Below are 922,746 nucleotides of genomic sequence, written 5' to 3' on the forward strand. Positions count from 1 at the left end.
GCTGCTGGTCGGCATGCTGGAGCTGCGGGAACGCCCCGACCTGAGCAGTTGGGTCGCGTACGGGCCGGCGCTGGTCACCGCGTTCGTGCCGACCCTGGCGATCGTGCTGGCCACCGACTCCAGCCTGCTCCGGCAGGTGCTCCTGCTGCTCGGGGCGGTGGGCGTGCTGATCTGGGGGTCGATGACCCAGCAGCAGGCCCCGGTGATCGTCGGGGCGGTGGTCACCGGGATCGCCGCGCTACACGCGTTGTTCAGTCTGGGACCGTGGCTGGTGCTGCTGCTGGTCGGTCTGGTGCTGCTGGTGCTGGGCGCGAGCAACGAGCGCCGTCGCCGCGCCCAGGACCGCCTGCAGACCGCCCTGCGCGGTATGCGCTGAGCAGGGCGGCAGCGGCCCGGACCTGCCGGGCCCGGCCCGACGGAGGGTCAGGCCGGGAGGGAGGCGTGCAGGGCGGCTTCCTTCTCGGCGACCAGCTTCTCCAGGTCCGCCTGGAACGCGGTCATCCGGGCCCGCAGCGCCTCGTCGGCGGCGGCCAGGATCCGTACGGCGAGCAGGCCGGCGTTGCGCGCCCCGCCGATCGACACGGTGGCCACCGGCACGCCGGCCGGCATCTGCACGATGGACAGCAGCGAGTCCATCCCGTCGAGGTGCTTCAACGGGACCGGCACCCCGATCACCGGCAGCGGCGTGGCCGAGGCGACCATGCCGGGCAGGTGGGCGGCCCCACCGGCGCCCGCGATGATCACCCGCAGGCCCCGGTCGGCGGCCGAACGGGCGTAGTCGATCATCTTGGTCGGGGTGCGGTGCGCGGAGACCACGCCCACCTCGTACGTCACCCCGAACTCGTCGAGCGCCTCGGCGGCGGCCCGCATGGTCGGCCAGTCCGAGTCGCTGCCCATGATCAGCCCGACGGTGCTCATCCCTGCGGCTCCTGCCCTTCACGCAGCCAGTGGGCGGCCCGCGCGGCGCGCGCCCGTACCTCGTCGAGATCGTCGCCGAGCACCGTGACGTGCCCGATCTTGCGGCCCGGTCGGACCTGCTTGCCGTACAGGTGCACCTTCGCCCCGGGCTCGGCGGCGAACAGGTGGTGCAGCCGCTCGTCGATCGACATGCCGCCGGGCTCGCCGCCGAGCACGTTCGCCATCACCACGACCGGCGCGGCCAGCGCGGTGTCCCCCATCGGGTAGTCCAGGACCGCCCGCAGGTGCTGCTCGAACTGCGAGGTGCGGGCCCCCTCGATGGTCCAGTGCCCGGAGTTGTGCGGACGCATGGCCAGCTCGTTGACCACCACGCCGGCGTCGGTCTCGAACAGCTCCACGGCGAGCAGGCCGACCACGCCGAGCGCGGTGGCCAGGTCGATGGCGAGCTGCTGGGTGGCGACCGCCCGCTCCTCGGGCAGGTCGGGGGCCGGGGCCAGCACCTCGACACAGATGCCGTCGCGCTGCACCGTCTCCACCACCGGGTACGCGGCGACCTGGCCGAACGGCGAACGGGCCACCTGCACGGCCAGCTCGCGGCGCAGCCGGACCCGCTCCTCGACGATCAGCTTCGTGCCGCCGGCGAGCAGGGCGCCGGCCAGCTCGGTGGCCTGGTCCGCGTCGTCGACCAGCCAGACGCCCCGACCGTCGTAGCCGCCCCGGGCCGCCTTCAGGACCACCGGCCAGCCGGTACGCGTACCGAAGTCGACCAGGTCGGCAGGGGCGGCGACCGGCGCCCAGGCGGGCACCGGCGCGCCCAGCGCGGCCAGCTTCTCCCGCATGGCCTGCTTGTCCTGGGCGTACACCAGCGCGTCGGCCGGCGGGTGCAGCGTCGTCCCCTCGGCGGCGAGGGCGCGGATGTGTCCGGTCGGCACGTGCTCGTGGTCGAACGTGACGACGTCGCAGCCTTTCGCGAAGGTGCGCAGCGCCGACAGGTCGGTGTGGTCGCCGTACTGGACGTCGGCGGCGACCAGGGCCGCGCCGTCGTCGGGGGTGAGCGCGAGGACGCGCAGCGACTGACCGAGGGCGATCGCGGCCTGGTGGGTCATCCGGGCCAACTGGCCGCCGCCCACCATGCCGACAACAGGGAGACCGGTACGGGGATCCATAGCGCCGCCAGCCTATCCGGACGACCCGCGCCACCCACCCGCAGGTGTGCCGCCACTACCCCCGGAGCTGGGCGAGCAGGTCGTCGACGGTGGTGACCGGTCGCTGGCAGACGAACCCCCGGCAGACGTACGCGGTGGGGCGGCCGTCGACCAGCGGACGGTCGGCGAGCAGCGGCACACCGGGCTGGTCGGGACGGCCGGCGACCACCACCGCCCCGGGCGGGGCGTGCCGCAGGGCCGCCGCGACCAGCGGGTCACCGGTCGGGTCGTCGGTGACCACCGCGATCTCGTACGGGCCGGAGAGCAGCGCCTCGCCGACCGTGGCCGCGTACCCGGCGAACCGGGCGTGCCGGGCGACGATCGGCGCGACGGTCGCCAGGGCCGCCTCGGCGGCCTCCCGGTACCGGGTCTCCCCGGTCAGCGCCGCGTACCCGACGAGCGCGGCGACCAGCGCGGACCGGCCGGAGGGGGTGGCGTTGTCGGTCGGGTCGGCCGGGCGGGTGACAAGTTGCTCGGCGTCGTCGGCGGTGTCGTAGAACCCGCCGCCGGGCGCGGTGAACCGGGCCAGCGCGGTGTCCAGCAACCCGCCGGCCAGTTCCAGCCAGCGCCCGGCGCCGGTGAGCTGGTGCATGGCGCAGAACGCCTCGGCCACACAGCCGTAGTCCTCCAGCACGCCGGCCGGCTCGCCGACCACGCCGTCCCGGGAGACCCGGCGCAGCCGGCCGTCGACCAGGTGCGCGGTGGCGAGGTGCTCGGCGGCCTGACGCAACGCCCCGTCGGCGACGATGGTGACGCCGTCGAGCAGGTTGGCGTCCTCCTCCCGGACGGTGACCGCGCCGGACTCGACCAGCCGGACGAACTCGGCGAGCGCGGTGACCGCCAGGCCGTTCCAGGCGGCCACCACCTTGTCGTCGCGGGCCGGCTGGGGGCGGGTGTCCCGGGCGGCGAGCAGCCGCCGGACGACGTCCTGCCACCGGGCGCGCACCTCGGGGTCGGCGTCGTCGACGTCCCGGGCCAGCCGCAGCACGCTCGTGCCGTGCTCGAACGAACCGGACTCGGTGACGTCGAACAGGTCGGCGGCGAAACGGCCGTCCTGCTCGCCCAGCGCCTCGACGAGCTGGTCGGGCGTCCAGGCGTAGGTGAGGCCCTCGACGCCGTCGGTGTCGGCGTCCAGGGCGGAGGCGAAGCCCTCGCCGGGCCGGTGCAGCTCGTCGGCGAGGAACCGGGCGGTGTCCCGGGCCACCCGGGCGGCCAGCGGGTCGCCGGTGAGCCGCCACAGGTGGGTGTAGCAGCGCAGCAGCAGCGCGTTGTCGTAGAGCATCTTCTCGAAGTGCGGCACGGTCCAGTGGCCGTCGACCGAGTACCTGGCGAAGCCGCCGGCCAACTGGTCGTGGATGCCGCCCCGGGCCATCGCCTCGGCGGTGTGCCGGGCGATCTCCAGCGCCTGGGTGGAGCCGGTGCGCTGGTGGTGCCGGAGCAGGAAGAGCAGGTTCATGTGCGGCGGGAACTTCGGCGCGCCACCGAAGCCGCCGTTCGTCCCGTCGTACTCCCGGGCGAGCTGGGCGGCGGCGGAGTCGAGCAGGTCGGCGGTGAGCGGCGCGGTGGGCCCGCCGACGGCCTGCGCGCCGCCGATCGCCTCGACCACCTGGGCCCCCTGCCGCAGGACGGCGTCGCGCTGGTCACGCCAGGCGGCGCCGACGGACTCCAGCAGCCGGACGAAGTTGGGCTTCGGGAAGTAGGTGCCGCAGAAGAACGGGGTGCCGTCCGGCGTGGCGAACACCGTCATCGGCCAGCCGCCCTGGCCGGTCATCGCCTGGGTGGCGGTCATGTAGACGGCGTCGACGTCCGGGCGCTCCTCCCGGTCCACCTTGATCGACACGAACGTCTCGTTCATCAGGCGACCGACAGTCTCGTCCTCGAAGGACTCGTGGGCCATCACGTGGCACCAGTGGCAGGCCGCGTAGCCGACGGAGATCAGCACCGGCACGTCGCGCCGTTTCGCCTCGGCGAACGCCTCGTCGCACCACGGCCACCAGTCGACCGGGTTGTCGGCGTGCTGGAGGAGGTACGGGCTGGTGGCGTTGCCGAGTCGGTTCACCGCACGACCATAACCAGCGCTCCGGGCGGCGACATCCCGGACCGTCGGCACGGTCGTTTCCCGGGGGTCTTCCGGCATTCACATTCATCGACTTTCATCAGTGCATGCCCGGCGATCGTCGCCGGCCTCTCCCCCGGAGGCGACACATGCGCGCACCCCGTCCCCTGTCCACGCTCGCCGTGGCCGCGGCCCTGCTCGCCGCCGCCCCGGCCCTGCTCGCCGCCACCCCGGCTGCCGCCGCCCCGGCCGTCGCGGGCGGCCCGGCCGTCGCGGTCGGCCCGCAGAGCCGGGTCTCGGCCACCACCACCGTCGGCACCCACAACGCGTACGAGAAGGAGACGTACGCCTATCTGGCGCAGGCGCTCGACGCCCGGCCCGGCATGATCGAGCTGGACGTCTGGCCGGACATCATCACCAACCAGTGGCGGGTCAGCCACGCCAACCCGCTCGGGAACAACAACAACTGCGTCGCCGCCACCAGCGCCGGCCAGCTCTACACCGGCACCCGGAACCGGAACCTCGAACACTGCCTCGACGACATCCGGCTCTGGCTGGCCGCCCACCCGGACGCCGGGCCGCTGCACCTCAAACTGGAGTTGAAGACCGGCTTCAGCGCCCGTACCGGGCAGGGGCCCACCCAGCTCGACGCGCTGCTCGCCGCCCGGCTCGGCAACCGGGTCTTCCGCCCGGCCGACCTGCGCGGCGGATACGCCTCACTGGACGCCGCCGCCCGCGCCGACGCCTGGCCCACCCGGGCCCAGCTCGCCGGGAAGGTGATCGTGCACCTGATCCCCGGCACCGTCGAGCAGGGCAACCCGACCGACACCCTGTGGACCGACGTCGAGTACGCCCGCCACCTGGCCGGCCTGGCCGCCGCCGGCGCCCTGGCCAGCGCCCAGGCGTTCCCCGCCGTGCACAAGGCCCAGGCCGGCGATCCGCGCGCCCGGTACGCCGACGCCACGCTGCGCCCCTGGTTCGTGATCTTCGACGGGGACGCCACCGCGTACGTGACCGGCGGCATCGACACCGCCTGGTACCACAGCAACCACTACCTGCTGGTGATGACCGACGCGCAGCACGTCCCGCCGGCGGTGGGGAACACCGACCCGGCCGCCGCCCGGGCCCGGGTCGCCCAGTTGGCCGCGAAACACGCCAGCGTGGCCTCCGCCGACTGGGCCGCCCTGCCCGACGTGGTCGACGACCTGCACGACCGGGGCTGATCCTCTCCCCCGTCCCACCGCCCCGTTCCCACCACCGCGCCCCGTTCCCCCACCACCCCGCCGCCCGTTGCTCCTGCTGCCCCGTTGCTCCTGCCGGCGTTGCTGCCTCCTGGGCCGCCTCACCATCCTGTCGCCGACCTCACCGTCCGGCCGGTTCTTCCCGCCGAGGTTGACGGGCGGGTGGTGAGGCGGGGCTGGTGGTGAGGCGGACGGAGCCTTTGGAGCTGCCCCGCCTCTCCCCGCCGAGGTTGGCGGACGGGTGACGAGGCGGAGCGGATGGTAAGCCGAGCGGAGCCTTTGGAGCTGCCCCAGATATGGGGCAGCTCGACAGCGCCCGAACCGGCTGTCCGTCATCCCCGGGAACGGCAGAGTGCTGCCCACCGGTCGGGAGGGTGGGCCGACGCAAGCCGGACCCGGGGGATCTTCCTGCCCGCCGGTCGGGACGCGGCCCGGGGATGCCGGGCCGAACGAGGCGGCGAATCCGGGAACAGGACCACGAGGGCCAGGACGGCGAGAGGCGGGAGCGGTCTCGTCAGGAGGCGCCGTCGGCGCGGAGCGGGAAGACGTTCGCGGTGGCCGTGTCGAGCAGGGAGCCGAGCACCGTACCGATCTTGTCGGCCGGCATCGGCTTGAAGAAGTGGTACCCCTGGGCGGAGGTGCAGCCCAGCTCGGCCAGGGCGAGCCGCTGCTCGGCGGTCTCCACGCCCTCGGCGACCACCCGTAGCCCCAGCTCCTGGGCCAGCCCGACGGTGGTGCGGACGATCGCCGCCGCCTGCGGCGAGTCGGCCATCCGGCCCACGAACGAGCGGTCGACCTTCACCTCGTCGACCGGCACCCGGGTCAGGAACGTCAACGACGAGAAGCCGGTGCCGAAGTCGTCCACCGCGATCTGCACGCCGGTCGCGCGCAGCGCGGCGAGCACCTCGTCGACGACCTCCAGCTCGCTCATCACCACCGTCTCGGTGATCTCCAACACCAGCCGGTGCGGGGGGACCTGGTGCCGGCGCAGCGCATCGGCGATCTCGGTCGGCAACCGGGGGTCGAGAAGGCTCCGCGCGGACACGTTCACCGAGATCGGCACGTCGAGGCCGTCCCGGGCCCAACCCGCGGCCACGGTCAGCGCCTTGTCCAGGATGTAGCGGGTGAACGCGCCGAGCTGTTCGCTGTGCTCCACCGGCCCGACGAACTCGGCGGGGGTGAGCAGCCCCCGACGCGGGTGCCGCCACCGGACCAGCGCCTCCACGCCGGTCGGCGCGCCGGTGGTCAGGTCCACCGCGGGTTGCAGGGCCAGGAACAACTGGTCCTCGACGGTGAGCGCCTCGCGCAGCTCGGCCAGCAGGGTCAACTGGTCGGTGCTGGCGTCGTCCCGGGAGCTGTCGTACGCGGCGACGCTGCCGCCACCGGCCTTCGCCTGGTACATCGCGATGTCGGCGCGGCGCAGCAGCTCGGTCAGGTCGGCGGTGCCCGCGCCGGCCACCACCACCCCGACCGACACCTCCGTGGACATCCGTACCCCGGCCACCTCGATCGGCGCGGCCAGCCGCTCCACGACCTCCCGGGCCCGGCGCAGCGCGTACGCCGTCGGAGCGCTGCCCCGGTCGACCACCGGCAACGTGGTCATCAGCACCGCGAACTCGTCGCCGCCGAGCCGGCCGAGCAGGTCGCCGGGGCGGATCAGGGCGCCCAGCCGGTTCGCGGTCTGCTGTAGGAGGCGGTCACCGGCGGTGTGCCCGAGGGTGTCGTTGACCTCCTTGAAGTGGTTGACGTCCAACAGCAGCAGCGCCACCGGCCGCCCGTGCGCGAGCTGCCGCAGCGCCTCGTCGCCCCGGGCCAGCAGGGCGGTCCGGTTGACCAGGCCGGTGAGCGGGTCGTGCACCGCCTCGTACGACGACCGTTCGGTGACCAGGCGCAGCTCCCGGTGGGTGGCCGCGTCGTGCAACGCGGCGGCCAGGGCGTCACCGAAGGCGGCGAAGGCGTCCCGCTCGGACTCGGTCGGGGCGACCGAACCGGCGAGCCGGATCCGCAGCTCGCCGACCAGGGTCGCGCCGACGGTGAGCGGTCGGAGCAGCTCGTGCCCACCCGGGTCGGGCTCGCCGGTTTCCGGGACGGAGGCGTCCGGTGGCGGCCCGTCCCCGGCGACCACCTGGCCGCCGGCGGCGCCGTGGTAGCGCCGCCACCGGCCGTCGACACGGAGCACGTGAACGTGCACCACGCTGGCCTGGAAGAGCACCAGCGCGCCGGTCACCGCGGCGGTGGCGACGCCCCGCTCGTCGAGCTGGTTGAGCGTGCCGGTGGCCTCGGCGAACGCCCGCCAGGTACGGCGTTCCCCCTCGGCGCGCAACCGGAACCGGTAGGTCTGCTGGAGCAGCCAGCACGGCGGCGGCAGGAGCAGCAGCCAGCGCGGGTCGATCCTGATCAGGGCGATCACCAGCAGGCCGATCGCGACGTTGCCGACGAACATCAGCAGTTTTCCGCGCAACGCGGCGAGCAGCGGCGGGGTGACCGCGCCGCCGTGCCGGGCCGTCAGGCTCAGGCCGCCCAACCCGGCGCTGACCAGCAGGTACGTCGCCGCCCCGGCCAGCATGGCGAGCGTCAGCGACGGGGTGGGCCGGGCCAGGAAGGGTTGACCGAGGGACGTGGTGACCGCGACGGCCGCGGCGGTCGCCACCGTCGCCGAGGCGGCGATCCGCACCAGCTCCACGGCCGTGCGACGGTCCCCGGCAAGCGACATCAACCCCCAGGTGAGGCCGGTGCCGAGCAGCGCGGCGGCGGGCAGCCAACCACCAGGGGCGAGGTACAGCGAGACGATCAGCGCGGCTTCGCCCCAGGTGATGCTCACCATGCCGGCGACCGCGCGGAACCGGAGGCGGGCGAGTTGGGCGACGCCGAACACCGCGACCGCGATGCCGAACCGGGCCCACGGGGGAAGCGGGTCCGCCGTGGGCAGGCCGGCCGGCAGCGTCAGGCCGACGACGGCGGCGGTCAGCGCGGCCACCAGCACCACGGCGACGAGCAGGCGTACCCGGGCGGCCGGGGTGTCACGGGCAGCCGGTGCTGTGACGGTCACTGGCCCCCCTCCCGCGCACGGTTCGGGGATGCGTTGGTCCCCCGGCGGAAGGCTAAGCCAAACAAGAGGACGACAACAGGGGGTGACGCCCCGGTTCGCCCCGGATCATGCCTCGGAGGTCCCGTTACGGTGCTGCTGGGGTCCGTCCTGAGCGTTCGTCGGTTTCTACTGTGACGAGCCCCGGTCTGTCGGATCAACGACTGACCGGCCGGCACCGCCCGGGGCCGCCGACGTGGGGGCGGGCGGCACTGTGGGGTCGGACACCGGCGACGGCTGCTGGTCGGACACCGACAATGACCGCTGGTCGGGGAACCGGTCCGGCAGCCGACGGAGCCGGGAGTTCATGTTGCGGATGAGCAGGACGGTGGCGGTGCCGAGCAGCACGATGAGGAACAGACCCATCGGCCCGGCCAGGCCACCGGTACGGGTGTCCCCGAAGTTGTTCTCCGCGAGCACCTGGGCGGCGGTGGTCAGCATGGGTCTCCTCCGATGTGCGGACTACGACCAGGGTAGCCCCGCCCCCTGACCGGCGGGCGGGGCCGCCCTGCTCACCGTGCCCGGTCAGCCGGCGTGGGCCCGCTCCCGGATGCCGGCGAAGAGGTCGGACTCGGGCAGCGGGCTGTCGACCATCGACCGGACCAGTTCGAAGTCCTCGGTCGGCCACGCCTTCTGCTGCACCTCGAGCGGCACGTGGAACCAGAAGCCGTCCGGGTCGACCTGGGTGGCGTGGGCGCGCAGCGCGTCGTCGCGTACCGGGAAGTACGTGGAGCACTCCACCCGGGTGGTGACCCGGGGCCCCTTGTCGGGCCGGTCCTCCCACCGGTCCAGCCACTGCGCGTACGGCGACTCCAGACCGGCGTCGAGCACCGCCTCGTGCAGCGCGGTGACCTTGGCACGGGAGAAGCCCATGTCGTAGTAGAGCTTGAGCGGCTGCCACGGCTCACCCAGGTCGGGGTAGCGCCCGGGGTCGCCGGCCGCCTCGAAGGCCGCGACGCTGATCTTGTGGCACATGATGTGGTCGGGGTGCGGGTAGCCGCCCTCCTCGTCGTACGTGGTGACCACGTGCGGACGGAACTCCCGCATCAGGCGCACCAGTGGCCCGGCGGCGACGTCGACCTCCTGGAGGGCGAAGCACCCCTCGGGCAACGGCGGCAGCGGGTCGCCCTCGGGCAGGCCCGAGTCGACGAAGCCCAGCCAGGCCTGCTCGACGCCGAGGATGGCCCGGGCGGCGTCCATCTCGGCCCGCCGGATCTCCCCGATGTTGGCCCAGACGTCCGGCCGGTCCAGCTTGGGGTTCAGCACGCTGCCGCGTTCCCCGCCGGTGCACGTCACGACCAGCACGTCCACCCCCTCGGCGACGTACTTCGCCATGGTCGCGGCGCCCTTGCTCGACTCGTCGTCGGGATGGGCGTGGACGGCCATGAGACGCAGTTGCTCTGCCAAAGCCGCACTCCTCGTGTCTGCCCCCACCCGCCCCTGGCGACCGGGTGGCTGGGCTGCCGGTATCTCCCTCAGCCTCGGCCTGCCGCGGTCGGACGTGTCAACATGGGCGTCGACCTGCCGACAGCGCGACGTGGGCGGGCTGAGAAGATGGACCCGCTCATTCTTCCCGACGCCTGTGACGAGAACGCCAGGAGACGCCCACCGGTGACCGAGACGCACGCCACAACCGCCCCGGGGGCCCCGGTATTCCCCCCCGGCCGGTACGGCCGTCGCCGCCAGGCGCGCCGACGCCGGCCGTGGTTGACGGCGCTGCTGGTGGCGGTGGTCGTCGTCGCGCTCGGGCTGGCCGCGTTCCGGCTCTACCAGCGGTACGGCGACCCCACCTACGACGCCCAGGTGATCACGTACACCGACGTCACCGACACCGGGATCCTGGTGGACTTCCAGGTGAACGTCCCGCCCGGCGGGTCGGCGGTGTGCCTGCTGCGGGCCCGTTCGGTCGACGGGGCCGAGGTGGCCCGCGAGCAGGTGCCGGTGACGGCCGACGGGCAGGATCGGGTGGTCCGTCTCCAGCACCGCCTGACCACCTCCGCCCGCCCGTTCATCGGCGAGGTCGTGCGCTGCCACGCGCCGTCGTGAGCTGCTGGGACGACACGTCGGGGGTCAGCCGGGCGGCCGGGCGGCGGAAATCGCCACCACCTGCCCGGGTGCGGCACTGGTAACTTGGTAGTTCACCTGTCGGCCAGCCCGCACAATCCGAGGAGACCGCCTGTGTCCAACACTGACAACGAGGCGTCCGCCACCTGGCTGTCCCAGGACGCGTACGACCGTCTGAAGGCCGAGCTCGACAAGCTGATCGCCGAACGACCCGCGATGGCCGCCGAGATCAACGCCCGGCGCGAGGAAGGCGACCTGCGGGAGAACGGCGGCTACCACGCCGCCCGCGAGGAGCAGGGCAAGGCGGAGGGACGCATCCGTTACCTCCAGGAGTTCCTGCGCACCGCCCGGGTCGGCGAGGCGCCCAGCGCCGATTCGGTCACACCGGGCATGGTCGTGACGATCTACTTCGACGACGACGCCGACGACACCGAGACGTTCCTGCTCGGCTCACGGGAGATCGCCTCCACCACCGAGCTGACCGTCTACAGCCCGGAGTCCGCCCTCGGGCAGGCCATCCTGGGCACCCGCGCCGGCCAGACCGTCACCTACACCGCGCCCAGCGGCGCGGACATCAAGGTGACCGTGGTCTCGTTCGAGCCCTTCTCCGGCTGATCCGGCCGATCACGCGCGCTGCTCGTCCCGTCCGGGGCGTGGCTCCCTCACGCCCCGGACGCGAACACCTGGTACCCGCTCGCCCGTAACGCGCTGATCAGGGTGTCCGAGTGTTCGGGCCCCCGGGTCTCCACCGAGAGCGCCACCTCCACCTCGCCCAGGCGCAGGTGCGGGTGCGCCCGCTGGTGCACCACGTCCACCACGTTGGCGCGGTGCCCGGCGATCTCCGACAGCAGCGAGGCGAGCTGCCCCGGCCGGTCCACGCAGCGGACGGTGACCCGCAGGTAGCGGCCGGCGGCGGCGAGCCCGTGCTCGATCACTCGCAACATCAGCAGGGGGTCGATGTTGCCGCCGGAGACCACCGCCACGGTCGGCTCCCGGGTCTCGACGACACCGGCCAGCAGCGCCGCCACCCCCACCGCCCCGGCCGGCTCGACGACCTGCTTGTTCCGTTCCAGCAGCATCAGCAGCGCCCGGGAGATGTCCTCCTCGGTGACCGTCACCACCTCGTCGACGAGTTTGTGCACGTGGGTGAAGGTCAGGTCGCCGGGACGGCCGACCGCGATGCCGTCGGCGATGGTGGCGAAGGCCGGCAGCCGCACCGGCTCACCGGCCGCCAACGAGGGTGGGTAGGCCGCCGCCCCGGCCGCCTGCACCCCGATCACCCGTACGTCGGGACGCAGCGCCCGGGCCACCACGGCGATGCCGGAGACCAGGCCGCCGCCGCCGACGCCGGTGACGATGGTCCGCACGTCCGGGCACTGCTCCAGGATCTCCAACGCCACGGTGCCCTGCCCGGCGATCACGTCCCGGTGGTCGAACGGGTGGATGAACACCGCCCCGGTCCGCTCGGCGAACGTCTGCGCGGCCACCAGCGACTCGTCCACGGTCGCGCCGACGAGCTGCACCTGCGCGCCGTACCCCTTGGTGGCGGCGACCTTGGGCAGTGGCGCGTTCACCGGCATGAAGACGGTGGCGGCGGCGCCGAGCAGGCCGGCGGCCAGGGCCACCCCCTGGGCGTGGTTGCCGGCGCTCGCCGCGACCACGCCGCGGTCCCGCTCCGCCGGGCTCAGCCGGGCGATCCGCACGTACGCGCCACGCACCTTGTACGACCCGGCGCGTTGCAGGTGCTCGCACTTGAGCCAGGCGGCGCCGCCCAGCGCCGCGGTGAGCGGGCGGGAGGGCTCCAGCGGGGTGACCCGGGTGACCCCGGTGAGCAGCTCCCGCGCGGCCCGCACGTCGGCGAGTTCGACCAGCTCAGTCATGCCCCCGATGGTGCCACCCGCGGTTCAGGGCAGCCCGGGGGACGGCACCACCATGCCCGGCGTCACCGGCCCGTACCGCTGCGCCCGGTCGATCCGGGCCTGCTGGGCGGCGGAGATCCGCTCGATCAGCGCCACCAGCGTCACCCCGGCCACCAGACAGGCCAGCCCCGGCAGCAGCTCCCAGTCGAGCGAGCCGCGGTAGTGGTCGACGTAGGCGGCGAAGTCCGCCGGGGTGGCCGGGGACGCCGGCAGGTCGGGCTCGAACCGGTCGAGCCGCTCGATCCTGCTCCCGCCGCAGTAGAAGACCAGCCAGGCGGCCCACCAGATCTTGACCAGCGGGGGCGTGGCGGGCTGCCAGAGGCTGTCCCGGGTGATGTTGGCGACCACCCGGTAGGGGACGACGACGTTGACGAACGGCACCAGCCAGCCGGCGACCGCCCAGCCGGTGGCGAGCGTCGGGCCGGCGCCCGGGAAGGCGTCGAGGTTGCGCCGGGCCCGGTGGCACCAGACGATCACCAGCACCGCGGCGACCAGGAACGCCAGCACGTAGGCGACCGCGATCGCCCCGTCGAGCAGGACGACGACCAGCAGCCCGCCCGGGTCGAGCCGCCGGGCGGCCCGTTCGGCGGCCAGGCTGGCCGGCAGCGGGAACAGCGTCGCGACGAGGTGGCACAGCGCCGTCACGGCGACCGCCACCGAGGCCGCCCGGCCGACCCCGCGTACCGGGAAGGTGCGCTGGTCGGGGCGGACGGCCGGCTCACCGACCGGGGTGTCGCAGGTCTCGCATTCACGTCTCCGCGAGTCTGTCTCGCGTCCGCAGGTGTGGCAGGGCACGACGGCCGTCCTCGGTGCGCAGGGTCAGGGGCCCGCACACAGTAGACGGTCAGGTGGTGGCCGGGGAGCCCGCGCCGACGCGCGGGTAGCCGGGGGCGTGCCGGGCCCAGGGGGCCTGCATCTCGAACTGGCCGGCGACGGCGAGCAGCAGCAGCTCCGAACCGGGCGGCCCGACCAGTTGCACCGCCACCGGAAGCCCGTCCGGGCGGCGGCCGACCGGCACCACCAGCGCGGGCAGCCCGGCGACGTTCCACGGCGCGGCGAACGGGGCGTACCGGATGCTGGTGGTCATGTTCGCCCGCCAGGAGCGGGCCGACCAGCTCTGCGCCGGCGGCGGCGCGCTGGCCAGCGCCGGGGTGAGCAGCAGGTCGACGGAGTGGTCGGCGAAGAAGCCGACGGACCGTTCCCGCCAGGCGTCCCGGTCGGCCTGGCGGACGTAGCCGCGCCGCTGCGCCCACTCGCCCAGCGTGGCGTGCCGACGGCTGCGCTTCTGCAGGCTGCGCCGGTCCAGGTCGCTGGCCCGCACGTCGGCGGCGGCCGCGGCGAACCAGGTGGCGATGCCCTGGAGGCCGAGCTTCGTCGGGTACACCGGGTCCGCCGGCACGGTGTCGTGCCCGGCGGCGGCGAGCAGCCGGCCGGCGGCGGCGACCGCGTCCCGGTTGGGCCGGTCGGCGGCGACGCCCCGCACCGGCGAGCGCAGCGACACGCCGACCCGCAGCCGCTGCGGCGGGACCAGCTTCTCCTGCTGGCGGCCGGCGAGCACCTGGAAACCCACCGCCGCGTCGGCGACGGTGGTGGTCAACATGCCGTGCTCGGCCAGGCCGAACCAGTCCTCCGCGCCGAGCTGCCAGGGCACCACGCCCCGGCCCGGCTTCAGTCCGACCAGGCCGCAGCAGGCCGCCGGGATCCGGATCGAGCCGAGCCCGTCGTTGCCGTGCGCGATCGGCACCAGGCCGGCGGCCACCGCGGCGGCGGCCCCGCCGGACGAGCCGCCGGGGGTACGGCGCGGATCCCACGGGTTGCGGGTGACGGCGGTCTGGTCGTCGGTGACCGCCCACAGGCCCAGCTCCGGCATCCGGGTGACGCCGAGGATGACCGCGCCCGCGCCCCGCAGCCGCCGGACCACCTCGTGGTCGCGCTCGGCGACCGGGGTACGGGCGGCGGCGGAGCCGCGCCAGGTGGGCAGGCCGGCGACCGGGGTGTTCTCCTTGACCGCGACCGGGACCCCGGCCAGCGGCAGGTTCGCCAGGTCCTCCTGCTCGTCGACCTTCTCCGCCTCGGTGATCGCCTCCCCGCCGCGCACCTGACGGAACGCGGCGAGGCCGGCGTCGGCGGCGGCGATGTGGTCGAGGTGGTCGGCGACCACCTGGGTCGCGGAGACGTCGCCCCGGCGTACCCCGCGGGCGATCTGCTTCGCGGTCGCCCCGACCCAGGTCGGCATGATGTCCTGCACGGCCACCCTCCCCAGCCAGCGGTCAGCCCAGCGCCTGCTCCAGATCGGCGAGCAGGTCGTCGACCGTCTCGATGCCGACAGACAGTCGCACGAGATCGCCGGGAACTTCAAGCGGCGAGCCGGCGGCACTTGCGTGTGTCATCCGACCCGGGTGCTCGATCAGCGATTCCACCCCGCCGAGGGACTCGGCGAGCACGAACAGCGTGGCACGGTTGCAGATCTGCACCGCGTGCTCCTCGCCGCCGGCGGCCCGGAACGAGATCATCCCACCGAACCGGCGCATCTGCTTGGCGGCCGTCTCGTGGCCGGGGTGCGACGGCAGGCCCGGGTAGATCACCTGGGCCACCTGGGCGTGCCCCTCCAGGTACGCGGCGATCCGCTCGGCGTTGTCGCAGTGCCGGTCCATCCGTACGCCGAGGGTCTTGATGCCGCGCAGGGTCAGCCAGGCGTCGAACGGGCCGTTGACCGCGCCCATCGCGTTCTGGTGGTACCGCAGCCGCTCGCCCAGCTCCCGGTCGGCGGTGACCAGCGCCCCGCCGACCACGTCGGAGTGCCCGCCGATGTACTTGGTGGTGGAGTGCGCCACCACGTCCGCGCCGAAGGCGATCGGCTGCTGGAGGTACGGCGACGCGAAGGTGTTGTCGACCACCAGCAGCGCCCCGGCGTCGTGCGCGACGGCCGCCAGGGCGCCGATGTCGGCGATGCCGAGCAGCGGGTTCGTCGGCGTCTCCACCCAGACGATCTTCGTACGGCCGGGGCGGACCGCGGCCCGCACGGCGGCCGGGTCGGAGATCCTCGCCGGGGTGAAGTCCAGCCCCCAGCGCTCGTTCACCCGGGCGAAGAGCCGGTACGTGCCGCCGTACGCGTCGTCCGGGATGACCACGTGGTCACCCGGCTGGCAGACGGCGCGCAGCAGCGCGTCCTCGGCGGCCAGACCGCTCGCGAAGGCCAGCCCGACCGGCCCGCCCTCCAGCGCGGCCAGGCACTCCTGGAGGGCGTCCCGGGTGGGGTTGCCGGACCGGCTGTACTCGTAACCCAGCCGGGGCGCCCCGACGGCGTCCTGCGCGTACGTGCTGGTCTGGTAGATAGGTGGGATCACCGCGCCGGTGCGGGCCTCCGGGTCCTGGCCGGCGTGGATCGCGAGCGTCTCGAAGCCGTGGTTCATGCCCCGACGCTAGTCCCTGCGGCGCAGCCGCCGAACGGAACCCGGCACGCGCCTACTCTGTCAGCTTCGGATGACCAGGCCCGGCATGCACGATCCAGACGATGCGCCTGTCCGGGTCGGGGCAGTACCAGATCCGGCCGCTGGCCGTCACCTCGTACTGCCATTGGAGCAGTACCTTCCCGCCCACTTCGCGGTCAGCGAGGGCGCCACGGAGCCGATGTCGTCGCGCCGGGTTCTCCAGCGATGTTGGCCGCTCGGTCAGGCCCACCCAGGCTTCCCAGGTGTTCGATCGGGCCGTCTGGCACAACTGCTCCCAGCCTTTGGCAGCTTCGGAGGGTTCGGTCAATGCCCGGACAAGCGCCGGGTCGGTGTACACGGCGGCGGTCGCCTTCCACTCCCGGAGGGCCTGCGTGAGAACCGACCACTCACCCAGATCGGCCGAGATCCGCGCCGCCGTCACGAAGTCCGTGACGAAGGCGGGCAGGTCCGCCTCAGGAAGCAGCCCGAGCCAGGGGAACTCCTCCGCCAGAATCTCGGCCGCCACCTCCACCGGCAGATGGGCCAGGGCGTTTGGGCCAGGGCGTTCCGCAGGGTACGAGCAGCCGCCATCGCGCCCTCACCGGCCGCGAGGACCCGGTCCTCCCGGGTGAGCAGCAGGGCGGCGCCGGACCCGTACGTCATGGCTGTCCGCCAGGGCCGCGACCCCCTTGGGATCGCGCTGGAGTTCGCTCCACTGGACTTCCCTCATGGCCGCCACACCGCAATTCTGAACTTTCTCGGAACTCGCGGCACGTCGACGCCACGTGATCCTGCTCCAGCAGCGGTCTACCGTGACCGGATGGCCGGATGTGTGTTCTGTGGGATCGTGAGCGGCGCGGCGGCGGCGGTCCGGGTGGTCGACGAGCCGGACGGGGTGGCGTTCCTGGACACCCGGCCGGTGTTCAAGGGGCACGTGCTGGTGGTGCCGCGTACCCATCTGGTGGCCCTGGCCGACCTGCCGCCGGAGAACCTGGCCGGGTACTTCGGGCTGGTCCGGCGGTTGGCGGTGGCGGTCGAGGGCGGGCTGGACGCGGGCGGCACGTTCGTGGCGATGAACAACAAGGTCTCCCAGTCGGTGCCGCACCTGCACACCCACGTGGTGCCCCGGACGAAGGGGGACGGGCTGCGCGGCTTCTTCTGGCCGCGGACCCGGTACGCCGACGACGCCGAGGCCCGCTCCTACGCCGAACGGGTCTCCGCCGCGCTCGCCGCCGGGCGTTCGTAGCGGGTGATCCAGAGGCCGGGCGCGGGTTCGGCGTCGGCGACGGGCCGGAAGCCGAGGGATTCGTACAGGCCCCGGGCGGGGTGGTTGGCCCGGCCGGTGGCGACCAGCACCCGCCGGTCACCGGCCCGGGTCAGCACCGCCCGGACCAGCGCCCGACCGGTTCCGCGCCGGTGGGCGGCCGGGTCGACCACGAGCCGGTCGATGTCGACCGTTGCGGCGTCCTCGGTCCAGGCGACCGCCCCGACCAGCAGGTCGCCCTGGTACGCCCCGAGCCAGCGCAGCGGCGCGGCGCGCAGCTCGCCGAGCGTCTCGCGCAACGGTGGGATGCGGTCGTCACCGATCAGCGCCGCCTCGACGGCGTACGCGGCGTGCTGGACGGCCAGCAGGCGGCGCGCGAGCGCCTCGTCGGCTGCCGGTTCGATCCCGGTGGGGTCGTTCATCGCCGGACATCCTGACATCCGACGGGGCCCGGGGACACCGGTTTGCCGGTGCCGGCCGCCGGCACGCCTGACCGGCGGTGGGGCGGGTAAGGAAGTCGGGTCGGTGGGTGTTGCAGGGTGGGAAAGCTACGAGAGGAGTCGCATCGTGTTCCTGCGGCGGATGAAGGCCGAACTTGTCACCCCCGACCAGGCCCTGCCCGGCCGGCCGCTCGCCATGCCGGTCAGCGACCGGCACGAGGTGCTGGGCAGCCCGCTGACGGGCCCGTTCCCGCCCGGCGCGCAGGTCGCCGTCTTCGGGATGGGCTGTTTCTGGGGCGCCGAGCGGCTGTTCTGGGGACTGCCCGGGGTGATCACCACCTCGGTCGGCTACGCCGGCGGCTACACCGAGAACCCGACGTACGAGGAGGTCTGCTCGGGCGGCACCGGTCACGCCGAGGTGGTCCAGGTGGTCTACGACCCGTCGACGATCAGCTACGAGGACCTGCTCAAGGTCTTCTGGGAGAACCACGACCCGACCCAGGGCATGCGCCAGGGCAACGACGTGGGCACCCAGTACCGGTCGACGATCTACGCCAGCACCGACGAGCAGCTCGCCGCCGCGCAGGCGTCCCGGGACGCGTTCGCGCCGATCGTGGCGCGGGCCGGTCGGGGCGAGATCACCACGGAGATCACCCGGCTCGGCGACTACTACTTCGCCGAGGACTACCACCAGCAGTACCTCGCCCCGACGAAAAATCCGGGTGGTTATTGTAACCATGGCCCCAATGGCATGACTTGTCCCGTTGGTGTGGCCAAGACGGCCTAGAACCGCAGGCCACCAGGCTTACGGCTTGGTGGCCTGCGCCGCCGAACCTCAAGATCTGTACAGAATTCGCGCCAGTGACTGCCTATACTTCGAGCATGACCGTCGTACCGTTCACCGACGCCCGCAACCGCCTCTCGGAACTCATCGACGAGGTGACCTCGACCCACGAGCGGATAGAGATCACCAAGCACGGCCGCGCCGCCGCGGTGCTCATCTCCGCCGACGATCTCGCGGCATTGGAGGAGACTCTGGAGGTCCTGTCCAGCGCCGAGGCCATGCGGCAACTTGCCGAGTCCAAGGCGGCGGTCGAGGCCGGTGACGTCCTCGACGCCGACGAACTCGCGGCGTTGATGGCAAAGCGGTCGAAGCAGCCACGGTGACTGGCACTGCCCCCGACCGCTACCGACTTCAGGTCGCCGGCCCGGCCGCACGCGCCTTGGCCGGACGGCTGCCAGAGAAAATCGCCGCCGCGGTCTACGAGTTCATCACCACCGCTCTCTTTGACGACCCGCATCGCGTCGGCAAACGACTGCTTCTGCCGCCGTTCGAGGGGACTTGGTCAGCCAGGCGCGGCACGTACAGGGTCCTCTACGAGATCGACGAGGACGACCGCGTCGCGACCGTGACGGCCATCGAACACCGCGCCGACGCCTACCGGTCGCGTTGATTCAGAGGCGGGAACCAGCAGTGCGCCGTTCGCCAGAATCGAAAAATCCCGGAGGGTACTGCAACCACGGTCCGAACGGACTGAGCTGCCCGGTCGGCGTGGCCCGCACCGCCGGCCGACCAGGCCTACCTTCGCGGGCCCGCCCCGGTTCTCCGGGGCGGGCCCGCGACGTTCTCGGCGGGCGGGCGGCGAAGGGCCCGCCAGCCGCCGGAGCCAGCGCAGGCGGCCCGAGCCAGCGCGGCCATGTGCCGGAAGAGGATCGAGCCACCCGCCACCGCCGTCCGCCATCACCGGGAGCCGGGGACCGGGGACCGCAGCGGCGGAGGCGCGCGGGGACCTGGGGACGCGGAGCCGAAGCGGGTCGTGCGGGGCTGGCCACGCCAGGTTCGGCGACCCTACGTGACAGTCTCGTGAAGATCCCGTTCCGGGCCGGTTTCGTGGCTCCGACCGTGACTACGCTAACTGGTCAGCGAGGTTGCCGGATCGCGGAATGCCAGGCGGGGCAAGCTGCGAAATTCATCACAACCTGGACTTAGCGCAAATGGGTCATCCACCCCCGGAAGGTCACCAGGCCCCGCCCGATCGACACCGGCGCAGGCGAAGTTGCGCACTATAGCAACCAGCCCTCGACTGGGCCATCCTCCCAAGAGGCAGAATCCATCAACCTCTGGCAGCATCTTGTGTCATGTGCGGACTGGCAGGGGAGTTGCGACGGGACGGCTCACGCGCCGACGTGTCGACGGTCGAGCGGATGGCGGCGACCATGCACGACCGGGGCCCGGACGACAGCGGGGTCTGGTCGCAGGGACGGGTCGCCCTCGGCCACCGACGGTTGAAGATCATCGACCTGTCGGCCGCCAGCGGGCAGCCGCTGGTGGACCCGGGGGCCGGCTTGACCGGCGTCTTCAACGGCTGCGTCTACAACTACCGTGAGCTGCGCGAGGAGTTGCAGGGCAAGGGGCACCGCTTCTTCTCCTCCGGCGACACCGAGGTGGTGCTCAAGGCGTACGCCGAATGGGGTGACGACTTCGTCGACCACCTGATCGGCATGTTCGCCGTGGCGATCACCGAACGGGACACCGGCCGCCTGGTGCTGGCCCGCGACCGGCTCGGCATCAAGCCGCTCTACCTGGCCGAGACCCCGGACCGGGTGCGCTTCGCCAGCACCCTGCCGGCGCTGCTGGCCGGCGGCGGCGTCGACACCACGATCGACCCGGTCGCGCTCGCCCACTACCTGAGCTTCCACAGCATCGTGCCGCCGCCCCGGACCATCCTGCGCGGCGTCGCCAAGCTTCCCCCGGCCACCATCCGGGCGTACGAGCCCGACGGGCGGGTCACCGAGCGGGTCTACTGGGACCCGTCGTTCACCCGCCGGGCCGAGCGGGCCGACTGGTCCGAGCGGGACTGGCAGGACGCCCTGCACGAGTCGCTGACCACCGCGGTACGCCGCCGGATGGTCGCCGACGTGCCGGTGGGCGTGCTGCTCTCCGGTGGCCTGGACTCCAGCCTCGTGGTGGCGCTCCTGGCCGAGCAGGGGCAGCGCGGCCTGGCCACCTTCTCCATCGGTTTCGAGTCCGTCGGCGGCCGGGAGGGCGACGAGTTCCGCTACTCCGACCTGGTGGCGAAGACGTTCGACACCGACCACCACCAGATCCGGATCGCCGCAAACGACCTCGTCCCACCGCTGGAGGCCGCCGTCGCGGCGATGAGCGAGCCGATGGTCAGCCACGACTGTGTCGCGTTCTACCTGCTCAGCGAGACGGTGGCCCGGCACGTCAAGGTGGTCCAGTCCGGGCAGGGCGCGGACGAGATCCTCGGCGGCTACCACTGGTACCCGCCGCTGCTCGGGGTCGACCGGGAACAGGCCCTCGACACGTACGCGAAGGCGTTCTTCGACCGGGACGCGGCCGGGCTGGCCCGCGTCCTCGACCCGGCCCGGCTGGCCGACGGCGACCCGGCGCGGGAGTTCGTGGCCGCGCACCTGGCCCGGGCCGGCGCGGAGACCTCGGTCGACGCCGGCCTGCGGATCGACACCCGGATCATGCTGACCGACGACCCGGTCAAGCGGGTCGACAACATGACGATGGCCCACGGCCTGGAGGCCCGGGTCCCGTTCCTCGACCACGAGTTCGTCGAGCTCGCCGCCACCTGCCCGCCGGAGCTGAAGCTGGCCCAGGGGGGCAAGGGCGTGCTCAAGGAGATCGGCCGCCGGGTGCTGCCCTGGGACGTCATCGACCGGCCCAAGGGCTACTTCCCGGTGCCCGGCCTCACCCACCTCGAAGGCAAGGTCCTCGACCGGGTACGCGACGCGCTGCACGCCCCCGAGGCCCGCCGCCGCCAACTGTTCCGCACCGAGTACGTCGACGCTCTGCTCACCGACCCGAACGCCGAACTCACCCCGCTGAACGGAAACAAGCTGTGGCAGCTCGGACTCCTGGAAATGTGGCTCCAGAGCCACGGAATCGACTGACCGTGAACGACACACTGGCCACCGGCACCGCGCTGACCGACGGACAGCGGGCCCGGATCGCCCGGCGTCGGGAACGGGTCGGCCCGGGCGGCGACCCGGTCGCCCCGGGCGAGCTCACCGGCCCGTCGACCGACCCGGAGGCGCCGGCCCGCCCGGCCGGACGCACCGACGTGCTGCTCGACTGCGGGTGGGGGCGGCTGGTCTTCGGCCAGACGTTCCGTGACCCGGCCGCCGTCGCCGACGTGCTGCGCTCCGAAGCGGCCGGCTCCCGGGACATCTGCATCTACCTGCGTGACCCGCACGTGCTGGTGTCCCGGCTGCACGACGAGCTGTTCATCGACCCGTCGCTGACGTACCGGTTGCCGCTGGGCCCGGACGTGCCGGCCGGGCGTGGCCCGATCGGCGGCGAGGCGCCCGACTTCGGTGGTGACCTGCCCGGACTGCGGATCCGGCAGCTCCGCGACGACGCCGACGCGGACGCGGTGAACCGCATCTACGCGGCGAACGGGATGGTCACCGCGCCGGTGGACGTCCTGGTCGCCAACGCGGCCACCCCGAAGTTCCTGCACCTGGTCGCCGAGTCGGTGACCGGGGAGATCGTCGGGACGATCACCGGCGTGGACCACGTCGAGGTCTTCGACGACCCGGACGACGGGGCGAGCCTGTGGTGCCTGACCGTGGACTTCAACATCGCCCCGCCCGGCACCGGGCAGGCGCTGCTGCTGGAGCTGGCCGCCCGGCTCACCGCCCGGGGCCGGGCCTTCGTGGACCTGTCGGTGCTGGCCGAGAACGTCGGCGCGATCCGGCTCTACGAGCGGCTCGGCTTCTACCGCACCGCCACGCTCTGCGTGAAGCGGAAGAACCCGATCAACGAGCGGCTGTTCCTGCCGTCCATGCCCGACGGGTACGACCAGCTCAACCCGTACGCGCGGATCGTCGCCGACGAGGCGATGCGCCGGGGCATCCGGGTGGAGGTGACCGACCCGCGCTGGGGTGAGCTGCGGCTGACCAGCGGCGGACGGACCATCCTGACCCGGGAGTCGCTGTCCGAGCTGACCTCGGCGGTGGCGATGAGCCGCTGCGACGACAAGCGGGTCACCCGGCGGATCCTCACCGAGGCGGGGCTGAGCGTGCCGCGTGGCCGCGACGCCACCGGCGACGAGGCCGACGAGGCGTTCCTGGCCGAGCTGGGCGCGGTGGTGGTCAAGCCGGCCCGGGGCGAGCAGGGCAACGGCATCACCGTCGGGGTGCGTACCCCGGAGGCGTTGCGCGCCGCCGTCGAGCTGGCCCGGCGGTACTGTCCGGACGTGCTGATCGAGGAGCTGCGCGACGGCGAGGACCTGCGGGTCGTCGTGATCGACCACGAGGTGGTCGCGGCGGCCGTGCGGCGGCCGGCGTCGGTCACCGGCGACGGGGTGCACGACATCGCCGAGCTGATCGAGCGGCAGAGCCGCCGCCGGGCCGCCGCCACCGGTGGCGAGTCCCGCATCCCGGTCGACGAGATGACCCGCGAGGTCGTCGCCGAGGCCGGGTACGAGCTGCACGACGTGCTGCCGGAGGGGACCGTGCTCGCCGTCCGGCGGACCGCCAACCTGCACACCGGCGGCACCATCCACGACGTGACCGGGGAGCTGCACCCGGAGATCGCCGAGGCGTGCGTGGCGGCCAGCCGGGCGCTGGACATCCCGGTCACCGGGCTGGACCTGCTGGTCGGCGCGCCCGACCAGCCGGAGCACGTGTTCATCGAGGCGAACGAGCGGCCCGGGCTGGCCAACCACGAGCCGCAGCCGACCGCCGAGCGTTTCGTCGACCTGCTCTTCCCGGGTACCCGGGCACCGCACCGTCTCTGGTCCCCGGCGGGTGCGGCATCCTGACCGCATGACCGAAGCCCGTCCCGTCCCACTCCCGCTCGACCTCGACTACCTGCGGCAGGTGCTGCTGGAGCTGTTGGAGATCCCCAGCCCGTCCGGGCGTACCGACCACGTGCAGCAGTACGTCGGCGAGCGGCTCTCCGCGCTCGGCATCACCTCCACCCTGACCAGGCGGGGGGCGCTGAGCGCGTGCCTGCCCGGCCCCCGCGAGACCGGCGCGGACCGGGCGATCGTGGTGCACACCGACACCATCGGCGGGATGGTCAAGCGGCTGAAGGAGAACGGTCGGCTGGAGTTGAAGTCGATCGGCACGCACAGCGCCCGGTTCGCCGAGGGCGCGCACGTGCGGATCTTCACCGACGACCTGGACCGGGTGGTCACCGGTCAGGTGCTCCCGCTGAAGGCCAGCGGGCACCGCTACAACGACGACGTCGACCTCCAGGGCGTCGGCTGGGAGCTGGTCGAGGTCCGGGTGGACGAGCCGGTGGAGGACATCGCCGGGCTGCGGGCGCTGGGCATCGACGCGGGCGACTTCGTGGCGTTCCTGCCGAACCCGACGATCACCACCAGCGGGTACGTGAAGTCCCGGCACCTGGACGACAAGGCCGGGGTGGCGGCGGTGCTGACCGCGTTCAAGGCGATGGTCGACGCCGGGATCAAGCCCCGGGTGACCGCGCACCTGCTGGTCACCGTCACCGAGGAGATCGGGCACGGGGCCAGTCACGGCCTGGATCCGGACGTCGCGGAGATCGTCTCGGTGGACGCGGCGGTGGTCGCGCCGGGCCAGCAGTCCCGGGAGGACGTGGCGACGCTGGCGATGGGCGACGGGGTGGGCCCGTTCGACTACCACCTGACCCGCAACCTGGCCGCCATCGCCGCCGAACACGACGTCGCCCTGGTCCGGGACGTCTTCGACTACTACCGCTCGGACGTGGCGGCGGCGGTCGAGGCGGGCGCGCACGCCCGGGTGGCGCTGCTCGGCTTCGGCGTGGACGCCACCCACGGCCACGAGCGCACCCACCTGGACGGGCTGCGTCACCTGACCCAGCTCCTCTGCCTCTACCTGCAGAGCGACCTGGTCTTCCCGGAGTGGGATGCCGAGCCGGAGGGGACGCTCGCCGACTTCCCGTCGCTGTCGGTGCAGCCGGCCTCCCCGGAGGGCCCCCGGGAGGGGCCGATCGGCATCGTGGACGGCGCCTCGCCCACGGAGTGAGGACCCCCTGGTCAAAAACCGTTGCCGAGGCTGTCGGAAAGTGGATAGCGTGGCGGTACACGGGAAGGGAGGTGATCCGAAGCTTTGTGTAGTTATCGGACTCGTGAGGTGGCTGTCCGCTAGCCGCTGTCCTTGACAGTCGACCGCCCACCCCTCCGGGGGCGGGCACGCAAGATCGTCGAGACCGTGTGGCAGCGGTGCGGCGAATCCACGACAGCCACCCGACCCCCGGGGTGCCGGCCCAGTCCAGCCGGTCCGCGTCAGCGCGGAAGCCCCGGGGGTCGACCCATGTACGGAGGGGCACGCCGTGTCGATGCGGGAGCTGACCGTCCTCGGCACCGCCAGCCAGACGCCCACCCGCCGCCGCAACCACAACGGGTACGTGCTGCGCTGGGACGACGAGGTGATCCTCTTCGACCCGGGCGAGGGCAGTCAGCGGCAGCTCCTGCACAGCACGGTCAGCGCCACCGACCTGACCCGGATCTGCGTCACCCACTTCCACGGCGACCACGCCCTCGGCCTGCCCGGCGTCATCCAACGCCTCTCCCTGGACCGGGTGCCGCACCCGGTGGCCGTGCACTTCCCGGCCGGCGGCGCCGAGTTCTTCGCCCGGCTCCGGCACGCCACCAGCTTCCACGAGACCGCCGAGCTGCGCCCCGGGCCGATCACCGCCGACGGGCAGCGGGTCACCCTGCGCGGCGGGCACACCCTCACCGCCCGCCGACTGCGCCACCCCGTCGAGACGTACGGCTACCAGGTGGTCGAGCCGGACGGCTGGCGGATGGACCCGGCGCGGCTGGCCGCGTACGGCATCGGTGGGCGGGCCGTCGGCGAGCTGCGCCGCGTCGGCCACCTCGACCTCGACGGTCGCCGCGTGCGCCGCGACGAGGTGGCCGAGCCCCGGCCCGGCCAGCGGTTCGCGTTCGTGATGGACACCGGCCTGTGCGACGCGGTGTACGCCCTCGCCGAGCACGCCGACCTGCTGGTGATCGAGTCGACGTTCCTGGAGTCGGAGGCCGCGCTGGCCGCCGAGGTCGGGCACCTCACCGCCGCCCAGGCCGGGCGGGTCGCCGCCGAGTCCGGGGTACGCCGGCTGGTGCTCACCCACTTCTCCCAGCGGTACGCCGACCCGGCCCGGTTCGCCGCCGAGGCCGGCGCGCACTTCACCGGTGAGCTGGTGGTCGCCGAGGACCTGAGCACGGTTGCCGTACCCGCCCGGCGGGTACCCTCGGCCGGGTGACGCTCACCCTCCGCCACGCCGTCGCCGACGACCTGACGGCGGTCGGCGCCCTGCACCAGCGTTCCCGGGTGGCCGCGTACTCGCCGTTCCTGCCGCCGGAGGCGCTGGCCGTGCCCACCCCGGAGGCGATGGGCGAGTACTGGACGCAGCGGTGGCCGTACGAGCGCGACGACCACCTGATGACCGTCGCCGAACGGGCCGGTCGGCTGGTCGGCTTCAGCTACGTCGGCCCGGACGAGCTGGACGGCGTGGTCGACCCGACCGCGGCGATGCTGCGCGCCATCCACCTGGAGCCCACCGAGCAGGGCCGGGGCACCGGCCGGGCGCTGATGCTCGACGCCCTGCACACCATGCGCTCCTGGGGGCACACCCGGGCCACCCTGTGGGTGCTGCGGGACAACGCGCACGCCCGCCGCTTCTACGAGCGCGGCGGCTGGACGCCCGACGGGCTCGAACGCGACGACCACATCGGGCTGGCCCTCGTCCCGCAGCTCCGCTACGCCCGCGCCCTCTGAGCGGGCGGGGCCCGGTCGGCCCCGCCCGACGCGCGGTCAGCGCGCCTTCTGGGCGGGGCCCGTCCGACGTGCGGTCAGCGCGCCCCGAGGTGGGCGAGCAGGTCCTGCCGGGTGATCACGCCCTTGGGCTTGCCGTCGACCAGCACCAGGGCCGCGTCGGACTTCTCCAGCAGGGCCACCGCCTCGCTCACCGGCTGCCCGCCGCCGACCATGGGCAGCGGGTCGGTCATGTGCCGCTCGATGGTGTCGTGCAGGTGCGCCTGCCCGGTGAAGAGGGCGTCCAGCAGATCCCGCTCGGCGATCGAGCCGGCCACCTCGCCGGTCACCACCGGCGGCTCGGCCTTGAGCACCGGAAGCTGCGAGACGCCGTACTCGCGCATGTAGTCGATGGCGTCCCGGACCGTCTCGGTCGGGTGCACGTGCACCAGCTCGGGCAGGCCGCCCGGCTTGTTGGCGAGCGCGTCGGCGACGGTCGGCTCCGCGCCGGAGTTGTCCAGGAAGCCGTACCGGGCCATCCAGGCGTCGTTGAAGATCTTGGAGAGGTAGCCCTTGCCGCTGTCCGGCAGGAGCACCACGACCACGTCGTCCGGGCCGGCGGCGCGGGCCACCTCCAGGGCGGCCACCACCGCCATCCCGCAGGAGCCGCCGACCAGCAGCCCCTCCTCGCGGGCCAGCCGCCGGGTCATCTCGAACGACGCCTTGTCCGAGACCTCCACGATCTGGTCGGCGACCGACCGGTCGTACGTCTGCGGCCAGAAGTCCTCGCCGACCCCCTCGACCAGGTACGGCCGACCGGTGCCGCCGGAGTAGACGGAGCCCTCCGGGTCCGCGCCGACGATCTTCACCCGGCCGGCGGAGGCCTCCTTGAGGTAGCGGCCGATGCCGGAGATCGTGCCGCCGGTGCCCACCCCGGTCACGAAGTGGGTCAGCTCGCCCCCGGTCTGCTTCCACAGCTCCGGGCCGGTCGTCTCGTAGTGCGAACGCGGGTTGGCCGGGTTGCTGTACTGGTCGGGCTTCCACGCGCCGGGGATCTCCCGGGCCAGCCGGTCGGAGACGTTGTAGTAGGAGCGCGGGTCCTCCGGGGCGACCGCCGTCGGACAGACCACCACCTCGGCCCCGTACGCGCGCAGCACGTCCTGCTTGTCCTGGCTGACCTTGTCGGGGCAGACGAACACGCAGCGGTACCCCTTGAGCTGGGCCACCAGGGCCAGCCCGACACCGGTGTTGCCGCTGGTCGGCTCGACGATGGTGCCACCGGGCCGCAGGATCCCGGCCCGCTCGGCGTCCTCCACCATGCGCAGCGCGATCCGGTCCTTCACCGAGCCACCGGGGTTGAGGTACTCCACCTTCGCCAGGACGGTGGCCTGGATGCCGGCGGTGACGTTACGCAGCCGCACCAGCGGGGTGTTGCCGATCATCTCGACGACGTTGTCGTAGTACTGCACCTCGGTGCCCTCTCCTCCGGTGCCGGCAGCGCCGCCGGTCAGACGGTTGGTCGACGCTCAGGGTACGTGCCGTCAGGGCGTCACGTGCCCGGGGATCACGGACGCGCGGCCCGCCTCCCACTCCAGGAAACGCTCCGTCTCGGCGAGCACGCTCCCGGCCAGCCAGGTGACCATCACCGCGTCGTCGACCAGCCCGAACACGGTCAGGAACAGCTCGGGCACCAGATCCACCGGGGAGGCGACATACGCCACCGCCGCGGTCATCAGGGCCAGCCGGAGGCCGCCGTCGTACTCGCCGCGCGCGGTGGCCCGGATCATCCGGGGCAGGGCCGCCAGCCGGGCGCCCAGGGACGGGCCGCCCCGCGCGCCGGCCAGCAGTGCCCGGCCCAGCGCGGTGAACGCCGCCGCACGTTTCAACGTCCTCGCCATGTCGGTCCCCTTCTTCTCTCGACCAGCGTGCCGGACCGCCGCAACCGCGCCCGGCCACCGTCGCCGCCGCGCGGGCCGGAGCGGTCCGGCCCCCCGGGACGTACCCAGAACGGTCGTCGATCAGGCACGGTCCGGACGCTGCGCGGACAGCGGCGTGTCGGTGTCGCGCGGTACTGTCGGCTCATGGGTGTGGTGGCTGATTCCGGCGCACCGATCGATGCGCGTTGGCGGCGTGCCCGGCAGGTCGCCCGCTACACCGCGCTCGGCGCGGGCGCCACCGCGGCGGCCTTCGCCACCACCACCGGCGTCCTGCTCGGGCAGGCCAAACACGCCCGCCGGACGATCCCGGTCGCCGAGGCGCCCCCGCCCCGCTGCGACGGCGTCTACGGCGCGAAGCTTCCCGGCCCGCCGATCACCATGGTCGTCCTCGGTGACTCCTCCGCCGCCGGTTACGGCGTACGCCGCCGCCGCGAGACCCCGGGCGCGCTGCTCGCCACCGGCCTGTCCCGCCGGTTACGGCGGCCGGTGCGGCTGTGCCGGTTCGCCGTGGTCGGCAGCCTGTCGGCCGGGCTGCGGCCACAGGTCGAGGCCGCCCTGGAGGAGCAGCCCGACGTCGCGGTCATCCTGGTCGGCGGCAACGACGTCACCAACCGCACCCCGCAGGCGGTGGCCGTCCGATACCTGGTCGACGCGGTCCGGGCGCTGCGCGCCGCCGGCGTCGAGGTGGTCGTCGGCACCTGCCCCGACCTGGGCACCATCCAGCCGATCCGGCCGCCGCTGCGCTGGCTGGCCCGGCGGTGGGGCCGACAGCTCGCCGCCGCCCAGACGGTGGCGGTGGTCGAGGCCGGCGGCTGGACGGTCTCCCTCGGCGACCTGCTCGGCCCCCGGTTCGCGGCCGAGCCGACCCGGATGTTCGCCTGGGACAGGTTCCACCCGTCCGCCGAGGGGTACGCGGTCGCCGCGTCCGCGCTGCTGCCGACGGTCCTGTCCGCGCTCGGCGCCGGTCCCGAGCGCCGCGCCCTGACCCGGGGTGAGGGCGTCCGGTCGTTGCCGCAGGCCGCCCAGGAAGCCGCCCGGCACCCGGGCACCGAGGTCAGCGCCACCCAGGTCAGCGGCCGGTCACGTGGCCCGGACGGGCGCTGGGCGCAACTGCGCCGACGCGCGTTCGTGGCGGTCGGCGCGCTCCCGCCGCACGCCACCGGCACGTCGGCGGCGGGCAGCGCCGTCGGCCGGCGACCGACGTCCGGCCCGGCAGCGCCGCCGGCCCGGGGCAGCACGGTGACAGCACCGGACGACGGCGCGACAATGCCGTCGGCGGGTGAGCCGACCGGGTCGACCGGCGGCGTGGAAACCCCCGTGGAGGGACGAGCATGAGCGAGCGGAACTCCCGCGTCGAGCTGGCCCGCGTGGGCCGGGCCGCGGCCCTGTCCCTGCTGGCCGGCACGGTCGGCGGCGCCGCCGTCCTGGCCGGTGAGGCGTTCGTCGCCCGTAACCGCCGGTACGCCCAGCCCGAGCTGGGCCTGGCGCTGCGCGCCACGGTCGGGCGGCTCGGCGCGCCCCCGCTCCGGCTCGTCCTGCTCGGTGACGCCGCCGCGCTCGGCGTCGGGGTGGCGCACTTCGACGACACGGTCGGCGGGCAGCTCGCCAACCTGCTCACCGAGGGGCCCACCGGCCGCCGGGTGCACCTGTCCAGCGTCGGGGTCTCCGGGTCCCGCTCCACCGACCTGGCCACCCAGGTGGCCCGCGCCCTGCTCGGGGAACGCCCCGACGTGGCGGTCATCCTGATCGGGGCACACGACGCCACCACCCTGCGACGGCCGTCCGACACCGCCGCCTACCTGGGCGGCGCGGTCCGCCGGCTCTGCGACGCCGGCGTGGAGGTCGTCGTCGGCACCTGCCCCGACCTGGGCGCGGTCCGGGCGATCGCTCCGCCGCTGCGGCAGGTGGTCGGCTGGGCCGGGCGACGCACCGCCCGCGCCCAGACCGTCGCCGTGCTGGAGGCCGGCGGCACGGTGGTGGATCTCGCCGCCGAGACCGGTCCGGTCTTCCGGGCCGACTCGGCGACGCTCTGCCACGACGGCTTCCACCCCTCCGCCGACGGCTACCGGGTGTGGGCGCACGCCCTGCTCCCGGCGGTCGTCGCGGCGGCCTCCGTCTCCTCCTCCCCGCACTGACCGACCGGGTCGACCGGCTTCCCGGGCAAGTTACCCACGGGTTAACGTGGGGGCATGCCGACCGAGTCGTCCCGCGACGCCGTCATCGTCGCCACCGCCCGCTCCCCCATCGGCCGGGCGCACAAGGGTTCCCTCCGCGACGTCCGCCCGGACGACCTCGCGGCGACCATCGTCCGGGCCGCGCTGGACAAGGTCCCGCAGCTCGACCCGACCCAGATCGACGACCTCTACCTGGGCTGCGGGCTGCCCGGCGGCGAGCAGGGCTTCAACATGGCCCGGGTGGTCGCCACCCTGCTCGGGCTGGACACCCTGCCCGGCGCGACGCTGACCCGCTACTGCGCCTCCTCGTTGCAGACCACCCGGATGGCGATGCACGCGATCCGGGCCGGCGAGGGCGACGTGTTCGTCTCCGCCGGGGTGGAGTGCGTCTCCCGGTACGCCCGGGGCAACTCCGACGGCCTGCCGCCCGAGGCGCAGGCGCTGGTCGGCGGCGGCTGGGAGAACCCCCGCTTCGCCCCGGCCCGGGAGCGGTCCGCGCGGCGTGCCGCCGGCGGCGCGGAGACCTGGACCGACCCACGCGACTCCGGCGAGCTGCCCGACATCTACCTGACCATGGGCCAGACCGCGGAGAACCTGGCCCAGGCGTACGACGTGAGCCGCGCCGACATGGACGAGTTCGGCGTACGCAGTCAGAACCTCGCCGAGAAGGCGATCGCCGACGGCTTCTGGGCCCGGGAGATCACCCCGGTCACCACCGGAGACGGCACGGTGGTCAGCACCGACGACGGTCCCCGGCCGGGGGTGACCCTGGCGGGCGTGGCCGGCCTCAAGCCGGTGTTCCGCCCGGACGGCCGGATCACCGCCGGCAACTGCTGCCCGCTCAACGACGGGGCCGCCGCCGTGGTGGTGATGAGCGCCCAGCGGGCCCGTGACCTGGGGATCACCCCGCTGGCCCGGATCGTCTCCACCGGCGTGACCGCCCTCTCCCCCGAGATCATGGGCCTCGGTCCGGTCGAGGCGTCCCGGCAGGCGTTGCGTCGGGCCGGCATGACCATCGACGACGTGGACCTGGTGGAGATCAACGAGGCGTTCGCCGCGCAGGTGATCCCCTCCTACCGGCAGTTGGACATCCCGGCGGAGAAGCTGAACGTGATGGGCGGGGCGATCGCCGTCGGCCACCCGTTCGGCATGACCGGGGCCAGGATCACCGGCACCCTGCTCAACGCCCTCGACTGGCACGACAAGAGCATCGGCCTGGAGACCATGTGCGTCGGCGGCGGCCAGGGCATGGCCATGGTCCTCGAACGCCTCTCCTGACCGTCCGCCGGCGGCGGCTCCACCCGCACCGCCCACCCGGCGACGGCCCGCCGGATCGGGCCGCCGCCGTGACCCACGCCGCCCTCACCCACGCCGTCGGGCCCCGGCTCACCGCCGGGGCCCGACGCTCCCCTCGACGCCGGGTCAGCCCCAGCTACCGACGTAGCGGCGCTCCCAGTGCTGGTTGTACCCGCCGACGCAGGTGCCCTGGACCACGTGCGCGCCGTGCGCCTGGCTGGCGTGCGCCACGTCCAGACACTTGTCGCTGTGCCTGGCCCGGATCTCGAAGAAGCCGTTCAGGAGGTCCCGCACCCACCACTGCTGGTTGACGCCGTTCCAGCAGGTGGCCTGCACCACGGGCGCGCCGTGGGCGAGACTGGCGTGCGCCACGTCCAGGCACATGCCGCTGTGCTGCGGCCGGAGCAGGAAGTAGCCGTTGCCCAGGCTGACCTGCTGCCAGCGCTGGTTGGCCCCACCCCAGCAGTTGCCCTGCACGACCTGGGTGAGGTGCGCGACGCTCGCGTTCGCCACGTCCAGGCACTTGTTGGCGCTGTGCCGGGGCCGGAACTCGTAGTAGGCCACAGCCTGGACGCCCACCCCCGCCGCCCCGCCGCCCGCCGCCACCTCGCCCGACGCCCCACCGGTACGCGCCGCCACGCCAGCCTGCGCGACGCCAGCCCCGCCCGCCAACAGACCGCTGGCCAGGAACACGGCGAGCAACGTCCGCAGCGTGAGCCGCCGGACCCCCCGCCGACCCCGACGCGATCCACCGGTCACCCGCTCCGACAGCCGAAATCCACTGGTGTCCACCGAGAACACTCCTCACCTCGTCGGTTCCCGGCCCTCCGGGACCTGCGGACACCACCCTGACCCACGCGTCCCCCGTCCGGCGTTTTCCCGGACACCCCCTCCCCGCTCCCCCGCCCCGTCACCAACGTCCATGGACAGAACACCTGGATCGACAGGGCGGGGCAGGGGCGGGGGCGGGGGGCGGGGGGCGGGGGGCGGGTCAGAGGGCGCGTTGGGTGGTGGTTACGGCGGCGGTGGCCCGGGCCGGTGCGGATGGAGTGGCGGGACCGGGTGGGGGTGGGGTGGGGGCGGCTAGGAGGAGGTCGGTGGTGACTACGCGGAGCTGGTCGGGGAGAGCGAGGTCGTTGTCGAGGCGGGGCACGGGCCGGCGCGGCTGCCCTTCGACGTCGGCGGCCAGATCGGCTACGTCCTGCACCAGCTTGTGCACCAGGTCGGCGCGGGACAGGTCGTCACCCGAGGCCCGTGCCGCCCAGCGGGGCGCCTGCCAGTGACCGACCTGGTTGACCAGGGACGCCACCGCCCGCTCCAGTTCCTGTGCCGGGTCGCCCCCGGCGACTGCTGCGCTCACCCGGGCGAGTGTACGGACGACCCGAAGGCGCATCCGCGGGAAGGCGGGACCGCAGCCAGAGCGGAACCGGGACCGGGACCGGAGCCGGGGCTGAGGCCGAAGCCGGGGTCGGAGACGCCGGACGCCCGCCTCCGCTACGGCGGAGACGGGCGGCCGGCGGGCGGCGCGACTACGGTCAGTCGTCGCCCTGGAAGTAGCTCAACAGGCGCAGGATCTCGATGTAGAGCCAGATCAGGCTGACCAGGATGCCGAAGGCGGCCACCCACGAGTAGCGCTGGGGCAGCCCCATCCGGACGCCCTCCTCGACCTCGTGGAAGCTCAGGATGAAGCTGAGCGAGGCGACCACGATGCAGACCAGGCTGAAGCCGATCGCCAGCGGGCTGCCGTCACGCAACCCGGTGTTGATGCCGAACAGCGCCAGCACCAGGTTGATCAGCATGACCGCGAAGAGGCCGACCATCACGGCGATCATGCCGCGGACGAACTTCGGGGTGGCCCGGACGACGCGCGCCTTGTACAGGATCGCCATCAGGAAGAACACGCCGAACGTCGCGGTGACGGCCTGGAGCACGATGCCGTCGTACAGCGACTCGAAGGCCTTGCTGACCATGCCGACGAAGACGCCCTCCACGAGGGCGTACGCGACGACGAGCGCCGGGTTGGCCATCCGGGAGAACGAGATGATCAGGCCGAGCGCCAGCCCGACGATGGCCGCGCCGATCCAGGCCACGCCGACGAACACGTCGGGCACCAGCACCCATGCCGCGGCGGCCGAGGCGCCGGTGATGGCGAGCAGCAGGACGGTCTTGACCACCACGTCGTCGAGCGACATGGGGGTAACGGTGGGCGGCGCGGCCGGGTAGCCGGCAGCCGTCGGGTAGCCCGCTCCCGGGTACTGCTGGGGATGACCGGGCTGTCCGTACGGCCCGGTCGGGGCATACCCGGTCGCCCGTTCCCGTTCGGCCGCCTGGCCGAGCCGGGCGAGCACCGGGTTCGAGGTCTTCACTGTCAGCCTCCCTCAGGGGGTCCATGCACGGTGAACGTGCCTGTCCAGGGTAAACCGCCGGCCCACCCCCATGGCGATCACCAGGCTGTACGGAAGCTGAGAGTCCGGTGCCCGGGGCGGGGCTCGAACCCGCACGCCTTGCGGCAGCCGCTTTTAAGGCGGCCGTGTCTGCCGTTCCACCACCCGGGCGGGTGCCGCGCCTCACACGCCGACACGTGGCGGCGCAGTGTCACGGTAACCGGTCCCGCCGGACCGGGCGTACCCCGTGGCCGGTACGGCACTAGGGTCGAGGCCGTGAGCAGCGTAGCCCGTACGGACTCCGGAACCGACCTGGACCGGGACGCCGGCCCGGCGGTGTCGGCGACGCCCGGCGCCCGGTGGGCCCGGATCGTCGGCGCGGCCCGCCGGCACCGGACGGACCTGCTGGTCGGTCTGGGCTTCCTGGTCCTCGCGGGGGCGCTCACCCACGGGCTGTGGCCGGACCCGTCCGGTCGGGTGCTGGCGCTCAACCCGGAGGACCAGACGCTCATCGAGTGGTTCCTGGCCGTCGACTCACGGGTCCTGCTGGGCGACTTCGGGCTACTCAGCGACCGGTTGAACGCCCCCGACGGGATCAACATGATGGCCAACGCCACGACCATCGTGCCCGGCGTGCTCCTCGCCCCGGTCACCCTGGTCTTCGGCGCGCCGACCACCTTCGCGCTGCTCGCCGCGCTCAACCTCGCCGGCACGGCGTTCGCCTGGCACCTGCTGTACGTCCGGCTGCTCGGCGCGGGCCGGCTGGCCGCCGTCCTCGGGGCGGCGCTGTGCGGGTTCGGGCCCGGCATGGTCTCGCAGACCAACAGCCACCTGCACATCACCGCGCAGTGGCTGATCCCGGTGATCGTCTGGTTGGTCGTCCGGCTGCTGCGGGCCGCCGACCCGGCCACCGAGGTCGGGCCGCGGCGGGACCGTCGCCTGGTCACCGCCGCCGTCGGTCTGGCCGTGGCGGTGACCACGCAGGTCTTCGTCGGCGAGGAGACGCTGTTCCTGACCGCCCTGACGCTGGCCGTGACGACCGTCGTGTACGCCGCCGTAAACCGGGGGCTGGCCCGGCGGGCGTTCCCGGGCTTCGCCGCCGGCCTGCTGTTCGCCGCCGGGATCGCCCTGGTCGCGCTGGCCTACCCGCTGTGGTTCCAGTTCGCCGGGCCGCAGGGCGTGGCCGACGGCATGTTCAGCCCGTACTACTTCTCGGCGGACCTGGCCGGCTGGTGGACGTTCTCGCCGCTGTCGCTGGCCGGCGACGACACGGCGGCCCGGCTCACCACCGGGCCGGCCGAGTACAACACCTTCCTCGGTTGGCCGCTGCTGCTGGTCGGCGCGGCGTGCGCGGTCTGGCTGAGCCGGCCGGTCACCGGCCCGCCCGGGACGCCGGACCGCCGTCCGCTGGCGCTGGCCTGCGGGGTCGGCGCGCTGGCGCTGGGCGCGCTGTCGCTGGGGCCGGACGTGCTGGTCGACGGTGAGCCGACCGGGGTGCCTGGGCCGTACCGGCTGCTGCTCGGGGCGCCGGTGGTGGACGGGGCGCTGCCGACGCGGTTCGCGCTGGCGGTGCTCCCGCTGCTGGCCACCGTGCTGGTGCTCGCCGTGGACCGGGCCCGGCGCGGCGACGGCCGGCTGCGGCTGCTCGTGCCGGCGGTGGTCGGGGCGGCGTTGCTGCCGGCCGCGCCGGCCCCGCTGCCCACCGAGTCCCGCCCGCCGGTGCCGGAGTTCGTCACCGCCGGGCACTGGCGGTCCTGCGTGCCGCCCGGCGGGACGCTGGTGCCGGTGCCGCCGCCCACCCCGAAGGAGCCCTGGCCGATGCGCTGGGCGGTGGCGGCCGACGCCGGGTTCGCCCTGCCGGAGGGCTTCTTCATCGGCTCGTACGGGCGGGACGGGACGGCGGCGATGGGCACGTACAAACAGCCCACGTCGGCGCTGCTGGCCGAGGTGTCCCGCCGTGGGCTGACACCGACCGTCACCGCCGGCCAACGCCAGCAGGCCGCCCGGGACGCCGCTTTCTGGCGGGCCTCCTGCGTGGTGCTGGCCGACGACGAACGGCACGCGGCGAGCCTGCTCGCCACCCTGGAGCAGCTCTACGGCCCGGCGACCCGGGTCGCGGACGCCTGGATCTGGCGCGTCTGACCCGGGTCACCCCGCCGGCAGCTCGACAAGCCAGCCTGACGGCTCGACAAGCCCGGCCGACGGCTCAGCGGCCCGGCTGGGACGCCTCGGCGAACTCCTCGCGCGGGTCGTGGAGCTGGCCGAGCGCGACCACCTCGCGGCGCAGGAAGAACGCCAACGTCCAGTCGACCACCACCCGGACCTTGCGGTTGACCGACGGGATCCGGCTCATGTGGTACGTCCGGTGCATGAACCACGCCGGCCAGCCGGTCATCTTGATGCCGTAGACCTGGGCGACGCCCTTGTGCAGGCCGAGGCTGGCCACGCTGCCGGCGTGCTTGTGCCGGTACTCGACGGGCTGCTCCCCCCGGATCACGGCGCGGATGTTGTCGGCCATCCGGGCCGCCTGGCGCACCGCGTGCTGGGCGCTCGGCGAGCAGTACGACCCGGGCGGGCCGGTCAGGTCCGGCACGGCCGCGCAGTCGCCGGCGCTCCACGCGCCGTCGACGACCCGGTCGCCGTCGACCACCTGGAGGGTGGGCAGGCAGGTGACCCGCCGCCGCGCGTCCCGGGGGAGGTCGGTGGCGTCCAGCAGCGGCGACGGCTTCACCCCGGCCGTCCAGACGATCGTGTCGGAGCGGAACGCGTCCCCGTCGGAGAGCTTCACCACCCCGTCGACGCAGGACTCCAGGCGGGTGTCCAGCCGGATGTCCATGTTCCGTTTGAGGAGCTGCTGCACCGTGTACGCGCCCATGTCCCGGTCGACCTCGGGCAGCACCCGCTGGGTCGCCTCGACCAGCACCCAGCGCATGTCGTCCGGGCTCAGCTCCGGGTAGTACTTGAGGGCGTCCCGGGCCATGTCCTCCATCTCGGCGAGCGCCTCGATGCCGGCGTAACCGCCGCCGACGAACACGAACGTCAACGCCGACCGCCGGATGTCCGGGTCGGTGGTGGCCGCCGCCACGTCGAGCCGGTCCAGCACGTGGTTACGCAGGTAGATCGCCTCGCCGATGGTCTTGAACCCGATGCCGTGCTCGTGCAGGCCGGGGATCGGCAGGGTCCGGGAGACCGAGCCGGGGGCGACGACCACGTGGTCGTACCGGATCTCGCGCTCCGGGCCGGTGATCGGCTGGACCGTCGCGGTCCTGCGGGAGTGGTCGATCCGCGTCACCGCGCCCGCGACGATGGTGCACCTACGCAACTCCCGCCGCAGCGGCACGACACTGTGCCGGGGCGAGATGTTGCCGGCCGCCGCTTCCGGCAGGAAGGGCTGGTACGTCATGTGCGGCTGCGGGTCGACGACGATGACCTCAGCCTCACGGGAGCTCAGCTTCTTCGAGAGGCGCAGGGCCGCGTAGAGCCCGACGTGGCCGGCGCCCACCACAAGGATCCGCTTCGGATTCACGTCTCCTATCTTTCCCCGGGGGGTCCGGCTAATCCCGCGCGCGGCCCTTCTCTGTGACGGAGCACCCCCTGTGACCTGCATGACCATCGCCGCCGGCGGTGTCACCGGCGGCGCAGCAGCCACCCCAGCAACGCGGTCACCACGACCGCCACGACCAGCCCGCCGACGGTCGCCAGCAGCGTTCCCCCGCCGTCGCCGACGCCGGCCACCGTCAGCAGCAGCACCCCGAGCGCCGACGTGGCGACCACCACGGCCGCCGCCCGGGCCAGCCAGCCGACGACCAGCGTGGGGTCGACCACCGCGTCGTACGGCAGCAGCGCGGCCAGCGCGCACAGCGTGTGCCCCAGGTAGAGCAGCGCGGCCAGCAGCAGCAGCCGCCAGAGGGCGATCGACTGGCCCTGCCCGAACGTGGAGTACAGCCAGCCGCCGACGGTCACCAGGGCGGCAAAGGTCGGCCAGTACCGCCCGGGCGCGAGCGCCGGCAGCAGCGCCGTGACCAGCAGTCCCAGTAGCGGCTGGCCGGTCCACACCGCCGCCGGGTAGGCCACCGCGAGACCGGTCAGCACGGTCAGCAGGACCGCCACCCGCACCAGCAGCGGAAGCAGGGTGGCCCGACGCGCCGCCTGCCGGGCCGCGCGGATCCGTTGCCCGACGGCCCGCGCCGGCCCCCGTCGGGCGGCGGGAACCCCGGTCACCGGGCGCCCGCCCGGGGCGCGGTGGCGAGCCGGGCGACGTCCCGGAGCACCTGGTCGAGGCTGCCCGCGCCGGCCCAGCGCACCACCGGCACGCCGTGCTCACGTAGCTGCTCGACCATCACGTCCCGGTCCAGCCGCCAGAGCCGGAACGCCACCTCGGCCCAGCCCCGCCCGGTCGGCGGCGGCAGGTCCGCCGGCAGGGTGTCCACCGCCACCACGAACCGGCCGGACCGGGCCAACTGGGCGAGCATCTGCGCCGAGCGTTCCTCCAGCAGCGGGGTCAGCACCACGACCAGCGCGTCCGAGGAGAGCAGTTGCGGCCCGAAGACCTGGTCGTCGTCGCCGTCCGGCCAGGATGCGGCCCGGACGTCGAGCAGCCACTCCAGCACGGTGAGGTACTGCCGGCGGCCGGTGGCCGGGCGGAGCCGGCGGGCGGTGGGGCCGAACTCCAGCATCGCCACCCGGTCGCCCCGGTGCAGGTAGTGCTCGCCGATCGCGGCGGCGGCCCGGACGGTGGTGTCCAGCACCGAGGCGGCGCCGTGCACCCCGCCGGAGCGGCCCGCCTCGGCGAGCACGTCGAGCAGCAGCACCACCTCGGCGTCCCGGTCGGAGAGGGTCGCGGCGACGTGGAGTTGCCGGGCCCGCAGCGAGACCCGCCAGTCGATCCGGCGCAGCCGGTCACCGGGGGTGAAGACCCGTACCCCGGCCAGCTCGCCGCCCTCGCCCGGCCGCCGGGAGTGGTGCGCGCCGACCAGGCCGGCCGCCCGGGGCATCGCCTCCACCGCCTCGAACGGCTCGGTCCTCGGGTACACGGTGACCCGGGCCGGCTCGGCGATCACCACCCGGGAGACCAGCAGCCCGTCGGCGGTGGCGGCCCGCGCGCCGGCCGGGCCGATCGGGTGCCGTCCCCAGCGCAGCGCCGTCCCGGCCAGGGTCAGGTCGACGGCGGAGTCGGGTGGCACGGTGGTGGCGAACGGTCGGTCGGCCGGGCCGTCGCGCAGCTCCTGGCCGGCGAACCCGGACCGCTCCACGCGCAGCCACGGCGACACCCGGCTCCGCAGCACCACCAGGTCGTAGCCGACCTGGTCCGGGTTGCCGACGGTGACCGTGGCGGCCAACTCGCCGCCCTCGACCAGGTGCCCCTCGGCGACGCCCGGCCACACGTCGGGGGCGGCTGACGGCCGGCGGCGCAGCGCGAACGCGGCGCCCAGCGCGAACGGGGCGGCCAGCACCACCAGGTCGACCCGGCCGAGCACCACCCCGGCCACCAGGAGCAGGCCGGTGAGCAGCGCCGCCCGGCCGAGCGCCCGGGTGGGCACCCAGGCCGACGGGGCGTCCGGGTTCTCCGACGTCACGGTGGGCGTACCGGTCACCGTCCGGCCTGACCGCCGGCGTAGCTGGGCAGCGCGCCGCTGGCCGGGGCCGGGGTCGCGTCGAGGACCTCACCGACCACGAAGGACGGGTCGACCCGGCGCAGCCACATCTCCGGCCGCAGCGTGATCCGGTGCGCCAGGGCGGGCACCGCCACCTCCTTGACGTCCTCCGGCACCACGTAGTCCCGACCGGCGAGGACGGCCCGCGCGCGGGCCAGCAGCAGCAGCGCCAGCGAGCCGCGTGGCGAGGCGCCGACCAGCACCGACGGGTGTTCCCGGGTGGCCGCGGCCAGCTCGACGATGTAGCGGCCGACGGAGTCCTCGACCACCACGTCCTCCAGGGCGGCCTGCATGCCGCGCAGGGTGGCCGCGTCGACGACCGGCTTGAGCTCGGTCTCCTCGCGGCGGCGCGACATCCGCCGGCGTAGCACCTCCCACTCCTCCTCGCGGTCCGGGTAGCCGAACGAGACCCGCAGCAGGAACCGGTCGAGCTGCGCCTCGGGCAGCGGGTAGGTGCCCTCGTACTCGATGGGGTTGGCGGTCGCCAGCACGTGGAACGGCTCGTCCAGCCGGTAGGTGACGCCCTCGACGGAGACCTGCTTCTCCTGCATCGCCTCCAGCAGCGCGGACTGCGTCTTCGGCGGGGTCCGGTTGATCTCGTCGGCGAGGAGCAGGTTGGTGAAGACCGGGCCGGCGCGGAAGCTGAACTCGCCGCCGCGCTGGTCGTAGAGGAACGAGCCGGTGACGTCGGCGGGCAGCAGGTCGGGAGTGAACTGCAACCGGCGGAAGTCCAGCCCGAGAGCCTGGGCGAACGACCGGGCGGTGAGCGTCTTGCCCAGGCCGGGCAGGTCCTCCAGCAGCACGTGGCCGCCGGCCAGGATGCCGGCGAGGACCAGCTCCAGCGCGTCGCGTTTGCCGACCACGACCGAGCCGACGGTGTCCAGCACCGCGCGGGCCAGGTGACCGACCTCGGCCGGCTTGACGATCCGGTCCACGTCGTTCATCAGATCTTCTCCAGTTCGGCGACGATCGCCGCGAGGTCGCGCGACGACGGGGGGCGACGGCCGGGGGCTTCGAGGAACGTCCAGAGTCGTTCGCCCAGCAGGGCGCGGGCCCGGACCGGATCCGCCTCGCGGGTCACGCCGTGGCGTTGGCGTAGTCGTTCGTCGGCCAGCTCGGTGATCCGGGGCAGCACGACCCGGGTGAACCGCTCCGGCTCACTGGTGGCCCAGCCCAGCGGCAGCTCCCACCGCTTGACCGCGGCCCCCAGCGCGTCCCGGGTCAGGGTCGGCTCGACCTTCCGGAAGACCCGGGCGTGCCGGCGAGACGACGGGGGCGGGGCGAGGCGGGCGGTCACCTCCCGCACGCCGAGCAGCGCCAGCACCCCGGCCACCAGCACCGGCAGCGAGACGGTGAAACCGACCGCCCGCAGGCCGGCGACCAGCACCGCGGTGGCCGCGCCGGTGACCAGCAGGGTACGCAGCAGCCAACGCGCCCGCCCGCCCCGGCGTTTCCCGGGCGGGGCCGGGGCCTCCTCCTCGAACCGGAGCAGGTCGTCGATGCTGGCGCTGCCCCGGGGGGCCGGGGCGGTCACGCCGGCGCCTCGACGCCGAAGACGGTCAGCTCGGCGCGGATCCGCCGTAGCGCCGACCGGGCCTGGTCGCGGGTCCGCTCGTCGACGACCGTGTGGGTGGCGTACCGGGCCTGCCGGTAGACGTGGGCGAACTCGGCCAGCACGTCGGCGCTGACGATCGCCGGCACCCCGCTGTCGTCGTCGCCGCGCAGCAACCGGGTGACCAGGTCGGTGGGGGTGTCCCCGGCCCGCCGGGGCACGCCGGCCGTGGCGGCGGCCTCCTCCAACCGGACCCAGCACGCGATCACCACGGTGCGCGGGTCGGTGGACCGGTCGTCCAGCTCGATCAGGCCGGCGTCGAGCGCGGCGACCACGTCCCGGGCGGCGCCCTCGGCGGACGGGCGACGCGCCCGCGCCGGCAGTTTGCGGCTGCTGCGGCGGAACGCCCCGCGCAGCACGGTCCACAGCGCGTACCCGAAGGCGAGCAGCGCGGCCAGCCCGAGCAGGCCGGCGGCGGCGGTCGCGACCCAGCCGGGGACGCGGGCCTCGGTGTCACGGGCCGCCTCCCGCGGCTCGACCGGGTACGACGGGGAGGGCTGCGTCGACGGGTACTCGGGAATGAACGGGACGTTCTCGGCGGCCGGCGGGATGCGGGTCGCGCCGAGCGCGGAGTGCGCGGCGGCGACCGACGCCCCGGCGAGCAGGACGGCGACCGCCAGCACGGGCCACCACCTGCGCAGCACGCTGAAGTCCATCGTCACCGCCCCGCGCAGTCAGTCCACCCCGGCCACCTGTTTCGCCCGGGCGAACACCTCGTCCAACATCCCGGGGGTCAGCCGCCCGGTGAAGGTGTTCTGCTGGCTCACGTGGTAGCACCCCAGCAGATCCGGTACGCCCGTGCCGGACCAGTGTGCCCCATGGCCGAACGACGGTCGCGGGCTGGGCGGGCGGACACCGTACGCGGACCGCATGGCCGGCCACCACGCGGCCCAGGCGAACGCCCCGAGCGCGACCACGACGCGCAGGGTGGGCCGGATCGCCGCCAGTTCCCGGCGCAGCCAGGGCGCGCAGGTGTCCCGTTCCGCGGGGGTGGGTTTGTTGTCCGGCGGCGCGCAGCGCACGGCGGCGAAGATCCGGGTGTCCCGCAGTCGCAGCCCGTCGTCGCGGGCGACGCTCGTCGGCTGGTTGGCCAACCCGGCCCGGTGCAGCGCGGCGAAGAGGACGTCGCCGGAGCGGTCCCCGGTGAAGATGCGTCCGGTGCGGTTGCCGCCGTGCGCGGCGGGGGCGAGCCCGAGGATGGCGATGCGCGCGTCGGCGGCCCCGAGGCCGGGCACCGGTCGACCCCAGTACTCCTGGTCACGGAACGCCGCCCGCCTGACCCGGGCGACCTCCTCCCGCCAGGCGACCAGGCGCGGGCAGGCGAAACAGTCGCTTATCGCGCCGTCGAGGTCGGCCAGGTCGGTCGCCCGCGCCGCGCGGGCGACCACCTCGTCAGCGGTACGGGCAGAGTGCAAGGAAGGACACCTTCCTGACGCCTGGTGTAGAGGAAGGGGCCCTTCCTGGTACGGAGGGCTCAGCTCAGCCGAGCCCGGAAGAGCTCCAGGGTACGGGCCCAGGCGCTGGCGGCGGCCCGCTGGTCGTACACGTCCGGGCGGTCGTCGTCGAAGAACGAGTGCGCGGTGCCCGGGTAGTCGTGGACCACGCAGGCCCCGCCGGCCGCCTCGATCGCCCGCCGCGCGGTCTGCACGCCGTCGGCGGTGGAGGCGCCGTCCGCCTCGGCGCAGTGGATGACCGCGGCCTTGCCGGCGTAGTCGCCCCACTCGGGGCGCATCTTCTCCCACGGCAGCATCGGGTAGAAGCCGGCGGTGACGACGATCCGGTCGGAGATGGTGGCCGACCAGAGCGCCAGGCTGCCGCCGGCACAGAACCCGACACAGCCGATCCGGCCGGTGACCTCGGTCCGCTCGGCGAGATGGTCGGCGGCGGCGGCGATCTCGGCCGCCGCGTCGTCCATCCGCAGCGCCAGCATCAGCCGCTTCGCCTCCTCGGCGTCCGCGGTGGCCGCCCCGTGGTAGAGGTCCGGGGCGAGCGCGACGAAGCCGGCCTCGGCGAACCGGTCCGCGACGGTGGTGATGTGCGGGACGAGCCCCCAGCGTTCCTGGATGACGATGACCGCCGGGCTCGCCGCGCCGTCCGGAGGTATCGCGAGGTATCCCTTGCTCGTGGCACCGTCACGCCGGTAGCTCACCATCTCGCCCATCGGCTCCTCCTGGCGGTCAGTCGTCGTTGGCTGGTCGCGCTGTTACGTGCCGGTAGCGTGCCACGCCCACCCGGCGCGCGGAAGATGCGCGAAGAGTGGCATTCACCTCCTGTTCACGGCGGTTCGCCGGGTGGCCGGGACGGCCCGGCCACCCGCCCGGACGGGCCGGGTCAGCTCCGCGGGACCAGGCAGAGCAGGTAGCCGGACCCGTCGTCGGGCAGGCTGCTGTAGGTGTAGTAGGTGCCGCCGGCGGCGACGAAGGGCTCGCACCGACGGTCGTCGCCCACCTGCTCGCGGGTCAGCCCGTCCACCCGCCCCACCACGTCGTACGCGGCCTCGGCGGAGGAACAGGCGACGACCTGCGCCCGGGCGGCCCGCCGCCCGCCGCTCTCGGCCACCTCGGGGAGGGCGCCCAGGCAGTCCCCGGCCCGGGCGTCGGCGGTGGGGTCGACCGCGAGCAGCCGGCCCGCCACGTCGTACCGGAGGCCGACCAGCACGAGCGCCCCGACCAGCGCGGCGACCACCCCGAGCACGGTCAGCACCCGCAACCACGGCGACCACCCCCCGGGCGTCGCCTCGTCCGCCGCGCCCTCGCCGCCACCCGCCGGATCGGCGGGAGCCGCATCGCCCGGGGCCGGGTCGGCCGGGGCCGGGTCGGCCGGGGCCGGGTCGGCCGGGTCGGTCGGGGCCGGGTCGGCCGGGTCGGGGCGGGAAGGACGAGCGTCGGACGGATCCGCCGTGGTGGGCTCGTCGTCGGTCGACGCGGGGGGTGTTACCTGCTCGTTCACGAATGTCCTTCCGGGGTCTCGACACCGGAAACCGTAGTGACGGGCTACCGTTCCCGCTGTCCCCCGGGGCGTGACCTCCGTCCCGTGTGGAACCGCCGATCAGCGCGTCGGCGGCGGCTCCCCGGGTCCGGGCGCCGACGACGGGGCGACCGGCGCGCCGGGGGCCGGCACGGTGGCGGTCGGGGTCGGCGCGGGCCCGGCGTTCTCCGCCGGGGGCGACGGGCGGACCTGGAAGGGCGCCCGCTGCGGGCAGTACGGGTAGGTCCGCCGCATCGGGTCGTCGCTCGTCGGGGCGGGCTCGAACTCGCCGCAGGACTCCGACCAGCCGAGCCGGATCGGCGTGCCGTTCTGGTCGAAGAGCCGGACGCCCTCCAGCAGCCGCCCCTCGCTGTCGTAGACGAAGACGTCCTGGATGTGCGAGTACTGGTCGTCGACCGAGACGGCGTCGTAGCCGTACCCGCCCCAGCGGGCCCGGCTGTCCACGGCGGCCAGCCCGACCAGCCCGAAGAGGACGAGCACCAGGGAGCCGGTGAGCACCGCCCGGCGCGGCCATTTTCCGAACCGGTCGCCGTTGCGTCCGAGCCACAGCGAGGCGAGCACACAACCGGCCAGCAGCACCAGCCCGGCCAGCCGGCTGAAGCCGAGGCTGGGCAGCACGCCGACGTCGCCGCCGGCGCTGATCGCGGTGATCAGCATCGCGGCCAGGTAGCCCCGGAGCAGCCACCAGGCCGGACGGAGCAGACGCAGGTACGCCGAGGCGGTCGGGTAGCCCAGGGCCGGCCCGACCCGGCCGTCGAGCGTACGCAGCCGGGTGCGCAGCCCGAGCATGGCTCCGGCGACCCGCTGGTCGAGGTTGGGGCCGGTGACGACCGGGGCCCCGGCCGCGGCGCGCAGCTCCGCCGCGTACGCCTCGGGCTCGCCGAGCCGCTCCACCAGGGTCCCGTCACCTTCGGCGGCCACCTCGGCGATGTGCTCCGGCAGGTCCTCGGTCAGCTCCTCGCGTACCGTCGGGGGCAGGTCGGCCAACGCGGCCCGGACCCGCTCGACGTACGCGGTGATCTCCTGCTCCATGACGGTCATGCCGCCGTCCCCCGATCGTCGAGCAGTGTGTCCATTGTGGTGGCGAACGAACGCCAGAGCTTGCCCGAGCGGGTCAGCTGGTCCCGGCCGGCGGCGTTGAGCGAGTAGTACTTCCGGTGCGGCCCGGACTCGCTGGGCACGACGTACGCGGTCAACAGGCCGGCGGCGAAGAGTCGCCGGAGCGTGCCGTAGACCGAGGCGTCCCCGACCTCCTCCAGGCCCGCCGCGCGCAGTCGGCGCAGGATGTCGTAGCCGTAGCCGTCCTCGTCGCGGAGCACGGCGAGGACGGCGAGATCCAGCACGCCCTTGAGGAGCTGGGTCGTATCCACGCGGAGCACACTACTGCGCGATGCACATTAGCGTCAACGCGCACGTGGGGAGTTCGCCTGAAAGCGGGATTCATGCCATTGTGAGGACGGTGTGAGGATCATCAATATTCACTCTCCGCCTACCGAGCGACTACTCTCAGAAGTCGACGGCGATGAGTTGATGAGGGCGGTCACGCGGTGCGGGCGTGGCGCGCAGTGGGGAGATGCGATGGCGAAAACCCGACTGTCAGCACTGGACCTCCTCGCCGGTGAGCTACGCCGCGTCCGCGCGGAACGCGGCCTCAGCCAGGAGGAGCTGGCGAAGCGTATCAACTACTCCAGCTCGCTGGTCGGCATGGTGGAGATCGGTCGACGAACACCCTCGCTGGACTTCGTCCGGCGGGTCGACGAGGTGCTGGAGACCGGTGGCCTGCTCAGCCGGATCCTGCCCCTGGTCAGCCTGGAGACCGCGCCGGCCTGGTTCCGTCCCTGGCTGGAGGTCGAACAGGAGGCCAGCACCCTCTGGTGGTTCGAGATGTCCGTGCTCCCGGGGCTGCTCCAGACCGAGGCGTACGCCCGGGCGGTGCTCAGCAGCGGCGGCCTGGCCACCCGGGACGAGGTGGACCGCCGGGTGGCCGCCCGGCTGCAACGCCAACAGGTCCTCGACCGCCCGCAGCCCCCGCAGCTCGTCGCCGTGGTGGACGAGAGCGTGCTGCACCGGCCGGTCCTCGACCAGTACGACGTGATGCGCGAGCAGCTCGACCACCTGATGGCGATGGCCGCCCGGCCCAACGTGCACCTGCACGTGGTGCCGACCGAGGTGGGCGTGTATCCGGGCATGGCCGGGCCGTTCATCCTCGCCGGCTACCCCGACGGGGGCTGGGTGGCGTACCTGGACAACCCGGTCAGGCCGCAGGTGCTGGACAGCTCCGAGGAGATCTCCGCCCTGCACCGCCGTTGGGAGAGCGTCCGGGCCGAGGCCCTCTCCCGCCGGCAGTCACTCACGCTCATCGAGGAGGTAACCAAGTCATGGAAGTAACCGTGGCTGCCCGCTGGCGCAAGTCGAGCCGCAGTGACAACGGCGGGGCCTCCTGTGTGGAGGTGGCCGACAACCTGCCGGACGTGATACTGGTCCGCGACAGCAAGGACCGCACCGGGCCGATGCTCACCTTCGCCCCCGACGCCTGGGTCGACTTCGTCACCGGCACCCGCACCGGAGTGTTCCAGCCGCACTGAGCGCCCGGCCCACCGCCGGGCCCTCGACGGGCCACGCCCGGCGGCGTGGCCCGGACGGACCGCGCCGACGACGCGGGCCGTCACGACCTGACCGACGACGCTCAGGTCGTGGCGGTCTGCATGCTCCAGGCGATGCCGTCCAGGATGTCGTGCTCGCTGGCGACCACCGACGCCATGCCGGCGCGCTCCATGATCACGCGGAGCACCAACGCGCCCGCCCCGATCACGTCGGCCCTACCGGGGTGCATCACCGGATCGTCGAGCCGCTGCGCCGGGGTCTTCGCCAACAGGTCGGCGGTCACCTCGGCCACCCGCTCGTAGGAGACCCGGGCGTGGTGGATGCGCTTCGGGTCGTACCCGGTCAGGCCCTCGGCGAGGGCGACCACGGTGGTGACCGACCCGGCGAGCCCGACCAGCGAGGCGGCCTCCCGCCCGGACACGACGGACAGCGCCCGGTCCACCGCCTCGACCACGTCCGCCTCGGCGGCGGCGATCTCGGCCGCGGTCGGCGGCTCGCCGCGCAGGTGCCGCTCGGTCATCCGGACGCAACCGACGTCCACCGAGACCGCCGCCCGGACCCCGGCCTCCCGGGCGCCCACCACGAACTCGGTGGAGCCACCGCCGATGTCGACGACCAGGTACGGCGGCTCGGCGTCGGCCGGCAGGCCGCGCACCGCGCCGGTGAACGACAGCCGGGCCTCCTCGTCGCCGGTCACCACCTCCGGCGGCACCCCCAGGGTGCGCTCCACCATCGCCCGGAACTCGGCCGCGTTCGAGGCGTCCCGGCTGGCCGAGGTGGCGCACATCCGCACCCGGGTCGCGCCCAGCCGTTCGATCTCGGCCGCGTACCCCGCCAGCGCCACCCGGGTGCGCTCGATCGCCTCCGGAGCGAGCCGACCGGTCCGGTCCACGTCCTGCCCCAGCCGGACGATCTCCATCCGGCGGGTCACGTCGGTCAGCGGGGCGGTCGGGCCGGCCGAGCCGGCCGGCAGGTCGGCCACCAGCAGCCGGATCGAGTTGGTGCCGCAGTCGATGGCGGCCACGCGCGTCGTCACGGCAGCCACCCTACGGCAGCGCCCGGCCGCCCACCGGCGACGCCCGACGCGCCTACAACCGCAGCAGCATCCGGGTGTTGCCGAGGGTGTTCGGCTTGACCCGCTCCAGGTCGAGGAACTCCGCCACCCCCTCGTCGTACGAGCGCAGCAACTGCTCGTACACCGGCTGCGGCACCGGCGCGCCGTCGATCGCCCGGAAGCCGAACGAGCCGAAGAACCCGGTCTCGAAGGTCAACACGAAGATCCGGGCCACGCCCAGCTCCCGCGCGCCGTCGATCAGCTCCCCGACGATCCGGTGCCCGAGCCGCCGGCCCCGGCACGCCGGGTCCACCGCCACCGTCCGGATCTCGGCCAGGTCCTCCCACATCACGTGCAGCGCGCCGCAGCCCACCACCGCCCCGTCGGCGACCCGTTCGACGACCCGGAACTCCGGCACGTCCTCGTAGAGGGTGACGGTGGCCTTGCTGAGCAGCCGCCGGTCGTCGGTGTACGTGTCGACCAGCCGGCGGATCCCCCGTACGTCGGAGGTGCGCGCCCGCCGGACGACGAAACCGTCCCCGCTCACCCGACGGCGCCCGGGCTGCCGTCCGGGCCCGGCGCCGGCCGCTGGTACGCGCTGCCGTCGGTCGGGCCGTCGGCGGTCGGGCCGTCGGCGGTCGGGCCGTCGGTGGGCGGCACGGTGACGCACGGCCCGGCCGCCCACCAGCGTTCCACCAGGGCGAGGGTCTCGTCACCGAACGGGTTCACGCCCGGCCCCGCGCCGAGCGCGTGCCCGAGGTGCACGTGCAGGCACTTGACCCGGCCCGGCATGCCACCGGCGGAGATGCCGGCGATCTCCGGCACCTCGCCGATCGCCTCCCGGCGGGCCAGGTAGTCCTCGTGGGCGGCCCGGTACCGGGCCGCCAACCCGGGGTCGGCGGCGAGCCGGTCGGCCATCTCCCGCATCAGCCCGGCCGACTCCAGCCGGCTGCACGCCGCCGTGGCCCGGGGGCAGGTCAGATAGAACAGGGTCGGGAACGGGGTGCCGTCGGCCAGCCGGGGCGTGGTCTCCACCACGTCGGGCAGGCCGCACGGGCAGCGGTGGGCCACCGCCCGGGTGCCCCGGGGCGTCCGGCCGAGCTGGGCGGCCACCGCCGCCAGGTCGGCCTCGGTCGCCGGCTCCCGCTTCGGCGGGGGTACGGAGTCCGCCGCCGGGTCCGGCGGGGGTACGACAGTCACAGCGCTGCTCAGCTTTCGTCCGGGAAGGTCGCTCACTTGTCGGGGCGTTCGGCGTTGGCCGCCTCGATGCTCGACCAGAGGGTGTCGTACCACGGGTCGACGCTGCGCGGCCCGGCCGGACGGGTCGGCAGCGCCCCGCCGTCCCCGGCGGACGGCTGCTGGTTGCGCAGCACCACCACCGGGACCTCCCCCGGGTAGACCATGAAGAACCGCTGCCGGGCCTGGGTCTCGATGTACGCCGGATCCTGCCACTTGGCCGCCCGTACGGAGAGCTCCTCGATCAGCTCCCGCTGGGCCGCCTGGGCCGCCTCCATCCGCTCGATGTCGGCCTGCTGGTCGAGGTAGACCCGGACCGGGTAGGTGTAGCCCAGGGCGAGCGCGATCAGCACCGCGAACAGCACGGTGGCCCGCCCGGTGAAGCGTCGGGGACGAGGTGCGGAGAGCCGCTTGACCGCGCCACCGGCGGCGGCGCGCCGGGCCGCGGCGGGCCGGCTCGCGGAGCGTACCCCCTCGGTGGGTCGGCCCCCGCCGGCCGCGCGACCGGCCGCCGTCCGCGACTCGGCGCGGACGCCGCCGTCCCGCCCGGTGGCCCGGACCCGGGCCCCGCCCGGCCGGCCGGGCACCCCCGGCCGGCGGGCGGGCCGCTGCCCGCTCGGTGTGCGGCGCGGCTGCGGCATCGTCACACCCCTCCCCGACGCTGCTGCGCCCGTCAGGCGGAACGGTAACGCGGGAACGCGCCCGCGCCGGCGTACCGCGCCGCGTCGGCCAGCTCCTCCTCGATGCGCAGGAGCTGGTTGTACTTGGCCACCCGGTCGGACCGGGCCGGCGCGCCGGTCTTGATCTGGCCGCAGCCGGTGGCCACCGCCAGGTCGGCGATCGTGGTGTCCTCGGTCTCACCGGAACGGTGGCTCATCATGCACCGGAAGCCGGCCCGGTGCGCCAGGTCGACCGCGTCCAGCGTCTCGGTCAGCGAGCCGATCTGGTTGACCTTCACCAGGACGGCGTTCGCGGCCCGCTCGGCGATGCCCCGGGCGATGCGCTGCGGGTTCGTGACGAACAGGTCGTCGCCGACGATCTGCACCCGGTCGCCGATCGCGGCGGTCAGCGTGCTCCAGCCGGCCCAGTCGTCCTCGGCCAGCGGGTCCTCGATCGACACGATCGGGTACTCGTCGGCGAGCTTGGTGTAGTAGGCGCTCATCTCCTCCGCGCTCTTCGGCGCGCCCTCGAACGTGTAGGCGCCGTTGTCGAAGAACTCGGTGGCGGCCACGTCCAGGGCGAAGACGATGTCGGTGCCCAGCCGGTAGCCGGCCTTGCCGACCGCCTCGGCGATCAGGTCCAGCGCGGCGGCGTTGGTCGGCAGGTTCGGCGCGAACCCGCCCTCGTCGCCGAGGCCGGTGGAGAGGCCCTGCTTCTTCAGCACCGACTTGAGCGCGTGGTAGACCTCCGCGCCGGAACGCACCGCCTCGCGGAAGCTCGGCGCGCCGATCGGGGCGATCATGAACTCCTGGATGTCGACGTTGGAGTCGGCGTGCGCCCCACCGTTGAGGATGTTCATCATCGGCACCGGCAGCAGGTGCGCGTTCGGGCCGCCCAGGTAGCGGAAGAGGCTCAGCTCGGCGCTGCCGGCCGCCGCCTTCGCCACCGCCAGCGACACCCCCAGGATGGCGTTCGCGCCCAGCTCGGACTTGCTGTCCGTGCCGTCGATGTCGAGCATCTTCTGGTCGATCAGCCGCTGCTCGCTGGCCTCGTACCCGACGAGCTGGTCGACGATCCGGTCCTCGATGTTGGCGACCGCCTTCTCGACGCCCTTGCCCAGGTAACGGTCGGAGTCACCGTCGCGCAGCTCGATCGCCTCGAAGGCGCCGGTGGAGGCGCCGGAGGGTACCGCGGCGCGGGCCACCGTGCCGTCGTCCAGCCCGACCTCGACCTCGACCGTGGGGTTGCCCCGCGAGTCGAGAATCTCCCGGGCGACGATTCCCTCGATGGTTGCCACTGAGTCGCTCCTCGTGTTCGTGTTCCAGTGTCCGGTCGACAGGGCCGCGACGGTGCGGCTGAGGCAGATGATGAAACGCAGCGTATCGGGCCACGCTCGAACGCACGGCGTCGCCCGGGCCACCACCGGGGGTGATCGGGGCGGACATTCCCGGATTCTGGTCCCTCAACCGGCAACCGGTTTGCGATGGGTGGACCCGATCGGCAAGGCTGAGCGTCATGTCCGCCGCCTCGACTGTCCTTCGCGTGCTCGCCGCCTCGCTCGTCGCGTCGCTCACCGTCACCGGTTGTCAGGCCCTGGAGGAGACCGGGCGAGTGATCGGCCGGGGTGACCTCGTCAACGACCTCGCCGCCCGGCTGGACGGCGCGCACGAGCTGACCTACTCCGCCGACTACCAGCTCTCCGGTGACCGGTCGGTGTCGATCGCCCAGTCCCGGGACCCGGTCCGCACCGCCTACACGTACCCGGGTGGCAAGATCAGCGTGACCGCCGAGGCGGCCACCACCTGCCGGACCACCGGCCGACCGGTGTGCACCCTGACCCTGCCGCCCACCCCGGCCAACCGGCCCTCGGTGGCGGTGTTCAGCGAGGCCGAGAAGCAGGGCATGATCACCCCACCGGCGGTGATGGGCCTGCTCACCGCCGCCGCGCTCGACCCGGACGCGGTGATCGAGGAGACCGACACCTCGCTCGCCGGTCACCCGGCCACCTGTGTCGACGTCCGGTCCGCCGAGGTGACCCCGTTCACCGCCTGCGTCACCGTCGAGGGAGTGCTCGGCAGCTTCACCGGCCAGGTCGACGGCGAGCCGACCGAGCTGGCGCTGCGCGCCATCCGCCAGTCCGTGGACGAGGCCGCCTTCGACCTGCCGCCCGGCGCCGGCGTCGACGACCGCCGCCCGGCCCGCTAGCCGGCGCCGGCGGGCTCACACCCCGAGCAGGGCGCGCAGGTGCCGGGGCGGCGGGCAGTGGTGGGCGAGCATCGCGTCGTGCCACCGGCGGGGCGGGACGTCGTCCGGTCGGGCGGCGGCGATCTCGGCGATCTCCGCGTACCCGACGAAGTACGTGGAGAGCTGCGTCGAGGTGAGCAGCGCCCGACGCCACTTGCCGGCCGCCTCGCCCTCCTCCTGGAAACCCCGCCCGGTCATCAACGCCATCGCCTCGGCCTCGGGCAGCCCGTCGCAGTGGGTCAACTGGTCCAGCAACGCGTTGATGGTCATCCGGAGCTGCATCTTGAGCTGCTGCAACCGCACCGGCAGGCCACCGAAACCGGCCCCGGCCATCAGCTCCTCCGCGTACACCGCCCAGCCCTCGACGAAGGGGCCGGAGCGGGCGATCGCCCGGACCCGGGTGCCGCCGACGTGCCGACGGGCGTGGGCGAGCTGGAGGAAGTGCCCCGGCATCGCCTCGTGCACCGTCAGGTTACGGATCATGTGGTCGTTGTACTCGCGGTAGAACGACTCCACCCGGCGCGCCGGCCAGTCCGCCGGGGTCGGCGCGATGCAGTAGAACGTCGGCACGTCCGCGGTCTCCAGCGCGCCCGGCGAGTCGCAGTACGCCACCGCCACGCCCCGGGCGAACTCGGGCATCTCCTGGATCACGCACGGGTCGTCGACAAGCGAGACCAGGTCGTGCGCGCGGACGAAGTCGGTCGCCTCGTCGAGGGTGACCGAGGCCAACTCGACGACGGTGTGGTCGTCCGGGTGCTCGGCGGCGAGCAGGCGCAGCGCCCGGCGTACCGTCTCGTCGTCGGCCGGACCGCCGACCAGCTCGACGGCCGCCGCGCGGATCTCGTCGGTCACCCGCTCCAGGTTGGCCCAGGCCCGCCGCCGCACCTCGGCGGCGGGCAGCTCGGTGTCCAGGGTGTGCCAGAGCCGCGCCTCCCAACGGCGTCGCCCGAGCCGGGGGTCGCGCCCCGGCCCGTCGTCGGCGGCGAGCCCGTCCCGCAGCCAGTCGGCGAACCCCTCCAGCGCGACGACCGCCGCGCGGGCCGCCGGCTCCACCCGGCCACGCAGCCCGGGCGCCTCGGCCAGCAGCGCCGGGACCTGCCCACGGACCAGCGCGGCCGTCCCGAGGAACTGCCCCACCGCTGTCTCGGCGTGGATCCGCGGCATGTCCCGCAACGTCGCGCGCGCGGTCGCCAACGCGTCCGGTACGGCGGACAGCCGCCCGGCCAGGTGGGTCAGCCGCACCTCGACCGGGGCGTACGGACGGGCGATCAGGGCGTGCAGCAGCGCGCCCGGGTTGTGGCGCAACGGATCCCACTCGTACGCCCGGATCTCGGTCGACTCGAAGAGCTCCCGGTCGACGAGCGCGCTGAGCATGGCGTGGTCCACCGACTCGTCGACCGACAGGGACTCCGGGTCCACCTCGGCGAGGGCGTGCGCGGCGTCCCGCAGCATCTCCCGGTCGGCGGCCACCGCCCCGGCGGACCAGTCCGGCAGCCGGTCGTCGTACCGGTGGTCGCCGGCCATGGTGGCCAGCCCCGGCCGGCTCTCCAGCAACGCCGCCACGATCCGCTCAGCCCGCTCCACGAACATGCCACCGACCCTAACCCGCCCCACCCACCCACGCGCCCCACCACCGACCACGGTGATCAAGAGATTCCGGTCCGGAATCCCGGCCCGGCAGCGCGAAAAGCTCTTGATCAGCTCTTGGTGGGGGGTGGGGGTTCGGCGGCGCGGATGGTCTGGGCGTGGGCCAGGGTGGCGCGGCGGAGGGCGGCCTCCGGGTCCAGGCCGGCGGCGCGGGCCTCGGCGACCGTCCGCAGCAGCTCCGCGCCGAGACGGGTCTCCGGGTCGGCGTCGTCGCCGGGGACCGCCGGAGGCACGGACAGGCCGATCCGGCCGGCACGTTCCAGGATCTTCGCGGCCAACGACAGGGCCGGCTGGCTCATCGCGATGCCGTCCAGCACCGAGTCGCGGGCCTTCTCGGCCCGTTTGATCCGCTCCCAACTCGCGGTGATCTCCTCCAGGGTGCCCGCCTCGGCCCCGGCGAAGACGTGCGGGTTACGCCGCACCATCTTGTCGACCAGCCCACCGGCCACGTCGTCGACGTTCCACCGCTGACCCTCGGGCAGCTCCTCGGCGAGCCGGGCGTGCAGCACCACCTGGAGCAGCACGTCGCCCAACTCCTCGCGGAGCGCGTCGGTGTCCCCCGCGCTTATCGCGTCGTACGCCTCGTAGCACTCCTCCAGGAGGAAACCGGATAGGCTGCGGTGGGTCTGCGCCCGCTTCCACGGATCACCGCCCGGCGAGGCCAGCCGGTCCATCACCTCGACCGCGTCGAGCAGCCGCGCCCCGGGCGGATCCCATGAGCCGTACATCAGCTCCAGCTCGGCCAGGCCGGGCTCCCGGGCCAGCCGCAACCCCAGCTCGCGGGCGAGCGCCTCGTCACCGGCCGGGCCGGCCAGCCAGACCGCCGTCCCGGCGGCGACCGCGTCCAGCAGCGCCGGAGTCGCCGGGCCGTCGACCACGGTCACCTGGGCGCCCGCCGAGCGCACCGCCGTGACCAGCGCGCCCTCCGCGCCGGCCAGCACCGGGCACCCGCGGACGACGTCCCAGGCGGCGGCGGTCAGCAGCCCGGCCGGCAGCCGCGGCGAGGTGACCAGCAGCACGATCCGCCCGCTCACCGACCGCCCTCCCCGGGGGCGTCCTGCCGTTGGCCGGGCATGCTCAGAGGTCGTCGGTGGTCACCGCGTCGGACCCGGCCTCGCCCAGCGGCACGCTGACCGCCGCCACGTCGCCGGTGAAGCTGAGCACCGGGAAGGCCAGCGGACGGTAACGCGGGTTGACCGTCACGTCGTACCCGTCGATCGCCTCGGCCAGCGCGTTACGGGTGGCCAGGGCGCTGCGCAACTGCTGGCCGTCGAGCTGGGTGGCCGCCTGCTCGACGGTCACCTCCGGCGGGATCGCCCCGGCCCGCTTGCCGGCCGCGACCAGGTCGGCCATCTCCTGCTCGGTCGGCGCGACCGGCTCGCCGGACGGCACCCCGGACAGGCAGGTGTAGAGCTCCGCGACCCGCTGCGGGTACGTGGCGTCCGTCGGGAAGCCGAGCTGCTGGCTGACCTGCTCGACGGGCACCTCGGCCTGCGGGCGGTAGCCCTTCTCGGCGGAGAGCCGCTCGCACACCTCGCCCAGGACCAGGGTGCTGACCACCTGGCCGCGCGGCGGAAGCGTCGGCCCGGCGGGCGCGCCGCCCGGCTGCCCGGGCTGCTCGGCCGGCTGCTCGGGGCTCGGCGCGCCGGTCGCCTCCGTCCGCAGCTCGTCGAGGATGCGCGTGACGGCATCCTCGGTGATCCGCTGGTCACCCACGTAGGCGGCGACCCCGGGCTCGGAACGGCAACCGGCGAGGGCGACGAGGCCGACCGCCACACTGGCGACGGCGACAAGACGGCGAGCACGCATGCCCATCACTCTCTCACGCCCCTCTCCCCTGCTCTCCCCCGCTCCCCCCGACACCGACCGGGGTCGGCGGCGGGCCCAGCACGTCGTGCAGGAGCTGGGCGCACCAGTCGAGGAGGGCCTGGTCGCGTAGCGGCTCGCCGCCGACCCGGCGGGTGCTCGGGCGGGGCACGCTCACCTGGTCGAGCGCCGCCTTGTAGACCGAGTCCGGGTGGTACCGCTTGAGCCGGAGCTGCTTGGAGTCGGGCAGCGGCAGCGGGCCGAACCGCAGGTGCTTGCCCTGCATGCTGACGTCGGTCAGGCCGTACCGCCGGGCGAGCAGGCGGAAGTTGGCCACCGCGACGAGGTTCTGCACCGGGGCGGGCGGCTCGCCGTACCGGTCGGTCATCTCGGCGGCGACCTCGCGCAGCCGCTCGGCGTCCCGGGCCTCGGCGAGCTTGCGGTACATCTCCAGCCGCAGCCGTTCCACGCCGACGTAGTCGTGCGGCAGGTGCGCGTCCACCGGGAGATCGATCTTGACGTCGGTCTCCTCCTCGGGGCGCTCACCCTTGAACGCCTGCACCGCCTCGCCGACCATCCGGACGTACAGGTCGAAACCGACGCCCTCGATGTGCCCGGACTGCTCCCCGCCCAGCAGGTTGCCCGCGCCCCGGATCTCCAGGTCCTTCATCGCCACGTACATGCCCGCGCCCAGCTCGGTGTGCTGGGCGATGGTGGCCAGCCGCTCGTGGGCGTGCTCGGTGAGCGGCTTCTCCCCCGGGTAGAGGAAGTACGCGTACGCCCGCTCCCGACCCCGACCCACCCGGCCCCGGATCTGGTGCAACTGGGCCAGGCCGAGCAGGTCCGCCCGCTCCACGATCAACGTGTTCGCGTTCGGGATGTCGATGCCCGACTCGACGATCGTGGTGGAGACCAGGACGTCGAACTCCTTCTCCCAGAAGCCGACCATGACCTTCTCCAGGGCGTCCTCGCCCATCTGGCCGTGCGCCACCGCGACCCGCGCCCCGGGCACCAGCTCCCGCAGCCGCCGGGCCGCCCGGTCGATCGACTCGACCCGGTTGTGCAGGTAGAACACCTGTCCGTCGCGCAACAGCTCGCGGTGGATGGACGCGGCCACCTGCCGCTCGTCGTACGCCCCGACGAAGGTCAGCACCGGGTGCCGCTCCTCCGGCGGGGTGGCGATCGTCGACATCTCGCGGATGCCGGTGATCGCCATCTCCAGGGTCCGGGGGATCGGGGTGGCCGACATGCTCAACACGTCCACCGAGGCGCGCAGCGACTTCAGGTGCTCCTTGTGCTCGACGCCGAACCGCTGCTCCTCGTCCACGATCACCAGGCCGAGGGACTTGAACCGGGTGGCCGCCGAGAGCAGCCGGTGGGTGCCGATGACGATGTCGGCGGTGCCGTCGGCGACCATCTCCATGGTCCGCTCGGCTTCCTTCGGCGTCTGGAAGCGGGAGAGCTGCCGGATCTCCACCGGGAACTGCGTCATCCGCTCGGCGAACGTGTTGAAGTGCTGCTGCGCCAGGAGCGTCGTCGGCACCAGCACGGCCACCTGCTTGCCGTCCTGCACCGCCTTGAACGCCGCCCGTACCGCGATCTCGGTCTTGCCGTAGCCGACGTCGCCGCAGATCAGCCGGTCCATCGGGACGGTCTGCTCCATGTCCCGCTTGACCTCCTCGATCGCGGCGAGCTGATCGGGGGTCTCCTGCCAGGGGAACGCGTCCTCCAGCTCCCGCTGCCACGGCGTGTCGGGGCCGAAGGCGTGCCCCTTGGACGCCTTACGCGCGGCGTAGAGCTGGATCAACTGGGCGGCGATCTCCCGTACCGCCTTGCGGGCCCGCGCCTTGGACTTCTGCCAGTCCGCGCCGCCCATCTTGTGCAGCGTCGGCTGCTCCCCGCCGACGTACCGGGAGAGCTGGTCGAGCTGGTCGGTGGGGACGAACAGCCGGTCGCCGGGCTGCCCGCGCTTGCTCGCGGCGTACTCGATGACCAGGTACTCCCGGGACGCGCCGTTGACCGTGCGCTGCACCAGCTCGACGTACCGGCCGATGCCGTGCTGCTCGTGCACCACGTGGTCGCCGGCCCGCAGCTCCAGCGGGTCGATGGTGTTGCGGCGGCGGCTGGGCAGCTTGCGCATGTCCCGCGTCGAGGCGCCCCGACCGCCGGTCACGTCGTTACCGGTGAGCAGCACGAAACGGGACGCCTCGTCGACGAAGCCGGAGGTCAGGTTGCCGCAGGTGACCAGCAGCTCGCCCGGGGCCGGCGCGGTGGGCACCTCGTCGACCAGCCGGGCCCCGAGGCCGGCGTCGCGGAGCACCTCGACGGCCCGCTGGGCGGGACCGTGGCCCTCGAAGACCAGCGCCACCGACCAGCCGTCGCCGGACCAACGTTTCAGGTCGTCGACCACCCGGGCCGTCTCGCCGTGGTAGAGCGGGGCCGGCTGCGCGGCCAGGGTCACCGCGATCGCGTCGTCAGGCGTCACGTCGACCTCGGCCGGATCGTCCTCCCACGGCTGCCGGGCCGGCTTCCCGCCCTCGGTCCCGGGGCGCTGCGGCCCGTCGGCCTCCCGGCGCTGCGCCGTCCCGCCGTCGGCCTCGACCAGGCCGAACGGGGACAGCGTCCACCAGGGTTGGCGCAGCGCCCCGGCGGCGGCGCGCACCTCGCCCAGGGTGCGGAAGGCGGCGGCCCCCAGGTCGACCGGGGCCCGGCCGCCGACCGCCGCCGCGGCCCAGCTCGCCTGGAGGAACTCCGCCGAGGTACGGACCAGGTCGTGCGCCCGGGTACGGATCCGCTCCGGGTCGCAGAGCAGCACGTGGGCGCCGGCCGGCATGGTGTGCAGCAGCAGCTCCAACGACTCCGGCCCGACCAGGGCCGGGGCGAGCGACTCCATCCCCTCCACCGGGATGCCCTCGGCCAGCCTGTCGAGGATCTCGGCCAGCTCGGGGTGCTCGGCGGCCAGGGCCGCGGCGCGCTTGCGTACCGCCGGGGTGAGCAGCAGCTCCCGGCACGGCGGGGCCCACAGCCTCGGCACCGCCTCGATGGTCCGCTGGTCGGCGACGGCGAAGGTGCGGATCTCCTCCACCTCGTCGCCCCAGAACTCGACCCGGGACGGGTGCTCGTCGGTGGGCGGGAAGATGTCGAGGATGCCGCCGCGGACGGCGAACTCGCCCCGCTTGGTGACCAGGTCGACCCGCGCGTACGCCAGGTCGGTCAGTCGCCGCGCGACGCCTTCCAGGTCGGCCTCGCCGCCCGGGGCCAACTGCACCGGCTCCAGGTCGCCGAGCCCCTTGAGCTGCGGTTGCAGCAGCGACCGGACCGGGGCGACGACCACCCGCAGCGGCCCGCTGCGCCCGCGCGCGTCGACCGCGTCCGGGTGGGCCAGCCGCCGCAGCACGGCCAGCCGCCGACCGACGGTGTCGGAGCGGGGCGAGAGCCGCTCGTGCGGCAGCGTCTCCCAGGACGGGAACACCGCCACCTGCCCGGGCGGGAGCAGGCTGCCCAGCGCGGCGGCCAGGTCGTCGGCCTCCCGGCTGGTGGCGGTGACGGCCAGCACGGTCCGTCCCGCGCCCCCGGCCGGTCGGTCGGCCGCGACCGCCGCCACCGCGAACGGGCGCAGCGCCGCCGGGGCGGTCAGGTCCAGCCCGTCGACCTGGGCGGCACCGGAGCGCGCCAGGTCACGCGCCCGGGCCAGCCCGGGGTCGGCCAGGGCGGCGGAGAAGATTCCGGTGAGCATATGAAGATCACTTTCGGGACGGGCGGCAGGATCGCCGGTTTCGCCGTACCGGTGGGATCACCGGTATCGCGGGCCGGGCCGGTGGCACGCCGGAGGGTCGGCCCGGCCCGGTGGCGCGGCCGTGCCGGAGGGTCGGCCCGGCCCGGTGGCGCTGCCGTGCCGGCGGGCCGGTCGACGGGTCGGCACGCGGGGGCGGCCCTGGTCACAGGCACACGCGTGCTGCCCCACGTCCGCACCGGACGGGGGGTTGCACGCCTGCCAGCCTATCGCGACCGGGATGATCCGGACGACGCCGCCGGCCCGATCACCCGTCCCCTCTCACCGTTTCGCTGATCTGGGGGCGTCGCGCCCGAACGACAGCGCCCTATCAGGAAAACGGAGTGGATCATCCCGGCTGTTGTCGGCCCGCCGAGGATCAGGTGGAGCGCCGGGCGGGGCGAGTCGCCGTACGCTGAGTCGCCCTGACCTGTCGATGCCTGGAGTGCCCGGTGACCACCCCACCACCGTCCGACCAGCCGCCACCGCCCGACCAGCCGCCACCGTCGTCCCCGTACGGCGCCCCACCCCCCGGCCAGCCCGGCCCGGAACACGCCCCGCCCGGCTACCCGCCCCCCGGCCAGCCCGGCCCGGGGCACCCGACGCCCGACCGGCCCGGGGGCGGGTATCCACCGCCCGGGACGGGTCGTCCGCCGTACGGCGCACCTGCGCCGGGTTATCCGGCGCCTGGCCAGCCCGGGGCGGGATACCCGCCGCCACCTGCGCCGACGGCGCGTCGCATCCCCGAGGACCAGCCCTTCGTGGTACGCCCCAGCGTCGCCAAGCGGGGCATGGTGTTCGGCCTGGTGGCGTTGATCCTGATCGTCCCCGTGGTCTGTTTCGCCGGTCTCGCCGCGACCGGTTCCGTCGACCCGGAGACGCGGCCCACGGCGGCGCTCGGTCTGCTCGCCCTGGCCGGCTGTCTGCTGCTCGCCGTGGCCCTGCCGCTCGGGTTCCAGTTGTGGCTGATCGCCTCGGGCGGCCCGGTGCTGGCGCTGGGCCCGGCCGGGCTGTGGATCCGCACCCGGCCCACCCGGGGCCAGGCCATCTGGCTGCCCTGGGAGGCGGTCGCGCAGATCCGCCGTCGCCGGTGGAGCCTGGAGAAGATGCTCGTCGTCCAGCCCCGGGACCAACGCGCGTTGCAGCACCTCGGCGTGTTCACCGCGCTGGACAGTGGCCTGCTCAGCGCCTTCTACGGCTCCGGCCTGGTGGCCACCCTGAACTTCGCCGACAAACCGGAGGCGGAGATCCTCGCCGCGGTCGCCCACTACAGCGCCGGCCGCTGCCCCCTGGCCTGAATCGTCCCCGGGCCACCCCGCCGACCGCGCCGCCGGTCGCCGTTTCGGTGATATCGGGGCGTCCCACTGGGACGACAACCCGATATCACCGAAACGGAGTGGATCAAGCCGGTCTGATCCGGTCAGGCGGCGGCGCGGGACGGGGCGGGGCGGGGCGGGGCGGGACGGGGGCGTCTTCGTCCGGGAGCGCCGAGCCGTACCGGTGATCGTGGTGGCTTCTGGCCGGGGGGAGGGTTCGCCACCACGATCGACAACGGGCCCCGACGCTAGCCACCGCGTCGAAGAGCGTCCCGGGCGTCACCGCCGGATCGGCGAACACGGGGCGTCCATCTCATGCAATGAGCCACATCTCAGGGTGCCTCCTTACTTCCGTCGGCCACGCCGATACCATCGGGGACGTCGGACAGCGCTGTCCTTCGTCCTCACGTAAGGAGCGCACTCGTGACCGACCAGCACGATCACGACGGCCCGGACGCCGCACTGCGGGCCGACATCCGCCGCCTCGGCACCCTGCTCGGGCAGACCCTCGCCCGCCAGGAGGGGCGTCCCCTGCTCGACCTCGTGGAGGAGATCCGGGCCCTGGTCCGGTCGGACGCCCCGGCCGCCGCGCAGCGCCTCACCGGGCTGGACGTGACCACCGGCACCAAGCTGGCCCGCGCCTTCTCCACCTACTTCCACCTGGCGAACATCACCGAGCAGGTGCACCGGGCCCGCGACCTGCGCCGCCGCCGGGCGACCCACGGCGGCTGGCTCGACCAGGCCGCCACGATGATCGCGGAGCGGGGGGTGGCTGCCGAGGAGATCGCCGCCGCGGCCCGCCGGCTCGCCGTCCGGCCGGTGTTCACCGCGCACCCGACCGAGGCGGCCCGCCGGTCGATCCTGTCCAAGCTGCGCGCCATCGCCGACGAGCTGGACACCGAGACGGCCAACGCGATCCTGTACGGCGCCAGCGACGAGGGGCCGGCGAACCGCCGCCTGGCCGAGCTGCTCGACCTGATGTGGCAGACCGACGAGCTGCGGCTGGACCGGCCCGACCCGACCGACGAGGCCCGCAACGCCATCTACTACCTGCGCGACCTGTACGCGGAGGCCGCTCCGCAGGTGCTCGACGACCTGGCCGAGACGCTGCGCGCCCTCGGGGTGGAGACCTCGCCGACGGCCCGCCCGCTGACGTTCGGCACCTGGATCGGCGGCGACCGCGACGGTAACCCGTTCGTCACCCCGACGGTCACCCGCGAGGTGCTGACCATCCAGCACGAGCACGGCATCGCCGCCACCGAGAAGGCGATGGACGCCCTGATCGACGAGGTGTCGGTGTCCCGCCGGCTGCGCGGGGTCTCGCTGGACCTCTCCGCCAGCCTCGCCACCGACCTGGACGCGCTGCCCGAGGTGGCGGCCCGCTTCCGGCGGGTCAACGCCGAGGAGCCGTACCGGCTCAAGGCGCGCTGCGTGAAGGCGAAGCTGGCGAACACCCGGGCCCGGCTGCGTCAGGCCACCCCGCACGTGCCGGGACGGGACTACCGGGGCTCGGCCGAGCTGGTCGCCGACCTGGAGCTGCTGCGCGCCTCGCTGGCCCGCAACTCCGGGCAGCTCACCGCCGTTGGGCAGCTCGCCTCGACGATCCGTACCGTCTCGGCGTTCGGTCTGCACCTGGCGACCATGGACATCCGGGAGCACGCCGAGGCGCACCACGCGGTGCTCGCCCAGTTCTACCAGGCCGTCGGCGAGGTGGACGACTACCCGTCGCTGAGCCGGCTGGAGCGCACCAAACTGCTCGCCGACGAGCTGGCCGGGCGGCGTCCGCTGGCCACCGTGGACACTCCGCTGACCGAGACGGCCCGCAAGACGTTCGACGTGTTCGGGGCGGTCCGGGAGGCGCAGGACCGGTTCGGGGCCGAGGTCATCGAGTCGTACATCATCTCGATGACCCTGGGTGTGGACGACGTGCTGGCCGCCGTGGTGCTGGCCCGCGAGGCTGGCCTGGTGGACGTGCACAGCGGGCGCGCGCGGATCGGCTTCGTGCCGCTGCTGGAGACGCCGGCCGAGCTGAACGCCGGTGGTGAGCTGCTCGACGAGCTGTTGTCACTGCCCGCGTACCGGCAGTTGGTGGCGGCCCGGGGCGACGTGCAGGAGGTGATGCTGGGCTACTCCGACTCCAACAAGGAGGCCGGCATCACCACCAGTCAGTGGTCTATCCACCGGGCGCAACGGGCGCTGCGGGACGTGGCCGCCCGGCACGGCGTGCACCTGCGGCTGTTCCACGGCCGGGGCGGCACGGTCGGGCGCGGTGGCGGCCCCACCCACGAGGCGATCCTGGCCCAGCCGTACGGCACGCTGGACGGCGCGATCAAGGTCACCGAGCAGGGCGAGGTCATCTCCGACAAGTACACCCTGCCGTCGCTGGCCCGGGAGAACCTGGAGCTGACCCTGGCCGCCGTGCTCCAGGCGACGCTGCTGCACACCGCGCCCCGACAGCCGGCCGAGATGCTGGAACGCTGGGATGCGACGATGGACGTGGTCTCCGAGGCGGCGTTCCGGCGGTACCGGTCGCTGGTGGAGGACCCGGACCTGCCCGCCTACTTCTGGGCGTCCACCCCGACGGAGCTGCTCGGCGCGCTGAACATCGGCTCCCGGCCGGCGAAGCGCCCGAACACCGGCGCGGGGCTGTCCGGGCTGCGGGCGATCCCGTGGGTGTTCGGGTGGACGCAGACCCGGCAGATCGTGCCCGGCTGGTTCGGGGTGGGCACCGGGCTGGCCGCCGCCCGCGAGGCGGGGCTGTCGGACGTGCTCGCCGAGATGCACCGTAACTGGCACTTCTTCCGGACGTTCCTGTCGAACGTCGAGATGATGCTGACCAAGACCGACCTGACCATCGCCCGCCGGTACGTCGAGACCCTGGTCCCGGAGCCGCTGCGACCGATCTTCGACAAGATCGAGGAGGAGTACGAGCTGACCCGGCAGGAGGTGCTGGCGATCACCGGCTCGCCCGACCTGCTGGACAACTCCCCGGTGTTGCAGCGCACCCTGGCCGTCCGGGACACCTACCTCGAGCCGTTGCACCACCTTCAGGTGGCGTTGCTGCGCCAGTACCGGGACTCCGGGGCCGCCGGTCGGGCCGTCGCCACCGCGCCGGGCGGCCGGCGCGCGCCGAGTGACGGCACGGCCCTGGAGCGGGCGCTGCTCACCACGGTCAACGGCATCGCCGCCGGCATGCGCAACACCGGCTGAGCCCCGCCCTTCCGGTCAGGAGGGGTCCCCCGTCACCCGCCGGGTGTCGGCCGGGGCCCCTTCCGCGTTCCCGGCACGGACCGCGGCACGCATCGGGGCACGGACCGGGGCAGGACAGCGGCGGGCCGCCCGTCCGGCGGGCTCACCAGTCGCCGCCCCCGAAGTCGCCGCCGCCGAAGTCACCACCGCCGAAAGCGCCGCCCCCGAAGTCACCACCACCGAAGTCACCACCACCACCGACATCGCCGCCGCCGAAGTCACCACCACCGACATCACCACCACCGACATCGCCGCCGCCGAAGTCACCACCACCGCCATCGCCGCCGCCGGAATCGCCGGCGCCGAGGTCACCGCCGTCGCCCGGGTCGCTGTCGTAGCCGGCGGCGTCGCCGTAGCCGGGGTCGGCGAAGGCCGGGGAGAACAGCGCGTCGGCGATCAGCATGCCGCCGAGCACGCCGGCGCCCGCGCCCAGCGCGGTCTTCCACCACGGCGTCGAGTACCAACCCGCCGGCACCGGTCGCCCCTGGTAACGGCCGCCCGGGTGGTAGTACGGGGTGTCCCGGCCCGGCTGCGGCCCGGCCTTGAACACCTGCCCCTGCACGTCGACCGCGCGTTCCCGGGTGAGCTGCCCGACGCCCTGCGCGGCGGCGGGGGTCGGGACGTCCGGCCCGGGGCCGAGGCCGAGCGCCGTCCGGGCCGCCCGGACGTAGGCCAGGCCCTCCAGGGCGGTCTCCCGGGCGAGCTGGTACTGCCGGACGGTGTGCGCCTGCGCCAACTGGCTGCCCGCCGCGGTGTACCGCTCACCGGCGTCGACGAGCGCCTGCCGTACCGCCGGGGCGTCGCCGTGCAGGTTCATCACCTGCCCGCCGAGGCGTTCGTACCACCGTCGCGCCTCGGCGCGGGCGTCGGCCAGCTCGGTGGCCCGCCGGCGGGCGCTGGCCGTCCGCCACCAGACCGCTGCGGCGACGAGCAACCCCACGAGCACGATGACCAGCACGATCTCCATAACTGACGGGTACCCACGCTCGTCGTCCGTACCCGTTTGGCAAGCTCTGGGGATGGACTTCTCGACGCTGGCCGTGGTGGTGGTCTGTCTGGCGGCCGGTGGCGCGGTCGGTTGGCTGGCCGCGCGGGCCCGGTCGGCGGCGGAGATCGCCCGGTTGGATGCCACCCTGCGGGCCGCCCGGGACGGCGAGGGCCGGCTGGAGCAGTCGATGCGGGCGTTGAGCTACGAGGCGACCGCGCAGTCCCAGGAGGCGGTCGCGCGGGCGGTCGCGCCGCTGCACGACACGCTGCGCCGGTACGAGCAGCGGGTGGCCGAGCTGGAACGGGACCGGGTCGACGCGTACGCCGAGCTGCGTGAGCAGGTCCGTGCCATGGGGACGGTCTCGGGTGAGTTGCGTACCGAGACCAAGCAGCTCGTGGCGGCGTTGCGCGCGCCTCAGGTGCGCGGCCGGTGGGGTGAGCACCAGCTCCGCCGGATCGTCGAGGCGGCCGGTCTGCTGGAGCACTGCGACTTCGCCGAGCAGGTCACCGCCGCCACCGACGCGCAGACCGTCCGCCCCGACCTGGTGGTCACCCTGCACGGGGGGCGGTCGGTGGTGGTGGACGCCAAGGCGCCGTTCGACGCGTACCTGACCGCGATGGAGGCCCGGGACGAGAAGACCCGGGACGAGCGCCTGCGGGCGCACGCGAAGCACCTGCGGGCCCACGTGGACACCCTGGCGGCCAAGTCGTACTGGGCGGCGTTCGACGTCAGCCCCGAGTTCGTGGTGTTGTTCGTGCCGGCCGACCCGTTCCTGGACGTGGCGTTGCAGCAGGATCCGACGCTGCTGGAGCACGCCTTCCGGCGCAACGTGGTGCTGGCCACCCCGGCGACGCTCGTGGCGTTGCTGCGCACGGTGGCGTACTCGTGGCGGCAGGAGGCGTTGGCGCGTAACGCGGCGGCGGTGCACGCGCTGGCCCGGGAGTTGTACGGTCGGTTGGCCACGCTGGGCGAGCACGTGGGGAAGCTCGGGGGCGCGTTGGGCACGGCGGTCACCGCGTACAACCGGGCGGTCGGCTCGCTGGAGGCGCGGGTGCTGGTCAGCGCCCGCAAGCTCGCCGAGCTGGGGGTTTCCGACCAGGAGCTGCCGACGCCGCCGCAGGTGGAGCTGGCGCCCCGGCAGCCGCAGGCCCCGGAGCTGCTGGATTCGGCGTCCACTTCGTCCGTTCGGTCGAACCCCGTCGACGACTAGCACTTGAGTCGTGACAGGGTGGCCCCTTTCACGTCACGAGGTGGTCACAACCTACTTCGGAGTAGTGACATCGACTCCCAACACCACGAAAGATCACGCTCACGTGCTCCGCATCGCGGAGCCCTGTTCTCTGGAGGAAGAGAACGTGAGTAAACCCCGCAACCTGGGCCGGCGTACCTCCGCCGCGCTCTTCGCGTCCGTCATGGCGGCCGGCGCCATGACCGGGGCGGGTGCTGCCGCCACCGCGAGCGCCGCTCCGTCCGCGCCCGACTCCGCGCCGGCCACCGCCGCCGAAGCGCTGGGCTCGCACGACGCCAAGCTGCTCGCCGAGGCCGAAGCCAGCAAGGCCCCCACCGTCACGATGATCGTCGCCGCCGAGAAGGGCGCGACCAAGTCCGTCGCCGACGGCGTGAAGAAGCTGGGCGGCTCGGTCAGCGAGCGCTACGACACCATCGGCTACGTGCTGGCCAAGGTGCCCACCGACAAGGCGCTCAAGGCCGCCGCCCTGCCCGGTGTCTCCGCCGTGGACCTGGACGAGAAGATCCAGCTTCCGGACCCGAAGCCCGAGGCGGGCTCCGCCGGCAAGGCCGCCCCGCAGGCGGCGGCGGTCGTCGCGCCGGGCGCGGACACCCCGGCGGCGAACCCGTTCATGCCGACCAACGAGATCGGCGCGGTCAAGTTCGTCGAGGACAACCCCGCCTGGGACGGCCGCGGCGTCACCATCGGCATCATGGACTCCGGGATCGACCTGGACCACCCGGCGTTGCAGCAGACCACCACCGGCGAACGCAAGATCGTCGACTGGGTCACCGCCACCGACCCGCTGGAGGACGCGAGCTGGCGGGCGATGATCACCGAGGTCACCGGCCCGACGTTCACCTCCGCCGGGGCCACCTGGACCGCCCCCGCCGGCACCTACCGGTTCAACCGGTTCAGCGAGTCGATCACCCGGACCAGCGAGCCCGCCGGTGACGTCAACCGCGACGGCGACACCACCGACACCTGGGGCATCCTGTTCGACCCGGTGACGAACAACATCCGGGTCGACACCGACCAGGACTTCGACTTCACCGACGAGGCCGTGATGCGGCCGTACAAGGAGAAGTTCGACGTCGGGCACTTCGGCGCCGACAACCCGGCCACCGCGATCAGCGAGCGGATGCCGTTCGTGGTCGAGTACCGCAAGAACGTCGACACCACCCCGGCCGGCGGTCCCGGCCTGGTCGACTACGTCAACATCGGCATCGTGGAGAGCGCCCACGGCACCCACGTCGCCGGCATCACCGCCGCCAACGACATGCTCGGCAACACGGCGTTCGACGGCGCCGCCCCCGGCGCCAAGCTGGTCTCCGCCCGCGCCTGCTCCTGGGGCGGCGGCTGCACCTACGCCGCGCTCACCACGGGCATGGCCGACCTGGTGATCAACCGCAAGGTCGACGTGATCAACATGTCGATCGGTGGTCTCCCGGCGCTCAACGACGGCAACAACGCCCGCGCCGAGCTCTACAACAACCTGATCACCACGTACGGCGTGCAGATGTTCATCTCGGCCGGCAACTCCGGTCCGGGTCTGAACACCATCGGCGACCCGTCCGCCTCGGCGAACGTGGTGAGCGTCGCGGCCAGCATCAGCAAGGACACCTGGCTGGCCAACTACGGCTCGGTGGTCAAGAAGAAGAACGCCCTGTTCAACTTCTCCTCGCGCGGCCCGCGTGAGGACGGCGGCGCGAAGCCGAACATCGCGGCCCCGGGCTCGGCGATCTCCACCATCCCGACCTGGCAGCCGGGCGGCCCGGTCGCCGAGGCCGGCTACCCGCTGGCCCCCGGCTACGGCATGTTCAACGGCACCTCGATGGCCGCCCCGCAGGCCACCGGCGGCGCCGCGCTGCTGCTCTCCGCCGCCAAGGCCACCGACAAGGGGGTCACCCCGGCCGCGCTGCGCCGGGCGATCTACTCCTCGGCCAAGCCGATCGCCGACGTCGCGACGTACGCGCAGGGCTACGGCATGTTCCACGTGCCGAGCGCCTGGAAGCTGCTCCGCAAGGGCGTCGAGACCCGCTCGTACGTCTCGGACGCGCCGGTCTGCACGGTGCTCTCCGGCCAGCTCGTCACCCCGAACCGGGGCACCGGCGTCTACAACCGGTGCGCGTCGACCGACGGCGGGCACAAGATCGGCCAGAGCAAGAGGTACCCGGTCAAGCTCACCCGGACCAGCGGCCCGGCCGGCAACATCCGGCACGACGTCACGCTGGTCGGCAACGACGGCACCTTCAAGGCTCCGGCCAGCGTGGTGCTGCCGCTGAACAAGACCGTCACCGTCCAGGTCACCGCCAAGCCGGCCACCGCCGGGGCGCACGGGGCCATCCTGACCGTGGACGACCCGGCCACCTCGGTGATCGACTTCGAGGTGTCCACCGTGGTGGTCGCCGGCAACGACACCAGGAAGCCGGACTTCCGGTTCTCCGCCGAGGGCTCGGTCGACCGGAACAGCTTCACGTCGTACTTCGTCACCGTGCCGCCGGGCACGGGCGCGCTCCAGGTGAACCTCGGCGGCATCGCCACCGGTTCGCAGACCCGGTTCGTCGCCTTCAACCCGTACGGCGTTCCGGTGGACAGCACCTCCAGCCTGAACTGCTACACCAACTTCGCCTCGGCCTGCTCCGCGTTCGAGCGGGACTACCAGAACCCGATCGCGGGCGTCTGGGAGATCGAGGTGGAGTCGCGTCGTACGTCGCCGGCGCTGAACAACCCGTTCCAGCTCACCGCGCGGATCCAGGGTGTCGCGGTGTCGCCGGCCGTGCTGGAGCTGCCGGCGGTCGAGGCCGGCAAGGCCACCCCGGTGACCTGGTCGCTGACCAACACCTTCGGTCCGGTCACCGTGACCGGCCAGGGCGGTCCGCTGTCCAGCGTGCACGCCGAGCGGCCGACCATCGCCGAGGGCGCGTCGACCGAGTACGTCGTCGAGGTGCCGGCCGGCGCGGCCACCTTCAGTGCCCGGATCGGCAACCCGGCCAACGCCAGCGCCGACCTGGACCTGTACGTCTACCGGGGCGCCACCGAGGTCGGCCGCGCGGCCGACGGTGACTCGGAGGAGGCGGTGACCCTGGTCAACCCGGTCGCCGGCACCTACCGGGTGGTGGTCGAGGGGTACGCGGTCGACGGGGCCGGTGGCAGCACCGCCTACGACTACCGGGACTCCTTCTCGGCCGCCGCCCTGGGCACGCTGTCCGCCCCGAGCAGCCCGATCACGCTGGCGAACGGCGCGACCGGCGCGCTGACCGGCACGGTCACCGCCCAGTCCGTTCCGGCGGCCGGCCGTTCGCTCTTCGGTGAGCTGGCCGTGGTCACCAACGAGGGCGCGGTCGTCGGCCGCGGCGCGGTCTCGATCGGCGCGGTCAACTGACCCACCCGTAACACCCACCACCGACCGGAGCCCGGTCCCGCCGCCAGCGGGGCCGGGCTCCGGTCGTCTCCCGTCTCCGGCCGCCGACGCGGACCCGGCCCGGGTCAGCGCCCCCGCCCGCCGACGCCGACGCCGACCCGGCGCGGTCCGGCCCGGCCTGGTGCGGCCCGGCCTGGTGCGGCCCGGCCTGGTGCGGCCCGGCCTGGTGCGGTCCGGTGCGGCCCGTCCCGGCCTGGTGCGGTCCGGTGCGGTCCGGTCCCGGTGCACGGTCCGGCCCGCCGACGCGGGTCCGGCCGACGCTCCGCCGGGCCGTCAGGCCGGCTTGGCCGTCTCCACCAGGAACGGCGTGCCCTGCTGGCAGGTGGTCATCAGGTCCGGCTGGGCCTTGCCGGTGACGGTCAGCTTCGCCCCCGCCTTGATCACGTCGCGCGGCCCGCCGACCAGCAGGTACTCGCCGAGCAGCAGGCAGCCGGGCTCCACGCCGGAGGTGACGGTGCCGGTGACGACCGCCCCGCCGGGGGCGCTCGACGACTTGCCGGGGCCGCCCGGTGGCCACTGCGTCGGCTGCCCGGTGCCGGACGGGCCGGCCGACGGCCGGATGCCCGGCTCGCTGGGGGCGGCCGGATCGGTCGGCTCGCTGCTGGGGGTCACCGGGGCTCCTGTCTGACCGGGGCTGGCCGTGGCGCCGCCGGGGCTGTCGTCGCCGCCGTCCTGGCCGGCGCAGGCGCTCAACGCCAGGCAGGCGACCAGGACCGGCAGCGCGATCCGATACGTTCTCATGTCCGTTCAGACGCTCCCGACGCCGGATCCGTTCCCCACCGGCCGGGTCAACGGCCGGTGGCGGCGGCCCGCATGTCCCGCCTGAGCTCCTGCGGCAGCGAGAAGGTCAGCCGCTCGTTGGCGGTGACGACCTCCTCCACGTCGGTGAAGCCGCGTGCCGCGAGATGCGCGACGACCTCCTGGACCAGCTCCTCCGGCACGCTCGCGCCGGAGGTGAGCCCGACCGTGCCGGCCCCGGCCAGCCAGGCGTCGTCGATCTCGGAGGCGAAGTCGACGAGGTGGCCGGCGCGGGCCCCGGCGTCCAGGGCCACCTCGACCAGCCGTACCGAGTTGGACGAGTTGCGCGAGCCGACGACGATCACGACGTCGCACTGCGGCGCGATCTCCTTGACCACGTGCTGGCGGTTGGAGGTGGCGTAGCAGATGTCGTCGCTCGGCGGGGACTGGAGCATCGGCAGCCGCTTCTTCAGCCGGGCCACGGTCTCCATCGTCTCGTCCACCGACAGCGTGGTCTGGGACAGCCAGACGACCTTGTCCGGGTCCCGGACGGTCACCCGGTCGGCGTCCTCCGGGCCGTCCACGAGCTGGATGTGCGCGGGCGCCTCACCGGCGGTGCCGATGACCTCCTCGTGCCCCTCGTGGCCGATCAGCAGGATGTCGTAGTCCTCGGCGGCGAACCGCTTCGCCTCGTGGTGCACCTTGGTCACCAGCGGGCAGGTGGCGTCGATGGCCTTGAGCGAGCGGGCCCGGGCCTGCTCGTGGACTTCGGGGGCCACGCCGTGCGCGGAGAAGATCACGGTGGCCCCCTCGGGGACCTCCTCGTTCTCCTCCACGAAGATCGCGCCCTGGGCCTCCAGCGTCCGCACCACGTGCTTGTTGTGCACGATCTGCTTGCGTACGTAGATCGGGGCGCCGTAGAGCTTGAGCGCCTCCTCCACGGTCTGCACCGCGCGGTCGACGCCCGCGCAGTAACCGCGGGGCCGGGCCAGGAGCACGCGCTTGCCGGTCTGCTGGGGGGTGGTCGCCTGATCCTCGTTCACCCGCCCATCGTACGTGCCGCCCCGACGCCGGCCAGTCGATCATGCCGGGCCCGGCGGCCCGCGGCCGGCGCGGGCCTGCGGGCCGGGGGCCGTAGGGTGGGCGTGGTGGGTGAGGATGTCGCGCGCAGCACGGCCGACGAGCCGTGGCCGGTACGGGTGGTCAGCCAGAAGGTCGGAGCGTGGATCGCCCGGCTCGGCTGGGTCTGGGTCGACGGCCAGGTGGCGCAGATCAGCCGACGCCCCGGCGCGACCACCGTGTTCCTCACCCTGCGGGACCCGTCGGCCGACCTCAGCCTGACCGTCACCACCAGCCGGGACGTGCTCGACGCCGGCGCGCCCGAGCTGCGCGAGGGGGCCCGGGTGGTGCTGCACGCCAAGCCGGAGTTCTACGCGGCCCGGGGCACGCTCAGTCTGCGCGCCGACGAGATCCGCCAGGTCGGTCTCGGTGAGCTGCTGGCCCGGCTGGAGAAACTCAAGAAGCTGCTCGCCGCCGAGGGGCTGTTCGACCGGGCGCGCAAACGCCGGCCACCGTTCCTGCCCGGCCGGGTGGGCCTGGTCACCGGGCGCGCCTCGGCCGCCGAGCGGGACGTGCTGACCAACGCCCGACGCCGCTGGCCGGCGGTGGAGTTCCGTACCGTGAACGTCGCGGTGCAGGGGCCGGGCGCGGTCGGGCAGATCGTCGACGCGCTCCGGGCGCTCGACGCGGACCCGTCGGTCGACGTGATCGTCGTCGCCCGGGGCGGCGGCAGCATCGAGGACCTGCTCCCCTTCTCCGACGAGGCGCTCTGCCGGGCGGTGTTCGGCTGCCGTACGCCGGTGGTCAGCGCGATCGGCCACGAGACGGACACGCCGCTGCTCGACTACGTCGCGGACGTACGCGCCTCCACTCCCACCGACGCGGCCAAGCGGATCGTGCCCGACCTGGCCGAGGAGACCCGACTTATCCGGCAGGCCCGGCACCGGCTGGAACGGTCGGTCCGCAACCTGGTCGACCGGGAGTCGCACCGGCTCGACCTGCTCCGGTCCCGCCCGGTGCTGGCCCGCCCGCAGGTGATGGTGGAGCAGCGGGCGGCGGACGTGGCGGCGCTGCGTGCCCGGACCGACCGCTGCCTGGAGCACCGGCTCGGCACCGCCGAGGCCGACCTGCGGCACATCCTGGCCCGGCTGCGCGCGCTCTCCCCGGCCGCCACCCTGGAGCGCGGCTACGCGATCGTGCGCCGCGCCGACGGGCACGTGGTCCGGGCCGTCGCCGAGGTGGGGCCGGGCGATCCGGTACGGGTACGCCTGGCCGCCGGCGAGTTCGCCGCCACCGTCGACGCCGCCCCCGCCGCAGCCACCGCCGACGCCGCGTCGGCCCGGACGCCGCCCGCTGCCACGTCGGCCCGGACGCCCGCCGACGCCGCGTCGGCCCGGACCGCGCCGGTGGGCGGCCCGGCGGCGGTGGACGGCTGAGCCGGATGTGGTGGGATGGCAGGGATGACTGACGACACGTTGGACGAGCAGCTCAGCTACGAGCAGGCGCGCGCCGAGCTGGCCTCGGTGGTCGAGCGGCTGGAAGCGGGCGGCACCTCGCTGGAGGAGTCACTGGCGCTGTGGGAGCGGGGCGAGCGGCTGGCCGACATCTGCCAGCGCCGGCTGGACGGCGCCCGCGCCCGGCTGAGCCCCACTGCCCCACCTGCCGCCGGTTGACCACGAGGTCGTCGTGACCCGCGCCGCCGGCCGGCAGCGACGACCCCGGGCCGGCGGCGCCGCTGTCAGCCGAGCAGCTTGTAGACGTCGTCGGAGGCTTCCACCACCTGGCCGGCGGGGGGCTGCTGGACCGGGGTGGTCGCGCCGTAGTCGGCGTAGGTGATCAGCAGGTTCCGGGCCTTGGCGTCACCGGCGGCCGGGATCTCGACGCCGAACTCGGTGAGCCGGCCCTGGGCGTCCAGCTTCGCGGTGAACGGCAGCGCCGACGCCTTGCCGGCGAGCGCCCGTACGGTGGCGGCGTCCAGCACCTTGGAGTCGCCGACCCTGGTCGCGTCCAGGGTGCCGGCGTACATGCCCGCGCCGGTCTTCCGCACGTCGGTGACCGCCCTGGTCAGCGCCTCGCTGCCCGCCGGGTCGACGTCGGTGAAGTCGAACGCCAGCCGGTCGAGGCCCTTGATCCGGCTACGGTCGAGGTGCTGGTACTTGCCGGACGTCACGTCGGCCGGCGCGGCGGTGGCCATCGCGCCCCCGAGCTGCACCTTCACCCAGGTGTCGGTGTCCACGAAGACCAGGTGCAGCTCCATGGAGAGGTCGTCCGAGGCGTCGCCGCCGGTCAGGCTCATCTCGGCGCTCCGGGTCGGCAGGTGCACCCTGCCGGCCCCGTCGAGCCCGCCGCCGGCGATGGTGAAGCTGAAGTCGCCCTTGCTGAGCTCCCTGGTCGAGGCGAGCAGGGCCGCCCGGGCCTCCGGGTCGCCCGCCGGCGCGGCCGGGGAGCCGTCCGCCGGGGTGGCCGGGGGGCCGCCCGCCGACGGCCCGGCGGCCGGCGTCCCACCGGCGGTGTCCGCCGACCCGCAGGCGGTGAGAGCGGGTACGAGCAGGGAGGCGGCCAGCACGCCGGCGCTCCACCGTCGAATCCTCATGTGCTGTCTCCAGACGTCGTCCCGGCGCGGCGCGGCGCCGGAGGGTGCGGGGTACCGGTGGACGGGAACCACCCGTCCGGGCGGTATCTACCCGATTCGCCGCGCGCTCTACCGGACGGCGTCGGCGAGTTCCCGTAGCTCGGTCTCGCCCGCGTCGCCCACCACGATCACCGTGCGGTCCGGTTCGAGCAGCACCAGGGCCCGCTCGCTGCCCCGGGCGGTGTACCGCTGCCAGCTCCGCCCGTCCAGGTCGAGCGCGCCCTGAGGCCGGCTCTGGTCGGTCAGCTCCGCCGGCAGCAGCTTCTCGGCCGGCACGTTCCCCTGCACGAGCTGGACGCCCCGGCCCTCCGGGGTCAGGTAGCCCAGCCGCAGCGTCGACCCGTCGCCGGACTGCCGGAACCGGGCGTTGACGGTGCGCCAGCCGTCGCCCAGCCCGGACGGCTCGGCGACCGGGAAGGCGTCGGCCGCCCGGGCCTGCTCCACGGCCGGCGCCGGGTCGACGACGGTCGGCTGCTCCCCGCCGAGGAAGCCCCGGTAGAAGGCGACCAGCAGGGCGATCGGGATCAGCAGCACCAGCAACGACAGGGCCATGTCCTTCGGCGAGCGCGCGGACCGCCCACCGCCGGCGGGCGCGGCCGACGGGGGCGACGGCGGCTGGCCGTCCGGCGGGGTCGGGTCGGCGGGTACACGGTCTGCGGGCTCCACCCCTCCATCTTGGCAGCACCCGGGTTGCCCCGATCCCGGCCACCTCGCCCCTCGACGGCGTTAGGTTGACCACCGTGTGAGGGTGTTTCCCCGGCCCACGTGTGAGGATCGGCGACACAGCCGGCGGCGGGACGTACCGCCGGTCCACCCCGCACCGTCGCGAGGAGGAAGGCCGTCATGACCAACACCAGGACGCGGACCCCGCAGGATCTCGACCGTAACCTCGCCCTCGACCTGGTCCGGGTCACCGAGGCGGCGGCGATGGCCGCCGGTCGGTGGGTCGGCCGCGGCGACAAGGAGGGTGGCGACGGGGCGGCCGTCGACGCCATGCGCAAGCTGATCAACTCGATCCCGATGCGGGGTGTCGTGGTGATCGGCGAGGGCGAGAAGGACAACGCCCCGATGCTGTTCAACGGCGAGCAGGTCGGCGACGGCAGCGGCCCCGAGGTGGACGTGGCGGTCGACCCGATCGACGGCACCACCCTGATGAGCAAGGGCATGCCGAACGCGCTCGCGGTGCTCGCGGTCGCCGAGCGGGGCGCGATGTTCGACCCGAGCGCGGTCTTCTACATGGAGAAGCTGGCCGTCGGCCCGGCCTACGCCGACGTGGTCGACATCGACGCCGGGGTCACCGAGAACCTGCGCCGGATCGCCCGGGTCAAGGGCTGCGACGTCGCCGAGGTGACGGTCTGCGTCCTGGACCGGCCGCGCCACGACGACCTGGTCAGGCAGATCCGGCGGACCGGGGCGGGCATCCGGTTCATCTCCGACGGCGACATCGCCGGGGCCATCGCCGCCGCCCGGGGCGAGTCGGGCGTCGACGTGCTGTTGGGCATCGGCGGCACCCCGGAGGGGATCACCGCGGCCTGCGCGCTCAAGTGCATGGGCGGCATGTTGCAGGCCAAGCTCTGGCCCCGCGACGACGCCGAACGCGCCAGGGCCCTCGACGCCGGCCACGACCTGGACCGGGTGCTGACCACCGACGACCTGGTCACCGGGGACAACTGCTTCTTCGTGGCGACCGGCATCACCTCCGGTGACCTGCTGCGCGGCGTCAGCTACCAGGACGGTGGGGCGTACACGCAGTCGATCGTCATGCGGTCCAAGAGCGGCACCATCCGGGTGATCGACTCGTACCACCGGCTGGAGAAGCTGGCCCTCTACTCGGCTGTCGACTTCGACGGCCGTCCGCTGGCCGAGCAGGAGTGACGGGCCCCGACGGGTCCGCCGCGCCGTCGGCGGCGCTGCGCGTCGCCGGGGTCGGGCTGGCCGTGCTCTCCGGCGTCGCCGTGGCGCTCCAGTCGCGGATCAACGGCGAGCTGGGCGTACGCCTCGGCGACGGGATCGCCGCGGCGGTGGTCTCCTTCGGGCTGGGTCTGCTGGTCCTGCTGGTGCTGGTGCCCGCCGTCCCGGCCGGACGGCGTGGGCTGCGCCGGTTGCGGGCGGCCCTGGGCGACGGCTCGTTGCGCCCGTGGCAGTGCCTGGGCGGGGTGTGCGGCGCGTTCCTGGTGGCCGCCCAGGGGCTCACCATCGGCACGCTCGGGGTGGCGGTGTTCACCGTGGCGGTGGTCGCCGGGCAGAGCGGCAGCAGCCTGGCGGTGGACCGGGCCGGTCTCGGCCCGGCCGGACGCCAGCCGGTCACCGTCCCCCGGCTGGCCGGCGCGGTGCTGACCGTGGTGGCCGTCCTGATCGCCGTGGGCGACCGGCTGGGCGACCCGGGCGCGCTGGTGCTGGCCCTGCTGCCGCTGCTCGCCGGGTTCGGTATCGCCTGGCAGCAGGCGGTCAACGGCCGGGTCCGGGGGGCGGCCGGCAGCGCGCTGACCGCCACGCTCGTCAACTTCGCCGTCGGCACGGTGGCGCTGCTCGCCACGCTCGCCGTGGACCTGCTGGTCCGGGGGGTGCCGACCGGCGCGTTCCCGAGCGAGCCGTGGCTCTACCTGGGTGGGCCGATCGGCATCGTGTTCATCGCGTTGGCCGCGGCGATCGTCCGGTTCACCGGGGTGCTGCTGCTCGGTCTGGCCACCATCGCCGGTCAGGTGGTGGGGGCGTTGGCGTTGGACGTCCTGCTGCCCACGGCGGCGTCGCGTCCCGGCTTCGGCACCCTGTTCGGGGCGGCCCTGACCCTGGTCGCGGTGCTGGTCGCGGCGGTCGGCCCGCCGGCGCGTCGGCGGCGCGCGGCGGTCCGACCGGCGCCGGTCACGCCGCCGGAGCGGGAAGCGCGGCGACCGTCGCGTCGATAGCCTCGTCGAGCGGGGTGCAGGTGAGGCCGAGGGTTTCGGTGACGGCGGTCGAGTCCAGCACGAACGGCCGGTAGAACTGGTAGGCGATCCGCCGGATCTCCCGGAGCTCACGGCTGACCGCGCCGCCGAGGGTGAGCGCCGCCCGGGGCAGGGCGGTGACCCGGGGCGGCCGGGCGCCGGCGCGGGCCGCCGCGAGGGCGGCGAGACCGCGTACGGAGACCGGCGGCGGGGTCGGCGCGTGCCAGACCCGCCCCCAGGCCCGTTCGTCGTCGGCCACGGTGACCAGGGTCCGGGCCAGGTCGCCGACGTACGTCCAACTGTGCGGGGCGTCGGCGTCGGCCGGCACGACGACGCGGCGACCGGTGGCGGCCCGGGGCAGGATGAGGTTGTTGGCGACGGAGTACGCGCCCGGCCCGACGAAGTCGGAGGCGCGTACCTCGGTGGCCCGGACCCGCCCGGCCCGGTGCGCGGCGGACATCTCGGCCCACATCCGCGCCCGCACCGCGCCCTTGACGGTGTTCGGCCGTTCCGGCGTGTGCTCGGTCATCGGGCCGTCGACCGGGCCGTACCCGTAGAGGTTGCCGGCGGTGACCAGCACCGCGTCGGCCCGGCCGGCGGCGGCCAGCAGCGCCGCCGCCATCGGGGGCCAGTCGGTCGCCCACCGGTGGTAGGCCGGGTTGAGGCAGTTGTAGAGGGCGACGGCGCCGGTGGCGAGCGCGGTCAGCCGGTCGGCGTCGGTGGCGTCGGCCGAGATCCGCTCGACGGCCGGGTGCTCGGGTCCGCGTCCCCGGCGGCTGACCAGCTTCACCCGGTCTCCCCGGTCGGCGAGGAGCCGGGCGGTGGTGACGCCGACCGGTCCGGCGCCGACGATCACGTGAGTGGACATCAGGGGCCACCTTTCAGAGCAGTGATGCGTTTAGAGAGCGGCGCTCTCGACACCACAAGCATGACCACGGGCGACACTTCCCGTCAAGAGCAGTGCTCTCCATTTTGATGGCTGCTCTCGGTGTGGCAGAGTGGGAGACGTGTCCGCACCCTCGATCCGCGCCCGGGTCCGCGCCGAGATGCTCGACGAGATCAAAGCCGTCGCCCGCCGGCACCTCGCCACCGACGGCGCGAACCTCTCCCTCCGGGCGGTGGCCCGGGAGATGGGCCTGGTCTCCTCGGCCCTCTACCGCTACTTCCCCAGCCGGGACGACCTGCTCACCACGCTGATCATCGAGGCGTACGACGCCCTCGGCGCGGCGGTGGAGGCGGCCGACGCCGAACAGGACCGCGCAGAGTTGCGCCAACGCTGGATCGCCTGCTGCCGGGCCGCCCGCGCCTGGGCCCTGGCGCACCCCGCCGAGTACGCGCTGCTCTACGGCAGCCCGGTGCCCGGTTACGCCGCCCCGGCCGACACCGTGGGGCCGGCCCAGCGGCCACCGGTCGCCCTGATCGGCATCGTCCTCGACGGGGTCGCCGACGGCCTGATCACCGTGCCGACCGACGACGTGGCCGTGCCGGTGGCGACGGATCTCGCCGAGATCACCGCCATCCTGGGCGTGGACCTGCCGCCCGCCCTGACGGCCCGGGCCATGGCCGGGTGGACCCAGCTCTTCGGGCTGATCAGTTTCGAGCTGTTCGGCCGGATCGACAACGCCCTACCGCACCGGGACGCCTACTTCGCCCACCAGATCGGCCTGATGGCGGACCTGGTGGGCCTGCCCTGACCCGCCGCCGGTCAGGTGCCGGTCAGGGGCGCCGCCGGTCAGGTGCCGTCGGAGGAGTGGCCGGGGAACAGGTGCGCGGCCGGGTCGATCGCCACGGCGGCGTTGTTCACCGCGGTGGCCGCCTCACCGAAGCCGGTGGCGATCAACCGGACCTTCCCCGGGTACTCGGTGATGTCCCCGGCGGCGAAGACCCGGGGCAGGTTGGTGGCCATCGCGCTGTCCACCACGATGTGCCGTTTGTCGAGGGTCAGCCCCCACTCGGCCAGCGGGCCCAGGTCGGCGGTGAAGCCGAGCGCCGCGATCACCGCGTCCACCGGCACGGTCTCCGCCGCTCCGCCGCGTACCGCGATGTCGGCGCCTGTCACCACGGCGTCGCCGTGCAGCTTCGTCACCTCGGCGTTGACCACGATCCGGACCGGCAGCTCACGGACCTTGGCCACGGTCGCGGCGTGCGCCCGGAACCGGTCCCGGCGGTGCACCAGCGTCACCGAGCTGGCCAGCGGGGCGAGCGCCGCCGCCCAGTCGAAGGCGGAGTCACCGCCCCCGACGATCAGCACGTCCCGGCCGATCAGCTCGGTCGGCTGCGGGACGAAGTAGGCGAGCCCCGCGCCGGCGAAGGCCGCCGCGGCGGGCAACGGACGCGGGGTGAAGCTGCCCAGCCCACCGGTGACCAGCACCGCGCCGCAGTGCAGCCGCTCGCCGTCGGCGAGGTGCAGCAGCGGCTTGCCGTCGACGTACTCCAGGCGTTCCGCGCGGACCCCGAGCAGGAAGTCGGGAGTGGCGGAGGCGGCCTGCTCGACGAGGTTCGCCACCAGGTCCCGCCCCTTGATCGCGGGGAACCCGGCGACGTCGTGGATCAACTTCTCCGGGTACATCGCGGCGATCTGGCCGCCCGGCTCGGGCAGCGCGTCGACCACCGCCACCGAGAGCCCGCGGAAGCCGGCGTAGTAGGCGGCGAAGAGGCCGGTCGGACCGGCTCCGATAATGGCGACATCGACCTCGCGCATCCGGGTACCGTCACTTTCCGCTCAAGGATCAACACACGCTGATTCCTGACGGTAGGGGTCCCGGCCGCGATCGGCAAGCACGTCCCACGACGATCCAGGTCAGGGCGTGGTGAGCGGGGAGTCCCAGTCCGGGTCGGGCTCGGTCCGGCGACGCCGGAAGAAGACCGCGGCCAGCACGCCCCCGAGCAGCCCGAACAGGTGCCCCTGCCAGGAGATCCGCTCGTCGGTGGGGAGGATGCCGACGAGCTGCCAGCCGTACAGGAGGCCGACCAGGAGCACCACCGCGAAGTTCCACCAGGTGCGTTCCACGATGCCCCGGGTGAGCAGCAGGCCGAGATAGCCGAAGATCACGCCACTGGCGCCGACCACCACCGAGTTGGCCGAGCCGGTGAACCAGACCCCCAGCCCGCTCACCAGGATGATCACCAGCGTGGACCAGAGGAACCGGCGGACCCCGGCCGCGAGCACGAACGTGCCGAGCAGGATCAGCGGGATGCTGTTGCTGTAGAGGTGGTCGAACCCGTGGTGCAGGAAGGGCGAGAAGAAGACGCCGTCCAGCCCCTCGATGCGCTTCGGGATGATGCCGGCGGCCGGGTCGAACCCGGCGCCCAGCCAGACGTCCAGCGCCTCGATCAGGAAGAGCACCGGCACCACGGCGCACATGGCGACGAAGGCCCGGCCCAGTGAGGCGTAGAACGCCTCGGTGCCGAACCGGTTCGGGTCACCGCCCACCCGGCCGCGGTCGTATGTCACCCACAAACAGCTATCAGCTCCGGGCGCGTACCGCCACCTGGCCGGGCCCGTCGCAGCGCCGCTGACCGCCCGGGAAACGACGACGGGGGCGCCGTGGTGATCCACGACACCCCCGTCGGTCGACTCCGTCGGTCAGTACCAGCCGACGTCCTGCGAGTGCGCCCAGGCCTGGCACGGCGTGCCGTACCGGCCCTTGATGTAGCCGAGGCCCCACTCGATCTGGGTGGCCGGGTTGGTCTCCCAGTCGGACCCCGCCGAGCCCATCTTGCTGCCCGGCAGCGCCTGCGGGATGCCGTACGCCCCGGAGGAGGAGTTGCGGGCCTTGTGGTTCCAGCCGCTCTCCTTCTTCCAGAGCTTGTCCAGGCACGGCATCTGGTCGATGCCGAACCCGGTGTCGAGCAGCATCGCGCAGCCGATCTTCCGGTTGCCGCTGTACTCGTTGCAGGAGGCCGGGATGGGGCCGTCGTACGGCTTGCTGGCCCCGGCCTTCCGGGCCTCCTCGGCCGCCTTCTTCTCGGCCTCGGCCTTGGCCTCGGCTTCCGCCTTGGCCTTCGCCTCCTCCGCGCGCTTCTTGCGGGCCGCGCGCTCGGCGGCGGCCCGGCGGGCGGCCAGCTCGGCCTCGGCGCGCTGGGCGGCCCGTAGTTCGGTCTGGTAACGCGCCGACTCCATGACGTGCTCGGTCTGCGCGTACTGCGACTGCTCGATCTCGACCTGGCCGACCTGCTCGGTCGCGCCCTGTCGGGTTTCCCGGTCTTCGCCCAGGTAGAAACCGCCGGCCACGCCTACGGCGAGCAACGCGACGGCGGCCGTACGGGCGCCCAACCGGCTCCACAGCCGACTCACGAAGTGGTCCCTTCGTCGGGGTCAAGGACACGACACGGCCGGACCGGTCAGCACCGGACGGACCCGCGCCGTGAGCGACCCGACCCGGAACCGGCCGTGGCCGGCCCGACGGGCCGGTGACCCGACCCGGGTGACCAGTGATCACCAACGATCCTTCTGATGCGCGGGCGCTCGAGGGACACCATCGCGCACGGTGGGACGGATGGGAAACCACACACACCGAATGTGACCTGCGCCACTATGAGAAGTGTGACGCAGGCCCCCAAAAGCGACGGTCAGCCCGGAATGTCCTCCAACAGGTCGGTCACCATCGCGGCGATCGGCGACCGCTCCGAACGGCTCAGCGTCACGTGCGCGAACAGCGGATGCCCCTTGAGGGTCTCGATCACCGCGGTCACCCCGTCGTGCCGCCCCACCCGGAGGTTGTCCCGCTGGGCCACGTCGTGGGTGAGCACCACCCGGGAGCCCTGCCCGATCCGGGACAGGACGGTCAGCAGCACGCCCCGCTCCAGGGACTGCGCCTCGTCGACGATCACGAACGCGTCGTGCAGACTGCGCCCCCGGATGTGGGTCAACGGCAGCACCTCCAGCAGGCCCCGCGAGGTGATCTCGTCCAGCACGTTCTCGTGCACCACCGCGCCGAGGGTGTCGAAGACGGCCTGCGCCCAGGGCGACATCTTCTCCGACTCCGAGCCGGGCAGGTAGCCCAACTCCTGGCCGCCCACCGCGTACAGCGGCCGGAACACCACCACCTTCCGGTGCCGGCGGCGCTCCATCACCGCCTCCAGCCCCGCGCACAGCGCCAGCGCCGACTTGCCGGTGCCGGCCCGACCGCCCAGCGAGACGATCCCCACCGACTCGTCGAGGAGCAGGTCCAGGGCGACCCGCTGCTCCGCGGAACGGCCCCGCAGCCCGAACGCCTCCCGGTCCCCACGGACCAGCCGGACGGTCTTGTCCGGCAGCACCCGGCCCAGCGCCGACCCGTTGCCGGAGTGCAGCACCAGCCCGGTGTGGCAGGGCAGCCCGGCCGCGGCGTCCAGGTCGAGCGTCTCCCCGGCGTAGAGCTGCCCGATCTGCTCCTCGGCCAGGTCCAGCTCGGCCATGCCGGTCCAGGTCGGGTCGCTGGCCTGACCGTGCCGGTAGTCGTCGGCGCGCAACCCCACCGAGCCGGCCTTGACCCGCAGCGGCATGTCCTTGCTGACCAGGGTGACCTGCCGTCCCTCGGCGGCCAGGTTGAGCGCCACGGAGAGGATCCGGGCGTCGTTCGACTCGGTGCGGAAACCGGGCGGGAGCACCGTGTCGTCGGTGTGGTTCAGCTCGACCCGCATGGCCCCGCCCTGGTCGTTGGCGGGCACCGGAGTGTCCAGCCGACCGTGGGCGATCCGCAGCTCGTCGAGCATGCGCAACGACTGCCGGGCGAACCAGCCCAGCTCCGGATGGTGCCGCTTGCCCTCCAACTCGGAGATCACCACGAGGGGGATCACCACCTCGTGCTCGGCGAACCGGTGGAACGCCGCCGGGTCGGAGAGCAGGACCGAGGTGTCCAGGACGAAGACCTCTGGTCGGGGCTCCCCGGGCTCGACGCCACCGGCCGCCGTACGGCGGCTGCGGGTCGTCCGGCGGGTGGTGCTGGTCGCGGCCGGGGTCTGATCGCCACCGGCGGGGGTACGACGAGTCGTCACAGGCCTGCTCCGACGGATGGGCACCCGCCACCCGCGTTCCGCCTCCTCCGGTGCCCGGGGACACGGGGTCGGATGCGGGCCCCGTGCGCGAGGTCGCAGATCCGGGCTGGCCGGCTGGCCCGGGACGACCCCGTGCCATGCCTAGACGCTAGCGCCGCCCCGCCGGTTCCGGCTAGAGGCGAAGATGGATCTCAATCGAGCAGCCGGCGAACACGCAGGTGGACGGGGAAGGCCGGCCGGGATGCGGCCCCCTGCGCGCACCCCGGCCGGCGAGACCCGCGTCGAGCTGTCCGACGCGGGCCGGTGGCGCGCCACGACAGGCGCGCCAGGTCCGCCGAGCGACCTCGCGGTCCGGCTCAGCCGTGCCGTCCGGCCAGCGTCCCGGTCGGGTACCGTCCGGCGACGGTCACGGTCGGCTGGCTCTGGTCGACGGCCACTGCGGGCTGGCCGGCGTCGCGCGCCGGCGTCGGCGGACGTCCACCGGTCGGCAGGCGGGCCTGCCGACCGGTGACAGCTCCGGCCGGCGCGAACGCCGAGCCGGTGTAGGTGGTGCCGGTACGGGCGATCACGGCTCCGCCGCCCCCCGGCGCGACCCCGGACCAGCCGGCGCCCGACGACCCGCCCGACCGCCCGGCACCCGACCAACCGGCCCCGGACGAGCCGTCGACGCCGGACGAGCCGCCGGACCAGGTGGAGGCCGACGGGCCGGCGGACCAGCCGGGTGGCACGGCCAGCGCCGAGGCGAGGGCGACCTGGGCCTCCCGTCGCCGCCGGTTCCAGGCGCCCCGGTCACCGTCGAAGTAGCCCTGGCGGTAGCCGAACCGGTACCCGATCCGGTAGCTGAGCTGCCCGTGCAGCCGCCCGGCCGCGTAGCTGGTCGAGCCGAGCAGCAGCACCAGGAACACCGCGAAGAAGGGGCTCATCCGGCGGCTCCCCGGGCGCGCCGCTGCGGGTGGCCGGGATGGGCACGCCGGGCGTCCCGCTCGACCCGGTTTCGGGTCGTCGACCACCCACGACACACCGCAAGTTGTCCCATGAGCGTGACAGTAGCAGTTTTCTCCCGCCGGAAGGCGATCCTCGACTCCATGGATTCATCTGTCTTGAACAGGTAAATCTTCACCTTCCCCAGAATGGCGACGCGAAGGTTTTGTCACATACACGTGACAGGAGCGTGGCTCACGACACGGTACGACGCGACCGGTCGTACCGTCTTGAGGTGACCGACCACGCCCACGCCCGCAAGATCGCCTTCGCCGCCTTCGTGCGTCGGGCGCTCGACGACGCGCGGGCGGCCCGGGCCTGGAGCGGCAGCGAGGTCTCCCGCCGTACCGGCGTCTCCCGACAGACCATCAACCGCTGGGTACGGGGCGACTGGGCCAGCGACCCGGCGGCCGAGCGGGTGGTGGCCTTCTGCGCGGGGCTGGGCCTCGACCCGGCGCCCGCCTTCGCCGCCCTCGGCTGGGAGCGCGCCGCGCCCGCCCGCCCCGGCCCGGACACCCCGCCGATGGACCCGGACGTCGCGGCGCTGCTCCGCCGCCTGGTCGACCCCGACGTCTCCGACGTGGAGAAGTTCCACATCCGAGAAACCATCCGATATCTGGCATATCGCCCGCCGATCCCGACATTTTTTCCCAACCACGACAGACGGGCCGGCTAGTTCCTCAGATGGCGAAAGATCGCCGATCCGCTACCGAGCGTCCCGCGTCGGGCCCGGAATCCACCCGCTAGCGTCCCCCCTGTACTGCCTGGGCTCGTCGTCGGCAGGGGACGGGACAAGGCCGAACCCGGCCCCGCGGGACAGAAGGAGGGTCTGTTCGTGACCCTGAAGTGGTTGGCAGTCCTGGTGGCGACGGTGTCGGTGACACTGTCGGTGACCGGCAACGTGGTGGTCGGCGTGATCGACGGCGGGCAGCTTCCCCTGGTCGTCAACCTCTTCGCGCTGACCGCGGCCGGCACCGCGGTCGTGCTGGCCGTGCTCGCCGACCTGTACGACCGGCTCAGCGACCGGCTCACCGCGCTCACCGAGTTCCTGGTGAGCCGCCTCGACGAGATCGAGTCGCACACCGGTGACCGCAACGCCGGATTCGTGGAGGGTTACCTGCTCAACGGCGGTCGGGAGGCGGCCGTGGTGCCGTTCGGACGGCGCGGACGGGGAGCCGCCGAACGCTGACCGGCCACCCTCGACGATCGCGACCCCCCTGTCAACCCGCTCAAGACCGCGTCACTCGACCAGGAATGAGCGGCCGTCCGGGGGGTACGCTGACGCGCGTGCCGTCGTTGAATCTGGGCAACCAGCCGCCGAAGACCCCCCTCGACGCCGCCGAAGCCTGGGCGGCCACCGCCGCGCGGGCGGGCGAGTACGTCCTCTTCTTCGACTTCGACGGCACGCTCGCGCCCGTCGACGACGATCCGACCGCCGTCCAGCCCGCTCCCCGGGTGCTGGCCGCGCTGGCGGCGATCGCCCCCGTCGTCCAACGGGTCGCGATCGTCTCCGCCCGTCCGGTCGAGTTCCTCCGGGAGCACTTCGACGGTCTCGCCGGCATCGATCTCTACGGCCTCTACGGGCTGGAGCACAGCCACTCCGGCGGCGAGACCGTCACCGAGCCGGCCGCCCTGCCCTGGGTGCCCACCATGGTCGAGCTGGCCGACCTGGCCCGCGCCGAGCTGCCCCCCGGCACCCTGGTGGAGTACAAACGGCTCTCCGTCGCCCTGCACTACCGCACCGCGCCCCACCTCGCCGAGGCGGTCGAGAGCTGGGGCCGGGCCCAGGCCGACCGGCTCGGGCTGCGGGTGCAGGTCGGCCGGATGGTGCTGGAGATCAAGCCCCCGGTCGACCGGGACAAGGGCATGGTGATCGACGAGGCGATCCGCTCGGCCGGCGGCGCCTGGTACTTCGGCGACGACGTCTCCGACATCAAGGCGTTCGCGGCGCTGCGCGCCCGGGCCGCCGCCGACCCGGACTTCGTCGGCGTCTGCGTCGCGGTGGCCAACCCGGAGACCGGCCAGGAGGTCGCCTCCGCCGCCGACCTCACCATCGACTCCCCCGCCGCCCTGGGCGACTTCCTCACCGACGCCGCCGCCCGGCTGCGCTGAGCCCACCAGGGCCGCCGCCCGGCGGCTGCGCTGAGCCCGCCTGCCCCGCCGCCCGACGGCTGCCGAGCCCACCAGGGCCGCCGCCGGGCAGGCCGGAACCCCGACAGGTCCGCCGGGGCCGCGGGTGGCTCAGACGCCGTAGCGGCGCTGCCGGTTGGCGTACGAGCGCAGGGCGCGCAGGAAGTCGACGCGGCGGAACTCGGGCCAGTTCAGCTCGCAGAAGTAGAACTCCGAGTGCGCCGACTGCCAGAGCATGAACCCGGAGAGCCGCTGCTCCCCGCTGGTACGGATGACCAGATCCGGGTCCGGTTGGCCCCGGGTGTAGAGGTGCTCGGCGATGTGTTCGACGTCGAGCACCTCGGCCAACTCCTCCAGGGTGCCGCCGGAGGACGCGTACTCCAGCAGCAACGAGCGGACCGCGTCGGTGATCTCGCGGCGGCCGCCGTACCCGACCGCGATGTTGACCTGGGCCCCGCCGGCGCGGTCCCGGGTGCGTTCCTCGGCGGCCTTGAGCGCGGTCGCGGTCTGCGCCGGCAGCAGGTCGAGCGCGCCGACCATGCGCAGCCGCCACGGGTTGCCCGCCTCGGCCAGCTCGGTCACCAGGTCCTCGATGATCTGCAGCAGCGGGTCGAGCTCCCGGGCCGGACGACGGAGGTTGTCGGTGGCGAGCAGGTAGAGGGTGACGTGCCCGATGCCGGCCTGGTCGCACCAGCCCAGCACGTCCTTGATCTTGGCGGCGCCGACCCGGTGGCCGTCGTTCGGATCGACGTAGCCCATTTCCCGAGCCCAGCGACGGTTGCCGTCGCACATCACGCCCACGTGCCGGGGCACCGGCTTTCCCGCGAGGCTCGCCGTGAGGCGGCGCTCGTACACCGAGTAGAGCAGGTTCCGCAGAGTCATCACCCTGCAGCGTAGCGACCCACGCCGGAAACAGGCATCCGCCACCTCAGAACCGCCGGACCAGTCCCTGCCCGATCATCGCCAGCGTGCGGGCGTCCAGCCGGCCGTCACCCAGCCCCAGCTCCACCACCGAGTGGTAGACCCGGTCGTCGCGGCGGGCCGCCCGGACGGCCGCGTCCACCACCCGACGTCGCCGGGCCAGCCAGGCCGCCGCCGAGCTGTGCCGCAGGTGGCCGCCGAGCCGGCGACGCAGACCCGCCGCGTACCGGTGGGCGGCCCGCTCCGGTGAGCCCGCCGCCGCCGCGCCGGCCAGCGCCCCGGAGAGCAACGCGTAGAAGATCCCCTCCCCGGTGAACGGGTTGATCAGCGACAGCGCGTCGCCGGCCAGCGTGATCCGGCCCCGCCCCGGGCTCGGGCGGTGCGTGGACAGCGGCAGGTGGTGGGCCCGCAGGTCGGCCGGGTCGGTGCCGGGCAGCAGCGCGGCCAACCGGTCGAGCAGGTGCGCCCGACTCAACGGCTCGCCGCGCAGCACCTCCCCGTACCCGACGTTCGCCCGGCCGTCACCGATCGGAAACGACCACGCGTACGCGGGCCAGCGCGGCCCGGAGGTGACGATGAGCTGCTCCGGCGGACCGGGCCGGGCCGGCGCGTACCCCCGGATGGCCAACGCGAGATGCCGCTGCGGGTTGACCGGGTGCCCGAGGACGCGCCGGAGCACCGACCCGGCCCCGTCCGCGCCGACCAGCGCCCGCGCGGCGTACGTGTCGTCGACCAGCACCCCGTCGGCGTGCTCCACCACCCGCCGTACGGTGTGCCGGCGCAGCTCCGCGCCGGCCGCCACCGCCGCCGCCACCAGTCGCGCGTCGAAGACCCGCCGGGGCACCGTGTACGCGGGCCGGGGCAGCGCCCTGGCCACCGTCTCGCCACCCGGGCTGACCATGCGCAACGCGGGCAGTGGAGGGTACCCGTCGACGGCGTCGGGGACGCCCAGCCCGGCCAGCACGTCCAGCGCGTGCGCGGCGATGCCGTCCCCGCACGCCTTGTCCCGGGGGAAGTCGGCCCGGTCCAGCAGCAGCACCCGGGCGCCGGCCCGGCAGGCGGCCAACGCGGCGGCGGCCCCGGCCGGCCCGGCCCCGACGACGGCCACGTCGTACGTCCCGGTCATCCGCCCCCACCTCCCGGGCCGGCGGTCGCGCCGGCCGGCCCGTGGCCGTCGGCGCCCGCCCTCGCGTGGCCGCCCCGCCACAGACCGTAGAGGGCCAGGCCGGCGGCGGCCACCAGCGGCGCGCCGTCGCGGACCAGTCCGTCCACGCCGAGCAGCCACCAGCACAGCGGCAGGTCGACGGCGAGCACGACCACGGTGACCGCCACCAGCAGGCGGCCCGCCCAGCGTCGGCCGCGCAGCAGGAAGAAGGTGCAGAACAGCACCGCGTAGCTGGTGGCCAGGGCGAACCCGAACCAGAACAGCACCGCCGGCACCGCGCCGAGCCGGCCGTCCAGCACGGCGCCGCCGGCCACCAGCGCCGGCACCAGCATCAACGGGCTGTACGTGAACGCGGCGACCCGGGTGGTGAGCAGCCAGCCGGCGACCGCCGGGCGGCGCGGCGGGGTCTCCCGCCAGGAGATGCCCTGCCGGTCGATGACCAGCCGGCCCCGGTGCCGGGTCAGGTGACCGGCGACCGCCGGGGAACGGTAGAGCAGCCAGAGCACGGCCACGCAGAGCGCGGTGAGGACGGCGAAGCCGGCGATCCCCGGCCACGGCGGCACGCCCTGCCGGGGCACGATCAGCCGGCCCACCGCGAACACCGTCGTCACCACCAGGATCAGCCCGAACGGGCGGGCCACCGTCCGCCCCTTCCGGACGTGGCCCACCAGCAGCACCAGGCCGAACGCGCGCAGCAGCGCCCAGCCGGTGCGCACGGCCAGGCCGAAGCCCTGCTCCGGGGCGTACCACCAGTTGAGCACGTCGACGGCGACGGTGGCCACGGCGGTCACGTACAGCAGGGTGGTCAGCGCCCGGACGGAGGACGGCCGCCGGACCTCGGTCGCGGCGGCCGTCCTCGTCATGACTGCTGATGATGCCCCCACCGGCCTCCCGGCACACCTGCCCGAGGCGCAGGGGGTTGCCCTTCCTGACGCCTAGCGGGCGTCGAGGCGGGCCCGCAGGGCGTCCAGCTCGGCCCAGAGCACGCCGGGCAGCTTGTCGCCGAACTTCTCGAACCACTCGTTGATCAGCGGCAGCTCCGCGCGCCACTCCTCCGGGTCCACCTTGAGCGCGATCCGGACGTCCTCCGGGGTCATGTCGAGACCGTCGACGTCCAGGGCGTCCTGGGCGGGGACCATGCCGATCGGGGTCTCGACGGCCTCGGCGCGGCCCTCGATCCGCTCGACGATCCACTTGAGGACGCGGGCGTTCTCGCCGAAGCCCGGCCACAGGAAGTTGCCCTCGGCGTCCTTGCGGAACCAGTTGACGTAGTAGACGCTCGGCAGCTTCGCGGCGTCGCCGTCGGCGCCCTTGCCCATCTCGATCCAGTGCCGGAAGTAGTCGCCGGCGTGGTAGCCGATGAACGGCAGCATCGCCATCGGGTCACGGCGCACCACGCCGACCGCGCCGGAGGCCGCGGCGGTGGTCTCCGAGGAGAGCGTCGCCCCCAGGTAGACGCCGTGCGTCCAGTCACGCGCCTCGGTCACCAGCGGGACGGTGTCCTTGCGCCGGCCGCCGAAGAGGATCGCGTCGATCGGCACGCCGTCGGGGTCGTAGTAGTCCTCGGCCAGGATCGGGCACTGGGTGATCGGGGTGCAGAACCGGCTGTTCGCGTGGGAGGAGAGCTGCTCGCTCTCCGGCGTCCAGTCGGCGCCCTTCCAGTCGGTCAGGTGGGCCGGCGGGTCGCCCATGCCCTCCCACCAGATGTCGCCGTCGTCGGTGAGCGCGACGTTGGTGAAGATCGAGTTTCCCCGGTCCAGGGTGCGCATCGCGTTGGCGTTGGTCTTCCAGTCGGTGCCCGGCGCGACGCCGAACAGGCCGTACTCGGGGTTGACCGCGTAGAGGCGGCCGTCCGGGCCGAACCGCATCCAGGCGATGTCGTCGCCGATGGTCTCGACCTTCCAGCCCGGGATCGTCGGCTCCAGCATGGCCAGGTTGGTCTTGCCGCAGGCGGACGGGAACGCCCCGACGACGTGGTAGACCTTCCCCTCCGGCGAGGTGATCTTGAGGATCAGCATGTGCTCGGCGAGCCAGCCCTCGTCCCGGCCCATCACGCTGGCGATCCGCAGCGAGTAGCACTTCTTGCCGAGCAGCGAGTTGCCGCCGTAGCCGGACCCGTACGACCAGATCTCCCGGGTCTCCGGGAAGTGCGAGATGTACTTCGTCTCGTTGCACGGCCACGGCACGTCCTGCTCGCCCGGGGCCAGCGGCGCGCCGATCGAGTGCAGCGCGTGCACGAAGTCCGCGTCGTCCCCCATCGCTTCGAGGACCTTCGCGCCCATCCGGGTCATGATCCGCATCGAAGCGACCACGTACGGGCTGTCGGTGATCTCCACCCCGAACATCGGGCGATCCGACTCGACCGGACCCATGCAGAACGGGATGACGTACATGGTCCGGCCGCGCATGCAACCGCGGTAGAGGTCGGTCATCGTACGTTTCATCTCCGCCGGGGCCATCCAGTTGTTGGTGGGGCCGGCGTCGGCCTCGTCGACCGAGCAGATGTAGGTGCGCTCCTCGACCCGGGCGACGTCACCGGGATCGGTGCGGGCGTAGAACGAGTTCGGTTTCTTCTCCGGGTTGAGCCTGATCAGCGTGCCGGCCGCGACGAGCTCGTCGGTGAGGCGACGCCACTCGTCGTCCGAGCCGTCCACCCAGACCACCCGGTCGGGCGTGGTGAGCTCGGCGACCTCCCGGACCCAGGTGAGCAGTTTGGCGTGGGATGTCGGGGCCTGATCGATACCCCGCACGACAGCCGGAGCAACCATGACACATCTCCTTGTGGTCGACGCTGACCGAACTATGGGATGCACGAGTCGGGGCGAACACGTAGCGCGTCGCCTTCGTGGGAACCTGGGATTCCGCTCAGCGTAAACCGGGCGGCCCCGGGCGTCAGTGGGACTGGTTGTGAAGAACTGCACAAAGTACGGTCGACCTGCGGTTTCGCGAGCTGATACCCGCTTTCACGCGCAGTTTCACGCAAATTCTTCGGTCGGGTCGGACCGCGTTCCGGTCCCGCGCCCCCGGCCCCGTCCAGGTGGACGACCGTCGTCAACGCCACCTCCACCGGTCAGAAATCCACTACGGTCAGTCAACATCACCGTGGGTGACCATCGGTGAGGCTGTCTACCCGCTGCCGTCGTTGCTACCCGTCCGGTGCGCTCCGAACCGGTACGCTTCCCCAGTGGCCGCGACCGTGACCGGGGACCAACCGGGTGCCCCGCATACCCGCCCGCGTGTGCTCCGGGCGCTGCTCGACCGCTTCGGTCACCTGATCCACGAGATGAGCAAGTTCGCCACGGTCGGCGGCGCCGCGTTCCTCCTCGACTTCGCGATCTTCAACATGCTCACCGCCGGGCGCGGGATGGAGCCGGTCACCGCGAAGACGATCTCCACGGTCATCGCGGCGACGGTGGCCTTCCTCGGCAACCGGTTCTGGACCTGGCGGCACCGGGAGCGCTCCAACCCGGTCCGCGAGTACGCGCTGTTCTTCTTCTTCAACGGCGTGGGGCTGGGCATCGCGGTGGCCTGCCTCGCCATCAGCCGGTACGGGCTGGGCAGCATCTGGCCGGGCGTCTTCCAGACGGCGCTGGCCGACAACATCGCCAGCTTCGTCGTGGGCACCGGCCTCGGCACGCTGTTCCGGTTCTGGTCCTACCGACGGTTCGTCTTCGTCGAAGCGGGAACCCGTGACGCTCCGGAACCGAACGACGACCGAGACCCGAGGGCGTGACGTCGCGCCCATCCCCGTCCGGCCGGCCGGCCGGGAAGTCCCGACTGACCTAAGGTGTCCGCATGCGTCTTGTCCGTCTCCTGCCCGAGCGCTGGCAGAAGTTCGTCCGCGAGGCGCTCAAGTTCGGCATCGTCGGCGGCATCAACACTGTCATCAATTACGCCGTCTTCAATGCGCTGGCGCTCACCGTGTTCTCCGACGGCCAACTCAAGGCCGCGGTGGTGGCGACAGTGGTGGCCACCATCACGTCGTACCTGATGAACCGGTACTGGACGTACCGGGATCGGCCGAAGTCGGCTCTGCGCCGAGAATACGCCCTTTTCTTCCTGTTCAACGCCACCGGTCTGCTCATCGAGCTGGGCGTGCTCGCCGCCGCCAAGTACGGCCTCGGCGTCACCAGCCTGCTCGCCCTGAACGTGGCGAAGACCGGCGGCGTGCTGCTGGCCACCCTCTTCCGCTTCTGGTCGTACCGGACGTTCGTGTTCCAGCCCGCGCCCACACCGTCGGCCGTGCCGGAGCCGGACACCGTCGCCGGGATGGATCCGGTGGCCGAGCTGGCCGAGTCGGTCACCGAGCTGGAGGCCGCCCAGCCGCAGCCCACATCCCCGCCCACGGTCCGGCCACGGCCGACCGTCAAGCCCCGCGCGAAGATCAAGCCGAGCGTGGCGGGACGGCCGGCCCGACCGGTCAAGCCCCGCCCGGCAGCCGGGCGGGCGCTGTCGCCACGGCCGGCCGTGGCGCCCCGGCCGGCCACGACCGGTCCGGACCTGCACCCGGCGCCGACCCCGCTCGACCCCGGCCTGGACTCCGTCGACCGCGAGTCGGATGCCGACCTCGCCGCCGAGCTGCACGCCGCCACCCGGCGTGCCCCGCGCCGGTGAGCGTCGAAGCCGTCCGGTCCGGGACGGGCGCCTCCGCCGAGTTGTTCTTCGAGGACCTCACCCCGGGCCGCAGCTTCGACCTGGGGGCGCTCACCGTCGACGGGGCCGAGATGGTCGCCTTCGCCCGCCGGTTCGACCCGCAGTGGTACCACGTCGACGAGGAGCTGGCCCGGCAGAGCCACCACGGGGGGCTGATCGCCAGCGGGTTCTACACGGTCAGCCTGTTCATGCGGGCGTACGTGGACCACGTCCTGTCCCGCGCGGCGGCGGACGCCTCGCCGGGCCTGGAGGAGCTGCGCTGGCTGGCCCCGGTACGCGCCGGTGACCGGCTCGCCGTACGGCTCGACGTGATGGGCAGCAAGCCGTCCACCGCCCGCCCCGGGCTCGGCACTGTCACCCTGACCGGCACGATGCTCCGCCTCGACGCCGAGGGCCGCCCCGAGTGCGAGGTGCTGCGCACCCGCTTCCGCGGCTGGTTCACCCTGCGGACCGGTCACACCGACCCGGTCGACCCGACCGACGACGCACCCGCGTCCGCGTCCGCCGACCAGTCCGCACCGCCCGGGACCATGCCCCCGGCACCAGCCCCGGCCACGGCTCCGCCGGTCTCGGCGCCGCCCGCCACCGACTCCCCGGCACACACCGCGCCCGCCGCGCCGGCCGCGCCGCCGATGGCCGTGCCCGCCGGAATCGTGCCGGCTCCGGCAGAAACCCGAAGGGGCCCCGTGGACCCGCCCACCGCCTACCTACCGGCCCCCGTCGCAGCCGCGTCCGCCCCGCCACAGCCGCCATCCCCACCCCCGCCGGCACCAGCACCAGCGCCGGCACCAGCACCAGCGCCAGCGCCGGCGCCGGCAGCCTCGGTGGACGCACCCACTGCGGTCATCCCTGCCGCGCGCGACACCGCCGCGCCACCTGCCCCGGTCGACTGATCAGACCGCCCGGCCAGTCACGGCTGGCCTGGCCGGGCAACCACTCCTGTCACCGAGGGTGATGCTCTCCGAGAGATCACCTTTCGCACCGTTCCCTTTGCTCTGCACCCACCGATGCGCCAATCACACTCCGCCACGGCCCTGATCTCGCGGAAATCCGACGAAGACGACCTTTCCACAGCTCATCCCCGATGGCGCGATGGCGGGTGCAGAGCAAAGGCCGAAGTTGGCCCACCTGAACCGCTTCAAGGCGTGACGCTCCGCAGTCAGCACCCGAAGGTCTACGCTCCGCAGTCAGCACCCGAAGATCACTGAATGTACTGGCTGTCTGTTCGGCGGCATGGGATTCTCCCGCTGGGGGCGAGCAACGCCACAGCGCGGGGAGATCTGGTCCGGACGATCCTGCGGGTTGCGGGCGGCTCAGGAGGCGGCGTCGCGCACCGGCCCACCATCGCGGACCGGCCCACCATCGCGGGCGGGTCGGCCGGACCGGAGCGGGCGGCCGTCGCGCATGTCGGTGAGGATCTCGCGCATCTCCCCGTCGCCCAGCGAGTGCCGGTCGTGGTGCGCCTCGGCCAGCTCGTAGAGCGTGGTCTGCACCTGACCGACCCTGGGCACGTCGACCAGCACCGACTGCCCCCGATCGCCGACGGAGTCGATGGTCAACGTGCCGCAGCCGAAGATCCGCTCGACGACCCGCTGACGCATCGCGTGGTCGTTGATCCGGGCCAGCGGGATGTCCCGCCGCTCCCGGTTGAGGATGCCCCACTGGAGCAGCACCCGCTCGTCGGTGAACAGGTAGTGGGTGCTGCGCCAGCGCAGGTACGGCACCAGGCTGAACACCAGAACCAGCGCCAGGAGAAGCCCGGTGACCAGGTATCCGGCGATCCGGCCGGCGTCACCTGCGGGCAGCAGGATCCAGGCCGCCACCAACGCCGCGACGGCCAGCGCCAGCACCAGCGCCGGCCGGACGAGGGTCCGCCAGTGCGGGCGCAGGTGCAGCACGACCTGCTCGTCCTCGGTGAGCACGTCATCGGGAAACGCCACGCGAACCTCCTCGCAGACCCCGCGAACCTCCCCGCGGGACGGTCGCGCTGACGGTAGCGGCTGGCCCGCCCCGAACGCGGCAGACAGGCCGCGCGATCCACGCGGGCAGCACCGGACGGGACACGCGGGCAGCACCGGACGGGACATGCGGGCAGCACCGGACGGGACACACGGGTAGCACCGGGCGACCGGATGACGCCGACGGCCGGGGCGGGGACGAACGGTCGACAGTGGAGGAGCGGTCAGCGCAGGTGCAGCACGTCACCGGCGGCGAGACGGCGTTCACCCTGCGCGGTGGCGACGAGAAGCTGACCGTCGGCGTCCACGCCGGTGGCGGTGCCGGTCAGCTCGTCGCCGGCGGGCAGGAGCACACGTACCGGGCGGCCGATCGTGCCGCACGCGGCCAGGTAGGCGTCCCGCAGGCCGCTGCCGACCGCGTCACCGCCGGCGACGCGCCACCGGTCGTACCAGGTGGCGACCGCGCGCAGCAGGGCGCGCAGCAGCGGGTCCCGGTCGGTGGCGGTGGCCCCGGCGAGTTGCAGAGAGGTCGCCGGCAGGCCGGTCGGATTCTCCGGCAGCTCGTCGGCGCGCAACGTCACGTTGAGGCCGACACCGAGGACGACCGCGGACGGTCGGGACGGCCCGCCGCCCGGCACCACCTCGACGAGCACCCCGGCGCACTTGGCGTCGTCGACGAGCAGGTCGTTCGGCCACTTGAGCCGGGCGTCCAGCTCGGCGAGCCGGGACACCGCCTCGACCAGCGCGACGCCGGCCAGCAGCGGCAGCCAGCCGTACCCGGTGGGGGACGCCGGCGACCAGTCGCGTTCCGGGACGGCCTCACCCGGCCGGAGCAGCACGCTCGTCGCGATGCCCGCGCGCGGCGGCGACTGCCAGTTCCGGCCCCGCCGGCCCCGCCCGGCGGACTGCCGCTCGGCCACCACCACCAGGCCCTCCGGCTCGCCGGCCTGCGCCGCCTCGGCCACGTCCGCGTTGGTGGAGGCGGTCTCCGGGGTCAGCTCCAGCCGCCGCCAGGGCCCGTTCGGGGCGACCAGGGCCCGCCGCAGCCGGGCCGCGTTCAGCGGCGGTCGATCCAGGTCCGTGTACGGGGAGCCGGGCATTCCGCCAGCCTAGCGGCGCGGCCCCGACCGGTGGTGGGGTGGAGCGCACCGCGACGCGCACCTGAACCATCGTTATATTCCGAGGGTGACCATCGAGACCGGGACCACCCCGCACACCACCGCCGGCAAGCTGGCGGACCTGGAACGACGGGTCGACGAAGCGGTGCACGCCGGCTCGGCGCGGGCGGTGGAGAAGCAGCACGCGCGGGGCAAGAAGACCGCCCGGGAACGGATCGGGCTGCTCCTCGACGAGGGCTCCTTCGTCGAGCTGGACGGGTTGGCCCGGCATCGTTCCACCAACTTCGGGCTGGAGCGGACCCGCCCGTACGGGGACGGGGTGGTCACCGGCTACGGCACCGTCGACGGCCGGCAGGTCTGCGTGTTCGCGCAGGACTTCACGGTGTTCGGCGGCTCGCTCGGCGAGGTTTTCGGCGAGAAGATCGTCAAGGTGATGGACCTGGCCATGAAGATCGGCTGCCCGGTGGTCGGCATCAACGACTCCGGGGGCGCGCGGATCCAGGAGGGCGTGGTCAGCCTCGGCCGGTACGGCGAGATCTTTTTCCGCAACGTCCGCGCCTCCGGGGTGATCCCGCAGATCTCCCTGGTGATGGGGCCGTGCGCGGGCGGCGCGGTCTACTCCCCGGCGGTCACCGACTTCACCGTGATGGTCGACGGCACGTCGCACATGTTCATCACCGGCCCCGACGTGATCAAGACGGTCACCGGGGAGGACGTGGCCATGGAGGAGCTGGGCGGGGCGCGTACCCACAACACGCGCAGCGGCAACGCCCACTACCTCGCCACCGACGAGGACGACGCGGTCGAGTACGTGAAGGCGCTGTTGTCGTACCTGCCGTCGAACAACCTGGACGAGCCGCCGGTCCTCGACACCCCCGTCGAGCTATCCGTCACCGACGACGACCGGGAGCTGGACACCCTGATCCCGGACTCGGCGAACCAGCCGTACGACATCCGTCAGGTGGTCGAGCACGTCCTGGACGACGGGGACTTCCTGGAGGTCCAGCCGCTGTACGCGCAGAACATCGTGGTCGGCTTCGGTCGGGTCGAGGGGCGCCCGGTCGGCGTGGTCGCCAACCAGCCCACCCATCTCGCCGGCACCCTGGACATCGCGGCCAGCGAGAAGGCGGCCCGGTTCGTCCGCACCTGCGACGCGTTCAACATCCCGGTGCTCACCTTCGTGGACGTGCCCGGGTTCCTCCCCGGCACCGGCCAGGAGTGGGACGGCATCATCCGCCGGGGCGCGAAGCTGCTGTTCGCGTACGCCGAGGCGACCGTCCCGAAGGTCACCGTGATCACCCGCAAGGCGTACGGCGGGGCGTACGACGTGATGGGCTCCAAGCACCTCGGCGCGGACCTGAACTTCGCCTGGCCGACGGCGCAGATCGCGGTGATGGGCGCGCAGGGCGCGGTGAACGTCCTCTACCGGGCCGAGCTGGCCGCCGCCGACGATCCGGCCGCCGTCCGGGCCGAGAAGATCGCCGAGTACGAGGACACGCTCGCCAACCCGTACGTGGCCGCCGAACGGGGCTACGTCGACGCGGTGATCCCGCCGCACGAGACGCGTACCCAGATCGTCCGGGCGTTGCGGGTGCTGCGCACCAAGCGGGAGACCCTGCCCCCCAAGAAACACGGCAACATCCCGCTCTAGGGGTGAAAGGAAGGGGCCCTTCCTGACGCCCCGGCACACCCCGGCACACTCCGGCACACCCGGCTCAGCACGCCGGGTTCGCGGCCCGGCACATCCGGACGGCGGCGAGCTGGCCGAGCCGACGCAGCTCCTCGTCGGCGATGGACCGTCCCGGCTCGATCACGGTCACCAGGTCGCCGACCCGGACGATCGCCGTGCTCGTCGAGCCGGGCCCCCCGCCCAGCGGGTCACCGGTGGCCTGGTTCCAGGGTTGCGAGACCGTGTGCCGCAGCAACGCCGACTCGTCACCGGCGAAGTCGCGGTCGGTGAGCGTCCACCGGTGCGCCGCCGCCCCGTCGACCGTCCGGCCCTGCCACTCGACCGGCCCGACGGAGACCCACTCGGCGCACGGGTCGACCTGCCGGCCCAGGTGGACGAAGAAGCGTTCCGCCTCGACCGGGTCGAACCGGTAGATGTCCTGACTGAGCAGGAGGTCGGCGGGCGCCGGGTCCTCGTCCACCGCCTCCGAGCCCTCGTCTGTCGCCTCCGGGCCGTCCAGGGCCCTCTGGTCCCGGACGGCGGGGGCGCGCAGCAACGTCTGCGAACGGGACCAGTTCGGGAGCGACCACCCCCAGTCGGCCTGGAACCCCTTCTCCTTCAGACACACCGCGAGCATCGGATCCGTCCAGACGGGCTCACCGAGGCCCGACCCGGTCAGCGGCGGGGCGGCCGGCTCCGGCAGGTCGTCCGCCTGGAGCAGGGCCTCCGGCGGGATCTCGACGCGGGCCGGCGGGCTCACCAGGGAGACGTCCGACCCGGGCGGAGCGCCCGTGGTGGACGGGCCGAGCACGACGGTCACCCCGCCGGCCAGGGCCAGCACGGTGGCCGCCGCCCCGGCCGCCTGCCGCCAGGCGCGGCGGCGGGCCCGGCGGCGGATCTCGGCCGACTCCGGCCACCGTACGGCGGCCAGCTCGGCGGCGATCCGGTCGTGGAGAGTGGGCTTCCGGTCACGCATCGGCGGCCTCCTCCAGGTCGGTGACGGTGAGCAGCCCGGCGAGCGCGGTACGGGCCCGGGAGAGTCGGGCCTTGACCGTGCCGACCGGGGCGTTGGTCTCCCGGGCCACTTCGGCCACGGGCAGCCCGAGCAGGTAGTACAGGGCGATCGCGGTACGTTGCTCCTCGGGGAGCTGGCGCAGCGCGGCCACCACCTCGACGGTGTCGGTGTTCGGGCCGGGCACGCTCTCGGTGGCCCCGTGCCGCAGGTACGCCCGGGCGCGGCTGCGCAGGCTGCGCCACCGGCTCACCGCGATCCGGGTGGCGACCACCCGTACCCAGGCTTCGGGTTCGTCGTATCCGCCGACGGTGGACCAGCGCTGCCACGCCCGCACGTACGCCTCCTGCACCGCGTCCTGTGCCTCGGCGAGGTCACCGGTGAGCACGTAGACGAAGCCGAGCAGCCGTTGCCGGCTGCCCCGGTAGAACTCGTCGAACCCGTCGACGTCGGGCACCTGGTTACCTCCCCCGTGGCGGTCGCAGGGGAACACGCGTCACGCGGGGCCGTCGGTTGCCGGGTCAGTCGATCGACTTCGCCAGTTCCGCGAGCGGGTAGCCGCCGGCGGGGACGCCTTCCCGGGTTGCCCGCCGTACGGCGAGCTGGACGGCGGCGTTGACCGGGGTCGGTACGCCGTGCAGCCGGCCGAGCAGGACGATCTCGCCGTTGAGGTGGTCGACCTCGGTGGAGCCGACGCCCCGGGCCAGGCTCTGCCAGGTGGAGCCGCCGGCCCGTTGCTGTCCGCGTACCGGCACGGCCCGGACCAGCTCACCGCGTACGGCCTGTTCCTCGGCGATGCCGGTGTGCGCGATGCCGGCGGCGGCGAGCACGGCCTCGCCCTCCCCGGTGGTCCGGGCGGCGAGGTCGCCGGGGGTGTCCCGGCCGAACAGGGCGTTCAGCCCGTTGCCGAGGTTGCGCAGCAGCTTGCCGTACTTCCAGCGCAGCACGTCGTCGCGGACCGGGGCGACGAAGCCGGCCCCGGTCAGGTCCGCCGCGACCCGACGGGTGGTGTCGTCAGGGCCGCCGGGGTGGCGCCCCAGGTGCAGCATTCCGGGGTGCGGGTGCCCGTTGGCCACCACCGCGCCGGGTTCCAGGTGGGTGGCCGGCAGCCAGACGCAGACCGGGTGGACCCGGTCGAACCAGCGCAGCGCGGCCCGCTCGTTGCTCACCCCGTTCTGCGCGGTGAGCAACGGCAGCCGTTCCCCGGCGGTGCCGCCCCCGGCGACCGGGGCGTCCGCCCAGCTCCGGAGGGCTGCCTCGGTGTCCTGGGACTTGACGGCCAGCACCAGCGCGGTGTCCGCCGGCAGCGGACGGTCGGGCGGGCCGTCGAGCGCCGGCAGCCGGGAGGTGACGTCCCCGGTCGGCGTGTGCAGGGTCAGCCCCCGCTCGCGGATCGCGGCCAGGTGGGCGCCGCGCGCCACCAGGGTCACGTCGTGGCCGGCCTGCGCCAGCCGTACGCCGATGGTGCCGCCGACCGCGCCGGCCCCGATGATCACGTATCGCACCGCTCCCATTCTGCCCCCGCCCCCGCGCCCGCGCCCCCGGCCCCGCCGCTGCCGCTGCCCCCCGGCGCCGAGCACCCCGATGCCGGTCCCGTCCCCGTCGCTGTCCCGGCGGGGCTCGCATCACTGTCCCGGCGGGGCTCGCATCACTGTCCCGGCGGGGCTCGCATCACTGTCCCGGCGGGGCCCGCATCACGCGCACCTTGCGTAACCGCCAGGCCCGACCTCGGCATAGTCTTCCGAGCCCTTTGCTCTGCACCCATGCACGCACCAGGCACTCAGGGCGACGTTCTTGGAATCCGCACCAACCGGGACTGTGGCGTTTCCGCTGGTCAAGTCGATGGCGCGAATCTGGGTGCAGAGCAAAGGCTGCGGATCGGTGCAGTACGTTCAGCACAGCGATTACTCGGGGTAAGACGGATGTCGCCGACAGAACCGATCACCCAAGGTGACGTCACGAAGAGTCAGGCCGAAATACTCAGGGAGTCAGGCCGGCGTCGGTGAGGGCCGGGCCGGCGAGCAGGGCCCCGCCCACCACCAGGACCACCAGGTTGACCAGGGCGAACACCGTCACCCAGAGGAACGCCGGCAGGTGGGTCAGTCCGGCGAGTTGGTCGGCGTCGGACTCGGGCAGCCGGCCCCGGCCGCGCAGCCGTTGCAGCTCCACCACCGGCCGCACCCCGCCGAGCAGCAGGAACCACACCCCGGCGTACGCGAACGCGGCCTGCACCTGCGGCGACGCGTACCAGGAGACGGCCAGCACCAACCCGCCGGTGACCACGAGCGACACCACGCCGAACGCGTTGCGGATCATCACCAGCATGGCGAGCAGCAGCGCCACCGCGACCCAGAGCAGCAGGGTGATCCGGTTCCCGCCGAGGATCAGGGCCCCGGCGAGGCCGATCAGCGGCGGGGCGACGTACCCGGCGAGGAGAGTGAGGATCATGCCGGGGCCGCTGGGGCGACCGGCGGAGAGGGTCAGGCCCGAGGTGTCCGAGTGCAGCCGGATGCCGTGCAGCCGGCGGCCGGTGAGCAGGGCGGCCAACGCGTGCCCGCCCTCGTGGGCGATGGTGATCGCGTTGCGGGCGATCCGCCACGGCATCCGGGTCGACACCACCACCAGCGCGACCACGGCGGTGGCGAGGACGAGCAGCGGCGGCGGGTCGGGCTGCGCCCCGAGGAGCCGGTCCCACAGGTCACCGAGGCTGTCGATCGGGGTCATGGGCCGGCAGCCTACCGCCCCGCCGCACCCCCGCCACTTCCCCGGCCACCCCGGCTGACCATGGCAAACTGGCCGCTGGTCGAGCCGGACGGCGACGGACACACGCTGCGGCTGTTCCGCCTGGACAGGCAGCACTACGTCGAGGACGGCGTGGCGAAGGCCGGTGAGCGGCTGACCGTGGGCGTCCCCTTCCCGCTCTCGCTCGACCCGGCGTCGCTGCGCTGACCAGCCTCTTCACCCAACGTCCAGCCCACATCGTGCGGCAATTCTTTTAGCAGGGCTTGCGCTGACGGGTAGATTCCTTCAATGATGTTTGTCAATAACGGACATCCCGGAGGAGCCCTCATGACGCGTACCCGCCCGTCGCTACGCCGCCTGTTCGCCGCCGGCCTGGCCACGCTCGCCACCGCCGCCGTCGGCCTGGTCGCCACCGCCGGTCCGGCCGCCGCCGCCACCACGCCCGGAATCGACGTCTCGCACTGGCAGGGCTCGATCAACTGGACCAGCGTCCGCAACTCGGGCGTCCAGTTCGCCTACATCAAGGCCACCGAGGGCACCAGCTACAAGGACCCGCAGTTCAACACCAACTACGTGAACTCCTACAACGCGGGCATCATCCGGGGGGCGTACCACTTCGCCCGGCCGAACGTCTCCTCCGGCGCGACCCAGGCGAACTACCTGGCCAGCAACGGCGGCGCGTGGTCGGCGGACAGCCGCACCCTGCCGGCCGCCCTGGACGTCGAGGCCAACCCGTACAGCGGGGGCACCTGCTACGGCCTGAGCACCACCGGGATGCGCAACTGGATCCAGGACTTCCTGAACACGTACCGCTCGCGCACCGGCCGGTACGCGGTCATCTACACCACCACGAGCTGGTGGAACCAGTGCACCGGCAGCTGGACCGGCCCGTGGACCAACCACCCGCTGTGGCTGGCCCGCTGGTCGAGCAGCCCGGGCACCCTGCCGGCCGGCGCCCCGGTGTGGAGCTTCTGGCAGTACACCGACTCGGGCAGCGTCTCCGGCATCAGCGGCGGCGTCGACCGCAACCACTGGAACGGCACCCGGGACCGGCTGGTCGCCCTGGCGAACAACACCCGCTGACCCCGTAGCTCCGACCCGGCCGGGCGACGCCGCGACCCGCGGCCCGCCCGGCCGAACCACGTCCCCATCCGGTACGCCGCTCAGCTCCCCGGTTTCTCCGCCACGAACACCCCGACCCCGGCCATCCCTTCGACCAGGCCCTTGGCCTTCAGCCGTACGCTGCGGCCCGAGCAGGCCCCCGGCGGCCCGCGAGCCTACGCGTGCGGGCCGGGCTGTGGGCGTACCCGGGTCGACGCCCTCGCTCTGGAGGGCATGGCGGCGCGGACGGCGCTCGCGGCGATCCCGGCCCTGCCCGCTCCCGCCGACCGGCGGGAGGGGGCGGCGCTGGTGGCGGAGATGTTCCGCCTGGTCGTGGCGCACGATGACCTGACCGACGTGGGATTCGTCGGCCACGCGAACTGACCGGTCCGGTTCGGCGTGCGGCGAACGACTCAGGCGCGTCGGCGGGTGACCGGCACGGCGACCGGGGTGGGGACGCCCTCCCGGGCGGTCACGCCACGGCGGGCCAGCATGATCCGGCCGCCGACCAGAGCGGCCGTGACGGTCACGACGCTGAGCAGTGCGAACAGCACCGAAACGCCGATGCTGGCGAGCAGGAGTACGGCGTCACCGAGGGCGACCAGCATCCACAGCGCCACCGAGGGCTTCGCAGTCTTCCGTCGGTACCTCATCGGTCGTACCTCCCTTCCGTCGTCAGGGATGGAAGTACCCCGATTCACGGAAGGTCATGCCAGCGACGTGCGAATCCCATGCCCGACGAGGGCGGCTCAGTCGGCCCGGTCGGGCTTGAACCCCTTCGTGATCAGGTCGAACTCGGCCAGTCGCCGCTCCCAGTCGGCGGCTGCGACCTCCCAGCGCAGGGCGTACCCCCGGTTGCTGGCCGTCACGAAGCCCCGGTTACGGACGTGGATCCGGGTGTTGTCGCGGGTCTCCAGCCACTCCCAGTCCGCGCAGGTCTTCCAGAAGTCGCACCGCTCGATGCCGATGAGCTCGTAGTCGTTCACCCGGCTCGCCCGGCCCGACTCGATGCTCTGCCAGTCCGCGTACGCGTCCGACTTCGGCGACGAGGTCCACTGGACCAGCAGCTCGCCGACGCCGTTCGGCTCGTCGAAGACGACCGTGTCCCGGCCGGCGTCGCGACGCACCCAGTTCGACGGGATCGGCAGCTCGAACCCGCCCTGGTCCTTGTGCATCTTCCAGCCGGCCGGCAGCGTGAGGCCCGCCGAGGCGCTCGGGGTCGGGCCGGGCGTCGGGCTCGCCGGGGCCGAGGTGGGCGACGCGGCCGGCGCGCTGGACGAGGGCGCGGCGGACGGGGTGGCGGCGGCGTCGGTGGTCGCGCCGGTCTGCGGGCCCGGATCCGGGTCGTCGGAGTCACCGAGCAACTTGGGCACCACCAGCACCAGACCGAGCAGCAGCACCGCGACCAGCACGCCGATCAGCAGGTTACGGCGGGAGTTGCCCGACCGCTCCGGCCCGCCCGCCGGGGTCGGCACGGCGGCCCGGCCCGGAGGTGGCGGGGGCGGGCTCACCGGGGTCGCCGGCAACACCGACGTGGACCGTTGCGGCCGGCTGCCCGTACCGTCGCCGGAGGCCGGGACCACGGCGGTCGGCGCGGCGTCCGACGTGGTCGGACCGGAGGTGGCCGACGGGGTATCCGGCGCGGGCAGCTTCGCCGTCGCGTCCGCTGCGGCGCCGGTCGACCCGGGGCCGGTCGCCTCCGGGTTGGCGGTCTCCGGGGTGGTCGGGTCCGAAGCGGGAACGGCGGCGGAGGCGGCAGCCGCTGCGGCGGCGGCCGGCGGGACGGCGCTGGCACCGGAGGACTCCGGCGGGCGCGGCGCGGGCACCACCGGCGGGCGCGGCTCGCGCGGCCCGTTCGGCCCCGGCCGACGTACGCCGTCGAGCAGCGGAATCGTCCGGCTGCGCTTGCCGCCCGCGCGGCGCAGCAGGCGCTCGGCGACCTCGGCGTCGATCCGCTCGGCCGGGTCCTTGCGGAGCAGCCCGTTGAGGACCGCCTTGAGCGGCCCGGCGTTCTTCGCCGGTGGCGGCGGCTCGGTCGCCAGCGCGGCGAGGGTGGCGATCGCCGACGGCCGGGCGTACGGCGACTTGCCCTCGACCGCCGCGTAGAGCGTCGCGCCCAACGACCACAGGTCACCCTCCGGGCCCGCCGTGCCGTCCCGGGCCCGCTCCGGCGCGATGTACGCCGGGGAGCCCAGCACCATGCCGGTACGGGTGACGTTCGGGTCGCCGGGGATGGTGGCCAGGCCGAAGTCGGTGAGCACCACCCGACCGTCGGTGCCGAGCAGCACGTTGCCGGGCTTCACGTCGCGGTGCATCACGCCCGCCTTGTGCGCGGCCTTCAGCGCGCCGAGCACGCCGAGGCCGATCTCCACGGCGCGGGCCGGCGACACCGGGCCGTCCTCGGCGATCGTGTCCTGGAGGGACTTCGACGCCACATACTCCATGACGATCCACGGGTCGCCGTCGGTGCGCAGCACGTCGAAGATGCGCACCACGTTGACGTGGTTCAGCCGGGCGATGGCCCGCGCCTCCCGCAGCGAGCGCTCGCGCATCTCGCGGCGCTCCTCGTCGGTGAGGCTGGGCGGCGGCACCAGCTCCTTGATCGCCACGTCCCGGTGCAGCACCTCGTCGCGCGCCTTCCAGACCCGACCCATGCCGCCCTGACCGAGCGGCGAGATCAGCCGGTATCGGTTGGCGACGAGTTGGGGAAGCGCGTTCGACATTGCCGAGACGGTACCCGGAGCGACGCGCGGTCACACCGCCGGCACGCCACTATGCGGGATAGGTCAACTTCACGACGCGTACGCTTGACAGCATGTCCGTCGAAGAGCCCCAGTTCCGGGTGGTCCGGGGTGTTCCCACCGCCGAGGAGTTGGCCGCCCTGGTGGGCGTACTGGCCGCCCGCTCCCGGCCGACCGCCGCCCCGGCGCCTGCCGTCGCGCCCTCCGCCTGGGCGCGCAGTGGCCGACCGGGCAACGCGACGCCCACCGCCGGCATCGGCGCGTGGCGTGCCTCCGGTCTGCCCCGCTGATTCCGGCCCGGACGCGGGGCTGTCGACCGTCACACCTACCCATTAACCTCACTCAGGGGTAGCAGGCTGTGACGGGTGGGGAGGGCCGATGATCCCTGAGGAAGACCTTGGGCCGAGCTGGCTACGCGGGTACGGCGACATCGAGGCCGACATCCGGCAGATGCGGGAGTTCGCCAACAAACTCGAAGCCGAGGTACGGAAGAACTACGCGCCGCACCTGTCGTACATCGCCGACGACATGTCCGTGCCGATCCCCCCGCCCTGCGCCGCCTTCGGCGAGCTGGTCGACTTCCTCCGGGCACACCAGGACATCCAGCAGCGCTCGACGAACGAGGTCTACCACCTCGCCAACCACACCGGCGGGCTCGCCACCGCCGCCGGCGCCATCAGCGAGCAGTACGCCGACGCCGACGCGTTCGCCCGGGCCCGGGTGTCGGACGTCGAGCGCGCGTTGCGTACCGCCCAGGCCGACCAGCCACCAGCCGCCCCGGTGCCGCCCGACGCCACCGGGCCGGGGCCGGAGGTCCTCAAGTGATCGACCCGGGCACGCCGACGTCCAGCCTCACCAACTGGAACAACATGAACGTGGTCACCATGTGGGCCACCCTCCAGGACCAACGCACCGACAACCACTGGCGGCAGGTCGCCGGCTGGCGCAAGACCAGCGAGCTGGCGCTCACCCACCTCAGCCGGCTACAGGAGTACCGGCGCGGGCTCGCCGAGGCGTGGCCGCCGGAGAAGAGCGCCGCCTCCCGCGCGTACCTCGCCGAACTGGACGACCTGATCACCCGGGTCCGCAGCACGTACGACGCCGCCGTCGCCAACTGCGACGCCCTCGCCGCCGCCACCTCCGCCATCAGCACCACCCGCACCGAGTTGAAGAAGCTCTTCGACCAGTTCGAGGAGAAGAACAGGATCAAACTCGCGTACGAGGAATCCCTACCGACCCGGCCGTTGCCACGCGCCGGCCGTTCCGCGCCCGCGCAGCCACCGGTCACGGACGCGGACCTGGAACGGCTGAACAGCCAGGCCCGCACCCTGATGTACGGCCTCAGCGGCGAACTCCAACAAGCCCAAGCCCTCCTGAAACCACCCCCTCCGCCATTACCGCCATCGCCGCGCGGCCGGCAAGATGGCAACCCTGACATCTACGGTGGCGGTTCAGCCCCTGTCATCCCACCGATCGTTCCGGTGCCGCTTTCACCGTCGGCGTCCTCACGGTCCGGGGGCGGTTCTGCGTCGCCGGTTCGGCCAGTTCCTACGCCGACCGCGTCCGGTGTCGGTCCCGTTCTCGGCGGGGCCGGGCCTGGTCTTCTTCCGCCTCAGGTCAATCCCACCATGCCCACGGTGACGCCTCCGACCACGTCTCCGGGACCCGCCCTCGGTCCCGGCCCCACTCCCCCGCTGCCAGGCTCTGGGCCGCTGCCGCGTGGGCCGATCGACGCCACCCCCGGCAGGGGCGGTGGGCCGGTCGGTCCGGCCAGCAGGCCCGCCATCGGCGGCACGCCGCCCATCGGCCCTCGGGCGATGCCACCTGGCGGCCTGATCGGGGGTACCCCCGGCATGGGCCTTGGTCAGCCTGCGCCCGGGGCGACTCCCCCTCGCCGGGTCAACCCGGTCGGTGGTGTCATCGGCGGGGGTGCCGCCGGCACCGCTCCGGCCGGTGCCGCTGGTTCCCGGCCCGGCGTCGGTCGGGGCCCGTCCTTCGGTGGAATGGCTGGCGGCCCGTTCGGTGGCGCGCCCGGTTACGGCAGCCCGACCGGGCGGCCATCCCGGCGAGACCGCGACGAGACCGAGGGGCGACGCTGGGATCCCGACAACCCGTGGGAGACCGAACTCGGCGTGGATCCGATCGTCCTTCCGCCCGACGAGGACGGTCCGATCGACCCGGGGCCGGCGATCGGCTTCAACCGGTGAGATCCCGCGCTGCCCTGGCGACCCTGACCCTGGTGGCGACGGTCGTGCTGCCCGCCGCTCCGGCGCAGGCGGACCGCATCCGCAACGACCAGTGGCACCTGCGCTACCTCAAAGTCGCCGAGGCCCACAAAATCACACGCGGCGAAGGCGTAACCGTCGCAATACTCGACACCGGCGTCGACCGACATCCCGATCTACGCAGCAATTTGTTGAGGGGCATTGACATCGTTGCTGGTGGCTCCGGAGACGGAAGCAACGATCTCCACAGCCATGGGACAGCGATGGCAGGGCTAGTAGCCGCCCACGGACGAGCAACAGGGATCGGAGCCCTCGGAATCGCTCCCGCAGCAAAAATCCTGCCAATTACCACGTCATCAAAAGATAACCGAGGCACGATCGACGACCTTGCCGCCGGCATCGAGTTTGCACTAACAAAAGATGCCGATGTAATCAACATTTCTTCTACCGGCGGTCCAAATGCGCGCCTACAACAGGCAGTTGAAGCAGCCATAGAGGCAGACGTGGTAGTCGTCGCCTCCGCTGGAAATTATCCTCTCGACTATACGGTAGGTTATCCGGCACGCCATCCGGGTGTAATCGCAATTGGAGGAATTGACCAAAAAGGAAACCAGGCCCAAGTTTCCATCACTGGGCGAGAGATCGATGTGGTGGCCCCGGCGACTGATATCTACAGCACTAGTTACGACGGCAAGTACGCAAAAGGCAGCGGCACCTCAAGTGCCACGGCGATCGTGGCGGGGGCGGTGGCGTTGATCCGGGCGAGGTTTCCGGAGCTGTCGGCGCGGGAGGTGGCGCACCGGCTCACCGCCACGGCAGTCGACAAGGGCGCCCCGGGTCGCGACGACGAGTACGGGTACGGCGTCATCGATCTGGTCGCGGCGCTGACGGCAGACGTACCGCCGTTGGTGTCGGAATCGCCGACGGCGAGCGCGCCGGCCGACGTGACGCCGACCTCGGCGGTGGCCGCGCCGGACGGAGACGGCGGTGGCGGATGGTCGCTCGCCGCCGGCGGCCTGGCGGCGTTGGGCGGTGGCGTGGTGGCGTTGGGCGGCTTCGCCTGGGCGCTGGCGGCCCGTCGACGTCGCCGAGCGGGCGCGGACCGGCCGGGAGGCTGACCCGGCGCGACCGGAACAGAAGACCGACCGGAACAGAAGAAGTGTCAGGTCGGCGTGCCGGGGTCGGGGCGGTCAGGTTCGGTGGGTACCCTCCCGGGCGTGCCGAGCAAGACGATTCTCCGCCTCGTGCTCGCTTCCGCGAGCCCTGCCCGCCGTAAGCTCCTCCAGGCCGCCGGGATCGACCCGGAGGTCCTGGTCAGTGGGGTCGACGAGTCCCAGGTGAAGACCGACCAGCCGGAGGAGTTGTGTGTGACGTTGGCACGGCTCAAGGCGTCGGCGGTGGCCGGGCGACTGCGTCCGACGCCGGGTGACCGGCCGCTGGTGCTGGGCTGCGACTCGGTGCTCGCCTTCGACGGCGAGATCTACGGTAAGCCGGCCGACGCGGCGGACGCGACCCGGCGGTGGGAGCGGATGCGGGGGCGCAGCGGGGTGCTCTACACCGGCCACTGCCTGATCGACCTGGCGATGGAGAGTCGGGTCGAGGCGGCGGCGGCCACCACGGTGCACTTCGCCGAGGTCACCGACGAGGAGATCGCCGCGTACGTGGCGACCGGTGAGCCGCTGGCCGTGGCGGGCGCGTTCACCCTCGACGGTCTGGGTGGGCCGTTCGTGGAGCGGATCGAGGGTGACCCGGCGACGGTGGTGGGGCTTTCCCTGCCGCTGCTGCGGAACCTCCTCGGTGAGCTGGACGTGAGCATCACCGACCTGTGGACGAAGCCGGCGCCCGGCGGTCAGGCGCTCCAGCCGCTGCCGTGACCGGTCCGGCCGTTGCGCCGACCGGGGTCGGTCGGCGTGGTGGGCGGGTCCACGTCGGGTACGGGCACGATCGTCGGTTAGCGTCCGCTCATGAGTGTGAAGTCGCTGCCGCTGACCGACGAACTGCACGCCTACCTGGTGGCCCACGGCAGCCCGCCGGACGAGGTCGTCCGTGATCTGGTGGCGGAGACCCGGGCCGCGTTGCCGGCGGAGGCGCGCATGCAGGTCGCGCCGGAGCAGGCCGCTTTCCTGACCTTCCTGACCCGCCTGCTCGGGGTACGGCAGGCGGTGGAGGTGGGCACCTTCACCGGGCTCTCCGCGTTGGCGGTGGCCCGTGGGCTCGCCGAGGGTGGCCGGCTGACCTGCTTCGACATTTCCGAGGAGTACACGTCGGTGGCCCGGCGGTACTGGGCGCGGGCCGGGGTGGCCGACCGGATCGAGTTGCGGATCGGCCCGGCCGCCGAGGGGCTGCACGACCTGCCGCACGAGCGGTACCTGGATTTCGCGTTCGTCGACGCCGACAAGACCGGCTACCCGGTGTACTGGGCGGAGCTGGTGCCCCGGATGCGGCCCGGCGGGGTGATCGCGGTGGACAACGTGCTGCGGGGCGGCCGGGTGCTCGCCCCGCAGAGCGCCGAGGACCGGGCGATCGTCGCGTTCAACGACGAGGTGCTGGCGGACGTCCGGGTGGAGGCGGTGATGCTGCCGGTCGCCGACGGTCTCACCCTGGCCCGGGTGCGCTGACGCCCGCGCGCTGCTCGCCCGTGGGTGTCAGGAGGGGCACCCTCCTGTGCAGAAGGTGCCCTTCCTTCCATGCAGCGTGTGTGCGCACGCTGGGGGTGTCAGCGGACGCTGCGGGCGAAGGCGCGGGCGGACCAGAAGACGGCGAGCAGGGTGAGCACGGCGATGATGCCGAGGCCCTGCCAGATCCGGTCGTTGGCGAGATCACCGGCGAAGAGGGCTCGGGTGCCGTCGACCGCCCAGGCGAACGGGTTCCACCGGGCCACCCCCTGCAACCAGCCGGGGGCGAAGGTGAGCGGCAGCAGGATCCCGGAGAGCAGCAGCACCGGCTGGGCCACCGTGTTCATCAGCGGCGCGAGGGCCTCCTCGCTGCGGACCTTCAGCGCCACCCCGTACGACAGGGCCGAGGTCATCAGCGCGATCAGGGCGAGCATCAGGTACGCCAGCAGCAGGTCGCCGAGGATCACCCGCAGCCCGAAGGCGAGCGCCAGCAGGGTGATGATGACCGCCTGGGTCAGCAGCGACACCACGTCGCGCAGGGAACGGCCGAGCAGCAGGGCGAGCCGGCTGACCGGGGTGACCCGGGAGCGTTCGATCACTCCGGCGCGGAGTTCGGCGAGCAGGCCGAAGCCCTGGAAGAGACCGCCGAAGATGGCGAGCAGCACCAGCAGGCCGGGTACGAAGATCTTGTACGCCTCCGCCTGGGTGGGGGCGTTGAGGGCCGGTTTGAGCAGGGGGGCGAACAGGAGCAGGTACATCACCGGCTGGAAGACGCCGACGAAGACCCAGACCGGGTTGCGCAGCAGCAGTTTGAGTTGGCGTTGGAAGATCAGCCAGGTGTCGCGGGCAAGTTTCACGGTCGGCCCTTTCGGCTCGGACAGGCGGGCGGGACCCGCGGCTCGGAGAGGCGGGTCGGTGGCGCCCGCGGCTCGGGAACGGGTCAGGACTCGCGCAGCGAGCGGCCGGTCTTGGTGAGGAAGACGTCGTCGAGGCTGGGCCGGTGCAGCTCGATCGACCGCAGGTTCAGGTCGGCGCGGTCGAGCCGGCGCATGATCTGCGGGACGGTGGTGGCGCCGTCGTCGACCCAGAGGCGCAGGCCGCCCTCGTCGAGGGGCTCCAGCCGGTTGACGTAGACCTCGCCGTCGAAGAGGCGGTGCGCGGCGTCGGTGTTCGCCGGGTCGAGGCCGACCATCACGACGTCCCCGGAGATCTCCCGTTTCAGCTCGGCGGGCGTGCCCTCGGTGACGATCTCGCCGTGGTCCATGATCGCGATGCGGTCGCAGAGGGCGTCGGCCTCGTCGAGGTAGTGGGTGGTGATGAAGACGGTCATGCCCTCGCCGCGCAGCCGGCGGATCTCGTCCCACATGTGCGCGCGGCTCTGCGGGTCGAGGCCGGTGGTGGGCTCGTCCAGGAAGACCAGTCTCGGCTCGTGGATGATGCCGAGGGCGATCTCGACGCGCCGCCGCTGACCGCCGGAGTAGGTCTTGCACCGGCGGTCGGCGTACTCGGTGAGTTGGAAGGCGTCCAGGGCGTGGACGGCGCGGCGCTGCGCCTCGGCCTTGCCGAGCCCGTACATCCGGGCCTGGAGCACGAGTTCCTCGCGGGCGGTGGACTCGTCCCAACTGCTGCCGCCCTGCGGGACGTACCCGATGCGGCGGCGCACCCCGGCGGGGTCGGCGCGCAGGTCCGCGCCGGCGACGGTGGCCTCGCCGCCGTCCGGCTCGATGAGGGTGGCGAGCATCCGCAGCGTGGTGGTCTTGCCGGCGCCGTTCGGGCCGAGGAAGCCAAAGATCTCCCCTTCGGCGACGTCGAGGTCGACGCCCCGGACCGCGTCGACGGTGCCGGCCTTCCGGCCGGCGCGGGAGCGGAACGACTTCCGCAGCCCCCTGGTTTTGATCATGCTCTTTCCACCCCGTTCTGTCTGGGCCGCAGCAGCCGGCGGTCGTCCGGCCGGCGGTTTGGCGAGTCAAGTTCAGCAGAACGGGGCCGGCGGCGTGCGGGGGACCCGACGCGATCGTGCCGGGCGCTGCGCCACGTGCCAGACTGAGCGATCGTTAGGGTCGCTCACCTGACCGTCTAAACTCCCGGTCAGCAGTCTCCGGGGAGGAGCCACCAAGGTGCGTAAGGTCCTCATCGCCAACCGGGGCGAGATCGCCGTCCGGGTGATCCGCGCCTGCCGGGACGCCGGCCTGGGCAGTGTCGCCGTCTACGCCGACTCCGACCGGGACGCGCTGCACGCCACGCTCGCCGACGAGGCGTACGCGCTGGGCGGCGACACCGCCGCCGAGACGTACCTGCGGGTCGACAGGTTGCTGGACGTGGCCGCGCGGGCCGGCGCGGACGCGGTCCACCCCGGGTACGGCTTCCTGTCGGAGAACGCCGACTTCGCGCAGGCGGTGATCGACGCCGGGCTGACCTGGATCGGCCCGACCCCGCAGGCGATCCGCGACCTGGGTGACAAGGTGACCGCCCGGCACATCGCCCAGCGGGCCGGCGCGCCCCTGGTGCCCGGCACCCCGGATCCGGTGGCCGGTCCGGAGGACGTGCTGGCCTTCGCCGCCGAACACGGCCTGCCGGTGGCCATCAAGGCCGCCTTCGGCGGTGGCGGGCGGGGCCTGAAGGTGGCCCGGACGATGGCGGAGATCCCGCAGCTCTTCGAATCGGCCACCCGCGAGGCGGTGGCCGCGTTCGGCCGGGGCGAGTGTTTCGTGGAGCGGTACCTGGACCAGCCCCGGCACGTGGAGGCGCAGGTCCTGGCCGACCGGCACGGCGCCGTGGTCGTGGTGGGCACCCGGGACTGCTCCCTGCAACGCCGGCACCAGAAGCTGGTCGAGGAGGCTCCCGCCCCGTTCCTGACCGAGGCGCAGCGGGCGCAGATCCACGCGTCGGCGAAGGCGATCTGCCGGGAGGCCGGCTACCACGGCGCGGGCACGGTGGAGTACCTGGTCGGCCGGGACGGCACCATCTCGTTCCTGGAGGTCAACACCCGGTTGCAGGTGGAGCATCCGGTGACCGAGGAGACCGCCGGCATCGACCTGGTCCGGGAGCAGTTCCGGATCGCCGACGGCGAGAAGCTGCGCTTCACGGAGGATCCGACGCCACGCGGGCACGCGATCGAGTTCCGGATCAACGGCGAGGACCCGGGCCGGGACTTCCTGCCCGCCCCGGGCACGGTGACCGCGCTGCGGCTGCCCACCGGCCCCGGCGTGCGGGTGGACACCGGCATCTCGGCCGGCGACGTGATCGGCGGGAACTTCGACTCGCTGCTGGCCAAGGTGATCGTCACCGGCGAGACCCGGGTCGAGGCGCTGGAGCGGGCCCGCCGGGCGCTCGACGAGATGGTGGTCGACGGGATGGCCACCGCGTTGCCGTTCCACCGGCTGGTGGTCCGGGATCCGGCGTTCACCGCGGCGCCGTTCACGGTGCACACCCGGTGGATCGAGACGGAGTTCGACAACACCGTGCCGCCGTTCACCGCCGCCGCCGGGCCCGCCGGCCCGCCGGCGGAACGCGAGACCGTCGTGGTCGAGGTGGCCGGCAAGCGGCTGGAGGTCACCCTCCCCACCGGCCTCGGCGCGGGTACGGCCACCGCGTCGCCGGCCGGGCGGCGGGCGCCCCGTCGGGGTGGCCGGTCCGGGGCGGCCCCGACGGTCAGCGGTGACACGCTCACCTCCCCCATGCAGGGCACCATCGTGAAGATCGCGGTGGCCGACGGTGACACCGTCGCCGAGGGTGACCTGGTGGTGGTCCTGGAGGCGATGAAGATGGAGCAGCCGTTGTACGCGCACCGGGCCGGCACGGTCGCCGGGCTGGCCGCCGAGGTGGGCGCGGTCGTCTCCGCCGGCGCCGCCATCTGCGCCATCTCCTGACGTCAGGAAGGGCACCCTGCCAACGTCTGGGGTGGGAAAAGAGGCCCTTCCTGACGCAGTGTCTCGGCGGCGACGGCGCGGACGGCGGCGGTGAGCGCGCCGGGCAGGGTGGACTCCAGCCGCCAGTGCTGCCAGTGGAGCGGCACGTCCAGGTGGCGGCCGGGGGCGAGGTCGACGCAGTGCCCGGCCGCCAGGTCCGACTGGGCGAGAGGCGCGGGGACCATGCCCCACCCGAGGCCGAGCCGGATCGCCGCCGGTGTCCGGACAACTGTTCACCTCGACCGTCGCCGGATTCTCGGTCGGCCTCGCCCTGATCGTGGCGGTCGGCGCGCAGAACGCGTTCGTGCTTCGGCAGGGCCTACGCCGGGAGCACGTGCTCCCGGTGGTGCTCACCTGCGCCCTCTCCGACACGCTGCTGATCGGCGCGGGCGTCGGCGGGTTGGGCGCGGTGGTCGCCGACCGGCCGGTCCTGCTGGCCGTGGTCCGCTGGGGCGGGGCGGCGTTCCTGCTCGGGTACGCCGGGCTCGCCGCCCGCCGGGCGGTACGACCCGGTCGACTCACCCCGGCCGAGCAGCCGCCCGCCACCCTCCGGGCCACCCTCCTGGCCTGCCTGGCGGGTGCTGGACGGCCTGATCGCGCTGGTGATGGCCGTGGTCGCGGTGGCGCTGGTGGTGGGGTGACCGCGCGGCCCGACGGCCGGCGGGCAGCTCCGCGCGGACGTGTCCTTCGCGACCAGCGGCGGCGCGGACGGCGCTGAGCAGGAATGATGTTCGGGTGAGGTTCCTTCATGACGCGGTCCCCGGGCACGACCTGACCTACAACGACGTCTTCATGGCGCCGGCCCGCTCCGACCTGGCCTCCCGCCTCGACGTCGACCTGTCCACCGCGGACGGCACCGGCACCACGATCCCCCTGGTGGTGGCGAACATGACGGCGGTGGCGGGCCGACGGATGGCCGAGACGGTCGCCCGACGCGGCGGGATCACCGTGCTCCCGCAGGACATCCCGATCGAGGTGGTGGCCAACGTCGTGGCCTGGGTGAAACAACGCCACCTGGTGCACGACACGGCGCTCACCCTCGGCCCGACCGACACCGTCGGCGACGCGATCCACCTGCTGCACAAGCGGTCGCACGGCGCGGTGATCGTGGTCGACGGCGACTGCCGGCCGATCGGCGTGGTGACCGAGGCCGACACGATGAGCGTGGACCGGTTCGCCCAGCTCCGGCACGTCATGTCCACCGAGCTGCACACCGTGCCGGCGGACGCGGACCCGCGTACCGGCTTCGACCGGCTCTCCGCGGCCCGCCGCCGGCTCGCCCCGGTGGTGGACGACACCGGCCGCCTGGTGGGTGTGCTGACCCGGCAGGGCGCGCTGCGCGCGACCCTCTACCGGCCGGCGGTCGACGACGACGGCCGGCTGCGCGTCGCCGCCGCCATCGGCATCAACGGCGACGTCCGCGGCAAGGCCGCCGCCCTGCTCGCGGCGGGGGTGGACACCCTGGTCGTCGACACCGCGCACGGGCACCAGGAACGCATGATCACCGCGTTGCGCGCGGTGCGCGGCCTGGACCCGGCGGTGCCGGTGGCCGCCGGCAACGTGGTCACCGCCGAGGGGGTACACGACCTGGTCGAAGCCGGCGCGGACATCGTCAAGGTCGGCGTCGGGCCGGGCGCGATGTGCACCACCCGGATGATGACCGGCGTGGGACGGCCACAGTTCTCCGCCGTGCTCGACTGCGCGCGGGCGGCCCGTGAGCTGGGCCGGCACGTCTGGGCCGACGGCGGGGTGCGGCACCCCCGGGACGTGGCGCTGGCGCTGGCCGCCGGGGCGTCGAACGTGATGGTCGGCTCCTGGTTCGCCGGCACCTACGAGTCACCCGGCGACCTCTACACCGACCTCGACGGTCGCCGCTACAAGGAGAGCTTCGGGATGGCCTCGGCGCGGGCGGTCAGCGCGCGCACCGCCGACGACAGTCCCTTCGACCGGGCCCGGAAGGCGATCTTCGAGGAGGGCATCTCGTCGGCGCGGATGTACCTGGACCAAGAACACCCCGGCGTGGAGGACCTGATCGACGAGATCATCTCCGGGGTGCGCAGCGCGTGCACGTACGCGGGCGCGCGCACGCTCGCCGAGTTCCACGCGCGGGCGGTGGTCGGCGTGCAGAGCACCGCCGGCTACACCGAAGGAATGCCCCTACCCACAAGCTGGTGACGCCCCCCGCCCCCGCCCCGCCCCGCCGTCGCCGTCGCCGTCGCCGTCGCCCCCGCCCCCGCCGTCGCCGTCGCCGTCGCCGTCGCCGTCAAGATCGTGCTACTTGCGGGGAGTAGTGGTGTGTCGGCGAGCTGAGGCCACTACTGGCCACACGTTGCGTGATCTTGCCGAATGCGTCGGGCGTGAGGGGCGGGGTGGGCGGGGCGGGCCGCCGGCACGGGACCTGCCGGCGGCCCGCGGGCGGCCCGGTACCGGGAGACCCGACGTGATCGGGCCGCGCCGACAACGGTACGCGCGGCCGGACCGATCCGCCGACCGCGTCGCCGACCACGCCGAGCCCCCACCGGGCCGCCCGGTCCAGGTGGCCTGCACGGCGTTTCCCTCGTTGGCGTCCTGGTGACCCCTGCCGTGGTGAGGGTCACCTCCGACCAGGGGTGCCCGTCATGATCCACAGGAGCCCGTCAGGCTCGGTGCACCTGATCGGCGACCGGCGAGGTGGCAGTGACGCCCGACCTTCTCCACCACGTGGCGTCACCCCAGTGGGCGTACGTGCTCCTGCTCGCGCTGCTGGCCGTGGACGCCTTCGTGCCGGTGGTCCCCTCCCAGGCCGTGATGATCACCGGTGGGGCGTTGACCGTGTACGGCGAGCTGAGCCTGCCGCTGACCATCGGCGTCGGCGCGGCCGGCGTGTTCCTGGGTGACCTGGCCTGCTACCTGCTCGGCCGGCGGGCCCCCGGGTGGGGGCCGCCCCGCCAGCGGAGGCCGGGCCGGGCCCGGCGCGCCGCCGGGCGGGTCACCCGGGGGCTGCGCCGACCCGGGCCGCTGGTGATCCTGCTCTGCCGGTTCGTGCCGGGCGGCCGGATGGCGGCCTGCTTCTCCGCCGGTCGCAGCCGCTACCCGTACCGGTTGTTCCTCGGGTACGAGACGCTCGCCGCGCTCGGCTGGGCCGGCTACGGCGGGCTGGTCGGCCGGTTGGGCGGCGAGGCGCTGACCCGGTCGGCGTGGTCGCTGGCGCTGGTCGTGGTCGGGGCGGCGGCCGGGTTCGCGGCCGGCGGCTGGGCGCTGAACCGGGTCGCCGCCCGCCACGCCGGCAAGAGCCAGGCCACCACCACCGAGTGACCACCACCGGCCGGCGCGGCGTGCCTGGTCACTCCAGCTCGTGCAGCATCAACTGGCGGGCCGCCTCGCCGATCGAGCCGGACAGCGACGGGTAGATGGTGAACGTCTGGGCCAGCTCGTTGACGGTGAGGTTGTTCTCCACGGCCATGGTGATCGGCAGGATCAGCTCGCTGGCCTTCGGCGCGACCACCACCCCGCCCACCACCTGGCCGCTGGCCGGGCGGCAGAACAGCTTCACGAAGCCGTCGTCGAGCCCGGCCATCTTGGCCCGCGGGTTGCCGGACAGCGGCAGCATCACCGAGCGGGCCGGCATCCGCCCGGAATCCACCTCGTCCTGCGCCACGCCCACGGTGGCCAGCTCCGGGTCGGTGAAGACGTTCGCCGAGACGGTCCGCAGCCGCAGCGGCCGGACCGCCTCGCCGAGCGCGTGCCACATGGCGATCCGGCCCTGCATGGCGGCCACGCTGGCCAGTGGGAGCAGACCGGTGCAGTCGCCGGCCGCGTAGATGCCGGGGACGCTGGTCCGGGAGACCCGGTCGACGGTGACGTAGCCGCCCTGGGCGAGCTGGACGCCGTACTCGGCCAGGTTGAGGCCGGCGGTGTTCGGCACCGAGCCGACCGCGATCAGCGCGTGTGAGCCGTACACGATGCGCCCGTCGGAGAGCTCGACCTCGACGCCGCTGCCGGCGCGGCGGACCGCGTTGGCGCGCGAGTTGTTGAGGATGCTCATGCCCCGGGAGCGGAAGACGCGTTCGATGGCCATGGCGGCGTCGGCGTCCTCGTGCGGCATCACCCGGTCCCGACTGGAGACCAGGGTGACCTGCACCCCCATCGCCAGGTACGCGCTGGCGAACTCGGCGCCGGTCACGCCGGAGCCGACCACGACCAGGTGCTCGGGCAGCTCGGGCAGGTCGTAGACCTGCCGCCAGGTGAGGATGCGCTCGCCGTCGGGCAGGGCGGTGGGGAGCTGGCGGGGGGTCGCCCCGGTGGCGACCAGCACGGTGTCCGCGTCGATGGAGTATTCCGGGCCGCCGTCGGTCGGGGCGACCACCACCCGGTGGGTGTGGCCGAGCATGTCCTCGCCGAGCCGGGCCCGGCCGGCGACCACCGTCACCCCGGCCTTGAGCAGCTTGGCGTGGATGTCGCCGGACTGGGCCACGGCCAGCCGCTTGACCCGCTCGTGCACGGCCCGCGCGTCGACGGTGACCGCCTCCAGGCCGTCGGAGTGCACCCCGAACTCCTCGGTGTCCCGGTAGCCGGTCACCACCTCGGAGCTGGCGATGAAGGTCTTGGACGGGACGCAGTCCCAGAGCACGCACGCGCCCCCGGCGCCCTCGGCCTCCACCACGGTGACATCGGCGTCGAGCTGGGCGGCGACCAGCGCCGCCTCGTACCCGGCCGGTCCCCCACCGATGATCACTATCTGGCTCACAGCCGCCGCCCTCCGTCGCTTCCCGTACCGATTTTCTCTTCCCCAACCTGCCCGACACGCACCGTTCGTATTCTCCCCCGCCCGTCCGCCGGGCTATCGTCATCGCCGTGCGTCATTACGCCGCCTACGGCTCAAACCTGGACCCCGCCCGGATGCGCGCCTACTGCCCGCACTCGCCGATGGTCGGTGTCGGCTGGCTGGAAGGCTGGCGGCTGACCTTCGCCGGCGAGGGCGAGATCGGCTGGGAGGGCGCGGTCAGCACCATCGTCGAGTCCCCCGGCGACCGGGTGTTCGTGGCGCTCTACGACATCCACCCCTTCGACGCCGCCCACCTCGACGAGATGGAGGGGGTGGTCGCCGGCACGTACCGCAAGCTGCACGTGCGGGTCTCGACCCTGGACGGCGACGTGACCGCCTGGGTCTACGTCTTCGCCGGGTACGAGGGCGGGCTGCCGACCGCGTGGTACCTCTCCGAGATCGCCACCGCGGCCGAGAAGGCGGGCGCGCCCGACGACTACGTCATGGAGCTGCGGTCCCGGCCCACCGGCACCGCGTCCGCGTAGCACGTCCGACACCCCCTCAGTCTGCGCGGTCACGGTACGCGAGCAGGTCGTACCCCTGACCGGCGACCCGACCGGGCCGCCCACGGTACGCCGGTCCGGCGCTCAGCGGGCCGGGTCGTCGTCCGCACCCGTGGGGGTGTCCTCGCGCAGCAGCGCCTCCAGGGCCGCCTCGACCTCGCCGGTGTGCCGCCGGGCCACCGCGACGGCCCGCTCGGCGGCCCGACGGGCCAGTTTGCGCCGGCTGACCTCCTGCTCGGCGACGGCCCGACGGCGTTCCACCTCGGCCAGCTCGGCCTCGACGGCGGCCAGGTCGTCGGCGGCGTCCCGCTCGGCCCGCGTCGCGCCGGCCAGGTCCGCCGCCGCCCGTTCCTGACCGGTACGCGCCTTCGTCAGCTCCCGCTCCAGGACGCGTCGCCGCCGGTCCCGTTCCGCCCGTTCCTCCCGTTCGGCCCGACGTGCGGCCCGGTCGGCTGCCGCCCCGGCCACCTGGTCGGCCCGGTCGGCCGCGCCGGTCACCCGGTCGGCCCGGCCCCGCCCGGTGGTTCCCGACCGGGTGTCCGGGGCTGACGGCGGCCCGTCGGGCGCCGTACCGGCGGTGTCGTCGGGCGCCGTACCGGCGGTGTCGTCGGTGACCAGCCGGAGCTGCGGCCGGGGCACCTCGCCGAAGCCGGAGTGGCTGACCGCCCGCAGCAGCCGCCCGGAGCGGACCTGCTCGGCCACCCCGGTGTCGGAGAGCGCCGCGTTGAGGGTCGCCTCGACCTCGGCCAGCGGCAGCCGGGTGGCCGGCGGCGCGCCCTCCGTGCCGGCGGCCAGGGCGCGGGCCTCGGCCACCAGCGCGGCGACCACCGCGCGCCGCTGGGCGGAGAGTTCCCGCAGTTTCGGGCCGCGCAGGTCGCGCTGGGCGGCGCGGAGCGCGTCGGCCAGCGCAGTCAGGTCGGCGACCAGCTCGGGTCGCCGGATGGCCAGCAGGTTGACCAGCCAGGCCGCCACCGTCGGTCGGCGCAGCCGGGCGATCTCCCGGGCGGTCGCCGGGTCGCCCGCCCGGCGGGTCTCGGCCACGGCGGCGTCCCGGACGGCCACGAACCCGTCCGGTGGCGTGCCGTAGAGCCGGCGCAGCAGGTCACGGGAGGGGGCGGCCATCGCCTCAGACGTCGATCCGGGCGCCCGGCTCCAGCCGGCGGTAGTCGACGGTGGACAACCGCCGGAAGTTGGCGTCCAGCACACCGAGCCCGTTGGCGTTGAGCAACCCGTCGTGCAGGGCGTACGCGCGACGCGGGGCGACCGCCCGGAGGAAGTCCAGGGACTCGGAGAACTTCGCCCACGGCGCGTGGATCGGCAGGAACAGCGTGTCGATCTCCACGTCGTCCGGGGCGACCAGCGCGTCCCCCGGGTGGTAGACCACGTCGTCGATCAGGTACCCGAGGTTGTCGACGACCGGGATGTCGGGGTGGATCACGGCGTGCCGACCGCCGTACGCGCGCACCGGGATGCCGGCGGCGGTGAACGACTGCCCGACCTCGACGGGGCTCAGCACGTCGGGCAGCCCGTCCACGGCGCCGGCCAGCGCGGCCGGCCCGTACAGGGTGAACGGGCGGCGGTCGAGCTGCCGGGCCAGCGCGGCGGCGTCGACGTGGTCCGGGTGCTGGTGCGTGACGAGCACCGCGTCCGCGCCGTCGAGCGCCTCGGCCGTCTCGCTGAACGTGCCCGGGTCGACGACGAGCACCCCGCCGTCGTGCTCGACGCGGACACAGGAGTGTCCGTACTTGGTCAACCGCATTCGTGACTCCTCGACAACCGAATCGTGACGTTTCTGAAGCGCAGTCTGCCGGAACGCGACCGGGATCGCGTCTCGTCTGATCGATCGCCCGTGTCCGCGGGTCGGGCAGCCGACCGGGACGGGCCTCGGAGAACGGAGCGAACATGGTCGACATCGGACGCCGCCGCTGGGGTGCGGCGGCTCTCACGTTGGGGCTGGCCGCGGCGCTCGCCGTCAGCGGATGCAGCAGCAGCGACTCGGGCGGCGACGAGAACGCGGCCGACGCCCCGGCGAACGTGCCCCCGGCCGCCGCGCCGGAGCAGGGCGACGCCGACCAGGGTGGGGACGCCGCCGCCACGCAGCGTGGCGGGGCCGGCGCGGACCTGCGGGTGGACCAGCGGGCCATCGTCTACCGCGGGTCGATCATGGTCGAGGTGAAGGACGTCGACCAGGCGGCCCGGGAGGTGACCGCGTTGGCCACCGCTGTCGGCGGGTTCGTCGGCGGCGACCAGCGGCGCACCGTCGACTCCGACGCCCGCGCCGAGCTGGAGCTGCGGGTGCCGGCGGCGAAGTTCACCGGCGCGGTCGACGAGGTCGCGAAGCTGGGCCGCCAGCAACGACGGGAGATCCATACCGAGGACGTCACCGAGGAGACCGTCGACCTGGACGCCCGGATCGTCACCCAGCGGGCCCGGGTGGACAACGCCCGCCGGCTGCTGTCCCGGGCCACCTCCATCGGCGACCTGGTGTCGCTGGAGAACGAGCTGGGCCGCCGCGAGGCCGACCTGGCCTCGCTGGAGGCGAAGAAGCGCCGGCTGGCCGACCTGACCGCGCTCTCCACGCTCACCGTGACGCTGGTCGGGCCGAACGCCCGGCCGGTGGAGACCGGGGAGAGCGGCTTCTGGGCCGGGCTGACCGAAAGCTGGCGGGTCTTCCTGGAGTCGGTCACCGTGCTGGTCACCCTGATCGGGGCGCTGCTGCCGTGGCTGGTCGCGTTCGGCCTGCCGGCCTGGCTGGCCTGGCGGCTGCTGCGCCGCCGCCGGCGTCCCACGTCACCGGCCCCCACCGCCGGGCCGCTGCCGCGCCCGCGCGTCGGGCCGATGCCGCCGGCCCCCGCCGGTGGGCCCGGACCCTACCCGTCCGCTGACGGGCCCGGTGACCCGTCGGGCCCGGTCCGGCCCGCCGGTGGACCCACGGGCACGCCCACGGGTCAGCCGACGTCGGCCACCCCCACCGGGACCGCGCCCGGGGTCAGCGGACCGCCGCCAGCGCCCGGAGCGCGGTCTGCACCATGAGTCGGACGCCGACGGTGATGCACCGCTCGTCCACGTCGAAGGACGGGCGGTGCAGGTCCAGGTTGGGTCCGGACCGGCCGACGCCGAGCCGGGCCAGGGCGCCGGGGACGTACTCCAGGTACCAGGAGAAGTCCTCACCGCCCATGCTCTGCGGGGTCTCCGCGATCCCCTCCGGGCCGAGCGTGTCGGCGGTGGCGGCGGTGAGCACCTGGATCGCCCGCGCGTCGTTGCTGACCGGCGGGCGGCCCCGCAGGTACTCCAGGTCGACGGTGGCGCCGGTGGGCGCGAGGACGTCCCGCACCACCTGGGCCACGATCTTGGGAGCTTCCTCCCAGGCGTCCCGGTCCATCACCCGCAGGGTGCCGGCGGCGACCGCCTCGGACGGGATGACGTTGTAGCGGGTGCCGGCGGACGCCTGACCGAACACCAGCAGCAGCCCGCTGCTGGCCGCCACCCGGCGACTGACCAGCGCCGGCACCTCGGTGACCAGGCGACCCAGCGCGTCGACGAGGTCGACGGTGAGGTGCGGCCGGGCGGTGTGGCCGCCCGGCCCGGTCAGTCGGACGGTGACGTTGTCGGCGGCGGCGGTGATCGGGCCGACCCGCAGGCCGATCTGCCCGACCGGCAGGTTCGGGTCGCAGTGCAGGGCGAAGATCTGGGCGACGTCCTCCAGCCCGCCGGCCTCGATGACCTCCAGCGAGCCGCAGGGCAGGATCTCCTCGGCCGGCTGGAAGATCAGCCGGACCCGGCCGGGCAGCTCACCGAGGTCGGCGAGCTGGGCCAGCAGCATGCCGACGCCGAGCAGCACGGTGGTGTGCACGTCGTGCCCGCAGGCGTGGCAGACCCCGTCGACCGTGGAGCGGTACGGCACGTCCTTGGCGTCGGTCAGCGGCAACGCGTCGATGTCGGCCCGCAGCGCGACCACCGGGCCGTCCGGGCGACCGTCGATGTCGCAGATCACCCCGTTGCCCTTGGGCAGCATCCGGGGGCGCAGCCCGGCCAGGGACAGCTCCCGGGCGATCAGGGCGGCCGTCTCGAACTCCTCGCCGGAGAGCTCCGGATGGGAGTGGATGTGCCGACGGGTGGCGACGAGACCGGGCGCCCGGAGCGTGAGCAGATGGTCCAGCTCGAACGGCAGGGGCTGGGATCCGGCAGGCGCCTCGGGTCGGGACGACACCGGATGGCTGCCGTTGGGCAGCGTCAACGCACTCGTCACGTCGGTTTCTCGATCACTGTCGGTGGAATGGGACTCGGACAGCCTAGACCGTCGACGGTGACGCTGCGCAACTTCGTTACGGTGATCGTCGGACCGCGAAGCGTCACTCCACCCCTGGTCGGAGCGCTCCGCGGCGTACGAGACAGCAGGTGGATCGCGGTCGGACGGCCTCATCTGTCCCACCCCTCCTACGCCGCGTAACCAGCGGGACGACAGTGACCGGTCACCTGGAATCGGCGATTTTCGTTCCGAATTGTCGCATTGCCCGGCTGGTTCGGGATCCACTCCGACACCCATCCGACAGCCGGATCAGCGAAACGGTGGCGCCCCCCGGCGGGCGACACCACCGTTACCGGAAACGAACGAGGTCAGAACCGGTCGGTGGGGCGGTAGACGCCCCAGACCTGGCGCAGCGTGCCGCACACCTCGCCCACGGTGGCCCGCGCCCGCAGCGCCTCCCGCATCGGGAACAGCACGTTCTCCGTGCCCTCGGCGGCGGCCCGCAGCCCGGCGAGGGCCCGCTCGACGGCGCCGGCGTCCCGGTCGGCGCGCAGCCGGGCCAACCGGTCGGCCTGGGCCGACTCGATCGCCGGGTCCACCCGCAGCGGCTCGTACGGCTCCTCCTCGTCGACCGTGAACCGGTTGAGGCCGACCACCACCCGCTCGCCGGAGTCGATCTCCTGCGCCATCCGGTACGCGGACTGCTCGATCTCGCGCTTCTGGAAGCCGGCCTCGATCGCGTCCACCACCGAGCCGTGGTCGGCGACCCGGGTCATCAGCTCGTCCACCGCCGCCTCGATCTCGGCGGTCATCGCCTCCACCACGTACGAGCCGGCGAACGGGTCGACGGTGGCGGTCAGGTCCGTCTCGTACGCCAGCACCTGCTGGGTGCGCAGGGCCAGCCGGGCGGCCTTCTCGGTGGGCAGCGCGATGGCCTCGTCGAAGCTGTTGGTGTGCAGCGACTGGGTGCCGCCGAGCACCGCGCCGAGCCCCTGGACCGCCACCCGGACCAGGTTCACCTCGGGCTGCTGGGCGGTGAGCTGCACCCCGGCCGTCTGGGTGTGGAAGCGCAGCATCATCGACTTCGGATTCTTCGCCCCGAACTCGTCGCGCATCAGCCGGGCCCAGATCCGCCGGGCCGCCCGGAACTTGGCGACCTCCTCCAGCAGGGTCGTCCGGGCCACGAAGAAGAACGACAGCCGGGGCGCGAAGTCGTCCACGGCCAGCCCGGCGGCGATCGCCGCGCGGACGTACTCGACCCCGTTGGCCAGGGTGAACGCGATCTCCTGCACGGGCGTCGCGCCGGCCTCGGCCATGTGGTAGCCGGAGATGGAGATGGTGTTCCACTTCGGCACCTCCTTGCGACAGTACGCGAAGGTGTCGGCGACCAGCCGCAGCGACGGCTTCGGCGGGAAGATGTACGTCCCCCGGGCGATGTACTCCTTGAGGATGTCGTTCTGGATGGTGCCGTTGAGGGCCGAGCCGGCGACGCCGTTCTCCTCGGCGACGAGCTGGTAGAGCAGGAGCAGCACCGAGCCGGGCGCGTTGATCGTCATCGAGGTGGAGACCCTGTCCAGCGGGATGCCGTCGAACAGCGTCCGCATGTCCTCGATCGAGTCGATCGCCACCCCGACCTTGCCGACCTCGCCGTGCGCGATCGGGTCGTCCGAGTCGTACCCCATCTGGGTGGGCAGGTCGAACGCGACGGACAGCCCCATCGTGCCGGCCCGCAGGAGCTGGTGGTAGCGGGCGTTGGACTCGGCGGCGGTGCCGAAGCCCGCGTACTGCCGCATGGTCCACGGCCGCGAGGTGTACATCGTCGGGTAGACCCCACGGGTGTACGGGTACTCGCCGGGGCCGCCGGTCCGGGCGGCGACGTCCTCGGGGAGGTCGGCCGCCGTGTAGACGCCCCTGATCGGAAAACCGGACTCGCTGGACCGCGGTTCGCTCATCACCGGATGGTAGGACGCCCTGCTCGAAGCGGGGATGAGGGATTGCGCACAGCCGCGAGGACGAGGCCGTACGGGCGGGCCGGAGAGCAGCACGTATGGTCGTACGTGGAAGAACGCCCGCCGCGTCGGCTTTCGCATCGGGTGTCGGAACCCGCAAGATAGAGGGGTTGTGTCCCAGCCCCCTCGATTTACTCCGGTGGCTTTTCTGTGACTCAGATCCCGACGTGGAGCGGCGGACCGGCCAGTCCACCCAACGGGCGTGCAGCCCCCGGCACCACCATCGGTGGTCGCTACGAGCTGCGCTCCCCGGTGGGCAACGGCGGCATGGGCACGGTCTGGCGGGCCACAGACACGCTTCTCCGACGAGACGTGGCGGTCAAGGAGGTCGTCCTCCCGCCGGGCCTGGCGCCCAGCGACCGCGACGCGATGTACGAACGCACCCTCCGCGAGGCCCGGGCCGCCGCGGCCATCCAGCATCCGGCCGTGGTGCAGGTCTACGACGTGGTCACCGAGAACGGCCGCCCGTGGATCGTGATGGAGCTGCTGGACGCCCGCAGCCTCGCCGACATGGTCATCGAGGACGGCCCGCTGCCACCCCGCGCGGTCGCCAAGATCGGCATAGCGCTGCTCGGCGCGCTGGAGGTGGCGCACGCGATGAGCGTGCTGCACCGGGACGTCAAACCGGCGAACGTGCTGATCTGCACCGACGGTCGCTGCGTGCTCACCGACTTCGGTGTCGCCCGGATGCCCACCGACGTGCAGCTCACCACCCCGGGCATGGTGCTCGGCTCGCCGCACTTCATCTCGCCCGAGCGGGCCATGGGGCAGGATTTCGGCCCGCCGAGCGACCTGTTCTCGCTGGGCGTGACGCTCTACACCGCGGTCGAGGGGCGCCCCCCGTTCGACAAGGGCGACCCGATCGAGACGATGCACTCGGTGGTCGAGGACGAGCCGGCCCCGCCGAGCCGTAGCGGCCCGCTGACCCGGGTGCTGATGGGTCTGCTGGAGAAGGACCCGGCCCGCCGCTTCGACGTGCACACCTCCCGGGCCATGCTGCGCGAGCTGCTGGCCGGTCCGCTGGCCAGCAACGCGGCGGCGGTCAACTCGGTCACCGACCCGTACGCGGTGGTGCCGGTGCCCCGGTCCACCCCGCCGACGCCGGCGCGGGTGGAGGAGCCCAAGCCGGCCGGGCAGATCGGCGGGCGGGCGATGATCGCGCCCGAGGAGTCGCTCACCGACCGGCTCGCCGCGCTGCGCCGGGGCGGGCAGCCGAAGACCGCCCCGGCGACGTCCGCCCTGGCGGACACCAGCGCGGACGCGCTCGCCGGCCCGCTGCACACCCCGACCGGAGCGATGCCCCCGTCGACCGCCCGGAGCAAGGGTCCGGGCACCACGTACGGCGGTCGCGGCGAGCCGGGCGCGGCCGACGCCACCACGCCGGTCCGGCAGGACACCGCCCCCACGGTCCACCTCGGCCGCGCCGGTGACGCCAAGGGCGGGCCCGACGGCGACGCCAGGAGCGGTTTCGGCCCCGCGCCGATGGCCGCCGGCTTCGACCCGGTCGCCCGGGGCGGCGCCGACACCACCGCCTTCGACACCACGGCCAGGGGCGGGTTCGACGCCACGGTCAAGGGCGGGTTGCCGACCGTCGGCGGCGCCCGGCAGTCGGAGGCCACCCAACGCATCGGCGGCGCCTACGGACGACCGCCCGAGGTCACCCAGGCGGTCCCGCAGGCCGGCGGCCCGGCCGACGCCACCCAGCGCCTCGGCGGCGGGTACGCCGGGTCGACGGGCAGCCCGTGGTCGACGTCCCCGGGCGTCGCCGGCACGCCACCGTGGGCGACCGCCGGCGGCCCGCCGGCCCCCGGGCCGGGCAGCGACGGCGGTGGCCTGCTCGGGCGGGTACGGCGGTGGCCGCGCAAGGTCCAGCTCGCCGCCGCCGGTGGGCTGGTCGCGGTGCTGCTGGTCGGCCTGATCCTCGCGGTCAGCGGCGGGGACGACGAGACGCCACCGGTCCCGCAGGCCCAGCCCAGCGCTACCGCGTCACCGGCGCCCGCCCTGGAGCTGGCGGAGCACTCGGCGCGGGGCGTCACCGTGCTGGTGCCGAAGGGCTGGAAGCAGGCCAGCGGCGGCAGCTACACCGACTACACCGACCCGGAGGACAGCGGCCGGCGGGTCCGGATCATCATCGAGCCGTTCCGGACGACCTCGATGCGGTGGGCCGAGGTCGCCGCGGACGGCCTGCGCACCCGGGACTCCTGCGCCAAGCCGTACGAGCAGCTCGCCCTGGAGGAGCAGGAGCTGGCCGGGAAGACGGCGGCGCAGTTGGAGTACACCTGCGGCGAGGGGGACGCCAAGCGGCACGGGGTGTGGCGGGGCGTCGTGCACGACGGCAAGGCGTACTCGTTCTACCTGACCGCCACCGACTCCCGGTTCGCCGAGAGCAAGCCGATCTTCGACGAGATGGTCAAGTCGTTCCAGTTGACCGACGCCGGCTGAACCGCCGACGCCGGGCGCGCCGGCTGACGCGGGCCGGCGGGGCGTGGTGATCCGCCGCCGTGCTATCAAGGGGCATGGCGGCGGAACCCACTGACCTCGACGACCTGCGTGCCCGGGCCGGGCGCTGGCTCGACGACGACCCCGACCCGGCCAGCCGGGAGGAGCTCCAGGACGTCCTCGACCGGCTGCCGGCCAGCGCCCCGGAGCTGGCCGACCGGTTCGCCGGGCCGCTGACCTTCGGCACCGCCGGCCTGCGCGGCCCGCTGCGCGCCGGACCGAACGGCATGAACCTCGCGGTGGTCACCCAGGCCGCGGCCGGTCTGGTCGCCTGGCTCGCCGCCGAGGACGCCACCGGCCCGCTGGTCATCGGGTACGACGCCCGGCGCGGCTCGAAGGAGTTCGCCGAACGCACCGCCGAGGTCGCCACCGGGGCGGGACGCCCCGCGCTGCTGCTGCCCCGCCCGCTGCCCACCCCGGTGCTGGCGTACGCGGTGCGGCACCTGTCGGCGGCGGCCGGGGTGATGGTGACCGCCAGCCACAACCCGCCCGAGGACAACGGCTACAAGGTCTACCTGGGCGAGCGGCTCGGCGGGGCGACCGGGGCCGGCGCGCAGATCGTGCCGCCCGCCGACCGGGGCATCGAGGCCGCCATCCGGGCGGTCGGCCCGCTGGCCGAGGTGCCGCTCGGCCCGCCCGGCCACGTGCTCGGCGACGACCTGGCCGTCGGGTACGTCAGGTCGGCCGTCGAGGTGATCGACCCGGACGGCCCGCGCCGGCTCAAGGTGGCGTACACGCCGCTGCACGGGGTGGGCGCGGCGGTGCTCACCGCGGCGTTCAGCCGGGCCGGTTTCGGGGTGCCCGGGGTGGTGCCCGAGCAGACCGAGCCGGACGGCACGTTCCCCACCGTGGCGTTCCCCAACCCGGAGGAGCCGGGCGCGGTGGACCGGCTCGTGGCGCTCGCCGGGTCGATCGGGGCGGACCTGGCCATCGCCAACGACCCGGACGCCGACCGGTGCGCCGTGGTCGTCCCCGACAGGGCGGCCGGAGGCTGGCGGATGCTGCGCGGCGACGAGGTGGGCGTGCTGCTCGCCGACCATCTGATGCGCCGGGGCGTCCGGGGCCTGTACGCCACCACGATCGTCTCGTCGTCGCTGCTGCGGGCCATGTGCGCGGCCCGGGAGCTGCCGTACGACGAGACGCTCACCGGGTTCAAGTGGATCGTCCGGGCCGGGGACGGCGTCGAGCCGCTGGTCTACGGGTACGAGGAGGCGCTCGGTTACTGCGTCGCCCCGGAGCACGTCCGGGACAAGGACGGCATCACCGCCGCGCTGACCGTCGCCGAGCTGGCCGCCGGGCTGCGGGCCCAGGGCCGTACGCTCACCGACCGGCTCGACGAGTTGGCCGCCGAGTTCGGGGTGCACCACACCGACCAGTACGCCGTCCGGGTGACCGACCTGCGACTGATCGCCGACGCGATGGCCCGGGTCCGGGCGGCCACCCCGACCACGCTGCTCGGTCGGCCGGTCACCTCGGCGCAGGATTTGCTGCCCGGGGCGGACGTGGTGATCCTGCGCACCGACACGGCCCGGGTGGTGATCCGGCCCTCCGGCACCGAGCCGAAGCTCAAGGCGTACCTGGAGGTGGTGGAGCCGGTGCCCGACGGCGACGTGGCCGCCGCCCGGGGGCGGGCGGTCAGTGCCGTCGCCGCTCTGCGCGCCGAGGTCGCTGCTGTGCTTGCTCTCTGACTCGGTGTGGGGGTGGGTTTCCGGGGGGAGCCCACCCACTCCGGGCGGTCAAGCTTGATCCCTGCGTGGGCGGGCTCCCCCCGGAAACCCTCGGTGGCGGGTCCACTGCCGTCCGCTACGGTCACCGGAGTACTGGTCAGTTGGGCGGCACGTAGACGGGCGCGCGGTACGAGACGTACTCGCCCTCGTGCCAGCTGTGGAAGTTGTTGAGGAGCTCCCACTCGCCCTGGCAGTCGGCTTCCCGGTAGCCCTCGACGATGGTGAAGCCGTTCGTCCAGGCATGCACGAAGGTCGCCTCCGCCGGCACCGGGCGGCACACGTCGTCCGGTACGGCCTGCTGGCCGACGATCCTGTGCGGGTAGTTGGCGGTGAACGTGAGGCCGTCGGGGGGCCACGGCGACGGGAGGTCGTCGGCCGCGGCCGGTGATCCCGGCGCCGTCATCGTCAGCGTGGCGATCAGCGCGGCAGCGGCGCCGGCGGCGATCCGGGTGGTGGATCTGCGCATGGCCGTCCTTCCTGAGCGGTGGTCAGGGAGAATCACGACGAGGCCCCCGATTCGGGATCGAATCGCCTCTATCGATGCCTACGATCCGCTCCGATATTTTCGCTGTCAACTAAATGGCGGGAACATTCGGCGCGTCACCCCCCGGACGCCCGACCGTCAGGGCCGCCTGGGCGGGTCAGGCCGAGGATGGTGGCCAGTCGGGCGACGTCGGCCGCCGCCGGGCCGTGCCGCATGATCTCGGCGAGCAGGGTACGGGCGGCAGGGCGGTCACGGACCTCGGCGGGGGCGGTCCGGTCGGCGTCGAGCAGCGCCTGCCCGGCCCGGGTGCTGTCGCCGGCGTCGAGGTGGGCGCGGGTGATGTCGACCAGGTGGGCGGCGCGGTGTTCGGCGGGGAGCCGTCGCCAGCCGTCACCGCGTACGGCGTGGTCGTGTCGTCGGATGGCGTCGGTGGTGTCGCCGAGTCGGTGTGCGGCGAGGGAGCGGGCAAGCGCGACGACGGTGGGCCCGAAGTGGGTGTGGTGTGGGTCGGTGTGGTCGCCGGTGTGTCGGTCGGCGAGTTCGGCGGCGTGGTCGAGCAGGTCGTGGGCGTTGCGGCGGTCGCCGTCGCCGGCGGCGGCGAGCCCGGCCTGGAGGAACAGTGTTCCTTGCAGGTGGGGGTCGTCGGTGGTGTCCGCGGTGGTGAGGGCGGCGACGAGCGCGAGGTGGTGGTGACCGAGCGCGCGGAGGGCCTGGGTGACCGCGACGATGGCGGTGGCGGTGAGGGTGGGTGCCTCGGCGGCGGTGGTGACGGCCCGGTCGGCGGCCAGCCAGGCGGGGCCGGGGTGGTCGAGTTTGATCAGGACGGCGGCGGTGATCCGGTAGCTGGACACGAGCAGGCTCCGGGTGCCGTGGGTGGCGTCGAGCAGGTCGGGCAGCGCGTGGAGCAGTTGTGGGTAGCGGGCGTGCTGGTAGGCCAGCCAGGCGTAGCCGACCTGCCGGGCGGCCTGTTGGGCCGTGACCGTCCGGGCGGGTCGGCGGTGGTAGTGGGCGAGGGCGGCGCGGACGGCGTCGACCCCGTCCAGGCCTTGGGCGGTGAGTGACGGTTGGCGGGGGCCGAGCAGGACTGCCGGGTCGAGGCGCAGGGCGTCGGCGATCTCCCGGATCACCGAGTAGCGGTCGAGCCGGCGTACGCCGCGCTCGACCTTGTCGACCCAGCTCTTGGACTTGCCGAGCCGGTCGGCGAAGGTCTGCTGGCTCATGCCCCGGCGGGCCCGCAGCTCGGCCACCCGCCGCCCCAGCGGTACGGAGTTGTGGTCGCGGCGGTGCGGGACGCTCACCGGTCCCCTCCCGCCGGTGGAATGGCCTGGGTGGACTCCCCGCAGCGCGGACACCACCGTGCCTTCACCCGGAACGCGAACAGGCCGAGCAGGAAACCCGGCACCAGCCCGCCGAACAACACGACCGGTACGTCTTCGAAGACCATGAGCCCTCTCGCTTTCTCCCGAGACGGTGGGCTTTCATCGGAAGGACCGGGCGGCCGGTAGGAACAGGGTCGGTGGGCTGGGAGTCCTCCACCGGTCGCGCCATCTGAAAGCCACCCTGCCTTGTGCAATGGGACCGATACACAGCGTTAGCTAAGGTCAATGGGACGCTCAGGACGTCCATTGAGGAGGCGTTGTGAACCATGGACTCATCGCGGCCATGGCAGAGGCGGGCGAGACGGCGGAAAGCCTCGCAGGTCAGATAGGCGTTGATCCGAAGACGGCCCAGCGCTGGGTGAACCCTGGACGCGTGCCACGTCCCCGTCACCGGTCGCAGATCGCCTCTCTTCTCGGCCGGGACGTAGGGGACCTTTGGCCGGACGTACTAAAGCGTAGGGAGCCTGCCTGGTTCCGTCCTTGGGCCGAGATTGAACATGAGGCGGTGGCCCTGCGCTGGTTTGAACTCGCATGGGTGCCGGGCCTGCTCCAGACCGAGGCATACGCGCGGGCCACCCTCGTGATGGCGAATTACAGCGCCGATGAGATCGACGAACTCACGTCGGCGCGGCTCCAGCGGCAGGCCATCCTTCACCGCCCACGGCCCCCGATGATCGTCACCGTGCTCGACGAGGCCGTCCTCCGGCGGCAGGTCGGACCCGACGGCACATTGATGCGCCAGCAGTGCGAGCACATCGCAGAGCGCGCCGAGCTGCCTGGCCTTCAGGTGCACGTCGTACCGGCCGACACGCCGATGTACCTCGGGATGGGCGGGTCGTTCATCTTGGCCGAGTTGCCGGACGGCGCGCGGGTGGCGCACCAGGACGGCCAGGTCAGAGCGCTGATCACCGATGAAGCAACAGAAATTGCTACCCTGGAGCGCAGGTGGGCACGCATAGTAGGCGATTCCCTACCCCGGGCGCAGTCCCTCGACCTAATCAGGAGAGCGGCAGCATCATGGACATGACCGGCGTGCAGTGGCGCAAGAGCACCAAAAGCGGCAGCAACGGCGGCGCATGCGTCGAGGTCGCCGACGACCTTCCCGGTGTCGTGCTCGTTCGAGACACGAAGGACCGGGACAACGGCATGCTCACCTTCACCCCTTCGGCTTGGCGGGCCTTCGTCGCCGAGGTCTCCGGCCGGTCCTGACCGCAAACACGCACAAAGCGCCCGTCCCCACAACAGGGGCGGGCGCTTCGCTGTGCTGGCACCGTCGATGATTCCAGCAGGCGCAGCCTGGTAGGGCCGGCAGACGTTGACGCGTCGAACACGCTGGGGTTGACCCGAGGAGCACACAGTCCCTCTGATCTGGGATATCCGTCCGAGATGCGCTCGCTGCGGCCCACCCGTGCCGAAGGGACGCATGTGAACGAAGAGCCGGTTCCGGGCCGTCAGTGCCCGGAGAACGGATGCAAGCAGACCATCACCGATGTAAACGGGCCGGAACTCCAATCGCTGAAGCCTCAGTCTGGTGGCCCGGTCCACCTGTACCGCGACGTGGACGAGCTGGTTTACAAGGCCGAGCCGTGCAAGCACCAGTACCGTCAGCGGATCGCCTAATCCCGGACGCACTTCGAGCCGGGCACCAGGCGTAACAACGGCCTGCCAGGATCGATCCTGGCAGGCCGTTCAGTGTCTCAATGCCTGGTTGCCGGTAGAACAAGCCGAGGCTGTTGGCGGTGCTGCTGGTGCAGGGGCTCCGGATGGACTTCCTGCGGAAGAAGACTCAGGAATGTAGTACGCGAGCCTGGGTCATTGCGCGGCCTGCGCTCTGAAGTCAGGGCACCTATTCGTCGGGCACGAAGACTCCGAGTCCTTGTCGGCCTTCGACCACCCCGGCCTCCAGCAGGATCTCCACGGCCTTTCGGGCGGTGCCTACCGAGGTCTGGTACTCGTCCGCGAGTTCCTTGGTGGTCGGCAGCTTGTCCCCTGGCTTGAGTAGCCCACGCTCGATCTTGACCCGTAGATCGTTCAAGATCCTGCGGTACATGGGCACGTAGGGGCGCATGTCGAAAGTTCATCACAGACGACCTGAACTTTGCCGGACGGTGAGTGAGCGGCTGGAGGAGATGCCGGATGGACCGGCTTCTCCGGGAACGTCAGCCTGGAGGACTCGGTGGCCCGCTGGGCCTGACCCGGTTTGACGTATGACGGGGCGAAGCACCGCAGGCGGGTCAGGGGCGTTTGCCGAGGGCCTGGTCGACGGCGCGGCCGAGGGCGGAGACGACGAGCGCCACCGAGGGGCGGACCACCGAGTCCTCCAGGGCGACGTCCCCGGAGAAGCCGGCGCCGCCGGCGATCTCCTCCAGCCGGCGGTGGGCGGCGTCGACCGCGTCGCCGGTCAGCCCGAGGGCGGGCTCCATCCGGACCGACAGCACCAGGGTGGCCAGCGCGGCGGTCCGCTCGTCGGGAACCGGTCCGTTGGTGAGGGCTTCGGCGAGCCGCCGCCGGGTGTCCTGCTCCACCGAGGCGTCGACCGTCGGGTACCGGTGGACGTGGATGAAGCCCAGCTCGGTCTCGTCGACGTCGCGCACCACGCCCCGCCGGCACAGGTCCCCGAGGATCTTGTCGCGTAGGCCGTGCCGCAGCCGCTGCACCCACGACGAGGGGCTGCGCGGGGTGTCGTCGGCGACGACCCGGCCGAGCACGTCGTCGAGGATCGGCTCACCGGTCGGCGTCGGGTCGACCACCACCAGGGCGCCGTTGGAGTAGGCGATCCGGCCGGCGAGCGCGAGCTCCACCAGGACCGCGGCGGCCATGCCGAGGTCAAGGCTGATCCGCGGCATCGTCGCCTTGCCGGTTTCGTCGTCGTACGCGAGGAGCAGCAACTCTTCGGCAAGCGCAACACCAGTCATGGCCGGAGACGGTAGCGGGTGCGCGCCGCCCCGCGCACGCGTCTCCGCCCGACCCGGCACGGCAGCGGGAAAAACGTCAGAACCGGGGCATGCCGCCGAACTGCCGGTCGCCGGCGTCCCCGAGACCGGGAACGATGAACTTCCGGTCGTTGAGCTCCTGGTCGATCGAGGCGGTCACCAGGCGCAACGGCAGGCCGGAACGGGCCAGCCGCTCGATGCCGACCGGCGCGGCCAGCACGCAGAGCACGGTGATGTCGGTGCAGCCCCGGTCGGCGAGCAGCCGGCAGCAGTGCTCGAGCGAGCCGCCGGTGGCCAGCATCGGGTCGAGCACCAGCACCGGCAGGCCGCTCAGCTCCCGGGGCAGCGACTCCATGTAGGCGCGCGGCTCGTAGGTCTCCTCGTCGCGGGCCAGCCCGACGAACCCCATCGAGGACTCCGGCAGCAGACCGAGCGCGGCGTCGGCCATCCCGAGGCCGGCGCGCAGCACCGGCACCAGCAGCGGCGGGTTGGCCAGCCGGGTGCCCTCGGTGTCGGTGACCGGCGTGCTCACCGGGTACTTCTCCACCGGGAACGAGCGGGCCGCCTCGTACACCAGCATGGTGGTCAGCTCGTGCAGCGCCGCCCGGAAGGTGGAGGAGTCGGTGCGGGCGTCCCGCATGGCGGTGAGCCGCGACTGGGCGAGCGGATGGTCGATCACGTGTACGTCCACGCTCGTCAACCTACCCAACGTCGGGCGGGCCGGGTTCGGGCGGCGACCGACCTCAGGTGGTCGGGCGGGCCGGAGGTGACGAGGCCGACCCCGGTCGTGTGACCAGAATCACCCCCGCGTCCGGTGCGTAGACTTCCCGGCATGACGGCGACAACGACGTCGGCCCGGTCGGATCTCTCCGAGCTGGGACGATCCCAGACCGCTCTGCGTGCCTTCCTGCACGGCCTGCCCGGGGTGGACCAGGTCGGCGCGGAGCAGCGGGCGGCCCACTTCGGCACCCGGTCCATCAAGACCACCGCCAAGGCGCAGGCGGTCGACCTGGCGATCCGGATGGTCGACCTGACCACCCTGGAGGGGGCCGACACTCCGGGGAAGGTGCGGGCTCTCGCGGCGAAGGCGTTGCGACCCGACCCGGCCGACCCGACCTGCCCGCACGTCGGCGCGGTCTGCGTCTACCCGGCGATGGTGCCGTACGTGGCCGAGGTGCTGCGCGGCAGCGCGGTGCGCCTGGCGAGCGTGGCGACCGCGTTCCCGTCCGGGCAGGCCCCCCTCGACGTCAAGCTCGCCGACACCCGGGCCGCCGTGGCGGCCGGCGCGGACGAGATCGACATGGTGATCAACCGGGGCGCCTTCCTGACCGGGCGGTACCAGGAGGTGTACGACGAGATCGTGGCGGTCAAGGAGGCCTGCGGGGACGCGCACCTGAAGGTGATCCTGGAGACCGGTGAGCTGGCCACGTACGACAACGTGCGTCGTGCCTCGTGGTTGGCGATGCTGGCCGGCGGTGATTTCATCAAGACGTCCACCGGCAAGGTGCCGGTGGCGGCGACGCTGCCGGTGACGTTGGTGATGTTGGAGGCGGTGCGTGACTTCCGGGCGGCCACCGGCCGGCAGGTGGGTGTGAAGCCGGCCGGCGGCATCAAGAACACCAAGGACGCGATCAGGTACCTGGTGCTGGTCAACGAGACGGTCGGCGCGGACTGGCTCGACCCGGACTGGTTCCGGTTCGGGGCGTCCAGTCTCCTCAACGATCTGTTGATGCAGCGCACCAAGCTGACCACCGGTGTGTATGCCGGTCCCGACTACTTCACCCTGGACTGACCCATGTTTGAGTACGCGCCCGCCCCGGAGTCCCGTGCGGTGGTGGACCTGAAGCCCTCGTACGGGCTGTTCGTCGACGGCGGGTTCGTCGACCCGACCGACGGTGGCAGCTTCAAGTCGATCAACCCGGCCTCCGAGGAGGTCCTCGCGGAGGTCGCCGAGGCCGGCCCGCAGGATGTGGACCGGGCGGTCCGGGCGGCCCGGACGGCCTTCGAGCGGGTGTGGGGGCCGATGCCGGGCCGGGACCGGGCGAAGTACCTGTACCGGATCGCCCGGATCGTGCAGGAACGCTCCCGTGAGCTGGCGGTGCTGGAATCGTTGGACAACGGCAAACCGATCCGGGAGTCCCGGGATGTCGACCTGCCGTTGGTCGCCGCGCATTTCTTCTACTACGCCGGCTGGGCCGACAAGCTCGGCCATGCTGGCTTCGGGGCGGATCCGCGGCCGTTGGGGGTGGCGGCGCAGGTCATCCCGTGGAACTTCCCGCTGCTGATGCTGGCCTGGAAGATCGCCCCAGCCCTCGCGGCCGGGAACACGGTGGTGCTCAAACCGGCCGAGACGACCCCGTTGACCGCGTTGGTGTTCGCCGAGATCTGTCAGCAGGCTGACCTGCCGGCGGGCGTGGTCAACATCGTCACCGGCGCCGGGGACACCGGTCGGGCGTTGGTCGAGCATCCGGGTGTGGACAAGGTCGCGTTCACCGGTTCCACCGAGGTCGGTCGGGCCATCGCCCGCGCGGTCGCCGGCACCGGCAAGAAACTCACCCTGGAGCTGGGCGGCAAAGCGGCGAACATCGTCTTCGACGACGCCCCGATCGACCAGGCGGTCGAGGGGATCGTCACCGGCATCTTCTTCAACCAGGGCCACGTCTGCTGCGCCGGGTCCCGGCTGCTCGTTCAGGAGTCGGTCGCCGAGCAGGTCCTCGAATCGTTGAAACGGCGGATGGCCCAGCTGCGCGTCGGTGACCCGCTGGACAAGAACACCGACGTCGGCGCGATCAACTCCGCCGCCCAGCTCGCCCGGATCACCGAGCTGTCCGACGCCGGCGCCGCCGAAGGCGCGCAACGCTGGTCACCCGCCTGTGAGCTGCCCGAACGCGGGTTCTGGTTCGCCCCGACCATCTTCACCGGGGTCACCCAGGCGCACCGGATCGCCCGGGAGGAGATCTTCGGCCCGGTGCTGTCCGTGCTGACCTTCCGCACCCCTGCGGAGGCCGTGGAGAAGGCCAACAACACGCCGTACGGGCTGTCCGCCGGGATCTGGACGGAGAAGGGCTCCCGGATCCTGTGGACCGCCGACCGGCTACGCGCCGGCGTGGTCTGGGCCAACACGTTCAACAAGTTCGACCCGACCTCGCCGTTCGGCGGCTACAAGGAGTCCGGCTACGGCCGCGAAGGCGGCCGGCACGGGCTGGAAGGGTACCTCGATGTCTGAACGGGTGACCGTGCGGAAGACGTACAAGCTGTTCATCGGCGGGAAGTTCCCCCGCAGCGAGTCAGGACGGTCATACCCGGTGCAGAACGCGAATGTCGCCCTCTCCTCACGCAAGGACGTCCGGGACGCGGTGGTCGCCGCCCGGACCGCCGTGAAGGGCTGGGCCGGCGCGACCGCCTACAACCGGGGACAGATCCTCTACCGCATCGCCGAAATGCTCGAAGGCCGCCGCGAGCAGTTCGTCGCCCTCGGCGTGCCCGCCGACGAAGTCGACACCGCCACCGACCGCTGGGTCTGGTACGCCGGCTGGGCGGACAAGCTCCCCCAGGTGTACGGGGGCGCGAATCCGGTCGCCGGCCCGTACTTCAACCTGTCCGCGCCGGAGCCGACCGGGGTGGTCGGCGTGATCGCCCCGGAACAGCCGGCGCTACTCGGCCTGGTCAGCGTCATCGCCCCCGCCATCGTCACCGGCAACACGGTCGTCACGCTCACCTCACCCACCGCGCCGCTGGCGGCGATCACCCTGGCCGAGGCGCTCGCCACCAGCGACCTCCCCGCCGGCGTGGTGAACCTGCTCACCGGCCGGGTCGCCGAAACCGCTCCGACGCTGGCCGCGCACCTGGACGTCAACGCCCTCGACCTGACCGGCGTCACCGACCCGGAGCTGGCCACCGATCTGGAGGTCAAGGCGGCGGAGAACCTCAAGCGGGTGCTGCGACCCGTCCCGTCCGACCACGACTGGACCGGTGACCCCGGCGTCACCCGGATGACGGCGCTGCTGGAAACCAAGACCGTCTGGCACCCCAAGGGGGCGTGAGACCGCGTGGGGGGTTCCGGGGGGAGCCCACCCACTCCGGGCGGTCAAGCTTGATCCCTCCGTGGGCGGGCTCCCCCCGGAAACCTACGGTCGGCACTGTCCGCGCGGTCGGCGCGGGGTATGCCTTCGGTGCGCCTGTCGAGCTGCCCCGTCCGTGCGCCCACGCGCCCGCCGTATCGCGGGCGCTCCGCCCTGCCGGATGGCGCCCCATATTCGGGGCAGCTCGACAGGCACGCCAACGGCAGGTACCGGCGCTGCGGAACAGGGCCAGCCGCCGATGCTCCCGGGCCCCGTACCGCCGGACCGCGACCCCGGTCCACGCCTGCGGGGCCCTACCTCCGGGTCGAGCTCCGGGTCGGCTCTGCGGCCGGGCCCGAGGTGGTCTGCGGTGGGGGTTCTACTACGGGGGGTAGGATTTGGGGGTGACGCGGTTGGGGGAGCTTGAGCGGGCGGTGATGGACGTGCTCTGGGACGGGCCGGTCGATCGCCGGGGTGTCACCGTTCGTGAGGTGGCCGACGCGCTGGACGGGCGCGAGTTGGCGTACACGACGGTGATGACCGTGCTGGACCGGCTCGCCGGCAAGGGCATGGTGGAACGTGAGCGGGAGGGGCGGGCCTGGCGTTACCGGCCCGCGGCCAGCCGGGAGGCGCACATCGCCCAGCTCATGCTGGACGCGTTGGACCTGGGCGGCAGCCGGGACGCGGCGCTGGTCCGGTTCGCCCGTTCGGTCACCGGGACAGAGGCTGACGTGCTGCGGGCCGCCCTGAGCGCGGAGGCGGGGCGTCGGCCGGGAGCCGACGAGGGCCCGGCGCGGTAGGGGGCGGGTCGTGGCGTACGCCGTGCATTTCGCCGTCGCGGTGGTGGCCTGCTGGCTGACCGCGCAGGTCCTCAGCGTGGCCGCCTGGCCGCAGCGCAGCCCACGGGTGGCGATCCTCTGCTGGCAGGGCGTGGGCCTGGCGCTCGGTCTCTCCGCGATGGGCGTGCCGATCGCGTTGGGACTGGCCCCGTACGACCGGCCGACCGGCAGCGCGCTGCTCGCCCTCGCCGGTGACCTGGTCGGGGGCGCGCTGCCGGCGGGGCTCGGCGTCGTGCGCCTCGGCGCGGTAGGTGTCGGGTTCGGGGTCGGGGCGGTGCTGTCGACCACCACGGTCCGCAGCGTCCTCGGGACGGTGCGGGCCCAGCGCCGGCACCGGGAGCTGTTGACCCTGGTGGCCCGGGACGATCCGGCCGTGCCCGGCGCGCTGGTGCTGGACCATCCGTGCGCGGCGGCGTACTGCCTGCCCGGGATGCGCCCCCGGGTGGTGGTCAGCGCCGGCACGCTCGACCTGCTCGACCGCGCGGAGCTGGCGGCGGTGCTGGCGCACGAGCGGGCGCACGCCACCGAGCGGCACGACCTGGTGCTGCTGCCGTTCACCGCGCTGCGCCGGGCGCTGCCGTGGCTCGGTTGGGTGCGGGCCGCGCACGACCGGGTGGCGCTGCTGGTGGAGATGCGCGCCGACGACAAGGCCCGCGCCGGGCACGCCGACGCGCCGCTGGCCGGCGCGTTGCGGCGGTTCGCCGCCGCCGGCAACCGGGTCACCCCGGCCGGCGCGCTGGGGCTGGGCGACCGTGATCTCGACGTACGGGTGCAGCGGCTGCTGGTGGCCCAGCGTCCGCCCCGGCTGCTCGGGGCCGCCGCCCTCGCCGTGTCGGTCACGTTGGTCGCGCTGCCGATCTCGCTGTTCCTGAGCTGACCCGGGCTTCGACGTGTCCGGCCGGCAGCGCGCGCCCCGAACTACTACGCAATGTAGTGCGGGACTCCATGCGTAGACGTGCTACCTGTAGGCTCCCGGCTGACAGCGTCTCCCACCCCTGGAGAGTCGGCCATGGACCCTCTGCTCCTCGCCCGCCTGCAGTTCGCCACCACGACCTCGATCCACTTCCTCTTCGTCCTGGTGACGCTGGGGCTGATCACGTTGCTCGTCTACCTCCAGACCAGATGGGTGGCCACCCGGAAACCGGTGTACGAACGGCTGACCCGCTTCTGGGGCACCATCTACGTGATCAACTACGTCCTCGGCATCGCCGCCGGGGTGGTGCTGGAGTTCCAGTTCGGGCTGAACTGGAGCGGCCTGTCCAAGTACGTCGGCAACGTCTTCGGCGCGCCGCTGGCGATCGAGACGCTCACCGCGTTCTTCCTGGAGTCCACCTTCCTCGGCATGTGGATCTTCGGCTGGCACCGGCTGCGTCGGGGCGTGCACCTCGCGCTGCTCTGGGGCGTCGCGCTCACCGCGTACGTGTCGGCGTTCTGGATCATGGTGGGCAACGCCTGGCTGCAGAACCCGGTCGGGTACGAGACGCGCGACGGCATCGCCCACCTCACCGACTTCCCCGCCCTGGTGACCAACCCGGCCTTCGGCACGGCGTTCCTGCACACCGTGCTCGCCGCCCTGCTCACCGGCGGGATCCTGATGGCCTCGGTCAGCGCCTGGCACCTGATCCGGCGCGCCGCCGACGTCGAGGCGTACCGCATCTCGCTGCGGACCGGCCTGGTCACCGCCGCGCTGGCCGTCGGCCCGCTGCTGGTCGTCGGCTTCGTGCAGGTCGTCGAGATGGCCCGGCTCCAACCGACCAAGTACGGCGTGCCGGCGGAGAAGGCCGCCAAGGTCGCCGAGCTGACCGCGATCTTCGGCCCCGGCGACTACGAGGCGCCGACGGCCGCCCTGCACAGCCTGAGCTTCATGTTCATCATCGGCTTCCTGCTGGTGCTGATCCTGCTCCAGGTCGTGCTGCTCCCGAAGGACCTGCTGATCCGGCTGCGCTTCCCGCTCTGGATCATCCTGTTCGCCCTGCCGCTGCCGTTCGTGGCGTCGATCCTCGGCTGGCTCGCCCGCGAGATCGGCCGCCAACCCTTCGCCGTGTACGGGCTGCTCACCGTCGACGACGCCGTCTCGCCGGTCGGCGGCGGGGTGATGCTCGCCAGCTTCCTCGGCTTCACCCTGCTGCTCGGCGCCCTCGCCGTCACCAACTGGGTCCTGATCGCCCGGCACGCCACCCGGGGCGCGCACGACGACCTGGCCCTCGGTCGCCCGCCCGAGCAGCCGGAACCCGCCACCGACGACCGCCCCGAACCCGTCTTCGTCTGAAGGAGCCGACCGTGGAACTCGCCTGGTACGTCCTGCTCGGCGCCTTCTTCGCCGCCTACCTGGTCCTCGGCGGCTACGACTACGGCGTCGGCCTGCTGCTCGCCCGCCCCGCCGACCCGGCCGCCCGACGCGGGCTGCTCACCGCCGTCGGCCCGTTCTTCCTCGGCAACGAGGTGTGGCTGATCGCCGCCGTCGGCCTCCTCTTCGGCGCGTTCCCGCTGCTGGAGGGGGAACTGCTCGCCGGGCTCTACCCGGCCTTCGCCGGGGCGCTCGCCGGCGTGGTCCTGGTCACCGCCGGCGTGCAGCTGCGCAGCCGGCCCACCGGCGCACGCGCCCGGGCCACCTGGGACGGGGTGATCGTGGCCGGCTCCGCGCTGGCCGCGTCGGGCTGGGGCGCGGTGCTCGCCGGGATGCTCCAGGGCGTGCCGCTGAACGCCGACGGCCGGGTGATCGGCACCGGTCACCTGTTCACCCCGTTCGCCGCCCTCGCCGCGCTCACCACGGTGGCCCTGGTCGCCGTGCACGGCGCGATGTTCCTGGCGCTACGGCTGCCCGTGGCGGCGGCCGGGCCGGTCGCCGCGCTGGGTCGCCGGCTGGTGCCGGTCGCCCTGGTCGCGACGCTGGCCACCACCGTCGTCGGGCTGCTCTCCGACCGGGTACGCGACGCCGCGCAGCAGCCGTACGTCGCGCTCGCGCTGCCCGTACTGCTGGGGGTGGCCCTGGGGGTGGCCCTGGTCGCGTCGGCCCGGCGGCGGCCCGGCCTGGCCTTCGCGGCGACCAGCGCCGCCCTGGCCCTGCCGGTCTTCCTGGTCGGCGCGACCCTCTGGCCGTACGCGCTGCACTCCACCCTGGACCCGGCGGCCAGCCTGACCGTCGCCGACGCGGCGGCCAGCGGGCCGACGCTGCGCCTGCTGGGTTGGCTGACAGCGCCCCTGCTGCCGGCCCTACTAGGCTTCCAGGTGATGCTGTGGTGGGTCTTCCGGGGCCGGACCGGCGGACGGGCACCGGTGTACTGGTGAACCGTCGCCCGTTCGACCCGCGTCTGCTGCGCCGGGTCCCCGCGGTCCGGCGGCACTTCGCCGTGCTCGGCGGGCTCGGCGTGCTCACCGCGCTCCTGGTCGTCACCCAGGCCACCGCGCTGGCCGTGCTCCTGGCGACCGCCTTCGACGGGCGGCTGCACCGGGCGGCGCTCGCCGGCCTCGTCGCGGCGGTCGCCGCGCGGGCGGCGGTGGGCTGGGCCCAGGGCACGGTGGCGGCGCGGGCGGCGGCGACCGTCAAGGCCACCCTCCGCGCCGACCTGCTCGGCGCGGTCGGCCGGCACGGGCCGGGCTGGGTGGCCGGGCAGCGGGCCGGTCAGCTCGCCACCCTGACCGGGCGCGGGCTGGACGCCCTGGACGCCTACTTCACCGGCTACCTGCCGCAGCTCGTGCTGAGCGTCACCGTGCCGGTGGCCGTGCTGGCCCGGCTGCTCCTCGCCGACTGGAGCTCGGCGCTGATCGTCGCGCTGACGCTGCCGCTGATCCCCGTCTTCGGGGCGCTGCTCGGCTGGCAGGCCCGGGCCGCCACCGAACGCCAGTGGCGTCGGCTCGCCCACCTCGGCGGGCACTTCCTCGACATGGTCGCCGGGCTGGCCACGCTGCGCGCCTTCGGCCGGTCCCGGGCCCAGGTGGAGGTGGTCCGGCGGATGGCCGACGGGCACCGGGTCGCCACCATGCGTACGCTGCGCGTCGCCTTTCTCTCCGGGCTGGTGCTGGAGCTGGTCGCCACGCTCTCGGTCGCGCTGGTCGCCGTGCCGGTGGGCGTCCGGCTGCTCGGCGGCGGGCTCACCCTGACCACCGCCCTGCTGGTGCTGCTGCTCACCCCGGAGGCGTACCTGCCGCTGCGGGCCGCCGGGGCCCGGTTCCACGCCAGCATGGAAGGGCTCACCGCCCTCGACGACGCCTTCACCGTCCTCGACACGCCGGCCGCTCCCCCGGCGTCCGTCCCCGCGCCCCGCGCCACGCCGGCGGTCTTCCGGAACGAGATCAGGTTCGAGTCGGTGACGGTGGCGTACGACCGGACCACCGCGCTCCGGGACGTCACGTTGACCGTCCGACCCGGCGAGCGGATCGCCGTGATCGGGCCGAGCGGCGCCGGCAAGAGCACCCTGCTCGGTCTGCTGCTGGGCTTCGTCACCCCGACCAGCGGCCGGGTCACCGTGGACGGCGTCGACCTGAACACCGTCGACCTGGACGACTGGCGGCGGCAGCTCGCCTGGGTGCCGCAACGGGCCCACCTGTTCGCCGCCACCCTCGCCGACAACATCCGCCTCGGCGCGCCCCGGGCCACCCCGGAGGCGCTCGCCGACGCGGTCCGGGACGCCGCGCTGACCGACGTGGTGACCGCCCTGCCCGACGGGCTGGAGACCACGCTGGGCGAGCGCGGGCACGGGCTCTCCAGCGGCCAGCGGCAGCGGGTGGCGCTGGCCCGGGCGTTCCTCCGGGACGCCCCGGTCGTCCTGCTCGACGAGCCCACCGCCCGGCTGGACACCGCCGCCGAGACCACCGTGCTGGACGCGACCCGACGGCTCGTCGCCGGCCGTACCGCCCTGCTGGTGGCGCACCGGCCGGCGCTGCTGGCCGACGCCGACCGGATCCTGCGGGTGGTCGACGGTCGGGTCACCGAGCTGACCCGCGCCGGGGAGGCCGTCGGATGAGCGGCCGGCCGGGCGGACGGACCGGGGTCGTCGCCGACGACCGGGGACGGTCCGGGGCAGCCGACGACCGGGGACGGTCCGGGGGTGGGTCCCGCCGGTTGGCCGCCGAGCGGATCGTGCTGCGGCTGGCCCGGCCGTACCTGGGCTGGCTTCTCGGGGCGGGCCTGCTCGCCACCGCCACGGAGCTCGCCGCGCTGGCGCTGATGGCCACCGCGACCTGGCTGCTGATGAGCGCCGCCGACCGGCCACCCCTGGACCGGTTGACCGTGGCGATCGTCGCGGTCCGGGCGCTGGCGATCGGCCGGGGCGTGCTGCGCTACACCGAACGGCTCGCCGGGCACGACGCGGTGCTGCGGATCGTCACCGACGTCCGGACCCGGGCCTACGCCGCCCTGGCCGCCCGCCGACCCGACGATGCCGGCGCTGGCCCCGACCCGGAGACCATCCGTCGGCCGGACGACGCCGTTTCCCGGGCGCGGGCCGCCCACCCGCCAGGCGACGCTGGCCCCCGGCGGGACGGTGGCGTTCCGGGGGACGGTGGCGGGCGGTCCGGGGACGCGCTCAGCCGACTCGTGTCGGATGTCGAGACGGTGCAGGACCTGCTGCTGCGGGTCCTCGTGCCGGGGGCGGCGGCGGTAGCGGTGAGCGTGCTGGCGGTGGGCGGCGCGGCCCTGGTCGCGCCGGCCACCGCCGCCGTGCTCGCGGTGGGGCTGCTGGTCGCCGGGGTCGGGCTGCCGCTGCTCGCCGCCACCCTCACCGGCCGGAGCGCCGCCCAGGTGGCGCCGCTGCGCGGCGCGCTCGCCGCGGACGCCATCGACCTCACCCACGGGGCCGCCGACCTGGCCGCCTTCGGGGCCACCGGGACAGCGCTGCGGGCCGCGACCGACCGGGCGGACCAACTCGCCCGGCTGGAACGCCGACTCGCCGCGACCGGTTTCGCGGTGGACGCGCTCGGCGTGCTGGTCGCCGGGCTCACCAGCGCGGCGGTGGTGACGGTCGCGCTCCGGACGGACGTGCCCGGGGTCATGGTCGGGGTGCTCGCGGTCGGCACGCTCGCCGCCGTCGAGGCGACACTGGCCCTGGTCGGGGCGGCCCGGCAGTGGAGCACGCTACGGGTCGGGCTGGCCCGGATCGCCGAGCTGCTCGCCGCCCCCGTCGAGCCGCCCTCCGGCGAGGGCCTGCCGGTCGGCGTCGCCGCCGGACGCCACGTACGCCTGGACGGGGTGGTCGTGCGTTACCGGGCGGGCGGGCCCGCCGCCCTGGACGGGGTGGACCTGGACCTGCCCGCCGGCCGACGGGTGGCCGTGGTGGGTCCGAGCGGCGCGGGCAAGAGCACCCTGGCCGGCGTGCTCGCCGGCGCGGTCACCCCGCGCCACGGACGGGTGACGGTGGACGGGACGGAGCTGTCCGCGTACCGGGCGGAGGAGCTGCCCCGGGCGGTCGGCGGGCTGTTCGCCGAGGCGTACGTCTTCCACGCCACGGTCCGGGAGAACCTCCGCCTCGGCCGGAGCCGGGCCGACACCGCAAGCCGGACCGGCGCCGGCCGGATCGACGCTCCGGGCAGGGCCGATGCTCCGGGCAGGGCCGACGACCTGGCAGGGGAGGCGGACGCCGACCTGGTGGCGGCCGCCTCGGCGGCCGGGCTGCTCGACTGGGTGCTCGCCCAGCCGCAGCGGTGGGACACCGTGGTCGGCGAGGACGGCGGGCAGCTCTCCGGCGGGCAGCGGCAGCGGCTGGCGCTGGCCCGGGCGTTGCTGGCCACGCCGGGGCTGCTGGTGCTGGACGAGCCGACCGAGGGGCTCGACCCGACCGCCGCCGACACGGTGCTCGCCTCGGTCCTCGCCGCGGTGCCCGCCGACCGGTCGGTGCTGCTGATCAGCCACCGGCTCAGCGGCCTCGCCGAGCTGGACGAGATCGTCGTGCTGGACGCCGGCCGGGTGGTTCAACGGGGTCGGCACGACGAGCTGGTGGCGACCCCCGGCTGGTACCGCGACCAGTGGCTGCGTCAGGCGGTGGCCGAGCGGGGCTACCTGGCGCTGACCCCACGGACCTGAGCCGGGCCCACGACCACCGGCGGTACGGCCCGGGCCCGGCGCCGGCTCAGGCGGGGCGGGGCTCAGGCGGTCGCCGGGGGCGGGGCGTCGGGGCCGAGGAACCGGCCGACCGTGGAGCTGAACTCCCGCCAGCCGACCCGTTCGCCGGCCAGCGCCCGCCGGCCCGCGTCGGTCAGCTCGTACGTCCGTCGTTCCCGCCCGTTGACGGTGTGCCAGGAACTCGCGACGTGACCGGCGCGTTCCAGCCGGCGCAGCGCCGGGTAGGTCGTCCCGGTGGGCAGGTCCAGGGTGCCGCCGCTGCGGACCCGGAGCGCCTCGATGATCGCGTACCCGTGCAGCGCCCCGTCCTCCAGCACCGCCAGGAGCAGCGCGTCGAGGTGTCCGTGCAGCGTCTGGCCCTTCACACCGGACCACGCTAACGACTGGCGACGGTCTCGCCAACGGGGTGCGGGCACCGGTGTTGGCCGATGGCCCACTAGGGTATGTGCGCAGAGTCACCCGACGGCACGGACTTCCGCCGGGTGGGCAGCCCGAAGCACACGGAGGTCAGCGTGGCCCGCCAGTCGTCCCAACGGCCCGACGCCGACGAGCCCCGGCTCGACGAGCCGACCACACCGCCCGAGGCGGACGAGGTCGCCGACACCACCGCCCAGAGCGCCGACCGGTCGCTCTGGGAGAAGCTACGCATCGACCCGGTGGAGATCGCGCTGCCGTCCGGGACCGGTTACACGCTGCGGGCGTACCGTCCGGCGCGCGAGCTCACCCCGACCGACGTCACCGAGCGGGACGCCGACGACCCGTTCCTGGCCCGGGGCCGGGAGGTGCCCGACGAGGAGGACGACGACGAGACCGTGGTCATCCTCGACGAGGAGCTCGCCGAGGAGTTCGCCGAGGCGGACAAGGACGAGAAGGCCGACGGCAAGGCCGCGTCCGACGCCGACTCCGCCGACGAGGGCGCGGAGGAGGACGAGGAGGACGAGGACAACGAGGAGGTGCCGGCCTTCCTCACCCACAAGGGTCGCCTGCTGCTGTTCCGGACCCCGGAGGCGTTGGTCAGCTTCGTCCGTTCCGGGGCCCCCCACGACCTGTCCCAACTGGACGGGTGGAATGAATTGTCCGAACGGGTGGAACCGGCCGACATCGCCCCCCTCGACGAGGACACCTACGAGCTCGACCTGGTCGTGGAGAACCTGCGTGGCGGGCACGACACCTGGGATCCGACGCTGCTGATCGAGGCCGGCGAGGTCGCCCGGGACCTCGCGTACGCGCTGCGCCTGCCCTCGGTGCTGGACATGCTCTCCGCGGGCTCCAGCCTTGACGACCTGGACGAGGCGCTGCGGGCCAGCGTCGGCGGCGGGGTCGGCGGCTTCATGGGTCGACGCCGGCTCAAGAAGATCGGCGCGCAGACCGCGAGTTTGGGTTGGCGGACCATTGTCGGCAAGATCTCTGCTGCCGTGGACTGGCGCGACTGAGCGACAGCGGGGAGCATCAGTCTCTGGCACAGAAACCCGGGAGGAGGACGACGCCGTGGCGCTCGTGCGCGTGTACTGCGGTCTTGCCTCGGCAGACTCAGCGGACCGACCGGCTTCGGCCGGTTCGACGCTGACGTCCGCTGTGGTCGACGACGCAGGCCGGCTGCTCCACGTCTGCGAGATCGGCGACGATCCGGCCGGCTACGCCCGACTGGTCGCGCTGCTCGTGGAGCGCTCCGGCGGGCCGAGCGGAGTGGCGATCGCCGCCGACAGCGACGACCACACGGTCACGTCGCTGCTGAGCGCCGCGGGCCGGCCGTTGGCCATCGCCGACGACGACGCGGTCGACGACTTCGCCGAGCGGTTCGCCGACGACGACTCCCTGGAGGAGATGCAGTCCCCACCGGCGGAGCGCCGGGCCGTCGGCCTGGCCCGGGCGTTGCAGGCCGGGGCGCTCTCCGCGGTCAGCCTGCCGGCGCCGCGGGACCTGGCCGGCTACAAGCAGGTCCTGTCCGCGCACGCCGCGCTCGCCAGCGGCCGGCACTCGGCCGCGGTGGCGCTGCGTGAGGTGCTGCGTGAGCTCTACCCGGCCGCGTTGCGCGCCTACCCCGACCCGGCCGAGCCGGTCGCGTTGGCCGTGCTCGACGCGCTGCCGGAGCCCGGCATGCTGGGCGGCACCATCGCCCGGGGCCGGGACGTCTCGGTCGCGGCGGACGCCATCGCCGCGCATCTCGCCGCCGACGGCGTCGCCGACGCCGAGTCGATCAACGAGGCGGTCACCGCGTTGCGGGTGGCCATCGCCGAGACGCCCCGCCGCGCCGCGGTCAGCCGGGCGCTCACCTCCGCCGTGGCGGAGACGGTGCGCCAGGCGGTCGCCTCGGTCCGTGCCTGCGACGCCGGCTGTGACGCCCTGGTCGGCGCGCTCAGCGCCCGGGTCAGCGCCCCGTCGCCGGCCCCCGGCCGTCGGGCCGCCGCCCGCCGGGGCGAGCCGGTGGCCGACCTCGCCGGCGCCGGCGTTCCCGCCCTGCGCGCGGTCACCCCGGGTGACCCGCAGCCGACGCCCTCGGGCGGCCGGCGCAGCCGACCGGAGCCGGTCTCCGGCGGTGGACTGCCCACCCCGCCCCGGCCGCTCGGCCCGCCCCCGGTGGCGCCGGCTCCGGTGGCCCCGCCGCCGACCGCGCCGATCCCGGTCGCTCCGGCCGCCTCGATCAACCCGGCCGCCTCGGTCAACCCTCTGGAGCGCCGCGAGCCCGCCGGCCCGCCCCGCCGGGGGGACACCACCAACCTGCCGCGCCGCGACGACACCGCCGGCCTGCCCGGCCGGGGGGACACCGCCGGCCTGCCGCGCCGGGACGAGGTGACGCCGGCCAACCGGCCGGTGTCCGCTCCTCCTCCGCCGCCACCGGGGATCACCCCGATCCCGCCGGCGCAGCGGGGCCCCCACTCACCGGCCGAGGCGGGCGAGCCGTTCCGGCCGACGCTGACCACCGCCGCGATCAACAACGCCCGGGCCGAGCGGCAGCGGACGGTCATCCCGCCGCGCCCGAAGACCACCCCGGACTCGCCGACCGGTGGCTTCGCCGTCACCGACCTGAGCGTCCCGGTGCCGGCCCCCCGGCCCGAGCAGCAGGACGCTCCGCCGCCCGGCTCCCGGGCGAACTGGCCGCTGGTCAACAACCCGGAGGACCCGGCCGACAGCTCGCCCCGCAACCCGGTCGCGCGCTCCGCGCAGGAGCGGCCCGACCGGCAGGTCGACGCGCCGACCGACCCGGGTCGCGCCGACCGGGTCACGCCGCCCTGGCTGGCCGACGACCTGCCGCCGGAGCCTCCGGTGCTGCGCCTGGTGGAGCCGCCGCCGGCCGGCAGGTCCACCCGGATCGCCCCCCAGTCGACGGGTCGGGACGCCACCGAGCCGGCCGCCCTTGCCGGGTCCGGTCCGGCCCCCCGGGGCGGCGAGTCGCCCGCCGAGCGCACCACCTTCATCCCGCCGATCGACCGCGCGTCGCGCGCCGGCCGCGACGCCGGCTCGCGGGACGTCCTCAACCCCTCCACCGACCCCCGGTTGGAGACCCCGCCGCTGCGGCTGGTCGACCGCCCGGAGCCGGCCCGTCCGGAGCGGCCGGCCGAGCAGCACCGTCGGCCCGAACGGCCCGCCGAGCAGTACCACCGTCCCGAGCGACCCGCCGCCGAGCAGCACCGTCGGCCCGAGCGACCCGCCGCCGAGCAGCACCGCCCGGAACGGCCCGCCGCCGAGCAGCGGCGACCGCCGGTGTCCGACGAGGGCGACGGTGACCTGCTGATCTTCGCTCAGGCGAAGTCCGCCTGGTTCGTCGGGCACACCGAGGAAGCCGAGGTCGACTGGTCCAGCCTGGCGGACACCGGTTGGCAGGCGGCCGAGCAGGCGGCCCGCCCGGTGATGGGCGACGCCACGCCCGCCGGGCTGCCGCGCCGGGTGCCGCAGGCCAACCTGGTCCCCGGCTCCCCCCTGCGCGAGGAACGCCCGCTGCGGATCGTCCGGGACGCTGCCAGCCTCGCCGAGAACACCACCGGCTACTTCCGGGGCTGGCGTCGGGGACAGGAGATCGGCGGTTTCGCGGTGGGCGGACGACCGGGCCGGGAGGCCGCCGGCGGCTGGGACTTCAGCCGCGACACCGGTGACCGCGACGACGACCGGGAGTACGAGTACCGCTCCGCCGGCTACCGCTCCTGACCGCCCGCGTGCTCCGTCCTGAGTGGATCAAAGGGCCGCTGACCTGCGTGTTCCTGACCACATGAGTTGACGCTGGTCAGGGACGGCCGGCAGCATTCCCGCGGAACACCCGGCGGCGGGCGCCGCCGGGAGGCGTGGGAGGGCGACTCATGGCGACACCGGCATCCGACCCGTCCCGGCTGACCCGCCGGGGGGTGCTCACCGCCGCGGCGAGCACCCTGCTGCTGGCAGCCTGCGGCCGGGACGGGCAGCCGGACGACGAGGCCCCCCGCGCCGGTGACGGCCCGCACGAGATCGTGATCGGGGCGAGCCTCGAACTGACCGGTCGCGGGGCCGCCCTCGGGGTGCTCCAGGAGCGGGCGCTGCGCATCGCCCAGGACTCCCTCAGCGCCGACGGCGTGCCGGTGGGGAACCTGCGCCGCAGCGTCCGGCTGGAGATCCAGGACAACGGCAGCGACCCGGGGCAGGCCGCCCGGCAGGCCGCCGCGCTGGCCGGGTCGGACGCGGTGCACGTGCTGGTGGGCGGGGCGCTCACCGAGGTCTCCATGGCCATGGTGGCGGTCGCCCAGGAGCGCCGGATCCCGTTCATCTCCCTCGCGCCGGGTGACGGCATCGTCTCCCCCGCCACCGACCGCACCTACGTCTACAAGCTGACGCCGGACGCCACCGACGTGGCGTGGCGGCTGAGCCGGCTCATCGAGGCGCAGGAGGCCCGACGGGTCGTCCTGCTGGCCGAGTCCGGGCTGCACGGTGACTCGGGCGTACGGGCCGTTCCGGAGGCCCTCCGCGCCGGCGACGTCGAACTGCTCCGCACGGTACGGCTGCCGGACACCGGGCAGAGCCTCGGCCGGGCCGCCCGACGGGCGGTGGCCGGCGACCCGGACGGGGTGGTCGTCTGGGGCACCGCGCCGAACTCGGGCGCCGCCGCGCGGGCCCTGCGGCAGGCCGGCCACCGGGGGCTGATCTTCTTCGACTCCGGCGCGGTGGTGGAGGACACCCTGGCCGGACGGAACGCCGAGGCGGTCGAGGGCGCGTTCGCGGTGCACCCGATCAGCCTGGCCGGGTCCACCCTGACCAACACCACCACGGCCGCGCTGGCCCGCCGGGACTTCGTGTTCCGCTACATCCAGCGGCACGGCGGGTTCAGCGGTTTCGCCCCGTACGCGGCCGACGCGTTGCGGCTGGTGGTCGACGCCGCCCGGTTCGCCGGCAGCGTCGACCGTGGCCGGCTGCGAGCGTACCTGCAGAGCCAGGTGACCGAGGGCATCGCCGGCTCGTACGCGTTCACGCCGATCCGGCACGGCGGCATGGAGCGGGACTCGCTCGGTGAGTACACGGTCAACCGGGGAAGCTGGGTCCGGATCTCCTGACCGGTCGGCGGACGTCGCCCCACCCGGCGACCACGGCCGACGCGCCGCCGACCGCGCGGTCAGCGGCGGGCCGGGTGACGGTGGACGGCCACCGACGACACACCGCCCGGGTCGCCGGCAGAGCGCGCCGGGCCGGGCGGTGGGACGGTGGCCGTCAGGCCGGTGCGACCGCCCGGGAGCGGCGCATGGTCAGCACGTACTCGACCAACGAGATCAGCACGTGCTTGGTCGACTCCCGGTGTCGGGCGTCGCAGGCCACCACCGGCACCTCCGGGGAGATCGCCAGCGCGTCCCGGACGTCCTGCGGGTCGTGGTACTGCATCCCGTCGAAGCAGTTGATCGCGATCAGGTACGGCAGCCGGCGGTGCTCGAAGAAGTCGATGGCCGCGAAGCAGTCGGCCAGTCGGCGGGTGTCGACCAGCACCACCGCGCCGATCGCGCCCCGGACCAGCTCGTCCCACATGAACCAGAACCGCGTCTGACCCGGCGTACCGAAGAGGTACAGGATCAGGTCCCGGTCGATCGAGATACGACCGAAGTCCATCGCCACGGTGGTCGTCGTCTTGCCCGGCACCTGCCGGGTGTCGTCGACGCCCACACCCGCCGAGGTCATGATGGCCTCGGTGGTCAGTGGCGTGATCTCCGAAACCGAGCCGACCAGCGTCGTCTTGCCAACGCCGAAACCACCGGCGATAACGATCTTCGCCGATGTCACGCGCCCGCTCGACGGAGTCGGCGACCGGTGCGACATGTCAGAGCCTGCGAAGTCCACTCAGCACCCTCTCCAGCAGTTCAGTGCCCACCGCGTCATCGGAGTCGTCCAGGATGGTCGGCTCGTGCACCGCGACCAGGCCGTCCGTAGCCATGTCGGCAATGAGCACCCGGGCCACCCCGAGTGGCAGTTGCATCCGCGCCGCGATCTCGGCCAGCGACTGCAACCGTCCGTCACACAGCGAGGCGATGTACTGGTGCTCCCGGCCCTGGCCGCCGTTTCCGTTGGCGGCCGTCCGACCACGCACCGTCGTCTCGACGAGCGCCTCCAGGGCGATGTCGAGCCGGGGACGGGTACGCCCGCGGGTGACGGCGTATGGACGGACCAGCGCGCCGGTCGGCTCGTCACGATCAGCCATGTCGCCGCTCACCTCCTTCTGCGTACCCGCCACCGGCTCGCCCCGGTGGAACCTGTCGACTCTCGTGTTGTTGCCCCGCCGACCCTACGGCCAGCGTCCGTCTCAACCCAGCATTCCCGCGGCGGCTCGCGGCTGCGGGGTCAGGGCGTCGCCGACCCGGTCGACCAGCAGCGCCATCTCGTACCCGACCTGCCCCACGTCGCTGCTGCGCGCGGCGAGCACCGCGAACGACGAGCCGTCCGAGATGGACATCAGGAACAGGAAGCCGTTGTCCATCTCGACGACGGTCTGCAGCACGGCGCCACCCTCGAAGCACCGGGCCGCCCCCTGGGTGAGGCTGACCAGCCCGGACGCGATCGCCGCCAACTGGTCGGCGCGGTCGCGCGGCAGGTCCCGGGACGCCGCGAGCAGCAGGCCGTCCGCGGAGACGGCGACCGCGTGCGCGACACCGGGCACCCGGTCGGCGAAGTTGGCCAGCAGCCAACCGAGATCCTGCGTAGTTGTCATCCTTCTTGCTCCTTCTGCCCGCTCGCGGCCCTGGGGCCTGAGCCAGACTGCGAGGACTGCCGTCCCGGAGTCCCCTCCGAGCCGGACGAGTGACCGTCCGCGGGGTTGCTACGGCCACGTTGCACGCCCCGATGGTATGCCGAGAGCAGTCCGCGTACCGCCTCCGGCGTCCGCCGGTGCACCGCCGTGGTCGGCTTCTCCACCCCACCGGGCACGAGCTGTGCCATCGGCACCCGCTTGGGCAGGCCGGTCTGGGTGGTCTCCACCACGGGCACCTCGCTGGCGGCGCTGGCCGCGCGCCAGCCGTCGTCCGCCGCGGTCTGCCAGGGCGAGCCGGTCGGGTGCGGGTCCCGTCGACCGGCGACGCTCTCCGCGTACGCGGGGCGGGCGCTCCCGTTGGTCGTCGCGCCGTTGTCACGCGGCATGCCGCCGGTGTTCGTTGCCATCGGTGCGTTACCTGTCGTCCCTGCTGTGCTCGGTACGGCCGCACGGGCGGGGTCGACCGCGGCGAACTGCTGCGTCTGGGCGGTGTCCAGGCTCCCCGAGGGGGCGCCGGCGCCGCCGGCCGTCTCGTCGTTGACCGGTCGCCGGGTACGGAACCAGGCGGATTCGAGCTCCCGGAAGATCGGCAGCTCCATCGTCTCGTCCGCGTACCGCTGCGGCCCCTGGGCCGTCGGCGCGGCCGGGGCGGCCGACGTCGGCGGGGCGACGGGCGGTGGGTCGCTCGCCGACCGGGGAATCCGGGGCAGTTCGGTGGTCATGTCCAGGGCGGCGGCGAGCCGCTCGGGCACCGGCGGGGTGGAGGTCTCCCGTTCCGCGCCGGCCACCGGGGGCCAGGCCGGCGGGACCGGCGTGGCCGGCGGCGGTCCGGTCGGCCGGGCCGGCGGCGGGCCGAACGAGGCCGGCGGAGCCGAGACCGGCGGGCCGGAGACGGGCCGACCCTGCGCCGGCGGACCGGACACCGGCGGGGCCGGCGGGCCGAACTGGGCCGGCGGAGCCGAGACCGGCGGGGCCGGCGGGCCGGACACCGGCAGCGGGGTCTGGCGGGTCCACGCCTCCGGGCTGGTCGGGGTCTGTCGGGGGATCACCGGCTGCTGGCCGGTGTCGACCGACTCGTCCTCCGTCGCCCGACGTTGGGGCAGCGGGTCGACCTGCTGCCCGTTCGACGGACGCGGCGTGAAGGCGTCGGCCGACCCACCGGGCGGGCCCGCCGTGAAGGCGTCGCCCGCTCCGCTGGCCGACCGCGCCGGGAAGGCGTCACCCAGGCCACCGGACGGACGCGGCGTGAAGGCGTCGCCCGGCCCGCTGGCCGACCGCGCCGGGAAGGCGTCACCCAGCCCACCGGACGGACGTGACGTGCCGGCGTCAGCGCCGTTCGCGCCGGCGCCGGTCAGGTCGGACCAGGCGGGCAGCGGACGGGCGGAGCCCGGCGAGCCGTTGCGGGACGCCGGCTCGAACGGCCGGCCGCCCAGGGTGACCTGGTTACCGCCGCTGCGGTCCGCCGGCGACGCCGGGCCGCTGGGCAGCGCGGGCAGGGCGCCGACGGCGGGGGCCGGCGACGCGGAGGTGGGCAGCGCCGACGGCCCGGACAGCCGACCGGAGAGGGCGCGGGGCACCAGGACCGAGGTTGGCAGGGTGACGTCAGCGACGGTGCCGCGCTCCGTGCCGGGTCGCAGCTCGACCTTGACGCCGTGCCGGGAGGCCAGCCGGGCGACCACGACCAGGCCCATCATCCGGGAGACGGCGACGTCGACCTGGGGTGGCGTGGCGAGCCGGTCGTTGAGGTCGGCGAGCTGGTCGACGCTGATGCCGATGCCCCGGTCCTCCACGTACAGCGAGGCACGGTCACCGACCCGCCGGGCCTCCACCATCACCTGGGAGTCCGGCGGAGAGAAGGCGGTGGCGTTGTCGAACAGCTCGGCGACCAGGTGCACCAGGTCGTTGACCGCGTGCGCGGCGACCTCGAGGTCCCGGTCGATCACGCCGAACTCGATCCGGGTGTAGTGCTCGACCTCGGACTGCGCGGCGCGCAGCACGTCGATCAGGGCGGCCGGCTCCCGCTGGACGCGGGTGGAGTCCGCGCCGGCCAGGACCAGCAGGTTCTCGTCGTTACGGCGCATCCGGGTGGCCAGGTGGTCGAGCTGGAACAGCTCGGCCAGCCGGTCCGGGTCCTCCTCGCCGCGTTCGAGCCGGTCGAGGTGGCCGATCAGCCGGTCGACCAGGATCTGCGACCGGCGGGCCAGGTTGACGAACATGGTCGCCACGGACGCGCGGAGCGCGGCCTGCTCGGCCGCCGTTCGGACGGCCTCCAGGTGGACCGCGTTGAACGCCTCGGTCACCTGACCGAACTCGTCCCGGCTGCGCACCGGCAGCGGCTCGGCGATCTGGTTGGCCAACTGGATCGGGGTGAGCTGGCCGGTGACCTTGGGGTCACGCAACCGGGACACCGCCTGGGGCAGGCCGTGCTCGGCGATGGAGAGCGCGCCGTGCCGCAGGTCACGCAGGGAGCGGGCCATCGACCGGGCGACCAGGTAGGCGAAGAAGATCGCCAGCAGCAGCATGCTGAGCAGCAGACCGGTCTCCAGGAACACCCGGCGTTGCACGTCGGAGCGGAGCTGGCCGGCCAGGCCGACCACGTCGCCGTCGAGGCGCTCCTCGACGGTACGGATCAGCTTGGCGTTGGCGACCGTGGCCGCGTCCCACTCGTTCGCGCCGAACGGCGCGCCGGCCATGCTCTCGCTGCTGTTGCCGTTGATCCAGCCGAGGTAGTTCTCCAGTTGGCGCTGGTCGGAGCCGGCGACGGTCTGCTGGTAGAGCTCGGACTCGGTCTGGTTGGCGACCGACTGGAAGCTCTGCAACGCCTGCTGCTGGCCGGTGCCGGTGGCGATGTAGTCGGTGCGCAGCACCGGGGTCATCGAGCCCTGGATCAGCGCCCGGTGCACCACGACCCGGCGTACGGAGAGGAACTCCTTGGCCCGGGCGGTGGCCGCGGCGGCCCGCATCCGCTCGCTCAGGTCGGTGTTGCCGGCGAGCTGGCTGGCCGAGTCGCGGACGTCCAGCAGGTCGTTGATCAGACCCTCGTAGGAACGGGCCGCGTCGGTCAGCGGGAGCCGGCTGTTGAACACCTGGCTGCGGGTGCCGGGCAGGTCGGCCAGGCTCTGGTCGATCCGGTCGAGCACCTTGTCGAAGTTCGCCGGGAGGTCGTCCAGGCTGCCCCGCTGGGAGAGGTACGGCCCGCGTGCCGCGTCGACCCGCTTGTGCACCTCGGTGTACGCCTTGTTGTACTGCTCCCGGGTCTGGTTGTTGGCCCCGAGCAGCAGCACCGCGGCGGCCCGCTCGTCCTGGAGGCTGTCGACCAGCGCGCCGGAGTGGTCGGTGAGGTTCGCCAGGTCACCGGCCCGGTTGGCGTTACCCAGGGTGTCCATGCCGTCGACGAGACCGGTGGTGCCCACGACCACCGTGGCGATCGTCGGCATGATCATGATGAGGCCGAGCTTCGACCAGATCGGCATGTCACGGAGTCGACCGGCTGGCCGACGCAACCGCGACACGAAGGAGCCCGCCGTCTTCGGTCGCCTACTCACGTCACCGCCCTCGCCGTCTCCGGATCCGCTACGTTGCGCTGGGCAACGCGCAGCGGCCGACCCCTCGGGTCGGACCTCCGAGATTCCATCACGCCGCCCCTCAAAGAGAAAGCCCAGGTTGTCCCTCACCCAGCGTATGGTGAGATGTTCTGGCTATTTGCTCGCACCCCGTCCAGCCGGAGTCACTCACAGTAATGAGGCATCCTCACCGCGTTGTGCTGCTCGCCGGCCCGTCGGGTTCCGGAAAGTCCTACGTCGCGCGCCGGACCGGACTTCCCGTCCTCTGTCTCGACGACTTCTACAAGGACGGCGACGACCCTACGTTGCCACGCCGGCACGGACGGGTCGACTGGGACTCCCCGGAAGCCTGGGATGCCGGGTTCGCCGTGGAAACCATTGCTCGCCTGGCTCGTGACGGCAAGGCCGAAGTGCCGGTTTATGCGATCGGCGAAGACCGAAGAGTGTCCTTCCGGACGTTCGACCTGGCCGGATCGGCACTCTTCGTCGCCGAAGGGATTTTCGCTGCCGAGATCGTCGCCGAGTGCCGTGAGCTGGGCCTCCTTGCCGGCGCGTACGCGCTGCGCCGGCCGCGCGGGGCGACCTTCGTCCGTCGGCTGGCCCGTGACCTGGCCGAGCAGCGCAAGGCCCCGAAGGTGCTGGTGCGGCGCGGCCTGACCCTGCTGCGCGACGAGCCGACGGTGCTGCGGCGGCAGGTCGGCCTGGGCGCGGAGGCCGTGCGGGCCCGCACGGCGCTGCGCCGGGTGGCCGACCTGCTCACCGGCCACCCGCCCCGTTGATCCCGGCCCGGTCAGGACAGCAGCTTCGCGTACGCCGGCTTGATCACGTCGTCGATGATCCGCAGCCGCTCGTCGAACGGGATGAAGGCGCTCTTCATCGCGTTGACGGTGAACCACTGGAGCTCCGCCCAGCCGTAACCGAACGCCTCCACCAGCAGGGCCATCTCCCGGGACATCGAGGTGCCGCTCATCAACCGGTTGTCGGTGTTCACCGTCACCCGGAAACGCAGCTCACGCAGCAGCCCGATCGGATGCTCGGCGATCGACGGGGCGGCCCCGGTCTGCACGTTGGACGACGGGCACAGCTCCAGCGGGATCCGCTTGTCCCGCACGTACGCGGCCAGCCGGCCGAGCAGCGGCCGGTCGTCGCCGAGGACGATGTCGTCGACGATCCGCACCCCGTGGCCGAGCCGGTCCGCCCCGCACCACTGGATCGCCTGCCAGATCGACGGCAGCCCGAACGCCTCGCCCGCGTGGATGGTGAAGTGGAAGTTCTCCCGCTGGAGGTACTCGAACGCGTCCAGGTGCCGGGTGGGCGGGAAGCCCGCCTCCGCGCCGGCGATGTCGAAGCCGACCACGCCCGCGTCCCGGTGCCGGACGGCCAGCTCGGCGATCTCCTGCGAGCGCGCGGCGTGCCGCATCGCGGTCAGCAGGGTGCCGATCCGGATCGGCCGGCCGGCCTGCGCGGCCTGCTCGGCGCCCTCGGCGAACCCGGCGAGCACCGCCTCCACCACCTCGTCCAGGGTGAGGTCCTGCTCCAGGTGCTGCTCGGGGGCGAACCGCACCTCGGCGTAGACCACCCCGTCGGCGGCCAGGTCGAGGGCGCACTCCCGGGCCACCCGGGCCAGCGCCGGGGCGGTCTGCATGACCGCCACGGTGTGCGCGAACGTCTCCAGGTAGCGTTCCAGCGACCCGGAGTTCGCCGCCTCCACGAACCAGCGGCCGAGCGCCTCCGGATCGGTGGTGGGCAGCTCGTGCCCCACCTCGGCGGCCAGCTCGACCACCGTCGCCGGCCGCAGTCCCCCGTCGAGGTGGTCGTGCAGCAGCGCCTTCGGGACCTTGACGATGTCCTCGTACGAGATTGCGACCATGCTCAGACATTAGTCAGCCGGACCACGGTCCGTACGATGGCCTCCGTGGAGTCGGAGATCGTCGACCGGTTGCGCTGTCCGGTCTGCGCCGGGTCGCTCGCGCCGGCCGTCGCCGGCGCCGCCCGTACGCTGCGTTGTCCGCGCGGGCACAGCTTCGACGTCGCCCGACACGGGTACGTCAACCTGCTCGCCGGCCGCAGCCCGCACACCGGGGACAGCGCGGCCATGGTCGCCGCCCGGGCGGACTTCCTCGCCGCCGGGCACTACGACGTGATCTCGACAGCCCTCGCCGAGGCGGCCGTCGACGCGCTCTCCCGCGCCCGCAGGCCCGCGACCGCCGACGCGGGGACGGGCGAGGCGGGGGCGGGCGAGGCGGGGGCGTACCCGCTGGTGGTGGAGGCCGGGGCGGGCACCGGTAGGCACCTGGCGGCGGTGCTGGCGGCGCTGCCCGACGCCGTCGGTCTGGCCCTGGACGTGTCGAAGCCGGCGCTGCGCCGCGCGGCCCGCGCCCACCCCAGGGCCGGCGCCGCGCTGGCCGACACCTGGCAGCGGCTGCCCCTGGCGGACGCCTCGACGGCGCTGCTGCTCAACGTGTTCGCGCCGCGCAACGGGGCGGAGTTCCGTCGGGTCCTGCGCCCGGACGGGGCGCTGCTGGTGGTCACCCCGGCCGAGGAGCACCTGACCGAGCTGGTCGGGGCGCTCGACCTGCTCCGGGTGGACCCGGCGAAGGCCGAGCGGGTCGCCGGCAGCCTCGGCGGGCACTTCACGCCGGAACGTGACACGGTGCGCCGGGCCCGGTTGACGTTGACCCGACCGGAGGTGGAGACGCTGGTCGGGATGGGGCCGAGCGCCTGGCACCGCGACCCGGCCCGGCTCGCCGCGCGGATCGCCGGCCTCGCCGAACCGGTCACCGCGACCGTGGCCGTCCACCTCGCCGTCTGGCGACCGGCCTGACCGCGCCGCGCGCCGGTCAGGTGGGAACGCCGCGCGCCGGTCAGGTGGAGAGGTCGACCTCTTCCCAACCCGACGCCGGGTCGTGGTACGGCCCGAGCAGCACCACCGCCCACTCCAACGCCCACCGGCGCTGCCCGATGGCGTGCGAGTCGATGACGCCCGGCAGGGGCCGCCCGTCCCGTTCCGACTCCAGGAACGCCCAGTCCAGGCAGTAGTGCAGGTCGAGCAGGGCCGCCGCGTCGGCGGGATGCTGCGGGGCGACGAGCAGCCGGGACCGCCACTGGTCGAAGGTCTCCCCGGCGGCGATGTTCGGCAGCTTCGTCACCAGGTCCTCGTCGACCGGCAGGGACGGGTCGAGCTGCTTGGTGAGGCCGAGCACCCAGGTCAACGCGAAGAGGGCGTCGTGGTGCAGCACGAACGACCGGTGGTCGCCCTTGCCGACGGTGATGAAGTCCCACTCCGGCGGGGTGACCGAGTCGACCAGCCGGGAGCCGAGCAGCCAGCTCATCGCCGCGTCGGCCGGCATGCCGAAGCACCGGGCCTGGATCAGGTGCAGCACCGCGATCCGCGCCTCGACCTCGCCTGTCGGCCGCAGGGTCACCTCGTCCTCCGGCTCCCAGACCAGCGGGAACCGCGCCGGGGGGACGGGCAGCCCGAGCCGGCCCACCTCGTCGAGGCTGGCCTCGCGGACGGCCGCCGGGTCGGGCGCGGGCACCACGGTCACCGGTCCGCCCGTACCCCGTCGATCCGGTCGATGACCAGCGGCGTCGGCGTCGGCGCGGTGGGCGTGACCTGGACGGCGCGGGCCGCCTCGGCCCGCGCGGCGGGAATCCGGCCGGGGTCGTCGGCGCGCAGCTCGTAGAGGGGATCACCGGCCCGCACCGGGTCGCCGGGACGTCGGCACAGCACCACCCCGGCCCCGGCGGCGACCGGGTCCTCCTTGCGGGCCCGGCCCGCGCCGAGCCGCCAGGCGGCCACCCCGATCGCGTACGCGTCGACGGCGGCCACGAACCCGTCGGTCTCGGCGCGCACCACCTCGACCTCGGCGGCCCCGGGCAGCGGCGCGTCCGGGTCGCCGCCCTGCGCCCGGACCATCGCCCGCCAGGCGTCCATCGCCCGACCGTCGCGCAGGGCGGCGGCCGGGTCGGCGTCCGGCAGGCCGGCGGCGTCGAGCATCTCCCGGGCCAGCGCCAGGGTCAGCTCGACCACGTCGGCCGGGCCGCCGCCGGCCAGCACCTGCACGGACTCGGCGACCTCGACCGCGTTGCCGACGGCCAGGCCGAGCGGGGTGGACATGTCGGTGAGCAGGGCGACCGTCCGCACGCCGTGCGCTCCGCCCAGCTCGACCATCGTCCGGGCCAGCTCACGGGCGTCGTCGACGTGCTTCATGAACGCGCCGGAGCCGACCTTGACGTCGAGCACCAGCGCGCCGGTGCCCTCGGCGATCTTCTTGCTCATGATCGAGCTGGCGATCAGCGGGATCGCCTCGACGGTGCCGGTGACGTCACGCAGCGCGTACAGCTTGCGGTCGGCCGGGGCGAGGCCCGCGCCGGCCGCGCAGATGACGGCGCCCACCTCGCGGAGCTGGGCGATGAACTCGTCGTTGCGCAGCGCGGCCCGCCAGCCCGGGATGGACTCCAGCTTGTCGAGCGTGCCGCCGGTGTGGCCGAGCCCCCGCCCGGAGAGCTGCGGCACGGCCGCGCCGCACGCCGCGACCAGCGGGGTCAACGGCAGGGTGATCTTGTCACCGACGCCACCGGTGGAGTGCTTGTCGACAGTCGGCCGGTCCACCGCGGACAGGTCGAGCCGTTCTCCGCTGGCGATCATCGCGGCCGTCCAGCGGGCGATCTCCGGGGCGGTCATGCCGCGCAACAGGATCGCCATGGCCAGCGCCGACATCTGCTCGTCGGCCACCTCACCCCGGGTGTACGCGTCGACCACCCAGTCGATCTGCGCGTCGGACAGCGCCCCGCCGTCCCGCTTGGCGCGGATCACGTCGACCGCGGCGAACCCGTTCGTCACTGTTCCTCCTCGCCCGGGCCGGACCAGCGGACCGGGATCTCCGCCGGCGGCTCGCCCTCGCCCGCCCAGTACATGCTGCCGGTGGCGTCGACCACCACCACCCGGGGCGTGCGGGCGTGTCCCCAGGTGACGGCCCCGTCCGGGGCACCCCAGCTCGGCCCCTCCTCCAGCACGCCGGTCTCGGCGGCGGCGTCGTCGCCGGCCGACCGTTCCCAGTACGCCGTCCAGACCTGTCGACCGGCGGAGAGGTCGGGGTGCACGAAGACGGTGCCCCGACCACGCCAGGCGGCCAGCCGCTCCGGCACCACCGGCACCGGGGCCTGCGCCACCACCGCGTCGAGGTCCGCCACGTCGAACGCGTGCGGCAGCAGCTCGGCCATCCGCAGCGGCCCGCCCTTCGCCTCGACCAGGCACTCCGGGCCGCCGTTCTCCCAGAGCAACTGGCGGCACCGGCCGCACGGCATCAGCGGCTCACCGGTGGCGTCGACGCAGGACAGCGCCAGCAGCCGGCCACCACCGGAGGCGTGCAGCGCGGAGACCACGCCGCACTCGGCGCAGAGCACCACCCCGTACGCGGCGTTCTCGACGTTGCAGCCGACCACCATCCGGCCGTCGTCGACCAGGGCGGCGGCCCCGACCGGGAACTTCGAGTACGGCACGTAGGCGTGCCGCATGACCTCGGTGGCGGCGGCGCGCAGCCGCTCCCAGTCGATGTCCATGCCGGCGATTCTGCCGCACCGCCACGCCGACCTGCGGCAGGGCCCCGACCACCCACCGGCCCGCACACGAGGGAGGGACCCCTGCTACGCCTGGCGCACAGCAGGGGTCCCTTCCTGACAGATGCTCAGCCCTTGACGTACGGCTTGCCGTCGGCGGCCGGGGCGCGCACCTTGCCGACCAGCCCGGCCACCGCCAGGATGGTCGCCAGGTACGGCAGCATCGCCAGGAACTGGCTGGGGATGATGCTGTTGATCGCCCCGAGGTAGGTGCCGAGCTGGTCGGCGAAGCCGAAGAACAGCGCGGCGAGCAGCGCCCCGGTCGGGCTCCACCGTCCGAAGATCAGCGCGGCCAGGGCGATGAAGCCCTTACCGCCGATCATGTTCTTGGTGAAGGTGTAGAGCGCCAGCGTGTACGACGCGCCGCCGATGCCGGCGATCAGCCCGGCCAGGATGACGTTGCGGTACCGCACCGCCAGCACCTTCACGCCGAGGGTGTCGGCGGCGGTGGGGTGTTCGCCCACCGCGCGGGTCCGCAGCCCCCACCGGGTCCGGAACAGCGCCAGGTGGATCACCAGCACCAGGATCAGCCCGAGGTACAGGAAGATGTTGCCCCGGAACAGCGCCGGCCCGAGCACCGGGATGTCCTCCAGCACCGGGATGGCCCAGGTCTCGAAGCGCGGCGGCTGGTTGTAGCTCTGCGTGTCGGTCTGCATCAGCCGCTCGTAGAGGAAGCCGGTCAGGCCGAGCGCGAGCAGGTTCAGCACGATCCCGATGACCACCTGGTCGACCAGGTAGCGGATGGCGAAGACCGCCAGCAGCAGCGAGATGAACGCGCCGCCCAGCGCGGCGGCCACCAGGCCGACCCAGACGTTGCCGGTCATCGTGCCGAACAGCGCGCCGGCGAAGGCGCCCATCAGCAGTTGGCCCTCGATCGCCACGTTCACCACGCCGGAGCGTTCGCAGAGCACCCCGGCCAACGCGCCGAAGATCAACGGCAGGGCCAGGACGAAGGTGCCCCGGACGATGTTGACCATCGGCATGAAGTTCTGCCCGGGCGGCGCGTCGGAGACCTGCCAGCAGAGGAACGACGCGACGAAGCCGACCACGCCCGCCGCGAGGACGGCGGTGAACCAGCGCTTCGGCACCACCCCGGCGAGCAGAGCCGCGCCGGCGGCCACCGCCAGCACGCCGAACAGGATCGCGCCGAGCGTGCCGTGCACCGACAGCGCCGCGCCCTCGGCGTCGTCGCTGAGGGTGAACCGCGCCCGCTGGTCGGTGGCGAGCGTCCCGAACAGGGCCGCCGCCAGCAGGCCGAGCGCGAGCAGGACCACCCCGGCCTTACGGTCCCGGGTCCAGAAACCCACCCGGACGGGGGCTACGGCGACGTCGTCGACTGCCATCGTGGACATGCGGTCACCACCCCTTCGCGAGGCTCGTCTGCAACCGGGCGGCCCGCGCCGCCCGGAGCCGGAAGATCGCCTTCACCAGGGCGGGAGCGGCGATGAAGATGACGATCAGCGCCTGGAGCACGGTCACCAGCTCCAGCGAGATCCCCGCGTACGACTGCATCCGGTTGCCGCCGGCCTGGAGCGCGCCGAACAGCAGCGCGGCCAGCAGCACCCCCCACGGCTTCACCCGACCGAGCAGCGCCACCAGGATGCCGTCGAACCCGATCTGGGCCACCACCAGCGGGGTCAGCGCGGCGGCGGTGGTGCCGAGCACCATCTGCGCGCCGCCGAGCCCGGCCAGCGCGCCGGCCAGCACCATCAACAGCGTGTACGCCTTGGCCACGCTGATGCCGGCGGTGCGGGCGGCGTCCGGGTTGGCCCCGACCGCGCGCAGCTCGAAGCCGAACGTGGACCGGTTGAGCAGCCAGGCGACGAACCAGGTGGCCAGGACGGCGAGCAGGATGCCGACGTGCACCCGGAGGCTGTCGCCGAGCAGGCGGGGCAGTTGGGCGGAGCCGTCCACCGTCCGGCTGATCGCGTCGGTCCGTCCCGGGTCCTGGATGCCGTTCTGCACGATGATCCAGGAGAGGAAGTAGAGGCCGACGTAGTTGAGCATGATCGTGTTGATCACCTCGTGCGCGCCGACCCGGGCCTTCAGGATGCCCGGGACGAAGCCCCAGAGCGCCCCGCCCACCGCGCCGGCGAGCACCGCGACGACCAGGTGCAGCACCGGCGGCAACGGCAGCAGGAAACCGGCCAGCGCGGCGAGGATGACGCCGATGGTGGCCTGCCCCTGGGCGCCGATGTTGAACAGACCGCCCCGGAAGGCGAGCGCCACCGACAGGCCGGTGAAGACCAGCGGCGCGGCGTAGGTCAGCGTCTCGGAGATCGGCGCGAACACCGCCTCCCAACCGCTGCTGCCGTCGAGCCAGCCCCGGAACGCCTGCGGGTCGAAGATCGACCCCTTGAACAGCTCCGCGTAGCCCTCGCTGACCGCCGCCCAGCTCGCGTTGACCGCGTCCGACGGGCGGGCGGTGATGTAGCTGTAGGTGGCCAGCACGTCCGGGTCGGAGACGATGATCAGGACCGCGCCGACGAGCATCGCCAGCACCAGCGCGAGCACCGTCACGGTGAACGTGTTGGCCGCCCACAGGTTGGCCAGGAAGAGCTGGCCGAGGGAGGGGCGGCCGTCGCCGCCGTCCGTGGTCTGCCGGGTCGGTTCCCGGGTCGTCGGCGTCTGGCCCGACGACCCGGCGCCGGTGGTGGGGTCGCTCATGGCTGGTCCTCGTTCGCGTCGGTGCCCGGGGCGTCGGGCGCGGCGGCGCCCGTACCCGGGGCGCTGTGCGCGGCGGCGCCCGTGCCCGCGGCGTCGGGCGCGGCGGTGTCGTCGGCGTGGTCCGGGTTGATGCCGGCCATCAGCAGACCGATCTCCTCGCGTGGGGTGTCCGGGGCGACGACGCCGATGATCCGCCCCCGGTACATCACCGCGATCCGGTCGGCCAGGCCGATGACCTCGTCCAACTCGCTGGAGACCACCAGGACGGCGGTGCCGTTGTCCCGCTCCTGGATGATCTGGCGGTGGATGAACTCGATCGAGCCGACGTCCACGCCCCGGGTCGGCTGGGAGGCGATGAAGAGCTTCAGCGGCCGGGAGAGCTCCCGGGCCACGATCACCTTCTGCTGGTTGCCGCCGGAGAGGGTGCCCACCGGCGCGTCCGGCGACGAGGTCCGGACGTCGAACTGGGCGATCCGCTCCTCTGCCGACCGGGTGATGGCGTCCGGCTTCAGGGCCAGGCCGGCGGCGAACGGTGGCCGGTCGTAGAGGTCCAGGACCAGGTTCTCCGCCACGGAGAACTCCTTGACCACGCCGTCGACGCTGCGGTCCTCGGGAACGTAGCCGACCCCGGCGCGGAGCACCTTCTTGGTCGACCAGCCGTCGATCTGTTCGCCGTTGAGCGAGACGCTGCCGGCGAGCACCGGCCGCAGCCCCATGATCGCCTCGACCAGCTCGGTCTGCCCGTTGCCCTGCACGCCCGCGACGCCGAGCACCTCGCCCGCCCGTACGGTCAGGTCGACGCCGTCGACCGCGCGGACGTCCCGGTCGTCGTCGACGACCACGCCGGCCACCTCCAGCACGGCCGGGCCCGGCTTCGCCGGCTCCTTCCGTACGGTCAGGTGCACGCTGCGGCCGACCATCAGCGCGGCCAGCTCGTCCCGGCTGGCCGTCGGGGAGGCGGTGCCGACGGTCCTCCCGCGCCGGATCACGGTGATCCGGTCGGCGATGGCCTTCACCTCGCCCAGCTTGTGGGTGATGAACACGATCGACTTGCCGGCCGCCTTCAGCGACCGCATGACGGTGAGCAGCTCCTCGGTCTCCTGCGGGGTGAGCACCGCGGTCGGCTCGTCCAGGATGAGCAGGTCCACCTCGCGGGTGAGCGCCTTGACGATCTCCACCCGCTGCTGGATGCCGACCGGCAGGTCCTCCACCACGGCGTCCGGGTCGACCCGCAGGTTGTAGCGGGCGGAGACCTCGGCGACCTCCCGGGCGGCCCGCCGCCGGTCGAGGAACCCGGCGAGGCCGCCGCGGACCTTCTCCGCGCCGAGCATGACGTTCTCGGCCACCGTGAAGACCGGCACGAGCATGAAGTGCTGGTGCACCATGCCGATGCCGGCGGCGATGGCGTCCGACGGCCCTCGCAGCCGCAGCGGCTTCCCGTCGACCAGGATCTCGCCGGAGTCCGGGTGGTAGAGCCCGTACAGGACGTTCATCAGGGTCGACTTGCCCGCGCCGTTCTCGCCGAGCAGGGCGTGAATCTCTCCAGGCTCCACCGTCAGGTCGATGTGGTCGTTGGCGACCAGGTCACCGAACCGCTTGGTGATGCCGCGCAGTTCGAGTCTCAGCGCAACCTCCGGGTGCGAGCGATGGGGCAGCCTGGCCGGCCGGGGTGTCCGTGGGTGGCCAGTCGCGCGGGGGACAACTCTGGTGCGGACCGCGCGGGGATGACACGTCCGCGCAGGTCGGCCGCTCCGGCGGCACGGGCCCGGTGCCCGCGCCGACCGGAGCGGCCGGAGGTGGTACGCGACCCACCGGTCACCGGCGAGCCGGCGACCGGTGGCGGGTCACTTCGGCTGGGCGGCCGAGGTGACCGTGATGGCGCCGCCGGAGATGTCGGTCTTGAGCTTGTCCAGCTCCGCCTTCAGCTCGGCCGGGACCTTGCTGTCGAACTCGTGGAACGGGGCGAGCGAGACGCCGTTGTTCGAGAGGTTGCCCAGGTAGCCCGGGTTCGGCTCCAGCTTCTCCCCGTTGGCGGCCTTGAGCACGGCCTCCTTGACGGCGTCCGGGATGTTCTTCACCACGGTGCTGATGATGGCCGGGCAGTTCGGGGTGCTCTCGCAGCCGTCGACGTCCACCCAGATGGTGTTGAACTTGCCGCCGCTGGCCTGGGCGGCGGCGGTGGTGCCGAGGCCCGCGCCGCCGGCGACCGGCATCACGATGTCGGCGCCCTGGGCGACGAGCGCGTCGCCGACCTTCTTGCCCTCGTCCTGCTTGACGAAGTCGTTGGTGAACGAGCCGTTCTGGGTGGCCTTGTCCCAGCCGAGCGCCGTGACCGAGGCGTTCTTGGTCTTGTTGTAGTGGGCCACGCCGTCGACGAAGCCGTCCATGAAGATCGTCACCGGCGGGATCTTCATGCCGCCGTAGGTGCCGACCTTCTTGCTCTTGCTCATCCCGGCCGCCAGGTAACCGGCGAGGAAGCCGGCCTGGGCGGTGTCGAACTGCATCGGGTAGACGTTGGCCTCCGGGACCTTCGCGTCCACGATGCCGAACTGCTGCTCCGGGTTCGCCGCGGCGATCTTCGAGGTGGCGGTGCCCATCAGGCCACCGACCGCCAGGATGAAGTCGCACTTCTGGTTGACGTACTGGGTCAGGTTCGGCTCGTAGTCGGCCTCGGCCTTGGACGCCACGTACTTGGTCTCGATGTTGCTGTTCTCCGCCTTGGCGGCCTCCAGGCCCTTCCAGGCGGAGGTGTTGAACGACTTGTCGTCGATGCCGCCGACGTCGGTCACCATGCAGGCGCTGAACTTCTCGCCACCGCTGCCAGCGCCGGTGTCCTCCTCCGGCGCCTCACCGCACGCGGCGGCGCCGAGCACCAGCCCACCGACCGCGAGGGCCGAGACGACCCGCATCCCACGCACAGAGCGCAAGACGACTCCCTCCCCATCGCCACCGCTGTGACCAGCGGTGGCAGTCATCAAACCGGCCTGCGCCTTGCCGCCGGCGTCCCACGTTACGGACGCGAAGCGTAGCCGCACGCCGTCCCGTCGGCCGACAATCGTGCACGACTGTTGGGCTGCTGTTACCGCTACGTAACCGTTGGGGTGCGGCAGATCACGCCACGCGCGCCCCGCCGGCGCCCCGGTGGCCGCCGGCCCCACCCCCGGTGGCCGCCGATCTCACCGCCAGAAGACCGCCACCGCCGCGTTGACCAGGGTCAACCCGATGATCGCCAGGAAGTGCCCCCGGTTGACGGATTCCCGCTTCCGGGAGAAGAAGACCATGACGAAGATGAGCAGCGCGAGCACCAACTTGGTAACAAGCTTCGCCGGGGCCGGCTCGTCGCCGTCCCGCAGCGGCGCGGAGAGCCCGATCCCGGAGATCAACTGGATCACCGCGCCCCAAAGGACGGCCGCGTTGATCCGGAACCGGCCGCTGAGGTACTGGGCGATCGCGCCACCGAGCAACAGCGCGAACCCGATCAGATGGACATAGAGAAGGATCAGCCTGAGTGCTTCCACGTCGTACATCCTCCCTCATCAACGACGTTTCGTAGTAGCCACCCCGTGTGGGGCGACGGAAGGGCCTTTCTCACATCCGCCAGGCCTGGAAGGTGGGGCCGTCGGCGGGGAGGGTGACCGTGCCGTCGGCGTCCGGCCGCAGGTCGGGCGCGCCGCCGTACCGGTTGTCGGCCGGCGGCAGGCCGGTCAGCCGGACCAGGCTGCCGGGCGCCCGCCGGGCCAGCACCAGCACCGCCCCGTCCACCGCCTCCCGGACGAAGACCAGGGTGTCCGCGTCCACGTGCAGCCAGCGCAGGCCGCCGTGGCGCAGGGCCGGCTCGGCCCGGCGCAGCGCCAGCAACGCCCGGTACGTCTCGAACGTCCGCTCGTCCCGCGCCGCCGGCCGGTCCCACGGCATCGGCGTACGGGAACCCTCGCCGTTGTCGCCGGTCAACCCCCACTCGTCCCCGGCGAAGACCATCGGGGTGCCCGGCATGGTGGCGAGCAGCCCGGCGGCGACCTCCTGCCGGGCGGCGTCGCCGACCACGGTGCGGATCCGGGCCGAGTCGTGCGAGCCGAGGAGCTGCCACGAGTGGGTGTACGACCGCCACGACACCAACGACCGGTAGGCGTTCATGGTGGCCAGCACCGCCCGCCCGTCCCGTCGGGTCACCCCGCCGGGCACGCCGAGGAAGTTCGGCACCGGTTGGTCGCCGGCCCGCAGCCAGCTCCACACCGGGTCGGTGAAGCCGACGTAGTTCATGGTGCCGTGCCAGCCGTCCCGGTCCAGGTCGCCGGTGTGGTCGTGGCCGTGTTCGGCCATCACCAGGGCGTCCGCGCGGGTGTCGACGGCCACCGCCCGCAGCAGCGCCGCGACCTCGTGGGTGTACGCGTCCGCGCCCCGCCGGCCGGTCATGTTCGCCACGTCCACCCGCCAGCCGTCCAGCCCGTACGGCGGACGCAGCCAGCGGCGCAGCAGGGAGTCCGGGTCGGTGGCGAAGCGGCGGCGCAGCTCGGGGTCGGCCCAGTTGAGCTTGGGCAGCGACCGGACCCCGTTCCACGACTCGTAGTCGCCGCCGGGCCTGTCGAAGTAGTACAGCCCGCGTTCGGGGGCGTGCGGGTCGGCGACCGCCCGGGTGAACCACTCGTGGGCGTCGCCGGTGTGGTTGCTGGTGATGTCGCCGATCAGCCGCCAGCCCCGGGCGTGCGCCGCGTCGGCGAGCCGGACGAGGGCGGCGTCCCCGCCGAGCAGCGGGTCCACCCGGTCGAAGCTGGCCGCGTCGTACCGGTGGTTGGACCGGGCCGGGAAGACCGGCGTCAGGTAGACGGTGTTCACGCCGAGCCGGTCCAGGTGGTCGAGCCGTCCGGTGATCCCGTCGAGGTCGCCGCCGTAGAGCTGGCGGGGGGTGTCCGGGCCGTACCCGCGCACCGGGGTGTCCCAGTCGCACGGGACGGCCCAGTCCGGGGTGGGCCGGGCGTCCGCCGCGGCGGACCGGGCGAAGCGGTCCGGGAAGATCTGGTAGATCACCGCGTCCCGGGCCCAGGCCGGCGGCGGGGCGTACGTGACGAGCTTGAAGTCGCCGACGTCCGGCACGTCGTGGTCGACCGGCCCGGCGGCGTTGAGCCAGCGCGTGCCGTGCCGGCCGGTGAGCAGGAACCGGTAGTTGCTGACCGGGTTGCGGACCTCGACGTCGGCCCGCCACCAGACGTCGTCACCGTCCCGCCGGTCGACCACCGCCTCGGCGAAGCGCGGCTCGCCGTCCGGCGTGGTGCGTACGTGCACCCGGCGCACGTCGCTGCCGGCCGGTACCCGGACCAGGACCGGGACCGTGTCGCCGAGCTCCGGGGCCTGTTCGGGGACGTACCGGGCGGATCCGTCGTGGTGCGGTTGCATGCTGGAGCCCTCTTCCGTCAGGAACAACAGGGGAAAGAAGGCGGGCTGCCCGCCGGGTCGGTCGACCCTGACGGGCAGCCCGCGACTGCTCCGGTGTACGCCGACGAACGCCGACGCCCTTGCCGAGAACCAACCGTTCTAGCCTTTCACCGCTCCGGCGGTGAGGCCGGAGACGATGTACCGCTGCAACGCCTGGAACACCAGCACGGTCGGGATCGCGGTGAGCAGGGTGGCCGCCGCGAAGATGCCGAAGTTGTTGTTCCGCTCGTTGCCCTGCAACATGCCGTACATGCCGACCGCGAGGGTCTTCGACTCGCTGTCGGTGAGGAACACGTTGGCCATCAGGAACTCGTTGATCGTGCTGATGAAGGCGAGCAGGCCGGTCACCGCCAGGATCGGCGCCACCAGCGGCAGCATGATCCGGAAGAAGACCTGGGCGTGCGTCGCGCCGTCCATGGTGGCCGACTCGTCCAGCTCCCGGGGGAGCGTGTCGAAGAAGCCCTTCATCAGCCAGGTGTTCACGCCGAGCGCCCCGCCGAGGTAGAGCAGCATCAGCCCCCACGGGGTGTTGAAGCCGATCTCCGGCCACAGGTCGGTGATCGTGCCGAAGATCAGGAAGATCGCCACGATCGCCAGGAACTGCGGGAACATCTGGATCAGCAGCAGCGACAGCAGGCCGACCCGCCGGCCCCGGAACCGCATCCGGGAGAAGGCGTACGCGGCCAGCGACGACAGGAACACCGAGATGAAGGAGGCCAGCCCGGCGATCAGCAGCGAGTTCAGGAACCACCGTTCGAACGCGGTCCGCTCGAACAGCTCGCCGAAGTTGCCGAACGACACCCCGTCGGTCGGCACCAGCTCCGTGGAGGACAGGGTGCCCAGCGGGTTGAGCGCCGCGGAGAACACGAACACGATCGGGAAGAGGCTGAACACCACCCCGAGCACGCCGACCAGGTGCCGCCAGCCGACCCGGGCGAACCAGCGACCGCGTCCGCCGTTGCGGTCGGCCGGGGTCCGGGCCGTGGTCGCGCGAGAGGCGGTCGGCTCTGCCGCTGTGGTCACGAGTACACCTCCTCCTGCTTACGGGTACGCCGGAAGCTGACCGCCGACACCACCGCGACGATGGTGAAGATGAACAGCGAGATCGCCGCGGCGAAGCCGAACTCGGCGCCCTGCCCGCCGAACGCCAACCGGTACGTGTACGTGATGAGCAGGTCGGTCGCCCCGTTGGTCGGGTTGTCCGCCGGGAAGGGCGAGCCCTCGGTGGTCAGGTAGATCGCGTTGAAGTTGTTGAAGTTGTACGCGAACGACGCGATCAGCAGCGGGGAGAGCGCCACCAGCAGCAGCGGCAGGGTGACCGCCCTGAACGACTGCCAGGGCGAGGCCCCGTCGACCGAGGTGGCCTCGGTGAGCTCGCTGGGGATGGCCTGCAACGCCCCGGTGGTGACCAGGAACATGTACGGGTACCCGAGCCAGAGCTGCACCAGGATCACCGCGAACCGGGCGGTCCACTCGCCACCCAGCCAGTTCACCCCGAGCCCGAACAGGTTGTTGATCAGCCCGAAGTCGGTGTTGAACATGTCCCGCCAGACCAGCAGCATCGCGAACGACGGCATGGCGTACGGCAGGATCAGCAGCACCCGGTAGACGTTCGTGTAGCGCATCCGGGGCGAGTGCAGGGCCAACGCGATGGCCATGCCGAGGACGAACGTGCCGCCGGTGGAGCCGATCGCGAAGGCGAAGTTCCAGATCAGCGTGCCGAAGAACGGCCCGGAGACGTTCCCGTCGGTGATCACCCGGGTGAAGTTCGACAGGCCGACGTTGACCTTCCAGCCCTGGGCCAGCCGTTCGCCGTCGGCGGCGACGAACGCGCCGGCGTCCGCGTCCGCCGTCCAGGTCCTGCCGGTCTCGTTGTCGCGGATGCAGTCGCACCCCTGGTCGTACGCCCGGACGGCCCGACCCTCGTAGGCGCGGGACAGGCCGGAGGAGCGCAGCGCGCCGGCGTCGGTGGGCACCACCAGGTCGGTGATCTCCTGGCTGCGGGCGCTGGCCTGGCCGAAGCTGAGGACGGTGTAGCCCTCGGCGGCGGTGACCTTGCCGCCGGCGCCGAGGGTGACGTCGGCGGCGTCGAGCGCGGTCAGCCCGTCGGTGTCTCCGACGGACACCTGACCGGTGGCCGGATCGGTGACCAGGAAGACCAGCGGCGCGGTGGCCGGGTCGCCCTCGGTGGCGACGGAGAGCGCGTACTCGGCCGAGCCGGGCACCTGCTGCACCGAGGCGGTCTGGATCGCGACGATCGCGTCGTCCTTGCTGCCCCGGTGACCGTCACCGAAGTTGGTGAACGCCGTGCTGGCCGTGTACAGCACCGGGAACACCTGGAACGCGATGAGGAAGAGCGTGCCGGGGACGAGGTACTTCGCCGGGACGTGCCGGGGGGTCAGGTAGAGGTAGAACAGGCCGGCGGTGGTGGCCGCCAGCAGCGCCAGCCCGGCCCACTTCTCGCCGTCGACGAGCGGGAAGGCCGCCCAGACCGCGATGCCGGCGGTCAGGCCGAGCAGGATCACCTTGACGGCCAGGCCGGTCAGGGTGACCGGCGTGTCGTTGCGCGCGGTACGGCGCTTCCGCGCGGGCCGGGAGCCGGTGGGCTCCCGGCCCGGGGCCTGGTTGGCAGGCCCCGAGCCGGACAGCGACGTGGTCATTACTTGATCGAGCCGGCGATCGTCTTGCCGGCGGCGGTGACGGTGGTCGTCGGGTCCGCGCCGCCGATGACGGCCGCCTCGGCCTTGCCGAACGGGTCCCAGATCGCGGCCATCGCCGGGATCGCCGGGAGGACCTGGCCGTTCTTACCCGCCTCCTGGAACTTCACCAGGTCGGGGTCGTTGCCCTTGACCTGGTCGAGGGCGGCGGTCAGCGCCGGGGGACGCGGCTCGGCGTTGTAGAGCGCCACGGCCAGCTCGGGGGTGCTGGTGTAGTTGGCCACGAACTCCTGCGCCACGGCCTTGTTCTTGCCCTTCGCGGCGACGTAGAACGCCTGCACGCCGACGAACGGCTGAGCCTCCTTGCCGCCGGCGAAGCCGGGGAACGCGGAGATGTCGTACTTGAGGTTGGCCTTCTTCACGTCGGTGACCGCCCACGGGCCGGACGCCAGGAAGGCGCACTTCTTGCTGGTGAAGGTGGCGATGGAGTTGGTGTCGGCGATGGAGCGCTTGAGCACGCCCGCGCCCTTCTCGCCGAGCGCGCCGATCTTCTTGAACGCCTCGATCGACTCCGGCTTGCCGACGCCGAGGTCGGTCGGGTCGTAGTCGCCGTTGGCGGTGGTGCCGAAGAGGTAGCCGCCGGCCGAGGTGTAGAGCGGGTAGATGTGGTACGCGTCGCCGTTCTGGCCGACCTGGAGGCAGAGGGTCTCGGTGACCTTCTTCTCCGCCTTGAGCTTCTGCCCGGCGGCGACCAGCTCCTCGATCGTCTTCGGCGCCTCGGGGGCCAGCTCGGTGTTGCGGATCAGCGCGAGGTTCTCCTGCGCGTACGGCACGCCGTAGACCTGGCCGTTGAAGGTGACCGCCTTGATGGAGATCTCGCTGAAGGCGCTCTTCTGGTCGGCGGCGAGCTGCACCGGCTCGATCGCGCCGTTCTGCACCAGGTTGCCGATCCAGTCGTGCGCGCCGACCACGACGTCCGGCCCGTTGCCCTGCTGGGCGGCGGTGACGAAGTTGGTCTGCAGGTCCTTGGAGATGGCTTCGACCTTGACGGTGACGCCGTTGGCCTGGCCGAACTTCTCGGCGAACGGCGCGAGGGCGGCGGTCCGCTTGTCGTCGGCCCAGATCACCAGCTCGCCGCCGGCGGCCTTGGCGGACTCCTGGGTGGCCGGCTCGTCGTTGCTGTCGCCGCCACCGCAGCCGGACGCGGCGAGCGCCAGGGCGACGGCGGCGACCACACCCGCGGTACGGATGCGCATCGGTACTCCTGTCGTCAACGCGGGCCTGCCGTGCGACGGCGGCCCGCCAGTGGAAACCTCGGTAAAGTTCGGGATGTGTACCGGCGCCGCGTGCTGCGCCGCTGCTCTCGCGTGTTGCCGGGACGTTAGCAAGAGGTTGCAGATAATGGAAGGGCTTGCAGACGTGTACGCAAGAAGTTGCGGTTGAGCTAAAGTTCGGCCCATGCGCGCTCGACTGTCCGACATCGCCCAGCAGGCCGACGTCAGCGAGGCCACGGTGTCGCGGGTGCTCAACGACCGCCCCGGCGTGGCCCCCGAGACCCGGCAGGCCGTGCTGACCGCTCTCGACGTGCTCGGCTACGAGCGCCCCGCCCGCCTGCGCAAACGCAGCGCCGGGCTGGTCGGCCTGGTCGTGCCCGAGCTGGACAATCCCATCTTCCCCGCGTTCGCCCAGGTCATCGAGTCGACCCTGGCGCAGAGCGGGTTCACCCCGGTGCTGTGCACCCAGACCCCCGGCGGGGTCACCGAGGACGAGTACGTCGAGATGCTGCTCGACCGCCAGGTCTCCGGTGTCGTCTTCGTCTCCGGCCTGCACGCCGACACCGCCGCCAACCACGACCGCTACCGGGCGCTGATCGCCCGGCCGCTGCCCATCGTGATGATCAACGGCTTCGCCCCCGGCATCGCCGCGCCCTTCGTCTCCTGCGACGACGGCGAGGCCACCGAGCTGGCCGTGGCGCACCTGGTGGCCCTCGGGCACCGCCGGATCGGCCTGATCACCGGCCCGGACCGGTTCGTCCCCGTGCAGCGCCGGGTGGCCGGCTACCGGGCCGCCATGACCCGCCTGCTCGACGTCGACGAGACCGAGCTGGAAGCGCTCGCCGAGCTGTCGCTGTTCGGCGTGGAGGGCGGCGAGGCCGCCGCCGGCCGGCTCATCGAACGCGGCGTGACCGGCATCGTCTGCGGCTCCGACCTGATGGCGCTCGGCGCGGTCCGGGCCGCCCGGCAGCGCGGCCTGGCCGTCCCGGCCGACCTCTCCGTGGTCGGCTACGACGACTCGCCGCTGATGGCCTTCACCGACCCGCCGCTGACCACCATGCGTCAGCCGGTGACCGCGATGTCGGTGGCCGCCGTCCGCGCCCTGGTCGACGAGATCAACGGGCACGGCGCCCCGCACTCGGAGTACCTCTTCCGGCCCGAGCTGGTGGTGCGCGGCTCCACCGCGGTCGCCCGCCCCGCCGACGCCGGATCCGGGCCCGCCGGGTCGCCGGGCGGGGCCGCCCCCACCCGGCAACGTCCGGCGCCGCCGGCGCTCGTCGTACCCGCCTGAGCGCGGTACGGCGGCACGGCCGGGCCGTTTCTTGCGCAAGAGCTGCTTGACTCTTGCAGCGCCGGAACGGCATTCTGCACGCACACACCCGCGCCGTCCACCGTCCGTACGGCTGCCGGATGTCGCCGTCCCGCGCCACAGAACGGGGTACGCCACCGTGACCGACCACCACTCCCCCACCGGCCAGCCCCGCACCGAGGAGCGCCCGGCCACCGCCGTCGACCTCGACTGGTGGCGCTCCGCGGTGGTCTACCAGGTCTACGTCCGCAGCTTCGCCGACTCCGACGGCGACGGGATCGGCGACCTCCCGGGCATCCGGGAGCGGCTGCCGTACCTGCGGGACCTGGGAGTGGACGCGCTCTGGCTGACCCCCTTCTACACCTCGCCGATGGTCGACGGCGGCTACGACGTGGCCGACTACCGCGACGTCGACCCGATGTTCGGCACGCTGGCCGACTTCGACCACATGATCGCCGACGCGCACGCCCTCGGCCTGCGGATCATCGTGGACCTGGTGCCGAACCACACCTCCAGCGCCCACCCGTGGTTCCAGGCCGCGCTCGCCGCCGCCCCCGGCTCACCCGTTCGGGCCCGGTACCTCTTCGCCGACGGGCAGGGCGCGCACGGCGAGCTGCCGCCGAACGACTGGGAGAGCATCTTCGGCGGCCCGGCCTGGACCCGGGTCCCCGACGGCCAGTGGTACCTGCACCTGTTCGACCCCGCCCAGCCCGACCTGAACTGGCGGCATCCCGAGGTGCGGGCCGAGTTCGAGGACATCCTCCGGTTCTGGCTGGACCGGGGCGTGGACGGGTTCCGGATCGACGTGGCCCACGGCATGATCAAGGCCGAGGGGCTGCCGGACGTCGGGTTCAGCACCATGACCACCGGCCGGCGGCAGGTGGAGCTGCTCGGCAAGGGCCGGCTGCCGTACTTCGACCAGGACGAGGTGCACGACATCTACCGCGCCTGGCGGCCCATCCTGGACAGCTACCCCGGCGGCCGGATGGCGGTGGCCGAGGCGTGGGCCGAGACCCCGCAGCGGCTGGCCCGCTACATCGGCCCGGACGAGCTGCACCAGGCGTTCAGCTTCGACTTCCTCGACGCCACCTGGTCGGCCGACTCGTTCCGGAAGGTGATCGACACCGCGCTGGGCGAGTCGACGATCGTCGGCGCGCCGACCACCTGGGTGCTCTCCAACCACGACAAGCAACGGCACGTCACCCGGTACGGCGACGGCGAGGTCGGGTTGCGCCGGGCCCGGGCGGCCAGCCTGCTCATGCTCGCCCTGCCCGGCTGCGCGTACCTCTACCAGGGCGAGGAGCTGGGCCTGCCGGAGGTGCTCGACCTCCCCGACGAGCTGCGCCAGGACCCGTCGTTCCTGCGCACCGGCGAGAGCCGGGACGGCTGCCGGGTGCCGATCCCGTGGAGCGGCCAGCTCGCCCCGTACGGCTTCGGACCGGCCGGCAGCGAGCTGAGCTGGCTGCCGGCCCCGGCCACCTGGGCGGCCCTCTCGGTCGCCGCGCAGACCGGCGCGCCCGGCTCGACGCTGGAGCTGTACCGGGCCGCGCTGCGGATCCGGCACGAGCACCCGGCGCTGGCCGCCGGCGCCGGCGACGTCACCTGGCGGGAAACCGCCCCCGGCCTGCTGGCCTTCGACCGGTCCGCCGGCGACGCCGGGCTGACCTGCGTGGTCAACCTCGGCGGCGCGCCGGTGACCGTCACCGGGTACGGCCAGCCGATCGTCGCCAGCGCGCCGCTGACCGCCGAGGGTGACGGGTATCTCCTGCCCGAGGACGCCGCGGTGTGGTTCGACCGGCCCCGGGTCGGGTAGACCTGATCTCACCTGGTCGTCCGTCGTGCTCCGCGCCGACGGGCGACTGGGGCAGACGACCCCTTGTGGTGGGGGGTGGGTGAACCGGCGCCCCGGAGAGTCGACTCTCCGGGGCGCCGGTGTCCGTTCCGCCCCCGGTCAACGCGGGCGGCCCGCCGGTCACCGCCGCCCGGGTGGGCGGGCGGCCGGTCACCGCGGTTCGGCGGTGAGGCGGGCGGCGATCCGGCGGAACCCGTCCCGCAGCTCCGCCTCGGTCGGCGGGGTACGCGGCTCGGCGGGCAGCTCCCGGGTGGCCGCCTCCTCCAGCTCCTCGTCGATGGTGTCCTCGAAGTCGCCGTACAGGTCGGCCGCCTCGGTCTGCCCCGCCTCGTCCTCGGCGGCCAGCCGGGCGGTGGCGATCTCGCCCCGGACGTCCTCCACCGAGGCGGCCGGCAACAGCGGCTCGACCACGGCCATCAGGGACTCGTCGGCGACCACGGACTCGGCCAGGGCCAGCGCGTGGGCCCGCTCGTACGGACCGCAGACCACCGGCTCCCACTCGTCGGCGTCGTCGAGCGGCCCGAACGTGATGATCCACGGCAGGTCGAACAGCGGCGAGTCGTCCGGCAGGTCCAGAGTCACGAGTGCGCCCACCCGCCCATCATGGGCCGCCACCCCGAAACACCGAGGGCTATTTGCCCCAATTGCCGCTTCTGGTTATTCTTCTTTCCCGTCCGGGACGCCGCTCCGCCAGCGTTCGAGCCACTCCCCCGCCAGCCGCTCCCGTTCCGCCCCGGCCAACCCGTACGCGTTGACCACCAGGCTGACCGGCGTGGTCTCCCCGGAGTCCAGCGGCGCCTCGGCCGCGGCGACCAGCAGCCGTCCGTCGGCGTCCACCACCATCCGCTGGTACGTGCTGTCGTGCCACCGCTCCTTCGCCCCGGCCCCGTCCAGCACCGCCAGGAGCTGCTGCCCGCTCGCCGTGCCGGTCAGCCGTACCGTGCGCCGGGGCAACGCCGGCCGGCGGTCCAGCAGGTAGCGGAGCTGCTCCAGGAAGGACCGCCAGCCCTCCTCCACCACGTCGTACGTGCCGGCCTGCTCCCCGTCGAGCGCACCCGGGGACACCGCCCGCACGATCGTCCGTTCGCCGTCGGCGATCACCTGGAGCTCCTGCCCCAACTCCAGGGCGATCCGGTCCGGCGGGAACCGTTCCGCGTGGGCGACGAAGATGTGCTCGATCTCGTCGGCCAGCCCGTCGTACTCCCACCCGAACCACTCACCGATCCGGTCCGGCTCGGTCAACACCGCCCAGACCGTCTCGTACGGCGCGTCGACGACGACCTCCACCCGGTACGGCTTCGGCTCCGCCGTCGGCTGCGGTTCGTGCTGCTCGTCCATCCAGGGCTCCTCAGGGGCTCGGCGGCTTCCGGTTCGGTGCGGGCCGGTTGTCATCATCGGCCCCCGCCGCCCGCGGGCCGACGTCGACCTCCGGATCCTGCGGGCCGTCGGCCGACAGGTCGACCACCCGGCCGTGCTCGCTGGTCGCGGCGAGCGCCGCGCCGAAGAGCACCACCTGGTTGAGCAGGTAGAGATAGAGCAGCAGGCCGACCGCGCCGGCCACCACCGTGTACGCCGGATTCCGCTCGGTGCGGACCACGTAGTACCGGCCGATGGTGTTGAGCAGGGTGATGCCGACGGCGACCGTCAGCACCACCGGCCGCAGCCGTCGCCGGCTCATCCGCAACCGGGGCACCAGCACCAGGAACGCGCTGGCCAGCACCATGTTCACCACGACGCTGAGCACCGCGCTGACCGTGGTCAGGCCGACCGATCCGGTGCTGCGCAGCAGCCAGCGCAGCAGTGACTCCAACGCGTCGACGGCGGCCACCGACACCCCGAGCAGCACGAAGATGGCGACCAGCACGGCGAGGTCCACCAGCCGGCGGACCACCAGGTTCCCCGGCTGCTGGTTGAGCCCGTGGATGAAACGCTGCGAGGACCGGATCGCCTCCACCCAGCCGACCCCGGTGAAGACCAGGATGACCAGGCCGATCACCCCCACCGTGCCGCTGCTCTCGGCGATCTGCGCCGGATCGAGGAACGGCAGGTTCTCTCCGAGGAAGTCGGCCGCCGCCCGGCTCACCTCGTCGTTGTCCTCCAGGATCGCCCCGAAGACCGCGTACGCGACAAGCCCCAGCGCGAAGACCGCGAAGAACCCGTAGTACGCGATAGCGGCGGCGAGCCGCCCGGCGAGCAGGTCGGTGTACAGCACCCCGGCCCGCCAGACGTGGTCGAATCCACGGGAGCGGCGCCGAAGCACGGAGATCCGCCGGTTCGCCCCCGCCTCGATCCGCCCGAACACGTTCACGCGAGCATCTTCGCCGATCCGCCGCCCCGCCGCCCGCCGGTCCCACCCCAACCACGCGCTGACGATCGCGGGGTGTTTTCGCGGTCGGTGTCCGGCTCCCCGACGGGTGTCGGTTTTCGGAGACTGTCGAGCTGCCCCATATCTGGGGCACGCCTCCGACGACCGGCTCAAGCCAACCGGATCGCCGCGCCACCTCCACGGCCGGCACCAGGGGGACATCGCCCGCCGCGCCACCTCCACGGCCGGCACCAGGGTGACACCGCCCGCCGCATACCTCCTCGACCGGCAGATGGTGGCGTCGCTCGCGATGACCCGGACCGACCCGGGCGACCGGGACCGACCCGGGCGAGACACCGTCTCCCCGAGGGCGACCAGGCCGTACGACGACGGGTCCTCTGCGACGCCCGGATGCCTGAGGGTCGACGCGGCCTGCTGTGCGTCGGCCACTACGGGCCCAGTGCCTGCCGGCTCAGCATGTCCGAACTCTAGATCTTGGACACTTTCCGTCGTAATACGGCGGAAAGTGTCCAAGATCGCGAGGAGGAAAAGATCGGGGGCGGTAGCCGGGCGGGAAGCGTCGGCACGGGGGCGGTCAAGCGCTGGCGTCGCGTCACGCGATCGGGTCGACCGGACATCCCCGCTCCGCGAAGAGCTGGCGGGAGGGCGCCCACGCCGACCGCCCGGGAGCTGGGGCGCGTGCGCCCCGTATCCGGGGCAGCTCGACAGTCTCCGAAGGGCACCACCCCGCCGGAACGCGGCAGGGCCCACCGGAACGCCAGGAAAACCGAACCAGGGCCCACCGGAACGCAGGGAACACCAGAGGCACGGACACCAAACGCAGGCCACCGGACGCGCTGGGAACCGTCGGAACGCGCCAGAGCTTCCCAGACGCAGCAGCGCCCGCCGGAACCGTGACAGGCCCCGCCCGGCACAGGCCCCGCCCGGCACAGGCCCCGCCCGGCACAGGCCCCGCCCGGCACCGCCCGGCACCGCGACACGGCCCCGTCGGGAAGAAGCAGCGCCCAGAGAGGGAACCGCGGCAGGGTCGGCCGAAGACTGGGAACGGCCACCGGGCCGTGGGCCCCCGCGGCGCGGCCGGCAGGTGGGAGGGGTCGGGTCAGCTGCCGAGGTGGTAGTCGCGGCGAGGCTGCCAACGGGTCTCGCCAGAGTGCGAGAACAGGGTGAACACGTCCACCTCGAAGACCGCGGAGAAGTCGGCCAGGTCCTCGTACACCTGGTCGAGGGCTTCCGGGTCGACGTCCTGAGCGACGGTCACGTGCGGGTGGTACGGGAAGCGGGCCTCCCGGCGCAGGTGCGGCGCGGCGCTGATCGCCTCGGCGAGCAGCTCGCACTCACTGATGCCGGCGGCCACCGCGACGAACACCACCTGCGTCACCGGGCGGAACGTGCCGGTGCCCCGCAGGTGCAGACTGAACGGCGGTTGGGCGGCGGCGACCGTGGCCAGGTGCGCCTCCACCAGCGGCAGCGCGGCCAGCGGGATCTCGGTCGGCCCGAGCAGCGTCACGTGCGCCGGGATGTAGGCCGCCTGCGGGTCGCCGGCCTCCGCGCGTCGCCTGGTGAGCAGGGAGCCCCACGGCTCGGGGATGTCCACCGCCACCCCGATCTGGGTCGTCGCCACCGCCGTCGTGTCCCTGCCCGCCACGCCTTGCGTCACCCCTCCGGTCACCGTCCCGTTCGCCGTCGCCATCGCGGGGTCAGCCGACGCGGACCGACGGGAAGAACCCCACCCGTTCGTACGTCGCTGTCAGGGTCCGGGCCGCGACCGCGCGGGCCTTCTCGGCCCCGGCGACGAGCAGTTTGTCCAACTGGGCGGGGTCGTCGAGGTAGCCGCGGGTGCGCTCCTGCACCGGCCGGACGAACTCGGCCACCACCTCGGCCAGGTCCTTCTTGAGGTCGCCGTAGCCCTTGCCGGAGTACGCGTTGACCAGGTCGTCGATGCTGCGGTCGGCGAGCGCCGAGTAGATGGTGAGCAGGTTCGACACGCCCGGCTTGGCTTCGGCGTCGAAGACGATCTCGCGGCCGGTGTCGGTGACCGCCGAGCGGATCTTCTTCGCCGAGCGGGCCGGGTCCTCCAGGAGGTTGATGATGCCGGCCGGGCCGGACGCCGACTTCGACATCTTCGCCGTCGGGTCCTGCAGATCGGTGATCTTGGCAGTGTCCCGCACGATGTGCGCCGCCGGCACGGTGAAGGTCCGGCCGAAGCTGGTGTTGAACCGCTGGGCCAGATCCCGGGTGAGCTCCAGGTGTTGCCGCTGGTCCTCGCCGACCGGCACCGCGTCCGCCTGGTAGAGCAGGATGTCGGCGGCCTGGAGGACCGGGTACGTGAACAGGCCCACACTGGACCGGTCACTGCCCTGCTTCTGCGACTTGTCCTTGAACTGGGTCATCCGGCTGGCCTCGCCGAAACCGGTGATGCAGGACAGGATCCAGGCGAGCTGGGCGTGCTCCGGCACCTGCGACTGCACGAAAAGCGCGCAGCGGTCCGGGTCGAGCCCGACGGCGAGCAACTGGGCGGCGGCCGTACGGCTGCGCTGCCGCAACGACTTCGCGTCGTGCCCGGCGGTGATCGCGTGCAGGTCGACCACGCAGTAGAAGGCGTCGTGCGTGTCCTGCAGGGCCACCCAGTGCCGTACCGCGCCCAGGTAGTTGCCGAGGTGGAACGAGTCGGCCGTCGGCTGGATACCGGAGAGGACGCGGGGACGGGCAGGCACGTCGGACATGCCGGCATTCTGTCAGCAAACCCCGGCGTCCGTCATGACGGGCCGGCGCTCCGGGTCCACGGCGACCCGGGCCACCCGTCGGCCGTCCAACGCGAGCACCCGCAGCGACCAGCCGCCGGACGGCGCCACCTCACCAGGACCGGTCGGGCCGGCCGGGTCGACGGCGATCGGCACCTCGTCACCGGCGACCGGCAGCCGACCCAGGGCCGCCATCACGAACCCGCCGACCGTCTCGTACGGGCCGGCGGGCAGCGCCACGCCGGTGCGTTCGGCGAAGTCGGCGAGGTTCAGCCGGCCGTCCACCACCGCCGGCAGGCCGACGCGCACCGGGTCGGGCGCGGTGTCGTACTCGTCGTGGATCTCGCCGATCAGCTCCTCGATCAGGTCCTCCAGGGTGACGATGCCGGCGGTGCCGCCGTACTCGTCGACCACCACGGCGAGGTGGTGGCGTTCCCGGCGCATCTCGGTCAGCGCGGCCAGCACCCGCTTGCTGCCGGGCAGCCGTTTCACCTCGCGGGCCAGCTCGCCCACCGTGGCGCGGAGGTCCGGGTCCGGGCGGAGCAGCAGGTCACGCAGGTGCACGAAGCCGACCACGTCGTCGTGGGTGCCGTCGACGACCGGATAGCGGGTGTGGGTGGCGCTCCGGGCCAGCTCGGCGGCCTCGGCGACGGTGAGCCGCGCGGAGAGGAACACCACCTCCGTCCGGGGCATCATCACCTCGCGGACCAGGCTCGCCCCGGCGACCAGCACCTCGTCGATGATCCGCCGCTCGTCCGGGTCGATGACGATGTTGGCGGCCACCAGGTCGCGCAGCTCGGCCTCGCTGATCCGTTCCCGGCCGGCGGTGGGGCTCGCGCCCAGCAGGTGGGTCACCAGTCGGGTCGCCCCGTCGGCGGCCCGCACCACCACCCCGGCCACGGCCCGTGCCACCGGGCCCGGTTCGCGTCGCGGTCGCCCCGATCGTCGTGGCCGCCCCGGGCGTCGCCGCCGGGGCCGGGGACCGCTCGTCTCCCGCATACCAAGGATGGTAGACAGTGCGGCCCGGCCGGAACGGTTGTGTTTGACTCTGTTCGATTCTGAATGTTTGTGATGGAATAGCGGGACGGCGTACCCGGCTGCCCCGCAGCCGGCCGCCGTAGGGTGAGCTACGCGGACGGCCGCGCCACGCGGCCGGTCAGGAGGGACCGACGTGAAACTGCTCGTCACCGGCGGCGCCGGCTACATCGGCAGCGTGGTGACCCGGATGCTGCTCGACGCCGGCCACCAGGTGGTCGTCCTCGACGACCTGCGCACCGGGCACGCCGAGGCGCTCGCCCCCGACGCGACCCACGTCGACGTCCCCCTGCACGACGCGGCGACGGTCCTCACCCCGGACGCCGGCTTCGACGGCGTGCTGCACTTCGCCGCGCTCATCGCCGCCGGCGAGTCGATGGCGCGGCCGGAGCTCTACTGGCACAACAACACCGTCGGGTCGCTCGCGCTGCTCGACGCGGTCCGCGCCGCACGCGTGCCCCGGCTGGTCTTCTCCTCCACCGCCGCCGTCTACGGCAACCCGGACGAGCTGCCCATCCCGGAGACCGCCGTCAAGGCCCCCACCAACACGTACGGGGCGACCAAGCTCGCCGTCGACATGGCGCTCACCTCCGAGGCGATCGGGCACGACCTGGCCGCCGTGTCGCTGCGCTACTTCAACGTCGCCGGGGCGTACCTGCGCGACGGGGTCGCCATCGGCGAACGGCACGACCCGGAGACCCACCTCATCCCGATCGCGTTGGAGGTCGCCGCCGGCCGGCGCGACAAGCTGCAACTCTTCGGGGACGACTACCCCACCGTCGACGGCACCTGCGTACGCGACTACATCCACGTCGAGGATCTGGCCCGTGCCCACCTGCTCGCCCTGACCGCCGCCACGCCCGGCCGGCACCGGATCTACAACCTGGGCAACGGCAACGGCTTCACCAACCGGCAGGTCGTCGAGGTGGTCCGTGAGATCACCGGGGAGCCCGTACCGGTGGAGACGGCCCCGCGCCGCGAGGGTGACCCGGCGGAGCTGGTCGCCTCGTCCCGGCTGGCCCGCGAGGAGCTGGGCTGGACGCCACAGAAGCCGACCCTGCACGACATGGTCGGTGACGCCTGGGCCTTCTACCGCACGCACCTGCCCGGGCGGTCCTCGTGACCCGCCCCGACGCCGGCCCGACCAGCGCCGGCCCGACCAGCGCCGGCCCGACCAGCGCCGGCGGGCCGGTCGCCGACCGTGCCACCGCCGGCTTCCGGCAGCGGTACGGCGAACAGCCGGTCGGCCACTGGGCAGCGCCCGGGCGGGCCAACCTGATCGGCGAGCACACCGACTACAACGACGGGTTCGTGCTGCCGTTCGCGCTCTCCCTGCGTACGGTGGTCGCCGCCGCCGGGCAGCCGGGCGAGGTCTGGACGGCCTGCTCGGAGCTGGCGCGGGAGCCGGTCGAGTTCACCGCCGACGACCTCGCCGAGCCGGGCCGGGTCACCGGCTGGGGCGCGTACGTCGCCGGGGTGGTCTGGGCGTTGCGGGAGGCCGGGCACACCGTGCCGGGGGCCCGACTGGCCATCGCCAGCGACGTGCCGCTCGGCTCCGGGCTCTCCTCGTCGGCCGCCCTGGAGGCGGCGGTGCTGGCCGCCCTGGTCGACCTCGGCGGGCTGGACCTGCCCGCCGCGCAGCAGCCCCGGCTCGCCCAGCGGGCCGAGAACGAGTACGTCGGCGCGCCCACCGGGATCATGGACCAGTCCGCGGTGATCCGCTGCCGGGAGGGGCACGCGCTCTTCCTCGACTGCCGCACCGAAGCCGTCGAGCACATCCCGTTCGACCTGGACGCCGCCGGCCTGGCCATGCTCGTGATCGACAGCCGGGCCCCGCACCGGCACGCCGACGGGGAGTACGCCGCCCGGCGGGCGTCCTGCGAGCAGGCGGCCCGGGCGCTGGGCGTGCCGGCGCTCCGGGACGTGCCCGCCGATGGGCTGGCCGACGCTCTCACCCGGCTGCCCGACGACGAGACCCGGCGGCGGGTCCGGCACGTGGTCACCGAGGACCAGCGCGTCCTGGACACCGTGGCGCTGCTGCGCGCCGGCCGGATCCGGGACGTCGGCCCGCTGCTGACCGCCTCACACGACTCCATGCGCGACGATTTCGAGATCACCGTCCCGGAGGTCGACACGGCGGTCCGGGCGGCGCTGTCCGCCGGGGCGCTGGGCGCGCGGATGACCGGCGGCGGCTTCGGCGGTTGTGTCCTGGCGCTGGTGGAGGCGGCCTCGGCCGACCCGGTCGTCGCCGCCGTCACCAGCGCGTACGCCGAGCGTGGCTTCACCGCCCCGGGCCACGTGACAGTCCTGCCCGCCCCCGGCGCCACCCGCCTCTGAGGCCGCGTACGGGCGCGCTCCCCGCTGCGACGCGCCCGGGTCGGGACGTCAGGTGGTTTCGACGATCATGGCGGCGGCGACGGTGCGGTTGGTGGTCTCGTCGATGATGATGAACCCACCCGTGGTCCGGTTCCGCCGGTACTCGTCGGCCAACAACGGCACCGTCGTGCGCAACCGCACCCGACCGATCTCGTTGAGCCCCAACCCGGTGACCGTGTCGTCGCGGTGCAGGGTGTTGATGTCCAACCGGTAGTGCAGGTCCCGCACGATCGCCCGCGCCGTCCGGGTGGTGTGCTTGATGGCGTACTTCCCACCCACCCGCAACGGCTGCGTCTCGTCCATCCAACACACCATCGCCTCGATGTCCTGCGTGACAGCGGGCGCGTTGTTCGGCCGACAGATCATGTCCCCCCGCGAGATGTCGATCTCGTCGGTCAGACGGACCGTCACCGACATCGGTGGGAACGCCTCGTCGACCGGCCCGTCAGCGGTCTCCACCGCGGCGACCCGGGACATGAACCCCGACGGGAGAACCATGACGTCATCGCCGGGCTTGACCACCCCCGAGGCGACCTGCCCGGCGTAACCCCGGTAGTCGGTGACGGTGGTCGACTGCGGACGGATCACATACTGCACCGGGAACCGCACATCCACCAGATTCCGGTCCGACGCGATGTGCACATGCTCCAGATGATGCAACAACGACGGACCCTCGTACCACGGCATGTTCTCCGACCGCGACACGATGTTGTCACCCTTGAGCGCCGACACCGGCACCACCGCCAGATCCGGCACCTCCAACTTCGCCGCGAACGCCGTGAACTCGTCGGCGATCCGGTCGTACACCTCCTGCGACCAGTCCACCAGATCCATCTTGTTCACACACAACACCAGATGCGGCACCCGAAGAAGCGAACACAGGAACGCGTGCCGCCGCGACTGCTCCACCAAACCCTTACGCGCATCCACCAGAATCAACGCCAGATCAGCCGTCGACGCGCCCGTCACCATGTTCCGCGTGTACTGGATGTGCCCCGGCGTGTCCGCGATGATGAACTTCCGCCGCGGCGTCGCGAAATACCGGTACGCCACATCGATCGTGATGCCCTGCTCCCGCTCCGCCCGCAACCCGTCGGTCAGCAACGCCAGGTTCGTGTACTCGTCACCCCGCGCCGCCGACACCGCCTCCACCGCCGCCAACTGATCCGAGAACAACGACTTCGTGTCGTACAGAAGACGACCGATCAACGTCGACTTTCCGTCGTCGACGCTACCGGCGGTGGCGAACCGCAACAGGTCCATCGGGCGGGCGGACGCCTCGGGCGTCACCGTCTCGACGCTCATCAGAAGTAGCCCTCCCGCTTGCGGTCCTCCATGGCGGCCTCACTCACCCGGTCGTCACCCCGGGTCGCGCCCCGCTCCGTGATCCGGGTCGCCCCGACCTCCTCGATCACCTTCTCCACCGTGTCCGCGTCCGACCGGACGGCGGCCGTGCAGGACGCGTCGCCGACGGTGCGGTACCGCACCCGGGCCTTGAACCGCTGCTCGCCGGCGCGGGGACGGAAGAACTCGTTCACCGCGTAGAGCATGCCGTCACGGTCGACGACCTCACGGTCGTGCGCGAAATAGATCGACGGCAACGGAATACGCTCCCGAGCGATGTAGTGCCACACATCCAACTCGGTCCAGTTCGACAACGGAAACACCCGGATCGACTCACCCGCATGATGCCGACCGTTGTACAACGACCACAACTCCGGACGCTGGTTCTTCGGATCCCACTGCCCGAACTCGTCCCGGAACGAGAACACCCGCTCCTTCGCCCGCGCCTTCTCCTCGTCCCGACGCGCCCCACCGAACAACGCGTCGAAACGATGCTTCTCCACCGCGTCCAACAACACCGGCGTCTGGATCCGGTTCCGCGTGCCGTCCCCCGGCTCCCGCACCAGGCCGCGTTCGAGGGCCTCGGGGACGCTGGCCACCAGCAGGTGCAGGCCCAGCTCCGCGACCCGCTGGTCGCGGTACGCCAGCACCTCCTCGAAGTTGTGGCCGGTGTCGACGTGCATCACCGGGAACGGCACGTTCGCCGGGGCGAACGCCTTCTCCGCCAGCCGCAGCATGACGATGGAGTCCTTGCCGCCGGAGAAGAGCAGCACCGGCCGCTCCATCTCCGCCACCACCTCACGCATCACGAAGATGCTCTCCGCCTCCAACGCGTCCAGGTGGGAGACGCGGTACGCCGCCGGGGCGGTCACGACGCGGGCTCGATTCGTGATCGGCTCATGGATTCCAGACCTTTCCGGTCGGACACCTCTGGAAGTGGAGTCAGGCTACCCCGAGTGTCGCCGCAGCGCTGCAAGCAACCGACTGGCGAGATCCTTGCGACAGACCAGCAGGTCCGGCAGGCGCGGATCCGCCTCGTTGTATTTCAGCGCAGATCCGTCAATTCGGGAAGCGTGCAGGCCGGTGGCCGTCGCCACAGCCACCGGGGCGGCCGAGTCCCACTCGTACTGCCCGCCGGCGTGGATGTAGGCGTCCACCTCACCCGTCACCACCGCCGCGATCTTCGCCCCCGCCGAGCCCATCGGCACCAGCTCCGCGCCGACCTCACCGGCCAGATCGGTCAGGAAGGCGGGCGGCCGGCTACGACTGGCCGCCAGGCGGATCACCCGGTCACCCCCGGCGGTCGCCGCCGCCAGGTTCATCGGCGGGTACGTCGGCGGGTGGTCGGTGCCCAGCACCCGGTGCTGCGCCGGCAACGCCACCGCCCCACCGACCAGCCCGTGCGACGTCGACGCGTGCCGTGCCCACAGCGCCACGTGCACCGCCCAGTCCGACCGGCCCTCCTCGGAGAACTCCCGGGTGCCGTCCAACGGGTCGACGATCCACACCCGGTCGGCGGTCAACCGGGAGACCGTACCGGCGCTCACCTCGGCCGCCCAGGCCAGCCGCGACCCCTCGTCCTCCTCGGAGAGGACGGCGTCGGCGGGCCGCCAACGGGCCAGCTCGGTACGGATCAGATCATGGGAGACCTTGTCCCCGGCCGACTTCAACGCCCCCGGGTCCGCGAAGCCCAACTCCGTCCGCAGCTCCACCAGGGCCTGCCCGGCCCGTTCCGCCAGCCAGCGGGCGAACTCGCCGTCGATCATCGGTGGACTGCCCATGCCTACTCCCGCCGCTCGGGCCACGCCAAAACCGCAGACTACCGGTCGCCGGGCCACACCGTCCGCGTCAACCGCCGTGGTACGCGTTCTGGGTCCACTCGACCCCCCGGGTGATGGCCGATTCGACCACGTCGGCCGCCCGGTCGACCAGGAACTCCAACTCCTTGCGCTCGGCGGAGGAGAAATCCGACAGGACGTAGTCCGCCGGGTCCTGCCGCCCCGGCGGGCGGCCGATGCCGAACCGCACCCGCACGTACTCCTTGACGCCCAGCGACCTGGTCATCGAGCGCAACCCGTTGTGGCCGCCCTCGCCCCCGCCGAGCTTCACCCGCACCTGCCCGTACCCGATGTCCAGCTCGTCGTGGACGGCGACCACCTGGGCCAGCGGGATCTTGTAGAACTGCGCCAGCGCGGTCACCGGCCCGCCGGAGAGGTTCATGTACGTCAGCGGCTTCGCCAGCACCAGCCTCGGCCCACCGATGCCGAGCCGCCCCTCGGCGACCTCGGCCACCGCCCGCTTGTGCCGCCCGAACTTCGCGCCCACCCGGGCGGCCAGCAGGTCGGCCACCATGAACCCGACGTTGTGCCGGTTACCGGCGTACTCCCGACCCGGGTTGCCCAGGCCGACCACCAGCCACGGCCGGTCCTCGTCCGTCACGCCCCGCCCTCCTGTCCGACCGCCCTGGAACCACCGCCGGAGCCGCGCCAGCGCCCCCGACGACCCGACCGCCCCCGATACGACGGCAGGCGCCCCCGAACCGTTCGGGGACGCCTGGCGCATCGTTGTCGATCAGGCTTCGGTCTTCGCCTCGGCCTCGGCCGGGGCCTCCTCGCCCTCCGGCGCCTCGGCGGCCTCGACGGCCTCCTCCTCGGCGGCGGCGGTCTCGACCTCGGGGAGGGTCGCCTCCAGTTGCGCGGCGGTCGGGGCGGCGGTGACCGCGGCGACCGGCAGCTCCGGGTCGGCGGCCAGCTCGACGCCCGCCGGCAGCTCGACGTCGGCGGCGGTGACCTGGTTGCCGGCCTCCATACCCTCGACGGAAACCTCGAGGTGGTCCGGCACCTTGGTGGCGTCGGCGGTCACCGAGAGGGTGTCGTGCTCGTGCACGATCAGGGTGTCCCGCGCGGCGTCACCGGTGAGCTGCACCGGCACCTCGACGGTGACCTTCTCGCCCCGACGGACCAGGAGCAGGTCGACGTGCTCGAAGGTGTCCTTGATCGGGTCGCGCTGGATCGCCTTCGGCAGCGCCAGCACCTGGGTGCCGTCGCTGACCTCGATCGCGAAGAGCTGGTTGGCGCCGCCCTTACGGATCGCCGCGGCGAACTCGCGGGCCGGGAGCGCGATGTGCTTGGGCTTCTCGCCGTGGCCGTACAGCACGGCGGGCACCTTGCCGGCCCGGCGGGTACGGCGGGCACCACCCTTGCCGAACTCGGTGCGGGGCTCGGCGCTGATCTTTACCTCGGACACGGGGAAACTCCTGATGCTTTCGCTGCGGCGGCTTAGTCGTCTGGCGGTGCTGGGCGAGGGGCTCGCTGGGGCGCATCTGTCCGAAGGGACCGCCCGGAGCACCGCGTCGATGACGGTGCCTCCGTGCGGCGCTTTTTCAGCGGCCCGCAGGGCACCCTCGCCGTGGCAACCGCACCAGTCTACCCGAGCGCTTCGCACGCCCTTCGGCAGTACCCACATCCACGACTTCCCACCCCTGGTGTCCCCCGCCGGGCCCGGCCACAGCGGCGGGGCGCACGTCGCCCCGCCGCCGCCACGTCAGCTCAGTCCACCGAAGAGGGTGGTCACCGAACCGTCGTCGAAGACCTCCCGGATCGCCCGCGCCAGCAGCGGCGCGATCGACAGTACGGTGATCTTGTCGAGCTGCTTCTCCGGCGGCAACGGCAGGGTGTTCGTCACCACCACCTCGCTGATCGGGCTGTTCTTCAGCCGCTCGGTGGCCGGGTCGGAGAGCAGCGCGTGGGTGGACGCCACGATCACGTCGGCCGCGCCCGACTCCTGGAGGATGTCCGCCGCGCGGGCGATCGTCCCACCGGTGTCGATCATGTCGTCGACGATCAGGCAGACCCGGCCCTCCACGTCGCCCACCACCCGGTTCGCCACCACCTGGTTGGGCTTGAGCGGGTCCCGGGTCTTGTGGATGAACGCCAGCGGGCAGCCACCCAGCCGGTCGGTCCACCGCTCGGCGACCCGCACCCGACCCGAGTCCGGGGCGACCACCGTCATCGGGCGGCCCGCGTACTTGCGCTCGACGTACTCGGCCAGGATGTCCATCGCGAAGAGGTGGTCCACCGGACCGTCGAAGAAGCCCTGGATCTGCGCGGTGTGCAGGTCCACGGTGAGGATCCGGTTCGCCCCGGCCGTCCTCAGCAGGTCGGCGACCAGCCGGGCCGAGATCGGCTCCCGCCCCCGGTGCTTCTTGTCCTGCCGGGAGTACGGGTAGAACGGCAACACCACGGTGATCCGCTTCGCCGACCCGCGCTTGAGCGCGTCGACCATGATCAGGGTCTCCATGACCCAGGTGTTCACGCCGTGGGTCACGGACTGCACCACGAAGGCGTCCGACCCCCGCACCGAGTCCTTGAAACGTACGAAGATCTCGCCGTTGGCGAACTCGTACGCGTCCGCGGGAGTGGGCGCGATGCCGAGCACCTCACCGATCTCCCTGGCCAACTCCGGAAAGCCGCGTCCGGAGAAGAGCATCATGCTCTTACGGTTTTCGGCGACGATGCTGCTCATGGCGCGCCTGCTCCCAGTGGTAGGTGGTGATCCGCCGACGGCCAGTATCTACCTCGTCGATCGCCGGTCGAACCGCCCAGCCCGTGGCGTGGATTCCCTCACCCTCACTTGCCCCCGGTCACGGGCTCGGAACCACCCTCCTCGGCCCGACGCGCGGCCTCGGCGGGCGGCGTGCCCGGCCGACGCATCTCCACCCAACCCTCGATGTTGCGCTGCCGGGCCCGGGCCACCCCGAGCGCGCCCGGCGGCACGTACTTGTCGATCACCGAGCCGGCCGCCGTGTACGCGCCGTCGCCGACCTCCACCGGGGCCACGAACATGTTGTCGGCCCCGGTGCGCGCGTGGTCCCCGATCACCGTGCGGTGCTTGTTCACGCCGTCGTAGTTCACGAACACCGTCGCCGCGCCGATGTTGGTGCCCTCACCGATCGTGGCGTCGCCGACGTACGACAGGTGCGGCACCTTGGAGCCCGCGCCGATCTCGGAATTCTTCACCTCGACGAACGTGCCGACCTTGGCCTTCTCGGCCAGCTTCGCCGCCGGCCGCAGGAACGCGTACGGGCCGACGCTGGCCCGGGGGCCGACCTCGGCGCCCACCGCGTGGCTGCGCACGACGCTCGCGCCCGCCCCGACCACGGTGTCCTCCAGCGTCACGTCCGGCCCCACCAGCGCCCCCGCCCCCACCACGGTGGCCCCCCGGAGCTGGGTGTTCTGGTCGATCACCGCGTCCCGCTCGACGGTCGCCGTCACGTCGATCCAGGTGGTGTCCGGGTCCAGCAGGCTGACCCCGGCGCGCATCCAGCCCTCGTTGACCCGGTCGCGCAGCAGCCGTCGCAGCGCCGCCAGCTCGACCCGGTCGTTGCAGCCCAGCGTCTCGGTGTGGTCGGCGGCGCAGTGCACCGCCACCGGCTCACCGGCCGAGGCGAACAGCCCGAAGACGTCGGTGAGGTACTCCTCGCCCTGTTCGTTGTCGGTGGAGAGCTTGCCCAGCGCCTCCCGGAGCCGGACCACGTCGAAGGCGTAGATGCCGGCGTTGATCTCCCGGATGGCCCGCTGCTCGACGGTGGCGTCCCGCTGCTCGACGATCCGCTCCAGCCGGCCGGCGGCGTCCCGGACGATCCGCCCCAGGCCGGTCGGGTCGGGCACCTCGGCGGCCAGCACGGTGGCCGCCGCGCCGGCGTCCTCGTGCGCGCCCACCAGCTCGTCGACCGTCTCCGGGCGGAGCAGCGGAACGTCCCCGTTGATGACCACGACCGTGCCGGCGGCCTCCGGCACCGCGTCGAGGGCGATCCGGACCGCGTGCCCGGTGCCGAGCTGCCGCTCCTGGAGCACCGGGGTGGTCGCCGGGGCGACCTCGGCCAGGTGCGCCCGGACCTGGTCCGCGCCGTGCCCGACCACGACCACGGTGCGCTCGGCGCGCAGCGGCGCGGCGGCGGTCAGCACGTGGCCGACGAGGGTACGACCCAGCAGCGGGTGCAGCACCTTGGGCAGCGCCGACTTCATCCGCTTGCCCTCGCCTGCGGCGAGCACGATGACGATACGGGGGTGCGGCTGGGACACGACGAATGCTCCCGTCGGCGGTCGGACAGTCTGCGGCCATGCTAACCACGCATCATCCACACAGGTGCGCAAGCTCCCGGGAGAGGACTCGAACCCCTACAATCAGGACCAAAACCTGACGTCCTGCCATTAGACGACCCGGGATGGACTGGAGCGGACAAAACTTGCCCACCTCGCCGCTTCCTACACCTTAGCGTCCCCGCTCTGGAACCTCACCGCTCATTCCCCTCATGATCCCTTCGATCTTCCAGTAGAGCTGGCTCGACCTGAGCACGTCGATGGTCAGGCAGCCGCGATAGTCGTCCCCGATGTTCTTCCGTACCGTCTCAGGCCTGTGCCGCTTCAGGGTCGTGGGCTGGAACTCGTCGGGCGACGCGCCCACCACGTCGGCCCACCAGCGGACCGCAGCAGCGGCGTCCGCAGTCTCATGGATGCTGACCCGAAACCGCAGGCGCGCTCTGGGCACCCCGAGCGCCTCCAGGAAGCGAATGAAGATGCCGACCAACGCCGGATCACTGTTGATGAACTTGACCCGGCAGTCATGAGGCCGCCACGGCTTCGCCTTGCCACCCTCACACCAGTACACGGCAGCGCCCACGAGGATCAGCTCACGGTGCCGCAACTCGCGCACCCAGGACGCCGCCGCCTCGACGGTCTCCCGTCGCGCCACGTCCCGAGCCAGCCGATGGCCCTCCCACCGCGCGTCGGTCATCAGTTTCGAGTGGGCGCGACGCCGTTGCCGGGCCGCTTCGGCGTCACCATCGAGCGGCAGGTGCCCTACCCAGCGGTAGGCGGTGGACTTCGCCACCCCCACCCGCTGGGCGATCTCGTTCACCGAGCAACCGGCTGCGCGGAGAGCAAAAGCCTCGGCACGACGCTGGGCGCCGCCGCGGGCTGGCCGGTCAAGGACATCATCGTGCCGCGGCTCGGCGGCGAGCGGATCGACCATGACCGGAACCTAGAACACCCGTACGACAGATCGGCGAGCTACGACCTCCCGACGGTCGGTGACGACGAAGCGGATGGGCGGCGGGTGAACCGGCCGGAGCGGGCCGGTAACCGAGCGGTGGCCGTCGCCCGCACCTGACAGTATGGCCGGATGACTGGGCACGACGGAGAGCACACCGGACGACGGCGACGCGACCGGGCAGACGGGCCCGCCGGGGGCGTGGTCGGAGCGGGCCGGAACACCGCCCGGCCGTCCGCCGGCGCGGCGGCGTGAGCGAGCCGGCCCGGCGGCGGGTGACACCGACCGGCAAACCGCCGCCCCGGGTACGCATGTCAGCCGCGCAGCGGCGCGAGCAGCTCATCTCCATCGCCCGGCAGATCTTCGCCGAGCGCGGCTTCGACGCCACCTCCATCGAGGAGGTGGCCGCCCGGGCGAAGGTGTCCAAACCGGTGGTCTACGAGCACTTCGGCGGCAAGGAGGCCCTCTACGCGGTGGTGGTGGACCAGGAGGTCCGGGCCCTGCTGGACCGGGTCACCACGGCGCTGACCGCCGGTCATCCCCGCGAGTTGCTGGAGCAGGCGGCGATGGCGCTGCTCAGCTACATCGAGGAGGAGACCGCCGGCTTCCGGGTGCTGGTCCGCGAGTCGCCGCTGCTCTCCGCGGCCGGCAGCTTCAGCAGCGTGCTCAACGACGTCGCGCACCAGGTCGAGCACGTGCTCGGCGCCGAGTTCAACAACCGCGGGTACGACCCGAAGCTGGCCGAGCTCTACTCGCAGGCCCTGGTGGGGATGGTGGCGTTGACCGGGCGCTGGTGGCTGGAGGTGCGCAAGCCGCGCAAGGAGACGGTGGCGGCGCACCTGGTCAACCTGGCCTGGAACGGTCTGTCGCACCTGGAGGCCGAGCCCGGCATGATCACCGTACGGGACCGCTGAGGCCGGGCGGCCGTCCCGACGGGCCGGCTCAGCGCCGGCTGGTCACGGTGTGGTCGCGGTCCCGCCGTCCGGCGTCGGCGTGGTCCGGCGGGCCGACCTTGTCGTAGAGGCCGGTGGCGAGCAGCAGCAGCCCGAACAGCAGCGACACGACGACCGTGGACATCGAGAAGTTCAGGAAGTTCGCGTCGGTCTGCAGCACGCTCATCATCAGCACCCCGGTCACCATGAAGACGACCCCGGCGGTGAGGTTCATGTAGTGGCCGAGGTTGGTCCGGCGGGACGCGCCGATGATGAGCACGATCCCGAAGGCCACCGAGGCCAGCGAGAAGGCCGGATTGGTGCGGAGCCCGAGGGCCCAGTGGCTGCCCCGGTCGAAGAGCGGCTCACCCCAGGTGAGCACGACGCCCCAGACGCCGAAGACCAGGATGTAGAAGCCGACGAGGCCGGCGATGGCCCGGTAGAGCGGACGCGCCGGATGGTTGACCGGGAAATGCGCCATGACACCCTCCTCCGTCTTCGGTGTGCGATCACCCGGATTGTCACCCGGACCGGAGGAGGGTGTCCGGCGAACCGCCGGGTCGACCGTCGGCCGACTCAGCTCAGCGCACGCGGGCCGGCGGGCTCAGCGCACGCGCCGAGCGGGCGTGCCGGCCGGGCTCAGAGCAGCAGCCGGGCGTCGTGCGCGAGCTTCTGCTCCTCCTCGGAGCCGACCTTGCCGTACATGCCGACCATGAGCAGGACCAGACCGAGGAGCATGGTCACGATCACGGTGGTGATGGTGACGTTGAAGATGTTCGCGTCGGTCTGGATGAAGGCCAACTCGAAGAGGCTGAGCGCCATCAGGCCGTACGCGGTCCACTGGTTGATCGCGACGTCGCGGTTGCGACCGAGCAGGGTGCCGGCCAGGACGAGCGCGCCGAGCAGAATGCTGAGCAGCGAAAGGGCGAAGTTCCCGCCCTGACCGAGGACCTTCGTGTCATCCTGGGCGAAGAGGTCGTCACCCAGGGTGGTGATCACGCCGAGCACACCGAAGACCACCAGGTACAGACCGGTCAGCCCGCCGATCGCCCGGTAGATCGGCCGCGCGGGATGGTTGACGGGGGTGTGGGTCATGTCTGAGTCTCCAACGCCGAACGGTTGAGGGGGTTCGCGAACGATTCTCCCGCATACCCGATGGTGACGCCGCAGCCGACCCCCGGCTTTCGCCGACGTGCGCCGCTCAGTTCCCCGGAATCTCCTCGGCCAGGGTGAGCCAGGTCTCCTCGGTCTGCTCCCGTTCGGCGCGTACCTCCTTGAGTTGCGCGTCGAGGTCGGCGACCCGGGCGTAGTCGGTCGCGTTGGCGGCGAGCTGGTCGAGCAGTGTCGTCTCCCGCTGTTCCAGCTTGCCGAGCTGCCGTTCCAGCCGGGTCAGCTCCTTGCGGGCCTGCCGGGCCTCGGCGGCGGACATCCCCGCGGCGGCGGGCGCGCCGGCGGTGGACGCCTCGGCCGTCAGGGTGGCCGTGGTCGGCGCGGCGGGGGCGGTACGCCCGGCCGCCCGGGTCAGGTACTCGTCGACTCCGCCGGGCAGGTGCACGAGCCGGCCGTCGCCGAACATCCCGTACACCGCGTCGGTGACCCGTTCGACCAGGTAGCGGTCGTGGCTGGCCACCACGATCGTGCCCGGCCAGGAGTCGAGCAGGTCCTCCAGCGCGGCGAGGGTGTCGGTGTCCAGGTCGTTGGTCGGCTCGTCGAAGAGCAGCACGTTCGGCTCGGCGGCGAGCAGACGCAGCATCTGCAACCGGCGGCGTTCCCCGCCGGACAGGTCCCCGACCGGGGTCCACAGCCGCCGGTCGTCGAAGCCGAACGTCTCGGCGAGCTGGGCGGCGGAGAGCTCCCGGTCGCCGAGCTGCACCCGCCGGGCGACCTCCTCGACGGCCTCCAGCACCCGCAGGTGCCCGGGCAGCTCGGCCAGCTCCTGGGAGAGGAACGCCGGCCGGACGGTGGAGCCGGTGCCGAGCCGCCCACCGTCGGGACGGGTCACCCCGGCGAGCATCCGCAGCAGGGTGGTCTTGCCGGCCCCGTTCGCCCCAAGGATCGCGATCCGGTCGCCGGGGCCGACCTGCCAGGTGACGTCGCGCAGGATCTCCTTCGGGCCGGCGTGCAGGGTGACCTGCTCCAGGTCGTACACCTGCTTGCCGAGCCGGGCGGTGGCCAGCCGTTGCAGCGACATGGTGTCGCGCGGCGGCGGCACGTCGTCGATCAGCGCGTTGGCCGCGTCGATCCGGAACTTCGGCTTGGAGGTACGGGCCGGCGGGCCGCGCCGCAGCCAGGCGATCTCCTTGCGGAGCAGGTTCTGCCGGCGGGCCTCGGTGGCGGCGGCGACCCGTTCCCGTTCGGCCCGGGCCAGCGTCCAGGCGGCGAAGCCGCCCTCGTAGGCGCGGACGGTCTGGTCGGCGACCTCCCAGGTGGCGGTGCAGACCGCGTCGAGGAACCACCGGTCGTGGGTGACCACCACCAGCGCGCCCCGCCGGCCCAGCAGGTGCCTCGCCAGCCAGTCCACGCCGCCGACGTCCAGGTGGTTGGTGGGCTCGTCCAGGATGAGCAGGTCGGACTCGCGGATCAGCAGGGCGGCCAGGGCCACCCGCCGTCGTTCGCCGCCGGACATCGGGCCGACCGGCTGGTCCAGACCGAGGTACGGCATGCCGAGCCCGTCGAGGACGGCCCGGATTCCGGCGTCGCCGGCCCACTCGTGCTCGGCGCCCATGCTCTCGCCCAGCCAGGCGGTGCCGAGGACGACGTCCCGCACGGTGGCGTCGGAGGCCAGCGTCAGGTTCTGCGGCAACCAGGCCACCCGCAGGTCACGGCGGTGGGTGACCCGGCCGTCGTCCGGCTCCTCCTGCTTGGTGAGCATCCGCAGCAGGGTGGACTTGCCGGCCCCGTTGAGCCCGACCACGCCGACCCGGTCGGCGTCGTCCAGGCCGAGCGACACCTCGGTGAGCAGCGGCCCGGCCGCGCCGTACCCCTTGGACACCCGGTCCAGGTTGACGATGTTGGCCACTGCCCCACCTCTCATGATCAAGGCGTCCCCGGCGCGGTCGGGCACCACGGGACGCCACCCGAAGCCTAGCCCGCCCCCGGGACCCGCCCACCACGCCGCCGGCCACCGCCCAGACCCACCCCACCACGCCGCCGCCCAGAGCCACCCCACCACCGAGTACGCCCCACCATTTACGCCAAATAGGCGTGACGCGCCCTGCGGTAAGCCCAATATCCAGGAAACGTCGAGCGGGGCAGAGGCCACCGGGCAGTCAGCTCTGACCTTTTGCCCCGTTTCGCCCCGATTGCGCCAGGGCGTGCGTCGGTGGAGCAGCAGCCCGGCCGGCGGCCACGACGATCGCCCGACGTCGAGGCCCGCCGCCATTTCGCCGAAGTGGGTGTCATCCAGGCCGAGGTACGCCCCATATCCCGGAAACGGCCAACAAGGGCGGGGGCGGGGGGCGGGGTCAGGTGACGCGGGCGCCGGGGACGGGGCCGTGGGCGGGACGGGCCTGCCGGCACACCCCGGCATCGGTCAGCTCGGCGGCGATCCGTTCGGCGTCGGCGGCGTCCCGGACCAGGAAGACGCAGGTGGGGCCGGAGCCGGAGACCAGGCCGGCGAGGGCGCCGGCCGCCTCGCCGGCCTTCAGGGTGTCGGCCAGCGCCGGGCGCAGGGAGAGCGCGGCGGCCTGGAGGTCGTTGCCGAGCGCGGCGGCGAGCACCGCCGGGTCGGACTGGCGCAGCGCGGCCAGCAGCGCGTCGGTGCTGCCGAGCGGCTCGGGCGCGGCGTCCCGGTCGCGCAGCCGGTCGAGTTCCCGGTACGCCTCGGGGGTGGAGAGCCCGCCGTCGGCCAGCGCCACCACCCAGTGCCAGGAGGTGGCCTTGGCCAGCACGGGGCTGACCGCCTCGCCCCGGCCGGTGCCGAGGGCGGTGCCGCCGTGGATCAGGAACGGCACGTCGGAGCCGAGGGTGGCGGCGATCGCGGCCAGCTCGTCCCGGGCCAGGCCGGTGCCCCAGAGGGTGTCGCAGGCGACCAGGGTGGCGGCGGCGTCCGCGCTGCCGCCGGCCAGCCCGCCGGCGAGGGGGATCTGTTTGCGCAGGTGCAGCCGGGCGTGGGCGGGGCGGCCGGCGTACGCGGCCAGGGCGCGGGCGGCCCGGATCACCAGGTTGGTGTCGTCCAGGGCCAGCTCGCCGGTGCCCTCGCCGGCCATGGTGAGGCTGAGGGTGTCGCCCCGTCGGGCGGTCAGCTCGTCGTGGATCGAGATGGCGTGGTAGACGGTGTTCAGCTCGTGGTAGCCGTCGGCGCGCAGCGGCCCCACCCCGAGATGCAGGTTGATCTTGGCGGGCACCCGGACCCGGACCGGGCCACTGGCGGCGAAGGGCTCGTCCCCGTCCGGTCGCCACGCCTCGGTCACGGGGTGACGTCCCGGACGCGCAGCCGGATCTCGAACGACATCTCCACGATCAGCTCCTCGGCGGGCACGGCGTCAGCCTACTGGGCGGTGAGCGTACCGGCCGGAGCCGACGCGGCGATGGCGGCGAACTGCTCGACGGTCAGCGACTCACCCCGGGCCCCGGGGTCCACGCCGGCCGCGACGAGCGCCGCCGCCGCCCGGTCCGGGCCGCCGGCCCAGCCGGCCAGCGCGGCGCGCAGGGTCTTGCGGCGCTGCGCGAACGCCGCGTCCACCACCGCGAAAACCTGTTTGCGGGGTACGTCGGGTCGGGGCGGCTCGCGGCGGGTGAAGGCGACCAGGCCGGAGTCGACGTTCGGCACCGGCCAGAACACGTTCGGCGGGACCTTGCCGGCGGGGCGGGCGTGGGTGTGCCAGGCGAGCTTGACCGACGGGATGCCGTACACCTTGGAGCCGGGGCCGGCGACGAGCCGGTCGGCGACCTCCTTCTGCACCATCACCAGCCCGTGCCGGAGGCTGGGCAGCTCGGCGAGCAGGTGCAGCACCACCGGCACGGCCACATTGTACGGCAGGTTCGCCACCAGCGCGGTCGGGGCCGGGTCGGCCAGGTCGGCGGCGGTGACCCGCAGCGCGTCGGCCCGGTGCACGGTGAGCCGGGCGGCGTCCGGGCCGGCGAACCGGGCGGCGGTGGCCGGCAGCGCCCCGGCCAGCGCCGGGTCGATCTCCACGGCGTGCACGTGCGCGGCGGCCGGGAGCAGCCCGAGGGTGAGCGAGCCGAGCCCGGGGCCGACCTCCAGCGCCACGTCGTCGGGGGCGAGGCCGGCGGCGGTGACGATCCGGCGCACCGTGTTCGGGTCGTGGACGAAGTTCTGGCCGAGCTTCTTGGTCGGCGCCACCCCGAGCCGGGCGGCCAGCTCCCGGATCTCCGCCGGGCCGAGCAGGTCTACGGCCATGGCCCCACAGCCTACTGAGCCGCCGACCGGCCGCCCCTGCTCACCCCGGGCGTCGGGAACGCGCCTCACCCCCACGGACCGAAGACGCGGTCGCCGTTGGCGGAGAGGTGGGCGCACAGCTCGGCCAGGTCGACGCCGGTGGTCGCGGCCAGCGACCGGACGGTGAGCGGGATCAGGTACGACGCGTTCGGCCGACCCCGGTGCGGCATCGGGGTCAGGTACGGCGCGTCGGTCTCCACCAGGAGCTGCCCGGGCGGGGTCGACGCGGCGGCCTCGCGTAGCGCCCCGGCGCTGCCGAAGGTGACCGTGCCGGCGAAGCTGAGCAGGTAGCCTCGCCGGACGCACTCGGCCGCGAAGTCGGCGTCCCCGGAGAAGCAGTGCAGCACGACGGTTTCCGGCGCGCCCTCGTCGTCGAGGACGCGCAGCACGTCGGCGTGCGCGTCCCGGTCGTGGATGACCAGCGGCTTGCCGTACCGCTTGGCGATCGCGATGTGCGCCCGGAAGCTCTCCTCCTGCGCGGCCCGGCCCTCGTCGCCGGTGCGGAAGAAGTCCATGCCGGTCTCGCCGACGCCCCGGACCCGGTCGTGGGCGGCGAGCGCCTCGATCCGGCGCAGCGCCTCGTCCAGGTCGGCGAGCCGGGGGGCCTCGTTGGGGTGCAGGGCGACGGTGGCGACGACCGCCGGGTGCCGCTCGGCGATCTCGACGCCCCAGGCGGAGGAGGCGACGTCCACCCCGACCTGGACGAGCCGGTCCACGCCCACCCCGGCGGCCACCGCGACGACCGCCGCGACCGGGTCGTCGGCGCTGCCGCCGGCCGGGTCGTCGGCGGAGCCGCCGGGAGACTGAGCGGCGGGACCGCCGGTCAGGTCGGCGGCGGGGACACCGGCCTCGGTGACGGTGATGTCGAGGTGGGTGTGGCTGTCCGGAACGGGGTGGGGCAGCGGCTCGGGCGCGGGCGGGAACTCCCCGGCCCGGCGGGCGGCACGCTGTCGGCGGGATTCGGTCTGCTCGCTCATCGCCGTCAGCATCACACACCGGCCGGTCGCCGACGGCCACGGCTGGTTCCCCCGAGTGGCAATCCGCTGTTCATCCCGTCGGTGTCCAGGGCCTTTACCGTCTGGCCGATGAGTGTCTCCGCCCAGACCGGCGACGACGGCCGGGAACGCGCCGGGTTGTGGGTGACATGTCAGGGCGTCGGTCATCCGGCGGAGGAGATCGCCCGGGGCGCCGCGTACGAGATCTTCAGCGCCGTCGAGGCGCCCGGGTTCGAGTGGGCGCCCCGACCGGGCGCGCCGCTGCCGTGGCGACGCTTCGTGCACGCGACCGAGGTGACGGCGGCGCACGGGGCGTCGTCGCCGACCGAGGAGCAGGAGACGCCGCTGCTGGTGCCGCTGCACCGGGAGCGGGACTGGTCCGACGTCCAGCAGCTCACCCAGCAGCCGTCGGCGGCCGGGCATCCGGTGCTCGGCGCGCTGCGCGGCTCGGCGACGATCCGCCGGGGCACCCGGATGGTGAAGGTGCTCTCCGCCCGGCAGCTCGCCGGACACGTCCGCGGCTGGCTGCCGTACGGCTTCTGCCACCGGGAGCACGACGTGGCCCACCTGCGTACCCCGGCGGCGCTGGCGGTGCTGCGCACCGACGGCGAGGGCGGGCGGGACGGCACGGACGTGGCGTACGCGCTGCGTTGGCGGGCCGCCGACCCGGTCGACTACGACATGCCGACCGGTGACGCGTACCGGGGGCTGGTGGAACTGCCGCCCCGGGACCGGGTTGGCCCACCGGTGCTGGGCACCGGGTTCGCCCCGAGCGGCACGCAGGTGATCCCGGAGTTCGTCACCCGGGACTTCGCGGACCTGCCGATGCCGGCCAACGCCGCCCTGCTCGCGTACCCGGCCGAGGGCGGGGAGGTGGTCCTCTACACCTACCAGGCGGAGCAGCGCGGTTGGCTGCGGATGGTGGGTCCGCGTTGGCGGCACCTGCTCGCGGCGGTGCCGGGTCTCTCCCCCGACCAGGAGTACGTGCCGACCACCGACCCGGCCCGGTCCACCCAGCTCGTCGGCGGCTACGGCGGCGGCGAGTACGAGGCGGTGGCGGACCTGCCGGGCGGTTTCCGGGTGTTGGCGATGACCCGGACCGCCCGGTATCCGGTGGAGTCGGTCAGCCGGCGGCTGCGGCACGCGCGCTGGCGGGACGTGGACTGCCTGGTGCTCCGGGAGGAGGCGGGCTGGCTGCGGCTGCGGCTGCGCCGACCGGACCCGGAGGCCGTGGCGGTGACCGGCGCGCACTGTCAGGAACGGGGCGTGTACGAGACCTGGGCGCCAGCGGTCGAGGTGACCGACGACCGGATCGTGGACCTGCCGTACCTCCTCTGACCGGGCATAACGCGTGGCAGCGTGGGAAAGCGGCGAACTTCCGAGCACAGCCTGGAGGAGGTTCGATGCCTTTCGTCACCGTCGGCGCCGAGAACGGCGCGCCGATCGACCTGTACTACGAGGACCACGGTCAGGGGCGACCGGTGGTGCTCATCCACGGCTTCCCGTTCAACGGCGCGACCTGGGAGAAACAGACCATCGCCCTGCTGGAGGCGGGCTTCCGGGTGATCACGTACGACCGGCGCGGTTTCGGCAACTCCAGCCAGCCGACGTCCGGGTACGACTACGACACCTTCTCCGCCGACCTGGACGTGCTGATGAACCACCTGGACCTGCGGGACGCGGTGCTGGTGGGGCATTCGATGGGCACCGGTGAGGTGATCCGCTACCTGGGCGCGTACGGGTCGAGCCGGGTGGAGCGGGCGGTGGTGCTGGCCCCGCTCGCGCCGTACCTGCTGAAGACGCCGGACAACCCGGAGGGCGTGGAGCAGCAGCTCTTCGACGGGTTCAAGCAGGCCATCCGCGCCGACCGGTTCGCCTACCTGACCAGCTTCTGCGACAGCTTCTTCAACTACCAGCAGAACAAGGGCAAGCTGGTCAGCGAGGAGGCGTACCGGGCGCACTGGAACATCGGCGCGCGGGCCTCCGGCAAGGGCACCCTGGACTGCGTGGACGCCTGGCTCACCGACTTCCGGGGCGACCTGCCCCGGATCGACGTGCCGGTGCTGATCGTGCAGGGTGACGCGGACGCCGTCCTGCCGTTCCCGGCCACCGGGCAGCGGCTGGTGAACATGCTGCCGGACGCGAAGCTGATCACCCTGCCGGGCGCCCCGCACGGCACCCCGTGGACCCACGCCGACGAGGTGAACCGGGCGATCATCGAGTTCGTCGGCGTCCGGGCGATGGCCCACGCCTGAGCGGTCGCGTCGCCCCCGGCGAGCCCGGGGGCGACGCGGTCGGCGCTGGCCGGGGTCCGGCGGCCGGGCCGTCATTCCGGGTCAGCCGCCGAGGCGGGCCAGCTCCTCGTCGACGATGGACGGGTCGAGCTTGCGGAAGACCGGCTTCGGCGCGGCCAGCGGCCGGCCCACCACCAGCGGTACGGACTCCCAGCGCGCGCCCTGCGTGTAGTCGCCGGTCAGCACCGGGTACGCCGGCCCGCCGTCGAGGTCGTCGACCTCGACGACGGACGGCATCGGCGCGTGCACGCCGGTGCCGCCGAGCAGCTCGTGCACCTGCTGCGCGGAGTGCGGCAGGAACGGGGTGAGCAGCGTGTTCGCGTCGCTGATCACCTGGAGGGCGACATGCAGGACGGTGCCCATCCGGGGTTTGTCGGCCTCGGCCTTGAGTTTCCACGGGGCCTGCTCGGAGAGGTACCGGTTGGCCTCGGCGACCACCTTCATCGCCTCGCCGATGGCCTGCTTCTGCCGGTGCCGGGCGATCAGGTCGCCGACCGTGTCGAAGCCGGCGCGGGCCACCGCCAGCAGCGCCTCGTCGGCGGCGGTCAGCCCGGCCGGGTCGACCGGCGGGATCGCCCCGAAGTTCTTCGCGGCCATCGAGACGGACCGGTTGACCAGGTTGCCCCAGCCGGCGACCAGCTCGTCGTTGTTGCGGCGCAGGAACTCGGCCCAGGTGAAGTCGGTGTCGGTGTTCTCCGGGCCGGCGACGGCGATGAAGTAGCGCAGCGCGTCGGCGTCGTACCGCTGGAGGAAGTCGCGCACGTAGATGACGACCCGGCGGGACGAGGAGAACTTGCGCCCCTCCATGGTCAGGAACTCGCTGGAGACGACCTCGGTGGGCAGGTGGAGCCGGCCGTACCGGCCCGGCTCGCCGTCGTTGGCGCCCGCCCCGGAGTACCCGGACAGCAGCGCCGGCCAGATCACCGAGTGGAAGACGATGTTGTCCTTACCCATGAAGTAGTACGCCCCGGCGTCCTTGCCTTCGGCGTCGACGCTGCCTTCGGCGTCGACGCTCCACCACTTCCGCCACGCCTCGGGGTCGCCGGACCGACGGGCCCACTCGATGGAGGCGGAGAGGTAGCCGATCACCGCGTCGAACCAGACGTAGATCCGCTTGTCGGCGCGGTCCCGCCAGCCGTCGAGGGGGATCGGCACCCCCCACTCCAGGTCGCGGGTGATGGCCCGGGGCTGGAGGTCGTCGAGCAGGTTCTTCGAGAACCGCAGCACGTTGGGCCGCCAGCCCTCGCGGGTGTCCAGCCACTGCCGCAGCACGTCGGCCAGGGCGGGCAGGTCGAGGAAGAAGTGCTCGGTCTCCACGAACTGCGGGGTCTCGCCGTTGATCTTCGACCTGGGGTCGATCAGGTCGATCGGGTCGAGCTGGTTGCCGCAGTTGTCGCACTGGTCGCCGCGTGCGCTGTCGTACCCGCAGATCGGGCAGGTGCCCTCGATGTAGCGGTCGGGCAGGGTCCGCCCGGTGGACGGGGAGATCGCCCCCATGGTGGTCTTCGGGACGATGTACCCGTTGCGGTGCATCCCCTCGAAGATCTCCTGCACCACCGCGTAGTGGTTGCGGGTGGTGGTGCGGGTGAACAGGTCGTACGACAGGCCGAGGCCGTGCAGGTCCTCCACGATCACCCGGTTGTACCGGTCGGCCAGCTCGCGGGCGGTCACCCCCTCCGCGTCCGCCTGCACCTGGATCGGGGTGCCGTGTTCGTCGGTGCCGGAGACCATGAGCACGTCGTGGCCGGCCATCCGCATGTACCGGGCGAAGACGTCGGAGGGGACGCCGAAACCGGAGACGTGGCCGATGTGGCGCGGGCCGTTGGCGTACGGCCAGGCTACCGCCGCGAGAACGTGACTCATGACCAGCAAGCCTAGTGACCGGGCCGAAGTGATCGCGAACCAATAGGCCGTACGGGTCGTCAGGACGCCGGCCAGCCCCCGCCCGCGCCAACCGATTTGTCCTCGACACGCGGGCTGAGCTGCACGTCCACCCGCTCAGGCCGGTGTCCAATGGGACCGTGGACCGGCAGAGGAGCCGCCTGTGAGCACGAGCAGCCCACCACCACCGGCGGAGCACCGCGCCCCGAGCGGACCGGGCGGCCCCGACGCCCCGGAACGGCCGTCCGTCACGGTCCAGCGGACCGGCTCCGGCCTGCCGACGGCCGGAGCGGCCGGGACCCCGCCGACCTCGCCCACCACGACGGGCGGGACGCCGTCGACCTCGCCCACCACGACGGGCGGGACCCCGTCGACCTCGCCCACCACGACGGGCGGGACCCCGTCGACCGACGCGACCGTGCTCACCGCGGCGGGCGGGATCGAGCCGACCACCGGGGCACCGGTGGCCGACCTGCCGCGCCGGGCGCCGATCCGGCAGCACCGCGCTCCGCTCCAGCCGGAGCCCGGCGTCGAGTCGGACGCCGGTGACGACGACTTCTGGCTGCCGATCGAGGAGGTGCACTGGGACGGCACCCCGATCCGGCCGGAGCCGTCCAGGCGCGCCGGCCGGCTGGCCGGGTGGCTGCGGCGGCGACTGCGGCGTGACCGCCGCGCCCGGGTGACCCGGCAACGGGCGCCCCTGCCGGGGCTGGCCGCCCTGCTCGGCCTGAGCCTGCTGACGGCGTTCTTCGCCTGGGTGAGCGCCGAGCCGTTCTGGCTGGCCGTGGGGCACGGCGTCACCGGCACGGTGGTGCTCGACGAGTGCGCGGGCGACGGCCTGACCCAGCGCTGCCGGGGCGTTTTCGTCGCCGACCACGGCCGGTTCGTCGCCCACGGCGTACGGGTCAGCGGGGTCGACTCCGAGCGGCGGGCCCCGGGCACGCCGTCACCGGCCCGGATGACCGGCCCGCACGGCGCGACCGCGTACGTCGGCAGCGGTGGTGGCGGGCACCTGCGCTGGCTGCTCGGCTTCGGGCTGGTGCTGGCCTGCGCGGCCGGGGTGCGCCGGGCGACCGGCACGGCCGGGCTGACCGACCGCCGCGCCCGCCGGTGGGCCACCGCCGTCGCGTTCGCCGCTCCGCTGGCGCTGCTCCTGGGCTTCCTGGTCGCCGCCTTCTGACCACATCCCGGAAAACGGGCTCTCCAGCCCCCGGGACAGCCCCGTTTCCGGGATACGGAGTCGGTCATCCCGTGTGCACGATCGTGTAGACGTCGCGGCGGCGGAGCTGGTGCTCGGCGGCGACGGCGGTGACGGCGTCGCGGCGGGACTCGCCGGCCGCCTCCCGCGCGGCCACCGCCGCGCGCAGCTCGTCCGGGCCGGGCGGCTCGGGGGCCACCTGCGGGGCGCCGGCCACCACCAGGGTGATCTCGCCGCGCGGCTCGCCGTCGGCGGCCCACCGGGCCAGCTCGCCGAGCGGCCGGCGCAGCACCTCCTCGTACGTCTTGGTCAGCTCCCGGCACAGCGCGGCCGGGCGGTCCGCGCCGAACGCCTCGGCCAGGTCGGTGAGGGCGGCGGCGATCCGGTGCGGGGCCTCGAAGAGGACCAGGGTGCGCTCCTCGGCGGCGAGCGCCCGCAGGCGGGCCCGGCGGGCCCCGGGTGAGCGGGGCAGGAAGCCCTCGAAGCAGAACCGGTCACAGGGCAGGCCGGACAGGGCCAGGGCGGTGGTGACCGCGCTCGGGCCGGGGGCGGCGGTGACCGGCACGCCCGCGCCGACGGCGGCGGTGACCAGCCGGTACCCGGGATCGGAGACGCTGGGCATGCCGCCGTCGGTGACCAGCGCGACGGTGTGCCCGGCGAGCAGCACCTCGACCAGCTCCGGGGTACGGCGTTCCTCGTTGCCCTCGAAGTAGGAGACGATCCGGCCCTCGACGGTCACGCCGAGGTCCCGGGCCAGGCGGGTGAGCCGGCGGGTGTCCTCGGCGGCGACCACGTCGGCGACGCCGAGGACGTCGCGGAGCCGGACGGAGCCGTCGGCCGGGTTGCCGAGCGGCGCGCCGAGCAGAATCAGTCGTCCGATTTCCGACATGTCACTCACCAGTCGCCCGCTCTTTCATCGACAAACTTCCCGGTAATGGAGACGAGGGCTCCGCCGGGCACCTCAGGAGCCTACGATCGCCTGGTGACCCAGGCGTCGACAGCAGCCCAGAACGCCAGCGCCGGCCAGCCGGACCGGGAGCTCACGGTGCAGGCCGAGGCTCCCGCCCCGCCCTTCCCCGCGCCCCCGGGCGACGGCGGGGGCGGCCGGCTGCCGGACGTCGTCCGCCGTCGCCTGGCCACGGTCGACGCCCGGCTGGACGGCAACTCCTGGCTGGCCACGGCGGTGGTGGTGGCGATCGCCGCCATCCTGCGGCTGGTCGGGCTCAGCGACATCAAGGGCAAGATCTTCGACGAGGTCTACTACGCCCGTGAGGGCTGGGCGCTGGTCGAGCACGGCGTCGAGTGGAACTTCAAGGACAACGTCCCGTCGTACGTGGTGCACCCGCCGCTGGGCAAGTGGCTGATCGGCCTCGGCGAGTGGGCCTTCGGCTACCAGGACACCGAGCACAACATCAACGTGCCCGGGGCGCTGATGACCACCGCCCCCGAGTTCGGCTGGCGGATCTCGGCGGTGATCGCCGGCACGATCTCGGTGCTGCTGCTCGTCCGGATCGCCCGGCGGATGTTCCGGTCCACCGTGCTGGGCTGCGCCGCCGGCCTGCTGCTCGCCCTGGACGGCTTCCACCTGGTGCTCTCCCGCACCGCCCTGCTCGACATCTTCCTGCTGCTGTTCGTGCTCGCCGCGTTCGGCGCGCTGGTGATCGACCGGGACGCCCGACGCCGGCGGTGGGCGCTGGCGGTCGACGCCGGGCTGGACCCGACCCTGCCGGGCCGGGCCGGTCGGCCGTCGTTCGCCGTGCCGTGGTGGCGGCTGGCGGCCGGGGCGCTGCTCGGCTGCGCCTTCGCGGTCAAGTGGAGCGCGTTGTACTTCATCCCGGTCTTCGCGCTCATGGTGATCATCTGGGAGGTCGGGCTGCGCCGTTCGGTGGGGGCCCGCCGGCCGTGGCGCGGCGCTCTCGCCCAGGAGCTGCCCTGGCTGGTCGTCGCCGGGGTGGTGCTCGCGGTGGCCTATCTGGCGGCCTGGTCGGGCTGGTTCCTCTCCGACGACGGGTACTACCGCCTCGCCGAGCGCTACCCGAACACCCCCGGCCTGAGCGACACCCCGGTGATCGGCGCGTTGCAGAACCTCTACACGTACCACCGGGCGGCGTTGGACTTCCACACCGGCCTGAGCACCCCGCACAAGTACCAGTCCTGGCCGTGGCAGTGGCTGCTGCTCGGCCGCCCGGTCGCCTTCCACTGGAGTCCCGGCGACGGCAGTTGCGGCGCGCCGTCCTGCGCCAGCGAGATCCTGCTGCTCGGCACCCCGCTGCTGTGGTGGTCGTTCCTGCCGGCGCTGGCCGCCCTGGCCTGGCTGGGCATCGCCCGGCGGGACTGGCGGGCCGGGGCGATCCTGCTGGCCGTGGCCGGCGGGCTGCTGCCGTGGTTCTGGTTCGCCCTGGACGGCCGGACGATGTTCTCGTTCTACGCCGCGCCGGCCCTGCCGTTCCTGGTCCTGGCCGTGGTGTACGTGCTGGGGGCGATCGCCACGCCGGCCACCACGACGCCGCCGCCGACGCCGGGGTCGGCCGCCGCGCAGGACGCGTCCGACCGGCGGCTGGTGGGCAGCGTCATCGCGGGGTTGTACGTCCTGTTGGTGGCGATCTGCTTCGCCTACTTCTACCCGATCTTCGTCGGCACGCTGCTGCCCTACGCCGACTGGTCGGCGCGGATGTGGCTGGACGGCCGCTGGATCTGACCCGCCCCTCGCGGGCCGCCGCTGACGCCCGGGGCCGGTCGGCGTCCGCCGCTGACGCCCGGGGCCGGGTCGGGCCGGGACCCGCAGGAAAGCTCCGGGGGTCGGGAAACAGAGACGCGCCCCGATCGCCTGCCACGGGGGAAGCGGGCGATTGGGGCGCGCAAGAGGAAGCTTAACCACCTCGGTTCACCCGCACAACGGGTCACGTTCGGTCAGATTTCCGACCGACGCCCCGGGCGACGAACAGCCCACCTCCGACGGCGCAGCCAGGCCGGCACGGCCGGGCCGAGGGCAACCGACCGTCGGTGGTCGAGCGGGTACGCCCTGACGCCCTCCGGGCAGCCCAGCACCGTCGCCGAACGTCCACAATATCGACAGTTTTCCCTGAGTTAACGTCGTCGGGGATCCATGGGCATCTCCGTCACGTCGAATGTCGGCAGTCCCCGCTACCCGGATGGAGCTGCCATGACCCGTACCCTTCGTTGGCTCGGCGGCCTGCTGGCCGCCGTCACCGCCGGCACCGTCGGCCTCGCCGCCCCGGCCCGGGCCGCCACCGTCTCGCAACCGCTGCGCACCCTCGTGGCGAACCTGCCCGTGGCCACCGAGATCCGCACCGGCTACTCGCGTGACCTCTTCCCGCACTGGACCGACGCCGACGGCGACGGCTGCAACACCCGGTACGAGGTGCTGATCGCCGAGGCGACGACCCGGCCGTCCGTCGGCTCCGGATGCGTCCTCAGCGGCGGCCGGTGGTACTCCTACTACGACGCCGCCTACTGGACCAACCCGGCCGACCTGGACATCGACCACATGGTCGCGCTGGCCGAGGCGTGGGACTCCGGCGCGCGTTCCTGGACCACCTCGCGCCGCCAGTCCTTCGCCAACGACCTGGGCGACGCCCGCTCGCTGGTCGCCGTGACCGACAACGTCAACCAGGCCAAGGGCGACCAGGACCCGACCACCTGGATGCCCACCAACGACCGGTGCCGCTACGTCGCCGAGTGGGCCGCGGTCAAGACCCGCTGGCGGCTGACCGTGGACACCGCCGAGAAGAACGCCCTCACCAGCTACGCGGGCTCCTGCTCGAACATCACCGTCACGGTGACCCACGCGTTCTGACCGACGGGCCGGGCCCGGCCCGGGTGGAGTCCCACCCGGCCGGGCGCCGCCGCGCCCCGACACCCCCCTGCCACTGTGGACGGTAGGGTGCCCGCCGTGATGATCGACAACCGCCGCGGCGGCCTGCTCCTCGGGCTGCTGGCGGCCATCCTGCTGACCGGGCCCGCGCCCGCCATCGCCGACGACGATGACGACGAGCCGGTCCCCGAACCACCACGGGTCGAGCTGGTGCTCGACGTCAGCGGCTCGATGCGGGCCGCCGACATCGACGGACGCACCCGGATCGCGGTCGCCCAGCAGGCGTTCAACGAGGTGGTCGACGCGCTGCCCGACGAGACGCAGCTCGGCATCCGGGTCCTCGGCGCGACCTACCCCGGCAAGGACAAGAAACTCGGCTGCCAGGACACCCAGCAGATCGTCCCGGTCGGGCCGGTCGACCGCAGCCGGGCCAAGGCCGCCGTCGCCACCCTGCGCCCCACCGGCTTCACCCCGGTCGGCCTGGCGCTGCGCGAGGCCGCCAGGGACCTCGGGGCCGGCGCCACCACCCGCCGGATCGTCCTGATCACCGACGGCGAGGACACCTGCGCGCCACCGGACCCCTGTGAGGTGGCCCGGGAACTCGCCGCCCAGGGCACCCGACTGGTGGTGGACACTCTCGGCCTCGCCCCGGACGAGAAGGTCCGCCGGCAGTTGCTCTGCATCGCCACCGCCACCGGCGGCACGTACACCGCCGCGCAGAGCGCCGAACAACTGGCCGGCCGGATCAACCAACTGGTGGACCGGGCCCGCAAGACCTACACCCGTACCCCCACCACGGTCGGCGGCACGTCGGCGTGCTCCGGGGCGCCGCTGCTCGCCCCCGGCGTCTACACCGACCGGGAGACGTTCTCCGAGCACCGCTGGTACCGGGTGCCGGTCCGGGCCGACCAGGAGCTGCGCGCCTCGGTCAGCATCGCCCTCGACCGGCCGGTCCGGCGGGACTACGCGGTGCTGCTGCGCGCCACCGCCACGGACGGGCGGGAGTTGGTCCGGGGCAGCGACGCCGGCAGCGGCCGTACCGACGTGCTCTCCGCCGGGCTGCGCTGGTCCGCCACCGGCGACGACGGGGACGCCGCCGACCACGGGGACGACCCACCCGCCTCCGGCGCTCCCGACGGCGACCGACCGGAGACGGTCTGCCTGGTGGTCAGCAACGCCTTCGCGCCCGCTGGCGGGGCCCGGACCACGCCCGGCATGCCGGTGGAGCTGACCGTCGACGTGGTCGACGCGTCCCCGACCCCGGACGGCCCCGACCTGGGCCGGGGCTGGGTGCTGCTGCTCCTGCTCACCGCGGCCGGACTGGTCGCCGGACTGCTCGCCGGCGTGCTGAGCCGCTGGTGGATCGCCACCTGGGGGGAGAAGTGACGACCATGCGCACCCGATCGGTCCGGGCCGCCGCGGCGGTCTTCGCCGCCGCCGGCGTCAGCCTGCTCCCCGCCGGCCCGGCGCTGGCCGCCGGCTCCCCCCTGGGCACCCCCGGCGCGGTGGCGCTGGCCGCGCCGACGCCGTCCCCCGGCGCGGCCACGGTCGCCACCGCCGGCACGTCCTTCCTGACCGCCACCGGGATCACCGCCGGCCAGCCGGTACGGGTCGACGCCGCGCTCGGCGACCATCTGTACTGGTCGTTCCCGGCCACCGCCGGCCAGACCCACGAGATCGCCGTCACGGTGACCTTCCCGAAGGCCCGCGGCGGGGCGTCCACCTGGACGGTGGACGTCTTCGACGGGCTGCGCCGCCGGCAGGCGTGCACGGCCGGGGCGCAGACCCCGACCGTGGCCGCGTCCGCCGGCAGCGTCACGCTCGGCTGCACGTTGCGCCGGGTCCGCTCGTGGGCCGAGCCGTGGTCGGCCGACCCGCTGCCCGGCACGTACTACGTCCGGCTGTCCGTGGTGGACCTGCCCGAGCCGGACCTGGGCGCGCCGGTCGACGTGGACCTGCTGGTCGGCGTCGACGACGGGGACGCGGGCGCCGACGAGGGCGAGCTGTCCGTGCCGTTGCGCCCGAACACGAAGGCCGGCGAGGTGCTCACCGGTGATGCCGTAGGGCTGCCCGACCCGGAGGACGACGACCGGGACTGGACGGGCTGGCTGCCCGACCTGTCGTCCCGCTGGGCCTGGACGACGGCCGGTGGCGTCCTCGCCGCCCTCGCCGGCGTCGTCGGCTTCTCCCTCACCCGCCGCCGCCCCTGAGCTGGACCCCGTACCGGGAAAGGGGCCCGTCCGACGCGGGAGGGCTCCCCTTCCCGGCCGCCGGGCGGCGGACGGCAGCGCCACAATGAGCCGGTCGTCGATGTCCGGGCCACCCTGCCGACCGGTACGGTGGGAGCGGCCCGACGTCGGCGGCCGGTTCACGTCCGGGTCCGGTCGGGCGACGACACGGCTACGGGCGGGCTGGGCCGCGGCACGCCACGGGCGTACCGGAAAGGGGAGCGTGATGCGTGACCTGCTGCCACCGGCGGTCGCCGTGGCGGTGGCCGGCCCGGCGGACTTCACCGGTGAGCTGCTGCCGGCGGAGCGGGCCTGCCTCGGCGAGCGCGCGGTGGAGAGCCGTCGGCGCGACTTCACCGCCGGCCGCGTCTGCGCCCGCCGGGCCATGACCGACCTCGGCCTCCCGGCGGTCGCGGTGCCGTCGGCCGACGACCGTTCGCCGGTCTGGCCGGCGGGCGTGGTCGGCACGATCACCCACACCAAGGGTTACGCCGCCGCGGCGGCGGCCCGGGCCGACGAGATCCGTTCGGTCGGCATGGACGCCGAACAGCACAAGATCCTCGACGCCGGGGTACTCCGGTTGATCTGCCTGTCCGAGGAGCTGGACCGCTGCGCGCGGCTGCCCGCCGGCATCTCCTGGCCGGCGCTGGTCTTCAGCGCCAAGGAGACCGTCTACAAGGTGTGGCATCCGGTGGTGGGCACCTGGCTGGATTTCCACCACGCGCACATCGAGATCGACCCGGACGCCGGAAGCTGGACCGCCCGGATCGTGCCGAAGAAGATCGAGGAGGCCCGGCAGAAGGTCGACGACCCGCCCGACGTGGTGACCGGGCGGTTCGCGCTGGCCGACGGGCTGGTCCGCACCGCCGCCGTGCTGCCGCGCCGCTGACCGCCGCGCCGCTGACCGCGGTGGCCGCTGCCGCCGTGGCTGCCGCGCCGCTGACCGCCATGGCCGCTGCCGTGGCTGCCGCTCACCCCTCGGGACGGGTCGGTCAGACCGTACGATCGGTACGTTCAGGTGACGACCGTCGCGGCGGCGCAGGGAAGGATGTGGCGGTGCCTCGGCACCCCGACGGGGAGAGTGTCGAGCCCTCGACCCTCTGCATCCGGGAGCACCGTGAGTCACCCCCCAGGCCCGCCGCAGGATCCCTTCCAACCGGACCCCGATCCGTACGGCTACGCGGATCCGCCGTACTACCCGGACCCGACGGCGCCGCCCCCGCCCGGCCCGGGCTACCCGCCGACCACGCCGTACCCGGCGCACCAGCCGGAGCCGTCGACCCCGCCGCCGCCGTACCCGACCAGCGGCGCGCCAGGCCCGGTCTCCGGCGGGCCCGGCTACCCACCGCCGGTCTCCGGCGCGCCGGGCTATCCGCCGCCGGTCTCCGGCGCGCCCGGTTATCCGCCGCCCGTCTCCGGCGCGCCCGGTTATCCGCCGCCCGTCTCCGGCGCGCCCGGCTACCCGCCGCCCGTCTCCGGCGCGCCCGGCTACCCGCCGCCCGTCTCCGGCGCGCCCGGCTACCCGCCGCCCGTCTCCGGCGCGCCCGGCTACCCGCCGCCCGTCTCCGGCGCGCCCGGCTACCCGCCGCCCGTCTCCGGCGCGCCCGGTTATCCGCCGCCGGGGGGCGGGCCGGTCTACCAGCCGGGGGTGCCGCCGTACGCGCCGCAGAAGTCGTCCGGTGGCGGCAGGACCGTCCTGCTGGTGGTGGGGATCGTCGTGGCGGCGATGATGCTGCTCTGCTGCGCCGGGGTGGTCGTTGCGGCGCTCTCCAGCGACGACGACGCCGACCTGGGCACCGGCCGCGGCGTCGGCGGGCCACCCACCCCGGCCACCTCCAACGCGCCGCTGATCGCGCCGCCCGAGGCCGCCCCGGGCAGCGGGATCACCCCGACGCCCAGGCCGAGCGACCGGGACGGCGAGACGTTCGGCATGAAGGCCGGTGACACGTTGGTGATCACCGACAACGAGGGCACCCTGGAAGTCACGATCAACAAGTTCACCACCTCGAACAAGGGCTGCCGGTCGTTCGCGCCCGACCCGGACGAGGGCATGTACCTGATCGCCGACGTGACCGCCCGGGTCACCAAGGGCACCGCCTCGGTCAACCCGTTCTACTTCGAGTGGGTCGCCGACGACGGCACCACCACCAACGGTCTGATCGGCGCGCTCTCCGGCTGCGGCAGTCCGCTGGACTCGGGCGTCAGCCTGCGTACCGGCAGCAAGCGCAGCGGCACCGTGGTGTTCGACGTGGCCGACAAGAAGGGCGTGGTCGAGTACCAGCACAACTTCGAGGCCGCCGGCTCCTGGAAGCCGTAGGGCCCCACCGGTGGGTCGGGGGCCGCGCGGCCCCCCGCTCCCACCCCGGTCGGGTCGCCCGCCGCCCGCCGCCCGCCGCCCGGTCGGCCGGTCGGGTCGGCCCCCGCCTCAGTCGGGTCGGTCGTCGCCCAGCAGTCGCCGCGCCTCGGCCGTCACGTCCGGCGAGGCCACCGCCGACCAGGCCGCGAAGAGGGTACGGAAGTAGTCGCCGTACCGCTGCGCGACCGTCGGGTCGTACGCCATCACGTCCAACTCGTTGACGATGCTGAGGTCCACGAACGGGCGACGCCATCGTGGGGGCAGCGTCCCGGCGCGGCCGGTGTGCCGGTCGACGACCTGCCCGCTGGTGGCCAGGTTCCGCCAGGTGCGCCGCCGGTCGCAGGCCCCGTACCAGTGGACAAGTCGTTCGGCGTCCACGCCGACCAGCGCCCGCAGCGGCGCACGGTCCGCCGGGTCGAGCAGGGTCAGGTCGAACCCGTCCGTGCCGTACGCGGCGTGGGTGAGCCCGGCCAGCCGGACGGTCTCGTCGTGGCCGACCGCCCCGAGCCGGTCGTGGATCCGCAGCAGGTGGGCGTAGAGGGTGCCGCCCGGGTGCTCGACCGTCTCGGTGCCGCGGTCCCGCAGCCAGGCGCACGCGTCGTCGTAGCGGCTCACACCCGAGACTGTAGGGCCCGACCCCGCCGACTGCCCCGCCACCCTACGTATCACGGAAGTGGGGGCGTCCGCTGCCTGCGATCGCCCTATATCCAGGAAGTGGCGCGCCCAGCCTGCCCGGCGGCGGGGCGGGGCGGGGCGGGCGCCTTCCCCACGTACGGTACGTCGGAAGGCGCCCGCCCCGGACCTGTCAGCCGGTCGGCGCCACGCCGACGTTCAGTTCGGCGACCGTGGTCCACGGGCCACCGTCGACCTCACCGAGGGCACGCAGCCGGACGTAACGGGCGTTGGTCGGCGGGATGGCGACGGTCTGTTCGGCTGTGGTGTCCGGGAAGGTCCCGGTCGCCACCGGGCTGCCCCAGGTGCTGCCGTCGGTCGAGAGGTAGACCTCGTAGCCGGCGATCCGGCCGTCGGAGCGGTCCTGGCGGGGCAGGTAGTGGAGCCGGTTGACCTGGCGGTTGGCCCCGAGGTCCAGGTCGATCCAGTGCGGCGGGACCGACAGCAGGTAGCGGGTGTGCCAGTAGGTGGACGGGGAGCCGTCGATGGCGTTGCTCGACCAGCCGTTGCGGAGCAGGATCTCCTGGCTGTCGACGCCCTCGACGCTCAGTTGGGACTGCGGCAGCCGGACGCTGGCGGACTGGGCGGTGAAGCCGGCGGTGTAGGTGGTCGGCGTGGTGGGCGCGGTGACGATGTGGGTCTGCGCGCCCCCGTCCGACCAGGACGAGAAGGCGTACGTCTGCCCGCCGGAGGTCTGCGGCGTGACCGCGCTCACCGTGTTCGTCGACCCCTGGATGACGGTACGGGTGAACGGGGTCGCCTGGGCCCCCGAGTTGACGGCCACCTGCAACCCGGACGGGTTGGTGTCGAAGGTGAGGTTCACCGTCCTCGGGTCCAGCCGGACGCTGGTGGAGTGGCTGAGCCCGCCGGCGTCGGTGGCGGTCAGCACCAGCTCCAGGTACGACGGGTACTCGTGGTCGGGGCCGGCGATCGAGCCGCCGGCCACGCCGGTCCACTCCTGGAGGACGTGGATGTGGCAGTTGTCCGGCGCGGAGCAGTGGTGCAGGTTCATCCGCCAGCTCAGCGCGGTGGCCGGCAGGGTGCCCTGGTCCGGGTCGGTGGCGTGCCCGGTGAACGTGATCGGGGTGTTCACCGCCCAGGTGAAGCTCGCCCCCGGGGTGTCGATCACGGCGGTGGGCATGCTGTTGCCGGTCTGGATCGGCACGGTCGCGGTGGCGCTCGCCCCGAGGCTGTCGACCACCCGCAGCCGCGCCGTGTACGGCCCGCCCGCCGGGTAGGTGTGCTGGACGGTGGCGGCCGTCGAGTCGACCGTACCGTCGTTGGTGAAGTCCCACTGGTAGGTCAGTTTGCCCTGGTCGGCCGGGTCCGGGTCGGTGGAGCCGGTGGCGTCGAAGCTGACCGTCAGCGGGGCGGGGCCGGAGGTCGGCGAGGCGGCGATCTGCGCCACCGGCGGCTGGTTGCCGGGGAAGTAGCGGATCCGGCGCAGCGCGCCGCCGCCGATGTCCACGTAGTAGAGGTCGCCGCCGGGGCCGACAGCCAGGTCGACCGGGTTGGCCGCGGCGGCGGCGAAGGTCTGCCGGTTGGTGGCCACCGGCAGCCCGCCGGGCGCGGCGGGCAGCATCGCCCAGATGCAGTCACGGGAGTAGTCGGAGAAGAACAACGCCCCCCGGTACGCGGCCGGGTAGCTGCCGCCGGCAGCCGGGTAGAAGGCCACCCCGCCGACGGACGAGCTGCCGGTCGGGCAGGTCTCCCCGGCCACGACGGTGGCCGCGTGGTCGTACGTGTAGAACGGCGCGGTCTGCCCGGCCCCGGTGTAGAGGTTCTCGCAGACGTCCAGGTTCGCGCCGTCGTAGCCGCTCTGCCGGCCGGCGCCCTCGTAGCAGGGCCAGCCGAAGTTCGACACCCCGGCGGTCGGGTTGGCGACCCGGTTGATCTCCTCCCACTTCGTCCAGCCGACGTCGCCGAGCCAGACGTCGTTGGTGCCGGGCCGCACGGTGATCCGGTACGGGTTGCGCATGCCGTCCGCGACGATCCGCCGGGCGTTGGCGTCGGAGCTGCCGGCCAGCGGGTTGCCCGGGGCGGCCTGCCCGGTGGCCGGGTCGAGGCGCAGCAGCGTGCCGTCCAGGCTGGTCGGGTCGGCGGGGGTGCGCAGGTCCTGGGCGCGCAGCGCGCCGCCCTCGGCGGTGGGCGGGGTCATCGCGCCGCCGGGCGGGTCGCCGCACGGGTTGACCGGGTTGCCGCGCTGGCCGTAGTCGACCACGTCGTAGCTGGCCCCGTCACCGGCGGAGACGTAGAGCATGCCGTCCGCGCCGAAGGCCAGGTCGCCGACGGAGTGGCTGGCGTACTGCTGGCACCAGTCCTGGACGAGCACCTGCTCGCTGCCGGTCATCTGGTTGCCGGCGGCGGTGAGCCGGGAGAGCCGGCCGGTGACGATGCACTGCCCGCCGTTGGTGCCGCCGACGGCCGCGCAGTTGTCGTTCCAGTACGGCGCGGTCTGGCCGGGCGGGGCGTCGTAGGAGTACAGCACGTACACGTACGGCTGGGTCGGGAACTGGGGGTGGACCGCGAGCCCGAGCAGCCCCCGGTCGTGCTGGTTGTGCACGTTGGCGGAGAGGTCCGCGAACGTGGTGGGGGTGGTGTCGGCCAGGTCGTCGTAGACCCTGATCCGGCCACCCTTCTCGGCGACGAAGATCCGCCCGTCGGGGGCGAACTCGACGTTGGTCGGCAGGTTGAGCCCGCTGAACACGACCTGCTCCTGGAAGCCGGCCGGGAGCGTCACCGCGTTCGCCGGAGTGGCCGTGGTGACCGGCGCGGCCACCGCCACCCCCGCCAGCAGGGCCCCGACCAGGCCGATCCTGGTCAACTTCCACCTGCGCACCCTGTCTGACATGCTCCTCCATCCCCTCGATCGGTCCACAGTGTCCGAAACCTAAGAGGATGATCGATGGGGCGACACCCGGGGCTGCCGGAAGTGAGCATGTCGTGACTACCGGCCTACCACCCGGCAGCGCCGAAACCAGTAACAACTCCCCGCTGCCGGAGCATTACCGTCGAGCCATGACGGAACCCACCGTCGACAGCGTCACCACCACCGGCACGTCCGGCTGATGCTGATCCCGCGCTGCGCCCGGTTTCGGCTCGCTGCCGGAAACGGGGCAGCCGGAATCGCCGTACGCTGCTAGAACTTCCTCATGTATCTCACCTTCGCGCGCCGACTGGCCGGCGCGGCGGTGGCGCTCGTCGTCACCGCCGCCGCGACCGTGCTCGGTGGAGCCGTCGCGCACGCCGCGACGCCGCGACTCGCTCTTACCGCCCTCTCCTTCGAAAACTCCACGGTCGACGTCACCGAGCAGTACGCGGCCAACAAACTCACCTGGACGGTGACCAACACCGACCCGGACGCCTATTCGGTCTCCGGCACCGTGACGATGCGGATGCGCAGCTCGATCACCGGTGAGCTGATCGGTCACGACTGGGTCGTGCGCTACGAATACCAGCAGACCTGTTGCAGCGACGGGGTCTGGGAGTCCGGCACGCCGCAGGAGTCCACTTTCTCCTACCACCTGCCGGTCCGGCGGTACGCGGACGCGACCACCGCGACCTGGGAGGTCACCAAGGTCACGATCACCGCCAGCGGCGTCACCGCCAACGTCTCCGGCACCCGGTTGCAGACGTTCGGATACAGCTTCGTCGCCCACACCCTGATCGACACGTCCGGGCCGACGGTGGAACACATCAGCCTGCACCCGTCGCGCCGGCCGTACCTCTACGTCGGCGACGGCCCGGCCACCGTCACCTTCGACTTCACCGTCCAGGACGCCCAGTCCGGCTTCTGGAAGGGCAGCATCCGGCTGGCCGGCCCGGCCGGGCAGAGCGTCACCACCGCGTTCACCTGGGAACGGGACGAGTACAGCACCGGTCTCCGCTGCGGCTCGGTGTACGGCGGCGACCAGGACGGCACGTACATGCCGTGCGTCATCGGGGTCACCCTGCCGGCCGGCGCGGCATCCGGCAACTGGCGGATCGCCAAGCTGGTGCTCCGCAACAACGCCGGCGGCACGAGCACCTACCAGAACCCGACCGCGCCGTCGGTCACCGTGACCGCCAACACCACGGTCCAGGCCGGTGGTTTCGCGATCACCCCGAACCCGGTGGACAACTGGCGTGACTCGGCGATGACCGAACTCACCATGGCGGTCTCCGGCGCGACCAAGGGCGTCTCGGCCGTACACGTCGATTTCGACAGTGGCTGCCAGCAGTGGGGCGTCCCGACCGTCAAGGCGGACGGCCGGATCGCCGTACCCGTGATGGTCTACCAGCAGACGGCGGAGTGCCAGGTCAACGGCATCGTGGTCGTCGACGGCGCCGGCCGGGCGGCGTTGTACGGCGACGCGTACGCCGCGCCCGATCCCGGGCTGCGCATCACCCGGGTGCCGAGCACCAACCCGCCGGCGGCCCTGGGCGCGACCCTGGCACCGTCGTCGCTGCCGGCGAGCGAGGTGAACCAGACGTCGATCAGGCTCACCATCCAGACGCAGGTGCAGGTGGCGCCGGTCACCGGCCTGAGCGTCTACCTGTACGACGCCGACGGCACGGTCGTGTACCAGTCCGGCGGAGGCGCCAGCCAGGCCACCGACGGCGCCGTTACCCACTGGCTGTACCTCTGGCAGCCCCTCGAACCGGGCGAGTACACGGTGGGCTTCTCGCTCAGCGACGCGGCCCGGAAGAGCACCCCGTACAACATGCCGGACAACCCGGACAGCAGGACGCTGCCGGGCGGGCCGGTGGTCCTCACCGTCACCGCAGGCTGAGGAAGCACGCCGCCGCGGCGTGGGGGTGGGCCGTCTCCGGCCCGCCCCCACGCGTCCGATCGGGCGGCGAGAGGTTCTGGGCCGACGGGCCCTGGTCAGGTGGCGTCCCGCTCGGCGGCGTCGATCGCGGCGTCGGTGACCCAGGGCATGCCGGCCAGCAGCGCCAGCGCCAACACCCCCATGATCATGAAGACCGCGCGGAGGCCGAACAGCTCCGCCAACAGCCCGCCGGCCAGCGCGCCGAGCGGCAGGCTGCCCCGGGCGAGCAGCCGGTAGGCGCTGTTGACCCGGCCGAGCAGCCGGTCCGGTGTCACCCGCTGGCGCAGCGACACCGTGATGACGCCCCAGGCGGCGACCAGGACCCCACCGCCGAGGAAGATCGCGCCGAGCACGAACGGGTCGGTGGTCAGCGCCGGCGCGGCGACGAGCGCGGCGCAGGCGAGCATGGACACCCCGAGCGCCGTCGCCCGGCCGAGCAGGCGTTCCAGTCGGGGCGCGAGCAGCAGCCCCACGACCATGCCGGCGGCGAGGGAGGTCAACAGCAGGCCGTACGCGGCTTCGGTGAACCCCATCGCGGAGCCTGGGCCGACCGCGTGGAGCACCAGCACGGCGACCACCCCGTTGGTGGTGAAGTTGCTGACCCCCACCATGACCGCCAAGGTGCGCAGCAGCCGGTGCCGCCACAGGAACCGCAGCCCCTCGCCGATGTCGGCCCGGACGCTCGTGGCCGGACCCGCCCGTGCCACGCGGAACCGGCCGCCGACGAACAGCAGCGCCGCCACCGCGACCGCCCACAGCCCGGCCGGCCCGGCCAGCGCGACGGCGACGCCCCCGCCCACCAGCACGCCGGCGAGCGGCGGGCCGACGAACTGGTTCGCCGCCAGCTCGACGGCGTGCAGCCGCCCGTTGGCCCGGGGCAGCAGGTCACGCGGCACGAGCTGCGGCAGGATCGACTGGGCGGCCGTGTCGTACAGGGTCTCGGCGACGCCGACGGCGAACGCCACCACGTGGAGCAGCCAGATCGAGCCGACGTCGAACGCCACCGCCACCGCCAGCGCGCCGACCAGCGCCGCCCGCAGCGTGTTGGCGACGAGCATCACCCGACGCCGGTCGAGCCGGTCGACGAGCGCGCCCGCCGGCAGGGCGAACAGCAGCCACGGCAGGCTGAACGTCACCGCGACCCCGGCGACCAGGGTCGGCGACCGGGTGTGGGTGACCGCGACCAGCGGCAGCCCGACCTTGAGGACCCCGTCGGCGAGGTTCGACGCCGCCGACGCCGACCAGAGCCGCCGGTACCGGCCGCCCAGTCGCGCCGACGCCCCTTCCGGCGTACGTGTCGGACGTGTCCGTGCCGGCCCCCCGACCACCATGCACGGATGTTGGCACAGGCCGGGTCACCACGCGGCCCCTCTGATCCCTCCCGGTCCGGCCACGCCACCCCTTGATCGACTCCGCTTTCCTGATATCGGGGTGACCAGCCGAGGAGTCACCCCGATATCAGGAGAATGAACCGCCCAGCCACCGGTCACGGCTCGGCGTCCATCTGGCGCTGAGGGTCGTAGAGCGGTGAGCGGACGATACCCGAGCGCCTCCGCTCTGCGGGCCGCTCTGGACGCTCGGCTCCTCGATCGCGCGCGGACCCTGGGCCGGGACCCGAACTGGCTCCGTCGTCGGCTGGCTTACGGTACGACGCGTACGGGCGACCGGCGTGGCGGTTCCCCGTCGAGTGCCGGCTCGCTGGGCACCTGTTCGCAAAACTCAGGCTCGATGTGGTGGCACGCGCGGAGGAGATCGGCGGCGTGGAGCTGCGCGCCCTGACCCGGTTGTACGAGACCGGGGAGTCGACCAGGGTCAGGGACCTGGTCGACCTGGCGCTCCTGGTGGAGGACGGCGTGCCGGCGGACGCCGCTCTCGTCCGTCGGGTCCATCATGTCTTCGCCATCCGGCGAACCCACTCCGTACCGGACGACCTTTCGCCGCCACCAGTGGCGTGGGCTGGGCGGTACGCGCTCCTGGCCGCAGAGATCGGACTCGCGATCGCCTCTGCGGACGAGGCCCACAAAATCGTGTGCCGGCACTGGCAGCAGGCCCGTGTCGCACAGGAACGTTGAGCCGCCACTTCGCCGGCGCCCTGCCTGCCGGGGCAGGAATTCGGGCTGGAGCCGAAGTTCGGCCCGGCAGGCAGGTGCGGCGGACGGATAGGGACGCCGCGTGGTGGAGCGGTAGGTAGGTACGCCGCGCCTTTGGAGCTGCCCCACATCTGGGGCAGCGCCGTATCCCGACGTCACCGACCAGAAGCCTCGGTAGCCCGCCGCAGCCGCCGGGCGCGCTCCGCGACGCCTCGACCCGATCTGACACTAGCGCCGACAGGTTTGCTGTGGAAACCTATTGGCATGACTACTGAGTCGCTGTCCGCCGGCGGCGATCCCCGCCGCCTGCTGTCCGACGTTCGCTCCCTGGCGCGCCGGGTGCGCCTCGACCAACGGATGACCTGGATCGCCCTGCTGGTGCTGGGCGCGGTGACCCTCCTCGGGATCCCGTTCGACTGGCTCGGCATGCAGGTGCGGTGCAACCCGGACACGAGCTGCGAGTTCGCCCGGCGGGGCATGCTGTTCTACTGGCCCCCGGCGCTCCTGCTCGGCTACGCGGCGATCGCCGTCGGCTACGTGCGGGCCGCCCGGGCGCGCGGCCTCGGCGCCCGCGTGATGCCGTACGTGATCGCCGGCGCGGTGACGACCGTCGTGTTCACCGCCTTGGGGGTGGCCGCGGCCCTGTATTTTCCGAGCCACCCGTTCCCGGACGGCCCGCTGCCGTACTGGTGGTTGGTGCTGGACCGGCTGGTCCTGCCCTGGGGCATGATCGGGGTCGCGTTGTTGGTGCTGGCCCGGCTGGAGCGCAACGTCGGGCTGTTGCTGTTCACCCTCGCCTACCTGGCCCTGGTGCTGTTGGCGCTGCCGACGAACGAGGGCTGGGGACCGGCGGGCTGGGGACTTCAGGCCCGGTTCGCGGCACCGCAGGTCGTCAGCGGCGCGGCGCTGCTGCTCGGCGCGGCCGGGTTCTTCGCGGCGGCCCGCAGGCGGCGGCGGTGACGGCCGTGACCGGCACGCCGGACCCGGACGCCGGGCACCCGGTCACCGGGCTGGACGAGGTGGTGCACCAGCGGGCCCGGCTCGGCATCCTGACGATCGCGCACGAGGCACGCCGGGTCGAGTTCGGTTACCTGCGCGCCCACCTCGAACTGACGGCCGGCAACCTCTCCAAGCACCTCAGCGTGCTGGAGACGGCTGGCCTGATCGAGATCGAGAAGGGCTACGAGGGCCGGCGTGGCCGCACCTGGATCACCCTCACCGCGGCCGGCGACACCGCGCTCGCCGACGAGATCGCGCGACTCAAGCAGCTCATCGCCCGCGTCGAGACGAGCGACAGCCGGTAGCGACAAGCGCCGAACAGCCAACTCCGCCACCCCGGCGCACGCCCGACCATGTGCCGGGGTGGTGCCTGCCGGAGCCTCAACCAGTAAGTCGTACGGAAACTCGCCGCAGCCTGACTGCTCGGCCCGCGTCTGACGTTCGTGCCTTGCCGGTTACGGGACGGGCGGGGTGACGGCGCTGGCCGCGTACTCGGAGAAGATCCCGTCGAGGACGCGCCGGGCGCGCACGGCCACGTCGTCGGCATCGCCCAGGGCGGAGGCGCAGGTGACGAGCGTCTTCCAGAGTGCCCAGCCCCGCCCGCGCGCCCAGGTCGCGTCGTCGACGGAGAGCCGCTCCCGGAACGCCTGCCGGCCGTCGGTGGTCAGCAGGGTCCACGCGACCGCCAGGTCACAGGCCGGGTCGCCGACGCCGCAGGTCCCGAAGTCGATGACCGCCGCCAGCCTCCCGTCGTCGAGCAGGAGATTCCCCGGCGCGACGTCACCGTGGAACCAGCTCTCCACGCCGTCCCAGGGCGCGGCGAGCGCGCTCGACCAGATCTTGCGGGCCAGCCTGGTGTCGACGTGGCCGTCGAGGGCCGAGAGCGCACGCCGGGCTTGCCCGTCGTAGGTGCGCAGCGTGCCGCCCCGGTACCAGTTGTGCTGCCCGGGTCGGGGACCGTCGGTGGTGTCGACGCTCCACAGGGCCGCCAGGAACCCGGCCAGGTCGAGCGCGAACCGGCGGGGGTCGGCGATCCGGTCCGCGCTCGCCGGCTCGCCGTCGAGCCACCGGTAGATCGACCACGGGTACGGGTAGCCCGCGCCGGGCTCGCCCTTCGCCAGGGGGACGGGGATGGGCAGCGGGAGTCGGGGGGCGAGCGCCGGAAGCCAGCGGTGTTCCTTCCCGACCGCCTCGGCGTACTCGGCGGCGCTGGGCAGCCGCGCCAACATCCGGTCGCCGAGGTGGAAGGTCCAGTTGTCCCAGCCACCGTCGGCGACGGGCCGCACCGGCAGGTCGGCCCAGCGGGGGAACTGGTCGGCGACGAGCCGGCGCACCTGTTCCGGGTCGACGGCGATGCGTCGGGGCACGGGGCCGAGCTGCGGTGTGTCACTCATGGAAGACATCCTCGACGCACTCTCCCCGCCGCGCCCACCACGGCCGATCGTCATGAACAGGCTTCAGCCAAGGACGGGAAGCAACCCCGCAGGCGCGGCCTGCCGAGCGACCGTGGCGATCCGGACCGGACGGGGCACCCCTGGCAGCAGCGGTAGCCCGACGACCACGGCCAGGTAGAGCTGACCGGTCGTGTCCTCGGCCGACCGGTCAGACTCGGTCAGCGTCCGCCACATCCCGCCGATCAGGGCGCCGAATACCGCACCGAACAGCGCCGGGATCCCGATTCGCCGAGCTGGCGCGTCGCGCCGCTGGACCGCGCTGGGCAGTGGATCGGCTGGTCCCGACGAGGAACCGGTCACGTGGTTCTCCTCCCCGGGTCAGATCGGCCTTTTCAGGGTATAGACGATGTTGCCGTAGCCCCAGAAGGCGGATCCGTGGGCAGGGGTCTCGGCGCTGATCGCCTCCCAACCGTCCTTTCCGGCCTGGTTCAGCGCCTCGATCGGCCGGCTCGCCGCCATTTTCCGTTCGCCGCCGGTGTGCAGCCACACGATGGTGGAGTCGTTCTTCACCACGATCGCCGCGTACTCCCAAGTGGTCACGGCAGGGACGGTAGCCTGCCCCACCTGCGCCCTCAACCGCCGGTCGGCAATATGCCATCTCCTGAACCCGGGTCGAGCCGCACCGAACGAGTCCGGCCCTGCCCGGTCGTCCGATCACGGATCCTCCGACCGGCGTCTGTCCAGATCGGACGGTGTGGTCGGACGACCGGGCAGACAATGGCGCTGGCCCTGTCCGGGTATGGCGGAACTGTCGGCGAGCGGGGTTAAGATCTTGGCCGAATTCGACGCCACTAAGGCGTCCGGCCGGCGCGGGCACCACCCCGGCCGACATATTCTTCTTCGCCAGGAGGACCACTTGAAGAACCGGTTGATCGGGTTCGTCTCGGCGCTCACCGTCCTGGTCGGCGGTTCGCTGGCCGCCGCCAGCCCGGCGCAGGCCGCCCCGGCGGTCATGTTCACCAAGGTCTACTACGACTCGCCGGGCAGCGACTCCGGGTCCAACAGCAGCCTGAACGCCGAGTACGTCCGGCTGACCAACACGCGCAGCTCGGTCGTCAACCTCAAGGGCTGGTACGTGCGCGACAAGACCGGCTACACGTACAAGTTCACCGGTGACTTCAAGGTCGCCGGGAAGAACAGCATTCTCATCCGTACCGGCAAGGGCACCAACAAGGGCACCAACCGGTACTGGGGCCGTTCCTGGTACGTCTGGAACAACACCGGCGACACCGCGTACCTGCGCAACGCCTCCGGTTCGCTGGTCGACAGCTGCTCGTGGAGCAAGACGGGCAGCGGCTACACCAACTGCTGATCTCCGTGGACGTGTAACGCCGGCCCGCTCCCCCGGGCCGGCGTTACACGTTCGCCGGCGGCCCGTCCCGCCGCTAGGGTCGGCCGAATGCGGCTGGAGACGATCACCCCGACGAACTACGAGGCGGCGCTGGCGCTGTCCGTACGCCCCGACCAGGAGGATCTGGTCGCGCCGGTGGTGAAGTCACTGGCCGAGGCGTACGTCTTCCCCGAGCACGCCTGGCCCCGGCTCATCTACGACGGGGACCGGTTGGTCGGCTTCCTGATGGCCTTCCTCGAGATTCCGTGGTATCCCGAGCGCGACCCGACCGACCGGCGCTCCGGCCTGTGGCGGCTGAACATCGCCGCCGACGCCCAGGGCAGGGGCTACGGCCGGTACGCCGTCGACGCCGTGTGCGCGGAGATCCGGGCCCGGGGCGGCACCCGCGCGTACGTCACCTGGGAGCCCCGCCCCGGCGGCCCCGAGGAGTTCTACCTGAGGCTCGGTTTCCGACCGACCGGCGAACGCAGCGGCGGCCAGACCGTCGGTGTCCTCGACCTGCGCCCGCCCACCGCGACCTGAGCCTGTCGCGGCACCGCCCACGACCAGGTGACCCTGAGCCCCGGCGCCTGCCCGCCGGTGCCGGACTTCGGGCTGGGCCGGACTTCGGGCTGGGGCCGAAGTCCGGGCCGGCGGCAGGCGCGGCGGACGGACAGGGACGCCGCGTGGTGGAGCGGCAGGTAGATAGGGACGCCGGGCCCTTTGGAGCTGCCCCACATCTGGGGCAGCGCCGCATCTGGGGCAGCGCCGCATCTGGGGCAGCGCTGGGACCACCGCAGGCAGCATGGGGCGGGGCCGCCACCGCCGTCGCAGTGAGTGTGCCCCATATCCGGGGCAGCTCCAAAGGCTGCGAACCGGCCACTACCTCCTGGCCCGCTTCTTCCGGCAGCTCGTCGAACGGACAAGGACCGGGAGCGCACGCCACACCGATCGAATCGGACGAGGACCGGCGGCGCACAGCCGACCGGCGGACCGGGGCGACAGACCCACAGCAGACGAACCACACGGCGGACCAGCGCGACGGTCAGGGTGGTGGGCCGGGTGGCGGGCCGGGCCGGGGTCGGTCCGGGGGCATCCGGAGCAGGGTCCCCGCCGAGAGGGCGAGCAGCGCGCCGACCGCCCAGAACACGCCGGCCGCGCCGGTGGAGAAGGCCCCCACGGCGACCGGTAGCGCGGTCTGGGCGAGGCGGTTCGCGGTCAGCCGCAGGCCCATGGCGGCCCCCCGGGTGCCGGGGCGGGCGGCGTCGGCCACCCAGGACATGGCCAGCGGTTGCGCCACGCCCAACCCGATCCCGAGGAACAGCATGATCACGGCGGCGCCGGGGAGTTGGACCAGCGGCAGCGCCAGCAGGCCGAGCCCGGCGACGGCGATCGAGGCCGTCATGGTCAGTCGGCGGCCGGCGCGGGCCACCACCCGGTCGACGACCAGCCGGGCGAGCAGGGTTACCGCGGCCCGCAGCGCGAGCAGCCCGCCCACCGCCGCGACCGGGACGCCACGCTCGTCGGCCCAGGCCGGCAGGAAGACGAAGAGCAGGTCCAGCGCCGCCAGCACCACGCCGCCGGCGACCAGGGTCGCGGTCATCCCGGGTACGCCGACCATGCCGGCCGCCACCCGCCACGACGATCGGGGGGCCGGGGCCCGGGAGCGGGGCGCGGCCCGCAGCAGCGGTTTCAGGCAGAACGCCGAGGCGGCGCAGATAGCCGTACCGATGGCCAGCCCGACGGCCGCCGGTGACGGGCCGACGCCGGGCACGCTCGCCGCCCCGGCGGCCAGCAGCGGGCCGGCCGCCTGCCCGACGGCGCCGGCCGCGGTGAGCAGGCCGAAGCCGCGGTCCAGGTTCGCCGTGCCGCTCACCGCGACGGTGGACTGCTGGCCGACGACGCTGACGAGTTGGCCGAGGCCGAGCAGCGCGCTGGCCACCAGCAGCACCGGCAGGGTGCCGGCCAGCACGGCCAGCACGCCCGCCCCGGTGAACAGCCCGGCGCCGACCACCATCAGCCGGGCCGGACCGAACCGGTCGGCCTGCCGACCCACCGGGTACGCGAGCAGCAGCGGCAGCACGGAGAAGCTGGCCGCGAGCAGCCCGATGCCGGTGTTGCCGGCCTGCAACTCGATGGCCCGGTACCCGGTCATCGGGCGGACGGCCGCGTACCCGCCCAGCACCAGGCCGGACTGGACGAGCAGCGGCCACCCGACGGCCCGGCGGGTCACCCCTTGTAGCTGACGACCCGGCCCCAGAGGCCCTTGGTGCCCCAGATCCCGGAGCGGAGACATTCGAGCTGGTAGACCTGACTGTGGTCGATGAAGACGTTGACCTCGGGGCCGTAGTTCTTCACGTACCACTCGAAGACCGGCGGGTCGGCGGCCTCGAACATCACCGATTCCAGGCCGAACTCGGCGATGAACAGCGCCGGCACGTCGGTGCGCCAGGTACGGACCTGTTCGGTGATCCCCTCGGACTCCAGCATGACCAGGTTCGCGCCGGCGTCGAAGGCGCGGCGGGCGCGTTGCACCGCGTAGCCGGGGTCGCCGGTGCCCTCGGCGGCGAGCTCCTCCACCGACGAGGTGCCGCCGGCCCCGAACTGGATGCCGACCTCGGCTTTCACCTTGAGTCCGGCCTTGCGTCCGCGTTCGATCAGCCGCAGGTAGTCGGAGGCGGCGATGGACAGCATCCCGACGGAGATCTCCACGATGTCGAACTCGTACCGGGCGATGGCCTGGAAGTACTGTTCGACGGCGTCGGGACCCCGGGTCAGCACGAACTCGATGAGCCCGCCGGTGGAGACCTCGACGTTGTGGTCGTGGCAGACGTCGATGAACTTCTTCAGGGTCGCCTCGGACATCAGGGGCATCGACGCGCCGGGGAACTTGAACGAGTCCACGTGCGGGCCGACGGACTCCAGCAGGTCGCGCAGGTGGTCCGGGCCGAACGAGGTGTAGTAGGGGCCGCGGATCTCGGTGAGCCCGACGGTGCGCGGCTTGTCGGGCCGCTCGTTGAGGCGCAGGAACGGGAAGGCCCGCTCGGGGGTGGTGGTCATCAGGATGGATCTCCTCGTCAGCTCGACTCGAACTCGATGTCTTCGACCTGGTGACGGTGTCCGGCGGTGAGCCGGTCCACCTCGGTCCACACGTCGTCGGGCAGGGTCAGCTCCAGCGCGTCGGTGACCGCGTCGAGCTGGTCGACCCGGCTCACCCCGACGATGGGCGCGGTCACGTCCGGGTGGCGCAGCCCCCAGGCGGTGGCCAGCACCGCGAGGGTGGTCCCGGCCCGCGCGGCCACCGCCGACAGCGCGTCGACGGTCGCGAACGTGTCGTCGGTCCAGTACCGCTCGGTGTAGCGGCGACCGGCGGCGCCCACCGCGAACCGGCTGCCCGCCGGTGGCGGCTTGTCGCGGTCGTACCGGCCGGTCAGGATGCCGCCGGCGAGCAGGTTGAACGCGAGTACGGCGACCCGCTGCTCCCGGCACAGCCGGAACGCCTCGATCTCCGCGCCGCGCCGCACCAGGCTGTACCGCAGTTGCGCGGTGTGCAGCCGGGGCAGCCCGGCCAGCTCGCTGAGGGTGAGCGCCCGGGCGAGCTGGTACGCCAGGAAGTTGCAGCAGCCCACGTACCTGACCTTTCCGGCGCGGACCAGCGTGTCCAGGGCGGCCAGGGTCTCCTCGATCGGCGTCGACGGGTCGTACCTGTGCAGTTGCAGCAGGTCGACGTGGTCGGTGCCGAGCCGGGCCAGCGACCCGTCGACGGCGGCCAGCAGGTGCTTGCGGGACAGGCCGAGCTGCCAGGGCTGCGGCCCGGTCCGGTTGTAGACCTTGGTGGCCAGGAACACCTGGTCGCGCCGGCCGGGCAGCCACCGGCCGAGCAGCTCCTCGGTGCCGCCGACGGCGTCAGCGCCGCTGCCCAGCGGGTAGCTGGTCGCGGTGTCCAGCCAGGACATGCCCCGGTCCAGCGCCCGGTCCAGGATGTCCCGGGAGGTGTCCTCGTCGCACTGCGCGCCGAAGGTGGCGGTGCCGAGGACCACCCGGGGCACCCGTACCCCGGTGTCGCCGAGCAGGACGGTGGCCGGTCCGGTCATCCCCGGTCCCGGCTGTGCCGGGCGGCGGTCCGGCCGGCCCGCCGGCCGAAGACCGCGCCGGACATCAGCCCGCTGCCGCCGGGGTAGTTGTCGTAGAAGAGGCCGCCGACGACCTCGCCGGCCGCGTGCAGGCCGGGGATCGGCTGGTCGGCCTGGTTGAGCACCCGGGCGTCCTCGTCGATGCGGACTCCGCCGTACGTGAAGGTGATCGCGCAGCCGACCGGGAACGCGACGTACGGTGGCCGGTCGATGGGCTGGGCCCAGTTGCTCTTGGGCGGTTCGAGGCCGCTGGTGGCGAGCCCGTCCAGCACGGTCGGGTCGAACGGCCGGTCGCCGACGGAGGCGTTGTACCCGGTGATGGTCCGCTCCAGCCGGTCCGGGTCGAGGTCGAGCTTCTCGGCCAGCTCACGGATCGAGTCGGCGACGACCTGGCTGGCCCCGTCGTGGCCGTAGTCGGTGCGGAGCAGACCGACGCCGCGCTGGTCGAAGATCTGGTACGCGAGGCCGCCGGTCTGCCGCAGGATCGCCGACCCGATCTTGGCGTACGTGTAGTTGCGGAAGTCCGCCCCCTCGTCGACGAACCGGTCGCCCTCGACGTTGACGGTGATCCCGAACGGGTACGAGTGCCGTTGCAGCTTGTTGGTGAGCACCCGGTTGCCGTACGGGCCGGCGTTGATGTCCCAGGCCACCGCGTGCGCGCCGGACCAGTTGCCGTACGCCTGCGCGCCGACGCCGAGAGCGCTCATCAGGCCCTCGCCGGTGTTGTGCCGGCTGCCGCGTACCTTGGCGGTGTCCCAGCCGGGGCCGAGGTGCACGGCCCGCAGCCGGGCGTCGGCCTCGAAGCCGCCGGAGGCGAGCACCACCGCCCGGGCCCGGATCTGCCGTTCGCCCTGCGGGGTACGGCACATCACTCCCTCCACGGCCCCGGTCGGGCCGATCAGGAAGCCGGTCATCTGGTGTTCGGTGTGCACGTCGATGCCGGTGGCCTTGGCGGCGGCGAGGTGCTGCTCGATGAGCCCGATGCCGCCGCCGACGGTGGCGATGGTGCCGCCGCCCCAGAACTTCTTCCGGCCGTTGACCTCGAAGACCTGGTTGTCGGACTGGAGCTTGAACTTGACCCCGTGCTGGTGCAGCCACCGGAGGGTGGGGAAGGAGTCCTCGACGAGGATCCGCATCAGGGTCGGGTCGGTGCGGCCCCGGGTGAGCCGGAGCATGTCGGCGGCGAACTTGTCCACCGGGTACGGGTCCAGGTCGTACCGGTCGGCTTCGCGTTCGTCGAGCTCGCTGAGGATCGGCCGCAGGTCGTCGAGGCCGTGGTAGGTGGCCCGGAAGGAGCCGAGCGTGAAGTAGGAGTTCCCGCCGAGCTCCGCGGCCGGGGCCTTCTCCAGCATGCCGACCCGGGCCACCTCCTCCCGGGCGGCGTGCGCGGCCGAGAAGGCGGCGTTGCCGGCCCCGACGACGAGGACGTCGTAGTCGTAGTCGCTCATGGTTCTCCTTGGTTCGTGGGCGGGGTTCACGGTTGGAGGATGCGGACGTCGGCCGCGTCAACGGTGACCTCGACGGTGGAGCCCTCCGGCAGCTCGCTGCGGGTGTTGCTCCAGACCCGCAGCACGTGCTCGCCGCAGGCGACGGTGTACTCGGTGTGCGGGCCGAAGAACAGCGCCGCCTTGAGCGTCCCGGTGAAGGTGGCCCCGTCGCTGTCGCCGGCGGAAGCGCCGGCGGCCGGGCCGGGGCGGGTCCCGTCGGTGGCGGGGGCGATGTGGGCGCGTTCGGGGCGGAACAGGGCGATCGCCTGGTCGCCGTCGCGGAGCTGGTCGGAGCCGAGCCGGCCGCGTACCGGGCCGAGCGCGGTACGGACGGTGGCCAGCCCGGCGGCGTCCGGCCCGGTCACGTCGCCGGGCAGCTCGTTGCTGGTGCCGACGAAGTTGGCCACGTACCGGGACGTCGCGTCGTGGTAGATGTCGCGGGGGCCGCCGAGCTGGGCGAACCGTCCCTCCCCCATGACCGCGATGCGGTGCGCCAACCCCATCGCCTCGTGCTGGTCGTGGGTGACGTAGACGGCCGCGAAGCCCAGCTCCCGTTGCATGGAGACGAGTTCGGCGCGTAGCTGCTCCCGGACCTTGGCGTCGACGTTGGACAGCGGCTCGTCGAAGAGGATGAGGTCGTTGCCGGCCACCAGGGCCCGGGCCAGCGCGACCCGCTGCTGCTGGCCGCCGCTCATCTGGCCGGGGTACTGCCGGCCCAGCTCGCCGATGTGCACCTGGTCGAGGCTGGCCTGGACCCGGGCGGCGATCTCCGGGCGGGACAGTTTCTGCGCCCGGTTCTCCAGCGGGTACGCGACGTTCTGCGCCACCGTCATGTGCGGCCACAGCGCGTACGACTGGAAGATCATGCTGATCCGTCGTTTCTCCGGCGGCACCAGCAGGCGGCGGCTGTGGTCGTACACCGGTTGGCCGTCGATCTCGACGGTGCCGGCGTCCGGCGTCTCCAGCCCGGCGATCATGCGCAGCAGGGTGGTCTTGCCGCAGCCGCTCGGGCCGAGCAGGACCAGGAACTCGCCGCGCGCCACGTCGAACGAGACGTCGTCGACGGCTTTCGTCTCGGCGCCGTCGGCGCGGCGGAACCGCTTGGACAGGTTCCGGACCCGCACGATGGGGCCCGCCGCCGGTGGTGGCGTGACCGTGCTGGCGGTGCTGCTCTCGACCTGGGCGGGTGCGACCATGCCCCTGTCACCTCCGGTGTCGTGGGTTGTCATCGGTTGCCCTTGCGTCGCCCGCCGGTGCCCTGCCAGCGGCCCTGCCAGCGGGAGTAGGCGAGGCAGAGGCCGACGACCAGCGCGGTGACGGCGGTCAGGACGACGGACAGCGAGGCGAGTTCCGCGTAGGACCCGTTCTCGAAGATCTGCAGGATGCGGAAGCCGACGACCATGTTGGTGGTGCCGGCGAGCACCGCCGTGGCGGTGAGGTCGCCGACCATCCGGGCGAACAGGAAGGCCCAGCCGGCGACCAGGCCGGGCACCATCAGCGGCAGGTAGACCCGGCGGAAGGTCTTGCCGCCGCCGGCGCCGCTGATCTGGGACGCCTCGGCCAGGTCACCGCCGACCTGGCTGGCCGCCGAGTCGGCGGCGACCGAGCCCTGCGGCAGGTAGATGCTGATGTACGCGAGCAGCAGGATCATCGTGGTGCCGCCGAGGTAGAACGGCGGCCCGCCGAAGGCGAGGATCATCCCGACCGCGATCACCAGGTGCGAGAAGACCGAGGGCAGTTTGATCGCGCCGTCGAGGGCGCGGACCGCCCGCCGCTTGGAGCGGACCACGAGCAGGGCGACCAGCGCGGCGGCCACCATGCCGATGGTCGCGCCGACGATGCCGAGCCAGAGGCTGTTCTGCACGGCGGTCAGCGTCTGGCCGTCCTCGAAGACCGACTCGCGGACCGAGTCCAGGCTCAGCCCCGTCCAGTTGATCTTCGGGGTCCAGAAGCCGTTCAGCGACACCAGCAGCAGCCCGATCGCCGGCAGCACCACGGCGAGCGCGCCGTAGCCGAGGATGAGCAGCCGGGCCGGCCACTTCCAGCCGCCCAGCTCCTGCCGGGTGAACCGCTGCCCCTTGCCGCCGACGGTGGCGTGCCGGCCGCTGCGCAGCATCCGCGACTGGAGGTACCACATCACGCCGACGAACAGCAGCACGATGAAGCTCAGCCCGACGGCGGTGGCGGTCTCCGGCGGGTACGTGAACGACAGCAGGTCCACGATCCGTACGGAGATCACGTCGATGCCCGCGCCCGAGCCGATGATCACCGGCACCGAGTAGAGCGAGAAGCCCTGCCAGCACATCAGCAGGATCGCCCCGCCGATGCTGGGCCGGATCGCGGGCAGGGTGACCCGCCACAGCGTCTTCAGCCGACCGGCCCCGCTGATCCGGGACTGCTCGTCGAGGCTCGCGTCCGCGTTGCGCAGCCCGGTGGTGACCAGCATGAACACGTACGGGACCTGGTAGAGCGTGTAGACGAAGATCAGGCCGGGCCAGGAGAAGATGTCGAACGGGCCCTCGGTCAACTGGATGCCGACACCGCCGAGCACCCACCTGATGAACGCGTTGAGCAGGCCCGCGTTGGTGGAGAGCAGCAGCACCCAGCCGACCGCGCCGGCGATCGGCGGCAGCAGGAACGGGATCATCGGCATCGAGTCGGTCAGCCCGGCCACCCGGGCGTCGGTCCGCTCGTTCAGCCAGGCCAGGATCGACCCGAGGACCAGCGCGACCACGCCGCTCACCACGACCGCGACCAGCGTGTTGACGATCAGCGTGCCCAGGTCGGGAATGGCCAGGACGTCCCGGATCGGCTGCACGGTGAGCCGACCGTCCACGTAGACCAGGCCGACCGCGACCCGCAGGATCGGGTACGTGGCGAGCACGGCGAGCACCGTCGCCACCGTGACCGCGATGGCGGCGAACGGGGTGATCCGGCGGCGGGCCGCCCGGGTCGGCGCGGCGGTCTCCGGCTCGGTGTCCGGCCCGGGCGGGGCGAGCGTCACCATCGGCGTGCCCCCATCAGCTCAGCCCGAGGTTGGCGATGACCTGCGCCTGCTTGGTCTCGGCCCCGGCCAGGTCGGGCGAGACGTACTCGGCCGGCAGTTTCGTGGTGTCGTACGGGGAGACCGCCCCGGCCGCGTCGGCGAGGACCTTGCTGCCCTCGGCGGAGAGCGCGTACTGGATGAGCAGCCGGGCCGCGTTCGGGTGCTGGCCGTTGGCCGCCACCCCGGGAACCACCTCCGCGCCGCTGGTCAACGCCGGGGCCACGAACTCGATCGGCGCGCCGTTGGCCTTCGGGTCCACGATGTGCGAGGCGAGACCCATCACGCAGAACGCCGCCTCGCCGGCGGCCACCGCCGCCGCGGCCGGCACCCCGCTGGCGTACTTCTTGAGGTCCTGGGCGGCGAAGCGCTGGAGGAAGTCCGGTCCGCTGGCCTCCGCCACCACCAGCCACTCCCCGATGTACGACGCGGACGACGCCGGGTCGGGAATGGCGATCCTGCCCTTCCACTTCGGGTCGAGCAGGTCCTCCCAGGTCTTCGGGGCCTCGGCGGCCGACACCAGGTCGGTGTTGTAGGCGATCCCGGCCGGTTGGATGATCGAGATGGCGGTGCCCTCGTCGGGCAGCACGAACCGCTCGTCCAGGTCGCCCGGGAAGTCGGGCAGCCCCGCGTCGGCCAGCGGCACCAGCCAGCCGCTGTCGATCGCCTGCGCGGTGAAGCCGGTACGCGAGATCAGCAGCGCGTCGGCGGCGGGCGCGCCGGCCTGCGCCTCGGCGGCGAACCGCTGGGCGAGCTGGGCGCTGGTCAGCCGGACGACCTGCACCTCGACGTCGTACTTGTCGGTGAAGGACTTGGTGAAGGCGGCGGTGGCGTCCTCCTCCACGGAGCTGTAGAGGGTCACGGTGCCCTCCTCCCGGGCGGCGGCCTCCAGTCCGTCGGGGGCGGCGACCTCGGCGGGCTCGCCACCGCGGTTGCCGCAGCCGGTGATCGCGAGCAGGACGACGGCGGCAGCCGCCAGGTATCTACGACGAGGGTGTGGCATCAGCGTGGACCTCTCTATCGGTGGTGGCGGTGGGTGACGGGGAACGGGCGGCGGCGAGCGCCACGGCGACGTCGATCAGGAGGTCCTCCTGACCGCCCACGTAGCGGCGTCGACCGGCCTCGCGGAGGATCTCGTGGCTGGGCACGCCGTACCGCTGGGCGGCCCGCTCGGCGTGCAGCAGGAAACTGGAGTAGACGCCGGCGTAGCCCATGACGATCGACGCCCGGTCCATCACCGGCTCCCGGTCGACGTACGGCAGCACCACGTCCTCGGCGGCGTCCAGGATCGCGCCCAGGTCGACGCCGGTGACGATGCCGAGCCGGTCGAAGACGGCGGTGAGCACCTCGGTCGGGGAGTTGCCGGCGCCCGCGCCGAGGGCCCGGGTAGCGCCGTCGATCTGCCGGGCGCCGGCCCGGACGGCGGCCACCGAGTTGGCCACCCCCATGGCCAGGTTGTTGTGCCCGTGGAAGCCGACCTGGGCGTGGTCGCCGAGCTCGGCGTGCAGGGCGGCGACCCGGGCGGCGGCGTCGTCGGGGAGCAGCGCCCCGGCGGAGTCGACGATGTAGACGCACTGCGCGCCGTCGTCCGCCATGATCCGGGCCTGCCGGGCGAGTTGCTCCGGCCCGGTCATGTGCGACATCATCAGGAAGCCGACCGTCTCGGCCCCCAACGAGCGGGCCAGCCCGAGATGCTGGGCGGCGATGTCCGCCTCGGTGCAGTGGGTGGCCACCCGGATCAGGTCGACCCCGTGGTCGACGGCGGCGCGCAGCTCGTCGGTGGTGCCCACGCCGGGCAGCAGCAGCGCGGCGACGGTGGCGGCGCCGGCCTCGGCGACCGCGACGTCGATCAGGTCGAGCTCCGGGGTGGCGGAGAAGCCGTAGTTGAACGAGGACCCGGCGAGGCCGTCGCCGTGGGTGACCTCGATGACGGGCACGTTGGCGGCGCGCAGCGCCCGTACCGTCGCCCGGACGTGCTCGGGCCGGAACTGGTGCCGCATGGCGTGGCTGCCGTCGCGCAGCGTGGTGTCGGTGATCCGGATCCGGGGGCCGCTCACGCCGCCACCTCCGCCCGCGCCGCGGCGATCCGCTCGCCGACCCGGGTGGCGGCGGCGGTCATGATGTCGAGGTTCCCCGCGTACGGCGGCAGGTGGTCGCCGCGTCCCTCGACCTCCAGCAGGACGGTCACCCGGGCCTGCCCGTGCCAGTCGGGTCGCGGGTCGTCGAACTGCGGCTCGGCGACCAGCCGGTAGCCGGGCACGTAGCCGGCGACCCGGTCCACCATCGACCGGATCGACTCGGTCACCCGGCCCCGGTCGGCGTCCGGGTCGATCGCGCAGAACACCGTGTCCCGCATGATCATCGGCGGGTCCACCGGGTTGAGCACGATGATCGCCTTACCGCGGGCCGCGCCGCCGATGGTCTCGACGCCCCGGGCGGTGGTGACCGTGAACTCGTCGATGTTGGCCCGGGTGCCCGGCCCGGCCGAGCGGGACGCGATGGACGCCACGATCTCCGCGTAACTGACCGGGGTGACCGCCGAGACGGCCGCGACGATCGGGATGGTGGCCTGCCCGCCACAGGTGATCATGTTGACGTTCGGGGCGGCCAGGTGCTGGTCCAGGTTGACCGAGGGGACGACGAACGGGCCCACCGCCGCCGGGGTCAGGTCCACCGCCGGGATGCCCGCCTCGGCGTACCGGGTGTGGTTGGCCAGGTGCGCCGACGCCGACGTCGCCTCGAAGACCAGGTCCGGCAGCGGGTCCTGGCGCAGCAGCCAGTCGACGCCCTCGGCGGAGGTCGGCACGCCCGCCCGGCGGGCCCGCGCCAGCCCCTCCGAGGCCGGGTCGACGCCGACCATGGCGACCAGCTCCAGCCCGGCCGACCGCTGGATCTTGACCATCAGGTCGGTGCCGATGTTCCCCGACCCGACGATGGCGACGGCGATGCTCATGAGGCCCGACCCCCGTCGTCGGTCGACGCGCCGGCGACCGCCGACGGGGTGGCGGCGCCGCCGGCCGTCGGCGGCGCCGCCTCCGGGAGTGACGCCAGCGTGCCGGGGATCTGGAAGGGCTCCGCCAGGGCCGGGCGCATCCGCTCGTCGACCCAGGTCCGGCCGTAGAGGATCTCCAGCGGCAGGTCCTCGTCCTGGACGTCCTGCTTCTGCTGCTCCTCCATCCGCAGGCGGGCCTCGGCGGCCTCGGCCACCTGCTCGGCGATGCCGCGCGGGACCACCACCACGCCGTCCTCGTCGCCGACGATCACGTCGCCCGGGCTGACCACGACGCCGCCGCAGGTCACCGGCACGTTGACCGAACCGACCGAGTGCTTGACCGCCGACCGGGGCACGATGCCGACGCAGAACACCGGGAACGGGATCGCCATGATGCCGGACCGGTCCCGGACGCTGCCGTCGATCACCGCGCCGACGAACCCGACCCGGTGCGCGAACAGCGACATGTTCCGACCCAGCACGGTCGCGTCGTAGGTGCCGCCGGTGTCCACCACCAGCACGTCGCCGGGCTCGCCGAGCTGCAACGCCTTGTGCACCATCAGGTTGTCGCCCTCCGGGCAGTGCGCCGTGACGGCCGTGCCGACGAGCTTGCTGCCGAGGTCGAGCGGTCGCATCCGGTGCGACATCGCTCCGTGACGACCCATGGCGTCGGAGAGCGTGGCCGTGTCGATCCGCCCCAGGCGGTCGCGCACGCTGGGTGACACTCGTTCCGATACGCGGTTGATGCTCTTGAACATTCACTCCCCCTCAGGGCCGGCTTCTGCCAGCGGCACCTGACCGGGACTATGGCCCTGACCTCGGGTCGAGGTACACGACGGTGTATCGGAATACGAGATCCCTGTAGTAAATTTCGTGTTGCCCGCGTCACCTCCCCTCCTCACGGCTCTCACTCTCCGCAGTTGAATCCCCTCCACCGGAAGAGGCACGAGATGAGCACCGACCCGTCACTGACCGTGCTGAAGGCGTTCCGTGTCCTCGACCTGTTCCGGACCCACCGCCAGGTCGGCGTCAGCCAGTGCGCGGAGCTGCTCGGCCTGACCAGGGCGAACGCGCACCGGCTCCTGGTCAGCCTCACCGCCGCCGGAGCGGTCGAACGCACCGACAGCGGGCAGTACCGGCTGTCGATCTGGATGTTCGAGGTGGGCGCCCAGGTGCCGCTACTGCGCGCGCTCACCGACCAGGCACAGGTGCCGATGGAACGGCTCGTCGCGGAGACCGGCTTCCAGGCCCATCTCGCAGTACGTGACGGCACCGAGCTGATCTACCTATTGAAGATCAGCCACGTCGACGGGCGGGTCCGCACCCGCCCCGGCACCCGCAACCCCCTCTACGCCACCAGCCTCGGCAAGATCCTCCTGGCCGGCGCGCCCGAATCGGTGATCGAGGAGGTCATCGCGCAGGGGCTGAGGCCGCTGACCAGGTACACCCGTACCTCGGCGGCGCTGCTGCGCGCCGAGCTCGCCGACGTGCGCCGCACCGGCTTCGCCTACGACCGGGAGGAACGGCAGATCGGCGTCTCCTGCGTCGCCACCGGCCTGCACGACCGCACCGGACGGGTGATCGCGGCGATCTCCGTACCGTCCAACTCGGAGCACCGCGACCTGGACCAGGGCCGGTTGCAGGCGCCGCTGCGCAAGGCGGCCCAGACCATCGAGGCCCGCCTCGACCGCCGCGCCTTCAACCTCCCCTGACGTCTGTCGCACTCCGGCGCTAGGGTCGCCCCACCGGCGCGACCCCGGGGAGCGCGGACCGACACCGAGGAGCCGCCATGCCCGCCGTACCCCCGATCGTCGACCGCGCCGCCTGGGCCGAGCAGGTCGCCGAGCTGCGCGTACGCGAAAAGGCCCACACCCGCGAGGGGGACGCGATCGCCGCCGCCCGACGCCGGCTGCCGATGGTCGAGGTGGACGCCGCGACCCCGCTCGTCGGCGCGGCCGGCGCGACGACCCTGCTCGACGCGTTCGAGGGCCGGTCGCAGTTGTTCGCGTCGTTCCACATGTGGCACCCCGGGAAGTCGGCCGCCGACCAGTGCGAGGGCTGCACGATGAACACCGGCAGCGTGCTGGAGCTGGGCTACCTGCACTCCCGTGACGTCACCTTCGCCGTCCTGTGTCAGGGGCCGTTCGCCGAGAGCGACAGGTACCGGGAGTTCATGGGCTGGGAGCTGCCGTGGTACTCGGTGCCCCCGGAATCCGTCGACCGGCTGGTCGCCGGGCGGCACTTCGGGATGAAGTGCTGCTACCTGCGCGACGGCGACCGGGTCTTCGAGACGTACTGGACGACCGCGCGCGGCTGCGAGCCGATGGGCAGCCCGTACGGCATGCTCGACCTGACCGTGCACGGCCGGCAGGAGAGCTGGGAGGACTCCCCCGCCGGCTGGCCCCAGCCGTACACCGACACGGTGGGCGGGCAGATGCGCCGGGACGGGCGGCCGATCCCGCAGTGGTCCCGGATCGCCGCCGGCCGCTCCGACGATCTGGGCAGCGACACCGTCGCCGAGCACGGCCCCCGCTGCCACTGACCGGGGGGATCTGAACCTCGCCCCCCAGGCTCTCGCCGTCCGCGCCACCGCCACCCTCGACAGCGACCGGATCTCCGCTCAGTCCAGGCAGGAACTGACCGCTATCGTCTACAGCCTGCGGACCGAGGGAATCAACGGCACAGGGACGGCAGATGAGCAACGACCAGGACGCCGCCGCGATCAGGTTCATCTTCGAGGCCGGCGTCCTCAAACGCGCAGCCCGCACCGGCTGGTGGTTCGCCGGCGTCAAGCACCCCGAGTCGATCGCCGAGCACTCCCACCGCACCGCCCTGATCGGGATGATCCTCGCGGCCATGGAAGGGGCCGACCCTGCCCGGGTCACGATGCTCTGCGTCCTGCACGACACACAGGAAACCCGGATCACCGACATCCCCCACATCGCCAAGCGCTACCTCACCGCCGCGCCCAACACCACCGTCACCGCAGACCAGGTCACCGACTGCCCACCCGCCGTCGCGGACACCATCACCACCGCCGTCGCCGAGTACGAAGCCGGCGACACCCTCGAAGCCATCGTCGCCCGCGACGCCGACAAACTCGAATGCCTCGTCCAAGCCGTCGAGTACCGCCACCAGGGCATCGACAACGTCCAACGCTGGATCGACAGCAGCCGCGCCGCGCTCAGGACCGCGTCCGCGCAACGCCTCGCCGAGGTCGCCCTGACCGCACAACCCCTCGCCTGGCTCACCCCACCCTCACAACCGGAATAGCCGTTCCCTCGGTTTCAGGCTCTGCACGCTCCGTCCTGCTACGTCCCATGCGTTATCGCCTCCTGTATTCCTGCCGGCCGTCTTCTCGACGAGCCTCGGTCACAGCGACTCGCGGGCCGCGAAAGACAGGAACGTTGGACCCGCCTTGTTGACTGCTACCTCTATTGTGGACAGGCAACGAGATCGAAGTCGCGACCGGAGACATGAATCTTGCCATGGCCGAGAGATGAAGAGAGCAGCCCCTTGGCACTAGAATCGGGCAGAAAGCGCAGCGATCGCCCACTGCCGCCGCTGCCACAGCGATTCCGGACAGCCTTCGCGAAGGAGGAAATGAGCGAAGAAGCCCTCCTCCATTTTCTGGTGGTGATGCAAGCCAACAAGAACAGCCATGAGAGGCAGGTCGGAAGAAACAGCCTCGCGATGCTGCTTGCGGCGTGCGCCTTTGAATTACTCGCGCGAGGCATGGTCGCGGAGGTGTCCCTACTGGGCATCAAGATCAAATCCCTGTCCGTAGCGACAATGCTAATTCCCTTGATTGCGGCATTTATTTTCGACCGCATTTCCATGAGCTTCATTGAAGCTCTAGCTTTACAGGATGCGTTGATCTGGATAGTCAGCCACCGCTTCCCTTCGCTGCACGAAAAAGAGTTGCTCATGGCGGCAACGTCAAGCGATACATGGGCCTCATCAAGATCACTCGACTCTGCACTGAACTCGAAATGGCTCGACAGAATAAACACCTCAGTAGCCGTCAGCTACGGCATCGTAGTGACGGTCGGGGCGACCGCCTTTCTTGTCTATGCCAACACCAGGCTGTTCTTTCTGCCAGAAAACACGCCGTATCTGTTGGCGACATCAATCGTCGCGACAACTTTCTTCATGGTCACGGCAATTGCGCGGTTGGTCTTGTTCGTATTCAAGTGGCCGCGCCCTGCCAACCACCAGCCTTCCGCTGAGACGATCCGACCAGATAACTGATCCCAGTTCTCCGCGTCGAGCAAGTTCCGCCACACCGGATCAACCGGCTACCGGCCCGTGGCCCCAGCCGCTGAACTGCCGCAAAAATCAAAAGGCCGTCTCCGACGGGCGGAAACGGCCTTTGAACTGGGTGGAGCTGAGGGGATTTGAACCCCTGACCCCCTCGATGCGAACTGGCGGCAGGCCGGTCGGGTCGGGTGTCATGCGAGGTCGTCCGGCGTGCTGGGGTCGTTCGGGGTCGGGTTCGGTGGGTGGGGTTGCTGTACTTCGCTGCTGTACTGCTCGTCGACGAGGAACTGTCTGAAGTGGGTGCGCATCTCGAGCCAGTGGCGGTGTTCGTCGCAGGGGTGGAGTCGGCCGCAGCGGCACAGGCTCAGGGCCGTCTCGGCGTGCTTGGTCAGCAGGATGTCCGCGTGGGCGACCTGTGCTCTGGCGTACTCGCGGAAGGCTGCTGAGGTGTAGATGGCTCCCATCGGTCACCGCCCCGCCCTGGGGGTGTGGCGGTGGTGCCAGAGGACTTCGGCGACGGCGTCCACGGGGTCGATGTCGCCGGCCGCCAGGCGCTCGCGGGTGACGGCGATCCAGGGCGGTGAGGCGGGGGTGGCTTCGCCGCAGGCGGTTCGCATCCCCTCTTGTGCGAGCTGGGCCAGCCGGCAGGGGTCGCGTTGGTTCGTGTGCCAGCAGCTGGTGGCCACGCAGAAGCCGGCGCTGTCGGGCCGGTGAGCCTCCCAGAGTGCGCGGGCCAACCGCCACAGTAGGCGGTGCTGGCAGTCGGCGGGCGGTTCCACGGGTGGGTTCTCGGCATTGAAGGACATGCGCCGACCATCCCGGCCGGCGGCGGACCGCTCCATGGCCAGCGGTCATGTCACGGTGACATGGGACGGCTCGACCAGCAGGAACGGGTCGCCCTAGGCTGTCAACCTGAACACCTTGAGTAGTCGGAACGCGACGCTGGGAGCTGCCGTGCTGCTCGATCCGCTGCGGATACCGGAGGATGCGTGGTCGCACGGCGAGGTGCTGACCGTCCTGGCCGCCCGCGACATCGGCGGACTGTTCCGCTGGATCACCCGTCTCACCGGGGCGAGTCAGAGCCGGATCGGGGCCGCCGTCGGGCTGGAACAGGGCTACGTCAGCCGGATCATGGCCGGACGCAAGGTCACCTCGATCGACGTGCTGGAGCGGATCGCCGACGGCTGCCGGATGCCCGACCAGGCGCGGACCACGATGGGCCTGGCACCCCGCCAGGCTGCGCAGCCAACCGACCCCGGCCGGCTCACCCCCGACCGGCTCACCCCCAGTCGGCCCAGCGAACCGCCGGCCACCCGGACCTGGCAGGACGACGTACGCAGTGCCGCAGAGCTTTGGCGAGGTGACGTGAACCGTCGAGACGTACTCCGGCAGGTGGCCTTCAGCTCCGCCGGCTACACCCTGCCGGCGCTGCGCTGGTTCACCGCCCCCTACCCGGCCCCGGTCACCCAACTCGGACGCAGCGCGGTCGGTCAACCCGAGATTGACACCATCCGGGCGATGACCGCGACCTACCGTCGGTTGGACAACCAGTACGGCGGCGGGCACGCCCGCGACACCGTCGCCCGCTACCTCCACCAGGAGGTGACCCCGCTGCTCACCGACGGCCGGTACGACCATGGCACCGGCCAACGGCTGCTCAGCGCCGCCGCCGAACTCGCCCAACTCGCCGGCTGGCAGGCGTACGACACCGCCGAGCACGGCATCGCCCAGCGGTACCTCACCCTCGCCCTGGACTTCGCCCACGCCGCCGGAGACGACGGCCTCGGCGCAGAAATCCTCGCCGCGATGAGCCACCAGGCCACCTACCTCGGCCACACCGCCACCGGCCTTGACCTAGCCCGAGCCGCCGGCCAGACCGCCCGCCGCGCCGGGATCCCCGTCCTGACCGCCGAAGCGCATGTCATGGAAGCCCACGCTCTGGCCAAGGCCAACGACGAACGGGCCTGCGCCGCCGCCCTGCACCAGGCAGAACAGGCCCTCGACCGGGCCGACCGCAGCACCGACCCGCAATGGCTCAGCTACTTCGACGAGGCGTACCTGTCGGCCAAGTTCGGCCACTGTTTCCTCGCCCTCGGCCGCAACACCCACGCCGAACGCTTCGCCGTCCGATCCCTACGCATGGACAACCGCTACGTACGCGGCAAAGCCTTCAACCTGGCCCTGCTCGCCAGCGTCCACGCCCAGCAGGGTGAACCCGACCGGGCCTGCGCCATCGGCGCGGAAGCCCTGACCCTGACGGCCCAGCTCCGCTCCGCCAGAGCCGTGCGCTACCTCCGCGACCTGCAAACCCAACTCGCCCCGCAACGGCGACTACCCGCCGTCCGGCACTTCACCGGCCGCATCGACGCCACCCTCGGCCGGCGACGCTGACCGTCACAGCTCTAACCGGGCCTTGCGCGCGACCAGCTCCAGCACCGCGATCACCGTGCCGGCACCAACGATCTCACCCCGGGACACCATCTCGTACGCCTCGTCTAGCGGAATCCAGGCGACCTGCTCAGCCTCGTTCACGTCCACGGGCGCGCCGATACGCTCAGCCTGCCGGGCCAGGAACAGCGAATTCTCGGCGTCGGCAGTACCGACCCACGGTTGGAAGGACAGCAACGACTCCACCGACTGGGGCCGCCAACCGGTCTCCTCTTCGACCTCACGCACCGCACACTGCGCCGGCTGCTCCTCGCCATCGACGTAGCCGCCAGGCAGCTCCCACACCCACCGGTCGAACACGAACCGGTGCCGCCGAATCAGCAACAGCCGCTCCTGATCGTCGAATACGGCGACCATGGCCGACCGGGGAGCACGAATCACGTACTGCTCGAACCGAACCCCATCCGGCAACTCCACCTCAGCGATACTCAACCGCGCCCGCCGCGAGTCGTCCACGACCCGCTCGCCGTGGATGGTCCACCGGGTCAACTCCGTCGCCTGCTCCTCCACCACCCCGCCAGTATCCGCCCCGAACCCTCACCACGCGCCGCAGGCAACGCCTCCTGGGCGCACTGCTCGGGCCGCCGCCCAGCCGACGAGCACCCCACATCGACCCCCGTCGGGGGGGGATTGCGGTCTCAAGCTGTCGGCCGCTGCCGACTGGTGGCAGCAAGCATCGACGAGCAGGCGCCGGGCGTCGTCGGTTCGTGCTCCGCGTCGGACCGCATCGAGGCTCGCGCTGCCTTCTTGCTGCCTCGCTGCCTGACGCCTCGCTTACAAGCTCTGTGCACACGTCCGGGCACGGCCGCACGCTCGGAGCTTCGTCCGTGCCAGCGATCGTCAGCGTGCCGACGTCCGGCGCGGTTACTGTCAGCGTTGCTGTCAGCCACTTCGCCGGCAGTCCAGCCGATCTCGGTCTCAGGGCTGGGCAACCGCTGCAAATTCTCGACCCACTCAGCCCCGGGCCTTTGGCCGTCGTAGGGGAACTGGACCACTCCGTCGATCCATGTCGGCCGCTTGCCGCTGTGAACGTGCTGCCTCCTGTCAGTTGAGGAGTCCAAATGGCCGCACTGACCTGGCGCAGCCTCCTTGCTGCCCTCCAGGACGGCCGGCCGCCCCGCGAGCCTCGGGCATCTAGGGGAGTCAGGCGAAGCCAACCGTCCACCGCAGACCGACGATGTGGTCTTGGTGAGACCCAGGGTGACTGACGGGCTACGCATGGAGGGGTGTCGGTACTAGACTGGCGGCTCGACCTCGGCAGAGGAGGAGTCCGTGGGGGACGACCGCATCTACCAGATGACTATCAGCCTAAATGTCCTCAATCATCTTGGGCTGAATCTCTACAGCAATGTCCCAGCGGTTTTGTCTGAGGTCGTCGCCAACGCATACGACGCTGATGCCCAAGAGGTTTATATCACCATAGACCCAGTGGGAAGGCAGATCGTAATCAAGGATGATGGAGAGGGCATGACCCTAGACCACATCAACGAGCGGTATCTGAATGTTGGTTATGAGCGACGGCGAGACGAACGCGCGGTAACGCTCAAGTTTGACCGCCCGGTTATGGGACGGAAGGGCATCGGAAAGCTTTCTCTCTTCTCCATTGCGGAAACTGTTGAGGTCCACACCGCAAGGGAGGGGGAAAAGCATGCCCTTCGCATGACAATCGACGGAATCAGAGCGGCGATCAGTGACAACCCTGAGCAGTCGCGGCCGTATCGTCCAGAAGTGCTCGATCCCAGCCTGGTCGATTTCGACCAAGGGACACGTATTGTCCTCACCAACTTGAAGAAGAGTTTGGCCAACGTTAATGCCGGCCTGCGCAAAAGACTCGCACGTCGCTTTTCGGTGATCGGCGCAGAGTACTCTTTCCGACTCTTTATTGGAGATCGCGAAGTAAGCTTCGCAGATCGTGATTACTTCCATAAGCTACAGTACGTCTGGGCTTATGGTTCTGCAGAAGAGGCTGAGGAAACCCTCGACCGGTGCAGCAACGCGACCGAGAAGGTAAACATCCCGGCGCCGGAGATCGCAGGCGGCGTGGTTACCGGATGGATCGGGACGGTAGAACACTCAGGAGCACTTAAAGAAGCGGAGGACAACCTTAACAGCATCTCTCTCATGGTGCGAGGAAAGCTCGCCCATGAAGACCTTCTCGAAGAATTCAACGAGGGTAAGGTTTTCCGAGCATATCTAATCGGCGAACTGCACGCGGACTTCCTCGACGATGACGCACTTGATGATATTGCCACCAGCAGTAGACAACGCATCATCGAGGATGACCCTCGCTTCCAGGATCTTTTATCCTGGCTACAAAAGGAGATCACCCGGATCGGGTCGGGTTGGACGGATTTCCGAAATGCGGCCGGAACCAAAGCTGCTTTGGAGAACGACCTAATCAAAGACTGGTTCCTCACCCTGGGTGGTGACAGCCGCAAGAAGGCGCAGAGACTCTTCGGTAAGATCAACCAGCTGACGATGGACGACGAACGACAGAGGGAAGAGTTGTTCGCCCACGCGGTTTTGGCCTTCGAGACCCTGCGTTACAGAGACAACCTGGATGCCCTCGAAGATTTGGAACCCAGAGATATCGCAATGGTCTCAACGCTGTTCCGCACCATCGAAGATCTAGAGGCAGCTCTCTATCATCAGATAGTTGTTCAGCGCCTAAGAGTAATTGACAAGCTCAGGTCGCACGTGGACGAAAACGCTCTAGAGAGGATCCTTCAAGAACACCTCTTCGAACACCTTTGGTTGCTGGACCCGTCGTGGGAACGAGCCACCGATCGAACGATGGAGGAGAGGATTAGCAGCGGCTTTGCCTCGATCACGTCCCAACTGACGGCCGAAGAAGCGGCGTCGCGTCTCGACATTCGCTACAAGCGCGTTACGGGCACGAACGTGATCGTCGAGCTCAAGAGACATTCAGTGATCACCGACACTATGACGTTGGCGGCGCAGGTCGATAAGTACCGCAACGCGATCCTCCGATACCTGCAGGACATTGGCAAAGACGAGCCCGTAGAGGTCGTATGCGTAGTCGGACGGGATCTGCGAGACTGGGCGAACATCCGGGGGAAGGAGGAGTCGCGGAACCTCCTCAGCGCGAAGAACATCCGAGTCGTCAAGTACGAGCAACTGCTGGCTGATGCATACGCTGGCTACCGCGAGTATCTTGATGGCCAGGACGAGCTGGGGCGCATCCGCAAGATCCTTGACTCGATCGCTTCGGACTCGGACGACGCCTGACATCCTGTCGGTGTCAGGCGACCCAGGGGAGGACTGTGGTGCCGAAGGCAAGCTCTCCTGATGCTCAAGCGAGAATGAAGCGCCAGCGACGCCGCGATACTAGCCCTGAGCTGGCAGTCCGCCAAGAACTCCACCGTGCCGGCCTTCGGTACCGCATTCATGTTCCCGTGCCCGGGATGGTTCGCCGCACGATGGATATCTGCTTTCCGAAAGCGAGATTATCTATCTTCATTGACGGCTGCTACTGGCATGGGTGTCCTGACCACGGCACGATGCCGAAGTCGAACTCGCAGTGGTGGGCACACAAGCTCGCTCGCAACCAGGAGCGTGATGCTGAAACCTCAGCTCACCTCAAGAGTCTTGGATGGACGGTGATGCGCTTCTGGTCCCACGAGTCACCGGATCGGGTTGCCGAAGTGGTCGGCGCTCACGTTCGAGGCGAGCACGCCCTTACTCAGAGTGAGCGCAGCAGCCTAAAGGCTGGTTCTCCGGTGGGCCCTGAGGTTACAAGCGCGCTGCGAGGCCAAGCCTGGTAGGTCTATAGGTCTACGCCAGGGTCGGCGAGCCCCGAGAAGAGCATCACTTCGAGCACAGCCCATCCCGCCCACTAAGCCGTTCGGCTAGACTCGCGCCGATGGCCCACCTCGCCCGTCGACCCGCAGCCAGTTTTCGTCTAGATTTGCTAGCATGGCGATGAGGATCAAGCGACTGTCTGCGATCGACCTATTCTGTGGGGTCGGCGGACTCTCTCATGGGCTTCGCGAGGCGGGGATCCGCGTCGCCGCTGGCTTCGACATCGATCCGAAGTGCAGGTATCCCTACGAAACGAACATCGGGGCTCAGTTCGTCGAGCAGGATGTACGCACGGTAACCAAGACGCAGCTCATGCGTCTGTGGGAGCCGCGCTCGATCAGACTCCTGGCTGGCTGTGCCCCTTGCCAGCCGTTCTCTTCCTATCGCCGAGGTCTCGACACCTCGACCGAAGAGCAGTGGCCCCTGCTAGGCGAGTTCGGCCGTTTGGTCCAAGAGGCTCGACCCCATGTCGTCACCATGGAGAATGTCCCTCGACTAGTCAGCGCAGGGATTTTCAAGGATTTCGTGCGTACCCTTGAGGACTGTGGCTACGAGGTATCCTATAAATCCTGTTACGGCCCAGAGTACGGATTACCTCAGCATCGGCGTCGTCTCGTACTTCTCGGCTCACGGATCGGTCGGATCGAAGTTCCGTCAGGAACTTATCGCGCCGGCGGCTTCACCACCGTGCGGGACGCAATATCCGGTCTAGAGCCGATTGAGTCCGGCGAAGTTGATGCGGATGATCCTCTGCACCGAAGCCGTAGGTTGACAGACATCAACCTAAAGAGAATAAGGGCTTCCCGGCCGGGAGGGACGTGGCACGACTGGCCTAGCGACCTCCGGTCTGAGTGTCACCGACGTGCATCGGGAGCGACTTTCAAGAACGTATATGCCAGGATGAGCTGGGACGAGCCGTCTCCCACAATCACGACAATGGCATACAACTTCGGCACCGGTCGCTTCGGGCATCCATCACAGGATCGGGCGATTAGTCTTCGAGAAGCAGCAATCCTGCAAGGTTTTCCTGCTTCGTACCGGTTTGTAGAGCCGGGTGGCAAGGTCGAATTCAATCCCCTTGGCAGGCTAATCGGTAACGCTGTTCCGCCAGTGATTGCAAAGGGCGTAGGTGAAGCGGTCATGACGCATCTTGGGGCTAGCGCCGACCGCTGACCGTGCAACGCCCAGTGAGCGGCTTTCCATCCCGTCTGCCGTCGGCCCGCCTTTTGGGGAGCGGGCGGCCGCCCGGCCCGCCACGTCAAGACGGCCTTGACGCACGGTCGGACGCTGGCGGGTCGGGCGGTGGTCTGCTCGGCTTGCCCGGGTCGATGGCAGGCGGGATGGCCTACCGCAAACACCCACGGACCGCGACCCGCCGGCGCAGCCCCGGCCATCCTGGAGCCGGAGCGCCCCCGCCGGAGGCGCAGTAACCGCCACCCCGCCACCGGCCCGGCAGCCGCCGACGCGGCCGGCGTGCGCTCCCCTACGCCGCGCGGTGCTCGCCGCGCGGCCCGGCCGGCTGCCGGCCCCACCACCCCACCGGGAAACGGCCTGTCGTCATGCGGCGGCCCACCGGGCTACCCGCCCTCCGCGCCAGCCGCCGGGCGTGTTGCGTGACCGGAGTCGGAGCGCCAGCGGAGCGACGGGCGCGCGCCCTGGCGGCGGCGCGTGCGGCCCGTTCAGGGCCGCCTTGATAGATGTACAGAAAGTCCTCCCACACCGCCCAGCAGCTCGGCCGGATCGCCTCCGGTCCGGGGTCACGGCGGGTTGACGTGTCGGTGCTCGGTGCTACCGTGGTCCTCGTCGAGCACACCAGCGCGGCCTTCCCGCCGGATCGCTGACCTCGACTTCAGAGTTGCCGAGCGGCCTTTCTGTCGCTGATGCAGGCCACGTCCCGCCGGCTCTCGATCGCACCGGCCGCCGTGCCGAATCCGGAATCCGCTGAGCGGCCCAGCACGGCCTTCCTGCCGTCCACGGTGGTCCGGATTTCGCGTACCTCGACGGGTGGGGATTGCCTGCGGCAACCTGCCGGAGCCGATGATCAGGCACCCACCCGTCCCGGCATCACACCACGATCAGCGGACCGGAAGGACCTATCCCACCGGCGGTCAGTGGCTCGGCCACGCTTCCGCCCTCCGGCGTGAGCCGCCCTCACCGGCGGTGCCAGGAGACACCACGAACACCACCAACGGACATCGCTCCGACGACCGGTGGCAGTTCGTATCCGTCCCTGCACCACCTGAGGAGAACCCGTGTCCACCCTGCTCACCCTGCAGCGTCCCGGCCCCGCCGCTTGCCGCGACGCCCAAGCCCTGCACCGGGCCGCTACGCCGGACTTCTTCGGCTGGCTGGAGCACACCCGCGCCGCCGCTGGCTGTACCCGACCGATCCGCCTGACCGGCACCCTCACGGCCGTCGAATCGACCACCGGCCGGGTAGTCGGGGAGCGGCACACCGATGAGCTGCCCGACCGGACGCTGTATAAGGCGTGCGGCAACCGCCGTGCCGCCCAGTGCCCCGACTGCGCCTGGGTCTACGCGGGCGACGCCTTCCAGGTCGTCCGCTGCGGTCTGACCGGCGGCAAGACCGTCCCCACCACGGTCGCCCGGCATCCGGTCGTCTTCGCCACCTTCACCGCGCCCTCGTTCGGCACGGTCCACCACCGGCACATCCCCCGGCACACCTGCACCGGCCGGCGGCGCTGCGACTGCCGCCCAGCGCCCTGCCACGCCCGCCGCACCGCCGGCACCTGCCCGCACGGGCAGCGCGCGGCCTGCTTCGCCCGGCACGACGCCGACGATCCGCAGCTCGGTCAGCCGCTGTGCCTGGACTGCTACGACCACGACCACCAGGTCACTTGGAACGCCTTCTCCGGCGAGCTGTGGCGGCGCACCAAGCAGGCCATCGAACGCCACCTCACCGCCCTGTGCCGCCGACGCGGCATCGGTGACGTCCAGGTCGTCACCGACTCCGGAAAGGTCCGCCAAGTGCCTCCAGTCCGGGTGTCACACGGGAAGGTCGCCGAGATGCAGCGCCGGGGCGCGGTGCATTTCCACGTCCTGCTCCGCCTCGACGGCGTCGACCCCCACGACCGGCACGCCCTCGTCCCACCGCCGGCAGGCATTACCGCCGACGACCTCGACGCCGCCGTGCACGCCGCCGCCCAGCAGATCACCGTCACCACCCCCGCCCACTCCGACCGGCCGCAAGGCTGGCAGGTCGCCTGGGGTGAGCAGGTCGATGTGCGCCACATCGGCACCGGCGACGGGAACGTGACCGACGGGAAGGTGGCCGCCTACCTGGCGAAGTACGCCACCAAGTCCACCGAGGTCACCGGCCACCGCTCCACCCGCCTCACCCTCGACACCGTCGACGGCTACGCCGACCCGGAAGGCGACCACCTGGCCCGGCTCATTGACGCCTGCTGGCGACTCGGCCGTCCCACCCCCACCCCGACCAGCAACACCGCCATCCCCACCGGCGGGCGTCAAGGCGACCTTGACAGCAAACCGAACCCCTATGCCGGGCTGCGGCGCTGGGCGCACATGCTCGGCTACGGCGGCCACTTCCTCACCAAGGCCCGCCGCTACTCGGTCACCTTCGCCCTGCTCCGCGACACCCGCGCCACCTACCGCCGCACCGAGCACGACGACACCGCCGACACCATCACCGTCGGCACCCTCGCCTTCACCGGCTCCGGCTGGCTGACCGACGGGGACGCCCTGCTCGCAAACACCGCCGCCGCCCACCACCGCGAACGCCGACGCATCGGCCGGGAAGAACTCGCCCACGAGACGTGGTCGGGGGTGGCGGCATGACCCGACCCCTCACCCCGCGCTGGTACTCCCCCGCCGAGGTCGCCGTGCTGCTCGGCTTCGGCCTGTCCAAGGTCAAGATGAAGATCGCCACCGGCGAGCTGCGCTCGATCAAGGACGGCAAGTACCGCCGGATCCTGCCCGAGTGGGTCGACGACTACGTCCGCGAGCAGGTCGAACGGCAGGAGGCCGCCTGATGCCCGGACGCACCCGCGCCAACGGCGAAGGCTCGATCTTCCCGTACCGCAACGGCTTCGCCGCGTACGTCTGGGTCACCAAGCCCGACGGCAAACGCACCCGCAAGTACGTCTACGGCCAGACCCGTGAAGCCGTCCACGACAAGTGGATCAAACTGCACCAGCAGGCCAAGGCCGGCCCGGTCGCCACCCGGGTTCCCACACTCGGCGGCTACCTCGACTCCTGGCTCCGTGACGTCGTCGAACCGAACCTGGCCCCCGCCACGGCGGCCAACTACGACATGTTCGTCCGACTCTACATCGCCCCTGAGCTGGGCTCTCGACGCCTCGACAAGCTCACCGTGCGCGAGGTGCAGACCTGGCTGAACAGGCTTCGGGCCGCCTGCCAGTGCTGCCTACAGGGCAAGGACGCCGCCCGCCCCGAGGGCAAGCGGAAGTGCTGCGCCGTCGGCCGCTGCTGCCAACGCGCCGTCTCCGAACGCACCGCCCGCGACGCCTGGACAACGCTGCGGGCAGCGCTCAACAACGCCGTCCGCGACGAGCTGCTGACCCGCAACCCGGCCGCGCTGCTCCGGGTCGCCAAGCCCCGCCCGCGCAAGACCCGACCGTGGTCCGTCGACGAGGTACGCCAGTTCCTGGAGTCGGCCCGCGCCGAGGGTGACCCGCTCTACGCCGCGTACGTGCTGATCCTGGTCCTCGGGCTGCGCCGGGGTGAAGTGCTGGGCCTGCGCTGGGAGGACGTCGACCTAGCCGCCGGAGAGCTGGCGGTGGCCTACCAGCTCCAGCGGATCCGCCGACAACTACTGCACCGGGAGACCAAGACCGAATCGTCGGACGCGACCCTGCCCTTACCCGCCATCTGCGCCACCGCCCTCCGCTCCCGCCGCGAAGGTCAGCAGCGGCACCGCGAGCACGCCGGGCGAGCCTGGCAGGAGACCGGCCTGGTCTTCACCACCCGGCTTGGTACCCCGGTCGAGCCGAGGAACTTCCACCGGGAGTTCAAGACCCGCTGCCGCAAGGCCGGCGTCCGGGAGATCTCGGTGCACACCACCCGACGTACCTGCGCGTCCCTGCTCGTGGCCCTCGACGTACACCCCCGGGTCACCATGCAGATCCTCCGGCACAGCCAGATCGCCGTGACCATGAACATCTACAGCGAGGCCACCTCGGCAGCGACCCAAGCCGCGCTCAAGCGCCTCGGCGAGCAGTTCGGCACCTGAGCGCCGTTGCTGTACTCCGCTGCTGTACAAGATCGAAAAAGGCCGTCTCCGACGGGCGGAAACGGCCTTTGAACTGGGGTGGAGCTGAGGGGATTTGAACCCCTGACCCCCTCGATGCGAACGAGGTGCGCTACCGGTCTGCGCCACAGCCCCTCCGCCGGCGAACCGGCTTCGGTCCCACCCGGCTTTCACCGGGCGGGCCGGCGACAAGGCTAACAGCTCCCCCGCCTCCGACGCGAATCGCCCCGCCCGTCCCGTTGATCGTGGTGGCGAACGCCCCCGGGAGGGCCGAAAGCCACCACGATCAACGGGCTCACCGAGCAGCGGCGGGACGGTCAGCGGCCGGACTGGTAGGGGCGGCCGCGCAGGCCACCCGTACGGCGGTAGGAGACCGAGCCGCCGCCGGCGGCCGGGCGCAGCTCGTCCGGGCGGTCGAGGCCCATGGCGGTACGGCGGACCGCCTCGCGTTGGGCCGCCAGGCGGCGCTGCTGTTCCCGACGGGCCTCCGCCCGACGGGCCTGTTCCCGGCGTACCTCGGCCTGCCGGGCGGCCAGCCAGGCGGCCTCCCGGGCCCGGGCCCGCCGCCGCCGGCGCTCGGCCACCGCCCGGGAGCGCAGGTGCGCCATGTACACCACCAGCAGGGCGCCGGTGACCGAGACGCTGATCCAGAATCCGGGGCCCACCACGATCACGCCGACCAGCTCGACGAAGTTGAGCAGCACCAGGGCGGCCAGCACCCGGCGGCGGCGGTAGACGGCCGGGGTGTGCTGCCGGCGCTTCGGCGGCCGGCGTCGGGCGGTCCGGCCGGCGCCGGACGAGACGGCCCGCAGCCGGCCCCGGCGGCGACCGGGACCACCCGGGGAGGCCGCCCCGGCGGACCCGGACCCGGCGGGCCCGGAAGGCCCGGCAGCAGAGGACCCGACAGCGGACGGCCCGGCGCCCGACGAGGCAGAGGCAGCCCCGGGCCCGGCGCCGGTCGCGGCGGAAGCGGAGGAGGGAGCGGCGTCGGCGGTGAGGGTGACGACGAGGGTGCGGGGCGGGCGGACCGGGCGGCGGCCGGGGACAGTACGCCGGCGCCGACGGCGCTGGAGCACCCGCGCCGTCGACTGCGCCCGCTCCGCCACCAGCCGTTCCGTGGCGTCGTACCGGCGGACGAGGGCCGGGGCGAGGGCCAGCAGGCCGGCGGCGGCGAGGACGGCGAGGAGCACCGAGGTCGGCACCCTCACCCCTCCCGTCGCCGAAGTTCGGACAGTCGCGCGCCGGCCGCAGGATTGTCGACCGGGCGCCCCCCGTTCCGCCGATCATGCGGCCACCGCAGCGCTTGCCACAGCTTGCAGTCACCTGAGGTTACGGGTGACCAGCCAGGATGGCGCCGCGCCGCGCCGGATCACCACCGGCGGGACGGCTATCCGGTGGTGGCGCGCAGCCGGTGCCAGCGGGCCAGCAGACCGCCCTCGGCGGCCACCTCCTCGCTGGTCAAGGCGTACCCGATGTGGTCCCGCCACGCTCCGTCGATGTGCATGTACCGGGGGTGGTAGGCCTCCTCACGGAAGCCGAGCTTCTCGACCACCCGGCGGGACGGCCTGTTCTCCGGGCGGATGTTGACCTCGATCCGGTGCAGGCCACCCGGCCCGAAGGCGTGGTCCACGGCGAGCGCCAGCGCGGTCGGGATGACCCCGCGACCGGCCGTCCGGCCGTCCACCCAGTAGCCGGCGTACCCGGAGCAGAACGCCCGGCGCACGATGTTGCCGATGTTCAGGTGCCCGACCAGGCGTTCCGGCCCGTCGTCGGCGCGCAGGCACACCGCGAACGGCATGCCCTCGCCGCGTCGGGCGGTGCGTCGCTGGTCGCGGTGGACGTAGCGGAACGCGATCGGCGAGTTCGTCTCGTCCCAGCGGCCCGGGAGCACCGACTCCCAGGGGGCCAGCCAGGCCCGGTTGGCGCGGCGGATCTCCGACCAGGCCGCCGCGTCGGAACGCCGGTACGGCCGCAGCAGCACCGGCCCGTCGGCGAGCACGACCGGCCAGCCGGGAACACTACCGAAGAACACCGTCACCGCCTCCGGTCCAGCAGCAGCACGTCCACCGTGGAGCCGGCCGCCGCGGTGGTCACCCGCTCGCCGAGCACCAGCAGGCCGTTCGCCTCGGCCAGCCCCGAGAGGGTACGCGGTCCGCCCGCGAGGGGTTGCACGGTGTACCCGCCGCCGCGCCGTTCGGCCACGTGGGCGGGACGGAACTCGCGCAGCCCCCCGGGGGACGTGACGGTCTCCAGCAGGTGCGCCCGGACGCTCGGCCGGAACACCGGCTCCGCCCCGGCCAGCAGGTTGATCGCCGGACGGGCCAGCACCTCGAAGCCGATCATGGCCGCGCCGGGCTCGCCGGGCAGGCAGACCACCGGCACCTCCTCCGCCCCGACCGTGCCGAAGCCGAGCGCCGTACCCGGGTAGAGGGCGACCTCGGTGAAGGTGACCGGCCCGGCGCGGCCCCCGTCGCGGCGGGTGAGGACCCGGCGGACCATGTCGCCCGGCCCGGTGCCGGTGCCGCCGGTGGTGATGATCAGGTCGGCCCGGAGGGTCTGGTCCTCCAGCAGGCCGCGCAGCGCCTCCGGGTCGTCGTCGCAGATCCCCACCCGGTACGCGAGCGCGCCCACCTCGGCGGCGGCGGCGGTCAACGCGTGCGAGTTGGCGTCCACCACCTGGCCGGGCTGGCTGCCCCGGCCCACGTCGACCAGCTCGTCACCGGTGGCCACGATGACCACCCGGGGGCTGGGCCGGACCACCACGTGCCCGAGGCCGGTGGCGGCGAACACCGCCACCAGCGCCGGTGAGACGTACGTGCCGGCGCGGGCGAGCAGGGTGCCGGCGGGCAGCTCGTCCCCGGCGCGGCGGAGCCCGTACCCGCGTTTGGGGACGCGGTAGATCTCCACGGCGGCCATGCCCTGGTCGGTCCACTCCACCGGCACCACCACGTCGGCGGTGACCGGCAGCGGGGCCCCGGCCGCCACCGAGAAGCAGGCGTTCGGGGTGAGCCGGACCGGCCGCCAACTGGCCGCGCCGAGGTCACCGACCACGTTCAGCCGGACGGTGCGACCGCCCGGTGAGCCGCCGTGGCCCGAGGCGTACCCGGCGTTGCGGGCCGCGGCGGCGATGTCGTCCCAGCGGGCCGCGTACCCGTCCACGGCCGCCTGGTCGAACGCCGGGTACGCGTGCGGCGCGACGACGTCCTCGGCGAGGACGTTGCCGTACGCCTGGGTGAGGTCGAGGTCGAGCGGAGGCAGCGCGCGTAACCTGCGCAGCACGCTGCCCAGGTAGTCGGCGAGCGGCGTCAACTCGTTCGCGGCCGCCTCGGCGTCGGCCGTCGCGGTCATGTATTAGGACCGCCCGACGCGTCGGAGGCGACGAACTCGCCCAGCCAGGCGCGGAACTCCTTGCCGAGGTCCTCCCGCTCGCAGGCGAGCTGGACGACGGTCTGGAGGTAGCCGAGCGGCATGCCGGTGTCGTAGCGGGTGCCCCGGTAGACGATGGCGTGCACCGGTGTGCCCTCGCCGCGCAGCAGCTCCATCGCGTCGGTCAACTGGATCTCGCCGCCGCTGCCCGGCCCGGTACGGCGGATCGCGTCGAAGATCGTGCCGGGCAGCACGTACCGGCCGAGGACGGCGAGGTTGCTCGGGGCGTCCTCCGGCTTGGGCTTCTCCACCATGCCGGTCACCTTGACGACCTCGCCGATGTCGGTGAGCTCCGCCTCGGCCGGCTCCACCGAGGCGATGCCGTACCGCTTGGTCTCGGCGGGGTCGACCTCGAAGAAGGCCAGCACGATGCCGCCGGTGCGGGCCTGGAGCTCCAGCATGGCCGGCAGCAGCGGCTCGGTCGGCTTGACGAACTCGTCGCCGAGCAGCACCGCGAACGGCTGGTCGCCGACGTGCGCCTCGGCGTACCCGACGGCGTGGCCCAGACCGAGCTGCTCCGGCTGCCGTACGGTGTAGATGTCGGCCAGCTCGCCGGGGCGTCTGACGGCGGCCAGCCGTTCCTCGTCGCCCTTGGCCTCCAGCCGGGCCTCCAGGTCCGGCCGGCGGTCGAAGTGGTCGACCATCGAGGTCTTGCCCCGGCCGGTGATCAGCAGGACGTCGTCGATGCCGGCCTGGGCGGCCTCCTCGACGATGTACTGCAACACCGGCCGGTCGACCACCGGCAGCAGCTCCTTGGGCACCGCCTTGGTCGCGGGCAGAAACCGGGTGGCCAGACCGGCGGCCGGGATGACAGCCTTGACCGCCCGGGACCGGCCGGTCGAGGTGGGCGCCGTTGAAGGGTTCGCGCGATGCTCCGACATGTCGCGAGACTATCGGCCACAGCCCTGTCGCGGCGGGTGTGGCCCGGAAGACGCGCCGCCGCCGGCCGCGTGAGAAACGCCTCCACCGGCCCCGGCTGCGGCCCCGTTCGGCGTGTGTTCGACTGGACCGGTGTGGGCGCCCGCCCGGGGCAGCCCGTCGTCCGGTGGGGCCGCCCCCGGCTGCACGGGGATCTCCTCGGTCGCCGGCCGGGCCGGCGCCGCCGCCATCCGGTACGTGTCCCGCCCGCCCGCCTTGGCCGCGTACAACGCGTCGTCGGCCGCGTCCAGCACCTGCTGCCCGGCGCCGGCGTGGTCGGGATAGACGGCGATGCCCACCGAGACGGTCACCGGGATGCGCAGCGGGCCGCCCCCGGGCGGCCCGGAGTGCGACTCGGCGAGGATCGGATGGTCCCGGACGGCCGCGCCGAGCCGTTCGGCCACGATCGTCGCGCCCCGGGCGTCGGTCTCCGGCAGCAGCAGCACGAACTCCTCCCCACCGGACCGGAACGCCAGGTCCACCTCGCGGATCTCGGCGCGTACCCGGTGCGCGAACTCGACGAGCACCGCGTCGCCGACCGCGTGCCCGTACGTGTCGTTGACCGTCTTGAACCTGTCCAGGTCGAGGGCGAGGACGCTGAGCATCCGGCCGAACCGGCTGGCCCGTTCCACCTCCCGCCGGATCGACTCGCGCAGGTAGCGGTAGTTCCACAGGCCGGTGAGCGGGTCGGTCAGCGACAGCCGTTGCGCCTCCTCGTGCACCCGGACGTTCTCCACCGCGACCGCCGCGTCGCCGGCGAACGTCCGCAGGGTCACCAGGTCGCCGTCGTCGAACTCGTCGACGCCCAGCCGGTCGTAGAGGACCAGCACGCCCAGCGTCCCGCCCGGCTCGGTCCCGCCGCCGTCGGTCTGGCCCGCCCCGGCGGGCGCGGCGAACGGCACCGCGACGTACGTGTGGCCGTGCGGCTCGCCCGGTGGCGTCGTCCCCGGCTCGATCCGGCCGCGCCGGGGCTCGCCGGTGGCGGCCACCCCGCCGATGACGCCGACGCCGACCGGCACCCGCAGCGCCGCCGGCTCCGGCCGGACGGCCTCCGCCGGCCACCGGCCGTCGAAGCCGGCCACACATTGTCCGACCAGGGCGCCGCCCTCCTCCACCAGCAGCACCGCGCCGGCCTGCGCCCCGGTGGCGGCGAGCGCGCTGTGCAGGATGACCCGCAGGATGCGGTCCAGGTCGTGGGTGCTGGCCAGGGTGTCGCCGAGCACCGACAGGTGACCGCGCAACTGGTCCCGGCTGCTGGTCAGCGCGGTCACGTACGACCGGGTCTCCCGGGTCATCCGGTTGAACGCGGCGGCCAGCCGCCCGATCTCGTCGGCCGCCCGCACCGGCACCCGGGTCGTCAGGTCGCCCCCGGCGACCCGGTCGGCCGCGTGGGCCAGCTCCACCAGCGGCCGGGTGGTGACCCGGGCCAGCCGCCAGGCGGTGAGCACGGCGAGCAGCCCGGCGAGGAGCACCGCGGCGACCAGTCCGGCGTACCGGCCGGGGGGTGGGCCGTCGCCGGCGGAGAGCACCAACGGCAGCGGCTGGCCGGGGGCCGGGCCGACCCGGCGGACCTGCCGTCCGCCGCCGGCGCTGGTGATCCGGTCGTCTCCGGCGGGGGCGACGGCGGCCAGCACCTCGTCGCGTACCCCCGGGTCCTCGGTGGTCTGGGCGATGCCGGCGGGACCGGCCAGCAGGGTGACCTCGACGCCGGTGACGGCGGCCAGCCGCGCGACGAACCCGGGGTCGACGGCCTGGACCGCGGCGACCCGGCCCAGGGCGACGCCGGTCGGGTCGCGCAGCTCCACCTCGACGGTGAGCGCCCGGACCGTCCCGTCGTTGGTGGGCCCGGGGCCGACGCAGTCCGCCCAGGGGCGGGGCGGGGCGTCCGGGGTGGCCTGCACCGACCGGCCGGTGGCGTCGGTGACCAGCACGGCGGCGGCGAGCCCCCGACGGACCACCTGGGCGGCGGCCTCGGCGCGGGCGGCCGGGTCGGCGCCGCTGAGCGCGACCGCGTCGGCGGCGGCCCGGAGCTGCTGGCAGAGGGCGTCGACGGAGGTGCGGACCGCCCCGGCGGCCAGGCCGAGGCGTTCGGCGGACCGCTGGTGGTCGACGGTGGCCAGGGTGGTGGCGACGAAGAACGCCCCGAGCAGGACCGGACCCAGCACCACCGCGAGGAAGGCTGCGGTCAGTCGCCCGCGTAGCGTCACGCTTCCCCCCGGAAGTTCCACGCCCGATGCTGCGATGCTTACACAGCGACACCAGTAGACAGCCGTTGCGTCAGGAGTGTTGCGTGACAGATTTTTCTGATGGAGCGGAAGAGCCGCGTGATTCCTCCGGCGCGCCCGGGGATTCCGCCGGGTCGAAGCGCGGACGCCGGGTCGCGTCGCTCGCCCGCCGCCGGGCGCTCACCGCCGCCGAGCGGACCGCCGCCGCGACCGCCGTCGCGGGCACGCTCGTCGATCTAGTACGCCGGCTGCGGCCCCGCCGGATGACCGGGTACGTGCCGGTGGGCGCCGAGCCGGGCGGGGCCGACCTGCCGGAGCTGCTCCGGGCGGCGCTGCCGCCGGACGCGGAGCTGCTGCTGCCGGTGCTCCGGGCCGACCTGGACCTCGACTGGGCCGGGTACACCGGCCCGGAGGCGCTGGTCGTGGCCGGTCGGGGGATGCGGGAGCCGGCCGGGCCCCGGCTCGGCCGGGCGGCGGTGGCCGGGGCGGAGCTGGTGGTGGTGCCGGCGCTCGCGGTGGACCGGCGCGGGCTGCGGCTGGGGCGCGGCGGCGGCTCGTACGACCGGGCGCTGGCCCGGCTGCCCGCCGACGCCTGGACGGTCGCCCTGCTGCACGACGGGGAGCTGGTCGACGGGCTGCTGCCCGCCGAGCCGCACGACCGTCCGGTCCGCGCGGCGATCACGCCGACCGGCGGGTTGCGGGAATTGACGGGGGCTTGACCACTACGGCTGGACGAACCCGGGTCGAATGGCGCACCATTGGCACTCGAACAGGTCGAGTGCCAAGAGGCCGTGCCAGATCCGGAGGAGAACGTGCCTACGTACCAGTACGCCTGCACCGCGTGCGGCAATCAGCTTGAGGCGGTGCAGTCCTTCTCCGACGAGCCGCTGACCGAGTGCCCGGCGTGTACGGGGCGGCTGCGCAAGGTGTTCAACTCGGTCGGCATCGTCTTCAAGGGCTCCGGCTTCTACCGCACCGACTCGCGGACGTCCGGGGCCGAGCCGCTGACCGGCGGCAAGTCGGGCAAGTCCGAGTCGTCCTCCGGTGCCACGTCGTCGTCGGGATCGGGCTCGTCGGACTCGTCCGGGTCGGGCTCGTCGGCGGGGTCGACCGGCTCCGGCGCCTCGTCCTCCGGTGGGTCCTCGTCCGGTGGGTCCTCGTCGGCTGGTGGCTCGTCGTCGGCCAAGGCTCCGGCCGGCAGCGCCTCCTCCTGACCGACCGGTCAGTCCCAGTGCGGGGGGCGCTCGGCCAGCAGACGGTCGTCGTTGTCACCGACCCGCTCACCCCAACCCCGGTCGGTGTCGTCGACGGTCTGCTCGGGCAGCACCACGAAGTCGTCGCTCAGGTCGACGGTGCGATCGTCGTCGCCGGGGGCGCGTACGGTCAGGTCCTCCGTGCTCACGGCGCAGAGCCTAGCCGAGCCGTGGTCCGTGCGCCCAGCGCCAGGGTGGCGCCCCGCCACCACCCTCGGGCCGCCACGGCCGTCGCCGCCAGGGCGGCGTCCGGCGGCCGGAAGGCGCGCGTCGCCCACGGACGGCGGGCGCCTCGCGCCCGGGCCACGGTCCACGGGTCGGGCCGGTAGCGTCGGACGACGTGACGACGTCCCACGGCTCCGACGACGACCACTGGCGACGGCCGCCGGCCGGCGGGCCCCCGCCGCCACCGGCCGAGCCGCAGCCACCGTCGGCCATGCCGCCGCCGCAGCCGGCCATGCCGCCGCAGCCCAGCGGCGGCGGCTACGCCGGTCCCCCGCCGACCACGCCGCCACCACCCGACTGGCGGCCCCCCGTGCACCTGCAACCCCCGCCGCCGCGCCGGCTCCCGGCCCAGGACGCGGACGCGCTGGACGCAGCCGAGACCCGCGCCCAACACGTCACCTACGGTCTCGCGGGGGTCGCCGGGCTGGTGCTGCTGGTGGTGATCTGCGCGGTCTGCGCCCGCACCCTGCTCTGACGGGTCGGTCCGCTCAGAGCACGCCGGTCCAGACGGCCCGCGCGCCCGACTCACCGGTCAGGTAGACGTAGACGACCGCGAATCCGGCCAGCACGATCACCACCCCGGTCGCCACCGTCGCCACCCACCCGGGCAGCCCCGACACCCCGGGCCGCCCACTGGTCAACGCGAGCAGCACGAGCGCCGCCACGGCGAGCGCCAGGGTGACCCACTGCAGCAGCTCACCGTACTCGGCGTGGGCCTCGACCTGGGAAAGGATCTGCGGCGGGTAGCCGCGCTCGCGGAGCGCCGCCTCGAACGCCTCACCGGACTCGGTCGCCACCCAGGCCAGCACCGGCGTCACCACGGCGAGCACGCCCACCGCCCAGCCGAGGCGGCCACGCCAGCGGGGCAGCAGCCCGTAGGCGACGGCCAGCAACGCCAGCAGCGGCACGAACACCACGACCGCGTGCACGACCAGGACGTGCCCGGGCAACCCATCGATCTTTTCGAACACCGCCACCTCCGCTGGGGCTCCGGCCGAGCGGTCAGCGTACGACGCCGCCGCCTCTCGTCCGGATACACGCGCCCGAACGCCCACCGGTTCGGTCCACGACGTCGGACACCGGCCGTGGTCGATGCCACGAGGGTCCGAAGGGCGGTTGTCGGGCCTGCTCCGCCGTGCTGTGATTGATTCATGTCCAGCCCCGAGGAGCTGCTCCGGTCGAGAGGCCTACGGGTGACCCGGCCACGTCTGGCCGTGCTGGAGGTGCTCGCCGGCGGTGGGCACCTCGACGTCGAGGAGATCACCCGACAGGTCCGTGAACGGCTCGACTCCGTCTCCGTCCAGGCCGTCTACGACGTCCTCGGCGCGCTCTCCCGGGCCGGGCTGTCCCGCCGGATCGAGCCGGCCGGCAGCCCCGCCCGGTTCGAGGCCCGCGCCGGCGACAACCACCACCACGTGGTGTGCCGGGGCTGCGGCGAGATCTCCGACATCGACTGCGCGGTGGGCCGCGCCCCCTGCCTCGACCCGGGCGTGGCCCACGGCTTCGAGGTGGACGAGGCGGAGGTGACCTTCTGGGGTCTGTGCCCCGGCTGTCAATCCCGGCGCTCCGGCGACGCCTGACCGGAGGCCGCCCGCCCCGGGGCCGCCGGCTCGTACCCTCCCGCCCGGGACCGTCGGCCGGCGGAGCTGCCGCGGCCGGCGTGGCACTCTTGGGCGATGGACTCCGACGACCTCGGCCTGTTCGGTCCCGGCTCGGTCACCTGGCGGGTGCACGAGGAGCCGGTGCTGCTCGTCGCCGGCCTGCGGGCGCTCTACCTCCAGGCCCTGCACCCCCGGGCCATGGCCGGGGTCGCGCAGAACAGCAACTACCGCCACGACGCCTGGGGTCGCCTGCTCCGGACGGCCACCTACGTGGCCACCACGGTCTACGGCACCAGCGCCGAGGCGGAACAGGCCGGCAGCCGGCTGCGGGCCCTGCACGCGCGGCTGTCGGCGGTCGACCCCGCCAGCGGCGAACGGTTCCGCGTCGACGAGCCGGACCTGCTGCGCTGGGTGCACGTCACCGAGGTCGAGTCGTTCGTCAGCACCGCCCGGCGGGCCGGACTCGGATTGACCGCCGACGAGGTGGACGGCTACTACACCGAGCAGCGCCGGGCGGCGGCCCTGGTGGGGCTGGACCCGGCCACCGTGCCGGGCACCGCGGCCGAGATCGACGCGTACTACCGGCGGATCCGGCCCGAGCTGCGGATGACCCGCGAGGCGGCGGAGACCGCGGTCTTCCTCACCGCCCCGCCGCTGCCGTGGAAACTCAGCCTGCCGGCGCGGCTCGGCGTCACCCTGGGCCCGCCCCGGTGGGCGTATCTCGGCATCGCCGGCACCGCGCTGGGTCTGCTGCCGCCCTGGGCCCAGCGGCTCTACGGCGGGTTGGGCCTGCCCACCACCGCGCTCTCCGCCCAGGTGGGCGTGCGGGCCCTCCGGCTGGCGCTCGCCACCGTGCCGCGACGCTACCTGGAGGGGCCGATCATCCATGCCGCGAAGGCCCGCGCCGCCCGGCACGCCGCAGCCCAGCCCACACCGCCCGCCCGGCAGGGCCAGGAGACGCCCGCCCGGTCCGGGCCCGCCTAGGCACGCTGCCGGCCCCGGGTCGTCAGCCGACGAGGCGTTCCACGGCGGCCCAGGGCTCGTGACCGGGCGTCTCGGCCCCGGCCGGGCAGACCCGCCGGAAGTCACACCAGCCGCAGCGCACGCCGGGGGTGGTCGGGAAGGCGTCGTCCGGGTCGACCCCCTCGCCGACCGCCCGCTCGGCGGCCATGACGTCCCGCGCGGTGTCCTCGGCCCGGCCGACCTGACGGGCCAGCGACTCGACGGTGTGCTCGTGCGCGGCGACCGTGCCGGTCGGCAGGTGGTGCAGCTCGACCCGGCGGCACGGCCGGCGGAACACCCGCTCGGCGGCGTACGCGTACAGCGCCAGCGCCTGGGAGCCCCGGGCGTCGTCGGCGTCCTGCCCGGCACGGCCGGTCTTGTAGTCGACGATGACCAGCTCCGGGCCCTGCGGGCCGGGGCGGGAGTCGATCCGGTCGGTGCGGCCGTTGAACGCCAGCACGGCCGTCTTCACCGCCACCACCCGCTCGACCCCGACCGGCTCGACCGCCGGGTCGAGGGTGTCGACGTACGCCTCCAGCCAGGACAACGCCTGGCGGTAGGCGGCGCGCTCCTGCGCGTCGTCCCGGTAGCCGTCCCGGACCCAGGTGCCCTTGAGCAGCCCGGCCAGGGCCTCCGGTCGCCGCCGGTCGGCGGGCAGCGCGTACCAGCTCTTGAGGGCGGTGTGCACGCTCGCGCCGAGCGAGTTGTGCGCCCACGGCGGCCCCTTCGGCGGCGCCGGCCGGTCGACGTAGGAGTAGCGGTAGCGGCGCGGACAGTCGGCGTACGCGCCGAGCTTGCTGGGGGTGCAGACGAACAGCCGCTCCGGCATGCCCTCGAAGCCGAGCTGCTCGGGCTGTGCCCCGGGCTGTCGCCCGCCACGGGGCCGGGGCGGGCGGCCGGAGCCGGCGGAGCGGTCGGAGGGTCGTCCGGCAGGGGAGGGTCGTCGCACACCGCGATCCTGCCATCCCGGTACGACTATCCGGGAACGCGGCTTTCTACAGCAGGTCGGCGTAATGGGTGACGAACGCGGCGATCGCGTCGGCGATGAGCTGGACGGCGATCGCGGCCAGCAGCAGGCCGGCGATCCGGGTGAGCACCTCGATCCCGCCGGGGCGCAGGACCTTGACGATCCCGCCGGAGAACCGCAGCACCACCCACACCGTGACCATCACCGCGACGATGGCGGCGGCGATCGCGGTCACGTCGGCGATCCCGTCGGACTGCTGCACGAAGAGCATCGTCGCCACGATCGCGCCGGGGCCGGCCAGCAGCGGCGTGCCCAGCGGCACCAGGGCGATGTTCGAGGTGGCCTGCTGGCTCGGATCGTCCGTCTTGCCGGTGAGCAGCTCCAGGGCGACCAGGATCAGCAGCAGCCCACCGGCGGCCTGGAGCGCGGGCAGGTCCACGTGCAGGTAGTCGAGCAGGGTCTGCCCGGCCACCGCGAAGATCACGATGACGAGGAGGGCCAGCGCCACCGCCTGCCAGGCCGCCCGGTTGCGTTCCCGGGCCGGCAACGGGCCGGTGAGCGCGAGGAAGATCGGCATCATGCCCGGCGGGTCGGTGATGACCAGCAGGGTCACGAAGACCTCTCCGAACAGCTTGACATCCACCCGCCCACCGTAACGACGCCGCCAGCAGGCAGAACGCGGGTCACCCCGAAGCGACCGGGCTCACCCCCCGGGCCTGCGCGACGATCCGCCCGTACGCCCCGGGATCGGTCGTGAAAGCCCCCAGCCCGACGGTCTTGTGGCTGCCGTGGAAGTCGGACGAGCCGGTGACGAGCAGGCCGAGGTGCTCGGCCAGAGCCCGGACGTGGGCCCGCTCGGCCGGTGAGTGGTCCTCGTGGTCGGCCTCCAACCCGGCCAGCCCGACCGCGGCCAACTCCACGATCAGCCCGTCCGGCACGATCCGGCCGCGTCGGCTGGCCCTAGGATGCGCGAACACCGGCACCCCTCCGGCCGCCCGGACCAGCTCCACCGCCCGGAACACGTCGATGTCGTCCTTGGGCAGCCGGTACCGCTCCCCCAGCCACCGCGCGCCGAACGCCTCGGCGGTGGTCGCCACCAGCCCGGCCCGGATCAGCGCCGCCGCGATGTGCGGCCGACCGACCGTGCCCCCGTCGGCGGCGGCGTGGATCTCCGCCCAGCTCACGTCGACCCCGTCGGCCCGCAGCAGCTCGACGATCCGCTCGCCCCGGACCTCCCGGGCGGCCCGGACCCGGGCCAGCTCGGCGGCCAGCTCCGGCTCGGCCGGGTCGAACAGGTACGCCAGCAGGTGCAGGGGCACCGCAGGCTGCTCCCCGTGCCACCGGCAGGAGAGCTCCGCGCCCCGGATCAGGGTGAGCCCCGGCGGGAGCGCGCGGCGGGCCGGCTCCCAACCGGCGGTGGTGTCGTGGTCGGTGATGGCCACCACGTCGAGCCCCGCGTCGGCGGCGGCCCGGACCAGCTCCGCCGGGGTCAGCGTGCCGTCGCTGGCGGTGGAGTGGGCGTGCAGGTCGATCCGCGGGGGCGCGGACGCGGGACGCGGGTGCATCGCCCGACGTTACCCGCCGCCGCCACGCCACGTCCCCCGCGTGGCACGCGAGCAGGCGGGCCGGGCCGGCTGCCGACGGACCGGACGGGCGAGCGACGGGCGGACGGGCGGGCGGGCGGGCCGACACCGACCAGTCCGCGCGACCGGCAGCGGGCCGGGGTCGGAGAGGCGCGACGGTCAGAGGCTCGGTCGGGTGAGGAGCACCGGGCGGACGCCTGCGGGCAGGTCGGTCAGCGTCGTGGTGGTGGGCTGCTCGGCGGGGCGGTCGGGCCGGAGCCGCACCAGGGACCCGGTGGTGGGATACACCGCCTCGTCGTCGAGCCACGCCGGCTCACCGGTCGCCGCCGGGCCCAGCGCCCGGACCGACGGCTTCGCGCCGAAGGCGGTCCGCAGGTCGACCAGGAGAGCCACCCCCTCGGGCGGCGAGGACGGGTCGGGTGCGCCGTTCACCAGCAACCACCGCCCGTCCGGGGACACCGAGGCGGGGCCGTCGGCGGTCAGGGGGACCCCGCAGCCGGTGGTGACGGGCGCGAGGCCCCGGGCCGGGTCGAGCAGGGCCAGACACGGCCGGGACGACGACCCGGTGGTGACCCGGGCGACCAGCCGCCCGTCGGGCAGCCGGCCGGGCACGTCGAGGATCGACCGGTCCGTCCCGGCGAGGAACGGGCCCCCGTCCGGCTGCCAGAGGACGAAACCGGGCCGGTCGGGGCGGACCCGGATCAGCACGGCGTCGTCCACGAAACCGACCGGGGTGACCGACTCCGGCGTCGTCGTCCGCAACGGCGGCAGGAGTTGGCCGCTGGAGATCGCGGCGACGAAGAGCCGGCCGCCCTCCCGCCAGGCCAGTCGCCCGCCGTCCGGGGCCACCGCCACGGCGTCCGCCCCGGCGAGCAGGACCCGGAAGGCGCCGTCGGCGGCGACGTACCAGACGGTGCGCCCGGCCGCGGAGGGGGTGCCGACCAGCAGCCAGCCGCCGCCGGCCAGCGGCACGCCCCGGTCGACGGGGCCGACCCCGCCCAGGTCGGTGCGCCGGCCCTCGACGACGAGCTGCGCGCCGGCGATCAGCGACACCCCGGCGAACGCCGGCCCGGGCAGCGGCCCGGCCGGCGGTGACGGCGCGGTGGTGGTCGGCCCGACCGGGTCACCGATCATCACGACCGGGTTGGCGTAGCGGGCCGGGCTTGTCTGGAACTGGGCCATTCCGGCGCTGACCGTCACCACCGCGACCGCCGCCAACGCCACCCCGGTCAGGGTGCGGCGGCGTTGCGTCCGCTGGGCCCGACGTATCGCCAGCCCGGCCCGGTCGGCGGCCGGCGACCGGGACGCGGCGACCTGGTGGGTCAGGGTCTCCCGCAGCGCCTGTTCCAAGTCCTGTTCGGCCACAGCGTGTGGACGCGTCGAACCGCCCCGCAGGTTGTCGGAGGAGGTCACCGGGACTCCCCGGAACCGGTGGTGGCCGACAGCGGAGCGGGCCGCGGCCCGGCCAGCGCGGTCGGGGCCGGACGCGACTCCACCTGCTCGGGACGGCCGCCGACCGGGTCACCGGTGAGCGGGCCACCGGCGTACGGGTCGCGGTTGGCCGGCGGGGCAGCCGGGGTACGTCGGGTCGTCCGCCCGCCGCTGGGCCGAACCGGTCGCCCCGCCTCGCCGCCCGCGGTGGCGGCAGCAGACCCGGACGCGGGCAGCGGGGCGGGCCTGGCGGAGGCGGGCGCGGCGGAGGTGGGCGCGGCGTCGGGCAGCTCCAGGGCGGCCTCGGCCCCGAGGCGGCGGCGCAGCGTGTTCAACGCCCGGGAGGTCTGGCTCTTCACCGTCCCCGGGGAGATGTCGAGCAACGCCGCCGTCTGGGCCTCGGAGAGATCCTCGTAGTACCGCAGCACCAGCACCGCCCGCTGCCGGGCCGGCAGGGCGCGCAGGTGCCGCCAGAGAACGTCCCGGTCGAGCTGCTGCTCGATCTCGTCGTCCGCGGCCCGCTCGGGCAGCACCTCGGTGGGACGTTCACCGTGCCAGCGCCGCCGCCACCAACTGGTCGAGGTGTTGACCAGCACCCGCCGGGCGTACGGCTCGACGGCGTCGATCCCGCCGTGCCGTTTCCAGGCCAGGTAGGTCTTGGTCAACGCGGTCTGGAGCAGATCCTCGGCGGTGGCCCAGTCCCCGGCGAGCAGGTAGGCGGTACGCAGCAGGGCGCCGGACCGGGCCGCGACGAACTCGCGGAACTCGTCTTCCAGGCTGTCCCTGCCGGCCACCGCATCCCTCCCGCCCTCCTGTGTGGCAGGTTGCCACGGTCGACAGACCCGAGTCGACGGCGAACAGGTGCGTGTTCCTCCGATGAACGGACGAAAACTTTCAGGCGCCGTCGTCGGCTTTCGCCTCGTCGGCTTCCTTGCCCAGCCGGGCCTCCACCGCCTGCGGCTCGTACATCTCCTCGACGACCCGCAGGTAGAGCTCGTTCGGGTTGGGGAGATTCTTGATCTCGCGGAGGGCCTGGTCCTGGCCGGCGGACTCCAGCACGAAGGTGCCGTAGTTGAGGGCCCGGCCGGTGGGCGTCTGCTCGTACTTCATGTCGGTGACCCGGGCCAGCGGCATCATCGCGACCTTGCGGGTGATGATGCCGTTGACCACCATCACCCGTTTGTTGGTCAGGATGAAGCGGTCGAACCACCAGTCCGCGACCTTCCACGCGACCCAGCCCATCACCGCGAACCAGAGCAGCACGGCGATGGTGGTCAGCGCGCCGACGTCCTGCCCGGCGAGGAAACCGGAGAGGTAGCCGAGGACGAAGGTGGCGGCCACCCCGACCAGGATCGGTGTGGTGAGGTGGATCCAGTGCCGTTTCCACTCGCCCCGGTAGCGTTCGGTGGGGAAGAGGTAACGGGCCACCAGCGAGCTGGGCTCGTCCTCCAGGGGGAGCACCCGGCGGGGCACATTACCGGCGGCGTCCGCCCGGAGACCGGCCAGCTCGTCGTCGCTGAAGACGGGCGCCTGGTACTCGGGCTCCGGATTCCGCGCCCAGCCACGGCCGGAGCGTCCGTCGTCCGGGTAGCCCGGATCGTCCGGATAGGACGACCGGTCGCCAGGCCCCGGGCCGTAGCCCGTCGGGTCGTCGTCCCGGTAGCGAGGGATCGGCTCCGTGTCGCGTTCCCGGCGCTCCCGGTCGGGGTCGTCGGGGTCGGGGGGCGGGCCGGAGGGGCTTCCCATCGGCGGCTAGGCGACGAGGTTGGTGAAGAAGTCGCCGAAGCCCTGCGCGATGTCCATGATGCCGCCACCCAACGACTTGACGACGTCGGCGGCGGAGTTGGGTCGGAAAGCCACAAAGAAGATCAAAAATGCGACTCCGGCCCAGGTGAGGACCTTCTTGACCATGACGGGCCCATCCTCTCGCGCGGTGCCGGGTCCGATGCCGCAGCGGCACCCAGAGTATCAGTCGGGTGTCGTACGGTGAATACTGCGTCTGTTCTCCGACATTCCGGCGACTTTGTCAAGCCCTGCCGTGCAGATATGGAGAGGGCGCACCGTACACGAGCTCGGGGGGCGTCCACTCGGTCAGGTCGTAGAGCACGACATGTTCCGCGAGGAGGTGACCCGCGCTCGCCGGCCAGGCTATCGCATGAAGCCACATTCCCCGAGCCTCGCCGGCGTACGCGCTGCGGTCCGTCGAGGAGTTCACCAGCCACAGTGGAGTCGGGTGCCCGCCGACCCGGATCTTGGCGGTGGCGACGTGCTCGGGGTGCCCCGGCCCCGGGTCGGTCAGCGCCTCGGTGAGCTGCGGGCCCGGATCCGGGCCGGTGAGGCCGGCCAGCCGGGTGCCGAGCCCCACCCCGGGCTCCTCCGCCACGAAGACCACGTCGGCCGGGCCGCCGCCGAGCGGGGCGGGACCGGCGCAGGCCACCACGGTGGCGCGCACCCCGGTCCGGTCGTCCCCGGCCCAGCCGACCCCGGTCAGCGTCCAGCCCGGCGGCAGCGGCCAGGGGCACCAGATGGGGGTCGCCGGGACGCCGTCGCCCCCGCCGGTGGCGATCCGCTCCACCACGCTCGCCACGATGTCCGGGCCGATGTGCTCGGGCACGTGCAACGGCGGAACGGGACCACAGGCCAGACAACGCGACTCGCTGTGCATCAGGTCCGGCCCCCGTACCGACCCGCCACACCGCGGACAGCTCACCGAAACACTCATATCCACACCGTCACCCCCGAAGGCGGTGCAGTCAAGCGGACCGGCCTTTTCGGTCAGTTCTGGCGTACGACCAGCGGACGAGCGGACGAACCGCAGGTCAGGCGGGGGGTGGCCCGGCGTGGGCGCGGATCCACGCGTGCATCGCGATACCGCTGGCCACCCCGGCGTTGATCGACCGGGTCGAGCCGTACTGGGCGATCGAGAAGAGCTGCCCGCACGCGGCGCGGGCCGGCCCGGAGAGCCCCGGCCCCTCCTGCCCGAACAGCAGCACGCACCGGCGCGGCAGCGTGGTGGTCTCCAGTGGCCGGCAGCCTGGGAGGTTGTCGATGCCGACCAGGGGCAGGCGCTGGCCGGCCGCCCAGGCGACGAACTCCTCGATCGTCTCGTGGTGCCGGACGTGCTGGTACCGGTCGGTCACCATCGCGCCCCGCCGGTTCCACCGACGCCGCCCGACGATGTGCACCTCGGCGGCGAGGAACGCGTTGGCGTTACGGACCACGGTGCCGATGTTCAGGTCGTGCTGCCAGTTCTCGATCGCCACATGGAAGTCGTGCCGCCGGTGGTCCAGGTCCGCGACGACGGCCTCCCGCCGCCAGTAGCGGTACCGGTCGACCACGTTGCGCCGGTCACCCGCGGCGAGCAGCTCCGGGTCGTACCGCGGGTCGTCGGGCGGGTCTCCGGGCCACGGCCCCACGCCCACGTCCGGACCCACGCCCACGTCGAGCTGCTCACCGGTCACGCTGCCCGAGCCTACGGCGACCGTCCCGGCCCCCGCGCCCGGGTCACGCCCGCTGTAGCTGGTGTCCTCGCCGGCCGCCGTCGCGTCCCGGCCCCCGCGCCCGGATCACGCCTGCCCCTGGCGGATCGAGGCTGCTGGCGACCGGCGCCCCGGACCGTCCGTGGCGCCCGCCGGACCAGCGTGGGCCGGATCAGCGTAGGCCGAGGGCGCCGACCAGCCCGTCGAGGAAGCGCTGGTCCACCGGGGTCGCCGCCGCGCTGCCGGCCTCGGCCCGGCAGGTCCGGACGGCGATCGACTGCGCCCACTGCCGGTACGCGGCCGAGTCCGCCGGGTCGGCCCGGCGACGGAGCACCCGGGTCGCGGTCCGGCAGTCGGTCAGCACGTCGACCGGATCGACCTGGCCCGGGCCGGACCGGGACGGTCGCACCCGGACCCGCCGGATCCGGCGCGCGGCGGTGGACGGGGTGGACGACTCGTCGTGCCGGGCGTAGATCGCGGCGACCACGGCACGCACCAGGTCGCTGTCGAAGGCCCGGCCGGCGGCCACCGCCTCCAGGCCGGCGAGTCCGGCGACGACGCCCCGGGGGAGCCGCCCCGGCACCGGCGTGGTGGCCGCGACGACGATCCGGCCGGGCAGGCGGGTGAGCAGGTCCCACTCGGTGGTGGAGTAGGCGGCGGTAAGCGGCGCGACCCGACGGCCGGCGGCGGCGGGTGGTTCTCCGGCGAGGGAGTGGCTCATCGGAACCTCCGCCGTCAGCATATGCCCGGCCCGGCGCGGCCGGCTCGCGGACCACCCGGTACGCGGACGACGGCCCGGCGCCCAGCGGACGACGGCGCAGCGTTCAGCGGACGACGGTCCAGCGTCCGCCGTGCCGTGGCCGGGCGGACCCGCGAGAATCTGGTCGACCCGGCGGTGGAGTTCCGCTCACCACCCGGGCGTCGAACGTCGAGGCAGGTGGAGAAGGGTCTGGACGCAATGAGCGGCGGGGCCCTCCCCGGCACCCGCCGCCCACGCTCTGATGGGAGAGATTCTGCCCCATCGGATGTAACACGGGACAGAGACGCAAGTCACAGTTATCTTTTCGTTACATAACAGAAAGTGATGGAGATCCACTTGTGGAGCGATCTCCGCAGGTAGCGTCCCTGCATGTCAGGGTGGATGCAGCAGGCCGCCGGGCCACACTGACGTCGATCTCCTTGGAATCGCTCCCATCACCGCAGGTCACGCAAGTGCAGGATGCAAGTTCGGCACCCACAGCGATAGTTAACAGACGTGTTTCGATGTGAACCGCACCGGTCCGGTGTTTCGCTCCGACCCCTTCGGGAATTCGGAGCGACCCCACCCGGTTCCACCTGGCGTACGTGATCCCGCTGATCGGAGACTCGAATGGCAACCGTTGAGCTGACCACCACGAACTTCGACGAGGTGACCAGCCGGGACGGCACCGTCCTGGTCGACTTCTGGGCCGACTGGTGCGGCCCCTGCAAGCGGTTCGCTCCGGTCTACGAGCGTTCGTCCGAAAAGCACCCGGAGATCGTCTTCGGCAAGGTCGACACCGAGGCCCAGCAGGCGCTGGCCGCCAAGTTCGACATCCGCTCGATCCCGACGATCATGGCGATCCGCGACGGCGTGATCGTGTTCGCCCAGCCCGGCGCCCTCCCGGAGTCGGCCCTGGAGAACCTGATCGAGCAGGTCGAAGGCCTGGACATGGACGACGTCCGCAAGAAGCTCGCCGAACACCAGCACTGAGCGCCGCGCCCGACCCGCGCGGCGGCGCCGCGCGGCGGGCGACCCGACGCTCGACAACCCAGACGTGACGGCTCCGGCCGGGCGCCCCACCGGCGCCCACCGGAGCCGTCACGCTGCCCGTCGTCGGCGGGCCGGCCCCTTCCCGCTGTCCGACGGAGGGATCCTCCGGGGCCGGAAAATCCCGTATCGTCGCGGTCCGATGGAGACCCTGACCAACCGAGGCCGCGCGGTCCGGCTGGGCGCGACCGCGCTCGGCCTCGCGCTGCTGCTCGCCGGCACCCTCGTGGGCTCCGACGACCACTTCCCGTTCGGCCCGTTCCGGATGTACGCGACGAACAACCCGCCGGACGCGCCCGCCCCGGACACCCGGGTCGAAGGGGTCGACGCGACAGGCGCCCTCGTCGACCTGGGTCAGCGCGCCACCGGCATCCGGCGGGCCGAGATCGAGGGGCAGCAGGGGCGGTACCAGGCCGATCCGGCGCTGCTCCGCGAGGTCGCCGACGCGTACGCCCAGCGGCATCCCGACGCGCCCGAGCTGGTCGAGGTCCGCATCGTGGTGCGCTGGCACGGCATCACCGACGGGCGGCCGACCGGCCGGCACGTGGACGAGACGGTGGCCCGGTGGGCGGCCGGGTGAACGCCGTCGCGGGGTGGCTGACCGAGGCCGTGCCCCGTGGCCGGATCGCCGCCTTCCGTACCCTCGTCTACCTCTTCGTCGTCGGTGACCTGCTCGTCTTCACCCCCTGGGTACGTACCCACGCCTCGGTGCCCGGCGAGCTGTACCGACCGCTGTTCGTCAGCCGGGCGCTGCACCTGCCCACCCCGACCGACCTGCTGGTCACCGGGGTCTTCTGGGCGCTGCTGCTGCTCGCCCTGCTCGCCGCGACCGGGCGCGCGCCCCGCCTGCTCGGTTGGTCGGTCTTCGTGCTGTACCTGCACTGGATGATCGTCGCGATGAGCTACGGCAAGGTCGACCACGACCGGTTCGGGCTGCTGGTGGCGCTGGCCGTGCTGCCCACCGCCGGGCGGGCCCGGCACGGCGACCCGACCCGCGCCGAGGCGGGCGGCTGGGCGCTGCGGGCCACCCAGATCGCCGTGGTCTGCACGTACTTCCTGGCGGCCTGGGCGAAGCTGCGCTTCGGCGGCCCGGAGTGGACGACCGGCTCGGTGCTGGCCCGGGCGATCATCCGGCGCGGCACGGACCTGGCCGACCTGATCGCGCAGGTGCCCTACCTGCTGATCGCCGCCCAGTTCGGCATCATCGCCTTCGAGCTGCTCAGTCCGGTGGTCTTCGTGCTGCCCGAACGCTGGCGGCTGGCGATGGTCGGGTTCTTCTACTCGTTCCACGCGGTCACCATGGCGACCATCACCATCTCGTTCGCGCCGCACCTGGTGGCGATGGCCGCTTTCCTGCCGCTGGAGCGGATCCGCCCGCTGCGCTGGCTGCGCCGGGCCGCCCGCCGCTCCGGCCGGACCCGGGCCGACAGAGCCGACAGAGCCGACAGAGCCGACGGGCCAGGGACGGCCCGGCCGACCCGGACCGCGGGCCGGACCGGGCCGGACGATCAGGCCGCCGTCGGGGGCCGACCGGCAGGGCCGTAGAGCCGCTCCCGGGCCTCCTGCGGCAGCGCACACGCCGCCGTGCCGCCCGGCAGGCGGTGCCGGTTGCGGGCCACCCAGCGGTACGCCGGCCAGGCCGCCAGGCGTACCGGAGGCACCCGGAGCAGCGCCCCGCCGACCCGCCAGAGCGGGTTGCTCGTGCCGAGGAGCCGGGCGACGGCGTCCGGGCCGGCGGCCCGTGAGCCGTCCGCGCCGACCCACTGCACGGCCTGCTCGCACTCGGCGGCGGTCAGCCCGAGCGCGGCCAGGTCGGCGAACTGCCAGGGCAGCACCGTGACGTCGGTGGTGGGCACGCGGCGCTCCACGAACTCGGCGCACCTCGTGCAGAACGCGCAGTCCCCGTCGTAGACGAAGGTCGACCTCTCCATGACCCCATCCTCCCCCGGACCGGCGGGGCGGACGACAGGCGGTCGGCGGGGTTACAGTCGGCGGGTGCGCAGCCCTTCGCAGATCCTCGCCGACGCCGCCGTGATCGCCGTCGTGGGCGCGTCCCGCGACCCCGGCAAGGCCGCGCACGGCGTGCCGGTCGAGATGCAGCGGCACGGCTGGCGGATCATCCCGGTCAACCCGACCGCCGACGAGTTGTTCGGTGAGCCGGTCTACCGGTCGCTGGCCGACATCCCGCACCCGGTCGACCTGGTGGACGTCTTCCGGCCGGCCCGGGACGCCGTCCAGGTGGTCCGTGAGGCGATCGCGATCGGCGCCCCGGCGGTCTGGTTGCAACTCGGGATCGTCTCCCCGGAGGCCCGCCGGCTCGCCGAGGAGGCGGGCATCGACTACGTCGAGGACCGCTGCCTGATCATCGAACGCGCCGCCGCCGGCCTCACCCGCCGCTGACCGACCGGCGACCCGCCGACACGACCACCCCCCACCGGGCGGCCACCTCGCCGGCCCGGAACGACAGCGCGGCCAGGCCGCCGGCCCGGGTGGCCGGTCCACCAGTCCGGTCGTCCGGCGGATAAAGCGCCGTCGCTGCTGTTAGCGTCCGGCTGTGACCGACGAACGCCCGGTCGGCGGCGAGGAGGGAGCGTTGTGAGCCATCCACCACCGTCCGGTCCGGCCGGGCCGGGCTGGGAAGACCAGCCGCGCCACGGCGGCCAGCCGGGCTGGGAAGACCAGCCGCGCCACGGCGACCAGCCGCACTGGGGCGAGCAGCCGTCCTACGCCCCGCAGCCGCCGTACGGGCAGTACGGCCCGCCGTTCTCGGAGAGCCCGTACGGCAAGGGGCGGTACGGCCCCCCGGGCCCGTCCGGCGGGAACACCAACATCCTGGCGATCCTCGCGCTCGTGTTCGCGTTCGTGTTCGCGCCGGCCGCCATCGTCCTCGGGCACCTGGCCCGCCGGCAGATCCGGCAGACCCACGAGCAGGGCGACCAGCTCGCCTTCTGGGGCCTGCTCCTCGGCTACGTGTTCACCGGGCTCTACCTGCTGTTCTGCTGCGGCTGGCTGGGTGTGGTCATCTGGGCCGGCGCGAACGACGGCAGCGCCACCTGAGCCGGACGCTCAGCGGAACTCCGCCTCCCGGACGCTGTTGCCGCCGTCCACCACCAGCAACTGCCCGGTGATGTACGAGGCGGCCGGCGAGCACAGGAAGACGATCGCGGCGGCCACCTCGTCGGGCGTGCCCGGACGACCGACCGGGGTGCCGAGACCGTTGCGGAGCTCGGCCACGGTGGAGGCGGCGGTGTGGATGGTGCCCGGGGCGACCGCGTTGACGGTCACCCCGTCGGCGATGGCCTCCATGGCGAGCGCCCTGGTCAGACCGACCACGCCCGCCTTGGCCGCCGAGTACGCCGCCTCCGTCGGCAGGGCGTTGACCGCCCCGGCGGTCGCCGCGAGGTTCACGATCCGCCCCCAGCCCCGTTCGGCCATGCCGCCGATGAACGCCCGACTGCACAGGAACGCCGTGTTCAGGTTCCGGTCGATCTCGGCCCGCCACTCGTCGTAGCTGAGCTGGGCCACCGGACGGAGCACCTCCGGGCTGGCCCGGCTCGCCAGGCCGGCGTTGTTGACCAGGACCTCCACCTCACCCAACTGCTCGGCCACCGCGTCGGCCAGCGCGCCCACCTCGGACTCGTCGGTCAGGTCGGCGACGAACCCGGTCACGCCCAGCTCGCTGGCCCGCTCGTGGATGCGCCGGGTGGTGGAGACGATGGCGACCCGGGCGCCCAGATCGGCCAGCCGGCGGGCGGTGGCGTACCCGATGCCGTCCGGGCTGCCGGCCCCGGTCACCAGGGCCACCCGCCCGTCGAGCCGCATGGTCACCGGCTCGGGCAGGGCGGCCGGCTCGTCCTGGTCGGTCAGCGCCGCCGGAGGGGCGACGCGGTTCCGTCGCCCCGCCCCCGGCCGGCTCACGTCCCGCCGTGGTCGGCCCGAACGGTCCGTCGCGCGCGCGTCAATCGCCATGCCGCGATCCTGCCCGCTCCGACCGGCCCGGGGCAACGCGGCACCCGGTAAGGCACTCGGCGGCTTGACCGACCAGGGCTACCGGTGAGGCCCTCGGCGGCTTGGCCGACCACGACTACCCTGACGGCGCAGCCCGGACGACACGGAGAAACCACATGAGCCATCCCGCACCCGACGACGCCTGGCAGGATCCGGCCCGGTCCGGCCCGGCGTCCGCCCCGCCGGTCGACCCGACCCGGCCGATGAGCGACCCGGCCGCCCCGGCCGGCTACCCCCAGTACCCGCAGGCCGGGGACCCGTACGCCGGGCCGGCCCAGCCGGTCGGGGACCCGTACGCCGGGCCCGGCGGGGACCCGTACGCCATGCCGGCCCAGCCGGGCGGGAACCCGTACGCGGCGGCCGGGGATCCGTACGCGGCGCCGGGGGCACAGCCCGGCCCGGGGGCGTACGCCGCGCCGGTGGGGCAGCCGGGCGGTGACCCGTACGCGATGGGGGGTCATCCGCCGGCCGGCTACCCCCCGCCGGGTTACGCCGCCTACCCGTATCCGCCGGTGCGCAGGACCAACAGCATGGCGCTGGCGGCGCTGATCCTGTCGCTGGTCGGCATCGCCTCGTGCGTCACCGCGCCGGTCGGCGCGATCCTCGGTCACGTCGCCCGCAAGCAGATCCGGGAGACCGGGGAGGACGGCGAGAGCATGGCGAAGGCGGCGATCATCGTCGGCTGGGTGCTCACCGGCCTGCTCGTGCTGGCCATCGTCTTCTACGTCGTGGTGATCGTCTTCGCGATCTCGCAGGGCGCCGACAGCACCTACTGAGCACCGGGGCGCCAGGGCGTCAGGAAGGCGCCCCGGCCGGCCCGCCGGTGCGGGTCAGGCCGGCGGCGCGGCCCTTGGCGGCGATCACCAGCGCCATCTTGCGGGACGCCTCGTCGATCATCTCGTCGCCGAGCATGACCGCGCCGACCCGGCCGCCGGCCGCCGAGGTGTGGTGACCGTACGCGTCCAGGATCGCCTCGGCCCGGTCGTAGTCGGCCTGGTCCGGCGCGTAGACCTCGTTCGCGGCCTCGATCTGCCCCGGGTGCAGCACCCACTTGCCGTCGAAGCCGAGCGCGGCCGAGCGCCGGGCCGCCACGCGGAAGCCGTCCACGTCGCGGATCTGGAGGAACGGCCCGTCGATGGCCTGCCGGTCGTGGGTACGGGCGGCCAGCAGGATCCGCATCAGGACGTAGTGGAACGGGTCGCCCGGGTAGTCGGGGATCAGCGCGCCCACGGCCAGCGACCGCATGTTGATCGAGGCCATGAAGTCGGCCGGGCCGAAGACCAGCGTCTCGACCCGGGGCGCGGCGGCGATCGCGTCGACGTTCACCAACCCGGCGGCGTTCTCGATCTGCGCCTCGATGCCGATCCGGCCCACCGGCAGGCCGAGGGCCCGCTCCAGTTGGGTGAGCGTGAGGTCGAGCCACCGTACGTGGCTGGCGTCCCGCACCTTCGGCAGCACCACGCAGTCGAGGTTCGGGCCGGCGCCCTCGACCACGTCGATCACGTCCCGGTACGTCCAGCCGGTGGTGAGGTCGTTGACGCGTACCGCCCGGGTCTTGCCGGCCCAGTCGCCCTCGTTGAGCGCGGCGACGACGTTGCGCCGGGCGTCCGCCTTGGCCAGCGGCGCGACCGCGTCCTCCAGGTCGAGGAAGACCTGGTCGGCCGGGAGGCCCTGGGCCTTGCCGAGCATCTTGACGCTGGACCCCGGCACGGCGAGGCAGGACCGGCGGGGACGCCCGACCGTGGCCATCGACTGCGCTCCTTCCCCCATCCGGCTGTCGTCCGGCCGGGAGGTGGCCGGGGATGGGCCACGCCACGGTAGCCTCACCCGGTGACCGGGGAGAACGAGCCTGTGGATGATGTCACGCGGGGACGGCTGGTGGTGGTGACCGGGGCCAGCTCGGGCATCGGCCTGGCCGCCGCGGTGGAGCTGGCCCGACGTGGCGACCAGGTGGTGCTGGTCGGCCGTGACCCGGCCCGCCTGACCGCCGCCGGTGACCGGGTACGGGAGGCCGGTGGCCGCCGCCCGGAGCTGTTCCGGGCCGACTTCGCGGTGCTGGACGACGTACGTGGGCTGGCCGAGCGGCTGCGCGCCGCATACGACCGGATCGACGTGCTCGCCAACAACGCGGGGGCGATCGTGTTGCAGCCGGCGACCACTGTCGACGGGTTCGAGCTGTCGGTGCAGGCCAACCATCTGGCCCCGTTCCTGCTGAGCAACCTGCTGCGGGACCGGATCGGCCGGATGGTGGTCACCGCCTCCGGCGCGCACCGCAGCGGCGTGCTGGACCCGGACGACCTGAACGCCCCGCTGCGCCGGTACCGCCCGATGCGCGCGTACGGCACCAGCAAGCAGGCGAACATCCTGTTCACCGCCGAGGCGGCCCGGCGGTGGCCGGACGTGCCGGCGTACTGCTTCCACCCGGGCGTGGTCCGGACGCGGTTCGGCGGCGACAGCCGGATCGTGGCGTTCGGCATGCGGGTGCTGCCGTTCCGCAGCCCGGAGCGGGGCGCGGACACCCTGGTCTGGCTGGCCCGGGAGGATCCGGCGCGGCTGGTCGACGGCGGCTACTACGTGGACCGGCGGCCCCGCCGGCCGTTGCCGAAAGCCGTCGACCGGGCGCTGGCCGCCCGTCTCTGGGAGGCCAGCGCCCGCGCCGTCGGCTTGTAGTCGGTTCGGGTCAGGTGGTTTCGACGATCATGGCGGCGGCGACGGTGCGGTTGGTGGTCTCGTCGATGATGATGAACCCACCCGTGGTCCGGTTCCGCCGGTACTCGTCGGCCAACAACGGCACCGTCGTGCGCAACCGCACCCGACCGATCTCGTTGAGCCCCAACCCGGTGACCGTGTCGTCGCGGTGCAGGGTGTTGATGTCCAACCGGTAGTGCAGGTCCCGCACGATCGCCCGCGCCGTCCGGGTGGTGTGCTTGATGGCGTACTTCCCACCCACCCGCAACGGCTGCGTCTCGTCCATCCAACACACCATCGCCTCGATGTCCTGCGTGACAGCGGGCGCGTTGTTCGGCCGACAGATCATGTCCCCCCGCGAGATGTCGATCTCGTCGGTCAGACGGACCGTCACCGACATCGGTGGGAACGCCTCGTCGACCGGCCCGTCAGCGGTCTCCACCGCGGCGACCCGGGACATGAACCCCGACGGGAGAACCATGACGTCATCGCCGGGCTTGACCACCCCCGAGGCGACCTGCCCGGCGTAACCCCGGTAGTCGGTGACGGTGGTCGACTGCGGACGGATCACGTACTGCACCGGGAACCGCACATCCACCAGATTCCGGTCCGACGCGATGTGCACATGCTCCAGATGATGCAACAACGACGGACCCTCGTACCACGGCATGTTCTCCGACCGCGACACGATGTTGTCACCCTTGAGCGCCGACACCGGCACCACCGCCAGATCCGGCACCTCCAACTTCGCCGCGAACGCCGTGAACTCGTCGGCGATCCGGTCGTACACCTCCTGCGACCAGTCCACCAGATCCATCTTGTTCACACACAACACCAGATGCGGCACCCGAAGAAGCGAACACAGGAACGCGTGCCGCCGCGACTGCTCCACCAAACCCTTACGCGCATCCACCAGAATCAACGCCAGATCAGCCGTCGACGCGCCCGTCACCATGTTCCGCGTGTACTGGATGTGCCCCGGCGTGTCCGCGATGATGAACTTCCGCCGCGGCGTCGCGAAATACCGGTACGCCACATCGATCGTGATGCCCTGCTCCCGCTCCGCCCGCAACCCGTCGGTCAGCAACGCCAGGTTCGTGTACTCGTCACCCCGCGCCGCCGACACCGCCTCCACCGCCGCCAACTGATCCGAGAACAACGACTTCGTGTCGTACAACAACCGGCCGATGAGGGTGGACTTTCCGTCGTCCACACTGCCCGCGGTGGCGAACCGCAACAGGTCCATCGACCGCAGGGCGGCGTCACCGTCGAGCAATGGCATGGTGTCGGTGCTCATCAGAAGTAGCCCTCCCGCTTGCGGTCCTCCATGGCGGCCTCACTCACCCGGTCGTCACCCCGGGTCGCGCCCCGCTCCGTGATCCGGGTCGCCCCGACCTCCTCGATCACCTTCTCCACCGTGTCCGCGTCCGAAGCGACGGCGGCCGTGCAGGACGCGTCGCCGACGGTGCGGTAGCGGACCCGGGCGGTGAAGGACCTCTCCCCCGCCCGCAGCGGCAGGTGCTCGTGGACGGCGTAGAGCATGCCGTCACGGTCGACGACCTCACGGTCGTGCGCGAAATAGATCGACGGCAACGGAATACGCTCCCGAGCGATGTAGTGCCACACATCCAACTCGGTCCAGTTCGACAACGGAAACACCCGGATCGACTCACCCGCATGATGCCGACCGTTGTACAACGACCACAACTCCGGACGCTGGTTCTTCGGATCCCACTGCCCGAACTCGTCCCGGAACGAGAACACCCGCTCCTTCGCCCGCGCCTTCTCCTCGTCCCGACGCGCCCCACCGAACAACGCGTCGAAACGATGCTTCTCCACCGCGTCCAACAACACCGGCGTCTGGATCCGGTTCCGCGTGCCGTCCCCCGGCTCCCGCACCAGGCCCCGGACCAGGGCTTCCGGCACGCTGGCCACGATGAGTTGCAGGCTCAGCTCGGTGACCCGCTGGTCGCGGTACGCCAGCACCTCCTCGAAGTTGTGGCCGGTGTCGACGTGCATCACCGGGAACGGCACGTTCGCCGGGGCGAACGCCTTCTCCGCCAGCCGCAGCATGACGATGGAGTCCTTGCCGCCGGAGAAGAGCAGCACCGGCCGCTCCATCTCCGCCACCACCTCACGCATCACGAAGATGCTCTCCGCCTCCAACGCGTCCAGGTGGGTGGCCTGGTAGACCGGGCTCGATCCGCTGTCCATCACTGTTCCTTTCCTTCAGGAGAGGGCCGGGACGACCGCGTGCCGGCGGCCGCGAGTTGCCGGCTCAACGCGTCCAGCAGGGGCGTGGCGAGATCCGGACGGCACACCAGCAGGTCGGGCAGGCGCGGGTCGACCTGGTTGTAGGCCAGCGCGGTGCCGTCGATCCGGCAGGCGTGGAACCCGGCGGCGGTGGCGACCGCGACCGGAGCCGCCGAGTCCCACTCGTACTGCCCGCCGGCGTGGATGTAGGCGTCCACCTCACCCGTCACCACCGCCGCGATCTTCGCCCCCGCCGAGCCCATCGGCACCAGCTCCGCGCCGACCTCACCGGCCAGATCGGTCAGGAAGGCGGGCGGCCGGCTACGACTGGCCGCCAGGCGGATCGGGGCGCCGTCGGCCCGGGAGTCGGGCTGTTTGGGCGGGAACTCGGTGGTCAGCACCCGGCCTTGGGCGGGCAGTCCGACCGCGCCGGCGGCCAGCCGGTGCACGGGTGAGGCGTGCCGGCTCCAGAGGGCGACGTGCACCGCCCAGTCCGACCGGCCCTCCTCGGAGAACTCCCGGGTGCCGTCCAGCGGGTCGACGATCCACACCCGGTCGGCGTCCAGGCGGGTGCGGGCGGCGCCGGTCGCCACCGAGCGACGGGAACCGTCGTCCTCCTCGGAGAGCACCATGTCGCTGGGTCGCCAGCGGGCCAGCTCGGCCAGGAGGAACTCGTGGGAGGCCCGGTCACCGGCGGCCTTCAGCGCGGCCGGGTCGGCGTGGCCGTGCTCGGCGCGTACCGCCAGCAGCAGCTCACCCGCGCGGGTGGCGAGCCACTGGGCGAGTCCGCCGTCGGATTCCGGGGGGTTCAACGTCGACATGGGCGCTCCTCGGGCGAGATCGGGGCGGAGCGGGCCGTCTCGCGACGGCCCGCCGGAGGCAGGGGCCGGACGCGGGGCCCGTCGGTCGTCACTGGACGGACCGCCGGGCGCCGGGTCGGACCGTCGTCACTGGACGGCCCGCCGGGTGAAGGATCGCACGCTGAGCCAGGTCAGCGCGGCGGCTGCGCCGGTCAGCACCAGGACGCACACCCAGGCCGGCAGGTGGGGCACGGCGGGCAGCAGCGCCCCGCGCACCCCCTCCGAGACGTACGTCATGGGGTTGAGCGCGGTGACCACCTGGAACCAGGGCATCGACTCCAGCCGGGGCCACGGGTAGTGGATGCAGCCGGTCCAGATGATGGGGGTGACGATCACCGAGAAGGTGACGTTGATCCGCTGGATCGGCAGGATGGTGGAGAGGGTCATCCCGATGCCGCCGCCGACCCAGGCGCCCAGCAGCGCCACCAGCAGCGCGATCGGGAGCCCTTCCAGCCGCCACGGCGCGGAGCCCACGACGAGCGCGCCCAGCGGGTACATCAGCACCGCCGCGAACACCCCCCGGATCGTGGCGACGACCAGTTTGCCGACCGCGACCAGGCTGGTGGACAGCGGGGCGAGCAGCCGGTCCTCGATCTCCATGGTGAAGCCGAACTCCTTCACCAGCGGCAGGGCGGTGCTCTGCAACGCGGTGGTGAGGGCGGCCAGCGCGATCACGCCGGGCAGGAACAGGTTGGCGAAGGAGCGTTCCACGATGCCCTGCCCGCCGAGGATGGTGCTGAACACGAAGAGCATGAACAGCGGCGTCATCCCGACCTGGATCAGGATCACCCACAGCTCCTTGCCGGTGACCATCAGGTCGCGGCGGAGCAGGGCGAGGAAGACCCGGGCGGTGGCCGGCCGGGGCCGGGGGGCGACCTCCGGCCGTACCGGGGTGGGGGTGTCGAGGGTGGTCACCGCGGGTCCCTTCCGGTGAGTTCGATGAAGACGTCCTCCAGGCTGGGTTCGCCGATGTGGATGTCGTTGAGCGCCGCCGAGCGGGTGGTGAGCAGGGCCAGCGCCGGGCCGAGCAGGGCGGCCGGGTCGGTGGCGAGGTGCAGGCGTACCCGGATCCGGCCGCCGCGTCCGCCCGGCGCGGGCAGCGTGGCGGTGGAGGCGTCGCCGTTGGCCCGGGCCCGTGCGGCGAGCGCGGCCAGCGCGGCGGCCCGGGCCCCGCCGCCGAGCGCGCCACCGCCGCCGCCGAGGGCGCCGCCCGCGCCGCCGAGCGCGCCGGCCAGCCCGGCGCCGGGTCGCCAGCCGGCCCGTCCGGGCGCGCCGGCCGGCAGCGGGCGACGCTCCGCCTTGCGTACGCCGTCCAGCTCGCGCAGCGCGTCGAGCACCGCGTCGGCGTCGTCCCGCGGGGCCGGGGTGACGGTCAGGTCGAGGATGGCCTGGCCGGCGAGCCCCCGGACCAGGTTCTGCGGGGTGTCCAGGGTGAGCAGCCGGCCCTGGTCGACGATGCCGACCCGGTCGACCAGGTTGGCCGCGTCGTTCATCGCGTGGGTGGTGAGCACGATCGACACGCCCCGGTCGCGCATCTCCCGGACCCGGCTCCAGATCAGCAGCCGGGTCTGCGGGTCCAGCGCGTTGGTGGGCTCGTCGAGGAAGAGCACCGCCGGCTCGTGCATCCAGGCCCGGGCGATCATGAGCCGTTGCGCCATCCCGCCCGAGTACGCCTCGATGCGCCGGTCGGCGCGGTCGCTGAGGCCGAAGCGGTCCAGCAGCTCGGTGGCCCGTTTCTCCGCCTCGGCCCGGGGCACGCCGTGGTAGGCGGCGTGGTAGACGAGGTTCTGCCGGGGGGTGAGCGCACGGTCCAGGTTGTTGTGCTGGGGCACCACCGCCAGTTGGGCGCGGGCGGTGACCGGGTCCCGGCCGACGTCGACGCCGCCGACCAGGGCCCGGCCGCCGGTGGCCCGCAGCCGGGTGGTGAGGATGCCGATGGTGGTGGACTTGCCGGCCCCGTTCGGCCCGAACAGGCCGAAGGTCTCGCCCGGCGCGACGGTGAACGAGATCCCGTCGACGGCGTTGGTCTCGCTGCGCGGGTAGCGCTTGACGAGGTCGACGACCTCCACCGCCGCCGGACCGTCTCTGCTGGGCATGCCGTACTCCTGTTCCTGGTGCGGGGCCGGTCGGCGTCAGGCGCCGGCCGGTCGGGGGTGCGCGTGGAAGAACGTCCAGATCTCGGTGGTGGCGTCCAGCGCGGTCGACGGGGGTTCGAGGCCGAGGAGCTGCTCGACCCGGGAGTTGGGCTTGCCGCCCGGCCACTGGTGGCCGGCGTCGGCGATGGTGACCAGGTCGACCGAGCGGCCCTGCGCGCAGTCCGTGGTGGAGCGGGTGACCGGGCCGTCGACGTTCTGCTCGGGGGTGGCGCAGTCGTCGACGTCGCGCCACATTCCGATCAGCTCGGTCAGCGGCGGTCCGTCGATCTTCACCGGGTTCCGGCCGGTGCCGCCGTTGTCCCGTTTGCCCGGGCCGCCCCGCACCGGCATGGTCTGGTCGCGCATCCCCTGGATGTGCAGCACGCTCACCGGCTTCGGGGACGGGCACTCGCCGGCCAGCGTGGTGGCCACCACGCCGACCGCGGCGAACAGGTCGGTGTCGCAGGCCAGCCGGTACGCGAGCAGCCCGCCGTTGGAGATCCCGCTGACGTAGGTGCGGGCCGGGTCCACCGGCATCCGGTCGCGCAGCTCACCCACCAGCGCCTCGACGAAGGCGACGTCGTCGACGTCCTGCCGGACCGGTTGGCCGCAGCAGAGGTCACTGGCCCGCCAGGCGCGTTTCACGCCGTCCGGGAAGGCCACCACGAAGCCGCCCCGGTCGGCCTGCTCGGGCCAGCCGTACGCCTCTTCGGCCTGCTCGCCGGTGCCGGCCGCGCCGTGCAGCATGACGACGAGCGGCACCGGCCCGGTCAGGTCCACCGAGGCCGGCCGGTACAGCCGGTAGGTGCGTTCCTGGCCGTCCACGGTCAGGGTGTGCGCGCTGGAGCCGGCCGGCACGTCCGCGCCGGGGCGTGGCGCGCCCGGGTCGGCCTGCGACGCGCCCGTGCTGGCCGACGGTCGGGCGTCGTCCGGCGGGGGCTGGTCGCCGGGGGTGGTGCAGCCGGCGACGGTCAGGGCGACCAGGGCGACGGAGAGCGTCAGGAGCCGGGACGGGACGCGCCGCCGGGCGGTGCCCGGCTGGCCGACGGCAGTTTCCCCGGAAAGGGGGATCAAAGGCATCATAAGTACACTTTCCCCCGCCAATGTTCGAGGAGTGTCAGGACTTCGCCACGTTCCGGACAAGGAAAACCGACCGGATCCGGGCCCCGACGGTGGTGTCTGCCCCCGCACCACCACCGGGACCCGGACGACCTGGTGAGACGTCAGCAGCGCCGGGCGTTCATCCTGATCAGCTCCCAGCCGCCCTCCGGGACGTCGTCCGTCGGGTCGGTCCGCAGGTTCATCGGGTTGGCCATCCCCAGGTACAGGTCGGTCCCGTCGACGACCATGTTGCGGACGCCGTAGTTGAGGTAGTTGCCCACGCCGGTGTCGCTGACCACCTTCGCCGGCTTCCTGGTGGACTCGAAGACCAGCAGGTCCCCGCCGAACTTCGGGTCCGGCAGGCCCGGCTCGTCGTCGGCCACCGCCACCCGGTCGGCCGGCACGGGCCGCTCGGCCGCCGCCGCGGCGGCCAGCGGCGCCTCGGCGAGGCCCTGCGCCGCCCCGGCCGGCAGACCCAGCGACGCGGCGGTCTCCTGGGCGAACTCCTTGGCCAGGTAGCTCCAGTCCATCGTGCCGACGAAGAGCTTGCCCCCGGCCACCGCCATCTTCCAGGTGTAGTTCAGGTACGGGTCACCGAAGCCGGACTTGCCGTACAGCGGGGTCTGCCCGGTGGACGTCATCGCCCAGGCGCCCGCGCCGTCGTTCGCCGCCGGGTCCCAGGCGGGCAGCTCGGTCGCCCCGTACAACAGGTCGACCTTCTGCCGTTTGCCACCGAAGCCCTTGCCCCGGTAGATGCTGATCGCCCGCTGGGTGTTCTGCACGGTGGCCTTGATCCCCTCCTCGTCGGCCGGCGGGTACTTGGTCAGGTGCAGGGTGCTGGCCTTCATCGGCACGTGCATGGTGCCCCAGTAGAGGTACCCGCCGAACGAGGCCAGGCCGCCCAGGCCGTAGCTGTTCGCCACCACGATGTCCGGCTCGTACGCGGAGACCTCCCAGACCTGCTGCCAGGCGTCCACGTCGTCCGGGGTGAGCCCCGGCTCGCCCGAGCGCAGGACCGGACTCATCCAGACCGAGGCGAGCTTGCTCGGCGGGGTCGGCTCGTCGTCCGCCGCCGTGGCCAGCTCGCCGTCCGAGCCGGGCCAGGTGCTGACGAAGATCCGCCCGTCGTGGACGGTCAGGTCGGCCGCCTGCGCGGGCAGGGTGCCCACCATGGCGAAGCTGAACGGGTCGGTCTTGCTGCCCGTCCAGCGCAGCACGTGACCCCGCACCCCGCCGTTCGCGCCGACGCCGACGCCCGCGTACAGGGCGCCCTCGGCGACGGTGAAGTGCCGGATGTTGCCGAACTCGGGGAAGTTCCGCGAGCCGAGGAACGCGCCGGTGTCGGTGTCGAAGGCGAACAGGTTGATGGTCTGGCCGAGGGCCGGGCCACCGAGCAGGGCCACCCCGCCGAAGTTGCCGGCCGCCCGGATGCCGACGGTGCCGCGCAGCCGGTCGAGGTCGGGCTGGGAGGCCCGGACCAGGTCGGTCTTCTCGGTGAGCTGCTCCGCCCCGGTGTCGTACATGTAGAGCCGGGGCATCCGGTGGTCACCGAGCGAGCCCGGCAACTGCGGGTTGGCCTTGGCGAGCTGGCTCTCCTGGTACTCGCAGACCCAGTCGTCGTTGATCGCCGGCTGGTTGTTGCCGAGGGTCCGTCCGCTGGTCAGGCAGTTGACGTTCGCGCCGGTGCCGAAGAACAGCCTGTCGCCGGCCCGGGTCATCCCCCACAGGTACGCCTGGTTGACCTTGGCCTGGCCGCTGGCGCAGGGCGGGCCCTCCGGATAGGGCTGGCCGATGCCCGCGAAGCACTCGTCCGGCGCGGCCTTCGCCAGCACCTGCGGGTTCGGCCCGCCGCCCGGTCGGTCGGCCTGTTCACCGGCCGTGGGGGCGGCCAGCGCGCCGGCCGGGGTCGCCAGCACGACCCCGAGTCCCAGTACCGCGACGGCCGCCCACAGCCGTCTCCGGTGGTTCCGGATGGGTTTCAACTTTCTCTCACTTTCACGATGGTGATGGAACGGTGGTCCGACCAGGACGGCCGGCCGTTGGCTCGGGACAGGACGGGCCGGCTCAGCCGACCGGCTGGCGCGGGCGGGACGGGTCGACGACCTGGTCCGCCACGCTCTCGGCCCACGCCCGCGGGTCGTCGAAGTCGAGGAAGTCGCCGAGCCGGACCAGCTCGCCGACCGGGTCCGCCACCAGCTCCTCGTACGTCATGGTCAGCAGGTGCGCGGGCGGGTGGTCGGCCAGCGCCTGCTCGGTCTGGGCCGCCATGAACGCGCAGAGACCCAGGTAGCGGCGCAGGTCCTGGCCGCGCTCGCGCAACGCCTCGGCGGTCAGGTTCTCCGGCAGGTACGGCACCATCTCGGCGGGGACCTCGTCGCCCGGCTGCACCCGGAACGGGTCGATCCCGCAGCGGCCCAGGAACTCGATCCGGAGCTGGATCAACTGGAACGAGGAGTGCCGGCTCATCGACTTCGCGGTCGGCTCCCAGGCCCGGGTCAGGTAGACGATCTTCGCCTCCGGGAACCCCTTGATCAGGTACGGGGCGACGTGGCTGGACCCGCCGGAGCGCTCCACCCAGCGCTTGCGCCCGGTGAGTCGGGCCAGCAGGTCCAGGAAGCTCTGGTGGTGCCGGGCCACGCTCTGCTCCGGGAAGCCGGGCACCCGCTCGGCGAGCTGGTCGAACAGCGCGTCCGGGTCGTCGGCGACCTTGGACAGGGTGATCGCCAGGATCCGGGGCAGGTCGACCATCCGGTCACCCCACCGGCCGGTGGTCGGGTAGTGCAGCTCCTTCGGCGGCAGCCCGATCCGGAACAGGGTGGACAGCTCGGCCTTGGGGCTGGACAGCACCGCCCAGTACTCCGCCCCGCTGATCACCTCGGCGCTGCGCGCCCACGGCGCGACCGACATGAAGAACTCCTGGGCGGAGAGGGTGTCCCGCTCCTCCGCGATCAGGTCGGACAGGAGGGTCGACCCGCACCGTCCGCTGCTGATGATGATCGACCGGCCGGTGATCGGGGTGTCCATGCCTGCTCCTCCTGCTATGTCTCGCGTGGTCATCGGGTGGTGGAGTGGTCGACGCCGAGCCCCTGCCCGACGGGGTCCGCGCCTTCGTCGTGGCGGCCGTCCGGCACCGGCAGACCACACTCGGCGGCCAACCAGTGGAAGACGTGCCGACGTACCCGGTCGGGCTGGTCGATCAGGACGGTGTGCTTCTCCTCCGGGAAAACGACCGTCCGCGCCCGGGGTAGCAGCGACCGGGTGGTCGGGGCCAGCTCGACCACGGCGGACCGGCCCCCGTAGAGGCAGAGCACCGGGCAGGTGAGGGCGGACAACCGGTCCACCGACGGCAGCCGGCTCGCCGGCAGCTCCTCGGCGAGGCTGGTGGTGGTCAGCATCTGGCTGGTCTCGGCGGCCCGGCGGCCCGCGATCCGGCCCCGCCGCGCGCCGATCTCGGCCACCGCGCCCTCCTGCGGAAGCCGGGCCGCCACCCGGGCGAGCCGCTCCCGCACCCGCACCATCCACTCCTGGACCGGCGGGGCGGACTCGACGGCCACGATGCCGACGACCCGCTCCGGGTGCCGGGCCGCGTAACCGAAGGCGATCGTGCCGCCGAACGAGTTGCCCAGCAGCAGCACCGGCCCGGTGACGGCCAGCTCGTCGAGCAGCGCCGCCAGGTCGTCGACGAAGTCGTCGAGGGCGTACCCGCGGGCCGGCCGCTCGCTGCGGCCGTGCCCACGCAGGTCGTACAGGACCACCGGGAACCCCGCCCCGGCCAGCGGCTCGGCCAGGGTGAAGTACCAGCTCGCCATGGTGTCCGAGGCCATGCCGTGGATCAGCACGGCGGTCGGCAGCCCGCCGGCGGCGCCGGCCGGCGGCGGGGCCGGGTCGGCCGCCGCCACCGCCGGGTCGAGCCGCTGCACGTGCAGCGTGATCCCGTTCGCCTGGAGCATGGTCACCGGGCGGCCACCTCGACCGGGCCCGACGCCTTCGCGTCCACCGCGTCCGCGATGTGCGTGACCAGTTGCCCGACGGTCAGGTCACCGACGGTCTCCAGGTCCAGCTTGGCGACGAAGTGGGCGAAGTTGACGCTGTCGCCGTACCGGGTCTGGAGCCGGCCGGCGAGGGAGACCACGTCGATGCTCTCCATCCCGAGCTCGTCCCGGAAGGTGGTGTCCATGGTGATCTCCTGGTCGGCCACGAAGTCACCGAGCACGGCCTGGATCATCTTCGTGATGTCGGCGAGGACCTTGGCCTGGGTCTCGGACATGGTTGCTCCTTTTCGTCGGGCAGATCGGCTGAGCGGGGCTGGCGGGTCCGGGACCCGCCAGCGGGTCACGAACGGGCGTCACCGGGCGCGGTGGCGGGCTCCGGGCCCCAGGTCCAGGCAACGACGTACCGGCGCTTCGGCAGGTCGTCCGGGTTGTCGACGGCGCGGTGCCCGACCTGGTAGGTGCGCCCGGCCACCTCGACGGTCAACGCGTCGTCGGTGGCCGCGCGGACCCGGATCGGGCGGTCGCCGCCGGCCGGTCCGACCCCCTCGGCCTTGCCGACCGCCTCCCGGGCGGCCCGGAACCGGGTCGACCAGAGCTGCCGGGCCGCCGGGTCCGTGCCGGCCAGCGACGCCAGCAGCGCGGTCTCGGTCGGGTCGAGCACGAGGCCCGCCGGCAGGTCGCCCAGCTCGGCGACGTCGATGCCGACGCCCGGCCCGCCGATCGGCACGCCCGGAATACGCGGCTTCGCGATGGCCACGCCGACCTCCTGGCAGCGCGCCAGCGACACGTCGCAGTCACGCATGCCCCGGCCCTCCCGGGCCCGCACGTACGGACGGCCGTCCGGGTCGTTGCCCACGGTCAGCTCGATCGGGTAGATGTCGGTGTGCCCGTCCTCCCAGAGGCGGGCCCGGACGGCGTCCTTGGCCGCGATCCGGCCGAGCATCCACTGCTTACGGGTCTTCGCCGGCTGCTTCTCGTACTCGGCGTTGGCGGCGCCGCCGAGGATCCCGCGCGCGGCCATGCCCCGGGTGACCAGGTCGGTCCAGCAGTCGAAGGCCATCGTCCAGCCCTCCGGCTGGAACAGCGACATCGGGTACTTCTCCGGGAACCGCTCCGCGATCCGGGCCTGCGGGTGGCTGTCGAACCGCCGGTCCACCGCGCCGTTGATCTGCGCCCACACCCGGCCCTGGTAGCTGAGCTGGGTGTCCGCGATGAGCTGCCCGTCGTCGATGGACCGGACCCGGGCGACGCACTCGAACGCCCGACCGGGCGGCGGGGGCGGGCCGAAGAACTCGACGTGCCGCAGGCCGACCGGCAGCGCCACCGTCCGTACCGGCTGGGTGGTGATCAGCCAGTTGCCGATCACCTGGAGCGCGTTGTCCAGCAGCGCGCCGGGCGGCACCGGCGCGGTGACCTCGCCCCGCACGTGCATGTCGCCGATCGCGTGGATCCTGGTGACCCCCTGGAACTGGGGCCCGTGGAACATCAGTCGTTCCGCGTACATCTGGTCGGCGGGCAGGGTGGTGGGACGCTCGGTCGCCGGGTCGTGCGTCCAGGGTCGCTCGGTGGGCGTCGGGTACGCCGCGGCCATCTCCACGGTGGCCCGGGCGTACGTGCCGATCGCGCAGGTGTACCGGTTGGCGCCGGCCTCCCGGACGGTGATCACGACGTCCTGGGCCGGCTCGGCGATCAGCCACCTGTTGAACTTGGCGTCGTGCACCGCGATCACCCGCTGGCCGGGCAGGACCTGCTCGGCGGCGTCCATCATGTGCTGGACCAGGGCGGTCGCCGGCACCACCGGCCACCGGTCCTCCACGTTCGGCCAGTCGTCCGGCTGCACGAAGAAGCAGTGGTCGATCAGGTACGGCATGGTCTCCATGGAGACCCGCAGGGTGACCCGTCCGACCTCCCGGGCCGGCGCGACGGCCGGCCGGGCGGGCGACCCGGCGACCCGCGCGGCCGGAGCCGGCTGGGCCGGCGGGGTCTGCCGGGCCGGCGGGGTCGCGGGACGCGCGGCGGCCGGAGTCGGCGGGACGGTCCGGGTCGGCGGGGTCACCGGCCGGGCGGCGGGGGACGCCGGGCGGGTCGGGGTGGCCGCCGGCCGGGCGGCCGGCGGGGTCACCGGGCGGGCGCCCGGCGCCGGCGGGACGGGCGGACGCTGCCGGGCCGGCGCGGCGGGGCCACCGGCGGCGGCCAGCACGTTGGCCGTGCCCTGGGCGGTGTCCCGGAGCAGGGCGGCGAGCTCGGCCGCCGCCCGGGAGTGCCCGGCGAGCTGCTGCAACGCGGCCGCCGCCGCGCCGGTCTCCCCGGTCGCCGGGGAAGCCGCCGGGCGGACACCGGCCGACGCGGTCGGCGCGGTCGCCGGGAGTCCGTCGCCCGCCGCCGAGACACCCAGCAGGCCGGCCACGTCGTCGCCGAGCCGGACCAGCGGCCCGCCCAGGTCGAGCTTGAGGGTCGGGCCCCGCTTGCCGGTGCCCACCGTGCTCGTCGGCTTCGCCGGCCGACCGGTCGGGGCGTCCAGCACCCGCAGGTCCGGCGCGCCGCCCTCGACCCAGAGCGCGGTCGCCACCCGGCGGAGCTGGTTGAGCCCGCCCCGGTGCGCCACGTTGACCGGAACGGCCAGGTGGTCCCGGCCGCGCAGGTTGTCGTCGATCAGCGAGGCGAGCTGCCCCGCGCCGACCTGGAGGAAGACCCGGAAACCGGCGTCGTACATGTTGGCGACGGTCTGCCGGAACCACACCGGCTCCATCATGTGCCGGATGAACAGGGTCCGGATCTCGTCGGCGTCGTCGGGGAACGGCCCGGCCAGGGTGCCCGACCAGGCCGGAAGCTGACCCGGCCGGACCTTCAGCCGGCCCAGCGCCGCGCCGATCGAGCGGAGACCGTCACCGAAGATCGGCGTGTGGAACGCCGACTCGAAGGGCAGCTTCTGGCAGAACACGTTCCGCCCGCGCAGCACGTCCACCAGCCTGTCGATTTCCGACTCCGGCCCGTTGACCACGCACTGCTGCGGCGCGTTGTCGTGCGAGAGCACCACGCCGGGGAAGTCCGCCAGCAGCGGCGTGACCTGGTCGGCGGCGGTGGCGACGGCGGCGAACACGTACCCGGTGATCTTCACCGACTCGGCGCTGAACATGGTGAGGAACTCGTCCATGCTGGCCCCGTCGGCCTGGCCGCTCACCGCGGCGGCCGTCCACTCGCCGATGCTGTGCCCGGCGACCGCGTCCGGCGTGACGCCCATCCGGCCCAACGCCTCGTGCAGGAGCTTGCCGACCTCGATCAGGCCGGCGCCGTGCTGCCCGAGGTCCGCCATCGACCAGGGCCGGTCCGGCAGGCCGAAGTGGGCGGACAGGTCGCTGGTCCGCGGCGAGAACTCCGCCTCCAGGCCGGGGAAGACCGAGATGAGCTTGCCGCCGCCGGTCAGCAGCGGATCCGGGGTGAACCAGATGTCCCGGCCGCCGCGCCACGCCTGCCCCCGGGCCACCGTCTTGCGGGCCACGGTGAGCAGCTTGGCGCTGGGGTTGACGATGCCCAGCCGGACCCGTTCGGCGGCGGTCACCGGGCCGGGCCCGGCCTGGGCCCGTTCCGTGCCGAGCCGGCGGACCGTCGCGTCGTCGGCCGCCAACGCCTCGGCCAGCGCGGCCGGGGTCGGCGCGGCCAACCAGAGCACCTGGTCCGGCTCGTCCACCACGACCTTCCCGCCGGCCGCCGTGACCAGGCCGGTGGTGGGCAGCGCCACAGCCGGCTGGTCGGGCGTCTGCTCGACGATCACGTGCGCGTTGATCCCGCCGAAGCCGAACGCGTTCACCGCGCCCCGACGTGGACCGTCGCTCTCCCACGGTCGGGCCTCGGTGATCGGCGCGAACCGGGTGCCGGCCATCTCCGCGCGCGGGTTGTCGCAGTGCAGGGTGGGCAGCAGCGTGCCCCGGTGGATAGCCAGCACCGTCTTGATCAGGCCGGCCGAGCCGGCCGCCGGCATGGTGTGCCCGATCATCGACTTCACCGAGCCGATCACCGGCTTCGGCCCGCCCCGGTACGCCCCGAAGGTCTGCCCGACGGTGGTCAGCTCGGCGGCGTCACCGGTGGGGGTGCCGGTGCCGTGCGCCTCCAGCATGCCCACCGCGTCCGGCGCGGTCGGGTCCAGCCCGGCCGCCTCCCAGGCGCGCTGGATGGCGAGCACCTGACCGGAGACGGCCGGGTTGAACATGCTCGCCGACTTGCCGTCGCTGGAGACCCCGCTGCCCCGGATCACCGCGTACACCCGGTCGCCGTCGCGCAGCGCGTCGGCGTACCGCTTCAGCACCACGATGCCGGTGCCCTCGCCGATCAGCAGCCCGTCGGCGCCCGCGTCGAACGGCCGGGACTCGCCCCGCCGGGACAGCGCCCGGAGCTGGCTGAACACCGACCAGAAGCTGATGTCGTGCACGTGGTGCACGCCACCGGCCAGCACCGCGTCCAACCGGCCGTTCTGCAACTCGGTGATGCCCTGGTCGACGGCGATCAGCGAGGAGGCGCACGCCGCGTCCAGCGTGTACGCCGGGCCACGCAGGTTGAGCCGGTTCGCCACCCGGGAGGCGGCCAGGTTCGGCACCAGGCCGATCGTCCCCTCCGGCTGGTACGGGCCGAGCCGCTCGTCGAACTTCTTACGGAGCATCTCCAGCCGGGCCGGGTCGACGTCCGGGACCAGCTCCCGCAGGATCGAGATGACCTGGCTGGACATCCGGACCCGCTGCGCGTACCGGGCCTGGGCGGGGCTGAGGATGCCGCCCCGGCCCAGGATCACCCCGACCCGCTCGCCCGGGGGCAGCCTGTCCGGCCCGCCCGCGTCGTCGATCGCCTTCGCGGCCACTTCGAGAGTGATGAGCTGGTCCGGCTCGATCTCGTGGACCGAGGTGGGCATCACGCCGAACTTCAACGGCTCGAAGGTGGCGTACTCGTCCACGAAGCCGCCCCGCCGGCAGTACATCCGGTCCGGCCGGTGGGCCTGCTCGGGGTCGTAGAACTCGTCGTCCCAGCGGTGCTCCGGGACGTCGGTGATCGCGTCCACGCCGTTGACCAGGTTGCGCCAGTAGCTCTCCAGGTCGGCGGCCCCCGGCATGAGCGCGGCCATGCCGACGATCGCGATCCGCCGGTCCGGCGTCGTCACGGCGGTCACCAGCCCGACGCGGTGTAGACGACCGAGGTGTCGCTCGGGTCGGCCCAGGCCAGCTCGCGGAGCAGGCTCAGCGCGCCCTCCTCCGGGTCGATCAGGCCGATGCCGCGGCGGGCGTACTCCCGGCTCAGCTCGGCGGTGACCATGCCGCCGTGGCCGGCGCCCGGCGCCCACGGGCCCCAGTGCACGGTCAGGCAGCGGATCCCGGTGCTGGTGGACCAGCGGGTGCCGATGGTGTCCAGCGCGTCGTTGGCGGCGGCGTAGTCGGCCTGGCCACGGTTGCCGTAGGCGGCGGCGATGCTGCCGAAGAAGACCACGAACTTCGGCTGGTCGGGCAGCTCGTCCAGGCCGGCGAGGACCGCGCGGGCCCCGTTGACCTTGACGTCGAAGACCCGGGTGAAGGACGCCGGGTCCTTCTCCGCGATCAGCTTGTCCTCGATGATGCCGGCCGCGTAGACCACCCCGTCGAGGCGGCCGTGCTGCCGGTGGATGTCGGCCAGCAGCGCCTTCGTCGCGTCGGCGTCCCGCACGTCGAGGGTGTGGTAGCGCACCTCGCCGCCGAGTTCGGTCAGCTCGGCGATGGTCGCCTCGACCTCCCGTCCGGCCATGATCGCCGACGCCCGGCGCTCGATCTCCGCCGGGGCGCGCAGGCCCTGCTTCACCAGGGCGGCCCGCAGCGCGGTCTTGTCCCCGGCGGCGGCCAGCGCCGCGTCCTCCGGGCCCTCCGGCCGGGGGGTACGGCCGACCAGCTCGATCTTGCAGCGGCCGGCGGAGGCGAGGGTACGGGCGAACCAGGGGGTGATGCCCCGGGCCCCGCCGATCAGCACCACCACCGAGTCGTGGCTGAGGCCCAGCGCGGCCACCTCGGACGCGCCCTCACCGGCCGGGCCGGCGCCCCGCGAGGCGAGCGCGCCCAGGTCCACCGGGACCAGGTCGGCGACGTACCGCTCGTCGCCGCGCCGGGCGACGACCGGGGGCTTCTCCTCCCCGGTGGTCAGCAGCTCCTCGAAGATCTGCCGGGCCAGCGCCTCGGCCTCGGCCGTCGGGTCCACCTCGACGAAGCGGGCGGTCAGCTCGGGGTACTCGCGGGCGATGGTGCGGAACAGGCCGGGCATGCCGTCGGCGGTGCCGCCAGCGGTCGGCGCGCCCGCCCCGAGCAGCCAGCGCGGGTTGGTCGCCAACACCCGCTGGACCAGCGGGAACACCGACGGCAGCAGCGGCCCGTCGGTCCGGGTGAGGCCGTCGAGCAGGAGGAACCCGTCGAAGCCCTGGTCGGCCTGCTCGCTGTCGAGGACGCCGAGCTGGCCGCCGGCGCCGTGCTCACCGAGCAGCTCGGCCAGGTACGCCCCGACCGCGCCGCCGCCGGTGATCAGGAACTGCCGGCCGGCGAGGACCTCGGCCGGGTCGGCGAGCGGCACGGTCCGCGCCGACTCGCGGGGCACCAGCCGCTTCGGCGGAATGCCGACGTTGGTGGTCTCCTCGGCGGGCGCGGCGGTCTCCACCGGGGCGGCGGTCTCCACCGGGGCCGGGGCGGCCGGGGCGTTCATCTTCTCGTCCAGCCAGGTCACCATCGCCCGGACGGTGCGCGCCTTGACCAGATCCTCCAGCTCCGACTCGTCACCCTCCACCGCGAGCTGCAACCGCGACGCCACCTCACCGGCCACCTCGGCCCGCTTGATCGAGTCGATCGACAGATCCGCCTCCAGATCCAGATCCAACTCGATCAGATCCACCGGATAACCCGTCCGCTCACTGATCACCGCCAGGATCGCCTCCTGGAACTCGGCGACGGTCGCGCCACCGACCGGGGCGGCTGCCGGAGCGGCGTACACCGGGGGCGCGAAGGCCGGCGCGGCGGCGACTGCCGCCGGAGCGCCCATCTTCAGCTCCAGCCAGGTCACCATGGCCCGGACGGTGCGCGCCTTGACCAGATCCTCCAGCTCCGACTCGTCACCCTCCACCGCGAGCTGCAACCGCGACGCCACCTCACCCGCGACCTCGGCCCGCTTGATCGAGTCGATCGACAGATCCGCCTCCAGATCCAGATCCAACTCGATCAGATCCACCGGATAACCCGTCCGCTCACTGATCACCGCCAGGATCGCCTCCTGGAACTCGGCGACGGTCGCGCCACCGACCGGGGCGGCTGCCGGAGCGGCGTACACCGGGGGCGCGAAGGCCGGCGCGGCGGCGACTGCCGCCGGAGCGCCCATCTTCAGCTCCAGCCAGGTCACCATGGCCCGGACGGTGCGCGCCTTGACCAGATCCTCCAGCTCCGACTCGTCACCCTCCACCGCGAGCTGCAACCGCGACGCCACCTCACCCGCGACCTCGGCCCGCTTGATCGAGTCGATCGACAGATCCGCCTCCAGATCCAGATCCAACTCGATCAGATCCACCGGATAACCCGTCCGCTCACTGATCACCGCCAGGATCGCCTCCTGGAACTCCGCCATCGACGGACCCGCCGGAGCCGCGACCGGCGCGGGCGGGGCCACCGGCGCGGCGAACGCCGGCGCCGGGGCGAGCGTGGTCGTCGCGGCGAGCGCGCCGCCGCCGTTCGCCGACCCGCCGTTGGGGACGCCGACCATCGCCGGGACCGGCTCGGCCACCGGCAGGACGTCCGTCGGGTAGGTGTCCACCGGCGGCACGGCCAGCGGCGCGGTCGCCGAGCCGTTGGGGTACCCGTCGGTCCGCTGCGGCTCGGCCGGCTGCCAGACCAGGCGTCCGCCGCCGCTGCCGCCGTCACCGAGGAAGGCGAGCATGATGTCCCGCTGCGAGGCGATCATGTCCCGGGTGGTGCGCAGGAACTCGCTGAGCAGCTCGCTGCGACCGTCGTGGATCACGTGCTGGACGGGGGCGGGGGCGACGGGGGCGGGGGCGGGTGTGCCGTTCGAGGGACTCATCGGCAACTCCTTGATCTGTCGGGGAGGGGTCATGCCACCGGGGAGACAGTCGCCGTTCTGGTCGCGGACGAGCTGGCCGTCGACCGTCCACACGGGACGGCGCTTCGGCGCGGTGGCCGGGGTGTCCGTGGTGACCCGTCCGTGGTACAGCCAGTCGGTACGGACTCCGACGCCGGCGCAGGCGATCTCGCCGACGGAGATGAGGAAGCCACGCAGCCCGTCGTTGGTGCCGCGTTCGGTGGCGATCGCCTGGTACGGGCGGTCACCGAGCACCGCCTTCACCAGCCGGCTGAGCACCTGACCGGGGCCGACCTCGACGAAGGTGCGGGCGCCGGCGGCGTACATCGCCTCGACCTGCTCGACGAACCGGACCGGCTCGCCGATCTGCTCGGCGAGCTGCTGGCGGAGCTGCTCCGGCGCGTCCACGTACGGGGCGGCGGTCAGGTTGGACCAGACCGGGATGCGCGGAACGCTGATCCGTCGGGTGGCGAGCACCTCGGCGAACCGTTCGACCGCGCCGGCCACCAGCGGGCTGTGGAAGGCGCAGGCGACCGGGATGGCCTTGGCGGAGATCCGGGCCTCCTTGAGCGCCACCACCGCCGCCTCGATCTTGTCGGTCGGGCCGGAGATGACGATCTGCTTCGGCGCGTTCCGGTTCGCCAGCACCACCTCGCTGGTCAGCCCGGCCGCCGCGAGCACCTGGGCGACCTCGTCCGGGGTGGCGCTGACCGCGGCCATCGTGCCCGGGTCCTCACCTGTCGCGCCGAGGATCGCGGTGGCCCGTTCACGGCTGAGCTCGAGCAGCGTACGGGCGTCGAACGCGCCGGCGACGCAGAGCCCGACCAGCTCGCCGTAGCTGTGCCCGCCGGTCATGTCCGGGCGGACGCCGAGCCGGCGCAGCAGGTGGTCGACGGCGAGCCCGCCGATGCCCAGCACCGGCTGCGCCACCCGGGTGTCGCGGACCCGGTCCTCCTGCCGTTTGCGGGCCGCCTGGTCGAAGGCGGTCGGCGGGAAGAGCAGCTCGGCGGCGTCCCGGTCGAGGTCCAGGTAGTGCCGCAGCTCGGGGAAGGTCACGAACAGCTCGGCCAGCGCGCCGGGGCGCTGACTGCCCTGCCCGGGGAACAGGAAGGCCACCTGGCCCGGGTCGGGGTCACCGGCCGGCTGCACCAGGCCCTTGCCCGGGTCGTGCTCGCCGGCGAGCGCCCGCCGCAGCAGGGTCTCCAGCTCGGCGACGTCGCGGGCGACGACAGCGACCCGGGTCGGGCCACGCCGGGCGGCGGACTGCCCGGCGACCTGGGCGGCCAGCTCGGCCAGTCGGCCCGGCCGGTCCCGCCCGGGGTCGGTGGCCAGGCTGTCGGCGAGCTGCCGGATCACCTGGTGGGCGGCGGCCCGGTCCACGCCGGGGAAGCAGAACAGCTCCGCCGGCCAGGTCCGCCGGGCGTGCCGGGGCTCCGGCGCGCCGTCGTACGCGGCGAGCACGGTGTGGAAGTTGGTGCCGCCGAAGCCGAACGCGCTGACCCCGGCGATCCGCTCCCGGGCCGGGGCCGGCCAGGGGCGGGCCTCGGTGTGGAAGACGAACGGGCTCTGCTCGGGGTGCCAGGCCGGGTTCGGCCGTTGCAGGTGGATCGTCGGCGGGCGGATGCCGGTGTAGAGGGAGAGCGCCACCTTGATCACGCCGGCCAGACCGGCGGCGCACTTGGTGTGCCCGATCTGGGACTTCACCGAGCCGAGCACGCAGCCGCCGGGCTCCGCGCCGGACTCGGTGAACATCCGGGTGAGCGTCTCCAGCTCGGTGCGGTCGCCGACCACGGTGCCGGTGCCGTGCGCCTCGACCAGACCGACCTCGCGGGGTGAGACGCCGCTGCGCCGGTACGCCCGGTCCAGGGCGCGGCGCTGGCCGTCCGGGCGGGGCGCGGTGAGCCCGAGGGCCCGGCCGTCGCTGGAGCCGCCGAGGCCCTTGACCACCGCGTAGATCCGGTCGCCGTCGCGCTCGGCGTCGGCCAACCGCTTGACGACGATGCAGGCCACCCCCTCGCCGAGGGCGATGCCGTCACCGGTGCTGTCGAACGGCCGGGACCGCCCGGTCGGGGAGAGCGCGTGCGCGGAGGTGAACATCAGGTAGTCGTTGATGCCGTTGTGCAGGTCCGCGCCGCCGCAGATCATCATGTCGCTGTCGCCGCTGGCGAGTTCCTTGCAGGCGGCGTCCAGGGCGGCCAGCGACGAGGCGCAGGCCGCGTCGATGGTGTAGTTCGGGCCACCCAGGTCGAGCCGGTTCGCCACCCGCCCGGCGATCACGTTGGCCAGCACGCCGGGGAAGCTGTCCTCGGTGACCGTGGGCAGCAGCTCCTGCATCTCGTCGGGCACCTCCCCGAAGTACGCGGGGAGCATGGTGCGCAGGGTCTGCGCGTGGCCCATGTCGCTGCCGGCCTCCGCGCCGAACACCACACCGGTACGGGAGTGGTCGACGCCCGGGGTGTCGTACGCGTACCCGGCGTCGACCAGGGCCCGGCGGGAGATCTCCAACGCCAGCAACTGGGTCGGGTCGATGCTGGCCAGGGCGGCCGGCGGGATGCCCAGTCCGATCGCGTCCAGGGGCACCGGGTCGATGAAGCCGCCCCACTTGGAGACGCTGATCCGGCCGGCCTGGCCGGGGCCCACCTCGGGGGCGTAGTAGAGGTCGGTGTCCCAGCGCTGCGGGGGCACCTCGCCGACGGCGTCCGCGCCGCTGAGCACCGTACGCCAGAAGCTCTCCAGGTCCGGCGAGCCGGGCAGCACGCAGGCCATGCCGACGATGGCGATGTCCAGCGGCGCGGGCGGCTCCTCGACCTCGACGGCCGGCGGGGCGAGCCGGGCCCGGAGCGTGTCGAGAGCGTCCGCGTGGTACGCCCGGGCGCCGTCGCTGACCGCCTCGTGCAGGGCGGCGACGGTGGTCGCGGCGTCGCGCAGCACGGTGATCTGCCCGGCCATGAACATGCCCTCGGCGGCCTGGACGTCCTCGCCGACGGAGCGGAGCGTGTCGCCTTCCCGGATGATGCCCTTGCTGGCGATCCGGGCCCGACCGATGTTCAGCTTCTCCAGCTCCTGCCACGCCTCGCGGCTGTCCACGCCGCGTTCGCGCAGCTCGTCGCGGACCCGGTGGAAGTCGTCCACGAACGGGGTGGGCAGGCAGCGGGTGACGTGCCCGGGGGCGGTCTCCACCACGGCGGTCCGCTCGGCGGCGATCGCCTCCCGCTGGAACAGCGGCTGGACCGCGCCGTGCTCCACCGCCTCGGCGGTGAACAGGTACGCGGTGCCCATCAGCACCCCGACCTGGAGCCCTCGGCGGGCCACCGGCGACGCCATGGCCGCGACCATCGCGGCGGACCGTTCGTCGTGGATGCCGCCGGCGAAGAGGACCTGCACCTGGCCGGCGGCGGAGGGCTCGGCGTCGAGGTACTCGTCGAGCACCATGAGCTGGGCCTCCCACAGCGGGAAGCTGGCCCGGGGGCCGGTGTGGCCGCCACACTCGGCGCCTTCGAAGATGAACCGGCGGGCCCCGGAGCGCAAGAATTGCCGCAGCAGTCCGGGGGAGGGCACGTGCAGGAAGGTGGTGATCCCCTGCTCCTCCAGGGCACGCGCCTGGGGCGGGCGGCCACCGGCGATGATCGCGCTGGTCGGCCGGACCTCGCGGATCACGTCGAGCTGGGCCTCGCGGATCTCCTCGGGGGCGAAGCCGAGCACGCCGACGCCCCACGGCTGGTCGCCGAGGCGGGCCGCGGTCTCGGTGAGGATCCGGCGGGTCTGCTCCGCGCCGGCGAGGGCCAGCGCGACGAACGGCAGGCCACCGTCGGCGGCCACCGCGGCGGCGAAGCCGGGCTCGTCGCTGACCCGGGTCATCGGGCCCTGCGCGACGGGCACCCGGACGCCGAGCGCCCGGGCCAGCGGCGCGTCCGGCGCGAGCAGGTCACCGGCGGTGTCGTCGGTGACGGCGTCGAGCAGCTCCGCCCGGAGGCCACGGACAGCGGCGGCGGTGTCCGGCCAGCGCTGCGCGAACACGGAGGCCAGCCAGCCGTCCTGGCCGACCGGCAGCAGCTCGGAGCTCTCGTCGTGCGGGCCGCCGCGCCGGATGCCCCGGACCCCGTCGACCAGCACGGTCTCGGAGCCGTCCATCCGGCGGATCGCGGCCTGCACGTCGGCGGGCAGCTCGGACTCGGGCATCAGGGCGAGCTGGCTGTCGAGGACGACGCCGGTCGCGCCGCCGACCAGGCAGGCGGCGGCGGTACGCGGACCGATCCCGCCGGCCACCCAGATCGGCAGCTCGATCGCGGGGTCGGCGACGAGGCGCTGGAGCAGGACGAAGGAGCTGAGGTCCGCGCCCCGTCCACCGGCCTCCATGCCCCGGGCGACGAGCCCGTTGGCGCCGGCCGTGACGGCGGCGAGGGCCTCCTCCCGGCTGGTCACCTCGACCAGCACCCGGTACCGCGCCACGAGTTCGGCCACCGGCCACGGCGAGTCGGCGCCGAGGACGACCAGGTCGATGCCGTCGGCGGCGACCCGCTCCACGTCTTCGAGGGTGGCCGCGCAGTCCGCAGACACCCGGATCCCGATCGGCCCGGACGACCAGGCGACGGCCTGGGCGAGCGCCCGCAGCGCCCAGTCGTCGCCACCGGCCAGGTCCAGAACCCCCAGCCCGCCGCCGGCACGAGCGGCGGCGACCAGGCGCGGGGCGGGTTCGAGCGCACCGCCGGGGTTGACGACCATGACGAGGTCGCGCTTGTACGTTGCAGTACTCATCGGGCTCCCACTTCGTTCGCGAAGGTCTCGCGTTGCGACGGGTCTGGATCGGTCAAACCGTGAGTGACCGGAACCGAATTCGCATGAGTCGATGTTGCGATGCGTAACAAGCTAGTGGCAGCTTGTTACTGAGTGATTAACGCCAAACCGGCCCGGAAGGCGACCGACAACTCCTATCGGAACAGCGGGATATACATTCGTCGCTGCCTGGGGTGACCGTCGAGCGGCGCTCGAGGATCGCTGGAGGATCACCGGAAAACCCGGTCCGGAGATTGTTAATAGATTCGGCAACAATTTGCCTGACCAGCGGCGCAATCGTCAGAAACATGCGACGTATCAACCTGTCTCAATATTTGGACAGGCTCTTGTCAGGCGGACCGGCGGCCGTGGACGATCCGTTTTCGACTCCCAGCCGCCATTCCCTATCGAATTGCTCTGACTTGGCGCGAGAGCGAGGTGAGAGTCGAGGAGCAACCCAACCCCCTGGCCAGTCGGCGCGTGAGCGGCCACCACCTGCCGTTTCGGCTCTGCGACGAGCCGCGAGGGCACCCGCTCCCACGTCCGACGGCCCCCCCCCCCGGGTGGCCTCTCACGCGTTGATACGCCGACCGCGGTTTAGCCCGCGTGACGGCCAGGTCGCCCTTAACGATCGTTTTTCGCCACGTACGGCCGCCGTCCGTCCCGCCCATCCGGCAGCCGCCCGTAGGCCCAGCGACACCTGTCGCCACCAGCGAAAACACTCGACGATCCGCAGACCGCGGGCCGATGTCCGCCCTCCTGTGTCCGGTCGGCAACTTCTCATTACCTCCTCATGATCGGCGGTTAAAAGTGCGTAAACTGATCCTGCTCGCCCTGGTGGGTTTCGGGGCACAACTGGTCGACGGCAGTCTCGGCATGGCGTACGGCGTGACATCCACCACATTGCTGTTGGCCATCAACACGAGCGCGGCCAGCGCGTCCGCGACCGTTCATCTCGCAGAAATCGGCACGACACTGGTCTCTGGTGCCGCGCACTGGCGATTCGGCAACGTCGACTGGCGGGTGGTGTGGCGGGTGGGCGTGCCCGGCGCCCTCGGGGCCTTCCTCGGCGCGACCTTCCTGTCCGGGCTCTCCACCGCGACCGCGGCCCCGATCATGTCGCTGATCCTGCTCACCCTCGGCTGCTACCTGCTGGTCCGGTTCACCGTGGCCGGCCTGCCGACCGGACGCGTCGGACTGCCGTTGCGCAAGCGCTTCCTCGGCCCGCTCGGCCTGGTCGCCGGCTTCGTCGACGCCACCGGCGGAGGCGGCTGGGGGCCGGTCGGCACGCCGGCGATCCTGGCCAGCGGACGGATGGAGCCCCGCCGGGTGATCGGCTCGATCGACACCAGCGAGTTCCTGGTGGCGGTGGCCGCCAGTCTCGGCTTCCTGGTCGGGCTCGGCTCGCAGAACATCGACTACGGCTGGGTGCTCGCGCTCCTGATCGGCGGAATGGCCGCCGCGCCCATCGCGGCCTGGCTGGTCCGCAAGGTCCCGCCCCGGGTGCTCGGCTCCGCCGTCGGCGGTGTGATCATCCTCACCAACGGCCGGACCCTGCTGCGCAGCGAGTGGATCGACGCCTCCGACCCCGTCCGGTACGCCTATTACGTGGTCGTCGCCGTGCTCTGGGTGGCGGCGGTGGTGTGGTCGGTCCGGCAACACCTGGCCACCCGGGACGCCACGCCGGCCACCGCCGTGGCACACGCCGCGCCGGCCCCGGTCGGCGAGCACGGCGCGCCCACGACCGTCCTCGACCCGGCCGACCGGCCCGACGAGGTCAACTCCAACTGACCGGGCCCTACCTGTCCGGTGTCCCTGGTCCCGCGCCGGCCCCCGGCGCGGGACCAGGGACACAGCCAGCCCCGGACGACACAGCCAGCCCCGGACGCAGCCGGCCTCGGACGGCGGTGAGCGGCCCGGCTGGCCGGCGGTCGGCTCAGGTCAGACAGAACTCGTTGCCCTCGGGGTCGGTGAGGGTCACCCAGGAGAACGGCCCCTGCCGCCCGTCGTGCAGCACCGACGCGCCCCGGTTGACGAGCCGCTCCACCTCGGCCGCCCTGGCCTCGTCACCGACCCGGACGTCGAGGTGGAGCCGGTTCTTCACCGTCTTGGCCTTCGGAACGGTCTGGAAGAGCACCCGCCGCCCGGAGTCGGGGTGCACGATCGCGGCCCCCGCCCGCCATACCAGGACGCCCCGGTGGGTCGTGGTGTCCGCCTCGGTGGCCTGCCCCTGGTCGACCATCCGCCGGATGAACGCCTCGTCGGACGGCTCCACCCGCCAACCCAGCGTCTCGGCCCACCAGTCGGCGAGCTCGTGCGGGGCGGCCGCGTCGATGACGACCTGGAAGTCGTACGTCATGGGGACAGCCTAGGGGCGGAGAGCGACAGAATCCGGCGACCGGCCCGTCAGACCGGCGGCGGGCCGGCCTCGGCCGGCACCGGCGGCGGCGCGACCCGGCGGCCCGCGCGGGCCCCGCCGAGCACCACCACCGCCGTGCCGAGCAGCAGCACGCCGAGACCGGGCAGGGCCAGCGGCTGCGGGAGCTGCCCGAGCCAGGCCCACCCGATCAACGCCGCGCCGGGCGCCTCCAACAGGATCAGCACGCTGATCGTGGTGGCCGAGACCCGGCGCAGCGCGTAGTTGAACATCGAGTGCCCGAGCAGTTGCGCCCCGACCACCAGGGCCGCGATCACCAGCCAGGTCTCGGTGTCGAAGCCACCCAGCGGAACCCGACCGACCAGGCAGCCGAGCAGCAGGACCAGCCCGCAGACCGCGTAGCAGATGGTCGTGTAGGTGGCGGTGCTGACGGTGACCCGGGCCCGCTCGCCGAGGGCGGTGTAGACGGCCGCGAAGATCGCGCCGGCGATCGCCAGCAGGTCACCGGCGAAGGCACGGCCGGAGACGGCGAAGTCGGACCCGCTGGCCAGCACCGCGCCGAGCACGGCGATGCCGATGCCCACCCAGACCGTCCCCGGCAGCCGGCGGCCCTGCCACCGGGCGATCAACCCCTGCCAGACCGGCTGGGTGGCCACCAGCGCGGTCGCGGTGGCGACCGTGGTGAGCTGCGCGCTCGGCATCCAGGTGGCGAAGTGCGCGGCCAGGGCCACCCCGGCCAGGACGCACAACCAGCCCTCCCGCCGGTCGACGGTGAGCAGCCGACGGAACTCGGCGCGTCGCCGCAGCAACGCCCAGGGGCCGACGAGCCCGGTCGCGATGACGTTCCGCCAGAAGGCGATGGCCAGGGCGGGGGCAGCCGCGAACGCGATGAGCGGCGCCGCCGACGACACCGCAGCGACCGCCAGCGCCACCGCCCCGGTGGTCAGCGGATCGAGCGGACGACGGCGGGGGGACGACTGCACGGGAAACCATCCTCACACAGCCGGCCCGACACCGCCCAGCCCGGCCCGACACCGCGCGACCGGGCCGACACCGCGCGACCCGGACCAGCGGCGCGGGGGTCGGGACGCCGGCGCACGGGTCAGCGGCGGCGCACCCGGTGCAGGCGGAACGGCTTGCGGGCCGGCCGCGCCGCCGGGGTGTCCCGGGGCGGCTCGGCGAGCGAGTCGTCCGGCAGGGACGCCCCGGCCAGCGGAGCGCCGGGGGCCGGGGTCAGCCGGGTCAGCGCGCAACCGTCCGCCGCCCACCGCGACACCAGGTCGGCGGCGGAGCCGGAGGCGTTGAGCCGCTTGCCGGCCACCAGCGGGGCCGCCGTCGCCCAGTCGTCGCCGCCCGGCGTGATCCGGGACACCCGCGCCGACCAGGTGACGATCCGTCCGCCGTGGTCACCCCGGAGGGTCACCTCGGCCTCGGCCGTCTCGGCCAGCCCGGGCGCCGTCTGCTCCCCCGGCCCGCTCACCACCAGCAGCGTGCCGTCCAGGGGTACGCACCACAGCGCGAGCGCCGGGCCGCCCGGCACGCGTACCCAGGCCACGGCGGCCTTCTTCAGCGCCTCGTCGACCAGGGGCGTGGTCGCCCGCTCCTCCGCCTCGTCGCTCACCCCCGGAATCCTGCCGCACCGCGCCCGTTCCCGCCGAGCCGACGGGGCCGGCTCCGCCGACCGGCCACCCGTTTCTCGCCCGAACTCACCCGACGAACGGGGGCACCGCGATCTCGCCCCGGGCCACCGGCACCACCTCGCCGGTGACGGTCGCGCCGAGCGCGCTGCCGCCGGCCGCGGTCACCGTGCAGCTCAGCAGGGACGGACGGTGGATCTCGACCCCCTGCCGGACGGTGTACGCCGACCTGCCGTCGCCGGGCAGCAGACCGGAGGCGACCAGCCACACGCCCAGCCCGAGGGCGGCCGAGCCGGTGGCCGGGTCCTCGGGCACCCCGAGTCCGGGCACGAAGACCCGGGCGTGCGCGGTTTGCGCTGCCGGATCCCAGGAGAAGACGCTGACGTGCTCCACGCCGTACCGCTGCGCCGCCGCCGGGTCGACCCTGGCGCGGGCCACCGCGTCCGGACGTACCGGCAGGAAGGGGAACTCCAGCCCGCAGCCGGCCACCCGGGGGGCCGGGCCGGCGTGGTCGACCGGGGTGAGTCCGGTCACCTCCAGCAGCGGCTCGACGTCCAGCTCCGGCCCGAGCGTGGGCATGCCGCCGGTCAGCGTGGCGCCGGTGGCGGTCACCTCGACCGGCAGCACCCCGGCCCCGCACTCCTGGCTGACCCGGCCCGGCTCGAACAGGCCCCGGCGGGCGGCGGTCACCGCCGCCCCGACGCTGGGGTGCCCGGCGAAGGGCAGCTCCGACACCGGGGTGAAGATCCGCGCCCGGTATGTCGCGTCGGCCCGGGTGGCGGGCAGCACGAACACCGTCTCGGAAAGGTTGAACTCCAGCGCGAGCGACTGCATCTGCTCGGTGGCGAGCCCTTCCGCGCCGAACACCACGGCCAGCGGGTTGCCGGCGAACGGGCGGTCGGTGAAGACGTCCACGATCTCGTAGGCCAAGGTCGACATGTTGATAGACATTAGGCGCATAGGCTGGTCCGCGTGAGCACACCGACCCGGGTCTACATCGCCCGACTCGCCGGAGTGGCCGTCTTCGATCCGAACGGCGACCAGGTGGGCCGGGTACGTGACGCGGTGGCCCGGATCCGACCCACCAGCCGTCCCCCGGAGGTGGTCGGGCTGGTCGCCGAGATGCCGATGCGACGCCGGATCTTCCTCTCCATCAACCGGGTCACCTCGCTCGACGTCGACGCGGTCGTGCTGGGCACCGGGACGCTCAACCTGCGCCGTTTCGAGAAACGCCCCAACGAGCTGCTGGTCCTCGCCGAGCTGCTCGACCGCCGGGTGCGCGTCGAGCCCGACGGCCGGGCCGCCACGGTGGTCGACGTGGCCATGGAGCGCAGCCGGGGCGGCGAGTGGTCCCTCGGCCGGGTGGCGGTCCGGGAGCACACCGGCCGGCTCACCCGTCGGGGGCACCTGCACCAGGTCGACTGGGAGAACGTCCGGGGCCTCACCGGCTTCGGCGACACCCGGGGCACCGCCAACCTGCTCGCCGTCCTGGAGGACATGCGCCCGGCCGACCTGGCCAACGCCCTCCAGGATCTGCCCGACCTGCGCCGCAACGAGGTCGCGGCGGCCCTGGACGACGAACGTCTGGCCGACGTGCTCAGCGAGCTGCCCGAGCACGACCAGGTCGAGATCCTCTCCGCGTTGGGGCGGGAACGCGCCGCCGACGTCCTGGAGGAGATGGATCCGGACGACGCCGCCGACCTGCTCAACGAGCTGCCCCCGCCGGAGCAGGACGTGCTGCTCGACCTGATGGAGCCGGAGGAGGCCGACCCGGTCCGGCAGCTCCTCAAGTACACCCCGGGCACGGCGGGCAGCGTGATGACCTCGGAGCCGGTGATCATGCCGCCGGACGCCACCGTCGCCGAGGCGCTGGCCCGGATCCGGGAGCCACAGCTCTCCCCCGCGGTGGCCGCGCAGGTCTTCGTGACCCGGGCCCCGATGACCACCCCCACCGGGCGGTACCTCGGCATGGTCCACTTCCAGCGGCTGCTCCGCGAGCCACCGGCCGACCTGCTCGGCGGGGTGGTGCTCAACGACATCGACCCGCTGCGCGAGACCACCCCGCTGCCGGAGATCACCCGCCGGATGGCCACCTACGACCTGGTCGCCATGCCGGTGGTCGACCGCAACAACCGGCTGGTCGGCGCGGTCACCGTGGACGACGTGCTCGACCACTCCCTGCCCCGGGACTGGCGGGACCGGGACGTGCCGACGGAGGTGCCCGCAGAACCGCTGCCCGGCCTGTCGGCCCAGCCGTCGACGGGCGGCCTGAATGGCTGATCAGCGTCGCGGCGGCCGGCTGGACCAGCCGGCCGAGCCGCACAAGGTCAAACTGCCCCGGTTCGACCCGGAGGCGTTCGGCCGGTGGTCCGAGGGGATCGCCCGGGGCATGGGCACGGCCAACTTCATCGTCTACATGACGGTGGTCATCGCGGCCTGGTTCGGCTGGAACACCCTCGCCCCGGCGCACCTGCGCTTCGACCCGTACACCTTCACGTTCCTGACCCTGGTGCTGTCGTTGCAGGCGTCGTACGCCGCGCCGCTGATCCTGCTGGCGCAGAACCGGCAGGCGGACCGGGACCGGGTCTCGCTGGAGGAGGACCGCCGCCGGGCCACCATGCAGAAGGCGGACACCGAGTACCTGGCGCGGGAGATCGCCGCGCTGCGGATCGCCCTGGGCGAGGTCGCCACCCGGGACTTCCTCCGCAGCGAGCTGGCCCGGCTGGCCGAGGAGCTGGACGAGGCCCAGCAGCGCCGGTACCGGCTGGAGCGCCGCCACCAGGAGGGCGGTCCGACCTCCGCGCCCTCCCTGGGCACCCCGGTCGACCCACCGGACCGACCGGGCGACCCCGGGCCCGACCGGCGGTGACCGCCGAACCGGCGACCCCGGGCCCGACCGGCGGTGACCGCCGAACGGGCGACGGGCGGTGGTGGTGGGCCCGACGGGCGGCGGGCGACCGGCGGCGGGCGACGTAGCATTGCGGGCATGTCAGCACCCGTCAGCACCGTCTCCGACGCCGTCCAGGCCGCCCTGGCCACCGTCGACGACCCCGAGATCCGCCGGCCGATCACCGAGCTCGGCATGGTCCGTTCCGCGATCGTCGGCGACGACGGCGTGGTCCGGATCGAGCTGCTGCTCACCATCGCCGGCTGCCCGCTGAAGGACAAGCTGCGCGCCGACATCACCGCCGCCGTGGGCGCGGTGCCCGGGATCACCGGCGTGGAGATCGAGTTCGGGGTGATGAGCCCCGAGCAGCGACAGTCGTTGCAGGCGAAGCTGCGCGGCGGCGGGGCCGCCGCCGAGCCGGTCATCCCGTTCGCCCAGCCCGGCTCGCGGACCCGGGTGTACGCGGTGGCCAGCGGCAAGGGCGGCGTCGGCAAGTCCAGCGTGACGGTGAACCTGGCCGCCGCGCTCGCCGCCCGGGGGCTGTCGGTCGGCGTGGTCGACGCGGACATCTACGGTCACTCGGTGCCCCGGATGCTCGGCGCGGACGGCCGCCCGACCCGGGTGGAAGACATGATCATGCCGCCGCAGGCGCACGGCGTGAAGGTCATCTCGATCGGCATGTTCACCGCCGGCAACGCCGCCGTGGTGTGGCGGGGCCCGATGCTGCACCGGGCGTTGCAGCAGTTCCTCGCCGACGTCTACTGGGGCGACCTGGACGTCCTCCTGCTGGACCTGCCGCCGGGCACCGGCGACGTGGCCATCTCGCTGGCCCAGCTCCTGCCGAACGCGGAGATCCTCGTGGTCACCACCCCGCAGACGGCCGCCGCCGAGGTGGCGGAACGGGCCGGCGCGATCGCCCTCCAGACCCACCAGCGGGTGGTCGGTGTGATCGAGAACATGTCCTGGCTGGAGCTGCCGGACGGCTCCCGGATGGAGGTCTTCGGGGCCGGCGGCGGGGCCACCGTGGCCGAGTCGCTGACCCGGACGATCGGCGCGCAGGTGCCGCTGCTGGGGCAGATCCCGCTGGACACCCGGGTCCGCGAGGCCGGCGACGCCGGCAACCCGATCGTGCTGGTCGAGCCGGACGCCCTGGCCGCGAAGGCGCTCGGCGCGGTGGCCGACCGGCTCGCCGTACGTCGGGAGTCGCTGCTCGGCAAGCCGCTCGGCCTCAAGCCCGCCGGCCGCTGACCACCCGCCGGCCGGTCGCGCCGCGACCCCGGGCCGCCGCCGGGCTCACATGGCGGCGGGCTCGTGCGTGGCTGCGTCCACGTGGCGGCGGGCTCAGGTGGCGTCGAGGTCGAAGGCGCGCGGCCTCGGCACCGGCGGCGACGCGGCGACCGGCGCGGCCGGCGCCGGCTGGGCGGTACGGACGTCCGCCGCGCTGGCCACGTCCTTCAGCTCCTGGTGCACCCCGGTGACGTCGGCCCGCAGGTTGTCGTAGACGCCCTGCAACGGCTTCCGGATCGCCTGCTCGTCCTCCTCGCTGAGCAGGTGCTTGCGGATGAACGCCTTCGGGTGCAGGTCCTCGAGCTGGATGTCGGTGCCGAGCTCCTTGCTCAGGTCGGTGGTGGCGTTGCGGGCCATGGCCCGCAGGTTGCGCACCATCCGCAGGCCGTCGCTGATCACGTTGGGCAGCCGGTCCCCGAAGATCAGCAAGGCGAGCAGCAGCAGCGCACCGATCTCCCACCAGTTCAGGTTGTCGAACACGCGCGGTCTCCTCCTCGGCTCCTGCCGGCAAGCGTACGCACGTCGAAGGGGGTTCCGGGAGGGGGTGACGGATGGCTACTTGGCGTCCGCGGCCAGCGTCACCGAGGCGCTCTGCCGGGCCGAACCACGCCGGTACTCCACCGTCACCACCGAGCCGGGGGCGAACTTGCGGACCAGGGCGATCAGGTCGGTCGGCTCGGTCAGCGGGCGGCCGGCCAGCCGGACGACCACGTCGCCGGCCTTCAGCCCGGCCCCGGCCGCCGGCCCGGACGGCTCGACCGCGACCAGCCGCACCCCGCCCGTGGAGGGCGGCGCGCCCGGCCCGGGCACCTCCGCGCCGATCACCGTACGGCGGGCCCGGCCGGTGCCGATGATGTCCTGGGTGATCCGTTTTGCCTGGTTGATCGGGATGGCGAAGGCGAGACCGATGTTGCCGGCCTCCTGCCCGTCGGCGACCAGGGACTTGATCGTCGAGTTCACGCCGATGACCCGGCCGGAGCCGTCCACCAGCGGCCCGCCCGAGTTGCCGTGGTTCACCGCGGCGTCGGTCTGGATCGCGGCGTAGTAGCGCACCGGGCCGCCGGGCTCACCGGCCCGCATCGTCCGGTCCAGCGCGCTGACGATGCCCGCGGTGACCGTGTTCGCCAGGGACAGCGGCGAGCCGATGGCGAGCACCGGGTCACCCACGGCGAGGGCGTCCGAGTCACCGAACTCCACCGGACGCAACCCGGACCGCTCGACCTTGATCACGGCGATGTCGGACTCCGGATCCTGCCCCACCACGCTGGCCGGCGCGGACGACCCGTCGTTGAAGATCACCGTGGCCCGGCCGGCGCCCCCGGCCACCACGTGGTCGTTGGTGATCACATGGCCGTCGGCGCTGGCGACGAAGCCGGAGCCCTCGCTGGTGCCGGCGACCCCGCCGACCCGGACGGTCACCACGCTGGGCAGCACCCGGGCGGCGACCCCGGCCAACGAGTCGGGCCGGCGCTGGGCGACCGCCGGCACGTCGCCCGGCTGCGCGCCCAGGACCGTGCCGCCCGCCGCGCCGCCGCGCACCGCGAACGCGTACCCGAGGGCCCCGCCGAGGGTGCCGGCGAGCAGCGCCGCCACCAGCGCGATCAGCAACGCCTGCCGGAGCGCCGGACGCTGCCCGGGAGCGTCCGGGTCGACCACCGGCTCCGGTTCCGCCTCGTCGGCCGGGGCGCCCGGCAGCACCACGGCGGTCGGCGTCGCCGGATCCCGCCACGGATCGGCGAGCGCGTCCGACCACCAGGGCGACGCGGCCCCGACGCCGGGCGACGTCCGGCCGCCGGCCGGTAGGCCCCGCAGGCCCCCGGTCGTTCCGCCGGGTACGCCGCCGCTGGGCGGCGCGCCGCCCACCGGGGGATGGGCCGGAGGGGTTGCGGCCGGCTGACGCCAGTCCCAGCCGTCGGTCACGTCGGTGCCTCCCAGTCCGTCCCGGAGCCCCGCCCGCGCCCTGCCGGGCCGGCGCCGCCGACCGGTGGGCGGGGAGACGGGATCACCCATCCAGGATTGCACGGATGCCGGCACCCGGGTCAGCGGTTGCCAGGGCGGACGAAGGGGACCCGCCCCGACGAACCGTGCGCCGCAGGACGCCCCGGTCGGCCGGACGCCCCACCCGCGTGACTGCGTCCACCGGCCCTCGCCTCTAGGCTCATACCGCCAACCGCCCGCCCCACGGACCGGGGCCCCCGCTGGGCAGCACCCGGCCGGTCCGACGCCCGAGGAGGTGTCCCATCGCCACGGCCGCCAGTTCCGGCAGTTCGACGGCGCAGGCCCTGCAGTTCGCCGAGTCGTACGTCGCCGAGGATCTCGTCCTGCGCACCGCGCGCAGCCTCGCCGAGGAGGTCGGGGTCGACGCCGTGACCACCGGCGCCGGCGCCGCCCTGCGGCTGCTCGCCGCCGCCGGCAGCGCCCGCGCGGTGGTGGAGATCGGCACCGGCACCGGGGTCAGCGGCGTCTGGCTGCTGCGCGGCATGCGGGCCGACGGGGTGCTCACCACGATCGACGTGGAGGTCGAGCACCAGCGGATCGCCCGGCGGATCTTCGCCGAGGCGGGCTTCCCGGCGGGCCGTACCCGGATCATCACCGGACGCGCCCTGGACGTCCTGCCGCGCCTCGCCGACGGCGCGTACGACCTGCTCTTCGTGGATGCGGACGTGACCGGGGTGAGCGCCTGCGTGGAGGCGGCGCTGCGACTGCTCCGCCCGGGCGGGGTGCTCGCGGTCAACGGCGCGCTGGCCGGCGGCCGGATCGGCGACCCGGCCGCCCGCGACCTGGAGACGGTCACCCTGCGCGAGACGATCAAGGCGCTCCGCGAGTCGGAGGAGTGGGTGCCCGCGCTGCTGCCGGTCGGTCACGGTCTGCTGGCCGCGATCCGCTGCTGAGCGCGCCGCCACCGCCGGTCCCCGGCGTCAGGAGCGCGCCGTCGGCGCCCCGCCGTCAGGAGCACGTCGCCGGCGCCCGGCCCGGGCGTCGGGAGCGCGTCGCCGACCGCCGTGCCGGGCGTCAGGAGGGCGTCGCGGCCTGCGCCAGGGTCGGCAGCCAGCGCAGCAGGGTACGGACGCCCCAGCCGGTGGCCCCGGCGGTCAGCTCCCGGTCGGCGGCCGACGCCCAGGACGGGGCGGACATGTCCAGGTGCGCCCAGCGGTCCCGCAGGTCACCGGTGAACTCGCGGAGGAACAGCGCGGCGACGACCGAGCCGGCGCCCCGGGCCGGGGCGCTGAAGTAGTCGGCGAGGTCGCTGCCGAGGTACTCGACGTAGTCGCCGACCAGCGGCATCCGCCAGGCCGACTCGCCCGCCTCGGCGGCGGCGTCGACGAGCGCCGCAGCCAACTCGTCGTTGTCGCTGTAGAGGGCGGCGGTACGCGACCCGAGCGCGACCGCGTTCGCCCCGGTGAGGGTGGCCAGGTCGACCAGCAGGTCCGGGGCGAGCCGGTCCACCGCGTACGCGAGCGCGTCGGCGAGCACCAGCCGCCCCTCCGCGTCGGAGTTGGTGGTCTCGCTGGTCGAGCCGCCGTAGTGCCGGACGACGTCACCGGGGCGGAACGCGGACCCGCTGACCATGTTCTCGGCGAGCGGCGCGAGGGCGGTCACCCGGACCGGCAGCCGCAGCGCGGCGGCCCCGACGGTGGCGGCGACCACGGCTGCCGCGCCGGCCATGTCCTTGCGCATGAGCTTCATCGCCGGCACCGGCTTGATCGAGATGCCGCCGGTGTCGAAGGTGATGCCCTTGCCGACCAGCACCACGTGCCGGGTGGCGTCGGCCGGCCGCCAGCTCAGCTCGACCAGGCGGGGCCCCCGGGCCGAGCCGCCGCCGACGGCGAGCAGGCCGCCGAAGCCCGCGCCGGTCAACTCGTCCGGCTGCCAGACGCGCAGGTCCAGGTCGGCCAGGCCGGCGCGGGCCGTGTCGACCTGCCCGGCGAACCACTCGGGGCTCTTCACCGACGAGGGCATGTTGGTCAGGTCCCGGGCGAACCGGGTCATCCGGGCGGTGGCGCGGGCGGTGTCGAACGCGGCGGCGTACCGCTGCGGGTCGGTGACCGCCACCGTCACCTCGGCCAGCGCCGGGTCCGTCCCGGTCCCGGTCATCCGGAACCGGTACGACCCGAGCAGCGCGCCCTCGGCCACGCCCCGCACGGCGGCGGGTGGCACGTCGGCGGGCAGGGCCAACGTGACACGTGTCTCCTCCGCCACGGCCCGGACCAGCGCCGCCCCGGCGGCCCGCCAGTCCGCCTCGGTCCCCGCGCCGACCCCGACCAGCACCAGCCGCGACGGTGAGCCCGCCGGCCGCAGGTGCGCCCGGATCTCACCGGCGCGGCCGGTCAGCCGGGCCAGCGGGACCAGGGCCGACGCCTCGGCGGCCAGGTCACCGGGGTACGGCAGCGCGGCCGGCGGGAGCAGCTCGGCCCGGGTGTCCGGGTCCGGGTCCGCCGCCACGCCGCGGACCGGCAGGACGAGGGTGTCGCACTGCCCGGGGTCGCCGACCAGACGGATGTCCAGCACGCTGCCGTACCTCCAGAATTCTTTCGGGACATGAAGACCCTGAGCCACCGGCGGACCGGTGGCTCAGGGTCGTTCGGACCGCCCGGGCGACGGCTACCGCCCGGACCACTCCTCCATCAGCCGGCGGCTGCCTTCAACGCGTCACCGAGCGCGTTGGCCTCGTCGGGAGTCATCTCGACGACGAGCCGGCCACCACCCTCCAGCGGAACCCGCATGACGATGCCCCGGCCCTCCTTGGTGACCTCCAGCGGACCGTCGCCCGTCCGCGGCTTCATCGCCGCCATGTTGTCTCCCCTCAGACCTACACCAGGGTCGGTGGGTTGCCCCACAGCCACTTCGCGTTAAACCCACCACGCCAACGCGCGGTGCCGACCCACGATTTTCCCTGATGAACACCGCCGGACCCAAACCGAGGCAGCATTGATGTAACAGCATCTAGCTTATCCTGAGAAGGCCTGTCACAATGTGCGGTCATGCAGGCACGGTCGGCACTCTTCGACCTGTACGGCGACCACCTCCGTCCCCGGGGTGGCCGGGCGCCCGTCGCTGCGCTGGTCAGGTTGCTCGCGCCGCTCGGGATCGCCCCGCCGGCCGTACGGACCGCGGTCTCCCGGATGGTGCGGCAGGGCTGGCTGGACCCGATCCGGCTGGCCACCGGGCCAGGCTATTCGATCACACCCAAGGCGGCCCGGCGACTCGACGAAGCCGCCGCCCGGGTCTACCGCACCGGCAAGGTCAACTGGGACGGGCGTTTCGACCTGCTCGTCCTCGACGGTCCGGCCGGCCGGCGGGACCGGCACCGGCTCGCCGCCAACCTCCAGTTCCTGGGCTACGGCGCCCTCGACGAGCAGACCTGGGTGGCCACCCGGGCGGCCGATGACGTCGACGGCCTCCTGGCCGAGGCCGACGTCCGGCACGAACGCTTCACCGCCGCGCACGCCGCCGGCACGCCCGGCGCGGTGGCGATGGTCCGCCGCGCCTGGGACCTCGCCGAGATCGGCCGGGCGTACGAGGAGTTCGTCGCCGAGCAGCGCCCCCTGCTGGCCACGGTCACCGCGCGCAGCGGCGACGAGGAGGCGTACGCCGCCCGATTCCGGCTCGTGCACGCGTGGCGTACGTTTCTGTTCAAGGATCCGCAGTTGCCCCCGGCGCTGCTTCCCGAGCGCTGGCCCGGCACCAGCGCGGCCAGCTTCTTCGACCGGCACGCGGCCCGGCTCCGGCCCGCCGCCGACCGGTACGTGGAGCGCTGCCTCGACCTCAGCAACCGCGCCGTACGACAGAAAGGTCGTTAGAAACGTGACCGAGCCGCTGCTCGTGGACCGCACCGACGCCGTCGTCACCCTGACGCTGAACCGCCCGGACGCGATGAACGCGCTCGACGTGGCGCTCAAGGAGGCGCTCCGGGACGCGCTGGGCGAGCTGGAGGCGGACCGGTCCTGCCGGGCGGTGGTGCTCGCCGGGGCGGGCGGGCAGTTCTGCGCCGGGCAGGACCTGCGCGAGCACGTGAGCACCCTGGAGTCGAGCCGGGTCGACCCGCTGGCCACGGTCCGGGCCCACTACAACCCGATCGCCGCCCGCCTGGCCAACCTTCCCAAGCCGGTGGTGGCGGCGGTACGCGGCATGGCCGCCGGGGCCGGCGCGTCGCTGGCCTTCCTGGCCGACATTCGCGTCGGCGGCCCGAAGACCAGCTTCCTGATGGCCTTCGCGAAGGTCGGGCTGGCCGCCGACACCGGAGCGTCCTGGACCCTGCCCCGGCTGGTCGGCCATGCCAAGGCGGTCGAGCTGCTGATGCTCGCCGAGCCGGTACGCGCCGAGGAGGCCTGCCAGATCGGGCTGCTCAACCGGCTGGTCGACGACGACGAGCAGGTGCTGCCGACCGCGCAGGAGCTGGCCGCCCGGCTCGCCGCCGGCCCCACCGTCGCGTACGGGGCGATCAAGCGTCAGCTCTCCATCGCCGACGCCGGCACCCTGGCCGACGCGTTGGCCGCCGAGGCGCAGGCCCAGACGATCTGCGGGGGCACCGCCGACCATCGGGCCGCCACGCTCGCCTTCGTCAACAAGGAGCGGCCGGTCTTCCAGGGGAGCTGAGCCGGCCGCCGCCGGTCAGTCGTCCTCCTCCGGGTCCTGGTTCGCCTCGACGCCCAGCACGAACGCCTGCATGGCCAGTTCGTCGCCGCTCGGCGAGACGTACGCGGGCAGCTCCCGGGGGCCCAGCTCCCGGACGTACGACCAGAAGAGCCGGACCGCCTCCGCCGGGGTGGCCGCCTCGATCGGCAGGTCCAGGCTGACCAGCCAGGACCGCCGGGGCGGGGGCGGGCCGAGCCGGTCGGCCAGGCTGCGCCAGCGGTCCGCGGGCAGCTCACTGACCGGTCCGTCGAGGGGGAGCCCGTCGGCGGGCACCGGCTCGTCGAAGGCCCACCGGGTGTACGCCACCACCAGCGGCGCGGCTGCCTCCCGCGCGGGTGCCTCCCCCGCGGGTGGCGAGCTGATCCGGCCGAGCGCCACCAGCAGCGGCGACTCCCCGGCCACCACCACCGCCACCGGGTCACCGGGCGCGGGCCGGGGCCGGGCCGCCAGCCCGGTCAACTCCAGGGTGTCGTGGTGCACGAGCCGCTCGGCCTCGTACCTGTCGGCGGGGAGCAGCACCGTCCAGGCGCGGTCGGCGGCGGCGGTGCGGCCCGGGTGGTCGGTGTCCGTCATGACCGTCATCCCATCACGCCGCCTCGGCGGCCACGACGTGACAGCCGGACAGGTGGTCGTCGACCATGCCGGTGGCCTGCATCAGCGCGTACGCCGTGGTGGGGCCGACGAAGCGGAACCCGCGCTTCTTGAGCGCGCGGGCCAGCGCGGTCGACTCGGGGGTGGTCGCCGGCACCTCGGCCAGCGTCCGGGGGCGCGCCCCACGGCTGGCCGGGGCGAACGACCAGAGCAGCGCGGACAGCCCCTCGGGCAGGTCCAGCGCGGCCCGCGCGTTCCCGACGGCGGCCTCGATCTTGGCCCGGTTGCGGACGATGCCGGCGTCGGCGAGGAGCCGGGCCACGTCGGCCTCGCCGTAGCGGGCGACGGTGGCGATCCGGAACCCGTCGAAGGCCCGCCGGAACGCCTGCCGTTTGCGCAGGATGGTCAGCCAGGACAGGCCGGACTGGAACGCCTCCAGGCAGATCCGCTCGTAGAGGGCGTCGTCGCCGCGCACCGGTCGCCCCCACTCGTCGTCGTGGTAGACGACGTAGTCCGGGGTGCTCCCGCCCCACGCGCAGCGGGGCAGCCCGTCGGCGCCGGTCACCAGGTCGTTCACGGCGTACACGGTAGGTCACCCGCCGGGCGGGTGACCGCCCCGGTCAGGGCAGCCGGCCCTGCTCGACCAGCCGGCCGAACTTCCGGAGCGCCTGGGTGAGGCTCACCTTGGAGCCGGGCCAGAGCACCGGCCAGGCGAGCCGCCCGGCCGGGCCGCCCGGCAGGTGGAACCACTCGTGCCAGACCACCTGGGTCCGGTCCGGGCCCATCGGGGTGCAGCGCAGCACACCGGGGCCGCGCAGCAGCCGACCGCAGTGGACCACCCCCACCTCGTACGGCGCGTCGACCCGGACCACCCGCATCTCGTCGCGCAGCATGGCCGGCCCGACGGCGGTGACCGCCTCGATCAGGCTGCCCTCCCCGCCGTCGCCCTCGACCACCCGGACGGTGGTGAACGGAATCCACTCCGACTGTCGTTCCCAGGCGGTGAGGGCGGCGAAGACCCGCTCGGCGGGGGCCTCGACGATCACCGTGGCGGTGACCTCACCGGCCCCCGGCCGGGCCGCCTCGCGCAGCTCCTCCGACCCACCTGGTCCGATCACGCCGGCTCCGACCCGGCGACCACTCCGGCGCCGGGCGACGACGCCTTCCCGGCCCGCTCGGTGGCGTCCCCGGCCGGCTCGGCGGGGTCCCCGGCCGGCTCGGTGGCGTCCCCGGCCGGCTCGACGGGGTCCCCGGCCGGCTCGGCGACGGGGCGACGGACGGTGAGCCCGTCGGCGGCGACCTTCGGAGCGGCCGGCTCCGACGCGACGGAGGCCGGAGCGGCCGGCTCCGAAGCGGCGTCCGCCGGGGCCGCGGTTTCCGACGCGGCGGGAGCGTCACCATCGACGGTAGCGGTCTTCCCGGGGACGTCGGTGGCGGTCTCCCCGGTGGCGGTCTCCCCGGTGGCGTCGGGCGTCACGGGGGTCGCCGTGGCGGCGGCGCTGAGCCGCGTCTCGCGCAGCTTCTCGGCCTCGGCGGCTCGTCCGTCCCGCAAGGCGTCGACCTCCGCTTCCAGCACCTCGATCAACTCGGACTTGTACCCGATGTCGTACGCCGCCCGGCGCATCGCCTGGTCGACCTGGTCCATCCGGTACCCGCGCAGCGCGGTATCGAAACGGACCCCACCGATGTCCGGCTCGGCGAGCGGACGGCCACCGGGCAGCGGCACCGCCCGACCGTCCGGCTCGACCGGCGCCAGGCCCGGATCGCGGCCGGTCACCAGAACCGTCACACCGAAAACCACCGCCGCGACGGTCAACGCCACGACCAGCAGGAGCAGAAGCTGACCCATGCACAGATCGTGGCATGCCGATCGCCTCCCGAGCGACCCCCGACGACATACCGCGCGCCGTCGTCGCCCGCCCCGGCGTCGGAAAGGGGCCCTTCCTATGCTGGGACGGTCCGGTTTCACCAGGGGCGGGTTTCGGGGAGGCGGCATGGCCGGGGCGCTACGACTCGGTGGACGCACGTTCGCTCCGGGCGACCTGGTGGTGATGGCGATCGTCAACCGCACGCCGGACTCGTTCTTCGACCGGGGCGCCACCTACGCCGCCGACAGCGCGCTGCGCGCCGTCGAGCAGGCGGTGGACGAGGGCGCGGAGATCATCGACATCGGCGGGGTCAAGGCCGGCCCCGGCGAGGACGTCGACGTCGCCGAGGAGATCCGCCGTACGGTCGACACGATCGCGGCCGTACGGGCCGGCTTTCCCGACGTGGTCATCTCGATCGACACCTGGCGGGCCGAGGTGGCGGTGGAGGCGGTGGCCGCCGGGGCGGACCTGCTCAACGACACCTGGTCCGGCGCGGATCCGGCGCTCGCCCGGGTGGCCGCCGACACCGGCGCGGGGCTGGTCTGCTCGCACGCCGGCGGGCTGACGCCGCGGACCCGACCGCACCGGGCGGCCTTCGACGACGTGGTGACGGACGTGCTCACCACGGTGACCGGGCTGGCCGATCGCGCGGTCTCGCTCGGGGTGCGTCCGGACGGCATCCTGATCGACCCGGCGCACGACTTCGGCAAGAACACCCGGCACTCCCTGGAGATCACCCGGCGGCTGGGCGAGCTGGCCGGCACCGGCTGGCCGCTGCTGGTGGCCCTGTCGAACAAGGACTTCATCGGCGAGACGCTGGACCTGCCGGTGGCCGAGCGGCTGGAGGGCACGCTGGCCGCCACCGCCGTGTCGGCCTGGCTGGGCGCGCGGGTGTTCCGGGCGCACCAGGTACGGCAGACCCGGCGGGTGTTGGACATGGTGGCCTCGATCCGGGGCGACCGGCCGCCCGTCCTGACCCGTCGCGGCCTCGCCTGAGCCGGGTGACCGTCGGCCTCGCCTGACGGTCAGGTCCAGCGGAGGATGTTCTTCCGCCAGGCGTAGAGGACGCCCAACGCGAGCACGGCCACGAAGATGCCCATCTCGGCGACCGTGACCAGCCCGAAGCCGGGCCGGTCGAAGACCACCGCCCAGGGGAAGAGGAACACCGCCTCGACGGCGAAGAGCACGTACAGGTAGGCGTAGACGTAGTAGCGGATCTGCGCCTGCGCCCAGTCGCCGCCCACCGGGTCGAGGCCGCACTCGTAGCTGGCGCGTTTGCCGGGCGGGTCGGCCGGGCGGGCCGGACGTAACACCCGGTTGGCCGAGAACGCCACCAGGAAGAAGAGGACGCTCGCGCCCAGCAGCAGCCCGAGCGTCGCGTACGAGCCCAGGTATCCACCCATGGTCGGTCAGCCTACCGGCCGACCGGCCGAGCCGAACACGTTACGGAACTGTTTCACGCCGGGACTGGTGTCATCCGGCAACTGTTACCGAATAATGAATCATCACCCGTTGTCACCGGAGGAACGATGACCGACCCGGCCGTACCTCCCGGAGAGCGTCCCCGGGGTCGATGGGTGGACCCCCTGCTGGCGGTCTCGGTCGGGGTCGCGGTCGCGGTGGCGGCGGCGCCCGGGCTGGCGACCGCCGGCCCCACCTTCGGGCAGGCGTCACTCCTCGTCACCCAGCCGGTGGGCGAGGGTGACCAGACGCCGACGGACCCGCCGCCGGGCACCGAGCCGCCGGCGCCGACGGACGCTCCGCCCACGGTGCGCCCGCCGGTCGAGACCTCCGCTCCGCCTGCCAGCACCGCGCCCGATCCGCTACCCACCGTGATCGTCACCTCGGCCGCCCCACCGACCGTCGCCCCGACGACGGCTGACCCCCGGCCGACCCTGCCGCCGCCGCCGACCCCACCGAGCGGACCCGCCGACGGCGGGCGGCCGGACGCCCCGCTCGGGGTCCGGGTCACCACCGGCGACGTACGACTGGCCGAGGCGTACTGGAACGCGGCGAGCAGCACGGCGACCCTCCAGGTCACGGTGACCAACACCGGCGCGGTGGCGGAGCGGCTCAGCCTCACCTACGTCCTGCCCCCGGGCGTGACCGACGCCGGGACGCCGGGGTGCGCGGCGGCCGGGGACGGCGGCTACCGCTGCGGCGCGTGGACGACCGCCCCGGGCGCTCGGTTCAGCAGCCTGATCCGGGTACGGGTGAGTGGTGACGCGTGGCGACGGATGCCGCTCGGCGGCACGGTGTCGGTGACGGCGACCGCCCCGGGCGGGACCGGTTCGGCGCGGGACGACGAGGGCTTCGCGGTGTTGTTCCCGCCCGGCCCGCCGGTGCCCGGCATCGCGTTGGGGACCGACGAGGTGGCCTTCGACATCAGCGGCGGGCCGAGCTCGCTGGAGGTCCGGCTGGGCAACACCGGCACGGTGGACGCGCGTGGGCTGGTCGAGGTGACCCTGCCGGACGGGGTGACCGTGTCGACGCCGCCGGCCGGCTGCGTGTCGGCGGCCGACGGGCGGGCCCGGTGCCAGGTGGGCACGGTGCCGGCGGGGCGGACGGCGGTGCTGCGGCTGCCGGTGGCCGCGACGCCGGAGGCGCAACGGTCGGCCCCGCTGGCCGGCGCGGTGGCCGGGCAGCTCGACCCGCGTAACGGCGCGAGCCGGCGGGTCCAGATGAGTTTCCGGATCACCGCCGCCGCCTCGTTGACCGCGCCCGCGGTCGGTACGCCCCAGCCGACCGGCTCGCAGGGCGTGCTCGGCGGGTCGGTCGACCGGCCGGATCCGGCCGGCGGGCTGAGCTCGGCGCAGCGGACGGCGATCCTGCTGATCGTCGTCTCGGGGTTGCTGGTGGTGCTGGCGTTGACGTTGGCGACCACGTCGTTGCGCCGCCGGCTGGCCGCCCCGCCGGGCGGGGCGACGGGCAGCCCCGGCGCATCCGAATGATCCTCATCGATCGATATTGAGCAATCTCGCCGGTGATCTGGGTTACGACGCTGGCCTTGAACTACCTCGTAACCGTACATTCCGTATGAGAGGGCGGTCCCACTCGGCGGACCTGACACCCGGGACGGGCCCCGGTCCGACGTAGGCTCTCAGGTGCCGAACGCGAGCGAATCCGGCCGGGGCACATCGCCGGGTCCGCCCCAGTAGTGCGTCCAAGGAGGTCAGGTGGCCGGGCAAGGCGAGGTCAGCAGGAAGATCGGCCGCCCGTGCGACCGGGCCGCGCGAAGCGAGGTGCAGGCGTGAGCAAGCAGATCCGCCAACTCGACCGGGTGGTCATCCGGTTCGCCGGTGACTCCGGCGACGGCATGCAACTCACCGGCGACCGGTTCACCTCCGAGACGGCGCAGCTCGGCAACGACATCTCCACCCTGCCGAACTTCCCGGCCGAGATCCGCGCCCCCGCCGGCACCCTCCCCGGGGTGTCCAGCTTCCAGGTCCACTTCGCCGACTACGACATCCTCACCCCGGGTGACGCGCCGAACGTGCTGGTCGCGATGAACCCGGCGGCGCTCAAGGCGAACCTGCACGACCTGCCCCGGGGCGCGGACATCATCGTCAACACCGACGAGTTCACCAAACGCAACCTCGCCAAGGTGGGTTACCAGAGCAACCCGCTGGAGGACGACACCCTCTCCGGCTGGGCGGTGCACCCGGTCGCGCTGACCTCGATGACGGTCGGCGCGCTCGCCGAGCTGGAGGTGTCCAAGAAGGACGCCGAGCGGGCCAAGAACATGTTCGCCCTCGGCCTGCTCTCCTGGATGTACTCCCGCCCGTACGAGTCGACCCTGCGGTTCCTGGAGCGCAAGTTCGCCACCCGGCCGCACCTGGTCGCCGCGAACATCGCCGCGTTCAAGGCCGGCTGGAACTTCGGCGAGACCACCGACTCCTTCTCCGTGCGGTACGAGGTCAAGCCGGCGAAGATGCAGCCGGGCACCTACCGCAACATCACCGGCAACGCGGCGCTGTCGCTGGGGCTGGTCGCCGCCGGGGTGCGCTCCGGGCTGCCGGTGTTCCTCGGCGCGTACCCGATCACCCCGGCCTCGGACATCCTGCACGAGCTGAGCAAGCACAAGCGGTTCGGCGTGGTCACCATGCAGGCCGAGGACGAGATCGCCGCGGTCGGCGCGGCGCTCGGCGCGTCGTACGGCGGCGCGCTCGGCATCACCACCACCAGCGGCCCGGGCGTGGCGCTCAAGAGCGAGACGATCTCGCTCGCGGTGGCGCTGGAGCTACCCCTGGTGATCGTGGACGTGCAGCGGGCCGGGCCGTCCACCGGCATGCCCACCAAGACCGAGCAGGCCGACCTGAACATGGCCCTGTACGGCCGGCACGGCGAGGCCCCGGTCGCGGTGATCGCCCCGAAGTCCCCCTCCGACTGCTTCCACGCGGCGCTGGAGGCGGCCCGGATCGCGTTGACCTACCGCACGCCGGTGCTGCTGCTGTCGGACAACTACGTCGCCAACGGCTCCGAGCCGTGGCTGCTGCCCGAGGTGGCGTCCCTGCCCGACCTGCGGGTCGACTTCGCCACCGCGCCCAACAGCGAGGACGGCAAGAGCTTCCTGCCGTACCTGCGGGACCCGGAGACCCTGGCCCGGCCGTGGGCCGTGCCGGGCACGCCGGGCCTGGAGCACCGCATCGGCGGTCTGGAGAAGGCCGACAAGACCGGCGACATCTCGTACGACCCGACGAACCACGACTTCATGGTCCGGACCCGGGCGGCCCGGATCGAGACGATCCCGGTGCCCGACATCGAGGTCGAGGACCCGAACGGCGACGCCCGGGTGCTGGTGCTCGGCTGGGGCTCCACGTACGGCCCGATCGGCGCGGCCTGCCGCCGGGTACGTCAGCGCGGTCTCTCCGTCGCCCAGGCGCACCTGCGACACCTGGCCCCGATGCCGAAGAACCTCGGCGAGGTGCTGCGCTCCTACGACCGCGTGGTCATCCCCGAGATGAACCTCGGCCAGCTCGCCCAGGTGATCCGGGGCCGCTACCTGGTCGACGCGATCGCGTACAACCAGGTCCGCGGCCTGCCGTTCACCGCCGCCGAGCTGGAGACGATGCTGGAAGAGGTCCTGAAGAATGTCTGAGCCCGTCGCCCTCAAGCTCACCACCAAGGACTTCAAGTCCGACCAGGAGGTGCGCTGGTGCCCCGGCTGCGGCGACTACGCGATCCTCGCCGCCGTGCAGCAGTTCATGCCGGAGCTGAACATCCCCCGGGAGAACACCGTCTTCGTCTCGGGGATCGGCTGCTCCTCGCGGTTCCCGTACTACATGAACACGTACGGGATGCACTCGATCCACGGCCGCGCGCCGGCGATCGCCACCGGCCTGTCGGTGTCCCGGCCGGACCTGTCGGTCTGGGTGGTCACCGGCGACGGTGACGCCCTCTCCATCGGCGGCAACCACCTGATCCACGCGCTGCGCCGCAACGTCAACCTCAAGATCCTGCTGTTCAACAACCGGATCTACGGGCTGACCAAGGGGCAGTACTCCCCCACCTCCGAGGTCGGCAAGATCACCAAGTCGACCCCGGCCGGCTCGGCGGACGCCCCGTTCAACCCGATCTCGCTGGCGCTGGGGGCGGAGGCGACCTTCGTCGGCCGCACCATCGACTCCGACCGCAAGCACCTCCAGTCGGTGCTGCGCGCCGCCGCCGAACACGAGGGCTCGGCCTTCGTGGAGATCTACCAGAACTGCAACATCTTCAACGACGGCGCGTTCGACCAGCTCAAGGACGCCGACACCCGGGACGACTTCCTGATCCGGCTGGAGCACGGCAAGCCGATCACGTTCGGCCGGGACGGCCAGTTCTGCGTGGTGCACCCGCCCGGCGCCTTCGGGCTGGAGGTCCGGGAGACCGCCGGCACCCCCGCCGAGCAGATCATGGCGCACGACGCCACGGTCGCCGACCCGGCGTACGCGTTCGCGCTGAGCCGGCTGCCCGGCCTGGACCTGCGCAACACCCCGATCGGCGTGTTCCGCTCGGTGCGGCGGCCCACCTACGACAGCACCGTGCAGCAGCAGGTCACCGAGGCGAAGGCCAAGGTCACCGAGACGCCCGAGCAGCAGCTCGCCGCCCTGCTCGGCAGCGGCGACACCTGGACGATCCTCTGACCTGACCTGACCTGACGACCACACCGCCGAGGGCGGGCCGCTCCCCAGGGGAACGGCCCGCCCTCGCGTGTGTGTGACGGTGGCCGGTCAGGCCGCCACCCCCGCCGGCGTCCACAGCTCGTCGACGGCCCGCTCGGCGTCCGCGAGGCTCTGCTCGTACAGCGGGATCAGCCCGGCCATGGCCGGGTTGACCGGCGCCAGGGTCAGTTCGGCGCAGATGAACCGCGGTTCGAGGCCGGTCATGGAGATGCCGTGCGGCAACCACGGCTCGGCGTGGTCCCACCCGTGCCTCGGGGCGCCCGGGCCGTAGCCGCCACCCCGGGTGGCCAGCACGACGAAGTCACGACCGCCGAGCAGGCCGGCGCCGGTCGCCGGGTCGAACGCGATGCCGGGGGCGATCAGGTGGTCCACCCAGGCCTTCACGCTGCTCGGCGCGCCGTAGTTGTACAGCGGCAGCCCGAGCAGGATCGTGTCGGCCCGCGCCACCTCGGCCACCACCTCTTCGGTCAGCCGCCAGGACGCCGCCTCGGCCGGGGTGTGCTGGTCCGGCGGCGTCATCCGGGCCCTCCCTCCGGCGGTGTCCAGGTGCGGCAGCGGGTCCCGGCCGAGGTCCCGGTAGGTGACGGCGCCGTCCGGGTGCGCGGCGCGCCAGGCCGCGGCGGCCCGCGCGGTGAGCCGCCGACTGATCGACTGCTCACCCTGGATGCTCGAGTCGATGTGCAGCAGGTGGGCCATCTGTTGTCCCTCCATCTATCGTTAGTGCAGGACAAACCATTTATACCAGGCCAGGTTTTCGGTGTCCGCGTAAACTGGGTCACATGTCCGCCGTTCCCGTAGACGACTCGGAGCACCGCTCCGGGCCGCTGCTGGAGCACCTGGCCCGGCGGATGCGGCTACGCTCGGAGTCGGTGCTGACGCCGTTGGGCCTGCGCCCCCGGCACCTCGTCGCGCTCACCGTGCTACGCGACTCGGGTGGCACCGGTCAGCAGGCGCTGGCCGGCACGCTCCAGCTCGACAGCACCAACGTGGTCGGGCTGCTCAACGACCTGGAGGCGGACGGCCTGATCGAGCGCCGCCGCTCCCCGCAGGACCGACGTCGGCACGTCGTGCGCCTCACCGAACCCGGCGTGAAACGGCTCCGCGAGGCCGAGTGCGCGCTCGCCGAAGCGGAGGACGACGTGCTCAGCGCGCTCGCGCCACGTGAACGGGACCTGCTCTACGACCTGTTGCGACGGGCCACCCAGGGCCACCCGTCGTCCTGCGTCGAGGCGGTCACGGAAAACCCGGACACCTGCTGACCGGCCGTCTGCCGGGGCCCGGCGCCCTATGCTGGCCGGGTCCGCCTGGGGGCCCGGCGACCGACCGGCGGCCCGGGCGGCTCAGACCTGACTGGCGGCCTGCGGGCGGTCGTCCCGGACGTGCACCAGCATGTCGCCGGTCTCGATCACCGCGCCGGCCTGGTCGGAGAGGGTGACCACCTTGCCCCGCCGGACCAGGGCGATGACCAGGGTGTCCAGCTCGCGGGGTGACCGGCCGACCTCGGCGCGCTCCGCCGAGCGCATCGCCAGCGCCATGCCCTGCCCCGGGGTGAGCAGGTCCTCCACCACGTCGATCAGCGGCGGGGCCGAGGTGGAGAGGCCGAGCAGCCGGCCCGCGGTCGCCGAGGAGACGATCACGTGGTGCGCGCCGCTCTGCTTGAGCAGCGGCGCGTTCTCCGCCTCCCGCACCGCCGCGATGATCCGTACCTGACCGGCGGTGAGCTGTCGGACGGTCAGCGCGACCAGCACCGAAGCGTCGTCGCTGTCGGTCGCGATGATCACCGCCTTGGCCGTGCGGACGTGCGCCTCGTTGAGCACCCCCGACCGGGTCGCCGAGCCCTCGATCGCCACCAGCCCCTCCGAGGTGGCCTGCCGGATCGCCGCGCCACTGCGCTCGACCACGACGATCCTGGACTTGTCCGTGCCGTTCTCCAGCAGCGCGGAGATCGCGCTACGGCCCTTGGTGCCGTAGCCGCAGATGATGACGTGATCCTTCACGGTTCTCCCCCACCGGTTCAGCCGACGGCCGGTCCGGTACTGCTCGGTCAGGACTTCCAGGGTGGTGCCGACCAGGATGATCAGGAAGAGCACCCGGGCCGGGGTGACGAAGAGGACGTTGACCAGCCGCGCCGAGTTCGAGGCGGGCGCGATGTCGCCGTACCCGGTGGTGGAGAGCGAGACGACCGCGTAGTAGAAGCAGTCCAGCAGGGTCAGACCGTCCCCGTTGACGTCCCGGTAGCCGGCGCGGCCCAGGTAGACCGCCGCGACCACGGCACAGACCAGGCCGACCGCGGCGGCCAGGCGCAGACTCAACGCGCTGAGCGGCCCCCGTCGCTGCGCGGGAAAATGGATCACTGTCGCTCCTGTCCCGCCTGCGGGATGGCCGGTGGCCGCCCCGGTCGCCGGGCCGCCTGCACGTGCCCAAGATAGCGGTTCCCCCGCCGCCCGGCCGCCCGGGAGTTCGATTCGAGGCGGACGCCCTTCCGGACGCCCGGAGGTACCGGAAGGGTCCCTCCCCGACATCCGCCCCGGCGCCGGCCGCAGGGGCCGCCCGGAGCGACGGAAAGCGGCAGAATGGGCAGAGTCGCCAACCGAGGAGGCCGCATGTCGTTGCTACGCCGGGTGATCGGTGGGGTCCTGCGCCGACTGCGCATCGGTCAGGGCCGCACCCTGCGTGAGGTCGCCGAGACGGCCGGTGTCTCCGTGCCCTACCTGTCCGAGGTCGAGCGGGGCCGCAAGGAGGCCTCCTCGGAGGTGCTCGCGGCGATCTGCCGGGCGTTGGGCATCCGCCTCTCCGACCTGCTGGAGGAGGCGCGCGACGACCTGCGACGCCTCGAACCCCGTACCCCGGTCCCGCAGCCCCGGACGCTCTCCGGCCGGCGGGCCCTGCCGACCGGCTCCCGCGCGGCAGCGGGCGGAAAGCGGGTCACGCCGGCCGGAACGCGTTTGTCGTCGGCCGCCGCCCGCCCCGGTCCGACCCGACCCGCCACGCCCGCCAACCAGACGCCGACGGCCCGGCTGGCCGCCCGCCGGCCCGCGCCGACCGGTCGGCCGGGCCGCCCCGGGAACGGCCACCGCACGCCGCTCGTCAGCCGCCGTCCCACGCCGGTCGTCGGCCGTCCGGGTGTCAGCGGCCGGCACGGGGTCGGCCCGCGCGTGGCGATCCGTCACGACGCCGTGCCTGTCCTGCCCCGGCTGGTCGAGACGTACCGCTGAGCCGCGCCGGGCGCCCGCCCGGCCAGCTCGTCCGGGCCCGCCCGGCCGCCGGCCAGCTCGTCCGGGCCCGCCCGGCCGCCGGCCAGCTCGTCCGGGTCCGCCCGGCCAGCCGGTGACCGGCCGGGTCGGCCCGTGACCCGCAAGGTCGGGGTCGTTCTGCCGTCGGCAGATTCGCCGGCGGCAGAAACGGTCGGCTCCCGCGCGCCGTCGGGCGCAAGCTGGACGGGCCGGTCCACCGGGCGGTACGCGCCGCCCGCCGGCACTCAACCCGGGGAGGCGAGCCGATGATCGGGTACGGGGCACGCATGCTGGACGCCGGTCAGCCGTCCTTCGGCGACCAGGTCTTCCAGCGGTTGTTGCGGGAGCGGATCGTCTTCCTCGGCACCGAGGTCACCGACGAGTCCGCCAACCAGGTCTGCGCGCAGATCCTGCTGCTCGCCGCCGAGGACAGCGAGCGGGACATCTACCTCTACGTCAACTCTCCGGGCGGCTCGGTCAGCGCGGGCATGGCCGTCTACGACACCATGCGTTACGTCCGTAACGACGTGGCGACGCTGGCGCTCGGCTTCGCCGGGTCGATGGGTCAGTTCCTGCTCTGCGCCGGGGCGGCCGGCAAGCGGTACGCGCTCCCCCACTCGCGGATCATGATGCACCAGCCCTCGGGCGGGATGGGCGGCACCGCCACCGACATCACCATCCAGGCGGAGAACATGCTCCACGTCAAGCGGACCATGCAGGAGTTGATCGCCCGGCACAGCGGGCGCACCGTGGCGGAGATCGAACGCGACTCGGACCGGGACCGCTGGTTCACCGCCGAGCAGGCCCGCGAGTACGGGCTGGTCGACGAGGTGTTGACGCACGCCGCCCAACTGCCCGCCCGCTGACCGCTGCCGCCCGGCCGCCCCGGGGCGGCCGGGCGGGAGCGCGGACAGTCGGGCGGCAGCGCGGACAGTCCGGGAGCGCGGACAGTCGGGCGGGAGCGCGTGACCACCGGGCGCGGGCCGGGCGGGGGCGAGGCGACAGCGCGGGGTCGCGGTCGACCGTGCCCGGTCAACCCTCGGTGGTGACGGCGCTGCCGTAGCCGTGCGTGACGATCCGCCGGGCGACCGCCTCGTACGCCTCGGGGGCCTCCGGCGCGAACGTGCCGAGACCGTCGACGTACCTGTTGAACATGCAGAACGCGGCGGCGATCAGCACCGTGTCGTGGATCTCCAGGTCGGTCGCGCCCTCGGCGCGGGCGGCCCCGACCAGCTCGGTCGTCACCTTCCGGCCGGTCTCCTGGACGGCGCCGGCGATCCGCAGCAGGGCGCGCAGCTTCGTCGAGATCGGCGCGCTGTCGGGGTCGGCGCGCACCTGGTCGACCAGGGTCATCCCCTCGTCGAGTTGGGCGGCGGCGAAGGCAGAGTGGGACGAGCAGCAGAACCGGCACTCGTTCAGCCCGGAGACGTACGCGGCGATCAGCTCCCGCTCGCCCGGGGTGAGTGAGTTCGGGGCGCGCAGCAGCACCTCGGCCAGCTCGTTGAGGGGCTTGGCGGTCTCCGGCCGGTACCGCATCGGCCCGGAGATGCCCGGGAAGATCTTCTCGTCGACGCCGAGCTCGATGTGCGCCATGGCAGCCCTTTCGGTCGGATGGAATCCCGTGCACCGTGTCACGCTCGCCGGCCCGGACTCTTCTTCGGTGTTGCTCTCTTCGGCCGCCCCGGCGGCGGCACAGGTCGGCGGCGGTGGCGGCGACCGGTCGGCGGCGGTGGCGGTGGCGGTGACGCCGGGCCGAGGGCTGCGGCGGCCCGGATCGCGCGCTTTCCCGAAATCGCCGGCATTGACATACATCGTCGTGTACGGCTATCAAGAGATGAGAGAGCGCTCTCACGTTCCATTCCGTCGACGGCCCGTCGCTACGGGCCGGCTCCCCGGCGCGCCGGTCCCCCGGCGGCCCGGGGCAAGGAGGAGACATGCGGCTCACCCCCCGGCGCGACAGCGCCGACCCGACCCACCGCCAGCCGCACCTACGCCGTCTCGGCGCGCTGGCCGTCGCCCTGGTCACCGTGCTCGCGGGCGGCGCGATGACCGACCGGGGCACGGTGGACGCGCAGGCGGCCACCGGCCCCACCGGCGGCGACCACTCCGGTCACGCGTACGTGCTGAGCCCGGAGCAGGAGGCCGCCGCGCTCGCCCTCCAGCTCGCCCCGGTGCGCGGCTCGGAGTTCCGGGCCGACTGCAGCAGCAAGGGCCGCTCGCCCGACGACCCGATCGTCCGGTGGGGGCAGGCGGGGACCTCGCACGTGCACGAGTTCTTCGGCAACCGGACCACCGACGCGTACTCCACCCTGACGTCGCTGGCCTCCGGCACCACCACCTGCAACCCGAGCGTGGACCTCTCCGCGTACTGGGTGCCGACCCTCTACCAGAACGGAGTGCCGAAGGCGCCGGAGCACGTCACGGTCTACTACCAGGGGATCACCGACCGGCTGAACGTCAAGCCGCACCCCCGGGGCCTGAAGATGGTGGTCGGCAACCCGCTCGCCACCAGCGCCGACCAGAACCCGGCCGCCCGCTGGTCGTGCCGGGGCTACCCGGAGGCCAGCCGGGACTTCATGAGCTGCCCGGCCGGCTCCAGACTGGAGACCTACCTGGACTTCCCCACCTGCTGGGACGGGAAGAACCTGGACAGCGCCGACCACAAGAGCCACATGGCGTTCGGCATCGGTGGGGCGGGCGGCTACTGCCCGTCGAGCCACCCGGTGCCGGTGCCGAGGCTGGAGCTGCTCATCACGTACCCGGTCACCGGTGGCGGGCTGAGCCTGGCCGGCACCCGCAACGGAGCCAACGTCACCTCCGCTCCCGGTTACACCTTCCACGGCGACTTCTTCAACGCCTGGAACGCCGCCGAGTTGCAGCGACGGGTCACCAACTGCATCGTCGCCGGCTACATCTGCGGCAACGACGGCAACCCGATCCAGCAGTAAGGACGCTCGCCACCCCGGGGTCACGTCGCCGGGTCACGGAACGCCCGTGGCCCGGCGACGCTCGCGTACCCGATCTGATCTCACCCGGCGCTGTCCGACCGGTCACCGTACGACGTCACGCTTCACGGGAATTCGCTGTTGGCAAGGGATGACGCCGAAATTTTCTTAGTGCGATGCATACGACTGTCAGCTACCCGACAGTCAAAAATCGACCCTTGTGCTAGCCCTTCCGCCGGAGGATGCTCTAACGGTCGATCGGCTCAGCGCCGCCCAAAAGAGGCGGCGCCCGGCTGGCACCGGACGCCGCAATCGACCCGACCGCACGCGACGGAAGGAGTCATGTTGACTGTAGCCCCTCACGGGTCAGACTTCGAGACACCAGAGGACGAGCACGAGACCGCTGCCGACCCGACGGACCGGCACCGGATCGTCCTGGCGTACATCAAGGCGCTCAGCCCGATCATCGCCGCGCTCGTCGCCAGCATCGGCACGCTGGTGGGCGTCCTGGTCCGCTGACCACGCCCGGGCTCCGCGCCCGCACCCGGGCCGGGCGCGGGGCCACCCGCGACGGATGGACCCGCTGCGCCGTTCCGCGACGGTTGGGCGCGCGGGGCCGCGACGGTTGGGCGACGTCCTCCCCGCCGCCGGTCAGAGCCCGGCCGCGGCGTCGTACCGGCGGCGCAGGCTCAACATCTCCGTGTCGCCCAGCGCCTCCTTGGCGGCCAGGTCCGCGTACCTGGCCGGGAACATCTCCCGCAGTCGGTCGATGAACCTGACGTTCTCGGTCGCCTCGACCACCTGGATGCCCACCGGCTCGGTGGACATGTCCATGATCAACGGGCCGGCCAGTTTGACCGCCACGTCCCAGGGGCGCTTCTGCTCGGCGACCCCACAGAGGTGGAAGGCGTAGACCGTGCGTACGTCGGTCAGCTCGGCGGCCTCGGTCGGCTCGTAGCCGTAGACGTGGACCCCGCAGACCACCGCCGGTTTCTCCTCCTCACCGTTGGCCACCTGCTGCACGGCGTGCCCGGCGTGGTTGTGCTGGCCCGGGTCCGCCTGTTCGAGCGTGGTACGCATCCGGGCGACGATCTGGGCCTGCAGATCCGCCGGCTCCGGCTCCGAGCCGGTCGACCTGACCAGCGCCACCGCGCCGGCCGACACCACCAGCAGGATCACCGCCACCCACACGAAGCGGTTCCGGTGCCACCCCGCGAAACTCTCCCGGGAAATCATGATTACCTCTCCACCTCGTCGCCGGTACTGCTGCGTTGGCAGGTCACCTCGGACGCCGCCGGCGGGTCGGGCGTCCGAGCCGCGCCGGACGGTCACGGGACGCTTCCCGCGGTCACGTACGGCGGAGACACCTGCCCGGAACCCGGTGCCCGTCGTCGTGGAGGCGGCCCGACGGCACGGCGCGCGAGCGTCTGCCAAAGCGACGCGCTGCCGACACTGCCGTGGCTCCCGTGCTGGCCGTTCCCAGCGCGGTTGCCCCCGCGCTGCGGCTGATACCAGCCATTCCAGCACGCCCGGACCCGCTCCGGCAACATAGACGACCCTCAGCGCAGCTCCGGCCGACGGTCTACTCGGACGCGAACCTGCGGGCCGGGCCGGCGACCGAGTAGGCGATCAGCCCGCCGACGGCCAGCACCGCCGCCGTCGACGCGGCGACGGTGTCGTCGGCCGGTTGTTCCTGCCAGGTCGCGACCGCTCCCCCCGTGCCGGCCTGGGGATAGACGGCCGCGACGACGGTCCAGCCCAGCGGCAGGAACCACGACCGGGCCGCGCCGACCACCGTCGCGCACAGCGCGGTCAGCCCGAGCAGGCCGGCGGCGTCGCGCACCACCAGGGCGACCGGCCCGAACCGCGCCCCGGTGTGCCGGGTGACCAGCAGGACCCCGAGCACCACCACCAGCCCGGCGAGCAGGTGCGCCGCGCGCCGCCACGGCCAGCGCCGCGAGGCGGTCCGGTCCAGGCTCTCGTCCGGGCCGGCGAGGGTGGGCGCCAACGCCACCACCATCAGCAGGACGGTCAGGACGACCACCATCGAGGCCACGTCCCGCTCCTCGGCGAAGGCCAGCCACAGCCCCCAGACCGCTCCCGCGCCGCCGAGGGCCGCCGCCAGGGCCAGCGGCACGCGCCGCGAACGCAGGTACAGCGCCGTCGGGGTCACCTGGCGCTCCCGGAGAGCAGGCCGGTGGGGTCCGCGCAGGCCCGGGCGGCGTCGCGGACGGCGGTGACCCGGGCCAGCGCCTCCTCCTCGGGCAGCGCGCGCAACCCCTGCCACAGGGTGACCGCCCCGGCGTTGATCTCCGGGTCCTCGAAGATCATGCCGGGCACCACCCCGACGTCGGAGCGCGGCTCACGGCCCAGCAGCCAGTAGGCCGCCGCCCGTTCCACCACCTCGTCGCGGCGCTGGCAACGCCCGTCGTACGGGACGCCCAGGCCCCCGACGACCTCGGGCACCACGGCGGCCGGATGGGCCAGCCCGCCACGCCCGTCGATCCGGACCTGGATCGTGACGGCGTCGCCCCGGGGCGGCACAGCCTCGTCGAGCAGGAACGTGTGGGTGTCCTCGTGCACGGCGGTCGGCGCGTCCGGCAACCTCGTCAGCGCCGCCAGGCCCTCCCGGGCCAGCGGGGTCAGCGTGTCGAGCACGTTGGCGTGGAGGCGGCTGACGCACACCGTCGGGGTGTCGTCGGTGCACACCAGCTCCCGCGCGACCTGGTCGACCGGCCAGTTCAGCGTGTCCTCGTCGCGGGGCAGGACGGTGACCGCGACGGTGACCCCGAGCGCCACCGGCACCAGCGCCGCCGTACGGGCCCGCCAGTCGCCGGCCACGAACAGCAGCAGCCCGGCCACGGCGAGCGCGGTCATCGAGATCGCGAGCGCGCCGCTGACCCGGTTGTCGATCGTCTGGTAGGCGTGGAACGGGCCGGTGCCGTGGACCGGGGAGATCGCGGCGGCCAGCCGGTCGGGCAGCCGTACGACGCTGAGGAAGACCAGCAGGACGGCGGCGACCGCCAGCGCCGGCGCGGTCACCAGGGCGGGCAGCATCCGCCCGATGCCCAGCCCGAGCCAGGCCGCGGCGACCAGGGACAACGCGCCGACCGCGGTGACGACCGTGAAGTTCAGCAGCGGCAGGTGCCGGGCGGTGCCGACGATCCAGGCGATGCCCGCCCCGGTCACCAGCAGGTAGGCGGTCGCCAGGGCGACGGCCAGCGCGCCGAGGACCGGCAGCATCCGCTGGGCACGCGGCCGGGCGGTGGTGGCGAACAGCTCGCCGACCCTGGCCCGGTGTTCCCGCCGGCCCTGCCAGGCGCCGGCGGCCAGGGCCAGCGGCCACAACAGGAGCAGGTACTCCCGGATGGCCATGGCCAGCGCCATCCAGCCGTCCGACCAGCGGCCGGTGGCGACGTACAGCGCGCCGACCCCGACCAGCACGGTGATCAGCGCGGTACCGGCCGCCGCGGAACGGCGCAGCTCAAGACCCAGGACGTTCATCGGGTGGCCGCCGCGCGGTGCTCGCGGAGGATCGCGGAGTAGCCCCGCTCGGCCGGGCTGTCGCCGGCGTGCCCCTGGTCGCCCTGCGCGGCCAGCGCCTCGGTGGCGCCCTGCCACACCAGGCGGCCCTCGTTGACCACGACGACGTCGGCGCAGGCCGCCGCCACGTCCTCGACCAGGTGGGTGGAGACCAGTACGCAACTGTCGGCGCCGAGGTCACGCAGCAGCTCACGGAAGTCGAGTCGCTGTTCCGGGTCGAGGCCGACGGTCGGCTCGTCGAGCAGCAGCAGCCGCGGGTCGTTGACGATGGCCTGCGCGATGCCGGCCCGGCGCAGCATGCCCCCGGAGAGCGTCTTCAGCCGGGCGTCCGCCCTGTCGGCCAGCCCGACCCGGTCGATGGCCCGTTGCGCCGCCGCCGGGATGTCCGCCCTGGGCATCTCCTTGAGCCACGCCAGGTACCCGACGAACTCCCGTACCGTGAACCGCGGGTAGAAGCCGAAGTGCTGCGGCAGGTAACCCAGCTCCCGACGTACCGCCCGCAGGTCGGCGCGGCCGTCGGCCGGGTGACCGAGCAGCGTCAGCCGCCCGCCCGACGGGGCCAGCACGGTCGCCAGGGCCCGCATCAGGGTGGTCTTCCCGGCGCCGTTCGGGCCGAGCAGCCCGTGCACGCCGGTGGGCAGGGCCAGGTCGAGCCCGTCGACGGCCAGGTGCCGTCCGGCCCGGACCCGCAGGCCCTCCGCGTGGATCGCCCAGGGATGGGTGGTGGCGGCCGTCTCGACCGCGCGCACGGCACGCATCGTCGTCGTCTCCTTCGTCATGAGGTGGGATGGCCGGACGGCCGGGGAGCTGCGGGGCCGGTGGCGGTCCGGGCCCGGGCGGTCGGCCCGGCGGTCAGCCGTGGTGGGAGAGTTTCCGGAATCCGCCGGCCCGGACGAGAGCCACCGCGACCAGCAGCGCGGTGGCCAGCGCCCACCCGGGGGCGCTGCCCCCCTCCAGCAGCGCCGGTGTCCGGGCGGCGGCGAGGCTGGGCGCGATCACCACGAGCGTCCAGCCGGCGGTCAGCCCGAGCACCGCCCGCCGTACGCCGACGAGGGTGCCCAGCAGCAGCGCGGCGGCGGTGAACGCCAGGCAGGGCAGCAGCATCAGGGCCAGCGACACCCCGACGCCGGCGCCGGCCAGGGCGAGCGCGGGCACGACGAAGGCCAGCACCGCCGCCGTACGTCGCAGCAGCGTCGTCAGCCCGGCGGCGGGCGTGGCGGCGATCAGCTCCCAGGCCGGGTCGGCGCGGCGGTTCCAGGCGACCGCCACGCCGGGCAGCGGCGCCAGTGGCGCGACCAGCAGCACCAGCGCGGGCATCCCGACCCACAGCACGCTGAGCAGGGCGGCGCAGGCGAGCACCCCGGCGGTCATCGCCAGCCACGGCAGCAGCGTGCCGACGAACCAGCGGCGCCGCAGCACCGACCACGGCCGGCCGGGGCCGGCGGGCGTCGGCCGGGCCGCGATCTCCCGGTCCAGGCCCGCCGCGACGCGTTCGAGCACCGCCCGGGTGTCGGTGGTGGTGCTGCCGGCCAGCCGCGCCCGGCAGTCGGCGCAGTCCTCCAGGTGCGCCTCGATCGCCCAGAGGGCGGGCTCGTCGAGACCGGGATCCCCGGCGGCGTACCGGTCGAGCTGGGCCAGCGTGGGGTGGACGGTCATGACAGCGCCTCCCGCAGGGCGATCCGGGCTCGGCGTACGCGGGACTTGACGGTGTTCTCCGGTACGCCCAGCAGCACCGACGCCTCCCGTGGGGAGAGCCCGTCGAGGACGGTGGCCCGCAGCGCGGCCCGGACCTCGGGCGGCAGGACCAGCAGGGCCTGCTCCAGCTCCTGGCCGATCCGGGTGGCCATCACCTCGTCCTCGGCGGCCGGCGCGGTGCTCGGCATGAGCGGCGCCTGCGGGGTCTGCGCCCGCCGCGCCCGGCGACGGAACGCGTCGACCAACCGGTGGGCGGCGATGGTCCACAGCCAGCCGACCGCGCTCCCCTTCGCCCCGCCGCCGCGCACGCCGGCGAAGCTGCCCGCCGCCCGCCAGACCGTCAGGTAGGTGTCCTGGAGCACCTCGGCGACCACGTCCGGGTCGGCGCACCGGCGGCGCAGCCGGACCTCCAGCCACGGCGCGGTACGCCGGTAGAGCTCGTCGAACGCCCGCCGGTCGCCACGGGCGACCCGGCGGACGAGCTCACCCTCGTCGGACCCTTCCATGCCTGCTCTCACACCTGGTAAGACGACGCGCCCCGCCGGCCGGGGTCCCGACACCATGTGATCGCCGTCACTTCTCCTGGAACCGCCGCGCCGACCCGGCCTGGGAGCTGATCGCCGCCACGCTGATCGGCGTCCACGCCGGGCCGGGCGCCGTGGTGGCGCTCGGCCACCCGCGAGACGTACGGATGGTCACGCCTCCTCGTCCGGAGACCTGAAGCCGGGCTGGAACCGGTCGGACGGCGCGCCGAGCTCGGCCCACCACCGCCCACGGCGCACCTCGATGCCCGGCACGTCCGCCAGCACCCGGTCGGCATCGACCAGGCTGGCGACCGACCGGGCCAGCTCGCCCCGCAACTCCGCGACCGCCTCGTCCAGGGTGTCGGCCTCACTCGACCAGTCGATGTCGGCGCTCCGTAACCGTTGTTCCGCGGCTTCGAACACCCGGTCCGCGTCATCGACCGTGATCTCGAAGCGGCAGTACAACTGCACGACGACCGGCTTTGCCTCTGCCACGGCAGAAGCCTCCCACGGGCCGCGCAGACGTGCGCTGGACGCCGACGCCGATCCAGGCCGGAACCCTCCTGACCTGGTGACGGAGCACAACGTGCGGGCCGTCCGTCAGAAATCCAGCGTCGGCACCTCCGGGGCGTCCGAGGAGACGGAATGGCACCGCACGAGAGCCACCTCGACCAGTCCGGCTGGTCAGCGTACGACGTTCACCGCACGCGGATCACGCCCGACGACAGCGGCAAGGACCGTTGACTGATGATCGTGGGGTCCGCCGACCAGCCGGACGACGGGGCCGGGACACCCGGTCCGTCGTCCCGCGACGTCGCCGTCGTCGTCGGGGTCGACCGCAACGTCAACCTGAGCACGTCCACGCTGTCGTGTGCGGAGGCGGACGCGGTCGCGCTGGCGGCGCTGTTCCGGCACCTCGGCCTCGCCGACGAGCGTGTCCTGGTACTGGTCGGGGAGCAGGCCACCCGGGCCGCGGTCATGGGCGCGGTCACCGCCGTACGGCAGGAGTTTCCCGACCTCGGCGCGGCCGACCGCGTCTGGTTCACGTTCAGCGGGCACGGCCTGATCGGTCCTGACGGCCGAGGTCACCTGCTGGTCCATGACACCTATCGGCAGTCCGGTGTGGGTCTGCGTGACAGCGTGGTGGTCGGCGAGGTCGTCGAACGCCTGCGCGCGTCGACGGCGGCAGCGCCCAGGCCGAACGTCGTCCTGCTGCTCGACGCGTGCCGCAGCCGGCCGGTCGGCGCCTGGCGTTCCGGCGACCTCGACCTCGCCAGCGCCCTGCGCACGCTGCTCGCGGCGAAGCCGTCCGGCACGGTGGTGATCTCGGGCTGCCCCGAGGGACAGTTGTCGTTCGAGGACCGCGACCGCGGCCTGGGGGTCTTCACCGCCGCGTTCATCGACCTCATGACGCCCGACGACAGGCCGCGCACGCTCGCCGAGCTGAACAGCCCACTGGCCCGGCGGGTGCTGGCGCGCTCCCGCCAGATCGACGGCACCTGGCGTCAGTCGTCGACCATCATGGTCGAACCGGCCGAGCTGATGGAGGGCCTCCTCCTCGCCCCGCAGCGGCTCCGGCGCGACGACATCCTTGAGCTGCACGGGCGCAGCCGCGACATCAAGGATCTGTCGGCGGTGGCGATGCTGTACGAGAACCTGTCCCACGCCGCGGTCCACCCGGAAGACGCCGAACTGTTCACCAGACCGCGCCACCGCGTCGGCGGACCGCGCCGTCGCCGCCCGGTGACGGCCGCGTCGGACCTGGACCTCGACCGGCTCGACCACCTGATCCGGCACGGCCGGTACCGTGACGCCGACCGAGAGACGCTGCGGCTGCTCCTGCGGTCCGCAGGACGCGACCCGCAGTCCGTCCGGACGCACCTGCTGAGCCCGGACGACGCCGGGAGAATCGCCACCGACGATCTGCTCGGCATCGACGAGTGCTGGCGTCGGCACACCGGCGGGCAGTTCGGGTTCCTGGCCCAGCTCGAAGCGGCCGAGGTGACGAACTGGGACGCCACCGCCTTTGCCGACAGGGTCGGCTGGCATCCGCAGGACCGCTGGTTGTACTACTCCGAGGCGCGGTGGACGTCCGCGGCGCCGCCGGGGCACCTGCCCATCCTCGGGCCGGCTGGTGGCGTCGAACCGCCGTGGCGGGTCACCGCCGGGGCGTACCGGCACACGCTGGCCAGTTGGGTGACGATGCCGGCGGCGGTGGTCCGGCAGGCACGCGACGGCACGGCGGTACGCCAGGCCCACCGCACGCCGATCCCGGAGCCGTTCACCTGGCGTGAGTACGTCCGGCTGGAGCAGGCCCACGTCGCCGAGACCATGGTCGGCGTCGGGCACGGGCGGCTGCGGCCGTTGGGCGGGCGTCTCGCCGAGGCGCCCGTGCGCGGTCTGCTCTCCACTTCGGCGTACTTCCTGTCGGCCGTCTGGGCCTTCAACCGCCCGACGCTGCTGCGGCGCCTGCGAAGCTGACCCCACCGTGACGGTCACCGACCGGGAGCCGCCCTCCGACAGCGCGCCTACCTTCCGTGGCCGCACGACCCGCGGCACGCGGCGGTGTCGCTCTGGCTGAACTCCGACGTCCCGGCGACCGACGTCGCGGCGCGTGCCGGGCACTCCGTCGACGTGCTGCTCAAGGTGTACGCGAAGCGCGTCGACGGCCAGGAGGGACCGTCAACCAGCGGATCGAGGCCGCACTGGCCGGCCCGGTCCCGTAGGACCCCGCCGCATCGGAAGCGTCGCCGCTACCCTCACCCGGTGGCCGGCGATGTTTCGATCAAGCTCACCCAGGATCAGGCCCTGGTGCTCTCCGCCTGGCTCGACAAGGTGATCGGCACAGCACGGTTCGATGCCCTCGCTGACGAGGATGTCGCCGTCTGGGCGGCCCTGCACCGCATCAGCGGCGCCCTTGAGACGTCGCTCGCGGAGATCTTCACGCCGGAGTACGCGGCACACCTGGACGCCGCCCGCGAGCGGCTCCGCGCCGACCTCGGGGCCGACTTCGTACAGGACCGCCAGCCGCAGCGGCACGCCCGGCACCGCGAGGACGGCGACCAGGCCAACCGGCACGGATCCGAACCTTGACCTGAGCAGCGGGCACGACCTGGGGAAACGCCCCGCAGGTCGAGCCATCGATGCGGGAACATGCCCACAGGTCAACCGGCGTCTCTGCTGATCTTCGAGGTGCACCTAATCCAGGGTCTTACGAACCCGGACTGGGAGGCACGAAGGCTGCTGGACAGAATGTCATCATCGGCACTGCATAAATGACCCTCCATCAGGCGGTAGCCCACAATCGTCGCATTGCCGCCTACCACTAAATCCAGTAGCTGTCGTCCATGAGAGGGTGCGGCGCGAGCAGCTTTTCTCCAATGCTCATACCGTGGGTCTTCATCCTCCATTCTTCGAACTCCTTGCGAGCACCATTCAGTGCATCACACTGCTGCCGAGAAAGATAGAACTGGTATGCCTTCACCTTGTCCCACGCGCCGTACACCTCCTTAAAGCTCGGAGGCATTACGACGGCGAGTGCAAGGTAGCGCTCAACCGCAGCGGTGACAGCTTCCTTGGCAACCCGAGGCTCTAGCTTTGGCAAGACATCTACGCCACCGTCAGTGCTGTAAACAACCACTACTGCCGGGAGGGGACTCGAGTCCAGATAGCGCAACGCGTTGTTGAATCGACTACCCCGGGCGGGATCGCCCCGCCCCGCAGCGCGCCCATCAAGAATAACGCCAATCGCATGGCAATTGCCTTCGGGATCAACTAAGATAGCGCCGTCCATCGCCGTCAGCTGACTAAGCAGACTATCCGAAAGAGGGAATGGCTCCACGGACCACGCTTGCGGCTCGAGGCGCGAGGCCTCAGCCGCAGCGTTGTCCGAAATAACAAGCATCGCACCATGATCGTTCCGGCTGGCTGCCCTTGCCAAGACCGTCAACTTGGGAACATCAGGTCGACTGAGCTTGCGAGTTACACTATCCGCCAGTATCTCAAAGTCGAGGATATTTGCAGGTAGATGTGCTATTCCATCTCGGACACTAAGTAGTGCAACTCCTCTATGATGGACATCCCAGGCACCACGTCCGAGGAGCGCGACTTCAAACAGCGCCTCATCTGTCTCATTGTAGCCGTCCGAAACGCTTCCCAAACCGTAGATGTCACCATCATGCATCAAAATCCCAGTGGCTTCCGTACTTGCTTCAACCAACTTTCGTACGGCGCGCGTGTCCCGAACCGGCACAGGATTTCGGAGCTTAAGTGCCACCTCTATGGCGTCACTTACCGGATCGCCGATAATTAGGCGACCAACTCCGGAGCGACCCTCGTAGGGCAACGCCGATATGGCGCTGAAGAGCAGGTCATGATCTTCAGCGAAGATAGAGCCAGCACGATAGAGGATACCGCGAACGAACTTCGATGTAGCACTTCTCACAAGTTCCGGGCTTCCGGCGCCCAGTGCTTCGAGGTCTGCGCCAGCGTCTGGCACAAATAAATTCATGCTCGCGCGATAGAGAATCTCCTCTACAAGGGCATGCACCAATGAGGGGGCTAGGCTGAATCGATCGCGCCGAGTTGACTGCAGTCGCGGAACCTTGGCGAGCTCGTCGTTTGCGACGTGTATTACTGCATACACGAGGTAGTCACCGACAGCAGTAGGCCCACCGAAGAAAAACTCTCGACCATAGCTGGCGTGGTGTTCTTGTAACACCTCCACAACAGCCTCACCCAGAAGTCGACGCTTCAGTCGTCGATGGAACGTCTCATGCATGCCGGGGTGGCTGTGTATCGTGTTTCGTTCCTCATGATTATCGTACAGCTCCACGGCTCGCGTTCTCGCTCCAGCAAAATCGCTGGGCTTGTACGGACCATCCTCGGGCTCGACGCATACGTCATATGCATGCTGTCCCGATATCTGAAAGCCTACAAGCATGGCCTTGGGATCACCAGCGAACCCGATCGCCTTCAGCGCACTATCGGCACTATGTTTCAGCGAGGAACGGAACAAATGCTGGTAGCCCCACATGAACTGGTCGATGACCTTCCGCCTAGACATAGTTCAACTCTTTTGCGGCCTGAAAGCTCCCAGCCAACTTCTTCGAGCGGCCAGAGGTTTCTATGCGACCCTTCGTCTCGCGTTCCGTCCAGTAGTCGCCAGCCAATCCCGGCCGCCCTTGCAGAGATATATACAGCATCATTGCTCCACGATGCGGAGGATTTCCCTCTTGCTCAAGTGCATGACCCTCGCTCCGGTATGTAAACCATAGCGTTGATCGACCTTCCCCTTGTATGATATTCGCACTCGTGGAAACAGAGTCTGAGATGGCGAAGTAGACCTCGATGCAGAGCTTCGAATAGGATTGGTGAACGACCACGTAGCAGTCCTTCTCGACTGGCTTGCCGTCGGTGTCGGTCCAGTTCGATCGAAGAGTGGCCTTCCATGTTCCGCGAATGTTCGGGCGCTTAACTAGCCATACCGGAAACCAGCGCCAAGCAAAGAGGTCAAATGCTAGAAGCAAGAGAACAACGATCGAAGCGACGCCACCGACGAGCCTCAGCCATGTCTCGTTAAGAGGAATGCCCAAGATGAAAGCCAGACCAAACCAAATGCCTGCTGCAAGAAAGATTAAGCCACGTGTCCAGGCGCTGTTTGGCATAGTCAGCTTAGCTCCAGGTACGCAAGAGCAGTGCGAGCGAAAAAGTCCGCCTGCGCTTCAGTCCATGGTTGAGAGTCGTGGAACAGATACTTGATGTTGTTGGCCTCAACCCACCCATCCTGTTCCTTGTAGGTCCGGGCGATAGCGTTCAACGTGCTGCGCACTCGCTCCGCCCAAGTCCCATGGTTATTGAAAACGGCGTTTGACACATTAAACACAAGAGACTCGATCAAAAATGAGGGAACGGCATCGATTGCGCCAACATCCACCATTTCATTTTCGAGTCGCTTCAATATGCGCACGGTGCGCTTGTATCGTCGATATGTTTTCTCGTTTTTCGTAACCCCCTCGGACAGATGCTGCTTAGGGAAGTTGTGGATCTCACCCCCGCTGTCGGGCCGAATCAGAATGCCCTGCCGCTCAGAATGTCGGCTACTGTGTGAGATGAGGGTCTGACAGACGACAACGTCAGCCTTAAGGCTTCGTGCGGTTTCCCGGACATGGATCGCCTTGTTACCGCGCTCGACTGCGGCCCGCCCAAACCGATCTACTAGCGCCGCCTCAACCTCGTTCTTGAAATTCAGCACGTTGTATGATCCCGTGTAGACAGGGATCCCGAAATCTCTCATCGAGAGCTCTGAAGCCCCATGAATAAACTCGTGTCGGGTCAACCCCGTTAACTCAACGGCAATGTCTACATCGCTGTCCCGCACGACGTTTGTGTGGTTTGGATATGAACCCTTCGGATACACGTCGTACGACTTCCCGTCGAAAGAGCAGACCTTGATCGCATCAAAAATTTGATCTTTGGTCCACTGGTATCGCGCGTCTTCGCTGTCGCTCGCTTTTCCGGTCCAGCCGGCGAGAGTCGCTTCACTCTTTCTTGGCATTGATTTGCCCCCAACTAATATGAAGTTATTTTGATCTGTCGACCGCATAACGTCAACAGCCAGCATGGCAGGCGGGACACTGCGGATAGTCGCGCAGGTCTCTACAGGGGACGGTAGCGCATGGGTCTGACGGTTTGGCTCGCCAAGCGGCCAGACGGGGGTGGGGAGTGACCATCGATTGCCCTGTGCGGGAACTGTCAACGTCCACCACCATCCGCAATCATGCGGCTACTCCTTGACGTCTCCCCTGCTCGTCCTCAGGATGGTCCCGTCGCAACATCCCGCAACCAGGAGGACAGGGAGCCATTTTCATCCTGCGTAGCGGTTGGCTTCGACGTGGTGCAGGACGATGATGGCCTGCACGATCGCGGTCGCTCGGTGTGGGCAGCAGTGCAGCTTGGCCAGGATTTTCCAGGTCTTGAGTGTGGCGATCGCGCGTTCGCCTCGGGCGCGGATCTTCGCGTGGGCCCGGTTGACGGCCTTCTGCCGGCGTGACAGCTTCGGCCGGAAGCGGCGCCGCTTGAACGGGGTGCGCACGCTGCCGTGGGCGCCTTGATAGCCCTTGTCCGCGAAGGTCATCACGTCAGCGCTGGTCAGGGCGTCGATGACGCCGTGGGTGCGGGCGGCGGTCAGGTCATGCGTCGAGCCGGGCAGCGCGGCCGAGGCCCAGACGAGACGCCCGGCCGCGTCGGCGATGACCTGCACGTTCACTCCGTGACGCTTGTGCTTCCCGGAGTAGTACGGCTTCTGGTTGGCGACTCGGTCGATCGGGATCAGGGTGCCGTCGAGGATCGCGTAGGCGAGCAGCCGGATCCTGGTCATGGCCGTGGCCAGGTCGCCAGCGGTCGCGGCGAGCAGGTCGATGGCCTCGCGGACAGAACGCCAGACCGTCGTGACGCCGATGTCGAATCCGGCGGCCAGGCGGGCCAGGGGGTCGCCGTTGCGCAGGTGGGCCAGGGCGAGCAGGGCTTGCCGGCCGGGGTCCAGGCGTCGCCACCGGGACCGTCGCTGCTGGCGGCGGGCTCGGATGAGGGCGGCGAGGTGGTTCAGGCCGCGGGTGGACAACGGAATCGCGGCAGGGTAAGACAGCACAGCGAGGCTCCCGGTTGGGGCATCTGATCTTGGTCGATTGCTGTCTTACCGGGAGCCTCGTCCTACCTGGACACCGGCCTCCCGCATCGCCCGTGACCTGCATCGTCACGATGAAAATGGCTCGCTGCGCAACCCGTACTACATACGCGTGGTGCCCTACCGCGGCGTGTACCACGAGGGCAAGCACGAGCCGCTGGTCGGCCCGGAGCTGTGGTTGCGCGTCCAGGACGTACTCACGGCACACCACTTGGTTGGAGAGAAGGAACGAAAGCACCCGCACTACCTGAAGGGCTCAATCTTCTGTGGTGAGTGCGGTGCCCGCCTGATCTACAGCCGCAACCGGGGCAACGGCGGTGGGTACGAGTACTACACCTGCCTTTCCCGGCGCACAGGCCGACGGCCCTGCACACGTAGGCCGATGCGGCTGGAGAGGATCGAGGATGGCATCGCCAAGTTCTACGGCGTGTTCCGGCTGTCAGCTGGGCGGGCCGAGTTGATCCGTGCCGGAGTGCTGGACGAGTTGAACGCCAGCCGCGAGGAAGCCGACCGCAGCAGTCGGCGAGCTATGCGGCGGACCGCTCGACTGAACGACGAACGGCAGAAGCTGCTCACCGCCCACTACGCCGGGGCCGTGCCGTTGGACATGCTCAAGAGTGAGATGGACCGGCTGACCGCCGAGATGGCCGACGCCGAAGCGCAGGCAGCGGCGGCTACTCGCGAGGTTGCTGATGTGGAAGGCACTCTGGCGGCGGCCCTTGAGATCGCGGAGGGGTGCGAGCGGGAGTATCTGGTGGCCGTGCCCAGACTGAGTAGGTTGATCAACCAGGGCTTGTTCAAGGCGCTGTACATCGGAGAGGACTGCTCGGTGGAGCGGTTTGAGATGACGGAACCGTTCGCAACGCTGCTGGATAGCGACTTGCTCGATGATCTGGCCGCAGAGCAGGCGGAGCGCGGGGCAAGTCACGATGTACCGGAGCAGACGGAGAGTGAACGCCAAGAAGCCGAGGACCGCTGTCGGCCCTCGGCTGTAATGGCAAGAAGTTTCACCTGTCCGCCGAGAACGGACAAGCCGGACGGCGGTGCCGTCCGGCTTGGTTTGCACAAGATCATTTTGGTGCCCCCGGCGGGGCATGTCACAGAACTGCAAATGGTCGCCGCCCCCGCCGTCGTCGGCTGGGGCGGTGTCGTCTGTGCTGGTGTGGCCGGTGGTGGCACGGGGACCGCCGGCCGTGGCGCGGGTTAGGCGGGCCAGGTGTGGGGCGGTGTGTTGGCTGACGGTGGCTTTGAACGTGACCTGCTTGGTGCGGACGTCGTGGTGGATCTGCACGGCGAAGGCGTCCAGGAGGCGGCGGAGGCGGTCGGTCGGTAGTAGGCCGAGTTTGATTTCCATCTCGGGTAGGGCGGTGAGGATGTCGGCGCTGCCGGGGTCGGTGGGCATGGTTTCTTCGAGGTGGGCGAGTTCGGCGGTCTTGGTCTCGCGGTCGCGGTCGAGTTGGGCTCGGCGTTCGGAGATCTCCGCGAAGACGGTGCCGTCGGGGTCGTCGTTCTCCTCGATGACGCGGAGGAGGCGTCGGCGGCGGGTGGTGATGTCGTCCAGGGTCCGCCGCAGGACGGCGATCTGTCGCCGTTGTTCGTCGGCTGCCTGTTGGGCGGTGATGTCGAGGCTGCGGGTGGCGAGTTGCACCCGGTCGGGGCCGAGGACGTAGGTGTTGAAGAATCGGTCGGCCAAGTCGAGCAGCACCTCTTCGGTCACCGAGATCATTCTCGGATGCCCCTCGGGGATCGCGCGTTCCCGAGGTTGGCAGGAGTAGTAGGTGTATCCGGTGACGGTGCGGCCGAACATGCGTCGTTGGCATGGGGTGCACCAGACGTAGGAGCGCAGCGCGTAGACCCGTTTGGTCTGCCGGTGCCGGTTGGGAGAACCCTGGCGGGCGTCGGCGCGTGACCGTTCCCGAGATCGGCCGACGTTTTGAGCGGCGAGGAACGTCTCGATCGGCACGATGCCCGGGTGGGTGGGCTGTGCGGAGACGACCCACTGCTCGCGGGGGTTGATTTTGCCGGGGTGCAGTTTGTCTTTGGTTGAGCGCCGGTTCCAGACCATGTGGCCGGTGTACTTGGGGTTGACGAGGATCTCGCGGACCGCGGAGCCGGTCCATCGTCCGACCGCGCGGGCGGGGTCGACGGGTTGTGGGGGCGGGTAGCGGTCGAGGTCGGTGTTGAGCCGTTCGGCGATGGCCCGGTAGGACAGCTTCTCGTCGATGCGCCAGGCGTATATCTGCTCGACCACCGGCCCTCGGTCGGGGTCGATCTTCAGCTTGGTTTTGTGTTTGCCTTCCGCGCGTTTGGCGGGGACCGGGTGTTTGTGCTTCTCGGCGAGGTAGCCGTATGGAGGCTTGCCGACGTTCCAGCCCTGGGTGGTGTGTTCCTCGAAGCCGTCCCACGACTTCTCCAGCATCTCGATCATGTACCACTCGGCGACGCCCTGCTTGGTGCGGCGCAGGAGGATCTGGGCGGCGCGTTTGCGGCTGTTCGACTGCATGACCGGCTCGTCGGCGGCCAGCAGCGGCACCCCGGCGAGTTCAAGGTCGTGCTCGATCTTGGTGCCCTGGTGGGTCCAGCGGGCGATGCGGTCGATCGACTCGCAGATGACGACATCGAAGCGGCGATCAGGTGAGGTGGCCTCGTCGAGCATGTCGGCGAGGCCGCCGTCTCGTTGCACGGCGATGTCGAACTTCTGCCACGCGGTGCCCCGGCCGCGTTGGCTGAGTTCCTTGCGGGAGGATTCCACGTCCCAGAACCACGCCACGATGACCATGTTGGGCAGCAGAGCCCGTTCGGAGTTGGTCAACTGCCGGGGAATCGACAGGGTGGGGTCCTGCTGCTCCTCGGTGGAGGTACGTCCGAGGAAGGCGACCCGTATTGTCCGCTTCGGGGCTGTGGTGGCGGGTGGGCGGAGCCAGTCGGGCAGGGTGCTCGTCACGGGTGGCCTCCGTCGCGGATGAGTTGGGTCAGCACCTTGATGTAGTCGACGCTGCGCAGTCGCCATGGCATGACGGGCAGCCGGTCACCGTCGCGGATCTCGGGGGCGTGGAGGAACTCGATGCCGGCGACCGCGAGCGTGCGCAGAAGCGCGGTGCTCGTCACCGTGTCGCCTGACAGGCGGTGCACGTCGGTGCTGATCACGAAGTCGAACCGGCGATCTGGCCGGTTCGCCTCGGTGAACAGGTCATCCAGACCACCGTCACAGCTGACCGCCCGCTCGTTGTCGAGGAAGAGGCTGGCGGGTGCCCGCCGATAGTCGGGCCGAGTGCCGAGGTCGGAGAACACCGCCGTGACCGCGCCGTGGGGCAGCACCGAGACGCACCGCTGGTACTGACCGCCGACCACGCGGGCCGCCGTGGCGAGGTCACCGGCCTCGGCGGTCCGGCCGTAGAACGCCACACGCGGGCGCACTGTCGTGCGGTGGGTGTTCACGCGTCGACTCCACTGGTCGGCGTGGTCGTCCCGGTGGTGGGAGCGGCCAGGGCGAGGACGTGGCAGGTCGCGCCGGAATCGGCGAACCGGTTGGTGTGGGCGGTCCACCACCGCTCGGCGCGGTCGGGGCCGGTGAAGGGTCCGACGACGAACAGGCGGTGACTGCGGGGATGGATGCACACCGCGACGGTGAGGGCGTTGAGGTCCCCCACCGAGGCACAGGCGGGGGCGCGCACCGCGACGGCGGCGAGTGCTGGCCCGGCGGCGTACTGGTAGGAGTGGGCCAGGGTGCCGGTGGTGCGGTCAGCGGCCCCCGGTGGGCAGATGGCGACGGTGACTGCCCCATCGTTCGGTGCGACGGCCGGTGTGTCGTGGGGGCCGTAGACGACGATGCGCCCGGTGTCGTCGGGGGTGACGGTGGCGTACATGACGCGCGTACCTCCTCCGGTTGGTTGGTGTCTGGTCAGGCCACGGGCCGACCGCCGGTGCTGCCGGTCGACCCGTGGGCGTCGATCACCGCTCAACTCGGTGAAGGGATCAAGACCGCCGCGACGGCACCGCACTCCGCGGCACGCCGAGTGGCCCGGAGTGCGACCGGTCAGGCGGGCTCGGCATGGTGCCGCTGGTCGTGACGCCAGGTCAGCACGTCGAGGATCACCTCGGCTTGCAGCATGGCCAGCCGCCGACCGGCCTCACCATCGAGCACAGTGACGTCGAACTGCACCTCCGGCACATCGCCGCGGATGACCGTGACCTCTGCGGACTGCCCGCCCACACCAGCGTCACCGCGAGCCGGCGACTCGCCACCGGGCGAGGCCGACGCCCGACGATGTCTGCCGTCCGCCTCAGGGGCGGACGGTCCGTGCCCGTCCCGTACTCCCGGATCGGGGGTGCGGGGGACGTGGGTAGGGGGATGGAGCAACTCGGCCGTTGCCGGCTGGGGCCGGTCGCCGGGGGTGGTGGAGCTGTGCTTCGGCATGGGCGTGTGGGCCACGTCCGCCGACGAGCGCTGACACTAAGGGATTACAAATCCGGGCCTCGGATTGGAAACCGCGCCCCGCGCCGAACAACTCGGGTCACCCGAGCCGCCCGGTTGAACAAGATCCTCAACGGGTTGAACACACAGGTCAGACCCCTGAGGTGCCGACTTCCGGCGGCACGGGCGCGGCGTGGAACGCCGATGCGGTCGGTGACAGGTTGCACGGAATCTACACGTACTTGAACAAGATCATTTTTGCTGGAACGCGCGGCCTGGCTGACCACCTCGGGCCGTGGACGAGAGCGCTCGGAGGTGCGGCGCGCCCGGCGCGACCCGTACGCGCCCCGTCCGCCGTCCCGGACGGTCGGCAACCCCGTCTGCGCCTCGTCCTGCGAGGCCGTCCGCACCAACCAGCACGACCCCCACCGTCCCCGTCCGCCGTCCGCGCCGGACGGCCTCCGTCCCCGCCGCCGGCTCGCCCTGTCCGACCCGTCCCCACCGCAGCGGCGCTCGTCACCACGGAGAGATGATCAGCAGTAGCCCTCACAGCGAGGAGGCCCCGCTCAGGGCTCAGATGCCCGCAAACATCGAGCGCCTTCATCGGATGACGTTTGGCACGTCGGGCCGGCAGACCCTCGCCGTGGTGGGTCTGCTGCGCTACGCGGTGGGCTGCACCGCGCTGTCTGCGATCAGACCGGCCTCGCCACAAAGGAACGTCGCGGGTTGCTTGGCGAGATCGCACCGCTGCTACAAAGCCCGGATCCTCGGCGCCCGCCGAGGTTGCATCGGTCGAGCTGGTTGGCCCCAACACGTTCGCTGTTCAGGGTGAGGGTTCTAACGAGAGGTCTAACGAGCGATCCAACGAGGAACACAACGACCACGAACCACCGGGTGAACACACCCCCTTGAACACGTCATACGCGCACGTCAACGGGGGCGAGGAGGACCGGTGGACCGGAACCGACTGATAAGAGATATCCCTCCCACCCGCACATCTGCCACCGGCAGTCCCCGCCTTACGGCGTCCGTCGTGGCCGCCGAACTCGGCCGACTCACCCCCCGAGACCGGCACCTGCTGGACCTGCTCGACCAGCACCGAACCGGCAGGGCTCTCGTCGCAGTGGCTGCGTCCAGGGTTAGGCTGCGGTGCGTGACTGTGCGAGTGGATGCGCGAATCGCCGGTGTGATCTTGGTCGATCGGGAAGGCCGTTTGTTGTTGCAACTGCGTGACGGCAACACCCGGGTGGATCCGCACCGCTGGTGTCTGCCTGGTGGCAACGTCGAGCCGGGTGAGGATCCGCTGACGGCCGCTAACCGGGAGTTGCTGGAGGAGACCGGCCTAAAGGTCGAGGAGCTGCGCCTGTTCTGGCAGGGCATCGCCCCCTCGGCCAAGTTCCCCGGCGCGGTCGGCGAGTTCTCGATCTTCTACGCGCCGACCGACGCCGGTGACGAGGATGTGGTGTGCGGGGAAGGTGCGGCGATGCGGTTCGTCGACGGCGCTGACGTGCGCGCCCTGGAGTTCGGGCGAGCCTACGGTGAGATCGTCCCGCGTTTCCTGGACTCGCCGCAGTACCGGGAGCTGGTCAGCGCCGGTTGACCCACGTCTCCCGGTTGACCTCGTACATCTCGGTCAGGATCGCCGGGATGTCGTAGTCGTACTGCCAGTTCGGGTAGTGGTTGGCGAACTTCGATGTGCTGCCGACCCACCAGATGTGGTCGCCGATCCGGTTGTCCTCGTGGTACTCGGTGATCATCTGCTGGCCGGTGATCTTCTCGGCGAGTGTGGTCGCCTCCATCAGGCTGACGTGGGAGTGCCTGCCGCCGCCCATGTTGTACACCTCCCCTTGACGCGGGGCGCGCAGGAACGCCTCGAACGCGGTCACGAGGTCGTGCGAGTGGATCGCGTCGCGGACCTGCTTGCCCTTGTACCCGAAGATCCGGTACGTGCGTTGCTCCATGGCGCAGCGCATCAGGTAGGCCAGGAACCCGTGTAGCTCGGCGGCTGCGTGCGCGGGGCCCGTCAGGGTGCCGCACCGGAACGTGGCGGTGTTGAGGCCGAAATAGCGGCCATACTCCTGTACGGCGATGTCCGCCGCGACCTTGCCGACGCCGAAGATCGAGTGGAGGCACGAGTCGATGGGCATGGCCTCGGTGATCCCGTCGGCGTATTCGTGGCCGGGTTCGACCTCCCACCGGGTATCCAGCTCGATGAGGGGGAGCTGGTTGGGGCGGTCGCCGTAGACCTTGTTGGTGGAGGTGAAGATGAACGCCGCGTCGGGGCAGTGGTTGCGGGTGTGTTCGAGCATGTTGACGGTGCCGACGGCGTTGACGTCGAAGTCGGTCAGCGGTTCGCGTACCGACCAGTCGTGGCTTGGCTGCCCGGCCGCGTGCACCACCACGGCGATGTCCCTGCCGTAGCGGGCGAACACCTTGCCGAGGGTGTCGCGGTCGCGGATGTCGTGTTCCAGATGGGTGTACCGGTCTCCGAGTTCGTTGATCAGCTTGCTGGCGTTGGGCAGGGTGGTGCCGTCCTTGCCGAAGAAGTACCGGCGCATGTCGTTGTCGATGCCCACGATGTCCAGGCCGAGGGTGGCGAAGTGACGGGCGGTCTCCGACCCGATGAGTCCGGCAGAGCCGGTCACGATGGCGACGCTCACGCGGTGATGCTCCGTTCGTGAAGAGTGGTCCATGCCCTGATCTGCTGCCGGGCGTGGTCGAGGTCGGCCGGGGTATTGATGTTGTGCCCGGCAGGGAGTCCGATCGGCGCGACGAGCGCGCCGCGCGGGATGCTCCAGGTGATGTAGTCGGCGATGCTGGTCGAGCGGGCTGCGAATCCTGGGGCGTCGGCGAGCATGCGTCGCGTCCAGTGCCACGCGCCGAGCGGCACGAGGCCGGACGGCTGGGCTTTCCAGCTCACGGCGGTCACCAGCCCGCTGTCATCGACCACGACCGCCGGTCCGTTCGGGTTGGCGCTGGACGGTGCGACGCCCATGCACAGCTCAGCGTGCGGGCCGAGTTGGTCAGCGAGGATCAGGAAGTTCCGCAGCCCGCCTGGATGGGTGATGGTGTCTGCCTCGATCACGCTGAACCGTTCGCCGTAGCGGGCGCAGTCCACGACGTCGGGCAGGTAGCCGGTCGGCGGACCGATGCTGATCTCCACGGGCTGGACGTGGCCGGCCGCGAGCGCGGCGGCCTCCGCGTCGGGTTCGCGCAGGTGCAGGTACAACCGTGAGGGTCGGACCGCTCGAAGCTCCTGCAGGATCCAGCCGAGGATCGGGCGGTCCCCGACCATTTCGATGGTCTTGTGTTTGCCTCGTGCCACCTCCTGGAGGCGGGTGCCGAGGCCGCGGGCGAGGATGACCACCGGATGGTCGACCGTCAGGACAGGAAGCGCCATCACGGCCTCCCGGTCTCGGTCAGGAACACCGAGCCGCCTGGAGTCAGGTTGGCCTGGACGATGACGTCCATGACGTACTCGTAGTCGGAGACCTTCCGGTCCTTGCCGTAGATCAGGTACTTGTCGCGGACGTCGGCGGGGGTGGCGTTGAAGACGATGACGTTCGCCCCGGCGTCGAATCCGCGACGCTGGCCGCCTTCGACACTGGCGCGCATGGCGCTGACCGAGGGGATCGTCCACTCGGGCTGCGCGAGCCTCATCGCCGCGAGCACGTTCAGCGTCAGTTCGACATCACCGGCAGGAGCGCCTGCCAAGGGGGTGTCCGGTGCGGGCACGAACGGTGCCGCCGACATCATGTGCACGCCCATGTCGCGGCACAGGACGATGTCCCGCGCGATGCTGTCCAGGCTTTGACCGGGTAGGCCGACGATCATCCCCGAGCCGAAGCGGTAACCGAGGTCCAGTAGGTCCGCCGTGCACGCGAGCCGCCGGTCAAGCGCCTCGTGCCGCATCCGCAGGTGCAGGTCCACATCCGATGTCTCGTGCTTGATGATGTAGCTCGTCGCGCCCTGTTCCCGCAGCCTGGCGTACTCGGCACGGGTCTTGTTGCCCAGGTTGAGCAGCAGCTCGACCCGGCCGCCGTACAGCTCGGCGATGGTGGGTAGCGCGGCCCCGACTGACGTGGTGGTCTGCGGCACCTCGCCGCCCTGAAAACAGATCACATCGACACCGAGAGCGTGCACGCCGATCGCCGTCTCGATCATCTCGGCCGGTGTCTGGTGGAACACGTCATTGGTTCGGGTGTTGGATCGCCGCATTGGGCAGAAGTCGCAGTCGACCCGGCACAGGTTCGTCACCTCGATGACCGCGCGTACGACAACCCGGTCGCCGAAGACGCCGGTGCGCGCGGCACGAGCTTGCGTGAACAGTTCTTCTCGCTCGGATCCTTGCAGCATCAGCATGGTGCGGATGTCGCGTTCGTCGAGCACGGGAATCTCCTCTTCATCGAGCGCGGTGGCACGAAAGGGAGGTGCAATGGCCCCGTCAACTCATAAGCGGACGGGACGGAGGCGACGCCGCCATCGAGGCGTCACCCCGAGATCCGGCCCAGGTGGTCGCTGGCCGGGCTGGCATGTGGTCGTTACTGCCGCTACGGATCGTGTGATCTGGTCATGGCCGCCTCCTTCCTCTTGTCGCCTCGGCCGTTGGTGGGTGCCAGGAGGCCGGACATGTCCGGCCCGCCGGAAGGACGGGGATGGCGAGAGTCGAACCGGCGTGCGCGTCTTGGCCGCCAAGAGCCCAGGACGCGCTGTCGTCAGGCGTGTCGAGAAGCAGCCGAAAGCGAGCCTTGACGTCGCTGTGAGCCAGGGTGAGAACCCGGTCCAACACCGACTGCGCCGCGAGCGTCGGTGGTACCGCGCGCTGGTGCTCCCATCCGTGGACCGTCGCTGGGTCCACGCCGAGGTGTTCGGCGAATCCATCCACGCTCATCCGCAGCGCCGCGCGTAACGCACGAACCTCCCGCCCGGTCCATCGGCCGACGACGACCGGCCCGCAGCCCGCGCATGCCGCCGGACCGGCCGCGTTCTCGGGGATGAGCGGGGCCGGAGGCAGCCCGAACTGCTGACGCTTCTGGTCGCGCGCGCGAGCCTTCTGGGCGTGGAGGCTCCGCATGAGCGCGTCCAGCTGATCGAACAGGGCCAGCAGGGCTCCGTGTGCGCCGAGGGCGACGTCGGCGTTGTGCCAGAAGATGCGGGTGGTGTTGTCCCGCCCGGCCTCGACGCCGGCAATCGCGCTTCGCGAGTAGCGGATGAGCTTGGCAAGATCGACCTGCCTCAACCCGACAGCATTACGCCGCCGGGCCAGCTGCCAGCCGAGGTTCCTACGCACGTCGTCCACGTGCTCCCGGGTGATCGCACCGGCCGCGCCGAGACGGCGCTCGCCACCGATGCACGAAGGCTGTGCAGGTCGGTCGCCGGTCCGCGTTCGCGAAGGGCGAACGCCGTAAAGCGGCCCGCTCGGCTCCGCCGCCACGGTTGACACCTCAGCCCGCCGCTCGCGCCGACAGCCAACCGAAGCCGCCTCGCCCGGCGCCCATCAACTCCGGACGCGTGGCACCAGGCCGCCGCCGAGGCAGGCGGGCCGACAGCAGGAACACCTTGGCGGCTTCCTCGTTGACGCGGCAGGGGCCGAGCACCCTGCACTCCACGCACAACCCGTCGCCACTGGACACCGCGTGCCGGTCCAACATCGCCTGCGCTCGATCGAGCTGCTGACCGCCGTGGTAAGTCGTCGCCATGTCACACGTCCTTGCGTTTCCGATGGGACGGACGCGCCGCGCGGCTCCGTGTGGGGAGCTTCACGAGCGGCACCGCGCGGCACGCCCGGCCCGATTCACCCGCCACCACGGAGCCATCCGTCACGTGGAAGCGGGGAGCCATTGACTTTCCCGGTGCTGGCCATGCTGCCAAGACGCATGCGCAGCGCCCGTCATCACACCGACGGGTTCTCGGTCGTGCTGATGTTGGCCACTGCGACACGTTCGAGCCGCAGGTAGAGCTGAGCTGGGGCGGGGGCGCGGATCCGGACGAGTCGCGGGTGGCCGCTGCGACGAAGATCAAATCCGGCACCTCCCACCTCGTCGGTGCGGCACGACCTGCTTCGCCCGGGTAGCTGCGCCACCCAACGAGTCGCCGCCGCGTCGTTCTTTCGTCTATCCTGCGCTCGCCTGTAGTGAAAACGCAAGACTTGCGTTCGCAAGCTTAGGTTTCGCTTGCCCTGTCACGATGGCGCGTTCACACGACCGGCAGACTTGAGAGAGGCCGGAGCAAGGGGGATGGAACTTGGCAACACGTCGTCAGCCACCAACCGTTCGGCTTCGCCGCTTGGCCGGCGAGCTGCGCAGCCTCCGCCAAGCTTCCGGTCTCACCCGCGAAGACGCGGCCGAGCAGACGAACATCAACAGCGCCACCCTGTACCGCATCGAGACGGCCAAGGCTCGCCCGCAGCGGCGCACGCTCCTGACACTGCTGGACAAGTACGGGGTCACTGACCCCGCCCGCCGCACGGCGTTGGTCGAGCTGTCCAAGCAGGCAACGCAACTGGGGTGGCTCCAGGCGTACGAGAACGAGCTGCCCGAGGAGTACACGACCTACATCAGCTTCGAGAGCGAGGCGCGCAGCGTCCGCAACTACGAGTCACTGTTCGTGCCCGGCCTGCTCCAAACGCAGGGCTACACCCGCGCCGTGGTCACGGCCAGCCTGCCCTACGCCAGCGACGACGAGATCCAACAGCGCCTCGAAACCCGCACCCAGCGGCAGGCATCCATCACCAAGGACGATCCGCTCAAGCTCTGGGCCATCGTTGACGAGGCCGTGCTGCACCGTGAGGTTGGCGGCGTTGACGTCATGGCCGACCAGCTACGACACCTGCTCGACCTGACCGAACGGCCGCACATCACGCTCCAGGTGCTGCCCTACAAGGTCGGCGCACATCCGGGTATGCACGGCGCGTTCGCCGTGATGGACTTTCCGGACGCCGCCGACCCCGAACTCGTCTACATCGAGAACATGGCTGGCGCGCTGTACCTGGAGAAAGAGGCTGACATCCGGCGGTACGCCGAGATGTTCGACCAGCTCCGAGCGGCCGCCCTGAACGTGGCCGATTCTCGGAGGCTCCTCGGCCGCTTGATCGACATACACTGAGTGTGAGGGGAGGCGGAAAGGTGAACACTCCAGATCTGGGCGCCGTGACGTGGCGAACGAGCACCCGTAGCGGCGCAAATGGCAACTGCGTGGAATTCGCCCAGCTCACCAACGCAGTTGCACTGCGTGACAGCAAGGACCCGTCGGGACCCGCGTTGGTGTTCATGTCCCGAGAGTGGGTGGCCTTCATCGAGGGAGCCAAGGATGGGGAGTTCGATCAAGGCTGACCAACCTGCCCGGGAGGTGTCGATCTGGGGATGAGTGCCCCCTCGTGTGGGCACCCACAGGGGTCCGCTTCGGGGCACCCCTTCGGGTCTACTGAATGCCGCACTCGTCCTTGAGGGGATCGAGCGCGGCAGCCGGGTCCAGCGCCGAGGGCGGCGTATCATCCATAAGCTTCAACCCCATCAATTGCCACAAAAGCCGCATTCCTGTTGTAGTGACGGTCGGTTCCTTGCTTGTGTTCGCACCATGCCCTCACCGTGTTGGCCATGATGCGCTCATTTGCCGAAAGTACGCAGCAGCCGACGAGGGGCCGACTCCGGTCTGGCAGAATGCTGCCAGCAGCCAACAGGTGATCACGGACCGTGCAAAGGATCGCGCGTGGGGATTTCGGTCAGGACACGAAAGCTCTTGTGGGGACGTGCCCACAATCGATGCGCCTTTCCGCAGTGTCGGCAGGAACTCACGACCGACCAGATCGACGCCCACACCGGGGAGACCTTTACGACCGTCGTTGGAGAGGAGGCACACATCCGGTCGTCACGTTCCGACGGCCCGCGACATGAGCCTGACTTCGCAAACGTCGACGAGTATGAGAATTTGATCTTGCTGTGCCCTGTCCACCACACGATGGTCGACGCGGACGGTGGCCGTGGGTACGATGTCGAAACTCTCGTAAAGATGCGCCGGGCGCATGAGCGCCACGAGCAGCGTAGCGAGCACATCGAGCGAACTGTTCGAGCATACGTCGGCGACCAGTACGCGGCCGACGATAGGGTTCTCTTCGAACAAGCTGAGCTGCGTGGCCCAAGCGTCGACGCGATGTTCGTCGACGTTCCGTTCGGATGCCGCCTCGACGCCGCACCGGCTGAACTGATGGCACGCATCGCAGCCAGCCATCCGGGGGACGCTACGCCCATCGAGGGCTACATCGTCACAGGTGCAGCCCAAGCACTTCTCCATCCAGAGTGGACGGGCAATGCTCTTCTGGTAGGCGGTCCCGGAGCGGGCAAGTCCACCCTCCTGCAGTACATCCAGGGCCCCGGCAAAGTCGTGACGCTGTCCGACTTGAGGCTTCTGAAGTAGAAGCGCCAGCGTTTGTGGCAGCAAGACGGGCATGACCAGCTCAGAAGATCATCAAGGTTCCTACGCCACGGTGATCGATCCGAAGTGAGTCATGCCCGCCCTGCCATCATCGCTGATCTCGTCTTTGTCCGATGCACCGGCTCTGACCGTGCCCGAAACCGCTGGCGGGCTACCCGCAGCACTGGCCGGGGTGCCTGATCCACGAGCTCGCCGCGGTGTGCGGCATCGGCTGTGCGTGGTGGTGACCGCGGTGGTGTGTGCCGTGGTGGCCGGCTACCGCTCGTACTCCGCGATCGCGGAGTGGGTGGCCGATGTCCCGGACGAGACGGCCGAGGCACTGGGTATCGCCGCTGACCGGCGCCCGTCGGAGGCGATGATCCGCCGGTTGCTGCAGGCCCTGGACCCGGATCTGCTGACCACGGCGATCAGCGGCTGGCTCGTCGGCCGGGCCACGACCAGCGCCTCGGGCAGCCGGCAGGCGATCGCGGTCGACGGCAAGACCCTGCGCGGATCCCGCACCGCCGTCACCGCCGCCGATCACGTGATGGCCGCCTGTGATCAGGCCACCGGTGTGGTCCTGGCAAGCACCAACGTAGACGGCAAGACCAACGAGATCACCCGGTTCGGACCTCTACTCGACCAGATCAGCGACCTGCGCAACACGGTGATCACCGCGGACGCGCTGCACTGCCAGCGCGAACACGTCGCCTACCTCGCCGAACGCAGCGCGCACTGGATCCTGACCGTCAAAGCCAACCAGCCCCACCTGCACGCCCAACTCGCCGGTCTGCCCTGGCGGGCCGTCCCCGACGCCACCCGCCACGACGACCGCGGGCACGGCCGCCGCGAGATACGCACCCTGAAGATCCTCACCATCTCCACCGGCATCGACTTCCCGCACGCCGCCCAGGCCATCCAGATCCGCCGCCGCCGACGACGCCTCGATGAGCCGAAACGCTTCACCACCGAGACCGTCTACGCCATCACCGACCTGCAAGTCCACCAGGCGAAACCGGATCAACTGGCCGCGTGGATCCGCGGCCACTGGTCCATCGAGAACAAGATCCACTGGGTCCGCGACGTCACCTACGACGAAGACCGCAGCCAAATCCGTACCGGCACCGGACCGCAAGTCATGGCCGCCCTGCGCAACGCCGCCATCGGCGCCCTACGCCTCGCCGGGCTCACCAACATCGCCGCTGCCAACCGGCATCACGCCCGCGACAGCAGCCGGGCACTGGCCCTCCTCGGCATCATCTAACGACTTTGCCGGGACCCTGGCAGTACATCTGCCAGTTCCACCGTGCACGGATACTTGGACGTGACACCTACACGGGCGGCGACCAGCAGCTCAAGCCAGTCACTGACCATATCAGAACGCCGATTCGCATCGATTTGAGGCGCTATGTGGATTGGGCCTCATCGCGGCAGAATCCACGCAAGGCCGAGAAAGCGAGAGCGCGGCGGAAAAGTGCCTCGCAGCGCGAACTCCCCAGTCTCGAAGAATATATCGCTCATCATGTTAAGCAACATAGCGGTGGTCAAGGTTTCAGCCTCGAGGACCTCGGCGTGCTGGTGGCCACACAGCCTCTGCTTCTGGCTTTTGACGGCCTCGATGAAGTCGCCAACCTGAAAGACCGAGCCCTGGTAAGTGAGGCGATTGTCGGCACTCATGACCGGCTGAGTACCTTCGCTTATGATCTCGTCATCGTATCGGCAACTCGTCCAGGAGCGACGACAGCCAGCCTGTGGTCGTCGCAGAGCTTTCCAATTCTCTACCTACAGCGCCTCACCTACGGCCTCCGGTTGCAGTATCTGCAGAAATGGAGCTCGGTTGCGCGCTTAACGCATGAATCGGCCGAAAAGCTTCAACGAGTTTTCCTCGACAACCAGCATGTGCCACACATCCGGGAACTCGCCTCTTATCCCATGCAGATGGCCATCCTGCTCCATCTGCTGCATCGACGCCAGCTCTTGCCACAGCAGCGTACCGAGTTGTACCGCGAATACCTCAAGACTTTCCTCGACCGCGAGCAGACCGAAGAGAAAGAACCGCTACTCTCGGAAGAGCGTAAAGTTATCGAAGATATCCATGCTTTTCTCGGCTGGCATCTTCAATCGCGCGCCGAGGAAGGAATTGGGGCGGGCTCGATCAGCCGGCGGCAAATACAGGAGCTCGTTCACGACCACCTGGAGGGTCGTGAAGGCGGACAAGAGCTCGCAAAGGCCCTTTTCTCGGCTATCTCGTCGCGGGTGCTATGTCTCGTCGAGCGAGAGACCAATCAGTTTGAATTTGAGGTTCAGTCTCTGCGCGAATACTTCGCGGCTCTGCACATCTTTGACAACGCCCCACCCAGAGGCCGAGGAAATTCACGTGACGACTGCCTCAATGCGCTTCTTGAGCGGCCATACTGGTCGAACGTGTGCCGGTTCTTCGTCGGCATGTTCTCAGCCGTGGAAGTCCGTGGCATCCGGCACAATCTGCGCGGATTGAGCACGAAGCAATTATTGCGAGTACATCCGCTGCTCCGCTCCACGGCGACGCTTCTTCTTGATGACCGAACCTTTCAGGGGCAGCCAGATGAGCCAATCCAGGAGATCGTAGAATTCGTCTTCGAGGGCCCAGGCGTGGTCCTGGCCGAGGATGGCCTTCTCGAGGCCTCCGGCACCCCGCTCGCCCTCACTGGTGGGGCCGGACGTAAGCAAGCGGTCCGACACCTTCAACAAAGACTGTGTGAGGACAATCCGGCACCTCTGCGTATGGTTCTCGCGGACAGCCTTAATCGCCACGCGCAACCGGATGACGGCATTGCCACGTGGTGGTGGAACTTGTTCACGCCATCACAGCCATGGCTTGAGACTGCGGCGACGCTAACCGTGCTCGGCGGATTGAACGCGCAACAGACGTCCAAACTCGCCGAAGTCCTGCCACGCTTGGATCTTCCGACAGACTGGATCAGCGAACTGCTGGTCAAGGGCGGTTATGACGGGGTGACCGAGAGCGTCCTCAGAGCCTGCATGGCTGACATCAACGACGGCGCGGCGGAGCTAGTAAGGCCCCCCGAGCCAACGACTCCCCTAGGCCGGCTACTCGAATGTGCGATTGCCTGCAGCGATCAGGGACCTCAAGAATCGACGCAGAAGATATCTGGCTCAAAAGGTATGAGGACCAAGGCCCGCCGACGCAGCAGGAGCTCCACCAGCACGAATTCCATCGCGCTCATCGAGGAGCTACGCCAGAGCCCAGGATCCATTGAAAACTATCGGGGCTGGTACCACCGTCTCGCCAAAGTTGCCAATTTCTGGGGCGATGGTTGGGTTCTTCGACAAGCAGTAGGGGCAGTTCCGCCCGGTGTTGACCTATCCGCCATCGCAACGGACGAACGCACCGAACACCTTTTGGCCAGTGTCGTCGAGACTGAGGACCAAGCCCGAGCGCGAAAGGGCGACGTCGCTTGGTGGAGAAACCGTCTGCACACAGCTGAGACGAACATCGACCTGAATTACAGCATATTTTCGTTATTGACGGTCGCGCGCTCTAATGTGCTAATCGAACTAGCTGCCGAGCTCAACACGGTGGTCAATCAACTTGAGCCAAAGTATCTGAGGCTGCTCGAGAAGGCGCTGAAGACGTCCGGACGACGGCTCGGTGGATCAGCGCTGGTCATTCAGGATCAACTTAGACGCAATCTCGTCAACTACTCTCCGCGTTCACTCTGGCTACTTCGGCCGATGGTGACTCACAACAGTGTCGAGCAGATAGACAAGAAGCTCGTCGAAAAGTACGGCGAGTTACTGGAAACCAGTGCAGGCGACATGCGGTCATTGCTCCGGATAGTAGGCGCCGAAAAGACGGTGAAGATCGATACTCTTCGCGGCACGAGGACCATAGTCCCCACAGGGGGATGGGCCAGTGATGTCAAGCTCGGCGCTATCGCAGCGTCCAAGGCAGCGGAAATTTTGCGCTCTCCCTATGAATGGCCGGCGGACGTAGTGCAGCGCGCAGTTGAGCATTTCGCGGAAAGAATGGCGACCGTCGAGCCGATCTCCTCGCTGGCCGCACGCAATAGCTGGTTCCAGGACACTCCGTAGGATCAGCCGGTCGACCCAAATCGCCCCCTGAAGATGCGGCTCAGTCAAAGACCCCCGTGGTTGTGGCCGTTCGTCGACTTTCTGCTACCGGAACCTGTCTCGATGGACTTTACGGCCAAGTCACGCGCACAACTTGCCGCCATCTACCTCCGATCGGTGAGGGTTGGCCAAGAGATAAGCCTGCACAGGTTGCACGCGATGACGGCTGGGTTGAGCTGGGTAAATGCGTGCCCTGACCTGGGGCTCGGGTCGGGTCTGCCGGAGCGGTTGCAGGTTGGCGGTTGACGCGGGCTCGGCGTCTGCTCAGAGTTGTTGCTCTGGCATCAGATAGAATCGCGGCCCTGTTCCCGTTCGCGGCGTACCTTTTCGAGTGCGGCAACGTCAGTTGTGAGATCTGGGCGCCCGACCTGACGGTCCAGATCAACGACGAGTTCGAGTTCGCTGACCGCCCGGTCGAGGTCTCCTGCCTCCCGATAGATCATCGCCAGGTTGTAACGGGTAATCGCCTCGTCGGCACGCCCGCCGACCTCTCGCGCGATGGGGAGGGCCTGTTGGTAGTAGGTCAGGGCCTGTTGCGGGTCCCCGAGGTGTTGGTACACGCTGCCGATGTTGTTCAGCGTGGTTGCTTCACCGGAGCGGTCACCGACCTCTCGCGCGATGGGGAGGGCCTGTTGGTAGTAGGTCAGGGCCTGCTGCGGGTCCCCGAGGCCGTCGTACAAGCCACCCATGTTGTTAAGGGTGGTTGCTTCACCTAACCGGTCGCCAACCTTACGCCGGATGGGGAGGGCCTGCTGGTAGTAGGACAGGGCCTGCTGCCGGTTGCCAAGGCTTTGGTGCACGAGGCCGATGTTGTTAAGGGTGGTTGCTTCGCTCGGTCGGTCGCTAGCCCTCCGCGCGATGGTGAGGGCTTGCTCGTAGTAGGTGAGGGCCTGCAGTCGGTCCCCAAGCATGTAATACACAACGGCGAGGTTGTTGGTGGCGGTCAAGGTGTCGGGGTGGTCGTCGCCGAGGACGCGCCGCCGGTCGGTGAGCGTCTGCTCGAACAGCGGGATGGCTCTGCCGAGGTCGCCTGCTGCTTGGTAGGCGCTGGCGAGGTTGTTGGTGGCGGTCAGTGTTTGGGGGTGGTCGTCGCCGAGGACACGCTGGGCGTTGGTGAGGCTCTGCTCGAACAGCGGAACAGCTCGGCCCAGATCGCCTGCGGAGAGGTACGCGCCAGCGAGGTTGTTGGCCGTGGTCAAGGTGTCGGGGTGGTCGTCGCCGAGGACGCGCCGCCGGTCGGTGAGCGTCTGCTCGAACAGCGGGATGGCTCTGCCGAGGTCGCCTGCTGCTTGGTAGGCGCTGGCGAGGTTGTTGGTGGCGGTCAGTGTTTGGGGGTGGTCGTCGCCGAGGACACGCTGGGCGTTGGTGAGGCTCTGCTCGAACAGCGGGATGGCTCTGCCGAGGTCGCCTGCTGCTTGGTAGGCGCTGGCGAGGTTGTTGGTGGCGGTCAAGGTGTCGGGGTGGTCGTCGCCGAGGACGCGCCGCCGGTCGGTGAGCGTCTGCTCGAACAGCGGAACAGCTCGGCCCAGATCGCCTGCGGAGAGGTACGCGCCAGCGAGGTTGTTGGCCGTGGTCAAGGTGTCGGGGTGGTCGTCGCCGAGGACGCGCCGCCGGTCGGTGAGCGTCCGCTCGAACAGCGGAACAGCTCGGCCCAGATCGCCTGCGGAGAGGTACGCGCCAGCGAGGTTGTTGGCCGTGGTCAAGGTGTCGGGGTGGTCGTCGCCGAGGACGCGCCGCCGGTCGGTGAGCGTCCGCTCGAACAGCGGAACAGCTCGGCCCAGATCGCCTGCGGAGAGGTACGCGCCAGCGAGGTTGTTGGCCGTGGTCAAGGTGTCGGGGTGGTCGTCGCCGAGGACGCGCCGCCGGTCGGTGAGCGTCCGCTCGAACAGCGGAACAGCTCGGCCCAGATCGCCTGCGGATCGGTACGCGCCAGCGAGGTTGTTGGCCGTGGTCAAGGTGTCGGGGTGGTCGTCGCCGAGGACGCGCCGCCGGTCGGTGACCGTCTGCTCGAATACCAGAATCGCTCTTGCAACGGCACCAATGTGCGGGTACGCGCCGGCAACACCTTCCGCCACGCCGTAGCTATCCCTCGTCATCTGAAGGCCCCTCTTCCTGAAGATCTCGAATCAACCGCAACGCAACTGAGGGCGGCGCAAGGAATCGAGGAGTTTGCGTCGCCTGATCCCAGATGATCTCTACCCGTTCGTCGACCTGATAGGTCGATGACGAGGGTGGATGTCGGTCGCGAGCGGACGGGGGGACAGCGCCAGTTGGCTTGACAAGGCGCGGAGGACCTTGTTCATCGGCTAGTGGCGGAAGTGGGTCTTCGGTGCTGCGGACGCATAGCCAGAGGCGCTTGAAGGAGTCAAGATCACCTTCGAGATGCAGAACGATCTTCTCGAGAACCTTCCACGAGCACCGGCGGGATCCGGACAGCGCCTGGGCCACGGTGGTGTGGCTATACGCAATCGCTCGAGCGATGTCTCGGGTACTGGGTTCTCCGGCACGACGATGAAGTTGTCGCAGCGCCGCCGATAACTCCGCCCGGGGGTCGTTCGACACCGTTCGCCTCCTGGCGCGAGGTGGAACATTTTGTAAACTCCGTAGCCTACATCGTGGTCTCTCGTGGCTCATCGCTGGACCTCGTAACACCCTCTGGCGCCGGAAGTCACCTCGTCCAAAGCTTGATGCATCGGTCGGAGTGATGAAGGAGTTAAGCGTTGAACCACCTGGTGTCTGGGCCCTGGACCTTGATCCAGATTGCAATGATCATGGGCGGTGTCGTCGCTCTCGGCGCACTACTCGTCTGGCTGGCCGGTCTCATGTTGGCGCTCAGGGGCAGCGAGCCAACGGATCGCCCCCAGATTCTGCGGGCGTACGCGGTCTGTCGCCTGCCGTGCGTCAGGTTCGGCTAGATATGCAAGTTGAGCGCTTACGCGACCGGCCCGCGCCCGAGTTGCCTCCGGCTGGTCAATAACCCGGTCCGGCTGCTGCTGGCCCAGCAGTCGCGGCGGCTGGAGGTGGCACGACCCATGAATACGAAGATGCCCCAGGCGCTCTGTCCTGGGGCATCGACTTCAACGATCGAGCACGAAACACGATTTCACAATTAGTGATCGACCCGCTACGTAACGCTCTTGCAGTTCTGTGACGTGCCCCCGGCAGGATTCGAACCTGCGACACACGGTTTAGGAAACCGATGCTCTATCCCCTGAGCTACGAGGGCGCGAGTGCCCAGTCTAGCGACCTGGGCGTTCACCCGGGGTGGCAGGGCGTGGCCCCCGTCGACCCGTGCTCCCCCACGCCGTCTGGACCCTTGTCCGCCCAGCCCAGAGCACATCACAACCCCCGACGAGGGTTCCGGGGCGTCGGTGCCCGGTGTCGTGGGTCCGGGTACGTCGGCGCGCCGCCGACCCGGCGCGGGGGCCACGGGAGCAGCCCCGGGCGGCGGGTCGACGGCGCGTCTGTGACGGGGGTGGGGTCACTTGCCCTTCGCGGGGTAGGCGGCGTCCACCTCCACCTCGACCAGCCAGCCGGCGACCGGCAGGTTCTCGATCTCCAGCGCGAACCGCGACGGCCGGGCGGGGTTGACCACCATCGGCGGGGCCGGGGCGGCCGACCCGAGCGGCACGGGCACCGGCTTGCCGGTCGACAGGCTGGTGTTGGCGAAGAACTGGCGGTACGCCCGGTTCCAGCCGTTGAAGTCCATCCGCTCCTGGCCGTCGGGGTTCTGGAGGAACACCCGCATGCTGATGACGTCCTGGTAGGTCAGGCCCGCGCGGGCGAGGTTCTCCCCGATCCGGCGCAGCACGTTGATGCCCTGCGCCTCGGTGACGGTCACGCCGGGCGGCAGCACGCCGCCGGGGAACACGTCGGTGTCGATGTAACGCGCCTCCGACCCGGCCGGCGCTGCCGGGTTGAGGGCGGCCGGGCCGAGCCCGCTGCTCTTGTAGAGGGCGGTGCCCTTGCCGATGGCCACGCCGTCGGCGATCGAGGGGTTGTCCTGTCCGGCGGGGAGCACGGTGACGGTGGTGCCGGGCCGGGGCGGGAACAGCCCTCCGGCGACGGCGCCGGTGGGGACGGCGAGGAGGACGGCGGCGGCGGGGACGAGGATGGCGCTTCGGCGCACGGTGGGGACCTTTCTGCGGGGCCGGCCGGGGGTGGCGGGCGTGCTCATGCGGCCGTGACGCGGGCGTGCAGGGACTCGACGGCGGCGCGGGCGGAGACCATCGCGCCGTGCTGCCAGGCGATGGCGTGGCTGAGGTGATCGCCGGCGAAGTAGACGTTGCCGGTCGGCTCCAGGAGGCTGCGGTACGCGGCGCCGGTCTGCCCACCGGTGGCGCTGGGCCAGCCGACCCACGCCCCCTCGGAGAACCTCGTGGAGGCCCAGTCCCGGGAGTAGGAGGCGGTGATCCCCTCGCCGTACACGTCGCCGAAGATCTTCTTGCCCTGCCGTACCGCCTCGGCCAGTCGCTCCGCCGGGGTCAGGTTGCCGTAGAAGTTCGCGTTCCCGCCGGTGTTGTAGTAGCCGATCATGGTGCCGCGCCTGCCGTTGTAGCCGTACGACGGGTGCCACATGTTCCCGAGGTTGGTGTTGGCGTTCGTGATGCCGCCGTAGATGCGGAAGTCCTCCTCCCACCACCGGCGGTCGTACTCGATGCCGATCTTGCCGGCGTTGGTGACGCTCACCGACCCGAGGGCGGTGACGATCTCCGTGGGCAGGTTGGAACTGATCTTCGCGGCGATGTGCGGCGGAATGGTGTTGATGGCGAAGTCGGCGACCACCTTCTTGGGACCGCCCGGGGTGGTGTGGACGACCTCGACGCCCGAGGGCGTGTTGCGGTACTCGACGATCTCGGCGTTGTAGCGGATCCGGCGGGCGCCGATCGCCGCGGCGAAGGCGTAGGCGATCTTGTCCATCCCGCCGACCGGCTGGTACATCATCATCGCCTGGTCGAAGCCCATCTCGAACGAGAAGTAGTTGCCCACGGTCGAGGCGAGCAGGTCGGACATCGCGTACGGCGGGATGGTGGTGCCCGACTCCAGGCCGGCGCCCGGCTGCGTGGCGTAGCCGCGCCGCCCGCCGCCGGCGTACCGGAAGCTGGCCGCCGGGTCGCCGTCGACGCGGGACCCGATGGCGCCGAAGCTGCGCAGGTAGGCCAGGAGGCGCTCCTTGTCCTCGGCGGTGAGGTACTGGTCGAGCGAGCCCTGGTCGGTCGCCTTCGCGAGCAGCTCGGCCGTGTACCCGTAGGCGTCCGCCTTGGCGGCCCGGTGCCGGACCGGGACGCCGTTGAGGGCGCCCGGCACGTTCTCGCGGTAGAGGAAGGCGTCGGCGTTCTGGTTGGTGAAGACCTCGATCGGGACGCCGAGTTCCCGGCAGTAGTCGATCGTCACGTGCATCTGCGGGATGCGGCCGGGGCCGGCGTTCATGTACTGGCCCTTGGAGAAGGTCGCCCGCTGGGTCTGCCCCTTGAGGTCGGTGCTGGTGTCTCCGCCCCGGACGGTCCGGTTACGGCCGCCGGGCCGGTCGCGTCCCTCCAGGACGGTGACGTCGTACCCGCCCTTGAGTAGTTCGTAGGCGGCGGTGAGACCGGCGATGCCACCGCCCAGCACGACGACCGTCTTGCGGCCGTGCCGGCGGAGGTCGTTCCTGCTCGGTGGTGTGAACGGTGGTGTCTCCGCGGCGTGGGCGCTGGTCAGGCCGAGCGCGCCCATGCTGTGCAGCATGACGCCGGCGCCACCGGCGATACCGACGCGACGGAGAAAGTCCCTGCGGGTCTGGCTCATCGGGCCTCCGGGTGTGGGGTGGTCACCCGGACGCTAGGAAGACTTCGTTAAGGCGGCGGATCGTCCCGGGGTCGGCGGCGTCACGTACCCGCTGGTAGATCGCCTAGCCGGTTACGACGCTCACGCGACGCCCACCGGAGTGAGCCGTGGTGGCGTTAGACTCGCCGGCCATGGGATCGCTCGTCTTCAGCCTCAACCTCACCCTGGACGGTTGTGTCGACCACCAGGAGGGGATCGTCGATGACGAGACGCATGCCCTCTTCACCCGTCTCATGGACGAGAGCGGGGCGATGCTGTGGGGTCGCGTCACCTACGAGATGATGGAGAGCTACTGGCCGGCCGTCGCCCGCGGCGACGTGGAGGCGCCGCCGGCCGTGCGCGACTGGGCGGTCAAGCTGGACGCCAAACCCAAGTACGTGGTGTCGTCGACGCGCCGGGACTTCCCGTGGACCAACAGCCACCACGTCGCCGGTGAGCTGCGGGAGGGCGTGCAGAAACTCAAGGACGCGACCCCGGCCGGGGTCCTCCTCGGCAGCGGCCGGCTCGCCACCGAGCTCGACCGGCTGGACCTGATCGACGAGTACCGGCTGCTCGTCCATCCGCGGATCGCCGGCCACGGTCCGACGCTGCACCAGGACGGGCTGCCCGGTACGCGCCGGCTCGACCTGCTCTCGGCGCAGCCGCTCCGCAACGGCGTGGTGGCCCTGCACTACCGCCGCGCGCGCTGAGTCACCTGCTCCGGGCCGATCCGCGTGGCGGTCGCCTCCGGCACCGGCTCATTGTCCGCGTTACCCGGGCGGCGGGAAAGTCAACCCGGCGCGCCCTTCCGGATACGTTTGGCGTGGACGCTGCCGATCGGTACGGTCGCATATCTTCTCAGTGTTTGGGTTGTCCGCTCGGACCGGAGGGTTTCGCCATGCTGGACGGCATTGTGTCGGTGAGGGGAATGGGCTCGTGCAGCGGGTGACGGTGGTCGGCGCGGCCGGTTACATCGGTGGTGAGTTGCTGCGCCTGCTACTGGGTCATCCCGAGGTCGAGCTGGTGGGCGCTGTCTCGTCGCGGTTCGCCGGCAAGCGGATCGACGGCGTGCATCCGAATCTGCGGTCCGTCACCGATCTTTCGTTCTGCGCCGCGGAGGCGGTCGCGGAATGCGACGCCGTTTTCCTGGCGCTGCCGCACCGGGTGGCGATGACCCAGATCGATCACTGGATCGAGCGGTCCAAGCTCGTCGTCGATCTGACCGGGGACTTCCGGCTCGACGACCCCGAGGTGTTCCGGCGCTACTACGGTGAGGAGCACCTGGCCCCCCGGTTGCTGCCCAGCTTCGTGCCGGGGCTTCCCGAGTTGTACCGCGAGAGCCTGCGGGCCGCCGACCTGATCAGCGTCCCCGGGTGCATGGCCACCGCCGGCGTGCTCTCCCTGTATCCGCTGGTGCGGCACGAGCTGATCGATCTGGAACAAGGCGCCCAGTTCGACGCGCGTACCGGTTCCAGCGGCTCGGGCGCGACCGCCGGTCCGGCGAACCTGCACGCCGAACGCAGCGGGGCCATGCGCGTGTTCGCGCCCACCCGGCACCGGCACGAAGCCGAGATCTCCCGGCACCTTGGGCTGGCCGCCGCGATGACCGCCACGGGCGTCGAAGCGGTACGCGGGGTCCAGACCGTCTGCCATGCCACCCTGCGCCCCGGGGTGGACGAGCGGGCCGTACGCCGGGCCTTCCGCGAGCAGTACGCCCCGGAGCCCTTCGTCCGGGTCGTCGCACACCAGCGCGGCGTCTTCCGCTACCCCGACCCGAAGATCCTCCACGGATCGAACTTCTGCGACGTCGGTTACGCCGTCGACGGCGCGGGGCGCCTGACCACGATCGGCGCCCTGGACAACCTCGTCAAGGGCGGCGCCGGTAACGCCGTGCAGTGCTTCAACATCCGCATGGGCCTGCCCGAGACCCTCGGCCTGACCTTCCCCGGCCTGCATCCGCTGTGACCCCGCCGACCGGAGGAACCGTGACCACCAGGCCGCTCATCGTCGTCAAGTGCGGCGGGAACCCCGCCGTGAACGCCGCCCACGTCTGCGCCGACCTCGCCCACCTGGCGCACGAGGGTCATGCCGTCGTGCTGGTGCATGGTGGCTCCGGCGAGATCGGCCGGCTCGCCGGCCGGCTCGGCGTGCCACGACGTACCCTCGTCGCGCCGGACGGCGTCGTCACCCGGCACACCGACCCGGCCACCCTCGAGGTGGTCGTGCTCGCTCTGGCCGGCGCGGTCAAACCGAGGCTCGTGGCGGAGTTGTCCCGCCACCGGGTGACCGCGGTCGGCCTGACCGGCATGGACGGCGGCATGCTCCGCGCCCGCCGGAAGTCCGCTGTCCGCGCGGTCGTCGACGGTCGTACCGTGCTGGTGCGCGACAACCACAGCGGCCGGATCACCCAGGTCGACACCGTGCTTCCCGAGACTCTGCTGCGCGCCGGTCACGTGCCGGTGATCTCGCCGCCGGCCATCGACGAGCACGGCCACCCCGTGAACGTCGACGCCGACCGTGCCGCGGCGGCGCTGGCCGTGGCGCTGGGCGCCGACCAGTTGCTGCTGCTCACCGGGGCGCCCGGCGTGCTCGCCGACCCCGGGGACCCCACCAGCCTGCGCGCCGCCGTGCGGGTGTCGCCCACCGGCGCGCCCGACCGGTCGGCCACCGGCGGCATGGCGCTCAAACTCGTCGCCGCACGCGAAGCGCTCGACGGTGGGGTCCCCACCGTGCGCATCGCCGACGGCCGTACCTCCGAGCCCGTCAGACGGGCCCTCGCGGGCGACGGCACCACCGTCCACCTGGCCGGCCCGGCTTCGCCGCGCCCCCGCCCGGAGAAGATCCACGTGTGAGCCGACCGGGCCGGCGCGCCCGGTGTGCGCCGACCGGGCCGGTGGTGGCCGGCGCGGCCCGGTCGAGAGTGTCGCCGAGCAGGGCGGACCAGGCGGGAAGTAGCCGGTCCGCCCTGCTCGGTGTTTCTCCTCCGCCGGGCGGTGACGCGCCCCGACCGCGCCGGGCGTCGACGTCGCCCGCCTGCCGCGTGATCAGGAGCCGCCGGCGACGGTCGGGCGGGAGGTGGCACCAAGAGGACATGCATTTTGCTGCCAATTGCTTCCTGTTCACTTCTCCCGCGCGCTGCTCCAGAGTTGTTTTGGCGGGTCGGAGGGGCCCTGAACGTACGGCAATCGGGGAGTGGACATGAAGTGGAAAGCGCGCGCCCTCGTCATTGTGACGATCGCCACGATCTTCGGAGCGAATCTTGTGCAGGCGGCCGACCAGCACACAGTCGCCGCCCACGGGACGATCGTGACAGGCGGCAACGAATGGGGTTGACATGCATCTTGTCCGGGTGACGTTGGGAAGCGTCGACCCCGCCCGAAATCAACTCAGTAAGGCCACGGTAATAGATCTTCTCTGGGCACACGCCCAAGCGGGTGACGCCGTCGAACACGTATGGGCGCGGACCGGCGCGGATCTGACGACCGTGGTTCTGTTCATTCGTGCCACCGACGAGAAACTCGCCCGGGGTCAGGCGATCGAGGTCGTGACCCGGGCGCTCAGGGCGCCCGCCCTGGACGGCTGGCACATCCGGTGACGAGGCGGGAAGAAGTGCGCCCACCAGGAACCTGACCGCCCCCGGCATGCCGGGGGCGGCCCCCTGCGGTCGGTCACCGCCGTCACCGCAGGGACCCCCACCACGTCCTACCGAAAGGGAAAACAGTGGCCATCCGGGTGCTCATTTGTGATGAACTGCCGGTCATCGGGGACGGTCTCAGAACTCTGCTCGACGCGGTCCCGGACATCGACGTCGTCGGCACCACCGACAACGGCATGGAAGCCATCGTTCTCGTCCGGGCCGCGCGGCCCGACGTCGTGGTCACCGACCTGAACCTCCGCACGATCTCCGGCCTCGAGATGATCCGCAAACTCGCCAAGGAGGACGCGGTGCCCAGCATCGTGGTGTTCACCGAGTCCGACGCCGACCAGACGGTCAGCGACGTGCTGCATGCCGGCGTGAGCTGCCTGCTCGGCAAGGACGCGAGGCCCCAGGAGCTGATCGCCGCGATCCAGGCGGCGGCGGTCGGGCAGACCGTGCTCGCGCCGGGTGTCGCCCGACGGCTGGTCACCTGGTTCCGCGCGCAGCCGCAACGCCGGGACAGCTCGGCGTACCCGGGGGCGAACGAGCTGACCAAGCGGGAGCGGGAGGTGGTCAGGATGGTGGCGCGCGGCATGTCCACCGAGGAGGTGGCCCGCGAGCTGTTCATCGGCGAGGCCACGGTCCGTACCCATGTCTACCGGGTGCGTACCAAGCTCGGCGTCCGCGACCGCGCCGAGCTGGTGTCCCTGGCCTACCGGGCCGGGCTCATCTCGTCGGACGAGCAGTCCTTCGGCGAGGAGCGGACGCCGTCACCGGTGATGGCGCGCTCCAGGTGAGCCCCTACGCTCCCGACGTCGCCGGCGTCGGGAGCGCCGTGGCGGCGACCGCGCGCCGGGTCGCTCGGACGCAGTCGACGCCGACCATCCGCCACAGGTCGGCGGGGGCGCCGTAGCGGGCGGACTCGGCCGCGACCAGTCGGAAGTACCGGTGCAGGCCGAGTTCCGCCGTCATCGCGCGCACCCCACAGCTCTGCATGCTCCGGCGTACCACCTCCCGCGCCGTTTCGGCGGCCAGCGCCAGCGCCGCCACCGGCTCGACGCCGACCGCGTCGGCCTCGTAGTCGATCAGCCAGGCGGCCCGGTACACCGCCGCCCGGGTCGCGCGCAACGCCACCTCGGCCCGCGCCAGCGGGAACGAGACCGCGGGCAGGTCACGTAACCTGGTGTCGAACTGCCGCCGGACGGCGGTGTGCTCCAACGCGATCCGGTGCGCGCCTTCGGCGATGCCGAGCAGGTAGCCGGCCTGCCGCACCCGGGCCCGGGCCAGCGGGTCGGCGGGCGTCCGGTCGAGTTCTCCGACCAGGTCCGCCAGGGTGACCGGGGTGGCCGCGAAGCGGACGGCCGGTGGCCAGCACCCGGTCTGCACGCTGACGCCCGCGGCGTCGCGCGGCACGGCGACGAGGACCGGCCCGCCGAAGCCCGCCGCGACCGCGACCAGCAGCAGCGCGGCTTCGGGGTCGTCGATGGTGGCCGTGCCGGTCAGCGCCCAGCCGGCCGGGCCCGGCGTCGCGGTGACGCCGCCGCCGGCCGGAAGGGCCTCCAGCCCGGCCAGCGCCACACCGGCCGGACACCCCACGTCGGCCGCCACGGCGTCGCCCCGGTAGGAGTTACCGCAGGCCGCGCGGCCGAGTTCCGCGCTGACCAGCACGCCCGCCGTCAGGCCGAGGTCGAGTCCACCGGCGAGGGCGGACCGTTCGAAGTCGGCGACGCCCAGCGCGTCCAGCACGGTCCGGGTAGGCCCGTCGCGGCCGTCGACCACCGGCGCGCCGTGCACGCCCGGCCGCACGGGGACCGCGGCGAGCGCCGTCCGCAGCGCCGCGCGTACCTGGACGAACAGCGGATCGGGGGTGAGGTCCATGTCAGTGCTCCTCGGGTCCCATGGAGTCGAACGCGGCGGCCATGATCTGCAACATCACCTCGGAGGTGCCCGCCGACAGCGTGAGCCCGGGCGCCTCCCGGTAGGCGGAGTCCAGGACCTCGACGGCCCGGGTACGGCGGGACCGCTGCTCGGCGCTGGGAATGTCGGCCGCCCACGCCGCGATGCCCTGGGCGAGCTCGCTGCTGTGGTATTTGGCGACGGCCGCCGCGACCGGGTCGACCCGGTCGGCCTGGAGGCCGGTGAGCACCTCCCAGGCGAGGGCGTGGTCGGCCACGAGCGCGCCCTTCCAGCGGCCGATCGCCTCGGCGTGGGCGTGCGCGGGGTCCGCCGCCTGGTCGACCAGTGACTCCAGCGCGGCCTCCAGCCAGCGCTCCGCCTTGAGAAAGTAGTCCAGGCCGGTACGTTCGATGGTCAGCGCCTCGTTGAGCAGCGGCCACCCCTCGTCCCGTGGTCCGAGCAGGTCCTCGCCCGACACCCGGACGGAGTCCAGCTCGACCTGGTGAAAGTGCTCGTCGCCGATGCCGGGTATCACCGACACGGTCACCCCGGGAGCGTGCAGGTCGACCAGGAAGAGACTGATGCCCTGGTACTTCCCGGCGCCCGAGGAGGTACGGGCCGCGCACAGCCCGAGATCGACGAACCGGGTCTTGAGGCTGAACACCTTGGTGCCGGTGATCAGGTACCCGTCGCCGTCGGGCGCCGCGACGGTCCGCAGCGCGCCGAGGTCCGACCCGGCGTCCGGTTCGGTGTAGAGCACCGAGGCGAAACGCTCGCCGCGCGCCAACCCGGGCAGGTGCCGGCGCTGCTGCTCCGCGTCGCCCGCCATCAGCAGGAACTGGCCGACGATCTGGATGGTGTTGACGTGCAGCGTGTCCGGCACGCCCGCCCGGACCAGTTCCTCGGCGACGATCGCGGCGTCGGTGAGCGGACGCCCCTGACCGCCGAACTCGACCGGCCAGTGCACGGCCAGCAGTCCCCGCTCGCCGAGCAGCCGGTAGAGCGGGCGGGCGTCCGGCTCGACACCGTCCGCGCCGGTGGCCGCCGCCGCCGCGGCACGCACCCGCCCGGAACGCAACGTCTGTCGTACGTCCGCCCGGAAACGCTGTTGGTCCCGGGTGAATCCGAACCGCATGGGGGTCTCCTCAGAGGGCGAGCGCGTCGTCGACGGCCGCGACGACCCGGTCCAGGGCCGGCTGCGTGAACAGGGTGTAGTGGTCGCCGGGCACGCTTTCGACGCGGAGCCGGCCGGCGCAGACCCGCCGCCACGTCTGCTCCATCGAGGCGTGCGACGAGGCGGCGAGGACCGTGACGGGTCCGCCGTACGGGCTCTCCGGGCGGTACGCCTGCATCGACAACGCGCACGCCCGGAAGGTCTCGTAGCGGGCGGTCAGCTCCGGCCCGGTGAGTTCCGGGTCCACGCCGAGCCCCGCCAGCGTCCGTCGGACGTCGGCCCGGCCGGCGGCCGGATCGGCCAGCACCGCGCGCGCGGTCGCGCCGTCGAGCCCCGCCAACCTGGCGACGTCGTGGACGAACCGCTGCCGTACCGTCGGCTCGTCGAGCAGGTCGACGTCCTCGTCGTAGTCGGCGTCGAGCAGCACCACCGGCGGGCGTCGTCCGGTCAGCCCTTCGATCTGTCTGGCGATCTCGAAGGCCAGCACCCCGCCGTACGACCACCCGGTCAGGCACCACGTGTCGGGCAGGCCGCCGGCGACCAGCGCCCGCGCGATCCGGGCGGCGGTGCTCACCAGGCCGTCCCGGGGGTCCACCGCGGCGTCGGCCGGGTCGGCGGCGAAACCCACCACCGTGACGTCGTCGCGCAGGGCCCGGACCAGCGGCAGGTAGCAGAACAGCTCGCCGCCCGACGGGTGCAGCAGCACCACCCGCGCCGGGCCGGCCGCGCGCAGCACCACCGGCGCCCGGTCCTCGTCGATCGCGGCGGCCCGGCCCGGGAGGCTCGGCGACGCGTCGACCGGGCCGTCGTCGGCGGGCCGGGCGGCGCGGATGGCGTCGACGGTGGCGGCCAGGTGCGCGACGGTGGGCGAGACGAAGAAGTCGCCGAGCGAGATCTTCACCCGGAACCTGCGGTTGATCGCCGACATCAGTTGTACGGCCTGCAAACTGTTCCCGCCGGCCAGGAAGAAGTCGTCGTGCACGCCGAGCCGGCTGTTGCGCAGCAGCGGGGCGAGCACGTCGTGCAGGAGCACCCGCTCGGTCGCGGTGCGCGCCCCGTCGGTCGGCCCCGGTCCGCCCGCGGCCAGGTCGGGCGCGGGCAGTCGGCGGGCGTCGACCTTGCCGCTGCTGGTGAGCGGCAGCTCGGCCAGGACCACGAAGTACGACGGGACCATGTACGACGGCAGGAGCGTCCCGAGATGCTCACGTACCGACGGCACCTGCTCCTGGGCGACACCGGTCAGGTAGCCGACCAGGTGCTTGTCACCGGCGTCGTCGCTCCAGGCCCGTACGCTGACCGGCCCGATGCCGTCGAAACGGGTCAACGCCGACTCGATCTCGCCCAGTTCGATCCGCAGTCCGCGGATCTTGACCTGCTGGTCGAGTCGGCCGAGGAAGACGAGCCGCCCGTCCGGCAGCCGCTTCACGAGGTCCCCGGTGCGGTAGAGGCGGCCACCGGGAGCGGTGCCGAACGGGTCGGCGACGAACTTCTCCGCGGTCAGCTCGTCCCGGTTGAAGTAGCCGCGGGCCAGGCCGACCCCGCCGATCACCAGTTCCCCCGGCACGCCGATCGGCACCTGACGCAGGTCGCGGTCCAGCACGTGCGCCACGTGGTTGGTCATCGGGCGACCGATCGGCGGTGACGTGTCCCAGCTCCCCGCGCACTCTTCGACGATCATCGTCACGGTGCATTCGGTCGGCCCGTAGCCGTTGAAGAGTCGCCGGCCCGGGTTCCACCTGTTGACCAGCTCACCGCTGAACGCCTCGCCGCCGACGAACGCGATCCGCAGCTCGGTGAACCGCTCCGGCGTCAGCAGCGGCATCACGGTCGGGGGCAGGTCGATGACCGTGATGCCGGCCCGCTCCATCAGGGCCTGGAGCCGGTCGACGGAGAGCCGCTCGTCCTCGGTCGCGAGGTACAGGCGCGCGCCGGTGAGCAGCGCGGAGAACGTCTCGAAGACGGACACGTCGAAGGTGGCCGAGGCGAAGCCGAGCACCCGGTCGGCCGGCGTCAGGTCGAACAGCTCCCGGGTGGAGTCGGTGAAGGCGACCACCCCCCGGTGTTCGAGCAGCACGCCCTTCGGCTTGCCGGTGCTGCCGGAGGTGTAGATGACGTAGGCGACGTCGCCGGGGGTCGCCGCGGGCGGGGGGTCGTCGTCGGGCAGGGCGACCAGTTCCGCGCGGATGTCGTCCAGGCTCACGACGGGCACGTCGACCTCGGCCACGACGTCGACGGCCTCGCGGTGCGCGATCACCGTGGACAGTTCCGCGTCGGCGGTGATCTCCGCGACGCGGGCGGCCGGGTGTGTCATGTCGAGCGGCACGTAGGCGGCGCCGGTCTTGAGCACCCCGAGGATCGCGGTCGGCAGGTCGACGGTGCGGCGCAGACACAGACCGACCCGCTTTCCCGGCCCGGCGCCGCGCCCGCGCAGCAGGGCGGCGAGCCGGTTGGCGCGGGCGTTGAGCTCGCCGTAGCTGGTCTCGACGCCGGCGACGACGACCGCCACGGCGTCGGGCGACTCCCGCACGCGCGCCTCGAACTCCGCCACGATGGTGGTCTCGCGGATCTCCCGCGTCGGCCCCACGGCGACCTCGTCGAGGAACCTCCGGTCGGCGGCGTCGAGCATCTGCGCCGTCGACAGCGGGACGTCCGGGTCGGCGGTCAGGTTCCGCAGCAGACCGTCGTAGTGACCGGCGAACCTGGCGACGCTCTCCACGTCGAACAGATCGGCGTCGAACTCGATGTCCAGCGGCGCGTCGTCGCCGGGAGCGGCCTGCTCCGTCAGACGCCAGCTCATGTCGAGCCCGGAAACGCCACGGGAGACCGCCTCGCGGGTCGTGACGAGGCCGGGCAGGCTGGTCGTGGCCGCCGCGTCCCGCACGTCGAAGACGATCGGGAAGATCGGCGACCGGGACGGGTCGCGGGTCGGCTGCGCCGCGTCGACCAGCCTGTCGAAGGAGACGTCGCGGTGCGCGGACGCCTCGTCCGACACCCGCCCGACCCGGCGCAGCAGCCCACGGAAGGTCGGGTCGCGGGACACGTCGACGCGTAGCGCCCGCAGGTCGGTGAACTGCCCGACGGCCGCGGCCAGGGACTCGTGCCGTCGGCCCGCCGCCGGCACGCCGACGACCAGGTCGTCGAGCCCGGTGTAGCGGCGCAGCAGCACGAGGAACGCGGCGAGGAGGACGTCGGACGGGCGCGCCCCCTCCTCCCGGGCGAGTTTCCGCACCTGGTCCAACCCGTCGTGGCCGACCGTGAAACCGGCCCGGGCGCTGCCGCCGGTCGGGGCGCCGCCGCGCGGACGGTCGGTCGGGAACTCCAGCGCCTCGACGCCCGCCAGCGTGCTCCGCCAGTACGCGACCTGCCGGTCCAACTCCCGGCTGTCGAGCCGGTCGCGTTGCCACAGCGTGTACTCCGGGTACTGCACGACGGGACCGGGCAGCCGGGGCGCGTCGCCGGTCCGCGCGGCCCGGTAGCACTCGGCGAGGTCCCGGGTCAGTACGTCCAGCGACCGGGAGTCGCACACCGTACGGGGCAGGTCGAGCAGGAACAGGTGGTCGTCGGCGGCCACCGGAACCAACGCCGCCCGCCAGGTCGGCACCCGGCTCAGGTCGTACGGGGTCCGGACCAGCCGGTCGACCAGTTCCCGCGCGGCGGTGAGCCGTCGTCCCCGGTCCTCGCCCGCCACCTCGATCACCGGCAGCTCGACCGGGACCTCGGCGGCGACCGTCTGCACGGGGCCGTCCGCGCGTCGCACGATCGCCGTCCGCAGTGACTCGTGTCCGGCCACCACCGCGGCCAGCGCCGAGCGCAGCGCGTCGACGTCGAGGTCCCCCCGCAGACGCAGACACAGCGGCTCGCCGAGGACGGAGTCGTCCCGCGCCCGGCCGTCGAGGAGCCGCAGGGTCCGCTGCTCCTGGGACAGCGGCGCCGGACCGGTGTCCCGGCGCGGGGTGGGACCCCGTCCGGCCGCGGATTCCGCGTGTTCCCTCAGGCGGGCGAGGAACGCCGAGCGGCGCGACGCGGGCAGCGCGTCGAGGCGGTGGCTCAGGCCGGTCACGTGCTCACTCCCTTCCGGTGGCGCGGGTGGACGGGCAGGCGCGCCAGCTCCGAGATCGCGATCGTCAGCACGTCGATGCCGCGTCGGTAGTCCGACAGCATGATGTGCTCGTCGTCGGCGTGGTCGAGGGTGCTGTCCCCCGGGCCGTACGTGGCCATCGGGATGTCCCAGGACTCGGCGAGCGTGTTCATGTCCGAGGTGGCCGTCTTCAGCACGAGGCGGGGCTGCGCGCGCAGCCGCCGGATGCCGGACGTCACGGCGCGGACCACCGGGTCGGCCCGCCCCACCCGGCAGGCCGCCACCGAGTTCAGTACGTCGAGGTCGCCGGCCGGCAGCCGGTGGCGCAGCTCGCGTACCAGGGCGTCGACGTCGAACGCCGGCGGGACGCGGACGCTGAGCTCCACGGTCGCGGTGGTCAGGTCGGCGTCGAGCCGGGTGAGGGTGGCGCCCGGCTGGTCGAACCGGCCGTGGCCGGCGTCCGGGCCGAGCAGGTCGACGAGCGCGTTCCAGCAGGCGACGGCCAGCTCGGACGCCTTCGGCGCCGGGTTGCTGGGGTGGGTGGCCGGGCATCGGACGGTGTAGCGCAGGTCGAGCTTGCCCTTGTAGCCGAGCACCACGCTCGACCACCCGCTCGGCTCGCCGACGATCAGCGCGTCGGGCCGCTCGTGCGTCGCCCGGATCGCCATCGCGCCCCGGGAGCGCGGGGTCTCCTCCTCGACGACACCGACCACCACGAGCCGGCCGCGGAAGTCGACCGCCCCGGCGGCGGCGCAGATCATCGCCGCGAGCGGGCCTTTCGCGTCCACCGCGCCCCGGCCGTAGAGCCGTCCGTCCATCGGGCGGACCGGGAGCACGCCGGGAACGGTGTCCAGGTGGCCCAACAACATCACCGTCGGGCCGTCACCCCGTTCGATCACGCCGACGACGTTGCCCACCTTGTCGATGTGCGCCCGGAACCCGAGGTCGGTCAGCGCGCCGACCAGATAGTCGGCCAGGTCGCCCTCGTGGTAGGAGGCGGAGGGGATCTCCAGCATGTTGCGCAGGAGCCCGACGGCGTACGTCTCGGTGACGCTGCCGGTGGTGGTGAACCGCCGGCTCATCGGCGCGCCCGTTCCACCAGGTGTTCGACGATGCGGTCCGCCACGTCCACCCGCGCGGCGAGCGCGGCCTGGAAACCGGTGAACTCGACCCGGTGGTTGACCTCCAGCACCAGCAGCCGACCGGCCCGGTCCTCGATCAGGTCGACACCCGCGATGTCCGCGCCGACGGCGGCGGCCGCGTCGACGGAGAACTTGGTGATCTCCGGTGTCACCGCGCAGGGCCGGGTCCGTCCGCCGAGCGCCACGTTGGTGCGCATCGACTCACCGGTCCGGTAGACGGCCCCCAGCACCTGTCCGCCGACCACGACGACCCTGATGTCCCGGTCGGGTTTGTCGATCAGCTCCTGCACGTACCCGAGGTGCGACTGCGGACCGGGCAACGCCGCCACGTACTCCAGGACGCCCTCGGCGCTGGCGCGGTCGGGCAGCTTCGCCACCAGGCGACCCCAGGAGCCGACCAGCGGCTTGATCACCGCCGGATAGCCGATGGAGTCCAGCGCGGCCAGCGTGGCCTGCGGCGTGAGGCCGAGAGCGGTGCGCGGGGTCGGCACGCCGGCCGCTTCCAGGGCCAGGGTGGTGCGCCACTTGTCGGCGCACACCTCGGTGGCCGCCACGCTGTTGAGCACCTCGACCCTCGCCGCGGCCAGGCAGCGGGCCGCGTAGACCGCGCGGACCTGGCCGATCTCCCGGTTGAGCGCGAGGTCCCAGGGCAGGTCACGCCGGCCCGCCGGGAACCACTGCCGGCGGGTGTCGACGTGTTCGAAGGGGACACCGCGTCGGTCGAAGGCGTCGAACAATCGCTTCTCGTCTGCACCGACCCTGCTGGCGAGCACCGCGATCCTGCCCTCGCCTGGCCGCTGTGGTGTCGCTGACACGCGATCTCCTTCTGTAGCCACGGAAGTGACACCTGTCCTGGGTAGGAGCCGAAACTACGACGACAACGGCATCCCGCGCGTCCTCGGTAAGACAATTAACGGGGACGCGCCGCGTTTACCCGACAGTCGCGCGATGCCTGATCCTGATTACCCCGCATCGATGGACGCCGTGTCACTCTGGACGGGATTCGAATGCCTTCCGCAAAGGTGCTTCCGGCCCCGCCGAGAACAAGGAGGAGAAGTGGTGGAGCAGCCACCGGCGCTCGCGCTCTGGAGCGCGCCTCGTTCGCGTTCCACCGCCTTCGCGCGGATGATGGCGGAACGCGGCGACCGTACCGTCGTACACGAGCCGTTCTCCCTGGTCACCGATTTCGGGGAGGTGAAGATCGGCGACCGGGTCGCGCGCACCGAGCAGGAGGCGCTCGCGGCGTTACGCGACATCGCGGCGGACGAGCCGGTGTTCTTCAAGGACACCACGGACTTCCGCTACCCGGGCCTGCTCGCCGACGAGGAGTTCCTCGCGGCAGTGACCCACACCTTCATCATCCGTCGACCGGCCGAGGCCATCGCGTCGCACCACCGGCTGAACCCGCGCCTGGGTCGTGACGAGATCGGTTTCGCCCGGCTGTACGAGATATTCGCGGCCGTGCGGTCCGTCACCGGGGCCACGCCTGTCGTGATCGACTCCGACGATCTGCTCGACCGGCCGGAGGCGACCGTGCGGGCGTACTGCTCGGCGGTGGGCATCCCGTTTCTTCCGGACGCGCTGGCCTGGCAGCCGGGCATGCGTCCGGAATGGCAGACGACCAGCAGGTGGCACGCGTCCACCAGTCGCACCGCCGGCTTCCGGCGCGACGCCGGCACCGGGGTGGAGGCGGTGGAGAGCGATCCGACGCTGCGGGCCTACCGCGAATACCACCAGCCCTACTACGAGAAACTGCGCGCCGTCGCGCTCCGGCCGGACGGGTCTCAGATGAGGTGTTTCACGTGACAGGAACTTCGGTGGTCTCCGTCGCACCGGGGCTGTGCGATCCGGTCGACATATCCGCCCATCGCAACAACACGGCCATCTCCGCGGCGACGGAGACGAAGACGGGTGCGTTCAACGTGTGGGGAAACTCCTTCGCGGCCGAGTATCTGCCCGCGGGCGGGAGTCTCGTACACGTGGAAGGTGTTCCCTTCGTGTTCCCCCCGGTCTGCGACGGGCCGGACAACATCCGCGCGGCCGGGCAGTTCATCGACGTCACGCCGGGCCGCTACGACTGGATCCACGTCCTGGCAGCGTCCGAGCGCCGCTGCGAGGACACCGTCGAGTTGAGCTTCGCCGACGGCTCGGTCGACGCCGAGCCGTTGCGGGTATCCGACTTCTGGGCCGCGCCGGCCTGGTTCGGCGAGGTCAAGGCGTTCGAGAGCCTGGTCATGCACTACCCGCACCACGTGCAGCGGGGCGTCCCCGCGCTGATGTGGGCGCAGCGGGTGCCGGTCACCCGGCGGGCCGACCTGACCGGCGTCCTGCTGCCCCGCAACGTCGCGTTGCACGTCTTCGCGGTCACCCTCCAGCGCCACGGACGACTGACGTGACCGCCGGCGCGCCGACGCGGACCTACATGATCGTCGGGCCCGAGCCCGAGTGGTGGTACCGCGACCTGGTGAGCTGTCTGCAGGCCACGTTCGGCACCGTGCTGGCACGCGCGGGCGTCGATCCGCTGGCCGTGCTCGGGGCCGGCTGGCGGTTCCTGCACCTGCCGGGCGACGTCAGGTCCGAGGAGTTCTACTACCCGTGCCCCACCGGGGAGTCCGGCGAGGTCGACCTCGGCGCGGCCCTGGCGCCGCACCACGAGCTGCGCTCGCGCTGGTGGCGGCCCGCCGACGAGGACGACGTCTGGCGCGAGGTACGCGAGACCCTGGCCGACGACCGGTTGGTCGTCGCCGCCGTGGACAACTTCCACCTGCCGTTCCGGCCCGCGTACGGCGACGTGCACGCCGCGCATCTCGTGGTGCTGTACGGCCTGGACGAGACCCGCGGCGTGGTCCACGTCTCGGACGCGATGCCGCCGGCGTTCCGTGGGGCCGTCCCGATCGAGGAGTTCCTGCGCAGTTGGGGCTCGGCGAACCCGGCCGACGTCCAGGACGCGTTCTTCAGCGACTCGCGGATCGGCAGACGCTGCCTCGACGTCCGGCTCAACGCCCCGCCCGCGCCGCTCACCTCCGAACTGCTCGGCGGCTACCTCCGCGCCGACGTCGAGACGTTCACCACGGTCACCTCCGCCCGCACCGGCCTGGCCGGATACGACGCGTTCGCCGCGGAACTCGTCGAGCGGTGCCGGGCCGGGGACGCCGACGCGCTGCGCGAGCTGTATCCGTTCGGCTGGGGCATGCAGGCGCAGGCCTCGTTGCACGGTGAGCTGCTGCGCAGGTGTGGCCGGGAGTGGGGTGATCCGGCGCTGGCCGGCGCCGGGCGGGCGGTGGAGGCGGTCGCGCACGCGTGGACCGGGCTGCGGTTCACCGGCGCGCACGGGCTCGACGACCCCCGCGCCGCCGCCGTCGACGTCGCCCACCACGCCACGGTGGTGCGCGGCAGGTACGCGTACGCGGTCGACGCCGTCGGCGCGGTCGCGGCGCGGCTGTGATCCGCCCGGACCGACCACCGTGACCTTGGGGAAGGGAGACTGATGAGCAAGCTCGCAGCGTTCGGCGGCACGGCGGTCGTGCCGAGGCAGATGCGACGTGTGGACTGGCCGCGGGTCGAGGACGAGGACCGCAAGGCCGTCATGGACGCCCTGGACGGGGCGCTGGTGTCCGACACGGACGGAACGAATCCGGTGTCCGTGCTGGAGGACGTTTGGGCGGACCGGTTCGGCTTCGCGCACTGCGTCGCGGTGTCCAACGGCACGGCGGCCCTGTCCCTGGCGCTGGCGGCGGTCGGCGTCGGACCGGGCGACGAGGTGATCGTGCCCGCGCTCAGCTTCATCGCCACCGGGCTCGCCCCGCTGCACCAGATGGCCGTGCCCGTGTTCGCCGACATCGACCCGGTCACCTTCAACATCGACCCCGACGACCTCGGACGCCGGATCACGGACCGGACCGCGGCGATCATCCCCGTGCACCTGCACGGCGCGCCCGCCGACATGGACCGGATCATCGGGATCGCGGCCCGGCACGGCATCCCGGTGATCGAGGACGCCGCGCAGGCGCCCGGCGCGACCCACCGCGGCCGCCCGGTCGGTGGCATCGGAGTCGCGGGCGCGTTCAGCCTCCAGGTCAGCAAGAACATTCCCACCTGCGGTGAGGGCGGCCTGCTGGTGACCGGTGACGCCGAGCTGGCCGAGGCGATGCGCCGGGGCAGGCAGTTCGGCGAGGTGATCGAGGGCGGTCGCGAACGCGACTACATCTCGTACGGGCTCGGTTGGAACCACAAGATGAACGGTCTCCAGGCCGCGTTCACCACCGCGCAGCTCGCCCGGTTCGACGAGTACGAGCGGGCGCGGCAGCACAACGTCACCACGTTCCTGGCGCGGCTCGCGAAGCTGCCCGGCCTGCGGGTGCCGACCGCGCTCCCGGAAACCACCCACGTCTGGCACATCCTGCGGTTCCGCTTCGACCCCGCCGCGTTCGGCCTGGACGGGGTGCGACCGGAGGCCCTACGGGTCACGCTGCGTCGGCTGTTGCGGGCCGAGGGCGTACCGATGTCGCAGTACCAGCTCGTTCCGCTGCCGGACCAGCGGGTGTTCGTCGACCGGGTCGGCTTCGGCTCGGGCTATCCGTGGTCGGTGACCGGCGCGCCCGCGACGGTCGCCGGCGCGGGCTACCCGGTGACCCGCGCGGTCATCGCCGACTCCCTGACCCTGCAGAAGCGTCACCTCAACCCGACGTCGGGCGACCTGCTCGGCCGGTACGCGGACGCCTTCGAGAAGGTGTGGGCGAACCGGGACATGGTGGCGACGCTGGCGAAGGCGGCGTCGTGACCGCCGCCGGGCTGCTGCGGCCCGACACGCTCGACGCGGTCGCCGCCCGCATCCGCTCGCACGTCGTCGACATGTGCGCGGGGCCGGAAGGCGGGCATCTCGGCGGCGCGCTCTCCTGCGCCGACGTGCTCACCGCGCTGTACTTCTCGGTGCTCAACGTGGACCCGGGGTGGCCGGACGACCCGGAGCGCGACCGCTTCCTGCTCAGCAAGGGTCATGCGGCCATCGCCCTCTACGCGACGCTGGCCGAGCGGGGCTTCCTCCCGGTCGGGGAGCTCGCCGGGTTCGGGCGGCCCGGCAGCCGGCTGATGGGGCATCCGGTGCGCGCGGTGCCCGGAGTCGAGCTGCCGACCGGGTCGCTCGGTCACGGGCTCGCGCTCGGCTGCGGGTTCGCGTTGGCCGCCCGCTACGCCGGCCGGCGCTCCCGCGCCTTCGTGCTGCTGGGCGACGGCGAGCTCCAGGAAGGCTCGGTGTGGGAGGCGGCCATCGCGGCCGCGTCGCTGCGCCTGGACCGGCTGGTCGCCGTGGTGGACCGCAACGGCCTGCAGTTGACCGGCGCCACCGACGGCATCGCGCCGATGGAACCGCTGGCCGACCGCTGGCGCAGCTTCGGGTGGGCGGTGCGTGACGTCGACGGGCACGACCCGGAGCTGCTGGCCGAGCAGCTCGGCGCGACGCCGTGGGAGCCGGGCCGACCGAGCGTGCTGATCGCCCGCACGGTCAAGGGCCACGGGCTGCCCTTCCTGGCCGGCCGCGCCGCCGGTCACTACGTGACGCTGTCCCCGCGCAACCATGCCCGGGCGGTGCGCGCGCTCCAGGCCCCGGAGGTCGCCGGATGAGCCGCGCGACCCGGGAGGCGTACCGCGACAGCCTGCTCACCCTGCTGGGACGGCGCCCCGAGCTGATGTGCCTCGACTCCGACACCGGCCTGTTCAGCGCCGAGCACGCGGCGACGGCCGGTGACCAGTACCTCAACCTCGGCATCGCCGAGCAGAACCTGATGGGTGTGGCCGCCGGGATGGCGGCGTGCGGGCGGGTCCCCTTCGTCAACACGATGGCCGCTTTCGCCACGTCCCGGGCACTGGAGGCGATCAAGATCGACATCGCCTACAACCGGCTGCCGGTCCGCGTCATGGCCACCCACGGCGGGCTGGCCGCCGGTCATCTCGGCCCGACCCACCAGGCCCTGGAGGACCTCGCCGTCATGCGGGTGCTGCCCGGGATGACCGTCGTGGTGCCCGCCGACGCCGCCGCCACCGAGGCGGTAGTCGAGCAGAGCCTCACCCTGGCCGGGCCGCTCTACGTCCGGCTCGGCCGCAAACCGACACCGGCGATCCCCGCCGCCCCGCCACCGGTCATCGGGCAGGCCCAGACGCTGCGTACCGGCGACGACGTGCTGCTCGTCGGCTGCGGCCCCTACCCGGTGCTCGCCTGCGTCGCCGCGGCGGAAGCCCTCGCCGACCGGGGCGTCGAGGCGACCGTGCTGAACATGCACACGCTGCGGCCGTTCGACGCCGGGACGCTGATCGCGGCGGCCCGGCCGGCCACCCTCGTGGTCACCGTCGAGGAGCACTGGCGGGCCGGTGGTCTCGGCGGCGCGGTGACCGAGGCGCTGGCGGAGGCGGCGCCCACCCGGGTGCTGAGACTGGGCGTACCGGACAAGTTCGTCGACGAGGTGGGCGGTCAGGAACACCTCGTCGCGCATTACGAGCTCACCGCAGAACGGGTCGTGAGGGTGGTCCGCACCGCTCTCGACACGGCGGCCCGACCCGGCAACACCGACCAGAAGGAGCCCGTACCGTGACCACGACCACCACCGCGCACGCCTGCCCCGAGTGCGAGGGTCCGATCCACGTCCCCGACTCCGCCCGGCTCAGCGAGATCCTGGAGTGCGGGGACTGCCGCAGCGAGCTGGAGATCGTGGCGCTGGGCCCCGCCGTCCTCGCCCTCGCCCCGGAGATCGAGGAGGACTGGGGCGAGTAGCCGTCCGCCGGTGGCCACCTGACGTCCCCCACCCGTGCCGGTGACCGCCGGCCCGACTGTCGGAAGAGGACGCCCGGCGCGGATCCGTCGAGGTTCCGCCGGGCGCCCACGGCGATGCCGGGGCCGGTCCGCACGCCGTTGCGCGCCGGGCCGCCGGCCACCTACGGTCGTACGAGCACCACGTTCTGTCGCCAGCAGTCACCGGATCCCTGCTGGTTCCGCCCGAGGGAACACGCCCGCACGAACGGCGAGGGACGATGTCGCAGCCCACCACCCGCAACGCCGGCCCCTCCGTCGAGGCGCCCGCGAAGAGATCCCTCGTCACCGCGCTGCACGACCGGACGATGCGCGTTCCGCTGCTCTGGAGCGTCGTCGGCCGGCTGCCGCTCTACCTGGTCGGTATCGCCCTGGTGGTCTCCACCGCCTCGCGCGACGCGAACTACCTCTCGGCCGGCCTGCTGCTCGCCGGCTACACCCTGGGCATCGCGGTCGTGGCGCCGTTCGTCGCCCGCCGCGTCGACAGGTACGGGCAGCCGCCGGTGCTCCTCGTCACCGGTGTCACCTATCCCCTGGCCCTGACCGGCTTCGTGTACGCCGACCACGCGCCGCTGGCCACCCAGTTGGCGTGCATCGTCGTCGCGGGCGCCGCGAACCCGCCCATCAGCGGCTGCATCCGGTCCCTCTGGAGGGCCTCGGGAAGCAGCCTGGAGCAGGTGGGTCTGTCCATCGAGGCGGTGCTGGGCGAGGTCTTCCGGATCAGCGGTCCGCTCCTGCTCAGCGTGCTGCTGTTCTGGGCCGACGCGGCCACGGCTCTCGTCGTCGGTGGTCTGCTCGCCGGCGCGGGCGCGATCGGCTTCGCGACGACCGGGGCCGCCCGGTCGACCCGGACGCCGCAGGCCCGGCACGCCGACAGCGACAGACGCGACCGACTCGGCGCGTTCCGTTCCGCGGGCCTGGTCCGGCTGCTGGCCGTGCTGGTCAGCTTCGGCGTCGCGTTGGGGATCTACAACGTCGCGGTGCCGGCCTTCGTCCAGGATCACGGCGCCGACCAGGACGTCGGTCTCATCTTCGGCGTGTGGGGGGTCGGCGGGATCATCGGCGGGCTCTGGTACGGCCGGCACACGCTCCGCCGGTCCACGGAGGCCGCCTTCGCCACCGGCACGCTCGCCATGTGCGCGTGCACCGCGCTGGTCACGCTCGCCTGGGACAACTGGTCGCTCGGCGTGGTCCTCCTCCTGCTCGGCGCGGTGACGGCCCCCGTGACGGTGATCTCCTACCAGCTCGTCTCCCGTACCGCCCGCACGGGATACGTCACCGAGGCTTTCACCTGGGCCATCACCGTCAGCCTCGGCGGCTCGGCGCTCGGCTCCCAGATCGGGGGTCTGGTGCTGGACGCCTTCGGCACCGGGGCGGCCTTCGTCGGGGTGGCCGTCGTCATGCTGCTGGTCGCGACGGGTGTGTACGTCGTGCGGCACCGGCTCGCGGAGCCCGCGGCCACCGCTTCGACCGGGTGACCGGCGGTCAGGCTCTGTGTCGAAGTCCCTGGCCGGCCTACGGCGGGCCCAGACGACGGCCGACGGCGTCGCGAATTTCGACACAGGGTCTAATCGTGCGGTTTACTCCGGGGCGTCCCGCCTGTGCCACAATCAAGCAGTCCGATTTGCTGTCGCAATCGTTTCCGGCGCACGGGGGAACCCGGTTTCGCGTCCCCGGGAAACCCATTCCCGCAATCGGGCCGGCCACCGGGCTCCTCGGTGACCAGGTATCGAGCGCACCCGGCGCGCCGGCGCCGCCCGCGAACTCCGAGCGTCTTCGAGGTGACTGACGATGTCAACGATTTCTCCCGCGCGGACCATGCGGGTGGCGCTGGTCGACGCCCACGCGACCGGGCACCAGCTACTGCCCGCGCTGCACCGGCACGGCGTGGAGTGCGTGCACGTCCGGTCGCCGCAGCCGGACATCCATCAGATCAAGTCCCCGTTTCCGGAGGGCTTCGTCGACGACATCCGCCACGAGGGTGACGTCGCGGCCACCGCCGCCCTGCTGCGGGAGCAGGGGGTCAGCCGGGTGCTCCCCGGCACGGAGTCGGGCGTCCTGCTCGCCGACCAGCTCTCCGCCGAGCTCGGCACGCCCGGCAACGGCATGACCCGACCGGCCTCCCGCCGCGACAAGCACGAGATGGTCGTCGCCCTGCGGGACGCCGGACTTGCGCACGCGGCCTCCCTCCTCTCGTCCGACGCCGAGGAGATCGTCGAATGGGCCGGGGCGAACACCGGCTACCCGGTCGTCCTGAAGCCGGTGGCCAGCTCGGCCCGCGACCACGTGGTGGTGTGCACGTCCCCCGAGCAGGTGCGCGCCGTCCACAGGAAGATCATGAGCAGCACCGATCGTGAGGGGAAGACCAACTCCGCGGTGCTCGCCCAGCAGTTCCTGGCCGGGGACGAGTACTTCGTCAACGCGGTCAGCCGGGACGGCAGGCACCACACCGTCGAGATCTGGCGCTACCACAAGCGCCGCGTCGCGGGTGAGCACACCATCCACGACTACACCGAGCCGCTGCCGCCCGACGACCCCAGGGCCGCGACGCTGGAGGCGTACGCCCACCGGGTGCTCGACGTGCTGGAGATCCGCAACAGCGCCAGCCATGCCGAGATCATCCTGACCGCCCGGGGGCCGGTGCTGGTCGAGTGCGCCGCGCGCACGGGTGGCGGCGTGATACCGAAGATCCTGGCTCAGGCGCTGGCCGCCAACCAGGTCGACCTGCTCGCCCTGTCGGTCGCCGAGCCGGACGAGTTCGACCGTCTGCCCACCAGCGTGTACCGGCTGCTGAGGCACATCCGTTTCGTGAACCTGATCAACCTGGACGAGCACGGCGTGGCCCCGTCCGACGAGGCGATGGCCGGCATCCGCGCGCTGCCGTCGTACGCGCACGCCGTTTTGTTCCACCCGGCGGGGCGCCCGCTGGCGCGGACGGTCGATTTCGCGACCCAGCCGGGGTACGTGTTCCTGATCTCGGACGATGCGGAACAGCTTCACGCCGATTACGAAAAGCTACGGGAGATCGAACGCGATCTTTACGTTGATGCCTCGGGCAACTGATCGGACGGCCGGTCGGGCGGGCCGTCGACTTTGCGCGGAGCGCGGGCCGACGCCGGGGTTCCCGATACCGCGCGCCCGGCCCACGCCCCCCGGTCGCCCCGGCCGCCCTCGGGACGCCGGACGAGCGGACGTCGGCCGGGCCGGCCGACTGTCGCGCTGGTAGCGCGTCGAACTCGGCCCGCCTTCGACGATCTGTGATCACCGTCGGGCCCGGTCGCGCCGGACGGCCACCGCAGACTGACGCCTACGGATGGCCTTATCGCCATTCCGGGCACAAATCGTGCAGTCAGCGCTAATCAAAGGGTTGCTGAAACATGGGCGTCGGCTGATAAACTGGCTATTCCACGGGGAGGTCTGCGATGCTCGCATGGCTAGGGATAGATGGTCTCTCGGAGGCCGTATACCGGGCCATGCTGATCGACCGCACCACCGACGTGCAGCAGCTCGCGCTCCGACTCGGCGTCACCGAGAAACAGATTCGCCAGGCGTTGGACCAACTCGCCGACCTGTCGCTGCTCACGAGCGACGAATCCGGATCACCGAAAGCCGTCGGCCCCTCGATCGGGTTGACCGCGTTGCTCGCGCAGGCCGAGCAGGAGGTGCGGGAACGCCAGCAGCAGATCGCGGCGACCCACGAGGCGATCGCCGTGATCGCCCTGGAGCGGGAGCGGCAGGCGCAGCGCGAGACGTCCACGCGGCTCGAGGGCCTCGACGCCGTACGGGCCCGCATCGAGCAGCTCAGCCGCAGCGTCCACACCGAATGCGTCTCCCTGAACCCACGCAACGCGCAGACCCCCGACGCGAAGTCGGCCAGCACCCCGTTGAACCAGGCGATGCTGAGTCGCGGCGTCGAGCTGCGCTCGGTCTACCAGGAGAGCTACCGCAACGATCCGGCGCTGGTGACCCACGCCCGCTGGTTGACCAGCCTCGGCGCCATGTTGCGGACGGCCTCCACCATTCCCCTGCTGGCCATCGTGTACGACCGCGAGGTCGCGCTGCTGCCGCTCGACCCGCACGACACCAGTCTCGGCGCCGTCGAGGTGCGCAGTCCGGGGATAGTGGCCGCGGTCCGGGCCCTCTTCGAGCAGATCTGGGCCAGCGCCATGCCCTTCGGCGAGCCGCTGCCCGTCGACGGCGACGGCCTGAACCCGCAGGGCAAGCAACTGCTGCTGATGCTGGCCGAGGGGTACACCGACGAGATGGCCGCCCGCAAACTGGGCGTCTCGCTACGGACGGTACGCCGGATGGTCGCCGACCTGATGGAGCGGCTCGACGCGCGCAGTCGTTTCCAGGCGGGGCTGGCAGCGGGTCGTCGCGGTTGGGTCTGAGGGGTCGGGGTCAACGGCCGACGTAGGTCGTGCGGTGCTCCGGCCCGTCCGAGAGGAACGCCGCGACGGCGGCCCGGTGGTCCTCGGTGCGCACGAGTCGCGCCGCGACCTCCGGCAGCACCGCGTCGGCGGCCGGAACCCCACCGTCGAGGTACGCGCGCACGATCCGCTTGGTCGCCGTGTGCGCCACGCTCGGTCCGCTGGCCAGCCGCTCCGCGTAGGCACGCGCGGCCCCGTGGAACCCGGCCGGATCGAACAACGCGTTGACGACCCCCCACTCGGCGAGGGTCGACGCGCGGTACAACGCGCCGGTCATCACGAGCTCCCGGGCCCGCGCCGGCCCGGCACGCTCGGCCAGCCGCTGGGTGCCGCCCATCGACGGGGTGAAGGCGACCCTGCGCTCGACGAGGCCGAACCTCGCCGACGGCGTCGCGACGATCAGGTCGCAGGCGAGGGCCAGTTCGAACGCGGCGGTCAGGGTCAGCGAGTGCGCGGCGAACACGGTGGGACAGGGCAGCGCCTCCACCGCCTGGCTGATCCGCAGTTGTCGCGCCCAGAACGACTCCGCTTCGGCCGGGTCGGTGTCGGCGAAGACCCGCACGTCGACGCCCGCGCTGACCACCCGCCCGTCCGCCCTGATCAGCAGCGCCCGCGGCGGATCGTCGGACAACCGCGCGACCTCCGCCTCCCAGGCGTCCCACATCGCGAGGTCGAACAGATTCAGCGGCGGGCTGTCCATGGTGAGGATCGCGAGCGGACCGTCGTGGGCCAGTCGCAGCGGCGGGCTCATGCCACGTTCCGGAAGACGCTTATCGCGTTGTTGCCCCCGAAGCCGAACGCGTTGTTCTGCACGTGCCGCAGCCGGGGCATCGCCAGCGGGGCGCCGGTGACCAGGTTGAGGCCGCCCTCGACCTCGGCGGCGTCCACGGCGGTCGGTGGCACCAGCCGGTGCCGCATCGTCAGGCAGGCCGCCACCGCGCCGGCCGCGCCGGCCGCGCCCATCAGGTGCCCGACCGTGCCCTTGATCGCGGTGACGGCCGCCCGCGGATAGTTCTCGGCGATGATGCCGCCCTCGACGGAGTCGTTGGCCCGGCTGCCGGTGCCGTGCGCGAAGATCACGTCGACGTCGTCCGCGGTGATCCCGGCTTCGGCGAGCGCGCCGAGGTGGCACGCCTCGACGCCGTCGCGGTCAGGGGCCGTGGGGTGGTTCGCGTCGTTGGTGATCGCCGTCGCGAGGATCTCGGCGTACGGCCGCTGCCCGGGTCGCAGGGCCTCCTCGGTCTGCAACACCAGGATGCCGGCGCCCTCCGACGGCGTCACGTACCGTCGGTCGACCGAGAACGGCCTGCACCGCGTCGCGCCGATGGCCTGCAACGAGCTGAACCCGATGATGTTCTTCTGGGAGTACGGATCGCAGCCGCCGACCACGGCGGTCCCGGCGACGCCGCTGCGCAGCATCTCCATCGCGCAGGACACCGCGACGTTCGCCGAGGCGCAGGTGCTCTGCGTCGTGAACGCCGGCCCCCGCGCCCCGACGGCCATCGCGACCCCCTCCGTGATGGAGTAGCTGGAGAATCCGCCCGTCTCGGTGACGCCCCGACGACCGCCGACGAGGTCTTCGAGCGCGTCGGCCTGGCCATCACTGCTGCCGACGCACACGATGGCGTCGCGCAGGGCGTCGTCGCCACGGTCCAGGCCCGCGTCGCGGAGCGCTTCGAGCGCCGCGTACTCGGCGAACAACGACGCGGCCCGCGGCCGGGCCCGCGTCTGCTCGCCCACCTGCGCGAGCGCGGTCTCCCGTGCCTCCGGGGGGACCCGGCCCCCGAGCGCGCCCGGCTTCATGCCCGCGTACAGCGGGTCCAGCTCGGTGAACCGGATCCGGGCCGCGCACAGGTCGTCCCAGAACGGGGCGGCGCCGGCGCCGGCTGGTGAGATCATCCCCAGGCCGGTGACGAAGATTCGGGTCGACCTACCCACCGTGACCTCCGTTGCGTGCTGCGTCGACGTGCTGCCGGGTGACGGTCAACGCGCCCCGGCGGGCGAGCGGGCCCCGGCAGGTGAGCACGGCCCGCTCACCCACCTCCAGCGTCTGGGCCAGGTGCAGGAACTCGGCGGTGACGAACGCGCCGTTGCGGTCGCGGGACCGGTGCGGCCCCACCTGACCGCCGGGCGCCGCGGCCGGATCCCGGTCGGCGGTGAAGTCGAACTCCGCCCGGAACTCACCACCCCTGACGAACGTCGCGTGCGTCAACCCCGACCGGCACCGCAGGTCGTGGGATTCGCGCCGGGCGTCGAGCAGGGCTTCGGCGGAGTAGACGTCGCCGACGAGCACCTTGCTCGTCGACGACCGGCCGCTGGCGAGCGCGAACAGCGCCTGCCAGATCGCGATCACCGGGGTGAGCAGTCCGGCGTTGAGCGTCAGGTTCCGGCCGGTGGCGCCGATGCCGATGTTCACGAAAGCGGAGGCGGAGCTCGAAGTCGCGTTCGGGAAACGCTTGGCGGACAGCATCCGGCCCTCGGATTCCGCGTCGAGCTGTAGGCGGGCCAGTGCCTCGGTGTTGCCGTACTCGGTGCCGATCACCACGGTGTCGTCGGTGCGCGCCTGCGGCGCGTCGTCGTGGCTGTGGGCGAGGTAGAGGCACAGACGGGTGAAGGAGTCGCGGAACTGGTCACCTGTGGCGCCGATGACCGCGGCCAGATCCGATGGAGGGTCGGCCAGCTCTCCCGGCTCTTCCTCTGGTTGCTGTCCGCACAGCGCGACCCGGCGGAGACTGAACTCGAACACGCGGCGCTCCGTTGAGTCAGGATACGGGTGGGGGCCTCAGGAGACCGGGCTCGCGGTCAGCTCGCGAACGTGACGTTGCAGGTCGGCGACGGTGGCGAAACTGCCGACCGATTCCTCGCGGATGGCGATGTCGAGCTTCGCCTCCAGGTGCACCACCAGGTCCATCATTCCCAGGGAGTCGATGCCGAGATCGGTTCTGAGGTTCTGCTCGCCGGAGATCTCGAAGGACTCCGGCAATTCGGCGACCTCCTTGAGGATTCCGTCGATCTGCTGGTCGAGAACGTCGGACATCGTCTCTCCTCTCGTTGGGTGGCGTGACTGGACCTGCGTCGAGTCTGGCATGGTGGGGAATTTCGCGCAGTAACCGAGAGGGTTACTCACGGAGCGGACGGTCACCGCGACGCGTCGGAACCGGCAAGCGGGACGCTGACGCCCGTGCCGTCGGGGCGACCTTATCGTCCTTTTGTGGCGCGACCGGGTCCGGCGCTTTTCCGATGCCGCGATTCCCCATTCTCGAAGGCGCTCGTCCGTTGCTGAAGAAAACGTGAGGAGAGCACATGCCCCTCGATCCCACCTACGCGATGATCCGGAGATACCGGGCGGCGACCGGTTTCACGCCGCTCTACACGATGACCGTGGAGGAGGCTCGCCGCGCGGATGCCGAGACCGAGGCCGGGGCCTGGGACTGGCACCCGCACCCCGAGGAGGTCTTCGATCTGGCGGTGCCCGGTCCCGCCGGGGAGGTGCCGGTCCGGGTGTACCGCCCGCGCAGCGACCGACCGCTGCCCATGCTGATGTACTTCAACGGCGGCGGTTTCGTCGTCGGCTCGCTGAACACGTCGGACTCGATCTGCCGCGCGCTGGCCAGCCTGACGCGCTGCGTGGTGGTTTCGGTGGGCTACCGGCTCGCCCCCGAGAACCCCTTTCCGGCCGCTGTCGACGACTCCTACGCGGTGCTGAGGTGGGCGACGGAGCACGCCGCCGAGATCGGCGCGGACGGTCGCCGTACCGCCGTCGCCGGTGACAGCTCCGGCGGCAACGTGGCCGCGGTGATGGCGCTGATGGCGCGGGACGACGACGGGCCGTCGCTCACCGCGCAGGTGCTCGTCTACCCGCCGTTGCACAACGACCTGGACTCGGAGTCCATGCGCGAGCACCGGGACCCGATGTTCTTCAACGCCCATTCGAGCGCGTGGTTCTGGAGTCTCTATCTCGCCGACCCCGCCGACGGGGACTCCCCCTACGCCTCGCCGCTCAAGGCCGTCGACCACCGTGGACTTCCGGCAGCGTTGATCATGGCGGGCGAGCTGTGTCCGGTGCGGGACGAGGACAGGGCGTACGCGGACGCGCTCTCACGGGCGGGCGTGCCGGTGGAGTACCACGAGTACCCCGGCCTGCCACACGGGTTCCTGGCGGTGTCCGCGAAGCTGCCGACCGGCCGGGACGCGCTCCGGCTGATCGCCCGGTTCCTGCGGCGACGGTTCGGGACGGAGCACGAGGTCGAACCGGCCGCCGAGGCCCCCGCCACCGTGGTCGTCGGCGCCGCCCAGAGGTGACGACGAGGGCCGCGGGGAGGGATCCCCGCGGCCCTCGTTCCGGGTACGCGTTCCGGGTACGCGTGCCGGCCTGCGTCCTTGCCGGCGGCCTACGCGTGCCCGGTACGCGTGCCGCCTACGCCTACGCCTACGCCTACGCCGGCGCCGGAGGCCGCAGCCGCAGGCCGTGCATGCCGTTGTCCACGGCCAGCACCGTGCCCACCGAGGCGCTCGACAACGGGCTGGCCAGGTAGGCGATCGCGCCGGCCACCTCGTCGGCGGTCACCAGCCGGCCGGTCGGCTGGAACGCGTCGAGCGCGGCGCGGGCGGCCACCGGGTCCGCCGCCTGCGCGAGCGACCTGCCGATCCAGGGGGTGTCCGCGGAACCGGGCGCGACGCAGTTGACCCGGATGCCCTCCCGCACGTGGTCCGCCGCCATCGCCAGCGTCAACGCGTACACCGCGCCCTTGCTGGCCGAGTACAGCGCCCGCTGCTGCACCCCGGCCCACGCCACGACGGAGCAGGTGTTGACGATCGACGCGGCGGTGGACCGCCGCAGGTGCGGCAGCGCGTGCCGGGCGACCCGGACCATTCCCACCACGTTGACGTCCAGCACGCGCAGCCACTCGTCGTCACCGTTCGCGGCGACGTCGCCGACGGCGCCGATCCCGGCGTTGTTCACCACGACGTCCAGCCGACCGAACCGCTCGACCACGGCGTCGACGGCAGCCCTGACCTGGGCGTCGTCGGTCACGTCGGCCTGCACGCCCAGGATGCCGTCCGGCAGCCCCTCCGGTTTCCGGTCGAGGGCGGCGACCCTGGCGCCCCTGCTGCTCAGCAGTTTCGCCGTGGCCAGGCCGATTCCGGACGCCCCGCCGGTGACGAGGGCGACCAGTCCTTCGAAGTCACTCAACGTGCCCCTCCCTCCACTTGGTGATCACGACAGCACGTCGGCGATGATGTCGACGCCGAGGTCGATCTCCTCGCGGGTGACGACCAGCGGGGGCGCCACCCGTAGGTGCCCCCTGGCCTCCTTGCAGACCAGGCCGCGCTCGGCCAGCGCCTCGGTCACCCGACGCCCGGCCACCCGCTCCTCGTCGAGCTGCACGCCGGCCCACAGGCCACGTCCCCGGACCTCCGACACGCCGTCCAGCTCGTTGAGGCGGGCGTGCAGGTACGCGCCCAGGTCGCGGGAGCGCTCCTGGAACTCCCCGGTGGCCAGCAGCCGTACCGCGGCCCGACCGACCGCGCAGGCGAGCGGGTTGCCGCCGAAGGTCGAGCCGTGGTCGCCGGGCGTGATCACGCCGATGACGTCGGCGCGGCCGACCACCGCGGACACCGGCAGGAGTCCGCCCCCCAGGCTCTTGCCCAGGGTGTACAGGTCCGCGTGGACACCTTCGTGGTCGAGCGCCAGGGTCGTGCCGGCGCGGGCCAGCCCGCACTGGATCTCGTCCGCGACGAACAACGTGCCGGTGTCGTCGCACAGGTCACGGACCTCCGCCAGGTAGCCCTTCGGCGGAGGGATCACACCCGCCTCACCCTGGATCGACTCCAGCAGGACCGCCGCGGTGTTCCCGTTCACCGCCGCGCGAAGCGCGTCGATGTCGCCGTACGGGACCACCCGGAAGCCGGGCGTGAACGGGCCGAACCCGGCCCGGTGGCTGCTGTTGGTGGAGAACGAGACGATCGTCGTCGTACGCCCGTGGAAGTTCGCCCCGGCGACGACGACCTCGGCGGCGCCGTCCGGCACGCCCTTGACCTGGTACGCCCACTTCCTGGCGATCTTCACGGCGGTGTCGACGGCCTCGCCGCCGGAGTTGGACAGCAGCACCGTCTCGGTGCCCGTCAGCTCCGCCAGCTCGCGGCAGAACGGCGCGTACTGGTCGTGGTGGAACGCCCGGGTGCTCAGCGTCAGACGGTCGAGCTGTGCCTTCGCCGCGGCGACGAGCGCGGGATGCCGGTGGCCGAAGTTGGTCGCCGAGTAGCCGCCGTGGAAGTCGAGGTACCGCCGGCCCTCCAGGTCGTACACCCAGGCGCCCTCGCCGTGGCTGAGCACCACGGGAAACGGTACGGAGTCGTGCGCGCCCCAGCGCTCCGCCAGGGCCATGTGATCCCGGGCGGACATGGTGTCCACGGTCATGGTGATGCTCCTCTCGCAGGTCCCGCTCGAACTGCCGCGGTGTCACCCATCGCCGCTCAAGGGGAGACTACGAACCGGCCCCCGCCCGACGCGTCCGCGCACCACGAATGTCGCGGTAGCCGCGGCGTTGACCCGTCGGCCGGGGCCGGTAAGCGACACGTCGTGCCCGCCGGGTCGGGTACGCGTCGCGGAGACGACCGGGAGGCGGGGCCCTCAGCCCCGCCGCCAGGACCGGGCCGGTCCGGGCCACGGCCACCGGGCCCGGACTGCCGGGCGGCGTCAGCCGATGCCGTCGACGGCGGCCCTGAGCGCGTTGATCGACGGGTCCCAACTGAAGTTCAGGACGGGGATGCCGGAGGCGGCGGCGTTGCTGTCGCCGCCGAGCACCACCGCCCGCGGCTTACCGGTGCCCTGCGGGACCACGAGGTACCAGTTGCCCTTCACGTTCGCGATGAACACTTCGTCAGCCTCCTGGTCGGGCGGGTTCGGGTTGGTGGCGTCGCCGACGTGGCCCTCGAAGTCCACCGTCGCGCGGAAGTCCGTCGGACTGCCGGTGTTCAGCCAGAGACTCGTGTGCACGTGCGGTCCGACACCGCTGTCACTGCCGTTCGCCGAGGCCCCGGAGTAGGCGATCGTCTGGCCGCGTGCCACCCGTTGACCGGTGGACACGGCGATCCTCGACAGGTGCAGGTGACGGGTGTAGTTGCCGTCGTCGTGGGCCATCCCGACGACCCGTCCGGTCGCGGTGGAGGTGTCGGTCTTCACGTAGCGGATCGTGCCGTTCGCCGCGGCCACGACGGGGGTGCCGGTCCCGACCGCGTAGTCGGTGCCCGGCTCGCCCGAGGGCGGCGTCCGGTTCCGGTGGTCCTGCCAGGAGCTGGAGATCCGGACGTTTCCACACGGCCGCTGGTAGCCGCCGGCGGCCCGGGCGGCGTCGGGCAGCAGCGCGAAGGCGGCCGACACCCCGGACGCCGCCAACGCGGCGCCGGTGAGCAGCCCTCGCCTCGACAGCCCCCGCAGGTAGGCGATGCCACCGAGGTCCTCCGGGCGCGGCGCGCCGTGGTGGACCTCCGGAGGAGGGCCGGGGCGAGGCTCCCCACTGAGGATCATCAATGCAACCTAAGCCCCGCTCCCGTCCCGGAGCAAGTGCCTCCCCGCGATCCTGCTGCCCGGGGCGGGAGTCAGGGGCGGCGGGCAGCGAGCGCCCGGTGCCGACCGGGCGGCACGTCGTACTCGCGGGTGAAGGCCGCGCTGAGCGCGTACGCGCCGGAGTAGCCGACCTGCCGGGCGATGGACCCGATCGTGTCGTCGGTGCGTTGCAGCAGGTCGGACGCCAGACACAGCCGCCACCCGGTGAGGTACGAGATGGGTGGCTCGCCCATCAGCTCGGCGAACCTGCGGGCGAACGTGGCGCGGGACACCCGGGCCTCACGGGCCAGCGTCCCCACCGTCCAGGGTCGGGCCGGCTCGTCGTGGATGGCCCGCAGCGCCGGGCCCACCACCGGGTCGGCCGCGGCGTGGTACCAGCGCGGCGCGGACGCCTCGGGCAGGGCGAACCAGTCCCGCAGGGCGCCGATCAGCACCAGCTCCAGGAGCCGGTCCAGCACCGCCTGCTGGCCGGGCTCGTCGCGGGCCACCTCCGCCTCGAAGACCTCCAGCAGGGGTGACCGCTGCCGCTCGCGCGGCACCACGAGCACCCGGGGCAGCGCGCCGAGCAGCCGCTCGGCGATCCGGCCGGTGGTGGTGAACGACCCGGTGAGCAGGGCGTGCTCGGCGTCCAGGTGGGTGCCGCAGGTGCGGACGCCGAGCTGGACGCTCTCCTCGGCGAGCACGGTGCCGGCCGCGTCCGTGCAGGCGCCCGACGCGGTGAGCACGTAGAAGGGCGCGGCCGACCGGTCGGGGTCGCTGGCGACGTCGAACGGCTCCGGGCCGGTCAGGACGGCGAGGTCACGGGTGCCCAGGTGGACGGCCTCGGCCCCGGCGGTGACCAGCCACGCCTCGCCGCGCAGCATCGTCACCAGGGTCAGCGACGCGCCCTCGTCGAGCCGGACCGTCCACGGCGGCGACATCAGGCTCTGCCCGACGAGCGCGCCCGCGGAGCGGAGGTGGTCGAGCACCTCGGTCAGCGTGTCCACCACCCCAGGCTAGACGATCGCGTATGCGGTTGGGCTTCTGAACCATGTGCCCATCTCACCGGCTGCCTGTTGAATGGGGGCGTGACCACACCGGACAACTCCCCCACGACCATCGCCCACCCGCCGACGCCCGGCAACGCCCTGTGGGTGTACGCGCACCCGCGCCGGGGCTCGTTCAACGACCACCTGTTCCGGGCCGGGACGGAAGCGCTGTCGCCCCGCTACCGGGTGACCACCTCCGACCTGTACGCGCAGGGCTTCGACCCGGCGCTGTCCGAACGTGACCTGGGCGGGCTGGCCGCCCGGCCGGGCAACATCGCCCAGCTCGCCGGGGAGGCGTACGCCGAGGGCCGGTTGCCCGCCGACGTGCGCGCCGAGCAGGACAAGCTGGCCGCCGCCGAGCTGCTCGTCCTGCAGTTCCCGCTGTGGTGGTACGGCCCGCCCGCGATCCTCAAGGGCTGGTTCGACCGGGTGCTGACCGAAGGGTTCGCGTACGGCGACCTCGACCCCGACCTGAACGTGCCCCGCCGGTACGGCGACGGCGCGCTGACCGGCCGCCGGGCGCTCGTGCTCGTCACCGCCGGTGAGGACGCGGGCTCCATCGGCCCGCGCGGGATCAGCGGCGACATCGACTCGCTGCTCTTCCCGATCACCCACGGCACCCTCTGGTACGTCGGGATCGAGGTGCTGGGCCTGCACGTGGTCCACGACGCCGACGGGCTGGACGCCGCCGGCGTCGACCGGGAGGTGAAGCGGCTGCGGGAACGGCTCGACGGCCTCGCCACCGAGCCCGCCCAGCCGTTCCGGCGGCTGCGCGACGGCGACTACCGGGTCGGGCGGGCGCTGCGGGACGATCTGCTGCCCGGCCGCGCCGACCTGGGCATCCACCTGGCCGGCGACGACTGACCCGCGGTTGCTAGAAGTCGTCGTCGAAGGTGACGCTGCCGGTCACCCCGACCTGGTACGCCGACACCCGCCGCTCGAAGAAGTTGGACAGCTCCTGCACGTCCTGCAACTCCATGAAGGCGAACGGGTTCGACGCGCCGTACAGCGGGGCGATGCCGAGCTGGGCGAGCCGACGGTCCGCCACGTGCTCCAGGTACTGCCGCATGTCGGTCAGCGACAGCCCGGGGACGCCCTGCCCGAGCAGGTCGTCGGCGAACTGCGCCTCGCACTCGACCGCCTCGGCCAGCATCTCGCGCACCTGGCGGACCAGCTCGTCGTCGAACAGGTCCGGCTCCTCCCGGCGGACCGTCTCCACCACGTCGAACGCGAACGCCATGTGCATGGACTCGTCGCGGAACACCCAGTTCGTGCCGGAGGCGAGACCGTTGAGCAGCCCCCGGGACCGCAGGAAGTAGACGTAGGCGAACGCCCCGTAGAAGAACAGCCCCTCGATGCACGCGGCGAAGCAGATCAGGTTGAGCAGGAACGCCCGCCGGTCCGCCCGGGTCCGCAGCTCGCGCAGCTCGAAGACCGAGTCGATCCAACGGAAGCAGAACTCGGCCTTGCGCCGGATCGAGGGGATGTTCTCGATCGCGGCGAACGCGGCGAACCGCTCCTTCTCGTCGGGCACGTAGGTGTCCAGCAGGTTCAGGTAGAACTGGACGTGCACGGCCTCCTCGAACAACTGCCGGGAAAGGTAGAGCCGCCCCTCCGGCGAGTTCACGTGCTGGTAGAGGTTCAGCACCAGGTTGTTGGCGACGATGGTGTCGCCGGTGGCGAAGAACGCCACCAGCCGGGACACCAGGTGCCGCTCGGCGGGCGAGAGCCGCTCCAGGTCGGCGAGGTCGGAGTGCAGGTCGACCTCCTCCACCGTCCAGGTGTTCTTGATGGCGTCCTTGAACCTGTCGAAGAAGTGCGGGTAGCGCATCGGCCGCAGGGTCAGGTCCATGCCCGGGTCGAGCAGCATCGGCCGGACGGCGGGTTCGGTGGTGGTGACGGTCACTGGCATGCCTCGCAGGTCTCGGGGTTCTCCAGGGAGCAGGCCAACGCCTCGTCGTCGGTCACGGTGAGCAGCGGCCCGACGGCCGGCACGCCGACGGTGGCGGTGACCGGCCGGTCCGCTGCCGCCGGGACGGCGACGGTGGCCTGCTGGATCCGGGTCGCGGGACGCGACCGCAGGTAGTACGTGGTCTTCAGCCCGGACTTCCAGGCGTAGAGGTACATCGAGGACAGCTTGCCGATGGTCGGCGCGGCCAGGAACAGGTTCAGCGACTGCGACTGGTCCACGTACGGCGCGCGGGCGGCGGCCAGGTCGATCAGCGCCCGCTGCGGCAGCTCCCACGCCGTACGGAACAGCTCCCGCACCTCGGCGGGCAGCTCGGTGAGCCCCTGCACCGACCCCTCGGCGCCCCGGATCCGCTCCCGGACCTCGGCCGTCCACAGTCCACGGGCCTTCAGCTCCTCCACCAGGTACGTGTTGACCTGGAGGAACTCGCCGGACATCGTCTCCCGCTTGAACAGGTTGGACACCTGCGGCTCGATGCACTCGTAGCAGCCGGCGATCGAGGCGATGGTGGCCGTCGGGGCGATCGCCACCAGCAGCGAGTTGCGCAGCCCGTGCGCGCCGACCCGCTCGCGCAGCGCCGCCCACCGGCCGGTCTGCGCGGGCTCCACGCCCCACAGGTCCGGGTGCAGGTCACCCTGCGCGGCCCGGGTCTGCGGGTACGCGGGATGCGGGCCGAACCGCTCGGCCAGCCCGGCGGACGTCTCCAGGGCGGTCAGCAGGATCTCCTCCTGCACCCGGGTGGACAGCTCCCGGGCCGCCGCCGAGTCGAACGGCAGCCGCAGCCGGAAGAACGCGTCCTGCAACCCCATCAGCCCGAGCCCGACCGGCCGCCACCGCGGGTTCGACGCCGCCGCCTGCTCGGCCGGGTAGTAGTTGATGTCGATGACCCGGTCCAGGAACACCACCGCGGTACGGACCGTGGCGCGCAGCTTCTCCCAGTCGACGCCCTCGGCGGTGACGTGCGCGCCGAGGTTGACCGAGCCGAGGTTGCACACGGCGGTCTCGGTGTCGCTGTTCACCTCCAGGATCTCGGTGCACAGGTTCGACAGGTGGATGGTGTTGCCGGGCGCGCCGGTCTGGTTGGAGAGCCGGTTCGAGGCGTCCTTGAACGTCATCCACCCGTTGCCGGTCTGCGCCAGGGTGCGCATCATCCGCCCGTACAGGTCGCGGGCCTGCACCGTGCGGACGGCCTTCTTCTCGGCCGCCCGGTACGCCTCGTCGAACGCCTCCCCGTACAGGTCGGGCAGCTCGGGGGCGTCGGACGGGTCGATCAGCGACCACTCGCCGTCCGCCTCGACCCGACGCATGAACTCGTCCGGGATCCAGTTCGCCAGGTTCAGGTTGTGGGTGCGCCGGGCGTCCTCGCCGGTGTTGTCCCGCAGCTCCAGGAACTCCTCGACGTCCGGGTGCCACGGCTCCAGGTAGACGCAGGCCGCGCCCTTGCGCCGGCCGCCCTGGTTGACCGCCGCCACCCCGGCGTCGAGGGTCTTGAGGAACGGCACGATGCCGTTGGACCTGCCGTTGGTGCCCCGGATCAGCGCGCCCCGGCCGCGTACCCGGGACCAGGCGATGCCGATGCCGCCGGAGAACTTCGACAGCTTCGCCACCTGGTGGTACCGCTCGTAGATCGAGTCCAGCTCGTCGCGCGGCGAGTCGACCAGGAAACACGACGACATCTGGGTGTGCCGGGTGCCCGAGTTGAACAGCGTCGGCGAGCTGGGCAGGTACGCCAGGCTGGACATCAGCCGGTAGAAGCCGACCGCCTCGTCCGGCGTCCGGGACAGCCCGCACGCCACCCGCAGCAGCCAGAACTGCGGCGTCTCCACCACCAGCCGCGACTCCGGGTGCCGCAGCAGGTACCGGTCGGCGACGGTACGCAGTCCGAAGTACTCGAAGCGCAGGTCACCGGCGGGGTCCACGGCGTCGTCGAGCTGCCCGGCGTGCGCGGCCACGAACGCGGCCGTCGCGTCGCCGATCAGCCCGAGGCCGTGCGCGTACCGGATGGACTGACTGAAGCTCGCCACCTGCTGCCCACGGACCTCGGCGTCAACGTACGCGGCCAGCAGCCGGGCGGCCAGCTTCGAGTACTGCGGCTCCTCGCCGATCAGCTCCGCCGCCGTCTGGATGGAGAGCCGGTCCAGCTCGGCGGTGGTCGCCCCGTCGTACAGGCCGCTGATCGTCTTCGTGGCCACCCGCAGCGGGTCCACCTGGTCCAGGTCGCCGACCCACCGTTCGACCGCCCGGACGATCCGGTTGACGTCCACCGGCTCGGTGTCCCCGTTGCGTTTGCGGACCCGCATCACCGTCATGTCCCCTCCATCACGCCTGTCGACGAGGCCGACGAACGCGCGGGGACAGACGCCACTGGCCGCCGCAGGGGCGCGCCGGCCGTCCGGCCGGCTGATGGCGTCGGCCGTCCCGCGCGGCCTCCGACCGCCGCGCGCGGCAGCGCACGGCGCGCTGGCAGGTCTTCGGGCTCGCGGGCCGGACCGGTCCCCCGGTCGCCTACTGGCCGTCGCTTCCCAGGCCGTACGGCCCAGTGCTGTGTGACGGCGGTCGTTCCCACTCACCGCTGCGGGGCAGCCCCGGACTCGCACCGGGTTCCCTCTTACCCCGGACGCTCCCGTGCGGGAACGCCCGAACCAGCTACGCGAGCACTATATATGGTGCCGACACAGCGAAGGCAACACCAGATGTCGACGCGCCCGGTAGGCGATCGGTCACGCCCCGATCCCGCCGTGGGCGCGGACCAGCCATGCCCCGACCCGGCCGTGGGCACGGGCCAGCCACGCCCCGACCCGGCCGTGGGCGGGGACCGGTCAGGCCTCGACCCAGCCGTGGGCGCGGGCCCGCTCGGTGAGCGTCTCCCGGATCGCCGCGATCTGCGCGCCGGTCAGCGTCGGCACCCGGGTGATCAACGACTCGGTCACCTCGGTCATGAACTCCAGCGGCGACAGCACGTCGCACAGGCCGTCGTCGTCCTCCCGGGTCGCCCGCACGGCGCCCGGCTGACGCTCCACCCGGGGCGTCGGCGTGTCGAGGATCCGCACGCTCGCCGCCTTCAGGCCGCGCTCGCCCTCCTCGACCTCGTACTCCACCCGCAGACCGGAATGGACCTCGTGCCGGCGTTCCCCGAAGTCGTTCGCGTGGACGAAGACGTCCTCGCCCCCGGCGGACGGGGCGATGAACCCGTAGCCACGCACGTCGTCGAACCGGATCAGCTTTCCTACCAGCGCCACAGCAACCCCTGCCCCCACACGCTCACCACCACCGACCGGACCCGACGGCCAACCCGAGCGGGCCCCGGACCATTGGACCATGCCGCGCGCCCGCCCAGGTGTCCGCCCGGCCGGAACACCTCAGATCGCCCCGCCGTCCCGGGGCGTCGGGTCCCCGTCCCCGTCTTCGGGCTGGTAGTCGAACCAGTCGAAGTGGACGCTGCCGGTGGCCGCGTACATGCCGATCACCCGGCCGGTGAACCCGCCCGCGACCTCCGTCGACAGGTACCTTCCGTCCAGCTCCGCCAGCACGTCGAACGTGCCGTCCGCCGACTCCACGCCGAACCGCAGCACGTCCGGCTCCTTGCCGGGATGCCAGTCGCCGGGCGCGGGGGCCAGCACGTCGACCCGCAACCGGACCGGACCGGCCGGGACCGCCCGGGTCGCCACCGTCGCCAGCACCGACCCGATCCGGACCAGCACCCGCGCCTCGCCGTCGCCGACCTCGACGCCGTGGTGGTGCCGCTCGTCCAGCCGTACGACCAGCCCGCCGCGCCCGCCCGCCGGGTCGACCAGCGTCCGTACCCGGCAGGACGGATGCTGCTGACGGCGGCCCAGGAACGTGACGTCCCGCTCGTCCATCGACGCGCCCCGGGCCCGCAGCGTGAGCCAGCCCGGCCGCTCGGTCGTCGACCAGCTCTCCGCCGGCCGGGACCGCACCGACACCCAGCGCGGGTGCAGCCCGACGGCGTCGAAGTCGTCCCGGGCCGGCGGCTGCGGCGTCGGGCGCGCGGGCCACGGCGGGGCCGCCATCACCGGCTCGACCCCACCCACCACCGGCCAGCCGTCGACCCAGGTCACCGGGGCCAGGAACGTCTCCCGGCCGAGCACGTGCCAGCCGGGGGTGCCGCCACCGGGCCGTACGCCGAGCAGCACCAGCCACCACGAGCCGTCGGCGGCCTCCACCAGGTCGGCGTGGCCGGTGTTCTGGATCGGCCGGTTCGTGCCCCGGTGGGTGAGGACCGGGTTCGCCGGGCACGGCTCGTACGGCCCGCCGGGGGCGGTGGCGCGGGCCACCGAGACGGCGTGCCCGCGTTCCGTGCCGCCCTCGGCGATCAGCAGGTACCAGTAGCCGCCGACCCGGTACAGGTGCGGGGCCTCCGGGGCCTGCGCGCCCGGCGCGCCGGACCACAACCGGCGCGGCTCGCCGATCGTCCGGCCGGTGCGCGGGTCGATCCGCACCTGCTCGATCCCCGCGTACGTGCACCAGCAGTCACCCTCGTCGTCCCAGGTCAGGTCGGGGTCAATGCCGGGGACGCCGGGCAGCCGGACCGGGTCCGACCACGGGCCGGCCGGATCCTCGGCGGTGACCAGCAGGTTGCCGCCACCGTCGGCGCAGTTCGTGACGATCAGCCAGAACCGCCCGTCGTGGTGACGCAGCGTCGGCGCGTACACGCCCCCGGAGGACGCCGTGCTCGGCGGCAACGTCAACTGGCCCGGCCGGTCCAGCACGTTGCCGATCTGCTCCCAGTGCACCAGGTCCCGGCTGTGGAAGATCGGCACCCCGGGGAAGTACTCGAAGCTGGAACAGACCAGGTAGTAGTCGTCGCCGACCCGGCAGACGCTCGGGTCCGGGTGGAAGCCGGGCAGCACCGGGTTGCGGAACGTGCCGTCGGGCCAGCCGTCCGTGGTGCCGCGCGCCTGGGCCATGGTCATCGGAGCCTCCCCGGGATCGAGACGGTTTGAGCAGCTTGGAGCCGTGGGTACGCTCCCACACGATCAGCCGACCGACCCAGGAGGCTCCTCGTGATCATGGCTTTGCTGCTCGACCTGGCCAACATCGTCGGCGGATTCCTGCTCGCCGTCGCCCTGCTACGGATGCTGCCGCGCGTCGGCGACGACCTGCGCCGAGGCGCCGACCGGATCGCCCGGTTCGCCTGGGTGGTCGGCCTGGTCGCGCTGGTGACCGGCGGCTACTGGCTGATCGTCCACCTGGTCTCCGGGCCCCGGGTGTTCCACTTCGAGATCGTCGGCATCGGCGTCGGCGTCGCCCTGCTGTGGGACCGACTGACCAACCGGCCCGCGCCCCGCGACGACCGGTCCGGCTCGGGCGGGGCCACCGGCGTCCGGCTGCTGCTCGCGATCTTCGGCATCATCGCCATCATCGTCGGCATCCAGGGCCTGTTCACCCCCGACGGCTGACCGCGCCGCTCTGGTCACCCGGGACGGCTGCCCGCCCCACCCTGGTCCCCCGGGTCGCCGTCGCCGGCGGCCCGCAGCACGGCACGCGCCGCCGAGGCCACCCGGCAGTCCCGGGTACGGCACAACCGGCAGTCTCCGTGCTGGTCCGGCCGGTGCTGACGCAGCACCGTACGGGCGGTGAGGATCATCCGGTTCCGGATCTGGGCGAGGGACAGGCGCGGCCCGGTCACCGGCTCACCCCACCCCGAGGGTGACCGCGAGCCGGGTCACCGTGCCCGGCGCGTGCGGCTCCCGGGCGAGCCGGGCGAGCACGTCCAGGCCGGCAGGCCGGTGCCGGACCTCGGCCGGCGCGGTCCGCTCCGCGTCGACGAGGGCACGCGCGGCGTTCGTCACGTCGTCGACGTGCAGGTACGCGCGGACGGTGTCGAGCAGGTGCGCGGCCCGGTGCTCGGCCGGCAGCCACCGCCAGCCGTCCCGGCGGACCGTCCGCTCGTGCCAGCCGATCGCGCCCCGGACGTCCCCCGACTCGACGGCGGCGGCGGTACGGGCCAGATCCACGCTGGTCGGCCCGAAGCCGGTGCGGTAGTGGTCCCGGCCGTCCCCGATCCGCCGTGCCATCCCGGCCGCCTCGTCGATCAGCTCCGTGGCCGCCGGCTCGTCCCCGTGCTGCGCGGCGGCCAGCGCCGCCTGCGTCAGCAGCGCCCCGCACAACGACAACTCGGCCGGCAGCCCGTACTCCAGCACCGGCGGCGCGACCCGGTACGCGGCGGCCCGCAACACCGACACCGCCTCCCCGGCCCGCCCGGCCGCCCGCAGCACCTGACCGAGCTGCACCGCCACCGCCGCCACCAGCTCCCGGTCACCGGCCGCCGCGTGCATCGCCCGGTCCGCGACCAGCCAACCCAGCTCCGGTACGCCCACCTTGACCAGCACCGCGGCGGTGACCCGGTACGTCTCCACCAGCGGCCCCCGCCCCGCCTCCGGCTGCCGGAGACAGGTGCGCTGCGCGTCGCCCAGCAGGTCGGGAAGCTGACCGATGAGCTGCGGGTAACGGGCATACTGGAAACTCGTCCAGGCGTGGGCCACCTCCCGGCCCAGCCGCTCGACCGTCAGCACCGGGCGGCGGCCGGCAGGCCGGTCCAGCGGCGCCTCGTACCGGCACAGCGCCGCCCGGATCCGCTCCACCCCCGGCGCCCGTCCGGCGACCTCGGCGGGCGGAGTGGCGGCGTCCGCGCCGAGCAGCGCCCCGGGGGCGATCCGCAGCACGGCCGCGATGTCCTGGAGCGTGGAGACCCTGTCCAGCGAACGCACCCCGCGCTCCACCTTGTCCACCCAGCTCTTCGACTTGCCGAGCCGGTCGGCGAACTGCTGCTGCGACAACTTCCGCCGACTCCGCCAGTACGCCACCCGCCGCCCCACCGGCAGCCCCTCAACCCCGCTCACGACGCCACCGGTCCACCCGGACCACCCGGGACACGTCCTCGGCCGGGCCACGCTCGGCCGCCGCCAACTCCAGGATCCGCCGCTTCGCGGCCTCCTGCTCCGCCCGCTGGATCCGCTCACCCCGACTGGGTGCCGGCCTGTCCTCGCTCATCCGCGTCCTCCCGTGAAAGAGGGACGCGACGGTGGTGCTCCGGGGAAAAGGACCGACCACCGCCGCGCCCGACTGACGGGCGTGGCTCGCAGCCGTTACCGAAGCCGATGGGTTCGCGCCAGCCACGCCCTACGATCAGCATTCAGTGATCGGACGGCTACCGAACAGATGAAGCTCGTCCGCTGAGGACGACTCTTGTCCGCTACGGCTGGAGGTTCGGCCGGTAGGTTTCGTACGCCTCGCGTAGGACGACGGCTTCGGCGACGCCGGTCGGCTCGACGCGGCGCAGCACCTCCCGGGCCCGCCACCAGTTCGACGGCACCACCCGACCGGAAGTGATCGCCCTGGTGGCCACCGCGCCGGCCTCGTCGGGCCGGTCGGCAGCCAGCAGCGCCAACGCCAGGTCGAGCCGGGCGGACGCGGAACGGCGCGGCCGTTCCCCGCCATCCCCACGCGGGTCCAGCTCGGTCAGCACCGCACGGGCAACCTGCTCCGCAGCAGGATCACCCGCCCAGGCCAACGTGGTGGCCGCGTAGGCACGGGCCTTGGTCGGGTCGTACCGGTAGTGGTGCTCGGCGCGCTCCGGAACGGGCAGGTTCGACACCAGCTGGTCCAGGCGCTCCAGGGTCAGCCGGGTCTGCCGGACCTCCCCCATCCGCGCCCAGGCACGAGCCTCCTGGGCGGTGGCCTGGAGGTGTGCCGAGCTGCCCCGAGGCGCGACCCGCTGCGCCTGCTGCGACAGCTCAAGGGCCCGCCGGTAGTCGCCCTGGGTCAGAACATCCCAGGCCCGGGTTTCCAGGCACCATCCCTGGATCTCCGGGTGTTCCGCGTGGCCGGCCAGATCCCGAGCCGCCTTCAGATGCGCGTCAGCCGGGCCACGCTGGTCGAGGTCGACGTGCACGGTCGCCCGGAGCACGGTCAACCAGGCCCCGGCGACGACCAGACGGCGGCGCTGCGCCAACGTCACCCGACCGTCGAGCAACCGAACGACGTAGGCGAGGTGCCGCCGTACCCTCGGCAGCAGCTCGGCCGGAGGCGTGGTCGGGTACGCGCTGGCCAGATCGTCCACCGCCGCCTCGATCCGGGCGAGCGTCTCCGCGCTGACGTCGCTGGCACGAACCCGGGCCAGCAGGTCATCGGCTTCGGCATGGTGATCGACCGGCGCGGCGACCAACTCGACCAGGGAGCCACCAGCGTCCAGCACCCGGTCGAGATGCCGCGCCGTCTCGACGGTCGGCGCCTTCTCTCCGGTCTCCAACTCGTGCAGGTGACTCTTGCCCCGGTGCGTGAGCTGCGCCAGCGCCCGCAACGACAGACCACGATCGGCACGAAGGGCTCGCAGACGCACGCCGAAACGGGGATCGACAGGTGTCATGGCGGCGCTCCCTCAGGTAACGGGCTCGGCAGCGCTCACCGGTCCCCGAAGCCGGTGACCACCAATTCGGACGGTACACCTTTCGACTCCAACACGTGACAAAGCGCGATCGGTGACGGAAACCAGCCATGCCAACGCAGCGACCGACGGACAAGGCGTCCGTCAACGACGGGCAATCGAGCGACTACTTTCAGTCGAACAAATGATCGAAAGATCACAGGGCGGGTGTCATGTCTAGGGAGGCCCAGAGGCCCCCTATAGGGTGAGGCGATGATGGGCGAGGGGGGAAGCATGGACAACGCGCCCATCAGGGCAGCGGAGTTCTTCGCTGGCATCGGGTTGGTCCGGACGGCCCTTGAGCGCGTGAAGGGCGCTCAGGTGCAGGTGGTGTGGGCAAACGACATCAAGCAGGCCAAGCACGACGCCTACGCGGCCAACTTCCCGGACGCCGAGGACCACTTCAAGGTTCGGGACATCCGCCTCGTCGAGGCTGCGGACCTGCCCGACGGCATCGAGCTGGCGACGAGCAGCTTCCCCTGTATCGACCTCTCACTCGCCGGCAACAGGCGCGGCCTGGTCGGCGATCAGTCGGGGATGTTCTGGGAGTTCGCCAGGGTCCTGGAGGGCATGTCACCCCGGCCTGCGGTCGTCCTGCTTGAGAACGTTCATGGTTTCGCCACCAGCCACGGCGGCCAGGACCTCGCTGCCGCGCTGACCCGCCTGTCGGAGCTCGGTTACTCCCTGGACGTGCTCGCGATCGACGCTCGGCACTTCGTGCCGCAGTCTCGACCCAGGATGTTCATCGTCGGCATCGAGAAGGACAAGCTGCCCCCGCAGGCCCACAACGGGGTTCCGCCGCTCTCCGACGCTCGCCCAGCGTGGGTGCAAGCTGTCCACGCGAAGCATCGCCAGACGCTGGGCATGCACTTCATCGATCTACCGCAGCTACCCGAAGGCCCTCAGGACCTGGAGGGCTTCGTAGAGACCGACGCGAGCCCTGAGCTGTGGTGGGGCGACGACCGTGTAGAAGCCTTCGTCAGGTCGCTGAGCGACATCCAGAAGGCACGGTTCGAGCGCCTTCTGTCGGACGATGTCGTCAGCTACCGGACCGCCTACCGCCGTACCCGTCAGGGCGTCTCTGTCTGGGAGCTACGCAAAGACGCTATCGCCGGTTGCCTCCGGACCACAGGAGGAGGGTCGAGCAAGCAGGCTCTCGTCCGGGTGGGCAAGGGCAGCAGGGCCGTCCGGTGGATGACCCCACGCGAGTACGCCAACCTCATGGGGGCCCACGACTACAAGCTCCTCGCCGGCACGCCGAACCAACAGCTCTTCGGCTTCGGTGACGCGGTGGTGGTCGACGTCATCGAGTGGATCGGCAACAACTACCTCCTGCCGGTCCTACGCCCGGACAGCGCGCTCCGCAAAGAGTAAGAGCAACGAGTTTCGCGCAGCATCGACATGAGCCTGCCACCGACACCGCCGCCATCATCAGCCTCCCGCGCGATGAAGGCGAACAAGAGCGCGGACACGAAGCCTGAGAAGGCCCTCCGGCGGCAACTTTTCCGTCGTGGGCTGCGCTACCGGGTCGGCTACCGGATCTCAACCCCGCAACGCGCCGTCCGGCCCGACATCGTCTTCACCCGCCGCCGGGTCGCGGTCTTCGTGGACGGTTGTTTCTGGCACGGTTGCCCTATTCACTGCCGAATGCCCTCCGACCCCAGCGGCTACTGGCATGAGAAGATCGATCGTAATCGGACGCGGGATGTGACAGTCAACGACGCGCTGCATGCTGCGGGCTGGACTGTCTTCCGCGTCTGGGAGCATGAGCCGGTAGAAGAAGCAGCAGAAGCCATCCACGCCGCGCTGACTCAAGGAGCGGAGCAACCCCCGCCCGCGACGGTACCCGACGCCAGCCCGTAGACTTCCGCCCCGATCGTAATTTGGTGAGAAAGTCGAGGGGTGCCAAATGGGTAGTCGCGGCGTCGCGTCGTACAACGAGTCCGATCACCAGCCGCCGCCACGCGCTACGCTGCCGACAAAGTTCGTCCAAGGCTTTCGACTGCTGTTGAAGGACGCCACGGAGTCCTTGGATCCCGCGAGCGGCAAGCGGCTACGCAGTTGCATCGGGGTATACAGCTTTTACGACTACGATGGCGAACCCATCTACGTCGGCCAGACGTCGGAAAACTTCGGCACCCGCGTCGGAAGGCACCTGACCGGCCAACGGAGTGACACGCTGGCGTACCGGATTCTCGACCCCTTCGAGGTCGCAGAAATCGAGTTCTGGCCGACCGAGCACCTGCGGAGCGACCCCCACAAAAGAGCCAAGCTCGACGCGATTGAATATTCAGCCTACCGCCAGGCGATTAGCGAGTCGAAGTACCGGGCGATCCTGAATGAGAAGATTCCGCCGTTCTCCGAGCTGGTGGAGCTGCCACCCTCGTACCGCTTCAACCTGATCCCCGACGACCTGCGAGAAGAGCGGGAGCACCCAGACGTCCGCATCGCCCGTCGTGCCGAGACGTTGGCCAGGGTGTCGGCAGTCGCGCACGAGCGAGGCGTGGTCTCACCCGGGCTACGGCGCGTCATCGTGATCCAAGCCGTCCGCCTCGCCGACCTGGCCGCGGCGCGCCTGGCGTACGCGGAAGGCCGCGCTCGGCCGCCTGCTAATGCAATTGACGTGCACGCGCTGGTCGGCAACGTCCTACAGGAGTCGACCGCCGACGACGGCTCCGACGATTAGCGAGCCAGGACAGGGTCAACGGAAATGACATATCGTGAATTTGGCTATCCTTCCCATCTTGGGCAACCTGGCATGGATGCCGACCACCACCATCGAGACAGTCGAGATCTTCGATCGCCACAGCGGCGCACCCTCATTAGGCGCATTTCGGGCAGACGGGCATTCTCATCTTTTCTGGAGCGGCCTCGGCTACTCCGCCGACATCTCTTTATGGCTGTACGTATCACTCTCAGCTGATGATGAGGAGGCCCTAAGAGGCAATGACGGGCCCGACTTCCTGGACGGGATAGTGCACCACTTGCCCCAGCGACGCGGAGTGACTGTCGGCGTCGCCGACTGCTACAGACTAGTGCTGCAGCACGAGTGGAGCATCCCGGCTGAGGCAAGACACGACCAAGCATGTCGTTCCTTGATCATGGACACCATGACGGCCATTCAGCTTTCACTCGATGACTGCCCCCAACCAGAAAGGAAGGGCTCAAAAAGGCGCGAGAAGCGGTAGGCAGACTCGCCGTCTACTAAACCTGCGGTATCAGCGCCGCATCCTCAGTACCACCCACCCCCAAGTCGCGCTACGAGAACGCAAGACCCGGCAGCTCGAAGTCTTCGGCGACGGATTCCGCCGAACGGTGCCACGCCTCCCGACTCGGCGTAACCACCGCCGAGTCGGTCCAGACGAATTCCGGCGTGTCGGGCGGAACTGCCGACGCTACGTCTGCGGCACAGATCTCAAATATGCCGACGACGTGCCCTGAATCAATCTTCGGGGCCACGAAGGCGTTGCTCGCAAAAACTACCTGCACCAGTACCCACTCGGCGCCGTACAGTCGGCTCTTTTCGTATTCGTTACGAGTCAGGTGAAAGCTGCCGCGGCTCCTGGTACCGCATCCCTTGACCTCGATACGCTGCTTTCGAGGGCTGGATACCTCGATGTCGTACCCGAAAGCATCCGAGATCAGCGCGACGTGACTGGGGTCCTGTCCGCTTCTCCGAAGCGCTGCCATCACCACGGCTTCCGCAGCATCCCCGATGCGCTTGCGCAGCTCGGCGTCGTGGGACTCGCTCACTTCGCGACGCACATCGGTGAGCAAGGTATCGAGCTCCGGATCGAGCCATTGCAGAGCGTGCAGGTCGGCTGTGGGGATGTACTCGCGCGCCACGCCGTTCGGAGATACCGCTATGCGTAACCACGCAGGCGGATCGGTGATGATCAGCACCCGGGCGATGTTGCACAACGTCGCCCTGTCGGCGATACCAGCGATACCGGCCAACGCCGGCGCGAGGACGATGGATTCCGCCTGGGCTGCCAGTCCTTCATCGAGCAGACGCTGAGCAGGCGCGAGCAGGTCGGTAGCAGCCGCCAGGTACGAGCCTTGCGCGCGTGCTGCGCGCACCCACTCGTCGACGTCACGGCGTGCTGACAGCCGGGCTGAGTGGCACAGGAGGAACACGGCGTACGTCGTTCCATGGCTAGGCACCATTGAGTCGTGCCTTGACATGCGATCGGACGGCCTGCACGTCATCCGCCACCGCTGGCTGATCAAGCGTGCCTTCGTCCGGCTCGGGGAGAGCGACCCTCACCAGTCCGCGATCGTTCATCAGCGCGGAAAGCGCGACGATCTTCTCCCGCAGCCGAGAGTTGACGGTCTCGTCGATACTCTCCTGGCTCAGCAGCAGCGTGAAGCGCGTCAGCACGTTCTGGTCAAGTCCGAGTCGGTGGATGCGATCCTGGCTCTGCAGGTAGTGGCCGGCGTTGAAGGTGCGGTCGAGGTAGATAGCGTGGTGGCACCAGTGGTGCAGACTTATTCCTTCGCCGCAGGCTGCTGGATTGGCCAGCAGGACGTGACAGTCGGGATCGTGCCGGAACCTGTCAAGCTCTGCCTCCCGGGTCAGCGCTCCGACCGGCGCGTTGTCCTGGGTCGGCACACCGCCGTGGACGATCGCCGGACAATAGCGACTGAGGTGGGTGGCGAGCGAGCGGATGTTGCGGACGAACGTGGACCAAACGACGACCTTCTCTCCGCGTTCCCGGGCTTGCTCGGCCAGCGCTTCAACATGCTGGTACTTCCAGGGCACCTCGTAGTCGCGGTAGCGCGCCAGCAACTCGGCCAGCGGCTCGCCACCCTTGAGAGCGAGCGGTGGGTGCATGAAGCCGCGTTCGTCGGCTTCATCGGAGCCGGCGACAAGAAGCATGGGATTGGTCGCTGCTTCGAGTAGGTACATGACGACTCGGCCGAGCCGGTCGAACTGCCTGCGGGCTGGGCGATCCAGCTCGAACTCGCCACGGTAGCGGCCTAAGAGGGCGTCATAGATGGCCTGCTGAATCGGGCTCATCGGGCGCGTGACGACGTCGAACGTGGTCCCCGGTAGACCGAGGCGTGACTTGGGTGTCCGTACGAAGTAGCGTTGGATGGCCGCGCTGGTCTCGCGCAACACGTCGTCGTCGCGTCCAGCCCGCTCGTTATAGGCGCTTGCGGGCAGGATTTTGTGGTCTTGGCCAGGATAGAGGAAGCGCATGAGCGCGATCAGGTCGAACGCTCCCTGCGGTGCCGGAGTCCCGGTCAGGATATCGCGACGGCGCGCGGCGTATGCCAGGTCAAGCACCGCACGGCCATGCACGCCGAGCTCCCCACGCTTGACTCGATGGGCCTCGTCGAGAACGACGTGTGTCGGCCGCCGTCCGACATACTCACGGATGCGGTCATAGTCAGAGGCGACCCGGTTGTAGTTGGTAATCAGCACTTCCACGCTGCTGGCGATCGGCGACGCTCCCCGATGGATGGTGATGCCCGGGGGGCGTTCAAAACAGGCCGCCGTGTCCTCACGCCACGCCTCGAACGCAGCAAGAGGCGCGATCACCAATAACTGTTCGACCTCGCCCTGAGCTCGCGCCAACGTGTGATTGGCCAGGGCGACTGTGGTCTTACCCGCCCCTGGCACCGAGAAGTCGGCGCCATGGGGCAACTGCCGAATCAGCGCCAGGTTCTCCAACTGGAAGCTGCGTAGCTCGCGTCGGAAACCCGCAGCCGCCAGATCCTGTGTCAACGCCTCGGCGGTCGGCGGCGGGGAGCCGGAGGCGGCGCGCTCGCGGCGCTTCTGGTCCTCGATGAGTGACCGGATCTGCTCCTGCAGCGTCGCGCCGAGCTTGACCTGCTCCTTGAAGATCGTGCGAACTTCGCGTAAGGCTGCCAACTCGGCGAGGAAGACATCCACCCGGACGTCGATTCGGTCGGCGGCGCCACCGACGATGCCACGCGCCATCACGGTCTGGAGGCGCGCCCAGGCTCCTGCTGCGGCTGGCTCCTGCCGGGAGGCGACAACGAGCGGGCGGCCCCGCTTGTACAGTTCGGCGACGATCACGCCGATGCGCCCTCGACTGCTTCGAGCAGCCGCTTGATCTCGATGACCCTGTCGGCGAAGCCGGACGCGTCCCAGTCAGCTCGGGTCCGCGCGCTCGGCAGATTCTTGAGGACGCGCCTCAGCTCGCCGATCGCCTTGTCGGCGTGCACGAGCGGCGCCTTCGCCGTCGACTGATCGCGTGCCTCCTCCTCAGCGTCGTCGGCCGCAGCGGTGATCGCGCTGCGGAGGGAGCTGAGCACCTGACGCGCGGGTACCATGGCACCGTCACCGAGTGGCAGGCTCTGGTCCGGGGTTCGGGAAGCCACGAGCCCGAGAAGGTCGTTCAACGGCTGTGCTGGCGGGACCTCGCCAAGCAGGTCGTCCAGCAGGTCGCCGTCCTCACCGCCCAGGGCTACGGAGCTCGCCGCCTCGATCACGGGCTTGAGTGCGGGGTCCCGTTCGATCTCCCGCCGGACCAGAGCCGCCGCGTCGGGGCGGCGCAGGTGTCGCAGCTTGCGGTACTCGACATTGGCGAGGGTGCCGAGGAAGTACGTCGACCGGACGCTGTCCGCCTCGGCCGGCGCCTTGTTCTTGATGTGCTTGGCCAGCTCGTCGAAGGCAGACTCGTTGGCGACGAAGTCGACATGCAATCGCGCCCCGTGGGCTAGGTCCACCAGTTGGTGCACCTGCTGAAGCTTGGCGTGGAGGGCCTGTACGTCGACGGGGGTGCGGTGCATGCGGCGAGCAACCCGCGTCCAGTCCTTGCCTTCCCGGTCGTACAGCTCCTCGATCAGGAAAGCCTCGTTGATCCAGGAGTACTCCTGCTTGAAGTCACGGGCTACCTGGAGCTCCGCCTCCAGGTCAACGAGCTCCTCCTGCTGCGCGTCCTGCGGCAGAACCAGACACTGGACATAGCGTGCCCCAGCCCAGTCGTCGTCTTGGTAGAGCGATCGGAGCGCGGCCGTGCGACGGTTGCCGTTGATCAGAACGCCTTCCGCTGTGATAATGGCCGGCTCCTGCTGACCCCGCTCACGAAGATCGTCCTTTAGCTCCTTGAACCCTTCCTGGCTTCTGAGGATGCGATACTGCGCTTCCTGGGCAGCAGGGCCCAAAGGATCGGCTTTAAAGAGGTCCGGCTGGTTGGTCAGGTGCATCTCACGATGCTGCTCGGCACGTGTCCGGTGGTTGAGCGTGGAGAAGCGCACCCAGGAGACCTCGACCTCGACTTGAGGGAGTTCCTTCTGTGCGCGGGGCCAGGCTGGAACGAGCACGTGGCGGATCGGCTCCCGCGCCTGCAGTAGCGCCACACGGTCCTGGTCCAGCATCGGATTGGGCAACCAGATCAACTCCTGTAGGTGGCAGAGCGGCCGAGACCGAATCTAGCTGAGATGGTCGTCCGGACGGTGCCGCCCTTACGCTGAAACCCGACGTGCCCGACGTACGTCGGCAACGTCTGCTCGCTGATACCGAAGAGGCTCAGCAGAATCCCGGGGAAGAGCCTCTGCGTCCTGCCGTCCCAGTTCCACTCGGCCGCCCCGCTTGCCTGGCTGGTGGTGGGTTGCCGGTCCGGCATCACGTAGATGCACGGAGGTGGCACCAGATGGGCTCCGATCTGGATGGCGTGCGCCTCCTTCGGGCAGCGACGCCGGGACGTGCCGCAGAGATCGTTGTGGAAGATGACGCCGTCGAGCGTTCCAGGCGCCGCCGCATCGAAGAACCGCCCGCGCAGTCGATTGGATCCCTTGGCGATGTGCTCACCAGGTTCCGCGTTCAGGCTCGGGCAGAGCCACCAGAGGTAGGTCTCCTGGGCCCAATCCGGGACCGACCAGCGCACGCTGCTGTGCGCCCCGTCCGGACACCCCTTCTGGATGATCGCGACATTGCCGATGCCCGCGACCGAGAGCCGGTACACGGTGTCATCGCCGTACTGCGGTTTGGTGACGGATTGCGCCAGGCCCGCCTCTTGCAGTGCCTCCAACACGCTCAGCAGGAACTGGCGGCGGTCGGAATTGCTCGCGCTCATGCTGCCCCGAGCTGCTTCGACTGCCGCAGGCAAGGCGTCGCGGTACTCCTCCACGGTCAGCCCATGACGAGCCAGGAGATCACTCTCCGTGGCCAGTTGCTGAATCAGCGCGCTCACCCTCTGCACGATCTGTTGCGGTGGCGCTCCCGCGTGGCGGCATGGCGCCGCGTCTTCCGGCCTCACCGTTGCAAGCCTCCCCTGCTGCCGTTCGATCAATCAGTAGTGAGCGCGCTGGGCGAAGCGCGACAAGCATGGTTCTGCCCGGATGCGCGCGCCCGATCGGATCCGTTCCATGGCGTCACGGTCTGCGCCTGTCCTCGCCCCACATTGTTCCACCACAGTGGACTCTGCTGACCATCGAGTCGCGATCCTACTCAGGGGGTGTGGGCACGGTGTTGTGGAAGGTACGGCGGTAGGCGGAGGGGGAGGTGTGGACCGCGCGGGTGAAGTGGTGGCGGTAGGTGACCGGGCTGGCGAAACCGACCGCGCGGGCGATCTGCTCGACGGGGGTGTCGGTGGTCTCCAGCAGGGCGAGGCTGGCCTGGACACGCCGGTCGATCAGCCAGCGGATCGGGGTGTCGCCGGTGGCCCGGTGGAAGTGTCGCAGGTAACTGCGGGCCGACATCCGCGCCTGCCGGGCCAGCACGTCCACCGTGATCGGCTCGGCGAGGTGGGCCAGCGCCCAGGCCATGCTGCGGGCGATCCGGTCGTCGTCGGGGTCGTCGGTCACCGGGGCCTCGACGAACTGCGCCTGGCCGCCGTCCCGGTGCGGTGGGATCACCAGGCGGCGGGCGACCGCGTTGGCGATGGCCGCGCCGAAGTCCCGCCGGACGACGTGCAGGCACAGGTCCAGGCCGGCGGCGCTGCCCGCGCTGGTGAGCACGTTGCCGTCGTCGATGTAGAGCACGTCGGGGTCGACGGTGACGGTCGGGTGGCGGCGGCGCAACTGGTCGGCGTACCGCCAGTGGGTGGTGGCCCGACGGCCGTCGAGCAGGCCGGCGGCGGCCAGGGCGAACGCGCCCGAGCAGATCGACATGATCCGCGCGCCGCGCGCGTGCGCCCGGCGCAGGGCGGCGACCAGGCCGGGGGACGGGTCGGCGGTGACGTCCGGCACGCCGGGCACGACCACCGTGCCGGCCGCCGCGAAGACCTCCAGGCCGTACGGGGTGTGCAGGGTGGCGCCGCCGAGGACACGTACCGGGCCGGGGGTCTCGGCGCAGATGGTCAGCTCGTACCAGGGTGGGTCGAACTCGGGGCGGGGCAGGCCGAACACCTCGGTGACGATGCCGGTCTCGAACGCGGACATGCCGTCGAACGCGAGGACGGACACGGTGTGTGTCGACATGGCGGGATGTTAGCCAAGGGTGGCGTGGCCGCCACTGGCCCGACCGGGCGCGCCGGCCGCAGGATCGTCGGCATGTCGCACGTACTCATGGTGCCGCCGGCCCCGCCGGAGCAGGCCGCCGCCCATTTCGCCGCCCGGTTGTCCGTCGAGACGGACGTCAGTGACGTGTACGCGGACCTGACGGCCGGCGTGCCCGGCCTGGTGGTGGTGGACACCCGCGGTGACGAGGCGTGGGCGTGGGGCCGGCTGCCCGGCGCGGTGCACCTGCCCACCGCCCGGATCCCGACACGCCTCCAGCCAGGCGCCGGGCATGGCGAGCTGGGCCCGCAGCGCCGCGTGCGCGAGCTGGTGCCGGCCGGCGCGACGGTGGTGACGTACTGCTGGGGGCCCGGCTGCAACGGGGCGACCCGGGCGGCGTTGGCGTTCGCCCGGCTCGGCTACCCGGTGAAGGAGATGATCGGCGGCTTCGAGTACTGGGTGCGCGAGGGCCTGCCGGTGCGCACCGATTCCGGCACGCGCCGCCGCCCGGTCGACGCCCTCACCGCGCCCCCGACCACCCCCACCTGCGCCTGCTGACCGCCCCACCAAACCACCCCGCCCACCCCACCCCACCCCGACCCGCCCGACCCGACCCGCCCGACCTGGCCCGCCCCCCAGAACCAGGATGTAGCGGCTTCCGCCCTGCTGGACACCGCCAGATCCTGGATGTGGCGCCGGGAGCGGAAGCCGCCGGGAGCCGGCGCGGGCGGGAGCCGGCGCGGGCGGGAGCCGGCGCGGGCGGGAGCCGGCGCGGGCGGGAGCCGGCGCGGGCGGGAGCCGGCGCGGGCGGGAGCCGGCGCGGGCGGGAGCCGGCGCGGGCGGGAGTTGCTGGTCGCAGGGCACTGGGTGGGATCAGGCGCGTGGGCCGAGGAACAGGCCGCCGCTGGCGTCGACGACCTGGCCGGTGACCCAGCGCGCGGCGTCGCTGGCGAGGAACGCGACCACGTCGGCGACGTCACCGAGCCCACCCAGCCGGTCCAGCGCCGTCATTCCGGTGATCAGCGCGGCCAGGCCCGGGGTCTCGAAGACCGGCCCGTTGGTCGCGGTCCGGGTGGCGCCGGGCGCGACCGCGTTGACCGTGATGCCCCGGGCGCCGAGCTGGTTGGCCAGGGTGAGGGTCATCGTCTCGACCGCGCCCTTGGTCATGGCGAACGAGGTCTGGGTGGCGTTGGCCATCCGGGTCGCCACGGACGAGATCGTGATGATCCGACCGCCGTCGCGGAACAGGGGCAGGGCCCGCTCGATGATGAAGTACGGCGCTCGTACGTTGACCGCGAAGAGGTGGTCGAAGGCGGCCCGGGTGGTGACGCCGAGCGGGCCGGCGGGTGGGGCTGCCGCGTTGTTGACGAGGATGTCGAGTGGCCGCCCGGCCAGGCTGGCCTCGACTCCGGCGAACAGTGTCTCGACGTCGCCGTCCACGCCGAGTCGGGCGCCGACGGCGTACGCCGTGCCACCGTCCCGTTCGATCTGGTCGACCGTCGCCGTCACGCCGTCCCGGTCGGTGTCGAAGTGCGCGACGACGACCGCTCCGCGCGCGGCCAGCCGGATCGCGACGGCCTGCCCGATGCCGCGTGACGCGCCGGTCACCAGGGCGGTCCTGCCGCTGAGGTCGCTCGTCATGTTAGTCACTCCCTGAATGTTAGTCACTATCACTACGTTAGTGTCTAACACATGAGCGAGCGGCAATCGACACTGCGGGAGCGACGACGGGCCGAGACGCAGCGCGCGATCCAGCGGCACGCGGTGCGGTTGTTCGTCGAGCGCGGGTACGACCGGACGACCGTGAACGACGTCGCCGAGGCCGCGGGCGTGTCGCCGATGACGGTGTACCGGCACTTCCCGACCAAGGAGGACCTCGTCCTTGTGGACCAGAACGGCCCGCTGCTCGCCGAGCGGATCGCCGCGACGCCGGCCGGGCAGCCCCTCGCGCGCCGCGTCGGCAGCGCGCTCGTCGAATCGGCGCGGACGTTGACCGCCGGCGACGACGGGTTCCTGCTGGCCCGCCTCCGGTTGATGATCTCGACGCCCGCCCTGCGCGCCCGGCACCTGGACAACCAGTACGTGCTGCAACAGGCCATCGTGGACGGGCTCGGAGCGGAGGCCGCCGGCCCGGATCAGGCGTTCCGCGCCGCGGCGGCGGCCAGCGCCTGCCTGGCCGCCATGCACACCGCGCTGGTGCGGTGGGCGGCCGACGACGGCCGCAGCGAGCTGCCCGACCTGATCGCGGAGGCGCTGGCAGCCGTCCTCGACGACGTCGCGCCAGGGCGGGGCTGAGCCCTTCCCCGCCCTCCGGGTCGGGCGGCCCCTGCGGCGATCCGGTCCTCCGATATCCAGGAAGATGCGGGTTCAGCACGGCTGAACGCCGCCACATCCTTGATGTGGCGGCGCCCAGCCCGACCGGCCCAGCCCGACCGGCCCAGCCCGACCGGCCCAGCGGGCCGGAGCCCCGGGGCGGTCTACATGCCGGTGGCGGCGTTGAGGAGGGTGGTGCCGGGGTCGTCACTCTCCAGGGAGAAGATCATCACTCCGGCCAGGCCGTGGGTCTTGATGTAGCGGCGCTTCGCCAGCAGCGACTGCGGGGTCTCGATGGACCAGAAGTTGGTGCCGTCGTGCACCCAGGCGCCCTTCGTCTCCCGGTCGAAGTGGACGTTGCCGAGCTTGCCGGCCGCCGCCAGCTCCTTGTACATGGCGACCCCCGGGGCCAGCGAGTACGGGAACGCCGCCGTCGGGCCGGTCACCGACTGGTACAGGCCGTTGCTGTTGCCGGCCGGCACGCCCGTCCAGCCGCGCCCGTAGAACGGCACGCCCATGGTGAGCTTGTTCGCCGGGAAGCCGTTGGCCAGGTACTTCTGGATGGCGTCGTCGACGGTCAGGCCGCCGCCGTACGCGGGGCTGCTCGGCGAGTCGTACAGCGGGCCCTGGAAGTTGGTCGGGCCGGCGGTCTCCCAGGTGCCGTGCATGTCGTACGACATGACGTTGGCGAAGTCCAGGTACTGCGCGACCTGCGGCGCCTGGAGCTTGTCGATCGCGCCCGGCCCGGCCGGGACGGCGGCGGTGAGCATCTTGCGGGTCCCGCCGAGGGCGTCGAGCTGGCTGCGGAACTCAGCCAGCAGCGCCGTGTAGTTGGCGGTGTCCTGCGGGCCGTAGTGGTTGCCGGGCCGGGCCTGCTCGGCGGGGAACTCCCAGTCGATGTCGATGCCGTCGAAGACGCCGGCCGCCGCGCCCGTCCCGCCGGCCGGATCGTCGCCGAGCTGCGGCAGGTTGCCCCGGATGAACATGTCGATACAGGAGCTGACGAACTTCTGCCGGGAGGCGGGCGTCGCGGCGGCGTCGGAGAACCACTTCGAGTACGTCCAGCCGCCGATCGACACCAGCACCTTCAGGTGCGGGTGCTTCGCCTTCAGCTTCTTGAGCTGGTTGAAGTTGCCCTTCAACGGCTGCGCCCAGGTGTCGGCCACCCCGTCGACGCTCTTGTCGGCGGTGAACCCCATCTGGTAGTCGGCCCAGGCGTCCCCGGCCCCGTCGTTGCCGTCCGGGTCGTTGTCGTCGGTGGTGCCCGACTTGTTCGCCGCCATGCAGGTCAGGTTGACCGGGTCGATGTTCTGGAAGGCGTACATCAGGGTGGTCAGCTTGGCGGCGCTGCCGTTGGTGTCCAGGTGCTTCGGGTAGAACGCGTTGCCGTACACCGACCAGCTCGTGTAGTAGGCGATCCGCTGGCCGGGCGCGCCCGGGTCGGGCAGCGCGTCCTCGTGTTTGTCGACGCCCAGGGCGAGGTACGCGCGGTCCCCGGCGGTCGCCTTGTACGACACGCCGTAGGTGGAGGTGGTCCAGTTCTGGAAGCCGCCGTCGCCCTGCCGCAGCACCACCGACCAGGACTGGTTCGGGAACTGGGCGCGCAGCGCCGCGGCGACCGCGCCGGCCCGGTCCCCGTTGCCGCCGGAGAGCCCGCCGACCAGCGGGTCCACCACCGCCTGGACGGCGGCCTCGCTGGTTCCGCTGGTGCTCAGCTCGCTGGTCCAGGCCAGGATGCGGTAGTCGCCGACCTCACCGGCGTCGACCACGATGCCGTCCGAGGCGATGTCGAAGCCGTACGCCGACTTGACCACGGCGGTGTGCCAGAGCACCCCCGGCGCGACGTGGGTCAGGAACGTGCGTACCTGGTCGTTGCGTTCCTCGGCGTTGCCGCCGGAGGCCCGGACGATGTTCTTCAGGGTGTGCGACGCGCTCGCCGCCACGCCGCCGCCCCAGGTGGCGAGGCGGTAGTTGTGCGAGATGATCACGTCGATCAGCGCCGCGCCGGGGAAGTCCATCATGACCACCCCGGTACGTTGCGCGTTCCCGTCGAACAGGTGGCGCATGGCGAACCAGTTGACCCCGCGTACGGAGTCCAGGCCGGTGCCGCCGGCCACCGTGTACGGGTACGCGCCGGTGCTCGCCCCGCTGGTGTAGTTGATGTACATGGCGTCGGCCGGGCCGGCGTTCGTGGTGTCCAGGTGGGCGCGGACCTTGTTCCACTTGTCGTCGATGTCGAAGATCGTGGGAACGTGGTACTCGTCCTGGATGTACTGCTCCGCTCCGCTGTCGACGAGCTGCGACAGCCCGTACCCGCCGTAGATGCCGCCGAACGCGCCGACGAACCGGGTGAGCACCACCTTGCCCCGTACCGCGCCGAGGGTCGGCATCGCCGCCGGGCCGGCGCCGGTGACCGTCGGGGCGTAGAACACGTTCCGGTTCGGGTCGTTGGCCAGGTACGAGTCGAGGACCTGCCGCCGGCCGTCGGCGCCGTTGTCCGGGTCGTCGGTGCAGGAGCCCAGCTCGCCGGTGCACTCGGCCTTCAGGTTCATCAGCACGGTCTCGGTGGGGTGACTGGCCAGGAACGACGCCAGCACCGACAGCACGTCGGAGAAGTTGGCGTGCTGGTAGTACGCCCCGTGGTGGACGGTGAAGTGCTCACCGACGACCCGTACCCGGATGTCGATCGCGCGGACGCCCGCGTCGAGCTGGGCGGCCATGGTGGCCCCGCTGTTGCCGTAGTCCTCCTGGGTCTGCACCATGTCGCCGCCGTGGATCGACAGGGTGTCGTGGGTGCCCGGGACGGACAGTCTGCCCAGGCTCGTGTTGTCGGGGACCCAGCTCATCCAGTCCGGATTGTTGGTCTGCCCCAGGGTCCGGTAGTTCTCACTGGCGCTCGTGGCCTGCGCCGGACCGGGCGGCACGACGAGCGTGCCGGCCACCGCGGCGACCAGCACCGCGAACGCCGACACGACCCGCTTGGGCCACGCTCTTCCCACACCAGACATCGGTGTCGTCCTCCTCCTGGAACGGTATGCGACAGGACGAGCCTCGCCCGTGACGTACGGCGGAGACATCGGCTGCGGTACGTAGGTATTGAGATTGATCTCCCTACGGCTACCGGCTGCCGACCGCCCGCATGATCTCCAGCCGGGAGTGCAGGCCCAGCTTGCCGAGGATGTTGGACACGTGCGTCTGCACGGTGCGCCGGGACAGGAACAGCTCACCGGCGATGTCCGGGTTGGACATTCCCCGCGCCACCAGCTCCACGATCCGCGTCTCCGCCGGGGTCAACGCCTCCCAGCCGCTGCTGCTGCGCCGGTGCGCGCTGCGCGGTCCCCGCCGCACCCCGTACGGGCGCAGCCGCGCCTCCGCCCGCCGCGCGTCCCACTCCGCTCCCAGGTCGGCGTAGCCGCGCACGGCGTCGGTCAGCGCGGCCCGGGCCGGCACGGTCCGCCCCTGCCCGGCGAAGCGCGCCGCCGCCTCCGTCAGGGCCAGCGCCGCCTGCGCCGGCCAGCCGTCCCGCCGGTAGTCGGCCGCCGCGACCAGCAGCGCGTCCGGGTCGTCGTCGAGCTGCGCCCGGCAGCACACGACCGCCGGGTCGGCCGCCACGCCGCCCCGGGCGGCGGCCCCGGCCACGCCGTCCGCGCCGCCACCGGCGGCCACGCCGTCCGCGCCGCCACCGGCGGCCACGCCGTCCGCGCCGCCACCGGCGGCCACACCGTCCGCGCCGCCACCGGCGGCCCCGCCGCCACGGGCGGCGGCGTCCGCGCGGCAGGCGTCGGCGGCGGCCTCGGCGGTGGCCCGGTCACCGACGGACAGCGCCAACCGGACCAGGTCCGGCATCATCTCCCACCGGGTCCGCTGCCCCTGCACCGGCGAGCGCCCCAGCCAGCCGGACATCAGCTCCACGGCACGCGGGACGTCCCCGGCGGCCTCCGCGCGCAACGCCCACGCGGCGGTGACCCGCCAGTTCGCCGGGCCACCCTGACCGGGCGGACCGGCCGCCCGCAGGTACGTCTCGGCCGCGCCCCGGTCGCCCCGGCGCAACGCGATCAACGCGCCGAGCGCGGCGGCGTTCAGGTTGGACACGTTGCCGAGGAACTCCGGGTCGACCCCGCCCAGGTGCACCAACGCCTCGTCCCACGCGCCACGCATGTAGCAGACCTCCGCGGCGGTCGCCTGCAACCCGGCCCCCCGGAAACTGCCCGCCCGCTCCGCCAGCACCAACGCCGGCGGCAGGCAGGCCACCGCCTCGTCCCAGCGGCCGAGCACCGCCAGGTAGGTGAGCCGGTTGTTGGCCAGCAGCAGCCGCAGGTCCGTCGCCTCCGGGTCGTCACCGAGCCCGGCCAGCGCCACGTCGATGTGCGCCACCGCCGTGGCCGGGTCACCGACCAGCGTCGCCGCGTGCCGCGCGTACCCCACGGCGAGCGGGTCGCCGGACCGCTCGGCCACCGTCAGCGCCTCCGCGACCAGCGTCTCCGCCTCGGCGGCGCGACCGGCGGTGGCCAGCGTCACCGCCCGCCAGGCGGTCAGCGTGGCCCGGCTCGCCGTCGGGGCCGACCCGTCGACCGGCTCCCGGGCCACCTCCACCGCCTCCGGCAGCCGCCCCGCCCGGCCGGCCGCGCGCAACGTCAGGATCGTCATCCGGGTCGCCCGGTCGGCGTCCCCGCCGTGCCGGGCGACGCTCCACGCCAGCCGGGCGGCCTCCTCGTCACGTCCCAGCCAGAACTGCGCCCGCGCGGCGCGGGCCGCCAACGCCGCCCACGACGGGTCACCGGGCCGCACCGACTCCAACACCCGGGCCAGCAGCTCCGCCGCCGCCTGCGGCACCGCGTACAGCATCCCCTCCGGCGCCTCGGCCAGCCAGCGTGCCGCCCAGCCGTCCACCCCGTGCGGGACGGCGAGCAGGTGCCGGGCCACCACGTCCACGCCCCGACCGGCGGCGGCCAGCTCACGGGCCAGGTGCCGGTGCAGCGCGTACCGGGTCGCGGGCGCCGCCTGACCCACCAGGACCTGCCGGATCAGCTCGTGCCGGAACGCCAGGCGGGCCCCGGCGGCGCGCACCACGCCCGCCGTGATGGCCTCCTCCGCCACGGCGGACAGCTCCGCCACCGAACGACCCGACCCGATGGCCAGCTCGTCCAGGTCGAAGTCGTTGCCGAGCAGCGCCGCGATCCGCAGCGTGTCGACGGTGTCGGCGCTGGGGAACCGCAACCGTCGGCCGATCGCCACCGCCAGGGACTCCGGCACCGCCCCGGGTCGGCCGTGGAACTCGGCGACCCCGTCGGTGACCCGGAGCAGCCCGTCCCGGGCCAACGCGTCGACCAGCTCCCGCGCGTAGAGCGGATTGCCGCCGGCCCGGGCCAGCTCGGCGCGGAGCAGCGGCCCCGGGGCCGGGCCCGACGACCCGGCCGGCCGCCCCCGCCCGGCGGCCAGGGCCCGGCGGGCCAGCTCGGCCACGTCGTCGTCGGCGAGCCGGTCCAGGACGACCACCTCCCCGCCGCGCCGGTGGACCAGCTCACGCAGTCGCGCCACCGTCGCCCGGTACGGCACCGGCCGGGCCGCGCCCACCAGCAGCAGCGGGATCTGGTCCACCGCCCGCGCCAGCCGGCCCCACAGCAGCAGGCTCGGCTCGTCCGCCCAGTGCAGGTCCTCCGCGACCAGGGCCAGCGGGCCGCCCCCGCACCGCCGGTCCACCAGCTCCAGCATCCGCTCGCCGGCCGCCAGCACCGGATCGGCCGCCCCGGACCCGCCCGTCTCGCCGCGCAGCAGCCGGGCGATCTCGACGACCGCCGGGTCCGCCGCCCGCCCGGACACGTCGAGACAGTCGGCCATCAGCCGCAACGGGAACGGCTGCACCAGCTCGTCCCCCGCGCCCCGGGCCACCCCGCCACCGGACGCCACCACCCGGGCGGTCACCGCGTCCAGCAGCGCCGACTTGCCGATGCCGGGCCCGCCCTCGACCCAGGCCAGCCCGCCCCGCCCGGCGGCGAGCCCGTCGACGAGCGTGTGCAGCCGGCGCAGTTCGTCGGCACGCCCGACGATCCCCCCATCGAACCCCCCCGACATGCGCGCAAGGCTACCGTCCGGCGACCGTGCGTGCGCGGCTGGCGTCGGCCCGTCCCGGCGGGCGGAACCGCCGTCCGTCAGGTCCGGGTGTGCGCGCAGACAGGTGGCTGAGCCGGTGACCGCGTCCTCCTCGGCCGTCGACCGGCTGAGCGAGGTGATCGGGTCGCTGCCGCCGCCGCAACGACCCCCGCTGGTGTACGCGCGCTGCTGGCTGCGGGTGGTCGGGTACGAGACCGGGGGCCGTGACGTCGACCAGCTCACCGCCGCGCTCGCCGACTTCGCCGCCCTGCCGGAGGACCTGCCCGGCCGGCCCCGCCTGGCGGCCGTCCTGGTCACCCTGCAACTCCAGGCCGGCCGGCTGCGGACCGCCGACGCCATCGTGCGGGCTGACGCCTGGGCCGCCGTCGCCGACCAGGACCCGTACCCGCTGCCCCAGTGGCCGTACGTGCGGGCCGCCGTGACCTCGCTGGACCTGCTGCGCGCCGGCCAGCACGGCGCGCCGGGCTTCTCCCCGCACGCCGCGCTGGCCGAGCTGGACCGGCTCACCGCGATCGTCGGCGGCCGGCAGCCGTACGCGACGATGCTGGACTCGGCCCGGGTCGGTCTGACCCACCTGCGGGCCCAGCAGGACCACGACCTGTCCGGCTTCGACGAGGCGCTCGCCGCGGTGATCCGGCTCCTCGGTCAGCCGCGCCTGCGGCGGTCCGCCGGCGCGCGGCTGATGCCCGCGTTGCTGGCCGCCCAGCGGGCCGCGGCGACCGGCGACCCCGACGAGACCGACGCCGCCCTGCGCCGGCTGCTCGCCGAGATCGACGCGGTGCCGCCGGCCGAGCTGGACCGGGCCGGCGGCGCCGGGCTCCGCGCGATGGTGGCGGCGGCCCTGGTGCCGATGCCGGACGCGGACCCGTCCGCGTCTGACGCGACGACCTCCCGGCTGCGGATCGACGCCCTGCGCGACGAGCTCCGCAAACCCGGCCTGCCGGACCCGCACCGGGCGACGCTGCTGTCCTCGCTGGGCACGGCCGAGCTGATGGTCGGCGCCGACGACGCCGGCCTGCTCGGCGAGGCGGTGCGGCACCTGCGGGAGGCCGCCCGGCTGACCCCGCCGCACGACGCCCGGCACACCCACCGGCTGATGGGCGCCGGCACCGCGTACCTGCGCCGGTGGGAGGTCACCGGCGCGGTCGAGGACCGCGCCGAGGCGATCCGGCTGCTGGAGGGCGCCCGCCGGAGCACCGGCGGCACGGCGAACTGGGTGTGGACGATGGCCGCCAACCCGCTCGCCCACGCCTACCGCAGCGCCGGACAGCGCGACCGGGGCCGCGAGGTGGCGCTGGGCGGGCTGCGCGGCCACGCCTGGAACGCGCTCGTGCAGGCCGGCACCACCCGGACGTACCAGGTCGCCCGGCAGGCCGCGGACGACGCCCTGGACGTGGCCCGCTGGTGCCTGGCCGACAACGAGCCGGCCGCCGCCGCGACCGCCCTGGAAGCGGGACGCGGCCTGATGATCCACGCGGCGACGGTCACCCGTGACCTCGCCACCCAGCTCACCGAGCGCGGCGAGGAGGAGCTGGCCGGGCGGTGGCGCGCGGCGGTGGCCCGGCACGGGCCCGACGAGGTGCCGACCGAGCTGCGGCTACGGGCGCTCAGCGCGGTCACCGGCATCCCGGTCGACGAGGTCGGCACGGTCACCGGCAGCCCGGACAGCGGCACCGGTCGGCTCCTCGACCCGCCGACGCCGCACGAGATCCGGGCGGCGCTGCTCGCCCTCGGCGTGGACGCCCTCGTCTACCTGGCCCCCGGCGACCAGGGGATCGGGGCGGCGGTGCTGATCCCGGCCACCGACGTGCCGGACTGGATCCCGCTGCCCGGCCTGACCGCCGCCGCCTGCGCGGAAGCCGAGCGCCGGGTCACCACGCTGACCGGGGACGCGGCCCGGGACCTCCCCTCGGCCGGCGGTGGGGCCCGGTGGGACGGCGTCTGCGACTGGGCGTGGCAGGTCGCCGTCGGCCCGCTGCTCGACCGGCTCGGCGCGACCGGGCAGCGGCCGGCCCGGCTGGTGCTGGTCCCGGTGCGGGAGCTGGCCCGGGTGCCGTGGCACGCGGCCCGCCGGCAGGTCGCCGGCCGCGTCGAGTACGCGCTGAGCCGGGCCGTCTTCTCGTACGCCGCCTCGGCCCGACTGTTCTGCGCGGCGGCCTGGGGCGGACCCGCGCCGCTCGGTGACGGCGGCCTCGTCGTCGGCGACCCGGACACCGCCGGGACGGCCGGCGACCTGCCGGCGGCCCGTGCCGAGGCGCTGGCCGTACGGGACGTCTTCCACCCGACGGCCCGGTACGTGGGCCGGGCCGCCGACGGGACGACCGCCGCCGACGGGCCGGGCAGCCGGGCGCAGGTCGTCGACTGGCTGGCCGACCCGACCGGCGGGGGCCTGCTGCACCTGGCCTGCCACGGTGTCGTCCGGGCCGCCGACGTCACCACCGGCGAGTCGTCGTACCTGCTGCTCGCCGGTGGGGAACGGCTCGCGGCGGAGGAGCTGGCCCGGCTGCTGACCGCCCGCGCGGCCCGCCCGGTGGCCCTGGCGGTGCTGGCCGCCTGCCGCAGCGGCGTCTCCGGGTACGGCTACGACGAGGCGTTCAGCCTCGCCACCCTCTTCCTCGCGCACCACACCCGGTCGGTGCTGAGCACCCAGTGGAGCGTGCCGGACGCGGCGACGTCGGTGCTGATGTTCCTGTTCCACCACCACCTCACCGAGGAGGGCCTGCGGCCGGCGGACGCGCTGCGGGCCGCCCAGCTCTGGTTGGCGGGGCCGCGCCGCGAGCCGCCGGCCTCGATGCCGGAGGCGCTGCGCCGGCACCTGCCCGCCGGCCCGGTGGACCCGGTGGCCTGGGCCGGCTTCGTCCACCAGGGCCGCTGACCGGCACGGTCCACCCACCGACGCGGTCCACCCGCCGGCGTGGCTGCCGACCGGCTCGCCCGCCGGCGTGGCTCACCCCGCCGGCCCGCCTCACTCGCCGATGTGGACGAACGGCACCCAGTGGTCACCGGTCGGGGCGGCGTCGCGCAGCGCGTGGACGGTGACGTGCAGGGCGTCGGCGACCGCCCGCCCCGGCGCGGCCCGCAACGGCGTCAGCCCCTCGAACACGCCCGCCGCGACCGCCGCGGCCGGCAGGTCACCGACCGACCAGAGGGTGCCCACCACGTGCCGGAACCCCCCGTACCGCAGCGCGTTGGCCAGGCTGACCACCTCGTCGATGTTGGCCAGACCGATGGTGGCCGTACGGCACGCCGCCAGCACCGCCAGCTCACCGGTCCCCCGCCGGCCCACCATGTCGGCGACGGTCAGCGTGCCGTCGTGCAACAGCAACCCGCCGGTGGCCGGGTGTTCCAGGTCCTGCCGGCCGTGGCAGCCGAAGTGCACGTAGTCGTGGTCGGCGAGCGCCCGGCGCACCGCGTCGACGGTGGCCCGCGGCCCCTCCAGCGGGGTCACCCGACCGGGCAGCAGCGCGGTCAGCACGTCCCTCTCGGCGACCGCCAGCGGCTGGTCGTGCCCGGGGGTCTCCGGCATCGCCACCAGCAACAACCGGTCCCGCCCACCCGACCCGCCGGTCGGTCGCGGTCCGCCGGCGACCAGCGCGCCCAGGGTCGGCGTGTACGACGACACCACCCGGTCGAGGACGCTGCGCCCCTCGGCCCGGCCGGTCGGGTCGTGGTGACCGGCCGCGTGCAGCGGCACCATGGTGAGCACGCTCGTCGGGCACCACCAGATCCGGGGCGCCCCGGTCGGGTCCGCCGGCCGTTCGCGCGGCCCGAGGCCGAGCGCGTCCAGGACCGGCTCGGCGATGCTGTCCCACAGCAACCGCAGCAGCGGGTCCAGCCCGGCGGCGTCCGGGCGGGTCCGGCCGGAGGCGCCGGGAAGGTCCCGGGTCTCCGTGCCGAGCACCGGCGTCAGGTCGGCGAAGACAGTGTCCAGCGTCTCCTCGAAGCCCAGCTTCGGCAGCGGCACCACCCGCACCCCGTCGGCGGAGACGACCAGGGCGTCGCGCCGCCAGCGGCTGAAGTTGACCACGACCACGTGACCGTCGGCGGGCAGCGCCGCCCGTACCCGGTCGAGTGTCGGCGGCGCGAGGAACGACTCGAAACCGTCGAGCGCGTGCACCCTGGCCAGGAGCTCCGTCAGCCGTCGGGACCGGCGGACCCGCTCGGCGGCGGGATCGTCCGCCGGCTGCGGCCGGCCCGGTCCGTCGCCGTCGAGCTCGGTCAGCAGCGTGGTCAACTCGCCGGCCAGCTCGGCGTCCTGCCCGGCGAGCCGGTCCAGCTCCGCCCGGTCGGTCACCTGCCGGGACCACAGCACCGCCCGGCCGTGCTCCAGCAGCCGCACCGCCTGCTCCGGCCGACCCACGTGCACCGCGCAGGCGGCGGCGTCACAGGCCAGCCCGACCCAGGCCCGGCGGGCCAGGGCGGTCTCCTGGTCGCCGCGCGCCAGGCCGGGCCAGGCCACGGCGGACAGTTCCGCGACGGCACGCTCGTACCCCTGGAGGGCGGACTCCCACTGTTTCCGCTCGGCGGCCAGCATGCCCCACTTCTGGGCGGCGTCGAGCCGCATCTGGGCGGGCACGCCGGGCATCCCGGTCACCTCCCGCCAGGCCGCCACCGCCTCGTCCGCGTCGGCCGCCACGGCGGTCCGCTCGTAGCGGACGGAGAGCGTGGTGCCGAGGTTGGTGAGGAAGGCGCCGCGGACCGGAGAGTGGGCGGAAATCGAGCCGAGCACCTCCCGGCACAGGTCGATCGCCTCGTCGAGGGTCTCCAGCCGGCCGTCGTCGAGGGCCGCCGTCATCAGCGCGGCGTTGACGTGCGACACGAGGATGGGGTACTGCGGGTGGGTGGGCGTGACGACGGCCAGCGAGCGCCGGGCCGCCGTGACGGCGGCGGCGTGGTCGTCCGGGCTGCCGTCGCGGCGGCCCCGCAGGGTGAGCACGATCGCCAGGTTCGACAGGATCGCCGCGGCCTCCAGGTAGCCGTCGCCGATCAGGTCCGCGGCCTGCTGGCAGAGGGCCACGGCCCGGTCCAGGTCCGCCGGGTCCTCGAACCTCTCGTACCGCATCCGCAGGCTGTTGCCGAGCTGGGACAGCAGCACCGGCCGGTCCCCGTGGCCGGCGGGCGCCGCCGCCAGGGAGCGTTCCTGGTGGGTGATCGCCTCGGTGAGGTCGGCCGGGTCGCCGGCCAGGAGGTAGCGGGCGGCGAGCGCCATTCCCAGGAGCGGCCCGTCCATCACCCGCAGCTCGGGCAGGTACGGCAGGTCCGGCCACGGCCCGGTGACGTACCCGCGCCCGGCCGCGACGGCGGCGTCCAGATCGGCCAGCTCCCCGGAACGCTCGTGGCGGGCCAGCAGCACCATGGCCCGGTGCATCAGGGCCAGCGGCCGGAGCTGACCGTCGGCGTCCGAGATCCGCAGCAGCTCGGCGGTGACCTCGTCCCAGCGGGTCAGGTCGGCCGGGTCGCCCAGCCGTTTGTAGCACATCATCAGCGCCGTGCACGCCTGGAGCCGCCACCAGGTCCCCTCGCGGGAATCGGGGGCGGTCGCGTCGACGTGGGCGAGGATGTAGGTGGTCACCCGGTCGAGGCGGCGGAGGTCGCCGCCCCGCAGCGCCGCCCGGGTCAGCTCCCGGGTGACCCCCTGCTCGATGGCCCCGACCTTGACGGCGGCCCAGAACCGCCGGAGTCCGCCGAACACGCCGTCAACTCCCGGCGGGCGGGAACGCCGCGTCGTCGACGTCCGCCCCGACCCGGCTCACCGGGGGCGCGGCCGGGCCGCCCGCCGGCAGGTGGGTGAAGGACACCCCGCTCACCATGACCGAGCCGCCCGGCGGGCACACGCTGCGGGTCCGGTGCGCGGCACGGCGGTACGTCACCACGTACTCGACGCCGTCGGGGTTGGCGAAGCTGGCCTGCGCCGACCGCGCCACCACCGACGCGCGGCCCGGCAGCCGCTGGCCCGCCAGCCGGGCCGACCGGCCGCGCAGCGGGAACCGACCCAGCTCCGCGCCGTCGGTGGGCGACGTCGCCAGCAGGGTGCCCGACAGCGGGGCCCGTCGCCGCCGGTAGGCCGCCAGCAGGACCGCCGCGACCACCAGGGCCACCGCCAGCACGGTGACCACCTGGGCGGCCCAGGTGCCCACCACCGTGGTCAGGCGCACCCGGGGCGGCTCGACGACGATCGTCGTCGGCGTCTCCAGGGCGACGTCGGGGGCCAGCGGCCCGGCCCACGGCGAGTCGACCTGCCCGTCGACGGTCAGCCGGGGCGCGATGGCGCGCTCGTCCCGGAACGGCACCGGCCCGGCGTCCGGCCGCCACCGCAACCGCAGGTCGAACGACACCGACTGGCCGGGCGGCAAGGTGACCTCGTCGGGCAGGGTCCCGGTCAGGGTCGCGCCGTCGTCCGCCCGGGCCCGCAGCCCACGTACCGTCAGCGGGGCCCGGGTCGTCTCGGACCGCAGCGTGAGCGTCACCGGCGTCGGGCCGGGATCGGTGGACAGGTCGACGGCGGCGGGCACGGTCCAGGAGGCGCGCACGCCCTTGCCGACGTCACCGGCGAGCGCCTGCCGGGCCTTCGCCAACCGGGTGCCCGCCTTCGCCCGGTCCAGGTAGCGGCCCAGCTCACCGACCGACGTCGGGTCCAGCTCGGTGGTCTGCGGCAGCACCGTGCCGAGCAGGCCGGCGCCGGTCGCGCCGCGCAGCGGCAGCGCGTACCCGGTCACCACCCGGTCGTCCAGCCGGGCCGTCCGGGCCGCCAGGGCCCGCCACGGCGGCCCGCTGTCGTCCGGGTACGCCGAGCCGCGCGGCGGTTCGTGGGCGCCGTCGGTGAGCAGCACCACCGAGGCGACCGAGGCGGCCCCGGGGCGTTCCAGCTCCTCGACCGCCCGTTGCAGGGCCGCGCCGAGGTCGGTCGCGCCGGACGGGTTCGGCCCGGCGGGCAGGCCGGCGACCATCCGGTCCGGGTTCCCGGCCGGGCCCACGTACCGCAGGGTGGGTTTGCTGTCGAAGGTGTAGACGGCCACGTGGTCGTTGCCGCTCAGCCCGGCCAGGAACGTCCGCAGGGTCCGGCGGACGTTGCCGTAGAGGTTGTCCGCCGCCATCGACCCGGACGTGTCGACCAGGATCACGTAGTCCGCCGCGACCTGGTCGACCCGCAGGTCGGCGAAGACCTCCTCCCGGCTGGGCGGCGCGGCCGGCGCGGCGACGACGGGGACAGCGGTGGCGGCTGACCCGGCGGTGAAGGCGGTGCTGGGGGCGGTCCAGGCCGGGGCGAGCAGCAGCCCGGCCAGCGCGGCTGCCCCGGCACGGGCGCGGCGGGTGGATGGTGTGTCGGTCATGAGTCCTGTCCGTTCGGTTGCCCTCGGAACATGCTGTTGATGCGGGAGACGAGCCCGGAGCGGCCGTCGCCCGGCTCGGGCGGGTGCGGGCCCGCCGGGGGATGCAGCTCGGTGGCCCGGGTGGCCAGCCACGACACCAGGCGGTTCCGCTCCCGGAGCGTGGTGACCAGCGCGGTCGGGTCGACGCCGCCCCGGGCGGTCAGGTGCCACAGCAGGCGCTCCGCGAACTGCCAGTTGGCCGGCTCCCGCATCCGGAACAGCAGCAGGAGCTGGAGGTCGGCGAGCTGATCCGGGTGGCGGCGGTGCAGCCACGGGCCCAGCGCCTCCAGCACGTCCTCCTGGGTGGCCCCGGCGGCGAGCGCGTCGAGGCAGGCGATGGCGACCGTCTCCGTGTCCGCGCCCCGGCCGCGCAGCTCGGTGAGGGTGCCGGCGTCCGCGCCCCGGCGGCTCAGCTCGGCGAGCGCGCGGATCGCCGGCACCCACCCGCCGACCAGCAGCGCCCACTCGTCGGTGAGGTCCAGCCGTCGCCAGTCCACCGAGTGCTGCCGCAGGTGGGCCCGCAGGTGCGGGGCGGTCTCCCGCCGCAGGTCCGGCTCCGCCAGGTCGACCAGGTGGGTCAGCAGGCGCAGGTGCGCCACCCCGGCGGCCTCGCCGGTCAACGCGCGGATCAGCGAGATCCCCAGCAGCCGCCGCGCCGGGGCGAGCTCCGGGCCGGTCCACCCGGCCCGGAACGACGCCTGGTACGCCGCCGGCAACGGAACAGCCTGCCCGGTGGCGTACGGCAGGGTGCCGGTGGCCAGCAGGTTGACCAGGTCGTAGCGGGCGAGCGCGGTCTCGTCCAGTCGTGTCCCGGCCGCCTCGGCCAGCAGCGCCCGTGGTTCCCCGCTGCCGGACGTCCGGCGGGCCGCCCAGTCGGCCAGCACCGGCCACAGCGGGCCGAACAGGGCCGGCCAGGCGCGGCTGCCTCGGGCCAACGCGACCAGCTCGTCCGGGCCGGCCGGCCAGGACCGCAGCTCCGCCAGGTCGGCGGCCGACACCGGGACGGCCCGGCCCGCCGCCAGGAGCAGTGGCCGCAGCCAGTGCGCCGCCGGCAGCAGGGGCTGCCACTGGTCGGCGAGGAGGTTGATCCGGGGCGGGCCGGTCTCGGTGGCCGCGGCGGCCAGCACCAGCGGGCCGCCCCGGGTCGGGTCGTCGAGCAGCAGCCGGTGCGCCGGGTCCGCCGCGTCGGCCACCACGAGCAGGTCGATCAGGGCCTGCCGGGCGCGGACCGACTCCCGCCCGGTGACCCGGTGCGTCACCTCGGTCAGCAGGGTGCGCTGCGGGGCCGGCCGGGTGGCTTCGACGGCCAGCCACGCCTGGATCCGGGTCAACGAGCCGGCGGCCAGGTCGGGGGCCGCCCGGTCGGCCAGGTGCCCGACCAGCTCCGGGCTCCAGAACAGCGCCAGCGTCGTGGCGGCGTCGTCACGGCGCGGGCCGCCGGCCGCCTGCTCCCCCAGGAACAGGCCGTACGTGCGACGCATCGCCGGATCGGGCAGCGCCGACCAGCCGCCCAGGTGGTCGAGCACCCAGCGCACCCGGTCGAGGACGCCCGTGCCGGCCCGGATCTCCTCGTGCACCGCCGCCGGCAGGTCCACGTTGAGCAGGGCGAGCCGCGCCGCCACGGCGTCCGGGCAGAGCGCCGGGTCCCGCTGCTGCGCCAGGTGCCCGACCATCTGGGCGACGGTGAATCCCTTGTCGCGCAGTCGGTGCAGCGTCTCCAGGTAGGCGCGGCCCTCGGCGGTGCCCGGAACGGCCGGTGTCCTCGGCTCCAGGGACGCCTCGGTCTGGTTCGCGGCGGCCCGGGCGGCGAAGCTCAACCGGATGGTGTGCGGGACCCGGTGGTTGGCCCAGGTGGCGATGCTGAGCCGGGCCCGTTGCGCGTACGGCAGCAGCGCGCAGATCGCGTCGGCGACGGCGAGCCGCTGGTACGGCGACGGCAGCCGCCCGGCGCTGGTGACGACTACCTGAGCACCGTCGAGGAGGGCGGCGGCCGTGCCGGCGACCCAGTCGAAGCCGAGCTCCTCGACGAGGCCGGCCATCGCCTCGGGCCGGCCCGCGGGCAGATCGGGCAGCGGCGTCGGCTGGCCGTCGTGGGTGCCCGGCGGGCCGGCCGTCAACTGGTGCCAGCCCAGCCCGTCCAGCAGGGCCACCGCGCCACGACAGCCCAGCGTCGCCGGCGCGACCACCGGCCACGGCAGGCGCAGCAGCCGGCTCGGCGCGATGACCTGCCCCGTGCCGTCCCGGGCGTCGCTCCAGCTCATCGCGCTGACCGTGAAGCTCGCCGGCTGCTCGGGCGGGCCGCCCACGAAGGTGAACCAGGGCAGCTCCTCCGGCTGGCCCTCGGCCGGGCCGTCCGGTTGCCCGGTGAGGCCGGCGCGGACCAACCACACCGCCTCCTCCGCCGGCAGGCTGCCGGCCAGGATGTCGTAGTCCATGGTGCGTCCCGGCACCTTGCTGAACAGCGCCCAGTCGGCGGCCGGGGGTGGGGCGGGACGGTTCGGCGTCGGCTGCACCGGGGTTCCCCTACCGCTGCCGCTCGGCGCGGATCCGCCGCTCCAGGAAGATCAGCGGTTCGAGGACGTTGATCGGGCGGGGCCGGTCCCGGAGCCGTACCTCCCCGTCGTCGCTGTCGATGTTGCGGAAGTCGCGGAAATCGAAGACCTGGTTGCGGTTGAGTCGGAACCCGACGGCCGAGGTGGCGAAGTACGCCACCCGGCGGGGGTCGAAGTAGGCGCGCAGGCCGTCCCGGACCATCGCCGCGCCGCTGCCCAGCACCCGGTCGCAGACCCAGTCGAAGTACTCGGCGGACCGTTCCTGCGGCACCCGGGGCAGCCGGGGCTCGTACGGGTCCTGGGTGACCAGGTCCGTCTCGGCGACCAGACGGCGGAACAGCCGCTCGTCGTCGAACTTGGTCACACAGACCGCCAGGTGGTGGGGCAGCCGGCCGCGGCGTAGCTGACCGGCCTCCGCCATCCGGGTGGTCAGGAACTGCAACGCCTGGAAGAAGAACTGGAAACTGGGGTCGCTGTCCGGGTCGTGCAGTGGGTCGACCAGGTAGAGCAGACCGGCGGCGTTGGCCAGGTTGTCGATCACCACCGGGTTGATCCGCCCGGCCTGGTACCACGCCCCGGGCGGATCCTCCAGCTCGAAGTCGACCTCCTCGGCGGCCGGGCGGCGCAGCCGCGACCACAGCCCCGACCCCGGCCCGGACGGCTCGGGGCTGCTGTGGAACGACCAGCTGATCGGCTCGCTCGCCTGGTTCGGCGGCGGGAACCGCCGCTCCACGGCGAGGCGGTGCACCGTGTGGCCGAGGTACTCGGCGGCGGCCTCGTTCGTGCCGGCCACCACCCAGCGGTCGTGGCTGCGCTGCATCGCCGCCAGCGGCAGCGAGGCGAGGAAGGTGCTCTTGCCGGCCCGGCCCGCCCCCCACAACCCGATCCGGATGGTCCGGTCCCGCCGACCCATGGTGGTGGCCGAGGCGACCGGGATGGGCAGCGGCTCGGGCTCCGGCAGCGCGCGTCCGCCCGGCGACGGCTGGTGCGCGTCCGGGTAGGGCCGCCCCGTCCCGCCGCCGGGGCCGGTCCCGCCCGGTGGCGGGGGCGGTGGCGGCGGGGGCGGCGTCCCGTACGACGGCGTGGGCACGGGCCGGGGCGGCGGAGGCGGTGTGCCGTACGACGGCGTGGACGCGGGCGGCGCTGTCCCGTACGGCGAGGTGGGCGGGGGCGCGGTCCCGTACGGGGGCGTGACGGGGTCGCCGTACCCGCCGAGGGTCGAGTCGGCGGGCGGGGGCCCGGCCGACCGCCACGGCGCGGACGGCGGGCCGCCGTTGGGGCGGGGGTCCGTCGGCGGCTGGTCGTCGTCGGGGAAACTCGTCGTCGGGTCGATCGACATGGTGACTCCTCAGGATGGGGTGGAGGCGGGTCGGCCGGTCACGGAGGCGGTGGCGGGGCGGTCGCCGGTGGCGGGGCGGCGTCGACCAGGAACGGCGGGGACGACGTCGGTGACGGGGTGACCCGGATCCGGGTGCCGGGTGGCGCCTGCCGGGAGAAGATCCACCGGTTGACCGGGATCCGGACCCACTGGTCCAGCAGCGGGTCGCGGATCGGCCGGGCCCCCAGCTCCATCCCGGACTCGATCAGGTGCCGCACCATCGCCTCGACGACCGCCTCCCGGTCGATGTCCAGCTCGTAGCCGCGACTGCGGGCCGAGTCGGTGAGCTGACCGAGGAACTTCAGGGTGATGCCACGGATCACGGCGGGACGGAGGATGTCGAACACCACGACTCCGCCGCCCAGTCGGCCGAGCAGCTCGGGCCGGCCGAGCCGGTGCGTGAAGTAGTCGCCCACCGACACCTGGAAGTGCCGCCGGACCTCGCCGTACGGCGGGGGCACGCCGTCCTGCGCCCGGGGCATGTTCTGCACGCCCTCGTTCGACGTGAAGATCACGATGCTGTGCGAGAAGTAGGCGGTCCGCCCCAGCCCGTCGGTGAGCCGCCCCTCGTCGATGATCTGGAGGAACTTGTCGAACACCTTCGGGTGGGCCTTCTCCACCTCGTCGAAGAGGATCACGCTGAACGGCCGCTCCAGCACCCAGTTGGTCAGCACCCCGCCCTGCTCGTGGCCGGTGTAGCCGGGCGGCGCCCCGGTCAGCCGTTCGCCCGCGTGCTCCTGGCCGAACTCGCTCATGTCGAAGCGCCGCAACGCGGACTCGTCCTCGAAGACCAGCTCGGCGATCGCCTTGGCCAGCTCCGTCTTGCCGACGCCGGTCGGACCGACGAAGAAGAAGACGCCGCGCGGGCGGCTGGACATGTCGGCGTCGCCGGGCACGAAGTCGATCCCGACCCGGGCGTTGACCAGGACGTCGCAGACCGCCCGGACCGCCGCCGGCTGGCCCATCACCCGGGCGTTGAGGGTGGCCTCGGCGTCGTGGACCTTGCCCAGGTCCAGTTGCTCCCACGGGTCCTGCCGGGCCCCGAACCGGTGTCGGGCGACCAGCTTGCGGGGCGCGCCGGGGCCGATCCCGGTGATCCGGGAGGTGACCTCCAACGCCTGGATGTCGCGGACCGTCATGCCGTCGGAGAGGCTGGTCAGCGCGTCCACCGCCCGGCCGGTCGCGGTGGCGCCCAGCCCGTCCGCGTCGTGGAAGCGCGCCACCTGCCGGCCGACCAGGTCGGCGCGCTCCGGCGGCCCGGGGCGTTCGGCGAGCACCGTGGCCACGTTGGGGTTGTCCCGCAGCCAGGCGGGCAGGACGCCCAGCTCCCGGACCACGAAGACCAGCACGTTGCGCAGCGGCGGCCCGCCGTCCGACGCGGGCACGGTGGTCGCCTCGTCGAGCAGGTGCCGCAGCCGGGCCACGGTGGCGGGATGGTGCTCGTCGTGCGCCGCCTCGGGCCCGACCACCAGGTCGACCGATTCGACCAGGACCGCGCACGGCGTCTCCCGCTGGCGGGCCAGGCCCCGCAGCGCCGACACCACGTCGGCGGCGCTGCGGGGCGCGCCGGGGCCGGCGGCGCCGGGCCGGCGGGCGAAGAGTCGTTCCCGTAGCGCGTCCGACGACCGGTCGAGCCGCTGGCGGGACGGCGCGGCGGCCGGGGCGGAGGCCGCCGCCGGACCGCCCGGGGTCCCGGTCGTCGCGCCACCCGGGGCGGCCGAACCGGCAGCCGGATGCGGGCCCGGCGGGGCGGTCGGCGGCGGGGCGGTCGGCTCCCGGCCCGGTGGGGTGCCCGGCGGCTGCGGCGACGCGCCGCCCAACAGGCTCTCGGCGCGGCGACGGGCGTCGTCGTCCGGGTAGGTGAGCCCGTCCGCCGGGCTGTACCGGGCGACCAGGCGGTAGCCGCTGACCCGCAGGAACCGCAGCAGCACCTGCGGCAGGTGGTCGTAGTCGTGTTCCCAGCGGACCAGGTCGTCGACGTTGCCGTGCACGATCAGGTGGCGGCCCCGCCGCAGCTCCAGGTAGGCGGGCACCAGCCACGGCGCGGCCAGGGGCGGCTCGCCGCTCACGCCCCCGCCCCCCCGGGCGCCGGGCCGCCGGGCGGTCGACGGCGGCGGGACGTGACCCGACAGCGGGGGACGTTCGTCGCCCTCCCACCAGATCTCGCCCGGGACGAACCCGTCCCGCCGGGCCGCCGCGCCGATGGTCTCGATCATCGAGACCAGTGAGCCGCAGGCCGCCCCAGCCTCCACCTGCCCTTCGGCCAGCTCGTCCTGCACCGCGTCCGTCGTGTACATCACCTGGGCCCGACCGTCCGGGCCGGGCTGCACCACCACCGCGAACCCGGCGCCGTCGGTGCGGTACGCGCGCAGCCCCAGCCCGCCGTCCGCCGACTCACCGAAGCTGTCCCGGTCGACGGCGAAGCCGAGATCGGCCAGCCCACCCACGATCGAGGTCAGCAGCTCCCGGCGTTCCACGAGCGCGTCCACCGCCTGGTCCAGCTCGGTCTCGAGCGCGTCGATCACCCCCGCCAACCGCGCCGCCCCGGCGGGCACCTGGTCGTACCGGCCGGCGTGCGACGCGGCGGTGAGCGCCGCCAGCTCGCCGCGCGCCCGGTCCTGGGCCAGGGGCACGCCCGCGTCCCGGGCCTCGCCGGCCACCTGCTCCAGTCGGGCGGCGAGCTCGTCGACCGCCCGTACGGCGGCGGCCCGCCGCTCCTCCTCGCGGGCCCGCTGCTCCTCCTCGCGGGCGCGCTGCTCCTCGTCGCGGGCCCGCTGCTCGTACGTGACGGTGAGGTGCCGGTCCAGCCGGGCCGCCAGCGTGTCGGCGCGGGCGGCCGAGCCGGTCGGGTCGGTGGTGACCCGCCGCCGGGCGGCGTCGAACAGCGCCTCGACCTCCTGCGCGCCGGCCGGGTCGGCCCGGCGCCGCTCGGCCGCGGGCACCTCGGCGAGCAGCGCCGCCAACGCGTCCAGCCGGTCGGCGACCGCGGTACGCACCCGGGTGGCCACCGTCAGCCGGACCCCGGCCATCCGCTGCTCGATCCGGTCCAGCTCACGCAGGGCGGCGGCGAATCCGGCCTGGTCGGTCGCCGTGTCGACGGCCCGCCCGACGGCCTCCACCTCGGACCGGAGCCGGTCGGCCGGCTCAGCCAGCCCGACGGTCGACGCGTCACGCCGCAGCGCCGCCACCCGCCCGGCGCTCGCCCGCACGCGTTCCCGGGCGGCCTGCCGGGCGGCGGCCAGCGCCGCCTCCCGGCGGCGACGCTCCTGCTCCCGGCGGTGGCGCTCCTGCTCGCGGCGACGGTCCTCCTGCTCGCGGCGACGCCGCTCCCGCTCGGCCCGCTCGCGGGCGGCCTGCGCCCGGCGGGCCGCGCCGCTGTCCACGATCGTGTACTTGGGTGAGCCGCTCATCTGCCTGACTCCTCTGCTGACGGGGGAACGAGACCCAGCCGCTGCTCCAGGCGGGTCCGGAAGTCGGCCACGGCGGGCACGCCCAGCCAGCGCAGGGAGCCGTCCCGACCGAGTTCGAACTGGAGCCCGGCGCTGACGTCGGGCTCGCCGGCCAACTGTCGGTGCCGGTCGCTGAGCAGGTGGATCCGCTGGTTGCTCGACCCGCGCCAGCGCAGCGACGCCTGCCGGCGCGGCAGGTACGGGCCGTCGATCAGGATGTCCAGTGTGGACAGTAGCCGCCGCTGCGGGTCGGTGCCGTGCCGCGCCAGGTGCGCAAGCGTGTGACCGCTGTAACTGAGCACCGACAGGTCCCGCCGGGCCCGGACGGCGTCGACCAGGTCGGCCAGCGCCCCGGCCTGGGCGAACGGCTCGCCGCCGGAGAAGGTGAGCCCGTCGACCGCCTCGTCGACGATCCGGGCGGCCAGGTCGGCGACCGGGACCGTCCGGCCGCCACCAGCCGGGATCCACTGCGGGCTGACGCAACCCCGGCAGTTCAGTGGGCAGCCCTGCACCCAGACCACGAACCGGTTGCCCGGGCCGAGCACCTCGCACGCCGGATGCGTCTCGGCGATGGTCAGCACGCTCATCGCGTCCCTCCGGTCTCCGCGCCGACCGGCGGGAAGTGCTCGCCCAGCCCCGCCTCCCGCCGCCGGCACCAGACACAGTCGGCCGACCCGGACCGCACCACGTGGTACGGCTCGCGCCGGCAACCCACCAGGGCGGACGCGGCGGCCCGGAGCGCGCCGAGCCACTCGACGGCGGTCGGTCGGGCCGCCGGCCGGGCGTGCCCGTCGACCAGCGCGCGCCGGGCGAGCGCGCGTACCTCCGGTGGCAGCACCTCGACGGGCAGCCCCCCGCGCACCGGGCGGAGCCGCCCGTCGGCCAGCCGGCAGGCCCCGGCGACGATGTTCCCCTCGACGCCGACGTCCGGCCCGTCGACGGGCACCCCCGCGAACGGGTGGTCGCCCTCCATCAGCAGTTGGTAGACCAGGACGGCCAGGCCGAACAGGTCGTGGGCGCGGGTGAGCCAGCCGGCCGGGTCGGCCAGCGCCTCCGGCGAGGCGTACTCGGGGGTCACGTGGGCGGCGGGGAAACGTTCGCCGGTGGCCCGGTCGACGAACTGCACGCCGTCACAGTCGATCATCGTGACCCGGCCGGCCCGGTCCACCAGCAGGTTGCCGGAGCTGACGTCGCCGACCACCACCCGCGCGCCGTGCAGGTGCTCGAACAGTCGCGCCACCCGCTCGGCCACCAGCACGTTCGTCGCCCAGGTGGGGTGGTCCACGGCGGCCACCCGGGCGCGCACGTGGAACAGGTCGTGCAGCGGCACGCCGTCGACCCGGGGCAGGACGACCGCCCGCAACCAGCGGTGGTCGTCGCGCAGCTCGGCCCCGGGCCAGGCCACGCCGACGTCGGTCACCGGGGGCCGGGACCAGCCGGCGGGCGGCAGCCGGCGCAGCCCGGCGTGCCGCCGGTCCAGCGCCGCGGACGGCGTGAAGTACACCTTCACGCACCGGTCGGGGTGGACCGGGCCGCCGTACACCACGCCCTCGGCGCCCGCGCCGATCGGGGTCAGTCCGTCGAGGGACACCGCGCTGCCGTCCGGCCGGTAGAGGGTCACCGTCGCACCGCCAGGAGCATCGTCTTGTCGTCGCCGGAGGTCACCGCGAGCTCCGGCCCCGACAGGCGGCGGCCCAGCTCGGCGGCGTCGCTGCCCGGGTCGGCGAAGACCGCGAAGTAGCCGGCGAAGTCCGCCGGGGCGCGGTGCCGCCGCCTGCCGTCGGGCTCCCGCCGGGTGGTCAGCGCCGCCTCGGCGAGCCCGTCGGTGCACAACGCCACACCGGTCACCGCCGGGTCGACGACCAGCCCCTGCCGCACCACGTCGTCGCGTGCCGCGCTGGTCAGGAAGACCGTGGCCCCGGCGTCGGCGTCCGGGTCGGGCGGCAGCACCAGGTGCGCCCCGCCGCCCCGGCGTCCGAACACCAGGAAGGCGTCGCCGACGCCGACGTAGTAGTAGAGCGGCGGCTGCGCCACGACCGTCAGGAGGGTGGTCGCCCAGTCGGCGACGCCGTCGCCCGCCCCGGCGGCCACCAGCGCGGCCACCCGCCGGTCGAACAGCCCCAGGCAGGCGTCCGCGAACCGCCGACCGACCCGTGCGAAGGCCGCCGGCTCCGCGAGGTCGGACCCGAACAGGTCGGCCGCGTCCCGGGCCGCGTCGACGGCGAGCCGGGCCGCCGTCGCCGCGTGCCGGCTCGACCCCGCCCCGTCGGCGACCGCCAGCAGGAAACCCCGGCCCAGTCGCCGGTACCCGACCGCGTCCTGGTTCTCCACGCCCAGCTCGACGTGGTCCGGCCCGGTCACGCTCGCCGGGACGATCCGCCAGCCCGGCGGGAAGACGCCCGCGTCCACTAGCGCCTCCCCTGCTCCTCGAACCACCGGCGGGTCCGCTCGTCCTCGGCGGCGGCGCGGCTCACGTCGGCGTACACGTCCGACGCCGGCTGGTCGCGCCGGCTCATCACCCGCTCGATGCTGTGCAGCACCCGCTTGAGCAGCAACGGAAAGTCACTGCCCTCGATCGGCTGGTACGCGCCGGGGGCCAGCGCGTTCAGCACCCGCTCGTCGGCGCCACGCACGCCGAAGGCGAAGAACAGCAGCGCGTTCGCCGCCTCCTGCCGGCGCAGCTCCTCGGCCAGGGCCGGCCAGGAACCGTCGTCACCGCCCCGGTCGTCGCTGGGCGCGCCGTCGGTGAGCAGGTACACCAGTGGCCGGTACGCCATGGTCACCCCCGCCGCCGCCAGCCTGTCCCGGCGGGCGGCCGTGACCGCCAGGGCCCGCCGTACGCCGGCGACGAGCGGACTGAAACCGCCGGCCGGCAGGGTGGGCGGGTCGAAGTCGTCCACCGGCACGAACGGCTCGGCCACCGGCCCCTGGGAGCGCCCGGACGGGTCGACGACGGTGACGCCCCCGACCCCGAACGACACCAGGGCGATCTCGCCGATCCGGCACAGCCGCGACTCCCGGCGCAGGTCGTCCCGCCAGCGACGCAACGCCCGGTTGAGCTGGCCGATCGCGTCGCCGTCGGTCATCGACTCACTGGTGTCGACGACGAGGGTGATGAGCAGTCGACTGCTCGGCCCCTGCACGCTGGGGAAGACCGGCCCGGTCATCGGAGGCCCGCCAGGCTCACCCGGCAGGTCCCGCCCGGCCCGTCGGCGACGACGGCGGACACCGCGCAGGCGACGCCCGGGGTGAACCCGGCCGGGTCGCCGTCGGCGCTGGCCCAGACCGTCGCCCCGGCGCAGTCGACGTATCCGCCGTCGACGTCGAAGTGCGTACGGACCACCGCGGGCGCGCCGACCACGGGCACGCCCACCGCCGTACCGTCGCCGCCGCCCTCCGCTGCCGGGCCGTCGCCGGGGGCTGGGCCGTCGTCGGCGGTGGGGTCGTCGCCGGAGGTCAGGCCGTCGCGGGCGGTCGGGCCGTCGCCGGGCGTCGGGCCGGCGTCGGTCGTCGGGGGGCGGGTCGGGCGGCGGCCGGTCAACAGCCGTCCGACCGTGACCGCGACGGCCGTGCCGGCCGTCAGCGCCACCACCGTCGCCCAGCCGGACGGCGTCACGGCTCCGGCCGCCAGCGCCACCAGCACCGGTACGGTCGTGACCGCGCCCGCCGCCGGCCAGGTCCGCAGCAGCGCGGACCGGTCGGGGCGCCCGGGGGCGGGGCCGCCCGGCACGACCCGGGCGGGTGTCTCGTTCGGTTCCACCAGTCGCTCCTCCCGGTGCCGGGCCCTCGGCGTGTTCCTGACGGACGGCGCGCGGCGGTCGGCGACGGTCGGGCCGGACGTCCGCTCGCGCGGCGGGTGTCGGGGGTGGACCGGCGCGGGTGGTGGCGGGCGCGAGGACGGGGACACGGGTCGATGGTTGAGCACATGGGAGCGCTCCCGTAACATCCCTGACGTCGATGTTAACGTTCACCTAACAGTGATCTTCGCCAATGCGGCGATCGCCGCGCACGCCCAGGAGGATGCGAATGAACAGATCCAGAGCGACAAATGTCGGTTTGCTGACGGCCGGCGTCGCGTTGCTGGCCGCAGTACCGGTCGTCGTGGCGCTGCCGGCAGGCGCCGCAGCGGCCGGCTGCTCGGTGAACTACGCCGTGTCGTCGGAGTGGCAGGGCGGGTTCGGGGCCAACGTGTCGATCACGAACCTGGGCGACCCGGTGAACGGCTGGACGCTGACCTGGTCGTTCGGCGCGGGGCAGACGGTGACGCAGTCGTGGAACACGTCGTTGACCCAGAGCGGCGCGACGGTGACCGCCCGGAACGTGGACTACAACGGCGCGGTACCCACCAACGGCACGGTGTCGTTCGGCTTCAACGGGTCGTGGACGGGCAGCAACCCGAAGCCGACGAGTTTCGCCCTGAACGGCGTGACCTGCACCGGCGGCACCACCCCGACGACCCCGCCGCCCACCACCACCCCACCGCCGACCACCACGCCACCCCCCACCACGCCGCCACCGACCACGCCGCCGCCGTCGAACACGTGTGACCTGCCGTCGTCGTACCGGTGGTCCTCCTCGGGCGCGCTGGCGCAGCCGAAGTCCGGCTGGGTGTCGCTGAAGGACTTCACCTACGCGCCGTACAACGGCCGGCACCTGGTCTACGCCACCACCCACGACTTCGGCACCCGCTGGGGTTCGATGAACTTCGGGACGTTCGGTAACTGGAACGAGATGGGTTCGGCCAGTCAGAACACCATGCCGTTCTCGGCGGTCGCGCCGTCGTTGTTCTACTTCGCGCCGAAGAACATCTGGGTGCTGGCCTACCAGTGGGGTGGCCCGGCGTTCTCCTACCGGACCTCGACCGACCCGACGAACGTGAACAGCTGGTCGGCGCACCAGACGCTGTTCACCGGCAGCATCTCCAACTCCGGCACCGGCCCGATCGACCAGGCGCTCATCGGTGACAGCCAGAACATGTACCTGTTCTTCGCCGGGGACAACGGTCGGATCTACCGGGCGAGCATGCCGATCGGGAACTTCCCGGGCAGCTTCGGCTCGAACTACACGACGATCATGACCGACACCACGAACAACCTGTTCGAGGCGGTGCAGGTCTACAAGCTCCAGGGGCTGAACAAGTACCTGATGATCGTCGAGGCGATCGGCTCGCAGGGCCGCTACTTCCGGTCGTTCACCGCGACCAGCCTGGGCGGCACCTGGACCCCGCAGGCCACCAGCGAGAGCAACCCGTTCGCCGGCAAGGCCAACAGCGGCGCCACCTGGACCAACGACATCAGCCACGGCGAGCTGATCCGCACCAACGCCGACCAGACCATGACCGTCAACGCCTGCAACCTGCAGATGCTGTACCAGGGCCGTTCGCCCAACTCGGGCGGCGACTACGGGCTCCTGCCGTACCGGCCGGGCCTGCTCACCCTGCAACGCTGACGGTCCCATCGGACCGGCACGGCGGGCCCGGCCACCCGGCCGGGCCCGCCGCGTCGGCTGGTCAACGTGAACGTTCCCCGGCTCAGGCGGTGGCCCGGGCCGGGTGGTCCGCCTCGAAGCGGGCCCGGGGCAGGAACGCCAACTGGGCGCGCTTGTCCGGCAGGTCGATCTCGGCGTCGAAAATGAAACCCTCGGCCCGGAGCCGGCGCAGCGCCAGCTCGTTACGCACGTCCGGCTCGACCACCACCCGCCGGGCGGCCGGGTCCCGCAGCAGGAAACGGATCAGGGCGGGGCCGACGGCCGAGGTCAGTCCGTGCGCGAGCCGCCGGGGCGGGTTGAGCAGCACGTGCATCCCGACGTCACCGGGCTGCACGGGGTAACGCTCGCCGACCGGGTCGGCCCCGGGCTGGTACGTCTGGAACAGCCCGACCGGCTCGCCGTCGACCGTGAGCAGGTACGCGTGGTGGGTGGTCAGTCCGGCGACGAAGGCGTAGATCTCGCGTACCTGGTCGACGCTGTGGTCGCTCATGCCCCAGAACGCGTTGCGGGGGCGGGTCACCCAGCCGTGCAGCAGTTCGGCGTCCCGGTCGGGATCGACCGGGACGAAAGCCAACGTACCGAAATCGGGGATCTTCTCCTGATAAATCATGATCGGTGGTCCTTGCGGTCGGGGTGACGGACGCCGGGGTCGGGTGAGGGACGCCGGGCCGACTCACCGGCGGTGGTTGCTCGGCCACGGGGTGGGCCCGGGAGCAGGGCGGGTGTTCTGGGAACGCGGAACTTAGGTTAACCTGCCCTAACGTAGGTTGACCTTACCTGGGGGGACGTGTGAAACGGAACTGGGAGGCCATGGTGCTCAGGGCCATGGGCGGTCGGGAGTTCCGGCTGACCGTGCTGGGCACCGAGTCCGTCGACGGGCACTACCAACGGCTGCTCCTCGACGACGGCGGCCTGCTGGAGACCTGCGGGATCCACCCCACCATGTGGATCCGGCTGTGGTTCGACAACGACGGCCGCGCGCACCAGCGGGCGTACACGCTGGTCGACCCGGACCCGGGAGCCGGCCGGTTCACCCTGGAGTTCGCCCTGCACGACGGCTGCGCGGCCCGCTGGGCCGGCGCCGCCCAGGTCGGCGACACCATCACGGCGACCGTGCAGGGCAGCGCGTTCGAGCTGCCCGACCCCGCCCCCGGGCACCTCTACCTGGTCGGGGACGCGGCCTCGCTGCCGGCGGTCAACAGCCTGCTCGACGCCCGCGCCGACACCCCGGCGACGGTCTGGCTGGAGTACGCGCACGAGGGTGAGAAGGCCCTGTCGCCGCGCGCCAGCGCCCACCACGAGGTGACCTGGGTGCCCCGGCGGGACGCCGGACAGCACCTGGTCGACACGGTCTGCGCCGGGCTGACCGCCAGCGACACCGCCCACTACTGGGTGGCCTGCGAGGCGGCCACCACCCGCAGCATCACCCGGCACATCCGACGGACCCTGGGCGTGGACAAGCGTCAGCTCACCGCGTCCGGCTACTGGCGGGCCGGGTGATGGGTCGCCTCGGCACCCTGACCGCGCTCTACGTCACCCAGTACCTCGGCATCGGCTTCATCACGGTCGGGCTGACCGCCATCCTCCGCGACGGCGGCACCTCGCTGGACACCCTCGCGCTGCTCCAGGTCGTCGGTTTGATCTGGCCGGTCAAGTTCCTCTGGGCCCCGCTGCTCGACAGGTACGGCTCCCGTCGTCGCGGCCACTACCGCTCCTGGCTGCTGGTGTTCCAGACCGCCCTGGTGCTGGCCCTGCTGGCGCTGCTGCCGTTCGCGGACCCGGCCGCCCGGATCGGCCCGGTGGTGGCGATCTGCGCCATGTTCGTGTTCTTCTCCGCCACCCAGGACATCGCCGCCGACGCGGTGGCCGTCCGGTTGCTCACCGACTCGGCCCGGGGCGTCGGCAACGGCATCCAGGTGGCCGCGAGCTACCTCGGCAACCTGCTCGGCGGCGGCGCGTGCGTGCTGGTCTACGACCGGTTCGGCTGGGCGCCGGCGATCGGCCTGCTGGCCGCGCTGACCTCGGTCGGTCTGCTGGTGGTGTGGCGGTTCCGGGAGCCGGTCCGGGTGGATCCGGCGCCCGGGCTCGGCGTCGCCTACCGGGCGCTGCTGTCGGTGCTCGGTCAGCCGGGCTGCCGGCGGTGGACCTTCGGCGTGGTGCCGCTGGTCTACGTCGGCGCGGGCATGGCGTACGCGCTGCTCACGCCGGCCCTGGTGGACGCCGGGTGGTCGCTGGGCCGGATCGGCGTGGTGACCGGCGTGGTGACCAGCGTGCCGGCCATCGTGGTCGGTCTGGTCGCCGGGCTCGGTGTCGGCCGGCTCGGTCGGGCCGGCATGCTGGTGGTCGGCGGCGGGGCCCTGGTGCTGTCCACGGCGCTGCTGCTGCCGCTGATGGGCGGGTACGCGCCGCTGGGCGGGACGGTCGTCGCGCTCTGCGCCTTCCTGGCCGCGTACACGGCCGTGAACGTGGTGCTCTACACGGTCAACATGGACTACTCGCGGCCGGCGAGCGGGGGCACCGACTTCACCGTGCTGTCGTCGTTCGGGCTGGTTTGCTCGTTCGTGGCGGGGTCGGTGGGGCTCGCGGCGGCCGGTCGGCTCGGCTATCCCGCCGTGACGGTGGCGTCCATCGTGCTGGTCGGCGCGGGCGTGGTGGTGGGTCTGCGGCACCAGCGGCGGTTCGCCCGCCCGGCGGAGCGGGGCCGGCGCCCCGCCGTCCGCGAGCCGGCGCGAATCGCCGGCTGACCGACGCTTGAAAGTTAGGTAAGGCTACCCTAACCTAACTCTGCTCCCGTTCTTCTACCGCTGAGGATCCGCATGAGCCCGCTCGGCAGCCCGTTCGACACCGCGCCCACCGCCCCCGGGGCGGACCTCGCCGCGGCCCGCGCCCACCTGTTCAACGCCGGATCCGTCGGGCGGTACCGGGACGTGCTGGCCCGGGGCGTGGACCGGGTCGCCAACCGGGTCGCCGAGACCGACCGCCCCTGCACCGGGGTCACCCCGGAGGCGCTCGCCCCGGTCGTCGCGGCAGTCGACCTCGACCGGCCGCTCGGCGACACCGACGCCGCCCTGGACGAGCTGCACGACGTCTGGCTGCGCGACACGGTGTACTTCCACCACCCCCGCTACCTCGCCCACCTCAACTGCCCGGTGGTCATCCCGGCGCTGCTCGGCGAGGCGGTGCTCAGCGCGGTCAACTCCTCGCTGGACACCTGGGACCAGAGCGCCGGGGCCACCCTGATGGAACGCCGGCTCATCGAGTGGACGGCCGGGCGGATCGGCCTCGGCGCGACCGCCGACGGCGTCTTCACCAGCGGCGGCACCCAGTCCAACCTCCAGGCGATGCTGCTCGCCCGCGAGGAGGCGTACCGGCGGGTGGTCGGCGGGGCGGCCACCCGGCCGGCCCGCGCCGAGGTGCTGTCCCGGCTGCGGATCATCACCTCCGCCGCCGGGCACTTCAGCGTCCAGAAGGCCGCCAAGCTGCTCGGCCTGGGCGCGGACGCGGTGCTGACCGTGCCCACCGACGCCGGCCGGCGGATGCGCACCGACGAGCTGGCCCGCGTCATCGACCGCTGCCGGCGGGCCGACCAGGTGGTGATGGCGGTGGTGGCCACCGCCGGCACCACCGACTTCGGCACCATCGACCCGCTGCCGGAGATCGCCGACATCTGCACGGCGGCCGGCGTCTGGCTGCACGTCGACGCCGCGTACGGCTGCGGGCTGCTGGTCTCCCCCACCCGCCGGCACCTGCTTGCCGGCATCGAACGGGCCACCTCGGTCACCGTCGACTACCACAAGTCGTTCTTCCAGCCGGTCAGCTCCAGCGCGCTGCTGGTCCGCGACGGCCGGACGCTGCGCCACGCCACCTGGCACGCCGACTACCTCAACCCCGTCCGGGCCGTCGAGCAGGGCATCCCCAACCAGGTCGACAAGAGCATCCAGACCACCCGCCGGTTCGACGCCTGCAAGCTCTGGCTCACCCTGCGGATCATGGGTCCGGACGCCATCGGCGCGCTCTTCGACCAGGTCGTCGACCTCGCCGCCGAGGCGTGGCGGCTGCTGGACGCCGACCCCCGCTTCGAGGTGGCGGCCCGCTCACAGCTCAGCACCGTCGTCTTCCGCTACCACCCGGCCGGGGCCGGGCCGAGCCTGGTCGACGACGCCAACCTGCACGCCCGCGAGGCGCTGGCCGCCTCCGGCGCGGCCCTGGTCGCCGGCACCAAGGTCGACGGCGCGCACTACCTGAAGCTCACCCTGCTCAACCCGGAGACCACCGTGGCCGACGTCGCCGCCGTGGTCGACCTGATCGCCGACCACGCCGCCTGGTACGTCCGGACCAGCGCCGCCGACCTGCCCTGCCCGGTCGGCTGACCCCCACCCTGGAGAGAACGCACACATGTCGACGCACGACTTCATCGCGGTCGGGCTCGGCCCGTACAACCTGGGCCTGGCCTGCCTCACCGCGCCCCTCGACGACCTCGACGGGGTGTTCCTGGAGGCCCGCGACAGCTTCGACTGGCATCCGGGGATGCTCATCGAGTCCACCCGGTTGCAGACGCCGTTCATCGCCGACCTGGTCAGCCTCGCCGACCCGACGTCGCCGTACTCCTTCCTGAACTACCTGAAGGAGAAGGGCCGGCTCTACCCCTTCTACATCCGGGAGAGCTTCTTCCCGCTGCGCGCCGAGTACAACGACTACTGCCGGTGGGCCGCCGGGAAACTGCCGAACCTGCGCTTCCGACACACCGTCACCCGGATCGAGCACGACGACGCCGACGGCTGCTACGTGGTTCGCGCCGACACGCCCGACGGGCCGGTCACCCTGCGCGCCCCACGCCTGGTCCTCGGCACCGGCACCCCGCCGTACCTGCCGGACGGCTGCGCCGGCCTGGGCGGCGACCTGATCCACAACAGCCGCTACCTGGAATGCCGGGACGCGCTGCGGGCCAAGGGCAGCATCACCGTCGTCGGCAGCGGGCAGAGCGCCGCCGAGATCTACCACGACCTGCTCGGCGACCTCGACCGGTACGGCTACCAGCTCACCTGGGTCACCCGCTCGCCCCGGTTCTTCCCGCTGGAGTACACCAAGCTCACCCTGGAGATGACCTCACCGGACTACGTGGACTACTTCCACGCGCTGCCCGAGCCGACCCGCTACCGGCTGGAGTCGGAGCAGAAGTCGCTGTACAAGGGGATCAACACCGACCTGATCAACGACATCTACGACCTGCTGTACGCGCGCAGCGTGCACGGCCCGGTGCCGACCCGGCTGCTCACCAACACCGAGCTGACCACCGCCGGGTACGACGAGTCGACCGGCCGTTACACGCTCGGTCTGCGCCACGTCGAGCAGGAACGGGACTTCACCCTGGACACCGAGGGGCTGGTGCTGGCCACCGGCTACCGGTACCGGCTGCCGGAATTCCTCACCCCGGTGCGGGACCGGATCCGCTGGGACTCCCACGGGCGCTTCGACCTGGCCCGCAACTACACGGTGGACCACGCCGGGCGGGAGATCTTCGTCCAGAACGCCGGCACCCACGCGCACAGCCTCACCTCACCCGACCTGGGCATGGGTCCGTACCGCAACTCGTGGATCATCCGGGAGCTGACCGGGCGGGAGCACTACCCGATCGAGAGCTCCATCGCGTTCCAGGAGTTCGGCGCGCCCGCCGGGTCGCCGTCGTGACCGTGTTCACCCGGGTCGACGACCGGTTGGGCGAGCTCTCGCTGCGTCCGCTCGACGTGGCCGCCGACGCGCCGCTGCTGCACCGCTGGGTCACCCACCCCAAGGCGGCGTTCTGGCTGATGCAGGACGCCGACCTGGCCCGGGTCACCGAGGAGTACCAGCGCATCGCCGCCCACCCGCACCACGACGCGTACCTCGGCCTGTGGCGCGGCGAGCCGGCCTTCCTGGCCGAACGGTACGACCCGGCGCGGGTCGAGCTGGTCGGGCTGCACGACGCCGAGCCCGGCGACGTCGGCATGCACTTCCTGTGCGCGCCCGCCGACACCCCCACGCACGGCTTCACCCTGGCGGTGATCACCACGGTGCTGGCGTGGCTGTTCGCCGACCCGGCGACCCGACGCGTCGTGGTCGAGCCGGACGTGCGCAACACCGCCGTGCACGCGCTCAACGCCGCCGTCGGCTTCACCGTCGTCGGCCCGATCCGCAAACCCGAGAAGGACGCGTTGCTCAGCGTCTGCACCCGAGGCCAGTTCCTGGCCGCGACCCGGAAAGAGACGCCCGCGTGAACGCCACCACCTCCGTCGACCACCTGACCCCCGGCGCCTGGGCGACGGCCAACCGGCTGCTGGTGCGCAAGGCGCTCGCCGAGTTCGCCCACGAACGACTCGTCACCCCCGAGCCGGCCGGCGACGGACGGTGGACCGTACGCGGCGACGACGACGCGGTCGAGTACCGGTTCGCCGCCGAACGGCTCGCCCTCGACCACTGGCAGATCGACGCCGACAGCATCACCCGGCGCCGGGACGGCGACGAGCTGCCGCTGGACGCCGTCGACCTGTGCCTGGAGCTGCGCGGCGCGCTCGGCCTGACGGACGCGATCCTGCCGGTCTACCTGGAGGAGATCACCTCCACCCTGGCCGGCACGGCGTACAAGCTCGGCAAGCCGGCGGTCAGCGCCGCCGAGCTGGCCCGCGCCGACTTCCAGGCCGTCGAGACCGGGATGACCGAGGGCCACCCGTGCTTCGTCGCCAACAACGGCCGGATCGGCTTCGGCGTGCACGAGTACCACAGGTACGCGCCGGAGGCCGCCGCCCCGGTCCGGTTGCTCTGGCTGGCCGCGCACCGCGACCACGCCACCTTCACCTGCGCCGCCGACCTGGACTACGACACCCTGCTCCGGGCCGAGCTGGGCGAGGAGACCCTCGCCCGGTTCACCGGCGTGCTCACCGGGCTCGACCTCGACCCGGCCGACTACCTGCTGATCCCCGTGCACCCGTGGCAGTGGTGGAACCGGCTGGCGGTCACCTTCGCCGGGGACGTGGCCCGCCGCCGGCTGGTCTGCCTCGGCGAGGGCCCCGACGAGTACCTCGCCCAGCAGTCCATCCGCACCTTCTTCAACGTCACCGACCCCACCAAGCACTACGTGAAGACCGCCCTGTCGGTGCTGAACATGGGCTTCATGCGGGGCCTGTCGGCCGCGTACATGGAGGCCACCCCGGCGATCAACGACTGGCTGGCCGACCTGGTCGACGCCGACCCGGTGCTGCGGCGCGCCCGCCTGACGATCATCCGGGAGCGGGCCGCGATCGGGTACCGGCACCGGCAGTACGAGGCGGCCACCGACCGCTACTCCCCGTACCGGAAGATGCTCGCCGCGCTGTGGCGGGAGAGCCCGACGCCCGGGATCGCGGACGGCCAGCGGCTCGCCACCATGGCCTCGCTGCTGCACCTCGACCGGGACGGCCGGTCGGTGGTCGGCGCGCTGGTCGCCGAGTCGGGGCTGCCCCCGGCCGGGTGGCTGCGCCGCTACCTGGACGCCTACCTGGTGCCGCTGCTGCACAGCCTGTACGCCTACGACCTGGCGTTCATGCCGCACGGCGAGAACGTGATCCTGGTGCTGCGCGACGGCGCGGTGGACCGGGTGGTGTTCAAGGACATCGCCGAGGAGATCGTGGTGATGGACCCGGACGCCGACCTGCCCGAGCGGGTCCGGCGGATCCGGGTCACCGTCCCCGAGGACGAGAAGATCCTCTCCATCTTCACCGACGTCTTCGACTGCTTCTTCCGGCACCTCGCCGCGATCCTGCACACCGAGGGCACGCTGGCCGAGGACGACTTCTGGCGGACGGTCGCCGAGTGCGCCGCCGACTACGCCGCCGGCGTCCCCCACCTGGCCGGGCGGCTGCGCCGGTACGACCTGTTCGCCGCCGAGTTCCCGCTGTCCTGCCTGAACCGGCTGCAACTGCGCGACAACCAGCAGATGGTCGACCTGGCCGACCCGTCGGCGGCGCTCCAGTTCGCCGGCGCCCTGGCCAACCCGCTCGCCCGGTTCGCGCCGTCCCGCCCCGACGACCGCTCTCCCGCGCCGGCAGCGACCTGATTTGCGCCGTCGTGGGCGGGTATGAATTGTCCGAGCCGACGACGAGCAGGGAGGAGCAGCCGATGCAGAGGCGTCCGAGTCCGGTCCGGCCGCCGGGCGAATCGACGAGCCTGTGGCACCAGGGGTTGTCGCTCGGGGCGAAGGTGCTGCAGGACGCGCCGCCGCTGAAGGGCTTCGACGCGTACGTGGTCGGGTTCCATCCCGTCAAGGACGACCCGTCGACGCAGATGGAGGCGCACCACTACTGCAAGCAGGTCAACGACGACTTCCTCCAGTGCGTGCTGTTCGACGGCAACACCGCCGACGCCAACCTGATCGGGGTCGAGTACATCGTCTCGGAACGGCTGCACGCGGTCCTGCCCGAGGCCGAGCGGGGCTACTGGCACCCGCACAACTTCGAGGTGCTCGGCGGCTCGCTGATCGCCCCCGGCCTGCCCGAGCCGGCCGAGCGGGCCCTGATGGCGCTGCTGATGAACAGCTACGGCAAGACCTGGCACACCTGGCACACCGGCCGCCCCGACACCGGCCCGGGTGACCTGCTGCCGCTCGGCGAGCCGGCGCTGATGTGGTCGTTCAACCGGGACGGACAGTGCGACCCGGCCCTGGAGGAGCACCGCGACAAGGCGCTGGGCGTCGACCGGGAGGAGAAACGCCGGTCCCGGTCCGGCCTGGTGGACCGGGCACGCCCGCAGGAGGGCGTGGCCCTGCTCGACGACGCCTTCCCGCTGAGCGTCCCGCTCCCCGGCGTGGTGGACCGGGACACCGGACGGTAGTCGCCAGTCGGGTATCCGGACCCGGCGGCGCCCATGCGTCCGGAGGCCCCCCTGCGGGTGGTAGTTGTTGACCCGCGGGGGGCCTCCGGGTCGCCGGTACGCCGCCGGCTCAGGTGGTCGCGGAGCACCTGCTCGTGGTCCGGGTCATGTCCGTCTCCCTCCGCCCTCGGGGTCGGGCACGTCGGCCAGGCTGCCGCCGTCACCCAGCTTGCTGCGCGGTATCACGCTCAGGCTTCCGTCGGTCTCCAGGACCACCGCCGCCAGCGCACCGAGATCCCCGATGCCCTGGCTGCGGGCGGCCTGCCGGATCTCGCTCTCCGCCACCCGGGCGTCACGCAGGGCGGCGTGCCTGAGCCGACCGTCCCGCAACAGCAGCGTCGGCCGCGCCTTGAGCAGCCGCTGCGACGGCGGCCAGCGGACCGCGACCAGGGCGGCGACGTACTGCAGTGCCACCAGCAGCGCCAACGCGAGGGTGCCCTCCGCCAGCGACACGTCCCGGGACAGCAGGATCGTCGCCAGCGTCGACCCCAGCGCCACCGTGACCACCAGGTCGAACGCGTTGAGTTTCGACAGCGTCCGCTTGCCGGAGAGCCGCAGGATCACCACCAGCAGCGGGTACACCACCACCGCGACGAGCAGCAGCCGAAGCAGGTCGGCGGGATTGTCCAGCAGCATCGCAGGACGGTACCCGCGCTGCGGCGTTCTACCCGTCCGGCTCGACGCCCGTCCGGGGCGGCATGGCGGACCGGACGGCGGGTACTGGCCCAGCCATGACGCAGGACGCCGCCCGGGGAGACTCGCGGCGGGAACGGCAGGACGACGCCCGGCTCAACGGGCTCGCCCGCCGGCTGGACAAGCCGATGGGCGTGCTGGGCGTCCTTTTCCTGCTGCTCGTGCTCGGTCAGGCGATCACCGACGACGAGCCGCTCTCCTCCGTGCTGACGGTCACCAGTTGGGTGCTGTGGGCGGTTTTCGTGGCCGAGTTCGCGCTGCGCGCCTGGCTGGCCCGTCGCTGCTCCCGGGAGTTCTGGAAACGCAACTGGTGGCAGGTGATCTTCCTCGCCGTGCCGTTCCTGCGGTTCGCCCGGGCGGCCACCGCCCTCCGGGCCGCCCGGGGCACCGGCGTCATCGCCGCCGCCGTCCGGGGCTCACGGTCCGCCGGGCGGCTGCTCACCGACCGGCTGGCCTGGCTCGCCGTGGTCACCGTGACGATCATCCTCGCCAGCGGGCAGCTCCTGGTGCTGACCGGCTCCTACCCGGCGTACGGGCCGGCGCTGCACGACGTCGCCCTCACCACGATCACCGGGGAGCCGCTCGCCGCCACCGACACGTTCTCCCAGGTGCTCGAACTGGTGCTGGCCGCGTACTCGGTGTTGGTCTTCGGCACCCTGGCGGGCGCGCTCGGCGCGTACTTCCTCAGCCGCCAGCACGACGACGACCGGGCGACCCCGGAAGAACGGTGACCGGCCTCGCCGCCGCTCAGGTCGGCCGGTAGTCGAACCAGTCGAACGCGGCGCTACTCCGGGTGACGTACAGCCCGATCACCCGGCCGGTGAACCCGGCTGCGACCTCGGTGGACAGGTAGCGGCCGTCGAGCTCGGCCAGGACCACCGGGCCGTCGTCGGTGGCCAGCTCGAAGACCACCATGTCCGACCCGGCGGGACGCACGCCGTACGGTTCGCCGGGGGCGGCCAGTTCGGCGGCGGACGTCACCACCGGTGGGTACAGGTCGCGGGTGCGGGTGGCGACGGTGAGCACGACCGGCCCGGCGGGCGCCGGGCGCTCGGCGAAGACCTGACGGAACGGCCCGACCCGGCCGACGACCCGTACCGTGCCGCCGGAGACCTCGACGTCGTAGTGGTGCGCCTCGTCGACCCGCAGCGTCAGCCCGGCGACGCCGTCGCCGGGGTCGAGGCGGACGCCGGCCCGGCAGTCGTGGTGCTGCTGCCGCGCCGCCACCATGGTGACGCCGGCCCGGTCCAGGGTGGACCCGGTGGCGTGCAGGGTGAGCCAGCCGGGCCGCTCGGTCAGCGACCAGGCCGCGTCCGGCCGGCTGCGCGGGGAGATCCAGCGGTACGCCAACCGGACGTCGTCGAAATCGTCGCGGTACGCCCCGGAGCCGGGCGGGGCGGCCCCGGCCGGCGCGCTGCCCGCCGGGGCGGCGGTGGCCTCCTCGACCGGGTCGACCACCGGCCAGCCGTCGACCCACCGCACCGGCACGAGGAACGTCTCCCGGCCGAGCACGTGGTACGGGGGCCACTGGCCGCGGGCCCGGATGCCGAGCAGAACCATCCACCAACTGCCGTCCACGGCCTGGACCAGGTCGGCATGGCCGGTGGCCTGGACCGGCCGACCGGTGCCGCGGTGGGTCAGGATCGGGTTGGCCGGGCCCGGCTCGAAGGGCCCGAGCGGGCTGCGGGACCGGGCGACCGAGACGGCGTGCCCGGTGTGGGTGCCGCCCTCGGAGACGACCAGGTACCACCATCCGTCGATCCGGTACAGGTGCGGGGACTCGGGGTACTGGCCGCCGGTGCCCGACCACGTCGAGATCGGTCCTTCGAGGACCAACCCGACCTCCGGGTCGATCCGGTACGTCTTCACGCCCGAGGTGGTCAGCCAGCAGTTCCCGTCGTCGTCCCAGGCCAGCGAGGGGTCGACGTGCGGCAGGTCGAGGTACACCGGGTCGGACCACGGGCCGGCCGGGTCAACGGCGGTGACGACCAGGTGCCGGCCCAGGCTGACATTCGTGGTGATCATCCAGAACCGCCCGTCGTGGTGCCGGATGGTCGGCGCGTAGATCCCCTGGGAGGCGGGGGTGTCCGGCGGCAACTCCAACTGGTCCGGCCGATCGAGGGCGTTGCCGATCTGTCGCCAGTTCACCAGGTCCCGGCTGTGGAAGACGGGCACGCCGGGGACGTACTCGAAGCTGGAGCAGACCAGGTAGTAGTCCTCCCCGACCCGGCAGACGCTGGGATCGGGGTGGAAACCGGGCAACACCGGGTTGCGGTAGACCCCTCCGGTGGGGCGTGCTGCGGGCATGCCGGCTCACTCGCTTTCCGTACGGGCGGGTCCGGTGCCGGCCGGTCGACCGGCACCGGGCCCGTCGGGTTACCGGTAGGTCAGGTCGGACGAGGAGTAGAGGCAGTTGGCGCCGTCCGCTCCGGTGCCGATCTGGGTGGGTTCGTTGCCGCTGCTGTTGCCGTTGTACTTGCGGCAGATCACCATCGACCGGCTGGGGTCGTTGACGATGGTGACCCCGGAGAACCGGGCGGTGTCGCCGTAGTTGACGTTGATGCCGGCCACTGTGTTGCCGGGTCGGGTCAGCGTGACGTTCCGGATCACCACGTTGCGCCTGTGCTGGGTGGAGCAGTTGCCGCAGGAGCGGTAGAACGTCCCGAAGTTGGTGGCCTGGAAGTTCTGGATGGTGAGCGTGCCCGGGCCGTTGTGCTGGAAGACCTTGTCGCTGGCGCTGCGCGCGCCGCCGCCGTCAACCAGGAAGGTGGGCGAGCCGCTGCCCCGGAAGGTGGCGGCGTCCTCGCCCACGTCCTCCCACCAGACGTTGCGCAGCGTGCACGGGCCGGAGCAGTGCACGCCGTCGCCGGCGGGCGCGCCGATGATGACGTTCTGCAGGGTGGCCCCGGCGGCGAGCCGGAACATCGGGTCCTGGCTCTCCTCCTGGCTGCCGTCACCGATGCAGCAGTACCGGCGCATGCCACCGTCGAGGACGCCGGAGACCGCGATGGTGCCGTCGACGTTGACCTGTCCGGTCGGCGTCGGCCACGCCCCGGTGGGCGGCGGCGTGGTGGGGGGCGGCGTGGTCGGCGGGGGCGTGGTCGGGGGCGGCGGGGTGGTCGGGCCCGTTCCGCCAGCGCAGGCCACGCCGTTGACCGCGAAGGAGGTCGGCGTCGGGTTGCTGTTGTTGTTCCAGCCCCCGTTGAAGCCGAACGACACCGACCCGCCGGTGGCGAGGTTGCCGTTGTAGCTGACGTTGGCGGCCCGTACGGCACCGCCGCTCTGCGTGACGGTGGCGTTCCACGCCTGGGCGACGGTCTGCCCGGCGGTGAACGACCAGGTGACCGTCCACGCGTCGAGCGGGTCGCCGACGTTGGTGACGTCGACGTTGGCGGTGAACCCGCCCGACCACTGCGAGGCGACGGTGTAGGCGACGCGACAACCGACGGCCGCCTGCGCGGTGCCGGCCGTGGCCACCACACCGGCCGCGCCCAGGGTGGCTGTCGTCGTCGTCAAGATGAGTAGCGCCCTTCGGCGCCGGCTTTGCGGCATGTTGCTCTCCTGGCTGATACGGGGAGCCCGCGTGGCTCGGCGACCGCTGCCCGTCGGCTGCCGACACGGGTCCTGGTCCGGGCCCGGACGCCCGTCCGCTGGGGACGGGCCAGCGCCACCGGCTCTGACAGCGCTTTCCCAGCGAACCGCAGGAAGCCGATCATCGCAAGCCCTCGATACGTCGACACCGGTCACCCGAACGGCGCGGGGACGCGCCCGTCGCCCGAGGGACGCGGGGCGCCCCCGCCGGGCTGCCTGCCGCTGCCTCCCTACCGGGCCGAGCTGCCGAACGCGCTGGACAGGTACGCCCGCGAGTCGGCGATCGCGCCCTCGATGATCCGGGCGGCCTCGCGGGCCTCCTCGGGCCGGTGCCCGGCCTGCACCTGGAGCCGGAACCGGGACGACCCGGTCGGCGTCACCGGGAACTCCACCATGAACGCGAGCACGCCCCGGTCGAACAGCAGCCGGTTGGCCGTGCGGGCGAGCTTCTCGTTGCCGATCAGCAGCGGCACGATCGGCGACGGCTCACCCATGCAGGTCAGCCCCCGGCCGGTCAGCTCGTCGCGCAGGGCGTCAATGGCGGTGAACAGCCGGGCCCGCAGCACGTCCCCCTCGGCCGACCGGATGATCCTGGTGGCCTCGCGGACCACCGCGGTCTGCACCGGCGACAGGGCGTTCGAAAAGAAGTGGCTGCCGCCGAACATCTTGACGTACTGCTTCAGCGCCGGGGAGTTGGACGCCACGAAACCGCCGTTGGAGCAGAACGTCTTCGAGAAGGCGCCCATCACGATGTCCACCTCGCCGAGCAGATTCTGCATGCCCAGCACGCCCGTGCCGCCCGGCCCCATCGACCCGAGGTCGTGCGCCACGTCGACCAGCAGGGTGGCGTCGTACTCGCGGCAGACCCGCTGGAGGGTGACCAGGTCCGGCCAGTCCGCGTCCACCGAGAAGAGACCGTCGGTGACGACCAGGATGCCGTTGCGGGTGTCGTGCGCACGGATCTCCACCAGGCGCCGTCGGACCGCCTCGACGTTGAGGTGCTCGTAGCGGACCACGTTGCGGGTGGCCGCCCGCGCGCCCTGCTGGAGGCAGGAGTGCGCCAGCCGGTCGATCAGGACGTGGTCGGACTGACGGACCAGCCCGACGACCGCGCCGAAGCCGGCCGCCCAACCCGTCGGGAACAGCGTCACGTGGTCCAGCCCGACCAGGTCGCCGAGGGCCGCCTCCAGCTCGTCGGAGATCCGGGTGTTGCCCAGCACCATCGGCGAGCCGGCGCTGTGCGGGCCGTAGTCGTGCATGGCCCGCGCCGCCGCCTCCCGGATCGCCGGGTGGGTGTTGAACGACAGGTAGTCCTGCGAGTTGAAGTTGATGCCCCGGGTCCGCCTGCCCAGGTCGTTGGTGATCTGGGCGACGCTGTCCGGGGCGGCCTCCAGCACCCGGGAGTACTGCCAGGTCTCCGTCCGACGGCGGGCCTGCACCCAGCCGTAGAAGTCCTCGGTACGGGCGAGCAGGTTGCGCCCGGCGGGTCGGTAGAAGTCGTAGGCGTTCTTGTCCAGCGCGTACTCCTCGTCCGGGTCGACGGGGTTGCGCAGGTGGGCCGGCTCCCACATCTCGGTGAGGTCGGCGATGACCTGGGCGAGCTCGCCGTCCGCCCCGGTCGGGTCGAGGGTGGCGAAGTCGTCCCACGGGACGTGGGTGGCCCAGTTGCGGGTCATCTCGGAGACCTCGTCCGCCGTCCGGGCCATGGTGGCCACGTCACCGTGGTGGGCGGCGTGCAGGATGACCTCGATCAGCTCGCCGTCCTCGCGCTGGTGCAGGTCGGTGGTGGTGGTCATGGTGTCAGCTCCCGGGTACGGCATCAGGCGAACAGGTTCTGCTGGTACGCGCGCGACGTGGCGGCGAAGTCGTCGAACACCGCGTGGTCGGCGGAGGACTCCTTCGCGGCGTCGTTGAGCAGGAACAGGTTGGACGCCTGGAAGAACTCCGACACCGGGGCGACGTCGGCGTGGGTGGCGATGAACCGGTCGGTCTCCTGCTGGTCGCCGCGCAGCGCCACGAACAGTTGCAGCTCGTCGTGCCGGTACGGGCGCATCTCGGCCAGCGTGCACACGTAGTCGTAGTAGGCGGCGGCGTTCTGGCTGCGCCGCCGGCCCTCGTACCCGGTCATCGCCTCCTCGACCGACGCCCCGCCGGACAGCCAGCGGCCCAGGGCGGCGGCGGCCAGCTCGGCGTCCCGGAAGGCGTGCGTCATGCCGATCGCGGTGCACTGGTCCTTCGCCGACTCGGCGTCCCCGACGAGCACCCAGCCCGGCCCGTGCAGCGGCCGGAGGAAAGCCGACTGGTCGAGCGTGCCGTAGATCCGTTCCTCCCGGACGCCCTGCTCGCGGACCACCGCGCCCAGCTCCGGGCTGACGAAGTCGAGCGCCCTGGCGAAGTTGCCCGGCACGTCGGCCCGGAACTCCCGGGACCACTCGCTCGGCCCCCAGACCAGCACCATGTTCTGCTCGAAGTTGGTGGGCACCACCGCGGCGGCCAGCCGGCCCCGCCGGTGGATCTGGCCGGGGCCGAGGTCGAAACCGGACCAGTAGCTCCAGTACGCGAACGTGCACCGGGGCCGCTCGTCGTACTTCGGCAGCTTGAGGGCACGGGCGACGAACGAGTTGCGGCCGTCCGCGCCGACCACGATCCGGGCCCGGTCCTCGACGGTCCGCCCGTCGGCGTCCCGGCCCCGGACGCCCACCACCCGGCCGTCCTCGGTGAGCAGTTCCCGTACGGTGAAGTTGGTCCGCACCTCGGCGCCGGCCTTCGCGGCGGCCTCGACGAGGATCTGGTCCAGCACCCGACGCCGGACCGAGGCGTAGCTGGTGACCACCCCCGAGTCGTCGCCGTGCAGGTCCCGGAAGTGTTCCCGCAGCAGCTCGGCCGGCACCGAGCCGCCCAGTTCGATGCCGTCGTTGACGAGCCGGACGGTGGTGTGCGTCGGGGTCACGGCGGTGACCTGGTCCAGCAGTCCCCACCGGTTCAGGTAGGACATCCCGTGCGGCCACAGGAAGTGCGTGGAGATGACGTCGCTGGGAAACGACGACCGGTCCACCAGGAGCACCCGGTGCCCCTGTCGGGCGAGCAGCAGCGCGGTCGCGGCGCCCGCGCAACGGGCCCCGACCACTATCGCGTCGTACATGTTGTTCCTTTTTCGGCTGAGCGTCAGATGTCCGACCGGCCCGGCGGCCGACGGCCACCGCTGGCGGCGACCGGCTGTGGCCCCCGGGCGGTCATGGACATGCACCGTACACAGTGGAAGACGCACGGCCGTGGTACCACTGGACGGCTCGTTCTAAATCCACTTCGGTCGATTGACCGAGGGTGGCAACCCGAATACCCTTCGTGAGGCAAGCGCGCGGTCGGGCGACTGGAGTCCCATGCACGGGACCAGCGCACGCCGGCGGGACAAGGGGCTGCCGGCGATGGATCTCCGTTACCGCAACTACTGCCTGACCGACCCGACCTTCTACGACCGGCCGGCCAGCCGGGCCGCGACCCCCGGCTTCGCCGCCGGACCGCCGCTGCCCGACGGCTGGTCCACGCAGGCCAGAGGGCCCTGGACGATGGTCTCCCCGGCGCGACCCGACCTGCCCCCGCAGGGCTGGAAGATCCACGTCTCGACCATCCAGAGCGACGCTGTCGGCACGCTCGAAATCGTCTGGCGGCACTGCGTCGAACGGAACGTCCCGTTCAAACACCTCGCCGACCCGACCACGCTGCTCCTGAGCAACTCGAAGTACGCCGACCGGTCGAGCAGCGGAAAATTCATCACCATCTACCCGCGGGACACCGCCGAGCTGCACGAGCTCCTGCTCGACCTGGATCTCCTGCTGGCCGGCCGACCGGGTCCGTACATCCTCAGCGACGTGCGGTGGAACGACGGACCGCTCTACCTGCGCTACGGCGGCTTCGCCGAACGGCGCTGCCGGACCGAGGACGGCGCCCTGGTCCTGGCCATCGCCGACCCCACCGGCCGGCTCGTCCCCGACCACCGCCAGCCCAGCTTCCAGGTGCCCGAATGGGTCGAGGCGCCGGACTTCGTCGCGCGGGCGATCGCGGCGCGGACGAGCCCGGACACCCCACACGAGATGCCCTACCGGATCGAACGTCCACTGCACTTCTCCAACGGCGGCGGGGTCTACTCCGCCACCGACCTCGCCAGCGGGGCGTCCGTGGTGCTGAAGGAAGCCCGGCCGTACGCCGGCACCGACAGCTTCGGGCAGGATGCCGTACGACGGCTGCGACACGAACGGGACTTCCTGCTGAAGCTGGCCGACACCGGGGTGGTGCCCCGGCTGCTCGGTGACTTCGTCTGCTGGGAACACCACTTCCTGGCCGAGGAACACCTCTTCGGCGAGACCCTCGGCCGGGCCATGGTGCTGCGGAACCCGCTGGTCCGGGCCGACGCCACCCAGGCGGACATCGCCGCGTACACCGAGTGGGCGCTGACCACCCTCGACCTGGTCGAGCAGCAGTTGCGCCGGCTGCACGACCACGGTTACGTCTTCGGGGACCTGCACCCGCACAACATCGTCCTGACCGACGACGGGACGGTCCGCTTCATCGACCTGGAGATGGCCTCGCACGCCAGCGAGGAGAGACCACTGAACCTCGGCGCGCCCGGCTACCTGCCGCCCGACGGCCGGGTCGGGGTGGAGGCGGACCTGTACGCGATGGCCTGCCTGCGGGTGTTCATGTTCCTCCCGTTGACCATCCTGCTGCCGCTGGCCCCGGCCAAACTGCCGATGCTGCTGGCCTCGATCGCCCAGACCTTCCCGGTGCCGCCGGACTTCGTCGACCGGGTGGCCGGCACGCTCCGGGACCGCCGGCCGGGCGGCGCGGCCAACGACCGGGTCGCCGCCCTCACCGCCGCCGTCGACTCCGGCGCCGGCGACTGGCCGGCGGTACGCCGTTCGGCGCGCGACGCGATCCTGGCCAGCGCCACCCCGCTCCGCGCGGACCGGCTGTTCCCCGGCGACATCGACCAGTTCACCCACGGCGGCCTCGGCATCGCGTACGGTGCGGCCGGGGTGCTCGCCGCGCTGGCGCACACCGGATGCGGGCGCTTCCCCGACTACGAGTCGTGGCTGGTCGACGCCGTCCGGCAGGACCGCGACACGGTGGACGGCCGCCGACCGGTCGGACTCTTCGACGGGCTGCACGGCGTCGCCTGCGTCCTGGCCGAACTGGGCCGGCCGGACGACGCCGCGTACGTCCTGGACCGGGTCCTCGACACGTCGGCCGACTCGATCGGTCTCGACCTCCTCGACGGGCTGGCCGGCATCGGGGTCAGCCTGCTCCGGCTGGCCACCACCCTCGGCGAGAACGGGCTGCGGGAGCGGGCGCTGTCGATCGGCGACCGGCTCGCCGACCATCTCCAGGCGCGACCGGCGTCGACGTCCGGCCCGAGCCGTCGCCACCAGGGGCTGTTACGCGGCCCGTCCGGGCACGCGCTGTTCTTCGTCCGCCTCTTCGAGTCGACAGGTGACCCCGGCCACCTGGACCACGCGGCCACCCTGCTGCGGCGGGACCTGGCCGCCTGCGTGCCGACGGCCGACGGCGGGTTGCAGATGAGCGAGGGCTGGCGGACGCTGCCGTACCTGGCCAGCGGCAGCGCGGGCGTGGGAATGGTGATCCACCGCTACCTCCGGCACCGCGCCGACGAGGAGCTCGCCGACGCGCTCAGGCAGATCAGCCGGGCGGCCGGGTCGGAGTTCGTCATCGGCAGCGGCCTGTTCAACGGACGGGCCGGTCTGGTCACGCTCCTGGCGGCGGTCACCGACGGGCCGGTCGGCGAGGCCGCCGAGCCGGGCAGCCGGATCCACCAGCACCTGCGCCGACTCGCCTGGCACATGATGCCGTACCGGAACGAGGTGGCCTTCCCCGGCGACCAGCTCCTGCGGCTGTCGATGGATCTGGCGACCGGCTCGGCGGGCGTGCTGCTCGCGCTGGACGCCCGGGGCGCCGACGACGACCTCTTCTCGTTCGTCGGGCTCCGCTGACCCGTCCGGCCCGCACCGGCGGGCCGACAGCGCGTCGACCGGAACCGGAAGGAGGTGATCGACCGTGCCACACGTCCTGGACCTTCAGACGCTGGCCCCCGAGGAACAGTCGGAGGGGCTGAACAGCAACCTGAGCCTGGTGACCTGCCCGGACTGCCCCAGCACCCCGAGCCTGCTGGTCTGCTGCTGACCGACCGGGCCCCGAAGGAGCCACGACATGCACGTACTGGACTTCCAGCACCTCGACCCGGGCGACGTCGGCAGCCCGGACGCCTTGCTCAGCCTCATGAGCACCCACTGCCCGAGCAACCTGAGCATCCTGCTGTGCCCGGTGAGCGACTGGTGCGCGGTGGGTGGCCAGGGCGCCGGGGACCAGGGCTGAGGTCGGCGGAACCCACGCCCGGAAATGCTCGCCACCCGGAAGGAGGTGATGAGAATGGCGCACATCCTGGACCTCCAGGCGGTCAACTCGACCGGCGCGGCCGAGAGCCCGCTGGTCAGCGACTACAGCTGGATGGCCTGTGAGGACAGCACGGTGAGTCTGCTGCTGTGCCAGCACCCGCAACAGCCGGAGTAGCCACCCGGGGCGCCGGACGGTGGCGGAGGACGGACTCCACCACCGCCGGCGCTGCGCTTCCGGTTCGGCTGTTACTTCTCGCCGGTCAACGCGACCAGCGCGCTGGCGGTCCGGAAGTACGGGTTCCGGCCGAGGTCGCCGACGGTGACGATGCCGAAGGCGTCCTTGAGCAGCTTGGCGTCGCCGTCGCTGACCCCGGCCAGCGCGGCCACCGGGGCGTCGACCAGCTCGGCGAGCGTCTTGTCCTGGTGGGCCTTGTCGACGAGCTTGCTGAGGTCGGCGGTGACGGGCATGCGTTCTCCTTCGGCTTCCGGCCGGGCGGCCGGAGTCGGACACGGACGTCGGGCCCCGGTCGTGGCCGGCACGCCACAACCGTTGCCCAGCAACGGATCCGGACTCTCCTGAGTGGAGCCCAGGTCGCACGGGCAAGCTAACAGCGGAACCTGAGAGGTGCCTGACAACCTTGTTGCCAATCATATGCAATTGCTTAAAGCTTGCGACAAGGGCTGGACAGTGACCGGAGCCGTAACTAGCTTCTAGGTCATGAGTCCTTACGAGCTGGACGCGCGGGCCTGGCAGGAGAGCTGGGACCGGCAGCAGGAGGCGTACCTGCCGGACCGCGAGCACCGCATCGGCGTCATGCTCGACGCGGTCGCCGCCGTCGTCGACCACGACACCCCCCGCCTGCTCGACCTGGCCGGCGGCACCGGGTCGATCAGCCTGCGCGCGCTGGCCCGTTTCCCGCGCGCCGAGATCACCCTGGTCGACCTGGACCCGGTCCTGCTGGCCATCGCGGAGACCTCGCTGGGTGACCGGGCCACCGTCGTCACCGCCGACCTGAACACCCCCGACTGGACGGCCGCCCTCCCCCACCGGGAGTACGACGCGGTGCTCACCGCCACCGCCCTGCACTGGATCGCCGAGCCACGACTCGCGGCCCTCTACACCGAGCTGCGCGGCCTGCTCCGCCCCGGCGGCCTGTTCGCCAACGCCGACCACATGCCCGACGCCGGCCTGCCCACCCTGACCGACCGGCTCGTCGCGCGGGCGGACGCCCACCGGTCGGCCCGGTACGCCGCCGGGGCGGTGCTGTCCTGGTCGGCCTGGTGGCAGCACGTCGCCGCCGACCCGGTCCTCGCGCCGCTGGCCGAGAAGCGCGGGCAGATCTACCCGACCGGGCACAGCGACGACTGGCTACCCCCGGCCACCTGGCACCTGGACGCGCTGCGGGCGGCCGGTTTCACCGAGACCGGCCTGCTCTGGCGGGGCGGCGCCGACGCCGTCGTGGCCGGGGTGCGCTGACCGCGCCGGCCCGTCCCGCCGCCGCCGGACCCTGCTGCCGCCGCCGGAGCGTCCCCCGCCACGGGACGGCGGCGCAGGACCGGCGGGACGGCGGCGCGAGCCGGTGGGACGGCGGCGCGGACTGGGCGGCTCTCAGCCGCTCCGGGCGCCGCTGACCCGGTCGATGTGCGCGGCGAGTTCGTCGGTGAGCAGCAGGTCGGCGCGGATCTCGTCGTGCGGGTACGCCGCCCGCCCGACCATGTGCGCGGCGACCGGGGCGCTGGCGAGCTGGAACGCCCCGACCAGCACCAGGGTGGTGATGTCCACCCCGGTCCGCAGCCGCAGCGCGCAGCCGACCAGCACCAGCAGCAGCCCGAGGACCTGGGGTTTGGCGGCGGCGTGCATCCGGGAGAGCAGGTCCGGAAAACGCACCAGCGCCACCCCGGCGGCCAGGCTGAGCAGCGCGCCGGCGATCAGGCACACCGCGGCGACGGCGTCGAGGACGGCGTACGTGCTCATTTCGGATCTTTCCGGGTGGCGAACCGGGCGACGCTCACCGAGCCGACGAAGCCGAGGATGGCCAGCACCACCAGCACGGGCAGCGCGGTGGCGTCCCGGCTGTACGCGGTCTCGGTGGCGATGGCCGCGACGACGATGGCCAGCAGCACGTCGACGGCGACGGCACGGTCCAGGATGGACGGCCCGCGGATGACCCGGGCCAGGGTGAGCCCGCCGGCCACGGCGAGCAGGACGGTGACGACCACCGCGACCACGGTCATCTCGATGCTCCTTCCAGGTCTGCCGGCCGGGCGCCGGTACGGACTGCGGCGGCGAGCCGACGCTGCTCGTCGGGCGAGCCGATGGCGGCGATGATCCGTTCCTCCAACGCCAGGACGCCGCGCCGGAACCGCTCGACCTCGTCGAGGGTGCGGACGCCGAGCACGTGGACGTAGAGGGTGCCGGTGCTCCGGTCGGCCTCCAGGATCAGGCTGCCCGGCACCAGGGTCAGCGCCTCGGCGGTGAGAGTGAGGTTCAGGTCGCTGCCGATCCGCAGCGGCACCGCGATGATCGCGCCCTTCGGGGGGTCCCCGGGCCGCACCGCCAGCCAGGCGATCTGCGCGCTGGCGACCACCAGATCGACGAGGAAGCGCGCCGCGAACCGGAGCAGCCCCCACGGGTGGAGCCGCCCGGCGAACGTCACCGGCGGCAGCGGGAAGACCGTCAGCAGCACGCCCACCACCACCAGGCCGCTGATCACGTTCGCCCAGGACAGGGTGCCCCACAGCAGCACCCAGACGGTGACCAGACCGACCACGGCGCTCACCAGGTTGCGTCGCCGGGCCCGTCGGGTCAACGGCGGCTCGGCCGGGTTCGTCGGCTCGGCCGGGTCGGCCGACTCGACCAGGTTCGGCTGCGCGTTCGCCGGCTCGGTCGGGTCCGTCGGCACGTCCGCCCGCGGGTCGCTCGACGGCCCGGCCGGGTTCGGCGGCGTCACGGGCCCGGCGCTCACGGCGTGCCCTCCGGGTAGACGGCTTCCACGTACGGGGTGCGGCGCAACAGGTTGTCTGCGGCGTCGGAGCTGATCTCGAACAGCGGCCCGGCGACCACGGTCAGCGCCAGGCCGAACACCACCAGGGCGACTGTCGACCCGATCATCAGCTTGGGCAGCATGGCCCCCCGGTGCTCGGCGGGCGGCGCGTCGTGCGGCTGCTCCGCGCCGTCGGTCCGAGCGGCCTTGACGGTGTCCCCGGCGGCCGGCATGTCCGGGTGCGGGGCCCGCCAGAACGCCAGGTTCCACACCCGGGCGATGGCGTAGAGGGTGAGCAGGCTGGTGAGCAGCCCACCGGCGACCAGCGCCCAGGCCAGCGGGCCGCCGTCGGCGACGCCGGCCTGCACCAGGCCGAGCTTGCCGAGGAAACCGGAGAACGGTGGGATGCCGGCGAGGTTCAACGCCGGCACGAAGAACAGCACCGCCAGTAGTGGCGACATTCTGGCCAGGCCGCCGAGCCGGTCCAGGGCGGTGCTGCCGCCCCGGCGTTCCACCAGACCGGCGGCGAGGAACAGGGTGGTCTGGATGGTGATGTGGTGCACCACGTAGAAGATCGCGGCGGCCAGCCCGAGCGAGGTGGTCAACCCGACCCCGAAGAGCATGTACCCGATGTGGCTGATCAGGGTGAACGACAGCAGCCGTTTGATGTCGGACTGGGCGACCGCGCCGAGGATGCCCACCACCATGGTCAGCCCGGCCACCCAGAGCAGCAGGGTCGCGGTGCGCCCGCCGGGGAACAGCAACGTCTCGGTACGGATGATCGCGTACACGCCGACCTTGGTGAGCAGGCCGGCGAAGACCGCGGTGACCGGGGCGGGCGCGGTGGGGTAGCTGTCCGGCAGCCAGGCCGACAGCGGGAAGACGGCGGCCTTGATGCCGAACGCGAGCAGCAGCATGCCCTGCAGGACCAGCCGCAGGTCGTCCGGCAACTCGTCCAGCCGGCCAACCAGTTGGGCCAGGTTGAGGGTGCCGGCCGCCGAGTAGACCAGCCCGATCGCGACCAGGAAGATCAGCGACGACAGCAGGCTGACCACGACGTACGTGGTGCCGGCCCGGATCCGGGTCTCGGTGCTGCCCAGGGTCAGCAGCACGTAGCTGGCGACCAGCAGGATCTCGAAGCCCACGTAGAGGTTGAACAGGTCACCGGAGAGGAACGCGTTGCACACCCCGGCGGTGAGCACCAGGTACGTCGGGTGGTAGACCGACAGCGGCGTCTCCTCGTGGCCGTCGGCCATGCCCTGCCCGATGGAGTACACCAGCACGCAGAGGGTGACCGAGGCGGAGACCACCAGCATCAGCGCGGCCAACTGGTCGGCGACCAGCACGATGCCCAGCGGCGCGACCCAGCCGCCGACCTCCACCACGATCGGCCCGTCCGTACCGGCCCGGACCAGCAGGGTGGCGGCGACCGCGACGGTGGCGGTGAGCACGGTGAGGCTGACCCACCGCTGCGCGCGGGGGCGACCGGCCAGCATCAGGGTCAACGCCGCGCCGAGCAGTGGCATCACCACCGGCAGCGGGACCAGGTGGTTCAGGCTCATCCGGTCCTCCCCGCGTCCGTGCCGGCGGCGACCGCCACCGGGTTCGGTCGGCCGTCCGGGTCGACCGGGTCGTCGGGGTCGTCCCCGTTGGTGGGGTCGTCCGAGGTGCCCGGCCCCTCGTCCCGGTCCGCCAGGTCCATGATCCGGCGGTCCTCGACGTCGTCCTGCACCTCGTCGTGGCCGTTGAGGTGCCAGCTCCGGTACGACAACGCCAGCAGGAACGCGGTCATGCCCAGCGTGATGACGATGGCGGTGAGCACCATGGCCTGGGGCAGCGGGTCGCTCATCTCGCCCTCGGGCGTGGTGCCGACGATCGGCGGGCCACCGGCGCGCCCGCCGGTGAGCAGCAGCAGGTTGACCCCGTTGCCGAGCAGGATCACGCCCATCAGCACCCGGGTGAGGCTGCGTTCCAGCAGCAGCGTCACCCCGGCGGCGAACAGCACGCCGACCACCACGACGTAGGTGAGGTTGGGGGTCACACCAGCTCCTTGTCCGGTTCGTCGGCGGGTGACGCGGTCTCGCCGTCGGCGGCCGACCCGGCCTCCCCGTCGGCGGGCGCGGCGGCCCGTTCGGCCTCGTGCTGGCGGTCCATCTCCGCGCCCAGGCTGCGCAGGATGTCCAGGACCAGGCCGACCACGATCAGGTACACGCCGACGTCGAAGAAGACCGACGTGACGAAGTGCAGGTGGCCCAGCAGCGGCAGGTGGAAGTCGAGCACGGCGCTCTGCAGGAACTCCCCGCCCAGCGGCATCGCGGCCACCCCGGTGCCGACCGCGACGAAGAGCCCCGCGCCGAGCACCACGCCCGCGTCGACAGGCGCGGCGCTGTTCAGCTCGGTACGGCCGCCGGCCAGGTAGCGAACGGTCAGCGCCAGGCCGGCGACCAGCCCGGCGGCGAACCCGCCGCCGGGGGCGTTGTGCCCGGAGAAGAGCAGGTAGATGGAGAAGATCAGGATGGCGTGGAAGAGCAGCCGGGTGACCACCTGGAGGATCACCGACTGGCGGCGGGTGGTGGCCCCGGTGGTCAGCCAGGTCGGCCGGGACGGCACGTTCGCCGCCCCCGGGATGCCGCTGCGCCGGTCGAGGTCCCGGGCCCGCCGGAAGATCAGGCTGGCCACCCCGGTCGCGGCCACCACCAGCACCGCGACCTCGCCCATGGTGTCCCAGGCCCGGATGTCCACCAGGGTCACGTTGACAATGTTCTTGCCGCCGCCGTAGGACACCGCCTCGTCGGGGAACCCGACGGAGACCGGCTCGGCCAGCCGGCCGCCCGCGGCCACGTACGCCAGTCCGGCGGTGACCGCGCCGACGGCGACGCCGAGAGCGATCCGGCCGCGCCGGCTGGCCCGGATCGGCCGTTCCGAGAACTTCTCCGGCAGCCGGCGCAACACCAGCACGAACATCACGATCGTGACGGTCTCCACCAGGAACTGGGTCAACGCCAGGTCGGGCGCGCCGTGCAGGACGAACAGCAGGGCGGTGCCGTACCCGGAGACCCCGACCAGGATCATCGCGGTCATCCGGCGCGGCGCGCGGGCCGCCGCGACGGCGGCGATGACCACCACGGCGGCGGCCACCGCCTGCAACGGGGTGTCCCAGGCCCGGAAGTCCGACGACCACGGGCTGCCGGCCACCAGCACGCCGCCGGGCAGCAGGACCATGATGACCAGGATGACGCCCAGGTAGAACGGCAGGGAGCCCCGCTGGGTGGCGCCGGTCAGCTCGACCGCCAGCCGGTCGGTGCCGTCGATGACCCGCTGGTAGACGGCGGACCCGTCGAACGGCAGGATCTCGCCGGCGCGGAAGCGGCCCCGTCGGGTCAGCAGGAACAGCCCGACGCCGACCCCGACGACCAGGGCCGACAGGCCCAGCGCCGGTGTCACCCCGTGCCAGAGCGCCAGATGGTACGGCTCCTCGACGGTGGGATACCCGTCCGCGTACGGGGCGATCAGCTTGTCGACCGCCGGGGCGCCCACCCCGGCGGCCAGGCCGGCGACCGCGAGCACCGCCGGGGCGGCCAGGAACGACCAGCGCACCGGGTGCGCGTCGGTCTCCGGCGCGTCGGGTTTGCCGGCGAACGCCCCCCACAGGAAACGCAGCGTGTACGCGGCGGTCAACGCCGAGCCGGCCACCACGCCCACCAGCACCGCCAGGTCGGCCGGGCCGCCGCCGTGCAGGAAGCCCTCGAACGCCGCCTCCTTGGCGACGAACCCGGCCGTCGGCGGCAGGCCCGCCATCGACGCGGCGGCCAGCGCCGCCACCACCGCCAGCGCCGGGAGGCGCCGGCCCAGGCCGCTGAGCTCGCGCAGGTCCCGGGTGCCGGTGACGTGGTCGACGATGCCGACCACCAGGAACAGGGTGGCCTTGAACAGCGCGTGCGCCAGCACCATGGCCACGCCGGCCAGCGCGGCGTCCCGGGTGCCGGCCCCGAGGATCACCATCAACAGGCCCAACTGGCTGACCGTGCCGTACGCCAGGAGCAGTTTCAGGTCGTCCTGGCGCAGCGCGGACCACGCGCCGACGAAGAGGGTGACCAGGCCGGCGGTGAGCAGCGTCACCCGCCAGACGGTGACGTCGGCGACCGCCGGCCCGAACAGCGCGACCAGGAACACCCCGGCCTTCACCATCGCCGCGGCGTGCAGGTACGCGCTGACCGGGGTGGGCGCGGCCATCGCCCGGGGCAGCCAGAACGTGAACGGGAAGATCGCCGACTTGCTCAGCGCGCCGAGCAGGACCAGCACCAGCGCCACCGTCAGGTAGCCGCCGCCGGGCAGGTTCCCGGCGATCTCCGACCAGCGGTAGCTGCCGGCGTGGTGGCCGAGCATCACGAACCCGGCCAGCATGGCGAGCCCGCCCAGCGTGGTGACCAGCAGCGCCTGCATGGCCGCCCTTCGGCTGGCCCGTTTCGCCGGGTCAGATCCGATGAGCAGGTAGGAGAAGACGGTGGTCAGTTCCCAGAAGACGTAGAGCAGCAGCAGGTCGTCGGAGACGACCAGGCCGAGCATCGCCCCGGAGAACGCGACGAACACCGCCGCGAACCGGCCCAGCCCCGGGTCGTCCGAGCGGAAGTAGCGGGCGCTGTAGACCAGCACCAGCGCGCCGACCCCGCCCACCAGCACGACCATCAACCAGGACAGGGTGCCCATCCGCAGGGCGAAGTCCAGCTCCAGCCGGGGCACCCAGGGGTACGTCTCGATGACCGGCTCGCCGGCACGCGCCCGGCCGGTGTGGCTCAGCGCCCACACCAGGGTCGCCGCCGGCACGGCCGCGAGGGGGTAGAGTGCCTGTCGACCCCAGCGGCGTACCAGCCCGGGGGCGGCCACGGCTGCCAGCGCATGGGCCGCCACCAGTGCCAGCACGCAGCCTCCCCAAGATCAGCAAAACGGTTTTCCCAACCCTAGCCGGGGAATCCGGCTACCTGCACTGCCGGTGAGTCACGCCATCCCCCGCCACCTGGTGAGAAGCCGCCCGGTGGGCGGCAGAGCGCCCGGGCCGGGTCACCGGGAACCCGCGCGTGGCGGACGCTGGTGGCCGTCGTCACGGTCGATGCGCAACTCCCGTTCGGCGACCTCGAAGGGCCGGGACCCGGCGATCCGACCGCAGCGGGTCGCCAGGTCCGGCCGACCGGCGACCGGCGTGGTGGCGCGACTCACCGGTGGGAGGCGACCGGCGTGGTGGCGCGACTCACCGGTGGGAGGTGGCCGGGGCGGAAGGCCCGGTTACCGGCCGGTCTCCCCCTCGGCCTCGCGGCGCAGCTCTCCGGCGGGCTCTTCGGCCGTCGGGCGCAGCCCCTCGGCCTCCCGGCGCAGCCCCTCGGCCTCCTGGTCGAGGTAGCGGCGGATCAGCCGGGCGGCGAACAGCGCGGAGAGCCGGGCCAACGGGCCGTCCAGGGTCAGCGTGAGGACGGCCTCGGTACGGCCGGCGTCGACGGCCCGCGCCCGGTGGTCGCCGGTGGTCCGGACGCCGCCGCTGGTCGCCGTCCAGGTGAAGCCGGACTCGTCGACGTCGGTGACCGTCCAGGTGTTCGCGGGCAGCCGGCGCTGTTTGAGCCGGACGGTCTCGCCGACGGTCAGCGGGCCGACGCCCGGCCGGTCGAGCCGTTCCACCGAGGCGTTCCAGCGCGGCCAGCCCGCCACGTCCCGCATGACCCGCGCGACCGTGCCGGCCGACGCCGCCACCTGAACCGTCCGGCGATACCTGACACCCATCGACGTCCCCCGTTCCTGTGCGATCCGGTCCATCGTGAACCGTACTCAGGTCGGGTCGGGAGCGGAGGCCCGGCGGTCCGGACCGCCTTGACAAGGCGAACTAAGGTTAGGTTAACCTAACCGCCATGAGCAGTGCGGATGACAGCTCCGTCGGACTACGCGGGGTGGATCTACGGCTCGGCTACCACGGCACGACCGTGGTGCACGACGCCGCGATCGCCCTCCGCCCCGGCGCGGTGACGGCGCTCGTCGGGCCGAACGGCAGCGGCAAGTCCACACTGCTGCGCGGGCTCGCCCGGCTGCACCCGCTGACCGGCGGCGAGCTCCTGCTCGGCGACGACACGCCGGCCCGGGCCCTGTCCGCCCGCGAGTTCGCCCAACGGGTCACCCTGCTGGCCCAGAGCCGCCCCACCCCGAGCGGCGTCACCGTACGGGACGTGGTCGGCTACGGCCGGCACCCGTACCGGGGACGGTGGCGGGCCGACGACCCCGACGGCCCGGGCATGATCGCCCGCGCCATGACGGTGACCGGCGTGACCACGATGGCCGACCGGCCGGTCGACGAGCTCTCCGGCGGCGAGCTGCAACGGGTGTGGCTGGCCACCTGCCTGGCCCAGGACACCGGCGTGGTGCTGCTCGACGAGCCCACCACCTTCCTCGACCTGCGCTACCAGGTCGAGATCCTCGACCTGATGCGGGACCTCGCCGACGACGACGGGGTCGCCGTCGGGGTCGTCCTGCACGACCTCAACCAGGCCGCCGCCGTCGCCGACGAGGTGGTGCTCCTGCACGGCGGGCGGGTCCGGGCCACCGGCGTCCCCCGCGACGTCCTCACCGAGGACGCCCTCACCGACACGTACGGCATCCGCATCGAGGTGACCGTCGACCCGGTGACCGGGCTGCTCTCCACCCGGCCCGTCGGCCGGCACAGCAGCCGGGCCGTCGTCGCCTGACCCGTTCCTCCCGACACCTCTCCACCCGAGCCACGAACAGAGAAGAAAGCCATGATGCGTACCCGTGCGGCCCTGCTGGCCGCCGCCGCCACCGCGCTGCTGGTCAGCGCCTGCGGCACCACCGAGAACCCGGCCGAGACCCCGGCCCCCTCCGACGCCGCGCCCAGCGGCCCGGTCACCGTCACCGACAGCCGCGGCAAGGCCGTCGAGCTCAAGGCCCCGGCCCGCAAGGTCGTCGCGCTGGAGTGGGGCGAGGCCGAGATGCTGGCCAGCCTCGGCGTCATGCCGGCCGGCGTCGCCGACACCAAGGGGTACGCCACCTGGGTCACCGCCGTGAAGCTCGACCCGGGCGTGCAGGACGTCGGCACCCGAGGCGAGCCGAGCGTCGACTCGGTCGTCGCGTTGCAGCCCGACCTGGTGGTGATGAACGAGGGACGGGCCGGCACGCTGGTCACCCAACTGGAGCAGTACGTGCCGGTGCTGGTCACCAAGGGCACCGACGCCAAGGACAACCTCGGCCGGATGCGCTCCGACCTGAACATGATCGCCCAGGCGGTCGGCAAGACCGCCGAAGCGGAGAAACTCCTCGCCGACTTCGACGCCGCCCTCGCCGACGGCAAGAAGAAGATCGCCGACGCCGGCGCGGCCGGCCAGCAGTTCGCCATCGCCGACGGCTGGAAGGAGGGCAGCACGGTCTCCATCCGGATGTTCGGTCAGGGCGCGCTGGTCTCCCAGCTCGGCATCCAGCTCGGGCTCAAGAACGCCTGGACCGGCGCGGTCGACGAGCAGTGGGGGCTGGGCCAGACCGACGTCGAAGGGCTCACCGTCCTCAAGGGCCAGGACGTCCACTTCTTCTACAACGCCTCGGACGGCGACGACGTCTTCGTCGACGGGCTGGCCGGCAACGCGATCTGGAAGTCCCTGCCGTTCGTCCAGCAGAACAAACTGCACAAGATGCCCGACGGCATCTGGACCTTCGGTGGCCCGCTCTCCGGCCAGCAGTACGTCGACCAGCTCGTGAAGGTCTACGCGGCTTGAGCCAGACCAGCACGCCCCTCCGCCGGGGGTCGGCCAGCCGGCCGGCCCCCGGCGGCCCGCTCGGCGTCACCCGGGTCACCGGCGCGTTCGTCGTCGCCGCCGTCCTGCTCCTGGTGGTCACGGCGACGCACCTCACCCAGGGCACCTCCTCGGTCGGCGCGCTCGACCTGCTGCGCCTGCTCGTCGGCACGGACGACGAGACCGCCCGGGTGCTCGTCGCGTCCCGCCTGCCCCGGCTGCTCGCCGGACTGGCCGTCGGCGTCGCGCTCGGCTTCGCCGGGGCCGCCCTCCAGTCCCTGGCCCGCAACCCGCTGGCCTCCCCGGACACCCTCGCCGTCAACGCCGGCGCGCACCTGGCGATCGTCGCCGCCGCGGCGTTCGGGCTCTCCCTGCCGGCGCTGCCCGCCGGCGGGCTCGCCTTCTGCGGCGGGCTCGCCGCCGCCGGGCTGGTCATGACGCTCTCCTCCGGCGGGCACGCCGGCACGACCCGGCTGATCCTCGCCGGCTCGGCGACCGCGCTCGCCCTCAGCTCGCTCACCATGCTGCTGATGCTCCTCTTCGAGCAGGCCACCATCGGCCTGTTCGCCTGGGGCAACGGCTCGCTGGTGCAGAGCGACATGGTGGCGTTCACCCAGCTCGCCCCGGTGATCGGCGGCGGCGCGCTGGTGCTCCTGGCGCTCGGGCACCGGTTGGACATCCTCGCCCTCGGCGACGACACCGCCACCGTGCTCGGGCTCGACGTACGGCGGACCCGGCTCCTGGTCACCGTGCTCGCCGTCCTGCTCTCCGCCGCCGCGGTGACCCTGGCCGGGCCGATCGGCTTCGTCGGGCTCTGCGCGCCGGTGATCGTCCGACTGCTCCGCGGCCTGGTGCCCGGCGTGCACCGGCACCGGGTCCTGCTGCCGCTGTCCGGCATGGTCGGCGTGATCATCGTGCTCGGCTCCGACGTGCTGCTGCGGGCCGTCCTCGGCGCGCAGGCCGGGGTGGAGGTGCCCACCGGTGTCGTCACCACCCTGTTCGGCGCGGCGCTGCTGGTCTGGCTGGCCCGCCGGCACCGCGACGCCGGCCCCACCCGCCGCCCGCCGGGCGGGCACGCCGCCGTACGCTCCCGGGCCGTCCACCTGACCGTGGTCGCGGTGTGCGCCACCGTCACCCTCGGCGCGGTGCTCCTCGGCATGCTCGCCGGGGACACCTGGGTCCTGCTCGGCGACGTGACGAACTGGGTGCAGGGGCGCACCGGTCCGGCGTACACCTTCGTGCTGGACCAGCGGTGGCCGCGGGTCGCGGCGGCGTTGCTGGCCGGCGCGGCCCTGGCGGTCGCCGGCGCCACCGTGCAGGCGGTCTGCCGCAACCCGCTGGCAGAGCCGGGCATCCTCGGCATCACCGGCGGGGCCGGCATCGGCGCGGTGACCCTGCTGACCCTCGTCCCGCTGGCCGGCGTCGCCGCCATCTCCGGGGCCGCCGGGCTCGGCGCGGTCGTGGCGTTCGCCCTGGTCTACGGCCTGGCCCGGTACGGCGGGCTGAGCTCCGACCGGCTGGTGCTGATCGGGTTCGGGGTCTGGCAGGGCGGCACCGCGATCATCACGTTCATCATCGTCAGCTCCGACCCATGGAACACCGGCAAGGCGCTGACCTGGCTCTCCGGCTCCACCTACGGCCGGACGGCCCCCCAGGTGCTCCCGGTGGTGATCGCCCTGCTGCTCGCCGTCCCGGCCGTGGTCGCCGCCCGCCGCGAGCTCGACCTGCTCGCGTTGGACGACGACACCCCCCGGGTGCTCGGGGTACGGCTGGAACGCACCCGGCTGCTCGCGCTGGGCGCGGCGGCGCTGCTCACCTCGACCGCCGTCTCCGCCGTCGGCGTGATCGGCTTCGTCGGGCTGGTCGCCCCGCACGCCGCCCGGGCGCTGGTCGGCGGACGGCACGCCCGGGTGCTGCCGGTCGCCGTGCTGCTCGGCGCGGCGCTGGTCAGCCTCGCCGACACCCTCGGCCGCACCGTCATCGCCCCCGCCCAGGTCCCCGCCGGCCTGGTCACCGCCATGATCGGCACCCCGTACTTCGTCTGGCTGCTGTGGCGCTCCCGCGGCACGGCGGCCGGCGCCCGCTGAGTTCCCACCTCTCCACCTGACCCGAGCAGGAAGGCCGTCATGCCCAGCACCCTCTCCGTCGCGCCGTGGCGCGTCTTCACCGTCGAGGTCCGGGCGCTGCGCCGGCTCAGCCCGTCGTTCCTGCGGGTCACCTTCACCGGCCCCGACCTGGACCGGTTCGCCGACAACGGCTACGACCAGCGGATCAAGCTGGCTCTGCCGTTGGGCGGGAGCGCGGTGGCGGAGCTGCCGGACGGCCCCGACTGGTACCAGCGGTGGCGGGCGCTGCCCGAGGACAGCCGCAACCCGATCCGGACGTACACCGTCCGCGCGGTCCGGCCGTACGCGCAGGAGGTGGACGTCGACCTGGTGCTGCACGGCGACGGCGGCCCGGCGACCCGGTGGGCGCGGCGGGCCCGGCCCGGCGACCGGCTCGCCATCGTCGGCCCGGACGCCGGCTACCACGGCGTGCACGGCGGCGTCGAGTTCCAGCCACCGCCGGCCGGGACGCTGCTGCTCGCCGGTGACGAGACCGCCGCCCCGGCGATCTGCGCCATCCTGGAACGGCTGCCCGCCGACGCCCACGGCCAGGCGATGATCGAGGTGCCCGACCCGGCCGACGCGCTGCCGGTGGCCGCCCCGCCCGGGGTGACCGTGACCTGGCTGCCCCGCGCCGACGGCGCGCACGGCAGTCGGCTCGGACCGGCGGTCGCCGCGGTCGCCGCCGAGCTGCTGCCCACCCCCGAGCCCGTCCCCGCCCTGGCCGGCGCTGTCGTGACCGGCCCGGCCACCCTGACCGGCGCTGCCGCCGGGGTCGGGGTCGGTGGGGCGTTGGTCGAGGTCGACGTGGACCGGGACATCCTCTGGGAGGTGCCCACCCCGGCCGACCCCGCGCCGCTCTACGCCTGGCTGGCCGGCGAGGCGAGCATGATCCGCAACCTGCGTCGGCACCTGGTCGCCGAACGCGGACTCGACCGGGGCGCGGTGGCGTTCATGGGTTACTGGCGGCTCGGCCGCACCGCCGACTGAGCCGCCGCGCCCGCCCCGGGCGTTGGGAAGGCGCCCTTCCTGACGCCAGGCGGTAGGCCCTTCCTCACACGTCGAGGAAAAGGAGCTGGGCGCGTTTGTGGGGCAGGTCGATCTGAGGGCCGGGAACGAAACCCGCGCGCACCAACCGGGCGATGGCCCGGTCGTTGCGGGCGTCCGGCTCGGCCACGATCCGCCGGTGGGCCGGGTCGGCCAGGACGAAGTCCAGGAACGCGCCCAGCACCGCGCCGGTGAAGCCCGGCTCGACGCCGCCGTCCGGCGGGGCCACCATCAGATGGATGCCGAAGTCGCCCGGCCGCACCTGGTAGCACTCGCCCACCGGGTCGGCCGCCGGCTCGTACGTCTGGAACAGCCCCACCGGACGGCCGTCCCGGTGGATCAGGTACGCGTGGTGCGTGGCCAGCGAGTCCACGTACGCGTAGACCTCCCGGACCCGTTCCCGGGTCGCGTCGCCCATGCCCCAGAAGCGGGACCGTTCCCGGGTCACCCAGTCGTGGATGAGGTCGGCGTCGGCGGCCGGGTCGACCGGCCGGATCAGCACCTCGCCGAAACCGTCGACCCGCCGCCGCCAGACCGGGTCACTGATCCTGGTCGTCACCGGGCTCCTCCCGGAGTCGTCGCCAGTCGGTGACCACCGGCACCAGGTCACCCCGCAGCCAGTACGGCAACTGGTCGCGTTGGTGCGGGTCGCCGGGCACGCCGGACGCGCCGAACGGGACGACCCACCGGCTGTGCTCGCGGTCGGCCAGGTCCCAGGCGTAGCGGGCGGCGGAGGCCCGGAAACAGTGGTGGGTGACCCCGGGAACGCTGGAGGTGGCGAACACGCAGTCGTTGTCGCCCGCCAGCCCCGGCCACTGCGCCGAGGGCTCGGGCAGCGCCTGCCAGGGCGCGAGCCGGTGCAGCTCACCCCAGGTGGCGGTGCTCCCGGCGGCGGCGGTCTCCTCGACGGCGGCCCGTACCGCGTCGGTCACGTCGGCGGCGGGCAGGAGTTCCGTACGCAGCAGGGTCGGCAGCGCGAAACCCACTCTGGACACCAGGCCCAGCCACGGGTGGAACAGCGCTGGGTAGCGCTCCGGCACGCCGGCCAGCGGGGCCAGCGCCGGGTGGGCGGCCAGCCGGCGGGCCACTGCCGCGCGTACGGCGGCGAAGGCCGCGGCGTCGACGCTGTCGGCGCGCATCTCGCGGTCCCAGCGCGACAGCCGGTCGCGCAGCGCGGCGGCGGCCGGGCCGAGCCCGTCGAGGTCGGCGAGGCGGGCCAGCAACGGCTCGGCGGACGCCGCCCGGACGTCGGTGTGCACCCGGGTGGAGTCCGCGGCGGTCCAGTCGGTCCGCCCGGTCAGCAGCTCCCGGATCCGGTCGGCCCGGTACGGCGGGGCGAAGTCGACGCCGAGCGGCGCGGAGACGCCCCGCTCGTTGGCCATCACCGCGAGATCGGCCACGTCGACCCGGGGCATCGGATGCCAGCCGCGCCACCCGTGACCGGCCGTCCAGGCCGGCACGACCCGACGCCCGTTGGCCCCGTCCCGCAGCGGCACCGCCCCGGCGACCCGGTGCAGCAGCCCACCGGAGGTGTCGGCGGCCAGCACCACGTTCACCGGCTCCACCCACCTGTCGAAGGCGGCGTCGACGTCGGCGACCGAGGTGGCGGCGAGCAGGGCGGGCAGGGCGGCGAAGCCGAGCTCACCCCGGACCCGGGGCGGGTAGCGGAGGCTGATCGCCGCTCCGGCCTCCGCCTCGGGGGCGACGCCCGACCCGGCGACGGTCTCCGGGGCGGTGGCGGTCTCCGGGGCGGCGGTCTCCGGCCCCGTGGTCTCGTCCGGGGCGGGTCCGCCGACGATCACGGGGCCGCGCTCGGTCTCGATCACCTCGACGTCGACCGGGTCGCCCCCGGCCACCTCGATCGTCTCGACGTGACTGACGGCAGGTCGCCAGCCGTCCGGACCGAGCGCCTCGACCGTCCCGTCGGCGCGGCGGCGCAGCCGCTCGGCGTAGAGATCCTGGTAGTCGGCCGACGCGTTGGTGATCGCCCAGGCGACCGGCCCACCGTGTCCGAAGTGGGCGATGCCGGGTACGCCCGGCACGGCCAGACCGACCACGTCGTACGCCGGGCAGGCCAACCGGATCTGCTGGTAGATGCCCGGGTCCTCGATGAAGCGGTGCGGGTCACCGGCGACGACGGGGCTGCCGCTGGCGGTCCGCGCGCCGGTGAGCAGCCAGCCGTTGCTGCCGACGGTGTCCGGGCGGTCGGCGGCGAAGCAGTCGACCGCGTCGTCGCCGAGGAGCCGGGCCACCTCGGTACGCCAGAGCTTCGCCGGGAACCCGGCGAACAAGATGTGGTGGCAGAGCCAGACGGCCAGTGGCGTCCACGGCTGCCAGCGGCCGGGACGCAGGCCGGTGGCGGCGAACTGCGGGGCGCGACGGGCCCCGACGGCGAGACCGGCGTTCACCCCGTCGACGTACGCGCCGACCCAGTCGGCGGTCTCCCGGTCGAGGTTGGCGTGACAGCGCGCGGCGGTGTCGGCGAGCCGGGTCTGCCGGGCGAACCGGTCCCAGCCGACCGCGTCCGCGCCGAGGAAGGAGGCGCTGGTCCCTTGGGCGCGGTGCCGTTCCACCTCGATCTGCCAGGCCCGGTCGACGGCGGTGACCCGTCCCTGCGCGTACGCGAGCGACAGGGGATCCGCGGCCCGCAGGTGCGGAACCCCCCACTGATCCCGGAAGACCTGATGTTCCACGCGTCCCCTTCCCTCGCCCCGACGCTCGACCGCTCCTCGCCGAGAGTTAGGTTAGGGTAACCGAACCTGGAACGCCGGTGCCGGCAGCGCGGGCGAACGTCGTGATCGCGGTGATCGCTCGCCGGCGTGCGCGGAGCGGTCCTCATAGGTTCCGGAAGCGATCCTTTGGAGCTGCCCCGGATATGGGGCAGTGGACACCTGGATCATCGCGCGGTGACCCCGTGGCTCATCGCCCACCTCACGCGGAACCGCGCCCGCACGTCCGCGACAGCGACAGCGACAGCGACACTTCGACCGTCATCCGATCCAGGCAACCCTGCGCCAGGCCGGAGCAGCGGACACTTCGACGGACGGTCATCCGTTCCTCCGTGCCACGCGGAACCTACGCACATGGGGGTAGCTGACACTGCGACGGAAGGCCCGCCCCCACGTGCGCCTGCCCCATATTCGGGGCAGCTCCAAAGGCTCCGAACAAGAGGGTGTCCACCCGAGCGACGGCCCGTCGGGTCCGGCCGACCGAAGCAGCCAGCGGGTCTGCCGGGCCCCTGGGCCCGCCCGCCGCCGGCCGCCGTCCCGCCTGCCCGCCTGCCTGCCCGCCTGGCCCACTCGCGCGGGGGCCGCCGCCGCATGCGACGTGACGGCGGGACAGCGGGAGGGCGGGACGGCGGGACAGCGGGACGGCGGCGGCTGACCGGATCAATCCTCGGCGGCCAGCAGCGACAGCACACCGGTGATGTGCAGCACCCGGCGCACCGAGGAGGGCGGGTTGCTGATCATCAGTCGGCAGCCCTGCTCCTCGGCCGCGGCATGGTTGCGGAGCAGGACCAGGATGCCGGCCGAGTCCAGGAAGCGCAGCCCTTCGAGGTCGATGTCGATCAGGGTCGGCCGTTCCAGCAGCAGCCCGGTGAGCACGTCGTCGAGCTGGCTGGCGGTGGCCATGTCGACCTCGCCCGCCACCGCGAGCCGGACGTGGTCGTCGGTCGTCCTGAGCGGAACGAGCGACAGGCCGGCTGTGGAGAAGACGTTGTACGTTGCTCGGGCGGTCGTCATGAGAGAACTCCATCCGTCCACCGATCGGGGGATGCCTCAGGAAATCGAGAAGGCGCGACCGACTCCGGAAGCGTAACCGGTCCGTGTTCAGATCGGCACACATCGACGTCTGATCGGCGCGGCTCCCGACCGGACGAGGAGATTCAGCTCACCGGTCGGAAACCGCGTAGGCGCAGACTGTTGGCCACCACGAAAACCGACGAGAACGCCATGGCCGCTCCGGCGATCATGGGGTTGAGCAGTCCGGCGGCGGCCAGCGGCAGGGCGGCCACGTTGTAGGCGAACGCCCAGAACAGGTTGCTCCTGATGGTCCGCAGGGTCCGCCGGGAAAGCCGGACCGCGTCCACCGCCGCCATCAGGTCGCCCCGGACGAGGGTCAGGTCGGACGCCTCGATCGCGACGTCCGTACCGGTGCCCATGGCCAGCCCCAGATCGGCCTGGGCCAGCGCGGCGGCGTCGTTGACCCCGTCCCCGACCATCGCCACCACCCGCCCTTCGGCCTGCAACCGGGTGACGACGGCCACCTTCTCCGCCGGCAGCACCTCGGCGACCACCTCGGCCACGCCCACCTCGTCGGCGACGGCGCGGGCGGCGGCGGTGTTGTCGCCGGTGAGCAGCACCGGGGTCAGCCCGAGCGCCCGGAACCGGTCGATCGCGGCCCGGCTTGTCGGTTTCACCACGTCGGCGACCACCAGGACGCCGCGCGCCCGCCCGGACCAGCCGGCCAGCACCGCCGTCCGTCCCTTGGCCTGCGCGGCGGTCACCGCCCGCTCGACCTCCTCCGGTACGGCGAGACCACGCTCCCGCAGCAGGCGGAGCCGCCCGACCACCAGGTCGGCGTGACCGTCCACACTGCCGGTGACGCCCAGCCCCGCGACGTTGGTGAACCCGGTCACGGCGGGCAGCGCGCCGGCACGCTGCCCGGCGCCATCACCGCCAGCGCCGGCACGCTGCCCGGCGCCGGCGGTGACGGCACGGGCGATCGGATGCTCGCTGGCGGCCTCCAGCGCGCCGGCCAGCCGCAGCAGCTCGTCGGCGTCCTGCCCGGCGGCGGGGAGCACGTCGACCAGGGTCATCCGGCCGGTGGTGACGGTACCGGTCTTGTCCAGCACGACGGTGTCGATCCGTCGGGTGGACTCCAGCGCCTCCGGACCCTTGATGAGGATGCCGAGCTGCGCGCCCCGACCGGTGCCGACCAGCAGCGCGGTCGGCGTGGCCAGGCCGAGCGCGCACGGGCAGGCGATGATCAGCACCGCGACGGCGGCGGTGAACGCGGCGGTCGGGCCGGCGCCGTTGCCGATCCAGAAGCCGAGCGTGCCGACCGCGAGCGCGATCACGATCGGCACGAACACCCCGGAGATCCGGTCGGCCAGCCGCTGCACGGCGGCCTTACCGGTCTGCGCCTGCTCGACCAGCTTCGCCATCTGGGCGAGCTGGGTGTCCGCGCCGACCCGGGTGGCGGTGACGACAAGCCGGCCGCCCGCGTTCACGGTGGCTCCCACCACGGCGTCCCCCGGAGCCACCTCGACCGGCACGGACTCGCCGGTGAGCATGCTGGCGTCGACCGCCGAGGTGCCTTCGGCCACCATCCCGTCGGTGGCGACCTTCTCGCCCGGCCGGACCACGAACCGGTCCCCCACCGCGAGCCGGTCGACGGGGATCCGCACCTCCGCCCCGTCGCGGAGCACGGCGACGTCCTTCGCGCCCAACTCCAGCAGGGCACGCAGCGCCGACCCGGCGGTCCGCTTGGCGCGGGCCTCGAAGTAGCGGCCGGCGAGGATGAAGACGGTCACCCCGGCCGCCGCCTCCAGGTAGATGTTGCCGGCCCCGTCGGTGCGACCGATGTCCAACGTGAACGGATGCGTCATGCCGGGCGTGCCGGCGTCGCCGAGGAAGAGCGCCCACAGCGACCAGCCGAACGCGGCGAGCGTGCCGAGCGAGACGAGCGTGTCCATGGTGGCCGCGCCGTGCCGCAGGTTGACCAGGGCGGCCCGGTGGAAGGGCAGCCCGCCCCAGACCACCACCGGCGCGGCCAGCGTCAGCGACAGCCACTGCCAGTAGGTGAACTGCCAGGCCGGGACCATGGCCAGCACGATCACCGGTACGGTCAGCGCCGTCGCCACCCACAGCCGGGTACGCGCGACCCGCAGCTCGTCTACCGGCTCCGTCGCCCCGGCCGGCCCCGATCCGCCGGGCGGGGGCGGCAGGGCGGCGGTGTAGCCGGTCTGCTCGACGGTGGCGATCAGCTTTTCCGGGGTGACGTCTCCGGCGTACCGGACGGTGGCCTTCTCGGTGGCGTAGTTGACGGTGGCGGTCACCCCGTCGAGGCGGTTGAGTTTCTTCTCGATCCGGGCGGCGCAGGAGGCGCAGGTCATGCCGCCGATCGCCAGCTCGATCTGGCGCGCTGCGACCGGCAGGGGCCGGGCGGTGGACATGACGACCTCCGATCAGTCGGTGGTGGGCGCTCAGTCGTGGGTGTGGTCGGCTGAGCCGGCCGGGTGGGTGTGGTCGGCGGGGCGGGCCCGCAGCGTGAACTCGGCGGTACGGACCACGTCGCCGTGCCGGAAGTCCAGGTAGAGGCGGTACGTACCGGTCGACGGCACCTCGGCGCGGAACCGCGTCTGCGGGCCGGGGCTGGTCCGCCCGTCCCCGGGCGCGCCCTCCGGGTGCACGTGCAGGTAGGCCAGGTCACCCTGCCGCAGCGCGACCAGGTGCCCGTACGCGCCGAGGTACGGCTGAAGGTCGGTGACCGGCACGCCGTCCCGGCTGACCCGTGCCGTCAACTCGCTGGTGGCTCCGGCGCGCAGCTCACCGGTCAGGTCGACGGTGTAGCCGTCCACGGTGACGCGGTACCCGTCGACGGTGGCGATGTCGGCCGGTCGGGGCAGCGTGCGCGGGGTGAACAGGCCCGGGACGGCGAGATCGACGCCCAGGGTGAGCGACGTCCCGCCCGACGGGGTGAAATCGGCGAAGGCCCGCCACGTGCCCGGCGCCCCGAGCGGCGAGGCGACCCGCCAGACGCCGTCCGCGCCCAGCTCCGGGTGCACGTGCCGGAAACCGGAGAGATCCCGGCGTACGACGATCAGGTGCATCCTCTTCTCGTGCGCCTCGTCGTACGCGGTGACCGGGCGGCCGTCCGGCCCGGTGATCTGGAAGGCGAAGTCGCCGGCCGGGGCGTCGACCGGGCGGAACGTGTACCCCCGGTCGGAGACCTGCAACCCGCCGGGCAGGTGCCCGGCAGCCGCGCCCGACGCGGCCCCGTCGCCATGGCTGTCGTCCCCACGGCTGTCGTCCCCGTGGCCGTCGCCTCCGCGGCTGTCGTCCCCGTGGCCGTCGTCCCCGTGGGCGGGGGCGACGGGGTCGGCCACCTGGCCGGCCCCGTACGCCGCGCCGAACATCGCCACGAGGCCGAGGGCGAAACCGCCCAGCTTCGTCGCCGTGTTCATGCCGGTCAGGACGCCACGAGGTGGTAACCGGCCTCGTCGACGGCGGCCCGGACGACGTCGGTCGCCAGCGGCGTCTCGCTGGTGACGGTGACCTGCCCGGCGGGCAGGTCGACCCGGACGTCGCTGACCCCGTCGAGCGCGCCGACCTCCTTGGTGATGCTGCTGACGCAGTGTCCGCAGGTCATGCCCCGGACCTGGTACGTGCTGGTGACCATGGGGACTCCTCTCGTGTCAGGATACCCGCCGGGGGTATCCCGGCCACGACGCTAACATACCCCCCAGGGGTAAGCTATCCTCGGTGCCATGACCTCAGCCACGCCGATCCGGGGCTATACCGCCAGCAAGGACCAGCTACTCGCGCGCCTGCGCCGGGTGGAGGGGCAGGTCCGGGGCATCGAGAAGATGGTCGACGAGGACCGGTACTGCATCGACGTGCTCACCCAGATCTCCGCCATCCAGGCGGCCCTCGACAAGGTCGCCCTCGGCCTGCTCGACGGCCACGCCCGGCACTGCCTGCACGAGGGGGCCGCCGAGGGTCGCGCCGACGAGATGGCCAGCGAGATGATGGCCGCCGTGGGTCGCCTCATGAAGCGCGGCTGACCGCGCGCCACCCGGCCCGACCGGGAGGGTCGCACTAAACTCGCGGCTGCCCGAACTGCCCGGCACGGTGGGAACCGGAGAGTCCATGCAGGTGATCGCCGCCCTCGACGTGATCGAGGCGCTACTGCGCGCCAGCGCGCACCCCGATTTCCAGAACATCGGGCGGTACGGCGCCGACACCGCTGCCGGCGGCAGCTCGCCGCCCGGAGTGAAGGTCACCCACCAGTCCGGTTCGGCCACGATGATCTGGGCCACGGCGGCGAAGCCCGAGGCCGCCACCGTCGCCCTGCCGCCCGAGATGCCACCGCCGCCGCAGCGCGTACAGCGCATGGTGTCGTTCGCCGTCCAACTCTTCGACGCCGCCCGGCCCGCCGCGTTCACCACCTGGGAGCCCTGCAAGTACCCCGGTGTGCACATCTCGCCCGCCGGCCTACGGATCACCGCCTCGGACGGCTCCAAGATCCACCTTCGGGTGACCAACGCCGCCGGCGCCGCCCGGGAACCCGACAAGGACCCCCACCCGGACTACCAGTTCCCGGCAGAAGTGCGGTCGTGACCACGCCCACCCGGGCCCACGTCCCCACCGACCCGCCTCCCCCCTCCGGACACCCGCCTCCCCCCTCCGGACACCCGCCCCGGCCCTGCCCGGACACCCACCTCGGCCCTGCCCGGACGCCCACCCAGGGATCCGGCTCCGCCCGTCGCCATCCGACGACCGCCGCCCAGCCCCACGGTGCCACTTCTCTCACCCGCTCACCCGCTCACCCGCTCACCGGAGATCTTGGACACTTACCTCTCTATTTCGACGGTAATTGTCCAAGATCTCCAACACTCACAAGCAGCGCGAAGATCAACCACAAAGTTGATCTTCGGGTCCGATAAGAACACGGGTGGCCCGGCCCGGCGCGGGCGGCCCGGCGCGGGCGGCCCGGCGCGGCGCGGAACTGGCGCTCGACCTCGTCGACGAGGCGGAACGGCTGCTCGGGCTGGGCGTCCAACGGCTGCGCGACGGGCCAGGCCGGCGGGCGGGCGGCGGTGACCTGAGCGCCACCCTGGCCATGGTCGCCGTACGGCTGGGCGCGGCAGCCGACCGGGTCGACCGGTTCCCGCACCGGATCAGGGTCGCCGAGGAGCAGCTTCGCGCCGCGCGCCGGGACGGCCCCACCGTCGAGGCGGTCAGCCGGCAGTGGAGCGAGGCCGCCGACCAGCTCACCCGGGCCGGCGCCGTCCTCCGCGAGACCGTCGCCGCCCTGGCCGCCCCTGGTACGGCAGGACCGCCCGCCGCCCCGGGAGGGCAGTCGTGATCCATCTGACCTGGGAGCGGCTGGAGCCGTACGCGATCAGGGCCGTGCGGTTCGAGCGGCGCTGGCGGGGCCTCGCGCCGGAGCAGGTGTACGCATACCTCGACCGGGTCGCCGACGAGGTCGAACGGCTGCGCCAGCACATCCGGGCGGCGGCGAGCCGGGGTCGCTGGGTGCTGCGCCTGCCGGTTACGGTGCCCGACGAGGCGACGGCGGTCGCGTTGGCCGTCGCGCCGCGTGACTCCCTCGCCCACGTGCCTGTGTTCGACTTCGGCGCGGCCACGGTGAGCGCCGAGGACGACCAGTCGCGGCGTGCCCGGATCTGGCGTGACGTCCGCCTCCCGGACGGCGGCGGTCGGCGCATGCTGCTCCCCGGGCACGATGGGGGGGTGCCGGGGGTGAGGTGTCAGGAAGGCGCCCTTCCTTACGCTGAACCGGGCGGCGGGGCTGGCCGTACCAGTGTGCGGATCGTTTGGAGTAGTGATGGGTCACGACCACAGCAGTCCGGCCGCGCCGGCGTCGCCACGGGTGCGTCGCATCCTGATCGCGACGGTGGTGCCGCTGTTCGTGCTCAGCGTGATCGCGGCGGTGGTGCTGTGGCCCCGGGACGCCCCGGAGGTGCCCGGCGGCGCGGACGCGCCGCGCTACCACGGCACGGTCACCCGGTTGGTGACCGAGTCGTGCCCGCCGACGCCCGAGGCGCCGGAGGGCGGCGCGGGGCCGTGCGGCACGGCGACGGTGTCCGTGGACAGCGGGCCGGACGCCGGGCAGCAGGTCGAGACGCCGATCCCGGCCGGGCCGGGCGCGCCGAGGGTGGACGTCGGCGACCGGGTGGTGCTGGTCGTGTTGACCGATCCGACCGACCCGTCGGTGAGTGACTACAACATCGCCGCGCACCAGCGGGGCAAGCCGCTGATCTGGCTGGCGTTGGTCTTCGCGGTGGCGATCGTGGCGTTCGGCAGGTGGCGCGGGCTGGCCGCGCTCGGCGGGCTGGTGGTCAGCTTCGGCATCCTGCTGACCTTCGTGCTGCCCGGCATCAGCGCCGGTCAGTCGCCGCTGCCGGTGGCGGTCACCGGGGCGGCGCTGATCATGTTCGTGGTGTTGTACCTCACCCACGGGGTCAGCGCGCAGACGTCCGTCGCGGTGCTCGGCACGCTGGCCAGTCTGGTTCTCACCGGCATTCTGGGCACGCTGGCCACCGGTCTCACCCATTTGACCGGGTACGGCTCGGAGGACGCCACCACGCTGTCCATGTTCCAGGCCGACATCGACCTGCACGGCCTGTTGCTGGCCGGCATCATCATCGGGTCGCTGGGCGTGCTGGACGACGTGACGGTCACCCAGGCCGCCACGGTCACCGAGCTGGCCCACGCGAACCCGAACCTCACCCGACTCCAGCTCTACCGCGCGGCGACCCGGGTCGGCCGGGCGCACATCGCCTCGACGGTCAACACCATCGTGCTCGCGTACGCGGGCGCGTCGCTGCCGCTGCTGCTGTTGCTGACCGCCGACACCCGGGGCATGACCGAGATCCTGACCAGCGAGTTCCTCGCCCAGGAGATCGTCCGCAGCATCGTGGCGACGCTCGGCCTGATCGCCGCCGTACCGATCACCACCGGCCTGGCCGCGTTGGTGACCACCGCCGGCCGGGGTCGCGCCCCGGCCGGCCCCCGCCCGCCCCGGCCCGCCGGGGACCGGGACGAGGCGCTCGCCGCGCTGAGCGCCCCGCGCGCCACCACCGTCGAATCCGCCGACCGTCCCACGTCCTGGCCGGGCTGACCGAGGAGCACGAATACGACATGGCAGAACTCCGCAGCGTGACGATCACCCCTCGTGATCTTGATAAATGTGTCACGAGTGACGGAATCGGATTGTCAAATAGCGCTTTTGGTCGGGATCCGGACGTAGAACCAGACCGGCACTGTCGGGTAACCTCGCTGCCGGTCACCGCCACGGACGGCGCGCAGCGGCGCCAGCGGGGCCACCGCCTAATCGCCTACGGGCGAGCCGGGGAACCAGGTTCGTGGGGTGTATCCGCTTCGGCGGTAGGGGCCACTTCCGCCCCGAACCCGTCAGCTAACCCGGTCGGCGGTCGACGGAAGGGAAGACTGTGACGGCACCCCTACGCCGCTGGGCGAGACCCGCCGTGGCTGTGCTCGCCGCGCTCGCCGTGGCCCTCGGCTCCGCCGCCGCGCCAGCCGGCGCCGCCCCCGCCAACCCGTCCGGGCACGACGGCGCGCAGCCGAAGATGCTCAACGACGTGATCGAGGCGGCCAACCGCAGCTACGCGCAGGCGCAGGCGAAGCTGAACAAGTCAAAGGAACGGCAGCTCACCCTCGACCTGGAGCGGCGACGCGCCGAGAACGAGCTGAACGCGCTCACCCCCCAGGTGGCCACGATCGCCGCCCAGTCCTACCGGACGGGCCGGATCGGCGCGGCGGCCCTGCTGCTCGACACCAACAGCCCCGACTCGTTCGTCAGGCGGGTCGGCGCGCTCGACGAGATGAACCGGATCAACGCCAAGCGGATCGCCGCCGTCGCCGCCGCCAAGGACCAGGCGGACCGGGCCAAGAAGGCGCTCGACGCCGAGGTGGTCGAGCAGCAGAAACAGAACGACATCCTGCGCAAGCGCAAGACCGAGGCCGAGAAGGCGCTCGCCCTGGTCGGTGGCGTCGGCCTGACCGGCGGGTACGTCGACGCCACCTCACCGGTGGCGAAGATGGGCCCCGGGCGCGACTCCAACGGCAACTGGGCGCCGATGAGCTGCACCGAGGACGACCCGACCACCAGCGGCTGCATCACGCCCCGCACCCTCCACATGTACAAGGAGGTCAAGCGGGCCGGTTTCGACCGGTTCGTCGGCTGCTACCGGTCGGGCGGGCCGTACGAGCACCCGAAGGGGCGGGCCTGCGACTGGTCGTTGCAGAACAGCGGCTTCAGCTCCTGGGACACCCTCGACGAACGCAAGTACGGCAACAACCTCGCCGCGTTCCTGGTCCGCAACGCCGACCGGCTCGGCATCTACTACGTCATCTGGAACCGGCAGATCTGGTTCCCGTCGACCAAGTGGAGCTCGTACAGCGGCCCCTCGAACCACACCGACCACGTGCACGTGTCCCTGCTCTGACGCGCTGACCTGCGGAAAAGCCCTCCTCCGGCGTACCGGGGAGGGCTTTTCCGCGCGGGCGGACGGTCAGTGGGGGGTGGGGTCGGCCGGGGTGAGCGGGCCGGCGGCGAGGGCGTACCGGTCGTCGGCCGGCAGCGCGCGCACCACCCGGACCTCCCCGGCCGCCAACCGGTACGACATGCCGACCACCGCGCACTGCCCCAGCTCGACGGCGCGGGCCAGCGTCACCGACCGTTCCAGCAGCACCTCGACGGTGTGCGCGATGTGGATGTCGACGATGCCGTCGATGTCGTCCACGCCCTCCCGGGCGGCCCGGCGCAGGCTGGGCACCACCGCGCCGACGATCGACCCGAGGTGGCCGGGGGGCGCCGTGCCGGTGCCGTCGGCCTCGCGGGCGGCCTGCACCGCGCCGCAGGAGTCGTGCCCGAGCACCACCACCAGCGGAGTGCCCAGGACGGTCACCGCGTACTCGACGCTGCCCAGCACCTCGGCGCCGACGGTGTGCCCCGCGGTGCGTACCACGAAGAGGTCACCGAGGCCGCGGTCGAAGATGATCTCGGCGGCCAGCCGGGAGTCGGAGCAACCGACGATCACCGCGAACGGGTGCTGCCCCTGCGCCACGGCGGCCCGGTGGTCGGCGTCCTGGTTGGGGTGCCGGTTCTCGCCGGCGACGAAACGGCGGTTGCCGGCCTGCAGCTCGGCCAGCGCCTCGGCCGGGTTCGTCGGAGGCGGCTCCTTGCGAACGGTCATCTTCCCACCCCTTCGCCGGGTCGGCCCGTACGCCCCGACCCCCGGGGACGGGCACGGCTCGCCACCACGTTCACACGGAGCGCAAACTACGTCAAGATATACGTGATCTGCGTTTCAGGTGTTGACAGCTCACCGGTCCGACCGGAACTCCTCCCTGTCGAGGGGGCGGCCGGAACATGAGGGCCGGGTCATAACATGACCGTCATGGCGACGACACGCGGCGCGAGCGGGAGCCCCCGGAACTGGACGTTCCTCACCAACCACGCACACGTTCTGCTCGCCATCGCCCGCAACCCGACCGCTCGGCTCCGCGACGTCGCCGACGAGGTCGGGGTGACCGAACGCGCCGCCCAGGCGATCGTCGCCGACCTGGAGGCCGGCGGCTACCTCCAGCGGACGCGGGTCGGCCGGCGCAACGAGTACACGGTGAACCCGGCCGGGCGGTTCCGGCATCCCGCCGAGGCGTACCAGCACGTGGGAGCCCTGCTGGCCCTGTTCGCCGAGCAGCCCGACACGGATCCGGCCCTGGACCCGACCTGAGCACCGCCCCGCCCCTGGACCGACCTGAGTAACGCCCCGCCCCTGGCCTGAGCACCGCCCCGGCCCTGGCCTGGTCACCCCTCGGGCCCGGGTCCACAGTGGTCGGGTCCGCGCCGGTGGCGCGGCGACCGCCGCCCGACGTCGATGCCGATCCCGCCGATCGTCGACGCCGCCGGTCCGAAGGACACGGTGGCACCGGTCACACCAGTGCTGCGGGGAGGCGGCCACACCGCTCACGGGTTAGGTTGGAACGGTGCAGCCGTCAGCCTTCGTCCGTCCGTTGGGGCCGACGGTGCTGCGCGCGCTACGCGTCCTTTCCCGGCTGGCGATCGCCACACTGGTCTTCGCGCTGACCCTCGGCGGCGCGACGGCCGCCACAGCCGCTCCGGCCACTACAGCCGCCATTCCGGCTACTACCGGCGTGCCGTCCACTTCGGTCGCGCCCGGGGCACAGCCGACGCCGACCAGCGTGCCACGTCTGCCGCAGACCGCCGTCCGGCCGGTCGGCGCGCACCCCGGGTCCGCCGAGCAGCCGCCAGGTGTGCCCGCCGCCGGGTCGGCCGCTGTCGCCCGGTCGGTCGTCGTGCCCGCGCTGGCCCGGGTCGTGCCGCCGGCCGTCGCTCCCGGCCACGGTCCGCTGGGCCGGCGCGGTCCACCCCTCGGCTGATCCGCAGGCGTCCGCCCCACGACTGACCGTCGGCTGACCGACCTTCTGGCCGCTGACCGGCTCTCTGGCCGACTACCTGGCCGCTGGTCGGCTTTCTGTCCGCTGACCGACTGCCTGGCCGCTGGTCGGCCGATCGACGGTCGCGCCACCCGGGCCGTCGGCCGTCGCGCTGACCCTGGTCGTTCGGCCACTGCGCCGCCCGGCTGCCGGATCACCGCGCTGACCCTGGTCGTTCGGCCACTACGTCGCCCGGCCGCCGGATCACCGCGTGGGTCGGTCGTTCGACCGTCGCCTCGACTGTCCGACCGGCTGCCGCGCCCCGGCGCTCCGGTCCCCGGCGCTCCAGGCCTCGGTCGACAGGCGGTCCCCGGTCGACAGCCGGTCGACCGGTTGTCGGTCCGCGGACGAGTTTCGTCGCTCGCCCGTGCCGGCGGTTCGTGGCGCGGCCGACCGACACCGGTCGCCGAGCAGGTCAGGCTCCGACCCCGCGCGGCAACCAGTTAAGCCCCGTCCCGTCCATCCTCGTCACGAGGTGCTGGTGATGATGCAGACCGTTCTCTCCTCCGTCCTGATCGACGTTCCCCGAGCCGCTGTCATCTGGCTGATCCTCCTCGGCCTGATCGTGGCCGCCGTCAGCATGCTGATCGTCCGACCGGACCGCTTCCGGGTCGGTGACCGGATCCGGCAGGCGGTCCTGCCCGCCGAACCGGAGGTGGAGGCGACACAGGAGCAGCGGGATCTCGACCGCTACCTGACGGAGATCGGCGTCGCCGCCGACCGGGCCGCGACCACCGCGGAGCGCCGCCGGGCCGAGTGGCTCGCCGCCCAGGACGAGGTCGAGGCCGCCTGGCAGGCGTACCAGGCCGGCGAGGAGGATCTGCGCCGGCTGACCGCCGCTGCCGCCCTGCCACTGCCCCGTACGCCGCAGACCCCCGCCGAGTACGCCGACCGGGAACGTTGGCTGCACCGGGCCGCCTCAGCCGCGTACGAGCGTGACGAGCTGTCCCGCACGCAGCTCGACGACGTGCTCGCGCAGCGCGCCGGCTGGGATCCGCGTCGCCACCCGGTCGAGCAGGAGATGGTGCTGCGTCGGGCCGTCCGGGACCATCTGCTCGCCCGGCACCGCGCCGCCGCCGACCGGGAGCAGGCCGCGTGGCTGGCCGCCGAGTTGGCCGCCGCCTCGGCCAGGAGCCTGCGGGACGAGATGCGCGCCGCTGCCGAGCGGGTGCCCGAGCCGACCAGTCTGCTCCCGTTGACCGCCCCCACCCAGCCCGTCCCGGTTATCGAGCCGCGTCCGGTTCGTACCGAATTCGCGCGGGGGCGAGCCGCCGTCGCCTGATAGCGCGCTCCGCCCCCGAAGAGAGATCCCTGAAAAGGCGGTGTCCCGCACAGCGGATACCGCCTTATCCGGGATGACGAGTTGACCTTGAGGCGGGAGGGACCAGGGGGGCGGGAGGGACCAGGGGGCGGGAGGGACCAGGGGGGTGAGAGGGCGCGGCGGCGGGAGGCGCAGGGGCGGAATGGGCGCGGGGGGCGGCTCGTTGAACGGGCGGTAGGGCCTGAGCAGGGCCGACGGATTCCATGAACAGCCGAGCGCCCACGTGGTGCCGGCGTCACCTCCGGCCGGACACGGAGGGACGTCACCCCCGAAGGAGCTTCGACATGAACTGGATCCTGCGTGAGCGTGAGCGTGAGCGTGCGCTCGCCGTCGCCGGGCTGGTCGCCGCCGGGCTGGTGGCCCTGGTCGGCGCCGCGGCCGGGTCGGCCCTGGCCGGGCCGACCGGGAACGGGCCGGTGGCCGGGCAGCGCCCCACCCTTTCGACCGACCGTGACGACAGCCGGGACCGCGGTGACCGGCGGGACGACCGGGACCAGCGCCGGGAGCGTACGGTGCCCGTCGCGTACCAGGCACAGCCCAACTTCTACTACTGCGGTCCGGCGGCCACCCGGATCGCCCTGTCCGCCGACGGCAAGCTGATCAGCCAGGACGAGCTGGCCGCGAAGCTCGGCACCACGCAGGCCGGCACCGCCTCCGCCGAGGACATCACCCGGGTGCTCAACGAGCTGACCGGCGGCGGTTACCGGACCACGGAGATCCGGGGCCCGGCGGCCCGGCCCGAGCAGATCGAGCGGCTACGCGCCGACGTGGTCGACGCGCTGGACGCCGGAGACCCGGTGGTGGCCAACATCATGGGCAGCGCGGTGGACAGCGTCGGGCGGCAGCACTCGTACCCGGGTGGGCACTACCTGACCGTGGTCGCCTACCGCGACGGTGGCGACACCGTGCGGATCGCGGACCCGGCCGACCCGGTCGGCGAGTACTGGATGAGCACCGACCGGCTGGCGCACTGGATCGCCGAACGTGGCTACAGCTCCTGACCGGACGCCCCGGGCCGGTCGCCCCACCGGGCGGCCGGCCCGACCACCCTCACCCGCCCCGGGCCGAGCCCGGCGGCGAGTCGCTCTCCTCGGCCGGGTCACGGTACGAGTCGTCCTCCCGGGTCGAGCCCGGGGACGAGTCGTCGTCCTGGTACGAGCCTTCGTCCGGGGATGAGACGTCGTCGTCCTGGGACGGGTCGACGTCCGGGGACCGGTCGGCGTGCACCGCGCGTAGCACCTCCCGCCGTACCAGGCGGTTCGCCTCCGCCGGGCGCACCCCGGTGGCCCGGACCAGGTCGCTCGCGGCGGCCCGGATCTGGGTGAGTACCGCCTCGCCGAACGGTCGGAGCGGGTGCTGCCGCGCCCGACCGGCCGTCGACGCCGCCGCCAACGCGCCTTTCCGGGTCTCACCGTGCGGACGTTGGCGCCGGCTCTCCCGGCGGAGCTGTTCGACCGCGTCGGCCAGCTCCCCGACGGCCGCCGACAACTCGCGTGGTACGGGTTCGCCGTACTCCAGCAGGGTGGCGCTGCGTCGCGCCAGGTCGGTGCAGGTGTCGATCATCCGGTTCATGTGCTTGACGCCGACGGCGTACCGTTCGTACTCCTGCCGGCGGTGCCAGCGCGCCGGCGAGATCCGCACCACCTCCTCGGCGCCGCTGAGCGCCTCCCGCAACCGCTCCCGGTCCGGCCCCATGGCGCGCAGTCGGTCCTGCACCGCGCGGGCCCGGTCCGGGTCACCTTTTGCCAGGGCGGACGCCAGGTTGCGGAGCTGGCCGACGAAGAGCTCGAAGACCGGCTCCGCCGCGCGGTTCAGGATCCAGTGCGGGTTGAGGGGCAGCAGCAGCGCCACCACGACCATCCCGACGAGGGAACCGACCGAGGCGTCCACGATCCGGGGCAGTTCGAGATCACGTTGGCTGGAGGAGAGGGTGGCGATCAGCACCGCCGTACCGCCGACGTGGCTGACCACCGTGCCCCCGCGGCCGGCGAAGACCAGCGCGATGAAGATGGCCGCGCCCACGATGAAGCCGGTCTGCCAGGTTCCCGCGCCCACCAGGTAGATCAGGATGTCACCGATGACGATGCCGAGCGCGACCCCGATCAGCAGTTCGAGCGTGCGGCGGGTGCGCTGGCCGATCGCCGCCGCGATGGTGCCCACCGCCGCCGTGGGGGCGAAGACCGGGTTCGGGTTGCCGAGCACGTTCGCCGACAGCCACCACGCCAGCGCCGCCGCCGCCCCGGCCTGGGTGGCGATCAGCGCGATGATCTGCAGTTGTCGGCGGCGCAACCGCGCCGCCCGGCTGCCCTGGTAGCGACTCCGCGCCAACTGGTGCCGGGCCCACCGGATGAAGGGCCGCCGGGAGCGCCCCTGGCCGGTGCGGGCATTCCGACCTCGGCCGGTGCGGTCGGTCCCCGAGCGGGGGTACGGGCGGGACGCGGTCACGGCGGCGCTTACCCGGCCAGGACCCGCCCAACCGTCACCGGCGGCCCCGGGCTTCCTTCTCAGCTCCACTTCCCGGAAGATCGGGCGGCCGTGGGGGGTCGGCGCGGCGGCCGGAGGTACCGGTTCGACATCCGTAACTTCCCGCACCTCGCCCCGGGCACCGGTCTGGTGGACCGGCTGCGGGACGCGTTCAGCGGTCGCCCGACCACCGTGGCGGAGCTGCGGGAGAAGCAGCGCTGACGCTGTGCCGCCGTGTCGCCCCGGGGGACGGCACGGCGTCAGTTCGGCGGGGGCCAGAGTTCGGGCGGGGGTCAGAGTTCGGGGGCGATCCGCCGTTCGCTCACCGCGTCGGCGACCCGGATGGCCTCCACCGGGCAGGACTCCGCCGCGTCGATCACGGCGTCGGCCGGTTCGATCAGCTCCTCCCGGGGACAGGACAGGCCGTCAACGAGGACGAAGTGCTCCGGTGCCGCGCCCGTGCAGATGCCGGATCCGATGCACCGGGTGGGGTCGACGGTCACCCGCCACGCCGAGTTCACAGGGGTCTCCTTTCGCTCACCAGCTCACCGGCAGGCTGGTCAGGCCGCGCACCAGCAGACCGGTCTTCCAGGTCAGTTCCGACTCGGGCACGGCGAGCCGCAGCTCCGGCGTCCGGTCGAGCAGGGCGCTCAGGACGACCTGGAGCTCCATCCGGGCGAGCTGCGCCCCGACACAGTGGTGGACGCCGTGCCCGAAGGCGAGATGCGGGTTGACCTGCCGGGCCAGATCGACCCGGTCCGGTTCGACGAAGACCCGCTCGTCGCGGTTGGCCGAGGGGATCGAGACGAGCACCGGCTCACCGGCCCGGACGAGCACCCCACCCAGCTCCACGTCCTCGGTGGCGTACCGGGGAAAACCCGCGGTCGTGCCGAGCGGGACGAAACGCAGCAGCTCCTCGACGGCGTTCGGCACGAGTTCCGGCTCGGCCCGTAGCCGCGCCCACTGCTCCGGCTCGGTGAGCAGCACGTACACCAGGTTCGGAATCTGGTTCACCGTGGTCTCGTGGCCGGCTGCCAGCAGCCCGGCGGCGAGCCCGACCAGCTCGTCCTCGCTGAGCCGTTCGGCGTCGGTGTCCCGGACCCGGACCATCGCGCCGATCAGGTCGTCGGTGGGGGCGCTACGCCGCTGGGCGACCAGTCCGGCCATGTACGCGCGCAGATTGTCCAGATACTCCCGGACCTGGTCGGGGCGCAGCGAGGTGGTCGAGACGATCGCCTCGGACCAGGCGTGGAAGTCGTCCTGGTCGGCTACCGGCACGCCCAGCAGGTCGCAGATGACCCGGATCGGCAGCGGGGTGGCCAGGTGGGCGACCAGGTCGGCGGGGGCGCCGGCGGCGAGCATGCCGTCGACCAGCTCGTCGGCGATCCGACGGGTGCCCGGTCGCAGCTCCTCGACCCGGCGCGCGGTGAACGCCCTGGCCACCACCCGGCGCAACCGGGTGTGCTCGGGCGGATCCATCCCGAGGATGCCGGTCTCCCGCTGGTCGGGCACGTTGCGGGGCTCGTCACGACCGGCCGCGGCGGCCCGGCTGAACCGCGGGTCCCCGAGCACCGTCCGCACGTCGGCGTGCCGGGTGGCCAGCCAGGCCGGCTCACCGTACGGCAGCCGGACGCGGACCAGCGGCTCGTCGCGCCGCAGCTCGGCCAGCCGCGGATCGAGTTCGAGCCGGTCGGGGATGCTGAACGGATAGCGCTGCGCGCTCGTCTCGGTCACCGGACCGTCCTCTCGTCGGCTCCCACAGCCGGTGCGGTCGCCACGTCCGCCGCCCACGACTCGACGTCGAGTCATGCCCTGATTGCGGATAGTAGCGAGAGAGGTCGATCCTGACCAGAGCCCCCGGTGACCGAACCTGAAGTCAGCGCACCTGGTCGCCTTCGCCGGTACGCCGCTGCGCCTGGTCGACGCCCTGGTCGATCTGCTTGCCGTGCTTGCCGCCGGTGCGCTCGTCGATCTGGTCGCCGGCCTTCTCCAGCCCCTGGTCGACCTGCTTGTCGTGCTGGTCGGCGAAATTCTTGGCCTTGTCCATGAAGTCGCTCACGAGGTTCTCCCCTGTTCGTCGGTCCGCCTCTGCCTTCCCCCGGCACGATGGGGCAAACACGACACCCGGCCGGGAGGCCGGGTGTCGGGTCGCCCGGGCCGGGCAGGGTGTCGGGTCGCCCGGTTACGGGTACCCGGGCGGCGAGATCGAGGAGGGTCCACGTGATCGAGGACGACGACGGGCGTGCCGCCGACCGGGGGGCAGCATCGGGCGGCCTGCGGGGCACCTGGGACCGGCTGCCCTGGCTGGCGCGTTCGGTGGTGGTGTGGAGCGCCTGCCTGGTGGTGGTCGTCCTGGCGCTGTACCTGCTCGGCCGGATCGCGGTGATGCTGGCTCCGCTGGCGATCGCGCTGGCCGCCACCCTCTTCCTCGCCGCGCTGCTCGACCCGGTGACCCGGCTGCTGCGCCGGCTGCGGCTGCCCGGCTCGCTCGCCGCGCTGCTCACCGTGCTGCTGCTGCTCGGGTTCCTCTTCGGCTCGGTCGCGCTGGTCTGGAGCCTGACCGCCGACCAGTTCGGCGAGCTGGCGCAGGAGGTCGACCAGGGCGTCTCGCGCGCCCGGGACTTCGTCACCTCCACCCTGCCGGTCAGCGACACCCAACTCGACCGGTTGATCCGGCAGGCACAGCGCGGGCTCAGCTCCAACTCCCCCGACCCGGTGTCCGGCGCCCGTACCGCCGTCGAGGCGACCGGGTCGGTGCTGCTCGCCCTCGTACTGCTGTTCTTCCTGCTCAAGGACGGCCGACCGATGTGGTGGTGGGTGGTCGGCCGGGTCTCCGAGCGGAACCGCGCGATCGCCCACGACGCGGGCCGGGCCGGCTGGCGGACCCTCGGCGCGTACAGCCGGGGGACCGTGATGATCGCGGCGATCGACGCGGTCGGGATCGGTCTGGCGCTGGTCCTGCTCGGGGTGCCACTGGCGTTCCCGCTGGCGCTGATCACGTTCATCGGCGCGTTCATCCCGATCATCGGGGCGACCGTGGCCGGCGCGATCGCGGTCCTGGTGGCGCTCGCCGCGAACGGTCCCGGCACCGCGCTGCTCGTCCTCGCGGCGGTGATCGCGGTGCAACAGACCGAGGGCAACCTCCTGGAGCCGCTGATCATGAAGCGTCAGGTACGCCTGCACCCGGCGGTGATCCTGGTGGCGGTGACCGCCGGCGCGCTGGTCGCCGGGATCGCTGGCGCGTTCGTGGCGGTGCCGATCACCGCTGTCGCGTACCGGGTGGTGGACACCATCCTGCGCCACCGCCGCGCCGACCTCCCGCCCCCCACCACCCCTTGACCGCCCCGAGCCGTCCAGTCGCCGTCCCCGGCCCACCCCGGCCCACCCCGGGCCGCCCCGGGCCGCCGCCGCCACCCGCGCCCAGTTCCGCGATGTGGGGGTGTCCTGGTGTCGGGACCCCACAACATCACCGAGATGGCGGGCGGCACGGCGGGACGGAGTGGCGTGTCGGGGCAGGGCGGGACGGGGTGGGGTGGGGGGGCGTGCAGGGCAGGGCAGGGCGGGGTGGCGTGCGGGGCGGGGTGGGGGGCGGGGCGCGTCAGGGTCGCAGGTGGGTGGTGAACCAGGCGGCGGCCTCGTCGGCGACCTGCGCCAGGGTGCCCGGCTCCTCGAACAGGTGCGTCGCGCCGGGCACCACCCGCAGCTCCCCAACCCCGTCAAGGGGGGACATGGCGGTCTCGTTCAGCGCGATCACCTGCTCGTCCAGGCCACCGACCAGCAGCAGGCTGGGCGCGCGTACCCGGGACAGGGCCGCGCCGGCCAGGTCCGGACGGCCGCCCCGGGACACCACCGCCCGTACCCGTTCCGGTCGGGCCGCCGCCGCGACGAGCGCTCCCGCCGCTCCCGTGCTCGCCCCGAACAGTCCGATCGGCAGCCGCCCGAGCGTCGGCTCGACGGCCAGCCAGTCGACGATCGCGGCCAACCGGTCACCGAGCAGGCCGATGTCGAACCGGAGTTCCGCCGTCCGCTCGTCCACCTGCTCCTCGTCGCTGGTCAGCAGGTCGATCAGGACGGTGGCGAGTCCCCGGTCGTTGAGCGCGCGGGCCACCGCCAGGTTGCGCGGGCTGTGCCGGGAGGAACCGCTGCCGTGGGCGAACAGCACGGTCCCGGCCGTTTCGGCGGGTACCCGCAGGTCGGCGGCGAGTTCGACACCGGCGGCGGGAATGGTCACCTCGGTCGTCCGCACGTCCACGGTCATCTCGCTGTTCCTCCCGCCCTACCGTCCGCCGACAGGTCGCCGGTACGCCCACCGACGGGTCGCCGGTGGATCAACTCGTCGGTCGTCGGTCGTCGGTGGGAGTACCCGGCGCGCCGGCCGACAGTCGTACCTCGGCCCTCGGACAACCGCCACCGAACACCTCGGACAGCCGCCGCCGAACCCTGCGGACAGCCGCCGCCGGAGCCCGCGCCGCTGGGAGCCGGTCGCCTTTCCGGAGCGACCCGGGTGGGTTTGCCCTGGATGATGCCGGGTAGCCGTCCCGCTGACCGGCGCGCCAGGTGATCCCCCCGACAGGCGGGAAACCGACGGCGGGAGACCGACGGCGGCGGGAGACCGACGGCGGAAGACCGACGGCGCTCATCCGCCACGGACGACGACGGGAGAATCGTCATGGACCAGCAGCCCCGGAAGCGTGACGAAGAACAGCGACCGCGCGAGGACGTCCGACGCGGCCAGGACTGGGCGGACGAGGCGGCTCAGGCGCGGACGGCCGACGACCCACGCGCGATGGCCCCGCACGACGCCGCCGGCCGTCCGTCGACCACCGGCCGCCCGGAGCGGCACCGCTGACCCGCGGCGGGCGCCGGCCCCGGCCTCCGGGCGTCGGCGCTCACTCGCGGATCTGGTCGGCCTGGCGGAGCGGGGCGCGGCCGGGAGGCTGCGTCGGCGGCGGACCGGACGGCCGGGGCGGCGGCACCGGCATGGTGACCGGCTGGACGCAGGTCACCCGGACCGGCTCGCCGTGGTGCAGCAGCTCCAGGACGGTGTCCGGGCCGCCGTGCCGCAGCGAGTACGTCGTCTGGTGCGGCCGGATGTCCACCCGCAGCCGGAGCTGCCGCCACTGCACCGTGAACTCCAGCCGACCGAGCCGGCTGGACAGCCGGGGGCAGAAGGTGAGCAGGCCCTCGTGGTCGCGTAGGCCGCCGAACCCGGCGACCAGCGCGATCCACGCCCCGGCCAGCGAGGCCATGTGCACGCCGTCGCGGGTGTTCTCGTTGAGGTCGTGCAGGTCCATCAGCGCGGCCTCGCGCAGGTAGCTGTGCGCCAGCTCGGGGTGGCCCACCTCGGCGGCCAGCACCGCCTGGGTGCAGGCCGACAGGGACGAGTCCCGGACGGTCCGCCGCTCGTAGTAGAGAAAGTTGCGGATCTTCTCGGCCGGGGTGAACGCGTCGCCGCGCCAGTGCATCGCCAGCACCAGGTCGGCCTGCTTCACCACCTGCTTGCGGTACAGGTCGAAGTACGGGTAGTGCAGCAGCAGCGGGTACTTGTCCGGCGGGGTCTGCTCGAAGTCCCACTCCTCCAGCCGGGTGAACCCCTCGACCTGCTCGTGCACGTCGACCTCGTCGTCGTACGGGACGTGCATGGCGTGCGCGGCGTCCCGCCAGGCCGCCGCCTCCTCCTCGGTCACCCCGAGCCGGAACGCCTGGTCGCGGTAGCGCATCGCTACGTCGGCGGCGGCCAGCAGGTTCCGCTGGGCCATCAGGTTGGTGTAGATGTTGTCGTTCTTGACGGCGGTGTACTCGTCCGGCCCGGTGACCCCGTCGATGTGGAACTCGCCGTGCCGGTCGTGGTGCCCGAGCGAACGCCACAGCCGGGCCGTCTCGACCAGCAGCTCCAGCCCGATCGCCTGCTCCAGCTCGGTGTCCCCGGTGACCAGCACGTACCTGCGCAGCGCGTCGGCGACGTCGGCGGCGATGTGGAAGGCCGCCGTGCCGGCCGGCCAGTACGCCGACGACTCCGGGCCCTCGATGGTGCGCCAGGGGAAGGCCGCGCCGGCCAGGTTCAACGTCCGGGCCCGCTCGCGGGCCTGCTCAAGCGTGGAGTGCCGCCAGTGCAGGGCGTCCCGCACCGCGCTCGGCTGGGTGTACGTGAGCACCGGCAGCACGAACATCTCGGTGTCCCAGAACGCGTGCCCGTCGTAGCCGGGGCCGGTCAGCCCCTTGGCGGCGATCGGTCGACGCTCGGCGCGGGCGCCGGCCTGCAACACGTGGAACAGCCCGAACCGTACCGCCTGCTGCACCTCCGGGTCGCCCTCGACGCGTACGTCGGCGGCTTCCCAGAATTCGTCCAGGTACTCCCGCTGCTCGCGGCGCAGGCCCTCCCAGCCGTCCAGTTTGGCCGCCGCCAGGGCCGCGCCGACCTGGTCGCGCAGGGCCGGCAGGGACCGCCGGCTCGACCAGCCGTACGTGAGCAGCTTGACCACGTGCAGCTTCTGCCCCGGCTCCAGCACACAGCCGACGGTGGTGCGGACCCAGTCGTCGTACCCCTCGGTGCCGACGGTGGTGCGCGCCGGGCCGCGCACCTGGTGGTCCATGGCGGCGGCGACCCGCAGGCCGCTGACCTTCGTACGGTGGATCAGCAGGCCGCCGTTGTCCCGGGTGAGCTGTTCCTCGGCGAGCAGCGGGGATTCCAGCACCGCGGCGACCCGGGGGTCCCGGCTCTGCGCCGGCAGGCTCTCGTTGGCCACCAGCTCGGACTGGAGGATCACCCGGATCGGGCCGTCCACCGCCTCGACCTCGTAGTCGATGGCGGCGACCGACCGCTGCCGGAACGACACCAGCCGGGTGCTGCGCACCTTGACCTCTCGGCCGGCGGGGGACCGCCAGTGCAGGGTGCGGTGCAGGGTGCCGGCGCGCAGGTCGAGGACCCGTTCGTGGTCGAGGACCTCGCCGTACCGGACGTCGAGCGGCTCGTCGTCGATCATGAGCCGGATCAGCTTGCCGTTGGTGACGTTGACGACGGTCTGCCCGGACTCGGGGAAACCGAAGCCGGCCTCGGCGTACGGCAGGGGACGCAGCTCGTAGAACGAGTTGAGGTAGGTGCCGGGCAGGCCGTGCGGCTCGCCCTCGTCCAGGTTGCCGCGCAGCCCGATGTGGCCGTTGGAGAGCGCGAACAGCGACTCCGACTGGGCGAGGATGTCCAGGTCGAGCCGCACCTCCCGGACGTGCCACGGCTCGACCGGGAAGGTCCGTTCCCGGATCATCCGCCCAGCCCGCCGCTGAGCAGGTCGCCGAGGTCGCGCACCACGATGTCGGCGCCCTGGGCGAGCAGCTCGTCGGCCTGCCCGACCCGGTCCACGCCGACCACGTAGCCGAACCCGCCGGCCCGGCCGGCAGCCACCCCGGCCAGCGCGTCCTCGAACACCACCGCCTGCGCGGGCACCACGCCGAGCAGTCGCGCCCCGGCGAGGAAGGTGTCCGGGTGTGGTTTGCCACGGAGCCCTTCGGCGCGGGCGACCAGGCCGTCGACCCGGGCTTCCAGCAGCGGCTCCAGGCCACCGGCGGCGACCACCTCGCGGCCGTTGGCGCTGGCGGTGACCACGGCCCGACGCAGCCCGGCGGCGGACGCCGCCTCCAGGTAGGCGACCGAGCCGGGGTAGACCTCCACCCCGCCGGTGCGCAGCCGTTCCAGCAGGACGACGTTCTTGCGGTTGCCGATGCCGTGCACGGTCTCCGCGCCGGGCGGGTCGTCCGGCTCCCCGTCGGGCAGCGCGATGCCGCGGGAGGCGAGGAAGGTGCGTACCCCGTCCGCCCGGGGGCGGCCGTCGACGTACCTGTTGTAGTCGTCGCCCGGGTCGAAGGGCCGGTACGGCTCACCGGTCGCGGTGGCCCGGGCCCGCAGGAACGCGTCGAAGGTCTCGGTCCAGGCGGCGTTGTGCACCTGGGCGGTCTGCGTCAGCACGCCGTCCAGATCGAAGAGACAGGCGGTCACGTGATCAGGTAGGCCCAGCACGGCATCAATCTAACCAGCGGGCCACCCGGGCAAACGCGATTCGTGCGCCGGTCAGCCGTGCGGGCGCAACGTCCAGCGCACGGTCATGGTGGCGGTGACGACGCCGTCGGCGGTGGCGATCTCGACGGCCACCGGGAACTCCGGACGCCGCCCGGACTCCAGCTCGGCGGCCACCTCGGCGGGTGGGCGGCCGAGGCGGGCGGTGGCGGTCACCGGGCCCATCGCCAGCTTGCGGTAGCCGATCTCGGCGTGCACGGCCAGCGGCGTCGCCCGGTCGAGCAGGTGCCCGAAGACGGCCAGCACCACCGCGCCGGAGGCGCTCTCCCCCAGGGTGAACATCGCGCCGGCGTGCGGGCCGCCGACATGGTTGTGGGTCGCCGGGGTGTCGGGCAGCCGGAGCGCCGCGCGGACCCCGCCGTCGTCTTCCGGCGCGACCTCGACGACCTCGAGATCGAGCGTACGGGCGAACGGAACCGCCGCGAGCAGACCGGCGGCCACCTGGCGCGTGTCGATGGACATGCCCACACGTTACTAGCCGGTAACCAACGGAACAACCGACGCGACGTTGAACAATCGGCCCCGCCGGTCAACCGGCAACTGGCCGACCAAGGGGCCACCGAAGGAATCCGTCGCTATCAGTAATCGCCTGCATCCCGACAGCCCTGTTCACCACGAGTGATCCTGACGGGACCTCCCGGTGAGTCTTTTTCTTCCTTTGCTCTGCACCCGCATCCGCGACACCCCCTATCCACCAGGCTCTTCGCGGTTGCCTGCCCTTCGACTCGGTCGGTCGCCCCTTACGCCGGGTCTCCGTCGCGCCGATGGGTGCAGAGCAAAGCCTCCGGAGGGCAGTGCTTCACCTAGCCCTGGAACTACTCACCGCGACAATCCGGCGGAGCAGGCCGCGCCGCGCCGGGGACACGTCGTCGGGCATGACGGCGGGTCACCACGACGGCGGGTCACCACGACGGCGGGTCACCACGACGGCGGGTCACCACGACGGCGGAGGACAGCCGGTCCGGGCCCGCTCAGCGCACGGCCCGCTCAGCGCCAGCCCACGTCGATCCGGTCACCGCGCTCGTCGAAGAAGTGCACGGCGTCCATCCGTACCGAGACGGCCAGCGGCTGGCCTGCGGTGACCGCCGGATACGGGGCCAGCCGGACCGCCAGCTCCGCCGGCCGGCGGTGGTGCCGGCCCGGATCGCCGAGCACGCTCGTCCGACCGTCGTCGCGGGCCTCCGGCTCCGTCGGCTCAGTCGACCGGCCGGTGAGTCGCTGCACCACCTGCCCGAGGCCGCGGCGCAGGCCACGCCCGACCGAACCGGACTCGCCGGCCTTGCCGCCCAGCTCGTCCACCACCACGGCGGTCGCGCCGACGTCCAGGAAGGCCAGCGACTCGTGGCCGTGGTGCTCCAGGTACCGGATCCGGCCCTGGAGGATGTCGCCCGGCGCGTCCGGGGCGACCGGGGTGAGCGCCTCGGCCCGCATCCCGACCACGATCCGCTCGCCGTGGTAGTGGGCGACCGTCCGGCTGCGGATGTCGTCCCACGGCAGGTAGAGCGACTGCTCACCGAGGTTCAGCGCGACATAGCGGTCGAGGTGGACGTAGACCGACGCCTCCAGCAGGTTCATCCGGGGGCTGCCCAGGAACGCGGCGACGTAGAGGGTGGCCGGACGTCCGTACACCTGGGTGGGGGTGCCGACGTCCTGGAGCACGCCCTTGCGCATGATCGCGACCCGGTCGGCCATGGTCAGCGCCTCGGCCTGGTCGTGCGTCACGTAGATGGTGGTGACGCCCAGCTCCCGGGTCAGCGCGGAGATCTCCGCGCGCAGCTCGGCGCGGAGCCCGCTGTCCAGGTTCGACAACGGCTCGTCCATCAGGAAGAGGCCGGGTCGCCGGACGATGGCCCGGCCCATCGCGACCCGCTGCCGCTGGCCACCGGAGAGCTGGCTCGGCCGGCGGCCCAGCACGTCCCCGATGCCCAGCGCGCTGGCCACCCCGGCCACCCGCTCGTCGCGCGGCGGCTGCTCCACCCCGGCCAGCTTCAGCGGGAACGCGATGTTGTCGCCGACGGTCATGTGCGGGTAGAGCGCGAAGTCCTGGAAGACCATGGCGATCCGGCGGTCCCGTGGCGGCAGGTCGTTGGCGAACTCGCCGTCGAGCATCACCGCGCCGCTGGTCGGGTCCTCCAGACCGGCGACCATCCGCAGCACGGTCGACTTCCCGCAGCCGGACGGCCCGAGCAGGACCATGAACTCGCCGTCGTTGACGTCGAGGTTGATGTTGTCAACCGCGAGCGTTCCGTCCGGGAACACCTTGGAGACATCCTTCAACGCGACGGTGGACACCGCACCTCCCCGTACCTCGCCGGGCGACAACGCAAATGACTGTGGCCAGCATCATCGGCCGGGGACATCGGGTAAACGTGCCATGTTCTGCTCGTAACAGGCCTATTAAATGCCCCCGATTCCGCAGCGTTCGAGCGCGCTCACCTACGGTCACTTCGACTGGTCGAGGAAGACCCGGCGGACCACCCGCTCGGCGGCGTGGCCGTCCTCCCAGAGGCAGAACCGGGCCCGGAACCGCTGCCGGTCCCGCTCGGCGTCGGCCGAGGTCACCGCCCCCGAGACGAACACGTCCAGCAGGTCGGCGAAGGTGACCGCCACCGGCCCCGGCGGCTGCGCGGTGACGTCGAAGTACACCCCCCGGGTCAACCGGTACGCCGCCCAGTCCGGCACGTACAGCACGATCGGCCGGTCCAGCACGGCGTAGTCGAACATCGCCGACGAGTAGTCGGTCACCAGGACGTCGGCGGCCAGGTAGAGGTCCTCGACCGGGGCGTGGTCGCTGACGTCGACGACCCGTGGGTCCCCGACCGGCCAACCGGTTCCGTCCGGCTCCCGGTCGTGCAGGTAGTGGCTGCGCACCAGCAGCCGCCCGGTCGGGCCGAGCACGTCGAGCAGCCGCCCCGGGTCGAACGGGGGCCGGTAGCCGGGCAGGTGCTCGCGGTGGGTGGGGGCGTAGAGCACCACCCGCGCGCCGGGGGCGACGCCCAGCGCGGCCCGCACCTCGGCGACCTCCCCGGCGGTGGCGGTCACCAGCCGGTCGTTGCGCGGATAACCGACCTCCAGGGTGGTGTACGAGGCCGGATACGCCCGCTCCCACATCTGGGTGGAGAAGCTGTTCGCCGAGACGCTGTAGTCCCACCTGTCGATCCGGCGCAGCAGCCTGGCGAAGTCCATGCCCGGCGCGCCGGCCGGGTACCGCTGCTGGTCCAGCCCCATCACCTTGACCGGCGTGCCGTGGTGCGTCTGCAGGTGCACGCTGCCGGGGCGTTTGCGCACGTAGTCCGGGAAGTTGACGTTGTTGACCAGCCAGCGGGCCCGGGCCAGCGCCCGGAAGTACGCCCGGGTGCCGGCCACCACGTACTCCACGCCGGGCGGCAGGGCGTCCACCCGGTCCCGACGGACCACCCAGATCCCGCGTACGTGCGGGGCCAGTCGGCGGGCCGCGGCGTGGATCGCAGCCGGGTTGCAGGCGTACCCCCGGTACCAGTACGCGGCGTACACGGCCAACGTCGGGTCGACCGGCCGACGCAGCTCCGCCTGGTAGAAGGCGCGTAGCGCGGCGGCGCGGCCCAGCCCGGCCGTACCCCGCAGTGCCAGGCCGCCCCGCCGGCCCGCCTGCCGCAGCGCCGTACGGGCGGTCGTGCCGGCCTGGCGGGCGGCGCGCAACGCGCTGAACGCCCGCCACCGGCCGGCCGCCACCAGCCGGTGTTTGAGCCCCTCGGCCCCGCCCGGCGTACGGTGGCCCTCCGCTGGCCGCCACCGGGCGTGGTCGGCGGTGATCCGGTCGAAGAACGCCGCCCGCAGCTCCGGGGCGATCCGCTGCCCGTTGCCGAGCACCGCCAGGTAGTGCCAGATCATCCGCTCGAACAGCACCGGGCGCAGCTCCCGCCCCCCGACGGTGTCGCCGTGCGCGGTGAGGAACCGGAACACCCGGTCCCACTGGTCGAACACGTCGAAGTGCCGGTCGGCGGTGGTGCGGGTGATCGCCCCGGCCCGCCGCTGCCGGTAGTTGACGCAGACCAGGTCCAGCAGGCCGATCCGCTCGGCGGCCAGCAGCGCCGGGTAGGTGAACGACACGTCCTCGTACCAGCCGGGGGCGAAGCGTAGCCCCAGGTCGAGCAGGAACTCCCGGCGGATGAGCTTGTTCCAGGCGGTGTGCAGCAGCCCGACCACCTCCGGCCGGTCCCGCAGCCGGAAGGTCTCCGCCCCGACCGGTTCCGGGAAGATGTCCCGCCACGCGCTACGGGTGGCGGTATGGTCCCAGCGCACCCGTACGTGGTCGACCAGCAGCACGTCGGGGCGGGTGGCGCGCAGCCGCCGGGCGATCACCGGCAGGCGGTCCGGGACGAGCCAGTCGTCGCCGTCGACGAACCAGACGTACTCGCCGGTGGCCCGGTCCAGCCCGACGTTGCGGGCCGGACCGAGGCCGACGTTGCCGGTCAGCCGGACCACCCGGACCCGGGGGTCCCGGCCGGCGTACCCGGTGAGGATCTCCGAGCTGGCGTCCGGGGAGCAGTCGTCGACGGCGATCACCTCGACGTCGTCGAACGCCTGCCCGAGCAACGAGTCCAGGCATTCACGCAGGTAGCCCTGCACCCGGTGGACCGGTACGACGAAGCTGATCAGCGTCATCCGCCGGCCCCCACGGTCACCCGGGCGAGCGTCGCCGCCCTACCGCGCCGCGCCGGCCGGCCGGACCACCCAGGTGGCGATCACTCTCCACACAAAAACCACAAAAAGGTACGCGGTCAGTGTAGCCATTCCGAGCCACGCGAACCCGGCGATCAGCGCCACGGTCAACAGGGCCGACCGCCCCTCCCAGCCGAGCGTCAGGTCCCGCCACGGCGGGGCGGCCTGCCGCTTCTCCAGCCGCGCCACCAGGTCGTAGTGCAGCAGGGTGAGCCCGAACAGGTACCCGAAGACCAGCGGCGGCGGCACGTCCCCGGCCACCCCGACGGCGACCGCGAAGACGTACTCGGCGGCCCGCAGCGCGGCCGGCACCAGCCAGTCCAGCGCCCCCTCGGCCCGGCCCCGGGCGGCCAGCCCGGCGGCGAGCAGCCCCAGCAGGGCCGGCGCGGCCGCCCAGCGTGCCCCGTCCCAGCCGGCCAGCGCCGCCCCGAGCAGCGCGAACGCGGCCAGGGCGGCCAACGCCGCGAGCGGCAACTGCGCCGGCAGCCGCCCGCCGAGCCGACGCAGCAGCGGGCCGTCGTCGCGGTGCAGGCCGGCGTCGACCGTGCCGAGCGCCGGCACCCGCAGGAACCGGGCCCGCAGGGTACGCAGCGCGCCGGTGTACGCGAACGCCAACCCGCCCCAGACCAGCACCGCCACCAGGCTGACCAGCGGGTCGAACAGCGCGGCGGTGAGCGCGATCAGCGCCCAGCGTTCCCCGATCGGGAACACCACGGTCCGCTTCAGCCAGTACGACACCGAGCCGGTGTCCGCCTGCACCCGGTTCGACGCGGCGTTCAGCCTGTCGCCGAGGCCGCCGCCGGGGGTGGCGGCCTTCGGGCGGCGGGCCGCCTCGTCGTGCAGCACCCCGTACCAGGCGTCGGTGTGGTGCCGGACGGTCTGCAGGACCATCGCGGCGATCGCCAGCGCCCAGCCGTCGCCCAGCCCGGCGTGCGCCACCCCGAACCCGAGGCCGGCGTATACCAGGTACTCCTTGGCCCGGTCGGCCATGGTGTCCAGCCAGCCGCCCCACGGGCTGAACTCGCGGGTGTAGCGGGCCAGTTGCCCGTCCACGCAGTCCAGCACGAAGCCCAGGTAGAGCAGCACGCCGCCGGTCACCAGCGACCACCGCTCGGCGACGCCGAACAGCACCGCCGCGACCGCCGCGAACAACACCGAGATCATGGTGACGCCGGTCGGCGTCAACCCGAGCCGGGCACACGCCTTCGTCACGTACGGCGACCAGGTGGAGACGAAGTACGTGGTGAAGAAGTCGTCCCGTTCCTTCACCGCCAACCGCAGCGCGGCGGCGTCCTCGTCCACCCCGGCCAGTTCTGCGCGGGCGGCGGCCAGCCCGGTCGGGTCGACGACCCGACGCGCGACGAGCAGGCGTACCCGGTGGGCGAAGGTGAGCGTCCCCCCGGCGGTGAGCTCGGCGACCACCCGGTCCACCCCCGCCCCGCCCGACGGGGTGACACCGCCCGGCCCGTCCGCCGTGACGGCGGGGCCGGGGCGGGCCGGCGTGACGGAGGGGGTCCGGGCGGCGGCCCGGGCGGCGGCGGCGAGCGCGGGCACGTCGGCGGCGGCGACCCGCAGCGCGCCGCCGAAGCCGCCGGTGGCCCCGGGCAGCGTGTCGGCGGGGCCGGCGGCGACCACCTGGCCACGGTCCTCCCGCACGGCGGCGTGCCCGGGGGCCGGCGGGTCGGCCAGCACCAGCGCGACCGTGCCGGCGGCCGGGTGGGTGGCCAGGTGCCGCAGCACGGTGGCGTGCGCCACCAGGTCCGGCCCGGACAGCAGCACCGGCCCGGTCGCCTGCCCGGCCAGCGTGGCCAGTTCGGACAGGTCGGCGGCGACCCGCACGTCGGCCGCGCCGGCGGCCCGCCACTGGTCGGTCAGGTGGGTGACGGCGTCGTCGGGCAGCGGCGTGGCCGGGTCACCGGCGGCGAGCACGACCGCCAGCGCCCCGGATGCGGGCGAGCTCACCGGGCGACCGACCGGTGGTATGCGGCGAGCGCCTCGTCGAGGGTCCCGTCGACGGTCAACCGGCCGCCGTCGAGGTAGAGACCCCGACGGCAGAACCGGGTCAGGTCCTTCTCGTTGTGTGACACCAGCACCAAGGTGCGCCCCTCCGCGAGCAGTCGGTCGATCGTGGCGTAGCACTTCGCGCGGAACTCCGCGTCCCCGACCGCCGTCACCTCGTCCATCAGCAGGACCGGGTGCGGCAGCCGGGAGATGATCGCGAAGCCGAGCCGGATCTTCATCCCGGAGGAGTAGTGCCGTACCGGGGTGTCGACGGCCCGCTCGACCTGCTCGCCAGCGAAGGAGATGATGTCATCGAAGTGTCGTCTGAGGTAAACCCGGGACAACCCGTGCAGGCCACCGACGAGGTGCAGGTTCTCCCGGCCGGTCAGGTCGCCCGCGAATCCGGCGCTGAGCTCCAGCAGCGGGGCCACGTCGCCGCGCACCCGGACCCGTCCCTCGTCGGGGATCAGCACCCCGGCGATCAGCCGCAGCAGGGTGCTCTTGCCGCTGCCGTTGCGGCCGATCACGCCCACCCGTTCCCCGGCGGCGACGGTGAACGACACGTCCCGCAGCGGCCAGAACCGGCCGCTCGCCGCCCGCCGGTCCCGCCGGTGGATGACCAGCTCCCGCAGGCGGAGCTGCCGCCGCCGGTTACGGACGAAGCGGATGCCCAGCCCGTCGGCCTCGATCATCGGCGGCACGGCTCACAGCTCCTTGAGCACCGCGGGTTCGAGCCGGCGGAACGCCGTCCAGCCGACGACGAGCACCAGCAGGCTGCCGGCGACCGCGGTGAGCAGCAGCCGGGGGCCCGGGAACTCGTCCGGGTACCAGGCGGCGTGGTGCAACTGCACGATCCCGACCAGCGGGTTCAGCTCGTAGCCGACCTTCACCCAGCCGGGCAGCCCGGAGTCCCGCACCAGGCTCAACGGGTAGATGATCGGCGTGGCGTAGAACAGCACCCGGACGACCAGCCGCAGCACCCGTTCGATGTCCCGCATGAGCACGTTCAGCGCGGAGAGCAGCAGCGCCACCCCGACCAGCAGGACGCCCTGGGTCAGCACGGCCAACGGCAGGGCCAGCAACGACAGGCCGGGGTGGATCCGGCCGCGCGCCGCGTACAGCGCCGCGACGCCGAGCAGGATCGGCAGGCCGGCGAGGTACTCGGCGAAGCGGCCGGTCACCCGGCCGACGGGGAAGATCTGCCGGGGCACGTTCAGCACGGTGATCAGCCGGGCCTGGCCGGTCAGCGCGTTGGTCGCCTCGGTGATCGCCGAGGCGGCCCACTGCCAGGCGAAGATCCCCGCCACCAGGAACAGCGGGTACGACCCGGCCGCCTCGCCCAGGTGCCGGCCGGTGTCGCGGGCGTAGAGCACGCCGAACACGAAGTAGTAGATCGCGCCCATGCCCAGCGGCTCGATCAGCGACCACAGGTAGCCGAGCGCCGACTGCTGGTACTTCACCGCCAGGTCGCGGCGGACCAGGATGCGCAGGGAGTTGCGGTGTGACCACAGGGCCGCGACACCTGTAGCCACCGTCGCCTCCCGCCCCGGCGCGGCCCCGCCGACCGGCCGTTACGCGGGCGCCCGGTCGGCCGGGCTCAGCACTCGATCACGTTGACCGCGAGCCCCCCGCGTGCCGTCTCCTTGTACTTGACCTTCATGTCGGCGCCGGTCTCCCGCATCGTCTTGATCACCTTGTCCAGGGAGACCGCGTGCACGCCGTCGCCGCGCAGCGCGAGCCGGGCAGCAGTGATCGCCTTGATGCTAGCCACCGCGTTCCGTTCGATGCAGGGGATCTGCACCAGACCCCCGACCGGGTCACAGGTCAGGCCCAGGTTGTGCTCCATGCCGATCTCGGCGGCGTTCTCCACCTGCGCGGGCGTCCCGCCCAGCGCCTCGGCCAGCCCGGCCGCCGCCATCGAGCAGGCCGACCCGACCTCGCCCTGGCAGCCGACCTCCGCCCCGGAGATCGACGCGTTCTCCTTGAACAGCACGCCGATCGCGCCGGCCGCCAGCAGGAACCGCACCACGCCCGCCTCGTCGGCGTCCGGCACGAACCGGGTGTAGTAGTGCAGCACCGCCGGGACGATGCCGGCGGCCCCGTTGGTGGGGGCGGTGACCACCCGACCGCCGGCCGCGTTCTCCTCGTTCACCGCGAGCGCGAACAGCGTCACCCAGTCCATCACCCGCAGCGGGTCGGCGCTGCCGGCGTCCGCTTCCAGGCCGCGCCGCAGCTCGGCCGCGCGCCGCCGGACCTTCAGCCCGCCCGGCAGCACGCCGTCGCGCTCGCAGCCGCGCGCCACGCACTCCCGCATCGCCCGCCAGATCTCCAGCAGCCCGGCCCGGACCTCCGCCCCGGTACGCCAGGAGCGCTCGTTGGCGAGCATGACCTCGCTGATCGACAGGCCGGTGGACGTGGTGACCGCGAGCAGCTCCGCTCCGGTGGAGAACGGATGGCGTACCTCGGTGGTGTCCGGCCGGATCCGGTCCGCCCCGGCCGCCGCCTCGTCCACCACGAACCCGCCGCCCACCGAGTAGTAGGTGCGGGCGCGCAGCTCCCCGCCGTCCGCGCCGTACGCGGTGAAGGTCATCCCGTTCGGGTGGTACGGCAGCGACCGTCGCCGGTGCAGCACGAGGTCGTCGTCCGGGTCGAAGTCGATGCCGTGCACGTCGAGCAGGGCCAGCCGGCGGTCGGCGCGGATCCGGGCCACCCGGTCGGCGGCGGTGTCCGTGTCGACGGTCTCGGGGGCCTCGCCGAGCAGGCCGAGCAGCACCGCCCGGTCGCTGCCGTGCCCGTGCCCGGTCGCGCCGAGCGACCCGAACAGCTCGGCCCGGACCCGGGTGACGTCGGCGAGCAGCCCGTCGGCCTTGAGCCCGCCGACGAAGGTCCGCGCGGCCCGCATCGGTCCGACGGTGTGCGAGCTGGACGGCCCGACGCCCACGCTGAAGAGGTCGAAAACGCTGATCATGTCCGCACTTCCTCGCCCGCCGCCCGGGGTGTCGGGCGGAGTCGTCCCTGACCCCGCCCCGGGTGGGGGCGCGGCAACCGAGGCGAGCCTACCCGGGGCTGACCAGGGGGTTCCCCGGCCGGCGGACGGGCACACCAGCGACGCCGGCCGCTGTCGTCACGCGTCGCCGGGCGCCGCCCGGGGTAAGCACCTACGGGTACGCCGGTCGTCGATCCGCCTCAGGGCCGAGGGCGAGGTGGCAGGCGGTTCCTACCGTGGATTACCGAGGCGGCAAAGCGCCGCAGAAGTGGGAGTACACGACGATGAGTCGCAAACTGGTCCGGCCCCGTCAGGGGCGCATGCTCGCCGGTGTCTGCGCCGGTCTCGCGCAGCGGTTCGGCAGGTCTGCCGGTTTCGTCCGACTGCTGTTCCTGCTGTCCCTGCTGCTGCCCGGCACCCAGGTGATCGTCTACCTGGTGCTCTGGGTCCTGATGCCCAACGAGGACCGCTACGCCGCCCCCCGCTACTGACCGTCCGCCCGTGCGCCGACGCCCGCCGGCGGACACGTCCGCCGGCGGGCGTCGGGCAGGTCAGGGGCTCGTGTAGGTGACGGTCACCGTCTCGTAGCCCAGCGAGCGGAGCAGCCCCTCCAGCATCTTGCGGGTGTTCGCCTGGGCCCGGTCACCGAGGCCGCTGTCCCGCGCGGCGGCGGTGATCTTCTCCTCGGCCAGCCGGTAGACCTCGCGCTGCCGGTTCGGGTCGTCGGCGAAGACGTCACCGAGCCGGTTTAGCAGGCCGCGCCGCTCGGCGAAGACGTAGCTGGACTCCAGGTCCAGGTTGGTCTCGCCGAGCTGCGGCGCGGGCAGCTTCACCTCGACGGACTTCTTGTCGGCCGAGGTGACCACCGCCCCCTCGGAGATCTTCGAGAAGTCCACGTACGCCTCGACGCTGCCCGCCCCGACGAACAGCGTGCGCTCGTTGAGCAGGAAGTCCGGCACGTACCGGCGGTCGGTCTGGAGGTCGACGACCACCTGGAAGTTGCCCTCGGCGGCCACGTACCGGCTGAGATCCTGGATGGACTTCAGCAGCGGCGGCCCGCTGCGGTCGGTCTGCTCCTCGGCGAACGGGTTGCGCCAGCTCGGCCAGAGCCCGGCCACCTGGGTGCCGAGCAGCACCACCACGGCCAGCGCGGCGGCCCCGAGCACCAGCAGCAACCCGCGCGCCGCCCCGCCGCCACGCGCGCCGCCGACGGGCCGGTCGACGGGCCGGTCGACGGGCCGGTCGACGGGCCGGTCGTCAGGCCCGGCGCCGGTCGGCGGGGGTGGCGGACCGGGCGGGGTGGCCCCGGCCGGAAGCTCCGGGTACTCCCGCGTGGGTTGGTCGACGTTGCCGTTTCCAGACATCGCCCTCACCGTCCTCGATCCTGACGTCTGCCTGTGAATGACGGTACGTCCCCGGTCCGACACCCGCCCGTCGAGCAACGCCCCCGGCCCGTGATCGACGTGCGAAATCCCCGAAAACGGGGCGTCCCGCCCGGCTGACCACCCCGTTTCACGAAAACGGCGGCGCGGGCCGGCGGCGCGGGCCGGCGGCGCGGCGCGGGGGCGCGGCGGTGGGGTCAGGAGAAGGCGGAGAGGCCGGTGAGCTTCTGGCCGATCACGAGCTGGTGGATCTCCGAGGTGCCCTCGTAGGTCAGCACGCTCTCCAGGTTGTCGCCGTGCCGCATGACCGGGTACTCGCCGGAGACGCCGTTCGCGCCGAGGATCGTCCGGCACTGGCGGGCGATCGCCAGGGCCTCCCGCACGTTGTTCAGCTTGCCCACGCTGACCTGCTCCGGACGCAGCCGCCCCGCGTCCGCCAGCCGGCCCAGGTGCAGGGCCAGCAGGTAGCCCTTCTGCCACTCCACCGCCATGTCGGCGAGCTTGGCCTGGGTGAGCTGGAAACCGGCGAGCGGCCGACCGAACTGGGTGCGGGTGGCCGCGTACGTGAGGGTGGTCTCCAGGCAGTCGCGGGCCGCGCCCAGCGCGCCCCAGACGATGCCGTGCCGGGCCTCGGTCAGGCAGCTCAGCGGGGCCTTCAACCCGGCCGCACCGGGCAGCAGCGCGTCCGCCGGGAGCCGGACCTCGTCCAGCGTGATCTCCCCGGTGACGGACGCGCGCAGCGACATCTTGCGCCGGATCTCCCGCACCGACACCCCCGGCGTGTCCAGCGGTACGGCGAACCCGCGCACCCCGTCGTCGGCGCGCGCCCAGATCACTCCGACGTCGGCGACCGGCGCGTTGGTGATCCACGTCTTGCCGCCGTGCAGGATCCAGTCGCCGCCGTCGCGGCGGGCCCGGGTGGCCATCGACGCGGGGTCGGAGCCGTGGTCCGGCTCGGTCAGCCCGAAGCAGCCGATCAGCTCGCCGGTGGCCATGCCGGGCAGCCAGCGCTGCTTCTGCTCCTCGCTGCCGTACCGCCGGATCGCGTACATGGCCAGCGAGCCCTGCACCGAGACCAGCGAGCGCGCCCCCGAGTCACCGGCCTCCAGCTCCAGGCAGGCCAGCCCGTACGCGACGGCGGACGAGCCGGCGCAGCCGTACCCGGTCAGGTGCATGCCGAGCAGGCCGAGTCGGCCGAACTCCCGGGCCAGCTCGCGGACGGGCGCCGCGCCGCGCTCGTACCAGTCGGCGACGTACGGGCGGACCCGCTCGTCGACCACCCGGCGCACGACGGCGCGGATCTGCCGTTCCTCCTCGTCGAGCGTGGAGTCCAGGTCGAGCAGGTCGATGGTGGGCACGGTCATTCGCCGAACACGAAGACCCGGGCGTGGATCTGGTTACGCTGCTGGAGCGCGGCGCGCAGCGCCCGGTGCAGCCCGTCCTCCAGGTAGAGGCCGCCGCTCCACTGCACCACGTGCGGGAAGAGGTCACCGTAGAAGGTGGAGTCCTCGGCGAGGAGCTTGTCCAGCGCCAACTCCCGTTTGGTGGTGATGAGCTGGTCGAGACGGAGCGGGCGCGGCGGGATCTCGGCCCACTGCTTGAGCGTCAGGTTGTGCTCCGGGTAGGGACGCCCGTCCCGGACCGCTCTGAAGATCACGACGGCACCACGCTCCCCTCCCCAGCGCCGAGCCGGCAGGTGCCCGCCAGCCGAAGGGCCGTGGCGTGACACCGCGACCCGGCGGCATTCGATGACCTTGCCAGCCTAGCTGCCCCCGTCACTTCGCATTTTGCTCCCTCTTGTCAGTTTCGCTACTCGGGGCGCAGCGGCCTGCCCCACCGCCCCCGGTGCGCGACCTCGGCCACCGGACGACGACCCCGCCGCAGTGACGGTGACCGGTGGTCGGGCGCCCGGTAGCCGACGGTGAGCGCGCCGACCGGGACGAATCCGGCCGGCACGTCGAACGCCGTCCGGTACGCCGCCGTCCGCTCCGGCGGAATGCCGAAGAAGCACGCCCCCAGCTCCTCGTCGACGGCGGTGAGCAGCATCAGCAGCGCCGCGAACCCGGCGTCGACGTGCCAGTACGGCACCGGCCAGCGCTCCTCGTCCCGGTCCGTCCAGCCCTTGTCCGGCTCGGCGTACCGGTCCAGGTAGGCGCTGCGGTCGGCGTGCGGCACCACGATCAGCGGCGCCCGGCGCATGCCCTCCAGCCAGCGGCTCCGGCCGCCGCGTTCCGGGGTGGCCGCCGCCCAGAACCGGTCCCGGTCGGCCGGCTCGTCCAGCACCAGGAACCCCCAGCCCTGGGCGAAGCCGGCCGACGGCGCGCGGACCGCGTGGTCGAGCAGCCGGTCCACCACGTCGGGCGGGACGGGACGGTCCGGGTCGTAGTTGCGCACCATCCGGCGTCGCCGGACCACGTCCCTGAACTCCATGCCGCCTCCGCTCAGGCCCCCGGCCGGATACCCCAGACGCCCCGCCAGGTCTCCCCCGGGGCCAGCGTGATCAGGTCCCGGCCGGACCGGAAGGCGTCCGGCGGGCAGGTCATCGGCTCGACCGCCACCGACCGGCGGTGCCGCTCGCCGGTGAGCGCGTCCCCGGTGAAGACCTGCCACCAGCCGAACTGCGGGTCCGCCCAGAGCCGGACCGACGCCGAGTCGTCCGGCGCGGCCAGGGTGACCGCCGAGCCGCCGCCGGCGTCGTCCCGGATCACGTCGCCCCAGGTGTTGTCGAGCACCGCGTCGCCGATCGGGCGCGGCTCCGTCCAGTCGTACTTGGTGCCGGCGACCCGGGTCGCGCCCATCGGCAGCAGCCGGGCGTCCACCACCAGCCGGGTCCGCCCCGGCACCCGCATCACCAGGTCGTCCACGGCCACCCCGGGCAGTTGCAGGTACGGGTGCACGGAGAAGCCGAACGGGGCCGGCTCGGCGGAGCGGTTGACGACCTCGTGGTCGGCGCGCAGGCCGTCCGGTCCGACGCTCCACCGGGTCCGCAACCCCAACGCCCACGGGTACGCCGGGTGCGGCGGCAGGTCGTACCCGACGACCACCGCGTCGTCGGTCTGCTCGACGAGCCGCCACGGCACCCAGTTGACCAGGCCGTGCAGGGCGACGTGCCGGGCCGGCTCGGTCAGCGGCAGGGCGAACGACCGGCCGCCGAAGGAGTACTCGCCGTCGCGGATGCGGTTGGGCCAGGGGGCGAGCACCTGGCCGGTGCCGCCGGGGCAGATCTCGTCGGCGGCGTAGCCGTCGAGGTAGTCGACGCCGTCGTGCCGGTACGCCCGCAGCCCGCCTCCCACCTCGACGACGACGGCCTCGTGACCGGCGGCGGAAATACTCCACTGTGCACCCGAGGGTGGGCGCGGCTCGGTGCTCTGCATGTCGGCGACCCTAGTGCCTCCACCCCGGGTCGCGCCGGGCCGCCTCACGAACCGTCCTCCGGGCGGGACGCCGGCCGGCGGTAGCGGGCCAGGGCGGGGAAGGCCGCCGTGAGCAGCAACGCCAGCGCCGCCGCGGCGAGGCCGCCGCCCACCCAGGCGACCCCGCTGCCCAGCCCGGCGGCCATCGCGCCGGCCCGCAGGTCGCCCAGGCGCGGCCCACCGGCCACCACCACGGTGTTCACCCCCTGGAGTCGGCCGCGCATCCGGTCCGGGGCGTACACCAGCAGAATCGACTGCCGCAGCACCGAACTGACCAGGTCGGCCGCGCCGGCCACGGCGAGCAGCCCGACGGCCAGCCAGAGGTGCCCGGCGAGCCCGGCCAGGGCGACCGCCACCCCCCAGCCCACCACCGCGGCGACCAGCGCCAGCCCCTGCCGCTGGAGCCGGCCGATCCAGCCGGAGGTCAGCCCGCCGAGCAGCGAGCCGACCGCGATCGCGCTGAACAGCAGGCCGACCGCCGCGCCGCCGCCGAAGCGTTCCTCGGCGACCTCCGGGAAGAGCGCCCGGGGCATGGCGAGGATCATCGCGATCAGGTCGATGGCGAAGGAGAGCAGCAGCACCGGGGTGGTGGCCAGGTAGCGGAACCCGTCGACCACGCTGGCCAGACCCCGCCGGCGGGGGGCGCCGTCCGGGTCCGGCTCGGGCGGCAGCGCCGGCAGGCCCCGCGCCGCCCAGATCAGCGCGGTGACCAGGACGGCGTCCGCCGCGTACGCGATCGGCAGGCCGGTGTCGGTGCCCCAGATCCCGAAGATCACCCCGGCGACGGTCGGCCCGGCCACGGTGGCGGCGGTGCTGGTGGTGAAGTTGAGCGTGCTGGCCGCGGGCACCAGGTCCAGCGGGACCAGCCGGGGCAGCATGGCGCCCCGGGCCGGCGCGGTGATCGCGAACGCGACCGACTGCACCGCGACCAGGGCCAGCAGCAGCGCCGGGCTGCGCGCGCCGAGCAGCGCCTGCGCCAGCAGACCCAGGGTGGCCGCCCAGAGCAGCAGCGACCCGGCCAGCAGCACCGAGCGGCGGTCCCGGGCGTCCGCGATCACCCCGCCCCACAGCCCGAAGACCAGCAGCGGAAGGAACGCGGCCACCCCGATCAGGCCGACCCAGAACGAGTCGCGGGTCAGCGCGTACATCTCGACCGGCACGGCCACGGCGGTGAACTGGAAGCCGAACATCGCCACGCTGTTGCCGGTCCAGAGCCGCCGGTACGCCGGCACCCGCAGCGGTCGCAGGTCGATCGCCCAGCGACGGTCGGCGGCCGGGCCGCGCGGGGCGCGCGACCCGGCCGGGGCCGGTCTGGTCACGGGGCGAGCCGCTCGACGACCCAGCCGTCGGCGTCGGTACGGCGGAACCGGAACCGGTCGTGCAGCCGGCTCGCCCGGCCCTGCCAGAACTCGACGGTGTCGGGGAGCACCCGCAGCCCGCCCCAGTGCGGCGGGGCGGGAATCGGGTCGATGTCGGCGAAGCGGTCCACCATCGCCTGCCGGCTCGCCTCCAGCGTCGCCCGGTCGGGGATGACCTGGGACTGCGGGCTGGCCCACGCGCCGAGTTGGGAGCCGCGCGGCCGGCTGGCGAAGTACGCCTCGGTCTCGGCCCGGTCCACCCGGGTCACCCGTCCGGTGACGGTGACCTGACGGTGCATGGCGAACCATGGGAAGACCAGGCTGGCGTACGGGTTGGCGGCCAGTTCGACGCCCTTGCGCGAGGTGTGGTTGGTGAAGAAGACGAAACCCTCCGGGTCGTACGCCTTGAGCAGCACGGTCCGGCCGCTCGGTCGGCCGGCGGCGTCGGCGGTGCCGACCACCATCGCGTTCGGCTCGGGCAGGCCGTGTGTCACGGCGGCGGTGAACCAGCGGTCGAACTGGGTGTGCCAGTCGGCTGCCAGATCGGCGGGGGAAAGCCCTTTCTCCTCGGCGTACTCGGTACGCAGGCGAGCCGGGACCACTGTGTCTCCCGTCACGTTCTCCTCCTCGTTGCCGGCCGATACCGTGTCGTACCGCGCTGACCAGCGACTTCTGCACAGTGTCACGACGATGTTGCCGACGATCGCCTGCCGGGATGTCGTCTGTAGCACAGTGGTTGCGGGTCGCAAACCTCGTTACCCACCAGGCAAGATGTTCCGAACACATCCCTGAGGGTCGCCTAAGGCGCTCGGCCGGCCGGCCGGATAGAGCCCCGGGCGGGCGCACCGAGCAGATCCAGGAGACGACATGGCCGATTTCAAACCCGGGCTCGAAGGTGTCGTGGCGTTCGAGACCAAGATCGCCGAACCCGACCGTGAGGGCGGGGCGCTGCGCTACCGCGGGGTCGACATCGAGGACCTCATCGGTCAGGTCTCCTTCGGCAACGTCTGGGCGCTGCTGGTCGACGGGCGGTTCGGCCCGGGCCTGCCGCCGGCCGAGCCGTTCCCGGTGCCGGTGCACTCCGGTGACATCCGGGTGGACGTGCAGTCCGCGGTGGCGATGCTCGCCCCGTACTGGGGGCTCAGCCAGTTGCTCGACATCTCCGACGAGCAGGCCCGCGAGGACCTCGCCCGGGTCTCGGTCACCGCGCTCTCCTTCGTCGCCCAGTCGGCCCGGGGGCTCGGCCTGCCGGCCGTACCGCAGAAGGAGATCGACAAGGCGTCCACGGTCGTCGAGCGGTTCATGAAGCGCTGGCGCGGTGAGCCCGACCCGCGGCACGTCAAGGCCGTCGACGCGTACTTCATCTCGGCCGCCGAGCACGGCATGAACGCCTCCACCTTCACCGCCCGGATCGTCGCCTCCACCGGCGCCGACGCCGCGGCCTGCATCTCCTCCGGCATCGGCGCGCTCTCCGGGCCGCTGCACGGTGGCGCCCCGTCACGGGTGCTCAGCATGCTGGAGGCCGTCGAGCGCAGCGGCGACGCCGAGGGGTACGTCAAGGGCGTGCTGGACCGGGGCGAGCGGCTGATGGGCTTCGGCCACCGGGTCTACCGCGCCGAGGACCCGCGCGCCCGGGTGCTCCGCCGGACGGCCCGTGAGCTGGGCGCGCCCCGCTTCGAGGTGGCCGAGGCGCTGGAGAAGGCCGCGCTGGCCGAGCTCCAGGCCCGTCGCCCGGACCGCGTCCTCGCCACCAACGTCGAGTTCTGGTCGGCCGTGGTGCTGGACTTCGCCGAGGTGCCGGCGCACATGTTCACCTCGATGTTCACCTGCGCCCGGATGGGCGGCTGGAGCGCGCACATCCTGGAGCAGAAGCGGCTCAACCGGTTGGTCCGCCCGTCCGCCCGCTACGTCGGGGAGGGCCCGCGCAAGCCGCAGGACGTCGAGGGCTGGAACGCCGTACCGCACGAGGTCTGAGCCCGGGGCCGGTCGTCGCATGGTGGGGCGCGGATGTGGTCAGCGCCTCACCATGCGGTGAGTGGCCGACGGGGTGCCACGCGGGCGTGGATGGGAGGATGGGGGCCTCGGCAGCGCCGCCGGCGTACCGCACCACCACCCGGTCAAGTGGCCCACAGTAAGGAAGCCTGATCACCGTGGCTGATGTTTCGACCATCCGGATTCCCGACGAGATCAAGCCCGCCGACGGCCGGTTCGGCTGTGGGCCGTCCAAGGTCCGTCCCGCGGCCGTCTCCGCGCTCGCCGACGTCGCGACCAGCTACCTCGGCACCTCGCACCGGCAGAAGACGGTCCGGGACCAGGTCGCCCGGCTGCGCCGGGGCCTCGCGGAGTTCTTCTCCCTCCCCGAGGGCTACGAGGTCGTGATCGGCAACGGGGGCACCACCGCGTTCTGGGAGGTCGCCGCCTTCGGTCTGGTCCGTGACCGGGCCCAGTTCGCCAGCTTCGGCGAGTTCGGGGCGAAGTTCGCCAAGTCGGTCAGGGACGCGCCGTTCCTCGGCGAGCCCACCGTGCGCAAGGCCGACCCGGGCAGCGCCCCGTCGCTGGTCGCCGAGGCCGGGGTGGACGTCTACGCCACCCCGCACAACGAGACCTCCACCGGCGTGGCGGTGCCGATCCGCCGGGTCGCCGACGCCGACCCGGGCTCGCTGCTGCTCGTCGACGCCACCTCCGGCGCGGGCGGCCTGGAGGTCAACGTCGGCGACACCGACGTCTACTACTTCGCCCCGCAGAAGTGCTTCGGCTCCGACGGCGGGCTGTGGATCGCGCTGATGTCGCCGGCCGCCCTGGAGCGGGCCACCGAGATCAAGGCGTCGGGCCGGTACGTCCCGGCCTTCCTCGACCTGGTCACCGCGATCGACAACTCGCGGCTGGAGCAGACCTACAACACCCCGGCGCTGGCCACCATCTTCCTGGCCGCCGAGCAGACCGACTGGATGAACAGCCAGGGCGGGCTGGCCTGGGCGACCAAGCGCACGGCCGAGAGCGCCGGCGCCGTGTACGGCTGGGCCGAGCGTTCCGCCGTGGCCACCCCGTTCGTCACCGACCCGGCGCTGCGCTCCAACGTGGTCGCCACGATCGACTTCGCCGACGGGGTGGACGCCTCGGCGATCGCCAAGGTGTTGCGGGCCAACGGCGTGGTCGACACCGAGCCGTACCGCAAGCTCGGCCGCAACCAGCTCCGGGTGGCGCTGTTCCCGGCCGTGGAGCCGGCCGACGTGGAGGCGCTGACCGCCTCGATCGACTACGTCGTCGAGCGGCTCTGACCGTTATGGTGGGAGGGGCGTCGCCGTCCGGCGGCGTCCCCTCGACTGTGATCCTTGACCTGCTCAACCGCAACTTGCGGGCGTGGCTCCTCCCACCGGGAGCCCGATGGGCGTACCGTGTTGACCAGACGCCCGGGCGGCCGACCCGTGGCGTGCGGCCAGCGAAGCGGGACGGAGGCAACGCAATGCGCCCAGTACGCTTCGTCGCCCTCTCCGAGGACGGCCAGGCCCTGGTGCTCGCCGACGAGGTCGGGCGGCTGCTCGCCCTGCCGATCGACGAGCGCATCGCCACCGTGCTCCACACGGAGCCCGGCGCGCCTCCGCCGTTGGCCGTGGCCACCGAGCGTCCGCCGGACCCGATCCCCTCGCTCTCCCCGCGGGACATCCAGGCCAAGATCCGTTCCGGTGAGTCCGCCGAGGACGTCGCCCGGATCGCCGGTGTCCCGGTCGACCGGGTGCTGCGCTACGCCGGCCCGGTGCTCCAGGAGCGGGCCATGCTCGCCCAGCACGCCCGGCGCACCCGGCTGAAGGGCGCCGAGAAGCCGACCCCGCTGGCCGAGGTGGTCAACGGCCGGCTGGCCCAGCACGGCATCGACACCGAGAAGATCTCCTGGGACGCGTACCGGCGCGACGACGGCACCTGGCGGATCATCGCCACCTGGCCGTCCGGCAAGGCCACCGCCCAGGCGGTCTGGGATCTCGACAAGACCCGGCAGAACGTCGCCCCGCACGACGACATGGCGCAGTACCTCTGCGCCGAGCGGCCCACCCCGATCCTCGGCCAGGAGCCCGCGCCGGAGCGGGGCGGCCACGCGCTGCCCGGCCCGTCCCGCGGCGAGCCCGGTCGGGGCGGCCACGGCCTGCCCACTCCCGCCGAGCGGGCCCGGCCCGGTCGGGACCCGATCCGCGCCGGGCGGGACGCCCTGCTCGCCTCCCTGGACCGGCCGCTCGGCTCGACGTCCGGCCGGGGTCTGGAGCCACGCAACCCGGCCGCCGCCCTCGGCGACGGGGAGACCCCCCGGCAGCGGGCGGTCAGCGGTGGCGCGGCGGCCCTGCTCGGTGGCGGCCAGGGGTCGGCGTTCGACGACGACTCCGACGCGCCGAAGGAAGTGCCGGCCGTTCCCTCGTTGGCGGTGCTGCGGCCCCGCCGCACCAGCACGGCGCCCGCCGCCGAGGCCGCCACCGACCCCGCGGGCAAGCCCCGCAAGCGGCTGCCGAGCTGGGACGACGTCCTCTTCGGCTCCGGCCCCGCGGCCCGCGAGTCCTCCTGACCCCTGCCCCCGCCCGGCCGGCGGGCAGATCCGGGTCGTGGCAGGGTGAGTGGCATGGAGTACACCAACCTCGGCCGGACCGGCCTCTCGGTCAGCCGGCTCTGCCTCGGCACCATGAACTTCGGCCCGCAGACCAACGAGCCGGACAGCTACGCGATCATGGACCGGGCGCTGGAGCACGGCCTGAACTTCTTCGACACCGCCAACGTGTACGGCTGGCAGACCGGCGAGGGCGTCACCGAGCAGATCATCGGCCGGTGGCTCGCCCAGGGCGGCGGGCGGCGGGAGAAGGTCGTACTGGCCACGAAGGTCTACGGCAAGATGAGCGACTGGCCGAACGACCAGGGGCTTTCCGCCCGACACATCGTCCGGGCCTGTGAGGACTCGCTGCGTCGGCTCCAGACGGACACCATCGACCTGTACCAGATGCACCACATCTCCCGGAGCACCCCGTGGGAGGAGATCTGGCAGGCGATGGAGACGCTGGTCGCCCAGGGCAAGGTGCTCTACGTCGGCTCGTCCAACTTCGCCGGCTGGCACCTGGCCGTCGCGCAGGAGGCCGCCGGTCGGCGCAACTTCCTCGGCTTGGTCTCCGAGCAGTGCATCTACAACCTGATGACCCGGTACGCCGAGCTTGAGGTGCTCCCGGCCGCCCAGCACCTCGGCCTGGGCGTCATCCCCTGGTCGCCGCTGCACGGCGGGCTGCTCGCCGGGGTGCTGCGCAAGATGGCCTCCGGCGGCGCGGTACGCGGCACGGCCGGCCGGGCGGGCGACGCGCTCGACGAGCACCGGGCCACCATCGAGGCGTACGAGAAGCTCTGCGCCGAGCTCGGTCACGACCCGGCCGACGTGGCCCTGGGCTGGCTGCTCGCCCAGCCGGGGGTGACCGCGCCGATCATCGGCCCACGCACCGTGGAGCAGCTCGACAGTTCCCTCGGGGCGCTGGCCGTACGCCTCGACGAGGCCACCACCGAGCGCCTCGACGAGCTGTTCCCGCCGGTGGGCAGCGGTGGACCGGCCCCGGAGGCGTGGGCCTGGTGACCGCCGGGCCCGGTCAGGAGGCGGACCCGGCCAGCCGGTCACCCCGGCGGACCACTGCTGCCGGGCCCGCCTCCCCGGCCCTCCTGTAGGTGGTTCCCCTCGACGCCTGTCGAGCTGCCCCGTCTGCGCGGGCAGAGCCCACCGGACCCTCGCCTGTCGCTGCCCCACACCCGGGGCAGCTCGACAGGTTCTCTCGCCCTGCCCCCCTCCGCCGCGCCGACCGACCCGCTCGCCCCCACCGGATCCGGGGCCCGCCTGCGGGCGGCACGGTCAGAGACGCGCGTAGCGGCCGGCGCGGTCAGAGCGGCCAGGTGGCGAGGCGCTCGTACCGCCGTGCCGGCCCGAGGTGGCTGCGGACCAGCGCCAACTCGGTCGCCGGCCAGACCGGGCCCAGGTAGCCGTCCAGGGTGAGCCGGTCCGGTTCGACGTCGATCCGGTCCCCGGGGCGGGCGATGGTCAGATGTGGACGGAAGGGACGCTCGTCGTACGGGAGCCCGGCGTCCCGCAGCAGCTCACGGAGTTGACCGGCGAGCGTGTGCAGCGGCTCGACCTCGCCGAGCACGTCCACCCAGAGCACCGTGGCGCGGCCCCGCCCGAACCGCCCGCCCCGACCGAGCCGCAGTCGCGGTGGCGCCGGGCCCCGGCAGCGGCACGCCGCCAGCCCGACGGCGTTCCGTACGGCCGGCAGCCGGTCGGCCGGCACCTCACCGAGGAAGGCGAGCGTGACGTGCGCGTTCGCCGGGTCGGCCAGCCGGACGTTGACGCCCGCCGCGGCGGCGGCTCCGATCCGTAGTCGGGCGATCTGGGCGGCGAGGTCGGCCACCGCCTCCGGGGGCGGGTCGACGGCCACGAAGAGCCGCACGGCGGGCCCGCTGCTCAGTGGTGCCGTTGCCGGTGCTCGGCGACGGCGGCGGGCAGGGGCAGCCCGGCGGCGTGCAGCTCACCTTCGACCCGGACCCGCTCGATCTCACGGTCGACGCCGTCGAGGTCGGCCAGGTGCTCCGGGACACCCAGGTAGCGGCAGGCCAGCCGGAGACGGTCGTCGTACGCCTCGATCAGCAGCAGTGGCCAGACGATCGGGCGACCGCCGCGCCCTACCCGGTACGCGCGGAGCCGCCGCAGGTCCGCGGCGATCTCCTCCAGCGGTCGCCGACCGTCCCGGTCGAACTCGGTGAGGTCGATACCGCGGACGATCGAGTCGGCTCCGACGGCCCGGTCGAGCCGGGCGATGGTCCGGCGTCGACGGCGGCGCTCCCGCCAACCGGCGACCGCCGGCCCGACGCGCCCGCCGTCACCCTCGCGCCTGACGTCGTCCTCGCGCCTACCGTAGTCCTCGCGCCTGACGTCCTCTTTGCGCCGCCGGCGAGACCGGACGATGGCCGCCACGAAGCACAGCATGACGACAGCCGCCAATGCCACCAGCAGCCCGCCCCCGTTTTCCACGTATCGACGCTAATCCCCGCCGGCCCGCCGTGCCAGCCGAATGTCGGTATCCGGGCGTCACCTGCCGGTAGGGGCGTCCTGTTCGGCAATCTGCGACAAGAATGCTCACACCTCGGTGGACGGAACGACGTAGAAGCGGGGCAGCGGGAGCACCCGCAGCCGGATCCGCGCCCCGGAGCGGCGGAGCTGCCAGGCCAACGCCACGACGGCGACGGTGAGGGAGAGCAGACCGCCGAGCCAGATGCTCGCCCCGGCGCCGAAGGTCTCGGCGATCCAGCCGATCACCGGCGCGCCGATCGGGTTGGTGCCGAGGAACACCAGCACCCACAGCGACATCACCCGGCCCCGGAACGCGGCGTCGGTGCCGAGCTGGACCCGCTGGTTGGACGCCTGGGCGAAGAACACCACGAAGAAGCCGGTCGGCAGCAACAGCGCCACGACCAGCCAGTACGCGGGGGCGAGCCCGACCAGCGTGCCGAACACCGAGCAGGCGATGGCCGCGCCGAGCACCACCCAGACCGTCGGGCGGCTGCGTCGCCCGCTGCCGGCCAACGCCCCGGCGAGCGAGCCGACCGCCAGCGCGGTGCTGAACAGGCCGAAGGACGCGGCGCCGGTGTCGAAGACGGTCTTGGCCAGGGCGGCCAGGGTGAGCTGGAAGTTGAACAGGCTCATCCCGATCACCGACATCAGCGCCATCGGCAGCAGCAGGTCGGGGCGGCGGGCCACGTAGCGGAGGCCGTCCGCCACCTTGGCCGCGGCCCGGTCCCCCTTGGCCGGCAGCGGCTCGCGGTGCAGCTCGGCCGGGTTCATCCGGACCACGTTGGCCAGCGGGGCGAGTGAGCTGAGCGCGCTGACCAGGAACACCGGGCCGACGTCGAAGGCGGCGATGGCGAGGCCGGCGATGGCGGGGCCGATGATCCGGGCGCTGTTGAAGGTGGCCGCGGAGAGGGCGAGCGCGTTGGGCAGCAGGGGCGTGCCGACCAGCTCGGAGACGAACGACTGCCGGACCGGGGTCTCCACCGCGTTGGCGATCCCGAGCAGGCCGGCGAAGAGGAAGACGTGCCAGAGCTGGACCAGGCCGGTGATCACCAGCACGCTCATGCCGACGGCCAGCACGCTCCAGAAGGCGTTGGCGACGAACAGCAGCAGCCGCTTGTCGTACCGGTCGGCGAGCCGGCCGGCGAACAGGGTGAGCAGCAGGACCGGGGTGAACTGGCAAGCGGTGACGATGCCCAGCGCGGTGGCGGAGTCGGCGGAGAGTTCGAGGACGAGCCAGTCCTGGGCGATGAACATCATCCAGACGCCGATCAGCTTGATGAGCTGACCGGACGCGAAGAGCCGGTAGTTACGGATCTGCAGGGACTGGAACGTCGTGCTCAGCTTCGTCCGCACGCTCGGTGCGCCTCCTCGGGTACGCGTCATCCACGGTCGGACGGCGCGGACCCGGCGGCGTCAGGCGCGGGCGATCCGCTGGAGGATCTCGGCGGCCCGCCGCAGTGTGTCGCGGTCGGACTCGTCCAGGTCGGCCAGCCGGGCGGCCAGCCACTCGTCCCGGGCCCGCTCGAACTGGTCGAGCACGGCCCGGCCCCCGTCGGTGGGCTCCAGGATGACCTGCCGGCCGTCGGTCGGATGGGGGGTGCGGCCCACCAGGCCGCGCTCCTCCAACTTCGCGACGATCTTGGTCATCGTCGGTGGCTGCACCCGCTCGACCTCGGCCAGCTCCCGGGGGGTCAGCGCGCCCGCCAGCCGGAGGCTGGTCAGGGCGGAGAGCTGGGTCACCGTCAGGTCGCCGACCGGGCGGGCCTGGCGGACCCGCCGGTTGAGCCGGGTGAGCGCATCACGCAACTGTTGCGCCAGTTGCGTCGGCGGCACGCGCTTCGTCGTCACCGTCCGCTCCGTCACGTTGGTCAGCCTAACTAATGAGCCAGGCTAACGACATCCGATATGAGCATCCTCACCAGGGGTTCACCTGATCCGGTACGGGGCATCGCGGCGCCCCGTACCGGATCCACGGCTCAGCGCACGCGCCTCAGAGCACGACCGACTCGATCGGCCCGCGCAGGAAGTACAGCACGAAGACGGCGGCCACCCCGTACAGCAGCGGGTGCACCTCCCGCGCCTTGCCCCGGACGACCTTCATCAGCACGTACGTGATCAGACCCGCGCCGATGCCGTTGGAGATCGAGTACGTGAACGGCATCAGCACGATGGTGAGGAACGCCGGAATGGCGATCTCGTAGTCGGTCCAGTCGATGGCCCGCACCGCGGTCATCATCAGGAACCCGACCACCACCAGCGCCGTCGACGCCGCCTCGAACGGCACGATCACCACCAGCGGCGCGAGGAACATCGCCAGCAGGAACAACCCGCCGGTGACCAGGTTCGCCACGCCGGTACGGGCACCCTCGGCGACACCTGCGGCGCTCTCGATGAACGAGGTGTTGCTCGACGTGCTCGCCGCGCCACCGGCCGCCGCCGCGATCGAGTCGACCAGCAGGATCTCCTTGGCCCGGGGTGGGGTGCCCTGCTCGTCGAGCATGTCGCCCTCCCGGCCGACCGCGACCATCGTCCCCATCGTGTCGAAGAAGTCCGTGATCAGCAGGGTGAAGACGAACATCAGCACGACCAGCCAGCCGGCCCGGCCCCACGAGCCCAGCACGTTGAAGTTGCCGAGCAGGGACAGGTCGGGCACGTCCACCACGCTCCGCGGCAGCTCCGGAACGTTCAGCGACCAGCCCTTCGGGTTGGGTTGACCGTTCACGAACGACGGGCCGACGTTGGCCACCGCCTCCACCACGATCGCCAGCACCGTCGAGGCCAGGATGCCGATGAGGATCGCGCCCCGGACCTTGCGGACCACCAGCACCAGGGTCAGCAGCAGGCCCAGCACGAAGACCAGCATCGGCCAGCTCGCCAGCTTCCCGCCGATGCCCAACCCGACCGGGACGGTCGTGTTCGCCGCGTCCGGCAGCCGCCGCACGAACCCGGCGTCGACCAGACCGATGATGGTCAGGAAGAGGCCGATACCGACCCCGATCGCCGTCTTCAACTGCGTCGGGACCGAGCGGAACACCGCCGTGCGCAGGCCGGTGAGCACGAGCACCCCGATGATCACACCTTCGATCACCACCAGGCCCATCGCGTCCGCCCAGGTCATCTGCGGGGCGATCTCGTACGCGACGAGCGCGTTGACGCCGAGGCCGGCGGCCAGCGCCAGCGGGAAGCGGGCCACCACGCCCATCAGGATGGTCATCAGGCCGGCGACCAGGGCGGTGACCGCCGCCAGGGCGGGCAGCGCCAGCCGCTGGCCGTCCCCGTCGACCGCGCCGCCCAGGATCAGCGGGTTGAGCACCACGATGTAGGCCATCGTGAAGAACGTCGCCAGTCCTCCGCGCACCTCGCGGCCCAGCGTCGAACCCCGGGCGGTGATCTCGAAGAACCGGTCGAAACCGGAGCGGGGGCGGGGTGGCTCGGCCGGCGTGCCGGTGCCGGGAGGCGCTGTGTCCATCGGATCCTCGCATGTGATCTTCCGTTGTCCGGCGCATCGTCGCAGATCACCGGCCACCAGCGAAAGTTCGCCCGCGGTACGCTTCCGGCGTGCCCCGACAGCAGTCACCGCGGCCCGAGCCGCTCGACCCGCCGATGGTGCCCTTCGCCGTCGCCGGAATGGTGATCTGGGCGGTCGTCGGGCTGGCGCTGCTGCTCTTCCGCGACTGGCTGACCGCGCACGGCCACCAGAGCTGGCTGTGGACGTGCCTGGCCGGGTTCCTGTGGGGCTTCCCCGGTCTGGCCGTGATGCTGCGGCACGACGCCAACCGCCGCCGTCGCCGTAGCGGCGACGGACGACTCAGGACGGCTCGGCCGTCTCCGCCTCCGCGGCCACCGGCCGGCTGACCGGCAGCTCCTCCACCGCGCTGTCATCGTAGACCGTGGGCAGCTCGTCCACCGTCGTCTCGGGCGTCCCGGTCAGGGTCTCCGAGTGCGCGCCACAGCCGTGGTCGGCGCTCACCACCCGGCCGTCGTCCGGCGCGTAGAAGTTGCCGCAGGCGCCGAAGGACTGCCGCAGCGCCCCGGCCAACGGCAGGTAGAAGCCGCACGTGCCGCAGCGGGCCTTCGGCGGCGCGGCGACCGAGATCGGCGCGGCCGGGCCATGGTCACCGTCGTACCAACGCTGCGCGGTGTCCGCCCGCCCCTCGCGGGAGAGCACCCGGGGCCGCCCCAGCCCCAGCTCCCACGCCGTCTCCTCCACCCCCGGGTCGTCGGAGAGGAGATAGCCGGGCGCCAGCCGCTCGTCGTCGGCCGGGGTCGGCAGCAGGTCACCGGGGCCGAGATCGCCCGGCTGGAGCCGCTCCTGCCAGGGCAGCCAGCCCGGGGCGAGCAGCGCGTCCGGGCCGGGCAGCAGCACCGTCTCGCAGATCGTCACGTTACGGCTGCGCGGAACCCGGGTGACCGTCACCGCCCACCGCCAGCCCCGGTAGCCCGGCAGGAGGCACGCGAAGTAGTGGGTGACCAGCCGGTCACCCTCGGCGGACACCTGGAGGTGGTCACCGACATCGGAGGGTTCCACCTCGGTGATGCCGGCACGGGCCACCTCGACGGCGGCGGCGCAGACCTGGTCGAGACGGGCGGCACGGGCGGAGGCGGGCCTGGTCACCGGTCCATTGTTCCCCATCCACGCGACGCGCCGACAGGGACTCCCCGGGGGACCGCATTCCCGGCACAGATGGGGCGTCGGGCCGACCGATGGGCGAGGATGGTGCACATGTCGCCGCTCTCCCGCTCCGACCGGTCCCACCAGGGGGCGACCGGGGACCCGGGCATGGGCGCGGGCCGGCGCGCCGTACGCGGCACCGCCACCGGCGCCCGCTGGGTGGGCCGACGGTTCGGTCGGGTCCGGGCCCGCAGCGCCGGCGGCGAGGTCGGCATGGTCCGCCTGTTCGACCTGCACGCCGTCTCCTGCGCCGGGGACACGCTGATCGCGATCGGGCTGGCCGGGACGATCTTCTTCAACGTCCCGCTCGGCGAGGCGCGCAGCAAGGTGGCGCTCTACCTGCTGGTGACGATGGTGCCGTTCGCGATGCTCGCCCCGGTGATCGGGCCGCTGCTCGACCACTTCCGGCACGGACGGCGGTACGCCCTGGCCGCCACCATGCTCGGGCGGGCCTTCCTGGCCTGGTTGATCTCCGACTACATCCACGGTTTCGGTCTCTACCCGGCCGCGTTCGGGGTGCTCGCCCTCTCCCGCGCGTACGGGGTGGCCCGCTCGGCGGCGGTGCCCCGGCTGCTGCCCGAGGGGCTGGGCCTGTCCCAGGTGGGCGCGCGGGCCAGCGTCTACGGCACGGTGGCGGGCGCGCTGCTCGCCCCGGTCGGGCTGGCTGCCTTCTGGTTCGGCCCGCAGTGGCCGCTGCGCGTCGCGTCGGTGATCTTCCTGGTCGGCATGGTGATCGCCCTGCGGCTGCCGCCGCGCGCCGACTCCGAGCCGCCGGAACGGGTGCCCCGCCCGCTGCGCCGGGCGTTCGGGCGGGACGGCGAACGGCCGCTGGGCCGGGGGCGACCGGCCGGACGGCTGGTGCTGGCCACCCTGCTCGGCGCGGCCACCCTCCGCGCGCTGTACGGGTTCCTGCTGCTCTTCCTCGCCTTCGCGATCAAGGCCGGTGACCTGACCACCACGTTCCTCGGCCGGGAACTCAGCGACGAGGCGGCCCTCGGTCTGGTCGGCGGCGCGCTGGCGGTGGGCACCTTCCTCGCCACCGCCGTCGGCACCCGGCTCCGGATCCACCATCCGGCGCTGATCCAGTCCAGCGGCATGGTGATCGTGGCCGGCGTGGCGGTGCTCGCCACCGTCCGCTTCTCGCTGCCGATGGTGGCCGTGCTGTGTCTGGTGACCACGCTGATCAGCGGCATCGCCAAGCTGGCCGTGGACGCCTCGATCCAGGAACGCATCCCGGAACGCTTCCGGGCCAGCTCCTTCGCGCGCTCCGAGACGGTGCTGATGCTCGCCTTCGTGACCGGCGGCGGCCTGGGCCTCGTACCGTTCGACGGTCGGGTCGGCATCGGGGTGGCCGCCGGCGTCGGCGCGCTCGCCGCCGTACGGGGCATCCTGGTCACCAGCCGGCTACGCGGGGAACGACTGGCCGGGCGTCCGCTCGCCGACGAGGAGCTCGCCACCGACCGGCCGGCCGCCGACCCGACGCCGACCGGCGATTCGACGCCGACCGCCGACCTGGCGACGACCTCCGATCTGACGCCGACCGGCGACCCGACGCCGACGGCCGGGCCCGCGCCGCAGCCGCAGGGGCCGGCGACGTGACCGGCCTGCTGGTGGTGACGGCCGTGCCCGCGGAGGCGGAGGCGGTGCGCGCCGGGCTGCTCCGGGAGGACGCCACGATCGTCCCGGTCGGCGTAGGGCCTGCCGTCGCCGGCGCCGCCACCGCCCGGCTGCTGACGCTCGCCGAAGCCGCCGGACGCCCGTACCAGGGGGTGGTCAGCGCCGGCGTGGCCGGTGGTTTCGCCCACCGCGTGCCGGTGGGCGGGACGGTGCTCGCCACCCGCAGCCTCGCGGCCGACCTGGGCGCCGAGTCGCCGGACGGGTTCATCCCCGTCGACGAGCTGGGCATGACCTCCGAGCAGCTCGGCGGCGCGCTCGCCGTCGAGGCGGATCCGGCGCTGCTCGCCACGTTCCGTGCCGCGCTGCCCGGGGCGGTCCTCGGCACGGTGCTGACGGTCAGCACCGTGACCGGCACCGCCACCAGCGCCCGGGCGCTCGCCGCCCGGCACCCGGACGCGGTGGCCGAGGCGATGGAGGGGTACGGCGTGGCGGTGGCCGCCGCCCAGGCGGGTGTGCCGTTCGTCGAGCTGCGGACGATCTCGAACCCGATCGGCCCCCGGGACCGCGGCGCGTGGCGACTGCGGGAGGCCCTCACCGCCCTCGCCACGGCAGCGACAGCCCTGGCCCGGGAGCCGGCCGCTGGAGGGTGAGCGTCGTCACCCGGCTGGCCTGGACGCGGAACCCGCAGGCGCGCAGGAAGTCGACCGCGCCGAACTCGGCGACCGCGTACGCGTCGGTGACACCGGCCCGGTCCATCTCGTCGGCGAGCAGCGTCACCAGCCGACGCCCCACCCCGGCGTGCCGCAGGTCGGGGCGGACCAGCACCCCGTCCAACACGATCTCGTGCTCGCCGCCGGCACCCCAGCCGAGCAGCAGGTCCACACTGCGCTCGTGCGCCCGCAGCTCACCGACCAGCCCACCGTCGGGCAGCTCCGCGACGAACCGCCACGAGGTCGGCGGCAGGCCCGCGGTGTCGCGGCGGTAACGCAGCGTCGCACAGACCCCGTCCACCCACCGACGCCGGTCGCGCCGACTCCGGTCCAGCTCGTACGTGGCCGGCGGCACCGACAACGGCCACCGCTGCGGGGGCAGGTCGTACCAGTACGCCCACCACGCCCCCGGCCAGTCCTTCGGGGTACGGACCGTACGGACGTCGAGGTGCGCCGGGTAGCGGCGGCCTCCCCGGTCGAACAGTCCCTCCTGCGGAACCGCCACCACGGACGCCACCCGCCGGCGCCCGGTGCCGGTGCCGCCGTCGCCGTCGCCGTCGGGCAGGCCGACCGCCACCTCACCGCCCGCGGCCCGGACCAACCGCTCCACGGTACGAAAAGCCGGATCGGTGACGCCGGACTCGATCCGCGCCACGGTGCTCTTCGGCACCCCGCACCGGGCGGCCAGCTCGCGCTGGCTCAGATCGGCCTGCCGCCGCAGCGCCCGCAGCACCGGCCCCAGGTCGACGGGGTCACCCGAACCAGCGCCCGTCGCCGTGGCGCTGCTCCCCACGGCACTGGTCGCCGGCCTGCTCGCCGCCGCCGTGCCAGCCACCGCCGCCGTGCCGGCCGCCGCGCTGACGGTTGGCGTGCGGGTGGCTGTCGTGCTGGCCGATCCTGTGCCTGCCGCCTGACTCATGCCCCCGATGGTCGGCGGCCTCTGGTCGTTTCTCAACAGCCCACCGCCAGCCTGTGGAAAAGCCTGTGGAAAACCAGCTCCGAGCGAGCTCACCCAGACCACCGGCGAGCCTTTGGAGCTGCCCCGTCTGCGCGCCCACCGACCGACCCACCGACGGACCGACTCCCCACCTGCCCACCACCGACCCCACCGACCCACCGACACCCCGCCTGCCCACCACCGACCGGCCCCCACGCTGTCGAGTCACCGACGGGCTCTCCTGTCCGTCATCGACCGACTGCCTGCCACCGCCCCCAAGGCGGTGCCCCAGATCTGGGGCAGCTCCAAAGGGAACAGACAGCCTTACCTTCCTCCGCCGCAGAACCACCAACTGTGCTGGCGGGCGCGCGATCCTGCCGCAGACCGTCCATGTGTCGGCAGACCCCCACCTGGCCGATCATGAGCCCCGGCCGTGAGACCGACGGCGATGGCCGGGGGACACCGACGGGGTCGGTCCGGGACACCGACGGGGTCGGTCCGGGAGGCCGGCGGGGCCAGGTCGGGGGTTACCGTGGGGGCGTGGCGCTCTCCCTGGCGATCTCCCCCTGCCCGAACGACACCTTCGTCTTCCACGCGCTGGCGCACGGACTGGTGCCCGACGCGCCGCCGGTCGAGATCACGTACGCCGACGTGGACGTCACCAACAGCGCCGCCGAGCGGGGGGCGTTCGACCTGGTCAAGGTGAGTTACGGGGCGCTGCCCTGGCTGCTGGACGGCTACCACCTGCTGCCCTGCGGCGGCGCGTTGGGCCGGGGTTGCGGCCCGCTCCTGCTCACCCGCCCCGAGCACGCCGAACGCCGGAGCGCCGAGCCTGCCGAACGCCGGAACGTCGAACGCCGGGGCGCCGACCTGACCGGCGCGACGGTCGCCGTCCCCGGTGACCGCACCACCGCGTACCTGCTGTTCCGGCTCTGGTCGGCCGACCGGCCGCCGGCCCGGATCGAGGTGGTCCCGTTCCACGAGATCATGCCCGGGGTGGCCGCCGGCCGGTACGACGCGGGCCTGGTGATCCACGAGGCCCGGTTCACGTACCCCCGGCACGGGCTGACCGCCCTGGTCGACCTGGGTGAGTGGTGGGAGGCCGACACCGGCCTGCCGATCCCGCTCGGGGCGATCCTCGCCCGTAGAGGCGTGGTCGACCCGGAGGCCGCCGCCGGGTGGATCCGCGCCTCCGTGCGGCAGGCGTGGGCCGACCCGACGGCGAGCCGGGAGTACGTGCTGGCCCACGCCCAGGAGATGGAGCCCGACGTGGTGGACCGGCACATCGGCCTCTACGTCAACGAGTTCACCGCCGACCTGGGTCGGGACGGTCTCGCCGCCGTCGAGGCGCTGCTGCGCCGGGCCGCCGACGCCGGGCTGGCGCCCCCGACCGCCGGGCTGACGCCCCCGACCGCCGGGCTGGCGCCCTGAACCGCGCTGCCGCCTCAGACCTCCAGCTCGCGGGCCACCGCGTGGACGAGTTGAGCGATCTTCTGCGCGGCCTTGCGGTCCGGGAAGCGACCCCGCCGCAGGTCCGGCTGGACCTTCGCCTCCAGCACCTTGATCATGTCCTCGACCAGGCCGTGCAGCTCCTCGGCCGGGCGGCGGCGCAGCTCGGCGACGGACGGCGGGGCGTCCAGCAGCTTCACGCCCATCGCCTGCGCGCCCCGGCGGCTGTCCACCACGCTGAAGTCGACGCGCTGACCGCCCTTCAGATCGGTGACCCCTGTCGGCAGCGCGCCCTTGGGCAGGAACACGTCGCCACCCTCGTCACTGGTGACGAACCCGTATCCCTTGGCCGCGTCATACCACTTCACTCGACCCGTCGGCACCTGAGAACCCCTGCTTCGTTGAGACGTCTACTCCCATCAGGCTAGCCGGATCCACCGTCCGATCGCCGCCGGGAATCCAGTGAGATCATCGAGCACGAGCTCCGCCCCGGCGGCACGCAGATCGTCGGCCGGGCAGGGGCCGGTCGCCACCGCTATCCCCGGGACCCCGGCGGTGCGGGCGGCCGTCATGTCCGCGGTGTGGTCGCCCACGTAGTGGGTCGCGCCGTGCTCCTTCAACGCGACCGCCTTCTCCTCGGCGAACAGGTCGCCGGCCACCTCGTCGGCGGTCAGCCCCAGGTGGTCCAGGTGCAGCCTGGCCAGCCGGCCGTGCTTCGCGGTGACCACCAGCACCCGCCCGCCGTGGGCGCGGACCGCGTCGAGGGCCTCCCGCGCGCCGGGCATCGGCAGGGTTGGCGTGATCGCGTACGTCGGGTAGAGCCGCCGGTACGCCGTCACCGCCGCGTCCATCCGCTCCGGCGGGAACCAGTGGGCCAGCTCGGTACGCAGCGGCGGGCCGAGCCGGGACACGGCCAGCTCCGCGTCGACGTGCACGCCGGTCTCGGCGGTGAGGGCACGGAAGGTGGCGGCGATCCCGGGGCGGGAGTCGACGAGTGTCATGTCGAGGTCGAAGCCGACGGTCAGCGGCGCGGGGGTCGGTGAGGGCATGGGAAAAACGTAGCGCCGCCGGGTGGACGCACCCGAACGTCCGAGGGGCGCGACGGGCCACCGGCCGGCTAGCGTGGAACGACGATGACCATCTCACTCGCGGACCACCTGCGCGCCCTCGACGACGACACGCTCGCCGCGCTGCTCGCCCGGCGGCCGGACCTCGTCGTGCCGGTGCCGGCCGACCTCTCCGCGCTCGCCGTCCGGGCCCAGTCGCGGGTCTCGGTGGCGCGCGCGCTGGACGGGCTGGACCAGTTCACCCTCCTGATCCTCGACGCCGCCCGGTTGACCCGCTCCCCCGACGACGGCGGGACGTCGACGGAGGCGGTGCTGGCCATGGCCACCGCCGGGCCGCGTCCACCGGCCCCGACCGCCGTCCGCTCCGCCCTGTCCCGGCTGCGCGAGCTGTTCCTGCTGTACGGGCCGGAGCACGACCTGCGGGTGGTGTCGAGCGTGGACGAGGTGTCCGCGTACCCGGCGGGGCTGGGCCGACCGGCCGCGGAGCTGGACCCGGCCACGGCCTCGCTCTGCGCGGACCCGGCGAAGCTGCGGCGGACCCTGCTGGCCGCGCCGCCCTCGGCCCGGGCGATCCTGGACCGGCTCGCCGCCGGCCCGCCGATCGGCACGGTGCCGCCGGGGGCGCTGCGGGCGCCCGCCGCCGGGGTGGACGACGTGGTGCCCGCCGACCCGACCAACGGTGGTCCGCCGACCGGTTCGCCGGTGCGCTGGCTGGTCGACCACCGGCTGCTCGTCCCGGTTTCCGGGGCGGAGTCCGGCGGGGCCGGAACGGTGGAGCTGCCCCGCGAGGTGGGGCTGCTGCTGCGCCGGGAGACCGGCCCGCTCGGCCCGCTGCGCGCCGAGCCGCCCGCGGTGGCCGCCGCGCCGCGCGAGCCGAAACTCGCCGACAGCGCCGGCGCCGGCCAGACCATGGAGACGGTACGGCAGGTCGAGGCGCTGCTGGAGGCGTTGACCGCCGAGCCGGCCCCGGTGCTGCGCAACGGCGGGATCGGGGTACGCGAGCTGCGTCGGCTGGCCCGGGGCGTCGGGCTGGACGAGCCGGCCACCGCCCTGCTGCTGGAGATCGCGTACGCGGCGGGGCTGCTCGGCGAGCTGGACCTGCCCGGCTCGGCCACCACCCGGTACGGGGCCGACCAGCAGATCCTGCCCACCGGCGGGTACGAGGTGTGGCGGGCGCTGTCGCTGGCCCGCCGCTGGGAGCAGGTGGCCCGGGCCTGGCTGACCATGACGCGGCAGGCCGGCCTGGTCGGGCAGCGCGACGACCGGGACCGCCCGATCAGCGTCTTCTCCGCCGAGGCGGAACGGGCCGGCGCGCCGGCCGCCCGACGGGCGGTGCTGACCGTGCTGGCCGACCTGCCGCCGGGCGCCGCGCCCACCCCGGAGGAGGTGCTGGGCCTGCTGGACTGGCGTACGCCGCGACGCAGCCGGGGGCGGGAGGCGGCGCACCGGGAGGTGCTGGCCGAGGCGGCCACGCTGGGCGTGACGGGGCTGGGGGCGATCACCTCGTACGGGCGGCTGCTGCTCGCCGACACCGAGGCGGGCCCCGTCGACGACCCGCTGGGCGTGCGGACCGACCCGGACGAGCAGTCCACGGCGGGACGGGCGTTGGACGCGCTGCTGCCCGAGCCGGTGGACCATTTCCTGGTGCAGGCGGACCTGACCGTGGTGGTGCCGGGTCCACCGGAGCCGACGCTCGCCGCCGAGCTGGAGGTGGTGGCCGAGCCCGAGTCGGCCGGTGGGGCCAGTGTGCACCGGGTCACCCCGGACAGCGTCCGGCGGGCGCTGGACTCCGGGTGGTCCGCCGACGACCTGCACGACCTGTTCCGCCGCCGGTCCCGGACCCCGGTGCCGCAGGGTCTGTCGTATCTGGTGGACGACATGGTCCGCCGGCACGGCGGGTTGCGGGCCGGCGCGGCCGGGGCGTACCTGCGCAGCGACGACGAGGCGTTGTTGACGCAGGTGCTCGCCGACCGCCGGTTGGAGTCGCTGTCGTTGCGCCGGCTCGCGCCGACCGTTGGCGTCTCGCCGTACCAGATGGGCCGGCTGTTGGGGGTGTTGCGTGAGGCCGGGTACGCCCCGGTGCCGGAGGACGCGGCCGGCGCGATGGTGCTGGCCCGGCCCAAGGCCCGGCGCGCCCCGGCGCGGGCGGCGGTGGGTGGCCGTCCGGTCGACCCGCTGGCCGGGCCCCGGCTGACCCCGCCCCGGTTGCTGGGCATCGTAGAGCAGATCCGGCGGGGTGAGGCGGCGGCGCGGGCGGCCCGCCGGGCGCCGACGGTGCTGCGCGGCGGCGTGCCGGAGGGGTCCGGCCCGGTGGCGGTGCCGGGTCACCGGGACGCGTTGGCCGTGCTGCAGCAGGCGGTACGGGACAAGGCGCTGGTCTGGGTGGGCTACGTCGACGCGCACGGGGCGACCGCGTCCCGGCTGGTGCGTCCGGTGTCGATCGGGGCGGGCTATCTGCGTGCCGAGGACGAGCGGACGGAGATGCTGCACACCTTCGCCCTGCACCGGATCACCGCCGCCGTCCGCGACGGCTGAACCGGCGCCGCCGTCCGGGACGGCTGGGTCAGCGGCGGCGGGCGCGGCGGACGGTGCCGACAATCGAGACGATCAGCAGCAGGGCGAACGCCGCGCCGGCCGACTCGCCGACCGAGTCGATGAAGCCCTGTCGCAGCACCAGCCAGCCGAACAGGAACCACCCGAGGACGGCCGCGCCGGCCACCGCGTACGCGACGACGGTCGCGGTGGACACCTCGGGCGCCCCGGGCGGTGTCTGCACGGCGTCGATCAGCTCGTCCTCGGTGATCGGCACGTCCCGGTCGACCGTCATCGTCCCTCCCCCGTCGCCGCCCTGACATCCCAGCCTGTCACCTGTGGGGCCGGAGTGACAGGGGCGGCGCGGGGCAATCCCGGGCCGGGTGCGGGCGGCGACGCCGGTCAGTCGCCGGGGCGGCGCCGGCGCGGCGCCGGGGCGGTCAGGTGCCGGGGCGCTGGCCGAAGACCTTCACCCGGTAGCCGACCTTGCCCCAGTCCCAGAAGCGCTTGGCGTCGACGGGGAGCAGGTTGACGCAGCCGTGCGAGCCGATCGACTTGTCGTGCAGGTAGGTGGTGGTCTGGTGGTAGCCGATCCCGCCGACGAACCGCTGCCAGTACGGCAGCCACACCTCGTACGGGTCGGACCACTCCTTGGTGTTCCGATAGTTGATCTTGTAGGTGCCGGTCGGGGTGGCGTAGCCCTTCATCCCGGTGCGGGTCACCGTCGGCGCGACGACCACCTTGCCGTCCCGCGTCACCCAGGTGGTCTGCCGGGTCAGGTCGATGCAGAAGGTCACCCCGGAGCCGGCGGTGGACCCGCAGTCCTTCACGTTCGTGGTGGCCAGCCGCTTCGCCACGTCGTGCGTGGTCGGCCCGGCCCGGCCCTCGGGCGGGCGGATGTCGTACCGCTGCTGGAACTTCTTGATCGCCGCGCAGTCGGTGGCGGACTGCCGGCCGTCCACCACCACCGTGCCGAACCCGCCCAGCCGGGCCAGGTACGTCTCGACGGCCTTCTGGTACTCCCCGGTCGGGCAGCCGGCGTACGTCTTCGGCTTGCTAGGGGTCTTTGTCGCTTTCGGCGTGGTCCGCTTCGCCGCGGCCCGGACCGTCGGTGTCGGTTTCGGTCTGGCGGTGGCGGTCGGCTTCGGCTTGGCGGTGCCTTTCGGCTTGGCGGTGGCTTTCGGCTTCGCCGGGCTCGTCGTCGCCGTCGGCTGGTCCCGCTGGTCGGCCCCGGCCGAGCCGCCCGCCCCCGATGCCCGCCCCGCCACGCCGGCCGGGGCCCGGTCGGCGCCGGCCCGGTCGGCCTGCGGGTCCTCGGGCGTGCACGCGCCGACGCCGACCAGCGTGACCACTGCCAGGGCGGCGACCCAGACGGTGGACCGAACAGCGTTCATGTGTCCTCCCGAGGGATGGCCGTCCCTTCGCTAGACGTATGCACGTGGCGCGAAGGTTGCACTACTCGGTGAATTTTTCTGCCAAAGCCGCCCGCGTGCAAGACTGTAGGGTCGCCCGGAGCGACAGACCCGCTGGTGAGAGGGAGGAAATCCGCGTGAGCGGTGGACCGCTGATCGTGCAGTCGGACAAGACCCTGCTGCTGGAGATCGACCACCCGGACGCGCAGGCCTGCCGGATGGCCATCGCGCCCTTCGCCGAGCTGGAGCGCTCCCCGGAGCACGTGCACACGTACCGGCTGACCCCGCTCGGGTTGTGGAACGCCCGCGCCGCCGGCCACGACGCCGAGGGCGTGGTGGACGCGCTGATCATGTACTCCCGCTACCCGGTGCCGCACGCGCTGCTCGTCGACGTGGCCGACACCATGGACCGGTACGGCCGGCTCCAGCTCGCCAACGACCCGGCGCACGGCCTGGTGCTGCGCGCCCTGGACCGGATGGTCCTGATCGAGGTGGCGAAGAGCAAGAAGCTCGCCGGCATGCTCGGCGCGAAACTCGACGACGACACCATCGCGGTGCACCCGTCCGAGCGGGGCCGGCTCAAGCAGGCGCTGCTCAAGCTCGGCTGGCCGGCGGAGGACCTGGCCGGGTACGTCGACGGCGAGGCGCACCCGATCGAGCTGGCCGAATCCGGCAAGGACGGCGGGAAGCCGTTCACGCTGCGGTCTTACCAGCGGGAGGCGGTGGAGGCGTTCTGGGCCGGCGGGTCCGGCGTGGTGGTGCTGCCCTGCGGCGCGGGCAAGACCCTGGTCGGCGCGGCGGCGATGGCCGAGGCGAAGGCGACCACGCTGATCCTGGTCACCAACACCGTCGCCGGCCGGCAGTGGAAACGCGAGCTGATCGCCCGCACCTCGCTGACCGAGGAGGAGATCGGCGAGTACTCGGGCGAGCGCAAGGAGATCCGCCCGGTCACCATCGCCACGTACCAGGTGCTCACCGCGCGGCGCGGCGGCGCGTTCACCCACCTGGACCTGTTCGGCGCGCGGGACTGGGGCCTGGTCGTCTACGACGAGGTGCACCTGCTGCCCGCGCCGATCTTCCGGTTCACCGCGGACCTCCAGGCCCGTCGCCGGCTCGGCCTGACCGCGACCCTGGTCCGCGAGGACGGCCGGGAGGGTGACGTGTTCAGCCTGATCGGTCCCAAGCGGTACGACGCGCCGTGGAAGGACATCGAGCAGCAGGGCTGGATCGCCCCGGCCGAGTGCACCGAGGTACGGGTGACGCTGACCGAGGCCGAGCGGCTGTCGTACGCGACGGCGGAGGCCGAGGAACGCTACCGGATGGCGGCGACCGCCCGCACCAAGCTGCCCGTGGTGAAGGCACTGGTCGGGCGGCACGCCGACGACCAGGTGCTGGTGATCGGCGCGTACATCGACCAGTTGCACCAGCTCGGGGAATACCTCGACGCCCCGATCGTGCAGGGGTCCACCACCAACAGGGAACGCGAACGCCTCTTCGACGCGTTCCGCACCGGGGAGGTCCGCACCCTGGTCATCTCGAAGGTCGGCAACTTCTCCATCGACCTGCCCGAGGCGGCGGTGGCGATCCAGGTGTCCGGCACGTTCGGCTCCCGCCAGGAGGAGGCGCAGCGCCTCGGCCGGGTGCTCCGCCCGAAGGCCGACGGCCGGCAGGCGCACTTCTACACCGTGGTCTCCCGGGACACCATCGACACCGAGTACGCCGCCCACCGCCAGCGTTTCCTCGCCGAGCAGGGGTACGCGTACACGATCGTCGACGCCGACGACGTCCTCGGCCCGCCCCTGCCCACCGTCGACTGACCAGGCTCGCCGAACGTGACTGACCCGGCACACCGGGCTCAGGGTGCAAGAATAGGAGTGGTGCCGTCCGAGGAGGTGAATCCGATGTACAGCAATGCGGAGCAGATCCCCGAGTGGCCGACCGCTGAGCACGTACCGGCGGAGGAGTTGGCCCGCCGACAGGGTGTCCAGCCGATCACTTCGATTGATGACCTCGCCTGCCCCGACCTGTTCGACTCCGACGAGGAGTTGGATGATTTCCTCGCCGACCTCTACGCCTCCCGACGGGCGAACGCGGCGTGAGTCTGGTCGTCCTGGACACCGATGTCGCCTCGGCCCGCCGACTTCGCCGAGTACGACGGCCTTCGCCTTTTCGACGTCTCATAGCCCTCGCCGAGCCAGTGCCGGACGGCCGGGCCCAGCCGCGCCCGTCAGGACTGCTCCACCAGCCGCAGGACGTCGTTCACGATCTCCTCGTCCACCCGGCGTACGGAGAACATCCGGTCGTACGTGTCGAACGTGGCGAGGTACAGCAGCGACGGATCCTCGGGCAGCAGCAGCGCTTTTGCGGGGGGCGGGAGGTCGGGAGCGTGGAACTGCCCGTAGTAGACGCGTAGGAACTCCTCCTGACGCCAGGGAAACACCCGACGATCGCCGACGAACACGGCGGCGTCGACCCCCTCCCGCGCCTCGGACACCTGCACGTCCCGCTTGCGGTGGTAACGGCCGAGGTAGCGGGCGTGGGAGGGAGCTCTCTGCCGGAGATTGTCGTTGCCGAACCGCACGGACGCCTGGCTGAACGAGACGAAACGCCCGCCGGTGGTAAGGAAGCATCGGCTCAGCGTCCACCCCTGCGCCACGTCGATCAGCCGGCTGCCGAAGGCGCCGTCGACACCTGCCACGGCCCGCTGCGGGGCGACCCCGTTGCGTACCAGCGCGTCGCGTGCCCCGGTGCCGAGCACGGCCAGCCTGTTTGCCGCTTCGGCCGGCGCTGTCGCGTTGGCCTGCCGGAATTCGTCGAGGAGCCGTTCCTTCGTCGTCCTGGCCTCCTGTCGGGCGTTCTGCGCCTGCTACAACCGCTTTTCGAAGTCCGACATGCAGATGATTCCTTCCGGGCCGGGACACCAGCGCGAAGGCTACGGCCGGAGCCGGGGCCGGGTCCAGAATGGACCGGGCCAACCTCCGGGCAGAGTGGTAACTGTTCGCAGCCTGTCGAGCTGCCCCGGATCTGGGGCACAGTCGGGCGGCCCGCCGCCGCTGCCGCCACGGCCGATGGGCCACGGGTGCGTGAATACGGTTCAATAGGCGGTCGACTGCTGGTCATCTGGGCGTGGCGGAGGGTGATCCACTGTGCGGCTCCGGGACCGCCGACCATGGTCGCCACTGGCGGCCACGTTCCTGCTGGCTGCCGTCGCGGTGCTCACGGCCACGGTGGGCACCCTGCTCGCGTTGGCGGTCAACGCGGCCAGCGAGCAGCAACGCTGGCCGTGGGGGCTGGACCTCGTCCAGCGGTACCCGTTCCCCTCTGTGCTGGTGGCGACGCTGCTCGCCGTCGTCCTCGGCGCGGTGGGCCTGTCGGCGCAGCGCAGCCGGGACGCGCTGACCACCGCACCGCCCGACGACCGGGCCGTCCCCACGCCCGGTCCGGAGCCGGAGCGACCCGCGCGCACCCGGATGGCGGACGCGCCGCTGGGCGAGCTGCCCCCGGTGGTACGGGGACGGGACGCGCTGATCGGTGACATCCTGACCCCGGCCGCCTCCGGGGCGCCCCGGGTGCGGGTGGTCACCGGCATGGGCGGTCGCGGCAAGACGACGGTGGCGCTGGCGGCGGCGCGGGAGGCGCGTACCGCCGGTTGGCGGGTGTGGTGGGTGTCGGCGGTGGACCGCGCTCGCCGCCGTGCGCGACGAGAACGCGCGGATCAAGGCCGCGCTCCGGGCCTGGCAGAGCGAGTACGCGACGCACGGGCCGGACCGGCGATGACCGTACGGCAGCAGCGGTGGGTGATCCACGTGCCGGTGGTCGTACCCGATCTGCACCGGGCCCGGCTCTTCGCGCGCACCGCGACGCGCGCCCTGGCGCTGCTCACCGCCCGGGTGGACGCCGGGGAGGTGACCGTCTCGACCGAGGACGACCAGGGCGTACGGCACCGGGTGTTCTGTGACCGGCGGCTGCCCGGCGGCGGCCGGTGTGGCCTGCCCACCGACCACGGCGTGCCCTGCGTCCGCCGGGCGCGCGGCGGCGGCCCGGCCCGGGTCCGACGTTAGGCGTCGACGCAGCACGGGTGCGGGTCGGACCGGTCGTGCCGGCCGGGACCGGGCGGGTTGCCGTGCCCCGTATCTGGGGCAGCTCCAAAGGCTCTCGCGGAGTACCCCACTCCCCGGCCGCCGGGGGCACGTCGCGGCCGTCGAGGGCGTGGCCCAGACTCCGGGCCGGACCGCCTTTTCTGGACAGAAGCGGAAAAAGTCGGGTTCGTGACAGTCGACCGGGTGGCCCGTCCCGCAGGGTGCCAGATAGGACGAGCGGGAAACCCCAGCTCAGAGGGGACGTGGCCCATGACGACGCGTCGCAGGCTCCTGCTCGGCGGGGCCGCCGCCTTCGCGGCCGGTTCGGTCACCGGAGCCGCCACCGGCTCCGCGGCCCACCCCGCCACCACCGACCCCGACCCGGCCGCCGGGGGCAGCCGGCGACGGCGGGAAGGGTCGGGGCTCGACCCGACGGGCATCCCCCGGTACGTCACGCCGCTGGCGGTGCCGCCGGTGATGCCGCCGACGGCCAGCGGGCCGGCACTCGACCGTTACCTGATCGGGGTACGCCAGTTCCGGCAGCGGATCCTGCCGCCCGGCTTCCCGGCCACCACGGTCTGGGGGTACGGCGCGCTGAACCAGCCTGCCACGTTCGGCTTCCCCGCCGCGACCATCGAGGCGCGGGTCGGTCGGCCGGTGCGGGTGACCTGGGTCAACGACCTGGTCGACGGGTACGGGCGTTACCGTCCGCACCTGCTGGCCGTCGACCCGACGCTGCACTGGGCGAACCCGCCCGGCGGCGTGACCGGGCGGGACTCCCGGCCCACGTTCAGCTCGACGCCCGGACCGTACCGGGGGCCGGTGCCGATCGTCACGCACCTGCACGGCGGCCACACCCGGCAGGAGAGCGACGGCTACCCGGAAGCCTGGTACCTGCCGGTCGCGCGGAACATTCCCGCCGGGTACGCCCGGGTCGGCACCTTCCACGACCGGTTCCGGGCCGGGTTCGCCGCCCGGTACGGGGTGCGCTGGCCGGCCGGCACGGCGGTCTTCCAGTACGACAACGACCAGCGCCCGACCACCGAGTGGTACCACGACCACGTGCTCGGCCTCACCCGGCTGAACGTGTACGCCGGGCTGGCCGGCTTCTACCTGCTGCGCGGCGGCGTCGACCTGCCGCCGGGGGTGCTGCCCGGCCCCGCGCCGACGTTGGGCGAGCCGCCGGGCACCCGGCACCACGAGATCCCGCTCGCCATTCAGGACCGCTCCTTCGACCGGGACGGCTCACTGTTCTACCCGACCAACCGGTCCTTCTTCGACGACGCCGGCCCGTACCTGCCGGACGGGCCGTTCCCGCCGATCTGGAATCCGGAGTTCTTCGGCGACACCATGCTGGTCAACGGCCGCACCTGGCCGAGCCTGACGGTCGAGCCACGGCGTTACCGGTTCCGGCTGCTCAACGGGTGCAACTCACGGTTCCTGCTGCTCGCCGTCGCGGCCGACCCGCTCGCGGCCCGCCCGGTGCGCGCGGCCCTGCCGTTCTGGCAGATCGGCAACGACGGTGGCTTCCTGACCCGGCCGGTACGCCTGGACCGGGTGCTGCTCGGCCCCGCCGAACGGGCCGACGTGATCGTGGACTTCACCGGCCTGCCCGAAGGCACCCGGTTGTACCTGGTCAACGAGGGACCGGACGGGCCGTTCACCGGCGGCGACCAGGCGCCCGCCGAGCCGACCACCACCGGTCAGGTGCTGCGGTTCGTGGTGGGCGCCCGACGTGGACCGGACCGCAGCGTCCCGCCGGAGCGCCTGACCCTGCCGGCGGTCGCGCCGCTCGGCCCGGCCAGCGTGGTCCGCCGGCTCGCCCTCGGCGAGGAGACGAGCGGGGACCAGCCGGTCGAGCTGCTGCTCGGCACGGTCGACGCGGCCGGGAACCCGACCCTGCTGCCGTGGCACGCGCCGGTCACCGAACGGCCGACCCTCGGCGCGACGGAGATCTGGGAATTCCACAACCCGACCGAGGACGCGCATCCGGTGCACCTGCACCAGTCGACGTTCGAGGTGTTGGGGCGGGGCGTGGACGGCGCCCGCCCGCCAGGGCCCGGGGAGCTCGGCCGTAAGGACACGGTGCTCGCGTACCCGGGGGACGTGACCCGGTTGCGGGTCCGTTTCGACCTGCCCGGCCGGTACGTGTGGCACTGCCACATTCTGGAACACGAGGACAACGAGATGATGCGTCCGTTCCAGGTGGGCTGAGAACACGGGGCTGCCCCGCGCCGTCGGCCGTGGACCGGGGGCGCGGGGCAGTGACCGGTGGATCAGTGCTTCTTGATGATGGCGTTCGGGATGAGCAGGCAGTCGGCCTTGTTGTCGCCGTCGTTCAGGTCCGCCACCAGGGCGTTGACGTCCACGAAGCCGCAGAGCAGGGCGGCCACGTCGACGCTCACCGCGTCGTGGATGACGATGTCGCCGACGGAGATGTCCACCAACTGCCCGCTCCCGGTCGCCTGCGCCGGCGCGGCGGCGGCGAACATGCCACCCACGGCGATGGTGGTGGCGACGAGGGTCTTGGCGAGACGGCCCATTGTTTCCTCTTCTCCTGTCCGACGCCATTTTGGCGTCCACCGGTTTGCTTGAGAAAAAGTTAAGGCAGCAATTCCGCCCCGTCAACGGCCGCGCCGGGCGAGCAGCTTTCGCTCTCGATTTGCGGACCGCCCGGGCCGATTCTAGGATCCCTGCCCCACTCGCCGCAGCCACTCCGCCGGGCCCGGAGAATCAGCAGCTCACCCATAATGCGGAAAGTTAAACCAGGTGTGCCCAAGTCGACAGGTGGCCGCGACCGGAGCCGACGGCCATCGCGCCTTGTTTCACCATTCGCACGGCGCACTGATCTCTCGTGATTATCACACAACACCACCATGACAATTGTCCCAGGTCTACTGTGCACGGTCACCGGAAGACAGTTGTCCGGCCGGCCGGACGGGCCATCGGCGACCGCCGGTGAAGTGACCTGCGCCGGATCCACTTGTGCCGGGGCGGAATCCCGGCCACCATGCGGTCAGTCACCACCACCGAGCCGGGAGGCCGCGTGAACCCGGTCAGTCTCGTGGACGTCGGCAGCTATCTGCCGCAGCAACGGGTGACCACGGACTTCTACGGCGGAGACGACGACGCGCTGCGCCAGAACATCATGTTCCGCTCGCCCCGGTACCGGCGGCACGTCGCCCCCGACGAGGACGCCGTCGACATGATCGAGCGGGCCGCCCGGCCGGTGCTGGAACGGGCGGCGGCGCGGGGTGACGGACCGCTGGACGTCCTGCTCACCAACGTCCAGTTGCCGGACGTACCGTGGACCGGGGCGGGCACGGCGGTGGCGCACCGACTGGGCTGCGACCCGGGCTGGGTGCTCGACCTGCACAACGGCGGCTGCGTCTCGTTCGTCCACCTGCTGCGGATCGCCCGGCAGATCCTGCGCACCGGCGAGGCCCGCACCGCGCTGATCTGTTGCGTGCAGAACACGGCCGGGCAGATGTTCGCGCAGTCCGAGGTGCGGCGACGCTCGCACGCCTCGGTGCCCGGCGACGGCTGTGGGGTGGGCTACCTGCGGGTCGGCGACGAGTCCCCGATCCTCGACGTCGAGGTGCGCCACCTCGGCGAGCACGCCGGCGACATGGCGGTACGGCTGGAGGACGGGCGACGCTACTGGGAGCCGGGGCAGAGTCAACTCGACGTCGAGTTCACCCCGACCAAGGTCCGGCAGATCATCGCGCGGGGAAACGCGCTGGTGCCCGAGGTGGTGTCCGCCGTCTGCGCGCGACTGGGCGTCGCCACCGCCGACATCGACCTGCTGGTCACCAACCAGCCGAACCGGCTGTTCCTGCGGCACTGGCGGGACGCGCTGGAGATCACCCCGGAGCGGCATCCGGACACCTTCGACGAGTACGGCAACCTGTTCGGCGCGGCGGTGCCGGTCACCCTGCACGAGGCGGTCCGCGCCGGCCGGCTCCGCCCGGGCGACCTGCTGATGCTGGCCGGGTTCGCGCACGCCGGCGACTACGCCGCCGCCGCGGCCCTGCGCTGGCAGCCCCTCGACCAGCCCGGCTGAGCCGCCGGCCGCCCGACCGGCCCGGCTGGTCGGCGGTCCCGGCAGCGCGGGTGGGCGGCCACCCCGCCGGCCCGGGGCGGCCGGTCAGGTCACGCCGGCAGCTCCGGGCCGCCGTGGCGCAGCGGGGCGAGCAGGTCGCCGTACCTGTCGATGCGGGCCAGCGCCTCGGCGGCGGTGAACGGGCGGACGGCGGTGTCGTCGCCGTCGGCCGCCGCCTCGACCTCGGCCCAGGTCAGCGGGGTGGAGACGGTCGGGTTCGGCTCCGCCCGCAGCGAGTACGGCGCGACCGTCGTCTTGGCGGCGTTGTTCTGGCTCCAGTCGACCAGGACCTTCCGGGGGCGCAGGTTCTTCGCCATTCTCGACACCACGAGTTTCGGGTGGGCGCCCTCCAGCTCCCGGGCGACCCGGTGGGCGTAGTCGGAGACCAGGTCGGCGGGTTGGGCGCCGGCGACCGGGCAGCAGAGCTGCATGCCCTTCCTGCCGGACGTCTTGGGGTAGCTGTCCAGGCCGTCGGCGGCGAGCCGGTCCCGGGTCAGCACCGCCACCTGGCAGCATTCGCGCAGCCCGGCGGGCGGCCCCGGGTCCAGGTCGACGACGAGCATGTCCGGGTTCGCGCCGATCCGCCACTGTGGGGTGTGCAGCTCCAGCGCGGCCAGGTTGGCCAGCCAGACCAGGGTGGGCAGGTCGTCGGCGACCACGTAGTCGATGGTCTCCCGGCCCTTGGTGGAGCCGGGGGCGGGCAGCGTCTCGACCCGTACCCAGTCGGGGGTGGCGGCGGGCCGGTTCTTCTCGAAGAACGATCCGCCGGTGACGCCGTTCGGGTAGCGGATCCGGGTGAGCGCCCGGTCCCGCAGGTGCGGCAGGAGCGCCGGAGCGACCCGGGTGTAGTAGTCGATCACCTCGCCCTTGGTGAAACCGGCCTGCGGATAGAGCACCTTGTCCAGGTTGGACAGCTCCAGGGAGCGGCCCTCGACCTCCACACGCAGTCGGTCACCCGGCATCGTCGACCTCCTCGGGGGGTTTGTCCGGTCGCAGTCTGAGCACCCGTGGAAAGCGCAGCCGGCCGTCCGGGGTGCGCTGGCTGTACTTGATCTCGACCACCACCCGGGGCGTCACCCAGACCGCGCCCCGGGCGTCCTCCCGGGGCACCTCGCCAGCGGCGAACGGGGAGCCGGGGGCGCGCAACGGCTCCAGCTCGGCCAGCAGGGCGCGTTCCAGGGCCGCGCCGATGCCGCCGCCGACCCGGCCCCGGTAGGCGAGCCGGCCGTCCGGGCGGGGCGCGCCGACCAGCAGCCCGCCGATCCTGCGTACCCCGGGTCGCCAGCCGCCGATCAGGAAGTCCCCGGTCACCTCCAGTTTGACCTTCACCCAGTCCGGGGAGCGCACGCCCGGCCGGTAGGGCGAGTCGACGCGTTTGGCGAGCACCCCCTCCAGGCCGTGCTCGCCGGCCGCCGCGTAGGTGGCCGGGCCGTCCGGGAAGGCCGGTGGCACCGCCCACCGGGGTCCGCCGAGGCCCAGCTCCTCCAGCGCGGCCCGCCGCCGGGCGTACGGCCAGCCGGTCAGGTCCGCGCCGCGCAGCCGCAACAGATCGAAAATCATGTACGTCACGGGGGCGACCGCCGCCAGCCGGGCGGCCTTGTCGCGGTCCCGTACGTGCATCCGCTCGGCCAGCGCGGTGAACGAGGGTTGCCCGGACGCGCCGAGCAGCACCACCTCGCCGTCGAGCAGCACGTCGTCGTCGGGCGCCTGGTCGCGTAGCGTGGCCAGCTCCGGGTAGGCGGCGGTGATCTCCACTCCGGAACGCGCGTAGAGCCGCTGGTGACCGCCGGAGATGTCGGCCAGCCCGCGCACGCCGTCCCATTTGAACTCGTACGTCCAGTCCGGGCCGGCGGGTAGCGGCCCGGTCGTGGCGAGCATCGGCTTCAGCGGGGCGCCGGGCACATCTGCGACTGTAGTTGGCACTCGAACACCTCGCGTGACCTTCGATCATTTGCGATCCTGGTCAGAACCGGGGAGAGGAGCATCGGCCATGCGGGCGATCTGGAAGGGCGCCGTGTCGTTCGGCCTGGTCTCGATCGCGGTGAAGCTCTACTCCGCCACCGAGGAGAAGGACATCCGGTTCCACCAGGTGCACCGGGAGGACGGCGGCCGGATCCGTTACAGGCGCACCTGCTCGGTCTGCGGCGAGGAGGTCAGCTACGACGACATCGCCAAGGGGTACGACATCGGCGGCGGCGAGATGGTGATGCTCACCGACGACGACTTCGCCGACCTGCCGTTGAGCACGTCCCACGCGATCGACGTGCTGGAGTTCGTACCGGCCGAGCAGGTCGACCCGATCCTCTACAACAAGGCGTACTTCCTGGAGCCGGAGGGCGCCGCGACCAAGCCGTACGTGCTGCTGCGCGACGCCCTGGTCGACGCGGAGCGGGTGGCGATCGTCAAGGTGGCGCTGCGGCAGCGGGAGCAGCTCGCCACGCTGCGGGTCCGGGAGGGCGTGCTGCTGCTCAACACGATGCTCTGGCCCGACGAGATCCGGAAACCGGGGTTCAACTTCCTGGACGACGACATCAGCGTCCGCCCGCCGGAGCTGGCGATGGCCAGCTCGTTGATCGACTCGATGGCCGGGGAGTTCCAGCCGGACGCCTTCACCGACGACTACCGGGCGGCGTTGCAGGAGGTCATCGACGCCAAGGTGGAGGGGCGCGAGGTGGTCCAGCCGGAGGAGGTCGAGGAGGCGCCGGCCGCCGCGGTGGACCTGATGGCCGCGCTGAAGGCGTCCGTGGAGCGGGCCCGGGCGGCCCGGGGCGAGCCGGCCGGCGGCGAGCCGACCCCGATCTCGGCCGCCCGGTCGGCCCGCAAGGCCACCGGACCGGCCGGGAAGGCTTCCGCGTCGGCCCGGAAGGAGGCCGGGGGCGGCGCGGAGAAGACGCCCGAGAAGAAGACCTCCGCGAAGAAGACCCCGGCGAAGAGGACCGCCGGTGGGGCGGCCGGGAAGAAGGCCGCCGCCAAGGCCGAGCCGGCGAGGAAAACCGAGCCGGCGAGGAAGGCCGCCGAGAAGAAGACCGGGGCCAGGAAGACCGTCCCGAAGAAGGCGGCCCCCCGCAAGACCGCCTGACCCCGGCCCGGCGTACGTCAGCCCTGCTTGAGCCGGGCGGTCGGGGTGACCTTGACGATCAGTCGGACCTCGCCCTCCTTGCGGAACGGGTAGCTGTCCGCGTCGAGGTACTTCTTCGCCATCCTGTCGATGTGCTCGTCGGCCCCCTCGGTGGTGATCTCGACGGTGCCCTTGACCCAGAGCGTCCGGTAGTCGTTGGCCCGGTCCGAGACCGAGATGGCGACGACCGGGTTGCGCTCCATGTTCCGGTGCTTCACCCGGCCCTTGGCGGTGTTGAAGACGATGTGCTCCCCGTCGGTGTCCACCCAGACCGGGGTGACGTGCGGGGTGCCGTCGGCTTCGATGGTGGCCACGTGGGCCAACTGCGGCTCGTTCAGGAGAGCGATGTCATCTGCGGTGAGGAACGCCATGGGCCGGAATCTACCGGCCGGAGGCCGACTCCACCGGCCGACCCACGGCGGTGGCGGCCGGTCGTCCCGACGGTCCCCGCGCCGTGCGCCCCCTGCCTGTGGAGCATCGATCCAGGTACCGTTTGCGTCGACCTCGGCCCGCACCGGCGCCGACCCATCATCGCTACAGGGAGTTCACGACGTGAGTGAGCGCGCGGAGGGCCGGTCCACCGGCCAGAGCACGGCGAGCAAGTCGGAGCGGCGGCTCGCCGCCAAGCTGGCCGCCCAGAAGGCCGCCGAGGCGAAGCGTCGCCGGCAGTCGATCCTCGGCGCGCTCGCCGGCCTGGCCGTGGTCGCCGTGATCGTGGCGGCGTTCGTGGTCTTCGGCGGCGGCGGTGACGACGAGCCGGCCGAGCAGGCCGGCGGCACCCCGTCGGCCGGGGCGTCGTCCGGCGCGCCGGACGCCCCCGGCGCGCCGGCCGCCCCGCAGCTCCCCGAGGGCGCGGACCCGGCGCTGGGCAGCAAGCCGACCGTGACCAAGGGCAGCGGAAAGCTGACCAAGCTGGCGGTCACCCCGGTGATCAAGGGCACCGGCCCGGCCACCAAGGCCGGGCAGGAGCTCACCGTGAACTACGTGGGCGTCTTCTACGACAGCGGCGAGGAGTTCGACGCCTCCTGGAAGAGCGGCCAGCCGTTCACCTTCCAGGTCGGCGCGGGCCAGGTCATCCCGGGCTGGGACCAGGGCCTGGTCGGGGTGAACGTGGGCAGCCGGGTGCAGCTCGACCTTCCCGCCGAGCTCGCGTACGGGGCCAGCCCGCCGCCCGGCGCGCCGGCCGGCCCGCTGCGCTTCGTGGTGGACGTGCTGGCCGCCAAGTGACAAGTTTCTCCTGACGCCGGACCGGACCCGGAGGTGGACGTGACAGCGCCGGACGAGTCGGGGCGGACCGCCCGGACGATGTGGCACCACTACGAGCCGCTGCACGCGGTCACCTACTTCCACCCCCGGGCCCGGGCCGCGTACGAGGCGGTCGGGCTGCGCGGGTACTGGCGGGGCTACTTCGCCGGCCGGGCCGCCCCGCTGGGCGCGACCGACGCCGCCCCGGTGGTCGCGGCGTTCTTCACCTTCCCGCCGCACACGGTGGGTCGGGCCCTGCCGGCCGTCTGGCGGCTGGCCGCCCCGGAGGAGGCGTTACGGGCCCGGCTCACCGGCGCGGTGCAGGCGCTCGCCGAGCTGACCTACGAGCTGCCGGAGCGGCACCTGGTCGAGACGGCCGACCTGCTGGAGGCCGCCGCCGACGCGGTGGAGCCGGCCGGGCGGGTGCTCGGCGCGGCCAACGCCGCCCTGCCCCGGGCCGAGTACCCGCTGGCCCGGATCTGGCAGGCGGCCACCACGTTGCGCGAGCACCGGGGGGACGGGCACGTGGCGGCGCTGGTCGCCGCCGGTCTCGACCCGGTGGAGACGCTGGCGTACCGGGTCGCCGACGGGCTGACCCCGATCGCGCTGACCGGGCGGGGCTGGTCCGAGGAGCAGTGGCACGCCGCCCGGGAGCGGCTGGTCGGGCGGGGCTGGCTGACCCCGGCCGGCGCGCCGACCGAGGTGGGCGGGGCCGCCTTCCGGGCGATCGAGGCGGCCACCGACAGCGCCGCCGCCGGCCCCTGGCGGGCGCTGACCCCGCAGCGCGCCGACCGGCTGCGGGAGCTGCTGGACCCGCTGGCCCGCCGCTGCCACGCGGCCATCCCGCCGGACAATCCGATCGGCCTGCCCGCCCTGCCGGAGGACTCCGCCCCCTCCTGACCGGCGGGACCGGTGTCGGGCAGGGCAGGATGGGGCGATGACGGACGCGGTGATCTTCGACCTGGACGGCGTGATCGTGGACTCCGAGCCGGTGTGGGAGGAGGTGCGCCGGGCGTACGTGGCGGCGCACGGCGGCGCCTGGCAGCCGGACACCCAGCACCGGCTGATGGGGATGAGCACCGGCGAGTGGTCCGCGTACCTCAGCGGCGAGCTGGGCGTCGACCGTACCGCCGGGCAGGTCGCCGACGAGGTGGTCGAGGAGATGGCCCGGCGGTACGCCGACCGGGTGCCGCTGATCGGTGGGGCCGACGAGGTGGTGCGGCGGTTGGCCGAGCGGTGGCCGCTCGGGCTGGCCAGCTCGTCGCCGACCCGGCTGATCGTGGCGACGCTGGCCGCCACCGGGCTGACCGACCTGTTCGGCGCGACCCTGTCCAGTGAGGAGACCGCGCGCGGCAAGCCCGCGCCCGACGTCTACCTGGCGGTGGCGGCACGGCTCGGCGTCGACCCGGCCCGCTGCGTGGCGGTGGAGGACTCCTCCAACGGGGTGCGTTCGGCCGCCGCGGCGGGGATGCGGGTGGTGGCGGTGCCGCACGGCGCGTACCCGCTGACACCGCAGGCGCGGGAGCTGGCCGCCGTGGTGTTGCCGGCGGTCGGCGAGCTGACCCCGGACCTGCTGGACGGCCTCGGCTGACCGCGCCGCCGGCGGGCCGGACCGGCGGCTCGCGGAGCCGGCCACGCGGACCGGCGGCTCGCGGAGCCGGCCACGCGGACCGGCGGAGGGCGAGCCCGGGGAGGCCGCCGGGGCATGATCCGGGCGCCGTCGGGTACGGCGGCAGCGGACGGTGAGGAGAGATCATGAAGGCGATCGTGTACGAGCGCAACGGTGACCCGTCGGTGCTCCAGGTGGTGGACCGGCCGACGCCCGAGCCCGGGCCGGGTGAGGTGCTGGTGCGGTTGGCGGTCGCCGGGGTGAACCCGACCGACTGGAAGTCCCGCGAGCAGCGGCCGGTGCCGGACGGGTGGCAGATCCCGGGCCAGGACGGCGCGGGCGTGGTCGAGGCGGTCGGGGACGGGGTGGACGCCCGGCTGCTCGGCGAGCGGGTCTGGGTGTGGGAGGCGGCCTGGCAGCGACCCTGGGGGACGGCGGCCGAGTACACGGTGGTGCCGGCCCGGCAGGCGGTGCCGCTCGGGGACGCCTCCTTCGAGTTGGGGGCCTGCCTGGGGATACCGTTCCTGACCGCGCACCGCTGCCTGACCGTCGGGGAGACCGTGCCGGACAAGCTGCACGCCGGGGCGCTCGCCGACCGGGTGGTGCTGGTGCAGGGCGGGGCGGGCGCGGTGGGCAACGCGGCGGTGCAGCTCGCCCGCTGGGCCGACGCCACGGTGGTCGCCACGGTCAGCAGCCCGGAGAAGGCGCAGCTCGCGGCGGCGGCCGGCGCCGACCATGTGATCGACTACCGGCAGCAGGACGTGGTCGAGGAGGTCCGCCGGATCTCGCCCGACGGAGTGGACACCATCGTCGAGGTGTCGGCCGCCCGCAACGCCGCCGTCGACGCACAGCTCCTGCGGCCGGGCGCGACGGTGAGCGTCTACGCCGACGACGGCGGGGCCGAGCTGACCCTGCCGATCCGGGCGCTGATGGCGCCGAACGCCCGCTGGCAGTTCGTGCTCGTCTACACGGTGCCCCGGTCGGCGAAGAGCCACGCGGTCGAGGACGTGGCCGCAGCGGTGGCCCAGGGGTACGTCCGGGTCGGCCCGGCGGCCGGTCTGCCGCTGCACCGGCATTCGCTGGACGCCGCCGCGGCGGCGCACGCCGCCGTGCAGAACTCGGTGGTCGGCAAGGTGCTGCTGACCACCAGCGCCGACTGACCGGCCCGGCGTACGGCATTTTCCGTCGACCGGGGGATCGTCGCGTCATCCCGGGGACGAACCCGAGAAAGTTTCGCAAGAATGCAGGGGCGGGCACAGCCCGCACAAGCGGGCGGCCCCGGCGCGGTGCGAACGCCGGGGCCGCTCCTGGGGAGGGGTGTTAGGAGTTCGCCCCCACCCCGTCAGGCGCTCACGCGCCTGAGACTGTTACATCGTCACCTCACGTACCGGAAACCCGCCTTCGACGTACCGTGAGCGGACCGGTTTCCGGTCGGGCCCGGGTCGTCGGCGCGGCGGGCGCCCCCGCACGTGCACGCTGAGAGCGTACCGACGTCACCGGCGCTCAGCCATCCCTCGCGCAACTTCTCGTCCACAGGGACGGAATCACCGCCGTAACGGGGGGCGCGCGCGGACCCCGTCGGCGCTACGCGCGGGTAACCCGTCGGCGCGCCGGGAACCCCCGTAGATTGGGCCGGGTGAGCGTCTCCTGGGCCGAGTCGTACGTCGGACAGCTCCGCGCGCTGGCCGGTGACCGTACGCTGATGTTCGTCGGCGCGCGGGCCGTCCTGCACGACAGCGCCGGCCGGGTGCTGCTGATCCGGCGCAGCGACAACGGGCACTGGTCGATGCCGGCCGGCGCGATGGAGCTGGGCGAGTCGATCGCCGACTGCGCCGTCCGTGAGGTCCGCGAGGAGACCGGCCTGCGGGCGTTGCGGGTGACCGCGTTCGCCCTCTACACCGGCCCGGACCGCACCCACACCAACATGTACGGCCACACGTACCAGATCTTCACGACCGCGTTCCGGGTCGACGAGTGGGACGGCGACCTGCTGCGGGTCACCGACGAGACCACCGACGCGGGCTGGTTCCACCCGGACGGGTTCCCCGCCCCGCTGTCCGCGTCGGTGCCCGAGACGCTCGCCGACCTGGCGGTGTTCCAGCAGACCAACCGGCTGCTGCTCAAGTAGTCGGGGTAGCCGACAGTCGGTTAGGTCGCACCGGCGTCAACTGACTGGACAGCCGCCCCGGCGACGACGAGCATCCCGGTACGTGCTGCTCAGCCTGTTGCGCCGGACGGCGCTGGATCTGACCCCGCTGCGGACCTCCCGGGACTACCGGCTGGTCTTCACCGCGGCGGGCGTGTCCGGCTTCGGGTCGTTCATCACGTACGTCACGTTGCCGTACCAGGTGTACCAGATGACCGGCGATCCGCTGCTGGTCGGGCTGATCGGCGTCTGTGAGCTCGTACCCCTGCTGGTGATGGCGTTCGTCGGCGGCGCGCTCGCCGACTACCTGGACCGGCGGGCCCTGGTGCTCGGCGGCGAGATCGGCTTCACGCTGCTCTGCGGGGCGCTGCTGGTCAACTCCCTCGGCGACCGGCCGCAACTGTGGCTGCTGTACCTGGTGGCGGCGTTCACCGCCGCGCTGGACGGGCTGCAACGACCGGCCATGGAGGGCCTGACCCCGCGCATCGTCCCACCGGACCAGATCCCGGCGGCCAGCGCGCTGAACTCGCTGCGCATGCAGATCGCCCAGCTCGGCGGGCCCGGCCTGGCCGGCGTGCTGATCGCCAGCGTCGACCTGGCCTGGGTGTACGCGGTCGACCTGGCCACCTTCGCGTTCTCGCTGGTCTGCCTGGCCATGGTGCGGGCGGTGCCACCGCCCCCGGCCGCCGACCGGCCGTCACTGCGCTCCGTGGTGACCGGCCTGCGGTACGCCCGCAGCCGCCCCGAACTGCTCGGCACCTACCTGGTGGACATCAACGCGATGTTCTTCGGGATGCCGCAGGCGCTGTACCCGTTCATGGCCGAACGGCTCGGCGGGCCGGCGGTGCTGGGGCTGCTCTACGCCGCCCCGGCGGTCGGCTCGCTGGTCGCCACGGTCGGCTCCGGCTGGACCGCCCGGGTGCACCGGCACGGGCTGATGGTGGTGCTGGCCGCCGGCGGGTGGGGGCTGGCCATCGTCGCCGTCGGTCTCACCCGGTCGCTCTGGCTGGCGTTGTTCTTCCTCGCCCTGGCCGGCGCGGCGGACATGATCTCCGGCCTGTTCCGCATGATCATCTGGAACCAGACCATCCCCGACCACCTGCGCGGCCGGCTGGCCGGCATCGAGCTGCTCTCCTACTCGACCGGCCCGCTGCTCGGGCAGCTCCGCTCCGGCCTGGCCGCCCGTTGGATGGGCGTGCACGGCGCGATCGTCTCCGGCGGCGTCCTCTGCGTCGTCGGCACCGTCGCGCTCGCCGCGCTGCTGCCCGCCTTCGTCAGGTACGACGGGCGCGACGGCCTGGCCCGCAAACAGGCCGAGGACGCCGCGCGCGCCGCCACCGCCGTCTAGCGGATCACCGCGCGAACTGCTTGACGATCGCCGCGCAGAACGCCGGCAGGTCGTCGGGCTTACGGCTGCTCACCAGGTTGCCGTCGACCACGCACTCCTCGTCGACCCAGTCCGCCCCGGCGTTCACCAGGTCGGTGCGCAGGCTCGGCCAGCTCGTGATCCGGCGGCCCCGTACCACGCCGGCCTCGACCAGGGTCCACGGCCCGTGACAGATCACCCCGACCGGCTTGCCCGCGTCGAAGAACGCCTTCACGAACCGCACCGCGTCCGGGTCACTACGCAGGAAGTCCGGGTTCGCCACCCCGCCGGGCAGCACCAGCGCGTCGTACGCGCCGACGTCGGCCTGCGCGACCGGCACGTCCACGTCGTACGTGTCCGACTGGTCGAGGTGGTTGAACGCCTGGACCGGGTCGCCTTTCAGCGACACCAGCTCGGCCCGCGCGCCGGCCTGCTCCACCGCCTCGCGCGGCTGCGTGTACTCCACCTCCTCGACGCCGTCGGTGGCGAGGAACGCGATCCGCTTGCCCTCCAGTACTCGTTCCGCCATGAGCCGCTCTCCTCTCCGTCCGCTCGTGCTGCTTCCCGTACCGTCTGTTTGCCGTACCGTCTGCTGTTCTCTGGTGTTCCCGTGCTGGATGGGGCGAAACGCGACGTGCTCCCGCTCACCGGCGGGCCGGCGCGGGCCCGGGTTTGACCCGCGGGGGCGCGGGGATCCCGCAGGGTATGGCAGGAGCAGCAGCGGAACAGCGCCGGCTGGCCACCGTCGTGGACGGCTGGCGGGGACGACCCGTCCTGGTCATCGGCGACGCCATGCTCGACGAGTGGCGGTTCGCCGAATCCGACCGGCTCTGCCGGGAAGCGCCCGCGCCGGTGCTCACCCTCCGTCGACGGATCTCGGCGGCCGGCGGCGCGGCGAACACGGCGGTGAACCTGGCCGCCCTCGGCGGACTGGCCGCGCTGGTCGCCCCGGTCGGCGCGGACGTCGCCGGCGACGAGCTGCACGACTGCCTGGACCGCGCGGGCGTCTGGGACCGGACGGTCAACCAGTACGGTCGCCCCACCCCGATCAAGCGACGGATGCTCGCCGGCAACCAGATCCTGCTCCGCGAGGACTCCGGCAACCCCGAGGAGCCGCTCACCGACGACGGGGCGGCCCGACTGATCACGGCGGTGGAGTGCGCGATCGAGGAGCTGCGGGCCGCCGCCGACGGCGTCGCGCCGACGCTGGTGATCTGCGACTACGGTCTCGGCGCGCTCGCCGCCCCGATCCGCGCCTGGCTGGTCACCAACCGGCAACGCTTCGCCACGGTTGCCCTGGACGCGCACGACCTCGCCGACTGGCGGGGCCTCGCCCCGACCGTGGTCACCCCGAGCTTCGCCGAGGCGACCAGGCTGCTCGCCCGCGCCGCCACCGCCGTCGTCGGCGCCGGTGACCTGCACTTCGACCATCCTGATCCGCCGGACGGCCCGTCCGAGCTGGTGGTCGGCGCGGCCCCCGGCACCCGGCACGCCGACGTACGGGTGCACGGGCTGCCCCTGGTCGGGCCGGTCGGCGAGCCGACCCCCGGCGAGGAGGCCGCGGCGGTGACCACCGGGCCCGTCGCGGTGACCACCGGGTACGGCCCGGACCGGGTGGCGCTCGCCGAGTCCCGCCTGGCCGAGCTGCGCGCGCACACCGGGGCGGACGTCGTGGCGGTGACCCTGGACACCGAGGGCGCGGTGGTCGGCGGGGCGGAGGGCGAGCCCCGGCGCAGCCACACCACACCCGTGCCGGCCAGTCACGCGGTGGGCGCCGGTGACGCGTACCTGGCCGCGATGACCCTGGCGCTGGCCGCCGACGCGCCACTGTCGACGGCCGCCCAACTCGCCCAGCTCGCGGCGACCATCACCGTCTCGGAGACCGGCACCTGCGTCTGCCGCCGGCAGGACCTGCTCGCCGCGCTGGGCGGGCCGGCCGGGTCCACCGCCGGCCCGGTGCTGGTGGGCGGGGCGGACCTCACCGCCATCGTCGCCGAGCACCGGCGCGCCGACCGGACGGTGGTGTTCACCAACGGCTGCTTCGACGTGCTCCACCCCGGACACGTCCGGTACCTGGCGCAGGCCGCCGAGCTGGGCGACCTGCTGGTGGTCGCGGTCAACTCGGACGAGAGCGTACGGCGGCTCAAGGGCCCGGACCGGCCGGTGAACCCGGTGGAGGACCGGGTCGCGCTGCTCGCCGCGCTGTCCTGCGTGGACCACGTGGTGGTCTTCGAGGAGGACTCGCCGGCCGCGCTGATCGAGCTGGTCCGCCCCGACGTGTACGTCAAGGGCGGCGACTACCCGCCCGAGATGGTGCCGGAGGCCCCGCTGGTCCGTCGGCTCGGCGGCCGGGTACGCACCCTCGGCTACGTCCCCGACCGGTCCACCTCGGCGATCATCGAGCGGATCCGGGCCCAGCAGACGCCCGACGGCCACCCCGCGCCGGTCCCCGCTCGGCCAGCGGCGGACCCGTCCGCCAACGGGAACGGCGTCAAGGGGCCCTTCCTGACCGGGCAGACGCCGTGAGCCGCCCGCTCGACGCCGGCACGTCTGAGGAGTTCCGTCGGGAACGGGCGCTGGACGTGCTGATCCCCACCCGGAACCGGCCGGCCGAGCTGGCGGTGACCCTCTCCGGGCTGGCCGCCCAGGAGGGTGTGCCCGGCTTCGGGGTGGTGGTGAGCGACCAGTCCGACGGCGAGCCCGCGTACCGGCATCCGGCCGTCGCCACCATGGTCCGGGTGCTGCGCCACCGGGGTCATCCGGTGCTGCTGACCCGGCGGCTGCCCCGGCGCGGGCTGGCCGAGCACCGGGCGTACCTGCTGGGCTGCTCGGCCGCCCGCCGGGTGCTCTGCCTCGACGACGACGTCTGGCTGGAGCCGGGCGCCGTGGCCCGACTGGTCACCGCCCTCGACGAGCTGGGCTGCGGGTTCGTCGGCAACGCCGTGCACGGTCTGTCGTACGTCGACGACGTCCGCCCGGAGACCCACCGGCACTACGAGGAGTGGACCGGGCCGCCGGTGCCCGAGACGGTACGCCCGGACACCCCGCAGTGGCAGCGCGCGTCGATCCACCCGGCGGCGAACCTGCTGCACGTCACCGAGAAGCTCGACCTGCCGCCGGGCACGTGGCGGGCGTACAAGATCTCCTGGATCGGTGGTTGTGTGCTCTACGACCGGGCCCGGCTGGTCGAGGCGGGCGGCTTCGACTTCTGGCGACGGCTGCCGCGGCGGCACCAGGGCGAGGACGTGGCCGCCCAGCTCGCCGTGCTGGCGCGCCACGGCGGCGCCGGCGTCCTGCCCAGCGGCGCCTACCACCTGGAGTCACCGACCACCGTCACCGAACGCGACGTCGAGGCGTGGGAGGTGGTGCTCGCCGCCCCCGACGCCCCGCGCCCCGCCTGACAGCTCGCGGGCGGCGGCCACGACCTCCACCACGGGCACGTCGGCGACGAAGGAGTCCCGGTGCGGGCACTCGCCGTCGCCCGGGCGGTCCGGGTAGAGCCCCCGGGTGCAGTCGACGCCGCAGACCGGGCAGCGCACCGTCCAGGACACGATCGGGCGGTGCCGGCCGCGCAGCGGATGCCCCGAGTTGATCAGGTTGCCGACCCAGTACACGCCGACCGTGGCCGTGCCGACCGCCGCCGCCAGGTGCAGCGGCCCGGTGTCGTTGGCGACCAGCAGGACGCAGTCGGCGTAGCAGGCGGCCAACCCGCCGATGCTCAACGTGCCGACCAGCGGGCGGACCGGCACGCCGGCCGCCGCGACCACCCGGTCGACCAGGTCCCGTTCGGCGGGGGTGCCGGTGACCAGCACCTCGTACCCGTCGCCGGCCAGCTCCCGGGCCACCTCGGCGAACCGTTCGGCGGGCCACCGTCGCCGGGTGTCGGTCGCGCCGGGGTGCACGGCCACCCGGGGGCGGGTGGGTGGGCCGAGCGCCCGCAGCGACTCGGCCCGGTCGGCGTCGGTGACCGGGAAACTCGGCAGGATGCTGGTGGCCGGCGCGCCCACCAGGGCGGCCACCTCCAGGTACCGCAGCACCTCGTGCTGGTAGTAGACGTACCGGATCCAGCGGTCCAGCGGCGGCGCGTCCTCGGCACGCAGCCCGGCGGTGACCCGCGCGCCGAGCCCGCTGACGATCGGGTTCGAGTTGGCCCCGCCGCCGTGCAGTTGCAGCGCCAGGTCGAAGCGCTCCCGCCGGGCCGTGTCCAGGAACTCCGCCAGGGCGGGCGCGGGCTCGGCCGGGTCGGCCGCCCGGATGCCGGGGGCCGGGGGCACCACCAGCACCCGGTCCACCGGGCCGGGCCGGTCGCGCAGCAGCTCCGCGTGCCACGGCGCGCCGAGCAGCACCAGCTCCGCCTCCGGGTACGCGGACCGCAGCGCCTCCAGCGCCGGCAGGACGAAGATGAAGTCACCGAGCGCGTTGGCGCGCAGCACGGCGATCCGCCCGACGTCCGGCACCCGCCCGCCCACCGGCCACAGCCCGCCCACCGGCGGGTGTGGGGACGGCGCGGGCGGGGACGATCCGGGCGGGGACGGCGCGACCATGTGCCGCTACGGCCGGTCGATCTGGTCGAGGTCGGGACCGGAGGCGGTCCCGGCGTCCGGGTGGTGCAGCTCCCGGTCCGCCGCCGGGTCGGCGACCGGATGCGACGTACCCCGGCGGACGCTGCCGTTCGCGGACCGCAACTGCCCGACGGTGATCGTGCGGGGCGCCGGCCGGGCCGCCCTCGGCAGCCGGACCCGGAGCAGGCCGTGGTCCATCACCGCGTCGATCGCGTCCGGGTCCACCCGGGACGGCAGGTCCACCCGGTACTCGAAACCCCTGGTCTCCAGCCCACCGGGGATGCCGTGGTCGGCGTTGACCTCGGCCTCCGAGCGGGCCCGGACGCAGAGTTCCCGGTCGTCGACTTCGACGGCCACCTCCTCCGGGGCCACGCCGGGCAGCCGGACCAGCACCTCCCACCCGTCGGCGGTCTCGGTCAGCTCGACCTCGGGCGGCCCGGAACGGCCACCGACCAGCCGGCTCAGCTCGGCCCGCAGCGACTGCAACTCGCCCATCGGATCCCACCCGGGGTGCCGGTCCCGCCAGCCGCTCCGACCGAAGCCGCCCGCCTGCTCGCTCACCGGACCTCACCGCCCACCCGGTCGGCCGTCGCCGACGGGCGCAGCGAGCTCGACGCGTTCAGGTCGGCGTCCCGGTCGACCCCGACGCCCAGCCGGTCCACCAGCTCGCCGCCGAGCCACCCGCTGATGCCGAGCAGCGCCACCGCGACCACCTCGATCGCGATCAGCGCGCCGCCGGCCGCCCGCGAGTCCGCGTTGAACCGGACCACCCAGACGGCGGCGAAGAGCAGGATGACCGCCAGGTTGGCGGCGGCGTGCAGCAGCGCCACCCGCTTGGCCCGGGTGCCGGCCGGGATGGCGAGCAGGTCGAACGCCCCGGCGGCGGCGGCGAGCACCCCCATCACCAGACCGACGCCGATGTTCCAGAAGGCCACGTCGCCGAGGACGCCGGGGCCGCCGAGGGTGTCCACCACGTCGAAGAAGACCGCGGTCACCAGCAGGCCGAACGGGAACATCACCAGCATCGGGTGTACGGGGTGCCCCAGCACCTTCAGTCGGCTCTCCATCTGGCCTCCCGGGTCATCGGATCGAACGTGCTCGGCAACCGCCCTGCGTGGACGCGCGTTTTCTCGTCAGAGCTTCCCCCGCCCCTGTTCGGCAAACCTCGCCGTGCCCGAAGTCCCGTACCCTGGCGAAGGCGTCCCGTCATGGGGGTCAACGCACGGGGGAGGACAACGTGACGACGGAGATCACCTCGACCGAGGAGCTACGCGATCTGATCGGCGTGCCCGCGGCCAGGTCGGCGAACAAGGACCGGCGGGTCCTGCACGAGATGGACAAGCGCTGGCTGGCCGCCTCGCCGTTCTGCCTGATCGCCACCTCCGGCGCGGACGGCGCCTGCGACGTCTCGCCCAAGGGTGACCCGCCCGGGTTCGTGCTGGTCCTGGACGACTCGACGATCGCCATCCCGGACCGCCCCGGCAACCGCCGCGTCGACGGCTTCCAGAACATCCTGGCGAACCCGCACGTCGGGCTGATCTTCCTGATCCCCGGCCGCACGGACACCCTGCGGATCAACGGCCGGGCGAAGCTGGTGCGGGACGCGCCCTGGTTCGACCGCATGGTGGTCAAGGGCCACCGGCCGAGACTCGCCGTCGTGGTCGAGATCGAGCAGATGTTCTACCACTGCGCCAAGGCGTTCATGCGTTCCGAGCTGTGGCAGCCGGAGACCTGGCACCCGGACGCCCTGCCGTCCCGGGCCGGGATCGTCAAGGCCACCGAAGCCCCCGAGGTGGCGCTGGCCGACCTGGAACGCCACTACGGCCCCGACTACGTCAAGACGATGTACTGACCCTCCGTCCCGCCCGGTCACCGGTACCGGCTGGCCGCCTTCCCGCTGGTCACCGGTGCCGGGCCTGGTTCGGCCGTCGCCGCCGGGCCAGGCAGGGCACGCGGTGGTCGGTGGGCAGGGCGCACCGGCCGCCGTCGGCCAGTCGCCGGTCACAGAAGACCCGGTGCCGTACGCCCTGCGCGTCCTCCTCGGACACCGTCACCTCACCGGCGTCCACACTCGGCGTGACCAGGGCGAGCGCCCGTACGGCGGTGCGGGCGAACACCCGCGCCCGGCTCAGGTCGGGCGCCACGATCGGCAGGTGGATCACCCAGCGCCCGTTCCGCGCCGCGCTGCCCGACTCGCCCCGGGCACCGGTCGTCATCGGACCAGCTCCCACCGCCGGGCGGAATGGTGGGACTGCCAGTCGCGCAGCGCGTTCTTGATCCGGGCGTTCTCCTCGCGTACGGCGTCCAGCGCGGTCTGGGCGACGGCCAGCTCGTCGGCGACCCGCCCGAGGAACGCGGCGATCTCGTCCGGGTCGACCCCTCGGCGGCGCGGGGTGAATCGACGGGTCCGGATGCGCTCCGGTGAGAGTGGTGGATACCAGGTGTCGTCCGTGGCCGGGGGGCGTGGGCGGTGCCGGCCCTGGAGCCGGCGCAGGAGCGCGCGCATGGGTGACCGCCTTCCAGAAGTCAGGTGATGTTCGCAAAAGTGGTGTTTCCTAGACGTGGGGGTGCCCCTGCTGGTTCGGGTCCGGCAGGGACACCCCCGCCCTGCCGTCGCAGCCACGACCGGCGGTACGACGACAGAGCCCGCCCCGGGACCGGGAGCCGACCGGGGGAAGAGGCCGAACACCCAGCTCAGGGGCACGCACGTGGTCAGTGACACGAGCCGACCCGAGAGGCGCCAACCAATCCGCAGGAACGCCGCATCACCAGGAGTGACGGTAACAATACCGAGTCACCTATGTCAACGAGTCTTGATTGTCACCGACTCAGCACTGCCACCTATGTCGACAGCTTTAGATATGTTGGCTATGGCTGGAGCGCGCGCTGATACTGGCGGGGCCAACCAGACCGCAAGGGGCCCTGCCGTGCCGATTCCCCCCACCATGGACGAGCTGCTCGACAGCCTGTTGAGCCGGATCAAGGACGGAACCTACCCGCCGGGCTCCCAGTTACCGTCCGGCCGCAAACTCGCCCACGAGTACGACGTCTCCCAGTCCACGATCAGCCGAGCGGTGGCCACCCTGCGCGAGCAGGGCATTCTGGTGGGCCGTCCAGGTCGAGGGGTGTTCGTCGCGGAGAAGTGAGCAGGGCTCGAAGCTGATCGTGGCTGCTTCTGGCCCTTCCGGGGACCACTTGCCACCACGATCAAACCCGCAGGGGCTCCCGCCCTGCCGATCCTTCCCACCATGGACGAATTGCCCGACAGCCCCGCCGAGCCGCCCGCGCCCCGCTCCACATTCCTGAAACTGGGGTGTCGCCGAGCGACGACACCCCCGTCTCAGGGAAATGGGAGTGGATGGACGCCCCACCCCGGCGTCCCGCAGTTGCCGGGCACGGTTGCCGCGTGGCCGAGGAGGTTGCTGCGGTGGCAGCTCAGGCGCGGACACTACGTTTCGTGTTGACCCGCGCCGACCACTGGGCCACCACAGATCATCACCGAGAGCGAGTCTCGGCCGAACGACGAGATGCCCGGCCGAGACTTTGCTTTGCACCCAAATTTGCACCACCGGTGTTGAGCTGGGAAATCGCCCACGACGGACCGCCAGGTGCGGAAACGGGCAACTACCTACCGTGCCTGGCGCGTGCATGAGTGCAGAGCAAAGGAAGCACTGCGGAATCCTTACTTCAGCCAGGCATCACTCACGGTGACGTCAAGCGGGCGGAGTGGCGGCCGTGGCCATGTCGAGGTGCCCACGGCGCCGGCCGCCATGGCCAGGAGTGCCCGGCGGCTCAGCCGAGGCCGAACATGGCCAGGCAGGGCTCCAGACCGTCCACGGTGGCGGACACGCGGTCCGCTCGTTCTCAGTCGGCCCTGGTCAGGCGTAACCGTTGGGAGACGACCGGCTGACCGTGCAGGGTGTCGCGGCTGATCCCGTCCGGCTGGTACCCGAGTTTCCGAGAGACCGCGAGCGGCGCGGGATTGTCGACGAACGACGCTGTGGTGGCGTGCTCCGCGCCGAGCCCGGCGAAGGCCAGGTGCAGCGCGGCGGCCCGCATCTCGGTGCCGATCCCCTGCCCCTGGTGTGCCAGCCCCAGCCAGGAGCCGGTGCTGACCTCCCGGCGCACCCGGAACTCCCGGCCCTGCACCTCCTGCAACCCCACCGGGCGGCCCTGCGCGAAGACGACCAGTTCGAGCGTCCAGTACTCCGGGGTCCAGTTGCCGCGCCGCCGCCAGTGCCGCTGGACCACGTCCCGGGCCCGGTCGGCCGGCGGGGCGTCGGTCCAGGGCACCAGCAGCGGTCGACGGTCGGGCTCGTGGACGCCTCCCGCCGCCACGTCCGCCAGCTCGGCCAGCTCACCCTCGGTGGGCAGTCGCAGCTCCAGTCGGGAGGTCCTCACCCGCAGACCGAGCAGCGGCCAGCGATCGATCAACATTTCCGGAATTGTGCCGTGCGGTCGACGGCGGCGCACCAGAATTGTGGGTGGTGAGCCACCGCCGGCCGGATCGGAGTCGAAAGAGGAACGCTCAGCCCACCAGGCGGTACTGGTACGGGCCGGTCGTGCCGCAGGCGCTGGTGGAACGGAGCGAGTCGTACGACCAGCCGAACGGGATGTGGCACGCCCACAGGCCGGTGACCGGGGTCCGCAGCCGGTACCGGTAGTTGAGCGAGCCGCAGGCGCCCGTGGGCTCCACGATGTCCCAGGTGTAGCCGCTCGGCACGGAGCAGGCCCAGGTCCCGTCCAGGCTGAGCGTCGCCGGAGCGCCGTTCCCGTTCACGACGACTTCCTGCGGGGCCGCGTTCGCGTACGCGGGAATTGCGTTCGGGGTGAACAGCAACGGGACGGCGGCCAGGGCGACGACGGCGAGGATTCGACGTAGCACGGCATTCCTTTCGGTCATTGGAAACTCCGCACCCCCCCTGACTCGGGATCCTTTCAGATCGCCGGCCGACGCGTCCATTCTTTGATATTGCCGTTTCCTCGGTACGGGCGGTTTCTGGAAGACTCGACGGTATGACGACCACAGCGATCAACGCGGCGGCCGCCGGGACGTGGACCCTCGGTGACCTCACCGTCAACCGCGTCGGGTTCGGCGCGATCCGCCACCTCGGCCTGTCCAACGTCCGGCCGGAACAGGACGAGTTCGTGCGCGCCTGCGGCGAACAGGGCGTCGCTTTCGTGCCGTTCTTCGCCCTGGCCGGCGCGGGTGGCGCGGCGGGTTTCGGCGGTGGCGAGCACGAGGACGTGGTCGCCGCCGGCGGGCTGCGGCTCAGCCCCGACGACCTCGCCCGCCTCGACGCCGCGCACCGGGGCGATCGGCGGTGACCGACGAGGAGCCGTTGCCCGGCAACGTCACGAGCGGAGTGGTGCGGGTCGGCGACACCGTGCGCCGCCCCGCCGGCCCGTGGACCGACAGCGTCGACGCCCTGCTCCGGCACCTGCACGCGGCCGGTTTCGAGGCGGCCCCCCGCCCGTTGGGCCGGGACGGGCAGGGCCGGCAGGTGCTGGAGTACGTCCCCGGTGAGCTCGGGCCGGAGTCCGGCACGTACCCGCCGGCGGAGCTGCGTGCGATCGGCCGGATGCTGGCGGAGCTGCACGAGGCGACGGCGGGCTTCGTGCCGCCGCCCGGCGCGGTGTGGAACCAGGTCATCAGGCCGGACCGGGAGGAGCTGGTCTGCCACCACGACGTGGCCCCGTGGAACCTGGTCCGGTCCCCCGGTCGCGGCTGGGTGCTGATCGACTGGGACTCCGCCGCGCCCGGCTCCCGGCTCTGGGATCTCGCCTACGCCGCGCAGAGCATGGCCGGTCTGCGGGCGGACCGGCCGGTCGCCGAGTCGGCGGCGCGGCTGCGCGCTTTCGTCGACGGGTACGGTCTCGACGAGGCCGACCGGCCGGCCCTGGCGACCATGCTGGGCCGCCGCGCCCGGGCCATGTACGACCTGCTGCGCGACGGCCACGAACGACAGCGCCAGCCGTGGGCCCGGATCTGGCGGGAGGACGGCCCCTACTGGCTGGCGACGGCCGAGTACCTCGACGCGCACGTCGACGCCTGGCGCGGTTGACAAGCCGCGCCTCCTGACGCCGGGCCGCCCGCCGGAGGAGTGGACGGCAGCACCGGGGGGCGCGCCCGGGTCAGTCCGGCAGGTCGCCGTCGCCGCCCAGGTTCGCGACGATCCGCCGCAGTACGTTGATCGTGGTCACGAAGTCGTCCGTGTCGACGCCCTCGTGTGCCCGGTCGAGGACGGGACGGAGGCGTGCCCAGGCCCGGAGCCGCCCGGCCTCCCCCGACTCGGTCAACGTCATCCCGCCGGCGTCGCCGGTCAGGTCCTCGGTCAGCCAGCCCCGGGCGACCAGGTCGTCGAAGACGCCGTCGAAGTCGATCCCCAGATCCTCGTACGGCGCCAGTCGCTCCACCAGCTCCGGCCGGGTCCACCTGCCGGGGCGTCCGGCCGCGTGGTTGAGCGTCCACCAGTGCGGTTGGGTCAGGTCCTCCACCGCCAGCTCGGCCCGGATCGCGCCCACCACCCGGCGGTACGCCTCACCGGTCCACGCCCCGATGGGCGCGGCGGCCAACTCCTCCCGCGAGTACTCCCTGATCGTCACGCCCGCTCCTTCGTCTCGGTCGGCAGCACGTACCGACCGTAGAACCTCAAGCGTGCTTGACCTCAAGGACGAGATCGGACGGATCGCCGGGAGCCACCGCCGTCGCCCGTCGTCACCCGCTGCCTCAGCAGGCAGAACTCGTTGCCTTCCGGGTCGGCGAGCACGTGCCACGGCTCGTCGCCGGTCTGCCCGATGTCGACCCGGCGGGCGCCGGCCGCGAGCAGCCGCGCCAACTCGTCGTCCTGGTCCCGGTCGGTGGCGTTCACGTCGAAGTGCAGGCGCAGCCTGCCGGTCTTGGGGCGGTCGGTCCGGTTGAGGACGATCGTCGGTTGTGGTCCGCCGAAGCCGACGTCCGGCGGTCCGATCTCGATGTCCCCGTCGTCACGCTCCAGCTCCACATAGCCCAGGACCTCACACCAGAACCTCGCCAACAGTTCGGGGTCACGTGCGTCCAGGACCAGTTCGGTTATCCGGCATGCCATTTTGCCATGATAAGCCCGAAGGAACGGTTCACCCGATATCGGGCTGGCCGTCGTAGAGGTAGTCGCGTTCGATCTGCCGCAGCGTCCGGTAGTCGGCGCGGATCACCTCCGGATCCTCGGCGACGAGGAACACCCAGCCCGGTTGCGTCGCGACGTCGACGGTCCGGGGAATCGGATGCCCCTCCGGATGCGCCATCAGGGTGTGGGCGTACGACGGCAACGCCCGGATGGCGGCCATCGTCCCGTGCGAGGGGACGATGCCCTGCTCCCGCGAGTTGATGAGCGACACGTCGCGCACGTGCGCCAAGAGCTCGTAGACGATGCCGGGCAGGCGGTTGAACGCCTCCGGGTCCACCACCGCCTGGGTGAAGAGCTCGACCTGGTTGGTGCCGAAACAGCGCGTGTTCAGCTCCGGAACCTGGCCGCCGCCGAACCGCGCGGCGCACTCGACGAGCACCGGCCCCCGCTCGGTCATCATGACCTCGGTGTGCGCGGCCCAGTTCCGGACCTCCAGGGCGTCGAGCACCTGGTGGGTGTAGGAGCTCAGCGTCCGGGCGACCGGATCCTCCGGGGCCAGCGGCTCGTCGTAGTCGTAGATGATGTTCCCCGCCGCGGACCGGATCTTGTGGTACCGCCAGATCTCGCCGGTGTGGTGCCGGCCGTCCCGGCTGACCGTGTTGACGAAGTACTCGTCGCCGGCCAGGAACTCCTGCGCCAGCACCACCGTGTTGGGCTTCCCGTGCCGGTCGGTGCTGGCGAGGATCTTCTCGTGCGTGGCCCGCACCTGCTCCGGCGACGAACAGGCCACCACGTTGTCCGTGCCCGCGCTGGCGACCGGCTTCAGGACGACCGGATAGCCCACGGTCCGCTCGGCCCACGCGACGACCTCGTCGGCGTCGGCGGACACGATCGTGGCGGCGTGGTCGAGCCCGGCGGCCCGCAACGCCAGCACCATGTCGTACTTGTTGCGGCGGGCGGTCGGTCGGCTCATGCCGTTGCCCGGGGCGCCGAGCTCCGCGGCGAGCCGGTCGGCCAGTTCCACGCCCGACTCCCCGGCGGCGACCACGTGGTCGACCCCGTGCCCGCGCAACACGGCCGCCGTGGCCGCGACGTCGCCGTCATGGCGCACGTCACCGGCGAAACCGTCGGGGACCGGCAGCTTGGCCAGGTGGACGTCGGGCGCCGGGGACCGGACGTGGAAGCACTCCACGTCGTGCCGGCCCAGCGCGGGCAGCAGGTGACGACCCATCGAGTACGCGTCGACGAGCGCCACCCGCGTCCTGTGTCCACCGAAGCTCGACGACATTCTCAGCCACGCCCTTCGTGAGTCGGATCCATGGTCACCGCCCTGGTCCGCGCCGCGACCGCCGGATCGGTCTACGCCGCTTCGCCGGATCGGTCCGCGCCGCGACCGCCGGTCGGCGGGGCGGGCTACCGGTACGTCGCCAGCTCTCCCCTGCGGCGCACGTCGAGCGTCACGCAGTGGAAGCCACCGCCGAGCGTCCGGGAGTGGGTGAGCTGCGCCGGGATCACCTCGACCCGGTGGCGCTCCAGCTCCCGGATGAGCCCCGGCTGCCGCTTGTCCACGATGGCCCTGCCGGGCGCGACCACCAGGAAGTTCATCCCGATCCAGATCGACGACTTCGGGTGGTCGCCGACGTACCCCATGTCCACCAGCTCCGGGCAGACGATCCGGTCCCAGCCCCGCAGGAAGTCCGGCAGGTTGTCGTCGTTCACCCGGGCCGGGTTCACCAGGACGAGCCCGGGCCGCAGCGGCACGATCGTCGAGTCGATGTGGGTGGAGGCGTACAGGCCCTCGCACGCGTGCACGGTGTACCGGTCGCCGAGCGCCGCCTGCAACCAGCGGGCGCCGAGCAGGTTGCCGCTGTCGGAGACCTGGTAGAGCAGATCCGTACCGAACCTGAGCACGTTCGCCGCGTCGAAGGCCGGCTCCAGGTTCTGCAACCGCTTCCCCTCCGGCGCGGTCGGCTCGTACATGCTGTCGGCGAGTTGCGGCTTGGGCGCCGACAGCCAGCGCGAGCCGCTTTCGAGGTACTCCAGGAACAGGTCCTTGTAGGCGAACCCTTCGAGGAACCGGGACCGCAGCACCATCGGCGTTTCGATGATCGTGTCGCCGACCGCGAGGAACCCGTCCCTGGGGCAGTAGTCGTAGCAGCCGTCGGTGCTCCAGTCCGGCGTGGACACCATGGCCTTGTGGTCGCGCCCGCCGGGCCGCCGCACGGTCACGCCGAGGCCGGTGAGCAGGTCGACCAGCTCTTCGAGCTCCGCCTCGGTCTGCTCGACCAGGTGGCTCGGGTACGGGCCGGTCGGAATCTGTCGCGGGTCCTCGATGTCCGGGTACTCGGTGGCGAGCAGGCTCCGGTCCGCGAGTGGCATCTGCGCGCCCGCCATGGTCCCCACGATGATCTCTTCCAGCGGATCCCACTCCGTGTGCACGTCGACCAGGCTCATCGAGTTGGGTCCCTTCCTACCGGGGTCGGGTCGGGCGCGCGACGCTCCGAGGCGTCGTGACGACGCTACGGTCGCTCTCCGGTCGGGCGCGTCCGCGCCAGGATTACCCGGCGCGTACACCGACGCGCCGTTCTGCCGCGCCGACGGTAATCACCACGCGGACGACCGTGCCGGGCCGCCGGACTACGTTCGCACCTGGACGGGTCCGCGGGGGTCGACCATCCGTCCGCCACCGGCGGCACGACCACCGAGAGGGTGAGCCCGCGATGAACGACCACCTGACGCCGGACGACCACATCGCCGTCGTCGATCGCTGGAGCGCGCGCAACTACCATCCCCTGCCCGTGGTGCTCAGCCACGGCGAGGGCGCCTGGATGACCGATCTGCGCGGCCGGCGCTACCTGGACCTCCTCGCCGGGTACTCCGCGCTCAACTTCGGCCACCGGCACCCGGCCCTCGTGGCGGCGGCCACAGCGCAGCTCGACCGGCTGACGCTGACCGGCCGCGCGTTCCACCACGACCAGTTCGGGCCGTTCTGCCAGGAGCTGGCCGAGCTGACCGGCACCGAGATGGTGCTGCCCGCCAACTCCGGCGCCGAGGCCGTCGAATCGGCCCTGAAGATCGCCAGGAAGTGGGCGTACCAGGTCAAGGGCGTGCCGGACGGCGCCGCCGAGATCGTGGTCGCCGGCGACAACTTCCACGGCCGTACGACGACGATCGTGTCGTTCTCCACCGACCCGGAGGCCCGCGACGGCTTCGGGCCGTTCACCCCGGGCTTCCGGGTCGCGCCGTACGGCGACATCGACGCGCTGCGCGCGGCGGTCAACGGGAACACCGCGGCGGTCCTGCTGGAGCCGATCCAGGGCGAGGCCGGCGTGGTCGTCCCGCCGAAGGGCTACCTGGCCGAGGTGCGCCAGCTCTGCGACGACAGCGGCGTCCTGTTCGTCGCCGACGAGGTCCAGTCCGGTCTGGCCCGCACCGGCGCGACCCTGGCGCTGGACCACGAGGGCGTCCGCGCGGACCTGTACGCCCTGGGCAAGGCGCTGGGCGGCGGGATCCTGCCGGTGTCCGCCGTGGTCGGTCGGGCCGACGTCATCGGCGTGCTCAGACCCGGCGAGCACGGCTCGACCTTCGGCGGAAACCCGATGGCCTGCGCCGTCGGCCGCGCGGTGGTGCGGCTGCTGGCGACCGGGGAGTTCCAGGAACGGTCCCGGGAACTCGGCGCGTACCTGCAGGCCCGGCTCTCCGAGCTGGCGGGTGTCGCCGAGGTCCAGGGGCGCGGCCTGTGGGCCAGCGTACGGATCGCCGGGGGCGGCCGGTCCGGACGTGAGATCTCCGGGGCGCTGCTCGAACGCGGCGTGCTGTGCAAGGACTACCACTCCAGCCTGCGGGTGGCGCCGCCGCTGGTGATCACCCGGGACGAGATCGACTTCGGCGTCGAGGCGCTCGCCGCCGTCCTCGCCTGACCCGGCGCCGTCCCGCGCCCGGAAGCGGCGTAGCCTGCGTCGCCGACGGGCGCCGACAGTCCACAGCGGAAGGTGCGGCCGGCCCCTCAGGGAGGACTCTTGGCGGCGTCGAAGGCACGGCTCGACCAGTACCGGCAGGTGTTCGCCGTCCGGGGTTTCCCCCTGGTCATGGCGCTCGGCCTGCTGGCCAAGCTGCCGGTCGTGGCGATCCCGATCATCCTCACCCTGCACGTGGCGACCGGGCTGGGCCGCGGCTACGGGCAGGCGGGCCTGGTCATCGCGGCGTGGACGGCGGGCGTCACCGTCGGCGCGCCCGTTCAGGGCCGGCTCATCCAGCGGTACGGGCTGCGGCCGGTCCTGGCGGTCGTCACCCTGGCGCAGGGCGTGTTCTGGGGGCTGGCCCCGCACCTGTCGTTCCGGGTCTTCGCGGTGGGCGCGGCCATGTCCGGACTGTTGCTGGTCTCCGGTTCCACCGTGGTCCGGCTGGCCATCGGCGGACTCGTCCCGCAGGCGCGCCGGCACACCGCCTTCGCGGTGGACTCGATGATCACCGAGCTCTCGATCATGATCGGCCCGCCCCTGGCCATCCTGGCCGTCTCGCTGACCACGACCGACGGCGCGCTGACCAGTCTCGCCGTCGCCCTGGCGCTGAGCTGCGGCGCCCTGACCGTGGCCAACCCCAGGATCGAGGGAACCCCGACGGCCGGCGGGACGACGCCCCGGGCGGCCGGGGCACGGCGGAGCTGGCTGACCGCGCGGATGGTCGCCGTACTCGCCTGCTCCCTGGCGGCCGGAGCGATCGTCACCGGGTACGAGGTCGTCGTCGTCGGCGCGCTGCGGTCCACCGACCAGCTCGACTGGACCGGGCTGGTGCTCTTCTGGTGCGCGGTGTGCTCGCTGGCCGGCGGGCTGCTGTACGGCACCCTGCCCCGGGGTCTCCCGGTGCCCCTGGTGATCGGTCTGCTGGCGCTGGCCACCATGCCGCTGGGGTTGGTGGGGTCACGCTGGTGGCTGCTCGCCCTGGCGATCGCCCCGGCCGCGGCGCTGGTGGCGCCGGCGTTCGCGGCCACGGCGAACGCCGTCACTCAGGAGGCGCCCGGCCACCAGGCGGTGGCCATGAGCAGCTACGGCGCCGTGCTCAGCGCCGGCAGCTCGGTAGGCGCGCCGGTCGCCGGGGCGGCCTTCGAAGCCGGTGGCGCCGGAGCCGGTTTCGCCTCCGTCGGAGGGCTGGGCCTGCTCGTCGCGATCGGGGGTTGGCTCGTGCTGAGACGCCGCGCCCGACCACCCGCGAGGACCGTCGAGTGCGAGGTGGGCATCCCGGTGACCGTCGATGCGAGTGTGCCGACCCGGGTGCCCGGGAACGATCCGACGACAGGTCACACGCCATGACGATGCCGGAGCCCGACGACGCCCCCGCGTGGACCATCTGCTGCCGTTCCGGGACAAGTTCCTGATGGCGACGGAGGAGGAGAGCGACCCGGAGATCAGCCGGGTCGTCGCCGACTTCGCGCTTCGGGTCATGCGCGCTCTCGGATCTGCCGCTGGTCTTCCACCTCGACATGTTCCTGGACGCCGACACCGGCTCGTGCGCCTCCCCGGAGGTCGGCGCCAGGGTGGGCGGCGCGGAGATTCCGCTGCTCTGGCGGGAGGTCCACGGGCACGACCCGGTGGAGACCGCGTTCGCGATCCGGATGGGTCTGGAGATCGGGACGGCGGTCCCCCGGCTCGCGGACGAGGTCGGCGGCTGGCTGCTCGTCCCGGCGCCGGTGGAACGCCCGTGTCGGGTCACCGAGATCACCCGATCGACGCACGGCCCTGATCGGCATGTCTGCCGTTCAGGGCCGCGATTCTGCGGCGACGCTTCCCTGATGGGTCCGGCCCACCGGCGGTAATTTGTTCTGGTTTATGCGCCTTAGTCCGTTTGGCGCAGCTATCTTGTCAACGAGTGTTCGGGCGCTCGTCACCCGGCAGGGCGCGAGCTGACGACGTGTGTGCTCGGCCTCCTGCCGGGGACAAGATCTTGATTGGCGGGGGAAGTTCAGTGTCGATGATTCGCTTGGCTCGCGCGTGTGGCGTACGCCGTCGGCCTACCGCGTTGGTGATGGTGGGGGCCGTCGCAGCCACGACGATGATGGTCGGGCTCGTCGGTTCACCGGCCTCGGCCCAGACCGCGGTCCCGCTGGGTACCGCAGAGACCTACGGGGTGTTGGCCGGTCAGGCGGTCACCGACGTCCCGCCCCCGGTCGGTCCTTCGACCATCAACGGGGACCTGGGGGTCTGGCCGGGCACGTCGGTCACCGGCGCTCCCGTGGTCAACGGCGCGATCCACGTCGGTGACGTCCAGGCGATGCAGGCCCAGTCCGACCTGACCACCGCGTACAACTTTGCGGCGGCGGAGCCCACGACCAGTATCGTGAGCGCCGACCTCGGCGGCCAGACCCTGGTCCCTGGGGTGTACACGTCACCGGCCACCATGTCGCTGACCGGCACCGTCACCCTCGACGGGCAGAACGATCCCGACTCGGTGTTCATCTTCCAGGCGGGATCGGACCTGATCACCGCCGTCGACAGTCGGGTCAGCCTGATCAACGGCGCCCAGCCGTGCAACGTGTTCTGGCAGGTCAGCAGTTCGGCGACGCTGAACACCCGAACCGTCTTCGTCGGGACGATACTGGCGTTGCAGTCGGCGACGCTGGGCGAGGGGGCAACCGTCGCCGGGCGGGTCCTGGCCCGCAACGGGGCCGTCACCCTGATCAACAACACGATCACCCGACCGTTCTGCGCCGCTCCCGTCGCGCCGCCGACCATCGCGAAGGCGTTCGGGGACGCGACCATCCCGGCGGGCGGGACGACGTCGCTGAGCTTCACCCTGACCAACCCCAACTCCGGCACGGCGTTGACCGGCGTGACCTTCACCGATGCCCTCCCCGCCGGCCTGGTGGTGGCCACCCCCAACGGCCTGACCGGATCCTGCGGCGGAGGCACGATCTCGGCGACCGCCGCTGGCAGCAGCATCAGCCTGACCGGCGCGACCCTGCCGGCCGGTGGAAGTTGCACCTTCTCGGTGAACGTCACCGGCACCACCAGCGGGACGAAGGTCAACACCAGCAGCCCGGTCGACTCGACGGAGAGCGGCCCGGGCGCCCCCGCCTCGGCAAGCGTCGTGGTCGGTGCGGCGGTCGTCGCCCCACCCACGATCGCGAAGGCGTTCGGGGACGCGATCATTCCGGCGGGCGGGACGACGTCGCTGAGCTTCACCCTGACCAACCCCAACTCCGGCACGGCGTTGACCGGCGTCACCTTCACCGATGCCCTCCCCGCCGGCCTGGTGGTGGCCACCCCCAACGGCCTGACCGGATCCTGCGGCGGAGGCACGATCTCGGCGACCGCCGCTGGCAGCAGCATCAGCCTGACCGGCGCGACCCTGCCGGCCGGTGGAAGTTGCACCTTCTCGGTGAACGTCACCGGCACCACCAGCGGGACGAAGGTCAACACCAGCAGCCCGGTCGACTCGAACGAGAGCGGCCCGGGCGCCACCGCCTCGGCGAGCATCATCGTCGGGGCTGTCGCCGCACCGACGATCACCAAGGCCTTCCGGGACGCCATCATCGCCCTCCGCGGGACGACGAGGCTGAGCTTCACTCTCAGCAACCCCAACGGAAGTGTGCCGCTGACCGGTGTCGGCTTCGTCGACAACCTCCCTGCCGGGCTGGTGGTCGCCACTCCCGCCGCGGCGCAGTCCACCTGCGCCTCCGGCACGGTCACCGCAACTGCCGGTGGCAGCAGCATCAGCCTGACCGGGGCGACCCTGTCGCCCGACGGGACCTGCACGGTGTCGGTGAACGTCACCGGCAGGACCACCGGAAAGAAGGTCAACACCACAGCCGCCACCTCGGTCGAGACCGGCCCCGGTGCTCCTGCCTCGGCAAAGCTCACGGTCGGTAAGGGCATCCTGCCCGTCACCGGAACCGACAGCGCGAGCTACGCCACCGTCGCCCTGGCCATGATCGGCCTCGGCGCGGTGCTGATGGCGATGACCTACCGGTCGGGCCGGCGTCGGCGCGACGCAGCCTAGGACCTTTGTCGAAGCCGCTGCCGAGGGCCGATTCGAACCGGCATCAATGAGCGAGCGGCCCTGACCAGGACTTACCCCTGGTCAGGGCCGCTCGCTGAGCCGCCTGACGGAATCGAACCGGCGGGTTCGCTCCTCCTCGAATCCCGTGGTCCTGGCGTGGTCATCGACTGTCGGTGTTCGGCGCCGGGTTGCGCGGGACGAGGTAGACCCACCTCACGTTCGAGTTCGGTGGTTCGACGATCCGCGCCCCGGCTTGCCCGCGAACCGCATCACCGTGGGGGGGGGCAACCGGTCGATCAACCCGCGCCGACGGTTCAGGGGCAGGGCTCCTCGTCGATCAGGTAGAACGGGGTGTAGGAGCCCCAGTGGTAGCTGGGGTCGCCGGGGCAGTCGCTGAAGGTCGAGCCGCCGACGTGGTTGGTGTACGTGGCGTCGCTGTAGTAGGAGACGTAGACGATCATCCCTTTGGCCTGGGCGGGTACGACGGTGCCGATCAGGCCCAGGCCGGCCACCACGGCGACGACGGCGAGTTGGACGATACGGCGACGTGACCTGCGCATGCTGCCTCCTCGAATGAAGTCAAGACCCACATCATAAATCGAAGAAACTAAATGCAAAAGCCTTGCTCGCCGATGATCGGCTTTGGGTGGGCAACACCGGCTCTGCGAAATGCGAAGCTTTCCGGAAACGGCGTGTCAACCTATGACCACCGATACGAAAGGCCTTTTTCGGGATCAGTGCTGCCTCTTTGCGAGATCGACCGACTCGTCTCCCTCGGGGCCACCCGAAAGCCGGTCGTCACCCGCCTGAGGGCCGCGGTGCGATGGCCCCCGGGCGCGCTGAAAGAACGGCAGTCGTCGTCGGGCGCCTAGATGGTCTTGTTGGGGGCATGACCGCCTATACGCACAATTACCCGTATACACATCGCTGGAGCTATCGGGTGAGGGACTCCTGGTAGACGTCGGCATGGGTGCGCGAGTCCCTGATCAGGTCATCGCAGAACGCGGCGACGTCGGCGCCCGTGACCGCCAGGACGCCCTTGCCGGCCGCGACGCCCTCCTCGAAGAAGTCGACGATTCCAGGGAGCAGGCCCCCGTCGAGCAGGTCGATCGGCCCGACCTTGAACAGGTAACGCCGCATCTCCTGGTAGACGATCCGATAGTCGGACGGGAGCGCCCTGACCCGGGCGACGTGCGCCCGCCACTGCCTCCTGCCCTCGATGATGTCCTGGATTCCCATGTCAGTCTCCCAGCCGGGCCAGTTCACGGGCGACGTTCCGGTTCAACTGCTCCCGCCACCGGTCGCGGCGGTCGCGGGCCCCCGCGCCGCCGACCACCGCCGTCGAGAAGCCGGCAATGTCGTCGCCGAGCACCTCGTCGATGCGCTGCCCGGCGGCGGCGGCCTCCTCGAGCAACCCGAGAGCGGCGTCGGCGATCGGGGTCAGGTTGCGGCCCGTGAAGCTCCCGTACGGGAAGAGGTGAGCCACGATCTGCCGCCACGCGGCCCGATAGTCGGCCGGCAACGCCTGCGCCCGGCCTTAGAACGCCTTCCATTCCCGGGTCAGGTCACTTCCCGTGATCGTTTCCCAGAAGCTCATGCCGCGCCCTCCTTGAGTTTGTCGATCCGCGAGGAGACGTACTGCCATTTGGCCCAGAACGTGGCGAGCTCCCTGCGCCCGGCGTCGTTGAGGGTGTAGAACTTGCGCGGCGGGCCCACCTCGGACGGTCGCTTCGACACCTGGACGAGCCCGTTGCGCTCCAGGCGCAACAGGATGGTGTAGACCGTGCCGTCGATGACGTCGGCGAAACCGAGGTCGTTGAGGCGGCGGGTGATGGCGTACCCGTAGGTTTCCTCACGAGCGACGATTTCGAGCACACAGCCTTCGAGCGTGCCCTTCAGCATCTCGGCCAGATCTTCCATCGCGGCTCCTCCATCCGGTATCTGGCACCACCGGGTACCGCTATGCCGTAGCACCGCATACCGCTAGGCAGTAGTACCGGGTACCGGAGATTTCGCTCGTCAGCGCGGAAGCGGCAACCCGGACCAGGCCAAGCGAGAAGGCGGGTCCTGCGACCGCGCAGGCCCCGGACCGGACGACGCCGACAGCCGGTGGTCGGACGAGCGGCCCGGCACATGTCGATCCGATGACAAGCGCACGGGAACCGTGGGTTCTCCCTCGGTCGGGGTAATGCCGTCACCACGTCGCGGCGCAGACCTTCCAGTCCACCCCGAACACCCGAGACGCGTCGCGGGCCAACCCGGGAAGGGGCATCATGCCTGTCACGCACCCCGTGCTCCACGGTCTGTCCCGCTTCACTTGCGCCCTGCTGGTGGCCGCCGTACCGCTTGCCGCGTGCGCCTCGAACGACGAGGGCGGTTCCTCGACGGACTCGCCGACCCGACCCGTCAACGCGTCCGGCTCCGGCGGTCCGCCCAGCCCAGGCTTGTCGTCCTCGGCGGCCACGTCTGCCCCGTCGGGCATACCAGCCAGCGCGCTTCTGCAGCCATCCGACGTGCGCGGCGCCGAGCCGCAACCGATGGAGGACGGGGACCGCGGGCACCTGCGGCCACTGCGGCCGTGCGGCACCGAGGACACGTACCCCAGCGACGAATCCCGCACAGCGGCGGTGGCGGTGTCCTTCTTCGTGGAGCCGGCCACGACCGGGGCGACTCCCACCGTGATCGTCGAGTTCGTGGGCCGGCACGCGCGAGGCGGCGCAGCCGACCAGTTCGACGATGTCGAGGAGGCGCTCCAGCGTTGTCCAGGCAGTCTTGCCGAAGGCGATCGACGGTGGACCGTGATCGGCAGCGACATCGCCGGAGATGAGTCACTGCTCGTCCGGATCGACGAGAAGCTCAGCTACGGCGACGGGGAGCCCTCGACTGTCAGCGACTACGCGGCCGTGGCGCGGGCCGGCGACATGATCGTCGTGGTCACCGACACGGGATGGGAGAACGCCGACAGCTCTGAGCAACTGGTGCGAGAACTGGCCGCCAAGGCCGTGCGTCGCGCCGGCACGGCGTGGCGGGACGTCCCGACGATCAGCCCACAGGCGGATGGGCATGGTTCGTAAAGCCGACAGATCAACGGAGGGATTCGACATGCGCTCCTTCTCATGCCTCGCGCTACGCCTGCTCCCGATAGTCGGCGTCGCTGCTGCCGCAACAGGTTGCGGCTCGACCGCGCCGTCCGCCCCTCCTTCGTCCCCGGTCCCCACAGTCAGCTCGCCCCCCACCGCCTCCACGTCGGCCCCCTCTTCCGGCTCTCCGTCTCCCAGGGCGGACCCGGTCGCCGCGTGCCGGACCGAGGACATGTCGGCCGTCATCACCGCGCAGCCGCATGCCGAGAACGTGGCGCTCGTACGACTGACGAATGTCGGCCCTGACGCCTGCAGGGTCGACGGCTGGGTCCACATCTCCCTGGTCAACGCCGCCAACAAGGTCGTCGACGTGGACACCGAGACGGTCGACCAGCCCGGCCCGCCGACCCCGACCACGGTCCAGCCGGAGGGGTCCGCGTGGGCCGGCATCAAGTGGACGACCTGCGACAAAGGCAGCAGTGACTGCGCTGCGGGCAACACCCTGAAGTTCAGCCTCGAGGCGTCCGTCGACGGCAGGCCCGCCGAACTCGCGGGCTTCCCGAACCCGGAAGCCAGCGACATCACTATGGGATCGCTGCAGGTCGGCTCCCTACAGCCCAGCCGCCAGGGCGTCGTCGCCTGGTGACACAATCGTCAGCTCGCCAACGTTCGTTACTGATAGTCGACCCTCACCAAGGATTTTCGGGGGGGTGAACGGGGACACCGCTGGCCGTCACCGGGACCTCGCGGGCCCCACCAGGCGCTCTCGGGCATCCCCGCGCCTTCGCCAACGCCTGGCGTGCCTGGCACGTCGCTGATCCCGCTTGAGGATCTCGTTCCCACCTCAAGCGTCGGAGCCGGGCTTCTCGACCAGGACCGGGCGCACCTGGGCGTGGCTGGGGCGGCAGCTCGAGCGCCCCCGTTACCCGGGCGAATCCTGGAGAAATGCGCGTCCAGCAGCACCTGACGGGGGCAGATTCAAGCAGTGGAAGAGGTGATCGGGACGCCGTTGAGGAAGTACTCGCGCAGGATACGGTTCGCGTTCTCGTTGCAGCTGCCCCGCTGCCACGGCGAGAGCGGGCATCCTGCCCTACCGAGTCGCCAGGATCAAATGCTACGACTGTCTGAACTCGCCGGGTTCTAACTCTCCTCCGGGGAGGGTGGAGACAACTCCCAACCCGACTGGGGGCCAGCACGATGGCACAAGTTCCAGAAACCGTGGAAGCTCATTCCATGACCACACAGAAAATCTCCCGGTTCCATCGGGCCGCCCTGGCCCTCGTCCTTCCCGTCGCGGTGATAGGGACACTCGCCGCGTGTGATGACTCGGCGGCGCCGCAGGCCGCGCCGGCAGATTCCAGGGCTTCCCATTCTGGTGCTCTCGCAGCATGTCGAGCAGATTTACGCCCGGGAGCTGATGTCGGATCGCGCGGGCGCGGTGGGTTATCTGTTGAAGGATCGGGTCACGGACGTCGGCCAGTTCATCGACAATGTCCGACAGGTCGCTTCCGGGAGCACCATTATGGACCCCGACGTGGTGAGTGCACTGCTCACCCACCGCTCCGCCGACCCCAAGCTCCTGGAGCTGAGCCCGCGCGAGCATGAGGTCCTCGCTCTGATGGCCCAGGGCCGGTCGAACGCTGCGATCGCTACCCGGAGTTCGTCACCGAGAAGACTGTCAGCAAACACATCTACAACGTCTTCACCAAGCTCGGTCTCAAGCCCTCCGAGGACGACAACCGCCGCATCCTGGCGGTCCTGGCCTACCTGCAGAGCTGACGGGTCCGTGCTGCGGCATGTCGGGGACAGTCCCCCTGTCTGTCTATCGGGCCCGCGGATGTCAGGATGCGATGGAAAGGCGCAGTTCTTCGACCGTTTCCCAGAGCTGTCGTTCACGGTCAGGGTCGTAGGATTCCTTGGACGAGGAGACTTCTCGCGTGCGGTCGATGTAGGAACCGGAAGGTGCCGGGATACGTCCGAGTACGACGTCGGCGAGGTGTTGGCCGGCGGTCTTCTGGCTCGACGCCAGCGGGGTCAGCGTCATCAGCGGCATGATCCGTCGCCCCACGAACCGGACGGCTGCGCTCGCTTCGCGGCTCAGGCCGGTGCCGGGCACGAACCCGGGGTTGAAGGCGAGAATCTCGACGCCCGGTGGCAGACGTCGTGCGTACTCGTGGATGAGGTATATCGCGGCGAGCTTGCTGGTGGAGTATGCGGTCCCGCCCGCTGTGACGGTGTGCGGGTTCGGGAACGCGCGGATGCGGGCCAGGTTGGCCGGGTCTTGCCAGGACGGCGCCGGCATCATTCCGGCGTTGTGGCGGAAGTCGCCGAAGTGAGCGTCGCTGACGGTGAGAACGATCCGTGACGGCGCCTTGAATCGATCTTGTAGCAGGCGGAGCAGGAGGTGATTGGCCAGGACGTTGACGGCGAATGTCGCCTCGACCCCGTCCGGGCTCTTCGTTACGTTGTTCGTGTAGAGCAGGCCGGCGTTGCCGACGAATCCACTCAGTGGTGGCAGATCACCTGTATCGAGCCGTCGGATCAGTTCGTCAGCCGCCCTCCGGACGCTGCCCAGTGACAACAGGTCCGTCGGGATTGATGTCACGGCGCGTCCGCCCTGGCCGAGATGAGCGGCGAACTCGGCTCCCGCAGCGCCACGGGCCAGGAGCACGAGGTGCGCCTCAGGGTCGCCTTCGCGGATGCGCTCGACGGCGACACGGCCAAGCCCCCGAGTCGCGCCGGTCATGACAATGGTGTGGGTCACAGAATTCTCCCTGGTCGAAGACTCGTGGACGTGTCCGAGGCGCGGGGCAGGCCAGGGGCCCGATTGACGAACCCGGGCAGTCCCCGCACGCCGCGCGTAGAGGGTCTGGGCCCGGACGTGAGGAGGGCAGTCCCGTGTCCTGCCCACCTTCATTAACTATGCCGTGTAAATATACCCTGTATAGCTACAGTAGTGCTCTTCCGCCCGATCGTCAACGGTGACTTTTACGAGATAAAGTAAGCCGCATGCCACCCCGACCCCCCGCCTCCGAACGACTCGACCGCGGCGAGGTCCTGGCCACCGCACTCGCCATCGCCGACGCCGACGGACTCGACGCAGTCACGCTGCGCCGGGTCGCCGCCGCCTGGAACGTCACACCCATGGCGCTGTACTGGCACTTCAAGGACAAGGACGCCCTGCTCGATGCGCTGGTCGAACGGATCCTCGGCGAGGTCGACCTGACCGTCGGCGACGAGGCCGACCTGCGTACCGTACTGACGGCCCTGCTGCGCGTCCTGCGCGCGCACCCCGCCCTCGCCGAGATCACGCCGATCCGCCTCATGCGCACGGACGCCGGCATCGATCTGGCCGAGCGGGTCGTCGCGCTGCTGCGCGCCGAGGGGCACTCGCCGGTGGCCGCCGCCCAGCTCAGTATCTTCCTGCTCAACGCGCTGATCGGGTTGGTGATCCGCCAGCCGGGTGACCCCGCCGCCGCCGACCCGGCCCTGCGGGAGTCCCTGCTCACCGCCAAGCGCGCGCGGCTGAAGTCACTCTCCCCGCAGGACTACCCCCACCTGACCGAAACCGCCGACTTCTTCCTCGGCCTGCCCGACGAGCAGGAGTACTACGAGCGAGGTCTGACCATGCTCCTCAACGGGGTAAGTCTCCCCTGACCGCATCCAGCAGCGCGAAGTTCGCAGGCGGCAACACCCCCTCTTCGGCACCTCCGGACGTCGGTCTCCCCGACCTCGAACGGCCGCCGGATCTGCCGCCGCACGCTCGCCTCGTTCTCGGGGACGTCGACGTCGCCCCGGTTCGAGAATCGCACGACGAAGCCGCGACGTCGCCAGGCCCAGCGCTGCTCCGAGTACGGACGGAGCTGCGGCTCTCGGGGGGTGACTCAAATCATCATCGATATAGACGATGCCCTGACCTGCGTCTCCGCTGGTCAGGGCATCGCTCTGAGCCGCCTGACGGAATCGAACCGTCGACCTACGCATTACGAGTGCGTCGCTCTAGCCGACTGAGCTAAGGCGGCAACGATCCCCGAGTGTACGGCACGCCGCCCCGACCGGTCTCCCGGGATCCCCCGCCCGTCCCTGATCAGACAGCGGGCGTCGGCGGGGGCGGTTAGGCTCCGGCCGTGAGTGACGAGCATCCCCCGGCCGCCACCCCGGAAGACCGTCCCCCGACCGCCGAGCCGCCCGAGGCGACCAGCTCCGACCAGCCCCACCCCCGTCGCCCCCGCAGCACCGACCCGCACGAGCTGGGCTTCACGCCCCGTCGGGCGGTGCCGTGGCTCGCGCCGTTCCTGCTGATCAGCACCGGCATCCGTACGCTGCTGGCGATGCTGTTCGGGGCGTACCTGGACAAGCGGGAGTTGCAGAACGCCTTCGGGGACGGGGTGTTCCGCCAGGTCGGGCCGGACGGCGGGCTGTGGCTGGACTACGTCGCCGACCTGGGGGACGGCTTCGACGCCACGTACTCGGTCGCGTACCTGCTCGCCCAGCCGGAGATCGAGGTGGACGGGCACCGGCTGCCCCGGGGCCGGACGCTGGTGATGGGCGGCGACCAGGTCTACCCGTCGGCCGGCTACGGCGCGTACGAGGACCGCTGCAAGGGGCCGTACCAGGCGGCGCTGCCGCTGGCCGGGCCGGGCGGGCCGACGCTGTTCGCGGTGCCCGGCAACCACGACTGGTACGACGGGCTGACCGCGTTCCTGCGGCTGTTCGTCCGCTCCCGGGACCAGTATTTCGGCGGTTGGCGCACCGCGCAGTCCCGCTCGTACTTCGCCGTCGAGCTGCCCGCCGGGTGGTGGCTGTTCGGGCTGGACGACCAGTCCGGGTCGTACCTGGACGATCCGCAGCTCAGCTACTTCGAGAAGGCCGCGGCGCGGCTCGGCCCGGGGGCCCGGGTGATCCTGGCGGTGCCGGCGCCGACCTGGGTACGCGCCGTCGACAGCCCCACCGCGTACGACTCGGTGGACTACTTCGTCCGGACGATCGTCGCGCCGACCGGGGCGACGGTGCGGCTGATCGTGACGGGGGATCTGCACCACTACGCCCGGTACGCCAACCCGGGCCGGCAGTTGGTCACCTGCGGTGGCGGGGGCGCGTACCTCTACCCCACGCACAAGCTGCCGGCGCGGATCGAGGTGCCGCCGCGCGACACCCTGGCCCGGCGGGCCAGCCACTCCGAGCCGTACGAGCTGGCCGGTCGTTATCCCACGGCGGCCCGTTCCCGCCGGTACGCGTGGGGGATCTTCCCCCGGCTGCCGCTGCGCAACCCGGGCTTCTGCACCCTGCTGGGCACCCTGCACACGCTGCTGATGCTGGCCATGGCCGGGGTGGCGACGAGCCAGGTGGACGTGGCCGCGCAGCGGCTGTTCAGCGTGCCGCTGATCGCCATGCTGCTGGTGACGCTGCTCGGGGCGGGTTTCTTCGCCAAGCCGCCCAGCGCGGACGGCAGACGCCACGCCCGGCACTGGATCCTGGGCCTGTCGCACGGCCTGGCGCACGTCGGGCTGGCCGCCGCCGGCACCTGGGCGTGGCTGCGGCTGCCGTTGCACGACTGGCCGTGGCCGATGCCGGTGGTCGCCGCCGCCGTCCTGTACGGGCCGCTGATCGGCCTGCTGGCGAGCCAGCTCACCGCCGGGTACCTGGTGGTCGCCGGCAGCCTCGGGGTGAACGTGAACGAGCTCTTCGCCGGGCAGGGCATCGAGGACGCGAAGTCGTTCCTGCGGCTGCGGATCGACCCGGACGGCACTTTGACGATCTACCCGGTCGCCGTGCCGAAGGTGTCCCGCCGCTGGCGGGTCAACCCGGACCGGTCCCCCACCGCCTCCTGGCTGGTCCCCGAGCGCCCGCTGACGCCTCGGCTGGCCGAGCCGCCCGTCGTGCTCCGCCCGTGATCCGCGCCCCGGGTCAGGAGGGGGTGGGGTAGCGCTGGTCGTGCGCCTGCCGGGGGCCGCAGACGCTGGCCCGCGAGCAGGCGCAGCGGGAGCCGTCGGCGTCCAGCCGGACGGTCACGGTGTCCTTCGGGACGCTGTGACCGACCACCTTGCCGTCGCCCTCCGGGGTGCTGACCCGGCTGCCGATGGCCGGCGCGGACTCCTGGAACTTCGCGTACAGCGGATGCTCGTACTTGAGGCAGCACATCAGCCGGCCGCACGCCCCGGAGATGCGCAGCGGGTTGAGCGGCAGGTCCTGGTCCTTTGCCATCCGGATGGTCACCGGCTCGAAGTCGTTGAGGAAGGTCGCGCAGCAGAGGTCACGCCCGCAGGAGCCGATGCCGCCCTGCACCCGCGCGGAGTCGCGGGCGGAGAGCTGCCGCAGCTCGACCCGGCAGTGCAGGGTAGCGCCGAGATCCCGGACCAGGGCCCGGAAGTCGACCCGGTGCGGCGCGGTGAAGTAGATCGTGGTGCGGCCGTTGCCGCCGGACTCCGCGCCGAGGACGTGGTCGACGGCGACCACCTTCATCGGCAGCCCGTGCTCGCGGATCAGCCGCTTCGAGGCGACCTTCGCCTCCGCCTTGCGCTTACGCAGCAGCTCGTCACGGCGCAGGTCCTCGTCGTCGGCGAGCCCGGCGAGCTTCGGGAAGCCGTCGGTGTCCTCGCCGACCCACTGCGCCGCCCAGACGCACTCGGCCACCTCGGGCCCGTCGTCGGTGGGCACCAGCACCCGGTCCCCCACCTGCGGCCGGAACTCCCCCGGGTCGAGGTAGTACAGCCGCCCGTACCGGTTGAAGCTGACCGCGCAGAGCATGCCCATACCCTCACCCTACGACGAACCCGGCGGGTCGTCCCACCGTCGGGTCGCCGGCCGGTCACCGCCCGCAGCGATCGACGGTCGTCGTCGCGGTCTCACCAGCGGACCCGGGTGACCCCGGAGGGCGTGCCGGACGACCCCGGGCGGGGCCGCCAGGGGGACTCGGCGAGGCTGGGCGCCCACTGGCGCAGCAGGGTCTCCGCGCCGTCGTACGCGGCGGAGAGGACGGCGAGGACCCGGGCCGCGATCTCGGCGGCGGCGAGCGGGCCGGCGGACGCGCCGGCCGGCGGGCCGCCGAGGCGGGGCATGGTCGCCGCGACCACCGTCACCGCCTCGGTCGAGCCGAGCACGTCGGCGAGGGTACGGGCCAACGCCAGCCGGGTGCGGTCCACCCAGTCGGCGAGCGCGTCGGCGTACCCGGCGGTCGAGTCGAGCCGCCCGACCAGGCTCTCCGGCCCCTCGTCCAGGTAGCGCAGCAGGGTCGTCCGCGCCTCCCCGTACGCGGCGGCGGCCGGACCGGACCAGACGCGCTGGTCGATGAGGGCGGCGCAGACCTCGTCGTACGTCGGCACGAGCTGACGTGTCGCGTGGCCGGCGTCGGCCAGCGGCGTGGGGTGCAGGTCGAGGAAGCCACGGACGGCCTCACCGGGCAGGGCCTGGGTGCGGCGCAGCAACGGCCACACCCGGTGCGCCTCCGGCACTCCGGCGGCGAGCAGCGTGTCGACCCGGCGGAGCAGGTCGAGGCCGGGCTCGGCGAGCCGGTCGAGGCGGTCCATCAGTCGACCTCGCCGTGCCGGGGCCGGGGTATCCCGAACGCCGTCGAGCCGGCGCCGGGCGGGGCGGGGTGGCCCGGGCCGTCGACGCCGAACCACGGGTCCGGCTCCAGGGCGGACCCGAGGCCGGCGGGGCGGCGGGGAGCGTCGAGGTCGGCCGACCGGCGCGGGGTGGCGTCGGTGTCGAGGTCCGCTGCCAGGCGGCGGCGGGCGGTGGCGTCGGTGTCGGCGTACCGGTCGGCGGCGGCGCGGATCGCGGACGCGGTGGCGGCGAGCCGGGTGGCGGCGGTGGTCGCCTCCCGGGCCCGGTTGTCGGTGGCGGTGGCCCACTGCCGGTGCAGGGCGCGGCCGAGCTCTCCGGGGCGGCCCGGCGCGTCGGCCCCGAACGCCGCGCGGGCCGGGTCGGTGGCGGTCACCGCGCGGGCGAGGGCGGTGAGCGTGGCGCTCGCCTCCTCCAGCCGGGCGGCGAGGGCGTAGAGGCTCTCCATCTCAGGCCCCCGTCAGCGGCCGGTACGCCGCGAACGTCTCGTTGTGCAGTTTCTCCCGGGCCCACTGGGCGGCGTCCGCGGCGGCGGTGACCGCCGCCTGGACCGAGTTGGCGACGTCGCGCGGGTTGCGGTGGTGCAGCGGGCCGAGGAAACGTACGTCGGTGATCGTGCCGGCGGCGGTGACCACCACCTCGACCAGCCCGTCCGGTGAGCGCACGGTGACCTGGACGGTGGCGACCGCCGCGTCGAACTCGGCCTGGAGGGACTCGATCCGGCGGTAGCGTCGTACCGCCTCCTCGATCCAGGCTTCGTCGATCTCCCCCCGCGGCATGGGCGGACTCCTCCCGGCAAGCGGTGTCACTGAGGGTGCCGTCGCCGTCACCACGGCACACGGACCGTACCGCAATCAATCGGCACTGTCGATGGCCCGGCAGAGCTGGGAATCCGTCACTTCAGCGGTACGTGGTGGCGTTTCAGCCCTTCCACAGGGCGAGCATCATCGCCTCCACGGCGATCCGGGGTTTGACGTTCGCCTCGATCGCGGTACGACACTCCAGCACCGCCTCCAGTCGCCGCAGCGTCCCCTCGGCGGCCCACTTCTCCGCGCCGGCGCGGGCCATCGCCACGGTGTCGGTGTGCACCGGCGCGACCGGCGCGCGCAGCGCGGTGACCAGCGCGTCCCGGTAGAAGCCGGCCAGGTCGACCAGGGCGCGGTCGAGGGCGTCGCGCTGCGCCCGGGTGGCCCGGGACTTCTGCCGTCGCTCCAGCTCCTTGAGCTGCCCGGCGCTGCCGCGCGCCGCGCCGGCGGCGCCCCGGCCGGTGCCGCCCGCGCCGAGCGCGGTCTGCAGGGCGGCCTTCTCGGCGGCGTCCAGCTCGGCGACCGCCGCCGCGGCCTCCGCCTCGGCCGCCTCGATCAGCGCGGACGCGGCGTCGAACGCCGCGCCCACCCCGGTCAGCCGGCGCGGCACCGCGAGCACCGCGTCCCGGCGGGTACGCGCCTGCGGATCGGCGGCCAGCCGGCGGGCCCGCCCGACGTGCCCCTGCGCGGCGGCTGCCGCCCACTCGGCCACGTCGGGGGCGATGCCGTCCCGGCGGACCAGCAGCTCGGCCACCGCGCCCGCCGGTGGCTGCCGCAGCGGTACGAGGCGGCAGCGCGACCGGATGGTCACCGAGATGTCGTCCGGGTGGGTGGAGGGGGCGCAGAGCAGGAAGACGGTCCGCGGCGGCGGCTCCTCGATCGCCTTGAGCAGCGCGTTGCCGGCCGCCTCGGTGAGCCGGTCGGCGTCCGAGATGATCACCACCTGCCACCGGCCGCCCGACGGGGTGCTGGCCGCCCGCAGGACCAGGGCGCGCATCTCGTTCACCCCGATGGAGAGCCCTTCGGGCACCACCAGCCGCACGTCGGCGTGGGTGCCGGCGAGGGTGGTGTGGCAGCCGGGGCAGCCGCCGCAGCCGGTGCCGTGGACGCACTGGAGGGCGGCGGCGAAGGCGCGGGCGGCCTCGGAGCGGCCGGAGCCGGGCGGCCCGGTGAAGATCCAGGCGTGGGTCATCCCGGCCCCGGGGTCGACCCCCGGCGCGCCCCCATCGGGCTGGCCGGCGCCGCCGGGCCGGCCGACGGCGGATTCCGGGCCGGCGCGCAGCACGGCGGCGGCCGCGGCGGCGGCCCGGCGCAGCGTGTCGACCGCCTCGTCCTGGCCGACCAGGTCGGCGAAGACCTCCTCCGACATCAGCGCGGCTGCTCCATCGTCACCAGCTCCGCGTCGGATAACTCGGGCTGCGACGAGGTGTCCGGTGGCCTCGCCGGAGCCGGATGGACGATCGCGGACGGGTCGACGAGCAGCTCGTCGAGCCGGTGGGCGACCTGGGCGGCGATCTCGTCGGCCGGGCGGGAGGCGTCGATCACCAGGTACCGCTTCGGGTCGGCGGCGGCCAGGTCGAGGAAGGCGTACCGGACCCGCTCGTGGAAGGCCAACGACTCGGCCTCCACGTGGTCGGCCGCCTCGCCCCGGGCGGCGACCCGGCCCAGCCCGGTGTGCGGCTCCACGTCCAGCAGCACCACCAGGTCGGGCTTGAGCCCGCCGGTGGCCCAGGAGGACAGCCAGGAGACCTCGTCGACCGGCAGGGTCCGGCCCGCCCCCTGGTACGCCAGGGACGAGTCGACGTACCGGTCGCTGATCACCACCGCGCCCCGGACGAGCGCCGGCCGGACGACGGTGGCCACGTGGTGGGCGCGGTCGGCGGCGTAGAGCAGCGCCTCGGCGCGCGGGGACGGAGTGTCCGAGCCGGGGGCCCCGAGCACCAGCGAGCGGATCCGGGCGCCGACGGCGGTGGCGCCCGGCTCCCGGGTCACCACCACCTCGCGGCCCTGCCCGCCGAGGCTCTCGGCGAGCCGGGTGACCTGGGTGGACTTGCCGGCCCCCTCGCCGCCCTCGAAGACCACGAAGAGCCCGCTGGAGACGAACGGCTCGGCCGGGGTCAGCGGACGGCCCCGCATCGACCCCCACAGGTCGGCCAGCACCGGGACGCCCTTCTTGTCGTCCATCTGGCCGAAGGCGCTGATCCCGGCGAAGATGCCGGCCAGGCCGGCGGCGAGCAGCAGCAGCCGGGTGGACGAGATCGAGATGCCCAGGTCGGCGATGCGCAGCTCGCGGGAGCCGCCGACGCCGACCAGGAGACTGCTCAGCGCGATCGCGAAGATCAGCACCAGCCGGGTGCCGATCTGGACCACGGCGAAGACCCGACCCCGGACCTCGTCGGCGATCTCGCCGCCGAGCAGGGTGGTGCCGGCCAGGAACGCCATGCCCGCGCCCGCCCCGACCAGCACCGCGCCGAGCATCGCCATGGACAGGTGGATGGCGAACGCGAGCGCCAGCACGGACGCGCTGGCCAGCACGATGCTCATGCCGAACCAGCGGCGGCGGGACAGGTCCCGCACGATCATCGGGCCGCCGCCGATGCCGATCGCCAGGCCGACGAAGATCGCGCCGAAGAGGAGGTAGAAGGCGGCGTCGCCGGCGCCGAGCGAGGCGGCGAAGAACCGGGCGGTGCCGATCACGATGCCGCCGCCGGCGAACGCGCCGAAGATGCCCAGCACCAGCCCACGCACCAGCGGGGTGTGGCCGATGAACCGCCAGCCCTCCTTGAACTGGCGCAGCATGCTCTGCTCGGTGCGGGCCTGCTGGTCGGCCTGCCCCTGGCTGATCTCCTTGATGCCGAACGCCACCACCAGCGCGGTGGCCAGCCGGGACAGCGCGTTGAACCAGAGCGCGAGCTGGGCCGGCTCGGACCAGGAGGGCACCGCGCCGCCGGTGGCCGCCCGGACGCTGGCGTCGAGCACCGCGATGCTCAACGCGGCCAGGATCGGGGTGATGCCGTACGTGGTGATCAGGGTGAGCTGGTTGGCCATCTCCAGCCGGGCGCGCGGGATGAGGTTCGGGACCGCCGCCTCCTTGGCCGGGATCCACAGCAGGGTGATCGTCTCGATCAGGAACGTCGCCACCGTCGCCCAGCCGACCACCACGCCGCCGCTGGCCCCGAGCAGCGCGACCAGCGGAATCGAGGCGAACAGCAGGAAGCGCAGGACGTCGCAGATGACCATCGTCCAGCGTCTGTCGAACCGGTCGGCGAACACCCCGGCGAGCGGGCCGAGCACCAGCGCCGGCAGCAGCCGGACGGCGATCACCGTGCCGAACGCGGCGCCCTTGGCGGTGCTGCCCTGCACCTGACCGGCGGCGAAGATGGAGGTGGCGAGCAGGCCCAGCCAGTCACCGTACGAGGCCGCGCCGAGCACGATCCACAGCCGGCGGAACGGCCGGATGCGGAGCACGGAGCGGAGGGCGGCGTAACCCGTCCGGTCGACCTGGCCCGTCGACGACACGCCGGACGACTCGCCCTGCTGCTGGTTTTCGATGGCCGTACCTCCGCTGCCGGCCCATCACTGGGCGTCCCCGGTGTCACACTCTAATCGCGGTGGGGAGTCGTCCCACCTTCGACATTCTCCTGTTCGCGAGCCTAGGCCCCGGAGCGGGGACATCACAGCCCGTCGTACGCGAGGGTGTTTCGCATTACGGGTCCTCACAGTTAGCGTGCACACGTGCCCATCGAACGCGATCTTCTCCGCGAGCGCCTGGACCAGGCGACCGCCCACCTCGACCCGCCGGTGGCGGTCGTCGACCTGGCCGCGTTCGACGCCAACGCCGCCGCCCTGGCCGCCCGGGCCGCCGGCAAGCCCGTCCGGGTCGCCAGCAAGTCGGTACGCTGCCGCGACCTGCTCGCCCGGGCGCTCGCCCGGCCGGGCTGGCGGGGCGTGTTGGCGTTCACCCTGCCCGAGGCGGTCGCGCTGGTCCGGGCCGGCGTCAGCGACGACGTGGTGGTGGCGTACCCGAGCGCCGACCGGGCCGCCCTGGCCGAGCTGGCCGCCGACCCGGCGCTCGCCGCGGCGGTGACCCTGATGGTGGACGACCCGGCCCAACTCGACCTGGTCGACGCGGTACGCGCCCCCGGGCAGCGCCCCGAGCTGCGGCTCTGCCTCGACCTGGACGCCTCGTGGCGGCCCCTGCGCGGACGGCTGCACGTCGGGGTGCGCCGCTCGCCGGTGCACAGCGCGGCGGCGGCCGGCCGGTTCGCCGCCACCGTCGCCGGTCGGCGCGGCTTCCGCCTGGTCGGCGTGATGGCGTACGAGGCGCAGATCGCCGGGCTCGGCGACGCCCCGCCCGGGCAGCCCCTGCGGGGCGCGGTGATCCGGGCCGCGCAGCGCCGGTCGTACCGGGAGCTGCTGGCCCGCCGGCAGGCGGCGGTGGCCGCCGTGCGGGCGCACGCCGAGCTGGAGTTCGTCAACGGCGGCGGCACCGGCAGCGTCGCCGCCACCAGCGCCGACCCGGCGGTCACCGAGATCACCGCCGGATCCGGGCTGTACGGGCCGACGCTGTTCGACGCGTACTCGGCCTGGCGGCCCACCCCGGCGGCGTTCTTCGCCTGCGCGGTGGTCCGCCGCCCGGGGCCCCGGGTGGCCACGGTGCTCGGCGGCGGCTGGGTCGCCTCCGGCCCGGCCGTCCCGAGCCGGCTCCCCACCCCCTGGCTGCCGGCCGGGTTGCGGCTGGTCGGCACGGAGGGCGCGGGCGAGGTGCAGACGCCGCTGACCGGACCGGCCGCCGACCGGCTGCGGGTGGGCGACCGGGTCTGGTTCCGCCACGCCAAGGCCGGCGAGGTCTGCGAGCGGGTGAACGAGCTGCGCCTGGTCGAGGGGGACGCCGTGGTGGCGACCGTCCCCACCTACCGGGGCGACGGACAGGCGTTCCTGTGACCGCCCGCCGGCCGGGCCGCGTCGGCGACGGACCAGCCCGCCGGTCGACCCGGGTCGGTGGCGACGGACCCGCCCGCCGGTCAGCCCGCGTCGGCGACGGCGGACACGCCCGCCGGATCGCCGGCGGCGGACGATTCACCGGCACCGCCCTGGACCTGGCGGTGCAGGTACTCCCGGATCAACGCCTTGGCCTCGACCAACACCCGGTCGTCGCCCTCCGGCTGCCGACGGAAGGCGAGCTTGATCAACGCGTCGGCCGCCTCCACCGCGATCTCCAGGATGAACCGCAGGTGCGGCTCGTCGGCCAGCCCGAACCGCTCGGTCAGCACCCGGGCCAACTGGTCGGCGATCACGCCGTTGTTGTCCCGCTGCTCGTCGAGCAGGTGCAGGTCGACCACGTCGCCGAAGTGCAGGGTACGGAACCCGGGGACGGTACGGTGCATCGTGATGTACTCGTCGATCGCCGCGTCGACGCCGTCCCACCAGCCGGTCAGGTCGTCGGACGCGAACCGCTCGTCGAGCCGTTGGAGGTACGCCTCCATGGTGCGCAGGGTCAACGCCTGCACGATCGCCCGCTTGTCCGGGAAGAACTGGTAGACCGACCCGATCGCCACCTCGGCCCGCTCGGCGAGGAGGGTCGTGGTCAACCCTTCGTACCCGACCTCGTCGACGAGCTCCGCGCAGGCGTCCAGCATCCGCTGGACCCGTGCGACACTTCGACCCTGCACCGGTACCCGGCGCAGCGGCCCGGTCGTGGCGGCTGATGTGGACACTCGACGCCACCCCCCTTCGACGGATGAACATATCGGCACGCCATCGCGGTGTGCCGCTACCGGTACCAACGATCGAACCGGCAATGTGGTGTTTACCAGGCAGAACGTTCATCGACCGAGGCGGCGACGATGGGAGCGACGATGACCTCGACGACAGCGGCCGACGTCGGCTGGACGAACTGGGCGGGCAACCAGCGCGGCGTCGCCGAGGCGGTGCTGCGGCCCCGCGACACCGACGAGGTGGCCGCCGCCGTCCGGGCCGCCGCCGGGGCGGGCGCCCGGATCAGGCCGGTCGGCAGCGGCCACTCCTTCACCGCCCTGGCCGTCACCGAGGGACGCCGGATGGAGCTGGGCGAGCTGACCGGCCCGGCCCGGGTCGACCGGGAACGCCGGCTGGTCACCGTACCCGCCGGGATGACCCTGCGGACGCTCAACGAGCTGCTCGCCGGGCACGGCCTGGCGCTGCCCAACCTCGGTGACATCGACGCGCAGACCATCGCCGGGGCGCTCGCCACCGGCACCCACGGCACCGGCGCGCGACTCGGCTGCCTGGCCACCGCCGTCGAGGCGTTGACGCTGGTCACCGGCGTCGGCGAGGTGCTGCGCTGCACGACCGACGAGCATCCGGACGTCTTCGCCGCCGCCCGGGTCGGGCTGGGCGCGCTCGGCGTGGTCACCGAGGTGACGCTACGCTGCGTGGACGCCTTCACGCTGCTCGCCCACGAACGCCCCGCGAAACTGGCCGACGTGCTGACCGACCTGGACGCGCTGGTCGAGGGGCACGACCACGTCGAGTTCTACTGGTTCCCGTACACCGACCGGGTGCAGGTCAAGACGAACGACCGGGCGCCGGCCGACGACCGGCCGCTGCCCCGGTGGCGTGGCTGGCTGGACGACGAGTTCCTGGCGAACACCGTCTTCGAGCGGGCCTGCCGGCTGGGCCGCGCGTCGCCCCGGCTCGTCCCGACGATCAGCGCGGTCAGCGCCCGCGCGCTGACCGAGCGCCGCTACACCGGCCGCTCCGACCGGATCTTCTGCACGCCGCGGCGGGTCCGCTTCGTGGAGATGGAGTACGCCGTGCCCCGCGCCGCCCTCGGCACGGCGCTGACCGCGCTGCGCCGCATCGTCGACGGGCTGCCGTTCAAGGTGCTGTTCCCGGTGGAGGTGCGGTTCACCGCGCCGGACGACATCTGGCTGTCGCACGGGTACGGACGCGAGTCCGCGTACCTGGCCGTCCACCAGTACGTCGGCATGCCGTACGAGCCGTACTTCCGGGCGTTCGAGGCGGTCGCGCAGGAACTGGCCGGCCGCCCGCACTGGGGCAAGCTGCACTACCGCGACGCCGCCTCACTGGCCCCCGCCTACCCCCGCTTCCACGACTTCCAGACCCTCCGCGCCCGCCTCGACCCCGGGGGCGTCTTCGGAAACCCCCACCTGACCCGCGTCCTCGGCCGCTGACCGCCCGTCAGCCGGTGATCGTGGTGGCGAGTGGCGCGCGGGAGGGCCGTTCGCCACCACGATCGTCACTCGGCCTTTTTCCGGGGAAGCGACTTCTTCGGGGCGGCGGCCTTCTTCGCCGGGGCCTTCTTCGCCGGGGTCGCCTTCTTGGCGGGGGCCTTCTTCGCCGCGGTCTTCTTCGGGGCTGGCCCCTTGGCGCGCTTCTCGGCGAGCATCTCGGAAGCTTCCTCGATGGTCAGCGCCTCCGGCGTCTGGCCCCGGCGCAGCGACGCGTTGAACTCGCCGTCGGTGACGTACGGGCCGAACCGGCCGTCCTTGATCACCAGTGGCTTCTCGGTCAACGGGTCGACGCCCATCTCCCGCAGCGGCGGCGCGGCGGCCCGACGCTGACGGGTCTTCGGGGCGGCGAGCAGGGTCAACGCCTCGTCGAGGGTGACCGTGAACAGCTTCTCCTCGGAGTCCAGCGAACGGAACTCCTCACCCCGCTTGACGTACGGGCCGTAACGGCCGTTGTTGGCGAAGACCTCGACGCCGGCCGGGTCGACACCGACCAGCCGGGGCAGGCTGAGCAGCTTCAACGCCTCGTCGAAGGTCAACGTGTCAGGTGACTGGGTGCGCAGCAGGGAGGACTTGCGCTCGCCGCTGGCCACGTACGGGCCGAAGCGACCCGCCTTGAGCAGGATCGGCTCACCGGTCGCCGGGTCGTCACCGAGCTTGCGCTCACCCCCGCCGCCGAGGAACAGCTCGTGGACCTTCTCCGGGGTCAGCTCGTCGGGGGCCAGCCCCTCCGGCAGGGGCGCCCGGTCACCGGACGCGCCGCCCTCCTCGCCCTCGGCGGCCGACCCGGCCGGGGCCTCGCCGGGCACCGCCCGTTGCAGGTACGGGCCGTACCGGCCGACCCGGACGACCACCTCACGGCCCTCGTCGTCGGTGAACAGCGGGATCGAGTTGACGCTGCGCGCGTCGATCTCGCTGAGGTTCTCGGTGACCAGTTTCTTCAGCCCGCCGGCGTGCGCGATGGCCTGGTCGCCGACGCCGTTGGCGCTGCCGAAGTAGAACGCGGTGAGGAAGTCGACCGCCGCGTGGTCACCGCCGGCGATCTCGTCCAGCTCGTTCTCCATGCTGGCGGTGAAGTCGTAGTCGACCAGGCGCGGGTAGTGCCGCTCCATCAGACCGATCACCGCGAACGCCAGGAACGACGGGATCATCGCCTGGCCGCGCTTCACGACGTACCCGCGGTCCTGGATCGTCTGCATGATCGACGCGTAGGTGGAGGGACGGCCGATGCCCAGCTCTTCGAGCGCCTTCACCAGCGACGCCTCCGTGTAGCGCGACGGCGGCTGGGTGTGGTGCTCCTGGGCGGCCAGCTCGTCGGCGGTCAACGGCTGGTCCTTGACCAGGTTGGGCAGCCGGCGCTCGGCGTCCTCGGCCTCGGCGTTCTCGTCGTCGGACGACTCGACGTAGGCGCGCAGGAAACCCGGATCGGTGATGGTCTTGCCGGTCGCGCCGAAGTCGGCCTCCTCGCCGGCGGTGGAGACCGCGCGGATCCGCACCGACACGCTGGAGCCGACCGCGTCGGTCATCTGCGAGGCGATCGTGCGCCGCCAGATCAGCTCGTAGAGCTTGTACTCCTCGGCGGACAGCTCGTTGCGGACGTCACCGGGGGTGCGGAAGTCGTCGCCGGCCGGGCGGATCGCCTCGTGCGCCTCCTGGGCGTTCTTGACCTTGCCGGTGTAGCGGCGCGGCTCCGGCGGCACGTTGCGCTCGCCGTACAGCTCGACGATCTGCCGGCGGGCCGCCGCGATGGCGGTCTCCGACAGGTTCACCGAGTCGGTACGCATGTAGGTGATGTAGCCGTTCTCGTAGAGCCGCTGCGCGGTGCGCATCGTCTGCTGCGACGAGAACCGCAGCTTGCGGGCCGCCTCCTGCTGGAGCGTGGAGGTGATGAACGGCGCGTACGGGCGACGCCGGTAGGGCTTCTCCTCGACCCGGGTGACGGCGAACGGCCGCCCCGCCAGGCGGGCGGCCAGGCCACGGGCCCCGCCCTCGTCGAGGTGCACGACGCCGGCCCCGGCCCGCACCCGGCCGGTGGTCGGCTCGAAGTCCTTGCCGGTGGCGATCCGGTCACCGTTCAGCGCCACCAGGGTGGCGGAGAAGGTACGCGGCCCCTCGCCCGGGTCCGCCACCGCCAGGGTGGCGAGGATGTCCCAGTACTCGGCGGCGCGGAAGGCCATCCGCTGCCGCTCGCGTTCCACCACGATCCGGGTGGCCACCGACTGGACCCGGCCCGCCGAGAGCTTCGGCATGACCTTCTTCCACAACACCGGGGAGACCTCGTAGCCGTACAGCCGGTCGAGGATCCGCCGCGCCTCCTGGGCGTCGACCAGGGCCCGGTCGATCTCGCGCGGGTTCGCCACCGCCGCCTGGATGGCCGGCTTGGTGATCTCGTGGAAGACCATCCGCTTGACCGGCACCTTGGGCTTGAGCGTCTCGACCAGGTGCCAGGCGATGGCCTCGCCCTCGCGGTCCTCGTCGGTGGCCAGGAAGATCTCGTCGACCTCCTTGGCCAGCTTGGTCAGCTTGCTGATCTGCTGTCTCCGGTCGGCGGAGACCACGTAGAGGGCGTGGAAGCCGTTGTCGACGTCGACGCCGAGCCGCGCCCACGGCTCACCCTTGTACCTCGCCGGGACGTCGGCGGCGTTGCGGGGCAGGTCGCGGACGTGCCCGAAGCTGGCCTCCACGACGTATCCCGGGCCCAGATAGCCCGAGATCGTCTTGGCCTTCGCCGGTGACTCGACGATGACCAGACGGGTGGTCCTGGCGTTGCTCGGCACGTCTGCGGTTACCTCACTCCTGCTCGTGGCCCGGCCGCCTGCCGGGCGCCGCCGCCGTACTGTCCGGGCCCGCCGGCGGTCCGGACGTCCAACGTAACGCGCCGCCGTCGGTGGGGGGTTCGTGACCCGGACAGCCACGACGGCCACCCCGACCGCGTACGGAACGCATGTGCCGGACGGCGTCACCGTACACCGACTGTCCGCACTCGGGCGGGCCACTGTGTCGAACGTCGACCCCCGAGTGGCGGCCCGGCGGGTCGCCGCGGACTCCCGCACCCAGCCCGGCTGTCCCCTACCCGACAGCAGGCCAGACCGGCTGGCGGGGCTCACGGACGAGGCCGCCGGCAGCGGGCGGGCCGGGTGCCGCCTGGTCCGGTTCGCACTTTCTGCGGGCGCGGCATCACCGACAGTGACGGCACGGACGAAGTGATCAGGTCAGGTCGGCGGCCACCCGGCGGGCGGGGTCGGCGCGGGGCGCTCGCCGACCAGCTCGGCGAGGCGGGCGAGTCGCCGCCGGCCGGTGATCCGGTACGCCGGGCCGCCCGCCCCCGCCTCCAGGAACGACGCGGTCAACCCGATGGCGGCCAGCGCCGCCCGCACCGGCCCGTGCCCCGACGCGACCACCGGTGCACGCCGGTCACCGTCCCCTGCCGACGGGTCGGCGTCGTCGACCTGCCCGGCGGGTGGGGCGAGGTGGAGCAGGACGCCGGCCGGCTCGACCACGCCCGCCGCGGCGAGCCAGAGCCGCAGCCGGCGGCCGTTGAGATGGAAGTTGGCCGGCGGGCGCTTCCGGGGGGCCGGGCCGGGTCCGTCGGGCTGGCGGCCCAGCCAGGCCACCGCGAGCGGGGCGAGCAGGCTGGTGTACGAGGTGCGCACCAGGTGCCGCCCGTCGGGGGTCGCCTCCCAGGTGGCGGCCAGCCCCCGCGCGGCCAGCTCGGCGACGAGCACGTGCACCCGCCAGGGGGCGTCGACCACGATCGAGAGGCGGCCGGTGCCCCCCATCCGGACGATCTCCCCCGGGCCCGCCAGCAACCCGGCCAGGTCGGCCGGGGACGGGTCGGCCGCCTCCGTACCGAAGAGGGAGAGCTGGCGGACCGGCGGCTCGGGTGGTGGCGTCAGCGACACTCCGGGACCTCGTCGAAGGCCTTCTTGAGCTCTTCCGAGTTGAGTTTGCTGGTGTCCAGCGCGCTCGCGTCGTACTCCTGGTTGAGGGTCTCGACGGCGGCCCGCACCCCGTCGTAGAACTCGGTGGGCGTGCCGGCGCCGAGCCCGGCGATGGTGGCGCGGGCCCGGCCGTAGGCGTCCCGGACCTTCTCCAGCGAGCCGAGGAAACCGGCCGAGACCTGGTCGCCGTGCTCGGTCTCCGGCACCCCGGCCTGCTCGACCCGGAGCCGGGCGGTCTCGCTGGCCCGTTCGGCCCCGGCGAAGAGCCGGACCAGATTCTCCCTGGCCTGGGCGGGGGTGGTCTGCGCCGTCATCTGCTGCTGGGTGCTGCTGGTCAGCTTGCTGATCTCGGCCCGCCAGGGGGTGAGCGCCTCGCAGACGGCCGCCGCCCAGACCCGGGGGCTGGGCCCGCCGCCGCACGCGCCGGCCAGCAGGACGATCGTGGCCAGGACCACCGTGAGCTTTCCGGCGGCTGCCGCCCGGCACGTACGCATGCGTTGCAGCGTACGGCCTCGGGGGTGACGCGCCACCCCCGTGGACGCCCGGTTTCCCGGCCTCCGGCTCGCCGTTTCCCTGATATCGGGGTGACCCTGGGCCGGGTCACCCCGATATCGGCGATCTGGAGTGGGTGTCGCCGACCTGCTCCGTCGACGGAGGCTCGGCTCAGGCGCCGACCCGCTCCGCCCGCTGATCGGCGTCGCCGGCGGCGGAACCGCCGTCGGCGTCGGACATCGCGACGCCCTTGCGCTTGCTGAACACCACCGCCGCGACGATGACCAGCGTCGCCACGACCGCGATGGTGATCCGCAGCCCGGTGTTCCGGTCGTCGCCGATGCTCCAGGCCACCACGGCCGGGGCGATCAGCAGCGAGACCAGGTTCATCACCTTGATCAGCGGGTTGATCGCCGGGCCGGCGGTGTCCTTGAACGGGTCACCGACGGTGTCGCCGATCACGGTGGCGGCGTGCGCCTCGGAGCCCTTGCCCCCGTGCGCGCCGTCCTCGACGAGCTTCTTGGCGTTGTCCCAGGCCCCGCCGGAGTTGGCCAGGAAGACCGCCATCAACGTGCCGGCCCCGATCGCCCCGGCCAGGTACGACGCGAGCGCGCCCGGGCCGAGGCCGAAGCCCACCGCGATCGGGGCGAGGATGGCGAGCAGACCGGGGGTCAGCAGCTCGCGCTGCGCGTCCCGGGTGCAGATGTCGACGACCTTGCCGTACTCGGGACGCTGGGTGCCGTCCATGATGCCGGGCAGCTCACGGAACTGCCGGCGGACCTCCATCACCACCGCGCCGGCCGAACGGGACACCGCGTTGATGGCCAGCCCGGAGAAGAGGAAGACCACCGCCGCGCCGATGATCAGGCCGACCAGGTTGCTCGGGTTGGCCACGTTGAGCGCTTCGAGGATCTCGTCGTCGACGTCGCCGATGCCCGCGTCGAGGTACGCGGTGCGCAGCGTGTCGGTGTACGAGCCGAACAGCGCGGTGGCCGCGAGCACCGCCGTGGCGATCGCGATGCCCTTGGTGATCGCCTTGGTGGTGTTGCCCACCGCGTCCAGCTCGGTGAGGGTACGCGCGCCGTGCTCGTCGATGTCGCCGGACATCTCGGCCACGCCCTGGGCGTTGTCGGAGATCGGGCCGAAGGTGTCCATCGCCACGATCACGCCGACCGTGGTGAGCAGGCCGGTGCCGGCCAGCGCCACGGCGAACAGGGAGAGCGTGATCGAGCTGCCGCCGAGCAGGAACGCCCCGAACACGCCGGCCCCGATGAGCAGCGCCGAGTAGACGGCCGACTCCAGGCCGACGCTGATGCCGGCGAGGATGACGGTGGCCGGGCCGGTCTGTGAGCTCTTGCCGATGTCCTGCACCGGGCGCTTATCGGTCTCGGTGAAGTAGCCGGTCAGCGCCTGGATGGCGGCGGCCAGCACGATGCCGATGACCACCGCGCCGATGGCGACCAGACGCGGGTTGCGGTCCACGTCGGCGAGGCCGCCGTCGAGGTCGGCGAAGCTCGCCGGCAGGTACGCGAACGCGGCGACCGCCACCAGCACAGCGGAGATCACGGCGGAGAGGTAGAACGCCCGGTTGATCGCGGTCAGGCCGTTGCGGTCCGAGGCGCGCAGCCGGGTGATGAACACGCCGATGATCGCGACGAGCACGCCGATCGTGGAGATGATCAGCGGGAAGACCAGCCCCTCCTCGCCGAACGCGGCCCGGCCGAGGATCAGGGCGGCGACCAGCGTCACCGCGTACGACTCGAAGAGGTCGGCGGCCATGCCGGCACAGTCGCCGACGTTGTCGCCCACGTTGTCGGCGATGGTCGCCGCGTTACGCGGGTCGTCCTCGGGGATGCCCTGCTCGACCTTGCCGACCAGGTCCGCGCCGACGTCGGCGGCCTTGGTGAAGATGCCGCCGCCGACCCGCATGAACATGGCCAGCAGCGCGGCGCCGAAACCGAAGCCCTCCAGCACGGTCGGCGCGTCGCCCCGGTAGAGCAGGACGACCAGCGCGGCCCCGAAGAGGCCCAGGCCGACGGTGAGGAAGCCGACCACGCCACCGGTGCGGAAGGCGATCCGCATGGCCGCCTCCCGGCCGCCCTCACGTTCCCGGGCCGCCGCCGCGACCCGCAGGTTGGCCCGGGTGGCGAGCCACATCCCGGCCCCCCCGATGAACGCGCTGAACACCGCGCCCACCACGAAGAACGCCGACCGACCCAGCTTGACCAGCGTCTCGCTGCCGTCGGTGTCGTGCACCGGCAGCAGGTAGAGCAGGACGACGGCGACGACCACGAACACCGCGAGTGTTCTGAACTGCCGGAGCAGATAGGCCGAGGCGCCCTCCTGGACGGCCCCGGAGATCTCCTGCATGTTGGTGGTGCCCTTACCGGCTGCCAGTACCGCCTTGGTCAAGGCGGCGGCGAAGACGAGCGCCACCAACGCGATGACCGCGGCGATGACGACGTACGACACGTTGGCGCCGGTAAGGGAGAGCTCGCCGCCTTCGGCGGCCAAGATCCCGGACATCTGTGTCCTCCTGTACCGAACACTCGCGCGCCGGTCGGTGGGACGTACCGACCGGACGCCTGGATGCGGACTCGCAAGCGGAACCGGCCCCCGCCGAGAAGCGAAGATCACCTATAGTCGCTGGTGACAGGCCGGACACTTGCTGACAACTCGCGTACTGTAGCCCTAGCCCGTGTCGGAGGTCACACCGAGGGTACGTCACGTGTGGATGATCTTCGTCGCTGTGATATACGAGAAAATCTGATATAGGAGCGGGCGCACGGGAAAAAGCCGCGCCTCCGGGCGGAGACACGGCATCTTTTCCGGTCGATGTGTTCCGGGGTGGGTCGACGGCCCCGCCGCCGCACCGGGCGGATCACCGCCGCCGGCAGGTCGGCGGGCCGGCGCCCGCGGCAGGTCGGCGGGCCGGCGCCCGCGGGCCACCCGGCCCGGGTCAGCGACGGACGGGCCAGACCATCCGCACCTCGGTGCCGACCCCCTCGTCGACCGGGCGCACCTGAAGATCCTCGACGAACCCGGCGAGCAGGGCGAACCCGACACCCGTGGTCAGCGCCTCGTCGGTGAGCGACTCGTTGTTCAACTGGTCGGCGTCCAACGCGGTCAGGCCCAGCCCGGCCTCGATCGGCGCCCGGTCCACCACCCGCACCGCGTACGACCCGCTGTCGGACATCTCCACCAGCACCGGGTCGGGCAGCCCGTACTGGCGGTGCAGGGCGACCGCCCGGGTGCACGCCTCACCTATCGCGAGGCGCACCTCGTCCAGCAGGTCCTCGCGGACGCCGGCCCGCCGGGCCACCGCCACCCCGACCAGACGGGCGGTACGGACGTGCACCGGCGCGGGCGAGAAGGAGAGCCGGACCGTCGCCATCACGCGCCCGGGGCGGACGTGTCGGCGACCGCCGCGTCGACCGTCGGATGCAACGGGAAGACCTGGTCCAGGGCGGTGATCCGGAAGATCTTGAGCAACGGCTCCTTGTCGCAGACCAGGGCGAACGTGCCCCCCACGGAACGCAGCCGCTTCAACGCGCCGACCAGCACGCCCAGGCCCGTCGAGTCGAGGAAGTCCACCCGACCCAGGTCGACCACGACCCGGCGGGCCCCACCGTCGATCAGCTCGATGAGCCGCTCACGCAGCCGCGGGGCGGTGTAGACGTCCACCTCACCGCCGACCTCGAGCACCGTGTGGTCCCCCTCGGCACGGGTCGCCAACGACAGCTCCATCGGTCCCTCCTCGCAAGAGCCGTAAACTCTCCTGGGCATCTAACCATCCCCGCCACCGGGCCGGGCAGGTCACCGGCGCGGGCCGTGCCACGCCGGTCACTCCTTACCCCGTCCCGGGCGCGCGGACTCCGTACCCCAGTGCGAAAGTGCAGGCGTGACCTCCGCAGCCACCGTGTCGACCGGCTCCGGCCCGGGCCGTACCCCGGCGGAGCTGCTGCGCCGGCTACGCGCCCGGACCGCCGCCGACCCGGTCACCCACGTGGAACGGGTGCCGGCCCGGCCCGGCCTGCCCGTGCCGTGGCCGGCGTGGACCCCCGACGAGCTGCGCGCGGCGTTCGCGCGACGCGGCGTGGACGCGCCGTGGCGGCACCAGGCCGAAGCGGCCAGCCTCGCGTACGACGGGCAGCACGTGGTGGTCGCCACCGGCACCGCCTCCGGCAAGTCCCTGGCCTACCAGCTTCCCGCGCTGGCCACGCTGCTCGCCGACCCCCGGGCCACCGTGCTGTACCTCGCGCCCACCAAGGCCCTCGCCGCCGACCAGTTCCGCGCCGTCGCCGGGCTGGAGCTGGACGGGGTACGCCCGGCCTGCTACGACGGGGACACCCCGCGCGCCGAACGGGAGTGGATCCGGCGACACTCGCGGTTCATGCTGACCAACCCGGACATGCTGCACCACGGCATCCTGCCCGGGCACACGCACTGGTCCGGCTTCCTGCGCCGACTGACGTACGTGATCGTCGACGAGTGCCACACCTACCGGGGCGTCTTCGGCTCGCACGTCGCCCACGTGCTGCGCCGCCTGCGCCGACGGTGCGCGACGTTCCGGCGTACCCCCGGGTCCGGGAGCGCCCCGGTGTTCGTGCTGGCCTCGGCCACGTCGGGTGACCCGGCGACGGCGGCCGGGCGGCTCACCGGCCTACCGGTCGCCGCGGTCACCGAGGACACCTCGCCGCGCGGCGGGGTGACCTTCGCGCTCTGGGAGCCGCCGACGCAGCCCGCCGCCGCCGACGGGCCGCAGGATCTCACCCCGGTCCGCCGGTCCGCGCTGCGCGAGACGGCGGACCTGCTCGCCGACACGGTCGTCGAGGGGGTACGCACGCTCGCGTTCGTCAGGTCCCGGCGGGGCGCCGAGGTGGTGGCGGCGAACGCACGGCGCGCGCTGGACGAGGCGGTGCCCGGGCTCGGCGCGCGGGTGGCCGCCTACCGGGCCGGCTACCTGCGGGAGGAGCGGCGGGAGCTGGAACGGGCGCTGCTCGACGGCGAGTTGCTCGGGCTGGCCTCGACGAACGCGTTGGAGCTGGGCGTCGACCTGGTCGGGCTGGACGCGGTGCTGATCTGCGGGTACCCGGGCACCCGGGCGTCACTGTGGCAGCAGGCCGGGCGGGCCGGACGCTCCGGCGGGGAGGCCCTGGCCGTGCTGGTGGCCCGGGACGACCCGCTCGACACCTACCTGGTACACCATCCGGAGGCGCTGTTCGGCGCGCCGGTGGAGGCCACCGTGCTCGACCCGGCCAACCCGTACGTGCTGGCCCCGCAGTTGGCCTGCGCGGCGGCCGAGTCCCCGCTGACCCCCGCCGACCTGGAGCTCTTCGGCGACGGCGCGAAGGAGGCGGTGGACGCGCTGGTCGCCGCGCAGGCGCTGCGGGAACGGCCGACCGGCTGGTACTGGCGGCACCGGGACCGGCCGGAGGTGGACCTGCGCGGTGCGGGCGGCGCGCCGGTCTGCGTGGTCGAGTCGGCCACCGGGCGGCTGCTCGGCACCGTCGACGGCGGCTCGTCGCACGTGCTGGTCCACCCCGGCGCGGTCTACCTGCACCAGGGCGTCTCGTACGTGGTGGACGAGCTGGACCTGGCCGACGGGTGCGCGCTGGTGCACGCCGAGGAGCCGGACTGGTCCACCCACGCCCGGGACGTCACGGCGCTGTCGGTGGTGTCGGTGCGGTCCCGGGTCGACGCCGGGCCGGTCGCGTTGTTCCTCGGCGAGGTGGACGTGACCAACCAGGTGGTCTCGTACCAGCGGCGACGGCTCTCCTCCGGTGAGGTCGTCGACACCCGGCCACTGGACCTGCCGGCCCGGGAGCTGCGCACCGTCGCGGTGTGGTTCACCGTCACGCCGGACGCCCTCGCGGCGGCCGGGATCGAGCCGGCCGACGTGCCGGGCGCGCTGCACGCCGCCGAGCACGCCGCGATCGGGCTGCTGCCGCTGGTCGCCACCTGTGACCGGTGGGACATCGGCGGGCTGTCCACCGCGCTGCACCCGGACACCGGGGCCCCGACGGTCTTCGTCTACGACGGGCACCCGGGCGGGGCCGGTTTCGCCGAGCGGGCGCACGGCACGGCCGCCGCCTGGCTGCGGGCCACCCGGGACGCGATCGTCGAGTGCGGCTGCGAAACCGGCTGCCCGTCCTGCGTCCAGTCCCCGAAGTGCGGAAACGGCAACAACCCGCTGGACAAGTCAGCCGCCGTGCAGACCCTCGACGTGGTCCTGGCGAGTTTGCCAGACGGGACGCACGCATAGATCAGGTCCATTCTGGGCATGCTGCCATGGGAGCGCTTCCATGCACACCTGTCCCGAGGAGGAGTCGTGGCCGACACCATCGCCGAGACCGTCGACCTGCTCTATACGATCGACCAGGAGAACCTCACCCGCGACCAGCAGATCGCTCTCGGCGCGGCGCTGGCCCAACTGGCCCAGGCCGAGCGGTTGGAGCAGATCAACGAACGCCTGCGCGGCATCCACCAGATCCTCAACACCTGGCTGCTCCGGCAGAACGTCGACGGCCGCTGAGTCGCCCCCGTGCCGCGACCGGCCCTGGTGACGGCGGCCCCCCGACGCACGCTGCCACCAGGCGCCCAGGCCGCAGCCCCCGCCCCGCCCTGCCCGACCCGGCCCGACGGGCGACGCCGGCGGACCTGTGCGAGAGTCGGGCACACCGAAGGGGAGGATGTCTCATGCAGCTCGACCAGCTCCAGGCCCAGCGACGGTTCCACGTCCGGCAGCGGATCAGGTTGATGGTGAACCAGTACGAGGTGCTCGCCGTCGCGCCGGACGGCTCCGAGGGGGAGCTGCTCGCCTTCGCCCAGCAGAAGCGGCTCGCCTTCAAGGAGCAGGTGACCATCTACACCGACGACAGCAAGCAGTACCCGCTGCTCGGCTTCAAGGCCCGCCAGCGCCTCGACATCGGCGCCACGTACGACGTGACGGACCAGGCCGGGAACCCGGTCGGGCTGTTCCGCAAGGACTTCGCCCAGTCGCTGCTGCGCTCGACCTGGCACGTCGAGCAGCCCGGCCTGCCGCCGGTGACCGGCCAGGAGCGCAGCATGCCGGTGGCGGTGCTCCGCCGGTTCGTCGACTCGCTGTCCTGGCTGCCGTACCACTTCGACTTCGTCGCCGGCGGACAGCCGGTCTTCTCGGTGGTCAAGCAGTGGGGCCTGCGGGACCGCTACACCGTCGACGTGACCCACCCACAGATCGACCGCCGCCTGGTGATCGCGATGGCGATCGGACTGGACGCGCTCCAGGGCCGCTGAGCCGCTTGACCCGCGTGGGTCCGGTCACCGGGCCACGCGGGTTCGGTGACGGCTGAGGGGGTACGGCACCAGGGGTGAGCCGGCAGGACACCGACCGACCCCCTGGAGGAGTCATGACGTCACCGACCGCCGTCCGACGACCGCCGCCCATCGCCGAGCCGGGCGCGCACCTGTTCCGGACCGGCGGCCCGACGGTCTCGGTCTACCTGAACACCGAGGGCACGGCGCCCAACGCCGCCCAACAGGTGGAGCAGCGCTGGCGGACGATGCGCCGCCAACTCACCGACGACGGCGCCCCCGAAGCGGCGCTGGCCGCCGTTGACCCGCTGACCGTCGGCGCGCACACCAACGGCCGCACGCTGGCCGCGATCGCCGACGCCGACGGGCTGCTCTACCAGGCGCACCTCCCCGAGCCACCGGAGCGCGACCAGGGCACGGTGGCGGCGCTGCCGTGCCTCGCGCCGCTCGTCGCCGCCACCGGGAAACTCGTCCCGTACGTGGTGGTGGCCACCGACCGGCTCGGAGCGGACCTGCTGGTGGTGTTGCCGCACGAGCCGGACCGGCACGCTCAGGTCGAGGGGGACGACCTGCACGTGACCCGGTCCGCGCCGGGCGGCTGGTCACAGCGACGTTTCCAGCAGCGCGCCGAGAACCGGTGGGAATCCAACGCGGGCGAGGTCGCCGACAAGCTGACCCGCCTCGTCGACCGGTACGATCCGCGGCTCGTCGTGGTCAGCGGCGACGTCCGGGCCGTACAGTTCCTGCGCGACCAGGTGCCGGACCGGGTGCGCGGGCTGCTGTCCGAGGTGTCGGGCGAGCACAGCAGCCCGGAGGCGGTGCTGCGCCACGCCGACCAGGTGGTGGAGGCGCACGTCGACGCCGAGCGGGCCACCGTGCTCGCCGACTACGAACGGGAACTCGGCCAGAACGACCGGGCCACCGAAGGCGCCGCCGACACCCTGGCCGCGCTCAACCGGGGCCAGGTGGACACCCTGCTGCTCGACCCGAGCCGGGTCGGCGACACCCACGCCTGGTACGGCCCCGGCCCCGCCGAGGTCGCCGACTCCGGAACGGCCCTGCGGACCGCCGGAGTGGCCGGACCACGACGGGGCCCTCTGGTCGACGTGGCGATCCGCGCCGCGTTGGCCACCGACGCCGCCGTACGGGTGGTGCCGGCCGGCACCGGCCAGGTCGCGCGCACCGGCATCGGCGCCCTGCTCCGCTACGCCTGACCGACAGCCGACCCCCGCCCGCAGTCCGCCGACCGCAGTCCGCCGACCGCAGTCCGCCGACCGCAGTCCGCAGTCCGCCGACAGCCGACGCCCGACCGCCGACCGGAGTCCGGACAGCGTTGCCGCAGATGGTCGGGCGCTGGTCGACACGCAGCGGCTGCCGCCGGCCGGATGCCGGCCTGAGCGCGCAGCGGATGCCGCCGGCCAGACGCGCAGCGGAACCCGCCGGCCAGACGCCGGCCCGGGCGCGCAGCGGATGCCGCCGGCGGTCGGGCGCGCAGCGGATGCCGCCGACGGTCGGGCGCAGGTCAGGGCTGGTTGCGGTCCGGGTAGTTCCCGGGGACAGAGTCAGATGAGCGGAGCCTGTCGAGCTGCCCCAGATCCGGGGCAGCTCGACAGCTTCCACTGGCTCAGTGCCCCACCTGGCCAACCCACCACCGCGTCAGCACTCACCTGGCCGGCCGCCACCCAGCCCGCACCAGAGGTCAGCCGCGTACCGGGCCGGCACGGGATGTGGCGGTGGCCTGACGCGGCAGGCCGGGCACGAGGTCGACTGTCACCTCCGCGGTGGCCAGCAGGTCCAACCCGTCCAGACGGCACCCGATCAACCTGGCGTCGTTGGCCGTGGCGAGGTCGGACGCTCGGCGGCACGCGAACTCCTCGCCGCGAAGGCTGACCGACGCGCCGGCCAGGGCGGCGAAGTCCGCCGCCACCCGGGCCTGCTGCCGGGCGACACGGGCCGCGCCGACCGCCGCCCCGAACAGGCCACCCAGCACGAACACCAGCCCGAGCGCGAGCAGCAGCACACTCGCTCCACCCTGGTCCGGGCCGTGCTCCGCCCTGCTGAACGCCGCGCCTCCTCCTTCCTCCACGCCATCACCTTCCGTTTCTCGCTTCCTCCACGCCGCCACCTGTCACCTCCTCCACGTCATCACTTCTCCGGCACACTCACCTGCCGGTCACACCTGAGCCTCGGATCTTGGACAGTTTCCGTCGTATACCGACGGAAACTGTCCAAGATCCGTGTTGACTCAGCGCCGGGGCAGGGGGTCACGGGTGCGGTGGGAGGGGGAACGGGTAGCCGGGCTCCACTGCGGCGACCGCCGTGGCGGTCACCGTGATCCGGGGCAGGTTCGCGCCCAGCGTCCGTACGGGTGCCCGTACGGTCACGGTGACCTGGTCGTCGTCGAGGCGCACCGCCACGTCGGCCTCCTCCGGTGCAACCCGGGCTCCCGCCGGCGCCCCATTGCCGCCCCGGGAGGCGGCCAGCGCCGCCTCCCGGGCTGCGTCCAGACAGGCGGCCTTCGTGCTCACGGCGTCCACCGCGGTCAACCCGGCCAGGAGCAGCAGCATCAGCGCCGGCAGACCGGTCGCCAACTCGGCCGTGAACGATCCCCGGTCACCGGCGAGCGCCCTGGCCGCTCGACATCCGCCCCGCGGGTGGCGGGCCGAACGGCTATCGATCACTCGATGATCAGCAGGCCGGTGGTCAACCCGCCGTCGGTCGGCGGCCGGGTCGTCAGCCGGCCGGTAATCAGCCGGTGAGCGCCCGGGGACCGAGTCCAAGACCGGCCGGTGATCAGCCGGTGAACGCCCGGCAGCCGGGCCGAAGGCCGGCCGGTGATCAGCCGGTTGGCGATCGGGCGGCCGGCGCAGGCTCACTTGAGCGCCCGGTCGATCACCGCGGTCAAGGCGTTCTGCACGGTCTCGCTGGTCAGCACCTTCAGCAGCAGGCCCGCGAAGGCGACGGCGGCGAGCGTGCCGACGGCGTACTCAGCGGTGTTCATCCCGGCGTCCCCACGCAGGCGGGCCATCAGTTTGCGCACGTTACGGTCCTTTCTCGAACGGTTGTCAGAGCACGTCGCCGAGGACGGCGACGATCACCGGCACCAGGCCGGCGAGAATGAAGGCCGGCAGGAAGCAGAGCCCCAGCGGCAGCACGATCAGGACGCCTGCCCGGCGGGCCGACGCTTCGGCGGCGGTGACCCGATCGGCACGCAGGTCGTCGGCGAGACGGGTGAGGGCCCCGGCGAGCGCCGCGCCGCTCTCGGCCGACCGGACGGCAGCGGTGACCAGCCGTTCCGCTCCCGGCACGGAAGCGAGGTGTGCCCACGCCTCGTCCGGTCCCCCGCCGAGCCGGAGGGTCCGGCCGACCCGTCCGAGCCGATCGGTGAGCGGCCCGCCGATCGTCTCGGCCACCGCGGCCACCGCCCGGTCGACGGGCGCGCCGGCCCGTAGCGCCGCGGCGAGAAGATCCGCCGCGAGCGGCAGATCAGCGGCCTCGGCACGACGTCGCTCGCGGACGGCCGGTGACTCGATCCGTCGGAGCAGCCGGTCCGCACCGCCGGCCGCCAGCAGGCCGCCGGCGAGCCCGGACCAACCGCCGACGGCCACAGCGACCGCGATGCCGACCAGCGCGGCGGTCAGCCGGACGAGGTCGGGTCGTCGCCAGCCACTCGCCGCCCCGGCCGCAACGACGCCGACGAGCCGGCCAAACGACGGGCGATGGGCGACAAACTGGCGGATCGACGGGCGATGGGCGACAAGCCGGCGGATCGACGGGCGATGGGCGACGAGCCGGCCGATTGACGGGTGACGGGTGACGGGCCGGCCGAACGACGGGCGGTCGATCAAAGGCTGGTCGCGCAGTGGGCGGTTGGTCTCGAACTGTTCGGACGGCGGGTGCTGGGTGGAAAGCCGGTCGGACCGAGGGTGGTTGGTGGAAGAAACGCGGTCCGGCAGCGGACGGTTGGTGGGGCGCCTGGACATCAGCGGGCTCCACCGGGCGCGGCCCCGAGCCGCTCGGCCCAGAGCAGCCCGACGGTCTGGAGCACGGTGGCGCCCACCGCGCAGGCAGCGCCGACCGGAGTGTGCAGCAGCACCGCCACCGGGTCGACGCCGACGGCGTACCCGAGGGCGACGCCACCGAGCGGCAGGGCGGCCAGCAGCCAGGCGGTGGCCCGGGCACCGGCCGCCTGGGCGGCCGCGGCAGCCAACCCCCGGTCCATCGCCCGCAGGTCGGCCTCGATCCGGTCGATCAGCTCGGCGAGGGGCGCCCCGGTGCGGTCGGCGAGACGGGCGGCGGCCCGGGTCAGTCGGTCGACCCGGTCCAGACCGGCAGGTCGAGCGTCCCCCCACCGGGTTTCCCGAACACCCGGCCCGTTGCCCCCGTCCGCCGCGCTGAACGGCTGGGGTGAGCCGCTGTCGTGGGCGAGGGCCACCGGTACCGGCAGCCCGGCCCGCAGGTCGGCCGCGAGCGCGCCGAGTTGGTCCAGGCTGCGGCGGCGGAGCCGATCCGCCAGCGCGGTCCTCCGGCGGCGCAGCAGGGCGCGGACCCCGAGCGCGGCGTACGCGGCGGCCACCAGGGCGGCGACCGGCCCGGCGAGCACGCCGGCGACGATCGCCCCGACGCCGGACGCCAGCACGACGCTGCTCATCGGCGACGCCGCCCAGCGCCGGCCGCCGTGTCCACCGTGCCCCGGTCGGTCATCGCCCCGCCTGTCGCCCGAAGCCGCCCGCCGGTTGAGGCGAGCGTCCGACACCGCCCGCCGGTCGGAGCGAGCCTCGGACACCGCCCGCCGGTCGGAGCGAGCCTCGGACACCGCCCGCCGGTCGGAGCGAGCGTCCGACACCGCCCGCTGGCCAGAATGGCCGGCAGGTACCGCCGGGTAGGCAGGGTGACCGTCAGCAGACGTCCGCCGGTCGGGGTGGCCATCGGGAAGCGTCCGGTGGCCGGGGTGACCGGCAGGAACCGTCGGCCGGTCGCCGTTGGCCGGCGCTGTCCGGTGGTCACGACGCCCGGCGGCGGGAGCCGCGCCACGGCTTCCGGCTGCCGGTACCCCGCCCGCAGCGGCACCGGCTGGGCTATCCGGTGCCGTCGCTGACCTGGCCAGAGACGCCGGGGCGGAACCGCCCTCGTCGGTTTGGTCAGCGCCGAAGGCGCTTCCGTCCGGTCGGGACGCGTCATGACGGCTGGGTGGGCCGGAGGGTGCGGGGCGACCGGTAACCCGGATCGGCCTCCCTCCCCGACCGCCGGAAAGGTGCCGAACGCTGGTGGCGCGATCCGCGACGCCAGCGGCACCGCCCCATTCAGCCTCCGGATCCCGGGCGGCAAGCCGCCAGGTCACGCGACGACCGTCGGTGGAAAGGTGGGTCGGGAAACGGGCATCGGTGGGACCGTGGGCAGGGGAATCGTCGGTGGGCGATCGGGTGGCCGGGAACAGGGCTCGGTGACGGGACCGGACCCGGGCCGTCGGCCAACCGATGACGGCCACGGCGGCCAGCACCAGCAGCAGCACCGGCCAGGCGGTGGCGGTCACGACGCCGTCCGGGGTGAGGGGGACACGCCGACGTGACGCTCCGGGACCGGGGCGAACGGCTGCGACAGAATCGGCGGCAGCCGCTCACCGCGCTGTTCGATCAGCGTGCCGAGCGTCCGGGCGGCCAGCCCGAGACCGCGCCCGCGCAGCCAGACCGGCACGACGGTGACCAGACGGTCCGCGTCCGGCAGCAGGAGGGAGACCGACTCCAGGACCCGGCCGCCTCGGCCCCGCCGCATCTGGAGCACCACCTGGAGAGCGGCGGCCACCTGGGCGTGCAGAGCGGCCCGGGGCAGGCCGCCGAGCAGGCCCAACGCCTCCAACCGGGCGGGCACGTCGGACGGGGCGTTGGCGTGCAGGGTGCCGGCGCCACCGTCGTGGCCGGTGTTCAGGGCGGCGAGCAGATCCACGATCTCCCCGCCCCGGCACTCCCCGACCACCAGCCGGTCCGGTCGCATCCGCAGCGCCTGCCGGACCAGGTCACTCAGACCGACCGCGCCCGATCCCTCGACGTTGGAGGTGCGGGCCTGTAATCCGACCACGTGCGGATGCACCGGGCGCAGCTCGGCGGCGTCCTCGACCAGCACGATCCGCTCGGTGGCGGGCACCAGCCCGAGCAGCGTGTTGAGCAGGGTGGTCTTGCCCGACCCCGTGCCACCGGTGACGAGGTAGGCCAGTCGGGCGGCGACCACGGCGGCCAGCAGCGACGCCACCGGCCCGGGCACGGTGCCGTCCTCGACCAGCTCGTCGAGGGTGAACGGACGCTGCCGGAAGGTCCGCAGCGACAGGTAGGGCCCGCTGGTCGCCACCGGCGGCAGTACGGCGTGCAGCCGGGTGCCGTCGGCGAGCCGGGCGTCCACGTACGGGGACGCGTCGTCGAGCCGCCGGCCGGCGCCGGACGCGAGCCGTTGCGCCAGCCGGCGTACGTCGTCGACGGTGCCGACCGGGACGGCGACCTGCCGCAGGCCGTCGCCCCGGTCGACCCAGACCCGGGTGCCGTTCACGAGCACGTCGGTGACCTGCGGATCGGCCAGGAGCGGGCCGAGCGGCCCGGCGCCGACCAGGTCGTCGTGCACCCGACCGGCCATTCGGAGCACCACCGTGTCGCCGAGCACGGCGGCGGTGGGCTCGGCGCGTACCGCCGCCACGACGGCCGCGGGGGTGACCGGGGTGGCCTCGGCCGCGAAGCGCTGCCGGACCCGGGCGGAGAGTTCGGGCACCGCGTCGGGGAGACGGCCAGCCGGCGGCCGGCCGGCGGGTGGCGTGGTCATGCGGCGTCTCCCTCGGCCCAGCGACGACCGGTGGACGAGGTGGTCATGCGGCGTCCCCTTCGGCGTGGCGGCGGCCGGTCAGGTCGGCGACGATGCGTTGGCAGAGCGCGGCGAGCGGGCCGCGGCCCGCCGCTGCCGGGGCTTCGCCGCGTTCCAGGCCGCGGGGGATGGCCGACTCGGGGCGGAGCGTGCCGGCCAGCGGCAGCCCGAGCGAACGGGCCACCTCGGTGGCCTTGAGCCGACCGGGGGCGGGGCCACGGACGACGACCGACAGGGTGGCGCAGTGCGGCGCGGCGGCGGCGACCACCCGGGTCGCGGCGGCGGTGGCCCGCAGCTCGGCCGGAACGATCACGAATGCCTGGTCGGCGGCCTGCAGCGCGATCACGGCCGCGTCGTCGAGTTGTCGGGGCAGGTCCACGACGACCAGGTCGCGGCCCCGGCGGGCGGCGTCGAGGGTGGCGGCCATCGCCGGGGCCGGCAACGGCAGCAGGTCACCCCGGTCCCAGGAGAGGACGACCAGGTCACCCCGGTTGGGCAGCGCCTGCACCAGGGCGGGCGGATCGACGCGCCCGTCGGCGTCGGTGAGCGCCGGCCAGCGCAGCCCGGCCAACTGCTCCCAGCCGAGCACCAGGTCGAGGCCGCCGCCGAGCGGGTCGGCGTCGACCAGCAGGGTACGCAGTCGGGCCCGGGCCGCGGTGACCGCCAGTCCACCGGCGAAGACGCTGGCCCCGGCGCCGCCCCGGCCGCCGAGCACCGCGACCACCCGACCGGCGTTCGTGGTGTGGGGTGGCACGGACTCAGCGAACTGGTCGACGATCCACGGCTCGGCGGCCGGCAACATGGCGACGTGCTCCGCGCCGATCAGCTCCGCGACCTCCCAGCCCGGGTCGCCCGCGCCCGAGCGGCCCACCAGCACCAGCCGCGACCTGCGCGGTAGTCGGGCGCGTAGGCAGCCCTGCGCCTGGTCACCGCCGACCAGCACGAGCGGGGCCGGTGTCCAGCGGGATCGCGCTGCCGCCGGGTCGGCGGCCACCTCGACCTCGGCGCCACCGGCGGCGGCGAGCCGGAGCAGGTCGTCGAGCAGGTCGTCGTCCGAGGTGACGATCAGCGGCAGTCTTCGACGCGGCCGGACGGCGGTACGGGGTGGCATCGCGGCCTCCAACGGTCGGGCTCGGGGGTGCTGGAGGACGACAGTGCTCCGCCGACCGCCCGATCCGCTGCCCGTTGACCCGCGCCTGTGGACAACTCGACCCCCTGTGGACAACGCCCTTTCTCACAGTGGATCTGCTATGTGGAGAGTTGCCGGAAAAGCCGTCGGCGCAGCTTCCGGCCGTGATCACCGCGCGCCGGACTAGTGGACCCCATTGACGCCGGGGAACGTCCGTTACGGATAATCGGGCCTCGTGCCGCCTTTCGGCGGCGAGCGGCAGCATCCGGAACGGAGATCGGGACGTCGATGGCTGGTGCCAGGGAATCCGCGCTTTCCGGGCAGTCCTCGCCCACGGAAGAAGAGGCGCGGCCGGGGAGCCGCCTGGCAGGCCGTTGGCGGGTGCTGCTGGTCGCGCTCGTGGTCGGCGTGCTGACCACCACGCTGGGCTGGGCGTTCGCCTCCGCGGTCGACGAACGCGCGCCCCATGCCGTGACGGAGCCGCCGCTGCCGGCCGTACCGTTGCCGACCCTCGACCGGGGGACGCCCAGCGTGTCGGTCCGGACGGGCCGGCCGAGCCCGTCCGCGACGACCCGGTCCCCCTCGCCGACCGCCTCCCCGTCGCCGACCGGGAAGGCGACCCGGTCGGCATCCCCGGCCGCGCCGTCCCCGTCGGCGACGAGCCGTCCCCCGTCCGGCCCGTCGCCGGACGGGGTCCCGGGCCTGCCGGAGCTGACCGCGCTGCCGGCCAGCCGCGAGCGGGATCTCGAAGCGGAGAACGGTGGACCGGCGACCAGTGTCGAGTTCGTCAACCGGCGCGACGAGCAGGTGACCGTCTACTGGCTGAACCACTGGGGGCACCGGGTCCGTCTCGAACGGCTGGACCCGGGCGAGTCGCACCGGCAGTCCACGTACGTCGGCCACCCCTGGGTGGTCACCGACCGGCACGGCACTGCGCTGGCCGTGTTCCAGCCGATCGCCGAGCCGGCCCGCGCGACCGTCCGCTGACCTGCGCCGACACCGTCATCGACACCACCACGACGCGTCCGACCGGCGGGCCGAGGCCCACCCGGACGCGCGGAAGACCGGCAGGCCGCCGCCGCATCGCGCGGGCCGGCGCGTCGGCCGCGTCGACCGGCGGCGCGAACCACCAGCGGCGCGAACCGCCGGACGATCTCGTCCAGCTCGGCGGGCCCGGCCGGCGACCGGGCGGGCCCGGTCAGTCGGCCGCCAGCACCGCGCGCAGCCGGACGGCGAAGCGCCCCGGACCGTCGACGAAACCGATGTGGCCACCAGGGAAAATCGTCGGCGGGACGCCCAGCTCGGCGGCGAGCGCCCGACTGGCCCGATCGCAGAGCTGACCGCCCGACTCCGCGCCGATGCCGACCACGATCCGCGTGGGCGAGGCGCGCAGCGCAGCCACGTCGGGCTGCCATCGGGTGGTCGGGATCAGCATGTGCGCGTACTGGAAATGCTCGTCGGCGCGCGACTGCGGGTCGCGCGCGCCGCCGAACATGGCCTGGACCACCTCCTCGGGCAACTGGATGTTCGCGATGTCGAGGAACTTCCGGCCCGCGCCCAACGGATCGCCGGCCAGGTAGGTGGCGACCATGTCCTCGGTACGCTCCCGGAGCTGCTCCCGGTCGGGCAGCAGCTCGTCGAGCGGAGGCTCGTGGGCGATCACCGTACGCACCTGCTCCGGGTGCGCCTGGGCGAGCGCCAACGCGCTGACCGCGCCGCCGCTGGAGCCGAGCACCACCGCCGGGCCGGCGTCCAGGTGGGCCAGCAGCCGGGACAGGTCGTCGGCGCGCAGCTCCGGGGTCGAGTCCCGGTCCGGGTCGTCGACCGGGCTGCGGTTGATGCCCCGGGGATCGGTGGTCAGCACGGTGTGGTCGGCGGCGAGCAGGTCCGCCAGCGGCGCGAACGCGTCGGCGTCCATCGGCGCGCCGACCAGCGCCACGAGCGGCCCGGACCCGCGTACCTCGAAGTGCAGACGGGCGTCGGGCACCCGCAGGCTGCCGACGGTGGGGGAAACGGTCGGTACGGCTCTCATCAGGCTCTCCTTATCAGGTCATGGGTGGTCTCGGTCGAAGGAGAGACTCCGCGCGTCGGGCAGAATCGTCGCTCATGGGGGAGAAACTTTCGGCGGGTGCGGGGCAGCCGGGGGCCGAGGCCGCCGTGCTGGCCCGGGCGCGGGCCGGCGACGACGACGCGTTCGACCAGCTCGTCGCGCCGCTGCGTAGGGAGCTGCACGCGCACTGTTACCGGATGCTCGGCTCCACCCATGACGCCGACGACGCCCTCCAGGACGCCCTGCTGCGGGCCTGGCGCGGGCTTGCCGGGTTCGCCGGGCGCAGCTCACTGCGTTCGTGGCTCTACACGGTGGCCACCCGCGTCTGCCTGGACGCGGTCGCCGCCCGGGGGCGCCGGGCGCTGCCGGTGGATCTCGGGCCGGCCAGCGACCGGGCGGTCGTCGGTGACCTGCCGCTGAGCGAGGTCGCCTGGCTGGGGCCGTACCCGGATCAGGGTCTCGCCGGCGGGCCGGCGCGCCCGGACGCCCGCCTGGAGCAGCGCGAGGCCGTCGAGCTCGCGTTCGTCGCCGCCCTCCAGCATCTGCCCGGCAACCAGCGGGCGGCGTTGCTGCTCGTGGAGGTGCTCGGCTTCTCGGTGACCGAGATCGCCGCCATGATGAAGACCTCGACCACTGCGGTGAGCTCCGCGCTGGCCCGGGCCCGCCGGATCGTCGCGGACCGCGCCGACCCCACGAGCCAGCAGCGTACGCTCCGCAAGCTCGGCGACACGCGACTACGGAAGATCGTCTCCGGGTACGCTGCCGCGCTGGAGAACGCCGACGCCGACGCCCTGGTGGCGTTGTTGACCGAGGATGTCACCTGGTCCATGCCGCCGCTGCCACGGTGGTACCACGGCGTGGACGCGGTGGCGGACTTCGTCCGGCAGGTGCCGATGAGCCGGTGCGGGCAGTGGCGGCACCTGCCCGTCCAGGCGAACGGCCAGCCGGCTGTCGCCGGGTACCGGCGCACCGCCGACGACGCGTCGTACCTGCCGTGGTCGATCAACGTGTTCACCCTGCGCGACGACCGGATCGCCGAGATCACCTCGTTCATCGACCACCGGTACGCCCTCTTCGCCCGCTTCGACCTACCTGCCTCCCTCCCCGTCCCCGGACAGGATCGCGCTACTGCCGGGCAGTAGCGCCCTCGACCCGCCCCGAGGCAACTACAGCCCGGAAGTAGCGTGACCTTGGGGCTGGGCGGTCGCGGTGTTCAGGGGTGTGGCCCGGGAAAGGGACGACCCCCGTCGGGGGGAGACGGGGGTCGTCGGGGAGTTCGGCTCCGGGGGGGATTGAGCCGAACTCACTCAGCGGTCACGGGGGGTGCAACCGCCGAGGGCTCCGGTGCAGATATGAAAAGTCGTCGTAGTTACCAGCATGCCGTAGCAGACCTGCTCACGTCGAGTGGCGTAACCTCCACTCCCTGCGAAATTCTGCCCCCAAGGTGTGACCGTAGTCACGTTGACCGTGGGTCGTGGGGGCCCGCCCGCAGGTGAGTGGGGGCTTCCGCCCCCGGGCACCCGCCGACCCTAGACCATCGGGCTAGACTTTCGCGCCGTGGGCCGAGGTGCCGCTTTTTTTGATCTGGACAAGACCGTCATCGCCAAGTCGAGCGCGCTGGCCTTCGGCCGGCCGTTCTACCGGGACGGTCTGATCACCCGACGCGACGTCGTCAAGTCCGCGTACGCGCAACTGATGTTCCGGTTGGGCGGCACGGACGAGCAGACCATGGCCCGCACCCGCGACTACCTGGCCGCGCTCTGCAAGGGCTGGCAGGTGGAGCAGGTCCGCCAGATCGTCGCCGAGACCCTCCACGAGCTGATCAACCCCTACGTGTACGCCGAGGCCGCGGCCCTGATCGAGGAGCACCAGGCGGCCGGCCGGGACGTGGTGCTGGTCTCCGCCTCCGGTGAGGAGATGGTCCGGCCGATCGGCGAGCTGCTGGGCATCACCGACGTGATCGCCACCCGGATGACCGTGGAGAACGGCCGGTACAGCGGCGAGGTGGAGTTCTACGCGGCCGGGCCGAGCAAGGCCGAGGCGGTCGGCGAGCTGGCCGCCGCCCGCGGCTACGACCTGGCCGAGTCGTACGCGTACTCCGATTCGTACAGTGACCGGCCGTTGCTGGAGTGTGTGGGTCATCCCTCGGTGGTGAACCCGGACCGGCAGCTCCGCAAGCTGGCCAGCGAGAACTCCTGGCCGGTGCTGGAGTTCCGGCACCCGGTCCCGCTGGGTCGCCGGTGGCGGGAGCGGCCGGCCGTTCCGGTGGCCGCCGCCGCGCTCGGCGTCGGCGTCGGGGTCGCCATCGGCATCGCCTGGTACGGCCGGCACCGGCGGGGCCGGATCACCCCGGTCGCCTGACCCGCGCCGCCGCCCCAGCGCCACCCTTCCCCCGCCGCTCCCTTCCAGCCACACCCTTCCCGCGGCGCCCCAGCGCCACGCCCTTCCCGCCCCACACCACCTTCCAGCCGCACCCTTTCCGCGGCGCTTCATTTCGCGCCGCTCCCGTTTCGGGTCTCGGAGCCCGGCACGGCACCCGCCGTGCCGGGCTCCGTCGTGTCCGGAGCCATCCGCCACCCCTCTTGAGCGATCGCTCAAATGGCTTTAAGCTCGCCTTGAGCGATCGCTCAAACGGGGAGGTAGATCATGACGGAGCCGACCGAGCCGCCCCGGCGGACCAGCGCGAACTGGATCTTCGCCGGGCTGATCGGCCTCTTCGGGCTGGTGGTCTTCCTGGTCGCCGTACGGGACGGGCGGGCCGACAGCGCGCTGCTCTTCGTGGCGCTGCCGGTGCTGCTGGCCGCGGCCCTGGCGCTGTCACCGGGGCGCACCCCGCACGGGCAGGTCTTCGTCGTCACCACCATCGCCCTGCTGTTGGCGGCGGTGGCCCTGCACGAGGGCGCGGTCTGCGTCGTGCTTGCCGCGCCCCTGGTCTACCTGGTGGCCCACGGCACGCTGGCCCTGCTCAACTGGTCGCGCCGCTCGTCGCGGAGCTATTCCCTGGTCGTCGTGCCGCTGCTGCTCCTGCCGGGCCTGGAGGGCAGCGGGGTCGGGCCGAGGATCGCCCCGGAGCAGTCGGTCCAGGTGGCCCGGGTGGTCGCGCTCCCCGTCGACGTGGTGGCCGACTGTCTGGCCGCCGGTCCCCGCCCCGTCCCGGTCCGCTCCCCGGCGCTGCGGCTGCTGGGCGTACCGCTGCCGACGCACGTCACCGGCGGCGGGCTCACCCCCGGCTCACGGTGGACGTTCGACTACCACGGCAGCGCGCACGGGCCGGGCGGCCACCTCGTCGCCGAGGTCACCGCCAGCGAGCCCGGCCGGTTGACCTTCCGTTTCGTCGAGGACACCGCCATCACCGGCCGCTGGTTCACCTGGCAGCGGGCCGATTTGCGCTGGTGGTCGGTCGACGCCGGCCACACCCGGGTCCTGCTCACCGTCGACTACCGGCGGGGCCTCGACCCGTCCTGGTACTTCGGGCCGCTCCAGGATGCGCTGCTGCGCCAGGGCGGCGGGCACCTGCTGGACATGCTGGCGCTGCGGTGACCGTCCTCCGGTACCTCGCCCTCGGGTTGCCCCTGCTGGCGGTGCTGACGGCGGCCCGCTGGGAGCGGGACCGCGACGCCCGGGCGGCGGCGCTGCTGGCCTTCGTGGCCGCCGCCGTCGGGGTGGCCGCCCTGCACGAGGTGGCCCGGTCCACCGGCTGGCACACGTTCGCCCCGGTCGACGGGGCGTACCGGGGTCTGCCGGTGGACCTGTGGATCGGCTGGGCGGCGCTGTGGGGACCGCTGCCGGTGCTGCTGCGCCGGGTCCTGCCGCTGCCGGTCGCGCTGGGCCTGCTCGGCTGGCTGGACGTGGTCACCATGCCGGCCCTGGCCCCGCTGCTGCGCCTCGGGCCGGACTGGCTGACCGGCGAGCTCGTCGGGCTGCTCACCGTGGCGCTGCCGGCCCAGTTGCTCGGCCGGTGGAGCGCCGACCGGCGACGCCTGCGGGCCCGGGTCCTGCTCCAGATCGGCCTGTTCGGCGTTCTGCTGCTCTGGTTCCTGCCGATGGTGGCCCTCACCCTCGGCGACGGCTCCTGGCCGCCCCTGGGCGATCTGACGGCGTCCGGCACGCTGTTCGTCGCGCAGGTGGCCCTGCTGCTCGCCGCCCCGGCCCTCGCGGCGGTACGCGAGTTCGCCGTCCGGGGCGGCGGGACGCCGTACCCGTGGGATCCGCCGCAGCGTCTGGTCACCACCGGCCCGTACGCCTACCTGGCCAACCCCATGCAGGTCGGCGCGGTGACCCTGCTCCTGCTCGCCGCCCTGGTCACCGGCAGTTTCGCCCTGGCCTGCGGCGCGGCGCTCGCGGTGGCGTTCAGCGCCGCGGTCGCCGGCCCGCACGAGGACCACGACCTGACCCAGCGGTACGGACGAAGCTGGCGGGACCACCGCCTCCGGGTGCGCCCCTGGTGGCCCCGCTGGCGGCCGTACCTCCCCGGTGAGCCGGCGGTGCTGTGGCTGGACGACGACTGCGGGCCGTGCGCGGCGGTCCGTCGGTTCCTGGAACGGCGCGGACCGGTGGGCCTCACGATCGCGCCCGCCGCACGCCACCCCGGCGGGGTGCTGTGGCGGGCCGGGTACGCGGGCGGCGACGGCCACCCGGAACGGGGGGTGGCCGCCGTCGCCCGTGCCCTGGAACACGTGCACCTCGGCTGGGCCTGGGTGGGGTGGCTGCTGCGGCTGCCCGGGATCACCTGGCTGGCGCAGGTGGTGACCGATGCGATGATCGCCCCACCGCACCCGGCCCACCCGGCGGAGGCGGCGCGCCCGGCGGAGGCGGCGCGCCCGGCGGAGGCGGCGGGACCGGTGCGATGATCGCCGCGCCGGCGGCATCCGGCGCGACCGCGAGGAGAGCGATGTCCGACACCAAGCAGCGGCTCCTCGACGGGGCGCTGGCGGCGATCCGCCAGCACGGCATCGCCGGAGTCTCGGCGCGGACCATCGCCGCCGCCGCCGGGGTGAACCAGGCCCTGGTGTTCTATCACTTCGGCAGCGTGGACGACCTCCTCGCAGCGGCCTGCCGGGCCGGCACCGCGGAACGGGTCGCGGCCTGGTCGCCGCGCCTGGCCGAGGTACGCAGTCTGCGCGGGCTGCTGGAGGTCGGGCGGGCCCTGCACGCCGAGGAACGGGTGTCGGGCAACGTCTCCTTCCTGGCGCAGATGCTGGCCGGGGCGCAGGCCGACGAACGGCTCGGGCCGCCGACCGCCGGCGCGCTCCAGCTCTGGGTGGACGAGATCGAGGCCGTCCTGCGTCGGCTGTTGAGCGGCTCACCGTTCGCCGAGATCGCCGACATCCCGGGGCTGGCCCGGGCCGTGTCGGCGGCGTTCATCGGGCTGGAGCTCTACGACGGGGTGGACGCCGCCGGGGCGGACCAGGCGATGGCCGCGCTCGACCAGCTCGGCGTGCTCATCGAGATCGTGGACGAGCTCGGCCCGGTCACCCGCCAGCTCCTCCAGCGCAAGATCACCCGAGCCAGCCGCCGCCCCTGACCCACTCCGCTTCCCGGTTCCGCGAGCGACCCCCACCTCCCGGCAACCTGACCCGCTCCGCCTCCTGGCGACATGTCCCACTCCACCTCCTGGAGGCATGTCCCACTCGACTTCCTGGAGAAGGGGGTGTCGTCGCCGCCGGACGCCCCCACATCCAGGAAATCGGCGGGCGCCAGCGGGTGGACGGGGGTCAGGAGGGTGGGTCAGGTCGGGGTGAGGATGTCGTCGCCGATGGTGGTGAGCTGGGCGGCGGCGAGTTCGGTGGCGGCCATGCAGTGGCGCAGCCAGGAGCGCAGCCCGTCCGGGGTGCCGGTGGCGAAGGCGCCGGCCGCGCCCACGTACTCGGGTTCCCGCTCCCGGTGCCCGACGTCGGTCGCCAGCAGGCCACGCGGGTCGAATCCGGTCGACATCAGCACCAGTCGGGCCGCCGCGCGGGCCACCACCCCGGACGGGCCGGCGAACGGGCGCAGCGCCAGCAGGTCCCCGTGCACCACGGCGGCGAGCACCGGCGGGGGCACGCTGGTGCCGCCGGCGACCAGCGTGGCCAGGCCGTCCAGTCGGGCGCCGACCAGCGGGTCGGTCACCGGCCGCCCCAGCTCGGCTTCGGGCACGACGTCCCGGGCGGCGAGCACGTGCAGCTTCGCCAGCACCTGTCGGGGCGCTCTCGGCCAGAGTTCGGTGAGGCCGGGCAGCGCCCCGGCCACCCGTAGCGCGCCCTGCGTGACGGGGTCGGTGACCGTGCCGGCGCGTACCGTCTCGCGCTCGTGGGGGTAGCCCTCCAGGGCGGCGCTGGCCACCGCGGAGCGCAGGCTGACCTCGGCGGCGACCTGGCCGCCGTGCCGGCGCAGCGCGCGGTGCCGGAGGGCCTGGTCCACCTGGTCGCGGGCCCGCTCGACGGCGGGGGCGATGTCGGCGAGGTCGAGCAGCGGGGCGAGCGGGTCGGTGGTCACCGGACCACGCTAGCGACCCGCCCGTGCCGCCCGACCGGCAACGGGCCAGCACCGACCGGACCCGCCGCCGGACCCGCCGACCGCACCCGCCGACCGCGCCCGCCGACCGGACCCGCCGACCGCGCCCGCCGACCGGACCCGCCGACCGCACCCGCCGACCGCACCCGCCGACCGCACCCGCCGACCGCGCCCGCCGACCGCGCCCGCCGCCGCACGCCGGCCGCAGCCGCCGTCCCACGCCGGCGCGCCCGCGGGCCGGACCTGCCACCGCCCCGCGCCCAGGGGTCGGGCGGCAGGAGGTGCCTCGCGCCGGTGGGCGGGCGGGAGGGGCCAGCCCGTGCCGCTGCCGGAACCCGGCCGGATGCTCGCGCCGGTGGGCGCGCGGGGTGGGCCGCTGGGCGCGCGGTGGGCGACGGCGGTCGCGGGGGCTGGCCGGCGAAGTTAACCTCTCAGCAACGAGACGCAGGTCATCCGAGCGACGAGGAGTCACGCGCATGAGCGAGGCCTTGGCCAACTTGCTGAACGAGACGCGGCAGTTCCCGCCGCCGGCCGCGCTCGCCGGGAACGCCAACGTCAAGGCTGACGCGTACGAGGCGGCGCGGACCGACCGGCTGGCGTTCTGGGAGACGCAGGCCCGGCGGCTGACCTGGGCGAAGGAGTGGGACCAGACGCTCGACTGGAGCAGTCCGCCGTTCGCGAAGTGGTTCGTCGGCGGGCAGCTCAACGTGGCGTACAACTGCCTGGACCGGCACGTGGCGGCCGGGCTGGGCGACCGGGTGGCGATCCACTGGGAGGGCGAGCCGGGCGACACCCGCACGATCACGTACGCCGAGCTGCACCGGCTCACCTGCCAGGCGGCGAACGCGCTGACCGACCTCGGCGTCACCGTCGGTGACCGGGTGGCGATCTACCTGCCGATGATCCCGGAGGCGGCGGTGGCGATGCTGGCCTGTGCCCGGATCGGGGCGGTGCACAGCGTGGTCTTCGGTGGTTTCTCCGCCGACTCGCTGACCAACCGGATCCAGGACGCCAGCGCCAAGGTGGTGATCACCGCGGACGGCGGATTCCGGCGGGGCAAGCCGTCGGCGTTGAAGCCGACCGTGGACGAGTCGGTGGCGAACTGCCCGTCGGTGGAGCACGTGCTGGTGGTCCGGCGTACCGGTGCGGAGGTCGCCTGGTCGGCGAAGGACCACTGGTGGCACGAGACGGTGGAGACGGCGTCGGCCGAGCACGACGCGCAGTCGTTCGACGCGGAGACGCCGCTGTTCATCCTGTACACGTCCGGCACGACGGCCCGCCCGAAGGGCATCCTGCACACCACCGGCGGTTACCTGACGCAGGCGGCGTACACGACGTGGGCGGTGTTCGACCTGAAGCCGGAGACGGACGTCTACTGGTGCACCGCCGACATCGGCTGGGTGACGGGGCACTCCTACATCGTGTACGGGCCGCTGGCCAACGGCGCGACCCAGGTGATGTACGAGGGCACCCCGGACACCCCGCACAAGGGCCGCTTCTGGGAGATCGTGCAGCGGTACGGCGTGACGATCCTGTACACCGCGCCGACCCTGATCCGGACGATGATGAAGTGGGGCGAGGACATTCCCGCCCAGCACGATCTGTCGTCGCTGCGGCTGCTGGGCAGCGTCGGCGAGCCGATCAACCCCGAGGCGTGGATGTGGTACCGCGAGCACGTCGGCGGGGGTGAGCTGCCGATCGTGGACACCTGGTGGCAGACCGAGACCGGGGCGATGATGATCTCGCCGTTGCCGGGGGTGACCGAGACGAAGCCGGGCAGCGCGATGACCCCGTTGCCGGGGATCAGCGCGGACGTGGTGGACGACCAGGGTCAGTCGGTGCCCAACGGCGGTGGCGGCTACCTGGTGCTGCGGGAGCCGTGGCCGTCGATGCTGCGCACCATCTGGGGCGACGACGACCGGTTCGTCGAGACGTACTGGTCGCGGTTCGAGGGGATGTACTTCGCCGGGGACGGCGCGAAGCGGGACGACGACGGGCACATCTGGCTGCTCGGCCGGGTGGACGACGTGATGCTGGTGTCCGGGCACAACATCTCCACCACCGAGGTCGAGTCGGCGCTGGTGTCGCACCCGTCGGTGGCCGAGGCGGCGGTGGTGGGCGCGACCGACCCGACGACCGGGCAGGCGATCGTCGCGTTCGCGATTCCGCGCGGCACCGCCGACGTGGCGGGCGAGGCGGGTGAGCAGCTCATCGCCGATCTGCGCAACCACGTGGCGAAGACGCTCGGGCCGATCGCGAAGCCGCGGCAGATCATGCTGGTGCCGGAGTTGCCGAAGACCCGGTCCGGCAAGATCATGCGCCGGTTGCTGCGGGACGTGGCGGAGAACCGTTCGCTGGGTGACGTCACCACCCTCCAGGACTCGTCGGTGATGGACCTGATCTCGTCCGGCATGAGCGGCGGGAAATCCGACGACGACTGAGCTCGGTGAAGACTGTGGGTGACGGTCCGGGTCGGGCCGTCACCCGCAGTCGTTTCCGGGTGGGCGCGGGGCGTCGGGGTCCGTAGTGGACGGACGGGTGAGCCGGAGAAGCTGATCGGTCGGAGAGCCGCCGGGAATCTGTACCGCGATCGATTTCTGAACTAGTTTCACGCCGTCGGGGCCGTCGACGGCCGTCGTTGCCTCACATGGTCGTGGTCCCGACGGTCTCCTTGCCATGCCCGAGAAATGGAGCGGCATGAAACTCTCCGTCCCGCCACGCGGGTCACGTCGACGACTGATCGTCGTCCTTCCCGCGGTCGCGCTCGCCGCCTCGGCACTCACCGTGCCGGTCAGCGCGGCGGCCGAACCGACCGGATCCGCCGGCCGCGCCGTCATCGGCGCGGACGAGTACTACATCAACTACGCCGAGCCCGCGGTGCAACCGGACACCGAGGGTCGTGAGGTGAAGGGACGCGACGGCATCCACGCGCCGGCCGTCGACGCGGCCCGCGCGTACGACCGCAAGTACGCCCGGGGCAACCCGGTGGCCGCCCGCGAGCTGGCGAAGGCCGAGGCGAAGGCGATCCGGACGGGGCAGAACCCGCGCCGGTTCAAGAAGGCCCCGGCCACCCAGACCGCCAAGCTGCTGACCCTGTTGGTGGAGTTCAACGACAAGGCGAACGACGACTTCACCGGGACGATGGTGCCGAAGACGGTCTTCGGGGACCGGAGCTGCGTCCCCGGCACCGTCCAGAACGGACCGTTGCACAACCGGATCCCGAACCCGGCGTCGTACCCGAACGAGGACAACAACTCGATGTGGGTGCCGAACTTCTCGCCCACCCACTACAACCGGATGCTCTACTCCCGGACGGGCATCACCCAGCGGGTGCGCACCGACCTGACCGGACCGGACGGCAAGCCGGGCATCGACATCTCCGGCCGCAGCATGCGCAACATGTACCTGGAGATGTCGAAGGGCGCGTACACGGTCGACGGGCAGGCCAGCCCGTGGATCAAGGTGCCGCACTCGGAGGGCTGGTACGCGGCGTCGCGCTGCTTCCAGGACGAGACCGGCGCGTGGGTGGCCGGGCGTCAGCAGGCGATGAACGGGCACCCGGACAACCCGCAGGGCGCCGGCCGGCTCGCCACCGACGCGGTCGACGCGCTGGCCGCGATGGACCCGGACTTCCCGTGGGCCGACTACGACATCGAGGACCAGGGCGACCGGGACGGCGACGGCGACTTCCACGAGCCGGACGGCGTGATCGACCACCTGGTGCTGGTGCACGCCGGGCAGGGCAAGTCGCGCGGCGGCGGCGCGGAGGGCACGTACGCCATCTGGGCGCACTCGTCGGCGGTGGCCGGCGGTTACGCGATCCCCGGCACGGACCTGCGGGTGTCCAACTACATCGTGCAGCCGGAGGACGCCGGGGTCGGCGTCTTCGCCCACGAGTACGGCCACGACCTGGGTCTGCCGGACCTCTACGACACCTCCGGCAACGCCGACTCGGACGTGGACTTCTGGGACCTGATGGCGTCCGGCTCGCACTCCGGGGAGATCTTCCAGGCGCTGCCGACCCACATGGGCCTGTGGGACAAGTGGGTGCTCGGCTGGGCCGACCCGCTGGAGGTCCCGGTCGGCGCGAACCCGCGCGCCGTCCTGCTCGGGCAGACCTCGCGGACCCCGCGCGGCACCCAGGACGGCCTCAAGATCGACCTGCCGGACAAGGTGATCAACCTCGCCGACCCGCACAGCGGCCAGAACATGTGGTACAGCGGCGCGGACCAGGACTGGGCGGACGTCAAGCTCAGCCGTACGGTGGCCGTGCCGGCCGCCGCGGACGCGAAGTTCTGGATGTGGAACAACTACGTCATCGAGGCGGACTGGGACTACGGCTTCGTCGAGGTGTCCACCGACGGCGGGTCGTCCTGGACCGAGCTGAAGGTGTACGACGAGTCCGGCGCCCTGGTCAGCACGAACGACGGGTACGCGGACCCGAACGGCCGGCTGGTCGACTTCGGGAACAAGAAGTACGGCCTGACCGGCGACACGCACGGCTGGCGGCACGACTACGTCGACCTGTCCCCGTACGCGGGCACGACCGTGCAGGTCCGGCTGCGGTACGCCACCGACGCGGCGTTCGTGGAGCGGGGCTGGTTCGCCGACGACTTCGCGGTCACCGGCGGCGCGGCCACCACCTGGAGTGACGACGTCGAGGGCGGCGCGGCCGGCTGGACGGCCACCGGGGGCACGTTCACCGACACCACCGGCGGCGGCTGGGCGACCGACTCGGGCACCAAGGTGCAGGCGCACTACTACCTGGCCGAGTGGCGCAACTTCGACGGCTTCGACGAGGGCCTGAAGTACGCCTACGACACGGTGTACTCGAACGAGGCGTGGAAGGTGGACCGGATCGCGTACAACGCGCCGGGAATGCTGGTCTGGTACCGGGACACCACGCTGGGCGACGTCAACCACACCACCGCCCAGCTCACCGCGCTGCCCAGCTACGGGGCCAAGGGCGGGCTGCTGATCGTCGACGCGAACTTCGACCCGCTGCGCCGTACCGGCGAGGCGGCCACGAAGGACCCGTCGACGTTGAAGAACCTGCCGAGCCGGCCGCAGTCGTCGAACGCGGCGTTCTCCCTGCACCCGACGTACCCGTTCAACGAGTGCCTGGAGGCGGCGGGCGAGCCGTACAGCGAGTACTGCACCAGCTTCGGCGCGCAGCCGGCGGTGCCGGGCTTCACCGACGCCCGGGGCTGGGTGCCGGGCATCGAGGTGCGTGACGGCTCGCAGTTGTTCGCCCGGGACAGCGACGCCTCGGTGGTCGTCCCGTCGCGCGGTAACGCCGCGTACACCACCCGGGCGGTGAACCCGGACGGCACCCCGGCGACCGGGGTGTACGGCACCGACCTGGGCTTCACCGTCCTGGGCACCGGGAACCCCGGCGACCAGGGCGTGAGCTACGGCGTCACGATCACCATCAAACGGACGGCGAACGACAACTCGCACGCGCTGGTGCAGGTCACCCCGGCCCGGCGATGAGCTGACCGGGCGGGCGCGGGGTCGGTGGCACTTTGCCGCCGGCCCCGCTTCCCGTCCTGGTCACCGGACGCGGGCGTTGTGACACTGAAAAGCATTCGCAACTATTTTGCGCAACAAATCAACGTCAGCATCTTCCCAGCGGTCCCACCAGTGTCTATGTTCACCAGTGGTCCCACTAGTGGGACGTTCACCGGCCCCGTACCCCGACCGGGTCGGTTTCCCTTACACCGGAGGTACCACGTGCGCAAAGTCGCAGTGGGTCTGCTCGGGTTGACTTTGACGGCGACGGGTCTGGCGGTCGGTAACACCGCTGCCGCCGCGCCCTCGGCCAACACGCCGGGAGCGGTCCCGTCGGCTGCCGAAGCCAACCACGCCGAGCACGACCACGACCTGCCCAACCCGCTCGAAACCAAGCGGCGCGCCCTGCGCCAGGAGGGGCTGAGCGAGGTCCTCTCCGGACGCGCCAAGTCTGAGAAGATCAACGGCAGCACCGTGGTGAAGGTCGGCAAGACCCAGGCCGCGGGCGGCCCGGCGGCCCGTTCGGCCAAGGCCGGCGCCGCCGCTCAGACCAAGGACCAGTACGTCGAGCTGGCCCGCGAGCAGACCGACCGGATCTTCGTCATCCTCGCCGAGTTCGGCAACGAGCGGCACCCGAACTTCCCGGACCAGGACACCGACCCGGACACCCCCGGGCCGGCCCGGTTCGACGGCCCGCTGCGTAACGAGATCCCCGAGCCGAACCGCGCGGTGGACAACTCCACCGTGTGGCAGGCCGACTACGACGCGGACTACTTCCGCAAGCTGTACTTCGGCACCGGCAAGGGCGACGAGTCGCTCAAGCAGTACTACGAGGCCCAGTCCTCGGGCCGGTACAGCGTGGACGGCACCGTCACCGACTGGGTGAAGGTGCAGTACAACGAGGCCCGCTACGGCCGCTCCGGCGGCTACCCCTGCGGCTCCAACGTCTGTTCGAACACCTGGGCGCTGGTCCGGGACGCCGCCAACAAGTGGGTGGCCGACCAGAAGGCCGCCGGCCGTACGGACGCGCAGATCGCCGCGGACATGAAGTCCTTCGACAAGTGGGACCGGTACGACCACGACGCCGACGGCAACTTCAACGAGTCGGACGGCTACATCGACCACTTCCAGATCGTGCACGCCGGTGGCGACGAGGCGGACGGCGACCCGTGGCAGGGCGAGGACGCCATCTGGAGCCACCGCTGGTACGCGTACGCCAGCGACCAGGGCGTGACCGGCCCGCCGAACTTCCCGGCCGGTGGCACCCAGATCGGCAACACCGGGATCTGGATCGGCGACTACACCATCCAGCCGGAGAACGGCGGCCGTAGCGTCTTCTACCACGAGTACGGCCACGACCTCGGTCTGCCGGACGACTACAACGTGGTCAACGGCGGCGACAACAACAACGAGCACTGGACCCTGATGGCCCAGAGCCGGCTCGGCGCCAAGAACGACGGCGGCATCGGCGAGCGCGGCGGTGACCTCGGCGCGTGGAACAAGCTCCAGCTCGGCTGGCTCGACTACGAGGTGATCGTGGCCGGTCAGAAGCGGACCCTGGAGCTCGGCCCGCAGGAGTACAACTCCGACAAGGCGCAGGCGGCCGTGGTGGTGCTGCCGCAGCGGCCGTACTCCTTCGACAACGGCAAGCCGTTCGAGGGCGCCAAGCAGTTCTTCTCGGGCAACGAGGACGACCTCAACAGCACGATGACCCGGACGGTCGACCTGACCGGGAAGTCGTCGGCGGCGCTGTCGATGAAGGGCCGCTACAGCATCGAGGCCGGCTACGACTACCTCTTCTTCGAGGCGTCCACCGACGGCGGCCAGAGCTGGACGGCGCTGCCGGGCACGGTCGACGGCCAGCCGATCCCGGAGATCACCCCGGGTCGTCCGGCGCTGGACGGCTCCAGCGACGGTGAGTGGGTCGACATCAACATCCCGATGGACTTCGCCGCCGGCCAGACGGTGCAGTTCCGGCTGCGCTACCAGACCGACGGCGGGGTCTCCGAGGGCGGCTTCTTCGGTGACGCGATCACCGTGACCGCCGACGGTCAGACCGTCCTCACCGACGGCGCGGAGAACGGCGCGCCCGGCTGGACGCTTGCCGGTTGGTCCATCGTCGAGGAGACCTACACCCGCCTCTTCGACAACTTCTACATCGCCGGTCACCGGTCGTACGTCTCGTACGACAAGTACCTCAAGACCGGCCCGTACTTCTTCGGGTACAGCAACACCCGCCCCGAGTACGTGGACCACTACGCGTACCAGGAGGGTCTGCTGATCTCCTACTGGAACACCCGCTGGGCGGACAACGACACGTTCGCGCACCCGGGTGAGGGTCGCAACATGATCATCGACGCGCACCCGCGGCCGATCTACAACCTGACCGGTCAGCCCTGGCGGGCCCGCGTCCAGGTCTACGACGCGCCGTTCAGCCTGAAGAAGGCCGACTCGTTCACGCTGCACCTCAACAGCCAGCCGCAGTACATCCGCGGCCAGGCGGCGGAGCCGCTGTTCGACGACACCAAGCAGTACTGGTACCCGGAGCTGCCGAACCACGGCGTCAAGGTCCCGGCCACCGGCACCAAGATCAAGGTTCTGGAGCAGGACGGCACCTCCATCAAGGTCCGCTTCTCCTGAGCCGACCAGCACGACAGCACCACCCGACGGCGTCCGGGGCCTCCCCGGGCGCCGTCGGCGCGTCCGGCGTCCGCTCCGGGCCGCCGTCGGCGCGTCCGGCGTCCGCTCCGCACCCGTACCAGCAGGCAGGATGCCGCCGGGTCCTAGGCTGTGGACATGACCGACCAGCATGACGGGCCGATCGACGAGTCCTGCGTCCTCACCGACGGGCCGTGGACCCACCGGTTCGTCGGCGCGAACGGCAGCCGGTTCCACGTCGTCGAGGCCGGCGCCGGCCCGATGGTCCTCCTGCTGCACGGTTTCCCCGAATTCTGGTGGGCGTGGCACGAGCTGCTGCCCGCCATCGCCGACGCCGGCTTCCGGGCCGTCGCGGTCGACCTGCGCGGCTACGGCGCGACCGACAAACCACCCCGCGGGTACGACGGCTACACGCTCGCCGCCGACGTCGCCGGCCTGATCCGGGCGCTGGGCGAACGTTCCGCCACCGTGGTCGGCACCGGGGCGGGCGGGCTGCTCGGCTGGACCGCCGCCTCGTTCCACCCCAACCTGGTACGCCGGCTGGTGGTGCTCGGCGCGCCACACCCGCTGCGGCTGCGGGCCGGGATCTTCGCCGACCCACGCGGGCAGTTCAGCGCCGCCACCCCCACCCTGAAGTTCCAGCTTCCCCGCTACGAGCACGTGCTCACCCGCAACGACGCGGCCGGGGTGGAGGAGGTGCTGCGCCGGTGGGGCGGCCGACGTTGGGTGGACGGCCCCGCGTTCGCCCCGTACGCGGCCCGTTGCCGGGAGGCGATGCGGATCCCGCAGGCCGCGTTCTGCGCCCTGGAGGCGTACCGGTGGGCGTTCCGTTCGGTGCTGCGGCTGCACGGCTACCGGTTCGTCAAGCTGATGCAGAAACCCCTGGTCACCCCGACGCTGCAACTGCACGGCGCGGAGGACATCGCCTCCCTGCCACGCACCGCCCAGGGTTCCGGCCGCTACGTCCAGGGCCCGTACGAGTGGCGGCTGCTGCCCGACGTGGGCCACTTCCCGCACCTGGAGGCCCCGGACGTGGTGCTCGGCGAGGTGCTGCGCTGGGCGAAGTCCTGACCGCCGGCCGCGCTCAGACCCGGTGCTCGCGCAACTCGGCGACCTCGGTGGCGGGCGCCCAGCCCTGGTAGACGCCGAAGTCGAAGACCTCCAGCCCCATCGCCCGGGCCACCGGCCAACGCCCGCCGGTGTACTCCACCCGCAGCCAGCCGTCGTGCTCGGCCAGCACGATGAACGGCTGCCCCTGCCAGGTGCAGGTGGTCCGGATGTACGCCAGGTCGTCCACCTCGTCGATCGGCAGCACCCGGACGTACCGGCCGGGCCGGGCCTCCTCGAAGCCCTCCCCGGGCTCCGGCTGGTAGAGCCGCACCTCGGTGCCGTCCGGGCTGGCCTGGTACTCCCGCCCGCGCCAGCGGGCCACGTAGCCGTCGCGTGTCATGCTTCCCCGACCTGTCGCCAGAGCAGGGCGTCGGTGTCGAGGACCGCGACCACCCGCTCGCTGCCGTCCGCGCCGATCCGCCAGAGCTGCGTGCCGTGCGGCAACCGGGCGCTGTCCACCTTGAACTCGGCCACCACGTCGCTGCTCTCGCCGGGGGCGAACCCGTTGCCCCGGAACGGCGGGCGCTCGATGACCCAGCCCTCCATGGCCCGCATCGCGCCCTCGTTCTGCCCGCCGTACGGGATCCGGTAGAGGCTCGGCCGGTACGCCGGCCAACGCAGCACGTAGATCTCGTCGGCGTCCGGGGAGAACGGGGAGTCCGGGTAGCCGAGCCCGAGCGCCCCGTACAGCCGCGCCGGGGTGTTCAGGTGGGCCACCTCGCCGGCCCGGTGCACGAACCCGGAGACCCGGTCGTAGCCCCGCTCCAGGTAGTAGGCGAGCTGGCTGGGCGCGACCGCCTTCTGCATCATCGGCGGTCGCTTCGGGTCCTCCGGCGTGGTCGCGTACCGGGCGGGGCTGACCGGCGCCGCGACGGCCGGCGTCTCCGGCGTCGGCTCCGGCTCGGCGTCGTCGCCCAGGCCGACCTCGGCGGCCCAGTTGGCCAGGGCCACGATCTGCTCGCCGGGGAGTTTCGCGCCGACCGGGCTGCCCGGGTTCACGGCGAACGACCACCGCTCGTCCGGCCAACGCCGGATGAGCTGCACGAACTTGACCCGTACCGTCTCCACGGTGACGATCGCGTGGTCTTTCAGCCGCTCCGGCGAGGTGTAGACCACCACGTACGTCTCCCCGTCGATCTGCTCCGTACGCCAGACGAAGCCGCTCTCGCCGGGCCGGGCGCCCGGGGCCGAGTCGCGGGCGACGGGCAGCAGCACCCGGGCCAGGAGCAGGGTGGACAGGAACGTGTCGGTGCTGCCGGCGCCGACCGCGGCGAGCAGGTTCTCCTCGACCTCGTTGGCCGGACGGAAGTCGAGCTCCGGCCCGGTCGGCGATCCGATGCCCGCCCCCGCCGGAGCTGCCGCGTCCCCCGGCCCGACCGGGTCCGCCGACCCGACCGGCGCGGCGGGACCGGTGGGATCCGGCGGGCCGGTCGGCTCCGGCGGCCCGACCGCAGCGGCGTCGACCAGCCCGGCCGGGACCACGTCGGCCAGCCCCGCCGCAGCGGCCTCGGCCGACCCGGTCGGCGCGGCGTCGACCAGCCCCACCGGGGCTTTGCCGGCCGGTTCCACCGGGGCAGTGCCGGCCGGCCCCGCCGCGGCGTCGGTCGGCCCGGTCGGGGCGGGGTCGGTCGGCAGGTTCGGGGCGGGGTCGGTCGGCCCGGTCGCCGTCGGGAACACCGGCCCGGCGTTCGGCGCGGCGGTTCCGACGTTCTGCGCCTGGTACGCGGCGACGCCCGGGTCCGACCGGTACGCCTGCCCGGGAGCCAGGTCCGCCGGGTGCGCCTGCTCGGCGACCGGGTCCGCCGGACCGCCCGTCGGGTACGCCTGCCCGGGAGCCGCGTGGTACGCCGGGTCGGCGTCTCCGCCCGCCGGGTACGCCGGCTCGGGGCTGACGTGGTGGGCCTGGTCGACGTCCCCACCCGTGGGGTACGCGGACGCCGGACCGGCCAGGTTCCGGGACTCGACGACGGTGCCCTCGATGACGATCGGCGAGCGCGGTCGGGGCGACCCGGCCGGCTCCGGGGCCGGCGCGGTGCCGTTCGGGCCACCGCCGAAGGGAGCGGTCGGCCCGGCGGGGTGCGGGACAGGCTGGGTCGGCTCCGCTCCGACCGACCCGTCGGCGGCGGGTGGCGTCCGCCCGAACAGCGGCTGGGTCGGCTCCTGACCGGCCGGCTCACCCGCGCCGGGTGACGCCCGGAACAGCGGCTGGGTCGGTTCGGCGGCCCCGGGCGGTGGCGGCGTCCGGCGCGGCAACGCCTGGGTGGGCTCGGCGACCGCCGGATCCGGTGCGGGCTGCCGACGGGGCAACGCCTGGGTCTGGTCGGCAGGCGTCGTCGACCCCGGGGACCGCCCACCGGCGACCGGCGACGCAGCCGCTGCCGCCGGAGGGGCCGCCGCCGGAGGAGGCGCCGCCGGTGGTGGGGGCGGCTCGCCGGGAGCCTGGTCGGTGAACTGGAAGGCCCGGGTGGGCTCGTCCCCCGAGGGGTACGGCCGCCGCCGGGGAAACGCCCGGCCCGGATCACCCAGCCGGGACGGCGCGACGCCCCGGTCCGGCCGCGACGGGGGCGGCGCGGGAGGAGCGCCCCGGTCCTGTGCCCGCAGCGGAGAGATCGGGGCGGGGCCGGCGCTGCGCCCGGGCGGGGCCGGCTCGAAGAAGGAGTTACGGCCGGTGGGCTGGCCGTTGGCGGGTGGGCCCGGCTCCGGGCGGGCCGTCCGGCGCGGATTCGTCAGCCAGCTCGACGCCGGCTCGCCGCCGGCCGGCGACTCGACGCCGGGACGTGCCGGCGACTCGGGCATCGGCTGGGTCGGCGGCTCCGGCCCGGGACGTGTCGACGGCTCGGGCGCCCGGCGCGGGGGGCCGGCCGGCGGGAACCGGATCGCCTCGGTCGGGTCCGCCGACAGCCGTTCGACGGTGCTCCGGCGCGGCGGCACGGGGGCCGGCGGGTGGCCCGACCCGTACGGTGGCGCGGTCGGCGGGGTCCGCGGGGCGGGATCCGGCGGGCCGGGCGTCTCGGCACGGTTACGGGCGATCTGCTCCACCCGTTCCAGGCGGGCCCGCGCGCCGAGGGTGCGCCCCGGCAACCGGACGTCACCCCGGGAGAGCTGCGAGACGAACCAGGCGGGCAGGTAACCCTCGATCGGCAGCCCCGGGTTGACCGCCAGCCACCACTCGTGATTGGGCCAACCGGCAGCCAGGTCGGGGTACGGGCTGCGGCGGTTGGCCCCACCGCTCTCCCCGAGGCAGGCGCGCAGGGCCGGCTCGGAGGTGAAGGCGAGCACGTGGGTACGGCCACCGGTCGTCCAGGTGCCCCAGCCCATCGGGGCCTGCCCGGCCAGCGCCTCCGCGGACACCGGCAGCAGCAGCTCCGTCCGGGCCAGGATCCGGAAGTAGAGTTCCTGGTCGTTGGCGCGCAACGCGTCCCGCATCGCGGCCTCGGCCTCCGTGGCCGGCTCCCATTCGGTCACGGCCACCTCTCCTCCCGCGAACAGGCCATAGGCATCGCGTACAACCTACAAGGTAGTAACAAGATCACAATGTCTGGCCGGCGCGACCCGCGTCGATGACTTCCGGGCGATAACATGCCGTCCCGGAGCCGACACGATACGGAGGCGACGATGCCCCGCCCGAGTCCGCGTCCGGTCGCCGCCGGGCTGGCCACCGTCATTGTGACCGTACTGACGGCCACTCCGGGCGCCGCCGCGCCGAGCTGCCCCTCGCCGCTGACCCCGAGCCGGCCGGTGAGCGAAGCTCCCTGGTCGCAGCAACGATACGCCCCCGACCGGCTGGCCCCGCTCGCCACCGGGGACGGGACCCGCGTCGCCGTCGTCGACTCCGGGGTCGACCGTCGGCACCCGCAGTTGCGGGGGCGGATCCTCGGCGGGGCGGACTTCCTGGACCGGGGCGACGACGGTCGGCGGGACTGCGTCGGGCACGGCACCGGCGTGGCGAGCATCATCGCCGCCGGACCCGGCTCGGGGATCGCCTTCCGGGGGCTGGCCCCCGACGCCCGGATCCTCCCGGTACGGGTCAGCGAGCAGCAGGTGGTCGACGGCCGCGAGTCGGGGCGTACGGTCAGCGCGAAGGTCTTCGCCGAGGCCATCCGGTGGGCGGTGGACCACGACGCCGACGTGCTCAACCTCTCCGTGGTCCTGTACGCGGACGACCCGGCCGTCCGGGCGGCGATCGGGTACGCCGTCGAGCGGGACGTGGTGGTGGTCGCCGCCGCCGGGAACCTGCACGACAACGGTGACCCGCGCCCCTACCCGGCCGCCTACGACGGGGTGCTCGGGGTGGGCGCGATCGCCGCCGACGGCTCCCGGGCGGACTTCTCCCAGGTCGGCGCCTACGTCGACGTGGTGGCCCCGGGCAGCGACGTGCTGATGGCCGCGCCGGGGCAGGGTCACCGCCGGGCCGACGGCACGAGTTACGCCACCCCGTTCGTGGCGGCCACCGCCGCGCTGCTGCGCGAGTACCGGCCGGAGCTGACCGCCGGCGAGGTGGCCCGGCGCATCGTGGCCACCGCCGACCCCGCCCCGGGGCGGCACGCCGGCTACGGCGCGGGGGTGCTCAACCCGTACCGGGCGGTCACCGGGACCGGCCCGGGCGGCGCCGGACGGGGCCGTCCGGTCGAGGGCCTGCCGGCGGACCGGGCCGACCCGGCGCTGGTCGCGCGGGACGAGCGGCGGGCCGACGCGCGGCGGCGGGCGCTGCTGGCCGCCGCCGTCGCCGCCGTCGGCGTGACCGTCGCGCTGGTGGCGGCGTTGGTGCTGCCCCGAGGGTCACGCCGCCGCTGGCGTCCCGCCGACCCGGCGGACCGCTGACCCGGTATGGGGCCGGTCGGGAGCGCTGCGCACCCCGACGGCACGCGGGCCGGGCCGGGCCGACGGTCACGCCCGCCCGGGCCGGGCCGACGGTCACGCCCGCCCGGGCCGGGCCGACGGTCACGCCCGCCCGGCCCGGGCCGACGGTCACTGGAACAGGTTGATGTTGCGCTTCTCGGTGTTGAGGTAGTCGGCGGCGGAGTCGTCCACCGCGACCTTGATGTCGCGCAGCATCGACTGGAGGTCCTGTGAGGCCGACCGCCAGCGGGCCTGACGCTGGGCGTACGCCTCCTTGGCGTCACCGGACCAGCTCGCCACCAGCGGGGCGGCGTCCCGCTCCAACTGGCCGAGCTGCGAATCCAGCGTGTTCAGCGCCCGCTGGATGTCCGCGCCGGCCTGTTGCAGCGCGGCGAAGTTGACGACCAGCACACCGTCGTTCATCGGATTCTTCCCCCTCTTCGCGGATCGGCTACAGCGGCAACTGGATGCCGCGGTTGGTGTTGGTGACCCGACCGGCCGCCTCGGAGTCCGACGTGTCGTACTGCGTGCCGGCGGTGCGGATCGCCTGGGCGGTCTCCCGCAGGGCCCGGTGCAACGCCGACTGGTCCTGTGACCACTGCTGCTTGACCTGCTCGAACGACCGGCCGCCGGCGCCCCGCCAGGCCTGCTGCAACACCTCCAGCTCGGCCATCATCTGACTCAGCATCGTCTGCAACGACTGGTCGACCTGCTCGAACTTCGCGGCGGTCTGCTGCATCACCGCGGCTTCCGCCTGGGTCTGGGACACCCGGATGTCACCTCGTCTCTGTCGAATCGGAACCGCCCGCCGACGCCCCCCCGTGTGGACACGTCGGTCGCCCGCCGACAGTCGGGGAACTGCCTCGTCAGCGGATCGACGGAACTCGTCGCTGACGGTAGCGGGCCGCCCATGGATGTGCTACCCCGCTCCGCTCGCCTGTGGACAACCGCCCCGCCGGGCCGGGCCCGAACCCATAACATGGGCCGCTGGGCCGAGCGGGGCGGCGCACGGGCGGGCGGGAGGAGGCGCACGGTGACGGTGACGAGGACCGGCCGGTCGACGCCCACCCGACCGGAGGCACGGACGGGCCGGGCCGGACTCCCGGCGGGGCAGGGCGGGCAACCGGCGGGCCGGGGCGACCGGTCGCCGACGCCGGGCGGGCGACGTCCGCCGCCGGCCCGGTGGAGCGTCCGGCGGCCCCGCCGGGTGTTCGGCGTACGGGCCGGGCAGGTCGTCGCCGCCCAGGTGGCGGTCGCCCTGGTCGCCGCCGCCCTGGGCCGGGGGGCGCTGGTCACCGCCGGGGCCGTGCTGGTCGCCCTGGTCCTGCTGGCGGTGGCCTGGGTACGGCTGCGCGGTCGGTGGCTGTTCGAGTGGCTGGTGATCGCCGTCGCCCACCTCACCCGGCGGCGGGGGCTGCCACCGGGCGTCGGCCCGGCCGCGGTGCTGGGCCTGGTCGCGCCGGACGCCTCGGTGCGCGGCGCGGAGCTGGCCGGTGACCCGGCCGCCGTGGTCGCCGACGCGGACGGCCTGACCGCCCTGCTGGAGCTTCTCGACCCGGGCGGCCCGCTCGGGGACGGCGCGCGGGAGCTGCCCGGTCCGGCGGCGCTGCTGCCCCCGGTCGGCCCGGACACTCCCCCGCTGCGCGTCCAGCTCGTGCTCTCCGGCTCCCCGGCGCCCGCGCCCGGGGCGGGCGGCAGCAAGGTGGCGACGTCGTACCGGCAGCTCACCGACGGGCGGCTGCCCGCGCGGGAACGCGCGGTGCTGGCCGTCCGGGCGCTGCGGGTGGACGGCTGGTCCGACGAGGACCTGCGGCGGGCGCTCTCCGGCGCGGTCCGCAAGGTGACCCGACGGCTCGCCCCGTTCACCGTCCGCCCGCTCGGCCCGGCCGCCGCGCTGCGCGTACTCGGGGAACTGGCCCACCACGACGGCGACCACCCCGTACGGGAAAGCTGGCCGGGGTTGCGTCTGGGGGGTCTGGCGCAGTCGACCTTCCGGTTGCGTCGCTGGCCCGACCTGGGCGGCGACGGCGGTCGGCAGCTCGTGCCGAGGCTGCTCGGGCTGCCCGCCGCCGCGGTCACCGTCGCGCTCTGCGCCGGCCCCCGGGGCACCGACCCGGCCGTGACGCCTGTCGAGTTGTCGGTGCGGCTGGCCGCCGACACGCCGGCGGAGCTGTCCGCCGCCGAGCAGGCGCTGCGCCGGCTGGTCGGCGGGGTGGGCGGCGAGGTGCGCCGGCTCGACGGGTACCAGTCGCCGGGCTTCGCCGCGACCCTGCCGCTGGCCCGGGCCGGGCGGGGTCCGGCCCTGCCGGTCGGCCGGCTCGACGCGCTGGAGCTGCCGTTCGGCACGGCCGGGCTGATGATCGGCGCGAACCGGCACGGCGGCGCGGTCACCCTGCGGATCTTCCGGCCGGAAGCCACCCGGCTGGTGCTGGTCGGGGGGGTGCCGGCCGCGCAGTTGCTCGGGTTGCGGGCGATGGCGCTGGGCGCCCGGGTGGTGGTGCAGACCACCCGCCCCCGGGCCTGGGAGCCGTTCCTGCGGGGGGTCGGGGTGCCGGGAGGCGCGATCGCGGTCGTCCCGCCCGGTCGGCCGGTGGACGCGTTCGCCGGGTCGCCGCTGCGCCCGCTGCTGCTGGTGGTGGACGCCGGGCCGGTGGCCGCCGACGCCGCGCCCGGGCCGGGCTGGCAGGCGACCCTGGTGGTCCGGGACGAGTTGACCCCGGCCGACGGGGACGCGCTCGCCCGGGCCGACCTGGCGGTGCTGCAACCGCTGGACCCGACCGAGGCCGCCCTCGCCGGCGGCGCGCTCGGGCTGGGCGGCTCGGCCGAGTGGCTGACCCGCATCCGGCCGGAGATGGTGGCGGTGGTGAACCGGCGGGCGTTGCGGTGGGCGCTGCTGTCCCCCACCCCGATCGAGGCGCAACTGGTCGGCCCGCCGGCCCGCCGCTGACCCCGGCCGTCGCGGGTTTCCCCTGGTGGACGGGGCATGGCACCATCGCCGACATGAAATCTCTGCTGATCCGGCTGGGCAGCACGGTGCTGGCGCTCTGGCTGGCCACCCTGGTCGTTCCCGGGATCGCGGTGGAAGCCGGCTCGACCGTCGAGACGGTGGTGACCCTGCTCCTCGTGTCGGTGATCTTCGGCGTGGTCAACGCCGTGCTCCAGCCGATCATCAAGACCGTGGGCTGCGGCTTCTACCTGCTGACCCTGGGCCTGATCGCGCTGCTGGTCAACGGGCTGCTGTTCCTGCTCACCGGGTGGATCGCCGGCCAGGCCGGGCTGCCGTTCGAGGTGGACGGCTTCTGGCCGGCGGCGGTGCTCGGCGCGCTGCTCGTGGGCGTGGTCACCTGGCTGCTCGGCGTCCTCCTGGACCGGGAGTGAGCCGGCCAGCCTCGGCGACGTGCTGACCCTGACCCGCGCCGACGGCTACCAGCTCTGCGCCGACCCGGCGCGCCTCGACCTGGACCGCGTGCACCGCTGGCTCTCCAGCGACGCGTACTGGGCGCTCGGGCGGGACCGGGAGACGGTGGCCCGCGCGTTCGCCAACTCCATCGGGTTCGGCGTCTACCGGCCGTCCGACGGAGCCCAGGTGGCGGTGGCCCGGGTTGTCACCGACCGGGCCACCTTCGCCTGGCTCTGCGACGTCTACGTCGATCCGGTCGAGCGGGGCCGCGGGCTGGGCGGCTGGCTGGCCGGCGCGGTCCGCGACCACCTGACCGACCTCGGGGTACGGCGGATCCTGCTGGCCACCCTGGACGCGCACGGCGTGTACGCGGCGGCCGGGTTCACCCCGCTGCCCCGGCCCGAGTGGTGGATGCAACTGGACCGGCGCGACGAGTCGTGACCGGGTCACGGGTCGGCTACCTGTACGCCCTCGGGGCGTACCTGGCGTGGGGTTTCTACCCGCTGTACCTGCGGCTGCTCCGGCCGACCGGGCCGGTCGAGGTGCTCGCCCACCGGATCGTCTGGTCGATGGTGGTGCTCGCGCTGCTGCTGGCCGCGCTGCGCCGGGCCGCCGTGCTGCGGGATCTGCTGCGCCGGCCCCGGGCGCTGGCCGGCGTCACCGTCGCCGCCGTGCTGATCGCCGTCAACTGGGGCGTCTACACGTACGGCGTGGACAGCGAGCAGGTGGTGGAGACCGCCCTCGGCTACTTCGTCAACCCGCTGGTGTCGGTGCTGCTCGGGGTGGCCGTGCTGCGGGAGCGGATGCGTCCGGCGCAGTGGGTGGCGGTCGGCGTCGGCGGGCTGGCCGTGGCGGTGCTCACCGCCGACTACGGGCGTCCGCCGTGGCTGGCGCTCGTCCTGGCGCTCAGCTTCGGCGGGTACGGCCTGGTCAAGAAGCGGCTGGCGCTGCCCGCCGCCGAGGGGATGTTCGTCGAGACGGCCGTGCTGGTGCTGCCCGCCGTCGGCTGGCTCGGCTGGCTGCTGTTCTCCGGCGGGCTGACGTTCGGTCGGGTGTCGGCCGGGCACACCGCGCTGCTGGTGCTGACCGGCGCGGTCACCGCCGGGCCGCTGCTCTGTTTCGCCGGGGCGGCCAACCGGCTGCCGCTGACCACGCTGGGCATGATGCAGTACCTCACCCCGACCCTCCAGCTCGGCTGCGCGGTGCTGGTCTTCCGGGAGCCGATGCCACCGGCCCGGCTCGCCGGGTTCGCGCTGGTCTGGGCGGCGCTCGTGGTGTTCAGCGTGGACGCGCTCCGACAGGCCCGTCAGCGCCCCCGGGGCCCCGACCCGGCCCGGGAGCAGGCCGTGCCGCTCCCGACCCGCTGACGCCCCGCCCAGCCGGGCCGCCGCGGCGGCTCAGCGGACACCGGTCGCCGTAGGGCGGCTCAGCGGACGTCGTAGCCGAGGACCGGGGTGCCGTCGGCCCGGAGCAGCTCCAGCCGGGCCAGCTCGGCGTCGGTGAACCGGGTCGTCCCGGTCAGCCGGACCTCGTCGCCGGGCGCGGCCACCCACGACCCGATCTGCTCCGACACGCCGTCCGGGCCGTACGCGACGAGCCGGAAGACGTACGCCCTGTGGTGGTCGGGGCGGGCGTCGTACCCGCACCGCAGCCGGACCTCGGTGCCCCATCCGGTGCCGGTGAGCCCGATCTCGGCGTGCACCGGGGCGACGCCGGCCACCGGGCGCATGGCGGCCATGCGGACCCCGTCGCCGCCCTGGTCGCCCGGCCGCAGGGCGGTCAACCCGGCCCCCACCACCAGGGTGAACACCGCGGCGGTCAGCGCCGTCACCGCGTACCGCCAGCGGGCCCGGCGGCGCTCTGCGCGGCGGGACCGGGCCGCGGCGGTGAGCAGCGCGGGCACCCCGGACCGCTCCGGCGGCGGCACCAGCCCGGCCACCTCGGCCGGGTCCAGCCGACCGAGCAGCCCCGGCAGGACGGCGAGCTCGGCGACCGCGTCCCGGCAGGCCGCGCAGCCGGCCAGGTGCCGCTCGTAGGCGGCCCGTTCGGCCGGGGAGAGCGCGCCGAGCACGTACGCGCCGTCGTCGTGCGCGAACTCGCAGCCGGTCATCCCGTCACCCCCATCTCGGCCAGCGCCAACCGTAGTGAGCGCAGCGCGTAGTGGGTGCGGGACTTGACCGTGCCCGGCGGAACGCCCAGCCGGGCCGCCGCCTCCGCCACCGACCGCCCCTGGTAGAAGCACTCCACCAGGACCTCCCGGTGGGCCGGGCTGAGCCGGGCCAACGCCTCGGCCACCAGCCAGGTCTCCACCGCGCGGTCGGTCTCGTCGACGGTCTCCGCCGGCTCCGGCAGCTCGTCGGTGACGATCTCGCCGACCCTTGTGGACCGCCGCCGCCAGGCGTCGATGGCCAGGTTGCGGGCGGTGGTGAACAGCCAGGCGCGCACCGAACCCCGCTCCGGGTCCAGGGCCGCCGGGTGCCGCCAGGCCCGCAGCAGGGTCTCCTGCACCAGGTCCTCGGCGCGCTGCCGGTCCCCGTCGACCAGCCGCAGGGCGTGCGCGTAGAGCGCGTCGGCGTGCTCGTCGTGCAGCGCGCGGAGCAGGTGGGCGTCGTGGTCGCTGATGGCGGTCTCCTCGCTCCTCGCCGCAGCGGTGGGTACGCCGGAACATACGGGCCGGCGAGCGCATCGGTTCACTGAGCTGGAGGTGTTCACCGGCGGTTCACTCCGAGGCCGACCCACGATCAACCGACCCTCCTAGCGTCCGGCAGGTACGCGCGCCCCTCGGGTCCCGACGGGCGCCCACCCCTCCAGGAGGCTCCTCCACATGAGCGAACGACGCCGGCTGCTTCCCCTGCTGGGCGCCAACCGCCACGGCAGCCGCGACTCGATGACCTGCCTGTACCGGTGCGGCAACGCCTGTGACCACCCGGTGCCCAACACCTCCGACAACCCGTACCTCGGTGACCTGGTACGGGGTGAGGTCTCCCGCCGTGGCGTGGTCCGTGCCGGCGCGGTCGGCGCGCTGGTGCTGGGCGTCGGCGGCTCGCTGGCCGGCGCCGGCGCGGCCTCGGCCGCGCCCGCCGCCCCGGAGCTGCCCGAGGTGGAGAACTTCGCCGCCCCCGCCGCCGGTGAGCCGACCGGCGGCGGCGCGCTCACCTTCAAGGCCGTCCCGCCGAACAAGCTGGACACCTTCGTCGTGCCGAACGGGTACGACCACTCGGTGGTGATCCGCTGGGGTGACGAGGTCGTGCCGGGCGCGCCCGAGCTGGACGTGCGCCGCCAGACCGCGGCCCGTCAGTCGAAGCAGTTCGGCTACAACAACGACTTCGTCGGCGTGCTCCCGCTGGACAGGAAGGGCAAGCGGGCGCTGCTCGTGGTCAACCACGAGTACACCAACGAGGAGCTGATGTTCCCCGGCTTCACCAGCCACGACGCGCTCGACGTCGAGCAGGTGAAGGCGGCCATGGCCGCGCACGGGCTCTCCGTGGTGGAGCTGGAGCGGGTCGGCGACACCGGCGAGTACCGGGTGGTCACCAAGGGCGCCCGGAAGTACAACCGGCGGATCACCGCGCTGGCCACGAAGTTCGAGCTGACCGGCCCGGCCGCCGGGTCGGCGTGGCTGCGGACGGCGGCGGACCCGAAGGGCCGCACCGTCGTCGGCACGCTCAACAACTGCGCCGGCGGGGTGACCCCGTGGGGCACCGTGCTCTCCGGCGAGGAGAACTTCAACCAGTACTTCGTCGGCGGCGACGCCGCCCCGGCCGACCTGAAGCCGAAGCTGGCCCGGTACGGCATCGACACCACCAACCGGTACCCGTCGGGCAGCCGGAAGTGGGATCGGGCCGACGAGCGGTTCGACCTGGCCAGGCACCCCAACGAGGCGCACCGGCACGGCTGGATCGTCGAGGTCGACCCGTTCGACCCGGAGGGCCGCCCGCGCAAGCACACCGCGCTGGGCCGGTTCAAGCACGAGGGCGCGAACGTCATCGTGGCGCGCAGCGGCCACGTCGTCGCGTACCTGGGTGACGACGAGCGGTTCGACTACCTCTACAAGTTCGTCTCCGACAAGAAGTACCGGCCGGGCAACTCCTGGCAGGCCCGCGAGCACAACCTGACCCTGCTGGAGTCGGGCACGCTGTACGTGGCGAAGCTGGATTACACCAGCGCCGACGAGATCGACGGCTCCGGGAAGCTGCCGACCGACGGCGCGTTCAACGGCCGGGGCACCTGGATCAGGCTGGTCAGCGGCGACCGCTCGTACGTCGACGGGATGACCGCCGCGGACGTGCTCACCTTCACCCGGCTCGCCGGGGACAAGGTCGGCGCGACCAAGATGGACCGTCCGGAGGACGTCGAGCCGAGCCTGCGCACCGGCAAGGTGTACGTGGCCCTGACCAACAACACCAACCGGGGCACCGGCAGCAACCCGAAGGCGGACGAGGCCAACCCGCGTACCGCCAACCGGCACGGGCACATCCTGGAGCTGGTCGAGGACCGGGGCGACAACACCGCCGGCACGTTCGCCTGGTCGCTGCCGATCGTCTGCGGCGACCCGGCCGACCCGGCGACCTACTTCTCCGGGTACGACAAGTCGAAGGTCTCGCCGATCTCCTGCCCGGACAACGTCGCCTTCGACAGCGCCGGCAACCTGTGGATCTCCACCGACGGCAACGCGTTGGGCAGCAACGACGGCCTTTTCGCCACCCCCGTCGAGGGGCCGGAGAAGGGCCACCTGAAGCAGTTCCTCACCGTGCCGATCGGCGCGGAGACCTGTGGCCCGTTCATCACCGGCGACGACCGGTCGGTGTTCGTGGCGGTGCAGCACCCCGGTGAGATCAGCGGGGCGTCCATCGACAACCCGGCCTCGAACTGGCCGGACGGCGACTTCGCCAAGCCGGGCGTCGTGGTCACCTGGCGTCTCGACGGCCGCCACATCGGCGCCTGATCGCACGCGACGCGAAGGGGTCCCCCGCCGGTCCGGCGGGGGACCCCTTTCGGACGCCGCGCGGTCAGTGTTCGGTGGCGATGCCGTCGGCGACGCTGCGGGCCACCGCGAGCAGCTTGGCCCGGACCACCCGGGCGGAGGTCATCATCTCGCCGGCCGGCAGCGCGCAGGCCAGCACCACCCGCCGCTCGATGTCCTTGTCCGGCGCGACGAGCACCGCCGCGCAGGCCACCCCCTGCCGGAACTGGCCCAGCTCCAACTGCATGCCGCGCCGGTCCCCGGTGGCCAGGTCGCTCTCGAACGCCTCGGGCGTGGTCAGGGTGGCGGCGGTGAACGGCCGCATGCCGTACTCCCGCAGGTAGCGGAAGCGCTGCTCGCTGGTGAGCGTGGCCAGCAGCGCCTTGCCCAACGCCGTCGCGTGCGCGGCCTCGTCGAAGCCGGGCACCAGATCCTCCAGGTACGGCGACCGCGCGCCCTCGGCCACCGCCGTGATCGCCACCTGGCCGCCGACGAACCGGCCGAGGAAGTGGCTGTGACCGCTGTCGACGGCCGCCCGCCGGAGTGTCTCGCCGACGACCGCCGGGCCCCGGAACGCGGTGACGAGCTCCCGGTACCGGTCGGCGATCTCCAGCCCGACGATGTACGTGCCGTCCTCCCGCCGGATCACGTAGCCCTCGTAGGCCAGGGTCCGGACGAGATGGTAGGTGGTGGCCACCGTCAACTCGCAGCGTCGGGCGATCTGCTTGACCGTCAGGCCTTTCGGAGCGCGACCGACCGCCTCCAGGACCCGTAGCGCGCGGGAGACGCTGCGGATGAGATCGGAAGGTTCCGCTAGGGGGTCGCGCACAACCACCTCCGCCGCTGGGGATCTACACCATATGAAAAACAGGCTCCATGCGAAACGCCTGCCCGATCGAGGATGCCAGATATCCATCGACTGTGTGTGCACCGACAGACACAGTGAGTTGATCGTTTTGTGATCCGCGTCCGATCCGCCCGACCTGTAACACCTGCTGGGTACGTTTGCCGCCGATGACCGAGCCCGCGCGCAGCCGCCCCCGCCCTGCCGACGCCGCCCCGTCCACCCGCCCGGCGCGGGTCGGTGTCGGCGCGGTCACCACCACCGTGGCCTGCGTGCTGCCGGTCTTCCTGGTCGGTGGCCTGGCCGTGCAGATGGGCGAGGACCTCCGGTTCACCCCGGCCGGGCTGGGCGTGGCGGTCGCCGTCTACTTCGGCGTCAGCGCGCTCGCCTCGATCCCGTCCGGGCGGCTCGTCGAACGGTACGGCCCCAGCCGGGTCGCCCGCGCCGGCGTCGGCCTGGCCGCCGGCTGCCTGCTCGCCATCGCCGCGTTCGCCCGGTCGTTCCCCGTGCTGGTCGCCCTGCTGGCGGTGGGGGCCGCCGCCAACGCCCTCGGCCAGTTGGCCAGCAACGCCAGCCTGGCCCGGCACGTGCCCGCCCGACGGCAGGGGTTGTCGTTCGGCGTCAAGCAGGCCGCCGTGCCGGTCGCCACGCTGCTGGCCGGCATGGCGGTGCCCGCCGTCGCGTTGACCGTCGGCTGGCGGTGGGCGTTCGTCGTCGCGGCGGGCGCGGCGCTGGCCGCCCTGGGCGCCGTACCCGCACGGGAGCCCGGCCCGACCCGGCGGTCCGGCGGCGAACGGGGGCGACCCACCACGACGCTCGTCCTGATCGGGGTGGCCGCCACCCTGGCCGCCGCCGCCGCGAACGCGCTCGGCACGTTCCTGGTCGACTCGGCGGCCACCCGCGGCCTGGACCCCGGACTGGCCGGACTGACCCTCACCCTGGGCAGCGCGGTGTGCGTGCTGGCCCGGGTGGCCGGCGGCTGGCTGGCCGACCGGCGGGCCGGCGGACATGTCGGGCTGATCGCCGGTCAGCTCGGGGTGGGCGCGCTGGGTCTGGCGCTGCTCGCCGTGCCGGGCACCGGGCCACTGGTGGCCGGCGTGGTGCTCGGCTTCGGGCTGGGCTGGGCGTGGCCCGGCGTGATGAACTTCGCGGTGGTCCGACTGCACCCGGGCGCCCCGGCCACCGCCACCTCGATCACCCAGACCGGCGTGTACGCGGGCGGCTGCCTCGGCCCGCTGACGCTCGGCCCGCTGGCCGGCGGGTTCGGCTACCCGGTGATGTGGCTCGTGGCGGCCGTCGCCATGCTGCTGGCCGCCCTGCTGATGCTGACCGCGACCCGCGCCCTGCCGCGCCCCTGACGGCCCCGCCGACGACCGGCGGCCGAGCGCGCCCGGCTCCTGGCCGGGGCGGCTCAGCTCGTGCGGTCGGCGACGAAGTCGCAGAGGGACTGCAGGGCCCGGCGGGCCGGCACGTCGGGCAGCGGAGCGAGCCGCTCGCGGGCCTCCTCGGCGTAGCTGCGGACGGTCTCCCGGGCCCGCTTCAGGGCCGGGGACTCCCGGAGCAGACCCAGCGCCTCGGCGTGCAGGTCGTCGTCGGTGAGCGGACCGGTGGCCAGGATCTCCCGCAGCCGCGCCGAGGCGGGGTCGGCGTCGTCCGAGGCGAGCGCGTACAGCACCGGCAGGGTGGGTACGCCCTCGCGCAGGTCGGTGCCCGGGGTCTTGCCGGACTGCACCGACTCGGAGGAGATGTCGAGCAGGTCGTCGGAGAGCTGGAAGGCCAGCCCGATCGTCTCGCCGTACCCGGCCAGGGCGTCGACGTGCGCGGCGGGCGCGCCGCCGAACATGCCGCCGAAGCGGGCGGAGGTGGCGATCAGCGAGCCGGTCTTCTCGGCGATCACGTGCAGGTAGTGCCGGACCGGGTCGTCACCGGCCCGGGGGCCCACCGTCTCGGCGATCTGGCCGTGCACCAGCCGGGCGAAGGTGCGCGCCTGCAGGCGTACCGCCTCGGTGCCCAGGTCGGCGGCGATGTCGGCGGCCCGGGCGAAGAGGTAGTCGCCGACCAGGATGGCCACCGAGTTCGTCCAGCGGGAGTTCGCGCTCGGCGCGCCCCGCCGGACGGCCGCCTCGTCCATCACGTCGTCGTGGTAGAGCGTCGCCAGGTGGGTGAGCTCCATCACCACGGCGGCCGGGACGACCTGCGGGCCGGTCGGATCACCGAACTGGGCGCCCAGCGCCACCAGCAGCGGCCGGAACCGCTTCCCGCCGGCCTCCATCAGGTGCCGGGCGGCCTCGCCGACGAGCGGATCGGCGCTCGCCACGCTCGCCCGCAGCTCGACCTCGACCGTTTCGAGCAGCCCGAGCACGGACGCCTCGATCCGGGGGTCGGCAAGATAGAGCCCGAGCGAGTCGAATTGACCCGCGCTCGGCCGACTCCGGCGGCTGCCGGAGCCGGTGGCGCCTGTTCGCTGGCCAGCCGCTGTCTCCACGCCCTCAACCATGCCACACCCGTTCGACCGGTTCCGGTCGGGGCAGCCCCGACCGGAACCGCCGATCGGTCATCGGATGAACTGCGCGGCCCCGTCGGCCAGGTCGAGCAGCGGGCCCGGAAGAACGCCCAGCAGCAGCGTGGCGGCCACCCCGATCATCAGGGCGGCGGCGGTCAGCCCGCCGGGCACGGTCACCGTCGGGGTGGCGTCACCCGGCTCGGAGAGCCACATCATCACCACGACCCGCAGGTACGGGAAGGCCAGCACCATGCTGGTCAGCACGCCGGCGATCACCAGCCACGCCTGCCCGCCCTCCAGCGCCGGGCCGAAGACCGCGAACTTGCTGGTGAAACCGCTGGTCAGCGGGATGCCGGCGAAGGCCAGCAGGACGAACGTGAACAGCGCGGCGTAGAGCGGCGAACGCCGGCCCAGCCCCGCCCAGCGGGACAGGTGGGTGGCCTCGCCGTCGGCGTCCCGGACCAGGGTGACCAGAGCGAACGCGGCCAGCACCGAGAAGCCGTACGCGACCAGGTAGAACATCGTGCCGGAGAGACCACCGCTGCCCGGCGCGAGCACGCCGACCAGCAGGTAGCCGGCGTTGGCGATGGACGAGTACGCCAGCAGCCGCTTGATGTCGGTCTGGGTGACCGCCAGCACCGCCCCGACCAGCATGGTGAGCACCGCCACCGCGCCCAGCACCGGGGTGAAGTCCCAGGCCGCCCCGCCGAACGCCACGTGGAAGATGCGCAGCAGCGCGCCGAACGCGGCCACCTTGGTGCAGGCCGCCATGAACCCGGTGACCGGGGTCGGCGCGCCCTGGTAGACGTCCGGCGTCCAGACGTGGAACGGCGCCGCCGCCGCCTTGAACAGCAGGCCGATGGAGATCAACGCGATGCCGGCGAAGAGCAGCACCCGGCTGGACGTCGACTCGCTCACCGCCACCGCGACGGTGTCCAGGTCCACCCCGGCCGGCCGGTTCGGCAGACCGGCCGTGAAGCCGTACACCAGCGCCACGCCGAACAGGAAGAACGCCGAGGCGTACGCGCCGAGCAGGAAGTACTTCATCGCGGCTTCCTGGCTGAGCAGCCGGCGCCGACGGGCCAGCGCGCAGAGCAGGTACAGCGGCAGCGAGAAGACCTCGAGCGCGATGAACATGGTCAGCAGGTCGTTCGCCGCCACGAAGATCAACATGCCGGCGATGGCGAAGGTGGTCAGCGGGAAGACCTCGGTCGTCCCGTTCTGCCCCTCCGCCTGCCGCCGGTCGTCGGCCGACTCGGCGGTGACCGCGGCCTGCGCGACGAACGCGCCACCCCGCTCCACGGTCCGCTCGCCGATCAGCAGCAGCGCCACCCCGGCGAGGACCAGGATGCCGCCCTGGAGGAAGAGCGTCGGCCCGTCCACCGCGATCGCCCCGCCGATGGTGATGCCCCGGCGGTCGTCGGCGAAGATCACCGCCACGAACGCGACCACCACCGACACCAGCGCGAGCAGAAGCTGGACCGGGTGCCGGCCCCGGCGGGGCACGAACGCCTCCACCAGCACGCCGAGCAGGGCCGCGCCCAGCATCACCAGGATCGGCAGAAGCCCCAGATACTCGATAGACGGCAACTTGAGCTGCTCGGTCACTTTGCTGCCTCCTGGACGCTGCCGACCGTCGGCGCGGGGTCGGTACTGCCGACGTCCTGCATGGTCGCCTGGACGGCCGGGTTGATGACATCGGTGAGCGGCTTCGGGTAGAAGCCGAGCAGCACGATCAGCGCGATCAGCGGGGCGACCACGACCTTCTCGCGCAGGTTCAGGTCCCGCCGCATGCCCTCGACCTCGGTCAACGCCGGGTTCAGGGTGCCCTGCGTGGTGCGCTGCACCATCCACAGCACGTACGCGGCGGCCAGGATGATGCCCAGCGTGGCGATCACCGCGACCGGCTTGTTCACCGTGAACGTGCCGATCAGCACCAGGAACTCGGAGACGAACGGCGCGGTGCCGGGCAGCGCCAGCGAGGCCAGACCGGCGAAGAACAGCACCCCGGCCAACACCGGCACCAGCTTGCCCGCGCCGCCGAAGTCGCTGATCAGCGCCGAGCCCCGGCGGGCCACCAGCATGCCCACCACCAGGAAGAGCAGGCCGGTGGCCAGGCCGTGGTTGACCATGTAGAGCACCGCGCCGGTGCCGGCCTGGGTGGTGAAGGCGAAGATGCCGACGCCGATGAACCCGAAGTGCGCGATCGAGGTGTACGACACCAGCCGCTTCAGGTCGTTCTGGCCGACCGCGAGCAGCGCGGCGTAGATGATGCCGATCACGCCCAGCGCCAGCGCCCACGGCGCGAACCACTTCGACGCCTCCGGGAACATCGGCAGGCAGTACCGCAGGATGCCGAACGTGCCGACCTTGTCCAGCACGCCGACGAGCAGCGCGGCGGCGCCGGCCGGGGCCGCCCCACCGGCGTCCGGCAGCCAGGTGTGGAACGGGAAGAACGGCGCCTTGATGGCGAACGCGACGAAGAAGCCGAGGAACAGCCAACGCTCGGTGCCGGTGGAGATGTCCGCCTGCACCAGGGTCTGCCAGTCGAAGGTCTTCCCGCCGACCACCCAGAGGCCGATCACGGCGGCCAGCATGAACAGCCCGCCGACCAGGGAGTAGAGGAAGAACTTCACCGCCGCGTACTGGCGTCGGTGGCTGCCGTAGCTGCCGATGATGAAGTACATCGGCACCAGCATGACCTCGAAGAACACGTAGAACAGGAACACGTCGGCGGCGGCGAAGACGCCGATCATGGTGCTCTCCAGCACCAGCAGCAGCGCGAAGTAGACCGGGACGGACCGCTTGGACTGCTCCGCGTCGTGCCAGGAGGCCAGGATCACCAGCGGCACCAGCACCGCGATCAGCATCAGCATGACCAGCGCGATGCCGTCGGCGGCGAAGGTGAACTTCGCGTCCCACTGCGGGATCCAGGTGTAGGACTCGCGGAACTGGAACCGCTCGCCCCCGGTCTTGAAGGCCACCCACATGACCACGGTCAGCGCCAGCACCGCCAGCGACCAGACGAAGGCGACCTGCTTGGCGAAGTCGGGCCGGTCACGCGGCAGGAAGACCACGATCAGCGCGCCGACCAGCGGCGCCACGGTCAGCACCGAGAGGAAGGGGAAGTCGGACATTATGCGGCCTTACCTCCGTCGTTACTGCGCGATCCGCCGGCAGCGGCGGCCGGGAAGAGGTCGATCACGCGAACCACCCCGCCTGTACGGCCAGGAACGCGGCCACCACCAGCAGCGCGCCGGTGAGGATCGACGTCGCGTACGACCGGACGAAGCCGGTCTGCAGCCGCCGGAGCCGGGCCGAGCCGCCGCCCACGCCCGCGGCCAGACCGTTCACCAGGCCGTCGATGCCCCGGTTGTCCAGGAAGACGAGCGCCCGGGTCAGGAAGACGCCCGGCTTCTCGAAGACCGCCTCGTTGACCGCGTCGGTGTAGAGGTTGCGCCGGGCGGCGGTGACCAGCACCCCGGCCGGCTGCGGCGTGGTGGCGGTGCCGTTGCGGAACAGCATCCAGGCCAGCCCGGCGCCGAGCACCGTGACCAGCAGGGAGAGGATCGTGATGACGGTGTGCGACAGCACCGCGTGGTGACCCTCCTCCTGGCCGCCGAGCCCGGCGGTGGCCTCCAGCCAGTCCGGCACCGACGTGGCGAGCAGGAAACCGGCGCCGACCGAGCCGACCGCCAGCAGGATCAGCGGAATCGTCATCAGGGCCGGCGACTCGTGCGGGTGCTCGATGTCCTCGGTCCACCGCTTCGGGCCGTGGAAGGTGAGCACGAACAACCGGGTCATGTAGAAGGCGGTGAGCCCCGCGCCGAGCAGCGCCGCCCCGCCGAACAGCCAGGCCGTCCAGTCCTCCCGCTCGAACGCGGCCACGATGATCGGCTCCTTGGAGAAGAAGCCGGAGAACGGGAACATGCCGATGATGGCGAGCCAGCCCATCATGAACGTGATCCAGGTGACCTTCATGTACTTCGAGAGCCCGCCGAAGCGGCGGATGTCCACCTGGTCCTTCATGCCGTGCATGACCGAACCGGCCCCGAGGAACATGTTGGCCTTGAAGAAGCCGTGCGCCAGCAGGTGCACGATGGCCAGCGCGTACGCCGCGCCGCCCAGCCCGACGCCGAGGAACATGTAGCCGATCTGGCTGACCGTGGACCAGGCCAGCACCCGCTTGATGTCGTCCTTGGCGGAGCCGATGACGCAGCCCAGCAGCAGGGTGAGCGCGCCGACGCTGACCACCACGAGCTGGAGCGTCCCGTTGGCGGAGAACACCGGGTTGGACCGGGCGATCAGGTACACGCCGGCGGTGACCATGGTGGCGGCGTGGATGAGCGCCGACACCGGGGTCGGGCCCTCCATCGCGTCCGGCAGCCACGCCTGGAGCGGGAACTGGCCGGACTTGCCGGTCGCGCCGAGCAGCAGCAGCAGGCCCAGCGCCAGGACGGTGCCGCCGGCCAGGCCGGTGACGCCGTTGAAGACCTCGTCGTACTGGGTGGTGCCCAGGGTGGCGAACATGATGAAGATGCCGATGGCCAGGCCGGCGTCGCCGACCCGGTTCATCAGGAACGCCTTCTTGCCGGCCGTCGCCGCGCTCGGCCGGTCCGACCAGAAGCTGATCAGCAGGTACGACGCCAGACCGACGCCCTCCCAGCCGAAGTAGAGCATCACGTAGTTGTTGCCGAGCACCAGCAGCAGCATGGCGGCGACGAACAGGTTGAAGTACGCGAAGAACCGTCGCCGGCCCGGGTCGTGCGCCATGTACTCGACCGCGTACAGGTGGATCAGGAAGCCCACCCCGGTGATCAGCAGGACGAAGACCGCGGCCAGCGGGTCGAACAGCAGGCCGAAGTCCACCCGGAGGTCACCGACGGTGATGAAGTCCCAGAGGCTCAGCTCGACGGACTTGTTCTCCAGGCCGCGCAGCTGGAAGAAGTAGCTGAGACCCAGCACGAACGCGGCCCCGATCGCGGCCACCCCGAGCCAGTGCCCCCAGCGGTCGGCCCGCCGCCCGAGCAGCAGCAGGATCGCCGCGCTGACCAGCGGGACGGCCACCAGCAGCCAGACGCTGCCGAGGAGACCCGTGGCCTCTGCGTAACGCACAGTCTCTTCCACTGCGTCGGCCCCTTAGTACTTGAGCAGGTTGGCGTCGTCGACGCTCGCCGAGCGTCGAGTCCGGAAGATCGACATGATGATCGCGAGCCCGACGACGACCTCGGCGGCGGCCACCACCATCACGAAGAAGGCCATGATCTGGCCGTTCAGGTCGCCGTTGATCCGGCTGAACGTGACCAGGGTCAGGTTGGCCGCGTTGAGCATCAGCTCGACGCACATGAACAGCACGATCGCGTTGCGCCGGACGAGCACCCCGACCGCGCCGATGGTGAACAGCACCGCGGCCAGGATTAGGTAGTAGTCAGGGGTCATCGGTCCGTCCCCTTCAGGATGGTTTCCTCGGCCGTCATCTCCCGCACCGGCATGATCTCGGAGATGCCGCGGTCGGTCAGCCGGCCGTCGGGCAGGAGGGCCGGGGTGGCCACCGAGGAGGAGGTGGCGAAGACACCGGGGCCGGGCTTCGGGCCGGGGTAGTTGCCGGGCCGGAAGCGGGCCTTCATGGTCGCGATCTGGTCGACCTTGTCCTCCCGGCGCCGCTCGACGTGCGCCAGCACCATCGCGCCCACCGCGGCGGTGATCAGCAGCGCCGAGGTCAGCTCGAAGGCGAAGACGTACTTGGTGAACAGCAGCTCGGCGATGCCCTGGACGTTGCCGCCGGCGTTGGCCTCCTCCAGGCCGACCGGGGTGGTGCCGTCCAGCGCGCGGGACAGGCCACCGGCGACCAGGCCGGCGAAGCCCAGCCCGAGCAGGATCGCCGCCACCCGCTGCCCGCGCAGCGTCTCGATCAGCGAGTCCGAGGCGTCCCGGCCGACCAGCATCAGCACGAACAGGAACAGCATCATGATCGCGCCGGTGTAGACGATGATCTGCACCATGCCGATGAACGGCCCGGCCTGCAGGACGTAGAAGACGCCGAGGCAGAGCATGGTCAGCACCAGCCACAGCGCCGAGTGCACCGCGTTACGCGCCCAGAGCATGCCGATCGCGCCGAGCAACGCCAGCGGGGCGAGGATCCAGAAGGTGACCTCCTCGCCGCCGGAGACCTCGCCCGCCGCGGCCAGCACCGTAGACGTGGTCATGCCGTGTCTCCCTTGCCCGCTTCGGCCCGCTGGGCGGCCTGCTCGGCGCCGGGGAAGGTGACCCCCGGGTGGTCGTCGAGCGCGTACCGGCCGGGGCCCATCGGGGAGCGTTCCGCCCCGGCCGAGGTGCCCGGGTTCTCCAGCGCGCCGACGTAGTAGTCCTTCTCGCTGTCACCCAGCCGCATCGGGTGCGGCGGCTGCTCCATGCCGGGCAGCAGCGGCGCGAGGAGCTGCTCCTTGGTGAAGATCAGATCCTGCCGGTTGTCCCGGGCCAGCTCGTACTCGTTGCTCATGGTGAGCGAACGGGTCGGGCAGGCCTCGATGCAGAGCCCGCAGAAGATGCAACGGGCGTAGTTGATCTGGTAGATGCTGGCGTACCGCTCACCCGGGGAGAACCGCTGCTCCTCGGTGTTGTCGCCGCCCTCGACGTAGATCGCGTCCGCCGGGCAGGCCCACGCGCACAGCTCGCAGCCGATGCACTTCTCCAGCCCGTCCGGGTGCCGGTTGAGGATGTGCCGCCCGTGGTAGCGCGGCGCCGGGGTCGGTGGCTTGAACGGGTAGTCGGTCGTGACGACCTTCCTGAACATGTGCGAGAAGGTGACGCCGAAGCCCTTGAACGTTCCGGTGATCCCGCCCACGTCACACCTCCTTCGGGTCGGAGCTGGCGCCGACGTTGGCCGGCTCCCGCTCGGCCACCACCCGCCGGGTACGCGGGCTCGGTGGCACTTGCAGGTCCATGGGGGGTACCGGGAAGCTGCCGTGCGGCCGACGGTCGACGACCTCCTGCGGGGTCAGCTTCCGCTCCGGCTTCCGGTTCGGCCAGAACAGCAGCGCCAGCAGCGTCACGCCGCCGAGGACCGCCACCCCGTAACGCAGGCCGGGGGTCATGATCTCCCACTTGCGCATGGTGGCCAGCACCAGGATCCAGAGCAGACTGACCGGCAGCAGGACCTTCCAGCCCAGCCGCATGAACTGGTCGTACCGCAGCCGGGGCAGGGTGCCGCGCAGCCAGACGAAGACGAAGACCAGCAGGACCACCTTGCCGAAGAACCACAGCATCGGCCACCAACCGGAGTTGGCGCCCGCCCAGAACGTGGTGATCGGCGCGGGGGCCCGCCAGCCGCCGAGGAACAGCGTCACGGTGAACGCCGACATGGTCACCATGGCGACGTACTCGGAGAGCATGAAGAGCGCGAACTTCAGCGAGCTGTACTCGGTCTGGAACCCGGCGACCAGCTCGGACTCCGCCTCGGGCAGGTCGAACGGCGCCCGGTTGGTCTCCCCGACGATCCCGATGAAGAAGATCACGAAGCTGGGGAACAGCAGCAGGGCGTACCAGCCGGGGGCGGAGAACTCCTGCCCGAACACGTTGAGCTGGGTGCCGCTGGCCTGGGCGGCGACGATCCCGCTGGTCGACATCGTGCCGGCGGTCATGAAGACCGCGACGACGCTCAGCCCGAGCGTCACCTCGTACGAGATGAGCTGGGCGGTGGAGCGGAGCCCGCCGAGCAGCGGGTACGTCGAGCCGGAGGCCCAGCCGCCCAGCACGATGCCGTAGACCGCCAGCGAGGACAGGGCCAGCACCACCAGCACCGCCACCGACACGTCGGTGACCTGGAGCGGCGTCCGGTGACCGAAGATGCTCACCATCGGACCGAACGGGATCACCGACATGGCGGTGACCGCGCAGATCACCGAGACGGCCGGGGCGAAGAAGTAGACGACCCGGTCGGCCGCCTTCGGGAGGATGTCCTCCTTGAAGGCCAGCTTGAGGCCGTCGGCGAGGGTCTGGAGCAGACCGAGCGGGCCGATCTGGTTCGGGCCCGGCCGGACCTGCATGTAGCCCACGACCCGCCGCTCGAACCAGACGCCGAGCAGGGTGGCGAGCACACACACGACGAAGGCGAACAGGACCTTGATCAGGACCAGCCACCACGGGTCCTGGCCGAAGTCGGCGAGCGTCGGATCCTGCGCGAGGTAGACCGCGTTCACTGGGCACCCCCTTCGTTCACGACTGCGGGGCTCACTGGGCAGCACCCCCGGTGTTGAGGAGCGGACCCGGACGGTCGGCGGCGTCGGCCGCGACCGGGGCGGCCGTGGCCGCGGAGACGCGCACCACCGCTCCGGACGTCGCGCCGAGGCTGCGCCGCACGGTCGAACCGGGCGAGTTGGTGGGCAGCCAGACGACGCCGTCCGGCATCTCGGTGATCGCCACCGGCAGGGTCAGCGCCCCCCGGTCGGTGCCCACCGTCACCGGGTCGCCGTCGGCGACCCCCAGCGTCTCGGCGGTGCCCTTGCCCAGCCGGACCAGCGGCAGCCGGGCCGTGCCGCCCAGGATCTCGTCGCCGTCGGTGAGGCTGCCCAGGTCGACGAGCTGGTGCCAGGTGGCCAGCACCGCCTCGCCCGCGCCCGGCTGCGGCGCCGGCTGCGGCGCGACCGACGGGGTGGCGGGACGGTCGGTCCGGGTGGCCGGCAGCGCGCCCAGCTCCCGGCGGACGCTCAGCACGTCCCCGGTGCCGAGGGTGACCCCGAGCCGGGCGGCGAGCGCGTCGAGCACCCGGCCGTCGGCCATCGCCGGGGTCTGCAACACCGCGTCGAACGGCCGCAGCCGACCCTCCCAGTCCAGGAAGCTGCCGGCCTTCTCGACCACCGGGGCGACCGGGAAGACCACGTCGGCCCGCCGGGCCACCGCGCTCATCCGCAGCTCCAGGCTGACCAGGAACGGCACCTCGTCGAGGGCCTGCTCGGCCAGCCGCGGGTCGGCCAGGTCGGCCGGGTCGACCCCGGCCACCACCAGCGCGCCCAGCTTGCCGGCCGCGGCGTCGGCGACGATCCGGTCGGTGTCCCGGCCCGCCTGGCTGGGGATGACCCCGGCCGCGATGTCCCACGCCTCGCCCAGCTCGGCGCGGGCCGCCGGCTCGGTGACCAGCCGACCGCCCGGGAGGAGGTTCGGCAGGCAGCCGGTGTCCACCGCGCCCCGGTCACCCGCGCGCCGCGGCACCCAGGCCAGCTTCGCGCCGGTACGCCGGGCCACGTCGGCGGCGGCCGACAGGCCACCGGGGACGCTGGCCAGTCGCTCGCCGACGATCAGGATCGCGCCCGGCGTGCTGAGCGCCTCGCTTACCGTGTCGTGCTCGGCCAGCAGCAGCGCCTCCTCGCCGGGCACCACCCGGGCGAGCTTCGCGCCGAGCTTCTCCAGGCCACGGGTGGCGAACGGCGCGAGCGCGTACACCGTGAGCTTCTTCTTCAGGTACGCCTTGCGCAGCCGCAGGAAGAGGATCGGGCACTCCTCCTCCGGCTCCAGACCGGCCAGCACCACCGCCGGGGCGTTCTCCACGTCCGCGTAGGTGACGTCGGTGATCCCGGCGACGTCGCTGGCCAGGAACTCGGTCTCCTCGCGGGAGACCGGCCGGGCCCGGAAGTCGATGTCGTTGGTGTTCAGCACCACCCGGGCGAACTTCGCGTACGCGTAGGCGTCCTCGACGGTCAGCCGGCCGCCGGTGAGCACCGCCGCGCCCTGACCGCCGTCACGGGCCGCGGCCAGCCCCTCGGCGGCCACGGTGAGCGCCTCGCTCCAGGACGCCTCGCGCAGCTCACCGGTCTTCGTGTCCCGTACCAGCGGGGTGGTGATCCGGTCGAAGGCGCGGGTGTACTGGAAGCCCCACCGCCCCTTGTCGCAGTTCCACTCCTCGTTGACCTGCGGGTCGTCGCCGGCCAGCCGGCGCAGCACCTTGCCCCGCCGCCAGTCGGTGCGCTGCGCGCAACCGGCCGAGCAGTGCTCGCAGACGCTCGGGGTGGAGACCAGGTCGAACGGGCGGGCCCGGAACCGGTACTGGGCGCCGGTGAGCGCGCCGACCGGGCAGATCTGCACGGTGTTGCCGGAGAAGTACGAGTTGAACGGCACGTCGCCGGCGTCCTCGCCGTCGGGCGCCCCGTACGCCTCGTCCCGGTAGATGTTGATCTCCTCGGCGGAGGAGCGGCCCATCAGGTCGATGAACTTGTCCCCGGCGATCTCCTCGGAGAAGCGGGTGCAGCGCTGGCAGAGCACGCAGCGCTCCCGGTCCAGCAGGACCTGGGTGGAGATGTTCAGCGGCTTGGGGTACTCCCGCTTGTGCTCGTGGAAGCGGGAGTCGGTCCGGCCGGTGGACATCGCCTGGTTCTGCAGCGGGCACTCACCGCCCTTGTCACACATCGGGCAGTCGAGCGGGTGGTTGACCAGGAGCAGCTCCATGATCCCCTCCTGCGCCTTCTGGGCGACCGGAGAGGTGAGCTGGGTCCGGACCACCATGCCCTCGGCCACCGGCTGGGTGCAGGAGGCGACCGGCTTGCGCTGCCCCTCCACCTCGACCAGGCACTGCCGGCACGCGCCGGCCGGGGCCAGCAGTGGGTGGTCGCAGAACCGCGGGATCTCGGTGCCCATCTGCTCGGCCACCCGGATCAGCAGCGCGCCCTTCGGCGCGGTGACCTGGACACCGTCGATGGTCAGCGTGACGGTCTCGGTCTGCTTCGCTACGTCGGTCACTGCGCCAGCCTTTCGCTCGCGACTGCGGGGCTCGCTCCGCTCACTCCTCGCGCTCGCATCAGCCGCTCTCCATTCGCGACTGCGGGACTCGCAAGCTCGTTCCTCGCGCTCATCAGTGCGCCCCCACCAGGGTCTTCTCCGACAGCTTCGGAGCGGTGCGGCCCTCGATGTAGTCGAGGTAGTCCTGCTTGAAGTACTTCAGCGAGGAGGTGACCGGGCTGGTCGCGCCGTCACCCAGACCGCAGAACGAGCGGCCGAGGATGTTGTCGCAGGTGTCGAGCAGGGTGTCCAGGTCCTCGTGGGTGCCCTGACCGGCGAGGATCCGCCGGTACACCCGGACCATCCAGAAGTTGCCCTCCCGGCACGGGGTGCACTTGCCGCACGACTCGTGGTGGTAGAACTCCAGCCACCGGTACGTCGCGTAGACCGGGCAGTCCTGGTCGGAGAAGATCTGGGTGGCCGTGGTGCCGAGGATCGACCCGGCCGCCGCGACGCCCTCGAAGTCCAGCGGGACGTCCAGGTGCTCGGCGGTGAGCAGCGGGGTCGACGAGCCGCCCGGGGTCCAGAACTTCAGGTTGTGCCCCGGCAGCATCCCGCCGGCCAGCTCGATCAGCTCACGCAGGGTGATGCCCAGGCCGCACTCGTACTGACCCGGGTCGGCGATCCGGCCGGAGAGCGAGTAGATCATCGGGCCGGCGGACTTCTCCGTGCCCATGCTCTTCCACCAGTCCGCCCCGCCCAGCACGATGTACGGCACGCTGGCGATGGTGCCGACGTTGTTGACCACCGTCGGGCAGGCGTACAGGCCGTGCGTGGCCGGGAACGGCGGACGCAGCCGCGGCTGGCCCCGGAAACCCTCCAGGGAGTCCAGCAGCGCCGTCTCCTCGCCGCAGATGTACGCGCCGGCCCCGCCGTGCACCACCAGGTCCAGGTCGAAGCCGGAGCCGAGGATGTTCCGGCCGAGGAAACCCTTCGCGTACGCCTCCCGCACCGCGTTGCGCAGCCGGCGGGCGGCGTGCACCGCCTCGCCGCGGATGTAGATGTACGCCCGGTTGGCGCGGATCGCGTACGACGCGATGATCACGCCCTCGACCAGCGAGTGCGGGTCGTGCGTCATCAACGGCAGGTCCTTGCAGGTGCCCGGCTCGCCCTCGTCGGCGTTGACCACGAGGTAGTGCGGCTTGCCGTCGCCCTGCGGGATGAAGCCCCACTTCAGGCCGGTCGGGAAGCCCGCGCCGCCCCGGCCGCGCAGGCCGGAGTCCTTGACGAGCTGGATCAGGTCGTCGGGGTGCGCCTTGAGCGCCTTGCGCAGGGCGGCGTAGCCGTCCAGCTTCTGGTAGGTGTCGATCCGCCACGCGTCCGGCGACAGCCACCGCTTGGTGAGCACCGGGGTGAGCTTGGCCAGGGTCTCCGGCCGAGGCGTCGTCACTTGTTGGCCTCCGCTTCCTTGAGGGAGCGCTCCTGCGCGTCGGCGTCGTCGCCGGCGGGCTTGGCGTCCCCGGCCGGCGGGTTGGCCGCCGCGCCGGCGGCCTCCGCCTCCCGGGCGTCCCGGGCGGCCGGCGGAGCGCCGTCGACCGGGACCTTGGTGCCCGGCGCGTCCGGCACGGCGGTCCGCGCGTCCGGCTGCCGGGTCTCGGCGGCACGCACCTCGGGCGACTTGTCGTCCGGGGCCTTCACGTCCGGGGCGGTGCTGCCGCTGGCCCCCGCCGGCGTCGCCGGCTCACCGGCCGGCGCGGGCCGACCCGCCTGCGCCTTCTCGGCCTCCGCCTTGGCCTTCGCCTCGGCGGCGGCCCGGTCGGCCTCGGCCTTGCTGCGGATCGGGGTGCTCGGGTCGAAGCCCGGCACCGAGATGCCGTGCTGCTGGGCCAGGCGCAGCCCACGCAGGGTCGGCTCGCCGGGGCCGCCGTCGGCGACCGCGCCGTCCCGCTCGTCGGCGAAGCCGGCCAACTGCACCGACATCTCCTTCAGGGTGCAGAGCCGGGCGCCCCGGGTCGGCATCGGTCGGCCGCCCGCGCGCAGCTCCTCGACCACGCCCAGCGCGGTCTGCGGGTCGACGCCGTCGAAGAAGTCGTAGTTGACAGTCATCACCGGGCCGTAGTCGCAGGCCGCGAGGCACTCGGCATGCTCCAGGGTGATCGTCCCGTCGGCGGTGGTCTCGTCGTGACCGACGCCCAGGTGCTCGGCGAGGGTGTCGTAGACCTCCTGGCCGCCCAGCACGTTGCACATCGTGTTGGTGCAGACGCTGACCAGGTAGTCGCCGGTCGGCCGGCGCTTGTACATGGTGTAGAAGGTGGCGACCGCGCCGACCTGGGCCTTGTTCAGGCCGAGCGCCTCGGCGCAGAACTCCACGCCGGCCGGGGAGACGTAACCCTCCTCGGACTGCACCAGGTGCAGCAGCGGCAGCAGCGCCGACCGCGACCGGTCGGCCGGGTAGCGGGAGATGATCTCGCGCGCCCGCGCCCGAGTCTCGTCGGTGAAAACACTCATCAACGTCGCCTTCCGTTCGCGGCCGCGCCGTCCTCTGCCCGCGACTGCGGGGCTCGCTCCGCTCGCTCCTCGCGCAGGTGCCTGGTGCTCCGCTTCGCTTCGCTCCTCGCGCTCACCGGTCACAACCGCCCATCACGGGGTCCAGCGAGGCGCCACCGGCGATCACGTCGGCGATCAGGCCGCCCTCGGCCATCGCCGGGAGGGCCTGGAGGTTGACGAAGCTCGGCTCCCGGTAGTGCACCCGGTACGGCCGGGTGCCGCCGTCGGAGACCGCGTGCACGCCCAGCTCGCCGCGCGGCGCCTCGATCGCCACGTAGACCTGGCCCGGCGGGACCCGGAAGCCCTCGGTGACCAGCTTGAAGTGGTGGATCAGGGACTCCATCGACTGCCCCATGATCTTGGCGACGTGCTCCAGGGAGTTGCCCATGCCGTCCACGCCGATGGCGAGTTGCGCGGGCCAGGCGATCTTCTTGTCGGCGACCATCACCGGGCCGGGCCGCAGCCGGTCGAGCGCCTGCTCGACCAGCTTCAACGACTCCCGGATCTCGGCCAGCCGGACCTGGTAGCGGCCCCAGACGTCGCCGTCCGGGTGGGTCGGCACGTCGAACTCGTACGTCTCGTAGCCGCAGTACGGCTCGGTCTTGCGCAGGTCCCAGGGGAGCCCGGCGGAGCGCAGCACCGGCCCGGTCACGCCGAGCGCGAGACAGGCGGTGACGTCGAGGACGGCGACGTCCCGCGTCCGCTCGACCCAGATCGGCTGCCCGGAGAGGAGGTCCTCGTACTCCTTGAGCTTCTCCGGCATCATCTTCAGGAACTTGCGGATCTTGACGATCGCGTCGTCCGGCACGTCCTGGGCGACCCCGCCCGGCCGGACGTACGCGTGGTTCATCCGCAGGCCGGTGATGCTCTCGAAGATGTCGAGGATGTACTCCCGCTCGCGGAAGCCGTACAGCATGATCGAGATCGCGCCCAGCTCCATGCCGGTGGTGGCCAGCCAGACCAGGTGCGAGGAGATCCGGTTCAGCTCCATCATCAGCACCCGGATCACCGTGGCCCGCTCGGTGATGTCGTCGGTGATGCCGAGCAGCTTCTCCACCGCCAGCGCGTACGCCGTCTCGTTGAAGATCGGGGCGAGGTAGTCCATCCGGGTCACGAAGGTGGAGCCCTGCACCCAGTTGCGGTACTCGAGGTTCTTCTCGATGCCGGTGTGCAGGTAGCCGACGACCGACCGCGCCTCGCGGACGGTCTCGCCCTCCAACTCCAGGATCAGCCGCAGCACCCCGTGCGTGGACGGGTGCTGCGGACCCATGTTGACCACGATCCGCTCGTCGTTGATCGGGTCCGTGGCGGAGACGATGGTGTCCCAGTCCCCGCCGGTGACGGTGAAGACCCTGCCCTCGGTCGTCTCGCGCTCGGTGGCGTAGCTCGGGGTGCTCACTGGTACGACCTCCGCTGGTCCGGCGGTGGGATCTCCGCGCCCTTGTACTCGACGGGCACGCCGCCGAGCGGGTAGTCCTTGCGCTGCGGGTGCCCCTCCCAGTCGTCCGGCATGAGGATCCGGGTCAGGTTGGGGTGGCCGTCGAAGACGACGCCGAACATGTCGTACGCCTCCCGCTCCTGCCAGTCGGCGGTCGGGTAGACGGCGGTCACGCTCGGCAGGTGCGGGTCCTCGGCGGAGACGGCGGCCTCCAGCCGCACCCGACGGCGGTACGTCATCGAGGTGAGGTGGTAGACCACGTGCAGCCGACGCCCGTCCGAGCCCAGGTAGTCCACCCCGGAGACCGAGGAGCACAGCTCGAAGCGCAGGGCCAGGTCGTCCCGCATCACCTGGCAGACCTCGGCGATCTTCTCCGGCCGGACGTGCAGGGTGAGCTCGCCCCGGTCCACCACGACCTTCTCGATCGCGTCCTGGAACCCGGGGTACGCCTCCTCCAGCGCGTCGCGCACCTCGTCGAAGTAGCTCCCGTACGGGCGTGGGGCCTCCTCGATGGTCTGCCGCGACCGGACCAGCCCGCCGAAGCCGGAGGTGTCACCGGAGCCCTGGATGCCGAACATGCCGCGACCGGCCGGGCTGGCCGGCGGGTACTCGGCCGGCGCCCCGGTGCTGGCCCCGGCCGGCGCCACCGGAACCGGCACCCCACCGTCGTCGATCCTGTCGTTCGGAGCCGTCATTTGATGCCCCCGTGCGGGTGGAGGTGGTTCTGGGCGTTCATCCAGTTCTCGATCCGGAGCTGTTCCTCGCGCCCCTCCTTGACGGCCTGCGTCCAGGCGGCGCGCCGGGCCTTGTCCTCGCGGTAGGACGACGGCATCGAGCCGTACGGCACCACCGGCACGTCACCGCGGGCCTGGCGGGCCTCCAGCATCTTGCGGCCGTTCGGGCCGAGCGGCTCGTGGCCGATCTTCTCGCGGAGCTTGAGGATCGCGTCGATGAGCATCTCCGGCCGGGGCGGGCAGCCGGGGAGGTACATGTCGACCGGGACGACGTGGTCGACGCCCTGCACGATGGCGTAGTTGTTGAACATGCCGCCGCTGCTGGCGCAGACGCCCATCGAGAGCACCCACCGGGGCTCGGCCATCTGGTCGTAGATCTGCCGCAGCACCGGGGCCATCTTCTGGCTCACCCGGCCGGCGACGATCATCAGGTCCGCCTGGCGGGGCGAGGCCCGGAAGACCTCCATGCCCCAGCGGCCCATGTCGTAGTGCGGGCCGCCGGCGGCCATCATCTCGATGGCGCAGCAGGCCAGGCCGAAGGTGGCTCCCCAGACCGAGGACTTCCGCGACCAGTTGACCAGCTTCTCCACCGAGGTCAGCAGGATGCCGGCGGGAAGCTTCTCCTCGATACCCATCTGAGCTTCCTCCCTCAGTCCCAGTCCAGGCCGCCGCGCCGCCACACGTAGGCGTACGCGACGAAGACCGCGATGATGAACAGGACCATCTCCACGAAGCCGAAGATCGGCAGGGCGTCGAACGAGACCGCCCAGGGGTAGAGGAAGATGATCTCGATGTCGAAGACGATGAAGAGCATCGCCGTCAGGTAGAACTTGATCGGGAACCGACCGCCGCCGACCGGTGGCGGGCTCGGCTCGATGCCACACTCGTACGCTTCGAGCTTGGCCTTGTTGTAGCGGCGCGGGCCGGTCAGGCGGGCGGCGGCGATCGAAAAGAGCGCGAACGCCGCAGCGAGGGCGAACAGCCCGATGATGGGTGCGTAAGGCGAGAGCGTCATCGTGGTCTCCTGCTCGTCCTTCCCTGCCCTCGGTGGTTGGCGTCGGTGGCTGGCGTAGGGGTCGGCGTCGGGTGGTTGGCGAAATCACACTATTAACTTCACCTCCGGCAACTGTTACCGGGGGGTGTCCTAGACCGCTGGCGCCGCCTTCGTCATCGCGTTGATGACCCGGTCCATCGCGTCACCGCCGCGCGGATCGGTCAGGTTGGCCAGCAGCTTGAGCACGAAGCGCATCAGCATCGGGTGCGGCATGCCGTGCCGGGTGGCGATCCGCATGATCTCGGGACGGCCGATCAGCTTCACGAAGATGCCGCCGAGCCGGTAGTAGCCGCCGAACCGCGCCTTCAGCTCCGCCGGGTAGGCCGTCAGCGCCCGCTCGCGCAGCACGCCGGCCGGCCGGGCGAGCGCCTGCGCCGCGATCTCCGCGGCGATCTCGCCGGACTCCATCGCGTACGCGATGCCCTCGCCGTTGAACGGGTTGACCATGCCGCCGGAGTCACCGACCAGCAGCACGCCCCGGGTGTAGTGCGGCACCCGGTTGAAGCCCATCGGCAACGCCGCGCCGAGGATCGGCCCCTCGGCGTTCGCCTCGTCGGTCATCCCCCAGTCGGCAGGCGTGTTCGCCAGCCAGTCGGTGAGCAGCCGGCGGTAGTTGGTCTTGCCGAAGGCGGAGGAGGAGTTCAGCACGCCCAGGCCCACGTTGACCCGGCCGTCACCGAGACCGAAGATCCAGCCGTACCCGGGCAGCAGCGCGTCGCTGCCCTTGCTGCGCAGCTCCAGCCACGACTCCAGGTAGTCGTCGTCGTGTTTGGCCGGGGACCGGTAGTAGCGCCGGACCGCGACGCCGATCGGGCGGTCCTCCCGCTTGGTCAGGCCGAGCGCCAGCGGGAACCGGCCGGAGACGCCGTCGGCGGCGACCACCAGCGGGGCGTGGAAGCTGGCCGGGGCCTTGTCCGGGCCGACCTCGGCGGTCACCCCGGTCACCCGGCCGTCGTCGTCGAGCACCGGCTCGATCACGTTCACGCCGGTACGCAGCTCGGCGCCGGCCGCCACGGCCCGGCGGGCGAGCAGGTCGTCGAAGTCCAGCCGGGTGCGCACCAGACCGTAGTTGGGGAAGCTGGCCAGATCGGGCCAGTCGAGCTCCAGCCGGAGACCGCCGCCGATGACCCGCAGACCCCGATTGGGCAGCCAACCCGCCTCGGGGGAGGTGTCCACCCCCATCCGGATCAACTGACGGACCGCCCGGGGGGTCAGCCCGTCGCCGCAGACCTTCTCCCGGGGGAACTCGGTCTTCTCTAGCAGCAGCACCCGCACCCCGTGGCGCGCCAGGTGGTACGCGGTCGCCGAGCCGCCGGGTCCGGCGCCCACGACGATCACGTCGGCGTCACGCTCGACCGTCGTCATCCGGGCCTCCTCCCCTACGCTCGTGAAATGCTTCACAAGCCAACGGAGAGGAGTCTATGACCGTCGCTACCACCAGCCGTGCTTAGGTGACCCTAACTTGCCTGGAGGGCGGGTTTTCGGGCCCTGACCAGTAACTCAGGGGTGACCGGGAGTCGCCGGATCCAGCCCGACGTCCAGCCGGATCGCCTCGGGGAACTGGTCCCGCAGCGCCCCGCCGGCCGCCCGGTCCAGCGCGCTGAGCACCTCGGCCACGACCTGACGGACGGTCGCCGGATCGGCCCCGGCGAGCTGCCGCAACTGGGCGACGAGTTCCCGGGTGTCGTCCTCGTCGACGGTGGCCACCGCGTCCGCTTCGTCTGCTCCGGTCATGGCGGACAGCCTACGACGACAAACCCCCCCAAAAACGGATAACCGCGAATATGAGCGACGCGCCGCCCCACGTCCCCGCGTCGAGCGAGCGCGCCATATCCAGGAGGTGGGGGCCTCCGACGGCATCGACACCGCTACTTCCGTGAAACAGCGACCGCGCGTGGGTGGGCGGGTCGGTGGAGGGCCGAGGGGGGAGTGACCGGGTCTGATCAGTCGCGGGTCGCGCGGTGCAGGGCCGTGACGCCACCGGTCAGGTTGCGCCACGCCACCCGGCGCCAGCCGGCCGCGCCGATCCGGGCCGCCAGCGCCGGCTGGTCCGGCCAGGCCCGGATCGACTCCGCCAGGTAGACGTAGGCGTCCGGGTTGCTGGACACCGCCCGCGCCACCGCCGGCAACGACCGCATCAGGTACGACAGGTAGGCCGTACGGAAGGCGGCGTTCGTCGGCGAGGAGAACTCGCACACCACCAGCCGTCCGCCCGGCCGGGTGACCCGGGCCAGCTCACGCAGGGCCGCGTCCGGGTCCGTCACGTTACGCAGGGCGAACGAGATGGTCACCGCGTCGAAGGTGGCGTCGGCGAACGGCAGCCGCAGCGCGTCCCCGGCCAGCAGCGGCACCCGGGGACGGACCTGACGGCCGGCGGCCAGCATGCCCAGGCTCAGGTCGGCGCCCACCGCGTACGCCCCGGAGTGGGCCAGCTCCTCGGTGGAGACCCCGGTGCCGGCCCCCACGTCCAGCACCCGCTGCCCCGGGCGCAGCTCCAGCGCGGCCCTGGTCGCCCGCCGCCAGAAGCGGTCCTGACCGAAGGAGAGCACCGTGTTCGTCAGGTCGTAACGGGCGGCCACGCCGTCGAACATCGTGGCGATCTCGTGCGGCTGCTTGTCCAGACCGGCGCGCTGGCCCTGCGGGGTACGGCTCATCCCTCCACTCTGCCAGCCGCGCCGACCCACCGGCCGGCCGGGCCGGCCGGCGCGGACGAACGCCGGACCGGACCAACGCCGGCGCGGACCACCGTGGGGGCGGACGAACGCCGGACCGGACCAACGCCGGACCGGACCACCGTGGGGGCGGACGAACGCGGGGCCGGACGGAGGTGATGGTCACCCCGGCCGGCCCCGCGTTCGCGCGTCAGGCGGTCAGGCGGTCGGCCGCTCGTCGTCCGGAGTCACCAGGAGCACCCGGCGACGGCGGGACACCAGGAACATGACGCCGCCGGCGAGCAGCACCGCCCCACCGATCCCGCCGATCAGCCCGGCCTGGACACCGGTCACCGGCAGGCCACCGTCGTCGCCGTCACCGCCGCCGACGCCACCGTCGCCACCGTCGCCACCGTCGCCACCGGTCCCCGGCGAGGGGCTCGACGAGGGGCCCGGGGAGACCGTCGGCTCACCGGTCGGGGTCGGCGACGGGCCGGGGCCGGCCGACAGGTCGACGAACACGTCGAAGACGGCGCTGTTGTCACCCGGGTCCACCTCGGTGAAGGTACGGCGCTGGGTCGCGTCGGCGGCCCGCGGCTGCTCCAGCGGCTGGCCCGCGGCGGCCTGGCTGAGGCCGTACGCGAAGATGTTGCCGACCCGGAGCACCGGCTCGGTGACGTCCTCGGCGACCTTCACCCGGATCGTGTCGGTGTAGTACTGACCCGGCTTGAGCACCACCGCGCGGTCCTCGCAGAACGCCTGGGCCGCGCCGTCGAGGTCCTGCCGCACGCAGGTGGCCGGCAGCTCGGCGAAGCTGACCCCGACGGGCAGGGTGACGCCGTAGAAGACGCCGGTCGCCCGTCGGCTGCCGCCGTTGTAGACCGCCCAGTCCAGCGGGGCGGTCTGGCCGGGCCGCACCGGCATCAGGCCGGTCTCGTCGGCGGCGCCGTCGACCTCGACGTCGGCGTACACGTCCTGGGCCCAGGTGACCAGGTCGTACCCGGGCCGGGTGACGGTCAGGTCGACGTCGACGCTGTTGTCGTCGCGCTCCGGGTCGGCGGTCTCCGAGCCGACGGTCACGCTCAGCGTGCCGGCGTCGCCCCGGGTCGTCTTGCTGAACAGCGGGATGACGAAGTTCTCGCTGGTGCCGGCAGCCAGGTCACCCAGGACGCAGGACCAGACGGCCACCCGCTGCCGCTGGCAGCCCTCCGGCACGACGAAGCCGACCTTCTTCCGGTCGACCTTGCGGGCGTCCACGCTGACGGTGACGTCGCGGGCGTCGACCGTGCCGCGGGTGTTGTCCACGGTGAACACGAACGGCTTGGCCTTCGCCTCGGTGACGCCCCGGGCGAGCTGGGTGCTGACCGGCACGAGAGCGAGGTCAGCCTGGTCGGCGGCGTACGCCGGGGCGCCGACCGCGACCAGGCCCGCGGTGAGCAGGGTGACGGCGCCGGCTCGGGCCAGCGCCGGAAGATTGCGCAGTGTCATCGTTCCCTCGGGGTTGGGAGCTGCGGGGACCTTCCTGCGGATCTCAGGAAGGCGGTCCCTGTAGACAGTGGACGGAGAGACAACCGGGGCGGGATGGTCGCCCATCCCGCCCCCGTCGCGGTGCGTTATGTGAACGGCCCTCCTGGGCCGATGGATGACGACCGTCAGGCGGTCGGCCGCTCGTCGCCCGGGGTCACCAGGACCACCCGACGACGGCGGGACACCAGGAACATGACGCCACCGGCGAGCAGCACGGTCCCGCCGATGCCGCCGATCAGGCCGGCCTGCGGACCGGTCACCGGCAGGCCACCCTCGTCGCCGTCACCGCCGCCGGCGCCGCCCGTGGCGGCGACGACGACCGCGTACCCGTCGGTGTTGTCGCTGGCGTCGACGTCGGCGCCGGACATGCCGGTCGCGTTCGCCGGCAGGTTCTTGGCCTCCTTGGTGAAGGCCTTGACGCCCCGCTCGGGCAGGATGCCCTCGACGGTGACGCTGCCGCCGGTCAGCGCGCCGGCCTTGACGTCACCGGCGACCGAGAGCAGGTGGTAGAACTCGGCGGCGGAGAACTGCTTGTCGTCCCCGTCCTCGTCCTGGTCCACCGGGATCAGCGGGAAGTCGCCGTAGGTGCAGACCGCCTCGGTGTTGGCCGAGTTGACGGCGCAGTCCCGCTCGGTCTCGGTGAAGGTGACGCCCTTGGGCAGCTTGATGGTCAGCTTCAGTCCGGCGACGGCCTGGTCACCCTGGTTGGCCACCATGTACAGGAGCTGACCGGTCTCGCCGGCGCGCAGGTCGCCGACGACGCTGATCTCGCCGTCCGAGGTGACCTTGACGGCCTGCTTGACGTCCGGGGCGAAGACGGTGAGGTCCGGGCCGCTCTCGTCGGTCAGCTCGACGGTGACGTCCTTGCTGTTGTTGCTGTCGTCCGTGTCGTCCGGCGACACCAGCGTGACGTTCATCGGGGCCTCGTACGTGCCGTCGAGCTTCTCGCCGGTCTTGAAGACCGCCAGCGGCACCTCGATGGTCTCGCCCGGGCCGGGCAGGGCCTCCTTGGGCACCGAGCAGACCCAGGCGGTCGGGGTCTCGCCCTCGCCCTCGATGTCGCACTCGTCGACGATCGGCACGGCCGCCACCTTGTCGAAGTCCACCTTCGACACGTCCGCGCGGATGCCCAACGTGCTCGGGGTGTTCTTACCGTTGTTGGTGACCTTGGCGAACGCGATCTTGCCCGAGGCGCCGGCGGCGACCCGGGCGCCGACCACGTCGAGCGAGAGGTCCGTCTCGGCGCCGGCCGCGTACGCGGGGGCGCCGAGGACGGTGAACGCGCCGGAGGCGAGCAGAGCGGCAGCGCCGAACCGCGCCAACGGACGGTTACGGAAGATCATGAAGGGTTCCCCCATGGAAGACGGAAGGCTTGCGGTCGGATTCGCGATCGCGTCCGTCACCGCCGACCGCACGTTAGCGTTCTGCGATCATCCTCGCTACCCCACTGGGGAACGCGTTGTGAGCTGCCGGGCTAAGACTGACTTAAGGATTGTCCGGATTGATGGAGCTTCCCGGCCCCAGCCCCAGGTCACACTGGCCCCATCAGCCACTCTGATCAACCGTGTCGCCGGGCAACCATTGCCCGTTCGGTCGACGTCCGACAAAAGCCGACGATTACCCAGCGTTTATCGGACGTCCACCAATGGCAATGACTTTCCGGCCCCGCCGCCCGGCATCGCGATCGACGAGAAGTGCGAGACGACCCGCTCGTCGGTCGGATCGTCGGCCGGCGTGTGATGTATCGCCAACCGACGGTAGAGGGTGTCCCGCTGCGCCGGGACGCGGCCCGCGGAACGGATCATCGCGATCAGCTCGTGCAGGTTGGAGCGGTGCCGGGCGCCGGCCGAGGAGATGACGTTCTCCTCCAGCATGATCGAGCCCAGGTCGTCCACCCCCATGTGCAGGGCGAGCTGACCGACGTCCTTGCCGGTGGTCAGCCAGGACGCCTGCAGGTGCGGAACGGTCTCGAAGAACAGCCGGGCCACCGCGACCAGCCGCAGGTACTCCAGCGCGGTCGCCTGGGTGCGCCCCTTGAGGTGGTTGTTCTCCGGCTGGTACGTCCACGGGATGAAGGCGCGGAAACCGTTCGTCCGGTCCTGGACGTCCCGGATCATCCGCAGGTGCTCGATCCGCTCGGCGTTGGTCTCGCCGGTGCCCATCATCATCGTGGCGGTCGACTCGACGCCCTGCCGGTGCGCCAGCTCCATGACCTCCAGCCAGCGCTCGCCGGACTCCTTCAGCGGCGCGATCGCCTTCCGGGGGCGCGCCGGCAGCATCTCGGCCCCGGCCCCGGCGATCGAGTCCAGCCCGGCGGCCTTGATCCGGGCGATCGCCTCGTCCAGGCTGACGCCGGAGACCTTCGCCATGTGCAGGATCTCGCTCGGGCCGATCGAGTGGATGGCGAGCTGCGGGTACGCCTTCTTGACCGAGGAGAACAGCTCCTCGTAGTACTCCACCCCGTAGTCGGGGTGGTGGCCGCCCTGGAGCATCACCTGGGTCGCGCCCAGCTCGACCGCCTCGCCGCAGCGGCGCAGGATCTCCTCCGTCGGGTGGGTCCAGCCCTCGGAGTGCTTCGGCGCGCGGTAGAACGCGCAGAACTTGCACGCGGTGACGCAGACGTTGGTGTAGTTGATGTTGCGGTCGATCAGGTACGTGACCACGTTGTCCGGGTACCGCCGCCGACGTACCGCGTCGGCCGCCTCACCGAGGGCGTGGAACGGCGCCTCGGTGTAGAGCAGCAGCGCCTCCTCGGGCGTGATCCGCCCGCCGTCCGCGCCGTGCCGCAGGATGTCGTCGATCTCCCGGTTCACCGTCGTCACGCCCCGAGCCTACGTCGCCCGGCCAGACGTCTCGTCATGCCAGGCGTGCGTGTGACGTACGACAGCGACCGATGCGCGGGCGGGACTGACCAAGGGCGGGCGCTGGATGCCGTCGGCAGACCGGATGTCCAGGGGCCCAGAGGTGGCCGAAGTGGTCGAGGAAGCGCGAAACCCGGCTCACCCACCGGCTGGGAGGACTGCCGGGTCCGCTTCCACCCCCCGCCGGGGAGGACCGATGGACGCAACAACCACCCCGCACCGGTACGAGCCGCAGCTCACCGAGGCCGAGATCGAGGCGGCCCCGCTACACCGTCGTGCTGGTCTCACCGGAGGCCGCCGAGGCGCTCGGCGACGACCGGGGCGCGGCGAGCCGGTGACCCTGGTCGAGCGCCGCTCCGACCTGACCTACTGGACCGCCCGCCTCCGCACCGAGCCGGAACGACCCGCCTGACCGGGTAGCCGACGGGCGCAAGGTCGGTCCGTCGGGTTCCCTGCGGGCCGGGATGGCATGGACGGCTGCCGGACACGCCACGTGACCCCCGTCGGGCCGCAACACTGCCTCCGGTTTCCTTTGCTCTGCACCCATATCCGCGACACCGACACTGACCAGGGAACTTGCCGTTCGGAGTGGTCCCCGGTGCCGGGAACGCCGGTCACCGAGGGTGGCTGGCGCGTGGATGGCGGCAGAGCAAAGCGTGCGCAGCCGTGTATGCCGTCCGGCCAGCACGGCCGATGCTGTCGAGGTCAGGCGTCGTAGTCGACGGTGAGGGTGTCGGTCGTCGGACTGGACTGGCAGGTCAGCACGTAACCGGCGGCCACCTCGTCCGGCTCCAGCGCGTAGTTGCGGGCCATCGTCACCGCGCCGGCCACGACCTTCGCCCGGCAGGTCGAGCAGACCCCACCCTTGCACGCGTACGGCAGCTCGCCGCGGACCTTCAGCGCGGCGTCCAGCACCCGCTCGTCAGGGCGCATGGTGAAGGTGGACGCCCGACCGTCCAGCACGATGGTCACCTCCGCCCCGGCGCCCGGCGTGTCGGCCGGGCGCAGCGGCGGCGCCGGCGGCGCGTCCACGTGGAAAAGCTCGGCGCGCACCGCCGACTCCGGCACGCCCCGCTGGGCGAGCACCGCCTGCGCGTCGACCACCATCCCGTACGGGCCGCAGAGGAACCACTCGTCGATCCGGTCACCGGGCACGACGCTGTCCAGCAGCCGGCCCAGCCGGTCGGCGTCGATCCGCCCGGAGAGCAGCGGCGACTCGCCCGGCTCCCGGGACAGCACGTGCACCAGGTGCAGCCGGGTCGGGTACCGGTCCTTCAGGTCCGCCAGCTCCTCGGCGAACATCACCGTGTTGGCCGTACGGTTGCCGTACACCAGGGTCACCGTGCTGGCCGGCTCGACGGCCAGGGCGGTCGCGGTCAGCGCGAGCACCGGGGTGACGCCCGACCCGGCCACCACCGCGCCGTAACGCCGGACCCGGTCCGGCGCGAACGCCGAGGTGAAATGCCCCAGCGGCGGCAGCACGTCGACGGTGTCGCCGGAGCGCAGCGCCCCGCAGGCGAAGGTGGAGAACGCGCCGCCGGGGACCTCCCGCACGCCGATCCGCAGCCGCCCGTGCCGGGCCAGGTCGTCGGGCGTCGAGCAGATCGAGTACGACCGCCGCACCTCGCCGCCGTCGTCAGCCACGCGGCGTACGGTGAGATGCTGGCCGGCCTGGAACGCGAAGACGGCGCGCAGCTCCTCCGGTACGGCGAAGCTGACCGCCACGGCGTCGTCGGTGAGCCGGTCGACGGCGACGACCGGCAGCGGATGGAAGACCGGCCGGCGACGGGCCGGCCTGGTGATCGTGACGGTCACAGCGCCTTCAGGTGGTCGAAGGGTTCCCGGCAGGCCCGGCACCGCCACAGCGCCTTGCAGGCGGTCGAGCCGAACCGGCTGATCTGCTCGGTCTCCGGTGACCCGCACCGTGGGCAGCGGACGCCGAGGGTCAGCGCGACGACGCGGCCGGGGCCGGCGGTCGGGGCCGGCGGGGCGACGCCCGCGGCGGCCAGCTTGGCCCGGCCCGCCTCGGAGATCCAGTCGGTGCTCCAGGCCGGGCGCAGGACGGTACGGACCTCGGCGTCGGGGTGACCGGCGGCGGCGAGCGCCCGACGGATGTCGGCGCGGATCACGTCCATCGCCGGGCAGCCGGTGTAGGTGGGGGTGATGGTGACCGTGATCCGCCCGGTGGCCGGATCCTCGTCGACCGACCGCAGGATGCCCAGGTCGTCGATGGTGAGCACCCGGATCTCCGGGTCCACCACCGCCGCCACCGCCGCCACCGCCGTCGCGGTCGCCTCGGACGTCACCATGTCGCCCCCGGGTGGGCGCGGTGCAGCACCTGCATCTCGGCCAGCAGGTACGACAGGTGTTCGGTGTGCACGCCGTCGCGGCCCCCGGACGGCCCCCAGCCGTCGGCCGGGCGGGTCAGCGTGGCGTCGGCGAGCACCTCCTCGACCGTCTCCAGCCACTGCCCCCGGTAGCTGACCGGGGCGGCGACCAGCCCGGCCGCCGCCAGCCGGGCGGTCGTCTCGTCGGCGGCGAACAGCTCGTGCGTGTACGGCCAGATCTCGTCCACCGCCGCCTGCATCCGCCGGTGCGATTCCTCGGTGCCGTCGCCGAGCCGGCGCACCCAGAGCGCGGCGTGGTCGAGATGGTAGGCGACCTCCTTGCGGGTCTTCTCCGCGATCGCGGCCAGCCGCTCGTCGGTGGACGTCACCAGCGACCCGTAGGTCGACCGCTGGTAGGCGGCGAGGAAGAGCAGCTTCGCCATGGTCACCGCGAAGTCGCCGTTGGGCAGCTCCACCAGGAGGCAGTTGCGGAACTCCCGGTCGTCGCGCAGGTAGGCCAGGGCGTCCTCGTCCCGCCCGGCCCCCTCCAGCTCGCCCGCGTACGTCAGCAGCAGGCGGGCCGCGCCGAGCTGGTCGAGGGCGATGTTGGCCAGCGCGACGTCCTCCTCCATCTCCGGAGCGCGGGTCGCCCACCCGGCCAGCCGCTGCGCGGCGATCAGGGCGTCGTCGCCGAGCCGCAGCGCGTACCGGAAGAGGTCGTCGTTCACAGGTGGGCCACCCCGTCCGGCACCTCGTAGAAGGTGGGGTGGCGGTAGACCTTGTCGGCCGCCGGGTCGAAGAAGGCGTCCTTCTCGTCCGGGCTGGACGCGGTGATCGCGGCGGCCGGCACCACCCAGATCGACACGCCCTCCTGCCGCCGGGTGTAGAGGTCCCGCGCGTTGCGCAGGGCCAGCTCGGCGTCGGGGGCGTGCAGGCTGCCGACGTGGGTGTGCGACAGCCCGCGCCGGGCCCGCACGAAGACCTCCCACAGCGGCGACAGCTCCTCGCGGCTCATGCGACCAACTCCCGCTGGCGGGCCGCCTGCTTGGCGGCGTAGGCGGTGGCGGCCTCACGGACCCAGGCGCCCTCGGCGTGGGCGGCGCGGCGGTGGGTGATCCGCTCCCGGTTGCACGGGCCGTCGCCCTTGATCACCCGCAGCAGCTCCGCGTAGTCGGGCTGGGTGTAGTCGTACGCCTGCCGCTCGTCGTTCCACCGCAGGTCGGGGTCGGGCAGGGTGAGGCCGAGGGCCTCGGCCTGGCCGACGCACATGTCGACGAAGCGCTGCCGCAGCTCGTCGTTGGAGAACCGTTTGATCTTCCAGGCCATCGACTGCGCGGAGTGGGTGGAGTCACCGTCCGGCGGGCCGAACATCGCCAGCGACGGGTACCACCAGCGGTCCACCGCGTCCTGGGCCATCGCCCGCTGCGCCCCGGTGCCGTGCGCCAGGGTGTGCAGGATCTCGTAGCCCTGCCGCTGGTGGAACGACTCCTCCTTGCAGACCCGGATCATCGCCCGCGCGTACGGCCCGTACGAGCAGCGGCACAGCGGGACCTGGTTGACGATCGCCGCGCCGTCCACCAGCCAGCCGATCGCGCCGACGTCGGCCCAGGTCAGGGTGGGGTAGTTGAAGATCGAGCTGTACTTCTGCCGACCGTCGAGCAGGAGCTGGACCAGCTCGTCCCGGCTGATGCCGAGGGTCTCCGCGGCGGAGTAGAGGTAGAGCCCGTGCCCGGCCTCGTCCTGCACCTTGGCGAGCAGGATCGCCTTGCGTTTGAGCGAGGGGGCGCGGCTGATCCAGTTCCCCTCCGGCTGCATGCCGATGATCTCGGAGTGGGCGTGCTGGGCGATCTGCCGGATCAGCGTCCTGCGGTACGCCTCCGGCATCCAGTCGCGGGGCTCGATCTTCTGGTCGGCGCCGATCACCTCGGCGAAGTACGCCGCCGGGTCGGCCCCGCCCACCGGCCCGGCGTCGGGTCGGCCACGGGCGGCGGCCTCCCGCAGGGCCGCCTCCGCCGCCTCGACCTGATCGAGCAGGCCGCCGCCGGGCGTCTCGTCCGGGTTCGGAAAGTCGTTGCCGTACACCTTTCAAGTGTTACAGCTCCAACCGGATCGCGCCAGAGGGGTGTAACAGCACAACGCCGGCACGATGAGTGACCGGACGGATCCCCTCCGAGGCGGACGCGAGTCGCCCACCCGTTGACAGTGAGGCAAAACACACCACTGAATCAGGACATATACCCACAAGCTCGGCTGCATTCCGGTTTACTGCGCCGTCCCCGGCGTCGCGAAGGTGGCTCCGCGCGCGTCCGGACGTAGACTTTGCCGGTCACACCGATCGGCTCACGACGATCGCCACCGCAACGGCCGTCTCCCCGGTCCGGCGATCCGCCGACGGACACGTCAGAACAGTCTGGTCCCCCGGCCCCTGATCTCTGGGAGTTCCCCCACTCATGCGTCCCCGCGTGATCCTGGCGCTCGCCATCGTGGCGATCCTGCTCGGCGGTGGCATGCTGGTCCCCGCCGCGTACGCGCGCCTAGCCGACGACGGCGACGGCGGCACGGAGAGCGTCGCGACGCCCCCGCCGGCCACGCCCGCGCCACCCACCCTGGCGAACGCGACCGTCTCCGTCCCGTTCGACGGCAAGTACCTCTCCTGGGCCCTGATGGACCGGTCCAACGGCGAGATCTCCGGGTCGAAGAACCTCACCACCACCAACTCCACCGAGTCGATGATCAAGGCCTGGATCGCCGCCGACCACCTGCGCCAACTCGGGGACGAGCCACTCACCGCCGCCCGTAAGCGGCAGATCAGCACCGCCATCCGGGACAGCAACGACGACGCCGCGCAGTCGCTCTACCGGGCCGGGGGCAGCCGCGCCGTGGTGGAACGGCTGATCAGGCTGTGCAAGCTGACCGACACGAAACTCGACCCGAGGGCCCGGTGGGCGTACACCCAGATGTCGCCGCGGGACGCCGTCCGGATGGGTGACTGCATCGCCGACGGCACCGCCGCCGGCCCGAAGTGGACGTCCTACCTGCTGGACGAGATGAGCAAGGTCCGGGGCACCACGGCCGCCGCGGACCAGCAGCTCAAGCAGGGCGGCGGTCGGTGGGGGATCATCGACGGCCTGCCCGAGCAGATCACCGCCCAGGGGCCGGTCAGCATCAAGAACGGCTGGACGCTGCTCTGGGCGGACCTACAGTGGCACTTGAACTGCCTTGCCGTGACCGACAAGTGGAGCCTCGCGGTGATGATGCGGTACCCCAGGGAACACGGCCTCGACTACGGGGCCAAGGTCTGCCAGAGCGTGACCACCCAGCTCGTCACCCCGCAACCGGGTGGCGCCCTGAAGATCCCGCAGCCGCTGGTGAAGCCCTGATGGCGGGCAACCGGCGGGCCGGGCGACCGGGCGGCGACCCGTCACCGCTGCGGCTGATCGGCGTCGGCGTGGTGCTGGTCGGGCTGGTGCTCGGTGCGCTCCGGCTGCTGCCCGGCTCGCCGTTCGAGTCGCCGGCCGTCGCGCTCTGGGGGACCAACGCCGACCCGGTCGCCCGGACGGGCGACTCACCCGACCGCAGCGCCCGGACGGCGCCGAGCCCCACCCCGTCGCCCTCGCCGACGCTGGAGCCGCTGCCGCTGCGCCCCACCGAGGTCGACCTGGACGCCGAGGGCTGGTGGAGCTGGAGCCTGCTGGACACCCGTACCGGGCAGCTCTCCGGCTCGGACAACATGGCCGAGACCAACACCACCGCCTCGCTGATCAAGGCGTGGATCGTGGCGGACTACCTGCGCCGCGCCGACGCCGCCGGCAAGACGGTGAGCGAGGCCAAGCTCGCCGACGCCACGAAGATCATCCGGGACAGCGACAACACCCGGGCGGAGCAGTTCTACCGCTCCATCGGCGGCAAAGCCTCGATCCAGCGGCTGGTCTCGACGTGCAAGCTCACCGACAGCGGCCCGGCCGCCGACGGGGGCTGGAGCCGGACCAACCTCTCCGCGCGGGACACCGCCCGGATGGGCGCCTGCATCGCCGACGGCCGGGCCGCCGGCCCGGAGTGGACCGACTGGCTGATCAAGGAGATGAAGCTGGTCCGGGGCGCCGGCGACTTCGGCATCCGCAAGGCGTTCCCGGCCGCCGAGCAGAAGCAGATCGCGATCAAGAACGGCTGGGTCGACCGGACCCGCGAGCAGGAGATCCACGTCAACTGCCTGGCCATCGGGGACGGCTGGACGATGGGCGTGATGGTCCGCTACCCGATCGCCCTCGGCTACGACTACGGCATGGACAACTGCCAGAAGGTCGCCGAGCAGCTCCACGCGGCAGCCACCTGACCCGGCCGGGAGCAGCCACCGGCTGACCCGGCCGGCGCCGGCCGGGTCAGCCGGTGAAGAACTCCGGACCGCCGGCCGGCAGCGCGGGCGCCTCACCCGCCTCGGCGGCCCGGCGGGCGAACTCCCGCAACCCCGCCACCTGGCGGGAGCCGAGCGAGAAGTCCAGCGCCCGGAAGTACGACGCCAGGGTCGCCGCGTCGAACGGCTCCCAGCGGGCCGCCGACGCGGCCACCTCGTCCAGCTCGGCCAGGCAGAGGTCCCGCGAGCGCAGGAACGCCTCGTGCACCCCCTTGACCAGGCCGGGATGGGCGGCGGCGAAGTCCCGACGGACCGCCCAGACGGCGAACACCATGGGCAGGCCGGTCCACTCCTGCCAGGCCTGCCCCAGGTCGGTCACGGCCAGGCCGCGACGCGGCGCCTCGTACAGGGCCCGCAGCGCCACGTCGCCGATCAACACCCCGGCGTCCGCCTCCAGCAGCATCTGGGTCAGATCCGGCGGGCAGCGGAAGTACTCCGGGCGGACGCCGTACCGCTGCGCGAGCAGCAGTTGCGCCAGCAGCACACCGGTACGGGACGTGGAGCCCAGCGCCACCCGCCGCCCGTCCAGCTCCGCCAACGGCCGGGTCGACACCACGTTCACCGAGAGCACCGGGCCGTCGCTGCCCACCGCCAGGTCGGACAGGAGCAGCATCTCGTCGGCGTGCCGCAGGTACTCGACGTGCGAGATCGGGCCGATGTCCAGGTCACCGGCGACGAGGGCGGCGCTGAGCCGGTCCGGCGAGTCCTTGTGCAGGTCGACGTCGATCAGCGCGCCGGACCGCATCAGCCCCCAGTAGATCGGCAGGCAGTTGAGGAACTGGATGTGCCCGACCCGGGGGCGCGCGACGCGGTCGTCCATGCCCCGACCGTATCCCCGCCGACGCCGGCGGGCGCAGCGGGCGGCAACGGAAGTGGCCAACCCCGCACCCGAGCCGGACGCACGGGCCGGTGCCGCGGACCGCGATGCGGGACGGGCGGCGGGCCGCCGATGCCGGCGAGGCCCCACCGGCGGCGCCCCCGGCGTAGCCCTGTCGGCGCGACTTCCCGACCGCAGCCTTCGCGGATGCGGCCCTGTCGAGCTGTCGTCGCGCCGAGGCCATCGACCACAGGAAATACGACCACAGGAAAACCGGCGGTGTCCGGGTCGGGGTGGGCGTAGAATCTCCGTTCCCGCTGACGGCCGCGGTGTGCAGCACCGCAGCGGACGTCCCGCGCCGACCGGTCCGGTCGGACACGCGAGCGGCAGAGTCTTCCCCCACGTCGAGGAGCACGTCGGATGATCCTGCACGCCCCCACGTCCCTGGCGGACGAGCTCGCCGCCGAACAGGCGCACCTGGACGCGTCCCGGCAGGCCCTGCGCCGGATGCGCGAACGGGCCGAGACCCTGTTCGCCGGCGGCGACAAGGTCGCCGGTGACGCGTACACCGCCGAGCAGTTGGGCCGGCACATGGCCCGCCGGGTCGCCGAGCTCGCCGACGACCCGAGCACGCCGCTCTTCTTCGGCCGACTGGACTTCGGCCCGGCCGCGCCCGCCCCCGGGTCCGCCGCCGGGTCCGCGCCCGGGTCCGCCGCCGGGTCCGACGCGGTCGAGGTCGAGCACGCCGGTCACGCGTACCACGTGGGGCGGCGGCACGTCACCGACGAGGCGGGCGAGCCGATGGTGCTGGACTGGCGGGCGCCGGTCTCCCGGTCGTTCTACCGGGCCAGCGCCCGGGACCCGCAGGGCGTCGCCGTGCGGCGGCGGTTCGGGTTCAGCGGCGGCGCGCTCACCAGCTTCGAGGACGAACGCCTCGACCGGGGCGAGGAGCTCGGCACGGCCAGCCGGATCCTCACCGCCGAGATCGAACGGCCCCGCGTCGGGCCGATGCGGGACATCGTCGCCACCATCCAACCCGAGCAGGACGAGCTGGTCCGCGCCGACCTGGCCGATTCGATCTGCGTACAGGGCGCCCCCGGCACCGGCAAGACGGCGGTCGGGCTGCACCGGGCCGCGTACCTGCTCTACCTGCACCGGGAACGGTTGCGCCGCTCCGGGGTGCTGGTCGTGGGGCCGAACCGGGCGTTCCTGTCGTACATCGCGGCGGTGCTGCCGGCGCTCGGCGAGGTCGAGGTGGAGCAGGCCACCGTGGAGGACCTGGTCGGCCGGGTCACCGTCCGGGCGGTGGACGACCCGGCGGTGGCGGCGCTCAAACACGACGTCCGGATGGCGGAGGTGCTGCGTCGGGCGGTCGAGTCGCACATCGGCGAGCCCACCGAGCCGATCATGGTGTCCGACGGGTCGTACCGCTGGCGGATCGGGCTGGACCCGCTGCGCCGGCTGGTCACCGAGACCCGCCGGGAACGGCTGCCGTACGCCGTCGGGCGGGACCGGGTCCGGGCCCGGGTGGTGGGGCTGCTGCAACGGCAGGCCGAGGCCCGGCGGGCGGAGTCCCCCGGGGACGCCTGGCTGCGCCGGATGGGGAAGTCCCGGCCGGTCACCGCGTTCCTCGACACGGTCTGGCCGGCGGTCACCCCGGAGGGCCTGGTCCACCGGCTGCTCGCCGACCCGGAGCTGCTGGCCACCGCCGCCGACGGTCTGCTCACCCCCGCCGAGCAGGCCCGGCTGACCTGGGCGAAGCCGGCCCGTACGGCGAAGGCCACGAAGTGGAGCGCGGCGGACGCGGTGCTGGTCGACGAGGCGGCCGGGCTGGTCGACCGGCCCACCGGCTTCGGGCACGTGGTGGTGGACGAGGCGCAGGACCTCTCCCCGATGCAGTGCCGGGCCATCGCCCGGCGCAGCGAGCACGGCTCGGTCACCCTGCTCGGGGACCTGGCGCAGGGCACCGCCCCGTGGGCCGCGACCGACTGGCGGGAAAGCCTGGCCCACCTTGGCAAACCGGATGCCGCGGTGGTGCCGTTGACGGTCGGTTTCCGGGTGCCGGCGGTGGTGGTCGCGTTCGCCAACCGGCTGCTTCCGGCGCTCGCCGTGGACGTGCCGCCGGCCGAGTCGCTCCGCCGGGACGGCGCGCTCGACGTCCGTACCGTGGACGATCTGACGGCGGCGACGGTCGCCGAGGTCCGGGCCGCGCTGGCCCACGACGGCTCGGTCGGGGTGATCGTGGCCGACGACGCGGTGGCCGGCCTGCGCGCCGCGCTGACCGCGGCCGACGTGGTCACCGGCGACCCCGACGCCCCGGACCCGGCGACCCGGGTGACCGTCGTCCCGGCCACCCTGGTCAAGGGCCTGGAGTACGACCACGTGGTGGTTGTCGAGCCGGCGGCCGTGGTGGCCGCCGAGCCCCGTGGCCTGCACCGTCTCTACGTGGCGCTGACCCGGGCCGTCTCCCGGCTCACCGTGCTGCACACCACCCCGCTGCCCGCCCCACTTGCCCGAATGGAGTAGAACGGTAGACCGACTCCCGAGGAGGTCTCATGATCGTCGCCGCTGCCGAGCAGGTCAGCCGCCGGTACGGGGACGTGCTCGCCCTGGACCGGGTCGATCTCGCCGTCCGGCCCGGTGAGCTGGTCGGCCTGCTCGGGCCGAACGGCGCGGGCAAGAGCACCCTGCTCAACCTGCTGGTCGGCCTGCGCCGGCCGACGTCCGGGCGGGTGGAGCTGTTCGGCGGCGACCCCCGGTCGGCCGCCAACCGACGCGCCGTCGGGGTCACCCCGCAGGAGACCGGCCTGCCCGGCACGTTGCGGGTCGGCGAGGTGGTCGACTTCGTCGCGCCCACTACCCGGACCCGCTGCCCCGGGCCGAGCTGCTCGACCGGTTCGGCCTGTCCGACCTGGTCCGGCGGCAGACCGGCGGTCTCTCCGGTGGGCAGCGGCGGCGGCTCGCGGTGGCGTTGGCCTTCGTCGGCCGACCCCGGCTGGTGCTGCTGGACGAGCCCACCACCGGCCTCGACGTGGAGGCCCGGCGCACCCTCTGGGACGGCATCCGCCACTTCCACGACGAGGGCGGCACCGTGCTGCTGACCAGCCACTACCTGGAGGAGATCGAGGCGCTGGCGCGTCGGGTGGTGGTGATCGGGCAGGGCCGGGTGCTCGCCGACGACACCGTCGGGGCGGTCCGGGACGTGGTGGGCATCCGCCGGGTCAGCTTCGCCGCCGACGAGCTGCCCGAGCTGCCCGGCGTGGTGGGCGCCGAACGCGCCGAGGGTCGCGTGCGCCTGCTCACCGCCGACGCCGACCAGCTCGTCCGGGACCTGGTCGGCGCCGGCGTCCCCTTCCGGGAGCTGGAGGTCCGCCCCACCTCACTGGAGGAGGCGTTCCTCACCATCACCGCCACCCACGGCGGAGCCGCCAGCGCCACCCACGGCGGAGCCGCCAGCGCCACCGACGGTGGTGGGACCGCCCACGCCGGCGCCGACGGCCGACCGGCCGCTGTCTGAGGAGGTCGACCGTGCGACTGGCCCTGGTACACGCCCGATACCAGCTTTTGGAGATCATCCGCATTCCGGTGGCGGTGGTCGGCAACGCGTTCTTCCCGGCCGCCGCGATGCTCTTCTTCGTGGTGCCGTTCGCCGGGGACGATCCGACGGCAGCGACCTACGCCACCGCGTCGATGGTGACCTTCGCGGTGATGAGCGCCAACATCTTCCAGTACGGCATCGGCGTCGCCGAGGACCGGGCGCAGCCCTGGGAGCCGTACACCCGGACCCTGCCGGCAGGGCCGCTGCCGCGCTTCGCCGGACGCGTGCTGGCCGGGCTGCTGATGACGCTGCTGTCCCTGGTCCCGGTGGTGGTGATCGCGGCGGTGGCCACCGAGGCGCGGATCAGCCTGCCCGGCTTCGGCGCGGCCATCGCGACGATCCTCCTGGTCGCCGTGCCGTTCGCGCTGCTCGGCCTCGCGATCGGGTACGCGCTGCCGAGCAAGGCGGCGATCGTGGTCGCACAGGTGATCTTCTTCCCGTTGGCGTTCGGCGGTGGGCTGCTCTCCGCGCCCGGGTCGGCGCCGGGCTTCGTCGAGGCGGTCGCGCCGTACCTGCCGACCCGGGGCGCGGTCGAGCTGATGTGGGCGGCCGTCGGCGACTTCCGACCCGCCCCGCTCTCGCTGGTCATGCTGGCGGTCTGGGTGGTGGTGCTGGGGACGCTCGCCGCGTGGGCGTACCGCCGGGACGAGGGCCGCCGCTTCCACTGACCCCTCCGGCCCTTCCGTGCTGACCGGCCCTGCCCGGCTCGATCTGCCTTCTGTGGTGATCTGCGGACACGACCCGAGCTGCGGTGTCAGGATGCCGGCAGGGCGTGCCACCGGGCGTGCCCCGGCCGAGAGGGGGACACGTGGGTACCGTCCCGCCCGGCACACCGTGCTGGACCGACCTGGCCACCCCGGACCTCGCGGACGCGCGACGCTTCTACCCGGAGCTGTTCGGCTGGACGACGCACGAGATGCCGCAGCCCGAGGCGGGCGGCTACACGGTCTTCCGGAAGGACGGGCACGCGGTCGCCGCGGCCGGGCCGCCGGCCGCCCCGGACCAGGTGCCGATCTGGTCGACGTACGTGGCCACGGACGACGCGGACCTGGTCGCGGGCCGGGTCACCGCCGCCGGCGGGCAGGTCTTCGTGCCCCCGTTCGAGATCTTCGACCAGGGGCGGATGGCGGTCTTCTCCGACCCGGCCGGCGCCGCCCTCTCCGTCTGGCAGCCGATGACGATGCCCGGCGCGGAGTTGCTCGGCGTTCCCGGCGCGATGGCGTGGAACGAGCTGGTCACCCCCGACCCGGAGGGCGCGAAGGTCTTCTACGAGCTGGTCTTCGGCTGGCAACCGGAGGACCAGCCCGTCGACGACGTCCCGTACACCGGTTGGCGGCTCGGTGACCGGGTCGTCGCCGGGATGATGCCGCCGCTCGGTGACGGATTCCCGGCCGACCTGCCGGCCTACTGGTCGGTCTACTTCGCGGTGGAGGACGCCGACGACACCGTCGACCGGGCCGTCCGGCTGGGCGGCGACGTGCTGGTCCCGCCGCGCGACAGCGCCTCCGGCCGCTGGGCCGCCCTCCGCGACCCCCAGGGCGCCCTCTTCTCCGTCCTCACCCCCACCCCTGCCTCACCCCCACCCAGCTCCGCGATCCAGGGCAGATCGTCGTTCAGGGAGATCAACTAACGACGATCTTCCCTGGATCGATGAGGTGGGGTGGGGCGGGTGGGGAGGATCAGGGGGCCGTGGGGGGTGTCGATGACGCGGACCTGGGCGCGGTAGTGGGTGGCGAGAAGCTCCTCGGTGAACACCTCACGAGGGGTGCCGGTGGCGACCACCCGGCCCTCGGCGAGCAGCACCAGGCGGTCGGCGTACTCGCCGGCCACGGTCAGGTCGTGCATGGTCGCCAGGACGGTCAGTCCGTGCGTGTGCCGGAGCTGGTCGACCAGTTCCAGCACCTCCTGCTGGTGACCGATGTCCAGGGCGCTGGTCGGCTCGTCGAGCAGCAGCAGCGTCGCCCCCTGCGCCAGCGCCCGGGCCAGGAAGACCCGCTGCCGTTCGCCCCCGGAGAGGGTGGCCAGCTCCCGGTGGGCGAAGCCGGTCAGGTCGAGCTGCGCCAGCACCTCGTGCGTCACGGCCAGGTCGACGGCGGACTCCCGCCCCAGCGGCGCGATGTACGGGGTCCGGCCGAGCAGCACGTAGTCCAGCACCGACATGCCGGCCGGGACGACCGGGGACTGGGCGACGGTGGCGACCACGCGGGCCCGCTCGCGGCGGGGCAGCGCCCTGGTCGGCGTACCGAAGAGGGCGACGTCGCCGGACGCGGGCAGCAGGCCGCCGACGGCGCGCAGCAGGGTCGACTTGCCCGCGCCGTTCGGGCCGATCACGGTGACCCACTCGCCGACGGCGACGGTGAGGTCCACGCCGGTCAGGATCGGCGTGCGGTCCAGGCGGACGTGCAGGTCACGCACCTCGACGGCGGGCCCCGTCACGTGATCATCTTTCGGGCGGTGCGCAGCACCAGGACGAAGAACGGGCCGCCGAGCAGGGCGGTGACCACGCCGATCGGCACTTCGGCGGGCGCGGCGACGACCCGGGCGGCCACGTCCGTCAACGCCAGGAAGGCCGCGCCGAACAGCATCGACAGCGGCAGGACCACCCGGTGACTGGCGCCGGCGAGCAGCCGTACGGTGTGCGGCACGATGATGCCGACGAACCCGATCAGGCCGGACGCGGAGACGGCGGCGGCGGTGCCGAGCGACGCGGCGGCGATCAGCAGGTAGCGGGAGCGTTGCGGGTGCAGGCCGAGGCTGGTGGCCTCCTCGTCGCCGAGCGCGAGCACGTCGAGTTCCCGCCGGTGCAGCAGCACCACCACGGCGGTCAGGGCGAAGTACGGCAGCACCAGCAGCACGTCGTGCCAGCCGGCGGTGGCCAACCGGCCGAGCAGCCACGAGTAGACCTGCTGGATGCTGTCGGCGTTGCGTTGCAGCAGGTAGGTCTGCCCGGCGGAGAGGAACGCGGAGACCGCCACGCCGGCCAGGATCAGGGTGGCCGGCGACCGGCTGCGCCCACCGGCGGCCCCGAGCAGGTACGTCATGGCGACCGCCCCCAGCGAGCCGACGAAGGCGGCCAGCGGAACGGTCAGCGGCAGCCCGCTCAGCGTGTCGCCGGCCCAGCCGAGAGCGATCACCGCGGTCACCGCCAGCCCCGCGCCGGCCGCCACCCCCAGCAGGTACGGGTCGGCCAGCGGGTTACGGAAGACGCCCTGGTAGCAGCCGCCGGCCAGGGCGAGCAGCCCGCCGACGAGCAGCCCGAGCACGGCCCGGGGCAGCCGCAGCTCGGTGACGATGGCGATCTCGCGTTCGGTGAGGCCGCTGTCGAGCCGTACCCCGGGGATCAGGTTGAGCAGTTCGGCGGCGACGCTGCCCGGCGGCAGGCTGACCGGGCCGAACGACACCCCGGCGATCAGCGCGACCAGGACCGCGGCGACGCCGGCCAGCAGCCAGCGCGCCCGCAGCCCGGCGGGCCGGGCTGCGGGCGCCGGCCCGCCCACGCCGGTCCGGCGCGAGGAAGGGCCCCTTACCAACGCCTCACGCACAGGAAGGGAACCTTCCTAACAGTTCGGCGGGGGGAGCGACGTCACGCGGCCGGGGCCTTGGCGACGGCGTCCACGATGGCGCGGAGCAGGTCGACCACGCGCGGCCCCCAGCGGGAGGCGACGTCGTCGTCCAGCGGGACGACCTGGTTGTTCTGCACCGCGCTGAGGCCGGACCAGCCGGCCCGCGCCTTGACCGTCTCCGGGGTCTGCTGGCAGCACTTCGTGTCGGAGAGGAAGACGAAGTCCGGGTCGGCCGAGACGATGACCTCCTGGGAGAGCTGCGGGTAGCCGCCGCTGGCGCCGTCGGCGTCGGACGCGTCGGCGATGTTCTCCAGGCCGACCAGGGCGTACAGCGAGCCGATGAAGGTCCTGCTGGTCGCGGTGTACAGCTCCGGGCCCAGCTCGTGGAAGTAGCTGAGCTTGTCGGCGCGTTGCGGCAGGTCCTTGACCAGCTTGGCGATGTCGTCCCGCATCCGGGTGGTCAGGTCGGTCGCCTCGTCGACCCGGCCGGTGAGCTGGCCCAGCTCGGTGATCTGCCGGTACGTGTCGTCGAGGGTCTGCGCCGCCGGGGTCTGGTGGACCGGGATCTTCAGCGCGGTGAGCTGGTCGACGATCTTGTTCCGGTCGTCGGAGAGGACGACCAGGTCGGGGTTCCTGGCGGCGATCGCCTCGGCGTTCGGCTGGAAGCCGGACAGGTCGGTCTTCGGGGCCTCGGTCGGGAAGTTCGACTGCTCGTCGACCGCGGTGACCTGCGGGCCGGCGCCGATCGCGAAGAGCATCTCGGTGGCGGTGGCCGACAGGGAGACGATCTTCTCGGGACGCTTCTCCAGGGTGAGCGCGCCGACCGTGACGGGAAAACCGCCGGTCGCGTCGCCCGCGTCGCCGGCGGGCTCGTCGGCCGTCGGGTCGGCGCAGGCGCCGAGCGCGAGCGCGGCGACCGCGAGCGCCACGGTGGCGATTCGAGGGGTACGGCGGAACATCTGACCTCCTGTCGGACGAGGATCGTGGTGCTTCGCCGACAGGGGCCAACCGGGCCGACCGCCTGCGAGGCGCCCTTCCTCGAAGGCGCGTGTCGCGACCACACCGCAGGCGACCTGGCTCGTCCTCGCCACCCGACAGGTCGGTCGGCACGCCCGGCGTCAGGCCCGGGGCGTCCGGCACGTGGGGCCGGGGTCGCCCGGCGCTCGAACCGGGGCGTCCGGCGCGGACGGCCGGAGTGGGAGGCGTCACAGTTGCGGGACAGCGCCGGATTCCGACCGGCTTCGCTGTGGGGTGGTCAGGGGAAACGGTAGCGCACCGGACGTGCCGTGGGCGGACCGGTGTGCCGGTCCGCCCACGAAATCACAGGTCAGACGGTCAGACTCCAGGAGTTGACGTAGCCGGTGTCGGTGCGGTAGACGTCCCGCACCTGCAACCGCCAGTTACCGTCGGCGCTCTCGCCCGACAGGTTCACCGTGTACGTCGCGGCGACGTTGTCCGCGCCGTCCGTGCTGCTGCTGTTCTTCAGCCGGTACGCGGTGCCGTCCGGCGCGAGCAGGTCGACGACCAGGTCACCCCGGAAGGTGTGCGGGATGTCCACGGTCACCGTGCTGGTGGCCGAGGCAGCCCGACCGCAGTCGGCGATGGTGATCGAGCTGGTGACCGCCGCGCCGGCGTCCGGGATCGTGACGTCGCTGTCGTTGGCGCCGGCGCACTCGGTCGGGGTCGGGTCGGGGGTGCCGCCACCGCAGTACGTCGACCCCTTGCCGATCGCCCGGTACGGGCAGTCGGCGTACTCGCTGAGCATCAGCACCGCGTCCTTGTTGCGGCTGGTCTCCCGGGAGATCACCTCGTCGGGCGGGTAGAAGCCGCCACCGCTGGCCGAGCCGGGGTACATCTCGAAGGTGTACGCCCAGATCTTGTGCTGCCCCCACATCCAGTCGATGCTGTCACCGTCGGTGATGTAGAGATCGCTGGACTGCTGCGGGGTGTAGCCGTTGGTCGCCGCCATCTGCTGGCCGATGGTGGCGAAGGTGTTGTACTGGTCGGCGGTCATGCCGGTGGCCGTGTTGCTGTACGTGTAGCCGAACGGCCAGAGCACGAGCTGCGAGTACGTGTGGAAGTCGATGTTCGCCTTGATCTGCTGCACTCCGCCGACGACGCGGCCGTTGACGAAGTTGCGCAGCGCGGCGGTCTCGGGGGCGGAGAAGGCCGACGGACCCCGGTAGGTGTCCGACGAGGGCAGACCGGACGAGCCGCCGCAGCAGCCCCACTGGTAGCTCCAGTTCCGGTTCAGGTCGGTGCCGACCGCGCTGGCGCCGCTGTTCGGCTGCCGGTTCTTCCGCCAGGAGCGGTACGAGCCGGTGGCGATGTCGTACTCGCTGCCGTCCGGGTTCACCGTCGGCACGATCCAGATCTCCCGGGTGTTGACCGCGTTGGTCACCCGGGAGTCGCTGCCGTAGCTGTCGGTGAAGAGGTTGAGCAGGTAGATCGCCATCTCGACGGTCAGGTGCTCCCGGGCGTGCTGCTGGGCGTTGATGAGGATCTCCGGCTCGTTCTCGTCGGTGGCGACGTTGTCGGAGATCTTCACCGCCATCAGGTCCCGACCCTCGTAGGACCGGCCGATGCTGATCTTGCGGGCGATGGTCGGGTGGTCGGCGACCACCTTGTTCACCACAGCGGTCAGCTCGGCGTAGTTGTGGTAGTTCGAGTCGGCGGGCGGGAAGTCCATCGTGCCGACGTCGCCGGAGTGCGAGTGGTCGTGCGCGTCGGTCACCGGGTCGAGCCGGAAACCGAGCTTCCGGATGGCGGCGGCCTCGGCCGCGGTCGCCGAGATGGTCAGCCGGCCGTGCTCGACGAAGTCGATGGCGGCGCCGGTGCGGGACACCGCGGTCCGGTCCTGCACCGTGCGCGGTCCGTGCACCTCGTACTGGACGGTGGTCGTCGGCTCGACCGCCGCGCGCGGGTCGGCCTGGACCGGCCCGGACACCACGGCGAAGAGCCCCACCGCGGCACTGACGGCGAGCACCACGCCACGACGGAGTGTGACGGATTTTCGGAAGGCCATGCCAACCTCCTGAGGGTGCGGAAGGACTCCGCTGTGTGGATCACACTCCATCACCCCTCACATGGTCATATCAATATCGACGGCCCTCTCTTTCATGCCAAGCGGATCCTCGCATCGGCAAAATTTTACACATCGGTGTGAGTAAATGAAAATTATCGCCCGTCGGTACGGTCGGCCGGGTCGGACTCGTCGTCACCGGCCAGGGCGGAACGCAGCCGCTCCTTCTCGGCCTGCCGACGGACCGACGCGCCGGCCATCTCCTCGGCCATCTCGTCCCGCCAGCCCCGCAGCAGGAAGAAGGAGACCGCCGCGGAGAACAACAGCGCCAGCATCACCTTGAGAAAGACGTTCAGGTCGACCGGCCAGAGGGCGAGCAGCACGACGACGAACAGCCCGATCCGGCCCAACGTGTACTTGACCGCCGCGCTCACGCGCCCACTCCCTCTCTCCGACCTCTCACCGACGACCCTCTCCCGACGACCACCGGTCAGCCCGTCCGCCGGACCAGCCAGCGGACCCCGGCGAACCAGACCACCGCGTAGACCACGGTGAAGGTCGCCGCCGCCAGGCCACCCGAGAGCAACGGCGCCAGACCGGCTGCCACCCCGGCGACCAGCAGCCCAGCCGCCACACCGGCCCCGACCGCGACCAGCGCGGCCACCACCCGGGCCGGGCCGAACTCCCAGGCCCGGAAGTCCTCCCAGAACAACCACGCCGGCAGGATCACCGCCAGCCAGCCGTTGGCCTGCCCGAAGTCGCCGCTGCCCAGCAGCTCGAAGGTCCAGTCGAAGACCACCAGGGCGAGCACGCCGACCACCACGCCGGCCAGGGCCACCCCGAGGAGGTCACCCAGGGCGACAACCCGCCCCTCGGCGTCCCGCCGGGGAAACCCAGGCCGGTCGTCCTGGCCCGCCGGATCCGCGCCGCCGGGTCTGCCGTCCCGCTTGTTCATGACGCTTGCAGGGTACGCGAGCTGCCCGGCCGCCCCGCGACGACCGGCCGCACCGCGACGACCGGCCGCACGCCCGCCTGCCCGACGCCCGGCCGCACGGCTGCGGCGACCCCGCTCAGGCCCACACCTGCTGCGGTTCGGACCGCCGGGACGCCAGCGACGGGGCCGGGTCGTACTCCTTGACCACGTCGTAGCGGGTGTTCCGCTCGACCGGCCGGAACCCGGCGTCCCAGATCAGGTGGAGCAGGTCGTCGCGGTGCATGGTGTTCGGGGTGCCGTACGAGTCCGCGTCGTGGGTGATCTTGTATTCGACGACCGAGCCGTCCAGATCGTCGACGCCGAAGTTCAACGAGAGCTGGGCCACCGACAGGCCGTGCATCACCCAGAAGCACTTGACGTGCGGGACGTTGTCGAACAGCAGCCGGGAGACCGCGAACGTCTTCAGCGACTCGGCCGGCGAGGCCATCGTCGTCCGGGCCTGGATCCGGTTACGGATCTTGCCGTCCGCCGAGTCCACGAAGTCGTGCTGGTAGCGCAGCGGGATGAAGACCACGAAACCACCGGTCTCGTCCTGGAGCTCGCGCAGCCGCAGCACGTGGTCGACCCGGTGCCGGGGCTCCTCGATGTGGCCGTAGAGCATGGTCGACGGGGTCTTCATGCCCTTGGCGTGCGCCAGCCGGTGGATCCGGGACCAGTCCTCCCAGTGACAGGCGTGATCCACGATGTGCTTGCGGACCTCCCAGTCGAAGATCTCCGCGCCGCCCCCGGTCAGCGACTCCAGGCCGGCCTCCATCAGCTCGTCCAGGATCGCGTCGGCGGAGAGGCCGCTGATCTTCTCGAACCACTGCACCTCGGTCGCGGTGAACGCCTTGAGGTTGACGTTCGGCAGGGCGGCCTTCAGCTCGCGCAGCACCTTGGGGTAGTACCGCCAGGGCAGCGTCGGGTGCAGGCCGTTGACGATGTGCAACTCGGTGAGCTGCTCGTCCTCCATCTCCTTGGCCTTGCGGACGGCCTCGTCGATCCGCATCGTGTACGCGTCCTTCTCGCCCGGCTTGCGCTGGAACGAGCAGTACGCGCAGGAGGCGGAGCAGACGTTCGTCAGGTTGAGATGCCGGTTGACGTTGAACATCACCCGGTCACCGTTGAGCTCGGCGCGCCGGTGATGGGCCAACCGACCGAGCCAGGAGAGATCGTCGCTGTCGTAGAGGGCGATGCCGTCCTCCCGGGTCAGCCGCTCCCCCGCGTACACCTTGGCTTCGAGCTCACGCTTGAGTCCGGCGTCCATCGACCTGACCGTCCCTTCCCGCTGGGTCCGAGGTCGAGCCTACGTCGTACCTCCGACGGTCCGTCGCGTGCGGCGTCCGCAGCGACCTACCTCACCGGCCTTCCGGCCGCCTTCATCCGACTCACAGTTTGTCGTTACCCCCGGCCCATCGACACGGCAGAGACATTCAGGTAAGACAAAATAGGACGCGCACCACAGCGGGCGCGTCGACGGACGTCGCGCCCCACCACGGCGCGGCCTCGACAGTGGGACGGGGAGCGGAATGACCGACAGCAGGCGCGCGCGACGGCTACGGCGACGGAGGCCGGTGGTCTCGCCGGTCCTGCGGCCGAAGCTCTGGGCCGCACTGCTCGGGATGGTCGCCGCGGCCGCCATGGCCGCCCCGGTCTACGCCGACCCGACCCTGCCCCAGACCGTCCCGGACACCGGCGCCCGGCCGGTCGCCGCGGGCGGGCTACGGCTGCCCGGCGGGGCGCCCGGCGGCAGTCTGCCCACCGGCGGGCCGCTCGGCGCCGCGCCGATCACCTCGATGGGCAACGGCCCGCTCGCCGCGCAGATCGCCGCCGTCGAAGCCCAGGTCGGCCTGCTCGGGCAGGAGCTGCTCAAACTCGAACAGCTCCGGAACGAGGCGAAGACCCAGCTCGCCACGGCCGACCGGGATCTCAAGCTCGCCCGGGACACCCTCGCCAGCGCCCAGCAGACCGCCGACGACGCCGCCGCCGACGCGGTCAAGGCCGCCGCCGCGCTGCCGGCCGACGGCTTCGGCTCCAGCCTGCACGGGCTCAGCATGCTGGAGCGGAGGAACCGGGGCGAGCAGGTCGAGGGCACCACCACCGCCGCGGCCGGCGAGCTGAACCGGGCGCGCGTCACGGAGCAGGCCGCGTACCAGGCGTTCCAGGCGGCGGAAACCCGACTGCGTACCGCCACCGAGCAGTTCACCACCGCCCAGAAGAACTACCGCGCCCAGGAAGCGGCCCTACTCAAGCTGCGGCAGGACAACGCCGCCCAGCTCGCCGAGATCGAACGCCAGCAGGAGGCCGCCGAGCAGCAGCTCGGTGAGCAGTACCTCCAGGGTGGCAGCGCCAACGGGCTGACCGCCCACCCCCGGGCGATGGCCGCCGTCAAGTACGCCCTCGCCCAGCTCGGCGACCCCTACCTGTGGGCGGCCGAGGGTCCGGACCGGTTCGACTGCTCCGGCCTGGTCTGGGCCGCATACCGGTCGAAGGGCGCCGACTACTTCAGCCTGCCCCGGGTCTCCCGGGACCAGTACAACGCCACCCGTACCCGGACGGTGAGCCGGGAGGCTCTGCTCCCCGGTGACCTGCTCTTCTACGCCTCGGGCAGCAGCTGGCAGTCGATCCACCACATGGGCATGTACATCGGCAACGGCAAGATGGTGCACGCGCCGACCACCGGCGACGTCGTGAAGATCTCCACCGTCCGCTGGTCGCGCCTGTTCGCCGCCACCCGGGTCGTCGGCGCGGTGCCCGCCCCGGGCGTCACCCCGGCGCCCACCCCGACCAAGACCGCCACTCCGAAGCCCACCGACACGGCCACCCCCAAGCCGACCGACACCGCCACCCCCAAGCCCACCGACACCGCCACCCCGAAGCCGACGAACACGGCCACCCCCAAGCCCACCGACACCGCCACGCCGACGCCGACCGGCACGCCGAGCGTCACCCCGGGGCCGACCACCACGCCGGGGCCGACGCCCACGGCGAGTGCCAGCGCCGGCGCGCCCAGCGCCTCGGCCAGCAGCACCGGAGAGCCGAGCGCGTCGGCCAGCGGCACGGGACGGCCCAGCGCCTCGGCCAGCAGCACCGGCTCGCCGAGCGCGACGGCGGGCATCCAGCGGTAACCTCCGCTCCGGCTGTGCCGCCGGACCAGAATGTGGCACGGTGAGAGCCAGGCACTCCCGGCTCCACGCCACGGGTCCGGGTGCGAGCACGGAGGACGAACATGGGCGAGTACGAGGTTCCGGCTGAAATCGTCACGTCCGGTTCCGGGCCCCGCCCGTCGACCGGATCGACCGGCCCGGGGCCGGACGTCACCCCACCGGCCGCCGAGCCGAAGGGCGCCCCGGTCGTACCAGTCCAACGTGGACCCCGGACGCCGGCCCGGGCCAGCGCCTCCGTGCCCGGCCTGCGGCGGGTCTCGCCGCAGGACCTCGGGGTCGCCGCCGGCGTCCGCACCGGCGGAGCGAAGGTGTACCGCTCGACGGAGACCGCGGAGCCGCGCTCCGCCGCGCCGTCCACGACAGCCGAACCGCCGGCACCCGCCACGCCCACGCCGCCGACCCCGCCCACGCCTCCGGTCCCGCCCACGTCGCCGACCCCGCCTGCCGCGCCGGTTCCGCCGGTCCCCGCCCCGCCGACGCCCGCGCCGCCCGTGCCGACGCCCGCGCCGCCCGTGCCGACGCCCGCTCCGCCGGTCCCGCCGACGCCGACGCCCGCTCCGCCCGCCCCACCGACGCCGACGCCCGCTCCGCCGGTCCCGCCGACGCCGGCCACACCCATGCCGCCCGCCCCACCGACGCCGGCCACGGGCACACCGGCCAGTGGCGCGCCGGCCACGGGCGCCCGGCCCACCGGTACGGCCGGGGTCGGCGTCGGCAGCGTCGGCACGCCGAACCGGTCCGGGACGATCTACGGCGGCTCGGTCACCGAGGGGCCCGGCTTCGCCACGGTCGCCTTCCCGGCGGGCAACCCGGTCGAGAACACCGGCTCGTTGACCGGCCACATCCTCGCCCAGGGCTGGGCCGACGCCCCGGCCGAACGGTCCAGCACGACGAAGGTGGTGCTGGTGCTGGTCGCGCTGCTCGGGCTGCTGGTCGCGATCAGCCTGGTGGTCGTGCTGATGGCGAACGACGCGTTGGGCGGGCTGTTCCAGAACCTCATCGGCGGCTGACCACCGCCACCGGGGCACGTACGTCGGTCAGGGTGAGCCCGCCCACTACTGCGGGCCGTGTCGGTGGCCGACGCGCCGTTTCGCCGTACACTGGTCTTTGATCACTGACCCGGCACGCATCACCGTGCCCTTGGGCGATCTTGCGGGCGAACCGGCGGTACCCATCGCGGCGGGCCATCGCGAAGATGCGCCCCGCTCGGAAGGTATTTCTTGACCATTCTCGCTGATTCCAGCACGTTCCCGACCGCTATCGACCCCACGGTCATCGACAGCACGGACGTCGACCCCACGGTCACCGAGTCCGCGCCCGCGGACGACGTCGACTTCGCCGCGCTGGGTCTCCCCCAGCCACTGGTCCGGGCGTTGGACCGGCAGGGCATCACCACCCCGTTCGAGATCCAGCGGGCCACCATGCCCGACGCGCTCGCCGGCCGGGACGTCCTCGGTCGGGGCCAGACCGGCTCGGGCAAGACCCTCGCCTTCGGCCTGCCGCTGCTCGCCCGGGTCGCCGACGGCGGCCGGGCCCGGCCGCTGCGCCCCCGCGCCCTGGTCCTGGTGCCCACCCGGGAACTCGCCATGCAGGTCAACGACGCGCTCCTGCCGCTGGGCAAGGCCGTCGGCGTGTTCCTCAAGACGGCGGTCGGCGGGGTGCCCTACGACCGTCAGATCGACGCCCTCCGGCGCGGCGTGGAGATCGTCGTGGCCACCCCCGGACGCCTGGGTGATCTGATCGCGCGCGGCGTGTGCCAGCTCGACGACGTCGAGATCACCGTGCTGGACGAGGCCGACCAGATGGCCGACATGGGCTTCCTGCCGGAGGTCACCGAGCTGCTGGCCAGGACGCCGGCCGACGCGCAGCGGCTGCTCTTCTCGGCCACTCTGGACAACGACGTCGATTCGCTGGTCAAGCGGTTCATGACCGATCCGGTCACCCACTCGACCGCTCCGGCCACCGCCGCCGTCTCCACGATGGACCATCACCTGCTGCTGATCCCGCCGCACGACAAGTTCGCGGTGGCCGCCTCGATCGCCGCCCGGGCCGGTCGGACGATGATGTTCGCCCGTACGCAGCTCGGCGTCGACCGGCTGGTGGAGCAGCTCGGCGCGGTGGGCGTACGGGCCGGTGGGCTGCACGGCGGCAAGACCCAGCGGATGCGTACCCGGACGTTGGCCGAGTTCCGCGAGGGCCGGACGAACGTGCTGGTCGCCACGGACGTGGCCGCGCGCGGCATCCACGTCGACGGGGTCTCCCTCGTCGTGCACATCGACCCGCCCAAGGACCCCAAGGACTACCTGCACCGGGCCGGGCGGACGGCCCGGGCCGGCGAGTCGGGCGCGGTGGCGACCCTGGTCCTGCCCAAGCAGCGGCGCACCACGCTGGCCATGCTGGAGAAGGCCGGTGTCGAGCCGGCTCAGCTCAAGGTGCGGGTCGGCGACCCCGAGCTGAGCGCGCTCACCGGGGCCCGGGAGCCCAGCGGCGTACCGGTGCCGAAGGACCTGCCGGAGCCGCGTCGCGGTGGCGACCGGGCCGGTGGCGTACGCCGCTTCGGTGACCGGGACGGCCGCGGCGAACGCCGCTACGGCGACCGCGGGGACCGTGGCGACCGCGGCTTCCGGAGCGAGAGCCGGTACGGGGAGCGGCGTTTCGCCGACCGGGACGCCCCGGGCGAGCGACGTTTCGCCGACCGCCCGCAGAGCGAGCACCGCTACGGCGACCGCCCGCAGGGCGAGCGACGTTACAGCGACCGCCCGCAGAGCGAACAGCGCTACGGCGACCGCCCGCAGGGCGAGCGACGTTTCGGCGACCGCCCGCAGAGCGAGCACCGCCCGCAGGGCGAGCGACGTTACAGCGACCGCCCGCAGAGCGAACAGCGCTACGGCGACCGCCCGCAGGGCGAGCGACGTTACGGCGGTTGGGACGGTCGCTCGGAGCGTGGCAGCCGCGCCGAGCACGGCAGCCGGGTCGAGCACGGGGCGCGGGGTGAGCGGGGCGGTCGCGCCGAGCGCGGTGGTTGGAGTGAGCGCGGCACCTGGGGCGAGCGCAGCGGCCGGGGCGGGCGCGCTCCGGGGCGTACCCACTGACCAGCCGGACACCGGAAGACCACCTGCCGGGCCGCCGCGGAGCTCACGCCCCGCGGCGGCCCGGCTGCATGATCCACTCCAGATCACGGATCAGGGGCTGTCCCCCGTCGACGTGAGCGCGATATCAGCGATACGGCGCGGCCACCGGCCCACCGGCACACCGGCCCAGCCGGCCCACCCGGCCCAAGGGGGTGGAGGCGGCGGAACGGGTGCCGGCGGTGGCGGGCTGCCGTAACGTCCGGTTCATGCCGACCATGCCGACATCCCTGTTCTGGGTCCGCACCGACACCGCCGGAAGTGAGCACGCGCTCCTCGACGACCGGAACGGGCTCACCGCCCGAGGTCAGGCCCAGGCCGTCGACCCGGTCCCCTGGACCTGCCGGTACACCCTCAGCGCCGCCGCCGACTGGTCGACGGTCCGGCTGGAGGTGGAGGCCACCGGGGCAGGCTGGTCGCGTGGGGTACGGCTGGAGCGGCAACCGGACCGGTGGCGGATCGTCGCCAACGAACAGGGTGACCTCGACGCCGCGCTGCGCGCCGTCGGGCGCCCGCCGGCCGGGCTGCCGGGCACCGACGACCCCGCCCGGCTGGCCGACGCGGTGGACGTCGACCTGGGCGGGTCGCCACTGTTCAACACGCTTCCGGTACGTCGGCTGGGGCTGCTCGACGCCGCCGCCGACAGCAGGCGTCGGATCCAGGTGGCCTGGGTGCTGGTGCCGAGCCTGCTGGTGGTGCCGGCCGAGCAGACGTACACCGCGCTCGGGGCGGGCCGGGTCGGTTTCGCCAGCGACACCTTCCGGACCGAGATCGAGGTCGACGCCGACGGTTACGTGACGCGTTATCCGGGGCTGGCCGACCGGGTCTTCCCGCCGCGCGTCGGTGACCCGCCGGGCGGCGTCTCCGGGTGACCGCCGGGGGCCGGACTCAGGGCGGGGGCGGGACGGCCGCGCTGAAGCGGGCGGCGACGGTGGCCACGGCGGCACGCAGCTCGGGGCCCTCCTCCACGGTGAAGCCGAAGGGGACGGTGGCCAGCCACTCCTGGGCGTACATGGTGGGGTTCCGGGTGCTGCCGACCAGGACGCACCGGTCGCCGGCCGCTTCGAGACGGCCCATCGTGGGCCGGATCCACGGCGTCACCTTTTCCTGCGGCGCGTGGAACACCACCCGGGTGGGGTACTTCCAGCCTGCGCCGAGATTCTCCTCGAGCGCGGCGACCGGGTCGAGGTCGGCGGGCGGCGCGAAGCCGTGCGTCAGCAGCCGCACGGCCCGGACCCGGTCGATCCGGTACGTGCGGACGGCGTCCGCCCGGTGCGAGTGGCAGAGCAGGTACCAGCGCCCGTACCGCACCACGACCGCCCACGGGTCGACCTCGGCGTCCCACTCCTCGCCGCTTCCGCCCCGGTAGGTGAGCAGGACGCGGCGTCGGTCGGCGACGGCGGTGACCAGGGCGCTCGTGGTGGCGGGGTCGGGGCGGGCGGCATGCCGGTCCGGGGTGGCGGAGGCGTAGGCCCGCAGCGCCGCCGCCTGCCGGCCGACGCTGTCGGGCAGCGCCCGGATGACCTTGCCGAGCGCCGAGCCGACCAGGTCGTCGGCGTCGATCGCCGCCGGCTGCCCGTCGAGCACGGCCATGACCAGGCCGAGCGCCTGCTCCTGGGTGAAGACGACCGGCGGCAGCCGGGTGCCACGGCCCAGCCGGTAGCCGCCGTAGGGGCCGCGGACGGATTCGACCGGGATGCCGGCCTCGCGGAGGATCCCGACGTAACGTCGCGCGGCCCGTTCCGTCACGCCCAGGCCGGCGGCGAGCTGGTCGGCGGTCGTGCCGGGGCGGGCCTGGAGGATTTCGAGCGCGCGCAGGGCCCGGGCGGTAGGGCTCGGACCGGCTCGCACAGCGGAAACAGTACCGGACGCGGATCGTCCGGAATCGCCGCTAGGTTGAGGCCATGAACGAAGCGCAGATCGTGCTCCTGGGTGGGTTGTGGCTCGACGGATCGGTGTGGGCCGGCGTGGCGGGCGAGCTGGCGGACCGGGGGCGCCGGGCGGTGCCGGTGACCCTGCCGGGGCAGGGCGACGGGAACACGTCGGCGACGCTGGCCGACCAACTGACCGCGGTGCTCGCCGCCGTGGACGCGGACCCGGGCAGGTCGGTGGTGGTGGGTCACTCCGCGGCGTGCGCCCTGGCCTGGATGGCGGCCGACGCGCGGCCCGGACGGGTGGAGAAGGTGGTGCTGATCGGCGGGTTCCCCTCCGGTGACGGGGAGTCGTACGCCGACTTCTTCGAGATCAGGGACGGGGTGCTGCCGTTCCCGGGTTGGCGACCGTTCGACGGGGCGGACGCGGCCGACCTGGACGAACCGGCCCGGCAGGCCTTCGCGGCGGCGGCGGTCCCGGTCCCGGAGGGCGTGGCCAGGGGCGTGGTACGGCTGACGGACGAGCGGCGGTTCGACGTACCGGTCGTGGTGGTGTGTCCGGAGTTCACGCCGGCCGAGGCGCGGGACTGGATCGCCTCGGGGGACGTGCCCGAGCTGGCCAGGGCCAGCCACGTCGACCTGGTCGACATCGACTCCGGGCACTGGCCGATGATCACCCGCCCCACCGAGTTGGCCCGGATCCTCGCCGCGCTCTAGGGCCCGGTCGAAGTCCTCGGTCGAGCCGAGGCGGAGTCCAGGCGGCGGTCCGGCAAGGCGGGGATCGGTCCGGACACCGGTGTCGTGTCCGGACCGGTCCGCAACGCCGCCGGCCGTCGTCTGGGCCCGCCGTAGGCCGGCCAGGGACTTCGACCAGGCCCTGGGTCTGTCTCAGGGGAACTGGCCGGTGGTCAGGAAGCGGTCGATGGTGGCGAGGTGCGGGGTCAGGTCGAGGCCCTGGGCGGTCACCCAGTCGTCGGCGTAGTACGTGTCGGCGTACCGGTCACCGGCGTCACAGATCAACGTCACCACCGAGCCGGTCCGCCCGGCGGCCAGCAGCTCGGCGATCAGCCCGAACGCGCCCCACAGGTTCGTGCCGGTGGAGCCGCCCACCCGCCGGCCGAGCAGGGCGGAGCCGGCCCGCATGGCGGCCAGCGAGGCGGCGTCCGGCACCTGGACCATCCGGTCCACCACGCTGGGCAGGAAGGACGCCTCGACGGTGGGTCGGCCGATGCCCTCGATCCGGGAGCCCCGGCCGGCGCGTACCGTCCAGTCGCCGGACTGCCAGGCGGGGTAGAACGCCGAGTGCTCGGGGTCGACCACGCAGAGCTTCGTGGGCAGTCGGCGGTAGCGGGCGTACCGGCCGATGGTGGCGCTGGTGCCGCCGGTGCCCGCGCCCACCACCACCCAGGCCGGCACGGGGTGGCGTTCCAGGGCGAGCTGGGCGTAGATCGACTCGGCGATGTTGTTGTTGCCCCGCCAGTCGGTGGCCCGCTCGGCGTACGTGAACTGGTCCATGAAGTGCCCGCCGGAGTCCTCGGCCAGCCAGCGCGCCTCGACGACCACCTTGGCCGGGTCGTCGACCAGGTGGCAGCGCCCGCCCTGGAACTCGATCTGGATGATCTTCTCGGGTGACGTGGAGGCCGGCATCACCGCGATGAACGGCAGCCCCAGCATCCGGGCGAAGTACGCCTCGGAGACGGCGGTCGAGCCGGAGGACGCCTCGACGACGGTGGTCTGCGGGCCGATCATCCCGTTGCAGAGCCCGTAGAGGAACAGCGAACGGGCCAGCCGGTGCTTCAACGAGCCGGTCGGGTGCACCGACTCGTCCTTGAGGTAGAGGTCGACGCCCCACTGTCGGGGCAGCGGGAACGGCAGCAGGTGGGTGTCGGCCGACCGGTTCGCGTCGGCCTCCACGGCGGCGATCGCCTCGGTCACCCACGCCCGGACCGCGTCGTCGCACCGGTCGAGATAGCTCACCTGGGAAAACTAGCAACCCTCACGTGCCGCGCAGGAAAGGGCACCGTGCTGACGCCTCGTGCACCGGAAGGCGCCCTTCCCGACCCCTCAGGGGGCGGGCCCGGGCTGGGGGCGGTTCTCCCACTTGGTGGACAGGGCGATGCCGGTACGGGTGGAGGCCACCCCCGGCGTGCGGTTGAGCCGGACGATCAGCCGTTCCAGCTCGGCGATCGTGGGCACCCGGGCCTTGAGCAGGAAGGACTCCACCCCGGCCATGAAGTAGCAGGACTCGATCTCCGGCATCTGCCGCAGCGCCGCCAGCACGTCGTCGGTGTCGGCGGCCGAGTCCTCGACGATGCCGATCAGCGCGGTCACGCCCAGGCCGATCAACTCCGGCTCCACCTCGGCCCGGTACGCCCGGATGACCCCGCTGGATTCGAGCTTGCCGACCCGTTCGTGCACGGCGGGCGCGGAGAGCCCCACCTGACGGGCCAGTTCGGCGTACGACAGGCGGGCGTTGCCGCGCAGCAGCTCCACGAGCCTCAGGTCGATGGCGTCCACGGACTGTAGACCCTAGTCGCCTTGCCGACAGCCGGGCGGGCACACCGACGGCTGAGGCGTCCGGAATAGTGAGGAAGATGCGCAGCGACGACGGTGACGACCCGTACCTCTGGTTGGAGGATCTCGACGGCGACGACGCCGCCGCCTGGGTGCGGGAGCGTAACGCCGAGACGGTCGCGGCGGTGGCCGGCGGCGAGACGTTCGACCGGCTGCGGGCCGGCATCCGGGAGGTGTTCGACTCCGACGAGCGCGTCCCCTACCCGGGCTGGCGCGGGGACGGCTTCTGGTACGGCTTCTGGCGGGACGCGGCGCACCCGCGTGGCCTGTGGCGGCGTACGACGTCGACGCAGTACCGCCGGGCCGAGCCGGAGTGGGACGTGCTGCTCGACGTGGACGCGCTGGCCGACCGGGAGGGGGAGAACTGGGTCTGGGGTGGCGCGCAGTGCCTGCGGCCCGGCAACGAGCGCGTGCTGGTCAGCCTGTCCCGGGGCGGCGCGGACGCGGTGGTGGTGCGGGAGTTCGACCTGCGCCGCCGGTCGTTCGTCGAGGACGGCTTCCAGGTGCCGGAGGCGAAGACCCGGGTCCGCTGGATCGACGCGGACCACGTCTTCGTCGCCACCGACTTCGGGCCCGGGTCGATGACCACCTCCGGCTACCCACGGGTCGTCAGGCGGTGGCGGCGCGGCACCCCGCTGGCGGCGGCCGAGGTCGTCTACGCCGGGCGGCCCGACGACCTGACGGTGTACGCCAGCCACGATCCGACGCCCGGTTTCGCCCGTGACTTCGTCGTCCGGAGCCTGGACTTCTACCGGTCCGAGAAGTACCTGCTGACCGCGGCCGGCGAGCTGGTCCGGATTCCGGTGCCCGACGACGCCGGGTGGGACGTGCACAGGGAGTGGCTGCTGGTGCAGCTCCGGTCGCCCTGGACGGTCGACGGGGTGACCCATCCCGCCGGCGCGCTGCTGGTGACCAGGTTCGACGCGTTCCTCGCCGGCGGCCGGGAGCTGACGACGCTCTTCCGGCCCGACTCCCGCACCGCGCTCAGCTCGTACGCGTGGACCCGTCACCACCTGATCCTGGCCAGCACGGTCGACGTGCGGAGCCGGCTGGAGGTGGCCACGCCCGGTGACGCCGGTTGGCGCAGCGCCCCGCTCGCGGGCGTGCCCGAGCACGCCCACAGCGTCGTCGTGGACACCGACCCCGACCGCGACGACGCCTACCTGCTCGCCTCGACCGGATTCCTCGAGCCGACGACGCTCCGGCTCGGGCAGGTCGACGGTCCGGTCGAGACGCTGAAGCGGGAGCCGGCGTTCTTCGACGCGGACGGCATGGCGGTACGCCAGTTCTTCGCCACCTCCGCCGACGGCACGCGGGTGCCGTACTTCGTGGTGGGGGACCCTGACGCGGCCGGCGGGCCGGCGCTGCTCACCGGCTACGGCGGGTTCGAGGTGTCGCAGATGCCGCACTACAGCGGCGCCGTCGGTCGGGCCTGGCTGGCCCGGGGCGGCACGTACGTGGTGGCGAACATCCGCGGCGGCGCGGAGTACGGCCCCGACTGGCACCGGGCCGCGCTGCGGGAGAACCGGCCCCGGGCGTTCGAGGACTTCGCGGCGGTGGCGACCGACCTGGTGACCCGGGGCGTCACCACGCCGGATCGGCTCGGCATCGAGGGCGGCAGCAACGGTGGCCTGCTGATGGGGGTGATGCTGACCCGTCGACCGGAGCTGTTCGGCGCGGTCGTCGCCCACGTGCCGCTGCTGGACATGCGGCGCTACCACCGGCTGCTCGCCGGCGCCTCCTGGATGGCCGAGTACGGTGACCCGGACCAGCCGGCCGACTGGGCCTTCCTGCGGGGGTACTCGCCGTACCACAACGTGCGCGCCGGGCGGGCGTACCCGCCGCTGCTGCTGGTCACCTCGACCCGCGACGACCGGGTGCATCCGGGGCACGCCCGCAAGATGGCGGCCCGGCTACGCGAGCACGGTCACGACGTGGCGTACTACGAGAACGTCGAAGGCGGGCACGGCGCCGCGGCGAACAACGAGCAGCGGGCCTTCGTCTGGGCGCTGACCCTGGAGTTCCTCTGGCAGCGACTGACCGGGGACGGGCTGACCGGGGAGCGGGCGGTGCCGCGTCAGCCGGCGGATCGGTCGGCGACGCCGGCCGGCACCACCCAGGCGGTGCGCTGACCGGTGATCGCGGACCTGCTGTGATATCACGGTGTACCGACGTCGGGAAAAGGGACGAACGGAGATACTGCGTCGTACCAACCGCTTCGTATCCGTTAGGGGATTGGTCCGGGAGCTCGATCCGGTCACCATTCCCAACTCCCTAAGCAGTGCTTTTTTCGCGTTTGGCGGACACGTCACATAGCTGGTGCTGTAATTGCCGTACGTCCCTCATGACGGCTCTGGGCTCGCACCGGCCGGGGGCAGTGTGTTCAGCCGGGGGCTTCGTCGACGCGAGGAGGGGGCTGTGGACACTGGAGATCGCCTGCTGACACCGGGCGAGGTGGCCGCGTTGTTTCGGGTGGACCCGAAAACCGTGACGAGATGGGCGGCGGCCGGCCGGATCGGCAGCATCCGTACTCCAGGCGGGCATCGCCGGTTCCGGGAATCCGAGGTGCGGGCGCTACTCGAAGGGGAAGGCATGCTCGACGAGGCGGAGGACGTGGCGAACCGGCCACGAAACGCCGGTCCGACGGCTTCCACCGGCCCGGGGCCAGCCAACGCCGGGATGTACTGACCGCCCGCGCCGGCTACGGCGTGGACCAGCATGGGCGTGGACCGGCTTGGGCGCGGACCGGCTTGGGCGCGGACCGGCTTCGGCGTGGGCCGCTTCGGCGTGGACCGGAGGGAACGAGGACCGGTCCACGCTGGGGCACGTGCCGCACGCCGACCGACCCGGGCGACCCGCCCACGCCCATGATCCGCCCACGCCCATGATCCACGCCAGTTCGTGGAAATAGGGCCATTCGGTCGAGGCGTCACCCCCACAACAGCGAAACGTCGAGGGGGAAGCCGGTCCGCCGGGCGACCAGGCGCCGACGCGGCGGAGCGACCCGGGCGCCGGTCAGGTACGGCCCCGGGCACAGGTCAGGTACGGTCCGCGCGCAACTGGCCGGACCAGCGGTGGAACAACGTGTGCGGCACGCTCAACGCGTCCAGCACCTTGCCGGCCACGAAGTCGACGAGCTGCTGCGCGGAGGCGGACGCGCCAGCCCCGTAGAAACCGGGATTCGCCGGCAGCACCACCGCGCCGGCGTCGTGCAACGCGATCAGGTGCTCCAGGTGGCTGCGGGTGACCGGGGTCTCCCGGGGCACCACGACCATCGGCCGGCGCTCCTTGAGGTTGACCTCGGCGGCCCGCTGCAACAGGTCCTTCGACAGCCCGATCGCGATGCCCGCGCAGGCGGCGGTGCTGGCCGGCACCACGGCCATACCGCGTACCCGGTAGGAGCCGCTGCTCGGGCCGGCGGCCAGATCACCGGCGGGCCAGTACCGCAGGTCGTCGTCGCCCAGGTCGCGGCCCAGCCAGGCCGCCAGGTCGGCGGACCAGTGCCCGTCCCGGAACGGTCGGCCGGTCTCGTCGAGGATGGTCAGCCGGGCCGCCCGGGAGACGATCAGGTCGACGGCCGCCCCGGCGTCGAGCAGCCCGCGCAGCACGGCCGCCGCGTACGGCGTGCCGGACGCCCCGGAGACGCCGACCACCCATGGTTCCCGCATGTCGACAAGACTGCCTGGTCAGCATGGCGACCCGCACACCACCCCCGACCCGGCCCGGTCTGGTGCGCCCGACCGACCACACCGCCGGCCGCAGCGCGGGGGCCCGGAGGCGCGGGGCCCGGAGGCGCGGGGCCCGGAGGCGCGGGGCCCGGAGGCGCGGGGCCCGGAGGCGCGGGGCCCGGAGGCGCGGGGCCCGGAGGCGCGGGGCCCGGGGGCGGGAGAGCGCTCACCTGTCTGGCATGCTGCGGGGGCACGACGCGCCGCAGACGGGGAATCGGTGATGGCCGGCGGAACGCCCTGGTTCGACTGTCCGATTCCACCCCGGCTGTCCCCGTACGCGGACGCCGTTCAGGAGTGGCTGACCCACTGGCTGACCCGGGTCGAGCCCACGCTGGGCGGGGCGGTCGCGGAACGGGTGCGCCACGCCGGCTTCGCCAGGTACGCCGGCCGGCTCTACCCGGAGGCGGGCGAGGCCGACCTGCGGACCATCTCCGCCCTGTTCACCTGGTTCTTCCTGGTGGACGACCACTGCGACGACCCACGCCGGACACCCGGGGAGGTCGACGCGCTGCGCGCCGGGGTGGCCCGACTGCTGCGCGACGGCCCGACCGCCGGGCACCCCGGTCTCACCGGCCCGCTGCGTCGACTCCTGGCCGACGCCTGGCAGGCGCCCGCCGCCCGGATGCCGGCCCGGTGGCGGAACCGGTTCGCTGACGCGGTCGCCCACCACCTGGCCGGGGTACGGCGGCAGGTCGCCGACCGGACCGCCGGCCGGTCACCGAGCCGCGCCGAGTACGTGCCGCTGCGCCGGGCCACCTCGGCGGCGTACGTGTCGTACGTGCTGATCGAGTTCGCCACCGGCCACGCGCTGCCGGACGCCGTGGTCCACCATCCGCTGCTGGCCCGGATCGCGGCGACCGCCAACGACCTGCTCTCCTGGTTCAACGACGTGATCTCGCTGGACGCCGACCGGGCCGGCTCGTCCGGGCACAACCTGGTGCTGGTGACGGCCGCCGAGCGCGGCGTGCCGCTGTCGACCGCGACGGAGCTGGTGGCCGACGAGTGGCGGACGACGATGGCCCGGTTCGTGGCGCTGCGCGCGGCGGCGCCGTCGTTCGGTCCCGGGCTGGACGAGGCGGTCGCCGCGTACCTGGACGCGGTCGCCAACTCGGTCCGCGGCACCATCGACTGGTCGCTGGAGAGCGCCCGCTACCCGGCGTCGGGGCGGTACCGCCGCTGACCCGGCCCGACAGCGCCGGCAGGTCGCTGGCGCGTTGGCGCCGGCGACCCGGCCCGGTGGCGCCGGCCAGCAGCCCGATGGCCCGGTAGCGCCGGCCGGCGGTCCGGCTCAGGGACGCAGACCGAGCCGGAGCACCAGATCGAGCAGGGCGAACACGAACAGGGCGATGCCCACGAACCCGTTGGCGGTGAAGAACGCCCGGTTGACCCGGCTCAGGTCGGTGGGGCTGACCACCACGTGCTGGTACGCGAAGGCGAGCGCGGTCAGCGCCAGCCCGATCCAGAACGGCCAGCCGAACCCGATCAGCGCGCCGAACCAGACGTACAACGCGAACGTCACCAGGTGCGCGACGGTGGAGGCGTGCAGCGCGAAGCGCAGCCCGTACCGGGCGGGCACGCTGCGGACCCCGATCTCGCGGTCCACCTCGGCGTCCTGGCAGGCGTAGATCAGGTCGAAGCCGCCGATCCACAGGCCGACGGCGATGCCGAGCAGCCAGGCCGGCCACGAGCCGGCGAACGTGCCGGTGACCGCGAGCCACGCGCCGACCGGGCCGACCGCCTGGGCGACCGCGAGGATCGCGTGCGGCCAGTCGGTGAAGCGTTTGCCGTACGGGTAGACGACAAGCGGCACCACGGCGAGCGGCGCGAGGGCCAGGCAGAGCGGGTTCAGCAGGGCGGCGGCGGCGAGGAACACGACGAGCGCGACGGCCGCGCCGGTCCAGGCCGTCCGCACGCTCACCGCCCCGGTGACCAGCTCCCGCCCGGCGGTACGGGGGTTCCGCGCGTCGATCCGCCGGTCGAGGATCCGGTTGGCGGCCATCGCGAACGTCCGTGCCCCGACCATCGCCACGGTGATCAGCAGCAGGTCGAGCCAGCGCACCCGCCCGCCGTTCACCTGCATCGCGGTCAGCGCGGAGAGGTACGCGAAGGGCAGCGCGAAGACCGAGTGCTCGATGGCGACGAGTTTCAGGAAGGATTTCACCCGACCGGGCCGTTCGGTGACCTCGGTCATCTGATGCCGTACTCCTTCCAGCGCTTGTCGACCAGGGCGACCACCTCGGGCGACATGGTCATCTCCTCCGGCCAGCCCCGGGCGTAGCCCTCGGTGGGCAGTTTGCGGGTGGCGTCGACGCCGGCCTTGCCACCCCAGAACTGCTGGTACGAGGAGTGGTCCAGGTGGTCCACCGGCCCCTCGGTGAGCAGCAGGTCACGGGAGTAGTCGACGTTGCCGAAGGCCCGGAACGCCACCTCGTGGTAGTCGTGCACGTCGCAGTCGTCGTCCACCACCACGATCAGCTTGGACAGCGACAGCAGGTGCGCGCCCCAGATCGCGTTCATGATCTTCTGCGCGTGCTTGGGGTAGCGCTTGCGGATCGAGACGATCACGCAGTTGTGGAAGACCCCGGCGGCCGGCAGGTCGTAGTCGACGATGTCGGGGATGAGCAGCTTGAGCAGCGGCAGGAAGATCCGTTCGGTGGCCTTGCCGAGGCCGTGGTCCTCCTGCGGCGGCTTGGACGTGATGATCGAGTGGTACACCGGGTCGCGCTGCATGGTCATCGCCTCGATGTGCAGCACCGGGAACGGCTCGACCGGGGTGTAGAAGCCGGTGTGGTCGCCGAACGGCCCCTCGGGCAGCCGCTCGCCCGGCTCCAGGTAGCCCTCCAGCACCACCTGGGCGTGCGCCGGCACCTGGAGCGGAACGGTCAGGCAGTCGACCATCTCCACCCGCTCGCCCCGCAGGAACCCGGCGAACAGGTATTCGTCGATGTCTCCGGGGAGCGGCGCGGAGGCGGAGTAGCTGACCACCGGGTCGCAGCCGATCGCCACCGCCACCGGCAGCCGCTGCCCGAGTCGCTCGGCGACCGCGTGGTGGGCGGTGGAGTCCTTGTGGATCTGCCAGTGCATGCCCAGCGTGTTGTGGCTGTGCTGCTGGAGCCGGTACAGCCCGAGGTTGCGCTTGCCGGTCTCCGGGTGCTTGGTGTGGGTCAGTCCGTAGTTGTGGAAGATGCCGCCGTCGCCGGGCCACACCTGGAGGCCGGGCAGCCGGTTCAGGTCGACCGCGTCGCCCCGGTAGACCACCTGCTGGCAGGGCGCGGTCTTCACCTTGCGCGGCGGCACCGACTTGAGCTGCATGACCTTGCCCAGGCCCTCGCGGATGCCGGACCAGCCGACCGGCAGCTCCGGCTTGACCATCGCCCCGATCCGGTCGCCGATCTCGTTGAGCGAGTCGACGCCGAGCGCCATCGCGGTCCGCCGCTCGGTGCCGAACAGGTTGATCGCCACCGGCATCTCGCCCCGGGTGGGCCGCTCGAACAGCAGCGCCGGCCCGCCGGCCCGGACCGTCCGGGTGACCACCTCGCTGATCTCCAGCGTCGGATCCACCGGCACGCCGACGCGCCGCAGCTCACCGGCCCGCTCCAGCGCCGCGAGAAAGTCCTTGAGATCCGTGTACGGGAAGCCACGTGCCATGCCCACAGTCTCCCGCACCAGCCCGACCCCTCTCCCACCCGACCCCACCCCCGGCTCCCCCGCGCCGCGCCGTCCATTTCACGGAAATGGTGGCATCCCGGACAGTGGATCACCCCATCTCGCTGATCTGGAGTCGATCATGAGGCCCGGTTACGAGCGGCGCCTCGTCGCCGCTGGCGAGATCCTGAAGATGCTCGGCGTCAGCCGGTCGCGCTTCCGGGCCATCGCGACGCATCCGAGCTCTCCCCGGCCATTCCAGACGTTGTCGGTCGGCTCGGTGTGGCTGCGGTCGGACGTGGGGCGTACATCGCCACGTACCGTCAGCCCCGCCCCCCCCCGGCCGACGAGAACGTGCCCGGCTGAGGGGGGCGAGCCCGGCTGGCGGGCTGCTCCTGCCTACGTCGGGCCCCGGACGACCGCAGGTCAAGCCGCTGTCGGCGACTGTCGCCGCACAGGGCAGACGTACCCTCGGGAAGCCTGTCGAGCTGCCCCGGATGCGGGGCACGCACTGGTCCTGCCCCCGTCCGCACCCGTGTCCCTGCTCGCAAGATCGTGCTGAAACCCGGAAGTCACCGTCTCCTCGACGCCGCCACCAATCATGACGCCCCGCCCCGACCATCGTCACCAGACGTGACACCCCGACCGGGGCGGCCGTCGCGGGTCGTGACACTCCCGCTGGGCGCCGGCGACAGAGGGCATGCCCGGTCGTCGGGACACGCGGCACCGGGGCAGACGGCACCGGGGCGAGCCGGCGTTGGTGACGCGGCGTTGACGTACGGCGGTGTGCACTGCCGGACGGGCGGCGCCGCGACGGGCGAACCGCCGCGAGGAGGGTCCCCATGGGCGGGCGTGCGATCCGGGCGGCGCTGGTCGCCGTCACCGTCACGGCGGGAACGCTCGCCAGCGTGCCCCCGGCGGCGGCCCACACCACCACGACGTTCCTCGCCAGCGCAGACAGCTACGTCAGCGCGTCCCAGCCGACGACCAACTACAACGGCACGAACACCCTCGCCGTCGCCGCGTCACCGACCCGGATCTCGTACCTGAGGTTCAGCGTCACCACGCTGGCCGAGCCGGTCCGCTCCGCCTACCTGCGGCTGCACGTCCAGGACACCGGCAACGCGGCCAGCCCGAACGGCGGCCCGCGCAGCGGGTCGGCGCCGGCTGGACGGAGAGCACCCTGACGTACGCCAACCGGCCGGCGGCCATCGGCGGGCCGGTCGCCTCGTTCGGCAAGGTGCTGCGGAACACCTGGTACGACCTGGACGTCACCTCGGCGGTCACCGGCAACGGCGTCGTCGCGTTCTCCTTCGCGTCCGGCAACGCCGACGGCGCGTACGACGACAGCCGCGAGTCCGGCGGGTACGCGCCCCGGCTGGTCGTCACGACCGGCACCGGTGACAACGTGCTGCTCAACGCGGGCGACATCTCGGCCTGCTCCACCACCGGGGCGGCCCAGACCGCGCAGCTCATCGCCCGCGAGCCCGGCATGGTGATGGCCGGCGGCGACCTGACCGACAGCGGTACGGCGGCCCAGCTCGCCAACTGCTACGACCCGACCTGGGGCCAGTTCAAGAGCCGCACGAAGCCCATCCTCGGCAACCACGACTACATCACGGCCGGGGCGGTGCCCACGTTCGACTACTTCGGTCCGGTGCTGCCCCGAGGCACCGGCTACTACTCCTTCGACCGGGCCGGCTGGCACATCGTCGTGCTGAACACCAACTGTTCCAAGGTGGGCGGCTGCCAGGCCGGCTCGCCCCAGGAACGGTGGCTGCGGGCGGACCTGGCCGCGCACCCCAACCGCTGCGCCCTGGCGCAGTACCACCATCCGCTGTTCAGCTCCGGCGGCCGGGAGTCGTCGAACGTCCGGCCGCTGTTCCAGGCGCTCTACGACGCTGGGGCCGAGATCGTCGTCAACGGCCACAACCACCAGTACGAGCGGTCGCGCCGCAGAACCCGAGCGGGGCCGCCGAACCGGACCGGGGCGTCCGGGAGTTCGTGGTGGGCACCGGTGGCCGTCCACTCCAGAGCAGCTTCCCCGAGCCGGCGGCCAACAGCGAGGTCCGCAACGGCCGGACCTTCGGGGTGCTGAAGCTGGCCCTCTCGCCGAACAGCTACACCTGGCAGTTCCTCCCGGTGGTCGGCGCGACCTTCACCGACTCCGGCAGCGGTGTCTGCCACTGACCACCCCGACGGGGCGAGTTGCGAAGAATGTCACCGGTGCTGGCTCGGCGGCGGGCGGTACGGCAGGCTCGGAGGCATGTCGGACGCGTACACGGTCGGTGATCCTGACGGGTTGTCTCCGCTGCTGGCCGAGCTGCGGGACGCCGTCTCCCGCGAGTTGCACGCCCAGCTCGCCCTGCGGGCCGAACGGATCGAGTTGGAGGCGGTGCCCGAGGTCGCGTACCAGGTCACTCTGCGGGTGGCGGACGTGCTGACCCGGTGGCGGCCGGCGAACGCCGCCGATATCGTCGCACCGTCCTCTTAGGATCGGTGGAACCGCACGGGTCGGACGGTCCGGGCGGCACACCGATCCTCAGGGAGCTTCATGACAACTGTGCGTGTTAGCCGCAGGTTCCAGGTCGGCGCGACGGCGGTCGCGGCGGCGATCCTGGCCGGCGCGGCGGCCAACCCCGCGACGGCGGGCCCCGCGACGACGGAGACCGACCCCGGCTGGGTCACCGCCTGGCTCGGGGACACCGCGCTGGGCGCTGCCGGCGCCCCCGGCCGCACCGCCGCGCTCCAGTTGAGCAGCACCGGCGCGACCAACCCCCGGGTCGTCTTCGACCTGAGCGGGCTGACCGGGGTGGCCGTCGCGACCTTCCCGGCCTGGTGCGTCACCGCCGCCGAGATCACCTGCCCGATGCCGCCCACCGCGACCCCGGACGAGTTCGGCAGCGTCAACGGCACCGTGCCGGTGGTGCTGCGCGCCTTCTCCGGCACCACCGACGGCGCGTCCGGCACGATCGGCTACACGGTGCTGGCCGACGGCGTCGACGGCGAGACCCAGCGGGCCGCCGTCTCGGTGCACGCCGGGCCGGCGGCGGTGAGCCTGGTCGACGAGTACGTCGACAGCGCCGACACCGGTGACACGCTCCGCATGCCGGTGGCCGTGACCAGCGCCGGCAACGTGCCGGTGCTCGCGCTCCGGCTCACCGTACGGCTCCCGGTCGGGTTGACGCCCGCCGCGTACCGCAACTGCCGCTACGGCGCCGGCGACCAACTCAGCACGGTAGTGGTGTGCACGATCCCGGGCCCGCTGGCCCCCGGGGTCTCCTACCGGGCCCCGGACGGCTTCACCAGCACTGTCGGTCCGGCCGCCGTCGGCGCGAAACGGATCGTCCAGCAGGTCGAGCCGGTCACCACGGCCGACCCGCCGCCCGCCGGGCTGGTGTTGAAGCGGCGTCCCGCCGACCGGATGTTCCGGCTCGGTCAGGTGGGCACCCCGGTCGACGTGCTCGACGCCGACCACCAGTCCCCGTACGGCCAGTACTACCTGCGTGACGTGCCCGGCGCCTTCGACGTGGTGGCGCTCGGGGCGACCGCCGCCGGCTCGGTGGGCGACACCGTGACGGTGCGGGTCGGCATGCGCAACGACGGCCCGGGCGTCCCGGACGGCACCGTCTCCGGCGGGGACCCGGGCAGCTTCGTCTTCACCCCGCCGGCCGGCACGGTCGTCGTCGGCGAGCCGACCGGCTGCTCCCCCGCCGGCGGCGGCGAGGACGGCGGCGAGGAGCCGTTGACCTGGTACTGCGCCAAGTCGGGTGGCGTCTTCCCGGCCGGTGAGAGCTTTTTGGTCGACTTCGACCTACGGGTCGACGGCCCGCTCGGCGCAGCCGGCCAGGTGCGGATCCCGTACGGCTACCCGCGGGTGGACGACGACCCGGCGAACGACAGCGCCCCGGTGACCATCGCCTGACCGGTCATTCGCATTGGTAGAGCCGTTCCGGGTCGACGAGCGCCACCTCGGCCCGGCCGGCTGCCAGCTCCCTCAGCCCCTCGGTGAGCCCGTTGCCGCTGGCCAGGAGCAGACAGCCGGCGGAAGCGTCCACGCCGGGGCGACGGGTGAGCAGCTCCCGGGCCCGGACCAGCCGGTCCAGATCCGGTCGGCCGAGCGTACGACCCCATTTGACCTCACCGATCGCCAGTAGCGGACGGGGGCCGTCGCCCGACGGTGGCTCACCGAGCGCGACGACCGGAGGGCCCACTGCCTGACGGTTTCCACGAAGCGCGGTGTCGCGCAGGTCAGGGTCCTCGGCGAGCAGGTAGCGGGCCTCGCGGAACAGCGGCCTCAGTCGAGGCCGCCGTACGAGTGCAGGCCCTCGAAGAAGATGTTCACGCCGAACAGGTTCATCAGCATGGTCAGGAAGCCCAGCACGGCGATCCAGGTGGCCACGTTGCGCCGCACGCTGGGCGTGGCGCGGGCGTGCAGGTAACCGGCGTAGATCACCCAGGAGATGAACGACCAGGTCTCTTTCGGGTCCCAGCCCCACGGCCGCCCCCAGGACGCCTCGGCCCAGATCGCCCCGGCGATCACCGCGAAGGTGAAGACCGGGAAGGCGAACGCGTGCAGCACGAAGGTCAGCCGCTCCAGGCTCTCCGCCGAGGGCATCCGCTTCGCCAGCGTGTACGGGAAACTGCGCCGACCCCGCTCGTACCCGTCACGCATGAGGAAGGTGACCGCCGGCACCACGCCCAGCAGAAACAGCCCGGAGGCGAACACCACGGTCGACACGTGGATGACGAACCAGTACGAGTTGAGCGCCGGCACCAGCGGCACCACCGGCACGTAGAGCACCAGCTCGGCGGTCGCCACCAGGAGCACCATGACCAGGGTGAGGAACAGCCCGAGCCGGCGCAGCGACGGGCGCTTCCAGAGCACCGCCAGCCAGCCGGCGACCCCGATGAACGAGACCGTCAGCACGAACTCGTACATGTTGCCCCAGGGCATCCGGTCGGCGTCGATGCCCCGGGTGATCAGGCCGCCCAGGTGCAGCAGGGCGGCGACCACGGTGGCGGCCACCGCGATCAGGCCGGCGAGCCGGGCCCGCCCGGGCGGTCGCTTCCCCGGGCCGGGCGACTCCACCACCGACGGCGGGACCGGGGCGTCCGGGAGCACGCCGGCATCCGTACCGCCGCCGCCCGTGCCGCTGCCGCCCGTGCCGCTGACGGTCGTGCCGCTGACGGTCGTGCCGCTGACGGTCGTGCCGCCGACGCCGGCGCCGACCAGCTCGCGGGCCGGCGCGGGGGTGGCGGCCCGGACCCGGGCGTTGCCGAGGGCGTACTCGACGGCGTGGCAGATCATCGCGACCAGGTACGCCAGGATCGCGAAGGTCACCAGTTGATCGGAGATCGCGGACATCAGTCGGTCCCTTCTCGCGGCCCCCCGACGGGGTCGACTCCGGCGGCCCGGCCGGCACCACCCCGCACCTCGTCGACGAGCGCGGTGAACTCGTCGACGAAGCCGGGATACTCGGTGCGCGGCAGCCCACCGGCCTCCACCAAACTACTACCGACCGTCGTTGATCTTCCCACCGGGGCGTCGGCCCGCCCGTCGGCGTCGGCCGGCTGGTCGGCGGCCACGCCACCCGCGCCCGGCGGGACGGACGCGTCGGCCGCAAGGACCCGGAACCAGACCCGGCGGCGGCGGCCGAACAGCGAGCCGAGCAGGCCGACCAGCAGCACCCCGCTGCTCACCAGCAGCACCGTCGAGCCCGGGTCGTACCGCACGGAGAGCGTGACGAACGGTCGGGTGCCGAGGAACTCGACGCTGGTGCCGTCGTCCAGGGTCCACTTCTCGCCCGGCTTGAGCAGCCGCGCCTCGCCGAGTTGCGTCAGCCGGCCGTTGTCGATCTGCCGCTGGTCGAGCCGGTACACCGAGCCGGGGATGCCGGCGTCCAGCCCGAGGTTCCCCCGGTACGCGATCAGGAAGACCGCCGGGTTGCGCTCGGTCGGATGCTGCGACCGCACGTACGGCGGCGATTCCGGCGCGGTGGGCAGGTACAGCCCCTCGAAGGCGACCTGTAGCGCCGGGTCACGCCGCCCGGTCGCCGGGTCGAGGTTGACGTCCGGGAACATCGCCACGCCCTCGCCGGTGAGCGTGTTGTCGGTGGTCAGGAACGGTTCGGCGCTGGTCTGCGTGCGGCCGAAGCGGTCGGTGTACCGCAGCACCGGCGCGTACCCGTGCCCGAGCAGGTAGACGTTCGCCCCGTCGAGCCGCAGCGGCGAGTTGACCGAGAAGTCCGCGCGGCGGGCCGGCTGCCCGTCCTCGGTCACGGTCACCGTGGCGTTGAAGAACTCCGGCTGGCCGGACTCCAGGAACCGGGCCTGGAAATCGTCCAGCGTGAGGCAGAACGGCGGCAGGCCCGGGCTGTCCACCCGGGCGCCGATCTTCGACTCGGCGTACTGGAACTGGGTGTTGCAGAAGCCCTTGTCCCCGCCCGCGACGAGCAGCCGGTTGCCGCTCCAGCCGTACCACGAGCCGAGCGCGACGCCGATCAGCACCGCGATCAGCGAGGTGTGGAAGAGCAGGTTGCCGGTCTCCTTGAGGTAGCCCTTCTCGGCGGAGACCTCGTTGCCGCGCACCACCACCCGCCAGCGGCGGCGGCGCAGCACCGCGGCGATGGCCTCCGGGCCGCCGTGGTGGCCGGTCAGCACCGCGTGCTGCGGCAGCCGTTCCAGCCGCTTCGGCACGGCCGGGGGTACGGCCCGCAGCGCCCGCACGTGCTCCCGCAGCCGGGGCACGATGCAGCCGACCAGGGAGGTGAACAGCAGCAGGTAGATCGCGGAGAACCAGACCGAGCCGAACACCTCGAACGCGCCGAGCCGGTCCAGTCTCGGGGCGAGTTGCGGGTACTCGACGAAGAAGTCGTCGACGTCCTCCGGGTTGACCCCGCGCTGCGGCAGCACCGAGCCGGGCACGGCGGCGACCGCGAGCAGGAAGAGCAGGACCAGCGCGGTACGCATGCTGGTGAGCTGCCGCCACGAGTTGCGCAGCAGGGCCAGCAGCGGGTTCGGTCGGCGGCGCGGCGTCGACGGGGACGGCGCGGCCGACCGGTCCTCGACGGCGGTCATCAGATGCCCACCTCGCCCACCCCGACGGTGGTCTGCAACCAGATCACGAAGCTCTGCCAGCCGCCGGTGACCAGCGCCAGGCCGATCAGCACCAGCAGCGCCCCGCCGACCCGGGTGACCCAGCGGCTGTTGCGGCGGATCACCCGGAACACGCCGAGCAGCCGCTGGAAGCCCAACCCGAAGATCACGAACGGCAGGCCGAGCCCCAGGCAGTACGCGACGGCGAGCACCACGGCCCGGTCGGTCTGCCCGCCCGCGGCGGCCATGCCCAGCACCGCCCCCAGGGTCGGCCCGGTGCACGGCATCCAGCTCAGCGCGAACACCGCCCCGAAGACCGGCGCGCCGAGCAGACCGGCCGACGGCAGCCGGTGGATCCGCACCTCCCGCTGGAGGCCGGGCAGCAGCCCGACGAAGGCCAGCCCCAGCACGATCACCAGGACGCCGACCACGATCTCCAGGGTCCGCTGGTACTGGAAGAGGACCTTGCCGATGCTGGCGAAGAGGATCGCGGTGGCGGTGAAGACGGCGGTGAACCCGCCGACGAAGAGCAGCGTGCCGGCCAGCACCCGCCCCTTCACCCGGGCGGTCCGCGCCGCCGGACGCTGCGGCCGTACCGCCAGGGCCGTCCCGCCGCCGGTCGCCGCCGCCGCGCCGCCGGTCGCCGCCGCGCCGCCCTGGGCGTCCGGGCGGGCGCCTTCCAGGTCGGCGCCGGCGAGACCGGTGACGTACGACAGGTAGCCGGGAACGAGCGGCAGCACGCACGGCGAGAGGAAACTGACCAGTCCGGCGAGAGCCGCCGCGCCGACGGCCAGCCACAGCGGGCCGCTCTCGGCGAGCGTCCGGAACGTCTCACCCATCAGGGCGCGCCTTCGGCGGCGATCCGTTCCACCACGGGTTGCAGCACGTCCTGGATGACCGCGCCCCGCCGCAGCGCGGCGATCCGGCCCTCCCGGTCGAGGACGACGGTGGCCGGGATGGCGTTGGGCGCGATGTCGAAGTCGAGGGCCGTCCGGCCGGGCGGGTCGAAGACGCTCGGGTAGCTGACCCGGCCCTCCTCGAACGCGATGGCCTTGTCCCGGCTGTCCGAGACGTTGATGCCGAGGAAGGTCACCCCGGACGCCTTCGTGGCCTGGTAGGTGTTCTCCAGGTCGTCGGCCTCGGCGCGGCACGGGGCGCACCAGGAACCCCAGAAGTTGATCACCACGACCTTGCCCCGGTCCTGGGTGAGGTCGTAGCGGCCCCCGGTGAGGAGCTCCCCGACGACCTCGGGGGCGGTGGTGCGCTCGTCCGGCGCGCACTCCAGGACGCCGTCCCGGGTGGCGCAGCGCTGCTCGCCGCCCCCGCCGGAACACGCCGCCAACGCCACCGGGGCGACGACGGCGAGCAGCGCGGCGGCACACCTACGGAACACCATCAGGCGCCCTTGGCTGTCCGCGCGGTCGGCGACATGGCGATCAGGTGGGCGGCCGGCTCGGAGTAGCCGATCCCCACCACCTTCGCCCCGTCGAAGTGGAACGAGGTGAGGCTGGCCAGCCCGCACTGCCGTCGACGCGGGTCGTGCCAGAGCCGCTTGCGTTCCACGTAGCGGCGCAGCGTCCAGATGGGGAGCTGGTGCGAGACCAGGACCGCCTCCCGCCCCTCGGCGGCGACCCGGGCGGCGTGCAGCGCGGCGAACATCCGCTCGGCGATGGTGCGGTACGCCTCGCCCCAGGACGGGGTGACCGGGTCGCGCAGCACCCACCAGTTACGCGGGTCACGGAACCCGCCGTCGCCCGGGGAGACCTTCTTGCCCTCGAACCAGTTGGCGCTCTCGATCAGGCGCTCGTCCACCCCGACCGACAGGCCGAACTGGGCGGCGATCGGCTCGGCGGTCTGCTGGGCGCGTTCCAGCGGGCTGGCCACCACGTGCACCACCTGACGGTCGGCCAGACCCTGCGCGGCGGCCTTGGCCATCTGCACGCCCAGCTCGGAGAGGCGGAAACCGGGCAGCCGGCCGTAGAGGACGCGCTCCGGGTTGTGCACCTCGCCGTGCCGCAGCACGTGGACCACCGTCTTGCCGCTCACCGTAGCTACCCCCCGTGACCTGCCGCTGCCGCCGCGTTCGCCGCCGCCGGCAGGGCGGCGGCGAGCTGTTCCAGAGCGGCGTCGTCGAGCGCCGCCGACACGAACCACGCCTCGAACGCGCTCGGCGGCAGGTAGACGCCGCCGGCCAGCATCGCGTGGAAGAACGCCTTGAACGCGGGCACCTGCTGGGTGCGGGCGCTGTCGTAGTCGACCACGTCGGCGTCGGTGAAGAAGATCGAGAACATGCTGCCCGCGTACGACAGCCGGTGCGGGACCCCGGCGGCGGCCAGCGCGTCGGAGGCCAGTTTGCCCACGGTGGCGGCGGTGTCGTCGAGCCGGCGGTAGACGGCGTCGTCGGCCAGCCGCAGGGTGGCCAGGCCGGCGGCGCAGGCCAGCGGGTTACCGGAGAGCGTGCCGGCCTGGTAGACCGGGCCGGCGGGCGCGAGCCGGGCCATGATCTCCGCCCGCCCGCCGAACGCCGCGGCGGGCAGCCCACCCCCCATGACCTTCCCGTACGTCCACAGGTCGGCGTCGGACGGGTCGAGCCCGTGCCAGCCGGCGCGGGAGACCCGGAACCCGGTCATCACCTCGTCGACGACCAGCAGCGCGCCGTGCGCGTGGGCGATCCGGGCGAGCTGCTGGTTGAAGCCGTCCCGGGGGGCGACCACGCCCATGTTGCCGGCGGCGGCCTCGGTGATGACCGCGGCGATGTGCCCGCCCTCGGCGGCGAACGCCTCCTCCACCGCCGTCAGGTCGTTGTACGGCAGCACGATCGTCTCGCTGGCCGCCGCGCCGGTCACGCCGGGCGAGTCGGGCAGGCCCAGGGTGGCCACGCCGGAGCCGGCGGCGGCCAGCAGCGCGTCCACGTGCCCGTGGTAGCAGCCGGCGAACTTGACGATCTTGGAGCGGCCGGTGCAGCCCCGGGCCAGCCGGATCGCCGACATGGTCGCCTCGGTGCCGGAGTTGACCAGCCGCACCTGTTCCATCGGGGTGCGCTCGACCAGCTCGGCGGCCAGCTCGACCTCACCCGGGGTGGGCGTGCCGAAGCTGGTGCCCCGGGCGGCGGCGGCCTGCACGGCGGCGACCACCTCCGGGTGGGCGTGCCCGAGGATCAGCGGCCCCCAGGAACAGACCAGGTCGACGTAGCGCCGGTCGTCCGCGTCGTACAGCCAGGGGCCCTCCCCCCGGACCATGAAGCGGGGCGTGCCGCCGACGGCGCGGAAGGCGCGCACAGGGGAGTTCACCCCGCCTGGCACGAGGGCGCGGGCGCGGGCGAACAGGGCCTCGGAGGCCGGCGCGTCGGCCGGGAAACGGCCGGATCCGGCAGGGTACGTATCCGTCACGATGGGCCCATTGTGTCAGCGTCCGGGGCCTGATCGACAACCACCCCTGACCGGGGTTACCGGGCTCACCCCCGGACGCCGCCGGACGGGACGCGCCGGCAGGCGCATGCGGCCTCGACAGGCCGGGGCACCGGGATCGCGCTAGGCTGACCCGGTGGATCGTGCCGAACTGTCCATCACGGTACACCGGACAGCCGACGAGGTGGTGCTACGGCTGGCCGGTGAGATCGACATGCTCACCGCCGCCCAGCTCACCAGCGTGGTGAACGAGGTTCTCGGTGATCCGCCGCCGCGCATCGTGCTCGACCTCGAAGGCGTCACGTTCTGCGACTCGCAGGGCCTCGGCACGCTGGTGGTGCTCAGCCGGAAGGCGAGCCACGCGCAGAGCCTGCTCGTCCTCACCCAGGTCGGCGACTTCCTGCTCCGCGTCCTGGACATCACCGGCCTTCGCTCCGCCCTGATGATCCGCGCCTGACCCACCCACCCCACCCGCGTCCCACCGCGCCCCCACCCCGTCACCAACGTCCATGGACAGAACATCTAGACCGGCGCGAATAGGGAGTGGGCGCGACGAGGGGGTGGGGAGGGAGGGGTGGGTCAGTGGGGGGCGCCCCAGCGGGCTTGTTCGAGGAGTTCTGCGGCGCGGGTGGGGGCGTCGGGGTCGGGTGAGCGGAGCAGGGTGGTGGCCTCGTCGACGGCGTCGGTGAGCGCCCGCCACTGCGCCTCCCGCTCGCGTACCACCTCGGACTGGGCGGCGAGCTGCCGGTTCTTCGACCACAGGTCGACGAAGACCGACACCTTGGCGCGCAGCACCCACGGGTCGAAGGGCTTGGTGAGGTAGTCGACCGCGCCCACCGCGTACCCCCGGAGCGCGAGCTGCGCGTCCCGGTCGGCGGCGGTGAGGAAGATGATCGGGATGTGCCGGGTCCGTTCCCGGCGCTTGATGTGACTGGCGGTCTCGAACCCGTCCATGTCGGGCATCTGCGCGTCGAGCAGGATCACCGCGAAGTCGTCCACCAGGAGCTGCTTCAGGGCCGCTTCGCCGCTCTCCACGGCCACCGACTGCACCGGCAGGCCCTGGAGGATCGCCTCCAGGGCCATCAGGTTCTCCCGTCGGTCGTCGACCAGCAGCGCCTTGGCCATCTGGGTCACCGGTTCTCCTCCTGTCGGCCGCCGCTGATCCAGGACGCCATCAACTCGATCAGCTTGTCCAGGTCAACCGGTTTGGTGATGTAGTCGCTGCCGCCGGCCGCCAGCGCGGACTCCCGGTCCCCGGGCATCGCCTTGGCGGTGAGGAAGACGATCGGCAGGTCGGTGAAGCGGTGGTTGCGCCGGATCTGGCGGGTCGTCTCGTACCCGTCCTGGTCGGGCATCATCGCGTCCATCAGCACGATGTCGACCTCCGGGTGCTCGGCGAGCTGCCGGGTGCCGTCCACCCCGTTGTCCGAGTACAGGACCGTCATGCCGTGCAGCTCCAGGGCGCTGGTCAGGGCGAAGACGTTACGGACGTCGTCGTCGACGATCAGCACGGTGGCCCCGTCCAGCCGGCGGGTGGTCGGGGTCTGCGGCGGCTGCGGCAGCTCCGGCGGGGGCATCAGCAGCGACGACGGCAGCCCGGCCCGCGCCGGTGAGGGCGGCAGCGGCGCGACCACCGCGTCCGGGGCCAGCACGTCCGGCACGAAGAGGGTGAACGTCGACCCCTGCCCGGGGGCGGACGCGACGGTGATCGTGCCGCCGAGCAGGCGGGCCAGGTCGCGGCTGATGGACAACCCGAGGCCGGTGCCCCCGTACCGGCGGCTGGTGGTGCCGTCGGCCTGCTGGAACGCCTCGAAGATCAGCGACAGCTTGTCGTCAGGTACGCCGATCCCGGTGTCGATCACCGTGAAGGCGATCACCTGCCGGGCGTTGACCAGCGCCGGCACGTCGAAGACGACGCTGTCCGCCGCCGGCGCGATCCGCAGGGTGACCGCGCCGTTGTCGGTGAACTTGACCGCGTTGGAGAGCAGGTTACGCAGGATCTGCTGCAACCGTTGCGCGTCGGTGACCAGCGCGGGCGGCAGGTCGTCGGCGATCTCGACCTGGAAGCCGAGGCCCTTCTCCTCGGCCTGCGGGGCGAACGCCTGCTCGACGTAGCCGCGGATGTCGGAGAAGCGCACCTCGACCGGTTGGACGTCCATCCGGCCGGCCTCGATCTTCGACAGGTCGAGGATGTCGTCGATCAGGGAGAGCAGGTCGGAGCCGGCGCTGTGGATCGTCCGGGCGAACTCGATCTGCTTCGGGGTGAGGTTCTGCTCGGAGTTCTCCGCCAGCAGCCGGGCCAGCAGCAGCAGCGAGTTCAGCGGCGTACGCAGCTCGTGGCTCATGTTCGCCAGGAACTCCGACTTGTACGCCGAGGCGCGGGTGAGCTGCTGCGCCTTCTCCTCCAGGCCGAGCCGGGCCAGCTCGATCTCCCGGTTCTTCGTCTCGATGTTGCCCTTCTGCTCCGACAGGAGCTGGGCCTTGTCCTCCAGCTCGGCGTTGGTGCGCTGCAACTCCGCCGACTGTTCCTGCAGCTCGTGGGCGAGCCGCTGCGACTGGGAGAGCAGCTCCTCGGTACGCCGGTTGGCCTGGATGGTGTTGACCGCGATGCCGATGGTGGACACCAGCCGCTTCAGGAAGGCCAGGTGCAGCTCGGAGAAGGCGGCCACGCTGGCGAACTCGATCACGCCGAGCAGCTCCCCCTCGAACAGCACGGGGAGGATGACCAGGTCGTTGGGGTTGGTCTCGGCCAGGCCGGAGCGCAGCGTGATCGTACCGTCCGGCACCGCGCTGACCCGGATGGTACGGCGGGAGAGGGCGGCCTGCCCGACCAGTCCCTCACCGGGGCCGAAGGTGACGTCGTGGCCCCGGGCCACGTACCCGTAGGAGGCGGTCAGCCGCAGCCGGACCACGCCGTCGGAGTTGTCGGCGAGGAAGAACGCGCCGAGCTGCGCGTCGACCAGCGGGGTGACCTCCAGCATGATCATGCGGCAGACCTCGCCGAGGTCACGCTGCCCCTGGAGCAGGCCGCCGATGCGGGCCAGGTTGGAGTCGAGCCAGCCCTGCTCGGCGTTCTTCTTCGTCGTCTCCCGGAGGGTGACGATCATCTGGTTGATGTTGTCCTTCAGCTCGGCGACCTCGCCCTGCGCCTTGACCGCGATCCGTTGGGTCAGGTCGCCGCGGGTCACCGAGGTGGAGACCTGGGAGATCGCCCGGAGCTGGGTGGTCAGGGTGGAGGCGAGCTGGTTGACGTTCTCGGTGAGGTCCCGCCAGGTGCCGGAGACGCCCTTCACCTGGGCCTGACCGCCCAGCTTGCCCTCGATGCCGACCTCGCGGGCCACCCGGGTCACCTCGTCGGCGAACGACGAGAGCTGGTCGACCATCGTGTTCACCGTCGACTTGAGCTCCAGGATCTCGCCCTGCGCGTCCACGGTGATCTTCTGCGACAGGTCGCCCTTGGCGACGGCGGTGGTGACCGACGCGATGTTGCGGACCTGGGAGGTGAGGTTCGACGCCATCGAGTTCACGTTGTCGGTGAGGTCCCGCCAGGTGCCGGAGACGCCCTTCACCTGGGCCTGACCGCCCAGCTTGCCCTCGGTGCCCACCTCGCGGGCCACCCGGGTCACCTCGTCGGCGAACGACGAGAGCTGGTCCACCATCGTGTTCACCGTCGACTTGAGCTCCAGGATCTCGCCCTGCGCGTCCACGGTGATCTTCTGCGAGAGGTCGCCCTTCGCCACCGCCGTGGAGACCTGGGCGATGTTGCGGACCTGCGAGGTGAGGTTCGACGCCATCGAGTTCACGTTGTCGGTCAGGTCGCGCCAGGTGCCGGCCACCCCGCGTACCTGGGCCTGCCCGCCGAGCTTGCCCTCGGTGCCCACCTCACGCGCCACCCGGGTCACCTCGTCGGCGAACGACGAGAGCTGGTCCACCATCGTGTTCACCGTGTTCTTCAGCTCCAGGATCTCGCCCCGGGCGTCGACGGTGATCTTCTGCGACAGGTCGCCCTTGGCGACGGCGGTGGTGACCGACGCGATGTTGCGGACCTGGGAGGTGAGGTTCGACCCCATCGAGTTCACGTTGTCGGTGAGGTCCCGCCAGGTGCCGGAGACCCCCTTCACCTGGGCCTGACCACCCAGCTTGCCCTCGGTGCCCACCTCACGCGCCACCCGGGTCACCTCGTCGGCGAACGACGAGAGCTGGTCCACCATCGTGTTCACCGTGTCCTTCAGCTCCAGGATCTCGCCCCGGGCATCCACGGTGATCTTCTGCGACAGGTCGCCCTTCGCCACGGCGGTGGAGACCTGGGAGATGTTGCGGACCTGGCTGGTCAGGTTGCCGGCGAGCTGGTTGACGTTCTCGGTGAGGTCCCGCCAGGTGCCGGAGACGCCCCGGACCTGGGCCTGACCGCCGAGCTTGCCCTCGGTGCCCACCTCACGCGCCACCCGGGTCACCTCGTCGGCGAACGACGAGAGCTGGTCCACCATCGTGTTCACGGTGTCCTTCAGCTCCAGGATCTCGCCCTGCGCCGCGACGGTGATCTTCTGGGACAGGTCGCCCCGGGCCACCGCCGTGGAGACCTGGGCGATGTTGCGGACCTGCGCGGTGAGGTTGGACGCCATCGAGTTGACGCTGTCGGTCAGGTCCTTCCAGGTGCCGGCGACGTTCGGCACCTCCGCCTGGCCGCCGAGCTTGCCCTCGGTGCCCACCTCGCGGGCCACCCGGGTCACCTGCTCGGCGAAGAGCCGCAGCGTGTCGGTGAGCGTGTTCACGGTGTCGGCCAGCGCGGCGACCTCGCCCTTCGCCGACACGGTGATCTTCTGCGACAGGTCGCCCCGGGCCACCGCCGTGGCCACCTGCGAGATCGACCGCACCTGGTGGGTCAGGTTCGACGCCATCGTGTTCACCGAGTCGGTGAGGTCCTTCCAGGTGCCGGCCACCCCGCGCACGTCGGCCTGCGCGCCCAGCTTGCCCTCGGTGCCGACCTCACGCGCCACCCGGGTCACCTCGCTGGAGAACGAGGAGAGCTGGTCGACCATGGTGTTCACGGTCTTGCCGATCCGCAGGAACTCGCCGCGCAACGGCCGACCGTCCATCTCCAGCGCCATGTGCTGGGAGAGGTCGCCGTCCGCCACCGCCACGATGACCCGGGCGATCTCGGTGGTGGGCCGCCCCAGGTCGTCGATCAGCGAGTTGACCGCCCGCTGCCCCTCCGCCCAGGAGCCCTCCAGCCCTTCCTCCTCCAGCCGCTCGGTGAGCCGCCCCTCCCGGCCGACGATCCGGCTGATCCGACGCAGGTCCAGGTGCTGCCGTTCCTGCACCGACACGATGTCGTTGAAGGCGTCGACCACCTCGCCGGCCGCGCCCGACCGGCGGGGCAGCCGTACCTTGAAGTCGCCCCGACCCACCCGACGCAGCGCCGCCGCCAACTCACCGAGGATCGCCTCGTGGTCGGCCGCGGACGAGTCCGCGCCGGCCGCCTGTCTCGCCGTCGTCATCGTTCCTCGCTCAGCTCGGGGACCTTCCGACTCGTGCCGGCCATCCCATCATTGTGCCTTCGCCCAGCTCCCACACCCCCACACCGCCCCGCGGGCGTGCGCGGAGAGGCACTTGTGTCGACGTCCGGCGCGGCGGAGGGGAACCCACGCCGGCGTCGACGGCGCGGCCGGCGCGCGGGCGGTCGGAACGGCGCGGCGGGGCGGGCACTTGGATGTGGGTGACGCGGAGGGGAGGATACGGGGGTGGCAGCGGAGGCAACGTCGACGACCGGCGGACCGGAGGAACACGTCCGGCGGGTACGGCTCCCCGCCGACCGCCGCACCCCGGCCACCGCCCGGGCGGTGGTCCGTTCCGTGCTGGCCGAGGCGCACCTGGAGGAGCTGCTCAACGAGGCTCTCCTGCTGACCACCGAGCTCTCCACGAACGCGGTCGAACACGCGCGTACCGACCTGGACGTCGAGGTCGTGGCGGACCGGCTCGGGCTGAGCGTGATGGTGTCCGACTACGCCGCCGGGCCGGTGGACGAGCTGACCGTCGGGGTACGCAACGACTCGGCCGACATCGCCGAGGTCGCCGAGCGGGGCCGGGGTCTGCTGCTGGTCGACCACTTCGCGAGCTGCTGGGGTACGACGTACCTGCCCTCCGGCAAGGGCGTGTGGTTCCGGCTGGACCGACCGGGCGTCGTGCCGGACCGACGGGACGCCCTGGCCGAGGGTCGCCGTCGCGCCCCCTGCGGGGCGGGCGTCGACGAGGACGGGCTCCCGGCGCAGACGACCGCGCCGAGCGCCGCCGCGATGAGCAGCCTGATGCAGACCCGCCCCGACCCGTACGCCGAGGACCCGCTGCCCGACTTCGCCGCCGACCTGCTCACCCGGGTCGCCGAGATGGTGGGGGCCACCGGCGGGCTGGTCCGGGTGGACCGGGGCGACGGTCAGGGCGGGCAGGTGCTGGCCCGGTACGGCCGCCAGCCGCGTACCGACTGTGAGCTGCTCCGGGTGCCGCTGACCGTGCACCGGCCGTACTCGGGTGAGCTGGAGTTGGACGCCGTGCCCTCGGCGTACGCGCGACCGCTCGCCACGCTGGCGGCCGAGCGGCTCTCCCTGCACCTGGAGAACGACCGGTTACGCCGGATGGACCTGCGCCGGCAGGCCTGGTTGACGTTCCTGGCGGAGGCGAGCGAGCTGCTCGCCCAGTCGTTGGACGTCGAGTTGACGATGGCGCTCGTGCCGCAGCTCGTGGTGCCCCGGCTCGGGCAGTGGTGCGCGGTGCACACCACCGACGAGTGGGGGCAGCTCAAGCTCGCGGCGGCCAGCCACGCCGACGAGGCGGTGCTGCCGCACCTGCACAAGGTGCTGCGGGAGACCGGCCCCGACTCGGTCCAGACCCGCCTGCGGGAGGCGTCGCGGCTCGGGTCGCAGGTGCCGTTGGGTGGCCCGATGGAGGGGTTCGCGGTGCCGCTGGTGGCCCGGGGGCAACGGCTCGGCACGCTGGCGGTGGGCCGGCACCAACGGCACCGGCACGACCCGGACGAGGTCGCCGTGCTGGAGGACGTGGCCCGGCGGGCCGCGCTGGCGATCGAGAACGCCCGGATCCACGCCGAGCGGCGGCGGGTGGCGCAGGCCCTGCAACAGTCGTTGCTGCCGCCGGTGCTCCCGGTGGTCGACGGCATCGGTTTCGCCGCCGAGTACGTACCGACCGGTGACGACGCGGAGGTCGGCGGGGACTTCTACGACGTGGTCCCGTTGCCGGACGGCCGTTGGCTGGTGGTGATCGGTGACGTCTCGGGCAAGGGGGTCCAGGCGGCGGCGGTGACCGGGCTGGTCCGGGACGTGATCCGGGTGCTGGTCGGGGACGGCAAACCTCTACCGGAGGCGCTGGCCCGGCTCAACGAGACGCTGGTGGAGCGCGGCGGTGGACGGTACTGCACCCTGGCGCTGGCGGCGGTCGGTCCGGGCGCGGGCCAGCAGCTCGACGTGTCGCTGCACCTCGCCGGGCACGACCGGCCGGTGCTGCTGCGGGGCGCGGGCGGGGCGGCCTTCACCGGTACGGGCGGCACCGCGCTGGGCCTGCTCGACTCGATCGCGTCGCCGACGTCGGAGGTCTCGCTGGACCCGGGCGACGCGCTGATCTTCTACACCGACGGGGTGACCGAGCGGCGGCGGGGACGGGAGCTCTTCGGCCCGGAGCGGCTGCGGGCCGCCGCGGCGCCGCTCGCCGGGTACTCGGCCGACGTGGTGGCCGCCCGCCTCCGGTCCACTACGATCAATTTCTCGCCGGAGGCGCCCCGGGACGACATCGCCGTGCTGGTGATCCGCAACGACATCGGTTGACCAGGCTCTGCGTCGAAGCCTCTGGCCGGCCTGCGGCGGCCTGGCCGCCCGCCGCCGGTGCCGGCCGGCGGGCCGGGTCAGAAGCCGCCCGGCAGCCGGCCGGGGGCGAGGCGCTGGTGCGGGTCGAGGTGCCGCTTGGCCGCGACCAGCCGCGGCAGGGCGGGCAGCTCACCCCAGAGGTCGACGCCCTGCCGGACCGCGGGCGGGGCGGCCAGCACGACACAACGCCCCTGCCGGGCCAGCAGCACGTGCCGGACGGCGGTGAGGATCGCGGCCACCTGGCCCACCGGGGTGCCGCCGGGCAGCACGGCGTGCGCCACCCCGAGACCGACCGAGCCGCGCACCGGCACGGGAGCGCCTGTCGCGTCGCGCAGCGCGTAGATCGCGGCGTGCAGGTCGGTGGCGGGCATGTCGACCCGCAGCGCGATGTCGTCGGGGCGGAACGGGTAGCGCCGCCACCACTGCGGGGGCGAGTCGGCGACGGTCGCCGACTCGCCGAGCACCCGGATCAGGTGGCCCGTCCGCTCGGCCACGTCGGCCGGCCCGCCCTCCAGCAGCACCACCAGGTCACCGGCGCTGGGCGGGGCGGGCCGACGGACCCGCCCGGAGCCGGCGGGGTGCGCCGCGCGGGCCGAGCCCGCCGGATGGGCCGCGCGGGCCGAACCGGCCGGATGGCCGGACCAGGCCGGACCGGACCGGGCGGCGTCGTCGGCGGCCCGGGGCGCCGGGGGCCGGCGGGCGGCGGGCAGGTCCACCTCGATGGCGGCCGGCTCCAGGCCGGCGGCGAGCACCGCCTGGACCAGGTCGTGCACCTCCAGGGGCGTCCAGACCGGACGGGTGACCCACACCCGGCTCGCCGGCAGGGGCTGGACCCGCAGGGTCGCCGAGACCAGCACCCCGAGGCCGCCCTGTGACCCGCAGAGCAGCCGGATCAGCTCCCGCCCGGACGCGCCGCCGGCGGCCTCGACCAGCTCGCCCTCGGCGGTGAGGTAGCGCAGGTCGACGAGCTGGTCGCACGGGCTGCCGTGGCGCAGTCGCAACGGGCCGGCCTCGTCGGCGGCCAGCACGCCGCCGACGGTAGCGCCGGGTGACGGCGCGTCCAGGGCGAGGCGTCGACCGACCCGGCCGAGCACGGCCTGGACGGCGCGCAGCGGGGTGCCCGCGCCGATCTCGACCACCGGCCCGCCGGAGCCCGGACGGGGACCGGCCGGCGTGCCGGGCAGGCCGGGCGGGGCGGGTCGGGGACCGGCGGGGCCGCCGGACGGGGCACGCGGGCCGGCCGGAGCAGCCGCCGGATCGGCCCGGCGGTGCCGCCCGCCGCCGGCCGCCCCGGGCCCGCCCGCCCCGGACGGGTGCCGGATGCCGGCGATCCGCCCGGTGTCGAGCACGATGTCGACCCGGTCGGGCGCGGCCCCCCAGTCGATCTTCGTGCCGGCGCCCCGGGGGACCACCGTCAGGTCGTGCGCGGCGGCCAGCCGCAGCACCTCGGCGGCGGCCGGGGCGTCGCCCGGCACCGCGACCCAGGTGGCCGCGCGGCCGGCGACCTCGTCGGCCGGGCCGGCGGGGCGGACGAACGGCGGACCGCAGATCTCGACGAGCCGACGGGTGACGTCGGCCGGACCGGACCGGTGGGTGATGCACGTGGATCCCGACATGGCGATCATCGTACATGTGTTCGAAAGACGGCGGGGGCGGAACCGCCGGAACCGTCGGCGCGTCACCCGTTCGGGTCACCGGCCGGTAACGTGACCGGGTGACCACCGAGACCCCCGTGCCCGTCGCCAGGCGTGTCCCCGTCGAACGCGTCCACCATGGCGACCCGGTCGTCGACGAGTACGCCTGGCTCGCCACCAAGGACGACCCGGAGACCGTCGCCTACCTGACCGCCGAGAACAGCTACACCGAGGCGCGTACCGCGCACCTGGCCGAGCTGCGCGCCACCCTCTTCGAGGAGACCCGGCGCCGCGTCCAGGAGACCGACCTGTCCGTCCCCGCCCGCAAGGGCGACCACTGGTACTACAGCCGCACCGTCGAGGGGCAGCAGTACGCCGTCCAGTGCCGTCGACGGGTCCGCGACGGCGAGACCGACCCGCCGGTCAGCGTGGACGGCGCGCCGCTGGAGGGCGAGGAGGTGCTGCTCGACGGCAACCTGCTCGCCGAGGGCCACGACTTCCTGTCGCTGGGCGCGTACGACGTGAGCCCGGACGGCCGCTGGCTGGCGTACTCGACCGACTTCGCGGGTGACGAGCGGTACACGCTGCGGGTGAAGGACCTGACCACCGGCGAGGTGCTGGCCGACGAGGTGCCGGACACCTTCTACGGCACCGCCTGGTCGGCGGACGCGTCGGTGCTGTTCTACGTGACCGTGGACGAGACGTGGCGGCCGAACCGGGTGTGGCGGCACACCATCGGCACGCCGGCCGGCGACGACGTGATCGTGTACGAGGAGGCCGACGAGCGGTTCTGGGTGGGCGTCGAGCTGACCCGCTCGGAGCGGTTCATCCTGATCGAGGCGCACAGCAAGATCACCAGCGAGGTGCGGGTCGTCCCGGCCGGCAACCCGACCGGCGAGCCGGCCGTGATCGCCCCCCGCCGGCAGGGCGTCGAGTACTCCGTCGAGCACCACGGGCACCGCTTCCTGATCCTGCACAACGACGGCGCGGAGGACTTCGCCCTGGCGTACACCTCGGCGGACGCGCCGGGCGACTGGGTGCCGATGATCGAGCACTCGCCCGGCACCCGGCTGGAGTCCGTCGACGCCTTCGCCGACCACCTGGTCGTCTCGCTGCGCAGCAACGGCCTGACCGGCCTGCGGGTGCTGCCGGCCGGCAGCACCGACTCGTACGACATCGACTTCCCCGAGCCGCTCTACAGCGTGGGTCTCGACGCGAACCCGGAGTACCGCACGGGTCGGATCCGGTTCCACTACGCGTCGCTGATCAGCCCGGAGTCGGTCTACGACTTCGACCTGGTCACCCGGGAGATGATCCTGCGCCGCCGCAAGCCGGTGCGCCCCGGCCCGGACGGCCGGGAGTTCGACCCGACCGAGTACGAGCAGCGCCGCGAGTGGGCGCTCGCCGACGACGGCACCCGCATCCCGATCTCGCTGGTCTACCGGGCCGGCACCCCCACCGACGGTTCCGCCGGCTGCGTCCTCTACGGGTACGGCTCGTACGAGGCGAGCATCGACCCGTGGTTCTCCATCCCCCGGCTCAGCCTGCTCGACCGGGGCGTGGTGTTCGCCGTCGCGCACATCCGGGGCGGCGGTGAGCTGGGTCGACGCTGGTACGAACACGGCAAGCTGCTGGCCAAGAAGAACACCTTCACCGACTTCGTCGCCTGCGCGCGGCACCTGGTCAAGGCGGGCTGGACGACGTCCGACCGGCTGATCGCCCGGGGCGCCTCGGCCGGCGGTCTGCTGATGGGCGCGGCGGCGAACCTCGCCCCGGACGCGTTCGCCGGCATCGTCGCGCAGGTGCCGTTCGTGGACGCGTTGAACACCATCCTCGACCCGTCGCTGCCGCTGACCGTGACCGAGTGGGAGGAGTGGGGCAACCCGCTGGCCGACCCGGAGGTGTACGCGTACATGAAGTCGTACACCCCGTACGAAAACGTCAGGGCCGTCGACTACCCGGCGATCCTCGCGGTGACCAGCTTCAACGACACCCGGGTCCTGTACCACGAGCCGGCGAAGTGGGTCGCGAGGCTGCGCGCGGTCGCCCCGCAGGGCGACTACCTGCTCAGGACCGAGATGGAGGCGGGACACAGCGGCCCGAGCGGTCGCTACGACTCCTGGAAGGAGGAGGCGTTCCTCAACGCCTGGATCCTGGACCGGCTCGGGCGGGCCTGAGCGCCGTCACCGCTGGCCTCTCCTGGCCACCGCGTCAGGAGGGGCCGGCGTGCCACAGCGCCGGCCGTCAGCAGGGGCCGGCGTGCCGCAGCGCCGGCCGTCAGCAGGGCCCGGCGTCCGGCAGCGCCGCCGCCAACACGTCCGGGTCGACGTTGCCGCCGCTGACCACGGCGACCGTACGGCCGGCGGTCGGCAGCCCGGCCCGGTGGAACAGGTGGGCGGCGAGCGCCACCGCGCCACTCGGCTCGGCCACCAGCCGGGCGTCCCGCAGCAGGACGCCCATCGCGGCCCGGATCTCCTCCTCGGTGACCGTGACGATGCCGTCCAGGTGGGCCCGCAGGTGGGCGAGGGTCAGCGCGGACAGCGGCAGACGCAGCCCGTCCGCGCTGGTCCGGTAGGTGCGTTCGACGCCCCAGACCACCACCTCACCGGTGGCCAGCGACTCCCGGGCCTCGGCGGCCAGCGCCGGCTCCACGCCGAGCACCGTGGCGGCGGGGCGCAGCGCCTTCACCGCCGTGGCGACCCCCGAGGCGAGCCCGCCCCCGCCGACCGGCACCAGCACCAGGTCGACGTCGGGCAGGTCCTCGACGATCTCCAGCCCGACGGTGCCCTGACCGGCGATGATCCACCGGTGGTCGTACGGCGGCACCAGCGCCGCGCCGGTCTCGGCGGCGACGCGTTCCGCCTCGGCGGCCCGACGCGGCCGGGGCACCAGCACCACCTCGGCGCCCAGCGCCCGGATCTGGTCGACCTTGACCCGGGGCGCGCCCTCGGGCACCACCACCGTGCAGGGGACGCCCGCCGCGCGGGCCGCGTACGCGAGGGCCTGGCCGTGGTTGCCGGAGGAGTGGGTGACCACGCCGCGGGCCCGTTGCGCCGCCCCCAGCCGGGCCACCGCGTGCGTCGCGCCGCGCAGCTTGAACGAGCCGACCGGTTGCAGGCTCTCCGGTTTCAGCCACAACCGGTCGTCCCAGCGGGTCGGCAGCAGCGGGGTACGCAGCACGGTGGCCGCGACGTCCCGGGCGGCGGCACGGACGTCGGCGAGCGAGACCAGATCCATCGCTCCATCCTCCTCCCCCGGCCCGCCCACCCCCACCGACCCGGCACGGGCGGGCGTGAGCGGGCGCGAGCGGGCCGGCGCGGGCGACCTGCGTCAGGCGGGAGTGCGGCCGGTCAGGGCCAGCAGCCGCGGCCACGGCTCGGCGTCCGGGTCGACAGGCGTCTCCGCGTCGAACACGCCGGCCTCGCGGGCCTTCGGCGCGAGCGCCGTGGTCAGGTCGAGCAGGGCGGCCACCACGACCGGATCCGGCTCGTACGGCTGCCCGGTCGCCTCGGCCAGGTCCCAGCCGTGCACGGTCACGTCGAGCAGCAGCATGCCACCGACGACCTCCTGCGGCATGCCCATCGCCGGCGAGACGCCCTCCAGCGCGGACGGCGCCGACCAGGCCCGGATCACCCGGTCCACCTCCGTCGCGAAGCGGTCCCGCCAGCCGTCGGCGAGGAAGTCGGGCTTCTCCGCCCATTCGGCGGCCTGCTTCGCGGCCAGCGCCTGGAAGTTGATCACCACCTCGAAGAAGTGGTTCAGCAGATCGCGGACGGTGTACTCGGCGCAGGGGGTGGGCAGGTCGAGCTGGTCGTCGGTGACGCCCCGGACGACGGCCACGGCCCGGGGCGCGGCGGCGGTCAGCAACTCGCTGGTCTTGGTGGTCATGCGGGAAGCCTAGGAGACCGGACGCAGTGGACGGTACCGCCAGGCGGCGGTGATCCGGGCGGGTCTCCCCCGCGACTCAGTGCCGGCGGAGGGCGACGACGGCCACGTCGTCGTGGATCTCCGGGGGCGCCAGCTCGCGCAGCAGCCGCTCGCAGAAGGCGTCCAGGTCGGCATCGACCTCGGTGGCCCGACCGGCCAGCGCGGCCAGCCCCTCGTCGATGGTGGCGTCCCGGCGTTCGATCAGCCCGTCGGTGTAGAGCACCAGCGTCGCGCCGGGCGGCACCACGAACTCCAGGTCCGCCGGCCGGGCCGCCCGGACGCCGAGCAGCGGCGCGGAATGCTGGAGGTACTCGACGCGGCCGTCGACGGCCAGCAACGGCGGCAGGTGGCCGGCGCTGGCCATCCGTACCCGCCCGGTGCCGGGATGCACCAGCAACACGCAGATGGTGGCCAGCTCGTGCGGCAGCAGCGTCCGCATCAGCTCGTTGACCCGGTGCAGGATCACGCCGGGCTGGTGGCCCTCCACCGCGTACGCGCGCACGGCGTGCCGCAGCTCCGCCATCACCGTGGCGGCGTGCAACGAGTGGCCGGCGACGTCGCCGATCGCCATCAGCAGGTGCCCGTCGAGCATCACCAGCTCGTAGAAGTCGCCGCCCACCTCGGTCTGCGCGCTCGCCGGCTCGTACCGGACGGCGAGGTCCAGCCCGGCGATGTCGGGAATCCGGCGGGGCAGCAGGCTGCGCTGGAGGGTCACCGCGATCCGGTGCTCCTCGTCGTAGGAGCGTTGCGCCTCGACGGCCGCCGCGATCGCCTGGGCGAGCTGACGCAGCACCGGCATGCCCGGCATGTTCACCCCGGCCGGCACCACCACGTAGAGCGGCGCCCGGTCCTCCCGCAGCCGGGCGGCGGCCACCGCCAGCCGCTCGCCGGCCGGCCACTCGACCAGCCGCCAGGCGTCCGGGTCGTCGAGGCGTACGGTGGCGCCGGTCGGCACGCCGGTGTCGTCCACCGTCCACGGCACCACCGCGCCCGCCGTGTCCGGCCCGGCGCACACGCCGGCCAGGCAGTCCCCGTCGAAGGTCTCCGCGATCACCGCGGCCGGACTCTGGAAGATCTCCGCCGCGCCGGTGGCCGCCGCCTCCAGCAGTTTGCCGAACGTGGCCGCGGAGTGCACCGCGATGGTGGTGTCGGCCAGCCGGGCCAGCCGTTCGGCGGTCAGCTCGGCCCGCTTGCGGGCCTGGTAGTAGCGCAGCACCGCGTGCGCGGTGGCGACCAGCTCGTCCGGCTCGATCGGCTCGGCCAGGTACGCGTCCGCGCCCCGGGTCAGCCCCTGGGTGCGGTCGACCACGTCGATGGCGTGCGCGGACACGTGGATCACCGGCAGGACCGGATGGGCCGCCTTGATCCGTTCGCAGATCTCGAAGCCGTTGATGTCCGGCAGCCGCACGTCGAGCACCACCAGGTCGATCGGCTCGGCGCCGACCCGGTCGAGCGCCTCGCCACCGGTCTCCGCCTCCAGGGTGCGGAACCCGGCCCGGGTCAGCCAGCTCACCAGCAGGTAACGCTTGGTACGGCTGTCGTCGACCACGAGCACTGTCGCCGGACCGTCCTCCACTGTCACACACCACCCGCGGGCAGGTCGATCGTGAACGTGCTGCCCCGGCCCGGCTCGCTGGTGAGCGTCAGGGCGCCACCGAGCAGGTTGACCAGCCGTCGCGCGTACGGCAGACCGAGGCCGGTGCCGGCGCCGCTGGCCACCCCGGGCACCTGGTAGAACTCCTCGAAGATCCGTTCGTGCAGCTCCGGCGGGATGCCGGCGCCGGTGTCCGCCACGATCAGCCGCCACCGGTCACCGACCTGCTCGGCGCGCATCCGTACCTCACCCTGCTCGGTGAACTTGAGCCCGTTGTGCAGCAGGTTACGCAGCACCCGGGTCAACAGCGCCTCGTCCGAGCGGACGGCCGCCGGGGCGGGCGGCTCCTCCACCACCAGCGCCACCCCCGGCTTGGTGGCCAGCGCGCGCAGGGTGCCCCGCAACTGGCCGAACACCACCCGCAGGTCGACCTCCGCCCAGTCCGGCTCGATCCGGCCCGACTCGGCCTTGGCCAGGTCGAGCAGGTCGTTGACCAGGACGAGCAGGTCGGTCGCCGAGGAACGGATCAGTCCGACCTGGCGGGCCTGCTCCCCGGTGAGCGGATCGGAGGCGGAGTCGGCGAGCAGTCGGGCCAACCCGATGATCGCGGTGACCGGGGCGCGCAGCTCGTGGCTGACGTTGGCCAGGAACCGGCTCTTGGACTCGCTGGCCGCCTTCAACTGGGCGGACTTCTCGTCCAGCTCGGCGTAGAGGGCCACCACGCCCCGGTTGGTCTCCTCCAGCTCCTCGGAGAGCTGACCGTAGAGCGCCACCACGCCCCGGTTGGTCTCCTGGAGCTCCTCGTTGAGCACGGCCAGCTCGTCCCGCTGCCGGCGTACCTCGTCGAGGGCGGCGACGAGCTGCTCGTTCTGCAGGGCGAGCTCGTCCAGCTCGCTACCGGGCGCGCTCTCGCCGAGCCGGGCCCGCAGCTCGGCGAGACGTTGCGCGGTCAACGCCTCGGCGCCGGCCGGGATACGACGGGACATCCGTATGACGGTAACCCCCGCGTCCACGGTGAGTTCCAGACTGTCGACCAACCGGGCCACCGCGGGTGACTGCGGCCGGTACCCGGCGGCGTCGAGCGGAGCCACCGGGGCCAGGTCGACCCGCAGCGCCGGCCGGCCCGCCTCCGTCCCGACGGCGACGAACGTGACGTCCGCGCCGCCGACCGCGTGGAGCAGGTCCCGGCCCACCTCGCTGAGCGCGGTGGCGAGCCGGACCTGGTCCTGGCGCTCCAGCCCCACGGCGGCGGCCACCTCCCGCCCGCGCTGCCGGACGAGGAAGATGTCCCGCTCGACCCGCAGCGGCATCTGGAGCAGCGGAGCGGTAAGCGGAGAGCTCATCACGGGGCCCGGGCGACGAGGACACCGGCGTCGTCCCGGCGCACCCCGCAGTCGCGCAGCACGGTGGCGGCGGTGAGCAACGGGGACCGCTCGGCCAGGCCCGGGTAGTCGGCGAGCTGCCAGCGGTCGGACACCCCGTCGGTGTGCATGACCAGCAGGGCGCGCTCGCCGTACGGGTAGTCGTACTCGCGGACCACGGGGCGCTGGTGCCCGGCGATGCCGGGCAGCGAGACCAGCCCGCGCCGCCGGCCGTCGTCGACCACGGTGGCGGAGATGTTGCCGAGGCCGGCGTAGCGGAGCCGCCCGCCGGGCCGGTCCAGCTCGGCGACCGCGAGCGCGGCGCCCCGGGTGTGCGCCAACGCCCGGTGCAGGTGCTCGACCACCGTCTTCGGCGACCCGGCCGGGGCGTCCCGGAAGGCGGCGAGCGCGGCGTCGGTGGCGACGGCGGCCAGCGGACCGTGGCCGAGCCCGTCACTGACCAGCACCTGCGGCCGGCCGTCGACGACCCGGGCGGCGAAGCCGTCGCCGCAGCGGGTCTCCCCGGTCAGCGGTCGGGTGAGACCGGCCGCCCACTCCTGCCCGGGCGGGTCCGCCGGCCAGACCTGCACGACGAACACGGTGCCCCGGCCGGACCGGGAGTACCCGTCGTACCAGCTCGCCTGCCGGACGATCGCGCCCAACCCGATGCCGAGGGTGCCGGTGGTGGAGTGCCCGTCCTGCGAGGACACCGTCAGGTCGGCCATGCCCGGCCCGGAGTCGACGGCGACCATCTCCACGCCGGCCTCGCCGCCGCTGCGCACCGGCCGGAGCAGCAGGACGCCCTCGTCGGCGTGCTTGACCAGGTTGCTGGTCAGCTCGGCGGCGACGATCGCCAGGTCGGCGGTGCGCCGCGCGCCGAGGTGGAGCTGCGCGCCGAGGCGTTCGGCGGCCCGCCGTACCCCGCTGGCCGCGCCACTGCTCTCCACCCGGAACCAGATGCCCTGGTCCGGTACGGGGTCACCGGTCATCGGGACCACTTCGTCACGGTGATCCGGGTGCCCTTGCCGGGTGCGGTGTCGATGTCGAAGTCGTCCACCAGGCGACGCGCGCCGCTGAGCCCCAGCCCCAGCCCGCCGCCGGTGGTGTAGCCGTCGGTCAGGGCGAGGTCCAGGTCGACGATGCCCGGACCGGAGTCGGCGAAGACGATCCGCACGCCACGGCGACGGCCGTTGTCGGCGGTCATCACCTCGGCCGTGCCGCCGCCGCCGTACACGAGCGTGTTGCGGGCCAGCTCGCTGGCGGCGGTGACCAGCTTGGTCTGGTCGACCAGGGAGAGCCTGACGGCGACCGCGACGGTACGCACCAACTGGCGTACCCGCACCACGTCCTCGTCGCTCCGGATCACCTGCGCCTCGGGACGGCCCAGGTCGACGCCGGTGGTCATGGTGACGTCGCCGTCTCGGGACCGGGGTCGTCGGGGTCGGCGTACTCGTCGGCGCGGGCCGCCGCGATCAGCTCCATGCCGCGTTCGACGTTCAGGGCCGTCCGGATGCCGTTGAGCGACAGGCCCAGCTCGACCAGGGTGATGGCGACCGCCGGACGCATCCCCACCACCACGGTCTCGGCGTCGAGCACCTTGGAGATGGAGGCGATGGTGGACAGCATCCGGCCGATGAACGAGTCGACGATGTCCAGCGCGGTGATGTCGATGATCACCCCGTGGCAGCCGGTGGCGACGATCCGCTCGGCCAGGTCCTCCTGGAGTTGCAGGGCGGTCTGGTCCTCCATGTCCACCTGGATCGAGACCAGCAGGATGTCGCCGATCTTGAGGACCGGCACCCGTTCCATCAGAACTCCCGGCGGGCGCGGCGGTGGGTGGTGGTCTCCACGCCGGTCAGCCGCAGCACGTGCCGCAGGGCGTCGGCGAGGCTGGCCTTGGTGGCGATGTCCCCGAACTCGATGCCGAGCGCCACGATGGTCTGGGCGATCTGCGGCCGGATCCCGGAGATGATGCAGTCGGCGCCCATCAGCCGGGCGGCCACCACGGTCTTGAGGATGTGCTGGGCGACCTGGGTGTCGACGGCCGGCACGCCGGTGATGTCGATGATCGCGTACGGCGAGCCGGTGTCGACCAGGGTCTGGAGCAGGCGCTCCATCACCACCTGGGCGCGGGCGGAGTCGAGGGTGCCGACCAGCGGCACGGCGACGACGCCCTCCCAGAGCTTCACCACCGGGGTGGAGAGTTCGAGTAGCTGTTCGGCCTGGTCGGCGATCAGGCTCTCCCGGGTGCGGACGTAGCTCTCGAAGGTGAACAGCCCCATCTGGTCGACCAGGCCGGAGTAGGCGACGAAGTCACGCAGCCGGTTGGGGTCGTCACCGGCGCCCTCCAGCAACTCCAGCAGCACGTCCTTGAAGGTGTAGATGCTGGCCGCCGTCTCGGTGGCGGTGAACCCCTGCCGGGCCCGGCTGCGGGACAGCTCGGCCAGGACGGCACGCAGCTCGGCGGCCGGCTCCGAGGCGAGGTCCGTCAGCCCCTCGGCGCCTGCGATGATCATGCTACGGTGCAGATCCTGCACCTGGCCACGGAACTCCGCGTGGCTGAGTCGGCCACGGAGCGACGCCGCGATGATCTCGGTCCAGCGTTCCGTGATCCGCTCGGCCTGCTCGGCGAGCAGGTCGGCGAGCCGTCCGCTTGCTTCCGTGCTCAGCGCCATCGGTAACCCCCTCCACCTGGACCGGGCGGACTCTATCACCAGGTCAGGAAAACTAGTTGTTCCAGGGCAAAGAAATGGCCACGCCCACCTGCGGCGCTCCCGTTCTGCGCCGCAGCCCGCCGGTGGGATACCGTTCCACCCGACAACAGCAGGAGGTCTGGCGAATGTCCCTGACGGTGCACACGGAACAGCGCGGCGACGTGGTCGTGGTCTCGGTCGCGGGCGAGCTCGACATGGCGACCGCCCCGCAGTTGCAGGACCAGATCACCGACCTGCTCGACAAGGGCCGCAGCCGGCTGGTCTTCGACCTGGCGAACGTCTCGTTCTGCGACTCGACCGGGCTGTCGGTGTTCGTGCGCGCCAAGAACAACTGCGACGAGGCCGGCGGGGTGGTCCGGCTCGCCGCGCCGCAGCGCGGGGTGCTGCGCATCCTGGAGGTCAGCGGCCTGGTCGAGGTGTTGCAGACCTACCCCACCGTCGACGAGGCGGTGGCCGGGGAGCAGACCCCGGCCTCCTGAGCCGCTCACCGCTCGTCCTCGATGTGCCGGGGGCGGGCGATGGCCAGCCCGGCGACGGTCTGCCCGACCGCCGCGAGCAGCAGCAACCCGATCGGCGCCGACCAGCCCCCGGTCACCTCGTAGAGGATGCCGACGAGCAGCGGTCCCGGCGCGGCGATCAGGTAGCCCGTGCTCTGCGCGAACGCCGACAGCACCACCGTCCCCTCCGCCGTGCGCGCCCGCAGGCCGATGGTGGTCAGGATGAGCGGGAACGCGCCCTGCCCGACGGCCAGCAGGAACACCCAGAGCAGCGCCAGGTCGTGCGGGGCGAGCGCCATCCCCAGGTACGCCAGCATCATCGCCGCCGACAGCACCAGGATCAGCGGACGCAGGGTGCGTAGCCGGCCGGCGACGGTCGGCATGACCAGCGCGATCGGCACCCCGAAGGCGGTCACCCCGGCGAGCAGCAGCCCGGCGTCCTGCGGTTGGTAGCCGGCGTCCCGGAAGAGCTGCGCCAGCCAACCCATGACCACGTACCCGCTCAGCGACTGCGCCCCGAAGTAGACGGCCATCGCCCAGCCGAGCCCGGTCCGTCCCGGCCGGAGCCGGCTGCGAGGCGACGCGGTCGCCGTGCGGCCCGCGCGCCGCGCGGCGGCCCGCGCCCGCAGCGCCAGCGGCGCCCACGGGAGTACGGCCACCGCCGCCACCAGGGCCCACACCCCGAGCCCGGCCCGCCAGGAGCCGAACGCGTGCGCCACCGGCACCGCCGTGGCGGCGGCGACCGTCGTGCCCAGCGTCATCGCCACCGTGTACGCCCCGGTGACCAGCCCGGTGCGGTGCGGGAAGTGCTGCTTGACCAGCATCGGCAGCAGGATGTTCGCCACCGCGATCCCGGCCAGGGCCAGCGCGCTGGTCAGCAGGAAGACCACGGCCGAGTCGGTGAGCACCCGCAGCGCCTGCCCGAGGGCCAGCGCCGACATCGCCACCACCAGCACCCGGGCCGGGGCCACCTTGCGGACCAGCCACGGGGTGAACGCGCCGAAGAACGCGAACGCGACGGTGGGCAGCGTGGTGACGAAGCCGGCCAGCGCGCCGGACAGACCCAGCCCGGCGCGCACCTCGTCGAGCAGCGGCCCGAGGCTGGTGATCGCGGCGCGCAGGTTCAGCGCGACGAGCAGCATTCCGGCGAGCACCAGCAGGCCGCCGGCGCCCGGCCGTACCGTCGGGGTGGGAGCGGGGGTGACCGGCGCGCGGGTGGCGGGGGCGGCGGCCACCGTGGTGGGGCCGGGCGTGGCGGGGGTTGTGACGGGCTCCGCGAGGGCGGCTGCTGGCGGGGTCATGACCTCGAACCTACAATCATGGGATGAATCTCGGCGGGAGATGTAACCAGTGACACCGGCGGTTGATTCCTCGACCGTGCCGCCGCGCGGCCGGCGGGTGAGCGAGACGATCGAGCAGCTCAGAGCGCGGATCCTCAGCGGTGAGTGGCCGCTGGGCGGGCGCATCCCGACCGAGCCGCAGCTCGTCGCCGCGCTCGGTGTGGGGCGGAACACCGTCCGGGAGGCGGTACGCGCCCTGGCGCACGCCGGGGTGCTGGAGTGCCGACAGGGCTCCGGCACGTACGTGGTGTCGACCGACGAGCTGGCCCCGGTGGTGGCCCGCCGGCTCACCGACCCGGGGACGGGCGCCGACCGGGTCGACGAGGTCCGGATGGCCGAGGCGGTCGAGGTACGCCGGGCCTTCGAGGTGGAGGCGGCCCGGCTGGCCGCGGTACGGCGTACCCCGGAGGACCTGACCGCGCTGGACGCGGCGCTGGCCGAGCGGGAGGCGGCCTGGCACGGCGGCCGGGTCGACGAGTTCGTCGAGGCCGACGCCCGACTGCACGTGGCGGTGGTGGCCGCCGCGCACAACGCCATGCTCGCCGAGTTGTACGCGTCGTTCGGCGCGGCGCTGCGGGCCACCGTCGCCCAGGCGATGGGCGGCGCCCTGGCGGCCGAGCGGTACGTCGACCACGCTCGCCTGGTGGCGGCGATCCGGGCCGGCGACCCGGACCGGGCGGCCCACGAGGCGGGCGCGTTCCTGGAGCACCCGGCCAGGGCATAGGTTGTCCCGGATGTCGTAACCGGACTGCGGGAGTAGGGCAGGATGCTCAAGGGTTTCAAGGACTTCATCATGCGCGGCAACGTCGTCGACCTCGCGGTCGGCGTCGTCATCGGGGCCGCCTTCACCGGGGTGGTCACCCAGCTCACCAAGTCGTTCCTGGAGCCGTTCGTCCGGGTCCTCATCGTGCTGATCACCGGCAACGAGAAGGGCATCGAAGGCTCGATGCTGTCGTTCCGGGGCATCGAGTTCGACTACGTGGCCTTCATCAACGCGCTGATCACCTTCGTGCTCACCGCGGCGGCGCTGTACTTCCTGGTGGTCTTCCCGATGAACAAGCTCGCCGAGCGCCGGCAGCGGGGTGAGGAGCCGCCGCCGAAGGCCCCCAGCGAGGAGGTCAAGCTGCTCACCGAGATCCGGGACGCGCTGGTCGCCGCCGGGCACACCACCCCCGGGCAGCAGCGCGGCGCGCTGGACGACGTGCTGGGCCGCCGGCCGGAGCCGCCCGCCCCGCGCTGACCGCCCGCCCCGCACATCGGCCCCCGTGGGATTCTCCCGGGGGCCGACCTGCTTCGTACACATGTTCGATACAGTGCCGCCATGGAGCAGCGAAAGCACTGGTGGAACGGCAAATGGGGGAGGCTGGCCCGGCGGGACGTCTTCCTCCGGGCAGACGCCGACCGCTGGCACGTCGAGCAGCGCGCCGGCGGGGCGGAGGGCGTCTCCCGGTTCTACGAGTACGCCAGCGCGGAGGAGGCCGAGGAGACCGTCCGCGCCCTGCTCGACGGCCCCGACACCTGGCGCGAACTCTCCCCCCGCTGAGAGAGGTAGGGGCCCCGTCCCAACGTCTGACGCGCAGGAAGGGGCCCTTCCTGACACCCACCCCGACGCCGGCCGCCTGACCGGCCCGGCGTTTAGCGGCGCGACCGGGCGGGAACCGCCCCGGCATGACGCGACAGGACACGGACGCGCAAACGGCCATCGGACGGGTCACCACCGGGATGACGGTGCTCGACGCGACCGGCGCCGAGGTCGGCACGGTGGACCTCGTCCAGCGCGGCGACCCGAACGCGGTGACCGTGCAGGCCCCGGGCACGGAAGCCCCGACCGCCGACCCGGGTAGCAGCCTGGACGAGCTGATCGAGTCCGCCGCCGTCGAGGAGCCGGACGTGCCGGCCGACCTGGCGGCCCGGTTGCTGCGCACCGGCTACCTGAAGGTCGCCGGCCCCGACGGCGCGGTGTACGCGCTCGCCGACCAGATCGCCGCCGTCGCCGACGGGCAGGTGCGCCTGACCGTCCCCGCCGCCGACCTCACCCCCGAGGAGTAGCGCTCTCCCGCCGGAAGACCCGACCGGCCGGCGTTGGTGGTGGCCGACGCCGCCCGGGGTCCACAGGCCAGTCGGGCAGCCGAAACCGGTCCGACGGCCGAAGTCAGCTCGTCCGGGACTTCGGAACCGTGCCGGGCCGAGCTGCCCGAACAACATCCTCCTCGACGCTTTGCTCTGCACCCAGCGAAGCGACGGTGACGCAGCGTCGAAAGGCGAAAGCACCAGCCGCACGATCTGGCAGGACACACTCCCTGGCACCCAGTGGTGTTGCTTCCGCGGGGGCAGAGCAAAGCGTCGGGAGAAATGCCGGCGGGTCGCACCATGGCTACTTACAGTGGCAGACGGCGAGAATCCAACCCTGACCACTCACGGCAACCTGATCATCGCAATCGGTTCGCGGTGGGATCAGGCGATCCAGCCGGGTCCGTCCCGGCCGGGTCCGACCCAGCCGGGGCGGGGGTGGGCGGGGCAGGGGTGGCGGGATCGACGGCGGGGCTGGCGCGGCGGCGGAAGAGCAGCAGCATCAGCCCGCCGGCGAGCAGCCCCCAGAATGCCCCGCCGACCCCGAGCAGGGTGACCCCGGCGGCGGTGACCACGAACGTCACCACCGCCGCCTCCCGGGCGTCCGGCTCGGCCAGGGCCGCGCCGAGCGCGGTGGCCAACGCGCCGACCAGCGCCAACCCGGCGACCGCCTCGATCAGGACCGGCGGCGCGAGCAGCACCAGCGTGGTCGCCGCGCCCGCGCCGAGACCGAGCAGGGCCAGGCCGGCCCCGGCGGTCGAGGAGGCGATCCACCGGCGACCCGGGTCCGGGTGGGCGTCCGGGCCGGCGGCCAGGGCGGCGGTGATCGCCGCCAGGTTGACCGCGTGCCCACCGACCGGGGCGGCCACCACGCTGGCCAACCCGGTGGTACGCAACGCCGAGCCGAACGGCGGCCGGTAGCCGTACCCGGTCAGCACGGCCATTCCGGGTACGTTCTGCGCGGCCATGGTGACCAGGAACAGCGGCACCGCCAAGCCGATCAGGGCGGGCCCGTTCAGGCTCGGCACGGTCGGGTCGAGCACCGGCCGGAGCCCGGCCACGTCGAGTCGGCCCGGTGGCGTGGTCAGCGCGATCGCCACCACCGCGCCGGCGAGCGCGCCGGGCACCGCCCAGCGGCGGGCGTACCGGTGCAGCAGCAGCCAGACCACCACCACCGGGCCGGCGAGCGCGGGCACCTCGACCAGCGCCCGCGCCGGGGCGGCGCACAGCGGCAGCAGCACCCCGGCGAGCATCGCCCCGGCGATCGGTTTCGGGATGGCGGCGACCGCCCGGCTCAACGGCGGGAGCAGACCGGCGGCCACGATCAGCAGCCCGGAGACCAGGAACGCGCCGACGGCGGCCGGCCAGCCACCGGGCACCGGCCCGGTGGCCACCAGCAGCGCAGCCCCGGGTGTGGACCAGGCGACGCTCATCGGTAGCCGGTGGCGCAGCCCGAGCCAGACCGCGCTGGCCCCGGAGACGACGCAGACGGCGAGCAGCCCGGAGGCCGCCTGCGTCTCGGTCGCCCCGACGGCCCGCAGCCCGGCCAGCACCACAGTGAACGAGCTGGCGAAGCCGACCAGCGCGGTCACCACCCCGGCCAGTACGGGTTGCAGCGTGCCAGCCATCTCTCCCCTCCCCGACCCCAGCGTTCCGTATACGGAACGCTGGTGTGGTGCACGATAGCGGCATGTCAGCAGCCCCACCACCCGCCCCGGAGTCCGAGACCGCCGCGATCGGGCGGCGGGTACGGGCGCTGCGGGAGGAGCAGGGAGTATCGCTGTCCGCGCTGGCCCGCTCCGCCGGCATCGGTAAGGCCACCCTCTCCGGGCTGGAGAACGGCGTCCGCAACCCCACCCTGGAGACGCTGTACGCGGTGACCGCGCAGCTCGGCGTACCGCTGGGCGCCGTGCTGGCCGGGCCGGCGAGCGCGCCCTCGGTGCGCGGCGCCGCGGTCCGCGCGACCCTGCTGGAGGTGTTCACCGAAGCCGGGGCGACCTACGAGCTGTACCGGATGTCGGTCGTCCCGGGCGCGACGCAGCTCTCCCCCGCGCACCGGCCCGGGGTCACCGAGCACGTCACGGTCTTCACCGGCGTGCTGCGTGCCGGCCCGGTGGACGCGCCGTCGACCGTAGCCGCCGGCGGCTACCTACGGTGGACGTCCGACGTGCCGCACTGTTACGCGGCGGTCGGCGACGAGGAGGTGACCGCCAGCCTGCTGCTGCGGTACCCCGGCGGATAGGCGCCCCTGCGCGCCACGTTCGGGCTCGCCGGCTCACCTCTTCGGCCCCTGGTGCCACCCCGTGGCCTCGGCTAGCGTCCCATGCCTCAGTCCTAAGTGCTCACACACTGGAACCGACAGGCATCCGAAGGATCGCACGTGCCGCGCTTGAAAATGGCCTTCGCCAGCCTGGCTGACCACGATCTTCGTGAGGTCCTCGTCGCCAGCCCGTCCCTCGCCCGGTCCGTGGCGTCGGCGGCGCAGGTCACGGTCACGGAGATGACGCTGGGTCGCCCCCGTGCCCTGCGGTCGCTCCGCTCGGCGGCGACCCGGGCCGACGCCGTCCGGCTGACATCCTGGCTCGCGCCGCTGCTGCGGGAGGTCGGGGGCCGCCTCCCGGCGGAGCTGCGGGAGAGCCCGGTGACCGCCCCGGGGGACGACGCCGACGCCCTGGTCGACCACCTCCGCCGCCACGAGCCGTACGCGGTCGCCGTGCTCTTCCTCGCCGCCCTGGCCGACGACAGCACGCCGGGCGACGGATTCCTCGACGACCACTGGGAGGATGTCGTGTCCCGCCTGACGGGTGAGACCGGTTCGCCGCCGTTCACCGGCACGTCCGACGTCGACGCTCCCGAACCGGGCGAGACCGACGCTCCCGCCCTGGCCGACGACAGCACGCCGGGCGACGTCGACGCTCCCGACCGCGGTGAGCGGGTCGACGCGCTCGCCGTGGCGGTCGCCGCGATCCGGGCCGAGGGGGCCGAGGTGGCGCGGGTCCTGCGGGAGACGGCGGACACCCTCGACTCGGCGCGGCCCCCGGCGGACCCGCTCGCCGGGTACCCGGGCTGGTTCGAGCGCGCCGAGGCGCTCGTCAGCTCCGTCGGCGTCCTGCTCGGGACGGCGCCGGCGTCGCTGGCCGACGCGGCGGCCGCGCTCACCGAACGGCAGGAGGCGTTGCGGGAGGCCGCGGAACGCGCCCGGCAGGCCGAGGAGGAGCAGCGCAGGCAGGAGGAGGCGCGGCGCGCGGAGGGCCGGCGTGTGGTGGCGGAGGCCGCGGCCAGGCTGCGCGAGCTCGGTCTGCACGACGAAGCCGACAAGTTCCTGGCGAAACTGGACGTCGAGGAGCCCGCGACGACCGTGCCGACCGGCGCCGACGAGGTGCCGACGCCGCCCCGGGACGTCGAGCCGTCCGCCCCGACCACTGCGACTGATCCGGCCGTTACGACTGATCCGACCGTTACGACTGATCCGGTCGCTCCGGTTGATCCGGCCTTCACCGGTGGCCCCGAGGAGCTGTCCGGCGCCGACCGGGCCCGGCACGAAGACCCCGCCGAAACCGAGGACGGGGGCTTCGGACGTACCGAGGTGGTGGTCGAGGTCGTCGACCGGCCGGCGGGGGTCGACGCGACCGGGACCGACGTGTCGGTGTCGGTCTGGGACGAGGGCGACCCACCACCGGCGGTGGGGTTGGTGCTGACGGAGCGGTACGGGCTGGCGTGGCTGCTCACCCGGGCGGCGGGTGAGTCGAAGGTGCGCCAGCGGGCGATGCGTTTCTTCGCCGCCTCGATGAGCTGCGACCCGGCGGACCTGGCGGCGAAGCAGGCCGCCTTCGGCCCGGACGAGGAGGACGTCGTCACGGCGAGCGTCGACGAGGCCAGGGTGCTGCTCGCGGCGTCGCTGCGCTTCGGGCTGACCACCGGCTACTCGCCGGTGGGCCTGCAACAGTTGGTGACCAGGGCCAGCATCGAGTCACAGCCGTTCCACGAGCTGGTGTCCACCGCCGTCCAGGCGGTCCAGCGTGGCCAGATCCGGCTCGCCGGCGACGACGCCAGCTACCCGCAGATGCTGGAGCAGTGGTCCGGTCTCGCCACCGCCGCGGAGCAGTTGCGGCAGTCGTTGCTGCTGCGCAACATCAAGCTGCACCGGGCCTCGCGCATCCTGCACGACCTGGTGAAGGACGGCAACGAGCTGGGCACCCCGCTCACCCACGTCGCGCAGCTCGCGGATGCCGGCCCGCCGACGAACGGCCAGCCGGACGAACGCGTCATGCAGCTCCAACGGCTCGCCGCCCAGTTGCACGACCGGTCGAGGGTGCGCAGCCTGATCGACAAGGTCGACGCCCGGGTCAGCACCAGGACCCAGCTCCGGAGCCCGATCGTGGCGAACGCCCGGACCCGGCTGGAGGAGTCGATCGACGAGGTGCGCGGCTTCGTCGAGCAGGCCATGGGGCTGTACGCGGCGATCCGGCAGGCCGACCGTTCGATGGAGTTCGTCCAGATCGACGCGCTCCGGCGGGCCTCCGGCCGGTACCGGCCGCCGGCGGACATCCGTACCGTGGGCTCGGCGGCGCTGCACCAGCTCGCGCTCTGGATCGCCGCGGAGCCCGCGCCGGTCGGCGCGCACACCGTCGAGTCCCTGGAGCAGCACGCCGCCCGGCTCGTCTACGAGGTGGACCGGGACGAGAGCGGCCGCCCGGACGAGCTGATGACGGTGGGTCACCTGCGGGGCGTGCTCGCCGGGCGGACCCTCGCCGAGGCGGTGCACGGCCATCTCGAACGGGGCAACGTCGCGTTGGCGCTGCGGCTGCTCGACGAGGCCGGCGGGACCGAGCAGAACGACCTGCTCCGGCAGGCGTGCCTACAGGCCCGGCGGGAGCTGAACCGGCGGCACGTCAAGGCCGTGGCGGCGGTGGAGTCGGCGATCGCCAAACTGCGGTCGGTGGGGCGGGACGAGACCGCGCACCGGCTGGAGGAGGACATCGAGGGGCTGCGCGCGGTGCCCGAGGGCCGGTTCGACCTGATCATGGGGCGGCTCGACGGGGTGCTCCGGGAGGCCCGGGCGAAGCTCGCGGAGTACCGGGAGGAGCTGCGGGCGCGCATCGGCGACGTGTCCCAGTCCCCGGTCGACACCGCCCGGATCACCGGTCTGCTGGACGTCGGCGACGAGGTCACCGCCGAGGAGTTCCTGACCCTGCTGGCCGCCGGTCAGCCGTTGCCCGAGGACGACGCCGAGCCGACCCAGGACGACTTCACGGCGTTCTTTCCCCGGGTCGTCGAGATGGCCACCGAGGCGGGCACGGAGGTCGGCGATCCGAGGGACGACGTGATCGCCCAGCTCCGCCGCAGACTGGGCACCGGCGCCTCGATGTCGGAGATCATCAAGGACGGCGTCACCTCGTGGCGCGCGCTGCGCCAACTCAAGATCGCCAACACCCCGACGCCGCACCTGCGCCGCCTGATCGGCGACGTCCTCCGGATGCTGGGCCTGGTGCCCGCCGAGGGCAACTACCTCAACACCCTCTCCGACGCGCCGCGTACCCGGTCGGCGCTGTTCCAGGTACGGGCGAAGCCGGCGGGCCGCTCGTACGTGCCGCAGTTCGGCACGCAGGCCAACGGCCGCTACAACGTGGCGATCATGTGGGAACGGGCGACGCCCGGCCGCCTGCTGGGCCTGCTCCCGGACCGGCTCCGCACCGGTCCCAACATCATCCTGTACTTCGGCACCCTGCCCGCGCAGCAGCGGCTCCAACTGCGCAGCCTGAGCAGCCCGGGCCGGGACACCAGCGGCACGGTGCTGCTGGTCGACGAGGCGGTGGTCGGCTGGCTGGCCTCCCGGGAGGAGCCGGACTTCCGCCTCACCCAGCGGATCACCCTGCCGTTCAGCTCGACCAACCCGTACACCCCGTTCGCCGGTGGCGACGTGCCCGACGAGGTCTTTGTCGGCCGGGACCGGGAACGCGCGGAGCTGGAGTCCCCCACCGGCTCGATGTTCGTCTACGGCGGCCGGCAGTTGGGCAAGTCGGCGCTGCTGCGCCGGGTCGAGAAGCTCTACACGGAGTCCACCGGTCAGGCGTCCACCGGCCGCCGGGTGGCCCTCTACCTCGACCTCAAGTCGGAGGGCATCGGCGAGTCGCACGAGCCCAAGGAGCTCTGGGCGCTGCTGAACCGGCACCTCAAGAAGCTGGAGGTGCTGCCGTCCGGGATGGCGGCCAACGCCGGCCCGCAGATCGTCGCCGACGGCGTCAAGCGGTGGCTCGACAAGCACGAGGCCAACCAGTTGCTGCTGCTGCTGGACGAGGCGGACCTGTTCCTGACCGCCGACTTCGCTCCGAAGGACTCCGACTCCGGGGCCCGGTTCCAGACCCTCCAGCGGTTGAAGAACCTGATGGAGTCCTCCGGCCGCAGGTTCAAGCCGGTGTTCGCCGGTCTGCACCAGGTGCAGCGGTTCCACGACTCGGCCAACACCCCGGTGGCGCACGGCGGCACCGACATCCTCATCGGGCCGCTGCGCCCCGCCGAGGTACGGAAGCTGGTCGCGGAGCCGCTGCGGGCCATCGGGTACGAGTTCGAGCGCGGTGAGCTCGTCTGGCGGGTCGCCGCGTTCACCAACTACCAGGCCAGCCTGGTGCAGATCTTCTGTGAGGCGCTGGTCAACCACCTGCGGGAGCGCCCGTTGTCGTCGGCCGGTGGCCGGATCACCATCACCAGCGAGGACGTCGACGAGGTCTACACCAACCGGGACGTCCGCAGCCTGATCGAGCAACGCTTCCGGTGGACCATCAACCTGGACAACCGGTACCGGGTCATCGCCATCGTGGTCGCGTTGCTCAGCAAGGAGTCGTCGGCCGGCGCCCGGTTCAACCCGGAGGACCTGCGCGAGTACTGCGAGACGTACTGGCCGAAGGCGTTCTCCGGGGACGTGCTGACCCGCAAGGAGTTCATCAGGTACCTCGACGAGATGGTCGGGTTGGGGGTGCTCCGCCGCAGCGGCGAGTCGTACGGCATGCGCTCGCCGAACGTGGTCGCCATGCTGGGCAGCCAGAGCGCGCTCGACCAGGAGCTGAACGAGGCGTCCGTGCACTTCGAGCTGCCCTACGAGTACAACCCGACGATGAGCCGCGCGGCGATGACGAGCCCCGCCCGGGGGTCGGCGCCCCGGCGTTCCCCGCTGACCGACGCGGACATCGCCGACCTGATCGGCGAACGGGACGGTGGCGCCCGCTCGCACGTCCTGCGTACCGGCGCCCGGTACTCCGCCGCCCTGGTGACCGGTTCGCCCGCGCTGGGCGTCGACCGGGTGGTGGAGGTGCTCACCACGAGCGCCGCGTCCGCCGGCCACCTCAACTTCGACAGCGTCGCCCTCGGGGACGTGCCTCGGCACCTCGCCGGCGCCGGCCGGGGACGGCACCGGTTCCTCCTGGTGCACTGTCCGCCGGGGCGGCGGCAACAGTTCGAGACGGAGTACGCGCGGGCGCTGCACGCGGTCGCCGGGCTCCGCACCGTCCGCGCCATCGTCGTGGTGGACTCGGCCGAGTACCGGCTTCCGGTGGATGCGCCGGAGGGCTCGGGCGACGTGCTGCGGCTGAACCTGCGTCGCTGGTCCGCCGAGGGGTTGCGGGCCTGGCACGACTTCCCGTTCGACAACCCGCAGGAACGGCGGCGGCTGCACGAGCTGACGTCCGGTTGGCCGACGCTCGTCGAGAACGCCGTGCTGCTGGTGTCGAAGGGGCGGTCGACCGAGGACGTGCTGGACCGGCTCGCCGTGCCGTTCGACACTCCGCAGCAGGCGGAGACGTTCCTCGCCGACGCCGGTCTCGGTGACCATCTCGCCGAGGTACGGCTGTGGGCGGAGTACTGCGCCACCGTCGACCCCGACTCCCGCCGGATCGCCGTGGAGCCGGTCACCCACGACGACCTGGCCGCCATCTGGGACCGGGACGCGGATCCCCTGCTCGGCCGGCTGCTCGAACTGGACTGCGCCGAGCAGGCCGCCGGCGGCAGGGGCTGGCTGCTGGACCGGATCGTGGCCGCCGCGCTGCTCGCCCTCGCCGGGTGACCCGGTGGACGACGACATCTGGCGACTGCCCGGTCCGGCCCGACTGGTCGCCGACACGGTACGGGAGGTCAACCGGGGCCGGCACGCCGCCGTGGTGCTGCCGGTGGCCCTCGCCGGTGACCAGGAGTTCGTGTCCGGGCTGACCAGCGCCCTGACCACCGCGTTGTGGGCGGCCAACGAGGACCCGCGCCCGGTCGCCACCGACGAGGAGGCCGGTCCGCCGGTGAGCTGGCTGGCGCAGGCCCTGGACGTCGACGAGGGTCCGCTCAGCACCGCCCAGTTGCTCGACCACGAGGAGGCGGCGGGCAAGACGGCGGTCCTCGACTGCACCCCGCTGTGCCCGAAGCTCCGCCACGAGGTGGCCGCCACCGTCACCCGCCTGGTGGCGGAGTCCCGGCCCCGCCCGGCCCGGCGCCGGCCACGTCTGCTGCTGGTCTGCACCCGCGACGCGCTCCCCCGGCTCGGCGCCGACCACAGCGACGTGACGTTCGAGGCGCTCTGGTGGTGGGGACGGCTGAGCAGGTGGGACGTGGCGGCGCGGATCCAACCGGCGGTCGAGGCGCGCTCCGAGCCCGGGGTGCTCCGGGACGTACGCCTGGAGACGCTGATCGAGGTCTGCCGGTGGGACATCCGGCTGGCCGCCCACCTCGCCGACCGATGGGACGGCGACCCCGGCCTGCTGCCGGCGCTGGTCGACGAGGCTGCCGCGCCGGCCACGGTGCGACCTCCACCGGCCCGGTCGGCGCGCCACTGCGGCCGCCGTCCCACCGCCGACCTGATCGAGCACTGGGACGACGGGACCGTGGACCGCTGGCACGACGAGTGTGTGCCCGTCGTCCGGTCGGCCGTAGACCGGGCGAAGGCCGTCCGGCACGCCGTCTGGGTAGCCCAGGCCCGGGTGCTGCTGCCCTGGGTCGAGACCCGCCGCCAGGCGGTCGCGGCGGACCTGCTGCGGGCACACGGAAAGCGGGCGGTGCACGCCGCGATCGGGGACACGCCGGCCGTACTCGAGGTGGGTCCGCTCTTCGTGGCGGTCCGGGCGCTGGCCGGGCGGGACCGGCCCGCGTTGTGCGACGCGGTGTACCGGCTGCGGGAGGCCCGCAACAAGCTCGCCCACCTCCAGGCCCTGACGACCGACGAGCAGCGTGACCTGGTCGGCGCGTTCGCGTCCGTCACCCTCGAATCCGGCTGAGGAAGATCGGTTCCGTACGCCGAAGCGCGTACCACCACTCAAGCCGCTCGGCGTCCGACGCCGGCTCCGCGCCGGACGCGGAGGGACGCCACGCCGTCGCCGAGCGGGTGGGTGAAGACGCCGGGCGGGTGTTCTTGGCAGACTTCACGTATGACGCTGATCCTCCGCTCGGCCATCCTCAACGACGTCGGGCTGGTCCGGACCAACAACGAGGACTCCGCCCTCGCCGGTGACCGGCTGGTGGCGGTCGCCGACGGCATGGGTGGGTTGCCGGCCGGGGAGGTGGCCAGCGAGATCGTCATCCGGATCCTGGACGAGTTGATACCTCCGGAGATGCCCGACGACGCGGAGAACGCGCTGCGGGCCGTGGTGCAGACCGCCAACCGGCGGATCCGGGCGGCCATCGACGCGGAGCCGGCCCGGGACGGCATGGGCACCACGTTGACGGCCGCGCTGCTGGCCGGCGAGACGCTCGTCGTGGCCCAGGTCGGCGACTCCCGGTGCTACCTGCTGCGCGACGGCACGCTGCACCAGCTCACCAGGGACGACACGTTCGTCCAGGCGCTGGTGGACCAGGGTTCGCTGACGCCGGCCGCCGCCCGGCAGCACCCGCAGCGGTCCCTGGTCACCCGGGCGGTGCAGGGCGTCGACGCGCCGCCGACGGTGGCCCGGTACACGGTGCTGCCCAACGACCGGCTGCTGTTGTGCAGCGACGGGCTCTCCGACTACGTCGACGATCCCACCATCGCGTCGGCCGTCTACACCTACGGTGACCGGCAGCAGTGCGTCGAGCAGTTGGTGAAGCTGGCGCACCAGTCCGGCGCGCCGGACAACGTCACCGTCGTGGTCTCCGACGTCACCGAGGTCTGACCGGCCGCCGCCACCGGACGCCCAGCATCCGGTAGAGGCCGGCGCGCACCTGGTACGCGTTGACCAGCATCAACAGCACCGGCCCGACGGTCAGGTTCGTCGCGGTCGTGACGGCGGGCAGCACGTCCAGCGGCACGGTCCAGGCCAGCGTCGCCCGTAGCGTCGCGTCGAGGAGCTGGACCGTGCCGACCAGCACGGTGGTCACCCGCCAGAGCCGCCGGAAGGCGGGCTCCCGCGCCCACAGGTCGTCCCAGTCGGCCCAGTGGAAGATCCGCTCCAGGATCGGGCGGGACAGTCGCAGCGCGGCGGGGCGGGGCCCGCGTACCGTGGCCAGGCACCAGAGGCCGAAACCGCCGGTGATCAGGGCGGTGCGGCCGAAGACCAGGCGCGGGTCCGCGTCGGCCAGGGTGAGACCGGCGGCGAGCGCGGTCGCGGCCAGCCCGACGACCGCGACCTTGTCGACGGTACGGCCGGCGAGCAGGCGGTACGCGGTCCAGAGCGCGGCCGGCGTGTTGCTCAGCACCAGCGCCGGGGCCGGCTGAACGCCGTGCCACCGCAGCAGGTAGTAGAGCAGCAGCGGTACGAGCAGCCCGGGCAGTCCCCGCCGTGCCAGGGTGGCCAGGTCGGCGCGACCGATCGGCGGGCCGGTCACCGTCAGGGCGCCCGGCGGGTGCCGAGGTCGAACAGCGTGGTCAGCTCGCGGGCGCAGAGCGCCAGGTCCAGCCCCGGGTCGACGGCCAGCGCGAAGGGGAGCATGTCGAGCGCGCGTTGGATGGTCATCGCCATCACCGGCAGGTCGAAGTCGCGGAAGTCGCCCCGGCGCTGCCCCTCGGCGAGGATGCCCGCCAGGGATCCCATCGCCCGCTGGTCGGCGTCGGCCGACGCGGAATCGGGGTCGGCGGGGCAGGCGCTGTCGGGCCCGGTGGCGCCGCCCTCCCCCGTGCCAGCGGCGCCACCGGGAGTCGAGCCGACCGGTCGGATCGGCGTGTTGAGGAAGATCTCCAGCAGGGCCCGCATCGGGGCGCGGCGCTGATCGAGGTAGTCGACCATGCCGGTGATGTAGGAGCGGAGCTGCCGGGGCGGGTCGGGTTGGGCGCCGACCCGCTCGGCCATGAACCCCCCGATGTCGCGGTGCACCTCGGCGAGCACCTCGCCCATCAGCTCGGCCTTGCCGGCGAAGTGGTACGAGATCAGCCCGGTGCTGCTCAGCCCGGCCCGGCGGGCGATCTCGGCGAAGGAGGCCCCTCGGTAGCCCAGCTCGGCGATGGTCTCGATGGTCGCCGCGACGATCTGCGCCCGCCGGGCCCGCTCGGTCACCGATCGATCCGGGTCGCTCCTTGCTGGCATGAGCAAAATTTAGCACAGCCAAGCAAGAACCGGTTGGGCAGAATCGGTTGCGGACCGGTCCCGCCCCCGTTGGGATGGGCCCCATGGCCATCCGTCACCTCGCCGTCGAAGAGATCCTGACCACCGCCTACCCGCTCCGGGCGTACGCCTTCGGCGGGTCACCGGGGCCGGTGGACCTCGACGAGCTGCGGCGCACCTGGCTGCCGTACCAGGAAGGGAACCGGACCCTGGTCGCCGAGACGGCCGACGGCGTCGCCATGGCCACGGCCACCGGGATCCCGATGCGGCAGAACCTGCGCGGCCGGGTGCTGCCGATGGCCGGCGTGGCCTCGGTGACCACGCATCCGTTGGGCCGCCGGCAGGGTCACGTCCGGGAGCTGCTCCAGCGGCTGCTCGACGAGATGCGCGACGAGGGACACCTGCTCTCCACGCTGTACCCGTTCCGGCCGTCGTTCTACGAGCGGTTCGGCTACGTCGGGCTGGCCGCCGCCCGGACGGCCACCTTCCCGGTCGCCGACCTGGCCGCGCTGCTCCGGGCCGACCTGCCCGGCGAGGTGCGCTGGACCCGCGCCGGCCCCGGGTACCCCGAGTACGTCGCGTTCCTCGACCGTTGCCTGACCGGGCGGCACGGCTTCGCCGTCTTCCCCGGGTACCGCCAGGTCCGGGTACGTGACGACGACGACCGGTGGCTGCTGACCGCCCACGTCGACGGGGTGACCGAGGGGCTGTTGACGTACCGGATCGACGACCACGGGGGCACCCTGGCGGCCGACGACCTGCTCGCCTTCGGCCCGCTCGCCCGGACGCTGCTGCTCCAGTTCCTCGGCCGGCACGTCGACCAGGTGGAACGGGTCAGCATGGTCGTCGCCGCCGACGACCTGCCCGAGCTGTGGCTCACCGACCTGGGGGTGGTCTGCGAGACCCGGGTGACCCGACCCGACCACGCCGCCCCGATGGCCCGACTGCTGTCGATGGACGCCCTCGACGGGCTGCCGGCCGGGGCGGGCCGCTGCCGGGTCGAGCTGACCACCGACCGCTGGCTCGCCGGCACCTGGCTGCTGGACGGCGCCACCGGTCACCTGGAGTCGCGCCCGCACTCGACGGGTGACTCCGCGCTGCCGGTCGCCACCCTCACCGCCGCCGGGCTGTCCGCGCTCGCGTACGGGGTGCTCGACCCGGCCGAGCTGGTGATCCGGGGGCTCGGCGTCGTACCGCCCGACGCCGCCGTGGAGCTGCGCCGCATCTTCCCGCGCGACCTGCCGTACCTGCACGCGAACTTCTGAGTCGGCGTTCGCGGTCGCCCACCACCAAGACCGGCGCCACACCACACACCAGCGCCCCGCCACGGCCGACGGGGCGGGGCACTAACATCGACCGGTGCGCCCGACCTCTGCCGCCGTAGCCCTGCTCACCGGGCTGGCCGTCGCCCTCGCCGGCTGCGGCGCGTCCGCCCCGACGGATCAGCCGGCCACCGAGCTGTCACCGGCCGACGCCCCCACCGCCCCCGGCCCGACGGCGTCCGGCCCGACCGCCACCCCGGCGGCCTCGGTCGGCATGGGCGCCCGGAAGGCGGGCCCGACCCCGTCCCGGGTGGGTAGCGGCACGCTGCGGGCCGGCAACCCGGGCGGCGGCGCGCCGATTCCCGCCGAGGCCCGGGCGGTGGACACCAGCCGCCCGACCCGGGTGGTCGGCGTCGGCACGGCGGCCAGTTGCACGTCGGACGCGGTGGTGAAGGCGGTCGCGGCCGGCGGGATCATCACGTTCGACTGTGGGCCGGCGCCGGTGACCATCCGGATGCGCGCCACCGCGAAGGTCCGCAACGCCAACGGGCCGAAGGTGGTGCTGGACGGCGGCGGCCGGGTGACCCTGAGCGGCGACGGCGCGCGACGCATCCTCTACCTGAACACCTGTGACCAGGCGCAGGGCTGGACCACCTCGCACTGCCAGAACCAGGACCATCCGCAGCTCACCGTCCAGAACATCACCTTCGCCGACGGCAACTCGACGGGCGACACGGCCGAGGGCGGCGGCGGGGGCGCGATCTTCGTCCGGGGTGGACGGTTCAAGGCGGTCAACGCGCGGTTCGTCGACAACCGCTGCGACCGTACCGGCCCCGACCTGGGTGGCGCGGCCATCCGGGTGCTCAGCCAGCACGACGGCCGACCGGTGTACGTGGTGAACAGCACCTTCACCGGTGGCCAGTGCGCCAACGGCGGGGCGTTGAGCAGCATCGGCGTGTCGTGGTCGATCCTGAACAGCGTGTTCCGGGGCAACCGGGCGATCGGCGTCGGGGCGAACCCGGCCCGTCCCGGCACGCCTGGCGGCGGCAGCGGCGGCGCGGTCTACTGCGACGGCAACCGGTTCACCGTCCGGTTGGCCGGCACGATCGTCGAGGACAACCGGGCCAAGGAGGGCGGGGGCGCGGTCTTCTTCGTCAGCAACGACCGGACCGGCACGATGACGGTGGAGCGCTCCACGCTGCGCCGTAACCCGAGCGACGGGTTCGAGACGCGCGGCTACCCCGGGATCTTCTTCCTCGGCGCGCGCAACCCCACGGTCACCTCGTCCACCCTGAGCTGACCCCGCCCGGCCGGCGGACGGGTCTCTTCCCTGCGCGGGGAAGGGACCCGTCCTCGCGACCCGGGTCAGCCCCGGACGTACCGGTCGGTGAGGTCGAGGACCTCGTCGAGGATGTCCAGCCCGTGGTGCGCGTCCTCCTCGGAGATGACGCAGGGCGGCACCACGTGCACCCGGTTGAAGTGCACGAACGGCCACAGCCCCCGGCGGCGGCACTCGGCGGCCAGCTCGTTCATCGGGCCGGCCTGGGCCGGGGTCGCGGCGAACGGCACCAGCATCTCCCGGGTCCCGGGGTCACGGACCAGCTCGATCGCCCAGAACGTGCCGAGCCCCCGCACCTCGCCCACGCTGGGGTGGGACTCGGCCATCTTGCGCAGCCGCGGGCCGAGGACGTGCTCGCCCAGCCAGGCGGCGTGCGCGACGGTCCCCTCGTCCTCCATCGCCCGGATGGTCGCCACCGCGGCGGCGCAGGCCAGCGGGTGACCGGAGTAGGTGAGCCCGCCGGGGTACGGGCGGTCGGCGAACTCGGCGGCCACCCGGTCGGAGATGATCACGCCGCCGAGCGGCACGTAGCCGGAGTTCACGCCCTTGGCGAAGGTGACCAGGTCGGGCACCACGTTCCAGTGGTCCACCCCGAACCACGCCCCGGTCCGGCCGAAGCCGGTCATCACCTCGTCGGTGATCAGCAGGATGCCGTACCTGTCGCAGACGGCCCGGACGCCGGGCAGGTAGCCGTCCGGCGGCACCAGGATGCCGTTGGTGCCCACGATGGGCTCGACCAGCACGGCGGCGATGGTCGACGGCCCCTCGAACTGGATGATCTGCTCCAGGTGCTCCAACGCGCGGGCGCACTCCTCGGCCTCGGTGGTGGCGTGGAACGCCGACCGGTAGAGGTAGGGCCCGAAGAAGCGGACCACCCCGGCGGCGCCGGTGTCGGTCGGCCACCGGCGGGGGTCGCCGGTCAGGTGCATCGCCGTGTGCGTGGACCCGTGGTACGAGCGGTAGGCGGTGAGCACCTTGGGTCGTCCGGTCACCAGGCGGGCCATCCGGACCGCGTGCTCGTTGGACTCGGTGCCGCCGTTGGTGAAGAAGACCTGGTTCAGGTCGCCGGGGGCGTGCTCGGCGATCAGGCGGGCCGCCTCGGAACGCTGGTCGTTGGCGAAGTGCGGGGCGATCGTGCAGAGCCGGGCGGCCTGCTGCTGGATCGCCTCGACCACCCGGGGGTGGGCGTGGCCGATGTTGAGGTTGACGAACTGGGACGAGAAGTCGAGGTAGCTGTTGCCGTCGTAGTCCCAGAAGCGCACCCCCTCGCCGCCGGCGACGGGCAGCGGGTCGATGTGCGCCTGGGCGGACCAGGAGTGGAAGACGTGCGCCCGGTCGGCGGCCCGGGCAGCGGCGGCGGCCCCCGGGTCGGGCTGCTCGGTCGGTCGGTACATGATGTCGTCCTTTCGTGGCGGGCGTCAGCTCGGGGCGCCGGCCAGCCGCCGGTCGTAGCTCAGGAAGTAGTCGATGTCGGCGCTGACCGTCTCGATGAACCGGCGCGGGTCGTCCGTGCCCCGGTCCAGCAGGCGGGTGTTGCGTTGCCGTACCTCGGTGGAGAACGGCAGGTTGCCGACGTCCCGGTAGCGGATCGCCCCGACGGCGTCGCGCCCGGGGACGATCTCCGAGCGGGCGTGGACGCTGGCGCTGAACGGCACGTCGAGCCGGCCGGCGTGGAACGCCTCCTGGACCGCCGTCGTCAGGTCGGGCCCGTCGAGCACCGGGTCGACGAGTTCGGCGACCTCGCGCTGGATCCAGTGCATCTCCTCGCGTACCCGGTCCTCGTCCACCTGGACGAAGTCGAACATCGGGGAGCCGCCGACGAGCGCGGTGTGGATGCCGAGGGCGTTGGCGGCGGCGTCGGGAATGCCGTACGCCTCCTGGTTCGTCTTGTTGATCACTTTGTCGGCGCCGCCGAGCCGGGCGACCAGGCCACCGTAGACGATCAGGGCGTCGGCGGTGCGGCGCTCGCGCGGGAACACCCCCATGAACTCGTGCAGGACGGGGTACACCTCGACCCCGGCCGGCAGGTACCGGGCGGCCAGCTCACGGATCGACCGCAGGGCCGCGACGTCCTGGTGGACCTCCCCGCCCTGCGGGTACGCGACGGACAGGCAGCGCACCCCCTCGGCGACGGCGGCGCGGGCCTCCAGCAGGGTCGCCGCCAGGCTGATCGACGGCGGCACCAGCACGGCGGTGAGGGTGCCGAACAGCTCACGGTCGACGATCACGCCCGCCTCGGCGAGCCGGCCGCAGAGCGCGTCGACCTGCCGCCAGCTCTCCATCGACGTGGTCAGCGGCACGTCCTTGCAGTACGGGACGTTGTAGCCGATGCCGCCGCCCTCGAAGGAGGTGAACCCGGCGGCCAGGGACACCGCGAAGAGATCCCGGGGGTCGGGTGAGCCGTGCCGGATCTCCAGCGGCACGTCGACCGCGGCGACCAACTCCCGGCCGCGCTGCCAGCCGTGCGCCACCAGCGGGTACCCGTTGAGGTCGCCGGGGTTCTCCCGGAGCACCCGGGCCGCCCGGTCGAACTGCCGCAGCCGGGTGAACGAGTCGATCGTCACGGTCAGCAGACCCGGGCCGGCGGGGGCGAGCCGCCGCAGCAGGTCGATCATCCCGGGGTGCGAGCCGACCCCGCAGCGGGGTTGCACGACCGGTCGCCCGGCGTGTCGGGCCGCCCGCAGGGCCGCGACGGCGGTCGGCGCGGCGCTGTCGCGCAGGTGCCGTACGGTCTCCGTCCAGGACGGCAGGTTCTCGGCGGTGTCGTCGGCCACCTCCAGGCCGGCCCACTCAGCCATGTGCGCTCACCGCCGGCTGGCGGGTCTCCTGCGGGGTGGCGGCACGCATCAGGTCCAGCACCAGCGGCAGCTCGTACGGGTCCTCCAGGATGTGGTCGACGCCGAGGTCCCGCAGCCGGGCGAGGTCGTCGTCGGACTTGTGGCTGCCGACCGAGAGGTTGCCGCCCAGGATCACCGGGCGGTGGAGCCGCCCGGCGGCCCGCAGCTCCGGCAGGCCCTGGAGGTCGGCGTGGGCGTGTCCGTTCAGGCTGCCGATGATCACCGCCTCGGCGTCGGGGTGCGCGTCGAGGGCGTCGGCGAACTCGGTCAACGGCGTGCACACGCCGAGGTTGACCACGTCGAAGCCGTGTTCCCGCAGGTGCATGGCGATCAGGTGGTTGGCCACCGCGTGGGCGTCGCTCGCCGCCACACCAAGGATGACCACGTGTCGGTTGGGGTCCATGGTTGCTCCTCGTCCCGGGCCGTCAGGGCCGCTGCGTGTCCTGGAGGTGATGCCGCCGGGGGCGGGGCCGCGTCGCTCCGCCCCCACGGCGGCCGGTCGGTGGTCGTCAGTCGTCGAAGGCGGAGAAGAGCTCGCGGTCGCTGATCTCGGCGAGGCGCTGCCGGTCGAACTCGGCCGGGTCGGCCTCGGCGAGCGAGTCGAACACCAGGTTGATGGCGGGGATCAGACCCCAGATCTCCCGGTACGGGGGCCAGCCCCGGTGCCCGGTCTCGATGTCGGTCTGGCGGGCGAAGATGTAGTTGGCCCAGTCCCGGCTCATCGGCCGACGGTGGTGGAAGTCGTGGCAGACGGTGTCCCCGGTGAGCACCAGGTAGCGGGACGGGAAGTGCACCAGCAGCATCCGGGTCCACCAGCGGGCCCAGGCGCGGGCGGCGGGCAGGCCGCGCAGGGACGCCGCCGGGGCGGGCTCGCCGATGAAGATGGCGTTGGTCAGGCTCGCGAAGTACGGCTTGCCGCGCCGCTGGGTCACCCAGGGGGCCGGGAAGGTGTGCTTGACGCACAGCCGCAGGGTGTTGCTGATCTGGAAGAACACGGTCATCGGCAGCACCCAGCCGACCAGCGCCAGGGGCCAGGCGTCCAGCGCCGTGACGAGCACGGCCGCCGTCGCGTACCCGGCCGCGGTGAGCACCCGCTCGGTGGTGTCGGCGGCGTGCGAGTAGGAGCGGACGCGCGCCCAGGCGAACCGGGCGTGGAACACCGGTGAGAGGAGCTTGCCCAGCACCCGCCGCCACATCTGCCGCCGGGTCATCCCGGGCCGCAGCTCCAGGCTGACCAGGAACGCCTGCACGGTGGGGTCGCGCAGCGTCATGTGGTGCAGCGCGTGGTGGTCGGCCACGTGCTCGGCGCTGTACCGCTCGAAGTGCTGCACCATCAGCAACCCGGCGACGATCTTGCCGAGGATCTGGTCGGGTCGCCGTCTGGCCCACATGTTCCGGTGGGCGCACTGGTGGAAGACCATCATGCGCAGGTTGCGGGCGCCGTGCAGGGTGCTCGCCCAGCCGGGCAGGAGCAGCGCCAGCCACCAGCCGGTCCAGGCCAGGGCGAGCCCGGTGAGCGCCAGTCCCACGCCGATGGAGACGGTCGCGGTGACCAGGTGGGTGGTCGGGGTGAGTCGCAGTGGACGCTGGCCGGTGTGCGGGCGGCCGGTGAGGAAGGTCAGCGGCAGTTGGGTGAGGCCGGGCAGCCGCCGCATCGAGTCGCGGACGCTGTTGTCGGCCGAGTCGCGGGTGTCCCGTTCGGCCACCGACAGCCGGCCCTGGGGCGGAGCGGCCGGGGTGGCGTGGGTGTGGCGTCGGGGGGCGGTGGGGTTCGGCCGGTGCGGGGCGGCGGGGTGGGCGCCGTCCGGGGTGGCCAGCGTGCCGGGGCGGGCGACGGCGCTGGTGGTGGACCGGACAGACGCGTCGATCGTGGTCATCTCGTCCCTACTCCTCTACGCGCGACGGGCGCCGCGGTCAACGGTTCGGCTGGGCCGACCGGTCCAGGTCGGCGGCGGTGGTCAGGATGTCGTCGACGACCCGGTCCAGCTCGGCGGTGGTGGTGGCCGGGTTGAGCAGCATCAACTTGAGGAACACCGGGGACGAGCCGTCCGGCCGGCGCACCCGGGTACGGGCCATCAGCACCTTGCCCTCGGTCATCAGCCGCCGCCGCAGCTCGCCGTTGAAGGCGTCGGGGTCGTCGGCGCCGTGGTAGCGCAGCAGCACCGTGCTCAGCGACGGCCGGGCGGCCAGCTCCAGCTTCGGCTCCGCCTCGACCCGGTCGGCGGCGTAGCAGGCGAGGTCGTGGCAGCCGTCCACCATGGCGGCCATCCCGTCGCGGCCCAGGGCGTTCATCGTGACGGCGATCTTGAAGGCTTCCGCCCGGCGGGTGGCCTGCACCGAGCTGCCGTACAGGCCGATGAACCCGGCCTCGGCGTCGTCGTCGGCGTTGAGGGTGGTGGTCTGCTGGGCCAGCGGCTCCATCACGCTCGCGTCGCGGACCAGGAAGATGCCGGAGGTCGCCGCGGTCCAGCCGAACTTGTGCAGGTCCAGGGTGACCGAGTCGGCCTGCTCGATGCCGGCCACCCGGGGACGCAGCCGGGGCGAGAAGAGCGCCCCGCCGCCGTACGCGGCGTCGGCGTGCAGCCACACGCCGTGCCGGCGGGTCACCTCGGCCAGCGCCGCCACGTCGTCCACCCAGCCCTGGTCGGTCGAGCCGACGCAGGCGATGACGGCCACCGGGACGGTGTCCTCGGGCAGCGTCGCCAGGGTCTGCTCCAACTGCTCGGGGAAGAGCCGGCCCAGGTCGTCCGACGGAACCCGGACGATCATGTCGGTGCCGAGGCCGACCAGGCCGACGGCCCGGCCGATCGAGAAGTGGGTGGCGTCGGTGGCCAGCACCACCGGCCGCTTCCCCAGGCCGGTCAGACCCTCGGCGAACGGGTTGCGGCCGAACCGCTCGTACAGCACCCGGTCCCGGGCGGCCAGCACGGCCATCAGGTTGGAGATGCTGCCACCGGCGGAGATCGTGCCTCCGGCGTCCGGGCCGTACCCGACCAGCTCACCCAGCTCGCGGATCACGTAACGCTCCAGTTCGAGGGCGTACGGGCCGCTCTCCCACGCGTGCAGGGACTGGTTCAGGATGCCCATGACCAGCTCGGCGGCGGCGGCGACCGGGGTGGGCGGACACTGCATCCGGGCCACCGCCGACGGGTGGCTGACGTCCACCGACCAGGTCGCGTAGTCGCGGACGAAGCGGCGGAAGGTGTCCATCGGGTAGCCGGGGTCGGCGGGCAGCAGCGGCCCGGCCAGCGCCCGTCCGGCGGCCTCGCGGACCGCCGCCGGCCCGCCGGGCGTCACCGGCCCCGGGCGGTTCAGGCTGACCTCGCGCAGGGTGTCCAGGGCCACCGCGGTCAGGGCCTGCACGTAGTCCAGTCCGGCGATGCTGCCGGCCGGCGGCAGCACGCTCTCCCCGTGGTCGCCCAACGGTCCGCTGGTCACCGTCGACGCCCGAAGGCTCTCTTGCATGGTCGTCACTGCGGTCTCCTCGACTCCGGCTCCGACGCCACGGCTGCCGTGGCGGCTGACGGTCGAGGAGATGCCCGCCGTTCCTTCGAACTCCTATGGCGTGGCTATCCCGCCGGCGCGGGGTGCGACCCGTCGGACGGCTAAGCCCACGGATAGGACTTCGATAGCCGACCGGGCACTGTGGTGGCCGCCGGGCCGGACATCCGACGCCGACCGGACACCAGCAGCCGGCAGTGCCCGGCACCCCCGCAGGAGGCAACGATGATCCGCATGTTCCTGGCCACCGCGGCGCTCGCCGTCACGGTTTCCGCCCCGGTCGTCGGAGAGCTGACGCCGGCCGGTACGGCGGAGACCGGTTGGGGGGCGCCGGTCGCCTCCACCGTGGACATCAAGGAGGAGACCGGTTGGGGGAACCCGCCGGCCCCCGACCCGTCCCCCACCGACCCGGCGTCCGGTGACCCGGCGTCCCGGTGACCCGGCCGCCGCGCCGCCCGGCCGCCGGTCGCGGGTCAGCCCGACACGTCCTCCAGGGCGCGCAGGGCCCGCGCGTGCCACACCCGCGCCTGCATGTCGTGGAAGATGTCCGCCGCCCGGCGCAACTGGTCGGCCGCCTCCACCGGGTCACGGTCGGCCAACTGGGACAGCTCGTACCACGCCTGCGCCTCCACCAGGCGCTCGACGACCTGCGCGGCGAGCTGCCGGGAACGGGTCAGCACCACCCGCGCCTTGGCCAGCCGTCCGCTGCGGCCGTACACCGTGCCGAGCCCGTGCAGCGCGTACGCCTCACCGGTGCGGTCGGAGGTCGCCCGGACGATGTCCAGGGTGCCCTGGAAGGAGCTCTCGGCCCGGTCCAGCTCACCGGCGTGCAGGTACAGCTCGCCCAGCCGGTGCAGCACCTGCGCCTCCACCCGGCGGGCCCCGGCGTCCCGGCAGATGGTCAGCGCCTCACCGAGCAGGGCGCGGGCGGCCGACCGGTCGCCCTGGGCGAGCCGGATGCCGGCGATGCTCACCAGCACGTGCGCCCGGCCGACCCGGTCGCCGGCGGCGGAGAGCCCGGTCAGCGCCGCCTCGTAGCTGCGCAGGGCGGCCACGTCGTCACCCCGTAGCCGGCACAGGTAGGCGAGGTTGCGCTGCACCAGCGCCACCGCGTGCGGCTCGTTGAGCGGGCCGAGGATCCGCAGCGCGGCGGTCAGCATCCGCTCGGCCTGCCCCGGGTCCCGCAGGAACATGTGCATCGCGCCGAGCGAGTGCAGGGTGATGCCCTCGCCGCGCAGGTTGCCGGCCCGTCGGGTGGCGGCCAGGGCGATGTCGGCGGTCTCCGCCCACTCGTCGAAGTAACTGCGCGTCTCGAAGAGCGTGACCAGGGTGAAGGCCAGATCCCAGCAGAGCTCGTCGAAGCCGAGCGCGCCGGCCTGCCGGACGGCGCAGACCAGGTTGCGCCGCTCCAGCTCCAGCCAGTCCATCGGGCGCAGCAGCAGCTCGTCGGTCACCGCCGGCGGCACGGGCCAGCGCGCCGCCGACCCGTGCACGACGGTGAAGTCGCCGCCGTACTCCCGGCGGTGGGCCTCCTCCGCCACGGCCAGCCAGGCGCCGAGCACCTGGCCCACCAGGGTCTGCCGGACCTCGGGAGGATCCTCGGCCAGCAGCCGCTCCCGGGCGAAGACCCGGACCAGGTCGTGCATCCGGTACCGGGTGGCGCCGCTGGTCGGGTCGGTCTGCGCCTCCAGCAACCGCACGTCCACCAGTTGCTCCAGCAGGTCCTCCAGCACCGAGGCCCGTTCGTCGAGCAGCGGCGCGGTGACCCAGAGCGGGAAGTCCGCGCAGTCGAGCAGCACCAGCCGGCGCAGCAGCCACCGGGTCCGTTCCGGCAGGGTGTGGTAGCTGAGCCCGATGGTGGTGCGGATGCAGAGGTCCCGGTGGACCAACTCGTCGAGGAGGTGGGACCGGTCCCGGAGGCGTTCCACCAGGCGGCTCACCCGCCAGTGCGGGCGGCTGGCGAGCCGAGCGCCGGCGATCCGCAACGCCAGCGGCAGCCAGCCGCAGAGCCGGGCCAGCTCCTCCACCTCCACCGGCTCGGCGAGGATCCGCTCACCGACGATCTGCCGCAGCAGGGCGACGCTCTGCTCGGCGGTGAGGGCGTCCACGTCGACCTCGTGCGTGCCGGCGAGCGTGCCGAGCCGGGCCCGGGAGGTCACGATCACCGCGCAGCCGGCCGTGTTGGGCAGCAACGACGCCACCTGGGCCTCGTCGGCGGCGTTGTCCAGCAGGATCAGCACCCGCCGGCCGGCGAGCCGGCTGCGGTACAACGCCATCCGTTCGGTGAGGTTGTCGGGGATGGCCGCGCCGGCGACCCCCAGCGCCCGCAGGAAACGGTCCAGCACCTCCGCCGGACGCTCCGGGGTGGTGGACAACCCACCCAGGTCGGCGTAGAGCTGCCCGTCGGGGAAGCGGTCCACGAGCGAGTGCGCGACGTGAACGGCGAGGCTGGTCTTGCCCACCCCGCCCGGGCCGGTCACCACCGCCAGCGGGGCGACGCCCCGATGGTCGGGCCCCGGGTCGTCGACGGTCACCACGTCCCTGATCTCGGTGACGAGCTTGTGCCGTCCGGTGAAGTCGGCCAGATCGCCCGGGAGCTGACGCGGGACGGTCGAGGCGACCGGACCGGCGGCGGCGGGCCGGGGCCGCGCCGGCGGGTCGAGGTGCGGGGCGTGCGAGAGGATGGCGTGTTCCAGCCGGCTCAGCTCGGCGCTCGGCTCGATGCCGAGTTGGTCCACGAAGAGCGCGCGGGCCCGCCGGTACGCCTGGAGCGCGTCGGCCTGCCGGTCGGCCCGGTAGAGGGCGATCATCAGGTGGGCGTGCAGCCGTTCCCGCAGCGGGTGCGCCGCGATCAGGGCCTCCAGCTCGCCGATCAGCTCGTCGTGGCGGCCGAGCGTCAACTCCAGCCGGATCCGTTCCTCGACGGCGGCGCCGCGTCGCTCGTCGAGCAGCCGACGCCAGGCGTCCACCTGCTCCCCCGGCACGCTGGCCAGGGTGGTGCCGTACCAGAGCGCGTCGGCCTCCCGGAGCCGGGCCACCGCCTCCGTCGTCTGCCCGTCCGCGTTGAGGTGTCTGCTCTCGGTGACGAGCAGCTCGAACCGCCCGGCATCCAGCTCGACAGGGGACAGTCGCAGCAGGTAACCGCCGAACCGCGTGGCCAGCGCCTCCTTGCGGCCCACCGCGGCGAGGATGCGCCGGATCTGCGACACGCAGATCTGGATCTGGGACCGGGCGGTGGACGGCGGATGGCCGTCCCATACCGTCTCGATCAGGTCTTCCACCTGCACCGACCGGTCCCGGTTGGCGGCGAGGATGGCCAGGATGGTGCGGGCGCGGACCCCGGGAATGTCCAGCCGGCGGTCTTCGTGGATGACCTCCATCGGCCCCAAGATCCGTAACTGCACGATCGTCCCCTGACCATCGCCGATTGTTCGCCAAGGCTAACAGCGCGTACTCCCCACTGCATCGAGCCGAATCACGGAACGGGCCTCCGGCGCTGGTCAACCCACCCGAAGTCGTTGCAGATAGACCACCGCGCCGATGACGAGCACCCCGCCGGCGATCTGCACCGCGTTGAGCGTCTGGCCGAGCCAGCTCCACGCGAGCGCGGCGCTGAACACCGGCTCCAGGCTGATGTTCACCGCCCCGGCGTGCGCGCCGACCCGGGCGGTGCCCCAGGAGAAGAGCACGAAGGGGGCCAACGTGCCCAGCACGGCGACGAACAGCACGCCGGGCAGCAGGTCGTGCCGGGTCACGATCTCCGGTACGCCCTGTGGCGCGAAGTACGCCAGCCAGGCCACGCCGGAGACGGCGAAGGCGTACGTGTTGGCCCGCAGCGCCCCGTACCGGCGGGTGGCCCGACTGCCCAGCACGGAGAAGGCGGCGACGCCGGCGGCGGTGGCGATGCCGAAGCCGACGCCGAGCAGGTCCACCTGGCCCAGCGGCGTGGTCGGCAGCTCCACCACCAGGGCGACCCCGGCGAGGGCGAGGAGCAGGCCGACGACGATCCGGACGCCGAGCCGGGCCCGGCCGAGCAGCACCAGCCAGCCGACCACGAAGGCCGGGGCGAGGTTCTGCAGCACCATGGCCACCGCCACCGGCAGGTGGCTGATGGCCAGGAAGAGACACACGTTGGCGACCGCGATCGCCAGGCCGAAGGCGATCACCAACGGCCAGTCGATCGGCTCGCGGCGACGCTGCCCGGCGGACCGCCGGACGACGGCGAGCAGCAGGCCGAGCCCGAGGAGGGTGATCAGGGTGCGGGCCGCGACCAGCTCCGCGGGGCGCAGGCCGCCGTCGAACAGGTCGCTGGCGACGGTGCCACCGAACCCCCAGAGCGCGGTGGCCACGACGACCGCGAGCAGCCCGAGCCGCCCTCCGGCGCGGCCGGGCGGATCGTCCGTCGACCGGGCCGGTCCACCGGGTGGATCGTCCGTCGGCCGGGCCGGGACGCGGCCGGGCGGATCGTCCGTGGACCGGGGCGGGCCGGGGCGGTCGTCGGTGGGTGAGGAGGACGTCTCGGCGGATGCCGTCATGGGATCACCTCGGCTGGGCTGGCGGGTGAGGTCGCGGTCGCGGTGAGTGGTACCCGCTGTCGATCCGACTGTAACCTGTAAAAGCATTTACCGGTTACTGATACGGATGGAGCATCATGAAACGCCAAGAGGCGCCCGGTCAGCTCGAAGTCGTACGGTCCTTCCTCAACACCCTCGACCTGGAGCTGCGGGTCGACCGGCTCGACACCACGCACGGCCTGGCGGACTGGCTCGCCGGGCAGCTTCCCGACCTCGGGGTCGACCCGCCGTCCGAGCAGGACCGCAGGTCGGTGGTGGCGCTGCGCGACGCGCTCCGCGCCGTCCTCGCCGACACCCCCGCCCACGACGGCGGCCCCGGGACCAGCAGCGGACCCGGGACCAGCGGCGGGCCAGGCGGCAGCGCGTCGGGCACGGGGGCCGTCGACGCGCTCGACCGGCTGATCGCCGGGCTGCCCCTGCGGCTGTCCTTCGCCGGCACGATGACGCCCCGGCTCGGATCCACCCGCCGGGGCGTCGACGCCGTGCTGGCCCGGCTGCTGGAGATCGTGATGGTCGCGACGATCGACGGCGCCTGGGCGCGGTTGAAGATGTGCCCGGCCGACGACTGCCGGTGGGTCTTCTACGACAACGCCCGCAACCGGATGGGCGTCTGGTGCCAGATGACCGAGTGCGGCAACCGGCGCAAGGTACGCGAACACCGGTCCCGGCGACGCTCCGCCCCCACGGGCTGACCGGCGTCGACCCCGCCACCGCCCGCCACCGCGACGGCCGTCAGTACGGGTTGCCCTCGCCGGCCGGACGTCCCCGGACCAGCCCGCCGGGGCGACCCGCCAGATCCTCCCGGCCGGACATCGGCGGGCTGTCCGTGTGGTCGCCCCCGGCCATGCCGGCGAAGAGCTCCCGCAACGCGGCGAGCGCGTCGGTGCGGGGACGCCAGCCCAGCTCGGTCCCGGCCCGCTCGCTGGACATCAGCGGGGCGTCCAGGGCGAGCTGGACCCAGCCCGGGTCGACCGGCTGCAACCGGGCCCGCCAGCTCAACGCCGCCGCCGTCCGCAGCACCGGCGCGGCGACCGGCACCGTCCAGCCGTGGAAGTGCCGGGCCACCAGCTCCGGGGTGAGCACCGGGTCGGCCGCCACGTTGAACGCGCCGCGCGCGTCCGGCGAGAGCAGCGCCCGCGCGTACGCGTCGGCGACGTCGTCGGCGTGCACCGCCTGCAGCCGCAGCCGACGGTGGGTGGGCACCAGCGGGATGCGCCCGTAGCGCAGCAGCCGCACCGGGGCGAACGGGCCGAGGAAGTACCGGGTGATCTCGGTGGCCGCGTCCCGCTGGAAGATCAACCCCGGGCGGAGCCGGACGATCCGCAACTCGTCGTGCTGCCGTTCCACCCCGTCCAGCAGCTCCTCCACCTGCGCCTTGTGCTGGCTGTAGGAGGAGCCGGGCACCCCGGTCGTCGGCCAGCGTTCGCTCACCGGACGATCCTTCGGGCCGGGCGCGTAGGCGCCGACCGACGAGGCGTACGCCAGCGCGGGCACCCCGGCCCGGAGCACCGCCTCGACCACCGCGCGGCTGCCGCCGACGTTGGTCCGGCGCAGGACCTCCTGATCGTGACTGGGTTGGATCTGCCAGGCCAGGTGCACGACCGCGTCGGCCCCGGCGAACACCCCGGTCAGCCGGTCGACCGCGCCCGCCTCCCCCACGTCGCAGGAGTGCCAGGCCACCCCGTCGTACGGCGCGCCGGCCGTCGGGGCGGGCAGTCGCCGGGCCACCCCCACCAGTTCCAGCCCCGGCTCCCGGCGCAACCGGCGCAACAGGGCGGTGCCGGCGTTCCCGCTCGCTCCCACGATCACGATCCGCATGACGGGTGCCGTACCCGGTGTGGTCGTCGCCAACCGCGCGACCGGCCCCGGAGCTGTCAGGGGCGGGGTCGTGGCGTTCCCGTACCCCGATCCGCGCCCGGCCCGGCCGGCGTTGGGACCGGGGCGGACGACGTCCCCGGGCGCCGGAGAGCCCGCCGCCTCCGTCGGCGATTTACATCGAGTATTGATATGGTTTCCGGGTGACCGGCGGGCAGACGGACGACGCGTTCGACGTCGACCGGCTGGTGACGGCGATCGAGGATTTCAACACGGTGTTCATCCGGCTCGCGTCGGTGCACCGGATGAGCTTCTCGACGCTGTCGGTGCTGCACAGCCTGTCCCGGGGCGGGCCGATGCGGCTGACCGACCTGCTGGCCACCGAGCAGATCAAGCAGCCCGCCCTGACCAGCCTGGTCGCGAAGCTGGCCGCGGCCGGTCTGGTGTCCCGACGGCCCGACCCGAGCGACGGCCGGGCGGTCCTGCTGTCGTTGACGCCGGCCGGTGAGCAGGTCGTCCGGTCCCGGCACGCCGAACGGGTGACGCGGCTGGCCCGGCTCACCGACCGGCTGGACGAACGCGACCGGGCCGTGCTCGCCGACGCCCGGGCGGTGCTGTCCCGGCTGGTCGCCATCGCCCACGACCCGCTGGCCCCGCCACCGGACGACCCGCCGGCCCCGCCACTGGACGACCCGCCGGCCCGGCCACGCGCACGAAGGAGGACGACGTGACCCGACCCGTCGTGGAGTCGACGCCGATCCACGTGCCCGAGGGGGTGCTGGTCGACCTGCGCCGCCGGCTGCTCGCCACGAAATGGCCGTTGGACGCCGGCAACCAGGACGGCTACTACGGCGTACGCCGCAGCTACCTGGAGGAGCTCGTCGGGTACTGGGCGGACGGGTTCGACTGGCGGGCCGCCGAACGGGCCATCAACGCCTACGACCACTACCGGGTCGACATCGCCGGAGCGCCGGTGCACTTCCTGCGCCGGCCGGGCGTCGGCCCGAACCCGGTGCCGTTGATCCTCAGCCACGGCTGGCCCTGGACGTTCTGGCACTGGTCGAAGGTCATCGACCCGCTGGCCGATCCGGCCGCGTTCGGTGGCGACCCCGCCGACGCGTTCGACGTGATCGTGCCGTCCCTGCCCGGGTTCGGGTTCTCCACGCCGTTGCCCGACCGGCCGGACATGAACTTCTGGAAGATCGCTGACATCTGGCACGAGCTGATGACCGACGTGCTCGGTTTCGAGCGGTACGCCGCCGCGGGCTGCGACGTCGGCGCCCTGGTCACCGGGCAGCTCGGCCACAAGTACGCCGACGAGCTGTACGCCGTCCACATCGGATCGGCCCTGAAGCTGACCCTGTTCAACGGCGACCTCGGCTGGAACATCTCCAGCAGCCAGCCCATCCCGGAGGGTCTGCCGCCGGCCGTCCGCGCCGAGGTCGTCGCGCGGCAGAAGCGGTTCGCCGTCCACCTGGCCGCGCACGTACTGGACCCGAGCACGCTGTCCTACGGGCTCGCCGACTCACCAGTGGGGATGCTGGCCTGGCTGCTCGAACGCTGGGACAACTGGTCCGACGACCACGGCGACGTGGAGGCGGTGTTCAGCCGGGACGACCTGCTCACGCACGCCACGATCTACTGGGCCGGCAACGCCGTCGACACCTCGATCCGCACCTACGCCAACAACAACCGCTACCCCTGGAGCCCGGTCCACGACCGCTGGCCGGTCGTCGAGGCCCCCACCGGCATCACCTTCGTCGGCTACGAGAACCCACCCGGCGTCACCACCAACGAGCAGCGGGTCCGCAGCTTCCTCGACAGCGACCGGGCCGCCTGGTACCACCACGTGAACGTCACCGCCCACGACCACGGCGGGCACTTCATCCCCTGGGAGATCCCCGACGGGTGGGTCGACGACCTCCGCCGTACCCTGCGTGGGCGCCGCCCCACCTGAGCGGCGGGCGGCGGGCGTCGTGCCGGGTGGGAGCGGGTCGACGGCGGGGCCCCGGGCAGCGTCCCGCCGGTCTTCGGCGCATACTTCTGGCCATCGGCTCAGCGGGCCCGGGGCACGGGCCCGCCGGTCGCGCACATCCGTGGAGAGGCAGGCCATCCCATGACGGCGGCAGCAGACCGACGCCCCACCGCTGCGCGGCAGGCGGCGGGCGGACCGGCGGCGGACGAGGATCTGCGCGCGTTGTTCGGGCAGTCCATCGCCGTCTACGCGTCGCTGGCGGGGCCGACACACCTGCTGGAGACGGCGAACCCGGCCTTCTTCGCCGCCATCGGCGGCGGGGACCGGGCCCGTACCGGGGTGCCGATCGCCGAGCTGATGCCCGAGCTGGCCGGTCAGGGCTTCACCGCCCTGCTGGACGAGGTCTACCGCACCGGTGAGGCCTACACCGGCCGCGACGCGCGGGTCGTGCTGGGCGCCGGCACGCAGGCGCGGGAGGCGTTCTTCGACTTCACGTACGAACCGCGCCGCGACGACCACGGCGACGTGACCGGCATCCGGGTGATCGGCGTGGAGACCACCCAGATCAAGCAGGCCCAGCGGTTGCTTGCCGAACACGGCGCCCTGCTCGAACAGATCGCCCGGCAGGCGCCCCTCGGCGAGGTGCTGGACGGGATGGCCCGCTGCATCGAGAACCTGACGCCGGACGTGCTGGTGTCCGTCCTGCTCGCCGACGCCGACGGCCGGCGGCTGCGCCACGGCGCCGCGCCCAGCCTGCCCGACTTCTACAACGAGGCCATCGACGGGATCGCCACCGGCGAAGGCGTCGGCTCCTGCGGCACCGCCGCCCACCGGCGGGAACCGGTCGTCGTCACCGACATCGCCACCGACCCGTTCTGGGACGACTTCCGGGAGCTGGCCGAGCGGGCCGGGCTGGCCGCCTGCTGGTCCACGCCGATCCTGGCCCGCGACGGCAGCCTGCTGGGCACCTTCGCCATGTACCACCGGGGCCCACGCGTCCCCGCGGACACCGACCTCGCCCTGGCCCGGGTCTTCGCCGGCACCGCGGCCCTGGCCATCGAATGCCACCACATCGAGCAGGCGCGGCTGGCCGCCGAGGCCCGCGCCGAGGCGGCCCGCGCCGAACTGGCCATGGCGGTACGCGCGGAACGCGAGCTGCGCGCCGAGGCCGAGCAGCGGGCCACCGCCGCCGCAGAGCTCGCCGACCGGCTACGCGCCGCCGCCGCCGCGCAGGCCGCCAGGCCGCACCCGGAGCGCTGCCAGCTCGGCGGCTCGGCCGGGTGCGCCGCCCCGGCCGAGATCAAGATCGCCGATTCCTGGGGCGACTCCGCGTGGGGCTGCAACGCTCACGTCGAGGAGGCCATCCTCAACGTCCGGTCGGTCTTCATCGCCAGCGAGGACCTCGGCGGCCTGGCCGCCTACCTCAACCGCTGAAGCTCGGTCAGCGATGTGACATCGGGCCGGCGGCCCGCCCGTCGCGGCCCCTCGACGCCCCGCTCAGGTCAGGACGAGGAGATCCAAGGCGTCGACCACCGGCCCGGTCTCATGTCGCGCTGCCTCGCGCAGCCGGGCCAGACCTGCCGCGTACTCGTCGTCGCCGATCAGTTGCAGCGGGGTGTGCGCCTCTCGGCGTAGCGTCCTCGCGGCCTCTGCCAGGGAGGTCGCGGTCACCTGCGGCACCTGCTCGAAGCCGACGGTGCCGAACCGCGCGACACCGAGGGCCGCTTCGACGTCGGCCACGCCGGGGTAGGAGTCGAGCACCCGGACGGCTTCGGGAAACCAGCGGAACAGGGTGATCGCCTGGTGTCGTCCGGCGAACGCGGAACGGATCAGCACCCGACCGCCGGGGCGCAGCACCCGACGCAGCTCCCGGGCCGCGCGGGTCAGATCCGGCACGTGGTGGACGACCGTGGAGAGCCATACGGCGTCGACGCTGCCATCCCTGAGCGGAACGTGCTCGGCGTCGCCGGCAACCACCGGCCGGTACACCGAACGGGCGCGCATCGCCTCCGCGGGCTCGACCGCGACGACCTCGACGCGGTCGTACCAGGCGGTGAAGGCCTGCGCCCACCTGCCGGTGCCCGAGCCCAGGTCGAGCACCCGCACGCCCGGGCGGGGATCGAGATGCCGGGCCACCGCCTCCCGCCAGGCCGACAGCCCGTCGTCGGCGAGGTGACGGGTCGCCTCGAACGCCGCGGCGTCTGTGTCGTCGTACGCGATTCGGGCCATGGGTCGACCCAACCGCCGGCGCCCCCGGTCGCGCAAGGACACCGTGCTGTGACGCACCGCTCACGGTGAAGGACCGCCGGCGGGCTGACGCAGGTAAGGCGGCATGGGCACCGCCGGCTCGATCTGCGACTCCGCCAGACCCGGAGGGCCGGGACCCGCCCGCGGTGAGCTGCATGCCGACCGGCGCGCTGCTGACCTGACGGGCGGGCCCGGCCTGCGGTCAGCGCAGGTGCCGGGCGAAGAACCCGGCCGCGTCCTCCCCTGCGAAGTGCGGGACGCCGGTGTGTCCGCCCATGTTGGCGTGCAGCGTCTTCTCCTTGGCGCCGAAGGCGTCGAACAGGTCCAGGGCCGCCTGCCGGTCGTTGCCTTCGTCATCCCACTGCAACAGGACATGCAACGGAATGGTGACCTGTCGGGCCTCCTCGAACATGGCGCGGGGCACGAAGCTCCCGGCGAAGAGGCCGGCGGCCACGATGCGTGGCTCGACCACCGCAAGCCGGATGCCGATGGAGATCACTCCCCCCGAGTACCCGACCGGGCCGCCGATCTCGGGCAGCGACAGCAGGGCGTCCAGGGCGGCCTGCCATTCCGGGACCGCCCTGTCGACGAGCGGGAGGACGAGAGCGTCGATGATGTCGTCGCTGACCGGCCCGCCGGCCTCCATGGCCTGGCGCAGGTCGGCGCGGGCCTGCTCGGCGGCGGCCCAGCGGGGCCGGTCACCGCTGCCCGGAAGCTCGATGGTGGCCGCGGCGAAGCCGTCCGCGGCGGCGTGAGCGGCCCGAGCCGCCAGACGGGGGTACATCTTGTGCAGTCCCAGCGGGGGGTGGCCGAGCAGGATCAGCGGAACCGGCGCGGAGGCGGAGGCGGACGCGGGCGTCCACAGGATGCCGGGGATCTCGCCGAGAGTGAACGTGCGCTCGAGGACGCCGTCGTCGAGACGCTGTTCGGAAGTGAATCGCATGGTCGTGCCTTTCGGGGAGTGCTCGTGAAACGGCGCTCCCGGACGACCTATCGCCCGACCGTGACCCCGCAGGGGAGCACCCATGTCGAAACGTTCACGGGTACCACCTCCTCGGTCTCTCGCACGGTCTCCGGCAAACTAGCAGCAGCCGGCGCGACCCGCCAACCGTTTTTCTGTCCAGCGACGTTCCTGCTGGCCCGTTGGCTGGCGGTTGGCGTGACATCGCCGGTAGGCGAGGATCCTCTACAGAATCCAGCGATCGGGTCGCGAAGCCGTCGAGTCGCGGAACATCCGAGCACCCACCGAGCACCCCACGCCGGTTATCGCGTCAGCGCCGACCGTGGCCGCGAGCCCCATCGATTACCGCTACCGGGGTGCCCCACTGCGACAACCCGGCCAGAGTGACGATCCTGTCGTGCGACGACGGCTACCGCCCGCTTCGCCCGGACGGCACCGGCCATCCCTCTGCCGCACCGCCCCGACGGGGATTCACAGATCCCGACGCCGACGTGACCGTCAACCACTCCTCCATCACCAGCACCGGAGACACCTAACACCACGGTCATCGCCGAACTCGACGTCGAACGCGCCAAAGCCCAGGCCACCGCCAACCTCATCCCCCGCCGCCAGAAACGACCAGCCTGAACCCGGACCCGCCACCGGCCGGGAGCCGCCACGCCCACAGCCCCGCAGACCGGACGGCCCCACACAGGCCCTGGGAGGAGAGCCCGAGCACAGACCCACCGGCCCCGAGCGGCAGACCCGGGTGTTCGGGTAGCCTGATGGACCAGCGGGCCGTTAGCTCAATCGGCAGAGCTGAGGACTTTTAATCCTTAGGTTCTGGGTTCGAGTCCCAGGCGGCCCACCACGTGAGCTGGGAAATAGGCAGACGTCGCTACAGTTTCTCGGCTCGACGTGCGCCATTCGTCCGAGTTGACCTGTTCCTGGGCGAGCACCCACCGAGCACCCGACCGCGGGTAGGCGTCTCCGGCTGCCTGCCGACGCCGGGCAGTCGACTTCGCGGGCCCAGCCGCGTTCGGTGGCGTCGGCGAAGAATTGTTCCTCGGTGCGCAGGCCGACCGCATCCCCGCATCCGCGGCCTCCTCGACGAACTCGGCTCCGCCGCACCAGCCAACTCACGCAACGGCAACGAGGCAGCCGCACACCAGGAGTGATGATCCGCGTAGAGGACTCCGCGCGTTCTCAGTGGCGATCCACGCACTACGGGTTCGCGGATCCGATCTTGCGGACCAGCATGTACCCGTACGAGGGCTCTGCTTCTTCGGGCGGGGTGCTGCCCTGAAAAACCACGGCGAAACCGGCGGCCTTGAAGCGGTCCTCCATCTCCCGCGCCGAGAGCCAGTACCGATCGAAGTCGATGCCAAGACTGCCGACGCGGCTACCGGGACCGTTACGATGCCCGGTCCCGTCACCGTGCTTGAACGCCGCCACCAGGTAGCCGCCCGGCCGCACGACCCGGGCCAGCTCGGCGAACGCCCGTACCCGGGCGTCCGGCGCCAGAAAGATCAACGAAAACCAGCACACCACCCCGGCCAGCGACTCGTCCCCGAACGGCAGCTCCCGCAGATCGGCGACCTCGTACCCGAAGCCCGGATGCTCCCGCCGCGCCACCTCCACCATCCCTGGCGACAGATCCACCCCGCGCGGCGACAGGCCCCGGCCCGCGAGGTACGGAAGAAGTCGCCCGGTGCCGCAGCCCACGTCCGCGACCTCCGAACCCACGGCCAAGGTCAGCTCGGCGAACAGGTCGAGCATCGCCCGCTCGACCGGCATGCTTTCCAGCACCCCGACCAGGTTCTTCGCATACCACTCCGACAGCACGTTGTGCACGTCCCGCAGTTCCTCGGTACTGGCGTCCATCCCAGCGCTGCCCCTCCCCGTCGTCGCCATCGCGGCGGCGAATCTACCCCGGGACGCCGAGCTGGACCCAGAAGACGACGTCCGACTCCACCCGCCGCCGAGGTCGCACTGTGGAACGAGCCGATCGCGGCAGAGCCGGATGTCGGCGCGTGACCTGTGGCTGGAGGAGCTTGTCCTATCCCTGTGCTCCAATCCCGTCATGCATGTCGTCGTCTGCGGCGCACTCGTGAAGAACGGCGCGGTCCTGCTGGTACACCGCAGCCCGACCCGCCGGGCATACCCGAATCTCTGGGATCTGCCCGGGGGGCACGTCGAAGCGGGCGAGTCGGAACCACAGGCCCTCGCCCGTGAGATGCACGAGGAGCTAGGAATTCACATTGTGGCGGAGTCCTCGTCACGGTTGGGCGACCTGCGCGCCGGCAGTGGCGAGAACGCCGTCAACGTGGGTGTCTGGCACATCGGAGACTGGGCCGGTTCTCCCACCAATCGTGCATCTGACGAGCATGACGACATCGCATGGGTCGGGATCAGCGAACTGGGTGACCTTCCCCTTGTGTTTGGCGCCCTGCCGGCACTGCTTCGTCCCCTGTCTGTGCCTGACCGGCTGCCTCGTAGCGGCGAAGCACGGAGAACCGCATCGCCGGGCGGCCCGTAGATCCATCGCTGCTCCGACGGTTGGCGCCCGCGCACGTCCGGGCCGGGTGACCCTTCCCTTCCCGGCGACCGCGTCACTACGGCTGTGCGGGTACCGGGTGCCCGCCGGAGAGCAGGGCACGGGCAAACCCACCGGGGTCTTCGCGTACGGCCGGATCCTCCCGCCCGAGCAGGGCGTGCCGGTGGCGCGGGCGCTGACCACGCTTCCCCCGGCCTGCGCCTGCGCGGATGTCCGCTGACGGGTTCGCGGTGTCACGAGCCGCCGACGATGCCGGTGGCGGCGAGATCTAGGGTTCAGGCGGCGCCGTCGTCGTACGTCGCCCGGTGGGCGAGCACGTCGTCCATGTGCGTCTCGGCCCAGCCCTTGAGGCCACGTGTCACCTGGTGCAGGGAGAGGCCGAGGTCGGTCAGCTCGTAGGTGACCGTCACGGGCACGGTCGGCGTCACCGTACGGGTGATCAGACCGTCGCGTTCCAGGGAGCGCAGCGTCTGGGTCAGCATCTTCGGGCTGGCCCCGGCCAGCAGGCGGGCGAGCTCCGAGTAGCGCGACGGCCGGGGCTCACCGGCGCAGACCGCCGGCCGACCGCGCGGGCGCGCTCGCCGTCCTCCGCGAGGCCGTCGAGCTCGGCGTCACCCACATCGACACCGCCGACGCGTACGGGCCACACGTCACCAACCAACTGATCCGCGAGGCGCTGTACCCGTACCCGGACACGCTGCACATCGCGACCAAGGTCGGCGCGACCCGCGACCAGCAGGGCGGCTGGCCTCCGGCCCGGGATCCGGAGAGCCTGCGTCGGGCCGTGCACGAGAACCTCGACAACCTCGGTCTCGACGTGCTCGACCTGGTCAACCTCCGGCTCGGCGACGCCGAGGGCCCCCGTCCCGGGTCGGTCGTCGAGGCGTTCGAGACGCTCGTCGGGCTCCAGCGGCAGGGCCTGATCCGGCATCTCGGGGTGAGCAACGCGACGCCGGAGCAGGTCGCCGAGGCGCAGACGATCGCGCCCGTCGTGTGCGTGCAGAACATGTACAACCTCGCGTGCCGTCAGGACGACGAGCTGATCGACGCGCTCGCCGGGCAGGGCATCGCGTACGTGCCGTTCTTCCCGCTCGGCGGTTTCAGCCCGTTGCAGTCCTCGGCGCTCTCGGCCGTGGCCGCCCGCCGGGAGACCACCCCGATGTCCGTCGCCCTGGCCTGGCTGCTGCGGCGCTCGCCGAACATCCTGCTGATCCCCGGCACCTCGTCCACGGCGCACCTGCGGGAGAACGTCGCGGGCGCGGGGCTCCAGCTTTCCGACGACGACCTGGCCGAGCTGGACAGGATCGGCCGTTAGGTCGAGCGTCCGGGCGCGCCGGCCGGGTGGACTCAGGCGCTGGGCTGCCGCTTTCTGGTGAGGCGGACACTGCCGTCCGGCACGCCGGCGGCGGGGGCGAGGGCGTAGCCGGCGCGTTCGTACAGTCTGATGTTGCGCTCGCTGCGGTGGCCGGTGAACAGCTCGCAGCGGGTGGTCCCCTCGGGGGCCTGGGCCTCGGCGTACGCGAGCAGCCAGCCGCCGATACCCTGGCCCGCCTGGTCGGGAGCGACCATGAGGCGGCCGATCGTCCAGGTCGGCCCGTCCGCCCGGGCCCGGACGGCCGCGACGAGGCGACCGTGTCGGCGGACCCGCCACGTCTGCCAGGTCGACGTCGAGGCGCGCAGGTCGTCGAGGGTCTCCCGGAGCGGTGGCAGGTCGAGGGTGTCGTTGGCGAGGGCTTCCTGCACCCAGCAGCATCGTTGCAGCACCAGCAGCTCGGCGAGGTCGTCGGGCCGGACCGGGGCCAGGGTGAGCCCGTCCACCGGCCCGGGGACGCTGGTGTCGTCGGGGCCGGCGTCGGCGCGCAGGGACCGGGTGGCCTCGGCCACCCGGGTCAGCTCACGCAGCAACCCCTGAGCGCCTTCGTCGAGTTTCGCGGACCGGACGACCTGCCCCTCGGGGATGCTGTCGGGGATGCGGAGGGCGACGGCGGCGCCGATGGGCAGCATTCTCAGGGTGGTGACGACCTGCTTGGCCATCTGCGCCGACCGGGTGCCGGCCGAGGTGTTGCCGTAGCTGACGAACCCCACGGGCTTCCACGCCCACTCGTGGTAGAGGAAGTCGAAGGCGTTCTTCAGCACCGCCGGCATGCCGAAGTTGTACTCGGGCGTGACCACCACGAACGCGTCGGCTGCGGCCACCCGGCGGCTCCACGCGCGGGTGTGCTCGTGGACGTAGCCGCCGCTGGCGGGGTGCTCGGGCTCGTCGAGCAGCGGCAGCCCGACGTCGGCGAGGTCGGCGACGTCGATGGTGAGGCCGGCGGCGGTGGCCACCGGGACGGTCGCCCGGACGAACCAGGCGGCGACCGCCGGCGCCAGCCGTCCGGGGCGGGTGCTTCCCACGACGACGAGGACGCGGAGGGGCGCGGGCGACGGTGTCGGTGACATGTCAACGACCGTACCCGGCATTTCTGTGACATGTCAACGAGCTGTTAGGGTGACGACGTGGACGTTGCCTGGCTGAGTGACGACGAGGAACGGGCATGGCGCGCGTTCCGGCGTCTGCTGACCGCGTTACCGGCCCGGCTCGGCCGGGACCTGGCCCACGACTCGGGGCTGTCACCGGCGGACTACGAGGTGCTGAGCACGCTGTCGGAGAAGCCGGACCGCCGGTGGGCGCTTCGGGACCTGGCGGCCAAGATGGAGTGGTCACGCAGCCGGCTCTCCCACCACGCGACCCGCATGCAGGGGCGCGGGCTGGTCGACAAGGAGCCGGATCCGCAGGACGCCCGGGGCTGCGTCCTGCGCCTGACCGACGACGGCTTCCGGGTGTTGGAGGACGCCGCGCCGCGCCACGTCGTCTCGGTACGCGCGCGTTTTCTCGATCATCTGAGCCCCGCCGAGCTCGCGGCGCTGCGGGAGCTGTCGACCCGGATCGCCGACCTGCCCGACTGACGGTCGGCGGCGGGTCGACCGCCTGGGCGGGCCTCCCCGGCGCGCCCGGGCCCCGCTCGCCTGGCCGCTGACCTGCGCGGCGAATACCATGCTGACGGCCCGGCCGGTGGCCGTGCGCCGAGCGACCGCCACGCCGGCCGACGGTGACGGCGACAGACCGCGGAAGCGGCAGGAAGGGGCTCTCCGTGATCGGGGTGGCACGGTCGAGGGACGTCGGCCGCACGACCGGGCACCGGCGGCGCGGGTGAACCGGGTGGTCGTGGTGGGCAGCGGCTCGTTGGCCCGGGCCGTCTGCAACTCCACCGCGGTCGTCGCCGACCGCCCGGTCACGGTCACGGTGGTCGGCCGCGACGCCAGCCGGGCCGCCGAGGTGGCCTACGTGGCCGGGGCACGGGCGGCGCTCAGCGGGACGCCGGCCCGGTTCCGGTCCGCCGCCGTCGCGTTCGGCGACGACACGGCACAGGGCGACCGGCCCGACCGGTCCGACCGGCGGGCTCCCGGCGGCGACCTGGCCGCGCTGCTCGCCGACGAGACGCCGGACGCCGTGCTGCACTGCGCCTCCGTGCAGTCGCCCTGGGAGTCGGTGACCGCCCCGTCGGGCTGGACCAGGCTGCTGGCCGGGGCCGGCTTCGGGGTGACGGCGCCGCTGCACGCGCTGCTGGCCAGCCGGGTGGCCGGGGCGGTCCGGCGCAGCGGGGTGCCGGCCCGGGTCCTGAACGCCTGTTTCCCGGACGCGGTCAACCCGATCCTGGCCGCGCTCGGCCTGCCGGTCGACGCCGGCGTCGGCAACGTCGCGCTGCTCACCGCCTCGCTGCGGGCGGCGTTGCGGCTCGGGCCGGACGACCGGCTGCGGGTCCTCGCGCACCACGTGCACCTGTACCCGCCGGACGGGCCGGAGCGGGAGGCGCTGGCCTGGACGGACGACGGCCCGGTGGCGGACGTGACGGGCGGGCTGTCCGGCCAGCGGAGCTGCCGCCGCGCCGAGCTCAACGCGGTCACCGGTCACACCGCCGCGCTGCTGCTGCGGGACTGGCGACCGGGCGCGGTCGTGCGCACCAACCTGCCGGGGCCGAACGGGCTGCCGGGCGGGTACCCGGTGCGGGTCACCGACGACGGGATCGCCCTGGACCTGCCGCCCGGCTGGGACCGGGCGCGGGCGGTCGACTGGAACGTCCGGGCCGGGGCCCGGGAGGGCGTCCGGGTGGACGGCGACCGGGTCCGCTTCACCGGGTCCGCCGTCGAGGCGTTGCGCGGGTACGTTCCGGACCTGGCGGAGGGCTTCGCGGTCACCGAGCTGGAGTCGGTGGCCGCCCGGTTGCTCGACCTGCGGGACGGCCTGCGCCCCGAGCCCGCCACGACGAGCTGACCGGGTCGACAGGTGACCGCCCGGCAGCGCCCCTGGTTGGCCGCTGACGCCGGCAGCGCCCCTGGCCGGTCGTGACCGCCGGCAGCGCCCCTGGCCGGTCGTGACCGCCGGCAGCGCCCCTGGCCGGCGCCGACGGGCCGGACCGGTGGGTAGGGTCGGGCTGTGGAGACGATCTACGAGCTCGGGCAGGCGGTCTGGGCCTGGCGGACGGTGACGCAGCCCGACTCCGGTGACGATCTGCCGCGGGTGGACCGTCCGGCGGGCTGGGTGGCGGACTGGTCCGCCGCGGCGGTGGCGGCGCGCCGTGCCGCGCTTGCCGACTTCGAGGAACGGCTGGCGGCGATCCCGGACGACGGCCCGGTCCCGGCGCGGGTCGACCGGCGGCTGGTCGGGTCGGCCCTGGCCCGGGCACGTTGGGAGCTGGACCGGCTACGGTCCTGGCAGCGCAACCCGGTGTTCTACCTGGACCAGAGCCTCGGTCCGGTGCACCGGGCGCTGCTGACGCGGACGCCGGACGAGGCGGAGGTACGCCGGCACCTGGCCCGGGTGCCGGAGACGTTGCGGCACGCGCGGGAGAACCTGACCGGCCACGCGGCTGCGCCGTTCGCCGATTCGGCGGTCCGGCTGCTGGGCCGGGCGGTGCCGGCGCTCGGCCAGTCGATGGCGGCGCTGGGCCTCGACGCGGCGGCGGTCGAGGCGCAGCGGGCGTTGGCCGGGTTCGCGGAGTGGCTGCGCGCGGAGCGGGCGACGTTCGCCGCGTCCACCGCCGTGCCCGACATCGGGTTCCTGCTGCACCGGGTGGCTCTCCTGCCCTGGTCGGCGGAGCGTATCCGGCAGATGGCGGCGCAGGAGTGGAACCGCGCGGTCGCGTTGGAGGCGGTGCTGCGTCAGGGTGTTCCGCAGTCGCCGCCGCTGCCTGCCGACGTCGCCGAGCAGATCGCCCGGCAGCGCCGGGACGAGGAGGCGGTCCGCCGGTTCTGCGACGAGCGGGACCTGTTGACCGTGCCGGCGGACGCCCGGTGGTACCGGTACGCGCCGATGCCCCCGCATCTGGCGCCCCTGAGCTGGCTCGGCGTCGCCGACGACCTGGCGGAGGGAAACGACGCGTTCCGCTTCGTGCCGGATCCGGCCGGGGACCTCGGCTACTTCGACCGGGCGGCGGCCGTGGACCCGCGCCTGACCATCTGCCACGAGGGGGTGCACGCGTTGCAACTGGCCCTGACCTGGCAGCATCCGGATCCGTTGCGCCGCCGGTTCTACGACTCCACGCCGAACGAGGGCATCGCCTTCTACTACGAGGAGCTGATGTTGACGGCCGGCCTGTTCGCCGACGCGCCGGCCAGCGCCGCGGTGATCGCCAACTTCCTGCGGTTGCGGGCGTTGCGCGCCGACCTGGACATCGGGCTGGCGTCGGGGGCGGTGTCCATCGAGGAGGCGGCCGAGCGGCTCGCGCGGGACGTGCCGATGGACCGGGCGTCCGCGTGGGACGAGGCGGTGATGTTCGCCGGCTGCCCCGGGCAGGGTTTGAGCTACCTGGTCGGCAAGATGCAGATCCTCGACCTGCTGGCGGCCGGTGGCGGGCGGGACGGGCTGCGGGCCTTCCACGACGGGCTGTGGCGGGACGGCAACGTGCCGCTGGCGCTGTTCGGCTGGGAACACCACGGCCAGCTCGCCCAGCTCGCGGCGGCGGACCGGCTGGCAGCGGCGACGCCCCGGAGGGCGGACCAACCCGGAGCGACGACGGCGACAGACCGGCCGGCGGCGACGGCGGGGCTCAGGACGGCAGCGGCAGGCTGAGCACCGTGTCGCCGGCCAGGCCGCGATGGGGGCGGCGGACCGGGGCCGGCTCACGGTCGCCGTCCCGGAAGGCGGTGGCGTGCAGCCGGCCGGCCGCGTCCACGGTGACGACCGGGTTGGCGCGCAGGAGTTCCCGGACGCCGGGGCCGTCCCGCCGGACGGACATCCGGACCCGTACGTCGCGCAGGGGTGGCGGCGCGGGCTCCGCGCCCGCCCCCAGGTCGATCTTGGCTTGCAGGGTGCCCTTCCGCAGGAACGGCTCGCACCCCTGGAAGTCGACCCGTCGGTGGCCGTGGTCGAGCGCCCAGGCCAGCAGGAAGTGTCCGGCCGACTTGGTCGCCCCGCTGGCCAGCAGCTCCGGCGCGCCGCCGAGCACGCCGGCGAGCCGCGCGTCGACCTGGGACTCGGCGACGTGGTTGACGGAGCCGGCCACCGGCTCGTCGTGGCCGTCGGCGTACACCAGCATCAGGTGGCCGTGCCGGAACAGGTCCCGGCGGGCGGCCTCGCGCACGGTGGTCCGGGCCGCCGTGCCGTGCCGGGCGGTCATCGTGGGCAGGTACATCCGGTCGTAGAACCGGTCGAAGTCCTCGTCGCGGGTGCTGATCTCGTAGCGGTGCCCGAGCTGCCGGACCCGCCGGCGGTGCTGGCGGCGCTGCTCGCCGGAGAGCACGCCGCTCAGGTCGCCCGGGTCGGCGGCCAGGTCGGTCACCATGTGTACGCGCAGCGGCAGCAGCAGCCCCCCGGCCCCGCCGCCGTCGTCCTCCTCGAACAGCAGGTCGACGTCGTCGAGCCGGTCGACGGACCCGACCCGGCCAGCGGCGGCGATGTCGGCCAGGTAGGCCCGTAGGTAGTAGTCGACGGTCCGGCTGCCGGACAGTCCGATGCGTACCGGATGCCCGGCGCGGACGCCGTCGATCCGGGTCCGTACCCGGGGGTCGTCGGCCACGTCAGCGCACCCGCACGCCGTACGTCCGCAGCCAGGTGTCGATCTCCACGATCGGGGTGAACAGGTGCGCGGCGTTCATCCAGGTCATGGTGTCGCCGTGGCCGCCGACCAGGGCGCGGACGCGGTCCGCGTCGAGCAGCGGCGCGAGCGGGGAGCCGGGATCGTCGAGCAGCCGGTCGATGGCCCGCAGCACCTCCCGTTCGTGGTCCGGGTCGTGGGTGCCGGGGTAGCCGCTCTTGCGGCGTTCGACGGTGGCGGTCGGCACGACGTCGGCCACCGCGCGGGAGAGCAGCGCCTTGGGGCGGCCACCGGCGGCCTTGAGCCGCCAGGGCACGTTCCAGACGTACTCCACCAGCCTGTGGTCGCATAACGGGACGCGTACCTCCAGGCCGACGGCCATGCTCATCCGGTCGGCGCGGTCCAGCAGGCAGGCGAGCGGGCCGAGCATGTTGAGGTACAGCACCTCACGCATCCGGGCGTCGTGGCCGGTCTCGCCGGGCAGTCGGGGCACCTGGGCCAGCAGCGTCCGGTAGCGGTCCCGCTCCTGACCGGCCGGGTCGATCCGGGTACGGATCTCGGGGCTCAGCGAGTCGGCGAGGCGCGGCGCGTCGCCCAGCCACGGGAAGCTGTCCCGCCCGACCATGGCCGGGTCGTGGTACCACGGGTAACCCCCGAACAGCTCGTCGGCGGCCTCGGCGGACAGCGCCACGGTGGACTGTTCCCGGATGCGCGCGAACAGCAGGTGCATGGACGTGTCGAACTGGCCGAAGCTGGGCAGGTCACGGGCCGCCCGCGCGACGGGGAAGGCGGCCAGGATGTCGGCGGTGTCCAGCAGCACCTCGTCGTGTTCGGTGCCGATGTGCCGGGCCGCCGCCGCCGCGTAGGGGGCGTCCCGTTCGGGCCGCATCGCGGTGGGCCGGAAGTTGCGGTCGTCGCCGACGAAGTCGACGCAGTGGGTGCGCAGGGTCTCGCCGCCGGCGAGGTGGCGGGCCGCCAGCGCCGACACGGCGGTGGAGTCGAGTCCGCCGGAGAGCATCGCGCTGACCGGCACGTCCGCCACCAACTGCCGGGCGACCGCGCTCTCCAGCAGCTCACGTACGGTGGCCACGGTGTCGTCGAGGCTGTCCTCGTGCTCGTACGACGTCAGCCGCCAGTACGCCGACTCGCGCAGCCCGCCGGGGCTCAGCCGCAGCAGGTGGCCGGGGCGCACCTCGTGCATGCCGCGCAGCGGTGTCTCGCCGGGCATGGTGAGGCGGGGGTTGAGCAGCATCGGCAGCGACTCGACGTCCAGCTCCGGCTGGAACGCCGGGTGGGCGAGCAGCCCCTTGGGCTCGGAGGCGAAGATCAACCCACCCGGATACGGGTGGTAGTACAGCGGTTTGACCCCCATCCGGTCCCGGGCGAGCAGCAGCTCCCGGGTGCGGCCGTCCCAGACGGCGAAGGCGAAGATGCCGTCCAGCCGGGTCAGGCAGTCGACCCCCCACTGAAGGTACGCGCGGAGCAGGACCTCGGTGTCGGACGCGGAGCGGAACCGTTGCCCGTGCGCGGTCAGCTCGGCGCGCAGCTCCCGGTAGTTGTAGAGCTCGCCGTTGTAGGTGAGGGCGACCGTCTCGTCGCCGACGCGTTCCGTCATCGGCTGCTGGCCGCCGTCGAGGTCGATGACGGCCAGCCGACGGTGCCCCAGGGCGGCGTGCCGGTCCACCCACACGCCGCGCCCGTCCGGTCCGCGTCGCCGCAACGTGTCCGTCATGCGGGCGATCAGCTCGACCTCGTCGTCAAGGTGACGACTCAGGTCGACCCATCCGGCGATTCCGCACATCCGTGACTCCCCGTCGCCGACACCCGCACGGTCTCCACCCGGCGTCGCAGGTCAGCGGCCTGCGACGGGGGGAAGGATACCCCGGGCCATTCTCACCGTGATCAACCGCGCGCGCACCCCGGGCCGGGCCCCGGGTGGACGCGGGCGGCGTGAGGGCCGACAATCACCGCAGACCGAGAGGAGACACGACATGTCCGTCGAGTCGGAGGACCTGCTGGAGTCGCTGGCCATGGTCGTCGACCGGGCGTTGTACCGGCATCCCGCCGAGATGTACCCGCCGAGCGACGAGCGGCAGACCCGGCCGTTCGACTACTCGCGGATGGCCAGGATCCTGGCGGCGGTGGACGCGGCACGCTTCCTGGAGGAGCACTTCGCCTCGGCGAAGAACCTGGTGGGCCGGCAGAACCTGCTGCGGCACGCCTGCCGTTGCGTGGACATGGACGGCGACGTGCTGGAGTTCGGGGTGGCCGGCGGGCAGACCCTGGCCATCCTCTGCGACCAGTTCGAGGACCGCGTGGTGCACGGCTTCGACTCGTTCGAGGGGCTGCCGGAGGACTGGACCCACGACCGTCCGACCGGGATGTTCGGCACCGGCGGCGAGCTGCCGGCCGACCTGCCGGCCAACGCCACGCTGCACGTCGGCATGTTCGAGGACACGCTGCCGAAGTACCTGGCCGGCACGGACGCGCCGGTGGCGCTGCTGCACGTCGACGCGGACCTCTACTCCAGCGCGCGTACCGTGCTGACCGGCCTGGCCCCCCGGCTGCGCGCCGGGTCGATCATCGTCTTCGACGAGTTCCTCAACTACCCCGGCTGGCGGCAGCACGAGTACCGCGCGTTCACCGAGTTCGTCGAGGCGTTCCAGGTCCGGTTCCGGTACCTCTCCTTCGCCTCCAGCTACCTGTCCGTCGCGGTGCGGTTGGAGTCCACGCCCCTGGTGAGCTGATCCGCCAGTCCGGCGACGGTCGGGGCGCCCAGGAAGTCCCGCACCGAGATGTCCACCGCCAGGTCGGACCGGACCTGGGCGACCAGCCCCGCGGCGAGCAGGCTGTGCCCGCCCAGCGCGAAGAAGTCGTCCTCCCGGCCCACCTCGGCGACCCCCAGCGTCCGGGCCATCATGGCCGCCAGCCGGGTCTCGACCGGACCGACCGGCGGCGCGGACCCGCCGGTCGGCAGCGCCGCCAGCGCCGCCCGGTCCACTTTGCCGTTGGCGGTCAGCGGCAACCGTGGCATCGTGACGATCGCCGACGGGATCATGTAGTCGGGCAGGTGCCGGCGCAGCTCGTCACGGAGCGTCGCCGGGTCGCACGAGCCGGCGACGTAGGCGAGGATCCGGTCGGCGGAGGCGTCGACAAGCGCCTCCCGTACCCCGGCGCACCCGTTGAGCACCGCCTCGATCTCGCCCGGCTCCACCCGGAACCCGCGGACCTGGATCTGGTGGTCGAGCCGGGAGAGGAACTCCAGCCGCCCGTCCGGCAGCTCGCGCACCAGGTCACCGGTGCGGTACATGACCGCACCGGCGGGCCCGTACAGGTCGGGCAGGAACCGCTCGGCGGTGAGCCGCGGATTGCCCACGTACCCCCGGCCGACGCCGACACCGCCGACGAACAGCTCACCGGCCACGCCGGGCGGGCAGGGCCGCAGGTCGTCGTCGAGAACGGACGTCCACATCCCGTCGATGGCCCGGCCGATGGGCGGGAACGGCTCGGGGCCCCCGTCGGGCGCGACGGTCTCGGCGGTCATCATGACGCACGTCTCGGTGGGGCCGTAGACGTTGACGAGCTGCCACGGCACCGGCGCGGACGGCCAGCGCAGCCGGTCGCCGCCGGCCGACACCGTACGCAGCCGGCCCGGGTCCGGCCACTCCTGCTCGACCATCGGGGCCACCAGCCCGGTCGGCAGGAAACAGCGGGTGATCCGGTGCTCGACCAGGAACCGGGTCAGCGCGGCCGGGTCCGCCAGCGTGCCGTCGTCCACCACGAACACCGACGATCCGCCGACCAGGCTCGGCCACAGCTCGTACGGGGAGCCGTCGAAGCCGACGTGGGCGAGTTGGGTGACCCGGTCGTCGGCGTGGTGCCCGAACGTCCCGGCGTGCCAGGCGCAGAAGTTGGCCAGGCCCCGGTGCTCGTTGAGCGCCCCCTTCGGGCGTCCGGTCGAGCCCGAGGTGTAGCTGACGTAGGCGAGCGCGGCGGGCGGGATCCGCACGTCGGGCGGGCGGTCGCTCTCCCCGTCGTCCGGCGACAGCACCGGCCGCCCGCCGACGTTTCCGGCCGGCGTACCGGCGGTGGCAGCCTCGGCCGGCGTACCGGCGGTGGCAGCCTCGGCCGGCGTACCGGCGGTGGCAGCCTCGGCCGGCGTACCGGCGGTGGCAGCGACCACCACCGGGACGGCCGCCTCGTCGAGGATGTGGGCCAGCCGGGCCGGCGGCCCGTCCGGGTCCACGCAGAGGTACGCGCCGCCGGCCTTGAGCACCGCCAGCAGGGCGACGACCCGGTCGGCGGACCGGCCCATCAGCACCGCCACCGGCGTCTCGACGCGCACCCCGGCGGCGCGCAGCCGGTGGGCGAGCCGGTTCGCCCGGCGGTCGAGCTGCCGGTAGGTGAGCGTCCGCGTGGCGTCGACCACGGCCACCGCGTCCGGTTGCCGGGCGGCCCGTTCCGCGACCGCCTCGTGCACGAGCCGCATCCGTGTCACCCCTCCACCCCGGCGCCCGTCGTCGCGGCCGGCGCGTACCGGCGGACGCGTCCCTCGGCGGCCCGCGCCGCCGGGATCAGCAGCAGACCGGCCACCCCCATGACCAGGCCCATCAGCAGCCAGCCGAAGTAGCCCAGGTTCAGCACCGACACGGCGACCAGGCTCGGCGCGACCGTACGCATCAGGATGCCGCCCAGGCTGAACAGCCCGATCTGGTCGGCGCGTCCGGTCGGGCTGAGCCCGTAGGCCAGGCCCCAGGTCGCCGTGGACGCCCACAGCTCGCCGAGGGTGAGCGTCACGACGCCGGCGAACACGATCACCAGCACCGGCCACGACGAGCCCCACACGGCCACCCCGACCAGGGCCGAACCGAGCAGGAACAGGCCGCCGGCCCGCGCGCCGATCCGGCTGGCCGACCGGACGTCGTCGCCGCCCCGGCTCAGTCGCACCTGCAGGGCGACGGTCATCGCGGTGTTCAGCAGGAACGCCGCCGGGATCACCCAGGTCGGCATGGCGTCGTCGCCGACGGCGAGCAGCGGCAGACCGACCGCGATGATGTCCCCGTAGAGGAACAGCACGCCGATCAGCCCGGCGACGTAGGTCAACGACCGGTCCTCGGTCAGGATCCGCCAGCGGATCCGGCTCACCGCCGGTTTGCGGGCCACCACCGGCAGCGTCATGGTGACGGCCGCGGCGAGCAGGAACGACAGCGCGTCGCCGAGGATCAGCGCGCGGTACGCGACGTCGGTGCCGACGGTCACCACGAGTCCCGCGGCGACCGCGCCGACCGCGAAGCTCGCGTTGAACGCCGCCCGGTTCATCGCGCTGACCCGCACCCGCTGCTCGGGCCCGACGTACGCGCTGATCAGCGCCTGCCGGACCGGCATGGTGGCGGCGGCGGCGCTGTTCGACACGGCGAGCAGCAGCATGAACGTCCACCAGTTGGTGACCAGGACGAACGCGCCGACGGCGACGGCCTGGACCAGGTAGCCCAGCGCCATCGCGGTGCGCAGGCCGATCCGTTCGGCGAGCCGGGCCAGGGGCGTCAGCAGGAGCGCGGCGGCCACCCCGGCCAGGCTCAGCCCGAACGCGACCGAGCCGCCGCCCAACCCGACCCGCCCCACGAAGAACAGCACCAGGGTGGGCACCAGCAGTCCGTCGCCGGCGCCGTTGACCACGTTCAGCACGATCAGCGTGCGCCGGGCGTCCGGGGCGGCCGTCACGACCCGGCTCCGTCCAGCAGGACCTGCTCGAACGTGGCGAGCAGGGCGGTGGCGGTCGCGGCGGTCACGCCCGCCGCGGGATTCGTCATGATCCTGATCCGGGGCACGTCCGGGGTCCGGTACACGACCAGGCTCAGGTCGAAGGGGGGCACGCCCAGACGCGGGCGCGGGTAGCCGGCGACCTCGACGCCGGCCAGGTCAAGCTCGTGCTCCCCGCCGTCGAGGTACTGGAAGGCCACCGCCGGTCGGGCGCGGCCCGCCGTCCGGTCACCGGCGAGCGACTGGTGCAGCCGGCTCAACGGCACCTGGAGGTGGTCCAGCAGGTCGATGGTCCGGAGCCGGACCTCGCGGACCCGCCGGAGCACGTCCGGGCCGTCCCCGGCCGGCAACCGGACCGGCAGGGTGTGGATGAACGGGCCCACCACGTCCTGCCAGCGGCTGTCCCAGCGCATCGAGGTGGGCACGCCCACCTCGAACTCGTCGCCCGGGGCGAGGCCGCACAGCGTGACGCACGCGTCGACGAACGCCGCGAGCAGCACGGTGTGCATGGTGCTGCCGGCGCGTTCGGCGAGCCGGCGGGCCGCCTCCCACGCCGGGCCGCCCAGCTCGGACCAGTGCACCGTCTCCGGCGCGTCGTCGGCCGCCGGGGCGGCCCCGCCCGGCCAGCGCAACGTGGGCAGCGGCGGTCGGCTCAGCAGCGCCGACCAGAACCGCTCCGCCTCGGCGGTGAGCCGCAGGGCGGCCTGCTCCGACGCGTAGTCGTGGTAGCCCGCCACCGGCGCGGGCACGTCCGCGCCGGTCCGCGCCGCCCGGTAGTGCGCGGAGAGGCGACGTTCGATCACCGGCACCGACTCGGCGTCCAGTGCGATGTGGTGCACCGTGACCAGCAGGACGAACTCGGTGTCGGCGAGCTGGAGCAGCCGGAACCGGGCGAACGGCCCGCTGGTCAGCGGGAACTCCCGGGTCGACTCGAACATGCTGATCGCCTGGGCCCGGCGCTCCGCCTCGTCCGGCGGGAACGACCGCAGGTCCCGGACGTCCAGCCGGCACGGGTCGCCGGGCGCGCAGACCGGCCCGGTCGCCCCGTGCTCGACCCGGCTGCGCAGCAGGTCCTGCTCGGCCGCCAGCCGGTCGACCGCGTCCCGCAGCGCCGCCACGTCGAGCCGGCCGTGCAGCCGGTACCCCACCGACAGGGTGAGGAACGAGTCCGCCGCGCCCTCCAGCGACGCCAACCAGAAGACGATCTGCTCGGCGGACAGCGGCGGGCGGGTGGACGCGGTCGCGGAGGTCACCGGCTGCTTTCCTCCATCCAGCGGCGCACGCTGGCCGGGCGCATGTCGGTCCAGACCCGTTCGATCTCGTCCAGGCACGCCTCCTTCGGGGCCGGCTCGCCGACCGTCCGCCAGCCCGCCGGCACGTCACGGTCGGCCCGCCAGACGGAGTACTGCTCCTCGTCGTTGACGACCACGTGGTAGAGCTCCTCGCTCATGTTCTTCCTCCCCGGGTTGCCCCTGCTGTTCGTTTCCCCATACATTTCGATCACGTCGAGCCCGAGGTTGGAGCGCCCTGATGCCCGCATCCCCGTCCGTTCTGGTGCCGATCGGCAGGGCCCCCGAGTCTCCGTCGGTCACCCTCGTGCTGTTCGCGGGCGCGGGCGCCGGGCCGGGCTACTTCCGGGAGTGGGTCGCCGCCGCCCCGCCCGGCTGGGCGTTCCTCGCGGTGAACCTGCCCGGGCGCGGCGGCCGGTTCCGGGAGCCGTTCGCGACCAGCCTGGACGCCCTGGCCACCGAGCTGGCCGAGGCCGTCGCCGCGCTGCCCACCGAACGGGTCGTGCTGTTCGGGCACAGCTTCGGCGCGCTGCTCGCCATGGAGGTCGCCCGCCGGATGCCGCAGCCGCCCGCGCTGCTCGCCACCGCCGGCAACGCGCCGCCGGACGTCGAGCCCTTCGCGTACTCCACCAAGCCGACCCACGAGGACGACCTGCGGCTGGCCCGTGGCCTGCTCGGGCAGCTCGCCGCCGAGCTGAGCGGCCCGGTGCTGGAGGAGATGGTGGAGATCACCGCGCCGATCTGCCGTGCCGACATGGACCTCCTGGTCGGCTGCCGTCGCCCCGCCGAGCCGCTGCCGTGCGACATCGTGGCGTTCTACGCCGAGCACGACTTCTCCCCGCCGGAGTCGTGGGCCGACGTCACGGCGGGACGGGCCGACACGGTGGTCCTGCCGGGCGAGCACATCACGTTCTGCCAGGTGGCCCGGGACGACATCCTGGCCCACCTGCGGTCGCGGCTGGCGCTGGTCTGACCGGGTCGGCCCCGCCACCGGCCGGCGCTGGTCCGACCGGGTCGGCCCCGCCACCGGCCGGCGCGCCCGGGGGGTCACCGCCGTGCCCCGCGCACCGCGGCGCCGAACTCGGCGGCGTGCCGGCGCAGCGGCCCGGCGACCCGGGGGCCCGGATACGGGACCACCGCCGGCAGCCGCCACCGCGCCAGCATCGGCCCGCGCTCCCCCGCCGCCCGGCGGCGCAGCGTACGGGTGAAGTCGTCGACGTCGCCGACCTGGAACGCCGACGGGTATCCGGCGCACCCGGCCATCGCCACGAAGTCGCACCCGCCCGAGCCGGTGTGCTGCCCGCCGGTGGAGGCGTACAGGCCGTCGTCGAGCACGATGTGCGTCAGCGGCAGGTCGGGCTGCTCGCCGATGGTGCACAGCACCGACAGGTTCATCAGCAGGCTGCCGTCGCCGTCCACCACGAACACCGGGCGGTCCAGGGCGGCGGCCAGCCCCGCGCCGACCGCCGCGACCAGCCCCATCGACCCGGTGACATAGAAGTCCTGCGGGCGCGGCCCGAGGCTCTGCGCGATCCGGCAGGTGTAGCCGGTGGTGAAGACGGTGGGCGTGTCGCCGGCGGCGTCCAGGATGTGCGCCACCGCCTCGTTCTTCGTCGTCATGTGCCGGCCTCCCAGCCGAACAGGTCCGGGGGCAGCAGCACCGCCGCCGTACGGCCGGCCGCGACCTCCGCGGCGGCGGCGACGACCGCCGCGCGGGGGTCGTCCTCGGCGCAGCGGTACGCGGGAATGCCGGCCGCCTCCAGCACGACCGGCGTCATCCGGCCCATCAGCAGGTTCTCCTCGGTGCGGTCCGGCCCGGTGCCCCGCAGCCCGACGACCAGCAGCATGGCCAGGCCGTACGGCTGCACCAGCGAGGCCAGCACGTTGACGCTCTGCCCGAGGCCGGAGTTCTGCATCAGCACCACCGGTGAGCGCCCGCCCAGGCAGGCGCCCGCGCCGCTGGCGATCGCGATGTCCTCCCGTACCACGTTGACCAGCGACACCAGCGTGCCGAGCCGTTCCAGCATCGGGGTCTGGAGGCCGTCCGGGGTGACGTAGAACGGGCCGGAGCTGCTCTTGGCCAGCTCCTCGGCGACGGCGGCGGCCCGTTCCGCCGGGGCGTTGGCGGTCACCGGGGCGCTCCTGCCGCCGGCGTCAGCACCGTCAACGTGACGCCCTGCGCGGAGCGCAGCGGCCCGGCGGCCAGCGCGTCGGCGGCGGCCGTGACGATCCGCTCCCGCAGCCGGTCCACCCGGTCCCGCCCGATCCGGGCCAGCGCGGTGCGGTGGGTGGAGGTGAACCAGTCCCAGCAGTGGTCCGGCGAGGTGATCCCGGTGGGGAAGGTCTCCTCCCGGGTGGCGGTCACCAGCAGACCCGCCGGGCCGGCGATCCGCCGCAGCGGCGGCAGCGGCGTCCGCAGCGGCCCGGACACCCCGGCCCCGGCCAGTTCCTCGGCCAGCAGCCGCTGGGTGAAGGCCAGGCTGGCGTCCCGCTGCCGGGACAGCTCCGCCACCACCGCGCGTCCGTCGTCGGCGAGGACCCGGGCGAACTCGGTGAGCGCCGCCACCGGGTCGGAGCTGAACCCGAGGGTCAGCGAGCAGACGATCCGGTCCACCGATCCGGTCGCGAACGGCAGCGCCACGCCGTCGAGCTGCGCCAGTGGCCGCCCGGCGGCCCGCGCGTGCCGCAGCGCCCCGTACGACAGGTCGCCGAGGACCACCGTGACGTCCGGGCCCAGCCCGACCGGGCCCCGGTACGCCCCGGCCTCGCCGCAGCCGACGTCGAGCACCAGCCGCGTCGCCTCGTCGGGCCCGGCGGCGGCCAGCGCGGCCAGGGTGATCGGGGCGGACCAGTCGAGCGGCGCCGGCCCGTCCTGCGCCGCCGCGTCGAAGACGGCCCGTACCGCCGGCCCGGTCACGACGCCATCCCGGCGGCGGCCAGCTCGTCGAGCGCGGCGAAGGCCCGGGTCACGTCGTCCGCGCCGGTGTAGACGTACCCGGACAGCCGCAGCACCGGGCCTTCGGCGTGCCTGGTCACCAGCGGCTGGGAGCACAGGTAGCCGCTGCGGCACATCACGCCGTACGAGTCGCTGAGGGCGCGGGCGAGCACGTCCATCCGGGCCCCGCTCATGCCCGGCCAGAACAGGCTCAGCGTGGCGGCGCGTTCGGCCGAGGAGTTCCGGTCGCCCAGGAACGACAGGTCACGCTTGCGCGCCTCGTCGACCATCAGCCCGGCGACCTCGTGGTCGTGTTCCCGGATCCGCCGCATGCCGGTCCGCCGCAGGTACTGGAGGGCGGCGGTGAAGCCGTACGCGGCGGCGACGTCGGGGGTGCCGGCCTCCAGCCGGTGCGGCACCGCCCGCCACCGGAAGCCGTCGTCGTCCACCCAGTCCACGGTGCCGCCGCCGATCTCGGTGGGCGTCAGCGACTCCAGCAGCTCGGTGCCGGCCCACAGCACGCCGATGCCGGTGGGGCCGAGCATCTTGTGCGCGGAGAACACCACGGCGTCCACGCCCAGGCCGACCGGGTCGAGCTCGCGGTGCGGGGCGGTCTGGGCCGCGTCGAGGATCACCAGCGCGCCCACCTCCCGCGCGGCGGCCACCCAGGGCGCCACGTCCAGGTAGATGCCGGTGACGTTGGAGCAGTGGCTCAGCACGACGGCGCGCGGCGGCGGCCCGGCGGTCAGCGCGGCCCGGTACGCCGCGTAGGAGGCCTGCGGGTCGTCGCCCGTCCCGATCCGCTCGGTCACGCACCGGCGCTGCCAGGGCAGCAGCGCGCTGTGGTGGTTGTCGGCGGCGACCAGCACCCGGTCCTCGGGGGTCAGCGGCAGCCCGTTGGCCAGGATGTTCAGCCCGTGCGTGGTGTTGCGGGTGAGGACCACCTCGCTGTGCCGGACCCGCAGGAAGTCGGCCACCGCGAACCGGCACTCCTCGTACGCCTCGGACGCCAGGTCGGAGAGCATGTGCTTACCACGGTGGATGTTCGCCGACGACGTCTCGTAGTAGGACCGGACCGCGTCGATCACCGGTCGCGGGGTCAGCGAGGTGGCCGCGCTGTCCAGGTAGACCAGGTCCGGCACGTGCGGCACGCCGCCGTCCAGCGGCGGGAAGTCGGTACGCGGGCACAGCGGCTTCATCGTGGGTCTCCCACCAGGTAGGCGCTGGTGCAACTGATGTACTTGCCGGACCGCTGGGACGCCAGGTAGCCGCTCTCCCGGACCCGCACCTGCCGGCCCTTCAGCCGGTTCGCCAGCTCCGCGCCGATACGTTCCGGCTCGTCGGACGGCATGCCGTCGGCCATCGGGAGGTAACTGAACTCCACGTCGCCGGCTTCGTCCTGGTGCACCCGGTAGGCGAGCATGCCGTCCGGGGCGCCGACGATCTCGTCCACCGCCCGGGGCCACAGCACGACGCCGTCCACGCCGTGCAGGGCCTCCGAGGCACGACCCTCCAGCCGCACGGACGGGCTGGTCGCCCCGCACGGGCAGGCGTCACCGTACCGGCTGTACATGTCGCCGGTGGCGTACCGCAGGTGCGGGGAGAGCCGGTCGCCGACGGTGGTGAGCATCAGCTCGCCGGCCGGTCCGTCGCCGTCGGCGCGCAGCTCCGCCAGGAACGACTCGGCGTTGAGGTGCATCCGGCCCCGGGGACACTCCATCGCCACCCAGCCCAGCTCCGACATGGAGATCACCTCGACCACCGGCACCGACGGACCGAAGAAGTCCCGGATGATCCGCTTCGCGGTCGCGGTGGCCCGGGTGTACGTGAGCAGCACCGCCCGCACGCCGGGGAACCGGTCGATGCCGGCCGCCCGGGCCCTGGTGATCAGGAAACTGAGGTGCGTCGCGTCGGTGTAGAGCCAGTGCGGGCGGTACTCCTGGAGCTCGGACAACGCCTGCCGCACCATCCGCTCCGGGGTGGTGAACAGGTCGTGCGCCACCGGCAGCACCAGGGTGCCGTCGCGCAGGGTGCGGTCGGCGATGGTGGTCAGCGGGTTCGCGCACTCCACGTCGGAGCAGTTCGGCGCGGCGTACCGGCCGACCCGCTGGCCGGAGATCGACGACAGCAGCGCGGCGAAGGTCGGGTGGGTGCGCATCGTGGTCTCCTGCCGCGCGGACAGGTCGTACAGCCGGGACACGCTGGTCAGCCGGTCACCGCCGGTGCCGGAGCTGTGGCTCATCAGCACGTCCGGGGCGGCCAGGTCGGCCCCCCGGGCCACCACCCGGGTCGGGAACCCGGTGCGGTAGTCGGGTTTGCGGGTCACCGGCACCAGGTCGCGGAAGTGCTCGTACGTCGTGCCGGTCGGCGCGGCCAGGTCGCCGAACACGGGCACCTGCTCGCGGGCGAAGGCGTGCTCCCGCCACGCGGCGGCGAGCACCGCCGGCGCCGACAGCAGCGTGGTCTCAGACGCCGTCACGTGCCCACCCCGCCTCCGTCAACTCGATGATCTCCGCGAAGGACGACGCGTTGAAGAACGCCCGCAACGGGATGGAGCGGCCCGTCTCGGCCTCCACCACCGACACCACCCGGCCGGCCAGCAGCGAGTGCCCGCCCAGCGCGAAGAAGTCGTCCGACGGCTCGACCCGCTCCAGGCCCAGCTCCTCGCCGGCCACCCGCAGCAGCGTGCCGAGCAGGTCCACCTCCGCCGTCCGGGCTCTCGGCGCGGCCGGCTGCTCCGGCACGTCCGCGAAGGCCGCCGCCCAGCCGCGTTCGACGGCCTGCCGGTCCACCTTGCCGTTCGGCAGCCGGGGCAGGGACTCGGTCACGTCGAGCCGGTCCGGCTGGAACGCGCGCGGCAGGTAGACGCCGGTGAACCGGCGCAGCTCGGCGGCGGGAACGGTGTCGTCGGCCACCTCGACGGCGACCGCGAGGCGGGTCCCGTCCGGGGTGGTCACCCCGCCCGCCACCACGTCCAGCACCAGCGGGTGCCGCCGGTACGCCGCCCGCACCTCGGCCAGCTCGATGCGTACGCCACGCACCTTGATCTGGTCGTCGCCCCGGCCGAGGAAGTGGAACAGCCCGTCCCCGTCCCGGCGGACGAGGTCCCCGGTGCGGTAACGCCGGCCGCCCGGCGTGCTCTCGTCCGGCACGAACGCCGCCGCGGTGGCCCGCGGGTCGCCGTAGTAGCCGCGCGCCACGCCCGCCCCGCCGATCAGCAGCTCACCCCGGCCCTCGGCGTCCGGGTCGGCGACGTACGCGCCGGTCCGGTCGATCGGGACGCCCAGCGGGACGAGATCCCCGTCGCCGCCGTCGGCCGGGCACCGGTATGCCAGCGAGTCGACGGTGGTCTCGGTGGGCCCGTACTCGTTGACCACCTCCGCGCCGGTGGCCCGGGCCAGGGTGGCGGCCAGCCCGGTGGTCAGCGCCTCGCCGCCGCTGAACACGATCCGCAGGTTCGTGTCGGCCAGGCCGGGCAGGCGGCTCAGTTGCCGCAGCAGGGACGGCGTGCCGTGCAGGACGGTGACCGCGTGCTCGCGGACGGCGGCCAGCAGCGCCTCCGGGTCGCGGTGCGCGTCCGGGTCGGGCAGCACCAGGGTCGCGCCCAGCACGAGCGGGCACAGCACCTCGAACAGCCCGAAGTCGAAGCCCGGGGCCGAGCAGTGCACGAACACGTCCCGGCGGGTCAGGTCGAACTCCCGGACGGCCCACATGATCCGGTTGTCGAGCCCGGCGTGCTCCAGGGCCACCAGTTTCGGCCGGCCGGACGAGCCGGAGGTGGCGATCACCACGATCGGGTCGTGCCGGTCCCCGTCGACCGGGCCGGTCCCGCCGTCGAGCCGGCCGCTCCCGCCGTCGACGGTGGGCAGGTCGGCAGGCGTCCAGCCCGGCCCCAGGCGGGGGCCCGGCGCGTCGTCGGCCGCGACGACAACGCCCTCGGGGATCGGCGCGACGATCTGCCGGAGCCGTTCGACCGGCACGCCCGGGTCCAGCACCAGCACCGGCAGCCCGTCGCGGACGCAGGCCACCAGCACCAGCGCCTGGGTGAGGTCACGCGGCCGGAGCAGGGCGACCATGCCGTCCTTGCCGAGCCGGGCGCGCAGGGCGGCGCCGATGGTCGCCGTCCGCTCCCAGAGCTGCCGGTAGGTGAGCGTGGTCCGGCCGTCGCGCAGCGCCACCGCGTCGGGCGTCCCCGCCACCGTACGGGCCAGCCGGTCGGCCAACGTCGAGCTGCTCATCGCGCCTCCTCCGCCAACGACACGATCACCTTGCGCTCGCCGACGTACGGCGCGCGGCCGTGCATCGACGTCATGTTGTCCACCACCACCAGGTCGCCGCGCCGCCACGGGACCCCCTCGGTGTGGGCCTGGTAGACGGCGCGGATCTCGGCCAGCTCGTCGGCCGACACCGGGCTGCCGTCGCCCCACTCGACCCGGTGCGGCCAGCGCTCCGGCGGCAGCAGCTCACGGATCGCCGAGGCGACGTCGGCCGGCTGGCTCGACGGGTCCCACTGCTCGGCCTGGTTGAACCACACCCGCTCCCCAGTGCGGGGGTGGACGGCCAGCCCGGGACGCCGCCGGCTGATCTCGACGCCGTCGTCGCACCAGACGACCTCGGCGTCCGGCTCGGCGGCCAGCACCCGGTCCACCTGCGCCGGGTCGTCGCCGCCGAACGTGGTCTGCCAGCTCAGGCCGAACCCGTGCCCGCCGTGCAGGAACTGGCGGTACCGGAAACCGAGGTCCGCGCACTTGGTGAGCAGCCCCGGCGAGACCCCGGCGGCGACGTCCGCCCCGCCCGCCACGGTGGTCGCGCCGCCGGAGGCCGCCGGCGTCACGCAGGCGAAGACCAGGTACCGCGGCCAGCGGGTGGTGTACGACAGCTCGTTGTGCAGCGAGATCGGGAACTCCGGCGGGAAGTCCGTCGCGGTGAAGATCTCGGTGGCCAGCTCGGTGCGCGGCGAGTTCCCCTGCACGTACGACAGGGTGCGCAGGCCCAGCGCGGTCAGCGCGTCGCGCAGGTCGTCCGGTCCGCCGATGCCCAGGCCACGGACCAGGACGGGCCCGTCGGTGGCGGCGGCGGCCAGCAGCTCGTCGGCGCGGGCGGCCAGCTCGGAGCCGGCGTCGAGGCCGGGTCGCACCTGGCGCTCGGTGATCCGGTGTCCGGGTGTCGTGGTCATCGGTTACCTCCGGTGAGGACGACGACGGTGGGCCGTCCGTCGTCGAACGGCGTCGCGGCCAGCGCGAGCGCGGCGGTGTACTCCACCCACAGGCCCCGCCGGTCCAGCTCGTCCCGGGTCGCCCGGACCCGGTCGTCGGGTACGGACCGCAGCCGTGGGCGCAGCGCGACGGCGATCTCGAACGGCAGCCGGGACGGCCGGACCGCCCGCGCGCCGTCACAGACGGTGTCGACCGTGGGCAGCGCGGTCACCGCGGCCCGCTCCAGGCTGAGCCGCATCCGGGCCGCGCCGGCCGGCTCCACGCCGACGACCTCGACGTCGTGGTCGCCGCCGCGCGCGCCCAGCAGCAGCCCCGCCAGGAGTCCGCCGCCACCGACCGGGGCGACCAGCCGGGCGGCGGACGGCAGCTCGGCGAGGATCTCGTTGGCCAGCGCGGCCCCGCCGGCCACCATCCGGCCGTCGTCGGACGAGTGCACGAACGCCGCCCCGGCCCGGGCCGCGAACTCGCGGGCGGCCCGGTCGCGGGCGTCGTTGTCCCCCGGGACCAGGCGCAGCTCCACCCCGAGACCGCCGAGGCGGGCCGACTTGTCCGGGGTCATCGAGGTGGCGAAGCAGGTGACCCGGGCGGCGGGCCGGAGGGCGGCGACCGCGTGCGCGAGCGCGAGCGCGTGGTTGCCGGACGAGCCGGTCACGTAGTGGCCGCTGGGCGACGTGGCCACGGCCGCGTACGCGCCGCGGTACTTGAACGAGCCGGACACCTGCTCGTGTTCGCACTTCAGCCAGATCTGGTCCGCCCAGTGCCGCAGCGGGGTCGACGCGGGGGCCGAGGGGCCGCCGGCGTTCGACGTGGTGACGCTGAGCGTCACGACCCGCTCCGTAGCCGCAGGACGCCGTTGATGGTGGGCTCGGCGAAGAACGCCTTGACGGTCAGCTCCGGCACCACCGCGCGGGACTCGGCGATCGCCTTGAGCGCGAGCAGGCTGTTGCCGCCCATCATGAAGAAGTCGTCGTCGCCGCCGACGTCCCGGCGACGAAGCAGCCGGGACCACACCGCGCGCAGCGCCTCCGCGGGCGACGCGGCCGGCTCGGCGGCGGACCCGGCGGGGGGCGGGGTCAGCCCGGCCAGCAGCCCCTTGCGGTCCAGTTTGCCGTTGGCCAGCAGCGGCAGCTCGGCCAGCACCTCGATCGCGTTCGGCAGCATCCAGTACGGCACCTGGTCGGCGAGCTGCCGCTGGTAGTCGGCGGACCCGACGCCGGGTTCCCGGCCGACGACGAACGCCACCAGGCGCGGCTGCTGACCGGGCTCGGTCACCCACAGCGCGGCGGCCCGCCGCACGGACGGCAGCGCCTCCAGCGCCGCCGCGACCGCCGACACCGGGAACTTGTGGCCGAGCACCTTCACCTGGTCGTCGGAGCGCCCGGCCAGCCGCAGCGCGCCGTCGGCGGTCAGCTCGCCGACGTCGCCGGTGTGGTACTCGCGGGCCCCCCGGCCGTCCGGGGCGGGAAGGAACGCGGCGGCCGTGGCCCGGGGGTCGCCGACGTAGCCGCGCGCCACCCCGGGCCCGCCGATCCGGATCGACTCCCGGTCACCGATCCGCACCCGGTAGCCCGGGTACGGGTGGCCGACGTGCGCGCCGTCCGAGTCGTCGGCCTGCCCCGGCGCGATGACCCGACGGGTGGCGGTCATCGTGGTCTCGCTCGGGCCGTACTGGTTCACCACGGTCGCGGCCGGGAAGGCCCGCCGCGCGGCGGACAGCGCCCGGGGCGTCAGCGCCTCGCCGCTGACCGCGATCTGCCGTACCAGCGGCGCCTGGTCGCCCTGCTCGGACAACTGCGTCGCGATCTCGAACAGCACCGACGGCAGCACGCTGAGGATGTGGGTGACCCGCCGCGCGGTGAGCTGCCGGGTCACCGAGACGATGTCGACCCGGCCGTCGCGGCGGCTGCCGGCCACGATCCGGGCCCCGGTCAGGCTCGGGTGGAGCAGGTCGCGCAGGCTCGCGTCGAGGTGCGGCGGGGCGAGCTGGAGCACCACGTCGGACGGGCCGACGGGGAACGCGGTCCGCAGCACGTCGAGGTGGTGGGCCAGGGCCCGCCGTTCGGTGCCGATGGCGCGCGGCGCGCCGGTCGACCCGGACGTGAACAGCAGGTGGCTGAGCAGCACGTCGGGCACCTCGCGGGGCGGGCGAGCCGGTTCGTCGCCGCCCGCCGGCCCGGCCAGCGCCTCGGCCCCGGTGACCTCCATGGTCGGCGGCACCCGCTCGCCGGCCGCCCGCAGGTAGGGCTGCGGCCAGGACGGGCTGCGCACCGAGTAGGCCCACCCCTCGGCGAGGGCCGCGTACGCGACGACCAGGGCGACCGGCGCGGCCCCGGTGGTCACGGCGAGCACCGGCTCCCCGGTCGTCGGGCCGACCGACCGCAGCCGGGCCCGCAACGCGTCGACGGCCCGCCGGAACCCGCTGCCGTCCAGGACGCCTTCCGGGGCGCTGACCACCTCGTGGTCGTCGGGCGCGGCCTGGTAGCCGCCGGCCAGCAGGGCGCCCAGCGACGGCGCGGTGGTGCGGGGGTCCGGCTCGACCTCGACGGACATGGGGTGTCTCCTTGCCTGTGCTGGGTTGGCGGATGTCATCCCGCGGCGCGGTCCGGCCAGATGCGGGCGGCCAGGCCCTGCGGGGTGGGGTCGAGCAGGAACGCGCGCATCGGCACGGTCACGTCGAAGCGTCGCTTCACCTGGGAGACCAGCGCGGCGGCGAGCAGCGAGTGGCCTCCGACGGCGAAGAAGTTGGTGGTCATGTCCAGCTCCGGGGTCTCCAGCAGCTCCCGCCAGATCGCCAGCAGCTCCGCCTCCGGCGCGCCTGGTTCCGGCCCGGTCGCGTCCTGCGCGACCGGCTCCGGGACGACCGGCCCCAGCGCGGCCGGCGGCGGCGCGGCCGAGTCCGGCGCGGCCGGTGGCGGGGCGGTGGTGGTGGACCAGGTCGCCCGCAGGGCCCGCCGGTCCACCTTGCCGCCGATCGTCACCGGCAGCGCGGCGACCAGGGACACGCTGGACGGCACCATGTGCTCGGGCAGCACGGCCCGCAGCGAGGCCCGCAGGGCGTGCGGGTCGAGGTCCACCGTCCCGTCGGCCGTCACGAAGGCGACCAGCACGGTCTCCCCGGCGGACGTGGTGACGTCCACCGCCGCGGCCTGCGCCACCCCCGGCGACGCGACGACGGCGGCCTCCACGTCGCCCAGCTCGACACGCTTGCTGCGGATCTTCACCTGCCCGTCGAGCCGGCCCAGGAAGATCAGCTCGCCGTCGACCAGCCGGACCCGGTCGCCGGTGCGGTACCGGCGCGCGCCCGGCTGGTCCGGGTCGGGCAGGAAACGCTCGGCGGTACGCCGGGGATCGTTCTCGTACCCCCGGCCGACCTGCCGCCCGCCCAGGTACAGCTCACCGGTCGCCCCCGCCGGGACCGGGTGGTCGTGGGCGTCGAGGACGACCGCGCGGGTGCCGTCGGCGGGCCGGCCGATCGGGATGCGGGTTGGCCAGTCCCGGGCGGAGCGGGGCAGCACGTACCCGGTCACGCCGTGCGTCTCGGCCGGACCGTAGTGGTTCCAGATGGTCAGGTTCGGCAGCTCGGCCGTCCACCGGTCCAGCACCCCCGGGTGCAACTGCTCCCCGGCCACCACGGCGAGGCGCAGGTCCGCCGGGCGCAGCCCGTGGTCCAGGCACGCCTGGGCGAGCGGGTGGACGGCCGCGGTCGGCAGCACCAGCTCGTCGATGCGCTCGTCCGCCACGTAGCGCGCCAACGCCACGAAGTCGTCGCGGACCTCGTCGGCCGGCACGCACACCGCCCCGCCCGCCGACAGGGTGTAGAAGATCTCCTGTAGGGACGGGTCGAAGCTCAGGCTGGTGTACTGCAACACCCGGCGGCCGACCGGCAGGTGCTGGTCGTACCAGGCGAACAGGGCGCGCACGGTGGCGTGGTCCAGCAGGATGCCCTTCGGCACGCCGCTGCTGCCGGACGTGAACGTGGCGTAGCACGCGGCCCGGGGCGGGACGTCCACGGAGAGCTCCGGCACGTCGGCGGCGATCATCCGGTCGATCCCGTCGCCGGTCACGACCGGCCAGCCCGTCGGCGCGCCGTCCGCGGTCTCGGTGACCACCAGGGCGGGTCGGACCACGTCCAGCGTGCGCGCCATCCGCGCGGGCGGCAGGTCGGCGTCGACGGGGGCCATCGCGCCGCCCGCCTTGAGCACGGCCAGCATGGTCACCACGGCCCGCGCCGAGCGGTCCAGGGCGATCACCACGCGGCTCTCCGGGCCGACCCCGTGCGCGCGCAGACCGGTGGCGAGCCGGCCGGCGGCCCGGTCCAACTCCGCGTAGTCGAGCCGGCCGTCGTGCGCCTCCACGGCGGGCGCGTGCGGCGCCCGGGCGGCCTGCGCCTCGACCATCCGGTGCACGGCCAGGTACGGCAGCGGCCGGACCGGGCGACGGGCCGGGTCCCGCGGGTCCCCGAGTGGAATGCCGGACAGCGGCCGGTCCGGTTCGGCGAGCGCCCGGACTGCCCGGCGCACCGCCCCGGCCAGCGCGCCCAGCAGCGCCTCGTCGAAACGGCTCGCGTCGCCGACGACCTGGAGGGTGAGGCCGTCGTCGTCCCGGACGTCGAACTCCAGGCCGGCCCGGGTCACCGTCGGACGTACCGTCCGCCGCCGCACCGACGCGCCGGCCAGCCGCAACGGGCGGTCCGGGGCGTTCTGGTACGTGAACATCAGCGCGAAGGGCTGCCCGACGCCGGCCGACCGGGTCTCCACCACGTCCTGGATCGGCACGTCCTGGTGGTCGAGCGCCTCGGTCAGCCGGGACGTGAGCGTCGTGAGGCAGTCCGCGACGGTGGCGTTCCCGTCGACGTCCAGCGGCAGCAGCAGGGTGTTCGAGTAGTAGCCGACGCTGTGGTCGTCGCGGGTCTCGGTACGCCCGGCCACCGGCACCGCGACCACGTCGTACCCGGGGTCGGCCAGCCGGCGGACGACCAGGCCGACGGCCGCCAGGAGCACCGCGAACGGGGTGGTCCCGGCACGGGCGGCGATCGCGGCGACCTCGTCGCGCAGTCCCGGCTCGCCGGGCAGGTCGACCACCACCGCCGGTCGGCCCGCCTCGCCGAGATCACCGCGCGGCGTGCGCTCGCCGAGCAGGTCGCGCAGCGCCACGGCCGACAGCTTCGCCTCGGTGGTGTGCCGCCGCGCGACGGACTCCGCCGCGAACCAGCGGTACGGCCGCGCCGTCGGCAGCGCCCCGCCGAAGTGGCCGCCGCCGGCCGTCCCGCCGAAGTGGCCGCCGCCGGCCGTCCCGCCGAAGTGGCCGCCGCCGGCCGTCCCGCCGAAGTGGCCGTCGGCGGTCGCCTCGGCGTAGTGCCGGCCCAGCTCGTGCCGGAGCAGGCCGGCGGACCAGCCGTCGACGGCCGCGTGGTGCGCGGTGAGCAGCAGCAGGTGCCGGTCGTCGCCGACGCTGAGCACGCTGAGCCGCAGCATCGGGTCGCCGGCCGGGTCGAAGCACTCGGCCAGCCGGGCGGTGACGAACTCCTCCTCCTGCCGGGGCAGCGCGTCGTCGGCTGCGTAGACCCGCAGGTCGACCTCTGCCGGGGACATCGGCCGCACCCGTTGGCGGAGTCCGTCCTCGGTGAGCAGCAGGCAGGTGTGCAGCGCCTCGTGCCGGGCCATGACCCGGGTCAGCGCGGCGCGCAGCGCGGCCAGGCTCAGCGGTCCGCGTACCTCGTGCAGGTCGGCCACGGTGAAGGCCGCCTTGTCGGGCAGGGCGTGGTGCAGGTACCAGAGCCGTTCCTGCCCCGGGGACATGGCGTCGCCGGGCGCCCCGGTCGGGGTGGGCGTCGCCCCGGTCGGGGTGGGCGTCGCCTCGCCGCTCTGGGGCGTGCCGGCCGCCAGCGCGGCGGCCATCCCCTCGACGGTGGGGTCGGCGAGCAGGTGCTCACCGCGTACCAGGAGGCCCGACTCGGCGGCGAGCCGGGCGCGGAGCCGCTGGAGCCCGAGCGACGTCCCGCCGACGTCGAACCACGAGCCGTCGAGGCTGTCGACGGGCCGACCGAGCAGCTCCGCCCAGCAGCGGGCGACCAGCGGGGCGAGCTGCGCGCCGACCGGGCCGCCCCGCCCGGCGCGCGGGTCGCCGGCGGGCACGGGAGCGGGCCGGGCCGGAGGCTCGGCCCGGGCGAGCCGGCGCAGCTCGGCGGTGTCCCGCTTGCCCGACGAGGTCAGCGGCAGGGCGGGCAGCGGGTGGACCCGCTGCGGCACGGCCGCCGCGGGCAGCTCGGCGGCGAGTCGGCCGAGGCAGTCCCCGACGTCCGCCCGCGCGGGCGTGACGAACGCGACCAGTCGACCGTCGACCGCCAGCGCCGCGGCCTCGACCACCCCGGGCACGTCCCGCAGCACGCTCTCGACCTCGACCAGGTCGACCCGGCTGCCGCCGATCTTGACCTGGTGGTCGACGCGGCCGAGGACCCGGAACCGGTCGGGCCCGGATCGCCGGTGGTCGGGGTCGTCGTCCGGGGCCGGGCGTCGTTCGACGAGGTCACCGCTGGCGAACCGGCGACCGCCGGGCGTCGCCGGGTCGGGCCGGAACGCGGCGGCGGTCTCCCGGGGCCGACCCAGGTAGCCGCGGGTGACCATGGCCCCGCCGATGAGCAGCTCGGCCCGGTCCGCGTCGGGTCCGGTGGCCAGGGTCACGCCGGGCGCGCCCGGGGCCAGCGCCGGCTCGTCGCCGACGCCGAGAAGCTGGTTGCTGACGCACACCGTGGTCTCGGTGGGCCCGTACGCGTTGTAGAACCGCCGGCCGGGGCTCCACCGCCGCACGACCTCCCGCGACGGCGTCTCGCCGCCGGTGACCGCGACCCGCAGCCGGGGCAGCGGCAGCTCCGGCAGCCGCTCCCAGAGCGACGCGGTCAGCTGCGCGAACGTGCACCCGGTCCGGTCCAGGGCGACGCCGAGCGCGGCGGGGTCGTCGGCCAGGTGCGGTTCCAGGTAGCACACCTGCGCGCCGGCCGCGAGGGCCGCCCACGTCTCGGTGAGGCCGACGTCGAAGTGCGGCGGCAGCACCCGGGCGACCCGGTCGTCGGGGCCGAGGCCGTAGGTGGCGAAGACCCGGAGGAACGCGGCGACGTTGCGGTGGGTGACGCCGACCAGCTTGGGCAGCCCGGTGGAGCCCGAGGTGGCGATCACGTGGCTGAGCGCGTCCGGGTGCGGCTCCGGGGCGGTCACCGCCGCGGCGCTGGCCGCGTAGAGGTCGGCGGGGCGGACCTGCCGCCACGGGCCCGCGCCGGCCCGTGGCTCGTCGGTGACGAACACCCGCGCGCCGGCCCGGTCCATCAGCAGCGCCGACCGGCGGTACGGCAGCGCGGGGTCCAGCGGCAGCAGCGTCGCCCCGGCACGCAGCACCGCCAACGACAGCGGCACGTCGGCGGGAGTGCCGGACAGTTCCGCCGCGACCACGGTCTCCGGCCCCGGCACGTACCGCGCGAGGGCGCCGGCCAGCTCCCCGATCCGGTGTTCGAGCGCGGCGAAGGTGAGCGCGGACGACGCGCGCGACTCCCACCGGCAGCCGGTCAGCGTGACCGCGACCGCGTCGGGCCGCCGTCGGGCCGTCTCCCGGATCAGGAGGTCCACTCTGGTCATCGGGGCGACGCCGCCAGCTCACGTCGGATCTCCCCGACGACCGACCGGGCCGGCAGCAGCCGGAAGTCGACGCCACCGGCCAGGTGCACGGTGGCGTGCCGGCGATGGATCTCCAGGTAGAGGCTCAGCGCGGTCTTCGACGCGCCCTGGTCGACCAGCGCCGGCTCGGCCGGACCGGCCGCCGTGTCGAGCGGGCCGGCGGCGGCGAAGCCGGTCGCGGTCACGCTGACCGGCTGCCGGTGGAAGTCACGCGCGTCACCGGCGGCGAGGCTCAGGATCTCCTCCAACGGCACCGTCGCGTGCGCCAGGGCCTCGAACAGCCGGTCCCCCACCTCGCCCACCCCGGCGTCCGCGCCGGGGAAGACGATCGGCACGATGTTCAGGAAGTTGCCCACCACGCGGGCCTGCGCCGGGCCCGGCGTACGGGTGGAGACGGCGACGCCGATCGCGACCCGGTCCAGGCCGAGCAGCCGGCCCACCGCGCGGGCCAACGCCGCGACGACCACGGTGAACGGCGTGACGCCCTCGGCCCGGGCCAGCTCGACGACCCCGTGCCAGTCGGCCGTCGGCACGTCGAACGAGGCCCCGTCCGGCGCGCCGTCGTCCGTGCCGCTCGCGGCCATGCTCCGCAGCGTCGCGCCGAGCTCGCCGGCCCCCGCGCGCCAGAAGGCCAGATGCTCGGCGTACGCGTCGGAGGCGCGCTCCCGCAGCAGCTCCTCGACGTGCGTCCGGTAACCCGGGGCCGGCGGTCCGGGCCGGTCCAGCAGGTCCGCCCAGATGGGCGCGAACGAGTCACCGTCCGCCGCGATGTGGTGCACGACCACCGCCACCCAGTGCCGGTCCGCGCCGACCCGGATCGCGAGCACCCGGACCAGGGGCGGCGTGGCCAGGTCGAACTCCTCGCCGGCGTGCTCGGCGACCAGGGCGGCGGCCTGCTCCTCGCCGTCGGCGGCCAGGACCCGGACCGGTGGCGCTGCCGTCGGCGCCAGCGCGGTGGCGACCAGGTCGCCGTCCGGGCCGAGGGTGTAGGCGGTCCGCAGGGTCGGATGGTTCACCAGCAGCGCGGCCGTGTTCCGGCGCAGCGTGTCGACGTCGACCGGCCGGGGCAGACGGTAGGCCTGCACCATGTTCTGCTCCGCTGGTCGCGGGCTGGCGGCGCTGGAGATCCAGGCGCGGATCTCCGGCCGCGACAGGGGGCGGGACGACATCCGGACTACTCGCCCCTCACGCCTCGGCTGCCGCGCGGACGTGGGCCGCCAGCTCCGTGGGCGCGGCGGCCGTCCGCAGCGTCCCGGCCGGCGCGGGGGCGAGCGAGGCGTCGGTGTACGAGCCGGAGCCGTGCACCACGACCTCGCCGCTGTCGTCGAGCAGCCCCCGGTCGACGGCCAGCATCAGCCCGGTGAACGCCTTGACCAGCGACCACTCGCGCAGCTCCCGTGGGTCGGTGGGCAGCTCGACGTCGACGGTGGCGAGCATCTGGCGCACCCTCGGGTACGCGGTCAGGCACTCGTGCAGCGACACCACGATGCCGCCGCCCCCGTGCCGCGCGACCAGCTCGCCGAAGCCGGCGGCGGTGGCCGGGCGACGGGTGTAGAAGGTCGGGTCGACGGACTCGTCCGGGTGGTGGGTGACGGCCGGGAACGCCGGGTCGCCGTCCTGCCGGTACAGCCCGTCGGGGTCCAGCCGGTACGCCGGCAGCGCGTCCCGGTCGAAGGTCCCCTTCCGCAGGGACAGCACCATGTCCGGCGTGGCGAGCTGCTGCACCAGGAAGTACGCCGGGTGCGACCAGGGCCGGTGGGCGTTCGGGGCGCACCCGCCGTCGGTCAGCACCCGGTGGCCCAGCTCGTACCCCAGCAGACCGAAGGCGCTGGAGACGGAGTGCAGGTGGGTACGCCGGCCGCCGGCCGCCGGTGGCGGCGAGCAGACCTGCTCGACGTACGCGCGGGTGGCGTCGGCGATCCGGTAGTTGTCGAGGTCGAGCGAGTTCCACAGGCGGAACCCGGTGCGGCGGTACACCTCGTCGCCGGTCGTCTCGACCAGTTCCGCCACGAGCCGCTTGACCACGTCGCCCCGGTCGGTGTCCTGCACGACGATCGGGTTGCGTCGGCAGCGCGCCGGGGTGGCGGCGAGCCGGGAGTGGCGCAGCTTGCCCAGGGACGGCCGGGGCACCACGGTCACGATGCGCAGGTGCTCGTCGGTGACCAGGCCGAGGTCCAGCGCGCGGCCTACCGCGTCCCGCAGGGCGGTGCCCTTGTTTCCCGAGGTGGGAGTCACGATCATGATCCGTTCGCCGGTGCGCCGGAGGTGCGCGACGAGCCGGGCGACCATGAGCAGCGACGGGCCGGTCTTGGTGGTGCGGGTCCACGGGTTGCCCATCAGGTCGAGCAGGTGCCACTGGAGGTCCCGGTACCGTCCGCCGGCCCGGAAGGCGACCGCGCCGGCGGCGTAGAACTCGGCCAGGGCCGCGTCGGGGGCGGGTGGGTCGAGCGGCACGTCCGGGCCGTCGTCGCCCCGTTCGGCGCGGACCAGCGCCGCGGCGGCCCGGACGCCCTCGTCGAACTCGACCAGGGGCGCTTCGACGACGCCGACGGTGGCGGGTTCGAGGGGCGACAACGGAACCATGTGCTCACTTCCTTGTCCGCACCCGGCGAGACCGGTCGGCGCGCGGGTGCGACGAGACAGGACGCGGGAAGCACCGCCGGGCAAAAAAGGATCTGCCCGACAATCCCGTGGCCTACCTAAACACCGCCGCATGCGGTTGGCAAGCGGTGGCCGAGCAATTTACAAGTGACACCGTGACGGCCGGACGGACCGATGAGGGCGGGTGGCAGAAGCCTGGTACGGCAAGTATCCTGCCGGCTCCGGCCCAGCCCACGAGGGTCGTCGTCAGTGGTATGCGACGCTTGACATTGAGCGGAGAGAAACGGCTGAACAACTGAAAGTTAACTGTCGCGGCAACTTTTACCGGCAGTTCTCGGCCGTTGACAAAGCGCGACAACGGGCGCGCGCAGGCCCGTTCTTGCGCCAAAGTTCACACGAAGTCGGGCACCACGAAGTCGGGCACGTCGATCGTCGGATGTTCGGCGAGCACGGCGCGGGCCTGGGCGTACTCCTCGTCGCGCAGCCCCGGCGTGCCGGCGAGCCGACGGCTGGCCCGGGACAGCAGGGTGCCCTCCTGGGAGTCGACCGCCAACGTCCGGTACGCCGCCTCGATCCCGTCCGCCGGCAACCCGCAGTACGCCAGCAGCCCGGCCAGCGTCGCCGCCGGGTCGGCGGCCAGGTCCTCGTACCGCACCGGCCGCAGGGGCACGCCGGCCCGCCCCAGGCGCAGGCCGGCGTCCATGACCGAGAGCCAGGTGAGCAGGTACGCCTCGACCGGGGTGGGTGGCCGCTGACGCCGCAGGGCGAAGGGCATCAGCAGCGGGGCCTGGGCGGCGGCGTACCGCAGGAACGTGCGTTGCTCCGCCGGGTCGGGCAGGTGCGGGGTGAAGCCGGCGTGCATCGACTCCAGCCACCGCTCGGCATGCCGGTAGAGGAAGATCGCCCGGGCGTCCGGGAAGACCCGGTGGAACAGGTCGGCGAGCTGGACGCCGCCGGCACGGAACTTGACGGCCAGCGTCCCGGCGCCCCGGCCGAGCAGCCGGACGCAACTGCGGATCAGCTCCGCGACGTCGTCGTCCCGGCCCGGCTGCTCGTACCGCAGCAGGGTGAGCTGGGTGAACACGTCGGGCTCGGAGTAGCCGCGCACGCCGGCCACCGCGCCGAGGGCGTGGCTGACCGCGGTGGAGCCGCAGCGCCCGACCGAGTAGGTGAGGATCAGCCGCGCCGGGTCCGGCGCCTCCCCGGCGAGCCGGTGCAGCGTGTCGAACGGCACGGCGAAGAGCCGCCGCGCGTGCCGGTACTGCGCCAGGTAGAGGAACGGCGCCCGGGTCAGGTCGACCCCCGGCGTGGTCTCGACGAAGTACGCCCGCCGCTCGTCGAGGTCCAGGCAGTGCAGGCTGACGTCCGGGCGGTCCAGCAGGTCCCGCGCCGGCAACTGCCCGTCCGCACGGACCACGAAGTTCTGCGGTACGGCGGGGAAGAACTCGCCCGGGGACACCTTGTCGAGGATCCGCAGCGCCTGCGCGGTCATGCCGTGCCCTCCGTTCGGTCACCGATGCGGCCGGTGAGTTCCCGGGTCCGATCGGCGCGGCCGGGCAGTTCCCGCGTTCGGCCGGAGAGGTCGCGCAGCAGGTCAGCGGCGCGGGCCGCCCCGCCGGCCTGGCGGCTCCGCTCGCCCCAGTACCGGCTGCGCCGCCGGAACCCCTCCTCGGTCAGCAGCCGACGCAGTTTGCCGGCCACCTCGTCCGCGTCCACCCGGGGCGGGTGGTCCAGGGCCAGCCCGACCCCCGCGTCGACCCCCCGGGCGGCGATGTCGTAGCAGTCCAACCAGAACGGGGTGAGCAGCATCGGCTGCCCGAAGTGGACGCCCTCGTGGAAGCCGTTCGCGCCGCCGTGGCAGACGAAGGCCCGTACCCGTGGATGGGCGAGCACGGCCAGTTGGGACGGGATCCACTCCTCGACCCGGACGTTCGCCGGCAGCGGCCCGGTCAGCGCCGCGCGTTGCCGGGCGGGCAGTTTCCACAGCACCCGGTGCTCCGGCCCGAGCCGGCCGAACGCCTCGGCGAACGCGTCGAGCTGGGCGGCGGAGAGGGTGGCCAGGGTGCCCAGGCAGACGTAGACCACGCTGGGCTGCCCGTCCAGCCAGGCGGTCAGCCCGTCGGCCGGCGGCGCCGGCCGGGTCGGCTCGCCGGCCGGCGGGTCGGGCACGATCGCGCCGAGCAGGTGCAGGTGGTCCGGGGCGGGGAACGGGTACTCCAGCCCGAACAGGGTGTAGCCGAACACGGCGACCGCGGCTGCCGCGTACCGGGCGGGGTCGCCGGTCGGGTTGGCCAACCCCTGGGCCCGGCGTCGCCAGGCCGGCCCGGCCACCGCGCGCAGCAGCGCCAGGTGCAGCCGGGCCCGGTACAGGGCGTTCGTCACCTGCTGCCGCCCGGTCAGCCGGCGGGGCAGCCCGGAGGTCGGCGTCGGGTAGCCCCACGGCAGGCGGCTCAGGTAGACGGCGCTGACCGGGTACGGCACGCTCAGCACGTACGGCACGCCCGCGGTGGTCGCCGCGTCGAGCGCGCCGATGTTCATCACGTCGACCACCATCAGCCGGGGAGCGACCCGGTCGATGTGGGCCAGGGTCCGCCGGTAGACCTGCGCGGTGCCGGCGGCCGTCTGCATGGTCCGGGTGAGCGCGGCCAGACCGGCGGTGGTACGCGGTCCCCGGGCCATCGCCGCGTACAGCTCGCCTTCGATCCGCACGGGCTCGTCGGCACCGGGCAGGTAGCGCAGCGGGCTGCCGACGGAGGCCGCTTCGACCCGGGGCCGGGCCTCGGCGTCCACGCTGAACCAGAGGTCGGGCTCTCCCCGGCGGGACATCTCGGCGGCGATGGTCAGCAGCGGGTTGAGCTGCCCGGGGTGGGCCGGGCTGGCGAACATGACCGGTCCAGCTCCGGACGACTCCGCCGCTCCGGGGATGTCGTGCGCCGCGGGCATCCCTGCTGCTCCAGACACGTCGGCTGCTCCAGACACGTCGGCTGCTCCTGACCCGTCGGGTTCCGTCGCCTCGGGCCGGGTCACGGCTTCAGCCGTACCGGCAGGTGGTCGTAGCCCCGGAGCACCCGGGTCGGTCGGCGGCCCGGCGGCCCGGCGAGCGTCAGGTCGGGGTACCGCTCGAACAGGCTGCGCAGGCCGATCTCGCCTTCCAGCCGGGCCAGGCTGGCCCCCAGGCAGTAGTGCGCCCCGCTGGAGAAGGAGAGGTGGTCGCGGGCGTTGCTCCGGGTGACGTCGAAGCGGTCCGGGTCGACGAAGACCGCCGGGTCCCGGTTCGCGCCGCCCAGCATCGGCACCACGACCTCGCCCCGGCGCAGCGGCACCCCGGCCAGCTCGGTGTCGGCCCGGCAGTACCGGGCGGTCGTCTGCACCGGGGAGTCGTGCCGCAGGATCTCCTCCACCGCGTTGGGCCACCGGCCCGGCTCGGCGCGGAGCAGGGCGAGCTGCTCCGGATGGGCCAGCAGCAGCGCCGTGCCGGTGCCGAGGAGGTTCACGGTCGTCTCGAAGCCGGCGGCCATCAGCAGGCCGGCGAGGGCGACCAGCTCGTCCCCGGTCAGCCGCTCGCCGTCGCCGCCCGGACGCACCAGTTGGCTCAGCAGGTCGTCGCCGGGGTCGGCGCGCAGCCGGGCGAAGTGTCCCCGCAGCCAGCCGTCGAGCTGCCGGATGCCGGCCTCGACCCGACGGAACTGGCCGAGCGACAGGCCCAGGTCCAGGGCCGGCGACAGGGCGGCGCCCCACTCCAGGAACTGTCGCCGCATCCCGACCGGCACACCGAGGATCTCCGCGATCATGGTGACCGGCAGCAGGCCGGCGTAGTGGGCGACCAGGTCCACCGGCCCGTCGTCCGGGGCGGCCCGGCCCAGGTCGTCGAGGAGGTCGGCGCAGTGCCGCTCGACCCGGGGCCGCAGCCCCTCGATCGCCCGCGCGGTGAAGACCCGGACCACGAGCCGTCGGTAGCGGGTGTGCCCGGGTGGGTCGGCGACGAGCATCGACGGCGGGTCGATCGGCCCGATCGGCATCCGCAGCCGGCCGAGCCGGCGCAGCACGGTGACCGGGAAGGGGACCGGCACGGTGTCCGGGTGCACGCTGAACGCGTCCCCCCGGAGCACCTCGGTCACCACGTCGTGCCGGGTGGTGCTCCAGTTCAGGCGGCCCCGGACCAGCGCGCCGTCCTGCCGGACCTGACGGTAGAAGGGGTACGGGTCCGCGCGGATCGCCGGGTCGAGGAAGAGGCGGGCCTGCGCGTCGCCCCGGCGGGCGGCGGTGGCGATGCCGAGCCGCAGCAGCCCGTGCCGGGCGGTCCACCGCAGCAGGGTGCCCGGCCCCACCGCCGGCCGCGCCGCCGAGCGGTGCGGGACGTCGTCCCCGGAGCGTCGACCCGTTGCGTCCACCGACACCATTCCCTCTCAGAACCGCTGGTTGGACGGCTTTGCCAGCGCATTGATCAACGTAATCTGGTTGCACCGCGCCACCCGAATTACCACTTATACAGTAGTCGATGAATGTGGCGCAACCACCCAGCTTGCACGGCCACTGGACCCCGGTTTGTCCATATCGATTTCCGCCGATGACAGTGGGTCGCTCTTCGGGTACGCTGACCCCGTGTTATCAGCAGGGGGGACGGCGGCGTAACAAGAAAACGATCCAAAGGGTTGCGCCACCCGCACGTCAGTAACAGGTAGCCGACTTCGCATGACCTCTGCCGTCGCGTGCTCCGTCCGTGGCGGCTGATTTCTACCGCAGCGCCGTCACCTGCGCACTCGGCCGCCAAGGCGATCCTGGATGGTCGCCGGGCGGCCGGACCGGCGCGGGCGGCGAGCAGAAAGGTGACCAACTGATGGAAGCGGGCCGGACGCCGCTAACCACCTATCAATCAGACATCTGGGCAGCAAGTCGTTTATCTCCGGACCTTCCACAGTTTAACGTCTGCGGATACGAACAGTTCGACGGCCCGCTCGACCACGCCCTTCTGCTGGCCTGCGTGGAGCAGGCGATAGATTTGAACGACGCGTTGCGGTTACGTTTCGACGAGAAGAACGGGCAGCCCTACCAATGGGTGGATCCCGAGCCTGCGGCGGTCGAGGTTCACGATTTCAGCAGCGCCCCGGATCCGCGCCGGGCTTGCCATTCCTGGATGGCGCGGGCGTTCTCCCGACCGTTCGACCTGCGTCGCGGCCGGCTGTACCGGCTGGCCCTGCTGCGGGAGAGCGGTTCCGTCACCTACGCGTACCTCAATGCGCACCACCTGGTCACCGACGGCTGGGGCGCCCGGCTGCTGCTGCGCCAGGTCTGCGCCCGCTACGCGGCGGCCGTCACCGGGCAGCCTTCCGCCACCGCCGGCCCGGAGCAGGCCGGCGCCCCCTCGGTGGCGGACGCGGACGCGACGGCGGACCGTGCCCGCTCCTACCTGGAGCTGGCGCGGAAGATGGCCGACTACGCCGGATCCGACCAGCGACGACGCGACGTCGGGCACTTCCGCGCCGCTCTCGCCGGGGTCACCCCGGCGCTGTTCCCCCGCCGGGCCACCGGCGGCTACCGGACCGGCCGGCACAGTTTCCCGCTGCGCCGGGAGCTCGTCGACCGGATCCGGGCCACCGGTCAGTCGCCGTTCACCTTCCTCGCGGCGGCCCTGGCGGTCTACCTGGGCCGGGTGCACCGCGCCGACCGGGTGGTACTCGGCGTGCCGGTGCTCAACCGGAGCACGTACGCGCAGCGGCAGACCGTCGGCCACTTCGCCAACGAGCTGCCGGTGCCGGTCGCGGTCCCCGGCGCCCGCACCATGAGCGAGGTCGCCGCCGAGCTGCGCCGGACCCTGCGCGCGTCACACCCCCACCAGCGGCTGTCCCGGGGTGAGCTGATGCGGGAGGTCGTCCCGCCCGACGGGCCCCGTCAGCTCTACGACGTCACCCTCTCCTGGCTGCGCTGGCCGCAGCCGCTGCCGATCCCCGGCGTCACCCACCGGACGGTGGGCGCGAGCCGGGTGCACGAGCAGGACGCCCTGGCCGTGCTGGTCAACGAGTACGACGACGGCACGCTGACGGTCGACCTCGACTACTCGCTCGACGTGTTCGACGAGGACTTCCCGGTCGAGGCGCTGGGCCGGCACCTGCGCACCCTCGTCGGCAACGCGCTCGACCGGCCCGACGAGCCGCTGGCCCGGATCCCGATGCTCACCGACGCCGAACACGACCAGGTCACCGGGGCGCACGACGGCGACGCCGTGGCCCAACCGGCCGGGGTGACGCTGCACGGTCTGTTCGAGGAGCAGGCGGCCCGCACGCCCGACCGGGTCGCCGTGGTGGTGGACGGCGGCGGGACGCTCAGCTACGCCGACCTCGACGCGCGCGCCAACCAGGTGGCGCAGGCGCTGCGCGCCGACGGCGTCGGCCGGGACGACCGGGTGGCCATCCTGGCCGAACGCGGGCCGGAGCTGCTCGCCGGGATCCTCGGCACGTTGAAGGCGGGCGGGGCGTACGTGCCGGTCGACCCCGACAACCCGCCGGCCCGGATCCGGTACCTGCTCGCCGACAGCGGCGCGAAGGTGCTGCTGACCTCCGGCACGCGCCTCGCGCCGGAGGTCCTGACCGGGGCTTCGCGCGGCCGGACCGGGACCGGCGACCGGGACGCCGTGCCGGGCCCGACCGTGCGCTGCCTCGACACGCTCGGGGCGTGGCCGACCGACCCGGTCGCGCCACTCGCCCGGGCCACCGACCTGGCGTACGTCATCTACACCTCGGGATCGACCGGGCGACCCAAGGGGGTGATGGTCGAGCACCGTTCGGTGGTGAACCGGCTGGCCTGGATGCAGCGCCGGTATCCCCTGGACAGCGCCGACGTGCTGGTGCAGAAGACGCCCGTCACGTTCGACGTGTCGGTGTGGGAGCTGTTCTGGTGGTCGTTCGCGGGCGCCCGGCTCGTCCTGCCCCGCCCCGGCGCGCACCGGGACCCCCGCGCGCTGGCGACCACCATGGCCCGGCACGGCGTCACCGTCGTCCACTTCGTACCGTCGATGTTGGGGCCGTTCCTCGATCTGCTGGCCGGCGCGCCGGACCGGCGGCGGCAGGCCGGCTCGTTGCGGCTGGTCTTCGCCAGCGGTGAGGAGCTGCCCGCCCGCCAGGTCGACCGGTTCCACCGGACCTTCCAGCAGCCACCGTCGACGCCGCCGGCCGGGACCGGGAACGCCGGCCCGGCCGCCGGGCCCCGGCTGGTCAACCTGTACGGGCCGACCGAGGCGACGGTGGACGTCTCGTACCACGAGTGCCACCCCGATCCGGACCGGCCGACCCGGCGGGTGCCGATCGGACGGCCGATCGACAACGTCCGGCTCTACGTGCTGGGCCGCGACGACCAGCCGCAACCGGTGGGCGTGCCCGGTGAGCTCTGCGTCGCCGGGATCGCCGTCGCCCGTGGCTACCTGGGCCACGCCGGCGCCACCAGCGGGGCCGGTGGGGCGGATCCGTCCGCCAGGTTCGGTGTCGACCCGGTGCGGGGCGTCGGCCGGATGTACCGCACCGGAGACCTCGCCCGCCGGCTCGCCGACGGCAGCCTCGAATACCTCGGCCGCCTCGACGGGCAGGTGAAGATCCGGGGCAACCGGGTCGAGCCCGGCGAGGTCCGGCAGGCGCTCGCCGGCCACCCCGGGATCCGGGAGGCGGCGGTCGTCGCCCGCGCCTCCGCCGACCGGGGCGCTTACCTGGTCGGCTACTACGTGGCGGACGAGGAGATCGATCCGGTACGGCTGCGCGGCCACCTGCTGCGGCGCCTGCCGGATTACATGGTGCCCGCCCTGTTCGGTCGGCTGGACCGGCTGCCCCTCACCCCGAACGGCAAACTCGACGTCGCGGCGCTGCCCGCCCCCGGGGCGGAGCAGCGGCCGGCGCAGGAGCAGGAGCCCCGCGACGACGTGGAGCGGACGCTCGCCGAGATCTGGTCACGGGTGCTCGACCTGCCGTCGGTCGGAATCCACCAGGACTACCACGCCATCGGCGGTGACTCGATCCTGGCGTTGCGGGTGCGCGCCGAGGCGGAGCGGCACGGTCTGCGCTTCACCCTCGCCGACCTGGCCGAACGGCCGACCGTCGCGGAGCTGGCGACCCTGGTGCGGCACGCCGCGCCGACCGACCAGCCCACCGTGGACGGCCCGTTCGCGCTGGTCACCCCGCTGGACCGGGCCCGGCTCGGCGACGCCGAGGACGCCAGCCCCGCCACCGCACTCCAGCTCGGGCTCCTCTTCCACAGCAGCGAGCACGAGGCGGCCACCGCCTACCACGACGTGTTCCGCTACTCGGTCCGGATGCCGTGGCACGAGGAGGCGTTCCGCGTCGCGTACGAGCGGCTGGTCGCCCGGCACCCGGGCCTGCGCTCCGCCTTCGACCTGGGGGGTTTCTCCGAGCCGTTGCAGATCGTGCACGCCCGGGTCGCCGGCGGTCTCGACGTCGCCGACCTGCGGGCCCTCGACCCGGCGGCGGCCCGCGCCGAGGTGCTGGCGCACATGCGTCAGCGCCGCCACCACCGGTACGCCTTCGACCGGCCGCCGCTGTTCCTGTTCCGGGCGCACCTGCTCCCGTCCGGCGTGGTCGACCTGGTGTTCAGCTTCCACCACGTGCTCCTGGACGGCTGGAGCGTGGCGACCGTCGTCGGTGACCTGTTCCGCGACTACCTGCACCTGGTCGGCGCGGGCATCGAGGCGGTCGTCGAGACGGCGCTGCCCGGCCCGGCCGCGTACGCCGGGGCGGAACGCCAGGCGCTCGCCTCGGAGCCGGACCGGCGGTTCTGGGCCGACCGGCTCGCCGGCGCCGAACTCACCCAGCTCGACGGCTTCCGGCAGTACGAGCCGCCGGGCGGCGACGAGTCGCCGTCGCACCAGGTCCCCGTGCCGGCGGGGTTGGAGCAGCGGGTACGCGCCTTCGCCCAGGCGCACCGGCTGCCGGTGAAGTCGGTGTACCTCGCCGCCTACCTGCTGACGCTGCGGCTGTACTCGGGCGTCACGGACGTGACCGCCGGGCTGGTCACGCACGGTCGCCCGGAGCGGGCCGGGGCGGAGCGGACGGCCGGGCTCTTCCTCAACACGGTGCCGGTGCGGCTCGGGCCCGGGGCCGGGTCCTGGCTGGCGGCGGTCCGTCAGGCGCACCGGCAGGAGCAGGAGTGCCAGCCGTACCGGCGTTACCCGCTGCACGCCATGCAACAGGACCGGGGCGGCGGGCCGGTGTTCGAGCTGGCCTTCAACTACGTGCACATGCACGTCCTCGCGCCGCTGCTCGACCTGCCCACGATCGAGCCGCTCGGCTTCGACGCCTGGGAGGAGACCAACTTCACGCTGCTGCTGAACGTGTTCGTCCATCCGGCGGAGCAGCGCGTCTCGTTGCGTGTCGACGCGGACCGCCGACGGATCACCCGGGCGCAGTCGGAGCTGATCGCCGACACGTACCTGCGGATCCTCGCCCGGATCACCGACCAGCCGGACGCCCCGCCGGACTTCGACTTCCTCGCCGGCCCGGTCCTGGTCGGCCCGGCTCTGGTCGGCCCGCCGACGACCGGGCAGACGACCGCCGGCCCGCCGACGACCGGCCCGGTGACGACCGCCGGGCAGGGGACGGTCGGGGCGCGCAGTGACGTCGTCCGTCGGCTCGCCGGGCACGTGCGACGGACCCCGGACGCCGTCGCGGTCGCCGCCGGTGACCGGCGGTGGACGTACGCGCGGTTCCAGCACGAGGTCAACCGGATCGCCTACGCGCTGGTCCGGGCCTGGGTCCGACCGGGCGACCTGGTCGGGGTCGCGGTGGGCCGCTCCCCCGAGATGATCGCCTCGATCTACGGCATCGCCCGCGCCGGCGCGGCCTGCGTGCCGCTGGACGTGACCTACCCGCCGGAGCGGATCGCGGCGATGCTCGACCAGGCGCGACCGGTCCGGGTCGTCACCGACCGGCGGCACGCCGGGCTGGTCGGCGAGCCGGCGCTCACCCTCGTCGTGGAGGACCTGGGCGACGTCGCGCCGGCGCCGCTGCCCACGATCCGCCCGGACGACCTGCTCTACGTGCTCTTCACCTCCGGCTCCACCGGCGTGCCGAAGGGGGTGGCGATGACCCACGCCGCCCTCGACAACTACCAGGAATGGCAGGTCGCGGCGGTCAGCGGGGCGGCCGGGGGCGTCACCCTCCAGTTCGCGCCGCTCAGCTTCGACGTGTCGTTCCAGGAGATCTACACCACGATCAGCGCCGGCGGCGCTCTCCAGATCGTCGAGGAGCGGCAGCGGCGGGACCCCTCGGCGCTGCTGCGGCTGCTCGACCGGGAACGCGTCGAGCGGGTCTTCCTGCCGTACGTGGCGCTCCAGCAGCTCGCCGAGACCGCGGTGACGCTCGGCATCCACCCCCGCGCGCTGCGGGTGGTGATCTCCTCGGGCGAGCAGCTCCGGGTGACCGCCGAGATCCGCCGGTTCGTCGCCGCCCTGCCGGCCGGCGCGGTACTGGAGAACCAGTACGGGCCGACCGAGACCCACCTGGTCACCGCGTACCCGATGGCCGGCGACCCGGAACGTTTCCCGAACCTGCCGCCGATCGGGCCGGGCATCCCCGGGGTCGACACGTACCTGCTGGACGACCGGTTGCGTCCGGTGCCGACCGGGGTCGTCGGGGAGCTGTACTTCGGCGGCGTCCAGGTGGCGCGGGGCTACCACCGGCAGCCCGTACTGACCAGCCAACGCTTCGTGCCCAACCCGTTCGGCCCGCCCGGCGACCGGATCTACCGCACCGGGGACCTGGCCCGGGTGCTGCCCAACGGCGACCTGGTCTGGCTCGCGCGCACCGACACCCAGGCCAAGATCCGGGGCTTCCGGGTGGAGCCGCTCGAAGCCGAGATAGCGATCATGAAACTGGTCGCGGCGCATCCGGGCCTGCGTGAGGCCGCGGTCGTGGTACGACGGCGGGACGACGTGGACGCCTTCCTGGCCGCGTTCCTCGTCGGCGACCCGGACCGGGTCGACCTGACCGCCCTGCGCCGCCGGCTCCGGGAGACGCTGCCCGAGCACCTGGTCCCCACCCGGTTCCACTGGCTGCCGCAGATGCCGCTGACCCCGAGCGGCAAACGCGACGACCGCCGCCTGCGTGAGCTGCCGTTGGGCGTGGAGGCCACCCGGCCGGTGACGCCCCGCAACCGGTACGAACACGTCCTCGCGGAGATCATCGCCGAGCTGCTGCACCTGCCGCAGGTCGGCGTCGACCACGACCTGTTCGAGCTGGGGGCCACCTCGCTCACCGCGATGCGCCTGGTCACGCTCATCGAGAAACGGTACGGCGTCGCCGTGCCGGTCACCGCGTTCGTCACCGCCCCGACCGTGTCCAGCCTCGCCGAGCTGCTGCGCGCGGGCGGCGCGGACCCGGCCTCGTTCGACCCGCTGGTGCCGATCCGCGCCAGCGGGGACCGACCGCCGCTGTTCCTGGTGCACCCGATCGGCGGCAACGTGCTGTGTTACCTCCCGCTCGCCCGGCACCTGCCCCGGGACCAGCCGGTCTACGCGCTCCAGGCGGCCGGTGTCGACGCCGGGACCGAGCCGAAGCGGTCCGTGCCGGAGCTGGCGGCCAGCTACCTCCAGGCGATCCGCCGGGTCCAGCCGCACGGCCCGTACGCGATCGGCGGTTGGTCGTTCGGCGGCATGGTGGCCTTCGAGATGGCCCGGCAGCTCGACCACGCGGCCCGGCAGCTCGACCCCCTGGCCCGGGGAGCCGACCGGTTGATCCTCATCGACCCGATCGCCAGGCGTCCCGGCGATCCGGCCCCGGTCGCCGACGACCTCCTGCTCGACTGGTTCTTCTGGGAGCTGATCCCGCTCGACCAGGACCGGCCGACGCTGGAGCCGATCCCGGCGAGCCTGACGTCCCATCAGGAACGGCTGGACTTCGTCGCCCGCCGGGCCGGCGCGGCCGGGGTGCTGCGCCCGGACGAGTCGCGGACGGCGGTCCGCCGGCTGTTCGAGGTGTTCAGGGCCAACTGGGAGGCGATCGTCACCTACCGGCCCGACGTCGTCGACCTGGACCTCACCCTGCTGCGGGCCGCCGACCCGCTGCCGTCCCTGCTCAGGCCGATGCACGACCTCGCCGGGACCCAGCACCTCGACCCGTGCAACGGGTGGGCCGGGCTCACCACCGGCCGGATCGACGTGTTCGACGTGCCCGGCGACCATCTCGCCCTGATGGACCCGCCGCACGTGGTGGAGGTGGCCCGCCGGATCACCGGGCTGCTGGCCGGCTCGTCCGCCCCGACGGCCGGTCGGGCCGGCGCCGACCCGGTGGGCGGTGGCCGGTGACGCCGGTGGGAGACGGAGCGCCCCGACGCCCCCGGACGCCGGTGGACGCGCCCACGACCGAGGTACGGCGGGCGCTGAGCCCGCTCGAACGCTGGTACTGGATCGCCGACCAGATCTCACCGCTCAACGTCGTCGCCCGCGTCCAGGTGCGCGGGCCGCTGCCGGACGGGCTGCTGCGCGACGCCCTGGACCGGCTGCGCCGACGGCACCCGCTGCTGCGGGTGGCGATCGCCGCCACGCCGGACGGACGGTCCCCCCGGTTCGTGCCGACCGACCGGCCGATCCCGCTGCTCCGGCTGGCCGGAGCCGGACCGGCCCGGCCGACCCCGGCACCGGGCCCGGCGGACACCTCGGAGCCGGGCCCGGCGGACACCTCGGAGCCGGGCGGGGCGGACCCGGCGGCGGCGGACTGGGCGCGGCGGGTCGACGAGCACGAGCTGGTCGACCGGGTCGACTGGCGCGCCGGTCCACTGTGCCGGGCCGTGGTGCTGACCCGGGCCGCCGACCCGCCCGACGACGAGACGCACGACCTGCTGCTGACCATGCCGCACTGCGTGGCCGACGGCACCACCGTGCTCTCCCTGCTGCGCCAGTGGATCGACCTGGCCGCCCGGGCGCACGACGCCACCACCACCGCCGGAGCGGGCGGATCGGCCGAACCGGACCGGGCAGCCCGGACCGGCGAGCCGGCGCTGCCCGGCTGCGAGGCGATGTTCCCCCGTCGGTACCGGGGGCTGCTCGGGACGCTGCGGTTGCGCCGGCTGCTGCTCCGGGACCTCTACCTGGTACGCCGGCTGCGGCCGGCCCGGGTCGTGCCGGACCGCTTCGTGCCGTTCACCGAACGGCGTACCCGGCTGCTCGCCCGGACCCTGACCGGGGAGCAGGTCGAGGCGCTGGTGGCGGCCTGCCGCCGGGAGGGGACCACGGTGCACGGCGCGCTCGCGGCGGCGATGGTGCTGGCCGTCGCCACCGAGGCCGGTCGACCGGCGTCGGGGCACGTGACGATCGGCTCCCCGGTCACCTTCCGCGCCGCGCTGGAGCCCGCCGTGTCCGCAGCGGCCGTCGGCGCGTACGTCGCCACCGTGCCCACCTTCGTCGGCTACCGACCGGGCGCGTCGCTCTGGCAGCTCGCCCGCGCGATCAGCGACGACCTCACGCGACGCCGCCGCACGGGCAGCCACTTCGCCATGGTCGACCTGGTCGGGCTCTCCGGTCCGAGGTCGGTCCGGGCCAGCGGGCGGTTCGTCGGGACGATGGAACGGTCCGGTCCGGTCAACCTGTGCCTGTCCAACATCGGCCGGTACGAGTTCCCCGACCGGGTCGGCCCGTGGCGGCTCTCCGGCGCCCAGTTCGTCGCCGGGCTCTCCGTGTGCGGCTACTTCGTCGCCACGGTGAACACCAGCCACGGGCAGCTCTTCTGGAACTTCACCTACGTGGCCGACGCGCTGTCCCCGCGCCGGGCGACCAGCCTGGTGGCGGCGAGCGTCGACGCGGTGCTCACCGCGACCGGCTGCCGGCCGACGGTCGGGACGCCACCGACGGAGAGGAGCCGAACATGACACGCGGAGCCGGGCGGTTCACGCCGGCGGGCCGTACGGTGGTGATCACCGGCGCGTCGTCCGGCCTGGGCCGGGCGGCGGCGCTGCACCTGGCGGCGGTCGGTTTCCAGGTCTTCGCCGGGGTGCGTGCCGCCGCCGACGGCGAACGGCTGCGCGCCGAGTCGCCCGACGGTCGGCTGCGTCCGCTGCGGGTCGACGTGACCGAGCCCGAGCAGATCCGGCAGGCGGTCGACGAGGTGACCCGGCGGCTCGACGGCGCGGGGCTCTGGGGGCTGGTGAACAACGCCGGCGTGGTCCAACCCGGCCCGCTGGAGTGCCTCCCCGCCGACCAGCTCCGCCGGCAGTTGGACACGAACGTGATCGGCCAGGTCGAGACGATCCAGGCGTTCCTGCCGCTGCTGCGGGTCGGCCGGGGCCGGATCGTCAACGTCACCTCGGGGCTCGGCCGGGTCGCGCTGCCGTACCTGGGCGCGTACGCGGCGGCTCAGTTCGCCAAGGAGGCGATCAGCGACAGCCTGCGGCGCGAGCTGCGGCCGTACGGCGTCACGGTCTCGGTGGTGCAACCGGGCGCGATCCGTACCCCGATCTGGGAGAAGGTCGACCGGGCCGGCGAGGAGGTCATCGCCGACGTGCCGGAAGCGACGGCGGCGCTGTACCGGGTGCCGTTCCGGGCCTTCCTGCGCCGCAACGCCGACCAGGTCCGCCGCAGCCGGACCACCCCCGAGCAGTACGCCCGGACGGTGGCCCGCGCCCTGACCGCCGCCCGGCCGAGGACCCGCTACCCGGTCGGGCCCGACGTGCGGCTCGCCAGCCTGGCGGCCCGGCTGCTGCCGGACAGCCTGATCGACCGGAACCTCACCGCGCTGACCCGGGCCGACCCGTCGCCCGCCGCCCGGCCCAGCGACCCCGTGCCCACCGACTTCGAAAGGTGACCGACGTGGACACCGACCAGCAGCGCCGGACGCAGGCGCAGGAGCTGTTCGCCCGCAACCTCGACCTCATCACCGCCGGCCGGATCCGGGAGTGGGTGGAGCTGTTCGCGCCGGACGGCGTGCTGGAGTTCCCGTACCCGCTGCCGGGGGTGCCGTCCCGGTTCGTCGGGCACGACGAGCTGTACGCGCACATGAAGGACTTCCCGAAGCAGCTCGACGTCCGCTTCTCCGGCCTCACCTTCCACGAGACGACCGATCCGGACCTGGTGGTCGCCGAGTTCGTGGGCGAGGGCCGGGGCGTGGCCACCGGGCGGCCGTTCCACCAGGTCTACATCTCGGTGGTGCGTTTCTCCGACGGCCGCATCGTGCACTTCCGGGATTTCTGGAACCCGCTGGCGACCATCCGCGCCGCCGCCTCGGTCACCCACGCCTGGCGCGCCCTGGTCGCGTCCGTCCGCCGGGGATCCCGGCAAGATGGTGCTACTGCCCGGCAGTAGTGGCCTCCGCGGCCGTCGAGGCCACTACTGCCCCGATGTAGCGGGATCTTGCCCGATGGGTGGGGTTGCTCCACCGGACCAGCAGGCTCAGGGGCCCATGTGGACGTACGCCAGCCAGTCGTACGTCTGGTCAGGAAAACGGTGCCGCAGTGTCCGTATGGCATCGTCGAGTGCCTGCGCAGCCTGCCGACTGTCCTGGCCGTACCGGGTGAAAGCGGCGTAGAACTCCTCGGTGAGCTGGGCGGCGGCCTGATCGAGGACGTTCCACAGGGTGCCGACGACATGCCGGTAACCGGCGAGTTGCAGTGCCGAGGCGAGGTGGACCGGCTCGTCGGAGAACGACATGTCGGTCGCCGCGGTCTGGCAGGCGGCCAGGACGGCCAACTCACCACGCCCGGCGCCTTGGCGCAGCAGGTCCGCCACGGTGAGTCGACCGTCGGCGAGCAGCAGACTGCTGGCCAGGGGGTCCGTGGGATCGGTCGCGGCGTGGCAGGCGAAGTGCAGGAATTCGCTGTCCCGCATCGCGGCCAACACCGCCGCCCGGGTAGCGCTGGCGTCAGTCAACGAGGTCAAGTTACCCGGAAACCGCTCGACGAGCGTCCGGAGGTCTCGTTCGACCGCGGGCAGCACGTGAAGGCCAGGGGTTTTCTCCAGCGCGACCGCAACCATCCGTGGGTCGACTCGGGTGCCCGGTCGGGACTGTCGAGCCTGTAGGAGTGCCCGCAGGGTCGGGGTGTACGAGGAGATCACGAGATCCGGCACGGAGCCGCGTGGTTCGTCCTCCCGACCCGCGGCGTGCAGTGGCAGCAGCGCCACTTCCCCGGCAGGGCACCACCACAACCGTGGACGCTTCCCGGTGTCAGGGTGCCCCTGCAGGCCGAGCCGGGCGAGCACCGGCCCACTGATGGCGTCCCAGAGCCAGGTGAGTACCCCGCGGAGCTCGGATCGGTCGGCCCGCATCCGCTGGGAAGCGGCGATGAAGTCGGCCGTCACGGCGCGTACCGCTTCCGGGGTCGCCCTCGGCAGTGGCACGACCTCCAGCACGCCGTCCGTGATCAGCAGCGCGTCGGATCGGTGACGGCTCACGTTGATCATCACCACCGGACCTTCGTCCCCGACCCCGAGCAGGTCGAAGGCCCGGGGCGGGCGTAGAAAGTCCGCGAAGCCGGGGAGCTCACGGATCCGTGACAGGAGATGATTCCATTCCCGGGCGAGTTGGAACCGGCGGTCGGCTTGCCGGATCGCCGCGAACCGCTCGTCGGGTGATGCCTCCGCCGGCGGCGCGATCAGGTCGTCCCGGAGTCGCACGAACCGGTCCGCCAACTCGGGATGTCGGGCGGCGAGTGGTGTCACGTCGGAGCGCAGTTGGAGTTCCCGTTCGAGTGAGATGTTGCGGCCCTGTTCCCACAGTTCCAACGCACGATGCGTTTCCCCACTGTGCAAAGCGCTCGCGACCGCGTCGGCGGTCAGTCCCTGGAACGCATGGGAGAAGCGGAGAGCCTGCGGGCTGAGGCCGCCCGACACCAGAAGCTGGACCAGCGTCGTCGCCGTGGTGAACCCCGTGACCGCCTCGGCGAAATCGCCCCTTTCGGCTGCCAGCCGCGCCCATCCCCGGGCAGCAGCAAGGCGAACTGCCGGCCAACCGATGTCTTGCCGGGCAGCCTCACGCAGGAGCGGTAGGGCCTCGTCCGACCGCCCATGAGCCTGGAGCGTGCCGGCCAACGTCGCCAACCGGTCGGCTCGGTCCGGGTGATCATGAGGAGTGGTCCGCGCCGCCTCCGCCGCCGCCGCGACCGCCCGATCAAGATCATCGACGTTTCCGGTCACCTCGTGCCGGCCAGCCAGGGCGACGGCGAGATTGGAGAGATAACGAGCCCGATCCGGATGCCCCTCGGCGACACCCACCGCCTCCGCCGCCGCCGCGACCGCCCGATCAAGATCATCGACGTTTCCGGTCACCTCGTGCCGGCCAGCCAGGGCAAGGGCGAGATTGGAGAGATAACGAGCCCGATCCGGATGCCCCTCGGCGACACCCACCGCCTCCGCCGCCGCCGCGACCGCCCGATCAAGATCATCACGTCGACGGGTGGCGCCGTACCGCTGTCGTAGCGCGACACTGAGGTTCGACCACTGGTCGGCTCGACCGTCGTCGGCAGCCGCAAGCTCCAGCCAGCGCACAGCTTCATCCAGACTCGGCAGATGACGATCGTGGCGGAAACGGCTCAGCCTGACCAGGCCGAGGTTCGTCGCCAGGTCGGCAGGCGGCTTTTCACCGAAGCCGATGGCCGACACAGCCGCCTGGGCAAGCCGGACCGCTTCGTCCAGGTCCGCGAAGCGTGCGAGCCGCTCGTAGCGGTCACGGATCATGAGACTGAGGTGCGAGAAGCGGTACCCCGCCGCCAGGTCGTCGAGGGCCCCGGCCCGCAGCGACGCGCGTGCCGCGTCGACGGCGGCATGGAGATCGGACAGATCGTCGCCACGACGATACGACTCGTACCTCGCCAACGCGAGAAGATGCAGGCCGCGGGCGTGACCAACGGACCGGGACTCGACGCCCGGGTCGTCCTCGAAGGCACCCCAGGCGTGCTGAAGAAAAGTGATCGCCGTGTGGAGCACCTCGGGGTCCGGGCTGTCCCAGTAGTCGGCGAGCAGACGTTCGCCGAGGACGCCCCATTCCGTTCGGTGGGGGTCGGGACGTGACGGGTGTCCGTCGTCGTCCTCCCCGGCGTCACCCGACGGACGGAGCAGTTGGCGGACAGCCACCGGCATCAGGTCTGCCCGGTTGTTATCCACCTTGGCGAACAGATCCAGCGACCGGTCCAGCTCCCGCTCGTCGTCCGGCTCCGGCAGCAGCAGATACCGATACCAGTGGAGCAGGCCAGCCGTGGCCAACACGTCGTCCCGCTCAGGGCTGCCCGGCTCGGCCAGCTCGACGAGCCGGGCAGCGTCGGCCACCGGTCCCCGCCCCAGAATCAGGGCGGGGTCCCGACCCGTCGCGTACTCGTCGAGCACACGACGCAGCGAGGCCAGTGACGGAGTCGGTTCTGTCACCAGCGCTCCCGGTCGCCTGAAGCGACGCCATGGATGGCGATGCCGACCCCGGGCGACCGCATTTTCATGCCCGACTCGGCGTAGGGCGGTCCCCGGTCCACCGGGTCTCGTCCACCGGGTCGCCGCCGGCGGCACGGTCACGGCGACGGTGTGCCACATCCTCCGCCACCTCACGGACGATGGCATCGAGGTCGTCCACCGCGGGAGCGGCAGCCGTTTCGAGCCCATAACCGCGACGCAGTGCCTCGAGCTTGAGCTCGGTGAGGTTCCGCTTGAGCTGGATCAGCCTCTCCCGGGCCGACGTCTCAACGTTGTCGTTCATCGTTCAGTCCTCCCCGCCGAGGCCGATGTTCCGCCGCAGCCGACCGACGCCGCGCTTGATGTGGTGGTCGACGGAACGGAGCGACATGCCCAACTCGTCCGCGATCACCTGCCGCTCGTACCCGAGGACGAACCGGGACCACAGCACTCTGTTCTCGGGTTCTGGAAGTTCACGAATGGCGAGCAGCCACGCCCGGGCTTCCCACTCGTCGATCCGAGCCACGAGCAGTTCACGCTCCTGCTCCCGGGTCTTCCGTCGTCGTTCCCCACGGAACACGTCCTGCGCGGCTCGGATCGCCACGGTCCGGAGCCACGCGTACGGGCTGAGCTTCGTGGCGAGTTCGTCACGGTGCTCGAACGCCTTGAGGAACGTCGCCTGCGCCACGTCCTCCGCCAGCACGCGGTCACCCGCGCAGTACGAGTACAGGGCGCCCACCAGCCGGTCGTAGTAGGTCACATAGAACTCGTCGAAATCGAAGGCCGTGCGGTGCTCAGGGGCGGCCTCCGGCAGCCGGATCTCACCTCTGACGGCATCGCCCGACTCGTTGGTGATCACCCACCGAGGTTGCTGGTCGACGACCCCGGGCGAGGGGAGAACCGCCATTCCGAGATCCCTGGAGACGCCGGTACCGTCCCCGGGAGGGCTCGGTTGTCCGGCCGCTGACTCATCCGGTTCCGGTTGCTCCCCTGGAACGTTGGATTCGACGTTCACGACTTCTCCTGTTCCGTGTCGGGCATCGTCACGGACGGGCTACGCCGGATGACCAGGCTGGGCCCACCGGTCACGGAGTGCCGCAGCTCCGTGTCCGGGTGTAGAGCAAGGTTAGCCATCCGGCGCTGCTCCCGAACGATCTCGACCGTCGCACGCGCCCGCGCGCAACGCTCGATGAGCCTCACGACCGGAGCCCGGGCCAGCGCTCCCGCTACGACCATGATCAAGATCAGGAGGGCGATGGCCCACCCGGGGAGCGATGCGAGATCTATCGCCACGACAGAACCACCCTCCGACTCGACTGCCGTTCGCCCAGAAGACGCTCGGCGCGAGCAAAACGCGCAAAGTCGGCCCGGATGACTGGCGACGGACCACATGCGACAGGTTGAGCCTCCACAGTGTTCTGCCGACGACCGACCGACGGAGAGTCCTCCCAACGCACAGCCACCGCCCCACCGGCCTGCTTCCGGTGGGGCGGTGGGCTGCTCCGGGGTGCTTCAGCCGGCGGCGCAGGACCGGATCTGCGGGCGGGCGCCGCTGTTGCCGTTCATCATCGTGGTGAAGCCGAAGGTGTTGCCGCTGCCGTTGGACCGCATCGTCATCACCTGACCGCTGCTGTCCCAGCTCGGGGCGCCGTTCCAGGTGGTGGTGATCCGCTGCGGCGCGGTGACCGCCACGACGACGGTCCAGTTGGCGGCGCCCTGGACGGTCACCGAGGTGTTGTACCTGTCGCCCCAGACGTTGGGGGTCGTCGCGGTCGCGGTGCAGCCGCCGCCGGGCGGCGGGGTGGTCGGGTTGCCGGTCGGCGGCGGGGTGGTGGGGTTGCCGGTGGGCGGCGCGGCGCCGTCCGGGGCCACCGCCCGGCCGGTGCTCGGCGAGATCATCCCGGGGCAGAGGTTGCGGCTGGTCAGGTTGGCCATGATCTGCGGAATCGCGCTCCGGGTGTTCGCGATGCCGTCGTGCATCAGGATGACCTGGCCGGCCTGGAGGCGGCTGGCGTTGGCGACGATCTGGCTGACGCTCGCGTTGTTCCAGTCCTGGGAGTCGACGTCCCAGAGCACCTGACGCATGCCGAGCGACGAGGCCACCGACTGGAGGGTCGAGTTGGTCTCCCCGTACGGCGGGCGGAACAACTGCGGCCGTACGCCGGTCGCGGACTGGATCGCCGCGCTGGTCTGGGAGAGGTCCGACTGCATCTGGCTCTGGCTCATCGACGTCATGTGCGCGTGGTTCCAACTGTGGTTGGCGACCCACATGCCGGCGTCGACCTGGGCCCGCGCGGCGGACGGGTTGCCCTGCACGTTCTGCCCGACGTTGAACATGGTGGCCCGTGCGCCGTTGGCGCGCAGCACGGACAGCAGTTGACCGGTGGCGCCGTTGGGCCCGTCGTCGAAGGTGAGGCCGACGTACCCGTTGCAGGCGGCGGCGCTGGACGGGGTGGCGGCGACGGCGAGCCCGGCCGCGCCCAGCGCCACCGTGGTGGCGAGGACGGCGAGCCGGGCGAGGCGGCGGGGTTGCCGTGCGATGGTGGTCGGCCCGTACGGGCTGCCGGTTCTGCCGAGCATGCCGGGATCCTCTCCGATCGACGGATGTGAATCGAAGTATTGCCATGGCGTTTCCGACAGGTCAACGAGTTCCGGAAACTTCCGAACAAGTTTCCGAAATTCTGCCCCGGCCAGGTCGGATCAACGACTTGACCCGCGCGGCAACTCGGCGCGGCGGAACAATTGGTCATGGCCCAACCGTCCGAGTTCCCGCGCCGTCCGTGGTGCGGCACCATGCCGGCCCACCGCCGGCTGCTCGACACCGTCTCCGGGTACGCCGAGGCGCGCACCCGGGTCGAGACGTTCACCCACCGGGAGGCCCGCCGTGGGCGGGGGCGGCTCGGTCAGGTCGTCGCCCTGCCCGTGGTGGTGCACGTGGTGTGGCACGAGGAGGCGCAGAACATCCCCGACGAGCAGGTGACCAGCCAGCTCGCCGTACTCGACGCCGACTTCCGGGCGGTCAACCCGGACGTCGCCGCGGTGCCCGCCCCCTGGCAGCCGCTCGTCGCCGACACCCGGATCACGTTCACCCTCGCCGACACCGACCCGGACGGCCGGCCCTGCGCCGGCATCACCCGTACCCGCACCGACGTCGCCGCCTTCGGCACCGACGACGAGGTCAAGTCGGCCGCCACCGGCGGGGTGGACGCCTGGCCGGCGGACCGCTACCTCAACATCTGGGTCTGCCCGCTCGGTGGCGGCCTGCTCGGCTACGCGCAGTTCCCGGGCGGCCCGGCCCGTACCGACGGGGTGGTGGTGCTGCACTCCGCGTTCGGCACCACCGGCACGGCGGCGGCCCCGTTCGACGGCGGTCGCACCCTCACCCACGAGGTCGGGCACTGGCTCAACCTGCGTCACATCTGGGGCGACGACGGTGACGGGTGCAGCGGCAGCGACTTCGTGGCGGACACCCCCAACCAGGCCGGACCGAACTACGGCAAGCCGGCCTGGCCCAAGCTGAGCTGCGACAACGGCCCGCACGGCGACATGTTCATGAACTACATGGACTACACCGACGACGCGGCGATGGTGATGTTCACCGCCGGGCAGGCCGCCCGCATGGCGGCCTGTCTGGCCGGGCCGCGCGCCAGCCTCGGCACGGCAGCCGCCACCGCCGGCACGGTAGCCGCCGTCCCGTCCGCCACGGCAGCCGCCGGCCCGGCAACCAGCGGCGAAACGGCCGGCCCGGCGATACTTGACGCATGACCGAGCCGCCGGTTCCGCTGTTCCGCCGTTGGGTGCACATCCGGGAGGAGGACCGGTCGGGGGTACGCGCCTACCGGGCCGCCGACCGTCCGGTCCCACCCGGTCGGGGCCGGACGAGCATCGAGTTCCACCCCGACGGCACGTTCGTCGACGCCCGGCCCGGTCCGACGGACGCGCCGGCCCCCGAGCACGGCCGGTGGCAGCCGGTCGGGGCAGGTCAGCTGCGGGTGAGCTACCCGGACGGACGCGGCGCCGTCACCTTCGAGATCGTCTCGGTGGACGACGCGGTGCTCCAGCTCCGACCGCTGCCCCCCGACGTCGCCCCCGCCCCGGACGGGCCCGCCCCTCCCGGCCGCGAAACGTAGGTGGTCGCCTGATCAGAACCGCGACGGTTGGGTAGGGGTGAGAACATGCGCTCTACTCACGGACGATCCCCGGGCCGACCATCGTGACCGCCGGGACCTGGCCGCTCCTGCCCAGCGTGGTCGCGCTGCTCGTCGCGCTGGTGGTGATCCTGTTCGCCGGGCAGTCGTTGGTGCGCACGGCCGACGAGCTGGCGGACCGCACCGGCATGGGCGAGGCGGTCGCCGGGGCCCTCCTGCTCGGCGCGGTGACCTCGCTGCCCGGCATCGCCACCACGGTCCTCGGCTCGGTACGGCAGGACGCCGAGTTCGCGCTGGCCAACCCGATCGGCGGCATCGCGGTGCAGACGGTGTGGCTGGCCATCGCCGACCTGCTCTACCGCCGGTCGAACATCGAGCACGCGGCGGCGTCCCTGGAGAACGTCATGCAGGCGATCGTCCTGGTGGCGTTGCTCTGCCTGCCCGTGGTGGCGTACGCGACCCCCGAGCTGACGGTCCTCTGGGTGCACCCCGCGAGCCTGCTGATCCCGGTCGTCTACCTGTACGGCCTGGTGCTGCTCCGCCGGTTGCGCCGGGAACCGATGTGGTTCGCCCGCCGCACCGCCGACACCCGCGAGGACGTGCCGGCGACCGGGACGTCCGGGCTGAGCGTCCGTCGGCTCTGGTTCCGACTGGCCGCGCTGGCGGCTGTGGTCGCCGCCACCGGCTACCTGATCGGTCAGGGCGGCCTCGGTGTGGTGGCCGCTACGGGGCTGCCCAGCGGCTTCGTGGGCTTCACGCTGACCACGGCGGTCACCAGCCTGCCGGAGCTGGTCACCCTCGTCGCGGCCATCCGGATCGGGGCGTTGACCCTGGGCATCGGCAACATCCTCGGCGGCAACGCGTTCGACTCGCTGATGATCTTCCTCGCCGACGCCACCTACCGCCCCGGCTCGATCTACTCCGAGGCCAACCTGTCCGGACTGCTGTTCACCGGGATGACCACCCTGATGACCGCCACGCTGGCCGCCGGTCTGATCCTGCGCGAGCGCCGGGGCATCGGGTTCGAGGGGGCGGCCATCCCGCTCATCTACCTGTCCACCGTCGTCCTGCTGCTCCTCCGGCCCGGCTGAGCGCGGCGATGCCGCGATAACGCCGACGAAACCACCCAGACCCGCCTACCGTTACCGGGCAGGAGGACATGCCGTGAAACCGGTCCGTCGGATGTCCGCCCGCCTCGCCGAGGTCCGGGCCAGCTTCTGGCTGGTGCCGGCGCTCTTCGCGGTGGGCGCGGTGGGCGCCGCCATCGGCTTGTCGCTGCTGGAGTTGCAGCTGGACATCGCCGTCGACTGGCTCCTGCCCAGCGGCCCCGCCGGGGCGCGGTCGCTGCTGTCGTCGATCATCACCGCGATGATCTCCTTCACGGCGCTGGTCTTCTCGATCACCGTCGTGGCCCTGCAACTCGCCAGCAGCCAGTACTCCCCCCGGGTGTTGCGCACCTTCCTCCAGGACCGGATCATCCAGGCCACGCTCGGCACGTTCGTGGCCACCTTCCTGTTCGCGATGGTGGTGCTCGCCGCGCTGCCGGCCCGCGAGGAGGCCCGGCTGCCCGAGCTGTCACTCGCGGTGTCGATGGCCCTGGTGCTCGGCAGCACCGGCATGTTCCTCTACTACCTGCACCACATCACGCAGGTCATGCGGGTGTCGCACATCATCACCTCGATCGGCGCGCAGACCCGGGACACCATCGCGGCGCACCTGCCCGAGACCGGGCAGCCGGAGCCGTCGCCCCTCGGTGACGTCGTACAGGTCGTGCGGACCGAGCGCCCGGGCATGGTGGTGACCGTGGACACCGGTCGACTCGCCCGGCTGGCCGCCGGGCACGGCTGCGCGCTCAGCGTCGTACCCGTACCGGGCGACTTCGTCACCGCGGGGGCGCCGCTGCTGCGCGTCCACCGGGTCGGGGACGCGCCCGTCCGGTCGTTGCCGGTCGACCAGCTCGTCGCGGGCGTGACGATCGGCCCGGAACGCTCACCCGGGCAGGACGTCGGTTTCGGCTTCCGGCAACTGACCGACATCGCCGAGCGGGCGCTCTCCCCGTCCACCAACGACGTGACCACGGCGACCCGCGCCGTGCAGGAGGCCCACGACCTGCTGCGCCGGCTCGCCACCCGACCCGACGGGGCCCACCTCGTACGGGACGACTCCGGGACGGTCCGGGTACGCGTCGACCGGCTCCCCTTCGACACGTACCTGGCGATGGTCGTCGACGACGTGCGGGCCGCCGCCGGGGACCAGCCACGGGTCAACCGGCTGCTGGACGCGGTGCTGACCGACCTGGCGTCCGTCGCCCTGCCGGCCCATCTGGGGGCGGTGCTACGTCGGACGGGCGGCGGTCAGTCGCCGAGCAGGCCGGCGTGACCGGCCAGGGCGGCGGCCTCGGCCCGGCTGCCCACCCGCAGTTTGCGCAGCAGCGCGGCGGTCATCCGCTTCACGGTGCGCTCCGAGACGTGCAGGTGCTCACCGATGTCGACGGTGCCGTACCCGGAGGCGATCAGGCGGAGCAGGTTCCGCTCGTCCGGGTCGAGGTCGACGGCGGGCACGTGGGTCGGCCGCAGCAGGCTGCGTAACAGCTCACCCGGCAGGACGGCCCACCCTTCCAGGATGGCCAGCAGCGGCGGCAGCAGCTCCTCCGGCTCGGCGGTCTTCGGCAGGAATCCCTCGGCCCCGGCGCGCAGGGCCGCCAGGGCCGGCGCCGGATCGTCCGCGCCGGACATGGCGACCACCCGTACCCGGGGACTGGTCCGCCGGATCGCGGCGACCGCCCGGACGCCGCCGGGCGGAGGCATGTGCAGGTCGATCAGCGCCACCTCGGGCTGGCACCGGCTGACCAGGGACGCGGCCGACGAGGCGTCGCCGGTGCTGCCCACCACCTCGGTCCGGCCCTGCGTCGCGGCCGGCAGGAGCAGCGCCAGCCCGCGCGCGAACAGCGGATGGTCGTCGACGACCACCAGCCGGAGGACGGCCGGAGCGGGCATGCCTGCTCTCTTCCCGAGCGGGTAGCAAACATGCCGACGTACCCGGACGAGGGGAGTGGTGGCGGATGGGCGGTCGGCGCGGATCGTGGCGTCCCGGGCGGAGACGACAACGGGCCGGCGGAAGTCGGGCCGGCGGCGGGAGCCGGAACGCCGTGGCCGGGCCGCCCGCCGTCGACTCCGCCCTGATGCTGCGTCTGCTCTGCCACGAGCTGCGCACCCCGGTCACCACGCTCACCGCGCTGACCCGCGCGCTCGCCGACGACGACCACCCGCTGCCCGACGCCACCCGGCGGGCAGCCGCCCGCCTCGCGTACGACCAGGCCGTACACCTGGAGGGGTTGGTGCGGAAGGCGGCGGCCGGCAGCGGCGCGCCGACGGCCGGCGGACGACCGGCGGACCACGTCGTCCCGCTGGCGGAGATCCTCGCCGGGGTGAGCCTGCTGGTGCCCGCCCACCGCCGGTCGACCCACGTCACGCGGCGGGCCGCCGCCTGCCCGGTGCCGGCCCGGCGGGCCCGGCAGGTGTTCGGCAACCTGGTGGAGAACGCGCTCCGGCACGGCCCGCCGGACGGCGCCGTCGGCATCCACGCCGAGCTGTGGCGCGGCGAGCTCAGCGTCCTGGTCACCGACGAGGGGCGGGTCGACCGGTCCCTGACGGCGGCGCTGCGCCGCCGGACCCCGGGCGAGGGACCGTCCGGTCTGGGGTTGTGGCTGGTCAGACGGCTCGTCGCCGTGGACGGCGGACGAATCCGGCTGCACCGGCTGCGCCCGTACGGGGTGGCGCTGGAGGTGCTGCTGCCCCGGACGGGTCCGCGGGCCTGACCCCGGGGGGACAGCGGTTGGCCCACCCGGGTCACGACGGTGGGAACAGCTCGGTGCCAGCAACCGCACCGAGGAGGACCGACCGATGTTCAGCCACCTGAAGGAACTGCAGTTCGAAGCCAAGCCGGACGGCCCGGACGCCGCGTTCGCCCGTCGGCTCCAGGAGATCCTGGGCGGCAAGTGGGGCGAGATGACAGTCGCCAACCAGTACCTCTTCCAGGGCTGGAACTGCCGGCTGCCGGGCAAGTACAAGGACCTGCTGCTCGACGTGGGCACCGAGGAGATGGGCCACGTCGAGATGATCGCCACGATGATCACCCGCCTGCTGGAGAACGCCCCGCTGTCGTTGCAGGAGGCGGCCGACCACAACCCGATGGTCGGGGCGATCTACGGCGGCTCGAACCCGGCCCACTTCATCCACGGCGGCGGCGGGGCCTTGGCGGTGGACAGCGCCGGGGTGCCCTGGAGCGGCAACTTCATCACCGCCAGCGGCAACCTGATGGCCGACTTCCAGCTCAACGTGACCGCCGAGGCGCAGGGCCGACTCCAGGTGTCCCGGCTGTTCAACATGACCGACGACCCGGGTGTCAAGCAGATGCTGCGGTTCCTGCTGGCCCGGGACACCATGCACCAGAACATGTGGATGGCGGCGATCGAGCAGCTCAAGGAGGACGGCCTGGAGGAGATGCCGGTGCCGGAGGCGTTCCCCGACTCGCAGGAGTTCACCGCCGAGTTCAGCTACACCTACCTCGACTTCTCCGCCGGGCAGGACGCCGCGGAGGGCCGGTGGGCGTCCGGGCCGGCCCCGGACGGCAAGGGCGAGTTCCGCTACGAGCCCAACCCCCGCGCGAACGCTCCCGAGCCCGTGCTCGCGCCCGGCGACCCCCGCCTGTACGGCACCAACCCGGGCATGGTCCAGGGCGTCGTGAACACGGTCAAGGACAAGCTGGCCTGACCACCGGGTGTCGGGCCGCCCGGGCGGCCCGACACCTCCCGTACCGGAGGAGGTGGGTCGTGACCGAGCTCGTGGTCCGTCCGCTCGCGGACGCGTTCATGCAGGTGGGCGTGTACGTGGCGGTCATGGTGGCGCTGTTCGGCTGGTTGCGGTGGCGGCACGGCGACACGGTCACCGACGCGCTGGCCCGACGTCGCCGGATGGGGCCGGTGGCGGGGGCGCTGCTCGGCGTCAGCCCCGGCTGCGGCGGGGCGATCATCCTGATGCCGCTGTACGCCCGGCGGAAGGTCTCCTTCGGTACGGTGGTCGCCGCGCTGGTCTCCACCATGGGAGATTCCTCCTGGGTGGTGCTCGCCTGGAACCCGGTCTTCGCGTTGCAACTGCACGCCCTGCTCTTCGCGGTGGGCCTGGCCACCGGGTACGTCGTCGACGCCCTCGGTATCGACCCGGCGAGATCGGCCCGGCCCCGCCGGGCTCGCCGTCCCCTCGCCACCTCCGCTGCCCGCCCCTCCCCGCCCGTCGGCGTACGGGCGTTCGGTGGACTGTTGCCCCGCGCGCCCACCTCGACCGCGTTCTGGGGGCTCACCACCCCGGCGTTCGCCCTGTCGGTGCCGGTGGTGTTCCAGCTCGTCGACCCGGCGATGCTCACCCTCGGTGGCGTGGACCCGTACCTGGCGCTCGGGCTGCTCGGCACCGTGACCGCGGTCCTGATCTTCGCCGCCGGCCGGGGGCGGCTCGCGGACGACAGCCTGGAGACCGCCCGGCCGCAGTCCCTCGCCGCCACCCTGCGGCACAGCGCCCACGAGGCGTCGTTCGTCACCGTCTGGGTCGCCGTCGCGTACCTGGGGTGGCAGGTGTTGACCACCACGACCGGCTTCGACGGCTCACAGCTCGCCCTGACCGGCCTGCTCGGCGTGCTGGTCGGCGCGGTCGTCGGGTTGGTTCCCGGGTGCGCCGTGCAGATCGTCTTCACCGGTCTCTACGTCAGCGGCGGGCTGCCCCTGCCCACCCTGGTCGCCAACGCCATCAGTCAGGACGGCGACGCGTTGATCCCGCTCGCCGCGCTGCGCCGGCGCTCGGCGCTGGTGGCCACCGTGATCACCACCGTGCCGGCGGTGACGGTGGGCGCCGCCCTGCTCGTTCTGCTCTGACAGTTCCCGTCCCGGCCCGACCCGAGGGAGACCTGATGATCGTCCCGATGGCCCGTACCCGCCGGAAGATGGCCGCCTTCGCGGCGCTGGCGGTGCTCGCCGCGCTCGCCGGCCTGCCCGGGGCGACGGTCGCGGCGCTGGCCGCGACCGTGCTCGCGATCCCGCTGGCGGTGGCGCTGGCCGGCGGTCGGCCACTGCTGAAGGAGCTGCTGCCGGGGCGGCTGTCGGAGCCTGTCGAGCTGCCCCACCTGCGCGTCCATCCCTCGGCGCGACACCCGCCGTCCGACCGACCAACCCGGCCACCTCCAGGAGCCAGTGCCCCGGCCAGCCCCTGTCGAGCTGCCCCGGCTGTGCGCCCACCCCTCGGTTCCTCGCCGTACCCGGCGGATGCCGGAAAGTAGGGGGAAAGCAGCCGGTCGACCGCCTCCAAGCGGCGTCCGGGACCAGTGGGCGCACAGCCGGGGCAGCTCGACAGCCTCCCTCCAGGTGATACCGGGCCAGCGTCGGCCGTGGCCTGACCCGGCCCGACCCGACCTGACCCGGCCCGGCCGACCCGGCCTGACCCGGCCTGACCCGGCCCGGCCCGGCCTGACCCGGCCTGCGTGCCCTTGCCGGTCCGCCAGACCGACACACCCCACATCCCGACCGCCGGGCCCGCGAGCCCCGCCGGACACGCCCCGCCCGCCGGAGACGCACGCCACCGCCGGAGGGGCACGTCGCCGGCCCCCTGGGCGGCGCGTGCCCGGCGAGGGGCGTTAGCGTTCCGGGCATGAGCGCGAAGTCCGCGCCGGTGCTGCCGGCGGCGACCGGGGTGGCCGAGGCCGCCGCCGTGCTGCGGGCCGGCGGGCTGGTCGCCTTTCCCACCGAGACCGTGTACGGCCTGGGCGCGAACGCGCTCGACGGGCACGCCGCCGCGCGGATCTTCGCGGCGAAGGCCCGACCGAGCTTCGACCCGTTGATCACCCACCTGGCCGACCCCGCCGAGTTGGCCGGGCTGGTCGGCGCGGTGCCGTCCCTGGTCGCGGCGCTGGCCGAGCGGTTCTGGCCGGGGCCGTTGACGTTGATCGTGGCGCGGCCGGCGGCCGTACCGCCGATCGTCACCTCCGGGCTGGCCACGATGGCCGTCCGGGTGCCGGACCATCCGGTCGCCCGGGCGTTGATCCGGGCCGCCGGGGTGCCGGTGGCCGCGCCCAGCGCGAACCGGTTCGGCATGCTCAGCCCCACCCGGGCGGAGCACGTGGCGGCGGGGCTGGGCGACGCGGTGGACCTGATCGTCGACGGCGGCCCGACCCGGTGCGGCATCGAGTCCACGATCCTGGACGCCCGCGGCGACCGGCCGGTGGTGCTGCGGCTCGGCGCGCTGCCGGTGGAGGCGCTGGTCGAGGCGGTCGGCCCGGTCGACGTACGGCCGGGCAGCTCCGGCCAGCCGGTCGCGCCGGGCGGCCTGGCCGCGCACTACGCGCCCCGGACCCCGCTGCGGCTGGTCGACCCGCCGCCCTCGGCCACGGCCCCCCGGCCGGACGACCACACGCGCGGCTACCTGGCGTTGCGGGAGCGGCCGGCGCAGCCGTACGGGGCGGTGGAGGTGCTCTCGCCCGACGGTGACCTGACCGGGGCGGCGGCCCGCCTCTTCGACGCCCTGCACCGGCTGGACGCGACCGGGGTGACCGAGATCCTCGCCGAGCGGGTGCCGGAGGCCGGTCTCGGCCGGGCGATCAACGACCGGCTGCGCCGGGCCGCCGCCACCTGGCAGCCGCCCGCCTAGACGTCGTCCCGGGGCCGGCGGGGCCGGGGACGGCGGCCGGGTGGGGCGGTGGGCTCCGGGCCCGGGTCGGGCGGCGTCGGCAGTGGGCGTACGCACGGCGTGCCCCCGGTGACCCGGACCCGTTCGCCGTCGTGCCACAGGTCGACGCCCGCCTCCGGGCCGGCCCCGGGCAGCTCGTAACGGACCTCGTCGGCGGTGATCGTCACCCGTAGCCGTTGCCCGTGCCGGAGCAGACTGAACGCCAGTCGGCTGATCCGCCGGGGCAGCCGGGGCACGAACGACAGCTCGCCCCGGTCGTCGCGCAGGCCGCCGAACCCGTGCACCAGCGCGATCCACGCGCCGGCCAGGGCGGCCAGGTGCAGCCCGTCGCCGGTCTTGTCGCCGAGGTCCTCCAGATCCTGGAGCACCGACTCGGCGAAGTGGTCGTACGCGAGGTCGAGGTGGCCGACCTCGGCGGCCAGCACCGCCTGGGCGGGTGAGGAGAGCGACGAGTCACGGACGGTGCGGGCCTCGTAGTAGGCGAAGTTGCGGGCCTTCTCCTCGGCGGTGAAGTCCCCGGGGCTGCGCAGCATGGCCAGCACCAGGTCGGCCTGCTTGACCACCTGCCGGCGGTACAGCTCCAGGTACGGAAAATGCAGCAGCAGCGGGTAGTCCTCGTCGGGGTCGGTGTCGGCGAAGTTCCACTCGGGCAGGTCGGTGAACCCGGCCGACTGCTGGTGCACGGCGCGCTTCGGGTCGTACGGCAGGTGCACCGCGTCGGCGGCGGACCGCCAGCCGGCCACCTCGGCCGCGTCCACGCCGAACCGGGCGGCCACGTCGGGGTGGGCCTCGGCGGCGTCGGCGGCACCGCGCATGTTCCGCCGGGCCATCAGGTTGGTGAAGACGTTGTCGTCGATCAGCGCGGTGTACTCGTCCGGCCCGGTCACGCCGGGCAGGTGGAACGTCCCGCTGTCGGACCAGTGGCCGAAGCCGTGCCAGAGCCGGGCCGTCTCGACCAGCAGCTCCAGCCCGGTCTCGGTGAGGAAGTCGGTGTCCCCGGTGGCCGCCACGTAGCGCAGCACCGCGTCGGCGACGTCGGCGTTGACGTGCATTCCGGCCGTCCCCGCCGGCCAGTAGCCGGAGCATTCCCGGCCGCCGATGGTGCGCCACGGGAACGTCGCCCCGGTCAGCCGCAGCTCGGCCGCGCGGGCGCGGGCCTCGGGCAGGTGGGCGTGCCGCCAGCGCAGCGCCGAGCGGGCCATCGCCGGGGCGACGTAGGTGAGCACCGACAGCACGAACCCCTCGGTGTCCCAGAGGACGTGCCCGTCGTAGCCGTTGCCGGTCAGCCCCTTCGCGGGGATCGTCCGGTCGCCGTCCGCCCGCCCCGCCTGGAGCAGGTGGAACAGGGCGAACCGGGTGGCGAGCTGGAGCTCCGGGTCACCGTCGAGGACGACGTCCGCGGTGGTCCAGGCGGCGTCGAAGGCGGCCCGCTGCTCGGCGACCAGGGCGTCCCAGCCGACCGTACGCGCCTCGGCGGCGGCGGCCGTCGCCCGCTCGGCCAGCTCCCGCGCCGCCGGCTCGACCACGTCGGCCCCGCCGCCGGTGTCGGCGCTGTCGGCGCTGTCGGCCCCGCCGTCGGTGTCGGTGTCGGTGTCGACCGGGGCGTACTCGTGCCCGGTGAACCGGGTCAGGGTGATCCGTTGGCCGGGTCGCAGCGGCCCGGCCAGGGTGAGGCGGAGCCGGTCGGGCTCGCTGTCGGTGGCGGTGGCGGTGGTGTCCGGGGCGTCCACCAGGTCCGCCACGGCCACCGCGACCCGCTGCCCGCTGCGCCCGGTGCGGTGCGCCAGCACCCCGTCCAGCCCTTCGCGGCGGTGCAGCTCGGCGATCAGCGGGTCGTCGAGGATGGTGGCCGCCCGTGGGTCGTCGGCGCGGTCCGGCACCCCCTGGTTGGCGACCAGGTCGGCGCAGATCCGCACCTCGACGGGGCCGTCCAGCGGCTCGACCTGCCAGGTGACGGCGGCCACCGGCCGGCGGGCCAGGGAGACCAGGCGGGTGCTGCGTACCCGTACCCCGTGGCCGGCCGGGGAGATCCACTCGGTGTGTCGTTCCAGCAGCCCGGCCCGCAGGTCGAGGACGCGTTCGTGGTGGCGCAGCGTGCCGGTGCGGATGTCCAGCGGCTCGTCGCCGACCCAGAGCCGGATCAGCGCCGCGTTCGGCACGTTGACCACGGTGTCGCTGGTCTCCGGGAAGGCGTACCCGCTCTCGGGATAGTCGATCCCGTGCCGTTCGTGGAAGCCGTTGAGGTAGCTGCCCGGCATGCCGTACGGCTCGCCCTCGTCGAGGTTGCCGCGCCAGCCCAGCCACCCGTTGCCGAGCGCGAAGATCGACTCGGTCTCGGCGAGGCGGTTCAGGTCGGCCTCGGTCCGGCGGATCCGCCAACGGTCGTCCGGCTGGTCGGTGTCGATGGTGACGGGCACCCACAGCCTCCTGGTCGTTCACCTGTTCGAAGGGCCATTGCAGCACGCCTGCCTGGGAGCCGGCTGAGACGAAGGTCGGGGACGGCTTCTCACTTTCGCACAGCGCGCCGAAGTCCGCCGGTTTCCACCATGCGTGGGGCGGCGAACGGGTAGAGCGGTTGACGGGGGTGGTGGTGACGTGGCCGAGGTGGTTCCGGGGTTCAGCGTCGAGTGGTACCAGGACGTCGTCGAGGTGGCCGACCGCAGCCCGGAGCCGGTGCGCTGGTTCGCCGCGCACTTCACCGAGGGCTCCGTCGTGCTGCTCGGCCTGCTGCTGCTCGCGGCGGCGTGGCGGCGGTTCGGCGGCCCGGCCCGGGACCGGGCGGCGACGCTGGTCGCGCCGGTCGCGGTGCTGCTCGCGTACGGGTCGAGCGAGTGGCTCAAGACGGTGGTGGACCAGGAGCGGCCCTGCCGGGGGCTGACCGGCCTGACCATCGTCGCCGGGCACTGCCCGCCGAGCGGTGACTGGTCCTTCCCGAGCAACCATGCCACGACCGCCGGCGCGTTGGCTGCCGCGACCGTCCTGCTGTGTCCTCGGCTGGGATGGCTCGCGGTGCCGTTGGCGCTGCTGGCCGCCGCCTCCCGCACCTTCGTGGGCGTGCACTATCCGCACGACGTGCTGGCCGGCGTGCTGCTGGGCGCGCTGGTCGTCACCGCGCTCCTGCTGACCCTGCCGGGGCCGGTCGGCCGGCGCCTGCCGCCTGGTCGGGCCCCGGACGGCGGGGCGCGCGGGTTCACCGGGGCGGGTCGCCGGTGAGCGAGGCCGGGGGCGACCCGCGAAGCGGGCGGGCCGCCGGTGAGCCACGCCAGGGCGAACACACACAGTAGTTTCACGATCGCGCATCGCCGCTGGCCGGGGCCAGCCGACCCGGTCGGCCCGCCCGGCCCTGACCTGCGCCGTCACGGCCGGCCACGGCCTCCCCGTCGGGCCCTCCCGAGCGGCGGATCCGTTGTCCCGTACGGCCTGAGGGGCGCGGGCGGGAGCACGGCGGGTCGTCGCCGGCCGGGACGGCGGAGCGGGCGTGTCCGGTCGCCCGAGCCGGGTCGGGACGGTCGGGTCGACCAGCCCCCACCAGTGACGCACAGTATTCGTACCAATTGCCTCTGTTGCATCGGCTGCGGTCAGCCTATGCTCGCCCATTGGGTGGGACCGACAGGCGGCCGACGGGTCGCCCGACAATCGGACAAAAGATCCGCAAAGAATGACGCAGTATCCGTAACCGCAAATTCTGATAGATGATCAAGAAATCCGGACGGGGGCATCCGGACGCGCTGCCGCATGCCCGGAAGCCGACCGGACGGGGCTTTCCCACAAGGAGGGGCGGCGTTGCGCGCACGGCGGTTCAGGCGCTCGATGGCCGGGTTCCTCGCGCTCGTGGTGATCGTTCTCGGCGCCGCCTGCGCCGCGGATCCCGAGCGGTCCGGCCGGGCCACCACGGAACGACCGACGGCCGATCCGCAGAGTCGGAAAGCCGACGAGGCGGCAGCCGAAAAGGCGGCCCTCGCGGCCTACGCCGGATATCTGGCCGTCTCCCGGGTGGCCAGCGAACGCAGTGATCCACACCATCCCGACCTGGCCAAATACCTGGCTGATCCACTTCTGACCAGGGTGCGGCTGACAATTCGCGAAGCGAAGGAGCACGGTGCCATGCGTACCGGAACGCTCGTTTCCGACCCGACCGTGACCTCGGTCAGCCTGGACACCGTCCCGGTGACCGTGGACATCCAGGACTGTCTCGACGCGACGAAGTACCGGCTGGTCTACGCGAAGACCCGCAAGGTGGTCCCCGGCTCCGGCGCGGGACGCCACCTGGCGACGGCCACCGCGACCCGCTACCCCGACGGCCGCTGGCTGATCAACGCCAGCGTGGCCCACCAGGACCAGCCATGCTGACCTGGGCAGACGGCGGCGCTCCGACCCGGTCCGGGCGGGTCGGGGCGCCGCACCGGCCGATCATCGCCCACGACCGGTCCCAGGCCGACGCCGGTCGTCGGGTCGGGGCGCGGCGCCGGCTGGTCACCGCCCTGTTCGCGGCGGCCACGGCGACGCTGCTGGCGCTGGCCGCCACGCCCGCGCCCGCCCTGGCCGGGCCGGGCGTCGACTGCCCGGTCGGCCAGACCGACTGCAGCATCTGGGACGACGTCCCCGGCCGTCCGGGCAACGACGGCGGCGGCAGCGACGGGGGCGGCGACAGCGGCGGCGGCAAGGCCGGCAAGTGCCAGTGGAACGGCCGGGAGATCCCCTGCTACGACGACGTCCTCGGCTGGTTCAACAACAGTGACGGCTGCTACTACAAGCTCGCCAGCCCGCAACCCCCGGAGACGCCGGACGGACAGCAGGCGTACGTCGCCACCTGCAACGGCGGCGACCTGAGCGACCAGCGGCAGGTGTTCCGGGACGCCCCGCCGCCCGGTTTCGGCGCGCCGCCGGACCCGGAGGAGATCGCGCTGCGCCTGCTCGCCTCGATCGACCTGCGCCATCCGCGCATCTCGGTGGCCCCCCGCAAGAGCCAGGGCCCCGGGCTGGTCGGGCTGCCGGTGTGGATGTGGGCGAACTCCGGCGTCAACTACTTCGGCCCGCTGTCCGCCAGCGACACCGAGGGCGGGGTCACCGTGCGTATCGATGCGGCGGTCACCCACGTCGTCTGGAACATGGGCAACGGCGTGAAGGTCACCTGCGCCGAGCCGGGCACCCCGTACTCACCGACCGGGCCGCACGCCGGCGGGCCCTCCCCCGACTGCGGCTACCCCACCGGTTACCCGAAGGCCGGCACGTACGTGGTCAGCGCCGTCACCCACTGGAACGTGCACTGGGTGGGCGGTGGCCAGAGCGGCGACATCCCGGTCACCCGGGGCAGCGGAAACGCCGAAATCCAGATCAACGAGCTTCAGGTGGTGACCGAGTGAGTCTGGCGACGCGGAACGGGCCCGGCCCGGGGCCGGTGGACGCCCCGGTGGCCCCGCCCAAGGTGGTCCGCCAGCGACGGATGCGCCCCGGCCTGCTCGGGCTGGCGGTGCTGCTGATCGCGCTGGGCGGCCTGGGCGCGGCCTTCGCGGTCACCTCGGTCCGGGCCACCGGGACGTACCTGGCGATCGCCCGGCCGGTCGCGGTCGGCGCCGAACTCAGCCGGGACGACCTGATGTCGGTCCAGGTGGCCGGCGGCCAGGGGTTGAAGCCGATCGACGTCGACCGGATCGACGAGATGCTCGGCAAGCGGGCGGCGGTCACCCTCACCCCAGGCACGCTGCTCACCGAGGCCCAGCTCACCGACGAGCCGATGCTCGGCTCGGGGCAGCAGCAGTTGGCGCTCGGCGTCAAGCCGTACGGGGTGCCGTCCCGCAAGCTGCGCCCCGGCGACAAGGTGCAGCTCATGAGCATGCCGGCGAAGACCACCGACGGCCGTACGACGAGCTCGTCGACCCGGTTCAACGCCACCGTCGTCGACAGCGACACCTCGGACACCAGCATCGTCACCGTCTACCTGGTGCTGGCCACCCGGGACGTGCCGGCGGTCGTCGCGCTCGCCGCCGAGCAGCGGGTCGCCATCGTGCTGACCGGGTCGGTCTGAGCATGGCGATCATCGCGCTGGCCTCCGCCAAGGGCTCGCCGGGGGTGACCACCACGGCGTTGGCCTGCACGCTGAGCTGGCACCGCCGGCTGGTGCTGGCCGAGTGCGACCCGGCCGGCGGCTCGGTGCTCGCCGGCTACCTCGGCGGGACGCTGGACGGCCCCCGGGGCATCGGGGAGCTGGCCGTCGGGGAGCTGCGCGACGGCAGCCTGGAGGCGATGTTCTGGTCGCAACTGGTCGACCTGGACGCCCCGAAGCGGGAGCGGCTGCTGCTGCCCGGCGTGGTCGACCCGGCCCAGGCGGGCAGCGTCACCCCGCTCTGGCAGCGGTTCGCGGACTTCTTCACCAGCCTGGAGCAGGGCACGCCGCCGTACGACGTGCTCGTCGACTGTGGCCGGCTGGCCGTGACCGGCGCGCCGTGGCCGGTGCTGCGGGCGGCGGCGGTGGTGCTGGTGGTCACCCGGGCCACCCTGCCCGACATCTCCGCCACCCGGTCGTTGCTGCGCTCGATGGAACGGGACTTCACCGAGCACCGGGTGCCGGCCGGCTCGGTACGGCTGCTGGTGGTCGGGGACGGCCACGGCACCGGCGAGATCAGCAAGGCCCTCGGGGCGCCGGTGATCGCCCGGCTGCCGCACGACCCGCGTACCGCCGGGGTGTTGAGCCTGGGCGGGACGATCCGCGCCGGCCGGCAGCTCATGCGGGCGGCCGGCGCGCTGGAGGTGCCGGTCGGCGCGCTGCTGGACCGTCGGCGGGCCCGGCTGAGCTGGCCCGCCGGTCAGGGGGTGCCGCATGCGGTTTGAGCCGGTGTCACAGGATCCGCGCACCCAGCCGCCGGCGGTCACCTCGACGACGCCGCCGCTGGCCGCGCCGAACGGCCACCGGCACGCGCCCGCCCCGAACGGCCACCGCCCGCCGGCCGCCCCGGACGGCCAGCCGCGCCCGGCCGGCGCCGACGGGCGTCCGAACGCGCCCGCCCCGAACGGGCAGCCGCGCCCGACGGGACCCCACGGCCACCCGCACGGCCACAGCCACCCGCACGGCCACAGCCACCCGCACGGCCAGGGGCGCCCGCAGGGCCACCCCGCCGCGCCGCACAACGGCCAGGGTTACCCGGCCGCGCCGAACGGTCACGGGCAGCCGGGCCCGAACGGCGGGCATCCCGGCGCGAACGGGACGGCGCTGGCCCCGGCCGCCGCGCCGCCGCGCCCCCGGGTCGACTTCACCCTCGTCCGTGAGCTGCGCCGGGAGCTGAGTGAACGGCTCACGCTGTGGCAGCGCGGCCGGGAGTTCACCGTCGCCGAGGAGGACGTGGAGCGGGCCCGGATCGCGGTCGCGGTGGTCGCCGAGTACGCCGACGCGGTGCGCCGGGCCGGCACCCCGCTCACCGCCGACGAGGAACGGCAACTGCTCAACCAGGTGACCGCTGAGCTGGTCGGGCTGGGGCGGCTCCAGACGCTGCTTGTCGACCAGAGCATCGAGGAGGTGCACATCCTCGGCTGCGACCAGGTGCGGGTGACCCGGCACGGCGGCGGCGTCGACTGGGTCGACCCGATCGCCGACAGCGACGAGGAGCTGGTGGAGATCCTCCAGGCCGCCGCCCGCCGGGCCGGGGCGACCGAGCGTTCGCTGTCCACCTCGAAGCCCACCCTGGACCTGCAACTGCCCGACGGCAGCCGGTTGGCCGCCGTCTACCTGGTCAGCCGCCGCCCGTACGCGGTGATCCGTAAGCACAACACGCTGGACGTCAGCCTCGACGACATCGCCGGTTTCCGGGGCGACCTGGACGAGATGATCGACGTGCTGCTGCGGGACTTCCTCCGCGCCGCCATGCGCGCCGGGCTGAACATCATGGTCGCCGGGCTGGCCGGGGCGGGCAAGACGACGGTGGTCCGGGCGCTGATGGACGAGATCCCGCCGGACGAGCCGTTCGTGCTGCTGGAGGAGAGCCGCGAGCTGCTGCCGGCCCGCCGGGACATCAAGCACCGGGCGGTGATGAGCTTCGAGGCCCGGGAGGGGCACGGTGAGCGCGGGCTCGACGGTCGACCGGCCGGCGAGGTCAGCATCGCCGACCTGATCCCGGTGTCGCTGCGGATGGGCGTGCTGCGCATCGTCGTCGGCGAGGTCCGCTCCCGGGAGATCGTGCCGATGCTCCAGGCGATGACCACCAGCCGGGGCTCGATGTGCACGATCCACGCCCGTACCCCGGCCGGGGTCACCGAACGGATCATCGAGCTGGCCCTGTCGCACGGCCGGGAGATGACCGTCGACCAGGCCCGCCGGATGGCCGGCAACGCGCTCGACCTGATCGTCTACGTGACCGTCGAGGACGAGACCGCGATCGGGGGCCGCAAGCACCGGTTCGTCTCCCACGTGGAGGAGGTCATCGGGGCCGGCGAGGGCGCCCGGATCACCACCACCGAGGTCTTCGGTCCCGGACCGGACGGCCGGGCCGTACCGAAGCACCTCCCCGAGCGGGTACGCGAACAGCTCCTCCGGGTCGGCTACGACGCCCGGTTGCTCAGCCGGTACATCGAGGCCGGCACGGGCGCGTGGCGGCGGGCCCGGCACACCCGGCTGGTGCGGCGGTGAGCCCGGCGTCGCCGTCGACGGCGGACACGTACCGACCGGGGGTGGTCCGGTGATCGCGAACATCGAGCTGATCGCCATGGTCTCCGGGGCGGCCTGCGTGGCCGGGCTGGTGCTGGCGGTGGTCGCGCTGGTCGGCACCACCCGGCCGGCGCCCGCGCCCGGTCGCGCCGGCGGGAACGGGCTGCGCCGGCTCTGGCTCGGCTCCGGCCCGAGCCGCCGGGAGCAGCGACGCCACCAGGCCCTGCTGGTGGGCGCGGCGCTGGCCGGCGCGCTGGCCTTCCTGCTCACCGGGCTGCCGGTGGTCGGGCTGCTGGTCGCCGTGGCGGTGCCCGGCACGCCGTGGCTGTTCTCGGTGGGCCGGGCCGAGCAGCGGGCGATCGCCCGGATCGAGGCGGTCGGCGAGTGGACCCGTCGACTCAAGGACATCTCCGCCACCGGCCAGGGCCTCCAGCAGGCCATCATCGGCACGGTCGCCACCGTGCCGCCGGAGATCGACGAGGAGGTACGCCTGCTCGCCGCCCGGCTCCAGGCCGGTTGGCTGGCCCGGCCCGCCCTGCTGGCGTTCGCCGACGACATCGGTGACCCGGTCGCCGACCAGGTGGTGGCGGCGCTGATCCTGCACCTGACCGACCGGGGCGAACGCCTCGGCGACGTGCTCGGCTCGATCGCGAGCGCGGCGACGGCCGAGGTGGCCACCCGCCGGGAGATCGAGGCCAAACGCACCCAGCCCCGGTTCGCGGTCCGCTTCCTCACCGGGATGACCCTGGCCACCATCGCGTACGGGCTGGTCAACCGGGAGTACATCCGCCCGTACGGCACGCCGACCGGGCAGTTGGTGATGGTCGTGCTCGGGGCCGCGTTCGTCGCGCTGCTGGTATGGGTGCGGTCGATGAGCCAGCCGCCGACGCCGACCCGGTTCCTGCCCGCCCCGGACCCGGAGGACGTACTGGCATGATCCTCAACTGGCAGCTCACCCTCGCCGTCAGCGGCGGCGCGGTGGTCGGGCTCGGGGTCTTCCTGATGGTCCGGGAGCTGCTGCCGGCTTCCCCGGCGCTGGGTCCGGCGCTGCGCCGGCTGCACCAGCCGCCGACCGTCGTCCGGCCGTCCGCGTCCGCCGCCCGCAGCCCGGAGTGGCTGACCGGCGCGGCCCGCTGGCTGCGTCCGCCACACCGGCAGCTCGCGCTGATCGGCCAGACCCCCGAGCAGTACGCCCTCTCGGTGCTGCTGTCCGCCCTGATCGGTGTCGCCACGCCCACCCTGGCCGGCGCCTTCCTGGCGATGATGGGCGTCGGTCTGCCGTTCGTGGTGCCGGTGCTGGGCAGTCTCGGGGCGGGGTTCCTGTTCGCCCTGGTCGCGCACCAAGCGGTGGTGCAGAAGGCCGACCGGGCCCGGGAGGAGTTCCGGCTGGCCGTCTGCGCCTACCTGGACCTGGTCGCGCTGCAACTGTCCGCCGCGCACGGGCCGGTGCAGTCGCTGGAACGCGCCGCCGAGGTCTGCGACGGCTGGGTCTTCGAGCGGATCCGCGAGGCGCTGCGGATCGCCCAGATGCAGATGCACTCCCCCTGGGAGGAGCTGCGTGACCTCGCCGACAAGATCGGCATCCCGGAGCTGGGCGACGTCGGCGCGATCATGCGCTCCTCCGGCAGCGAGGGCGCGCAGGTGCACGACACCCTGCGCAGCCGCGCCGACGCCCTGCGCGACCAGATCCGTACCGACGACCTGGCCAAGGCCGAGGCGGTCACCAGCAAGTTGGACATTCCGGGCTCGCTGCTGGTGTTCGTTCTGCTCGGCTTCGTCGTCTATCCCTTCCTGGCCCGCCTCTAGACCCCCGAAACCCCTCCCCGAACGAAGGAGCACCCCGATGACAATCGTCAACCGCCTGCACATCGCCGTGACAAACCGGCTGGCCGAGCTGCGCCAGGCCGGTGACCGGGGCGACAGTCCCGTACCGACCGCCGTGATCATCGCCGGCCTGGTGGTCGCGGCGACGGCCGTCACCGGCCTCGTCCTCTCCAGGGCCAACCTGTGGATGGACTCCATCGCCACCCCGTAGGGACAAGGTGGTGATTCGAATGCGCGTAGCCGGTCGCCGGGCGGTCGAGGCCGTCCGGCGACGGCTCGTGCCCGGCGCGGCCGACCGGGGGGCCAACCCGGTCGAGCTGGCCGTGGTGATGCCGGCGATCCTGCTGCTGCTGTTCGGCTCGATCCAGGTCGCCGCCTGGTTCCTGGCCCGGTCCACCGCCCTGCACGCCGCGCAGAGCGGGGTGAACGCGCAACGCGTCCACGACGCCCCGGGCGGAGCGGGCGTGGCACGGGCGCAGGCGTTCCTGACCGCCGCCGGGGACTGGCTGGCCGACCCGCAGACGAGCTGCGTCGACGGGGACGACCAGGTCACCTGCACGGTGACCGGCAAACCGCTCTCCGTGGTACCCGGATTGAGCCTGACCGTGTCGCAGACCGCGCACGGCACGGTGGAACGCTGGACGGAGGCCGGCGGATGAGCCGGCGGTGGATCACCACGGCCGCCCGCCGACGCGTCGCCCGGCCCGGGGCGACGGCGGCCCGCCGTGGTGGCGGCGACCACCGGGGTTCGGTGGCGGCCCGCCGTGGTGGCGGCGACCGGGGCTCGGTGGCGGTGGAGACGGCCGTGCTCGCGCCCGCGTTCATCGCGTTGATGGTGCTGGCCGGGGTGGCCGGCCGCACGGCGGTCGGCGCGGAGGCGGTCGAGGCCGCCGCGCACGACGCCGCCCGCGCCGCGTCGATCTCCCGGGACGCGGACAGCGCCCGCGCCGCCGCCGCCTCCGCCGCCGCCCAGCAGCTCGACTGGCAAAAGCTGAGCTGCACCGGCACCCCCACGCTGGCCTTCTCCGGCTCGGTGGGCGGGTCGCCGACCAGCTTCGAGCTGGCGTACCAGGCGGCGCCGGGGCAGCCAGCCGCCGTCACGGTGCAGATCACCTGCCTGGTCTCGTTCGCCGACATCCACCTGTCGACCCTGCCCGGCATGCCGGGCGGGCGGCAGGTGACGGCGAGCTTCACGTCCCCGCTGGACAGCTACCGGAGCCGGGGATGAACGGCCGTCGACGCGCCGGCCGGGACGCGGGACGGGTGAGTCTCTTCCTCGCGGTGTCCATGGTCGGCGTACTCATGATCATCGCGTTGGCCTTCGACGGGGCCGGTCAGCTCCGCACCGCGCACCGGGCCGACAACCTGGCCGCCGAGGCGGCCCGCACCGGCGGTCAGGCCATCGACCGGGCGCAGGCCATCAACGGCGGCCCCAAGGAGATCGACGAGGCCGCCGCCAGCGTCGCCGTCGCCAGCTACCTCTCCGCCGCCGGCGTCACCACCCACTCGGTGAGCTTCCCCGTCGTCGACGGCGAGAAGCGCATCACCGTCCAGCTCACCCTCACCTACGACAGGTACCTGCTCGGCTTGTTCGACATAACCGACTCCGTGACCGTCTCCGGCGAGGCGACCGCACGCGCCGTCACCGGACCGTAGGAAGGAAGGCCGCGATGGCCGCAGCTCGTTCCGCCGTACGGCGGACCGGCCAGGTGCTCACCGGCTTCAGCGCGCTCGTCGTGCTCTGCGCGGTGCTGGTGGGCGCCCCGATCGCCCTCCTCGCGCTGGCCGGGAACCCGCTGCCCGCCGAGGTGCCCACCCTGGAGTCCGTCAGTTCGGCGCTGACCAGCCGGGACGACGGGCAGCTCTTCCTCCGGGCGTTGGCGGTGCTGGGCTGGTTCGGCTGGGCGACCTTCGCCTTCTCGGTGCTGGTGGAGCTGGTCGCGCTGGTGCTGCGCCGGCCCACCCCGAAGCTGCCCGGGATGCGCAGTCAGCAGCGGGCGGCGGCGGCGCTGGTCGGCTCGGTCGCCCTGATCATCGCGGCCAGCCCGGCGGCGACCGCGGCCACCGCCACGTACGGGCCCGCGTACGCGTCCGCGCCGGCCGCCTCGACGACGCTGGCCATGGGCGCGCCCGGCACCGCCCAGCCGCCGCCGACCACCGCCGTCGCGCGGGGCGTGGCCCCGCCGGTCGCCGGCACCGCCGACCGTCCGTTGACCGCCGAACCCCAGGTGTACCGGGTGGCGAAGGGCGACTACCTCGGCGAGGTCGCCGAACGGTACCTGGAGGACTTCCAGAGCTACCGGGTGCTGGTGAAGCTGAACAGGCTCGGCGACCCGGACCGGATCCACCCCGGCCAGTTGCTGAAGCTGCCCGAGCAGGCCAGCGACAGCGGCGTCCGGGCGCACGCGACGGGTCGGGTGGTGGACCGGCCCAGCCCACGGCCCGCCCAGCCCGTCCCGGACGAGGTGGCCCCCGACGAGGAACGGGTCGTCCCGGAACGCGGCACGCCCGGTCGGGCGACGGTGCCGCCGACCACCCAGTGGCCGCAGGAGGAGGAACCCCCGATGACGGTGGGGGCGGCCCGCTCGGGCCCGGAGGACCGGGTCAACCGTCCGCTGGCGGTCTCGGCGGTGCTGGCGGTGGCGAGCATCGTCGGCGCGCAGATCGGCGCGGTGTTGGGCCTGCGTCGCCGCCCGGCGACGCCCGGCGGCGGTCGCGGCCTCAACAGCGGCCGGCACCGCCGCGGCTGACCCCCGCCCGACCCGGCTGACCCCGCCCGGGCCCGGCGACAGACACCGGCCCGCCGTCGCCGGGCCCGGTGGATCGTCGCCCGGCCCGGCCGGCGCCGGCGGTCGCGCCGCCGGCTGGGCAGGTACCGGGCGGCTCAGGGCAGGCGGGTCTGCAACACGCCGTCGACGACCCGGGTGGTGAGCATCTGCTGGTCGTTGGCGGCCGGCCCGTGCACCACCTTTCCCCCGTCGTTGAGCCGGAAGGCGCTGCCGTGCCACGGGCACACCACGCACGGGTGCCCGTCGATCTGGCGGACCTCGCCCTGGCCGAGCGGCCCGCTCTGGTGCGGGCAGCGTTCCAGCATGACGGTGACGTCGTCGCCGTGCCGGTAGAGGATCACCGACACGTCGTCGACGTCCCGGGTGACCAGTTGCCGGTCCGGCAGGTCGGCCAGGTCGGCGACCGGATGCCAGCCGTCGCCGATCAGGTGCGCCTCGGAGACGCTCTGGTTGACCTGCGCCCCCTGCTTGTACGCGAGGTGCCCGCCCAGGTACGCGCCGCCTCCCGCCGCGCCGAGCCCCAGGTACGCCAGCGTCCGCCCGAGGCCGTGCCGGCCGGTCAGCCGGGCCGCCAGCGAACCGGCGTAGCAGGCCAGCCCGACGGTGTTCGCCGCGGCGTGCGCCAGCCCCACCCGACGCTGGTCCCGGTTCAACGCCGCCCAGTCGTTCAGCCCGGCGACGGCCGCCGGGACGGCGCTGACCGTGCCGACCGCCACCAAAGCGGTGGCGGCCCGACGCTGACCGGGCAGCAGGTCGACGACGGCGGCGCTGATCCACGCTCCGACCGGCACCTGCACCATCGCCGGGTGCAGCGGATGCCCGAGCCATACTCCGTGCAGCAGGTCACGGACCCGCTGCGGGCGGAGGGTGGCCAGGACCGCCCGTTGCAGGCGGTCGCCCACCCGGTCCAGCGCGGACGCCTGCTCGATCCTCGTGGTGATTGCTCGCACCTGTTCCGACTTCCCGCTCCGCCGGCCGGCAAACCGGGCGACGGTGCCGAGCTGGCCGCCGGGCCCCACCCGGGACGCCCGTCACGTCACCGACCAGGGGGGCCGGATGGTGGAAATCCGCTCGCCGCGCCTCGTCCGGGCGGGAAATCGTGACCGGCAGGTACGCGCACGTCCTCCGGCCGGAGCCGGCCGCCCCCACCGCCGCCGCCCGGCTCGTCGCGGCGGTGGGCCGGCCGGACGCGGTGCCACCGCCGTTGCTGATGCTGCTCGGGATGCTCTCCACCCAGCTCGGCGCGGCCGTGGCGAAACATCTCTTCGGCAGCACCAGCCCGGGTGGCACGACCACGCTGCGGCTCGGTCTGGCCGCGTTGATCCTGCTCGCGGTGACCCGTCCCGGGCTGCGGTCGGGCTGGCGCGCCGGCGGCCTGGTGGTCGGGTTCGGGCTGATGCTGGCGCTGATGAACCTCAGCTTCTACGCGGCCCTGCACCGGGTGCCGCTGGGCGTGGCGGTGACGGGCGGTCAGCCGGCGGGCGCCGGGCGCCCGGGGGTTGGCGCTGGGTATGGCGGTGGGCGGGCTGGCCGTACTGCCGTTCGGCGTGGCCGGCAGCGGCGCCGAGCTGCTCGACCCGTGGATCCTGCTGCTGGGGGTGGGCGTGGCGCTGCTGTCGTCGGTGTTGCCGTACTAGGCGGAGATGGTCGCGCTGCGCCGCATGCCGGCCCGGGTCTTCGCGGTGCTGCTGAGCCTGGAGCCGGCGATCGGCGCGCTCGTCGGTCTGGCGCTGCTCGGCGAGGTGCTGGGCTGGTCGCAGTTCCTCGGGGTGGCCGCCGTGGTGGCCGCCGCGCTGGGGGCCACCCTGGTCCGTCCCGCCCGTCCCGCCCGCGCCGACCGACCCGACCCGACCCGGGCTGACGGACCCGACCGCCCCGACCGGCGGGGCCTGCCCGACCGGCCCGGCGGGGCCGTGGGCCGGGCCGCTGGCGGGGTCGCGGGCCGGGGCGGCATCCTGGTCCGATGGGCGTACGTGTCGAACGCGACGGACCGGTGACCACGGTGATCCTGGACCGCCCGGAGGTACGCAACGCGGTCGACGGACCGACCGCGCGGGCGCTGGCCGACGCGTTCCGCGCCTTCGACGCCGACCCGACCGCCGCCGTGGCGGTGCTCTGGGGGGCCGGTGGCAGCTTCTGCTCGGGGGCCGACCTCACGGCGATCGGCACGCCGCGCGGCAACCGGGTCGAGCCGGACGGGGACGGACCGATGGGGCCCACCCGGATGACGCTCGGCAAGCCGGTGGTCGCCGCCGTCTCCGGGTACGCCGTGGCCGGCGGCCTGGAGTTGGCGCTCTGGTGCGACCTGCGGGTCGCCGAGTCCGACGCGGTGTTCGGGGTCTTCTGTCGACGGTGGGGCGTGCCGCTGGTCGACGGCGGGACGGTCCGGCTGCCCCGGCTGGTCGGGGAGAGCCGGGCGATGGACCTGATCCTCACCGGCCGTCCGGTGCCGGCCGACGAGGCGTACGCGATGGGGTTGGTGAACCGGCTGGTCGAGCCGGGCACGGCCCGCGCGGAGGCCGAGCGGCTGGCCGCCGCGATCGCCGGCAGCCCGCAGCGGTGCCTGCGCAACGATCGGGCGGCCGTGCTGGCCGGCGCGGGCCGTCCGGAGCCGGACGCGCTGGCCGTCGAGCTGGCCTACGGTCTGGACTCGCTGACCGAGGCCGGCGCGGGCGTCGCCCGGTTCACCGCCGGCGCCGGCCGGCACGGCACGCCGGCCGGCGACGGTTGATCAGCCGACGTCGGCGAGGGCGGTCTGGATGGCCCGGTGGAAGGTCGGGTACGCGTAGATCATGTGCCTGAGCTGGCTGACCGGGACGGCCGCGTGCACCGCCACCGCCAGCCCGGACAGCACCTCGCCGCCGGCCGGGCCGGCGGTGGTCGCCCCGACCAGCACGCCCCGGTCGGCGTCCACGACGAGCTTGACGAAGCCGCCGTCGCCGACCTGGTGGATCCAGCCCCGGGTGGACGACGACAGCGGCGCGTACCCGATCCGGACGTCGACGCCCCGGTCCCGGGCCTGCCGTTCGGTGAGGCCGACCGCGCCCACCTCGGGGTCGGTGAAGGTGACCCGGGGCAGCGCCCGGTAGTCGGCGCGCGGCACGTCCACGCCGGCCGCGCCGGCCGCCCCGCCGGCGGCCCGGGCGGTGCCGCTGGCGTCCGGGGCGGTGTCGGCCCGGCCGACCCGGTCGAGCAGGTCCCGCACGACGATGTCCGCCTGGTACATCGCGACGTGCGTGAACGCGCCCTCGCCGGTGACGTCGCCGACCGCCCAGAGCCGGTCGACGACCCGCAGCCGGTCGTCCACCGGCAGGTACCGCTGACCGGGGTCGACGCCCACCGTGTCCAGGCCCAGCTCGTCCAGGTGCGCCCGCCGTCCGGTGGCGACCAGCAGCCGCTCGCCGGTGAGCGTCGTCCCGTCGGCGGCCCGGACGGTGAAGCCGGTGGCGTCGTGGTCCACCCGTTCGACCGCCACCCCGGTCCGGATGTCGACGCCGTCGGCGCGCAGCGCGGCGGCGGCCACCTCGGACGCCTCCGGCTCCTCGACCGCCAGCACCCGGTCGGACCGCTCGATCACCGTGACCCGGACGCCGAACCGGGCGAAGACCTGCGTCAACTCCAGCCCGATCGCGCCGCCGCCGAGCACCAGCAGCGACGCGGGCAGCTCGGCCACCTCGATCGCCTCCCGGTTCGTCCAGTACGGCGTGTCGGCGAGCCCGTCGAGCGGCGGGACGGACGGGCGGGTGCCCACGCCGACGACGATCCCGTGCCGGGCCTGGAACACCTGGTCGCCGACGCGTACCCGGTCGGGCCCGTCGAGCCGCCCGGCGCCCCGGACGAACCGGCCGCCCCGGTCGGTGAAGCGTTTCACGGCGACGCTGTCGTCCCAGTTGTCGGTGGCCTCCTCGCGGATCCGTCGGGCCACCGGCGTCCAGTCCGGTCGCACCTGGGCGGAGCCGGCCAGCCCGTCGACCCGGCGGGCCTCGGCGAGCGCGTTGGCCGCCCGGATCATCATCTTGCTGGGGATGCACCCCCAGTACGGGCACTCGCCACCGACCAGGCCGCTGTCGATGCCGACGACGTCGAGGCCGGCCCCGGCGAGTCGCCCGGCCACCTCCTCGCCGCCCACTCCGAGCCCGACCACGATCACGTCCACCTGCTGCGGCTGCGTCACCCCGCCAGCATTCCGCACCGCGCCGGGCCGGACCAACCCGACCACTAGCAGGCTTCCCTTATATAAGTCAGCTCTGATAGGTTCCCGGTCGTGAAGGACATCTTCGACGAACTGGCCGCCACCCACCGCGAGCTGGGCCGGGGCGACCTGCCGGCCGGCGAGGCGTACACGGTCGTGCTCCGCCGCAGCTACCCCGCCGAGATCGAGGACGTCTGGGACGCCCTCACCCGCCCGGAGCGGCTGTCCCGCTGGTTCCTGCCGGTCACCGGCGACCTACGACCCGGCGGCCGGTACCAGTTGACCGGAAACGCCGGCGGCGAGATCCTCGACTGCGAGCCGCCCCGACGGCTGCGGGTGTCCTGGTTGTTCGGCCCGGACGCGAAGGACGGCGCCAGCGAGGTCGAGGTGCGCCTCACCCAGGACCCGGCCGGCGACACCGGCTTCGAGCTGGTGCACTCGGCGGTCGTCGACGAGACCTTCTTTCCCACGTACGGCCCGGGGGCCACCGGCGTCGGCTGGGACCTGGCCCTGCTCGGCCTGGCCATGCACCTGGCCGGTCAGGAGATCGGCGACCCGGCCGCCTTCGAGTCGTCCCCCGAGGCCCGCGAGCTCAGCCGACGCAGCGCCACCGCCTGGGGTGAGGCCCACCTCGCCGCCGGCGGCGACCCCGACCAGGTCGCGGCGGCGGTCAAGGCCACCACCGCGTTCTACGTGCCCGACCCGTCCTGACGCGCCGGCCGCCCGACTCCCCGGCCCGAAGCGGGCCCTGACGCCGAGCCGCGCGCCCGGCCTGACACCGACCCGCGTGCCCAGCCCCAGGTGCCCGACCCGGATCGCCGGCCCCGTCCGGGCAGCGGGAAATGCCGGCGCGCGGAGCGCCCCCGACCGCCTACCGTGACAGCGTGCGCCCCCAGTTCACGGCGGTCCGCGACTGTTTCCACGAGCTGCTCGACTCCGGGCAGGAGACCGGCGCGGCCCTCGCGGTCTGGCACGACGGGGCGCCCGTGGTCGATCTGGTCGGCGGCACGACGGGGGCGACCAGATCGGCCTGGCGGCCGGACACCCTGGTCGACGTGTACTCGGTCGGCAAGCCGGTGGCCGCGCTCTGCCTGCTGCTGCTCGTCGACCGGGGCCGCCTCGACCTGGACGACCCCGTCGACCGGCACTGGCCGGGCTTCCGCACGCCGGCCACCGTCCGGCAGGTGCTCACCCACACCGCCGGGCTGCCGGCCTTCCCGGTGACCCGGCCGGCCGCCGCGCTCGCCGACTGGGCGCTGCTCTGCGCCGACCTCGCCGCCGCCGAGCCGGAATGGCCGCCCGGGTCCGTCGCCGGCGAACACGCGCTGACGTACGGGCACCTGGTCGGCGAGCTGGTCCGGCGGGTGGACGGCCGCCCGATCGGCCGGTTCCTCGCCGACGAGATCGCCGGCCCGTGGCGGCTCGACCTCGGTTTCGCGCTCGCCCCGGCCGACCAGCGCCGGTGCGCCGACCTGTCGTACCGGACGCCGGACTGGCCGGTGACCACGCTCGGCGTACCCGGGTCGTTGCGGGCCCGGGCGCTCGGCAACCCGGACGGCTGCCTGGACCTGGCGGTGGTGAACAGCCCGCTGTGGCGCGGCGCGGCGGCGCCGGCGGTGAACCTGCACGCCACCGCCACCGGGCTGGCCCGCCTCTACGCCGGCCTGCTCGCCGGCGGCGTCCTGGACGGCGTCCGCCTGTTCACCTCCGGCCTGGTCGCCGAGGCGATCCGCACCCAGTACGACGGCCCGGACCTGCTCCTCGACCAGCCGACCCGGTGGAGCCTGGGCATGCAGGTGGAGGACGACGGGAGCTGGGGCATGGGCGGGGTCGGCGGCAGTTGCGCCTGGGCCGACCCGGTACGCGGCTACACGTTCGCCTACACCACCGCCCGGCTGGCCGACTTCGACCGCGTCGAAGCCCTGACCGACGCCCTGCACTCCTGCCTCTGAGCCGACTGGTGATCCCCGCTGCGGGGCAGGAGTATCTTCGCGCCGCCCGAGGGTGATCGACTCCCTTCCCGGAAACAGGGGCGTCACCGGCGAACGATGCCCCTACTTCCGGGAAATGGCAGCTCAGCCCGGCCCAGCCGCCCGGCCGGTCGCCGGTCAGGGGGTCGGCGTCGGGCCGTAGAGCAGGTCGAGGTGGGCGTCCAGCGCGTCCAACGCCTGCTCGGCGGAGTACTGCCCGCCGAGCAGGTAGACGCCCAACCCTTCCATCAGCGCCAGCAGGCCGGCCGCCCCGGCTGCCGCGTTCCGGGGCGGGAGCAGGCCGGCGACGAACTCGGTGAGTTGCCTGGTGTCCTCGCGCAGGCCGGGCGCGACCCCCGGCCGTACGGCGGTGTAGGCGAGGAACGCCAGCGCCACCCGTCCGTCGTCGCGGGTCCGCGCGTCGAGCGGCAACAGCGCGGCGATCATCGTACGCAGCAGCAGCCGGGGGGACGGGTTCCCGCCCAGTCCCGCCACCGCCTCGGTCACCCGGATCTGGCTGCGCTCCCGGACCACGGCCAGGGCGAACGCCATCATCTCGTCCTTGGTACGGAAGTAGTGCTGGACCATCCCGGCGGACACCCCGGCCTCGGCGGCCACGTGCCGGAGGCTGACCGCCTCCAGGCCCTGCTGAGCGGCGACCCGTGTCAACGCGTCCGCGATGAGGGAGCGTCGCTGGAGATGATCGACCTTCTTGGGCATGGCCTCGATCGTCGCACGGTCAGTGGGCGGTGACCGTGCCGGCGGCGCCGTCCACGGTGACGAGCTGACCGGTGACGATGGTCCGTGTCGCGTCGGGCACGCAGATGACGGCGGGGATGCCGTACTCCCGGGCGACGGTGGGGCCGTGTGCCATGATCGCGCCGGTTTCGGTGACCAGCGCCGCGGCGGTGAGGAACAGCGGCGTCCAGCCGGGGTCGGTGGTCGCGGCGACCAGGATCTCCCCGGGCTCGACGTGGGCGGCGGCCGGGTCGTGCACCACCCGGGCCGGGCCGGTCACCCGGCCCGCCGACGCGCCGACGCCGGTCAGCGCGCCGTCGGGGGCGCGCTCCGCCGGCAGTACGGTCTCGACGTCGGTGCCGTCGGAGAGCAACGCCACCGGCACGGACCGACGGCGCGACTCCCTGCGGTGGGTCGCCCGGCGGGAGGCGACGGTGGCCCGGTGGTCGACGCGTTCGTGCACCGCGTCGCGCGCCTCGTCGAGGGTCAGGAACATGACGTCGTCCGGTTGCTCCAGCAGCCCGGCGTCGTGCAGGTCGGCGCCGACGAGCAGCAGTTGCCGACGGGTCTCCCGCAGCGGGTACAGCCCGGCGAACTTGCCGGCCTCGCGCAGGCCGGCCAACGACCGGGCCCGGCGCAGCAGGAACCCGGCCGCCGTGCCGCGCACCGGCCGCCGGCGGCGGGCCCGCCTGACCAGCTCCGCCAGGGTGGCCTCGGCCGTCGTGGCGGCCTGTTGGAAACGCTGGTCGGGCCCCTGCTCGGGATCGGTGATCCGCAGGTAGTTGGCGAGCGCCGCGAAGACCGGGGCGGGGTCCTCCGCCCAGCGCGGCACCCCGAGGTCCACCTCGGCGACGCCGCGGTGACCGTAGGCGTCCAGGAACCCGGCCATCCCCACGTCGGGCAGCGTCCCGCCCAGGTACCGCGCGGCCAGCTCGTCCGGCGGGGTGTCGAGCAGCAGCCGACGGTGTTCGCCCGCGCCCTGGGCGATCCGCCACAGCGCGAGGTTCATCTCGATGGTGACGTTGTGCGGCATCCCGCCCAGCACGGTGTGGATCTCGTCCTGGCTGGCGATGCCCTTGAGCAGCGACGCCGGCAGCACGGAGGCGAGCATCCCGGCGACGATCGGCCACATGATCGCGTCGGCCCGGTCCTCGGACTGCCGCTGGAGGAACCGGAGCCGGTCGGCGGCGGTCCGTAGGTCGGCGGGGGCCGCCGACCGTACCCTGATCTCCTCGACCGCCTGGCGCAGACGGATCCGCGCCGCGTCGGGACGCGCCAACGCGCGGAGGATCCCCACCACCGCGCGGCCGGCGGTCCGCAGGGACGCCTCCGGCCGGCCGCTCCCGCCGTTGCCGCTGGTCGGCGCGAATCGTGGGTCCGCCAGGACGTGCTCCATCACCCGTTGAGCCCGTGGGCCGAAATCGACGGCCATGAGCTTGACGAGTCGTTTGCGTGACGATCTGCTACGGGCCAGGTCGGTCAGGTCACCGTAGAGGCGACCGCCGATGTCCACGATCTCGACCCGGACGCCGAGCGCGGCGAGCATCGCCGCGATCTGGGACCGCAGGGTCGACATGCCCATCGGGGTGACCGGTTGCCGCATCCCCTGGACGTGGCCGAACTCCAGGTAGATCCGGGGGCCGGGCTTCCCGGTCGCCGGCGGGAGCGGGTACAGGCTGGTGATCGGCCGTGACTGCAACAACCACAGCACGCCGTCACCGTCGAACGCCCACTCCACGTCCTGCGGGCGCCCGAAGTGGTCCTGCAACCGCTCACCCGTCGTCCGCAGCTCCGCGAGCTGGGCGGATGTCAGGCAGCCCGGGTCGGCCCGAACCTCGCGGCCGGTAGCGGCCCGGTGGGGCTGTCGGGGCGTCCCGTCGAGGACGTAGTGGTCCACGGTGGCCGCCCCGTCGACCACCGTGGTGCCGAGGCCCGGCGTGGCGTCGACGGTCATCTCGTCGCGCCGGCCGGTCAGCGGGTTCGCGGTGAAGAGCACCCCGGCCACCGAGGGAGCGACCATGCGCTGCACGACGACAGCCATCCGCGCCGCCCGGTGGTCGATCCGGTGGGCGTCGCGGTAGGCGGTGGCCCGGACGCTGTGCAGCGATTCCCAGCACTTCCGGATCGCGGCGATCAGCTCGTCGACGCCTGTGACGTTCAGGAAGGTGTCCTGCTGGCCGGCGAAGCTCGCCTCCGGCAGGTCCTCGGTGGTCGCGCTGGAGCGCACCGCCACCGGCCCCGCGCCGAGCTCCTGGTACGCGGTGACGATCTCCGCCTGCGGGACGACCCCGAGCCGGTGGGCCTCGGCGGTGACGCAGAACCCGTCGGGCACCCGCTCGCCGTGGCGGATCAGCTCGCCGAGCCCGGCCGCCTTGCCGCCGACCAGCTCGACCGACTGGGCGGCGGCCCCGGACAACGGGATCACGTGCACGAGAGCCTTCCCCTCTATGCAATACGCCTGCATTGAATAGCACGGTACCCGTTTCACGATACGACTGCAACGTTAAAAGCGCTCAGCGGACTGATCACCGATATGGCGGTGTCCCGTCGATCGGATACCCCCGTATCGGTGATCTGGGGTGGATCATGGGGCGCGATCAGGCCAGCCAGCGGCGGACGTAGGCGCCGTCCGGGTCGTAGCGGGCGGCCTGGCGGTCCGGGTTGAAGCGACGGTACGGCTTGGTGTCGCTGCCGGTGCCGGCCACCCACTGCCAGTTGCCGGCGTTGTTCGCCACGTCCCCGTCGAGCAGCCAGCGTCCGAACACCGCCAGCCCGGCCCGCCAGTCCAGCCCGAGCTGTTTGGTCAGGTAGGAGGCGGTGATCAGCCGGGCCCGGTTGTGCATCCAACCCTCGGCGCGCAACTGCCGCATGCCGGCGTCGACGATCGGCACGCCGGTGCGGCCCTCGGTCCAGGCGGCCAGCGCGTCCGGGTCGTCCCGCCACGCCTCGGTGGCCCCGCGCCGGTAGGCGAGTCGGCCCATCCCGGGGAACGCGGCGGTGGCCTGGTAGAAGAAGTCCCGCCAGCAGAGCTGCCGCACGAACGGGCCGGCGGTCGGGCCGGTCGGGTCACCGGCCCGGTTCGCCACGGCCAGCGGCGAGAGACAACCGAAGCGCAGGTACGGGCTGAGCCGGCTGGTGCCGTCGCCGGCCAGGTCGTCGTGCCGGTCGTCGTACCGGTCGAGGGTGGGCAGCCAACCGTCCATCCGGCGGCGGGCGACGCTCTCCCCGCCCGGGGCGGCGTCCGGTGACTCGCCTTTCGGCACGGCCGGCAGCCGGCCGACGCGTACCCCGTCGGGGAGGGTGATCCGGTCGGGGGCGGCGAGTTCGGCGCGGCGGGCGACGCCGAGCCAGGCCCGGTGGTACGGGGTGAACACCCGGTAGTGGTCGCCGCCGCCGGTGGGGCGTACCGCGCCCGGGTCGATCACGGTGAGGCCGGGGAAGAGCCGCAGGCGCAGCCGGCGCCTGTCGCACTCGTCGCGGAGGCGGCGCTCCCGGCGGCGGGCGTAGCGGCTGACGTCGGCGGAGAGGCCGACGCCTTCGGCGTGCGTCTCATCGGCCAGCCGGATCGTCTCGGCGACCGGGTCGCCGTGCCGGACCACCAGGTCACCGCCGCGTTCGCGGAGCGCCGCGCGCAGGTCGGCGAGGCTCTGGTGGAGGAACCGGTCGCGGTTCGGGGAGCGTCCGGCCAGCGCCGGGTCGAGCACGTAGAGCGGGACCACCCGGTCGAACGCCGCGCAGGCGGTGGCGAGCGCCGGCTGGTCGTGCACCCGCAGGTCGCGGGTGAACAGCACGATCGCGGTACGGCCGGTCACGTCGCCGGGGCGGGCGTCGGGCCGGGAACGTCCACCGGGGTGCCGGCCCGGGTGAGCAGCGCCCGGGTGGCGACCGCCAGCCGGCGGCGTTGCGGGACGACCGCCCGCCGGGCGAAGACGTCGTAGCCCTGGGCGGCCACCTCGTCGAGGATCCCGCCGTAGAGCGCGTACGCGGTCCGCATGCACGCCTGCGAGGCCGGCTGGAGCAGGACGATGCCGGGCGCGGCGGCCTCGTAGTGGGCCTGGGCGCGGCTGGTCTCGTACTCGATCAGCTCGCGGATCTTCGGGGTGGCCCGGCCCCGCGCCCGCGCCTCGACCAGGTCCTCCCGGGTGACGTCGAACTTGGCCAGGTCGTCGTCGGGCAGGTAGGTGCGGCCCCGGTCGAGGTCCTCGGCGACGTCCCGGATGAAGTTGGTGAGCTGGAAGGCGAAACCCAACTGGCGGGCCGGTTCCCGGGCGGCGGCCGGGTCGGGGCTGCCCAGGATGGGCAGCATCATGGTGCCGATGACGGCGGCCGAGCCCTCCATGTAGTCGAGCAGGTCGTCATAGGTGGGGTAGGCGGTGACGGTGAGGTCCATCGCCATGCTGCGCAGGAACGCGGCGAAGTCGGCGCGGTCCAGGTCGAACACGGCGATGGTGTGCAGCACGGCCGGCAGCAGCGGGTCGTCGACGGGCGCGCCGTGCAGGCCGGCGAGGAACCGGCCGGACCACTCGTCGAGCCGGGCGGCGCGCTCGGTGGGCGGCAGGTCCTCGGTGCGGTCGACGATCTCGTCGGCGTACCGGGTGAATCCATACAAAGCGTGAACATGCCGTCGTTTCCACGCGGGCAGCAGCCGGGTGGCGAGATAGTAGGTGCGGCCGTGCCGCTCGTGCAGCGCACGGCACCGGTCGTAGGCAGCGGCAAGGTCCGTGTCCACCGGCTCTCCCTCGAAATCGACGCACCAATCGACGCAACTCGTAACCCTAGGGTACGCTCGGCCGCATGGCCAACGACGCAGTTGCCGGCAATACGCTCCGCACCGCGCCGATCCGGCCGACCGGGGCGGACGATCCGGTGAACGCGGTGCTCACCGCCTACACGAGGGATTTCGTCCGGGCCGTCGAGGAGACGCTCGCCGGATTCCTCGACCGGGAGATCGACGCCCTGACGGAAATCGACGCGGGCATGGGGGAGTTCGCCGCCACCGCCCGGGGCCTCGTGCTCACCGGCGGCAAACGCGTCCGTCCGACCTTCGCGTACTGGGGGTGGCGCGGCGTCGCCGGAACGGCGGCCGACCCGGCGCCGGTGCTGCCCGCGTTCTCCGCCCTGGAGCTGCTGCACACCTTCGCCCTGGTGCACGACGACGTGATGGACGCCTCCGCCACCCGGCGCGGCCGACCGACCGCGCACCGGGCCGTGGCCGACCAGCACCGGGCCGCCGGGCGACGCGGTGACGCCGACCGGTTCGGCGAGGCGGTGGCCGTTCTCCTCGGCGACCTCTGCCTGGTCTGGGCCGACCGGCTGCTCTCGCACGCCGGTCTGCCGCCGGCCCGGCTGGTGGAGACCCGGCGCTGCTACGACCAGATGCGGGTGGAGACCATCGCCGGGCAGTACCTCGACATGCTCGGCGAGAGCGACGCGGCGAACTGGTCACTGGACCGGGCGCTGCGGGTGACCCGGTACAAGACCGCCAGCTACACGGTGCAGCACCCGCTGCTCTACGGGGCCTGCCTGGCCGGCGCCTCCTCCGACGCGCCGCTGGTCGCCGCGTACACCCGGTACGGGCTGGCGGTCGGTGAGGCGTTCCAGCTCTGCGACGACCTGCTCGGCGTCTACGGCGACCCCGCCGTCACCGGCAAACCGGCCGGGGACGACCTGCGCAGCGGCAAGCCGACGGTGCTGCTGATGCTGGCCCGGCAGCTCGCCACGCCGGCCCAGCGCGGGCGGCTCGACCGCACCGGCGACGACGTCGGCGCGGACGACGTGGCCGGGCTGGCCGAGCTGGTGGCCGCGACCGGCGCGGTCGAGCAGGTGCAGCGGATGATCGACGAGCGGGTGTCCGAGGCGCTGGCCGCGCTCGACGCCGCCCCGATCGACGAGCCGGCCCGCTCGGCGTTGGCCGGCCTCGCCGCCGTCACCACCCACCGGTGGGCATGATGAACGCTCTCTTCACGAGGAACACGGGAAAGGGGAACGGCGTGCGCACCGTGGACGGACGTACCGACCGTGTCGTCGTCGTCGGCGCGGGTCTCGGCGGCCTGGCCTGCGCGTTGCACCTGGCCGGCAGCGGCCGGCAGGTGACCGTGCTGGAGCGCGAGGCGGTGCCCGGGGGCCGGGCCGGCCGGCTCGCCGTCGACGGGTACGAGTTCGACACCGGCCCGACCGTGCTCACCATGCCGGAGCTGATCGCCGAGGCGCTCGGCGCGGTCGGCGAGGAGCTACGCGACTGGATGGAGCTGACCCCGCTCGACCCGGCGTACCGGGCGTACTACCCGGACGGCTCGACGCTCGACGTGATCACCGACACCACCCGGATGGCCGCCGAGATCAGCCGGGTCTGCGGCCCCCGCGAGGCCGACGGGTACCTGCGCTTCGTCGACTACGCCCGCGGGCTGTGGCGGCTGGAACGGGCCGACTTCATCGAGCGCAACCTCGACGCCCCCACCGACCTGCTCACCGGCAACCTGCTGAAACTGTTGGCCGGCGGGGCGTTCCGCCGCCTGCAAACCAAGATCAACCAATTCTTCCGGGATCCCCGTACCCAGCGGATCTTCTCCTTCCAGGCCATGTACGCCGGGCTCGCGCCGCACGACGCGCTGGCCATCTACGCGGTCATCGCGTACCTCGACTCGGTGGCCGGGGTCAGCTTCCCGCGCGGCGGCATCCACGCCGTCTCCCGGGGGATGGCCGGCGCCGCCGAGAAGCACGGCGTCCAGATCCGGTACGGCACCACGGTGACCCGGGTCGAGACCGCCAACGGCCGGGCCACCGGCGTGCTGACCGCCGACGGCGAGCGGATCCCGGCCGACGTGGTGGTGCTCAACCCGGACCTGCCGGTCGCCTACCGCGACCTGCTCCCCCCCACCCGGCAGCGCCGGCTCACCTACTCGCCGTCCTGCGTGGTGCTGCACGTCGGCTCCAAGCAGGGGTACTCGCAGATCGCCCACCACAACATCCACTTCGGTCGCAAGTGGAAGGGCACCTTCGACGAGGTGATCCGGCGCGGCGACCTGATGACCGACCCGTCGCTGCTGGTCACCAACCCGAGCCGGACCGACCCGTCGGTCGCGCCCGCCGGACGGCACACCTACTACGTGCTCGCCCCGGTGCCGAACCTCGACCGGGCCCCGTTCGACTGGCGCGGCGGCCTGGCCCGGCGTTACGCCGACGAGCTGGTCGCCACCCTGGAGGAGCGCGGTTACGTCGGCTTCGCCGACGGCGTCGAGGTCCGCGAGATCGTCACCCCGGCCGAGTGGGCCGACCAGGGCATGGCCGCCGGCACCCCGTTCGCCTCGGCGCACAGCCTCTTCCAGACCGGGCCGTTCCGCCCGTCGAACCTGCACCGCACACTGTCCAACGTGGTTTTTGTAGGATCAGGCACCCAACCGGGGGTGGGGGTTCCCATGGTCCTCATCTCCGGCAAGCTCGCCGCCCACCGCGTCACCGGAGGTGCCCGCCCGTGACCTCCCGTGAGAGCCACCTGGTCGAGCCGGCCTCCCGTGAGGCGCACCTGGTCGAGCTGGTCGACGACGTCGGCCGGCCGCTCGGCGCGATCAGCGTCGCCGAGGCGCACCAGCCGCCGGGCCGGCTGCACCGGGCGTTCTCGGTGCTGCTGGTCGACCCGGCCGGTCGGGTGCTGCTGCAACGCCGGGCCGCCGCCAAGACCCGCTTCCCACTGCGCTGGGGCAACTCCTGCTGCGGCCACCCCGGGCCGGGCGAGTCGCTCACCGACGCCGCCAACAAGCGGCTGGCCGAGGAGCTCGGCGCCGGGCCGTACGACCTCACCGAGGTCGGCGTGTACGTCTACTACGCCGAGGACCCGGCCACCGGTCGGGTCGAGTTCGAGTACGACCACGTGCTGCGCGCCGAGGTGCCGGCCGACCTGCCGCTGCGCCCCGACGAGACGGAGGTCGCCGAGGTGCGTTGGGTGGACCCCGTCCTGCTGGAGGCGGATCTCGACGCCGACCCCCGCGCGTACGCCCCGTGGCTCGGTGGCGTGGTGAACCGCCTGCTGCGACCCGCCGGACCCGCCCCCGGCCGGGTCGGGCCCGCCACCGAACCCGCCGCCCGGCCCGCCACCGAACCCGCTGTCGGGGCCACCGGAGCCGAACCCGTCCCCGACCGCGCCGGCGTTCCGGCGGACGACGCGCCGGAGCGGCCGGGTGGCCGATGAGGCGCTGAGCGCCGGAGCCGTCGCGCGCCGGCTCGGCGTCGCGGTCACCACGCTGCGTACCTGGCACCAACGTTACGGGCTCGGCCCCAGCGAGCACCTGCCCGGCCACCACCGCCGCTACACCCCGGCCGACCTGGCCCGGCTGGAGATCATGCGGCGGCTGACCGCCGAGGGGGTCACCCCGGCCGAGGCGGCCCGGTGGGCCCGCCAGTCACCGACCGAGGTGCTGCCCCCGCCCCGCCGGGGCGCCCCCGGCGTCCGGGACGGGGGCGGCGCGACCATCCCGGTCGGTCGGGCCGGACCGGCCGCCCGGGGCCTGGCCCGTGCCGCCATGCGGCTGGACCAGGCCGCCGTATGCCGGGTGATCGAGGACTCGATCGCCGCCTCCGGCGTCGTCGCCACCTGGGACGGTCTGCTGCGGCCGGTGCTCGTCGGCATCGGTGAGCGGCACGCCGCGACGTCCGGCCTGATCGACGTCGAGCATCTGGTCTCCCGGTGTGTGTCCGAGACGTTCGCGGCGGTCACCCGGCGCAACGCCGCCACCGGCCCGGCGCGCGTCCTGCTCTCCTGCGCCGACGAGGAACAGCACACCCTGCCGTTGGAGGCGCTCGCCGCCGCGCTGGCCGAGGCCGAGGTGGGCTACCGCATGCTGGGCGCGCGGGTGCCGGTGGCGGCGCTGGTGGAGGCCGTCGTCCGGACCGCCCCGGCGGTCGTGGTGGTCTGGGCCCAGATCCGGTCGACCGCCGAGCCGGCCCAACTCGCCGCGCTGCTCGCAGTGCCCCGCCGGCCGCTGCTGGTGCTCGCCGCCGGCCCCGGCTGGCGGGACGACGCGCTGCCGGCCGGCGTGGTCCGCCCGACGAGCCTGGCCGAGGCCGTCTCCCTCGCCCTGGCCCTCCAGATGCAGGTCAGAGACCCGTCCTGACCTGCGGGCCGGGCGACATCCGGAGGATGGACCGGGTCGCCGGAACGCGGGCGACCGGAGGTGACTGTCCAATAGAGAGCGCGTAACGTCGGGTGGCCCGCGAATCCCCGGACCCCTCGGGAGCGACCACGATGACGCGCCGCGCGCTGGCGATGGCCGGTGCCGCCCTGTTACTCCTGCTCACCGGCTGCGGTGGCCTCGACCAGCACAGCTCGGCGGGGCAGCCCGCGCCGATCTTCTCCCGCCCCGCCGGGTCGACGGAGCCCGCCGCGCCGACGCCGCAGCCGACCGGTGACCCCCCGCCCGGCGCGCCACCGGGCACCAGTCCCCGCCCCAGACCGAAGACCAGCCCCGGGCCGCTGCCGCCGGGGCTGCGCCGCAGCACCGGGGTGCGGGGCGTCGCGTTGACCTTCGACGACGGCCCCGATCCGGCGTGGACACCGAAGGTCCTGGACGCGTTGCGTACGGCGAAGGCGCCGGCCGTGTTCTGCGTGGTCGGCGCCCGGGTCGAGCGGCACCCCGCCCTGGTGGCCAGGATCGTGCGGGAGGGGCACCAGCTCTGCAACCACAGTTGGCGGCACGACGTGGCGTTGGGCAGCCGGCCCAAGTCGCAGATCCGCGCCGACCTGGACCGGACGAACCGGGCGATCGAGCAGGCCGTCCCGGGGGCCGAGGTCCGCTTCTACCGGCAGCCGGGCGGCCGGTGGACGCCGGCGGTGGTCGCGGTCGCCGAGGAGCGGGGCATGGAGTCGCTGCACTGGAACGTCGACCCGCAGGACTGGGCGAAGCCACCGGCGAAGCAGATCGTGGCCCGGGTGAGCGCCGGCCTCCGTCCCGGCGCGGTCGTCCTGCTGCACGACGGGGGCGGGGACCGGGCCGCGACGCTGGCCGCCTGCCCCGCGGTGATCGGCGAGATCAAGCGCCGGTACGGCTTCGCCAAGCTGAAGTGACCCCGCTGACCTGTGGTTTCGTGGCAGCCTGCCCGGCTGGCCATACCGGTTTGGTCCACCGCCGGATCATCACGTATGCTTTCGAAGCCTCCGGCGGGGCCGGATGGGAGCAAGTCCGCTAAGAGTTGCGAGTGTGCAATGATGGCGGGGCCGCCCTCATCGTCTAGCGGCCCAGGACGCCGCCCTTTCAAGGCGGTAGCACGGGTTCGAATCCCGTTGGGGGCACGATCCGGCGCAAGCCGGAGGCAGTAACGAGCTAGGTCCTGTGGAGCAGTTGGAGTGCTCGCCGCCCTGTCAAGGCGGAGGTCGCGGGTTCAAGTCCCGTCAGGACCGCCAACGCTGACGCCGCGTGCTTCTCGCGCGGCGTTCTGCGTAGGCGGGTAGTCGACCCGTCCGGCGGCACACGCGTCGCCGGGGGGTAACATGACCCGGGTACGGCCAGGTAGCTCAGTTGGTACGAGCGTCCGACTGAAAATCGGAAGGTCGGCGGTTCGACCCCGCCCCTGGCCACATAGCCTTTCGCCGGGCTACAGGAAGCCCCTCGTCCGTGGCAACACGGTGAGGGGCTTCGCTGCGTTCCGGTCGTTCCCGGGCCGGCGGTGAGACACCCACCAGGTTCCACCCGTCCAGGCCGTCCGATGGCTCGCCGGCCACGCGGTTTACCGACTTGTAATCAACGCCCTGGCCGCCGGGCCGACAGCGTGAGCGGACGGATTCTGTCGGTGATTGTCCGCTTTTCGGCAGGTCACCGGCCCATTCCACCGGTCAGAAGGTCGCTGCGTGGCGCGGCGGCAGCCGGTAGGGTCCGGCCTATGGGAGAGATCGCTGAGCCGGATGCCGTCCGTCAGGATGTCGACCGGTTCTCGCTCCGCAGCACTCTTCTCGTTCCCGCCTCCCCCGAGGAGGCATTCACCGGCTTCACCGACCTGACCAACTGGTGGGTCGCCGAGTACACCTGGTCCGGGCCGGACTTCCTCACCGAGCTGGGCATCGAGCCCCGGGCCGGCGGCATGCTCTACGAGATCGGGCCGCACGGCTTCCGTTCGGACTGGGGCCGCGTGCTCACCTGGGAGCCGCCCGGCCGCCTGGTCTTCATCTGGCAGATCGGCCCCGACCGGGTGCCCGTGCCGGACCCGTCCAAGGCCAGCGAGGTGGAGGTGCTGTTCCGGGCCGACGGCCCGGAACGGACCCGGGTGGAGGTCGAGCACCGGCACTTCGACCGGCACGGCAGCGCGGCGGAGGGCTACCGGCAGGCGTTGACCGCCGGCTGGCACGAGATGCTCACCCGCTACCTGCACTCGCTCCGCAGCCGCCCGCAGCCGGCCTGATCCGGCCTGATCTCCGTCCACGACCGGGCCGCGCCGGCTCACGGCCGGCCTGACCCCGCCCACGGCCGGCTGTGCCGGCCCGGTCAGCTCCGGCCCAGGGCACGGCGGGTCGGTCCGGCCACCGTACGGTCGCCCAGGTCGGCGCGGCGGCCGGCGCTCGCCCCCGAGTGGTACCCGTCGCCGGCCAGCCGGCGCGGCGCGGCGGCGCGCAGCCGGGGGTAGACCTCGGTCAGCCGGCGCTGGACCCGCTCCGAGCGGTCCACCAGGACCAGCGCCACCGACGGCGCCCCGGCCCCGGTCGCCCCGGCGACCGCCTCCTCCTCGGCGGCGAGCAGCCGCTCCCCGACCACCCGGGCGAACCCGGCCAGCCACGAACGGCGGAACGCCGCGGCGTGCGCGCCCGGTGGCACCACCGCCCCGGCCAGGCCGTGCGCCGCCTGCACCAGCAGCGAGGTGAACAGCAACTCGACGCGCGCCAGGTCACTGGCGAAACCGAACAGGTGCATCGCGTACCCGTCGTCCTGCCGCCGTCGTACGCAACGGCAGCGCAGCGGGTCCGCGACCGCCGCGAGCAGGTCGGCCTTGTCCCGGGCGTACGGGGCGACGACGTCCACCATGCGGTCACCCACCGGGTCGGTGGCCGGGTCCCGGGCGGCCAGCAACGCCCGGTCGACCCCGTAGCGGGCGATCAGCTCGGTCGCCTTGGCGGTGCAGGCCGCCGACTCGGCGGGGGTGCAGGCCGGGTCCTCCGCCTTGGCGAGCAGCTTGCGCACCTTGCTGAGCATCGCGTCGGACATGCCCCAACAGCTATCACACCCGGCCCGCCGGCCCGCTGCGGCACGACGCGTCCGGACCACGGCCCGGACGGCGGGGCAGCGGGGTGCGGTATCGATCAGTACGATCGTCACGTTCCGCGAAACGGGCGGGCGGGACGAGGCGGCAGACCGGCTGCGACGACCGTTCGACCCACCACCGTCACCCCACGGTTGGAGAAACCATGTCGTCCCCGGTCGCTCGTCTGCTGGCCGCCGTCACGGCGATCGCGCTGATCACGATCCCCACCACCACCCAGGCCGCGCCGCCGCCGACCGTCGTCGGGCCGGAGCAGGCCACCGCCCCCGGGCAGAACCTCGGCGCGACCTCGACCTGCTACGGCACCACCAGCCGCTCCTACTTCCAGACCGGCGGCTGGGGCGGGCAGGCCGGCCCGTACCGGACGACCAGCCGGTGCGTCGACATCAACGTCCGCAACGCGAGCGCCTTCAGCACCCAGGCCTGCGTGATCTTCATCGACCGAACCAGCAACTGCAACTACTGGACGTACCTGCCGGCGTACTCCGGCTGGACGGTCGTCGCGACCAACGTCAAGGACGGGGTCAACTTCAAGGTCCGCTTCTCGAACAACTACTACCAGTACGAGTCGCTGACCGCGTACCACGCCTACTGAGCGGTGGGCGGGCGGTCCGGCCCGTAGAGGGTGGCGACGGCCGAGCCGGCCAGGGTGAGCAGGCAGTCGGGCAGCAGCCCGTCGGCGATCGCCGCCCCGAACAGCGCCTCCCCGGTGTCCGGGTCGCGGTTGGCGTACGCGCTGAGGAAGCGGGCCACCCAGCGGGTGTCGTAGTTGGCCTGGTCGATGCCGGGGAAGTCCAGCGCGGCCGTGCCGGACGGCAGCGCGTCGCCGACCATCGTCGCGGCCAGGCACCAGGCGACCCCGTACGCCCCGGCCACGCCGGACCGGTCCACCACCGAGTCGAAGGTGTCCACCACCGCGTCGCCGTCCCCGGCCAGGGCCGAACGGAGGACGGCTGCCGCGTCGTCGAACGTCTGCTGCGGTACGTCGGTCACGCGGCGAACAGTACGGGACTGCGTCAAGTGACGAAAGCACAACGGGGTCACGCCGCCACGCTCCGTGTCGAACGGCCCGGACCAGCGCAACAGCCCGCATCCACGGTCCCACGCGCGCCGACGACAGGCTAGTGTGCGCAGCGGACCTTCGCCTGAGGGGGACGACGACCATGCTCGGATCACGCGGCTCGCGGATGGCCACGCTGGCCGCCTGCGCGGCGCTCCTGCTCACCACCGGGGCGTGCGGGACGGACCAACAGCAGCCGGAAGAGGGCGACACCCACCAGGTGCGCCTCTACGGCACCGACGGCAACATGCTCAACACCTACCCGGGTGAGCTGAAGGACCGGGCCCACCTGGTCGACGGCATGAAGGGCACCACGCCGCTGACGCCGCTGCCGGAGGACTTCAAACGCCGGCTGCGGGCCGTCGACCCCGAGTTGAAGGACTTCCTCTACGCGGCCGAGTCGTACGACGCGGTGCTGATCAGCGCGCTCGCCGCCCAGCTCGCCGGCCGTACCGCCCCGGCGGCCGTCGCGAAGCAGATCAACGGCGTCACCAACGAGGGCCAACGCTGCGAGGACGCCGCCGGCTGCCTGGAGCTGGCCCGGGCCGGTCAGGACATCGAGTACCGCAGCGTCTCGATGACCCGGGCCGGTTTCACCGACGCCGGTGAGCCGGCCACCGCCAGTTACGGCACCCTGCACTTCGACGACCAGCGGCTCAACGACGGCAAGACCGAGTTCGTGGGCGCCGGTGACGAGTCGGCGGCGAGCACCAAGGCCCCGCCGAAGGGCTTCCGGCAGCGCGGCAAGGTGCCGGCCAGCAGTGGCGCGCCGCTCGTCCTCGGTGGGCTGCTGCCCCGCACCGGCGCGCTCGCGCTGGCGTACCCGCCGCTGGCGGCCGGGGCCGCGCTGGCCGTACGGGAGATCAACGCCGCCGGCGGGGTGCTCGGCGAGCCGGTGGTCTGGCTCGACGGCGACGACGGCACCGCCCCGAACGTCGCGAAGGCCACCGTGGCGTCGCACCTCCGCGAGGGGGCGCACGTCATCATCGGCGCCGGCGCGTCCGGCATCTCGATGGCCGTGCTGCCGGAGGTGGTGGCGGCCGGCCGGATCCTGTTCTCCCCGTCGAACACCGACTCCGCCCTGACCGAGGTGGACGACAAGGGCCTCTACTTCCGTACCGCGCCGCCGGACAGCCTCCAGGGGCGGGCGCTGGCCGACGTGATCCTGCGGGACGGCCCCCGCAAGGTGGCGCTGGTGGCCCGCAAGGACTCGTACGGCGAGGGCCTTCAGGGTTTCGTCCGCACCGAGCTGGAACGGGCCGGTCTCGGAGCCGACGCGGTCCGGCTGCTCACCTACGAGCCGCCGGCGGACGCCGACGCCCCGCCTGTCGACTTCAGCGCCGGCGCCCGCGAGATCAAGGAGTTCGGCGCGGACGCGGTGCTGCTCATCGGCTTCGCCGAGTCGGCGGCGGTGATCCTCGCCCTCGACGACGCGGACGTGCCGGTCCAGCCGTGACCGTCCGGGGCGGTCGACACCGGCCGCCCCGGACCCACCCGCTCAACGGACCCACCGCCTACCGGGAACGCCGCCGCTCCAGGAAGTCCGTCATCCGCCGGCGTTTCTCCTCGTCCTCGAAGAGCACCGCCTGGCTGACCAGGTCGAGCTGCGGATGGGCCGCCGCCGGGGCGTCGACGGCCAGCTTGGTCAGCCGCAACGCCAGCGTCGACCCCTTGGCCATCTCGTCGAGCAGGCCGTGCGCGCAGTCGAGCAGGTCGGCCGGCTCGGGCACCACCCGGTTGACCAGGCCGATCCGCAGCGCCTCGTCGGCGTCCACCCGCCGACCGGTGAACAGCAGCTCCTTGGCCCGGGCCTCGCCGACCAGCGCCGGCAGCCGGTACGTCGCGCCCGCGCCGGCCAGGATGCCCAGCCGCACCTCCGGCTGACCGAACACCGCGCGCGCCGTGCACACCCGCAGATCGCAGGCGTACGCCAGCTCCGCGCCGCCGCCCAGCGCCGGCCCGTCGACGGCCGCCACGGTCGGCAGCGGCAGCGCCCGGATCCGGGCGAACGCCGCCGAGTTGATCGCGGCGAGCGCGTCCAACCGGCCCCGCTCGCGGAGCTGGCCGATGTCCGCCCCGCCCGCGAAGATGCCGTCGACGCCCCCGGTGAGCAGCAGCAGCCGGGGGCGGGCCTCCAGCTCGGCGCACACCTCGTGCAGCTCGCGGATCAGGTCCGCGTCGATGGCGTTGCGTTTCTCCGGCCGGGCCAGCGTCACCACCAGCCGGTCCGGCCGCTCCTCCACCCGCAACCCGCTCACCGTGCTCGCCTTACGGGGCTCGCAAGCTCGCTCCTCGCGCTCACCGTGCCCGCCTTCCGTTCGCGACTGCGGGGCTCGCTCCGCTCACTCCTCGCGCTCACCGTGCCCGCCTTCCGTTCGCGACTGCGGGGCTCGCTCCGCTCACTCCTCGCGCTCACCGTGCCCGCCTTCCGTTCGCGACTGCGGGGCTCGCTCCGCTCACTCCTCGCGCTCACTGTTTCACGCCGCCTTCCCAGTGGTAGAAGCCCTGGCCGGACTTCTTGCCCAGCCGGCCCTGGGCGACCATCTCCACCAGCAGCTCCGGCGGCGCGAACCGGTCGCCGTAGGCGGCCTGGAGGGTGCGGGCGATGTCGAGGCGGACGTCCAGTCCGACCAGGTCGGTCAGCTCCAGCGGCCCGACCGGATGCCGGTAGCCGAGCACCATCGCCTTGTCGATGTCGGCCGGGGCGGCCACCCCGTCGGCGACCATCCGGATCGCCTCCAGCCCGAGCGTGACGCCGAGCCGGGAGGTGGCGAAGCCGGGCAGGTCGCGTACCACGACGGGATCCTTGCCCAGCCGGCGCGCGAGGGCGACGGCCGCGGTGGTGGTCTCCGTCGTGGTGGCCGGGCCGACCACCACCTCCAGCAGCGTCATCGCCCAGACCGGGTTGAAGAAGTGCAGCCCGAGGAAGCGTTCCGGGCTCGGCAGCCCCACCGCCAGCTCCCCGATGGAGATGCTGGAGGTGTTGCTGCCCAGCAGGGCGGGGCGCAGCGCGGCAGCCTCGGCGAGCACGCGCCGTTTCAGCTCCAGTCGCTCCGGCACCGCCTCGACCACCACCCCCGGCCCGGCGGGCACCTCGGCCAGCGAGGCGCGCAGCGTCAGCCGGTCACGGCCGGCCGCCGCCGCGTCGGCGTCGAGCCGGCCACGTCGGACCGCCCGGTCCCAGAGCGCCGCCAGCGCGGCCGGGGCCTCGGCGGCCCGACCCCGGTCCACCTCCACCAACTCGACGGCGTGGCCCGCGCCGGCCGCCACGTACGCGATGCCGAGCCCCATGGTGCCGGCCCCGACGACGACGAAACGATCGTTCATGTGCCGACCCTATGGCAGCTCCACGCGGACGGGCAGGCGTGGGGGCCGGCGGATCCGGGTACAGCGCCCCCAACCGAGGGAAGGACGATCGATGAGCGAGACGACGGAGACGCCGGCGACGGTGGAGACCCGGGGCGACGAGCGGGTGGACCTGCTCCGCGCGGACACCAACAACGACGGGAAGACCGACGTCTGGGTGGTCGACACCGACGGTGACGGTCGGGCCGACCTGTTCCAGTTCGACACCGACGGCGACGGCAAGGTCGACATCACCATGGTCGACATCGACGAGGACGGCACCCCGGACGAGGTGGTCGACGGCGACGGCGGCCTCCCACCCCAGCAGCTCCCCCCGACGGTCCAGGTCTGACCGACGTGAGGAAGGGCCCCCTCCTGTACGCGAGGCGTCAGGACGAGGGCCCTTCCCGACGTCGCAGGCGGAGGGTGGCGAGGTAGTACGGGGCGTCCCGGTCGTCGACGTCGTCGAGCGTCCAGGCGGTGCCGTCGACCAGGGTGGCCAGCTCCTCGACCGAGCAGACCAGATAGTCGAACCACGGGGTGCCCAGCTCCCGGTACCGCAGCCGCAGCCGCAACTGCCCGCCCAGCCGACCCTGCCGCCGGTTCCGCTCGTGGTAGCCGGTGTGCACCGGGTCGCGGGTGCCGTACGGGTCGGTGCCCTGCGCGATCACCTGCGCGCCGGGGCGGGCCAGCGCCGCCAGCGCGGCCAGGAAGGCGGGCGCCCGGTCCGGTCCCTCGATCAGCCCGAGGTTGTTGCCGAGCAGCAGGAACGTGTCGTACCGCCGCCCGTCGGCGACGTGCGCGTCGACCGTGCCGTGCACCAGGTCCCGTACGCCCCGGCGGCGGCACACCGCCAGCGCCCCGGCCGAGGTGTCCAGCCCGGTCACCGGTACGCCCTGCTCCTGGAGCAGCAGCGCGATCCGGCCGGCCCCGACCCCGACGTCCAGGGTGGCGCCCCGGACCCGCGCCACGGCCCGGTGGTCGTACGGCGGCCAGTCCTGCGGGGCGGCGAGGTAGTGCGCGGCCGGGGCGCCGTTGATCAGCCCGTCGTCCCGTTCGATGATCTCGATGACCGGTCGGGGCGACCGCCCGCCGACCAGCGGCCGGGGGCCGACCCCGGTGTGCACCGCGAACGCGTCCCGGACCACCTCGCCGAACACGTCACCGAGCTGCGGTTCGTGCGTCATGCCGGCACGTTATCCGCCACCGCCGCCGACGACCGTCGGGGCGTCGCGGCCGTCCCACCGCCCGGGTCGCCCGGCGGTACGGGCGTCCCACCGCCCGGGTCGCCCGGGGTCGCGTCCGGGCCACCGGTCCCGGCCGGCGGACGTATCGTGGCGGGGTGACAGCTCTCGACCGCCTCGGGGCGGAGAAGTACGTCCTGCTCACCACGTTCCGTCGGGACGGCCGGGCGGTGGCCACCCCGGTGTGGGTGGTCCAGGACGGTGACGCCCTGGCGGTCTGGACGGTGGCCGACTCGGGCAAGGTGAAGCGGATCCGGCGGGACGGCACGGTGACGGTGGCCCCGTGCGACGTGCGGGGTCGCCCGCACGGCCCGGCGGTGCCCGGTCACGCGACGGTGTGCGATCCGGCGGACACCCGGCGGATCAGGGGCCTGCTGCGGCGGAAGTACCGGCTGTTGGGCCGGTTGACCCTGCTCGGCAGCCGGCTGCGCCGGGGCGAGCAGGGCACGGTCGGCATCCGGGTGACTGTGGGTTGAGCCCCCGGCCGGGTGCCCGCGGCTGGTTCCGCTTGACCCCGCATCGGGGCGGCCGGGGCGGAACACGGATCAGGGGCGGCGGATGATCTCCGCCGCCCCTGATCGTGGAACGTCTGTGTCGTCGCCGGTCAGTCTCCCTGACGCTGCTGGGGGATCTGCCCCTGGAGCAGGGCGCGTACCTCCGACTCGCGGTAACGACGGTGCCCGCCCAGCGTACGGATCGCGCTGAGCTTGCCCGCCTTGGCCCACCGGGTCACGGTCTTCGGGTCGACACGGAACATCGACGCCACCTCGGCCGGTGTGAGCAGCGGCTCTGGTTCGTGCGTTCGCGATGCCATCGGTCACTCCTCCACATGTATAGACATCGGCCGGGGTCCCGCCGGCCGACGCGTCTCCCATGGTCCGGCTAGTCCCCGATGTCCGACATGGGCCGAACGGCCGAAGGTCCCTAGACGGACGGATGAACCATGCCCGATTTATACCGCCTTTACACCCCAGAACCTACCTTATTCGGACTCATGATCACGGTTCGTGATGCGTCAACTACGAACCAACCTCCGAATGGGAGCACTCCCAGGGTGCCTTTGGGGTCAGTTGCACCTTTCGAGGAGCTGCACCGCCCGCCATCGGGCGACCAGCTTGTCGTACGCCTCCGAGGCCTCCTCGGCCTCGCCCCGGGAGAGCCCGACCAGACCCGACGCGACCAGCTCGGGTGAGTCGTCGGCCCGGAGCGTCTCCACGGAGAGCAGGTCCACCAGCCCCCCGTAGTCGAGCTCGACCACCGAGCGGGGATGGAACTCCTCCAGCCAGCGGGCGGCCTCCTCCACCGCCTCGGTGATCGGCGCCTCCCCCACCGACTTGCGCAGCACCGTCAACGCCCGGGACGAGCGTCGCCGGGCCTTGGAGATGTCGGTGCGGTACCGCAGCAGTCGACGTCCGGGCTCGGTGACCAGCTCGCGTTCCTCCGGATCCACCAGGACGAACCAGCGCAGCGGCACCCCCCAGGTGGCGATCTGCTCGTGCAGCCGGGGCACCCCGTGCTCCAGCACCCGGGCCCCGCTGCGCCAGTCCTCCACCACGGCCTTCGCCTGACCGGCCAGGACCGGCGGGACGAACGCGTCGGCGAGCACCGCCGGCACGCCCTCCCGGGCGCTCAGCGCCGCCTCGGCCACCCGCACCCGCAGGTTCCACGGGCAGACCAGCATGGTCTCGCCGGTCTGCAGGACGTACGCCTCGTCCGGCAGGTCCGGCAGCCGGGTCCAGCCCGCGCCCAGCGCCTCGATCACCGCCGTCCGCTGCCGGCTCGGCCCCTCCTTGGGGGCCACCGCCCGGCCCTGTTCGACGTATCGACGCCAGTAGGACTGGCGCTCACGGTCGAAGGCGACCAGCGGCTCGTACACGCGCAGGTATGAGGCGAAGAGCGACGGCACGGCGCGATCATCCCATGAAAGGGGATCCGACCGGCGCGGACGTCTGGAGGTCCGGCCCGCCGCCCGGCCCGCCACCGGCCCCCGCCGACGCCGGACGACGTGGGCGGGCGGCGCGACGGCGACCGATACTAGGCTCCACGGCACCGGCACCATCCCGCCGGCCGTTGCCAGGTTCCGCGTCCCACGAGGACGCACACCGACCACCAGGAGCAGTCATGGGCGTATTCGCCAGCAGCGACGATCCCGGGTCCGCCGGCCACGAGCAGGTCGTCTTCTGCCATGACAAGCAGACCGGCCTGCGGGCCATCATCGCGATCTACTCCACCGCGCTGGGGCCCGCGCTGGGCGGCACCCGCTTCTACCCGTACGCCAGTGAGGCCGACGCCCTCGCCGACGTGCTCGACCTCGCCCGCGGGATGGCCTACAAGAACGCGTTGGCCGGCCTCGACCTGGGCGGCGGCAAGGCGGTCATCTGGGGAGACCCGGGGCAGCTCAAGAGCGAGGCGCTGCTGCGCGCGTACGGTCGTTTCGTCGAGTCGCTGGGCGGGCGCTACTACACCGCCTGCGACGTGGGCACGTACGTGCCGGACATGGACGTGATCGCCCGGGAGACCCGGTTCGTGACCGGCCGCAGCGTCGAGCACGGTGGCGCGGGCGACTCGTCGGTCCTCACCGCCTGGGGCGTCTTCCAGGGCATGCGGGCCGCCGCCGAGCACGTCTGGGGCACGCCCTCGCTGGCCGGCCGGACGGTGGGCGTGGCCGGGCTGGGTAAGGTCGGCCGGCACCTCACCGGTCATCTGGTCGAGGACGGCGCCCGGGTGGTGGCGACCGACGTCGCCCCGGCCGCCTGCGACCGGATCCGGCAGACCCACCCCGAGGTCGAGCTGGTCGACGACACCGCCGCGCTGGTCGCGGCCGACCTCGACGTGTACGCCCCGTGCGCGCTGGGCGGCGCGCTCGACGACGACACGGTGCCGGCGCTGCGCGCGAAGGTGGTCGCCGGCGCGGCGAACAACCAGCTCGCCCACCCGGGCATCGAGAAGCTCCTCGCCGACCGGGGCATCCTCTACGCGCCGGACTACGTGGTGAACGCCGGCGGGGTGATCCAGGTCGCCGACGAGATCGAGGGCTTCAACTTCGACCGGGCCAAGCTGCGGGCCACCCGGATCTACGACACCACCCGGGAGATCCTCCGGCTCGCCGACGACGAGGGGGTGCCGCCGGCGGTGGCGGCGGACCGGCTCGCCGAGCGACGGATGGCGGACGTGGGGCGGCTCCGGACGATCCTCCTGCCCTGACGGACGGTTCGGGGGCGGGCACCGGCCGTCCCCCACCGCCCCCTTACGGCGTATGCCCGGAACGCCCCGAATGCAGGTCGTCTGCCCATATTGGGCAACGTCACGGGCGGCTCCGACAGCGCTCCTTACCCGGTACAATTCGTAATGGCCGGTCGACTGCGACGCGCAGGGCCCGCCGACGGTAACCCGAGGTGCCGAACGTGGGCATCCCCATGTACCGTAAGAGCCACGAGAGATGCCTGACGTCATCGGGGCCCGCCTTCGGGCTGCCCCGAATTCTGTGCGAGGGGGTCGAGCCATGGGGCGCGGCCGTGCTAAGGCCAAGCAGACAAAGGTGGCCCGGGAGCTGAAGTACCACTCCCCGAACACCGACCTCGCCGCCTTGCAGCGAGAACTCGGCGGCAGCCGTAAGTCGGACCACGACTTCGACGACGACTACAAAGAGTATGTCGACGACGACGACGAGGACCATGCGGACGACGACCCGGATCCCTGGGTCCGTCCCGCCCGCTGATCCCACCCACGGTCACATCTGAGCACGCGGCACGTCCCGCGTGCTCACGCATGTGCTCCCGGCAGGTGTCGGCGTGAGCAACCCGAGGGTCAAGGACCTGCCGTGCCGGTGACGGCCTGCCGGCAGGTCCTCGGCCCTCCACCCGCCCCTTCCGGCCCGCCGCGGCACGCCGGCGGCGACCCGCTCACCGGGGTCGGTTGTTCCAGTTGTAGAACGTCGGGATGTTCTCGAAGTGGTTCCAGGCGCAGACCGCGCTGGCCCCGTCGCTCCCGGCGACCTCGCTGGCCCCGTCGCTCCCGGCGACTCCGCTGGCCCCGGCGACCTCCGCCCGCAGCCGGCGGGCCGCCTCGGCCTCGTCGAGCAGCGCGGTGAGCCCGGCGGCGAGGTCCCGGACGCGTTCCGCCACCGGATCCACGAACGTCCCTCCGGCACGCTCAGGCTGCCGGTGACTGGTGATCTCGGGCATGTTCCAACACTCCCTCCAGTAGGCGGATCTTGCTGTTGCGACAGTGCTCGGTCTCCGTGCCGTCGAACCGCCCCTGTTCGAAGTACCGGTTGGCGGCGTGTCCACCGCCACAGAAGCCGAAGTACGGGCACGAGGCGCGGCACGCCTCGACACCGTCCAGGAACTCGCCCACCCATGACGTCCGCTCCGCGTCGGCCACGATCTCGGCCAGCGGGGTGGCCAACACGTTGCCGCTGGTGAAGTCCCCGTAGCGCGGGTCGGAGAAACCGGCCAGCTCGGGTGAGAGCACCGTCACCGACCCGTCGTGCCCGACGGTCGGGATCGGGTCCAGCCGCCGGGGCAGCACGTCGTCCGCCGTACCGTCCAGGACCGCCGCGGCGAACCGCAGGGACCACTCCACCTCGCGCAGGTGGATACGCGGGTCCCGCCGCCAGGCGGCCACCAGCTCGGCCCAGAAGGCCGTCACCGTGGCCGCGTCGTGCGCGTTGCCCCGGACGTTCACCCCTTCGGTCTCCTCGATGTTGATCCCGAGCACCTCGCAGCCCAGGTCGAGGAAGTAGTCGTACAGCTCGGCGGCGAGGCCGGGCGCGGGCCGGCTCACCACGGCGAGCGCCGAGAAGGGCAGCCCGTGCCGGCGCAGCGTCGCCACCCCACGCAGGATCCGGTCGTACGCGGGCCGGCCGGCCCGGGTGACCCGCTCGGCGTTGCGCGCCCGCCCGCCGTCCACGCTCACGCTGACCCGCACGCCGTGCCCGGCGAAGAACGCGCACCACTCGTCGTCGATCAGCGTGGCGTTGGTCTGCACGTGGTGCTCCACCTGCGGGCCGAACGGCGCGATCAGCGCGGCGAGGTGCTCCCGACCGGCGGCCAGCGGCTCCCCGCCGTGCCAGACCACCGAGAACCGCCCCCGCTCGGCCCACCGGTTGACCGACTCGGCGACCGCCGCCGCCACCGCCACCGGCATACGCCGGTCGCGGTGGCGGAACGGGAGATAGCAGTAGGCACAGTCCAGGTTGCAGAGGGTGGTCGGCTGCATCACGACGTACGTCGGGACGGCGGCCACCCCGCGCATCCCGCTGAACGTACGTCTCCGGGCAACCATCGCCCTCCTTCGCCGTTCACCTGAGGAACCTTCAGGCTAGGCGGCGTCGGCCAGTCGGGTGAACCCCTCATCGGGTGTACGACTGATCATGAGCTGGTGAGCGGCTCAGCCTCGGGTGTGCTGACCCACCATCTGCACGTTGCCGGAGCCCTCGATGATCTCGCCGGCCTGCCAGGCGTCCACGCCCCGACCGGCGAGAGTGGCCAGCGCCCGGTCGGCGTCCTCGGCCGAGACGATCGCGAACATGCCCACCCCCATGTTGAAGGTGGTCTCCATCTCGTTGTCCTCGATCCGACCCTTGGCCTGCACCAGGTCGAAGATCGGCTGCGGCTTCCAGGTGGACCGGTTGACCACGGCGTCCACGTGCTCCGGCAGGATCCGCACCAGGTTGCCCGGAATGCCGCCGCCGGTCACGTGGGCGATGGCCCGCACCTCGGCCTCGGCGATCAGCTTGAGGCAGTCCTGCGCGTAGATCTTGGTGGGGGTGAGCAGCTCCTCGCCCAGGGTGCGCTGCCGGCCGAAGTCGTCGATCACCACGTCCAGCCGCATCCGGCCGGCGCCCAGCAGCACGTGCCGGACCAGCGAGTAGCCGTTCGAGTGCAGCCCGGACGACCGCATGGCGATCACCACGTCACCGACCTCGACCCGGTCCGGGCCGAGGATGTCCGCCTCCTCCACCACGCCGACACCGGTGGCCGAGACGTCGTACTCGTCGGGACGCAGCACCCCCGGGTGCTCGGCGGTCTCCCCGCCGAGCAGCGCGCAGCCGGCGTACCGGCAGCCGTCGGCGATGCCCGCGCCGATCTGGGCCACCCGGTCCGGGACGACCTCGCCGCAGGCGATGTAGTCCAGCAGGAACAGCGGCTCCGCGCCGCACGCCACCAGGTCGTCGACCACCATCGCGACCAGGTCGATGCCGATGGTGTCGTGGATGCCGAGCTGCTGGGCGATGACCAGCTTGGTGCCCACCCCGTCGGTCGAGGAGGCCAGGATCGGGTTCGTGTACTTCTTCGTGTCCAGGCGGAACAGGCCGGCGAAGCCGCCCAGGTCACCCAGCACCTCCGGCCGCCGGGTCTGGCGCACCTTGGACTTGAGCAGCTCCACCGCGCGGTCGCCCGCCTCGATCGAGACCCCCGCGTCCGCGTACGACATGCCGCGTTTGCGGGCGGGACGGCCGCTGCCGGCCGTCCAGGGCTGACGGTCGCCACCGGCGCCGGTCTGGCTGCTACCTGCGCCGTTGCGCTCGGACACGTGCGTCACGGTTCTCCCCTTTGTGGTCCTCGACCGGACCCCCGTCGACCGTCGGTCACGGTCGCCGACGGCCCGGCGCCGGCTGGTGGTGCTACGGGTGTGCGGTCGGGCCGCCCGGAGTGGCGACGAGTGGTGGAGTGGCGGCCTGCTCCCCGCCCGCGGACGCGGAACGGGCGCCGGCCTCCGGCGCGGCGCCGGTGACCCGACGCCCCACCCCTTCGAGCACGTGCTTGCCGATCAGGTTCCCGGCGGGCAGCTCGATCGGGTACTCCCCGTCGAAACAGGCCCGGCAGAGCCGGGTCTTCGGCTGCTCGGTCGCGGCGATGAGACCGGGCAACGATACGTAACCCAGGGTGTCGGCGCCGATCGACCGCCGGACGCCCTCGTTGTCCAGCCCGTTGGCCAGCAGCTCCGCCCGGGTGGCGAAGTCGATGCCGTAGAAGCAGGGCCAGGTCACCGGCGGCGAGGAGATCCGGACGTGCACCTCCAGCGCGCCCGCCTCGCGCAGCATCCGGACGATCGCGCGCTGGGTGTTGCCCCGGACGATCGAGTCGTCCACCACCACGACGCGCTTGCCCCGGACGTTCTCCCGCAACGGGTTGAGCTTCAGCCGGATGCCGAGCTGACGCAGGGTCTGCGACGGCTGGATGAAGGTCCGCCCGACGTACGGGTTCTTCATCAGGCCCGCGCCGTACGTGATGCCGGACGCCTCGGCGTACCCGATCGCGGCCGGCGTGCCGGACTCCGGCACCGGGATGACCAGGTCCGCCTCGACCGGGTGCTCCTTGGCGAGCTGCCGACCGATCTGCACCCGGGTGGAGTGCACGTTCCGCCCGGCCAGCGTGGCGTCCGGCCGGGCGATGTAGACGTACTCGAAGAGACAGCCCTTGGGCTCCGGCGCGGCGAACCGGGTGGACCGCAGCCCCTCGACGTCGATGGCGATCAGCTCGCCCGGCTCGACCTCGCGGACCACGCTCGCGCCGACGATGTCCAGCGCGGCCGTCTCGCTGGCCACCACCCAGCCCCGTTCCAGCCGGCCGAGCACCAGCGGCCGTACGCCGTGCGGGTCGCGGGCCGCGTAGAGCGTCGTCTCGTCCATGAAGACGAAGCTGAACGCCCCCCGCAGCTTCGGCAGCACCTCCAGCGCGGCGGCCTCGACGGACAGGTCGGGGTGGCTGGTCAACAGCATGGTGACCAGGGAGGTGTCGCTGGTCGCGCCGTCCGAGCCGAGGCCCCGGTCGGCGACCTCCCGCTGGAGATCCGCGCTGTTGACCAGGTTGCCGTTGTGGGCCAGCGCGACGGTGGTGCCGGCGCTGGTCGCCCGGATGGTCGGCTGGGCGTTCTCCCAGGTCGAGCCGCCGGTGGTGGAGTACCGGGTGTGCCCGATCGCCAGGTGCCCACGTAGGCTGGCCAGGGTCGGCTCGTCGAAGACCTGTGCCACCAGGCCGAGATCCTTGTAGACCACGACGCTGGCGCCGTCGCTCACCGCGATGCCCGCGGCCTCCTGGCCCCGGTGCTGCAACGCGTACAGCCCGAAGTAGGTGAGATTGGCGACCTCCTCGCCGGGCGCCCACACACCGAACACGCCACAGGCGTCCTGGGGACCGGGTCGCTGGGGATCAAGGTCATGGCTCAGCCGGCCGTCGCCTCGGGGCACCTGCCGCTCCCTCTTGCTGGTCTGATTGCTCCGGTGGTTCACACACACAGACTGGGTCACGCACACAGATCTCGCGCGGTTGGCCGGGACGTCGCCTGACAGTGTACGCGAGGGCCCCGTATACCGACAGTCACGGAGCCACTCCCATCGGTCATCGACAAGAAGTGATCATCCCAGCTACAGGGGGAGATGGGCGGAGAGATCAGCCCGGCTCCCACTCACCTGAACGCGACCCTCCGTGATCGCCACGGACCACTCCAAGCGTCCGGTGGCGAGCGCCAGCCACACCGGCGGCGACATCTCCACCACGTTCGGCGGCGTACCGCGGGTGTGTCGCGGCCCCGGAAGACACTGAATCGCGCCGTATGGTGGAACACGCACCTCCACCGATCGGCCGGGGGCCTGGTCCGCAAGGGCAGCCAGCAGTGCCCGGACCGCCGCACGGAGGACCGGACGTTCGGGCGTACGCCCCTCGTCGAGCGCCGCGAGCGCCGCCGCGACCGCGGCGGACTTTATGTGCGGAGAGGACACGACGGGACGATACGACTCGTCGGTAACCTGGCCGACATCGGCCCTGGGTCGCGCCGATCCAGGCAGACAAGGCATAGTTGCCGACGGCGTTATTCGAACCGTGATGATCCCCGGCCCGGTACCCCCGTCGGAGCCGGGGAGGTCAGACCGGAAGGCGGTGGACGTGTCAACACACCGACGTGCCTGGCAGCAGCGGGCCGGTGTGGTCGTAGCGCTGGTTGCCGGCGCCCTGCTCGCCGTCCCCGCCACACCCGCCCTGGCCGCCCCGGACGTCAACGACGTGTCGGCGTCCCCGAGCTCGGTCGAGGCCGGCAGGTCCACGAAGGTCCGCTTCTCGCTCGACTTCGCCGACGGCGCCCCACCGGCGAACGTCCAGGTCAGCTCCAACAACGGCAAACTGCGGTGCGTCGACGGCTGCTCCTACAGTCGGGTCACCGAGGGCCGCTCCTTCGAGGCGACCTTCCAGCTCGCCGAGGACGCGGCCAACGGCACCGCGGTCGTCACGGTCCGGGCCACCGACGCGAGCGGGCCGGGCGAGACCAAGGAGGCCAGCACCAGCGTCACGCTGGTCGGCCGGGCCGCGCCCACCACGCAGCCGCAGGTCCAGACGGTCAAGCGGATCTCCGGCCGGGTGACCAACTCCGGCGACGGCAAGGCCGTGCCCAACGCGACCGTCGCGCTCATCGACTCGCAGCGGCACACGTACACCACCACCACCGACGAGGACGGCGACTGGCGGTTCGACGGGAGCACCCAGAACCCGATCTCCCCGGGCCGGATCGAGCTGGGCGCCACCTTCAACGACGTCCGCAAGACGATGTCCATCACCGCCAACGCCGGGCAGAGCGTCACCGGTCAGCGGATCTCGCTCGCGCTGGCCGTCGAGCCGAGCGCGAGCCCCACCCCGGGGACGACCGAGGAGGCCACGCCGACGGAGGACCCCACCGAGGAGCCGACCGCCGAGACCACCGAGGCCGCTCCCGGGACGCCCGACAACGCCGCCAACGAAGAGGACTCCGGCGGGTTCGGCTCGTGGCTGCTGATCGTCCTCGGTGGTCTCTTCGTGGCCATCGGCGTCGGCACGATCGTGCTGCTCTGGATGAAGCGCAAGGAAAGCGTCGACGAGGACGACCCGGAGGCCGACACCGGCGCGCCGGCGGGCGGCACGGTTCCCGCCGCGCGCGGGGCGTACCGGGGCGGCGCGGACGACCAGACCCGGGTGGTCAACCGGGTCGGCGCCGACCCGACCATGGTCGGCGGCGCGGCCCTCGCCGACGCGCCGACCATGATGCACAACCGGCCGCTGGTCGACGACGTCCCGCCGGACCCGTACGGCGCGCCCCCGATCCCCCCGCAGCAGGGGCCGGGTTACGGCGGTCAGTCCGGGCAGACCGGTTGGGGCGGCGGCTACGGCGACTCCGCCGGTACTCAGGTCGGCGGCTACGGCGCGGGCGGCTACGGCAACGCCCCGTCCTCCGGCGGCCCGTACGGCAACGCGCCCGCGTCCGGTGGCGGCGGCTACGGCAACGCCCCCGCATCGGGCGGCGGCGGCTACGGCAACGCGCCCGCGTCCGGTGGCGGCGGCTACGGCAACGCCCCCGCATCGGGCGGCGGCGGCTACGGCGGCCAGCAGGACTACGGCACGCCGGGCGGCGGATACGCCACCCCCAACCAGGGCGGAAGCGGTTACGGGGAACGGTTCGACGAGCCCACCGGTCGCTACGGCGGCGACAGCGCCCCCGGGTACGCTCCGCCCGCCGACCCCTACCCCACCTCGACCTACCAGCCGGCCGACGGCGGTCACGGCTACGGCCCGGACCAGACCCAGGGCGGCTACGGCCGGGGCCAGGAACCGACCGGCGGGTACGGCTACGGCGGCACGCCGGCCGGTGGCGGCTACGACCAGCAGGGCGGCTACGACCAGGGCGGCCGGGGCGGCTACGGCGGCGACCGGGGCGGGCAGCAGCAGGGCGGCTACGGGTACGACCAGCCCGGCGGCGGTTACGGCTCGGGCGGCTACGGCTCCGGCGGCTACGACCAGCAGGGCGGCTACGACCCGCGCGGCGGCTACGACCAGCAGGGCGGCTACGGCGGCCAGGGCGGCCAGCAGGGCGGCTACGGGTACGACCAGCAGGGCGGCTACGACCAGGGTGGCCGGGGCCGGGACGGTCAGCCTCCGCAGGACCGCAGCGGTCGCCGGGCCGACTGGCACGAAGACTGAACGGTCTCCGCGCCGCCGACCGGCGCGAAGACTGAGCCCAGGCGTCAGAAAGGGCGGCCTCCCTCGGGACGGCCGCCCAGCGTCGGGACTGACCCACGCCAGATCCCGGATATCGCGGTGACGATTCGTCCCGATGCCGCGTTATCCCCGAAACGGATTGGGCCCTGAGGCTGCCGGCGCGGCTCAGTAGCCTGAGGCTGCCGGCGCGGCTCAGTAGGCGGTGAAGACGCCCTGACGCAGCACCGGCACCACGTCGGACACGTCGACCTGAGCCGCCATCTCGACGTCCCCGGCGAAGCCACCCTCCACCAGCTCCCGGCCGGAGACGCACCCCCGGACGGCCGCCGGCACGTCCGGGGTGCTGGCGAGCGCGGCAAGCGCCATCGCCGCCTCGACGGACAGACCGACCGGCACGTCGGAGATCGCGTCCAACACGTTCGCCGCGCCGAGCTGGTCCGCCACGCAGGGGCGCAGCGATCCGTCCGGCCAGCGCTCACCGGCGGCGACCACCCCGATCGGGGCGTCGTCGGCGCCGTACCCGTGGTGGCACAGCCAACGTCCGACGGACGCCGCGTTACGCAGGCAGGCCGCGACGACCGGCCGGCCGGTCGAGCTGGCCGCCGCGCAGATCGCCGAGCCGTTCGGCGACGGCAGCACCAGGTCGGGCACGACGGGCGCGGCCCGCAACGCGGCCGGGGAGAGTGACCACGGGTGCTCGGGGGTCGTCTGCCGGCGGCCCACCGCGACCGTGCCGGCCACCCGGCGGGCGTACTCGGCGGCCTGTTCGCCCCACGGGAACGGGTGTACCCGCATGCCACGGGACACCGCTACCTCCACGGAGGTGGTGAACGACAACACGTCCACCACCACCAGGACGGCGCAGACCCGGCCGAGCTCGGCCGCCCCGGCCAACCCCCAGTCGAACCGGGCGCCCGATCCGGGCTGGGTGAAGACCGTGGCGGCCATCGCGTCAGTGTCGGGCGGAACCGGCCGGCGGATCTGCTTCCCCGCCGTCGACCGGACCGGCCCCGGCGTCCGGCCGGCCCGCCGCGTCCGACCTTGCGGCCTCCGACCCGGCACCGGCGTCCGCCGCGCTGTCCGCGCCCGACCCGACGGCGTCCGCCGCCGGATCGGCGTCCGGCCCGACGGTCTCCGACGCGCTGTCCGCGTCCGTCGGGTCGACCGGGGCCGGCTCGTCGGGGGCGGTCGTGGCGGGCACCGACCCGGCGATCGGCGGGTCGGTCTGCGCGGCGGCGTCGACCGGCGGGATGTCGGCCAGCGGCACCGCCTCGACCGCGCCGGCCACACCGGCTGCCGGGGCCGGCACGTCGACCACGTCCGGGCCACCGAACAGCCTGGGCAGCGTCCCGGTGTACGCGGCCCGCAACTCGTCCAGGCCGACCTGGAACTGACCGCGCACCTCCAGCGCGGCACCGGTCGGGGCGGTGACCCCGATCGGCTCCACCGGCACGCCCCGCTCGGCGGCCAGGGCGGTGAACGCCTTCTCGTGGCCGCGCGGCACCGAGACCAGGGCCCGCCCGGCGGACTCGCTGAACAGGTACACGAACGGCATCGACCCACCGGTGAACCGCTCCGGCACGGCGACCTGCGCGCCGACGCCCCGCCGCAGGCAGGCTTCCACCAGGCCCTGCGCCAGGCCGCCGTCGGAGAGGTCGTGCGCGGACCTCAGGTGCCCGACCCGGGCCGCCTCGGCCAGCAGCTCGGCCAGCGCCCGCTCGGCGTCGAGGTCCACCTTCGGCGGCACGCCGCCCAGGTGACCGTGGGTCACCCAGGCCCACTCCGAGCCGGACAGCTCGGTACGGGTCTCGCCGAGCAGGAAGATCAGGTCGTGCTCGCCGGCCGGACGCGGGTCGAAGCCCATCGGCACCCGCTCGGCGACGTCGTCGAGGATGCCGAGCACGCCGACCACCGGGGTCGGGTGGATGGCCGCCGCGCCGGTCTGGTTGTAGAAGCTGACGTTGCCGCCGGTGACCGGGATGCCCAGCTCCTGGCAGCCGTCGGCGAGACCCCGCACGGCCTCGGCGAACTGCCACATCACGCCCGGGTCCTCCGGCGAGCCGAAGTTCAGGCAGTTGGTGACGGCGATCGGCTTCGCGCCGGTCACCGCGACGTTCCGGTACGCCTCGGCGAGCGCCAGCCGGGTGCCGTGGTACGGGTCGAGGCGCGCGTAGCGACCGTTGCCGTCGACCGACAGGGCGACGCCGAGGCCGGTGCGCTCGTCGATCCGGATCACGCCGGCGTCCTCCGGCTGGGCGAGCACGGTGTTGCCCAGCACGTACCTGTCGTACTGCTCGGTGACCCAGGTGCGGTCGCAGAGGTTCGGTGAGGCGACCATGCGCAGCAGGGTCTCCCGCAGCGCTTCCGGCGTACGTGGCCGGGGCAGCGTCTCGGCCCGGTCGGCCTGGAGCAGGATCAGGTCGGCCGGCTCCCGCATCGGGCGGGCGTAGACCGGGCCGTCGTCGACGAGCGAGCCCGGCGGCACGTCCACCACGGTCTGGTCCCGCCAGGTGATCAGCAGCCGGCCCGGCCGGCCGTCCTCGGCCGGCGGGGTGACCTCACCGATCGCGGTGGCCAGCACGCCCCACTTCTCGCAGGTCTTCAGCACCGCGTCGAGCTGCTCCGGCTCGACGACCAGCAGCATCCGCTCCTGGGACTCGCTGGCGAGGATCTCGTGCGGCTCCATCGACGGCTCGCGCAGCGGCACCCGCTCCAGCCAGACCCGCATGCCGGTGCCGGCCGCCGCGGCGGTCTCGGTGAGCGCGCAGGTCAGCCCCGCCCCGCCGAGATCCTGGATGCCGACGACCAGCTCGGCGTCGTACAGCTCCAGGCACGCCTCGATCAGCAGCTTCTCGATGAACGGGTCGCCGACCTGAACGGACGGGCGGCGCTTCTCGCTGCCCTCGTCGAAGGTGGCGCTGGCCAGCACGGAGACCCCGCCGATGCCGTCCCGGCCGGTCTTGGCGCCCATCAGCACCACCACGTTGCCGGGGCCGGCGGCCTCCTTCTTCTGCAGGCGGTCCACCGGCAGCACACCGAGGCAGAGCGCGTTGACCAGGGGGTTTCCCTGGTAGCAGGGGTCGAAGACGACCTCGCCGCCGATGTTCGGCAGGCCGAGGCAGTTGCCGTACCCGCCGACGCCGGCCACCACGCCGGGCAGCACCCTGGCGGTGTCCGGGTGGTCGGCCGCGCCGAAGCGCAGCGGGTCCATCACCGCGACCGGGCGGGCGCCCATGGCGAGGATGTCCCGGACGATGCCGCCGACGCCGGTCGCCGCGCCCTGGTACGGCTCGACGAAGCTCGGGTGGTTGTGCGACTCGACCTTGAAGGTGACCGCCAGCTCGTCGGAGATCTGCACGACGCCGGCGTTCTCGCCGATGCCGGCCAGCAGCCGGTCGCTCGGCGGGGCCTTCTCGCCGAACTGCCGCAGGTGCACCTTGCTCGACTTGTAGGAGCAGTGCTCGCTCCACATGATCGAGTACATGGCCAGCTCGGACTGGGTGGGCCGACGGTCGAGGATCTGCCGGATCCGGTCGTACTCGTCGTCGCGCAACCCCAGCTCCGCGTACGGCTGAAGCTCTTCGGGGGTGTCGGCGGCGCGGGGCACGGTGTCGAGCCGGACAGCCCGGGGGTCGACAGCCGACGGGCGGGCCGGGACGGCCGGGGCGCTCGCGGCGGCGGCCGGGCTGACCGGGGCGGCCGGGTCCGGTTGGGTGGTCATGACCTCTCCTCGCTGCGCTCGCGGCCACCGGGACGGGGGTGGCTGAGCTGACCGATGATCCTGTGGTGCCGGCTCACGCCGGCGCTCCCACCAGGTGCTTGAGGACCGAGGTGAAGAAGCCGAGACCGTCCAGGGACGGGCCGGTGAGCGCCTCCACCGCGTGCTCCGGGTGCGGCATGATGCCGACCACGTTGCCGGCGGCGTTGGTGATCGCGGCGATGTCCCGCTGCGACCCGTTCGGGTTGCCGCCGAGGTAGCGGGCGACGACCCGCCCCTCGGCTTCGAGCTGGTCCAGCGTGGCGGTGTCGGCCACGAAGCAGCCCTCGCCGTTCTTGACCGGGACGAGGATCTCCTGGCCGGGCTGGTACTCGTTGCTCCAGGCGGTGCCGGTCGCCTCGATCCGCAGGACCTGGTCCCGGTTGCGGAAGTGCAGGTGCTGGTTGCGGGTCAGCGCGCCGGGGAGCAGGTGCGCCTCGCAGAGGATCTGGAAGCCGTTGCAGATGCCGAGGACGGGCAGCCCGCCACGGGCGGCGTCGACGACGGTCTCCATCACCGGGGCGAACCGGGCGATCGCCCCGCAGCGCAGGTAGTCGCCGTACGAGAAGCCGCCGGGCAGCACCACGGCGTCGACGTCGCGCAGGTCGGCGTCACCGTGCCAGAGCCGGACCGGCTCACCGCCGGCGATGCGGACGGCCCGGGCGGCGTCCCCGTCGTCCAGCGAGCCGGGGAAGGTCACCACACCCACGCGCGCGGTCACGGGCGCGCGTCCAGCAGGTCGTCGGCCTCGACCAGACGGACGGTGAAGTCCTCGATGACCGGGTTGGCGAGCAGCTTGTCGGCGATCTCCCGGGCGCGGTCCAGATCCGGCTCACCGGTGAACTCGATCTCGATGCGCCTGCCGATCCGGACGGAGGCGACGTCACCGACGCCGAGCCGCGGCAGCGCGTTTGCGACGGCCTGGCCCTGCGGATCGAGGATCTCGGGCTTGAGCATGACGTCGACGACGACGCGAGGCACTGGGCACTCCTGACTGTGTACGCAGTTGGGTGCCGACCCAGAACGGGCGAGCCCAGCCAGCCTACCTGGCAGATGACGCCCCGGACGCACCGGCCGGTCGCCGCCCACGTGTTGATCCACATTATGGGCCGGGGGTCGACCGTGACGGGCGTCGACACGCCCGCGTACCGGGATCGGGCCCCGGCGGCGGCTCCCCGGCGGACGGCCACCCGGGCGACGGAACGCGAGGGACGCTCACGAAAACCGGTATGTACCGACCGGTATCGATCCGGCTCTTGTCGACGCGACCGACCGCCTCTTACTGTACGTCGACAGATGTCGATGGATTTCGACGACCCGGCGGGTCAGGTGACCCGTCGACGGCCCGCCTGACCCCGGTGATCCCGGGCCCCCGCCGAAGGAGTCCTCCACCATGCGAATCCGCCACCTGGTCGCCGCCCTCAGCGCCGCGTTCGTCGGCACGCTCGGCCTCGGCGCGCCGGCCACCGCCGCCCCGTCCGCCGACGTCACCCCCTACATCATCGGCGGCAGCTACGTCAGCTCCGCCCCGTGGGCCGCCGCCGTGTTCAGCAACGGCTCGTTCACCTGCTCCGGCAGCGTCATCGGCGCCGAATGGGTGCTCACCGCCCGGCACTGCGTCAGCGGCTCGATGTCGGTGCGGATCGGCAGCGTCTACTACGCCTCCGGCGGCACCACCCGCACCGTCAGCGCCAGCTACACCCGCTACGACCTGGCCCTGATGCGGCTCTCCAGCGCGGTCAGCACCTCGTACGTGACGCTGGGCACCAGCAACCCGCCGAGCGGCTCCAGCAACAGCATCTACGGCTGGGGCATGACCTGCTACAGCGGATGCGGCGCGTCCAGCCAGCTCAAGACCGCCACCGTCCAGGTCACCGGCACCACCACCGACGCGTACGGCGGCCCGGCCATCCGCAGCACCCGGGTCAACGGCAACGCGTGGCGGGGCGACTCGGGCGGCCCGCAGTTCTACAACGGCCGGCAGGTCGGGGTGGCCTCCACCGCCAACGGCACCACCATCCAGAACTACTCCAGCGTCGCCTCCAGCCGCTCCTGGATCACCTCGGTCACCGGCATCTGACAGCCACCCCGGCGCACGCCGGGGTGCCGACCCGGCGCGCCCGAACGGCGCGGACGAGGCCGCTCGACCGGCCCGTCCGCGCCGTACCGTTTCCGAGCAGCCGCGCCGTTCCCGGCGGGCGTGCCTGTCCGCTCCTACCGTGCCCGTTCCCGGCGTGACGCGGCGTTCGCCGCCCACCGTGCCGTTTCGCAGCATCAGGCGAGGTGAACACGGCTCGCGAACCGCCCGCCCGGGCGGATGTCAACATCGGTGGGTGCTGGTCGTGACGACGGATTCGCTCCCCGGCTACGAGATCCGCCAGGTCCTCGGCGAAGTGGTGTCCTCCATGGCCCGGACCCGCAACCCGTACCGCGAGGGCGTGAAGAACCTGCGCGGTGGCGCGTACGACCCGATGGCGCCGGACAACCTCACCCGCTGGCGTACCGACTCGGTGGCCCGGCTCGGCGAGGAGGCCCGCCGGCTCGGCGCGAACGCCGTGGTGGGGATGCGGTTCGACAGCCGCGACTGCGGTGAGATGTGGATGGAGATGTGCGCCTACGGCACGGCTGTCGTCGTCGTACCCCGGGCGCCCGCGACCATGCCCCCCGACCAGCCGCTGGTGGCGGCGGGCACCGCGCACGACGCGGAGATCGCCGAGGCCCCCGGCGGCATCGCCGAGCCGCCGAGCGCCCCCACCCTCTCCACCGCCGCCGAAACCCCCACCCGCGGCTCCTGACCCAGCGGGCGGGGCGGGGCTCAGAGGATGGGGGGCGGGGAGTAGGCGGCGGCTTCGGGGCGCTGGGTGACGATCTTGGTGATCTGGGCGGTGACCGCCTCGACCTGGGCGGCGGCGGTGCCGGTGAAGGCGCGGGGGTCGGCGACCAGGTCGGCGATCTCGGCCCGGGTCAGGCCCAGCCTCGGGTCGCCGGCGAGCCTGTCGAACAGGTCGTTCTCCGCCGCGCCCCGCTCCCGCATGCCGAGCGCCACCGCGACCGCGTGCTCCTTGATCGCCTCGTGCGCGACCTCCCGGCCCACGCCGCGCCGGACCGCCGCGACCAGGATCTTCGTGGTGGCCAGGAACGGCAGGAACCGCTCCAGCTCCCGGTTGACCACCGCCGGGTACGCCCCGAACTCGTCGAGCACGGTGAGGAACGTCTGGAACAGCCCGTCGGCGGCGAAGAAGGCGTCCGGCAGGGCCACCCGGCGCACCACCGAGCAGGACACGTCCCCCTCGTTCCACTGGTCGCCGGCCAGCTCGCCGACCATCGACAGGTAGCCCCGAAGGATCACCGCGAACCCGTTGACCCGCTCGCTGGAGCGGGTGTTCATCTTGTGCGGCATCGCGCTGGAGCCGACCTGGCCGGGCTTGAAGCCCTCGGTGACCAGCTCCTGACCGACCATCAGCCGGATCGTGGTGGCCAGCGACGACGGCGCGGCGGCCACCTGCACCAGCGCGGCCACCACGTCGAAGTCGAGCGAGCGCGGGTAGACCTGCCCGACGCTGTCCAGCACCCGGGCGAAGCCCAGGTGCCCGGCGACCCGCCGCTCCAGCTCGGCCACCCGGCCGGTGTCGCCGTCGAACAGGTCGAGCTGGTCGGCGGCGGTGCCCACCGGGCCCTTGATGCCCCGCAGCGGGTACCGGCCGATCAGGTCCTCCACCCGCTCGTACGCGACCAGCAGCTCCTCGGCGGCCGACGCGAAGCGCTTGCCCAGCGTGGTCGCCTGCGCCGCCACGTTGTGCGACCGGCCGGTCATCACCAGGTCGGTGTGCTCGTGGGCGAGCCAGGCCAGCCGGGCCAGCGCGGCCACCATCCGGTCCCGGATCAGCTCCAGCGAGGCCCGGATCTGGAGCTGCTCGACGTTCTCGGTGAGATCCCGGGAGGTCATCCCCTTGTGCACGTGCTCGTGCCCGGCGAGGGCGCTGAACTCCTCGATCCGCGCCTTCACGTCGTGCCGGGTGACCCGCTCCCGCTCGGCGATGGAGGCCAGGTCGACCTGGTCGAGGACCCGCTCGTACGCCTCGACGCCCCCGTCGGGCAGCGGCACGCCGAGATCCCGCTGGGCTTTCAGGACGGCGAGCCAGAGCCGCCGTTCCATCCGTACCTTCTCCTCCGGCGACCAGAGGGCGACCAGCTCGGGGGAGGCGTACCGGTGGGCGAGCACGTTCGGAATCGTCGTCACCCGGCCATTGTCCGGCACGGTCGGACCCGGGCCGCGCGGCGGGCGGCGGCCGGGTGACCGGGGCCCGTCCGGCCGCACCCCGGACGGGACCGGAACGCCCCCGTGCGGGCGACCCGACCCAGCGGGCTGGATCGATCATCGTCTGCCCGTTGCACCGGGCGGGACGCGTCGCTAGGGTGCGTGGCAGAGGCCGGCATCTCCCCCCGTGGATGCCGGCCTCTGCATTACCGGGTCGGCGCCAAATCCCCCCAGACGACGCGAACACCGGAATGAGAGATGCTGATCAGGGTCAGGCCACACGCCAACATCGATGAGCTTACGATGGATGCGCGCCGGCCGTCAACTGAAGTTAATGACGGGCGAACGCCGGTTAATCTGAGCTTTCCCAGCTACCGCGGAGGTGCAGCGGCCTTGAACAGCCCAGCCGAGGACGGGACGTCCTTCGCGGACCGGCTCAACCTGCTCTTCGACACGATACGTCCCGCCGGTCGGGAAAATCCGCACAGCAACAAAGACGTCGCGGCGGCCATTCGCGCGGCGGGCGGATCCATTTCCGATGTGTACATCTGGCAGTTACGCACCGGTCGCCGGACGAATCCCACCAAAGAGCACATCGAATCGCTCGCCCAGTTCTTCGGCGTCAGCGCGGCGTACTTCTTCGACGACGAGCAGGCCCGGCACACCATCGCCGACCTGAAGACGCTGGGCGCCCTGCGCAAGCTCCAAGTGCAGCACGTGTCGCTGCGCACCGTGCTCCAGCACAAGGGCCTCTCCCCGGCCAGCCAGCAGGTCATCCAGCAGATGGTCGACCGCTGCCTCGAACTGGAGGGCCTCACCGACCGCGAACCGGTCGAGCCGGGCCCGGCGGGGGACGGACCGTCATGACCGGGTGGCGTGCCAAACGCCGGTTGACGCGCCTCACCAGCGGAATCCGGGTCCCCGCCACCCCGGACAGCGCGGCCCTCTGCCAGGCCGTGGCCGAACGCCTCGACCGGCCGGTCCAGCTCCTCCCGCTGCCGTTGCCCACCGCCGCCCCCTGCGGCATCGTCCTCAGCACCCCACAGAGCCACTACGTCGCGTACGACAACCGGACCAGCCCCCTGCACCAGCGGCACATCGTCGCGCACGAGCTGGGCCACCTGCTGGCCGGGCACGCCGCCCGCCCGGTCGGCGCGACCCAACTCGCCCGGCTGCTGATGCCCACCCTCGACCCGGACATGGTCACCTCCGTGCTCGGCCGGGTGCCCGGCTTCGACGAGCGGGCCGAATGGGAGGCCGAGGTGATCGCCGACCTGCTCCGCAAGCACACCGGACGCCGACCGACGCCCACCACCGGACGACCCGCCGACCCGGCCGCCACCACCGCCGACCCGTCGGCCGCCGCGGTCGTCGACCGGATCCGACAGTCCCTGAGCGGACCGGTCACCGATGCATGAGCTCCTCTACCCCGTCCTCGCCGTCCTCGCCTGGGTGGCCGCGGGCGCCCGCCTCTGCTCCGGCATGCGCAACGGCCCGGTCGCCCCGGCCCGCCACGCGGTCACCAGCGCGTTCGCGCTGCTCGCGGTGACCTTCACCGTCTCCACACCGGCCGTCTGGGCGCTCGCCGACCGGGTCACCGGGCTCGACAACGCCACCGCGCTCGTCGCGCACCTCTGCGTGGTCGGCTTCTCCACCAGCCTCCAGGTGCTGCTGCTCTGGTGGACCAACCCCGCCGAGACCGCCCGCCGCCGCAGCCGCAACCGACTGGTCTCGCTGGCCGCGGTGGCGGTGCTGCTCACCGTGCTCTTCGTCGCCATCGGCCCCACCCGGACCCACCACACCGACTTCGTGGTCGCCTACGCCCACCGGCCGCCACTCGCCGCGTACCTGCTGACGTACCTGGTGGCGTTCACCGCCGGGCTGCTCGACATCATCCGGATCTGCTGGCCGTACGCCCGCCTGGCCGGGCCCGGCTGGGTGCGACGCGGCCTGCGGATGACCGCCGTCGGGGCCGTGCTCGGGCTGGTCTACGCGGCGGCCCGGTTCCTCGACGTGCTGACCGCGCTGGGCTGGCACCCGCCCCGCTGGGAGGCGATCGTCCCGATCACGGCCAGCGCCGGCGCGCTCCTGGTCATCACCGGCCTGACCCTGCCGGCCCTCGCCCCCCGACTCGACAACGTCGCCGGCACCACCCACCGGATCCGGCTGCTCCGCCAGCTCCGCCCGCTCTGGGCCGCGCTCTGCGCCGCCGTACCCGCCGTGCGGCTGGCCCACGAGCAGCGCTGGTGGCGGCCGGCGGACCGGCTGCACCGCCGGGTCATCGAGATCTACGACGCCCGGCTGGTGCTGCGCCCGTACCTCAGCGAAGCCGTCGGGGACCGGGCCCGCCGCCGTGCGGAGGCCGACGGCCTCGGCGGCGACGACCTGGCCGCCGTCGTCGAGGCCGCCAAGCTGCGCGCCGCGCTGGCCGCGATGCGCGCCGACGTCCGCCCACGCCGACCGGAACGCCCCGACCCGCCCGATCCGGCCCTCGACGAGGTACGCGAGGTCGAGCAGTTGGCCCGGGTCGCGCACGCCTTCACCAACTCGCCCCTGGTCGGCATCACCGCCCGGGACCCCGCCGACGCCTGAACCACCGACGCCGCCTCTTGACCAACCCGCCTCTTGACCAACCCGCCTCTTGATCGACCCGCCTCTTGATCAACCCGGTTTCGCCGATATCGGGGCATCCCGCCCCGTCGACCCCGCCACATCAAGGAAACGGCCACCGCCCGCCCTCGGCGGGGCGTTCCCCGGCGACCCTCGGCGGGGGGTTCCCGGCAGCCGTGGGCCGGGGGTTCCCGGCAGCCGTGGGCCGGGGGGTTCCCGGCGGCCGTGGGCGGGGGCCCTGGCCTGGACGGGCCGTCACGGGTGAGGCCACATCGGGCGACGACCACGTGCGGGCCGGGGGCGACGGGCCGGGGTGGCGGGCCGGACGCGACCGTGGCGGGCCGGGGTGGCCGGGTTGCTGGTGAGAGCCTGTCGAGCTGCCCCGGTTGTGCTACCGGCCAACCGACCAGCAGCGCGCGGCGGAGGTGCAGGGCCACCCGATGCCGCCTCCAGCGGGGCCACCCTGCTCGTCAGGCACCGACCGGAAGCCGCCGGGGGTACCAGCGCAGTGCCGGAAGCGTCGTCCAGGCGCACCACCGCCGACCAACCGCCGCCTCCGTACCAGCGTCGTGACTCTCACCCGCTCCGCAGACCGGCGCAGCCTCCACTTGCCGGCCGACACGAACGATTAGACGGTGTTCCGATCCTCGCCCGGTCCGAAGACCGGGCGCAGCGTGGCTCCGGACGCGACGGCCTCGACCGTCGACCCGTAGTTGCGATCCTCGCCCGGTCCGGAGACCGGGCGCAGCGACCGATCAGCGGGATGTCGCTGGCCCCGCCCCGGGTGTTGCGATCCTCGCCCGGTCCGGAGACCGGGCGCAGCATCGCGGTGACTGCCCTCCACCGGCACGCCGGAGGCCGTTGCGATCCTCGCCCGGTCCGGAGACCGGGCGCAGCGGATGCGTGCCCACGGCCGGCATGTCGACGAAGTCGTTGCGATCCTCGCCCGGTCCGGAGACCGGGCGCAGCACTCGATCGACGCCGAGGCCGCCGAACTGGCGGAGTTGCGATCCTCGCCCGGTCCGGAGACCGGGCGCAGCTGGACCCGAAGCCCGCCGCGCCCACCGAGCACGAGGTTGCGATCCTCGCCCGGTCCGGAGACCGGGCGCAGGCGGAGCGTGCCGAGCGGACCAAGACCACCGAGGAGTTGCGATCCTCGCCCGGTCCGGAGACCGGGCGCAGTGCTGCTCACCCTCGCTGCCGAGGTGCTGTCTCGGTTGCGATCCTCGCCCGGTCCGGAGACCGGGCGCAGGCCGTGTATGTGACCCGCAGCAGACCCCGGTCGGCGTTGCGATCCTCGCCCGGTCCGGAGACCGGGCGCAGCGCTCGGCCCGGCCGGCACGCGCGCCCTGGAGGCGGAGTTGCGATCCTCGCCCGGTCCGGAGACCGGGCGCAGGGGCCGCCTGCTCGGCACGCCCGGGGCTGATCACGGAGTTGCGATCCTCGCCCGGTCCGGAGACCGGGCGCAGGGCTCCCGAGCTGCACATATAGCCTCTCTTCGAGGCGTTAGAGGTGCAACGAGAGTCCGATTCGGGCATCTTAGCCACATTTCTTGGCTCGGAACCTCCCGGGGATTCCGTGTTCACCGGAGGTTCCTAGATCACGAAGGGGCCGCGTGGGTCGATGTGCCGAGGCTTACCAAGGTGTTCGACCTCGTCGAGGGCGTTGGCAGGTAGGCGGTAGATGCGGACGCTGTCGCGTACGGGGTCGATGACGGATTGCAGCGCGGCGACCAGCTTGACCTTGTCGGCCTCCCGGCAGACGACCTCGAACACCGACTTCTGGACCCGGTGGCCGTACGCCTCGCAGATTTTGGCGACCCGCCGGAGCCGCCGCTCACCCGCCGGAGTGATCGTTTCGACGTCGTACGTAATGAGCAGATCCATCAGTTCACGGTCCAGGGGCGGTACGCGTCCAGGTCACCCCGAAGGTGACGGGCGAGCAAGCGGGCCTGCACCAGGGGTAGCAGAGCCCCCGCCACCTCGTGTTTCAGTTGGGCGTGGGGCCAGGTCCGCCGCCGGCTGGTCTGCCAGGCATTCAGCACGGTCCTCCGGCCGGCGTCGGTGAGGCGGTACGCGCCGTTGGGCAGCGCCTCGAAATCACCTGCGGTCAGCTCGCGCCGGTTGAGCAGGGTGAACGCGAGCCGGTCGGCCAACAGTGGCCGGAACTCCTCCATCAGGTCGAGCGCGAGCGCGGGCTTGCCCGGCCGTACGCCGTGCAGGAAGCCGATGTACGGGTCGAGCCCGACCTGTTCCAACGCGCCGTGCACGGCGACCCTCAGCATGCCGTACAGGAAGGAGAGCAGGCAGTTCACCGGATCGGTCGGCGGCCGACGGTTGCGTCCTGCCGGATGCCACTTCTTGTCCGTCAGCAGGTACGGCAGGGCGGCAAAGTAGTCCCGCGCGGCGATGCCTTCGACGCCGAGCGTCTCGTCCACGCTGCACGCCTCCCGCAGCAGGTCGAGGCGCTGGGCGAGCAGTTCGGCGCTGGCCCGGAGGGCGACCTGCCGGTGCCCGGTGGTGTCCCGTGCGGTGCGTAGTAGCCCCTGGCGCGAGTTGTGCACCTTGCCGGCCACCATGGCGACCGCGATGGCGAGCCGGTGGCCGGGATCATCGGCGGCCCGGTGCTGGGCCTGCCGCAGCAGCGGGTTGCCGCTGGTGGGGCCGGCGACCCGGGCCCGGAAGCGTCCCATGCCGGTCAGCCAGCTGACGGACCGGCCGTCGTCGGCACACCGGAGGAGCAGTTCGTCGCTGATGTTGACCCCGGCGAAGAGGACCAGGTGGTCGACGCGCACGAGGGGCAGCAACTGCCGTCCGGTCTGTTCGGGGTGGTAGACCCGGACGGTGTCCCCGTCTAGGCGGAGGTTGGTGCCCGGGGTCTGGACGTAGAGGGTGTTCAACAGTTCAGTCACGCCATGGTCCGAGAGGTCGTGGGGTGAACAGGTCGACCGGCGCGGCCTTCGTCCGGCCGTCGGTGATGTCGGGTAGGCAGTCCTCGCGCAGCGAGCACCGGCGGCACCGGGTGTCGTTGCGGGCGACGGGCAGCCGTACGGACGCCAGCAGTCGACGGATGGCGTCGGCGGCTTCGGTGACCCTGGTGAGGATCGCGGCATCAATGGTGACCGGGTGGCGGCGCCGCTCAGCGACCGAGTAGATGTGCCCGGTGGGCACGTCGAAGCCGGCTTCGATCAGGCAGAGCGCCTGCCCGGCGAGTTGCAGCTCGGCCGGGCCGCCGGGCTGGTAGCGGCCCACCTTGTACTCGACCGGCACGGCAACTCGTCCGTCGAACTCGACCACGTCGCAGACGCCTCTGAGCCCGTGCGCCCTGCTGGCCACCGGCAGCGACCGCACCACTTTCACTCCGGCACGCTTCGTGACGCCGGGCAGGTCGACGACCCGGTGGCTGAGGTCCCCGCGTACGGTGTCCGCGCTCTCGCTCCACACCCCTTCGACGTGGATGAGGGCGGTCTGCCGGTGGCAGTAGGCGTAGTGTTCGAGCGCGGACAGCGGCACCTCGACCAGCGGCGGGTCACCGTCGGCGGGGTCGGTCACGGCCAGAGGTCGACCACCTTCGTGCAGGTGACTCCCTCGGGCAGGTCGGTGAGGTCCAGGTCGAGCGCGTAGTCCTCGAACCGCCGGGGGGCCTTCTCCGGGTTCTTGAGGGTCGGCCGGACCCGGGTGGTCAGGCTGGCGGCGGAGGTGACGCCGAGCGCGTCGGGGTGGCTGAAGACGTAGAGGCCGCACAGTTTCATCTCGCCACGGGTGGCCGACCGGTCGTGGTCGAACATGAGGGTGAGCGCCCGCCACAGCACCGCGAGGTCGTCGGAGGTGACTCCGGTCTTGGCGGCGCGCGGCGCGGAGAAGTACGCGCGGGCCTGGTAGAGGCCGTAGGGGACGGTCCACTTGGAACCCATCTCCGTGCTCTCGCCCTTGTCGATGTCCTCCTGGCGGGTCTGGGTGACCCGGGTGATCGCGTGGTCGGTGGGGAGGATCGGGTCGACGCTGCGCCCGAAGGTGAACTGGAGCGGGCCACGGACCTGCCCCGCCCCGCCCTTGCCACCGGTGCTCAGCACGGCCCCGAACATCCGGATGTCGTAGTAGTGCTCGCAGAGCCACCGCTGCGCGTCGGCGGACCGGTCGCCGCTCGCCTTCAACGCCTCCTCGATCCGGGTGTTCAGCGCGTGGCCCGCCTCCACGAAGATGCCGTACCTCGGGTCGTCGCCGCGCAGCAGCGACACCGTGTCCCGGATCTTCCGCTTGATGGCGACGTCCGTCACCAGGCCCTGACCGGTCTCGTCGTCGGTGCGCGGCTGGTTGCCGCCGTCCGGGTCGCCGTTGGGGTTGCCGTCGGTGACGTCGAAGAGGAGCACGGCGTCATGGCGGCGGGACGGGTCGAGGTGGGCGTCGCTCATTCGGCGTCTCCTTGGTCGGTGCTGTCGTCCGCCGGCTGCTCGTCGGGGGCCGGTGGCAGGTCGGTCTGCTTCTTGTTGGCGGCGGCCTCGATCCGCTCGGCCCGCAGGGCGGCACGCTGCTGGTGGTAGCCGAGGACGAACTGCGCCTTCTGCGCGAGGATCGCGCTGTTCGGGATCGACTCGATCCGCCCGTAGATGTCCTCGAGTCGCCTGGCGTAGGCGTCCGCCCAGGTGGGCCGGCGCAGTGGGCCGCGCAGTCGCCGGAGCCAGGCGGTGGCGTTGGTCTGCCCGTTGACCAGCACCGCCCGGGGGTTGGTGATGGCCCGGCCCATGTACCGCTCGGCGAAGGTGGTGTTCAGCTTCTGGCCGGCCTGGTGGAAGACGGTCCGTTGCAGGTCGTCGAGCACGGCGAAGACCCGGCCGGACAGGTACGCCGGGTCCTTGTTGTCCGGGTTCAAGGTTGGTGTCAGCCTTTCTGACTGGGCAGGGGTGACCCCTGGCCTGCGGCGCAGGGCGAGCCGGATCAGCGCGACCCGGGCCGGGTCGACCCGACCGTCGATCCGGATGCGGTCGACCACGTGGGTGAGCAGCTTCGGCGGCAGGGGACGCCGCAGCCAGGCGGCCCGCAGCAGCGCGCTCTCCAGGCCCGCCGGCCGGTCCTCGCCACGCGCGCCCAGCTTGATCCAGGTGCCGGGCGCCCCGCCCCGGCCGGCCTGCCACCGGCCGGCGACCCGGACGAGCTGGATCAGCCGGACCAGGGTGGGCTGGCCGGACCAGTCGGCGATGCTGTGGTCCTCGTGCCAGGCTTCGATGTTCGCCTTGACCGTGGTGAGGGGCATTTCGACCCAGTCCCGGACAACGGCGCGGGCGACGTTGCCACCGACGGTCACCGAGCAGAACGTGGAGACGTCGTCGACGCCGTTCTTCCGGCCCTCGGCCGGGGTGACGAGCATGGCCCGTGCCTGGGAGAGTTCCGGGGTGTCCAGCGGGGCCATCGGGTCGAAGCCGGAGCCGCCGACCAACCACCAGGCCAGCCGGGCGTGTTGACCGGGCAGGGCGGTGCTGTGCCGGCTGTCGCCGAGCAGCTCGGTCAGCGTGGACATGAAGGTCAGGCCGCAGCTGACGCAGATGGGCGTGTGCGCCAGGTACTTCGTCAGCTCGTACCCGTGCACGCGCTCGTTGACGCTGACCAGGGAGGAGTTCTGCGTCGCGCCGGGAAGCAGCCGCCTGGGGATCTGCTGCGGGATGGTCTTCAGCAGCTCCCGGCTCTGGCCGCAGACAAGGCACAGTCCGGCCCGGCCGAGGCCCTTACGCCCGGCGGCGACCGTCCCCCAGTGGCGGATCGCGGTCCGGTCTTCACAGACGGGCCGGTCGGCCACGAGGAAGGTGACCAGGTCGGCCCGGCCGAACTTGTCGGGTCTGGCGAGCCGGGCGGCGTGGCCGTCGGCGTAGAAGGCGGCGACCGTGGGGGCAGGTCCGTCGGGTTCGGCCTTCGCCCAGTCCTGGACGAGTTCCCGGAACGCGGCGTGCTGTTTCGGCACCCGGTCGACGTTCGAGCCGTCGGCGGTCCAGCCGAGGACGTACTCGACGGTGTCGGCGGCCAACGCGGGCGCGACACCGAAGGCACGGGTCACCGCGGGCACCAGCCGTTGCACGCCGAACCGCAGCTCCCGTACGTCGGCGCGGGCGGTGTCGACGAGCCCGCCGTCGGGGGTGCCGTCCGGGCGCAGGTGGAGCAGGAACCGGACCGGCTTGCGGGCGTAGAACGGCGGCAGGATCTCGTCGGACGTCTCGGCGTACTCGACGAGTCGACGCAGCAGCATCAGGCGACCCCGGCGGGCAGGGCCAGCTCCATGCCGCGCGGCGGCACCTGGAGCACACCCGCCTCGATCCGGGCGGCGAACCACTCCATCCGGGGTTGACCCTTACCCTCCCGGTGGATCGAGTGGAGCATGATGCCGACGTCCTCGTGGAGGTCACGCAGCCGGGGGGTGTCGTCGGGCCAGCCGAACTCGGCGGCGAACTCCCGCGTACCCAGGTAGGGCCGTTGGAAGCAGGCGCCCCGGCGGACCCGGCGGCGGAGCTGGTCCCGGTACGCGGAGACCGGCTTGTCGGCGTGCGGCGCGGTGGCGACGTGCGCGTGGATCCGGTAGGCGACGTCGCGCAGACAGACGGCGTTGCGCTGGTCGCGGTGCGCGACGGTGTCCACCCGGCGGCTGCCCTTGACGGCCTCGCTGAGCGGCACCACGTCGGTGGTCTCGTTGCGCCGCAGGGTGAACTGCCGGATCTTCCGGAGCACCTCGATCGCCACGATCTCGTAGCGCATCTCCGGCTTCCAGAAGATCGACTCCAGGACGCCGACCGCCGCCGACGGGGTCATCACCGGGTAGGTGACCCGCTCCACCTTGAGCTCCGGCCGGGAGAACAGGGCCGCCTCGCCGCTGACCTGGACGACCACCGGCAGGTCGCCCTCGGGGCTGCGGCGCAACCTGATCCCGTCGATCACGTCGGTCGTCACAGTACGAACCTCTCGGTCATCGGGTCGGAGGTGATCCCGGTCGCCGGGTCGTAGTCGCCGATCCACTCGACCAGCCCGCCGACCCGCACCTGATCGCCCAGAATCGGCCGCATCCACGCCTTCACGACCGGGTCACGGAGCAGACCGGAGTGCACGGTGGTGGTGTACGGCTGGAGCCGCCGCAGGTCACGCAGGTCGGGCACCGGGGCGTTCCGGATCCGCTCGGCCAGCTCCTCGATCTCCGTACGCTGTTCCTCGGTCTCGGCGCCCTGTGGGGTGACCACCGAGATCCCCTCGTCGCGGATCAGCCGGAAGGCCAGGTCCCGGTTCCGGGCGGACGCGCCGCCGTCCCGGGGCGGCCCGTCGGTGACCGTCTCGAACTCCCACTTCCGCCGCGCCTGCTGGACGAGCTGCCCGACGTGCGCCCGGTCCTCCAGGTTGAGCGCCTGGTAGACCCGCCGGTAGTAGGAGGTCAGCGCCGCGTCGTCGTCGGGGTCGGCCTTCCCCGGGCCGAACAGGTCCGCCGCCACCCCGACCAACGCCTGGTACGCGGGCGGTCGACCGCCGTCCGACGGGTCGAAGACGATGACCCGTCCCCGCTCGATCCGGCCTTCCCGGTTGGCCCGACCGGCAGCCTGGAGCAGCGAGTCAGCGGGGGCCATGGCCCGGTAGACCACCGGGAAGTCGAGGTCCACCCCGGCCTCGACGAGCTGGGTGGTGGCGAGCAGGACCGGTCTCCCGGTACGCAGCCGCTCGGTCACCTCGGCCAGCACCCGGCGGCGGTGCGCCGGGCACATCCGGGTCGACAGGTGCCGGGCGACGTCACCGAGCCCTTCCTCCTGCCACCGCTGGTAGACGGTGCGGGCGTCGGCGGTGATGTTGACCACCACCATCGCCGTGCCGGTCCGGGGGTCGCCGGAGGTGGTCGCCACCACGGCCTCGTCGGCGATGTCGGCGAGCGTGGGCGCGGGGTCGAGCCGCCACTCGTACGTGACCCGGCGCAGTCGCTCGGTCAGCGCCGGCACGTCCGCGACCAGCTCGAACCGGTCGAAGCCCTGGAACGCCCGCAGCGCCCAGAAGTCCGGTTGGGTGGCCGAGGAGAGCAGCACCGTCGTGCCGAAGTGCTCCACCAGCAGGCGCAGCCCGTCGAGGATCGGCACCAGCATCTCGTGCGGCAGCGCCTGGATCTCGTCCAGCACGATCACCGAACCGGCGAGCCGGTGCACCCGGCGCATCGCGGACGGCTTGCGCGCGTACAGCGACTCGAAGAGCCGGACGAACGTGGTGACGACGAACGGGGCGTCCCAGTTCTCGGCGGCCTGCCGTCCCCACCGGCCGGCCGCGCCGTCGAAGTCGACCTGGCTGTGGTGCTCCAGCACCACCGATTCGACGCCGTCCTCGTCCAGCATGTCCCGGTATACGGCGGCGTTCTGCTCGGTGATCGTCAGGAACGGCACCGCGACGACGACCCGCCGAAGCCCGTGCCGGGCCGCGTGCCGCAGGGCGAAGCCGCCGGCGGCGAGAGTCTTGCCGACGCCGGTGGGCGCGTGCAGCCGGAAAATGCCCCGCTCCCGGTCGGCGGCGGCGAGGCACCCCGCGTACACCTGCTCGCGCAGGCCGTCGATGGGTGACCGGGGCCGCTCGGCCAGCAGTTCCGCCCGCCGCTGCTCGTAACGCTTGGCCAGGTGGTCGAAGTCGGCGTCGGGTCGCACCCGGGGAGCCGGAAGCTGGTGGTGATGGGCGTGGGTGTCCAGGCCGTCCGCGTCGACCAGGGCGCTGTAGCAGAGCCGCAGCGCCATCTCGCCGACCAGCGGATCGGTGCGCCACAGCTCCGGCAGTGCGGCGCTCAGGTCGGCGGGCAGCTCCGGCAGCAGCCGGGTCAGGGCCCGCTCCGCCGAGGCGATGTTTTCCGGGGCCTTGGCCAGCGCCTCCTTGAGCCTGGCGCGGAAGACGCCCGCGTCGAGCAGGCCGCCGTGGTGGCCGAAGATGCCGATGGAGAACATGCCCAGCCCTCGCTCGTACGCGAGGCGAGCGCCGAACGCCTTGTGGTCGATGCCGACCCGGCCGTCGGTGCCGGCGACCTCCGCCAGCCGCTGCTGCCAGGCGTCACTGGCCTTGCCGCAGTCGTGCAGCAACCCGAACCAGTACGCCAGGTCACCCCCACCGAACGGCGTCGCGAACCGCCGAGCCAACTCGGCCGTACCACGGAGATGGTCTTCGAGGGAGTGCCAGACGTCGGTGCCCGGTGCCGGGCTGTGCGCCCACAGCGGAACGTCAACCGACACGAGCAGTCCCCCAACCATCACGAGGGCCTCTCATCACCGGGCCATCCAGCCAGAGCGAACACGGAGAGTCAAGCCACGACACTCCCGTGTCAGCTTCCCGACTCAACGCCGCAGGCCGGGCTTCACCCCGGCCTGCGGCATGCGCATCCCTGCTCCCGCCTCACGAATAGGCGCGCTGTTGCGATCCTCGACATCCCTCCGGACACCGCAGCCAAGGCTGGACGGCTTTGGGCTTTGAGCTTCCGCCGCCAGCGCTGGTTTACCGGAACACTTTAGCGCTCCTATAGCGAGAAGCGGGAAGCAGGGATGGTTTAAAAATAAGGCCTCCCGCGCGCTTAGACCTGTACTGGGGTGGTAGCATCCCGCCTGCCGTCGTCCAACATGGACGACGGTTCGGCGCATGCCGCCCAAAGAAGAGGGCGGCCCGCTGCTGCGAACAGCGGACCGCCGTGTCCCCGATGCCTCTACGCATGAAGGAGACTCAGTGAGGTTAGACCCTCCACCAGCCACTCCCCTACCAGACCCTGGCCGGGGGCAGCACGACTCGCGTCTACCCCTTCGTTGGGGAGTGATCCTGAGTGTCGGATCGGCCTGTGCCCTCGTTGTCGGACACGCCGAAGGACTCGCGGCCGGAATTCTTGGGTTCTTCACAGCGGTCGGCCTCCTCCACGCGGTACTGCGGGCGAGGTGAAGTTCGAATAGGCGGGACCTGCTGGGCAGACAGCAAGGCGCAGGTCCAAGCGCCCCTGGTATGACGCTCGCTCGATTTCGGTAGGCGCCCTCCGCGATCGGCTTCTTCGAGCCGGTCGCGGAGAAGCGGCCGATAAGCCACAGAAGGTCACCCAGCTACGCGAGGTCGAGGATGCTCCACTCGGCGGGCAGGACGGTTGCCGCCGCTTTCGGGCTGGTGGTGGCGTAGTGCGCTCCGTGGGTGAGGGCGACCACTGCGGCATGCCCCACCGCGATGTCGCCGTCGACGGAACGGGCGAGAACCCCCGCCTGACGTGCGGCGGCAGGCCCCAGCGGAACCACTCGCACGGCGGCGGAAGCCATGAGCAGGGCCAGCATCGCGGTGTCGAGTTCGCCCCGACCGGCTGCGTAGGCGGCAGACAGACAGGCAGCCGGTACGGCGATCTGGCTGCCTTCGTCAGCCACCTCGGCCATCAGCTCCCCGACCGCGACCTGCCCACGGGTGTACGCGGTCAGCGCGGTGGCGTCCAGCACCACCGCGATGTCGTCGTCACTCATGCGGCCTCGTCGAGGATCCGACGGCCCTCGGCGAGAGCTTCGGCGGATATGGGTCGAGACAGCCGGGACCGCCAGCGGCTTTTGCCTTCGTCGGTGACCTCGATGCCGACACGGCGCAGCACATCCTCCAGGTGCCCCGCCGCCATCTGAAAGCGAACAGCATCGGCGATGGCAGCCGAGAAGTTGCCTTGCTGATCGAGATACTCGGCGATGTCGTCAGGCAGGCTCACGCTACGTTTCGCAGTCACCCGCCGATAGTAACCCAAGCGGTAGCACTCAAGGTGCCACCAGCGCGAGTTGATGTGAAGATTCTCGCCCGATCCGAAGACCGAGCGCAGCAGACGAAGAGCGCCGCGCAGAGCGCTATGACGATCATGTTGCGATCCTCGCCCGGTCCGAAGACCGGGCGCAGCGCGGGTGGTTGGCACTGCACGACGCGTACGTCAGGCGGTTGCGATCCTCGCCCGGTCCGAAGACCGGGCGCAGCCACGGACCTGCTCGACATCCGGGGCATCCTCTCCCCGTTGCGATCCTCGCCCGGTCCGAAGACCGGGCGCAGCACGCTCTCGATGTAGCTCATGAGCGCGGGCGTCTTCAGGTTGCGATCCTCGCCCGGTCCGAAGACCGGGCGCAGCTACTGACCGGATCGCCCGGACCGTCCGGAGCGGGTCGTGTTGCGATCCTCGCCCGGTCCGAAGACCGGGCGCAGCGCATTCAGTTCGGCGCGTTCCGCGCTCAGGATGGCGTTGCGATCCTCGCCCGGTCCGAAGACCGGGCGCAGCTCCCGCTGAGGGGACTTCCATGCCACTGACCGATGCGACGTTGCGATCCTCGCCCGGTCCGAAGACCGGGCGCAGCGCCTCCGTGCCGCCCCCGTTGTAGAGGCTCAGGCCGTTGCGATCCTCGCCCGGTCCGAAGACCGGGCGCAGCACGGACGGGCCGGAGCCGCGGTTGCGGACGTTGTAGTTGCGATCCTCGCCCGGTCCGAAGACCGGGCGCAGCGGTGATGAGCCGCCCGGTGAGGATCAGCAGCACCACGTTGCGATCCTCGCCCGGTCCGAAGACCGGGCGCAGCACGGCGTGCGCCAGCACCAGGCGGCCCTGCTCGCCGAGGTTGCGATCCTCGCCCGGTCCGAAGACCGGGCGCAGCGGCGTGGTGGATCCGTAACGGGGCCGCCCTGATCCCGTTGCGATCCTCGCCCGGTCCGAAGACCGGGCGCAGCATGCCGGCAGGCCAGACGATCCCCGGCAGGGGCATGTTGCGATCCTCGCCCGGTCCGAAGACCGGGCGCAGCTCCACAGGGCCATTTCTTCGTCGTAGCGGGCGTTGAGGTTGCGATCCTCGCCCGGTCCGAAGACCGGGCGCAGCGCGGGTCACTGCTGGTCGCTCCCGTCCGGGAGCATGTTGCGATCCTCGCCCGGTCCGAAGACCGGGCGCAGCACGGGGCAGCGTGCCATCCACGGTCGCGGTCACTCGTTGCGATCCTCGCCCGGTCCGAAGACCGGGCGCAGCACTGTACCGGCTGTCGTACACGGCGGCAGGGCCCGGTTGCGATCCTCGCCCGGTCCGAAGACCGGGCGCAGCTAGCGGATCCTCGGCGGTTCGGGGTTCAGGTACGCCCGTTGCGATCCTCGCCCGGTCCGAAGACCGGGCGCAGCGGGCGATGCCGCTTCGGCGTCCGCCGACCGGCCGCAGTTGCGATCCTCGCCCGGTCCGAAGACCGGGCGCAGCGAACACGTCCACCGCCGCGAAGTAGGTGGTCTCCCCGTTGCGATCCTCGCCCGGTCCGAAGACCGGGCGCAGCAGCTAGGTTGCACCAAGATCGGACCAGTGGCCCGAGAGTTGCGATCCTCGCCCGGTCCGAAGACCGGGCGCAGCTGCGCTAACAGGCCCGGGGCACGGCCGCATCCTCTCCAGTTGCGATCCTCGCCCGGTCCGAAGACCGGGCGCAGCGACGTACGGGATCTCGCCGGCCCCCCAGTCGGACCCGTTGCGATCCTCGCCCGGTCCGAAGACCGGGCGCAGCGGCTCTCGAACAGCGGGTATAGATGTTTGACTTTCCCGCCGACCAAGAACCGTAGCCCATTTCGTTCTTTCTGCCCGAATTATCGCCTCGGAACCTCCCGGCATTTCCTTGCGCACCGGAGGTTCCTAGATCAACTTCCATCAAGCCTGACGGGTTGATCTACCCCAGACCTTGACACGGCGATCGTCACAGCGTCTACCAACACGATCACTCCCTGCCGCCTTGGTCGACCGGCTGACGGTAGCGCAGCTCGTGCAGGTGACCTCCCTTGACCAGGACCGACACCTCGACCGGACGATGCTCCCGGGACACCACCACCCGGAACTGCCGGAGGACCGGAACGTTGGGCGGCAGCGCCAGCAACGCCACCTCCTCCGGCGTGGGCATCCGCGCGGAGAGACGGTCGCTGTACTCGATCATCGGGAAACCGGCGTCAGCCAACACCTTCGGCGCTCCCCCGACGATCCGCCGTCGCCCGGTCAACTCGGTGCCGGCGGCGATCGACATCGGGTAGTACGACCAGGACAGCTCTACCGGCTCCTCGTCGTGCAGCGTCAGTCGATGCCGCAAGGCCACCCGCTCGCCCTCGGCCAACCGAAGCGCCCTCCCCACCTCGGGTGGGGGCACCGTCTCGACCACGTCGAGCAAGCGGTAGGAGTACCGGTTCCGCGCCGGGTCCTGGTACGCCGCCACCTCCACCACCAGCGGCTTCGATCGCGTACGTAGACGCCCTTGCCGACCGCGCTGACCAGGTAGCCCTCGTCCTTGAGCGCGGCGAGCGCACGCTGGACGGTGGCCGTGGCCGCCGAGTAACGGGTGACCAGGGTGGGGATGGACGGCAGCTGCGTCCCTGGGGACAGCTCACCGGCCATGATCGCCGCCCTGATCTCGGCCGCGATCTGCTCGTGCCGGGGACGACCGTCACCTCTGGTAGCCACTGCGCCTCCCGTTCAGTCGCCGATCTTCGTCTCGTACCGCAGTCGCCGACCGTCGGCCACCATGATCATCACACTGACCTCGACCGGCGTGCCGTCCTCCGTCGTGATCAGGCGGGTCAGACCCAGCACCCAACGGTGCCCGCCGAGGGCCAGCGCCTCCCGCTCCTCAGCCGTGGGCGCACGGGCGTAGACATCCTCGACGGTACGTCCGGGTCGATAGCCCAGCTCCGCCAGCAGTGTCACCGCTCCGCCACGGATCTTCTGCGGCGTGGCCAACGCCGTACCTCGAGCGATGGCGAGCGGGTAGTACGAGTCCGTCAGCTCGACGGGCCGATCGTCGAGCAGCATCAGCCGACGGCGCACCACGACCACCGTGCCCCGTTCCACGCCGAAGGCGGCGGCCACCTCGGCGGGGGCCGCCACTTCCGCGACCTCCAACAGCCGCTGGCTTCCGACTCCCCCACCGGCTGCCGCCTCGGCCTGCCAGGCGTCGGACGCAGCAGACGTCACGTACGGCAGGGAGACGCTCAGCCAACCCCGGTCAGCCACGGTCAACCTCCAACTGGCGCTGATGCACCTGGAACCTGAACCCTCTCGGTCAGGATGGCGTGAGACACCCCGTGTGAGTGGGGTGCTGACCTGCTGAGGGCGGGGATCGGAGATCCTTGTGTACGTGTCCACTTCATCTGGCAAGCAGCCGGCGTCCGGCGGCGGGGACCCGGCGCCGAAGCCGTCGCGGCGGGTCTTCAGCCCGGAGTACAAGCTCGCGATGGTCGCCGAGTACGAGAACGCCGCGAACGGAGAGAAGGGTGCGATCCTGCGCCGGGAAGGCTTGTACTCGTCGCACATCATCGAGTGGACACGGGCTCGGGATGCCGGGCACCTCGGCCAGGCAGGGACTCCGGATTCCGGCGCTGCGTCGGCCGGGTCG

818 protein-coding genes, 9 tRNA genes, 21 pseudogenes, 3 CRISPR repeat arrays and 2 riboswitches (2 of these 853 only partly in view) are annotated in these 922,746 nt (G+C 73.0%); of the genes and pseudogenes, 357 read left to right on the forward strand and 491 right to left on the reverse strand.

Annotation, left to right across the window (positions count from 1 at the left end; all coding sequences use genetic code 11):
- Window positions 1-376, forward strand: the 3' end of a protein-coding gene (locus O7606_RS13960; protein ID WP_281594458.1) for a permease. The gene continues 4,556 nt to the left of window position 1, outside the view; only the last 376 of its 4,932 coding nucleotides appear in the window; its start codon lies off the left edge, out of view; it ends in the stop codon at window positions 374-376.
- 47 nt (window positions 377-423) lie between these two features.
- Here the strand turns inward: O7606_RS13960 and purE are convergent, their stop codons facing one another.
- From purE to O7606_RS13975, 3 genes are read right to left on the reverse strand one after another with little or no spacing between them, the layout of a single operon-like run.
- Window positions 424-918, reverse strand: a complete 495-nt coding sequence (gene purE, locus O7606_RS13965; RefSeq protein WP_281594459.1) for a 5-(carboxyamino)imidazole ribonucleotide mutase — start codon at window positions 916-918, stop codon at window positions 424-426.
- On the reverse strand, window positions 915-2,084 hold the full coding sequence (locus O7606_RS13970) for a 5-(carboxyamino)imidazole ribonucleotide synthase (protein ID WP_281594460.1): 1,170 nt from the start codon (window positions 2,082-2,084) through the stop codon (window positions 915-917). The genes purE and O7606_RS13970 overlap by 4 nt, the downstream gene beginning before the upstream one ends.
- A 55-nt stretch (window positions 2,085-2,139) precedes the next feature.
- A complete protein-coding gene (locus O7606_RS13975; RefSeq protein WP_281594461.1) occupies window positions 2,140-4,182 on the reverse strand; it encodes a thioredoxin domain-containing protein in 2,043 nt (680 codons plus the stop codon).
- A gap of 146 nt (window positions 4,183-4,328) precedes the next feature.
- Here O7606_RS13975 and O7606_RS13980 point away from each other — a divergent pair, with 146 nt between their 5' ends.
- Window positions 4,329-5,402: a phosphatidylinositol-specific phospholipase C domain-containing protein gene (locus tag O7606_RS13980; RefSeq protein WP_281594462.1), complete on the forward strand. Its 1,074-nt coding sequence runs from the start codon at window positions 4,329-4,331 to the stop codon at window positions 5,400-5,402.
- Window positions 5,403-5,934: 532 nt separating this feature from the next.
- Here the strand turns inward: O7606_RS13980 and O7606_RS13985 are convergent.
- From O7606_RS13985 to mca, 3 genes are all read right to left on the reverse strand, one after another.
- Window positions 5,935-8,469, reverse strand: coding sequence for a bifunctional diguanylate cyclase/phosphodiesterase (locus O7606_RS13985; RefSeq protein ID WP_281594463.1), 2,535 nt, complete (start codon window positions 8,467-8,469; stop codon window positions 5,935-5,937).
- Between the two features lie 165 nt (window positions 8,470-8,634).
- Entirely contained in the window at window positions 8,635-8,943 is a 309-nt protein-coding gene (locus tag O7606_RS13990) for a hypothetical protein (RefSeq protein WP_281599660.1), read from the reverse strand.
- 87 nt (window positions 8,944-9,030) lie between these two features.
- Complete coding sequence (mca, locus tag O7606_RS13995; RefSeq protein WP_281594464.1) at window positions 9,031-9,912, reverse strand: mycothiol conjugate amidase Mca; 882 nt, start codon at window positions 9,910-9,912, stop codon at window positions 9,031-9,033.
- Window positions 9,913-10,116: 204 nt separating this feature from the next.
- Here mca and O7606_RS14000 point away from each other — a divergent pair, with 204 nt between their 5' ends.
- Window positions 10,117-10,551: a DUF4307 domain-containing protein gene (locus O7606_RS14000; RefSeq protein ID WP_281594465.1), complete on the forward strand. Its 435-nt coding sequence runs from the start codon at window positions 10,117-10,119 to the stop codon at window positions 10,549-10,551.
- Window positions 10,552-10,683: 132 nt separating this feature from the next.
- Window positions 10,684-11,184 carry a transcription elongation factor GreA gene (greA, locus tag O7606_RS14005; RefSeq protein ID WP_281594466.1) on the forward strand — a complete coding sequence of 167 codons (501 nt, stop codon included), beginning with the start codon at window positions 10,684-10,686 and terminating at the stop codon, window positions 11,182-11,184.
- A 47-nt stretch (window positions 11,185-11,231) separates the two neighbouring features.
- Here the strand turns inward: greA and ilvA are convergent, their stop codons facing one another.
- From ilvA to O7606_RS14030, 5 genes are read right to left on the reverse strand one after another with little or no spacing between them, the layout of a single operon-like run.
- Window positions 11,232-12,449 (reverse strand): threonine ammonia-lyase, encoded by a 1,218-nt coding sequence (gene ilvA / locus O7606_RS14010; RefSeq protein ID WP_281594467.1) that lies wholly within the window; start codon window positions 12,447-12,449, stop codon window positions 11,232-11,234.
- Between the two features lie 24 nt (window positions 12,450-12,473).
- Window positions 12,474-13,283 (reverse strand): DUF4328 domain-containing protein, encoded by an 810-nt coding sequence (locus O7606_RS14015; RefSeq protein ID WP_281594468.1) that lies wholly within the window; start codon window positions 13,281-13,283, stop codon window positions 12,474-12,476.
- 49 nt (window positions 13,284-13,332) lie between these two features.
- Window positions 13,333-14,742, reverse strand: coding sequence for an amidase family protein (locus O7606_RS14020; RefSeq protein WP_281594469.1), 1,410 nt, complete (start codon window positions 14,740-14,742; stop codon window positions 13,333-13,335).
- 16 nt (window positions 14,743-14,758) lie between these two features.
- Window positions 14,759-15,901, reverse strand: a complete 1,143-nt coding sequence (locus O7606_RS14025) for a cystathionine gamma-synthase (protein ID WP_281594470.1) — start codon at window positions 15,899-15,901, stop codon at window positions 14,759-14,761.
- Window positions 15,902-15,953: 52 nt separating this feature from the next.
- A complete protein-coding gene (locus O7606_RS14030; protein ID WP_281594471.1) occupies window positions 15,954-16,451 on the reverse strand; it encodes a hypothetical protein in 498 nt (165 codons plus the stop codon).
- Window positions 16,452-16,739: 288 nt separating this feature from the next.
- Between O7606_RS14030 and O7606_RS14035 the strand changes: the two genes are divergently transcribed.
- Window positions 16,740-17,165, forward strand: coding sequence for an HIT family protein (locus O7606_RS14035; protein ID WP_281594472.1), 426 nt, complete (start codon window positions 16,740-16,742; stop codon window positions 17,163-17,165).
- On the opposite strand, the gene O7606_RS14040 is transcribed toward O7606_RS14035, so the two are convergent.
- Complete coding sequence (locus O7606_RS14040; RefSeq protein WP_281594473.1) at window positions 17,120-17,605, reverse strand: GNAT family N-acetyltransferase; 486 nt, start codon at window positions 17,603-17,605, stop codon at window positions 17,120-17,122. The two genes, O7606_RS14035 and O7606_RS14040, sit on opposite strands and share 46 nt — an antisense overlap.
- Window positions 17,606-17,750: 145 nt before the next feature.
- Between O7606_RS14040 and msrA the strand changes: the two genes are divergently transcribed.
- The 9 genes and pseudogenes from msrA to O7606_RS14085 all read left to right on the forward strand — a co-directional run bounded on the left by msrA (window position 17,751) and on the right by O7606_RS14085 (window position 26,386).
- Window positions 17,751-18,410 carry a peptide-methionine (S)-S-oxide reductase MsrA gene (msrA, locus tag O7606_RS14045; RefSeq protein WP_281594474.1) on the forward strand — a complete coding sequence of 220 codons (660 nt, stop codon included), beginning with the start codon at window positions 17,751-17,753 and terminating at the stop codon, window positions 18,408-18,410.
- Between the two features lie 95 nt (window positions 18,411-18,505).
- The gene (locus O7606_RS14050) at window positions 18,506-18,790 is read left to right on the forward strand and encodes a type II toxin-antitoxin system Phd/YefM family antitoxin (RefSeq protein ID WP_281594475.1); all 285 of its coding nucleotides are present in this window, start codon (window positions 18,506-18,508) and stop codon (window positions 18,788-18,790) included.
- A complete protein-coding gene (locus O7606_RS14055; protein ID WP_281594476.1) occupies window positions 18,787-19,077 on the forward strand; it encodes a type II toxin-antitoxin system RelE/ParE family toxin in 291 nt (96 codons plus the stop codon). The genes O7606_RS14050 and O7606_RS14055 overlap by 4 nt, the downstream gene beginning before the upstream one ends.
- A 38-nt stretch (window positions 19,078-19,115) precedes the next feature.
- Window positions 19,116-19,193: pseudogene (locus tag O7606_RS14060) on the forward strand (peptide-methionine (S)-S-oxide reductase); the annotation flags it as partial.
- A 569-nt stretch (window positions 19,194-19,762) separates the two neighbouring features.
- The gene (locus O7606_RS14065) at window positions 19,763-21,547 is read left to right on the forward strand and encodes an N-acetylglutaminylglutamine amidotransferase (protein ID WP_281594477.1); all 1,785 of its coding nucleotides are present in this window, start codon (window positions 19,763-19,765) and stop codon (window positions 21,545-21,547) included.
- 2 nt (window positions 21,548-21,549) lie between these two features.
- A complete protein-coding gene (gene ngg / locus O7606_RS14070; RefSeq protein WP_281594478.1) occupies window positions 21,550-23,421 on the forward strand; it encodes an N-acetylglutaminylglutamine synthetase in 1,872 nt (623 codons plus the stop codon).
- Window positions 23,422-23,425: 4 nt separating this feature from the next.
- Window positions 23,426-24,631, forward strand: a complete 1,206-nt coding sequence (locus O7606_RS14075) for an osmoprotectant NAGGN system M42 family peptidase (protein WP_281594479.1) — start codon at window positions 23,426-23,428, stop codon at window positions 24,629-24,631.
- 307 nt (window positions 24,632-24,938) lie between these two features.
- Window positions 24,939-25,871, forward strand: coding sequence for a ribonuclease Z (locus O7606_RS14080; protein ID WP_281594480.1), 933 nt, complete (start codon window positions 24,939-24,941; stop codon window positions 25,869-25,871).
- Window positions 25,868-26,386, forward strand: a complete 519-nt coding sequence (locus O7606_RS14085; protein ID WP_281594481.1) for a GNAT family N-acetyltransferase — start codon at window positions 25,868-25,870, stop codon at window positions 26,384-26,386. The genes O7606_RS14080 and O7606_RS14085 overlap by 4 nt, the downstream gene beginning before the upstream one ends.
- A gap of 74 nt (window positions 26,387-26,460) precedes the next feature.
- On the opposite strand, the gene O7606_RS14090 is transcribed toward O7606_RS14085, so the two are convergent.
- Together O7606_RS14090 and O7606_RS14095 are read right to left on the reverse strand one after the other, a co-directional pair.
- The gene (locus tag O7606_RS14090) at window positions 26,461-27,831 is read right to left on the reverse strand and encodes a cystathionine beta-synthase (RefSeq protein ID WP_281594482.1); all 1,371 of its coding nucleotides are present in this window, start codon (window positions 27,829-27,831) and stop codon (window positions 26,461-26,463) included.
- Between the two features lie 72 nt (window positions 27,832-27,903).
- Window positions 27,904-28,260, reverse strand: coding sequence for a YkvA family protein (locus O7606_RS14095; protein WP_281594483.1), 357 nt, complete (start codon window positions 28,258-28,260; stop codon window positions 27,904-27,906).
- 183 nt (window positions 28,261-28,443) lie between these two features.
- Here O7606_RS14095 and O7606_RS14100 point away from each other — a divergent pair, with 183 nt between their 5' ends.
- The 3 genes from O7606_RS14100 to O7606_RS14110 are packed head-to-tail and all read left to right on the forward strand — an operon-like array spanning window position 28,444 to window position 31,751.
- Complete coding sequence (locus O7606_RS14100; RefSeq protein ID WP_281594484.1) at window positions 28,444-29,634, forward strand: SGNH/GDSL hydrolase family protein; 1,191 nt, start codon at window positions 28,444-28,446, stop codon at window positions 29,632-29,634.
- Window positions 29,631-30,434 (forward strand): SGNH/GDSL hydrolase family protein, encoded by an 804-nt coding sequence (locus O7606_RS14105; RefSeq protein ID WP_281594485.1) that lies wholly within the window; start codon window positions 29,631-29,633, stop codon window positions 30,432-30,434. The genes O7606_RS14100 and O7606_RS14105 overlap by 4 nt, the downstream gene beginning before the upstream one ends.
- A gap of 54 nt (window positions 30,435-30,488) precedes the next feature.
- Complete coding sequence (locus O7606_RS14110) at window positions 30,489-31,751, forward strand: acetyl-CoA C-acetyltransferase (RefSeq protein ID WP_281594486.1); 1,263 nt, start codon at window positions 30,489-30,491, stop codon at window positions 31,749-31,751.
- Window positions 31,752-31,895: 144 nt separating this feature from the next.
- On the opposite strand, the gene O7606_RS14115 is transcribed toward O7606_RS14110, so the two are convergent.
- The 4 genes from O7606_RS14115 to O7606_RS14130 form a co-directional block, all read right to left on the reverse strand.
- The gene (locus O7606_RS14115; protein WP_281599662.1) at window positions 31,896-32,462 is read right to left on the reverse strand and encodes an RICIN domain-containing protein; all 567 of its coding nucleotides are present in this window, start codon (window positions 32,460-32,462) and stop codon (window positions 31,896-31,898) included.
- 298 nt (window positions 32,463-32,760) lie between these two features.
- Entirely contained in the window at window positions 32,761-33,129 is a 369-nt protein-coding gene (locus O7606_RS14120) for a hypothetical protein (protein ID WP_281594487.1), read from the reverse strand.
- Between the two features lie 175 nt (window positions 33,130-33,304).
- A complete protein-coding gene (locus O7606_RS14125) occupies window positions 33,305-34,135 on the reverse strand; it encodes a Bax inhibitor-1/YccA family protein (protein WP_281594488.1) in 831 nt (276 codons plus the stop codon).
- 108 nt (window positions 34,136-34,243) lie between these two features.
- Window positions 34,244-34,324: transfer RNA gene (locus O7606_RS14130), tRNA-Leu, on the reverse strand.
- A gap of 105 nt (window positions 34,325-34,429) precedes the next feature.
- On the opposite strand from O7606_RS14130, the gene O7606_RS14135 reads away from it, so the two are divergent.
- The gene (locus O7606_RS14135; RefSeq protein ID WP_281594489.1) at window positions 34,430-36,295 is read left to right on the forward strand and encodes a hypothetical protein; all 1,866 of its coding nucleotides are present in this window, start codon (window positions 34,430-34,432) and stop codon (window positions 36,293-36,295) included.
- Window positions 36,296-36,359: 64 nt separating this feature from the next.
- Here the strand turns inward: O7606_RS14135 and O7606_RS14140 are convergent, their stop codons facing one another.
- The 11 genes from O7606_RS14140 to O7606_RS14190 form a co-directional block, all read right to left on the reverse strand.
- On the reverse strand, window positions 36,360-37,679 hold the full coding sequence (locus tag O7606_RS14140) for an NAD(P)/FAD-dependent oxidoreductase (protein ID WP_281594490.1): 1,320 nt from the start codon (window positions 37,677-37,679) through the stop codon (window positions 36,360-36,362).
- 101 nt (window positions 37,680-37,780) lie between these two features.
- A complete protein-coding gene (locus O7606_RS14145; protein ID WP_281594491.1) occupies window positions 37,781-38,374 on the reverse strand; it encodes a hypothetical protein in 594 nt (197 codons plus the stop codon).
- Complete coding sequence (locus O7606_RS14150) at window positions 38,371-39,747, reverse strand: DUF58 domain-containing protein (protein ID WP_281594492.1); 1,377 nt, start codon at window positions 39,745-39,747, stop codon at window positions 38,371-38,373. The genes O7606_RS14145 and O7606_RS14150 overlap by 4 nt, the downstream gene beginning before the upstream one ends.
- Complete coding sequence (locus O7606_RS14155) at window positions 39,744-40,751, reverse strand: MoxR family ATPase (RefSeq protein ID WP_281594493.1); 1,008 nt, start codon at window positions 40,749-40,751, stop codon at window positions 39,744-39,746. Before O7606_RS14155 ends, O7606_RS14150 begins: the two co-directional genes overlap by 4 nt.
- Entirely contained in the window at window positions 40,751-41,299 is a 549-nt protein-coding gene (locus O7606_RS14160; RefSeq protein WP_281599664.1) for a hypothetical protein, read from the reverse strand. The genes O7606_RS14155 and O7606_RS14160 overlap by 1 nt, the downstream gene beginning before the upstream one ends.
- Window positions 41,300-41,337: 38 nt before the next feature.
- On the reverse strand, window positions 41,338-42,075 hold the full coding sequence (locus tag O7606_RS14165) for a DUF4129 domain-containing protein (RefSeq protein WP_281594494.1): 738 nt from the start codon (window positions 42,073-42,075) through the stop codon (window positions 41,338-41,340).
- 18 nt (window positions 42,076-42,093) lie between these two features.
- Window positions 42,094-42,807 carry a uracil-DNA glycosylase gene (locus O7606_RS14170; protein ID WP_281599665.1) on the reverse strand — a complete coding sequence of 238 codons (714 nt, stop codon included), beginning with the start codon at window positions 42,805-42,807 and terminating at the stop codon, window positions 42,094-42,096.
- 86 nt (window positions 42,808-42,893) lie between these two features.
- Window positions 42,894-43,580, reverse strand: coding sequence for a dienelactone hydrolase family protein (locus O7606_RS14175; protein ID WP_281594495.1), 687 nt, complete (start codon window positions 43,578-43,580; stop codon window positions 42,894-42,896).
- A 170-nt stretch (window positions 43,581-43,750) separates the two neighbouring features.
- Window positions 43,751-44,368 (reverse strand): hypothetical protein, encoded by a 618-nt coding sequence (locus O7606_RS14180; RefSeq protein ID WP_281594496.1) that lies wholly within the window; start codon window positions 44,366-44,368, stop codon window positions 43,751-43,753.
- Between the two features lie 99 nt (window positions 44,369-44,467).
- The gene (locus O7606_RS14185) at window positions 44,468-45,448 is read right to left on the reverse strand and encodes a hypothetical protein (protein WP_281594497.1); all 981 of its coding nucleotides are present in this window, start codon (window positions 45,446-45,448) and stop codon (window positions 44,468-44,470) included.
- Complete coding sequence (locus tag O7606_RS14190; protein WP_281594498.1) at window positions 45,445-45,777, reverse strand: PadR family transcriptional regulator; 333 nt, start codon at window positions 45,775-45,777, stop codon at window positions 45,445-45,447. The genes O7606_RS14185 and O7606_RS14190 overlap by 4 nt, the downstream gene beginning before the upstream one ends.
- 208 nt (window positions 45,778-45,985) lie before the next feature.
- Between O7606_RS14190 and O7606_RS14195 the strand changes: the two genes are divergently transcribed.
- Window positions 45,986-46,795 carry a helix-turn-helix transcriptional regulator gene (locus O7606_RS14195; RefSeq protein WP_281594499.1) on the forward strand — a complete coding sequence of 270 codons (810 nt, stop codon included), beginning with the start codon at window positions 45,986-45,988 and terminating at the stop codon, window positions 46,793-46,795.
- Window positions 46,786-46,992 carry a DUF397 domain-containing protein gene (locus tag O7606_RS14200; protein ID WP_281594500.1) on the forward strand — a complete coding sequence of 69 codons (207 nt, stop codon included), beginning with the start codon at window positions 46,786-46,788 and terminating at the stop codon, window positions 46,990-46,992. The genes O7606_RS14195 and O7606_RS14200 overlap by 10 nt, the downstream gene beginning before the upstream one ends.
- 101 nt (window positions 46,993-47,093) lie before the next feature.
- Here O7606_RS14200 and O7606_RS14205 read toward each other — a convergent pair whose 3' ends face one another.
- The 5 genes and pseudogenes from O7606_RS14205 to eno form a co-directional block, all read right to left on the reverse strand.
- Window positions 47,094-48,035, reverse strand: a complete 942-nt coding sequence (locus O7606_RS14205) for a Ppx/GppA phosphatase family protein (protein WP_281599667.1) — start codon at window positions 48,033-48,035, stop codon at window positions 47,094-47,096.
- 64 nt (window positions 48,036-48,099) lie between these two features.
- Window positions 48,100-48,612, reverse strand: a complete 513-nt coding sequence (locus O7606_RS14210) for an amino-acid N-acetyltransferase (RefSeq protein ID WP_281594501.1) — start codon at window positions 48,610-48,612, stop codon at window positions 48,100-48,102.
- A gap of 98 nt (window positions 48,613-48,710) precedes the next feature.
- Window positions 48,711-49,265, reverse strand: a pseudogene (locus O7606_RS14215) (DUF501 domain-containing protein); the annotation flags it as partial.
- Between the two features lie 32 nt (window positions 49,266-49,297).
- Window positions 49,298-49,942: a septum formation initiator family protein gene (locus O7606_RS14220; RefSeq protein WP_281594502.1), complete on the reverse strand. Its 645-nt coding sequence runs from the start codon at window positions 49,940-49,942 to the stop codon at window positions 49,298-49,300.
- A gap of 32 nt (window positions 49,943-49,974) precedes the next feature.
- Window positions 49,975-51,258 (reverse strand): phosphopyruvate hydratase, encoded by a 1,284-nt coding sequence (eno, locus tag O7606_RS14225; protein ID WP_281594503.1) that lies wholly within the window; start codon window positions 51,256-51,258, stop codon window positions 49,975-49,977.
- Between the two features lie 218 nt (window positions 51,259-51,476).
- Here eno and O7606_RS14230 point away from each other — a divergent pair, with 218 nt between their 5' ends.
- Window positions 51,477-52,166, forward strand: coding sequence for a hypothetical protein (locus tag O7606_RS14230; RefSeq protein WP_281594504.1), 690 nt, complete (start codon window positions 51,477-51,479; stop codon window positions 52,164-52,166).
- Between the two features lie 15 nt (window positions 52,167-52,181).
- Here the strand turns inward: O7606_RS14230 and O7606_RS14235 are convergent, their stop codons facing one another.
- The 4 genes from O7606_RS14235 to mfd all read right to left on the reverse strand — a co-directional run bounded on the left by O7606_RS14235 (window position 52,182) and on the right by mfd (window position 59,394).
- Window positions 52,182-53,795, reverse strand: coding sequence for a DUF885 domain-containing protein (locus O7606_RS14235; RefSeq protein ID WP_281594505.1), 1,614 nt, complete (start codon window positions 53,793-53,795; stop codon window positions 52,182-52,184).
- 107 nt (window positions 53,796-53,902) lie between these two features.
- Complete coding sequence (locus tag O7606_RS14240; protein ID WP_281594506.1) at window positions 53,903-54,886, reverse strand: nucleoside triphosphate pyrophosphohydrolase; 984 nt, start codon at window positions 54,884-54,886, stop codon at window positions 53,903-53,905.
- Window positions 54,887-54,929: 43 nt separating this feature from the next.
- On the reverse strand, window positions 54,930-55,661 hold the full coding sequence (locus O7606_RS14245; RefSeq protein ID WP_281594507.1) for a hypothetical protein: 732 nt from the start codon (window positions 55,659-55,661) through the stop codon (window positions 54,930-54,932).
- 13 nt (window positions 55,662-55,674) lie between these two features.
- A complete protein-coding gene (gene mfd / locus O7606_RS14250; protein WP_281594508.1) occupies window positions 55,675-59,394 on the reverse strand; it encodes a transcription-repair coupling factor in 3,720 nt (1,239 codons plus the stop codon).
- Between the two features lie 797 nt (window positions 59,395-60,191).
- Between mfd and O7606_RS14255 the strand changes: the two genes are divergently transcribed.
- Window positions 60,192-60,728 carry a hypothetical protein gene (locus O7606_RS14255; RefSeq protein WP_281594509.1) on the forward strand — a complete coding sequence of 179 codons (537 nt, stop codon included), beginning with the start codon at window positions 60,192-60,194 and terminating at the stop codon, window positions 60,726-60,728.
- 441 nt (window positions 60,729-61,169) lie between these two features.
- Entirely contained in the window at window positions 61,170-63,956 is a 2,787-nt protein-coding gene (gene ppc / locus O7606_RS14260) for a phosphoenolpyruvate carboxylase (RefSeq protein WP_281594510.1), read from the forward strand.
- A 142-nt stretch (window positions 63,957-64,098) separates the two neighbouring features.
- Here ppc and O7606_RS14265 read toward each other — a convergent pair whose 3' ends face one another.
- A complete protein-coding gene (locus tag O7606_RS14265) occupies window positions 64,099-64,962 on the reverse strand; it encodes a hypothetical protein (protein WP_281594511.1) in 864 nt (287 codons plus the stop codon).
- A 52-nt stretch (window positions 64,963-65,014) separates the two neighbouring features.
- Between O7606_RS14265 and O7606_RS14270 the strand changes: the two genes are divergently transcribed.
- Both O7606_RS14270 and O7606_RS14275 read left to right on the forward strand, forming a co-directional pair.
- Window positions 65,015-66,193 carry a DNA recombination protein RmuC gene (locus O7606_RS14270; RefSeq protein ID WP_281594512.1) on the forward strand — a complete coding sequence of 393 codons (1,179 nt, stop codon included), beginning with the start codon at window positions 65,015-65,017 and terminating at the stop codon, window positions 66,191-66,193.
- Between the two features lie 145 nt (window positions 66,194-66,338).
- Complete coding sequence (locus O7606_RS14275; protein ID WP_281594513.1) at window positions 66,339-69,596, forward strand: S8 family serine peptidase; 3,258 nt, start codon at window positions 66,339-66,341, stop codon at window positions 69,594-69,596.
- Window positions 69,597-69,908: 312 nt separating this feature from the next.
- On the opposite strand, the gene O7606_RS14280 is transcribed toward O7606_RS14275, so the two are convergent.
- Complete coding sequence (locus tag O7606_RS14280) at window positions 69,909-70,376, reverse strand: hypothetical protein (RefSeq protein WP_281594514.1); 468 nt, start codon at window positions 70,374-70,376, stop codon at window positions 69,909-69,911.
- 47 nt (window positions 70,377-70,423) lie between these two features.
- Complete coding sequence (locus O7606_RS14285) at window positions 70,424-71,416, reverse strand: 4-hydroxy-3-methylbut-2-enyl diphosphate reductase (RefSeq protein ID WP_281594515.1); 993 nt, start codon at window positions 71,414-71,416, stop codon at window positions 70,424-70,426.
- 105 nt (window positions 71,417-71,521) lie between these two features.
- Between O7606_RS14285 and xseA the strand changes: the two are divergent.
- A pseudogene (gene xseA / locus O7606_RS14290) lies at window positions 71,522-72,736 on the forward strand (exodeoxyribonuclease VII large subunit); the annotation flags it as partial.
- A 156-nt stretch (window positions 72,737-72,892) separates the two neighbouring features.
- Window positions 72,893-73,105 carry an exodeoxyribonuclease VII small subunit gene (locus O7606_RS14295; protein ID WP_281594517.1) on the forward strand — a complete coding sequence of 71 codons (213 nt, stop codon included), beginning with the start codon at window positions 72,893-72,895 and terminating at the stop codon, window positions 73,103-73,105.
- 65 nt (window positions 73,106-73,170) lie between these two features.
- On the opposite strand, the gene O7606_RS14300 is transcribed toward O7606_RS14295, so the two are convergent.
- Both O7606_RS14300 and O7606_RS14305 read right to left on the reverse strand, forming a co-directional pair.
- A complete protein-coding gene (locus tag O7606_RS14300; protein WP_281594518.1) occupies window positions 73,171-74,025 on the reverse strand; it encodes a hypothetical protein in 855 nt (284 codons plus the stop codon).
- Between the two features lie 108 nt (window positions 74,026-74,133).
- Entirely contained in the window at window positions 74,134-74,730 is a 597-nt protein-coding gene (locus O7606_RS14305) for a DUF4245 domain-containing protein (RefSeq protein ID WP_281594519.1), read from the reverse strand.
- 177 nt (window positions 74,731-74,907) lie between these two features.
- On the opposite strand from O7606_RS14305, the gene glpX reads away from it, so the two are divergent.
- Complete coding sequence (gene glpX / locus O7606_RS14310) at window positions 74,908-75,939, forward strand: class II fructose-bisphosphatase (RefSeq protein ID WP_281594520.1); 1,032 nt, start codon at window positions 74,908-74,910, stop codon at window positions 75,937-75,939.
- Window positions 75,936-76,970: a DMT family transporter gene (locus tag O7606_RS14315; RefSeq protein WP_281594521.1), complete on the forward strand. Its 1,035-nt coding sequence runs from the start codon at window positions 75,936-75,938 to the stop codon at window positions 76,968-76,970. The genes glpX and O7606_RS14315 overlap by 4 nt, the downstream gene beginning before the upstream one ends.
- On the opposite strand, the gene O7606_RS14320 is transcribed toward O7606_RS14315, so the two are convergent.
- Window positions 76,927-77,856 (reverse strand): NAD-dependent epimerase/dehydratase family protein, encoded by a 930-nt coding sequence (locus O7606_RS14320; RefSeq protein WP_281594522.1) that lies wholly within the window; start codon window positions 77,854-77,856, stop codon window positions 76,927-76,929. The two genes, O7606_RS14315 and O7606_RS14320, sit on opposite strands and share 44 nt — an antisense overlap.
- Before the next feature lie 139 nt (window positions 77,857-77,995).
- Here O7606_RS14320 and O7606_RS14325 point away from each other — a divergent pair, with 139 nt between their 5' ends.
- Window positions 77,996-78,682 (forward strand): TetR/AcrR family transcriptional regulator, encoded by a 687-nt coding sequence (locus O7606_RS14325; RefSeq protein ID WP_281594523.1) that lies wholly within the window; start codon window positions 77,996-77,998, stop codon window positions 78,680-78,682.
- Window positions 78,683-78,720: 38 nt separating this feature from the next.
- Here the strand turns inward: O7606_RS14325 and O7606_RS14330 are convergent, their stop codons facing one another.
- The 5 genes and pseudogenes from O7606_RS14330 to O7606_RS14350 all read right to left on the reverse strand — a co-directional run.
- Window positions 78,721-79,689 carry an NAD(P)/FAD-dependent oxidoreductase gene (locus O7606_RS14330; protein ID WP_281594524.1) on the reverse strand — a complete coding sequence of 323 codons (969 nt, stop codon included), beginning with the start codon at window positions 79,687-79,689 and terminating at the stop codon, window positions 78,721-78,723.
- A 99-nt stretch (window positions 79,690-79,788) separates the two neighbouring features.
- Window positions 79,789-80,442: a rhomboid family intramembrane serine protease gene (locus O7606_RS14335; protein WP_281594525.1), complete on the reverse strand. Its 654-nt coding sequence runs from the start codon at window positions 80,440-80,442 to the stop codon at window positions 79,789-79,791.
- A 132-nt stretch (window positions 80,443-80,574) separates the two neighbouring features.
- The gene (locus tag O7606_RS14340; RefSeq protein ID WP_281594526.1) at window positions 80,575-81,285 is read right to left on the reverse strand and encodes a lytic transglycosylase domain-containing protein; all 711 of its coding nucleotides are present in this window, start codon (window positions 81,283-81,285) and stop codon (window positions 80,575-80,577) included.
- A gap of 275 nt (window positions 81,286-81,560) precedes the next feature.
- The gene (locus tag O7606_RS14345; RefSeq protein ID WP_281594527.1) at window positions 81,561-82,967 is read right to left on the reverse strand and encodes a PhoH family protein; all 1,407 of its coding nucleotides are present in this window, start codon (window positions 82,965-82,967) and stop codon (window positions 81,561-81,563) included.
- A gap of 719 nt (window positions 82,968-83,686) precedes the next feature.
- A pseudogene (locus O7606_RS14350) lies at window positions 83,687-83,890 on the reverse strand (hypothetical protein); the annotation flags it as partial.
- 293 nt (window positions 83,891-84,183) lie between these two features.
- Here O7606_RS14350 and O7606_RS14355 point away from each other — a divergent pair.
- The 3 genes from O7606_RS14355 (at window position 84,184) to otsB (ending at window position 86,060) form a co-directional block, all read left to right on the forward strand.
- The gene (locus O7606_RS14355) at window positions 84,184-84,624 is read left to right on the forward strand and encodes a helix-turn-helix domain-containing protein (RefSeq protein WP_281594528.1); all 441 of its coding nucleotides are present in this window, start codon (window positions 84,184-84,186) and stop codon (window positions 84,622-84,624) included.
- Between the two features lie 159 nt (window positions 84,625-84,783).
- Entirely contained in the window at window positions 84,784-85,137 is a 354-nt protein-coding gene (locus O7606_RS14360) for a hypothetical protein (protein ID WP_281594529.1), read from the forward strand.
- A gap of 98 nt (window positions 85,138-85,235) precedes the next feature.
- Window positions 85,236-86,060: a trehalose-phosphatase gene (otsB, locus tag O7606_RS14365; protein WP_281594530.1), complete on the forward strand. Its 825-nt coding sequence runs from the start codon at window positions 85,236-85,238 to the stop codon at window positions 86,058-86,060.
- 129 nt (window positions 86,061-86,189) lie between these two features.
- Here otsB and O7606_RS14370 read toward each other — a convergent pair whose 3' ends face one another.
- The 4 genes from O7606_RS14370 to O7606_RS14385 form a co-directional block, all read right to left on the reverse strand.
- A complete protein-coding gene (locus O7606_RS14370; RefSeq protein ID WP_281594531.1) occupies window positions 86,190-86,960 on the reverse strand; it encodes an isoprenyl transferase in 771 nt (256 codons plus the stop codon).
- Between the two features lie 46 nt (window positions 86,961-87,006).
- The gene (locus O7606_RS14375) at window positions 87,007-88,125 is read right to left on the reverse strand and encodes a geranylgeranyl reductase family protein (RefSeq protein WP_281594532.1); all 1,119 of its coding nucleotides are present in this window, start codon (window positions 88,123-88,125) and stop codon (window positions 87,007-87,009) included.
- On the reverse strand, window positions 88,122-89,027 hold the full coding sequence (locus O7606_RS14380; RefSeq protein WP_281594533.1) for a hypothetical protein: 906 nt from the start codon (window positions 89,025-89,027) through the stop codon (window positions 88,122-88,124). Before O7606_RS14380 ends, O7606_RS14375 begins: the two co-directional genes overlap by 4 nt.
- 72 nt (window positions 89,028-89,099) lie before the next feature.
- The gene (locus O7606_RS14385; RefSeq protein ID WP_281594534.1) at window positions 89,100-90,932 is read right to left on the reverse strand and encodes a phosphoenolpyruvate carboxykinase (GTP); all 1,833 of its coding nucleotides are present in this window, start codon (window positions 90,930-90,932) and stop codon (window positions 89,100-89,102) included.
- A gap of 374 nt (window positions 90,933-91,306) precedes the next feature.
- On the opposite strand from O7606_RS14385, the gene O7606_RS14390 reads away from it, so the two are divergent.
- From O7606_RS14390 to O7606_RS14400, 3 genes and pseudogenes are all read left to right on the forward strand, one after another.
- Window positions 91,307-91,897, forward strand: coding sequence for a GtrA family protein (locus O7606_RS14390; RefSeq protein WP_348651169.1), 591 nt, complete (start codon window positions 91,307-91,309; stop codon window positions 91,895-91,897).
- Between the two features lie 62 nt (window positions 91,898-91,959).
- A pseudogene (locus tag O7606_RS14395) lies at window positions 91,960-92,496 on the forward strand (GtrA family protein); the annotation flags it as partial.
- 278 nt (window positions 92,497-92,774) lie between these two features.
- Window positions 92,775-93,710, forward strand: coding sequence for a MaoC/PaaZ C-terminal domain-containing protein (locus O7606_RS14400; protein WP_281594536.1), 936 nt, complete (start codon window positions 92,775-92,777; stop codon window positions 93,708-93,710).
- Between the two features lie 420 nt (window positions 93,711-94,130).
- Here O7606_RS14400 and O7606_RS14405 read toward each other — a convergent pair whose 3' ends face one another.
- Together O7606_RS14405 and O7606_RS14410 are read right to left on the reverse strand one after the other, a co-directional pair.
- Window positions 94,131-94,757, reverse strand: a complete 627-nt coding sequence (locus tag O7606_RS14405; RefSeq protein WP_281594537.1) for a PH domain-containing protein — start codon at window positions 94,755-94,757, stop codon at window positions 94,131-94,133.
- A gap of 242 nt (window positions 94,758-94,999) precedes the next feature.
- Window positions 95,000-95,875, reverse strand: a complete 876-nt coding sequence (locus O7606_RS14410; protein ID WP_281594538.1) for a biotin--[acetyl-CoA-carboxylase] ligase — start codon at window positions 95,873-95,875, stop codon at window positions 95,000-95,002.
- 85 nt (window positions 95,876-95,960) lie between these two features.
- On the opposite strand from O7606_RS14410, the gene O7606_RS14415 reads away from it, so the two are divergent.
- Window positions 95,961-97,544, forward strand: coding sequence for an acyl-CoA carboxylase subunit beta (locus O7606_RS14415; protein WP_281594539.1), 1,584 nt, complete (start codon window positions 95,961-95,963; stop codon window positions 97,542-97,544).
- 64 nt (window positions 97,545-97,608) lie between these two features.
- On the opposite strand, the gene O7606_RS14420 is transcribed toward O7606_RS14415, so the two are convergent.
- From O7606_RS14420 to O7606_RS14435, 4 genes are all read right to left on the reverse strand, one after another.
- Window positions 97,609-98,538 (reverse strand): hypothetical protein, encoded by a 930-nt coding sequence (locus O7606_RS14420; RefSeq protein WP_281594540.1) that lies wholly within the window; start codon window positions 98,536-98,538, stop codon window positions 97,609-97,611.
- Entirely contained in the window at window positions 98,531-99,031 is a 501-nt protein-coding gene (locus O7606_RS14425) for a SigE family RNA polymerase sigma factor (protein WP_281594541.1), read from the reverse strand. The genes O7606_RS14420 and O7606_RS14425 overlap by 8 nt, the downstream gene beginning before the upstream one ends.
- 64 nt (window positions 99,032-99,095) lie before the next feature.
- The gene (locus O7606_RS14430) at window positions 99,096-100,079 is read right to left on the reverse strand and encodes a 2-dehydropantoate 2-reductase N-terminal domain-containing protein (RefSeq protein WP_281594542.1); all 984 of its coding nucleotides are present in this window, start codon (window positions 100,077-100,079) and stop codon (window positions 99,096-99,098) included.
- 475 nt (window positions 100,080-100,554) lie between these two features.
- On the reverse strand, window positions 100,555-101,298 hold the full coding sequence (locus tag O7606_RS14435; protein ID WP_281594543.1) for a M50 family metallopeptidase: 744 nt from the start codon (window positions 101,296-101,298) through the stop codon (window positions 100,555-100,557).
- A 60-nt stretch (window positions 101,299-101,358) separates the two neighbouring features.
- Here O7606_RS14435 and O7606_RS14440 point away from each other — a divergent pair, with 60 nt between their 5' ends.
- The 3 genes from O7606_RS14440 (at window position 101,359) to O7606_RS14450 (ending at window position 102,801) form a co-directional block, all read left to right on the forward strand.
- Entirely contained in the window at window positions 101,359-101,523 is a 165-nt protein-coding gene (locus O7606_RS14440; protein ID WP_281594544.1) for a hypothetical protein, read from the forward strand.
- A 120-nt stretch (window positions 101,524-101,643) separates the two neighbouring features.
- Window positions 101,644-102,399 (forward strand): GH25 family lysozyme, encoded by a 756-nt coding sequence (locus O7606_RS14445; protein WP_281594545.1) that lies wholly within the window; start codon window positions 101,644-101,646, stop codon window positions 102,397-102,399.
- A gap of 141 nt (window positions 102,400-102,540) precedes the next feature.
- On the forward strand, window positions 102,541-102,801 hold the full coding sequence (locus O7606_RS14450; RefSeq protein WP_281594546.1) for a hypothetical protein: 261 nt from the start codon (window positions 102,541-102,543) through the stop codon (window positions 102,799-102,801).
- Between the two features lie 29 nt (window positions 102,802-102,830).
- Here the strand turns inward: O7606_RS14450 and O7606_RS14455 are convergent, their stop codons facing one another.
- Together O7606_RS14455 and O7606_RS14460 are read right to left on the reverse strand one after the other, a co-directional pair.
- Window positions 102,831-103,070, reverse strand: a complete 240-nt coding sequence (locus O7606_RS14455) for a hypothetical protein (protein WP_281594547.1) — start codon at window positions 103,068-103,070, stop codon at window positions 102,831-102,833.
- 96 nt (window positions 103,071-103,166) lie between these two features.
- Entirely contained in the window at window positions 103,167-105,140 is a 1,974-nt protein-coding gene (locus O7606_RS14460) for a serine/threonine-protein kinase (RefSeq protein ID WP_281594548.1), read from the reverse strand.
- Window positions 105,141-105,232: 92 nt separating this feature from the next.
- Between O7606_RS14460 and O7606_RS14465 the strand changes: the two genes are divergently transcribed.
- From O7606_RS14465 to O7606_RS14490, 6 genes are all read left to right on the forward strand, one after another.
- Complete coding sequence (locus tag O7606_RS14465) at window positions 105,233-105,448, forward strand: acyl-CoA carboxylase subunit epsilon (RefSeq protein ID WP_281594549.1); 216 nt, start codon at window positions 105,233-105,235, stop codon at window positions 105,446-105,448.
- An 88-nt stretch (window positions 105,449-105,536) separates the two neighbouring features.
- On the forward strand, window positions 105,537-105,983 hold the full coding sequence (locus tag O7606_RS14470; RefSeq protein WP_281594550.1) for a hypothetical protein: 447 nt from the start codon (window positions 105,537-105,539) through the stop codon (window positions 105,981-105,983).
- Window positions 105,980-107,365, forward strand: coding sequence for a hypothetical protein (locus O7606_RS14475; protein WP_281594551.1), 1,386 nt, complete (start codon window positions 105,980-105,982; stop codon window positions 107,363-107,365). Before O7606_RS14470 ends, O7606_RS14475 begins: the two co-directional genes overlap by 4 nt.
- A 32-nt stretch (window positions 107,366-107,397) precedes the next feature.
- Window positions 107,398-108,501 (forward strand): type VII secretion-associated serine protease mycosin, encoded by a 1,104-nt coding sequence (gene mycP / locus O7606_RS14480; RefSeq protein ID WP_281594552.1) that lies wholly within the window; start codon window positions 107,398-107,400, stop codon window positions 108,499-108,501.
- A 99-nt stretch (window positions 108,502-108,600) separates the two neighbouring features.
- The gene (locus O7606_RS14485; protein WP_281594553.1) at window positions 108,601-109,257 is read left to right on the forward strand and encodes a Maf family protein; all 657 of its coding nucleotides are present in this window, start codon (window positions 108,601-108,603) and stop codon (window positions 109,255-109,257) included.
- Window positions 109,258-109,347: 90 nt separating this feature from the next.
- Entirely contained in the window at window positions 109,348-110,001 is a 654-nt protein-coding gene (locus O7606_RS14490; protein WP_281594554.1) for an O-methyltransferase, read from the forward strand.
- A 98-nt stretch (window positions 110,002-110,099) separates the two neighbouring features.
- On the opposite strand, the gene O7606_RS14495 is transcribed toward O7606_RS14490, so the two are convergent.
- Window positions 110,100-110,855 carry an ABC transporter permease gene (locus O7606_RS14495; protein ID WP_281594555.1) on the reverse strand — a complete coding sequence of 252 codons (756 nt, stop codon included), beginning with the start codon at window positions 110,853-110,855 and terminating at the stop codon, window positions 110,100-110,102.
- An 83-nt stretch (window positions 110,856-110,938) separates the two neighbouring features.
- Window positions 110,939-111,898, reverse strand: coding sequence for an ATP-binding cassette domain-containing protein (locus tag O7606_RS14500; RefSeq protein WP_281594556.1), 960 nt, complete (start codon window positions 111,896-111,898; stop codon window positions 110,939-110,941).
- A gap of 217 nt (window positions 111,899-112,115) precedes the next feature.
- Here O7606_RS14500 and O7606_RS14505 point away from each other — a divergent pair, with 217 nt between their 5' ends.
- On the forward strand, window positions 112,116-113,867 hold the full coding sequence (locus O7606_RS14505; RefSeq protein WP_281594557.1) for a biotin carboxylase N-terminal domain-containing protein: 1,752 nt from the start codon (window positions 112,116-112,118) through the stop codon (window positions 113,865-113,867).
- 2 nt (window positions 113,868-113,869) lie between these two features.
- Here O7606_RS14505 and O7606_RS14510 read toward each other — a convergent pair whose 3' ends face one another.
- Entirely contained in the window at window positions 113,870-114,091 is a 222-nt protein-coding gene (locus tag O7606_RS14510; RefSeq protein WP_281594558.1) for a hypothetical protein, read from the reverse strand.
- Window positions 114,092-114,135: 44 nt separating this feature from the next.
- Here O7606_RS14510 and O7606_RS14515 point away from each other — a divergent pair, with 44 nt between their 5' ends.
- The 3 genes from O7606_RS14515 to O7606_RS14525 all read left to right on the forward strand — a co-directional run bounded on the left by O7606_RS14515 (window position 114,136) and on the right by O7606_RS14525 (window position 117,200).
- Entirely contained in the window at window positions 114,136-114,624 is a 489-nt protein-coding gene (locus O7606_RS14515) for a LysE family transporter (protein WP_281599669.1), read from the forward strand.
- A 17-nt stretch (window positions 114,625-114,641) separates the two neighbouring features.
- Window positions 114,642-116,081, forward strand: coding sequence for a GuaB1 family IMP dehydrogenase-related protein (locus tag O7606_RS14520; protein WP_281594559.1), 1,440 nt, complete (start codon window positions 114,642-114,644; stop codon window positions 116,079-116,081).
- 501 nt (window positions 116,082-116,582) lie between these two features.
- Window positions 116,583-117,200, forward strand: a complete 618-nt coding sequence (locus O7606_RS14525) for a DedA family protein (protein ID WP_348651106.1) — start codon at window positions 116,583-116,585, stop codon at window positions 117,198-117,200.
- Between the two features lie 28 nt (window positions 117,201-117,228).
- On the opposite strand, the gene O7606_RS14530 is transcribed toward O7606_RS14525, so the two are convergent.
- On the reverse strand, window positions 117,229-118,632 hold the full coding sequence (locus O7606_RS14530) for an NAD(P)H-quinone dehydrogenase (protein WP_281594561.1): 1,404 nt from the start codon (window positions 118,630-118,632) through the stop codon (window positions 117,229-117,231).
- A 107-nt stretch (window positions 118,633-118,739) separates the two neighbouring features.
- On the opposite strand from O7606_RS14530, the gene O7606_RS14535 reads away from it, so the two are divergent.
- Complete coding sequence (locus tag O7606_RS14535) at window positions 118,740-119,195, forward strand: gamma-glutamylcyclotransferase (protein ID WP_281594562.1); 456 nt, start codon at window positions 118,740-118,742, stop codon at window positions 119,193-119,195.
- A gap of 102 nt (window positions 119,196-119,297) precedes the next feature.
- On the opposite strand, the gene O7606_RS14540 is transcribed toward O7606_RS14535, so the two are convergent.
- Window positions 119,298-120,335 carry a hypothetical protein gene (locus tag O7606_RS14540; protein WP_281594563.1) on the reverse strand — a complete coding sequence of 346 codons (1,038 nt, stop codon included), beginning with the start codon at window positions 120,333-120,335 and terminating at the stop codon, window positions 119,298-119,300.
- Between the two features lie 4 nt (window positions 120,336-120,339).
- Window positions 120,340-120,972, reverse strand: a complete 633-nt coding sequence (locus tag O7606_RS14545) for an MBL fold metallo-hydrolase (protein WP_281594564.1) — start codon at window positions 120,970-120,972, stop codon at window positions 120,340-120,342.
- 143 nt (window positions 120,973-121,115) lie between these two features.
- On the opposite strand from O7606_RS14545, the gene O7606_RS14550 reads away from it, so the two are divergent.
- Window positions 121,116-122,246 (forward strand): DUF4349 domain-containing protein, encoded by a 1,131-nt coding sequence (locus tag O7606_RS14550; protein ID WP_281594565.1) that lies wholly within the window; start codon window positions 121,116-121,118, stop codon window positions 122,244-122,246.
- Here the strand turns inward: O7606_RS14550 and O7606_RS14555 are convergent.
- Both O7606_RS14555 and O7606_RS14560 read right to left on the reverse strand, forming a co-directional pair.
- Window positions 122,203-123,462 carry an amidohydrolase gene (locus O7606_RS14555; protein ID WP_281594566.1) on the reverse strand — a complete coding sequence of 420 codons (1,260 nt, stop codon included), beginning with the start codon at window positions 123,460-123,462 and terminating at the stop codon, window positions 122,203-122,205. The genes O7606_RS14550 and O7606_RS14555 overlap by 44 nt on opposite strands.
- 368 nt (window positions 123,463-123,830) lie before the next feature.
- On the reverse strand, window positions 123,831-125,414 hold the full coding sequence (locus O7606_RS14560) for a methylmalonyl-CoA mutase family protein (protein ID WP_281594567.1): 1,584 nt from the start codon (window positions 125,412-125,414) through the stop codon (window positions 123,831-123,833).
- 207 nt (window positions 125,415-125,621) lie between these two features.
- On the opposite strand from O7606_RS14560, the gene O7606_RS14565 reads away from it, so the two are divergent.
- Both O7606_RS14565 and O7606_RS14570 read left to right on the forward strand, forming a co-directional pair.
- Complete coding sequence (locus O7606_RS14565) at window positions 125,622-127,913, forward strand: protein kinase (protein ID WP_281594568.1); 2,292 nt, start codon at window positions 125,622-125,624, stop codon at window positions 127,911-127,913.
- Window positions 127,914-127,987: 74 nt separating this feature from the next.
- Entirely contained in the window at window positions 127,988-129,658 is a 1,671-nt protein-coding gene (locus O7606_RS14570) for a phospho-sugar mutase (RefSeq protein WP_281594569.1), read from the forward strand.
- 136 nt (window positions 129,659-129,794) lie between these two features.
- On the opposite strand, the gene O7606_RS14575 is transcribed toward O7606_RS14570, so the two are convergent.
- The 3 genes from O7606_RS14575 to O7606_RS14585 all read right to left on the reverse strand — a co-directional run bounded on the left by O7606_RS14575 (window position 129,795) and on the right by O7606_RS14585 (window position 131,625).
- Window positions 129,795-130,163 carry a hypothetical protein gene (locus O7606_RS14575; protein WP_281594570.1) on the reverse strand — a complete coding sequence of 123 codons (369 nt, stop codon included), beginning with the start codon at window positions 130,161-130,163 and terminating at the stop codon, window positions 129,795-129,797.
- 134 nt (window positions 130,164-130,297) lie between these two features.
- A complete protein-coding gene (locus O7606_RS14580; protein ID WP_281594571.1) occupies window positions 130,298-131,479 on the reverse strand; it encodes a helix-turn-helix domain-containing protein in 1,182 nt (393 codons plus the stop codon).
- A complete protein-coding gene (locus tag O7606_RS14585) occupies window positions 131,476-131,625 on the reverse strand; it encodes a hypothetical protein (protein ID WP_281594572.1) in 150 nt (49 codons plus the stop codon). The genes O7606_RS14580 and O7606_RS14585 overlap by 4 nt, the downstream gene beginning before the upstream one ends.
- Before the next feature lie 194 nt (window positions 131,626-131,819).
- Between O7606_RS14585 and O7606_RS14590 the strand changes: the two genes are divergently transcribed.
- The 3 genes from O7606_RS14590 to O7606_RS14600 all read left to right on the forward strand — a co-directional run bounded on the left by O7606_RS14590 (window position 131,820) and on the right by O7606_RS14600 (window position 133,180).
- Window positions 131,820-132,587: a DUF5753 domain-containing protein gene (locus O7606_RS14590; RefSeq protein ID WP_281594573.1), complete on the forward strand. Its 768-nt coding sequence runs from the start codon at window positions 131,820-131,822 to the stop codon at window positions 132,585-132,587.
- Window positions 132,578-132,769, forward strand: a complete 192-nt coding sequence (locus O7606_RS14595; RefSeq protein ID WP_281594574.1) for a DUF397 domain-containing protein — start codon at window positions 132,578-132,580, stop codon at window positions 132,767-132,769. The genes O7606_RS14590 and O7606_RS14595 overlap by 10 nt, the downstream gene beginning before the upstream one ends.
- Before the next feature lie 177 nt (window positions 132,770-132,946).
- A complete protein-coding gene (locus O7606_RS14600) occupies window positions 132,947-133,180 on the forward strand; it encodes a hypothetical protein (protein WP_281594575.1) in 234 nt (77 codons plus the stop codon).
- Window positions 133,181-133,406: 226 nt separating this feature from the next.
- On the opposite strand, the gene O7606_RS14605 is transcribed toward O7606_RS14600, so the two are convergent.
- The 3 genes from O7606_RS14605 to upp form a co-directional block, all read right to left on the reverse strand.
- Complete coding sequence (locus O7606_RS14605) at window positions 133,407-133,628, reverse strand: GntR family transcriptional regulator (RefSeq protein ID WP_145820059.1); 222 nt, start codon at window positions 133,626-133,628, stop codon at window positions 133,407-133,409.
- Between the two features lie 166 nt (window positions 133,629-133,794).
- On the reverse strand, window positions 133,795-134,475 hold the full coding sequence (locus tag O7606_RS14610) for a GPP34 family phosphoprotein (RefSeq protein WP_281594576.1): 681 nt from the start codon (window positions 134,473-134,475) through the stop codon (window positions 133,795-133,797).
- Between the two features lie 76 nt (window positions 134,476-134,551).
- Window positions 134,552-135,184 (reverse strand): uracil phosphoribosyltransferase, encoded by a 633-nt coding sequence (gene upp, locus O7606_RS14615; protein WP_281594577.1) that lies wholly within the window; start codon window positions 135,182-135,184, stop codon window positions 134,552-134,554.
- 141 nt (window positions 135,185-135,325) lie between these two features.
- On the opposite strand from upp, the gene deoC reads away from it, so the two are divergent.
- The 9 genes from deoC to cydC all read left to right on the forward strand — a co-directional run bounded on the left by deoC (window position 135,326) and on the right by cydC (window position 146,411).
- Complete coding sequence (deoC, locus tag O7606_RS14620) at window positions 135,326-136,285, forward strand: deoxyribose-phosphate aldolase (RefSeq protein ID WP_281594578.1); 960 nt, start codon at window positions 135,326-135,328, stop codon at window positions 136,283-136,285.
- Between the two features lie 3 nt (window positions 136,286-136,288).
- On the forward strand, window positions 136,289-137,719 hold the full coding sequence (locus O7606_RS14625; protein ID WP_281594579.1) for an aldehyde dehydrogenase family protein: 1,431 nt from the start codon (window positions 136,289-136,291) through the stop codon (window positions 137,717-137,719).
- Window positions 137,712-138,536 (forward strand): aldehyde dehydrogenase family protein, encoded by an 825-nt coding sequence (locus O7606_RS14630; protein ID WP_281594580.1) that lies wholly within the window; start codon window positions 137,712-137,714, stop codon window positions 138,534-138,536. Before O7606_RS14625 ends, O7606_RS14630 begins: the two co-directional genes overlap by 8 nt.
- A 422-nt stretch (window positions 138,537-138,958) precedes the next feature.
- Window positions 138,959-139,354, forward strand: a complete 396-nt coding sequence (locus O7606_RS14635) for a BlaI/MecI/CopY family transcriptional regulator (RefSeq protein ID WP_281594581.1) — start codon at window positions 138,959-138,961, stop codon at window positions 139,352-139,354.
- Between the two features lie 10 nt (window positions 139,355-139,364).
- Entirely contained in the window at window positions 139,365-140,270 is a 906-nt protein-coding gene (locus O7606_RS14640) for a M56 family metallopeptidase (protein ID WP_281594582.1), read from the forward strand.
- A 132-nt stretch (window positions 140,271-140,402) separates the two neighbouring features.
- Complete coding sequence (locus O7606_RS14645; protein WP_281594583.1) at window positions 140,403-141,662, forward strand: cytochrome ubiquinol oxidase subunit I; 1,260 nt, start codon at window positions 140,403-140,405, stop codon at window positions 141,660-141,662.
- 11 nt (window positions 141,663-141,673) lie between these two features.
- Window positions 141,674-142,681, forward strand: a complete 1,008-nt coding sequence (locus tag O7606_RS14650) for a cytochrome d ubiquinol oxidase subunit II (protein WP_281594584.1) — start codon at window positions 141,674-141,676, stop codon at window positions 142,679-142,681.
- Window positions 142,678-144,357, forward strand: a complete 1,680-nt coding sequence (cydD, locus tag O7606_RS14655) for a thiol reductant ABC exporter subunit CydD (protein ID WP_281594585.1) — start codon at window positions 142,678-142,680, stop codon at window positions 144,355-144,357. The genes O7606_RS14650 and cydD overlap by 4 nt, the downstream gene beginning before the upstream one ends.
- Entirely contained in the window at window positions 144,354-146,411 is a 2,058-nt protein-coding gene (cydC, locus tag O7606_RS14660; protein WP_281594586.1) for a thiol reductant ABC exporter subunit CydC, read from the forward strand. Before cydD ends, cydC begins: the two co-directional genes overlap by 4 nt.
- A 62-nt stretch (window positions 146,412-146,473) precedes the next feature.
- Here cydC and O7606_RS14665 read toward each other — a convergent pair whose 3' ends face one another.
- Window positions 146,474-146,815: a helix-turn-helix transcriptional regulator gene (locus O7606_RS14665; RefSeq protein WP_281594587.1), complete on the reverse strand. Its 342-nt coding sequence runs from the start codon at window positions 146,813-146,815 to the stop codon at window positions 146,474-146,476.
- A 117-nt stretch (window positions 146,816-146,932) separates the two neighbouring features.
- Here O7606_RS14665 and O7606_RS14670 point away from each other — a divergent pair, with 117 nt between their 5' ends.
- From O7606_RS14670 to O7606_RS14680, 3 genes are all read left to right on the forward strand, one after another.
- The gene (locus O7606_RS14670; protein ID WP_281594588.1) at window positions 146,933-147,883 is read left to right on the forward strand and encodes a DNA primase; all 951 of its coding nucleotides are present in this window, start codon (window positions 146,933-146,935) and stop codon (window positions 147,881-147,883) included.
- 55 nt (window positions 147,884-147,938) lie between these two features.
- Window positions 147,939-150,593: a transposase gene (locus tag O7606_RS14675; RefSeq protein ID WP_281594589.1), complete on the forward strand. Its 2,655-nt coding sequence runs from the start codon at window positions 147,939-147,941 to the stop codon at window positions 150,591-150,593.
- Between the two features lie 149 nt (window positions 150,594-150,742).
- The gene (locus O7606_RS14680) at window positions 150,743-151,963 is read left to right on the forward strand and encodes an ABC transporter substrate-binding protein (RefSeq protein ID WP_281594590.1); all 1,221 of its coding nucleotides are present in this window, start codon (window positions 150,743-150,745) and stop codon (window positions 151,961-151,963) included.
- 154 nt (window positions 151,964-152,117) lie between these two features.
- Here the strand turns inward: O7606_RS14680 and O7606_RS14685 are convergent, their stop codons facing one another.
- The 4 genes from O7606_RS14685 to O7606_RS14700 form a co-directional block, all read right to left on the reverse strand.
- Window positions 152,118-152,714 (reverse strand): ATP/GTP-binding protein, encoded by a 597-nt coding sequence (locus O7606_RS14685; protein ID WP_281594591.1) that lies wholly within the window; start codon window positions 152,712-152,714, stop codon window positions 152,118-152,120.
- A gap of 1 nt (window position 152,715) precedes the next feature.
- A complete protein-coding gene (locus tag O7606_RS14690) occupies window positions 152,716-153,093 on the reverse strand; it encodes a DUF742 domain-containing protein (RefSeq protein WP_281594592.1) in 378 nt (125 codons plus the stop codon).
- A gap of 102 nt (window positions 153,094-153,195) precedes the next feature.
- Window positions 153,196-153,600 carry a roadblock/LC7 domain-containing protein gene (locus O7606_RS14695; protein ID WP_281594593.1) on the reverse strand — a complete coding sequence of 135 codons (405 nt, stop codon included), beginning with the start codon at window positions 153,598-153,600 and terminating at the stop codon, window positions 153,196-153,198.
- On the reverse strand, window positions 153,597-157,184 hold the full coding sequence (locus O7606_RS14700; protein ID WP_281594594.1) for a nitrate- and nitrite sensing domain-containing protein: 3,588 nt from the start codon (window positions 157,182-157,184) through the stop codon (window positions 153,597-153,599). Before O7606_RS14700 ends, O7606_RS14695 begins: the two co-directional genes overlap by 4 nt.
- Window positions 157,185-157,399: 215 nt before the next feature.
- On the opposite strand from O7606_RS14700, the gene O7606_RS14705 reads away from it, so the two are divergent.
- Window positions 157,400-157,981, forward strand: a complete 582-nt coding sequence (locus O7606_RS14705; protein WP_281594595.1) for an ATP-binding protein — start codon at window positions 157,400-157,402, stop codon at window positions 157,979-157,981.
- Window positions 157,982-157,992: 11 nt separating this feature from the next.
- Here the strand turns inward: O7606_RS14705 and O7606_RS14710 are convergent, their stop codons facing one another.
- Window positions 157,993-159,072, reverse strand: a complete 1,080-nt coding sequence (locus tag O7606_RS14710; RefSeq protein WP_281594596.1) for an adenosine deaminase — start codon at window positions 159,070-159,072, stop codon at window positions 157,993-157,995.
- Between the two features lie 45 nt (window positions 159,073-159,117).
- Between O7606_RS14710 and O7606_RS14715 the strand changes: the two genes are divergently transcribed.
- Window positions 159,118-160,026, forward strand: a complete 909-nt coding sequence (locus O7606_RS14715) for a putative RNA methyltransferase (RefSeq protein WP_281594597.1) — start codon at window positions 159,118-159,120, stop codon at window positions 160,024-160,026.
- Between the two features lie 40 nt (window positions 160,027-160,066).
- Here O7606_RS14715 and O7606_RS14720 read toward each other — a convergent pair whose 3' ends face one another.
- The 12 genes from O7606_RS14720 to O7606_RS14775 form a co-directional block, all read right to left on the reverse strand.
- Window positions 160,067-160,750, reverse strand: coding sequence for a DUF4272 domain-containing protein (locus O7606_RS14720; protein ID WP_281594598.1), 684 nt, complete (start codon window positions 160,748-160,750; stop codon window positions 160,067-160,069).
- Window positions 160,747-162,048, reverse strand: a complete 1,302-nt coding sequence (locus O7606_RS14725; protein WP_281594599.1) for a thymidine phosphorylase — start codon at window positions 162,046-162,048, stop codon at window positions 160,747-160,749. Before O7606_RS14725 ends, O7606_RS14720 begins: the two co-directional genes overlap by 4 nt.
- Entirely contained in the window at window positions 162,045-162,767 is a 723-nt protein-coding gene (locus O7606_RS14730; RefSeq protein WP_281594600.1) for a cytidine deaminase, read from the reverse strand. Before O7606_RS14730 ends, O7606_RS14725 begins: the two co-directional genes overlap by 4 nt.
- Window positions 162,768-162,892: 125 nt before the next feature.
- Window positions 162,893-164,176, reverse strand: coding sequence for an ABC transporter permease (locus O7606_RS14735; protein ID WP_281594601.1), 1,284 nt, complete (start codon window positions 164,174-164,176; stop codon window positions 162,893-162,895).
- A 4-nt stretch (window positions 164,177-164,180) separates the two neighbouring features.
- Window positions 164,181-165,491 carry an ABC transporter permease gene (locus O7606_RS14740; RefSeq protein ID WP_281594602.1) on the reverse strand — a complete coding sequence of 437 codons (1,311 nt, stop codon included), beginning with the start codon at window positions 165,489-165,491 and terminating at the stop codon, window positions 164,181-164,183.
- Window positions 165,488-167,146, reverse strand: a complete 1,659-nt coding sequence (locus tag O7606_RS14745; RefSeq protein ID WP_281599671.1) for an ABC transporter ATP-binding protein — start codon at window positions 167,144-167,146, stop codon at window positions 165,488-165,490. Before O7606_RS14745 ends, O7606_RS14740 begins: the two co-directional genes overlap by 4 nt.
- Before the next feature lie 189 nt (window positions 167,147-167,335).
- Window positions 167,336-168,400, reverse strand: coding sequence for a BMP family ABC transporter substrate-binding protein (locus O7606_RS14750; protein WP_281599673.1), 1,065 nt, complete (start codon window positions 168,398-168,400; stop codon window positions 167,336-167,338).
- Window positions 168,401-168,667: 267 nt separating this feature from the next.
- A complete protein-coding gene (locus O7606_RS14755; protein ID WP_281594603.1) occupies window positions 168,668-169,009 on the reverse strand; it encodes a hypothetical protein in 342 nt (113 codons plus the stop codon).
- A 70-nt stretch (window positions 169,010-169,079) separates the two neighbouring features.
- On the reverse strand, window positions 169,080-170,882 hold the full coding sequence (locus O7606_RS14760) for a glycoside hydrolase family 13 protein (RefSeq protein ID WP_281594604.1): 1,803 nt from the start codon (window positions 170,880-170,882) through the stop codon (window positions 169,080-169,082).
- A gap of 138 nt (window positions 170,883-171,020) precedes the next feature.
- The gene (locus O7606_RS14765) at window positions 171,021-171,944 is read right to left on the reverse strand and encodes a sugar ABC transporter permease (RefSeq protein WP_281594605.1); all 924 of its coding nucleotides are present in this window, start codon (window positions 171,942-171,944) and stop codon (window positions 171,021-171,023) included.
- Window positions 171,941-173,581 (reverse strand): ABC transporter permease subunit, encoded by a 1,641-nt coding sequence (locus O7606_RS14770; RefSeq protein ID WP_281594606.1) that lies wholly within the window; start codon window positions 173,579-173,581, stop codon window positions 171,941-171,943. Before O7606_RS14770 ends, O7606_RS14765 begins: the two co-directional genes overlap by 4 nt.
- Window positions 173,581-174,834: a maltose ABC transporter substrate-binding protein gene (locus tag O7606_RS14775; RefSeq protein ID WP_281594607.1), complete on the reverse strand. Its 1,254-nt coding sequence runs from the start codon at window positions 174,832-174,834 to the stop codon at window positions 173,581-173,583. Before O7606_RS14775 ends, O7606_RS14770 begins: the two co-directional genes overlap by 1 nt.
- A gap of 202 nt (window positions 174,835-175,036) precedes the next feature.
- Between O7606_RS14775 and O7606_RS14780 the strand changes: the two genes are divergently transcribed.
- Complete coding sequence (locus O7606_RS14780) at window positions 175,037-176,143, forward strand: LacI family DNA-binding transcriptional regulator (RefSeq protein WP_281594608.1); 1,107 nt, start codon at window positions 175,037-175,039, stop codon at window positions 176,141-176,143.
- Window positions 176,144-176,387: 244 nt separating this feature from the next.
- Window positions 176,388-177,974 carry a glycoside hydrolase family 13 protein gene (locus tag O7606_RS14785; RefSeq protein ID WP_281599675.1) on the forward strand — a complete coding sequence of 529 codons (1,587 nt, stop codon included), beginning with the start codon at window positions 176,388-176,390 and terminating at the stop codon, window positions 177,972-177,974.
- A 189-nt stretch (window positions 177,975-178,163) separates the two neighbouring features.
- Here O7606_RS14785 and O7606_RS14790 read toward each other — a convergent pair whose 3' ends face one another.
- The 6 genes from O7606_RS14790 to O7606_RS14815 all read right to left on the reverse strand — a co-directional run bounded on the left by O7606_RS14790 (window position 178,164) and on the right by O7606_RS14815 (window position 184,079).
- Window positions 178,164-178,607, reverse strand: coding sequence for a hypothetical protein (locus O7606_RS14790; protein WP_281594609.1), 444 nt, complete (start codon window positions 178,605-178,607; stop codon window positions 178,164-178,166).
- Window positions 178,608-178,670: 63 nt separating this feature from the next.
- Entirely contained in the window at window positions 178,671-179,351 is a 681-nt protein-coding gene (locus O7606_RS14795) for an activator of HSP90 ATPase (protein ID WP_281594610.1), read from the reverse strand.
- A 10-nt stretch (window positions 179,352-179,361) separates the two neighbouring features.
- Window positions 179,362-180,321, reverse strand: coding sequence for a YhjD/YihY/BrkB family envelope integrity protein (locus O7606_RS14800; RefSeq protein ID WP_281594611.1), 960 nt, complete (start codon window positions 180,319-180,321; stop codon window positions 179,362-179,364).
- A 1,117-nt stretch (window positions 180,322-181,438) separates the two neighbouring features.
- The gene (locus O7606_RS14805) at window positions 181,439-182,029 is read right to left on the reverse strand and encodes a 2'-5' RNA ligase family protein (protein WP_281594612.1); all 591 of its coding nucleotides are present in this window, start codon (window positions 182,027-182,029) and stop codon (window positions 181,439-181,441) included.
- 7 nt (window positions 182,030-182,036) lie between these two features.
- Entirely contained in the window at window positions 182,037-183,062 is a 1,026-nt protein-coding gene (gene trpS / locus O7606_RS14810; protein WP_281594613.1) for a tryptophan--tRNA ligase, read from the reverse strand.
- Window positions 183,063-183,074: 12 nt separating this feature from the next.
- Window positions 183,075-184,079 (reverse strand): hemolysin family protein, encoded by a 1,005-nt coding sequence (locus O7606_RS14815; RefSeq protein ID WP_281594614.1) that lies wholly within the window; start codon window positions 184,077-184,079, stop codon window positions 183,075-183,077.
- Window positions 184,080-184,305: 226 nt separating this feature from the next.
- On the opposite strand from O7606_RS14815, the gene galE reads away from it, so the two are divergent.
- Together galE and galK are read left to right on the forward strand one after the other, a co-directional pair.
- A complete protein-coding gene (galE, locus tag O7606_RS14820; RefSeq protein WP_281599677.1) occupies window positions 184,306-185,238 on the forward strand; it encodes a UDP-glucose 4-epimerase GalE in 933 nt (310 codons plus the stop codon).
- Window positions 185,235-186,452 carry a galactokinase gene (gene galK / locus O7606_RS14825; protein ID WP_281594615.1) on the forward strand — a complete coding sequence of 406 codons (1,218 nt, stop codon included), beginning with the start codon at window positions 185,235-185,237 and terminating at the stop codon, window positions 186,450-186,452. Before galE ends, galK begins: the two co-directional genes overlap by 4 nt.
- A 48-nt stretch (window positions 186,453-186,500) precedes the next feature.
- On the opposite strand, the gene O7606_RS14830 is transcribed toward galK, so the two are convergent.
- The 9 genes and pseudogenes from O7606_RS14830 to O7606_RS14870 form a co-directional block, all read right to left on the reverse strand.
- The gene (locus tag O7606_RS14830; protein ID WP_281594616.1) at window positions 186,501-187,796 is read right to left on the reverse strand and encodes a GTP-binding protein; all 1,296 of its coding nucleotides are present in this window, start codon (window positions 187,794-187,796) and stop codon (window positions 186,501-186,503) included.
- Window positions 187,796-188,707: a sulfate adenylyltransferase subunit CysD gene (cysD, locus tag O7606_RS14835; protein ID WP_281594617.1), complete on the reverse strand. Its 912-nt coding sequence runs from the start codon at window positions 188,705-188,707 to the stop codon at window positions 187,796-187,798. The genes O7606_RS14830 and cysD (O7606_RS14835) overlap by 1 nt, the downstream gene beginning before the upstream one ends.
- A gap of 75 nt (window positions 188,708-188,782) precedes the next feature.
- Window positions 188,783-189,616 carry an inositol monophosphatase family protein gene (locus O7606_RS14840; protein WP_281594618.1) on the reverse strand — a complete coding sequence of 278 codons (834 nt, stop codon included), beginning with the start codon at window positions 189,614-189,616 and terminating at the stop codon, window positions 188,783-188,785.
- Between the two features lie 67 nt (window positions 189,617-189,683).
- Window positions 189,684-190,274 carry an aminoacyl-tRNA hydrolase gene (gene pth, locus O7606_RS14845; RefSeq protein ID WP_281594619.1) on the reverse strand — a complete coding sequence of 197 codons (591 nt, stop codon included), beginning with the start codon at window positions 190,272-190,274 and terminating at the stop codon, window positions 189,684-189,686.
- Between the two features lie 132 nt (window positions 190,275-190,406).
- Window positions 190,407-191,081: a 50S ribosomal protein L25/general stress protein Ctc gene (locus tag O7606_RS14850; protein ID WP_281594620.1), complete on the reverse strand. Its 675-nt coding sequence runs from the start codon at window positions 191,079-191,081 to the stop codon at window positions 190,407-190,409.
- 297 nt (window positions 191,082-191,378) lie between these two features.
- A complete protein-coding gene (locus tag O7606_RS14855; RefSeq protein ID WP_281594621.1) occupies window positions 191,379-192,359 on the reverse strand; it encodes a ribose-phosphate diphosphokinase in 981 nt (326 codons plus the stop codon).
- A gap of 118 nt (window positions 192,360-192,477) precedes the next feature.
- Window positions 192,478-193,861 (reverse strand): annotated as a pseudogene (glmU, locus tag O7606_RS14860) (bifunctional UDP-N-acetylglucosamine diphosphorylase/glucosamine-1-phosphate N-acetyltransferase GlmU).
- A gap of 130 nt (window positions 193,862-193,991) precedes the next feature.
- Window positions 193,992-194,062, reverse strand: a tRNA-Gln gene (locus O7606_RS14865).
- Between the two features lie 46 nt (window positions 194,063-194,108).
- The gene (locus O7606_RS14870) at window positions 194,109-194,867 is read right to left on the reverse strand and encodes a helix-turn-helix domain-containing protein (protein ID WP_281594622.1); all 759 of its coding nucleotides are present in this window, start codon (window positions 194,865-194,867) and stop codon (window positions 194,109-194,111) included.
- Window positions 194,868-195,136: 269 nt separating this feature from the next.
- Here O7606_RS14870 and O7606_RS14875 point away from each other — a divergent pair, with 269 nt between their 5' ends.
- Window positions 195,137-195,799 (forward strand): TetR/AcrR family transcriptional regulator, encoded by a 663-nt coding sequence (locus O7606_RS14875; RefSeq protein WP_281594623.1) that lies wholly within the window; start codon window positions 195,137-195,139, stop codon window positions 195,797-195,799.
- A gap of 28 nt (window positions 195,800-195,827) precedes the next feature.
- On the opposite strand, the gene O7606_RS14880 is transcribed toward O7606_RS14875, so the two are convergent.
- From O7606_RS14880 to O7606_RS14905, 6 genes are all read right to left on the reverse strand, one after another.
- A complete protein-coding gene (locus O7606_RS14880; protein WP_281594624.1) occupies window positions 195,828-196,298 on the reverse strand; it encodes a DUF4383 domain-containing protein in 471 nt (156 codons plus the stop codon).
- A 158-nt stretch (window positions 196,299-196,456) separates the two neighbouring features.
- A complete protein-coding gene (locus O7606_RS14885; protein WP_281594625.1) occupies window positions 196,457-196,912 on the reverse strand; it encodes a DUF4383 domain-containing protein in 456 nt (151 codons plus the stop codon).
- Window positions 196,913-197,018: 106 nt separating this feature from the next.
- Window positions 197,019-198,836, reverse strand: a complete 1,818-nt coding sequence (locus O7606_RS14890) for an ABC-F family ATP-binding cassette domain-containing protein (RefSeq protein ID WP_281594626.1) — start codon at window positions 198,834-198,836, stop codon at window positions 197,019-197,021.
- Between the two features lie 445 nt (window positions 198,837-199,281).
- Window positions 199,282-200,229: a 4-(cytidine 5'-diphospho)-2-C-methyl-D-erythritol kinase gene (locus O7606_RS14895; protein ID WP_281594627.1), complete on the reverse strand. Its 948-nt coding sequence runs from the start codon at window positions 200,227-200,229 to the stop codon at window positions 199,282-199,284.
- 77 nt (window positions 200,230-200,306) lie between these two features.
- The gene (rsmA, locus tag O7606_RS14900; RefSeq protein ID WP_281594628.1) at window positions 200,307-201,179 is read right to left on the reverse strand and encodes a 16S rRNA (adenine(1518)-N(6)/adenine(1519)-N(6))-dimethyltransferase RsmA; all 873 of its coding nucleotides are present in this window, start codon (window positions 201,177-201,179) and stop codon (window positions 200,307-200,309) included.
- A 65-nt stretch (window positions 201,180-201,244) separates the two neighbouring features.
- A complete protein-coding gene (locus O7606_RS14905; RefSeq protein ID WP_281594629.1) occupies window positions 201,245-202,207 on the reverse strand; it encodes a TatD family hydrolase in 963 nt (320 codons plus the stop codon).
- Between the two features lie 96 nt (window positions 202,208-202,303).
- Here O7606_RS14905 and O7606_RS14910 point away from each other — a divergent pair, with 96 nt between their 5' ends.
- Window positions 202,304-203,551, forward strand: coding sequence for a hypothetical protein (locus O7606_RS14910; RefSeq protein WP_281594630.1), 1,248 nt, complete (start codon window positions 202,304-202,306; stop codon window positions 203,549-203,551).
- 65 nt (window positions 203,552-203,616) lie between these two features.
- Window positions 203,617-204,468, forward strand: coding sequence for an alpha/beta hydrolase (locus O7606_RS14915; RefSeq protein WP_281594631.1), 852 nt, complete (start codon window positions 203,617-203,619; stop codon window positions 204,466-204,468).
- 81 nt (window positions 204,469-204,549) lie between these two features.
- Here the strand turns inward: O7606_RS14915 and metG are convergent, their stop codons facing one another.
- Window positions 204,550-206,370, reverse strand: a complete 1,821-nt coding sequence (metG, locus tag O7606_RS14920; protein WP_281594632.1) for a methionine--tRNA ligase — start codon at window positions 206,368-206,370, stop codon at window positions 204,550-204,552.
- 181 nt (window positions 206,371-206,551) lie between these two features.
- Here metG and O7606_RS14925 point away from each other — a divergent pair, with 181 nt between their 5' ends.
- Window positions 206,552-207,568: a hypothetical protein gene (locus tag O7606_RS14925; RefSeq protein ID WP_281594633.1), complete on the forward strand. Its 1,017-nt coding sequence runs from the start codon at window positions 206,552-206,554 to the stop codon at window positions 207,566-207,568.
- Window positions 207,569-207,632: 64 nt separating this feature from the next.
- Here the strand turns inward: O7606_RS14925 and rsmI are convergent, their stop codons facing one another.
- Window positions 207,633-208,484, reverse strand: coding sequence for a 16S rRNA (cytidine(1402)-2'-O)-methyltransferase (rsmI, locus tag O7606_RS14930; RefSeq protein WP_281594634.1), 852 nt, complete (start codon window positions 208,482-208,484; stop codon window positions 207,633-207,635).
- An 84-nt stretch (window positions 208,485-208,568) separates the two neighbouring features.
- Here rsmI and O7606_RS14935 point away from each other — a divergent pair, with 84 nt between their 5' ends.
- The 6 genes from O7606_RS14935 (at window position 208,569) to O7606_RS14960 (ending at window position 215,966) form a co-directional block, all read left to right on the forward strand.
- The gene (locus O7606_RS14935) at window positions 208,569-210,284 is read left to right on the forward strand and encodes a phospholipid carrier-dependent glycosyltransferase (protein WP_281594635.1); all 1,716 of its coding nucleotides are present in this window, start codon (window positions 208,569-208,571) and stop codon (window positions 210,282-210,284) included.
- 465 nt (window positions 210,285-210,749) lie between these two features.
- Window positions 210,750-211,403 (forward strand): HNH endonuclease family protein, encoded by a 654-nt coding sequence (locus O7606_RS14940; protein WP_281594636.1) that lies wholly within the window; start codon window positions 210,750-210,752, stop codon window positions 211,401-211,403.
- Window positions 211,404-211,502: 99 nt separating this feature from the next.
- The gene (locus O7606_RS14945) at window positions 211,503-212,807 is read left to right on the forward strand and encodes a VWA domain-containing protein (RefSeq protein WP_281594637.1); all 1,305 of its coding nucleotides are present in this window, start codon (window positions 211,503-211,505) and stop codon (window positions 212,805-212,807) included.
- A 5-nt stretch (window positions 212,808-212,812) separates the two neighbouring features.
- Window positions 212,813-213,631 (forward strand): peptidase, encoded by an 819-nt coding sequence (locus tag O7606_RS14950; RefSeq protein WP_281594638.1) that lies wholly within the window; start codon window positions 212,813-212,815, stop codon window positions 213,629-213,631.
- 244 nt (window positions 213,632-213,875) lie between these two features.
- A complete protein-coding gene (locus O7606_RS14955; protein ID WP_281594639.1) occupies window positions 213,876-214,538 on the forward strand; it encodes a 4'-phosphopantetheinyl transferase superfamily protein in 663 nt (220 codons plus the stop codon).
- A gap of 228 nt (window positions 214,539-214,766) precedes the next feature.
- Window positions 214,767-215,966 (forward strand): DUF4352 domain-containing protein, encoded by a 1,200-nt coding sequence (locus tag O7606_RS14960; RefSeq protein ID WP_281594640.1) that lies wholly within the window; start codon window positions 214,767-214,769, stop codon window positions 215,964-215,966.
- 108 nt (window positions 215,967-216,074) lie between these two features.
- On the opposite strand, the gene O7606_RS14965 is transcribed toward O7606_RS14960, so the two are convergent.
- Window positions 216,075-216,620: a DUF6817 domain-containing protein gene (locus tag O7606_RS14965; RefSeq protein WP_281594641.1), complete on the reverse strand. Its 546-nt coding sequence runs from the start codon at window positions 216,618-216,620 to the stop codon at window positions 216,075-216,077.
- A 190-nt stretch (window positions 216,621-216,810) separates the two neighbouring features.
- The gene (locus O7606_RS14970) at window positions 216,811-219,528 is read right to left on the reverse strand and encodes a PQQ-dependent sugar dehydrogenase (protein ID WP_281594642.1); all 2,718 of its coding nucleotides are present in this window, start codon (window positions 219,526-219,528) and stop codon (window positions 216,811-216,813) included.
- A 301-nt stretch (window positions 219,529-219,829) separates the two neighbouring features.
- Here O7606_RS14970 and O7606_RS14975 point away from each other — a divergent pair, with 301 nt between their 5' ends.
- Window positions 219,830-221,449, forward strand: a complete 1,620-nt coding sequence (locus O7606_RS14975; protein WP_281594643.1) for a hypothetical protein — start codon at window positions 219,830-219,832, stop codon at window positions 221,447-221,449.
- A 95-nt stretch (window positions 221,450-221,544) separates the two neighbouring features.
- Here O7606_RS14975 and O7606_RS14980 read toward each other — a convergent pair whose 3' ends face one another.
- A complete protein-coding gene (locus tag O7606_RS14980) occupies window positions 221,545-222,819 on the reverse strand; it encodes an MFS transporter (protein ID WP_281594644.1) in 1,275 nt (424 codons plus the stop codon).
- A 402-nt stretch (window positions 222,820-223,221) separates the two neighbouring features.
- On the opposite strand from O7606_RS14980, the gene O7606_RS14985 reads away from it, so the two are divergent.
- The 3 genes from O7606_RS14985 to O7606_RS14995 all read left to right on the forward strand — a co-directional run bounded on the left by O7606_RS14985 (window position 223,222) and on the right by O7606_RS14995 (window position 224,882).
- Window positions 223,222-223,560: a hypothetical protein gene (locus O7606_RS14985; protein WP_281594645.1), complete on the forward strand. Its 339-nt coding sequence runs from the start codon at window positions 223,222-223,224 to the stop codon at window positions 223,558-223,560.
- 282 nt (window positions 223,561-223,842) lie between these two features.
- Window positions 223,843-224,538: a hypothetical protein gene (locus O7606_RS14990; RefSeq protein WP_281594646.1), complete on the forward strand. Its 696-nt coding sequence runs from the start codon at window positions 223,843-223,845 to the stop codon at window positions 224,536-224,538.
- A complete protein-coding gene (locus O7606_RS14995) occupies window positions 224,535-224,882 on the forward strand; it encodes a transcriptional regulator (RefSeq protein ID WP_281594647.1) in 348 nt (115 codons plus the stop codon). Before O7606_RS14990 ends, O7606_RS14995 begins: the two co-directional genes overlap by 4 nt.
- A 150-nt stretch (window positions 224,883-225,032) precedes the next feature.
- On the opposite strand, the gene O7606_RS15000 is transcribed toward O7606_RS14995, so the two are convergent.
- The 3 genes from O7606_RS15000 to O7606_RS15010 all read right to left on the reverse strand — a co-directional run bounded on the left by O7606_RS15000 (window position 225,033) and on the right by O7606_RS15010 (window position 226,571).
- Window positions 225,033-225,971 (reverse strand): aminoglycoside phosphotransferase family protein, encoded by a 939-nt coding sequence (locus O7606_RS15000; protein ID WP_281594648.1) that lies wholly within the window; start codon window positions 225,969-225,971, stop codon window positions 225,033-225,035.
- A 63-nt stretch (window positions 225,972-226,034) separates the two neighbouring features.
- Window positions 226,035-226,331 carry a hypothetical protein gene (locus tag O7606_RS15005; protein WP_281594649.1) on the reverse strand — a complete coding sequence of 99 codons (297 nt, stop codon included), beginning with the start codon at window positions 226,329-226,331 and terminating at the stop codon, window positions 226,035-226,037.
- 18 nt (window positions 226,332-226,349) lie between these two features.
- On the reverse strand, window positions 226,350-226,571 hold the full coding sequence (locus O7606_RS15010) for a hypothetical protein (RefSeq protein WP_281594650.1): 222 nt from the start codon (window positions 226,569-226,571) through the stop codon (window positions 226,350-226,352).
- Between the two features lie 316 nt (window positions 226,572-226,887).
- Here O7606_RS15010 and O7606_RS15015 point away from each other — a divergent pair, with 316 nt between their 5' ends.
- Together O7606_RS15015 and O7606_RS15020 are read left to right on the forward strand one after the other, a co-directional pair.
- Window positions 226,888-227,343 carry a lamin tail domain-containing protein gene (locus tag O7606_RS15015; RefSeq protein WP_281594651.1) on the forward strand — a complete coding sequence of 152 codons (456 nt, stop codon included), beginning with the start codon at window positions 226,888-226,890 and terminating at the stop codon, window positions 227,341-227,343.
- A gap of 87 nt (window positions 227,344-227,430) precedes the next feature.
- Window positions 227,431-227,904, forward strand: a complete 474-nt coding sequence (locus tag O7606_RS15020; protein WP_281594652.1) for a GNAT family N-acetyltransferase — start codon at window positions 227,431-227,433, stop codon at window positions 227,902-227,904.
- Window positions 227,905-228,406: 502 nt separating this feature from the next.
- Here O7606_RS15020 and O7606_RS15025 read toward each other — a convergent pair.
- The 10 genes from O7606_RS15025 to O7606_RS15070 are packed head-to-tail and all read right to left on the reverse strand — an operon-like array spanning window position 228,407 to window position 239,729.
- Window positions 228,407-229,594, reverse strand: coding sequence for an MFS transporter (locus O7606_RS15025; RefSeq protein WP_281594653.1), 1,188 nt, complete (start codon window positions 229,592-229,594; stop codon window positions 228,407-228,409).
- On the reverse strand, window positions 229,591-230,421 hold the full coding sequence (locus O7606_RS15030) for a phosphosulfolactate synthase (RefSeq protein ID WP_281594654.1): 831 nt from the start codon (window positions 230,419-230,421) through the stop codon (window positions 229,591-229,593). Before O7606_RS15030 ends, O7606_RS15025 begins: the two co-directional genes overlap by 4 nt.
- A 17-nt stretch (window positions 230,422-230,438) precedes the next feature.
- Window positions 230,439-231,455, reverse strand: a complete 1,017-nt coding sequence (locus O7606_RS15035) for an aldo/keto reductase (RefSeq protein WP_281594655.1) — start codon at window positions 231,453-231,455, stop codon at window positions 230,439-230,441.
- Window positions 231,452-232,942, reverse strand: coding sequence for an FAD-dependent tricarballylate dehydrogenase TcuA (gene tcuA, locus O7606_RS15040; protein ID WP_281594656.1), 1,491 nt, complete (start codon window positions 232,940-232,942; stop codon window positions 231,452-231,454). The genes O7606_RS15035 and tcuA overlap by 4 nt, the downstream gene beginning before the upstream one ends.
- Before the next feature lie 26 nt (window positions 232,943-232,968).
- Entirely contained in the window at window positions 232,969-234,177 is a 1,209-nt protein-coding gene (locus tag O7606_RS15045; RefSeq protein ID WP_281594657.1) for an ABC transporter ATP-binding protein, read from the reverse strand.
- Window positions 234,178-234,206: 29 nt separating this feature from the next.
- Window positions 234,207-235,988 carry an iron ABC transporter permease gene (locus O7606_RS15050; protein WP_281594658.1) on the reverse strand — a complete coding sequence of 594 codons (1,782 nt, stop codon included), beginning with the start codon at window positions 235,986-235,988 and terminating at the stop codon, window positions 234,207-234,209.
- 13 nt (window positions 235,989-236,001) lie between these two features.
- Window positions 236,002-237,027, reverse strand: a complete 1,026-nt coding sequence (locus O7606_RS15055; RefSeq protein WP_281594659.1) for an extracellular solute-binding protein — start codon at window positions 237,025-237,027, stop codon at window positions 236,002-236,004.
- On the reverse strand, window positions 237,008-238,081 hold the full coding sequence (gene dmpG / locus O7606_RS15060; protein ID WP_281594660.1) for a 4-hydroxy-2-oxovalerate aldolase: 1,074 nt from the start codon (window positions 238,079-238,081) through the stop codon (window positions 237,008-237,010). Before dmpG ends, O7606_RS15055 begins: the two co-directional genes overlap by 20 nt.
- Window positions 238,078-238,977, reverse strand: coding sequence for an acetaldehyde dehydrogenase (acetylating) (locus O7606_RS15065; RefSeq protein WP_281594661.1), 900 nt, complete (start codon window positions 238,975-238,977; stop codon window positions 238,078-238,080). The genes dmpG and O7606_RS15065 overlap by 4 nt, the downstream gene beginning before the upstream one ends.
- Window positions 238,974-239,729 carry an RraA family protein gene (locus O7606_RS15070; protein ID WP_281594662.1) on the reverse strand — a complete coding sequence of 252 codons (756 nt, stop codon included), beginning with the start codon at window positions 239,727-239,729 and terminating at the stop codon, window positions 238,974-238,976. The genes O7606_RS15065 and O7606_RS15070 overlap by 4 nt, the downstream gene beginning before the upstream one ends.
- A 237-nt stretch (window positions 239,730-239,966) precedes the next feature.
- Here O7606_RS15070 and O7606_RS15075 point away from each other — a divergent pair, with 237 nt between their 5' ends.
- From O7606_RS15075 to O7606_RS15090, 4 genes are all read left to right on the forward strand, one after another.
- Window positions 239,967-240,728, forward strand: coding sequence for an IclR family transcriptional regulator (locus tag O7606_RS15075; RefSeq protein WP_281594663.1), 762 nt, complete (start codon window positions 239,967-239,969; stop codon window positions 240,726-240,728).
- Window positions 240,729-240,805: 77 nt separating this feature from the next.
- On the forward strand, window positions 240,806-241,558 hold the full coding sequence (locus O7606_RS15080) for a DUF899 family protein (protein ID WP_281594664.1): 753 nt from the start codon (window positions 240,806-240,808) through the stop codon (window positions 241,556-241,558).
- A gap of 152 nt (window positions 241,559-241,710) precedes the next feature.
- Window positions 241,711-242,289: an HD domain-containing protein gene (locus O7606_RS15085; RefSeq protein WP_281594665.1), complete on the forward strand. Its 579-nt coding sequence runs from the start codon at window positions 241,711-241,713 to the stop codon at window positions 242,287-242,289.
- A gap of 330 nt (window positions 242,290-242,619) precedes the next feature.
- On the forward strand, window positions 242,620-243,267 hold the full coding sequence (locus O7606_RS15090; protein ID WP_281594666.1) for a hypothetical protein: 648 nt from the start codon (window positions 242,620-242,622) through the stop codon (window positions 243,265-243,267).
- 200 nt (window positions 243,268-243,467) lie between these two features.
- Here the strand turns inward: O7606_RS15090 and O7606_RS15095 are convergent, their stop codons facing one another.
- The gene (locus O7606_RS15095; protein ID WP_281594667.1) at window positions 243,468-243,740 is read right to left on the reverse strand and encodes a hypothetical protein; all 273 of its coding nucleotides are present in this window, start codon (window positions 243,738-243,740) and stop codon (window positions 243,468-243,470) included.
- Window positions 243,741-243,743: 3 nt separating this feature from the next.
- Window positions 243,744-244,082 (reverse strand): hypothetical protein, encoded by a 339-nt coding sequence (locus tag O7606_RS15100; RefSeq protein ID WP_281594668.1) that lies wholly within the window; start codon window positions 244,080-244,082, stop codon window positions 243,744-243,746.
- 148 nt (window positions 244,083-244,230) lie between these two features.
- Here O7606_RS15100 and O7606_RS15105 point away from each other — a divergent pair, with 148 nt between their 5' ends.
- Entirely contained in the window at window positions 244,231-245,667 is a 1,437-nt protein-coding gene (locus O7606_RS15105) for a helix-turn-helix domain-containing protein (RefSeq protein ID WP_281599681.1), read from the forward strand.
- Window positions 245,668-245,670: 3 nt separating this feature from the next.
- On the opposite strand, the gene O7606_RS15110 is transcribed toward O7606_RS15105, so the two are convergent.
- Window positions 245,671-246,237, reverse strand: coding sequence for an NUDIX hydrolase (locus O7606_RS15110; RefSeq protein WP_281594669.1), 567 nt, complete (start codon window positions 246,235-246,237; stop codon window positions 245,671-245,673).
- A gap of 759 nt (window positions 246,238-246,996) precedes the next feature.
- On the opposite strand from O7606_RS15110, the gene O7606_RS15115 reads away from it, so the two are divergent.
- From O7606_RS15115 to O7606_RS15140, 6 genes are all read left to right on the forward strand, one after another.
- Window positions 246,997-248,973, forward strand: coding sequence for an ATP-binding protein (locus tag O7606_RS15115; RefSeq protein WP_281594670.1), 1,977 nt, complete (start codon window positions 246,997-246,999; stop codon window positions 248,971-248,973).
- Between the two features lie 74 nt (window positions 248,974-249,047).
- A complete protein-coding gene (locus tag O7606_RS15120; RefSeq protein ID WP_281599682.1) occupies window positions 249,048-249,509 on the forward strand; it encodes a very short patch repair endonuclease in 462 nt (153 codons plus the stop codon).
- A 157-nt stretch (window positions 249,510-249,666) separates the two neighbouring features.
- On the forward strand, window positions 249,667-250,719 hold the full coding sequence (locus tag O7606_RS15125) for a DNA cytosine methyltransferase (RefSeq protein ID WP_281599684.1): 1,053 nt from the start codon (window positions 249,667-249,669) through the stop codon (window positions 250,717-250,719).
- A 1,079-nt stretch (window positions 250,720-251,798) separates the two neighbouring features.
- Complete coding sequence (locus O7606_RS15130) at window positions 251,799-253,364, forward strand: replication initiator (protein ID WP_281594671.1); 1,566 nt, start codon at window positions 251,799-251,801, stop codon at window positions 253,362-253,364.
- Window positions 253,361-253,558, forward strand: coding sequence for an excisionase family DNA-binding protein (locus O7606_RS15135; RefSeq protein WP_281594672.1), 198 nt, complete (start codon window positions 253,361-253,363; stop codon window positions 253,556-253,558). Before O7606_RS15130 ends, O7606_RS15135 begins: the two co-directional genes overlap by 4 nt.
- Window positions 253,558-254,778 carry a tyrosine-type recombinase/integrase gene (locus tag O7606_RS15140; RefSeq protein ID WP_281594673.1) on the forward strand — a complete coding sequence of 407 codons (1,221 nt, stop codon included), beginning with the start codon at window positions 253,558-253,560 and terminating at the stop codon, window positions 254,776-254,778. Before O7606_RS15135 ends, O7606_RS15140 begins: the two co-directional genes overlap by 1 nt.
- 79 nt (window positions 254,779-254,857) lie before the next feature.
- Here O7606_RS15140 and O7606_RS15145 read toward each other — a convergent pair.
- The 6 genes from O7606_RS15145 to O7606_RS15170 form a co-directional block, all read right to left on the reverse strand.
- Window positions 254,858-254,931, reverse strand: a tRNA-Ala gene (locus O7606_RS15145).
- A gap of 182 nt (window positions 254,932-255,113) precedes the next feature.
- The gene (locus tag O7606_RS15150; RefSeq protein WP_281594674.1) at window positions 255,114-255,998 is read right to left on the reverse strand and encodes a hypothetical protein; all 885 of its coding nucleotides are present in this window, start codon (window positions 255,996-255,998) and stop codon (window positions 255,114-255,116) included.
- Between the two features lie 185 nt (window positions 255,999-256,183).
- Window positions 256,184-256,828: a GNAT family protein gene (locus tag O7606_RS15155; RefSeq protein ID WP_281594675.1), complete on the reverse strand. Its 645-nt coding sequence runs from the start codon at window positions 256,826-256,828 to the stop codon at window positions 256,184-256,186.
- 2 nt (window positions 256,829-256,830) lie between these two features.
- On the reverse strand, window positions 256,831-258,144 hold the full coding sequence (gene glp / locus O7606_RS15160) for a gephyrin-like molybdotransferase Glp (protein ID WP_281594676.1): 1,314 nt from the start codon (window positions 258,142-258,144) through the stop codon (window positions 256,831-256,833).
- Window positions 258,141-259,103: a UTP--glucose-1-phosphate uridylyltransferase gene (locus O7606_RS15165; RefSeq protein WP_281594677.1), complete on the reverse strand. Its 963-nt coding sequence runs from the start codon at window positions 259,101-259,103 to the stop codon at window positions 258,141-258,143. The genes glp and O7606_RS15165 overlap by 4 nt, the downstream gene beginning before the upstream one ends.
- A gap of 9 nt (window positions 259,104-259,112) precedes the next feature.
- A complete protein-coding gene (locus O7606_RS15170) occupies window positions 259,113-261,347 on the reverse strand; it encodes a diguanylate cyclase (protein WP_281594678.1) in 2,235 nt (744 codons plus the stop codon).
- An 83-nt stretch (window positions 261,348-261,430) separates the two neighbouring features.
- On the opposite strand from O7606_RS15170, the gene O7606_RS15175 reads away from it, so the two are divergent.
- Together O7606_RS15175 and O7606_RS15180 are read left to right on the forward strand one after the other, a co-directional pair.
- Window positions 261,431-262,084 (forward strand): 5-formyltetrahydrofolate cyclo-ligase, encoded by a 654-nt coding sequence (locus O7606_RS15175; RefSeq protein WP_281594679.1) that lies wholly within the window; start codon window positions 261,431-261,433, stop codon window positions 262,082-262,084.
- Between the two features lie 93 nt (window positions 262,085-262,177).
- Window positions 262,178-262,579, forward strand: a complete 402-nt coding sequence (locus O7606_RS15180; protein WP_281594680.1) for an FmdB family zinc ribbon protein — start codon at window positions 262,178-262,180, stop codon at window positions 262,577-262,579.
- Between the two features lie 8 nt (window positions 262,580-262,587).
- Here O7606_RS15180 and O7606_RS15185 read toward each other — a convergent pair whose 3' ends face one another.
- Window positions 262,588-262,767, reverse strand: a complete 180-nt coding sequence (locus O7606_RS15185) for a hypothetical protein (protein WP_281594681.1) — start codon at window positions 262,765-262,767, stop codon at window positions 262,588-262,590.
- 191 nt (window positions 262,768-262,958) lie between these two features.
- On the opposite strand from O7606_RS15185, the gene O7606_RS15190 reads away from it, so the two are divergent.
- The gene (locus O7606_RS15190) at window positions 262,959-263,318 is read left to right on the forward strand and encodes a hypothetical protein (protein WP_281594682.1); all 360 of its coding nucleotides are present in this window, start codon (window positions 262,959-262,961) and stop codon (window positions 263,316-263,318) included.
- A 13-nt stretch (window positions 263,319-263,331) separates the two neighbouring features.
- On the opposite strand, the gene O7606_RS15195 is transcribed toward O7606_RS15190, so the two are convergent.
- Window positions 263,332-263,814: a DUF2231 domain-containing protein gene (locus O7606_RS15195; RefSeq protein ID WP_281594683.1), complete on the reverse strand. Its 483-nt coding sequence runs from the start codon at window positions 263,812-263,814 to the stop codon at window positions 263,332-263,334.
- Between the two features lie 180 nt (window positions 263,815-263,994).
- Here O7606_RS15195 and O7606_RS15200 point away from each other — a divergent pair, with 180 nt between their 5' ends.
- Both O7606_RS15200 and O7606_RS15205 read left to right on the forward strand, forming a co-directional pair.
- The gene (locus O7606_RS15200) at window positions 263,995-264,423 is read left to right on the forward strand and encodes a Fur family transcriptional regulator (protein WP_281594684.1); all 429 of its coding nucleotides are present in this window, start codon (window positions 263,995-263,997) and stop codon (window positions 264,421-264,423) included.
- Window positions 264,424-264,519: 96 nt separating this feature from the next.
- Window positions 264,520-265,428 carry an oxygenase MpaB family protein gene (locus O7606_RS15205; protein ID WP_281594685.1) on the forward strand — a complete coding sequence of 303 codons (909 nt, stop codon included), beginning with the start codon at window positions 264,520-264,522 and terminating at the stop codon, window positions 265,426-265,428.
- 22 nt (window positions 265,429-265,450) lie between these two features.
- On the opposite strand, the gene O7606_RS15210 is transcribed toward O7606_RS15205, so the two are convergent.
- From O7606_RS15210 to O7606_RS15255, 10 genes are all read right to left on the reverse strand, one after another.
- A complete protein-coding gene (locus tag O7606_RS15210) occupies window positions 265,451-266,275 on the reverse strand; it encodes a PD-(D/E)XK nuclease family protein (protein WP_281599686.1) in 825 nt (274 codons plus the stop codon).
- A 166-nt stretch (window positions 266,276-266,441) separates the two neighbouring features.
- Complete coding sequence (locus O7606_RS15215; protein ID WP_281594686.1) at window positions 266,442-267,056, reverse strand: MarC family protein; 615 nt, start codon at window positions 267,054-267,056, stop codon at window positions 266,442-266,444.
- A 40-nt stretch (window positions 267,057-267,096) separates the two neighbouring features.
- Window positions 267,097-267,978, reverse strand: a complete 882-nt coding sequence (locus O7606_RS15220) for a PHP domain-containing protein (RefSeq protein WP_281594687.1) — start codon at window positions 267,976-267,978, stop codon at window positions 267,097-267,099.
- 177 nt (window positions 267,979-268,155) lie between these two features.
- On the reverse strand, window positions 268,156-269,409 hold the full coding sequence (locus O7606_RS15225; protein WP_281594688.1) for a hypothetical protein: 1,254 nt from the start codon (window positions 269,407-269,409) through the stop codon (window positions 268,156-268,158).
- Window positions 269,406-270,221, reverse strand: coding sequence for a SigE family RNA polymerase sigma factor (locus O7606_RS15230; RefSeq protein WP_281594689.1), 816 nt, complete (start codon window positions 270,219-270,221; stop codon window positions 269,406-269,408). Before O7606_RS15230 ends, O7606_RS15225 begins: the two co-directional genes overlap by 4 nt.
- A 100-nt stretch (window positions 270,222-270,321) precedes the next feature.
- Window positions 270,322-271,173 (reverse strand): PH domain-containing protein, encoded by an 852-nt coding sequence (locus tag O7606_RS15235; protein WP_281594690.1) that lies wholly within the window; start codon window positions 271,171-271,173, stop codon window positions 270,322-270,324.
- A 6-nt stretch (window positions 271,174-271,179) separates the two neighbouring features.
- Window positions 271,180-271,338: a hypothetical protein gene (locus O7606_RS15240; RefSeq protein ID WP_275033520.1), complete on the reverse strand. Its 159-nt coding sequence runs from the start codon at window positions 271,336-271,338 to the stop codon at window positions 271,180-271,182.
- Window positions 271,339-271,453: 115 nt separating this feature from the next.
- Window positions 271,454-272,137 carry a DUF6758 family protein gene (locus tag O7606_RS15245; RefSeq protein ID WP_348651107.1) on the reverse strand — a complete coding sequence of 228 codons (684 nt, stop codon included), beginning with the start codon at window positions 272,135-272,137 and terminating at the stop codon, window positions 271,454-271,456.
- A 109-nt stretch (window positions 272,138-272,246) separates the two neighbouring features.
- Window positions 272,247-272,867, reverse strand: coding sequence for an RNA methyltransferase (locus O7606_RS15250; RefSeq protein WP_281599690.1), 621 nt, complete (start codon window positions 272,865-272,867; stop codon window positions 272,247-272,249).
- Window positions 272,868-273,078: 211 nt separating this feature from the next.
- Window positions 273,079-273,627: a hypothetical protein gene (locus O7606_RS15255; RefSeq protein ID WP_281594691.1), complete on the reverse strand. Its 549-nt coding sequence runs from the start codon at window positions 273,625-273,627 to the stop codon at window positions 273,079-273,081.
- Window positions 273,628-274,275: 648 nt separating this feature from the next.
- On the opposite strand from O7606_RS15255, the gene trxA reads away from it, so the two are divergent.
- From trxA to O7606_RS15270, 3 genes are all read left to right on the forward strand, one after another.
- Window positions 274,276-274,638 (forward strand): thioredoxin, encoded by a 363-nt coding sequence (gene trxA / locus O7606_RS15260; protein WP_281594692.1) that lies wholly within the window; start codon window positions 274,276-274,278, stop codon window positions 274,636-274,638.
- A gap of 199 nt (window positions 274,639-274,837) precedes the next feature.
- Entirely contained in the window at window positions 274,838-275,275 is a 438-nt protein-coding gene (locus O7606_RS15265) for a hypothetical protein (protein WP_281594693.1), read from the forward strand.
- Window positions 275,260-276,240: an MFS transporter permease gene (locus tag O7606_RS15270; RefSeq protein ID WP_281594694.1), complete on the forward strand. Its 981-nt coding sequence runs from the start codon at window positions 275,260-275,262 to the stop codon at window positions 276,238-276,240. The genes O7606_RS15265 and O7606_RS15270 overlap by 16 nt, the downstream gene beginning before the upstream one ends.
- Here O7606_RS15270 and O7606_RS15275 read toward each other — a convergent pair.
- Window positions 276,204-276,626: a DUF393 domain-containing protein gene (locus O7606_RS15275; protein WP_281594695.1), complete on the reverse strand. Its 423-nt coding sequence runs from the start codon at window positions 276,624-276,626 to the stop codon at window positions 276,204-276,206. The two genes, O7606_RS15270 and O7606_RS15275, sit on opposite strands and share 37 nt — an antisense overlap.
- Window positions 276,627-276,690: 64 nt before the next feature.
- On the opposite strand from O7606_RS15275, the gene O7606_RS15280 reads away from it, so the two are divergent.
- Window positions 276,691-277,095 (forward strand): CoA-binding protein, encoded by a 405-nt coding sequence (locus O7606_RS15280; protein ID WP_281594696.1) that lies wholly within the window; start codon window positions 276,691-276,693, stop codon window positions 277,093-277,095.
- 195 nt (window positions 277,096-277,290) lie between these two features.
- Entirely contained in the window at window positions 277,291-277,752 is a 462-nt protein-coding gene (locus tag O7606_RS15285; RefSeq protein WP_281594697.1) for a DUF4190 domain-containing protein, read from the forward strand.
- A gap of 9 nt (window positions 277,753-277,761) precedes the next feature.
- Here the strand turns inward: O7606_RS15285 and O7606_RS15290 are convergent, their stop codons facing one another.
- A complete protein-coding gene (locus tag O7606_RS15290) occupies window positions 277,762-278,664 on the reverse strand; it encodes an SDR family NAD(P)-dependent oxidoreductase (protein WP_281594698.1) in 903 nt (300 codons plus the stop codon).
- 242 nt (window positions 278,665-278,906) lie between these two features.
- On the opposite strand from O7606_RS15290, the gene O7606_RS15295 reads away from it, so the two are divergent.
- Window positions 278,907-279,479, forward strand: a complete 573-nt coding sequence (locus tag O7606_RS15295) for a DUF4190 domain-containing protein (RefSeq protein ID WP_281599692.1) — start codon at window positions 278,907-278,909, stop codon at window positions 279,477-279,479.
- A gap of 19 nt (window positions 279,480-279,498) precedes the next feature.
- Here the strand turns inward: O7606_RS15295 and O7606_RS15300 are convergent, their stop codons facing one another.
- Window positions 279,499-280,452 carry a CoA ester lyase gene (locus O7606_RS15300; RefSeq protein ID WP_281594699.1) on the reverse strand — a complete coding sequence of 318 codons (954 nt, stop codon included), beginning with the start codon at window positions 280,450-280,452 and terminating at the stop codon, window positions 279,499-279,501.
- A gap of 102 nt (window positions 280,453-280,554) precedes the next feature.
- Between O7606_RS15300 and O7606_RS15305 the strand changes: the two genes are divergently transcribed.
- Window positions 280,555-281,373, forward strand: a complete 819-nt coding sequence (locus O7606_RS15305; RefSeq protein WP_281594700.1) for an SDR family NAD(P)-dependent oxidoreductase — start codon at window positions 280,555-280,557, stop codon at window positions 281,371-281,373.
- A gap of 10 nt (window positions 281,374-281,383) precedes the next feature.
- Here O7606_RS15305 and O7606_RS15310 read toward each other — a convergent pair whose 3' ends face one another.
- The 12 genes from O7606_RS15310 to O7606_RS15365 all read right to left on the reverse strand — a co-directional run bounded on the left by O7606_RS15310 (window position 281,384) and on the right by O7606_RS15365 (window position 304,563).
- Window positions 281,384-282,688, reverse strand: a complete 1,305-nt coding sequence (locus O7606_RS15310; protein ID WP_281594701.1) for a GTP-binding protein — start codon at window positions 282,686-282,688, stop codon at window positions 281,384-281,386.
- Window positions 282,688-283,605, reverse strand: a complete 918-nt coding sequence (gene cysD, locus O7606_RS15315; RefSeq protein WP_281594702.1) for a sulfate adenylyltransferase subunit CysD — start codon at window positions 283,603-283,605, stop codon at window positions 282,688-282,690. The genes O7606_RS15310 and cysD (O7606_RS15315) overlap by 1 nt, the downstream gene beginning before the upstream one ends.
- Complete coding sequence (locus O7606_RS15320; RefSeq protein ID WP_281594703.1) at window positions 283,605-284,465, reverse strand: 3'(2'),5'-bisphosphate nucleotidase CysQ; 861 nt, start codon at window positions 284,463-284,465, stop codon at window positions 283,605-283,607. The genes cysD (O7606_RS15315) and O7606_RS15320 overlap by 1 nt, the downstream gene beginning before the upstream one ends.
- A 126-nt stretch (window positions 284,466-284,591) precedes the next feature.
- Entirely contained in the window at window positions 284,592-285,419 is an 828-nt protein-coding gene (locus O7606_RS15325; protein WP_281594704.1) for an ABC transporter permease, read from the reverse strand.
- Entirely contained in the window at window positions 285,416-286,600 is a 1,185-nt protein-coding gene (locus tag O7606_RS15330; RefSeq protein WP_281594705.1) for an ABC transporter ATP-binding protein, read from the reverse strand. The genes O7606_RS15325 and O7606_RS15330 overlap by 4 nt, the downstream gene beginning before the upstream one ends.
- Before the next feature lie 36 nt (window positions 286,601-286,636).
- Entirely contained in the window at window positions 286,637-287,719 is a 1,083-nt protein-coding gene (locus O7606_RS15335; RefSeq protein WP_281594706.1) for a PHB depolymerase family esterase, read from the reverse strand.
- A gap of 143 nt (window positions 287,720-287,862) precedes the next feature.
- Window positions 287,863-289,656 carry a hypothetical protein gene (locus O7606_RS15340; protein ID WP_281594707.1) on the reverse strand — a complete coding sequence of 598 codons (1,794 nt, stop codon included), beginning with the start codon at window positions 289,654-289,656 and terminating at the stop codon, window positions 287,863-287,865.
- Window positions 289,657-289,804: 148 nt separating this feature from the next.
- Complete coding sequence (locus tag O7606_RS15345) at window positions 289,805-290,764, reverse strand: sulfotransferase domain-containing protein (RefSeq protein ID WP_281594708.1); 960 nt, start codon at window positions 290,762-290,764, stop codon at window positions 289,805-289,807.
- A gap of 29 nt (window positions 290,765-290,793) precedes the next feature.
- Window positions 290,794-291,690 (reverse strand): alpha/beta hydrolase, encoded by an 897-nt coding sequence (locus tag O7606_RS15350; RefSeq protein ID WP_281599694.1) that lies wholly within the window; start codon window positions 291,688-291,690, stop codon window positions 290,794-290,796.
- 2 nt (window positions 291,691-291,692) lie between these two features.
- Window positions 291,693-292,007 (reverse strand): acyl carrier protein, encoded by a 315-nt coding sequence (locus O7606_RS15355; RefSeq protein ID WP_281594709.1) that lies wholly within the window; start codon window positions 292,005-292,007, stop codon window positions 291,693-291,695.
- A 65-nt stretch (window positions 292,008-292,072) separates the two neighbouring features.
- Window positions 292,073-296,878, reverse strand: a complete 4,806-nt coding sequence (locus O7606_RS15360; protein WP_281594710.1) for a type I polyketide synthase — start codon at window positions 296,876-296,878, stop codon at window positions 292,073-292,075.
- A 5-nt stretch (window positions 296,879-296,883) separates the two neighbouring features.
- Window positions 296,884-304,563: a type I polyketide synthase gene (locus O7606_RS15365; RefSeq protein ID WP_281594711.1), complete on the reverse strand. Its 7,680-nt coding sequence runs from the start codon at window positions 304,561-304,563 to the stop codon at window positions 296,884-296,886.
- Between the two features lie 828 nt (window positions 304,564-305,391).
- Between O7606_RS15365 and O7606_RS15370 the strand changes: the two genes are divergently transcribed.
- Complete coding sequence (locus O7606_RS15370; RefSeq protein ID WP_281594712.1) at window positions 305,392-306,372, forward strand: sulfite exporter TauE/SafE family protein; 981 nt, start codon at window positions 305,392-305,394, stop codon at window positions 306,370-306,372.
- A gap of 145 nt (window positions 306,373-306,517) precedes the next feature.
- Here the strand turns inward: O7606_RS15370 and O7606_RS15375 are convergent, their stop codons facing one another.
- The 4 genes from O7606_RS15375 to O7606_RS15390 form a co-directional block, all read right to left on the reverse strand.
- Complete coding sequence (locus O7606_RS15375) at window positions 306,518-306,940, reverse strand: VOC family protein (protein ID WP_281594713.1); 423 nt, start codon at window positions 306,938-306,940, stop codon at window positions 306,518-306,520.
- 47 nt (window positions 306,941-306,987) lie between these two features.
- Window positions 306,988-307,941 carry a DMT family transporter gene (locus O7606_RS15380; protein ID WP_281594714.1) on the reverse strand — a complete coding sequence of 318 codons (954 nt, stop codon included), beginning with the start codon at window positions 307,939-307,941 and terminating at the stop codon, window positions 306,988-306,990.
- A gap of 119 nt (window positions 307,942-308,060) precedes the next feature.
- Window positions 308,061-308,579: a hypothetical protein gene (locus tag O7606_RS15385; protein ID WP_281594715.1), complete on the reverse strand. Its 519-nt coding sequence runs from the start codon at window positions 308,577-308,579 to the stop codon at window positions 308,061-308,063.
- A gap of 85 nt (window positions 308,580-308,664) precedes the next feature.
- Window positions 308,665-309,534 carry a PhzF family phenazine biosynthesis protein gene (locus O7606_RS15390; protein WP_281594716.1) on the reverse strand — a complete coding sequence of 290 codons (870 nt, stop codon included), beginning with the start codon at window positions 309,532-309,534 and terminating at the stop codon, window positions 308,665-308,667.
- 33 nt (window positions 309,535-309,567) lie between these two features.
- Here O7606_RS15390 and O7606_RS15395 point away from each other — a divergent pair, with 33 nt between their 5' ends.
- The 3 genes from O7606_RS15395 (at window position 309,568) to O7606_RS15405 (ending at window position 312,730) form a co-directional block, all read left to right on the forward strand.
- Entirely contained in the window at window positions 309,568-310,875 is a 1,308-nt protein-coding gene (locus O7606_RS15395) for a CBS domain-containing protein (RefSeq protein ID WP_281594717.1), read from the forward strand.
- Entirely contained in the window at window positions 310,868-311,464 is a 597-nt protein-coding gene (locus tag O7606_RS15400) for a DUF1003 domain-containing protein (RefSeq protein ID WP_348651108.1), read from the forward strand. Before O7606_RS15395 ends, O7606_RS15400 begins: the two co-directional genes overlap by 8 nt.
- A gap of 117 nt (window positions 311,465-311,581) precedes the next feature.
- Window positions 311,582-312,730: an Mrp/NBP35 family ATP-binding protein gene (locus O7606_RS15405; RefSeq protein WP_281594718.1), complete on the forward strand. Its 1,149-nt coding sequence runs from the start codon at window positions 311,582-311,584 to the stop codon at window positions 312,728-312,730.
- A gap of 93 nt (window positions 312,731-312,823) precedes the next feature.
- On the opposite strand, the gene O7606_RS15410 is transcribed toward O7606_RS15405, so the two are convergent.
- A complete protein-coding gene (locus O7606_RS15410; protein ID WP_281594719.1) occupies window positions 312,824-313,249 on the reverse strand; it encodes a preprotein translocase subunit TatB in 426 nt (141 codons plus the stop codon).
- Between the two features lie 75 nt (window positions 313,250-313,324).
- Window positions 313,325-314,704 (reverse strand): trypsin-like peptidase domain-containing protein, encoded by a 1,380-nt coding sequence (locus O7606_RS15415; RefSeq protein WP_281599696.1) that lies wholly within the window; start codon window positions 314,702-314,704, stop codon window positions 313,325-313,327.
- A gap of 347 nt (window positions 314,705-315,051) precedes the next feature.
- Here O7606_RS15415 and O7606_RS15420 point away from each other — a divergent pair, with 347 nt between their 5' ends.
- Window positions 315,052-315,660, forward strand: a complete 609-nt coding sequence (locus tag O7606_RS15420; RefSeq protein WP_281599697.1) for an O-methyltransferase — start codon at window positions 315,052-315,054, stop codon at window positions 315,658-315,660.
- 121 nt (window positions 315,661-315,781) lie between these two features.
- Here O7606_RS15420 and O7606_RS15425 read toward each other — a convergent pair whose 3' ends face one another.
- Both O7606_RS15425 and O7606_RS15430 read right to left on the reverse strand, forming a co-directional pair.
- On the reverse strand, window positions 315,782-317,278 hold the full coding sequence (locus O7606_RS15425; RefSeq protein WP_281594720.1) for a leucyl aminopeptidase family protein: 1,497 nt from the start codon (window positions 317,276-317,278) through the stop codon (window positions 315,782-315,784).
- A gap of 116 nt (window positions 317,279-317,394) precedes the next feature.
- Window positions 317,395-317,562: a DUF3117 domain-containing protein gene (locus O7606_RS15430; RefSeq protein WP_007455245.1), complete on the reverse strand. Its 168-nt coding sequence runs from the start codon at window positions 317,560-317,562 to the stop codon at window positions 317,395-317,397.
- Window positions 317,563-317,751: 189 nt separating this feature from the next.
- Between O7606_RS15430 and O7606_RS15435 the strand changes: the two genes are divergently transcribed.
- Together O7606_RS15435 and O7606_RS15440 are read left to right on the forward strand one after the other, a co-directional pair.
- Complete coding sequence (locus O7606_RS15435) at window positions 317,752-318,570, forward strand: PaaX family transcriptional regulator C-terminal domain-containing protein (RefSeq protein WP_281594721.1); 819 nt, start codon at window positions 317,752-317,754, stop codon at window positions 318,568-318,570.
- Window positions 318,571-318,574: 4 nt separating this feature from the next.
- Window positions 318,575-319,366, forward strand: a complete 792-nt coding sequence (locus O7606_RS15440) for an enoyl-CoA hydratase-related protein (RefSeq protein ID WP_281594722.1) — start codon at window positions 318,575-318,577, stop codon at window positions 319,364-319,366.
- A 15-nt stretch (window positions 319,367-319,381) separates the two neighbouring features.
- Here O7606_RS15440 and O7606_RS15445 read toward each other — a convergent pair whose 3' ends face one another.
- From O7606_RS15445 to O7606_RS15460, 4 genes are read right to left on the reverse strand one after another with little or no spacing between them, the layout of a single operon-like run.
- Window positions 319,382-319,978: a hypothetical protein gene (locus tag O7606_RS15445; protein ID WP_281594723.1), complete on the reverse strand. Its 597-nt coding sequence runs from the start codon at window positions 319,976-319,978 to the stop codon at window positions 319,382-319,384.
- A 13-nt stretch (window positions 319,979-319,991) separates the two neighbouring features.
- Window positions 319,992-320,573 (reverse strand): DNA-3-methyladenine glycosylase I, encoded by a 582-nt coding sequence (locus tag O7606_RS15450; RefSeq protein WP_281594724.1) that lies wholly within the window; start codon window positions 320,571-320,573, stop codon window positions 319,992-319,994.
- 43 nt (window positions 320,574-320,616) lie between these two features.
- On the reverse strand, window positions 320,617-321,114 hold the full coding sequence (locus O7606_RS15455) for an SRPBCC family protein (protein WP_281594725.1): 498 nt from the start codon (window positions 321,112-321,114) through the stop codon (window positions 320,617-320,619).
- Window positions 321,111-321,845, reverse strand: a complete 735-nt coding sequence (locus O7606_RS15460; protein ID WP_281594726.1) for a DivIVA domain-containing protein — start codon at window positions 321,843-321,845, stop codon at window positions 321,111-321,113. Before O7606_RS15460 ends, O7606_RS15455 begins: the two co-directional genes overlap by 4 nt.
- 145 nt (window positions 321,846-321,990) lie before the next feature.
- On the opposite strand from O7606_RS15460, the gene folP reads away from it, so the two are divergent.
- Window positions 321,991-322,860, forward strand: a complete 870-nt coding sequence (gene folP / locus O7606_RS15465; protein ID WP_281594727.1) for a dihydropteroate synthase — start codon at window positions 321,991-321,993, stop codon at window positions 322,858-322,860.
- A 29-nt stretch (window positions 322,861-322,889) separates the two neighbouring features.
- Here the strand turns inward: folP and ndhC are convergent, their stop codons facing one another.
- Window positions 322,890-323,267, reverse strand: coding sequence for an NADH-quinone oxidoreductase subunit A (gene ndhC / locus O7606_RS15470; RefSeq protein ID WP_281594728.1), 378 nt, complete (start codon window positions 323,265-323,267; stop codon window positions 322,890-322,892).
- Between the two features lie 174 nt (window positions 323,268-323,441).
- Between ndhC and O7606_RS15475 the strand changes: the two genes are divergently transcribed.
- The 3 genes from O7606_RS15475 to O7606_RS15485 all read left to right on the forward strand — a co-directional run bounded on the left by O7606_RS15475 (window position 323,442) and on the right by O7606_RS15485 (window position 327,989).
- Window positions 323,442-324,815 (forward strand): hypothetical protein, encoded by a 1,374-nt coding sequence (locus tag O7606_RS15475; protein WP_281594729.1) that lies wholly within the window; start codon window positions 323,442-323,444, stop codon window positions 324,813-324,815.
- 299 nt (window positions 324,816-325,114) lie between these two features.
- A complete protein-coding gene (locus O7606_RS15480; protein ID WP_281594730.1) occupies window positions 325,115-326,962 on the forward strand; it encodes a 2-oxoacid:acceptor oxidoreductase subunit alpha in 1,848 nt (615 codons plus the stop codon).
- Window positions 326,955-327,989 carry a 2-oxoacid:ferredoxin oxidoreductase subunit beta gene (locus O7606_RS15485; RefSeq protein ID WP_281594731.1) on the forward strand — a complete coding sequence of 345 codons (1,035 nt, stop codon included), beginning with the start codon at window positions 326,955-326,957 and terminating at the stop codon, window positions 327,987-327,989. The genes O7606_RS15480 and O7606_RS15485 overlap by 8 nt, the downstream gene beginning before the upstream one ends.
- 87 nt (window positions 327,990-328,076) lie before the next feature.
- Here the strand turns inward: O7606_RS15485 and O7606_RS15490 are convergent, their stop codons facing one another.
- Window positions 328,077-328,739 (reverse strand): NAD(P)H-dependent oxidoreductase, encoded by a 663-nt coding sequence (locus tag O7606_RS15490; protein WP_281594732.1) that lies wholly within the window; start codon window positions 328,737-328,739, stop codon window positions 328,077-328,079.
- Window positions 328,740-328,807: 68 nt separating this feature from the next.
- Here O7606_RS15490 and O7606_RS15495 point away from each other — a divergent pair, with 68 nt between their 5' ends.
- A complete protein-coding gene (locus O7606_RS15495; RefSeq protein ID WP_281594733.1) occupies window positions 328,808-329,287 on the forward strand; it encodes a MarR family winged helix-turn-helix transcriptional regulator in 480 nt (159 codons plus the stop codon).
- 81 nt (window positions 329,288-329,368) lie between these two features.
- On the opposite strand, the gene O7606_RS15500 is transcribed toward O7606_RS15495, so the two are convergent.
- A complete protein-coding gene (locus O7606_RS15500) occupies window positions 329,369-330,382 on the reverse strand; it encodes a potassium channel family protein (protein ID WP_281594734.1) in 1,014 nt (337 codons plus the stop codon).
- Window positions 330,383-330,631: 249 nt separating this feature from the next.
- Here O7606_RS15500 and O7606_RS27645 point away from each other — a divergent pair, with 249 nt between their 5' ends.
- Both O7606_RS27645 and O7606_RS15510 read left to right on the forward strand, forming a co-directional pair.
- Complete coding sequence (locus tag O7606_RS27645; RefSeq protein ID WP_348651109.1) at window positions 330,632-331,243, forward strand: helix-turn-helix domain-containing protein; 612 nt, start codon at window positions 330,632-330,634, stop codon at window positions 331,241-331,243.
- Between the two features lie 284 nt (window positions 331,244-331,527).
- The gene (locus O7606_RS15510) at window positions 331,528-332,127 is read left to right on the forward strand and encodes an ATP-dependent Clp protease proteolytic subunit (RefSeq protein ID WP_281594735.1); all 600 of its coding nucleotides are present in this window, start codon (window positions 331,528-331,530) and stop codon (window positions 332,125-332,127) included.
- A 166-nt stretch (window positions 332,128-332,293) separates the two neighbouring features.
- Here the strand turns inward: O7606_RS15510 and O7606_RS15515 are convergent, their stop codons facing one another.
- Window positions 332,294-332,854, reverse strand: a complete 561-nt coding sequence (locus tag O7606_RS15515; protein ID WP_281594736.1) for a carboxymuconolactone decarboxylase family protein — start codon at window positions 332,852-332,854, stop codon at window positions 332,294-332,296.
- A gap of 341 nt (window positions 332,855-333,195) precedes the next feature.
- Here O7606_RS15515 and O7606_RS15520 point away from each other — a divergent pair, with 341 nt between their 5' ends.
- Together O7606_RS15520 and O7606_RS15525 are read left to right on the forward strand one after the other, a co-directional pair.
- Complete coding sequence (locus tag O7606_RS15520; RefSeq protein WP_281594737.1) at window positions 333,196-334,209, forward strand: DUF1996 domain-containing protein; 1,014 nt, start codon at window positions 333,196-333,198, stop codon at window positions 334,207-334,209.
- A 342-nt stretch (window positions 334,210-334,551) separates the two neighbouring features.
- Window positions 334,552-334,725, forward strand: coding sequence for a hypothetical protein (locus tag O7606_RS15525; RefSeq protein ID WP_281599913.1), 174 nt, complete (start codon window positions 334,552-334,554; stop codon window positions 334,723-334,725).
- Between the two features lie 132 nt (window positions 334,726-334,857).
- Here O7606_RS15525 and O7606_RS15530 read toward each other — a convergent pair whose 3' ends face one another.
- The 8 genes from O7606_RS15530 to O7606_RS15565 form a co-directional block, all read right to left on the reverse strand.
- Window positions 334,858-335,442: a hypothetical protein gene (locus O7606_RS15530; RefSeq protein ID WP_281594738.1), complete on the reverse strand. Its 585-nt coding sequence runs from the start codon at window positions 335,440-335,442 to the stop codon at window positions 334,858-334,860.
- 346 nt (window positions 335,443-335,788) lie between these two features.
- Window positions 335,789-336,379 (reverse strand): hypothetical protein, encoded by a 591-nt coding sequence (locus O7606_RS15535; RefSeq protein WP_281594739.1) that lies wholly within the window; start codon window positions 336,377-336,379, stop codon window positions 335,789-335,791.
- Window positions 336,376-337,710 carry a hypothetical protein gene (locus O7606_RS15540; RefSeq protein ID WP_281594740.1) on the reverse strand — a complete coding sequence of 445 codons (1,335 nt, stop codon included), beginning with the start codon at window positions 337,708-337,710 and terminating at the stop codon, window positions 336,376-336,378. Before O7606_RS15540 ends, O7606_RS15535 begins: the two co-directional genes overlap by 4 nt.
- On the reverse strand, window positions 337,707-338,507 hold the full coding sequence (locus tag O7606_RS15545; protein ID WP_281594741.1) for an ATP-binding cassette domain-containing protein: 801 nt from the start codon (window positions 338,505-338,507) through the stop codon (window positions 337,707-337,709). The genes O7606_RS15540 and O7606_RS15545 overlap by 4 nt, the downstream gene beginning before the upstream one ends.
- 94 nt (window positions 338,508-338,601) lie before the next feature.
- A complete protein-coding gene (locus O7606_RS15550; RefSeq protein WP_281594742.1) occupies window positions 338,602-339,405 on the reverse strand; it encodes a zf-HC2 domain-containing protein in 804 nt (267 codons plus the stop codon).
- The gene (locus tag O7606_RS15555; protein WP_281594743.1) at window positions 339,402-339,950 is read right to left on the reverse strand and encodes a sigma-70 family RNA polymerase sigma factor; all 549 of its coding nucleotides are present in this window, start codon (window positions 339,948-339,950) and stop codon (window positions 339,402-339,404) included. The genes O7606_RS15550 and O7606_RS15555 overlap by 4 nt, the downstream gene beginning before the upstream one ends.
- 67 nt (window positions 339,951-340,017) lie before the next feature.
- A complete protein-coding gene (locus O7606_RS15560; RefSeq protein WP_281594744.1) occupies window positions 340,018-340,143 on the reverse strand; it encodes a hypothetical protein in 126 nt (41 codons plus the stop codon).
- Entirely contained in the window at window positions 340,140-340,463 is a 324-nt protein-coding gene (locus O7606_RS15565) for a hypothetical protein (protein WP_281594745.1), read from the reverse strand. The genes O7606_RS15560 and O7606_RS15565 overlap by 4 nt, the downstream gene beginning before the upstream one ends.
- A 252-nt stretch (window positions 340,464-340,715) precedes the next feature.
- Here O7606_RS15565 and O7606_RS15570 point away from each other — a divergent pair, with 252 nt between their 5' ends.
- From O7606_RS15570 to O7606_RS15580, 3 genes and pseudogenes are all read left to right on the forward strand, one after another.
- Entirely contained in the window at window positions 340,716-342,449 is a 1,734-nt protein-coding gene (locus O7606_RS15570) for a GUN4 domain-containing protein (protein WP_281594746.1), read from the forward strand.
- Window positions 342,450-342,485: 36 nt separating this feature from the next.
- A pseudogene (locus O7606_RS15575) lies at window positions 342,486-342,694 on the forward strand (hypothetical protein); the annotation flags it as partial.
- 40 nt (window positions 342,695-342,734) lie between these two features.
- On the forward strand, window positions 342,735-343,061 hold the full coding sequence (locus O7606_RS15580; RefSeq protein ID WP_281594747.1) for a hypothetical protein: 327 nt from the start codon (window positions 342,735-342,737) through the stop codon (window positions 343,059-343,061).
- A 232-nt stretch (window positions 343,062-343,293) separates the two neighbouring features.
- Here O7606_RS15580 and O7606_RS15585 read toward each other — a convergent pair whose 3' ends face one another.
- From O7606_RS15585 to O7606_RS15620, 8 genes and pseudogenes are all read right to left on the reverse strand, one after another.
- Complete coding sequence (locus tag O7606_RS15585) at window positions 343,294-345,033, reverse strand: diadenylate cyclase (RefSeq protein WP_281594748.1); 1,740 nt, start codon at window positions 345,031-345,033, stop codon at window positions 343,294-343,296.
- Window positions 345,026-345,634 (reverse strand): hypothetical protein, encoded by a 609-nt coding sequence (locus O7606_RS15590; protein WP_281594749.1) that lies wholly within the window; start codon window positions 345,632-345,634, stop codon window positions 345,026-345,028. The genes O7606_RS15585 and O7606_RS15590 overlap by 8 nt, the downstream gene beginning before the upstream one ends.
- Before the next feature lie 2 nt (window positions 345,635-345,636).
- Complete coding sequence (locus O7606_RS15595) at window positions 345,637-346,590, reverse strand: hypothetical protein (protein ID WP_281594750.1); 954 nt, start codon at window positions 346,588-346,590, stop codon at window positions 345,637-345,639.
- Between the two features lie 243 nt (window positions 346,591-346,833).
- Window positions 346,834-347,616: a transposase family protein gene (locus O7606_RS15600; protein WP_281594751.1), complete on the reverse strand. Its 783-nt coding sequence runs from the start codon at window positions 347,614-347,616 to the stop codon at window positions 346,834-346,836.
- A gap of 1,114 nt (window positions 347,617-348,730) precedes the next feature.
- A pseudogene (locus O7606_RS15605) lies at window positions 348,731-350,596 on the reverse strand (recombinase family protein); the annotation flags it as partial.
- Complete coding sequence (locus O7606_RS15610) at window positions 350,593-351,090, reverse strand: hypothetical protein (protein WP_281594753.1); 498 nt, start codon at window positions 351,088-351,090, stop codon at window positions 350,593-350,595. The pseudogene O7606_RS15605 and the gene O7606_RS15610, both read right to left, overlap by 4 nt.
- Window positions 351,087-351,518: a hypothetical protein gene (locus tag O7606_RS15615; protein WP_281594754.1), complete on the reverse strand. Its 432-nt coding sequence runs from the start codon at window positions 351,516-351,518 to the stop codon at window positions 351,087-351,089. Before O7606_RS15615 ends, O7606_RS15610 begins: the two co-directional genes overlap by 4 nt.
- Window positions 351,519-351,688: 170 nt before the next feature.
- On the reverse strand, window positions 351,689-351,865 hold the full coding sequence (locus O7606_RS15620) for a hypothetical protein (RefSeq protein WP_281594755.1): 177 nt from the start codon (window positions 351,863-351,865) through the stop codon (window positions 351,689-351,691).
- A 1,366-nt stretch (window positions 351,866-353,231) separates the two neighbouring features.
- Here O7606_RS15620 and O7606_RS15625 point away from each other — a divergent pair.
- Entirely contained in the window at window positions 353,232-353,666 is a 435-nt protein-coding gene (locus O7606_RS15625) for an NUDIX domain-containing protein (protein WP_281599699.1), read from the forward strand.
- Here O7606_RS15625 and O7606_RS15630 read toward each other — a convergent pair.
- The 5 genes from O7606_RS15630 to O7606_RS15650 form a co-directional block, all read right to left on the reverse strand.
- Window positions 353,653-354,726, reverse strand: a complete 1,074-nt coding sequence (locus O7606_RS15630) for an NAD-dependent epimerase/dehydratase family protein (protein ID WP_281594756.1) — start codon at window positions 354,724-354,726, stop codon at window positions 353,653-353,655. The genes O7606_RS15625 and O7606_RS15630 overlap by 14 nt on opposite strands.
- Entirely contained in the window at window positions 354,723-355,466 is a 744-nt protein-coding gene (locus tag O7606_RS15635) for a hypothetical protein (RefSeq protein WP_281594757.1), read from the reverse strand. Before O7606_RS15635 ends, O7606_RS15630 begins: the two co-directional genes overlap by 4 nt.
- Entirely contained in the window at window positions 355,466-356,455 is a 990-nt protein-coding gene (locus tag O7606_RS15640; RefSeq protein WP_281594758.1) for a radical SAM protein, read from the reverse strand. The genes O7606_RS15635 and O7606_RS15640 overlap by 1 nt, the downstream gene beginning before the upstream one ends.
- A 181-nt stretch (window positions 356,456-356,636) precedes the next feature.
- Entirely contained in the window at window positions 356,637-357,365 is a 729-nt protein-coding gene (locus O7606_RS15645) for a helix-turn-helix domain-containing protein (protein ID WP_281594759.1), read from the reverse strand.
- Window positions 357,366-357,510: 145 nt separating this feature from the next.
- On the reverse strand, window positions 357,511-357,765 hold the full coding sequence (locus O7606_RS15650; RefSeq protein ID WP_281594760.1) for a hypothetical protein: 255 nt from the start codon (window positions 357,763-357,765) through the stop codon (window positions 357,511-357,513).
- A gap of 586 nt (window positions 357,766-358,351) precedes the next feature.
- On the opposite strand from O7606_RS15650, the gene O7606_RS15655 reads away from it, so the two are divergent.
- The 5 genes from O7606_RS15655 (at window position 358,352) to O7606_RS15675 (ending at window position 364,570) form a co-directional block, all read left to right on the forward strand.
- Window positions 358,352-359,170 (forward strand): helix-turn-helix transcriptional regulator, encoded by an 819-nt coding sequence (locus O7606_RS15655; protein WP_281594761.1) that lies wholly within the window; start codon window positions 358,352-358,354, stop codon window positions 359,168-359,170.
- Between the two features lie 20 nt (window positions 359,171-359,190).
- The gene (locus tag O7606_RS15660; protein WP_281594762.1) at window positions 359,191-359,397 is read left to right on the forward strand and encodes a DUF397 domain-containing protein; all 207 of its coding nucleotides are present in this window, start codon (window positions 359,191-359,193) and stop codon (window positions 359,395-359,397) included.
- A 376-nt stretch (window positions 359,398-359,773) separates the two neighbouring features.
- Window positions 359,774-360,478: an HNH endonuclease signature motif containing protein gene (locus O7606_RS15665; RefSeq protein WP_281594763.1), complete on the forward strand. Its 705-nt coding sequence runs from the start codon at window positions 359,774-359,776 to the stop codon at window positions 360,476-360,478.
- A 91-nt stretch (window positions 360,479-360,569) separates the two neighbouring features.
- Window positions 360,570-361,739, forward strand: coding sequence for an ISAs1 family transposase (locus O7606_RS15670; RefSeq protein ID WP_281594764.1), 1,170 nt, complete (start codon window positions 360,570-360,572; stop codon window positions 361,737-361,739).
- A gap of 5 nt (window positions 361,740-361,744) precedes the next feature.
- Window positions 361,745-364,570 (forward strand): hypothetical protein, encoded by a 2,826-nt coding sequence (locus O7606_RS15675; protein WP_281594765.1) that lies wholly within the window; start codon window positions 361,745-361,747, stop codon window positions 364,568-364,570.
- Between the two features lie 323 nt (window positions 364,571-364,893).
- Here the strand turns inward: O7606_RS15675 and O7606_RS15680 are convergent, their stop codons facing one another.
- The 4 genes from O7606_RS15680 to O7606_RS15695 form a co-directional block, all read right to left on the reverse strand.
- A complete protein-coding gene (locus tag O7606_RS15680) occupies window positions 364,894-366,705 on the reverse strand; it encodes a tetratricopeptide repeat protein (protein WP_281594766.1) in 1,812 nt (603 codons plus the stop codon).
- 1,057 nt (window positions 366,706-367,762) lie between these two features.
- A tRNA-Arg gene (locus O7606_RS15685) sits at window positions 367,763-367,835 on the reverse strand.
- A gap of 255 nt (window positions 367,836-368,090) precedes the next feature.
- The gene (locus O7606_RS15690) at window positions 368,091-368,738 is read right to left on the reverse strand and encodes a Rid family hydrolase (RefSeq protein ID WP_281594767.1); all 648 of its coding nucleotides are present in this window, start codon (window positions 368,736-368,738) and stop codon (window positions 368,091-368,093) included.
- 44 nt (window positions 368,739-368,782) lie between these two features.
- Window positions 368,783-370,396: an FAD-dependent oxidoreductase gene (locus O7606_RS15695; RefSeq protein WP_281594768.1), complete on the reverse strand. Its 1,614-nt coding sequence runs from the start codon at window positions 370,394-370,396 to the stop codon at window positions 368,783-368,785.
- Window positions 370,397-370,566: 170 nt separating this feature from the next.
- Here O7606_RS15695 and O7606_RS15700 point away from each other — a divergent pair, with 170 nt between their 5' ends.
- From O7606_RS15700 to O7606_RS15720, 5 genes are all read left to right on the forward strand, one after another.
- Window positions 370,567-371,124: a dihydrofolate reductase family protein gene (locus O7606_RS15700; RefSeq protein ID WP_281594769.1), complete on the forward strand. Its 558-nt coding sequence runs from the start codon at window positions 370,567-370,569 to the stop codon at window positions 371,122-371,124.
- 241 nt (window positions 371,125-371,365) lie between these two features.
- A complete protein-coding gene (gene argC, locus O7606_RS15705) occupies window positions 371,366-372,379 on the forward strand; it encodes an N-acetyl-gamma-glutamyl-phosphate reductase (RefSeq protein ID WP_281594770.1) in 1,014 nt (337 codons plus the stop codon).
- Window positions 372,380-372,399: 20 nt separating this feature from the next.
- On the forward strand, window positions 372,400-373,266 hold the full coding sequence (locus O7606_RS15710; protein ID WP_281594771.1) for a [LysW]-aminoadipate kinase: 867 nt from the start codon (window positions 372,400-372,402) through the stop codon (window positions 373,264-373,266).
- Between the two features lie 346 nt (window positions 373,267-373,612).
- Entirely contained in the window at window positions 373,613-373,747 is a 135-nt protein-coding gene (locus O7606_RS15715; RefSeq protein ID WP_281594772.1) for a hypothetical protein, read from the forward strand.
- A gap of 399 nt (window positions 373,748-374,146) precedes the next feature.
- A complete protein-coding gene (locus O7606_RS15720; protein WP_281594773.1) occupies window positions 374,147-374,848 on the forward strand; it encodes a response regulator transcription factor in 702 nt (233 codons plus the stop codon).
- Window positions 374,849-374,852: 4 nt separating this feature from the next.
- Here O7606_RS15720 and O7606_RS15725 read toward each other — a convergent pair whose 3' ends face one another.
- Genes O7606_RS15725 through O7606_RS15745 form a run of 5 tightly spaced genes read right to left on the reverse strand, consistent with a single transcriptional unit; the run spans window position 374,853 to window position 383,156 of the window.
- Window positions 374,853-375,929 carry an acyl-CoA dehydrogenase family protein gene (locus tag O7606_RS15725; protein WP_281594774.1) on the reverse strand — a complete coding sequence of 359 codons (1,077 nt, stop codon included), beginning with the start codon at window positions 375,927-375,929 and terminating at the stop codon, window positions 374,853-374,855.
- Between the two features lies 1 nt (window position 375,930).
- On the reverse strand, window positions 375,931-377,082 hold the full coding sequence (locus O7606_RS15730) for an acyl-CoA dehydrogenase family protein (protein WP_281594775.1): 1,152 nt from the start codon (window positions 377,080-377,082) through the stop codon (window positions 375,931-375,933).
- Window positions 377,083-377,092: 10 nt separating this feature from the next.
- Complete coding sequence (locus tag O7606_RS15735) at window positions 377,093-381,181, reverse strand: amino acid adenylation domain-containing protein (RefSeq protein WP_281594776.1); 4,089 nt, start codon at window positions 381,179-381,181, stop codon at window positions 377,093-377,095.
- Window positions 381,178-382,281 (reverse strand): M20/M25/M40 family metallo-hydrolase, encoded by a 1,104-nt coding sequence (locus O7606_RS15740; RefSeq protein WP_281594777.1) that lies wholly within the window; start codon window positions 382,279-382,281, stop codon window positions 381,178-381,180. Before O7606_RS15740 ends, O7606_RS15735 begins: the two co-directional genes overlap by 4 nt.
- The gene (locus O7606_RS15745) at window positions 382,278-383,156 is read right to left on the reverse strand and encodes a RimK family alpha-L-glutamate ligase (protein WP_281594778.1); all 879 of its coding nucleotides are present in this window, start codon (window positions 383,154-383,156) and stop codon (window positions 382,278-382,280) included. The genes O7606_RS15740 and O7606_RS15745 overlap by 4 nt, the downstream gene beginning before the upstream one ends.
- A 244-nt stretch (window positions 383,157-383,400) precedes the next feature.
- Here O7606_RS15745 and O7606_RS15750 point away from each other — a divergent pair, with 244 nt between their 5' ends.
- The 10 genes from O7606_RS15750 (at window position 383,401) to O7606_RS15795 (ending at window position 393,531) form a co-directional block, all read left to right on the forward strand.
- Window positions 383,401-384,147 carry a hypothetical protein gene (locus O7606_RS15750; protein ID WP_281594779.1) on the forward strand — a complete coding sequence of 249 codons (747 nt, stop codon included), beginning with the start codon at window positions 383,401-383,403 and terminating at the stop codon, window positions 384,145-384,147.
- Between the two features lie 191 nt (window positions 384,148-384,338).
- Window positions 384,339-384,737, forward strand: coding sequence for a hypothetical protein (locus O7606_RS15755; RefSeq protein ID WP_281594780.1), 399 nt, complete (start codon window positions 384,339-384,341; stop codon window positions 384,735-384,737).
- Entirely contained in the window at window positions 384,734-385,786 is a 1,053-nt protein-coding gene (locus tag O7606_RS15760; RefSeq protein ID WP_281594781.1) for a BtrH N-terminal domain-containing protein, read from the forward strand. The genes O7606_RS15755 and O7606_RS15760 overlap by 4 nt, the downstream gene beginning before the upstream one ends.
- 42 nt (window positions 385,787-385,828) lie before the next feature.
- On the forward strand, window positions 385,829-387,121 hold the full coding sequence (locus O7606_RS15765) for a DegT/DnrJ/EryC1/StrS family aminotransferase (RefSeq protein WP_281594782.1): 1,293 nt from the start codon (window positions 385,829-385,831) through the stop codon (window positions 387,119-387,121).
- Window positions 387,118-387,960 (forward strand): transketolase, encoded by an 843-nt coding sequence (locus O7606_RS15770; protein WP_281594783.1) that lies wholly within the window; start codon window positions 387,118-387,120, stop codon window positions 387,958-387,960. Before O7606_RS15765 ends, O7606_RS15770 begins: the two co-directional genes overlap by 4 nt.
- The gene (locus tag O7606_RS15775) at window positions 387,957-388,925 is read left to right on the forward strand and encodes a transketolase C-terminal domain-containing protein (protein ID WP_281594784.1); all 969 of its coding nucleotides are present in this window, start codon (window positions 387,957-387,959) and stop codon (window positions 388,923-388,925) included. The genes O7606_RS15770 and O7606_RS15775 overlap by 4 nt, the downstream gene beginning before the upstream one ends.
- On the forward strand, window positions 388,922-389,104 hold the full coding sequence (locus tag O7606_RS15780; RefSeq protein WP_281594785.1) for an alpha-aminoadipate/glutamate carrier protein LysW: 183 nt from the start codon (window positions 388,922-388,924) through the stop codon (window positions 389,102-389,104). Before O7606_RS15775 ends, O7606_RS15780 begins: the two co-directional genes overlap by 4 nt.
- Before the next feature lie 257 nt (window positions 389,105-389,361).
- A complete protein-coding gene (locus tag O7606_RS15785) occupies window positions 389,362-390,618 on the forward strand; it encodes an MFS transporter (protein WP_281594786.1) in 1,257 nt (418 codons plus the stop codon).
- A gap of 313 nt (window positions 390,619-390,931) precedes the next feature.
- The gene (locus tag O7606_RS15790) at window positions 390,932-392,203 is read left to right on the forward strand and encodes an ATP-grasp domain-containing protein (RefSeq protein WP_281594787.1); all 1,272 of its coding nucleotides are present in this window, start codon (window positions 390,932-390,934) and stop codon (window positions 392,201-392,203) included.
- Between the two features lie 359 nt (window positions 392,204-392,562).
- A complete protein-coding gene (locus tag O7606_RS15795; protein ID WP_281594788.1) occupies window positions 392,563-393,531 on the forward strand; it encodes a helix-turn-helix transcriptional regulator in 969 nt (322 codons plus the stop codon).
- Window positions 393,532-393,541: 10 nt separating this feature from the next.
- On the opposite strand, the gene O7606_RS15800 is transcribed toward O7606_RS15795, so the two are convergent.
- The 4 genes from O7606_RS15800 to O7606_RS15815 are packed head-to-tail and all read right to left on the reverse strand — an operon-like array spanning window position 393,542 to window position 396,607.
- Window positions 393,542-394,321, reverse strand: coding sequence for an enoyl-CoA hydratase/isomerase family protein (locus tag O7606_RS15800; protein WP_281594789.1), 780 nt, complete (start codon window positions 394,319-394,321; stop codon window positions 393,542-393,544).
- Window positions 394,318-395,508 carry a beta-ketoacyl synthase N-terminal-like domain-containing protein gene (locus O7606_RS15805; RefSeq protein WP_281594790.1) on the reverse strand — a complete coding sequence of 397 codons (1,191 nt, stop codon included), beginning with the start codon at window positions 395,506-395,508 and terminating at the stop codon, window positions 394,318-394,320. Before O7606_RS15805 ends, O7606_RS15800 begins: the two co-directional genes overlap by 4 nt.
- On the reverse strand, window positions 395,501-396,316 hold the full coding sequence (locus O7606_RS15810; RefSeq protein WP_281594791.1) for a hypothetical protein: 816 nt from the start codon (window positions 396,314-396,316) through the stop codon (window positions 395,501-395,503). Before O7606_RS15810 ends, O7606_RS15805 begins: the two co-directional genes overlap by 8 nt.
- A gap of 36 nt (window positions 396,317-396,352) precedes the next feature.
- Complete coding sequence (locus O7606_RS15815; RefSeq protein ID WP_281594792.1) at window positions 396,353-396,607, reverse strand: acyl carrier protein; 255 nt, start codon at window positions 396,605-396,607, stop codon at window positions 396,353-396,355.
- A 266-nt stretch (window positions 396,608-396,873) separates the two neighbouring features.
- Between O7606_RS15815 and O7606_RS15820 the strand changes: the two genes are divergently transcribed.
- Window positions 396,874-397,872 (forward strand): alpha/beta hydrolase, encoded by a 999-nt coding sequence (locus tag O7606_RS15820; RefSeq protein WP_281594793.1) that lies wholly within the window; start codon window positions 396,874-396,876, stop codon window positions 397,870-397,872.
- 133 nt (window positions 397,873-398,005) lie between these two features.
- On the opposite strand, the gene O7606_RS15825 is transcribed toward O7606_RS15820, so the two are convergent.
- The 4 genes from O7606_RS15825 to O7606_RS15840 form a co-directional block, all read right to left on the reverse strand.
- Window positions 398,006-398,764: an SDR family oxidoreductase gene (locus O7606_RS15825; protein ID WP_281594794.1), complete on the reverse strand. Its 759-nt coding sequence runs from the start codon at window positions 398,762-398,764 to the stop codon at window positions 398,006-398,008.
- Between the two features lie 24 nt (window positions 398,765-398,788).
- Window positions 398,789-399,991 (reverse strand): ornithine--oxo-acid transaminase, encoded by a 1,203-nt coding sequence (gene rocD, locus O7606_RS15830; protein ID WP_281594795.1) that lies wholly within the window; start codon window positions 399,989-399,991, stop codon window positions 398,789-398,791.
- A 279-nt stretch (window positions 399,992-400,270) separates the two neighbouring features.
- The gene (locus tag O7606_RS15835) at window positions 400,271-401,101 is read right to left on the reverse strand and encodes a M23 family metallopeptidase (RefSeq protein WP_281594796.1); all 831 of its coding nucleotides are present in this window, start codon (window positions 401,099-401,101) and stop codon (window positions 400,271-400,273) included.
- 71 nt (window positions 401,102-401,172) lie between these two features.
- Window positions 401,173-402,126, reverse strand: coding sequence for an AraC family transcriptional regulator (locus O7606_RS15840; protein WP_281594797.1), 954 nt, complete (start codon window positions 402,124-402,126; stop codon window positions 401,173-401,175).
- Window positions 402,127-402,207: 81 nt separating this feature from the next.
- On the opposite strand from O7606_RS15840, the gene O7606_RS15845 reads away from it, so the two are divergent.
- Window positions 402,208-403,032, forward strand: a complete 825-nt coding sequence (locus tag O7606_RS15845; RefSeq protein ID WP_281594798.1) for an NAD(P)H-dependent oxidoreductase — start codon at window positions 402,208-402,210, stop codon at window positions 403,030-403,032.
- Between the two features lie 10 nt (window positions 403,033-403,042).
- Here the strand turns inward: O7606_RS15845 and O7606_RS15850 are convergent, their stop codons facing one another.
- The 4 genes from O7606_RS15850 to O7606_RS15865 form a co-directional block, all read right to left on the reverse strand.
- Complete coding sequence (locus O7606_RS15850) at window positions 403,043-404,080, reverse strand: ribonucleotide-diphosphate reductase subunit beta (protein WP_281594799.1); 1,038 nt, start codon at window positions 404,078-404,080, stop codon at window positions 403,043-403,045.
- Entirely contained in the window at window positions 404,071-406,446 is a 2,376-nt protein-coding gene (locus O7606_RS15855; RefSeq protein WP_281594800.1) for a ribonucleoside-diphosphate reductase subunit alpha, read from the reverse strand. The genes O7606_RS15850 and O7606_RS15855 overlap by 10 nt, the downstream gene beginning before the upstream one ends.
- Before the next feature lie 135 nt (window positions 406,447-406,581).
- Window positions 406,582-406,799, reverse strand: a riboswitch (cobalamin riboswitch).
- Window positions 406,800-406,956: 157 nt separating this feature from the next.
- The gene (locus O7606_RS15860) at window positions 406,957-407,376 is read right to left on the reverse strand and encodes a cold shock domain-containing protein (RefSeq protein ID WP_281594801.1); all 420 of its coding nucleotides are present in this window, start codon (window positions 407,374-407,376) and stop codon (window positions 406,957-406,959) included.
- Between the two features lie 120 nt (window positions 407,377-407,496).
- On the reverse strand, window positions 407,497-409,071 hold the full coding sequence (locus O7606_RS15865) for a glycoside hydrolase family 43 protein (RefSeq protein ID WP_281594802.1): 1,575 nt from the start codon (window positions 409,069-409,071) through the stop codon (window positions 407,497-407,499).
- 96 nt (window positions 409,072-409,167) lie between these two features.
- Between O7606_RS15865 and O7606_RS15870 the strand changes: the two genes are divergently transcribed.
- The gene (locus O7606_RS15870; RefSeq protein WP_281599700.1) at window positions 409,168-409,557 is read left to right on the forward strand and encodes a hypothetical protein; all 390 of its coding nucleotides are present in this window, start codon (window positions 409,168-409,170) and stop codon (window positions 409,555-409,557) included.
- Between the two features lie 14 nt (window positions 409,558-409,571).
- On the opposite strand, the gene O7606_RS15875 is transcribed toward O7606_RS15870, so the two are convergent.
- The 4 genes from O7606_RS15875 to O7606_RS15890 form a co-directional block, all read right to left on the reverse strand.
- On the reverse strand, window positions 409,572-409,787 hold the full coding sequence (locus O7606_RS15875; protein WP_281594803.1) for a hypothetical protein: 216 nt from the start codon (window positions 409,785-409,787) through the stop codon (window positions 409,572-409,574).
- Between the two features lie 4 nt (window positions 409,788-409,791).
- Window positions 409,792-411,000, reverse strand: coding sequence for a helix-turn-helix domain-containing protein (locus O7606_RS15880; RefSeq protein WP_281594804.1), 1,209 nt, complete (start codon window positions 410,998-411,000; stop codon window positions 409,792-409,794).
- Entirely contained in the window at window positions 410,987-411,151 is a 165-nt protein-coding gene (locus O7606_RS15885; RefSeq protein WP_281594805.1) for a hypothetical protein, read from the reverse strand. The genes O7606_RS15880 and O7606_RS15885 overlap by 14 nt, the downstream gene beginning before the upstream one ends.
- 202 nt (window positions 411,152-411,353) lie before the next feature.
- Window positions 411,354-412,526 carry a helix-turn-helix domain-containing protein gene (locus O7606_RS15890; protein ID WP_281594806.1) on the reverse strand — a complete coding sequence of 391 codons (1,173 nt, stop codon included), beginning with the start codon at window positions 412,524-412,526 and terminating at the stop codon, window positions 411,354-411,356.
- A gap of 291 nt (window positions 412,527-412,817) precedes the next feature.
- Here O7606_RS15890 and O7606_RS15895 point away from each other — a divergent pair, with 291 nt between their 5' ends.
- Genes O7606_RS15895 through O7606_RS15905 form a run of 3 tightly spaced genes read left to right on the forward strand, consistent with a single transcriptional unit; the run spans window position 412,818 to window position 415,269 of the window.
- A complete protein-coding gene (locus O7606_RS15895) occupies window positions 412,818-413,957 on the forward strand; it encodes a DNA cytosine methyltransferase (protein ID WP_281594807.1) in 1,140 nt (379 codons plus the stop codon).
- 27 nt (window positions 413,958-413,984) lie between these two features.
- On the forward strand, window positions 413,985-414,446 hold the full coding sequence (locus O7606_RS15900) for a very short patch repair endonuclease (protein WP_281594808.1): 462 nt from the start codon (window positions 413,985-413,987) through the stop codon (window positions 414,444-414,446).
- A gap of 46 nt (window positions 414,447-414,492) precedes the next feature.
- On the forward strand, window positions 414,493-415,269 hold the full coding sequence (locus tag O7606_RS15905) for a GIY-YIG nuclease family protein (RefSeq protein ID WP_281594809.1): 777 nt from the start codon (window positions 414,493-414,495) through the stop codon (window positions 415,267-415,269).
- 572 nt (window positions 415,270-415,841) lie between these two features.
- On the opposite strand, the gene O7606_RS15910 is transcribed toward O7606_RS15905, so the two are convergent.
- The 5 genes from O7606_RS15910 to ftrA form a co-directional block, all read right to left on the reverse strand.
- Entirely contained in the window at window positions 415,842-416,720 is an 879-nt protein-coding gene (locus tag O7606_RS15910; protein WP_281594810.1) for a DUF3883 domain-containing protein, read from the reverse strand.
- Between the two features lie 19 nt (window positions 416,721-416,739).
- Entirely contained in the window at window positions 416,740-418,629 is a 1,890-nt protein-coding gene (locus O7606_RS15915) for a DEAD/DEAH box helicase (protein WP_281594811.1), read from the reverse strand.
- Window positions 418,626-419,945, reverse strand: a complete 1,320-nt coding sequence (locus O7606_RS15920) for a ParB/RepB/Spo0J family partition protein (protein WP_281594812.1) — start codon at window positions 419,943-419,945, stop codon at window positions 418,626-418,628. Before O7606_RS15920 ends, O7606_RS15915 begins: the two co-directional genes overlap by 4 nt.
- Before the next feature lie 5 nt (window positions 419,946-419,950).
- Window positions 419,951-420,748 (reverse strand): hypothetical protein, encoded by a 798-nt coding sequence (locus O7606_RS15925; RefSeq protein ID WP_281594813.1) that lies wholly within the window; start codon window positions 420,746-420,748, stop codon window positions 419,951-419,953.
- A 253-nt stretch (window positions 420,749-421,001) separates the two neighbouring features.
- Complete coding sequence (gene ftrA, locus O7606_RS15930) at window positions 421,002-421,976, reverse strand: transcriptional regulator FtrA (RefSeq protein ID WP_281594814.1); 975 nt, start codon at window positions 421,974-421,976, stop codon at window positions 421,002-421,004.
- Window positions 421,977-422,048: 72 nt separating this feature from the next.
- On the opposite strand from ftrA, the gene O7606_RS15935 reads away from it, so the two are divergent.
- Window positions 422,049-422,552 carry a rhodanese-like domain-containing protein gene (locus tag O7606_RS15935; protein ID WP_281594815.1) on the forward strand — a complete coding sequence of 168 codons (504 nt, stop codon included), beginning with the start codon at window positions 422,049-422,051 and terminating at the stop codon, window positions 422,550-422,552.
- Window positions 422,553-422,867: 315 nt separating this feature from the next.
- Here O7606_RS15935 and O7606_RS15940 read toward each other — a convergent pair whose 3' ends face one another.
- Window positions 422,868-423,635, reverse strand: a complete 768-nt coding sequence (locus O7606_RS15940; RefSeq protein WP_281594816.1) for an SDR family oxidoreductase — start codon at window positions 423,633-423,635, stop codon at window positions 422,868-422,870.
- Window positions 423,636-423,686: 51 nt separating this feature from the next.
- On the opposite strand from O7606_RS15940, the gene O7606_RS15945 reads away from it, so the two are divergent.
- Window positions 423,687-424,289, forward strand: coding sequence for a TetR/AcrR family transcriptional regulator (locus O7606_RS15945; protein ID WP_281594817.1), 603 nt, complete (start codon window positions 423,687-423,689; stop codon window positions 424,287-424,289).
- Between the two features lie 182 nt (window positions 424,290-424,471).
- On the opposite strand, the gene O7606_RS15950 is transcribed toward O7606_RS15945, so the two are convergent.
- Window positions 424,472-427,315 carry a phosphatidylinositol-specific phospholipase C domain-containing protein gene (locus O7606_RS15950; RefSeq protein ID WP_281594818.1) on the reverse strand — a complete coding sequence of 948 codons (2,844 nt, stop codon included), beginning with the start codon at window positions 427,313-427,315 and terminating at the stop codon, window positions 424,472-424,474.
- Between the two features lie 109 nt (window positions 427,316-427,424).
- Window positions 427,425-430,379 carry a LuxR family transcriptional regulator gene (locus tag O7606_RS15955; RefSeq protein WP_281594819.1) on the reverse strand — a complete coding sequence of 985 codons (2,955 nt, stop codon included), beginning with the start codon at window positions 430,377-430,379 and terminating at the stop codon, window positions 427,425-427,427.
- A gap of 115 nt (window positions 430,380-430,494) precedes the next feature.
- Here O7606_RS15955 and O7606_RS15960 point away from each other — a divergent pair, with 115 nt between their 5' ends.
- Window positions 430,495-433,293 carry a CHAT domain-containing protein gene (locus tag O7606_RS15960; RefSeq protein ID WP_281594820.1) on the forward strand — a complete coding sequence of 933 codons (2,799 nt, stop codon included), beginning with the start codon at window positions 430,495-430,497 and terminating at the stop codon, window positions 433,291-433,293.
- A gap of 90 nt (window positions 433,294-433,383) precedes the next feature.
- Here the strand turns inward: O7606_RS15960 and O7606_RS15965 are convergent, their stop codons facing one another.
- Genes O7606_RS15965 through O7606_RS16010 form a run of 10 tightly spaced genes read right to left on the reverse strand, consistent with a single transcriptional unit; the run spans window position 433,384 to window position 448,927 of the window.
- On the reverse strand, window positions 433,384-436,110 hold the full coding sequence (locus O7606_RS15965; protein ID WP_281594821.1) for a CHAT domain-containing protein: 2,727 nt from the start codon (window positions 436,108-436,110) through the stop codon (window positions 433,384-433,386).
- A gap of 4 nt (window positions 436,111-436,114) precedes the next feature.
- Window positions 436,115-437,749, reverse strand: a complete 1,635-nt coding sequence (locus tag O7606_RS15970; RefSeq protein WP_281594822.1) for a vWA domain-containing protein — start codon at window positions 437,747-437,749, stop codon at window positions 436,115-436,117.
- Window positions 437,746-440,301 (reverse strand): hypothetical protein, encoded by a 2,556-nt coding sequence (locus tag O7606_RS15975; protein WP_281594823.1) that lies wholly within the window; start codon window positions 440,299-440,301, stop codon window positions 437,746-437,748. The genes O7606_RS15970 and O7606_RS15975 overlap by 4 nt, the downstream gene beginning before the upstream one ends.
- 10 nt (window positions 440,302-440,311) lie before the next feature.
- Window positions 440,312-441,679, reverse strand: coding sequence for a hypothetical protein (locus O7606_RS15980; protein WP_281594824.1), 1,368 nt, complete (start codon window positions 441,677-441,679; stop codon window positions 440,312-440,314).
- A 38-nt stretch (window positions 441,680-441,717) separates the two neighbouring features.
- A complete protein-coding gene (locus O7606_RS15985; protein WP_281594825.1) occupies window positions 441,718-445,128 on the reverse strand; it encodes an AAA family ATPase in 3,411 nt (1,136 codons plus the stop codon).
- Window positions 445,125-445,754 (reverse strand): 4Fe-4S single cluster domain-containing protein, encoded by a 630-nt coding sequence (locus O7606_RS15990; protein WP_281594826.1) that lies wholly within the window; start codon window positions 445,752-445,754, stop codon window positions 445,125-445,127. The genes O7606_RS15985 and O7606_RS15990 overlap by 4 nt, the downstream gene beginning before the upstream one ends.
- Entirely contained in the window at window positions 445,751-446,788 is a 1,038-nt protein-coding gene (locus O7606_RS15995) for a protein kinase (protein WP_281594827.1), read from the reverse strand. Before O7606_RS15995 ends, O7606_RS15990 begins: the two co-directional genes overlap by 4 nt.
- The gene (locus O7606_RS16000; RefSeq protein WP_281594828.1) at window positions 446,785-447,576 is read right to left on the reverse strand and encodes a protein phosphatase 2C domain-containing protein; all 792 of its coding nucleotides are present in this window, start codon (window positions 447,574-447,576) and stop codon (window positions 446,785-446,787) included. Before O7606_RS16000 ends, O7606_RS15995 begins: the two co-directional genes overlap by 4 nt.
- Window positions 447,576-448,334 (reverse strand): hypothetical protein, encoded by a 759-nt coding sequence (locus O7606_RS16005; RefSeq protein WP_281594829.1) that lies wholly within the window; start codon window positions 448,332-448,334, stop codon window positions 447,576-447,578. The genes O7606_RS16000 and O7606_RS16005 overlap by 1 nt, the downstream gene beginning before the upstream one ends.
- Complete coding sequence (locus tag O7606_RS16010) at window positions 448,331-448,927, reverse strand: hypothetical protein (protein WP_281594830.1); 597 nt, start codon at window positions 448,925-448,927, stop codon at window positions 448,331-448,333. The genes O7606_RS16005 and O7606_RS16010 overlap by 4 nt, the downstream gene beginning before the upstream one ends.
- 266 nt (window positions 448,928-449,193) lie before the next feature.
- Between O7606_RS16010 and O7606_RS16015 the strand changes: the two genes are divergently transcribed.
- A complete protein-coding gene (locus O7606_RS16015; protein ID WP_281594831.1) occupies window positions 449,194-450,615 on the forward strand; it encodes a non-reducing end alpha-L-arabinofuranosidase family hydrolase in 1,422 nt (473 codons plus the stop codon).
- A gap of 82 nt (window positions 450,616-450,697) precedes the next feature.
- Here the strand turns inward: O7606_RS16015 and O7606_RS16020 are convergent, their stop codons facing one another.
- Window positions 450,698-451,264 carry a GNAT family N-acetyltransferase gene (locus O7606_RS16020; protein ID WP_281594832.1) on the reverse strand — a complete coding sequence of 189 codons (567 nt, stop codon included), beginning with the start codon at window positions 451,262-451,264 and terminating at the stop codon, window positions 450,698-450,700.
- Window positions 451,265-451,443: 179 nt separating this feature from the next.
- Between O7606_RS16020 and O7606_RS16025 the strand changes: the two genes are divergently transcribed.
- From O7606_RS16025 to O7606_RS16055, 7 genes are all read left to right on the forward strand, one after another.
- Entirely contained in the window at window positions 451,444-452,154 is a 711-nt protein-coding gene (locus O7606_RS16025) for a siderophore-interacting protein (protein WP_281594833.1), read from the forward strand.
- Entirely contained in the window at window positions 452,154-453,398 is a 1,245-nt protein-coding gene (locus O7606_RS16030) for an MFS transporter (protein ID WP_281599702.1), read from the forward strand. Before O7606_RS16025 ends, O7606_RS16030 begins: the two co-directional genes overlap by 1 nt.
- Before the next feature lie 72 nt (window positions 453,399-453,470).
- Window positions 453,471-455,024, forward strand: coding sequence for an aspartate aminotransferase family protein (locus O7606_RS16035; protein WP_281594834.1), 1,554 nt, complete (start codon window positions 453,471-453,473; stop codon window positions 455,022-455,024).
- Window positions 455,025-455,049: 25 nt separating this feature from the next.
- The gene (locus tag O7606_RS16040; protein WP_281594835.1) at window positions 455,050-456,342 is read left to right on the forward strand and encodes a lysine N(6)-hydroxylase/L-ornithine N(5)-oxygenase family protein; all 1,293 of its coding nucleotides are present in this window, start codon (window positions 455,050-455,052) and stop codon (window positions 456,340-456,342) included.
- Window positions 456,339-456,908: a GNAT family N-acetyltransferase gene (locus tag O7606_RS16045; RefSeq protein WP_281594836.1), complete on the forward strand. Its 570-nt coding sequence runs from the start codon at window positions 456,339-456,341 to the stop codon at window positions 456,906-456,908. The genes O7606_RS16040 and O7606_RS16045 overlap by 4 nt, the downstream gene beginning before the upstream one ends.
- Window positions 456,905-458,722 carry an IucA/IucC family siderophore biosynthesis protein gene (locus tag O7606_RS16050; RefSeq protein WP_281594837.1) on the forward strand — a complete coding sequence of 606 codons (1,818 nt, stop codon included), beginning with the start codon at window positions 456,905-456,907 and terminating at the stop codon, window positions 458,720-458,722. The genes O7606_RS16045 and O7606_RS16050 overlap by 4 nt, the downstream gene beginning before the upstream one ends.
- Window positions 458,723-458,784: 62 nt before the next feature.
- Window positions 458,785-459,495: an OBAP family protein gene (locus O7606_RS16055; protein WP_281594838.1), complete on the forward strand. Its 711-nt coding sequence runs from the start codon at window positions 458,785-458,787 to the stop codon at window positions 459,493-459,495.
- A 144-nt stretch (window positions 459,496-459,639) separates the two neighbouring features.
- Here the strand turns inward: O7606_RS16055 and O7606_RS16060 are convergent, their stop codons facing one another.
- Entirely contained in the window at window positions 459,640-460,170 is a 531-nt protein-coding gene (locus O7606_RS16060; RefSeq protein WP_281594839.1) for a YetF domain-containing protein, read from the reverse strand.
- A gap of 95 nt (window positions 460,171-460,265) precedes the next feature.
- Here O7606_RS16060 and O7606_RS16065 point away from each other — a divergent pair, with 95 nt between their 5' ends.
- Window positions 460,266-460,958 (forward strand): hypothetical protein, encoded by a 693-nt coding sequence (locus O7606_RS16065; RefSeq protein ID WP_281594840.1) that lies wholly within the window; start codon window positions 460,266-460,268, stop codon window positions 460,956-460,958.
- A 16-nt stretch (window positions 460,959-460,974) separates the two neighbouring features.
- On the opposite strand, the gene O7606_RS16070 is transcribed toward O7606_RS16065, so the two are convergent.
- The 4 genes from O7606_RS16070 to O7606_RS16085 all read right to left on the reverse strand — a co-directional run bounded on the left by O7606_RS16070 (window position 460,975) and on the right by O7606_RS16085 (window position 466,960).
- A complete protein-coding gene (locus tag O7606_RS16070; protein WP_281594841.1) occupies window positions 460,975-462,534 on the reverse strand; it encodes a glycoside hydrolase family 43 protein in 1,560 nt (519 codons plus the stop codon).
- 69 nt (window positions 462,535-462,603) lie between these two features.
- Window positions 462,604-463,743: a pectate lyase gene (locus O7606_RS16075; RefSeq protein ID WP_281594842.1), complete on the reverse strand. Its 1,140-nt coding sequence runs from the start codon at window positions 463,741-463,743 to the stop codon at window positions 462,604-462,606.
- Window positions 463,744-464,048: 305 nt separating this feature from the next.
- Window positions 464,049-465,614, reverse strand: a complete 1,566-nt coding sequence (locus O7606_RS16080) for an aminotransferase class I/II-fold pyridoxal phosphate-dependent enzyme (protein ID WP_281594843.1) — start codon at window positions 465,612-465,614, stop codon at window positions 464,049-464,051.
- Window positions 465,615-465,637: 23 nt separating this feature from the next.
- Window positions 465,638-466,960, reverse strand: a complete 1,323-nt coding sequence (locus O7606_RS16085) for an NAD(P)/FAD-dependent oxidoreductase (protein WP_281594844.1) — start codon at window positions 466,958-466,960, stop codon at window positions 465,638-465,640.
- A gap of 283 nt (window positions 466,961-467,243) precedes the next feature.
- On the opposite strand from O7606_RS16085, the gene lanKC reads away from it, so the two are divergent.
- The 4 genes from lanKC to O7606_RS16105 all read left to right on the forward strand — a co-directional run bounded on the left by lanKC (window position 467,244) and on the right by O7606_RS16105 (window position 470,400).
- Complete coding sequence (gene lanKC, locus O7606_RS16090; RefSeq protein WP_281594845.1) at window positions 467,244-469,823, forward strand: class III lanthionine synthetase LanKC; 2,580 nt, start codon at window positions 467,244-467,246, stop codon at window positions 469,821-469,823.
- 64 nt (window positions 469,824-469,887) lie between these two features.
- Window positions 469,888-470,013: a SapB/AmfS family lanthipeptide gene (locus tag O7606_RS16095; RefSeq protein WP_281594846.1), complete on the forward strand. Its 126-nt coding sequence runs from the start codon at window positions 469,888-469,890 to the stop codon at window positions 470,011-470,013.
- Window positions 470,014-470,040: 27 nt separating this feature from the next.
- Window positions 470,041-470,205 carry a hypothetical protein gene (locus O7606_RS16100; protein WP_281594847.1) on the forward strand — a complete coding sequence of 55 codons (165 nt, stop codon included), beginning with the start codon at window positions 470,041-470,043 and terminating at the stop codon, window positions 470,203-470,205.
- 48 nt (window positions 470,206-470,253) lie between these two features.
- The gene (locus O7606_RS16105; protein ID WP_281594848.1) at window positions 470,254-470,400 is read left to right on the forward strand and encodes a class III lanthipeptide; all 147 of its coding nucleotides are present in this window, start codon (window positions 470,254-470,256) and stop codon (window positions 470,398-470,400) included.
- 71 nt (window positions 470,401-470,471) lie between these two features.
- On the opposite strand, the gene O7606_RS16110 is transcribed toward O7606_RS16105, so the two are convergent.
- On the reverse strand, window positions 470,472-470,693 hold the full coding sequence (locus O7606_RS16110; RefSeq protein ID WP_281594849.1) for a hypothetical protein: 222 nt from the start codon (window positions 470,691-470,693) through the stop codon (window positions 470,472-470,474).
- Window positions 470,694-470,943: 250 nt separating this feature from the next.
- On the opposite strand from O7606_RS16110, the gene O7606_RS16115 reads away from it, so the two are divergent.
- Window positions 470,944-471,702, forward strand: a complete 759-nt coding sequence (locus O7606_RS16115; RefSeq protein ID WP_281594850.1) for a class I SAM-dependent methyltransferase — start codon at window positions 470,944-470,946, stop codon at window positions 471,700-471,702.
- Between the two features lie 132 nt (window positions 471,703-471,834).
- On the opposite strand, the gene mnhG is transcribed toward O7606_RS16115, so the two are convergent.
- From mnhG to O7606_RS16155, 8 genes are all read right to left on the reverse strand, one after another.
- Window positions 471,835-472,200 (reverse strand): monovalent cation/H(+) antiporter subunit G, encoded by a 366-nt coding sequence (mnhG, locus tag O7606_RS16120; RefSeq protein ID WP_281594851.1) that lies wholly within the window; start codon window positions 472,198-472,200, stop codon window positions 471,835-471,837.
- The gene (locus O7606_RS16125; protein ID WP_281594852.1) at window positions 472,197-472,460 is read right to left on the reverse strand and encodes a monovalent cation/H+ antiporter complex subunit F; all 264 of its coding nucleotides are present in this window, start codon (window positions 472,458-472,460) and stop codon (window positions 472,197-472,199) included. Before O7606_RS16125 ends, mnhG begins: the two co-directional genes overlap by 4 nt.
- Window positions 472,457-473,191 carry a Na+/H+ antiporter subunit E gene (locus O7606_RS16130; RefSeq protein WP_281594853.1) on the reverse strand — a complete coding sequence of 245 codons (735 nt, stop codon included), beginning with the start codon at window positions 473,189-473,191 and terminating at the stop codon, window positions 472,457-472,459. The genes O7606_RS16125 and O7606_RS16130 overlap by 4 nt, the downstream gene beginning before the upstream one ends.
- Window positions 473,188-474,765 (reverse strand): Na+/H+ antiporter subunit D, encoded by a 1,578-nt coding sequence (locus O7606_RS16135; RefSeq protein ID WP_281599704.1) that lies wholly within the window; start codon window positions 474,763-474,765, stop codon window positions 473,188-473,190. The genes O7606_RS16130 and O7606_RS16135 overlap by 4 nt, the downstream gene beginning before the upstream one ends.
- A 2-nt stretch (window positions 474,766-474,767) precedes the next feature.
- Window positions 474,768-475,250, reverse strand: coding sequence for a Na(+)/H(+) antiporter subunit C (locus O7606_RS16140; RefSeq protein WP_281594855.1), 483 nt, complete (start codon window positions 475,248-475,250; stop codon window positions 474,768-474,770).
- The gene (locus tag O7606_RS16145) at window positions 475,247-478,129 is read right to left on the reverse strand and encodes a Na+/H+ antiporter subunit A (RefSeq protein ID WP_281594856.1); all 2,883 of its coding nucleotides are present in this window, start codon (window positions 478,127-478,129) and stop codon (window positions 475,247-475,249) included. The genes O7606_RS16140 and O7606_RS16145 overlap by 4 nt, the downstream gene beginning before the upstream one ends.
- Before the next feature lie 138 nt (window positions 478,130-478,267).
- On the reverse strand, window positions 478,268-478,423 hold the full coding sequence (locus O7606_RS16150; RefSeq protein ID WP_281594857.1) for a hypothetical protein: 156 nt from the start codon (window positions 478,421-478,423) through the stop codon (window positions 478,268-478,270).
- 66 nt (window positions 478,424-478,489) lie between these two features.
- Complete coding sequence (locus O7606_RS16155; RefSeq protein WP_281594858.1) at window positions 478,490-478,978, reverse strand: SRPBCC family protein; 489 nt, start codon at window positions 478,976-478,978, stop codon at window positions 478,490-478,492.
- Between the two features lie 125 nt (window positions 478,979-479,103).
- On the opposite strand from O7606_RS16155, the gene O7606_RS16160 reads away from it, so the two are divergent.
- From O7606_RS16160 to O7606_RS16175, 4 genes are read left to right on the forward strand one after another with little or no spacing between them, the layout of a single operon-like run.
- Window positions 479,104-479,931 carry an ABC transporter ATP-binding protein gene (locus O7606_RS16160; protein WP_281594859.1) on the forward strand — a complete coding sequence of 276 codons (828 nt, stop codon included), beginning with the start codon at window positions 479,104-479,106 and terminating at the stop codon, window positions 479,929-479,931.
- Between the two features lie 51 nt (window positions 479,932-479,982).
- Window positions 479,983-480,969: an iron-siderophore ABC transporter substrate-binding protein gene (locus tag O7606_RS16165; protein ID WP_281594860.1), complete on the forward strand. Its 987-nt coding sequence runs from the start codon at window positions 479,983-479,985 to the stop codon at window positions 480,967-480,969.
- Window positions 480,966-483,074 (forward strand): iron ABC transporter permease, encoded by a 2,109-nt coding sequence (locus O7606_RS16170; RefSeq protein ID WP_281594861.1) that lies wholly within the window; start codon window positions 480,966-480,968, stop codon window positions 483,072-483,074. The genes O7606_RS16165 and O7606_RS16170 overlap by 4 nt, the downstream gene beginning before the upstream one ends.
- A 39-nt stretch (window positions 483,075-483,113) precedes the next feature.
- On the forward strand, window positions 483,114-484,082 hold the full coding sequence (locus tag O7606_RS16175) for a siderophore-interacting protein (RefSeq protein ID WP_281594862.1): 969 nt from the start codon (window positions 483,114-483,116) through the stop codon (window positions 484,080-484,082).
- A 64-nt stretch (window positions 484,083-484,146) separates the two neighbouring features.
- Here O7606_RS16175 and O7606_RS16180 read toward each other — a convergent pair whose 3' ends face one another.
- The 6 genes from O7606_RS16180 to O7606_RS16205 all read right to left on the reverse strand — a co-directional run bounded on the left by O7606_RS16180 (window position 484,147) and on the right by O7606_RS16205 (window position 491,543).
- The gene (locus O7606_RS16180) at window positions 484,147-484,698 is read right to left on the reverse strand and encodes a GNAT family N-acetyltransferase (protein ID WP_281594863.1); all 552 of its coding nucleotides are present in this window, start codon (window positions 484,696-484,698) and stop codon (window positions 484,147-484,149) included.
- Window positions 484,679-486,832 carry a penicillin acylase family protein gene (locus O7606_RS16185; protein ID WP_281594864.1) on the reverse strand — a complete coding sequence of 718 codons (2,154 nt, stop codon included), beginning with the start codon at window positions 486,830-486,832 and terminating at the stop codon, window positions 484,679-484,681. The genes O7606_RS16180 and O7606_RS16185 overlap by 20 nt, the downstream gene beginning before the upstream one ends.
- A gap of 696 nt (window positions 486,833-487,528) precedes the next feature.
- Window positions 487,529-487,882: an STAS domain-containing protein gene (locus O7606_RS16190; RefSeq protein WP_281594865.1), complete on the reverse strand. Its 354-nt coding sequence runs from the start codon at window positions 487,880-487,882 to the stop codon at window positions 487,529-487,531.
- 143 nt (window positions 487,883-488,025) lie between these two features.
- Window positions 488,026-490,317, reverse strand: a complete 2,292-nt coding sequence (locus O7606_RS16195) for a heavy metal translocating P-type ATPase (protein WP_281594866.1) — start codon at window positions 490,315-490,317, stop codon at window positions 488,026-488,028.
- A 30-nt stretch (window positions 490,318-490,347) separates the two neighbouring features.
- Window positions 490,348-491,328, reverse strand: a complete 981-nt coding sequence (locus O7606_RS16200; protein ID WP_281594867.1) for a hypothetical protein — start codon at window positions 491,326-491,328, stop codon at window positions 490,348-490,350.
- A 5-nt stretch (window positions 491,329-491,333) separates the two neighbouring features.
- The gene (locus O7606_RS16205) at window positions 491,334-491,543 is read right to left on the reverse strand and encodes a copper ion binding protein (protein WP_281594868.1); all 210 of its coding nucleotides are present in this window, start codon (window positions 491,541-491,543) and stop codon (window positions 491,334-491,336) included.
- A gap of 88 nt (window positions 491,544-491,631) precedes the next feature.
- Here O7606_RS16205 and O7606_RS16210 point away from each other — a divergent pair, with 88 nt between their 5' ends.
- The 6 genes and pseudogenes from O7606_RS16210 to O7606_RS16235 all read left to right on the forward strand — a co-directional run bounded on the left by O7606_RS16210 (window position 491,632) and on the right by O7606_RS16235 (window position 496,356).
- On the forward strand, window positions 491,632-491,928 hold the full coding sequence (locus O7606_RS16210; RefSeq protein WP_281594869.1) for a metal-sensitive transcriptional regulator: 297 nt from the start codon (window positions 491,632-491,634) through the stop codon (window positions 491,926-491,928).
- 85 nt (window positions 491,929-492,013) lie between these two features.
- Complete coding sequence (locus O7606_RS16215) at window positions 492,014-492,484, forward strand: hypothetical protein (protein ID WP_281594870.1); 471 nt, start codon at window positions 492,014-492,016, stop codon at window positions 492,482-492,484.
- Between the two features lie 334 nt (window positions 492,485-492,818).
- The gene (locus O7606_RS16220; RefSeq protein WP_281594871.1) at window positions 492,819-493,232 is read left to right on the forward strand and encodes a hypothetical protein; all 414 of its coding nucleotides are present in this window, start codon (window positions 492,819-492,821) and stop codon (window positions 493,230-493,232) included.
- Window positions 493,233-493,276: 44 nt separating this feature from the next.
- Window positions 493,277-493,339: pseudogene (locus O7606_RS16225) on the forward strand (DivIVA domain-containing protein); the annotation flags it as partial.
- A gap of 373 nt (window positions 493,340-493,712) precedes the next feature.
- On the forward strand, window positions 493,713-495,008 hold the full coding sequence (locus tag O7606_RS16230; protein ID WP_281594872.1) for a YibE/F family protein: 1,296 nt from the start codon (window positions 493,713-493,715) through the stop codon (window positions 495,006-495,008).
- Window positions 495,009-495,204: 196 nt separating this feature from the next.
- Window positions 495,205-495,336, forward strand: a riboswitch (cyclic di-AMP (ydaO/yuaA leader).
- A 3-nt stretch (window positions 495,337-495,339) separates the two neighbouring features.
- Window positions 495,340-496,356, forward strand: a complete 1,017-nt coding sequence (locus O7606_RS16235) for a hypothetical protein (protein WP_281594873.1) — start codon at window positions 495,340-495,342, stop codon at window positions 496,354-496,356.
- Between the two features lie 66 nt (window positions 496,357-496,422).
- Here the strand turns inward: O7606_RS16235 and O7606_RS16240 are convergent, their stop codons facing one another.
- The gene (locus O7606_RS16240) at window positions 496,423-497,106 is read right to left on the reverse strand and encodes a carbonic anhydrase (protein ID WP_281594874.1); all 684 of its coding nucleotides are present in this window, start codon (window positions 497,104-497,106) and stop codon (window positions 496,423-496,425) included.
- A gap of 195 nt (window positions 497,107-497,301) precedes the next feature.
- Between O7606_RS16240 and O7606_RS16245 the strand changes: the two genes are divergently transcribed.
- From O7606_RS16245 to O7606_RS16260, 4 genes are all read left to right on the forward strand, one after another.
- A complete protein-coding gene (locus O7606_RS16245; protein WP_281594875.1) occupies window positions 497,302-497,646 on the forward strand; it encodes a helix-turn-helix domain-containing protein in 345 nt (114 codons plus the stop codon).
- A 253-nt stretch (window positions 497,647-497,899) separates the two neighbouring features.
- On the forward strand, window positions 497,900-498,313 hold the full coding sequence (locus O7606_RS16250; RefSeq protein WP_281594876.1) for a hypothetical protein: 414 nt from the start codon (window positions 497,900-497,902) through the stop codon (window positions 498,311-498,313).
- Window positions 498,314-498,854: 541 nt separating this feature from the next.
- Window positions 498,855-499,652 (forward strand): hypothetical protein, encoded by a 798-nt coding sequence (locus tag O7606_RS16255; protein ID WP_281594877.1) that lies wholly within the window; start codon window positions 498,855-498,857, stop codon window positions 499,650-499,652.
- Window positions 499,653-499,975: 323 nt separating this feature from the next.
- Window positions 499,976-500,692: a C39 family peptidase gene (locus O7606_RS16260; protein ID WP_281594878.1), complete on the forward strand. Its 717-nt coding sequence runs from the start codon at window positions 499,976-499,978 to the stop codon at window positions 500,690-500,692.
- Window positions 500,693-500,741: 49 nt separating this feature from the next.
- Here the strand turns inward: O7606_RS16260 and O7606_RS16265 are convergent, their stop codons facing one another.
- Entirely contained in the window at window positions 500,742-502,019 is a 1,278-nt protein-coding gene (locus tag O7606_RS16265) for an FUSC family protein (RefSeq protein WP_281594879.1), read from the reverse strand.
- Between the two features lie 207 nt (window positions 502,020-502,226).
- Here O7606_RS16265 and O7606_RS16270 point away from each other — a divergent pair, with 207 nt between their 5' ends.
- Complete coding sequence (locus O7606_RS16270) at window positions 502,227-502,376, forward strand: hypothetical protein (RefSeq protein ID WP_281594880.1); 150 nt, start codon at window positions 502,227-502,229, stop codon at window positions 502,374-502,376.
- 71 nt (window positions 502,377-502,447) lie between these two features.
- Here the strand turns inward: O7606_RS16270 and O7606_RS16275 are convergent, their stop codons facing one another.
- The 3 genes from O7606_RS16275 to O7606_RS16285 all read right to left on the reverse strand — a co-directional run bounded on the left by O7606_RS16275 (window position 502,448) and on the right by O7606_RS16285 (window position 504,213).
- On the reverse strand, window positions 502,448-502,675 hold the full coding sequence (locus O7606_RS16275) for a ferredoxin (protein ID WP_281594881.1): 228 nt from the start codon (window positions 502,673-502,675) through the stop codon (window positions 502,448-502,450).
- 16 nt (window positions 502,676-502,691) lie between these two features.
- On the reverse strand, window positions 502,692-503,888 hold the full coding sequence (locus O7606_RS16280; protein WP_281594882.1) for a cytochrome P450: 1,197 nt from the start codon (window positions 503,886-503,888) through the stop codon (window positions 502,692-502,694).
- A gap of 142 nt (window positions 503,889-504,030) precedes the next feature.
- Complete coding sequence (locus O7606_RS16285) at window positions 504,031-504,213, reverse strand: antitoxin (RefSeq protein ID WP_281594883.1); 183 nt, start codon at window positions 504,211-504,213, stop codon at window positions 504,031-504,033.
- Between the two features lie 161 nt (window positions 504,214-504,374).
- Between O7606_RS16285 and O7606_RS16290 the strand changes: the two genes are divergently transcribed.
- On the forward strand, window positions 504,375-505,493 hold the full coding sequence (locus tag O7606_RS16290) for an AI-2E family transporter (protein ID WP_281594884.1): 1,119 nt from the start codon (window positions 504,375-504,377) through the stop codon (window positions 505,491-505,493).
- 259 nt (window positions 505,494-505,752) lie between these two features.
- On the opposite strand, the gene O7606_RS16295 is transcribed toward O7606_RS16290, so the two are convergent.
- Window positions 505,753-506,406, reverse strand: a complete 654-nt coding sequence (locus tag O7606_RS16295; RefSeq protein ID WP_281599706.1) for an alpha/beta fold hydrolase — start codon at window positions 506,404-506,406, stop codon at window positions 505,753-505,755.
- A 417-nt stretch (window positions 506,407-506,823) separates the two neighbouring features.
- On the opposite strand from O7606_RS16295, the gene O7606_RS16300 reads away from it, so the two are divergent.
- On the forward strand, window positions 506,824-507,003 hold the full coding sequence (locus O7606_RS16300) for a hypothetical protein (RefSeq protein WP_281594885.1): 180 nt from the start codon (window positions 506,824-506,826) through the stop codon (window positions 507,001-507,003).
- Window positions 507,004-507,043: 40 nt separating this feature from the next.
- Here the strand turns inward: O7606_RS16300 and O7606_RS16305 are convergent, their stop codons facing one another.
- The 9 genes from O7606_RS16305 to O7606_RS16345 form a co-directional block, all read right to left on the reverse strand.
- On the reverse strand, window positions 507,044-509,416 hold the full coding sequence (locus tag O7606_RS16305; protein WP_281594886.1) for a glycosyl hydrolase family 65 protein: 2,373 nt from the start codon (window positions 509,414-509,416) through the stop codon (window positions 507,044-507,046).
- Entirely contained in the window at window positions 509,413-510,165 is a 753-nt protein-coding gene (locus O7606_RS16310; RefSeq protein ID WP_281594887.1) for a beta-phosphoglucomutase family hydrolase, read from the reverse strand. Before O7606_RS16310 ends, O7606_RS16305 begins: the two co-directional genes overlap by 4 nt.
- Window positions 510,166-510,216: 51 nt before the next feature.
- Complete coding sequence (locus tag O7606_RS16315) at window positions 510,217-510,684, reverse strand: DUF4442 domain-containing protein (protein ID WP_281594888.1); 468 nt, start codon at window positions 510,682-510,684, stop codon at window positions 510,217-510,219.
- A 525-nt stretch (window positions 510,685-511,209) separates the two neighbouring features.
- Window positions 511,210-512,514: an ABC transporter ATP-binding protein gene (locus O7606_RS16320; RefSeq protein ID WP_281594889.1), complete on the reverse strand. Its 1,305-nt coding sequence runs from the start codon at window positions 512,512-512,514 to the stop codon at window positions 511,210-511,212.
- Between the two features lie 150 nt (window positions 512,515-512,664).
- On the reverse strand, window positions 512,665-514,866 hold the full coding sequence (locus O7606_RS16325; RefSeq protein WP_281594890.1) for a bifunctional glycosyltransferase family 2 protein/CDP-glycerol:glycerophosphate glycerophosphotransferase: 2,202 nt from the start codon (window positions 514,864-514,866) through the stop codon (window positions 512,665-512,667).
- A 39-nt stretch (window positions 514,867-514,905) separates the two neighbouring features.
- Entirely contained in the window at window positions 514,906-516,822 is a 1,917-nt protein-coding gene (locus O7606_RS16330; protein ID WP_281599707.1) for a DUF5941 domain-containing protein, read from the reverse strand.
- A gap of 59 nt (window positions 516,823-516,881) precedes the next feature.
- Complete coding sequence (locus O7606_RS16335) at window positions 516,882-517,616, reverse strand: ABC transporter ATP-binding protein (protein WP_281599709.1); 735 nt, start codon at window positions 517,614-517,616, stop codon at window positions 516,882-516,884.
- A 12-nt stretch (window positions 517,617-517,628) separates the two neighbouring features.
- Complete coding sequence (locus tag O7606_RS16340; protein ID WP_281594891.1) at window positions 517,629-518,456, reverse strand: ABC transporter permease; 828 nt, start codon at window positions 518,454-518,456, stop codon at window positions 517,629-517,631.
- 65 nt (window positions 518,457-518,521) lie between these two features.
- On the reverse strand, window positions 518,522-519,892 hold the full coding sequence (locus O7606_RS16345; RefSeq protein WP_281594892.1) for an L-serine ammonia-lyase: 1,371 nt from the start codon (window positions 519,890-519,892) through the stop codon (window positions 518,522-518,524).
- A gap of 302 nt (window positions 519,893-520,194) precedes the next feature.
- Here O7606_RS16345 and O7606_RS16350 point away from each other — a divergent pair, with 302 nt between their 5' ends.
- Window positions 520,195-520,401 carry a PspC domain-containing protein gene (locus O7606_RS16350; protein WP_281594893.1) on the forward strand — a complete coding sequence of 69 codons (207 nt, stop codon included), beginning with the start codon at window positions 520,195-520,197 and terminating at the stop codon, window positions 520,399-520,401.
- A 60-nt stretch (window positions 520,402-520,461) separates the two neighbouring features.
- Here O7606_RS16350 and O7606_RS16355 read toward each other — a convergent pair whose 3' ends face one another.
- The 7 genes from O7606_RS16355 to pdxH all read right to left on the reverse strand — a co-directional run bounded on the left by O7606_RS16355 (window position 520,462) and on the right by pdxH (window position 526,680).
- Window positions 520,462-521,274 carry a DUF4230 domain-containing protein gene (locus tag O7606_RS16355; RefSeq protein WP_281594894.1) on the reverse strand — a complete coding sequence of 271 codons (813 nt, stop codon included), beginning with the start codon at window positions 521,272-521,274 and terminating at the stop codon, window positions 520,462-520,464.
- A 215-nt stretch (window positions 521,275-521,489) separates the two neighbouring features.
- Window positions 521,490-522,650 carry an acyl-CoA dehydrogenase family protein gene (locus O7606_RS16360; protein ID WP_281599711.1) on the reverse strand — a complete coding sequence of 387 codons (1,161 nt, stop codon included), beginning with the start codon at window positions 522,648-522,650 and terminating at the stop codon, window positions 521,490-521,492.
- Between the two features lie 2 nt (window positions 522,651-522,652).
- Entirely contained in the window at window positions 522,653-522,949 is a 297-nt protein-coding gene (locus O7606_RS16365; protein ID WP_281594895.1) for a type II toxin-antitoxin system VapB family antitoxin, read from the reverse strand.
- Window positions 522,950-523,101: 152 nt separating this feature from the next.
- Window positions 523,102-523,722 (reverse strand): nitroreductase family protein, encoded by a 621-nt coding sequence (locus tag O7606_RS16370; protein ID WP_281594896.1) that lies wholly within the window; start codon window positions 523,720-523,722, stop codon window positions 523,102-523,104.
- An 11-nt stretch (window positions 523,723-523,733) separates the two neighbouring features.
- Window positions 523,734-524,666 carry an aldose 1-epimerase family protein gene (locus O7606_RS16375; RefSeq protein ID WP_281594897.1) on the reverse strand — a complete coding sequence of 311 codons (933 nt, stop codon included), beginning with the start codon at window positions 524,664-524,666 and terminating at the stop codon, window positions 523,734-523,736.
- 44 nt (window positions 524,667-524,710) lie between these two features.
- A complete protein-coding gene (locus O7606_RS16380) occupies window positions 524,711-526,024 on the reverse strand; it encodes an MFS transporter (RefSeq protein ID WP_281594898.1) in 1,314 nt (437 codons plus the stop codon).
- A complete protein-coding gene (gene pdxH, locus O7606_RS16385) occupies window positions 526,021-526,680 on the reverse strand; it encodes a pyridoxamine 5'-phosphate oxidase (protein WP_281594899.1) in 660 nt (219 codons plus the stop codon). The genes O7606_RS16380 and pdxH overlap by 4 nt, the downstream gene beginning before the upstream one ends.
- Window positions 526,681-526,930: 250 nt before the next feature.
- Here pdxH and O7606_RS16390 point away from each other — a divergent pair, with 250 nt between their 5' ends.
- The 4 genes from O7606_RS16390 (at window position 526,931) to O7606_RS16405 (ending at window position 531,653) form a co-directional block, all read left to right on the forward strand.
- The gene (locus O7606_RS16390; RefSeq protein ID WP_281594900.1) at window positions 526,931-528,037 is read left to right on the forward strand and encodes a citrate synthase 2; all 1,107 of its coding nucleotides are present in this window, start codon (window positions 526,931-526,933) and stop codon (window positions 528,035-528,037) included.
- Between the two features lie 176 nt (window positions 528,038-528,213).
- Complete coding sequence (gene serC / locus O7606_RS16395) at window positions 528,214-529,341, forward strand: phosphoserine transaminase (RefSeq protein WP_281594901.1); 1,128 nt, start codon at window positions 528,214-528,216, stop codon at window positions 529,339-529,341.
- A 185-nt stretch (window positions 529,342-529,526) separates the two neighbouring features.
- A complete protein-coding gene (sepH, locus tag O7606_RS16400; RefSeq protein ID WP_281594902.1) occupies window positions 529,527-530,612 on the forward strand; it encodes a septation protein SepH in 1,086 nt (361 codons plus the stop codon).
- A gap of 54 nt (window positions 530,613-530,666) precedes the next feature.
- Entirely contained in the window at window positions 530,667-531,653 is a 987-nt protein-coding gene (locus O7606_RS16405; protein WP_281594903.1) for an aldo/keto reductase, read from the forward strand.
- Between the two features lie 298 nt (window positions 531,654-531,951).
- Here O7606_RS16405 and thpR read toward each other — a convergent pair whose 3' ends face one another.
- The 5 genes from thpR to O7606_RS16430 form a co-directional block, all read right to left on the reverse strand.
- The gene (gene thpR, locus O7606_RS16410) at window positions 531,952-532,515 is read right to left on the reverse strand and encodes an RNA 2',3'-cyclic phosphodiesterase (protein ID WP_281594904.1); all 564 of its coding nucleotides are present in this window, start codon (window positions 532,513-532,515) and stop codon (window positions 531,952-531,954) included.
- A gap of 14 nt (window positions 532,516-532,529) precedes the next feature.
- On the reverse strand, window positions 532,530-533,096 hold the full coding sequence (locus O7606_RS16415; RefSeq protein ID WP_281594905.1) for a hypothetical protein: 567 nt from the start codon (window positions 533,094-533,096) through the stop codon (window positions 532,530-532,532).
- Window positions 533,097-533,201: 105 nt separating this feature from the next.
- Window positions 533,202-534,488 carry an MFS transporter gene (locus O7606_RS16420; protein WP_281594906.1) on the reverse strand — a complete coding sequence of 429 codons (1,287 nt, stop codon included), beginning with the start codon at window positions 534,486-534,488 and terminating at the stop codon, window positions 533,202-533,204.
- 60 nt (window positions 534,489-534,548) lie between these two features.
- A complete protein-coding gene (locus tag O7606_RS16425; RefSeq protein WP_281594907.1) occupies window positions 534,549-534,998 on the reverse strand; it encodes a MarR family transcriptional regulator in 450 nt (149 codons plus the stop codon).
- A gap of 127 nt (window positions 534,999-535,125) precedes the next feature.
- Window positions 535,126-536,604 carry an NCS2 family permease gene (locus tag O7606_RS16430; RefSeq protein WP_281594908.1) on the reverse strand — a complete coding sequence of 493 codons (1,479 nt, stop codon included), beginning with the start codon at window positions 536,602-536,604 and terminating at the stop codon, window positions 535,126-535,128.
- 89 nt (window positions 536,605-536,693) lie between these two features.
- Here O7606_RS16430 and O7606_RS16435 point away from each other — a divergent pair, with 89 nt between their 5' ends.
- The gene (locus tag O7606_RS16435; RefSeq protein WP_281594909.1) at window positions 536,694-536,990 is read left to right on the forward strand and encodes a DUF2530 domain-containing protein; all 297 of its coding nucleotides are present in this window, start codon (window positions 536,694-536,696) and stop codon (window positions 536,988-536,990) included.
- Here the strand turns inward: O7606_RS16435 and O7606_RS16440 are convergent.
- Window positions 536,944-537,768: a DUF3027 domain-containing protein gene (locus tag O7606_RS16440; RefSeq protein WP_281594910.1), complete on the reverse strand. Its 825-nt coding sequence runs from the start codon at window positions 537,766-537,768 to the stop codon at window positions 536,944-536,946. The genes O7606_RS16435 and O7606_RS16440 overlap by 47 nt on opposite strands.
- A 90-nt stretch (window positions 537,769-537,858) precedes the next feature.
- Between O7606_RS16440 and O7606_RS16445 the strand changes: the two genes are divergently transcribed.
- Together O7606_RS16445 and O7606_RS16450 are read left to right on the forward strand one after the other, a co-directional pair.
- The gene (locus O7606_RS16445) at window positions 537,859-539,406 is read left to right on the forward strand and encodes an MFS transporter (RefSeq protein ID WP_281594911.1); all 1,548 of its coding nucleotides are present in this window, start codon (window positions 537,859-537,861) and stop codon (window positions 539,404-539,406) included.
- Complete coding sequence (locus tag O7606_RS16450) at window positions 539,403-540,074, forward strand: futalosine hydrolase (protein ID WP_281594913.1); 672 nt, start codon at window positions 539,403-539,405, stop codon at window positions 540,072-540,074. The genes O7606_RS16445 and O7606_RS16450 overlap by 4 nt, the downstream gene beginning before the upstream one ends.
- Here O7606_RS16450 and O7606_RS16455 read toward each other — a convergent pair.
- Window positions 540,016-540,927: a GNAT family N-acetyltransferase gene (locus O7606_RS16455; RefSeq protein WP_281594914.1), complete on the reverse strand. Its 912-nt coding sequence runs from the start codon at window positions 540,925-540,927 to the stop codon at window positions 540,016-540,018. The two genes, O7606_RS16450 and O7606_RS16455, sit on opposite strands and share 59 nt — an antisense overlap.
- Between O7606_RS16455 and O7606_RS16460 the strand changes: the two genes are divergently transcribed.
- Together O7606_RS16460 and O7606_RS16465 are read left to right on the forward strand one after the other, a co-directional pair.
- Entirely contained in the window at window positions 540,911-541,048 is a 138-nt protein-coding gene (locus tag O7606_RS16460; protein WP_281594915.1) for a hypothetical protein, read from the forward strand. The two genes, O7606_RS16455 and O7606_RS16460, sit on opposite strands and share 17 nt — an antisense overlap.
- Before the next feature lie 563 nt (window positions 541,049-541,611).
- Entirely contained in the window at window positions 541,612-542,502 is an 891-nt protein-coding gene (locus tag O7606_RS16465) for a 1,4-dihydroxy-6-naphthoate synthase (RefSeq protein ID WP_281594916.1), read from the forward strand.
- 14 nt (window positions 542,503-542,516) lie between these two features.
- Here O7606_RS16465 and O7606_RS16470 read toward each other — a convergent pair whose 3' ends face one another.
- The gene (locus O7606_RS16470) at window positions 542,517-542,903 is read right to left on the reverse strand and encodes a cold shock domain-containing protein (RefSeq protein WP_281594917.1); all 387 of its coding nucleotides are present in this window, start codon (window positions 542,901-542,903) and stop codon (window positions 542,517-542,519) included.
- 36 nt (window positions 542,904-542,939) lie between these two features.
- Complete coding sequence (locus O7606_RS16475) at window positions 542,940-543,569, reverse strand: HAD family hydrolase (RefSeq protein ID WP_281594918.1); 630 nt, start codon at window positions 543,567-543,569, stop codon at window positions 542,940-542,942.
- An 84-nt stretch (window positions 543,570-543,653) separates the two neighbouring features.
- Between O7606_RS16475 and O7606_RS16480 the strand changes: the two genes are divergently transcribed.
- The gene (locus O7606_RS16480) at window positions 543,654-546,122 is read left to right on the forward strand and encodes a helicase-associated domain-containing protein (protein WP_281594919.1); all 2,469 of its coding nucleotides are present in this window, start codon (window positions 543,654-543,656) and stop codon (window positions 546,120-546,122) included.
- A 28-nt stretch (window positions 546,123-546,150) separates the two neighbouring features.
- Here the strand turns inward: O7606_RS16480 and O7606_RS16485 are convergent, their stop codons facing one another.
- Window positions 546,151-546,414: a hypothetical protein gene (locus tag O7606_RS16485; protein ID WP_281594920.1), complete on the reverse strand. Its 264-nt coding sequence runs from the start codon at window positions 546,412-546,414 to the stop codon at window positions 546,151-546,153.
- Window positions 546,415-546,559: 145 nt separating this feature from the next.
- The gene (locus tag O7606_RS16490; protein ID WP_281594921.1) at window positions 546,560-547,513 is read right to left on the reverse strand and encodes a L,D-transpeptidase family protein; all 954 of its coding nucleotides are present in this window, start codon (window positions 547,511-547,513) and stop codon (window positions 546,560-546,562) included.
- Between the two features lie 155 nt (window positions 547,514-547,668).
- Here O7606_RS16490 and O7606_RS16495 point away from each other — a divergent pair, with 155 nt between their 5' ends.
- Complete coding sequence (locus O7606_RS16495) at window positions 547,669-549,348, forward strand: DNA repair helicase XPB (protein ID WP_281594922.1); 1,680 nt, start codon at window positions 547,669-547,671, stop codon at window positions 549,346-549,348.
- Window positions 549,349-549,432: 84 nt separating this feature from the next.
- Complete coding sequence (locus O7606_RS16500; RefSeq protein WP_281594923.1) at window positions 549,433-549,630, forward strand: hypothetical protein; 198 nt, start codon at window positions 549,433-549,435, stop codon at window positions 549,628-549,630.
- Window positions 549,631-549,758: 128 nt separating this feature from the next.
- Here the strand turns inward: O7606_RS16500 and O7606_RS16505 are convergent, their stop codons facing one another.
- Window positions 549,759-550,289, reverse strand: a complete 531-nt coding sequence (locus O7606_RS16505) for a hypothetical protein (protein WP_281594924.1) — start codon at window positions 550,287-550,289, stop codon at window positions 549,759-549,761.
- 1,015 nt (window positions 550,290-551,304) lie between these two features.
- Between O7606_RS16505 and O7606_RS16510 the strand changes: the two genes are divergently transcribed.
- Together O7606_RS16510 and O7606_RS16515 are read left to right on the forward strand one after the other, a co-directional pair.
- Window positions 551,305-551,592: a hypothetical protein gene (locus O7606_RS16510; protein ID WP_281599713.1), complete on the forward strand. Its 288-nt coding sequence runs from the start codon at window positions 551,305-551,307 to the stop codon at window positions 551,590-551,592.
- Between the two features lie 288 nt (window positions 551,593-551,880).
- Window positions 551,881-553,824: a multicopper oxidase gene (locus tag O7606_RS16515; protein WP_281594925.1), complete on the forward strand. Its 1,944-nt coding sequence runs from the start codon at window positions 551,881-551,883 to the stop codon at window positions 553,822-553,824.
- Window positions 553,825-553,886: 62 nt separating this feature from the next.
- On the opposite strand, the gene O7606_RS16520 is transcribed toward O7606_RS16515, so the two are convergent.
- Window positions 553,887-554,153 carry a hypothetical protein gene (locus O7606_RS16520; protein WP_281594926.1) on the reverse strand — a complete coding sequence of 89 codons (267 nt, stop codon included), beginning with the start codon at window positions 554,151-554,153 and terminating at the stop codon, window positions 553,887-553,889.
- Between the two features lie 503 nt (window positions 554,154-554,656).
- Between O7606_RS16520 and O7606_RS16525 the strand changes: the two genes are divergently transcribed.
- Entirely contained in the window at window positions 554,657-555,673 is a 1,017-nt protein-coding gene (locus O7606_RS16525; RefSeq protein ID WP_281594927.1) for a 3-oxoacyl-[acyl-carrier-protein] synthase III C-terminal domain-containing protein, read from the forward strand.
- An 89-nt stretch (window positions 555,674-555,762) separates the two neighbouring features.
- Here the strand turns inward: O7606_RS16525 and ligD (O7606_RS16530) are convergent, their stop codons facing one another.
- Together ligD (O7606_RS16530) and ligD (O7606_RS16535) are read right to left on the reverse strand one after the other, a co-directional pair.
- On the reverse strand, window positions 555,763-556,674 hold the full coding sequence (gene ligD, locus O7606_RS16530) for a non-homologous end-joining DNA ligase (protein WP_281594928.1): 912 nt from the start codon (window positions 556,672-556,674) through the stop codon (window positions 555,763-555,765).
- Window positions 556,664-557,614 carry a non-homologous end-joining DNA ligase gene (gene ligD / locus O7606_RS16535; protein WP_281594929.1) on the reverse strand — a complete coding sequence of 317 codons (951 nt, stop codon included), beginning with the start codon at window positions 557,612-557,614 and terminating at the stop codon, window positions 556,664-556,666. The genes ligD (O7606_RS16530) and ligD (O7606_RS16535) overlap by 11 nt, the downstream gene beginning before the upstream one ends.
- A gap of 88 nt (window positions 557,615-557,702) precedes the next feature.
- Here ligD (O7606_RS16535) and O7606_RS16540 point away from each other — a divergent pair, with 88 nt between their 5' ends.
- Window positions 557,703-558,791 carry a Ku protein gene (locus O7606_RS16540; RefSeq protein WP_281594930.1) on the forward strand — a complete coding sequence of 363 codons (1,089 nt, stop codon included), beginning with the start codon at window positions 557,703-557,705 and terminating at the stop codon, window positions 558,789-558,791.
- A 17-nt stretch (window positions 558,792-558,808) separates the two neighbouring features.
- Here the strand turns inward: O7606_RS16540 and O7606_RS16545 are convergent, their stop codons facing one another.
- Entirely contained in the window at window positions 558,809-559,201 is a 393-nt protein-coding gene (locus tag O7606_RS16545) for a PPOX class F420-dependent oxidoreductase (RefSeq protein WP_281594931.1), read from the reverse strand.
- Window positions 559,202-559,382: 181 nt separating this feature from the next.
- Between O7606_RS16545 and O7606_RS16550 the strand changes: the two genes are divergently transcribed.
- From O7606_RS16550 to O7606_RS16575, 6 genes are all read left to right on the forward strand, one after another.
- A complete protein-coding gene (locus O7606_RS16550; RefSeq protein WP_281594932.1) occupies window positions 559,383-560,057 on the forward strand; it encodes an FKBP-type peptidyl-prolyl cis-trans isomerase in 675 nt (224 codons plus the stop codon).
- 78 nt (window positions 560,058-560,135) lie between these two features.
- Window positions 560,136-560,975, forward strand: coding sequence for a hypothetical protein (locus O7606_RS16555; RefSeq protein WP_281599715.1), 840 nt, complete (start codon window positions 560,136-560,138; stop codon window positions 560,973-560,975).
- A 37-nt stretch (window positions 560,976-561,012) separates the two neighbouring features.
- Entirely contained in the window at window positions 561,013-561,666 is a 654-nt protein-coding gene (locus O7606_RS16560) for an HAD family phosphatase (protein WP_281594933.1), read from the forward strand.
- 164 nt (window positions 561,667-561,830) lie between these two features.
- Window positions 561,831-562,844, forward strand: a complete 1,014-nt coding sequence (locus tag O7606_RS16565; RefSeq protein WP_281594934.1) for an NADPH:quinone reductase — start codon at window positions 561,831-561,833, stop codon at window positions 562,842-562,844.
- A gap of 476 nt (window positions 562,845-563,320) precedes the next feature.
- Entirely contained in the window at window positions 563,321-563,812 is a 492-nt protein-coding gene (locus O7606_RS16570) for an NUDIX domain-containing protein (protein ID WP_281594935.1), read from the forward strand.
- Window positions 563,813-563,894: 82 nt separating this feature from the next.
- Window positions 563,895-565,178: an MFS transporter gene (locus O7606_RS16575; protein WP_281594936.1), complete on the forward strand. Its 1,284-nt coding sequence runs from the start codon at window positions 563,895-563,897 to the stop codon at window positions 565,176-565,178.
- A 4-nt stretch (window positions 565,179-565,182) separates the two neighbouring features.
- Here O7606_RS16575 and O7606_RS16580 read toward each other — a convergent pair whose 3' ends face one another.
- Window positions 565,183-565,725, reverse strand: coding sequence for a type 1 glutamine amidotransferase domain-containing protein (locus O7606_RS16580; RefSeq protein WP_281594937.1), 543 nt, complete (start codon window positions 565,723-565,725; stop codon window positions 565,183-565,185).
- A gap of 176 nt (window positions 565,726-565,901) precedes the next feature.
- On the opposite strand from O7606_RS16580, the gene rfaE2 reads away from it, so the two are divergent.
- Window positions 565,902-567,722: a D-glycero-beta-D-manno-heptose 1-phosphate adenylyltransferase gene (gene rfaE2, locus O7606_RS16585; RefSeq protein WP_281594938.1), complete on the forward strand. Its 1,821-nt coding sequence runs from the start codon at window positions 565,902-565,904 to the stop codon at window positions 567,720-567,722.
- The gene (locus O7606_RS16590) at window positions 567,719-568,597 is read left to right on the forward strand and encodes a glycosyltransferase (RefSeq protein WP_281594939.1); all 879 of its coding nucleotides are present in this window, start codon (window positions 567,719-567,721) and stop codon (window positions 568,595-568,597) included. Before rfaE2 ends, O7606_RS16590 begins: the two co-directional genes overlap by 4 nt.
- Here the strand turns inward: O7606_RS16590 and O7606_RS16595 are convergent.
- The 3 genes from O7606_RS16595 to O7606_RS16605 all read right to left on the reverse strand — a co-directional run bounded on the left by O7606_RS16595 (window position 568,517) and on the right by O7606_RS16605 (window position 570,825).
- Window positions 568,517-569,683 (reverse strand): glycosyltransferase family 9 protein, encoded by a 1,167-nt coding sequence (locus tag O7606_RS16595; protein WP_281594940.1) that lies wholly within the window; start codon window positions 569,681-569,683, stop codon window positions 568,517-568,519. The genes O7606_RS16590 and O7606_RS16595 overlap by 81 nt on opposite strands.
- Before the next feature lie 63 nt (window positions 569,684-569,746).
- A complete protein-coding gene (locus tag O7606_RS16600; protein WP_281594941.1) occupies window positions 569,747-570,319 on the reverse strand; it encodes an Hsp20/alpha crystallin family protein in 573 nt (190 codons plus the stop codon).
- Window positions 570,316-570,825 (reverse strand): DUF2231 domain-containing protein, encoded by a 510-nt coding sequence (locus O7606_RS16605; RefSeq protein WP_281594942.1) that lies wholly within the window; start codon window positions 570,823-570,825, stop codon window positions 570,316-570,318. Before O7606_RS16605 ends, O7606_RS16600 begins: the two co-directional genes overlap by 4 nt.
- A gap of 170 nt (window positions 570,826-570,995) precedes the next feature.
- On the opposite strand from O7606_RS16605, the gene O7606_RS16610 reads away from it, so the two are divergent.
- A complete protein-coding gene (locus O7606_RS16610) occupies window positions 570,996-571,610 on the forward strand; it encodes a pyridoxamine 5'-phosphate oxidase family protein (RefSeq protein ID WP_281594943.1) in 615 nt (204 codons plus the stop codon).
- A 49-nt stretch (window positions 571,611-571,659) separates the two neighbouring features.
- On the opposite strand, the gene O7606_RS16615 is transcribed toward O7606_RS16610, so the two are convergent.
- Complete coding sequence (locus O7606_RS16615; RefSeq protein WP_281594944.1) at window positions 571,660-571,974, reverse strand: hypothetical protein; 315 nt, start codon at window positions 571,972-571,974, stop codon at window positions 571,660-571,662.
- The gene (locus O7606_RS16620) at window positions 571,971-572,264 is read right to left on the reverse strand and encodes a DivIVA domain-containing protein (RefSeq protein ID WP_281594945.1); all 294 of its coding nucleotides are present in this window, start codon (window positions 572,262-572,264) and stop codon (window positions 571,971-571,973) included. Before O7606_RS16620 ends, O7606_RS16615 begins: the two co-directional genes overlap by 4 nt.
- 439 nt (window positions 572,265-572,703) lie before the next feature.
- Here O7606_RS16620 and O7606_RS16625 point away from each other — a divergent pair, with 439 nt between their 5' ends.
- Complete coding sequence (locus O7606_RS16625; RefSeq protein ID WP_281599717.1) at window positions 572,704-572,904, forward strand: winged helix-turn-helix domain-containing protein; 201 nt, start codon at window positions 572,704-572,706, stop codon at window positions 572,902-572,904.
- 718 nt (window positions 572,905-573,622) lie between these two features.
- On the opposite strand, the gene O7606_RS16630 is transcribed toward O7606_RS16625, so the two are convergent.
- Together O7606_RS16630 and O7606_RS16635 are read right to left on the reverse strand one after the other, a co-directional pair.
- Window positions 573,623-574,195, reverse strand: a complete 573-nt coding sequence (locus O7606_RS16630) for a GNAT family N-acetyltransferase (RefSeq protein WP_281594946.1) — start codon at window positions 574,193-574,195, stop codon at window positions 573,623-573,625.
- Between the two features lie 91 nt (window positions 574,196-574,286).
- Window positions 574,287-574,661, reverse strand: a complete 375-nt coding sequence (locus O7606_RS16635; RefSeq protein WP_281594947.1) for a hypothetical protein — start codon at window positions 574,659-574,661, stop codon at window positions 574,287-574,289.
- A 113-nt stretch (window positions 574,662-574,774) separates the two neighbouring features.
- Here O7606_RS16635 and O7606_RS16640 point away from each other — a divergent pair, with 113 nt between their 5' ends.
- On the forward strand, window positions 574,775-575,086 hold the full coding sequence (locus tag O7606_RS16640; protein ID WP_348651110.1) for a hypothetical protein: 312 nt from the start codon (window positions 574,775-574,777) through the stop codon (window positions 575,084-575,086).
- A complete protein-coding gene (locus O7606_RS16645) occupies window positions 575,083-575,823 on the forward strand; it encodes a phosphotransferase (RefSeq protein WP_281594948.1) in 741 nt (246 codons plus the stop codon). Before O7606_RS16640 ends, O7606_RS16645 begins: the two co-directional genes overlap by 4 nt.
- A gap of 70 nt (window positions 575,824-575,893) precedes the next feature.
- Here O7606_RS16645 and O7606_RS16650 read toward each other — a convergent pair whose 3' ends face one another.
- From O7606_RS16650 to O7606_RS16665, 4 genes are all read right to left on the reverse strand, one after another.
- Window positions 575,894-576,364, reverse strand: coding sequence for a hypothetical protein (locus tag O7606_RS16650; RefSeq protein ID WP_281594949.1), 471 nt, complete (start codon window positions 576,362-576,364; stop codon window positions 575,894-575,896).
- Between the two features lie 62 nt (window positions 576,365-576,426).
- Window positions 576,427-576,846, reverse strand: a complete 420-nt coding sequence (locus O7606_RS16655) for a VOC family protein (protein WP_281594950.1) — start codon at window positions 576,844-576,846, stop codon at window positions 576,427-576,429.
- Window positions 576,847-576,874: 28 nt separating this feature from the next.
- On the reverse strand, window positions 576,875-578,119 hold the full coding sequence (locus tag O7606_RS16660) for an ATP-grasp domain-containing protein (RefSeq protein WP_281594951.1): 1,245 nt from the start codon (window positions 578,117-578,119) through the stop codon (window positions 576,875-576,877).
- A 158-nt stretch (window positions 578,120-578,277) separates the two neighbouring features.
- The gene (locus tag O7606_RS16665) at window positions 578,278-579,318 is read right to left on the reverse strand and encodes a scyllo-inosamine-4-phosphate amidinotransferase (protein WP_281594952.1); all 1,041 of its coding nucleotides are present in this window, start codon (window positions 579,316-579,318) and stop codon (window positions 578,278-578,280) included.
- Window positions 579,319-579,584: 266 nt separating this feature from the next.
- Between O7606_RS16665 and rocD (O7606_RS16670) the strand changes: the two genes are divergently transcribed.
- The 4 genes from rocD (O7606_RS16670) (at window position 579,585) to O7606_RS16685 (ending at window position 584,859) form a co-directional block, all read left to right on the forward strand.
- Window positions 579,585-580,784 (forward strand): ornithine--oxo-acid transaminase, encoded by a 1,200-nt coding sequence (gene rocD, locus O7606_RS16670; RefSeq protein ID WP_281594953.1) that lies wholly within the window; start codon window positions 579,585-579,587, stop codon window positions 580,782-580,784.
- 99 nt (window positions 580,785-580,883) lie between these two features.
- On the forward strand, window positions 580,884-582,173 hold the full coding sequence (locus tag O7606_RS16675) for an MFS transporter (RefSeq protein WP_281594954.1): 1,290 nt from the start codon (window positions 580,884-580,886) through the stop codon (window positions 582,171-582,173).
- Between the two features lie 170 nt (window positions 582,174-582,343).
- Complete coding sequence (locus O7606_RS16680) at window positions 582,344-582,676, forward strand: hypothetical protein (RefSeq protein WP_281594955.1); 333 nt, start codon at window positions 582,344-582,346, stop codon at window positions 582,674-582,676.
- A 209-nt stretch (window positions 582,677-582,885) separates the two neighbouring features.
- On the forward strand, window positions 582,886-584,859 hold the full coding sequence (locus O7606_RS16685) for an ice-binding family protein (RefSeq protein WP_281594956.1): 1,974 nt from the start codon (window positions 582,886-582,888) through the stop codon (window positions 584,857-584,859).
- Window positions 584,860-585,173: 314 nt separating this feature from the next.
- Here O7606_RS16685 and O7606_RS16690 read toward each other — a convergent pair whose 3' ends face one another.
- From O7606_RS16690 to O7606_RS16705, 4 genes are all read right to left on the reverse strand, one after another.
- Complete coding sequence (locus tag O7606_RS16690; RefSeq protein ID WP_281594957.1) at window positions 585,174-585,419, reverse strand: DUF6289 family protein; 246 nt, start codon at window positions 585,417-585,419, stop codon at window positions 585,174-585,176.
- A gap of 373 nt (window positions 585,420-585,792) precedes the next feature.
- Window positions 585,793-586,098, reverse strand: a complete 306-nt coding sequence (locus tag O7606_RS16695; protein ID WP_281594958.1) for a DUF1048 domain-containing protein — start codon at window positions 586,096-586,098, stop codon at window positions 585,793-585,795.
- A gap of 1 nt (window position 586,099) precedes the next feature.
- Window positions 586,100-586,381, reverse strand: coding sequence for a DUF1048 domain-containing protein (locus tag O7606_RS16700; RefSeq protein ID WP_281594959.1), 282 nt, complete (start codon window positions 586,379-586,381; stop codon window positions 586,100-586,102).
- A 71-nt stretch (window positions 586,382-586,452) separates the two neighbouring features.
- Window positions 586,453-586,779: a PadR family transcriptional regulator gene (locus tag O7606_RS16705; RefSeq protein ID WP_281594960.1), complete on the reverse strand. Its 327-nt coding sequence runs from the start codon at window positions 586,777-586,779 to the stop codon at window positions 586,453-586,455.
- 353 nt (window positions 586,780-587,132) lie between these two features.
- On the opposite strand from O7606_RS16705, the gene O7606_RS16710 reads away from it, so the two are divergent.
- From O7606_RS16710 to O7606_RS16720, 3 genes and pseudogenes are all read left to right on the forward strand, one after another.
- Window positions 587,133-587,933, forward strand: a complete 801-nt coding sequence (locus O7606_RS16710; protein WP_281594961.1) for a hypothetical protein — start codon at window positions 587,133-587,135, stop codon at window positions 587,931-587,933.
- A gap of 28 nt (window positions 587,934-587,961) precedes the next feature.
- Window positions 587,962-588,585 carry a DUF4232 domain-containing protein gene (locus O7606_RS16715; protein ID WP_281594962.1) on the forward strand — a complete coding sequence of 208 codons (624 nt, stop codon included), beginning with the start codon at window positions 587,962-587,964 and terminating at the stop codon, window positions 588,583-588,585.
- A gap of 708 nt (window positions 588,586-589,293) precedes the next feature.
- A pseudogene (locus O7606_RS16720) lies at window positions 589,294-589,718 on the forward strand (response regulator transcription factor); the annotation flags it as partial.
- Window positions 589,719-589,779: 61 nt separating this feature from the next.
- Here O7606_RS16720 and O7606_RS16725 read toward each other — a convergent pair.
- Window positions 589,780-590,703, reverse strand: coding sequence for an SDR family NAD(P)-dependent oxidoreductase (locus O7606_RS16725; protein WP_281594963.1), 924 nt, complete (start codon window positions 590,701-590,703; stop codon window positions 589,780-589,782).
- A gap of 245 nt (window positions 590,704-590,948) precedes the next feature.
- Between O7606_RS16725 and O7606_RS16730 the strand changes: the two genes are divergently transcribed.
- A complete protein-coding gene (locus tag O7606_RS16730) occupies window positions 590,949-591,596 on the forward strand; it encodes a TetR/AcrR family transcriptional regulator (RefSeq protein WP_281594964.1) in 648 nt (215 codons plus the stop codon).
- A gap of 291 nt (window positions 591,597-591,887) precedes the next feature.
- On the opposite strand, the gene O7606_RS16735 is transcribed toward O7606_RS16730, so the two are convergent.
- Window positions 591,888-591,961 (reverse strand) — tRNA-Thr (locus O7606_RS16735).
- Window positions 591,962-592,066: 105 nt separating this feature from the next.
- On the opposite strand from O7606_RS16735, the gene O7606_RS16740 reads away from it, so the two are divergent.
- On the forward strand, window positions 592,067-593,833 hold the full coding sequence (locus O7606_RS16740) for a metallophosphoesterase (protein WP_281594965.1): 1,767 nt from the start codon (window positions 592,067-592,069) through the stop codon (window positions 593,831-593,833).
- A gap of 13 nt (window positions 593,834-593,846) precedes the next feature.
- On the opposite strand, the gene ricT is transcribed toward O7606_RS16740, so the two are convergent.
- The 6 genes and pseudogenes from ricT to tmk all read right to left on the reverse strand — a co-directional run bounded on the left by ricT (window position 593,847) and on the right by tmk (window position 599,740).
- On the reverse strand, window positions 593,847-594,692 hold the full coding sequence (ricT, locus tag O7606_RS16745) for a regulatory iron-sulfur-containing complex subunit RicT (protein ID WP_281594966.1): 846 nt from the start codon (window positions 594,690-594,692) through the stop codon (window positions 593,847-593,849).
- 92 nt (window positions 594,693-594,784) lie between these two features.
- Window positions 594,785-595,465 (reverse strand): hypothetical protein, encoded by a 681-nt coding sequence (locus tag O7606_RS16750; protein ID WP_281594967.1) that lies wholly within the window; start codon window positions 595,463-595,465, stop codon window positions 594,785-594,787.
- 197 nt (window positions 595,466-595,662) lie between these two features.
- A pseudogene (locus tag O7606_RS16755) lies at window positions 595,663-595,950 on the reverse strand (hypothetical protein); the annotation flags it as partial.
- Window position 595,951: 1 nt separating this feature from the next.
- Entirely contained in the window at window positions 595,952-596,281 is a 330-nt protein-coding gene (locus O7606_RS16760) for a YbaB/EbfC family nucleoid-associated protein (protein ID WP_281594968.1), read from the reverse strand.
- A gap of 142 nt (window positions 596,282-596,423) precedes the next feature.
- Entirely contained in the window at window positions 596,424-597,677 is a 1,254-nt protein-coding gene (locus O7606_RS16765) for a DNA polymerase III subunit delta' (protein ID WP_281594969.1), read from the reverse strand.
- Window positions 597,677-599,740, reverse strand: a complete 2,064-nt coding sequence (tmk, locus tag O7606_RS16770; RefSeq protein ID WP_281599719.1) for a dTMP kinase — start codon at window positions 599,738-599,740, stop codon at window positions 597,677-597,679. Before tmk ends, O7606_RS16765 begins: the two co-directional genes overlap by 1 nt.
- Before the next feature lie 303 nt (window positions 599,741-600,043).
- Here tmk and O7606_RS16775 point away from each other — a divergent pair, with 303 nt between their 5' ends.
- Complete coding sequence (locus tag O7606_RS16775; protein WP_281594970.1) at window positions 600,044-601,252, forward strand: alanine racemase; 1,209 nt, start codon at window positions 600,044-600,046, stop codon at window positions 601,250-601,252.
- An 80-nt stretch (window positions 601,253-601,332) separates the two neighbouring features.
- On the opposite strand, the gene O7606_RS16780 is transcribed toward O7606_RS16775, so the two are convergent.
- The gene (locus O7606_RS16780; RefSeq protein WP_281599720.1) at window positions 601,333-601,947 is read right to left on the reverse strand and encodes a TetR family transcriptional regulator; all 615 of its coding nucleotides are present in this window, start codon (window positions 601,945-601,947) and stop codon (window positions 601,333-601,335) included.
- A gap of 207 nt (window positions 601,948-602,154) precedes the next feature.
- On the opposite strand from O7606_RS16780, the gene O7606_RS16785 reads away from it, so the two are divergent.
- Window positions 602,155-603,483: a D-arabinono-1,4-lactone oxidase gene (locus O7606_RS16785; protein ID WP_281594971.1), complete on the forward strand. Its 1,329-nt coding sequence runs from the start codon at window positions 602,155-602,157 to the stop codon at window positions 603,481-603,483.
- A 65-nt stretch (window positions 603,484-603,548) separates the two neighbouring features.
- Here the strand turns inward: O7606_RS16785 and topA are convergent, their stop codons facing one another.
- The 6 genes from topA to O7606_RS16815 all read right to left on the reverse strand — a co-directional run bounded on the left by topA (window position 603,549) and on the right by O7606_RS16815 (window position 611,720).
- Window positions 603,549-606,317, reverse strand: a complete 2,769-nt coding sequence (gene topA, locus O7606_RS16790) for a type I DNA topoisomerase (protein ID WP_281594972.1) — start codon at window positions 606,315-606,317, stop codon at window positions 603,549-603,551.
- A gap of 435 nt (window positions 606,318-606,752) precedes the next feature.
- A complete protein-coding gene (locus O7606_RS16795) occupies window positions 606,753-607,442 on the reverse strand; it encodes a hypothetical protein (protein ID WP_281594973.1) in 690 nt (229 codons plus the stop codon).
- Window positions 607,433-607,975, reverse strand: a complete 543-nt coding sequence (locus O7606_RS16800; RefSeq protein ID WP_281594974.1) for a hypothetical protein — start codon at window positions 607,973-607,975, stop codon at window positions 607,433-607,435. The genes O7606_RS16795 and O7606_RS16800 overlap by 10 nt, the downstream gene beginning before the upstream one ends.
- Window positions 607,976-608,144: 169 nt before the next feature.
- Entirely contained in the window at window positions 608,145-610,499 is a 2,355-nt protein-coding gene (locus O7606_RS16805) for a sodium-translocating pyrophosphatase (RefSeq protein WP_281594975.1), read from the reverse strand.
- A gap of 433 nt (window positions 610,500-610,932) precedes the next feature.
- Window positions 610,933-611,370, reverse strand: a complete 438-nt coding sequence (locus O7606_RS16810; RefSeq protein ID WP_281594976.1) for an ATP-binding protein — start codon at window positions 611,368-611,370, stop codon at window positions 610,933-610,935.
- Complete coding sequence (locus tag O7606_RS16815) at window positions 611,367-611,720, reverse strand: STAS domain-containing protein (RefSeq protein WP_281594977.1); 354 nt, start codon at window positions 611,718-611,720, stop codon at window positions 611,367-611,369. Before O7606_RS16815 ends, O7606_RS16810 begins: the two co-directional genes overlap by 4 nt.
- Window positions 611,721-611,874: 154 nt before the next feature.
- Between O7606_RS16815 and O7606_RS16820 the strand changes: the two genes are divergently transcribed.
- The 4 genes from O7606_RS16820 to O7606_RS16835 all read left to right on the forward strand — a co-directional run bounded on the left by O7606_RS16820 (window position 611,875) and on the right by O7606_RS16835 (window position 616,483).
- Entirely contained in the window at window positions 611,875-614,238 is a 2,364-nt protein-coding gene (locus O7606_RS16820; protein WP_281594978.1) for a DEAD/DEAH box helicase, read from the forward strand.
- A 66-nt stretch (window positions 614,239-614,304) separates the two neighbouring features.
- Entirely contained in the window at window positions 614,305-614,508 is a 204-nt protein-coding gene (locus O7606_RS16825) for a hypothetical protein (RefSeq protein ID WP_281594979.1), read from the forward strand.
- Window positions 614,509-614,672: 164 nt separating this feature from the next.
- Entirely contained in the window at window positions 614,673-615,251 is a 579-nt protein-coding gene (locus O7606_RS16830) for a hypothetical protein (RefSeq protein ID WP_281594980.1), read from the forward strand.
- A 113-nt stretch (window positions 615,252-615,364) separates the two neighbouring features.
- Window positions 615,365-616,483, forward strand: coding sequence for a Vms1/Ankzf1 family peptidyl-tRNA hydrolase (locus O7606_RS16835; protein WP_281594981.1), 1,119 nt, complete (start codon window positions 615,365-615,367; stop codon window positions 616,481-616,483).
- 485 nt (window positions 616,484-616,968) lie between these two features.
- Here O7606_RS16835 and O7606_RS16840 read toward each other — a convergent pair whose 3' ends face one another.
- The 7 genes and pseudogenes from O7606_RS16840 to ssd form a co-directional block, all read right to left on the reverse strand.
- Window positions 616,969-617,355 carry an Rv3654c family TadE-like protein gene (locus O7606_RS16840; protein ID WP_281594982.1) on the reverse strand — a complete coding sequence of 129 codons (387 nt, stop codon included), beginning with the start codon at window positions 617,353-617,355 and terminating at the stop codon, window positions 616,969-616,971.
- A 178-nt stretch (window positions 617,356-617,533) separates the two neighbouring features.
- On the reverse strand, window positions 617,534-617,860 hold the full coding sequence (locus tag O7606_RS16845; RefSeq protein WP_281594983.1) for a TadE family type IV pilus minor pilin: 327 nt from the start codon (window positions 617,858-617,860) through the stop codon (window positions 617,534-617,536).
- A gap of 281 nt (window positions 617,861-618,141) precedes the next feature.
- A complete protein-coding gene (locus O7606_RS16850; protein ID WP_281599722.1) occupies window positions 618,142-618,297 on the reverse strand; it encodes a DUF4244 domain-containing protein in 156 nt (51 codons plus the stop codon).
- Window positions 618,298-618,334: 37 nt separating this feature from the next.
- Window positions 618,335-618,910 carry a type II secretion system F family protein gene (locus O7606_RS16855; RefSeq protein ID WP_281599724.1) on the reverse strand — a complete coding sequence of 192 codons (576 nt, stop codon included), beginning with the start codon at window positions 618,908-618,910 and terminating at the stop codon, window positions 618,335-618,337.
- Window positions 618,911-619,251: 341 nt separating this feature from the next.
- Window positions 619,252-619,932: pseudogene (locus O7606_RS16860) on the reverse strand (hypothetical protein); the annotation flags it as partial.
- An 866-nt stretch (window positions 619,933-620,798) separates the two neighbouring features.
- On the reverse strand, window positions 620,799-622,073 hold the full coding sequence (locus tag O7606_RS16865) for a TadA family conjugal transfer-associated ATPase (protein WP_281594984.1): 1,275 nt from the start codon (window positions 622,071-622,073) through the stop codon (window positions 620,799-620,801).
- Window positions 622,074-622,116: 43 nt separating this feature from the next.
- Window positions 622,117-623,223 carry a septum site-determining protein Ssd gene (ssd, locus tag O7606_RS16870; protein ID WP_281594985.1) on the reverse strand — a complete coding sequence of 369 codons (1,107 nt, stop codon included), beginning with the start codon at window positions 623,221-623,223 and terminating at the stop codon, window positions 622,117-622,119.
- Between the two features lie 399 nt (window positions 623,224-623,622).
- On the opposite strand from ssd, the gene O7606_RS16875 reads away from it, so the two are divergent.
- On the forward strand, window positions 623,623-624,228 hold the full coding sequence (locus O7606_RS16875) for a hypothetical protein (RefSeq protein ID WP_281594986.1): 606 nt from the start codon (window positions 623,623-623,625) through the stop codon (window positions 624,226-624,228).
- A gap of 211 nt (window positions 624,229-624,439) precedes the next feature.
- Here O7606_RS16875 and O7606_RS16880 read toward each other — a convergent pair whose 3' ends face one another.
- Window positions 624,440-625,273, reverse strand: a complete 834-nt coding sequence (locus tag O7606_RS16880) for an alpha/beta hydrolase (protein ID WP_281594987.1) — start codon at window positions 625,271-625,273, stop codon at window positions 624,440-624,442.
- A gap of 74 nt (window positions 625,274-625,347) precedes the next feature.
- Here O7606_RS16880 and O7606_RS16885 point away from each other — a divergent pair, with 74 nt between their 5' ends.
- The 5 genes and pseudogenes from O7606_RS16885 to O7606_RS16905 all read left to right on the forward strand — a co-directional run bounded on the left by O7606_RS16885 (window position 625,348) and on the right by O7606_RS16905 (window position 630,815).
- On the forward strand, window positions 625,348-626,433 hold the full coding sequence (locus O7606_RS16885) for a sigma-70 family RNA polymerase sigma factor (RefSeq protein ID WP_281594988.1): 1,086 nt from the start codon (window positions 625,348-625,350) through the stop codon (window positions 626,431-626,433).
- Window positions 626,434-626,848: 415 nt separating this feature from the next.
- Window positions 626,849-627,652: an HAD-IB family hydrolase gene (locus O7606_RS16890; RefSeq protein WP_281594989.1), complete on the forward strand. Its 804-nt coding sequence runs from the start codon at window positions 626,849-626,851 to the stop codon at window positions 627,650-627,652.
- A 282-nt stretch (window positions 627,653-627,934) separates the two neighbouring features.
- Window positions 627,935-628,831 carry a hypothetical protein gene (locus O7606_RS16895; protein WP_281599725.1) on the forward strand — a complete coding sequence of 299 codons (897 nt, stop codon included), beginning with the start codon at window positions 627,935-627,937 and terminating at the stop codon, window positions 628,829-628,831.
- A pseudogene (locus O7606_RS16900) lies at window positions 628,828-630,288 on the forward strand (methyltransferase). Before O7606_RS16895 ends, O7606_RS16900 begins: the two are co-directional and overlap by 4 nt.
- Entirely contained in the window at window positions 630,183-630,815 is a 633-nt protein-coding gene (locus O7606_RS16905; protein WP_281594991.1) for a TetR/AcrR family transcriptional regulator, read from the forward strand. The pseudogene O7606_RS16900 and the gene O7606_RS16905 overlap by 106 nt, the downstream one beginning before the upstream one ends.
- Window positions 630,816-631,018: 203 nt before the next feature.
- On the opposite strand, the gene O7606_RS16910 is transcribed toward O7606_RS16905, so the two are convergent.
- Window positions 631,019-631,765 carry an oxidoreductase gene (locus O7606_RS16910; RefSeq protein WP_281594992.1) on the reverse strand — a complete coding sequence of 249 codons (747 nt, stop codon included), beginning with the start codon at window positions 631,763-631,765 and terminating at the stop codon, window positions 631,019-631,021.
- Between the two features lie 494 nt (window positions 631,766-632,259).
- On the opposite strand from O7606_RS16910, the gene acs reads away from it, so the two are divergent.
- The 4 genes from acs to O7606_RS16930 all read left to right on the forward strand — a co-directional run bounded on the left by acs (window position 632,260) and on the right by O7606_RS16930 (window position 641,023).
- Entirely contained in the window at window positions 632,260-634,224 is a 1,965-nt protein-coding gene (acs, locus tag O7606_RS16915; RefSeq protein WP_281594993.1) for an acetate--CoA ligase, read from the forward strand.
- A gap of 256 nt (window positions 634,225-634,480) precedes the next feature.
- Window positions 634,481-637,276 (forward strand): immune inhibitor A domain-containing protein, encoded by a 2,796-nt coding sequence (locus O7606_RS16920; protein ID WP_281594994.1) that lies wholly within the window; start codon window positions 634,481-634,483, stop codon window positions 637,274-637,276.
- 255 nt (window positions 637,277-637,531) lie between these two features.
- A complete protein-coding gene (locus tag O7606_RS16925; RefSeq protein ID WP_281599726.1) occupies window positions 637,532-639,934 on the forward strand; it encodes an immune inhibitor A domain-containing protein in 2,403 nt (800 codons plus the stop codon).
- A 156-nt stretch (window positions 639,935-640,090) separates the two neighbouring features.
- The gene (locus O7606_RS16930) at window positions 640,091-641,023 is read left to right on the forward strand and encodes an alpha/beta hydrolase (RefSeq protein WP_281594995.1); all 933 of its coding nucleotides are present in this window, start codon (window positions 640,091-640,093) and stop codon (window positions 641,021-641,023) included.
- 13 nt (window positions 641,024-641,036) lie between these two features.
- Here O7606_RS16930 and O7606_RS16935 read toward each other — a convergent pair whose 3' ends face one another.
- Both O7606_RS16935 and O7606_RS16940 read right to left on the reverse strand, forming a co-directional pair.
- Window positions 641,037-641,402, reverse strand: coding sequence for a hypothetical protein (locus O7606_RS16935; RefSeq protein WP_281594996.1), 366 nt, complete (start codon window positions 641,400-641,402; stop codon window positions 641,037-641,039).
- On the reverse strand, window positions 641,399-644,527 hold the full coding sequence (locus O7606_RS16940) for an SseB family protein (protein ID WP_281594997.1): 3,129 nt from the start codon (window positions 644,525-644,527) through the stop codon (window positions 641,399-641,401). The genes O7606_RS16935 and O7606_RS16940 overlap by 4 nt, the downstream gene beginning before the upstream one ends.
- A gap of 150 nt (window positions 644,528-644,677) precedes the next feature.
- On the opposite strand from O7606_RS16940, the gene mycP (O7606_RS16945) reads away from it, so the two are divergent.
- Window positions 644,678-645,883 carry a type VII secretion-associated serine protease mycosin gene (gene mycP / locus O7606_RS16945; RefSeq protein WP_281594999.1) on the forward strand — a complete coding sequence of 402 codons (1,206 nt, stop codon included), beginning with the start codon at window positions 644,678-644,680 and terminating at the stop codon, window positions 645,881-645,883.
- 147 nt (window positions 645,884-646,030) lie between these two features.
- Here the strand turns inward: mycP (O7606_RS16945) and O7606_RS16950 are convergent, their stop codons facing one another.
- Window positions 646,031-646,324 (reverse strand): WXG100 family type VII secretion target, encoded by a 294-nt coding sequence (locus O7606_RS16950; RefSeq protein WP_281595001.1) that lies wholly within the window; start codon window positions 646,322-646,324, stop codon window positions 646,031-646,033.
- A gap of 28 nt (window positions 646,325-646,352) precedes the next feature.
- Window positions 646,353-646,670 carry a WXG100 family type VII secretion target gene (locus tag O7606_RS16955; RefSeq protein ID WP_281595002.1) on the reverse strand — a complete coding sequence of 106 codons (318 nt, stop codon included), beginning with the start codon at window positions 646,668-646,670 and terminating at the stop codon, window positions 646,353-646,355.
- Window positions 646,671-647,108: 438 nt separating this feature from the next.
- On the opposite strand from O7606_RS16955, the gene eccE reads away from it, so the two are divergent.
- The 4 genes from eccE to rarD are packed head-to-tail and all read left to right on the forward strand — an operon-like array spanning window position 647,109 to window position 650,668.
- A complete protein-coding gene (gene eccE / locus O7606_RS16960; protein ID WP_281599727.1) occupies window positions 647,109-648,848 on the forward strand; it encodes a type VII secretion protein EccE in 1,740 nt (579 codons plus the stop codon).
- Window positions 648,849-648,892: 44 nt separating this feature from the next.
- Window positions 648,893-649,279 (forward strand): phage holin family protein, encoded by a 387-nt coding sequence (locus tag O7606_RS16965; protein ID WP_281599728.1) that lies wholly within the window; start codon window positions 648,893-648,895, stop codon window positions 649,277-649,279.
- A 19-nt stretch (window positions 649,280-649,298) separates the two neighbouring features.
- Entirely contained in the window at window positions 649,299-649,742 is a 444-nt protein-coding gene (locus O7606_RS16970; protein ID WP_281595003.1) for a GNAT family N-acetyltransferase, read from the forward strand.
- On the forward strand, window positions 649,739-650,668 hold the full coding sequence (gene rarD, locus O7606_RS16975; RefSeq protein ID WP_281595004.1) for an EamA family transporter RarD: 930 nt from the start codon (window positions 649,739-649,741) through the stop codon (window positions 650,666-650,668). Before O7606_RS16970 ends, rarD begins: the two co-directional genes overlap by 4 nt.
- A 59-nt stretch (window positions 650,669-650,727) precedes the next feature.
- Here the strand turns inward: rarD and O7606_RS16980 are convergent, their stop codons facing one another.
- On the reverse strand, window positions 650,728-651,411 hold the full coding sequence (locus O7606_RS16980) for a zf-HC2 domain-containing protein (protein WP_281595005.1): 684 nt from the start codon (window positions 651,409-651,411) through the stop codon (window positions 650,728-650,730).
- Complete coding sequence (locus O7606_RS16985; RefSeq protein WP_281599729.1) at window positions 651,408-651,902, reverse strand: sigma-70 family RNA polymerase sigma factor; 495 nt, start codon at window positions 651,900-651,902, stop codon at window positions 651,408-651,410. Before O7606_RS16985 ends, O7606_RS16980 begins: the two co-directional genes overlap by 4 nt.
- Window positions 651,903-652,125: 223 nt before the next feature.
- On the opposite strand from O7606_RS16985, the gene O7606_RS16990 reads away from it, so the two are divergent.
- On the forward strand, window positions 652,126-654,246 hold the full coding sequence (locus O7606_RS16990; protein WP_281595006.1) for a PhoX family phosphatase: 2,121 nt from the start codon (window positions 652,126-652,128) through the stop codon (window positions 654,244-654,246).
- 64 nt (window positions 654,247-654,310) lie between these two features.
- Here the strand turns inward: O7606_RS16990 and O7606_RS16995 are convergent, their stop codons facing one another.
- Window positions 654,311-655,093: an IclR family transcriptional regulator C-terminal domain-containing protein gene (locus O7606_RS16995; protein WP_281595007.1), complete on the reverse strand. Its 783-nt coding sequence runs from the start codon at window positions 655,091-655,093 to the stop codon at window positions 654,311-654,313.
- A gap of 185 nt (window positions 655,094-655,278) precedes the next feature.
- Between O7606_RS16995 and O7606_RS17000 the strand changes: the two genes are divergently transcribed.
- The gene (locus tag O7606_RS17000) at window positions 655,279-656,466 is read left to right on the forward strand and encodes an MFS transporter (RefSeq protein WP_281595008.1); all 1,188 of its coding nucleotides are present in this window, start codon (window positions 655,279-655,281) and stop codon (window positions 656,464-656,466) included.
- A 53-nt stretch (window positions 656,467-656,519) separates the two neighbouring features.
- Here O7606_RS17000 and O7606_RS17005 read toward each other — a convergent pair whose 3' ends face one another.
- From O7606_RS17005 to mqnC, 21 genes are all read right to left on the reverse strand, one after another.
- A complete protein-coding gene (locus tag O7606_RS17005) occupies window positions 656,520-657,605 on the reverse strand; it encodes a polyprenyl synthetase family protein (protein ID WP_281595009.1) in 1,086 nt (361 codons plus the stop codon).
- A gap of 57 nt (window positions 657,606-657,662) precedes the next feature.
- On the reverse strand, window positions 657,663-659,219 hold the full coding sequence (gene nuoN / locus O7606_RS17010; RefSeq protein ID WP_281595010.1) for an NADH-quinone oxidoreductase subunit NuoN: 1,557 nt from the start codon (window positions 659,217-659,219) through the stop codon (window positions 657,663-657,665).
- Window positions 659,216-660,748 carry an NADH-quinone oxidoreductase subunit M gene (locus tag O7606_RS17015; RefSeq protein WP_281595011.1) on the reverse strand — a complete coding sequence of 511 codons (1,533 nt, stop codon included), beginning with the start codon at window positions 660,746-660,748 and terminating at the stop codon, window positions 659,216-659,218. The genes nuoN and O7606_RS17015 overlap by 4 nt, the downstream gene beginning before the upstream one ends.
- A 64-nt stretch (window positions 660,749-660,812) precedes the next feature.
- The gene (nuoL, locus tag O7606_RS17020; protein WP_281595012.1) at window positions 660,813-662,738 is read right to left on the reverse strand and encodes an NADH-quinone oxidoreductase subunit L; all 1,926 of its coding nucleotides are present in this window, start codon (window positions 662,736-662,738) and stop codon (window positions 660,813-660,815) included.
- A 12-nt stretch (window positions 662,739-662,750) separates the two neighbouring features.
- Complete coding sequence (gene nuoK / locus O7606_RS17025) at window positions 662,751-663,050, reverse strand: NADH-quinone oxidoreductase subunit NuoK (RefSeq protein WP_088959269.1); 300 nt, start codon at window positions 663,048-663,050, stop codon at window positions 662,751-662,753.
- A complete protein-coding gene (locus tag O7606_RS17030) occupies window positions 663,047-663,817 on the reverse strand; it encodes an NADH-quinone oxidoreductase subunit J (protein ID WP_281595013.1) in 771 nt (256 codons plus the stop codon). Before O7606_RS17030 ends, nuoK begins: the two co-directional genes overlap by 4 nt.
- The gene (gene nuoI / locus O7606_RS17035) at window positions 663,814-664,455 is read right to left on the reverse strand and encodes an NADH-quinone oxidoreductase subunit NuoI (protein ID WP_281595014.1); all 642 of its coding nucleotides are present in this window, start codon (window positions 664,453-664,455) and stop codon (window positions 663,814-663,816) included. Before nuoI ends, O7606_RS17030 begins: the two co-directional genes overlap by 4 nt.
- Before the next feature lies 1 nt (window position 664,456).
- The gene (nuoH, locus tag O7606_RS17040; RefSeq protein WP_281595015.1) at window positions 664,457-665,809 is read right to left on the reverse strand and encodes an NADH-quinone oxidoreductase subunit NuoH; all 1,353 of its coding nucleotides are present in this window, start codon (window positions 665,807-665,809) and stop codon (window positions 664,457-664,459) included.
- A 31-nt stretch (window positions 665,810-665,840) separates the two neighbouring features.
- Window positions 665,841-668,339 (reverse strand): NADH-quinone oxidoreductase subunit G, encoded by a 2,499-nt coding sequence (locus O7606_RS17045; protein WP_281595017.1) that lies wholly within the window; start codon window positions 668,337-668,339, stop codon window positions 665,841-665,843.
- A gap of 112 nt (window positions 668,340-668,451) precedes the next feature.
- Window positions 668,452-669,768, reverse strand: coding sequence for an NADH-quinone oxidoreductase subunit NuoF (gene nuoF, locus O7606_RS17050; protein WP_281595018.1), 1,317 nt, complete (start codon window positions 669,766-669,768; stop codon window positions 668,452-668,454).
- Window positions 669,765-670,826 carry an NADH-quinone oxidoreductase subunit NuoE gene (gene nuoE / locus O7606_RS17055; RefSeq protein ID WP_281595019.1) on the reverse strand — a complete coding sequence of 354 codons (1,062 nt, stop codon included), beginning with the start codon at window positions 670,824-670,826 and terminating at the stop codon, window positions 669,765-669,767. The genes nuoF and nuoE overlap by 4 nt, the downstream gene beginning before the upstream one ends.
- 112 nt (window positions 670,827-670,938) lie before the next feature.
- A complete protein-coding gene (locus tag O7606_RS17060; RefSeq protein WP_281595021.1) occupies window positions 670,939-672,264 on the reverse strand; it encodes an NADH-quinone oxidoreductase subunit D in 1,326 nt (441 codons plus the stop codon).
- Complete coding sequence (locus O7606_RS17065; protein ID WP_281595022.1) at window positions 672,261-672,998, reverse strand: NADH-quinone oxidoreductase subunit C; 738 nt, start codon at window positions 672,996-672,998, stop codon at window positions 672,261-672,263. Before O7606_RS17065 ends, O7606_RS17060 begins: the two co-directional genes overlap by 4 nt.
- Window positions 672,995-673,672 carry an NADH-quinone oxidoreductase subunit B gene (locus tag O7606_RS17070; protein ID WP_281595023.1) on the reverse strand — a complete coding sequence of 226 codons (678 nt, stop codon included), beginning with the start codon at window positions 673,670-673,672 and terminating at the stop codon, window positions 672,995-672,997. Before O7606_RS17070 ends, O7606_RS17065 begins: the two co-directional genes overlap by 4 nt.
- Before the next feature lie 14 nt (window positions 673,673-673,686).
- Window positions 673,687-674,052, reverse strand: coding sequence for an NADH-quinone oxidoreductase subunit A (locus tag O7606_RS17075; RefSeq protein ID WP_281595024.1), 366 nt, complete (start codon window positions 674,050-674,052; stop codon window positions 673,687-673,689).
- Between the two features lie 129 nt (window positions 674,053-674,181).
- Window positions 674,182-675,456 carry a geranylgeranyl reductase family protein gene (locus tag O7606_RS17080; protein WP_281595025.1) on the reverse strand — a complete coding sequence of 425 codons (1,275 nt, stop codon included), beginning with the start codon at window positions 675,454-675,456 and terminating at the stop codon, window positions 674,182-674,184.
- A gap of 135 nt (window positions 675,457-675,591) precedes the next feature.
- A complete protein-coding gene (locus O7606_RS17085; RefSeq protein ID WP_281595026.1) occupies window positions 675,592-675,825 on the reverse strand; it encodes a hypothetical protein in 234 nt (77 codons plus the stop codon).
- A gap of 209 nt (window positions 675,826-676,034) precedes the next feature.
- Window positions 676,035-676,745, reverse strand: a complete 711-nt coding sequence (locus O7606_RS17090; RefSeq protein WP_281595027.1) for a demethylmenaquinone methyltransferase — start codon at window positions 676,743-676,745, stop codon at window positions 676,035-676,037.
- A gap of 216 nt (window positions 676,746-676,961) precedes the next feature.
- Window positions 676,962-678,230 carry an LPXTG cell wall anchor domain-containing protein gene (locus O7606_RS17095; protein WP_281595028.1) on the reverse strand — a complete coding sequence of 423 codons (1,269 nt, stop codon included), beginning with the start codon at window positions 678,228-678,230 and terminating at the stop codon, window positions 676,962-676,964.
- 164 nt (window positions 678,231-678,394) lie between these two features.
- Entirely contained in the window at window positions 678,395-679,612 is a 1,218-nt protein-coding gene (locus tag O7606_RS17100) for a hypothetical protein (RefSeq protein WP_281595029.1), read from the reverse strand.
- Between the two features lie 285 nt (window positions 679,613-679,897).
- The gene (mqnC, locus tag O7606_RS17105) at window positions 679,898-681,091 is read right to left on the reverse strand and encodes a cyclic dehypoxanthinyl futalosine synthase (RefSeq protein ID WP_281595030.1); all 1,194 of its coding nucleotides are present in this window, start codon (window positions 681,089-681,091) and stop codon (window positions 679,898-679,900) included.
- Window positions 681,092-681,326: 235 nt separating this feature from the next.
- On the opposite strand from mqnC, the gene O7606_RS17110 reads away from it, so the two are divergent.
- Window positions 681,327-681,542, forward strand: coding sequence for a hypothetical protein (locus O7606_RS17110; RefSeq protein ID WP_281595031.1), 216 nt, complete (start codon window positions 681,327-681,329; stop codon window positions 681,540-681,542).
- Window positions 681,543-681,835: 293 nt separating this feature from the next.
- Here the strand turns inward: O7606_RS17110 and paaE are convergent, their stop codons facing one another.
- The 5 genes from paaE to paaA are packed head-to-tail and all read right to left on the reverse strand — an operon-like array spanning window position 681,836 to window position 685,539.
- Entirely contained in the window at window positions 681,836-682,945 is a 1,110-nt protein-coding gene (paaE, locus tag O7606_RS17115; protein WP_281595032.1) for a 1,2-phenylacetyl-CoA epoxidase subunit PaaE, read from the reverse strand.
- Window positions 682,942-683,439, reverse strand: coding sequence for a 1,2-phenylacetyl-CoA epoxidase subunit PaaD (gene paaD / locus O7606_RS17120; RefSeq protein WP_281595033.1), 498 nt, complete (start codon window positions 683,437-683,439; stop codon window positions 682,942-682,944). Before paaD ends, paaE begins: the two co-directional genes overlap by 4 nt.
- The gene (gene paaC, locus O7606_RS17125; protein ID WP_281595034.1) at window positions 683,433-684,185 is read right to left on the reverse strand and encodes a 1,2-phenylacetyl-CoA epoxidase subunit PaaC; all 753 of its coding nucleotides are present in this window, start codon (window positions 684,183-684,185) and stop codon (window positions 683,433-683,435) included. The genes paaD and paaC overlap by 7 nt, the downstream gene beginning before the upstream one ends.
- Window positions 684,182-684,472: a 1,2-phenylacetyl-CoA epoxidase subunit PaaB gene (gene paaB, locus O7606_RS17130; protein ID WP_281595035.1), complete on the reverse strand. Its 291-nt coding sequence runs from the start codon at window positions 684,470-684,472 to the stop codon at window positions 684,182-684,184. The genes paaC and paaB overlap by 4 nt, the downstream gene beginning before the upstream one ends.
- Window positions 684,469-685,539, reverse strand: a complete 1,071-nt coding sequence (paaA, locus tag O7606_RS17135) for a 1,2-phenylacetyl-CoA epoxidase subunit PaaA (protein WP_281595036.1) — start codon at window positions 685,537-685,539, stop codon at window positions 684,469-684,471. The genes paaB and paaA overlap by 4 nt, the downstream gene beginning before the upstream one ends.
- 368 nt (window positions 685,540-685,907) lie before the next feature.
- On the opposite strand from paaA, the gene O7606_RS17140 reads away from it, so the two are divergent.
- Window positions 685,908-686,837 (forward strand): hypothetical protein, encoded by a 930-nt coding sequence (locus tag O7606_RS17140; protein ID WP_281595037.1) that lies wholly within the window; start codon window positions 685,908-685,910, stop codon window positions 686,835-686,837.
- Window positions 686,837-687,790 (forward strand): hypothetical protein, encoded by a 954-nt coding sequence (locus O7606_RS17145; RefSeq protein ID WP_281595038.1) that lies wholly within the window; start codon window positions 686,837-686,839, stop codon window positions 687,788-687,790. Before O7606_RS17140 ends, O7606_RS17145 begins: the two co-directional genes overlap by 1 nt.
- A gap of 46 nt (window positions 687,791-687,836) precedes the next feature.
- Here O7606_RS17145 and O7606_RS17150 read toward each other — a convergent pair whose 3' ends face one another.
- Complete coding sequence (locus tag O7606_RS17150; RefSeq protein ID WP_281595039.1) at window positions 687,837-688,688, reverse strand: menaquinone biosynthesis protein; 852 nt, start codon at window positions 688,686-688,688, stop codon at window positions 687,837-687,839.
- Window positions 688,689-689,105: 417 nt separating this feature from the next.
- On the opposite strand from O7606_RS17150, the gene O7606_RS17155 reads away from it, so the two are divergent.
- From O7606_RS17155 to O7606_RS17180, 6 genes and pseudogenes are all read left to right on the forward strand, one after another.
- Window positions 689,106-691,211, forward strand: coding sequence for an ATP-binding domain-containing protein (locus tag O7606_RS17155; RefSeq protein WP_281595040.1), 2,106 nt, complete (start codon window positions 689,106-689,108; stop codon window positions 691,209-691,211).
- Between the two features lie 29 nt (window positions 691,212-691,240).
- Window positions 691,241-691,459, forward strand: a pseudogene (locus O7606_RS17160) (ATP-binding cassette domain-containing protein); the annotation flags it as partial.
- A gap of 137 nt (window positions 691,460-691,596) precedes the next feature.
- Window positions 691,597-691,647: pseudogene (locus tag O7606_RS17165) on the forward strand (hypothetical protein); the annotation flags it as partial.
- A gap of 3 nt (window positions 691,648-691,650) precedes the next feature.
- Entirely contained in the window at window positions 691,651-692,202 is a 552-nt protein-coding gene (locus O7606_RS17170; protein ID WP_281595041.1) for an AAA family ATPase, read from the forward strand.
- 11 nt (window positions 692,203-692,213) lie between these two features.
- Window positions 692,214-692,951 (forward strand): ABC transporter permease, encoded by a 738-nt coding sequence (locus tag O7606_RS17175; protein WP_281595042.1) that lies wholly within the window; start codon window positions 692,214-692,216, stop codon window positions 692,949-692,951.
- A 140-nt stretch (window positions 692,952-693,091) separates the two neighbouring features.
- Window positions 693,092-693,913, forward strand: coding sequence for a VOC family protein (locus tag O7606_RS17180; protein ID WP_281595043.1), 822 nt, complete (start codon window positions 693,092-693,094; stop codon window positions 693,911-693,913).
- On the opposite strand, the gene O7606_RS17185 is transcribed toward O7606_RS17180, so the two are convergent.
- The 8 genes and pseudogenes from O7606_RS17185 to mqnE all read right to left on the reverse strand — a co-directional run bounded on the left by O7606_RS17185 (window position 693,910) and on the right by mqnE (window position 701,108).
- Entirely contained in the window at window positions 693,910-694,719 is an 810-nt protein-coding gene (locus tag O7606_RS17185; protein ID WP_281595044.1) for an ABC transporter ATP-binding protein, read from the reverse strand. The two genes, O7606_RS17180 and O7606_RS17185, sit on opposite strands and share 4 nt — an antisense overlap.
- Window positions 694,716-695,813 carry an iron ABC transporter permease gene (locus O7606_RS17190; protein WP_281599730.1) on the reverse strand — a complete coding sequence of 366 codons (1,098 nt, stop codon included), beginning with the start codon at window positions 695,811-695,813 and terminating at the stop codon, window positions 694,716-694,718. The genes O7606_RS17185 and O7606_RS17190 overlap by 4 nt, the downstream gene beginning before the upstream one ends.
- A 53-nt stretch (window positions 695,814-695,866) precedes the next feature.
- Window positions 695,867-696,805: an ABC transporter substrate-binding protein gene (locus tag O7606_RS17195; protein WP_281595045.1), complete on the reverse strand. Its 939-nt coding sequence runs from the start codon at window positions 696,803-696,805 to the stop codon at window positions 695,867-695,869.
- A 368-nt stretch (window positions 696,806-697,173) separates the two neighbouring features.
- Window positions 697,174-697,557: pseudogene (locus O7606_RS27650) on the reverse strand (proprotein convertase P-domain-containing protein); the annotation flags it as partial.
- Between the two features lie 9 nt (window positions 697,558-697,566).
- Window positions 697,567-698,871 (reverse strand): annotated as a pseudogene (locus O7606_RS17200) (M14 family metallopeptidase); the annotation flags it as partial.
- 152 nt (window positions 698,872-699,023) lie between these two features.
- Window positions 699,024-699,302, reverse strand: a complete 279-nt coding sequence (locus O7606_RS17205) for a DUF4229 domain-containing protein (protein ID WP_281595047.1) — start codon at window positions 699,300-699,302, stop codon at window positions 699,024-699,026.
- Window positions 699,303-699,358: 56 nt separating this feature from the next.
- The gene (locus O7606_RS17210; RefSeq protein WP_281595048.1) at window positions 699,359-699,823 is read right to left on the reverse strand and encodes a hypothetical protein; all 465 of its coding nucleotides are present in this window, start codon (window positions 699,821-699,823) and stop codon (window positions 699,359-699,361) included.
- 115 nt (window positions 699,824-699,938) lie between these two features.
- The gene (gene mqnE / locus O7606_RS17215) at window positions 699,939-701,108 is read right to left on the reverse strand and encodes an aminofutalosine synthase MqnE (RefSeq protein WP_281595049.1); all 1,170 of its coding nucleotides are present in this window, start codon (window positions 701,106-701,108) and stop codon (window positions 699,939-699,941) included.
- A gap of 262 nt (window positions 701,109-701,370) precedes the next feature.
- On the opposite strand from mqnE, the gene O7606_RS17220 reads away from it, so the two are divergent.
- The 4 genes and pseudogenes from O7606_RS17220 (at window position 701,371) to O7606_RS17235 (ending at window position 707,008) form a co-directional block, all read left to right on the forward strand.
- The gene (locus O7606_RS17220; RefSeq protein ID WP_281595050.1) at window positions 701,371-702,969 is read left to right on the forward strand and encodes an NlpC/P60 family protein; all 1,599 of its coding nucleotides are present in this window, start codon (window positions 701,371-701,373) and stop codon (window positions 702,967-702,969) included.
- Window positions 702,970-703,625: 656 nt separating this feature from the next.
- Complete coding sequence (locus O7606_RS17225; RefSeq protein ID WP_281595051.1) at window positions 703,626-704,018, forward strand: hypothetical protein; 393 nt, start codon at window positions 703,626-703,628, stop codon at window positions 704,016-704,018.
- Window positions 704,019-704,429: 411 nt separating this feature from the next.
- A pseudogene (locus O7606_RS17230) lies at window positions 704,430-705,284 on the forward strand (DEAD/DEAH box helicase); the annotation flags it as partial.
- A 388-nt stretch (window positions 705,285-705,672) separates the two neighbouring features.
- A CRISPR array of direct repeats spans window positions 705,673-705,924; the repeat unit is 24 nt; unit sequence ACCGCCCGCAGGGCGAGCGACGTT.
- Window positions 705,925-706,354: 430 nt separating this feature from the next.
- Complete coding sequence (locus O7606_RS17235) at window positions 706,355-707,008, forward strand: putative glycolipid-binding domain-containing protein (protein ID WP_281599731.1); 654 nt, start codon at window positions 706,355-706,357, stop codon at window positions 707,006-707,008.
- Window positions 707,009-707,024: 16 nt separating this feature from the next.
- Here O7606_RS17235 and O7606_RS17240 read toward each other — a convergent pair whose 3' ends face one another.
- Window positions 707,025-707,987 carry a WYL domain-containing protein gene (locus O7606_RS17240; RefSeq protein WP_281595052.1) on the reverse strand — a complete coding sequence of 321 codons (963 nt, stop codon included), beginning with the start codon at window positions 707,985-707,987 and terminating at the stop codon, window positions 707,025-707,027.
- Window positions 707,988-708,040: 53 nt separating this feature from the next.
- Here O7606_RS17240 and O7606_RS17245 point away from each other — a divergent pair, with 53 nt between their 5' ends.
- Window positions 708,041-708,724, forward strand: a complete 684-nt coding sequence (locus O7606_RS17245) for an alpha/beta hydrolase (RefSeq protein WP_281595053.1) — start codon at window positions 708,041-708,043, stop codon at window positions 708,722-708,724.
- A 171-nt stretch (window positions 708,725-708,895) separates the two neighbouring features.
- On the opposite strand, the gene O7606_RS17250 is transcribed toward O7606_RS17245, so the two are convergent.
- Together O7606_RS17250 and O7606_RS17255 are read right to left on the reverse strand one after the other, a co-directional pair.
- The gene (locus tag O7606_RS17250; protein ID WP_281595054.1) at window positions 708,896-709,984 is read right to left on the reverse strand and encodes a PLP-dependent cysteine synthase family protein; all 1,089 of its coding nucleotides are present in this window, start codon (window positions 709,982-709,984) and stop codon (window positions 708,896-708,898) included.
- Window positions 709,985-710,071: 87 nt separating this feature from the next.
- Window positions 710,072-710,515, reverse strand: coding sequence for an Lrp/AsnC family transcriptional regulator (locus O7606_RS17255; protein ID WP_281599732.1), 444 nt, complete (start codon window positions 710,513-710,515; stop codon window positions 710,072-710,074).
- Here O7606_RS17255 and O7606_RS17260 point away from each other — a divergent pair.
- Complete coding sequence (locus O7606_RS17260) at window positions 710,398-712,713, forward strand: prolyl oligopeptidase family serine peptidase (RefSeq protein WP_281599734.1); 2,316 nt, start codon at window positions 710,398-710,400, stop codon at window positions 712,711-712,713. The genes O7606_RS17255 and O7606_RS17260 overlap by 118 nt on opposite strands.
- A gap of 286 nt (window positions 712,714-712,999) precedes the next feature.
- The gene (locus O7606_RS17265; RefSeq protein ID WP_281595055.1) at window positions 713,000-713,269 is read left to right on the forward strand and encodes a BldC family transcriptional regulator; all 270 of its coding nucleotides are present in this window, start codon (window positions 713,000-713,002) and stop codon (window positions 713,267-713,269) included.
- 350 nt (window positions 713,270-713,619) lie between these two features.
- Here the strand turns inward: O7606_RS17265 and O7606_RS17270 are convergent, their stop codons facing one another.
- Window positions 713,620-714,249, reverse strand: a complete 630-nt coding sequence (locus tag O7606_RS17270) for a UbiX family flavin prenyltransferase (protein WP_281595056.1) — start codon at window positions 714,247-714,249, stop codon at window positions 713,620-713,622.
- 280 nt (window positions 714,250-714,529) lie between these two features.
- Between O7606_RS17270 and O7606_RS17275 the strand changes: the two genes are divergently transcribed.
- Window positions 714,530-715,489: a terpene synthase gene (locus tag O7606_RS17275; protein ID WP_281595057.1), complete on the forward strand. Its 960-nt coding sequence runs from the start codon at window positions 714,530-714,532 to the stop codon at window positions 715,487-715,489.
- A 108-nt stretch (window positions 715,490-715,597) separates the two neighbouring features.
- On the opposite strand, the gene mqnP is transcribed toward O7606_RS17275, so the two are convergent.
- The gene (mqnP, locus tag O7606_RS17280) at window positions 715,598-716,500 is read right to left on the reverse strand and encodes a menaquinone biosynthesis prenyltransferase MqnP (protein WP_281595058.1); all 903 of its coding nucleotides are present in this window, start codon (window positions 716,498-716,500) and stop codon (window positions 715,598-715,600) included.
- Window positions 716,497-717,957, reverse strand: coding sequence for a menaquinone biosynthesis decarboxylase (locus O7606_RS17285; RefSeq protein ID WP_281595059.1), 1,461 nt, complete (start codon window positions 717,955-717,957; stop codon window positions 716,497-716,499). Before O7606_RS17285 ends, mqnP begins: the two co-directional genes overlap by 4 nt.
- Window positions 717,958-718,796: 839 nt before the next feature.
- Here O7606_RS17285 and O7606_RS17290 point away from each other — a divergent pair.
- The 4 genes from O7606_RS17290 to O7606_RS17305 all read left to right on the forward strand — a co-directional run bounded on the left by O7606_RS17290 (window position 718,797) and on the right by O7606_RS17305 (window position 721,879).
- Window positions 718,797-719,141 carry a DNRLRE domain-containing protein gene (locus O7606_RS17290; protein WP_281595060.1) on the forward strand — a complete coding sequence of 115 codons (345 nt, stop codon included), beginning with the start codon at window positions 718,797-718,799 and terminating at the stop codon, window positions 719,139-719,141.
- Window positions 719,142-719,194: 53 nt separating this feature from the next.
- The gene (locus O7606_RS17295; protein WP_281595061.1) at window positions 719,195-720,052 is read left to right on the forward strand and encodes a metallophosphoesterase; all 858 of its coding nucleotides are present in this window, start codon (window positions 719,195-719,197) and stop codon (window positions 720,050-720,052) included.
- 168 nt (window positions 720,053-720,220) lie between these two features.
- On the forward strand, window positions 720,221-720,448 hold the full coding sequence (locus O7606_RS17300) for a hypothetical protein (protein ID WP_281595062.1): 228 nt from the start codon (window positions 720,221-720,223) through the stop codon (window positions 720,446-720,448).
- Window positions 720,449-720,508: 60 nt separating this feature from the next.
- On the forward strand, window positions 720,509-721,879 hold the full coding sequence (locus O7606_RS17305) for a hypothetical protein (RefSeq protein WP_281595063.1): 1,371 nt from the start codon (window positions 720,509-720,511) through the stop codon (window positions 721,877-721,879).
- A gap of 4 nt (window positions 721,880-721,883) precedes the next feature.
- Here the strand turns inward: O7606_RS17305 and O7606_RS17310 are convergent, their stop codons facing one another.
- The 7 genes from O7606_RS17310 to hemL form a co-directional block, all read right to left on the reverse strand.
- The gene (locus O7606_RS17310) at window positions 721,884-722,168 is read right to left on the reverse strand and encodes a hypothetical protein (protein WP_281595064.1); all 285 of its coding nucleotides are present in this window, start codon (window positions 722,166-722,168) and stop codon (window positions 721,884-721,886) included.
- Between the two features lie 83 nt (window positions 722,169-722,251).
- Window positions 722,252-723,322: a c-type cytochrome biogenesis protein CcsB gene (gene ccsB / locus O7606_RS17315; protein ID WP_281595065.1), complete on the reverse strand. Its 1,071-nt coding sequence runs from the start codon at window positions 723,320-723,322 to the stop codon at window positions 722,252-722,254.
- Window positions 723,322-725,034, reverse strand: a complete 1,713-nt coding sequence (locus O7606_RS17320; protein WP_281595066.1) for a cytochrome c biogenesis protein ResB — start codon at window positions 725,032-725,034, stop codon at window positions 723,322-723,324. The genes ccsB and O7606_RS17320 overlap by 1 nt, the downstream gene beginning before the upstream one ends.
- A complete protein-coding gene (locus O7606_RS17325) occupies window positions 725,034-725,891 on the reverse strand; it encodes a cytochrome c biogenesis protein CcdA (RefSeq protein WP_281595067.1) in 858 nt (285 codons plus the stop codon). The genes O7606_RS17320 and O7606_RS17325 overlap by 1 nt, the downstream gene beginning before the upstream one ends.
- Entirely contained in the window at window positions 725,891-726,448 is a 558-nt protein-coding gene (locus O7606_RS17330) for a TlpA disulfide reductase family protein (protein ID WP_281595068.1), read from the reverse strand. Before O7606_RS17330 ends, O7606_RS17325 begins: the two co-directional genes overlap by 1 nt.
- Window positions 726,448-727,083: a histidine phosphatase family protein gene (locus O7606_RS17335; RefSeq protein ID WP_281599735.1), complete on the reverse strand. Its 636-nt coding sequence runs from the start codon at window positions 727,081-727,083 to the stop codon at window positions 726,448-726,450. The genes O7606_RS17330 and O7606_RS17335 overlap by 1 nt, the downstream gene beginning before the upstream one ends.
- Before the next feature lie 20 nt (window positions 727,084-727,103).
- Window positions 727,104-728,441, reverse strand: a complete 1,338-nt coding sequence (gene hemL / locus O7606_RS17340) for a glutamate-1-semialdehyde 2,1-aminomutase (RefSeq protein WP_281595069.1) — start codon at window positions 728,439-728,441, stop codon at window positions 727,104-727,106.
- Between the two features lie 154 nt (window positions 728,442-728,595).
- Here hemL and O7606_RS17345 point away from each other — a divergent pair, with 154 nt between their 5' ends.
- A complete protein-coding gene (locus tag O7606_RS17345) occupies window positions 728,596-728,916 on the forward strand; it encodes an STAS domain-containing protein (protein ID WP_281595070.1) in 321 nt (106 codons plus the stop codon).
- A gap of 122 nt (window positions 728,917-729,038) precedes the next feature.
- Here the strand turns inward: O7606_RS17345 and O7606_RS17350 are convergent, their stop codons facing one another.
- Window positions 729,039-729,593, reverse strand: coding sequence for a response regulator (locus tag O7606_RS17350; protein ID WP_281595071.1), 555 nt, complete (start codon window positions 729,591-729,593; stop codon window positions 729,039-729,041).
- Entirely contained in the window at window positions 729,590-733,957 is a 4,368-nt protein-coding gene (locus O7606_RS17355; RefSeq protein WP_281595072.1) for a HAMP domain-containing protein, read from the reverse strand. Before O7606_RS17355 ends, O7606_RS17350 begins: the two co-directional genes overlap by 4 nt.
- Window positions 733,958-734,200: 243 nt before the next feature.
- Here O7606_RS17355 and O7606_RS17360 point away from each other — a divergent pair, with 243 nt between their 5' ends.
- On the forward strand, window positions 734,201-736,288 hold the full coding sequence (locus O7606_RS17360; protein ID WP_281595073.1) for a SpoIIE family protein phosphatase: 2,088 nt from the start codon (window positions 734,201-734,203) through the stop codon (window positions 736,286-736,288).
- 77 nt (window positions 736,289-736,365) lie between these two features.
- Here O7606_RS17360 and O7606_RS17365 read toward each other — a convergent pair whose 3' ends face one another.
- Window positions 736,366-737,943 (reverse strand): FAD-binding oxidoreductase, encoded by a 1,578-nt coding sequence (locus O7606_RS17365; protein WP_281595074.1) that lies wholly within the window; start codon window positions 737,941-737,943, stop codon window positions 736,366-736,368.
- 98 nt (window positions 737,944-738,041) lie between these two features.
- Between O7606_RS17365 and O7606_RS17370 the strand changes: the two genes are divergently transcribed.
- Window positions 738,042-740,138: a S9 family peptidase gene (locus O7606_RS17370; protein ID WP_281595075.1), complete on the forward strand. Its 2,097-nt coding sequence runs from the start codon at window positions 738,042-738,044 to the stop codon at window positions 740,136-740,138.
- A gap of 100 nt (window positions 740,139-740,238) precedes the next feature.
- On the opposite strand, the gene O7606_RS17375 is transcribed toward O7606_RS17370, so the two are convergent.
- The 8 genes from O7606_RS17375 to O7606_RS17410 form a co-directional block, all read right to left on the reverse strand.
- Window positions 740,239-741,198, reverse strand: a complete 960-nt coding sequence (locus O7606_RS17375; protein ID WP_281595076.1) for a threonine/serine dehydratase — start codon at window positions 741,196-741,198, stop codon at window positions 740,239-740,241.
- 93 nt (window positions 741,199-741,291) lie between these two features.
- On the reverse strand, window positions 741,292-741,849 hold the full coding sequence (locus tag O7606_RS17380; protein WP_281595077.1) for a TIGR03086 family metal-binding protein: 558 nt from the start codon (window positions 741,847-741,849) through the stop codon (window positions 741,292-741,294).
- Between the two features lie 76 nt (window positions 741,850-741,925).
- Window positions 741,926-743,464, reverse strand: a complete 1,539-nt coding sequence (locus O7606_RS17385; RefSeq protein ID WP_281595078.1) for a SpoIIE family protein phosphatase — start codon at window positions 743,462-743,464, stop codon at window positions 741,926-741,928.
- Window positions 743,465-743,466: 2 nt separating this feature from the next.
- Window positions 743,467-744,825, reverse strand: coding sequence for a sensor histidine kinase (locus O7606_RS17390; protein WP_281595079.1), 1,359 nt, complete (start codon window positions 744,823-744,825; stop codon window positions 743,467-743,469).
- Complete coding sequence (locus tag O7606_RS17395; RefSeq protein WP_281595080.1) at window positions 744,825-745,832, reverse strand: SpoIIE family protein phosphatase; 1,008 nt, start codon at window positions 745,830-745,832, stop codon at window positions 744,825-744,827. Before O7606_RS17395 ends, O7606_RS17390 begins: the two co-directional genes overlap by 1 nt.
- Window positions 745,829-746,248, reverse strand: a complete 420-nt coding sequence (locus tag O7606_RS17400; protein WP_281595081.1) for an ATP-binding protein — start codon at window positions 746,246-746,248, stop codon at window positions 745,829-745,831. Before O7606_RS17400 ends, O7606_RS17395 begins: the two co-directional genes overlap by 4 nt.
- Window positions 746,245-746,652, reverse strand: coding sequence for an STAS domain-containing protein (locus tag O7606_RS17405; protein ID WP_281595082.1), 408 nt, complete (start codon window positions 746,650-746,652; stop codon window positions 746,245-746,247). The genes O7606_RS17400 and O7606_RS17405 overlap by 4 nt, the downstream gene beginning before the upstream one ends.
- Complete coding sequence (locus tag O7606_RS17410; RefSeq protein WP_281595083.1) at window positions 746,652-747,518, reverse strand: STAS domain-containing protein; 867 nt, start codon at window positions 747,516-747,518, stop codon at window positions 746,652-746,654. Before O7606_RS17410 ends, O7606_RS17405 begins: the two co-directional genes overlap by 1 nt.
- 164 nt (window positions 747,519-747,682) lie before the next feature.
- Between O7606_RS17410 and O7606_RS17415 the strand changes: the two genes are divergently transcribed.
- Window positions 747,683-748,036: an STAS domain-containing protein gene (locus tag O7606_RS17415; RefSeq protein ID WP_281595084.1), complete on the forward strand. Its 354-nt coding sequence runs from the start codon at window positions 747,683-747,685 to the stop codon at window positions 748,034-748,036.
- A 5-nt stretch (window positions 748,037-748,041) separates the two neighbouring features.
- Here the strand turns inward: O7606_RS17415 and O7606_RS17420 are convergent, their stop codons facing one another.
- Window positions 748,042-749,355, reverse strand: coding sequence for an MFS transporter (locus O7606_RS17420; protein WP_281595085.1), 1,314 nt, complete (start codon window positions 749,353-749,355; stop codon window positions 748,042-748,044).
- 49 nt (window positions 749,356-749,404) lie between these two features.
- Here O7606_RS17420 and O7606_RS17425 point away from each other — a divergent pair, with 49 nt between their 5' ends.
- The 4 genes from O7606_RS17425 (at window position 749,405) to O7606_RS17440 (ending at window position 751,443) form a co-directional block, all read left to right on the forward strand.
- The gene (locus O7606_RS17425; protein ID WP_281595086.1) at window positions 749,405-750,118 is read left to right on the forward strand and encodes a FadR/GntR family transcriptional regulator; all 714 of its coding nucleotides are present in this window, start codon (window positions 749,405-749,407) and stop codon (window positions 750,116-750,118) included.
- 42 nt (window positions 750,119-750,160) lie between these two features.
- Entirely contained in the window at window positions 750,161-750,634 is a 474-nt protein-coding gene (mscL, locus tag O7606_RS17430; RefSeq protein WP_281595087.1) for a large conductance mechanosensitive channel protein MscL, read from the forward strand.
- 81 nt (window positions 750,635-750,715) lie between these two features.
- On the forward strand, window positions 750,716-750,937 hold the full coding sequence (locus O7606_RS17435; RefSeq protein WP_281595088.1) for a hypothetical protein: 222 nt from the start codon (window positions 750,716-750,718) through the stop codon (window positions 750,935-750,937).
- Between the two features lie 125 nt (window positions 750,938-751,062).
- Window positions 751,063-751,443 (forward strand): hypothetical protein, encoded by a 381-nt coding sequence (locus tag O7606_RS17440; protein WP_281595089.1) that lies wholly within the window; start codon window positions 751,063-751,065, stop codon window positions 751,441-751,443.
- A 380-nt stretch (window positions 751,444-751,823) separates the two neighbouring features.
- Here the strand turns inward: O7606_RS17440 and O7606_RS17445 are convergent, their stop codons facing one another.
- The gene (locus tag O7606_RS17445) at window positions 751,824-753,092 is read right to left on the reverse strand and encodes a benzoate/H(+) symporter BenE family transporter (RefSeq protein ID WP_281595090.1); all 1,269 of its coding nucleotides are present in this window, start codon (window positions 753,090-753,092) and stop codon (window positions 751,824-751,826) included.
- A gap of 62 nt (window positions 753,093-753,154) precedes the next feature.
- Here O7606_RS17445 and O7606_RS17450 point away from each other — a divergent pair, with 62 nt between their 5' ends.
- The 4 genes from O7606_RS17450 (at window position 753,155) to O7606_RS17465 (ending at window position 761,582) form a co-directional block, all read left to right on the forward strand.
- Entirely contained in the window at window positions 753,155-753,706 is a 552-nt protein-coding gene (locus O7606_RS17450; protein WP_281595091.1) for a helix-turn-helix domain-containing protein, read from the forward strand.
- Between the two features lie 138 nt (window positions 753,707-753,844).
- The gene (locus tag O7606_RS17455) at window positions 753,845-759,520 is read left to right on the forward strand and encodes a hypothetical protein (protein WP_281595092.1); all 5,676 of its coding nucleotides are present in this window, start codon (window positions 753,845-753,847) and stop codon (window positions 759,518-759,520) included.
- 4 nt (window positions 759,521-759,524) lie between these two features.
- Entirely contained in the window at window positions 759,525-760,712 is a 1,188-nt protein-coding gene (locus O7606_RS17460; RefSeq protein WP_281595093.1) for a hypothetical protein, read from the forward strand.
- Between the two features lie 150 nt (window positions 760,713-760,862).
- Window positions 760,863-761,582 carry a protein phosphatase 2C domain-containing protein gene (locus O7606_RS17465; protein WP_281595094.1) on the forward strand — a complete coding sequence of 240 codons (720 nt, stop codon included), beginning with the start codon at window positions 760,863-760,865 and terminating at the stop codon, window positions 761,580-761,582.
- On the opposite strand, the gene O7606_RS17470 is transcribed toward O7606_RS17465, so the two are convergent.
- Window positions 761,569-762,234, reverse strand: coding sequence for a VC0807 family protein (locus tag O7606_RS17470; RefSeq protein WP_281595095.1), 666 nt, complete (start codon window positions 762,232-762,234; stop codon window positions 761,569-761,571). The two genes, O7606_RS17465 and O7606_RS17470, sit on opposite strands and share 14 nt — an antisense overlap.
- Before the next feature lie 2 nt (window positions 762,235-762,236).
- Complete coding sequence (locus tag O7606_RS17475) at window positions 762,237-762,929, reverse strand: TetR family transcriptional regulator (RefSeq protein ID WP_281595096.1); 693 nt, start codon at window positions 762,927-762,929, stop codon at window positions 762,237-762,239.
- 83 nt (window positions 762,930-763,012) lie between these two features.
- Between O7606_RS17475 and O7606_RS17480 the strand changes: the two genes are divergently transcribed.
- Together O7606_RS17480 and O7606_RS17485 are read left to right on the forward strand one after the other, a co-directional pair.
- Window positions 763,013-764,212 carry a GNAT family N-acetyltransferase gene (locus O7606_RS17480; protein ID WP_281595097.1) on the forward strand — a complete coding sequence of 400 codons (1,200 nt, stop codon included), beginning with the start codon at window positions 763,013-763,015 and terminating at the stop codon, window positions 764,210-764,212.
- A 94-nt stretch (window positions 764,213-764,306) separates the two neighbouring features.
- Window positions 764,307-765,509, forward strand: coding sequence for a hypothetical protein (locus O7606_RS17485; RefSeq protein WP_281595098.1), 1,203 nt, complete (start codon window positions 764,307-764,309; stop codon window positions 765,507-765,509).
- Between the two features lie 65 nt (window positions 765,510-765,574).
- On the opposite strand, the gene O7606_RS17490 is transcribed toward O7606_RS17485, so the two are convergent.
- The 5 genes from O7606_RS17490 to O7606_RS17510 form a co-directional block, all read right to left on the reverse strand.
- Window positions 765,575-766,942 carry an aspartate aminotransferase family protein gene (locus O7606_RS17490; RefSeq protein WP_281595099.1) on the reverse strand — a complete coding sequence of 456 codons (1,368 nt, stop codon included), beginning with the start codon at window positions 766,940-766,942 and terminating at the stop codon, window positions 765,575-765,577.
- A gap of 24 nt (window positions 766,943-766,966) precedes the next feature.
- Window positions 766,967-768,346 (reverse strand): methylaspartate mutase, encoded by a 1,380-nt coding sequence (locus O7606_RS17495; RefSeq protein ID WP_281595100.1) that lies wholly within the window; start codon window positions 768,344-768,346, stop codon window positions 766,967-766,969.
- Window positions 768,339-768,788 carry a cobalamin-dependent protein gene (locus tag O7606_RS17500; RefSeq protein ID WP_281595101.1) on the reverse strand — a complete coding sequence of 150 codons (450 nt, stop codon included), beginning with the start codon at window positions 768,786-768,788 and terminating at the stop codon, window positions 768,339-768,341. Before O7606_RS17500 ends, O7606_RS17495 begins: the two co-directional genes overlap by 8 nt.
- Window positions 768,789-768,894: 106 nt before the next feature.
- On the reverse strand, window positions 768,895-770,262 hold the full coding sequence (locus O7606_RS17505) for a fatty acid desaturase (protein ID WP_281595102.1): 1,368 nt from the start codon (window positions 770,260-770,262) through the stop codon (window positions 768,895-768,897).
- A gap of 37 nt (window positions 770,263-770,299) precedes the next feature.
- Entirely contained in the window at window positions 770,300-771,850 is a 1,551-nt protein-coding gene (locus O7606_RS17510; RefSeq protein ID WP_281599736.1) for a pyridoxal-dependent decarboxylase, read from the reverse strand.
- A 261-nt stretch (window positions 771,851-772,111) separates the two neighbouring features.
- Here O7606_RS17510 and O7606_RS17515 point away from each other — a divergent pair, with 261 nt between their 5' ends.
- Window positions 772,112-772,324, forward strand: a complete 213-nt coding sequence (locus tag O7606_RS17515; RefSeq protein ID WP_281595103.1) for a hypothetical protein — start codon at window positions 772,112-772,114, stop codon at window positions 772,322-772,324.
- A gap of 35 nt (window positions 772,325-772,359) precedes the next feature.
- Here O7606_RS17515 and O7606_RS17520 read toward each other — a convergent pair whose 3' ends face one another.
- Complete coding sequence (locus tag O7606_RS17520) at window positions 772,360-775,266, reverse strand: BTAD domain-containing putative transcriptional regulator (RefSeq protein WP_281595104.1); 2,907 nt, start codon at window positions 775,264-775,266, stop codon at window positions 772,360-772,362.
- A 120-nt stretch (window positions 775,267-775,386) separates the two neighbouring features.
- Window positions 775,387-776,421 (reverse strand): EamA family transporter, encoded by a 1,035-nt coding sequence (locus tag O7606_RS17525; protein ID WP_281595105.1) that lies wholly within the window; start codon window positions 776,419-776,421, stop codon window positions 775,387-775,389.
- 116 nt (window positions 776,422-776,537) lie between these two features.
- On the opposite strand from O7606_RS17525, the gene O7606_RS17530 reads away from it, so the two are divergent.
- Complete coding sequence (locus O7606_RS17530) at window positions 776,538-777,152, forward strand: CGNR zinc finger domain-containing protein (RefSeq protein ID WP_281595106.1); 615 nt, start codon at window positions 776,538-776,540, stop codon at window positions 777,150-777,152.
- A gap of 40 nt (window positions 777,153-777,192) precedes the next feature.
- On the opposite strand, the gene O7606_RS17535 is transcribed toward O7606_RS17530, so the two are convergent.
- A complete protein-coding gene (locus tag O7606_RS17535) occupies window positions 777,193-778,278 on the reverse strand; it encodes an NAD-dependent epimerase/dehydratase family protein (RefSeq protein WP_281595107.1) in 1,086 nt (361 codons plus the stop codon).
- A 200-nt stretch (window positions 778,279-778,478) separates the two neighbouring features.
- Here O7606_RS17535 and O7606_RS17540 point away from each other — a divergent pair, with 200 nt between their 5' ends.
- From O7606_RS17540 to O7606_RS17550, 3 genes are all read left to right on the forward strand, one after another.
- Window positions 778,479-779,006: a MarR family transcriptional regulator gene (locus O7606_RS17540; RefSeq protein WP_281595108.1), complete on the forward strand. Its 528-nt coding sequence runs from the start codon at window positions 778,479-778,481 to the stop codon at window positions 779,004-779,006.
- The gene (locus O7606_RS17545; protein ID WP_281595109.1) at window positions 779,003-780,232 is read left to right on the forward strand and encodes an epoxide hydrolase family protein; all 1,230 of its coding nucleotides are present in this window, start codon (window positions 779,003-779,005) and stop codon (window positions 780,230-780,232) included. The genes O7606_RS17540 and O7606_RS17545 overlap by 4 nt, the downstream gene beginning before the upstream one ends.
- Window positions 780,233-780,391: 159 nt before the next feature.
- Window positions 780,392-781,684 carry a GAF domain-containing protein gene (locus O7606_RS17550; protein WP_281595110.1) on the forward strand — a complete coding sequence of 431 codons (1,293 nt, stop codon included), beginning with the start codon at window positions 780,392-780,394 and terminating at the stop codon, window positions 781,682-781,684.
- Window positions 781,685-781,747: 63 nt separating this feature from the next.
- Here O7606_RS17550 and O7606_RS17555 read toward each other — a convergent pair whose 3' ends face one another.
- Both O7606_RS17555 and O7606_RS17560 read right to left on the reverse strand, forming a co-directional pair.
- On the reverse strand, window positions 781,748-782,479 hold the full coding sequence (locus tag O7606_RS17555; RefSeq protein WP_281595111.1) for a methyltransferase domain-containing protein: 732 nt from the start codon (window positions 782,477-782,479) through the stop codon (window positions 781,748-781,750).
- A gap of 220 nt (window positions 782,480-782,699) precedes the next feature.
- Window positions 782,700-783,440, reverse strand: coding sequence for an alpha/beta hydrolase (locus O7606_RS17560; protein ID WP_281595112.1), 741 nt, complete (start codon window positions 783,438-783,440; stop codon window positions 782,700-782,702).
- A gap of 792 nt (window positions 783,441-784,232) precedes the next feature.
- Between O7606_RS17560 and O7606_RS17565 the strand changes: the two genes are divergently transcribed.
- A tRNA-Lys gene (locus tag O7606_RS17565) sits at window positions 784,233-784,308 on the forward strand.
- 353 nt (window positions 784,309-784,661) lie between these two features.
- Here the strand turns inward: O7606_RS17565 and O7606_RS17570 are convergent.
- Window positions 784,662-785,321, reverse strand: a complete 660-nt coding sequence (locus O7606_RS17570) for a class I SAM-dependent methyltransferase (protein WP_281599738.1) — start codon at window positions 785,319-785,321, stop codon at window positions 784,662-784,664.
- Window positions 785,322-785,520: 199 nt separating this feature from the next.
- Here O7606_RS17570 and O7606_RS17575 point away from each other — a divergent pair, with 199 nt between their 5' ends.
- Together O7606_RS17575 and O7606_RS17580 are read left to right on the forward strand one after the other, a co-directional pair.
- A complete protein-coding gene (locus O7606_RS17575) occupies window positions 785,521-785,976 on the forward strand; it encodes an NUDIX domain-containing protein (protein ID WP_281595113.1) in 456 nt (151 codons plus the stop codon).
- Window positions 785,977-786,022: 46 nt separating this feature from the next.
- Entirely contained in the window at window positions 786,023-786,214 is a 192-nt protein-coding gene (locus O7606_RS17580; protein WP_281595114.1) for a hypothetical protein, read from the forward strand.
- Between the two features lie 55 nt (window positions 786,215-786,269).
- Here O7606_RS17580 and O7606_RS17585 read toward each other — a convergent pair.
- A pseudogene (locus O7606_RS17585) lies at window positions 786,270-786,545 on the reverse strand (helix-turn-helix domain-containing protein); the annotation flags it as partial.
- Window positions 786,546-786,547: 2 nt separating this feature from the next.
- Between O7606_RS17585 and O7606_RS17590 the strand changes: the two are divergent.
- A pseudogene (locus tag O7606_RS17590) lies at window positions 786,548-787,309 on the forward strand (oxidoreductase); the annotation flags it as partial.
- A gap of 32 nt (window positions 787,310-787,341) precedes the next feature.
- On the opposite strand, the gene O7606_RS17595 reads toward O7606_RS17590, so the two are convergent.
- The gene (locus O7606_RS17595) at window positions 787,342-788,436 is read right to left on the reverse strand and encodes a bifunctional NAD(P)H-dependent oxidoreductase/GNAT family N-acetyltransferase (RefSeq protein WP_281595115.1); all 1,095 of its coding nucleotides are present in this window, start codon (window positions 788,434-788,436) and stop codon (window positions 787,342-787,344) included.
- Between the two features lie 57 nt (window positions 788,437-788,493).
- Here O7606_RS17595 and O7606_RS17600 point away from each other — a divergent pair, with 57 nt between their 5' ends.
- The 3 genes from O7606_RS17600 (at window position 788,494) to O7606_RS17610 (ending at window position 792,106) form a co-directional block, all read left to right on the forward strand.
- Window positions 788,494-788,943: a MarR family winged helix-turn-helix transcriptional regulator gene (locus O7606_RS17600; protein ID WP_281595116.1), complete on the forward strand. Its 450-nt coding sequence runs from the start codon at window positions 788,494-788,496 to the stop codon at window positions 788,941-788,943.
- A 244-nt stretch (window positions 788,944-789,187) separates the two neighbouring features.
- On the forward strand, window positions 789,188-790,309 hold the full coding sequence (locus tag O7606_RS17605; protein WP_281595117.1) for a potassium transporter TrkA: 1,122 nt from the start codon (window positions 789,188-789,190) through the stop codon (window positions 790,307-790,309).
- A 162-nt stretch (window positions 790,310-790,471) separates the two neighbouring features.
- Complete coding sequence (locus tag O7606_RS17610; protein ID WP_281595118.1) at window positions 790,472-792,106, forward strand: DUF885 family protein; 1,635 nt, start codon at window positions 790,472-790,474, stop codon at window positions 792,104-792,106.
- Here the strand turns inward: O7606_RS17610 and O7606_RS17615 are convergent.
- Both O7606_RS17615 and asnB read right to left on the reverse strand, forming a co-directional pair.
- The gene (locus O7606_RS17615) at window positions 792,084-793,052 is read right to left on the reverse strand and encodes a GNAT family N-acetyltransferase (protein WP_281595119.1); all 969 of its coding nucleotides are present in this window, start codon (window positions 793,050-793,052) and stop codon (window positions 792,084-792,086) included. The genes O7606_RS17610 and O7606_RS17615 overlap by 23 nt on opposite strands.
- Before the next feature lies 1 nt (window position 793,053).
- Window positions 793,054-794,871 carry an asparagine synthase (glutamine-hydrolyzing) gene (gene asnB / locus O7606_RS17620; RefSeq protein ID WP_281595120.1) on the reverse strand — a complete coding sequence of 606 codons (1,818 nt, stop codon included), beginning with the start codon at window positions 794,869-794,871 and terminating at the stop codon, window positions 793,054-793,056.
- Window positions 794,872-795,061: 190 nt separating this feature from the next.
- Here asnB and O7606_RS17625 point away from each other — a divergent pair, with 190 nt between their 5' ends.
- Window positions 795,062-795,817, forward strand: coding sequence for a class I SAM-dependent methyltransferase (locus tag O7606_RS17625; protein WP_281595121.1), 756 nt, complete (start codon window positions 795,062-795,064; stop codon window positions 795,815-795,817).
- On the opposite strand, the gene O7606_RS17630 is transcribed toward O7606_RS17625, so the two are convergent.
- From O7606_RS17630 to O7606_RS17645, 4 genes are read right to left on the reverse strand one after another with little or no spacing between them, the layout of a single operon-like run.
- Window positions 795,769-797,559: a non-ribosomal peptide synthetase gene (locus O7606_RS17630; RefSeq protein WP_281595122.1), complete on the reverse strand. Its 1,791-nt coding sequence runs from the start codon at window positions 797,557-797,559 to the stop codon at window positions 795,769-795,771. The two genes, O7606_RS17625 and O7606_RS17630, sit on opposite strands and share 49 nt — an antisense overlap.
- A gap of 5 nt (window positions 797,560-797,564) precedes the next feature.
- The gene (locus O7606_RS17635; protein ID WP_281595123.1) at window positions 797,565-798,791 is read right to left on the reverse strand and encodes an MFS transporter; all 1,227 of its coding nucleotides are present in this window, start codon (window positions 798,789-798,791) and stop codon (window positions 797,565-797,567) included.
- Window positions 798,788-800,083 carry a condensation domain-containing protein gene (locus O7606_RS17640; protein WP_281595124.1) on the reverse strand — a complete coding sequence of 432 codons (1,296 nt, stop codon included), beginning with the start codon at window positions 800,081-800,083 and terminating at the stop codon, window positions 798,788-798,790. The genes O7606_RS17635 and O7606_RS17640 overlap by 4 nt, the downstream gene beginning before the upstream one ends.
- The gene (locus tag O7606_RS17645) at window positions 800,080-800,280 is read right to left on the reverse strand and encodes an MbtH family NRPS accessory protein (RefSeq protein WP_281595125.1); all 201 of its coding nucleotides are present in this window, start codon (window positions 800,278-800,280) and stop codon (window positions 800,080-800,082) included. Before O7606_RS17645 ends, O7606_RS17640 begins: the two co-directional genes overlap by 4 nt.
- Window positions 800,281-800,360: 80 nt before the next feature.
- Between O7606_RS17645 and O7606_RS17650 the strand changes: the two genes are divergently transcribed.
- A complete protein-coding gene (locus O7606_RS17650; protein ID WP_281595126.1) occupies window positions 800,361-801,092 on the forward strand; it encodes an alpha/beta fold hydrolase in 732 nt (243 codons plus the stop codon).
- A 74-nt stretch (window positions 801,093-801,166) separates the two neighbouring features.
- Here the strand turns inward: O7606_RS17650 and O7606_RS17655 are convergent, their stop codons facing one another.
- The 15 genes from O7606_RS17655 to O7606_RS17725 form a co-directional block, all read right to left on the reverse strand.
- Window positions 801,167-801,739, reverse strand: a complete 573-nt coding sequence (locus tag O7606_RS17655; RefSeq protein ID WP_281595127.1) for a thiamine pyrophosphate-dependent enzyme — start codon at window positions 801,737-801,739, stop codon at window positions 801,167-801,169.
- Window positions 801,736-802,251, reverse strand: a complete 516-nt coding sequence (locus tag O7606_RS17660) for a hypothetical protein (protein ID WP_281595128.1) — start codon at window positions 802,249-802,251, stop codon at window positions 801,736-801,738. Before O7606_RS17660 ends, O7606_RS17655 begins: the two co-directional genes overlap by 4 nt.
- Complete coding sequence (locus O7606_RS17665) at window positions 802,248-803,036, reverse strand: class I SAM-dependent methyltransferase (RefSeq protein WP_281595129.1); 789 nt, start codon at window positions 803,034-803,036, stop codon at window positions 802,248-802,250. Before O7606_RS17665 ends, O7606_RS17660 begins: the two co-directional genes overlap by 4 nt.
- Window positions 803,033-804,253: an aminotransferase class V-fold PLP-dependent enzyme gene (locus tag O7606_RS17670; protein WP_281595130.1), complete on the reverse strand. Its 1,221-nt coding sequence runs from the start codon at window positions 804,251-804,253 to the stop codon at window positions 803,033-803,035. The genes O7606_RS17665 and O7606_RS17670 overlap by 4 nt, the downstream gene beginning before the upstream one ends.
- Window positions 804,250-805,533: a phenylacetate--CoA ligase family protein gene (locus O7606_RS17675; RefSeq protein ID WP_281595131.1), complete on the reverse strand. Its 1,284-nt coding sequence runs from the start codon at window positions 805,531-805,533 to the stop codon at window positions 804,250-804,252. Before O7606_RS17675 ends, O7606_RS17670 begins: the two co-directional genes overlap by 4 nt.
- Window positions 805,520-807,292 (reverse strand): non-ribosomal peptide synthetase, encoded by a 1,773-nt coding sequence (locus O7606_RS17680; RefSeq protein ID WP_281595132.1) that lies wholly within the window; start codon window positions 807,290-807,292, stop codon window positions 805,520-805,522. The genes O7606_RS17675 and O7606_RS17680 overlap by 14 nt, the downstream gene beginning before the upstream one ends.
- Window positions 807,289-808,230, reverse strand: a complete 942-nt coding sequence (locus O7606_RS17685; RefSeq protein WP_281595133.1) for a TauD/TfdA family dioxygenase — start codon at window positions 808,228-808,230, stop codon at window positions 807,289-807,291. The genes O7606_RS17680 and O7606_RS17685 overlap by 4 nt, the downstream gene beginning before the upstream one ends.
- Window positions 808,227-809,096, reverse strand: a complete 870-nt coding sequence (locus O7606_RS17690; RefSeq protein ID WP_281595134.1) for a pyridoxal-phosphate dependent enzyme — start codon at window positions 809,094-809,096, stop codon at window positions 808,227-808,229. Before O7606_RS17690 ends, O7606_RS17685 begins: the two co-directional genes overlap by 4 nt.
- On the reverse strand, window positions 809,093-810,820 hold the full coding sequence (locus O7606_RS17695; RefSeq protein WP_281595135.1) for a non-ribosomal peptide synthetase: 1,728 nt from the start codon (window positions 810,818-810,820) through the stop codon (window positions 809,093-809,095). The genes O7606_RS17690 and O7606_RS17695 overlap by 4 nt, the downstream gene beginning before the upstream one ends.
- 35 nt (window positions 810,821-810,855) lie before the next feature.
- Window positions 810,856-815,895 carry a non-ribosomal peptide synthetase gene (locus O7606_RS17700; protein ID WP_281595136.1) on the reverse strand — a complete coding sequence of 1,680 codons (5,040 nt, stop codon included), beginning with the start codon at window positions 815,893-815,895 and terminating at the stop codon, window positions 810,856-810,858.
- Window positions 815,892-817,103, reverse strand: a complete 1,212-nt coding sequence (locus O7606_RS17705; RefSeq protein ID WP_281595137.1) for a condensation domain-containing protein — start codon at window positions 817,101-817,103, stop codon at window positions 815,892-815,894. Before O7606_RS17705 ends, O7606_RS17700 begins: the two co-directional genes overlap by 4 nt.
- 16 nt (window positions 817,104-817,119) lie before the next feature.
- Entirely contained in the window at window positions 817,120-818,517 is a 1,398-nt protein-coding gene (locus O7606_RS17710; RefSeq protein WP_281595138.1) for a DUF6002 family protein, read from the reverse strand.
- 409 nt (window positions 818,518-818,926) lie between these two features.
- The gene (locus O7606_RS17715) at window positions 818,927-820,027 is read right to left on the reverse strand and encodes a sulfotransferase (protein ID WP_281595139.1); all 1,101 of its coding nucleotides are present in this window, start codon (window positions 820,025-820,027) and stop codon (window positions 818,927-818,929) included.
- The gene (locus tag O7606_RS17720) at window positions 820,024-821,421 is read right to left on the reverse strand and encodes a glycosyltransferase (protein ID WP_281595140.1); all 1,398 of its coding nucleotides are present in this window, start codon (window positions 821,419-821,421) and stop codon (window positions 820,024-820,026) included. Before O7606_RS17720 ends, O7606_RS17715 begins: the two co-directional genes overlap by 4 nt.
- A 137-nt stretch (window positions 821,422-821,558) precedes the next feature.
- Window positions 821,559-822,926: a cytochrome P450 gene (locus O7606_RS17725; protein ID WP_281595141.1), complete on the reverse strand. Its 1,368-nt coding sequence runs from the start codon at window positions 822,924-822,926 to the stop codon at window positions 821,559-821,561.
- Between the two features lie 446 nt (window positions 822,927-823,372).
- Here O7606_RS17725 and O7606_RS17730 point away from each other — a divergent pair, with 446 nt between their 5' ends.
- From O7606_RS17730 to O7606_RS17745, 4 genes are read left to right on the forward strand one after another with little or no spacing between them, the layout of a single operon-like run.
- Window positions 823,373-830,833, forward strand: a complete 7,461-nt coding sequence (locus tag O7606_RS17730; RefSeq protein ID WP_281599739.1) for a non-ribosomal peptide synthetase — start codon at window positions 823,373-823,375, stop codon at window positions 830,831-830,833.
- A 5-nt stretch (window positions 830,834-830,838) separates the two neighbouring features.
- On the forward strand, window positions 830,839-832,392 hold the full coding sequence (locus O7606_RS17735) for a hypothetical protein (protein WP_281595142.1): 1,554 nt from the start codon (window positions 830,839-830,841) through the stop codon (window positions 832,390-832,392).
- Window positions 832,389-833,324 carry an SDR family oxidoreductase gene (locus tag O7606_RS17740; protein WP_281595143.1) on the forward strand — a complete coding sequence of 312 codons (936 nt, stop codon included), beginning with the start codon at window positions 832,389-832,391 and terminating at the stop codon, window positions 833,322-833,324. The genes O7606_RS17735 and O7606_RS17740 overlap by 4 nt, the downstream gene beginning before the upstream one ends.
- A 5-nt stretch (window positions 833,325-833,329) precedes the next feature.
- Window positions 833,330-833,821, forward strand: a complete 492-nt coding sequence (locus O7606_RS17745; protein WP_281595144.1) for a nuclear transport factor 2 family protein — start codon at window positions 833,330-833,332, stop codon at window positions 833,819-833,821.
- An 87-nt stretch (window positions 833,822-833,908) separates the two neighbouring features.
- On the opposite strand, the gene O7606_RS17750 is transcribed toward O7606_RS17745, so the two are convergent.
- The 4 genes from O7606_RS17750 to O7606_RS17765 form a co-directional block, all read right to left on the reverse strand.
- Window positions 833,909-836,833, reverse strand: a complete 2,925-nt coding sequence (locus O7606_RS17750) for a CHAT domain-containing protein (RefSeq protein WP_281595145.1) — start codon at window positions 836,831-836,833, stop codon at window positions 833,909-833,911.
- A 103-nt stretch (window positions 836,834-836,936) separates the two neighbouring features.
- Window positions 836,937-837,194: a hypothetical protein gene (locus O7606_RS17755; RefSeq protein ID WP_281595146.1), complete on the reverse strand. Its 258-nt coding sequence runs from the start codon at window positions 837,192-837,194 to the stop codon at window positions 836,937-836,939.
- A 3-nt stretch (window positions 837,195-837,197) separates the two neighbouring features.
- Window positions 837,198-837,905, reverse strand: a complete 708-nt coding sequence (locus O7606_RS17760; RefSeq protein ID WP_281595147.1) for a sigma-70 family RNA polymerase sigma factor — start codon at window positions 837,903-837,905, stop codon at window positions 837,198-837,200.
- A 497-nt stretch (window positions 837,906-838,402) separates the two neighbouring features.
- The gene (locus O7606_RS17765; RefSeq protein WP_281595148.1) at window positions 838,403-839,470 is read right to left on the reverse strand and encodes a polysaccharide deacetylase family protein; all 1,068 of its coding nucleotides are present in this window, start codon (window positions 839,468-839,470) and stop codon (window positions 838,403-838,405) included.
- A 168-nt stretch (window positions 839,471-839,638) separates the two neighbouring features.
- On the opposite strand from O7606_RS17765, the gene O7606_RS17770 reads away from it, so the two are divergent.
- The 4 genes from O7606_RS17770 (at window position 839,639) to O7606_RS17785 (ending at window position 843,417) form a co-directional block, all read left to right on the forward strand.
- Window positions 839,639-840,655: a zinc metalloprotease gene (locus O7606_RS17770; protein ID WP_281595149.1), complete on the forward strand. Its 1,017-nt coding sequence runs from the start codon at window positions 839,639-839,641 to the stop codon at window positions 840,653-840,655.
- Window positions 840,652-841,020 carry a hypothetical protein gene (locus O7606_RS17775; protein ID WP_281595150.1) on the forward strand — a complete coding sequence of 123 codons (369 nt, stop codon included), beginning with the start codon at window positions 840,652-840,654 and terminating at the stop codon, window positions 841,018-841,020. Before O7606_RS17770 ends, O7606_RS17775 begins: the two co-directional genes overlap by 4 nt.
- Before the next feature lie 83 nt (window positions 841,021-841,103).
- On the forward strand, window positions 841,104-842,129 hold the full coding sequence (locus tag O7606_RS17780) for a sodium:calcium symporter (protein ID WP_281595151.1): 1,026 nt from the start codon (window positions 841,104-841,106) through the stop codon (window positions 842,127-842,129).
- A 73-nt stretch (window positions 842,130-842,202) separates the two neighbouring features.
- Entirely contained in the window at window positions 842,203-843,417 is a 1,215-nt protein-coding gene (locus O7606_RS17785; protein ID WP_281595152.1) for a DUF2254 domain-containing protein, read from the forward strand.
- Here O7606_RS17785 and O7606_RS17790 read toward each other — a convergent pair.
- Complete coding sequence (locus O7606_RS17790) at window positions 843,393-844,034, reverse strand: response regulator transcription factor (protein WP_281595153.1); 642 nt, start codon at window positions 844,032-844,034, stop codon at window positions 843,393-843,395. The genes O7606_RS17785 and O7606_RS17790 overlap by 25 nt on opposite strands.
- Before the next feature lie 152 nt (window positions 844,035-844,186).
- Here O7606_RS17790 and O7606_RS17795 point away from each other — a divergent pair, with 152 nt between their 5' ends.
- The 5 genes from O7606_RS17795 to O7606_RS17815 all read left to right on the forward strand — a co-directional run bounded on the left by O7606_RS17795 (window position 844,187) and on the right by O7606_RS17815 (window position 848,726).
- Window positions 844,187-844,855: a HAMP domain-containing sensor histidine kinase gene (locus tag O7606_RS17795; RefSeq protein WP_281595155.1), complete on the forward strand. Its 669-nt coding sequence runs from the start codon at window positions 844,187-844,189 to the stop codon at window positions 844,853-844,855.
- A gap of 85 nt (window positions 844,856-844,940) precedes the next feature.
- A complete protein-coding gene (locus O7606_RS17800) occupies window positions 844,941-845,810 on the forward strand; it encodes a manganese catalase family protein (protein ID WP_281595156.1) in 870 nt (289 codons plus the stop codon).
- 59 nt (window positions 845,811-845,869) lie between these two features.
- Window positions 845,870-846,961, forward strand: a complete 1,092-nt coding sequence (locus O7606_RS17805) for a putative manganese transporter (RefSeq protein ID WP_281595157.1) — start codon at window positions 845,870-845,872, stop codon at window positions 846,959-846,961.
- Window positions 846,962-846,996: 35 nt separating this feature from the next.
- Entirely contained in the window at window positions 846,997-847,362 is a 366-nt protein-coding gene (locus tag O7606_RS17810; protein WP_281595158.1) for a hypothetical protein, read from the forward strand.
- Between the two features lie 392 nt (window positions 847,363-847,754).
- The gene (locus tag O7606_RS17815; RefSeq protein ID WP_281599740.1) at window positions 847,755-848,726 is read left to right on the forward strand and encodes an L-threonylcarbamoyladenylate synthase; all 972 of its coding nucleotides are present in this window, start codon (window positions 847,755-847,757) and stop codon (window positions 848,724-848,726) included.
- On the opposite strand, the gene O7606_RS17820 is transcribed toward O7606_RS17815, so the two are convergent.
- Window positions 848,723-851,182, reverse strand: coding sequence for a glycosyl hydrolase family 65 protein (locus O7606_RS17820; protein WP_281595159.1), 2,460 nt, complete (start codon window positions 851,180-851,182; stop codon window positions 848,723-848,725). The genes O7606_RS17815 and O7606_RS17820 overlap by 4 nt on opposite strands.
- A gap of 178 nt (window positions 851,183-851,360) precedes the next feature.
- Here O7606_RS17820 and O7606_RS17825 point away from each other — a divergent pair, with 178 nt between their 5' ends.
- The 13 genes from O7606_RS17825 (at window position 851,361) to O7606_RS17885 (ending at window position 861,974) form a co-directional block, all read left to right on the forward strand.
- Window positions 851,361-851,978: a phosphatase PAP2 family protein gene (locus tag O7606_RS17825; protein WP_281595160.1), complete on the forward strand. Its 618-nt coding sequence runs from the start codon at window positions 851,361-851,363 to the stop codon at window positions 851,976-851,978.
- A gap of 597 nt (window positions 851,979-852,575) precedes the next feature.
- A complete protein-coding gene (locus O7606_RS17830) occupies window positions 852,576-853,115 on the forward strand; it encodes a hypothetical protein (RefSeq protein ID WP_281595161.1) in 540 nt (179 codons plus the stop codon).
- A complete protein-coding gene (locus O7606_RS17835; RefSeq protein ID WP_281595162.1) occupies window positions 853,109-854,128 on the forward strand; it encodes a hypothetical protein in 1,020 nt (339 codons plus the stop codon). Before O7606_RS17830 ends, O7606_RS17835 begins: the two co-directional genes overlap by 7 nt.
- A gap of 80 nt (window positions 854,129-854,208) precedes the next feature.
- Complete coding sequence (locus tag O7606_RS17840) at window positions 854,209-854,790, forward strand: SAF domain-containing protein (RefSeq protein WP_281599741.1); 582 nt, start codon at window positions 854,209-854,211, stop codon at window positions 854,788-854,790.
- Window positions 854,791-854,792: 2 nt separating this feature from the next.
- Window positions 854,793-855,593, forward strand: coding sequence for a ParA family protein (locus O7606_RS17845; protein ID WP_281595163.1), 801 nt, complete (start codon window positions 854,793-854,795; stop codon window positions 855,591-855,593).
- 4 nt (window positions 855,594-855,597) lie between these two features.
- Window positions 855,598-857,382, forward strand: a complete 1,785-nt coding sequence (locus tag O7606_RS17850; RefSeq protein ID WP_281595164.1) for an ATPase, T2SS/T4P/T4SS family — start codon at window positions 855,598-855,600, stop codon at window positions 857,380-857,382.
- A 76-nt stretch (window positions 857,383-857,458) separates the two neighbouring features.
- Window positions 857,459-858,337 (forward strand): type II secretion system F family protein, encoded by an 879-nt coding sequence (locus tag O7606_RS17855; RefSeq protein WP_281599742.1) that lies wholly within the window; start codon window positions 857,459-857,461, stop codon window positions 858,335-858,337.
- On the forward strand, window positions 858,337-859,206 hold the full coding sequence (locus O7606_RS17860) for a type II secretion system F family protein (RefSeq protein ID WP_281599743.1): 870 nt from the start codon (window positions 858,337-858,339) through the stop codon (window positions 859,204-859,206). Before O7606_RS17855 ends, O7606_RS17860 begins: the two co-directional genes overlap by 1 nt.
- 37 nt (window positions 859,207-859,243) lie before the next feature.
- Window positions 859,244-859,435, forward strand: coding sequence for a hypothetical protein (locus tag O7606_RS17865; protein WP_281595165.1), 192 nt, complete (start codon window positions 859,244-859,246; stop codon window positions 859,433-859,435).
- Between the two features lie 19 nt (window positions 859,436-859,454).
- On the forward strand, window positions 859,455-859,883 hold the full coding sequence (locus tag O7606_RS17870) for a TadE family protein (protein ID WP_281595167.1): 429 nt from the start codon (window positions 859,455-859,457) through the stop codon (window positions 859,881-859,883).
- Window positions 859,880-860,452, forward strand: coding sequence for a TadE/TadG family type IV pilus assembly protein (locus tag O7606_RS17875; protein ID WP_281595168.1), 573 nt, complete (start codon window positions 859,880-859,882; stop codon window positions 860,450-860,452). The genes O7606_RS17870 and O7606_RS17875 overlap by 4 nt, the downstream gene beginning before the upstream one ends.
- Entirely contained in the window at window positions 860,449-860,880 is a 432-nt protein-coding gene (locus tag O7606_RS17880) for a pilus assembly protein TadG-related protein (protein WP_281595169.1), read from the forward strand. Before O7606_RS17875 ends, O7606_RS17880 begins: the two co-directional genes overlap by 4 nt.
- 14 nt (window positions 860,881-860,894) lie before the next feature.
- Window positions 860,895-861,974 (forward strand): LysM peptidoglycan-binding domain-containing protein, encoded by a 1,080-nt coding sequence (locus tag O7606_RS17885; RefSeq protein WP_281595170.1) that lies wholly within the window; start codon window positions 860,895-860,897, stop codon window positions 861,972-861,974.
- 134 nt (window positions 861,975-862,108) lie between these two features.
- Here the strand turns inward: O7606_RS17885 and O7606_RS17890 are convergent, their stop codons facing one another.
- Window positions 862,109-862,963, reverse strand: a complete 855-nt coding sequence (locus O7606_RS17890; RefSeq protein ID WP_281595171.1) for a Rieske (2Fe-2S) protein — start codon at window positions 862,961-862,963, stop codon at window positions 862,109-862,111.
- Between the two features lie 561 nt (window positions 862,964-863,524).
- Between O7606_RS17890 and O7606_RS17895 the strand changes: the two genes are divergently transcribed.
- From O7606_RS17895 to O7606_RS17905, 3 genes are read left to right on the forward strand one after another with little or no spacing between them, the layout of a single operon-like run.
- The gene (locus tag O7606_RS17895) at window positions 863,525-863,650 is read left to right on the forward strand and encodes a hypothetical protein (RefSeq protein WP_281595172.1); all 126 of its coding nucleotides are present in this window, start codon (window positions 863,525-863,527) and stop codon (window positions 863,648-863,650) included.
- Window positions 863,651-863,656: 6 nt separating this feature from the next.
- Window positions 863,657-864,010, forward strand: coding sequence for an EamA family transporter (locus O7606_RS17900; RefSeq protein WP_281595173.1), 354 nt, complete (start codon window positions 863,657-863,659; stop codon window positions 864,008-864,010).
- A complete protein-coding gene (locus O7606_RS17905) occupies window positions 863,977-864,744 on the forward strand; it encodes a crotonase/enoyl-CoA hydratase family protein (RefSeq protein WP_281595174.1) in 768 nt (255 codons plus the stop codon). The genes O7606_RS17900 and O7606_RS17905 overlap by 34 nt, the downstream gene beginning before the upstream one ends.
- Here O7606_RS17905 and O7606_RS17910 read toward each other — a convergent pair whose 3' ends face one another.
- Window positions 864,745-866,187, reverse strand: a complete 1,443-nt coding sequence (locus tag O7606_RS17910) for an NAD(P)/FAD-dependent oxidoreductase (protein WP_281595175.1) — start codon at window positions 866,185-866,187, stop codon at window positions 864,745-864,747.
- A gap of 90 nt (window positions 866,188-866,277) precedes the next feature.
- Between O7606_RS17910 and O7606_RS17915 the strand changes: the two genes are divergently transcribed.
- On the forward strand, window positions 866,278-866,916 hold the full coding sequence (locus O7606_RS17915) for an SRPBCC family protein (RefSeq protein ID WP_281595176.1): 639 nt from the start codon (window positions 866,278-866,280) through the stop codon (window positions 866,914-866,916).
- 173 nt (window positions 866,917-867,089) lie between these two features.
- Window positions 867,090-868,157, forward strand: a complete 1,068-nt coding sequence (locus tag O7606_RS17920; protein WP_281595177.1) for a serine hydrolase domain-containing protein — start codon at window positions 867,090-867,092, stop codon at window positions 868,155-868,157.
- A gap of 156 nt (window positions 868,158-868,313) precedes the next feature.
- Here O7606_RS17920 and O7606_RS17925 read toward each other — a convergent pair whose 3' ends face one another.
- From O7606_RS17925 to O7606_RS17940, 4 genes are all read right to left on the reverse strand, one after another.
- Window positions 868,314-868,895 carry a TetR family transcriptional regulator C-terminal domain-containing protein gene (locus O7606_RS17925; protein ID WP_281595178.1) on the reverse strand — a complete coding sequence of 194 codons (582 nt, stop codon included), beginning with the start codon at window positions 868,893-868,895 and terminating at the stop codon, window positions 868,314-868,316.
- Between the two features lie 19 nt (window positions 868,896-868,914).
- Complete coding sequence (locus O7606_RS17930; RefSeq protein WP_281595179.1) at window positions 868,915-871,344, reverse strand: PEP/pyruvate-binding domain-containing protein; 2,430 nt, start codon at window positions 871,342-871,344, stop codon at window positions 868,915-868,917.
- 166 nt (window positions 871,345-871,510) lie between these two features.
- On the reverse strand, window positions 871,511-872,725 hold the full coding sequence (locus O7606_RS17935; RefSeq protein ID WP_281595180.1) for a deoxyribodipyrimidine photo-lyase: 1,215 nt from the start codon (window positions 872,723-872,725) through the stop codon (window positions 871,511-871,513).
- Window positions 872,722-873,642 (reverse strand): phytoene/squalene synthase family protein, encoded by a 921-nt coding sequence (locus O7606_RS17940; RefSeq protein WP_281595181.1) that lies wholly within the window; start codon window positions 873,640-873,642, stop codon window positions 872,722-872,724. Before O7606_RS17940 ends, O7606_RS17935 begins: the two co-directional genes overlap by 4 nt.
- A gap of 65 nt (window positions 873,643-873,707) precedes the next feature.
- Between O7606_RS17940 and O7606_RS17945 the strand changes: the two genes are divergently transcribed.
- The 9 genes from O7606_RS17945 (at window position 873,708) to O7606_RS17985 (ending at window position 880,298) form a co-directional block, all read left to right on the forward strand.
- Window positions 873,708-874,862, forward strand: coding sequence for a polyprenyl synthetase family protein (locus O7606_RS17945; RefSeq protein ID WP_281595182.1), 1,155 nt, complete (start codon window positions 873,708-873,710; stop codon window positions 874,860-874,862).
- 41 nt (window positions 874,863-874,903) lie between these two features.
- Window positions 874,904-876,388 carry a phytoene desaturase family protein gene (crtI, locus tag O7606_RS17950; protein ID WP_281595183.1) on the forward strand — a complete coding sequence of 495 codons (1,485 nt, stop codon included), beginning with the start codon at window positions 874,904-874,906 and terminating at the stop codon, window positions 876,386-876,388.
- Window positions 876,385-877,098: an isopentenyl-diphosphate Delta-isomerase gene (idi, locus tag O7606_RS17955; protein ID WP_281595184.1), complete on the forward strand. Its 714-nt coding sequence runs from the start codon at window positions 876,385-876,387 to the stop codon at window positions 877,096-877,098. Before crtI ends, idi begins: the two co-directional genes overlap by 4 nt.
- The gene (locus O7606_RS17960) at window positions 877,088-878,020 is read left to right on the forward strand and encodes a MerR family transcriptional regulator (protein ID WP_281595185.1); all 933 of its coding nucleotides are present in this window, start codon (window positions 877,088-877,090) and stop codon (window positions 878,018-878,020) included. The genes idi and O7606_RS17960 overlap by 11 nt, the downstream gene beginning before the upstream one ends.
- 131 nt (window positions 878,021-878,151) lie before the next feature.
- Window positions 878,152-878,970 (forward strand): polysaccharide deacetylase family protein, encoded by an 819-nt coding sequence (locus O7606_RS17965; protein ID WP_281595186.1) that lies wholly within the window; start codon window positions 878,152-878,154, stop codon window positions 878,968-878,970.
- A gap of 152 nt (window positions 878,971-879,122) precedes the next feature.
- Window positions 879,123-879,195 (forward strand) — tRNA-Glu (locus O7606_RS17970).
- Between the two features lie 34 nt (window positions 879,196-879,229).
- Window positions 879,230-879,306, forward strand: a tRNA-Asp gene (locus tag O7606_RS17975).
- A 100-nt stretch (window positions 879,307-879,406) separates the two neighbouring features.
- A tRNA-Phe gene (locus O7606_RS17980) sits at window positions 879,407-879,480 on the forward strand.
- Between the two features lie 302 nt (window positions 879,481-879,782).
- Complete coding sequence (locus tag O7606_RS17985; protein WP_281595187.1) at window positions 879,783-880,298, forward strand: SRPBCC family protein; 516 nt, start codon at window positions 879,783-879,785, stop codon at window positions 880,296-880,298.
- An 83-nt stretch (window positions 880,299-880,381) separates the two neighbouring features.
- Here O7606_RS17985 and O7606_RS17990 read toward each other — a convergent pair whose 3' ends face one another.
- Entirely contained in the window at window positions 880,382-881,095 is a 714-nt protein-coding gene (locus O7606_RS17990; protein WP_281595188.1) for a DUF2786 domain-containing protein, read from the reverse strand.
- A gap of 200 nt (window positions 881,096-881,295) precedes the next feature.
- Between O7606_RS17990 and O7606_RS17995 the strand changes: the two genes are divergently transcribed.
- A complete protein-coding gene (locus O7606_RS17995) occupies window positions 881,296-881,745 on the forward strand; it encodes a hypothetical protein (RefSeq protein ID WP_281595189.1) in 450 nt (149 codons plus the stop codon).
- Here O7606_RS17995 and O7606_RS18000 read toward each other — a convergent pair.
- Window positions 881,739-882,143 (reverse strand): hypothetical protein, encoded by a 405-nt coding sequence (locus O7606_RS18000; protein ID WP_281595190.1) that lies wholly within the window; start codon window positions 882,141-882,143, stop codon window positions 881,739-881,741. The genes O7606_RS17995 and O7606_RS18000 overlap by 7 nt on opposite strands.
- Before the next feature lie 170 nt (window positions 882,144-882,313).
- Between O7606_RS18000 and O7606_RS18005 the strand changes: the two genes are divergently transcribed.
- Window positions 882,314-883,666, forward strand: coding sequence for an ABC transporter substrate-binding protein (locus tag O7606_RS18005; RefSeq protein ID WP_281595191.1), 1,353 nt, complete (start codon window positions 882,314-882,316; stop codon window positions 883,664-883,666).
- 58 nt (window positions 883,667-883,724) lie between these two features.
- Here the strand turns inward: O7606_RS18005 and O7606_RS18010 are convergent, their stop codons facing one another.
- Entirely contained in the window at window positions 883,725-884,468 is a 744-nt protein-coding gene (locus O7606_RS18010) for an enoyl-CoA hydratase/isomerase family protein (RefSeq protein WP_281595193.1), read from the reverse strand.
- Between the two features lie 211 nt (window positions 884,469-884,679).
- Window positions 884,680-885,537: a 3-hydroxyacyl-CoA dehydrogenase family protein gene (locus tag O7606_RS18015; RefSeq protein ID WP_281595194.1), complete on the reverse strand. Its 858-nt coding sequence runs from the start codon at window positions 885,535-885,537 to the stop codon at window positions 884,680-884,682.
- 91 nt (window positions 885,538-885,628) lie between these two features.
- Between O7606_RS18015 and O7606_RS18020 the strand changes: the two genes are divergently transcribed.
- Window positions 885,629-885,907, forward strand: a complete 279-nt coding sequence (locus O7606_RS18020) for a hypothetical protein (protein WP_281595195.1) — start codon at window positions 885,629-885,631, stop codon at window positions 885,905-885,907.
- Between the two features lie 37 nt (window positions 885,908-885,944).
- On the opposite strand, the gene O7606_RS18025 is transcribed toward O7606_RS18020, so the two are convergent.
- A complete protein-coding gene (locus O7606_RS18025; RefSeq protein ID WP_281595196.1) occupies window positions 885,945-886,742 on the reverse strand; it encodes a class I SAM-dependent methyltransferase in 798 nt (265 codons plus the stop codon).
- A 155-nt stretch (window positions 886,743-886,897) separates the two neighbouring features.
- Here O7606_RS18025 and O7606_RS18030 point away from each other — a divergent pair, with 155 nt between their 5' ends.
- Entirely contained in the window at window positions 886,898-887,275 is a 378-nt protein-coding gene (locus tag O7606_RS18030; RefSeq protein ID WP_281595197.1) for a PPOX class F420-dependent oxidoreductase, read from the forward strand.
- Window positions 887,276-887,403: 128 nt separating this feature from the next.
- Here the strand turns inward: O7606_RS18030 and O7606_RS18035 are convergent, their stop codons facing one another.
- A complete protein-coding gene (locus O7606_RS18035) occupies window positions 887,404-887,613 on the reverse strand; it encodes a BldC family transcriptional regulator (protein ID WP_007073996.1) in 210 nt (69 codons plus the stop codon).
- 252 nt (window positions 887,614-887,865) lie between these two features.
- Window positions 887,866-888,705 carry a hypothetical protein gene (locus tag O7606_RS18040; protein ID WP_281595198.1) on the reverse strand — a complete coding sequence of 280 codons (840 nt, stop codon included), beginning with the start codon at window positions 888,703-888,705 and terminating at the stop codon, window positions 887,866-887,868.
- Window positions 888,706-888,920: 215 nt separating this feature from the next.
- On the opposite strand from O7606_RS18040, the gene O7606_RS18045 reads away from it, so the two are divergent.
- Window positions 888,921-890,003 carry a Glu/Leu/Phe/Val dehydrogenase dimerization domain-containing protein gene (locus O7606_RS18045; protein ID WP_281595199.1) on the forward strand — a complete coding sequence of 361 codons (1,083 nt, stop codon included), beginning with the start codon at window positions 888,921-888,923 and terminating at the stop codon, window positions 890,001-890,003.
- A 298-nt stretch (window positions 890,004-890,301) separates the two neighbouring features.
- Complete coding sequence (locus O7606_RS18050; RefSeq protein WP_281595201.1) at window positions 890,302-890,517, forward strand: DUF3073 domain-containing protein; 216 nt, start codon at window positions 890,302-890,304, stop codon at window positions 890,515-890,517.
- Window positions 890,518-890,701: 184 nt separating this feature from the next.
- Here the strand turns inward: O7606_RS18050 and amcA are convergent, their stop codons facing one another.
- The 5 genes from amcA to O7606_RS18075 all read right to left on the reverse strand — a co-directional run bounded on the left by amcA (window position 890,702) and on the right by O7606_RS18075 (window position 895,524).
- On the reverse strand, window positions 890,702-890,983 hold the full coding sequence (amcA, locus tag O7606_RS18055) for a multiple cyclophane-containing RiPP AmcA (protein ID WP_281595202.1): 282 nt from the start codon (window positions 890,981-890,983) through the stop codon (window positions 890,702-890,704).
- Window positions 890,952-892,055 (reverse strand): cyclophane-forming radical SAM peptide maturase AmcB, encoded by a 1,104-nt coding sequence (amcB, locus tag O7606_RS18060; RefSeq protein WP_281599744.1) that lies wholly within the window; start codon window positions 892,053-892,055, stop codon window positions 890,952-890,954. The genes amcA and amcB overlap by 32 nt, the downstream gene beginning before the upstream one ends.
- Before the next feature lie 135 nt (window positions 892,056-892,190).
- The gene (gene purM, locus O7606_RS18065; protein WP_281595203.1) at window positions 892,191-893,345 is read right to left on the reverse strand and encodes a phosphoribosylformylglycinamidine cyclo-ligase; all 1,155 of its coding nucleotides are present in this window, start codon (window positions 893,343-893,345) and stop codon (window positions 892,191-892,193) included.
- 82 nt (window positions 893,346-893,427) lie between these two features.
- Entirely contained in the window at window positions 893,428-894,993 is a 1,566-nt protein-coding gene (gene purF, locus O7606_RS18070) for an amidophosphoribosyltransferase (protein WP_281595204.1), read from the reverse strand.
- Window positions 894,994-895,170: 177 nt separating this feature from the next.
- Window positions 895,171-895,524, reverse strand: a complete 354-nt coding sequence (locus tag O7606_RS18075; RefSeq protein ID WP_281595205.1) for a sterol carrier family protein — start codon at window positions 895,522-895,524, stop codon at window positions 895,171-895,173.
- A 103-nt stretch (window positions 895,525-895,627) separates the two neighbouring features.
- On the opposite strand from O7606_RS18075, the gene O7606_RS18080 reads away from it, so the two are divergent.
- Window positions 895,628-897,745: a carboxypeptidase-like regulatory domain-containing protein gene (locus O7606_RS18080; protein ID WP_281595206.1), complete on the forward strand. Its 2,118-nt coding sequence runs from the start codon at window positions 895,628-895,630 to the stop codon at window positions 897,743-897,745.
- Window positions 897,746-897,955: 210 nt separating this feature from the next.
- Here the strand turns inward: O7606_RS18080 and O7606_RS18085 are convergent, their stop codons facing one another.
- The 4 genes from O7606_RS18085 to purS form a co-directional block, all read right to left on the reverse strand.
- Window positions 897,956-898,711, reverse strand: a complete 756-nt coding sequence (locus tag O7606_RS18085; protein ID WP_281595207.1) for a 2-phosphosulfolactate phosphatase — start codon at window positions 898,709-898,711, stop codon at window positions 897,956-897,958.
- 4 nt (window positions 898,712-898,715) lie between these two features.
- Window positions 898,716-901,484, reverse strand: coding sequence for a phosphoribosylformylglycinamidine synthase subunit PurL (gene purL, locus O7606_RS18090; protein WP_281595208.1), 2,769 nt, complete (start codon window positions 901,482-901,484; stop codon window positions 898,716-898,718).
- 73 nt (window positions 901,485-901,557) lie between these two features.
- Entirely contained in the window at window positions 901,558-902,241 is a 684-nt protein-coding gene (gene purQ / locus O7606_RS18095; protein WP_281595209.1) for a phosphoribosylformylglycinamidine synthase subunit PurQ, read from the reverse strand.
- Window positions 902,238-902,501: a phosphoribosylformylglycinamidine synthase subunit PurS gene (purS, locus tag O7606_RS18100; RefSeq protein ID WP_281595210.1), complete on the reverse strand. Its 264-nt coding sequence runs from the start codon at window positions 902,499-902,501 to the stop codon at window positions 902,238-902,240. The genes purQ and purS overlap by 4 nt, the downstream gene beginning before the upstream one ends.
- A 412-nt stretch (window positions 902,502-902,913) precedes the next feature.
- Here purS and O7606_RS18105 point away from each other — a divergent pair, with 412 nt between their 5' ends.
- Together O7606_RS18105 and O7606_RS18110 are read left to right on the forward strand one after the other, a co-directional pair.
- Window positions 902,914-903,600, forward strand: coding sequence for a DUF1986 domain-containing protein (locus O7606_RS18105; protein ID WP_281595211.1), 687 nt, complete (start codon window positions 902,914-902,916; stop codon window positions 903,598-903,600).
- A 193-nt stretch (window positions 903,601-903,793) separates the two neighbouring features.
- Complete coding sequence (locus O7606_RS18110; RefSeq protein WP_281599745.1) at window positions 903,794-904,315, forward strand: YbjQ family protein; 522 nt, start codon at window positions 903,794-903,796, stop codon at window positions 904,313-904,315.
- Between the two features lie 20 nt (window positions 904,316-904,335).
- Here O7606_RS18110 and purB read toward each other — a convergent pair whose 3' ends face one another.
- Window positions 904,336-905,760 carry an adenylosuccinate lyase gene (gene purB / locus O7606_RS18115; RefSeq protein WP_281595212.1) on the reverse strand — a complete coding sequence of 475 codons (1,425 nt, stop codon included), beginning with the start codon at window positions 905,758-905,760 and terminating at the stop codon, window positions 904,336-904,338.
- Between the two features lie 411 nt (window positions 905,761-906,171).
- On the opposite strand from purB, the gene O7606_RS18120 reads away from it, so the two are divergent.
- Genes O7606_RS18120 through O7606_RS18130 form a run of 3 tightly spaced genes read left to right on the forward strand, consistent with a single transcriptional unit; the run spans window position 906,172 to window position 908,370 of the window.
- Window positions 906,172-906,645, forward strand: a complete 474-nt coding sequence (locus tag O7606_RS18120; RefSeq protein WP_281595213.1) for a helix-turn-helix domain-containing protein — start codon at window positions 906,172-906,174, stop codon at window positions 906,643-906,645.
- Window positions 906,642-907,196, forward strand: coding sequence for an ImmA/IrrE family metallo-endopeptidase (locus O7606_RS18125; protein WP_281595214.1), 555 nt, complete (start codon window positions 906,642-906,644; stop codon window positions 907,194-907,196). The genes O7606_RS18120 and O7606_RS18125 overlap by 4 nt, the downstream gene beginning before the upstream one ends.
- On the forward strand, window positions 907,189-908,370 hold the full coding sequence (locus tag O7606_RS18130) for an MAB_1171c family putative transporter (RefSeq protein ID WP_281595215.1): 1,182 nt from the start codon (window positions 907,189-907,191) through the stop codon (window positions 908,368-908,370). Before O7606_RS18125 ends, O7606_RS18130 begins: the two co-directional genes overlap by 8 nt.
- A 584-nt stretch (window positions 908,371-908,954) precedes the next feature.
- Window positions 908,955-909,857: direct repeats of the CRISPR family, unit length 36 nt; unit sequence GTTGCGATCCTCGCCCGGTCCGGAGACCGGGCGCAG.
- A 126-nt stretch (window positions 909,858-909,983) separates the two neighbouring features.
- On the opposite strand, the gene cas2 is transcribed toward O7606_RS18130, so the two are convergent.
- The 11 genes and pseudogenes from cas2 to O7606_RS18190 form a co-directional block, all read right to left on the reverse strand.
- On the reverse strand, window positions 909,984-910,274 hold the full coding sequence (cas2, locus tag O7606_RS18135; RefSeq protein WP_281595216.1) for a CRISPR-associated endonuclease Cas2: 291 nt from the start codon (window positions 910,272-910,274) through the stop codon (window positions 909,984-909,986).
- On the reverse strand, window positions 910,274-911,299 hold the full coding sequence (cas1c, locus tag O7606_RS18140; RefSeq protein WP_281595217.1) for a type I-C CRISPR-associated endonuclease Cas1c: 1,026 nt from the start codon (window positions 911,297-911,299) through the stop codon (window positions 910,274-910,276). The genes cas2 and cas1c overlap by 1 nt, the downstream gene beginning before the upstream one ends.
- Window positions 911,292-911,939 (reverse strand): CRISPR-associated protein Cas4, encoded by a 648-nt coding sequence (cas4, locus tag O7606_RS18145; RefSeq protein ID WP_281595218.1) that lies wholly within the window; start codon window positions 911,937-911,939, stop codon window positions 911,292-911,294. Before cas4 ends, cas1c begins: the two co-directional genes overlap by 8 nt.
- Window positions 911,936-912,799, reverse strand: a complete 864-nt coding sequence (cas7c, locus tag O7606_RS18150; protein WP_281595219.1) for a type I-C CRISPR-associated protein Cas7/Csd2 — start codon at window positions 912,797-912,799, stop codon at window positions 911,936-911,938. The genes cas4 and cas7c overlap by 4 nt, the downstream gene beginning before the upstream one ends.
- Window positions 912,796-914,622, reverse strand: a complete 1,827-nt coding sequence (cas8c, locus tag O7606_RS18155) for a type I-C CRISPR-associated protein Cas8c/Csd1 (RefSeq protein ID WP_281595220.1) — start codon at window positions 914,620-914,622, stop codon at window positions 912,796-912,798. Before cas8c ends, cas7c begins: the two co-directional genes overlap by 4 nt.
- Window positions 914,622-915,305 carry a type I-C CRISPR-associated protein Cas5c gene (cas5c, locus tag O7606_RS18160; protein WP_281599746.1) on the reverse strand — a complete coding sequence of 228 codons (684 nt, stop codon included), beginning with the start codon at window positions 915,303-915,305 and terminating at the stop codon, window positions 914,622-914,624. Before cas5c ends, cas8c begins: the two co-directional genes overlap by 1 nt.
- 8 nt (window positions 915,306-915,313) lie before the next feature.
- Complete coding sequence (gene cas3 / locus O7606_RS18165; RefSeq protein ID WP_281595221.1) at window positions 915,314-917,602, reverse strand: CRISPR-associated helicase Cas3'; 2,289 nt, start codon at window positions 917,600-917,602, stop codon at window positions 915,314-915,316.
- A gap of 846 nt (window positions 917,603-918,448) precedes the next feature.
- Window positions 918,449-918,850, reverse strand: coding sequence for a hypothetical protein (locus tag O7606_RS18170; RefSeq protein ID WP_281595222.1), 402 nt, complete (start codon window positions 918,848-918,850; stop codon window positions 918,449-918,451).
- Entirely contained in the window at window positions 918,847-919,098 is a 252-nt protein-coding gene (locus O7606_RS18175; protein ID WP_281595223.1) for a hypothetical protein, read from the reverse strand. Before O7606_RS18175 ends, O7606_RS18170 begins: the two co-directional genes overlap by 4 nt.
- Window positions 919,099-919,152: 54 nt before the next feature.
- A CRISPR array of direct repeats spans window positions 919,153-920,877; the repeat unit is 37 nt; unit sequence GTTGCGATCCTCGCCCGGTCCGAAGACCGGGCGCAGC.
- Between the two features lie 207 nt (window positions 920,878-921,084).
- A pseudogene (locus tag O7606_RS18180) lies at window positions 921,085-921,815 on the reverse strand (GntR family transcriptional regulator).
- 12 nt (window positions 921,816-921,827) lie between these two features.
- Entirely contained in the window at window positions 921,828-922,364 is a 537-nt protein-coding gene (locus tag O7606_RS18190) for a UTRA domain-containing protein (protein ID WP_281595225.1), read from the reverse strand.
- A gap of 124 nt (window positions 922,365-922,488) precedes the next feature.
- Between O7606_RS18190 and O7606_RS27655 the strand changes: the two genes are divergently transcribed.
- Window positions 922,489-922,746, forward strand: the 5' portion of a protein-coding gene (locus tag O7606_RS27655) for a transposase (protein ID WP_348651111.1). It continues 177 nt past the right edge of the window; the window shows 258 of its 435 coding nt (coding positions 1-258); it begins with the start codon at window positions 922,489-922,491; its stop codon lies beyond the right edge, outside the window.

Source organism: Micromonospora sp. WMMD882 (genome assembly GCF_027497255.1).
GTDB lineage: Bacteria > Actinomycetota > Actinomycetes > Mycobacteriales > Micromonosporaceae > Micromonospora.

Coding starts and splice junctions, on each gene's coding strand:
- O7606_RS15235 (WP_281594690.1), bottom strand. CDS start 271,173: ATGGGAAGCCCCTCCGGCCCGCCCCCCGACCCCGACGACCCCGACCGG.
- mfd (WP_281594508.1), bottom strand. CDS start 59,394: ATGCTCACCGGAATCTTCTCCGCCGCCCTGGCCGACCCCGGGCTGGCC.
- O7606_RS15350 (WP_281599694.1), bottom strand. CDS start 291,690: ATGCTCCAGGCGAACGGGATCACGCTGCACGTGCAGCGGCTCGACCCG.
- O7606_RS14300 (WP_281594518.1), bottom strand. CDS start 74,025: ATGAGGATTCGACGGTGGAGCGCCGGCGTGCTGGCCGCCTCCCTGCTC.
- O7606_RS14805 (WP_281594612.1), bottom strand. CDS start 182,029: ATGGCGACGGCGAACGGGACGGTGACCGGAGGGGTGACGCAAGGCGTG.
- O7606_RS14265 (WP_281594511.1), bottom strand. CDS start 64,962: ATGGAGATCGTGCTGGTCATCGTGCTCGTGGGGTTGCTCGTCGCCGCA.
- O7606_RS15400 (WP_348651108.1), top strand. CDS start 310,868: ATGGCTGATCAGCGTCGCGGCGGCCGGCTGGACCAGCCGGCCGAGCCG.
- O7606_RS17655 (WP_281595127.1), bottom strand. CDS start 801,739: ATGACGACGAAGAACGAGGCGGTGGCGCACATCCTGGACGCCGCCGGC.
- O7606_RS17410 (WP_281595083.1), bottom strand. CDS start 747,518: ATGGCGCTGAGCACGGAAGCAAGCGGACGGCTCGCCGACCTGCTCGCC.
- amcB (WP_281599744.1), bottom strand. CDS start 892,055: ATGCGCGGGGTGGCCGCCGTCCCGACGTACGTCGTGATGCAGCCGACC.
- O7606_RS17095 (WP_281595028.1), bottom strand. CDS start 678,230: ATGACACTGCGCAATCTTCCGGCGCTGGCCCGAGCCGGCGCCGTCACC.
- O7606_RS15320 (WP_281594703.1), bottom strand. CDS start 284,465: ATGTCGACGTTGAACCCCCCGGAATCCGACGGCGGACTCGCCCAGTGG.
- O7606_RS15985 (WP_281594825.1), bottom strand. CDS start 445,128: ATGAGCGGCTCACCCAAGTACACGATCGTGGACAGCGGCGCGGCCCGC.
- O7606_RS14940 (WP_281594636.1), top strand. CDS start 210,750: ATGACCCGTACCCTTCGTTGGCTCGGCGGCCTGCTGGCCGCCGTCACC.
- O7606_RS16850 (WP_281599722.1), bottom strand. CDS start 618,297: ATGGCCCGCCTGCGTGGGGACGCCGGGATGAACACCGCTGAGTACGCC.
- O7606_RS17405 (WP_281595082.1), bottom strand. CDS start 746,652: ATGGAACGGGTGCCGGTCCTCAAGATCGGCGACATCCTGCTGGTCTCG.
- O7606_RS16510 (WP_281599713.1), top strand. CDS start 551,305: ATGACCGTACGGCAGCAGCGGTGGGTGATCCACGTGCCGGTGGTCGTA.
- O7606_RS17895 (WP_281595172.1), top strand. CDS start 863,525: ATGGCGGTGGGCGGGCTGGCCGTACTGCCGTTCGGCGTGGCCGGCAGC.
- O7606_RS13980 (WP_281594462.1), top strand. CDS start 4,329: ATGCGCGCACCCCGTCCCCTGTCCACGCTCGCCGTGGCCGCGGCCCTG.
- O7606_RS14595 (WP_281594574.1), top strand. CDS start 132,578: ATGGACATGACCGGCGTGCAGTGGCGCAAGAGCACCAAAAGCGGCAGC.
- O7606_RS16500 (WP_281594923.1), top strand. CDS start 549,433: ATGTACAGCAATGCGGAGCAGATCCCCGAGTGGCCGACCGCTGAGCAC.
- mqnP (WP_281595058.1), bottom strand. CDS start 716,500: ATGACCGAGGTCACCGAACGGCCCGGTCGGGTGAAATCCTTCCTGAAA.
- O7606_RS16080 (WP_281594843.1), bottom strand. CDS start 465,614: ATGACCACCACCACCGACCTGCACCAGCGCGAGGACGGCGAGCTGATC.
- purL (WP_281595208.1), bottom strand. CDS start 901,484: ATGACCACCCAACCGGACCCGGCCGCCCCGGTCAGCCCGGCCGCCGCC.
- O7606_RS14915 (WP_281594631.1), top strand. CDS start 203,617: ATGCCTTTCGTCACCGTCGGCGCCGAGAACGGCGCGCCGATCGACCTG.
- O7606_RS16615 (WP_281594944.1), bottom strand. CDS start 571,974: ATGACGACCGGTGCCCGGGGCGAGTCGGGCAGCGCGGCGCGGAACGGG.
- O7606_RS14855 (WP_281594621.1), bottom strand. CDS start 192,359: ATGAGCAGCATCGTCGCCGAAAACCGTAAGAGCATGATGCTCTTCTCC.
- cas2 (WP_281595216.1), bottom strand. CDS start 910,274: ATGGATCTGCTCATTACGTACGACGTCGAAACGATCACTCCGGCGGGT.
- O7606_RS15970 (WP_281594822.1), bottom strand. CDS start 437,749: ATGACCGACACACCATCCACCCGCCGCGCCCGTGCCGGGGCAGCCGCG.
- O7606_RS14545 (WP_281594564.1), bottom strand. CDS start 120,972: ATGCGGTTGACCAAGTACGGACACTCCTGTGTCCGCGTCGAGCACGAC.
- metG (WP_281594632.1), bottom strand. CDS start 206,370: ATGAGTCACGTTCTCGCGGCGGTAGCCTGGCCGTACGCCAACGGCCCG.
- paaD (WP_281595033.1), bottom strand. CDS start 683,439: ATGGTGACGTCCGAGGCGACCGCGACGGCGGTGGCGGCGGTGGCGGCG.
- O7606_RS15795 (WP_281594788.1), top strand. CDS start 392,563: ATGCTCGCATGGCTAGGGATAGATGGTCTCTCGGAGGCCGTATACCGG.
- O7606_RS15055 (WP_281594659.1), bottom strand. CDS start 237,027: ATGCCACACCCTCGTCGTAGATACCTGGCGGCTGCCGCCGTCGTCCTG.
- O7606_RS14955 (WP_281594639.1), top strand. CDS start 213,876: ATGCGTGACCTGCTGCCACCGGCGGTCGCCGTGGCGGTGGCCGGCCCG.
- O7606_RS15515 (WP_281594736.1), bottom strand. CDS start 332,854: ATGGCGCACATCGAGCTCGGCGTCGACGAGAAGATCTTCCCGGGCATC.
- O7606_RS16015 (WP_281594831.1), top strand. CDS start 449,194: ATGAACAGATCCAGAGCGACAAATGTCGGTTTGCTGACGGCCGGCGTC.
- O7606_RS17810 (WP_281595158.1), top strand. CDS start 846,997: ATGATCGTCCCGATGGCCCGTACCCGCCGGAAGATGGCCGCCTTCGCG.
- O7606_RS15445 (WP_281594723.1), bottom strand. CDS start 319,978: ATGACGGACACCGACCACCCGGGCCGCACCGCCGCCGCCGACCGCGCC.
- O7606_RS16990 (WP_281595006.1), top strand. CDS start 652,126: ATGAGCGAACGACGCCGGCTGCTTCCCCTGCTGGGCGCCAACCGCCAC.
- O7606_RS14815 (WP_281594614.1), bottom strand. CDS start 184,079: ATGCGGGAGACGAGCGGTCCCCGGCCCCGGCGGCGACGCCCGGGGCGG.
- O7606_RS16565 (WP_281594934.1), top strand. CDS start 561,831: ATGAAGGCGATCGTGTACGAGCGCAACGGTGACCCGTCGGTGCTCCAG.
- O7606_RS15945 (WP_281594817.1), top strand. CDS start 423,687: ATGAGCGAGCGGCAATCGACACTGCGGGAGCGACGACGGGCCGAGACG.
- O7606_RS15490 (WP_281594732.1), bottom strand. CDS start 328,739: ATGGAGGGACAACAGATGGCCCACCTGCTGCACATCGACTCGAGCATC.
- O7606_RS16335 (WP_281599709.1), bottom strand. CDS start 517,616: ATGATCGAGGCCGACGGGCTGGGCATCCGCTTCGTCCGTAACCGGCGG.
- O7606_RS16020 (WP_281594832.1), bottom strand. CDS start 451,264: ATGATTTATCAGGAGAAGATCCCCGATTTCGGTACGTTGGCTTTCGTC.
- O7606_RS17530 (WP_281595106.1), top strand. CDS start 776,538: ATGAAACGCCAAGAGGCGCCCGGTCAGCTCGAAGTCGTACGGTCCTTC.
- O7606_RS14950 (WP_281594638.1), top strand. CDS start 212,813: ATGCGCACCCGATCGGTCCGGGCCGCCGCGGCGGTCTTCGCCGCCGCC.
- O7606_RS18125 (WP_281595214.1), top strand. CDS start 906,642: ATGACCGGGTGGCGTGCCAAACGCCGGTTGACGCGCCTCACCAGCGGA.
- O7606_RS15590 (WP_281594749.1), bottom strand. CDS start 345,634: ATGCCAAACAGCGCCTGGACACGTGGCTTAATCTTTCTTGCAGCAGGC.
- O7606_RS16325 (WP_281594890.1), bottom strand. CDS start 514,866: ATGACGCTGATCAGCTTCGTCGTACCGGTCCACCGGGTGCAGGGCTAC.
- O7606_RS14600 (WP_281594575.1), top strand. CDS start 132,947: ATGCGCTCGCTGCGGCCCACCCGTGCCGAAGGGACGCATGTGAACGAA.
- O7606_RS17695 (WP_281595135.1), bottom strand. CDS start 810,820: ATGTCCGTCGAGGTCGAGCCGGACCCCCGCACCACCGCGCCGTCGCTG.
- O7606_RS14795 (WP_281594610.1), bottom strand. CDS start 179,351: ATGGACGAGCAGCACGAACCGCAGCCGACGGCGGAGCCGAAGCCGTAC.
- O7606_RS17300 (WP_281595062.1), top strand. CDS start 720,221: ATGTCGGACGCGTACACGGTCGGTGATCCTGACGGGTTGTCTCCGCTG.
- O7606_RS15700 (WP_281594769.1), top strand. CDS start 370,567: ATGGGATCGCTCGTCTTCAGCCTCAACCTCACCCTGGACGGTTGTGTC.
- O7606_RS16480 (WP_281594919.1), top strand. CDS start 543,654: ATGACCATCTCACTCGCGGACCACCTGCGCGCCCTCGACGACGACACG.
- O7606_RS15080 (WP_281594664.1), top strand. CDS start 240,806: ATGCCCGCCGTACCCCCGATCGTCGACCGCGCCGCCTGGGCCGAGCAG.
- ligD (WP_281594928.1), bottom strand. CDS start 556,674: ATGCCGGGTGACCGACTGCGTGTGGAGGTCGAGGGCCGCTCCCTGGAG.
- O7606_RS14880 (WP_281594624.1), bottom strand. CDS start 196,298: ATGGCGCATTTCCCGGTCAACCATCCGGCGCGTCCGCTCTACCGGGCC.
- O7606_RS17290 (WP_281595060.1), top strand. CDS start 718,797: ATGGGCGGGCGTGCGATCCGGGCGGCGCTGGTCGCCGTCACCGTCACG.
- O7606_RS15205 (WP_281594685.1), top strand. CDS start 264,520: ATGGACTCCGACGACCTCGGCCTGTTCGGTCCCGGCTCGGTCACCTGG.
- O7606_RS17140 (WP_281595037.1), top strand. CDS start 685,908: ATGCGTCCCCGCGTGATCCTGGCGCTCGCCATCGTGGCGATCCTGCTC.
- O7606_RS17685 (WP_281595133.1), bottom strand. CDS start 808,230: ATGACCACGACACCCGGACACCGGATCACCGAGCGCCAGGTGCGACCC.
- O7606_RS14295 (WP_281594517.1), top strand. CDS start 72,893: ATGACTGACGACACGTTGGACGAGCAGCTCAGCTACGAGCAGGCGCGC.
- O7606_RS17720 (WP_281595140.1), bottom strand. CDS start 821,421: ATGTTCGCCAGCCCGGCCCACCCCGGGCAGCTCAACCCGCTGCTGACC.
- O7606_RS16105 (WP_281594848.1), top strand. CDS start 470,254: ATGAGAATGGCGCACATCCTGGACCTCCAGGCGGTCAACTCGACCGGC.
- O7606_RS17800 (WP_281595156.1), top strand. CDS start 844,941: ATGTTCAGCCACCTGAAGGAACTGCAGTTCGAAGCCAAGCCGGACGGC.
- O7606_RS14830 (WP_281594616.1), bottom strand. CDS start 187,796: ATGAGCGTCGAGACGGTGACGCCCGAGGCGTCCGCCCGCCCGATGGAC.
- O7606_RS14065 (WP_281594477.1), top strand. CDS start 19,763: ATGTGCGGACTGGCAGGGGAGTTGCGACGGGACGGCTCACGCGCCGAC.
- ilvA (WP_281594467.1), bottom strand. CDS start 12,449: ATGACTGAGCTGGTCGAACTCGCCGACGTGCGGGCCGCGCGGGAGCTG.
- O7606_RS15265 (WP_281594693.1), top strand. CDS start 274,838: ATGGAGACCCTGACCAACCGAGGCCGCGCGGTCCGGCTGGGCGCGACC.
- O7606_RS15715 (WP_281594772.1), top strand. CDS start 373,613: ATGAAGTGGAAAGCGCGCGCCCTCGTCATTGTGACGATCGCCACGATC.
- O7606_RS15935 (WP_281594815.1), top strand. CDS start 422,049: ATGTCGCACGTACTCATGGTGCCGCCGGCCCCGCCGGAGCAGGCCGCC.
- O7606_RS17480 (WP_281595097.1), top strand. CDS start 763,013: ATGGCCATCCGTCACCTCGCCGTCGAAGAGATCCTGACCACCGCCTAC.
- nuoE (WP_281595019.1), bottom strand. CDS start 670,826: ATGAGTGTTTTCACCGACGAGACTCGGGCGCGGGCGCGCGAGATCATC.
- O7606_RS14100 (WP_281594484.1), top strand. CDS start 28,444: ATGGGTGTGGTGGCTGATTCCGGCGCACCGATCGATGCGCGTTGGCGG.
- paaB (WP_281595035.1), bottom strand. CDS start 684,472: ATGAGCCGCGAGGAGCTGTCGCCGCTGTGGGAGGTCTTCGTGCGGGCC.
- O7606_RS15460 (WP_281594726.1), bottom strand. CDS start 321,845: ATGGGTCAGCTTCTGCTCCTGCTGGTCGTGGCGTTGACCGTCGCGGCG.
- O7606_RS14945 (WP_281594637.1), top strand. CDS start 211,503: ATGATCGACAACCGCCGCGGCGGCCTGCTCCTCGGGCTGCTGGCGGCC.
- O7606_RS15240 (WP_275033520.1), bottom strand. CDS start 271,338: ATGGTCAAGAAGGTCCTCACCTGGGCCGGAGTCGCATTTTTGATCTTC.
- O7606_RS18020 (WP_281595195.1), top strand. CDS start 885,629: ATGAGCGAGACGACGGAGACGCCGGCGACGGTGGAGACCCGGGGCGAC.
- O7606_RS14280 (WP_281594514.1), bottom strand. CDS start 70,376: ATGAGAACGTATCGGATCGCGCTGCCGGTCCTGGTCGCCTGCCTGGCG.
- rsmA (WP_281594628.1), bottom strand. CDS start 201,179: ATGGCCGTAGACCTGCTCGGCCCGGCGGAGATCCGGGAGCTGGCCGCC.
- ndhC (WP_281594728.1), bottom strand. CDS start 323,267: ATGGGTGGATACCTGGGCTCGTACGCGACGCTCGGGCTGCTGCTGGGC.
- O7606_RS17225 (WP_281595051.1), top strand. CDS start 703,626: ATGCCGCCCGCCCCACCGACGCCGGCCACGGGCACACCGGCCAGTGGC.
- O7606_RS15085 (WP_281594665.1), top strand. CDS start 241,711: ATGAGCAACGACCAGGACGCCGCCGCGATCAGGTTCATCTTCGAGGCC.
- O7606_RS14775 (WP_281594607.1), bottom strand. CDS start 174,834: ATGCGCATCCGTACCGCGGGTGTGGTCGCCGCCGTCGCCCTGGCGCTC.
- O7606_RS14185 (WP_281594497.1), bottom strand. CDS start 45,448: ATGACCGTCATGGAGCAGGAGATCACCGCGTACGTCGAGCGGGTCCGG.
- O7606_RS16475 (WP_281594918.1), bottom strand. CDS start 543,569: ATGCCCTCACCGACCCCCGCGCCGCTGACCGTCGGCTTCGACCTCGAC.
- O7606_RS18050 (WP_281595201.1), top strand. CDS start 890,302: ATGGGGCGCGGCCGTGCTAAGGCCAAGCAGACAAAGGTGGCCCGGGAG.
- O7606_RS14410 (WP_281594538.1), bottom strand. CDS start 95,875: ATGCCCGGCTCCCCGTACACGGACCTGGATCGACCGCCGCTGAACGCG.
- O7606_RS16555 (WP_281599715.1), top strand. CDS start 560,136: ATGTGGCACCACTACGAGCCGCTGCACGCGGTCACCTACTTCCACCCC.
- O7606_RS14990 (WP_281594646.1), top strand. CDS start 223,843: ATGACTACTGAGTCGCTGTCCGCCGGCGGCGATCCCCGCCGCCTGCTG.
- O7606_RS14465 (WP_281594549.1), top strand. CDS start 105,233: ATGTCCGTCGAAGAGCCCCAGTTCCGGGTGGTCCGGGGTGTTCCCACC.
- O7606_RS14625 (WP_281594579.1), top strand. CDS start 136,289: ATGTTTGAGTACGCGCCCGCCCCGGAGTCCCGTGCGGTGGTGGACCTG.
- O7606_RS17150 (WP_281595039.1), bottom strand. CDS start 688,688: ATGGACGACCGCGTCGCGCGCCCCCGGGTCGGGCACATCCAGTTCCTC.
- O7606_RS18025 (WP_281595196.1), bottom strand. CDS start 886,742: ATGACGCACGAACCGCAGCTCGGTGACGTGTTCGGCGAGGTGGTCCGG.
- O7606_RS16200 (WP_281594867.1), bottom strand. CDS start 491,328: ATGAACACGGCGACGAAGCTGGGCGGTTTCGCCCTCGGCCTCGTGGCG.
- O7606_RS15850 (WP_281594799.1), bottom strand. CDS start 404,080: ATGCCAGTGACCGTCACCACCACCGAACCCGCCGTCCGGCCGATGCTG.
- O7606_RS17905 (WP_281595174.1), top strand. CDS start 863,977: ATGGGCGTACGTGTCGAACGCGACGGACCGGTGACCACGGTGATCCTG.
- O7606_RS16785 (WP_281594971.1), top strand. CDS start 602,155: ATGGGAGCGACGATGACCTCGACGACAGCGGCCGACGTCGGCTGGACG.
- O7606_RS14330 (WP_281594524.1), bottom strand. CDS start 79,689: ATGCGCGAGGTCGATGTCGCCATTATCGGAGCCGGTCCGACCGGCCTC.
- O7606_RS17855 (WP_281599742.1), top strand. CDS start 857,459: ATGGTCTCCGGGGCGGCCTGCGTGGCCGGGCTGGTGCTGGCGGTGGTC.
- O7606_RS16030 (WP_281599702.1), top strand. CDS start 452,154: ATGGGTCGCCTCGGCACCCTGACCGCGCTCTACGTCACCCAGTACCTC.
- O7606_RS16370 (WP_281594896.1), bottom strand. CDS start 523,722: ATGGAGTTCAGGGACGTGGTCCGGCGACGCCGGATGGTGCGCAACTAC.
- O7606_RS14780 (WP_281594608.1), top strand. CDS start 175,037: ATGCGCGCTCGACTGTCCGACATCGCCCAGCAGGCCGACGTCAGCGAG.
- O7606_RS17365 (WP_281595074.1), bottom strand. CDS start 737,943: ATGTCGGGATCCACGTGCATCACCCACCGGTCCGGTCCGGCCGACGTC.
- O7606_RS16165 (WP_281594860.1), top strand. CDS start 479,983: ATGATGCGTACCCGTGCGGCCCTGCTGGCCGCCGCCGCCACCGCGCTG.
- O7606_RS14585 (WP_281594572.1), bottom strand. CDS start 131,625: ATGGTCTTCGAAGACGTACCGGTCGTGTTGTTCGGCGGGCTGGTGCCG.
- O7606_RS16190 (WP_281594865.1), bottom strand. CDS start 487,882: ATGACGACCGCCCGAGCAACGTACAACGTCTTCTCCACAGCCGGCCTG.
- O7606_RS16760 (WP_281594968.1), bottom strand. CDS start 596,281: ATGCCGCGGGGGGAGATCGACGAAGCCTGGATCGAGGAGGCGGTACGA.
- O7606_RS14195 (WP_281594499.1), top strand. CDS start 45,986: ATGGCGAAAACCCGACTGTCAGCACTGGACCTCCTCGCCGGTGAGCTA.
- mqnE (WP_281595049.1), bottom strand. CDS start 701,108: ATGGACGCCGGACTCAAGCGTGAGCTCGAAGCCAAGGTGTACGCGGGG.
- O7606_RS14710 (WP_281594596.1), bottom strand. CDS start 159,072: ATGGTCGCAATCTCGTACGAGGACATCGTCAAGGTCCCGAAGGCGCTG.
- O7606_RS16100 (WP_281594847.1), top strand. CDS start 470,041: ATGCACGTACTGGACTTCCAGCACCTCGACCCGGGCGACGTCGGCAGC.
- O7606_RS17830 (WP_281595161.1), top strand. CDS start 852,576: ATGGCCGGGTTCCTCGCGCTCGTGGTGATCGTTCTCGGCGCCGCCTGC.
- O7606_RS15595 (WP_281594750.1), bottom strand. CDS start 346,590: ATGCTGGCTGTTGACGTTATGCGGTCGACAGATCAAAATAACTTCATA.
- O7606_RS14970 (WP_281594642.1), bottom strand. CDS start 219,528: ATGTCAGACAGGGTGCGCAGGTGGAAGTTGACCAGGATCGGCCTGGTC.
- O7606_RS17505 (WP_281595102.1), bottom strand. CDS start 770,262: ATGACCACGATCGACGCGTCTGTCCGGTCCACCACCAGCGCCGTCGCC.
- O7606_RS14605 (WP_145820059.1), bottom strand. CDS start 133,628: ATGCGCCCCTACGTGCCCATGTACCGCAGGATCTTGAACGATCTACGG.
- O7606_RS16710 (WP_281594961.1), top strand. CDS start 587,133: ATGCCTGTCACGCACCCCGTGCTCCACGGTCTGTCCCGCTTCACTTGC.
- O7606_RS17625 (WP_281595121.1), top strand. CDS start 795,062: ATGTCCGTCGAGTCGGAGGACCTGCTGGAGTCGCTGGCCATGGTCGTC.
- O7606_RS14440 (WP_281594544.1), top strand. CDS start 101,359: ATGGCAAACTGGCCGCTGGTCGAGCCGGACGGCGACGGACACACGCTG.
- O7606_RS16905 (WP_281594991.1), top strand. CDS start 630,183: ATGTCCGACACCAAGCAGCGGCTCCTCGACGGGGCGCTGGCGGCGATC.
- O7606_RS17595 (WP_281595115.1), bottom strand. CDS start 788,436: ATGTCACCGACACCGTCGCCCGCGCCCCTCCGCGTCCTCGTCGTCGTG.
- O7606_RS17985 (WP_281595187.1), top strand. CDS start 879,783: ATGGGAGAGATCGCTGAGCCGGATGCCGTCCGTCAGGATGTCGACCGG.
- O7606_RS17645 (WP_281595125.1), bottom strand. CDS start 800,280: ATGAGCGAGGAGCTCTACCACGTGGTCGTCAACGACGAGGAGCAGTAC.
- O7606_RS18045 (WP_281595199.1), top strand. CDS start 888,921: ATGGGCGTATTCGCCAGCAGCGACGATCCCGGGTCCGCCGGCCACGAG.
- O7606_RS16950 (WP_281595001.1), bottom strand. CDS start 646,324: ATGAACGACGGTGTGCTGGTCGTCAACTTCGCCGCGCTGCAACAGGCC.
- O7606_RS16885 (WP_281594988.1), top strand. CDS start 625,348: ATGGGGGAGAAACTTTCGGCGGGTGCGGGGCAGCCGGGGGCCGAGGCC.
- O7606_RS16160 (WP_281594859.1), top strand. CDS start 479,104: ATGAGCAGTGCGGATGACAGCTCCGTCGGACTACGCGGGGTGGATCTA.
- O7606_RS16445 (WP_281594911.1), top strand. CDS start 537,859: ATGTCGCCGCTCTCCCGCTCCGACCGGTCCCACCAGGGGGCGACCGGG.
- O7606_RS15045 (WP_281594657.1), bottom strand. CDS start 234,177: ATGGTCGCACCCGCCCAGGTCGAGAGCAGCACCGCCAGCACGGTCACG.
- O7606_RS14200 (WP_281594500.1), top strand. CDS start 46,786: ATGGAAGTAACCGTGGCTGCCCGCTGGCGCAAGTCGAGCCGCAGTGAC.
- O7606_RS15495 (WP_281594733.1), top strand. CDS start 328,808: ATGTCCGCCGTTCCCGTAGACGACTCGGAGCACCGCTCCGGGCCGCTG.
- O7606_RS14980 (WP_281594644.1), bottom strand. CDS start 222,819: ATGGTGGTCGGGGGGCCGGCACGGACACGTCCGACACGTACGCCGGAA.
- O7606_RS16230 (WP_281594872.1), top strand. CDS start 493,713: ATGGGTCACGACCACAGCAGTCCGGCCGCGCCGGCGTCGCCACGGGTG.
- O7606_RS17710 (WP_281595138.1), bottom strand. CDS start 818,517: ATGGTTCCGTTGTCGCCCCTCGAACCCGCCACCGTCGGCGTCGTCGAA.
- O7606_RS15510 (WP_281594735.1), top strand. CDS start 331,528: ATGATCGGGTACGGGGCACGCATGCTGGACGCCGGTCAGCCGTCCTTC.
- O7606_RS16125 (WP_281594852.1), bottom strand. CDS start 472,460: ATGACCGTGGTCGCGGTGGTCGTCACCGTCCTGCTCGCCGTGGCCGGC.
- O7606_RS16110 (WP_281594849.1), bottom strand. CDS start 470,693: ATGCCCGTCACCGCCGACCTCAGCAAGCTCGTCGACAAGGCCCACCAG.
- O7606_RS15670 (WP_281594764.1), top strand. CDS start 360,570: ATGCCCGCCCTGCCATCATCGCTGATCTCGTCTTTGTCCGATGCACCG.
- O7606_RS15695 (WP_281594768.1), bottom strand. CDS start 370,396: ATGAGCCAGACCCGCAGGGACTTTCTCCGTCGCGTCGGTATCGCCGGT.
- O7606_RS15090 (WP_281594666.1), top strand. CDS start 242,620: ATGAGCGAAGAAGCCCTCCTCCATTTTCTGGTGGTGATGCAAGCCAAC.
- O7606_RS16730 (WP_281594964.1), top strand. CDS start 590,949: ATGCCACCCCGACCCCCCGCCTCCGAACGACTCGACCGCGGCGAGGTC.
- acs (WP_281594993.1), top strand. CDS start 632,260: ATGAGCGAGGCCTTGGCCAACTTGCTGAACGAGACGCGGCAGTTCCCG.
- O7606_RS14460 (WP_281594548.1), bottom strand. CDS start 105,140: ATGTCGAACGCGCTTCCCCAACTCGTCGCCAACCGATACCGGCTGATC.
- O7606_RS15065 (WP_281594661.1), bottom strand. CDS start 238,977: ATGAGCATCGCCGTCGCCATCGTCGGGTCGGGGAACATCGGCACCGAC.
- O7606_RS17490 (WP_281595099.1), bottom strand. CDS start 766,942: ATGTACCGACCGACCGAGCAGCCCGACCCGGGGGCCGCCGCCGCTGCC.
- O7606_RS15310 (WP_281594701.1), bottom strand. CDS start 282,688: ATGAGCACCGACACCATGCCATTGCTCGACGGTGACGCCGCCCTGCGG.
- O7606_RS15335 (WP_281594706.1), bottom strand. CDS start 287,719: ATGCCTTTGATCCCCCTTTCCGGGGAAACTGCCGTCGGCCAGCCGGGC.
- O7606_RS15545 (WP_281594741.1), bottom strand. CDS start 338,507: ATGCGTGCCGTGCGCGCGGTCGAGACGGCCGCCACCACCCATCCCTGG.
- O7606_RS17210 (WP_281595048.1), bottom strand. CDS start 699,823: ATGAACAAGCGGGACGGCAGACCCGGCGGCGCGGATCCGGCGGGCCAG.
- O7606_RS17000 (WP_281595008.1), top strand. CDS start 655,279: ATGACCGAGCCCGCGCGCAGCCGCCCCCGCCCTGCCGACGCCGCCCCG.
- O7606_RS17880 (WP_281595169.1), top strand. CDS start 860,449: ATGAACGGCCGTCGACGCGCCGGCCGGGACGCGGGACGGGTGAGTCTC.
- O7606_RS15540 (WP_281594740.1), bottom strand. CDS start 337,710: ATGAACGTCCTGGGTCTTGAGCTGCGCCGTTCCGCGGCGGCCGGTACC.
- O7606_RS16695 (WP_281594958.1), bottom strand. CDS start 586,098: ATGGGAATCCAGGACATCATCGAGGGCAGGAGGCAGTGGCGGGCGCAC.
- O7606_RS17525 (WP_281595105.1), bottom strand. CDS start 776,421: ATGACGGCATCCGCCGAGACGTCCTCCTCACCCACCGACGACCGCCCC.
- O7606_RS14220 (WP_281594502.1), bottom strand. CDS start 49,942: ATGCCGCAGCCGCGCCGCACACCGAGCGGGCAGCGGCCCGCCCGCCGG.
- O7606_RS17650 (WP_281595126.1), top strand. CDS start 800,361: ATGCCCGCATCCCCGTCCGTTCTGGTGCCGATCGGCAGGGCCCCCGAG.
- O7606_RS15100 (WP_281594668.1), bottom strand. CDS start 244,082: ATGTCCTTCAATGCCGAGAACCCACCCGTGGAACCGCCCGCCGACTGC.
- sepH (WP_281594902.1), top strand. CDS start 529,527: ATGCGCCCAGTACGCTTCGTCGCCCTCTCCGAGGACGGCCAGGCCCTG.
- O7606_RS17355 (WP_281595072.1), bottom strand. CDS start 733,957: ATGACGACGGCGAGACAGGCGGCCGGCGCGGACTCGTCCGCGGCCGAC.
- O7606_RS17270 (WP_281595056.1), bottom strand. CDS start 714,249: ATGCGGGAACCATGGGTGGTCGGCGTCTCCGGGGCGTCCGGCACGCCG.
- O7606_RS14455 (WP_281594547.1), bottom strand. CDS start 103,070: ATGAGGTACCGACGGAAGACTGCGAAGCCCTCGGTGGCGCTGTGGATG.
- O7606_RS16085 (WP_281594844.1), bottom strand. CDS start 466,960: ATGTACGACGCGATAGTGGTCGGGGCCCGTTGCGCGGGCGCCGCGACC.
- O7606_RS15020 (WP_281594652.1), top strand. CDS start 227,431: ATGCGGCTGGAGACGATCACCCCGACGAACTACGAGGCGGCGCTGGCG.
- O7606_RS16815 (WP_281594977.1), bottom strand. CDS start 611,720: ATGGAGCTGTCGTTGGCGACCCGTGCCGAGGGGGACCACACGGTGCTC.
- O7606_RS14575 (WP_281594570.1), bottom strand. CDS start 130,163: ATGCGCAGATCCACCACCCGGATCGCCGCCGGCGCCGCTGCCGCGCTG.
- O7606_RS17715 (WP_281595139.1), bottom strand. CDS start 820,027: ATGACCGCGCAGGCGCTGCGGATCCTCGACAAGGTGTCCCCGGGCGAG.
- O7606_RS15615 (WP_281594754.1), bottom strand. CDS start 351,518: ATGTACGCCACCGTCACCCCCGACGACACCGGGCGCATCGTCGTCTAC.
- O7606_RS17770 (WP_281595149.1), top strand. CDS start 839,639: ATGGCCCAACCGTCCGAGTTCCCGCGCCGTCCGTGGTGCGGCACCATG.
- ftrA (WP_281594814.1), bottom strand. CDS start 421,976: ATGTCGACACACACCGTGTCCGTCCTCGCGTTCGACGGCATGTCCGCG.
- O7606_RS16715 (WP_281594962.1), top strand. CDS start 587,962: ATGCGCTCCTTCTCATGCCTCGCGCTACGCCTGCTCCCGATAGTCGGC.
- O7606_RS14035 (WP_281594472.1), top strand. CDS start 16,740: ATGGCCGGATGTGTGTTCTGTGGGATCGTGAGCGGCGCGGCGGCGGCG.
- O7606_RS14870 (WP_281594622.1), bottom strand. CDS start 194,867: ATGGTCGATCCGCTCGCCGCCGAGCCGCGGCACGATGATGTCCTTGAC.
- O7606_RS17510 (WP_281599736.1), bottom strand. CDS start 771,850: ATGCAAGAGAGCCTTCGGGCGTCGACGGTGACCAGCGGACCGTTGGGC.
- O7606_RS16240 (WP_281594874.1), bottom strand. CDS start 497,106: ATGACCGTTCGCAAGGAGCCGCCTCCGACGAACCCGGCCGAGGCGCTG.
- O7606_RS17845 (WP_281595163.1), top strand. CDS start 854,793: ATGGCGATCATCGCGCTGGCCTCCGCCAAGGGCTCGCCGGGGGTGACC.
- O7606_RS14690 (WP_281594592.1), bottom strand. CDS start 153,093: ATGGCTGATCGTGACGAGCCGACCGGCGCGCTGGTCCGTCCATACGCC.
- O7606_RS17680 (WP_281595132.1), bottom strand. CDS start 807,292: ATGAGCAGCTCGACGTTGGCCGACCGGCTGGCCCGTACGGTGGCGGGG.
- O7606_RS15210 (WP_281599686.1), bottom strand. CDS start 266,275: ATGCCGGAGCGGCTGTTCGTCTGCACCCCCAGCAAGCTCGGCGCGTAC.
- O7606_RS16655 (WP_281594950.1), bottom strand. CDS start 576,846: ATGGCATGCCGGATAACCGAACTGGTCCTGGACGCACGTGACCCCGAA.
- O7606_RS16255 (WP_281594877.1), top strand. CDS start 498,855: ATGATGCAGACCGTTCTCTCCTCCGTCCTGATCGACGTTCCCCGAGCC.
- O7606_RS16560 (WP_281594933.1), top strand. CDS start 561,013: ATGACGGACGCGGTGATCTTCGACCTGGACGGCGTGATCGTGGACTCC.
- O7606_RS15890 (WP_281594806.1), bottom strand. CDS start 412,526: ATGACACCTGTCGATCCCCGTTTCGGCGTGCGTCTGCGAGCCCTTCGT.
- O7606_RS17630 (WP_281595122.1), bottom strand. CDS start 797,559: ATGCGGCTCGTGCACGAGGCGGTCGCGGAACGGGCCGCCCGGCAACCG.
- O7606_RS14470 (WP_281594550.1), top strand. CDS start 105,537: ATGATCCCTGAGGAAGACCTTGGGCCGAGCTGGCTACGCGGGTACGGC.
- O7606_RS15835 (WP_281594796.1), bottom strand. CDS start 401,101: ATGATCCTCAGTGGGGAGCCTCGCCCCGGCCCTCCTCCGGAGGTCCAC.
- O7606_RS16175 (WP_281594862.1), top strand. CDS start 483,114: ATGCCCAGCACCCTCTCCGTCGCGCCGTGGCGCGTCTTCACCGTCGAG.
- O7606_RS15135 (WP_281594672.1), top strand. CDS start 253,361: ATGACCCGACCCCTCACCCCGCGCTGGTACTCCCCCGCCGAGGTCGCC.
- O7606_RS15165 (WP_281594677.1), bottom strand. CDS start 259,103: ATGTCGGAGCATCGCGCGAACCCTTCAACGGCGCCCACCTCGACCGGC.
- O7606_RS18015 (WP_281595194.1), bottom strand. CDS start 885,537: ATGAACGATCGTTTCGTCGTCGTCGGGGCCGGCACCATGGGGCTCGGC.
- O7606_RS14270 (WP_281594512.1), top strand. CDS start 65,015: ATGGACTTCTCGACGCTGGCCGTGGTGGTGGTCTGTCTGGCGGCCGGT.
- O7606_RS14155 (WP_281594493.1), bottom strand. CDS start 40,751: ATGAACGACGTGGACCGGATCGTCAAGCCGGCCGAGGTCGGTCACCTG.
- O7606_RS14750 (WP_281599673.1), bottom strand. CDS start 168,400: ATGCGGGTCGTCTCGGCCCTCGCGGTCGGTGGGCTGGTGCTCGGCGCC.
- O7606_RS17305 (WP_281595063.1), top strand. CDS start 720,509: ATGACAACTGTGCGTGTTAGCCGCAGGTTCCAGGTCGGCGCGACGGCG.
- O7606_RS14445 (WP_281594545.1), top strand. CDS start 101,644: ATGACGCGTACCCGCCCGTCGCTACGCCGCCTGTTCGCCGCCGGCCTG.
- O7606_RS16665 (WP_281594952.1), bottom strand. CDS start 579,318: ATGAGCCTGGTCGACGTGCACACGGAGTGGGATCCGCTGGAAGAGATC.
- O7606_RS14435 (WP_281594543.1), bottom strand. CDS start 101,298: ATGACCCCGATCGACAGCCTCGGTGACCTGTGGGACCGGCTCCTCGGG.
- O7606_RS17005 (WP_281595009.1), bottom strand. CDS start 657,605: ATGGTTGAGGGCGTGGAGACAGCGGCTGGCCAGCGAACAGGCGCCACC.
- O7606_RS15990 (WP_281594826.1), bottom strand. CDS start 445,754: ATGAGCGTGCTGACCATCGCCGAGACGCATCCGGCGTGCGAGGTGCTC.
- O7606_RS17195 (WP_281595045.1), bottom strand. CDS start 696,805: ATGTTCCGCCGTACCCCTCGAATCGCCACCGTGGCGCTCGCGGTCGCC.
- O7606_RS17740 (WP_281595143.1), top strand. CDS start 832,389: ATGACACGCGGAGCCGGGCGGTTCACGCCGGCGGGCCGTACGGTGGTG.
- O7606_RS17415 (WP_281595084.1), top strand. CDS start 747,683: ATGTCCCTGACGGTGCACACGGAACAGCGCGGCGACGTGGTCGTGGTC.
- O7606_RS14075 (WP_281594479.1), top strand. CDS start 23,426: ATGACCGAAGCCCGTCCCGTCCCACTCCCGCTCGACCTCGACTACCTG.
- O7606_RS15095 (WP_281594667.1), bottom strand. CDS start 243,740: ATGGGAGCCATCTACACCTCAGCAGCCTTCCGCGAGTACGCCAGAGCA.
- O7606_RS18105 (WP_281595211.1), top strand. CDS start 902,914: ATGCGAATCCGCCACCTGGTCGCCGCCCTCAGCGCCGCGTTCGTCGGC.
- O7606_RS17325 (WP_281595067.1), bottom strand. CDS start 725,891: ATGGGTGAGACGTTCCGGACGCTCGCCGAGAGCGGCCCGCTGTGGCTG.
- O7606_RS17570 (WP_281599738.1), bottom strand. CDS start 785,321: ATGGACGCCAGTACCGAGGAACTGCGGGACGTGCACAACGTGCTGTCG.
- O7606_RS16005 (WP_281594829.1), bottom strand. CDS start 448,334: ATGACCGGGCCGGTCTTCCCCAGCGTGCAGGGGCCGAGCAGTCGACTG.
- O7606_RS16440 (WP_281594910.1), bottom strand. CDS start 537,768: ATGGGGAACAATGGACCGGTGACCAGGCCCGCCTCCGCCCGTGCCGCC.
- O7606_RS15900 (WP_281594808.1), top strand. CDS start 413,985: ATGAGCCTGCCACCGACACCGCCGCCATCATCAGCCTCCCGCGCGATG.
- O7606_RS16680 (WP_281594955.1), top strand. CDS start 582,344: ATGTTCCTGGACGCCGACACCGGCTCGTGCGCCTCCCCGGAGGTCGGC.
- O7606_RS15775 (WP_281594784.1), top strand. CDS start 387,957: ATGAGCCGCGCGACCCGGGAGGCGTACCGCGACAGCCTGCTCACCCTG.
- O7606_RS15740 (WP_281594777.1), bottom strand. CDS start 382,281: ATGAGCCGGCGGTTCACCACCACCGGCAGCGTCACCGAGACGTACGCC.
- O7606_RS15730 (WP_281594775.1), bottom strand. CDS start 377,082: ATGCGGTTCGGATTCACCCGGGACCAACAGCGTTTCCGGGCGGACGTA.
- O7606_RS15885 (WP_281594805.1), bottom strand. CDS start 411,151: ATGAGCGAGGACAGGCCGGCACCCAGTCGGGGTGAGCGGATCCAGCGG.
- O7606_RS16390 (WP_281594900.1), top strand. CDS start 526,931: ATGGCCGATTTCAAACCCGGGCTCGAAGGTGTCGTGGCGTTCGAGACC.
- O7606_RS16515 (WP_281594925.1), top strand. CDS start 551,881: ATGACGACGCGTCGCAGGCTCCTGCTCGGCGGGGCCGCCGCCTTCGCG.
- O7606_RS16750 (WP_281594967.1), bottom strand. CDS start 595,465: ATGGACCGCCTCGACCGGCTCGCCGAGCCCGGCCTCGACCTGCTCCGC.
- tcuA (WP_281594656.1), bottom strand. CDS start 232,942: ATGAGCGACTACGACTACGACGTCCTCGTCGTCGGGGCCGGCAACGCC.
- galE (WP_281599677.1), top strand. CDS start 184,306: ATGCTGCTCGACGCCGGCCACCAGGTGGTCGTCCTCGACGACCTGCGC.
- O7606_RS16935 (WP_281594996.1), bottom strand. CDS start 641,402: ATGACACGCGACGGCTACGTGGCCCGCTGGCGCGGGCGGGAGTACCAG.
- O7606_RS14840 (WP_281594618.1), bottom strand. CDS start 189,616: ATGGGCAGTCCACCGATGATCGACGGCGAGTTCGCCCGCTGGCTGGCG.
- O7606_RS16580 (WP_281594937.1), bottom strand. CDS start 565,725: ATGGCGGAACGAGTACTGGAGGGCAAGCGGATCGCGTTCCTCGCCACC.
- O7606_RS14735 (WP_281594601.1), bottom strand. CDS start 164,176: ATGTCCACGATGGCAGTCGACGACGTCGCCGTAGCCCCCGTCCGGGTG.
- O7606_RS15550 (WP_281594742.1), bottom strand. CDS start 339,405: ATGACCGTCCACCCCACGCTGGCCCAGCTCGACCGGTACGCCGCCGGG.
- O7606_RS17100 (WP_281595029.1), bottom strand. CDS start 679,612: ATGATCTTCCGTAACCGTCCGTTGGCGCGGTTCGGCGCTGCCGCTCTG.
- O7606_RS17445 (WP_281595090.1), bottom strand. CDS start 753,092: ATGGCTGGCACGCTGCAACCCGTACTGGCCGGGGTGGTGACCGCGCTG.
- O7606_RS17550 (WP_281595110.1), top strand. CDS start 780,392: ATGACGGCGGCAGCAGACCGACGCCCCACCGCTGCGCGGCAGGCGGCG.
- O7606_RS14680 (WP_281594590.1), top strand. CDS start 150,743: ATGGCGACACCGGCATCCGACCCGTCCCGGCTGACCCGCCGGGGGGTG.
- O7606_RS27645 (WP_348651109.1), top strand. CDS start 330,632: ATGTCGTTGCTACGCCGGGTGATCGGTGGGGTCCTGCGCCGACTGCGC.
- O7606_RS14510 (WP_281594558.1), bottom strand. CDS start 114,091: ATGGTCCCCGCGCCTCTCGCCCAGTCGGACCTGGCGGCCGGGCACTGC.
- rocD (WP_281594953.1), top strand. CDS start 579,585: ATGAACGACCACCTGACGCCGGACGACCACATCGCCGTCGTCGATCGC.
- O7606_RS17015 (WP_281595011.1), bottom strand. CDS start 660,748: ATGTCCGACTTCCCCTTCCTCTCGGTGCTGACCGTGGCGCCGCTGGTC.
- O7606_RS17515 (WP_281595103.1), top strand. CDS start 772,112: ATGATCCGCATGTTCCTGGCCACCGCGGCGCTCGCCGTCACGGTTTCC.
- O7606_RS16540 (WP_281594930.1), top strand. CDS start 557,703: ATGCGGGCGATCTGGAAGGGCGCCGTGTCGTTCGGCCTGGTCTCGATC.
- glp (WP_281594676.1), bottom strand. CDS start 258,144: ATGACCGCGACGGCCGACGCCGAGGCGGCCGCGAACGAGTTGACGCCG.
- O7606_RS15855 (WP_281594800.1), bottom strand. CDS start 406,446: ATGACGGTGATGCGGGTCCGCAAACGCAACGGGGACACCGAGCCGGTG.
- O7606_RS15255 (WP_281594691.1), bottom strand. CDS start 273,627: ATGAGCCACTCCCTCGCCGGAGAACCACCCGCCGCCGCCGGCCGTCGG.
- O7606_RS17495 (WP_281595100.1), bottom strand. CDS start 768,346: ATGGCTGAGTGGGCCGGCCTGGAGGTGGCCGACGACACCGCCGAGAAC.
- O7606_RS17440 (WP_281595089.1), top strand. CDS start 751,063: ATGACGCGACAGGACACGGACGCGCAAACGGCCATCGGACGGGTCACC.
- ssd (WP_281594985.1), bottom strand. CDS start 623,223: ATGCCACCCCGTACCGCCGTCCGGCCGCGTCGAAGACTGCCGCTGATC.
- O7606_RS17870 (WP_281595167.1), top strand. CDS start 859,455: ATGCGCGTAGCCGGTCGCCGGGCGGTCGAGGCCGTCCGGCGACGGCTC.
- O7606_RS14175 (WP_281594495.1), bottom strand. CDS start 43,580: ATGGGCGAGATGGTGAGCTACCGGCGTGACGGTGCCACGAGCAAGGGA.
- O7606_RS15940 (WP_281594816.1), bottom strand. CDS start 423,635: ATGACGAGCGACCTCAGCGGCAGGACCGCCCTGGTGACCGGCGCGTCA.
- nuoK (WP_088959269.1), bottom strand. CDS start 663,050: ATGACCCCTGACTACTACCTAATCCTGGCCGCGGTGCTGTTCACCATC.
- O7606_RS15035 (WP_281594655.1), bottom strand. CDS start 231,455: ATGACCGGACCGGCCACCGTCCTGCTCGGCGACACCGGGGTACGGGTG.
- cas8c (WP_281595220.1), bottom strand. CDS start 914,622: ATGCTGCTGCGTCGACTCGTCGAGTACGCCGAGACGTCCGACGAGATC.
- mscL (WP_281595087.1), top strand. CDS start 750,161: ATGCTCAAGGGTTTCAAGGACTTCATCATGCGCGGCAACGTCGTCGAC.
- O7606_RS17085 (WP_281595026.1), bottom strand. CDS start 675,825: ATGACCGGAGCAGACGAAGCGGACGCGGTGGCCACCGTCGACGAGGAC.
- ricT (WP_281594966.1), bottom strand. CDS start 594,692: ATGGGCATGCTCTGCGCGGTCAGCTTCAACCGGTACGGGCGGCTGTAC.
- O7606_RS15635 (WP_281594757.1), bottom strand. CDS start 355,466: ATGGCGCTTCCTGTCCTGACGGTCGACCATCCGGTGGTCATCCTCGCC.
- O7606_RS14050 (WP_281594475.1), top strand. CDS start 18,506: ATGACCGTCGTACCGTTCACCGACGCCCGCAACCGCCTCTCGGAACTC.
- O7606_RS15820 (WP_281594793.1), top strand. CDS start 396,874: ATGCCCCTCGATCCCACCTACGCGATGATCCGGAGATACCGGGCGGCG.
- O7606_RS16625 (WP_281599717.1), top strand. CDS start 572,704: ATGGACGAGCTGCTCGACAGCCTGTTGAGCCGGATCAAGGACGGAACC.
- O7606_RS15140 (WP_281594673.1), top strand. CDS start 253,558: ATGCCCGGACGCACCCGCGCCAACGGCGAAGGCTCGATCTTCCCGTAC.
- O7606_RS17110 (WP_281595031.1), top strand. CDS start 681,327: ATGGACGCAACAACCACCCCGCACCGGTACGAGCCGCAGCTCACCGAG.
- O7606_RS17700 (WP_281595136.1), bottom strand. CDS start 815,895: ATGACCAGAGTGGACCTCCTGATCCGGGAGACGGCCCGACGGCGGCCC.
- O7606_RS14375 (WP_281594532.1), bottom strand. CDS start 88,125: ATGACCGGGACGTACGACGTGGCCGTCGTCGGGGCCGGGCCGGCCGGG.
- O7606_RS17925 (WP_281595178.1), bottom strand. CDS start 868,895: ATGCCCAAGAAGGTCGATCATCTCCAGCGACGCTCCCTCATCGCGGAC.
- cysD (WP_281594702.1), bottom strand. CDS start 283,605: ATGGACAGCGGATCGAGCCCGGTCTACCAGGCCACCCACCTGGACGCG.
- O7606_RS16490 (WP_281594921.1), bottom strand. CDS start 547,513: ATGAACGCTGTTCGGTCCACCGTCTGGGTCGCCGCCCTGGCAGTGGTC.
- O7606_RS14105 (WP_281594485.1), top strand. CDS start 29,631: ATGAGCGAGCGGAACTCCCGCGTCGAGCTGGCCCGCGTGGGCCGGGCC.
- O7606_RS15375 (WP_281594713.1), bottom strand. CDS start 306,940: ATGACGTACGACTTCCAGGTCGTCATCGACGCGGCCGCCCCGCACGAG.
- O7606_RS15330 (WP_281594705.1), bottom strand. CDS start 286,600: ATGCCCAGCAGAGACGGTCCGGCGGCGGTGGAGGTCGTCGACCTCGTC.
- O7606_RS14230 (WP_281594504.1), top strand. CDS start 51,477: ATGTCCGCCGCCTCGACTGTCCTTCGCGTGCTCGCCGCCTCGCTCGTC.
- lanKC (WP_281594845.1), top strand. CDS start 467,244: ATGGATCTCCGTTACCGCAACTACTGCCTGACCGACCCGACCTTCTAC.
- O7606_RS15000 (WP_281594648.1), bottom strand. CDS start 225,971: ATGAGTGACACACCGCAGCTCGGCCCCGTGCCCCGACGCATCGCCGTC.
- O7606_RS18170 (WP_281595222.1), bottom strand. CDS start 918,850: ATGAGTGACGACGACATCGCGGTGGTGCTGGACGCCACCGCGCTGACC.
- O7606_RS17765 (WP_281595148.1), bottom strand. CDS start 839,470: ATGCTCGGCAGAACCGGCAGCCCGTACGGGCCGACCACCATCGCACGG.
- O7606_RS16035 (WP_281594834.1), top strand. CDS start 453,471: ATGAGCCCGCTCGGCAGCCCGTTCGACACCGCGCCCACCGCCCCCGGG.
- O7606_RS14370 (WP_281594531.1), bottom strand. CDS start 86,960: ATGACTCTGCGGAACCTGCTCTACTCGGTGTACGAGCGCCGCCTCACG.
- O7606_RS15725 (WP_281594774.1), bottom strand. CDS start 375,929: ATGGACCTCACCCCCGATCCGCTGTTCGTCCAGGTACGCGCGGCGCTG.
- trxA (WP_281594692.1), top strand. CDS start 274,276: ATGGCAACCGTTGAGCTGACCACCACGAACTTCGACGAGGTGACCAGC.
- O7606_RS14095 (WP_281594483.1), bottom strand. CDS start 28,260: ATGGCGAGGACGTTGAAACGTGCGGCGGCGTTCACCGCGCTGGGCCGG.
- O7606_RS15865 (WP_281594802.1), bottom strand. CDS start 409,071: ATGACCATGGCCCAGGCGCGCGGCACCACGGACGGCTGGCCCGACGGC.
- O7606_RS17755 (WP_281595146.1), bottom strand. CDS start 837,194: ATGAACGACAACGTTGAGACGTCGGCCCGGGAGAGGCTGATCCAGCTC.
- O7606_RS14630 (WP_281594580.1), top strand. CDS start 137,712: ATGTCTGAACGGGTGACCGTGCGGAAGACGTACAAGCTGTTCATCGGC.
- folP (WP_281594727.1), top strand. CDS start 321,991: ATGGCCGGGGCGCTACGACTCGGTGGACGCACGTTCGCTCCGGGCGAC.
- O7606_RS17790 (WP_281595153.1), bottom strand. CDS start 844,034: ATGCCCGCTCCGGCCGTCCTCCGGCTGGTGGTCGTCGACGACCATCCG.
- O7606_RS16065 (WP_281594840.1), top strand. CDS start 460,266: ATGACGCAGGACGCCGCCCGGGGAGACTCGCGGCGGGAACGGCAGGAC.
- trpS (WP_281594613.1), bottom strand. CDS start 183,062: ATGTCCGACGTGCCTGCCCGTCCCCGCGTCCTCTCCGGTATCCAGCCG.
- O7606_RS15430 (WP_007455245.1), bottom strand. CDS start 317,562: ATGGCGGCGATGAAGCCGCGGACGGGCGACGGTCCGCTGGAGGTCACC.
- O7606_RS15790 (WP_281594787.1), top strand. CDS start 390,932: ATGTCAACGATTTCTCCCGCGCGGACCATGCGGGTGGCGCTGGTCGAC.
- O7606_RS17435 (WP_281595088.1), top strand. CDS start 750,716: ATGGAGCAGCGAAAGCACTGGTGGAACGGCAAATGGGGGAGGCTGGCC.
- O7606_RS14490 (WP_281594554.1), top strand. CDS start 109,348: ATGAGTGTGAAGTCGCTGCCGCTGACCGACGAACTGCACGCCTACCTG.
- O7606_RS14975 (WP_281594643.1), top strand. CDS start 219,830: ATGTATCTCACCTTCGCGCGCCGACTGGCCGGCGCGGCGGTGGCGCTC.
- O7606_RS14040 (WP_281594473.1), bottom strand. CDS start 17,605: ATGAACGACCCCACCGGGATCGAACCGGCAGCCGACGAGGCGCTCGCG.
- O7606_RS17875 (WP_281595168.1), top strand. CDS start 859,880: ATGAGCCGGCGGTGGATCACCACGGCCGCCCGCCGACGCGTCGCCCGG.
- O7606_RS14235 (WP_281594505.1), bottom strand. CDS start 53,795: ATGTTCGTGGAGCGGGCTGAGCGGATCGTGGCGGCGTTGCTGGAGAGC.
- O7606_RS14380 (WP_281594533.1), bottom strand. CDS start 89,027: ATGACGAGGACGGCCGCCGCGACCGAGGTCCGGCGGCCGTCCTCCGTC.
- O7606_RS15815 (WP_281594792.1), bottom strand. CDS start 396,607: ATGTCCGACGTTCTCGACCAGCAGATCGACGGAATCCTCAAGGAGGTC.
- O7606_RS17145 (WP_281595038.1), top strand. CDS start 686,837: ATGGCGGGCAACCGGCGGGCCGGGCGACCGGGCGGCGACCCGTCACCG.
- asnB (WP_281595120.1), bottom strand. CDS start 794,871: ATGTGCGGAATCGCCGGATGGGTCGACCTGAGTCGTCACCTTGACGAC.
- O7606_RS15290 (WP_281594698.1), bottom strand. CDS start 278,664: ATGGCGATTGACGCGCGCGCGACGGACCGTTCGGGCCGACCACGGCGG.
- O7606_RS16605 (WP_281594942.1), bottom strand. CDS start 570,825: ATGGAGAGCCGACTGAAGGTGCTGGGGCACCCCGTACACCCGATGCTG.
- O7606_RS15275 (WP_281594695.1), bottom strand. CDS start 276,626: ATGGAGAGGTCGACCTTCGTCTACGACGGGGACTGCGCGTTCTGCACG.
- O7606_RS17320 (WP_281595066.1), bottom strand. CDS start 725,034: ATGACCGCCGTCGAGGACCGGTCGGCCGCGCCGTCCCCGTCGACGCCG.
- mnhG (WP_281594851.1), bottom strand. CDS start 472,200: ATGAGCACGTACGCCGTCCTCGACGCCGTCGCCGCGGTGTGCCTGATC.
- O7606_RS16765 (WP_281594969.1), bottom strand. CDS start 597,677: ATGTCGGAGGAGGTCTTCGCCGACCTGGTCGGCCAGGACGAGGCGGTC.
- O7606_RS17065 (WP_281595022.1), bottom strand. CDS start 672,998: ATGACGGCTCCGAACGACAGGATCGACGACGGTGGGGTGCCGGTTCCG.
- O7606_RS15355 (WP_281594709.1), bottom strand. CDS start 292,007: ATGTCCGAGACCCAGGCCAAGGTCCTCGCCGACATCACGAAGATGATC.
- O7606_RS17070 (WP_281595023.1), bottom strand. CDS start 673,672: ATGGGTATCGAGGAGAAGCTTCCCGCCGGCATCCTGCTGACCTCGGTG.
- O7606_RS17520 (WP_281595104.1), bottom strand. CDS start 775,266: ATGGAGGTCATCCACGAAGACCGCCGGCTGGACATTCCCGGGGTCCGC.
- O7606_RS18085 (WP_281595207.1), bottom strand. CDS start 898,711: ATGGCCGCCACGGTCTTCACCCAGCCCGGATCGGGCGCCCGGTTCGAC.
- O7606_RS15390 (WP_281594716.1), bottom strand. CDS start 309,534: ATGTCGACCTTGGCCTACGAGATCGTGGACGTCTTCACCGACCGCCCG.
- O7606_RS15585 (WP_281594748.1), bottom strand. CDS start 345,033: ATGTCTAGGCGGAAGGTCATCGACCAGTTCATGTGGGGCTACCAGCAT.
- O7606_RS15680 (WP_281594766.1), bottom strand. CDS start 366,705: ATGACGAGGGATAGCTACGGCGTGGCGGAAGGTGTTGCCGGCGCGTAC.
- O7606_RS17390 (WP_281595079.1), bottom strand. CDS start 744,825: ATGAGCTCTCCGCTTACCGCTCCGCTGCTCCAGATGCCGCTGCGGGTC.
- O7606_RS15345 (WP_281594708.1), bottom strand. CDS start 290,764: ATGGACACCCCGATCACCGGCCGGTCGATCATCATCAGCAGCGGACGG.
- O7606_RS15905 (WP_281594809.1), top strand. CDS start 414,493: ATGGGTAGTCGCGGCGTCGCGTCGTACAACGAGTCCGATCACCAGCCG.
- O7606_RS14550 (WP_281594565.1), top strand. CDS start 121,116: ATGGTCGACATCGGACGCCGCCGCTGGGGTGCGGCGGCTCTCACGTTG.
- O7606_RS14560 (WP_281594567.1), bottom strand. CDS start 125,414: ATGAGCGAACCGCGGTCCAGCGAGTCCGGTTTTCCGATCAGGGGCGTC.
- O7606_RS14420 (WP_281594540.1), bottom strand. CDS start 98,538: ATGCGTGACCGGAAGCCCACTCTCCACGACCGGATCGCCGCCGAGCTG.
- O7606_RS17400 (WP_281595081.1), bottom strand. CDS start 746,248: ATGACCACCGGCGTCGACCTGGGCCGTCCCGAGGCGCAGGTGATCCGG.
- O7606_RS15435 (WP_281594721.1), top strand. CDS start 317,752: ATGCAGGCACGGTCGGCACTCTTCGACCTGTACGGCGACCACCTCCGT.
- O7606_RS15570 (WP_281594746.1), top strand. CDS start 340,716: ATGATCGTGGGGTCCGCCGACCAGCCGGACGACGGGGCCGGGACACCC.
- O7606_RS14385 (WP_281594534.1), bottom strand. CDS start 90,932: ATGGTTGCTCCGGCTGTCGTGCGGGGTATCGATCAGGCCCCGACATCC.
- O7606_RS14245 (WP_281594507.1), bottom strand. CDS start 55,661: ATGCGTGCTCGCCGTCTTGTCGCCGTCGCCAGTGTGGCGGTCGGCCTC.
- O7606_RS16350 (WP_281594893.1), top strand. CDS start 520,195: ATGAGTCGCAAACTGGTCCGGCCCCGTCAGGGGCGCATGCTCGCCGGT.
- O7606_RS15800 (WP_281594789.1), bottom strand. CDS start 394,321: ATGAGCCCGCCGCTGCGACTGGCCCACGACGGTCCGCTCGCGATCCTC.
- purE (WP_281594459.1), bottom strand. CDS start 918: ATGAGCACCGTCGGGCTGATCATGGGCAGCGACTCGGACTGGCCGACC.
- O7606_RS16865 (WP_281594984.1), bottom strand. CDS start 622,073: ATGACCACGCCACCCGCCGGCCGGCCGCCGGCTGGCCGTCTCCCCGAC.
- O7606_RS16060 (WP_281594839.1), bottom strand. CDS start 460,170: ATGCTGCTGGACAATCCCGCCGACCTGCTTCGGCTGCTGCTCGTCGCG.
- amcA (WP_281595202.1), bottom strand. CDS start 890,983: ATGCCCGAGATCACCAGTCACCGGCAGCCTGAGCGTGCCGGAGGGACG.
- cas7c (WP_281595219.1), bottom strand. CDS start 912,799: ATGAGCGACGCCCACCTCGACCCGTCCCGCCGCCATGACGCCGTGCTC.
- O7606_RS16115 (WP_281594850.1), top strand. CDS start 470,944: ATGAGTCCTTACGAGCTGGACGCGCGGGCCTGGCAGGAGAGCTGGGAC.
- O7606_RS17420 (WP_281595085.1), bottom strand. CDS start 749,355: ATGACCCCGCCAGCAGCCGCCCTCGCGGAGCCCGTCACAACCCCCGCC.
- O7606_RS17245 (WP_281595053.1), top strand. CDS start 708,041: ATGAACGAAGCGCAGATCGTGCTCCTGGGTGGGTTGTGGCTCGACGGA.
- O7606_RS17475 (WP_281595096.1), bottom strand. CDS start 762,929: ATGCCAGCAAGGAGCGACCCGGATCGATCGGTGACCGAGCGGGCCCGG.
- O7606_RS16705 (WP_281594960.1), bottom strand. CDS start 586,779: ATGGAAGATCTGGCCGAGATGCTGAAGGGCACGCTCGAAGGCTGTGTG.
- O7606_RS14165 (WP_281594494.1), bottom strand. CDS start 42,075: ATGGACTTCAGCGTGCTGCGCAGGTGGTGGCCCGTGCTGGCGGTCGCC.
- O7606_RS17285 (WP_281595059.1), bottom strand. CDS start 717,957: ATGGCACGTGGCTTCCCGTACACGGATCTCAAGGACTTTCTCGCGGCG.
- O7606_RS14500 (WP_281594556.1), bottom strand. CDS start 111,898: ATGATCAAAACCAGGGGGCTGCGGAAGTCGTTCCGCTCCCGCGCCGGC.
- O7606_RS14905 (WP_281594629.1), bottom strand. CDS start 202,207: ATGCTGACGGCGATGAGCGAGCAGACCGAATCCCGCCGACAGCGTGCC.
- O7606_RS16375 (WP_281594897.1), bottom strand. CDS start 524,666: ATGCAGAGCACCGAGCCGCGCCCACCCTCGGGTGCACAGTGGAGTATT.
- O7606_RS15295 (WP_281599692.1), top strand. CDS start 278,907: ATGAGCGACCCGGCCGCCCCGGCCGGCTACCCCCAGTACCCGCAGGCC.
- O7606_RS15365 (WP_281594711.1), bottom strand. CDS start 304,563: ATGAGTACTGCAACGTACAAGCGCGACCTCGTCATGGTCGTCAACCCC.
- O7606_RS16300 (WP_281594885.1), top strand. CDS start 506,824: ATGGACCAGCAGCCCCGGAAGCGTGACGAAGAACAGCGACCGCGCGAG.
- O7606_RS17995 (WP_281595189.1), top strand. CDS start 881,296: ATGTCGTCCCCGGTCGCTCGTCTGCTGGCCGCCGTCACGGCGATCGCG.
- O7606_RS15650 (WP_281594760.1), bottom strand. CDS start 357,765: ATGGCGACGACTTACCACGGCGGTCAGCAGCTCGATCGAGCGCAGGCG.
- O7606_RS17965 (WP_281595186.1), top strand. CDS start 878,152: ATGACGCGCCGCGCGCTGGCGATGGCCGGTGCCGCCCTGTTACTCCTG.
- O7606_RS18130 (WP_281595215.1), top strand. CDS start 907,189: ATGCATGAGCTCCTCTACCCCGTCCTCGCCGTCCTCGCCTGGGTGGCC.
- O7606_RS16835 (WP_281594981.1), top strand. CDS start 615,365: ATGACGTCACCGACCGCCGTCCGACGACCGCCGCCCATCGCCGAGCCG.
- O7606_RS16640 (WP_348651110.1), top strand. CDS start 574,775: ATGACGACCACAGCGATCAACGCGGCGGCCGCCGGGACGTGGACCCTC.
- O7606_RS13970 (WP_281594460.1), bottom strand. CDS start 2,084: ATGGATCCCCGTACCGGTCTCCCTGTTGTCGGCATGGTGGGCGGCGGC.
- O7606_RS17080 (WP_281595025.1), bottom strand. CDS start 675,456: ATGACGACGGTCGAGCGTGACGCCGACGTGATCGTCGTGGGCGCCGGA.
- O7606_RS16685 (WP_281594956.1), top strand. CDS start 582,886: ATGGTGGGGGCCGTCGCAGCCACGACGATGATGGTCGGGCTCGTCGGT.
- O7606_RS15895 (WP_281594807.1), top strand. CDS start 412,818: ATGGACAACGCGCCCATCAGGGCAGCGGAGTTCTTCGCTGGCATCGGG.
- O7606_RS16260 (WP_281594878.1), top strand. CDS start 499,976: ATGAACTGGATCCTGCGTGAGCGTGAGCGTGAGCGTGCGCTCGCCGTC.
- O7606_RS17395 (WP_281595080.1), bottom strand. CDS start 745,832: ATGACCGGTGACCCCGTACCGGACCAGGGCATCTGGTTCCGGGTGGAG.
- O7606_RS16485 (WP_281594920.1), bottom strand. CDS start 546,414: ATGACGGTCGACCGGGACGTGCCGATCACCGAGGACGAGCTGATCGAC.
- O7606_RS16780 (WP_281599720.1), bottom strand. CDS start 601,947: ATGCTGGACGCCTGCGCGGAGCTCGTCGACGAGGTCGGGTACGAAGGG.
- O7606_RS16210 (WP_281594869.1), top strand. CDS start 491,632: ATGACCTCAGCCACGCCGATCCGGGGCTATACCGCCAGCAAGGACCAG.
- O7606_RS14540 (WP_281594563.1), bottom strand. CDS start 120,335: ATGGCCGCCCCCTCCCGTGACCTGCTGCGCCGGCTCTACGGCACGCCA.
- O7606_RS16520 (WP_281594926.1), bottom strand. CDS start 554,153: ATGGGCCGTCTCGCCAAGACCCTCGTCGCCACCACCATCGCCGTGGGT.
- O7606_RS17835 (WP_281595162.1), top strand. CDS start 853,109: ATGCTGACCTGGGCAGACGGCGGCGCTCCGACCCGGTCCGGGCGGGTC.
- O7606_RS18005 (WP_281595191.1), top strand. CDS start 882,314: ATGCTCGGATCACGCGGCTCGCGGATGGCCACGCTGGCCGCCTGCGCG.
- O7606_RS15200 (WP_281594684.1), top strand. CDS start 263,995: ATGTCCAGCCCCGAGGAGCTGCTCCGGTCGAGAGGCCTACGGGTGACC.
- O7606_RS16980 (WP_281595005.1), bottom strand. CDS start 651,411: ATGACCGGCTGCGAGTTCGCGCACGACGACGGCGCGTACGTGCTCGGC.
- O7606_RS17775 (WP_281595150.1), top strand. CDS start 840,652: ATGACCGAGCCGCCGGTTCCGCTGTTCCGCCGTTGGGTGCACATCCGG.
- O7606_RS15950 (WP_281594818.1), bottom strand. CDS start 427,315: ATGTCTGGTGTGGGAAGAGCGTGGCCCAAGCGGGTCGTGTCGGCGTTC.
- O7606_RS16205 (WP_281594868.1), bottom strand. CDS start 491,543: ATGGTCACCAGCACGTACCAGGTCCGGGGCATGACCTGCGGACACTGC.
- O7606_RS17730 (WP_281599739.1), top strand. CDS start 823,373: ATGGAAGCGGGCCGGACGCCGCTAACCACCTATCAATCAGACATCTGG.
- O7606_RS17375 (WP_281595076.1), bottom strand. CDS start 741,198: ATGGATCTGGTCTCGCTCGCCGACGTCCGTGCCGCCGCCCGGGACGTC.
- rfaE2 (WP_281594938.1), top strand. CDS start 565,902: ATGGCAGGAGCAGCAGCGGAACAGCGCCGGCTGGCCACCGTCGTGGAC.
- O7606_RS17555 (WP_281595111.1), bottom strand. CDS start 782,479: ATGGCCCGAATCGCGTACGACGACACAGACGCCGCGGCGTTCGAGGCG.
- O7606_RS14740 (WP_281594602.1), bottom strand. CDS start 165,491: ATGAGCGACCCCACCACCGGCGCCGGGTCGTCGGGCCAGACGCCGACG.
- O7606_RS17945 (WP_281595182.1), top strand. CDS start 873,708: ATGGCCAACGACGCAGTTGCCGGCAATACGCTCCGCACCGCGCCGATC.
- O7606_RS15405 (WP_281594718.1), top strand. CDS start 311,582: ATGTCAGCACCCGTCAGCACCGTCTCCGACGCCGTCCAGGCCGCCCTG.
- O7606_RS15785 (WP_281594786.1), top strand. CDS start 389,362: ATGTCGCAGCCCACCACCCGCAACGCCGGCCCCTCCGTCGAGGCGCCC.
- O7606_RS16345 (WP_281594892.1), bottom strand. CDS start 519,892: ATGATCAGCGTTTTCGACCTCTTCAGCGTGGGCGTCGGGCCGTCCAGC.
- O7606_RS14320 (WP_281594522.1), bottom strand. CDS start 77,856: ATGTCCACTCACGTGATCGTCGGCGCCGGACCGGTCGGCGTCACCACC.
- O7606_RS15765 (WP_281594782.1), top strand. CDS start 385,829: ATGAGCAAGCTCGCAGCGTTCGGCGGCACGGCGGTCGTGCCGAGGCAG.
- O7606_RS17275 (WP_281595057.1), top strand. CDS start 714,530: ATGGCCGGCGGAACGCCCTGGTTCGACTGTCCGATTCCACCCCGGCTG.
- O7606_RS16430 (WP_281594908.1), bottom strand. CDS start 536,604: ATGGACACAGCGCCTCCCGGCACCGGCACGCCGGCCGAGCCACCCCGC.
- O7606_RS16070 (WP_281594841.1), bottom strand. CDS start 462,534: ATGCCCGCAGCACGCCCCACCGGAGGGGTCTACCGCAACCCGGTGTTG.
- O7606_RS17535 (WP_281595107.1), bottom strand. CDS start 778,278: ATGCGGATCGTGATCGTGGGAGCGAGCGGGAACGCCGGCACCGCCCTG.
- O7606_RS17030 (WP_281595013.1), bottom strand. CDS start 663,817: ATGACCACGTCTACGGTGCTGGCCGCGGCGGGCGAGGTCTCCGGCGGC.
- O7606_RS14570 (WP_281594569.1), top strand. CDS start 127,988: ATGGCGGCGGAACCCACTGACCTCGACGACCTGCGTGCCCGGGCCGGG.
- O7606_RS14685 (WP_281594591.1), bottom strand. CDS start 152,714: ATGTCGCACCGGTCGCCGACTCCGTCGAGCGGGCGCGTGACATCGGCG.
- O7606_RS16635 (WP_281594947.1), bottom strand. CDS start 574,661: ATGACCGAAAGGAATGCCGTGCTACGTCGAATCCTCGCCGTCGTCGCC.
- O7606_RS17705 (WP_281595137.1), bottom strand. CDS start 817,103: ATGTCGTCCCGCCCCCTGTCGCGGCCGGAGATCCGCGCCTGGATCTCC.
- O7606_RS16880 (WP_281594987.1), bottom strand. CDS start 625,273: ATGAGAGCCGTACCGACCGTTTCCCCCACCGTCGGCAGCCTGCGGGTG.
- O7606_RS16405 (WP_281594903.1), top strand. CDS start 530,667: ATGGAGTACACCAACCTCGGCCGGACCGGCCTCTCGGTCAGCCGGCTC.
- O7606_RS16830 (WP_281594980.1), top strand. CDS start 614,673: ATGCAGCTCGACCAGCTCCAGGCCCAGCGACGGTTCCACGTCCGGCAG.
- O7606_RS14610 (WP_281594576.1), bottom strand. CDS start 134,475: ATGACTGGTGTTGCGCTTGCCGAAGAGTTGCTGCTCCTCGCGTACGAC.
- O7606_RS15300 (WP_281594699.1), bottom strand. CDS start 280,452: ATGGCCACGGTCGGGCGTCCCCGCCGGTCCTGCCTCGCCGTGCCGGGG.
- O7606_RS16690 (WP_281594957.1), bottom strand. CDS start 585,419: ATGCGCAGGTCACGTCGCCGTATCGTCCAACTCGCCGTCGTCGCCGTG.
- O7606_RS17090 (WP_281595027.1), bottom strand. CDS start 676,745: ATGAGCCGTACCCCGCAGGGCCAGCGCGCCGGTCTGGACAAGCAGCCG.
- O7606_RS15075 (WP_281594663.1), top strand. CDS start 239,967: ATGAGCACCGACCCGTCACTGACCGTGCTGAAGGCGTTCCGTGTCCTC.
- O7606_RS17575 (WP_281595113.1), top strand. CDS start 785,521: ATGCATGTCGTCGTCTGCGGCGCACTCGTGAAGAACGGCGCGGTCCTG.
- O7606_RS16920 (WP_281594994.1), top strand. CDS start 634,481: ATGAAACTCTCCGTCCCGCCACGCGGGTCACGTCGACGACTGATCGTC.
- ccsB (WP_281595065.1), bottom strand. CDS start 723,322: ATGTCCGCGATCTCCGATCAACTGGTGACCTTCGCGATCCTGGCGTAC.
- O7606_RS18035 (WP_007073996.1), bottom strand. CDS start 887,613: ATGGCATCGCGAACGCACGAACCAGAGCCGCTGCTCACACCGGCCGAG.
- O7606_RS17840 (WP_281599741.1), top strand. CDS start 854,209: ATGCGCCCCGGCCTGCTCGGGCTGGCGGTGCTGCTGATCGCGCTGGGC.
- O7606_RS14025 (WP_281594470.1), bottom strand. CDS start 15,901: ATGAACCACGGCTTCGAGACGCTCGCGATCCACGCCGGCCAGGACCCG.
- O7606_RS15555 (WP_281594743.1), bottom strand. CDS start 339,950: ATGGAAGGGTCCGACGAGGGTGAGCTCGTCCGCCGGGTCGCCCGTGGC.
- O7606_RS17330 (WP_281595068.1), bottom strand. CDS start 726,448: ATGGTGTTCCGTAGGTGTGCCGCCGCGCTGCTCGCCGTCGTCGCCCCG.
- mycP (WP_281594999.1), top strand. CDS start 644,678: ATGCCCCGCCCGAGTCCGCGTCCGGTCGCCGCCGGGCTGGCCACCGTC.
- O7606_RS17450 (WP_281595091.1), top strand. CDS start 753,155: ATGTCAGCAGCCCCACCACCCGCCCCGGAGTCCGAGACCGCCGCGATC.
- O7606_RS16305 (WP_281594886.1), bottom strand. CDS start 509,416: ATGATCCGGGAACGGACCTTCCCGGTCGAGCCGTGGCACGTCCGGGAG.
- O7606_RS17560 (WP_281595112.1), bottom strand. CDS start 783,440: ATGCGATTCACTTCCGAACAGCGTCTCGACGACGGCGTCCTCGAGCGC.
- O7606_RS15220 (WP_281594687.1), bottom strand. CDS start 267,978: ATGCACCCGCGTCCCGCGTCCGCGCCCCCGCGGATCGACCTGCACGCC.
- O7606_RS17500 (WP_281595101.1), bottom strand. CDS start 768,788: ATGGACCCCAACCGACACGTGGTCATCCTTGGTGTGGCGGCGAGCGAC.
- O7606_RS17155 (WP_281595040.1), top strand. CDS start 689,106: ATGATCCTGCACGCCCCCACGTCCCTGGCGGACGAGCTCGCCGCCGAA.
- deoC (WP_281594578.1), top strand. CDS start 135,326: ATGACGGCGACAACGACGTCGGCCCGGTCGGATCTCTCCGAGCTGGGA.
- O7606_RS16245 (WP_281594875.1), top strand. CDS start 497,302: ATGACCGTCATGGCGACGACACGCGGCGCGAGCGGGAGCCCCCGGAAC.
- O7606_RS14910 (WP_281594630.1), top strand. CDS start 202,304: ATGAGTGTCTCCGCCCAGACCGGCGACGACGGCCGGGAACGCGCCGGG.
- O7606_RS15980 (WP_281594824.1), bottom strand. CDS start 441,679: ATGTCGATCGACCCGACGACGAGTTTCCCCGACGACGACCAGCCGCCG.
- O7606_RS14730 (WP_281594600.1), bottom strand. CDS start 162,767: ATGGACATCGACTGGGAGCGGCTGCGCGCCGCCGCCACCGAGGTCATG.
- O7606_RS16195 (WP_281594866.1), bottom strand. CDS start 490,317: ATGTCCACCGCCCGGCCCCTGCCGGTCGCAGCGCGCCAGATCGAGCTG.
- O7606_RS16930 (WP_281594995.1), top strand. CDS start 640,091: ATGACCGACCAGCATGACGGGCCGATCGACGAGTCCTGCGTCCTCACC.
- O7606_RS14645 (WP_281594583.1), top strand. CDS start 140,403: ATGGACCCTCTGCTCCTCGCCCGCCTGCAGTTCGCCACCACGACCTCG.
- O7606_RS15870 (WP_281599700.1), top strand. CDS start 409,168: ATGGCTTTGCTGCTCGACCTGGCCAACATCGTCGGCGGATTCCTGCTC.
- O7606_RS16800 (WP_281594974.1), bottom strand. CDS start 607,975: ATGCGTACGTGCCGGGCGGCAGCCGCCGGAAAGCTCACGGTGGTCCTG.
- O7606_RS18080 (WP_281595206.1), top strand. CDS start 895,628: ATGATCCCCGGCCCGGTACCCCCGTCGGAGCCGGGGAGGTCAGACCGG.
- O7606_RS15030 (WP_281594654.1), bottom strand. CDS start 230,421: ATGACCACCACCCCCGAGCGGGCCTTCCCGTTCCTGCGCCTCAACGAG.
- O7606_RS16040 (WP_281594835.1), top strand. CDS start 455,050: ATGTCGACGCACGACTTCATCGCGGTCGGGCTCGGCCCGTACAACCTG.
- O7606_RS15485 (WP_281594731.1), top strand. CDS start 326,955: ATGTCTGAGCCCGTCGCCCTCAAGCTCACCACCAAGGACTTCAAGTCC.
- O7606_RS15050 (WP_281594658.1), bottom strand. CDS start 235,988: ATGGTGACGCTCGCCCCGCCCGGGCCGGACACCGAGCCGGAGACCGCC.
- O7606_RS17670 (WP_281595130.1), bottom strand. CDS start 804,253: ATGAAGCCGCTGTGCCCGCGTACCGACTTCCCGCCGCTGGACGGCGGC.
- O7606_RS17900 (WP_281595173.1), top strand. CDS start 863,657: ATGGTCGCGCTGCGCCGCATGCCGGCCCGGGTCTTCGCGGTGCTGCTG.
- O7606_RS17235 (WP_281599731.1), top strand. CDS start 706,355: ATGCCGACATCCCTGTTCTGGGTCCGCACCGACACCGCCGGAAGTGAG.
- O7606_RS17465 (WP_281595094.1), top strand. CDS start 760,863: ATGACGCTGATCCTCCGCTCGGCCATCCTCAACGACGTCGGGCTGGTC.
- O7606_RS16355 (WP_281594894.1), bottom strand. CDS start 521,274: ATGTCTGGAAACGGCAACGTCGACCAACCCACGCGGGAGTACCCGGAG.
- O7606_RS15125 (WP_281599684.1), top strand. CDS start 249,667: ATGAGGATCAAGCGACTGTCTGCGATCGACCTATTCTGTGGGGTCGGC.
- O7606_RS17075 (WP_281595024.1), bottom strand. CDS start 674,052: ATGACGCTCTCGCCTTACGCACCCATCATCGGGCTGTTCGCCCTCGCT.
- O7606_RS16545 (WP_281594931.1), bottom strand. CDS start 559,201: ATGGCGTTCCTCACCGCAGATGACATCGCTCTCCTGAACGAGCCGCAG.
- O7606_RS16315 (WP_281594888.1), bottom strand. CDS start 510,684: ATGTCCATCGACACGCGCCAGGTGGCCGCCGGTCTGCTCGCGGCGGTT.
- O7606_RS17380 (WP_281595077.1), bottom strand. CDS start 741,849: ATGACCACCAAGACCAGCGAGTTGCTGACCGCCGCCGCGCCCCGGGCC.
- O7606_RS16155 (WP_281594858.1), bottom strand. CDS start 478,978: ATGGGTGTCAGGTATCGCCGGACGGTTCAGGTGGCGGCGTCGGCCGGC.
- O7606_RS17220 (WP_281595050.1), top strand. CDS start 701,371: ATGACCGACAGCAGGCGCGCGCGACGGCTACGGCGACGGAGGCCGGTG.
- rocD (WP_281594795.1), bottom strand. CDS start 399,991: ATGACCGTGGACACCATGTCCGCCCGGGATCACATGGCCCTGGCGGAG.
- O7606_RS16630 (WP_281594946.1), bottom strand. CDS start 574,195: ATGTTGATCGATCGCTGGCCGCTGCTCGGTCTGCGGGTGAGGACCTCC.
- O7606_RS15520 (WP_281594737.1), top strand. CDS start 333,196: ATGCGGCTCACCCCCCGGCGCGACAGCGCCGACCCGACCCACCGCCAG.
- O7606_RS16805 (WP_281594975.1), bottom strand. CDS start 610,499: ATGTCCGGGATCTTGGCCGCCGAAGGCGGCGAGCTCTCCCTTACCGGC.
- O7606_RS14760 (WP_281594604.1), bottom strand. CDS start 170,882: ATGCAACCGCACCACGACGGATCCGCCCGGTACGTCCCCGAACAGGCC.
- O7606_RS17990 (WP_281595188.1), bottom strand. CDS start 881,095: ATGTCCGACGCGATGCTCAGCAAGGTGCGCAAGCTGCTCGCCAAGGCG.
- O7606_RS14110 (WP_281594486.1), top strand. CDS start 30,489: ATGCCGACCGAGTCGTCCCGCGACGCCGTCATCGTCGCCACCGCCCGC.
- O7606_RS15120 (WP_281599682.1), top strand. CDS start 249,048: ATGAAGCGCCAGCGACGCCGCGATACTAGCCCTGAGCTGGCAGTCCGC.
- O7606_RS16055 (WP_281594838.1), top strand. CDS start 458,785: ATGCAGAGGCGTCCGAGTCCGGTCCGGCCGCCGGGCGAATCGACGAGC.
- O7606_RS15955 (WP_281594819.1), bottom strand. CDS start 430,379: ATGTCGGGGGGGTTCGATGGGGGGATCGTCGGGCGTGCCGACGAACTG.
- O7606_RS14695 (WP_281594593.1), bottom strand. CDS start 153,600: ATGACAACTACGCAGGATCTCGGTTGGCTGCTGGCCAACTTCGCCGAC.
- O7606_RS14770 (WP_281594606.1), bottom strand. CDS start 173,581: ATGACCACGTCGCTGTCCGGCTCGGGGCCTGCCAACCAGGCCCCGGGC.
- O7606_RS15530 (WP_281594738.1), bottom strand. CDS start 335,442: ATGATTTCCCGGGAGAGTTTCGCGGGGTGGCACCGGAACCGCTTCGTG.
- cydC (WP_281594586.1), top strand. CDS start 144,354: ATGAGCGGCCGGCCGGGCGGACGGACCGGGGTCGTCGCCGACGACCGG.
- O7606_RS16215 (WP_281594870.1), top strand. CDS start 492,014: ATGCAGGTGATCGCCGCCCTCGACGTGATCGAGGCGCTACTGCGCGCC.
- glpX (WP_281594520.1), top strand. CDS start 74,908: ATGACCAACACCAGGACGCGGACCCCGCAGGATCTCGACCGTAACCTC.
- O7606_RS14885 (WP_281594625.1), bottom strand. CDS start 196,912: ATGACCCACACCCCCGTCAACCATCCCGCGCGGCCGATCTACCGGGCG.
- O7606_RS17885 (WP_281595170.1), top strand. CDS start 860,895: ATGGCCGCAGCTCGTTCCGCCGTACGGCGGACCGGCCAGGTGCTCACC.
- O7606_RS17865 (WP_281595165.1), top strand. CDS start 859,244: ATGACAATCGTCAACCGCCTGCACATCGCCGTGACAAACCGGCTGGCC.
- O7606_RS16620 (WP_281594945.1), bottom strand. CDS start 572,264: ATGCGCGCGCTCCTGCGCCGGCTCCAGGGCCGGCACCGCCCACGCCCC.